Source organism: Phytobacter sp. MRY16-398 (assembly GCF_003925915.1).
Classification (GTDB): domain Bacteria; phylum Pseudomonadota; class Gammaproteobacteria; order Enterobacterales; family Enterobacteriaceae; genus Phytobacter; species Phytobacter diazotrophicus.
This window is the reverse complement of the sequence record NZ_AP018756.1, coordinates 2,064,119-2,979,126: the sequence shown is the minus strand read 5'-3', so window position 1 is coordinate 2,979,126 and position 915,008 is coordinate 2,064,119. Positions and strand designations below refer to the sequence as shown.

The 915,008-nt window shown below is 52.5% G+C and carries 921 protein-coding genes, 7 tRNA genes, 2 other RNA genes, 25 pseudogenes and 1 other annotated feature (1 of these 956 cut by a window edge); of the genes and pseudogenes, 404 read left to right on the top strand and 551 right to left on the bottom strand.

Going from position 1 to position 915,008, the window contains the following annotated elements:
- Positions 1-711: the 5' portion of a lipase family protein gene (locus MRY16398_RS14705; RefSeq protein WP_232034332.1), read on the bottom strand. The gene continues 549 nt to the left of window position 1, outside the view; the window shows 711 of its 1,260 coding nt (coding positions 1-711); its start codon is at positions 709-711; its stop codon lies beyond the left edge, outside the window.
- Between the two features lie 152 nt (positions 712-863).
- On the opposite strand from MRY16398_RS14705, the gene MRY16398_RS14700 reads away from it, so the two are divergent.
- Positions 864-1,601, top strand: coding sequence for a GNAT family N-acetyltransferase (locus tag MRY16398_RS14700; protein ID WP_125124682.1), 738 nt, complete (start codon positions 864-866; stop codon positions 1,599-1,601).
- A 51-nt stretch (positions 1,602-1,652) separates the two neighbouring features.
- Here MRY16398_RS14700 and MRY16398_RS14695 read toward each other — a convergent pair whose 3' ends face one another.
- Complete coding sequence (locus MRY16398_RS14695) at positions 1,653-3,068, bottom strand: MFS transporter (protein WP_125124681.1); 1,416 nt, start codon at positions 3,066-3,068, stop codon at positions 1,653-1,655.
- A 120-nt stretch (positions 3,069-3,188) separates the two neighbouring features.
- Here MRY16398_RS14695 and MRY16398_RS14690 point away from each other — a divergent pair, with 120 nt between their 5' ends.
- Together MRY16398_RS14690 and MRY16398_RS14685 are read left to right on the top strand one after the other, a co-directional pair.
- Positions 3,189-4,103: a LysR family transcriptional regulator gene (locus MRY16398_RS14690; protein WP_125125679.1), complete on the top strand. Its 915-nt coding sequence runs from the start codon at positions 3,189-3,191 to the stop codon at positions 4,101-4,103.
- A 64-nt stretch (positions 4,104-4,167) separates the two neighbouring features.
- Entirely contained in the window at positions 4,168-4,608 is a 441-nt protein-coding gene (locus MRY16398_RS14685; protein ID WP_079497435.1) for a GNAT family N-acetyltransferase, read from the top strand.
- On the opposite strand, the gene MRY16398_RS14680 is transcribed toward MRY16398_RS14685, so the two are convergent.
- Both MRY16398_RS14680 and MRY16398_RS14675 read right to left on the bottom strand, forming a co-directional pair.
- Entirely contained in the window at positions 4,609-4,932 is a 324-nt protein-coding gene (locus MRY16398_RS14680; protein WP_039079035.1) for an AzlD domain-containing protein, read from the bottom strand.
- 1 nt (position 4,933) lies between these two features.
- Complete coding sequence (locus tag MRY16398_RS14675) at positions 4,934-5,674, bottom strand: AzlC family ABC transporter permease (RefSeq protein ID WP_052249251.1); 741 nt, start codon at positions 5,672-5,674, stop codon at positions 4,934-4,936.
- Between the two features lie 117 nt (positions 5,675-5,791).
- Here MRY16398_RS14675 and MRY16398_RS14670 point away from each other — a divergent pair, with 117 nt between their 5' ends.
- Complete coding sequence (locus MRY16398_RS14670) at positions 5,792-6,628, top strand: AraC family transcriptional regulator (protein WP_039079034.1); 837 nt, start codon at positions 5,792-5,794, stop codon at positions 6,626-6,628.
- 27 nt (positions 6,629-6,655) lie between these two features.
- Positions 6,656-7,363, top strand: a complete 708-nt coding sequence (locus MRY16398_RS14665; protein ID WP_125124680.1) for an alpha/beta fold hydrolase — start codon at positions 6,656-6,658, stop codon at positions 7,361-7,363.
- Between the two features lie 4 nt (positions 7,364-7,367).
- On the opposite strand, the gene MRY16398_RS14660 is transcribed toward MRY16398_RS14665, so the two are convergent.
- Positions 7,368-8,261 (bottom strand): DMT family transporter, encoded by an 894-nt coding sequence (locus MRY16398_RS14660; protein WP_039079033.1) that lies wholly within the window; start codon positions 8,259-8,261, stop codon positions 7,368-7,370.
- 118 nt (positions 8,262-8,379) lie between these two features.
- Between MRY16398_RS14660 and gcvA the strand changes: the two genes are divergently transcribed.
- The 9 genes and pseudogenes from gcvA to MRY16398_RS14615 all read left to right on the top strand — a co-directional run bounded on the left by gcvA (position 8,380) and on the right by MRY16398_RS14615 (position 15,703).
- Positions 8,380-9,279, top strand: coding sequence for a transcriptional regulator GcvA (gene gcvA / locus MRY16398_RS14655; protein WP_039079032.1), 900 nt, complete (start codon positions 8,380-8,382; stop codon positions 9,277-9,279).
- A 119-nt stretch (positions 9,280-9,398) separates the two neighbouring features.
- Positions 9,399-9,872, top strand: a pseudogene (locus tag MRY16398_RS14650) (GrpB family protein); the annotation flags it as partial.
- A 257-nt stretch (positions 9,873-10,129) separates the two neighbouring features.
- On the top strand, positions 10,130-10,984 hold the full coding sequence (locus MRY16398_RS14645) for a transporter substrate-binding domain-containing protein (RefSeq protein ID WP_125124679.1): 855 nt from the start codon (positions 10,130-10,132) through the stop codon (positions 10,982-10,984).
- A gap of 10 nt (positions 10,985-10,994) precedes the next feature.
- Positions 10,995-11,654 carry an amino acid ABC transporter permease gene (locus tag MRY16398_RS14640; protein WP_125124678.1) on the top strand — a complete coding sequence of 220 codons (660 nt, stop codon included), beginning with the start codon at positions 10,995-10,997 and terminating at the stop codon, positions 11,652-11,654.
- Positions 11,651-12,292, top strand: coding sequence for an amino acid ABC transporter permease (locus MRY16398_RS14635; protein ID WP_039079028.1), 642 nt, complete (start codon positions 11,651-11,653; stop codon positions 12,290-12,292). The genes MRY16398_RS14640 and MRY16398_RS14635 overlap by 4 nt, the downstream gene beginning before the upstream one ends.
- On the top strand, positions 12,270-13,109 hold the full coding sequence (locus MRY16398_RS14630) for an amino acid ABC transporter ATP-binding protein (protein ID WP_071194195.1): 840 nt from the start codon (positions 12,270-12,272) through the stop codon (positions 13,107-13,109). The genes MRY16398_RS14635 and MRY16398_RS14630 overlap by 23 nt, the downstream gene beginning before the upstream one ends.
- Positions 13,106-14,359 (top strand): M20 family metallo-hydrolase, encoded by a 1,254-nt coding sequence (locus MRY16398_RS14625; RefSeq protein WP_125124677.1) that lies wholly within the window; start codon positions 13,106-13,108, stop codon positions 14,357-14,359. The genes MRY16398_RS14630 and MRY16398_RS14625 overlap by 4 nt, the downstream gene beginning before the upstream one ends.
- On the top strand, positions 14,356-15,057 hold the full coding sequence (locus tag MRY16398_RS14620; protein WP_071194197.1) for a DUF1989 domain-containing protein: 702 nt from the start codon (positions 14,356-14,358) through the stop codon (positions 15,055-15,057). The genes MRY16398_RS14625 and MRY16398_RS14620 overlap by 4 nt, the downstream gene beginning before the upstream one ends.
- A gap of 58 nt (positions 15,058-15,115) precedes the next feature.
- Positions 15,116-15,703: a cupin domain-containing protein gene (locus MRY16398_RS14615; protein WP_039079025.1), complete on the top strand. Its 588-nt coding sequence runs from the start codon at positions 15,116-15,118 to the stop codon at positions 15,701-15,703.
- A gap of 55 nt (positions 15,704-15,758) precedes the next feature.
- Here MRY16398_RS14615 and gap read toward each other — a convergent pair whose 3' ends face one another.
- From gap to MRY16398_RS14590, 5 genes are all read right to left on the bottom strand, one after another.
- On the bottom strand, positions 15,759-16,769 hold the full coding sequence (gap, locus tag MRY16398_RS14610; protein ID WP_079497427.1) for a type I glyceraldehyde-3-phosphate dehydrogenase: 1,011 nt from the start codon (positions 16,767-16,769) through the stop codon (positions 15,759-15,761).
- 79 nt (positions 16,770-16,848) lie between these two features.
- Complete coding sequence (locus MRY16398_RS14605; RefSeq protein ID WP_125124676.1) at positions 16,849-17,829, bottom strand: GlxA family transcriptional regulator; 981 nt, start codon at positions 17,827-17,829, stop codon at positions 16,849-16,851.
- Positions 17,830-17,945: 116 nt separating this feature from the next.
- Positions 17,946-18,254, bottom strand: a complete 309-nt coding sequence (locus MRY16398_RS14600) for a YciI family protein (protein ID WP_110295330.1) — start codon at positions 18,252-18,254, stop codon at positions 17,946-17,948.
- 12 nt (positions 18,255-18,266) lie between these two features.
- Positions 18,267-18,890 (bottom strand): FMN-dependent NADH-azoreductase, encoded by a 624-nt coding sequence (locus MRY16398_RS14595; RefSeq protein WP_071194200.1) that lies wholly within the window; start codon positions 18,888-18,890, stop codon positions 18,267-18,269.
- Between the two features lie 21 nt (positions 18,891-18,911).
- Positions 18,912-19,682 (bottom strand): alpha/beta hydrolase, encoded by a 771-nt coding sequence (locus tag MRY16398_RS14590; RefSeq protein ID WP_125124675.1) that lies wholly within the window; start codon positions 19,680-19,682, stop codon positions 18,912-18,914.
- A gap of 122 nt (positions 19,683-19,804) precedes the next feature.
- Between MRY16398_RS14590 and MRY16398_RS14585 the strand changes: the two genes are divergently transcribed.
- Positions 19,805-20,827, top strand: coding sequence for a GlxA family transcriptional regulator (locus MRY16398_RS14585; protein ID WP_336513214.1), 1,023 nt, complete (start codon positions 19,805-19,807; stop codon positions 20,825-20,827).
- Here the strand turns inward: MRY16398_RS14585 and MRY16398_RS14580 are convergent.
- Genes MRY16398_RS14580 through eitA form a run of 4 tightly spaced genes read right to left on the bottom strand, consistent with a single transcriptional unit; the run spans position 20,824 to position 24,870 of the window.
- Entirely contained in the window at positions 20,824-22,059 is a 1,236-nt protein-coding gene (locus tag MRY16398_RS14580) for an MDR family MFS transporter (protein ID WP_409349128.1), read from the bottom strand. The genes MRY16398_RS14585 and MRY16398_RS14580 overlap by 4 nt on opposite strands.
- Positions 22,060-22,073: 14 nt before the next feature.
- On the bottom strand, positions 22,074-22,835 hold the full coding sequence (eitC, locus tag MRY16398_RS14575) for a siderophore ABC transporter ATP-binding protein EitC (protein ID WP_071194204.1): 762 nt from the start codon (positions 22,833-22,835) through the stop codon (positions 22,074-22,076).
- Positions 22,835-23,872, bottom strand: a complete 1,038-nt coding sequence (locus tag MRY16398_RS14570) for a FecCD family ABC transporter permease (RefSeq protein WP_125124673.1) — start codon at positions 23,870-23,872, stop codon at positions 22,835-22,837. The genes eitC and MRY16398_RS14570 overlap by 1 nt, the downstream gene beginning before the upstream one ends.
- Entirely contained in the window at positions 23,872-24,870 is a 999-nt protein-coding gene (gene eitA / locus MRY16398_RS14565) for a siderophore ABC transporter substrate-binding protein EitA (protein WP_039079015.1), read from the bottom strand. The genes MRY16398_RS14570 and eitA overlap by 1 nt, the downstream gene beginning before the upstream one ends.
- Before the next feature lie 284 nt (positions 24,871-25,154).
- Between eitA and MRY16398_RS14560 the strand changes: the two genes are divergently transcribed.
- Entirely contained in the window at positions 25,155-25,562 is a 408-nt protein-coding gene (locus tag MRY16398_RS14560; RefSeq protein WP_125125677.1) for a nuclear transport factor 2 family protein, read from the top strand.
- A 262-nt stretch (positions 25,563-25,824) separates the two neighbouring features.
- On the opposite strand, the gene MRY16398_RS14555 is transcribed toward MRY16398_RS14560, so the two are convergent.
- Both MRY16398_RS14555 and vapB read right to left on the bottom strand, forming a co-directional pair.
- Entirely contained in the window at positions 25,825-26,241 is a 417-nt protein-coding gene (locus MRY16398_RS14555) for a PIN domain-containing protein (RefSeq protein WP_071194208.1), read from the bottom strand.
- Entirely contained in the window at positions 26,238-26,468 is a 231-nt protein-coding gene (gene vapB / locus MRY16398_RS14550; protein WP_071194209.1) for a type II toxin-antitoxin system VapB family antitoxin, read from the bottom strand. The genes MRY16398_RS14555 and vapB overlap by 4 nt, the downstream gene beginning before the upstream one ends.
- A gap of 257 nt (positions 26,469-26,725) precedes the next feature.
- Between vapB and MRY16398_RS14545 the strand changes: the two genes are divergently transcribed.
- Complete coding sequence (locus tag MRY16398_RS14545) at positions 26,726-28,012, top strand: MFS transporter (protein ID WP_125124672.1); 1,287 nt, start codon at positions 26,726-26,728, stop codon at positions 28,010-28,012.
- Between the two features lie 76 nt (positions 28,013-28,088).
- Here the strand turns inward: MRY16398_RS14545 and MRY16398_RS14540 are convergent, their stop codons facing one another.
- The 4 genes from MRY16398_RS14540 to MRY16398_RS14525 form a co-directional block, all read right to left on the bottom strand.
- Complete coding sequence (locus tag MRY16398_RS14540) at positions 28,089-28,853, bottom strand: SDR family oxidoreductase (protein WP_039079009.1); 765 nt, start codon at positions 28,851-28,853, stop codon at positions 28,089-28,091.
- A gap of 51 nt (positions 28,854-28,904) precedes the next feature.
- Positions 28,905-29,858 carry a 2-hydroxyacid dehydrogenase gene (locus tag MRY16398_RS14535; RefSeq protein WP_039079008.1) on the bottom strand — a complete coding sequence of 318 codons (954 nt, stop codon included), beginning with the start codon at positions 29,856-29,858 and terminating at the stop codon, positions 28,905-28,907.
- A 70-nt stretch (positions 29,859-29,928) separates the two neighbouring features.
- Positions 29,929-30,306 carry a VOC family protein gene (locus MRY16398_RS14530; RefSeq protein WP_108701294.1) on the bottom strand — a complete coding sequence of 126 codons (378 nt, stop codon included), beginning with the start codon at positions 30,304-30,306 and terminating at the stop codon, positions 29,929-29,931.
- Between the two features lie 121 nt (positions 30,307-30,427).
- A complete protein-coding gene (locus MRY16398_RS14525) occupies positions 30,428-31,756 on the bottom strand; it encodes an MFS transporter (protein ID WP_039079006.1) in 1,329 nt (442 codons plus the stop codon).
- Positions 31,757-32,249: 493 nt separating this feature from the next.
- Here MRY16398_RS14525 and MRY16398_RS14520 point away from each other — a divergent pair, with 493 nt between their 5' ends.
- On the top strand, positions 32,250-33,440 hold the full coding sequence (locus tag MRY16398_RS14520) for a citrate synthase family protein (RefSeq protein WP_197718611.1): 1,191 nt from the start codon (positions 32,250-32,252) through the stop codon (positions 33,438-33,440).
- A gap of 119 nt (positions 33,441-33,559) precedes the next feature.
- On the opposite strand, the gene tnpA (MRY16398_RS14510) is transcribed toward MRY16398_RS14520, so the two are convergent.
- From tnpA (MRY16398_RS14510) to MRY16398_RS14495, 3 genes are all read right to left on the bottom strand, one after another.
- Positions 33,560-34,018, bottom strand: a complete 459-nt coding sequence (gene tnpA / locus MRY16398_RS14510) for an IS200/IS605 family transposase (protein ID WP_038918153.1) — start codon at positions 34,016-34,018, stop codon at positions 33,560-33,562.
- A 194-nt stretch (positions 34,019-34,212) separates the two neighbouring features.
- Positions 34,213-35,676, bottom strand: a complete 1,464-nt coding sequence (locus MRY16398_RS14500) for a pyridoxal phosphate-dependent decarboxylase family protein (protein ID WP_039079004.1) — start codon at positions 35,674-35,676, stop codon at positions 34,213-34,215.
- A 17-nt stretch (positions 35,677-35,693) separates the two neighbouring features.
- A complete protein-coding gene (locus MRY16398_RS14495) occupies positions 35,694-37,079 on the bottom strand; it encodes a diaminobutyrate--2-oxoglutarate transaminase (protein ID WP_039079003.1) in 1,386 nt (461 codons plus the stop codon).
- Positions 37,080-37,858: 779 nt separating this feature from the next.
- Between MRY16398_RS14495 and lysC the strand changes: the two genes are divergently transcribed.
- The gene (gene lysC, locus MRY16398_RS14490) at positions 37,859-39,220 is read left to right on the top strand and encodes a lysine-sensitive aspartokinase 3 (protein WP_039079002.1); all 1,362 of its coding nucleotides are present in this window, start codon (positions 37,859-37,861) and stop codon (positions 39,218-39,220) included.
- 60 nt (positions 39,221-39,280) lie between these two features.
- Here lysC and MRY16398_RS14485 read toward each other — a convergent pair.
- A pseudogene (locus MRY16398_RS14485) lies at positions 39,281-42,203 on the bottom strand (HD domain-containing phosphohydrolase).
- Positions 42,204-42,549: 346 nt separating this feature from the next.
- Between MRY16398_RS14485 and MRY16398_RS14480 the strand changes: the two are divergent.
- The gene (locus MRY16398_RS14480) at positions 42,550-43,827 is read left to right on the top strand and encodes a glycoside hydrolase family 10 protein (RefSeq protein WP_107222798.1); all 1,278 of its coding nucleotides are present in this window, start codon (positions 42,550-42,552) and stop codon (positions 43,825-43,827) included.
- 42 nt (positions 43,828-43,869) lie between these two features.
- On the opposite strand, the gene MRY16398_RS14475 is transcribed toward MRY16398_RS14480, so the two are convergent.
- A complete protein-coding gene (locus tag MRY16398_RS14475; protein WP_039079000.1) occupies positions 43,870-44,613 on the bottom strand; it encodes a class I SAM-dependent methyltransferase in 744 nt (247 codons plus the stop codon).
- A 170-nt stretch (positions 44,614-44,783) separates the two neighbouring features.
- Positions 44,784-45,149: a hypothetical protein gene (locus tag MRY16398_RS14470; protein WP_039078999.1), complete on the bottom strand. Its 366-nt coding sequence runs from the start codon at positions 45,147-45,149 to the stop codon at positions 44,784-44,786.
- A 118-nt stretch (positions 45,150-45,267) separates the two neighbouring features.
- Here MRY16398_RS14470 and MRY16398_RS14465 point away from each other — a divergent pair, with 118 nt between their 5' ends.
- Positions 45,268-45,879, top strand: a complete 612-nt coding sequence (locus MRY16398_RS14465; protein WP_125124670.1) for a GNAT family N-acetyltransferase — start codon at positions 45,268-45,270, stop codon at positions 45,877-45,879.
- Here MRY16398_RS14465 and MRY16398_RS14460 read toward each other — a convergent pair.
- Positions 45,872-46,765: a LysR family transcriptional regulator gene (locus MRY16398_RS14460; RefSeq protein ID WP_039078997.1), complete on the bottom strand. Its 894-nt coding sequence runs from the start codon at positions 46,763-46,765 to the stop codon at positions 45,872-45,874. The genes MRY16398_RS14465 and MRY16398_RS14460 overlap by 8 nt on opposite strands.
- 142 nt (positions 46,766-46,907) lie before the next feature.
- Here MRY16398_RS14460 and MRY16398_RS14455 point away from each other — a divergent pair, with 142 nt between their 5' ends.
- From MRY16398_RS14455 to MRY16398_RS14430, 6 genes are read left to right on the top strand one after another with little or no spacing between them, the layout of a single operon-like run.
- Entirely contained in the window at positions 46,908-47,606 is a 699-nt protein-coding gene (locus tag MRY16398_RS14455) for a CoA transferase subunit A (protein ID WP_039078996.1), read from the top strand.
- Between the two features lie 9 nt (positions 47,607-47,615).
- Positions 47,616-48,272: a CoA transferase subunit B gene (locus MRY16398_RS14450; protein ID WP_125124669.1), complete on the top strand. Its 657-nt coding sequence runs from the start codon at positions 47,616-47,618 to the stop codon at positions 48,270-48,272.
- Positions 48,273-48,283: 11 nt separating this feature from the next.
- On the top strand, positions 48,284-49,465 hold the full coding sequence (locus tag MRY16398_RS14445; RefSeq protein WP_125124668.1) for an acetyl-CoA C-acetyltransferase: 1,182 nt from the start codon (positions 48,284-48,286) through the stop codon (positions 49,463-49,465).
- 11 nt (positions 49,466-49,476) lie between these two features.
- Positions 49,477-50,394, top strand: a complete 918-nt coding sequence (locus MRY16398_RS14440; protein ID WP_125124667.1) for a 3-hydroxyacyl-CoA dehydrogenase family protein — start codon at positions 49,477-49,479, stop codon at positions 50,392-50,394.
- Between the two features lie 40 nt (positions 50,395-50,434).
- The gene (locus MRY16398_RS14435) at positions 50,435-51,829 is read left to right on the top strand and encodes a GntP family permease (RefSeq protein ID WP_172600656.1); all 1,395 of its coding nucleotides are present in this window, start codon (positions 50,435-50,437) and stop codon (positions 51,827-51,829) included.
- A 10-nt stretch (positions 51,830-51,839) separates the two neighbouring features.
- Positions 51,840-52,610 carry a 3-hydroxybutyrate dehydrogenase gene (locus tag MRY16398_RS14430; RefSeq protein WP_125124666.1) on the top strand — a complete coding sequence of 257 codons (771 nt, stop codon included), beginning with the start codon at positions 51,840-51,842 and terminating at the stop codon, positions 52,608-52,610.
- 44 nt (positions 52,611-52,654) lie between these two features.
- Here MRY16398_RS14430 and MRY16398_RS14425 read toward each other — a convergent pair whose 3' ends face one another.
- Genes MRY16398_RS14425 through MRY16398_RS14415 form a run of 3 tightly spaced genes read right to left on the bottom strand, consistent with a single transcriptional unit; the run spans position 52,655 to position 53,824 of the window.
- Positions 52,655-53,074, bottom strand: a complete 420-nt coding sequence (locus tag MRY16398_RS14425) for a YeeE/YedE family protein (RefSeq protein WP_079497403.1) — start codon at positions 53,072-53,074, stop codon at positions 52,655-52,657.
- 19 nt (positions 53,075-53,093) lie between these two features.
- Positions 53,094-53,525, bottom strand: coding sequence for a YeeE/YedE family protein (locus MRY16398_RS14420; RefSeq protein ID WP_125124665.1), 432 nt, complete (start codon positions 53,523-53,525; stop codon positions 53,094-53,096).
- Positions 53,522-53,824: an ArsR/SmtB family transcription factor gene (locus MRY16398_RS14415; RefSeq protein ID WP_125125675.1), complete on the bottom strand. Its 303-nt coding sequence runs from the start codon at positions 53,822-53,824 to the stop codon at positions 53,522-53,524. Before MRY16398_RS14415 ends, MRY16398_RS14420 begins: the two co-directional genes overlap by 4 nt.
- Positions 53,825-54,155: 331 nt before the next feature.
- Here MRY16398_RS14415 and MRY16398_RS14410 point away from each other — a divergent pair, with 331 nt between their 5' ends.
- Complete coding sequence (locus MRY16398_RS14410; protein WP_125124664.1) at positions 54,156-54,707, top strand: cytochrome b; 552 nt, start codon at positions 54,156-54,158, stop codon at positions 54,705-54,707.
- Positions 54,708-54,761: 54 nt separating this feature from the next.
- Here MRY16398_RS14410 and MRY16398_RS14405 read toward each other — a convergent pair whose 3' ends face one another.
- On the bottom strand, positions 54,762-55,520 hold the full coding sequence (locus MRY16398_RS14405; RefSeq protein WP_125124663.1) for a DeoR/GlpR family DNA-binding transcription regulator: 759 nt from the start codon (positions 55,518-55,520) through the stop codon (positions 54,762-54,764).
- 87 nt (positions 55,521-55,607) lie between these two features.
- On the opposite strand from MRY16398_RS14405, the gene MRY16398_RS14400 reads away from it, so the two are divergent.
- A complete protein-coding gene (locus MRY16398_RS14400; protein WP_172600654.1) occupies positions 55,608-56,192 on the top strand; it encodes an NUDIX domain-containing protein in 585 nt (194 codons plus the stop codon).
- A 7-nt stretch (positions 56,193-56,199) separates the two neighbouring features.
- The gene (locus MRY16398_RS14395; protein WP_125124661.1) at positions 56,200-56,562 is read left to right on the top strand and encodes an NUDIX hydrolase; all 363 of its coding nucleotides are present in this window, start codon (positions 56,200-56,202) and stop codon (positions 56,560-56,562) included.
- A gap of 48 nt (positions 56,563-56,610) precedes the next feature.
- Here MRY16398_RS14395 and MRY16398_RS14390 read toward each other — a convergent pair whose 3' ends face one another.
- Complete coding sequence (locus MRY16398_RS14390) at positions 56,611-57,540, bottom strand: DUF7916 family protein (protein WP_125124660.1); 930 nt, start codon at positions 57,538-57,540, stop codon at positions 56,611-56,613.
- Positions 57,541-57,749: 209 nt separating this feature from the next.
- Between MRY16398_RS14390 and MRY16398_RS14385 the strand changes: the two genes are divergently transcribed.
- From MRY16398_RS14385 to MRY16398_RS14360, 6 genes are all read left to right on the top strand, one after another.
- Positions 57,750-58,499: a GntR family transcriptional regulator gene (locus MRY16398_RS14385; RefSeq protein ID WP_125124659.1), complete on the top strand. Its 750-nt coding sequence runs from the start codon at positions 57,750-57,752 to the stop codon at positions 58,497-58,499.
- A gap of 252 nt (positions 58,500-58,751) precedes the next feature.
- Complete coding sequence (treZ, locus tag MRY16398_RS14380) at positions 58,752-60,539, top strand: malto-oligosyltrehalose trehalohydrolase (RefSeq protein WP_125124658.1); 1,788 nt, start codon at positions 58,752-58,754, stop codon at positions 60,537-60,539.
- Positions 60,536-63,073, top strand: a complete 2,538-nt coding sequence (gene treY / locus MRY16398_RS14375; RefSeq protein ID WP_125124657.1) for a malto-oligosyltrehalose synthase — start codon at positions 60,536-60,538, stop codon at positions 63,071-63,073. The genes treZ and treY overlap by 4 nt, the downstream gene beginning before the upstream one ends.
- Before the next feature lie 46 nt (positions 63,074-63,119).
- The gene (glgX, locus tag MRY16398_RS14370; RefSeq protein ID WP_071194232.1) at positions 63,120-65,195 is read left to right on the top strand and encodes a glycogen debranching protein GlgX; all 2,076 of its coding nucleotides are present in this window, start codon (positions 63,120-63,122) and stop codon (positions 65,193-65,195) included.
- 175 nt (positions 65,196-65,370) lie between these two features.
- Complete coding sequence (gene tehA / locus MRY16398_RS14365) at positions 65,371-66,333, top strand: dicarboxylate transporter/tellurite-resistance protein TehA (protein ID WP_125124656.1); 963 nt, start codon at positions 65,371-65,373, stop codon at positions 66,331-66,333.
- A complete protein-coding gene (locus MRY16398_RS14360) occupies positions 66,330-67,286 on the top strand; it encodes a zinc-dependent alcohol dehydrogenase family protein (protein WP_125124655.1) in 957 nt (318 codons plus the stop codon). The genes tehA and MRY16398_RS14360 overlap by 4 nt, the downstream gene beginning before the upstream one ends.
- Positions 67,287-67,300: 14 nt before the next feature.
- Here the strand turns inward: MRY16398_RS14360 and MRY16398_RS14355 are convergent, their stop codons facing one another.
- A complete protein-coding gene (locus MRY16398_RS14355) occupies positions 67,301-68,635 on the bottom strand; it encodes an aminotransferase-like domain-containing protein (protein ID WP_125124654.1) in 1,335 nt (444 codons plus the stop codon).
- A 102-nt stretch (positions 68,636-68,737) separates the two neighbouring features.
- Between MRY16398_RS14355 and MRY16398_RS14350 the strand changes: the two genes are divergently transcribed.
- Together MRY16398_RS14350 and MRY16398_RS14345 are read left to right on the top strand one after the other, a co-directional pair.
- Positions 68,738-69,616: a DMT family transporter gene (locus MRY16398_RS14350; protein ID WP_223878786.1), complete on the top strand. Its 879-nt coding sequence runs from the start codon at positions 68,738-68,740 to the stop codon at positions 69,614-69,616.
- A gap of 60 nt (positions 69,617-69,676) precedes the next feature.
- Positions 69,677-70,567, top strand: a pseudogene (locus MRY16398_RS14345) (dihydrodipicolinate synthase family protein).
- A 46-nt stretch (positions 70,568-70,613) separates the two neighbouring features.
- On the opposite strand, the gene MRY16398_RS14340 reads toward MRY16398_RS14345, so the two are convergent.
- The 19 genes from MRY16398_RS14340 to MRY16398_RS14255 all read right to left on the bottom strand — a co-directional run bounded on the left by MRY16398_RS14340 (position 70,614) and on the right by MRY16398_RS14255 (position 99,951).
- Positions 70,614-74,636: an eCIS core domain-containing protein gene (locus MRY16398_RS14340; RefSeq protein ID WP_125124653.1), complete on the bottom strand. Its 4,023-nt coding sequence runs from the start codon at positions 74,634-74,636 to the stop codon at positions 70,614-70,616.
- A gap of 3 nt (positions 74,637-74,639) precedes the next feature.
- Positions 74,640-76,055, bottom strand: a complete 1,416-nt coding sequence (locus tag MRY16398_RS14335) for an ATP-binding protein (RefSeq protein ID WP_079497390.1) — start codon at positions 76,053-76,055, stop codon at positions 74,640-74,642.
- Between the two features lie 107 nt (positions 76,056-76,162).
- Positions 76,163-77,386, bottom strand: a complete 1,224-nt coding sequence (locus MRY16398_RS14330) for a hypothetical protein (protein WP_125124652.1) — start codon at positions 77,384-77,386, stop codon at positions 76,163-76,165.
- Between the two features lie 19 nt (positions 77,387-77,405).
- On the bottom strand, positions 77,406-79,148 hold the full coding sequence (locus MRY16398_RS14325) for a hypothetical protein (RefSeq protein WP_125124651.1): 1,743 nt from the start codon (positions 79,146-79,148) through the stop codon (positions 77,406-77,408).
- A gap of 62 nt (positions 79,149-79,210) precedes the next feature.
- On the bottom strand, positions 79,211-82,528 hold the full coding sequence (locus tag MRY16398_RS14320; RefSeq protein ID WP_125124650.1) for a contractile injection system tape measure protein: 3,318 nt from the start codon (positions 82,526-82,528) through the stop codon (positions 79,211-79,213).
- Positions 82,515-85,367 (bottom strand): baseplate J/gp47 family protein, encoded by a 2,853-nt coding sequence (locus tag MRY16398_RS14315; protein ID WP_125124649.1) that lies wholly within the window; start codon positions 85,365-85,367, stop codon positions 82,515-82,517. The genes MRY16398_RS14320 and MRY16398_RS14315 overlap by 14 nt, the downstream gene beginning before the upstream one ends.
- A complete protein-coding gene (locus tag MRY16398_RS14310) occupies positions 85,367-89,050 on the bottom strand; it encodes a hypothetical protein (RefSeq protein WP_125124648.1) in 3,684 nt (1,227 codons plus the stop codon). The genes MRY16398_RS14315 and MRY16398_RS14310 overlap by 1 nt, the downstream gene beginning before the upstream one ends.
- Positions 89,034-89,468: a GPW/gp25 family protein gene (locus MRY16398_RS14305; RefSeq protein ID WP_079497384.1), complete on the bottom strand. Its 435-nt coding sequence runs from the start codon at positions 89,466-89,468 to the stop codon at positions 89,034-89,036. The genes MRY16398_RS14310 and MRY16398_RS14305 overlap by 17 nt, the downstream gene beginning before the upstream one ends.
- Before the next feature lie 3 nt (positions 89,469-89,471).
- Positions 89,472-89,771 carry a PAAR domain-containing protein gene (locus tag MRY16398_RS14300; RefSeq protein WP_125124647.1) on the bottom strand — a complete coding sequence of 100 codons (300 nt, stop codon included), beginning with the start codon at positions 89,769-89,771 and terminating at the stop codon, positions 89,472-89,474.
- Between the two features lie 14 nt (positions 89,772-89,785).
- The gene (gene vgrG, locus MRY16398_RS14295; RefSeq protein ID WP_125124646.1) at positions 89,786-91,573 is read right to left on the bottom strand and encodes a type VI secretion system tip protein VgrG; all 1,788 of its coding nucleotides are present in this window, start codon (positions 91,571-91,573) and stop codon (positions 89,786-89,788) included.
- Positions 91,570-92,250: a CIS tube protein gene (locus tag MRY16398_RS14290; protein WP_172600653.1), complete on the bottom strand. Its 681-nt coding sequence runs from the start codon at positions 92,248-92,250 to the stop codon at positions 91,570-91,572. Before MRY16398_RS14290 ends, vgrG begins: the two co-directional genes overlap by 4 nt.
- A 55-nt stretch (positions 92,251-92,305) precedes the next feature.
- Complete coding sequence (locus MRY16398_RS30615; protein WP_172600652.1) at positions 92,306-92,476, bottom strand: DUF5908 family protein; 171 nt, start codon at positions 92,474-92,476, stop codon at positions 92,306-92,308.
- 17 nt (positions 92,477-92,493) lie between these two features.
- Complete coding sequence (locus MRY16398_RS14285) at positions 92,494-92,952, bottom strand: phage tail protein (protein WP_125124645.1); 459 nt, start codon at positions 92,950-92,952, stop codon at positions 92,494-92,496.
- Positions 92,942-93,406 (bottom strand): phage tail protein, encoded by a 465-nt coding sequence (locus MRY16398_RS14280; RefSeq protein ID WP_079497380.1) that lies wholly within the window; start codon positions 93,404-93,406, stop codon positions 92,942-92,944. The genes MRY16398_RS14285 and MRY16398_RS14280 overlap by 11 nt, the downstream gene beginning before the upstream one ends.
- Positions 93,407-93,477: 71 nt before the next feature.
- Positions 93,478-95,061, bottom strand: a complete 1,584-nt coding sequence (locus MRY16398_RS14275; RefSeq protein WP_125124644.1) for a phage tail sheath family protein — start codon at positions 95,059-95,061, stop codon at positions 93,478-93,480.
- A 132-nt stretch (positions 95,062-95,193) separates the two neighbouring features.
- A complete protein-coding gene (locus MRY16398_RS14270) occupies positions 95,194-96,000 on the bottom strand; it encodes a hypothetical protein (protein ID WP_125124643.1) in 807 nt (268 codons plus the stop codon).
- Positions 96,000-96,581, bottom strand: coding sequence for a DUF4255 domain-containing protein (locus MRY16398_RS14265; RefSeq protein ID WP_125124642.1), 582 nt, complete (start codon positions 96,579-96,581; stop codon positions 96,000-96,002). The genes MRY16398_RS14270 and MRY16398_RS14265 overlap by 1 nt, the downstream gene beginning before the upstream one ends.
- Before the next feature lie 1,029 nt (positions 96,582-97,610).
- Positions 97,611-98,993: a M24 family metallopeptidase gene (locus MRY16398_RS14260; RefSeq protein ID WP_125124641.1), complete on the bottom strand. Its 1,383-nt coding sequence runs from the start codon at positions 98,991-98,993 to the stop codon at positions 97,611-97,613.
- A gap of 40 nt (positions 98,994-99,033) precedes the next feature.
- Positions 99,034-99,951: a LysR family transcriptional regulator gene (locus tag MRY16398_RS14255; protein WP_039078973.1), complete on the bottom strand. Its 918-nt coding sequence runs from the start codon at positions 99,949-99,951 to the stop codon at positions 99,034-99,036.
- Between the two features lie 381 nt (positions 99,952-100,332).
- Between MRY16398_RS14255 and MRY16398_RS14250 the strand changes: the two genes are divergently transcribed.
- A complete protein-coding gene (locus tag MRY16398_RS14250; protein ID WP_336513217.1) occupies positions 100,333-101,784 on the top strand; it encodes an MFS transporter in 1,452 nt (483 codons plus the stop codon).
- Positions 101,781-103,253 carry an amidase gene (locus MRY16398_RS14245; protein ID WP_125124639.1) on the top strand — a complete coding sequence of 491 codons (1,473 nt, stop codon included), beginning with the start codon at positions 101,781-101,783 and terminating at the stop codon, positions 103,251-103,253. Before MRY16398_RS14250 ends, MRY16398_RS14245 begins: the two co-directional genes overlap by 4 nt.
- Before the next feature lie 87 nt (positions 103,254-103,340).
- Here the strand turns inward: MRY16398_RS14245 and nifJ are convergent, their stop codons facing one another.
- Positions 103,341-106,853 (bottom strand): pyruvate:ferredoxin (flavodoxin) oxidoreductase, encoded by a 3,513-nt coding sequence (gene nifJ / locus MRY16398_RS14240; protein WP_125124638.1) that lies wholly within the window; start codon positions 106,851-106,853, stop codon positions 103,341-103,343.
- 414 nt (positions 106,854-107,267) lie between these two features.
- On the opposite strand from nifJ, the gene nifH reads away from it, so the two are divergent.
- The 14 genes from nifH to nifM all read left to right on the top strand — a co-directional run bounded on the left by nifH (position 107,268) and on the right by nifM (position 120,477).
- A complete protein-coding gene (gene nifH, locus MRY16398_RS14235) occupies positions 107,268-108,149 on the top strand; it encodes a nitrogenase iron protein (protein WP_039078970.1) in 882 nt (293 codons plus the stop codon).
- A gap of 25 nt (positions 108,150-108,174) precedes the next feature.
- On the top strand, positions 108,175-109,623 hold the full coding sequence (gene nifD, locus MRY16398_RS14230) for a nitrogenase molybdenum-iron protein alpha chain (protein ID WP_039078969.1): 1,449 nt from the start codon (positions 108,175-108,177) through the stop codon (positions 109,621-109,623).
- 55 nt (positions 109,624-109,678) lie between these two features.
- On the top strand, positions 109,679-111,241 hold the full coding sequence (nifK, locus tag MRY16398_RS14225; protein WP_039078968.1) for a nitrogenase molybdenum-iron protein subunit beta: 1,563 nt from the start codon (positions 109,679-109,681) through the stop codon (positions 111,239-111,241).
- Between the two features lie 43 nt (positions 111,242-111,284).
- Positions 111,285-111,503 (top strand): putative nitrogen fixation protein NifT, encoded by a 219-nt coding sequence (gene nifT, locus MRY16398_RS14220; protein ID WP_125124637.1) that lies wholly within the window; start codon positions 111,285-111,287, stop codon positions 111,501-111,503.
- A gap of 10 nt (positions 111,504-111,513) precedes the next feature.
- Complete coding sequence (locus MRY16398_RS14215) at positions 111,514-112,173, top strand: NifB/NifX family molybdenum-iron cluster-binding protein (protein WP_039078966.1); 660 nt, start codon at positions 111,514-111,516, stop codon at positions 112,171-112,173.
- A gap of 177 nt (positions 112,174-112,350) precedes the next feature.
- Positions 112,351-113,724, top strand: a complete 1,374-nt coding sequence (gene nifE, locus MRY16398_RS14210; RefSeq protein WP_125124636.1) for a nitrogenase iron-molybdenum cofactor biosynthesis protein NifE — start codon at positions 112,351-112,353, stop codon at positions 113,722-113,724.
- 10 nt (positions 113,725-113,734) lie between these two features.
- On the top strand, positions 113,735-115,117 hold the full coding sequence (gene nifN, locus MRY16398_RS14205) for a nitrogenase iron-molybdenum cofactor biosynthesis protein NifN (protein WP_125124635.1): 1,383 nt from the start codon (positions 113,735-113,737) through the stop codon (positions 115,115-115,117).
- Positions 115,104-115,568: a NifB/NifX family molybdenum-iron cluster-binding protein gene (locus MRY16398_RS14200; protein ID WP_108701256.1), complete on the top strand. Its 465-nt coding sequence runs from the start codon at positions 115,104-115,106 to the stop codon at positions 115,566-115,568. The genes nifN and MRY16398_RS14200 overlap by 14 nt, the downstream gene beginning before the upstream one ends.
- Positions 115,569-115,766: 198 nt before the next feature.
- Entirely contained in the window at positions 115,767-116,594 is an 828-nt protein-coding gene (gene nifU / locus MRY16398_RS14195; RefSeq protein WP_039078962.1) for a Fe-S cluster assembly protein NifU, read from the top strand.
- Between the two features lie 34 nt (positions 116,595-116,628).
- On the top strand, positions 116,629-117,831 hold the full coding sequence (gene nifS / locus MRY16398_RS14190) for a cysteine desulfurase NifS (protein ID WP_125124634.1): 1,203 nt from the start codon (positions 116,629-116,631) through the stop codon (positions 117,829-117,831).
- Positions 117,832-117,843: 12 nt separating this feature from the next.
- Positions 117,844-118,986 carry a homocitrate synthase gene (gene nifV / locus MRY16398_RS14185; RefSeq protein WP_125124633.1) on the top strand — a complete coding sequence of 381 codons (1,143 nt, stop codon included), beginning with the start codon at positions 117,844-117,846 and terminating at the stop codon, positions 118,984-118,986.
- 2 nt (positions 118,987-118,988) lie between these two features.
- Positions 118,989-119,246 carry a nitrogenase-stabilizing/protective protein NifW gene (locus MRY16398_RS14180; RefSeq protein ID WP_071194320.1) on the top strand — a complete coding sequence of 86 codons (258 nt, stop codon included), beginning with the start codon at positions 118,989-118,991 and terminating at the stop codon, positions 119,244-119,246.
- Complete coding sequence (locus MRY16398_RS14175) at positions 119,243-119,686, top strand: nitrogen fixation protein NifZ (protein WP_125124632.1); 444 nt, start codon at positions 119,243-119,245, stop codon at positions 119,684-119,686. The genes MRY16398_RS14180 and MRY16398_RS14175 overlap by 4 nt, the downstream gene beginning before the upstream one ends.
- The gene (gene nifM, locus MRY16398_RS14170) at positions 119,683-120,477 is read left to right on the top strand and encodes a nitrogen fixation protein NifM (protein WP_125124631.1); all 795 of its coding nucleotides are present in this window, start codon (positions 119,683-119,685) and stop codon (positions 120,475-120,477) included. The genes MRY16398_RS14175 and nifM overlap by 4 nt, the downstream gene beginning before the upstream one ends.
- A gap of 391 nt (positions 120,478-120,868) precedes the next feature.
- Here nifM and MRY16398_RS14165 read toward each other — a convergent pair whose 3' ends face one another.
- Complete coding sequence (locus tag MRY16398_RS14165) at positions 120,869-121,399, bottom strand: flavodoxin (RefSeq protein WP_125124630.1); 531 nt, start codon at positions 121,397-121,399, stop codon at positions 120,869-120,871.
- A 358-nt stretch (positions 121,400-121,757) separates the two neighbouring features.
- On the opposite strand from MRY16398_RS14165, the gene nifL reads away from it, so the two are divergent.
- The 12 genes from nifL (at position 121,758) to MRY16398_RS14105 (ending at position 135,765) form a co-directional block, all read left to right on the top strand.
- Positions 121,758-123,245 (top strand): nitrogen fixation negative regulator NifL, encoded by a 1,488-nt coding sequence (nifL, locus tag MRY16398_RS14160; RefSeq protein ID WP_125124629.1) that lies wholly within the window; start codon positions 121,758-121,760, stop codon positions 123,243-123,245.
- The gene (gene nifA, locus MRY16398_RS14155) at positions 123,242-124,813 is read left to right on the top strand and encodes a nif-specific transcriptional activator NifA (protein ID WP_107222758.1); all 1,572 of its coding nucleotides are present in this window, start codon (positions 123,242-123,244) and stop codon (positions 124,811-124,813) included. Before nifL ends, nifA begins: the two co-directional genes overlap by 4 nt.
- 167 nt (positions 124,814-124,980) lie before the next feature.
- On the top strand, positions 124,981-126,381 hold the full coding sequence (nifB, locus tag MRY16398_RS14150) for a nitrogenase cofactor biosynthesis protein NifB (protein ID WP_108701250.1): 1,401 nt from the start codon (positions 124,981-124,983) through the stop codon (positions 126,379-126,381).
- Positions 126,378-126,881: a nitrogen fixation protein NifQ gene (locus MRY16398_RS14145; protein WP_108701249.1), complete on the top strand. Its 504-nt coding sequence runs from the start codon at positions 126,378-126,380 to the stop codon at positions 126,879-126,881. Before nifB ends, MRY16398_RS14145 begins: the two co-directional genes overlap by 4 nt.
- Before the next feature lie 193 nt (positions 126,882-127,074).
- Positions 127,075-128,313 (top strand): EAL and HDOD domain-containing protein, encoded by a 1,239-nt coding sequence (locus MRY16398_RS14140; protein ID WP_039078952.1) that lies wholly within the window; start codon positions 127,075-127,077, stop codon positions 128,311-128,313.
- A gap of 267 nt (positions 128,314-128,580) precedes the next feature.
- Positions 128,581-130,158 carry a methyl-accepting chemotaxis protein gene (locus MRY16398_RS14135; RefSeq protein ID WP_039078951.1) on the top strand — a complete coding sequence of 526 codons (1,578 nt, stop codon included), beginning with the start codon at positions 128,581-128,583 and terminating at the stop codon, positions 130,156-130,158.
- A 253-nt stretch (positions 130,159-130,411) separates the two neighbouring features.
- Positions 130,412-132,265: a phospholipase effector Tle1 domain-containing protein gene (locus MRY16398_RS14130; protein WP_125125674.1), complete on the top strand. Its 1,854-nt coding sequence runs from the start codon at positions 130,412-130,414 to the stop codon at positions 132,263-132,265.
- Positions 132,262-132,933, top strand: a complete 672-nt coding sequence (locus MRY16398_RS14125) for a DUF2931 family protein (protein ID WP_232034413.1) — start codon at positions 132,262-132,264, stop codon at positions 132,931-132,933. The genes MRY16398_RS14130 and MRY16398_RS14125 overlap by 4 nt, the downstream gene beginning before the upstream one ends.
- 42 nt (positions 132,934-132,975) lie before the next feature.
- Positions 132,976-133,647, top strand: a complete 672-nt coding sequence (locus MRY16398_RS14120; protein ID WP_125124628.1) for a DUF2931 family protein — start codon at positions 132,976-132,978, stop codon at positions 133,645-133,647.
- Between the two features lie 42 nt (positions 133,648-133,689).
- On the top strand, positions 133,690-134,349 hold the full coding sequence (locus MRY16398_RS14115) for a DUF2931 family protein (RefSeq protein ID WP_125124627.1): 660 nt from the start codon (positions 133,690-133,692) through the stop codon (positions 134,347-134,349).
- 42 nt (positions 134,350-134,391) lie between these two features.
- The gene (locus tag MRY16398_RS14110) at positions 134,392-135,048 is read left to right on the top strand and encodes a DUF2931 family protein (RefSeq protein ID WP_125124626.1); all 657 of its coding nucleotides are present in this window, start codon (positions 134,392-134,394) and stop codon (positions 135,046-135,048) included.
- Positions 135,049-135,090: 42 nt separating this feature from the next.
- The gene (locus MRY16398_RS14105; protein WP_110295275.1) at positions 135,091-135,765 is read left to right on the top strand and encodes a DUF2931 family protein; all 675 of its coding nucleotides are present in this window, start codon (positions 135,091-135,093) and stop codon (positions 135,763-135,765) included.
- 81 nt (positions 135,766-135,846) lie between these two features.
- Here the strand turns inward: MRY16398_RS14105 and MRY16398_RS14100 are convergent.
- A pseudogene (locus MRY16398_RS14100) lies at positions 135,847-137,261 on the bottom strand (aldehyde dehydrogenase family protein).
- A 98-nt stretch (positions 137,262-137,359) separates the two neighbouring features.
- Here MRY16398_RS14100 and MRY16398_RS14095 point away from each other — a divergent pair.
- Positions 137,360-138,262 carry a LysR family transcriptional regulator gene (locus tag MRY16398_RS14095; protein ID WP_039078947.1) on the top strand — a complete coding sequence of 301 codons (903 nt, stop codon included), beginning with the start codon at positions 137,360-137,362 and terminating at the stop codon, positions 138,260-138,262.
- Here MRY16398_RS14095 and MRY16398_RS14090 read toward each other — a convergent pair.
- Complete coding sequence (locus MRY16398_RS14090; protein ID WP_125124625.1) at positions 138,254-138,733, bottom strand: carboxymuconolactone decarboxylase family protein; 480 nt, start codon at positions 138,731-138,733, stop codon at positions 138,254-138,256. The two genes, MRY16398_RS14095 and MRY16398_RS14090, sit on opposite strands and share 9 nt — an antisense overlap.
- 92 nt (positions 138,734-138,825) lie before the next feature.
- On the opposite strand from MRY16398_RS14090, the gene pdxR reads away from it, so the two are divergent.
- Entirely contained in the window at positions 138,826-140,223 is a 1,398-nt protein-coding gene (gene pdxR, locus MRY16398_RS14085) for a MocR-like pyridoxine biosynthesis transcription factor PdxR (RefSeq protein WP_125124624.1), read from the top strand.
- 386 nt (positions 140,224-140,609) lie between these two features.
- Here the strand turns inward: pdxR and MRY16398_RS14080 are convergent, their stop codons facing one another.
- From MRY16398_RS14080 to sad, 9 genes are all read right to left on the bottom strand, one after another.
- Complete coding sequence (locus tag MRY16398_RS14080) at positions 140,610-142,061, bottom strand: tagaturonate reductase (protein ID WP_039078944.1); 1,452 nt, start codon at positions 142,059-142,061, stop codon at positions 140,610-140,612.
- Positions 142,062-142,198: 137 nt separating this feature from the next.
- Entirely contained in the window at positions 142,199-142,726 is a 528-nt protein-coding gene (locus MRY16398_RS14075; protein ID WP_039078943.1) for a GNAT family N-acetyltransferase, read from the bottom strand.
- Positions 142,727-142,806: 80 nt separating this feature from the next.
- Positions 142,807-143,775 (bottom strand): sensor domain-containing diguanylate cyclase, encoded by a 969-nt coding sequence (locus MRY16398_RS14070; RefSeq protein WP_125124623.1) that lies wholly within the window; start codon positions 143,773-143,775, stop codon positions 142,807-142,809.
- Between the two features lie 110 nt (positions 143,776-143,885).
- A complete protein-coding gene (locus MRY16398_RS14065) occupies positions 143,886-144,878 on the bottom strand; it encodes a sensor domain-containing diguanylate cyclase (protein WP_079498250.1) in 993 nt (330 codons plus the stop codon).
- 212 nt (positions 144,879-145,090) lie between these two features.
- The gene (locus MRY16398_RS14060) at positions 145,091-146,536 is read right to left on the bottom strand and encodes a GGDEF domain-containing protein (protein ID WP_125124622.1); all 1,446 of its coding nucleotides are present in this window, start codon (positions 146,534-146,536) and stop codon (positions 145,091-145,093) included.
- 124 nt (positions 146,537-146,660) lie between these two features.
- The gene (locus tag MRY16398_RS14055; RefSeq protein ID WP_039078939.1) at positions 146,661-147,017 is read right to left on the bottom strand and encodes a DUF4186 domain-containing protein; all 357 of its coding nucleotides are present in this window, start codon (positions 147,015-147,017) and stop codon (positions 146,661-146,663) included.
- On the bottom strand, positions 147,017-147,943 hold the full coding sequence (glsB, locus tag MRY16398_RS14050) for a glutaminase B (RefSeq protein ID WP_039078938.1): 927 nt from the start codon (positions 147,941-147,943) through the stop codon (positions 147,017-147,019). Before glsB ends, MRY16398_RS14055 begins: the two co-directional genes overlap by 1 nt.
- A gap of 49 nt (positions 147,944-147,992) precedes the next feature.
- Positions 147,993-149,582 carry a methyl-accepting chemotaxis protein gene (locus MRY16398_RS14045; protein ID WP_125124621.1) on the bottom strand — a complete coding sequence of 530 codons (1,590 nt, stop codon included), beginning with the start codon at positions 149,580-149,582 and terminating at the stop codon, positions 147,993-147,995.
- Positions 149,583-149,684: 102 nt separating this feature from the next.
- Complete coding sequence (sad, locus tag MRY16398_RS14040) at positions 149,685-151,073, bottom strand: succinate-semialdehyde dehydrogenase (RefSeq protein WP_125124620.1); 1,389 nt, start codon at positions 151,071-151,073, stop codon at positions 149,685-149,687.
- 104 nt (positions 151,074-151,177) lie between these two features.
- On the opposite strand from sad, the gene ptrR reads away from it, so the two are divergent.
- Positions 151,178-152,056, top strand: coding sequence for a putrescine utilization regulator PtrR (gene ptrR / locus MRY16398_RS14035; protein ID WP_039078935.1), 879 nt, complete (start codon positions 151,178-151,180; stop codon positions 152,054-152,056).
- On the opposite strand, the gene MRY16398_RS14030 is transcribed toward ptrR, so the two are convergent.
- Positions 152,010-152,492 carry a GNAT family N-acetyltransferase gene (locus MRY16398_RS14030; protein ID WP_107222769.1) on the bottom strand — a complete coding sequence of 161 codons (483 nt, stop codon included), beginning with the start codon at positions 152,490-152,492 and terminating at the stop codon, positions 152,010-152,012. The genes ptrR and MRY16398_RS14030 overlap by 47 nt on opposite strands.
- Before the next feature lie 147 nt (positions 152,493-152,639).
- Between MRY16398_RS14030 and MRY16398_RS14025 the strand changes: the two genes are divergently transcribed.
- The gene (locus MRY16398_RS14025; protein ID WP_039078933.1) at positions 152,640-153,584 is read left to right on the top strand and encodes an L-lactate dehydrogenase; all 945 of its coding nucleotides are present in this window, start codon (positions 152,640-152,642) and stop codon (positions 153,582-153,584) included.
- Between the two features lie 13 nt (positions 153,585-153,597).
- On the opposite strand, the gene MRY16398_RS14020 is transcribed toward MRY16398_RS14025, so the two are convergent.
- Genes MRY16398_RS14020 through dtnK form a run of 3 tightly spaced genes read right to left on the bottom strand, consistent with a single transcriptional unit; the run spans position 153,598 to position 156,575 of the window.
- Entirely contained in the window at positions 153,598-154,359 is a 762-nt protein-coding gene (locus MRY16398_RS14020) for a DeoR/GlpR family DNA-binding transcription regulator (protein WP_039078932.1), read from the bottom strand.
- 1 nt (position 154,360) lies between these two features.
- Positions 154,361-155,347, bottom strand: a complete 987-nt coding sequence (locus MRY16398_RS14015; protein WP_107222770.1) for a D-threonate 4-phosphate dehydrogenase — start codon at positions 155,345-155,347, stop codon at positions 154,361-154,363.
- Positions 155,340-156,575: a D-threonate kinase gene (gene dtnK, locus MRY16398_RS14010; protein WP_125124619.1), complete on the bottom strand. Its 1,236-nt coding sequence runs from the start codon at positions 156,573-156,575 to the stop codon at positions 155,340-155,342. The genes MRY16398_RS14015 and dtnK overlap by 8 nt, the downstream gene beginning before the upstream one ends.
- Before the next feature lie 175 nt (positions 156,576-156,750).
- Here dtnK and MRY16398_RS14005 point away from each other — a divergent pair, with 175 nt between their 5' ends.
- The 6 genes from MRY16398_RS14005 (at position 156,751) to MRY16398_RS13980 (ending at position 162,596) form a co-directional block, all read left to right on the top strand.
- A complete protein-coding gene (locus MRY16398_RS14005) occupies positions 156,751-157,890 on the top strand; it encodes an iron-containing alcohol dehydrogenase (protein ID WP_071194322.1) in 1,140 nt (379 codons plus the stop codon).
- 21 nt (positions 157,891-157,911) lie between these two features.
- Positions 157,912-158,796: a dihydrodipicolinate synthase family protein gene (locus tag MRY16398_RS14000; protein ID WP_125124618.1), complete on the top strand. Its 885-nt coding sequence runs from the start codon at positions 157,912-157,914 to the stop codon at positions 158,794-158,796.
- A 75-nt stretch (positions 158,797-158,871) separates the two neighbouring features.
- On the top strand, positions 158,872-160,284 hold the full coding sequence (locus MRY16398_RS13995; RefSeq protein ID WP_079498237.1) for a sodium:solute symporter family protein: 1,413 nt from the start codon (positions 158,872-158,874) through the stop codon (positions 160,282-160,284).
- Position 160,285: 1 nt separating this feature from the next.
- On the top strand, positions 160,286-161,449 hold the full coding sequence (locus MRY16398_RS13990; protein ID WP_079498235.1) for a sialidase family protein: 1,164 nt from the start codon (positions 160,286-160,288) through the stop codon (positions 161,447-161,449).
- Complete coding sequence (locus MRY16398_RS13985) at positions 161,446-161,916, top strand: YhcH/YjgK/YiaL family protein (protein WP_125124617.1); 471 nt, start codon at positions 161,446-161,448, stop codon at positions 161,914-161,916. The genes MRY16398_RS13990 and MRY16398_RS13985 overlap by 4 nt, the downstream gene beginning before the upstream one ends.
- Before the next feature lie 2 nt (positions 161,917-161,918).
- Positions 161,919-162,596, top strand: coding sequence for an SDR family NAD(P)-dependent oxidoreductase (locus tag MRY16398_RS13980; RefSeq protein WP_039078925.1), 678 nt, complete (start codon positions 161,919-161,921; stop codon positions 162,594-162,596).
- A 52-nt stretch (positions 162,597-162,648) separates the two neighbouring features.
- Here MRY16398_RS13980 and MRY16398_RS13975 read toward each other — a convergent pair whose 3' ends face one another.
- Entirely contained in the window at positions 162,649-163,443 is a 795-nt protein-coding gene (locus MRY16398_RS13975; protein WP_125124616.1) for a PhzF family phenazine biosynthesis protein, read from the bottom strand.
- 182 nt (positions 163,444-163,625) lie between these two features.
- Here MRY16398_RS13975 and MRY16398_RS13970 point away from each other — a divergent pair, with 182 nt between their 5' ends.
- Positions 163,626-164,828 (top strand): sugar transporter, encoded by a 1,203-nt coding sequence (locus MRY16398_RS13970; protein WP_039078923.1) that lies wholly within the window; start codon positions 163,626-163,628, stop codon positions 164,826-164,828.
- A 95-nt stretch (positions 164,829-164,923) separates the two neighbouring features.
- Here MRY16398_RS13970 and MRY16398_RS13965 read toward each other — a convergent pair whose 3' ends face one another.
- Entirely contained in the window at positions 164,924-165,598 is a 675-nt protein-coding gene (locus MRY16398_RS13965) for a MarC family NAAT transporter (RefSeq protein ID WP_039078922.1), read from the bottom strand.
- Between the two features lie 239 nt (positions 165,599-165,837).
- On the opposite strand from MRY16398_RS13965, the gene marR reads away from it, so the two are divergent.
- Genes marR through marB form a run of 3 tightly spaced genes read left to right on the top strand, consistent with a single transcriptional unit; the run spans position 165,838 to position 166,921 of the window.
- Positions 165,838-166,272 (top strand): multiple antibiotic resistance transcriptional regulator MarR, encoded by a 435-nt coding sequence (marR, locus tag MRY16398_RS13960; protein ID WP_039078921.1) that lies wholly within the window; start codon positions 165,838-165,840, stop codon positions 166,270-166,272.
- A gap of 18 nt (positions 166,273-166,290) precedes the next feature.
- A complete protein-coding gene (marA, locus tag MRY16398_RS13955; RefSeq protein WP_139153698.1) occupies positions 166,291-166,674 on the top strand; it encodes an MDR efflux pump AcrAB transcriptional activator MarA in 384 nt (127 codons plus the stop codon).
- A gap of 31 nt (positions 166,675-166,705) precedes the next feature.
- The gene (gene marB / locus MRY16398_RS13950; RefSeq protein ID WP_039078919.1) at positions 166,706-166,921 is read left to right on the top strand and encodes a multiple antibiotic resistance protein MarB; all 216 of its coding nucleotides are present in this window, start codon (positions 166,706-166,708) and stop codon (positions 166,919-166,921) included.
- A gap of 38 nt (positions 166,922-166,959) precedes the next feature.
- Here the strand turns inward: marB and eamA are convergent, their stop codons facing one another.
- Positions 166,960-167,853, bottom strand: coding sequence for an O-acetylserine/cysteine exporter (gene eamA / locus MRY16398_RS13945; protein WP_079498234.1), 894 nt, complete (start codon positions 167,851-167,853; stop codon positions 166,960-166,962).
- Between the two features lie 194 nt (positions 167,854-168,047).
- Here eamA and ydeE point away from each other — a divergent pair, with 194 nt between their 5' ends.
- The gene (ydeE, locus tag MRY16398_RS13940; RefSeq protein WP_110295260.1) at positions 168,048-169,235 is read left to right on the top strand and encodes an efflux MFS transporter YdeE; all 1,188 of its coding nucleotides are present in this window, start codon (positions 168,048-168,050) and stop codon (positions 169,233-169,235) included.
- Between the two features lie 14 nt (positions 169,236-169,249).
- Here ydeE and MRY16398_RS13935 read toward each other — a convergent pair whose 3' ends face one another.
- From MRY16398_RS13935 to MRY16398_RS13925, 3 genes are all read right to left on the bottom strand, one after another.
- On the bottom strand, positions 169,250-170,479 hold the full coding sequence (locus MRY16398_RS13935) for an MFS transporter (protein WP_039078916.1): 1,230 nt from the start codon (positions 170,477-170,479) through the stop codon (positions 169,250-169,252).
- A 156-nt stretch (positions 170,480-170,635) separates the two neighbouring features.
- Positions 170,636-171,742 (bottom strand): cobalamin-independent methionine synthase II family protein, encoded by a 1,107-nt coding sequence (locus tag MRY16398_RS13930; protein ID WP_107222775.1) that lies wholly within the window; start codon positions 171,740-171,742, stop codon positions 170,636-170,638.
- A 153-nt stretch (positions 171,743-171,895) separates the two neighbouring features.
- A complete protein-coding gene (locus tag MRY16398_RS13925; protein WP_039078914.1) occupies positions 171,896-172,291 on the bottom strand; it encodes a rhodanese-like domain-containing protein in 396 nt (131 codons plus the stop codon).
- Between the two features lie 67 nt (positions 172,292-172,358).
- Here MRY16398_RS13925 and ftrA point away from each other — a divergent pair, with 67 nt between their 5' ends.
- Positions 172,359-173,363 carry a transcriptional regulator FtrA gene (gene ftrA / locus MRY16398_RS13920; protein ID WP_039078913.1) on the top strand — a complete coding sequence of 335 codons (1,005 nt, stop codon included), beginning with the start codon at positions 172,359-172,361 and terminating at the stop codon, positions 173,361-173,363.
- A gap of 109 nt (positions 173,364-173,472) precedes the next feature.
- Positions 173,473-173,568 carry a protein MgtS gene (gene mgtS / locus MRY16398_RS13915; RefSeq protein WP_039078912.1) on the top strand — a complete coding sequence of 32 codons (96 nt, stop codon included), beginning with the start codon at positions 173,473-173,475 and terminating at the stop codon, positions 173,566-173,568.
- 289 nt (positions 173,569-173,857) lie between these two features.
- On the opposite strand, the gene MRY16398_RS13910 is transcribed toward mgtS, so the two are convergent.
- From MRY16398_RS13910 to MRY16398_RS13905, 3 genes are all read right to left on the bottom strand, one after another.
- Complete coding sequence (locus tag MRY16398_RS13910) at positions 173,858-174,055, bottom strand: hypothetical protein (protein WP_039078911.1); 198 nt, start codon at positions 174,053-174,055, stop codon at positions 173,858-173,860.
- Positions 174,056-174,650: 595 nt separating this feature from the next.
- Entirely contained in the window at positions 174,651-174,812 is a 162-nt protein-coding gene (locus MRY16398_RS30610) for a hypothetical protein (protein WP_158276519.1), read from the bottom strand.
- A 360-nt stretch (positions 174,813-175,172) separates the two neighbouring features.
- Positions 175,173-175,559 (bottom strand): winged helix-turn-helix transcriptional regulator, encoded by a 387-nt coding sequence (locus MRY16398_RS13905; RefSeq protein WP_079498229.1) that lies wholly within the window; start codon positions 175,557-175,559, stop codon positions 175,173-175,175.
- A gap of 99 nt (positions 175,560-175,658) precedes the next feature.
- Here MRY16398_RS13905 and MRY16398_RS13900 point away from each other — a divergent pair, with 99 nt between their 5' ends.
- On the top strand, positions 175,659-176,390 hold the full coding sequence (locus tag MRY16398_RS13900; protein ID WP_039078909.1) for an SDR family NAD(P)-dependent oxidoreductase: 732 nt from the start codon (positions 175,659-175,661) through the stop codon (positions 176,388-176,390).
- Between the two features lie 231 nt (positions 176,391-176,621).
- On the opposite strand, the gene MRY16398_RS13895 is transcribed toward MRY16398_RS13900, so the two are convergent.
- Positions 176,622-177,170: a thioredoxin fold domain-containing protein gene (locus tag MRY16398_RS13895; protein WP_125124615.1), complete on the bottom strand. Its 549-nt coding sequence runs from the start codon at positions 177,168-177,170 to the stop codon at positions 176,622-176,624.
- A 279-nt stretch (positions 177,171-177,449) separates the two neighbouring features.
- On the opposite strand from MRY16398_RS13895, the gene MRY16398_RS13890 reads away from it, so the two are divergent.
- The 4 genes from MRY16398_RS13890 to MRY16398_RS13875 are packed head-to-tail and all read left to right on the top strand — an operon-like array spanning position 177,450 to position 181,240.
- Positions 177,450-178,265 carry an SDR family NAD(P)-dependent oxidoreductase gene (locus MRY16398_RS13890; protein ID WP_125124614.1) on the top strand — a complete coding sequence of 272 codons (816 nt, stop codon included), beginning with the start codon at positions 177,450-177,452 and terminating at the stop codon, positions 178,263-178,265.
- Positions 178,266-178,291: 26 nt separating this feature from the next.
- Entirely contained in the window at positions 178,292-179,053 is a 762-nt protein-coding gene (locus MRY16398_RS13885; RefSeq protein ID WP_125125672.1) for an SDR family oxidoreductase, read from the top strand.
- A gap of 41 nt (positions 179,054-179,094) precedes the next feature.
- Positions 179,095-180,294, top strand: coding sequence for an MFS transporter (locus MRY16398_RS13880; protein ID WP_110295258.1), 1,200 nt, complete (start codon positions 179,095-179,097; stop codon positions 180,292-180,294).
- A gap of 10 nt (positions 180,295-180,304) precedes the next feature.
- Entirely contained in the window at positions 180,305-181,240 is a 936-nt protein-coding gene (locus tag MRY16398_RS13875) for a GlxA family transcriptional regulator (protein WP_039078904.1), read from the top strand.
- A 2-nt stretch (positions 181,241-181,242) separates the two neighbouring features.
- Here MRY16398_RS13875 and MRY16398_RS13870 read toward each other — a convergent pair whose 3' ends face one another.
- Entirely contained in the window at positions 181,243-182,193 is a 951-nt protein-coding gene (locus MRY16398_RS13870; protein WP_125124613.1) for an AraC family transcriptional regulator, read from the bottom strand.
- A 121-nt stretch (positions 182,194-182,314) separates the two neighbouring features.
- On the opposite strand from MRY16398_RS13870, the gene MRY16398_RS13865 reads away from it, so the two are divergent.
- Positions 182,315-182,848, top strand: coding sequence for a carboxymuconolactone decarboxylase family protein (locus tag MRY16398_RS13865; RefSeq protein ID WP_039078903.1), 534 nt, complete (start codon positions 182,315-182,317; stop codon positions 182,846-182,848).
- A 99-nt stretch (positions 182,849-182,947) separates the two neighbouring features.
- Here MRY16398_RS13865 and MRY16398_RS13860 read toward each other — a convergent pair whose 3' ends face one another.
- Entirely contained in the window at positions 182,948-184,018 is a 1,071-nt protein-coding gene (locus MRY16398_RS13860; RefSeq protein ID WP_125124612.1) for a LacI family DNA-binding transcriptional regulator, read from the bottom strand.
- A gap of 202 nt (positions 184,019-184,220) precedes the next feature.
- Here MRY16398_RS13860 and MRY16398_RS13855 point away from each other — a divergent pair, with 202 nt between their 5' ends.
- The 3 genes from MRY16398_RS13855 to cspE all read left to right on the top strand — a co-directional run bounded on the left by MRY16398_RS13855 (position 184,221) and on the right by cspE (position 189,191).
- Positions 184,221-187,328: a beta-galactosidase gene (locus tag MRY16398_RS13855; RefSeq protein ID WP_125124611.1), complete on the top strand. Its 3,108-nt coding sequence runs from the start codon at positions 184,221-184,223 to the stop codon at positions 187,326-187,328.
- A 57-nt stretch (positions 187,329-187,385) separates the two neighbouring features.
- Entirely contained in the window at positions 187,386-188,651 is a 1,266-nt protein-coding gene (locus MRY16398_RS13850; RefSeq protein ID WP_125124610.1) for an MFS transporter, read from the top strand.
- Positions 188,652-188,978: 327 nt separating this feature from the next.
- Entirely contained in the window at positions 188,979-189,191 is a 213-nt protein-coding gene (gene cspE, locus MRY16398_RS13845; protein ID WP_016495754.1) for a transcription antiterminator/RNA stability regulator CspE, read from the top strand.
- A gap of 246 nt (positions 189,192-189,437) precedes the next feature.
- On the opposite strand, the gene MRY16398_RS13840 is transcribed toward cspE, so the two are convergent.
- The 5 genes from MRY16398_RS13840 to MRY16398_RS13820 all read right to left on the bottom strand — a co-directional run bounded on the left by MRY16398_RS13840 (position 189,438) and on the right by MRY16398_RS13820 (position 194,877).
- Positions 189,438-190,565, bottom strand: coding sequence for a response regulator (locus tag MRY16398_RS13840; protein WP_110295254.1), 1,128 nt, complete (start codon positions 190,563-190,565; stop codon positions 189,438-189,440).
- Complete coding sequence (locus MRY16398_RS13835; RefSeq protein ID WP_125124609.1) at positions 190,558-191,628, bottom strand: HDOD domain-containing protein; 1,071 nt, start codon at positions 191,626-191,628, stop codon at positions 190,558-190,560. The genes MRY16398_RS13840 and MRY16398_RS13835 overlap by 8 nt, the downstream gene beginning before the upstream one ends.
- 5 nt (positions 191,629-191,633) lie before the next feature.
- Positions 191,634-192,728, bottom strand: a complete 1,095-nt coding sequence (locus MRY16398_RS13830) for a sensor histidine kinase (protein WP_125124608.1) — start codon at positions 192,726-192,728, stop codon at positions 191,634-191,636.
- A 3-nt stretch (positions 192,729-192,731) separates the two neighbouring features.
- Entirely contained in the window at positions 192,732-193,844 is a 1,113-nt protein-coding gene (locus MRY16398_RS13825; protein WP_039078896.1) for an FIST N-terminal domain-containing protein, read from the bottom strand.
- Positions 193,845-194,082: 238 nt separating this feature from the next.
- Positions 194,083-194,877, bottom strand: coding sequence for an AraC family transcriptional regulator (locus tag MRY16398_RS13820; RefSeq protein ID WP_125124607.1), 795 nt, complete (start codon positions 194,875-194,877; stop codon positions 194,083-194,085).
- A gap of 77 nt (positions 194,878-194,954) precedes the next feature.
- Between MRY16398_RS13820 and MRY16398_RS13815 the strand changes: the two are divergent.
- The 4 genes and pseudogenes from MRY16398_RS13815 (at position 194,955) to MRY16398_RS13800 (ending at position 198,682) form a co-directional block, all read left to right on the top strand.
- Positions 194,955-197,005, top strand: a pseudogene (locus MRY16398_RS13815) (FUSC family protein).
- Entirely contained in the window at positions 196,995-197,210 is a 216-nt protein-coding gene (locus MRY16398_RS13810; protein ID WP_125124606.1) for a DUF1656 domain-containing protein, read from the top strand. The pseudogene MRY16398_RS13815 and the gene MRY16398_RS13810 overlap by 11 nt, the downstream one beginning before the upstream one ends.
- Positions 197,207-198,070, top strand: a complete 864-nt coding sequence (locus tag MRY16398_RS13805) for an efflux RND transporter periplasmic adaptor subunit (RefSeq protein ID WP_039078892.1) — start codon at positions 197,207-197,209, stop codon at positions 198,068-198,070. Before MRY16398_RS13810 ends, MRY16398_RS13805 begins: the two co-directional genes overlap by 4 nt.
- Before the next feature lie 324 nt (positions 198,071-198,394).
- Positions 198,395-198,682: a hypothetical protein gene (locus tag MRY16398_RS13800; protein ID WP_125124605.1), complete on the top strand. Its 288-nt coding sequence runs from the start codon at positions 198,395-198,397 to the stop codon at positions 198,680-198,682.
- A gap of 95 nt (positions 198,683-198,777) precedes the next feature.
- On the opposite strand, the gene MRY16398_RS13795 is transcribed toward MRY16398_RS13800, so the two are convergent.
- Positions 198,778-199,209, bottom strand: a complete 432-nt coding sequence (locus tag MRY16398_RS13795) for an NUDIX hydrolase (RefSeq protein WP_125124604.1) — start codon at positions 199,207-199,209, stop codon at positions 198,778-198,780.
- A 58-nt stretch (positions 199,210-199,267) separates the two neighbouring features.
- Positions 199,268-199,837: an LOG family protein gene (locus MRY16398_RS13790; protein ID WP_039078889.1), complete on the bottom strand. Its 570-nt coding sequence runs from the start codon at positions 199,835-199,837 to the stop codon at positions 199,268-199,270.
- 186 nt (positions 199,838-200,023) lie between these two features.
- Here MRY16398_RS13790 and MRY16398_RS30605 point away from each other — a divergent pair, with 186 nt between their 5' ends.
- Positions 200,024-200,170: a hypothetical protein gene (locus tag MRY16398_RS30605; RefSeq protein ID WP_172600650.1), complete on the top strand. Its 147-nt coding sequence runs from the start codon at positions 200,024-200,026 to the stop codon at positions 200,168-200,170.
- Positions 200,171-200,261: 91 nt separating this feature from the next.
- On the opposite strand, the gene MRY16398_RS13785 is transcribed toward MRY16398_RS30605, so the two are convergent.
- The 3 genes from MRY16398_RS13785 to MRY16398_RS13775 all read right to left on the bottom strand — a co-directional run bounded on the left by MRY16398_RS13785 (position 200,262) and on the right by MRY16398_RS13775 (position 201,229).
- On the bottom strand, positions 200,262-200,441 hold the full coding sequence (locus MRY16398_RS13785; RefSeq protein ID WP_125124603.1) for a hypothetical protein: 180 nt from the start codon (positions 200,439-200,441) through the stop codon (positions 200,262-200,264).
- Positions 200,442-200,547: 106 nt separating this feature from the next.
- Positions 200,548-200,850 (bottom strand): hypothetical protein, encoded by a 303-nt coding sequence (locus MRY16398_RS13780; protein WP_039078888.1) that lies wholly within the window; start codon positions 200,848-200,850, stop codon positions 200,548-200,550.
- A 184-nt stretch (positions 200,851-201,034) separates the two neighbouring features.
- Entirely contained in the window at positions 201,035-201,229 is a 195-nt protein-coding gene (locus tag MRY16398_RS13775; protein WP_071194289.1) for a hypothetical protein, read from the bottom strand.
- A 466-nt stretch (positions 201,230-201,695) separates the two neighbouring features.
- Between MRY16398_RS13775 and MRY16398_RS13770 the strand changes: the two genes are divergently transcribed.
- Positions 201,696-201,980, top strand: a complete 285-nt coding sequence (locus MRY16398_RS13770; protein ID WP_039078886.1) for a hypothetical protein — start codon at positions 201,696-201,698, stop codon at positions 201,978-201,980.
- 172 nt (positions 201,981-202,152) lie between these two features.
- On the opposite strand, the gene MRY16398_RS13765 is transcribed toward MRY16398_RS13770, so the two are convergent.
- Together MRY16398_RS13765 and clcA are read right to left on the bottom strand one after the other, a co-directional pair.
- The gene (locus MRY16398_RS13765; protein ID WP_079498210.1) at positions 202,153-202,431 is read right to left on the bottom strand and encodes a hypothetical protein; all 279 of its coding nucleotides are present in this window, start codon (positions 202,429-202,431) and stop codon (positions 202,153-202,155) included.
- A gap of 251 nt (positions 202,432-202,682) precedes the next feature.
- Complete coding sequence (clcA, locus tag MRY16398_RS13760) at positions 202,683-204,080, bottom strand: H(+)/Cl(-) exchange transporter ClcA (protein ID WP_039079142.1); 1,398 nt, start codon at positions 204,078-204,080, stop codon at positions 202,683-202,685.
- A 229-nt stretch (positions 204,081-204,309) separates the two neighbouring features.
- Here clcA and MRY16398_RS13755 point away from each other — a divergent pair, with 229 nt between their 5' ends.
- Positions 204,310-204,828 carry a DUF6622 family protein gene (locus tag MRY16398_RS13755; protein WP_071194291.1) on the top strand — a complete coding sequence of 173 codons (519 nt, stop codon included), beginning with the start codon at positions 204,310-204,312 and terminating at the stop codon, positions 204,826-204,828.
- 716 nt (positions 204,829-205,544) lie between these two features.
- Here the strand turns inward: MRY16398_RS13755 and dcp are convergent.
- Complete coding sequence (gene dcp / locus MRY16398_RS13750; protein WP_125124602.1) at positions 205,545-207,590, bottom strand: peptidyl-dipeptidase Dcp; 2,046 nt, start codon at positions 207,588-207,590, stop codon at positions 205,545-205,547.
- Positions 207,591-207,762: 172 nt separating this feature from the next.
- Here dcp and ydfG point away from each other — a divergent pair, with 172 nt between their 5' ends.
- The 3 genes from ydfG to ydfZ all read left to right on the top strand — a co-directional run bounded on the left by ydfG (position 207,763) and on the right by ydfZ (position 209,665).
- Positions 207,763-208,512, top strand: a complete 750-nt coding sequence (gene ydfG, locus MRY16398_RS13745) for a bifunctional NADP-dependent 3-hydroxy acid dehydrogenase/3-hydroxypropionate dehydrogenase YdfG (protein ID WP_039078881.1) — start codon at positions 207,763-207,765, stop codon at positions 208,510-208,512.
- Between the two features lie 90 nt (positions 208,513-208,602).
- Complete coding sequence (locus tag MRY16398_RS13740) at positions 208,603-209,289, top strand: GntR family transcriptional regulator (protein WP_039078880.1); 687 nt, start codon at positions 208,603-208,605, stop codon at positions 209,287-209,289.
- A gap of 172 nt (positions 209,290-209,461) precedes the next feature.
- Positions 209,462-209,665: a putative selenium delivery protein YdfZ gene (gene ydfZ / locus MRY16398_RS13735; RefSeq protein ID WP_039078879.1), complete on the top strand. Its 204-nt coding sequence runs from the start codon at positions 209,462-209,464 to the stop codon at positions 209,663-209,665.
- Positions 209,666-209,697: 32 nt separating this feature from the next.
- Here the strand turns inward: ydfZ and MRY16398_RS13730 are convergent, their stop codons facing one another.
- From MRY16398_RS13730 to MRY16398_RS13705, 6 genes are all read right to left on the bottom strand, one after another.
- Positions 209,698-211,161 (bottom strand): mannitol dehydrogenase family protein, encoded by a 1,464-nt coding sequence (locus tag MRY16398_RS13730; RefSeq protein WP_125124601.1) that lies wholly within the window; start codon positions 211,159-211,161, stop codon positions 209,698-209,700.
- A gap of 206 nt (positions 211,162-211,367) precedes the next feature.
- Complete coding sequence (locus MRY16398_RS13725; protein ID WP_125124600.1) at positions 211,368-212,702, bottom strand: MFS transporter; 1,335 nt, start codon at positions 212,700-212,702, stop codon at positions 211,368-211,370.
- A gap of 58 nt (positions 212,703-212,760) precedes the next feature.
- A complete protein-coding gene (manD, locus tag MRY16398_RS13720; RefSeq protein WP_039078876.1) occupies positions 212,761-213,975 on the bottom strand; it encodes a D-mannonate dehydratase ManD in 1,215 nt (404 codons plus the stop codon).
- A gap of 256 nt (positions 213,976-214,231) precedes the next feature.
- The gene (locus MRY16398_RS13715; RefSeq protein ID WP_039078875.1) at positions 214,232-215,611 is read right to left on the bottom strand and encodes an MFS transporter; all 1,380 of its coding nucleotides are present in this window, start codon (positions 215,609-215,611) and stop codon (positions 214,232-214,234) included.
- Between the two features lie 166 nt (positions 215,612-215,777).
- Entirely contained in the window at positions 215,778-216,803 is a 1,026-nt protein-coding gene (locus tag MRY16398_RS13710; protein WP_125124599.1) for a Zn-dependent oxidoreductase, read from the bottom strand.
- Between the two features lie 123 nt (positions 216,804-216,926).
- Positions 216,927-217,253: a YnfA family protein gene (locus MRY16398_RS13705; RefSeq protein WP_039078873.1), complete on the bottom strand. Its 327-nt coding sequence runs from the start codon at positions 217,251-217,253 to the stop codon at positions 216,927-216,929.
- Positions 217,254-217,396: 143 nt separating this feature from the next.
- On the opposite strand from MRY16398_RS13705, the gene MRY16398_RS13700 reads away from it, so the two are divergent.
- Together MRY16398_RS13700 and speG are read left to right on the top strand one after the other, a co-directional pair.
- The gene (locus MRY16398_RS13700) at positions 217,397-217,738 is read left to right on the top strand and encodes a DUF1283 family protein (RefSeq protein WP_039078872.1); all 342 of its coding nucleotides are present in this window, start codon (positions 217,397-217,399) and stop codon (positions 217,736-217,738) included.
- Positions 217,739-217,800: 62 nt separating this feature from the next.
- Entirely contained in the window at positions 217,801-218,361 is a 561-nt protein-coding gene (gene speG, locus MRY16398_RS13695) for a spermidine N1-acetyltransferase (RefSeq protein WP_125124598.1), read from the top strand.
- An 18-nt stretch (positions 218,362-218,379) separates the two neighbouring features.
- Here the strand turns inward: speG and MRY16398_RS13690 are convergent, their stop codons facing one another.
- Both MRY16398_RS13690 and MRY16398_RS13685 read right to left on the bottom strand, forming a co-directional pair.
- Positions 218,380-219,078 carry a YnfC family lipoprotein gene (locus MRY16398_RS13690; RefSeq protein WP_064572401.1) on the bottom strand — a complete coding sequence of 233 codons (699 nt, stop codon included), beginning with the start codon at positions 219,076-219,078 and terminating at the stop codon, positions 218,380-218,382.
- A 93-nt stretch (positions 219,079-219,171) separates the two neighbouring features.
- Positions 219,172-219,810, bottom strand: a complete 639-nt coding sequence (locus tag MRY16398_RS13685; protein WP_125124597.1) for a LysE family translocator — start codon at positions 219,808-219,810, stop codon at positions 219,172-219,174.
- Between the two features lie 108 nt (positions 219,811-219,918).
- On the opposite strand from MRY16398_RS13685, the gene MRY16398_RS13680 reads away from it, so the two are divergent.
- The 10 genes and pseudogenes from MRY16398_RS13680 to MRY16398_RS13635 form a co-directional block, all read left to right on the top strand.
- Positions 219,919-220,830: a LysR family transcriptional regulator gene (locus tag MRY16398_RS13680; RefSeq protein ID WP_125124596.1), complete on the top strand. Its 912-nt coding sequence runs from the start codon at positions 219,919-219,921 to the stop codon at positions 220,828-220,830.
- 91 nt (positions 220,831-220,921) lie between these two features.
- Positions 220,922-221,227, top strand: a complete 306-nt coding sequence (locus MRY16398_RS13675) for a DUF1161 domain-containing protein (protein ID WP_071194302.1) — start codon at positions 220,922-220,924, stop codon at positions 221,225-221,227.
- A gap of 155 nt (positions 221,228-221,382) precedes the next feature.
- Positions 221,383-223,819, top strand: a pseudogene (gene ynfE / locus MRY16398_RS13670) (selenate/tellurate reductase subunit YnfE).
- Positions 223,820-223,829: 10 nt separating this feature from the next.
- A complete protein-coding gene (locus tag MRY16398_RS13665; protein WP_079498197.1) occupies positions 223,830-224,447 on the top strand; it encodes a DMSO/selenate family reductase complex B subunit in 618 nt (205 codons plus the stop codon).
- Position 224,448: 1 nt separating this feature from the next.
- Positions 224,449-225,306 (top strand): dimethyl sulfoxide reductase anchor subunit family protein, encoded by an 858-nt coding sequence (locus MRY16398_RS13660; RefSeq protein WP_071195531.1) that lies wholly within the window; start codon positions 224,449-224,451, stop codon positions 225,304-225,306.
- A 20-nt stretch (positions 225,307-225,326) separates the two neighbouring features.
- Entirely contained in the window at positions 225,327-225,941 is a 615-nt protein-coding gene (gene dmsD, locus MRY16398_RS13655; protein WP_079498196.1) for a Tat proofreading chaperone DmsD, read from the top strand.
- Positions 225,942-226,197: 256 nt separating this feature from the next.
- A complete protein-coding gene (gene osmY, locus MRY16398_RS13650) occupies positions 226,198-226,908 on the top strand; it encodes an osmoprotectant ABC transporter permease OsmY (protein WP_039078850.1) in 711 nt (236 codons plus the stop codon).
- A gap of 26 nt (positions 226,909-226,934) precedes the next feature.
- Positions 226,935-227,363, top strand: a pseudogene (locus MRY16398_RS13645) (glycine betaine ABC transporter substrate-binding protein); the annotation flags it as partial.
- Positions 227,364-227,652: 289 nt separating this feature from the next.
- Positions 227,653-227,892, top strand: coding sequence for a DinI family protein (locus MRY16398_RS13640; protein ID WP_125124595.1), 240 nt, complete (start codon positions 227,653-227,655; stop codon positions 227,890-227,892).
- Positions 227,893-228,031: 139 nt separating this feature from the next.
- Positions 228,032-228,364: pseudogene (locus MRY16398_RS13635) on the top strand (SOS response-associated peptidase family protein); the annotation flags it as partial.
- A gap of 153 nt (positions 228,365-228,517) precedes the next feature.
- On the opposite strand, the gene MRY16398_RS13630 reads toward MRY16398_RS13635, so the two are convergent.
- The 37 genes from MRY16398_RS13630 to MRY16398_RS13450 form a co-directional block, all read right to left on the bottom strand.
- Entirely contained in the window at positions 228,518-229,642 is a 1,125-nt protein-coding gene (locus MRY16398_RS13630) for a methyltransferase domain-containing protein (RefSeq protein WP_125124594.1), read from the bottom strand.
- A 333-nt stretch (positions 229,643-229,975) separates the two neighbouring features.
- Positions 229,976-231,115 carry a tail fiber domain-containing protein gene (locus tag MRY16398_RS30935; protein ID WP_232034411.1) on the bottom strand — a complete coding sequence of 380 codons (1,140 nt, stop codon included), beginning with the start codon at positions 231,113-231,115 and terminating at the stop codon, positions 229,976-229,978.
- A 41-nt stretch (positions 231,116-231,156) separates the two neighbouring features.
- Positions 231,157-235,323, bottom strand: coding sequence for a phage tail tip fiber protein (locus MRY16398_RS13615; protein ID WP_172600649.1), 4,167 nt, complete (start codon positions 235,321-235,323; stop codon positions 231,157-231,159).
- Positions 235,324-235,374: 51 nt separating this feature from the next.
- Entirely contained in the window at positions 235,375-235,989 is a 615-nt protein-coding gene (locus MRY16398_RS13610; protein WP_125124593.1) for a tail assembly protein, read from the bottom strand.
- A 37-nt stretch (positions 235,990-236,026) separates the two neighbouring features.
- Positions 236,027-236,482, bottom strand: coding sequence for a hypothetical protein (locus MRY16398_RS13605; RefSeq protein WP_125124592.1), 456 nt, complete (start codon positions 236,480-236,482; stop codon positions 236,027-236,029).
- Between the two features lie 29 nt (positions 236,483-236,511).
- Complete coding sequence (locus tag MRY16398_RS13600; RefSeq protein ID WP_125124591.1) at positions 236,512-237,222, bottom strand: C40 family peptidase; 711 nt, start codon at positions 237,220-237,222, stop codon at positions 236,512-236,514.
- A 1-nt stretch (position 237,223) separates the two neighbouring features.
- The gene (locus MRY16398_RS13595) at positions 237,224-237,982 is read right to left on the bottom strand and encodes a phage minor tail protein L (RefSeq protein WP_125124590.1); all 759 of its coding nucleotides are present in this window, start codon (positions 237,980-237,982) and stop codon (positions 237,224-237,226) included.
- Positions 237,979-238,317, bottom strand: a complete 339-nt coding sequence (locus MRY16398_RS13590) for a phage tail protein (RefSeq protein ID WP_110296711.1) — start codon at positions 238,315-238,317, stop codon at positions 237,979-237,981. Before MRY16398_RS13590 ends, MRY16398_RS13595 begins: the two co-directional genes overlap by 4 nt.
- A complete protein-coding gene (locus tag MRY16398_RS13585) occupies positions 238,317-241,703 on the bottom strand; it encodes a phage tail tape measure protein (protein ID WP_125124589.1) in 3,387 nt (1,128 codons plus the stop codon). The genes MRY16398_RS13590 and MRY16398_RS13585 overlap by 1 nt, the downstream gene beginning before the upstream one ends.
- Before the next feature lie 148 nt (positions 241,704-241,851).
- Complete coding sequence (locus tag MRY16398_RS13580; RefSeq protein WP_125124588.1) at positions 241,852-242,322, bottom strand: hypothetical protein; 471 nt, start codon at positions 242,320-242,322, stop codon at positions 241,852-241,854.
- Positions 242,279-242,545 (bottom strand): phage tail assembly protein T, encoded by a 267-nt coding sequence (locus MRY16398_RS13575; protein ID WP_125124587.1) that lies wholly within the window; start codon positions 242,543-242,545, stop codon positions 242,279-242,281. The genes MRY16398_RS13580 and MRY16398_RS13575 overlap by 44 nt, the downstream gene beginning before the upstream one ends.
- 23 nt (positions 242,546-242,568) lie before the next feature.
- Positions 242,569-242,949 (bottom strand): phage tail assembly chaperone, encoded by a 381-nt coding sequence (locus MRY16398_RS13570; protein WP_071196301.1) that lies wholly within the window; start codon positions 242,947-242,949, stop codon positions 242,569-242,571.
- Positions 242,950-242,999: 50 nt separating this feature from the next.
- The gene (locus MRY16398_RS13565; RefSeq protein ID WP_071196300.1) at positions 243,000-243,476 is read right to left on the bottom strand and encodes a phage tail tube protein; all 477 of its coding nucleotides are present in this window, start codon (positions 243,474-243,476) and stop codon (positions 243,000-243,002) included.
- Positions 243,477-243,538: 62 nt separating this feature from the next.
- The gene (gp17, locus tag MRY16398_RS13560) at positions 243,539-243,886 is read right to left on the bottom strand and encodes a tail completion protein gp17 (RefSeq protein WP_125124586.1); all 348 of its coding nucleotides are present in this window, start codon (positions 243,884-243,886) and stop codon (positions 243,539-243,541) included.
- Entirely contained in the window at positions 243,883-244,329 is a 447-nt protein-coding gene (locus MRY16398_RS13555) for an HK97-gp10 family putative phage morphogenesis protein (RefSeq protein ID WP_103278857.1), read from the bottom strand. Before MRY16398_RS13555 ends, gp17 begins: the two co-directional genes overlap by 4 nt.
- Complete coding sequence (locus tag MRY16398_RS13550; protein WP_103278856.1) at positions 244,326-244,664, bottom strand: phage head closure protein; 339 nt, start codon at positions 244,662-244,664, stop codon at positions 244,326-244,328. Before MRY16398_RS13550 ends, MRY16398_RS13555 begins: the two co-directional genes overlap by 4 nt.
- Before the next feature lie 8 nt (positions 244,665-244,672).
- Positions 244,673-244,990, bottom strand: coding sequence for a head-tail connector protein (locus tag MRY16398_RS13545; protein WP_110296789.1), 318 nt, complete (start codon positions 244,988-244,990; stop codon positions 244,673-244,675).
- Between the two features lie 74 nt (positions 244,991-245,064).
- Positions 245,065-246,291, bottom strand: a complete 1,227-nt coding sequence (locus tag MRY16398_RS13540; protein WP_125124585.1) for a phage major capsid protein — start codon at positions 246,289-246,291, stop codon at positions 245,065-245,067.
- A gap of 12 nt (positions 246,292-246,303) precedes the next feature.
- A complete protein-coding gene (locus MRY16398_RS13535; protein WP_071196294.1) occupies positions 246,304-246,903 on the bottom strand; it encodes an HK97 family phage prohead protease in 600 nt (199 codons plus the stop codon).
- A complete protein-coding gene (locus MRY16398_RS13530) occupies positions 246,896-248,122 on the bottom strand; it encodes a phage portal protein (RefSeq protein ID WP_125124584.1) in 1,227 nt (408 codons plus the stop codon). Before MRY16398_RS13530 ends, MRY16398_RS13535 begins: the two co-directional genes overlap by 8 nt.
- Complete coding sequence (locus MRY16398_RS30600) at positions 248,112-248,273, bottom strand: hypothetical protein (protein WP_165158537.1); 162 nt, start codon at positions 248,271-248,273, stop codon at positions 248,112-248,114. The genes MRY16398_RS13530 and MRY16398_RS30600 overlap by 11 nt, the downstream gene beginning before the upstream one ends.
- Positions 248,270-250,027, bottom strand: a complete 1,758-nt coding sequence (locus MRY16398_RS13525) for a terminase large subunit (RefSeq protein ID WP_125124583.1) — start codon at positions 250,025-250,027, stop codon at positions 248,270-248,272. The genes MRY16398_RS30600 and MRY16398_RS13525 overlap by 4 nt, the downstream gene beginning before the upstream one ends.
- Entirely contained in the window at positions 250,027-250,500 is a 474-nt protein-coding gene (locus tag MRY16398_RS13520; RefSeq protein ID WP_125124582.1) for a phage terminase small subunit P27 family, read from the bottom strand. The genes MRY16398_RS13525 and MRY16398_RS13520 overlap by 1 nt, the downstream gene beginning before the upstream one ends.
- Positions 250,501-250,515: 15 nt before the next feature.
- Complete coding sequence (locus MRY16398_RS30595; protein ID WP_172600609.1) at positions 250,516-250,755, bottom strand: hypothetical protein; 240 nt, start codon at positions 250,753-250,755, stop codon at positions 250,516-250,518.
- The gene (locus MRY16398_RS13515) at positions 250,685-251,032 is read right to left on the bottom strand and encodes an HNH endonuclease (protein ID WP_075203689.1); all 348 of its coding nucleotides are present in this window, start codon (positions 251,030-251,032) and stop codon (positions 250,685-250,687) included. The genes MRY16398_RS30595 and MRY16398_RS13515 overlap by 71 nt, the downstream gene beginning before the upstream one ends.
- On the bottom strand, positions 251,032-251,790 hold the full coding sequence (locus MRY16398_RS13510) for a hypothetical protein (RefSeq protein ID WP_125124581.1): 759 nt from the start codon (positions 251,788-251,790) through the stop codon (positions 251,032-251,034). Before MRY16398_RS13510 ends, MRY16398_RS13515 begins: the two co-directional genes overlap by 1 nt.
- A 150-nt stretch (positions 251,791-251,940) precedes the next feature.
- Positions 251,941-252,201: a DUF1378 family protein gene (locus tag MRY16398_RS13505; RefSeq protein WP_125124580.1), complete on the bottom strand. Its 261-nt coding sequence runs from the start codon at positions 252,199-252,201 to the stop codon at positions 251,941-251,943.
- Positions 252,198-252,728, bottom strand: a complete 531-nt coding sequence (locus MRY16398_RS13500) for a hypothetical protein (protein ID WP_125124579.1) — start codon at positions 252,726-252,728, stop codon at positions 252,198-252,200. The genes MRY16398_RS13505 and MRY16398_RS13500 overlap by 4 nt, the downstream gene beginning before the upstream one ends.
- Entirely contained in the window at positions 252,725-253,252 is a 528-nt protein-coding gene (locus MRY16398_RS13495; protein WP_125124578.1) for a lysozyme, read from the bottom strand. Before MRY16398_RS13495 ends, MRY16398_RS13500 begins: the two co-directional genes overlap by 4 nt.
- Entirely contained in the window at positions 253,252-253,467 is a 216-nt protein-coding gene (locus tag MRY16398_RS13490; protein WP_103245751.1) for a class II holin family protein, read from the bottom strand. The genes MRY16398_RS13495 and MRY16398_RS13490 overlap by 1 nt, the downstream gene beginning before the upstream one ends.
- Before the next feature lie 597 nt (positions 253,468-254,064).
- Positions 254,065-254,403 carry a type II toxin-antitoxin system PemK/MazF family toxin gene (locus MRY16398_RS31155; RefSeq protein ID WP_197718610.1) on the bottom strand — a complete coding sequence of 113 codons (339 nt, stop codon included), beginning with the start codon at positions 254,401-254,403 and terminating at the stop codon, positions 254,065-254,067.
- Between the two features lie 1,130 nt (positions 254,404-255,533).
- Positions 255,534-255,935, bottom strand: a complete 402-nt coding sequence (locus tag MRY16398_RS13475) for an antiterminator Q family protein (RefSeq protein WP_071196280.1) — start codon at positions 255,933-255,935, stop codon at positions 255,534-255,536.
- Between the two features lie 69 nt (positions 255,936-256,004).
- The gene (locus MRY16398_RS13470; RefSeq protein ID WP_125124577.1) at positions 256,005-257,378 is read right to left on the bottom strand and encodes a replicative DNA helicase; all 1,374 of its coding nucleotides are present in this window, start codon (positions 257,376-257,378) and stop codon (positions 256,005-256,007) included.
- A complete protein-coding gene (locus tag MRY16398_RS13465) occupies positions 257,375-258,223 on the bottom strand; it encodes an ATP-binding protein (RefSeq protein ID WP_125124576.1) in 849 nt (282 codons plus the stop codon). The genes MRY16398_RS13470 and MRY16398_RS13465 overlap by 4 nt, the downstream gene beginning before the upstream one ends.
- A gap of 36 nt (positions 258,224-258,259) precedes the next feature.
- The gene (locus tag MRY16398_RS13460) at positions 258,260-259,171 is read right to left on the bottom strand and encodes a helix-turn-helix domain-containing protein (RefSeq protein WP_125124575.1); all 912 of its coding nucleotides are present in this window, start codon (positions 259,169-259,171) and stop codon (positions 258,260-258,262) included.
- Positions 259,168-259,464: a transcriptional regulator gene (locus tag MRY16398_RS13455; RefSeq protein ID WP_125124574.1), complete on the bottom strand. Its 297-nt coding sequence runs from the start codon at positions 259,462-259,464 to the stop codon at positions 259,168-259,170. Before MRY16398_RS13455 ends, MRY16398_RS13460 begins: the two co-directional genes overlap by 4 nt.
- Positions 259,465-259,489: 25 nt before the next feature.
- Positions 259,490-259,720, bottom strand: coding sequence for a transcriptional regulator (locus MRY16398_RS13450; RefSeq protein ID WP_071978052.1), 231 nt, complete (start codon positions 259,718-259,720; stop codon positions 259,490-259,492).
- Positions 259,721-259,769: 49 nt separating this feature from the next.
- Here MRY16398_RS13450 and MRY16398_RS13445 point away from each other — a divergent pair, with 49 nt between their 5' ends.
- The 18 genes and pseudogenes from MRY16398_RS13445 (at position 259,770) to osmV (ending at position 269,200) form a co-directional block, all read left to right on the top strand.
- The gene (locus MRY16398_RS13445) at positions 259,770-260,555 is read left to right on the top strand and encodes a S24 family peptidase (RefSeq protein ID WP_006811075.1); all 786 of its coding nucleotides are present in this window, start codon (positions 259,770-259,772) and stop codon (positions 260,553-260,555) included.
- 175 nt (positions 260,556-260,730) lie between these two features.
- On the top strand, positions 260,731-261,162 hold the full coding sequence (locus MRY16398_RS13440) for a helix-turn-helix domain-containing protein (RefSeq protein ID WP_125124573.1): 432 nt from the start codon (positions 260,731-260,733) through the stop codon (positions 261,160-261,162).
- Positions 261,163-261,228: 66 nt separating this feature from the next.
- Entirely contained in the window at positions 261,229-261,615 is a 387-nt protein-coding gene (locus tag MRY16398_RS13435; protein WP_125124572.1) for a S24 family peptidase, read from the top strand.
- 106 nt (positions 261,616-261,721) lie between these two features.
- Positions 261,722-261,943, top strand: coding sequence for a hypothetical protein (locus tag MRY16398_RS13430; RefSeq protein WP_125124571.1), 222 nt, complete (start codon positions 261,722-261,724; stop codon positions 261,941-261,943).
- Positions 261,936-262,295, top strand: a complete 360-nt coding sequence (locus tag MRY16398_RS13425) for a hypothetical protein (protein ID WP_125124570.1) — start codon at positions 261,936-261,938, stop codon at positions 262,293-262,295. The genes MRY16398_RS13430 and MRY16398_RS13425 overlap by 8 nt, the downstream gene beginning before the upstream one ends.
- Entirely contained in the window at positions 262,292-262,510 is a 219-nt protein-coding gene (locus MRY16398_RS13420) for a ParE family toxin-like protein (protein ID WP_125124569.1), read from the top strand. The genes MRY16398_RS13425 and MRY16398_RS13420 overlap by 4 nt, the downstream gene beginning before the upstream one ends.
- Positions 262,507-262,920, top strand: a complete 414-nt coding sequence (locus tag MRY16398_RS13415) for a hypothetical protein (protein WP_125124568.1) — start codon at positions 262,507-262,509, stop codon at positions 262,918-262,920. Before MRY16398_RS13420 ends, MRY16398_RS13415 begins: the two co-directional genes overlap by 4 nt.
- Entirely contained in the window at positions 262,920-263,201 is a 282-nt protein-coding gene (locus tag MRY16398_RS13410; protein ID WP_125124567.1) for a hypothetical protein, read from the top strand. The genes MRY16398_RS13415 and MRY16398_RS13410 overlap by 1 nt, the downstream gene beginning before the upstream one ends.
- Complete coding sequence (locus MRY16398_RS13405) at positions 263,198-263,950, top strand: ORF6N domain-containing protein (protein WP_125124566.1); 753 nt, start codon at positions 263,198-263,200, stop codon at positions 263,948-263,950. Before MRY16398_RS13410 ends, MRY16398_RS13405 begins: the two co-directional genes overlap by 4 nt.
- 202 nt (positions 263,951-264,152) lie before the next feature.
- Entirely contained in the window at positions 264,153-264,377 is a 225-nt protein-coding gene (locus MRY16398_RS13400; protein ID WP_125124565.1) for a hypothetical protein, read from the top strand.
- Positions 264,374-264,598 (top strand): hypothetical protein, encoded by a 225-nt coding sequence (locus tag MRY16398_RS13395; RefSeq protein ID WP_125124564.1) that lies wholly within the window; start codon positions 264,374-264,376, stop codon positions 264,596-264,598. Before MRY16398_RS13400 ends, MRY16398_RS13395 begins: the two co-directional genes overlap by 4 nt.
- On the top strand, positions 264,595-264,960 hold the full coding sequence (locus MRY16398_RS13390) for a hypothetical protein (RefSeq protein WP_125124563.1): 366 nt from the start codon (positions 264,595-264,597) through the stop codon (positions 264,958-264,960). Before MRY16398_RS13395 ends, MRY16398_RS13390 begins: the two co-directional genes overlap by 4 nt.
- Positions 264,953-265,276 (top strand): hypothetical protein, encoded by a 324-nt coding sequence (locus MRY16398_RS13385; RefSeq protein ID WP_125124562.1) that lies wholly within the window; start codon positions 264,953-264,955, stop codon positions 265,274-265,276. The genes MRY16398_RS13390 and MRY16398_RS13385 overlap by 8 nt, the downstream gene beginning before the upstream one ends.
- Positions 265,277-265,283: 7 nt before the next feature.
- Complete coding sequence (locus MRY16398_RS13380) at positions 265,284-265,517, top strand: excisionase family protein (RefSeq protein WP_107224296.1); 234 nt, start codon at positions 265,284-265,286, stop codon at positions 265,515-265,517.
- A gap of 55 nt (positions 265,518-265,572) precedes the next feature.
- Complete coding sequence (locus MRY16398_RS13375) at positions 265,573-266,865, top strand: tyrosine-type recombinase/integrase (RefSeq protein WP_125124561.1); 1,293 nt, start codon at positions 265,573-265,575, stop codon at positions 266,863-266,865.
- 35 nt (positions 266,866-266,900) lie between these two features.
- Positions 266,901-267,395 (top strand): annotated as a pseudogene (locus MRY16398_RS13370) (glycine betaine ABC transporter substrate-binding protein); the annotation flags it as partial.
- Positions 267,396-267,404: 9 nt separating this feature from the next.
- Entirely contained in the window at positions 267,405-268,052 is a 648-nt protein-coding gene (gene osmW, locus MRY16398_RS13365) for an osmoprotectant ABC transporter permease OsmW (protein ID WP_039078848.1), read from the top strand.
- On the top strand, positions 268,052-269,200 hold the full coding sequence (gene osmV, locus MRY16398_RS13360) for an osmoprotectant ABC transporter ATP-binding protein OsmV (RefSeq protein WP_039078847.1): 1,149 nt from the start codon (positions 268,052-268,054) through the stop codon (positions 269,198-269,200). Before osmW ends, osmV begins: the two co-directional genes overlap by 1 nt.
- Positions 269,201-269,306: 106 nt before the next feature.
- On the opposite strand, the gene bioD is transcribed toward osmV, so the two are convergent.
- The 3 genes from bioD to MRY16398_RS13345 form a co-directional block, all read right to left on the bottom strand.
- Positions 269,307-270,002, bottom strand: a complete 696-nt coding sequence (gene bioD / locus MRY16398_RS13355) for a dethiobiotin synthase (RefSeq protein WP_039078846.1) — start codon at positions 270,000-270,002, stop codon at positions 269,307-269,309.
- A 125-nt stretch (positions 270,003-270,127) separates the two neighbouring features.
- Positions 270,128-271,348, bottom strand: coding sequence for a sugar metabolism global transcriptional regulator Mlc (mlc, locus tag MRY16398_RS13350; RefSeq protein WP_125124560.1), 1,221 nt, complete (start codon positions 271,346-271,348; stop codon positions 270,128-270,130).
- A 130-nt stretch (positions 271,349-271,478) separates the two neighbouring features.
- On the bottom strand, positions 271,479-272,375 hold the full coding sequence (locus MRY16398_RS13345) for a LysR family transcriptional regulator (RefSeq protein ID WP_079498191.1): 897 nt from the start codon (positions 272,373-272,375) through the stop codon (positions 271,479-271,481).
- 108 nt (positions 272,376-272,483) lie between these two features.
- Between MRY16398_RS13345 and MRY16398_RS13340 the strand changes: the two genes are divergently transcribed.
- Entirely contained in the window at positions 272,484-273,734 is a 1,251-nt protein-coding gene (locus MRY16398_RS13340) for an MFS transporter (RefSeq protein ID WP_039078843.1), read from the top strand.
- Positions 273,735-273,798: 64 nt separating this feature from the next.
- Here MRY16398_RS13340 and MRY16398_RS31280 read toward each other — a convergent pair whose 3' ends face one another.
- Positions 273,799-273,891, bottom strand: a complete 93-nt coding sequence (locus MRY16398_RS31280) for a KPN_01571 family protein (protein WP_223886976.1) — start codon at positions 273,889-273,891, stop codon at positions 273,799-273,801.
- A gap of 169 nt (positions 273,892-274,060) precedes the next feature.
- On the opposite strand from MRY16398_RS31280, the gene MRY16398_RS13335 reads away from it, so the two are divergent.
- From MRY16398_RS13335 to MRY16398_RS13320, 5 genes are all read left to right on the top strand, one after another.
- On the top strand, positions 274,061-275,548 hold the full coding sequence (locus MRY16398_RS13335; RefSeq protein WP_125124559.1) for a carboxypeptidase M32: 1,488 nt from the start codon (positions 274,061-274,063) through the stop codon (positions 275,546-275,548).
- Between the two features lie 68 nt (positions 275,549-275,616).
- Entirely contained in the window at positions 275,617-276,087 is a 471-nt protein-coding gene (locus MRY16398_RS13330; protein WP_172600648.1) for a GNAT family N-acetyltransferase, read from the top strand.
- A 281-nt stretch (positions 276,088-276,368) separates the two neighbouring features.
- Positions 276,369-276,770: an acid resistance repetitive basic protein Asr gene (asr, locus tag MRY16398_RS13325; protein ID WP_039078840.1), complete on the top strand. Its 402-nt coding sequence runs from the start codon at positions 276,369-276,371 to the stop codon at positions 276,768-276,770.
- 91 nt (positions 276,771-276,861) lie between these two features.
- Positions 276,862-276,945, top strand: coding sequence for a small membrane protein YdgU (gene ydgU / locus MRY16398_RS31415; protein WP_090088754.1), 84 nt, complete (start codon positions 276,862-276,864; stop codon positions 276,943-276,945).
- 101 nt (positions 276,946-277,046) lie between these two features.
- Positions 277,047-277,868, top strand: a complete 822-nt coding sequence (locus MRY16398_RS13320; RefSeq protein WP_071195522.1) for a trypsin-like serine peptidase — start codon at positions 277,047-277,049, stop codon at positions 277,866-277,868.
- A 2-nt stretch (positions 277,869-277,870) separates the two neighbouring features.
- Here MRY16398_RS13320 and MRY16398_RS13315 read toward each other — a convergent pair whose 3' ends face one another.
- From MRY16398_RS13315 to MRY16398_RS30590, 6 genes are all read right to left on the bottom strand, one after another.
- The gene (locus tag MRY16398_RS13315) at positions 277,871-280,033 is read right to left on the bottom strand and encodes a bifunctional diguanylate cyclase/phosphodiesterase (RefSeq protein WP_039078838.1); all 2,163 of its coding nucleotides are present in this window, start codon (positions 280,031-280,033) and stop codon (positions 277,871-277,873) included.
- Between the two features lie 110 nt (positions 280,034-280,143).
- Positions 280,144-280,473, bottom strand: coding sequence for a multidrug/spermidine efflux SMR transporter subunit MdtI (mdtI, locus tag MRY16398_RS13310; protein WP_071195520.1), 330 nt, complete (start codon positions 280,471-280,473; stop codon positions 280,144-280,146).
- Positions 280,460-280,822: a multidrug/spermidine efflux SMR transporter subunit MdtJ gene (gene mdtJ / locus MRY16398_RS13305; RefSeq protein WP_039078836.1), complete on the bottom strand. Its 363-nt coding sequence runs from the start codon at positions 280,820-280,822 to the stop codon at positions 280,460-280,462. The genes mdtI and mdtJ overlap by 14 nt, the downstream gene beginning before the upstream one ends.
- A gap of 114 nt (positions 280,823-280,936) precedes the next feature.
- Positions 280,937-281,035 carry a protein YdgV gene (locus MRY16398_RS31410; RefSeq protein WP_418904010.1) on the bottom strand — a complete coding sequence of 33 codons (99 nt, stop codon included), beginning with the start codon at positions 281,033-281,035 and terminating at the stop codon, positions 280,937-280,939.
- A gap of 189 nt (positions 281,036-281,224) precedes the next feature.
- Positions 281,225-282,292 (bottom strand): AI-2E family transporter, encoded by a 1,068-nt coding sequence (locus tag MRY16398_RS13300; protein WP_039078864.1) that lies wholly within the window; start codon positions 282,290-282,292, stop codon positions 281,225-281,227.
- A gap of 16 nt (positions 282,293-282,308) precedes the next feature.
- Complete coding sequence (locus tag MRY16398_RS30590) at positions 282,309-282,485, bottom strand: hypothetical protein (protein ID WP_172600647.1); 177 nt, start codon at positions 282,483-282,485, stop codon at positions 282,309-282,311.
- A gap of 160 nt (positions 282,486-282,645) precedes the next feature.
- Here MRY16398_RS30590 and umuD point away from each other — a divergent pair, with 160 nt between their 5' ends.
- Positions 282,646-283,068: a translesion error-prone DNA polymerase V autoproteolytic subunit gene (gene umuD / locus MRY16398_RS13295; RefSeq protein ID WP_071195519.1), complete on the top strand. Its 423-nt coding sequence runs from the start codon at positions 282,646-282,648 to the stop codon at positions 283,066-283,068.
- An 8-nt stretch (positions 283,069-283,076) separates the two neighbouring features.
- Here umuD and MRY16398_RS13290 read toward each other — a convergent pair whose 3' ends face one another.
- The 6 genes from MRY16398_RS13290 to MRY16398_RS13265 all read right to left on the bottom strand — a co-directional run bounded on the left by MRY16398_RS13290 (position 283,077) and on the right by MRY16398_RS13265 (position 289,402).
- Complete coding sequence (locus tag MRY16398_RS13290; RefSeq protein ID WP_039078835.1) at positions 283,077-283,838, bottom strand: SDR family NAD(P)-dependent oxidoreductase; 762 nt, start codon at positions 283,836-283,838, stop codon at positions 283,077-283,079.
- Positions 283,839-284,107: 269 nt separating this feature from the next.
- Complete coding sequence (locus tag MRY16398_RS13285; RefSeq protein ID WP_039078834.1) at positions 284,108-285,169, bottom strand: ABC transporter ATP-binding protein; 1,062 nt, start codon at positions 285,167-285,169, stop codon at positions 284,108-284,110.
- A 2-nt stretch (positions 285,170-285,171) separates the two neighbouring features.
- Entirely contained in the window at positions 285,172-286,041 is an 870-nt protein-coding gene (locus MRY16398_RS13280) for a carbohydrate ABC transporter permease (protein WP_052249243.1), read from the bottom strand.
- Positions 286,019-286,921, bottom strand: coding sequence for a carbohydrate ABC transporter permease (locus MRY16398_RS13275; protein ID WP_039078833.1), 903 nt, complete (start codon positions 286,919-286,921; stop codon positions 286,019-286,021). The genes MRY16398_RS13280 and MRY16398_RS13275 overlap by 23 nt, the downstream gene beginning before the upstream one ends.
- 215 nt (positions 286,922-287,136) lie before the next feature.
- The gene (locus MRY16398_RS13270; RefSeq protein ID WP_125124558.1) at positions 287,137-288,459 is read right to left on the bottom strand and encodes an ABC transporter substrate-binding protein; all 1,323 of its coding nucleotides are present in this window, start codon (positions 288,457-288,459) and stop codon (positions 287,137-287,139) included.
- Complete coding sequence (locus MRY16398_RS13265; RefSeq protein WP_125124557.1) at positions 288,446-289,402, bottom strand: TauD/TfdA dioxygenase family protein; 957 nt, start codon at positions 289,400-289,402, stop codon at positions 288,446-288,448. Before MRY16398_RS13265 ends, MRY16398_RS13270 begins: the two co-directional genes overlap by 14 nt.
- Before the next feature lie 609 nt (positions 289,403-290,011).
- Here MRY16398_RS13265 and MRY16398_RS13260 point away from each other — a divergent pair.
- Positions 290,012-290,293, top strand: coding sequence for a flagellar transcriptional regulator FlhD (locus MRY16398_RS13260; protein WP_103245582.1), 282 nt, complete (start codon positions 290,012-290,014; stop codon positions 290,291-290,293).
- A 307-nt stretch (positions 290,294-290,600) separates the two neighbouring features.
- Complete coding sequence (locus tag MRY16398_RS13255) at positions 290,601-292,178, top strand: EAL domain-containing protein (protein WP_125124556.1); 1,578 nt, start codon at positions 290,601-290,603, stop codon at positions 292,176-292,178.
- Positions 292,179-292,249: 71 nt separating this feature from the next.
- On the opposite strand, the gene MRY16398_RS13250 is transcribed toward MRY16398_RS13255, so the two are convergent.
- The 11 genes and pseudogenes from MRY16398_RS13250 to MRY16398_RS13210 form a co-directional block, all read right to left on the bottom strand.
- Entirely contained in the window at positions 292,250-293,002 is a 753-nt protein-coding gene (locus MRY16398_RS13250) for an IucA/IucC family C-terminal-domain containing protein (RefSeq protein ID WP_039078830.1), read from the bottom strand.
- Positions 292,989-293,783: an ABC transporter ATP-binding protein gene (locus MRY16398_RS13245; protein ID WP_409349127.1), complete on the bottom strand. Its 795-nt coding sequence runs from the start codon at positions 293,781-293,783 to the stop codon at positions 292,989-292,991. The genes MRY16398_RS13250 and MRY16398_RS13245 overlap by 14 nt, the downstream gene beginning before the upstream one ends.
- A 14-nt stretch (positions 293,784-293,797) precedes the next feature.
- Entirely contained in the window at positions 293,798-294,829 is a 1,032-nt protein-coding gene (locus MRY16398_RS13240; protein WP_079498181.1) for a FecCD family ABC transporter permease, read from the bottom strand.
- A complete protein-coding gene (locus MRY16398_RS13235) occupies positions 294,819-295,805 on the bottom strand; it encodes a FecCD family ABC transporter permease (RefSeq protein WP_125124554.1) in 987 nt (328 codons plus the stop codon). The genes MRY16398_RS13240 and MRY16398_RS13235 overlap by 11 nt, the downstream gene beginning before the upstream one ends.
- Complete coding sequence (locus MRY16398_RS13230) at positions 295,802-296,713, bottom strand: iron-siderophore ABC transporter substrate-binding protein (protein ID WP_125125669.1); 912 nt, start codon at positions 296,711-296,713, stop codon at positions 295,802-295,804. The genes MRY16398_RS13235 and MRY16398_RS13230 overlap by 4 nt, the downstream gene beginning before the upstream one ends.
- 33 nt (positions 296,714-296,746) lie before the next feature.
- Positions 296,747-298,816, bottom strand: coding sequence for a TonB-dependent receptor (locus MRY16398_RS13225; protein WP_125125668.1), 2,070 nt, complete (start codon positions 298,814-298,816; stop codon positions 296,747-296,749).
- 465 nt (positions 298,817-299,281) lie between these two features.
- Positions 299,282-300,124, bottom strand: coding sequence for a colanic acid biosynthesis glycosyltransferase WcaA (gene wcaA, locus MRY16398_RS13220; RefSeq protein ID WP_255498902.1), 843 nt, complete (start codon positions 300,122-300,124; stop codon positions 299,282-299,284).
- A gap of 84 nt (positions 300,125-300,208) precedes the next feature.
- Positions 300,209-300,373: pseudogene (locus MRY16398_RS30930) on the bottom strand (pentapeptide repeat-containing protein); the annotation flags it as partial.
- Positions 300,374-300,802: 429 nt separating this feature from the next.
- Positions 300,803-301,228, bottom strand: coding sequence for a glutaredoxin-dependent arsenate reductase (arsC, locus tag MRY16398_RS13215; RefSeq protein WP_039078827.1), 426 nt, complete (start codon positions 301,226-301,228; stop codon positions 300,803-300,805).
- A gap of 7 nt (positions 301,229-301,235) precedes the next feature.
- A pseudogene (locus MRY16398_RS31405) lies at positions 301,236-301,358 on the bottom strand (hypothetical protein); the annotation flags it as partial.
- Between the two features lie 96 nt (positions 301,359-301,454).
- Positions 301,455-301,952, bottom strand: coding sequence for a DUF1003 domain-containing protein (locus tag MRY16398_RS13210; RefSeq protein ID WP_039078826.1), 498 nt, complete (start codon positions 301,950-301,952; stop codon positions 301,455-301,457).
- Between the two features lie 259 nt (positions 301,953-302,211).
- On the opposite strand from MRY16398_RS13210, the gene MRY16398_RS13205 reads away from it, so the two are divergent.
- A complete protein-coding gene (locus tag MRY16398_RS13205; protein WP_125124552.1) occupies positions 302,212-302,790 on the top strand; it encodes a YceI family protein in 579 nt (192 codons plus the stop codon).
- A 45-nt stretch (positions 302,791-302,835) separates the two neighbouring features.
- On the opposite strand, the gene MRY16398_RS13200 is transcribed toward MRY16398_RS13205, so the two are convergent.
- From MRY16398_RS13200 to MRY16398_RS13185, 4 genes and pseudogenes are all read right to left on the bottom strand, one after another.
- Positions 302,836-303,633, bottom strand: coding sequence for an anti-sigma factor family protein (locus tag MRY16398_RS13200; RefSeq protein WP_125124551.1), 798 nt, complete (start codon positions 303,631-303,633; stop codon positions 302,836-302,838).
- Positions 303,630-304,145, bottom strand: a complete 516-nt coding sequence (locus MRY16398_RS13195) for a sigma-70 family RNA polymerase sigma factor (protein ID WP_071195509.1) — start codon at positions 304,143-304,145, stop codon at positions 303,630-303,632. The genes MRY16398_RS13200 and MRY16398_RS13195 overlap by 4 nt, the downstream gene beginning before the upstream one ends.
- A gap of 22 nt (positions 304,146-304,167) precedes the next feature.
- Positions 304,168-304,713, bottom strand: a complete 546-nt coding sequence (locus MRY16398_RS13190) for a tetratricopeptide repeat protein (protein ID WP_079498170.1) — start codon at positions 304,711-304,713, stop codon at positions 304,168-304,170.
- 85 nt (positions 304,714-304,798) lie between these two features.
- Positions 304,799-304,957: pseudogene (locus MRY16398_RS13185) on the bottom strand (cytochrome b); the annotation flags it as partial.
- A 227-nt stretch (positions 304,958-305,184) separates the two neighbouring features.
- On the opposite strand from MRY16398_RS13185, the gene MRY16398_RS13180 reads away from it, so the two are divergent.
- The 3 genes from MRY16398_RS13180 (at position 305,185) to MRY16398_RS13170 (ending at position 306,551) form a co-directional block, all read left to right on the top strand.
- Positions 305,185-305,499: an NIPSNAP family protein gene (locus MRY16398_RS13180; RefSeq protein WP_125124550.1), complete on the top strand. Its 315-nt coding sequence runs from the start codon at positions 305,185-305,187 to the stop codon at positions 305,497-305,499.
- Between the two features lie 262 nt (positions 305,500-305,761).
- Positions 305,762-306,196, top strand: a complete 435-nt coding sequence (locus tag MRY16398_RS13175) for a BPSL0067 family protein (RefSeq protein ID WP_336513212.1) — start codon at positions 305,762-305,764, stop codon at positions 306,194-306,196.
- Positions 306,183-306,551 (top strand): STY0301 family protein, encoded by a 369-nt coding sequence (locus MRY16398_RS13170; protein WP_107224154.1) that lies wholly within the window; start codon positions 306,183-306,185, stop codon positions 306,549-306,551. Before MRY16398_RS13175 ends, MRY16398_RS13170 begins: the two co-directional genes overlap by 14 nt.
- Before the next feature lie 555 nt (positions 306,552-307,106).
- On the opposite strand, the gene MRY16398_RS13160 is transcribed toward MRY16398_RS13170, so the two are convergent.
- Entirely contained in the window at positions 307,107-308,039 is a 933-nt protein-coding gene (locus tag MRY16398_RS13160) for a GIY-YIG nuclease family protein (RefSeq protein WP_172600646.1), read from the bottom strand.
- Between the two features lie 259 nt (positions 308,040-308,298).
- On the opposite strand from MRY16398_RS13160, the gene MRY16398_RS13155 reads away from it, so the two are divergent.
- Positions 308,299-309,419 (top strand): IS3-like element ISSen4 family transposase gene (locus MRY16398_RS13155; RefSeq protein WP_087451024.1). Its coding sequence is split into 2 segments (ribosomal slippage): positions 308,299-308,557 and positions 308,557-309,419, totalling 1,122 coding nucleotides; the frame shifts between segments, so codons are not numbered across the junction.
- Positions 309,420-309,422: 3 nt separating this feature from the next.
- A complete protein-coding gene (locus tag MRY16398_RS13150) occupies positions 309,423-309,905 on the top strand; it encodes a glutathione peroxidase (RefSeq protein WP_255498901.1) in 483 nt (160 codons plus the stop codon).
- 132 nt (positions 309,906-310,037) lie between these two features.
- Here the strand turns inward: MRY16398_RS13150 and MRY16398_RS13145 are convergent.
- Positions 310,038-310,979 (bottom strand): annotated as a pseudogene (locus tag MRY16398_RS13145) (MFS transporter); the annotation flags it as partial.
- Positions 310,980-311,047: 68 nt separating this feature from the next.
- On the opposite strand from MRY16398_RS13145, the gene MRY16398_RS13140 reads away from it, so the two are divergent.
- Positions 311,048-312,028, top strand: a complete 981-nt coding sequence (locus MRY16398_RS13140) for an IS5-like element ISKpn26 family transposase (RefSeq protein ID WP_000019441.1) — start codon at positions 311,048-311,050, stop codon at positions 312,026-312,028.
- Positions 312,010-312,234, top strand: a complete 225-nt coding sequence (locus tag MRY16398_RS31275; RefSeq protein ID WP_350354098.1) for a hypothetical protein — start codon at positions 312,010-312,012, stop codon at positions 312,232-312,234. Before MRY16398_RS13140 ends, MRY16398_RS31275 begins: the two co-directional genes overlap by 19 nt.
- On the opposite strand, the pseudogene MRY16398_RS13135 reads toward MRY16398_RS31275, so the two are convergent.
- Positions 312,150-312,446 (bottom strand): annotated as a pseudogene (locus MRY16398_RS13135) (MFS transporter); the annotation flags it as partial. The gene MRY16398_RS31275 and the pseudogene MRY16398_RS13135 overlap by 85 nt on opposite strands.
- A 103-nt stretch (positions 312,447-312,549) precedes the next feature.
- Between MRY16398_RS13135 and MRY16398_RS13130 the strand changes: the two are divergent.
- Positions 312,550-313,467: a LysR family transcriptional regulator gene (locus tag MRY16398_RS13130; RefSeq protein ID WP_125124547.1), complete on the top strand. Its 918-nt coding sequence runs from the start codon at positions 312,550-312,552 to the stop codon at positions 313,465-313,467.
- Between the two features lie 94 nt (positions 313,468-313,561).
- Here the strand turns inward: MRY16398_RS13130 and MRY16398_RS13125 are convergent.
- Positions 313,562-313,918, bottom strand: a pseudogene (locus MRY16398_RS13125) (GNAT family N-acetyltransferase); the annotation flags it as partial.
- A 9-nt stretch (positions 313,919-313,927) separates the two neighbouring features.
- On the opposite strand from MRY16398_RS13125, the pseudogene MRY16398_RS13120 reads away from it, so the two are divergent.
- Positions 313,928-314,272: pseudogene (locus MRY16398_RS13120) on the top strand (GNAT family N-acetyltransferase); the annotation flags it as partial.
- A 191-nt stretch (positions 314,273-314,463) separates the two neighbouring features.
- Here MRY16398_RS13120 and MRY16398_RS13110 read toward each other — a convergent pair.
- Positions 314,464-315,447 (bottom strand): NAD-dependent epimerase/dehydratase family protein, encoded by a 984-nt coding sequence (locus tag MRY16398_RS13110; protein ID WP_125124545.1) that lies wholly within the window; start codon positions 315,445-315,447, stop codon positions 314,464-314,466.
- 94 nt (positions 315,448-315,541) lie between these two features.
- Between MRY16398_RS13110 and MRY16398_RS13105 the strand changes: the two genes are divergently transcribed.
- The 4 genes from MRY16398_RS13105 to codA all read left to right on the top strand — a co-directional run bounded on the left by MRY16398_RS13105 (position 315,542) and on the right by codA (position 320,646).
- Positions 315,542-316,450 (top strand): LysR family transcriptional regulator, encoded by a 909-nt coding sequence (locus MRY16398_RS13105; protein WP_125124544.1) that lies wholly within the window; start codon positions 315,542-315,544, stop codon positions 316,448-316,450.
- 460 nt (positions 316,451-316,910) lie between these two features.
- Positions 316,911-318,173, top strand: coding sequence for a cytosine permease (gene codB / locus MRY16398_RS13100; protein ID WP_125124543.1), 1,263 nt, complete (start codon positions 316,911-316,913; stop codon positions 318,171-318,173).
- A 2-nt stretch (positions 318,174-318,175) separates the two neighbouring features.
- The gene (locus tag MRY16398_RS13095) at positions 318,176-319,411 is read left to right on the top strand and encodes a PucR family transcriptional regulator (protein WP_016240392.1); all 1,236 of its coding nucleotides are present in this window, start codon (positions 318,176-318,178) and stop codon (positions 319,409-319,411) included.
- A complete protein-coding gene (codA, locus tag MRY16398_RS13090; protein WP_125124542.1) occupies positions 319,408-320,646 on the top strand; it encodes a cytosine deaminase in 1,239 nt (412 codons plus the stop codon). Before MRY16398_RS13095 ends, codA begins: the two co-directional genes overlap by 4 nt.
- A gap of 110 nt (positions 320,647-320,756) precedes the next feature.
- On the opposite strand, the gene MRY16398_RS13085 is transcribed toward codA, so the two are convergent.
- Positions 320,757-321,473, bottom strand: coding sequence for a phosphoethanolamine transferase domain-containing protein (locus MRY16398_RS13085; protein ID WP_125124541.1), 717 nt, complete (start codon positions 321,471-321,473; stop codon positions 320,757-320,759).
- A gap of 100 nt (positions 321,474-321,573) precedes the next feature.
- Between MRY16398_RS13085 and MRY16398_RS31400 the strand changes: the two genes are divergently transcribed.
- The 3 genes from MRY16398_RS31400 (at position 321,574) to MRY16398_RS13075 (ending at position 323,545) form a co-directional block, all read left to right on the top strand.
- Complete coding sequence (locus MRY16398_RS31400) at positions 321,574-321,918, top strand: response regulator transcription factor (protein WP_458575209.1); 345 nt, start codon at positions 321,574-321,576, stop codon at positions 321,916-321,918.
- Between the two features lie 63 nt (positions 321,919-321,981).
- Complete coding sequence (locus MRY16398_RS31395; protein ID WP_458575208.1) at positions 321,982-322,269, top strand: helix-turn-helix domain-containing protein; 288 nt, start codon at positions 321,982-321,984, stop codon at positions 322,267-322,269.
- Positions 322,270-322,291: 22 nt separating this feature from the next.
- Positions 322,292-323,545: a sensor histidine kinase gene (locus tag MRY16398_RS13075; RefSeq protein WP_125124540.1), complete on the top strand. Its 1,254-nt coding sequence runs from the start codon at positions 322,292-322,294 to the stop codon at positions 323,543-323,545.
- A gap of 112 nt (positions 323,546-323,657) precedes the next feature.
- Here the strand turns inward: MRY16398_RS13075 and MRY16398_RS13070 are convergent, their stop codons facing one another.
- Positions 323,658-324,377, bottom strand: a complete 720-nt coding sequence (locus MRY16398_RS13070) for a type 1 glutamine amidotransferase (RefSeq protein ID WP_125124539.1) — start codon at positions 324,375-324,377, stop codon at positions 323,658-323,660.
- 119 nt (positions 324,378-324,496) lie between these two features.
- Between MRY16398_RS13070 and MRY16398_RS13065 the strand changes: the two genes are divergently transcribed.
- Entirely contained in the window at positions 324,497-325,270 is a 774-nt protein-coding gene (locus tag MRY16398_RS13065) for an AraC family transcriptional regulator (RefSeq protein WP_125124538.1), read from the top strand.
- Between the two features lie 134 nt (positions 325,271-325,404).
- Here the strand turns inward: MRY16398_RS13065 and MRY16398_RS13060 are convergent, their stop codons facing one another.
- Entirely contained in the window at positions 325,405-325,863 is a 459-nt protein-coding gene (locus MRY16398_RS13060) for a winged helix-turn-helix transcriptional regulator (RefSeq protein WP_125124537.1), read from the bottom strand.
- A 61-nt stretch (positions 325,864-325,924) separates the two neighbouring features.
- Between MRY16398_RS13060 and MRY16398_RS13055 the strand changes: the two genes are divergently transcribed.
- Positions 325,925-326,161: a tautomerase family protein gene (locus MRY16398_RS13055; protein WP_039078798.1), complete on the top strand. Its 237-nt coding sequence runs from the start codon at positions 325,925-325,927 to the stop codon at positions 326,159-326,161.
- Between the two features lie 116 nt (positions 326,162-326,277).
- On the opposite strand, the gene araE is transcribed toward MRY16398_RS13055, so the two are convergent.
- Both araE and MRY16398_RS13045 read right to left on the bottom strand, forming a co-directional pair.
- The gene (gene araE, locus MRY16398_RS13050; RefSeq protein ID WP_071195486.1) at positions 326,278-327,696 is read right to left on the bottom strand and encodes an arabinose-proton symporter AraE; all 1,419 of its coding nucleotides are present in this window, start codon (positions 327,694-327,696) and stop codon (positions 326,278-326,280) included.
- A 304-nt stretch (positions 327,697-328,000) separates the two neighbouring features.
- Entirely contained in the window at positions 328,001-328,903 is a 903-nt protein-coding gene (locus MRY16398_RS13045; RefSeq protein WP_125124536.1) for a LysR family transcriptional regulator, read from the bottom strand.
- A 98-nt stretch (positions 328,904-329,001) separates the two neighbouring features.
- Here MRY16398_RS13045 and MRY16398_RS13040 point away from each other — a divergent pair, with 98 nt between their 5' ends.
- Positions 329,002-329,724, top strand: a complete 723-nt coding sequence (locus tag MRY16398_RS13040; RefSeq protein ID WP_039078795.1) for an SDR family oxidoreductase — start codon at positions 329,002-329,004, stop codon at positions 329,722-329,724.
- Between the two features lie 234 nt (positions 329,725-329,958).
- Here MRY16398_RS13040 and MRY16398_RS13035 read toward each other — a convergent pair whose 3' ends face one another.
- Positions 329,959-331,032, bottom strand: coding sequence for a LacI family DNA-binding transcriptional regulator (locus MRY16398_RS13035; protein WP_039078794.1), 1,074 nt, complete (start codon positions 331,030-331,032; stop codon positions 329,959-329,961).
- Between the two features lie 268 nt (positions 331,033-331,300).
- Here MRY16398_RS13035 and MRY16398_RS13030 point away from each other — a divergent pair, with 268 nt between their 5' ends.
- Positions 331,301-332,566 (top strand): maltoporin, encoded by a 1,266-nt coding sequence (locus MRY16398_RS13030; RefSeq protein ID WP_108701177.1) that lies wholly within the window; start codon positions 331,301-331,303, stop codon positions 332,564-332,566.
- Between the two features lie 246 nt (positions 332,567-332,812).
- Here the strand turns inward: MRY16398_RS13030 and MRY16398_RS13025 are convergent, their stop codons facing one another.
- From MRY16398_RS13025 to MRY16398_RS13000, 6 genes are all read right to left on the bottom strand, one after another.
- Positions 332,813-333,133: a PTS transporter subunit EIIB gene (locus tag MRY16398_RS13025; RefSeq protein WP_039078792.1), complete on the bottom strand. Its 321-nt coding sequence runs from the start codon at positions 333,131-333,133 to the stop codon at positions 332,813-332,815.
- A 67-nt stretch (positions 333,134-333,200) separates the two neighbouring features.
- Positions 333,201-335,258: a beta-galactosidase gene (locus MRY16398_RS13020; protein ID WP_125124535.1), complete on the bottom strand. Its 2,058-nt coding sequence runs from the start codon at positions 335,256-335,258 to the stop codon at positions 333,201-333,203.
- Between the two features lie 31 nt (positions 335,259-335,289).
- Positions 335,290-336,489, bottom strand: a complete 1,200-nt coding sequence (locus tag MRY16398_RS13015; RefSeq protein ID WP_039078790.1) for a glycoside hydrolase family 53 protein — start codon at positions 336,487-336,489, stop codon at positions 335,290-335,292.
- A 4-nt stretch (positions 336,490-336,493) separates the two neighbouring features.
- Positions 336,494-337,345 carry a sugar ABC transporter permease gene (locus MRY16398_RS13010; protein ID WP_125124534.1) on the bottom strand — a complete coding sequence of 284 codons (852 nt, stop codon included), beginning with the start codon at positions 337,343-337,345 and terminating at the stop codon, positions 336,494-336,496.
- Between the two features lie 10 nt (positions 337,346-337,355).
- Positions 337,356-338,663, bottom strand: a complete 1,308-nt coding sequence (locus tag MRY16398_RS13005) for a carbohydrate ABC transporter permease (RefSeq protein WP_039078788.1) — start codon at positions 338,661-338,663, stop codon at positions 337,356-337,358.
- Positions 338,664-338,719: 56 nt separating this feature from the next.
- Positions 338,720-339,955, bottom strand: a complete 1,236-nt coding sequence (locus MRY16398_RS13000) for an extracellular solute-binding protein (RefSeq protein WP_039078787.1) — start codon at positions 339,953-339,955, stop codon at positions 338,720-338,722.
- 353 nt (positions 339,956-340,308) lie between these two features.
- On the opposite strand from MRY16398_RS13000, the gene MRY16398_RS12995 reads away from it, so the two are divergent.
- The 3 genes from MRY16398_RS12995 (at position 340,309) to galK (ending at position 343,680) form a co-directional block, all read left to right on the top strand.
- Entirely contained in the window at positions 340,309-341,418 is a 1,110-nt protein-coding gene (locus MRY16398_RS12995; protein ID WP_125124533.1) for an ABC transporter ATP-binding protein, read from the top strand.
- A gap of 64 nt (positions 341,419-341,482) precedes the next feature.
- Entirely contained in the window at positions 341,483-342,529 is a 1,047-nt protein-coding gene (galT, locus tag MRY16398_RS12990) for a galactose-1-phosphate uridylyltransferase (protein ID WP_103245577.1), read from the top strand.
- A gap of 2 nt (positions 342,530-342,531) precedes the next feature.
- Entirely contained in the window at positions 342,532-343,680 is a 1,149-nt protein-coding gene (gene galK / locus MRY16398_RS12985) for a galactokinase (protein WP_125124532.1), read from the top strand.
- A gap of 159 nt (positions 343,681-343,839) precedes the next feature.
- Here galK and MRY16398_RS12980 read toward each other — a convergent pair whose 3' ends face one another.
- The 6 genes from MRY16398_RS12980 to MRY16398_RS12955 form a co-directional block, all read right to left on the bottom strand.
- Complete coding sequence (locus MRY16398_RS12980) at positions 343,840-344,376, bottom strand: GNAT family N-acetyltransferase (RefSeq protein ID WP_079497999.1); 537 nt, start codon at positions 344,374-344,376, stop codon at positions 343,840-343,842.
- A gap of 189 nt (positions 344,377-344,565) precedes the next feature.
- On the bottom strand, positions 344,566-345,489 hold the full coding sequence (locus MRY16398_RS12975) for a DMT family transporter (RefSeq protein ID WP_125124531.1): 924 nt from the start codon (positions 345,487-345,489) through the stop codon (positions 344,566-344,568).
- 57 nt (positions 345,490-345,546) lie between these two features.
- Positions 345,547-346,566: an iron-containing redox enzyme family protein gene (locus MRY16398_RS12970; protein WP_071195268.1), complete on the bottom strand. Its 1,020-nt coding sequence runs from the start codon at positions 346,564-346,566 to the stop codon at positions 345,547-345,549.
- A 667-nt stretch (positions 346,567-347,233) separates the two neighbouring features.
- The gene (locus MRY16398_RS12965; protein WP_125124530.1) at positions 347,234-347,971 is read right to left on the bottom strand and encodes an ankyrin repeat domain-containing protein; all 738 of its coding nucleotides are present in this window, start codon (positions 347,969-347,971) and stop codon (positions 347,234-347,236) included.
- A 76-nt stretch (positions 347,972-348,047) separates the two neighbouring features.
- Positions 348,048-348,257 (bottom strand): DUF6434 domain-containing protein, encoded by a 210-nt coding sequence (locus MRY16398_RS12960; RefSeq protein ID WP_041851457.1) that lies wholly within the window; start codon positions 348,255-348,257, stop codon positions 348,048-348,050.
- Between the two features lie 23 nt (positions 348,258-348,280).
- A complete protein-coding gene (locus MRY16398_RS12955; protein WP_232034406.1) occupies positions 348,281-349,219 on the bottom strand; it encodes an alpha/beta hydrolase in 939 nt (312 codons plus the stop codon).
- Between the two features lie 256 nt (positions 349,220-349,475).
- On the opposite strand from MRY16398_RS12955, the gene MRY16398_RS12950 reads away from it, so the two are divergent.
- From MRY16398_RS12950 to MRY16398_RS12935, 4 genes are read left to right on the top strand one after another with little or no spacing between them, the layout of a single operon-like run.
- A complete protein-coding gene (locus MRY16398_RS12950; RefSeq protein WP_041851459.1) occupies positions 349,476-349,748 on the top strand; it encodes a YtcA family lipoprotein in 273 nt (90 codons plus the stop codon).
- Between the two features lie 6 nt (positions 349,749-349,754).
- Complete coding sequence (gene mdtN, locus MRY16398_RS12945) at positions 349,755-350,783, top strand: multidrug transporter subunit MdtN (protein WP_125124528.1); 1,029 nt, start codon at positions 349,755-349,757, stop codon at positions 350,781-350,783.
- Positions 350,784-350,792: 9 nt separating this feature from the next.
- A complete protein-coding gene (locus MRY16398_RS12940; RefSeq protein ID WP_125124527.1) occupies positions 350,793-352,736 on the top strand; it encodes an FUSC family protein in 1,944 nt (647 codons plus the stop codon).
- Positions 352,733-354,199, top strand: a complete 1,467-nt coding sequence (locus tag MRY16398_RS12935) for an MdtP family multidrug efflux transporter outer membrane subunit (protein ID WP_125124526.1) — start codon at positions 352,733-352,735, stop codon at positions 354,197-354,199. The genes MRY16398_RS12940 and MRY16398_RS12935 overlap by 4 nt, the downstream gene beginning before the upstream one ends.
- 322 nt (positions 354,200-354,521) lie before the next feature.
- Here MRY16398_RS12935 and MRY16398_RS12925 read toward each other — a convergent pair whose 3' ends face one another.
- Positions 354,522-354,974, bottom strand: a complete 453-nt coding sequence (locus MRY16398_RS12925) for a GNAT family N-acetyltransferase (RefSeq protein ID WP_125124525.1) — start codon at positions 354,972-354,974, stop codon at positions 354,522-354,524.
- A 398-nt stretch (positions 354,975-355,372) separates the two neighbouring features.
- Complete coding sequence (locus tag MRY16398_RS12920) at positions 355,373-357,046, bottom strand: hypothetical protein (protein WP_232034405.1); 1,674 nt, start codon at positions 357,044-357,046, stop codon at positions 355,373-355,375.
- Between the two features lie 110 nt (positions 357,047-357,156).
- On the opposite strand from MRY16398_RS12920, the gene MRY16398_RS12915 reads away from it, so the two are divergent.
- Positions 357,157-358,277, top strand: a protein-coding gene (locus MRY16398_RS12915; protein WP_087451024.1) for an IS3-like element ISSen4 family transposase whose coding sequence is annotated in 2 segments (ribosomal slippage) — positions 357,157-357,415 and positions 357,415-358,277 — 1,122 coding nt in all. Because the reading frame shifts where the segments join, the coding sequence is not laid out codon by codon here.
- A 30-nt stretch (positions 358,278-358,307) separates the two neighbouring features.
- On the opposite strand, the gene MRY16398_RS12910 is transcribed toward MRY16398_RS12915, so the two are convergent.
- Positions 358,308-358,949, bottom strand: a complete 642-nt coding sequence (locus MRY16398_RS12910) for a hypothetical protein (protein WP_012124395.1) — start codon at positions 358,947-358,949, stop codon at positions 358,308-358,310.
- A gap of 256 nt (positions 358,950-359,205) precedes the next feature.
- On the opposite strand from MRY16398_RS12910, the gene MRY16398_RS12905 reads away from it, so the two are divergent.
- Entirely contained in the window at positions 359,206-359,808 is a 603-nt protein-coding gene (locus tag MRY16398_RS12905; RefSeq protein WP_125124524.1) for a site-specific integrase, read from the top strand.
- A gap of 173 nt (positions 359,809-359,981) precedes the next feature.
- Here MRY16398_RS12905 and MRY16398_RS12900 read toward each other — a convergent pair whose 3' ends face one another.
- On the bottom strand, positions 359,982-361,247 hold the full coding sequence (locus tag MRY16398_RS12900; protein ID WP_125124523.1) for a hypothetical protein: 1,266 nt from the start codon (positions 361,245-361,247) through the stop codon (positions 359,982-359,984).
- 518 nt (positions 361,248-361,765) lie between these two features.
- On the bottom strand, positions 361,766-362,944 hold the full coding sequence (locus MRY16398_RS12890) for an alpha/beta hydrolase family protein (protein ID WP_125124521.1): 1,179 nt from the start codon (positions 362,942-362,944) through the stop codon (positions 361,766-361,768).
- Positions 362,945-363,236: 292 nt separating this feature from the next.
- Here MRY16398_RS12890 and MRY16398_RS12885 point away from each other — a divergent pair, with 292 nt between their 5' ends.
- Positions 363,237-364,061 carry an AraC family transcriptional regulator gene (locus MRY16398_RS12885; protein WP_125124520.1) on the top strand — a complete coding sequence of 275 codons (825 nt, stop codon included), beginning with the start codon at positions 363,237-363,239 and terminating at the stop codon, positions 364,059-364,061.
- Between the two features lie 227 nt (positions 364,062-364,288).
- On the opposite strand, the gene MRY16398_RS12880 is transcribed toward MRY16398_RS12885, so the two are convergent.
- Positions 364,289-364,729, bottom strand: a complete 441-nt coding sequence (locus MRY16398_RS12880) for a GNAT family N-acetyltransferase (RefSeq protein ID WP_125125664.1) — start codon at positions 364,727-364,729, stop codon at positions 364,289-364,291.
- Between the two features lie 377 nt (positions 364,730-365,106).
- Between MRY16398_RS12880 and MRY16398_RS12875 the strand changes: the two genes are divergently transcribed.
- Positions 365,107-365,856 (top strand): SDR family oxidoreductase, encoded by a 750-nt coding sequence (locus MRY16398_RS12875; RefSeq protein WP_125125663.1) that lies wholly within the window; start codon positions 365,107-365,109, stop codon positions 365,854-365,856.
- Positions 365,857-365,968: 112 nt separating this feature from the next.
- On the opposite strand, the gene MRY16398_RS12870 is transcribed toward MRY16398_RS12875, so the two are convergent.
- Complete coding sequence (locus MRY16398_RS12870; RefSeq protein WP_125124519.1) at positions 365,969-367,804, bottom strand: M48 family metallopeptidase; 1,836 nt, start codon at positions 367,802-367,804, stop codon at positions 365,969-365,971.
- A gap of 632 nt (positions 367,805-368,436) precedes the next feature.
- Here MRY16398_RS12870 and MRY16398_RS12865 point away from each other — a divergent pair.
- The 3 genes from MRY16398_RS12865 to MRY16398_RS12855 all read left to right on the top strand — a co-directional run bounded on the left by MRY16398_RS12865 (position 368,437) and on the right by MRY16398_RS12855 (position 370,130).
- Positions 368,437-368,994 (top strand): DcrB/PsbP domain-containing protein, encoded by a 558-nt coding sequence (locus MRY16398_RS12865; RefSeq protein WP_232034404.1) that lies wholly within the window; start codon positions 368,437-368,439, stop codon positions 368,992-368,994.
- A 223-nt stretch (positions 368,995-369,217) separates the two neighbouring features.
- Positions 369,218-369,700, top strand: a complete 483-nt coding sequence (locus MRY16398_RS12860) for a cold-shock protein (RefSeq protein WP_041851468.1) — start codon at positions 369,218-369,220, stop codon at positions 369,698-369,700.
- 184 nt (positions 369,701-369,884) lie between these two features.
- Positions 369,885-370,130, top strand: a complete 246-nt coding sequence (locus MRY16398_RS12855; RefSeq protein WP_108701159.1) for a YmjA family protein — start codon at positions 369,885-369,887, stop codon at positions 370,128-370,130.
- A 99-nt stretch (positions 370,131-370,229) separates the two neighbouring features.
- On the opposite strand, the pseudogene MRY16398_RS12850 reads toward MRY16398_RS12855, so the two are convergent.
- The 5 genes and pseudogenes from MRY16398_RS12850 to MRY16398_RS12830 form a co-directional block, all read right to left on the bottom strand.
- Positions 370,230-371,060: pseudogene (locus tag MRY16398_RS12850) on the bottom strand (PhzF family phenazine biosynthesis protein); the annotation flags it as partial.
- A 74-nt stretch (positions 371,061-371,134) separates the two neighbouring features.
- Positions 371,135-371,623, bottom strand: coding sequence for a DUF2514 family protein (locus tag MRY16398_RS12845; protein ID WP_125124517.1), 489 nt, complete (start codon positions 371,621-371,623; stop codon positions 371,135-371,137).
- Complete coding sequence (locus tag MRY16398_RS12840) at positions 371,620-372,246, bottom strand: glycoside hydrolase family 19 protein (RefSeq protein WP_125124516.1); 627 nt, start codon at positions 372,244-372,246, stop codon at positions 371,620-371,622. The genes MRY16398_RS12845 and MRY16398_RS12840 overlap by 4 nt, the downstream gene beginning before the upstream one ends.
- Complete coding sequence (locus tag MRY16398_RS12835) at positions 372,236-372,526, bottom strand: phage holin family protein (protein ID WP_066019365.1); 291 nt, start codon at positions 372,524-372,526, stop codon at positions 372,236-372,238. Before MRY16398_RS12835 ends, MRY16398_RS12840 begins: the two co-directional genes overlap by 11 nt.
- Positions 372,513-372,914: a putative holin gene (locus MRY16398_RS12830; RefSeq protein WP_125124515.1), complete on the bottom strand. Its 402-nt coding sequence runs from the start codon at positions 372,912-372,914 to the stop codon at positions 372,513-372,515. The genes MRY16398_RS12835 and MRY16398_RS12830 overlap by 14 nt, the downstream gene beginning before the upstream one ends.
- A gap of 247 nt (positions 372,915-373,161) precedes the next feature.
- Here MRY16398_RS12830 and MRY16398_RS12825 point away from each other — a divergent pair, with 247 nt between their 5' ends.
- Positions 373,162-374,280 (top strand): acyltransferase family protein, encoded by a 1,119-nt coding sequence (locus tag MRY16398_RS12825; protein ID WP_125124514.1) that lies wholly within the window; start codon positions 373,162-373,164, stop codon positions 374,278-374,280.
- Between the two features lie 26 nt (positions 374,281-374,306).
- Here the strand turns inward: MRY16398_RS12825 and MRY16398_RS30920 are convergent, their stop codons facing one another.
- Positions 374,307-376,442 (bottom strand): hypothetical protein, encoded by a 2,136-nt coding sequence (locus tag MRY16398_RS30920; RefSeq protein WP_232034423.1) that lies wholly within the window; start codon positions 376,440-376,442, stop codon positions 374,307-374,309.
- A gap of 184 nt (positions 376,443-376,626) precedes the next feature.
- Here MRY16398_RS30920 and MRY16398_RS12815 point away from each other — a divergent pair, with 184 nt between their 5' ends.
- Positions 376,627-376,887 carry a hypothetical protein gene (locus tag MRY16398_RS12815; RefSeq protein WP_125124513.1) on the top strand — a complete coding sequence of 87 codons (261 nt, stop codon included), beginning with the start codon at positions 376,627-376,629 and terminating at the stop codon, positions 376,885-376,887.
- A gap of 26 nt (positions 376,888-376,913) precedes the next feature.
- Here MRY16398_RS12815 and MRY16398_RS30585 read toward each other — a convergent pair whose 3' ends face one another.
- From MRY16398_RS30585 to MRY16398_RS12750, 15 genes are all read right to left on the bottom strand, one after another.
- The gene (locus MRY16398_RS30585; protein ID WP_172600645.1) at positions 376,914-377,069 is read right to left on the bottom strand and encodes a hypothetical protein; all 156 of its coding nucleotides are present in this window, start codon (positions 377,067-377,069) and stop codon (positions 376,914-376,916) included.
- 1 nt (position 377,070) lies between these two features.
- Complete coding sequence (locus MRY16398_RS12810) at positions 377,071-379,617, bottom strand: hypothetical protein (protein ID WP_125124512.1); 2,547 nt, start codon at positions 379,615-379,617, stop codon at positions 377,071-377,073.
- Positions 379,617-381,326: a hypothetical protein gene (locus MRY16398_RS12805; protein ID WP_125124511.1), complete on the bottom strand. Its 1,710-nt coding sequence runs from the start codon at positions 381,324-381,326 to the stop codon at positions 379,617-379,619. The genes MRY16398_RS12810 and MRY16398_RS12805 overlap by 1 nt, the downstream gene beginning before the upstream one ends.
- 2 nt (positions 381,327-381,328) lie before the next feature.
- The gene (locus tag MRY16398_RS12800) at positions 381,329-383,947 is read right to left on the bottom strand and encodes a transglycosylase SLT domain-containing protein (protein ID WP_125124510.1); all 2,619 of its coding nucleotides are present in this window, start codon (positions 383,945-383,947) and stop codon (positions 381,329-381,331) included.
- A 9-nt stretch (positions 383,948-383,956) separates the two neighbouring features.
- Complete coding sequence (locus MRY16398_RS12795; RefSeq protein ID WP_125124509.1) at positions 383,957-384,499, bottom strand: hypothetical protein; 543 nt, start codon at positions 384,497-384,499, stop codon at positions 383,957-383,959.
- Positions 384,499-384,963, bottom strand: coding sequence for a hypothetical protein (locus MRY16398_RS12790; RefSeq protein ID WP_125124508.1), 465 nt, complete (start codon positions 384,961-384,963; stop codon positions 384,499-384,501). Before MRY16398_RS12790 ends, MRY16398_RS12795 begins: the two co-directional genes overlap by 1 nt.
- The gene (locus tag MRY16398_RS12785) at positions 384,963-387,443 is read right to left on the bottom strand and encodes a phage tail protein (protein ID WP_125124507.1); all 2,481 of its coding nucleotides are present in this window, start codon (positions 387,441-387,443) and stop codon (positions 384,963-384,965) included. The genes MRY16398_RS12790 and MRY16398_RS12785 overlap by 1 nt, the downstream gene beginning before the upstream one ends.
- Positions 387,443-388,048 (bottom strand): hypothetical protein, encoded by a 606-nt coding sequence (locus MRY16398_RS12780; protein WP_125124506.1) that lies wholly within the window; start codon positions 388,046-388,048, stop codon positions 387,443-387,445. Before MRY16398_RS12780 ends, MRY16398_RS12785 begins: the two co-directional genes overlap by 1 nt.
- A gap of 63 nt (positions 388,049-388,111) precedes the next feature.
- On the bottom strand, positions 388,112-388,288 hold the full coding sequence (locus MRY16398_RS30580; protein WP_165158156.1) for a hypothetical protein: 177 nt from the start codon (positions 388,286-388,288) through the stop codon (positions 388,112-388,114).
- A 13-nt stretch (positions 388,289-388,301) separates the two neighbouring features.
- Positions 388,302-388,757, bottom strand: coding sequence for a Bbp16 family capsid cement protein (locus MRY16398_RS12775; RefSeq protein WP_125124505.1), 456 nt, complete (start codon positions 388,755-388,757; stop codon positions 388,302-388,304).
- Between the two features lie 11 nt (positions 388,758-388,768).
- The gene (locus MRY16398_RS12770) at positions 388,769-389,788 is read right to left on the bottom strand and encodes a major capsid protein (RefSeq protein ID WP_125124504.1); all 1,020 of its coding nucleotides are present in this window, start codon (positions 389,786-389,788) and stop codon (positions 388,769-388,771) included.
- A gap of 13 nt (positions 389,789-389,801) precedes the next feature.
- Positions 389,802-390,533: a peptidase gene (locus MRY16398_RS12765; RefSeq protein WP_125124503.1), complete on the bottom strand. Its 732-nt coding sequence runs from the start codon at positions 390,531-390,533 to the stop codon at positions 389,802-389,804.
- Between the two features lie 2 nt (positions 390,534-390,535).
- Positions 390,536-390,832 carry a Bbp19 family protein gene (locus MRY16398_RS12760; protein ID WP_125124502.1) on the bottom strand — a complete coding sequence of 99 codons (297 nt, stop codon included), beginning with the start codon at positions 390,830-390,832 and terminating at the stop codon, positions 390,536-390,538.
- Positions 390,829-392,508: a portal protein gene (locus tag MRY16398_RS12755; protein WP_125124501.1), complete on the bottom strand. Its 1,680-nt coding sequence runs from the start codon at positions 392,506-392,508 to the stop codon at positions 390,829-390,831. Before MRY16398_RS12755 ends, MRY16398_RS12760 begins: the two co-directional genes overlap by 4 nt.
- 12 nt (positions 392,509-392,520) lie before the next feature.
- On the bottom strand, positions 392,521-392,727 hold the full coding sequence (locus MRY16398_RS12750) for a hypothetical protein (protein ID WP_125124500.1): 207 nt from the start codon (positions 392,725-392,727) through the stop codon (positions 392,521-392,523).
- 780 nt (positions 392,728-393,507) lie between these two features.
- Between MRY16398_RS12750 and MRY16398_RS12745 the strand changes: the two genes are divergently transcribed.
- Together MRY16398_RS12745 and MRY16398_RS12740 are read left to right on the top strand one after the other, a co-directional pair.
- Complete coding sequence (locus MRY16398_RS12745; RefSeq protein WP_125124499.1) at positions 393,508-394,089, top strand: hypothetical protein; 582 nt, start codon at positions 393,508-393,510, stop codon at positions 394,087-394,089.
- A gap of 10 nt (positions 394,090-394,099) precedes the next feature.
- Positions 394,100-394,393, top strand: a complete 294-nt coding sequence (locus MRY16398_RS12740; RefSeq protein ID WP_125124498.1) for a hypothetical protein — start codon at positions 394,100-394,102, stop codon at positions 394,391-394,393.
- 43 nt (positions 394,394-394,436) lie between these two features.
- On the opposite strand, the gene MRY16398_RS12735 is transcribed toward MRY16398_RS12740, so the two are convergent.
- The 16 genes from MRY16398_RS12735 to MRY16398_RS12660 form a co-directional block, all read right to left on the bottom strand.
- Positions 394,437-395,915 carry a terminase gene (locus tag MRY16398_RS12735; protein ID WP_125124497.1) on the bottom strand — a complete coding sequence of 493 codons (1,479 nt, stop codon included), beginning with the start codon at positions 395,913-395,915 and terminating at the stop codon, positions 394,437-394,439.
- On the bottom strand, positions 395,912-396,502 hold the full coding sequence (locus MRY16398_RS12730) for a terminase small subunit (protein ID WP_125124496.1): 591 nt from the start codon (positions 396,500-396,502) through the stop codon (positions 395,912-395,914). Before MRY16398_RS12730 ends, MRY16398_RS12735 begins: the two co-directional genes overlap by 4 nt.
- Positions 396,503-396,799: 297 nt before the next feature.
- Positions 396,800-397,147 carry a hypothetical protein gene (locus tag MRY16398_RS12725; protein ID WP_125124495.1) on the bottom strand — a complete coding sequence of 116 codons (348 nt, stop codon included), beginning with the start codon at positions 397,145-397,147 and terminating at the stop codon, positions 396,800-396,802.
- The gene (locus MRY16398_RS12720) at positions 397,140-397,331 is read right to left on the bottom strand and encodes a hypothetical protein (protein ID WP_125124494.1); all 192 of its coding nucleotides are present in this window, start codon (positions 397,329-397,331) and stop codon (positions 397,140-397,142) included. The genes MRY16398_RS12725 and MRY16398_RS12720 overlap by 8 nt, the downstream gene beginning before the upstream one ends.
- A 1-nt stretch (position 397,332) precedes the next feature.
- The gene (locus MRY16398_RS12715; RefSeq protein ID WP_125124493.1) at positions 397,333-397,515 is read right to left on the bottom strand and encodes a hypothetical protein; all 183 of its coding nucleotides are present in this window, start codon (positions 397,513-397,515) and stop codon (positions 397,333-397,335) included.
- 102 nt (positions 397,516-397,617) lie between these two features.
- Positions 397,618-398,310: a DUF551 domain-containing protein gene (locus MRY16398_RS30915; protein ID WP_232034403.1), complete on the bottom strand. Its 693-nt coding sequence runs from the start codon at positions 398,308-398,310 to the stop codon at positions 397,618-397,620.
- Complete coding sequence (locus tag MRY16398_RS12705; protein ID WP_125124492.1) at positions 398,307-398,909, bottom strand: hypothetical protein; 603 nt, start codon at positions 398,907-398,909, stop codon at positions 398,307-398,309. The genes MRY16398_RS30915 and MRY16398_RS12705 overlap by 4 nt, the downstream gene beginning before the upstream one ends.
- Positions 398,910-399,099: 190 nt before the next feature.
- Positions 399,100-399,489 (bottom strand): ead/Ea22-like family protein, encoded by a 390-nt coding sequence (locus tag MRY16398_RS12700; RefSeq protein ID WP_125124491.1) that lies wholly within the window; start codon positions 399,487-399,489, stop codon positions 399,100-399,102.
- Complete coding sequence (locus MRY16398_RS12695; RefSeq protein WP_125124029.1) at positions 399,486-399,887, bottom strand: hypothetical protein; 402 nt, start codon at positions 399,885-399,887, stop codon at positions 399,486-399,488. The genes MRY16398_RS12700 and MRY16398_RS12695 overlap by 4 nt, the downstream gene beginning before the upstream one ends.
- Complete coding sequence (locus MRY16398_RS12690; RefSeq protein ID WP_125124028.1) at positions 399,884-400,195, bottom strand: hypothetical protein; 312 nt, start codon at positions 400,193-400,195, stop codon at positions 399,884-399,886. Before MRY16398_RS12690 ends, MRY16398_RS12695 begins: the two co-directional genes overlap by 4 nt.
- On the bottom strand, positions 400,188-400,808 hold the full coding sequence (locus MRY16398_RS12685) for a hypothetical protein (RefSeq protein ID WP_125124027.1): 621 nt from the start codon (positions 400,806-400,808) through the stop codon (positions 400,188-400,190). The genes MRY16398_RS12690 and MRY16398_RS12685 overlap by 8 nt, the downstream gene beginning before the upstream one ends.
- 56 nt (positions 400,809-400,864) lie before the next feature.
- Positions 400,865-401,329 (bottom strand): crossover junction endodeoxyribonuclease RuvC, encoded by a 465-nt coding sequence (locus MRY16398_RS12680; protein ID WP_125124490.1) that lies wholly within the window; start codon positions 401,327-401,329, stop codon positions 400,865-400,867.
- A 128-nt stretch (positions 401,330-401,457) separates the two neighbouring features.
- On the bottom strand, positions 401,458-402,285 hold the full coding sequence (locus MRY16398_RS31270; RefSeq protein WP_125124489.1) for a DnaT-like ssDNA-binding domain-containing protein: 828 nt from the start codon (positions 402,283-402,285) through the stop codon (positions 401,458-401,460).
- Positions 402,275-403,336, bottom strand: coding sequence for a DNA cytosine methyltransferase (locus MRY16398_RS12670; RefSeq protein WP_125124488.1), 1,062 nt, complete (start codon positions 403,334-403,336; stop codon positions 402,275-402,277). Before MRY16398_RS12670 ends, MRY16398_RS31270 begins: the two co-directional genes overlap by 11 nt.
- On the bottom strand, positions 403,333-403,527 hold the full coding sequence (locus tag MRY16398_RS12665) for a hypothetical protein (RefSeq protein WP_125124487.1): 195 nt from the start codon (positions 403,525-403,527) through the stop codon (positions 403,333-403,335). Before MRY16398_RS12665 ends, MRY16398_RS12670 begins: the two co-directional genes overlap by 4 nt.
- 147 nt (positions 403,528-403,674) lie before the next feature.
- A complete protein-coding gene (locus MRY16398_RS12660; RefSeq protein ID WP_125124486.1) occupies positions 403,675-403,908 on the bottom strand; it encodes a hypothetical protein in 234 nt (77 codons plus the stop codon).
- Positions 403,909-404,063: 155 nt separating this feature from the next.
- On the opposite strand from MRY16398_RS12660, the gene MRY16398_RS12655 reads away from it, so the two are divergent.
- The 15 genes from MRY16398_RS12655 to MRY16398_RS12590 all read left to right on the top strand — a co-directional run bounded on the left by MRY16398_RS12655 (position 404,064) and on the right by MRY16398_RS12590 (position 411,410).
- Positions 404,064-404,651, top strand: a complete 588-nt coding sequence (locus tag MRY16398_RS12655; RefSeq protein WP_125124485.1) for an XRE family transcriptional regulator — start codon at positions 404,064-404,066, stop codon at positions 404,649-404,651.
- A 220-nt stretch (positions 404,652-404,871) separates the two neighbouring features.
- The gene (locus tag MRY16398_RS30575; protein WP_165158136.1) at positions 404,872-405,033 is read left to right on the top strand and encodes a hypothetical protein; all 162 of its coding nucleotides are present in this window, start codon (positions 404,872-404,874) and stop codon (positions 405,031-405,033) included.
- 141 nt (positions 405,034-405,174) lie between these two features.
- Entirely contained in the window at positions 405,175-406,122 is a 948-nt protein-coding gene (locus MRY16398_RS12650; RefSeq protein WP_125124484.1) for a hypothetical protein, read from the top strand.
- A 7-nt stretch (positions 406,123-406,129) separates the two neighbouring features.
- Positions 406,130-406,429: a hypothetical protein gene (locus MRY16398_RS12645; protein ID WP_125124483.1), complete on the top strand. Its 300-nt coding sequence runs from the start codon at positions 406,130-406,132 to the stop codon at positions 406,427-406,429.
- Entirely contained in the window at positions 406,426-406,635 is a 210-nt protein-coding gene (locus tag MRY16398_RS12640) for a helix-turn-helix domain-containing protein (RefSeq protein WP_125124482.1), read from the top strand. The genes MRY16398_RS12645 and MRY16398_RS12640 overlap by 4 nt, the downstream gene beginning before the upstream one ends.
- On the top strand, positions 406,632-407,453 hold the full coding sequence (locus tag MRY16398_RS12635; protein WP_125124481.1) for a PD-(D/E)XK nuclease-like domain-containing protein: 822 nt from the start codon (positions 406,632-406,634) through the stop codon (positions 407,451-407,453). The genes MRY16398_RS12640 and MRY16398_RS12635 overlap by 4 nt, the downstream gene beginning before the upstream one ends.
- A complete protein-coding gene (locus MRY16398_RS12630) occupies positions 407,450-408,352 on the top strand; it encodes a RecT family recombinase (RefSeq protein WP_232034401.1) in 903 nt (300 codons plus the stop codon). Before MRY16398_RS12635 ends, MRY16398_RS12630 begins: the two co-directional genes overlap by 4 nt.
- Before the next feature lie 45 nt (positions 408,353-408,397).
- Positions 408,398-408,646 (top strand): helix-turn-helix transcriptional regulator, encoded by a 249-nt coding sequence (locus MRY16398_RS12625; protein ID WP_125124480.1) that lies wholly within the window; start codon positions 408,398-408,400, stop codon positions 408,644-408,646.
- A 109-nt stretch (positions 408,647-408,755) separates the two neighbouring features.
- Positions 408,756-409,043, top strand: coding sequence for a hypothetical protein (locus MRY16398_RS12620; RefSeq protein WP_125124479.1), 288 nt, complete (start codon positions 408,756-408,758; stop codon positions 409,041-409,043).
- Entirely contained in the window at positions 409,036-409,197 is a 162-nt protein-coding gene (locus tag MRY16398_RS12615) for a DUF1317 family protein (RefSeq protein WP_125124478.1), read from the top strand. Before MRY16398_RS12620 ends, MRY16398_RS12615 begins: the two co-directional genes overlap by 8 nt.
- Positions 409,194-409,796: an ASCH domain-containing protein gene (locus tag MRY16398_RS12610; RefSeq protein ID WP_125124477.1), complete on the top strand. Its 603-nt coding sequence runs from the start codon at positions 409,194-409,196 to the stop codon at positions 409,794-409,796. The genes MRY16398_RS12615 and MRY16398_RS12610 overlap by 4 nt, the downstream gene beginning before the upstream one ends.
- Positions 409,793-410,389 (top strand): MT-A70 family methyltransferase, encoded by a 597-nt coding sequence (locus MRY16398_RS12605; RefSeq protein WP_125124476.1) that lies wholly within the window; start codon positions 409,793-409,795, stop codon positions 410,387-410,389. The genes MRY16398_RS12610 and MRY16398_RS12605 overlap by 4 nt, the downstream gene beginning before the upstream one ends.
- Positions 410,386-410,577, top strand: a complete 192-nt coding sequence (locus MRY16398_RS12600; RefSeq protein WP_125124475.1) for a hypothetical protein — start codon at positions 410,386-410,388, stop codon at positions 410,575-410,577. The genes MRY16398_RS12605 and MRY16398_RS12600 overlap by 4 nt, the downstream gene beginning before the upstream one ends.
- Positions 410,552-410,860 carry a DUF7740 domain-containing protein gene (locus MRY16398_RS12595; RefSeq protein WP_125124474.1) on the top strand — a complete coding sequence of 103 codons (309 nt, stop codon included), beginning with the start codon at positions 410,552-410,554 and terminating at the stop codon, positions 410,858-410,860. The genes MRY16398_RS12600 and MRY16398_RS12595 overlap by 26 nt, the downstream gene beginning before the upstream one ends.
- A 7-nt stretch (positions 410,861-410,867) precedes the next feature.
- The gene (locus tag MRY16398_RS12590) at positions 410,868-411,410 is read left to right on the top strand and encodes a hypothetical protein (RefSeq protein ID WP_125124473.1); all 543 of its coding nucleotides are present in this window, start codon (positions 410,868-410,870) and stop codon (positions 411,408-411,410) included.
- A 14-nt stretch (positions 411,411-411,424) separates the two neighbouring features.
- Here the strand turns inward: MRY16398_RS12590 and MRY16398_RS12585 are convergent, their stop codons facing one another.
- Together MRY16398_RS12585 and MRY16398_RS12580 are read right to left on the bottom strand one after the other, a co-directional pair.
- A complete protein-coding gene (locus MRY16398_RS12585) occupies positions 411,425-412,675 on the bottom strand; it encodes a tyrosine-type recombinase/integrase (protein ID WP_125124472.1) in 1,251 nt (416 codons plus the stop codon).
- 189 nt (positions 412,676-412,864) lie between these two features.
- Positions 412,865-412,957, bottom strand: a pseudogene (locus tag MRY16398_RS12580) (PhzF family phenazine biosynthesis protein); the annotation flags it as partial.
- Positions 412,958-413,191: 234 nt separating this feature from the next.
- On the opposite strand from MRY16398_RS12580, the gene MRY16398_RS12575 reads away from it, so the two are divergent.
- The gene (locus MRY16398_RS12575; protein WP_125124471.1) at positions 413,192-414,622 is read left to right on the top strand and encodes an EAL domain-containing protein; all 1,431 of its coding nucleotides are present in this window, start codon (positions 413,192-413,194) and stop codon (positions 414,620-414,622) included.
- 477 nt (positions 414,623-415,099) lie between these two features.
- A complete protein-coding gene (locus MRY16398_RS12570; RefSeq protein WP_041851472.1) occupies positions 415,100-416,662 on the top strand; it encodes a methyl-accepting chemotaxis protein in 1,563 nt (520 codons plus the stop codon).
- 138 nt (positions 416,663-416,800) lie between these two features.
- Here the strand turns inward: MRY16398_RS12570 and MRY16398_RS12565 are convergent, their stop codons facing one another.
- Both MRY16398_RS12565 and MRY16398_RS12560 read right to left on the bottom strand, forming a co-directional pair.
- Positions 416,801-417,343 carry a GNAT family N-acetyltransferase gene (locus MRY16398_RS12565; protein ID WP_125124470.1) on the bottom strand — a complete coding sequence of 181 codons (543 nt, stop codon included), beginning with the start codon at positions 417,341-417,343 and terminating at the stop codon, positions 416,801-416,803.
- Positions 417,344-417,381: 38 nt separating this feature from the next.
- Positions 417,382-418,593, bottom strand: a complete 1,212-nt coding sequence (locus MRY16398_RS12560; RefSeq protein ID WP_125124469.1) for an MFS transporter — start codon at positions 418,591-418,593, stop codon at positions 417,382-417,384.
- Between the two features lie 327 nt (positions 418,594-418,920).
- Between MRY16398_RS12560 and MRY16398_RS12555 the strand changes: the two genes are divergently transcribed.
- On the top strand, positions 418,921-419,460 hold the full coding sequence (locus MRY16398_RS12555; RefSeq protein ID WP_071195286.1) for a DUF2058 domain-containing protein: 540 nt from the start codon (positions 418,921-418,923) through the stop codon (positions 419,458-419,460).
- A 172-nt stretch (positions 419,461-419,632) separates the two neighbouring features.
- Here the strand turns inward: MRY16398_RS12555 and MRY16398_RS12550 are convergent, their stop codons facing one another.
- The 3 genes from MRY16398_RS12550 to MRY16398_RS12540 form a co-directional block, all read right to left on the bottom strand.
- Positions 419,633-420,808, bottom strand: a complete 1,176-nt coding sequence (locus MRY16398_RS12550) for an IS4 family transposase (RefSeq protein WP_125124097.1) — start codon at positions 420,806-420,808, stop codon at positions 419,633-419,635.
- A gap of 500 nt (positions 420,809-421,308) precedes the next feature.
- Entirely contained in the window at positions 421,309-422,007 is a 699-nt protein-coding gene (locus tag MRY16398_RS12545) for an RluA family pseudouridine synthase (RefSeq protein WP_107223131.1), read from the bottom strand.
- Positions 422,008-422,074: 67 nt separating this feature from the next.
- Complete coding sequence (locus MRY16398_RS12540) at positions 422,075-422,965, bottom strand: LysR substrate-binding domain-containing protein (RefSeq protein ID WP_125124468.1); 891 nt, start codon at positions 422,963-422,965, stop codon at positions 422,075-422,077.
- Positions 422,966-423,250: 285 nt separating this feature from the next.
- On the opposite strand from MRY16398_RS12540, the gene MRY16398_RS12535 reads away from it, so the two are divergent.
- Positions 423,251-423,856 carry a glutathione S-transferase family protein gene (locus MRY16398_RS12535; RefSeq protein ID WP_125124467.1) on the top strand — a complete coding sequence of 202 codons (606 nt, stop codon included), beginning with the start codon at positions 423,251-423,253 and terminating at the stop codon, positions 423,854-423,856.
- Between the two features lie 127 nt (positions 423,857-423,983).
- Positions 423,984-424,334 (top strand): DUF1304 domain-containing protein, encoded by a 351-nt coding sequence (locus MRY16398_RS12530; RefSeq protein WP_041851479.1) that lies wholly within the window; start codon positions 423,984-423,986, stop codon positions 424,332-424,334.
- A 20-nt stretch (positions 424,335-424,354) separates the two neighbouring features.
- Here MRY16398_RS12530 and MRY16398_RS12525 read toward each other — a convergent pair whose 3' ends face one another.
- The gene (locus MRY16398_RS12525) at positions 424,355-427,471 is read right to left on the bottom strand and encodes a multidrug efflux RND transporter permease subunit (protein ID WP_125124466.1); all 3,117 of its coding nucleotides are present in this window, start codon (positions 427,469-427,471) and stop codon (positions 424,355-424,357) included.
- A 195-nt stretch (positions 427,472-427,666) separates the two neighbouring features.
- Positions 427,667-428,074 carry a colistin resistant protein CrrC gene (gene crrC / locus MRY16398_RS12520; protein WP_125124465.1) on the bottom strand — a complete coding sequence of 136 codons (408 nt, stop codon included), beginning with the start codon at positions 428,072-428,074 and terminating at the stop codon, positions 427,667-427,669.
- A 375-nt stretch (positions 428,075-428,449) separates the two neighbouring features.
- On the opposite strand from crrC, the gene MRY16398_RS12515 reads away from it, so the two are divergent.
- Together MRY16398_RS12515 and MRY16398_RS12510 are read left to right on the top strand one after the other, a co-directional pair.
- On the top strand, positions 428,450-429,154 hold the full coding sequence (locus MRY16398_RS12515) for a response regulator (protein ID WP_041851482.1): 705 nt from the start codon (positions 428,450-428,452) through the stop codon (positions 429,152-429,154).
- Positions 429,151-430,227, top strand: coding sequence for a sensor histidine kinase (locus MRY16398_RS12510; protein ID WP_041851483.1), 1,077 nt, complete (start codon positions 429,151-429,153; stop codon positions 430,225-430,227). The genes MRY16398_RS12515 and MRY16398_RS12510 overlap by 4 nt, the downstream gene beginning before the upstream one ends.
- 10 nt (positions 430,228-430,237) lie before the next feature.
- Here MRY16398_RS12510 and MRY16398_RS12505 read toward each other — a convergent pair whose 3' ends face one another.
- The 4 genes from MRY16398_RS12505 to fdnG form a co-directional block, all read right to left on the bottom strand.
- Positions 430,238-431,152, bottom strand: coding sequence for an ATP-grasp fold amidoligase family protein (locus MRY16398_RS12505; RefSeq protein ID WP_125124464.1), 915 nt, complete (start codon positions 431,150-431,152; stop codon positions 430,238-430,240).
- A gap of 191 nt (positions 431,153-431,343) precedes the next feature.
- Positions 431,344-431,997: a formate dehydrogenase-N subunit gamma gene (gene fdnI / locus MRY16398_RS12500; RefSeq protein WP_041851485.1), complete on the bottom strand. Its 654-nt coding sequence runs from the start codon at positions 431,995-431,997 to the stop codon at positions 431,344-431,346.
- Positions 431,990-432,877 (bottom strand): formate dehydrogenase subunit beta, encoded by an 888-nt coding sequence (fdxH, locus tag MRY16398_RS12495; protein WP_125124463.1) that lies wholly within the window; start codon positions 432,875-432,877, stop codon positions 431,990-431,992. Before fdxH ends, fdnI begins: the two co-directional genes overlap by 8 nt.
- Before the next feature lie 12 nt (positions 432,878-432,889).
- On the bottom strand, positions 432,890-435,940 hold the full coding sequence (fdnG, locus tag MRY16398_RS12490) for a formate dehydrogenase-N subunit alpha (protein WP_125124462.1): 3,051 nt from the start codon (positions 435,938-435,940) through the stop codon (positions 432,890-432,892).
- Between the two features lie 360 nt (positions 435,941-436,300).
- Between fdnG and MRY16398_RS12485 the strand changes: the two genes are divergently transcribed.
- Together MRY16398_RS12485 and MRY16398_RS12480 are read left to right on the top strand one after the other, a co-directional pair.
- Positions 436,301-436,870 carry a TetR/AcrR family transcriptional regulator gene (locus tag MRY16398_RS12485; RefSeq protein WP_125125659.1) on the top strand — a complete coding sequence of 190 codons (570 nt, stop codon included), beginning with the start codon at positions 436,301-436,303 and terminating at the stop codon, positions 436,868-436,870.
- 58 nt (positions 436,871-436,928) lie between these two features.
- Complete coding sequence (locus MRY16398_RS12480; protein WP_125124461.1) at positions 436,929-437,405, top strand: nuclear transport factor 2 family protein; 477 nt, start codon at positions 436,929-436,931, stop codon at positions 437,403-437,405.
- A 234-nt stretch (positions 437,406-437,639) separates the two neighbouring features.
- Here the strand turns inward: MRY16398_RS12480 and MRY16398_RS12475 are convergent, their stop codons facing one another.
- The 3 genes from MRY16398_RS12475 to MRY16398_RS12465 all read right to left on the bottom strand — a co-directional run bounded on the left by MRY16398_RS12475 (position 437,640) and on the right by MRY16398_RS12465 (position 439,890).
- Positions 437,640-438,329: a VIT1/CCC1 transporter family protein gene (locus MRY16398_RS12475; RefSeq protein ID WP_125124460.1), complete on the bottom strand. Its 690-nt coding sequence runs from the start codon at positions 438,327-438,329 to the stop codon at positions 437,640-437,642.
- A gap of 455 nt (positions 438,330-438,784) precedes the next feature.
- Positions 438,785-439,564, bottom strand: coding sequence for an SDR family oxidoreductase (locus MRY16398_RS12470; RefSeq protein WP_125125658.1), 780 nt, complete (start codon positions 439,562-439,564; stop codon positions 438,785-438,787).
- Positions 439,564-439,890 carry a nuclear transport factor 2 family protein gene (locus MRY16398_RS12465; RefSeq protein WP_125124459.1) on the bottom strand — a complete coding sequence of 109 codons (327 nt, stop codon included), beginning with the start codon at positions 439,888-439,890 and terminating at the stop codon, positions 439,564-439,566. Before MRY16398_RS12465 ends, MRY16398_RS12470 begins: the two co-directional genes overlap by 1 nt.
- 90 nt (positions 439,891-439,980) lie before the next feature.
- Here MRY16398_RS12465 and MRY16398_RS12460 point away from each other — a divergent pair, with 90 nt between their 5' ends.
- Complete coding sequence (locus tag MRY16398_RS12460; RefSeq protein WP_125124458.1) at positions 439,981-440,310, top strand: winged helix-turn-helix transcriptional regulator; 330 nt, start codon at positions 439,981-439,983, stop codon at positions 440,308-440,310.
- Between the two features lie 78 nt (positions 440,311-440,388).
- Here MRY16398_RS12460 and MRY16398_RS12455 read toward each other — a convergent pair whose 3' ends face one another.
- Positions 440,389-440,934: a GNAT family N-acetyltransferase gene (locus tag MRY16398_RS12455; RefSeq protein WP_108701146.1), complete on the bottom strand. Its 546-nt coding sequence runs from the start codon at positions 440,932-440,934 to the stop codon at positions 440,389-440,391.
- A 456-nt stretch (positions 440,935-441,390) separates the two neighbouring features.
- Between MRY16398_RS12455 and MRY16398_RS12450 the strand changes: the two genes are divergently transcribed.
- Together MRY16398_RS12450 and guaD are read left to right on the top strand one after the other, a co-directional pair.
- Positions 441,391-441,633 carry an HTH-like domain-containing protein gene (locus MRY16398_RS12450; protein ID WP_041851492.1) on the top strand — a complete coding sequence of 81 codons (243 nt, stop codon included), beginning with the start codon at positions 441,391-441,393 and terminating at the stop codon, positions 441,631-441,633.
- A gap of 272 nt (positions 441,634-441,905) precedes the next feature.
- Positions 441,906-443,225, top strand: a complete 1,320-nt coding sequence (gene guaD / locus MRY16398_RS12445) for a guanine deaminase (RefSeq protein ID WP_125124457.1) — start codon at positions 441,906-441,908, stop codon at positions 443,223-443,225.
- A 115-nt stretch (positions 443,226-443,340) separates the two neighbouring features.
- Here guaD and uraH read toward each other — a convergent pair whose 3' ends face one another.
- Genes uraH through MRY16398_RS12430 form a run of 3 tightly spaced genes read right to left on the bottom strand, consistent with a single transcriptional unit; the run spans position 443,341 to position 445,521 of the window.
- On the bottom strand, positions 443,341-443,664 hold the full coding sequence (gene uraH / locus MRY16398_RS12440; protein WP_041851494.1) for a hydroxyisourate hydrolase: 324 nt from the start codon (positions 443,662-443,664) through the stop codon (positions 443,341-443,343).
- Positions 443,661-444,161 carry a 2-oxo-4-hydroxy-4-carboxy-5-ureidoimidazoline decarboxylase gene (uraD, locus tag MRY16398_RS12435; RefSeq protein ID WP_125124456.1) on the bottom strand — a complete coding sequence of 167 codons (501 nt, stop codon included), beginning with the start codon at positions 444,159-444,161 and terminating at the stop codon, positions 443,661-443,663. The genes uraH and uraD overlap by 4 nt, the downstream gene beginning before the upstream one ends.
- On the bottom strand, positions 444,139-445,521 hold the full coding sequence (locus MRY16398_RS12430) for a nucleobase:cation symporter-2 family protein (RefSeq protein WP_071195303.1): 1,383 nt from the start codon (positions 445,519-445,521) through the stop codon (positions 444,139-444,141). The genes uraD and MRY16398_RS12430 overlap by 23 nt, the downstream gene beginning before the upstream one ends.
- A gap of 267 nt (positions 445,522-445,788) precedes the next feature.
- Here MRY16398_RS12430 and hpxO point away from each other — a divergent pair, with 267 nt between their 5' ends.
- On the top strand, positions 445,789-446,943 hold the full coding sequence (hpxO, locus tag MRY16398_RS12425; RefSeq protein WP_125124455.1) for an FAD-dependent urate hydroxylase HpxO: 1,155 nt from the start codon (positions 445,789-445,791) through the stop codon (positions 446,941-446,943).
- Positions 446,944-446,999: 56 nt separating this feature from the next.
- Here hpxO and hpxR read toward each other — a convergent pair whose 3' ends face one another.
- Entirely contained in the window at positions 447,000-447,923 is a 924-nt protein-coding gene (hpxR, locus tag MRY16398_RS12420; RefSeq protein WP_107223142.1) for a LysR family hpxDE operon transcriptional regulator HpxR, read from the bottom strand.
- A gap of 127 nt (positions 447,924-448,050) precedes the next feature.
- Between hpxR and hpxD the strand changes: the two genes are divergently transcribed.
- Together hpxD and MRY16398_RS12410 are read left to right on the top strand one after the other, a co-directional pair.
- Positions 448,051-449,088, top strand: coding sequence for a molybdenum cofactor-independent xanthine hydroxylase subunit HpxD (hpxD, locus tag MRY16398_RS12415; RefSeq protein ID WP_125124454.1), 1,038 nt, complete (start codon positions 448,051-448,053; stop codon positions 449,086-449,088).
- 8 nt (positions 449,089-449,096) lie between these two features.
- Positions 449,097-450,062, top strand: a complete 966-nt coding sequence (locus tag MRY16398_RS12410) for a PDR/VanB family oxidoreductase (protein ID WP_125124453.1) — start codon at positions 449,097-449,099, stop codon at positions 450,060-450,062.
- Positions 450,063-450,134: 72 nt separating this feature from the next.
- Here the strand turns inward: MRY16398_RS12410 and MRY16398_RS12405 are convergent, their stop codons facing one another.
- From MRY16398_RS12405 to argC, 6 genes are all read right to left on the bottom strand, one after another.
- Positions 450,135-450,965 (bottom strand): oxidoreductase, encoded by an 831-nt coding sequence (locus MRY16398_RS12405; protein WP_125124452.1) that lies wholly within the window; start codon positions 450,963-450,965, stop codon positions 450,135-450,137.
- Between the two features lie 135 nt (positions 450,966-451,100).
- Positions 451,101-452,108 (bottom strand): AraC family transcriptional regulator, encoded by a 1,008-nt coding sequence (locus MRY16398_RS12400; protein ID WP_125124451.1) that lies wholly within the window; start codon positions 452,106-452,108, stop codon positions 451,101-451,103.
- A gap of 262 nt (positions 452,109-452,370) precedes the next feature.
- Positions 452,371-453,909 (bottom strand): methyl-accepting chemotaxis protein, encoded by a 1,539-nt coding sequence (locus MRY16398_RS12395; RefSeq protein ID WP_041851503.1) that lies wholly within the window; start codon positions 453,907-453,909, stop codon positions 452,371-452,373.
- A 428-nt stretch (positions 453,910-454,337) separates the two neighbouring features.
- A complete protein-coding gene (locus MRY16398_RS12390) occupies positions 454,338-455,369 on the bottom strand; it encodes a methionine synthase (RefSeq protein WP_071195310.1) in 1,032 nt (343 codons plus the stop codon).
- A gap of 27 nt (positions 455,370-455,396) precedes the next feature.
- Entirely contained in the window at positions 455,397-456,380 is a 984-nt protein-coding gene (locus MRY16398_RS12385) for a DUF1852 domain-containing protein (RefSeq protein WP_125124450.1), read from the bottom strand.
- 236 nt (positions 456,381-456,616) lie between these two features.
- Entirely contained in the window at positions 456,617-457,540 is a 924-nt protein-coding gene (gene argC / locus MRY16398_RS12380) for an N-acetyl-gamma-glutamyl-phosphate reductase (RefSeq protein ID WP_125124449.1), read from the bottom strand.
- A 112-nt stretch (positions 457,541-457,652) separates the two neighbouring features.
- Between argC and MRY16398_RS12375 the strand changes: the two genes are divergently transcribed.
- A complete protein-coding gene (locus MRY16398_RS12375) occupies positions 457,653-458,540 on the top strand; it encodes a LysR family transcriptional regulator (protein ID WP_041851507.1) in 888 nt (295 codons plus the stop codon).
- 125 nt (positions 458,541-458,665) lie between these two features.
- On the opposite strand, the gene tcp is transcribed toward MRY16398_RS12375, so the two are convergent.
- Positions 458,666-460,330, bottom strand: coding sequence for a methyl-accepting chemotaxis citrate transducer (gene tcp, locus MRY16398_RS12370; protein WP_041851508.1), 1,665 nt, complete (start codon positions 460,328-460,330; stop codon positions 458,666-458,668).
- 440 nt (positions 460,331-460,770) lie between these two features.
- Here tcp and umuC point away from each other — a divergent pair, with 440 nt between their 5' ends.
- On the top strand, positions 460,771-462,024 hold the full coding sequence (umuC, locus tag MRY16398_RS12365) for a translesion error-prone DNA polymerase V subunit UmuC (RefSeq protein ID WP_071195314.1): 1,254 nt from the start codon (positions 460,771-460,773) through the stop codon (positions 462,022-462,024).
- 7 nt (positions 462,025-462,031) lie between these two features.
- Here the strand turns inward: umuC and smrA are convergent, their stop codons facing one another.
- Complete coding sequence (smrA, locus tag MRY16398_RS12360; RefSeq protein ID WP_079498056.1) at positions 462,032-462,595, bottom strand: DNA endonuclease SmrA; 564 nt, start codon at positions 462,593-462,595, stop codon at positions 462,032-462,034.
- A 556-nt stretch (positions 462,596-463,151) separates the two neighbouring features.
- Between smrA and ogt the strand changes: the two genes are divergently transcribed.
- The 3 genes from ogt to uspE all read left to right on the top strand — a co-directional run bounded on the left by ogt (position 463,152) and on the right by uspE (position 465,724).
- Positions 463,152-463,667, top strand: a complete 516-nt coding sequence (gene ogt / locus MRY16398_RS12355; RefSeq protein WP_041851510.1) for a methylated-DNA--[protein]-cysteine S-methyltransferase — start codon at positions 463,152-463,154, stop codon at positions 463,665-463,667.
- 208 nt (positions 463,668-463,875) lie between these two features.
- The gene (gene fnr, locus MRY16398_RS12350) at positions 463,876-464,628 is read left to right on the top strand and encodes a fumarate/nitrate reduction transcriptional regulator Fnr (RefSeq protein ID WP_061495443.1); all 753 of its coding nucleotides are present in this window, start codon (positions 463,876-463,878) and stop codon (positions 464,626-464,628) included.
- Between the two features lie 145 nt (positions 464,629-464,773).
- The gene (gene uspE / locus MRY16398_RS12345; RefSeq protein WP_071195317.1) at positions 464,774-465,724 is read left to right on the top strand and encodes a universal stress protein UspE; all 951 of its coding nucleotides are present in this window, start codon (positions 464,774-464,776) and stop codon (positions 465,722-465,724) included.
- 45 nt (positions 465,725-465,769) lie between these two features.
- On the opposite strand, the gene MRY16398_RS12340 is transcribed toward uspE, so the two are convergent.
- Complete coding sequence (locus tag MRY16398_RS12340) at positions 465,770-466,645, bottom strand: LysR family transcriptional regulator (protein WP_125124448.1); 876 nt, start codon at positions 466,643-466,645, stop codon at positions 465,770-465,772.
- Positions 466,646-466,747: 102 nt separating this feature from the next.
- Between MRY16398_RS12340 and MRY16398_RS12335 the strand changes: the two genes are divergently transcribed.
- Positions 466,748-467,203 (top strand): multidrug/biocide efflux PACE transporter, encoded by a 456-nt coding sequence (locus MRY16398_RS12335; protein ID WP_041851514.1) that lies wholly within the window; start codon positions 466,748-466,750, stop codon positions 467,201-467,203.
- A gap of 20 nt (positions 467,204-467,223) precedes the next feature.
- Here MRY16398_RS12335 and MRY16398_RS12330 read toward each other — a convergent pair whose 3' ends face one another.
- The 3 genes from MRY16398_RS12330 to pntA form a co-directional block, all read right to left on the bottom strand.
- Positions 467,224-468,345, bottom strand: a complete 1,122-nt coding sequence (locus tag MRY16398_RS12330; RefSeq protein ID WP_041851515.1) for a mechanosensitive ion channel family protein — start codon at positions 468,343-468,345, stop codon at positions 467,224-467,226.
- Between the two features lie 90 nt (positions 468,346-468,435).
- On the bottom strand, positions 468,436-469,824 hold the full coding sequence (gene pntB / locus MRY16398_RS12325) for a Re/Si-specific NAD(P)(+) transhydrogenase subunit beta (protein ID WP_071195321.1): 1,389 nt from the start codon (positions 469,822-469,824) through the stop codon (positions 468,436-468,438).
- A gap of 10 nt (positions 469,825-469,834) precedes the next feature.
- Positions 469,835-471,367: a Re/Si-specific NAD(P)(+) transhydrogenase subunit alpha gene (gene pntA / locus MRY16398_RS12320; RefSeq protein ID WP_071195322.1), complete on the bottom strand. Its 1,533-nt coding sequence runs from the start codon at positions 471,365-471,367 to the stop codon at positions 469,835-469,837.
- Between the two features lie 527 nt (positions 471,368-471,894).
- Here pntA and ydgH point away from each other — a divergent pair.
- From ydgH to folM, 3 genes are all read left to right on the top strand, one after another.
- Complete coding sequence (gene ydgH, locus MRY16398_RS12315) at positions 471,895-472,839, top strand: DUF1471 family protein YdgH (RefSeq protein WP_041851518.1); 945 nt, start codon at positions 471,895-471,897, stop codon at positions 472,837-472,839.
- A 184-nt stretch (positions 472,840-473,023) separates the two neighbouring features.
- Positions 473,024-474,406, top strand: a complete 1,383-nt coding sequence (locus MRY16398_RS12310; RefSeq protein WP_041851519.1) for an amino acid permease — start codon at positions 473,024-473,026, stop codon at positions 474,404-474,406.
- Positions 474,407-474,444: 38 nt separating this feature from the next.
- Positions 474,445-475,167 (top strand): dihydromonapterin reductase, encoded by a 723-nt coding sequence (gene folM / locus MRY16398_RS12305; RefSeq protein WP_079498064.1) that lies wholly within the window; start codon positions 474,445-474,447, stop codon positions 475,165-475,167.
- Here the strand turns inward: folM and MRY16398_RS12300 are convergent.
- A complete protein-coding gene (locus tag MRY16398_RS12300) occupies positions 475,164-475,499 on the bottom strand; it encodes a GlpM family protein (protein ID WP_041851521.1) in 336 nt (111 codons plus the stop codon). The two genes, folM and MRY16398_RS12300, sit on opposite strands and share 4 nt — an antisense overlap.
- Positions 475,500-475,628: 129 nt before the next feature.
- Here MRY16398_RS12300 and rstA point away from each other — a divergent pair, with 129 nt between their 5' ends.
- The 3 genes from rstA to tus all read left to right on the top strand — a co-directional run bounded on the left by rstA (position 475,629) and on the right by tus (position 478,672).
- Entirely contained in the window at positions 475,629-476,348 is a 720-nt protein-coding gene (gene rstA, locus MRY16398_RS12295; protein WP_071195325.1) for a two-component system response regulator RstA, read from the top strand.
- A 26-nt stretch (positions 476,349-476,374) separates the two neighbouring features.
- On the top strand, positions 476,375-477,664 hold the full coding sequence (gene rstB / locus MRY16398_RS12290) for a two-component system sensor histidine kinase RstB (RefSeq protein ID WP_071195326.1): 1,290 nt from the start codon (positions 476,375-476,377) through the stop codon (positions 477,662-477,664).
- A 78-nt stretch (positions 477,665-477,742) separates the two neighbouring features.
- A complete protein-coding gene (gene tus / locus MRY16398_RS12285) occupies positions 477,743-478,672 on the top strand; it encodes a DNA replication terminus site-binding protein (protein WP_125124447.1) in 930 nt (309 codons plus the stop codon).
- Here tus and fumC read toward each other — a convergent pair.
- On the bottom strand, positions 478,669-480,069 hold the full coding sequence (gene fumC / locus MRY16398_RS12280; protein WP_079498068.1) for a class II fumarate hydratase: 1,401 nt from the start codon (positions 480,067-480,069) through the stop codon (positions 478,669-478,671). The two genes, tus and fumC, sit on opposite strands and share 4 nt — an antisense overlap.
- 145 nt (positions 480,070-480,214) lie before the next feature.
- Positions 480,215-481,861, bottom strand: a complete 1,647-nt coding sequence (gene fumA / locus MRY16398_RS12275) for a class I fumarate hydratase FumA (protein ID WP_103245560.1) — start codon at positions 481,859-481,861, stop codon at positions 480,215-480,217.
- A 198-nt stretch (positions 481,862-482,059) separates the two neighbouring features.
- On the opposite strand from fumA, the gene manA reads away from it, so the two are divergent.
- The 4 genes from manA (at position 482,060) to add (ending at position 486,730) form a co-directional block, all read left to right on the top strand.
- A complete protein-coding gene (gene manA, locus MRY16398_RS12270) occupies positions 482,060-483,238 on the top strand; it encodes a mannose-6-phosphate isomerase (protein WP_071195330.1) in 1,179 nt (392 codons plus the stop codon).
- A gap of 98 nt (positions 483,239-483,336) precedes the next feature.
- On the top strand, positions 483,337-484,893 hold the full coding sequence (locus tag MRY16398_RS12265; RefSeq protein WP_125124446.1) for a YdgA family protein: 1,557 nt from the start codon (positions 483,337-483,339) through the stop codon (positions 484,891-484,893).
- A gap of 194 nt (positions 484,894-485,087) precedes the next feature.
- Positions 485,088-485,522: a universal stress protein UspF gene (gene uspF / locus MRY16398_RS12260; protein WP_041851529.1), complete on the top strand. Its 435-nt coding sequence runs from the start codon at positions 485,088-485,090 to the stop codon at positions 485,520-485,522.
- A 206-nt stretch (positions 485,523-485,728) separates the two neighbouring features.
- Entirely contained in the window at positions 485,729-486,730 is a 1,002-nt protein-coding gene (gene add, locus MRY16398_RS12255; RefSeq protein WP_125124445.1) for an adenosine deaminase, read from the top strand.
- 32 nt (positions 486,731-486,762) lie between these two features.
- On the opposite strand, the gene MRY16398_RS12250 is transcribed toward add, so the two are convergent.
- A complete protein-coding gene (locus tag MRY16398_RS12250) occupies positions 486,763-487,803 on the bottom strand; it encodes an oxidoreductase (protein ID WP_172600644.1) in 1,041 nt (346 codons plus the stop codon).
- Between the two features lie 215 nt (positions 487,804-488,018).
- Here MRY16398_RS12250 and blr point away from each other — a divergent pair, with 215 nt between their 5' ends.
- From blr to nth, 10 genes are all read left to right on the top strand, one after another.
- Positions 488,019-488,156 carry a division septum protein Blr gene (blr, locus tag MRY16398_RS12245; RefSeq protein WP_041851532.1) on the top strand — a complete coding sequence of 46 codons (138 nt, stop codon included), beginning with the start codon at positions 488,019-488,021 and terminating at the stop codon, positions 488,154-488,156.
- Positions 488,157-488,396: 240 nt separating this feature from the next.
- Positions 488,397-488,612, top strand: coding sequence for a transcription modulator YdgT (gene ydgT / locus MRY16398_RS12240; protein ID WP_041851533.1), 216 nt, complete (start codon positions 488,397-488,399; stop codon positions 488,610-488,612).
- 74 nt (positions 488,613-488,686) lie between these two features.
- A complete protein-coding gene (locus MRY16398_RS12235) occupies positions 488,687-489,124 on the top strand; it encodes a DUF2569 domain-containing protein (protein WP_041851534.1) in 438 nt (145 codons plus the stop codon).
- 77 nt (positions 489,125-489,201) lie between these two features.
- The gene (rsxA, locus tag MRY16398_RS12230) at positions 489,202-489,783 is read left to right on the top strand and encodes an electron transport complex subunit RsxA (RefSeq protein ID WP_079498076.1); all 582 of its coding nucleotides are present in this window, start codon (positions 489,202-489,204) and stop codon (positions 489,781-489,783) included.
- The gene (gene rsxB, locus MRY16398_RS12225) at positions 489,783-490,361 is read left to right on the top strand and encodes an electron transport complex subunit RsxB (RefSeq protein WP_041851536.1); all 579 of its coding nucleotides are present in this window, start codon (positions 489,783-489,785) and stop codon (positions 490,359-490,361) included. Before rsxA ends, rsxB begins: the two co-directional genes overlap by 1 nt.
- Complete coding sequence (gene rsxC / locus MRY16398_RS12220; RefSeq protein ID WP_125124443.1) at positions 490,354-492,561, top strand: electron transport complex subunit RsxC; 2,208 nt, start codon at positions 490,354-490,356, stop codon at positions 492,559-492,561. Before rsxB ends, rsxC begins: the two co-directional genes overlap by 8 nt.
- Positions 492,562-493,614, top strand: coding sequence for an electron transport complex subunit RsxD (rsxD, locus tag MRY16398_RS12215; protein ID WP_125124442.1), 1,053 nt, complete (start codon positions 492,562-492,564; stop codon positions 493,612-493,614).
- A gap of 9 nt (positions 493,615-493,623) precedes the next feature.
- Positions 493,624-494,244, top strand: coding sequence for an electron transport complex subunit RsxG (rsxG, locus tag MRY16398_RS12210; protein WP_041851539.1), 621 nt, complete (start codon positions 493,624-493,626; stop codon positions 494,242-494,244).
- 2 nt (positions 494,245-494,246) lie between these two features.
- Positions 494,247-494,939 (top strand): electron transport complex subunit E, encoded by a 693-nt coding sequence (locus MRY16398_RS12205; protein WP_041851540.1) that lies wholly within the window; start codon positions 494,247-494,249, stop codon positions 494,937-494,939.
- A complete protein-coding gene (gene nth / locus MRY16398_RS12200; protein WP_041851541.1) occupies positions 494,939-495,574 on the top strand; it encodes an endonuclease III in 636 nt (211 codons plus the stop codon). The genes MRY16398_RS12205 and nth overlap by 1 nt, the downstream gene beginning before the upstream one ends.
- Positions 495,575-495,585: 11 nt before the next feature.
- Here nth and MRY16398_RS12195 read toward each other — a convergent pair whose 3' ends face one another.
- On the bottom strand, positions 495,586-496,017 hold the full coding sequence (locus MRY16398_RS12195) for a CopD family protein (protein WP_041851542.1): 432 nt from the start codon (positions 496,015-496,017) through the stop codon (positions 495,586-495,588).
- A gap of 741 nt (positions 496,018-496,758) precedes the next feature.
- On the opposite strand from MRY16398_RS12195, the gene dtpA reads away from it, so the two are divergent.
- Complete coding sequence (dtpA, locus tag MRY16398_RS12190) at positions 496,759-498,267, top strand: dipeptide/tripeptide permease DtpA (protein ID WP_041851543.1); 1,509 nt, start codon at positions 496,759-496,761, stop codon at positions 498,265-498,267.
- A 104-nt stretch (positions 498,268-498,371) separates the two neighbouring features.
- Positions 498,372-498,974, top strand: a complete 603-nt coding sequence (gene gstA, locus MRY16398_RS12185; RefSeq protein ID WP_041851544.1) for a glutathione transferase GstA — start codon at positions 498,372-498,374, stop codon at positions 498,972-498,974.
- 71 nt (positions 498,975-499,045) lie between these two features.
- Here gstA and tyrS read toward each other — a convergent pair whose 3' ends face one another.
- From tyrS to anmK, 4 genes are all read right to left on the bottom strand, one after another.
- Positions 499,046-500,320, bottom strand: coding sequence for a tyrosine--tRNA ligase (gene tyrS / locus MRY16398_RS12180; protein WP_041851545.1), 1,275 nt, complete (start codon positions 500,318-500,320; stop codon positions 499,046-499,048).
- A 124-nt stretch (positions 500,321-500,444) separates the two neighbouring features.
- Entirely contained in the window at positions 500,445-501,101 is a 657-nt protein-coding gene (gene pdxH / locus MRY16398_RS12175; protein WP_041851546.1) for a pyridoxamine 5'-phosphate oxidase, read from the bottom strand.
- Between the two features lie 57 nt (positions 501,102-501,158).
- Positions 501,159-501,482: a C-type lysozyme inhibitor gene (gene mliC, locus MRY16398_RS12170; protein ID WP_079498085.1), complete on the bottom strand. Its 324-nt coding sequence runs from the start codon at positions 501,480-501,482 to the stop codon at positions 501,159-501,161.
- Positions 501,483-501,577: 95 nt separating this feature from the next.
- Positions 501,578-502,702 (bottom strand): anhydro-N-acetylmuramic acid kinase, encoded by a 1,125-nt coding sequence (gene anmK, locus MRY16398_RS12165; RefSeq protein WP_041851548.1) that lies wholly within the window; start codon positions 502,700-502,702, stop codon positions 501,578-501,580.
- A gap of 280 nt (positions 502,703-502,982) precedes the next feature.
- Between anmK and slyB the strand changes: the two genes are divergently transcribed.
- Positions 502,983-503,450, top strand: coding sequence for an outer membrane lipoprotein SlyB (gene slyB / locus MRY16398_RS12160; RefSeq protein ID WP_041851549.1), 468 nt, complete (start codon positions 502,983-502,985; stop codon positions 503,448-503,450).
- A gap of 87 nt (positions 503,451-503,537) precedes the next feature.
- On the opposite strand, the gene slyA is transcribed toward slyB, so the two are convergent.
- On the bottom strand, positions 503,538-503,978 hold the full coding sequence (slyA, locus tag MRY16398_RS12155) for a transcriptional regulator SlyA (protein WP_041851550.1): 441 nt from the start codon (positions 503,976-503,978) through the stop codon (positions 503,538-503,540).
- Between the two features lie 177 nt (positions 503,979-504,155).
- Between slyA and MRY16398_RS12150 the strand changes: the two genes are divergently transcribed.
- From MRY16398_RS12150 to MRY16398_RS12140, 3 genes are read left to right on the top strand one after another with little or no spacing between them, the layout of a single operon-like run.
- Positions 504,156-504,392 (top strand): DUF1656 domain-containing protein, encoded by a 237-nt coding sequence (locus MRY16398_RS12150; protein ID WP_041851551.1) that lies wholly within the window; start codon positions 504,156-504,158, stop codon positions 504,390-504,392.
- Positions 504,393-504,394: 2 nt separating this feature from the next.
- Positions 504,395-505,258 carry an efflux RND transporter periplasmic adaptor subunit gene (locus tag MRY16398_RS12145; protein ID WP_041851552.1) on the top strand — a complete coding sequence of 288 codons (864 nt, stop codon included), beginning with the start codon at positions 504,395-504,397 and terminating at the stop codon, positions 505,256-505,258.
- Entirely contained in the window at positions 505,255-507,270 is a 2,016-nt protein-coding gene (locus tag MRY16398_RS12140) for an FUSC family protein (RefSeq protein ID WP_409349126.1), read from the top strand. The genes MRY16398_RS12145 and MRY16398_RS12140 overlap by 4 nt, the downstream gene beginning before the upstream one ends.
- Here MRY16398_RS12140 and sodC read toward each other — a convergent pair.
- From sodC to MRY16398_RS12125, 3 genes are all read right to left on the bottom strand, one after another.
- Complete coding sequence (sodC, locus tag MRY16398_RS12135; protein WP_079498088.1) at positions 507,260-507,781, bottom strand: superoxide dismutase [Cu-Zn] SodC; 522 nt, start codon at positions 507,779-507,781, stop codon at positions 507,260-507,262. The two genes, MRY16398_RS12140 and sodC, sit on opposite strands and share 11 nt — an antisense overlap.
- Positions 507,782-507,859: 78 nt before the next feature.
- The gene (locus tag MRY16398_RS12130) at positions 507,860-508,756 is read right to left on the bottom strand and encodes an aldo/keto reductase (protein ID WP_079498089.1); all 897 of its coding nucleotides are present in this window, start codon (positions 508,754-508,756) and stop codon (positions 507,860-507,862) included.
- Positions 508,757-508,804: 48 nt separating this feature from the next.
- Positions 508,805-509,044: a DUF1289 domain-containing protein gene (locus MRY16398_RS12125; RefSeq protein WP_041851556.1), complete on the bottom strand. Its 240-nt coding sequence runs from the start codon at positions 509,042-509,044 to the stop codon at positions 508,805-508,807.
- A 119-nt stretch (positions 509,045-509,163) separates the two neighbouring features.
- Here MRY16398_RS12125 and MRY16398_RS12120 point away from each other — a divergent pair, with 119 nt between their 5' ends.
- From MRY16398_RS12120 to rnt, 4 genes are all read left to right on the top strand, one after another.
- Positions 509,164-509,760: a TetR/AcrR family transcriptional regulator gene (locus MRY16398_RS12120; RefSeq protein ID WP_125124440.1), complete on the top strand. Its 597-nt coding sequence runs from the start codon at positions 509,164-509,166 to the stop codon at positions 509,758-509,760.
- Between the two features lie 53 nt (positions 509,761-509,813).
- Positions 509,814-510,908 (top strand): alkene reductase, encoded by a 1,095-nt coding sequence (gene nemA / locus MRY16398_RS12115; protein ID WP_041851558.1) that lies wholly within the window; start codon positions 509,814-509,816, stop codon positions 510,906-510,908.
- 84 nt (positions 510,909-510,992) lie between these two features.
- Positions 510,993-511,400 carry a lactoylglutathione lyase gene (gene gloA, locus MRY16398_RS12110; RefSeq protein ID WP_041851559.1) on the top strand — a complete coding sequence of 136 codons (408 nt, stop codon included), beginning with the start codon at positions 510,993-510,995 and terminating at the stop codon, positions 511,398-511,400.
- A 92-nt stretch (positions 511,401-511,492) separates the two neighbouring features.
- Entirely contained in the window at positions 511,493-512,143 is a 651-nt protein-coding gene (gene rnt / locus MRY16398_RS12105; protein ID WP_041851560.1) for a ribonuclease T, read from the top strand.
- A gap of 37 nt (positions 512,144-512,180) precedes the next feature.
- Here the strand turns inward: rnt and grxD are convergent, their stop codons facing one another.
- On the bottom strand, positions 512,181-512,528 hold the full coding sequence (grxD, locus tag MRY16398_RS12100) for a monothiol glutaredoxin 4 (RefSeq protein ID WP_041851561.1): 348 nt from the start codon (positions 512,526-512,528) through the stop codon (positions 512,181-512,183).
- Positions 512,529-512,869: 341 nt separating this feature from the next.
- On the opposite strand from grxD, the gene MRY16398_RS12095 reads away from it, so the two are divergent.
- On the top strand, positions 512,870-513,706 hold the full coding sequence (locus MRY16398_RS12095) for a C40 family peptidase (RefSeq protein WP_041851562.1): 837 nt from the start codon (positions 512,870-512,872) through the stop codon (positions 513,704-513,706).
- A gap of 120 nt (positions 513,707-513,826) precedes the next feature.
- The gene (gene sodB, locus MRY16398_RS12090; protein ID WP_079498092.1) at positions 513,827-514,408 is read left to right on the top strand and encodes a superoxide dismutase [Fe]; all 582 of its coding nucleotides are present in this window, start codon (positions 513,827-513,829) and stop codon (positions 514,406-514,408) included.
- A 29-nt stretch (positions 514,409-514,437) separates the two neighbouring features.
- Here the strand turns inward: sodB and MRY16398_RS12085 are convergent, their stop codons facing one another.
- Positions 514,438-515,607, bottom strand: a complete 1,170-nt coding sequence (locus MRY16398_RS12085) for an MFS transporter (protein WP_125124439.1) — start codon at positions 515,605-515,607, stop codon at positions 514,438-514,440.
- A 166-nt stretch (positions 515,608-515,773) separates the two neighbouring features.
- Complete coding sequence (gene cydH, locus MRY16398_RS12080; protein ID WP_090086635.1) at positions 515,774-515,863, bottom strand: cytochrome bd-I oxidase subunit CydH; 90 nt, start codon at positions 515,861-515,863, stop codon at positions 515,774-515,776.
- Positions 515,864-516,161: 298 nt separating this feature from the next.
- Here cydH and purR point away from each other — a divergent pair, with 298 nt between their 5' ends.
- Positions 516,162-517,187 carry an HTH-type transcriptional repressor PurR gene (gene purR / locus MRY16398_RS12075; protein WP_041851565.1) on the top strand — a complete coding sequence of 342 codons (1,026 nt, stop codon included), beginning with the start codon at positions 516,162-516,164 and terminating at the stop codon, positions 517,185-517,187.
- Between the two features lie 16 nt (positions 517,188-517,203).
- Here purR and punR read toward each other — a convergent pair whose 3' ends face one another.
- Positions 517,204-518,115, bottom strand: a complete 912-nt coding sequence (gene punR, locus MRY16398_RS12070; RefSeq protein ID WP_041851566.1) for a DNA-binding transcriptional activator PunR — start codon at positions 518,113-518,115, stop codon at positions 517,204-517,206.
- Positions 518,116-518,228: 113 nt separating this feature from the next.
- Between punR and punC the strand changes: the two genes are divergently transcribed.
- Both punC and cfa read left to right on the top strand, forming a co-directional pair.
- Positions 518,229-519,428 (top strand): purine nucleoside transporter PunC, encoded by a 1,200-nt coding sequence (punC, locus tag MRY16398_RS12065; protein ID WP_107223162.1) that lies wholly within the window; start codon positions 518,229-518,231, stop codon positions 519,426-519,428.
- Positions 519,429-519,729: 301 nt separating this feature from the next.
- Positions 519,730-520,878, top strand: a complete 1,149-nt coding sequence (cfa, locus tag MRY16398_RS12060) for a cyclopropane fatty acyl phospholipid synthase (protein WP_125124438.1) — start codon at positions 519,730-519,732, stop codon at positions 520,876-520,878.
- Between the two features lie 138 nt (positions 520,879-521,016).
- On the opposite strand, the gene MRY16398_RS12055 is transcribed toward cfa, so the two are convergent.
- The gene (locus MRY16398_RS12055; protein ID WP_041851569.1) at positions 521,017-521,658 is read right to left on the bottom strand and encodes a riboflavin synthase; all 642 of its coding nucleotides are present in this window, start codon (positions 521,656-521,658) and stop codon (positions 521,017-521,019) included.
- Positions 521,659-521,786: 128 nt separating this feature from the next.
- A complete protein-coding gene (locus MRY16398_RS12050; RefSeq protein WP_125124437.1) occupies positions 521,787-522,395 on the bottom strand; it encodes a class I SAM-dependent DNA methyltransferase in 609 nt (202 codons plus the stop codon).
- A 485-nt stretch (positions 522,396-522,880) separates the two neighbouring features.
- Between MRY16398_RS12050 and mdtK the strand changes: the two genes are divergently transcribed.
- The 5 genes from mdtK (at position 522,881) to MRY16398_RS12025 (ending at position 525,653) form a co-directional block, all read left to right on the top strand.
- Positions 522,881-524,254, top strand: a complete 1,374-nt coding sequence (gene mdtK / locus MRY16398_RS12045) for an MdtK family multidrug efflux MATE transporter (RefSeq protein ID WP_071195346.1) — start codon at positions 522,881-522,883, stop codon at positions 524,252-524,254.
- Between the two features lie 118 nt (positions 524,255-524,372).
- Positions 524,373-524,657: a hypothetical protein gene (locus MRY16398_RS12040; RefSeq protein WP_125124436.1), complete on the top strand. Its 285-nt coding sequence runs from the start codon at positions 524,373-524,375 to the stop codon at positions 524,655-524,657.
- Between the two features lie 349 nt (positions 524,658-525,006).
- Positions 525,007-525,174, top strand: coding sequence for a hypothetical protein (locus tag MRY16398_RS30905; RefSeq protein WP_336513216.1), 168 nt, complete (start codon positions 525,007-525,009; stop codon positions 525,172-525,174).
- 315 nt (positions 525,175-525,489) lie between these two features.
- A tRNA-Val gene (locus MRY16398_RS12030) sits at positions 525,490-525,566 on the top strand.
- A gap of 10 nt (positions 525,567-525,576) precedes the next feature.
- A tRNA-Val gene (locus MRY16398_RS12025) sits at positions 525,577-525,653 on the top strand.
- A gap of 87 nt (positions 525,654-525,740) precedes the next feature.
- Here the strand turns inward: MRY16398_RS12025 and MRY16398_RS12020 are convergent.
- Positions 525,741-526,796 carry an NAD(P)-dependent alcohol dehydrogenase gene (locus MRY16398_RS12020; RefSeq protein ID WP_125124435.1) on the bottom strand — a complete coding sequence of 352 codons (1,056 nt, stop codon included), beginning with the start codon at positions 526,794-526,796 and terminating at the stop codon, positions 525,741-525,743.
- A 311-nt stretch (positions 526,797-527,107) separates the two neighbouring features.
- Between MRY16398_RS12020 and MRY16398_RS12015 the strand changes: the two genes are divergently transcribed.
- The 4 genes from MRY16398_RS12015 to MRY16398_RS12005 all read left to right on the top strand — a co-directional run bounded on the left by MRY16398_RS12015 (position 527,108) and on the right by MRY16398_RS12005 (position 530,353).
- The gene (locus tag MRY16398_RS12015) at positions 527,108-527,899 is read left to right on the top strand and encodes an inositol monophosphatase family protein (RefSeq protein WP_041851574.1); all 792 of its coding nucleotides are present in this window, start codon (positions 527,108-527,110) and stop codon (positions 527,897-527,899) included.
- Between the two features lie 257 nt (positions 527,900-528,156).
- Positions 528,157-528,381, top strand: coding sequence for a protein YnhH (ynhH, locus tag MRY16398_RS31390; protein ID WP_420488971.1), 225 nt, complete (start codon positions 528,157-528,159; stop codon positions 528,379-528,381).
- Positions 528,382-528,395: 14 nt separating this feature from the next.
- Positions 528,396-529,808, top strand: a complete 1,413-nt coding sequence (gene pykF, locus MRY16398_RS12010) for a pyruvate kinase PykF (RefSeq protein WP_041851575.1) — start codon at positions 528,396-528,398, stop codon at positions 529,806-529,808.
- 308 nt (positions 529,809-530,116) lie between these two features.
- Entirely contained in the window at positions 530,117-530,353 is a 237-nt protein-coding gene (locus tag MRY16398_RS12005; RefSeq protein ID WP_007374746.1) for a major outer membrane lipoprotein, read from the top strand.
- Positions 530,354-530,422: 69 nt separating this feature from the next.
- On the opposite strand, the gene ldtE is transcribed toward MRY16398_RS12005, so the two are convergent.
- From ldtE to zinT, 10 genes are all read right to left on the bottom strand, one after another.
- Complete coding sequence (gene ldtE / locus MRY16398_RS12000) at positions 530,423-531,439, bottom strand: L,D-transpeptidase LdtE (protein ID WP_041851576.1); 1,017 nt, start codon at positions 531,437-531,439, stop codon at positions 530,423-530,425.
- Positions 531,440-531,534: 95 nt separating this feature from the next.
- Positions 531,535-531,951 carry a cysteine desulfuration protein SufE gene (gene sufE, locus MRY16398_RS11995; protein WP_041851577.1) on the bottom strand — a complete coding sequence of 139 codons (417 nt, stop codon included), beginning with the start codon at positions 531,949-531,951 and terminating at the stop codon, positions 531,535-531,537.
- Between the two features lie 13 nt (positions 531,952-531,964).
- The gene (gene sufS / locus MRY16398_RS11990; protein WP_125124434.1) at positions 531,965-533,185 is read right to left on the bottom strand and encodes a cysteine desulfurase SufS; all 1,221 of its coding nucleotides are present in this window, start codon (positions 533,183-533,185) and stop codon (positions 531,965-531,967) included.
- Positions 533,182-534,453 (bottom strand): Fe-S cluster assembly protein SufD, encoded by a 1,272-nt coding sequence (gene sufD, locus MRY16398_RS11985; protein ID WP_110295474.1) that lies wholly within the window; start codon positions 534,451-534,453, stop codon positions 533,182-533,184. Before sufD ends, sufS begins: the two co-directional genes overlap by 4 nt.
- Positions 534,428-535,174 carry a Fe-S cluster assembly ATPase SufC gene (sufC, locus tag MRY16398_RS11980; protein ID WP_041851580.1) on the bottom strand — a complete coding sequence of 249 codons (747 nt, stop codon included), beginning with the start codon at positions 535,172-535,174 and terminating at the stop codon, positions 534,428-534,430. Before sufC ends, sufD begins: the two co-directional genes overlap by 26 nt.
- A 16-nt stretch (positions 535,175-535,190) precedes the next feature.
- Positions 535,191-536,675, bottom strand: a complete 1,485-nt coding sequence (gene sufB / locus MRY16398_RS11975) for a Fe-S cluster assembly protein SufB (protein WP_041851581.1) — start codon at positions 536,673-536,675, stop codon at positions 535,191-535,193.
- An 8-nt stretch (positions 536,676-536,683) separates the two neighbouring features.
- Positions 536,684-537,052, bottom strand: coding sequence for a Fe-S cluster assembly scaffold SufA (sufA, locus tag MRY16398_RS11970; RefSeq protein WP_041851582.1), 369 nt, complete (start codon positions 537,050-537,052; stop codon positions 536,684-536,686).
- Positions 537,053-537,425: 373 nt separating this feature from the next.
- Positions 537,426-538,037 (bottom strand): histidine phosphatase family protein, encoded by a 612-nt coding sequence (locus tag MRY16398_RS11965; protein WP_125124433.1) that lies wholly within the window; start codon positions 538,035-538,037, stop codon positions 537,426-537,428.
- Between the two features lie 501 nt (positions 538,038-538,538).
- Positions 538,539-539,177 (bottom strand): leucine efflux protein LeuE, encoded by a 639-nt coding sequence (gene leuE / locus MRY16398_RS11960; RefSeq protein WP_079498107.1) that lies wholly within the window; start codon positions 539,175-539,177, stop codon positions 538,539-538,541.
- Positions 539,178-539,293: 116 nt separating this feature from the next.
- Complete coding sequence (zinT, locus tag MRY16398_RS11955) at positions 539,294-539,944, bottom strand: metal-binding protein ZinT (protein ID WP_110295471.1); 651 nt, start codon at positions 539,942-539,944, stop codon at positions 539,294-539,296.
- 187 nt (positions 539,945-540,131) lie between these two features.
- Here zinT and MRY16398_RS11950 point away from each other — a divergent pair, with 187 nt between their 5' ends.
- The gene (locus MRY16398_RS11950) at positions 540,132-540,341 is read left to right on the top strand and encodes a hypothetical protein (protein WP_041851586.1); all 210 of its coding nucleotides are present in this window, start codon (positions 540,132-540,134) and stop codon (positions 540,339-540,341) included.
- 183 nt (positions 540,342-540,524) lie between these two features.
- Here the strand turns inward: MRY16398_RS11950 and lpxP are convergent, their stop codons facing one another.
- The 3 genes from lpxP to ydiJ all read right to left on the bottom strand — a co-directional run bounded on the left by lpxP (position 540,525) and on the right by ydiJ (position 545,115).
- Positions 540,525-541,442 (bottom strand): kdo(2)-lipid IV(A) palmitoleoyltransferase, encoded by a 918-nt coding sequence (gene lpxP, locus MRY16398_RS11945; RefSeq protein ID WP_041851587.1) that lies wholly within the window; start codon positions 541,440-541,442, stop codon positions 540,525-540,527.
- A 209-nt stretch (positions 541,443-541,651) separates the two neighbouring features.
- On the bottom strand, positions 541,652-542,062 hold the full coding sequence (menI, locus tag MRY16398_RS11940) for a 1,4-dihydroxy-2-naphthoyl-CoA hydrolase (protein ID WP_079498111.1): 411 nt from the start codon (positions 542,060-542,062) through the stop codon (positions 541,652-541,654).
- Positions 542,059-545,115: a D-2-hydroxyglutarate dehydrogenase YdiJ gene (gene ydiJ / locus MRY16398_RS11935; RefSeq protein WP_041851589.1), complete on the bottom strand. Its 3,057-nt coding sequence runs from the start codon at positions 545,113-545,115 to the stop codon at positions 542,059-542,061. The genes menI and ydiJ overlap by 4 nt, the downstream gene beginning before the upstream one ends.
- Positions 545,116-545,309: 194 nt before the next feature.
- Between ydiJ and ydiK the strand changes: the two genes are divergently transcribed.
- Positions 545,310-546,422, top strand: a complete 1,113-nt coding sequence (gene ydiK, locus MRY16398_RS11930; RefSeq protein WP_125124432.1) for an AI-2E family transporter YdiK — start codon at positions 545,310-545,312, stop codon at positions 546,420-546,422.
- 174 nt (positions 546,423-546,596) lie between these two features.
- Positions 546,597-546,704, top strand: an RNA gene (rprA, locus tag MRY16398_RS11925) — antisense sRNA RprA.
- A gap of 136 nt (positions 546,705-546,840) precedes the next feature.
- On the opposite strand, the gene MRY16398_RS11920 is transcribed toward rprA, so the two are convergent.
- From MRY16398_RS11920 to ppsA, 4 genes are all read right to left on the bottom strand, one after another.
- A complete protein-coding gene (locus MRY16398_RS11920) occupies positions 546,841-547,224 on the bottom strand; it encodes a hypothetical protein (protein WP_125124431.1) in 384 nt (127 codons plus the stop codon).
- On the bottom strand, positions 547,221-547,424 hold the full coding sequence (locus tag MRY16398_RS11915; protein WP_041851592.1) for a hypothetical protein: 204 nt from the start codon (positions 547,422-547,424) through the stop codon (positions 547,221-547,223). The genes MRY16398_RS11920 and MRY16398_RS11915 overlap by 4 nt, the downstream gene beginning before the upstream one ends.
- Complete coding sequence (locus MRY16398_RS11910; RefSeq protein WP_125124430.1) at positions 547,421-547,636, bottom strand: hypothetical protein; 216 nt, start codon at positions 547,634-547,636, stop codon at positions 547,421-547,423. The genes MRY16398_RS11915 and MRY16398_RS11910 overlap by 4 nt, the downstream gene beginning before the upstream one ends.
- A gap of 497 nt (positions 547,637-548,133) precedes the next feature.
- Positions 548,134-550,512 (bottom strand): phosphoenolpyruvate synthase, encoded by a 2,379-nt coding sequence (gene ppsA, locus MRY16398_RS11905; protein WP_041851594.1) that lies wholly within the window; start codon positions 550,510-550,512, stop codon positions 548,134-548,136.
- A 332-nt stretch (positions 550,513-550,844) separates the two neighbouring features.
- On the opposite strand from ppsA, the gene ppsR reads away from it, so the two are divergent.
- From ppsR to hemP, 3 genes are all read left to right on the top strand, one after another.
- The gene (gene ppsR / locus MRY16398_RS11900; protein ID WP_041851595.1) at positions 550,845-551,678 is read left to right on the top strand and encodes a posphoenolpyruvate synthetase regulatory kinase/phosphorylase PpsR; all 834 of its coding nucleotides are present in this window, start codon (positions 550,845-550,847) and stop codon (positions 551,676-551,678) included.
- Between the two features lie 152 nt (positions 551,679-551,830).
- A complete protein-coding gene (gene aroH, locus MRY16398_RS11895) occupies positions 551,831-552,877 on the top strand; it encodes a 3-deoxy-7-phosphoheptulonate synthase AroH (RefSeq protein ID WP_041851790.1) in 1,047 nt (348 codons plus the stop codon).
- Between the two features lie 135 nt (positions 552,878-553,012).
- Positions 553,013-553,204 carry a hemin uptake protein HemP gene (hemP, locus tag MRY16398_RS11890; protein WP_041851596.1) on the top strand — a complete coding sequence of 64 codons (192 nt, stop codon included), beginning with the start codon at positions 553,013-553,015 and terminating at the stop codon, positions 553,202-553,204.
- 4 nt (positions 553,205-553,208) lie between these two features.
- Here the strand turns inward: hemP and selO are convergent, their stop codons facing one another.
- From selO to thrS, 14 genes are all read right to left on the bottom strand, one after another.
- Positions 553,209-554,651, bottom strand: a complete 1,443-nt coding sequence (gene selO, locus MRY16398_RS11885) for a protein adenylyltransferase SelO (RefSeq protein WP_125124429.1) — start codon at positions 554,649-554,651, stop codon at positions 553,209-553,211.
- Between the two features lie 61 nt (positions 554,652-554,712).
- A complete protein-coding gene (locus MRY16398_RS11880) occupies positions 554,713-555,423 on the bottom strand; it encodes an EAL domain-containing protein (protein ID WP_125124428.1) in 711 nt (236 codons plus the stop codon).
- Positions 555,424-555,747: 324 nt separating this feature from the next.
- The gene (locus MRY16398_RS11875) at positions 555,748-556,209 is read right to left on the bottom strand and encodes a C40 family peptidase (RefSeq protein ID WP_041851599.1); all 462 of its coding nucleotides are present in this window, start codon (positions 556,207-556,209) and stop codon (positions 555,748-555,750) included.
- A gap of 76 nt (positions 556,210-556,285) precedes the next feature.
- Positions 556,286-557,032, bottom strand: a complete 747-nt coding sequence (btuD, locus tag MRY16398_RS11870) for a vitamin B12 ABC transporter ATP-binding protein BtuD (protein ID WP_409349125.1) — start codon at positions 557,030-557,032, stop codon at positions 556,286-556,288.
- On the bottom strand, positions 557,032-557,583 hold the full coding sequence (locus tag MRY16398_RS11865) for a glutathione peroxidase (RefSeq protein WP_125124427.1): 552 nt from the start codon (positions 557,581-557,583) through the stop codon (positions 557,032-557,034). The genes btuD and MRY16398_RS11865 overlap by 1 nt, the downstream gene beginning before the upstream one ends.
- 219 nt (positions 557,584-557,802) lie before the next feature.
- Entirely contained in the window at positions 557,803-558,783 is a 981-nt protein-coding gene (btuC, locus tag MRY16398_RS11860; protein WP_041851602.1) for a vitamin B12 ABC transporter permease BtuC, read from the bottom strand.
- Positions 558,784-558,882: 99 nt separating this feature from the next.
- On the bottom strand, positions 558,883-559,182 hold the full coding sequence (gene ihfA, locus MRY16398_RS11855) for an integration host factor subunit alpha (RefSeq protein WP_006820203.1): 300 nt from the start codon (positions 559,180-559,182) through the stop codon (positions 558,883-558,885).
- A gap of 4 nt (positions 559,183-559,186) precedes the next feature.
- Entirely contained in the window at positions 559,187-561,574 is a 2,388-nt protein-coding gene (gene pheT / locus MRY16398_RS11850; protein WP_125124426.1) for a phenylalanine--tRNA ligase subunit beta, read from the bottom strand.
- A 14-nt stretch (positions 561,575-561,588) separates the two neighbouring features.
- Positions 561,589-562,572, bottom strand: a complete 984-nt coding sequence (gene pheS, locus MRY16398_RS11845; protein WP_041851604.1) for a phenylalanine--tRNA ligase subunit alpha — start codon at positions 562,570-562,572, stop codon at positions 561,589-561,591.
- Between the two features lie 51 nt (positions 562,573-562,623).
- Positions 562,624-562,747: a sequence feature (Phe leader region), on the bottom strand.
- On the bottom strand, positions 562,698-562,742 hold the full coding sequence (gene pheM / locus MRY16398_RS30570; RefSeq protein WP_001386830.1) for a pheST operon leader peptide PheM: 45 nt from the start codon (positions 562,740-562,742) through the stop codon (positions 562,698-562,700). It overlaps the preceding feature by 45 nt.
- Positions 562,748-562,988: 241 nt before the next feature.
- Entirely contained in the window at positions 562,989-563,345 is a 357-nt protein-coding gene (gene rplT / locus MRY16398_RS11835; protein WP_013366084.1) for a 50S ribosomal protein L20, read from the bottom strand.
- Between the two features lie 98 nt (positions 563,346-563,443).
- Positions 563,444-563,641, bottom strand: coding sequence for a 50S ribosomal protein L35 (rpmI, locus tag MRY16398_RS11830; protein WP_001124225.1), 198 nt, complete (start codon positions 563,639-563,641; stop codon positions 563,444-563,446).
- A 96-nt stretch (positions 563,642-563,737) separates the two neighbouring features.
- The gene (gene infC / locus MRY16398_RS11825; protein ID WP_071845866.1) at positions 563,738-564,280 is read right to left on the bottom strand and encodes a translation initiation factor IF-3; all 543 of its coding nucleotides are present in this window, start codon (positions 564,278-564,280) and stop codon (positions 563,738-563,740) included.
- A gap of 3 nt (positions 564,281-564,283) precedes the next feature.
- Positions 564,284-566,212 (bottom strand): threonine--tRNA ligase, encoded by a 1,929-nt coding sequence (thrS, locus tag MRY16398_RS11820; protein WP_041851605.1) that lies wholly within the window; start codon positions 566,210-566,212, stop codon positions 564,284-564,286.
- Positions 566,213-566,530: 318 nt separating this feature from the next.
- Between thrS and MRY16398_RS30565 the strand changes: the two are divergent.
- Positions 566,531-567,203 (top strand): annotated as a pseudogene (locus tag MRY16398_RS30565) (SOS response-associated peptidase).
- 91 nt (positions 567,204-567,294) lie between these two features.
- Here the strand turns inward: MRY16398_RS30565 and arsC (MRY16398_RS11805) are convergent.
- From arsC (MRY16398_RS11805) to MRY16398_RS11795, 3 genes are read right to left on the bottom strand one after another with little or no spacing between them, the layout of a single operon-like run.
- A complete protein-coding gene (gene arsC, locus MRY16398_RS11805) occupies positions 567,295-567,720 on the bottom strand; it encodes a glutaredoxin-dependent arsenate reductase (protein WP_108700725.1) in 426 nt (141 codons plus the stop codon).
- Positions 567,721-567,732: 12 nt separating this feature from the next.
- Complete coding sequence (locus MRY16398_RS11800; protein ID WP_125124423.1) at positions 567,733-569,022, bottom strand: arsenic transporter; 1,290 nt, start codon at positions 569,020-569,022, stop codon at positions 567,733-567,735.
- A gap of 44 nt (positions 569,023-569,066) precedes the next feature.
- A complete protein-coding gene (locus MRY16398_RS11795; protein ID WP_079498125.1) occupies positions 569,067-569,387 on the bottom strand; it encodes a transcriptional regulator in 321 nt (106 codons plus the stop codon).
- Positions 569,388-569,472: 85 nt separating this feature from the next.
- Between MRY16398_RS11795 and arsH the strand changes: the two genes are divergently transcribed.
- Positions 569,473-570,171, top strand: coding sequence for an arsenical resistance protein ArsH (arsH, locus tag MRY16398_RS11790; RefSeq protein ID WP_071193831.1), 699 nt, complete (start codon positions 569,473-569,475; stop codon positions 570,169-570,171).
- A gap of 239 nt (positions 570,172-570,410) precedes the next feature.
- Entirely contained in the window at positions 570,411-572,492 is a 2,082-nt protein-coding gene (locus tag MRY16398_RS11785) for a hypothetical protein (protein ID WP_125124422.1), read from the top strand.
- A gap of 198 nt (positions 572,493-572,690) precedes the next feature.
- Here MRY16398_RS11785 and MRY16398_RS11780 read toward each other — a convergent pair.
- Together MRY16398_RS11780 and MRY16398_RS30900 are read right to left on the bottom strand one after the other, a co-directional pair.
- Positions 572,691-572,951: pseudogene (locus MRY16398_RS11780) on the bottom strand (DUF4113 domain-containing protein); the annotation flags it as partial.
- Between the two features lies 1 nt (position 572,952).
- The gene (locus tag MRY16398_RS30900; RefSeq protein WP_232034399.1) at positions 572,953-574,104 is read right to left on the bottom strand and encodes a tail fiber domain-containing protein; all 1,152 of its coding nucleotides are present in this window, start codon (positions 574,102-574,104) and stop codon (positions 572,953-572,955) included.
- A gap of 126 nt (positions 574,105-574,230) precedes the next feature.
- Here MRY16398_RS30900 and MRY16398_RS11765 point away from each other — a divergent pair, with 126 nt between their 5' ends.
- A complete protein-coding gene (locus MRY16398_RS11765; RefSeq protein WP_125124421.1) occupies positions 574,231-574,590 on the top strand; it encodes a hypothetical protein in 360 nt (119 codons plus the stop codon).
- Here MRY16398_RS11765 and MRY16398_RS11760 read toward each other — a convergent pair.
- From MRY16398_RS11760 to fumD, 29 genes are all read right to left on the bottom strand, one after another.
- Complete coding sequence (locus tag MRY16398_RS11760) at positions 574,555-575,196, bottom strand: hypothetical protein (protein WP_125124420.1); 642 nt, start codon at positions 575,194-575,196, stop codon at positions 574,555-574,557. The genes MRY16398_RS11765 and MRY16398_RS11760 overlap by 36 nt on opposite strands.
- A complete protein-coding gene (locus MRY16398_RS11755; protein ID WP_232034397.1) occupies positions 575,193-575,498 on the bottom strand; it encodes a hypothetical protein in 306 nt (101 codons plus the stop codon). The genes MRY16398_RS11760 and MRY16398_RS11755 overlap by 4 nt, the downstream gene beginning before the upstream one ends.
- Complete coding sequence (locus MRY16398_RS11750; protein WP_125124419.1) at positions 575,492-579,181, bottom strand: phage tail protein; 3,690 nt, start codon at positions 579,179-579,181, stop codon at positions 575,492-575,494. The genes MRY16398_RS11755 and MRY16398_RS11750 overlap by 7 nt, the downstream gene beginning before the upstream one ends.
- A 9-nt stretch (positions 579,182-579,190) precedes the next feature.
- Positions 579,191-579,715, bottom strand: a complete 525-nt coding sequence (locus MRY16398_RS11745; RefSeq protein ID WP_125124418.1) for a tail assembly protein — start codon at positions 579,713-579,715, stop codon at positions 579,191-579,193.
- The gene (locus tag MRY16398_RS11740; protein WP_125124417.1) at positions 579,658-580,383 is read right to left on the bottom strand and encodes a C40 family peptidase; all 726 of its coding nucleotides are present in this window, start codon (positions 580,381-580,383) and stop codon (positions 579,658-579,660) included. Before MRY16398_RS11740 ends, MRY16398_RS11745 begins: the two co-directional genes overlap by 58 nt.
- Entirely contained in the window at positions 580,383-581,087 is a 705-nt protein-coding gene (locus MRY16398_RS11735) for a phage minor tail protein L (RefSeq protein ID WP_125124416.1), read from the bottom strand. The genes MRY16398_RS11740 and MRY16398_RS11735 overlap by 1 nt, the downstream gene beginning before the upstream one ends.
- The gene (locus MRY16398_RS11730; protein ID WP_125124415.1) at positions 581,084-581,437 is read right to left on the bottom strand and encodes a phage tail protein; all 354 of its coding nucleotides are present in this window, start codon (positions 581,435-581,437) and stop codon (positions 581,084-581,086) included. Before MRY16398_RS11730 ends, MRY16398_RS11735 begins: the two co-directional genes overlap by 4 nt.
- Before the next feature lie 11 nt (positions 581,438-581,448).
- Complete coding sequence (locus MRY16398_RS11725; protein ID WP_125124414.1) at positions 581,449-584,415, bottom strand: coiled-coil domain-containing protein; 2,967 nt, start codon at positions 584,413-584,415, stop codon at positions 581,449-581,451.
- Positions 584,416-584,475: 60 nt separating this feature from the next.
- Positions 584,476-584,949 carry a hypothetical protein gene (locus tag MRY16398_RS11720; RefSeq protein ID WP_125124413.1) on the bottom strand — a complete coding sequence of 158 codons (474 nt, stop codon included), beginning with the start codon at positions 584,947-584,949 and terminating at the stop codon, positions 584,476-584,478.
- Positions 584,950-585,091: 142 nt separating this feature from the next.
- Complete coding sequence (locus tag MRY16398_RS11715; protein WP_125124412.1) at positions 585,092-585,556, bottom strand: type II toxin-antitoxin system death-on-curing family toxin; 465 nt, start codon at positions 585,554-585,556, stop codon at positions 585,092-585,094.
- 10 nt (positions 585,557-585,566) lie between these two features.
- Positions 585,567-585,746: a hypothetical protein gene (locus MRY16398_RS11710; RefSeq protein WP_125124411.1), complete on the bottom strand. Its 180-nt coding sequence runs from the start codon at positions 585,744-585,746 to the stop codon at positions 585,567-585,569.
- A 202-nt stretch (positions 585,747-585,948) separates the two neighbouring features.
- Positions 585,949-586,629, bottom strand: a complete 681-nt coding sequence (locus MRY16398_RS11705; RefSeq protein WP_125124410.1) for a DUF6246 family protein — start codon at positions 586,627-586,629, stop codon at positions 585,949-585,951.
- A gap of 57 nt (positions 586,630-586,686) precedes the next feature.
- A complete protein-coding gene (locus MRY16398_RS11700) occupies positions 586,687-587,430 on the bottom strand; it encodes an Ig-like domain-containing protein (RefSeq protein WP_125124409.1) in 744 nt (247 codons plus the stop codon).
- A gap of 63 nt (positions 587,431-587,493) precedes the next feature.
- Positions 587,494-587,877, bottom strand: a complete 384-nt coding sequence (locus tag MRY16398_RS11695) for a phage tail termination protein (RefSeq protein WP_125124408.1) — start codon at positions 587,875-587,877, stop codon at positions 587,494-587,496.
- The gene (locus MRY16398_RS11690) at positions 587,874-588,314 is read right to left on the bottom strand and encodes an HK97 gp10 family phage protein (RefSeq protein WP_125124407.1); all 441 of its coding nucleotides are present in this window, start codon (positions 588,312-588,314) and stop codon (positions 587,874-587,876) included. Before MRY16398_RS11690 ends, MRY16398_RS11695 begins: the two co-directional genes overlap by 4 nt.
- A gap of 1 nt (position 588,315) precedes the next feature.
- Positions 588,316-588,663, bottom strand: a complete 348-nt coding sequence (locus MRY16398_RS11685) for a hypothetical protein (protein WP_125124406.1) — start codon at positions 588,661-588,663, stop codon at positions 588,316-588,318.
- A 173-nt stretch (positions 588,664-588,836) separates the two neighbouring features.
- Positions 588,837-589,217 carry a DUF7370 family protein gene (locus MRY16398_RS11675; RefSeq protein ID WP_125124404.1) on the bottom strand — a complete coding sequence of 127 codons (381 nt, stop codon included), beginning with the start codon at positions 589,215-589,217 and terminating at the stop codon, positions 588,837-588,839.
- 2 nt (positions 589,218-589,219) lie between these two features.
- On the bottom strand, positions 589,220-589,585 hold the full coding sequence (locus MRY16398_RS11670; RefSeq protein ID WP_125124403.1) for a hypothetical protein: 366 nt from the start codon (positions 589,583-589,585) through the stop codon (positions 589,220-589,222).
- Positions 589,586-589,595: 10 nt separating this feature from the next.
- Positions 589,596-590,672 carry a major capsid protein gene (locus tag MRY16398_RS11665; protein ID WP_125124402.1) on the bottom strand — a complete coding sequence of 359 codons (1,077 nt, stop codon included), beginning with the start codon at positions 590,670-590,672 and terminating at the stop codon, positions 589,596-589,598.
- 10 nt (positions 590,673-590,682) lie between these two features.
- Positions 590,683-591,123: a hypothetical protein gene (locus MRY16398_RS11660; RefSeq protein ID WP_125124401.1), complete on the bottom strand. Its 441-nt coding sequence runs from the start codon at positions 591,121-591,123 to the stop codon at positions 590,683-590,685.
- A gap of 3 nt (positions 591,124-591,126) precedes the next feature.
- A complete protein-coding gene (locus tag MRY16398_RS11655; RefSeq protein ID WP_125124400.1) occupies positions 591,127-592,317 on the bottom strand; it encodes a DUF2213 domain-containing protein in 1,191 nt (396 codons plus the stop codon).
- A gap of 50 nt (positions 592,318-592,367) precedes the next feature.
- Entirely contained in the window at positions 592,368-592,988 is a 621-nt protein-coding gene (locus tag MRY16398_RS11650) for a hypothetical protein (protein ID WP_125124399.1), read from the bottom strand.
- Positions 592,989-593,016: 28 nt separating this feature from the next.
- Positions 593,017-594,006, bottom strand: a complete 990-nt coding sequence (locus MRY16398_RS11645) for a phage minor head protein (RefSeq protein WP_172600643.1) — start codon at positions 594,004-594,006, stop codon at positions 593,017-593,019.
- Positions 593,954-595,405, bottom strand: a complete 1,452-nt coding sequence (locus MRY16398_RS11640) for a DUF1073 domain-containing protein (protein ID WP_125124398.1) — start codon at positions 595,403-595,405, stop codon at positions 593,954-593,956. The genes MRY16398_RS11645 and MRY16398_RS11640 overlap by 53 nt, the downstream gene beginning before the upstream one ends.
- 11 nt (positions 595,406-595,416) lie before the next feature.
- A complete protein-coding gene (locus tag MRY16398_RS11635; RefSeq protein WP_125124397.1) occupies positions 595,417-596,889 on the bottom strand; it encodes a terminase in 1,473 nt (490 codons plus the stop codon).
- Positions 596,889-597,494 carry a hypothetical protein gene (locus tag MRY16398_RS11630; protein ID WP_125124396.1) on the bottom strand — a complete coding sequence of 202 codons (606 nt, stop codon included), beginning with the start codon at positions 597,492-597,494 and terminating at the stop codon, positions 596,889-596,891. Before MRY16398_RS11630 ends, MRY16398_RS11635 begins: the two co-directional genes overlap by 1 nt.
- A gap of 96 nt (positions 597,495-597,590) precedes the next feature.
- On the bottom strand, positions 597,591-597,863 hold the full coding sequence (locus MRY16398_RS11625) for a hypothetical protein (RefSeq protein ID WP_172600642.1): 273 nt from the start codon (positions 597,861-597,863) through the stop codon (positions 597,591-597,593).
- Positions 597,864-597,925: 62 nt separating this feature from the next.
- Positions 597,926-599,061 (bottom strand): IS3 family transposase gene (locus tag MRY16398_RS11620; protein WP_202816177.1). Its coding sequence is split into 2 segments (ribosomal slippage): positions 597,926-598,815 and positions 598,815-599,061, totalling 1,137 coding nucleotides; the frame shifts between segments, so codons are not numbered across the junction.
- Positions 599,062-599,513: 452 nt separating this feature from the next.
- A complete protein-coding gene (fumD, locus tag MRY16398_RS11610; RefSeq protein WP_041851606.1) occupies positions 599,514-599,729 on the bottom strand; it encodes a fumarate hydratase FumD in 216 nt (71 codons plus the stop codon).
- A 110-nt stretch (positions 599,730-599,839) separates the two neighbouring features.
- On the opposite strand from fumD, the gene MRY16398_RS11605 reads away from it, so the two are divergent.
- A complete protein-coding gene (locus tag MRY16398_RS11605; protein ID WP_041851607.1) occupies positions 599,840-600,085 on the top strand; it encodes a Pathogenicity locus in 246 nt (81 codons plus the stop codon).
- Positions 600,086-600,112: 27 nt separating this feature from the next.
- Here MRY16398_RS11605 and MRY16398_RS11600 read toward each other — a convergent pair whose 3' ends face one another.
- The gene (locus tag MRY16398_RS11600; RefSeq protein ID WP_041851608.1) at positions 600,113-600,871 is read right to left on the bottom strand and encodes a DUF481 domain-containing protein; all 759 of its coding nucleotides are present in this window, start codon (positions 600,869-600,871) and stop codon (positions 600,113-600,115) included.
- Positions 600,872-601,163: 292 nt separating this feature from the next.
- On the opposite strand from MRY16398_RS11600, the gene pfkB reads away from it, so the two are divergent.
- The 3 genes from pfkB to MRY16398_RS11585 all read left to right on the top strand — a co-directional run bounded on the left by pfkB (position 601,164) and on the right by MRY16398_RS11585 (position 603,460).
- On the top strand, positions 601,164-602,096 hold the full coding sequence (pfkB, locus tag MRY16398_RS11595; protein ID WP_071195368.1) for a 6-phosphofructokinase II: 933 nt from the start codon (positions 601,164-601,166) through the stop codon (positions 602,094-602,096).
- Between the two features lie 107 nt (positions 602,097-602,203).
- Positions 602,204-602,494: a type V toxin-antitoxin system endoribonuclease antitoxin GhoS gene (gene ghoS, locus MRY16398_RS11590; protein WP_041851610.1), complete on the top strand. Its 291-nt coding sequence runs from the start codon at positions 602,204-602,206 to the stop codon at positions 602,492-602,494.
- A gap of 105 nt (positions 602,495-602,599) precedes the next feature.
- Positions 602,600-603,460 carry a fructosamine kinase family protein gene (locus tag MRY16398_RS11585; RefSeq protein WP_125124394.1) on the top strand — a complete coding sequence of 287 codons (861 nt, stop codon included), beginning with the start codon at positions 602,600-602,602 and terminating at the stop codon, positions 603,458-603,460.
- A 34-nt stretch (positions 603,461-603,494) separates the two neighbouring features.
- Here MRY16398_RS11585 and MRY16398_RS11580 read toward each other — a convergent pair whose 3' ends face one another.
- A complete protein-coding gene (locus MRY16398_RS11580; RefSeq protein ID WP_041851612.1) occupies positions 603,495-604,031 on the bottom strand; it encodes a YniB family protein in 537 nt (178 codons plus the stop codon).
- 145 nt (positions 604,032-604,176) lie between these two features.
- Between MRY16398_RS11580 and hxpB the strand changes: the two genes are divergently transcribed.
- The 4 genes from hxpB (at position 604,177) to MRY16398_RS11560 (ending at position 607,953) form a co-directional block, all read left to right on the top strand.
- Positions 604,177-604,845: a hexitol phosphatase HxpB gene (hxpB, locus tag MRY16398_RS11575; protein WP_041851613.1), complete on the top strand. Its 669-nt coding sequence runs from the start codon at positions 604,177-604,179 to the stop codon at positions 604,843-604,845.
- 137 nt (positions 604,846-604,982) lie between these two features.
- Positions 604,983-605,744: a 2-dehydro-3-deoxy-D-gluconate 5-dehydrogenase KduD gene (gene kduD, locus MRY16398_RS11570; protein ID WP_041851614.1), complete on the top strand. Its 762-nt coding sequence runs from the start codon at positions 604,983-604,985 to the stop codon at positions 605,742-605,744.
- A 96-nt stretch (positions 605,745-605,840) separates the two neighbouring features.
- Positions 605,841-606,431 carry a metal-dependent hydrolase gene (locus tag MRY16398_RS11565; RefSeq protein WP_041851615.1) on the top strand — a complete coding sequence of 197 codons (591 nt, stop codon included), beginning with the start codon at positions 605,841-605,843 and terminating at the stop codon, positions 606,429-606,431.
- A 130-nt stretch (positions 606,432-606,561) separates the two neighbouring features.
- Entirely contained in the window at positions 606,562-607,953 is a 1,392-nt protein-coding gene (locus tag MRY16398_RS11560) for an L-cystine transporter (protein ID WP_125124393.1), read from the top strand.
- 55 nt (positions 607,954-608,008) lie between these two features.
- Here the strand turns inward: MRY16398_RS11560 and cedA are convergent, their stop codons facing one another.
- The gene (gene cedA, locus MRY16398_RS11555) at positions 608,009-608,272 is read right to left on the bottom strand and encodes a cell division activator CedA (protein ID WP_255498900.1); all 264 of its coding nucleotides are present in this window, start codon (positions 608,270-608,272) and stop codon (positions 608,009-608,011) included.
- 200 nt (positions 608,273-608,472) lie between these two features.
- Here cedA and MRY16398_RS11550 point away from each other — a divergent pair.
- Positions 608,473-610,489, top strand: a pseudogene (locus tag MRY16398_RS11550) (catalase).
- A gap of 36 nt (positions 610,490-610,525) precedes the next feature.
- On the opposite strand, the gene chbG reads toward MRY16398_RS11550, so the two are convergent.
- The 7 genes from chbG to osmE form a co-directional block, all read right to left on the bottom strand.
- A complete protein-coding gene (gene chbG, locus MRY16398_RS11545) occupies positions 610,526-611,284 on the bottom strand; it encodes a chitin disaccharide deacetylase (RefSeq protein WP_110295462.1) in 759 nt (252 codons plus the stop codon).
- Between the two features lie 6 nt (positions 611,285-611,290).
- The gene (locus MRY16398_RS11540; protein ID WP_079496492.1) at positions 611,291-612,637 is read right to left on the bottom strand and encodes a 6-phospho-beta-glucosidase; all 1,347 of its coding nucleotides are present in this window, start codon (positions 612,635-612,637) and stop codon (positions 611,291-611,293) included.
- Between the two features lie 100 nt (positions 612,638-612,737).
- Positions 612,738-613,574 carry a transcriptional regulator ChbR gene (chbR, locus tag MRY16398_RS11535; RefSeq protein ID WP_041851621.1) on the bottom strand — a complete coding sequence of 279 codons (837 nt, stop codon included), beginning with the start codon at positions 613,572-613,574 and terminating at the stop codon, positions 612,738-612,740.
- A gap of 21 nt (positions 613,575-613,595) precedes the next feature.
- On the bottom strand, positions 613,596-613,940 hold the full coding sequence (gene chbA / locus MRY16398_RS11530) for a PTS N,N'-diacetylchitobiose transporter subunit IIA (protein ID WP_125124392.1): 345 nt from the start codon (positions 613,938-613,940) through the stop codon (positions 613,596-613,598).
- A gap of 51 nt (positions 613,941-613,991) precedes the next feature.
- Positions 613,992-615,350, bottom strand: coding sequence for a PTS N,N'-diacetylchitobiose transporter subunit IIC (gene chbC, locus MRY16398_RS11525; RefSeq protein ID WP_071195376.1), 1,359 nt, complete (start codon positions 615,348-615,350; stop codon positions 613,992-613,994).
- A gap of 79 nt (positions 615,351-615,429) precedes the next feature.
- Positions 615,430-615,747, bottom strand: a complete 318-nt coding sequence (locus MRY16398_RS11520) for a PTS sugar transporter subunit IIB (RefSeq protein WP_041851624.1) — start codon at positions 615,745-615,747, stop codon at positions 615,430-615,432.
- Between the two features lie 277 nt (positions 615,748-616,024).
- Entirely contained in the window at positions 616,025-616,366 is a 342-nt protein-coding gene (osmE, locus tag MRY16398_RS11515; RefSeq protein ID WP_041851625.1) for an osmotically-inducible lipoprotein OsmE, read from the bottom strand.
- Positions 616,367-616,619: 253 nt separating this feature from the next.
- On the opposite strand from osmE, the gene nadE reads away from it, so the two are divergent.
- Positions 616,620-617,450, top strand: coding sequence for an ammonia-dependent NAD(+) synthetase (nadE, locus tag MRY16398_RS11510; RefSeq protein ID WP_041851626.1), 831 nt, complete (start codon positions 616,620-616,622; stop codon positions 617,448-617,450).
- An 84-nt stretch (positions 617,451-617,534) separates the two neighbouring features.
- Positions 617,535-618,401 carry an excinuclease Cho gene (gene cho / locus MRY16398_RS11505; RefSeq protein ID WP_041851627.1) on the top strand — a complete coding sequence of 289 codons (867 nt, stop codon included), beginning with the start codon at positions 617,535-617,537 and terminating at the stop codon, positions 618,399-618,401.
- Here cho and ves read toward each other — a convergent pair.
- Complete coding sequence (gene ves, locus MRY16398_RS11500; RefSeq protein WP_125125654.1) at positions 618,395-618,952, bottom strand: environmental stress-induced protein Ves; 558 nt, start codon at positions 618,950-618,952, stop codon at positions 618,395-618,397. The two genes, cho and ves, sit on opposite strands and share 7 nt — an antisense overlap.
- A gap of 309 nt (positions 618,953-619,261) precedes the next feature.
- A complete protein-coding gene (gene spy, locus MRY16398_RS11495; protein WP_041851629.1) occupies positions 619,262-619,732 on the bottom strand; it encodes an ATP-independent periplasmic protein-refolding chaperone Spy in 471 nt (156 codons plus the stop codon).
- 887 nt (positions 619,733-620,619) lie between these two features.
- On the opposite strand from spy, the gene MRY16398_RS11490 reads away from it, so the two are divergent.
- A complete protein-coding gene (locus MRY16398_RS11490; RefSeq protein ID WP_125124391.1) occupies positions 620,620-620,922 on the top strand; it encodes a hypothetical protein in 303 nt (100 codons plus the stop codon).
- A gap of 79 nt (positions 620,923-621,001) precedes the next feature.
- Here MRY16398_RS11490 and astE read toward each other — a convergent pair whose 3' ends face one another.
- The 15 genes from astE to MRY16398_RS11410 all read right to left on the bottom strand — a co-directional run bounded on the left by astE (position 621,002) and on the right by MRY16398_RS11410 (position 639,162).
- Positions 621,002-621,967: a succinylglutamate desuccinylase gene (gene astE / locus MRY16398_RS11485; RefSeq protein ID WP_125124390.1), complete on the bottom strand. Its 966-nt coding sequence runs from the start codon at positions 621,965-621,967 to the stop codon at positions 621,002-621,004.
- An 11-nt stretch (positions 621,968-621,978) separates the two neighbouring features.
- The gene (astB, locus tag MRY16398_RS11480; protein WP_079496484.1) at positions 621,979-623,304 is read right to left on the bottom strand and encodes an N-succinylarginine dihydrolase; all 1,326 of its coding nucleotides are present in this window, start codon (positions 623,302-623,304) and stop codon (positions 621,979-621,981) included.
- The gene (gene astD, locus MRY16398_RS11475) at positions 623,304-624,779 is read right to left on the bottom strand and encodes a succinylglutamate-semialdehyde dehydrogenase (protein WP_125124389.1); all 1,476 of its coding nucleotides are present in this window, start codon (positions 624,777-624,779) and stop codon (positions 623,304-623,306) included. The genes astB and astD overlap by 1 nt, the downstream gene beginning before the upstream one ends.
- The gene (gene astA / locus MRY16398_RS11470; protein WP_125124388.1) at positions 624,776-625,810 is read right to left on the bottom strand and encodes an arginine N-succinyltransferase; all 1,035 of its coding nucleotides are present in this window, start codon (positions 625,808-625,810) and stop codon (positions 624,776-624,778) included. Before astA ends, astD begins: the two co-directional genes overlap by 4 nt.
- Positions 625,807-627,027 carry a succinylornithine/acetylornithine transaminase gene (astC, locus tag MRY16398_RS11465; protein WP_125124387.1) on the bottom strand — a complete coding sequence of 407 codons (1,221 nt, stop codon included), beginning with the start codon at positions 627,025-627,027 and terminating at the stop codon, positions 625,807-625,809. The genes astA and astC overlap by 4 nt, the downstream gene beginning before the upstream one ends.
- A gap of 402 nt (positions 627,028-627,429) precedes the next feature.
- On the bottom strand, positions 627,430-628,515 hold the full coding sequence (locus tag MRY16398_RS11455) for an iron-containing alcohol dehydrogenase family protein (RefSeq protein ID WP_125124386.1): 1,086 nt from the start codon (positions 628,513-628,515) through the stop codon (positions 627,430-627,432).
- Between the two features lie 40 nt (positions 628,516-628,555).
- Entirely contained in the window at positions 628,556-629,704 is a 1,149-nt protein-coding gene (locus MRY16398_RS11450; protein WP_125124385.1) for an alpha-hydroxy acid oxidase, read from the bottom strand.
- Positions 629,701-630,867 (bottom strand): histidinol-phosphate transaminase, encoded by a 1,167-nt coding sequence (gene hisC, locus MRY16398_RS11445; RefSeq protein WP_125124384.1) that lies wholly within the window; start codon positions 630,865-630,867, stop codon positions 629,701-629,703. The genes MRY16398_RS11450 and hisC overlap by 4 nt, the downstream gene beginning before the upstream one ends.
- Before the next feature lie 56 nt (positions 630,868-630,923).
- Entirely contained in the window at positions 630,924-632,606 is a 1,683-nt protein-coding gene (gene hutU / locus MRY16398_RS11440; RefSeq protein WP_125124383.1) for a urocanate hydratase, read from the bottom strand.
- Positions 632,607-632,648: 42 nt separating this feature from the next.
- Positions 632,649-634,199, bottom strand: a complete 1,551-nt coding sequence (hutH, locus tag MRY16398_RS11435) for a histidine ammonia-lyase (RefSeq protein ID WP_125124382.1) — start codon at positions 634,197-634,199, stop codon at positions 632,649-632,651.
- Positions 634,200-634,314: 115 nt separating this feature from the next.
- Entirely contained in the window at positions 634,315-635,100 is a 786-nt protein-coding gene (locus MRY16398_RS11430) for an ABC transporter ATP-binding protein (RefSeq protein ID WP_041851640.1), read from the bottom strand.
- The gene (locus MRY16398_RS11425; RefSeq protein ID WP_041851641.1) at positions 635,100-635,981 is read right to left on the bottom strand and encodes an ABC transporter permease; all 882 of its coding nucleotides are present in this window, start codon (positions 635,979-635,981) and stop codon (positions 635,100-635,102) included. The genes MRY16398_RS11430 and MRY16398_RS11425 overlap by 1 nt, the downstream gene beginning before the upstream one ends.
- Positions 635,982-635,992: 11 nt before the next feature.
- Positions 635,993-636,976, bottom strand: a complete 984-nt coding sequence (locus MRY16398_RS11420; protein ID WP_125124381.1) for an ABC transporter substrate-binding protein — start codon at positions 636,974-636,976, stop codon at positions 635,993-635,995.
- 228 nt (positions 636,977-637,204) lie between these two features.
- A complete protein-coding gene (locus MRY16398_RS11415) occupies positions 637,205-637,792 on the bottom strand; it encodes a HutD/Ves family protein (protein ID WP_125124380.1) in 588 nt (195 codons plus the stop codon).
- Entirely contained in the window at positions 637,789-639,162 is a 1,374-nt protein-coding gene (locus tag MRY16398_RS11410; protein WP_125124379.1) for a formimidoylglutamate deiminase, read from the bottom strand. The genes MRY16398_RS11415 and MRY16398_RS11410 overlap by 4 nt, the downstream gene beginning before the upstream one ends.
- A 237-nt stretch (positions 639,163-639,399) precedes the next feature.
- Here MRY16398_RS11410 and hutC point away from each other — a divergent pair, with 237 nt between their 5' ends.
- From hutC to MRY16398_RS11380, 6 genes are all read left to right on the top strand, one after another.
- Positions 639,400-640,191, top strand: coding sequence for a histidine utilization repressor (gene hutC / locus MRY16398_RS11405; RefSeq protein WP_041851645.1), 792 nt, complete (start codon positions 639,400-639,402; stop codon positions 640,189-640,191).
- A gap of 162 nt (positions 640,192-640,353) precedes the next feature.
- On the top strand, positions 640,354-641,616 hold the full coding sequence (hutI, locus tag MRY16398_RS11400; protein WP_125124378.1) for an imidazolonepropionase: 1,263 nt from the start codon (positions 640,354-640,356) through the stop codon (positions 641,614-641,616).
- Positions 641,613-642,437, top strand: coding sequence for an N-formylglutamate deformylase (gene hutG, locus MRY16398_RS11395; protein ID WP_125124377.1), 825 nt, complete (start codon positions 641,613-641,615; stop codon positions 642,435-642,437). The genes hutI and hutG overlap by 4 nt, the downstream gene beginning before the upstream one ends.
- A gap of 175 nt (positions 642,438-642,612) precedes the next feature.
- Entirely contained in the window at positions 642,613-643,422 is an 810-nt protein-coding gene (gene xthA / locus MRY16398_RS11390) for an exodeoxyribonuclease III (protein ID WP_071195391.1), read from the top strand.
- A 60-nt stretch (positions 643,423-643,482) separates the two neighbouring features.
- Positions 643,483-644,679: a rhodanese-like domain-containing protein gene (locus MRY16398_RS11385; protein ID WP_125124376.1), complete on the top strand. Its 1,197-nt coding sequence runs from the start codon at positions 643,483-643,485 to the stop codon at positions 644,677-644,679.
- Positions 644,680-644,681: 2 nt separating this feature from the next.
- A complete protein-coding gene (locus MRY16398_RS11380) occupies positions 644,682-645,095 on the top strand; it encodes a pyrimidine (deoxy)nucleoside triphosphate diphosphatase (RefSeq protein WP_103245549.1) in 414 nt (137 codons plus the stop codon).
- Here the strand turns inward: MRY16398_RS11380 and MRY16398_RS11375 are convergent.
- Positions 645,058-645,342 (bottom strand): YnjH family protein, encoded by a 285-nt coding sequence (locus MRY16398_RS11375; RefSeq protein WP_041851651.1) that lies wholly within the window; start codon positions 645,340-645,342, stop codon positions 645,058-645,060. The genes MRY16398_RS11380 and MRY16398_RS11375 overlap by 38 nt on opposite strands.
- Before the next feature lie 236 nt (positions 645,343-645,578).
- Between MRY16398_RS11375 and gdhA the strand changes: the two genes are divergently transcribed.
- A complete protein-coding gene (gene gdhA / locus MRY16398_RS11370) occupies positions 645,579-646,922 on the top strand; it encodes an NADP-specific glutamate dehydrogenase (RefSeq protein WP_125124375.1) in 1,344 nt (447 codons plus the stop codon).
- A gap of 88 nt (positions 646,923-647,010) precedes the next feature.
- Here the strand turns inward: gdhA and MRY16398_RS30560 are convergent, their stop codons facing one another.
- The 4 genes from MRY16398_RS30560 to MRY16398_RS11355 form a co-directional block, all read right to left on the bottom strand.
- Positions 647,011-647,181 carry a hypothetical protein gene (locus MRY16398_RS30560; protein ID WP_158276515.1) on the bottom strand — a complete coding sequence of 57 codons (171 nt, stop codon included), beginning with the start codon at positions 647,179-647,181 and terminating at the stop codon, positions 647,011-647,013.
- Positions 647,182-647,374: 193 nt separating this feature from the next.
- On the bottom strand, positions 647,375-649,321 hold the full coding sequence (locus MRY16398_RS11365; RefSeq protein WP_107222842.1) for a DNA topoisomerase III: 1,947 nt from the start codon (positions 649,319-649,321) through the stop codon (positions 647,375-647,377).
- Between the two features lie 4 nt (positions 649,322-649,325).
- Entirely contained in the window at positions 649,326-650,369 is a 1,044-nt protein-coding gene (gene selD / locus MRY16398_RS11360) for a selenide, water dikinase SelD (protein WP_041851654.1), read from the bottom strand.
- 116 nt (positions 650,370-650,485) lie between these two features.
- Positions 650,486-651,037, bottom strand: a complete 552-nt coding sequence (locus MRY16398_RS11355) for an NAD(P)H nitroreductase (protein ID WP_107222844.1) — start codon at positions 651,035-651,037, stop codon at positions 650,486-650,488.
- A 162-nt stretch (positions 651,038-651,199) separates the two neighbouring features.
- On the opposite strand from MRY16398_RS11355, the gene sppA reads away from it, so the two are divergent.
- The 3 genes from sppA (at position 651,200) to pncA (ending at position 654,851) form a co-directional block, all read left to right on the top strand.
- Positions 651,200-653,053: a signal peptide peptidase SppA gene (sppA, locus tag MRY16398_RS11350; RefSeq protein WP_071195397.1), complete on the top strand. Its 1,854-nt coding sequence runs from the start codon at positions 651,200-651,202 to the stop codon at positions 653,051-653,053.
- A 129-nt stretch (positions 653,054-653,182) separates the two neighbouring features.
- Positions 653,183-654,199, top strand: coding sequence for an asparaginase (gene ansA, locus MRY16398_RS11345; protein WP_041851657.1), 1,017 nt, complete (start codon positions 653,183-653,185; stop codon positions 654,197-654,199).
- A 10-nt stretch (positions 654,200-654,209) separates the two neighbouring features.
- Positions 654,210-654,851, top strand: coding sequence for a bifunctional nicotinamidase/pyrazinamidase (gene pncA, locus MRY16398_RS11340; RefSeq protein ID WP_125124374.1), 642 nt, complete (start codon positions 654,210-654,212; stop codon positions 654,849-654,851).
- Between the two features lie 65 nt (positions 654,852-654,916).
- On the opposite strand, the gene MRY16398_RS11335 is transcribed toward pncA, so the two are convergent.
- Both MRY16398_RS11335 and msrB read right to left on the bottom strand, forming a co-directional pair.
- Positions 654,917-655,195, bottom strand: coding sequence for a YeaC family protein (locus MRY16398_RS11335; RefSeq protein ID WP_041851659.1), 279 nt, complete (start codon positions 655,193-655,195; stop codon positions 654,917-654,919).
- Positions 655,196-655,235: 40 nt separating this feature from the next.
- A complete protein-coding gene (gene msrB / locus MRY16398_RS11330; RefSeq protein ID WP_041851660.1) occupies positions 655,236-655,649 on the bottom strand; it encodes a peptide-methionine (R)-S-oxide reductase MsrB in 414 nt (137 codons plus the stop codon).
- Positions 655,650-655,991: 342 nt separating this feature from the next.
- Here msrB and gapA point away from each other — a divergent pair, with 342 nt between their 5' ends.
- On the top strand, positions 655,992-656,987 hold the full coding sequence (gapA, locus tag MRY16398_RS11325; RefSeq protein ID WP_041851661.1) for a glyceraldehyde-3-phosphate dehydrogenase: 996 nt from the start codon (positions 655,992-655,994) through the stop codon (positions 656,985-656,987).
- A gap of 198 nt (positions 656,988-657,185) precedes the next feature.
- On the top strand, positions 657,186-658,070 hold the full coding sequence (locus tag MRY16398_RS11320; RefSeq protein ID WP_041851662.1) for a D-hexose-6-phosphate mutarotase: 885 nt from the start codon (positions 657,186-657,188) through the stop codon (positions 658,068-658,070).
- Between the two features lie 90 nt (positions 658,071-658,160).
- Here MRY16398_RS11320 and MRY16398_RS11315 read toward each other — a convergent pair whose 3' ends face one another.
- On the bottom strand, positions 658,161-659,018 hold the full coding sequence (locus tag MRY16398_RS11315) for an aldo/keto reductase (RefSeq protein ID WP_125124373.1): 858 nt from the start codon (positions 659,016-659,018) through the stop codon (positions 658,161-658,163).
- Positions 659,019-659,109: 91 nt separating this feature from the next.
- Positions 659,110-659,856: a MipA/OmpV family protein gene (locus MRY16398_RS11310; protein WP_041851664.1), complete on the bottom strand. Its 747-nt coding sequence runs from the start codon at positions 659,854-659,856 to the stop codon at positions 659,110-659,112.
- Positions 659,857-660,289: 433 nt separating this feature from the next.
- On the opposite strand from MRY16398_RS11310, the gene yeaG reads away from it, so the two are divergent.
- The 4 genes from yeaG (at position 660,290) to MRY16398_RS11290 (ending at position 665,796) form a co-directional block, all read left to right on the top strand.
- Positions 660,290-662,224 (top strand): protein kinase YeaG, encoded by a 1,935-nt coding sequence (gene yeaG, locus MRY16398_RS11305; protein ID WP_041851665.1) that lies wholly within the window; start codon positions 660,290-660,292, stop codon positions 662,222-662,224.
- Positions 662,225-662,424: 200 nt separating this feature from the next.
- Positions 662,425-663,705 (top strand): YeaH/YhbH family protein, encoded by a 1,281-nt coding sequence (locus MRY16398_RS11300; RefSeq protein WP_041851666.1) that lies wholly within the window; start codon positions 662,425-662,427, stop codon positions 663,703-663,705.
- A 299-nt stretch (positions 663,706-664,004) separates the two neighbouring features.
- Positions 664,005-664,505 carry a YbaK/prolyl-tRNA synthetase associated domain-containing protein gene (locus MRY16398_RS11295; protein ID WP_041851667.1) on the top strand — a complete coding sequence of 167 codons (501 nt, stop codon included), beginning with the start codon at positions 664,005-664,007 and terminating at the stop codon, positions 664,503-664,505.
- Positions 664,506-664,692: 187 nt separating this feature from the next.
- Complete coding sequence (locus MRY16398_RS11290; RefSeq protein WP_082027109.1) at positions 664,693-665,796, top strand: fimbrial protein; 1,104 nt, start codon at positions 664,693-664,695, stop codon at positions 665,794-665,796.
- A gap of 66 nt (positions 665,797-665,862) precedes the next feature.
- Here MRY16398_RS11290 and yoaI read toward each other — a convergent pair whose 3' ends face one another.
- A complete protein-coding gene (yoaI, locus tag MRY16398_RS30555) occupies positions 665,863-666,012 on the bottom strand; it encodes a small membrane protein YoaI (RefSeq protein WP_165158398.1) in 150 nt (49 codons plus the stop codon).
- 273 nt (positions 666,013-666,285) lie between these two features.
- Between yoaI and MRY16398_RS11285 the strand changes: the two genes are divergently transcribed.
- The 3 genes from MRY16398_RS11285 (at position 666,286) to MRY16398_RS11275 (ending at position 670,238) form a co-directional block, all read left to right on the top strand.
- On the top strand, positions 666,286-667,620 hold the full coding sequence (locus MRY16398_RS11285) for a glycoside-pentoside-hexuronide (GPH):cation symporter (protein WP_071195411.1): 1,335 nt from the start codon (positions 666,286-666,288) through the stop codon (positions 667,618-667,620).
- Between the two features lie 16 nt (positions 667,621-667,636).
- Positions 667,637-669,676, top strand: a complete 2,040-nt coding sequence (locus MRY16398_RS11280; RefSeq protein ID WP_125124372.1) for a glycoside hydrolase family 31 protein — start codon at positions 667,637-667,639, stop codon at positions 669,674-669,676.
- 115 nt (positions 669,677-669,791) lie between these two features.
- Entirely contained in the window at positions 669,792-670,238 is a 447-nt protein-coding gene (locus MRY16398_RS11275; RefSeq protein WP_041851670.1) for a DUF441 domain-containing protein, read from the top strand.
- On the opposite strand, the gene MRY16398_RS11270 is transcribed toward MRY16398_RS11275, so the two are convergent.
- The 5 genes from MRY16398_RS11270 to MRY16398_RS11250 form a co-directional block, all read right to left on the bottom strand.
- On the bottom strand, positions 670,221-670,913 hold the full coding sequence (locus MRY16398_RS11270; protein ID WP_125124371.1) for an amino acid ABC transporter permease: 693 nt from the start codon (positions 670,911-670,913) through the stop codon (positions 670,221-670,223). The two genes, MRY16398_RS11275 and MRY16398_RS11270, sit on opposite strands and share 18 nt — an antisense overlap.
- The gene (locus MRY16398_RS11265; RefSeq protein ID WP_041851672.1) at positions 670,903-671,658 is read right to left on the bottom strand and encodes an amino acid ABC transporter permease; all 756 of its coding nucleotides are present in this window, start codon (positions 671,656-671,658) and stop codon (positions 670,903-670,905) included. Before MRY16398_RS11265 ends, MRY16398_RS11270 begins: the two co-directional genes overlap by 11 nt.
- Complete coding sequence (locus MRY16398_RS11260; RefSeq protein WP_125124370.1) at positions 671,658-672,479, bottom strand: amino acid ABC transporter ATP-binding protein; 822 nt, start codon at positions 672,477-672,479, stop codon at positions 671,658-671,660. Before MRY16398_RS11260 ends, MRY16398_RS11265 begins: the two co-directional genes overlap by 1 nt.
- Position 672,480: 1 nt before the next feature.
- A complete protein-coding gene (locus MRY16398_RS11255; RefSeq protein ID WP_041851674.1) occupies positions 672,481-673,302 on the bottom strand; it encodes an ABC transporter substrate-binding protein in 822 nt (273 codons plus the stop codon).
- A gap of 205 nt (positions 673,303-673,507) precedes the next feature.
- Positions 673,508-674,296, bottom strand: a complete 789-nt coding sequence (locus MRY16398_RS11250; RefSeq protein ID WP_107222886.1) for an AraC family transcriptional regulator — start codon at positions 674,294-674,296, stop codon at positions 673,508-673,510.
- Positions 674,297-674,395: 99 nt separating this feature from the next.
- On the opposite strand from MRY16398_RS11250, the gene MRY16398_RS11245 reads away from it, so the two are divergent.
- Positions 674,396-675,580, top strand: coding sequence for a CynX/NimT family MFS transporter (locus MRY16398_RS11245; RefSeq protein WP_071195415.1), 1,185 nt, complete (start codon positions 674,396-674,398; stop codon positions 675,578-675,580).
- 33 nt (positions 675,581-675,613) lie between these two features.
- Here the strand turns inward: MRY16398_RS11245 and MRY16398_RS11240 are convergent, their stop codons facing one another.
- On the bottom strand, positions 675,614-676,321 hold the full coding sequence (locus MRY16398_RS11240; protein WP_041851676.1) for a CTP synthase C-terminal region-related (seleno)protein: 708 nt from the start codon (positions 676,319-676,321) through the stop codon (positions 675,614-675,616).
- A 162-nt stretch (positions 676,322-676,483) separates the two neighbouring features.
- Between MRY16398_RS11240 and MRY16398_RS11235 the strand changes: the two genes are divergently transcribed.
- On the top strand, positions 676,484-676,993 hold the full coding sequence (locus MRY16398_RS11235; RefSeq protein WP_041851677.1) for a 2-thiouracil desulfurase family protein: 510 nt from the start codon (positions 676,484-676,486) through the stop codon (positions 676,991-676,993).
- A complete protein-coding gene (locus tag MRY16398_RS11230) occupies positions 676,980-677,324 on the top strand; it encodes a DUF488 domain-containing protein (RefSeq protein WP_125124369.1) in 345 nt (114 codons plus the stop codon). The genes MRY16398_RS11235 and MRY16398_RS11230 overlap by 14 nt, the downstream gene beginning before the upstream one ends.
- A gap of 1 nt (position 677,325) precedes the next feature.
- Here MRY16398_RS11230 and MRY16398_RS11225 read toward each other — a convergent pair whose 3' ends face one another.
- Together MRY16398_RS11225 and MRY16398_RS11220 are read right to left on the bottom strand one after the other, a co-directional pair.
- Entirely contained in the window at positions 677,326-677,631 is a 306-nt protein-coding gene (locus MRY16398_RS11225) for a hypothetical protein (RefSeq protein ID WP_041851679.1), read from the bottom strand.
- A gap of 75 nt (positions 677,632-677,706) precedes the next feature.
- On the bottom strand, positions 677,707-677,949 hold the full coding sequence (locus MRY16398_RS11220) for a putative hemolysin (RefSeq protein WP_072039779.1): 243 nt from the start codon (positions 677,947-677,949) through the stop codon (positions 677,707-677,709).
- Positions 677,950-678,269: 320 nt separating this feature from the next.
- On the opposite strand from MRY16398_RS11220, the gene MRY16398_RS11215 reads away from it, so the two are divergent.
- From MRY16398_RS11215 to MRY16398_RS11205, 3 genes are all read left to right on the top strand, one after another.
- Positions 678,270-679,298 carry a sensor domain-containing diguanylate cyclase gene (locus MRY16398_RS11215; RefSeq protein WP_041851680.1) on the top strand — a complete coding sequence of 343 codons (1,029 nt, stop codon included), beginning with the start codon at positions 678,270-678,272 and terminating at the stop codon, positions 679,296-679,298.
- Between the two features lie 100 nt (positions 679,299-679,398).
- Entirely contained in the window at positions 679,399-679,473 is a 75-nt protein-coding gene (yoaJ, locus tag MRY16398_RS31265; protein WP_107222887.1) for a protein YoaJ, read from the top strand.
- A 103-nt stretch (positions 679,474-679,576) separates the two neighbouring features.
- Positions 679,577-681,400, top strand: a complete 1,824-nt coding sequence (locus MRY16398_RS11205; protein ID WP_125124368.1) for a sensor domain-containing phosphodiesterase — start codon at positions 679,577-679,579, stop codon at positions 681,398-681,400.
- 579 nt (positions 681,401-681,979) lie between these two features.
- Here the strand turns inward: MRY16398_RS11205 and MRY16398_RS11200 are convergent.
- Both MRY16398_RS11200 and MRY16398_RS11195 read right to left on the bottom strand, forming a co-directional pair.
- Positions 681,980-682,240, bottom strand: a complete 261-nt coding sequence (locus tag MRY16398_RS11200; RefSeq protein WP_041851682.1) for a hypothetical protein — start codon at positions 682,238-682,240, stop codon at positions 681,980-681,982.
- 759 nt (positions 682,241-682,999) lie between these two features.
- Positions 683,000-683,251 carry a hypothetical protein gene (locus MRY16398_RS11195; RefSeq protein WP_041851683.1) on the bottom strand — a complete coding sequence of 84 codons (252 nt, stop codon included), beginning with the start codon at positions 683,249-683,251 and terminating at the stop codon, positions 683,000-683,002.
- A 429-nt stretch (positions 683,252-683,680) separates the two neighbouring features.
- Between MRY16398_RS11195 and MRY16398_RS11190 the strand changes: the two genes are divergently transcribed.
- Positions 683,681-685,171 carry a hypothetical protein gene (locus MRY16398_RS11190; protein WP_125124367.1) on the top strand — a complete coding sequence of 497 codons (1,491 nt, stop codon included), beginning with the start codon at positions 683,681-683,683 and terminating at the stop codon, positions 685,169-685,171.
- 48 nt (positions 685,172-685,219) lie between these two features.
- Here MRY16398_RS11190 and icd read toward each other — a convergent pair whose 3' ends face one another.
- A complete protein-coding gene (gene icd / locus MRY16398_RS11185) occupies positions 685,220-686,470 on the bottom strand; it encodes an NADP-dependent isocitrate dehydrogenase (RefSeq protein ID WP_041851685.1) in 1,251 nt (416 codons plus the stop codon).
- A gap of 116 nt (positions 686,471-686,586) precedes the next feature.
- On the opposite strand from icd, the gene rluE reads away from it, so the two are divergent.
- The 10 genes from rluE (at position 686,587) to MRY16398_RS11135 (ending at position 697,864) form a co-directional block, all read left to right on the top strand.
- Complete coding sequence (gene rluE, locus MRY16398_RS11180; RefSeq protein WP_071195420.1) at positions 686,587-687,237, top strand: 23S rRNA pseudouridine(2457) synthase RluE; 651 nt, start codon at positions 686,587-686,589, stop codon at positions 687,235-687,237.
- A gap of 71 nt (positions 687,238-687,308) precedes the next feature.
- A complete protein-coding gene (locus MRY16398_RS11175; RefSeq protein WP_125124366.1) occupies positions 687,309-688,235 on the top strand; it encodes an SH3 domain-containing protein in 927 nt (308 codons plus the stop codon).
- A 23-nt stretch (positions 688,236-688,258) separates the two neighbouring features.
- Positions 688,259-688,708, top strand: coding sequence for an NUDIX hydrolase (locus MRY16398_RS11170; protein ID WP_041851688.1), 450 nt, complete (start codon positions 688,259-688,261; stop codon positions 688,706-688,708).
- 333 nt (positions 688,709-689,041) lie between these two features.
- Positions 689,042-690,994 (top strand): methyl-accepting chemotaxis protein, encoded by a 1,953-nt coding sequence (locus MRY16398_RS11165; protein ID WP_079496548.1) that lies wholly within the window; start codon positions 689,042-689,044, stop codon positions 690,992-690,994.
- Between the two features lie 188 nt (positions 690,995-691,182).
- Entirely contained in the window at positions 691,183-692,325 is a 1,143-nt protein-coding gene (mnmA, locus tag MRY16398_RS11160; protein ID WP_255498899.1) for a tRNA 2-thiouridine(34) synthase MnmA, read from the top strand.
- Positions 692,326-692,360: 35 nt separating this feature from the next.
- Entirely contained in the window at positions 692,361-692,990 is a 630-nt protein-coding gene (gene hflD, locus MRY16398_RS11155) for a high frequency lysogenization protein HflD (protein WP_041851690.1), read from the top strand.
- A gap of 19 nt (positions 692,991-693,009) precedes the next feature.
- Positions 693,010-694,380 carry an adenylosuccinate lyase gene (gene purB / locus MRY16398_RS11150; protein WP_041851691.1) on the top strand — a complete coding sequence of 457 codons (1,371 nt, stop codon included), beginning with the start codon at positions 693,010-693,012 and terminating at the stop codon, positions 694,378-694,380.
- A gap of 137 nt (positions 694,381-694,517) precedes the next feature.
- Positions 694,518-695,192 carry a two-component system response regulator PhoP gene (gene phoP / locus MRY16398_RS11145; RefSeq protein WP_041851692.1) on the top strand — a complete coding sequence of 225 codons (675 nt, stop codon included), beginning with the start codon at positions 694,518-694,520 and terminating at the stop codon, positions 695,190-695,192.
- Positions 695,189-696,652 carry a two-component system sensor histidine kinase PhoQ gene (gene phoQ / locus MRY16398_RS11140; protein WP_041851693.1) on the top strand — a complete coding sequence of 488 codons (1,464 nt, stop codon included), beginning with the start codon at positions 695,189-695,191 and terminating at the stop codon, positions 696,650-696,652. Before phoP ends, phoQ begins: the two co-directional genes overlap by 4 nt.
- A 90-nt stretch (positions 696,653-696,742) precedes the next feature.
- Positions 696,743-697,864, top strand: coding sequence for a ribosomal protein uL16 3-hydroxylase (locus MRY16398_RS11135; RefSeq protein ID WP_041851694.1), 1,122 nt, complete (start codon positions 696,743-696,745; stop codon positions 697,862-697,864).
- Between the two features lie 67 nt (positions 697,865-697,931).
- On the opposite strand, the gene pepT is transcribed toward MRY16398_RS11135, so the two are convergent.
- Positions 697,932-699,158 (bottom strand): peptidase T, encoded by a 1,227-nt coding sequence (pepT, locus tag MRY16398_RS11130; protein WP_125124365.1) that lies wholly within the window; start codon positions 699,156-699,158, stop codon positions 697,932-697,934.
- Positions 699,159-699,415: 257 nt separating this feature from the next.
- Between pepT and potA the strand changes: the two genes are divergently transcribed.
- From potA to MRY16398_RS11100, 6 genes are all read left to right on the top strand, one after another.
- Positions 699,416-700,567: a spermidine/putrescine ABC transporter ATP-binding protein PotA gene (gene potA / locus MRY16398_RS11125; RefSeq protein WP_172600704.1), complete on the top strand. Its 1,152-nt coding sequence runs from the start codon at positions 699,416-699,418 to the stop codon at positions 700,565-700,567.
- Positions 700,551-701,408 carry a spermidine/putrescine ABC transporter permease PotB gene (gene potB, locus MRY16398_RS11120; RefSeq protein ID WP_125124364.1) on the top strand — a complete coding sequence of 286 codons (858 nt, stop codon included), beginning with the start codon at positions 700,551-700,553 and terminating at the stop codon, positions 701,406-701,408. The genes potA and potB overlap by 17 nt, the downstream gene beginning before the upstream one ends.
- Entirely contained in the window at positions 701,405-702,196 is a 792-nt protein-coding gene (gene potC / locus MRY16398_RS11115) for a spermidine/putrescine ABC transporter permease PotC (protein ID WP_107222859.1), read from the top strand. Before potB ends, potC begins: the two co-directional genes overlap by 4 nt.
- A 16-nt stretch (positions 702,197-702,212) precedes the next feature.
- Positions 702,213-703,259: a spermidine/putrescine ABC transporter substrate-binding protein PotD gene (gene potD, locus MRY16398_RS11110; RefSeq protein ID WP_110296042.1), complete on the top strand. Its 1,047-nt coding sequence runs from the start codon at positions 702,213-702,215 to the stop codon at positions 703,257-703,259.
- A 63-nt stretch (positions 703,260-703,322) separates the two neighbouring features.
- The gene (locus MRY16398_RS11105; protein ID WP_125124363.1) at positions 703,323-703,784 is read left to right on the top strand and encodes a DUF3592 domain-containing protein; all 462 of its coding nucleotides are present in this window, start codon (positions 703,323-703,325) and stop codon (positions 703,782-703,784) included.
- Positions 703,781-704,575, top strand: a complete 795-nt coding sequence (locus MRY16398_RS11100; RefSeq protein WP_125124362.1) for a TPM domain-containing protein — start codon at positions 703,781-703,783, stop codon at positions 704,573-704,575. The genes MRY16398_RS11105 and MRY16398_RS11100 overlap by 4 nt, the downstream gene beginning before the upstream one ends.
- 42 nt (positions 704,576-704,617) lie before the next feature.
- Here the strand turns inward: MRY16398_RS11100 and cobB are convergent, their stop codons facing one another.
- The 5 genes from cobB to lolC are packed head-to-tail and all read right to left on the bottom strand — an operon-like array spanning position 704,618 to position 709,526.
- Positions 704,618-705,439, bottom strand: a complete 822-nt coding sequence (gene cobB / locus MRY16398_RS11095; protein WP_041851702.1) for a Sir2 family NAD+-dependent deacetylase — start codon at positions 705,437-705,439, stop codon at positions 704,618-704,620.
- 15 nt (positions 705,440-705,454) lie between these two features.
- Positions 705,455-706,366, bottom strand: a complete 912-nt coding sequence (nagK, locus tag MRY16398_RS11090) for an N-acetylglucosamine kinase (RefSeq protein WP_125124361.1) — start codon at positions 706,364-706,366, stop codon at positions 705,455-705,457.
- A gap of 22 nt (positions 706,367-706,388) precedes the next feature.
- Positions 706,389-707,633, bottom strand: a complete 1,245-nt coding sequence (gene lolE, locus MRY16398_RS11085; protein ID WP_125124360.1) for a lipoprotein-releasing ABC transporter permease subunit LolE — start codon at positions 707,631-707,633, stop codon at positions 706,389-706,391.
- On the bottom strand, positions 707,633-708,334 hold the full coding sequence (lolD, locus tag MRY16398_RS11080; protein ID WP_041851705.1) for a lipoprotein-releasing ABC transporter ATP-binding protein LolD: 702 nt from the start codon (positions 708,332-708,334) through the stop codon (positions 707,633-707,635). The genes lolE and lolD overlap by 1 nt, the downstream gene beginning before the upstream one ends.
- Positions 708,327-709,526 (bottom strand): lipoprotein-releasing ABC transporter permease subunit LolC, encoded by a 1,200-nt coding sequence (gene lolC / locus MRY16398_RS11075; RefSeq protein ID WP_172600641.1) that lies wholly within the window; start codon positions 709,524-709,526, stop codon positions 708,327-708,329. Before lolC ends, lolD begins: the two co-directional genes overlap by 8 nt.
- A gap of 289 nt (positions 709,527-709,815) precedes the next feature.
- On the opposite strand from lolC, the gene MRY16398_RS11070 reads away from it, so the two are divergent.
- The 3 genes from MRY16398_RS11070 to ldtC all read left to right on the top strand — a co-directional run bounded on the left by MRY16398_RS11070 (position 709,816) and on the right by ldtC (position 715,554).
- Positions 709,816-710,889 carry an acyltransferase family protein gene (locus MRY16398_RS11070; protein WP_125124359.1) on the top strand — a complete coding sequence of 358 codons (1,074 nt, stop codon included), beginning with the start codon at positions 709,816-709,818 and terminating at the stop codon, positions 710,887-710,889.
- A gap of 114 nt (positions 710,890-711,003) precedes the next feature.
- Positions 711,004-714,450 (top strand): transcription-repair coupling factor, encoded by a 3,447-nt coding sequence (gene mfd / locus MRY16398_RS11065; protein WP_125124358.1) that lies wholly within the window; start codon positions 711,004-711,006, stop codon positions 714,448-714,450.
- Positions 714,451-714,600: 150 nt separating this feature from the next.
- Positions 714,601-715,554 carry a L,D-transpeptidase LdtC gene (gene ldtC, locus MRY16398_RS11060; RefSeq protein ID WP_125124357.1) on the top strand — a complete coding sequence of 318 codons (954 nt, stop codon included), beginning with the start codon at positions 714,601-714,603 and terminating at the stop codon, positions 715,552-715,554.
- Positions 715,555-715,625: 71 nt separating this feature from the next.
- Here ldtC and bhsA read toward each other — a convergent pair whose 3' ends face one another.
- Complete coding sequence (bhsA, locus tag MRY16398_RS11055) at positions 715,626-715,883, bottom strand: multiple stress resistance protein BhsA (protein WP_041851709.1); 258 nt, start codon at positions 715,881-715,883, stop codon at positions 715,626-715,628.
- A 244-nt stretch (positions 715,884-716,127) separates the two neighbouring features.
- On the opposite strand from bhsA, the gene MRY16398_RS11050 reads away from it, so the two are divergent.
- Complete coding sequence (locus tag MRY16398_RS11050) at positions 716,128-716,760, top strand: TetR/AcrR family transcriptional regulator (RefSeq protein WP_041851710.1); 633 nt, start codon at positions 716,128-716,130, stop codon at positions 716,758-716,760.
- A 466-nt stretch (positions 716,761-717,226) separates the two neighbouring features.
- On the opposite strand, the gene MRY16398_RS11045 is transcribed toward MRY16398_RS11050, so the two are convergent.
- The 8 genes from MRY16398_RS11045 to hinT form a co-directional block, all read right to left on the bottom strand.
- Positions 717,227-717,766: a glycine zipper 2TM domain-containing protein gene (locus tag MRY16398_RS11045; protein ID WP_041851711.1), complete on the bottom strand. Its 540-nt coding sequence runs from the start codon at positions 717,764-717,766 to the stop codon at positions 717,227-717,229.
- Between the two features lie 195 nt (positions 717,767-717,961).
- On the bottom strand, positions 717,962-719,266 hold the full coding sequence (locus MRY16398_RS11040) for an NAD(P)/FAD-dependent oxidoreductase (protein WP_041851712.1): 1,305 nt from the start codon (positions 719,264-719,266) through the stop codon (positions 717,962-717,964).
- 271 nt (positions 719,267-719,537) lie between these two features.
- The gene (gene ycfP, locus MRY16398_RS11030) at positions 719,538-720,080 is read right to left on the bottom strand and encodes an alpha/beta hydrolase YcfP (RefSeq protein WP_041851713.1); all 543 of its coding nucleotides are present in this window, start codon (positions 720,078-720,080) and stop codon (positions 719,538-719,540) included.
- A gap of 39 nt (positions 720,081-720,119) precedes the next feature.
- Complete coding sequence (gene nagZ / locus MRY16398_RS11025) at positions 720,120-721,145, bottom strand: beta-N-acetylhexosaminidase (RefSeq protein ID WP_125125652.1); 1,026 nt, start codon at positions 721,143-721,145, stop codon at positions 720,120-720,122.
- 2 nt (positions 721,146-721,147) lie between these two features.
- On the bottom strand, positions 721,148-721,972 hold the full coding sequence (gene thiK, locus MRY16398_RS11020; RefSeq protein ID WP_125124356.1) for a thiamine kinase: 825 nt from the start codon (positions 721,970-721,972) through the stop codon (positions 721,148-721,150).
- On the bottom strand, positions 721,953-722,615 hold the full coding sequence (lpoB, locus tag MRY16398_RS11015; protein WP_041851715.1) for a penicillin-binding protein activator LpoB: 663 nt from the start codon (positions 722,613-722,615) through the stop codon (positions 721,953-721,955). Before lpoB ends, thiK begins: the two co-directional genes overlap by 20 nt.
- A gap of 10 nt (positions 722,616-722,625) precedes the next feature.
- Positions 722,626-723,000: a YcfL family protein gene (locus MRY16398_RS11010; protein ID WP_041851716.1), complete on the bottom strand. Its 375-nt coding sequence runs from the start codon at positions 722,998-723,000 to the stop codon at positions 722,626-722,628.
- 1 nt (position 723,001) lies between these two features.
- Positions 723,002-723,361, bottom strand: a complete 360-nt coding sequence (gene hinT, locus MRY16398_RS11005; protein WP_090087896.1) for a purine nucleoside phosphoramidase — start codon at positions 723,359-723,361, stop codon at positions 723,002-723,004.
- A 335-nt stretch (positions 723,362-723,696) separates the two neighbouring features.
- Between hinT and fhuE the strand changes: the two genes are divergently transcribed.
- Entirely contained in the window at positions 723,697-725,877 is a 2,181-nt protein-coding gene (gene fhuE, locus MRY16398_RS11000; RefSeq protein WP_125124355.1) for a ferric-rhodotorulic acid/ferric-coprogen receptor FhuE, read from the top strand.
- A gap of 181 nt (positions 725,878-726,058) precedes the next feature.
- Here fhuE and ptsG read toward each other — a convergent pair whose 3' ends face one another.
- The 15 genes from ptsG to yceD all read right to left on the bottom strand — a co-directional run bounded on the left by ptsG (position 726,059) and on the right by yceD (position 739,041).
- On the bottom strand, positions 726,059-727,492 hold the full coding sequence (gene ptsG / locus MRY16398_RS10995; protein ID WP_041851719.1) for a PTS glucose transporter subunit IIBC: 1,434 nt from the start codon (positions 727,490-727,492) through the stop codon (positions 726,059-726,061).
- A 299-nt stretch (positions 727,493-727,791) separates the two neighbouring features.
- Entirely contained in the window at positions 727,792-728,586 is a 795-nt protein-coding gene (locus tag MRY16398_RS10990; protein WP_125124354.1) for a metal-dependent hydrolase, read from the bottom strand.
- A 10-nt stretch (positions 728,587-728,596) separates the two neighbouring features.
- Complete coding sequence (gene holB, locus MRY16398_RS10985; protein ID WP_125124353.1) at positions 728,597-729,601, bottom strand: DNA polymerase III subunit delta'; 1,005 nt, start codon at positions 729,599-729,601, stop codon at positions 728,597-728,599.
- Positions 729,598-730,239 (bottom strand): dTMP kinase, encoded by a 642-nt coding sequence (gene tmk / locus MRY16398_RS10980; protein WP_041851722.1) that lies wholly within the window; start codon positions 730,237-730,239, stop codon positions 729,598-729,600. The genes holB and tmk overlap by 4 nt, the downstream gene beginning before the upstream one ends.
- Entirely contained in the window at positions 730,229-731,251 is a 1,023-nt protein-coding gene (yceG, locus tag MRY16398_RS10975) for a cell division protein YceG (RefSeq protein WP_041851723.1), read from the bottom strand. Before yceG ends, tmk begins: the two co-directional genes overlap by 11 nt.
- Complete coding sequence (pabC, locus tag MRY16398_RS10970; protein WP_125124352.1) at positions 731,248-732,063, bottom strand: aminodeoxychorismate lyase; 816 nt, start codon at positions 732,061-732,063, stop codon at positions 731,248-731,250. The genes yceG and pabC overlap by 4 nt, the downstream gene beginning before the upstream one ends.
- Before the next feature lie 143 nt (positions 732,064-732,206).
- Positions 732,207-732,641, bottom strand: coding sequence for an IS200/IS605 family transposase (gene tnpA / locus MRY16398_RS10965; RefSeq protein WP_107224832.1), 435 nt, complete (start codon positions 732,639-732,641; stop codon positions 732,207-732,209).
- 179 nt (positions 732,642-732,820) lie between these two features.
- Positions 732,821-734,062, bottom strand: a complete 1,242-nt coding sequence (gene fabF, locus MRY16398_RS10960) for a beta-ketoacyl-ACP synthase II (RefSeq protein ID WP_041851725.1) — start codon at positions 734,060-734,062, stop codon at positions 732,821-732,823.
- A gap of 89 nt (positions 734,063-734,151) precedes the next feature.
- A complete protein-coding gene (acpP, locus tag MRY16398_RS10955) occupies positions 734,152-734,388 on the bottom strand; it encodes an acyl carrier protein (RefSeq protein ID WP_000103754.1) in 237 nt (78 codons plus the stop codon).
- A 154-nt stretch (positions 734,389-734,542) separates the two neighbouring features.
- Complete coding sequence (fabG, locus tag MRY16398_RS10950; RefSeq protein WP_041851726.1) at positions 734,543-735,277, bottom strand: 3-oxoacyl-ACP reductase FabG; 735 nt, start codon at positions 735,275-735,277, stop codon at positions 734,543-734,545.
- Positions 735,278-735,289: 12 nt separating this feature from the next.
- A complete protein-coding gene (fabD, locus tag MRY16398_RS10945; RefSeq protein WP_041851727.1) occupies positions 735,290-736,219 on the bottom strand; it encodes an ACP S-malonyltransferase in 930 nt (309 codons plus the stop codon).
- A gap of 16 nt (positions 736,220-736,235) precedes the next feature.
- Entirely contained in the window at positions 736,236-737,189 is a 954-nt protein-coding gene (locus MRY16398_RS10940) for a beta-ketoacyl-ACP synthase III (protein ID WP_125124351.1), read from the bottom strand.
- Between the two features lie 6 nt (positions 737,190-737,195).
- Entirely contained in the window at positions 737,196-738,230 is a 1,035-nt protein-coding gene (gene plsX, locus MRY16398_RS10935; protein ID WP_125124350.1) for a phosphate acyltransferase PlsX, read from the bottom strand.
- Positions 738,231-738,294: 64 nt separating this feature from the next.
- Entirely contained in the window at positions 738,295-738,468 is a 174-nt protein-coding gene (rpmF, locus tag MRY16398_RS10930; RefSeq protein ID WP_020457446.1) for a 50S ribosomal protein L32, read from the bottom strand.
- A 51-nt stretch (positions 738,469-738,519) separates the two neighbouring features.
- The gene (gene yceD, locus MRY16398_RS10925) at positions 738,520-739,041 is read right to left on the bottom strand and encodes a 23S rRNA accumulation protein YceD (RefSeq protein ID WP_041851730.1); all 522 of its coding nucleotides are present in this window, start codon (positions 739,039-739,041) and stop codon (positions 738,520-738,522) included.
- 141 nt (positions 739,042-739,182) lie between these two features.
- Here yceD and MRY16398_RS10920 point away from each other — a divergent pair, with 141 nt between their 5' ends.
- The gene (locus MRY16398_RS10920) at positions 739,183-739,767 is read left to right on the top strand and encodes a Maf family protein (protein ID WP_125124349.1); all 585 of its coding nucleotides are present in this window, start codon (positions 739,183-739,185) and stop codon (positions 739,765-739,767) included.
- A gap of 169 nt (positions 739,768-739,936) precedes the next feature.
- Here MRY16398_RS10920 and tnpA (MRY16398_RS10910) read toward each other — a convergent pair whose 3' ends face one another.
- Both tnpA (MRY16398_RS10910) and rluC read right to left on the bottom strand, forming a co-directional pair.
- Complete coding sequence (gene tnpA / locus MRY16398_RS10910) at positions 739,937-740,395, bottom strand: IS200/IS605 family transposase (RefSeq protein WP_038918153.1); 459 nt, start codon at positions 740,393-740,395, stop codon at positions 739,937-739,939.
- Positions 740,396-740,568: 173 nt separating this feature from the next.
- Positions 740,569-741,525 (bottom strand): 23S rRNA pseudouridine(955/2504/2580) synthase RluC, encoded by a 957-nt coding sequence (rluC, locus tag MRY16398_RS10900; RefSeq protein ID WP_041851732.1) that lies wholly within the window; start codon positions 741,523-741,525, stop codon positions 740,569-740,571.
- A 572-nt stretch (positions 741,526-742,097) separates the two neighbouring features.
- Here rluC and rne point away from each other — a divergent pair.
- Positions 742,098-745,304 carry a ribonuclease E gene (gene rne / locus MRY16398_RS10890; RefSeq protein WP_125124348.1) on the top strand — a complete coding sequence of 1,069 codons (3,207 nt, stop codon included), beginning with the start codon at positions 742,098-742,100 and terminating at the stop codon, positions 745,302-745,304.
- A gap of 41 nt (positions 745,305-745,345) precedes the next feature.
- On the opposite strand, the gene MRY16398_RS10885 is transcribed toward rne, so the two are convergent.
- Complete coding sequence (locus MRY16398_RS10885) at positions 745,346-746,284, bottom strand: LysR family transcriptional regulator (RefSeq protein WP_125124347.1); 939 nt, start codon at positions 746,282-746,284, stop codon at positions 745,346-745,348.
- A gap of 118 nt (positions 746,285-746,402) precedes the next feature.
- Here MRY16398_RS10885 and MRY16398_RS10880 point away from each other — a divergent pair, with 118 nt between their 5' ends.
- Positions 746,403-747,617 carry an MFS transporter gene (locus tag MRY16398_RS10880; protein ID WP_071195447.1) on the top strand — a complete coding sequence of 405 codons (1,215 nt, stop codon included), beginning with the start codon at positions 746,403-746,405 and terminating at the stop codon, positions 747,615-747,617.
- A gap of 76 nt (positions 747,618-747,693) precedes the next feature.
- Here MRY16398_RS10880 and flgL read toward each other — a convergent pair whose 3' ends face one another.
- The 11 genes from flgL to flgB all read right to left on the bottom strand — a co-directional run bounded on the left by flgL (position 747,694) and on the right by flgB (position 757,588).
- On the bottom strand, positions 747,694-748,644 hold the full coding sequence (flgL, locus tag MRY16398_RS10875) for a flagellar hook-associated protein FlgL (protein ID WP_125124346.1): 951 nt from the start codon (positions 748,642-748,644) through the stop codon (positions 747,694-747,696).
- Between the two features lie 14 nt (positions 748,645-748,658).
- A complete protein-coding gene (flgK, locus tag MRY16398_RS10870; protein WP_125124345.1) occupies positions 748,659-750,299 on the bottom strand; it encodes a flagellar hook-associated protein FlgK in 1,641 nt (546 codons plus the stop codon).
- A gap of 75 nt (positions 750,300-750,374) precedes the next feature.
- The gene (gene flgJ / locus MRY16398_RS10865; RefSeq protein WP_125124344.1) at positions 750,375-751,331 is read right to left on the bottom strand and encodes a flagellar assembly peptidoglycan hydrolase FlgJ; all 957 of its coding nucleotides are present in this window, start codon (positions 751,329-751,331) and stop codon (positions 750,375-750,377) included.
- Positions 751,331-752,425: a flagellar basal body P-ring protein FlgI gene (locus MRY16398_RS10860; RefSeq protein WP_041851739.1), complete on the bottom strand. Its 1,095-nt coding sequence runs from the start codon at positions 752,423-752,425 to the stop codon at positions 751,331-751,333. Before MRY16398_RS10860 ends, flgJ begins: the two co-directional genes overlap by 1 nt.
- A 12-nt stretch (positions 752,426-752,437) precedes the next feature.
- A complete protein-coding gene (locus MRY16398_RS10855; protein WP_041851740.1) occupies positions 752,438-753,136 on the bottom strand; it encodes a flagellar basal body L-ring protein FlgH in 699 nt (232 codons plus the stop codon).
- A 57-nt stretch (positions 753,137-753,193) separates the two neighbouring features.
- Positions 753,194-753,976, bottom strand: coding sequence for a flagellar basal-body rod protein FlgG (gene flgG, locus MRY16398_RS10850; protein ID WP_125124343.1), 783 nt, complete (start codon positions 753,974-753,976; stop codon positions 753,194-753,196).
- Positions 753,977-753,991: 15 nt separating this feature from the next.
- Positions 753,992-754,747 carry a flagellar basal body rod protein FlgF gene (locus MRY16398_RS10845; RefSeq protein ID WP_079496430.1) on the bottom strand — a complete coding sequence of 252 codons (756 nt, stop codon included), beginning with the start codon at positions 754,745-754,747 and terminating at the stop codon, positions 753,992-753,994.
- Positions 754,748-754,767: 20 nt separating this feature from the next.
- Positions 754,768-756,039, bottom strand: a complete 1,272-nt coding sequence (gene flgE, locus MRY16398_RS10840; RefSeq protein ID WP_125124342.1) for a flagellar hook protein FlgE — start codon at positions 756,037-756,039, stop codon at positions 754,768-754,770.
- A 26-nt stretch (positions 756,040-756,065) separates the two neighbouring features.
- Positions 756,066-756,752: a flagellar hook assembly protein FlgD gene (gene flgD, locus MRY16398_RS10835; RefSeq protein WP_071195452.1), complete on the bottom strand. Its 687-nt coding sequence runs from the start codon at positions 756,750-756,752 to the stop codon at positions 756,066-756,068.
- Positions 756,753-756,764: 12 nt separating this feature from the next.
- Positions 756,765-757,169 (bottom strand): flagellar basal body rod protein FlgC, encoded by a 405-nt coding sequence (flgC, locus tag MRY16398_RS10830; RefSeq protein ID WP_041851745.1) that lies wholly within the window; start codon positions 757,167-757,169, stop codon positions 756,765-756,767.
- A gap of 2 nt (positions 757,170-757,171) precedes the next feature.
- Complete coding sequence (gene flgB, locus MRY16398_RS10825) at positions 757,172-757,588, bottom strand: flagellar basal body rod protein FlgB (protein WP_041851746.1); 417 nt, start codon at positions 757,586-757,588, stop codon at positions 757,172-757,174.
- 165 nt (positions 757,589-757,753) lie between these two features.
- On the opposite strand from flgB, the gene flgA reads away from it, so the two are divergent.
- From flgA to flgN, 3 genes are all read left to right on the top strand, one after another.
- Entirely contained in the window at positions 757,754-758,419 is a 666-nt protein-coding gene (gene flgA / locus MRY16398_RS10815; RefSeq protein WP_041851747.1) for a flagellar basal body P-ring formation chaperone FlgA, read from the top strand.
- Positions 758,420-758,515: 96 nt separating this feature from the next.
- The gene (flgM, locus tag MRY16398_RS10810) at positions 758,516-758,806 is read left to right on the top strand and encodes a flagellar biosynthesis anti-sigma factor FlgM (RefSeq protein WP_041851748.1); all 291 of its coding nucleotides are present in this window, start codon (positions 758,516-758,518) and stop codon (positions 758,804-758,806) included.
- A 3-nt stretch (positions 758,807-758,809) separates the two neighbouring features.
- Positions 758,810-759,232, top strand: a complete 423-nt coding sequence (flgN, locus tag MRY16398_RS10805; protein ID WP_041851749.1) for a flagella biosynthesis chaperone FlgN — start codon at positions 758,810-758,812, stop codon at positions 759,230-759,232.
- 60 nt (positions 759,233-759,292) lie between these two features.
- On the opposite strand, the gene murJ is transcribed toward flgN, so the two are convergent.
- The 4 genes from murJ to rimJ form a co-directional block, all read right to left on the bottom strand.
- A complete protein-coding gene (gene murJ / locus MRY16398_RS10800; RefSeq protein WP_125124341.1) occupies positions 759,293-760,828 on the bottom strand; it encodes a murein biosynthesis integral membrane protein MurJ in 1,536 nt (511 codons plus the stop codon).
- Between the two features lie 106 nt (positions 760,829-760,934).
- Positions 760,935-761,858 (bottom strand): Gfo/Idh/MocA family protein, encoded by a 924-nt coding sequence (locus tag MRY16398_RS10795; RefSeq protein WP_125124340.1) that lies wholly within the window; start codon positions 761,856-761,858, stop codon positions 760,935-760,937.
- Positions 761,859-761,860: 2 nt separating this feature from the next.
- Positions 761,861-762,514 (bottom strand): YceH family protein, encoded by a 654-nt coding sequence (locus MRY16398_RS10790; RefSeq protein WP_041851752.1) that lies wholly within the window; start codon positions 762,512-762,514, stop codon positions 761,861-761,863.
- 9 nt (positions 762,515-762,523) lie between these two features.
- Positions 762,524-763,108 (bottom strand): ribosomal protein S5-alanine N-acetyltransferase, encoded by a 585-nt coding sequence (gene rimJ / locus MRY16398_RS10785; RefSeq protein WP_041851753.1) that lies wholly within the window; start codon positions 763,106-763,108, stop codon positions 762,524-762,526.
- 232 nt (positions 763,109-763,340) lie between these two features.
- On the opposite strand from rimJ, the gene mdtH reads away from it, so the two are divergent.
- The 10 genes from mdtH to MRY16398_RS10735 all read left to right on the top strand — a co-directional run bounded on the left by mdtH (position 763,341) and on the right by MRY16398_RS10735 (position 770,893).
- Positions 763,341-764,549, top strand: a complete 1,209-nt coding sequence (gene mdtH, locus MRY16398_RS10780) for a multidrug efflux MFS transporter MdtH (protein ID WP_041851754.1) — start codon at positions 763,341-763,343, stop codon at positions 764,547-764,549.
- A 64-nt stretch (positions 764,550-764,613) separates the two neighbouring features.
- Positions 764,614-765,261: a glutaredoxin 2 gene (gene grxB / locus MRY16398_RS10775; RefSeq protein ID WP_041851755.1), complete on the top strand. Its 648-nt coding sequence runs from the start codon at positions 764,614-764,616 to the stop codon at positions 765,259-765,261.
- A gap of 115 nt (positions 765,262-765,376) precedes the next feature.
- Positions 765,377-765,937: a lipoprotein gene (locus MRY16398_RS10770; protein WP_041851756.1), complete on the top strand. Its 561-nt coding sequence runs from the start codon at positions 765,377-765,379 to the stop codon at positions 765,935-765,937.
- A gap of 236 nt (positions 765,938-766,173) precedes the next feature.
- A complete protein-coding gene (gene pyrC, locus MRY16398_RS10765) occupies positions 766,174-767,220 on the top strand; it encodes a dihydroorotase (protein WP_125124339.1) in 1,047 nt (348 codons plus the stop codon).
- Positions 767,221-767,294: 74 nt separating this feature from the next.
- On the top strand, positions 767,295-767,540 hold the full coding sequence (gene dinI / locus MRY16398_RS10760) for a DNA damage-inducible protein I (protein ID WP_041851758.1): 246 nt from the start codon (positions 767,295-767,297) through the stop codon (positions 767,538-767,540).
- 270 nt (positions 767,541-767,810) lie between these two features.
- The gene (gene bssS / locus MRY16398_RS10755) at positions 767,811-768,065 is read left to right on the top strand and encodes a biofilm formation regulator BssS (RefSeq protein ID WP_041851759.1); all 255 of its coding nucleotides are present in this window, start codon (positions 767,811-767,813) and stop codon (positions 768,063-768,065) included.
- Positions 768,066-768,180: 115 nt separating this feature from the next.
- Positions 768,181-769,299: an N-methyl-L-tryptophan oxidase gene (gene solA, locus MRY16398_RS10750; protein ID WP_125124338.1), complete on the top strand. Its 1,119-nt coding sequence runs from the start codon at positions 768,181-768,183 to the stop codon at positions 769,297-769,299.
- A gap of 64 nt (positions 769,300-769,363) precedes the next feature.
- Positions 769,364-769,480, top strand: a complete 117-nt coding sequence (locus MRY16398_RS10745; RefSeq protein WP_064572418.1) for a YceO family protein — start codon at positions 769,364-769,366, stop codon at positions 769,478-769,480.
- Between the two features lie 269 nt (positions 769,481-769,749).
- Positions 769,750-770,316 (top strand): cytochrome b, encoded by a 567-nt coding sequence (locus tag MRY16398_RS10740; RefSeq protein ID WP_079496422.1) that lies wholly within the window; start codon positions 769,750-769,752, stop codon positions 770,314-770,316.
- Between the two features lies 1 nt (position 770,317).
- Positions 770,318-770,893, top strand: a complete 576-nt coding sequence (locus MRY16398_RS10735) for a YceI family protein (RefSeq protein ID WP_125124337.1) — start codon at positions 770,318-770,320, stop codon at positions 770,891-770,893.
- 90 nt (positions 770,894-770,983) lie between these two features.
- Here the strand turns inward: MRY16398_RS10735 and trhO are convergent, their stop codons facing one another.
- Positions 770,984-772,033 (bottom strand): oxygen-dependent tRNA uridine(34) hydroxylase TrhO, encoded by a 1,050-nt coding sequence (gene trhO / locus MRY16398_RS10730; RefSeq protein ID WP_125124336.1) that lies wholly within the window; start codon positions 772,031-772,033, stop codon positions 770,984-770,986.
- Between the two features lie 217 nt (positions 772,034-772,250).
- Here trhO and MRY16398_RS10725 point away from each other — a divergent pair, with 217 nt between their 5' ends.
- The 3 genes from MRY16398_RS10725 (at position 772,251) to MRY16398_RS10715 (ending at position 775,020) form a co-directional block, all read left to right on the top strand.
- Positions 772,251-773,171: a Kdo(2)-lipid IV(A) acyltransferase gene (locus tag MRY16398_RS10725; RefSeq protein WP_125124335.1), complete on the top strand. Its 921-nt coding sequence runs from the start codon at positions 772,251-772,253 to the stop codon at positions 773,169-773,171.
- 147 nt (positions 773,172-773,318) lie between these two features.
- Entirely contained in the window at positions 773,319-774,551 is a 1,233-nt protein-coding gene (gene mdtG, locus MRY16398_RS10720; RefSeq protein ID WP_041851765.1) for a multidrug efflux MFS transporter MdtG, read from the top strand.
- 94 nt (positions 774,552-774,645) lie between these two features.
- Positions 774,646-775,020 carry a MysB family protein gene (locus MRY16398_RS10715; RefSeq protein ID WP_041851766.1) on the top strand — a complete coding sequence of 125 codons (375 nt, stop codon included), beginning with the start codon at positions 774,646-774,648 and terminating at the stop codon, positions 775,018-775,020.
- Here MRY16398_RS10715 and MRY16398_RS10710 read toward each other — a convergent pair whose 3' ends face one another.
- The 3 genes from MRY16398_RS10710 to mdoG form a co-directional block, all read right to left on the bottom strand.
- Entirely contained in the window at positions 775,021-775,248 is a 228-nt protein-coding gene (locus MRY16398_RS10710; protein WP_041851767.1) for a YceK/YidQ family lipoprotein, read from the bottom strand.
- A gap of 71 nt (positions 775,249-775,319) precedes the next feature.
- Positions 775,320-777,848: a glucans biosynthesis glucosyltransferase MdoH gene (gene mdoH, locus MRY16398_RS10705; protein WP_071195456.1), complete on the bottom strand. Its 2,529-nt coding sequence runs from the start codon at positions 777,846-777,848 to the stop codon at positions 775,320-775,322.
- Positions 777,841-779,376, bottom strand: coding sequence for a glucans biosynthesis protein MdoG (gene mdoG / locus MRY16398_RS10700; RefSeq protein ID WP_103245499.1), 1,536 nt, complete (start codon positions 779,374-779,376; stop codon positions 777,841-777,843). Before mdoG ends, mdoH begins: the two co-directional genes overlap by 8 nt.
- A gap of 273 nt (positions 779,377-779,649) precedes the next feature.
- Here mdoG and mdoC point away from each other — a divergent pair, with 273 nt between their 5' ends.
- Positions 779,650-780,798 (top strand): glucans biosynthesis protein MdoC, encoded by a 1,149-nt coding sequence (mdoC, locus tag MRY16398_RS10690; RefSeq protein WP_079496417.1) that lies wholly within the window; start codon positions 779,650-779,652, stop codon positions 780,796-780,798.
- A 19-nt stretch (positions 780,799-780,817) separates the two neighbouring features.
- On the opposite strand, the gene MRY16398_RS10685 is transcribed toward mdoC, so the two are convergent.
- The 6 genes from MRY16398_RS10685 to csgB all read right to left on the bottom strand — a co-directional run bounded on the left by MRY16398_RS10685 (position 780,818) and on the right by csgB (position 784,981).
- A complete protein-coding gene (locus MRY16398_RS10685) occupies positions 780,818-782,302 on the bottom strand; it encodes a phospholipase D family protein (protein ID WP_108701055.1) in 1,485 nt (494 codons plus the stop codon).
- Positions 782,303-782,532: 230 nt separating this feature from the next.
- Positions 782,533-783,081 carry an O-acetyl-ADP-ribose deacetylase gene (gene ymdB, locus MRY16398_RS10680; RefSeq protein WP_079496415.1) on the bottom strand — a complete coding sequence of 183 codons (549 nt, stop codon included), beginning with the start codon at positions 783,079-783,081 and terminating at the stop codon, positions 782,533-782,535.
- 104 nt (positions 783,082-783,185) lie between these two features.
- Positions 783,186-783,497 carry a hypothetical protein gene (locus MRY16398_RS10675; RefSeq protein WP_125124334.1) on the bottom strand — a complete coding sequence of 104 codons (312 nt, stop codon included), beginning with the start codon at positions 783,495-783,497 and terminating at the stop codon, positions 783,186-783,188.
- Between the two features lie 158 nt (positions 783,498-783,655).
- Positions 783,656-783,985, bottom strand: a complete 330-nt coding sequence (gene csgC, locus MRY16398_RS10670) for a curli assembly chaperone CsgC (RefSeq protein WP_125124333.1) — start codon at positions 783,983-783,985, stop codon at positions 783,656-783,658.
- Positions 783,986-784,041: 56 nt separating this feature from the next.
- A complete protein-coding gene (csgA, locus tag MRY16398_RS10665) occupies positions 784,042-784,485 on the bottom strand; it encodes a curli major subunit CsgA (protein ID WP_041851773.1) in 444 nt (147 codons plus the stop codon).
- Positions 784,486-784,525: 40 nt separating this feature from the next.
- Positions 784,526-784,981 carry a curli minor subunit CsgB gene (gene csgB, locus MRY16398_RS10660; protein WP_041851774.1) on the bottom strand — a complete coding sequence of 152 codons (456 nt, stop codon included), beginning with the start codon at positions 784,979-784,981 and terminating at the stop codon, positions 784,526-784,528.
- 765 nt (positions 784,982-785,746) lie between these two features.
- Here csgB and csgD point away from each other — a divergent pair.
- From csgD to csgG, 4 genes are read left to right on the top strand one after another with little or no spacing between them, the layout of a single operon-like run.
- Positions 785,747-786,397 (top strand): biofilm master transcriptional regulator CsgD, encoded by a 651-nt coding sequence (gene csgD / locus MRY16398_RS10655; protein WP_125124332.1) that lies wholly within the window; start codon positions 785,747-785,749, stop codon positions 786,395-786,397.
- Between the two features lie 4 nt (positions 786,398-786,401).
- Positions 786,402-786,791 (top strand): curli production assembly/transport protein CsgE, encoded by a 390-nt coding sequence (csgE, locus tag MRY16398_RS10650; protein ID WP_041851776.1) that lies wholly within the window; start codon positions 786,402-786,404, stop codon positions 786,789-786,791.
- Positions 786,792-786,817: 26 nt separating this feature from the next.
- Complete coding sequence (gene csgF / locus MRY16398_RS10645) at positions 786,818-787,231, top strand: curli production assembly/transport protein CsgF (protein WP_041851777.1); 414 nt, start codon at positions 786,818-786,820, stop codon at positions 787,229-787,231.
- A gap of 26 nt (positions 787,232-787,257) precedes the next feature.
- On the top strand, positions 787,258-788,094 hold the full coding sequence (csgG, locus tag MRY16398_RS10640) for a curli production assembly/transport protein CsgG (protein ID WP_041851778.1): 837 nt from the start codon (positions 787,258-787,260) through the stop codon (positions 788,092-788,094).
- A gap of 34 nt (positions 788,095-788,128) precedes the next feature.
- Here csgG and MRY16398_RS10635 read toward each other — a convergent pair whose 3' ends face one another.
- From MRY16398_RS10635 to ghrA, 4 genes are all read right to left on the bottom strand, one after another.
- A complete protein-coding gene (locus tag MRY16398_RS10635) occupies positions 788,129-788,611 on the bottom strand; it encodes a DUF1097 domain-containing protein (RefSeq protein ID WP_125124331.1) in 483 nt (160 codons plus the stop codon).
- Positions 788,612-788,714: 103 nt separating this feature from the next.
- Entirely contained in the window at positions 788,715-789,269 is a 555-nt protein-coding gene (locus tag MRY16398_RS10630; RefSeq protein WP_041851780.1) for a TorD/DmsD family molecular chaperone, read from the bottom strand.
- A gap of 20 nt (positions 789,270-789,289) precedes the next feature.
- Positions 789,290-790,027 (bottom strand): phosphatase, encoded by a 738-nt coding sequence (locus MRY16398_RS10625; protein WP_041851781.1) that lies wholly within the window; start codon positions 790,025-790,027, stop codon positions 789,290-789,292.
- Positions 790,028-790,112: 85 nt separating this feature from the next.
- A complete protein-coding gene (gene ghrA / locus MRY16398_RS10620; protein WP_110296070.1) occupies positions 790,113-791,051 on the bottom strand; it encodes a glyoxylate/hydroxypyruvate reductase GhrA in 939 nt (312 codons plus the stop codon).
- Positions 791,052-791,322: 271 nt separating this feature from the next.
- On the opposite strand from ghrA, the gene MRY16398_RS10615 reads away from it, so the two are divergent.
- The 3 genes from MRY16398_RS10615 to MRY16398_RS10600 all read left to right on the top strand — a co-directional run bounded on the left by MRY16398_RS10615 (position 791,323) and on the right by MRY16398_RS10600 (position 792,610).
- Positions 791,323-791,410: transfer RNA gene (locus MRY16398_RS10615), tRNA-Ser, on the top strand.
- A gap of 47 nt (positions 791,411-791,457) precedes the next feature.
- A non-coding RNA gene (locus MRY16398_RS10610) (RtT sRNA) lies at positions 791,458-791,594 on the top strand.
- A gap of 928 nt (positions 791,595-792,522) precedes the next feature.
- Positions 792,523-792,610 (top strand) — tRNA-Ser (locus tag MRY16398_RS10600).
- A gap of 1,105 nt (positions 792,611-793,715) precedes the next feature.
- Here MRY16398_RS10600 and MRY16398_RS10595 read toward each other — a convergent pair.
- From MRY16398_RS10595 to MRY16398_RS10560, 8 genes and pseudogenes are all read right to left on the bottom strand, one after another.
- Positions 793,716-795,587 (bottom strand): DUF262 domain-containing protein, encoded by a 1,872-nt coding sequence (locus MRY16398_RS10595; protein ID WP_125124330.1) that lies wholly within the window; start codon positions 795,585-795,587, stop codon positions 793,716-793,718.
- Positions 795,588-795,644: 57 nt separating this feature from the next.
- Positions 795,645-796,154 (bottom strand): hypothetical protein, encoded by a 510-nt coding sequence (locus MRY16398_RS10590; protein WP_125124329.1) that lies wholly within the window; start codon positions 796,152-796,154, stop codon positions 795,645-795,647.
- Between the two features lie 51 nt (positions 796,155-796,205).
- Positions 796,206-796,961, bottom strand: coding sequence for a M48 family metallopeptidase (locus tag MRY16398_RS10585; protein WP_125124328.1), 756 nt, complete (start codon positions 796,959-796,961; stop codon positions 796,206-796,208).
- The gene (locus tag MRY16398_RS10580) at positions 796,958-800,242 is read right to left on the bottom strand and encodes a type I restriction endonuclease subunit R (RefSeq protein ID WP_125124327.1); all 3,285 of its coding nucleotides are present in this window, start codon (positions 800,240-800,242) and stop codon (positions 796,958-796,960) included. Before MRY16398_RS10580 ends, MRY16398_RS10585 begins: the two co-directional genes overlap by 4 nt.
- Positions 800,243-800,311: 69 nt before the next feature.
- Positions 800,312-802,096 carry a cold shock domain-containing protein gene (locus MRY16398_RS10575; protein ID WP_125124326.1) on the bottom strand — a complete coding sequence of 595 codons (1,785 nt, stop codon included), beginning with the start codon at positions 802,094-802,096 and terminating at the stop codon, positions 800,312-800,314.
- Positions 802,097-802,118: 22 nt separating this feature from the next.
- Positions 802,119-802,803 (bottom strand): annotated as a pseudogene (locus MRY16398_RS10570) (YecA/YgfB family protein).
- The gene (locus tag MRY16398_RS10565) at positions 802,800-804,032 is read right to left on the bottom strand and encodes a restriction endonuclease subunit S (RefSeq protein WP_125124325.1); all 1,233 of its coding nucleotides are present in this window, start codon (positions 804,030-804,032) and stop codon (positions 802,800-802,802) included. The pseudogene MRY16398_RS10570 and the gene MRY16398_RS10565 overlap by 4 nt, the downstream one beginning before the upstream one ends.
- Entirely contained in the window at positions 804,022-805,545 is a 1,524-nt protein-coding gene (locus MRY16398_RS10560) for a type I restriction-modification system subunit M (protein ID WP_125124324.1), read from the bottom strand. The genes MRY16398_RS10565 and MRY16398_RS10560 overlap by 11 nt, the downstream gene beginning before the upstream one ends.
- 385 nt (positions 805,546-805,930) lie before the next feature.
- On the opposite strand from MRY16398_RS10560, the gene MRY16398_RS10555 reads away from it, so the two are divergent.
- From MRY16398_RS10555 to MRY16398_RS10530, 6 genes are all read left to right on the top strand, one after another.
- Entirely contained in the window at positions 805,931-807,124 is a 1,194-nt protein-coding gene (locus MRY16398_RS10555; RefSeq protein WP_125124323.1) for a hypothetical protein, read from the top strand.
- A gap of 286 nt (positions 807,125-807,410) precedes the next feature.
- A complete protein-coding gene (locus MRY16398_RS10550; protein ID WP_125124322.1) occupies positions 807,411-808,541 on the top strand; it encodes a hypothetical protein in 1,131 nt (376 codons plus the stop codon).
- 151 nt (positions 808,542-808,692) lie between these two features.
- A complete protein-coding gene (locus MRY16398_RS10545; protein ID WP_125124321.1) occupies positions 808,693-809,814 on the top strand; it encodes a tyrosine-type recombinase/integrase in 1,122 nt (373 codons plus the stop codon).
- A 165-nt stretch (positions 809,815-809,979) separates the two neighbouring features.
- The gene (locus tag MRY16398_RS10540; protein ID WP_125124320.1) at positions 809,980-810,168 is read left to right on the top strand and encodes a helix-turn-helix transcriptional regulator; all 189 of its coding nucleotides are present in this window, start codon (positions 809,980-809,982) and stop codon (positions 810,166-810,168) included.
- Between the two features lie 2 nt (positions 810,169-810,170).
- Positions 810,171-810,833 carry a hypothetical protein gene (locus MRY16398_RS10535; RefSeq protein ID WP_125124319.1) on the top strand — a complete coding sequence of 221 codons (663 nt, stop codon included), beginning with the start codon at positions 810,171-810,173 and terminating at the stop codon, positions 810,831-810,833.
- A 50-nt stretch (positions 810,834-810,883) separates the two neighbouring features.
- Positions 810,884-813,496: a DNA polymerase gene (locus MRY16398_RS10530; RefSeq protein ID WP_409349124.1), complete on the top strand. Its 2,613-nt coding sequence runs from the start codon at positions 810,884-810,886 to the stop codon at positions 813,494-813,496.
- Between the two features lie 65 nt (positions 813,497-813,561).
- Here the strand turns inward: MRY16398_RS10530 and MRY16398_RS10525 are convergent, their stop codons facing one another.
- Positions 813,562-813,888 carry a hypothetical protein gene (locus tag MRY16398_RS10525; protein ID WP_125124318.1) on the bottom strand — a complete coding sequence of 109 codons (327 nt, stop codon included), beginning with the start codon at positions 813,886-813,888 and terminating at the stop codon, positions 813,562-813,564.
- Positions 813,889-814,155: 267 nt separating this feature from the next.
- Between MRY16398_RS10525 and MRY16398_RS10520 the strand changes: the two genes are divergently transcribed.
- Positions 814,156-815,094, top strand: a complete 939-nt coding sequence (locus MRY16398_RS10520; RefSeq protein WP_125124317.1) for a helix-turn-helix transcriptional regulator — start codon at positions 814,156-814,158, stop codon at positions 815,092-815,094.
- Positions 815,095-815,220: 126 nt separating this feature from the next.
- Positions 815,221-816,105, top strand: coding sequence for a GTPase family protein (locus tag MRY16398_RS10515; RefSeq protein WP_125124316.1), 885 nt, complete (start codon positions 815,221-815,223; stop codon positions 816,103-816,105).
- Between the two features lie 590 nt (positions 816,106-816,695).
- Here the strand turns inward: MRY16398_RS10515 and MRY16398_RS10510 are convergent.
- The 4 genes from MRY16398_RS10510 to MRY16398_RS10490 all read right to left on the bottom strand — a co-directional run bounded on the left by MRY16398_RS10510 (position 816,696) and on the right by MRY16398_RS10490 (position 819,709).
- Positions 816,696-817,130, bottom strand: a complete 435-nt coding sequence (locus MRY16398_RS10510; RefSeq protein WP_125124315.1) for a DUF2787 family protein — start codon at positions 817,128-817,130, stop codon at positions 816,696-816,698.
- 72 nt (positions 817,131-817,202) lie between these two features.
- Positions 817,203-817,733, bottom strand: a complete 531-nt coding sequence (locus MRY16398_RS10505) for a hypothetical protein (protein ID WP_125124314.1) — start codon at positions 817,731-817,733, stop codon at positions 817,203-817,205.
- 25 nt (positions 817,734-817,758) lie between these two features.
- Positions 817,759-818,130, bottom strand: a complete 372-nt coding sequence (locus MRY16398_RS10500; protein ID WP_232034395.1) for a hypothetical protein — start codon at positions 818,128-818,130, stop codon at positions 817,759-817,761.
- Between the two features lie 376 nt (positions 818,131-818,506).
- Positions 818,507-819,709, bottom strand: a complete 1,203-nt coding sequence (locus tag MRY16398_RS10490) for a site-specific integrase (protein ID WP_125124312.1) — start codon at positions 819,707-819,709, stop codon at positions 818,507-818,509.
- An 80-nt stretch (positions 819,710-819,789) separates the two neighbouring features.
- On the opposite strand from MRY16398_RS10490, the gene MRY16398_RS10485 reads away from it, so the two are divergent.
- Positions 819,790-820,530 carry a hypothetical protein gene (locus MRY16398_RS10485; protein WP_125124311.1) on the top strand — a complete coding sequence of 247 codons (741 nt, stop codon included), beginning with the start codon at positions 819,790-819,792 and terminating at the stop codon, positions 820,528-820,530.
- 241 nt (positions 820,531-820,771) lie between these two features.
- On the opposite strand, the gene MRY16398_RS10475 is transcribed toward MRY16398_RS10485, so the two are convergent.
- The 6 genes from MRY16398_RS10475 to uvrY form a co-directional block, all read right to left on the bottom strand.
- Positions 820,772-820,858, bottom strand: a tRNA-Leu gene (locus MRY16398_RS10475).
- Positions 820,859-820,870: 12 nt separating this feature from the next.
- Positions 820,871-820,944: transfer RNA gene (locus tag MRY16398_RS10470), tRNA-Cys, on the bottom strand.
- Positions 820,945-820,996: 52 nt separating this feature from the next.
- Positions 820,997-821,072 (bottom strand) — tRNA-Gly (locus MRY16398_RS10465).
- 149 nt (positions 821,073-821,221) lie between these two features.
- Entirely contained in the window at positions 821,222-821,770 is a 549-nt protein-coding gene (pgsA, locus tag MRY16398_RS10460) for a CDP-diacylglycerol--glycerol-3-phosphate 3-phosphatidyltransferase (RefSeq protein WP_041851800.1), read from the bottom strand.
- A 56-nt stretch (positions 821,771-821,826) separates the two neighbouring features.
- Positions 821,827-823,659 (bottom strand): excinuclease ABC subunit UvrC, encoded by a 1,833-nt coding sequence (gene uvrC / locus MRY16398_RS10455; RefSeq protein ID WP_071196384.1) that lies wholly within the window; start codon positions 823,657-823,659, stop codon positions 821,827-821,829.
- The gene (gene uvrY / locus MRY16398_RS10450) at positions 823,656-824,312 is read right to left on the bottom strand and encodes a UvrY/SirA/GacA family response regulator transcription factor (protein ID WP_041851802.1); all 657 of its coding nucleotides are present in this window, start codon (positions 824,310-824,312) and stop codon (positions 823,656-823,658) included. The genes uvrC and uvrY overlap by 4 nt, the downstream gene beginning before the upstream one ends.
- A 328-nt stretch (positions 824,313-824,640) precedes the next feature.
- On the opposite strand from uvrY, the gene MRY16398_RS31385 reads away from it, so the two are divergent.
- Positions 824,641-824,763 (top strand): hypothetical protein, encoded by a 123-nt coding sequence (locus MRY16398_RS31385; RefSeq protein WP_418904016.1) that lies wholly within the window; start codon positions 824,641-824,643, stop codon positions 824,761-824,763.
- Positions 824,764-824,775: 12 nt separating this feature from the next.
- Positions 824,776-825,000 (top strand): DUF2594 family protein, encoded by a 225-nt coding sequence (locus MRY16398_RS10445; RefSeq protein WP_071196383.1) that lies wholly within the window; start codon positions 824,776-824,778, stop codon positions 824,998-825,000.
- A gap of 70 nt (positions 825,001-825,070) precedes the next feature.
- On the opposite strand, the gene sdiA is transcribed toward MRY16398_RS10445, so the two are convergent.
- The 7 genes from sdiA to MRY16398_RS10410 all read right to left on the bottom strand — a co-directional run bounded on the left by sdiA (position 825,071) and on the right by MRY16398_RS10410 (position 830,844).
- Complete coding sequence (sdiA, locus tag MRY16398_RS10440) at positions 825,071-825,793, bottom strand: transcriptional regulator SdiA (protein ID WP_041851804.1); 723 nt, start codon at positions 825,791-825,793, stop codon at positions 825,071-825,073.
- A 297-nt stretch (positions 825,794-826,090) separates the two neighbouring features.
- Positions 826,091-826,843, bottom strand: coding sequence for an L-cystine ABC transporter ATP-binding protein TcyN (gene tcyN / locus MRY16398_RS10435; RefSeq protein ID WP_079496411.1), 753 nt, complete (start codon positions 826,841-826,843; stop codon positions 826,091-826,093).
- Entirely contained in the window at positions 826,840-827,508 is a 669-nt protein-coding gene (tcyL, locus tag MRY16398_RS10430) for a cystine ABC transporter permease (RefSeq protein ID WP_041851806.1), read from the bottom strand. Before tcyL ends, tcyN begins: the two co-directional genes overlap by 4 nt.
- Positions 827,509-827,529: 21 nt before the next feature.
- Positions 827,530-828,516: a D-cysteine desulfhydrase gene (dcyD, locus tag MRY16398_RS10425; protein WP_125124309.1), complete on the bottom strand. Its 987-nt coding sequence runs from the start codon at positions 828,514-828,516 to the stop codon at positions 827,530-827,532.
- A gap of 100 nt (positions 828,517-828,616) precedes the next feature.
- Positions 828,617-829,417, bottom strand: coding sequence for a cystine ABC transporter substrate-binding protein (gene tcyJ / locus MRY16398_RS10420; protein ID WP_041851808.1), 801 nt, complete (start codon positions 829,415-829,417; stop codon positions 828,617-828,619).
- An 84-nt stretch (positions 829,418-829,501) separates the two neighbouring features.
- Positions 829,502-830,053, bottom strand: a complete 552-nt coding sequence (fliZ, locus tag MRY16398_RS10415; protein ID WP_041851809.1) for a flagella biosynthesis regulatory protein FliZ — start codon at positions 830,051-830,053, stop codon at positions 829,502-829,504.
- Positions 830,054-830,124: 71 nt separating this feature from the next.
- Positions 830,125-830,844, bottom strand: a complete 720-nt coding sequence (locus MRY16398_RS10410; protein ID WP_041852034.1) for an RNA polymerase sigma factor FliA — start codon at positions 830,842-830,844, stop codon at positions 830,125-830,127.
- 482 nt (positions 830,845-831,326) lie between these two features.
- Here MRY16398_RS10410 and MRY16398_RS10405 point away from each other — a divergent pair, with 482 nt between their 5' ends.
- From MRY16398_RS10405 to MRY16398_RS10360, 10 genes are all read left to right on the top strand, one after another.
- Entirely contained in the window at positions 831,327-831,971 is a 645-nt protein-coding gene (locus tag MRY16398_RS10405; protein ID WP_110294395.1) for an acetyltransferase, read from the top strand.
- Positions 831,972-832,062: 91 nt separating this feature from the next.
- Positions 832,063-832,305 carry an acyl carrier protein gene (locus tag MRY16398_RS10400; RefSeq protein ID WP_110294396.1) on the top strand — a complete coding sequence of 81 codons (243 nt, stop codon included), beginning with the start codon at positions 832,063-832,065 and terminating at the stop codon, positions 832,303-832,305.
- Positions 832,306-832,308: 3 nt separating this feature from the next.
- Entirely contained in the window at positions 832,309-833,052 is a 744-nt protein-coding gene (locus tag MRY16398_RS10395; RefSeq protein ID WP_108701048.1) for an SDR family NAD(P)-dependent oxidoreductase, read from the top strand.
- A gap of 10 nt (positions 833,053-833,062) precedes the next feature.
- A complete protein-coding gene (locus MRY16398_RS10390) occupies positions 833,063-833,806 on the top strand; it encodes an SDR family NAD(P)-dependent oxidoreductase (RefSeq protein ID WP_108701047.1) in 744 nt (247 codons plus the stop codon).
- On the top strand, positions 833,803-834,627 hold the full coding sequence (locus tag MRY16398_RS10385; RefSeq protein WP_108701046.1) for a transketolase: 825 nt from the start codon (positions 833,803-833,805) through the stop codon (positions 834,625-834,627). Before MRY16398_RS10390 ends, MRY16398_RS10385 begins: the two co-directional genes overlap by 4 nt.
- Positions 834,624-835,586 (top strand): transketolase family protein, encoded by a 963-nt coding sequence (locus MRY16398_RS10380; RefSeq protein ID WP_125124308.1) that lies wholly within the window; start codon positions 834,624-834,626, stop codon positions 835,584-835,586. The genes MRY16398_RS10385 and MRY16398_RS10380 overlap by 4 nt, the downstream gene beginning before the upstream one ends.
- Entirely contained in the window at positions 835,586-836,965 is a 1,380-nt protein-coding gene (locus tag MRY16398_RS10375; RefSeq protein WP_125124307.1) for an AMP-binding protein, read from the top strand. The genes MRY16398_RS10380 and MRY16398_RS10375 overlap by 1 nt, the downstream gene beginning before the upstream one ends.
- Positions 836,949-838,034, top strand: coding sequence for a LuxE/PaaK family acyltransferase (locus tag MRY16398_RS10370; protein ID WP_125124306.1), 1,086 nt, complete (start codon positions 836,949-836,951; stop codon positions 838,032-838,034). The genes MRY16398_RS10375 and MRY16398_RS10370 overlap by 17 nt, the downstream gene beginning before the upstream one ends.
- Positions 838,018-839,217: an acyl-CoA reductase gene (locus tag MRY16398_RS10365; protein WP_125124305.1), complete on the top strand. Its 1,200-nt coding sequence runs from the start codon at positions 838,018-838,020 to the stop codon at positions 839,215-839,217. The genes MRY16398_RS10370 and MRY16398_RS10365 overlap by 17 nt, the downstream gene beginning before the upstream one ends.
- A 671-nt stretch (positions 839,218-839,888) precedes the next feature.
- Complete coding sequence (locus tag MRY16398_RS10360; RefSeq protein WP_172600640.1) at positions 839,889-840,395, top strand: FkbM family methyltransferase; 507 nt, start codon at positions 839,889-839,891, stop codon at positions 840,393-840,395.
- A 58-nt stretch (positions 840,396-840,453) separates the two neighbouring features.
- Here MRY16398_RS10360 and MRY16398_RS10355 read toward each other — a convergent pair whose 3' ends face one another.
- The 3 genes from MRY16398_RS10355 to MRY16398_RS10345 form a co-directional block, all read right to left on the bottom strand.
- A complete protein-coding gene (locus MRY16398_RS10355) occupies positions 840,454-841,599 on the bottom strand; it encodes a DegT/DnrJ/EryC1/StrS family aminotransferase (RefSeq protein ID WP_125124303.1) in 1,146 nt (381 codons plus the stop codon).
- 70 nt (positions 841,600-841,669) lie between these two features.
- Positions 841,670-845,023 carry an O-linked N-acetylglucosamine transferase family protein gene (locus MRY16398_RS10350; protein WP_232034421.1) on the bottom strand — a complete coding sequence of 1,118 codons (3,354 nt, stop codon included), beginning with the start codon at positions 845,021-845,023 and terminating at the stop codon, positions 841,670-841,672.
- A gap of 285 nt (positions 845,024-845,308) precedes the next feature.
- Positions 845,309-846,175, bottom strand: a complete 867-nt coding sequence (locus tag MRY16398_RS10345) for a flagellin N-terminal helical domain-containing protein (protein ID WP_125124301.1) — start codon at positions 846,173-846,175, stop codon at positions 845,309-845,311.
- A gap of 333 nt (positions 846,176-846,508) precedes the next feature.
- On the opposite strand from MRY16398_RS10345, the gene fliD reads away from it, so the two are divergent.
- The 4 genes from fliD (at position 846,509) to amyA (ending at position 850,278) form a co-directional block, all read left to right on the top strand.
- Positions 846,509-847,942, top strand: coding sequence for a flagellar filament capping protein FliD (gene fliD, locus MRY16398_RS10340; protein WP_108701037.1), 1,434 nt, complete (start codon positions 846,509-846,511; stop codon positions 847,940-847,942).
- A gap of 9 nt (positions 847,943-847,951) precedes the next feature.
- A complete protein-coding gene (gene fliS / locus MRY16398_RS10335; RefSeq protein WP_108701036.1) occupies positions 847,952-848,362 on the top strand; it encodes a flagellar export chaperone FliS in 411 nt (136 codons plus the stop codon).
- A complete protein-coding gene (gene fliT / locus MRY16398_RS10330) occupies positions 848,362-848,724 on the top strand; it encodes a flagella biosynthesis regulatory protein FliT (protein ID WP_041851819.1) in 363 nt (120 codons plus the stop codon). The genes fliS and fliT overlap by 1 nt, the downstream gene beginning before the upstream one ends.
- 66 nt (positions 848,725-848,790) lie before the next feature.
- Positions 848,791-850,278 carry an alpha-amylase gene (gene amyA, locus MRY16398_RS10325; protein WP_125124300.1) on the top strand — a complete coding sequence of 496 codons (1,488 nt, stop codon included), beginning with the start codon at positions 848,791-848,793 and terminating at the stop codon, positions 850,276-850,278.
- 39 nt (positions 850,279-850,317) lie between these two features.
- Here the strand turns inward: amyA and yedD are convergent, their stop codons facing one another.
- A complete protein-coding gene (yedD, locus tag MRY16398_RS10320; RefSeq protein WP_041851821.1) occupies positions 850,318-850,731 on the bottom strand; it encodes a lipoprotein YedD in 414 nt (137 codons plus the stop codon).
- 189 nt (positions 850,732-850,920) lie between these two features.
- Between yedD and yedE the strand changes: the two genes are divergently transcribed.
- Together yedE and yedF are read left to right on the top strand one after the other, a co-directional pair.
- Entirely contained in the window at positions 850,921-852,126 is a 1,206-nt protein-coding gene (gene yedE / locus MRY16398_RS10315; RefSeq protein ID WP_079496399.1) for a selenium metabolism membrane protein YedE/FdhT, read from the top strand.
- Positions 852,123-852,353 carry a sulfurtransferase-like selenium metabolism protein YedF gene (yedF, locus tag MRY16398_RS10310; protein ID WP_041851823.1) on the top strand — a complete coding sequence of 77 codons (231 nt, stop codon included), beginning with the start codon at positions 852,123-852,125 and terminating at the stop codon, positions 852,351-852,353. Before yedE ends, yedF begins: the two co-directional genes overlap by 4 nt.
- 83 nt (positions 852,354-852,436) lie before the next feature.
- On the opposite strand, the gene fliE is transcribed toward yedF, so the two are convergent.
- Positions 852,437-852,757: a flagellar hook-basal body complex protein FliE gene (gene fliE / locus MRY16398_RS10305; RefSeq protein ID WP_041851824.1), complete on the bottom strand. Its 321-nt coding sequence runs from the start codon at positions 852,755-852,757 to the stop codon at positions 852,437-852,439.
- Between the two features lie 227 nt (positions 852,758-852,984).
- On the opposite strand from fliE, the gene fliF reads away from it, so the two are divergent.
- From fliF to rcsA, 14 genes are all read left to right on the top strand, one after another.
- A complete protein-coding gene (fliF, locus tag MRY16398_RS10300) occupies positions 852,985-854,688 on the top strand; it encodes a flagellar basal-body MS-ring/collar protein FliF (protein ID WP_041851825.1) in 1,704 nt (567 codons plus the stop codon).
- Positions 854,678-855,685, top strand: a complete 1,008-nt coding sequence (gene fliG / locus MRY16398_RS10295) for a flagellar motor switch protein FliG (protein WP_041851826.1) — start codon at positions 854,678-854,680, stop codon at positions 855,683-855,685. Before fliF ends, fliG begins: the two co-directional genes overlap by 11 nt.
- Positions 855,678-856,382: a flagellar assembly protein FliH gene (gene fliH / locus MRY16398_RS10290; RefSeq protein ID WP_041851827.1), complete on the top strand. Its 705-nt coding sequence runs from the start codon at positions 855,678-855,680 to the stop codon at positions 856,380-856,382. Before fliG ends, fliH begins: the two co-directional genes overlap by 8 nt.
- Complete coding sequence (gene fliI / locus MRY16398_RS10285) at positions 856,382-857,752, top strand: flagellar protein export ATPase FliI (RefSeq protein ID WP_041851828.1); 1,371 nt, start codon at positions 856,382-856,384, stop codon at positions 857,750-857,752. Before fliH ends, fliI begins: the two co-directional genes overlap by 1 nt.
- A 21-nt stretch (positions 857,753-857,773) precedes the next feature.
- On the top strand, positions 857,774-858,217 hold the full coding sequence (fliJ, locus tag MRY16398_RS10280; RefSeq protein WP_041851829.1) for a flagellar export protein FliJ: 444 nt from the start codon (positions 857,774-857,776) through the stop codon (positions 858,215-858,217).
- A complete protein-coding gene (gene fliK / locus MRY16398_RS10275; RefSeq protein WP_125124298.1) occupies positions 858,214-859,503 on the top strand; it encodes a flagellar hook length control protein FliK in 1,290 nt (429 codons plus the stop codon). The genes fliJ and fliK overlap by 4 nt, the downstream gene beginning before the upstream one ends.
- Positions 859,504-859,607: 104 nt before the next feature.
- Positions 859,608-860,087, top strand: a complete 480-nt coding sequence (gene fliL, locus MRY16398_RS10270) for a flagellar basal body-associated protein FliL (protein WP_041851831.1) — start codon at positions 859,608-859,610, stop codon at positions 860,085-860,087.
- 4 nt (positions 860,088-860,091) lie between these two features.
- Complete coding sequence (fliM, locus tag MRY16398_RS10265) at positions 860,092-861,096, top strand: flagellar motor switch protein FliM (RefSeq protein WP_041851832.1); 1,005 nt, start codon at positions 860,092-860,094, stop codon at positions 861,094-861,096.
- Positions 861,093-861,506: a flagellar motor switch protein FliN gene (gene fliN, locus MRY16398_RS10260; protein WP_041851833.1), complete on the top strand. Its 414-nt coding sequence runs from the start codon at positions 861,093-861,095 to the stop codon at positions 861,504-861,506. Before fliM ends, fliN begins: the two co-directional genes overlap by 4 nt.
- Positions 861,507-861,515: 9 nt before the next feature.
- On the top strand, positions 861,516-861,890 hold the full coding sequence (gene fliO, locus MRY16398_RS10255) for a flagellar biosynthetic protein FliO (protein ID WP_107224434.1): 375 nt from the start codon (positions 861,516-861,518) through the stop codon (positions 861,888-861,890).
- Positions 861,890-862,627 (top strand): flagellar type III secretion system pore protein FliP, encoded by a 738-nt coding sequence (fliP, locus tag MRY16398_RS10250; RefSeq protein ID WP_041851835.1) that lies wholly within the window; start codon positions 861,890-861,892, stop codon positions 862,625-862,627. The genes fliO and fliP overlap by 1 nt, the downstream gene beginning before the upstream one ends.
- A gap of 9 nt (positions 862,628-862,636) precedes the next feature.
- On the top strand, positions 862,637-862,906 hold the full coding sequence (gene fliQ / locus MRY16398_RS10245) for a flagellar biosynthesis protein FliQ (RefSeq protein WP_041851836.1): 270 nt from the start codon (positions 862,637-862,639) through the stop codon (positions 862,904-862,906).
- 7 nt (positions 862,907-862,913) lie between these two features.
- Positions 862,914-863,699: a flagellar biosynthetic protein FliR gene (gene fliR / locus MRY16398_RS10240; protein WP_041851837.1), complete on the top strand. Its 786-nt coding sequence runs from the start codon at positions 862,914-862,916 to the stop codon at positions 863,697-863,699.
- 281 nt (positions 863,700-863,980) lie between these two features.
- A complete protein-coding gene (gene rcsA / locus MRY16398_RS10235) occupies positions 863,981-864,604 on the top strand; it encodes a transcriptional regulator RcsA (RefSeq protein WP_041851838.1) in 624 nt (207 codons plus the stop codon).
- A gap of 40 nt (positions 864,605-864,644) precedes the next feature.
- Here the strand turns inward: rcsA and dsrB are convergent, their stop codons facing one another.
- Positions 864,645-864,833, bottom strand: a complete 189-nt coding sequence (gene dsrB, locus MRY16398_RS10230) for a protein DsrB (protein WP_041851839.1) — start codon at positions 864,831-864,833, stop codon at positions 864,645-864,647.
- Positions 864,834-864,961: 128 nt separating this feature from the next.
- Here dsrB and yodD point away from each other — a divergent pair, with 128 nt between their 5' ends.
- Positions 864,962-865,192, top strand: coding sequence for a YodD family peroxide/acid resistance protein (gene yodD / locus MRY16398_RS10225; protein WP_041851840.1), 231 nt, complete (start codon positions 864,962-864,964; stop codon positions 865,190-865,192).
- Between the two features lie 288 nt (positions 865,193-865,480).
- A complete protein-coding gene (locus tag MRY16398_RS10220) occupies positions 865,481-866,320 on the top strand; it encodes a mannosyl-3-phosphoglycerate phosphatase-related protein (protein ID WP_125124297.1) in 840 nt (279 codons plus the stop codon).
- Here MRY16398_RS10220 and dgcQ read toward each other — a convergent pair.
- The 4 genes from dgcQ to MRY16398_RS10190 all read right to left on the bottom strand — a co-directional run bounded on the left by dgcQ (position 866,275) and on the right by MRY16398_RS10190 (position 869,973).
- Positions 866,275-867,987, bottom strand: coding sequence for a cellulose biosynthesis regulator diguanylate cyclase DgcQ (dgcQ, locus tag MRY16398_RS10215; RefSeq protein WP_108701030.1), 1,713 nt, complete (start codon positions 867,985-867,987; stop codon positions 866,275-866,277). The two genes, MRY16398_RS10220 and dgcQ, sit on opposite strands and share 46 nt — an antisense overlap.
- Before the next feature lie 174 nt (positions 867,988-868,161).
- Complete coding sequence (tnpA, locus tag MRY16398_RS10205) at positions 868,162-868,620, bottom strand: IS200/IS605 family transposase (protein ID WP_038918153.1); 459 nt, start codon at positions 868,618-868,620, stop codon at positions 868,162-868,164.
- Between the two features lie 179 nt (positions 868,621-868,799).
- Entirely contained in the window at positions 868,800-868,982 is a 183-nt protein-coding gene (locus MRY16398_RS10195; RefSeq protein ID WP_041851843.1) for a YodC family protein, read from the bottom strand.
- A gap of 79 nt (positions 868,983-869,061) precedes the next feature.
- On the bottom strand, positions 869,062-869,973 hold the full coding sequence (locus tag MRY16398_RS10190) for a DUF808 domain-containing protein (protein WP_071196370.1): 912 nt from the start codon (positions 869,971-869,973) through the stop codon (positions 869,062-869,064).
- Between the two features lie 192 nt (positions 869,974-870,165).
- Between MRY16398_RS10190 and yedA the strand changes: the two genes are divergently transcribed.
- Entirely contained in the window at positions 870,166-871,077 is a 912-nt protein-coding gene (yedA, locus tag MRY16398_RS10185; protein ID WP_071196369.1) for a drug/metabolite exporter YedA, read from the top strand.
- 3 nt (positions 871,078-871,080) lie between these two features.
- On the opposite strand, the gene MRY16398_RS10180 is transcribed toward yedA, so the two are convergent.
- Both MRY16398_RS10180 and MRY16398_RS10175 read right to left on the bottom strand, forming a co-directional pair.
- Positions 871,081-871,545, bottom strand: a complete 465-nt coding sequence (locus MRY16398_RS10180) for a very short patch repair endonuclease (RefSeq protein WP_041851846.1) — start codon at positions 871,543-871,545, stop codon at positions 871,081-871,083.
- An 18-nt stretch (positions 871,546-871,563) separates the two neighbouring features.
- A complete protein-coding gene (locus MRY16398_RS10175; protein WP_125124296.1) occupies positions 871,564-872,265 on the bottom strand; it encodes a phosphohydrolase in 702 nt (233 codons plus the stop codon).
- A gap of 779 nt (positions 872,266-873,044) precedes the next feature.
- Between MRY16398_RS10175 and MRY16398_RS10170 the strand changes: the two genes are divergently transcribed.
- Complete coding sequence (locus MRY16398_RS10170) at positions 873,045-874,121, top strand: porin (RefSeq protein WP_079496393.1); 1,077 nt, start codon at positions 873,045-873,047, stop codon at positions 874,119-874,121.
- 342 nt (positions 874,122-874,463) lie between these two features.
- Here MRY16398_RS10170 and MRY16398_RS10160 read toward each other — a convergent pair whose 3' ends face one another.
- From MRY16398_RS10160 to MRY16398_RS10130, 6 genes and pseudogenes are all read right to left on the bottom strand, one after another.
- Positions 874,464-874,748: a hypothetical protein gene (locus tag MRY16398_RS10160; RefSeq protein ID WP_125124295.1), complete on the bottom strand. Its 285-nt coding sequence runs from the start codon at positions 874,746-874,748 to the stop codon at positions 874,464-874,466.
- A complete protein-coding gene (locus tag MRY16398_RS10155; protein ID WP_110295443.1) occupies positions 874,748-874,987 on the bottom strand; it encodes a hypothetical protein in 240 nt (79 codons plus the stop codon). The genes MRY16398_RS10160 and MRY16398_RS10155 overlap by 1 nt, the downstream gene beginning before the upstream one ends.
- A gap of 103 nt (positions 874,988-875,090) precedes the next feature.
- Positions 875,091-876,230: a tail fiber domain-containing protein gene (locus tag MRY16398_RS30895; protein WP_232034394.1), complete on the bottom strand. Its 1,140-nt coding sequence runs from the start codon at positions 876,228-876,230 to the stop codon at positions 875,091-875,093.
- A 47-nt stretch (positions 876,231-876,277) separates the two neighbouring features.
- Positions 876,278-877,231: a DUF6453 family protein gene (locus MRY16398_RS10140; protein WP_125124294.1), complete on the bottom strand. Its 954-nt coding sequence runs from the start codon at positions 877,229-877,231 to the stop codon at positions 876,278-876,280.
- Entirely contained in the window at positions 877,231-881,013 is a 3,783-nt protein-coding gene (locus tag MRY16398_RS10135; RefSeq protein WP_125124293.1) for a phage tail tip fiber protein, read from the bottom strand. Before MRY16398_RS10135 ends, MRY16398_RS10140 begins: the two co-directional genes overlap by 1 nt.
- Positions 881,014-881,064: 51 nt before the next feature.
- Positions 881,065-881,520, bottom strand: a pseudogene (locus MRY16398_RS10130) (tail assembly protein); the annotation flags it as partial.
- A 68-nt stretch (positions 881,521-881,588) separates the two neighbouring features.
- Here MRY16398_RS10130 and MRY16398_RS10120 point away from each other — a divergent pair.
- Positions 881,589-882,709 (top strand): IS3-like element ISSen4 family transposase gene (locus tag MRY16398_RS10120; protein WP_087451024.1). Its coding sequence is split into 2 segments (ribosomal slippage): positions 881,589-881,847 and positions 881,847-882,709, totalling 1,122 coding nucleotides; the frame shifts between segments, so codons are not numbered across the junction.
- A 30-nt stretch (positions 882,710-882,739) separates the two neighbouring features.
- On the opposite strand, the pseudogene MRY16398_RS30890 reads toward MRY16398_RS10120, so the two are convergent.
- The 25 genes and pseudogenes from MRY16398_RS30890 to MRY16398_RS09995 form a co-directional block, all read right to left on the bottom strand.
- Positions 882,740-882,889: pseudogene (locus MRY16398_RS30890) on the bottom strand (tail assembly protein); the annotation flags it as partial.
- Positions 882,890-882,955: 66 nt separating this feature from the next.
- Positions 882,956-883,510, bottom strand: coding sequence for a hypothetical protein (locus MRY16398_RS30795; protein WP_197718609.1), 555 nt, complete (start codon positions 883,508-883,510; stop codon positions 882,956-882,958).
- Between the two features lie 62 nt (positions 883,511-883,572).
- The gene (locus MRY16398_RS10105; protein WP_125124292.1) at positions 883,573-884,283 is read right to left on the bottom strand and encodes a C40 family peptidase; all 711 of its coding nucleotides are present in this window, start codon (positions 884,281-884,283) and stop codon (positions 883,573-883,575) included.
- 1 nt (position 884,284) lies between these two features.
- On the bottom strand, positions 884,285-885,040 hold the full coding sequence (locus tag MRY16398_RS10100; protein WP_125124291.1) for a phage minor tail protein L: 756 nt from the start codon (positions 885,038-885,040) through the stop codon (positions 884,285-884,287).
- Positions 885,037-885,384, bottom strand: coding sequence for a phage tail protein (locus MRY16398_RS10095; RefSeq protein ID WP_125124290.1), 348 nt, complete (start codon positions 885,382-885,384; stop codon positions 885,037-885,039). Before MRY16398_RS10095 ends, MRY16398_RS10100 begins: the two co-directional genes overlap by 4 nt.
- 2 nt (positions 885,385-885,386) lie before the next feature.
- Positions 885,387-887,960, bottom strand: a complete 2,574-nt coding sequence (locus tag MRY16398_RS10090) for a phage tail tape measure protein (RefSeq protein ID WP_125124289.1) — start codon at positions 887,958-887,960, stop codon at positions 885,387-885,389.
- Complete coding sequence (locus MRY16398_RS10085; RefSeq protein WP_232034392.1) at positions 887,941-888,216, bottom strand: phage tail assembly protein T; 276 nt, start codon at positions 888,214-888,216, stop codon at positions 887,941-887,943. Before MRY16398_RS10085 ends, MRY16398_RS10090 begins: the two co-directional genes overlap by 20 nt.
- A gap of 50 nt (positions 888,217-888,266) precedes the next feature.
- Positions 888,267-888,677: a phage tail assembly chaperone G gene (gpG, locus tag MRY16398_RS10080; RefSeq protein ID WP_125124287.1), complete on the bottom strand. Its 411-nt coding sequence runs from the start codon at positions 888,675-888,677 to the stop codon at positions 888,267-888,269.
- 12 nt (positions 888,678-888,689) lie between these two features.
- A complete protein-coding gene (locus MRY16398_RS10075; protein ID WP_125124286.1) occupies positions 888,690-889,421 on the bottom strand; it encodes a phage tail protein in 732 nt (243 codons plus the stop codon).
- Positions 889,422-889,428: 7 nt separating this feature from the next.
- The gene (locus MRY16398_RS10070; protein WP_125124285.1) at positions 889,429-889,827 is read right to left on the bottom strand and encodes a phage minor tail U family protein; all 399 of its coding nucleotides are present in this window, start codon (positions 889,825-889,827) and stop codon (positions 889,429-889,431) included.
- Entirely contained in the window at positions 889,824-890,381 is a 558-nt protein-coding gene (locus MRY16398_RS10065) for a phage tail protein (protein ID WP_125124284.1), read from the bottom strand. Before MRY16398_RS10065 ends, MRY16398_RS10070 begins: the two co-directional genes overlap by 4 nt.
- Positions 890,382-890,390: 9 nt before the next feature.
- Complete coding sequence (locus MRY16398_RS10060; RefSeq protein ID WP_079497866.1) at positions 890,391-890,666, bottom strand: ATP-binding protein; 276 nt, start codon at positions 890,664-890,666, stop codon at positions 890,391-890,393.
- On the bottom strand, positions 890,659-890,982 hold the full coding sequence (locus MRY16398_RS10055; protein ID WP_079497865.1) for a DUF2190 family protein: 324 nt from the start codon (positions 890,980-890,982) through the stop codon (positions 890,659-890,661). Before MRY16398_RS10055 ends, MRY16398_RS10060 begins: the two co-directional genes overlap by 8 nt.
- Positions 890,983-891,060: 78 nt before the next feature.
- Positions 891,061-893,094: a ClpP-like prohead protease/major capsid protein fusion protein gene (locus MRY16398_RS10050; protein ID WP_172600702.1), complete on the bottom strand. Its 2,034-nt coding sequence runs from the start codon at positions 893,092-893,094 to the stop codon at positions 891,061-891,063.
- Positions 893,018-894,526, bottom strand: coding sequence for a phage portal protein (locus MRY16398_RS10045; protein ID WP_125124282.1), 1,509 nt, complete (start codon positions 894,524-894,526; stop codon positions 893,018-893,020). The genes MRY16398_RS10050 and MRY16398_RS10045 overlap by 77 nt, the downstream gene beginning before the upstream one ends.
- A complete protein-coding gene (locus MRY16398_RS10040; RefSeq protein WP_090089253.1) occupies positions 894,526-894,741 on the bottom strand; it encodes a hypothetical protein in 216 nt (71 codons plus the stop codon). Before MRY16398_RS10040 ends, MRY16398_RS10045 begins: the two co-directional genes overlap by 1 nt.
- A complete protein-coding gene (locus MRY16398_RS10035) occupies positions 894,738-896,858 on the bottom strand; it encodes a phage terminase large subunit family protein (protein ID WP_125124281.1) in 2,121 nt (706 codons plus the stop codon). Before MRY16398_RS10035 ends, MRY16398_RS10040 begins: the two co-directional genes overlap by 4 nt.
- Positions 896,858-897,349, bottom strand: coding sequence for a DUF1441 family protein (locus MRY16398_RS10030; protein WP_079497860.1), 492 nt, complete (start codon positions 897,347-897,349; stop codon positions 896,858-896,860). Before MRY16398_RS10030 ends, MRY16398_RS10035 begins: the two co-directional genes overlap by 1 nt.
- Before the next feature lie 219 nt (positions 897,350-897,568).
- Positions 897,569-898,306, bottom strand: a complete 738-nt coding sequence (locus tag MRY16398_RS10025) for a hypothetical protein (protein WP_125124280.1) — start codon at positions 898,304-898,306, stop codon at positions 897,569-897,571.
- 153 nt (positions 898,307-898,459) lie between these two features.
- The gene (locus tag MRY16398_RS10020; RefSeq protein WP_125124279.1) at positions 898,460-898,834 is read right to left on the bottom strand and encodes a hypothetical protein; all 375 of its coding nucleotides are present in this window, start codon (positions 898,832-898,834) and stop codon (positions 898,460-898,462) included.
- A 68-nt stretch (positions 898,835-898,902) separates the two neighbouring features.
- Positions 898,903-899,202, bottom strand: coding sequence for a hypothetical protein (locus MRY16398_RS10015; protein WP_125124278.1), 300 nt, complete (start codon positions 899,200-899,202; stop codon positions 898,903-898,905).
- Between the two features lie 97 nt (positions 899,203-899,299).
- Complete coding sequence (locus tag MRY16398_RS10010; RefSeq protein WP_125124277.1) at positions 899,300-899,761, bottom strand: lysis protein; 462 nt, start codon at positions 899,759-899,761, stop codon at positions 899,300-899,302.
- Positions 899,758-899,970, bottom strand: coding sequence for a hypothetical protein (locus MRY16398_RS10005; protein ID WP_125124276.1), 213 nt, complete (start codon positions 899,968-899,970; stop codon positions 899,758-899,760). Before MRY16398_RS10005 ends, MRY16398_RS10010 begins: the two co-directional genes overlap by 4 nt.
- A gap of 16 nt (positions 899,971-899,986) precedes the next feature.
- Positions 899,987-900,523 (bottom strand): lysozyme, encoded by a 537-nt coding sequence (locus MRY16398_RS10000; RefSeq protein WP_125124275.1) that lies wholly within the window; start codon positions 900,521-900,523, stop codon positions 899,987-899,989.
- Positions 900,523-900,738 (bottom strand): class II holin family protein, encoded by a 216-nt coding sequence (locus MRY16398_RS09995; RefSeq protein WP_047369739.1) that lies wholly within the window; start codon positions 900,736-900,738, stop codon positions 900,523-900,525. Before MRY16398_RS09995 ends, MRY16398_RS10000 begins: the two co-directional genes overlap by 1 nt.
- 234 nt (positions 900,739-900,972) lie before the next feature.
- Here MRY16398_RS09995 and MRY16398_RS09990 point away from each other — a divergent pair, with 234 nt between their 5' ends.
- Positions 900,973-901,878, top strand: a complete 906-nt coding sequence (locus MRY16398_RS09990) for a hypothetical protein (protein WP_125124274.1) — start codon at positions 900,973-900,975, stop codon at positions 901,876-901,878.
- 91 nt (positions 901,879-901,969) lie between these two features.
- Here the strand turns inward: MRY16398_RS09990 and MRY16398_RS09985 are convergent, their stop codons facing one another.
- The 17 genes and pseudogenes from MRY16398_RS09985 to MRY16398_RS09895 form a co-directional block, all read right to left on the bottom strand.
- On the bottom strand, positions 901,970-902,545 hold the full coding sequence (locus tag MRY16398_RS09985) for a DUF1133 family protein (RefSeq protein WP_125124273.1): 576 nt from the start codon (positions 902,543-902,545) through the stop codon (positions 901,970-901,972).
- Positions 902,546-902,561: 16 nt separating this feature from the next.
- Complete coding sequence (locus MRY16398_RS09980; protein ID WP_125124272.1) at positions 902,562-903,587, bottom strand: DUF968 domain-containing protein; 1,026 nt, start codon at positions 903,585-903,587, stop codon at positions 902,562-902,564.
- Complete coding sequence (locus MRY16398_RS09975) at positions 903,572-903,940, bottom strand: RusA family crossover junction endodeoxyribonuclease (RefSeq protein WP_125124271.1); 369 nt, start codon at positions 903,938-903,940, stop codon at positions 903,572-903,574. The genes MRY16398_RS09980 and MRY16398_RS09975 overlap by 16 nt, the downstream gene beginning before the upstream one ends.
- Before the next feature lie 2 nt (positions 903,941-903,942).
- Entirely contained in the window at positions 903,943-904,143 is a 201-nt protein-coding gene (locus MRY16398_RS09970) for a hypothetical protein (protein WP_125124270.1), read from the bottom strand.
- A gap of 737 nt (positions 904,144-904,880) precedes the next feature.
- A complete protein-coding gene (locus MRY16398_RS09960; RefSeq protein ID WP_125124268.1) occupies positions 904,881-905,879 on the bottom strand; it encodes an SDH family Clp fold serine proteinase in 999 nt (332 codons plus the stop codon).
- A 29-nt stretch (positions 905,880-905,908) separates the two neighbouring features.
- A complete protein-coding gene (locus tag MRY16398_RS09955) occupies positions 905,909-906,112 on the bottom strand; it encodes a hypothetical protein (protein WP_125124267.1) in 204 nt (67 codons plus the stop codon).
- 756 nt (positions 906,113-906,868) lie between these two features.
- On the bottom strand, positions 906,869-908,842 hold the full coding sequence (locus MRY16398_RS09950; RefSeq protein ID WP_125124266.1) for a DNA cytosine methyltransferase: 1,974 nt from the start codon (positions 908,840-908,842) through the stop codon (positions 906,869-906,871).
- Positions 908,839-909,099 (bottom strand): hypothetical protein, encoded by a 261-nt coding sequence (locus MRY16398_RS09945; RefSeq protein WP_125124265.1) that lies wholly within the window; start codon positions 909,097-909,099, stop codon positions 908,839-908,841. Before MRY16398_RS09945 ends, MRY16398_RS09950 begins: the two co-directional genes overlap by 4 nt.
- 20 nt (positions 909,100-909,119) lie before the next feature.
- A pseudogene (locus tag MRY16398_RS09940) lies at positions 909,120-909,449 on the bottom strand (dATP/dGTP pyrophosphohydrolase domain-containing protein); the annotation flags it as partial.
- 335 nt (positions 909,450-909,784) lie between these two features.
- Positions 909,785-910,276 carry a hypothetical protein gene (locus tag MRY16398_RS09935; RefSeq protein WP_172600639.1) on the bottom strand — a complete coding sequence of 164 codons (492 nt, stop codon included), beginning with the start codon at positions 910,274-910,276 and terminating at the stop codon, positions 909,785-909,787.
- Positions 910,273-910,908: a hypothetical protein gene (locus MRY16398_RS09930; protein WP_125124264.1), complete on the bottom strand. Its 636-nt coding sequence runs from the start codon at positions 910,906-910,908 to the stop codon at positions 910,273-910,275. Before MRY16398_RS09930 ends, MRY16398_RS09935 begins: the two co-directional genes overlap by 4 nt.
- On the bottom strand, positions 910,905-911,216 hold the full coding sequence (locus tag MRY16398_RS09925; protein ID WP_125124263.1) for a hypothetical protein: 312 nt from the start codon (positions 911,214-911,216) through the stop codon (positions 910,905-910,907). Before MRY16398_RS09925 ends, MRY16398_RS09930 begins: the two co-directional genes overlap by 4 nt.
- A complete protein-coding gene (locus tag MRY16398_RS09920; protein ID WP_125124262.1) occupies positions 911,210-911,650 on the bottom strand; it encodes a hypothetical protein in 441 nt (146 codons plus the stop codon). Before MRY16398_RS09920 ends, MRY16398_RS09925 begins: the two co-directional genes overlap by 7 nt.
- A gap of 19 nt (positions 911,651-911,669) precedes the next feature.
- The gene (locus tag MRY16398_RS09915) at positions 911,670-912,410 is read right to left on the bottom strand and encodes an ATP-binding protein (protein WP_125124261.1); all 741 of its coding nucleotides are present in this window, start codon (positions 912,408-912,410) and stop codon (positions 911,670-911,672) included.
- A gap of 2 nt (positions 912,411-912,412) precedes the next feature.
- Positions 912,413-913,465: a DUF1376 domain-containing protein gene (locus MRY16398_RS31260; RefSeq protein ID WP_336513210.1), complete on the bottom strand. Its 1,053-nt coding sequence runs from the start codon at positions 913,463-913,465 to the stop codon at positions 912,413-912,415.
- A gap of 54 nt (positions 913,466-913,519) precedes the next feature.
- A complete protein-coding gene (locus MRY16398_RS09900) occupies positions 913,520-914,074 on the bottom strand; it encodes a toxin YdaT family protein (RefSeq protein WP_125124260.1) in 555 nt (184 codons plus the stop codon).
- Positions 914,055-914,306: a transcriptional regulator gene (locus MRY16398_RS09895; RefSeq protein ID WP_125124259.1), complete on the bottom strand. Its 252-nt coding sequence runs from the start codon at positions 914,304-914,306 to the stop codon at positions 914,055-914,057. Before MRY16398_RS09895 ends, MRY16398_RS09900 begins: the two co-directional genes overlap by 20 nt.
- A gap of 89 nt (positions 914,307-914,395) precedes the next feature.
- Between MRY16398_RS09895 and MRY16398_RS09890 the strand changes: the two genes are divergently transcribed.
- On the top strand, positions 914,396-914,833 hold the full coding sequence (locus tag MRY16398_RS09890) for a helix-turn-helix domain-containing protein (RefSeq protein WP_125124258.1): 438 nt from the start codon (positions 914,396-914,398) through the stop codon (positions 914,831-914,833).
- Positions 914,834-915,008: the final 175 nt, after the last annotated feature.

Genomic DNA, 915,008 nt, shown 5'->3' with positions numbered 1-915,008 from the left:
CGCAACGGGGCCGTCAGGGAATGTCGCCACCAGACCGGTGGCAATGGTCGCCAGTAGTTTGAGTTCCGGCGCGTAGCCCGGGGCAATATAGCTTGCACCCAGTGAGGCCCCCGAGCCTTGTGATTGTCCGGTTATCACAAGGCGATTAGCGAGCTGCTGCGGGTGGGCCTGCAACGCCGCGCGGACGCTATCAAGCACAGAGCGTCCTTCGGCTTGCCAAATCAGATAAGGGTGCGGCCCCGGCCCGCCAAGCCCCTGATAATCCGTTGCGACGACGGCAACCCCCTGTTGTAACCATTTATTGATGTAGCTCGCGTCGCGCGGTGCATGTCCTGTCCAGGAGGGGGCGCAGGTGTCAGCGACACCCAATGTGCCGTGTGCCCAGGCAACCAGCGGCCAGCCGCCTGATGGCGCTCTGCCTTGCGGAAAATAGAGCGTCCCGCTCACGGGGACAATACCGGCATCCCAGCGCACGTCGCGGGAGGTATAGAGGATGCGCCGCGATTGTGCCGCAGCGATCTCCGGCTGGTGTTTCATGGGCTCTTCACGCAGCATAACGCCGGGTTTATCGGGGAGCGCACTATTCCAGCGGTAAAACGGGGATAAATCCTGATCGCCGACCTGCGGCCCGACGGGTAAAACGGCAAGGCTAACCACTGGCACCAGTATGCTTAACACAAGCGCAAGTCGCAAAAGGGGGTAATATCTCACGTGATGTTCTCCAGACCCGGCATCAGAAGGGCGACATAATCATCGAGCAATATTGCGCCATTATTAACAGTATGCCGTAATCGTTAATGCACGCCGCGATAAAAAAATGAAAGATAGGGTAAAAATCTGTCGCTTAATCAAGGATGTCACTGATGACGAACACCACGCAAATTAACCAGTACGGTCAGCAGGTCGGTTTTGCGCTGCCAGACTGGCAACCCGTTGCCAAACCTGCACGCGTCGCGCTTACCGGCCAGTACTGCCAGTTAGCGCCCCTCGACTCAAACCATTGCGATGCGCTTTTCCAGGCTTTTTCGCTGGCAGAAGATGATCGGGACTGGACATGGCTGGGCGCAAATAAACCACAGACGCGCGAAGAGATGGCTGCCTGGATCGCTCACAAAATTGCGGATGACAGCCTGGTGCCATATGCCGTCATCAACTATACCGATAATCGTGCCTGCGGCGTGGTGTGCTGGAGTGCGATTGATACCGTTAACGGGGCCATTGAAATCGGCCATGTGACCTGGTCCCCGCTGATGCAACGCAACGTGATGGGTACAGAAGCGCTCTATTTATTGCTGAGCCAGGCCTTCGCGCTGGGTTATCGCCGGGTGGCATGGCGCTGCGACTCAACGAATATCGCTTCACGACGCGCCGCTGAGCGCATCGGGTTCACGTTTGAAGGCCGTTTTCGCCAGGTGATGACCCGCAAGCAGCGCAATCGCGATACCGACTGGCTATCCATTATCGACAGTGAATGGCCTCCGCTGCGTGCAGCGCTCGAAGCCTGGCTTAACCGGGAGAATTTCGATAGCAAAGGGAAGCAAAAACGTGCACTTGAGAGTTTTATCCAGAGACCTGAGCAGTGTAATACCGCAACAGACTGAGCATCAAAAATGCCGTTCAGCCTCTTCTGCGAACGGCATTTCAGGTCTGACTTACATTACGGGCCGGGTTTTTAAACGACTGACGCTCACCACGATCGCCAGCAGCGTCGCGCCCGCCGCCAGCCACAACCCCAGACGTACCGCGAACGCCTCCTGGGCCAGCGTGCCTGACGGCGCGTAAACTGACAAAATCACGCCAATAAAAGCCGCCCCCAGACACTGACCAAACGTGCGCATGATAGCCAGAATACCCGACGCATAGCTGCTGTGTTCCCGGGAGGCGCTGGCCAGCATCTCCCGGTTATTGGGGCTTTGAAAACAACCAAACCCTATCCCACACACCAGACCACGCAGGCGGATATCCCACACCGGCGCGTTTTCCGGCAACAGCGCTAACAACAGGAGCCCGACGCCAAAGAGGCATAATCCAACAGTGGAGATAACGGCCGGGGCATAGCGATCGGCCAGCCGTCCGGCGTGGGGAGCAACCAGCACAATCCCGACGGGCCAGGCGGTAAAAAGCAGCGCAGAGGTAAACGCGCTATAGCCATAAACGCTCTGAAACAGAAACGGCAGCGCAACGAAGGTCATCCCCTGGCTGACGAACGACGCGAGCGAAGTTAAGGCGGCCAGAGAGAAGCGGGCAGAGGCAAAAAGCGTAAGTGGCAGTAAAGGTTGTGCCGCCCGGCGCTGACGGTAAACAAAAGCGATACCCGAGATAACGGCAACAAGCCCGTAGATCGCCGGGGTTAATAGCGAGCCTCCGGCTTCACCGGGCCGCGAGAAGGCGTTTGAGGCCATGATCACGGCCCCCAGCATGATGGCTGAAAAGAGGGCGCCAGCAACATCAAAGCGCCCGCGAATGATACCGCGATGGACAGGCACCACGCGCAGCGTCAGTAACAGGGCGATGACACCAAAAGGGAGATTTATCGCGAACAACCATTGCCAGCCGAGGGAGGAGAGTAAGGCACCGCCGATCACCGGGGCGATGGCCGTATTGGCGGCGATGAGCAGGGCGTGGATCCCCAGGATCCGCCCCAGTAAACGGCCAGGGAAAATGGAGCGCAAAATGGCAGGCGCAATACTTAATGTCGCGGCACCGCCAATGCCCTGCAACAGTCGCATCGCCACCAGCATCTCCAGTGAGGTCGACAGCGCACAGCCCAGAGACGCCAGCGTAAAAAGGCTTATCCCGGCGGCAAAGAGGGCACGAAAGCCCGTCCGGGGAGCCAGTGCGGCGAAAATGGCCAGCGTCATGGCGGCGGATAACAGATAACCATTGGCAACCCACACCGCATCGCCGGAGGAAACCTCAAGCACACGGGCAATTTGTGGCAGGGCGATATTGACCATCGAGCCGTCAAAAACAGCCATCGTGGTGCTGGTCATTACCGCCACCATCGCCAGACGGCGTTCGTGTCCCGGCAGTCCTTCATCACCCGGCTGGTCAGAGAACAAATGCATAAAAAACCTCTGCGAAATAGATGCGAGAGGTCACTATAATGACTGGATATACAGGGCGGAAGACGCAGCATTTGCACTTATAACCTGCACCAAACGCCTTATCTCAATACAGGACATATGATGACCGAACCCGATCTGAACCTTCTGTTTGCACTGGACGTTCTGCTTGCTGAAAAAAGTGTTGCGGGTGCGGCACGCCATCTGGGGCTAAGTGCCTCGGCGATGAGCCGCACGCTCGGTCGCCTGCGGGAGACCACCGGCGATCCCTTACTGGTGCGGGCGGGGCGCAACATGGTGTTAACGCCCTATGCCGAAAGGATCCGCGCGCGTACGCAAAACGCGGTTTTCGAAACCCGCGCGTTACTGCGCCCGGCACAGACCGAGCTGAACATCAGCACCCATGAACAGCTTTTTACCCTGCGTGCCAACGACGGCTTTGTGGAAGTGTTCGGCCCGGCACTGGTTGCCGAAGCCGCGGCCATTGCACCGGGTATCACTCTGCGTTTTGCCGCAAAGCCGGAGAAAACGCCGCATCCTTTACGTGAAGGGCTGGTGGATCTTGAGATTGGCGTGCTCGGTGAGATGGGGCCGGAGATCCGCGTCCAGGCGCTGTTTCGCGACAGGTTCGTCGGCGTGGTGCGAAAAGGGCATCCGCTGGCCCAGCTTAAAGAAGTGACAATGTCACATTACAGTGAATGGAAGCATGTCGTGGCCTCGCGCCGGGGAACACTTTCCGGCCCGGTGGATGACGCACTGGCAGAGGTCGGCCTTACGCGCAAAGTGGCAGCCCTCGTTCCCGGTTTTCCCGCTGCGCTGGCTGTGGCCCGGGCGACGGATTTGGTGGCGCTGGTTCCGGCTTCGTTTCTCATTCATCGGTCGGCGGTCGCCGATCTGTCGGTATTCGAACTGCCGGTGAAAACACGCGGGATCACCGTATCGCTACTGTGGCACCCCCGAACAGAAGGCGACCCGGCGCACCGTTGGTTACGGACGTTTGTACGTGACGTATGCCAACGCCTGCTACCGGAAAACTGAACTGTCTTGCAGGGAAAAACAGGCGTACTATCGCTCCTCGCGTGATATTTCAAAAGGATAAAAAATGGACGTGGAAGTACGCGAGGCCAGACCCGACGATTATGCTATGTGGTCTGTGCTGTGGCAGGGCTATCTTGATTTTGCGGGCAGCACGCTAAGTGAGGCCGTTACGCGCGCCACCTGGGCGCGCATTCATTCCCCCGAATCCACACTGTTATGCCGTGTCGCCGTTATGGATGGGCAACTGGTGGGTTTTGCCCTGTGCGTTATGCATGAGGGTACCTGGGTCACGAAGCCCATCTGTTATCTGGAAGACCTTTATGTGGATGCACAACTGCGCGGTCGCGGTGCGGGGCGAGCGCTGATTGAGGCAATTCGTCAGGAGGGTGAAAAAAGCGGCTGGGCAAAACTCTACTGGGTGACCCGGACGAACAACCCAGCCCGAAAACTGTATGATCAGGTTGCGGAACTGGGCGATGTCGTCCGTTACAGCATCAGTCTGTGACTACAGGCCGAAAAAATAGCGCAGGCCTGAGTAGGCTACCATCCCGGCAATAACGGTGGCAAAAAGCCCACGCGTGATAATCCCGGTAATGGCGGCGATCGCAGCCGCCAGTAACGATATGCTTATTCCGTTGCTGGTCAGGGCCGGTTTCTCGATAAGTTCCGCCGCAATAATGGCAGCCATAATGGCGGCGGGAATAAACCCCAGCCACTGCTGAACGACCGGAGCCAGACGAAAGCGGGAAAGCAGTAAAATCGGCACCGTGCGCATCAGCGCCGTCACCAGGGCCGCGATCGCAATCGTCAGTAAAATATTTCGCTCCATCTTATTTCGCTCCTTTCTGCGTCACGCGTAACAATACCGTAGCCAGTGTTGCCGACAGAGAAGCGGCGACAATCACAATGACACTTAACTCCATATGACCGGCGGCAAAGAGCGTAACGAGTACCGCTATTGCCACGCTGAACGTTTCGAGTTTTTTCTGCCGACTGGCAAACCAAATCATCAGCACCAGACCGATAAACATCGATACCAGACTGAAACTTAATCCTTCCATTAATGCAGGTGGCAGCGCCGAGGCCAGGCATCCGCCCACCACACAGGCGAGGATCCAGTTCAGCCACGCGGCCAGGTTAAGCCCAAACATCCAGGCAAAGGGCACCGTTCCCTGATGGCCGCCGCGCTGAACCGCCACGCCGAAGGTTTCATCGGTCAACAGTAAGCCACTCACGATTTTCTGCAGCGTTGTCTGCTCGCGAAAGAACACGCTCATTGCCGAGCTCATCAGCAGGTAGCGTAGATTCACCAGGAACACGCTCAGCACCACCGAAGCCATTTCTGCCCCCGCAGCCCAGAGCGAGTAAAACAAAAACTGGGCCGAGCCGGTATAGAGCGCGGTCGCCAGAAACGCCGTTTGCCAGACGGTAAACCCGGACAACGTGCCGATAGCACCGGCGGCGAAACCGATACTCCAGTAGCCGGGGATGGTTGGCAGGCAAGCGGCAACACCGCCACGAAACAGGGCTGTAGGGTCATCCTTGCGCATGGCGTCACTCTTCATCAACATCACTTTTCCCTTTCTTTCTTGTCCGAATGTGCAATCTTAAGGATCCTGAAAAATCGCGATAGTAAAATCCTGCGCATTTATAAAAAATGGCGGTAGAGCGGGCTGGAGAACGAAGACGTGACGCAAAACAGACGGGATGACATCAAGTTGTGGCGTGATAATGAACTGCACGGAGGAATGGAGATCCTGCGGGCCTCATGTTATGAGCACAGTTATCCGCCGCATTTCCATGACGAGTTTGTGATTGCGGCGTTTGCCCGTGGTGCCCAGCGCACCCGAATATGCCGACAAAAAGGGATCGCGGCGGCGGGAACGGTAATGGTGATTATGCCAGGCGAAGTGCATACCGGGGAGGCGGTGCAGCGCGATGAAGGCTGGGATTATTGCGCGTTTTATCCGTCGCAAAGCCTGATCAATGACGTCGCAGAAACCGTGCTGAAAGGGCGAGGAGACGTCAATTTTGGTACCGAGGGCATGCGACACGACCCGCGGATTGCCCGGCGAATGCTGCATGCCGCCCAGGTGCTCAATGCCAGTGATGACCCGCTGGAAAAAGCGTGCGTGATGTACCAGATACTCAATATTCTCATCGGCAATTATGGTGAACGGACAGTCAAAGGTGCACGTCAGGATGTGATGCGCGCCGACATCCGCAAAGCCATTGAATTTCTGCATAGCAGTTACGCGCAGACGCTGACCGTGAAAGAGATTGCGACCGTCGCGGGCTTAAGCGAGTTCTATTTTATGCGTACCTTCCAGGCCATGACCGGTTTGTCAGTGCACCAGTATCTGACGCAGATTCGCCTGGTCAGAGCAAAAGGGCTGCTTTCCCGTGGGATAAGCGCATCGCAGGTCGCCAGCGATGTCGGTTTCTTCGATCAAAGCCATCTGATAAAACACTTCCGCGCACACTTTGGCACCACGCCGGGCTTATTCGCTGCGGCCTCGGCCTGACGTTCTCACCTATCCAGGCACAAACAAATGATAAACAGAGAGTATTTTGACGTTCCCTTTGCCGGGCACACCCTGCGTGGCGACTCCTCTTATGGCAGCAATGGTCACGTATTAATGATTCACGGCGGTTCGAAAGACCGGGAGGTCTTCGCCCATTACCGCCAGCTACTCGATGAAATGGGCTACGGGACCACCGCCTTTGACTGCCTCGGACATGGCGCATCGACAGGTTCGATGAGTGAGTCCTCGCTGGACAGCCGCACCCGGCAGGCGCTGGCGGTCATCGCGCACCTCAATGTGCCGCTCACCGGCTGTCTTGGCTCCAGTATGGGGGCGTATAACGCTATACAGCTCAGTGCGCGGGTGGATTTACGCTCGCTTATTCTTCTCGTGCCCGGTGTCTATACCCCCGTGGCCGCAACGGTAAACTTCGGCCCGGCCTTTTCACAGATAATCCGCCAGGAGAAGAGCTGGCAGGACTCGGATGGCTGGCCGCTGCTTGCCGGTTTCAGAGGGAAGATACTGATTGTCGCCGCAGAGCGCGATGAAGTCATACCACAAGAAATCCCTGCGAAATTGCATAATGCCGCAATGGAGGCGCTCTGGAAAACGCTCTTTATTGTCCCGAATGCCGGGCATAACAGCGTATGGAAAAATATTACCCAATCGGCGGCATTGACGGAAAAAGCACATGCGTTTTTCCGTACCTGCTTAGCGCCTGTCGATAAAGCCTGAAACGTTACTGCGTGGCGCTTTTGCCAGGGCTGACAATCATCCAGACCGCAAGACAGACGATCAGTGCCCCGATGCCAAAACCCTCACTCAGGGTTTCCCCCAGTACGAGGTAGCCCCACAACACGGCAAAAGGGGGGATTAAAAAAGTGACCGTTAATGAGCGCAGCGGGCCAATATCGGCAATCAGCCGGAAATAGAGAATGTAGGCCACCGCGGTGCAAATGAGTCCAAGCGCGATAACGCTTGCCCAGACATTGCCCTGTAGCCAGCCAATGGCAGGGCCGCGACCGACTGACCAGGCAAAGAAGGGCAAGAGAAACAGCGTGGCGCCGAGCTGGCTGCCGAAGGCGACCATTTTCGGATCCAGCCCGCCGCGCTGGCTTATCCAGCGGCGCGTCAGAAAACCGGCCAGTCCGTAACAGGCTGTGGCGACAAGGCAGGCGATAACGCCTGTGACAACGCTGGCGGTCACGTCTGTTTTACCTGTCGTCGTGATGATCATGATGCCGACAATCCCTGAAACCACGCCTCCCCATTTACGTAGTGTCAGCGTCTCGCCAAAAAAGAAGCAGCCGATCAACGCCCCCATCAAGGGGGTGGTGGCATTGAGGATCGCAGAATAGCCCGCCGGTAAGCGCGTTGCCGCCAGGCAATACATCAGAAAAGGCAGGCCAGAATTCATCACCCCGAGTAGCAGTGCCACGCCAAATTTTTGCTCAAAACGAAAGGGGGATTTCATCATGACCAGGATGGCGGCAAGACCGATAACGCCCAACAATACGCGAAGAAAAGCGGTCGTGACGGCGCCGAATTCGGGTGCGGCAATGCGCATAAACAGGAAACTGGCCCCCCAAATGGCAGCCAGCAGGAAGAGTCTTGCGTAATCAGAAGGGCGCATGTGATACCTGTTTGTTTCATCAGAAGGTGGCAGAAAAACTAAAACGTTAGCCAGAGGCATGACAAGCAAGGATTTCTTCTATAATTAAGTTTTCCTAAATCATGGAATCGAGGCGACGATGAAATTGCCACCTTTACATGCGCTTATGTGCTTTGAATCTGCGGCAAGACACATGAGTGTTAAGCGGGCCGCTGAAGAGTTATGCGTTACCCCCAGTGCCGTGAGCCAACAAGTATCCAAACTCGAAGAGATGCTGCATTCACGCTTGTTCATTCGAGGCGCGCGGGCGCTGGAATTGACAACAGAAGGGCGCATTTATTTACGCGCTATCCGTCCGGCCTTTGACCAGATATCCGAAGCGACGCAGCGTCTGCTGGACGAAGAGAAGCAAAATAGCATTACCGTCAGTTGTACCAGCGGCTTTGCTATTCAATGGCTGCTGCCGCGCCTGCCAGCGTTTGAGAAGCAGAATCCAGGCGTTGAGGTGCAAATCAGTACCACGAATCGTCAGGTGGATTTGTTAACCGAAGGGATTGATTTTGCTATCAGACACGGTTCCGGGCACTATCCGGGCCTGGAGGCGGAGTGCCTGATTAACGATCGTCTTCTTCCGGTATGCAGTCCGGGGCTTATTCCCGATGGACAAACACTTACCTCGCTGCTGGACCTGACCCAATTCACATTGCTGCATGATGAGCATCGCATGGACTGGGCCGTCTGGTTTAAGGCGGCCGGTATCGCGCATGCCATTGAGGAAAAAGGGCCGGTATTTGTTGATTCCAATGGCGTACTGGAAGCGGCGATTGCCGGGAAAGGCATTGCGCTTATTCGAAGCACCCTTATTCGTGATGAATTGAAAAAAGGGCTGTTGATCAATCCGTTGCGCGTCGCCATTGATTCGCTGCTGGCCTATTATCTGGTCTATGACGAATCGGCGCTGCTCCAAAAAATGAGTCGCAAATTCCGCGACTGGATTGTCTCTACCGCCAGCGCGGAGAGCAATGAATATTCAGCCTGAAAGACCAGCAACCCGGTCTTCACCATCAGGCAGTAAACGTCGAATCTCTTAAGGGGAACAAGATGGCCGGACGCCGTATTTCTATCGAGCAAAGTGATGCCTCCTGACCCGAGCGCTATCAGAAAGAAGCGTTATTATTACAACGCGTGTTATCAGACATACCTGTCGCTATCCACCATATTGGCAGTACGGCTGTTCCCGGCCTTGCGGCAAAACCCATCATCGACATCCTGCTGGAAGTGACCTCGCTACATCTGCTGGATAAACATAACGACACCCTGCGCCAGGCGGGTTACACGCCGCGAGGTGAGTATGGTATTGCGGGCAGGCGCTATTTTGTAAAAGGCGAGAATCAACGAACCCATCATCTTCACGCCTTTGAGCTGGGCAGCCAGCACACGGTACGACATCTGGCATTTCGTGATTATTTGCGCCAGCATAGCGATATCGCTCAGGAATACGAAAGGGTAAAACGCGAGGCGGCAGAACACAGTGGAAACCTGTCTGAGCGCTACAGCCAGCTCAAAAATGATTTCATACAGCGCCATGAAGCGCTGGCGTTACGGGAAAAATCACACCGTCAGCCGGGCTGATTTCACGTTATCGATAACGCGCATTGCACTCTTTTTAAGCAGCAAAAGCACCATGCCCGTGCACACCAAATGTGCACACGCCGATCCCTGACAGACGACAGGGATCGCATCTGTCACACTCCCTTGCAAGATATCGCTTACTTTTCAAAACCCTATGAAATTAATCATTGCCACTGACTAAGTTGGCATGTTTCATGCCTCTCTAATATTGTTCAAGTAACTTTACTGATGTTCAAATTACTTTCAGAGAGCACGCCATGACACTGACCCGTTTGACTTTACCTGCCTGTCTGACACTGGTATCCGCCAGCCTTTTTTGCGCCCAGGCGTTTAGCGCCGATCTGCTTGAAAGAATTAAAGAGGCCAAAGAGATCTCCGTTGCCACGGAAGCGCGATACGCCCCCTTTGAGTATGTCGATAACGGAAAGATCGTCGGCTACGACGTTGACCTGATGAACCATATTCTTGCGAAAGCATTGCCGGGCGTGAAGGTGAAACAACTGGATCTGCCTTTCCAGGGCATCCTGCCAGGGCTGGATGCGAAGAAATTCGATTTCGTGGTCACTGCCGTTACCGTCAATAAACAGCGTATTGAACACTTCGGCTTTACCGCACCGGTGGCGGAATCCACCGTTGCTCTGCTCAAAAGGGCGGGAGACGACGCCATCAAAACCCCGGATGACCTGAGCGGCAAAGTCGTGGGTTCACAGGCCGGTTCCGGTCAGTTGCAGGTGCTGCAATCCTTTGACCAGGCGCTGCGCGCGAGCGGCAAACCAGGCATTAAAGAGATCAAACAGTATGTGGCGTTTGATGAAGCCTATGCTGACCTGGCGTCTCGCCGACTTGATGGCGTTGCCCAGTCGCTCTCAAACCTGGGGCCGTTAATCAAAACCCGTCCCGGCGTGTTTGCCACGCTCCCGGAGATGATCGGGCCACAAACCTTCTTTGGTTGGGTAGGGCGTAAAGATGCCGACAGCGCCTCCCTGGTCAAGCTTATCAGCGACGGGATTATCGAAGCCAACCGCGATGGCACCATGAAGGAACTGCAACAGAAATGGTTCGGCTTCACGATGACCGTTCCGGCGACAGAAATGCCTGAACCGGCACTGTGAGCAGTCAACAATGACGGATTTCATAACGCGCTTTATCCACTGGCTTCCCATGCTGGCGCAAGGGGCGCTCATGACAGCGGCGCTGTGCCTGACGGCGATGGTCGCCGGTTTTCTGGTGGGTATTGGGGTATGGCAGATGTCGACAAGCCCGTTACGCATTTACCGTATGACGGCCCATGGATGGGTCAGTCTGTTCCGGGGAACCCCGGTGCTGGTGCAGTTGCTGCTCTGCTTTTATTTGCCGTCGCAGTTGGGTCTCAACATTCCCGGCTTTGTGGCCGCCGCGCTGGCCTTAACGCTGAACACAGCCGCCTGGCAATCGCAAATTCTTAAAAGTGGTTTCGCCAGTATTCACCCCGGCCAACTGGAAGCCGCCGCCATTTGCGGGCTGAGTCCCCGACAGATTTTATGGCGTATTCAGGTGCCGCAGGTTATCCGGACAACGCTGCCGTCGCTGATTTCCGAACTGATTGATGTGATCAAAGCCTCGGCGGTGGTGTCGGTGATTGCGCTGACCGACCTGATGCGTGTGGGGCAGCAACTGGCGTCGTCCACCTACCAGCCGTTGCAGGTCTATCTGGCCGTCGCCCTGGTCTACTTACTGCTGACCAGCCTGCTGGCGCTGTTGGGCCGCCAGGCGGAACGCTACTGGCAGAGGGAACAACGATGACTGAACTCGCACAATACCTGCCTGCCTACGTTCAGGCGCTGGGGGTAACGCTGTGGCTAAGCCTGTGTGCCGCGTTCGGTGGCATGTTGTTGGGGTTTGCCATCAACGGGCTCTGTGGCAGGCGCGGCCTGATGTTTCGCCTGTGGCGCGTTTACGTCTGGGCTATCCGTGGCACACCGTTTCTGGCGCAGCTTGCCGTCATTTACTTTGGCCTGCCGTCTGTCGGCATCATGCTGAGCGCGACGGAGGCCACGCTGCTGTCGCTGACGCTGTATAGCGCTGCCTATTTCAGTGAAATTTTTCGCACCGCGTGGAACAGCATCCCGCCGGGGCAGCGCGAAGCGGCACTCGCCAACACTATCTCTACGCGTCGCTGCTTCTGGCATATCCAGATGCCGCAGGCCGTTCGTTTTGCGCTACCGCTGTTGGGTAATCAGTTCATTCTGACCATTAAAGAGAGCGCCATCGCGTCAATTATTACCGTCCCGGAATTGACCATGACGACGAGTCAGATTGTGGCCAATACCTACAGCTATATCCTGCCTTACACCCTGCTGATCATCAGCTACTGGCTGCTGGCCCAGGGGGTCAGCCTGAGCGTAAGAACACTGAGTCATGTACTACGAACCGGAGAATAACGTGAGCAATACCTCTGCGCCGGTGCTCGAAATGCGCCATGTAGGCAAGTCATTCGCAAACCATGTAGTGCTGAATGACATCAATTTACGCGTCGATCACGGTGAGATAGTCACCCTGATTGGCCCGTCCGGTTCCGGGAAAACGACCGCGCTGCGTTGCATGAATTTTCTCGAAGCCTATGACAAAGGCGACGTGCTGATTAAAGGGCAGTTGCTCGGTTATTCCGGGACACAGCGTGGCCCCGCGCATGTCGACAGCGCCAGCCTGATTGCCGACGTGCGCAGGCCACTGTCGATGGTGTTCCAGCAGTTTAATCTCTGGCCGCATATGACGGTGCTGGAGAATGTCGCCGCACCGCTGGTGCTGGGCAAAAAGATGCCACGCCAGGCGGCAAAAGCGGCGGCAATGGCTGCGCTGGGACGCGTCGGGATGGCGCAAAAAACCGATGACTGGCCGGTGAGGTTGTCCGGGGGTCAGCAACAGCGGGTAGGCATTGCCCGCGCACTGGCCCTGAACCCGGAACTCTTGCTGCTTGATGAGCCCACCTCGGCGCTCGACCCGGAACGTGTAGAAGAGGTGCTGGACGTTATCCGAAGCCTTGCCGGACAGGGCATGACCATGGTGATGGTCACCCATGAGATGGCGTTTGCCGCCCATATCTCGTCACGGCTGGTGTTCATGGCCGATGGTCACATTATTGAAAGCGGTACACCGCGCCAGATGTTCACACAGCCGAAAAGCGAGCGCCTGAAAAGCTTCCTCGCACCGCTGTTTCGCAGGCCGCTACAACCCGAAGAGCTGGAGAAATTACCATGATGGAAACGAGCTTACGGGTCGCCCGCCAGGTTGACGAGGCGTGGCTGAATCAGTTGCTGGCGCAACTGGCGGAATTTGGCAAGTTAGCGAATGGCGGCGTGGATCGTCAGGCGCTGAGCGAGGTGGAACTGGATGCACGGGCGTGGATTATTGATCTCGCCTGCGAACTCGGTTGCGAAGTCTACCGCGACGCCGCCGCCAATTTATTCTTCCGCCGTCCGGGACGATTAGCCGTTTCACCCGTCGTCACCGGCAGCCATATCGATACGCAGCCATCCGGTGGCAACTACGACGGTTGTTACGGTGTGATAGCCGGGCTGGTGTGCCTGAAAGCGCTCAATGACGCGCAGGTTATCACCGGGCGTCCGATCGAAGTGGTTATCTGGACCAACGAAGAGGGCAGCCGCTTCGCGCCGGGAGCTATGGGCTCCAGCGCCTTCGTCGACCCTGCGAGATTGTCCGATCATCTTGGCGTGATGGGCGTGGATGGCGTGTCGTTTCGCGACGCGCTGGCACAACATCAGACGCGTTTTGCGTCGATCCCGTTGCGTCCTGACCGCGAAATGGCCTGCTTCGTGGAGTTACATATCGAGCAAGGCCCGGTGCTGGAAAACCGGAATTTGCCGCTGGCTGTTGTTAAAGGCATTCAGGGCGTGCGCTGGTATCAGGTTACCTGCCATGGGGTATCGGCCCATGCCGGGACCACGCCGATGACACTGCGCCAGGATGCGATGACTCTGGCCCGCGAGCAGCTTGTTTACATTGAGCAGGCAATGGGCGATACAACAGATGACGCGTTGCGTCTGACGTTTGGCCGCTGGCAGGTCACGCCGAATGCCATCAACACCATCCCGTCATGCGTGCGTTTTACCCTCGATTTTCGTCATCCATCGACGGAAAAACTGGCACAGCTCGATGCGCTGATGAGCTCGCTTTCGAGTGAACATGTCACCGTCGAGCCTTTATTGAACAAAGCGCCGGTCACCTTTGACGCCGGTATCAATCACACTCTGCAAGCGGCCGGAAATGCGCTGGATATCGCTCATATGGAGCTGCTGTCTGGTGCGTTTCACGACGCCATGTATCTGGCCGAACACTGTCCGACCAGTATGCTTTTTGTCCCCAGCCATCAAGGCATTAGCCATAACCCGGCTGAATATACCGATCCTCGCTCACTGGCGGCAGGCGCCCGCACGCTGGCCTGCGCGCTGACTGAGCTATCCCAATCATTTGAAGGAGTTAAATCATGACTGTAACTGCACACTACCCAACCTGCTGCGAAAAAGACAATGGCGATGCGCTGGGGACCAACCCGACGGCAACCTCGCCAATTTCAGCCGATGGCGCGCCAGTATTCAATGAGCTTTATACCATTCCACCCCGCTGCGGACGCGCCGTTTTACTGAAAAAAGGGCAGGTGATTAAGATCATCAACACCCCTGGCAGCCAGGTGTGCGATACATGGTTTTTTAACAGCAGCGATCTCAGCGAATTTGCCTCTATGGAGCACACCCGTGCTTTTATCGACAAAATCATCCCGCAGCCGGGTGATGTGCTGGTGACTAACCAACGTCGCGCCATCGCGACGCTGCTGACCGATACCTCACCGGGTGTGCATGACACGCTGATTGCCGCCTGCGATCTCTACCGTTACACCAACATGGGCATTACGGAGTACCACGATAGCTGCGCCGATAATATGCGTATGGCGCTCAATGCGATTGGTCTGCGCGCCCGCGAAGTGCCACAACCGCTCAATTTATGGATGAACACGCCGGTAAATCCTGATTATTCTATTTCCTGGTTGCCCACCGTCAGTAAAGCAGGTGATTATGTAGAGATTCGTGCCGAGCTGGATTGCGTGGTCGTGATGTCCGCCTGTCCACAGGACATCGTGCCGATTAACGGCTGCTCACCGAAAGAAATTCAGTTCGTCGTTGTGGGATGATTTTTCTTGCCAGGCCTGCGCGACGCAGGCCACAGGCAGACTTTAATGAAGCAGACAGATGAAAAAAAACGCTGACATCAAATCTACCGGAACCCCGCTGGGAATGCGGCTGCGCCACGCCCGCCTGGTGCAGGAAATGACCCTCAAGCAGCTTGCGCAAAAGGTGGAATGCTCGGAAAGTCTGTTATCCAAACTGGAAAATGACGCAGCTTCGCCGTCGCTGGCGATGTTGCACCGTCTGGCAAAGGCGCTGGAGACCAGCATTGCCGACCTGATGGCCGATGACTGGACCGCCGATCAGCCCGTTCTGAAACCTGCCCAGCGTAACCGTAAACGGTTTTTGCAACGCAGCAAAAAAGGGGGGATTGAGCTTGAGAACCTGACCTGGCATCACAAGGGCGGTTTGCTGCAGGGCAATATTCATATTATCGAGCCGGGTGTCGCCAGTGACGGTCTGATTGAGCACCACGGCGAAGAGATGGGCTATGTGCTGGAAGGTGAACTGGAACTGCGTCTGGGAGACGATGTCTGGACCCTGGAGCAGGGGGATTCGTTCTATTTCCCGAGCCAGATCCCGCATGGTTACCGCAATATCGGTACCGTGGTCGCCAGAGTGCTATGGGTGAACACGCCCGTGACGTTCTGATCGTAATAAGACGAAAAAACCACGCCGCAGCGTGGTTTCGTTTATGCGGATGTTATTACAACCCGCGCTGTGCCATCTTTTTCGCAAGGTCAACCAGGCGGTTAGAGAAGCCCCACTCGTTGTCATACCAGGCGAGGATTTTCACCAGATTTCCGCCAATCACCAGTGTCGACAGCCCATCGATAATGGACGAGCGCGGATCGCCCTGGTAATCGCTGGAGACCAGCGGTTCGTCGCTGTACCCCAGAATGCCTTTCAGCGGACCGGCTTCGGCAGCGTTGCGGAAAGCCGCGTTCACTTCGTCTACCGTCACATCGCGTTTTAAGGTTACGGTCAGGTCAACGATCGACACTACCGGCACCGGCACACGTAAGGAATAACCGGTGAGGCGTCCGTCCAGTTCCGGGATAACTTTCCCCAGCGCTTTCGCCGCGCCGCTGGAATACGGCACGATGGAGAGTGCCGCCGCCCGCGCGCCACGCAGGTCTTTTTCTGGCTGGTCGTGCAAGGCCTGGCTGTTGGTGTAGGCGTGAGTGGTATTCATCAGTCCATGTTCGATACCAAAATTCTGATGCAGCACCTGCGCGGCCGGGGCCAGACCATTCGTCGTACAACTGCCGTTGCTCACAACAAAATGGCGCGCGGGATCGTATTGCTGGTCATTAACCCCCAGCACAATGGTCAGGTCATCGTTTTTACCCGGAGCGGAGATAATCACGCGTTTCGCGCCGCCGCTGCTGATGTGTACCGCGGCTTTTTCGCGATCGGTAAAGAAGCCGGTGGCTTCAATCACAATATCGACGCCAACGTCACGCCAGGGAATATTTGCCGGGTCGCGTTCGCTAAACACCCGTACGGCCTTACCATCAACAATTAACTGGCCTTCGCCTGCTTCGACGGGAACGGGAAGGGTGCCCAGTAGTGAATCGTGTTTTAACAGATGCGCCAGCGTTTTGCTGTCCGTCAGATCGTTAATCGCCACAATCTGAATTTCTTTATCGCCCAGCGCAGCACGCAGTACGTTACGACCAATCCTGCCAAAACCGTTAATGCCGACCTTAACCATGATGAACTCCTTCTTATCCGATGTCTGTCATCACTGTAGGTCGGCGGCGGTTTGGCGTAAACGACAAATAAGGATCACTTTACGCCATTTTACGGCAGTGGAAGCGCTGACGATACTCGCCTGGGGTAAGGTGTAACTGGCGTTCGAAAATCCGCCGTAAATTGATACTGCTGCCAAAGCCGGTCTCAGCGGCAATCTTGTCCAGCGTTTCGTTGGTTTGTTCCAGCCGGTTACGCGCCGCGGCCAGGCGTGCTTCGGCAACGTAACGCGCCGGTGGAGCACCCGTTTCGCGCGTGAACACACGGGTAAAATTACGCGGGCTCATCGCCGCACGTTCCGCCAGCTTGTCCACCGACAAGTCTTCGTTCAGATGGGAAAGGATCCAGCTTTGCAGGTCACTGATGGGACCCACGCTACTGGCCTGCTGCAAATTGTAACGGCTGAACTGGAGCTGACCGCCAGGACGACGCAGATACATCACCATATTCTGGGCCACTTCCAACGCGAGGCTAAACCCGTAGTCGTCTTCAACCAGCGCGAGCGTCAGGTCAAAGCCCGAACTGACGCCGCCGGAGGTCCAGACAGGGCCATCCTGAACATACAGGGGGCCGGCTTCGAGGGTGATGTCAGGAAAGCGTGTTTGCATGGTTTCCAGCAGTCGCCAGTGGGTGGTTGCTCTTCGTCCACTGAGTAATCCGGCTTCGGCCAGCAACATCGCGCCACCGCAAATAGAGACCACCCGCCGCGCATGGGGGGCAGCAAGGCGTAGCCAGTCGACCACCGCGGTGCCTTCGTCTTCATCCTCGCCGCGTCCGGTAATCATGATGGTATCCCAGGGCTCACGCGGGTCGATTTCATGCAAACGGCTATCGGCGAGCAGGTTTAACCCGGATTGACCATGGATGACCTGGTGAGGTTGGGTCGTAGCGAGAGAGAAGCGGTAGCGCGGCTGCGGGCCGTCTTGTGCATGCAGACGATTAGCCTGCATCAGGATGTCGGCGATACCGGCGGCTTCAAACAACATGCCGCCATCAGGAACGATTATCAGGAAAGTCTTCATGTCCTGAAATGTACGCTTATTACAATTTAAGTCAACAGGAAGAGGGTGGAAAGGGGTTAACGGCGCAGACAGCGACTGACATCAATAAAGGGGGGAATACCCCCCTTATTGTTCCATTATATTAGCTTTGCATTTGCTGCCCATTGCGGAGGAAATGCATTTGAACACAACATGGGCTCGATATTAAGTACATTCACGGTAACCTTGTTGTGTATGACAAACGGGTCATTTTCCAGATACGCGTAAATATCTTTTTCATTATCACCGTGAAACAGAATATACCCTCCGGTACCGCTTGTGAGAGGTCCGGCCAGGATGACACCTGCTTTACTGATACCCTCAACCAGCCACTTTTTATGCGCATCAATATGGGCACCCAGCTCTGATTCAGAGCATAAATAATACAGCGTTACGGCGTATAACATAGCGAGATCCTATTAGTGTGCAATGCTGTCAATAAGTTGGGGAATAGCGTTCAGCGCGCGCAATATTTCCTGCTGCTTAATATTTTCGCCTTTTGATGCCCCCTCGACCCGAATAAATTTCACCTGGGTGATGCCCAGAAAAGCAAAGAAATGGCGCAAATAATGTTCCTGAAAATCCATTTCTGACAGGGGTGTGTTGTGATAGAAACCGCCCCTCGCAGAAGCCACAACCACTGTCTTACCGGTCGCAAGCCCCACCGGGCCATTTGCCGTGTAGTGAAACGTCTTACCAGGTTGCGCGAGCCTGTCTAACCACGCTTTCAACTGGCTGGCGACCGTAAAATTGTACATCGGAGCACCAATGACAATCATATCGCTGGTCAGAAACTCGTTGACGATCTTTTCTGAAAGGGCATATTCAGTGGCCAGTTCAGGTGTGGTCGCTGCGCCAGATACTGCTCTGAACCCGGCAGCAATGTCGCCCGTTAAGTGAGGTATTTCGTCTTTAACCAGATCACGATAAATAATATTTTCACACTGTCCGTTTTCCGTTAGCGCTTTTACAACTTCATAAGATAACTGACGGGAAACGGAATTTTCCAATGTAATACTGGAATCGATATGTAGGATTTGCATGATAAATACACCTGTGTAATGTCACTGTTTAAGGTTGTGTGCTGCTTTATCAATAAGCGCCGCAACGTCCTTCGGGTGCGATACCATTGACATATGACTTGACGGGAGGTGGGTGATATTAGCGCCAGCTTCTCGCGCCAATAAGTTTTGTACGGCAGGGTTAAGCGCGTTGTCATTTTCCGTGACTAAATACCACGACGGCTTATTGCGCCAGGCGGCATGGTTCACTTTTTCATTGAAGGCTTTCGCTGCTATCGGTTGTTGTGCTGCGGCAAGTAAACGCGCCTGAGGCTCAGGCAGATCATTTGCCATAACGTTTTGGAACATCTCCGGGTTATCCAGCCAAATCAAGCCGTTGTTATCTGGCTGCATCCCACTCATGGGGGCATTCAGGCGCGTAAGGGTATCGGTAACAGATTCACCGCTGTCGGGCACCAGTGCCGACAGATAGACAAGCCCTTTCACGTTTTCACCATTTCCGGCCTGGGTAATCACCGCGCCACCCCAGGAGTGGCCGACAAGCAGTACGTCGCCGTGTTGCCGTTGCAGGACGCGCTCCGTTGCCGCCACATCATCGTTAAGAGAAGTCAGCGGGTTTTGTACGGCGGTAACGTTATACCCTTTGGCCTGCAGGAGCGCAGTGACAGCGGACCAACTCGATCCATCGGTAAATGCGCCATGAACCAGAACGATGTTTTTGATAATTGACTCCTGTGCGCCAGCGCTTGTTGCAAAAATGAGGCAGAGCAGAAACGACGCGTGTCGCATGATTTTATTGATGAAAAAGGACATAGCAGGGTATCCCGATGCGCATAAATAACGTTTCCAGAGTGTAACGCCATGCCGAAAGCGATATTAAGTGTCATTAATGACAGGTATCATGCAAAATCGGACATTGTGTTTTTCAGGACTTGATGATGAAAATTGCCTTACTCGCGGTGCCGGGAAGTATGAAATCGGCCCTCTTGGGGTTGTCTGATATGTTCTGGCTGGCAAATCAGGTGGCTGAGCAAAACCCGGCGCTGTGTCATCGCGATGCCGGTAACGAACCGGGTTTTAGCGCGCAGATCGTTACGGCGGATGGTCATCCTGTCATCGATGCGCAGGGCAGGCGGATTGAAAGTGAAGGATCCTTTGAGGGCGATAAATATTCGCTGATTATTGCCAGCGGCATGCGTCTTGATGAAGAAAAATATCCGCTTTCCAAAGCGGCAATCACCGATGCAGCGCGGTGGGTAAAAGCACAATATCAGCAAGGATGTGCCGTTGCCGGTGCCTGCGCGGGGGGCTTTATTCTGGCAGAAGCCGGGCTGTTAAACGGACGGATGTGCGCGACAACATGGTGGTTATATCACACGTTCCGGGAACGCTATCCGCTTACAAAACCCGTCTGGGGGAAAGCGCTGGTGGAAGACCGGAATATCATCACCACCGGCGGGCCGCTTTCATGGGTGGATCTGGCGATACACGTTGTCAGGTTGTACGCGGGCGATGAGATGGCAAAACTGACTGCTGATATGGCTGTTGCTGATAGCCAGCCACTCTCACAACATCTCTATGCCCCGGCGGGATTTTTGAATTCGCGCCATCCGTTACTCATTAAAGCCGAACACCTGGTGCGTTTTCAGGATCCATCGATAACGGTCGAGCAGCTTGCCGCATCGCTTAATATGACCACCAGAACGCTCAATCGCAAAATGACAGAACTCACGCAGGAAAGTCCCAAAAGCTTTATTACTCGTGTACGCATGGAGACAGCGGCTATGCTGCTGGAAAATCGCGGCAAGACGGTTGCACAAGTCGCAACAGAGTGTGGATACAACGATGAAACGGCATTCCGACGCGCATTTAATGCCGTGATGGGCATGTCTCCGGGGATGTACAAAGAGTGGGTGAAAAACCGATCCAGAGACATGCGCGGAGAAATAACGCGTTAACGGCTCTCTTTTCCCCGCCCGGTCCGGCAAATAAAAAACAGGGCGATAGCGCTTACAAAGGGAAATACCGCCAGTTGCAACCAGGGGTAGATGGCATCGGCTGAGGGCGTTAACGCCCGGTCGAGCTGGCTGCCCAGCAGGAAATTACCCGCCAGCACCGCAATACCGCCAGCGGTTGCCAGTGCACCGTAGTGTGCACCCAACATGGACGGCGCGGCAAATTGCGGGATCAAATCTTTTGCTGAGGGCACCAGTAACATCTGTCCCATCGTCAGCAGCGTAACAAAACAGGCGGCGGGCAGCAGGCGAAGCCAGGAGTCCGGGGGCGTCGATGCGGCGAACAGAGCGACACTCAGAAACGACGCGGACAATAGCAGAAAGCCGCAGGGCAATATCCGCACCGCGCCAACGCGCCGGGCAAAGCGGGCGAGGGGAAGCTGAAACAGAATGATCAGCCCCGAAGCCAACATAAACAACGGCCCTAAATCCTTCTCGCTGCCGCCGGCGCGGGCAATCTCCACCGGCAATGCCAGGTATAATTGGTTGTAGCTCAATAGCCATGAACTGTAGGCGATAATAAAGGCCACAAACCGCGGCTGGCGAAAGGTGGTCCACCACGGCGTAATATGCAGCGTCGTCTGGCGTGACGGATTGCGCGGCAGGCAAAAATGCAGCACGCCAAGCGCAACGATAAATACCGCAGCCCCCGCCAGAGCGACCTGGCGAAATCCCAGACCGGCCAGCATGGAACCCAGAACAGGGCCGAGCACCGCGCCAAGTTCGCCGCAGACGGCAAAGAGCGCGAACCATTCCGCGCGGTTGCGCTTGCCGCTCGCTTCACTGTCCGTACCCGCCTTTGCCAGCAAGGCTTCTATGGACGGAGAGAAAAGGGCGCCGCCAATGCCTGTCAGACAAGCGCCGAGAATAATCGGCGTGATACCGTCACCCAGTGCCAGCAGCAGATACCCCACCACCCGGATAACACAGCCGCAGAGTATGATGCTGCGGGCGCCGAAGCGGTCGGACAGGGCACCGCCAACGATAAACATGCCCTGTTGTGAAAAGGTTCTTAACCCGAGAATCAGGCCGATCATTCCACCGGAAAGCAGCATGTCATCGCGAAGAAAGATCGCCAGAAAGGGAACGACAGCGTAAAAACCGATATTGAATACAAACTGGCTGCCCAGTAAAACGGGCGGCCAGAGGTGTGTGGCGGGGCGAAGTAAATGCATCCAGATAGTCTTATTCAGATAAGGTAGTGAATATGCTTCTTGCCATGAAACGCCGATATTTCAATATGCGTTTTCACCCGAAAGACCTCCCAGAGTAACTCTTCGGTCAGAATTTCCTGCGGGGTGCCCGTGGCAATGACCTGGCCTTGTTGCATGACAATCAATGCGTCACAGAACATGGAGGCATGGTTAAGATCGTGAATAGCGACAATACTGGTCACCGGCAGCTCACTGATGAGTTGCATCAGTTGCATCTGGTGATGAATATCCAGGTGGTTGGTTGGCTCATCCAACAAGATTTCGCTCGGTACCTGTGCCAGTGCCCTGGCGATGTGCACGCGCTGGCGTTCACCGCCCGATAAACTCAGCCATCCCTGATCGCTTTTTCCGAGCATATCTACCCGTTCAAGCGCCGCATTTACCGTCTCATCATCGTGAGATGTCCAGCCAGAAAAAGCGGAATGGTGCGGAATGCGCCCCAGTTTTACCACGTCGCGAACCCGCATATTGGATTCGGTCATCCCGTGCTGTTCAACGAAGGCAATGCGACGGGCAAGCTGCTTTTTAGGCATCCGGGCGATGTCGTGACCATCGAGCGAAACCGTGCCTGCATGCGGGCGACGTAATCCGGCAAGTATACGCAGCAACGAGGATTTTCCGGAACCGTTGGGGCCAAGTAATCCCACCGTTTGTCCCTGGGAGACAGCCAGTGAGACATTATTGACGATGGTTTTCTTAGCTATCTTCCAGGTAATGTTTTCAGCAGTGATGCTCATCACTTGTTCCTTGAACGATAGATAATGACAGCAAAGAAAGGCACGCCAACCAGCGCGGTGACTACGCCGACCGGCAGGCTCTGCGGTGCGATCAGCATTCTGGAGGCGATATCAGCCAGCACCATCAGGATTGCGCCTGCCAGCGCACTGGCAATCAGTAGCGTACGGTGAAGCGGGCCGAAGAAAAAGCGCATCATATGCGGCACGACCAGACCGACAAAGCCGATCGATCCCGCCATACTGACAATGGTGGCGGTCATCAGCGCTGTGGCAGTAAAGAGGATCAGGCGAACCACGGGAACATTGATACCAAGTGACGCTGCGGCATCGTCGCCAAAGGTAAAGGCATCCAGTGCGCGAGAGTAAAAAAGGCATACCGCAAGACCAGCCAGCAGAACGACCAGTATCAGTTGAAACTCCGGCCAGCGAACGCCGCTAAAGCTGCCAAGGAGCCAGAACATCACGTCACGCGCCTGTTGTGCGCTGGCGGAAGTACTGATGGTATACGCCGTGATGGCATTGAAGAGTTGGGATGCCGCGACGCCCGCCAGAATCGTACGCTCATTACCGCCACGTGCGCCGTTGGTGAGAAAGGCGACAAACGCAAAAGCGGCAAAGGCCCCGGCAAACGCACCTGCGGACAGGGAAACTGCGCCAGTACCGATACCAAGCACCACAACCGAGACGGCACCCGTTGACGCGCCAGCGGATACGCCGAGTACATAGGGTTCCGCCAGGGCATTTTTCAGCAGACTTTGCAAAACGGCGCCACACATCGCCAGCCCCGCACCACAACAGGCTGCGACCAACGCACGGCTAAGACGGAAATCCCAGATCACACTTTCATGGATGCGGCTGAGTGGCACGTCGGTGAATCCGGCTTTGTTGGTCAGCGCATAAAAGACGCTGCTAAGCGGAATGGACAGTTCGCCGACGCTGACGCCTGTGGCAATCACTACAAAAAGAAGAATCAGCGCCAGCACTGTTGATGTGGTGAGTATCAGGCCCTGGCGGGCCTGTTGTACTGCGGAACTCATCAATTCAGTCCCATTTTTCTGAGCTGTTCGGCAACCTGTTCAGCACCATAGATAGTACGAATTGTCGGGTTCATCGCCTGGCCGTCCATCACGACGATGTGACCTTTTTTAACAGCATCGAGCTGGCTGACGGCCGGATCGCTTTTCAGGAATTTAATTTTTTCTTCGGCGTTATCCAGTGCCCAGCGGTTGCGGTCAAGACTGGAGACGACGATGACATCCGGGTTAGCGGCGATAATGCTTTCCCAGCCAACTGTTGGCCATTCAGTTTCAGAGGTAATGGCGTTGTGGCCGCCCAGGACATTCGCGATAAATCCTGATGCGCTATTCTTGCCGCCAACATAGGCATCAGCAGACGGCGATGAGCTGGAGAACCAGAAGACAAACGAGAGGTCTTTTTTGTTCTTGCTGAACTCAGCACGCAGATCATTTTCACGTTTTTTGAAATCGGCAATCAGCGCCTTACCGCGATCTTCTACGTTGAAAATGGTCGCGAAATCCATAATTTCCTGGTAAAGGAAGCTCATATCCCATAGCTTCTGGCGGCTACCGTACATATCGCCAACGCCTTTCTTCGTGGCGCACATCCCCGGCGACATATAGCTGTTGACGCCAACGGTGCTGAGATCTTCACGTTTAGCGACTTTGCTTTCCGGCCCCAGTAACAGAGGGATTTGGGCAGGAACGAAGTCCGGGTTTTGGGCGAGGATGGATTCGAGTGTCGGGATTTCAACGGTCAGATTTTTGATTTTACTGTTTTTTTCTGCAAGTGATGGCAACACTTTTGTCGGCCAGAATGCGCTGGCAACCACTTTGTCCTCAAGGCCAAGTAACAGAAGGATCTCGACAGTGTTTTGGCCCAGCGCGACGACGCGCTCAGGGGCTTTGGTGAATGTTTCTTTATATCCGCAATTTTCGATGGTAACAGGGTAGGTAGTAGCAAACGCGGAACTGACCGAAGCGAAAACCAATCCTAAAGCACTGATGACCTTTTTCATGTAACGCTATCCTTCGTTAGCGGGTTTCCAGGGCAGGAAACGGGTAAAATCGTAAATGAGAATTAATAACAAGGCGCGGTTTTATACAATGCCAGGGAAAGGGTGTCAACGGTAATGGTAATCATTTGTTATTAAGGCATTTTTATGCGTTAAGAATTTGAATTAAAGCGCAAATGAATTGAAACGTAACGCTAAGACCGCAAGAGCAGAAATAATGGTCGTGAGTGTCGGCCTGGCGCGAAACAGGATCGGCGAAACGTTAGCGAACAAACAGGAACATTGTGATGACACAAGATGTGCTGGCATTACTCATACAGAATGAGCAGAAACTTCATCATGCGAAAACGCGAAGTCAGAAAACGTTGCTGGAGAAATTGCTGCACCGCGATTTTTTTGAAATTGGTCGTTCAGGTCAGCGGTACGACAGAGAACATGTCATCCGTGCGTTAGTCATGGAAACCGATGATCAGAAAATCCAGTCCGATGATTTTGCGTTATCTGTGGTGGATGATGCGTGCGTGTTATTGACGTACCGAAGTTTTACGGTTGATGAGCAAGGCCGCATCGGTCGACAGACATTGCGAACATCGTTGTGGGTGAAGCGCACAAGCGAAACAACGGACTGGCAGATGCGATTTCATCAGGGAACGCTAACAGATGAAAACAGTGGCAGAGTCGGCAGTGAAGAATGATAAAGGTCAGCGCGGTGGCGCCGTTGAACACGCATTCAAAGGCGACAAATGACCAGAACAAAGGATGACCAAACAAAGTCGGATTCTGCGGCACCTTACCTTAGTGCGCATAATGTATATTATGTTAAATGAGATTATTGTTGTGATTTAACTAAAGCGCACTCTGTTCTACTGCTACTACGTTAACCGCCTGCATTGCATGTACGAAACCTCAGCCTGTATGGCGAAGCTGATTCGATTACACTCTCACTCCGGTCAACAGTTACTTTGCCCAGTCTTCCAGAATCAGACCCGGCACCCGCTCAAACTCCCGCGTATTATTTGTTACCAGCACGACGCCAGCGGCAATAGCATGCCCGGCAATCGCGGTATCGTTCGGACCAATCGGCGTACCAGCCAACGCCAGCGCAAGCTTTATTTGCGTAGTGGCATCCACTGCCGCCCGGTCCCAGGCGAGCACGGCATCAAGGCGAGCACAGAACGCATCAACCAGCTTCGCATGATGCGGCGACGCCTTTTTACCGATCGCGCCGAAGCGCATTTCCGCATAGGTGATAGCCGATACTACGATTCGATTGTTGCGCAACACTGCCTGCTCCAGACGCTTAATAACGCTTTCCGGATGCTCGCGCATGATGAATGAGCAAATATTAGTGTCGAGCATAAAGGTTTTCTTCATAGATCAAAGCGTCCCTCATCACTGACCACATCTTCACGTTCTGCCATAAAATCCGGGTCGGCTTTTTCTAATTGCGCGAAAGAACTCCACGTCGGTCGCACCGGGCGCAGGATGATGCAGTCCCCTTCCCTGATGATCTCCAGTTCGCTCACTCCTTCGAAATCCAGATCGCGAGGCAGACGGATGGCACGATTGTTGCCGTTTTTGAAGATGGATACGGTTCGCATGACGTCCTCCTGATTATATGGCTTTATGGCATACCTACATATGCCAAGTATATGCAGATGCCTTACATATGTATACTTAATGCTCAACATAATTAAAATCGACCACTTACACCTCAAAACAGGGTCTGCCGTACCAGACTGTGACGGCTAAGTCGTTTATTTACTGGATCCTCTTCTCTTTTTGTCATCCGGAACAAATTTACGTTATGTTGACGGAATGTTTCCTTCATCCGTCCTCACAATGTTTGATACGCACGATGAAATTTAACGCCTTCATGCGCCTTGGTCCCGCATTCTTCCTTTTACAAACCGCAACGACCCTCAGCCTGTTGGCTGGGCATGTATTCCGTCTGGCTCTGGCATGGTGGTGCTTAAAGGAAACCCATTCAGCGGTCGCCTTCTCATCATTGATCGCGTTTTCCGTTGCCGCCGAGATTTACCTGAAGCCTTTTCTCGCCTCATTCGGCGATCGGTTTCACCGCGTAAAGTTTATTAACGGCTGTCAGCTCGCGGTTTTCGTCATCATGATGCTGTTTTCTCTTGCCTGTTCGGCGGGACAATTCCACCTTGTTTTACTGACCGCAGGCCTCATCGCGATGAGCGCGGTGGCATCAGTCAGAGAGCCCACCATCATGGGTCTGATCCCCGATCTGGTCGATGACGGTCATATTTCACGCGCCATATCCAGCCGCTCGGCCATTAATTCCGTGATGATGCTCACCGGGCCGGTGCTGGCCACCTCGCTAATCGCGTTGTTTTCTATTGGCCTGGCGCTTTATGCCGCCGCGTTACTGCAAGGATTATCGTGCCTGGCCTGCGTTCTGCTTGCGAAACGGCCTGTGTGCGTGCATTCGCCAGGCGCAGGTGAAAGCTGGTTCAGCAAAACGAAAGGCGGATTTGTCGCTATCTACCGTGTCAAATCAGAGTTTCACATCGCCTTAATTTCCGCGCTCATCAATTTTACGATGTTCCCCTTCTTTTCTGTGACCATTCCGTTTTGGATAAGCACGGAGTTGCACCTGCCCGCCTCGTACCTTGGGGCATTTGAATTTTCCTTCGCCATCGGATTACTGGCCGGCAGCCTCTACCTTAATGCGGCAATAACCCGAAATGTTGGACGTTTCTGGAATGTCGTTATCGGGTTTATTTTGTTGGGTGGGAGCGTCCCGGCTATTGTGCTGGTTCCGGATATCAACATCTCGATTGCGCTGGCCTTCTTCTGTGGCCTGGCGTTCAACTTAATCAATGTGAATCTCAGCACCTTAAGAGCGACCGCCACCCCCGGACATTATCGGACACGGATGGCGGCCATGTCGGCGTTTCTCTCGAGTCTGGTCAACCCCTTCGGCGTCCTGATAGCAGGCGGGTTTATTCACTGGCTGGGTGTGAGTGTGTTCACGCTCTTTTCAGGGCTTGCCGTGTTAATGATAGCCCCACTGCTTCTCTGTTCATGGCATCTTAAGAGGGCGCTGTCCCTTGACGAGGGTGAGATGAAAGGCTATTACGAAAAAACCTACCCGAAGGCCTTCACCAAAGAGGGATAAGAAACACAGTCCTCAGTCCGTTTACGCGTCAGGCGCAACCGGACTGAGTCTGGATGTTAATGGACTTTCTGAGCGTTTAACCGCGCCCGACAAACGGCATTTTGGTCGCCATCACGGTGATAAACTGCACATTGGTATCAAGCGGAACGCTGGCCATGTAGACCACGCTGTTAGCGACCTGCGACACATCCATCATCGCTTCCACCGCCAGTTCACCATTGGCCTGCTTCACGCCTTTAGACATCCGCTGCGATAGTTCCGTATACGCATTACCAATATCAATCTGCCCACAGGCGATATCGTACTTTCTGCCATCGAGCGAAATGCTCTTCGTCAGCCCGGTCACGCCATGCTTGGTTGCCGTATAGGCTGCCGAATCAGGCCGCGGTGCGTGCGCCGAAACAGACCCATTGTTAATGATGCGGCCCCCCTGCGGGGTTTGTTCCTTCATCAGGCGGAATGCGCCCTGAGCACAAAGGAACATTCCGGTCAGATTGACATTCACCACGGCGGACCACTTCTCGTAGCTCAGCTCTTCAAAGGGGATACCGGGAAAATTGGTTCCGGCATTATTAAACAACACATCAAGGCGCCCGAGCTTATCCTTGATCCGCGCAAATAGCGCATTGACCGATTCGGGGTCGGTTACATCAGTCGGTACGACCATGGTCTGGCCACCTTCACTGCTATCTTCCATCGCGGCAACTGTCTCCAGTAGCGGATCCAGACGACGGCCAGCGAGAACAACAAAATAGCCGGCACGGAACAGCGCCAGCGCCGTTGCCCTGCCAATCCCGGTGCCCGCGCCGGTGACCAGGGCAATCTTTCTTGAGGTGATCATCACTGCTTCCTTTATTTAATAGTTTGATAAACAAAATAATAGCAGTCCTGCTCAACGGGTCAGACTGTTCTCGGGACGCTGTCCGGAAAGCGCCTGGGCAAGACTCGCCAGCACCATTTCCCCCATCGCGGTACGCGTCTCCACCGTGGCACTGGCGCGATGCGCCTGCAACACAACGCTGTCCAGGCCAAAAAGCACCTCAGGAACATTCGGTTCATCAACGAAAACATCCAGCCCCGCACCGCTGATGCGTCCTTCGGTTAACGCCGCGACCAGATCAGGTTCATTGACCAGTTTTCCGCGAGCGATGTTCACGAGGAAGCCATCCTGTCCCAGCGCATCAAGGACGGCGGCATTAATAATGCCTTCCGCTTTGTCCGCAGAAGCGGAAAGGATTAGCGCGTCGCTCTGGCGGGCCAGTTCCTGAAGGTCAGCTATAAATGGGTAATCAAGGTCTTGCATGGCATGCAGGTCGGTATAGCTGATCGGGCATCCGAATGCCGATGCGCGGGCGGCAATGGCGCGCCCTACCCGGCCCATTCCGACAATGCCGACCCGCATGCCGCTGAAACGGCGGGAAAGCGGAATGGAACCCGGATGCGGATTTTTCGCCCACAGGCCGTTACGCACCACACGGTCGCCGGAACAGATACCGCGACAGGTCGCGATCAGCAGGCCAATGGCAAGGTCAGCCACATCTTCTGTCAGCGCGCCAAGCGTGGCGGTAACATGAATTCCACGTTTGCGGGCGTAGTCCAGATCGACCGCATCCACACCAACGCCATTAATAGCGACCACTTCAAGCGCGGGCAGTTTTTCCATAAGCGCATTGCTAATACCCGTATGACCACCGGAGACAACGCCACGAATGCTATTACCGTGTTCTTTAATAAAGGTCTCTTTATCGTCGATCTCAAAGTAACGGTAAACGGTATAGAGGGCGTTCAGTTTCTCGCTAATCGCGGGAATTAAAATAGGGTTTAACTGTAAAATACTGGGTTTCATAACATCAGATCCATAGTTGCGCCAATCAATGGCTGGCGTGTTAGTCGTTATTGCCTGCGCACTGCTGAATTTATGGCAGGTCTCTTTCAAGTATTTCAATGGCGATATTTTGCGGTCCGCGAATAAAGCACCCGCGCACACCGGGACGAAGCGTTTTTGGTTCCTGAGTAAATACCACGCCGCGTTTTTTTAATTCGGCGGCCACGTCATCGAGGTTGTCGACCGTCAGGCCAAAATGGTCCAGCCCCTGGTATGGCGGCAGTGGCGCTGGCGCAACGCCATCACCTTCAGTCACTGGCGCGATAAAGATATCGATTCCGGCAAGGCGAATATCCACTTTGCCTGGCTTACGGATAATTTCGGCATCGAGGCAACGCTCAAACCATGACGCGGTCAATTCCGGGTCCGGGCTGCGCAGTTGTAAATGGTCCCATTTAAACTTAATCACTTCTCTCTCCCTCGTAATAATTCCAGCCTGGCCCCATGACATTGTGAATCTTTAACGACGCAGGCTGGATAAATCAGTATACAATCGCTGTGGTATTTAACGTGTTATTCCGCTAATGGCGTTAATCCATTTCAATTCGGGATAATGGTCCGAGAAGGAATGAATAGGCGAATGCGCCAATCAAACACATAATCCCCATCATATTGAGCGCCCAAAAGAACTGGCCCGTCGCATGCAGAATATAACCAATCATGATCGGCGTGGTGACGCCAGCAATATTAGCGGCAAGGCTGGTGATGCTGCTGGTTAACCCAATATATTGCCGTGGCGCAATTTCCGACACGGCAGCCCAGGACGACGACCCTACCCCCTGCGCAAAGAAAGAGACGGTTAAAATAGCGATAATCAACTCATTCGAGGTGACGAAATTAACCAATAAAATAGAAGACCCCAGCAGCGTACCGATGATCAACGGCGCCTTGCGCGCTGCTGACATAGAATAACCACGGCGAATGAAATAATCAGAGAAGAAACCCGCTAACAGAATCCCTGCGGTTGCGCCGAGAAATGGCAACGCCTGGAAAATCCCCACCTTAATCATCGTCATCTGACGCTCTTCGACGAGATAAGTCATAAACCAGGTGGTGAAAAATACCAGGATGGCATTATTGCAGAATTTACCCAGGCAAATCGCCAGAATTTGACGGTGTTTCAACAAGCGCAGCGCATTTTTCCAGTCAAAACGGTCACGCTCTTTTTTACCGACAAGGCCGCCGCCCTCACGAATATGCTTCAGTTCCGCCGCATTTGCCGAGCGATGATTGAGCGGATCGCGGTACCAGAAGTACCACAGAATACCGAAAAGTACGCCAGCACCACCGGTCAGATAAAAGGCTGAACGCCAGCCAAAACCATTCGCCATCCATAAAATCAGACCGGTGAATAAGGGGGTACCGATGTATTGCCCCATAACATATACGCTGGTCGCAAATCCCCTTTCGCTGGTCGGAAACCACATGGTGACCGCGCGTGCATTAGAGGGAAAAGCCGGTGCTTCAAGGGCCCCAATCGCCAGTCGTGAACCGAACAGCATATTAAATCCGCTTGCCAGCCCTTGCGTCATGGTCGCCAGCGACCAGGTAATCAGCGAAAAAGCGTAAGCAATACGGGAGCCTAGCACGTCGGCAATAATACCACCGGGGATAAGCGCAAAGGCATATGTCAGGCCAAATGCCGCGAATATCTGTCCCATCTGAACTTTATCGAGAGTCAGATCTTTACTGATAAACGGGGCCAGAATACCAATACACGACCTGTCGACAAAATTAAGGATTGTCGCAAACAAAATAAGGCCCAGCATGTAATATCGAATGCGTGTTGCCTTTCGCGGTGTTGCTATGTCGGCCTCTCTTGCTGCCTCTGCAAGCTCTTGTTGTTGCACATGGTTCATATTTTTGTCCTTCATGGATTTGTAGGTGTTCTTTTATTTACCGCCCTGCAATTTCAGAGAGGTAATAATTATGGGTAAGTGTTCTTGCCGACGAAAATGTTCAGTAGTCGTTATAATTAATGCTTTATATTTACCGTCATTCATTTTGTCGTTTTTATCATTGAGTACTTATTTGACGGTAGAATAAGGTCTTGTCAGGATCAATCTTGATTAAATTAATCAATATAAATATCTGTCATCAGAACTCAGGAGTGTGACGAGTGAGTGATAGATTGCATCTCTTCGTTGACAACATCCTTATTCAGGTATCTCAAAATGCCATGCAATGAGAAAACGAAGCGGCAGAGTATTTATTTCCTCGCTTTATGTCACGTCATCACCAATATCTCACCATTTTGCGACCTGGCTATCAGTTGATTATGTTAATCAACATTGATTGAACAACGACTGAAATATAAAGTTTATTGATTCGGTTCAGTGGTGATCAGGCTCAATGATGGAACCCAAGACTAAAGTAGCGCCATGGCTTACGCTGGAGGAGGTTCAGGACTTTCTCGGCGTGCGTGCGCAAACCATCTATGCATACGTTAGCCGTGGATTGATTGCCTCCCATCCGGATCCACACAACATACGCCGCAGCCTGTACAGCGCCGAGAATATACAGAAGCTGAAACAGAAGAAGCAGCAAGGCCGGAAACGGGAAACGCTCGCCGCAAATACCCTTTTTGGCACCGAACCCAGTATTCCGACAGCTATCTCGACGTTTGCCCGTGGTCGTCTGTTTTACCGGGGAAAAGATGTGATCAACTTTGCTAAAGAGGCGACGCTGGAAGAGACCGCCCGCCTGCTATGGGACGCAGAAAGCCTGGACGCGTTTTCCGTTCAGGCGCGTGATTACCCGCCCTATCCGCCGGATCGCACGCATGCGTTTGTCGCGCTGGCAACGTCAACCGCCACGGGCCACTCCACCCATGCGCGCACGCCACGCGTACTGCATGCAGAAGCGGCAAACCTGGTCGGCCATCTGGCCTCGACATTTGGTGCCGAAAATACCCCCTCTTTGCTGATTCATCAGCGTCTCGCAAAGGGCTGGGGAAAAGAAAAGGATGTGGCGGATCTCCTGCGCAAAGCGATGGTGTTGCTTGCCGATCATGAGCTGACCAGCTCCGCGTTCGCCACGCGTATTGCCGCCTCTAACGGCGCATCGTTACCCGCCTGTCTGCTGACCGGGCTGGCGACCTTTACCGGCCCGCTGCATGGCGATGCCACCCCGCGCGTGAAAGCGCTGTTAGATGAGGTCGAGCGTTCCAGTGCCGAACAGGTGGTTAACCGTTATCTCTCCTCGGCGCTGCCGATCCCGGGCTTCGGCCACCATCTGTATCCCGATGGCGACCCGCGCGCGGTTGCCCTGCTGGAAGAGTTCGAGCCGCCGCAAGAGATCGCCAAATTTATCGAAAAGGTCACGACCCTGACCGGGCTTTATCCCAACATTGATGCGGTGCTGGCCGCTCTGGTAACACGTTACCGGCTACAGGGCGATGCGGCCTTTGCGCTTTTCTCCATCGCCCGCAGCGTCGGGTTGCTGGCGCATGCGATGGAGCAAATCAACACCTGTAAGGTGATTCGCCCGCGCGGTCGCTATATCGGGCCAGATCTGAATGTGCCGGTGAACGGGCGCAACTGAGCAGGCATAAAATAAATATCCTCCGGCATAGCCGGAGGTTTTTCAGATGCGCCTGTAAGGCTCTGTTACCAGCCGCGCCCTAACAGGCGCATACGATCTGACATTTGCATCAAACTTCCTTACTTACGGCCCGTAAACGGGCTGCCCGGATAAGGGATCGACAACTGCTCACCCATTTTATCCTCCTCAAGCTGGTGCTTTATGTATTCCTGTATCTTCGCTGTGTTCTTCCCTACCGTATCCACGTAGTATCCCCGACACCAGAACTCCCTGTTCCTGTATTTGAATTTCAGATCTCCGAACTGCTCATAAAGCATCAGACTGCTTTTCCCTTTCAGATATCCCATAAAGCCGGATACGCTCATTTTGGGCGGGATTTCCACAAGCATATGGATATGATCTGCACAGCATTCAGCTTCCAGGATCCGTACGTTTTTCCACTCACACAGCTTTCTTAAAATGCTGCCTATCGCCAGACGTTTCTCTCCGTAGAACGCCTGTCTTCGGTATTTCGGCGCAAAAACTATGTGATATTTACAGTTCCAGCGGGTGTGCGCTAAGCTCTTTTCGTCCCCCATCGGGACCCCCTTTTGATTTCTTGTTGAACTTTTGCAGTTGCCAGACCGCAAGCTGTTTTAACAAATCAAAAGGGGTTTTAATAACTGGCTTAAAGCTGAAAGCTTTCCGGAACCCCCAGCCTAGCTGGGGGTTTTCTATAGACAAAAAACCGACAGCATCTCTGCTGTCGGTTTTTACAGGCTCAGGGGCTAAATCAGGCGTTCAGCAGTTGCTGACCGCACGCTTTCACGCTTTCCAGCAGCACTTTAACGTCCTGCAGGTTGACGGTCGGGTTCAGCAACGTCAGTTTCAGGCAGGTGATGCCATCTGCTTCGGTTACACCCACGTTCGCCGCGCCAGAAGCCAGCAGCGCATCGCCGATACGCTGGTTCAACAGGGCAACAAATGCCATATCACCCTGCGCCGGACGGAAGCGGAACAGCACGCTCGCCAGTTGCGGTTTCATTACCAGTTCCAGTTGCGGCTGTTCAAGAACCCAGGCGGCCACATCCTGCGCCAGCGTTACACCGTTATCGATGATTTCGGCATATTTCTTCTGACCCAGTGCTTCAAGGCCCATCCACAATTTCAGGGCGTCAAAACGACGGGTGGTCTGTAAAGACTTCGATACCAGGTTCGGAACACCGTGCTCTTCGTCAAAGTCGGAGTTCAGGTAAGCCGCCTGGTAACGCATCAGTTGATAGTGACGGGCATCTTTGAGCAAGAATGCGCCGCAACTGATGGTCTGGAAGAACTGTTTGTGGAAATCCAGTGTCACGGAATCCACTAACTCAAGACCGTTCAGGTAATGACGATACTTCTCGGACAGCAGCAGTGCGCCGCCCCAGGCTGCATCGACGTGAACCCAGATCCCTTCTTTTGCCGCCAGTGCTGCGATATCGGCCAGCGGATCGATAGCGCCCGCATCGGTGGTGCCGGCGGTTGCGACAATCGCCATCACCTGCTCACCGTTGGCTTTCGCCTGCGCCAGTTTCTCAGACAGATCGCTCACGTCCATGCGTGAGAATTCGTCCGTTTTTACCAGCGTGACAGAACGGTAGCCCAGCCCCATCAGCGCCATATTCTTCTGCACAGAGAAGTGCGCATTTTCAGAACAGAACACTTTAAGCTTGCTGAGATCGCCCGTTAAGCCGTTCTGCTGAACAGAGTGACCCTGACGCGCGAAGAATGCATCACGCGCCAGCATCAGGCCCATCAGGTTACTCTGCGTCCCGCCGCTGGTGAACACACCCGCGTCGCCCGCCCCGAAACCGACCTGCTCACGCAGCCATTCAACCAGCTTCACTTCCATGATGGTGGCTGACGGGCTTTGATCCCAGGAGTCCATACTCTGGTTTGTGGCGTTAATCAGCACTTCCGCCGCCTGGCTAATCACCAGACTCGGGCAGTGCAGATGCGCTACGCACTGCGGGTGGTGCACGGACAGACTGTCTTTGAGGAAGTACTCCACGGCGCGCTCAATAGCGGCCTGGTTACCCAGGCCCTGAGAGTTGAACTCTAACTTGATGCGCTCGCGGAGCTGCTCGACGGTCTTGCCCTGATACATCTCAGGTTGCTGTAACCATTGCACAACGGCTTTCGTGCTTTGCTCAATGGCGTCCTGATAGGCAGCAATGCTCTGCTCAGAACCTGACAGAATCGGATTAATATCAGACATGCGATCGACAACTCCGATTAAACAGGCTTAACGCCAGCGTTCAGCAACGCGGTTTCAAATTTATCCAGGAAGATTTCCAGTTCTGCATTGCTGATCAGCAGCGAAGGCAGCAGACGCAGTACACAACCGTTACGGCCACCGCGCTCCAGAATCAGACCCGCTTTGAAGCACTCTTTCTGCAGCAGCGCAGACAGTTCGCCATCAGCCGGGTAGCAACCCATGTGATCCTGCGCTTCGTTCGGCTTCACGATCTCGATACCGATCATCAAACCCAGACCGCGAATGTGACCGATAACCGGGTAACGTTGCTGCAGCTCGGCCAGTTTGCCTTTCAGCCACTCGCCCTGCACAGCGACTTTATCGGCAATGCGATCGTCTTTGAGGATTTTCAGCGTGGTCAGGCCGGTAGCCATTGCCAACTGGTTGCCACGGAACGTCCCGGTGTGGTGACCCGGAGCCCATGCGTCAAACTGTTTTTTGATACCCAGTACAGCCAGCGGCAGACCGCCACCCACAGCTTTGGACATGACAATAATGTCAGGCTCAATGCCCGCGTGTTCAAAGGCGAACAACTTACCGGTACGGGCAAAACCAGCCTGCACTTCGTCGATAATCAGCATGATGCCGTGTTCCTGGGTCACTTTACGGATCCGCTGCAGCCACTCAGCCGGGGCCGGGTTAACACCGCCCTCGCCTTGTACGGCTTCCAGGATCACAGCAGCAGGCTTACGCACACCGCTTTCGACGTCGTTAATCAGGTTATCGAAGTAGTAGGTCAGCGCTTTGACACCGGCTTCACCACCGATACCCAGCGGGCAGCGGTACTGGTTCGGATACGGCATAAACTGGACTTCTGGCATCATACCGTTGACGGCTTCTTTCGGTGACAGGTTACCCGTCACGGAGAGCGCGCCATGGGTCATGCCATGGTAACCACCGGAGAAGCTGATCACGCCAGAACGGCCAGTGACCTTTTTCGCCAGTTTCAGTGCGGCTTCAACGGCGTCAGCGCCGGAAGGACCGGTAAATTGCAGGCAGTACTCTTTACCCTGACCCGGCAACAGCGACAGAAGATAAGATGAAAACTCATCTTTCAACGGCGTGGTCAGGTCGAGCGTATGTAACGGTAAGCCACTGGTAATGACACTTTGGATGCTCTGAAGCACTTCAGGATGGTTATGACCAAGCGCCATCGTCCCGGCACCTGCGAGGCAGTCAAGATATTGATTGCCCTCCACATCAGTGATCCAAACGCCCTGTGCTTTGGCAATCGCTAAAGGCAATTTGCGCGGATAGCTGCGGACATTGGATTCAAACTCAGCTTGTCTTGCTAAAAAGGTTTCATTGCTTTGCGGTAATGAATTAGCACTCAAAGTATCAATACGGACTTTATCCGTCATCATATCACTCCTACAACCGCGGGTATGTTTAACGCCGGGTTGAATTAATGTTTAAGGGGGGGTGTAAAAAACGCGGCTAATATATGTTTTTTTAGCAACGGACTCAATATTTTATTTTCCACACCCGTTTAAGCTTTTTTTATTTGAAATCAATGAGAAACAACGCAACTGGCTTTAATGCAGGCATCATAATTTGTAACTAATTCTGTTACTTAGTGAGTAATGCCTGTTTTATGTACAACATCATGATAACAACGCCGCCTTAACCTATATTATGGTTATTTATTCTGGCTTTGCTGTCATTTAAAGTTAATGATGATGGAAGCAGTTGAGTGCATTATTATTTTTTTTACTTCTTTGCCATAAAGCGTAAGGAAATTATCGATCCGGCGGGTTAAATCACTTACTATGCCCGCGATAAAAATCCAGCACGTCGCGATAGCGGGTAAAAGCGACGATTTCGTTTGTTAAAACTAACGAGAAAACGTGACGTTTTCTCGCAAGCTTACCCTGCGCGACAAAGAAGAAACGCGTATTGCAAAAGGAATTAATAATTTAAGTCATAAATAAGTAACACCCCGGTAACGCGTTACAGGCAAACATGTTATCGACAACGGGAGCAACATCCTGGGTTGTAACCAGAAATGTTCGCGGGCGGACATTTCGTAAGGCGTAAGCCGCTGACGTAACGGGTATCTCCCCTTCACGCAGCCCGCTTCCCTTATGCCGAGAATGAAAATTTTCATGCCATTCCTTATATGGCGCCCTGATATGAGATTGTTATGACTCGCATTTATCCACAAATCGTTGTTGCGAAATTTGGCGGCACCAGTGTTGCTGATTTTGACGCGATGAACCGTAGTGCCTCCATCGTCCTTGCCGATCAAGATGTTCGTCTGGTTGTATTGTCCGCCTCTGCTGGCGTCACCAATCTGTTAGTGGAGCTTTCCGCTGGCCTGGAGAGTGGTGAACGCACGGACAAAATCGAAACGCTACGCGCCATCCAGTACAACATTATTTCCCGCCTGAGCCAGCCAACCGCTATCAGTCAGGAAATCGACCATCTGCTCGAAAACATCAGCCGTCTTGCCGAAGAAGCGGCCAGCGTCAGTTCAACGGCGTTGAACGACGCGTTAGTCAGCCACGGCGAGCTGATGTCCAGCCTGCTGTTTGTTGAAGTGTTGCGCGAACGCGGCGTTGAAACACAGTGGTTCGATGCCCGCAAAGTGATTCGCACAAATGACTGTTTCGGCTGTGCAGAACCGGTGCCTGGGGCAATCGCAGAACTGGCGGAAAAACAGCTACGCCCGCGTCTTGAACAGGCGCTGGTGATCACTCAGGGCTTTATTGGCAGTGATGCGAAGGGACATACGACAACGCTGGGTCGCGGCGGTAGCGATTACAGCGCGTCACTGTTTGGCGAGGCATTACACGCCGCACGTGTGGATATCTGGACCGATGTTGCCGGGATTTACACCACCGATCCCCGCATTGTTCCCCAGGCGCAGCGCATGGATAACGTCTCATTTTCTGAGGCCAGCGAAATGGCGGCCTATGGCGCCAAAGTGCTGCATCCGGCCACTATGCTGCCTGCGATGCGCAAAAATATACCGGTCTTTGTGGGCTCCAGTAAAAACCCGTCGGCGGGCGGCACTCTGGTGTGTTGCCATGCGGATAACCCACCCCGCTACCGGGCGCTGGCCGTGCGTCGTAAACAGACGCTGCTGAAATTGCACAGTCTGAATACCCAACCGGCCTGCGTTTTTTTAGCTGAGATGTTTGCGGTGCTGTCGCGACATAATACGGTGATTGATTTGGTCACCACCTCAGAAACCAGCATTGCGCTGATCCTCAACGCATCGGGCGCAACCTCCGGTGATGCAGATTCATTGACCACCTCGTTGTTGACCGAACTCTCGTCCCGCTGTCGCGTTGAGCTGGAAACCGGTCTGGACCTGGTGACGCTCATCGGTAACGACCTGACTCAGGCGTCAGGTGTCTGCAAAGATGTATTCACTGAGCTGGAAAAACATCACGTGCGGATGATTTGCCACGGTGCGTCCGATCATACGCTCTGTTTCCTGCTGCCGGCCGCCTCCTCAGACAGCGCGGTAAAAGCGCTTCATCGCAGTTTATTTGAATAAGACTGCGCAACCCGAAGCGAGCGCATACCCTGCTCGCTTCGGGTCAGCGACCTACGGTATTTAAGCCGGGCTGGTTTCTGGCGTTACCCCTTCAACGTGCTGCGGCTTAAGTTTTGCCACCAGCGCCGAAACATTCACGTTGTCCGTTTTCTCGGGATCCAGATAGGTTTGAGCATAATCAAGCCAGACGCCCGATTGCAGGAAGAGGATAAACAGCTCCCGGTCCAGGTGATGTTCATTGACCATACTGACCATGATACCCAGCGCTTCAGAGAGCAATTTCCCCGGTTTGTACGGTCGGTCAATGGCCGTTAATGCTTCGAAAACATCGGCAATCGCCAGCATTTTGACCTGCATACTCATCTGAGAATCATTAAGTTGATATGGATAGCCTTTGCCGTCTACCCCCACCCGCAATCATCGGCACATTGGCCATTGTGCGTGGGAATGGCAGATTATCCAGCATGATAATGGTCTGCATAATGTGTTCATTGATTTTGTAGCGCTCTTCCTCATTCAACGTGCCGCGCCGGATACGCAAATTATAAATTTCGCCATAGTTATACTGGTGCAGCGGTTTTTTCAGTTTGAAGTGATATCTGTCAGCCTCTTTACTGACATCGGTGCGGTAGACGATGTGCTCTTCTTTATCTGCGAGCATCGGCTCCTGTACGGGTAACGTCGCGGCGGGCTGACGTTGTTTACGCATCAACTCGTCTTGTGAAATGCCTACCGTATCGTCGAGTGTGCGCGTCCAGCGGTAGTTGGCAATCTTATTAATACGTGCCAGTGCATCATCAGAGAGAAACTCGCTGCCAATATTACAGCGGGCAATAAAGTAGAAATCGTCATCAAGCTGGCGCAGTGTCGCGTCCAGCGCCTGCGCCTGCGCATCCGCATTCTCCCGATGATGGCGCAAGAACTCAATTTCTTCTTCCCGTTTAAGCAGTTCAAAGCGCATGCGGATTTCATGGATCCGGTTGTAGATCTGCTCAAGCTTGGTGGCTTTATCCACGACAACTTCCGGGGTGGTGATCTTCCCGCAATCATGCAGCCAGCAGGCGGTATGTAATTCGTCCCACTCATTTGCGGAAAGCGTAAAGCTGGCGAAAGGCCCGTCTTGTGCTTCTACGGCGGCTTTTGCCAGCATTTTTGTGATAACCGGGACGCGCTGGCAATGGCCACCGGTATAGGGGCTTTTCTCATCAATCGCCCCGGCGATCAGTTTAATAAAGGCATTGAGCAGTTTCTTCTGTTCTGCCAAAAGATGTTGCGCTTCGATCGCCACCGAAAGCATGCCGACCAGCGAATTAATCAACTGAATTTTTGCATTTTCCTGTTTATCGCTCAGCACATCGGTATTAAACAGCAGCAGGAAACCCATGGGGTGATTATCGTGGGTTTGCATCGGTACGGCGACATAACGCACCGGGAGATGCGGTAAAAGAAACGCCATCAGTGACGGGGGGATATTTTCACGGGTCAACATGCCGCTTACCGTCTGCCCCTGTAGTAATTGCCAGAACCTGGCGTAGTGTTCATGGTCAACGGCGAGCGGTTGAATGTCCGAGAAATCGATGTTTTCCTCGCGCCAACGAAACGCGGCGGGCGTGAACACATTCGCATCCTGATTGGAAAGAAAAACCATTCCGCCGGTCATGTCAGCGATTTCCGTCGTTTCGGTCAGTAGTCCCTGCATCTGCTGGGTAAAATTATTCTTAACGGTCAGCATACTGCCCATCGAAATAAATTTGATCAGCGTCTGTTTCATTTTTGCCATCGCAGTATGCAAGTCATCTATCTCTTCGATGATCGAGCGGCCACCAGGACGCTCTTCGGCCTCAAAATTTAACTGGCTTATCTCCTCCGCATCTTCACGCAGTCTGAGTAACGGATGAGAGATTTTGCGCGAGAAATACCAGATAACCGGCAGGCTGAGGAGGAGTAACAGGAAAGCGATCAACGTAGAACGATCGCTGATTGCACTGGCATCGGCCGTCAAAAAAGCCGCCGGGGTGGCAATCACCAGTCGGTAGTCATTTCCCGAACTGTGAATGTTAACCACTGAGCCATACCAGTCTTCGTTTCCAACAGTGAAAATACGACTGTGCCTGGCATCGTCATGTGCCAGTAATGATTGTAATACCGGCAAGTTATCCATTTTCATACCGCCGTTATTACCAACCTCACCTGTTGGCAGGCTGGCAATAATCTCACCGGACTCTGACAAGATGGCGGCCTGGCTGCCAGGCGGTAGCCCTTGTTGTTGCAAAAAGGCGGATAGTAAAGCGAGAGATACATCGAGACCCATCACCGCATGCTGATTATCAGCCCGCTGACTGTAGGTAAAACCGGTTTCGCCTGTGGCTTTAAAAATATAGTTGGGTGAGGTAATCAGTCCTTTTTCGTCGTGGGCGAGCGTATACCATTTCCGGGTGCGGGGATCGTAATTATCATAGGGCACAGTGGCCGATGAAATAATGTTTTGCGCACTGTCTAAATAAAACGCTTTTTTCTCGGGAGGATTTGCCTCAAATCGGTAATTTTGTACCAGCCATTGGGCGTTAGCCGGGCTTTTAAATAACGCCCGATTTTGGTTCGTTAAGCGACGAAGAATAAAAAAGTCTCCGTTGTCCCAGGCGCTGTAGACGGAGCTGGCGTAATCATTCTGTTGCAGGATCGTGATGAAGCTACTCAACTGCGCCATGCGCTGTGGTTCTGTCATGGCATCAGCGACAGGCATCTTCGCCAGCATATTGACCGAACTCGCCATTGTGCGTGTCAGCGAATTCAGTTCCGCCGCCATCGCTTTACCCGTTTGTTGGTAGCGTTGATGTGTGCTGACTTCCGCAAGCTTTGTCAGCCGGCTATGGTTGAAAAGAATGATAATGCTGCCAATTGAAACAATGAGTAGTGTAAAAAGAACGGTTATCTGGATGTGCAACGGATATCGGTTTTTTAGTTTTCTTATTCGCGTTTTCATTGGCGCTTTTCCTTGGGCTTTTCCAGGAAAGATACGAATACATTTCTAAGCATAACCGAAGCCGTTAAAAGCGACAGGCGGCCCAAAAAAAGACTATTTTTCTGCGTATTAAGGCAGAATTTGCCCGATCCTGTCATGCATTAAGCCCTGCAAGTTGTCGTTACCACTGGCAGAGCAACATTGGTCAGCCGCTCTGCGCGTGTGCGCAATACGCTTTAACGCATTGACTTACCCCGTAATAAGCCGAAAATGTGCCTCCAGGCGACAACCTGAAATACTGGAGTATCCCATTAACCGCTCACGTCGTTTGTTTCCATTAACGAAAATCAAAAAAGCCAGTGTGTTTATGGCAACGGCGCTGTTACTCGCCAGTTGTGCCTCTAAGCCACCCGTCTCGCTCGTTACCCCGCTTCCGCCGGTCGCTAAACATCCCATCGCGGATAAAAGTTTGCAAAACAACGAGCCGGTGCGTGGGATCTGGCTGGCAACGGTTTCCCGTCTTGACTGGCCGCCGCTTGCCTCGGTGAATGGCGTAGGCAGTGCGCAAAGCCGTATTGATCAGCAGCAGCAAGCCATGCGGGTAAAACTGGATAAGCTCAAAAGCCTTGGCATCAATACCGTCTTTTTCCAGGTAAAACCGGATGGCACGGCGCTGTGGCCGTCAAAAATTCTGCCCTGGTCCGATACCCTCACGGGGAAAATTGGTCAGGATCCGGGCTACGATCCGCTGCAATTTATGCTCGATGAAGCACACAAGCGCGGTATGCGGGTACACGCCTGGTTTAACCCTTACCGTGTATCCACCAATATTAAACCCTCAACGGTGGCCGCGCTGAATTCAACCCTGCCGCTGCATCCTTCCAGCGTCTTTGTCCTGCATCGCGACTGGGTGCGTACGGCGGGTGACCGGTTTGTTCTGGATCCTGGTATTCCGGATGCGCGGGACTGGATAACCAGCATCGTGGCGGAGGTTGTCAGCCGTTATCCGGTCGATGGCGTGCAGTTCGATGACTACTTCTATACCGAGACGGCGGGTTCTGCGCTTAATGACGGCGAGACGTTCAGAAAATATGGTCAGGGATTTGCGTCGAAGGCCGACTGGCGACGGCATAATACGCAGCAGTTGATTGAACAGGTTTCGCGTACCATCAAACAGATTAACCCGGATGTTGAGTTTGGCGTCAGCCCTGCCGGGGTATGGCGTAACCGCTCTTTCGACCCGGCAGGTTCCGATACGCGAGGTGCCGCTGCCTATGATGAGTCTTTCGCTGATACCCGCCGCTGGGTCCAGCAAGGATTGCTGGACTACATCGCCCCGCAGTTGTACTGGCCGTTTGCCCGTGACGCGGCGCGTTATGATGTGCTGGCGAAATGGTGGGCGGACGTTGTAAAACCGACCAAAACCCGCCTGTATATTGGCGTTGCGCTGTATAAGGTGGGCGAACCGTCAAAGAATGAGCCGGACTGGACGGTCAATGGCGGTGTGCCGGAACTGAAAAAACAGCTCGATTTGAATGAGTCGACGCCGCAAATAAAAGGCACGATTCTGTTCCGCGAGGATTATCTGAACCAGCCGCAAACCCAGCAGGCGGTCAATTATCTGAAACGTCGCTGGGGTAATTAATCACATTCTGGCGGGTGCCATTACTGCACACCCGCCAGGATATTAATTGCCGATCCCTGCCGGATTATATCCCATATGAAAGCTGTCGCTGAAATGTATCACCTCCAGCCCGACTTTCCTGAATAAGATGTCCAGTGATTGCTTGGTGTGAATGGTGATATGTCCATTTCGTGGCGCAATATACCAATGGTTCATTCCCTCACGGGTGGTTGAGTCATTGACCAGTGTGGAGAAAAATATCGCCCCTTCGTTTTCTTTCAAATAATCGCAGGCAGCCATAAGCGTCTCAACGGGCGTGGGCGTATGTTCAAACACCTCAAAACAAACAATCAGTTCAAATTTACCTGTCGGGAGATGGTTATTAAGGTGGAACGGATCCCAGCCAACAGCATCCACACCCTCTGCACATAACAATTGCGCAAGCTGCCCATCGCCACCGCCGTAATCCAGAACACGCCACTCTTTAATCGCTTCAAAATTGGACATAATTAATTCAAGATTACTTTTCGAGCGGGCACCTGTAAAATCTGGATCATGCAGCACATATTCATCGTTATAGATATGCGTTTTAAAATCATCAAATGTCCAGTCATCGAAAGCATGGGTATAAATTAATCCGCAGTTTTCGCAGCGATGGTAATAAATGGGCACGCCGGTGAGCGGAAGTACGGCATGATCAGGTAATGTGCTCAAACAAGAGGTGTTGAAATCAAGCACACCGTGCAATTGAGCGTTTCCGTCACATATCTTACATTTCGAACGTTGTTGCAGCCCTTTAATAATCATACACCCTCGCGATAACCAGCTCATTGCCTTCAGATTAGCTTTCAACGATACCAACCCTGACGACAACTCATGTAGAGAAAAACCCCCCTTTTCATAGCTAATTTGCACCATCAGCGAGCATATTTGTTTCTGTCGCTTCAAAACCCGTATGTCGCGCCAGCGATGTCACATCACATCAGGTGCCTTAGCATTTTGATATTCTTATCGTTCGGTTCCTGATGCAGCTCAACGCAATATTTTTCGCCGTAGACTTCGAGTAATTTTTGTACCGTGCCGCGACTGTTTCTGCTATCCATCCACAGCTCTTCTCTTGCCTTATCGCCAATTTTAACCATCTCGTTGTGGCTTAGTGCAGGCGGGGTTGTGCCGAAAAACAGCATACTGTTCTTTTTATAATTATCCTGTGCATGTTCATTACCTAATTCATCAACGGCTAAACCACACTTTAATAATTTTTTAACTTTCGTTTCCTGGGTGTCACAACCTTGCAAAAGGAGAAGACTAAAAGCAATTATTACTGCTCTTGTGAGTTTCATTCCTGACCTTAACTAAAATAAAAAGCCGCGATTTCATGCAATTATATTAAAATCCGTATGAAAGATGTAGTCTGTCTTGAAATAACTGAGAGCACGCACCTGCAATTAAGGAAAATAAATGAGCACTGCAAGCACCTCCATCGCATTAGGCTATTCTGATGTCCCGCCGGGACATGTGGCATCGGTCGTCACCTGTCTCGAAATGCGTTCCAAACCGCAGCAGGAAACCTTACCTCTGCCCGAGGGCATCACCCTGGCGCCGCTGGTTAATGTGGATTTGGTCGCCTACCGCGCGCTGTTTCGCAAGATTGGCGCTAAATGGCTGTGGTTTTCCCGTCTCTATATGGCCGATGACAAACTGACCGCTATCCTGAACGACCCGAACGTTGAAGCCTGGGTTATTCGCGACGGCGCAGAGGATATCGGTATGCTTGAGCTGGATTTTAGTGAACCCGGTCAATGTGAACTGGTGTTTTTGGGGCTGGTAGAGGGCACAACCGGCAAAGGGCTGGGCCGCGCCGTTATGAGCAGAGCGACAGAACGCGCTTTTGCGAAACCCATCGAACGTTTCTGGGTACACACCTGTACCTTTGACCACCCGTCGGCGCTCAGTTTTTATATCCGCTCAGGCTTTGTCCCCTACGCTTTTCAGGTTGAAGTACAGGCCGACCCGCGCCTGACAGGCCATTTACCTGCCGACGCCGCACCGCACATTCCGCTGATCAGATGACGTTGTAAGCGGCGCGAAGCGTATTGAGCAGCGCCTGCGCCGCCGTGGAAAGCTGCGCATGGTCGAGGCGAAGAATCCCCACGCGCCGTTCGATCACCGGGTTTATCAAGGGTACACACACCGCCCCCAGTTCGATCATCTGTTTTTCGCACAACGCAGGCACCGCGCTTGCGCCAAGACCACTAGCCACCATACGACCGACCGTCACCAGTTGATGACTTTCAAAGGCCACTTCCAGCTTATGCCCACTGCGGGCCAGTCTCTCTTCAAGCATGATGCGTACCGCTGAAGGCCGTTGTAGCGTAATAAAATCGAGCTTGAGCAGTTCACGCCAGCTAACCTGCTCCTTTTGTGCCAGCGGACAGTCGCGCGGCACCACGGCCAGAAAGCGATCCATGGCCAGCGGCGTAAAGTGCAGGCTGGACGCGGGCTCCGGCTCAAAGGCGATCCCCATCTCCACCCGCCCGTCGCTTATCATTTCGATAACCTGTTCGTTAATGACATCGTGCACCGTCACGTTAATGCCCGCATAGCGATCGCGAAACGCCTTAAGCACAGGGGGGAGCGCATTGGCAGCGAAAGATGGCATCGCGGCAACCGACACCTTGCCTCTCTGTAACGTAAAACGCTGACGCAGCGCCTCTTCGGCGTTATCGCAATCGGCTATAAGCTGGCGCGCCATCGGGAAAAGCGCCTCGCCTTCCGGCGTAAGGGTGACCCGCCGCGTGGTCCGCGTCAGCAATGCGCCCCCCAGAACCTCTTCCAGCCCGCGAATCGCCAGACTCAGGGCCGGTTGCGACATATTCAGCTTTTCGCTCGCATGGGCGAAGTTAAGAGTGTGAGCTACCGCTAAAAACGCGCGTAACTGTTTGATGGTCATTCTCATTTATCATTTCATTAACTTATTGAAAAAGATTAATTAACAAAAGATTAATAAGAAAAGCAAATCAATCCGTCACAAAATCAAAATTAACAAATCATTTTGCGCCCCGGATGATGCCGCAAAAGGACAACACAGGGGCAAGCGAATGGCTGGACTGGATAAACGCGTCGCAAGTTATCAAGAGGCGCTCGAAGGGCTTAGCAACAACATGACGGTACTGGCTGGCGGCTTTGGCCTGTGCGGTATTCCGGAAAATCTCATCGCCGAAATCCGCCGCCGCGATGTACACGGCCTGACGGTGGTTTCCAATAACTGCGGTGTCGATGGCTTTGGCCTTGGCGTCCTGCTGGAAAGCCGCCAGGTCCGTAAAGTCATCGCCTCTTACGTTGGCGAAAACGCCCTTTTTGAAGAGCTGGTGATCAAAGGGGAGCTTGAAGTGGAACTGACGCCGCAGGGTAGCCTGGCCGAGAAGATCCGCGCTGGCGGTGCCGGTATTCCGGCTTTTTTCACCGCCACCGGTTATGGCACCCCTGTCGCCGAGGGCAAAGAGGTGCGTGAATTCGCCGGTCGCCCGTACATTCTGGAAGGGGCCATTACCGGCGATTTCGCCATTGTTAAAGGCTGGAAGGCCGACTGGTACGGCAATGTCATCTATCGCCACACGGCGCAAAATTTCAACCCGCTGATGGCCACCGCCGGAAAAATAACCGTAGTGGAGGTGGAAGAGATTGTGCCGCCAGGTGAACTCGACCCCGCCGCCATTCACACCCCCGGAATCTATGTGGATCGCCTGATTCAGGGCCGATTCGAAAAACGTATTGAACAGCGCACGCTGCGCGCATAAGGAGCCGGTATGTTGACACGTGAACAGATGGCGCAGCGCGTGGCGCGCGAACTGCGTGATGGCTACTACGTCAATCTGGGTATTGGTATCCCAACACTGGTAGCGAACTTCGTCCAGCCTGGCGTTGATGTGATGCTGCAATCCGAAAACGGCTTGCTCGGTATGGGGGCGTTTCCCACCGAAGCTGAGTTAGATGCCGACATGATCAATGCCGGAAAACAGACGGTGACCGCCAGACCCGGCGCGGCCATTTTCGACTCGGCGCAGTCCTTCGCCATGATCCGTGGCGGCCACGTGGATTTAACCGTTCTTGGCGCTTTTGAAGTGGATGTCGACGGCAATATCGCCTCGTGGATGATCCCCGGCAAAATGGTGAAAGGCATGGGCGGCGCGATGGATCTGGTGGCGGGCGCGGAAAACATTATCGTGGTGATGACCCATGCCTCAAAAAGCGGTGAGTCCAAACTGTTGGATCACTGCACCCTTCCGCTGACCGGGGCGAACTGCATTCGCCGCGTTCTCACTGACCTGGCCTATCTGGAAATTGAAAATGGGGCGTTCGTGCTTAAAGAGCGCGCGCCGGGCGTCAGCGTTGACGAGATCGTCAGCAAAACTGCCGGGCGCCTCATCGTGCCTGATGTGGTCCCCGAGATGCGTTTTCAATGAGGAGCGAACAGATGCAGGACGTGGTAATTGTCGCAGCAACCCGCACACCCACCGGTAATTTTCATGGCGCGCTGGCCCCACTCCCGGCGGTTGAGCTTGGCGTCGTCGTGGTGAAAGCGTTGCTGGAAAAGAGCGGAATTCTTCCCGATCAGGTAGACGAGGTGATTTTTGGCCAAGTGTTAAGTGCGGGCTGCGGGCAAAACCCGGCGCGTCAGACGGCGTTGCATGCAGGGATCCCGGTGACCACACCTGCGGTGACCATCAACCAGGTTTGCGGCTCCGGGCTCAAAGCGGTGTTGCAGGCGGTGCAGGCGATCCGCAGCGGCGATGCGCACATTGTGATCGCTGGCGGTCAGGAAAGTATGAGTAACGCGCCCTATCTGCTGGACGGCGCGCGCGCCGGGTTACGCCTTGGTCATAGCAATATGCTTGATAGCGTGATTCACGACGGTTTGTGGGATGCGTTCAACGACTATCACATGGGCATTACGGCGGAAAACCTCGCAGAAAAATACGCGATTAACCGTGCGCGTCAGGATGCCTTTGCCCTTACCTCACAGCAAAAAGCGGTCGCTGCCCGTGAGGCCGGGCGATTCAGCGCGGAAATCACACCCGTTAGCGTTCCGCGCGGCAAAAAAGAGCCGCTTGTGGTCAGCCAGGATGAGCCGCCGCGCCCGGAAACCTCGCTGGAATTATTAAACCGTCTGCGCCCGGCGTTTCGTCCGGATGGCGGAACGGTGACGGCGGGCAACGCGTCATCACTCAACGACGGTGCCGCAGCAGTGCTGGTGATGAGTGCGGAGAAAGCCCGCGAGCTTAACCTTACCCCAATGGCCCACATTGCCGGCTATGCGGTGGCGGGTGTTGATCCGGCGGTAATGGGGCTTGGCCCGGTTCCGGCAACGCGTGCGGCCCTGAAACGCGCAGGCTGGGATATCAACGACCTTGATCTGATAGAAGCTAACGAAGCTTTTGCCGTCCAGGCGCTGGCCGTCGGCGACGAACTGGGCTGGAACAGCGAGCGCGTCAATGTGAATGGCGGCGCGATCGCCCTCGGTCATCCGATTGGCGCGTCGGGCTGTCGCATTCTGGTCACGCTCCTGCATGAAATGCAGCGCCGTGATGCACATAAAGGGCTGGCGACGCTTTGCGTCGGCGGCGGTCAGGGCGTCGCGCTGGCGGTGGCCCGATGAAGGAGAACAGCATGCAGCAGACCGTGGTCATCGGCGCAGGCCTGATGGGGATCGGCATTGCCACCCATTTCGCCCGCTTTCATCAGGACGTTCTGATCTACGATACCGACCCGGCTCGTCTGGCAGAAGTGGCAGGCGCCGCGAGCGCCATCCTTAGCGAACTGCGGGACGCCGGGCAATTCAGCGACGCAGACAAACCGGCGACGCTGGCGCGGCTTCACGTGACAACGTCACTTGACGATCTTGCGGATGCCCGCCTGCTTATCGAGGCAATTCCTGAACGCCTGGAACTTAAACACGCGCTTTATGCCGAGCTGGAAAAACGCATTGCCTCCGATGCGATCATTGCCAGTAATACCAGCGGCCTGCCACCGGATGCGCTGGCGGCAAAACTGGCGCATCCCTCGCGTCTGCTGATCGCCCATTTCTGGAACCCGCCCCACTTTATTCCGCTGGTCGAAGTGGTTCCCGGCAGCCAGACCGACCCGCAGTACGTTGAGACGGTGTATCAGTTTTTACGCCGCCTTGAACTGGAGGCGGTAAAGCTTGACCGCGCCGCTCCCGGTTTTATCGGCAACCGCCTGCAGTTTGCCCTGCTGCGGGAAGCCTTACACATCGTCCACAGCGGCATTGCCAGCGCCGGGGTGGTGGATCAGGTGATGCGTGCGTCGCTTGGTCGGCGCTATGCCATGGTGGGCCCACTGGAAGCGGCGGATATGACCGGCCTTAACACCGTACTGGACATCTATAGCCACCTGCTACCAGAGCTTGCCCAGGGCGATGCGATGCTCGAACTGATCAAGGAAAAAACGCAACGCGGCGATACCGGCGAGCGTAGCGGAGACGGATTTTATCACTGGGATGAGGCGCGACGCGTACGCATCCAACAACGACGCGCCTGGCAACTGCGTCATGCCCTAAAGCCTTAATGACCGGTTCTGTCCCCTACAAAAACAAGATTCAGGAGTCATGATGAGCGTAATAATTGCCCTGGCTGCACTGGCCTTGCTGATGGTCGCGGCTTATCGCGGCTACAGCGTCATTTTGTTCGCCCCGATTGCCGCGTTAGGCGCCGTGCTTCTGACCGATCCCGGCGCGGTTGGCCCGGCTTTTACCGGCCTGTTTATGGAGAAGATGGTCGGGTTCGTTAAACTCTACTTCCCGGTTTTTTTACTCGGCGCGGTGTTTGGCAAGCTGATCGAGCTTTCGGGTTTTTCCCGTTCGATTGTCGCCGCAGCAATCCAGTTATTAGGCCGTCGCCACGCCATCCCGGTGATTGTGCTGGTGTGTGCGCTCCTGACCTATGGCGGGGTCTCCCTGTTTGTGGTGGCGTTTGCGGTTTATCCATTTGCGGCTGAACTGTTCCGCCAGAGCGGCATTCCGAAACGGCTTATCCCCGCCACCATCGCACTCGGCGCATTCAGCTTCACGATGGATGCCCTGCCCGGTACGCCGCAGATTCAGAACATCATCCCTACCAGTTTCTTCGGCACCAACGCATGGGCAGCTCCCTGGCTTGGTTTGATCGGTTCGCTATTTATTATTGTGGTCGGCCTTTTTTATCTCGAACGTCAGCGGCGCAAAGCGCAGGCCAATAATGAAGGTTACGGCACCGACTTACAAAATGAGCCGGAAACGCCGGATAACATCAACCTGCCCAACCCGATTATCGCCATTGCGCCGTTGATCCTGGTGGGTGTCTTCAATTTGCTGTTTACCCGCTGGATCCCGGTCTGGTATGGCGCCACGCATGAACTGACGCTCCCCGGTCTGGCGAAACCTATTGTCACCGAGGTGGGTAAAATTAACGCTATCTGGGCGGTGGAAGCGGCCCTGTGCGCAGGCATTTTGATGGTGGTGATCTGCGGCTTTCGCAATATTCGCGGACGGCTGGCAGAAGGCAGCAAAACGGCCGTGGGTGGCGCCATTCTGGCGGCAATGAACACCGCATCTGAATATGGATTTGGCGCAGTCATCGCCGCTCTGCCAGGCTTTCTGGTGTTGTCCAAAGGACTGGCGGCGATCCCCAATCCGCTGTTGAACGAAGCCATCAGCGTTACGGTGCTGGCCGGGATCACCGGCTCCGCGTCCGGGGGGATGAGTATCGCGCTGGCGGCCATGGCCGATACGTTCGTTGCCGCCGCTCATGCGGCCCACATTCCACTGGAGGTATTGCACCGCGTGGCATCAATGGCCAGCGGCGGTATGGATACCCTTCCGCATAATGGCGCGGTTATCACCCTGCTCGCCATTACGGGTTTATCACACCGACAGGCGTATGGCGGCATTTTCGCCATCACCCTGATTAAAAGTCTGGCGGTCCTGTTTGTGATCGGCGTGTTCTACATGACCGGTATTGTTTAAGGAGAACAAGATGCATCTGAACGGTAAAGTCGCGCTGGTAACGGGCTCCACCAGCGGCATTGGTCTGGGGATCGCCTGCGCGCTGGCAGAAGCGGGCGCAGAGCTTATTCTCAACGGTTTTGGCGAGGTAGATCGCGCCAAAGAGAAAGTCGCTCGCTATGGGGCAAGGCCCGGTTATCACGACGCGGATCTTAGCGACCCGACGCAAATTGAAGCCATGATGCAGTATGCGGAAAGGGAGTATGGCGGCGTGGATATTCTGGTCAATAACGCCGGGATCCAGCATGTCGCTCCTGTCGAACAGTTCCCGGTCGAAAAGTGGAACGCTATCCTGGCGATCAATCTGTCGTCGGTCTTTCATACCAGCCGCCTGGCGCTACCGGGAATGAAAGAGCGCAACTGGGGGCGCATTATCAATATTGCTTCGGTGCATGGCCTGGTGGCCTCGAAAGAGAAATCCGCCTATGTCGCCGCCAAGCACGCGGTAGTCGGCCTGACGAAAGTGATCGCCCTGGAAAATGCCCAGACCAACATTACCTGTAATGCCCTGTGCCCCGGCTGGGTGCTGACACCACTCGTACAACAGCAGATTGACCAGCGCATTGCCTCCGGGATCGCCCCCGACATGGCTCGCGATTCACTGCTTGGCGAGAAGCAGCCCTCCGGTGAGTTTGTCACCCCGGAACAACTGGGCGCGCTGGCCCTCTTTTTATGCAGTGACGCCGCGTCCCAGGTTCGCGGCGCGGCATGGAATATGGACGGCGGTTGGGTCGCTCAGTGATCGGAAAAGGCTCGTCCCCGCTGATGCGCGGGACGAACCTGTGACTAACGGTGTCGGTACCCTTCAATCCCCTGAAAAAGCAGCATCCCGGCAAGCATGGCCAGCACGAAGATTAGCCCCTGAGTGAAACCGGCCCCCAGCAGCACCAGCCCGGGGCCGGGGCAGATACCCGCCAGCCCCCAGCCAGTGCCAAATAACAGCGACCCACCCACCAGACGTTTATCAATGTGACTGGAGGTGGGCAGATGCATCTTATCGCCACAGAGTGGCCGTTTGCGTCTGGCCGCCGCGCGAAAGGCAAAGAAGCCAACGCTAATGGCCCCACCCATCACAAAGGCCAGCGAGGGATCCCACACGCGGGTGATATCCAGAAAACCAATGACTTTTGCCGGATTGGCCATACCGCCGACAATCAGCCCGATACCAAACAGCAGACCCGACAATAAGGCAAAAACTTTGTTCATCAGAGCACTCCTTTTACGCTCAGCCACGCCAGAAACCGACCAGCCACACGGTAATAAACGCGGCGGCCATAAAGGTCAGCGTGGCGACCAGTGAACGCACCGACAGACGCGACAGGCCGCACACACCGTGGCCGCTGGTACAGCCGGAACCGTAACGTGTTCCCACCCCGACAAGAAGACCGGCCACGACCAGCATCGGCCAGGACGTCGTGATGCTAACCGCGGGTAGCGGCGCCACCAGACGCCAGAGCACCGGGGAAAGCACCATGCCGAGCAGAAACGCTATTCGCCAGCCCTTGTCGTTATTTGCCCGCGACAGCACGCCGCCGAGGATGCCGCTGATCCCGGCGACCCGTCCGCAAAACAGAATCAGCATTGATGCCGCCGCACCAATCACCACCCCACCGATGGCGCTTTCCAGCGGCGTGAAATGTGTCCAGTCAATCATCATTCCCCCTCCTCGTTTTCCGGTGTCGGGCAATAGAGTGTGTAAAGGGTGTTGAGCAATATCAGCACATCCGGTGCCGCGACCCGGTAGAAGATCTGCTTTCCTTCGCGCCGGGTTTCCACCAGTTGCTGGCGACGCAGCCCCCCCAGTTGTTGCGAGAGTGTCGGCTGCGTAATGCCCAGCGCCTGTTCTATCTCGCCCACGGACGCTTCGCCCTGGCTGAGGTGGCACAGCAACAGCAGGCGGTCTTCATTGGCCATCGATTTCAGCACCCCTGCCGCTTTGGCGGCAGCAGCGTACATGTGTTGTTTATCGGGTGTCTTCACGGGTGACTTACCTTTATCTACAACCGTACACAATATACTTTTTAATATATTATTAAATTATATATTGTTCAATGGCATTTTGGGCCAGCAGAAACACCTTCACTGCTGCCTCAACAATCCATGAAGTACACAATTCTCCTCATTGTCGGGCTTTGTTACAGATAAAGCATTAGGGCTAAAATTGAATAAAAAACAATAAAAACAGAAAGATAAGCAAAAAAATATCTGTTGTGAGACAGTGCCATTAATGTCGGCTTAAGGTTGTTTATTTATATCTGGTTCACCGTTATCTATGAGGGACATTCCGGTGAAAAATATATTTGCTCGCAGCCAGCGCATCATGCACTGGCTGGTGTTATTGATGATTGTTATCGCCTACGCAGCAATGGAATTAAAAGGCTTTACCAGCAAGGGCAGCGCGCCGCGTGCGTTGCTGGTTCTCACCCATTACACAGCGGGGGTAAGCGTGCTGATATTAATGGTGGTGCGTGTTGGTCTGAAACTCACCCATCATGATCCGGACATTATTCCGCAGCCGCCGCGCTGGCAGACCATCTCCGCCAAAGCCGTACACGGTTTGCTTTATCTGATGTTTTTAAGTTTGCCGCTGCTCGGTGTGCTTTCACTCTATGTCGGGCAGGTGGAGTGGTCATTTTTGGGCCTGCAAATGCCCATCGCCGCGGCGAAAAACCCGGAGCTTCAGCACAGCCTGAAATCGGTCCATGAATTGATCGCCAACGCCGGTTATTTCCTGGTGGGCCTGCATGCCGCCGCCGCGCTGTTCCATCACTATATTGTTCGCGATAATACCCTTGAGAGGATGCTGCCTTTTATGCACCCACGCGCTAACCGGAAATAGTATCGGCTAACAGGGCTCATCACTTTCTGTCGCAGAAGGGTGATGAACCCTGTTTCAGTCTGCCTTCACCACCACGACACCGGCCTTTTCAAGCGCGGCGATTAGCCCGGCATCGGCCTCTTCTTCCACCACCATCGTATTCACCATCGCTAACTCACCGATGACATAAGAAGAGGCCGCATTTATTTTTTCTGCGGATGCCAGCACGACGGTCTCTGCCGCACGGCGGGAGAATGCCCGTTTGACGCTGGCTTCTTCGTAATCGCCGGTGGTCAGCCCCGCCTCGGCATGTATTCCCGTTACCCCCATAAAAAACAGATCCGCATGGATGGCGGAAATCCCTTCGATAGCGGCAGTTCCGGTAGTGACAACCGAGTGTTTAAAGAGCTTTCCACCAATCAGAATGACATCGATGCACGGATGTTCCACCAGCGCGAGGGCAATGCTCGGGCTATGGGTTACGACGGTGATATGCAAATCCGGCGGCAAGAAGGTGATCAGCTCCGCCGTCGTCGTCCCGCCATCAATAATCACTACCTGACCTGGCAGGATAAGTTCAGCCCCCTTCTGTGCCACCCGCTTTTTCGAATCCAGGCGCAGGGATTTGCGCTCGGCGAAGGTGGCTGTCGCTCCCGACGCGGGGAGCGCCCCGCCGTGGACGCGCTGTAATTCCCCCTCTGCCGCCAGTTCACGCAGGTCACGGCGAATGGTGTCTTCCGATACCGCAAATTGCGTGCTGAGTGCTTTCGACAGCACCTGTCCTTCACGGGCGAGTTGTTCGAGGATAAGACGCTTGCGTTGGCTGGTAAGCATAAGGCTATTCCTGTTTTTGCACGATTGGTCTTGATCATGCACGAAATTGCTGTTTATGATGCCTACTCTACGTATGGAGGTGGTATTGTGCAATCAAAACGTGCAGAAGTACGCATTGCGGACAGCAAAATCCTGTCCGACGACTGGTATACGCTCATCAAATATACCTTTGACCTGCGCCGCCGCGACGGAGAGTGGCAACGACAAAATCGTGAAGTGTATGACCGCGGCAACGGCGCAACGATCCTGCTGTATAACCGCCAGAAACGGACGGTTATCCTGACCCGTCAGTTTCGTTTTCCGGTCTTTATCAACGGACATGACGGTTATCTGATTGAAGCCGCCGCTGGCCTGCTCGATAACATGGATCCGGAAAACCGCATTAAAGCAGAGGCCGAAGAAGAGACCGGCTATCGCGTGGCGAATGTACAAAAGGTCTTCGAAGCCTTTATGAGCCCCGGTTCTGTCACTGAAAAACTGTTCTTTTACACCGCAGAATACCAATCGGGCGACAAGATAAGCCAGGGCGGGGGTATTGAAGCCGAAGGCGAAGACATTGAAGTCATGGAACTGACACTGGATGACGCCCTTGCGGCCATTGACAGCGGCCTTATCTGCGACGGTAAGACCATCATGCTGCTCTACCATGTCGCGTTAAAAAAAATACTGTGAGGGCATCATGAACCGACAAATCATTCTTATCGCTGGCCCTTATCGCAGTGGGACACTGGGCAAGGCTGACTTAATCGCGCAGAACCTTGCCAGACTTGAAGAGGCCGCGCTGGCGGTCTGGCAACGCGGCCATATTCCGGTGATTGGTGAATGGCTGGCCCTGCCACTGGCAAAAGCCGCGGGTTCCACATCGCACGGTGATGAAATCTGCGAGGCGATGCTCTATCCGGTCGCGCATCGGTTGATAACCCGCTGTGACGCACTCTATCGCATTGCCGGAGAATCCCGCGGGGCGGATATGGATATCGAGGTCGCCAGACAACACGGCCTGACAATTTACCCCTCGCTGGAGAGCATTCCTGCCGTTTAATCGACAAAACCGCTATCCGCCTCAGCGCGGATAGCGGCTCATGCGCTTTTAGCGATTTACCGAACGTGCAATACGCGTATACGTATGTCTGACACCGCGAATGGCCACGCTATAGGCCAGAATATTTTCCGGCAGCGCCATCCCCATATAGCCCGTATCGCCAATATGATGCAGATCGGCCCCCGCCATTTTACTCATCAAGGCAATCTGGCGAATGGTGTTGATATCGGCCCCTTCCTGTGACGTTCCGATAGCCGTCATCGCCAGGACGCCTTTAGCATGTGCGCAGTCAATAAGCGCGGCGACCTTTTCCTGACTCATGCCTGGCACAGTACCGGGGGCCGGGATCAACACAATATCCGCGCCTTGCTCAGCAAACCAGCTTACATCGTCTTCGTTAATAATGGCGCTTCCACTTTCCCGTACCACACCGGCACCATGCATTTTACCGGTAATCAACACTGCACTGTCGCCAATCGCATCGCGTATTTCTTTAAGCGCCAGCCCAAGCGCCTTATTGCTCACGCCATTATTGGGGTTCCCGGTAAGTACAAGGATTTTAGCCCCCATCTCCACCAGCTTACGCGCATTATCCGCCGTCGCCGCGCGTCCCGGATTCATTTTCCAGATGTCATCATGATTGCGGGCAAAGTTGGGGTCGACCGCCTCCAGATTTACGCCAATGATTCGCCCGGTCAGATGCGCTAAACGATGTAACACCTCTTCCGGTTGGGTATCCGCAGGCATGCCCTGAATCTGTGGATGTTCGCTATCAAACATATTGATAAGCAGAATATCCGCCCCCTGTGACGCCGCAAGCTCTGCATTGGTCACGTTGTTAAGCAGCGGCTGCGTGATCGCGATCGTTTCACTGATCAACACGCGCCCTTCACTGGCACGAATCGCATACAGCAACGCCGCTTTGTCCATCTGTACCAGGTCAGAAGCACTGCAGTCCAGTAAACGTTTGGTTGTCATATCTCCACCTTTTGTTTGTGTACCATTTATGTACCACTTAATCACCTTAAATAAATCATGCGTTCAAAAACCAGTCTGAAATGTCTATTTCGCGATCAATTTCACGTTTTTATCGGCATTGATTACACGTAACCACGATGACAAGTGGCGCAATATGATTAAGGATTGGTACACTAAAGATTGATGCAGAAATTCATTCTGGAGATGCAATGCCCATTGTCTTTTCCCTCAATCCATCAGACGGCTTGCCGCTGTATATTCAATTGATCAATGTCATCAAAACAGCCATTGCAAAAGGAGAGCTACAACCGGGTGATGGCATACCTTCGGAACGTGAGCTCGGGGAAACGCTGGCGATAGCACGGGGTACGGTACGAAAGGCATTCCAGCAGTTGTTTGATGAGGGGATCCTTATTCGCCAGCAAGGTGCGGGCACTTTTGTCGCCCCGCACCTGCGCCAGTCACTCCCCTTGTTGGAAAGCTTTAGCGAGATGGTCGATGCCAGCGGAGGTCAGGCACAAAGCGAGTTGGTTGGCTATCAGCGTCGGGTTGCTTCATCGCTGGAGCGTCAGATCCTGCAAGTAAGCCCAGGGCAGAACGAGGTGGTTGAACTGACCCGAGTACGCAAAATCAATGGCATTGCCATCTCCGTGCAAACGGCGCTGTTACCTGCCCAGTTGCTGGAAAAAATAACCGATCTGCCTGAATCGCTTTATCGCTACCTGGAACAAAAAGGTATGCCGGTACTTCGCGCGAATCAGCGTTTTGCCGCCGTCGCGGCTGATGACAGGCTGGCACATTATCTTGGCGTTCAACAAAAAACCCCCCTTTTATTGATCACCCGTACAGGTTACAGCCATAACGATATTCCCGTGGAACATACCTGTACCTGGTGCCTTAGCGATTACCACGACTTCACCCTCGAACTCCGCAGGGCAAATTACAATGAAAACGCATGATTTTGCGCGATAAAAAATCGCCTTAACCGGTTAATTCCGGCAAATGACGAACGCCCTGGCGTATCGCTTAAACAATGAGACACGCTCGCCTATCACCCGCCAGAATTGCGCCCATTCTGCACATTTCATAAGTGACACTGTCACATCATTTTTCCCATTATCGTCTATGATCACCTTCGTATGCATTGAGGTGTCGCGTTCTTAAGGCACTTTTTGGCCATTGATCGCTTTTGCATTAAACGAGGTAACTGAATGGAGTCAACATCATTTCATAAAAGCTGGGGTGCCGAATGGCTTGGGAACGGTACCGTCCAGTTTCGTCTCTGGGCATCCGGTCAACCCGGCATCACCCTACGGCTTGCAGGTAAAGACCTGGAGATGCGTCCGTGCGACGAGGGCTGGTTTGAACTTACCGTTGAAAACGTCGCGCCCGGTACGGAATATCAGTATGTTCTTAACGATGGTATGACGATTCCCGACCCGGCCTCTCGCGCACAAAAAGCGGATGTCAATGGTCCGTCTCTGGTCATTGACCCCACGCAGTACCGCTGGCAGCACCCGCAGTGGCAGGGGCGTCCGTGGGAAGAAACCGTTGTATACGAACTACATATCGGCACATTTACCCCGGAAGGCACCCTCCAGGCAGCCATCAGGAAACTGCCTTATCTTGCCGAACTGGGAATTACCCAAATTGAAGTAATGCCCCTGTCGCAGTTTGGCGGCAACCGGGGATGGGGCTACGATGGCGTACTGCTCTACGCACCGCATTCCGCTTACGGTACGCCGGACGATTTCCGCGCTTTTGTCGACGCCGCCCACGGTCTTGGGCTTTCTGTGGTGCTTGATATTGTGCTCAACCACTTTGGCCCGGAAGGCAATTATCTCTCCTTGCTGTCACCCGACTTCTTCGATACCTCCCGTTCCACCCCCTGGGGGGCGGGGATTGCTTATGATGTGGATGCGGCCCGTCGCTATATCGCGGAAGCGCCGCTCTACTGGTTGACCGAGTTTCGCCTTGATGGATTGCGCTTCGATGCCATCGATCAGATTAAGGATAAATCCGAAAAACACATTCTCACTGAGATCGCGCAGCGCATTCGTCAACAGGTAACCGACCGTCCCGTTCATCTCACAACAGAAGACAGCCGTAACATCACCGACCTGCACCCGCGCAATGAAGACGGTTCCGTCCCGCTTTTTACCGGTGAATGGAACGACGACCTCCACAATGCCGTGCATGTGCTGGCAACGGGCGAAACCCACGCGTATTACCAGGATTTCGCAAACGCCCCTGAACAATGGGTTGCCAGGGCGCTTGCCGAAGGGTTTGCCTATCAGGGTGAAGTCTCCCCGCACAGCGGCGAACCGCGCGGTGTGGACAGCCGAAGCCAGCCACCCACCGCCTTTGTCGACTTTATCCAGAACCACGATCAGGTGGGTAACCGCGCTTTAGGTGACCGACTGATTAGCCTCGCCGGGCCGGAACGCAGCCAGTGTCTGCTTGCTGCCCTGCTGCTCTCACCGCACATTCCGCTGATCTTTATGGGTGAAGAGTATGGCGAGACGCGGCCTTTCCTGTTCTTTACCGATTTCCATGGCGATCTCGCCCGCGCTGTACGCGAAGGCCGCGCAAACGAATTTTCCGGCCACTCCGGCTATGACGGTGTCGATGTCCCCGATCCCAATGACGAACGCACCTTCACGATGTCGAAACTCAACTGGCGGGCGCAGCAAAGCGCGGAAGGCAAAGCATGGTTGTCTTTAACCCGTGAACTGCTGTTGCTGCGCCAGCAGTACATTGTGCCGTTACTCGCCCACGCGACGGGCCATAACGGTACGGTCGTGGATACCGCGCCCGGCTATCTCGCCGTACGCTGGACGTTCCCTGCCGGCACGTTATCGATGGCGCTTAATCTCGGCGAACAGGCCCGGCCCGCTCCCGAGCTTCCTGGCAAAACGCTGTTTGCCCGCCCCGCTATGACAACCGAACTGCCTCCACACTCGATTGTGGTTCGCCTCGCGTCAGGAGATGCGCAATGACCATTCCAACGGCAACCTACCGTATTCAGTTTCGTAACGGCATGACCTTTGATCGCGCCGCGGCGCTGGTGCCCTATCTTAAACGCCTCGGCATGAGCCACCTGTATGCCTCGCCGGTTTTTACCGCCACCACAGGGTCCACCCACGGTTATGACGTAACAGACGCCAATGAAATCGATCCGGCCATTGGCGGGCGCAAGGGGTTTGATCGCATGGTCAACGCGCTCAAAGAGGCCGGGCTGGGTCTGATCCTCGACATTGTGCCAAACCATATGGCGGCATCGCTGGAAAACCGCTGGTGGCGCGATGTTATCGAACACGGTCCACAAAGCCGTTACGCCCACCATTTTGATATCGACTGGACGCGCCCGCTGACACTGCCTTTCCTGGGCGATACCTTTGAAAATGTGCTGGCGCGTGATGAGATCCGCGTGCAGCCGGCCCCGGAAACCGGACATCCCGCCTTTGCCTATTACGACAGTTTTTACCCATTGACACCGGAAAGCTGGCAGGACGACCCCGCCGCGATATTGAACCTGACGGATAAATCAGCCATCAGCGCGTTGCATGAGCGGCAACCCTGGCGACTCACCTGCTGGCGTGACGCGCCCCATTCGCTCTCCTACCGCCGCTTTTTCGAGATAACCGGTCTGGTGGGGGTACGCGTTGAAGATAAAACCGTCTTTGATGACACCCACCGGCTGATCCTCGAACTGGTGCATAGCGGCGTTGTTGACGGGCTGCGGGTCGACCATATTGACGGGCTGGCAGACCCGAAAGGCTACCTTGACCATCTGCGCCAACAGGCCGGGCCGGACTGCTATATCACCGTGGAGAAGATCCTGGGTGAAGGCGAACAGCTACCTCAGGACTGGCCCATCTCCGGGACCACCGGTTATGAATTTATCGCCGCGTTATCCGACGCACTGGTCGATGGCGACAATATGGAGACCCTGAGCCAGACCTACGAAGAGGTGCTGGGCAGAACTGTTGATATGGCAAACGAGCTGCGGGCCGCGAAGCTGCTGATGTCGGGGCGCAATTTTGAAGGGGAATTCAACACCCTGCTCAGGCTCAGCCTGGAGATTGCCACGGCGGAAGGTGTCGCGCTCGATGAAACCGCCCTCAGTACGGCCCTGCGCGAATTGCTGGTCGCCTTCCCCGTCTACCGTACCTACGGCACTGACAGTGGGTTACCCCCGGCGGACCGTGCTCTGCTGCAAAAGGTGGCCGATTCGGTGAGAGCGCTTGGTACCCTGCCGGATCCTGAAGCGCTGGATTTCCTGCAACGGATTCTTGTTGGCGAGGTGAAGGAGAGCACCGCTCATAATGTGCTCACCTTCCGCACCCGCTTTCAGCAACTGACCGGGCCGCTGATGGCGAAATCGGTGGAAGATACCCTCTTTTTCCGTCAGCACATGGCGCTGGCGCTCAATGAAGTGGGCTCTGAACCGCTACCGCGACCGTACGCGCTGGCCGCGTTCCATGAGGCAATGCAAACCCGCCGCGAGCGACAGCCGGATGCCCTGTCGACCACCTCCACCCATGACACCAAACGGGGTGAGGATACCCGCGCCCGGCTCTATACCCTCACCGAAGCGCCCGAACACTGGGCGCAGTGCGTTGTTCGCTGGCGCGAAATGAACAAGTCCAAAGTGGTGCTGATAGATGACGGCGCCGCCCCGCGCTCCGGCAGCAAATGGATGATCTATCAGGCGCTGGCCGGCGCCTGGCCCGTTACGTTACGCCCGGACGATCATAAAGGCCTCAAAGCCCTTGAAGCCCGCTTTCTCCCCTATGTGGAAAAAGCGCTGCGCGAGGAGAAACTGCGTACAAGCTGGGGTGACACCAATGACGCCTACGAACAGGCGGTGCTCGGCTATGTCACTCATCTGTTCTCGGCGGAAAACCAGCCGTTTCTGGTCGATTTCCACCTCTCCCTGCAACCTTTTATTCGCGCCGGACTGGTGAACAGCCTGACCCAGGCAATAATTAAGCTTACTGCGCCCGGTGTACCGGATATTTATCAGGGGAGCGAGGCGTTCAACTTTAGCCTTGTGGATCCCGATAATCGCCGCGAACCGGATTTCTTTGCGCTGGCCAGCGCGCTTGACGATGAGGAAAAGCCGCTCACTACCGACAAAGACGCCTGGTTTAGCGGCAGGACGAAACAGCAGGCCATCGCACTCCTTGCCCGTTTCCGCCAGCAAAAACCGCTGCTGTTTCGCACCGGTGACTATCTGCCGCTTTCAGCGTCAGGGTCGCAGGCGAAAAATGTTATCGCCTTTGCCCGTACCACTGGCAAGGAGGCGCTGGTTGTTATCGTCCCGCGTCTGGTCTTCGATTCGCTGGCCGCTCACCCCGACCGGCTCTACCCGCCAGGGTTGGAGACATCGGTCACGCTGCCGGATGCGCTTGCCGGACGGCGCTATCGGGATCTGTTTACCGGAAAAGAAGAAGACCTGAACGACGGCGTTAACCTGGCGTCAGGTGATGGCAGTCTGCCCGTACGCGTTTTGTATAGTTCATTTTAACCTTTTGTATTTATGGCAAAATCTTAATTCGCGGGAGAAGGAAAAAATGTCAGACGGAAAGTCATTTACCATTACGGCAGGAAATTATCACCAGCTCGGTGCTAATTACGATGGTGAGGGCGTCAACTTCGCGCTCTTTTCCGCCCACGCGCAGCGCGTTGAGCTGTGTCTCTATGCTCCCGACGGCAAACAGGAGATTGCAAGGCTCGATCTGCCGGAGTACACCCATGAAATCTGGCACGGCTACGTTCCCGGACTGAAACCCGGCGCACTGTATGGGTTTCGCGTCCATGGGCCTTACGACCCGGAAAATGGTCACCGTTTTAACCCGCATAAACTGCTGGTTGACCCGTACGCCCGCGAACTGGTTGGCAATGTGGAGTGGAATGAATCGCACTTTGCCTACGACCTGTTACATGAAGATAAAGATCTGACGTTTGATACCCGCGACAGCGGCCCCTATATGCCCAAATGCCGGGTGATCGACCCGAATGAATTTGACTGGCAGGACCAACATCGCCCGGTCATTCCCTGGTCCAGTGCGGTTATCTATGAAACGCACGTGAAGGGCTTTACCCAGCTCAACTCCGCCTTGCCGCAGGAGCTGCGCGGCACCTTTGAAGGCATGGGCCACAAGGCGACGGTGGATTACATCAAAAATCTCGGCATCACCTCGGTTGAACTGCTGCCTATCCACTGGTTTCCGGATGATCAGCACCTTCTGGACAAGGGGCTGAAAAATTTCTGGGGCTATAACACCCTGGGCTTCTTTGCCCCGGCTTCGCGTTATTACGGTCCGAAAGGCATTCAGGGCGTGCGCGATATGGTCCGCGCCTTTCATGATGCCGGTATCGAAGTGATCCTCGATGTGGTCTATAACCACACGGCGGAAGGCAACGAACTGGGCCCGACGCTCTCGTTTAAGGGGATCGATAATTTCTCCTACTACCGTACCTTGCCTGAGCAGCATCGCTATTACATTAACGATACCGGTACGGGTAATACGGTGAACACCTCGCATCCACGGGTGCTACAAATGGTGATGGATTCGCTGCGTTACTGGGCAGAGTCGATGCATATCGACGGCTTTCGCTTTGACCTGGGGACCATTCTGGGACGTGAACCGGAAGGCTTCGACCAGCGCGGCGGCTTTTTTGACGCCATGATGCAGGACCCTTTGCTGTCACGACTGAAATTGATTGGCGAACCCTGGGATATCGGTCCGGGCGGCTATCAGGTAGGTGGGTTCCCGCCAGGCTGGGCCGAGTGGAATGATAAATATCGCGACACGGTGCGTGAATACTGGCATGGCGATAATGTCTCCAGCGATTTCGCCGCCCGCCTGCTGGGCTCCGGCGACCTGTACGATCTGCGCGGACGTCGCCCGTGGGCCAGCGTTAACTTTATTACCGCCCATGACGGCTTCACGCTTAACGATCTGGTGTCGTACAACGACAAGCACAACGAAGCCAACGGCGAAGACAATAAAGACGGCCACAACGATAACCGCTCCTGCAACTATGGCGCGGAAGGTCCAACAGAGGATGAAGGCATTAACGCCGTGCGCGAGCGGCAGAAACGTAACTTCCTTGCCACACTGTTCTTCTCACACGGCACGCCCATGCTGCTTGCGGGCGACGAGTTTGGTCGCAGTCAGTTGGGGAACAATAACGGTTACTGTCAGGACAGTGAAATCTCATGGGTGCACTGGGATAACCTGCCGGAAACGGCCAGAACACTGCATGAGTTTACCCGCCACGTCATTAAACTTCGCGCCGACCAGCCGCTGCTGCGCCGTGAAAACTGGCGCGATGGCATGGTGATCGAGTGGTTTAACGCCGGGGGCGGTTTCCAGCAACCGGAACAGTGGGATGAGGGTTCGACACTCGGTGTCTATATCGGTCGCCCGGACCTGCAAACGGAAAAAGGTATCTGGCACGATGTTCTGATGCTCATTAACCCGTTTGAAGGCAATGTGCCGTTTCGTATTCCGCAGTTTGGCGAAGGTGGCTGGGTGCTGGAGATTTCCACCGCAGAAAACGCCAAACGTGGGCTGGTTATCACCAAAGAGATGGATTTTGAACTGGAGGGCCGCTCTATCGTCCTGTTCAGGCGTCCATAGCGATACGCACCTTCGTTTAGGGTAAAAAGACGTGACACCGTCACGTTAAAAGCCATTCCCCTGAGCAGGCCACGCGCCTGCTCACTTTTAGCCCGCCTGCTTCCTGCTGCCGTTTACGCCCTGCCTGCAACTCTATACACTTCCAGCTTCGCACGACCATACAAGCAAAAAACAGATGAACAAAACGCGCATTAACCTTCCCGCCGGTTATTTTGGCATGGTACTGGGCATTATCGGCCTGGGTTTCTCCTGGCGATTTGCCGCCACCATCTGGCCTGTCACCACCCTGCCTGCCGATGTGCTGGTCATTCTCGCTATTCTTATCTGGGCGCTGTTGATGTTTGCGTTCATCACCCGTCTGATACGCCATACAGGCACCCTGCGTGAGGAGATCGGCCATCCGCTGAAAAGCAGTTTTGTCAGCCTTGCGCCTGCCACCAGTATGCTGGTCGCCATTGGCCTGACACCCTGGTGTTATACGCTTGCCCTGATCCTGTTTCTGGTTGCCGTTACCGCCCAGCTAACCTATTCCGCCTGGCAAACCGCCGGATTATGGCGCGGCACGCACCCGAAAGAGGCCACCACGCCGGGGCTGTACCTGCCTGGCGTGGCGAACAATTTTATCAGCGCCATGGCCTGTGGCGCGCTGGGCTTTACCGATGTCGGCCTGCTCTTTTTAGGCGCCGGTATTTTCTCCTGGCTGAGTCTCGAGCCGGCCATTCTGAGTCGCATGCGTAATCTGGAAGAGATGTCGCCTGCGGTTCGCACCTCGCTCGGCATTCAGATGGCCCCGGCGTTCGTTGCCTGTAGTGCCTGGCTGATGCTGAACGGCGGTCAGGCGGATGTCTTTGCCAAACTGCTCTTTGGTTATGGTCTGCTGCAAACGCTGTATATGATTCGCCTCATCCCCTGGTACAGCGCGCAGCCGTTTAATCCCTCTTTCTGGAGCTTCTCGTTCGGTGTGGCATCGCTGGCGACCACGACCCTGAAACTGGGGCACGGTTCTCCCGACGGCGCACTGCACTGGATCGCCTTCCCGCTGTTTTTCGCCTGTAATCTGGTGATTGGGCTACTGATGGTGAAAACCTTTATGCTGCTGGTACGCGGCAAATTGATCATCCGCGAACCACACCCATGAGTGATAACACCGCCCTTATCTATCGCACCTTTGGGGCGCCAGAATCAGTGCTGTCACTGCAAAGGGTAGAGGCAGAGGAATTGGCGACTGACAGGGTGCGGGTCGCAATGGCGCTTTCCCCGGTCAATGCCTCCGATCTGATCCCCATCACCGGCGCATATCGCCACCGGATCACCCTGCCCGCCATTGCCGGTTATGAAGGTGTGGGCACCGTTATTCAGGCACCACCGCAGGCCGCCCATCTGCTGGGAAAACGGGTGTTGCCGCTGCGCGGACAGGGCACCTGGCAACGTCTGGTTGACTGCCCGGCGGCCTTTACCGTGCCGGTACCGGACGATATCAGCGATACGCTGGCGGCCAGGGCGTACATCAACCCGCTTGCCGCGCTGTTAATGCTTAATCTCTACCCGCCAGCGGGAAAACATGTGCTCATTACCGCCGCCGGGTCGGATTGCGCCGCTCTGCTCGGCCAGTGGGCGCTCAAGCGTGGTGCGCTGAGCGTCACGGGCGTTCATCGCTCGCCCGTTCATCGGCAAAAGCTGGCTGAATGCGGCATTCGCCCGCTTGAGGAGACGCGCGCCGCGGAAATCGAGACCCTGGCGCAAACGACAGATATTGTGTATGACGCCACCGGCGGAAAACTTGCCGACTTACTGCTCTCATCCATGCGCAAAACGGCGCTGTTTGTCAGCTATGGCCTGCTTTCCGGCCAGCCTTATCGCGTTCTTCCCCACCATCCACCGACCCAGTGGTTCCATATTCGCAACGTTCTGGATGCTGTCTCAGCGGCGCAGTGGCAGGCGCTGTTCGCTGAACTCTGGCCGTTACTGCGCCAAAGCCAGCTCAATGACGCCAGCCTCTTTCCGCTGGCTCACTGGCAAGAGGCCATCGCGTTGTATAAAACGCCGGGCAGGACGCGCAAACCCCTGCTCGCTTTTTCCGCGAAGGCGTAGCGTGACGTAAGAGGCTACCGGGCGTTGAAATACTCAATAGTTTCTCTGACTTTGCGGGCAGCACTTTTCAGGGTGTCGATGTCAACCGAGCCAATAGCCATGCGCAGCGCGTGCGGTGTGTGAATGGAAGTACTGAACGGTTCTGCGGTGGTCAGTGAAATGTTCTCTTTAAGTAATGCGCTGACCACACGATCCGCGCGTACCTCTTCCTGTAACGGCAGCCAGACAAAATAAGAAGACGGATGGCTTACGCAGTGCAGCGGCGCCAGATACTCGCGCGCCACGGCCTGCCGGTAGCGGGCATCCTCCCTTTTTAACTGCTCCAGCCGCGCCACTGTGCCATCCAGCACCCAACCGCAGACAATCGCCGTCATCAGGGCGGGCGTATTCCATGTGGTTGCCCTTATGGCACGTTCAATACCCTGCTTTTTATCCGCGGGCGCGACCACCATCCCCACGCGCAGCCCGGAGGCCACATTTTTCGAAAAGCCCGCCAGATAGAGCGTTCTTTCAGGCGCGTAGTGGTGGATGGGCAGCGGCGGGTTATCCACCAGCCAGACATAGGTGGCATCTTCGATAATCAGCAGGTCGTGTTCGCAGGCGATAGCGGCTATTTCGCGGCGAAACGCATCATTTGCCACCCACCCCAGAGGATTATGCAGCGTGGGCATGGTGTAAATGGCTTTCACCCGACGCTTTTTGCACAGCTTACGCAATGCCTCAGGATCCATCGCCTCCCCGCAGGCCGGTACCGCCACCAGTTCCAGATGAAACTGTTCGGCCAGCACCTTAAAGCCGGGGTAGGTCAGCGTGTCAACCGCGACCACATCACCGGGTTTGAGCAACCCCATCACCGCGACCGCCAGCCCGTGCTGCGTCCCGTTGACAATCATCAGATTCTCAGGGGCCGTCTTTACCCCGAATTGCGCCAGGTAATCAGCAAACACGCTACGTTCGCTGGTTTTCCCCCCGTGCGGCTGATAGCGCAGCAGCGATTCAATATCACCGCTGACCGAAAGCTGGCGCAGCGCGGTTCTCAGTAACTCCGCCTGTTCGGGCAGTGCCGGGTAGTTAAAGCTCAAATCAATCACATCGGAGGCGATCGCATGACGATCGATACCCTGCCCGCGCGGCAGCATGATCTCTCTGACAAACGTCCCGCGCCCCGTCTCACCGCTGACCAGCCCCATGGCCTCCAGTTCCGCATAGACACGGGTCGCCGTGACCAGCGAAATATGGTGCTGAGCCGACAAAACGCGGTGGGTCGGTAACCGTGTTCCGGCTACCAGTTCACCGGATTTGATGGCCCTGGCAAACTCGTCAACGAGGCTTTTGTAGCGTGCTTTCACGATTGTATCCATGACAATAATTTGATTGTCATGAATTCTCGGCCGTATGCTCAGTGCTGTCAAACAAGTTCAGATAACAATAACCACACATTGAGGTGCACTGTGCAAGAGAAGCAAGACAACCCGCCCCTGAGCGGCTGGATAAATGGCTTTGTCGGTATGATCATTTTTAGCGGTTCGCTTCCGGCCACCCGCGCCGCGGTGCTGGATTTCGATCCCCTGTTTCTCACCGTCGCCCGCGCCTCTATCGCCGGTCTGCTGGCCCTATTTCTGGTCATCACCCTGCGGGGAAAACGCCCGAACGGCGCCCAGGTTCTCTCCCTGATGGTGGTCGCACTTGGCGTGGTGGTTGGCTTTCCTCTGCTTACCGCCTTTGCCCTGCAACAGGTAACCTCGGCGCACTCCATCGTGTTTCTCGGTCTGCTGCCGCTCGCTACCGCCATTTTCGGCGTCCTGCGCGGCGGTGAAAGGCCACGTCCGGCCTTCTGGATTTTTTCAGGTCTGGGCAGTTTACTGGTGACCGGGTTTGCCTTAAGTCAGGACATTGCCGTTTCGGCGGTGGGCGATTTACTGATGCTGGCGGCGGTGGTTGTCTGCGGCCTGGGCTATGCTGAAGGTGCCCGCTTAACGCGGGTACTCGGCGGCTGGCAGGTGATCAGTTGGGCGCTCATCATTGCGCTGCCGTTAATGTTAACCGTTGCCGTGTTAACCCGCCCGGCCAGCTTTTCAGGGATCAGCGAACCCGCATGGTTTTCATTGGGTTATGTCTCATTGTTCAGCATGCTGATTGGTTTTGTGTTCTGGTATAAAGGGCTGGCGCAAGGGGGCATCGCCGCAGTCGGGCAGCTACAGCTTCTGCAACCCTTTTTTGCACTGGCGCTGGCAGCGACGTTTTTACAAGAGTCCGTCAGCGTCATGATGATCCTGGTCACTATGGGGGTCATTGTTTGCGTGGCAGGATCACGCAGGTTTGCACGTTAACCGGTTTATCTAAGCACTTATGCCCAATATAAGTGCCTTTTTCACGGCAGGAGGAGCAGTATGCTAAGAGGTCTGAGTGCCTTTCCACTCACCCCTATTACCAACAACAACGTGGATGAAGCCGCGTTTGTTCATCTGATTACTAACCTTGTCGCAGCGGGCGTGGACTCCATCGGCGCAGTGGGTTCGACAGGCAGCTATGCCTACCTCACGCGCGATGAGCGTCGCCGCGTAGCAGAGCTGGCCGTCCAGCACGCCGAAGGGATTCCGGTGCTGGTGAGCATCGGCGCGATCCGCCTGGACGATGTGCTGGCGATTGCCGAAGACGCACAGCGCGCCGGGGTGAAGGCCGTTATGATGGCCCCGGTCTCCTATCAATAGCTTAATGCGGAAGAGGTTTATACACTCTACGAAACCGTCACCCGCCACCTTTCCGTGCCGCTGTGTCTCTACGATAACCCGGCGACCACCGGTTTTGCCTTTACGGATGACTTACTCGTTGAGATTGCCGCGCTTCCCGCCGTCTCTTCAATCAAGCTTTCTGCGGTCTCAACCGATCCCACGAAAGGCAAAGAGCGCCTTGACGATTTACGCGCACGCATCCCTGCGTCCGTCACCATTGGGATCAGCGGCGACTGGCAGGCCGCAACCGGCTTTGCGGCCGGCTGCGATGTCTGGTATTCGGTGATTGGCGGGCTATTCCCACAGGTAAGCCTGGCCCTTACCCGCGCCGCGCGGGCGGGGAATCATCGGCTTGCAGGCGAACTGTCCGACCAGCTAGAACCGCTGTGGCAACTGTTTCGTATTCACCGCAGCCTGCGAGTGATGGCAGCGGCGGCGGAAATCATGGGCGTGGTCGGCCCTTCCTGTCTGCCTTTTCCTCTGCGCCCACTGGCAGGCGAAGACAAAGAGCACCTGCACGCGGTCCTCAAGTCCACCGGCCTGGTGTAGCGTTTTCTACGGGCAGGCCTGTGCGTCGGTCTGCCCGTTTATGATGTCAATGGAACGTCTTAAGCGCCGCTCGTACCTGTTCTTGTAATACTTTCACCACTGGCCCCCTGCCACTTTCCGGGCTGGTTGTCAGATAGGTTTTGATAGCCTGCGCCAGTAATTTCAGGTTCGCTTCGGATTTATTGTTATGGAAGGCTGCAAGCGCGTTATCGACACTTTGGATATTTTTACGGACGGTCTTACCAAATAATCCACTGGTGGTTGAATAGGATATAAAGTCAGCAGGGCTCATTACCCCGGCAAGACCCGCCATCACGATATTGTCTTGCTCAATTGCCGCCTCCAGCGTCTCACTGGCCATCTCAAGTGATTGTTCAAGCGCCTGTGTATCAGGAAAATGCAGTTTTTGGGCCTGATTTTTACTTTCTTGCACTTTGGCCAGTGGAAATGCCAGTCCATTCTCTTCAAGGATAGCGGGATTTATCTTTGCCAGTTTTTCCATTTTACCGATATTAATTTGAATATCTTTTGTTAATTGTTCTTCTTTATATACCAGGGCTTCATATTGCTCTTTTAATAATTCAAGGCCAAATTTTTCATTAAATTCCAACAGCCGCTGATTGACATCTGTACTGTTCATACCTTCGTGAATGGTATTGAAATAGATAACTTTCCGGCTCATTAACTTGATATATTTTTCTTTGATGGCTTCGCGCTTTTTGGCGGCAACAATACTCTCTTGTTTTAATGCTTTTAATAGCAGCTCCACCTCTTCTCTTTCACGATTGAGCATTGCTTTGCGGATATCGCCGCTACCGCCTATTGTGCGGTTGCTTTTTAATAAGGATTGCTCTTCTTCACCTTTGATTTCCCGATAGTCTGGCGAATTGAGTTTATTGTCTTCAATACCCAGATGTTCCGGCGTCTCGGGGACCATCTTATCGTTATTGTCGCCAATTTTACCTGTCAACGCGTAATTCCCCATCCGCCACTCGGCAGCCGTATATTCAAACAGGGTTTTGTTAATGAAATAAAGTGCTTTGGCTTTAATAACCACGCCGATAGAGGCAACGGCTTCCGGCTTAAAACTGTAGTCAATAATTAACGGTTTAATAGCATCAAATGTCCGTTTTTTGCGATTAAATTTCGCGGCTCCCTGCAGACCCGCGTTACTGTGTAACATGGCCTTCCCTTGAGCAAAGAAACCGGCACTCAGCGCGGCGATAACCTGTGAGCCGATATTCGCCCCCAGCTCGGCGCGCAGCAAAATAGCGCCGCTAAATTTCGCATGATCGCCTACCGACCAGACCCCCTCCTGACCTTTGGCATTGAGCAGAATATCAATGTCCAGATTCGCATCTGCGCCCAGGGAGCCATAAACCTCAAGGCCAGGGAATACGGGGAATATCATGGAAACATGCAGCGGCAAACCGACCGCGAGCTCCTGTAGCGAAAGTGATTTTTTATAGCCAATCTCACCAAACATCTGTTCAAGATTTAGCCGGGCGCTAGCCCCAAATGCGGAAAACCGTATCTCATCCAGCTTCGGTTTGAATGATCTGATAGTTAAGCCTGTTTTATTCAGGTTAACCCCTTCCACTTTGAAAGCCACGGAGCCGAAGGGAAGAAAATCCATCAATCCACTATTAAAATCAGGAACAAAATCGGTCATTTCCTTGCCATTACTGTTCTCGCTGGCAGGTAGTAGCTTAAGTGTTGCGCTCTCCACGGAAAACCCGTCTTTATCGACCTGCCCATTCTGAATATCCAGACCAAACAGCGACGTCGAGACATCAGCCGATGCGAGTGATCCTTTAAATCCGTCAGCATCAAAACCAATTTCTAACTGTTTCGCTTTCCCTTTGACTTTTGCCCGTTCGAGCGTTGCATTACTGGAAAGCGTCATGGATTCACCGTTTTGCTTAATCAGTAGTTGCAATTGTTCCAGCGTAAACCCGTCGAATAAAGTGATCTTATCCGGTCCTTTCACAATAGCGGTGGCAAAGCTAATTCCATTTTCGTCAATGGTGACATTGCTAACGCTGCCTTCAACACCAATGGATTTAATAAGCAGTTTTGCTGATTTCATCGAAAAACGTTTCTGATCGTGGCTATAACCTAAATCAGTCGCGGCAAAGCTAAACGCGTCATAATTGGCCGTAATCTGCCCATCATAAATTTCGATATGCGTTATTTTCTCTTTGCTGTCATAACTTATTTTCGCGCTTCCCTGTGCATTAACCTCAGAGAAGAGCATTTTTAACGTCGCATCAACACTAGCAGACCAATGACCGGGCTCTGCTGTGGCTTCGCCTTTTATGTGTTCAAGTATGATCTTTTCACCCAGCAGACGAATATTTTGCCCCGTAATATCTCCGCTGCCTTTTACCAATCCTTCCTTGATCTGCAACTGCGCGATTGTTGCTTTGATATCCAGTTGGGTCAGTTTTTCGAGATTGAGCCGGGCATTCTCCAGCATAAAACCATCGTTGTTACTCAACTGCGCCTTTTCTATTGTGACCAGGCCTGCGCTCTCTTTAAAATTTGTCATACTCCCCTGTTCAAACGTCCCATCGGCGGCCAGATTCAGTTTAAGATGCGCATCCGCTTCCCAGTCATAAATCTTAAGCCCGGCTTTTTGCGCCTCGAAAATCGCCCCCTGTGCTTTTTTATATTCCGCCGTAACGTTCGTTGCGGAAACGGTACCGTTACCAAGAGAAAATTCCTGCAACGAAAAGGCCAGTTCATCCAGACCCTCATTACTGACGCTCAGCGACGTCATATGCAATTGACGTACAACAAAAAAATCACCGCCAAATACAATTTTATTAACCAGTGAAATCGGTTCTCTGGCTTGTAAAATCGCACCGCCTTCCCAGGGCAGAATTAATGTCAGCTTACCGTCCTCGCCATAGCTGCCCTGGTAATCAAACAGGCGATATCCCAGCGCGAAGGTGGCATGCAAACCGCCTTTTTGTTCGTCTTTATCCTCTTCTTTTTTCTGGGTCTTTTTCAGGCCAATCGAGCCCACTTTCAGCCAGATGATATGCAAATCGATACTGGCGAGATCTTTCTTGCGCTCCTCTGGGGTGGCGGCTTTTTTGTCTTCGTGGGTGGATTCTGTCTTTTCGCCTCCCCACCACGTGGAATAAATATGTTTCCCTAAGTTAAAAACGCTGGTGACCGGGTTTTTAACTGCCTGAATAATCATTTGCAGATAATCCAGTACCGTACGCAACCGGCCCACCGCTCCGTCACCATCGGCGGCGACCAGTAGCGTGTGGCTGTAATTCACTATCGTCTCGTTCGGTAAATAGGTCGCCACTTTCCCGGTGAGAAACAAAATCCCGGTTTTGACGGGCGCGGGAATGGCATCCCAGATATTAATAGCGATAGTCAACGCATTGGCGAACGTCGTCACTTTGCCCACAATTTGGGTAAAGGTTTCAAGACGGGTCAACAGATAGAGTGTTCCCGTATCGGCAAGCGTCAACAGACCATTAAGCCCAAGCGTTTTGAACTGTGAATTCAGAAGCGACCACGTAAAATCGGACACCACGCTGCGCTGCATCACGGCGTTCTCGCCCTGCCACGCATAACGCTGTATCGTGCCGGAGCCCGCAGGCATCCGGTTGTCAGCGAGATGACGGACGCTGCCGGAGGCCTGTGCCTGTTTACCCAGTTGTGTTGCCTCGGCCTCCAGCCCTGGATCGTCATTTAGCGCCGCGCCCTTCATCTGGCGTGTCGCACTCACCCGTCCTTGCGCCTGCTGCACAACATGCCCCAGTTCATGGGGTAGATGGTGTTCCTGACCCGGCGCCAGGTGAACATCGCTCCCCTGCGCATAGGCGTGGGCGCCATACTGCTCGGGTTTGTCCGAGTTGTAATGCACCCTTACATGGTCCAGCGACATGCCGGATACCCCTTCCATGCCGGTTTTTAATTTGCCGGGAATGCCCGTTTTTGCCGATGAACGATTATCCTGTAACGCGGGGCGCACCGGATGTTGCGCCGCCTGCTGGTGCGGCTTTCCCGAGGCGTCTGCGCGACGTTGCGTGTACTTTGCCATGGTTTAGGGCTCTTGCGGCGGCGAAAACGGCGATGCGCCAGAAGACGAAAAACGCATCGTTTTGTTCTCTTTGTGAAACTCCTGACGAATACCGCCGATCAATTCATCGCGGTACACCACACGCTGGTCATGGCTGATGGCCTGTAGCGCGCACTGGCGCAAGACGTTGATGATTTGCCCCCCGGAGAGTTCAAAATCATCGGCAATTTGCACCAAATCAATGTCATCGCCTAATTCACACACATCCTCAAACGCCTGCTGCCAGAGCAGTAAACGTTCATCGGGGCCGGGTAAGGTAAACTCGACCATGTTTTGGAAGCGGCGGGTAAAGGCCTCATCCATATTGGCTTTAAGGTTGGTGGCCAGAATCACCGTGCCGGGGAAATCTTCGATGCGCTGCAACAGATAACCTGTTAGCTGGTTGGCATGGCGGTCGTTTGAGGATTGCGTGGCGGTACGCTTGCCGAACAGGGCGTCTGCCTCATCAAAAAAGAGGATCCAGTCTTTATAGCTCGCGGCGTCAAAGACACGAGAGAGGTTTTTCTCCGTTTCGCCAATGTACTTTGAGACCACCATCGCCAAATCCACCCGGTAGACCTCGCGTTCACTCACCTTTGCCAGCAATGCGGCAGTGAGCGTTTTCCCGGTCCCTGGTGGGCCATAGAAGAGCGCGCGATAGCCCGGTTTCACTTTCCGATCCAGTTGCCAGTCTTGCATCAGGGTATCGCCGTAGGTAAGCCAGGCGCGGATCTCGTCGACTTTCGCCATCACCCGATCATCTAACACCAGCTCATTCCACTGTAGCGGCGTCTCCAGAGGGTGAGCGGGAAAGTCCATGCTCATCTCCGGGCGCGGATGCTGGCCGGTGATGAGAAATGCCAGCCACGGTTCATTCAGGCGATAGACCCCGGCCCACGCGGGTAACGCCGGGTCGGCAGGCATCAGTGTCGTGACCTGCTCGGCCATAAAACGGTGTCGGGGCGAGAGAATATGCATGGTCTCAAGCCGCCAGGCCGGGTCGTTTCCCGCTAACAAAAAGTTAAGCGTCTGCCCGGTAGGCACAAACCCGCTGAACGCTTTATCCGTCACCCCGCCAAATTCACTGAACCCGCGATCGGTATGCTGATTAAGCCCAAACAGCCGGTCCAGCGCGTCGGGGCGAATAGCGGGTGCCAGTGTCAGCGCCAGCGCCAGCCGCTCGAAAACATTCAGCTCCCAGTGCAGCACTAAATCAGCGTAGACGCTGCTGTGCCGTTCAAGCGCCGGAGGGGCTATTTCCAGCCAGTGGTTTTCATGCCCTGGCTGGCGCAGATAACAGCGAATGACCTGTTCAATGACTTGTGCTAGCCAGCCCGTTTCACGATAAAGCGCAGCAATATTGTGCTCCGGGGCAATCACGCGATGCCTGGTTGACGTCATGTTCTCTGTACCTCGTTAATCTGTCGTCTGGCCCGTTGACGCCGCGTCGCGGCCGGGGCGCGATCCGAAGACCGGCCCGGCAGATAAACGCGACCCCTGCCGAATCGTTACGCGGCAAAGGCTGCCGCTTTTGCCGCCCCCAGCCCGGCATTTAACGAATTGAGTGACGCCGTGGCGCGGGCCAGCTCGGATTTTGCAGACTCCAGTTGGGTATTTGCCATATTGCTGGCCGCCAGGGCCGACTGATAACGTTCAACGGCGCGCTGATAACCGCGTTGAATCAGGGTATAGAGCGCGTTGTCCTGCTGGCTGCGAATGACAATGTTGAGTTGGGCGATATAGAAATCCGCCTGGCGGGTCAGATTGTTCAGTGTTTCGCTGGAGTCGCGATACTCCTGACGCGCGGTATCCATCGCCAGCCGGGCCTGGATAGCCTCCTGTTGCAGGCTCAGTACACGCTCGGACAGTTCTTCGTTCCTGCTCTGCGCTGAGACAGTCTCCGTGTCATTTGAGGTGACACTGTCACCTGACGCATTATCCGCAGACACAGCGCTGGCGGACGCCTCAAGGGTGACAGGCCTGTTGAGCTGCCCCAGTTGCGCTTCATATTTCTGGGTCTTCTCATTTTGCTGGGACATCAGGTTTTGGTTCTCCCGCTGTGCTTTACCCAGCGCTTTGAGCACCTTCTCAACACTTTTGATAACCGCATTCACCCGTTTCTGCGCGAGGCTCTCCTGAACATCCGCAGAGGTTCCCGTCAACAGGGTCAGCCACTGCTGCGCCTGTCTGGCTTCCAGTGCCGACACGCTGCCTGCCTGGTCCACCGAGGCTGCGCTGGCATAGCTGCTTTGTAGCGCCGTCAGGGTTAATGCGACGGCGTTATTGGCATCGCTTGTAGCCTGGTTTAATACGGCGACCAGCGCATCGGGAATCACGTTGTTCGCCGCCTTCTGGCGATTAACAAATCCCGAGAGTTTCTCCACCACGTCTGCGGAAAAGATCAACTGTTCGATCAGTTCCGCCATGTGGTTGCTCGTCTCCCTGACGTTTCTCAGGCTCTTGTCCGTCTGCTGGCTGACCAGAATGGAGTAACGCTGCAGCGTCTCGACGTTAGCCACCAGGGTTTTAGCCTGATTCAGGTTCGCCAGCGCCGCGTCTTTTTTACTGTCGGCATCGGTCAACAGTGCAGCGAAATTGGCCTGTTTCGCCGTCAGAGACGTCACCACAGTCGTCAGTTGATTAACCCGAAATTGCGCTTTATTCACCTGACTTGTCAGCGCGTCAATCTCGGCATTCTTCTGTTCGGCAATGCCATTTTTCATGCTTTTCATCCTCTGCGCTCCTTATGGGTTAACTTTCGGTGGGGTGTTCGTTGTTATCGCCACTAGCGCTGGGGGCCGCGGCGGCGGCTTTCGCGACAACGGGTGCATCCTCACGACTGCCCGCCAGCGGAATCAGCGTTTCCGCCTTCGCGCCGAACGCCAATGTGCTACTCCAGGCATTCGCGTTGATGTTGATGGCTGACGGCACCGCCAGCACCACCGGCAGATATTCGATACCGGGGACCAACAGCGCGCCAAAGTTGTCGGTCATGTCGTCCGGGATAACCGCTTTCATGCTGCGCTCGAGTCCTCCCGCAACCAGTTGCGTACTGCTGCAATGCGCCACACGGTAATTGGCGCCCGGCACCTGTTCGGCAATCGCTTTATTGAAGTAAAAACCGATCGCCGCATCGCCACTTTGTGCATCGGTGTCCTCACTCGTCATAAAGCCTCCGGTCAACGGCTGCCCTGAGTGCAATAACATGACGCGAAACTCCTGTTGGGTGATGTCTTCACTCAGCGGCGGTAGCGTGAACAGCACCGATTTTTTGTCCGGGCTAAAGGCAATGCCTTTTGCCTGGCCAAGCGGGGCCTGCAGGGTGACGGGGAGCGAAACACTGGAGAGGATGTTATTGAAAGAATTGATATATTTCTGATAAGGCAGGCTCAGCACGACATATACGCCTGCCACGTAACTGACGCCTGCGGCCAATAAATCACCGTCAATATCCGCGACCGCTGACCCTGATGCGCTCACCGGCAGCACCACCTGCCAGCCGTCATCTGCGGTCACCGGATGGAAATATTTCGTCTGCTCGGTATTAAACAGCGCCTCTATCTGCTCGAGTTTCACGCTCCCGGCATTTTCCGCTTTCGCGATAAAGACATAATGTTCAGGGTTCGCGGCAGGGATAGTGATGTCGCTTGCCAGGTGGATCCCCGCGCCTTCCGGCCAGGTGGTAAAAGGTTGCTGATACGGATCCAGACTCACGGCAATACCGTCAAATGTGCCAGTGACGCTGGCGATGAGATTGAAGTTAAGCGCCCGATTACAGTCCTCCACCGCGCTGTTAATGGCGCGCATTTCGCGCCCGGTATCCTCCAGTGCCCCTTCGGCCAGCTTCTCAGCATTGCTGGCCGTTGCAAGCGTGGTTTGCCCGGCAACCACCTGCTGGGAAAGTGCGGTAAACTGAGCGTTGGCCGCCCCCTGCACCGTTTTCAGTGCCGCACGGGCCAGCGCGGATTGATTCACCAGATCGGTGGCAATCACTTCGGAGCTTGCCGCGGCGGCATCCATTGCCAGCCGGGTGATGTACTCCGCATGATTGGCGGTCGTGCGGATAAAGCTATTGGCTTCGAGCGTCTTTCGGTAGATATCCGTGCCGTAACAGGCGGCTGCGGCAATGTTTAACGCACTGCCCAGCTCCGCCGCCAGCGTCGAAATCGCCTTCGCCGCGGCCTGAATGCCCGCCGCCGTGGCGGCGCTATTGGTGACGGTGGTCGCAGTGGCCTGTTGCACCAGCTTCGCCGACGCGTCCAGATTGGTCGCCAGGTTATCGCACTCCACCCCCTGCTCGCTTATCAAACGGCTGGCCAGCAGTTGTTGTTTCACCTCCGTCAGACCCTCATAGGCGTTGAGCTGTGCGCCCTGTGCATAGTACAAACTGTATTGCGCGCTGCAGTTCTGCGATTGCAGTTGTTGCTGCTGCGCGTACAGGCCCGCAAGGGTATTTCCAGCGGCGCTCTGCACGTTTTCCCGGTACGAGTTCATCGTTTCACCTTCCCCTTCGTTCGTTGATTAACGTTCCACGGCTTACCCCGTCACAGCGCCGCTCAAATCGGCCAGGTGACATAAATCGGTTTGCCCATCCACGGCAATCGCACAATGGTGTATGACAACGACGAACGACGGATGAGAATGTCGTAAGCGCGTCGCTCTACCACCAGATCCCAGTGCTCACTTTTTTCTGTCAGGGTGCCGCCCCTGACCAGCCAGTTACCCTGAAATCCCGCCACGGATGTTGTGCCAATAGCGGGCCAGTACTGCGCCACCGCCTGAATCAGGCTGTGGACGATCTCTGTCTCGTTGCTGTTGATCTCGATACCGCCTTCCAGCGGCTGTGCGAGTGGCAGCCCACACAACACTTTGTTCAGCATCAGGTGATGCTCTTCGCTGTGGGATTGCCCGCAAATGAGGTATTGCAGGTAGTGCGTAGCCGCCCGCTGTGCGCTGGCGTTGACAAACTGATCGTGATGAATGAGTTTCAGGCGCTCAAAAAGCGGCTTGATATAGCTTTGCAGCAGCACAATGCCCGCGTTATTGATAACCATCGGCCCAGGACCAGGACCAGTCCCGGGTTGCGGTGATGAAACGCCCGGCACATCCAATGTTTCGCGGGCGATCGCGGTCTGTTCTTCTACCGCTAATGGTAGCGTCCGGCTTGCATATTCAAGGTGATGTCGCAGGCTGTGGCTGGCGGGCAGACCGGGCGCGCTGAGCGCATCGCGCAACTGCGCCACTGTGCAATCCCCGTGGCGTAATAGCCGCCAGCAGAGCTGGTTAATAAGCCAGGATACGTTGACCTCCCCGGCGCGGGTCAACCACCCTTCCAGTAAACCGGCCAGCAACAACGCCTGACGGACAGCCTGGCTGATAAAGGGCAACGGCAGCGCGGGAAGAAGCAGACAGAGTTCGCGCAGCACACTGGCACTGACAGGCGCACGTTGACCGGCAGAAGTAAAAATCTCACACAAGTGCACCAGCGAGAGGTGGTTTTGCAACCGGTAGCGCACCGCCGGCTGGTCAAAGTATGGTGCAACCGCCCGTCGAAACCCCTTCAGGTCATGCCGTATTAACCCATGCAACCATGCGTCGACAGACATTGACGCCGTCATCACCCGTGCAGGTAGCATGCCGGAAATCAACCAGCGCGTTAGCGCATCCTGGTATTCGTCTGGCTCGTCGGGTTGATCTGCCCGTTCCCCTTCGGGAGAAGACGCGGCATCCGGCACCGCCAGCGTATCTGCCACCTGGCGGCGCGGCAGGTGAACTTGTGTTGCGCCACGCAGGCGCTCGTCCACTGCCGGACGTTGCACCTCTGACGGCGCCAGCGGATAGAGTGCAGCATCTAATTTCCCCTCGCTCCGATCGGTCCGGGCGTTTTGCTGCCAGCGGCGGACCATCTCCGGGATCGTGGTCGCCGTCTGGCGAGCGAGGAGCGTCCACACGCGCGATAGCCACTGTCTGGACGTCAGGGCGCCCCCCGCATGCCCGAACAGCGCCTGGAATAGCGTGATGACGAGGATGTTATCCGCCACCGTTACCCCGGACTGCGTCAACCGTCCCTGTCGATTCCAGCGGCGCAGCGTATCCAGCAGTGCCAGCGCCGGAGCGCTTAAGTCTGGTGACAGTAGCCGCATCAGCCGATGCAGCGTAGAGAGCGTGGCCTCACCCTGCACGGTCAAAATGGCCAGCAGACGACGGGCCAGAACCTGTTCATCAACGCTGCCGGTACGCGACTGGCGTATCACCGCCAGCAGCGCACCGGGCGGTGAAGGCATCAGCAGCAATGCGCGTAGCGCAATCAACGCTGTCCGGGGAGTCACATCCTGGCTGGGGTGTCCACCCATGGTAAAACGCCCGTAACGCAGATAATCACGTAGCGGTTGCCAGCGATGACTGCCCGCATGGTGTCGCTTACGCTGCTGCTGAACCAGCTCGTGCAAAATGACCAGCAGTTCAAAATGGCCGGGATGCGGTTGAGGCACGGCGGCCTGCATCAGCATCGTCAACAACAGAACATAGTCCATGCCGGTACGGGCGCTGATAGCCACCAGGGTTTCCTGCACGAACTGACGGCGGCTGAAATGGCTACCGGAATTGACCAGTAACCACGCCAGCAACACCTCCCAGATAAGCCGTCGCGGCTGATGGCGCTGGCGCAACAGTGCCTGGGTGCGCGTAATGTGCGTCATAATAAAGCGGTGATCGCGCGGCTCCAGCACGGCGACCAGTTGCGCCAGTTGCGGTGTACTTAACCGCTGTAACAGGTAATCACGCACCTGCGACGCGCGCCCTTCCTCACGCAGGATGCCCGCCGTTCGCGTCCGGTCTTTCGCAGCAAGTTGCGCCAGCAGTTCCGCCAGATGGACCACATCACCATTATGCCGCCAGTTATCCGCGCGATGGTGCAACAGCCGCTGGAACTGAAACCACAGGTCATCGTCATTCGGCTGCGTTATCGCAGGCGCGGGCTCGCGGGTCTCTTCATGTTGTAAATCGGCCAGCACCTGCAAAAAGAGCGGTGCGACACGCCCGCTTATCTGCAAGCGTTCAACCGCCTGGGCCAGGCCTGCCACAAGCTGGCGGAAATCCAGTTGATAGTGCTGCGCCATTTGCCAGAGTGTGGCGCGGACAAACTGGCGGGTATTGAATAAGCTTCCACGCTCAACCAGCAGATGGGTCAGGATCCAGTACCATAGCTGTCCGCTAAACCCGCTGTCCTGGCGTAGTACGATGCGTTGTTGTTGCTGGCAGGCAATGACCCTGTCGGCATAGTGGCAGATAAACCCCGCATGCCACGGCTCAAGCCGCCTGATGGTCTGACGAATCTGTTTGTCGCTCCATTGCCAGGCCATACGCCGCCGCGCAACCTCCCTCTGTCCCACGTCGCGGATAAGCCGGGTGAAGGGCTGCGCATCCTCTTGTAACAGTTGCGCCACCAGTGGCAGCAACGAGAGACGCTCACTGCGCCACCAGGGCGACGTGCCGTGCAGTAAAAACCAGCGCAACGCGTCCAAATCGGTCATCTCACCCGCCACCGTGTGACCCGGCAATACCGATGCCGGAAGAAAACGCACCTCCTGGCGGTGAAACGCCCGACTTAGCGCCTCCTCCAGCGCGGCTTCAAACCGCTGCGCTAACGTCTCGTCCAGGGTATTAAGATCGATGGTCCCCAAATCGAGCTCAAGCGACGCAATGCGCCAGCGCTCGGTGACCGGGCAGTGGCGGTCGAAAAAGCGCGTCAGGATCGCGGGCATCACCTGCTGGCTCCACTGGCTGATTGCGTTTTGCAACGCGACGCCGCTGGCGGGGTGATCGAAGCGCGTCTGCCATTCACAGCGGGCGATCATATGCTCAGGCACCGTCATCTGACCTCCCGTTGTCCCCGGTATGCAGGGCATTGAGAAGCGCCGCCGTCGCCTGTGGCGCAAAAGCTGGAGGGGATTGTGTCACGTCCGGTAGACGCAGGTTGTACCACTGACACCAGGCGTTGATAAGCATCGTCATTTGCCCAAGATTGCACTGCCGAACGTCCAGAGCGATATGCCCCGGCCAGTGCAACTGTCGCAGCATATCCAGACTCTGCAAAAAGGCAGGATCACGGGTTAGCATCACATAATCCGGCAGCACCAACGTGGCGGATAGTCCACTCATCGGCGCCGCGTCATCCGGCGGCATTGCAGACGGGTGTGTTTGCAGTAAACCCTGTTCAACCAGCACCATGCCCTGGCGTACCCCCCCCAGCCAGGCCAGTTGATCAACATACTGCTGCAGGTCATTGACCGTCAGTGACGCTGTATCCGGCAGTTGCAATACGCACCGGCTGCCGATGGATACCGCTAAACCCGCGGCGTTTTTTTCCAGCGACACATCACCGGTGATCGGGTCATCTCGTTCGGGTTGCCGGAACGGTGACGCGCTGCCTGCCGACAACCACTCAACAAATAGCGGCTGTTGTAATAAGCGCCCCAGAGTGGCGGCCAGCAGACGCAAATGTGCAGGCAGACCCAACAAAATGGCGCATTTCAGTTCGAATGTGCTGAAATCGGCAAAGGCCTGCTCCGGCAAATGGCTCTGACGCTCCAGCCTGGCCAGATCCCATTGTCCGTCACGTTGACACACCCCGTCTTCATTGAGCACCCGTTCGATAATGCGAACATTGCCGTCTCCGCGCACAATCGCCTCTTTCAGCCGTAGCCGCCACTGGAGTATCGCCTGCAGGGTAAGAGGAACGTCATCGTTGCCTCTGGCCGGGAGGGTGGTTCTGGCGCACGCGGCGGTGATGGCTTGCGGGCTGTCGAAACTTTTCAGGTATAGGGCATCAATTAACGGCACCATCGGCGGCGGACAGGCCATCTTCCACTGGCGATACGCCTCCTGTGAAAGGTGATAGCGCCCCGGCGGTGTAACGGGCGTGGCGCGCCAGCTATCGCCTGCCTGCGCCCGACGGGAAGAGAGCGCCTGTAAATTCAGCAGCCAGGTGCTTTTCACCACGATCCGGGTTTTCAGCTTACCGCCAGACCACTGCAGGGCATCGATAATGGCGTTGTACACGTCAGCCGGTTCACCGTGGCGCGCCAGAAGGTGGCTGAGCATCTCATCACGGCGCTGCTCCGCGTTTTCGGTACTCTCCATCGCCTGTACCAGGCCATAGTGATACGCATTAAAGGGATCGCGCTGAAAACGTTGCCACGCCAGTTGTGTTTGCAGGCGGGCATCGGAGGGGTCATCCGGCGCGATATACTGAAAACGCTCGCCGCCCAGCAGCAGCGCCTGGACATCGGGCACGTTATACAACGGCTGGCAAAACAGGGTCTGAATCGCAGGCTGGTCGGGAATACCTCGCAGCGGATCTGGCCGGGTCAGTAAGCTTCCGACATCCTCTGGACCAGTGACGGGCGTTCGGGTGAAGCCAAACGAAAACAGATTGCCCAGATTGGCCAGTTGTGCGAACTGGTTGGCCATCACCTGGTCGAAAAGCATCAGGTACCCTTTGAGCTGCCGCGCCTGCGCTACCCGGTAGTCCGGCGTATCGGCCTGCAATGAGTTCGGCCCAATGGCATAAATATTCGGAAAGGTGTTCTGAACCGAGTAATAGGCCGCGATGTTGCGATAACGCCCACCCGGCAACGGGGGCGCGACATCAATTTTCGCATCAATGCTGCTGTTCTGATGCCGGGCCTGCAGTTGTGCCAGCGCGTTCAGTGCCGCATGCTGTGCCGTCGCCCCCGCAGTGGCCCCCTCTGTTTGCGCGGATGACGGCGTAAAACGCAGTCGTGCGACACAGCCTTCCTGTAGCGAAATGCTGTCAGCATCGTCGTTTTCCGTATCGCTAAACCGGCACCCCGCCACTCCCTGCACACCCTCAACACCGCTGAGACAGACCACAATATCCATCAGGCGGATACCGCAGCGTTTTTGCGCCGCAACAGTGCCATCCGGGATCCAGCCGTTATGCATTGCCGGCCCGTTGAAAATAGCGCAGGCATCCAGCCCCTGCGCCCGCAGCTCCCCATAGCCGCAGCGCGGGGCCAATGGCGCCACATAGCCCGCCAGCGCCTGGTTGATTTGCGCATATACCTGCTGCGCATCGGCATCCGGCGCCATAAACAACGTGGCGGTGACATTGATGACCTGCGCTTTCAGTAGCGTCGGTGCCAGGAACCCTTCTCCGAGATTACGCTGGCCGTTAAGCAACCTGTCGATACGCGCCAGCAGGCGCTTTACGCCGTCATCTTGTGCCGGGAGCGCTTTGTCCGCGACATCTACCGCCACCTGATACCAGCCAGTCGGCGCCTGCCCGCGCAGCAGCGGCGTCAGGTAGACGTTATCGACCTCCGGCACGTTATCCAGCACCAGCCTCTGGTAATCCTCAACAGTTATGGGGCCAGTGGTCAAAATCTCTTCGGCAGCAAAGAATTGCTGCGCCCAGGCAATACGTTGATCGGGGCCGGTGAGCACATCTTCAATGGGGAAGCTGTTCACATAGCCCAGTTCGGTCAGGGCATAGCAAAGCTGCTCAAGGATCGTCACACCCGGATCGCTGTCGTTGTAATTACTCCACGTCTGACCCGCCATCGCTTTGAGGTAGCGAATGCCTTCCTGTTTGAGAAAGGTGATGTTTTGATCCGCAGGCAGCGGGCCGGACTGAATGCTATTTTGCGTCACCTGCTGCGCCAGCGGGATAGCCGGTATCATCTCGCTCATCACCAGGCCTCCGATAAGGTATTTTGCGGCATCGACAACGTTGCGCTGGCGGCGCGCGCAGGCCCGTCGTTATTCGCGCGGATAAACGTCAGTTGATGCGTCAAGGCCGACACCAGAACCCGGCGCGCGTCGGACGGGACAAGCAGGCCGTCTGTGGCTGGTTTTTCCTCGCCGTTGTCGGCATCTGACTTGCACAGTTGCAGGCGCTGTACGGCGGCTACCCCGTCGAAGCTGGCTAAAAAGCTCAATACCGCGGCATGGCTGACCCCAAGCGACATCGCGTATTGCACCTGCGCCGCGTCTATCCACGGCGAAAGAAACAGCGTGATCCCCTGGTTCAGAGCATGCAGCAAATCGTTGGCATTGACCCATGCACCAATCACCAGGGTGGCTATCACCTGTACGGGTTCGTATTGCAAATTACAGACCGACACCTGCGCCATCGCCGATAAGCGTCGGGAGAGGTATTGCTGGATCAGTTGCAAACCATCCGGCGACACCGCCGGGCGGAGCGCACCGATAGCGCCAGCGTTGTCATACCGTGGGATCACACCGACGCACAGATCGCCAGGCCGGGTCGTCGGCAACATCCGGGTATAAAACGCGTTGGGATACACCTCACGCGTCAGGGTCAGGCTATCCCACTGGCTGCTCAGCCGATCTTTTGTCCTGAGCCGCTGGCAAACGCGTTGGCGAAACATGACAGGGTCTTCCGCCGGGCTGCCGCCGATAGAATCAAACGGCTGAATGACCCCGGCAATGGCGGGCTGAGTGATAAGCGGCGCGACAATACTGCCTGCCGGTAATTTTGGTTGCTCGCCAGGTGACAACGTCACGTTAAGCTGGCGTTGTACCCGCGCCGCCAGCGCATTGCAGTACACCACTTGCACCCGCTGCGCGACATTTTGCGTCATCAGCAGCCAGCCACACGGCTGCCCTGGCGTCACGGTCGCGCTTAACACCGCAGAGTCCAGCGCCATATCCTGTGGCAGGTCAAGCACCATAATGCCGGAACGGCGTAGCCCCCCCGTCTCATCACTCACTACGCTGAGAGGTTGCCAGCCGTGAATACTCCAGTAAAAGAGTTGGATCTCAGCCGTCGCACCATCCGGGTCGGCCTCCTGCGTCAGTTCAATAAACAGACTCAGACGGCACGGCACCACCACCTGTGCGAGAGAGAAAAAGAGTGAACCTGCTGCCTGATTAACGCCCTGGAAAAGCGCCAGCCCGGCAGTGTTAGCCGCATCTGGCTGTAATGCCATCGTCGCCAGCGAGATCTGTGCAGCCTCTTCCCCGGCAGCCTTACGGAAATAGCAGTAGTCCGTTAGCGTCCCCTGATGAATAAGCGTGAATGCGTTGTTTGCAGCCAGCGGCCGGGTGAAATCGAGATATTGGCTCGCCTGATAATTGACCAGCGCCCGATTGGCTTTTGGCACCCAGGGCAGGTTTGGCATCGGCGTGGTGTCGCTTTTGCCAAACAGCGACATCAGCGCCTTGGCATTCTCCAGGCTGATATCCGCCACCAGTTGCGGGTAGAGGTTAAAACCAAACCCCGGCCCTGGCGCAATCAGGGTCATCCGCATACCCGGCCCGGTCGATACGCTCTCCATATTCCAGGCCAGGGCCGTCGGGAAGCGGAATGTCCAGGTACTGGAAGGCGCATTGAGGCAGGTTTTACCCGTCTCCTGTTGGGCAAACAGTCCGCCCGGAAGCTGCGGTTCTGTCGGGGAAAAAGTGTGTGGCGTGCTGTGTAGCCGCTGCCAGATCCGCTGCCACCACGAACGGCGTGCAGCCGATTCTGGCGGTGGCGGCGCGTCATCAGAAGGCGGCACAATCGTTAGCATCGCCGGTAATATCTGCCAGCCCATGGCGCTGTTTGCCTGCCAGGTCACGCGAAACGCGCTGTTACTCCAGGTTTTCGCCTCTTCGTCGTCTTCATCCGCCCATTGGTTCCAGGTGGCGTAATAGCGGGCAAAGTCGGGCGGCTGGTTATCCCAGAACAGTTGCAGACTCAGCGTGGTGAGGGGCTTGCCGAACAACTCCGGCGCGTTGAGGTAGCAGTGATGCCCCACCTCCGGGATAGGGCCAAACACAGGCATGACTTTGTCAGCCACCAGCGGCCCGTTGTCGTTACTGAGGCTTAACGCCTCGCTCTGGGTCACGTTGACCGCTATGGTCAGGCTGAGCAGCCGCGGCGGCTGGCGCAAATCGACCTTCGCAGGCATGGTAATCCGGCACCAGGGGGCGGTCATATCAAAGGGCGCGGGGGGCACGGCAGTGAAGGCCGATACCGGTGGAAAGGCGCTGTTCAGGTTCACTGTCAGCACCAGTTGTTGCGGTTTATCGCCCCGCTGCCACACGCCACAGGCTGTGGCATCCAGCCACTGTTGTGCGCCGCTTAAGGCGATTGCCGCACCCTGCCAGGCTTTGGGATCGACCGTCTGCGCGAAGGTAAAGGTCAGCGACACTTCACGTGCCCCGCCCGCCAGCCATAACATCGGGCTGGCAAAAGCAAACCCCTGGGTTTGTGTCTGTGGCGCGCGGTTCCCAAACCAGTCGCTGGCAAGGACCGTATTATCAGCGCCCCGACGGACCTGATTCGACGGAGCCAGCGTGTTCACATACTGCTGCCAGTCGCCATTGTCATCCTCTGCGTAGCGGCAACTGATTACCGGTCCGGGGCGGGCGGTGTTGATCTCTATCGGCTGTTGACTTGCAAAGATAATCGGCTGTTTTTGCGGGTCCTGGCCTGCCAGAAATGGCGTACCGGCAGGCAGTATCACCGGGGATATCCCCTCAACCGGCGTCAGACAGATCACCGTATGATCCGGTTGCGCCATGCGTTGTTGCTGGTGCAAAAGCTGCTGATAGTAAAAGTCGAGATGACGGCCGCTAAAGGTGTTCAGGCCCGTCCGGGAAAATTCCAGCAGCCGGTTAAAGGCAATGATCAACGCCGTATCGGGGAAACCGTTCTGCTCTTCGCTTAATGCATCGAAAGCCTTGTTGGCATGGGTTATCACCTGAACGAAGAACGAAAAGACCTGCTGATAGAGTCTTTCAAGCGTACTCATGACCTCTTGCGGCGAACGTGGATAGGAAAACTGCGCGCCGCGAAATTGCCACGCATCGCCAAACGCACTGAGATCCAGGCCCGGCAAGGTGCAATCAGGCCAGGCTTGCGCCAGCCAAATCTGCATATCCACCCGCCGCCACAGGCACGGCGAGAGGGTCGCGTTGACCTCCTCGCTAACGAATTTCTGCAACGGAAAGGTCACGGCGCTCTGCGGCAAATAGTGATGCCAGGTATTGATCTGCACGAACATACTGTCCAGAAGAGAAAACAGGTGCGCAACCGCCTGTTTATCTTCGGTATTCGGGGTGGCGGCGGCAGGCAGCGCCTGAAACTGTTTTAGCCGTTCCTGCAATTGGTTAAAACGAAAATGCAGGGGTTGATACGGCGTTTTACCGATCACTGCCAGCAGAATCGCGGGCTCTTTTAACACCAGCGCGCGCCAGTTTCCCGCCGCCTGGTTGTGCTCATCGTAAAAGACAATCAGATCCGCGATAGCGGCGACAAATGCCAGACGATCGCGCATATCACGGCCATCAATGGCAATGCTCTCGGGATCCAGTCGCCGGTTGATGTCGCCCGCCAGGGCATCGATGTCAACGTTGATGCGCACCCTGCTGCTCCACGGTCAGATTAGTCCCTTCCAGCAGAGAGAACGGGAAGACATGGTTATGCCGCGAGTTGGTTTGCCTTATCAGATAACCGATATGGATCACCACCATGGCAGGCTCTGGCGTAAAAGAGACATCAATGGATTCAACGGTGATGCGCGGCTCGTCATTAAGCAGCGTGAGGCGCACGGACTGGATGATTTCGTCTTTAAGGGTCGCATCCGGCTGACGGAACAGAAAGCTGCGTAACTCGCTGCCGAAATAGGGCAGCAGGCAGCGTTCGCCGCGCGCGGTACGCAGCACCAAATCGATCGACTGATTGATATTATCCTGCGCGCTGTTCATCGACACTTGCCGGATGGCCCCTGAAAACGCGGGGGGAAATTGCCAGCCGCGACCAAGAAAATCACTCTCACTCATCCCCTAGCCTCCGATAATGACCGTAAATTCACCCATCACAATTGAGCCCCCGTGCGCGGTCTGATCCCCGACTCTGGCCGCCGGTAAACCGCCAATGAAAACCGTTGCAGACCCTTTGATAATGGTGTCCGGCGGCCCGACGCAGACCAGCATGTCGCCGAGTCGGGCGGCAGGAAGTTTGCCAATCAGCACTGTCGGACAACCCACCTGAATAATGGGGCCGCCCACATGGGGGATCGGCGGAAGCCCTGGCGTCACCATCGGACACTGATAAAAATCGGTCAGTCTTGCGGCTGGCGGCATCGTTGCCCCTCCTCTTAATTGATCATCACAATTGCACCCTTGAGGGTCAGTTCCGCACCGCCCTGCACCTGCGCGCTGGCATTGCCCTTCGCACTCAGGGCAATGTCGGCTTTGGCATTCACATTCATGCCGGAAATCGCGACGTCGCCGGATGACGCCTGGAGACTGACCCCCATTTTCCCGGTGATATTGACCTTCTGATCGGCCTGAATAGTGATAGATGCGGGACTTTTGAGTTCAATGCCGGACGACGACATCGTGATGGCATTGTTGTGTTGATCGGTGATAGTGATTTGCTGCTTTTTATCGTCCAGCACGATGACATTTTTTGCTTTGGTGGTGATGGTCATAATGCTGTCCTTATCGTCAAAGACGATACGCATTTCACTGTGCGTGACGATGGCCTTCTTGCTGTTATCCGCATCGGGTTTCAGATCGCTGAAAGGGGCTCGCTTACCGCTGTAAACGCTACCGAGGATCACCGGAAAACAGGGGTCAAGATTGAGGAAGCCGACGATCACTTCATCTCCCACTTCCGGCAGGAAAAAAGCGCCCACGCCGCTGCTGGAATAAAAGTTGGCCATCCTCGCCCAGACGCCGTGCCCTTCGGTATCAAAGAGTGGCAGCGTGACCAGAATCCGGTACGCATTGTCCGGGTCCTGATCGATTTTCTGCACCGTGGCGTTAAATAACCCCTCCACGCCGGGCAGAACCCCGGCTGCCGCAGGCGCCATCACCTCATGTTGCTGAACAAACCACAGGGAAGAGAGACCCAGCGAGGCTCTGGTAAACCAGTTACCATCGGCGAATTCATGCTCAACGCCAGAGACAAAATAGTCGCCATCAAAACGATCGCCGACGCCTGCCAGCGTCAGCCAGACGCCCGGCAACACCGCCGCGTTACCCGCCACACGCACCTCACCGGTGATTTTTGCCAGTTCGCTTTTCTGCATTTGCGCCTGTGACCATTGGGTCAGCGCGCCATTGTTGAGCGTGGCGGTAGACTGGAGAGTAAAGGTGGGTAGCCCCACTACTGCCGAAAGTTTTTTGCTGCTGATGTTACCCGGTCCACTGAGCGTATTTTTGGCCGTGGCTGAGATACACTTCTGGGTCGCGTAGTCCCAGGCGCTGGCTTTTACCTCGCTGAGTTGGGTGACGGCGTCCATATCCGCGCTGAATTGATAAAGATTCTCGCCGTAGGTCACCGTCAGTATCGACGTGGTGTTTTGAGTGGGCGAAAACACGGACACTTTGCCGTTCAGCGTGCTGACCACCAGGCCATTGATATCGGCGCGGCTGAGCATAAAATCCCAGTCGCTGCAGTAATACTGCACCAGTTCCGCCAGGGTCAGCGACGTGCTGGCGACGTCGCTACTAAGCCCGGACTGACTGATCAGCGCGCTTATCACACCGCTGTCGGTTTGATTCTGATAAACCGTGCTGCGGCGGCCAACGCTCATTTTGATGGCTTTATCGCGGCACTCTATCGACAAAATGGGGCCAATATTGCCCTCCACCTGTACCGACTGGCGCGTAACGATGCCGGAAAAAACGCTTTTATTCTCTGCGTCGTAGCCCAGCGAGATAACGATTTCCGCACCGGGCACAAAAGTTGACGAGGCGCTAACAGTAAAGTTTTCCGCATCGGCGGAGCCATCGAGAATCTCAAGCGTGGCGCGGCCAATACGGTTAATCCGCTGATCAACCTGAATACGCAAAATCTGATAATCGCCGGGGATAGCACGGCCATTAGCCGTAATGGTATAGCTTGCCAGGCCGCCAGACGGAGGGTTGCCGCTCATGCGTCACCTCCCTGGGTTAACGGGGGAACCTGTAGCGTGGTGCCCGACGTCAGATGGCGAAATTTATCGAGCTGGTTAAAGGCCGCCAGTTGAACATAGAACGTCGGGTCGCGATAAATCGCCTGGCTTATCTGCGGCAGGCTGTCGCCATCCACGATGGTGATGCGATGGGTCAAATCCGGTGATTTACGATCCTCTTCTTTCGCCGCCGTTGACGGGTCAAGGTACGAGGTAAATTGCAACGCGACTTTGGCGCGTAGCGCGGTGCCATCGGGGCGAAAAAAGGTATAGGTGGTATCAAAGGTCTGCAACACTCCCTTAAACGAGAGGCCTTGTCCCCAGTAGAGGATCACATAGTTTGGGCGGTGAATATTGCCGTTATAGTCGTAGACGGTCTTTTTGAGCTGGTTTATCTCCTGCGTCAGATCGGTACGGGTGCTGTCAACCACGCCGGTACAGTCAATCACCAGGTCAAAACTCAGTTGTTCCCCCGGCGTCGCCCGATATTTAGACGACAGTTTGCCGCTGCCGGGAGCCTGTTCTTCGTTGTAACTGACGCTGCGATTAATGCGCATTTGCTCGGGATTGAGGATCACGACATATTCGCCGCCTCTGACTTTGCTGGTGAATTTTTCATCACTGTAGGCCACCATCCGCATTTTCTTTATTCCACCCATTGGCCCTTCCTGAATCAGTAACGTTTCGATGGGATGTGCCGGAAGACCGTATGACTTAACGCTCCAGCGGATTTTTTCTGTCGCTCGTTTTGAGCTGGCGCAGACAAGCCTGAATCACCTGCTGCCTGAGCGTCTGTAGCTGTTGTGGGTCTAACTGCGTCTGCGTTGGTTCGGGTTGACTCTGAATCGCGGTTTTGATGACCAGTTCACGTATCTCAACGGGCATAGCGACCTCTTGCGACGTTAGTAAGTGTCAAAGTTGGGCATGTCGAAGTACTGATAAGCAAATTCCAGTGTTTCGATGAAAATCTCACTCTCCTGCGAACGTAAGTTGCTGGCTGACCATTTCACCGGCCAGGCGGCAATAAAATTCCAGTCCATGCTGATGTGACCATTTTCATCAAGGAGCCAGACCTTGATATCGCGGGTTTTGATAGGGGCGGACAGCCCATTATCCAGCGTATCTTTCACCCAGCCGATCAGCGCGGACTCCGCATTGACCACCCCGCGTCGCAGCACCAGGTTCTGAAACGATGTCTGGGCAGGAAGGCGGTACTTGAACCGATTTTCCCCGCCGCACACCACCTCTTCGATACCCAACTCCTTGCTCAGGCCGCTTACCTCCTGGAAGGCGGCATCACTGCCGCACATCCCGGTGATTGAGACGCTGAAATAAAAGCTGGTTTGCAGGTTATGATCCATTGGTCACAACAAGCTGTTCGTGAGCGATTTCCAGCGTATCCACGGCCACTTCATTGGCATCGGATTTCAAATCTGTGCCGGTGATTTTGGTCGGCCACGCATTGTTCAGTTGCCACTGCATGGTGACCGCGCCATTTTCATCAAGCAGCTTAATGAGTACCGTTCTGCGTTTAACGGTGTTCATCTTGATTTCATCCATCCACGCCCAGAAGTTGTTGTCGTTGACGAACACGCCACGCTTCATTGTGATGTTGCCGTACTTCGCAATTCCGGGCATTTTGATGGTCGAGAACAGCGTGCTATTGCTGTGCCGGTACTCAATCACCTGCACCTCTTTGTCCATCCCCGAAACTTCCTGAAACGCTACCCCTTTGAGTTCCGAGCCCAGATCAACCTCAAACCGGAACTTGGGCATAGGCCATGTAGTGCCTTCTTTGCTGCCGTCATCTGCCATGAGCATGCTCCTTAACAGTCGCTAATCAGTAAATTGACTCATTGATGTGTGAACAGGCCTTACCGCATCACTCAGCCTGATTTCGCCATTTCCTGCTCAAAGGTGATGACGAGGAATTCAGCCGGACGCACGATGGCGACCTTCACGGTGACATTAAGAAAACCGTTCAGGATATCGTCGCCCGTCATGGTGGAACCCAGGCCGCAAAAGACCTGAAACGCATCATTTGCCGTGGCCCCCTGTAACCCACCTTCTTTCCAGATATCGGTCAGGAAACTGGAGATTTCGCTGCGCACCGCCGCCCAGGTATTCGCCGTGTTCGGTTCGAACACATACGCGCGCGCCGCCAGTTTCACGGACTGTTCGAGGAAGGTCATGGTGCGGCGAACCGAGATGTAGCGCCAGTCCTGGCTGTTGCCATCCAGGGTTCTCGCCCCCCAAATCAGGATGCCCTGCCCATTGAAAAAACGGATAGCATTGATGGACTTACCCGATACCGCGTCAACATTGAGATCCGCCTGTTGGGCATCGGTTAAGCGGATGGGTAACCGCGCTGCCCCGACAATGCTGGTATTGGCGGGGGCATTCCAGACGCCGTTCAGGTTGTCATTCACGGTATATACCCCGGCCATCGCGCCGCTTGGCGGCAGCAGGTTAGAGCAGGTCAGAACGTTATTGATGATTTGCGAATAGGTTTTTGAGGCGTTGAGCAGCGCGGCATTGAGTTGCGAATTGCTCATCGGGTTAGTTTGCGGCGGTGTTTCAATCATTGCGAGGATCTTCGCGACCACCGGGTCCTGTGCCGACGGCGGGTTAATCACCGCCCCCAACTGTTTAATGTCGCCACCAAACAGGTTCGTGAAATTGATATCACTGCCCTGCATGATGGTCGTACCGATAAAGGGATAATAAGCAACGCCGTAATTTAGCCCGTTTGAGCCGGTACTATTGCGAAACGCCTCAATATCATTGGTGTACATGATCGGGTCAGGCGTATCGCCGCCGATAATATCGAACAGGCAGACTGCGGTCTGCAACTCCGCCGCCTGCAGCAACATACTCTGCATCAGGGTGCCGTTATCCGCCGGGGAAAGCAGCGTGGCTTCCGGGCAGATGTACATGGTGGGTTCCTGTTCGTTTTCCAGCAGCGCCAGACCACCTTGCAGATCGGCGAGTTTCACGTTCGGGTTAACGATTTGCGCCCCTACATCGCCGGGTTTACCGCTGGACTCCCCATAGCTGCCGACCGAAACAATGTAAGCATCGCCGCCGCCGTTGAGATAGAACAGGCGAATGCTGTTATAGAGGTAATAGATGGTATTCGGGTCAGGTACTATCGAATAATAGGTGCCGTTCAATAACAGATACTCCCCCTTTTCCGGCTGCGTTTTTTGCGCCACCAGATAGTACTCAGGGTTGTACTGCGACGCGGGATCCGCCGGTGGCTGCGGATTCGCATTCATGTAGATGGCCTGAAATTCGGCAAAAGAGGTGATCTTCTGCGCCTTGTTGTAGTAGGGCTTGCCCTGATACTGCGCGTTGGGTGTATAGCCGATAAAGGCCGGAACCGCGGTGGCGACAGGGACCACAGAGTTCGGAAAGGCATTCAACTCGTTGATATACACACCCGGAGTTTTGATATTGGATGCTAGCATGTCGTGGTTTTCCTTTGGTTCACTGAGTGAAATTCCTGTACTGCGTGTCGTTAGCCTGAAAAGGCATTAGCCCAAAAACATCAGAATCCGACCCCTGTTCGCCTGCGGGTGATGCGTGTTGCGCCCCTTTCATCAGACATACACATACATAACCGACACGGGCTGCTGATCCGCGGAATACGCGGTAAATAAACGATCTGCCGCAGGCGTTGGCAGCACAGACATCACCGTCTGCTGTCGGGTACGCCCGCTCTGCGTCTGGGTACGCGGAATATCCATCAACGCAAAGCGCTGTGTTGGCGCCTGTTGCAGGGTAATGGTTGAGGTGCTGCGGATTACCCAGCCATTTTGTCCATCGACATCCCCATTGCGAACGCTGGCAGGGTTGAACGTAACCTGCCCTGATGCGTCCACTATCTCTGGGTTTTGCAAGCGCCGCTGTCCGCGCGGGATCAAGCGATATTCCCAGACGGTGGCGCGCGCCTGGAGCGTCACCGTAAAAGCCTGCCGGGGGAGCAAATCCGCCGGATAGAGACAGATTTCACCTGTCGCAATAGCGGGCGCGCTTTGCGCTTGCGCAGCGCCCATGATCATGGCGCCCGGCCTCTGCCCATCAGCAGTAATACGCTCACTACTGAATCCCAGCACCCCTTTCCACTCCCCGGGGAGTGCCGTGACCGCAAGCAGCCAGGCATTGGGCTGCACCAGCCAGAAACGCAATGGGTTGCGTGCATCCTGGGACACGCAATACTGCAAAAATGCCGTTCTGCCCGTCGGGGCATAGCCATAAATGCGCCATATATTGCCTGCTGCCACCAGGCTCAACCCCAGACGACGCATGAGTTCATGGGTGTTTTGATCCGGCACGAGTGTGGCGTCACGCCAGACGCTGTCTGGATAAAACTGATGCTGTAAGGTAATTTCCGCTATCACAAACATCAGCGTCTGGCCTGAGCCTGGCTGCCGACCTGTTCGAGAATGGGCGATTCCCCGCTTACCTGATTCGCCTGAATCGCGATATGACGAATTTTGTAGATAATCGAAGGTTGATACCGCGCCCCCAGCGCACTCCAGAGGTTGTGGGTGTTTTCGTAAGGTGAATTTTCAATTTCAAACTGCAACTGCTCAATACCGGCCGGGATATCAGGAAAATTCTGCCGCTTGATGATGGGATTCGCCTGAAAAAACGCGATAACCGCAGAGAGAAAGCGCAACGATTCGCTATAGTCATCAAAGCTGGCGGTAAGCAAGACATCCAGATTAAATCTCACCGTCGGCATCATCTGCCTGACGATATTATTTTTCGTATCGGGTGTGGTACGAGTACCATAAAAGGGCTTGCTGGTTTCATGCTCCAGATTGATAAGCGTCAGCACTAATTTATTTTGATTTTTTAAAGGCAAGCCGCCGCTCAAATCGACCAGATTATTTAAAACAACCATATTTCCTGCAATATCGAATTGGTTGCGTAATTGCTGATCAAGAATGTCTTTAAGATAACTCAATGCTTCATCAATCATGTCACGTCCTTAATGAGGGAGTTGCAAGTCGCCACACACCAAAGCGCTAATCTGAGACTGTATAATGTTTGCGGACAAACATTACATTCAGGCAACACAAAGCCCATAAAAAATAAAGACAACAGGATCCAGCGCCTTTAATTTTTAAAGACAAGAGTGGTGCTCTGTCAAAAAAGAGACAGAGAAAATTATTTTATCGCTAACCGTGATGTGCTGTATGCATATTCAATGGGCAATACCTCCCATACAATAAGAAATGCGCTCTTATCGTTTTTTATTTATAGTGAAAAGCTAAAGCAAGTGGCATATCGGCATGGTTCACATGCAACGATGTTTTTTCAGTATAAGCGGGAAATCAGAAAATTCTATAAAATTATTAAAAAAACACCATCATTTTAAAATTTGCTAATTTTCAAATAGATAGTGTTTTAAGACATCCCCTTCCACTTCACGCACCGGGCATCACGTCAGCAACGGAAATACAGGCGTAGCGCGCCATACAGGGCAGAAAATATGTTAAAAATGATGTAATGAAAAGCGCCGGTAAAATTTACAAAAAACGGGCATTAAGAATTTAAGATAAGTGATTTTAACTCGCCATTTCTTTTTTGCTTACGAAGTGTTTAGTCGTAGTAAAACCATTCTGAAACTATAAGATTAATAACCTTGCCGGGCATTATCTTTTCATTACATGTCAGACCAGATATTACTCTGATACGGTACAAATGTTCAGAACAACTGTTAAGAATATATTCAGCTTTACAGGCAGCAGCGAGGCTAGAAATAGCGAAGGGTATGCGCGCTAATCACACGCAGAGAGAAAGCGACAGGTGTCATTCTGAGTGTAAAGGATGTTCTATCACGCAAAATAATATGCTTCCGTTGTCTTTTTCTTTGTAATATAGTGCCGTATCTTTACATGAAAACCCAGGCTAATTGCCCGCAGCTTGTCACCTGGAGATTATTTGCGGTGTTATTATTTACAACGTCATGCATTACAGCCAGAACGCAGGCATGACGTTGCTGATATTATACCTTCACCACCGCTTTATTTTTATCCAGTAAAAAAGGTCGCAAATACCCTACCGTGTTGGATAACAAAATAACCTCCTCAGGCAGGTCTATTTTCAGTACATCAGTGACATAGTTGCGACGCGCCTGCATACGCGCCCACACCTGCGGGTAATCCTGCGCCAGTTCATCGCGCAGCGCCTCATCGGCCAGGCCAACGGTATCTTCAATGCTACAGCCGCCATAACCCGGCACCGAGGGAATAATATCGATTTGCAGCAGCATGCCGCTTTCCAGGCGGGCTGTTGAACCGGGGTAAATCGGCGAACTTAACCACTCTTCATCGGCAACCAGGTGGCCAGGATTGAGATGCCAGTGCCAGCGATCTTTAGGTAACACCGACTCCACCAGGCGGTAGACTTCTGCGCCCGTCACGCCTGGGCGGATAAACTCAAGCCACTGGACCACGGTGTGATAATAGGGAATGGCCACACGGGTCAGATAATCTGCAACCGGCTCCGCCAGCTCATTTTCACTGGCGACAACCCAGGCTGCACGGCTGGTTAACCCGCCTTTATAACCGACGGTCAGAGAAAATTTATCGCCGCGAGCGATAATCTTGTCCGTTGGGTAGAGACAGGCATTGGTAAATCGGTCGCCGGTGGCGGCAATCATCACCACATTGTTGGGCTGTCCCCAACCGGCCAGAAGGTGCCCTATCTCTTTTTCACGCCGCCCTGGCTCAACGGCATTGAGCGCCGTCAGCACCTGCGTGGAGGCGAGGTTTGCGCCGTACTCATAAAACGCAATTTCGCAGGCGCTGTTCAGCCGCCGTACGCCCCGCTCCGGGGAGATAAACAGCCCGGTGGCATTGCGCACATTGTCCCGCCCGCCTGCCGCGCTGAACACCGCGTCGAGAATAAATGCCGGAACATCAAACAGCGCTGAATCACCGGTGAATAATTTCCAGCCCACGACACCCACCCTGGCCGCAGCCGTGATGCCGCACGAGGCGAGCAACCCGGCCAACGGCGCATCCCCGTCCATCGGCTGGTTGGGTAATGAGAACAGCGGCGTGTGCAGGCATTTGCCGCCGTTACGCGCAAAGGGCACCAGTTTGAGGTTTTCATTGCCCATGATGTAGCTCAGCTCGCCATCGGCATTAACGACCAGCAATGCTTCCTCGAAACGGGGAATAAACCCGGCAAGATACTCAAAATTGGCGCCGTGCTCTTTGTCGGCATAGATAACCAGATGGGTAAAACCACTGGCCTGCATCGCCAGCAGGACATTACGCAAGCGCTGTTTCATGGTGTCGTCAGAAAGGACGGGGTAAGCAATATCCGGGTAGGTTTGCGGCGCGGATATCGTCTGTACGTGATAGCGCGGAACCGTTGTCATGGCGTCATTCCTTATGCGGCGGGAAAAGATCCTGATTGCTCTACGCCGTTGTGTTGACCAGAGCATTCTGACCATCAATACGTTGCGACAACATATCATGGAACAGACGGGTCGCCATGGATAACGTCCGTTGACGGGGTAAACAGAGATCGACCTTCACTTTTCCCATCAGGGGATCGGCCAGCGGTACCGCCACAAACATTGCCTGCGCATCCGGCTCCTGATGATGTAGCTGGGGCAAAATAAGTAGCGTCCTGCCCTGCAGCGCCAGGGTCTTTTGCACCTCCATCGAACTGGTAATAAAGCGCATATCGAAGTGGACGGCTTCGCGCCGGGCGGCGGATTCCAGTAACTGGCGCACCGCATAGTTGGCGGGAGGAATGGCAATCGGATGGGCGGCAATCTCTTTGAGGGTCAAACGCGGCTTCGTCGCCAGCGGATGGTGGGCGGCCATCAGAACCTTGTGTTCCAGATGACAGCAATGCGTCACCTGAATCTCCGCGCTGACCGGGGTATAAAAGGCCAGCGCCACATCCGCATGTCCGCGAATAAGCTGTTCGGCAATGTACGGGGCGCTGCCGGTGTCAATCTCGAACGACACCTCAGGGTTGTGCTGACCAAATGCCTCAATGACGGGCGCGATAAACAGCGCGACCAGGCTCTCGGCGGCGCAGATTTTTACCGTACCGGACACCACGCTGCGCCTTGAGGTGATGCGCGCCTTCACCGACTCCAGCTCACGCAATGTGGCGTCCACCGCCTGCGCCAGAAGCTCCCCTTCACGGGTCAGTTTAATCCCCCTCGGGCCTCGTTCAATCAATGCCGCGCCATAATAGTGTTCCAGAATATCGATTTGTCGCGTCACTGCCCCTGGCGCAACAAACAATTTATCTGCAGCCTCCCGAAAAGAAGCAGACTTTGCGACCTGACTAAAATATTTCAGCGCCCGTAATTGCATTGTCTCTCCCGTTGGATGAATCCATTGAAGCGACCTTATTACGCTGGCGAAATATTGGCAAACATCGACATAATTAGCGCCACATTGCACTTTTAGTAAGCACGGAGCGCCATTTTTGTGCATTCACTGAGCTATTCAAATCGTCATTACGCCACAATGGCCTGAATATGCGGCATGACCGCTTATTTATCGCTGCCCCATTCGGTAATCGGGTTTACGAACCAGGCACATTTTAAGTGCACTCGACGAAGTGAATATTTACCCCAGTAAAATCTCATCTCAAACGAAAAACAAATTCCATAATAAAAACAGATAATTAAATTTAATCATATTATTTTCTTATTCGTCTGACCTGCCGTGAGTGCATACATTTTTTAAACACTGCCTTCGCCTAATTGTGATAGTGAGCGGATCTGCGCCCTGTTATATGTCTGCTATGTCTTTTCACGTTTCACTTCGCCTGAACACATTGAGGAAGGCCATACGATGACAAACGAAATAAGTCATAGCGCGATAAAACCCAAAGCATCACGCAAAGAAGTGGTGGCTGTTGTGCTTGGCGCTGCGGTTGAATTTTTCGATTTCAGTGCTTATGCCACCTTTGCCGTGATGATCGGCAATATTTTCTTCCCCTCTGATAACCCCTTCACCAGTCTTTTATTGTCGGTCTCTGTGTTTGGTATCGGCTTTATTGTCCGCCCGCTGGGCGCCATATTTATTGGCAGCTATGCCGACCGTGTAGGACGTAAACCGGCGATGCTGCTCACCATGGTTTTTATGACCATCGGCACCGGCGGGCTGGTCTTTCTGCCCGGCTATGAAACGATTGGCATGGCGGCCCCTATCCTGCTGGTGATTGTCCGCATGCTGCAAGGGCTGGCCTGGGGTGGCGAAGCTGGCCCCGCGACGACCTTTATTATGGAGGCGGCGCCAGAAGGCAAACGGGCCTTCTACACCAGTTGGCAAATTGTCGCCCAGGGGCTTGCAGGTATCAGCGCCGGGGTGATTGGTTATACGCTGACGGTCATCCTGACGCCGGAGCAACTGTCGGCCTGGGGCTGGCGCGTGCCTTTTGCTTTTGGACTGATCATCCTGCCCATTGCCATCTACCTGCGCCGTAACCTTAACGAGACTTTCACTACTGAGAACAACGACGCCAGCAAGTCCACCGGCAGTCTACTCGGTGACGTGATGCGTAACTACCGTGGCCTGATTCTGGTGGGTATTTTTATTCTTTCAGGCAGTACCATTACGCAATATTTCCTCAATTACATGACCACCTATGCCCTGAAAGAGCTGGCTTTTGCGCCAGGCACGGCCATGGCGTCGACCATTCTTATCGGCGTGTGCGTGGTGGTGTTTTCCCTGGTGGGTGGCTGGATGGCGGACCGCTTCGGGCGCAAGATGACCATTATCGCGCCGCGCCTGATTCTGCTGCTCTTGCTGCTACCGGGCCTTGAGATGATCAATGCCTGGCGCAGTGAAGGCGTTTTCTTTGCCATCATCACCCTCTTTGCCGCTCTGCAATGTATCAGCGGCGCCGGCGTGCTGGTGGTGCTGTGCGAAAACTTCCCGCGCTATATCCGCTCAACCGGTTTTTCCATCGCCTTTGCCTTTGGCATCACCCTGTTTGGCGGGACGGCGCAAATTGTCTTCTCGTGGCTGATTAAATGGACCGGCGACCCGGTTTCTCCAGGCTACTACCTCATCGCCGCCAATATCCTCTGCCTGGCGGCGACACTGATGCTCAAAGAACGTACCCCTCATAAGGCCACCCGCCGCCTCAAAGCGCCGCAGGGTAAGATCCAGTTTGCGAAGGAGAAATCACAATGAACACCGTACTGAGCTGGGATGAGTGGGCCGCCTGCGACGCCACGGCGCTGGCAGAACTGGTCGAGCGCGGCGACGTCAGCGCCCGTGAACTGGCGCTACAGGCACAGGCCGCGACGCTGCGGGTTAACCCGCAAATCAATGCTGTCGTGGAACTGTTTGATGATGCCATCCACCAACCGGAAACCGACGGCACCTGTCTGGAGGGCGCGTTTAAAGGGATTCCCTTCCTGATGAAAGACTTAGGGCCGGGGGTAAAGGGGCGTTTGCAGGAGCAAGGCTCCGCGTTTATGCGTGGCAATCGTCCGGATGAAGACGCCTTTTTGACCACGAAAATTCGCCATGCCGGGCTTAATATTATTGGCCGCAGCGCCACGCCGGAGTTTGGCGTCTGCGGATCGGCGGAAAACCCGGCGATTTACGTAACGCGCAGCCCGTGGAACCCGCAATACACCACCTTTGGCTCCTCTGCCGGGGCATGCGCGTCGGTGGCCGCCGGGGTTATTCCCCTCGCCCATGCCACCGATGGCGGTGGCTCCATTCGCATACCGGCGGGGGCCAATGGGCTTGTTGGCCTGAAAAGTAGTCGGGGCGTCTTTTCAATTGGCCCGGCACTGTCGGATATCACCGGGTATGTCTCAACGCAAGGCTGTGTGAGTCGCAGCGTGCGCGACACGGCACGCTTTGTCGATAGCTGCCGGGGCGGCGCACCGGGCGAGTTTATGCCTTACTGGCAGCCCCCGCAGCCCTATAGCGAGATGATCACCCGCGATCCTGCGCCGCTGCGTATTGCCGTGTCCCACGAATGGGGAAATTACCGCGCAACGCCGCATTTTGTCGAAGAACTGGAGAAAACGACGCGCCTGCTTGAGGAGCTGGGCCATCAGGTGGAATGGGTGACGCCAGATATCCCCTTCGAAGAGGCCTTTGCCGCACAGACCGCCTGCTATATCAGCAACTTCGCGCAGTTTATTCAGCGGCTGCTGGAGAAAAACGATCTTAGCGCCCCGCCGGAGGATAAAATCGAGCCGATGAATATCCGCATCTGGCAAAAAGGGATTGGTATGTCCTACAGCGAGCGCTGGAAAATGCAGGATGCGTTTAACCAGATCTCCCGCAAGCTGGGGGCATTTTTCCAGACATGGGATCTGATCCTGACACCGACATTTTCCAAACCGACGCCGCTGCTCGGCGAGAAAAAGTACCTGACGCTCAGCGATAACCCGGACGTGATGGACTGGTTCTATTCCCTGTGGGATATCTTCTCCTATACCCCGCTTGCCAGTTTAACCGGCACGCCCGGTATTTCGTTGCCGCTGGCCTGGCAACAATCCGGCTTGCCGCTCGGCATGCATTTCCAGACGCGCCAGGGTAACGACGGGCTGCTGCTGCAACTGGCGGCCCAGCTTGAGCGCGCCTCCGGCGGGCGATTTATCAGCAACACCACGCCGCAGGTGCATGTCACCCGCTAATCTATTGCAGGCAAAGAAAAGGCCGGAGCGCATCACTGCCACTCCGGCCTTTTTTGTTTCTGCCCGGCAAACACCGGGCCGCTTCTCTTACTCTCCGGCCAGCCGCTTGTACTGGGCGTAGCGGTCTTTGGCATCCTGCTCGGTCTGCGTAAACAGCGTATCGGCCACCTCCGGCGAAGTACGTCCCAGCGAGGCATAACGCACTTCCCCCATCAGGAAGTCACGGAAACTCTCTTCCGGCTCTTCCGAATCGAGAATAAACGGGTTTTTCCCTTTCGCCAGCAGTTGCGGGTTATAGCGCCAGAGGTGCCAGTATCCAGCCTCTACCGCGCGCTTCGCCTCGCTGATACTGCGCCCCATCCCCGCTTTCAAACCGTGGTTAATACAGGCCGCGTAGGCAATCACCAGCGACGGTCCCGGCCAGGCTTCGGCTTCGGCAATGGCGCGTAGCGTCTGGGCTTTATCGGCCCCCATCGCCACCTGGGCGACATACACATTGCCATAGCTGACGGCCATCATTCCCAGATCTTTTTTGCGCGTCCGTTTGCCTTCGGCGGCGAACTTGGCAATGGCAGCCACCGGTGTGGATTTCGATGACTGGCCGCCAGTATTGGAATAGACCTCGGTATCAAACACCAGAATATTCACATCCTCACCGGAGGCCAGCACATGGTCGAGGCCGCCAAAGCCAATGTCATAGGCCCAGCCGTCCCCACCAAAAATCCACTGCGAGCGCTTGGTGAAGTAGTCCTGATTTTGATACAGGCGATTAAGCAGGTCATCGTCGCCCTTTTCAGCCGCCAGCAGCGCGCTCAGTTTTTCCGCCCGCGCGCGGGTACCTTCACCGAGATCTTTGTTCTCCAGCCAGTCGCGCAGCGCCTGCTGCAAATCCGGATGCAGCGGTTTTTCCAGCACGCTGGCCGCATCACTGGCCAGTTGTTCACGGATGGCGCGGCCTCCCAACATCATCCCCAGACCAAACTCGGCGTTATCTTCAAACAGTGAATTTGCCCAGGCCGGCCCCTGGCCTTTATGGTTTGTGGTCCACGGGATGGACGGTGCGCTGGCCCCCCAGATAGACGAACAGCCCGTGGCGTTGGCAATCATCATCCGGTCGCCGAAAAGCTGAGTAATCAGGCGCGCGTACGGGGTTTCGCCGCACCCTGCGCAGGCGCCGGAGAACTCCAGTAACGGGGTTTCAAACTGACAGCCTTTGACCGTGGCTTTGCTGAACGGATTCTCTTTGGGCGTCAAGGCCAGCGCGTGATCCCACACCGGGATCATCGGGCGCTGGCTGTCGAGGGGTTGCATCGCCAGGGCTTTGCCTTTCGACGGGCAAATATCCACGCAGTTGCCGCAGCCAGAGCAGTCGAGCGGCGAGATAGCCAGATGATATTCATAGTGTTTGGCCCCCTGCGCGGGCTTGCTCAGTAACGCAGCAGGGGCCACTTCGCGCTCTTCACTGCTCAACAGCGCCGGGCGAATGGCCGCGTGCGGGCAGATAAAGGCGCACTGGTTACACTGGGTACAGCCTTCAGGCTGCCAGACCGGCACCTGCATGGCGATACCGCGCTTCTCCCAGGCGGCGGTGCCGGGCGGGAATGTCCCGTCTTCCATACCCAGAAAAGCGCTGACGGGCAATCTGTCGCCGTTCTGGCGGTTCATCGGCTCAAGGATATTGCGAATAAAGTCCGGCATCAGTTTGCCGTCCTCTTTCTCCTCCTCTTCTGCATACGCCCAGTGGTCGGGAACGATAATCTCCTGCAGCGCATCCATCCCCAGATCGATAGCGGCATTGTTCATATCCACCACGTTCTGCCCTTTGCTGCCATAGGATTTTGCCACCGCTTTCTTAAGGTGCGCCGAGGCGGTTTTGGCATCAATAATGTCGGTCAGTTTAAAAAAGGCCGCCTGCATCAGCATATTAAAACGCCCGCCGAGGCCGAGTTTACGTGCGATATCAACCGCGTTCAGGGTGTAAAACCGCACCCCCTGGCGGGCAATAATGCGCTTCATTTTATTGGGCAGATGGCGCTCCACCTCTTCGCCAAACCAGGTGCAGTTGAGCAGGAAAATCCCGCCCGGATTGATGCCATCAAGAAGATCATATTTATCGACATAAGATTGCTGTGAACAGGCAATAAAATCGGCGTTATGAATCAGATACGGCGAAGTGATCGGGCGCTTACCAAAGCGCAGATGCGACAGGGTTATCCCACCGGATTTTTTCGAATCGTAGGCAAAATAGGCCTGCGCGAACATCGGCGTGTTATCACCGATAATTTTGATGGCATTCTTATTGGCGCTGACCGTACCATCAGAACCCAGCCCCCAGAATTTACAGGCGGTGATACCTTCACGGGAGACGTGAATGTCATAAACCGGTACCGGCAGCGAGGTGTGGGTTACATCGTCAAAAATCCCCACCGTAAAACCATCCATCGGCAGCGGTTTTTTCAGGTTTTCGAACACAGAAACAATGTGGCCTGGCAGAACATCTTTACCCCCCAGCGCATAGCGGCCACCAACAATCAGCGGTGGGTTTTCGTGATGATAAAAGGCATTTTTGACATCCAGACACAGCGGTTCCGCCTGGGCGCCCGGCTCTTTGGTGCGGTCGAGCACGGCAATGCGCTTCACGCTGGCGGGGATCTTCGCCATAAAATGGGCCAGCGAGAAAGGCCGGAACAGATGCACGGAAACCAGGCCGACTTTTTCACCGCTGTCGATCATCGCATCCACCACCTCCTGGATGGTGTCGCACACTGACCCCATCGCAATAATGATTTGCTCAGCATCCGGCGAACCGTAGTAATCGAACAGGTGGTATTCGCGCCCGGTGATACGGTAAATCTCCGCCATATACCCTTCGACAATCTCCGGCAGCGCCTGATAAAAGCGGTTGGAGGCCTCGCGTTCCTGAAAGTAGATGTCCGGGTTCTGCGCCGTGCCGCGAATGACCGGGTGATCCGGGTTTAAGGCATTACGGCGAAACTGGTTGAGCGCCTCCTGATCCAATAACGGCGCCAGCTCTTCATGTTCCAGCACCTCAATTTTCTGGATTTCATGCGAGGTACGAAAGCCGTCAAAGAAGTTGATAAAGGGCACGCGGCCTTTAATCGCGGCGAGGTGCGCCACCGCCGACAGATCCATCACCTGCTGGACATTGTTCTCCGCCAGCATTGCGCACCCCGTCTGGCGCACGGCCATGACATCCTGGTGATCGCCAAAGATATTCAGCGAGTTGGTCGCCAGCGCCCTGGCGCTGACATGAAATACCCCCGGCAACAGCTCGCCCGCAATCTTGTACAGATTGGGGATCATCAACAGCAATCCCTGTGACGCGGTATAGGTTGTGGTCAGCGCTCCCGCCTGCAATGCGCCGTGTACGGCCCCTGCCGCACCGGCTTCTGACTGCATCTCCATCAGACGCACCGGTTGACCAAACAGGTTTTTCTTACCCTGTGCCGTCCATTCGTCGACGTTTTCCGCCATCGGTGTTGAGGGGGTGATGGGATAAATCGCCGCAACATCAGTAAAGGCATAGGAGATCCAGGCCGCCGCAGCGTTGCCATCCATCGTTTTCATCTTTCCGGACATTTCTCGTTCCTCGAATGTGAGAGGCAAAGTCGCCGCCCGCTGACGGCAAACCGTAGTACCCCTGCATTGCACAGCCTGTGCCATATCGGGAAAACGTAATATCTGCGTTCAAATTCAAGGTATTAACTAAAAGTCCTGACTTGTGAGTCTTCCGACATTGCGCGGAATAAGACAGGCAGTCCGACATCCTGTTGAACAGCTAACAAAGTGTCAGCGCCGCCACAGCAGCGGCGGGTGTGGCGGCGAATTGTCCTGTTTCCAACAATTGGTCTGCATATTGTTCAGTGTTTGTTTTGCCACCCACAGAGGCGATAAATATAAAAATCAATAAATACAATCAATTATAGGTTCTGGCACGGCTGGTATGTTCCCTGCACTGGTTAATGGGCAAACACACAAACAGGAGAACACACCATGACCATGCGTCAATGCGCCATTTATGGCAAAGGTGGGATCGGCAAATCCACCACCACGCAAAACCTCGTCGCCGCTCTCGCGGAAATGGGTAAAAAAGTGATGATCGTCGGCTGCGACCCGAAAGCGGACTCCACCCGTCTGATCCTGCATGCGAAAGCGCAGAACACCATTATGGAGATGGCCGCCGAAGTGGGTTCAGTGGAAGACCTTGAACTGGAAGATGTGCTGCAAATCGGTTATGGCGGCGTGCGTTGTGCAGAATCCGGCGGCCCGGAGCCAGGCGTAGGTTGTGCAGGCCGCGGCGTTATTACCGCCATTAACTTCCTTGAAGAAGAAGGCGCCTATGTCAGCGACCTCGACTTTGTCTTCTATGACGTCCTCGGTGACGTGGTCTGCGGCGGGTTCGCCATGCCGATTCGTGAAAACAAAGCGCAAGAGATCTATATCGTCTGCTCCGGGGAAATGATGGCGATGTATGCCGCTAACAACATCTCCAAAGGCATCGTGAAATACGCTAAATCCGGCAAGGTACGCCTGGGCGGGCTGATTTGTAACTCCCGTCAGACCGACCGCGAAGATGAACTGATCATCGCGCTGGCAGAAAAACTGGGCACCCAGATGATTCACTTTGTACCACGCGACAACATCGTCCAGCGCGCGGAAATTCGCCGTATGACGGTTATCGAATATGACCCGAAATGCAACCAGGCCGACGAATACCGCGCGCTGGCGAACAAGATCGTCAACAACACCCTGATGGTCGTCCCGACCCCTTGCACCATGGATGAACTGGAAGAGCTGCTGATGGAATTCGGCATTATGGATGTGGAAGACGCCAGCATCATCGGTAAAACCGCCGCCGAAGAAAACGCGGCCTGAGCCGCCTTGTAACAGGAACACAGTTATGAGCAATGCAACAGGCGAACGTAATCTGGAAATTATCCAGGAAGTGCTGGAGATCTTTCCCGAAAAAACGCGCAAAGAACGCAGAAAGCACATGATGGTGACCGACCCGGAGATGGAAAGCGTCGGGAAATGCATCATCTCTAACCGCAAATCGCAGCCGGGTGTGATGACTGTCCGCGGCTGCTCCTACGCCGGATCGAAAGGCGTGGTTTTTGGGCCGATTAAAGATATGGCCCACATCTCCCACGGCCCGATCGGCTGTGGGCAGTACTCCCGTGCCGGGCGGCGCAACTACTACACCGGGGTCAGCGGCGTTGATTCCTTCGGGACGCTGAACTTTACCTCTGATTTTCAGGAGCGCGATATCGTCTTCGGCGGCGATAAAAAGCTCACCAAACTGATTGAGGAGATGGAGGAACTGTTCCCGCTGACCAAAGGCATCTCCATTCAGTCGGAGTGCCCGGTTGGCTTAATCGGTGACGATATCGAAGCGGTGGCGAATGCCAGTAAAAAAGCGCTCAACAAGCCGGTGATCCCGGTGCGTTGCGAAGGCTTTCGCGGCGTGTCGCAGTCGCTCGGTCACCATATCGCCAACGACGTGATCCGCGACTGGGTGCTGGATAACCGCGAAGGGAAGCCCTTCGAATCTACCCCCTATGACGTGGCCATCATCGGCGATTACAACATCGGGGGGGATGCCTGGGCGTCGCGCATTCTGCTTGAAGAGATGGGGTTACGCGTGGTGGCGCAGTGGTCCGGCGACGGCACGCTGGTAGAGATGGAAAACACCCCGTTCGTCAAGCTGAACCTGGTGCACTGCTACCGCTCTATGAACTACATCTCTCGCCATATGGAAGAGAAACACGGTATCCCGTGGATGGAGTACAACTTCTTCGGCCCGACCAAAATCGCCGAATCGCTGCGTAAGATCGCCGATCAATTTGACGACACCATTCGCGCCAATGCGGAAGCGGTGATCGCCAAATATCAGGCGCAGAACGATGCGATTATCGCCAAATACCGCCCGCGTCTCGAAGGCCGCAAGGTGCTGCTCTATATGGGTGGCCTGCGTCCTCGCCACGTGATTGGCGCGTATGAGGATTTGGGCATGGAGATTGTCGCCGCCGGGTATGAATTTGCCCATAACGACGATTACGACCGCACCCTGCCGGACCTCAAAGAGGGCACGCTGTTGTTCGACGATGCCAGCAGTTATGAACTGGAAGCCTTCGTGAAGGCGATTAAGCCGGACCTCATTGGCTCAGGCATCAAGGAAAAATACATTTTCCAGAAAATGGGGGTACCGTTTCGCCAGATGCACTCCTGGGATTACTCCGGCCCGTATCACGGCTATGACGGCTTTGCCATCTTTGCCCGCGATATGGACATGACGCTCAACAATCCCGCCTGGGGCGAGTTGACCGCACCCTGGCTGAAATCAGCCTGAATACTATCCTGACATCCCGTTTGTTCACCGATTTGTGGCGCGGGAGGAGAACATCATGAGCCAAACTGCTGAGAAAATTGTCACCTGTCATCCGCTGTTTGAACAGGACGAATACCAGACGCTGTTTCGCAATAAGCGCGGTCTGGAAGAGGCGCACGACCCGCAGCGTGTGCAAGAGGTTTTTGAATGGACCACCACGGCGGAGTACGAAGCGCTGAACTTTAAGCGTGAAGCGTTAACCGTCGATCCGGCAAAGGCCTGCCAGCCTTTAGGATCGGTACTCTGCTCGCTGGGTTTTGCCAATACGCTGCCTTATGTGCACGGTTCCCAGGGCTGTGTGGCCTATTTCCGCACCTATTTTAACCGTCATTTCAAAGAGCCGATCGCTTGCGTTTCCGACTCTATGACAGAGGATGCGGCGGTCTTCGGCGGCAACAACAACCTTAACACCGGGTTGCAAAATGCCAGCGCCCTGTACAAACCGGAAATTGTCGCCGTCTCCACTACCTGTATGGCGGAGGTCATCGGCGATGACCTGCAGGCCTTTATCGCCAACGCCAAAAAGGACGGGTTTATCGATGCCGCCATTCCGGTGCCCTACGCCCATACGCCAAGTTTTATCGGTAGCCACATCACCGGCTGGGACAACATGTTTGAAGGTTTCGCCCGGGCATTTACCGCCGATCACGTGGCGCAACCGGGCAAGCTGGCGAAGCTAAACCTGGTGACCGGTTTTGAAACCTATCTTGGCAATTACCGCGTGCTCAAACGCATGATGGCCCAGATGGAGGTGCCCTGTAGCCTGCTGTCTGACCCGTCTGAGGTGTTAGATACGCCAGCCGACGGCCACTATCGCATGTATGCGGGCGGCACAACGCAACAAGAGATGCGCGACGCCCCCGATGCTATCGACACCCTGCTGCTGCAACCCTGGCATCTGGTGAAGAGCAAAAAAGTGGTGCAGGAGTCCTGGGGCCAGCCCGCCACAGAAGTGTCCATCCCAATGGGACTGACCGGGACCGACGAACTGCTGATGGCGGTTAGTCAGTTAACCGGCAAACCGGTGGCCGATGAGCTGACGCTGGAGCGTGGGCGCCTGGTGGATATGATTCTCGATTCACACACCTGGCTGCACGGTAAGAAATTCGGTCTCTACGGCGATCCGGATTTTGTGATGGGGCTGACGCGTTTCCTGCTGGAACTGGGCTGCGAACCGACGGTTATCCTCTGTCATAACGGTAGCAAGCGCTGGCAGAAAGCGATGAAGAAAATGCTTGAGGCATCGCCCTACGGTCAGGAGAGCGAAGTGTTCATCAACTGCGATCTGTGGCATTTCCGCTCGCTGATGTTTACCCGCAAACCGGACTTTATGATCGGCAACTCGTACGCCAAATTCATCCAGCGTGACACGCTGGCGAAAGGTGAACAGTTTGAAGTTCCGCTGATCCGTCTGGGCTTCCCGTTGTTCGACCGCCACCACCTGCATCGCCAGACCACATGGGGTTATGAAGGGGCGATGAATATCGTCACCACCCTGGTCAACGCCGTGCTGGAAAAAGTCGACCGCGATACCATCAAACTGGGCAAAACGGACTACAGCTTCGACCTTGTCCGCTAACCATAATGCGCCCCGCCTTGTGCGGGGCAGCAAGGGGGAAACGATGCCAATAGTGATAATTCGTGAGCGCGGGCCGGATCTGTGGTGTTACATCGCCAAACAGGACCTTGAGGCAAAAGTCATCGCGATTGAACATGACACCCCGGATAACTGGGGTGGCGCTATTTCTCTGGAGGGGGGACGCCAGTATATCGTCAGCCTGCAACCTGGACGCCCCACCTTCCCCATCAGCCTGCGCGCCACGCGCGGCGCACTTTTGTGAAGGAGGTCAGATGAACGATAACGATGTCCTTTTCTGGCGCATGCTGGCGCTATTTCAGTGTCTGCCGGAACTGCAACCCGCGCAGATCCTGGCCTGGCTGACAGGAGAACGCGACGACGCCTTAACCCCGGCGTACCTCGATAAGCTCAATATCCGCGAACTGGAAGCGACCTTCCCGTCTGAAACGGCGATGATGTCGCCCGCACGCTGGAGCCGCGTTAACGCGTGCCTTCACGGTACGCTGCCCGCGCACCTGCAGGTAAAAAGCACCGCTCGTCAGGGGCAATTACGGGTAGCCTTTTGTTCACAGGATGGATTGCTGATCAATGGTCATTTTGGTCAGGGGCGGCTGTTTTTTATCTACGCCTTCGATGAACAGGGCGGATGGCTGCACGCGTTACGCCGTCTTCCCTCGGCTCCGCAAACCCAGGAGCCGAATGAAGTTCGCGCGCAGCTCCTGAGTGATTGCCACCTGCTGTTTTGTGAAGCCATTGGCGGCCCTGCGGCGGCCCGGCTGATTCGTCATAATATCCACCCGATGAAAGTGTCGCCAGGGATGTCCATTGCCGCCCAGTGCGATGCCATTACCGCACTGCTGAGCGGACGTCTGCCACCGTGGCTGGCAAAACGTCTTGAGAAAGCCAACCCGCTGGAAGAGCGGGTATTTTAACCGGCGATCCCCTGCGTCTGACCTGCGGATGCAGGGGGCCTTTCCCCGTTGTCCTCAATACGCCAATTGTCTGCTTTGTCGTAAACCTGACAGAGCATTCCCTTTAAAAATCAATAACTCATTCCTGGCTTGCGAATTGCAACATTGGGCACAGCCCACCAAGTCAATGAGGTCACTATGAAGGGAAATGACATTCTCGCGCTGCTGGATGAACCCGCCTGCGAACACAATCACAAACAGAAATCCGGCTGTAGCGCCCCTAAACCCGGTGCCACGGCGGGCGGTTGCGCGTTCGACGGCGCGCAAATCACCCTGTTGCCGCTGTCGGATGTGGCGCACCTGGTCCACGGACCGATTGGCTGCACGGGAAGCTCCTGGGATAACCGGGGCAGTATGAGCTCCGGCCCCAGTCTCAACCGGCTCGGCTTTACCACCGACCTGAACGAACAGGATGTCATTATGGGGCGCGGCGAACGGCGGCTTTTCCACGCGGTGCGCCACATCGTCAACCGTTATCACCCTGCCGCCGTGTTTATCTATAACACCTGCGTTCCGGCGATGGAGGGTGATGATATTGACGCCGTCTGTCAGGCGGCGGAAACCGCCACCGGCGTGCCAGTGATTGCCGTTGATGCCGCCGGGTTCTATGGCAGCAAAAACCTTGGCAACCGTCTCGCGGGTGAAGTGATGGTTAACAAGGTCATTGGACGGCGCGCGCCTGCCCCCTGGCCGGACGATACCCCCTTTGCACCGGAACACCGCCACGATATCGGCCTGATTGGCGAATTTAATATCGCCGGGGAGTTCTGGCACGTTCAGCCGCTGCTCGATGAGCTGGGTATTCGCGTGCTGGGCAGCCTTTCCGGGGATGGCCGTTTTAGTGAAATCCAGACCCTGCACCACGCGCAGGTCAATATGCTGGTCTGCTCAAGAGCGCTGATCAATGTTGCCCGCACCCTGGAACAGCGCTATGGCACCCCCTGGTTTGAGGGCAGTTTTTACGGCGTGCGCGCCACCTCCGATGCCCTGCGTCAACTGGCATCCCTGCTTGGCGACAGCGATCTGATTGCCCGCACTGAAGCCGTTATTGCCCGCGAAGAAGCCACGGCAAATCAGGCGCTGGCCCCGTGGCGCGAACGGCTACAGGGTCGCAAAGTGTTGCTCTATACCGGTGGGGTGAAATCCTGGTCGGTGGTCTCCGCATTGCAGGATTTAGGGATGACCGTCGTGGCGACCGGCACGCGCAAATCCACCGAAGAAGATAAGCAGCGTATTCGCGAATTAATGGGCGATGACGCGCTAATGCTGGAAGAAGGGAATGCCCGCACCCTGCTGGATGTGGTGTACCGCTACCAGGCGGATTTGATGATCGCCGGGGGGCGTAACATGTATACCGCGTACAAAGCGCGGCTGCCGTTTCTGGATATCAACCAGGAACGCGAACACGCCTTTGCGGGTTATCGCGGCATCGTCACCCTCGCCCAACAGCTTTGCCAGACCATTGAAAGCCCCGTCTGGCCGCAAACACACGCCCGCGCGCCGTGGCAATAAGGAGTGAAAGATGGCAGATATCATCCGTAATCAGAAACCGCTGGCGGTAAGCCCGGTAAAAAGCGGCCAGCCGTTAGGCGCCATTCTGGCGAGCCTCGGCGTTGAGCACAGTATTCCGCTGGTGCACGGTGCGCAGGGATGCAGCGCGTTCGCCAAAGTGTTTTTTATCCAACATTTTCATGACCCTATTCCGCTGCAATCCACGGCGATGGACCCCACCTCAACGGTCATGGGGGCGGACGGCAATATCCTTACCGCGCTCAATACGCTGTGCCAGCGCAACACCCCGAAAGCCATCGTCCTGTTGAGTACCGGCCTGTCTGAGGCACAGGGCAGCGATATCAGCCGCGTGGTACGTCAGTTCCGTGAGGATTTTCCCCGCCACAAAAATATCGCCCTCCTGACGGTCAACACCCCGGATTTTTACGGCACGCTGGAGAACGGCTTTAGTGCGGTGGTGGAAAGCGTCATCGAACAGTGGGTACCGGAAAAGCCTCAGCACGGCCTGCGTAACCGGCGGGTCAACTTGTTGTTAAGTCACCTGCTGACGCCCGGTGATGTTGAGTTGCTGCGCAGCTACGTGGAGGCTTTTGGCCTGCAACCGGTGATCGTGCCGGATCTTTCGCAGTCGCTGGATGGTCACCTGGCAAGCGGCGATTTTTCGCCGGTCACCCAGGGGGGGACGCCCCTGCGCATTATCGAACAGATGGGACAGAGCCTGTGCACGTTTGCTATTGGCGTGTCGCTGTCCCGTGCGGCATCGCTGCTGGCACAGCGTAGCCGTGGCGAGGTGATCGTGCTTCCCCATCTGATGACCATGGAACATTGCGACCGTTTTATTCATCAACTGAAGATCATTTCCGGGCGCGAGGTTCCCGCCTGGATTGAGCGCCAGCGCGGACAATTGCAGGATGCGATGATCGATTGTCATATGTGGTTGCAGGATGCCCGGCTCGCACTGGCCGCCGAGGGCGATCTGTTGGCGGGCTGGTGTGATTTCGCCCGTAGCCAGGGCATGCTCCCCGGCCCCGTTGTGGCGCCGGTCAGCCAGCCGGGCCTGCAACAGCTTCCCGTGGAGAAAGTGGTCATTGGCGATCTGGAAGATATGCAGGATTTACTCTGCGCTATGCCTGCTGACCTGCTGGTCGCCAACTCCCATGCCGCAGACCTGGCCGAACAATTCTCCATCCCGCTTATCCGCGCCGGGTTTCCTATCTTCGACAGGCTTGGGGAATTTCGTCGCGTGCGACAGGGATACCCCGGCATTCGCGACACACTGTTCGAGCTGGCGAACCTGATGCGCGAACGTCATCACCACCTGCCCGTCTACCGCTCCCCCCTGCGCCAGCAATTTGCCCAGGACGCTGACGGAGGCCGCTATGCAACATGTTAATCGCCAGTTCAGCACCATCTGTTCCGGTGAATGGTCGATGAAAGTCGCCTTCGCCAGTTCCGATTACCATCACGTGGATCAGCACTTTGGCGCTACGCCACGCCTGGTGGTGTATGGCGTCAAAGAAGATGATGTCACCTTGCTGCGGGTCGTGGACTTTACCGTACTGGCTGGTCATCAAACCGAGAAGATAACCAGCCGCATCAGCGCGCTGGAAGATTGCGTCACCCTTTACTGTGTGGCGATTGGTGAAACGGTATTTCGGCAACTGCTGCAAATAGGCGTGCGCGCCGTCCGCGTGCCCGAAGACACGCCGATTATCGGCCTGCTACAGGAAATTCAGCACTACTGGTATGACAAAGAACAGCGCAAAAGCACGCGGCTTCGCGATCCCAATCGCTTTTCGCAACTGCTGCTGGAAAGTCAGTGGCAGGACGACGATGAACGCTAAAGATTGTGTCGTTTCTGCGACAAACCTCACATAAACCACGACATTGCGCGTGGGCTTATGTGAGGAGGAATTATTAACCCACTGAAAAACATCATTTTTACGCTCTGGTACTGCTTTTGCTTAATCTTCATACCCGCTGTTGATTAACGCGGTGAATTGCGCCCTGCGCTGTCCGTCATAATCCTGGGAGCTGAGAGCATGTGGAACTATTCCGAGAAAGTGAAAGATCATTTTTTTAATCCCCGTAATGCCAGGGTGGTGGCAGAGGCCAATGCGATTGGCGATGTAGGTTCGATAAGCTGTGGCGACGCCCTGCGCCTGATGCTGCGGGTCGATCCGCAAAGCGAAACCATTCTGGAGGCCGGTTTTCAGACCTTTGGCTGCGGTAGCGCCATCGCCTCCTCGTCGGCATTAACGGAACTGATCATTGGCCGCACGCTGCAAGAAGCGGAACAGGTCACCAACCAGCAAATCGCCGACTATCTCGACGGGCTGCCGCCGCAAAAAATGCACTGCTCAGTGATGGGCCAGGAAGCGCTGCGTGCGGCAATCGCCAACTACCGGGGCGAAACCCTCGATGACGATCATGAAGAAGGCAAACTTATCTGCAAATGCTTTGGCGTAGACGAAGGCCAGATTCGCCGCGCGGTATTGACCAACGGCCTGACCACCCTTGAAGAGGTGATCAACTACACCAAAGCGGGCGGCGGCTGCACGTCCTGCCATGAGAGTATCGAGCTGGCGCTGGCAGATATACTGGCCGAGCAGCAGGCGGCTCCGGCTGTCGCGGTGGAGGCGACAAAAGATCCGCACTGGCAAGAGGTGATCGACGCCATTACCGAACTGCGCCCGCACATCCAGGCCGACGGCGGGGATATGTCGCTGATTAATGTCGCGAATCATAAAGTGACCGTCAGCCTTTCCGGTAGCTGTAGCGGCTGCATGATGACCGACATGACGCTGGCCTGGCTACAGCAGAAATTAATGGAACGTACCGGCTGTTTTATGGAAGTCGTAGCGGCGTAAGCCACACCTCACTATCCGTTATGGGGGAATAAAGATGAAACAGGTTTATCTGGATAATAACGCCACCACCCGTATCGACCCGATGGTGCTGGAGGCGATGATGCCGTTTTTGACCGAACACTACGGCAACCCTTCTTCGATTCATGACTTTGGTCTGCCCTCGCGCGGGGCGCTGGAGCGTGCGCATCAACAGGTCGCCGCCCTGCTTGGCGCCGATCACGCCAGTGAAATCATTTTTACCTCCTGCGCCACGGAAGCGACCTCGACGGCGCTGCATGCCTGCATTGAACTGCTGCCGGAACGCCGTGAAATCATCACCACCACGGTGGAACACCCGGCGACACTGGCGGTCTGCGAACACCTGGAGCGCCAGGGTTATCTGATCCACCGTATTGCGGTCAATGCCGAGGGTGCGCTCGATATGGCGCAGTACCGCCAGGCGCTCAGCTACCGGGTGGCGGTGGTCAGCGTGATGTGGGCCAACAACGAAACCGGGGTGATTTTCCCGGTGGCAGAGATGGCGGAGCTGGCCCATGAATACGGTGCGCTGTTCCACTGTGACGCGGTTCAGGCGGTAGGGAAAATTCCGCTGGCGGTCGGTAAAACCGCTATCGACATGCTCTCCTGTTCCGCGCATAAACTGCACGGCCCGAAAGGCGTCGGCTGCCTCTATTTACGTCGCGGCACGCGTTTTCGTCCGCTGCTGCGTGGCGGCCATCAGGAGCGTGGACGGCGCGCCGGTACGGAAAATATTGCCGGGATTGTCGGCATGGGCAGTGCGTGTGAACTGGCACAGGTTCATCTGCCCGGTATGGGCGAAATTGCCCGGCTCCGCGACTATTTGCAGGACGAGCTGGTCAATAGCGTGCCGTCGGTGATGGTCATGGGCGGCAAACAGCCACGGGTGCCGGGGACCGCGAATCTGGCGTTCGAGTTTATTGAAGGCGAAGCCATTTTGTTACTGCTCAACCAGGCGGGGATCGCCGCGTCCAGCGGCAGTGCCTGCACGTCAGGCTCTCTTGAACCGTCGCATGTGATGCGCGCAATGAACATTCCCTATACCGCCGCTCATGGCAGCATTCGCTTCTCCCTGTCACGCTACACGCGGGAAAAAGAGATTGATTACGTCATCGCCACGTTGCCGCCGATTATCGCCCGGCTGCGGATGCTCTCCCCTTACTGGCAGGACGGTAAACCGCTCCCGGCGACGTCCTCATTTGCGCCGGTTTACGGCTAAACGGAGGCGGCTATGGCCAGTGTGCTGATTAACGACACAACGCTGCGCGACGGCGAACAAAGTCCTGGGGTGGCATTTCGCGCCAGTGAGAAAGTGGCCATCGCCGAGGCGCTGTTTGCCGCAGGCGTTACGGCGCTTGAGGTGGGAACACCGGCAATGGGTGACGAAGAGCGTACCCGTATCCAGCTTGTCCGTCGCCATTTACCGGATGCGACACTGATGTCCTGGTGTCGCATGAACGCCGGGGACATCCGCCAGAGCGCCGATCTGGGCATGGACTGGGTGGATATTTCGATTCCGGCATCCGACAAATTGCGTCAGTACAAATTACGTGAACCGCTGGCGGTGCTGCTTGACCGGCTGGAGAGTTTTATCGGTATGGCGCGCACGCTGGGGCTGGCGGTCTGCGTCGGCTGTGAAGATGCGTCGCGCGCGGATGACGACACGCTACGCCAGATAGCAAGTGTCGCACAGCGGGCAGGCGCGCTGCGTTTACGTTTTGCCGATACGCTGGGGCTGCTGGACCCGTTCGCGACGGACGCGTCTATCCGTTCGCTACGGAGCTACTGGAACGGTGACATTGAGATGCACGCCCATAACGACCTGGGGCTGGCCACCGCCAATACGCTGGCGGCCATCCGCGCCGGGGCAACCAGCGTGAATACCACCGTGCTGGGGCTGGGTGAGCGCGCGGGGAATGCCGCACTGGAGACGGTCGCCCTCGGTGTGCACCGTTGCCTGGCGCTTGAGAGTGGCGTTGATTTTAGCCAGTTGCCCACCCTCTGCCAGAAGGTCGCCGAGGCCGCCCAGCGCCCTATCGACGCGCAACAACCGCTGGTTGGCGAACAGGTCTTTACCCATGAATCCGGGGTGCATGTCGCCGCCTTGTTGCAGGACAGAGAGAGTTATCAGGCGATTGATCCGGCACTGATGGGCCGGGAATATCGTCTGGTACTGGGAAAACACTCTGGCCGCCAGGCGGTGGACGGCGTCTTTGCGCGTATGGGGTATCCCCTTAATGCGCTGCAAATCGACGTACTGCTTCCGGCCATTCGCCGCTTTGCGGAGAGCTGGAAGCGTACCCCGAAAGATTATGAACTGATCGCCATTTACGATGAATTATGCGGTGAGCCGATACGCCAGGTGGGAGGATGAATATGCAGTGGTTTTATCAGATTCCCGGTGTCGATGAGCTGGAGAGCGCTGAATCCTTTTTTGATTTTTTTTCCGTCCCGTATGAGCCCGCCGTGTTGCGAAGCCGCTGCCTGCTCGTGCTGAAAGCCTTTCACCATAAACTGCGCGACAACGTCCCGCTGCGTAATCTGCTGGAGGAGGACACACGCGCGCCGTGGCTGCTGGCCCGGCGGCTGCTGGCAGAGAGCTACCAGCAACAGATTAGCGGAGGTGGGCAATGACTCCGACCTTTACCTTTGGCGATGAGGTGCGTGTGACGCGGGCCATTCGTAATGACGGTACCATGCCCGGCTATACACGCGGCCAGTTGCTGGTTCGACGTGGCAGTACCGGGTTTGTTCGGGAATGGGGCGTGTTTTTGCAGGATCAGATTATCTACCAGATCCACTTTCTCGACGGTGACATCATGGTTGGCTGCCGTGCGCAGGAGCTGATCCCGGCAGGCCAACCCTGGGATGCCGGGATGCTGCAATTCGGCGATCCTGTCACCGCCTTACAGCCCCTTTCGGTCAATGGCGCGGTGGTGGTCAGCGCCGGCGCAATGGGTCAAATCGAAGCTACCGATCAGGGGCATGACGGCAATAGTTACACCGTCACCTTTTCCGGACGCTGGTTTCATGTACCCGCCAGCGCCCTGCGCCTAGCTGAGGAGATTGCATGAGTACAGCCTGGGAGCAATTCGGCCGATGGCGTCTGGCGAAGAGCCGCTGGAAGTGCGAGCCGCAGGAAATTCCCGCCGGTGAAAAAGCGGCCTTTGAACAGGCGTGGCGTCGACAGCGTTTTCTGGAACAGACTGTCGTTCAGCAGGCCCGTGATTTATCGGTCACCGATGACCTGTTACAGCGCATTGGATCATCGCTGGCAGAGTTACTCGCTGAGAGTGCGCTTAGCGGTGAAGAGCGCCTGGCGGTGGTACGTCATCATGCGCTGATGGAGCTGCAATTTGCGCGGATCACCGGGCAGGCACCTAAACCTGATGACCTGGCAGTGCTCGCCTGGTATCAGCGTAATCAGGAAAAATTCAGGCGCCCGGAGCAGCGGTTAACCCACCATCTGCTGCTCACCGTTGATGACGATAGCGAGAGTGTGCGCCGCCAGGCGATGCAGTTTTACCGGGACATTCAGGCCGCACGTGAGGTATTCCCCCGCCTGGCAAAACGCTATTCCCACTGTCCGAGTGCCTTAGAAGGTGGGCGGTTAGGCTGGATCAGCCGCGGTTTGCTGTATCCCGCGCTTGAATCCGCCCTGTTTGCCTTACCGGAAAACGGTATCGCCGCGCCGGTGGAAACGGAGCTGGGCTGGCATCTTGTCTGGTGTGAACGTATTCGCGAGCCTCAGGCGTTGCCACAGACAGAGGCGCTGGAAAAAGCACGGGCGTTTTTATGGCGCCAGCATCAGCAGCAGCGGCAACAGACCTGGTTAAAGCAGTTGATGGCCGGGATGGCGGATTGAGTGCGCTGGTTTCTGAGTTTGCGCGTTTTTAAGAACCCTGACCCGGCTGGCGCTGCGCTTAGCCGGGCTACCTGGCACCGAACCCGTAGATACTGTGAACGTCTTCAACCTTTTTAGCCACGGCTAACTCGTTTTCCCGCATGACAACCACAGCGACATCTTTGTGCCCCCTGGCACGTTCACGGGTTCTGTCGCGACAGAAAAGCAAGGAACTTAAGGTGAACGAGATGGCCATCAGAGCCGCATTTTCCCCTCACCCTGGCCCTCTCCCCAAAGAGGAGAGGGGACCGTTCGTGCTCGCATTTTTGTGGGGATTCCTCAGCCCATATGGAGAGGGTCAATTCGTAGCCCGGCTAAGGCGCGCCAGGCGCCGCATCCGGGAGAAAACCGCTTACAGGATCTGCGGCTTAATCTGCTCCAGCCACGACGCTACCCGCTCTTCTGTTAAATCAAACTGATTATCCTGATCCAGCACCAACCCGATAAACTTCCCGGCCTCAAGTGCGGCGGAAAAGGAAAAATCATACCCGTCGCCTGGCCACTCACCGACAACCTGCGCGCCACTGCCCACCACCGCGTCATAGAGGGGGCGCAACGCGCTGGCAAAGTTATCCGGATATCCCTGCTGATCGCCAAGCCCAAATAAGGCAACAATTTTACCGCTAAGATTGGCATCAGCCAGTTGATCGATAAACTCCCCCCAGGATTCATTTTCACACCCGGCGGCAAGCCCCGGCAACTGCCCGTCCCCCAGCGTTGGCGTACCGAGAACCAGCACCGGGTACGACAAAAACGTCTCCAGCGACGTGCGGTTAATATTGACCGGCGCATCCGCCACATCCCCCAGTTTTTGCTGGATCAGTTTGGCGATTTTGCGGGTTTTTCCCGTGTCACTGCCAAAAAAAATACCAATGTTAGCCATGTCGCGCTCCTGTTGAGAAAGAATAAGGCCGCCTGCAAACGGCGGATATCCCTTCTCCTGTTGCGAAGGCTGTGCCAGGTTTTTTTAAGGCCTTCTGTGCACTGAAATGGGTGAAAAAATGATTCTTTTTTGTGCAGGCACCGTCCTCTCTCCGCTATCCAGACCTGCTTTGAAGGCCTGTGAGGGCCAAATCAGGGCCAAAACACGAATCAGGATCAATGTTTCGGCGCGTTACCTGTTCGAAAGGTGCACTCTTTGCATGGTTAATCACACCCAATCAGGGCTGCGGATGTCGGGCGTTTCACAACACAAAATGTTGTAAATGCGACACAGCCGGGCCTGAAACCAGGAGCGTGTGATGACCTTTAATATGATGCTGGAGACCAGCGCACCGCAGAACATTGCGGGCAACCTCTCACTTCAACATCCCGGACTGTTTTCCACGATGGTTGAACAGGCTCCGATCGCGATTTCGCTGACCGACCCGGACGCGAGGATTCTGTACGCTAATCCGGCCTTTTGTCGCCAGACCGGTTATAGCCTGGAAGAGCTGCTCAACCAGAACCATCGCATACTGGCAAGCCAACAGACGCCGCGCAGCATTTATCAGGAACTGTGGCAAACGCTGCTGCAACAGATGCCCTGGCGCGGTCAGCTCATCAATCGCCGTCGGGATGGCAGCCTTTATCTGGCTGAGGTCGATATCACCCCGGTCGTCAACAAACAGGGCGAATTGGAACACTACCTCGCCATGCAACGTGATATCAGCGCCAGCTATGCGCTCGAACAGCGATTGCGCAATCACACCACCATGAGCGAGGCGGTGCTGAACAACATTCCTGCCGCCGTGGTGGTGGTCAACGAGCAGGACCAGGTGGTCATGGACAACCTCGCCTACAAAACCTTCTGTGCCGACTGCGGTGGCAAGGAGCTGCTCACCGAACTGGATTTCTCCCGGCGCAAAAGCGATCTCTATGCCGGGCAAATACTGCCTGTGGTGCTGCGCGGCGCCGTGCGCTGGCTCTCTGTCACCTGCTGGACCTTGCCGGGGGTGAGCGAAGAAGCCAGCCGCTACTTTATTGATACCGCGCTGCCCCGCACCCTGGTGGTGATAACCGACTGCACCCAGCAACAGCAACAGGCCGAACAGGGCCGTCTCGATCGTCTCAAACAGGAGATGACCACCGGGAAGCTGCTGGCCGCGATCCGTGAATCGTTGGATGCCGCGCTGGTTCAGCTAAACTGCCCCATCAATATGCTGGCGGCGGCGCGACGTCTCAACGGTGAAGATAACCATAACGTGGCGCTGGATGCCGCGTGGCGCGAGGGGGAAGAGGCGCTGGCCCGCCTGCAACGCTGCCGCCCTTCTCTCGATCTGGAAGAGAGCGCGCTGTGGCCTCTGCAACCGCTGTTTGACGACCTGCGCGCCCTTTACCATACCCGCTATAACAATGGCGAAAATCTGCACGTTGAAATGGCCTCTCCGCATCTGGCGGGGTTTGGTCAGCGCACGCAGATCCTTGCCTGTCTCAGTTTGTGGCTCGACCGTACGCTGGCCCTCGCCGCCGCGCTACCGGACAGAACGCTGCATACCCAGCTTTACGCCCGTGAAGAGGATGGCTGGCTGTCCATTTGGCTGACAGATAATGTGCCGCTCATCCATGTGCGATACGCCCACTCCCCCGATGCCCTGAACGCCCCCGGCAAAGGGATGGAGCTGCGGTTGATTCAAACCCTGGTTGCCTATCATCGCGGCGCAATAGAACTCACTACCCGCCCTGAAGGCGGTACCTGCCTGACCCTGCGATTCCCGTTATTTCATTCACTGACCGGAGGCCCACGATGACCCAGCGACCCGAGTCGGGCACCACCGTCTGGCGTTTTGATCTCTCACAGCAATTTACCGCCATGCAGCGCATCAGCGTGGTGTTGAGTCGCGCAACCGAGATAAGCCAGACGCTGCAGGAGGTGCTGTGTGTTCTGCATAATGACGCGTTTATGCAACACGGCATGCTGTGTCTGTATGACAACCAGCAGGAAATTCTGAGTATTGAAGCCTTGCAGGAGGCAGACCAACATCTGATCCCCGGCAGCTCGCAAATTCGCTATCGCCCTGGCGAAGGGCTGGTAGGAGCCGTACTGTCCCAGGGACAATCTCTTGTGCTGCCGCGTGTCGCCGACGATCAACGCTTTCTCGACAGGCTTGGCATCTATGATTACAACCTGCCGTTTATCGCCGTCCCCTTAATGGGGCCAGGCGCGCAGACGATTGGCGTGCTCGCCGCGCAGCCGATGGCGCGTCTGGAGGAGCGGCTTCCTTCCTGTACGCGCTTTCTGGAAACCGTCGCCAATCTGGTCGCACAGACAGTCCGGCTGATGACCCCGCCTGCCGCCGCCACACCGCGCGCCGCGATTGCCCAGACCGAACGCCAGCGCAACTGTGGCACTCCTCGCCCCTTCGGTTTTGAGAATATGGTAGGCAAAAGCCCGGCCATGCAGCAGACAATGGACATTATCCGCCAGGTTTCGCGCTGGGATACCACGGTACTGGTGCGCGGCGAAAGCGGCACCGGTAAAGAACTTATCGCCAATGCTATTCATCACAACTCCCCTCGCGCCGCCGCGCCCTTTGTGAAATTTAACTGCGCGGCGCTACCGGATACGCTACTGGAGAGCGAATTGTTCGGCCATGAAAAAGGGGCGTTCACCGGCGCGGTTCGCCAGCGCAAAGGACGTTTTGAACTGGCCGATGGCGGCACACTGTTTCTTGATGAAATTGGCGAAAGCAGCGCCTCGTTCCAGGCCAAACTGCTGCGTATTTTGCAGGAGGGTGAAATGGAGCGCGTTGGCGGCGACGAAACCCTGCGCGTCAATGTGCGTATCATCGCCGCCACCAACCGGAATCTGGAAGAAGAGGTGCGGATGGGCAATTTCCGCGAGGATCTCTATTATCGCCTCAACGTAATGCCCATCTCCCTGCCACCGCTGCGTGAACGTCAGGAAGACATTGCCGAGCTGGCGCACTTTTTGGTGCGCAAAATTGCCCATAACCAGGGGCGTACGCTGCGCATCAGTGATGGCGCCATCCGTCTGCTGATGGGATACAACTGGCCCGGTAACGTGCGTGAGCTGGAAAATTGCCTGGAACGTTCGGCAGTGATGTCAGAAAACGGCCTGATCGACCGCGATGTGGTGCTCTTTAACCACCGTGAGAACACGCCAAAACTCGCTATCGCCGCCGCGCCAAAAGAGGATAGCTGGCTTGATCAAACGCTGGATGAACGTCAACGGCTGATTGCCGCGCTGGAAAAAGCCGGGTGGGTGCAGGCCAAAGCGGCGCGTCTGCTGGGTATGACGCCCCGTCAGGTCGCCTATCGGATACAAATTATGGATATCAGCATGCCCAGGATGTGACGGCTCACTTTGTGACATTCAGCACATTGTCAGCCAAACGCCACATTTACGACAAACAACGACGAACAACGATTTTATAACGTCATATTTTTCAAGTAATTACATTTTATGTGAGCGGTACGGGTTTTGCAGCAGGAAGACATGACTACGCAAATTAAGGAGCGATCATGACTTCCTGCTCTTCCGCTACTGGCATGGGTTGCCAGGCGCCTGGTGAACCCTTAACTGATTTTATCGCCAACAAAGTGGCATCACACCCCTGCTACTCTCGTAGCGGTCATCACCGTTTCGCCCGCATGCACCTGCCGGTCGCCCCTGCCTGCAATTTGCAGTGTAACTACTGCAACCGAAAATTCGATTGCAGTAATGAATCCCGCCCCGGCGTCTCCTCGTCGTTGCTTACTCCCGAACAGGCAGTGGCGAAAGTACGCCAGGTCGCGACGGCAATTCCTCAACTGTCGGTGGTGGGGATCGCCGGTCCCGGTGACCCGCTGGCGAACATTGGCCGCTCCTTCAAAACACTGGAACTGATCCGTGAACAGCTACCGGATTTGAAGCTGTGTCTGTCGACGAACGGCCTGATGCTGCCCGATGCCGTTGACCGGTTGCTGGAGGTCGGCGTTGACCACGTCACCGTGACCATTAACACCCTCGATCCTGATATTGCCGCGCAAATCTATGCCTGGCTGTGGCTGGACGGTGAGCGCTACAGTGGCCGCGAAGCCGGAAAGATCCTCGTGGCCCGCCAGCTTGAAGGGGTGCGCAGACTGACGGAAAAAGGTGTGCTCGTGAAGATCAACTCGGTGCTGATACCCGGTATCAACGATCATTCTCTGGTGGATGTCAGCCGGACATTGCAGCAATACGGCGCCTTTATTCATAACATTATGCCGCTGATTGCCCGACCAGAGCATGGCACCGTTTTTGGCCTCAACGGTCAACCTGAGCCGGATGCGGCGATGCTTGCCGCCACTCGCGAGCAGTGTGGCGAGGTGATGCCGCAAATGACCCACTGCCAGCAGTGCCGCGCGGATGCGATAGGTATGCTGGGCGAAGATCGCAGCCAGCAATTTCTGTTTACGCCGACAGAAACGGCGCCTCAACCCTGGCTGCCGACATTACAAAAACGCGCCAGGCTACACGCCAGTATCGCCACGCAGGGCGAGTCAGACGAAGCGGATGCCTGCCTGGTCGCGGTCGCCTCCACGCGGGGAGACGTGATTGACTGTCATTTTGGTCATGCGGATCGTTTTCGTATCTACAGTCTTTCCGCTGCGGGCGTTGTTCTGGTGAATGAGCGTTTTACCCCCAAATACTGCCAGGGAAGCGACGAATGTGAACCCCAGGACAGTGAAGCACGTATGGCAGCGATCATGGCGCTGCTGGCGGATGTAAAAGCCGTTTTTTGCTCACGTATTGGCTACGGTCCCTGGCAGCAACTGGAGGCACAGGGTATTGAGCCTTGCGTTGATGACGCGTGGCAACCGGTCCTCCCGACGCTTGCGCGCTGGTGGGAAAAGGCGCGTCAACAGTGGCAACAAGACGATTGTCACAAGGGGGTGGCATGACCCTCATCGCGCGGCACTACTGGCTTGATCGCCTGGTACAGCTCTATGCGCAGGGTGAAGGTTGTTACCCCTTGCAGATGGGGCTTTCCGACGATCACTGGCTGGCGCTCAGCGCGCACAATACCGCGCCGTCGGATGTGGTTTTGCGGCGTACGTTGATGTCGGAGCTGATCGCCAGCCGTAAAGAGGAACGAACGCAACTGGCCGACTGGCTGGCATGCCATATGTTGCCGGGAGCAGATCCGATGCATCAGATCATTGCCAGTGTGTCGCTGGCATTCAACCATCTCTGGCAGGATCTCGGGCTGAGTTCGCGTGAGGAATTGCGCGAACTGATGACCGACTGCTTTCCGCAACTGGTGGAGATGAACAGTGAAAATATGCGCTGGAAGAAGTTTTTCTATCGGCAGCGCTGTTTACAGACAGAAGGAGAGATCATTTGTCGCTCGCCCAGTTGCGACGCCTGTTGCGAACGGCAGCTCTGTTTCGATACGTATTAACCCTTCTGGCCCTGCCCCCATGCAGGGCCTCAATTCTTTACCTTTCACAAATTGTTAAATCACGCACTTATGCCTATATTTTTAATAATCATAAGGGAGTTTTTGCTAAGCAAGCGTGTTCATTTACCTGCGGCGTTAATGTACCTTGTATTATCGAGAATGATGTGAGGCGTACGGATTTGTGAGGTAATGAATGTTTTCTTTTGTGGCCAGACAGGCAATTTTTGATAACAAATTAAACACTGTCGGTTATGAACTGCTTTTCAGGGATAGCATGGTAAACCGTTTCCCTGATGTTTCATCGGAACAGGCAACCACGCAACTGATTGAAGAACAGTTTTTTGGCGCGCCAGTGGGCCGCAAAGATGAGAACAATTCCGTTTACGTTAATTTTCCGCATCAATTATTGGTGGATGGCCTCGCCGAAACCCTGCCCAAAGACCGTGTCATCATTGAAATTCTCGAAACCGCCAGCCCCGACCATCGCTTGCTGGAAACCGTAAAACGGATGCAAACCCAGGGTTTTCGTATTGCCCTGGATGATTTTTCGCTGAGTAGCGAATGGGATGCGTTTATTCCCTATATTAATATTATTAAATTCGATATTCAGAAAAATACGCGTGAAGAAATTGCTGCTTATATAGGCAATAAGCGCGAGATGCTACGTCATGCAGTTTTTCTTGCTGAAAAGGTAGAAAGTTATGACGAGTTTGAAGCCTATAAAAAAATGGGTTTCCACCTCTTTCAGGGCTATTTTTTCAGCAAACCCGTAGTACATAAAAGAAACAAATTGTTACACAACCGCGCATTTGCCTTAAAGCTCATGCACGAAGTCAACGTCGAATCGCCAGATTTGAATCGCATCGAAGATCTACTTAAACGCGATGTGTCGTTGTCTTTCAAAATTATGCGTTACGCACAAAATATCCTTTATAACAAAAGGGGTATTTCAGGTTTACGCAACCAATCGTTGAAAGATATTGTGCTTTATCTCGGGATTAATGAACTGCGTCGCTTTGTACTGGTCGCCTGTTTAACTTCATTCGAAACCGTCAAGACTACCGAAATCTATTATTTAAGTCTGATTCGCGCCAAATTCTGCGAACTGGCTGCGGCCCGAACCCCCTCTCACCCGTTATCCAACGAAGCCTTTATGGTTGGGCTATTTTCGTTACTGGATGTGATCCTCGAAATGCCGCTGGAAGATCTCATGGCGCAAATTGCGGTTTCACAAGAGGTGATCATGGCTTTGCAGCACCAAAACGGCGTGCTTTATCAGTATGTTTGCCTTGCTATGCTCTACGAGCAACGCATGTGGGAAGAAGCCAGCGATATGGCGCAGGATATAGGGCTACCAGAAGCAGCAGTGACCGAGATGATGAATAAAGCGACAAAATGGGCCGATGAGTTACCGGTGAGTTTTGCAAAATAAATAACTGAAACCATTCCTTGGGTGGTTATTTTCACTGCTAAATTATTTATGGGTGAAACATTATTTCAGTTTTTAAATACACATATTCTTTTCATTTTATTTACACTTTTAACATCCATACTGTTTCGACCAGAGCCTGTTTTTTAACCATCACGGATTTCATCGCAATAAAATAAAAATATGTGATTAAGATCAATTAAAAATAATCAATATTTTCGCGTTTATTACCGATATAGGTAAAACCTTTTCATTAAAAAAATGATCACTATGAAAAAATTTTCTCAGGCATCTGTATTAGCAAAATTGCTCACTGGCTTTTCCATTCTTATAGCGATGATGTTAGTACTTGGTATTGTCTCCATTTATCAGTTGCACATCAGTAAATCCCATATTGATAAATTCCGCGATAATCGCATGCCGGGCGTCAGATATACCCTGGAAATGCGTGGCGTATTATCAGAAATGCGCTTACAGCAAATTCAGTATATCGGTTCCGTCACACCTGCCGAGCGGGAGCAACATCGTGGCGAACTGCTGCAAAACCAGGCGACATTTTTAAATGCCCAGCGCCAGTTTGCTAAAATTTCCGCCGACGCACCGGAAGATACCCGCACACTGTTTAATACCGTTGTCGACAACTTCCGTAATTTCGTCGACGTTAACGCCAAAGTTATCGAGGCTGTTAGCGCGGGCAGACTTGAGGAAGCATCCAAAATCAGCGGCGCGGTGTCGTCCAAATACCGTACCCAGTTGATGAAAGACCTTGCTACCCTGGTGGACAAAGAAGTGGCCAGCGGTGAAGAAGCGGGTGCGATTGCGCAGTCCGGCTACGACAAAGCGCTCTACACTTTCTGTGGGTTGTTGCTACTGGCACTGATTGCCACCGGGTTCATCGCCCTGGTTATCTCCCGTAGCCTCTCTCGCCAGTTGGGCGGCGAGCCTGCTTACGCCGTGGAGATCATGAATGAAATTGCCTCGGGTAATCTGAAAGCCGACGTCAAACTGAAAGACAACGACACCCAGAGTTTGCTGGCAACCATCAAGTTTATGAATAGCAAACTGGCCGATATTATCGATGGCATCATTCATGGCAGCGAAGCTATCTCCCTTGCCGCCAGTGAAATTTCTCAGGGTAACAACGACCTGTCTCAACGCACTGAGGAACAGGCCGCCTCACTGGTGCAAACTTCGTCTAACATGCAGCAGATTACGGAAAACGTAAAAAGCAACGCCGACAACGCCCGCCGGGCCAGCGAACTGGCGCGCGAAACGTCACAGACCGCCGTAAAAGGCGGAAAAGAAGTGGACGATATGCTCAAGCGGATGCATGAAATCTCCGACAGCTCGCAGAAAATCGTCGATATCATTTCTGTGATTGAAGGGATTGCTTTCCAGACCAACATCCTGGCGCTCAACGCCGCCGTTGAAGCCGCCCGCGCCGGTGAACAGGGTAAAGGTTTTGCCGTGGTCGCCGGTGAAGTGCGTACTCTGGCGCAAAAAAGTGCCAACGCCGCGAAAGAAATTAAGCAACTTATCGAAGGGACCGTCCATAAAATTACCGACGGCTCTCGTTATGCAGACACCGCCAGCCGGGCGATGGAGCAGATCGTCACCTCTGTTAATAAAGTGACCGATATTGTCGCGGAGATTTCCGCTGCCTCGACCGAGCAGCATCAGGGGATTCGTGAAATCAGCGTCGCCATCGACCAGATGGATCAGGTTACCCAGCAGAACGCCACGCTGGTGGAACAGGCCGCTGTCGCTGCTCACTCCATGTCTGAGCAAAGCGAACAATTGCGTAACTCCGTGCGTTTCTTCCAGTTAAAAATGCAAGATCCACGCTAAGAAAACGTGACGCCGGGAAACCGGCGTCTCTCAATCATCGTCCCCCCTCTTCATTCCTTCGCAACTCTCTTCTGACATCCCTGATACTACAACCCAGAAAACCCTTAGCATCATCCTGGAATACGGCTGGAATTTAGGTTTAGTACAAAGACCTGGTTACCATACGCACAACGTCTTTGAAACGTTTCCAGATTTGAAAATCTACTGACAGGCGTTGCCGAAGGATCGGAATCAAACATCAGGGAGGATAATGATGGCAATAGGATATTTTTTAGTCAGAGGCGACAAAACTACCTGTGGCGGCGTCATTATTGAGGGGGCAGATGATCATACCATCATGGGAATACCGCAGGCACGAGAGTTCGATAGCGTAACCTGCGGCAGATATTCTGGCGTTTATAAAATAATAGGGGGTGTTCCCCAGACATTTCTTCACGACAAAATGATGGCAGGGACGCTGCACAGCATAAGTAGCTGCCCATGCCGTTCTCGATTTATCGCATCTCAGCTCAACGATACATATGAAACAGGCGGAGGTGAGCGAGAGCCAACACAGCACGCGCAATCTGCCCATAAGCCAAATTTGACCACACCTGCTCCTGAACAGGAAAAACAGGAAGAAAAGCGCGAAGTGACGCTAACGATTGGCATTTTCTTTGATGGTACAGGCAATAACGCCGTCAATGCCGCAAACATGATGAAAGCATGTACGGCCGAACACTACCACATGTCAGGCAGGGAAGCCGAAACGCTTCTGGGTAAATGTGCACGAGATAAATTCGGTGTTTCAGGTATCGGCGCAACCAGTTATTTGGGGTATTACACCAACGTGCATTGGTTAGCAACGTTGTATAAACAACGTTTCTCACCAGACAGTACTGAGATTCAGCATCCCATTTATATTGAGGGTATCGGAACTGAATCAGGTAAACCCGACAGTACTATCGGACAGGGATTGGGGATATCCGACACGGGTGTTATTGCCAAGACAGACAGAGCCGTAGCTGTTATTGGTGAGCATATTCAGACAGTCCTGGCTGAATTGAATAATAATATTCCAGATACTCAGCTCATCATCCAGTCCCTCCAGTTCGATATCTTTGGTTTCAGTCGTGGCGCCGCGGCAGCCAGACATTTTGCCAACCGGGTATATGCGCGAGACCCGGCCATTATCAGCGCTATCCAGGATGGCATGCGAGGTATGTCCTTTACGGGGCTGCCCGCCGGAAAGACCCGTTTTATTGGCATTTTTGACACTGTGGCTGCAATTGGCACTCCGACAAATGGGTTCAATCCCCATAATGCCGACACAGGAGCAGTAAATATTGCGCTTCGTCCCGGCGTGGCAGAAAAAGTCTTTCACATCACGGCGGCACATGAATGCCGGTTCAATTTCGCGCTAAATAGCGTAAAACCCGCATGGCCGGAGCTGGCATTGCCAGGCGTACACTCGGACATTGGCGGAGGGTACCTGCCATTACTGGAGGAAAATCTTTTTTTGACGCGCCCGCAAACGGATACCGTACCGCTCCGTCAACCCGAAGAAGAGACCAGAGGTTACTATCAAACCCTAAAACAAATGGCAATCCTCGATAATTACCCTTGCATCGCCCCGATCATGCGTACCAGCGAGATTTCTGCAGAGACCTGGTTTGACGACCGCATGCCGTCTGATCGCTACGGAGAGCCACAAAAGCGCAGCTATGCTGCATTAACGTTGCGACACCGAAATGTCAAAAACGACTGGTCGAAAGTAGTGCTACGAGTGATGCTCGATGCAGCGCAGGATGCGGGGGTGTTATTTGAGGATATTCAAGAAAACGATAATTTGAATCTTCCTCCTGAGCTGATTCCGCTTTGTAAAAAAGCGATCGCAATAGGAAAAGCCGTGCGATCCGGCCAACCGCCGGAAAAATTTAGCGAAAAAGAATTGAATATAATCGCCACGAACTATATTCACTGCTCGGCGCACTGGAATGCCATTCTCACTGATTCGAGCGGCGTTATTCGTGGTGGCGCTTCCCCTGCCGAGCTGATTGGTTTTGTTAACCGGCCAGATGAAAATTGGATTCGAACGATTTATAACATGGACGGGAAAAAGGCATGATGTCAAAAATCCCCGCAGCCCTGATTTTGTTGATGGCTTTAAACGGCTGCCAGGCATGTGCACCGCAGACGCCGGAAGAAACCGGCGAAATGCCTTACGGCAAATGGCAGTTCGCCTTTTTTACCCCAGAAGCCTTACCCGCTTTAGTCTCACGTGCGTTGATTATCGACAGTGAAGATGTCGTTTATACCTTCGGCACGCTTGATAGAGTACCCGGCTATCCCGGGACCATAGGAACCTGGAATAACCGGGTCAGGATGCATGCACATTTCAACAAAGCGCGCCATCCTCCGGCCATGATGTTGTTCTGCTGGGACTCGGTGATTGATAAAAAAACGTACGAGACGCGGATTGTGTTTCACCGCTCCATCCACGACACCATGATGACGCCAACCGGGAAAGATCGCTTAGGCAACACAGCCTGGTACAAGACCCTGCTGATTGGTCTGGCACCGGAAGGGAAAGTCCGGATATGGCTGCAGAACAGCGCAGAGGGAGATAACCTTCCCGTTGAGCCACGAAGGCTCACCACCCTGTCCGGGGAAGGTCTTGATGCCTGTAAACAGGTGCCGACACTAATTGATTTTAATTACAGTATTCCTGATGGATATGACCAGTACGTAAAAGATTTCATCAAGGATAAAACCTACCCCTACGGTCGCTGGTGATCCTGGCTGAAATAACGGACTGTTCCATGGATGGAGAAATCTATGACACGTAAAACCCCCGCAGCCCTGATACTGCTGATGACTTTAAACGGCTGTCAGGCACATTCGCCGCAGACGCCGGAAGAAACCGGCGAAATGCCTTACGGCAAGTGGCAGTTCGCCTTTTTTACTCCTCACGCCTTACCCGCCTTTGTCACGCGTGTGTTGATTATTGACAGTGAAGATGTCGTTTATACCTTCGGCACGCTTGATAGAGTACCCGGCTATCCCGGGACCATAGGAACCTGGAATAACCGGGTCCGGATGCATGCACATTTCAACAAAGCGCGCCATCCTCCGGCCATGATGTTGTTCTGCTGGGACTCGGTGATCGACAAAAAAACGTACGAGACACGGATTGTGTTTCACCGCTCTATCTACAACACCATGATGACACCAACCGGGAAAGATCGCTTAGGCAACACGGCCTGGTACAAGACCCTGCTGATTGGTCTGGCACCGGAAGGGAAAGTCCGGATATGGCTGCAGAACAGCGCAGCGGGCGATAACCTTCCCGTTGAGCCTCGAAGGCTCACCACCCTGTCCGGGGAAGGTCTTGATGCCTGTAAACAGGTGCCGACACTAATTGATTTTAATTACAGTATTCCTGATGGATATGACCAGTACGTAAAAGATTTCATCAAGGATAAAACCTACCCCTACGGTCGCTGGTGATCCTGGCTGAAATAACGGACTGTTCCATGGACGGAGAAATCTATGACACGTAAAACCCCCGCAGCCCTGATACTGCTGATGACTTTAAACGGCTGTCAGGCACATTCGCCGCAGACCCCGGAAGACACCGGCGAAATGCCTTACGGCAAATGGCAGTTCGACTTTTTTACCCCCCATGCCCTACCCGCTGATGTCACGCGTGCGTTGATTATTGACAGCGAAGATGTCGTTTATACATTCAGTACGCTCGACTACACCGAGTCCGATCCTGCTGTTGTCGGGACCTGGAATAACCGAACGGGCAGCAGGAGTATTCGCTTCAACAAAGCGCGCCATCCTCCGGCCATGATGTTGTTCTGCTGGGACTCAGTGATCGACAAAAAAACGTACGAGACGCGGATTGTGTTTCACCGCTCCATCCATGACACCATGATGACGCCAACCGGGAAAGATCGTCTAGGCAACACAGCCTGGTACAAGACCCTGCTGATTGGTCTGGCACCGGAAGGGAAAGTCCGGATATGGCTGCGAAGTAGTGCAGCAGGCGATAACCTTCCCGTTGAGCCACGAAGGCTCACCACCCTGTCCGGGGATAAACTGGATGCCTGCAAAGGAATAACTAACCATTCTCAGGGTTATGGTTACACCAAAACAACCCGCGAGTTTATCAAGGATAAAACCTACCCCTACGGTCGCTGGTGATCCTGGCTGAAATAACGGACTGTTCCATGGACGGAGAAATCTATGACACGTAAAACCCCCGCAGCCCTGATACTGCTGATGACTTTAAACGGCTGTCAGGCACATTCGCCGCAGACCCCGGAAGACACCGGCGAAATGCCTTACGGCAAATGGCAGTTCGCCTTTTTTACCCCTCACGCCTTGCCCGCAGATGTCACACGTGCGTTGATTATCGACAGTGAAGATGTCGTTTATACCTTCGGCACGCTTGATAGAGTACCCGGCTATCCCGGGACCATAGGAACCTGGAATAACCGGGTCAGGATGCATGCACATTTCAACAAAGCGCGCCATCCTCCGGCCATGATGTTGTTCTGCTGGGACTCGGTGATTGATAAAAAAACGTACGAGACGCGGATTGTGTTTCACCGCTCCATCCACGACACCATGATGACGCCAACCGGGAAAGATCGCTTAGGCAACACGGCCTGGTACAAAACCCTGTTGATTGGTCTGGCACCGGAAGGGAAAGTCCGGATATGGCTGCAGAACAGCGCAGCAGGCGATAACCTTCCCGTTGAGCCACGAAGGCTCACCACCCTGTCCGGGGATAAACTGGATGCCTGCAAAGGAATAACTAACCATTCTCAGGGTTATGGTTACACCAAAACAACCCGGGAGTTTATCAAGGATAAAACCTACCCCTACGGTCGTTGGTGATCCTGGCTGAAATAACGGACTGTTCCATGGACGGAGAAATCTATGACACGTAAAACCCCCGCAGCCCTGATACTGCTGATGACTTTAAACGGCTGTCAGGCACATTCGCCGCAGACCCCGGAAGACACCGGCGAAATGCCTTACGGCAAATGGCAGTTCGACTTTTTTACCCCCCATGCCCTACCCGCTTTTGCCACACGTGCGTTAATTATTGACAGCGAAGATGTCGTTTACACGTTCAGTACACTCGACTACACCGAGTCCGATCCTGCTGTTGTCGGTACCTGGAATAACCGAACGGGCAGCAGGAGTATTCGCTTCAACAAAGCGCGCCATCCACCGGCCATGATGTTGTTCTGCTGGGACTCGGTGATCGACAAAAAAACGTACGAGACACGGATTGTGTTTCACCGCTCCATCTACGACACCATGATGACGCCAAGCGGGAAAGATCGGTTAGGCAACACGGCCTGGTACAAAACCCTGCTGATTGGTCTGGCACCGGAAGGGAAAGTCCGGATATGGCTGCGAAGTAGTGCAGCGGGCGATAACCTTCCTGTTCAGCCACGAAGACTCACCACCCTGTCCGGGGAAGGTCTTGATGCATGTAAAGAGGTGCCTACACTGATTGATTTTAATTACAGTATTCCTGATGGATATGACCAGTACGTAAAAGATTTCATCAAAGATAAAACCTACCCCTACGGTCGCTGGTGATCCTGGCAAAAAGGATCCCTGGCTGATCCTTTTTGTTTTCAGTTCATAAATCGGTCTTGCGAAAAACCATTTTTTACTGGGCTACCTGACCACCGCCTTCGGCTCCATAAACGCCGCTATCCCCCAGCGCCCCATTTCGCGACCGATCCCTGAGTGTTTAAACCGCCAAACGGTGCCCCGGCTTCGTGTGCCAGGGTATTGATTTGCACCCGACCGGAGATGATACGCCCGGCGATACGCTGTGCGCGCTGCACATCTGCGCCCAAAACCAACGCGCTAAGACCGTAATCCGTGTCGTTAGCGATTGCTACGGCGTCGTCATCGTCTCGATAGGGAATAATCGACAATACCGGGCCAAAAATCTCCTCACGGGCGATGCGCATACTGTTGTCCACATCGGTAAAAAGAGTCGGTTTCACAAACCACCCCTTCCCGCTGTTTTCCGGACGCCCTTCTCCGCCAGTCAGCAGACGTGCGCCCTCTTGCAGGCCAAGGTGAATATATCCCTGTACCCGCTGCCACTGTTTTTCGCTGACCATCGGGCCAATGTCCGTTTGCGGGTCGAGCGGGTCACCGGATTTCACCGCCGCAACCGCTTTGCGCAGCGCCTCTTCACACTCGGCTTTGCGCGATTGTGGCACCAGAATTCGCGTACCGGCGATACACGCCTGACCGCTGTTCATAAAACCGGCCTGGATGGCAAGCGGTACCGCTGTCGCCAGATCGGCATCGTCCAGAATCAAGGTTGGAGATTTACCGCCAAGCTCCAGTGTCACACGTTTAAAACTTTCGGCGGCATTACGCAAAATCGCCTTACCGGTCTGCGTCGAGCCGGTAAACGAAATTTTGGCAACGTCCGGATGACGGCTTATGGCCTCACCCACCACCGCGCCAAAGCCGGTAACGATATTGCAAACACCCGGTGGTAGCGCGGCCGTATGCAGCGCTTTCATCACCACATGGGTTTGTAACCCGCTCATCTCGCTTGGTTTGATCACCGCCGTACAACCAGCCGCCAGCGCCGCGGCGAGTTTGCCGCAGATAAACCCGGCGTTACTGTTCCACGGTGTAATAAGCCCGGCCACCCCGAGCGGTGTCATCTTCACCTGGGCTTTGCCAACCGCAGTGGAAAATTCAAATTGCCGTAAATCATGTATGACCTGATCAATCACCGCCACCGGATAACTGGCCATCCACGCGGAACGTGACGCCGGGGCACCGTACTCCTCGATAATGGCATGCAGCAGTTCATCCTGACAGGCGGCCATGGCATCACGCATTCGCTGTAAAACTGCCAGCCGCTCTTCAACACTTGTGTGCGACCAGTGAACAAAGGCCGCTTTTGCCGATGCAATTGCCCGCGCGGCGTCATCGGCATTTGCCATACGTATCCGCCCTGTTACCTCGGCGGTAGAGGGGTTATATAGATCAAAATAGTCCTCGCCCTGGGGCCGGGTAAATTCGCCATTGATCCAGAGATGTTCAAGCTGTCGCATAGTGTCCTCCACGGTTAATGCAGCCAGTCTGGCACAGCTTTATCGCGCCGATAATCCGGGTTATCCTGCAAGGGTTGTTTCGATTATCAGGATAATCTATGCATCGTTCAGGTTTGATTGAACTGGAAGTGGTGATGGCGGTGCTGCGTCGGGGAAGCTTTCGTGCCGCAGCCCAGGAGCTGGGGATGTCGGCAACGGCGGTCAGTAATGCCATCGCCGGGCTGGAAACGCGTCTTGACGCCAGACTTTTTAACCGCACGACTCGCAGTGTCGCGCTCACCGAAGCCGGACAGCGTTTTGTCGCCCGCATCGGTCCGGCATTGCAAGAGATCCAGCAGGCCGCGGACGAAATTCACAGCCAGCCTGATGAGCCTTCTGGTACCTTACGCATTAATGTACCGCAGGCTATCGGGCAGCTATTTTTCGATGAACTGGTGATTGCTTTTCTGGCGCGCTATCCGCAAATGCGCATGGAAACCGCCAGTGATGCCCGCATGATCGATATTGTCGCCGAGGGGTACGACGCCGGGGTTCGTCTGGCGGAAGCGGTTCCACAGGATATGATTGCCGTGCCGCTGACGCCGGATATTCATATGCGGGTGGTCGCCACGCCACAATGGTTTGCTGAACACGGCACGCCGCTCACCCCGGAAGCCCTCACCCGGCAGCAAGGTATCTGCATGCGAATGTCGCACGGGGGTATTTATCGCTGGGAGTTTGCGCGTCACGGCGAACAATTTGCCATTGCCGTGCCGCCGAGACTAGCCACCACCGACCTGTTTACATCCATTGCCGCGGTACGCGCCGGGCTCGGCATCGGTTTTTTACCGGAATTGTATATTGCAGATGATTTACGTTCAGGCCGGCTGGTCAGTGTGCTCAATGAGTGGACACAGCCCTTTAAAGGGCTGTGTTTGTATTACCCCGGTCATCGTCATATCCCTGCCGGTTTGCAGGCGTTTATCGCCTTTATCCGCGAGTACAGGCAGCACTCACTGTAACCCGGCGCGATCCAGACCATAGGCCGCATCCTGCGAGCCGGGTGCTATTTGTGCGAGAATCTGCAGGCGGTTCCAGGCGTTGATGGTGGCAATGGCAAACGCCAGTTCGGAAACTTCTACCTCGCTAAAATGATCCCGCACGTGGCGATAAACCTCATCCGTCACCCCTTGCGGACCGAGATGTGTTAAGGCTTCGGTTAACGCCAGCGCCGCTTTTTCTTTGGCGCTAAACAAGGGTGATTCCCGCCAGATAGCCACATGGTAAAGACGCAGTTCGCGTTCGCCGCGCAGTTTGCCCTGCTTCACATGCATATCCAGACAAAACGCGCAGCCGTTAAGTTGAGAAGCGCGAATATCCACCAGGTTTTTGATTGCTCCATCCAGTGAACTTTTATGTGATGCCATGCTGGCTTCAACCAGCGTGTTGATAAGTACAGGTACGGTCTGGAAGTGGTTAGCGCGAGTGGTCATTGTCATTTTCCTCATGAATTGATTTGACAGCCGCTATATTAGAGATTTATGACATACTAAAAAGGTACAAAAACAGACAAATAAGGTAGGACATGAGGTTAGGCTATCGTGACATTTACGAACGCTATCGGCACAACATTCTCAGCGGGTTGTTAAGACCCGGAGACAAAGTCCCTTCGGTGCGTGTGCTGGCTGACGAACTGGAGGTTGCGCGAAAAACCGTGGAAACGGCGTATGCCATTCTGGTAGGCGAAGGCTATCTGGTCAGCCAGGGTGCGAAAGGCACACGGGTAAACCCGGACCTGCTGGTCCCCAAAAAGGCAGAATGCCCCGTTCAGGCCTGGACCGCTGACACACAGCTCAGATCAATGGTAGATGTTCGCGACAGGGAGGGCTATTTCCGTCTGGGCATTCCCGCACTGGATGCCTTTCCTTACAAGAAATGGCTGCTTCTGTCCGGCAAAGCCGTGCGCGCTATGTCACCCAAAGAGATGACCAATCCCCCATTGATGGGCTATCCGCCGCTACGTGAGGCCATTGCCCGTTATCTGAGTGTTTCTCGTGGGCTGACTTGCACGGCAGAGCAGATTTATATCACTGGAGGTTATCGTAATAATCTTACGCTTATCCTCGATGCGCTGGCGGCGCGCGATGATAAAGTCGTTATTGAAAATCCGGGCTATATCTTTGGCCAGCAATTACTGAGAAAGAAGGTCGAAAACCTTCATTACGCGCCAGTCGACAAGCAGGGGCTTAACGTTGATTATCTGCTGAAATACCATTCGGATGCCCGCTTTGTCTGCATCACCCCCTCACACCATAGCCCGCTGGCGGTCACCCTTTCCCTGCCGCGTAAACGCCAGTTACTGGAGTGGGCCAATGCTAACAACGCGTGGATCATAGAAGATGATTATGATGGCGAATTCCATTACACCCGCAAGGTACTGCCTGCCCTCAAGAGTATTGATAATGAGGATCGGGTCATTTATATGGGCACATTCAGTAAAACGGTGATGCCTGCCCTGCGTATCAGCTATCTGGTCATGCCGCGCATCACCCTTAACGCCTTTCATGAGGCCGGTGAAATCACTGAAAGCGCACAACCGGTGCTGACACAAAAAATCGTTGCGAACTTCCTTGCAGAAGGACATTTCTTTCGCCATTTAAAGAAGATGCGCACGCTATATCAGCAACGTCGCCAGATGGCACTCGATGCGCTAAGCCTGGTTTTTCCGGATCTGTTTGATGTTGAGGTTAACGATGGCGGCATGCACATTATCGCTTTTTTGCGCCATGGCACAGAAGATGTACATCTGGCAAAAATCTGGCAAAACGCGCAGCTAAAGGTCAGTCCACTTTCAGAGTGGTATAACAGCCCTGAAAAACGCTACGGGTTAATCATGGGTTACACCAATATTCATAGCAGCGAAGAGGCGGTGGCGTTATTACAACGAGTGGCGAAAGAAACACGGGAATGGTTTAAGGCCTGAAAGGGGAACACGTCCCCTTTCAGGCAACTACTCAGGGCAAAGTACTGACGAATGAGATATCCCATGCCGTGGCAATAAGCGAAATACTGACGACCAGACCCATAACAACAGGCACCGCTCTTTCCAGCTTTTCCATTGCTTGTCCCTCTCTTTCGTTCTTGTTGCGCCAGGCTGCGGCAACAACGGATTTCCCTGGCCGAACGTATCGGCACTGGTGTGGCAAAGTAAAGTATAGAAAAGATCTTTCGTCCTGACAGACCTTTTCACATTTTTCCGCCGATTCTGATGCGCGTGTTTTAATCCTCTTTAATAGTATGTTGTAACTAAAGGCAGGAAAAAGAAAACCCGGCGCAAGCCGGGTTCGTTACACGCTTAACAGAATGCCATTAGCACAGCGGTTTCACAGCCTGACGCATGCCCTGCAGCAGGATAGCGTCGAGATCCAGAGAAACTTGTTCTACCAGTCCACTGACTTGAGTCAGGTCCTGCTCCCAGTGTTCGCTGACCGACAATACCGCTTTTACCAGATCGCTGGTGCTGATCTGATGATCACCATGTTGGCCCCACAGTTGCTGGTAACGGGTGATCCAGTGGGCGTCATCCTGCACCGGATAGGCTTCGCCATTGCGGTCTGCACGGTAGAAAGCGATCAACGCGGCCAGCGCAAAAGTCAGGCGCGCAGGCAGTTTACCGGTAGCTTTCTGCCCTGCCAGCAGTTGCGGAAGAATGCGGGTACGGAATTTGGTCATGCCGTTCAGGGCGATAGAGAGCAACTGATGTTTGATATACGGGTTACGGAAACGCCCGGTCACCGCGCTGGCAAAGGATTCCAGCTCATCACGCGGCAGGTCGAGCACCGGGATAATCTCTTCATAAATCGCTTTCTCAACAAAGGCACAGATTTCGGTATCGTTCATGGCCTCGCCTACGGTATCAAGACCCGCCTGGAAGGCAACCGGAACCAGTGCGGTATGCGCACCGTTCAGAATAGCGACTTTGCGTTCTTTATAGGGTTTGATGTCGTCGACAATCAGCACGTTCAGCGGATATTTGTCCAGACGTAGTTCGGCGGCCAGTGACTGCGGCCCCTGGATCACAAACAGATAGAAGTGTTCTGCGGTGTCGAGGAAGTTGTCATGGTAACCCAGTTCCGCTTCAATTTTTGCCACTTCATCGCGCGGATAGCCCGTTACGATACGGTCAACCAGCGTTGAGCAGAAGGTGTTAGCAGAATCGAGCCATGCCACGAACGCATCGCCCAGCGCCCAGTCCTGCGCATAGCGCAGCACCAGTTCACGCAGCGCGTCACCGTTGTAGTCAATCAGTTCACACGGGATGATGACCCAACCTTTATCTGCCGCGCCGTTAAAGTGGCTAAAACGTTCGAACAGCAGACGGGTCAGTTTCGCCGGATAGCTCACCGCAGGTGCGTCATCGAATTTGTCGCCAGCGTGATAGCTGATACCGGCTTCGGTAGTGTTGGAGAAGACGAAACGCATCTCCGGGTTATGCGCAAGTTTCAGGAACTCATCGTACTGCCCGTAAACACTGATTTCACGATTCACGGAACGGATCAGGCGTGAGTCGCTAACCGCTTCGCCCTGCTCATTCAGGCCACGAATGATAGTGGTATACAAGCCATCCTGGGTGCTCAGAGAGGGCGGGAAGTCGCTGTCGATCGGACGAACAATCACCACCCCGGCATTGAGGTCAGTGTGCTCGTTCAATAAATCGATCTGCCAGTCGACGAAGGCACGCAGAAAGTTGCCTTCGCCAAACTGAATCACACGCTCTGGGTAAGAAGCGCCGGGGAAATCGCGACGGTTAACTGTGTTCACAATGGGTTCCTTTTTTGATTAGTCATACAACCTAGGAAGATTGGTCTAATAACTTATCAAACTTTTCGACCATGAACCCCTGTTTTGATCAAAGCGAGACAACATTTCCAACGGCAATCACAAAAATACAACACCCGTCACAAAAACTTATAAAAGACGCTCGTCGCGGTCATCGCCCCATCTGGCATTAGGGCATAGCGCGGGATCTCACCGACCTTTTGCCAGCCGCACCGGGTATAGAAAGATTCCGCCCCGCTCCCGGTACTGGTGTCCAGTACCAGTACCGTTTTTCCCTGCTCACGGGCAACGATTTCAAGGTGTGCCATTAACTTACCGGCGATACCCTGACGTCGGGCACGTTCATGCACCAGGAGTTTGGCGACATCGGCACGATGCGGCTGGTTTTCGGGCTGGTTGACAATAAGCTGAACGGTGCCGTTTATAAGGCCTTCACTATTTTCATCTACCAGTACGACGCGTTCATTACGCCCTGCGCTGTCAGCCACACCCTGCCAGAAGGCGCGAGATTTTTCCCGCCCGAAAGGCAACATAAAGCTGACGGACGCCCCGCCCTGCACGCAGTTTTCTAATACGTCACAGAGTTCATCGATACGGGCACGGATTTCGCTGGCATCAAGGAGGCGAACTAAAGAGGTGGTGGTCATTTTTGTTCCTTAAAAATAACCACTATGCATTTTACATATTGTTAACACAATATCCCGTGTCATAGGTTTTTATTATGTCACTAGCGTTCGCGATGGTTTTTCGTCTTCATGGCGTACATCTTGGCATCCGCATCTTCCAGCCAGGCTTTTATATCGCCGTTACCGTTATGATCGAACTCACTTACCCCCCAGGAAAAGGCAAGCTTCCAGGGTTTGCCAGAGGACAAGTTCCAGGCCTGAGTCTGCTCCACCAGATACTCCAGGGCAATCCACGCCCCCTGCTCATGGGTGTCGGAAAAAAGGACTGCGAACTCATCCCCACCATAACGCACTAACAGATCCGCTTCCCGGAAGCTTGCGCGCATCACTTTTGCCATTGAGCGCAGGGCCTCATCGCCCTCGCTGTGCCCCCAGGTGTCGTTGATCTGTTTGAAACCGTCGAGATCCACCCACGCCAGCGCTAGCGGTTCAGCGCGACGACGGGCGCTGTTTATCGCAAATTTCACCAGGTTATCAAACGCACGGCGGTTAAACAGCCCGGTGAGTTCATCGGTGGTCGCGGCGCTCATCACCGCAAACTCATTTTCCACGATCAGCGCAAAATCTTTCAGAATATCCACCTCGGCGGATGAGAAATCGCGCGGGCTGCGGTCGAGCAGGCAAAATGAGCCGACCAGCGCCCCATCGGGCAGACGCAGCGGATAGCCTGCATAAAAGCGCAGATGGGATTCGCCGGTTACCAGTGGGTTATCACAAAAACGTTCGTCGCTACCGGCATCGTTGACGATAAGCGGCGTTGTGCTGAGGATGGTGTGTCCACAAAAGGAGAGATGGCGCGGCAGGCTTTCGTGGGCGGTGCCGTCACTGGTTTTAAAATGCAGAGTCTTTTCACCCACCAGGGTCACCAGCGCGATAGGAACATTGAACAACCGCTTTGCCAGCCTTGTCAGGCGGTCAAAACGTTCATTAGTTCCTGTATCAAGCAACCCGGATTCGCGCAACGACGCCAGGCGTTTTTCCTCATCAAAGGGAATTGCAGGAGTTTTCATAAAGTGCCTATCTCGCTAGTCAGTATCGGCAGGTGTCCGCGATTATAAGACGTGATCGAGCGACCGATTCGCGGTGTACAGGATAAAGCTTAGCGTATTCAGCACGTTTGTCAGTGTGAGTAGATTTGATTTTTGCCGCGGCGTTTTGCTTTATAGAGGGCGTCATCCGCCGCTTTCAGCCAGTCGGTGACGTTTTGCATCCCCTGGGTCGCACTGGCAATGCCAATACTCAGTGTACAGTGGAAGGCATATTCCTGAGTTACGCTCATCACGGCAGCGGAATCCATAATTCGCCCGGCAACGGCAAGCGCCTCTTCCTGGGTAGTATCCGGAAGCAAAATCACGAATTCATCCCCACCCAGCCGCGCCGGGGTATCCGTTTTTCGCGTCGCGGCATGCAGGATCTTCGACACTGTGACCAGCAGTGCGTCGCCCACTTTGTGACCAAACCGATCGTTAACTTCTTTGAAATTATCGATATCGATGAACATCAGCATTGAATTGCGCGGCAGTTCACGCAGTTTATCCAACTCATACTGGATACGTTTTTCCAGCAGGCGACGGTTGGCAATATCCAGCAGCGGGTCCATCATCGCAATGCGTTCCAGCTCGCGGCTTTTATTTCGCAGCTTTACGGCAATGTTGTCGGTCAGTACGCTGAGCGCCAGCATATAGATGGCAATCAGGGGCAGCGTCGTGAACATGGTGCGCTGAGACACCTCAACATAAAAATCCATCCCCTGCGCCACCCATGCCGCCGCAAAAGCGGCCAGCATTAACATCCCCGCTTTGCGCATCAGCTCAACGCCACCCGCCGAGAGGCGATCGGCGAGCAGGATCGTGGCAATGACCACCGACGGCAGGGGGTTAACCGACATCATGGCTATCCAGAAGCCACCCGCACCAGCGTCTAAGATCAGGTTTTGATGTTCCAGCGTCAGAGGGGTATCGGAGCGGCGGGCGCGCATAAACGCCAGTGTCGGCCAGATAAAGGCATTAGCGCCCAGTAAGAGTATCAACCACAGGGGACGATGGAGTTCCAACAATACGGAGAGGATAGGGAAAAAACAGAGAAAGGTCCCAAGAATACGCATCAGGTACATGCGCCTGACGAACCTGCCGCCAGTGATCCGCTCGCCTTTCTTCAAATTGTCAGATCCATTCATGGCGCAAATTTTTTCCGATACATATACTCGGTTATAGTATTGATGATGAAAATTTGTAGCAAGTAATTTAATAACTTATCGCTATCGTTTTGCCTTATTACATTGCAGATGCGCGCTGTCGAAACAGGAGATTGAGAAACCGTTCGGGCTTAGAAACTGACCGAAGGCTTTAATGTTTCTTCCAGTGGCGACTGACGCATACTGGTGCAATTTCGCCCCGCCTTTTTGGAACGATAAAGATACTCATCCGCCTCAGCGAGTAATTTATTAAAAGCCTCCGTCAACGAGCCGGAAAGGACCTGTCCGTTGCTGACGCCAATACTGACCGTCAGGCGCAGTGTCTGGTCATGCCAGTGAAAAAGTTGCCCCTCAACCGACTTACGCAGCCGTTCAGCTAACAGAAAACCCTGCTGCGGACCAGGCGTAGCGGCTATTACCGCGAACTCTTCCCCGCCCATCCGGGCAATAATGCCCTGCTCCCCCAGTTCCTGACGAACCTTCTGCGCAAACGAGGTGAGTATCCGGTCGCCGCACTCGTGCCCGTGGTTATCATTAACGCTTTTGAAGTAATCGATATCCAGCAGCATGACCGTCAGATGTTGGTTGGCAAAGCCATTACTGTCATGGTTGAGCGCTTCATACAGACCGGAACGGGAGTAGACGCGGGTCAGAAAATCGTAGTCCGCGCGCAAAGACACATGGCGCATCAAACGGTTGATGGTTTCTACGCTAACAGAAACGATGACCGGGCAAATTGCCATTGTGGCAATGCCCAGTCGGGCAGAAAACATGCGCGACATCTGTAACGGCGAGGCGACAAAAATATTGATCAACCCGTTGGCCACCAGGATGATCTCCAGCCCGCCGGTTATCAATGTCAGCAGGCAGGTCAACGGCAAGGAGAAAGTGACGGCGCACCAGATAAGCGCCGGCAGCGGGAATGCCAGACTACCCGCTCCCCCTACCCACACCGAGGCCAGTACGGAGACAATCAGCGCCAGTACTGGCAGCAACGTTTTGCTATTTAAAGCCAGCCGCGTATCCGGCCAGACAGCGGTCAGGATGCAGGGCAGGATCAGCACACCCGTCGAGAACTGCTCGCTGAACCAGTCACCAAAGAGCATCAGGAAATCCTGGTTGATGACTACCCCCATCGAGCCAAAGGCACCGAAAAGCGAGCAGAGCATTGCCGACACCAGACAGTAGCCAAAAAGATTAAGGGCGTTTATGGGTTGCGGCGCATGACGCATAAGCCGCTGCTCGCGTTGCACCAGTTGCGCCATGGTTATGATAAAAACCATGTTAGAAAAGTTAATCACCACCGATGACCAGCCCCACGAGGTGGTGACGCCGTCATAGATAAGCATCGCCACAAAGCTCATCAGATAGTAAGGCCAGCGCTGTAAGAAAGCGTAACGGGCAAAGATCCCTGCCATTACTGCATTTAGCGGCCAGAAGAGCGAAAGCGCCTCGACCAGACGCAGCATCGCCCCAACAAAATAAAAAAGCGTGGTGATCAGAAAAATCACCGTCGCATTGATGAACGGCTGATCATTTCGCAGCAGGCGAAATGTGGGCGAAAAAAGAGCGCGCATTACTTATCAATCCCAGGTAAGGATGTTGCAGGTCATTTCGACGCGACAAAAACGGCGTATAGCTTAACATGTAATGTCGATATAACAGGCTTTTAACATGTATTTGCCGTTTAATTCATTAGTGTTATGAATTCATTTGCAGGACCAGCCAGTGATAAATCACCCCGACGATATAGCGCTGCTGTACCTCTGTAAGTTCAGCGCCTGCAGGAATAGCGTGCCATTTTGCCAGACACCCCCGACAGCAGGTGGCCGTGGCATGCTGGGCAATAAAGACCGGATGACCGCGCATCGGCGTCTGTTTGCCGTCATTATGAGGTAGCGCAGGGGCCAGGCGCCGGGCAACAAAATCAGCCGCGTGTGCCGCGATAACCTCTGCGCCCTTATCCACGCAGTACTGGCGCTCTTTCGCCCCCAGCCGAAAGCGGGAACGAAAAGTGGAGCGGGCAAGCCGCGCAAACAAAGCGTCGTAGTCAGACATCAATACACCGAACGCCCCAGTTTTTGGGTCAGCGCCTCCAGTAGGGCAATCCCCGCCAGTGAATTGCCGGCCTCGTCCAGTTCCGGGCTCCAGACCGCAATGGCCATCTCTTGCGGCACAATCGCGACAATGCCGCCGCCCACGCCCGATTTTGCCGGTAACCCGACGCGCCAGGCGAACTCACCGGCATTTTGATACATGCCGCTGGTTGCCATCAGCGCGTTGACCTGGCGTGTTTGTTGCGGCGTTAACACCGGTTGCGCAAGGTGCGGCGCCGTGCCTTTATCGGCCAAAAAGAGAAAGGTCCGCGCCAGCTCGACACAGCTCATTTTCAGCGCGCAGTAGTGAAAGTAGTTTTGCAGTACCGTGGCAACATCATTATTGAAGTTACCAAAGGATTTCATCAACCAGGCAATCGCCGCGTTACGCGCGGAGTGTTCAAACTCGGAGCGGGCCACCACGCTGTCGAACGCGATATCCGGCGTGGCGGACAGTTTGCGCACGATTTCCAGCATCCGCTGGCGCGGGGCGCTCAGGCGGCTTTGCAACATATCGCAGACCACCAGCGCGCCCGCATTGATAAACGGATTACGCGGTTTGCCCTGCTCTATTTCAAGTTGCAACAGAGAATTAAACGGCTGACCGGACGGGTCTTTACCGACACGCGTCCAGATTTCATCCTCCTCGTAATGGTTCATCGCCACCACAAGGCTGAGGACTTTTGAAAGTGACTGAATGGAAAAACGCTCGTCGGCATCACCTGCCTGGAAATGTTCACCGTCGACGGTACAAATGGCGATGCCCAATTTATCCCCGCTGACGGTCGCCAGCGCGGGAATATAGTCTGCCACTTTTCCCAGACCTTTCAGCGGGCGTACCTGCTCAAGCAATGCCTCAAGTACGCTGTTATCCATGACTGTCGCCACACCCGATCCTTACTCGCAGCCGTAAAATGGGCTGCGAGTATAGCAAAAATCAGGCCGGGAGACGAAAGCGGGAAACGGCCTGCATCAGCGCGTGAGAATCATTATGCAGTTGCACGGACGCTTCGGTGGCATCCGTGACCAGTTCCCCGGTGCGGCGCGCCACCTTATTGAGCGAATGCAAACGACGGGTCATATGATGAATGCTCTCCCCCTGGCTTAGGGTCGCCGTGGAGATATCGTTCAGTAATCCGCTAAGATGCCCGACCAGGCCGGTGACCTTTTGCAGGTTATCTTCCAGCTTACTGACCGCGTGAGTACCGTCGTTAATGCCCTGCAAAGAGTGGTTGATCAGTTGCTGGATGGTTTGCGTCGAATGGCTGCTCTTACGCGCCAGCAGCCCCACCTCTTTGGCCACCACCGCAAAGCCGCGCCCGTGGTTACCCGCGTGCGCCGCCTCGATGGCGGCATTGAGCGCCAGAATATTGGTCTGGAACGCCACCCCTTCAATCAATTCGACGATACCGCGCATTTCAGACGCCCGGCCCACAATCGCCTGCATCGACTGGTTTACCGTCTCCATCATGCTGTCGCCCCCCGCCGCGACTTTACGCGCTTCATCAGCACGTTCACTGGCAAGCTGGGCATAGCCGCTATTGCCTTCAACATGGGATTCAAGGGTCGCGATATGGGCCGTCACGTCCTCAAGCTCTTGTGCCTGGCGGGTCGATTGCTGATACAGCTTCTGGTTGCCCTGCGCCAGGCTATCAATATTGTTCACCATCGAACGGGTGGCGTGACTCACCTGGCTGACCAGTTGCTGTAACCCGTGTTGCATGGTGTCGACGCTCAGGACAATCTGATCAACTTCACGGTTGAAGCGTTTGACCTCCGGCAATGGCGTGGAAAGGTCACCGGCGGCCAGAGTATTGATATGGGCAATAAGCCGACGCAGCGGTGAAATTACCCAGCGCGACATGCCAAACCAGACTGCAATGGCAATAACCACCAACAGCACAGGCACCAGCACAAACACCTGTTGCAGGCGCGCTAGCCCGCCCATTAAGGTCAGACGGCCTTCATCGGCCCGCTTTTCACTGGCCTGCTGAAAACGCGCGTAGTTGTCGTTAAAATCGGCCTGAAACGCCTGGGCCGGAACGGCAAAGAACGCATCGATAGAATTGGTTTTCACCAGCCCGTCGGCCTGTTCTTTGATCGCCCCGTAGAAAAGCTGGTAACTGTTGATCAGCCCGTCATCTTTGGGTGGATTCATCGCAAGCCATGCCTGCCAGGATTTCTGCGACGTCGCAAGCGCAGCCTGCGCCTCATCCATCAGGCTATGCCAGCTACCGTCAGAACCGGTCTCTTTATCCTGCATAAAATAGACGCCTGCGCGGTTAAGCAGATCGCTTGCTGCCAGTAACGCCACGCGGGCTTCATCGACTTTTACCTGTTGCAGGTGGGTTTGTTGATTGAGCTGTTCGTTGTGTTGCGCATCGCGCAACGACAGGGTAAGAACGAAGGAGGAGGCAATCTGGAGTGCGGAAAAAAGCCCTATTATCCAGAAGATACCTGCCAGTAAGCCAAACTGCCGTGGTGTCAATTGCCGAAAAATTCGGCGGAAAATTTGCTTTAAGTTCATGATATTCTTCTATAACCTCACGATGCCCGCGAGTTTACGAAAGAAGTATGACGAAACCATGACATCCGCAGACGGCGCGCCCCCGCAAGGGCGCGCATACGATCACAGGCGATCTTTCCATACGGTTTGCACGTTACAAAACTCGTGCAGACCGAAATGCGACAACTCACGACCAAATCCGCTTTTCTTCACACCACCGAACGCCACGCGGGCATCGCTGGCGCTGTAGCCGTTAATAAAGACGCCACCGCACTCCAGGCGGGCGGCAAAATCCTCTGCCAGCGCTATATCGGCGGTAAACACCGTCGCAGACAGACCGAAATCACTGTCATTGGCCAGTTCCAGCGCATGTTCCGCATCGCGCGCTACAGTGATGGCTGCCACCGGGCCGAACATCTCCTGACGGAAAGCGGTCATCTCTGGCGTCACATGGGTCAGCACGGTTGCCGGGTAGTAGTTCCCTGCCCCGGAGGTTTTTTCACCGCCGAGGGCCAGGGTTGCCCCTTCGCTGACCGTCGCCAGTACCTGAGCGTGCAGTTCATCACGCAGGTCATAACGCGCCATCGGGCCAAGGTAGGTTGTCTCAGCCTGCGGCTCACCCTGGGGTAAGGCCGCCGCCGCCGCGATAAATTTCTCCGTGAAGGTATCGGCAATGCTGGCTTCAACAATAAAACGTTTAGCCGCCGCGCAAACCTGCCCGGTGTTCTGATAACGTCCGGCCACTGCTGCTTTCACGGCCAGATCGAGATCCGCATCACCAAGGACAATAAACGGGTCGGACCCGCCCAGTTCGAGCACACATTTTTTCAGCGCGGCGCCGGCCTGAGCGCCAATCGCCGACCCGGCACGCACGCTGCCGGTAACGGTTATTGCCGCAATGCGCGGATCGTTAATCGCCTGGCTCACGCCGTCGTTGGTGGCATTCACCCAGCCAAAGACGCCCTGCGGCACCCCGGCTTCGGCAAAGATTTTGCCTGTCAGCGCCGCACAACCCAGCACATTCGGCGCATGCTTAAGCAGATAGCTGTTGCCCGCCAGCAGAATCGGCACCGCACCGCGCAGCACCTGCCACAGCGGAAAGTTCCACGGCATCACCGCCAGAATCGGCCCCATCGGACGGTATTCAATGGTCGCCCGGTTGTTTTCAACCTGGGTGGCTTCTGAACCCAGCATCGCCGGGCCGTGTTCGGCGTACCAGTCGCACAGGTTGGCGGATTTAGCGACTTCGCCGCGCGCCTGGGCTATCGGTTTGCCCATCTCTTGTGAAATCAACTGCGCCATCGCTTCGCCGTGACGGCGCAATACCTCACCGACCGCACGCAAAACCTGCGCACGCTCATTGACACTTTTTTGCCGCCACTGGCGATAGCCTCTGGCAGCAAGTTCCAGGGCAGCGTCGACGTCTTCACGGCTGGCCCAGGGGGTAGCCGACAGGGTTTCCCCGGTCGCCGGATTCACGGAAATGGCATGGGTGGCAGATGAAATTGACATAATTCTCTCGCTTTCGCTGTTCAGGTATTGCGCTATCGTCGCTGAATTTGTTATTCCTGAAAACTGAATAATATTAACTTCACTATTCACGAATGGAGAACACTATGGATTTAACGCAGCTTGAGATGTTTAACGCCGTGGCGCAGACCGGCAGCATTACCCAGGCCGCGCAAAAAGTGCATCGTGTGCCGTCGAACCTGACCACCCGCATTCGCCAGCTTGAGGCCGACCTGGGGGTGGATCTCTTTATTCGTGAAAACCAGCGGCTGCGTCTTTCCCCCGCCGGGCACAGCTTTTTGCGCTACAGCCAGCAGATCCTCGCGCTGGTTGATGAAGCGCGGATGGTTGTGGCCGGGGACGAGCCACAGGGGTTGTTTTCGCTCGGTTCGCTGGAGAGCACCGCAGCAGTGCGTATACCGGCCACACTGGCGAAATATAATCAGCGCTATCCGCGCATTCAGTTCGATCTGGCAACCGGGCCTTCCGGCACGATGATTGACGGTATTCTTGATGGCACGCTGAGCGCCGCCTTTGTCGATGGACCGGTGATGCATCCCGGTCTGGAAGGCATTCCGGTCTACCGTGAAGAGATGATGATTGTCGCCCCGCACGGCCACGAGCCCATCACCCGGGCCGCCCAGGTAAATGGTTCCAGTATTTATGCGTTTCGCGCCAACTGTTCCTATCGTCGCCATTTTGAGAGCTGGTTTCACGCCGATCAGGCTACCCCCGGGAAAATCCACGAAATGGAGTCCTATCACGGCATGCTGGCCTGCGTGATTGCCGGTGCCGGACTGGCGCTTATTCCGCGCAGCATGCTGGAAAGTATGCCCGGTCACCACCAGGTCGGCGCCTGGCCGCTGGCGGAAAACTGGCGCTGGCTGAACACCTGGCTGGTGTGGCGGCGTGGTGCGAAAACCCGCCACCTGGATGCCTTTATTGAAGTGCTGAAAGCCGATCCGCAGTCAGCCGTTTTTCCATAAAAATACTGAGCGGATCTTCTGCGTAAGGGGCAAAAGCCTCCCGCTGCTGGTATCCGCAGCGTGTATAAAGACGAACTGCCGACTGCTGTTTAATGCCCGTCTCCAGGCGCAGCGTATGGCACTCGCGCGCAACGGCCGCCGCCTCCAGGGCATTCAGCAGCTTATCCCCCAGTTGCTGACCCCGGTGGCGCGCATCGATATAGACCCGCTTCATCTCACCGGTACCATCGTCGTTAAGCACAATGGCACCGCAGCCGACCACCTCTCCGGACGTATGTACGATGGCTTGCATGATTACGCTCTCAGGTGGCAGGGTTGCCAGATCCAGCAGGTGATTACTCTCCGCCGGATAGAGTTGGGTTTGATAAGCATCCAGGGCGGCAATCAGAGTACGAATGCCCGGCTGGCTCGCCGAGGCGGGGATAAAGGTATACATGGGCTCTCCTGTTATGGTTCTGTTAAATTACGCGCAAACCCTGCTCACTTCGCCATACAATTAACTTATATATCCCTGTCCGGATTGCATAAATCGCGCCTGCGGCGGTAATTTACGCTCACGCGTAATCGTGATAACGGAAGAGAAATGAATACCAGAGCCCGCAAAGTGATGATCATCGGTACTGGCAATGTTGGCGCATCGGCGGCTTACGCCCTGCTGAATCAGAACATTGCCGAAGAGTTGATCCTTGTTGATTTGAACCGCGATCGCGTTGAAGGCCATGTGCAGGATCTGGCGGATGCTGCCGCGTATATGCCGGGCATGATGCATATCACCCACCGCGACGCCGCCGACTGTGCCGATGTGGACATTGCGGTCATCACTGTCTCCGGCGGCCCGCTTAAACCGGGGCAGACCCGCCTGGACGAGCTACAAAACACCGCGCGTATCGTTAAAAACATTGTGCCGCAGATGATGGAAAACGGCTTTAACGGCATCTTTCTGATTGCCACCAACCCGTGCGACATCATCACCTGGCAGGTGTGGAAACTCTCTGGCCTGCCGCGCAGCCAGGTCATTGGTACCGGCGTGTGGCTGGACACCACCCGGTTGCGGCGCGCGCTGGCGCAGACGCTGGATATCGGCGCGCAGAGTATCGATGCTTTTATCCTTGGCGAGCATGGCGACACCCAGTTTCCGGTGTGGTCGCACTCGTCGGTCTACGGTTCGCCGATTGCCGATGTCTGGAAGCGCCGTACCGGGCAGACGATCGATTTTGACGGACTGGCGGAGAGCGTGCGCAAGCACGGTTTTGAAATTTACGCCCGTAAAGGCTGCACCGAGTACGGTATTGCCGGGACCATTGCGGAAATCTGCCGCAATATCTTTACCGGAAGCCACCGCGCGCTGGCGATCTCCTGCGTACTTGACGGTGAGTATGGCGTAAGCGACGTTGCTATCGGTGTCCCGGCGGTCCTGACCCAGAGCGGCGTACAGCAGATTATTGAGTTACAGCTTGAAGAGGACGAAGTGGCGAAATTCAACCACTCCGTATCGGTAATAAAAGCCAATATCGCGCGCCTGCCCTGAGGGCGTGGCCCGGTTATTCCGCGATGGTTAACCGGGCAGGTAAAACGGCAAGTTTCTGGCGGATATCGTCACCCAGGTGACTGTCGGTGACAATATCTGTCAGTGAATCAAGACGGGCGACGTTAAACAGCGACCACGCCCCGTATTTACTGCTGTCGGCCAGCAACACCCGGCGCTGCGCATTATCAATCAATGCCCGTTTCAGCGCCGCCTTCTCTTCGGTTGGCGAGGTGATGCCTTTTTCCAAATCCCAACCGTTGCAGCTTACGAATGCCAGATCCGGCCAAATCCCCTGCAACAGTTTACGGCCATGATCGCCGATGCAGGACTGGCTGGTGTCATCAATACGCCCACCAATAATTGTCACTTCGATCTGCTTAAACTCGGAGAGGAACAGCGCAATGTGCAAATCGCTGGTGATCACCCGCAGCGGCAGATGCGTCAACTGACGAGCGAGTTCAATCATGGTGGTACCGGCATCAAGGACAATCGCGTCACCGGCTTTCACCAGCGACGCGGCCGCACAGGCGATGGCATGTTTTTCCGACAGGTTACGCTGCATTTTCTCATGCGTCGTCGGCTGCGAGGGGATAAACCGGTTAAGGGTAACGCCGCCGTGCGAACGGCTTATCACCCCTTCCTGATCGAGTTTGATCAAATCGCGGCGAATGGTGGCAGGAGACGCATTGGTGATGGTCACCAGTTGGTCTACCGTTACCAGATTATGGCCTTTCAGATAATCCATAATCTGTTCTAACCGGTTATATCCCTTCATATTATTCTCGTGTGATTTGCATAGCTAACTGGATGGAAACCGCCATGCTCTCCGGTTTCGCTTTTCCGGTCCAGGCGATATCAAAAGCGGTGCCATGATCCGCAGAGGTACGGATAAACGGCAAACCAGCAGTGATATTAACCCCATCGTAAAAGCCCAGCAATTTTAACGGAATATGTCCCTGATCGTGGTACATCGCCACCACCATGTCGTACATCCCTTCGTTGCACTGCATAAACACCGTATCTGGCGGGCACGGGCCGTAAACATTGATGCCTTCGGCTTTCATGGCCTCAACCGCCGGACCTACGGTGGTGATCTCTTCATCGCCAAACAGACCATTTTCTCCGGCATGCGGGTTCACCCCGGCCACCGCGATACGCGGATTTGCAAAGCCAACGCGTTTGAGGAACCTGTCCGCCACACGAATCACCGTCTTGATGCGATCCTGATTCAGGGTATCGAGGAATTTACGCAGCGCGATATGCGTAGTGACGTGAATCACTTTGAGTTTGTCGGTATAGAGCACCATCGCGTAGTCATTAATGTTGGTCAGTTTCGCCAACAGTTCAGTATGCCCCGGATAGTGGTGGCCGCCTAAGTGCAGTGCTTCTTTGTTCAGCGGTGCGGTGGCAATGGCCTTCACGTCGCCGGCCATCGCCAGTTCGGTCGCACGACGTACGCAGCGGTAGGCCAGATCGCCTGCCTGGGCTTGTACTTTACCGGGTTCCAATGCCTGCGGGTCCGCCAGCGGTTCATCCAGTACGTTAATCACGCCAGGGGCAAAATGGGCCTCACTGACCTGGTTAATAATGCGCAGTTCCGCATGCGGCGTGATGTTCAGCGCCAGAATACGGTTGAACGTTTGGGCACAGCCCACAACCACAACCGGCGCCCCGGACAGTTCCCCTTCGACCAGCGATTTAATAATAATCTCCGGACCAATCCCCGCAGGATCGCCCATGGTTACGGCAATAATGTTAGTCACTCGACTTCTCCTCAATAAAATGCAAAACCTTGCGCAACGTGGTTTCGTCGCCGAAACCGCCCGCTTTGGTCATCACTGGTCGTTGCCATTCGCAACCTGAAAAATATCCCCAGGGCACGCAACCTGCGGCGCGCCCACGAATCTGAAACCCTTTTGCCCCGAGCGCCCTGGCGACCGCTATCGCCACATCACCCCCCGAGAGATAGAGACCGTCAGGCGTACTGTGTTGCAGCACATCGCGGGTAAGTGCGCCTAAATAATCACAAATACGCTCGCCGCACTCAGCGCGGCTCACTCCCCAGCGCTCGCACAGCGCCGCCACCTGATGGCGCGCCTGTTCATCCGGGCAGGTATGGACCAGGCAATGGCGTCCACCGTTAAGCGCGGCGACAATCGCGGCGCGATAATCGGTGGCTGACGACTGAAAGACGTCATTAATGTCAACAAAGATGTGTTCGCAGCGTGGATGCTGCGCGGCTATGCTCACCTGTTTTTGAGCGATTTCACTCATTGAGCCGACAACCGCCAGTACTACCGGCTGTTTTTGCGGCGCCAGACGGCGTGACAGGGCATCACATAACCCGGCGGAACCGACCAGCAGCGGCCTTTCACTCGCCTGCATGGCATGGGTGATGATGTCATCCAGATCGGCGTCCGTTTGCGCATCCACCACCAGCAGCGCAGGGGCTTGCGCACTGCCACTCAAGAGTGCGACGGGCAACTGCGAGGGTGTGATGTTCTGGCTATGTCCGCTAAAGAGCGCGCCCACGTCCGCACGGGTAATCGGCGTTTTCGGATCGCTGGCAAACTCGGTGTCGGTAAGCAGCACGCCATTGACCAGGCATTTCCCCTCGCGGGTAATGCGCCCTGCAGCCGGAAATGCCGGGGCGATAATCACTGCCTTTGCCCCCGTAATTCGCTGCATGGCCATCACTTCCGCCCCCGGATTACCGCGCAACGTGGAATCTATCTTTTTCACCAGCCACGCGGGTGAAGAGAGACGCAGTACGCTTTCGGTCAATGCAGCGACCTTCTCGTACGCCGCCGTCGCCGTCATCGCCCGGCTGTCGCTGTTATAAATGAGCGCCTGCGCATCACTTTGATATGTCGCTTCCAGTGCCACTTCTACACGCATCCCTGCCTGTGCCAGGCTTACGCCCGCATCGTTTGCGCCTGTGAAGTCATCGGCCAGAATCACCACTTGCTGGACCGCGCTTTGTTTGTTCATCCCTACTCCGCGTCGTTACGTTCTGGGTATGATTATATTCAATCATAATTGATTATATGTGAGCAAGATCAACTTATTTAATTTGCGAATAAATTATAAATTTATGCCATACAGTGACCGTGATTGAAAAAAGATGATTGAGTTCAATCACCACAAAGACAGACAGGAGAACGTTGTGGTAACAATAAACAGCACCCTGATAAGCGGCGCAGGGGCCATCCCCGCTATCGCGCCTTTGCTTACGGGTAAAAAGAAACTCTTACTGGTCAGCGATGGCAACGTCATCAAACTTGCCGCAACGCAGCAAATTCTGACGCTGCTGCAGGCAGAAGGCCGACTGGTACAGATTATTGACAACGTACCGCCGGAACCCAGCCAGCATGATGTCGCCCGTATTCTCGCCGATGCGCCAGACGCGGCATTTGATCTGGTCGTCGGTATCGGCGGCGGCAGCGTTCTCGACGTCAGCAAACTGTTATCGGTACTTTATCACCCGAGCTCTCCGGGCCTTGACGCCCTGCTGGCCGGGGAAAAGCCGACCGCACGCGTACCGTCTTTATTGATTCCGGCCACCGCCGGGACCGGCTCCGAAGCCACGCCGAATGCGATTCTGGCGATCCCGGAACAGAACACCAAAGTGGGGATCATCTCTCCGGTGCTGCTGCCGGATTATGTCGCCCTGCTGCCGGAACTGACCACCAGCATGCCTGCGCATATCGCCTCTTCTACCGGTATTGATGCCCTGTGCCACCTGATCGAGTGCTTTACCGCCACGATCGCCAACCCGGTAAGCGACAACGTCGCCCTGACCGGTCTGCGTAAGCTTCTGCACAACATCGAAACCGCCGTCAGTGAGCCACACAACCTCACCGCGCGCCTCGAAATGTTGTGGGCCTCTTATTACGGTGGGGCGGCGATCACACATGCGGGTACCCACCTGGTGCATGCGCTTTCCTATCCGCTGGGTGGCACTTACCACCTGCCGCACGGTGTCGCCAATGCCATTCTGCTGGCCCCCTGCATGAAAGTGGTGCGCCCGTATGCCGTCGAAAAATTTGCGCAGGTGTGGGATCTGGTTCCGGGCGCGGATACCACGCTCAGCGATGAGGATAAATCCCACGCGCTGGTGGATTACTTTGCCGCGCTGGTAAAACGCCTCAACCTGCCGGACAACCTGGAAGCGCTGGGGGTGCCGCGCGCGGATGTTCCGTCGCTGGCCGATGCCGCCCTGAACGTTAAGCGCTTGATGAATAATGCCCCTTGCACTGTTGATCACGCCGCCGTGCAAGCGATTTACCAGACATTGTTTCACTGATTTTTCATGGAGAGTTGTGCAATGAGTAAGAAAATTGAAGGCGTGCTGACGGCGATCGTCACGCCTTTTGATGAAGAAGGCGGATTGAACGTTCAGTCACTAAAAGAACAGGTCAATCGCCAACTGGCTGCCGGAAACGGTATTTTCTGCGGCGGCACAAACGGTGAGTTTTTTGTGCTGAATGAGCAGGAAAAAATCACCGTCACCGCAGCCTGTGTTGAGGAAGTGGCCGGTCGCGCCAATGTGGTGGCTCATATTGGTGAGATCGCTACCCGCGAAACGATTCGTCTGGGTAAACAGATTGAAAAACTGGGCGTCGACGCGGTATCCGTGATCACCCCCTATTTTGTGCCCTTAAAACAAAACGAATTAATTAACCATTATACCGCTGTCGCTGATGCCCTTAGCGTCCCGGTATTTCTCTATAACATCCCTGCCCGCACCGGGAATACTCTTGAACCGCAAACCGTTCGCGTGTTGGCGGAACATCCGAACATTATTGGCATTAAAGACAGCGCAGGCAGCTATGAAAGCCTGAGCGGATTTCTGAACGCCGTAAAAGATATCGATAATTTCGATGTCCTTAACGGACCGGACTCCCTGATTCACCGGGGGTTCGTGGAAGGGTGTTCAGCCTGTATCTCTGGCCTTGCGAACGTCGCCCCGAATGAAATTAATGCGATCTGGTCGCATTTCAGGGCTGGCGACGTGGAAGGTTCTCGTCAGGCGCAAGAAAATGTCACCGGCCTGCGCACCGATCTCTATAGCGTAGGGTTCTCTCCGGCGGCGATTAAAAAAGCAGTACAACTGATGGGCTATAACGTCGGCGAAAGTCGTTATGCCGTTTCATTCACCGAAGAACAACAACTGCAAATTCGCCAGATAGTGACGCAGTACGTGCGTTAAGGCGTTTTTCATTCGTCATTAGAATATTGGGCACCTCAGGTGCCCTGGCTTCACTCGCCCCAAAGAGAGGCAAAGATGAACACGTTTACTTCACAAGATACCCTGATCATTGTCGGTATAGTCATTGCCTATATCGTCTTTACCACCTGGCTTACCTTCCGTTTACGCAGTAAAAACTCCGGCGATTTTATGGAAGGCTCGCGCGCAATGCCGGCCTTTCTGGTAGGCATCTTATTGATGTCTGAATACATCGGCGCCAAATCCACTATCGGTACCGCACAGGCCGCGTTTGAAGGTGGGATTGCCGCCTCATGGTCCGTTCTGGGCGCGGCTATCGGTTTCCCGTTGTTTGGTCTGCTGCTGGTAAAACGTATTTATAACACCGGCAAAATCACCATCTCCGGCGCGATTGCGGAAAAATACGGCAACAGCACTAAGAACATCATTTCTATCATCATGATCTACGCGTTGTTGCTGGTAAACGTCGGTAACTACGTCAGCGGCGCGGCGGCTATCGCAACCGTGCTGAAAGTGAGTCTGCCGGTGGCAGCCTTTATTACCGCGATTGTCAGTACATTCTACTTCGCTTACGGCGGGATGAAAGGGGTCGCCTGGGTTACCCTGCTGCACAGCGCACTGAAATATTTTGGTATCCTGGTGATCATGGGCTTCGCGCTGTACAAAACTGGTGGTTTCACCCCTATGATCAGAGAGATGCCGCACTTCTACTGGACCTGGGACGGTAACTTTGGTCCAAGCACGATTTTCGCGTGGTTGATTGGCACCATCGGCTCTATTTTTTGTACCCAGTTCGTGATTCAGGCCATCTGTTCTACCAAAGACGTGAAATCCGCTAAACGTTCCACCTGGATTGCCTTCTGGTTCTGTCTGCCTATTTCCCTGGCGATTGCGGTGATCGGTGTGGCAGCCAAATATCTGCATCCGGAAATCAGCAGCCTGTACGCGATGCCTATCTTCCTGCAGGATATGAATCCGTGGATTGCCGGACTCGTGACAACGTCACTTGTTGCCTCCATTTTCGTGAGTGTGAGTACCGTGGCGCTGGCTATCGCCTCGCTGGTCGTCAAAGATTTCTACGTGCCTTACCGCAATCCAACGCCGGAGCAGGAATTTAAAGCGACGCGCTGGCTGTCTCTCTTTATTGGCTTCCTGCCGCTGATTTTCGTGCTGCTGGTCCCGGAAGTACTGAAACTGTCGTTCTTTACCCGTGCTATTCGGTTGTCCATCACCGTGGTCGCTGTGATTGCCTTCTATGCGCCCTTCTTTAAAAGCACCCGTGGTGCGAATGCTGGCCTGATTGGCGCCTGTGTCGTCACGTCTGTCTGGTACGTGCTGGGCGACCCGTTTGGTATTAACAATATGTATATTGCGCTGATTACCCCTGCGGTGATTATGGTTCTTGACCGTCTGATCCCGAATAAAGAACACCCAAAAGCGCCAACACCCGTTCAAAATAGTGGAGTTTGATATGTCCGTAACCGTTAATCGTGATGGTGTAATTCGTCAACAGGAAGACGCACAGGTACTGAGTGCAATGCTGCCCTCGCCCTGCCCGCAAAACCACGCGGCCAACATCCTGCCGCTACCTGATGGCACACTGATGTGTGTCTGGTTTGGTGGCACCCAGGAAGGGGTAGCGGATATTTCCGTATGGGGCTCACGCCTCGCACCGGGCAGCGAACGCTGGAGTGACGCGGTGAAGCTGTCTGACGATGCCACCCGCTCTGAACAGAACCCGGTCCTTTTTCTGGCCCCGGATAACGTACTGTGGCTGATGTGGACCGCGCAGATCTCCGGCAACCAGGACACGGCAATCGTCCGCTATCGCCAGTCGACCGATCTGGGTGTCAGTTGGGGTGAGATTGCCACGCTGCTTGATAAACCGGGCACCTTTATTCGCCAGCCGATCACCGTACTGGAAAACGGCAACTGGCTGCTGCCGGTCTTCTATTGCCGCACAAAACCGGGCGAAAAATGGGTGGGTAATGATGATGTCAGCGCGGTGAAAATCTCCGCCGACCAGGGGAAAACCTGGCGTGATGTTGACGTTCCGCAAAGTCTCGGCTGCGTGCATATGAACATCACCGCGCTACACAACGGCACGCTGGTCGCGCTCTTTCGCAGCCGCTGGGCGGATAACATCTATTACAGCCAGTCCACTGATGGCGGTGAAAGCTGGTCCGTACCGGAACCGACAACGCTGCCTAACAACAACTCGTCTATTCAGGTCACGACACTGGCGGACGGTAATCTGGCGCTGGTCTTTAACCACATGAGTGCCGCCGGTGCGCTGGAACGTCGCGCCTCCTTATACGATGAGATTGATGATGGCGACGGACGTAAAGAGCCGGAAGTGACCGAAGGGCGAAGCGCGTTCTGGGGGGCGCCGCGCGCGCCGATGACCGTGGCGATATCGCCTGACGGCGGGAAAAGCTGGCCGTGGCAGCGTCATCTTGATGAAGGCGACGGCTATTGCATGACCAATAACTCCCAGGAAAAACTAAACCGTGAGTTCTCCTACCCGAGCATCAAACAGGGCGCGGACGGCAGTTTGCATATTGCTTACACGTATTTCCGCCAGGCGATTAAATACGTGCGCGTATCACCAGAATGGGTTAAGGAGTCAGTGTGATTTTTGGCAATCTTAACGCCCTGCCGCAGGCAGGGTTACCTGCGGTGTTGCGCGATATTCTCGCGCTTCCCCAGTGTTCGCTCGCTGCACTGCAGACGCGCGATGACGGACGTTTTCAGTTACCGGGCGCAGAATGGTTCTGTACCGTTGGCCCGTCCAACACGCAACGGCGTGAAGACCGCCATACGGAATATCACCACCAGTGGGCGGATGTTCAGGTACTGCTGACGGGGGAAGAAATTATCTGCGCCGGTACGCAAAATACGCCGCTGGCAACGGATGAGGAACGTAAACCGGATCTGTTTATCACCACCACCGCAGAACTGCCGGTCAGTATGCTACTGCAAGCGGGTGATTTTGCCGTGTTCTTACCCGGCGAACCGCATCAGGCACTGTGCGCGGCGGCGGAACCCATGACCGTTCGCAAAGCGGTGTTCAAAGTGCCGCGCTCACTGCTGGGGGTGTAAACATGCCACATGCGATTGTAACGGGGGCAAGTTCCGGGATTGGCGAGGCCATTGTCAGCCGCCTGCTTGAGCAGGGGTGGAATGTCACCGGGCTTAGCCGTTCGAAGGTCACGCGCGACAACACACACTTTAACAGTGTCTGTGTCGATCTCAGCGACAGCGCGGCGCTGCGTGATGTGCTCAATACCCTGCCCGTGCCCCATGCGCTCATTCATGCCGCCGGAATGATGGCCGCCGCACCGCTTGGTGAAATAACGCCTGAGGTCAGTCAGCGGTTGTGGCAATTGCATGTGCTGGCGGCGGAAACACTGGTGAACCACTTCGCTCCACAGATGGCCTCCGGGGGCAGGATCGTGGTTATCGGTAGCCGGACGTCGCGCGGCGCGGCGGGACGATCGCAGTATGTTGCCACCAAAGCGGCGCTGGTGGGAATGGTGCGCAGTTGGGCAGCGGAGCTTGCGCCGCGAGGTATCACGGCCAACGTGGTGGCGCCGGGTGCGACGCAAACGCCGATGCTCAGTGCGCCCGGACGCGAAAGCTCGCCACCCAATATGCCGCCCATCGGACGGTTGATTAAACCGGAAGAAGTGGCCGCGCTGGTGGGATTCGTTCTGTCACCGGACGCGGCGGCCATGACCGGTCAGGAGCTGGTGATATGCGGCGGCGCATCGCTTAAGTAACGAAAAAGGGGTGACACTGTCACCCCTTTAACTTTCTCAACGGTGCTTATTTTTAACCACGCAAATAGACTTTGCCAATCAGATAAATGGTGGCCTGGCCGCCAATCAATACCCTTTCGCCACGCGCTTCGCAGCGCAGTTCTCCGCCACGGGCTGAGAGCTGGCGGGCCTGCAAAACGGTCTTACCGAGCTTATCCGCCCAGTACGGAATCAACATGCTATGAGTCGAACCGGTTACCGGATCTTCCGGCACTGATTCACCCGGACAGAAAAAGCGACTGACAAAATCGTGCTCGTCGCCCGGTGCGGTAATACAGACCATTTTGTTTAAGGGGGTCATCGCGGCGATATCCGGGGTAACGGCTTCAACCTGCTGTTGATTATCCAGCACCACCATGTAATCGCGTGCCACACGCACCTCTTTGGCCTGGGTGATACCGAGCGTTTCAAACAGCAGCGCAGGCGGCGTTTCCACCTTTTCTGTTTGCCAGGCCGGGAAGTCCAGCGTCAGCCAGTCGCCTTTGCGACTTACGGTAAGCGGGCCAACAAAGCGGGTAGTAAAGTTAATCTGCGTCTCGGGGTAGTCCAGATATTCGAAAATCACATGGGCTGCGGCAAGCGTGGCGTGACCACAAAGGTTGATTTCATACTGCGTGGTAAACCAGCGCAGCTCGAAACCGTCGTCGTTACGAACAAAGAAGGCGGTTTCCGATTGATTATGTTGTTGCGCCATTTTCAACAGCACGTCATCAGGTAACCATTCTGTTAGTGGACAAACGGCGGCGGCGTTGCCGCCAAACGTACGGTCGCTGAACGCGTCCACCATGTAGAAGTCGATTGTATGCATAGCCTTTCCTCTTGTTTTCCTTTTTGTTTTAGTTCGTTTTTCCCTTGTATTGCTTTTTGTTTCAACTGGCATCGTTGTGCCCCACCGAAAAATGAGACATTGATCACAAAAAGTTTGTATTTTGAGCAGAATTAGATCTAAGATCTGCACATCTTCTTCTCCTGCTACCGATCCCAAAATATATGACAACACAAATGGTTTCACGAAAAGTCGCGTGGCTCCGGGTGGTGACGCTTGCCGTTGCTGCGTTCATTTTTAATACCACTGAGTTCGTGCCCGTGGGGCTGCTGTCGGACATCGCGCAAAGCTTTGACATGGAAACACCGCAGGTCGGTATTATGCTGACGATCTACGCCTGGGTTGTGGCGCTGATGTCGCTGCCGTTTATGCTACTGACCAGCCAGGTGGAGCGCCGTAAGCTGCTGATTGGCCTGTTCGTGCTGTTTATTGGGAGCCATGTTCTCTCCTTCCTGGCGTGGAATTTCCATGTGCTGGTGATAAGCCGCATCGGTATCGCTTTCGCCCATGCTATTTTCTGGTCTATTACCGCCTCCCTGGCCATTCGCCTCGCCCCGGCAGGCAAACGCGCGCAGGCGCTGAGTCTTATTGCTACCGGTACGGCGCTGGCTATGGTGCTGGGTATTCCGATTGGTCGCGTCGTCGGGCAATATTTTGGCTGGCGTACCACCTTCTTCGCCATCGGTTTTGGTGCGCTGGTCACCCTGCTGTGTCTGATCAAACTGTTGCCGAAACTGCCCAGCGAGCACTCCGGTTCGCTGCGTAGTCTGCCGGAACTGTTCCGTCGCCCGGCGCTGTTATCGATTTATTTGCTGACGGTCGTGGTGGTTACCGCCCATTACACCGCCTACAGCTATATTGAGCCGTTCGTGCAGAATGTGGCGGGCTTTAGCGGTAATTTCGCTACCTTACTGCTGCTGATTCTCGGCGGTGCGGGGATCTTTGGCAGCGTGCTGTTTGGCAAGCTGGGCAATAAACATGCCTCCGGTCTTATTAGCGGCGCAATTGGCCTGCTGCTCATTTCGCTGTTGCTGCTGCGCCCTGCGGCAGGCAGTGAGATGAACCTTGCCGTGTTGAGCGTCTTCTGGGGTATCGCGATTATGATTATCGGCCTCGGTATGCAGGTGAAAGTCCTGGCGCTGGCACCGGACGCGACCGATGTCGCCATGTCACTGTTTTCCGGCATTTTCAATATCGGGATTGGCGCGGGCGCGCTGGTCGGTAACCAAGTCAGCCTGCAATGGTCGATGTCAGCCATTGGCTATGCGGGCGCCATTCCGGCGCTGGCCGCGCTGGTCTGGTCGGTCGTGATTTTCCGTCGCTGGCCGGTATCGCTTGAAGAAAGACAGCAACCGCACCATATGTAATGCCTCACCGTCAGCGGGTCGCAGTTGCGCTACCGCTGACGGTATTTATCTCCCCGCATCTGGCTCTGGCGGCCATCAGCGTAACGTCTGTCACATCAGGCAGCGGCGTGGTAGGTCGTAATGATTTCCAGCACGCCATTAATGATAAATTGCACCCCCATACAGACCAGCAAAAAGCCCATCAGACGAGAAATAGCCTCAATTCCACCCTTTCCTACCAGCCGCATTATCGCCCCGGAACTGCGCAGACATCCCCACAGGATCACCGCCACGGTGGCGAAAATCAGCGGTGGCGCAATCCACAACACCCATTCAGGGAAGGCGCTGCTTTCGCGCACGGTCGACGCGGAACTGATGATCATCGCAATCGTCCCCGGCCCGGCAGTACTCGGCATCGCTAACGGCACGAAAGCGATATTGGCCGTCGGTTCGTCTTCCAGCTCTTCCGATTTGGTTTTGATCTCCGGCGCTTCATGCATTTTCTGCGGCGGGAAAAGCATACGAAAGCCGATAAAGGCCACGATAAGCCCACCGGCGATACGCAACCCCGGAATTGAAATCCCGAAGGTGTTCATCACCACTTGTCCGGCATAATAGGCCACCATCATGATGGCAAAGACATAGACAGAGGCCATCAGCGACTGGTGATTGCGCTGGGCGCTGTTCATATTGCCGGCGAGCCCTAAAAAGAGCGCAACGGTGGTGAGCGGGTTTGCCAACGGCAGTATCACCACCAGTCCAAGGCCAATTACTTTCAATAAATCCATCATCTAATAAGGCTCTCCAGGGCCAACAAACGTACCGGAGAGTATATCTTCATCGCGACCTGCCCGGCAGTGGCTTTGCTTATCTCTTTATTAATTAAGAAAAAACAAAGAGATAGCTGACGAAAAATGCAGACATAACGCGGCTTTAGCAAATCGTGGCATAAGCTAATTCATTCAGTTGACTTATACTTGCCTGAGCAATAATATCTGCCGTGACTAATATACTTGCCGGGGCAACCACTGTGAAAAGCACAAGTGATCTGTTTAACGAAATCATTCCACTTGGTCGCTTGATCCATATGGTTAACCAAAAGAAAGATCGCTTACTTAACGACTATCTCGCGCCGCTGGATGTCACCGCCACGCAATTTAAGGTGCTCTGTTCTATCCGCTGCCAGGGATGTATCACCCCGGTTGAATTAAAAAAGATCCTCTCTGTCGACCTTGGTGCGCTGACGCGCATGCTTGACCGACTGGTCTGCAAAGGCTGGATCGAAAGAAATCCTAATCCGCATGACAAACGCGGCGTACTGGTGCAATTAACCACCGACGGCGCCGCGTTATGTGAGCAATGTCATCAATTAGTAGGGCAAAACCTGCATCAGGAATTAACAAAAAACTTAACGGCAGAAGAAGTGGCAACTCTGGAGCACTTGCTCAAGAAGATCTTGCCGTAACGAAAAAGAGGTATGACGATGTCCAGACGCAATACTGACGCCATCACTATTCATAGCATTTTGGACTGGATTGAAGATAACCTGGAATCGCCGCTCTCACTGGAAAAAGTGTCAGAGCGTTCGGGTTACTCCAAATGGCACCTGCAACGGATGTTTAAAAAAGAGACGGGGCACTCCCTGGGACAGTACATTCGCAGCCGTAAGCTGACTGAAATCGCACAGAAGCTGAAAGGCAGTAATGAACCGATCCTGTATCTCGCGGAGCGCTATGGGTTTGAATCGCAACAAACCCTGACGCGCACGTTCAAAAACTACTTTGACGTGCCGCCACACAAGTATCGTGTGACAGAAATACCCGGAGAGTCTCGCTATCTATTTCCGTTAAACCACTGTAATTGCTAATCGCCTGTTTTAAAGACGTATCGAGGAAATCATGAAACGTATTGCCTGTGCCGCCCTCACCGTGATGGTGTTACTGACCGGCCAGAGTTATGCGGAACAATTCGCACACCCTGCGAAACAGAACCCACGTGACACAATGGTAATGCCCACCTCCCATGAACAGTCGCCTTTCGACTTTAACCACATGGGAGCCGGGAGTGATAAATCCGACGAATTGGGCGTGCCTTACTACAACGAGCGCACCTAATCGTTTTGCCCCGCCTTCGGCGGGGCTTTTTTTATCTCTTACGCCTGAACTGCCCGACGTAAGCGAAAACCAAACACATTGATGTACAGCCCCGCCATAATCAGCACCGCCCCGCCCAGTTGCAACAGGGACAACGACTCACCCAGCAGTAGCGCGGCACTGGCCATCCCGACCACCGGCACCAGCAGCGACAGCGGCGCCACGCGCCAGGTTTCATAACGCCCAAGCAGCGAACCCCAGATACCATAGCCGACAATCGTCGCCACAAACGCCAGATAAACCAGCGACAGAATAGTCGTCAGGTCAATACTGACCAGGCTTTGTCGCATCGACGCCGGGCCTTCAAAGACCAGCGATGCCACCATAAAGGGAATAATCGGAATCAAGGCGCTCCAGACCACCAGCGACATGACCGGCGGGCGTGAGCTGTGGCTCATGATTTTTTTATTGAAGATATTGCCGCAGGCCCAACTGAACGCCGCCGCGAGGGTAAGGGCAAAACCGATCATCGGAATGTGTTGCCCGCTCAGGCTGGCCTCAATCAGCACCAGCACGCCGAAGACCGCCAGCGCAATGCCCGCCAATTGTTTCCCCTGCAGACGTTCGCCGAAAACGCCTGCGCCAAGGATGATGGTGAAAAACGCCTGCGCCTGCAGAACCAGTGACGCAAGGCCCGCAGGCATGCCGAACTTGATGGCGCAAAATAAGAACGCAAACTGCCCGAAACTGATGGTCAGACCGTAGCCCAACAGTAAGCGCAGAGGCACTTTAGGGCGCGCAATAAACAGCAGTGCCGGAAAGGCCACCAGAACGAAGCGTAAACCCGCCAGCATAAGTGGAGGCATGTTGTGCAGCCCGACTTTGATCACCACAAAATTCAGGCCCCATACCACCACAACCAACAGCGCCAGCAGTCCATCTTTACGCGTCATTCTTCGCCTCTGATTTTTAAACTTTTGTAAAAATTTACGTTAACGCAAAAAACAGTCCAGAGACAGATCATTATTTTTGGCAGGTCAGTTTTGGCATCCACGGATAAATCAACCGATGTACATCACGCTTTATGCATGTTATTGCTGTTAGACATCACAAAAAACTATAACAACAGGCATTGTCGGGCAGGAAAATGATCTCAACACAAAAGCGCTCTACCGCCGCGCTACTGGCGTCGTCGTTGCTGTTAACCATTGGCCGCGGCGCAACGCTGCCATTCATGACTATCTATCTCAATCGCCAGTACGCCATGTCCGTTGACCAGGTGGGTTACGCAATGACGACGGCGTTGACCATTGGCGTGGTCTTTAGTCTTGGCTTCGGTATCCTGGCGGATAAATTCGATAAAAAGCGCTATATGTTGCTGGCCATCGCCGTCTTCCTGCTTGGTTTTAGCGCTATTCCACTGGTCAGCCATGCCGGTCTGGTGGTGTTATTTTTCTCGCTCATTAACTGCGCCTATTCGGTATTTTCGACCGTTCTGAAAGCCTATTTTTCCGATACGCTGGGCGCGGCGGCGAAAGCGCGGATTTTTTCGCTCAACTATACGTTTATTAATATCGGCTGGACCGTCGGGCCGCCGATCGGCACGATGCTGGTCATGTACAGCATCAATCTGCCTTTCTGGCTCGCGGCCTTCTGTTCCGCGATACCCCTGGTGTTTATTCAGCTATTTGTTCGCCGCGTGCGCGTGGCGCAGAGCAGCGAAAACAGCGTGGCCTGGTCGCCATCGGTGTTATTGCGTGACCGCGCGCTACGCTGGTTTACCTTATCCGGCCTGCTGGCCTCCTTTGTTGCCGGGTCGTTTGCGTCTTGTATTGCGCAGTATGTCATGTCGATCGCCGACGGCGACTTTGCCGAGAAGGTCGTTGCCGTAGTACTGCCGGTGAATGCCGCAGTGGTAGTGACGTTGCAATATGGGCTGGGCAGTAAGCTGACGGCAAACAACCTGCGCCCGTTAATGGCCTTCGGCACCGTCTGCTTTGTGCTGGGGCTGGGCGGGTTTATGTTCTCAGGGGACAATCTCTGGTTCTGGGGCGTGTCGGCCGCCGTCTTTACCCTTGGCGAAGTGATTTATGCCCCCGGCGAGTACATGCTGATCGATAACATTGCCCCGCCAGGGATGAAAGCGAGCTACTTCTCAGCCCAGGCGCTGGGCTGGCTGGGCGCGGCAATGAACCCGCTGTTAACCGGGATTATCCTGACCACCCTGCCGGCATGGACGCTCTTTGTCATTATGATGGTCACCATCGTGCTGGCCTGGCTGATGATGCTGCGGGGGATGCAGGCAAAACCACTGGGTGCGTTGCAGACAAGCTAACGCCTGCCTGTGCTTTAGCGGTTCGGGCGGATCTGCGGCGAGTTGTCGAGCAAACGAATGGCGGGAACAAAGCAGGCCGCCACCGTCGCCAGCACCACCGCCAGCGCGCAGGCCAGCAGGACAGGCGTGCTGCCATAGTGCTGTGCCAGCGGACCGGCGGCAATTTCACCAACCGGGATGGCAACAAACGAGCCCAGGGCATCATAGGCATACACCCGCGCCAGTTTTTCAGGCGGGATATGGGTTTGCAGTGACTGCGCCCAGACCACGCCAAACAGACCAAAGCTCACGCCGGCCAGGAAGAAACCAGCCATCAATGCGGTCGTCGTGGGATAGATTCCCAAAGCCAGTAACGGCAACGCGCAAAAGTTAACCAGTATCACCCCAATAAACAGATCGCGTCGGGGACGCCAGCGCAGCGCAATCAGCGAACCGGCAATCAGGCCAATGCTCTGTGCCGCCACGCCGAGCCCCCAGCCGGTACGGCCAAAGGTTTCATCCGCCACGATGGGGCCGAGTACCATCGCCATCCCACTAAAGGCTGCATTGACAATAGTAAACTGCACCACAATCGCCCAGACCCAGGTACGGGCGATAAACTCTTTCCAGCCATCGCGCAAATCCTGCAGGATATTTGATTGCGTTTCATGTGATGCGATTGCCCCAACACGAATCAGTAAGTAGAGCGGAGCCGAGGCCGCAAAGCCAAGCGCATCAATCGCCAGCCCCCATCCAGGACCGATAGTGCTGGTGAGCATACCGCCAAGCGACGCACCAATCACCGTACCGCCATACACGCCAAGCTGGATAAGAGCATTCGCTTCGCGCAGGGTACGCAGGGGGACCGTCTGCGGCACCATCGCCGAGGAGGCAGGCAACGCGATGCCCGCCGCCGCGCCGTTAAGCGCGCCGAGCACAGCCAGCAGCATAATGGTTGCGCTGCCGTCGAGCACCAGCCAGGCCACCATCCCCTGGGCCACTGCCGCCACCAGCGAAGAGGAGACCAGCACCAGGCTTCGTGAATAGCGGTCCGCCAGCACACCGCCGAGCAGCAAGAAGATAACGTTGAAGAGTGAACGTGCCGCCACAACCAGCCCTAAGTCCGTCGCGGAGCCGCCGATATCCAGCACCGCAAACGCCAGCGCAATCGGGGCAATGCCGTTTCCCAGCACGGTCAGCAGGCGGCCAAAGAACAGGTAGCGAAAAGAAGAAGAGTGAAAGGCCCGTTGGCCGCGCGACGCCATCACCTCAGTGTCCACAAATCTGCTCCGATTTATCCCTTTTTGTCGCCATTAATGGCTCCCTTGTGTCTGGTTCTGGCCTGGCCGAATAAATAAAGAAAGGACATGCAGGGTGACCTGCATGCCCAAAGTATTCTGTTTGTCGTTATGACTGGCGGATTACCACACCTCTTCCGCTATCTGCGTAACCAGGCGCACTTTATCCCATTGTTGCTCTGCTGTCAGCGTGTTCCCCTCCTCCGTTGAGGCAAAACCACACTGCGGGCTCAGGCAAAGCTGATTCAGGCTGACATATTTCGCCGCCTCCTGTAAGCGCGCTTTGATGCCTTCCGGGTTCTCCAGCTCCCCATTTTTGGTGGTAATCAGCCCCAGCACCACCTGCTGTTTGCCTGGGCGAATAAAGCGCAGCGGCGCAAAATCACCGGAGCGGTCATTGTCATACTCAAGGTAGAACGCATCGACATTCACGCTGCCAAACAATACTTCCGCCACCGGCTCATAGCCGCCTTCGGAAATCCAGGTAGAGCGGAAATTGCCGCGACAGACGTGCAGACCAATCGTTAAGTCCGCCGGTTTGCCTTCCAGCGCTTTATTCAGTACGCGGGCATAGATTCGCGCCAGCTCATCAGGGTCTTCACCACGCTCCACTATCTGACGGCGCTGATCGTCAGAGCACAGGTAGGCCCAGACGGTATCGTCCAGTTGCAGATATCGACAACCTGCGGCGTAGAACGCATGGATCGCGTCACGCCAGGTGGTCGCAAGATCGTCAAAATAGTCTGCCAGGTCCGGGTAGACGGTGGCGTCGATATCTTTACGGCCACCACGGAAATGCAGCACGCTCGGGCTTGGAATGGTCATCTTCGGCTGGGCATTACCGCTGATGCTTTTCAGGTAAACAAAGTCTTCCAGCATTGGGTGATCGCCAAAACCGAGTTTCCCGGTCACCCGTACGCCGTGTGCTTTGGTCTGCACACCATTGAACTGGATGCCTTTATCCGCGTCGTAACGCTCAACGCCCTGCAGACCATCAAAGAAATCGAAATGCCACCAGGCGCGGCGGAACTCCCCGTCGGTCACCACATGCAAGCCGCAGTCACACTGCTGCTGAACCACCTGACGAATAGCCTCGTTTTCCACGGTACGCAGTTGCTGTGCGCTGATTGTGCCCTGCGCAAATTGTTGACGAGCCTGTTTAATGGCATCCGGACGCAGGAAGCTGCCTACTACGTCTGCGCGGAACGGGGCCTGATGACGCTGCTGCATGGTGATCTCCTTGCACGCCGGGCCAGATAGTTTCCCGGCGTGATAGTTCATTATTTGAATTTTTAGCCTTCTGGATGGCTAAACGTCCAAATAAAATGTCATACGCAGCATCTGTGTGGCAAACGAGATTTTCTCATCACACATGAAAAAAATTCATCTTGCCGCGAAACTGTACCCTTCATCTTCCCAGCCGGTTATCCCGCCGATCATAATTTTCACCGCCAGCCCCAACCGCGCCAGTTTGAGCGCCGCACGGTCTGCCCCATTACAATGGGGGCCTGCGCAATAGACAACAAAGAGGGTATCCTGGGGCCATTGCGCCATGCGTTCTGGTGTCATTTGCGAATGCGGCAGATGGATCGCGCCGGGAATATGGCGCCTGGCGAAGGTCTCCGGGCTGCCCACCACATGTAACAACACAAAATCTTGCTCTTCGTGGTTTAACGCGTGGTGAACGTCGGCGCAATCTGTCTCGACGCTCAGGCGGCGCAAAAAGTGGCTGGCGGTAATCTCAGGCGAGGCGGCAGGAACTTCCGATACATAGCTCATAGTGCTTTCTCCAGGTTTGTGTTAACACTAATGTAACGAAAACAGGACACAGCGACTGTATAGCTTTATGCCAGATAACCGCAAAAACATGACAATTTCACTGCCCCACGAACATCAACACCTGGTCGTCGCTCTCGCTTATGACGGTTTATGTACTTTTGAGTTTGGCGTCGCCGTGGAAATTTTTGGTCTGCCACGCCCCGAACTGGGCGAGAACTGGTATCGCTTCGCCGTTGCGGCGGTGGATGAAGGGGAACTGCGTGCGACCGGCGGTATCCGCATTGTGACCGAAGGCGGCGTGGAACTGCTCGAACAGGCCGATACAATCATTGTTCCAGGCTGGCGCGGCGCGCAAATGCCGGTACCGGAGACGCTTTGCCAGGCACTTCGCCAGGCCCATCAGCGCGGATGCCGGATAATGTCTATTTGCTCCGGGGTTTTCGTGCTTGCCGCGGCCGGGCTCCTCAACGGACGAAAAGCGACAACCCACTGGCGCTACACTGATCTGCTGCGTCAGCGCTATCCGGCAATCGAGGTGCTGGAAGATGCGCTCTACTATGATGAGGGCCGCGTGATGACCTCTGCGGGTAGCGCGGCAGGCATCGATCTGTGTCTGCATGTTGTCCGCACCGATTTCGGTCGCGACATCGCCAATAATGTTGCCCAGCGTCTGGTGGTTCAGCCCCACCGCGACGGGACCCAGACGCAAAAAGTGACGGCACCGGTGGCCCGTTCGCGGGAGAGTCAGTCGCTGGGGAAACTGTTTGATTTTGTGCACCAGCAACTCGCCGCAAGCCATACCGTTGAGTCGCTGGCCCGTCATGTCGGCATGAGCCCGCGCACGTTTTTACGCCGGTTTGCGGAATCCACGGGCACTACACCCGCCCGCTGGATTTTGCAGGCCCGTCTGCGGCGGGCCGAAGAGTTGCTAACCCAGTCACGAATGAATATCGACGTGATTGCCGAACAAATCGGTTTTAGCAATGGTGCCGCCCTGCGCCATCATTTTCAGCAACATTACGCACTCACCCCAGGACAATTTCGCAAAAAATTTACGCTGGTGAATAAATAGTTCACATAATTAAGCTATTGTTTAGATTCAATGAGGTAGTATTCCATTCAACGCGGCAAATAACGAAAGGTAAGTGAGGTTAGTATTATTCGATAAAAGGAGAGTAACCATGTTAGGAAATATGCATGTTTTTATTGCAGTGCTGGGAATCATTTTATTTTCTGGTTTTCTTGCTGCTTATTTTAGCCATAAATGGGACGACTAATGAACGGAGATAATCCCCCACTAAACAGGCCCCTCGCGCCGATACGCCGCGAGGGGCCTTCTTTTTTGCCGTAATGCAGGCAAAAAAAACCGCCAGTTCACACTGACGGTAAAATGCTTGCATGGATAGATTTGTGTTTTGGTCTATACGCTACCCTGTAGCCACAGGATTAACGGATCACGTTTAATCTACCCACCGTTTCCTAAATAAAGACTAAACGATGGCAAACTAAGCCCCGGAATCACATTTGTCATGGCCTTAATGTGACGCCACGCAAAATAGTGGGCCTTTATTTCCCTTTCATTACCAGACTCGCCGCCTGCGTAAAAATGGCATCCTCCACCCCGTCGCCCCTGTTTCTGCCCTGACGCTCTATCTCTTCAATGATATTGTCCCGATTAATAACCTTACCGCCCGAAATCAGCCCAATAACGGCGGCCCCAATGGCTAATCCAATGAGTCCCGTACGCTCGTCATTGAATTTCATACCGTTTCCTCTCTGTTCGACCTCTTTGTTGGGTCAGGAAAAATTTAGCATAGGGTTTACAGGCCGCCATTCCTCGAGGCTAAAAAGCGATAAAAATCTTACTGAATGCAGGGTTTTTAGATGAGGCGAAACGGTATTGCGTATCCTGATAATAGAGCCGAGAGATATTAATTCGGGCTAATCAACTGATTTTTCAGTACGCAAAAATGCCATGTCGGCAGGATGGCGCTTCGTGACTCTCTCTGACCCGCAGGCCAAAAAAAATGTAACGAAACCTGACATTCTGCGACTAAAAGGTGAGTGGTAAGCGCGTTATGCAACGTACCCATTGTTTTCTTGTGACGCCGTTCTCTCCCCCAACGGGCCGCAATTGCTCAACCCCCGTGCGCAATAAAACAAGCATCGTCTGGTTGCAGATCATGACAGGTAAAAGTGCAATTTTTGATAAGTGAGGCTGGTGTCATTTTTAAAGGAACATAAGAGTAAAAATACGCAGGCAAGAAGACGATAAACAGAGAGGGGTATAAGAGAGGATAAAATTTACACCCCGGCCTTCGCCAGGGCGTTTATTATGCAGCTAATTTTGCATTATTATTCAGTGCCACTTCAGCCCATAATGTTCGCGGACGACCTTTTCCAGTGCGACGCGATCAACGGTTACTGCCGCCCGTTCTTCGGGAATGGCCAGCCGATATTCGCAGCCGGGGATAATGGTAGTTAGCCGATGCAATCTTTTTTTATAACGGATCCATTTCATATTCATCCCCTACCTCTACAGCGCAATTCATTCTTGCTTTATTTTATTGTAGTCAGGGTAAACCTTGAGCGTAATGATAAAGATCATCTATTTGTTTTGTTTTATGAAAAAAACTAACGGGATACAGATTGTAGTGGCACAAATGTTAACACAATACGTCTGGATTTGCGTATCTGATATACAAGCAAACGTACAAAAGATATTCAGCCACCCTTCATATGAAAGTTGCATTTAAAATAAATAACGTTTTGCGCAAACACGCGGCTATTTTACCAGCCTGTTTCAGAAATACGCACTGACGCTCAGTATCCCGCTTAAAAATAACCCACGGGATATCTCTTTTAGCAGCAAAACGTTCTGTCAGACGACGGACTCTTCTTCATGTCGCTGTTTGTCATACTCTTTTTGCGCAGCCTCCAGAGTCGGACCATGTTCCAGCGCCCAGTGGTAAAGCGCCTCGAAAGGTTCACGCAGCGAATGTCCTAAAGGGGTAATACTGTATTCCACCCCAACCGGCATGGTGGGCAGCACTTTTCGGTATATCAAACCGTTGCGTTCAAGGCGCTTGAGAGCATCAGCAAGCGCCTTGTGGGTAATGCCATCCAGGCGGCGGCGTATCTCATTGAAGCGCGAAGGTTCCGTGCACAGTACGGTCAGGATCAGAATCGACCATTTGTTGGTGATGTGCTCAAGCACCGGACGCGTTTTTCCTACTTCTCTCAGGCTGTTGCAATCAATTTTTGTCATGTCGGTATATCCATTGATATCTGGTATAAACAAAGTGCGTAATTGATACTAAATATAAAACTTATATCATCTGTTTTCCACTCACTGAGGAGAGCAATGATGAACAGACTCAATAATAAAGTGTCCGTCGTACTGGGCGGAGCCAAAGGCATCGGTCTGGCGATTAGCCAACGTTTCGCCCACGAAGGTGCCGCCACCTGGTTTACGTCTCGTCGGGATGAAGAGTTGCAGGCCGCCGCTGCCACCATCGGAAACAATGCCCTGCCATTGCGCGCCGATGTCAGCCAGCAAAGCGAGCTCATCCGAATTATGGAAAAAGTGCAGGCCGAATCCGGTCATATTGACGTGCTGGTGATTAACGCCGGTATGTCGGAACATGCGACGCTGGAACAGATTTCCGCCGATCATTTTGAGCAGATTTTTGGGCTGAATGTCCGCTCTCCGGTGTTTGCGTTGCAGGCGGCCCTGCCCCTGCTGAAACCCGGCGCCAGCGTGGTGTTAATTGGTTCGATAGCCGACGTTATTGGCTCGGAAGGTTATGGGGTCTACAGCGCCAGCAAAGCCGCGCTGCGCTCTTTTGCACGTACCTGGACACGTGAACTCGCCCCCCGCGGTATTCGGGTGAATGTCGTCGCACCCGGTCCGGTGGACACGGAGATGATGGCCGCCGCATCGGAGGCGTTCCGTCAGGGGATCATCAGCGCCATTCCGTTAGGCAGAATGGGCACGCCGGAGGAAATTGCCAGCGCCGCGCTGTTCCTTGCCAGTGATGACAGCCGCTATATCGCCGGTGCGGAAATTTGCGTCGATGGCGGGCTGACCCAGGTGTAATAAAGACCGTGCTGTAAAGAGGCCGCTGTGCGGCCTTTAATCAAACCCTTTTATGTTCTGGAAAGCAAAGGGGAAAAAATTGTCTTTATTGGCAAGCTTGTGCATGTCGCTGCGGTGCAATTTCCACAGCCCAGTGTCACGATCATCTAGTATCCACGTCGCCAAAGCAACGATCTTTGGCGGCCCGTTCTGGCGATGAAACACATAGCGACTGGCCGCCCGTGTAATATATTAGTGTAATTCAGAGAGAATTCTGTCCGGCGATACACTGCCCAGGAAAGTATGGGCGGAGCTATCGAGCACAACCATCGCGGGCGTTACCTTTACGCCCAGCCGGTCTGCAAGTGCAGATTGTTGAATGATCAGATTTTTACATTTTTCCGTGCTGTCATTTGCCGGTAAAAATCCCGCCATCGCATTTTGCAGGCTTTTCGGGCGATCTGACGCACACCATACTCTGGCCATATCTTCGATAACCGAATCTTTTATTGATGACGGAACAACAGTCAGAAACGACATGGTCAAACCTGCATCCGTATATTTCTTTATATTTTTGACGACGAAGCTGCAATAGACGCACTGATTATCTACAAAAACTAACAACTTGTGTTTTTCCGGACTGGCCTGAAAGGTAATAGGTTCAAGCGCAGGTAAAGAGTGTGAGATATCTTCATAGGCCATCTGCGGCGTGGTATCGGTGGCGGGGACAGACGACGCCAGCGCTGCAGAACTGGCTGAAATCATAAAAACTGCACTTACTGCTTTAAGAAAACCCTTCATTCCCTTTTTCCTTCCTGATTTGGTTTCGGATTAACGCTACTGTGGCGGTGCCAGTAAACGCCTTATCCATTATTTTTTCAGCATTTTATTGCATAACTGTGCATCGCTTCGTTTAAGCAGGCCATCTTCGCAAGTCCGAACAGTAAAGCTGCGACATCACCTGTCACCGCACTGGTGAATCCAGAATGTCCTGAATAACGACCATTATCGTCATTTAAGACATTCCTTTCTTCCTTATGATTCTTCCATCGAATCAATGGTGACTGAAAGGAACCTGCTATGAACATCGCGACACAACCCAGTAAAGGCACAGCCGTGATCACCGGTGCATCAACCGGCATCGGTGCTATTTACGCCAATCGCCTGGCACGCATGGGTTACGACCTGATTATTGTTGCCCGCAATCACAACCGCCTGAATCAGATGGCAAGCCATATCACCGCCGATACGGCCCGCAATGTTGAGGTGGTGGCGGCCGATCTTGGCGATGCCGAACAACTTAACGCCCTCGAGAAAAAACTACGCGACGATGCCAGCATCACTTTACTGGTCAACAATGCGGGCACGGGCACACACACGCCGCTGTTATCCAGCGATGTCGACCAGATGCAGGCGATGATTAACCTGAACGTGGTTGCGCTGACTCGCCTGACATATGCCGTTGTTCCCGGATTCGTCGCGCGTGGCAACGGCGCCATCATCAACATCTCTTCCATCGTCAGCATCGCACCGGAATTGTTAAACGGTGTTTACGGCGGAACAAAAGCGTTTGTGCTGGCCTTCAGTCAGTCCTTGCACCACGAACTGGCCGACAAAGGAATACAGATCCAGGCCGTATTGCCAGGCGCAACGGCAACACCGTTCTGGGATAACGGCGGACTCCCGCTGGAGCAGCTCGATAAATCGTTAGTTATGAGCCCTTATGACCTGGTGGATGCCGCGCTGACAGGCTTTTTGCGCGGTGAACTTGTCACCATCCCTTCTTTGCACAACGAAGCAGAATGGCTGGCGATGGAAAACAGCCGCAAGGCCATGATCCAACATCTTTCGAGCAATACCCCGGCTGAACGCTACCGCGACAGCGCTGGCCGCTAACCCTTTTATCCAACAGGAATGACATGATGAAACTCACCGGAAACACTCTTTTTATTACGGGCGGCACCTCAGGCATTGGTCGCGCCATCGCCGAAAAATTTCACCAGCTTGGCAATCAGGTGATCATCTCTGGTCGTCGTAAGGCGCTCCTGGAGAGCGTGACTGCCGCCAATCCGGGTATGGATTACGTGGTCCTCGATGTCACCAGTGCTTCAGATATCAAAAAAGCGGCACAGCAAGTACTGTCTCGCTATCCGGCGCTGAACGTAGTGATAAATAACGCAGGGATTATGCCGTTTGATAATCCCGCCGCGGAACTGGATGACGAGATGGCCACCACGCTGCTGGATACCAATCTGCTGGGCACCGTTCGTGTGAGCGCCGCGTTTGTTGAGCATCTGAAACAGCAAGATGATGCGGTACTGATCAACAACAGTTCCATACTGGCCTTTTTGCCACTGGTCACTAACGCGCTCTATTCCGCAACCAAAGCCGCGATCCACTCTTATACCCTTTCCCAGCGCTTTTTACTCCGCGACGCGGGAGTGAGCGTGATAGAGATTGCACCGCCGTGGGTGGACACCGATCTGATCTACAAAAGTGGCGATGCACGGGCAATGCCCTTAGCAGACTTTATCGAACAGACCTTCGAGAAACTGGCTACGGATAACCCCGAAGCCATTGTCGATAGCGTGCTCCCTGCCCGCGCCAACCCCGGTGCGAATGAACACGCAATGGTGAACGCGTTTAATCAGGCGATGGTTGAAAACCCAATCCCGGTTGCGTGATCGGATGTCGGGCAGGCAACTGCCCTTCGCTGGAGTTTATGATGCAAAACCACATTTCCACGCCGCAACGCCGCGCGCTCTGGGCGCTGAGTATTGCTTATTTTATTCAGGCAACAGGTTCCCTTTCCGTTGCCGGTAGCCTGGCGCCTATATCCCATGAATGGGGACTCAGCGATGCGCAAAGCGCCCGTTTGCTCTCTATTTTCGGCCTGACGTTTGCCCTGGGTGCGCCGCTGGCGCAAGTAATGTTTGGCACGATGATGCGCAGAACCCAGGTCCTGGCAGGCATGCTGGTGTTCGCGCTGGGGGCCGCTATTTTTGCCATTGCGCCGAATTACGCATTGCTGGTCATATCGCGTATTGTGATGGGGCTGGGTGCGTCGCTGATAGGCCCGGTGCTGGTGGCGTTGGGCGCTGAGTTAGTGTCCCCCAGGGAGCGTGGCAGCGCCATTGCCATGATTTTGCTGGGCGTGTCGATGGCAAGTATGGTGGGTATTCCGCTGGCCGCGTGGATAGCCAATGCCTGGGGGGCGCGGTGCTTGTTTACCCTTGTCGCGCTGGTAAGTCTGATCACCGCTACAGGTGTGTGGCTGCTGGTGCCGAATGAGGTTAAAGGCGTCGATATCCGTTTGCGCCATGTCGGCCAGGTGCTGACCGACGGTAAATCGCTGTCCGCGTTTTTGGTGGTCTTTTTTATCACCTCCGGGGTATACGATATGTATGCGTTTATCTCGCCGATGATCCGCGACCGCTGGCACGGTGCGGCCACCGATGTCTCTATCGCGTTAACGGTTATTGGCGTGGCAGGCATACTGGGCAACCTTTTTGTCAGTCGTGCTGCACGCGTTTACAGTGCGGAGCGTTTACTGATCATCGGTATGACCTTGCTGGTCGCAGATATGCTGCTGATAACGCTGCTACCCGCTCAACTGGCGTGGTTGTTTATCCTGCTGGTGGTGTGGGCCTTTTCAACGGACCTGCTATGGCCAACGCAGCAGCGGCGCATCGTGGAAATCTCCTCAGCAGAAACGCGGGGGATTTCGCTGGCTTTAACCAGCGCCTTTATGTTCTGCGGTATTGGTTTTGGCTCAGCGGTCGCGTCCTGGCTTTATCCTCTGAGCGGTTTTTACGGTGTGATGATAAGCTCGATGCTGTTTTTGTTGCTGGCATTGGCCAGCCTGGGTATATCGGAGCGGCTACGCGCCCGTTCTGCGCAATGGGTAAATGTTGAATTGCCATAAAGAGGTTGCGATGCACCGGATAGGATTGATTATTTCTGACCACTTTCAGATGCTGGCATTGTCGACGCTGACGGTATTTGAGTTTGCCAACTTCGTGGCTGAAAAGCCTTTTTACCAGTTGACGGTCTATTCCGAATCCGGTGGCAAGGTGCGTTCCTCCTCTGGTATTGGCGTGGATTCCGAACAGTTGAGCGACGAAACCCTGGTTGATTCCTGGCTGGTGGCGGGGGTGCTTTCCCCGGTAGAGGAGCCCGCAAGCCCGGCGGTGATTCATTTTCTGCAAACCTCTGCCCGAAAAGCACGCCGTATCGCGGGCATCTGCACCGGCGCCTTTGTGCTGGCACAGGCCGGGCTTCTGGCGCAAAAACGGGCCACCACACACTGGGCGCACTCCCGCAGTTTCACCACGCTGCATCCCGGCGTTCAGCTTGAAGATGACCGTATCTTTATTATCGATGACACCATCTGGACTTCGGCAGGGATGACCGCCGGGTTGGATATGGCGCTCGGTATGGTGGAAAAAGATCTGGGCGCGGAGATTGCCCGTATTGTGGCACATCGCCTGGTCATGAATCAGCGCCGTTCAGGCGGCCAGACACAGCATTCCGAAATGCTGGCGCTGGCGCCTCGCTCAGATCGCCTGCAAAGCGCACTCGAATATGCCCGCAACAACCTGCATAAAACGCTGACGGTAGAACTGCTGGCCGATGCCGTGCATGTCAGCGCCCGCCAGCTCAGCCGCCTGTTTCGTCAGGAAACGGGGAAATCTCCGGCGAAAGCTATCGAAGGATTACGGCTGGAAGCGGCAAGATTGATGATTGAACAAAGCCGCCTCTCCCTGGATACCATTGCCCGTGAAGCCGGTTTTCGCGACCGGCGTCATATGCGGGAGGTTTTTATTCGCGGCTATGGTATTCCGCCGCAGTCACTGCGTACGGGCAGGTAGCATTAAGCAGTAAGGTGCGAGTCTGCCCGCCTCCCCGGTTTTTGCAGGCTCGCTTTTCGGTAGACGGCCGGGGTGATGCCATAGCGTTTTTTAAAGGCTTTGGTGAATGATGACAGCGACAAAAAACCACACCTTTCGGCAATGATATCCACCGCCAGAACCCTTTCATCAATCAGTAACCGTGAGGCCAGCGCCATACGCAAATGTGTCAGCCACGATTGTGGCGTCTGGTGATAACTGTGCGCAAAATACCGGGCAAAGGTTGCGCGCGATAAAAAACAGCGCTCAGCCATTAACTCAAGGGTCCACGGGTACGCCGGATCCGCGAACACTGCTAATAACGCAGGCGTCAGACGCTTATCACTCATCAGCCGCAGCATACCCGGAGGCGGTTCTCGCAGCGAAAGTAAAATCCGCAGCATCATCGCCAGCAGCGTATTTGCCAGCCCTTTAACCATCGCCATACTGCCTGGTAAACTGTTCTGGCTTTCACGGACTAACATCGTCAGTAACATTTCCAGCTCCGGAAAGCTTTTGCGCTCCGCAGGCTGAAGATGGATAAGCTCGCTCTCTTCGGCGAACAGCCAGGTGCAGTCCGCCCCAAAATAAAACTCCCCGCACAATACCTCAACGGACGGTCCCGAACCTTCCGTGCGTACCTGCGTCAAAATGCCATTATGATGCCCCTGCGCGGGTACCACTTGTCCCCAGTCCACCAGGCTTTCAAGGATATGGGGCGAACCCTGAGGAAGCAGCAGAATATCTCCGGCACGCACGTTAAGGGTTTTACCTGCAATGTGCAGGCGCGCCTCCCCCCGCATAATGACATGCCATGGCACAATCCCGGCTGGCAGTTGCTGATGGTCAGCAGCCCATCGCCCGTTAAACCGACAATGAAGATTCACCACGCATTGCGGTGCCAGCACAGCCAGTAATGAACTGAGGTTATCCACGCGCACTCCTGAGACGATAAGACAAAAAATAGAGGATTTGGGGGCAATAATAGCATGGCCTGCGCCCTATGATGTGTCCATCGCCAATACGGTGGCGCACATTAACTGACAGGAGAACACTATGAGCCGTTTAACCGCAATTCAGGTCGAAAATGCCACAGGCAAAACTGCCGATCTTTTCACAATGATCAAACGCGCAATGGGTAAAGTGCCAAACGCATATCAGACGATAGGTATCGCGCCCGAGATCCTGGGCCAGGCGCTGCAACACAATGCCACGCTGGCAAAAAGTACGCTGAGTAAACAGGAGCTGGAAGCCATTAACCTGGTCGTGAGTGAACTCTCCGGCTGCGATTACTGCCTGGCCGCGCATACCTTAACGGGCAAAATGGCCGGTTACAGCCTCGCGCAAACACAAGCACTGCGCCGGGGCGAATATCCGGATGATGCCCGTATTGATGCGCTGGTGAAATTCGTCGCAACCGTGGTCTCAACCCGCGGTACGCTGGCGGAAGAGACGGTAACCCGCTTCCTGGCGGCAGGTTTTAACGACCGCCAGGTTATAGAAATCATCAGTGCGATCAGCGCAATTCTGTTTACCAACATGGTCAACCGCGTCAATAATACCGTGGTGGATTTTCCACCCGTAAACTAAACACACTCGGACATTAAGATTTCTATCATGGCGGTGACGGGTTCTTTTGCACATCATTACCCGCCCCGCCGTTCTCACGGGCAGGCACGGCCTGACGCGCTACAATTTTTCCACCAGCGTTTTTAATTGCCTGAGTAAATCGTCTTTTTCATCTTCATCGCGGCCTCCGTACGGCCAGGTAGACTGGCGAATAACCAGACGCGTCGGCAGCAGCTCACGGATCCGCATCTGCGGGGCGGCCATCTGCTGAATCAACAACTCCACGGCGCGCTTCCCGAGCTTGTTGAAATCCTGCGCGACGGTAGTCAGAGGCGGCTGGAAATAGAGGCTGTCCGCCGTGTCGTCATAGCCAGTGACAGATACCGCCCTGCGGCCAGTACGATTGAGCTGTGCCAGCGCGCTCAACACCCCCAGCGCCATCTGATCGTTTGCCACGACAATGGCGCTGATCTTCGGATACTGATGTAACAGTTCAAAAGCTTTGTGCCATCCGCTGGCCGCGCTCCAGTCGCCGAAGACCGTCACCGCATTACGCACACCGTGACGATGCAATGCTTCACGCCAGCTACTGAGCCGCATCCGCGCGGAGACTGAACTTTCCGGCCCCGCCAGTAAGCCAAACTCCCGATGCCCTAATTCCCACAGATGCGTGTCGCAGGCACCGCAGCCCTCCATGTGATCAAAGCGTACACAGCAGACATCGGTCTCCGGCGAGATATCCAGAAACAGACAGCAGATATCCGGGTTCTCACTCACCAGTTTTTCGGCAATGCTCCCTTCCAACGGCAGATTAATAATCGCGCCGCGGATGTTCTGTGCGCGAAACTCATTCAGCCGCGCCTGTAACGAGGGGTAATCGGCTGTCGCGGGCATCGCGATCGCCACCTCCAGCTCGTGGGCGCTGGCGTGACTTTTGATCGCGGCGGCTATTTGCGAAGGGGCATGCAGCGTTAACGACGCGGTAATCAGGCCAATCGACGGCGCCGATTTCCCGGCCAGTAATTGTGCCGAGCGGTTCGGCACATAGTGCAACGCCTGCATCGCACGGATGACTTTATCGCGGGTACGTTCAGCCACCACCTCGGGTTTATTCAGCACGCGTGACACGGTTTGCTCTGAGACACCCGCCTCACGCGCCACATCTTCCAGGGTTGCCGTACGGCGTTGCATCGCCTTCTCCTTAACCTTGTGATAACAATGTCGCTCGCTAACATTATATGTCGAAAAGACGACAAAAAACGGCGTCTTTCGCACGGTTTCGTGATCGTTAATGGGTTTCACTTTCCCAAATATTGTGGCACCAAACAAAATATCTGATAACTCATCCATCTTGTCGAGCGAATGACATTTCATTTTATTATCAGGTATAGCGATGCAACATTACGATTCCCACGCGCGTCGTGGCCCCCGGTTCCACGATGTACTTGCCCGTGAAGACTGGCAAAATCAGACCATTACGCACCTTAACCGCTTAGCGGCTCACCCGACGTTTGCCAGTTGGCGAGACGTTCACGCCGCAAAGGAAAATCAGCCCTCAACGCACCGTCGTCTGCTGGACGGACAGTGGCAGTTTGCCCTGGCGCGCAGCCCGTTTGAGGTGGATGCCTCCTGGCTGGAAAGCGATCTGCCCGGTAGCCGCAGCACGCCAGTTCCTTCGAACTGGCAAATGGAAGGCTATGACATACCTATTTACAGCAACGTGCGTTACCCCATTGCAACCACCCCGCCGCGCGTGCCGGAAGAGAACCCGACCGGCTGCTACTCGCTGCTGTTTAACGTCGACGCGCACTGGCTGGATGAAGGGCAAACGCAGGTTATCTTTGATGGCGTTAATTCTGCCTTTCATCTGTGGTGTAACGGTGAATGGGTTGGTTACTCGCAGGACAGCCGCCTGCCTGCGGCCTTCGATCTGAGCCCTTATCTTCATACCGGCGAGAATCGCCTTTGCGTGATGGTGATGCGCTGGAGCGCAGGGACCTGGCTTGAAGATCAGGATATGTGGCGGATGAGCGGGATCTTCCGTTCGGTCTGGCTACTGCACAAACCTGCGCTGCACCTGAGCGATGTCCAGCTCACCCCACAGCTCGATGCGCTGTATCGCGACGCTGAACTGGTGGTTAACGTCACCGTCGCCGCCCCGACGCAGATGCTGGAGCACCTGACGGTCAATGTCGAGTTGTGGAACGACACACAGCGCATCGTCAATCATCAGCAACCGCCCGGCTCGCCGGTGATTGATGAGCGCGGCAACTATGCCGAACGCGCGGTGATGCGCCTGCCGGTCGAACGCCCGGCGCTGTGGAGTGCGGAGACACCGAACTGCTACCGCGCTGTGGTCTCCCTGTGGCGCGGCGATGAGCTGATCGAAGCCGAAGCCTGGGACATCGGTTTTCGTAAGGTTGAAATTGACAATGGCCTGTTGAAGCTCAACGGCAAACCGCTGCTGATCCGCGGCGTCAACCGCCATGAACATCACCACCAACGCGGCCAGGTTGTCAGCGAAGAGGATATGGTGCAGGACATTCGGCTGATGAAGCAGAATAATTTTAACGCCGTGCGCTGCTCCCACTACCCCAACGCCCCGCGCTGGTATGAACTCTGCAACCGCTATGGTCTGTACGTCGTCGACGAGGCCAATATTGAAACCCACGGTCTGGTGCCCATGAGTCGTCTCTCTGATGATCCGTCATGGCTCCCGGCATACAGCGCTCGCGTCACACGGATGGTGCAAAACAACCGCAACCACCCGTCGATTATTATCTGGTCGCTGGGCAACGAATCCGGCGGTGGCGGTAATCACGAAGCCATGTACCACTGGCTTAAGCGTAACGACCCGTCACGCCCTGTGCAGTACGAAGGCGGCGGAGCAAACAGCACGACAACTGACATTCTGTGCCCGATGTATGCCCGCGTGGAGAGCGATCTGCTGATACCGGCGGTGCCGAAATGGGGGATCAAAAAGTGGATCAGCCTGCCGGGCGAGCAGCGCCCGCTCATCCTGTGCGAATACGCGCACGCGATGGGCAATAGCCTGGGAAACTTTGCGGATTACTGGCGGGCATTTCGTGATTATCCGCGCCTGCAGGGTGGCTTTATTTGGGACTGGGCCGATCAGGCGATCACCAAAACCTTTGACGATGGCAGCGTCGGCTGGGCCTACGGCGGCGATTTTGGCGATAAACCCAATGACAGGCAGTTCTGTATGAACGGTCTGGTGTTCCCCGACCGCCGCCCTCACCCTTCACTTATTGAGGCCAAACATGCCCAGCAATTTTTCCAGTTTACGCTGCTGGCGCAAAACCCGCTGCGCATCAGTATTACCAGCGAATATCTGTTCCGCGCGACGGACAACGAAACACTGCACTGGCAGGTTCAGGCCGCAGGTGAAACCGTTGCCCATGGCAGTGCAGCTCTGGATATCTCGCCGGAGGGGCACAACGCATTGACGCTCGCGGAGACATTGACGCTGCCCACCGGTGCCGAAGAGGTGTGGCTGACGCTGGAGGTTATCCAGCCGCAGGCCACGGCCTGGTCAGAAGCCGGGCATCGTGTCGCCTGGCAGCAGTTCGCTCTCGCCGCCCCGCTGGTGCTGCGAACGCCTGTACGCCCGGCGAATGCACCGGAGCTTGAGGGCAGCGACAGTGCCTGGACGATACGCTGCGATAGCCAACAGTGGGTTATTGACAGGCAAAGCGGGCTGCTTACCCACTGGCAGGTCGACGGCGTGGAACAGTTACTGACACCGCTGCGCGATCAGTTCGTGCGTGCCCCGCTGGACAATGACATTGGTGTCAGCGAGGTAGAACGCATCGATCCCAACGCCTGGGTCGAGCGCTGGAAGAGCGCGGGGTTGTATAACCTCGCCGCGCGCTGTGTGCAGTGTGAGGCGCAACGTCTGGCCCATGAGGTGGTGATAGACAGCCGCTGGCACTACCTGAGCGGTGATGCCGTGGTAATTGTCAGCCACTGGCGAATGACCTTTGATGCCGAAGGCAAGCTGCATCTGGCGGTCGATGGCGAACGCGCAGGCACTTTACCGCCGCTGCCGCGTGTCGGGCTGAATTTCCAGGTGCCGGATCAGTACCAGCCGGTCTCCTGGCTGGGCTTCGGCCCGCATGAAAACTACCCGGATCGGCGCACCAGTGCCTGCTTTTCCCGCTGGGCGTTACCGCTCGATGAGATGACAACGCCCTATATTTTCCCCGGTGAAAACGGCCTGCGTTGCGATAACAAAGCACTGGACTGGGGGCACTGGCACGTCGCGGGAGATTTTCATTTCTCTGTGCAGCCCTACAGTACCGCGCAATTAATGGAGACCGACCACTGGCACAGGATGCAGCCGGAAAATGGCGTCTGGATAACCCTCGATGGCCAGCATATGGGTATCGGCGGTGATGACTCCTGGACACCCAGCGTACTGCGGCAATGGTTGCTGCTTGAGACACGATGGCAATATCAGTTAACGATCCACTTCCAATAATAATCGGGGGGCGTTAAGCCCCCAGGCATACAGGCATAACAAGATGGAACAGTCACAATGAAACTCTCTCAACTCGCACCAAGAGAACGACATAATTTTATCTACTTTATGCTGTTCTTTTTCTTTTACTACTTCATTATGTCGGCTTATTTCCCTTTTTTCCCGGTCTGGCTGGCGGAAGTTAACCATTTAACCAAAACCGAAACGGGGATTGTCTTCTCGTCTATCTCGCTGTTTGCGATTATTTTCCAGCCGGTGTTTGGCCTGATTTCCGATAAGCTGGGGTTACGCAAACACCTGCTGTGGACCATTACGGTCTTGCTGATCCTGTTTGCCCCGTTCTTTATTTTTGTGCTCTCACCTCTGCTACAAATGAATATTTTCGCCGGTGCGCTGGCAGGTGGGATCTATTTAGGGATCGTCTTCTCCAGCGGTTCTGGTGCTGTCGAAGCATATATTGAACGCGTCAGTCGCGCGAACCGTTTTGAATACGGTAAAGTTCGCGTTTCCGGTTGTATTGGCTGGGCATTGTGCGCATCGATAACCGGTATTTTGTTTGGTATCGACCCTAACATTACGTTCTGGATCGCCTCCGGTTTTGCTCTGGTGCTCGGCGTACTGTTGTGGATGTCCAAACCCGAAGGCAGTAACAGCGAGTTGGTCATCGACGCGCTGGGCGCCAATCGTCAGGCATTCTCAATGCGAACCGCCGCCGAACTGCTGCGTATGCCGCGTTTCTGGGGCTTTATTGTTTACGTGGTTGGCGTCGCCAGCGTCTATGACGTCTTCGACCAACAATTTGCCAACTTCTTTAAAGGCTTTTTCTCCAGTCCGCAGCGCGGGACCGAAGTCTTTGGCTTCGTCACCACCGGCGGGGAACTTTTCAACGCCACGATTATGTTCTTCGCACCCGCCATCGTGAACCGCATCGGGGCAAAAAACGCACTGCTGGCCGCCGGAGTTATTATGTCAGCACGTATTTTGGGGTCCTCTTTCGCGTCGTCTGCGCTTGAAGTGGTTATCTTAAAAATGCTGCATATGTTTGAGTTGCCGTTCCTGCTGGTCGGCACCTTTAAATACATCTCCTCGGCCTTTAATCCAAAACTGTCGGCCACGCTGTTCCTGATTGGCTTTAACTTATCGAAACAGCTTTCGGGGGTGGTGCTGTCGGCGTGGGTGGGACGGATGTACGACACGGTTGGCTTCCATCAGGCGTACCTCATTCTGGGCTGTATTACCCTGACTTTTACCGTTATGTCGCTGTTTACCCTGAAAGGCGGTAAAACGCTGCTGCCGGAACCAGGATATAACAGCGCCGCGTGATAACACGCCACGCAAGGGGTGACCAGGTCATCCCAAAAACGCGACGGCAGGCTATCTGGTACTGATGTGCCAGATAGCCGTCCGGGCGTGTAAGCGGTTAAAATAAAAAATATAAACGTTGCTTAATTAATTTCGCTATGTCTTAATAGCGCCATCGGTTTGGAATACAGACCTTATGAAAGCAGTTTTAGTAAAGCAGTCCTCAGTTCAAGTGTTATCCATAGATATCCTTCTTCGAGAGCCTCCTCCTAAGTGCCAAATAAGTCACTCTAACATTACAGGCCATTATTGCCACTCTGCGTGGCCCATAAAATTAAGGAAGTATCTATGTCTAATAAAATGACTGGTTTAGTAAAATGGTTTAACTCCGATAAAGGTTTTGGCTTTATCACTCCTGACGATGGCAGCAAAGATGTATTCGTACATTTCTCTGCAATCCAGAGCGACAGCTACAAAACGCTTGATGAAGGCCAGAAAGTATCCTTCACTATCGAAAGTGGCGCTAAAGGCCCTGCGGCCGGTAACGTTACCGCGCTGTAAGTTGCGCGCATTATCAGTGATGTTTACAACAGCGATGAAGACAATAGCCTGAGCAGATAAAATCTACTGATAAAAATAAACCCGCCGAGTGCGGGTTTTTTATTGCCTTACATTCAGCCAGCGGCTCGCTTTTATTCTTTCCGGTTAGCGGACCGGTTATTAAACAGCCAGCGCCTGACTTACCCCAAGGTAATTTACCCTCTGCCCTTGCAGCCCTTTTATCGACAGAGGGTTATCTGTATTTTCTCAGATGGACGTTCCCCGTACCCGGATAGGCTCTTTGATGGCATTCACGGACAACAACCGCTGGAGCGCATTAATAGCGGTGTCAGTAAGTTCATGCCCTTTGGTCAAGACCATCAGTCCATTCGATGTCAGGATATCTTCCTCAACCACCCATCCGGGCAGCAATTCGCGAATATGGGCAGAACGAACGCCACTCACGTTTGCGCGGAAATCTGACAACGCCTTAATGATGTAGTCGGGCAGTGGTGGCGTGGCCGCACGCAGAATTTCCCATGGCCGCTCCAGGCTCCAGCCACGGACGGCATGTTTTTCCAGTTCGAGCGCGGCACGCAGCAAATGCGCGCCTCGCAGAACCTCCAGAGGGACATTAGGCGCCGGCTCTTTCGCCTGGTGACGTATAATTCCCGCGACCAGTTCGAGGCGAGGAATGTTCTCAACCAACCGCCCGGCAACCTCCGGATGACCAAGCAGCAGTTTTTTCTCTTCATCCGTCAGTTTACGCTGGGCCGCATCAGCCTGGACGATATCCGCAGGAATACCGACACAGCCTATCTGGCTTAGTGACGCCGCGATGGTGTAAATCCATTCATCGGGCCACTCCAGTTTTGGCAAAGCATGATTCACACATGACTGCGCGAACGCGGAGCGCTGAAAAGCCCATGGCGCGACCATCGCGAGCACTTCGGTCAGCGTTTTCACCGAAGCGGTAAGCGTGGTGGCAAGCAACTCTTTTTCGGCACAAATAAGGCGATACTGGCGCACCGCCTCATTCAGCGTGGCAATCAGTTCGTCTTTTGGACAAGGCTTACACAGATAGCGAAAAATGGCCCCTTTATTGATAGCCGCAATTGAAGATTGCACATCGGCCTGACCGGTCAGCAGAATGCGAACACTGTCGGGAGAGATTTCCCGCGCTTTCGCCAGGAAAGTCGCCCCGTCCATGCCAGGCATACGCATATCGGACACGATGACAGCAAACTTTTCGCCCCAGCGAACGGCGTCAAGCCCGGCCTCGCCGCTCTTTGCGACCACTACTTCAAATTCCCCAAAAAGATTGCGTTCAATGGCGGCGAGCACATTGGGTTCATCATCCACGCACAGTACCCGAGCGAGGGCAGTATCAGTCATGATGGGTCTCCTTTATATGAGCAAGCATTTGCTGCCACAGAGGGAGCTGGTTCAGCATGCCTGTTTGTTCGAGATAATCGTTATCGGGTACGTTATTGTTCGCCAGCGCGACCGCAACATGTACGGTACCGATCGCACCGAAGCTATTATTCGTAAGGCGTGAAGGCTGGGCTTGTCGGGCAACGATCTCGACAAGATCGCCGGGCAATCCCCACAACGCCAGCATCCAGGCCCCCAGAGCGGCGCGGCTCGTGGGGGAATGGCCTTTAATATCGGGAAGCAGCAGAGCAATATTGGCGAGCAATGCGGCGGTCGACTCCAGCCCCTCGTGGCCACACATGCGGGCGGCGAGTTGCGAGGCGAGAAAGGCCTTACGTTGTAACTCACTGACACCAGGATCACTGTTCGCTTCGGTAAAAAATTCAGGGGTCTGGATCAATGACGTTATCTGCTCCAGCCCCAGGTGGGTGATGGCACTGCCGATATCATGAATTCGTGCCCCTCGTGTGAACCAGGCCGAATTTGCAATCTGCATAAACCTGGCCGTCAGCGCGGGATCGCGCCTGATGAGATCAGTAATACACGGGATATCACAGGCAGTCCCGGAAAGGCATTGTCTCAGTTCAGCGAATATCTCAGGTGTGGCAGGCAGGTGGCTAATATGCCCCGTTAAATCAATGAGCCCCGGATCGTCAATGGTCTGGCGTAGCGCGAGCGTACTTTCGATCATCTCGATCAGGGCCGTACTGTCACACGGCTTAGACACAAACCGGTGCGCGACCTGGAGCATTCGTTGCGTTGATGTGGGCTCTGAATAGCCAGAAAGGATGATCCGTACCGTACCCGGCCAGCGGGTGCGAACCTGGGTGAGCAACTCAGCCCCATCCATAAAAGGCATGCGCATGTCCGATACCACAACATCTGCCGGAGTCTGTTCAAGCATCGCCAGCGCATCAGGACCACTACTTGCAAAGCGGCATTCCCAATCAGGGTTATACATCATGACCGCTCTCTCAATGCCCGAGAGTATGCGGTTTTCATCGTCAACAAACATCACCTGCATGCCGTTCATCCCTCTTTGCGACTATGAAGCGGAAATTGCAATATGAACGTTGACCCCACCCCTTCCTCAGACTCGCAGCGGATATGTCCCATGTGTTTGTCGATGACCGTCGAGTAGACAATGGCAAGCCCCTGCCCCGTCCCCTTACCGACGGCTTTGGTCGTGAAGAAGGGATCGAAAATACGATCCAGGATACCAGCGGGTATGCCGCTACCATCGTCCTGCACCCGTATTTCCATAAAGTCACCGTTTTGCTCAGCGGAAATGACAATACGGCCTTTTTCCTTAACGCCTTTCTGCAGGGTATCGGCAATCGCATGGGCGGCGTTGACCACTAAATTAAGTATGGCCTGACCGACCATATCGCGCAGGCATGGCAGCAAGGGCAAATCGTCGCCAAAATGGGTTTCCAGATCAGCGACATATTTCCACTCGTTGCGCGCGACCGTCACGGTTGTACGAATGACCTCACGGATATCGACAGATTCTTTCTCATTTTGCGATGGGTGAGAAAACTCCTTCATGGCAGCGACAATTTTCGCAATGTGCTCAAGGCCTTCCAGGGACTCATCTAACGCTGAGGGAATCTGGCTGCGCAAAAAATCAATCCGGGCACGTTTTAAAACCGTGTCGAATGCCTCTATCGTCGGCTCATTGTCCAGTTTCTCACGCGCAACCTCGACCACCGCAAGCGCAGCATCAAGTACCTTTGTCAGCGTTGCATGGGCGGTTTTCACAAAACCGACATTGTCAGAAACATACTGAGTCGGGGTGTTAATCTCATGCGCAATACCTGCGGCAAGCTGACCAATAGACTCCATTTTCTGCGCTTGCAACAGTTGGGCCTGCGCTAACCGTAATTCCGATAATGCTTTTTCAAGCTCGAGCCGCTCGTTCTCGAGTTCCATCGTCTTACGAGCAACGACTTTCTCCAGACCAATATTCTGTTCCAGAATCGCAAAAGGCGTTGTATGGCTATGCCTGGCCTCTTGTGCAATACGGCGTTTCAGGACATCGATTGTTTTATCGCGGGCGAGAAGTTTGCGCTCATAATCGGCAAGTGACAGGCCCGCATTGGGTTCGTGGGTAAAAGAAGACATAATTTAGCCTCCGATAGCGACGCCTGTGAATGTCTGGTTTACGTGCAGCCCGTTGTACTGCTCGCCGTAGGTAGAAAAACCGATCACATTGTTCTGGCGCATAATGTCGCTAATCGGTTCTTCAAGCCCTTCTTCTTCAAACTGGAGGCGGCGAAGAATACAATCGCAACCGATGATGACACGCGGGTCAGGAATTATTTCATGAACCTTTTCAAACGATTGTCTGAAGGTCTCGATGGGATCTTCTGCTCTGCCAATCGAAATAATCAACCCCTCTTCAATCGCGCAATAGCAGGTTAACGAAAAATCGGCGTTCCATTTCTGAATGGAGCGTACATAAGGTTCATCGCCAAGCGAGAGCACCAGCGGGTTGCGAGAAAATATCGTGGGCGTCAACTCGTCCACGCTCAGGCCGAGAGATTCGGCGTAGACTTGTGCAGCAGGTTCGCCGTTAATTTCAAAAATGATCCGTTTCTCCGGATCGGCTTCGGTAATCACCAGTTCCACATCGCTGGGAACAAAGTGTTGAATTTTAAACGTCGCAAGAGGAGAGTGGGTCTCAATGACCGCAAAAACCGCTGCGTCTGATACAAATTTACCGTTGCCGTCGTAAATGAAGCTTTGTTCAAAGCGCAGGTCATCACCCGCCGATCCCCCGATGATAGGCACATTCCCTATCTGCTGATAAAGATTAGCCACAAGTCGCTCTTCTGCCATCGAAAGTCCATCGACAAGCAACAGACCGAAGCGATTAATATTCGGCCTTGCCTCGCTGTCGAGACGGATTTTTTCAGCCATGTCTGCAATAACGGCAGAGTATTCAACTAAAGGATGAATCATAAAAGCGGAGGCCCGAAATTCGCTCCCTAAGCCCAGGCCGAGCATCCCGGAGTGCTGAAAACCATCCAGACCAATTTGCCCGGAGGAGGTGCATCCTATAAGCGTGCATGAAAAGGTTTTTTTTAATTCGCTGCCTAATATTTCAAGATCATAATCCGGAGAGCAAAAAAATAAGATGGTTTCAATATCCTCATGACCAATCTTATTGGCAAATTCAGCTACAGCCTGGACAGGATCGCGTAATTCACTACTTGCATATTTTAGTTTGACATTCACGGCATATTCTCCGGCTGAGAAAAGCGATAGTGTTTATTTTAAACAGTACATGCTCAAAAAGATGCTCGTCTGGATTCAACAGTTGGGGAGTCATAAAAGCTGCCACCAGGCCACTTATGAATGCCTGTCTTAATTAGTTATACATGCATGGCATTTCTCTTCAAAGACGCACGTGAACTTTCTTTTCAGGCCGCCGTCTGGATCACTTTTGTTACCCTTTCATCCAAAACCCGGCTAATTAACGTACGTCTGTTTTTCGTTCGGCAAAATAGTGCGCAGGGGTGCTGCCCATCGTTTTTTTGAACATGGTGATGAAGGCATTCACCGATTCATACCCCAGGTTTGCCGCCACATTTTGTACCGAGACGCCACTTGCCAGCGCCTGGAGCGCAAGGATCAGATGGAGCTGCTGACGCCATCGTCCGAAGGTTAGCCCTGTCTCGCGTAGCATCAAGCGTGCCAGCGAGCGCTCGCTGAGCGCCAGCCGTTTAGCCCACGCTTTAAAGGTGCTGCGATCCTCCGGGTTACTGACCAGCGCATCTGCCATGGCGCGTATTTTGGGATGGGCCGAAACGGGCAGACTCAATTTCTGCTGCGGCATGGTGGCTAACTCGTCAAGCGTCACTCTGGTCAGTCTTGCGACATGGCTATCGGGCGGGTAATCGATGCCCTCACGCGTTAAGCGGTCCACCAACTCTTTAATCAGGGGTGAAATCGCCAGCGTGCAACATTTTTCCGGAAGCGCAGTGGCGCCGGGTTCAATAAACAGATAATTGAGATGGGCGTTCCAGGTCGCTTTAGCGCTGTGAGGAACATCGCCCGGTATCCAGACTGCGCAATTTGGCGGCACTATCCATATGTCATTTTCGGCGCGACAGATTACCGCGCCATACAGCGCAATGATCAATTGCCCTTTGCGATGTGTATGCACCGGCACTTCGGCCTCGTAATCAATAAAATCAAGATGCCGCGCCACTGCCGGGCACGAGGTGGCATCAGGGTCAAATAATGTTGTAACGAATTGGGGCTTCATGTGATTGGCAACATTTAGGTATTTTTTGACAGAATAGAGTATTTAATAGCATACGCAAGCCGGTAATAATCCCCGGCATGAACACATTCGCTCTCTTTCACAGTCATTTTTTACGCGCTACCAGCAAGCTATTACGCCGTGTGGCTTCTCCCGCACTGCTGAACGACGCTAACGCGTTGCTCTATTCTGCAAAGACTTTTACCGCCGCGATGCTCGCCTATTTTATTGCGTTGTCGATAGGTCTTGAGCGCCCGTCGTGGGCCATCATTACCGTATATATTGTCTCGCAAACCTCGGTGAGCGCGTCACTGAGCAGAAGCCTTTATCGCCTGGCAGGTACGGTCATCGGCGCCGGAGCGACCGTTTTGATCGTGCCCACTTTCGTGAACATGCCGGTGCTTTGCAGCGTGATGCTCACAGGCTGGATAACCTTCTGTCTCTATTTATCCCTCCTTGTACGCACTTCACGTGCGTATGCTTTTGTATTAGCCGGTTACACCGCGAGCCTGATTGGTTTTCCTGCGGTGTTTGATCCCGGCACTATTTTTAATATCGCCATTCTCCGCGTGCAGGAGATCATGATTGGTATTTTCTGCGCCGCGCTTATTCACAGATACGTATTGCCCGCGCGTATTTCAGGGGTGTTCAACAACAAATTAGCGCAGACATTACGCTCGGCCCGGCTGAAAATTGCCGACACCTTAGCAGGCAAACCCGATGAGCATTCCGATAGCCTTCATCTGGCGCTGGCACTGCAGTTTTTGCAGGGTATCAGCCACCATATCCCTTATGACTTTGCCCTTTCTGCGCCGGTCCGCCAGGCACGAAAAGCCATCCATGACAGGCTGGCTCGTCTGTTAATTGTGAATTGTGAATTACGCGATCGCTTACCGACGCCAGAGGAGATACCCGTCGAGCTGCGGTTGTTGCTAAAGGATGTCCAGGCCTGGCTGACTCATGAGGTGGAAAGCGAGCAGACGATCAGCGCAGAGGCGCTAAAAAAACGCAGTGAACAGTTAACGGCGTTATACGCTTCGCAGACACCAACAATGACAGATGCGATACGGGCCAGTTTTACGCGCCACCTGACAGAGGCCATCGTGCTTTTACAGCAATGCGAGCGCCTTTCTGATGCGGTTCGCCACGCGAAAAACACCCCTGCGCTGATGGAGGTCAAGGCTGCAAAAGGCTACGTATTCCACCGGGATCACCTTAGCGCTGCACGCACAGCGCTGGGGGCTTTCTCGATAATCTTAAGCGGCTGCCTGATTTGGATTTACTCAGCCTGGCCTGATGGCGCCACGGCGGTCTCTGTTCTTGGGGTCTGCTGTACGCTGTTTGCCAGTTTCGACACGCCAGCCCCCCACCTTGTGAAATATATTATGGGTTCCGTCTGGGGGTACTGATAAGCCTGTTCTATAGCTTTGTCCTTCTTCCGCAAGTGACCGATTTCGCGGTATTGGTTGCGGCGCTTGCCCCCGCCTATTTGCTGGCCGGATCGCTCCAGGCGCGCCCGCCCACCACATTTATGGCCATGGGGATCACCCTCACCCTGCCAATCCTTTGCGAATTAGGCGCGCATTACAGCGGGGACTTCGCTGTAGCCATCAATACCTCTATTGCCTTGTTTGCCGCCATCGGCTATGCCGTGGTCAGCATGAGTTTGTTGCAAACGGTGCAGGCAGACGCGGCCATTAACCGTCTGCTGAAACTCTGTCGACGCGATATCCGGCGCAGCGTGAAAGGTGTTTTTAAACCCGATGAGACGCACTGGACCAATCTGATGATAGACAGAACAGCCCTTTTACTGCCGCGTTTGCAACGCAGTGAGCACGCCTCAGAACAGGTGCTTGAGCATATGTTGCACTATCTGCGAATTGGCCTCTCTGTCATGCATTTACGCCACTGTTATTCGCGGGCGGAAAGAAAAACAGCCCGGGAGATCAATGACCTGCTTTACCAGCTTATTCACACGAAAGACATACCCGCCGTACGCGAGCGCATTGCGTCAATGATTTGCCTCTCTCTGCCTGCGCCAGATGAACAATCGCGCCAGGTTGTCGACAGGCTTGTTGACCTGCACTGCGCACTGCGAAGTAGCAAGAAGGAGCAAGAAAATGCTGAATGACATCAATATTGCGGGGGTATTTCTCCCCGGTCTGCTGGTCATTGCGCTTATTAGCCTGGCCTGCACGCTGTTACTCGTGCCGCTGTTCTCTTTCAGCAGGTTTTATTGCCGTTTGCCCTGCCGCCCGCTGATTGGTTTCTCACTGTATATCGTCACTTTTTTCCTGTTCCTGCAGGACGCTAACGCGCTGGGGTTATTTGCATGAAATCGTTTCTCTCTTTATTGACCCGCTATGCGCTGACGCTAAGCGCAGCCGCCGTGTCAGCTATTCTGGCCTTCATGATGTGGAAGCATTATGCGCAGACGCCCTGGACCCGCGATGGCCGGGTTCGTGCGGATGTAGTGCAAATTGCGCCGGATGTCTCAGGGCCGGTTATCAGCGTGGCTGTCAGAGACAATCAGTGGGTGAATCGTGGCGATGTTCTCTATTCCATCGATCCGCACTGGTTAACGCTGGCGTTGCTCAGCGCGCAGGCTGATGTCGATGCTAAACGTCATGAAATGCTGATGCGCCAGGATGCCGCCAGACGACGTGTGCAGATAAAAGGCATGATTTCCGGTGAAGATTTGCAGCAAACAAGCAGCGCGGCGAATATCGCAACGGCCAATTACCATGGTGCGCTGGCTGCGCTGGAACTGGCTGAACTCAATTTATCCCATGCCACCGTGCGGGCGCCGGTTGCCGGTTATGTCACACATCTGAGGCTTCGCCCCGGCGACTACGCAACTGCCGGAGAAACAAAGGTAGCCATCGTCGACGCGCAAAGTTTCTGGGTGGTGGGTTATTTTGAGGAAACCAAACTGCGCCACATTCGCGTGGGAAATACCGCGCACATTGCGCTGATGGGCTTCGAGCCCGTCCTGACCGGCCACGTTGAAAGTATCGGGCATGGGATTGGTGATAATAATGACGACACGGGCGGTCTTGGCCTGCCACAGGTTGAGCCGACTTTTAACTGGGTACGTCTTGCCCAGCGCATCCCGGTGCGTATTCACATCGATAACTTGCCGCAAGGGGTCGAGTTAGTGGCAGGCTTGTCGGCAAGTATCTCCATCGCACCTTAGGCCACGCTGGTTGTGGCAGTTATCCAAATCATTCCCCTTACGGCGTGGATAGCACCGCGCCGGTTGTCTCTTGTGGCGGTCGGAATGACGTTTCTCGCGTCCCGTCACAATAACATTCGGTGCGCGTGGAAAATAAGATATATTCCGGAGGAAAAATTCAGCGTCCTTTTACGCTCTTTTTTAAGCGTTTTTAAATTCTGCGCGCGAATTTGTCGGCACACGATGAGTTAAATAGATTTAAAAATTATTCACCCGCAGGTGCCAGGCGTATTTAAAATTGTTATTCTAGTTGTGCTTAATCACCTCTCTCCTTAAGGAGCACCCATGCCAGAGTACTGTTTTTTTAAAAAGGGTAAGCATACCGTTGCTCTGAAAAAATCAGATGAACAACGTGCATTTCAGTTGACTGAGCAGGGTTATGAAAAGCAGTTTGAAGAGGTCATCGCCGCGAATGAAAAACAGGCGCTTGCCCGTTTTGCTGATATTCGCCGGGAAAAGGAAATCGATCAGAATAACTTCCTGGCAGGCACTATTGCTATGCCGCTGATAGGCGTTATGACGGCGGCGGCAACGTCTCTTTTCAAAAAGAAGAAAGACGCAAGCAAAACATAACGCCCTTACATGAAGGGGCACCGGATTGACGGGCCGCAGCCCTGAACGTTGCAGCCCGCCAGCGGTGATAATCGTCACTGCGACAACATCCCCATTCACGCGTGAGCAGGGTTTATCTGTTTTATCGCCAGTTCCACGACATCTTTACTGAAAGAAAAATCACCGCTCAGTAACGCCGCAGCGTCAAACCAGCGCGCTTCAAAGACATCCGACGCGGCAATCGGTTCTCCCCCCTGCCAGGCACAAACGACCGGGATCAGCAGATAATGGTAACGAAGCTCGCCGGCGGCGTTGTAATCGAATGCTTCCAGGGGCACATCCGTCGACTGGTAAATAACCCTCAGCCCGGTCTCTTCGTTTACTTCACGCAACGCGGCCTGTTCTATGGTTTCGCCTGCCTCGATTTTTCCACCCGGAAAACCCCAAAAACCTGCGTCAGGTGGGTTAGAGCGACGTACAAGCAGTACACGAGATTCATGGACGATCACCCCCAGTACGGCGGCAACGGGATGTATGGTGTGTGGCATGATACGCTTTCCTGCGCGCACTGGCCGGGAGCGCCCGGCGCAGCGCCCTTAAATACGATTAATTTTTCACCCACTTACTCGCAGGCGCCTGATAGTTGCGAAAATACGCTACGACACTTTCGACATCGGTGGAAAACGGCAGCATATCGGCGTAACGGGCATGCATGAATCCCTCGGTAACCATTTTCTCCACCATCGCCTGTAGCGGATCGTAATAACCGTTGATATTCAGGAATGCGCAGGGTTTGTGGTGAATACCGAGTTGTGCCCAGGTCCACTGCTCGAAAATCTCTTCCAGCGTACCCGCACCACCAGGCAGTGCGATAAAGCCATCCGATAGCGCCGCCATTTTGGTTTTTCGCTCGTGCATATTTTCCACGACGTGAAGTTCACTCAGCCCCTGGTGCGCGATCTCCTTTTCAAACAGACCTCGCGGCATAACCCCCACCACGTGGCCGCCGTGCGCCAGGCAGGCATCGGCAACGGCGCCCATCAGACCAACCTTACCGCCACCGTAGACAAGAGAAATGTCGGCCGCCGCGAGGGTTTTGCCCACATAGCGCGCCGTTTCGATATACAGCGGATTTTCCCCGGAAGATGAACCACAAAAGATACCAATCGCTTTCATTACAACACTCCGTTGTTAGTGGAGGCGGTAATTTACCATATCTTTGTGTCAGCTTATTGCGCCTGTGGGTTGGACAATATCGGTCGGCACATTCAGGGAATTAAATGCGGAACAGTAAATTTAATAAGCTCAGTTTTTGTTCCGTAATTGTTGCGTACACTCACGTTAACCATTAAGGAGGTACGTATGAATATCGATAGCTGGCTCAATCAACTGCTTAACGCGTTCACCGAACAACAAAAACCCGCATGGATGCCACAATGCCTCTGGCTGTCACCGCAGCAGAAGATAGCGATTATCCGTGAGTTGATCTGTCCGGTGAGTAAAAAGTAAAAACATCATCTGGCGTCAGAGAGGTCAGATGATGTTGATAAACAGTGCGGCCTCCCCACCAACAACCGGGGGCGTCCGTGAGTCCGGAAATTCACTCCTCTTCGGCTTCCAGTGCCCGCTTGATATCATTAAGTTTTGCTGTCTGGCGGCGCATCTCCAGCAGATAGAGTGCTTCATAGGCTTCAATACCCACAAGGTTTTGTTCACCCAGCATATCTAAATCCTCTACCAGTAACGCGATCTCTTCCGGCGTGATTTTCGGTCTCATCATCACTCTCCTTTGGGTTAAACAAGCCAGCTTTGCGTCAAAAGACTAAAGGTAAGTATAACGGCAGTGGCTCCTTTTAACGAAGCAGCCGCCTTTTGTCGGCCTGGTGCTATTCGTACTTGTTTCGGTGTCGCTGGCAGTAAAGCAGAAGATAATCTTCAAATGAGGGGGGTAAATTGAACGTTATCGCCTGTTGCACCACGTGAATACCGTAGTGTTCAAAATAATCACTACGGGTTACGCGAAACTGGTCGATGAGGATTAGCGGTTTAGGATCAGACAGCGTGCTTTTTTGCTCGTCGATGACCTTCACTAAATACGTATCAGCATCTGTCGTAATAACATCATAACGAACAAGGCGATCGCCGGATTCGGCTGACAGATAGTGCGTTTTTATGGATGAGTAAATCATTGGCTTACTCCTTTTATACGCGACTTATCAGAAGTATATCCGCTTAAATGAGGAGTGAAATAGTAGCGTTCACATTTCTTAGATTCGTATTTACGTCTTCCTGGTGATAATACATTTCTGCCAAACGTAGACACAGCCCAAATTGACAGGCCCGCTTATCCAGGCAGGCCATGGTCAAATAAATTTACCCTTTCATTGGGGACGCAAGCGGTCCACCAACGATCTCTATTTCAACGTCATGACAGATCTCAAACCCTTCCGTAAGGCGCCAGACACCGGTCATTATTTTTCCTGTATCCATATTCTCAACTTTATCATGGGTATAGTAAGCCACCTGCACAATACCCTGGTGCTGGATCCAGTAATAACCCTCTTTCATGGGTACACTCTGCGAGTTACTCGCCGGAATGAGTGCTATGCAAGGTCACTCAAAATACGCGGCAAAAGATAAAGACCCAACAGGAGAATTGAGTCATTCAGGATGTGGAAACCGTGATGCCGGGTGCCTCCCGGTGTTCCTGACGGTCAGTCAGAAACGCATTCGCTATTCGCGACTTGCATGGTATGAAGACCAGCCCCACCGCTGAGGGGGATTCATCACGTCAGAACGATTGTTTGTCGGCTTGCCATACCGAACCGTTTAAGTTTAGCCGCAAAAGGTACGTTTCACCAGCCTGGCCCGCCGCGTATGTGCGCCATAACGAATTAATGCAAAGTAAACACATTCTTAACTACCCCATCGAAAATAGATAGCGAAAAAACTCAACTTCTTTCCCACCAGGCCGTTAATATAAATATGGGATAAAAAGTGAATGCAGATAGCCTGTCTGCGCGAGGAGAGAAAAATGCCGAAAATTTCTTTTGATCCTGAGTCCGGTGAACATAAGGTCATTGGTGTGATCACAACCGTCAATGTCACGCATGGCGGTTCCCTCTTCATTACTGAGACCGAAAACGGCGGCGTAACGACAACCACCGTCGAGTTTAATAACGGGGGATACGTCTCTTCTACACCAAACGAGGAGGGATTATGTGTCGCCAGCAAAGATGTGCTGATAACCTATACTGACGATCCAAATAACAAAGGCGGCATCACAATGAATGTGACCATGGATGAAAGCGTCAAATAAACGTCTGAGTACGGGTAATAAAAGCGTCGCTTTCAGGTCCTGCGGCGACGCTTTTAACGATGATTTATGCATTTCCTCTTTTGCTGCCTGATTAATTAATTTTTTGCCATTCATGGAAAATCCTGATTCTTATGAATGGACAATTGAATATATCATCATTCCTGTTGAATATTTAACTGACTAAACCATTTTGTCTGGAAAACGCCTTAACTTTCATTTTGAATGTTTCCAGGTCGTCTTGCTCCGCAAGTAATATGATATTTCCGCGAATATTATTTATTTGCTGTCGGTGTACATCCGTCAGTTTTTGCGCGGCAACAGGCTGGAGGAGGATAGCGGAAAGCGTTATTAATTTTTCGCCTGACCGTTCAGATATCACCCTGATAGCATCTGGGAAGTACCCAGGCGCACCGGCCATTACGCTGTTTATAATCAAGAAAAAATAGTCCATCGCGCACTCCCTCTCTTGAACGGGTTTTAGTACGGATTACTTCTATTAAATTACTTTTAATATATAGCCTGGCAATAACGTTGCATTGCTATTATCAGCACAGTATGACGCTGATTAACAAGAATTAATTATCGGGAAGAAGATCCAGATTCAGAAAATCACAGTGTACTGCCCGTTTCGAAACCGGAACCAAACAGGCAAGGGGTTCGACGGCACCAGCGAATGGCCGTCGAACCAGTGCGGAGAGCAGGTTATGAGGGCACCGAGCCTTCTGGCGCCGTCTGTTTTGCCAAAGTACGCGCCAGAATCGAAGAATATAACGGTTTCCCACCAAGAAATTGTGCGAGTAACGTCGCACCGAGGCAGGTAATAATCATCGGCAGTATGAGCTGATAATTATCTGTCATTTCCAGTACCAGGACGATCCCCGTTAGCGGAGCACGAACGGACGCAGCAAATAACGCCCCCATCCCGGCAATGGCAAACGTACCGGCTTGAAGCCCATAGGCCGGGAACAACTCCGCGACACCCACACCATAGGCGGTGCCGAGCACGGTACCTAACGCCAACATTGGCGCGAAAATTCCGCCAGGCGCCCCGGAGCAAAAACAGAGCAGCGTTGTAAGCAGACGGACCAGAAACATCACGATTAATGCATAAAACGTAAAGCCGCCGCTGGCCGCATCGGGGATCAATTCAAAGCCGCCTCCGGCCCCTGGCGCATAAAGCAGCGCAAGGATGCCACATCCGCCGCCTATACATCCCCCTACCACCAGGGTTCGCCATGTTCGCCCGCCATAGATATGCTGAAAACCATCCTGAAAAAGAAAGACGAGGCGATTAAATAATACGCCGACGAGGCCAAATAACATCCCCAACACGAGATAGAGCCACAGCGTATTGACTGGCGCATTGGATAACTGCCCTACGGCGATGACCGGGCTTTCGCCATTAAATGTGCGAAATACGATGCTTGCCATGATCACGCCAATAAAAACGGCTTTGATGGAGATAAGGTTATAGCGAAATTGCGGCCTCATCTCTTCGAGAATAAAGAGAATACCCGCCAGCGGTGCGTTAAACGCTGCCGCCAGACCGGCAGCCGCCCCCGTTGCCAGCAATGAATGGCGCGCCTCACCATGTTTTATCCGCAACAGGTCAGAGACCATTCGGCCAATATTACCACCGAGCTGAACGGTTGGCCCTTCTCTCCCGAGCACCATGCCTGCGCCGAGCGTTCCCATACCGCCAAAAAACTTCACCGGTATGACACGCCACCAGCGTACAGGGCGTAACTCTTCCAGCGCGCCTTCGATTTCAGGAATACCGGAGCCCGATGCTTCAGGCGCAAAACGCCTGACGAGAAAATAGCCCATCACCGCCAGCAGCCCGGAGATAATAAAAGCCATAATCCATAGCGCCCACCCGCTTAAGTCAGCCTGCTGCAGAAAACTTATTCGCCAGTGCTGCACGGCATTGACGGCGCGAAAGAATGCGACGCCAGCAAACCCTACGAGCGTGCCAACAATAGCAGCACAAATTAATACGGCGACGGGCGTCCGGTCACGGTACAGCAACGCTTTGAACATGCTTTTGCGTGCCAGTTCCGTTTCTGGAACTTGCACATCTGATGAACCAGGAACAATCATTTTTTGCAATGTCATCTACCAACAAGGGAGGAGAGTTTAACGCACCTTATGCCGACTAAACAAAAACGATGTCGTTACAGGACGTATCACTTCCCTTGCAACAGGTTCTTTCGCGCGGAATAACGCCCTGTCGTGTTGCTGTCAGCCCGCTGTCGTGTGGGTGTCGTGTTGCTCTTATCTGGCCCCAGACATACTTCTGCCGGGTAAACATTCAGCCAGGAGAATAACCATGACTATTTTCACCATCCTCAGTCATACCCCGCTGTGGGTATGGATACTTTTTGCTTTTCTTATAATGCGGGGTTATGCCGCTCTCTCAGAGAGAGAAATGAATATCAGTCAGTTGTTTATTTTACCGCTACTCTTTCTGATTTGGGGAGTATGGGGTTTAAAGGAAGAGTTTAATTTTAATGTTGCCTCATTAGTGGGCATGTTTAGCGGACTTGCGTTGGGTATTGTGGCCGGGTGGCGGTTATGGAAAAACCAGCCTCGTTTAAAAAACAAACCGCATAGCGACAGAATTATTCGCGCGGGCACGCCTCTGACACTGATTTTTATTATCATGGGCTTTGGCTCGAAATATTGTTTGCTGGTTTGGTTGTCGTTGCATCCGGAAGCACACTATGCCGTACAATTCAGCGCCCTGTTCGGCGTTATTACCGGACTTGTTGATGGGTTATTCTGGGGTGGGACACTGAATCTTTTTTCCTCATGGCGCAAAATGTCGCCACATGTACGAGGCGCTTAGGCAGATTCTGCGGCACTCTGGCACACCCTTTTGGCAAATTATGCGGCCTGCTGTCGTCATGCAGGCCCACGGAACATAATTACTCGCCGTTGAGTACCAGCTTATTATAGGCCTCTAATAGTTGCGTCTGAGAAACATAACGGTCGGCCACAAAAGAGATGGCGCCACATTTACCATTGCTAAACGTCACAAAGCTAATCTCTATCGCCAGGCTTTTTACAACCGCGCCGGGATAGATACAATTAATCTTACGTTCATACGGTCTGACATCGATTAATTCAGCAGGTTTATCTTTGATAAATAAAAGGACTTTCCTCATTTTTCATTCACATTAATCAACAGATACCTGAGTGGAATGTAATTATTACATCACCCTGGCTGGCATCTTAATTTCAGGAATAATCTGAGAGCACATAACACTCATCAAAGCGTCGTGCTTTCCGGATTTATTTTATCCCTCCCTTACAGCCGAAAAAAACAAAACATACTATGGAGATCAGGCGACATTAAAAAATAGTCTAACGTCACGAGACCATCGATTAAAGGTAGACATACTTAATGAATTATTACATCAATAAATTATTTCATTATCAACTATGTCGCTTGAATCACATTGCACCGCTTCGGTTAGCACGTTAACTTAACATTTGCGTAGCATTTAATTATCACGCATAAAAAACCGGGCATCAGCCCGGTTTTTTATGCTATTTCTGGCCCTACTCGCTCAGGCCTCGGTTTTTCAGCATCGGTTCAATCTGCGGATCATGACCGCGCCACTGGCGATAAAGTTCAGCTAAATCAGTACTATTGCCACGCGACAAAATCGCTTCGCGGAATCTTTGCCCGTTTTCTCGGGATAAACCGCCCTGCTCCACAAACCACTGGAAGCCATCGTCCGCCAGCATTTGCGTCCACAGATAGGCATAATAACCCGCTGCGTAACCACCGCCGAAGATATGGGCGAAGTAGCTGCTGCGATAACGGGGCGGTACCGCAGCGATATCAAGCCCTTCGCGGCGAATCGCCTGCGCTTCAAAGGCATCGACATCGCTGACCTGAGTCACGCCATCCAGACTGTGCCAGTTCATGTCCAACAAAGCCGCACTCAATAACTCCGTCATGTCATAGCCTTTATTGAACTGGGTACTGCGCAACATTTTATTGCGTAGCGCTTCCGGCATTGGCTCACCGGTTTGATAATGGCGCGCATAACGCGTGAACACCTCAGGATGGCTGGCCCAGTGCTCGTTAATCTGTGACGGGAACTCAACGAAATCACGCGGCGTATTGGTCCCCGACAGGCTGGCATAGCGCTGGCGGGCGAACAAACCATGCAGCGTATGACCAAACTCGTGAAACAGGGTGATGACATCATCCCACGATAAGAGCGCCGTCTGCCCGGCGGCCGGTTTCTGGTAGTTGCAGACATTGTAAATAACCGGTTTGGTGGAAAGCAGCGTCGATTGTTCGATGAAATTCCCCATCCATGCGCCGCCGCTCTTTGAATCGCGGGCAAAGAAATCGCCATAAAACAGCGCCAGCCCTTCATCATTCTGGTCGAATATTTCCCAGACTCGCACATCCGGGTGGTAAACAGGAATATCGGTACGTTCTGCGAAACGAATGCCAAAGAGTTGGCTCGCTGCATAGAACACCCCTTCGCTCAACACCGTGTTGAGCGCAAAATAAGGGGTGACCTGTGATTCGTCGAGGTCGTATTTCGCGCGTCGGACCTGTTCGGCATACCACGGCCAGTCCCAGGCCTGAGCGGTGAAGCCCCCCTGCTGTTCATCAATGACCTGCTGAATATCCGCCAGTTCACGTTCAGCGCGGGCACGTGCCGCCGGGGCAATACCGCGCATAAAATCAAACGCGGCCTGTGGATTGCCTGCCATCTGGTCGGCCATTTTCCAACTGGCGTAATCCGGGAAGCCGAGCAATGACGCCTGTTGCGCCCGTAATTGCGCCAGACGCAATACGATAGCGCGCGTGTCATTGGCATCCCCGCGCGAAGTCCGTGACCAACTGGCAGTAAACAGGTTTTCGCGCGTCTGACGGTCCCGCAGCGCGGCCAGCGCCGGTTGCTGTGTGGTGTTTAATAGTGAAAGCAACCAGCGATCGGTCAGCCCTTTTTCTCGCGCCGCATCGGCTGCGGCGGCGATAGCGTCATCGCTCAGTCCGTCGAGTTGATGGAGATAATCCACCACCAGACCACCGGCTTTGTCTGCCGCCAGCAGGCGCTGATTAAACTGGCTGGTGAGCGTCGCCGCCTCGGTATTTAATGCTCTCAGTACCGCTTTATCGCCAGCGGAAAGCGTCGCACCAGCCAGTATAAAGCGCTGATACATCACCTCGACCAGCCGTAAAGACTCATCATCCAGACCGGCTGATTCCCGATTTCGCCAGACGGATTCAACGCGCGCAAACAGGGCGTCATTGAGATAAATATCATTCGCCAGTTGCGCCAGTTCAGCGGAGAAGGCTTCGTCGAGTTGCTGTAAAAAATCATTGGTATGCGCGGAGGTCATCGCGAAAAAGACACTGGTCACTCGCGTCAACAACTCACCACTGCACTCCAGCGGCAAAAGGGTATTATCAAACGTGGCGGGAGCCGGGTTTTGCGCAATGGCGGACACCTCGGCGCGTTTTTCCTCAACCCCACGGTCGAATGCGGGGCGATAGTGATCCTGATGGATAAGATCGAAGCGCGGTGCCTGATAAGGCAGCGTGCTGACATCGAAGAAAGGATTCGTTACCGACATAATTTACTCCTGAATGCGGTTAGTTACCCCAGACCAGACATCCATGGTATTGGCTGTGATGATCTATCAGTAGCACAAAGTGAAGATTTTTTGCCAGGCTTAACTTAGGTTACCGCCACCGAGCGGTGCGTGCTATGGTAATACACCACAAAAAGCGTTGAGGAACAGCAAGATGATAATTTTGGTTACCGGGGCAACAGCGGGTTTTGGTGAGAGTATCACACGTCGTTTTATTGAAAATGGACACAAAGTCATTGCAACAGGCCGCCGTCAGGAGCGCCTGCAAGAGCTGAAAGACGAACTGGGCGACAATCTGTTTACCGCGCAAGTTGATGTGCGTAACCGCGCAGCCATTGAAGAGATGCTGGCAAATCTGCCTGCTGAATGGAAAGAGATTGACGTGCTGGTGAATAACGCCGGGTTAGCCCTGGGACTCGAGCCTGCGCACAAAGCCAATGTGGATGACTGGGAAACCATGATCGACACCAACAACAAAGGCCTGGTCTATATGACCCGGGCGGTGCTGCCGGGCATGGTGGAGCGCAATCGCGGTCATATCATCAACATTGGTTCGACCGCAGGGAGCTGGCCGTATGCTGGTGGTAACGTCTATGGCGCCACCAAAGCGTTTGTGCGTCAGTTCAGTCTGAACCTGCGCACCGACCTTAACGGCACCGCCGTTCGCGTAACCAATATCGAGCCGGGCCTGGTGGGCGGTACGGAGTTTTCGAATGTGCGTTTTAAAGGCGATGACGCGAAAGCCGAAAAAACCTATGAAAATACCAACGCCCTGACACCGGAAGATGTGACCGAGGCGGTCTGGTGGGTGGCGACGCTGCCAAAACACGTCAATATCAATACCCTGGAGATGATGCCAGTAAGCCAGACCTATGCGGGTCTGAGCGTACATCGCGCAGGCTAATTTTCCCGCCCCGGCCTGCGGGCCGGGTATGGGAACGGCGTCTATTTAATGGTATGGTAGCTGGGTTAACCTCTTAAAAAGTAAGTGCGAATGATCGTTGAAACCCAGCTCAACCCGACGCAACCCGTCAACCAGCAAATTTACCGTATTCTCCGTCGGGATATTGTTCATTGCCTGATTCCGCCGGGAACCCCGCTTTCTGAAAAAGAAGTGTCGATCCGTTTTGACGTTTCACGTCAGCCCGTGCGTGAAGCCTTTATCAAGCTGGCGGAAAACGGTCTGATTCAAATCCGCCCCCAGCGCGGCAGCTATGTGAATAAAATCTCCCTGGCTCAGGTCCGTAACGGCTGCTTCGTGCGTCAGGCCATTGAGTGTGCGGTCGCCCGTCGTGCCGCCGGGATGATGACGGACAGCTATTGTTATCAGCTTGAGCAGAATCTCAATCAGCAACGCACTGCCATTGAGCGCAAGCAGTTGAATGATTTTTTCCAGTTGGATGATGAGTTTCACCAGAAACTCGCGCAAATTGCCGACTGTCAACTTGCCTGGGATACCATTGAAAACCTCAAAGCGACCATGGACCGTGTGCGCTATATGAGCCTTGACCATGTATCACCTCCGGAAATGCTGCTGCGCCAGCATCAGGATATTTTTGATGCGCTGGAAAAAAGAGACGCCGATGCGGTGGATCAAGCGATGACCCACCATCTGCAGGAAATCAGCGGTTCTGTGAAACTCATCAGCCAGGAAAATCGCGACTGGTTTAGCGAAGAGTAATTCCCCTCCTCCTGTTTTGTTTTTGAAACGTTGTGCTGTTTTTGCGCGCTAAAAAGTGTGACGTTGATCAAAAACAAAAAATCATCTTAGCAAAAGCGTTTTCATAAGGCGTCCGTGACGGGGACGCCTTATGCCCCGGCATGTTTTGCGGATGATAAAAGGAGAAACCACCATGATGACTTATGATCGTAACCGTAATGCAATCACCACCGGCAGCCGCGTCATGATTAATGGCACAGGTCGTACCGGGAAAATTATCGCTATCCATGCCAATGGAATGACGCCAGCTCAGTTGCGTCGTAGCAAAACGGTAGAAGTGGAAGGTTGTGAAGGCCAGTTTGAACCTGTTGAACTGATTCGCCTTGGCCTGCACTAATGGTGTGATGCCGCCTGAAGGCGGCATTTAGATCAGAATTTCGCCGCGTACTGTGCAACCGTGGCTTTCGCGCCGTTCGCCAGCAATGCCTGATAGGCACGCGTTACCTGTTCAACAAAGATCGCATCTTTCGGCAGCTCAGTGCCAAAAATCGCCTCAATACCCAGCAATGCGTTAACGCGTGCTTCCCCTTCTGCACTGCCTGCTACAGCCTGCTGAATCACAGCCAGCAGCGGATCGCTCACTTCGATCGCATTGCCCTGCTCATCAACACCGCCCACATAGCGCATCCAGCCTGCAACCCCCAGCGCCAGCAGATCAAAGGCATGCTGATGGACACGGTGCCAGCGCACGGAATCCAGCATACGTTGAGGCAGTTTCTGGCTGCCATCCATCGCAATCTGCCAGGTACGGTGACGCAGCGCCGGGTTGCTGTAACGCGCAATCAGCAAGTCCGCGTAATGCGCCAGATCGACCCCTTTCACTTTCAGCGTCGGTGCCTGCTCCTGCAACATCAGGGCATGGGCAGCGCGACGATAGTTGTCGTCTTCCATGCACTCATTGATGTGCTGGTAACCGGCCAGATAGCCCAGATAGGCGAGGAAAGAGTGACTGCCGTTGAGCATGCGCAGTTTCATCTCTTCAAATGGCACCACGTCAGCGACGAGTTCAGCCCCGGCTTTTTCCCATTCCGGGCGACCTGCCACAAAGTTATCTTCGATAACCCACTGACGGAACGGTTCACAGGCCACGCCCGCCGGGTCGCGCACACCGGTCAGTTGTTCAATTTTATCCAGCGTATCGGCTGTTACGGCGGGAACAATACGGTCAACCATTGTTGACGGGAAGGTCACGTTCGCGTCAATCCAGTCGGCCAGTTCTGCATTAACCGCACGGGCATAAGCGCAAATAACATTACGTGTGACATGGCCGTTTTCCGGCATGTTGTCGCAGGACATCACCGTGAAGGCCGCCAGCCCTTTAGCCTTACGACGCGCCAGCGCTTCAACAATCACCCCGGCGGCAGATTTTGGCTGCTGCGGATTTTGTAAATCGGCGGCAATAAACGGGTGATCGAGCATCAATTGCCCGGTAGCCGGAGAGTGGCAATAACCTTTTTCCGTAATCGTCAGTGACACAATCGCCACCTGCGGTTCGCACATCGCCGCAAGAACCGCTTCCAGACCATCAACCCCGGCATGCAGTGCGCGTTTGGCGACACCGACAACACGCACAGTCCACGCATCAGCAGACATTTCCGCCACGGTATAGAGATTATCCTGCGCTTTCAGATCAGCAATTTGCTGTTCGCCGCCAATCAGATTGACCTCACAGTAGCCCCAGTCGCTGCCATGCTCTGTTGCCAGAATGTCAGCATAGACAGATTGATGTGCGCGATGGAACGCACCGAATCCCAGATGCACAATGCGCGGGACAAGACGTTGACGGTCGTATGCCGGAACAGCGGCATTCGCCTTTAACAGCTGATTTTCCATGGTTTTACTCATTTGATAGTTAAAAATCGCTTCATTGCGGTGAGTGACATCATCATGCTGTAAACCATCTCATTTGATTGGTATGACATCTTTGATTCAAGTCAACTACCATACAAGAAGGATGAGGTTTTGCAGCTTGTTTTTACTGAATTCATTCCCCCTCCCAGAGAGGGGGCAACAAAAGAGCCGTAAGTCTGGTTTTATTATCAGTGTTGTCCCCACTGTTGGTATTCGCCCTGGCGTCGGCGTGGCGCGGTTTCAGGCATTAGCGCCAGGCCAATCACCGAAATCACACCTAATACGATGACATACGCCGCCATACCGTAATAATGCCCACCGGTCATCTGCAGGATTTTCACCGCCACCAGCCCCAGAACACCGCTACCAATCAGAGAACCGACCTGCCAGATCAGGGCGATACCGCTGCAGCGGATATGTGTCGGGAATAATTCCGGGAAGAACGATGCCTGGGGTGCGTAACACATGCTGTGGCCAAAGGTAATAACCATGACCATCGCAATCTGCGTCAGCCAGTAACTGTCCTGATTGATGGCGAGGAAGAACGGAATAATGGCAAGCACCTGCAATAATGCCCCAGCGATATAAACCGGTTTACGGCCAATTTTGTCGCTTAATGCCCCCATCGCCGGGATGGCAATAATTTCCAACAGTACGGCGACGATCATGGCATCCATCAGGATATTGGCGCTTAAGTTATTTGCTTTACCGTAGGCCAGCACAATCACGGTAAACATGGCGAAGGTACAGGCTTCGATTAATTTCGCGCACACCCCTTTCACCACAATCCCCGGATAATGACGGATAACCTCGACAACCGGGCGGGATTCAACCGCTTTGGTTTCGCGGATTTTGGCAAACACCGGCGACTCATCAATACGTAAGCGAATAAACAGGCCAACGATGACCAACAGTGCGCTCAGCAGAAAGGGAATACGCCAGCCGTAATCCATCATCGCCTCTGGTGAGAGAACGCCGTTGAGTAAGGCAAAGAGGGCCATTGGCAACAGGAAGCCAGCCGGTGCACCAACTTGTACCCAGCTCGCAAAAAAGCCCCTGCGCGCCGGCACAGAGTATTCGGCGGTCATTAATACCGCCCCTGCCTGCTCACCTCCGACGCCAAAACCTTGTAAGACGCGGATCAGGATGAGTAATACCGGCGCCCAGATACCGATTTTTTCATAGGTTGGTAATAAGCCGATGCAGAACGTTCCCAGCCCGACGATTAAGATTGTGATAACCAGTGCTTTTTTACGCCCGACTTTATCGCCGATATGACCAAAGACAATGCCGCCTAACGGACGGGCTAAAAAGCCCACAGCATAGGTGGCAAATGCGGCCAGGGTACTGATAAGAGGATCGGTACTGGGGAAAAAAAGGTGACCAAAAAACAGAACAGCGGCCGTACCGTAAGCGAAGAAATCATAATATTCCGCCGCGGTACCGATGGCCGACGCGGTGGCGACACGTTTGATAACAGGTGTGTTATCTGTTGCGTTTTTGATATCCACTGAACTTACCATAATCGTATTCCCGAGTAAGAAGCTTGTTATTTGGGCAACATCCTTATCAACGTGTTAACTACCAGTTCCACAACGTGCCATCTTCCAGCCGGGCGACCGGCAGACACGCTGGATCGTAGGGGTATTTTGCCGCCAGTTTTTCATCAAACGCGATGCCAAGGCCTGGTTTGTCGCCTGGATGCATATAGCCATTATCAAAGCGCCAGCTATGTGGGAAAACTTCGAGCATTTGCTCTGAATATCCCATGTACTCCTGGACACCGAAATTCGGTACCCACAGGTCAAAATGCAGCGCCGCGGCATGGCAGATCGGCGAGAGATCGGACGGACCGTGCGAACCGGTACGGACCTGGTAGAGTGAAGCGAAATCAGCGATACGGCGCATACCCGTTATCCCACCCGCATGGGTAATCGTGGTACGGATATAGTCGATAAGCTGCTCTTCAATAAGTTGCTTGCAGTCCCAGATACTGTTAAACACCTCACCCACCGCAATCGGCGTGACGGTATGCTGGCGAATCAGACGGAAGCACGCCTGGTTTTCAGCCGGCGTCGGATCTTCCATCCAGAACATGCGGAACGCTTCAATGCTTTTACCAAAGCGCGCGGCCTCAATTGGCGTCAGACGGTGATGCATGTCATGCAGCAGGTGTTCGTGGAAACCGAATTTGCTGCGCACGGCGTCGAACAGTTTGGGGGTAAAATCGAGGTATTTCTCGGTAGACCACAGTTGCTCTTCCGGCCACACCCCTTTGGTTGCCGGTTCGTAGGCGAGCCCTTTACCTTTCGCCATGCCGTAGGTGGTTTTCATTCCCGGTACGCCGCACTGCACGCGAATCGCTTTAAAGCCCATCTCTTTGTGCCGCGCGTAATCTTCCAGCACATCATCAATGGTGTGACCCGTTGTGTGGCAGTAGACCATCACCCCATCGCGGGAAGCGCCGCCCAACAACTGATACAACGGCATGTTGGCGGCTTTAGCCTTGATGTCCCACAGCGCCATATCTATAGCGGATATCGCCGACATCGTGACCGGGCCACGGCGCCAGTACGCGCCTTTATAGAAAAACTGCCAGATATCTTCAATGCGGTGTGCATCGCGCCCGATTAACTGTGGGCAAAGATGGTCTTTCAGATATGAGGCCACGGAGAGTTCGCGACCATTGAGGGTGGCATCGCCGAGTCCAACAATGCCTTCATCGGTGGTGATTTTTAATGTAACGAAGTTACGCCCCGGACAGGTGACAAAAACCTCGGCCCCAACAATCTTCATTTTTCGTTCCTTACACCTTCACTGTGATGCAAGAAATTTATCTTTACGCATACTACCATACAAGTATAAAAGACAAGAAACCGATCCGTGATCACAAAAAAAGCGCCTGGATTTTACGCGCACCAAACGACACAGGGCCGCGCCAGCTCTCACTGGTGCGGCCCTGGTAACCCTTAAACCCGATACATGTCTCTTAACGACATGACGTTTTGCCTGTCGCCGCCTAAGCGGCAACTATGACTACCGGGCAGGCACATTAATTCGCCTGATGAATGGAACTAACCGCCCGATTCCGCCCCTGCGCTTCGGCAGCATCTTCCAGAATGCTAAGATCGCGGTCTTTGACTTCCGGCATCAGAATCGCCGACACCAGGCCAATCAGTGAATAGACAATGACCATCGCCAGAATCGGCAGCCATGAACCGGTCATGTTGCAGAAGATCCCCGCCAGAACCGGGCCAAAGCCTACGGCCACCAGACCACCCGCCTCTTTGGATATCGCCATCCGGGTAAAGCGATTACGCGAACCGAAGATTTCAGCCATGGTGATATTTTCCAGTGCGAACAGCCCCAGTACGGCAAAGTTATGAATAACAATCAACGCCGTCATGATAACGCCCGGACTGTAGCTCTTATCCACGACAATCGACAGCATCGGGTACGCCAGAATGATCGCCGAGATATTCAACAGAATGTAAGGCAAACGGCGACCAAATTTGTCCGACAGCCAGCCCAGCAACGGAATAGTGACAAAACCAATGATGGAGCTGATCATCAACGCATCCGTAGGGATAGATTTATTGAACATCAGCGTCTGCACCAGATACCCGGCAAGGAAAGTTTGAATCAGACCCGAGTTACCAGCCTGGCCGAAACGTAAGCCGGTCGCCAGCCAAAACGATTTGCTCGTAAACATCGCCCCCAGCGAACTTTCTGATGACTTACTCTGTGCAGGTGCGTGTTCGCCTTCGTTAACTTTTTCAAACACCGGGCTTTCTTTGAGGTTCATTCGCAGCCAGATAGCAAAGATCATGACCACAACACTCGCCAGGAACGGAATACGCCATCCCCATGCCAGCAGTTCTTCTCTGTCGAGAGCAAAGAACATCACCGCCCAGATAGCCGTTGCGCTCAGCGTACCGCAGTTAGTGCCCATCGCCACCAGCGAAGAGATAATGCCTCGCTTCCCTTTTGGCGCATATTCCGCCAGCATGGTCCCCGCCCCGGAAATTTCCGCACCGGCACCCAGCCCCTGAATAATACGTAACGTCACCAGCAACACAGGGGCAAATATGCCAATTTGCGCATAGGTTGGCAGTACGCCAATTAATGTCGTGCAGATCCCCATCATGGTGATGGTAATAAACAGCACTTTTTTGCGACCAATACTGTCGCCCATTTTGCCGAAAATAAACGCACCGACAATACGGGCGATATAGCCTGCACCGTATGTCCCCATCGCAAGAATAAGCGCCATCGCTGCGGATTGTTCAGGGAAGAATATTTCATGAAAAACCAGTGCTGCGCCTAATGAATAGAGCTGGAAATCCATAAATTCCAACGCGGTGCCCAGCCAGCCGGATACTGCCGCTCTTACCAGGTCTTTTGTGCTTCGCTCATGTGTTGTTTCTGTCATAATGGCTATCTCTAAGAGGTAGATGCGTATACGCCTAATCCTTCAGGCTGCCTCTTTATTGGCTGCACTCATTTATCCCAGTTACGTACAACGCTTATGCGTCTGAGATGTCATTTATTTGCCGCCTCGATGCAACATGAATAATTCTGCGTAGATAAAAATGTCTTTATTGTTCATCGGAAAAAGTCAGTAATACCTTGCAGCACTTACGCTGGTCCTTCTCAAATACTTCTATTGCGTCGATAACGTGCTGATAATCAAAAGCATGAGTAATCAGTTTATCCGGGTCGATTAATCCTTTTTGCAACCACTCGATAACCGTGGGGAATTTATTCGCGTTCAGGCGAGAAGAAAAAATAGAGAGCTCTTTACCCGTAATACCTTGCTGAATAATCTGGCAAGGATCGCTGGAGAAGCCCATCAGAACAATGCGCGCCGCCGGTGAGGCCAGGCCAATGGCCTCCTGCAGAATTGACGGGTGGCAGGCAGCGTCAACAATCAGCGTGGGTTTAAGCCCCTTCTCCGCTAAAAAGTCTTGCAGGGATTGCTGCCCGTTATTAATGACCCAGTCGGCACCACAGTTTTTTGCCATGGCAAGACGTTCATCGATACGGTCGGCCACAATAATTTGCTTCACGTTATTAACGCCTTTCAGCGCCTGAACGGTTGTTAACCCCATTGGACCAGCACCGTAAATTAGCGCAACGTCATTTTCTCTGGGAGCGGCCTGACCGGTGACATTCGCAGCGATGGTGAAGGGCTCAATCATCACGGCATGTTTATCGGAGATGGCATCTGGAATAGTGAACGCATTCTTAGCCGGTACTGTCGCATATTGGCTAAACCCACCGTCGCGATGCACCCCTAATACGACCAGTGAAGTACAAACATTCGGTTTACCAATTGAACAGGGATAACACTCACCGCAACTAATAACCGGATCAACCGAAACACGCTCACCAATACGTTTTTTATCAACCCCATCACCCACCGCGTCGATAATGCCGAAGAACTCATGACCAATAACGCGCGGGTATTTTGCAAAGGGATTATGGCCACGATAAATATGGCTGTCTGAACCACAAATCCCGGCAAGTTTCACCTTTACCCTGACTTCGCCTGCTGCAGGTACAGGCAATGGACGCTGTTCAATGACCAGGTTATTTGGCTCTCTGATAACCACACTTTTCATACGTAAATTCCTTGCATCTTTTATTGCGTTTTTTATTGCGATGAAGGGAATTTACGCAACTGAACTACTACCATACAAGTATAACGATCAAAAAAGCTGCGAGCGATCACAAAAAACGGGCGCTTACGCGCGCCCCCACCCGGCAACGATAATCAGCATGCCGCAAAGTGCGATGGCGGCCCCCGTCCAGTCATACAGGCTGAGTTTCACACCATCCACCACCCTCAGCCATAATAAAGCCGTGCAGACGTACACCCCGCCATAAGCGGCATAGACTCTCCCGCTGGCGGCAGGATGCAGGGTCAACAGCCAGACAAAAAGCGCCAGCGCGAGCGCAGCCGGAAGCAGCAACAGCGGCGTAGCGCCCCGTTTCAACCACAGCCACGGTAAAAAGCAGCCGACTATCTCACATATGGCGGTCAGGAAAAATAGCAGGGTTGTTTTGATCATCTCTCGCGTTTTCATTGTGTCGTGGTTGAACTATCTTAACGGATAACCCACTAATATGTGGACACCCGGCAGGGTATCCGCCCAGGGATGAATCGAGTAGAATTGCTCTGTAGCTTTTAGATCCCCTCAAGAAGGAAATTGCAATGAACATTTCACTTAGCAAACGCCTGTGCCTGACGGCAATGCTGACGCTGGGTGCCATCGTGTACACCGCCAGTGCCCCAGCGCAGACCAACAAGTTAGTGATTGAATCCGGCGACAGCGCGCAAAGCCGCCAGCAAGCAGCCATGGAAAAAGAACAGTGGGATGACACCCGTTCGCTGCGCCACAAAGTTAACAAACGTGTGGAAAAAGAGTGGGATAAAACTGACGTCGCCTTTGACGCACAGGATAATTGCCACAAAAGCGCTAACGTCAACGCATACTGGGAACCCAACACCCTGCGTTGCCTTGACCGCCGTACCGGTCGTCAGATTACGCCATAACCCCTTTCCTACTTCGGGCGTTTCCCCACGCCCGTCTTTGCTGTTGTCAAAAAGGATGTCCTATGACCGACGTTACCCATGTCAAACTTCGCCCGCTCGAACGTGAAGATCTGCGTTTTGTGCATCAACTGGATAACAACGCCAGCGTCATGCGTTACTGGTTCGAAGAACCGTATGAAGCCTTTGTCGAGCTGTCAGATTTATATGACAAGCATATTCACGATCAAAGCGAACGCCGTTTTGTGGTGGAATGTGATGGGGACAAAGCCGGACTGGTCGAGCTGGTTGAGATTAACCACGTCCACCGTCGGGCCGAGTTCCAGATAATCATCTCGCCAGAGCATCAGGGAAAAGGTCTCGCCACCCGCGCGGCAAAGCTGGCGATGGATTACGGCTTTACGGTGCTAAATCTCTATAAGCTCTATCTGATCGTGGATAAAGAGAATGAGAAAGCCATCCATATCTACCGTAAACTCGGGTTTATGGTGGAAGGCGAATTGATTCACGAATTTTTTATTAACGGCGAGTACCGTAATACTATTCGCATGTGTATTTTCCAGCAGCAATACCTGGAAAACCATAAAAGCAGCGGCGGAACATTGCTGAAACCCACCGCACAGTAAGCGCGGTGGTGAATGCCATCAATAGTATTCGATGGTGTTCTTGATGCTGTATTTCTTCGCGACAGAAGGCGTCACGCTCGTATCGACAATCTCCAGTTGGCAGGCCACCGGGTTATCATGCTTGTCGTACTCGCAGGTCTGTTTGACATTACCCAGTGGTTTATCATTCAGCGTGCTGACTGACGTATAATCGAGCTTCTTACCTTTTACATTCGATGGGGTCGAGACAACAGACAGATGCATATCTTTCGAGGTTGTTGATTTGCCCAGTGGATAGCCTTCGTCATCGTAACGGTAGTTGACTTCAACATCTTTACCACGCGCGGAAGAGATAAAGCCGCGCTCATCCGTATCCCACGTCAGCCCCGCGCTGGGAAATTCCGCCAACTGACATTTCCCTTGTAGACGAAGACGTTTTTCCTGGGTATCAGCATCAAGGTAATAGTTGGCATTCAGTACCAGTGAAACCCCGGTATTGTTTTCCAGATCATGCAGTTCCAGTGAATCGAAACACCCTTCTTTGGACATCGTGCCGCTGACGCGCTTCGATACCTCACCTTTTTCATTCAGTAATGTCTGGCTGAAATCTTTTACTGGACCGCGCAGTGGGTCAAAGTCGAATTCATTCGAAAAACTCGCCATCTCCGGCGTAAAAGATACAGGTCCTTTGTTGTCATCACACCCCGCCAGAATGGCCATCAGTGCGATGAGTATCATTTGTTTTTTCAATAGGTTCACCCAAATATCACAATGCGTTGCGCTTATCTTAGCAAATCTTGTAATTATTCGGGCAGAGACAATATCATTTCATCACATAAAGAGCGATTTCGCGCCCGTAAGGTTCCAGGCAACACCACAGACGGCCAGTAACAATAAAAAGAGCGCCGCACAGGCGGCAAAACGTCGACTTTGCGTGACAGGGAGAAAACGTTTGATAGCAACGATATAGCCCGCCATGACAGCAAAATCGAACACGATCCACAGCAGGCAAAGCGTGGTAATGCTGGTGGTAAAATCGCGGCTAATGGCAATAAACTGCGGGAAAAATGAGACAAAAAAGAGAATATCTTTTGGATTGGAAATACCGGTGAAAAATCCGCGCATAAACCCACCTGCCAGCACAGCCTTACCCTCCTCCTGTACCGGCCTTTGCGCCCAAATCTCACGCAATGACTGCACCGCTCCCCAGCCAATAAACACAGAACCGCCGATGCCCAGCAGCGCCAGATACCCTTTGTTCAGCGATACCGCCCCGGCGATAGCGAGAACGGCCAGGGTTATCAATACCAGCGAGGCGAGATTTGTTCCCAGAAGGGTTAGAAACGCCCTCGTATACCCCACGCGTGCCGCCGTCCCGGTCACTAACAGCACAACGGGACCGGGTGTTAAGAGTAAAAAAAGCACTGCGATAACATACGCGCTCAGGAGCGCAAGATTGAGTTCAGCCATAACGCGTTTCCCCCTGTTTTATCGTTCAGGGTAAAGGCGTACGCACCGGATGAAAAACGAGTTAAACTGGCCTCAATCGTGAGTAAAACTCAATGTAAATAAATCGCTATGAAACAAAATATTCCTCATCTCTATGCCTTACGCGCCTTTACCGTAGCAGCACAATCCAGCTCATTCAGCCAGGCCGCCGAATTACTCAATGTGACCCCTGGCGCAGTCAGTCGCCATATCCGCACGCTGGAAGATCACTTTGCTTGCCAGCTTTTTGAGCGTAATGGGCCGAAGGTGATGCTTACTGATGCCGGGCGCATGCTGGCGGTACAGTTACAACAAGGGTTTTCACAACTGGAAAATGCCTGTCGGCAACTGCGCAGCACCCATGTGCAGTTGCGGCTCAAAGCCCCTTCCACGCTGACGATGCGCTGGCTACTGGATGTGATGGCAGATTTCCGGGCGCAACACGAGACGCCGGAAGTCGAGGTATCCAGTATCTGGATGGATATCGACAATGTCGATTTCACCAAAGAGCCTTTCGATTGCGCCATCCTGCTCGGCAATGGACATTTCGGTGCGGGAACGCGCTGTTTGCGACTGTTTGATGAATGGCTGCTCCCCCTTTGCGCTCCTGATTTGCTTGATAAGGCGCGTGATAATCTGGCGGCCTGTGAGCTTATCCACCCCTCACGCGACCGCCGGGACTGGCGACGCTGGCTGAACAGTAGCGGCTTGTTTAGCGGGTTGAGTCTGGCGGGCGGCAAAGTATTTGATACCCTCGAACAGGGCATGCTGGCAGCGATGGGGGGACATGGTGTAACGATTGGCGATCTTCTGCTCAGCCAGAGCGCGATGGATCAGCATCTGCTGGTCGCGCCGTTCCCGCTGGCGATCGGTACCTGCGATGGCTATTACCTGGTCTGGCCTGGCGATTCGGCACGGCAGAATAATATCGACAAACTTGCCCTTTTTTTGCAGAAAAATATACCTCGCTATGTACATAACGATATAACGATACAAAACTAAGATAATGCGCATTCCTGTTTTGCGCAGATTTCGCTTAGCCTTACTTCTCAATACTACGCATTGAGCATTATTAATTAAGAAGGAGTCGCAAATGAAACATTCACTCTGGTTAGGTGCACTTTTGTTCATCGGCTCGGCATCTGCTTATGCCGCACCGGATTCCTGCGAAAGAGTAAAAAACGATATACAACAACGCATTATAAATAACGGCGTCCCCGAGACAGACTTTACGCTTACCATCGAACCCAACGATCAAAATAGCGCGTCGGGCGCCCAGGTTGTGGGCCATTGTAGTAACGATAACTGGAAAATTCTTTATACCCGCACCCGGGGTAGCGCGAATGCACAATCGGGGGAAATAACGCCGCAAGAGAGTGGCAAACCCGCCGCACAATAACTTCATTACCTTACAAAAATAATGGGGATTAGCCCTCTTCTTGATCCCCATTAAGATCCCCCTAACTCTTATTAAGTAGCATCACTCTCATCGTTAGCATGCTCGTAATTTCGACGGGTAATATTTTTCTATTATAAGCTATAACGGAGTGAGCTATGTCCATTGTTGAGAGTGGTGGCGGGATCAGCCGCCGAACACTCGTTAAATCCACTGCGCTGGGTTCGCTAGCGCTGGCGGCAGGCAGTTTTTCTCTGCCTTTTGGCATGCGAACCGCTGCTGCTGCGGTTCAAAGCGCCCTGCAACCGGCAGAAGATAAAGTCGTATGGGGCGCATGTTCCGTCAACTGTGGCAGTCGCTGTGCGTTGCGTTCACACGTACGCGATAACGAGGTCTACTGGGTCGAAACAGACAATACCGGGGAGGATGTTTACGGTAATCATCAGGTTCGAGCCTGCCTGCGCGGACGTTCAATCCGTCGTCGTATCAACCATCCGGATCGTCTGAACTACCCCATGAAACGCGTGGGTAAACGTGGCGAAGGTAAATTCGAACGTATATCCTGGGATGAAGCACTTGATACCATCGCAGGTAGCCTGAAAGGGATTGTGGAAAAATACGGTAACGAGGCGGTGTACATTAACTACTCCTCCGGTATCGTCGGCGGCAACATCACTCGTTCTTCCCCTTCTGCCTCTATTATTGCCCGCCTGATGGCCATTTACGGCGGCTTCCTCGGCCAGTACGGCACTTACAGTACGGCGCAGAGCCTATGCGATGCCTTACACCTACGGCTCCAACGAAGGCAACAGTACGTCAGACATCGAAAACACCAAACTGGTGGTGATGTTTGGCAACAATCCGGCTGAAACCCGTATGAGCGGTGGCGGCATTACTTATTTTCTGGAACAGGCGCGCGAACGTTCCAATGCGCGCATGATCGTTATCGACCCGCGTTATACCGATACCGCTGCCGGGCGTGAAGATGAGTGGATCCCGATACGTCCGGGCACCGATGCCGCACTGGTTGCCGGTATTGCCTGGGTATTGATTAACGAAAACATGGTCGATCAGCCATTCCTGGACACGTACTGCGTCGGGTATGACGAAAAAACCCTGCCAGAAGGCGCGCCAGCCAATGGTCATTACAAAGCCTATATTCTGGGCCAGGGCGACGACGGCATTGCCAAAACGCCGCAATGGGCTTCTGCCGTGACCGGCATTCCGGTCGACCGCATTGTGAAACTGGCGCGTGAGATTGGTCAAACCAAACCCGCCTATATTTGCCAGGGCTGGGGTCCGCAGCGTCAGGCAAATGGCGAATTAACCGCCCGCGCTATCGCGATGCTGCCCATTCTGACCGGTAACGTCGGTATCAACGGCGGGAACAGCGGCGCGCGCGAGTCCACCTATACCATTACCATTGAACGCATGCCGATGCCGGAAAACCCGGTAAAAACCAAAATTTCCTGCTTTAGCTGGACCGATGCCATTGAGCGCGGCGCAGAGATGACCGCCCTGCGTGACGGTGTTCAGGGTAAAGACAAACTCGACGTCCCGATCAAATTTATCTGGAACTATGCCGGTAACACCATCACCAACCAGCATGGCGACATCAACCATACCCATGACGTTTTACAGGACGACAAGAAATGCGAAATGATTGTCGTCATTGAGAATTTCATGACCTCGTCGGCGATGTATGCGGATATCCTGCTGCCCGATTTAATGACCGTTGAGCAGGAAGATATCATCCCGAATGATTACGCCGGCAACATGGGTTATCTGATCTTTATCCAGCCGGTTACCGCACCGAAATTTGAGCGTAAGCCGATTTACTGGATAACCAGCGAAATCGCCAGACGCCTGGGGCCGGATATTTACCAGAAATTCACCGAAGGGCGCACACAGGAAGAGTGGCTTAAGTATCTTTACGCCAAAATGCTGGCAAAAGATCCCCAACTGCCGTCCTATGACGATTTGAAAAAAATGGGGATTTACAAACGTAAAGACCCTGCCGGGCACTATGTGGCCTATAAAAAATTCCGCGACGATCCGCAGGCTAATCCGCTGAAAACGCCCTCTGGCAAAATTGAAATCTACTCCAACAGACTGGCCAGAATTGCCAATACCTGGGAGATTCCTGAAGGGGAAGTGATCAGTCCGTTACCGGTTTATGCCTCGACGCCCGAAGGCTGGGACGACCCGGCACGTAGTAAATATCCGCTACAGATGTTCGGTTTCCATTACAAATCCCGTACCCACTCCAGCTACGGCAATATCGATATCCTTGAAGCCGCCTGCCGCCAGGAGGTGTGGATCAACCCGATTGATGCGCAAAAACGCGGCATCGTCAGTGGGGATATGGTCAGGGTGTTCAACGGACGCGGCGAAGTACGCATTGCCGCTAAAGTCACTCCGCGCATCATGCCGGGAGTGAGCGCCATGGGCCAGGGGGCCTGGCACAACGCCGATATGCAAGGCGATCGCGTTGACCATGGTGGCTGCGTGAACACGCTGACCACCCATCGTCCGTCACCGCTGGCGAAAGGTAACCCGCAGCACACCAATCTGGTCGAAATCGAAAAGGTTTAAGGAGTAGCCGATGACCACACAATATGGATTTTATATCGACTCCGCGCGCTGCACCGGCTGTAAAACCTGTGAGCTGGCGTGTAAGGATTACAAGAACTTAACGCCGGATGTCAGCTTCCGCCGCATTTACGAATACGCGGGGGGAGACTGGCAGGAGGATAACGGCGTCTGGCACCAGAACGTTTTCGCCTATTACCTCTCCATCGCCTGTAACCACTGCGAGGATCCGGCCTGTACCAAAGTCTGCCCCAGCGGGGCGATGCACAAACGCGAAGATGGCTTTGTGGTAGTGGACGAAGATATCTGCATCGGCTGTCGTTACTGCCATATGGCCTGCCCGTACGGCGCGCCGCAGTTCAACGCCGAAAAAGGCCATATGACCAAATGCGACGGCTGCTACAGTCGTGTCGCCGAGGGGCATAAGCCGATTTGCGTGGAATCCTGCCCGCTGCGTGCGCTGGACTTCGGTCCCATTGAAGAGCTGCGTAAAAAATACGGTGAGCTGGCGGCTGTCGCCCCGCTCCCGGCGTCGCACTTCACCAAACCGTGCATTGTGATTAAACCTAACGCCAACAGCCGCCCGACAGGGGATACCACCGGCTATCTGGCAAACCCGCGGGAGGTGTGAGATGGGTAACGGATGGCATGAATGGCCGCTGGTGCTGTTCACGGTATTAGGGCAATGCGTGGCAGGTGGCCTTATCGTCACCGGGATGGGCTGGATGGCGGCGAAAAACGATGCGCCCGGACAGCAGCGAATTACGCGGAGCATGTTCTTTCTTTGGGTGTTAATGGGTATCGGCTTTATCGCCTCTATGATGCACCTCGGTTCGCCGATGCGCGCACTGAACTCACTCAACCGGGTGGGCGCCTCTGCGTTAAGTAACGAAATCGCCGCTGGCTCGATTTTCTTCGCCGTAGGCGGCTTCTGGTGGCTGGTGACAGTGCTGGGTAAAATGCCGGCTGCGCTGGGCAAAATCTGGCTGGTGGTCAGCATGGTGCTGGGCGTAGTATTTGTCTGGGCTATGAGTCGTGTCTATCAGATTGATACCGTACCCACCTGGCATAACGGATATACCACCGCCGGGTTCTTCCTCACGATGCTACTCGGTGGCCCGCTACTGGCGGCACTGCTGCTGCGTCTGGCGCACGTCACGTTCAATGGCGCGACCTTCGCCTCGCTGAGCGTGGTGGCGCTGCTGGCAAGCCTCGGTCTGGTGATTCTGCAAGGGATGAGCCTTGCCGGGATCCACAGTTCCGTGCAGCAGGCCAGCATGCTGGTGCCAGCCTGGAGTGAAATGCAGGTCTGGCGCATGGTCCTGCTGGCCGCAGGTCTCGGCTGTTGGCTCTGTCCGTTGATCATGCGAAAACAGCCACGTGCTGTCAGCCTGCTTGCCGGTGTCATACTGGTGGTTGCAGGCGAACTGGTGGGGCGCGGTCTGTTCTATGGGTTACATATGACTGTCGGTATGGCGGTTGCAGGTTAAGCAGAGATTCAGGGAACGTAATGACTGACACTTTTTACACAGCCGATTTCGCCTTTTCGGCACGCATTCTGGGGGCGCTGTTTTACTACCCGCCGGAAAGTGAACAGACGCAGGCGCTGATCGCCGCATTCCGCCAGGGGGAATGGCAAACCCAATGGCCGCTGGCGCCGGAGGCGTTGACCCCGCTCGTGCCGTTATTTTGCGCAGAAAGCAAAGAAACGATTCCCGAGGCCTGGCAACGGCTGTTCATCGGCCCGTGGGCGCTGCCTGCGCCGCCCTGGGGATCCGTCTGGCTGGATAAAGAAAGCGTACTCTTTGGCGACTCCACGCTGGAGCTTCGCCAGTGGATGCGTGACAACCACATCGTCTGGGAGGCCAGTCAGAATGAGCCGGAAGATCATTTTGGTACCCTGCTAATGCTGGCAGCCTGGCTTGTCGAGAATCAGCGCTACGCCACCTGTGATGAGCTGCTTGCCTGGCATCTTCTGCCCTGGGCCGGACGCTTTCTTGAGATTTTTGTAGCGGAAGCCCGTCACCCGTTCTGGCAGGCGGCGGGAAGGCTTGCCCGGTTAACGCTTAGCGACTGGCAGAGCCGTTTATTAATGCCGGTTGCCCAAAAAGCGTTATCGCGTTAATCCATGCCAATGCGCCCTTAAGGTGACAACGTCACTTTAAGGGCGCATTTTTAAGACAATTCTTTAGTTCCACCTCTTAGCCGTTATCCCATCAGCGATAGCGTAAATCCCCCGCAAAATCCGCAGGTTAAAAGATTCGCGCCAAACTGGAATCCTTCCCAGGTGCTTGCTATAGCTCAAATACCCTGCCGAACATGGCATAACAACACGCAACTCTCCGTTGCCATAACGCATGCACACAGGGAGACACACTGCAATGCACACTTCCGCACTCTCACGCGCCCTGCTGTTTACCGCGGCTATCGCCGTCGTACTGGCGCTCCTGGTTTGGGGTATTGGTCTGGATACAATCAGAGCCCGCCAGGTGGATTTGGTCTATCTCGGGCAACAACACTTGATTCTGGTGTTCAGCTCTATGTTCTTTGCTCTGCTGGTGGGTATTCCCAGCGGGATTGCGCTTAGCCGCCCGGCTGCGCGCGGTGTCGCCGAATACGTGATGCAGATTTTTAACGTCGGTAACACGCTGCCACCACTGGCCGTACTCGCACTGGCGATGGTCATCATCGGGATTGGTGATAAACCCGCCATTATCGCCCTTTTTCTGGCCTCACTGCTGCCCATTGTGCGTAACACCTATGCGGGGCTCTGCTCGGTTCCGGCATCGCTGCTGGAAGCCGCGAACGGTATCGGTATGACCAAATGGCAACGGCTGTACCAGGTGGAGTTGCCCAATGCACTGCCGGTTATCCTCTCCGGGGTGCGTATCGCCACAGCCATCAACGTGGGCACCGCGCCGCTGGCCTTTTTAATCGGCGCCAGCAGTTATGGCGAGCTGATCTTCCCGGGTATCTATCTGAACGATTTCCCGACCTTGATTCTGGGTGCGGCGGCAACCGCGCTGTTTGCCCTGATTCTGGACACACTGCTGGCGGCGCTGGGGCGTTTTTTGAGCCCTCACTCAGCCTGAACCCAATAATAAGAAAAGGAATCCCTATGAGACTGACTTCACGCCTGTTGGGGCTATTGAGTGCCACGCTGCTTTTTACGGCAAGCGTACACGCCGCCCCACTGATTCTGGCGACCAAAAGCTTCACTGAGCAGCATATTCTCTCGGCCCTGACGGTGCAGTATCTGCAAAAGAAAGGGTTTCAGGTGCAGCCACAAACCAACATTGCCACGGTGATTTCCCGTAATGCGATGATCAATAAACAGGTTGATATGACGTGGGAATATACCGGCACCTCGCTGATTATCTTCAATCATATTAAAGAGCGTATGACGCCGGAACAGTCTTACGAAACGGTAAAACGACTGGATGCAAAACATGGCCTGGTGTGGTTAAAACCTGCCGATATGAACAATACCTACGCCTTTGCGATGCAGCGTAAACGCGCCGAGGACGAGCATATCAATACCATGACCTTTTAATTTTTAAAATCGACAAATATCGTCCAGGAGCGCCGTAAATCACGGTTGGGCATAATAATCGATTAATGATGTTTCCGAACTTTGGCGAACTTTATCAAGCTAATATGTCCCACCGGTGCCCCATAGACAATTCACTGCAGCCCAGACGGATAAAGGCCTCGCGCTAAACCTCCGGTCGAAAATACCCCACTGATTCGTTGCAAGATGAGCGATCACTTGACGCCGTATAAACACCCAGTCAATAATAACTGTATATCCAACCAGTAATTTAGCTGAGGTAGCTATGTTCGTTGAACTCGTTTACGACAAAAGAAATGTTGAGGATTTACCCGGTGCAAAAGGCATCATCTTGGCTGAACTGACCAAGAGGGTGCACCGACTGTTCCCCGATGCGGATGTGAGGGTAAAGCCAATGCAGGCGAACGCGCTGAACAGTGATTGTACGAAAACTGAGAAGGAAAGGCTAAACCGCATGCTGGAAGAAATGTTTGAAGAGGCTGACTTCTGGATGGTGAGCGAATAGCCGGACGCTAACCTCAGTCTTTACGTAGATACAAGAACACTTCATTATCAGATTACCTTGTAAATTTTGATCCGCTTACGGGTGCGCACCGCTTTTCTCTCTTCCTCTATACTTTCAGTCTAACTGGTTGGAGGTGCTTATGTGCGGACGATTTGCCCAGGCGCAAACGCGTGAAGAATATCTGGTATACCTAGCGAAAGAGGCCGAACGCAATATCGCATACGACCCTGCGCCGATTGGCCGGTATAACGTCGCTCCTGGGACGAAAGTTCTCTTACTCAATCAAGGCGACGAGCAACTGCATCTTGATCCTGTAATCTGGGGTTACGCACCCGTGTGGTGGGATAAATAACCATTAATGAATGATCACATCGAGACAGCAGCCACCAGCAGAATGTTTAAACCACTATGGCAGCATGGCCGGGCTATCTGTTTCGCTGATAGCTGGTTTGAATGGAAAAAGGAAGGCGACAATAATATGCACAAAGTACTAAAGGAGATATGGGAATCGGCGGAGGAGTAGAATTAGATGCATTGTACTTATCAGCAGCGTCATAAATTGCATCTCGCTCTGATAACCGCCATTAGGACGGTTATCAGAATATTAATAATAATTCAAAAACATTTATTCATAATCAACTGTAATAAATTTCGCATCAGCGTACATACATTGTAATTTTTTTCTCATCGCGTTTTGTACTACGGAAAATGTTGAACCACACACAAATACAGACTCCTGATTAAATACCTTATCAAGTTCAGTCGGGTCCTTAAGGACAGGAATGCCATTATATGTTTCGAGATGGTATTTTGTATCAAAAATAACATTAATAAATTTCTCAGGATTTTTTATTTTCGCTATCGCTTTTGCTGAGAAAGAAGATAACCCCCAGATATAGAGTTCATTATTAATCCCATTACTTTCGATAATATCAACAAGTGATGAGCTCACCTTATTAAGGTGTGCATTATAGTCAAAAACAGAATTTTCAAAGGAGGAACATTCACAGAGCACTCGCAGCGCTGGTACAAGAGGCGCACTTTGCCTTTCGAATGCAATGACGTTAAAACCACAGCGCTGAATCAGAGTAAGAAACGATCTGGAATTGAAATAGTGTATATGATCCGGACAATTCACCGAATAACGAAGTACAGTGCTATCATGATAAACACCAAAATCCGGAACTTCGATAAAGAAATAACTATTACTAAATTTTTTCAGGACATTTAAAATTGCGAAAGGATCGAATATATGCTCAAGCACGTGCGAAAGTAGGAACACATTTTTTTTATTGCTGATCCCTATGTCGTCTAGAGCACTAGGTAATGTGCGCTCACAATTATTTAAATCGGAATACACAAAATCAAGGCTATCCAGTGAAACGCGGTCTACAAAATCAACGACCAATCCGCGTGATTGCGAACAGGCAACTCTAACCTGCTCGGCTAACTCACCTGGGCCACCTCCGATCTCAATGGCCATGCCATCGAGTTTAGTAATATCTAAACTTTTCTTAATAAACTCGAGTCGATAATCTCCTAATTCTCGGTCTGTAGGTAATGCATTTTCCGCATTATAAATTAACTCCAGAGGTACGTCATGATAAGTGCATGAGTGGTAACAATTTTCACAGATATATTGCTTAAATTCTACTTCATTATAAATTAACTGTGAACGTATTTTACAAAATTCGTTTTCAATGATCTTAATTTTACCGTTACAAACCGGACAAGTAGAAAAATCGTTCATGATCCCAAGAAACTCCGCAACTTTATGATGAGCCAGAAAAATAACATGGAAAGAATGCCAAAAACAATATATCAGATCTTATGAAGAACCAAATAAAGTAATAACAAAAAACAACTATTAGTATACTCACCATAAAAATAGTGATCATATGGCACTCAGGAGGTAGCCTTTTGAGTTATACGATATACGGCTTCTCGGAACGCGACAAAAACATCGTTTCGGCGTGGCATAATCACCTCCCGAAAATACTGTATATGAATACAGTAGTTTTTATTGAGCAACAGATCAACTCAGCTTGTGACTATCAATTTTTTGCACAGAGTAAGGGTTTGATTATTCTGCCACCGGCTCGTTAGTTTTACCGGATTCCAGTGCTGTAACGCGGGCAGTCAGGGCGTCAATCTGCGCCATTAGCGCCAGAATGGCCTCATGATGCAACGCTGCTGCAACACCAGCAGTATCAGGGCTGAGCACATCTTTAATTACGGTACCGTCGTCCAGTTCTCTGTTGCCAGTGACAAAAACGTTATCCGGGAATACAGACTGAACCTCCTGAGCAATGAACCCAATGCCAGGTGAAATGCCATCCAGACGTTTCCATGAAACACCGCGAATGGCCTGCATTTTCTCCAGGGGGGCCGCAATGCGTTCAATATTGGTTTTCAGGCGCTCATCAGAGTTTGAAATCCACGACCCCGGCGCTGTTGCCGAGCCTGTAGAGTTAAACCCAAAAAATGACGACGTCGACCCCGCGATAACGTTCAAATAAAACCCTGAGAACGTCGAGGAAACGTAGTGATATGCCACTGATTTATGCGGAGTTAATGACCCGCCATACCCCCATTCCAGATGCGGAGTTTCCTGGTTTACACTTCCAGCGGATTCATTTGTTAGTCGTGTTGTGCTCAGTACGGTTCCGCCAGTTTTCCGATCCAGCGAATTCAGCCGCGAATCATTACCCTGGCAAAACGATCCGGGGGTGGTGCCGAATGGGTTTGCTAATCCCGTCCCGCCCTGCCCCTGGCTGAGCGGTGTTGTCAGCCCGTTCAGAGAAGTGATATCTGAGTTAGCCCCTTTTTTTGCCAGCGACTTCTGACCGGGAACCGTGATAGCAGCACCGTTAGTCGTGATAGTGACGTCACCAGACCCATTCATCACGTCCGCAAAGCCGCTCATATTCCGCTGATACAGCGTCAGCGTCTCAGCAATGTTTTGAGCCAGACCGTCAACGCTCAGCGAATCACTCAGCAGGATGGCATAAGCGGTACCCGCTGCAATTGCCGGGTTTGCCGCTGGCGTTACGGTGAGCTGGGTTGCGCTGTTGATTGCCGTTATCTGGAATACCTGTGGCGGTGTAGTCAGGGAAATCAACGAGCACCCAACGCGGATAAGTGAGCCTGCTGCTGTAAAGTTCGTGCCAGTACCCGTCAGGGTATTACCGTTGACCGCAATAGAGCCAGTTGTGTAAATCATATTTTCTCCAGCATAAAAAAACCCGCCGGAGCGGGTTGAAATCAGGATTGAGTGAACGAACCGGAACCCCTGGATACGTGTATTGTAGGGGAATAAATACCGACGTTCGCGTGATATGTCGCATTATCACTGCGCATCTGAATCGAACAATTCACCACCTGTCCGGTAACGCGGGCGCTGTGCATAACCGTGACGTACGTAGGACGCGATCTGTCAGTATTGGGTGGGGTATAAACGTCAATGGTTCTGCTCGACCCACCAATGGTGAGAATCGCGGTCCCTTTTGTCTGAGTAATCCCTGCACCGGCCTCTGTCGCAGAAATCTGGACCTTAACCAGCGCCATTATCACTACATGCTTTTCACCAGGCAGGTTACCGGAATCGGTGTATACAAAATTTCGGGTGACATTATCCCCCTCAATATCACTAAACGTCTGGCCCACAGCCACATCACCGATAAATGATTCAGCCTGAACTGTGCCTTTAAACGTCCCGCTGGTCGCATTGATTTTCCCGGTAAACTCCCCGTCCGTCGCATAAACAGTCCCGCGTACCGTGACGCCGTTAAACGTCGCGTATCCAGATTTGTTAATATGCCAGCCGACATTCCCTGTCCCGTCCCAGGTATTTGACTGGATGTAGTTACCGATTTTCAGGTTGCCCACAGTCCCGTCCTGGATAAACGTGTCACGGATAAACGTCTGGCCGTTCTGAATAACAAACGGCAGCGTGACGGCTGAACCAGCCTGGCTCATAACAGCAAAACGGTCAGCAAGGAAAATAACCTGTGACTGCATGCCTGATGGTGTGTTCTGGACACCCAGCCCCATCCCTGCCGCGTACTGCACCCCGTTCACATCCACACCGACTTTAATCGAGTACATCGCGTTCAGGTTGCCGTTGATATCCGCAACTGCCTGGGCGTTAGTGGTGATGGCCGCAGTCTGGCCGTTTACCGTGACGCTCAGTGAGTTGATTTTCGTTGCAGAGGTCTGCGTAAAATCAGACATCGTTTTTGCGAAGTCCGTGATATTGGCGTTGCCGCCAGCGGTCGCATCCAGGGTTTTCAGCGACTCAGCGACAGCTTTGCTCGCGTCCACCATCACGTTATCAACACGCTGGATACCGGCACTGTTTGCGCCGTACTGAGCACTGAGCGTCATCCGGGTGTTGACCTGCGCCAGTGTCTCCTGAATCAACGCCACCGCCGTGTTTTGCACCCCACCAGCCGCGTTAGCCGTTTTCCCTGACAGTTCGTCGAACCGGGATGCAGTCGCACTGTCGAGGGTGGACACCGCCTGTGTAAGCTGGGTTACGTCAGCGGTATTGTCCTCCGTCTGAGCCGTCAGCGTATCAACCGCCGTGGCGCGGGCCTCTGTCTCGTCAGCCAGCGCCTGCGTGAGTTGCGTTACCTGTGCCGCATTCTGGTCGGTTTTCGCCTCCAGGCGCGTCACGTCGGTAGCGCGGGCCTGTGTTTCAGTGGCAATCACCTCACGCAACTGAGTGAATGAGGCACTGTTTGCGCCGTTCTGTGCCGACTGCCTCACCACTACATCAGCGATAGCCAGGGCATTACCAATGATGGCCTCTGCCGTCTGCCGGTTCGCGCCCACTGCCGCCGCCAGTTGGTCGGCGTTTTGACTGACCGCCTCTGCCAGCTCAGTAACCTTTTCACTGCTCTCCACGGCATTTTCTATAAGGTCTTTGAACAGTTCGGTATCCTTGATCTGCTCAAGCACGGCATCAGTGATGTCAGACACATCAACACTGGCCTGCCCCCTCACCCAGTCGGTGTAACCCGACTCGTTTCCGGTCCTGTCCACCAGTTGCGCGCGGTACCAGAAAATCTGCCCCGCCTTGAGGCCCATCTGCTGATATTTACGCAGCGGATACGGCACATCCGCCAGCAAAACCGCATCATCAGTCGTCCCCGTGGCGCTGTACTGAATTTCCGTTTTCAGCGTGTCGTCAGTGTTCGCAGGGAATCCCCAGTTCAGTTCAATGCCGAAAACCACATTGTCCGATGCCGTGAAACCGACAGGTTTAGGCGGATTTCCCGTTTTCCCGGTCAGCGTTGTCTCGGTTGAATATCCCCAGCCTGAGGAAATTTCAGCCGCGTTAATAGCCCGCACCCGCGCAAGATAACGTCCGGTGTAAATGGCCGGTACCTCAAACGACGCGGTAGAGCTGCGGGGTACGTTAACCCAGTCGCCATCGTTGCGCCGCCACTGTGCCTCGTACGAAATAGCGTTTGGTGCCTGTTCCCAACTGACGCGCATTGTCTCCAGGCTGATCCCCTGATTCACAACGGCGTAGCTGGAAATGACGATATTCGAAGGTGCAGACTGATTACCCGGTGGGATGACGCTTACCGGGCGCTGATCGATAACCGCGCCTGTATCGATACGGGCATATTTATCCGGGTCGTGTGCGGCACCCACGATGGTGAATGTGCCGTCGTCGTTTTCCGTAACACTGACGACGCGGTATTGCTGGGCATAAAGCGAATCTGACTCAACCACCCACACCGCCTGGGCTTCTGGCGTTGTAGTGAACACCGTCGAAACGGTGACTTTATTACCGCTGACAGCCTGAATGGTGCGGCTCTGTGATGCGCCTGTCGGGAGGTTCACCATGATGCGATCACCCGCTACGGCATCCGGCACACGGTCGAGCGTCAGTACCCGACCGCTAACCGCGCTGATGCGGCCACCCGTTACTTTTCCGACCAGCTCCCTGTCACTGACTGCAATGATGTATCCCGGCTGCGGAATATTCCCGTCGAGCCCGACAGAGAAGGTCACCACGCGGTCTTTGTTATTGGTCAGAATGCCCCAGCGTCCCTTACGGTTTGCCTCCGATTGTCGGGTGCAGCCAATAGCCGTCAGTTCAAGCTGGTTAAAGCCAAAGCGACGCACCAGATCCTGCTCGAATACAGGCTCCATTGCGTCGGAATACGCATTCGCCGGGTCGGAGTATGAAACCAGTGCAGAGGTATAGCGGGTTTTTGAGGTGCTGCTGCTGTACGTGAATTTACCGTCCAGGGTATTTGCGTTGGTGTAGCTGTAATCGACATCACGCGGCATGTCTGCGAGGGCTACAATCTGATTGCCGCCCCAGTACGTCATCCCCCGGAAAATGGCCGCAAAATCACGCAGCACGGTATACGCATCATTGCGATCCTGGACGTAAACGTTGCAGGTATAGCGAGGCTCCATACCGTCTCCGCCCTTCCCGTCAGGGACAAGCTGATCGCAGTACTGCGCGATCTGGTAAAGAGACCACTTATCGATATTTGCCGCTGTCAGGCGGTCACCAAGCCCAAACCTGTCGCTCACTACCAGATCGTAAAAAATCCACGCCGGATTGTCTGTCCACGCCCATTTAAATGCGCCTGTCCATGTACCGCTGTAGGTGCGTGTTTCAGGGTCGTAGGTATCAGGTACGCGGATTACTCGACCGCGAGGCTCGCAGGATATCTGCGGAATGGAGCCATTAAACTGGCTGGAATCGAACTCGATATACAACAGAGCGGTATTCGGATAACGCAACTTGGCGTCGATCACTTCTGTGTAGCTCTGCAAGGTCATGGTATCGCCGATTTTTGCGCTGTTCGCGTCTGCAGTGATTTTACGCAGGCGAACCGTCCACGTTGTGGCACCGGCTGGAAGATTAATACGGTGGCTGCGCTCATAACCTGACGTATTTTTCCCGTTAACTGAGGCACTGATTACCGTCTGAAATGTGCCACCGTTTGTCTGCAGATCAATCGCATAACTTATGGGATACCCGACTAAGTCTCCGTCATCTTCCTGCCGGAAAATGGACGGCCATTTGATACGCAGGCGAACGGCAGAAAGCAGTGTATTGGTCAGTGTTCGGGTCCACGGCGAAGCGCTGGAAACAACCACACCGCCCAGGCTGATTTCATTTTCACTACCGGGCATCCCATGAATATAGGTCTGTGCCTGCGTACCAGAGCGGAATTCCCAGGCCACACCGCTGAAATTTGACGAACCGTCAGCATTCAGCAGCGGCGTACCATCCAGAAAAATAGACTGCCCGGTGAGGCCGCCGGAAAATTCACCCTCACCCAGCGCCAGCAGGATTTTTGCTTTCGCGACCGACTGGAGATCGTCGGGCTGTTCTGTCGGCGTACGGGAAGATGAGGAGCCGCCCTTTCGCCCCTGAATTTTCTTATTTGCCATATTTCGCCCATAAAAAAACCGCCCGGAGGCGGTTATTAAATTGAAGTGTTTTTATTGCTGGTCTTCGACATAGATCCCGGCAGAAATAATTGCGCCGCCGATACGACGCTTGCCGTACAACAGAGGCACCGGATAGCCCTGCGACGTGGTATTCGTGACGCTACCGAATGCATATGACGGCTTATTGTCTGCTGATTGCGTTTTTGCCAGCCCGGTAGTCTGTGGTGAAAGGAGTTGTACAATGCCACCGAGTGACATCGATATCCCCATTGCAGCAGCAGCCCCCCATCCACCCGCAAAGGCAGTACCACCAAAGCCAAGCGCTGCACCGTTAGTCGCAATTGCAGCAACGGTAACAAGGGCAACACCGAGAATAGTCTGGAGCAATCCTCCACGCTTACTGCCGATGATAACCGGTACGACCCGAATGACTTCACCAGTAACCGGAAATCCCAGATCATCTATTCCGATATTTTTTTTACCTTTGAATACCGCGTAGGTAAGTCCGCGCCGCTGACTGGATATCATGAATTTTTCAAAGCCGGGAATTGTTGCTGCCAGTGCGCGCGTGGCTTCGTGGGTTGTACTGATCAAGCGTCGGTGAACTTTACCGAAGGTTTTACCGAGTATGCCACCAAGCTCAATCATAATCATTATTTCTTTCATAGCAACCTCAAGTAAAAACCCGCCGAAGCGGGTTTAATTAATTCCTGATGTATCTTTTTTCAAGTGGCGGTATGTTTTTCTTTTTCCGGTCATCATTAACCCCTTTGAAAAGGATTTTTTTTACAGGCAAATCGTATCCCGCGCCAGCACACATAGAGGCAAGGACATCAGGATCGGTAGGCTCGCCTGTTGATGAATTAATATCAAAAGACGCTACAGTTAATTCTTGTTTATCTGTTTTAGGAAAAATAAAAGCAGCAAATAATTGTTTTCCTGCATATGCCCCATAAGAATTCTTACCATTCACATATCCACAATACATATAAGTAGAGTCGGGATATGGATAATCCTGATGATAAAATTTTGCAGCATCAGGATCCTTCATTTCCTCTCTAATGGTCTTTTCTACGGCCTCCCTTTCAGGCTCTGTCAGAGGTCTTGCAGAAGAATTCCAGGTTATTAATGCAATGGATAAAAATAATAGCTTTTTCATCAATTGTTCCCCTTCATTTTTATTGAAGGTTAACACATGTCCTTATAACGTAGTACTTTCATTGTTCGTTCCATCCAGTAACCACCATACGGAACACGGTTGCTTAGCCTACCGTAAAGGTGATGCATCAACATGTTGCCTTCCAGTAGCACCCCGGCGTGATTCCATTTATTGGACTGCACCTGCATGATCACTACATCACCCGGTTGCGGGTCTCCAGACACTTCACGGAATCCGCATTCATACCAGTTATCCTGATATAAATTATCGGGGTACTTGTCCTCCCACCACGGATAATCGACGCGGTAATCCGGCAGCTCAATGCCGTACGTTTGCCGATAATAGGACATTACCAGCCCCCAGCAGTCGTAAACCCCCAGCACAAAAGGCCGCTCCAGCAGTGGCAATTCACCGCGCGGGTTGATTATACGCAGATCACCTTCCGGCCAACTGACAATATGCCAGGGGATAGCCATCAAATCGCATTGCGCCTTATCCAGTTCGCTGGGCTGTGTTGTCGCATCAGGGTGGCTGTGCACAATAGCGATCACCGTCCCCCAGTCCTCGGCGGCAGCATAATCCTCCGGCGACAGAACAAAATGTTCAGTGGGTTCTTTAGCCTGATTACGGCAAGGAAAATATCTCTCCACTCGACTTTTTTGCGACACGACACCACAACACTCACGGGGATATTCACTAGCGGCATGCGCCATGATGGCATTTATGGTTTTCTGACGCATATCAGCTCCTGATGAGTGACGTGCCGGGGAATCCACCAAATGGCAATTCGTTATCTTCGCCAAATCTTGGTTTGCATCCCTTGTCCAACGTTCCCCCACACTCATCTTGAGATGGGTCATCTACCGGATTCCCGTGCTTATCGAAATATTTCGTGCCTGCATAGTCACAGCCATCACCTGAGCGATATTTTCCACGAATGCACCAGGTGCAAAGCGAATGCAACTGGCGCGTCGGGATCATTAAGCCCTGCAGGTCCATCGGGCTGGTTAGCCGAAACTCGACAGCCTCTGACGTTTCTGAATTTTTCCCGTCGATATACCAGACCTGCAATGTTTCCTGAGTGGGATCTGCAGTGGCATTGCCGGAAGGAAAATTGCGCGCATCCAGATACTTCGCCAGCGTGTCGTGTATCGTTACCGTCGCTTTCAACAGATCGTCATATGCAAGACACAACGCAGTGATTGAACCATCGAGATTCGCAACAGTGAGTTTTGGCGTTGCACCACTACCGCTTGTCGATTTTTCCAGGCCATCAATCTGACATGGCCACGCTGAATACTCGACGCCCTGCCACCAGATGGATTTAGCCGGAAGTTTTGACTCATCCCCACCAGCGGAGGTTATTTCCGCTTCTGTGTGGGGAATATTTTGATTATGAAACCTCAAAACCCCGCCAACGCCAAACGCGGTACCGTCCACCTCAAACAACCGAACGGTGTTACCCGGCTCCAGTTTCTGATAATCGTTGTTTAAACTCATGGTGCAAACGCCTGTTCAAAAGTCACGGAAAGGTTGTATTTTTTATTGCCCAGCGGCGTGGGTTTATAGCCTGCACAACGGTATAAGCCCAGCGGTTCAAGCGGCGGCGTCCACTGAAATGCTTTCACCCCACCATGCCTGTCCAGAAAGGCTTTTATCGCAGTGATATAGGTTTCGTTCCCCGTAAACTCCAGAGTCCACTTTTGCGAGCGCGGATTGAGCCCATCGCCGGAAACCTGCGCATAACCATCGCCAAACTGTGCTTTGCGTGTTCGGAAACTGACTTCCTGCTCCGGGTTGATGCGCGGGCACCAGGTAAATGTTTCGATAGCCATTAACGACCTCCTTTAGCCAGATTCCATACGGCACCGCCTGGGGCAATATCACGCGCTATCAGTTCGCGATAACGGCGCTCAACATAGCTCCCAATCTCCTTGCCGAATTGTTCTGTCATACCGCCATCCGTCTGAACGCTGGTATTGCCATTACCTTCGATGGTGATATAAACCTGCGGCGAACCGCTGGCTGTCTGAACGTTATTTACACCTGAATTGACAGCACGTACCCCAAGAGAACCATCAGCAGCACGAGTCAGCGGCATAATGGCTTCTGGTCCTGCTTCTCCGAAAATTCCCGCGCCTTTGGCAAATGCAAATGTTTTCGGGGTGCTGTAAACACCATTGCTGTATGCACTGAGTGAAGGTGAGTCGTAAACACCACCCAGGGCATTTGCGAGATGAGGTGTAGGTACGGAGAAACTTTGTCCGGTGACAACCGTGCCAGATGTTGAAGACATAACCGAAGATGTGCCGCCACCACCGATTAGCCCGGTAATACCGCCGATAAGGGAGCCAAGCAGGCCTGATGTACCAGACGATTTACTCATGGCGCTGACAACAGCCATTTGCAAAGCTACTTTAGAAATCATTTCAAGGGCTGACAGCCCCCACTCTTTCCAGTCTGCCTTGCCGCGAACTAACATTGAGGAAACGTTATTCAGCGCGCTATCCATCGTTGTGGTAACTCCCTGTGAAACGGTCCCGGCGATGTCCATCGTGTTCTGTAGCCAGTTTTCATAACCACGTGACACACCATTACGCCAGTCGGCTTCTGATGCTGCGATAGCTCTGTACTTGTTATCAAGCTCAGTCAGCGCGACATTATATGCCTTAACCGCTTCGGTAGAATTTCTACCCCCTGCTTTGTCGAATGTTCGTTCTATCTGCTGGCGTTCTTCAAATCGTTGCCGCTCTCTGTCACTCAGCCCTGCGGTATCGGTCGCTGCTGTGGCCTCGTCACGGAATTTACGTGTAGCTTCGGTAAGCTGTTTCAGCGCCTCCGCCTGATCACGCTGTTTTTTAACGTTATCATCAGCCCGTGACGTCCATCGGGCCAGCTCTGCGGCCTGCTTACGAATTTCCTCAGTCTGTTCGGCTGTCCATTTAATGCCGCTCTGGTGCGCTGCAGCGTAAAGATCAGCCGCTTTTTCACCCTCACTGGCGCGTACCTTCTGAACCTCGGTCGCAATAGTAAGATCTTCTATTTTGCTGGCATACCTTTGAGCCTGCGAAGCGGCATCACGGTCAGCCTTTTCAGCTTCCCTGGTGGCGTCTGCTTTTGCTTTCTGTGCCGCTGCCACGTTCTGCGTGTTGTTGTAGTCATCAACCGCAGCCCGACGCCACCGCTTGGCAAAATCGGAGTTATCCGGACCAGAACGCCCCATATCCTGCAGGTCAAAATCAACCTGCTTATTAACCTTGGCAAGCCCCGTCAATCCAGCCAGTTCTGCCTGACGCTGCTTATTGAGCAACGCTTTAGCATCTTTGTCGGACACGCTGGCCTGCGGTAATGCCATTGGTACCTGCACCAGGCTGTTACGTGCAGAGAGAAGTGTGTTACCCAGACTCATGAGCCTGTTGAACTCAGAGTGTGCACCTGTCATTTTTAACAGCGAATAATAAGCCTCGTTTTGTCGCCAGGCCTGTTCGCGAATTAGATCATTTCGTCTTGTTTCTATTTCCTCCAGGGCTTTCTGAATGACATGGGAACGGTCGCGCATCTGGTTCAGCTTGTTTTCTTCAACCGTTAACTGGTCAGTCAGAATACCGAGCGACTTAACGATATTTGCATCATTTTCGCTGGTAATGCCTGGTTTGTTCCGCGCTGAATTCAGATCATCGATCTGCGTTTTCAGTGCGGTCACTTTCCCGGCCTGCTCATCTATCAGGCGGTTTTGCTCCACCAGCGCATCAACTGTTTTCCCCCTGTTACTGTCGGCATCCCCCAGGGACATCTTTGATGTTTTATCCCTGATCTGATCAATCTGCTGAGCGTAATCTTGGGCAGACTGGCGGGCCTGCTCTTGGTACTGGTACGCAGCATACCAGCCCCCGGCAACCAGCGTCAGCATACCCGGGATACCGCCAACTAGCGACACTAGTCCCGTAAGCCCGCTGCGCATAAGGCCTACTGCTGACGTGGCACGGTTTAACGACTCCTGAGAGGCTGTGACAGCACGGTTTGAAAGAACAAGCTCAGCATTCGCGGCGATCATTTCGCTGCGTTTTTTGATGACGTTATCAGCCGCCAGTACCGAGGCATTAGATCCTTTGGCTACATTCGCCTCGGCAACTGCAAGGTTATAGGCAGACGTGGCGGCACTGGCGTTAGCCATTGCTTTACGTTGTGCCTGTGCTGCCGCGTAAGCCTGCGCATCAGCCAGAGCAATTTGTGCTTTTCTTGCGTTAAGGAGGTCTGTAGCGGATGAAGTGACACCAGACACCATGCTGCCTAACAGGCGTGAACCGCCAACGGCGGCCAACACAGCAGCACCACCCGCAACTGTATTGAGATTGGTTGCCAGCCCATCAAGTGCACCCGCCAGCGCCGTGGATGCGCCCAGTGCATCATTCGCGCTACCAACCCAGGCCATAAAGCTGTTCTGGACTTTCTGTGCTGAGCCACTGATGGAGGCTGGCAACGTTGCGAACTCTTTGCGCAGTAATTCGACATTGGTCAGGAGGGGAACGATTTTATCTGTGGTAAGTTCACCGTTCTGCGCCATATTACGCAGCCCGCCCACCGTTGTTTTCATGCCATCGGCCAGCAGTTTCGCAAGGCGGCCACCGTTTTCCATGATGGCGTTGAACTCTTCGCCACGCAGCACGCCGGAGCCCAGTGCCTGACTCAACTGCGTGATAACGGAGCTTGCCTCCTCCGTGCTCGCACCGGACAATTTCAGTGACGTGGCGACCGTTTCCGTGACTTTTGCCACATCGGCTGACGCGTAGCCAGCATCACGCAGGGAAGATGCAATGCGAGCATAAAGGGTTGCGTTAGCCTCAAACGAGGTGCCTGTGCGCTGGCTGATATCCATCAAAGTGCGCTGCGCGGTTGCAAAATCTTCTGCGCCAGTGGATGCCAGTCGCAAGCGCCCGCTTAACTGGTTCCAGGTGTCTGCAAACTGGATAAGCTGATGCGTAGCAAATGCCCCGGCAAACGAGCCTGCCAGACCCGTCGCCGTAGATTTCACGCTTACCAGTTCGGCATTTAGCGCCGCAATTGATCGTTGCGTTTCCCGGGTGACGGCTGCGGACTGTCTGCCTCCCTGCTCCATTGTTTTGTAATAGTCCTGCCCCATCCGCGAGGCGCGGGCAATTTCACGCTGAAAAGAGCCGGAGTCAGCAGAGACCTTAATAATTAGTTCGCGCAACGTAGCCATATTTCACCCATAAAAAAACCTCGCAGAAGCGAGGTTATGTGACAATTATTTTAAAGGAGTCATGCCTTTAATTTAACTTCTTTTTACTACCCCAAACTCCTATAAATAGACTCATCACGTCCTTAATCTCAATCAATAAAGAAACTGATCATTTCAATGAGTCAAATTTCATTTTCGAAGCCACCATCGCCGTATATGCTTTGGAATCAACACTTCCCATTAGTTTGCGACCGTCGGTTAGCTCAAGGGTAAAAGTAACCTGTTTTTTATTTCCGCCAAGCAATGCCCCAGCCAAAACACCGACTGGGCCAGCCAAGACCCCGCCTACTACACCCCAACCAACGGTCCCGGCAATTTTTTTTACATTTTCCTCAGTGCTAATTTCTAAAAACTGAAAATTATTCGCAGCAACGCTTTCTCCCGTTAACTGGAATGCACTGTTTTTTATATTTAGACTTCCAAAATGAGTGCTGATTTCAGTATATGGAAAGTTCGCAAAGTGTACTTTTATCACTGCCATTTCCTCACCCTCATTGGTAAAAGATGAAGAAATCGTAACAAGAATCAATAGAACATCAAAGGTCAGACATCCATTTTTCAAGCTCAGAAACTTCTTCACCACCCTCGTCCTCAGCCCCCCATTTCAGCAGCAGGTCAGCCAAATTCGCTTTGCCACCCTGGGCATTGAATGCTGCCGCCGATATCTGGGCGGCCTGAACATCACCGCGCCAGTCACCAACAGGGCTTATCCGGTCATAGGCAATCCACATTTTCAGCTCACTGGCCGTCAGGGTGCTGCGCAGTTCGTGGAGCGTGCGCCCCAGTCGGAGCGCCAGCGTCATGAGGAAAAAGGTGAGAGGTTGCTTTACTTTTTTTCGGCCTGATCCTGATCCACGCCCAGCGCCAGAGCCACATTCAGGAGACGTTTATGCACCTGTCCATAAACTTCTGCGACGGTACCGATATCATCATCAGAAAAAACACGCTCGCCTGCTTCATCGCGAAGAACATCAACGAAGAGGATCGTGTCCGCCTCTTTATTGCGGATAAATTCCTGCGCAGCAGTCAGCTTCGGAGCTTCCTCACCATCTCCAAGTTCCGGCGGGGTGAGAAATTCGCGAAACTTAACCCAGGCATCACCTGACGGCTCGCGAAGGGTGACCGTTGCATTTTTCCATTCAGGAACGGTGATGATTTTTGTGCGGAAAGCCAGATCAGGCGCAAGTGCCAGTTCACGTAAGGACATTTTTATACTCTCTGTGTATCAAATGGAGGGGAAAAAGCGCCCGCAGGCGCTTAAGAACCGGATGCTACTGCCGTGATGCGTTTCGGCTTGCCTTTCACGCGAAGCGAATAGGTTGCGCCAACGACCTGGGATGTTGCTGCAGACCAGCTATTCTGACGAACTTCCACCAGTACATAAAAACCGTTACCGGAGGGGAAAACGACTTTCAGCGCCCGCAGCTCGTCATTTTCATAGGCCGTCTGCAGCGCCAGTTGCGCGGCTTCATCACCCACCCAGTTACGGGAAATGGACATTTCTGCCGGAGCCGCGAGGCCGTTGGTCTGCTCCTGCTCGGTGGAGCAAAGCGTGGTGACATCAATGTCACTTTTCTGGCCGCCTGTGTAGCTGATTTCCTTCGTGGCGCATTCAGCCTCAAGGAACGTCACGCCTGCCGTCGGGAAACCTGCAGCCTTAAAATCGTCTTCTGTGACGGGCGCAGAAGAGATACCGATCTGCGTGCCCTTTGTTTTTTCATACTTACTGGTCATGTTTGCTCCAGATGTAAAAAAACCCGCCGGAGCGGGTTATTGGATTAATGATGCGTGACGGTTCAGACAATCACAGATGCCTCAAGCGAGGCGCGGTGAAGACGGGTCTCTGGTTCATACAGTGGAAACTTATTAATGTTTTCCAGCCCAAGTACAGACAGGCTGGCAAGTGCCTGATCACGAATTTCGCGGGCCTCATCCAGATCGAGAGAGTACACATCCACCTGAACCGAAACAGTGGATTCAGCCTGCCCGCAGAGCGCATCGGCCATTGCGTCAGTCGGCAGCGAGAAGACAACCCAGGGTGGACTGACGGCAGGCTCCCCCTGTGCATTCAGCGGAACCACGTACGGATAAACCTGACCGTCTGCCAGTGCACCAATCAGCGCATAAATCGTTGCCTCAGTCATTTTGACAGCACCTCATCTATCGCCTTATTCATCCTGGCGATCACGGCGCGTGTCGCTTCTTCCTGCCGCGCATCAAACGCAGGACGCACAAACGGGTGTGCAGGCATATTCGACGTGCCTAACTCAACGAAACGCCAGTAAAACGCATTGCGCCGGTTACTGGCTTTCATGGTGTTGTCGCTGTTTCCCGTTTCGGGGTTAACGCCACGGATATGGACACCGGACGAGATCGCATTTCTGCTGCCCCGCTTCGTGACCACGACAACGTTGCGTTTCAGTTTCCCGGTACGCTCCGGTGCGCGTTTAATCACTTCCTCTTTAAGCACTTCTGCCCCGGCCCGTGTCCCGTCACGCAAAACCTTTTTGTTCTCCGCCTTGCTGAGCAACTCCATATCGTGGGAGATATCCAGCAGGCCTGAAAAATCCAGTTTATGGTCAATCACGCTTTTACCCCCTGCTTGCAGAGAACTTCCAGCCGTGTGGCTCGTTCATCAGGGACAGGCGGACCGGAGACTTCAAGCAACTGCCCACGAAACGGGCCAGTCAGCACTTTAAGGCGAGACGCTGCAGAAATATCCTGACGATACCGCAGCCACACACGCACCGTGGCTTCGGCTTTTTCTGCACCTGAGGCCATCAGTTCGCGCCCGCTGATGCCCTTCACCTCAGCCCAAACAGTTTTCCCATCCTGCCAGTCCTGTTTAGGCTGGCCCGAAGGTGACCTGACTGTTACTGAATTCTGTATGGTGACACGGTGACGATTTCGACCAGCCTGCATAACACCCCCTAAAGTGGAATATAGCGATAAGGCTCCAGCAGTGAAGCGAAGCCCCAGGGGATACTCATTTTTGCCACTTCGGTGGCTTCTTCCCGGCTCTCATTCCAGTGGCCCACCAGCAGCATCAGCGCGAGGCAAATGTCCTCGCTGATAACCAGACCGTCAGGATCGGTGTCAGGTACGACCACGTCATACAGCTTACGGTTGATAAAGTTTTCCGCACGCTTTCGTGCCGCCGCCGCCATCAGCGTTAAAAGAGCGTCGCCTGATGTGTCATCGTCATCAATACGGCACTGCATCCGCAGTTGTTCGAGTGAAGGAACCATGATTTTCCTTAGCCCGCAGCGAACTGCGGGCATAAAAAAACCGCCGAAGCGGTGGAGGCGTTTCCGGGGTTCGATTACGCGGCTTTACCCGCCAGCGCTTTAATCGCTGCAGTGTCTTCCAGCACACAGTCAAAGCGATGGAAGGCCAGGAATGCGGTCTGGTCATACTCAGCGTAACGCTCCACCAGGCGTTTAAGGGTCATATACGACACGCGGCGAATGATGAAGCGGTTAAAATCACCGAAATAAGCGAACTTAGCGCCCGCTGCAACATTCGGAATGGCCGGGTCGATAACATATGGCGTCTGGAGAACCGTAGCCGGTGCTCCGCCAATGATGCTGGGCAACCACAGCGGACGGTTCTGCGCGTCCACCATCTCTTCAATTACCTGCAGCGTCGCATCATTAAAGGCAAAGCGCACATTAGGACCATTGCGATATGCCGGATCAACGGCGTGTTTCAGGGAGTTCAGCTCAGTCCATTTAAAGGTTGCGGCGGCTGCTGTGCTGACCGTATTGGTCACTGATGCTGCCAGCCCCTTCGGCTGCAGCGGCGTACCAGCCCCCGTACCCAGCACAAGGTATTTCGCCTCACCGCGTCCAATACGGGACGCAATGCGTGACGCTAGAAATGCCTCAATATCCACACCGCTATCCTGCAGCAATTCATTGGATACACGGATGATTTTGGAGGAGAGTTTTTTTGCACCCAGAATGGCGGTACCGAACGTGGTATCACCCTCACTGGCTGCGGTATTTTCAGCAAGAAGTTCACCTTCTTCTGTCGTACCGTCGGACGTTGACCAGGCGATATCCTGCCCGGTGGCTGTCGTGAGGATTTGCGAAATACTGGCAATGCCACCATAGGCCCGCATGGATTCAACAATGCGGTTCTGGAACTGGGTCGGAACGGTATAACCGCCCTGCTCATCAGGACTGGTGCCCTGCGCACGCAGTTCACGTAATGCCTGACGTTCTTCTGCGCTCAGTTCAGCCACGCCACGGCGCAGGAAGCCATTAAATGCGGCAGCGCGGCGTTCACTGGCCTGTTGCTGTGGATCGCCATTGTTACCCTGCTGCTGGCGCTGCTCTCCTTCCTGATCTTCAATGTAAGTCTGATCCTGGCGGCGAAGTTCTTCTTCGCGAGCAATCTGGGCGTCCAGCGCGTCAAGCTCAGATTTCATCGCGCCCCATTGTGTGCGCTGTTCGTCAGTCCAGGCGGTATCGCCAATCTTTTCGTGGAGCGCACGCATATCGGCTGCGATGGTATTACGTTTCTGTTTAAGTTCATGAAGTGCCATAGAATAATTTCCTTACGCGTTAAGAAGAGTCAGCAGGCGCTCGCGCGCCATTCGTTGGTTAATGGCGTTCTTTAGCGCACCGCTGTTGCGCGCCTCCTGCCAGGCTTTCATAGAGCGGACGCCGGAATCAGCATCCTGATATGCCGGATACGTCACCGGCGAGACATCGTACAGACGGGAAAACTTGCTGATTTCACGGATAACAATGCCTTCGTCATCCTCGTACCAGTCGTCACCATCACGGGCCACCTGGAACGCAAACGAAGACTGGCTGATATCACCGCGTACCATCGGTGCAATGACCAGATCGCGAATGGTCTGCGTATCCGGTGCCAGAATGTTGTATTGCAGTCCGCGCTCATCAACACTCAGCGATAGCGTACCCGCCGCGCTGCGCCCAAGAATGAAATTCGGGTCATGGTTAAACAGTCCGCGTACGTCGTTTGTCAGAACGTCATCAAACGCACCGGGCTTGATGATTTCGCGAAAGCCCCAGAGTGGCTCGGAACGGGAATTGAACACGGAACCGTAACCGATGATCCGCGTGGGCTGATCGCTCTGCTGTTCTGCCCGAACCTCGCCGCTGTAACACCGTAATTCACGGTCATTCATCGGTTTTATCCTCTGTTGTTTTATCGGGTTTAAAATCGCTGGCAGGATTTGCGGCATTCACACTAACCAGCATTTCATCCAGCCCTTCAACCGGGTTCATGTCCTCAAAGGCACGCGCCTCATTGCGGCTCATCCAGCCATCGGTGATGGCAAAGTGATAGAACTGGGCGCGCTCCTGCGGCGTACCGCGCAACAGCCCCGTAAGATTGAAGCGGACGTAATACCCGGCGGCACGTTCGGCGCGGGTAAACAGTCGTCGGTTTAACTCCTGCTCCCAGTTAGTTACCCACGGCATCATCGTATAACGGACAAACTGAATGGCCTGCTGGGTGATGTTGCTGAACGTGGCCTTTTCCAGGTCGTTAATCATGTGCGCCGGGACGTTGAAGATCCCGGCAATCTGCGAGCGGTTGAGCTTTGACATGTCGATGATCTGCGCATCGACCGGGGAAACCGTCAGCGCTTTGTAATCCAGTTGCGCCGGGAGCAACATCGTTTTGTTTTCCTGGCTGCGTAAGGCCGCAACCGCTTTTTGCCACACCTTTTTCAGCCGCGACCAGCTTTCTTCATTCAGGTCGTTTTTAACGGAAATAATCCCGGCAGGGCGTGCGTTGCCGTTAAAAAATGAACTGGTGTACTGCTGGCCGCTCATCCCCATACCGATGGTTTCTGCGTGTTGCATGATCGGTGACAGACCCATTTTCTGGTTGTTACCCAGTGCGCGAACATGAATCATGTCGTCGGGACTGATAGCAAATGATCCCTCTTCGTTATAAACCCCGTAGGTGTAGCGACCGCCGGTATTCAGTAAAGTGGTTTCCCAGGGCATCGGGTTTTCAATCGACTGTACCTCTCCGCGACGGGAGCGCTTCACCCAGCCATAACCATTCCCCCAGCCCAGCACATGCCGCTGAGTGAGTTCGCGCCATTTATAGCTGGTCTGCCAGATGTTTGGCTCATCGTGCAGCAGGTAAAACACCGGATGGTCGCGCGCCGGAGCAACCGCATTCCCGTTCTTTCGCATGACGTGTAACGGCATTTGCGCAAGATTGGACGCGATCACATAAATACAGGAATACACCGCCGCCAGCTTCATGGCGGTCACCGGGCTGACGTAAATATCACGCCCCAGGCTGTTGTCAGCGTCGGCGCTCTCACCTGTCAGCGGCGTGGCGGGATTTTCGAGCGGTTCACTGCGGAAAATGGCATCAAGTAACACGCTTGCCCCCTTTTGCTGTCAACAGCGCCCCTGTAAGCAGCAATCCACCAGAAAACATCAACGCAGGGGCCAGCCCAAATTGCAGGTAAACCCCGCCCGTGAGCAGCCCGAAACCGGACAGCCCGATAATATCGATAATCAGAGATTTCATAGGATTAACAGGTCGTCATCCGGGTCGAGAGTGGAAAGGAAGTCGGGAGCATCGCCACCGTTCACAAGCACGCGGCTCATCCCGGTAAACAGCGCTGCAGGGCCATCGATTTTTGCTTCCGGTGTGGATTTGTTAGGGAAAATGTTGTCGTTTTTGTCCGGTTTGACGGTCACGTTCGACATCATCCAGTTCATTACCGGGTGATTTGAATGGTGGAATCTGCCCCCGTACGCCAGCGCCTCCACCTCTTTCATGGCTTCCGAAAAGTTGCGAACCGTCTGAGGCACCTCCACCAGCGGGATCCCTTCTTCGGCCAGCGCCAGGCTGAATTGTGTGGCACTCCAGGGGTCAAAACCCACCTCTTTCAGGCTTTGCCCGCCTATCCAGTCGAGCAAATCAGCTTTGATCTGATGATGGTCGATTACGTCACCATCGGTCAGCTCTAATTTTCCGAGCATGGCCCATCCCCGGTACATCTGCGCCATTTGTTCAGAGCATTTTTCCAGACGCCCTTCGGGTAGCCAGAATTTAAAGTCCGCATGCAGGTGGCCGTTATCGGCCCGCCATATCTTCGCGGCTGCGCAGATATCGATTTTATGGGCCAAATCCACGCCAACCCACATCGGGTACGTTTTCAGCTCATGCACGGGCGCGATGTCTTCACAAGCCTCCCACTTCATCATGTCCATCCAGGCTGATTCAGCGGTCACCCAGATATTCATATGCTTTGTGAAGAAATTAACGCGCGCGGACACCTGCTCTTTCGCTTTTTTCGCCAGACGGCGCAGATCATCCCACCGTTTACAGATGCCCAGTCCGGGGTTCGCTTTTTGCCATACCGTTTCATCAAACGGATCATCGCCTTTATCAAGGGTGAAAATGATGGCAAAAAAGCTGTCGTCTTTGACAGCGCCCTCAACCTTGCTGTTGTAGCCCTGCAGAACCTTTATGGCGTAGTCGCGCAGCTCATAGCAGATGCCCTCTTTATTAAATCCGGCGGTTGTGATGCCAAACAAAAGCGACTGCAGGCGCGCACCTGTTGCTGTCTCCAGAACGTCCCATACATCACGCGTTTTATGTGCGTGCAGCTCATCGACAATGCCACAGTGAATATTCAGGCCGTCGAGATTGTTGGCGTCAGACGATAACGGTTCAAACTTGGATGAGCTTTGCTCCTGGTAAATCGCCAGCTTATTGAATTCGAACAGTCGCCCCAGTGTCGCTTTCGCCTTTTTCACCATGTTTTTGGCGTCTTCGAAAACAATACGAGCTTGATCGCGGGTGGTCGCCGCTGAATAGACCTCTGCGCCCCCTTCGCCATCAGCCCCGGTCATATAGAGGCCAACACCGGAGGAAAGCGTTGATTTTGCGTTTTTTCGGGCCACTTCGTTATAAGCGGTCCGGAAGCGGCGAACCATCACCGGGCGTCCGCTACCATCATTACGCAAAACCACTTCCCCGGTCGCTTCATTCACCAGGGGAATAACAAAGCCGAAGATGTTAATCAGAATGAAAACATGCCAGTCCATTAATTCTATCGGCTGGCCTGCCAGTGCCCCCTTAACGTGAGGTACAAATTTATAAAAATTGAGGATGTGCTGCGCGCGCGCCTCGCTGAAAAAAATGCCCCGCTCCTCACCATGCGCCAGATCATCAAGAAAACGCTGGCAGGCCAGGCGCACATATTCACAGGCAACGATTTCCCCCGCCACCACCCGTTCGGCGTAGCGTATGCCTTCTGCCACCTTAGCCATTAATCCCTCGCTTTCATGAACTCAGCCAGCGGATCATCATCTTCTGACTTTCCAACGCTGACTTTCGAACGACTGGCTGGAGTCATACCAAATTCCTGGAGCCAGCCCCTAACCTCTTTTCTGGCTTCTCGGCTCTCACCAAAAAAGTCGCTCGGTTTGACCCTGACATCACCGGTAGTAGTGGTGATTGCTTTTGTCGCGCCCTCGCGTTCCAGAGTTTCTTTAATAAGTCGATAGTCAACGTAGGCGTCGACCAACATTTCAAGAGCCTTTCCATCAAGCTCTGTGAGTACGCCGATCCCTGCTAATTGATCGCCCAATCGCTTAAACCAGTACTTACCCTGCTTATCGAAATGCTTCGGAGTTGGGGGAACCCCTTTTGGGGGTTTTGGCTCATCTTTGTTGATCGGGCGCTTGGATGGGTTACCCCTCACCAAACGCAGATGGCTCGGGGTTTTCGGTGGTCCAGACATAATCGAAAACTCCTATTAATGATCGGCTGGGGATCCCCAAAAAAAGTTTCGCAACCTGCGGCGGTGTGAAGAAAGGTCAGGCGTCGGTCCCTGGGGCGCGCGGCTGTAGGGATTTGATCCCCCCCCCACCATGATGATAATCGTTATCATTAACATCGAAATGATTGCATTTGAAATGATTTCACTATTGCTTTTCGGTGGCCGTTTTCCTGCGGTGGCAAGGCCAGCAAAGGCTTTGCAGGTTGGCGTCATCATCGGTACCCCCTTGTGCCTTCGGCTTGATATGGTCGACGGTCACAGCAGCCACAGCGCGACCCTCTTTGAGGCATGACTGGCACAGGTGGTTATCGCGGCTCAGGATGCGAGTGCGGCGAATCTCCCACTTGCTGCCATATCCTCGCTGATGTCTGCTCCTGCCCTGCTGGTGCTGCTCCCAGCCTTCGTTGCGGTGCTTATCGCAGTAGCCTGAGCGGTCCGTGGTAGTGCCTGGGCATCCACGCTTTCGGCACGCTCGCGGTATTAGCGCGGGCATCAGCGCAGCCCATACAGCACACCACCAGGCTTAAGAGCATTGGCAAGGGCATTATTCACAACCTGGTTAATGTGTTCCGTAATAGCAGCCTGAGCGGAAGCCAGATCCGCCATCGCCGCATCTTGTCTGGTTAGTGCTGCTTTTGTCGCTTCAATAACAGCGTTAGCAGCCTGCTGGATTTGCCGCTGGATGGTGGGTTCACCGCTGTCATTTACCTCAACCGTCACTTTGAAACGGTCAGCCCTGAACACCACTGACTGCTGCTCGTCGCCAGTTGGTTTCTCAACGAACTGGCCGCTGTCACGAACGGCGGCAATAACAGCATCTCGCATCTCATCAGAAAGTTTAATCGCAGTTGATAACGGGTTAATTCCAGTACAAGAGGTAGCTAAGTGGATAGTACTAATGCTGGCGTCAGCATCACCGGATAGTTCTTTGCTCATAGCCTTTTCAGGCGTAAGAAACCCACCACGCGGATAATGCAAATCATCAGCGACAGTAATGCCCCAACTATCGTTAAATGGATGTGGCACGCCGAGTTCATCCACGGCAATGGCCGAGAGTTCAAACCCATCAGGGCAAATCACATTCAGAGAACGCTTGAAACCTGAATCTGTTTTGCCCACAAAATCCAGGCGGCCAACCAACAACTTTTCAGCTTCATTGCTGGCGTACACGTGAACAGTAAGGTGATCACTGGAAAGCGTAGAGCCAAGTGATGAAATGTTGACGATCACTTTTTTAATCTGGCAGTTCATGTTTGTTTCCTTTTAGGTGTGAGCCTGACGCACGGGAAGACCGCCCGATAAAGCGGAATGCCCCAGGCTCACTACTGAAAGATATCGTTAGGGCGTGCGCGTGCGAGGCGCATAAAAAAGCCCCGCGATTGCGAGGCTATGATGATGCAGTTAACCAACCACCGGGCCGGATGTGCTCGTTGCTGTGGGATCTGGAGCGGCGGCTGATACTGCCTGGAGTTGTTTAAGACGGACCTGCACCAGAGCTTCAACCTTATCGGCTTCGGCCTTTGCAGCCGCTGCGGCTTCCTGTGCTTTCGCTTCGGCGTGGGCTTTGAACCAGTCACGGATTTTTACCCAGCCACCAGCGATGAGCAGGAATGCACTGGTAGCGGCGGAGAAGTACAGCAATACACTCTCAAAGAACGTCATTTCGTTTTCCCTTGCCTGAGTTGTTCAGCCTGCCGGATGGCGGCCAGTTGGTTGTTTGCTTTCTCTATCGCAGCCAGCAGAGGTTCTATCCAGAGAACAGCCTGGCAGTACGTCAGTTGGCTGGAGGGAGTGGGGGCACTACCGGCTTTGTCAGTTCCGGAGGTAGCGGATTGCATTGCCCCGGCACGTAGACTGTTCGTGTAGTTGAGCAGCCCGTCAGCAACATAAGCAGGCACAGGGTAATCACACGTTTTTTCACGGCGGAGTATCTCGCGGTATTCGATAACGGTTGTTTCTGCTTTGGCGTCCACGGCGGCATTAGCATCTGCGGTACCGGATGCCAGCGCGCTGAATGCCTGACTTTCTGTTGCCTGCTGTTGAATGACTTTCGCCTGCATCAGGACATTGGCATCAGCGGTATCAGCGCGGCTGCTGTTGCTCGCATAGCGGGAACCAAAGAACAGGCCAAGCCCGGACACCAGCAGGATCAGTAATACGATGATGCTGGCGCGTGCTTCGGCGCTCACTGGTCTATCCCCCAGCACGCAAGCGCACTTTCCTGGTCCCGACGTTCAATCTGCCCATAGCAGTTGTTGGAACGTACCCGGCAATCTTTGCCGCCGTCTTTAATCCACCAGCGGATAGCTTCACATGCGCCTTTGCGATCGCCTGCGTTCATGCGCTGGTAGAACGTCGATGGAAAACACTTGCCGGGGCCGATGTTGTACGGGCAAAACGAGGCAATCCCGGCCTTCTGCGGTTCGGTGAGCGGCACTTTGATGTTTCTGTCCACCCACGCCAGCGCCGCATCACGCTCTTTCGCGTTCACTTGGTCACATTTAGCCTGCGTCAGCTTCATGCCCTGCACCACCGGCTTACCATCCACCAGCGTGGCACCACGGCAAATAGTCCAGATGCCGGAACCGTCGCGATATGCAGTTAGGCTGTTCCCCTCTTTCTCATTGAGGAACTGATCGAGGATGACCGTTGCTGGCGCACCAGCAAGGACCAGACCCAGTACTGCGGCGCTTAACTTTGCCTTCGCTCCCATTACTGGCCCCTGGCGGCTTTTCGCCGATCCTCTTTGATTTTGAAATACAGATTGGTCAGATACGTCAGCAGACCAAAAAGAATACTGGCGAGAACACCAATTGCCGCCCACTGCGAGGGCGAGACTTTATCCAGTAGCTGGAGCACCCAGAACCCTCCGTTTGCTCCGGCAAAACCGTAGCTCACACCAGTTGTGATTTTGTCCATTCGATACATGCTCCACCTCCGCTTTTGGGAAGTGCTGTGTGGTTAGATTGGGGGATAAAAAAAGACCTGCTCGGACGAACAGGTCTAAATCAGGGTATGCTCATTTTTATTGTGCGTGGTGCCGGGTGCCTCCCGGTGAAACACTGACTGGACAGCGTTCCGCATGCATCTACTTCCGAGGAGAACCAGTAATGCCCCGCCGCACAGGGGGGCTCACCACATCAACAATGTAAATTTTTTCGGATAATAACGTCAAGCGAATGGCTTCGGTCGCCGGAGCAATCACAACCAGACCAGTAGAGGGAACGGTCCAGCGACCAAAGATGGCGGCCTCAGCGCAAGCGCCTGACGGTTGGGCAATGAGCCGCCGTCAGTGAGGCCTGAATACAAAAAAGGCCCGCCGAAGCGAGCCTTAAAAATGACAAAGGCACCTGTTAAGGTGCCTTATCCACAGGGGCGGCAGGCTTGTCATCACCGTCTTGCCGCTCCTGGCTTCCTGGCGGAAGTCTCACAAGTCCCATAAGGGTACGGGCACAGTATTAGGCAACAATTAACATAAGTCAACCCAAGACATGGCCGGACAATTCAAGATACCAAAACCATAAGCTATCTAATTAAGTGAGGCATCCCCATGCCATGAAGTATTCCATTCCTGATCAACTCAAACTCTTGCGTGCTGATTTGAGGAACGATGTAACTACGCCCCTCCAATGTTCGAATCTTTATTCTATCAAGCCTTGCAAGTGATACCGTCATAACCATGTCGCATTTAACCCAGCAAGCAATATGCTCATTGCCAGGGATGGGATTAACAGATAGCTCATGGTGACAATCTCTTATCTGAATGGGTGCGGTTGTGCTGATTGGCACCACTGTAACCAATTGATTATGGTGGCGGTTCCTCGCGACAACTACTATCGGTCTCTTTTTGACAATTTCAGGCATAACCATTCATGCAAAATCGCACATCAGAACAGAACGCACAGCAGGTTGAAATTTTAATCCCATGAAATGATTCGCTTGGTGATGACAATTTGTTGATTTTACCCCAACAAAATCATGGATGCATTGTTATCATGGTTATGCGATGTTCAATAAAAAAGCCGCTCAGAGGAACGGGCAGAAATGTAGGCAATGCTGATTCTGTACCGGATCGAGAAGTACCTAATAGTCCGAGCTACCGATTTACCAGGAGAGCGCTCGCTTTTTCCGTTACTGCCTTTTAAACATAGCTGGAGAAGCCGAAACGACAACCCCACTACCAAATAGCTTAGTGGCATTGTGTGGTGCCGGGTGCCTCCCGGTGAGCCTTTGGTCAGCCACCATGACTCGCGCATACGGTTTAGCAAATAAAGCAATGCTGTTCACGCCCCTCCGCATAGGGGGATTCACCACTGGACTAATATAAAATCACTGCACCAGAGCCGTCAATGACTAGACGGATTTTATAAGGATATTGAAAAAAAGCCCACTCACAGGGAGCAGGCCTAAAGAGAAAAATAACAAAACAGAGAATACTGTGGCGCCGGGTGCCTCCCGGTATGCCTTCGGTCAGTTAACCAGGGCATGTGTGTAATAACACAACTTCAACTGATTACACCCCTCCGCTCAGGGGGATTCACCACATGGACAATATAAAATTGCCAGAGCTAATTCGTCAACGAGTTAAACTCATCGTTAAATCAAAACAATCGCTTTGACCATAAAAAAAACCTGCCACGGGACAGGTCATAAATCAGGGTTAGTTTTATAGTTGTTATGTATGATGCCGGGTGCCTCCCGGTGGGCAGTCGGGCAACTATGCACCTGCCCGTGTAAGCCACAGAGACAACAGACTGTCTTACACCCCTCCGCACAGGGGGATTCACCATGCGTCAAATTTAACATCTGAAGACGTTCGTTTCAATGCTATACGACGATGTGACAGGGGTACTGATGCAGTGCATCTCGCGAATACCCCTGTCGTATCGCCGGAAAGCAAAAACCCCGCCGAGGCAGGGTTTCGATGATTAAGCTGTGTGTCGAAGTGACCACTCTTAACACAATAATAGGTAAAATTCGTAACGAAAAGCTTTTTATGCAACTTTTACAACTCGATTTCGCTGCGTCCAGTCGTCCATTTCTAGTGTCGCTCCTGACATGATGATGCAGGCATCAATAAATGTTTCTGCAATCATCAGTTTCTGTCTGATTTTACCCTCAGAGCACTTCTCCCAGCGGGAAATTGTGGATTTCGAAACGTCATACATGTAGTGGAGCATAATAAGCTTAAGCTCATCATGGCGCCCGGTCTTACCCAACATACCCACTGCGGTATCAACAATGATGCCGTCGTTATCACAGCAGGACGGGCGGGATTTTCCTGCCTGAGGAATGAGTCCTTTGAATCCAGCGCCAACCGGAGACCAGTCAACCCGAGAACCTTCGTTAGAGGCCCATGCTCCCCATCGTTCAAGCACCATTTGAATATCACGCATTGTTCTCTCCCGATATTTCGCTGATGAGTAATCCCTGTGGGCTGAAATGTTTGAGACCTGATTCCATTTTCATTGCGCATTCTCCCACTTCTGACCGCTATAACGTTTAGTCTGTGTTCTTTGTTGTGGTGTGCACCGGCGGCGGGCCTCATCCTGGTCGACGGGCAGGAAGTGTCCGTTAAAGAAACGGCGATATACCGTGCCGAGCGCACCGTTGCGTTGTTTTGTGACATTGATTTCGGCGATACCTTTCGCCATTGACTCCGGGTTATAGACTTCATCGCGGTAGAGCATCATGATGATGTCCGCATCCGCTTCGATTTCCCCGGAGTTTTTTAAATCAGAGTTCATTGGGCGCTTATTGGGGCGTGATTCAACGCCGCGGGAAAGTTGACTCAGGGCGATGACGGGTATCTGGTTTGCCTTTGCCAGCCTCTTTAGCCCCTTCGACACCTCACCAACAGCCAGGTCATATCGTGCGGCACTCTGTATCCTGATAAGCGCCAGATAATCAATGACCACCAGTGCCATTTCCGGGTGTGCAATCTTCCACCGGGTGGCTGTCTGGCTAATCTGATCAAGCGTCAGGTTTGTGGCGTCAACCATCCAGACCTTGCGCCCGGTCAGTCGCCCGACGCCTGTCGTCAGTCGCGCCCAGTCCTCATCTTCAAATTTGTCTGCGGCCTTGAGGCGCGATACGGGCATTCCGCCCGCGGCGGAAACCATGCGCTCGGTTATCTGAATACTGGACATCTCCAGCGAGAAGAACAGTACGCCCTGCCCCCGCTCTGACACCTTATCGATAATATCCAGCGCCAGTTCTGTCTTGCCCATTGACGGGCGCGCGGCAATAAACACCAGGTCACCAGGTTCAATACCTCCCGTTTTCTCGTCCATCTCAGTAATGCCGGTAAGCAGCAGGTGACCCGCGTCGCGCCCCTGCATTCTGGCTTCCACCTTCTCAACGACGCCCGGGAGTAACTCATCAATCGCAACAGGCTGCACCAGTCCGTCATCGATACCGATGCAGGCCATAGCGCTTTGTGCCTGCTCCAGTGCAGCCACAGCAGCTTCACCGGTAGCAGCATTGCAGATACTATCCATCGCGGTTTCGATAACCTGATACGCATCCCGGACAGCTGCATTGCGCATCAGTGTTGCGACATACGAGGGTAGCGAGGATTTTGCCCAGGCGATGGGGGCCGTGGCACTGATAATGGCCTCATACCCGGGCATCTGACCGCACAGCAGTATCGGGTCAATAACGCCAGTGCCTCTTGCCTGTCGGCATACCCCGGCGTAAATATCCCGGTACTGGCTGACAGAAAACGCGGTTGCCGGCAGTCGGGATATCACATCCATCACTTCGGGATCCGCACCACGCAGGAGTATTGCGCCAATCACCGCCCCTTCCAGATCGGTGTTTTTCCACACAGGCGTCATTCGGTCACTCCATTGCCGCGATAGCTTTCCCAGTTAAACACCTGGCGGTTTCGCCCGCCGTCAGTGACGCGATCGACGATGCGCTCACCAATCGCATCTTTCAGTTGGTCAAATGTCAGGTTACTGATCAGGATGGTAGGCAAAATACTCTCGTAGCGGGCATTGATAACCTCCTGCAGGATGGCTGATTCGGCCAGGCTGCCAAACTGCACACCCACCTCGTCGATAATCAGCAGATCCAGTGAAATGAAGTGGTCCAGTACGTCATCCTCGGTGTGGTCGGAATTATTGCGCCAGGTGTTTTTTACGGCACGGGTCAGGCGCATAACGTCGGTGATTTCCACCCGCGCAAGATGGTTACGAATGATGGTTTTCGCCAGAGAAACGGCGAGGTGGTTTTTGCCTGTCCCGCATTTTCCCAGCATCACCAGTCCGGTTCCTGCAGCAAGGCGGTCTGGCCAGCTTTCGGCATAACGCTGACAGGCTGAAAGGTTTTTGGCTGCGCCCGGGGTTACGGGCTGATAAGTGGCGAATTCGCAATGTTCAAAGCGGCGGGCAATCCCGGCTTCGCTCAGCAGGTCAGACACGCGCAGCGAACGCAGCTTCTCGTCGACCTGAGCGATCTCATCGCGAATACAGGCGGGGCAACGTGAGACCTTGAAGTTTTCGTTGCCACGAAGGTCTTTGCCGATCAGCGTGAACTGCCCGAAATCGCCATGTCCGGCATTCGCAGTGCATTCAATGGTCCTGATTTCGCCACTGTGCCAGTGACCAAACTGCCAGGGTTTTTTATGCTCAACAGCAAATGACAGTTCTTCGTTGAGGTTTTCCTGCTGCGCTTTCAGCGCTGATTAAGATCCAACATGTTAATCACTCCGTTATCACCAGTTGCAGTCCGACTCGCCATAATCCTGCTCACTAAAACCCGATACCGGGAGTACGTTTCGTCGCCCACCTCCGGGAGCGGATGGTGCCTGCCAGGGTTCGTCAAAGTGTCGGTCAGGGCCGAAGAACGTCGCCGCCTGTTTCACGTACTGCGTTCCGGCGCTACCGGTTGCGCGGACATATGCCGCATAGCGATTTACGCCATCCAGCATTGCCACAGTGGTAACACCGTCTTTGATTCGAGCTTTCCAGGCTTTCCAGGCAGCAGCTTTAGAATTACCGCCAGCACGTTTAGGGTATGCCTGCCAGGCCTGCTCGAAGTCGTTGGAATAGTTCTCTTTGGAAGAGCGATTTTCAGAATAGGCTTTGCTACACACGCCAATATCTTGTGATTCTTGTTTTGAATTTACTTGTGGATCATGTTTTGAATTTACTTGTGGATCTGGGGTCAGATTCTGACGGGTGAAAACGCCATTTTTGTCAGAATCTGACGGGTGAAAACTGTCTGAACGTCCAGAATCTGACGGTTCAGATTTTGAAGGGTCAGAATCTGACGGGTGAAAACTGTTAGCCCTGCGTTGCTGTTTCATCGCGGCTACCTTGTCCTTCTCAATGCGTGCCAAAGCCTCCAGGCGATCAGCATTCAAATGATAAAGATTGGACGTGTTGCGATTACCTTTACGGCGTGAATCACGACGCAGCCAACCGGCAGACTCGAGTTCAGCAATGGCGGTTCTGACCGTACTTTCACCCAAACCCAGCTGGCGGCAAATGGTCTCAACGCTCGGATAGCAGACACCATCATCATTCGAGTAGTCAGCCAGACGAGCCATAATCACCAGCTTTGCACCCTTAATGTCATGCGCGGCGCATGCGTCCCAGACGTTACCGAGAATTTTGCTACTCATACAAACTCCTGAACTGGCGTGATTGTGTAGCCGCGAGCTGGCTCAATCCGAGTTTTAAGGCCTGTATCGTGGGCACCAATTTTTCTCACTTTCAGGCAAGCTGCGCGTTCAAGTGCCTTGATCTCCTTAAACATGGCTTGTTTTGAGCAGCAACAGAATTCAGCCAGGACCTGATGATCGATAACTCGCTCCCCCTCTCCATCCATAGATCCGCCCATCAAAATGCGAAGCATGACCAACCGCTGAAGTGGGTTATCGAATGTATATTCACGTACGAAGTCAGAGTGATTCATGATTCCTCCAGCATGCCGTGACATGTCACACCTCATTGCCCGGATGTGGGAAAACAAGCATTTCTCGCTTGAGGGGTTTTTTACCCACAAAAGTTCTACTTGCTGCTTCAATAGAAGTTGCAAGTTTTGGTGACGCATTTCTGTATCCGTAGGCAATAAGATTCAAATATCCTGTTGATGTACCGCTCTTAACTGCCAAAGCGTGCCACTCTTCTTTAGTGGAAGCACGACGCCAGGAAAGAAGTTCGTTTTCCATACCCACACCTCAATTTATCATTTTGGTAAAGTTTATCTTTACGATAACTATGAGGCAAGATAAATTTATCAAATTGGGTATTTATCATATTGCTAAAAAGTGGGAGTATTTGGTCATGGACATAAAAAACATTCGACGTCAGAACCTAAACAGGTTGATTGGTGAGTACATCGTGGAAGGTTATACCAAGGCACAAATTGCTGAAAAAATTGGTATACCCCCTTCTCAACTGAGTCAGTTATCTGGCTCTAACGCCTCTCGTAACATTGGTGACATAATAGCTAGGAGAATTGAGTCAAGTATGGGCCTGCCCCATGGCTGGATGGATTCAAAGAGAGCAGATGTTGATGCATCTGGTACCAAGCCTAACTTTTTCATAAATCCACTGACAAAAAATCAGCAACAATACCGAATTGAGGTGCTGGACACTGAGTTCAGTTGCGGAAGTGGCAGGATGAACATGGACTATCCTGAAATAGTTAAATCGATTGAACTTGATCCAGAGGAAGCTAAAAGGATGTTTGGTGGGCGTAGCCCTACCTCCCTGAAAATCTGCACGGTTGTCGGCGATAGCATGCTCGGGACTATTTTCCCTGGGGATCTTGTCGTTATAGACGTTACGGTAAACCGGTTGATAGGTGATGGGATTTATGCGTTCGTTTATGGTGACAACTTTCATATCAAACGCTTACAGCTGCTTAAGGACAAGCTGGTAGTCATCAGCGATAATTCAACTTACGAAAAATGGTTTGTATCTGAAACTGATCAAAGCGAGTTTCACATTCAGGGCTTAGTTGTCGGTAGATGGCAAATGTCATACAACCGTTTGGGGTGAGACTCATACATATAAAAAACCAGCTTCGGCTGGTTTTTTTATGCCCTGCACAAAATAATTTACTATATATATCAATATCATAACCACTAATTTATCATAATTTATCAAAAAGATATTTACCAAAATTTATCTTTGAGATAAAGTTCATTCATCGGCAAACAACGGAGCCAATGAAATGAATACTCAAATCACCGTAGCCAAAACCATCGGCAAAAGAATATTAAATCAAAGATCTTCGCTTCGACTCTCTCAGGATTTTTTGGCTGATCATCTTGGTTTAACAACCGAAACCATTAACAACTGGGAAACGGAAAAAACTGTTCCGTTTGCTTACCAGTTAATCCAATTGGCTAACATTCTTCATTCTGATGTTCTGTGGCTCATTTCAGGAAACGAGCAGTGCGGTGAATTTACAGAACCAACAAGTATTATAACGTCCAATCAACTTAACTCATGGCTTGCTGATATTGGCAATTGCAGAATGGCTTTATCTAACGCTATGGATTGCATGCCTCCGGAATTGTCGGCTATCGGTACACTAACTATCGTTTATGAAAAATTAGACGACTTGCAAGAAGCCATCTGCAAGCAAGCCGACAAAATTTAAAATTAATTAACATTATTTAATTAACACCTTTCTTGGTGGGGAAAAACTCACCCTGAGGAAATGAAAATGCAAAATTCCGTCGCAATTAATCAGCCAGTTAAAACGCCTCAAATGCTGTTCGGAACTGACAACATTAATGACTTTGGCAACCGCGTTCAAAGCTGCCGGATGGAAGGTGATTCAATGCAGCCGACCATCGAACCATGTGAGGTTGTGGCTTTCGTTGATTGCGGTGGATGTGCGCTTACCTCTGGCATTTATGTTTACACAATGGATGCTTTTGGTCGCCCATGCATTTTCATTAAGAGAATTGAGCCATTAGCTGATGGCTCATTAAAAATCATCTCTGATAACCATCATTACGAAACATTCACCCTTAACACCGATGAACAGAAAGAAATCAAAATTCACTGTCGGGTAGTAGCTTCTTTAGCTGTGAGGCGCTTCGTATGACTTTCATCATTGATAAATCGGCATATAGAACAGCATGCCTTTATGCGGCCTGCGGTTACGAGGTAATCGCTCGTCTTTATCTTAAAAAAGCATATGGTCGTTAATTATGGGTGTTTTAAAAAGACAGGATATTCAGGAAGTGAATATCAAAGCGGAGAAGTTGTCAGTCTTGACGCAAACATTATTTGAATATCACGACAAGTTAGACAGATTTCAACTTAAAACAATATGCGCTCTGGTTTATGACCTCGCCGCTGAGATTCATGGATGGACCGAAAAAGAAGAGGAAATAGTTATGGGTTTGGAGGAGGAAAAGCGCAATGGATAAATTAATCGAGACATATCGACGCCGAATTTTAAAAGCAGCGTTATTACGCCACCAGCGAAAAACAGGAAGTACCTGCATTGTTATTAGCCTGCCGAAAGGTGGAATTAAAACGCTGGAGCTAACCGAATTACTTTTGGATGGACTTCTTTGCCGTTTCGAGAGGCTGGCGCGTGGGCAAGAAGGTTCCGTGAATGGTGATAAATCAATCCGGGATATATATCGCAATGCAGTCGATGTGAATGGTCATGGTGAATTCCTGACCGAGAGCGGAAAATTGCTGATAGATGACCTAGTTGCAGAGCTGGTTAATCACGCAAAGAAAATGGCCGCAATTAAACAGGAGCAATCATGACCATTACTGCATTACGTGTACCTGAATGGGTACATGAACAAGCTGTTATTACCGTTCGCCGGTTCCGTCAGCGCCGCATCCAGGCCACCAGGATTATGTGCGGCAACATCAGCCTCAAAGTGAATCGCCGCTGGCGGCTGCTGTCGCGTGACGGCGGTAAGAACTGGATCGTCATGAGCCATGAAAAATACAACGGAGCGAAAGACAGAAAATGAAAGATACTCGCACCTTTAGCATGATTGATTTCGCATTACAGCGGCATGACACCCCTGCCGGCCCTCTTTTTGTTGCTCAGCGTCATGGCCGCATTAAAAAGTGTTTCACCCAGGAAACGGCAATCCGTTATCTGGCCTTCTTCATGACCAGCAAAGCTTTCGAACATTCGGGATTTCGGCAGCGGCACCCAATGGTACGCATTGACCGGGATGACCGGGAAGTCTGGCGTGATGGCGAAACTACCACCGAGTACCTGGAAGCTCACCAGCGTTGCGTTCGTCGCCTTCGCCGTATCCTGGCAAAAAAGCGCGAGGCTAAACAGTGGTGCGAAAAATGGGACGCGTTTCATGACCGCTATGTGAAAGAGCGTGACGATCTGCAGGCCAGCAAACCGGTGGGGGTGCGCTGATGGCAAGCCAGGATAAACCAAATCTGTTGTCTGTTGAGTCTGCACATCGGGTTTCTAACGTGAAACACCTGCGTCGGCGGTCGAAAATTTACAGTCCGGAAGAGTTTCTGGCTCTGCCAATGGTGCAGGAGTTTATCAAGAACAACCCGAACCAGTATTTCGTCAATGAAGAGACTGGCGAACAGATGATGGCTCAGGAACTGGCAGAGCTTTATTGCTCGGTCAATAACGGAAAGAAGATAAAAAAAGCCCTACGTCGTGCATTTGGAGAAAAAGTATGAATACCGTAACCATCAATAACAAACAACTTCCAGCAGTCGAGTATCGCGGGCAACGTGTCGTGACATTCTCCATGATTGATGATGCCCATAATCGCCCAGATGGCACGGCCAGCCGCGCATATCGTGAGAATCGCGATCGCTTCATTGAAGGTGAGGATTTCTTTTCCGTTAGCACCGACGAAATTCGTCGGGACAATTTTTATACGCTTTCTTCAATGGCTCGTGGCCACGTCACTTTTCTTACTGAATCCGGCTACCTGATGCTGGTGAAGTCTTTCACCGACGATTTAGCCTGGCGAGTTCAACGCGAGCTGATAAACGGGTATTTCCGGTCCCGGCATGCGCAACCTCTTACCGAAATCGAGATGATCGCCGCAATGGCCGCCGATGCCGTTCGCCAGCAAAAGCGACTAAGCCATGTCGAAGAGCAGATTGATACTGTCACCGAAGCCGTAGAATACATTAAGCGCGGCAACATGCGTGCTGGTTATGTCGGTTATCGCCAGGTGGTCGCCCAAAGCGGCATGACCGATGCGAAGTGTCGCAATCTGGTTAACGCCTACCGGATCCCGACTGACACCCACGAGTTCATGACGCCGGATGGGTTGCTTTCCCGCCGGGCTATCGTGGAGCTTGAGCCTTTCATGCGCACATTTCGCCAGATGATGTCCGAAGCAGAGCCGCGTGGCACACGCTGGTATCACCCGAAGATGGGCTTGTTTCAGGCTATTGGCTGGGAGGAAAAATGATGAATCTCCTGCCATGTCCGCTTTGCGGAAACGATCAGATCGGGGCTACAACGGTCATTTCATCCGTACCTGAGCATACTGAATGGGTTTCTCTGTACTGCTCGTGCTGCGGATTGAACCTGCCACCGAATGATCGTGAAGCGGCGTCGCTTATCTGGAACCAGCGAGCACCACGCCCCGAAAACGACCGGGAGCCGAAAGCATGAATATTGATTTCCAGGATAAAGGTGCCGTGGCCACGATATCCATCACCAGCTCCGTATTTGAGTTCCGGCGTCACAATCGCGTGGTTGATACTGTGCTTTTCCGGGAGTCGGGAGTCATCCACACGCGCAGCGGCTTTTTCCGGATGAAGACAGTTATCTCTGGCCCGTCAAATCGCATGCTTCGGGCATACAAGGTTGCACTACAGGAGGCTGCACGATGAGCAACGGTAATTTCCCAACATTTCCTGTCCCAGCTCGCCCCGGGTGTGGGCTGGGCGACAAAGGTATGACTTATCGCCAGCACCTCATTGCTCAGCTTGCACCCATCGTTATGGATGCGTTTTTCAATCAAGACTTTTGGGAGAATTACAACGAAATGGCTGGCTCTTTGATGAATGCCGTTGACGCGATTGTTGCTGCTGAACAGGAGACATCAAAATGACGCAGAAAATCCTTATTGATACCAGCAATCTGAGCACCATTGCCGTTTGCCTGGAGCAATTGGTCAACGCTGAGCGTGCACAGTTGAGTATTGAGCATCAGCTCGATCAATCAACCAGCAGCGCTGAATTTAGTTCATGGAGGAAAAGTGCGGAAAAGGCTTTGCGCGCGGTGAAAGCGAAGCGTCGCCTTATTACCGCACAACTCGCAGTCCTCCGTCAGCAGGAAAAAGAAAAGAACGAAGAGAATCGCCAGCAGCACAATGAATATCTCATTGCAGAGCTTCGGGAGATTGTTACGCCTTCTTCTTTCGTTCGCTGCGTCCGTTATGCAACCGACAAATTGGAGGCCGCCAGTGAGTGAACAAAATGTATTCGAACTTGTGAAGCTGATTAAGGCAGCTAATGGTGATCCATCATCCATTACTGACGTGATTTGGGAGGCTGGCTATCGCCAGCCGGAACGGACTGCAGAAGAAGCGGCAAAGATAACGATTGATGTATTTTTTCACTGTAATGCCTTTGGCATTTCGGCGGAATTCTGGCCGGATAATTACGACAGCATTTTGTTAGATCAATTGATGGCAGCGGTGGGAGGAAAGGATGGTGAGCTTTTGGGGGGCGAACCTTCCGCTATTGCAAAAAGTGTAATCGCTGCTGGTTTTGCGAAAAAGGTATGAGGTGGGTATGCAGACAATTATCCAGGTGGAACCAAATGAATGGGTTACCGAGCAGCTACTGATTGCGGTCACCGGCTTGAAGCCAGGCACTATCGCTCGGGCGCGAAAAAACTCCTGGCTTCTTGGCCGGGAATATAAGCACGTTTCACCGGACGGGGAACCAAAGCCCACCAGCGAATGCATGTACAACCGTAAAGCAGTTGACGCATGGGTTGCCGCACAAAAACAACCAATATGGTGATCGGGTTCGATGAAAAAGGTAATCTTGTATGGCTCCTGGACGTCAGGAGGAAATTATGAGTAAAACCTCATATCCAACGGGCGTTGAGAATCATGGCGGATCACTCCGCATATGGTTCAATTTTAACGGCCGGCGCATCAGGGAAAATCTCGGTGTACCTGATAACGCCAAAAACCGGAAGGTGGCCGGGGATCTGCGCACATCGGTTTGTTTCGCTATCCGCATGGGTAGTTTTAATTACGCAGCGCAGTTCCCGAACTCCCCTAACCTCAAACTGTTAGGTCTGGAGAAAAAAGAAATCACCGTAAAAGTCCTTGCTGAAAAATGGCTGGAACTGAAAAAAATGGAGATTAGCGCTAACGCACTGAGCCGCTATCAGTCGGTGGTAAGAAATATGGTCCCGCGTATCGGTGGTAACCGGATGGTATCGGCGGTGTCCAGAGAGGACCTGCTGTTTATCCGTAAGGATCTTCTTACCGGGCAGCACTCACCCGGGCGAGGAAAAAATCCGGTTATTACTGGCCGCGCAGTACCAACGGTCAATTACTACATGACTACCATGTCGGGCATGTTTCAGTTCGCTGCCGATAATGGCTACGCATCCGTCAATCCATTCGACGGGATCACACCACTAAAAAAGTCGAAAGCTGAACCTGACCCATTAAACAGGGATGAGTTTTTGCGTTTGATAGAAGCCTGCCATCACCAGCAAATCAAAAATCTCTGGTCGCTGGCGGTTTACACGGGGGTACGTCATGGGGAACTGGTCGCGCTTGCATGGGAGGATATCGACCTCAGGGCGGGAACGATGACAGTCAGGAGGAATCACACTTCGCAGGGAGACTTCACCCTACCGAAGACCGATGCGGGCACCGACAGAGTGATTCATCTTATTCAGCCGGCCATTGACACCCTGAAAAACCAGGCGGAGATGACCCGACTTGGGCGGCAGTATCAGATTGAAGTGAAGTTGCGGGAGTACGGGCGCTCAACCATGCACCCCTGCACCTTCATCTTTAATCCTCAGGTGACACGCAAAAACAGCTACGCCGGGCACCACTACTCTGTGCGTTCGGTAAGTTCAATCTGGGAAACGGTAACCAAACGCGCCGGAATAAGATACCGCAAAGCTTACCAGTCACGCCACACCTATGCGTGCTGGTCTCTGTCTGCAGGTGCCAACCCGACATTCATCGCCTCGCAGATGGGCCACAGTAGTGCCCAGATGGTGTACAGCGTCTACGGTGCCTGGATGGCAGAAAACAGCGCAGAGCAGGTTTCCTTGCTGAATCAGAAGCTTTCGGCTTATGCCCCATCCATGCCCCAGAAGGCGCATGGAGGTACGTAGAAGTCAGTGATATCGAGGTCTGCAGGCTCAAGACTGAACATATCAATACCATGTCTGACATGGTGGCGAAGATTGAGCAGATTCGAAAAACCGATCCTAAACATAACTGGATGTTGGGGCTGGATCTCGAATTCTCCGGGCGTAGCGACGGTATGAAACCCTTCCAGCAGGCCTATGACCTTGAGCTGGACAGGCCGCAAATCCGTCAGATGGACCCCGGGCTGGTCTATAACGCCGTCCGTGATGGCTTCGTCGATGCCGGTCTGGTCTACACGACGGATGGTCGGGTAAAAGGCTTCGATTTGAAAGTGCTGAAAGACGATAAAGGCTTCTTCCCCAGCTATGCCGTGACGCCGGTGGTGCGTAAAGACACGCTGGAGGCCAATCCGGGGCTGGAAGAGACGCTTAATACGCTTTCTGGTCTGCTCAACAACGACGTCATCATGACGCTCAACGCAAAAGTCGATATTGACCATCAGACGCCACAGCAGGTGGCGCAAGACTTCCTGCGTGAGAAAGGTCTGCTGTAAGGAGCGCCTATGGATACGATTCACTACATGATGGATAACTGGAGCTATCTGGCAATGCTCACCTTCCAGCACCTCTGGCTGGTGCTGCTTGCAGTCGGTCTGGCAATTGTGACGGGTGTGCCGCTGGGGATCCTTATCGTAAGGCATAAATGGCTGGCAACGCCCGTGCTGGGGCTGGCAACGATTGTGCTGACCATCCCGTCGATTGCCTTATTCGGCCTGATGATCCCGCTTTTCTCGCTGATCGGCCAGGGGATTGGCGCCCTGCCCGCTATCACCGCCGTATTTCTCTACTCCTTGCTGCCGATTGTGCGTAATACCCATACCGCGCTGGACAGTCTGCCTCCTGGCCTGCGTGAAGCCGGACGCGGCATTGGCATGACCTTCTGGCAACGTCTGCGCTGGGTAGAGATTCCCATGGCGCTGCCAGTGATTTTTGGCGGTATCCGTACTGCGGTGGTGATGAATATTGGCGTTATGGCCATCGCGGCGGTCATTGGCGCAGGCGGCCTGGGGCTACTGTTGCTCAATGGTATCGGCGGCAGCGATATCCGCATGTTAATTGCCGGGGCGCTGATGATCTGTTTACTGGCCATTGTGCTCGACTGGTTACTGCATCGCTTGCAGGTGGTTCTGACACCGAAGGGGATTCGATAATGATAAAACTGGAAAATTTAACTAAACAATTCACCCAGAAAAACGGCCAGACCGTGAAGGCCGTCGACAATATCAACCTGCACGTGCCGCAAGGTGAAATGTGCGTACTGTTGGGCCCGTCCGGCTGCGGCAAAACGACCACGCTTAAGATGATTAACCGCCTGATTATGCCCAGCAGCGGTAAGATCCTGGTCAATGACAAAGATACCAGCGACATGGATACTGTCAGCCTGCGTCGTAATCTGGGCTATGTTATCCAGCAGATCGGTCTGTTTCCCAATATGACCATTGAAGAGAACATTACCGTGGTGCCGCGCATGCTGGGCTGGGATAAAGACCGCTGTAAGCGTCGTGCCGAAGAGTTAATGGATATGGTGGCGCTGGATGCGAAAAAATTCCTTCACCGCTATCCGCGTGAGATGTCCGGCGGTCAGCAGCAGCGTATCGGGGTGATTCGCGCACTGGCGGCGGATCCGCCGGTCCTGCTGATGGATGAACCGTTCGGCGCGGTCGATCCCATTAACCGCGAAGTTATCCAGAATCAGTTTCTGGAGATGCAGCGCACGCTGAAAAAGACCGTCATGCTGGTCAGCCACGATATAGATGAAGCGTTAAAGCTGGGGGACCGGATTGCGGTGTTCCGCCAGGGGCGTATTGTGCAGTGCGCCAGCCCGGATGAGCTGCTGGCCAAACCGGCGAACGAGTTTGTCGGCTCTTTTGTCGGCCAGGACCGTACATTGAAACGTCTGCTGCTGGTTTCCGCAGGCGATGTCACCGACCAACAGCCAACGCTGACGGTACGTGAGTCGACGGCGGCGCAGGAGGCGTTCGCGATGATGGACGATAACGATATTCGCGCGATTACCGTGGTGGATGGCGACGGTAAACCGCTGGGTTTTGTGAAGCGTCGCGAAGCGCGTGGCGCGCAGGGCGATTGCGCCGGACTGCTGCATCCGTTCCGTATTACCGGGAAAGCTGAGGATAATCTGCGCGTGGTATTGTCGAAGTTGTATGAGAGTAATACCAGTTGGATGCCGATTGTTGATGAAGCCGGGCGCTACAACGGGGAGATTTCACAGGATTATATTGCAGATTATTTAAGCTCCGGCAAAACACGCCGGGTGCTGAATATTCACAGCGATGCCTGACCCCGGCTGGCGCGACGCTTAGCCGGGCTACGTATGAGGTATGTGCCGCACCAAACGCGTAGCCCGGATCAGGCGCTTGCGCCGCCATCCGGGTCTGGCTGTCGGTTTACGCCAATACACGCTCGGCGGCCAGCATCCCTTTCGCCATCTGCAAATTGATATACTGCGCCAGGTCGCGCTGTTCGGCACGCGGCAGATAAGGTAACTCCCCCACCAGCGGCGCAGGCAACTTGCGGCTGAGAACATTAATAATTTCAGCGTAATGCGCAAGCCCTGGGTTAATGCGGTTAGCCACCCAGCCAATCAGCGGCAGACCATCGCTGGCAATCGCCTGAGCGGTCAACAGCGCATGGTTGATACACCCTTCCTGTATCCCGACTACCATCAACACGCCCATTTGCTCTTGCACAACCCATTCGGAAAGCGGACGCAGATCGTTCATCAGGCTACGCCAGCCGCCCGTCCCTTCCACCACCACATGATCAACCTGCTCGCACAGGCTGGCCAGGCCATTGGACAACAGGGTGTAATTAATCGCAGAACTGTGCGCCACGCTACTTTCATCTTCGCTAAACGCAATGGGATTGACAGCAGAATACGGTAAATCAATGGAAGACACGCTTTGCAGCACCAGCGCGTCTTTATTGCGCAGACCTTCCGGCGTCTCTTTACTCCCTTTAGCGACTGGCTTGTAACCCGCGACGGTACTGCCGCAAGCGGCCAGCGCCTGTAGCAGCGCGCGGGACACCACTGTCTTGCCGACAGACGTATCAGTACCCGTTACAAAGAAACGCTTAAGCATCGCTAACTCCACCGTTATGCTACGAAAATATAAATCAGGAAAATAATTCAGTAGCGAAAGTCTACGTTAGGGATGCGGTGTTCAGCTTGAGATAGCGCAATTTTTAGTAGAACAGTGTAAAAATGTTACCCCTGCAACAAACGAATCAACAAGGATCCGTTATACATCGCGTCTTTCACCAGTGCCGCACCCGCCATAGTGCCCTGATTGGTGAATTGTGTGCTTTCGACGGCGATATGTTTGCTGTAGGCGGGCAGCGCCTGCTGGCGAATGCAATCAGCAATCGCCGGGAAGAGGATATCCGCCGCCTTACTGAGCGGCGAACCAATGAGAATTTTTTGCGGATTGAATAAATTCACCATAATGGCGAGAATGCGACCGACATTCGCCCCCACGCCACTGATAATGTCTTTCGCCAGCAAATCGCCCTGTTGAGCCGCTTCACATAACGACTCTACCGTCAGCGGCTGTTGATGCAACATCGAGCTCATGGACTGGCTCATGCGTAGCTGCGCCAGTTCCAGCACACTCTCCACGCTGGCAATGGTTTCCAGACACCCATGATTACCGCAGTAGCAGCGCTTACCGTATGGGTCGACCTGCGTATGGCCGATCTCCACCAGGCTACTGCTCCCTGCATGAAGCAGGCGACCGTCGGTAATGACACCGGCCCCAACGTTATGATCGATAACCACCTGGATAACATCACGCGCCCCGCGCGACGCGCCAAACAGCGCCTCTGCCATGGTCCAGGCGCTGATATCATGCTGCACATAGACCGGCACACCGGTGTGCTGTTCCAGCATTTCCCCCAGCGGCATATCTTTGACGTCTTCATAAAACGGCATGCGGTGCACAATGCCATGTTCCGTGTCGATAATCCCCGGCAAGGTGATAGCAATGGCGGTTAACCGCTCCAGCTTCTGCTGATGGCGGATAAAGAACTGATCGATATGAATAATGATGCGCTGCAGCAGCGGCTTTTCGTCGGTCAGCGGAAGCTCCTGACGCTCTTCCACCACCAGTTTGCTGCTTAAATCGCGTAAAGAGAGGAAGATCTCCCCGCGGCTGATGCGCAGCGAGAGATAATGCCAGGCTTCGGTCTCCACCACCAGCCCAACGGCGGGCCGCCCGCGGCTTCCCGGCTCCTGAATTTCGGTCTCCTGCACCAGGTGCGCTTCAAGCATTTCCCGCACAATCTTGGTAATACTGGCCGGCGCAAGCTGCGCCAGACGTGACAGATCGATGCGCGACACCGGGCCAAGCTGATCAATAAGGCGGTAGACAGCCCCTGCATTGGTCTGCTTAATCTGATCAATATGCCCAGGCTGACTATCAGCAACCACCTCTTACTCCCTTTATTTTTGAGCTCGAAATAAACTTTGGGATATGGTGAAGCACTTCAATAGTCGCCGTCAAATATTTACGTAGGCTTGTGATTTACCGCACGTTTTGCGGGCGTATACTGGCCACTTTTTATGCATTCGCCGCAGAAATGAGTTGCTGCCTGAAACGCTGTGCCGCTGTTCCCTGTTCATGATGCTTTGCCCATACGAGCCACATTTCCGATACCGCATCCGTTTCCAGGATCGGTACCCAACGCATTTCTGTCAGTTGCACGCGCCGAAATGAGGCAGGCAGAATCGACACCCCAAGTCCTGCCGCCACCAGCCCAATAATGGTCATCGCCTCCCCCACTTCCTGGGTAATCGACGGCGTCAGGTTATAACGGCGCAACAACCCAAGAATATCGTCATACAACCCGGTTCCCACATGTGGGTCGAAAAAGACAAACGGCTCCCGCGCCAGCTCGGCCAGCGATACGCCGCTTTTCGCGGCTAAAGGGTGATCGCGATGAATCATCGCCAGCAGCGGCTCGCGCAAAATCACCTGCCAGGCCAGCGTGTCAGGCAGCAAGGTATTGCGCATCAATCCAAGGTCAAGCTTGCCCTCATTGAGCGGGGCTATTTGCTCACGAGTATTGATTTCCCGGGTCTGGATATGCACATCCGGGTAAGACTGGCGAAACGACGACAGGGTGTCAGACACTGCGCTAATAAACGGTGCCGATGAGGTAAAGCCAATGCGCAAATCGCCGGTTTCCCCCTGATGCAGGCGGGACGCCCGGCTAACGGCATCATCTACCTGGCTTAATATCTGCCGACTGTCTGCCAGAAACTGTCGGCCTGCGGGCGTCAGCGATACGCTGCGGTTGGTTCGCGCCAGTAGCTTCGCGCCGATTTGCTGCTCAAGGATTTGGATTTGTTGGCTCAGCGGCGGCTGGGAAATATTTAACCGCGCCGCCGCATGACCAAAATGCAGCTCTTCGGCGACAGCAATAAAATAACGGAGATGGCGAAGCTCGATATTCATATTTTAAACATATCATTTGAGATTATTAATATATTAGACAGAACAATGACCGTTTCATACCCTTAAATACATCCCCGCCTGACCGGGATGTAAACTTAAGGATTTCAAGTGAGCCGTACAACTACCGTTGACACTCTTCCGGCAAGTGGTGTTGATGAAAATAATCGTTCTTTGCCGACACAATTTATTAAACGTGGTACCCCCCAATTTATGCGCGTCACCCTGGCGCTCTTCTCCGCCGGACTGGCTACCTTCGCCCTGCTTTATTGTGTACAGCCTATTTTGCCGGTGCTGTCGCAGGAGTTCGGCGTCTCCCCGGCAAACAGCAGTATTTCACTCTCTATCTCTACCGCCATGCTGGCCATCGGTCTGTTATTTACCGGACCGTTATCAGACGCGGTTGGCCGTAAGAAAGTGATGGTGACGGCATTGTTGCTGGCCTCATGCTGTACGCTGCTTTCAACGCTGATGACCAGTTGGCATGGCATTCTGATCATGCGTGCCCTGATTGGGCTGTCACTGAGCGGAGTTGCCGCCGTGGGCATGACCTACCTTAGTGAAGAGATCCACCCCAGCTTTGTCGCCTTTTCCATGGGGCTGTACATTAGCGGTAACTCGATTGGCGGCATGAGCGGACGCCTTATTAGCGGCGTGTTCACTGATTTTTTTAACTGGCGTATCGCGCTGGCGGCAATTGGCTGTTTTGCACTGGCTTCCGCGTTAATGTTCTGGCGTATTTTGCCGGAATCTCGTCATTTCCGTCCGAGTTCGCTACGCCCGCGCACCCTGTTCATTAATTTTCGCCTGCACTGGCGCGATAAAGGATTGCCCTTATTATTCCTTGAGGGTTTCCTGTTAATGGGCTCGTTCGTTACCCTGTTTAATTACATTGGTTATCGGTTAATGCAGTCGCCGTGGTTTTTAAGCCAGGCGGTGGTGGGGTTACTTTCCGTCGCCTATTTAACCGGCACCTGGAGTTCGCCACGCGCCGGAGCAATGACCGCCAAATATGGTCGTGGGCCGGTGATGGTCGCCTCGATTGCAATTATGCTTTCCGGTCTTTTATTAACGTTACTTCCTTCACTGTGGGCGATCTTTATCGGTATGCTGCTTTTTACTGCCGGTTTCTTTGCTTCCCACTCCGTCGCCAGTAGCTGGATTGGCCCACGCGCGCGCCGCGCCAAAGGGCAGGCTTCATCGCTGTATTTATTCAGCTATTATCTGGGCTCAAGTATTGCGGGTACGCTCGGTGGTGTGTTCTGGCATAACTATGGCTGGAACGGTGTGGGCGGCTTTATTGCGCTGATGCTGTTACTGGCGTTATTTGTCGGCAGCAGACTGCATCGCCGCTTACGCTAAAGCGGTACGAGTTAACATAGAGCCCCGGTCTATTTTCGGGGCTTTTGCTCTGTGCCCTGGCAGATCAGAACATTCCCAGTATCGACGATGCCCCTAAAAGTTCACGTACTGCGTCAAGCACCATAAGAGCAAATATGATCCACACAAAGGGATTCATCATTTAGGCTTTAGGGTTGATTCAACGTATATCACCTGCGACTTTTTCATTATGGTTCAGTTGGTAATGTCCCACCATAAACCGGCGAATAATCTTGTTTGTCCATTGATAAGCGCCTGAATCTCTGTACTCTCATTCATATCGTTCCGAACCCGCTTGCAGAGGCAATATGGATAACAATCAAAACTATCAATCCCTTACCCGCACCTTCATGCGCCTGAGCCGTTTTCAGCACCTCTCCGCCATCGCCGGATGGGACATGTTCGCCATGATGCCGCCGGGGGGCAGCACCGCCCGTAGTGAGGCGCTGGCTGAACTGGGGGTGCTACAGCACCAAATCCTGACCGACAAAAAGGTGGGTGACTGGCTGCGCAATGCCCTACAAGAAGAACTTAATGATGTGGAGCAGGCCAACCTGCGCGAGATGACGCGCCAGTACCAGCAGGCCGCGCTGCTGCCGGAATCACTGGTGGAGGCCAAAGCACTGGCGGGCAGCAAGTGCGAACATGCCTGGCGCACTCAGCGTCCGGCAAATGACTGGGCCGGGTTCAGCGCGAATCTGAAAGAGGTGGTAAAACTCAGCCGCGAAGAGGCGAAGATCCGCGCCCAGGCAAAAGGCTGCTCGCCGTATGACGCGCTGCTGGATATTTTCGAACCGGACATGACCAGCGCCCGTCTGGACGTCCTGTTCGCCGATCTAAAATCCTGGCTTCCGGACCTGCTGCAGCGCGTGGTTGACAAGCAATCGCGTGAAACGTTGATTGCCCCCGTCGGCCCGTTCCCGGTCGCCACCCAGCGCGAACTGGGGCTGGAAGCCATGACGCTACTCGGTTTCGATTTTAACGCCGGGCGTCTCGACGTCAGCGCGCATCCGTTCTGCGGCGGCGTGCCGGAAGATGTCCGCATCACCACCCGTTATGATGAAAATGAACTGCTGAGTGCGCTGTTTGGCGTGGTGCATGAAACCGGGCACGCCCGCTATGAGCAGAACCTGCCGCGTCAGTGGCTGGGGCAGCCGGTCGCGCTGGCGCGTTCTACCGCCATCCATGAGTCGCAAAGTCTGTTTTTTGAAATGCAGCTTGGCCGCAGCGAAGCCTTCCTGAAACGTCTGTTGCCCGCGATTATTCAACATTTCGGCGCACAACCCGCGTTTGAAGAAAGTAACTTCATCGCCTGGAACCAGCGCGTTAAACCCGGCTTTATCCGCGTCGATGCCGATGAAGTCAGCTATCCGGCCCATGTGATCCTGCGTTATGAAATTGAGCGAGCATTGATTAACGGCGAGATAGAGGTGGACGATATCCCCGCCCTGTGGAATGAAAAAATGCAGGCATGGCTGGGCTTGTCCACCGAAGGTAACTACCGTAACGGCTGTATGCAGGATATCCACTGGACGGACGGCGGGTTTGGCTACTTCCCGTCGTATACGCTTGGCGCGATGTATGCCGCTCAGCTTTTCCAGGCCGCGCGAAATGCCCTGCCAGGGCTGGACGAAGCTATTGCGCAAGGTGATTTTTCCGCACTGTTTGACTGGCTGCGGCAGAATATCTGGCAGCACGGCAGCCGTTTCTCCACCTCGCAGTTGATCGAACAGGCCACTGGCGAGGCGCTGAACAGCCGCTATTTCCGCCAGCATTTAACGGCGCGTTATTTGTAATCATCCCCGGCACAGTTCACGCACCGCGCGCTGAACTGTGCCAGCCCATCACTTTGAAAGGCAAAAATATGGTTGTGCTTCACCCCATGTCTGAAACGGACTTTGCAGGCTTTCTGGCCTATTTTATTCCCGACTATGCTGCGGAGATTGCCGCTAATTATCACCTCTCCCAGGATGCGGCGTTGGCGCAGGCAAAACGGGAAATTGCCAGCAGCCTGCCCGACGGTGTGAAAACGCAAGGTCAAAGCCTGAAAAGCATCGTGCATACAGATAACGGCAGCGAAGTGCAGATTGGCTATTTATGGTACCGGGCGAATGGGGAGGATCAATCGGCATTTATTTATGACTTTTACCTCCTGCCCGCGTTTCGCGGTAAAGGGCTCGGTAGCCGCGCGATGCAAAGTCTGGAGGCTCTGCTGGCAGGCGAAGGTATCCGGCAAATCAAATTACGCGTCGCCGCCGAAAATGCGCATGCCAAAAAAGTCTATGAAGCCAATGGCTACCAGGTCACCGGCTATAACATGAATAAATTGCTTTGAATCATGCCGGGGGGCTCTGTACTGGCTTTATTCGTACAATAACGATGACGTCCACCTTGCGGATGTACATGGATCAACTGATAACAATAAAACTAACCATCTGAAAATAAACACTTTCATCATCTAACAAAGACTACGTTCTGCGCCCCCCGCCTCGTTTGTACATCCCGTTACACGCCGAAACCAATCACTCACGGAAAGAGATCATCGCTGTCGGTATAGTCTCTTTCAACGGCCCCGCAGTGGGGTTGAACAATGAAACCAAATTCGAGGATATCAGAATGAAAAAAGTATTAGCTCTGGTTGTTGCCGCTGCTATGGGTCTGTCTTCTGTTGCGTTCGCTGCTGATACCGCAGCCACAACTGCAGCTCCGGCTACCACCACCACTACTGCTGCTCCGGCCGCTGCACCTGCTGCTGCCCCGGCTAAAACCACGCATGCGAAAAAAGTTCACAAGAAAAAAACCGTTGCACAGAAAGCTCAGGCCGCTAAGAAAAAACACCACAAAAAAGCAGCAGCTAAACCAGCTGTAGAGCAGAAAGCTCAGGCTGCTAAGAAAAAACACCACAAAAAAGCAGCGGCTAAACCGGCTGTAGAGCAGAAAGCTCAGGCTGCTAAAAAACACCATAAAAAACACGTAAAACACACTGCAACTAAACCAGCCGCTCAACCGGCTGCATAAGTTACCGTGTAATACCCCGCCTGCTGTACAGGCTGAGTAAATCGTCGGCGCTGAACCCTGAGGTGAAGCGCCGTTTTTCTCTGGAGGGCCTATGCTGCGACGTTATCGTTTCGAGTTCATCCTGTTAATGCTGATTGTCTGCGCGCTCATTGCCCTTCGGCTTTTTCTTTCCTGATGTAGCACGCTGATTTTACTCCCACTTTTTTCTCGCCCCGTCTATAGTTTATAAACCTGGGTTCACATTTAATAATCATAATTACCCCACCAGAGTGTGATATGCGAAAAACCGTTGTGCTATTGCTGGGATCGTTTTTTCTCTTTTCTGCTTACGGACATGCCGACGATGGTGATGATGACACCATTGATGCGGCTCAGATCAAGACGCTGTTCTTTGGTCATGATGATCGCGTTCGCGTGACCACTCCGACCCGCTCCCCCTGGGATGCGATTGGGCAACTGGAAACAGCAAGCGGCAATTTATGTACCGCGACGCTTATTTCGCCTCACCTGGCCTTAACCGCCGGGCATTGTCTGTTGACGCCGCCGAACGGCAAACCGGATAAAGCGGTAGCGCTGCGGTTTGTTTCGCAGAAAGGAACCTGGCGTTATGAAATCCACGGCATCGAAGGGCGCGTCGATCCGTCGCTGGGTAAAAGGTTGAAACCCGATGGCGATGGCTGGATCGTGCCGTCATCCGCGGCACCCTGGGATTTTGGGCTGGTTGTGCTGCGCAACCCGCCGTCCGGCATTACGCCGTTACCGCTGTTTGTGGGTGATAAAGCGGCGCTGACGGATGCGCTAAAAGTGGCAGAGCGCAAAGTGACGCAGTCGGGTTATCCGGCCGATCATCTGGACACGCTGTACAGCCACGAAAACTGCATTGTTACCGGCTGGGCGCAAAACAGCGTTCTGTCTCATCAATGTGATACGTTGCCCGGCGACAGCGGCTCGCCGTTGATGCTGAAAACCGCCGAAGGCTGGCAGCTTATTGCGGTCCAGAGTTCAGCCCCGGCCGCCAAAGATCGCTGGCGCGCCGACAACCGGGCCATTTCGGTGACCGGTTTTCGTGACAAACTCGAAGCGCTGGCAAAAGAGTAAAATCAGCCCTGCCGCAGATGACGAAAATGCAAAATGTCGTCCAGCGGCATGGGTTCGCTAAACCAGTAGCCTTGTAACTGGTCGCAACCGGCCAATCGTAGCATCTTCATCTGCTTTTCATTTTCCACGCCTTCGGCCACCACCATCATTCCCAGCGCACTGGCGATACGAATTGTGCCGCTCACCAGCGCCGAGGCTTGTTCATCATCATCTACCAGCCCGGCCAGGGATTTATCAATTTTGATCGTTTCAAAATTAAAGCGTCTCAGGTAGCCGATACTGGAGTATCCGGTACCAAAATCGTCCAGTGCGACCGACATGCCCAGCGCTTTCAGGGTGGTAATAGCGATATGTGCGCGCTCCGGATTTTCCACTACATAGGTTTCGGTCACTTCCAGTTGCAGACGTGCTGGCGGGAAGCGCGTACTTTTCAGCACCTTCGCCACCTTATCTTCAAAATCCGGATCGCGAAATTGCGCCGGGGAGATATTTACCGACAATTTTAAATCGCTATACGCCTGCAGATCGTTACAGGCACGACGCAGAACAAATTGCCCCAGTTCGTAAATCAGGCCACTGGTTTCCGCAATCACAATAAAATCATCGGGTTTAAGTTCGCCACCCGGGCGGCGCGGCCAGCGGACAAGTGCTTCGACGCCAACCATCGCCAGGCTACGCGCATCCACAATGGGCTGATACCAGACATCGAATTCATCGCGTTCCATACCGTTACGGATATCATTTTCAATCAGCAACTGCCGCTCGCGAGCACTGTTCAGCGCCGCATCGTAATGCGTGATGCGCCCTTTGCCGATACTTTTTGAGTGGTACATGGCGATATCGGCACGGCGGAAAAGCTCAGTACTGGTGCACTCCACCAGCGTGCCGCTGGCGATGCCAATACTGGCTCCAATATGGATCGTCCGCTCTCCCACCTGGATGGGGTTATTCAGATACGCCAGCACGTGCCCGGCAAATCTCGCGGTCTGCTCCTCTGCCCAGGGGCCGCCAATGGTCATGGCAAACTCATCGCCCCCCATCCGCGCCAGCATCCCCTGCGTCGGCACTTTCTCCCGTAACGTCTGGGCGATGGTTCTGATCAGGCGGTCCCCCACGTCATGCCCGTAAATGTCGTTCACATCCTTGAACCCATCAAGATCGACAAAGGCGACGCTCATCATACTGGTGTCGCCCCGCGCGGCGAGCTTATCGAGATGTTCAATCAGGGCGCGGCGATTCGGCAGGTGGCTCAGCCAGTCGGTTAAGGCAATCCGACGGGCAATATTTTCCCCTTTCGCCAGCTTATACAACCCGGCGCTGCTCAGGAGAATAAACAGGAGGATCAATCCCGATGCCAGCAGGGCGATTTGACGAATATTGGCAGAGGCCGCCTCGGCAGCTTCCGCGCCCGGCAGGCGCCGTGACCAGTCTAACCAGCCCAGCACCTCCCCCGCCGAACTTTCCAGCGGCACGGCGAATTCATCCGGCTTCTGCTCCGTGAACGCTAAATCGGCTATCTGGAAGGTATCGCCCAGCTCTTTAAGGATTTGTGTATTCAGGTGGCGGGTAATCACCAGATAACGCCGGGTATTATCATTAACCGCTAAATTACCCACCATCGGGCGGATAAGGCCTATCCCTATAAATGCGGTGCCGCTGCGGGTACGGGTAATCCCGGCATAAATGTCATTACTGGAAATCAGTGAAGCCGAATTATTACGGATGAGCGCCTGTAAACCCTTGCCAAAAAAATCGAGCGAATGTTCCGTAAATGTGGCGCTGTGAAACGCTCCCCATAAGACGTTGAAGTTTTCATCAAGAATAAAGGTGCCGTCATAGAGATTATTGACTTTAAATCCCTCACCCCAGGTTTTGTAGAGCCATTGGGTATCAAGCTGTGGGCGATACGCTTCCCGCACCGCGTCATCCCAGACGGCGTTATCAATGACCAGCGAGCGCACGCGATTTACCGAGGTCTGAATCGCCCCCTGCACGGACAGTACGGTGCGGTGCTCATCAATTTCGTTGGCTTTGCTACTGATCAGATGCAACGAAAGGTAGAGCAGCGCAACGATAGAAAAAATAAGCCCAATCCCTGCCAGGAAGATCATGACGAACAGGGTTTTGGCATTCGGGATATTCCGCCAGCTAAATGGGTTCAACATGCACTGCCCCCTCTATCCTTAACAGGAAAAACAGCCAGTTGAGGACTTCCGTTAACTAAGCGTAATACAGTCGGTGGATTTCGCTGCCTCTGATTCGGGCAGCGATCACATCAGGCGAGTTTTATTAGTATCATACCCACAATCAGTAAGATAACCCCCATCCAGCCTTTATTATTCAGGCGCTGGCCGAAGAGGATCCAGCCCGCCGCCAGGGTCGCGGCAATGCCGAACCCACCCCAGAGCGCGTAAGCTACTGACAAATCTATCCCTTTTACTGCCTGAGACAGCGCAGCAAAGGCACCAAGCACCGCCACCAGCGAGCCAATTCCGTATAATTTATGGCGAAAACCGGCTGAAAATTTAAGGAAAATATTGCCAACGATCTCCAGCACAATGGCCACCGCCAGCCAGGCGCCGTGAACCCACTCAAACTGTTGCATTGCGGCGCTCCTGCGGCGTCTTAGCCGCTTTCTGGGTGCCCGATTTGATAAGCACAATCCCGACCACCAGCGTCATCAGCCCGGCAATTTTCATCGGGGAGAGCGCTTCATCAAACAACACAACGCTAAACAGGGTGATCAATAAAATACCAATCCCCTCCCACAGGGCGTAGGCCACCCCGAGGGCAATCTTTTTAACCGCGAATGATAATAAAATATATGACAGTGCAATCATCACCAGCATCAGAATAAAACCGGCGTGTCCGTTGGTCACACTTGCCCACTTCATTGATAATGTGCCGGTTATTTCAGCCACAATGGCCAGCGCTAATAATATCCAGTAAATCATCATGCTTCTCCTGCTTGAGAATATAATCCTGCAGGGTTCTTCCCTAACGGAAAACCCGGTGCGTAAAAAATGAAAGTCGCGTGATTTACGCGAACCTAAGCAGAGAGAAAAGGACTATAGCGCCGAGCGCCAGTGTTGTTCGCCGGAAAGCAGAAAGACAGAAGAAGTAAGACGGGAAAAGCCAGAGATGAACGTCCTGAACAAATTATCCATAAAATTACAATATCCGCACATTGCTTCTCATCGCGGCGGAACGATTGTCCTCAGTAGTAAAACACGCTCTATTTCTACCACAGGCCCTGTTTTTCCTCAAATTCTTTTCACTTCTTTACCTGTGCTCACCAGGTTTGTGGAAATGGCATCACAGCCGCCGGTGAAAAATATCGGCGGCGGCAATACAGATTATTGTTCCGATTTCATCGCCAGCGCACGGTCTTCGGCGAGTAAATTCCACGATGCAATAAACAGCCCGGCAATCATTGGCCCCAGCACAAAACCGTTAATGCCAAAGAATTGCAACCCGCCAAGCGTAGTCAGCAAAATTAAATAATCGGGCATTCGGGTATCTTTGCCGACTAATAATGGTCGCAGGATATTATCAGCCAGCCCGACCACCACGACAAAATAGAGCGTCATCATTGTACCGGTGATAATTTCCCCGGTGGAGAAGAGAAAAATAGCCGCCGGAACCCAGATAAGCGCCGTACCGACCGCCGGGATCAGCGACATGAATGCCATCAGCGAACCCCACAACAGGCTGCCGTTAATGCCGGAAAACCAGAAGCCGAAGCCTCCCAGCGCCCCCTGCACAATTGCTACCACCAATGTCCCTTTCACCGTGGCGCGGGAGACGCTGGCAAATTTATGGAACAGGCGGCGTTTGATTTTGTCCGTCAGCGGAATAGCCGTAAATATTCTGCGAACCAGCCGGGAGCCGTCTTTCAGTAAAAAGAACAGCAGATAGACCATCAGACAGAAACTGACGGTAATACTCAGGGTATTTTTACCAATAATCACCGCGCTGCCCGCCAGATATCGCCCGGAGCTCAGCGCCACACCGGATAATTTTTCGCGAATGGCACCGACAGAGTCAAAGTCATTTTCCCGTAAATATCCCTGCGCCCAGCCGGGCAGATAACTAATACTGTCAGTAAAGAGTTGTGGTAAATCCGTGGCGTTATTTTGCAACCGTTGATAAAGCGCATTAATTTCCGCAATCAGTGACGTAACAATAATCATTAATGGAATAAAAACCAACACGCAGATAAGCAGTACGGTCAGCAACGAAGCAATACCGTCACGCCCCCGTAACCAGGCGGATAATTTCACCCGCAGCGGATAAAAAATAAGCGCCAGAATAACAGCCCAGATAATGGCTGCATAGTACGGCTGGATCAGGCTAAAAAACGCCACACTGACCAGCAACAACAGAACGATAAAAAAGAAATTATGGGTTTTCAATGCCGTCATTTTCGCCATCCAATGGTTAAACTGCTGCTAAGTGTAGTGGCTGGCCCAGTGAATGTAAAAAACGTCCGCCGCCGCGAAATAATAAAATAGCGTTTTTTCCCTTATTATTCTCATGGTTGCCTGCGGCCAGACGAGGGCCAGAAATACCCGAGTCGCGCATTTTTTCATCATCCAACAAAAATCCTTGTGTCATCAATCTCTTCACAAAAATCGCAGCGAGGCGGCTTGATCGGTACTCCTTTTTGGCGATACTGTATATATACACAGTAATATATAAAAACAGTCATCATGGATGTATCAGCGGCGAAAGCCTCACCTTTATCAGGACGTCTACAGGTTTGTCAGGCAGCCTTATGCCTGCCATTACGTGGGAGCGACATGCAATGACAACCAGCGCTTTTCCCAGCCCGGCGGCCGATTACATCGAAGGCGCGATCGACCTGGTGGCACACTTGATTAGCCACCCGTCCGCAACCTATGTGCTGCGCACCGCCAGCGATGCCATGTGCGGCGCGGCGATCCTGCCCGGATCCTTACTGTTGGTGGACAGCAGCCTGCAACCGGCGGATGGCGATATCGTCGTCGCCCGCCTACTGAGCGGTTTTACCGTCCGGCGTTTACGCCTCTCACCGCCGCGCCTGGTGGCAGAGAACGAAAACTATCGCACGGTATACATTGATGAGGAGGAAGGCGCGCATATTGTGGGCGTCGTCACCACTATCATCACGACGCCCCGGCGCACCCTGCACGTGCGCGCAGCCAGCGTGCGGGGGTGAAGATGCGGTCACACCAGGCGGATACCGGCGTCGATAAAAAAGAGCCCTCCGGTACAGCCACGGGCGTCATCGGAGGCGACAAACAGCGCCATGGCGGCAACGTCCCGGCCTTCAAGGGTGATATCCAGCGACTGCATGGCCTGGATCTCCTTTTCGGATTCCGGCGTGCGCCACAGCGCCTGCTGACGCGGGGTGGAAATCGCCCCCGGCACGATGCAGTTAACGCGAATGCCCGATGGCCCCAGTTCGCGCGCCAGCGTCTGGCTTAGCCCAACAATCGCCGCCTTTGACGTGGTGTAACCGGACATGCCCGGTCTGCCCTTCATAAAGCTGGTGGAGCTGGTCAGAATGATGTTGCCGCCCTCGCCTTTTTGCATCAGCGCGGCAACGGCCTGGCTGGCAAAGAATTGGTGATCAAGGTTCACCGCCAGGCTCTCGCGCCAGGCCTCCGGTTCCACCGTGAAGGTATCGGTCCGGTCGTCACGGGCGGCGTTATTGATCAGCACATCAATGCGGCCTTCCTGGGCGGCAATGTTGTTGATTGCCTCGCGCAACGCGGCAATATTTCGCACATCGACCGGATGAAAACAGGCGCCACGAGCCTGCGCCAGCGCACTCCCCGCCGTCATATCGATATCCAGAAAATGTACCCGGCTCTCCTGCTGGCGAAACGCCGTCACCAGATCCGCGCCAATCCCGCTGGCCCCGCCGGTGATCACCACCACTTTGTTTTGCAAACTCCCGTAACGGGTATAACGATGTTCGGTCATCTTTCTGTCCCATCTGGCGCCAGTAACGCCTGCATTATAGAACCGTCGAGGGTAGCGCGTTTGACGCCAGGCCGATAAGCAATGGTTGCGCCCGCCTGTCACGCGCCTCCCCTGGGTTAAGGTGACATGCCCATGAGCTTTGACATTAAGTGACAACGTCACGCAACAACTCTACAGGCGCGGTTGCGGCAGTGACTTTTTGACAGGCGGCATCATTAATCCATCGACGCCAAAGACAATCGCTTTCCTGTTCATTACCTCCCTCAGCGTTAATTGAGTCGCACGCCGCTTGCGGCATCAAACAGATGAGCATGACGGGCATCCGGCAGGATTTTCAGCGTTTCACCTGGCAGTGCCGCCACGCGTTGATGAAACAGCGTGGTCACTTTTTGCTGGCCGATATTGAGCAGGATCTGCGTCTCCGAACCGGTGGGTTCCACCACGTTGACATGGGCATCGATCGACGCCCCCGGCGTCAGCACAAAGTGCTGTGGTCGCACCCCGTAGAGCACTCGCTGCCCGATATTCAGCCCCGGCGTCTGGGCTACCGGCAGGGCAATGCCGTCATCGGTCATCACGATGCCAGGCCGCTCCACGTGCCCGGTGAACAGGTTCATCGACGGCGAACCGATAAAGCTCGCCACAAAGGCGTTGGCCGGGCGGTCGTACAACTCCAGCGGCGTGCCCACCTGCTCAATATGCCCGTCGCGCAGCACCACGATACGGTCGGCCATGGTCATGGCCTCAATCTGATCGTGGGTGACGTAAATCATGGTGGTGTTAAGCCGCTGATGCAGCGCCTTGATTTCAGTGCGCAGCTCCACGCGCAGTTTGGCGTCGAGGTTAGAGAGCGGCTCATCAAACAGGAACAGGCGCGGATGGCGCAGGATCGCGCGGCCCATTGCCACGCGCTGGCGCTGCCCGCCGGAAAGCTGCGACGGTTTACGCGCCAGCAGCGGCGTCAGCCCTAACGTGTCGGCGGCCTGGCGCACCTGGCTGTCAATTTTCGCCTTCGCCACGCCCTGCATTTTGAGCGAGAAACCGAGGTTATCCGCCACCGTCATGTGCGGATAGAGCGCGTAGTTCTGAAAGACCATCGCCATGTTACGCTCCTGTGGCGAGAGATCGTTAATCACCTCGCCGTCCAGAATCAGCTCGCCGCCGTCGATACCCTCCAGCCCGGCAATCATACGCAGCAGCGTTGACTTTCCACAGCCGGAGGGCCCCACCAGGGCAATAAATTCGCCGTGGTGAATGGTCAAATCCAGACCAGGGATAATGGTCTGCCCGTTAAAACGTTTTGCGATGTTATTGAGTGTCAGGGTTGCCATTATTAATCCTTAAGTCCACCAGCGGTTAAGCCCTGTACCAGATAGCGCCGCACCAGAAGGGTGAAGGCAACCACCGGCAACATCACCAGCGTGCCGCTGGCGGCGATTTTGCTCCACTCCCACCCTTCGTATTGCAGGAAATTCACAATGGCGACCGGGGCGGTAATAGCGTTAGTACGGGTTAAAATCAGGGCGTAGAAAAAGTCGTTCCACGAGAAGATGAAACAGAGAATGGCAGTCGCCGCGAGGCCCGGTTTGACCAGCGGCAGCGACACCCGCCAGAAACTACCCCACAGGGAGCAGCCATCCATCCACGCCGCCTCTTCCAGCGTGACCGGAATGGCGGCAAAGAAGGTCTGCATCAGCCAGATAACAACCGCCAGGTTGAAGGTGAGATAGACAATCGCCAGTCCGATAATGGTGTCCTGCAGGCCAAGCCAGCGAAAGGCGAGAAAGAACGGAATGGTAAAGGCGATGGGGGGCGCCATGCGCGTCACCAGGATCCACAGCGCCACATAACGACGAGCGCGAAAACGCCAGCGCGTCAGCACCCAGGCGGCAGGTACGCCGAGCAGGAGCGAAAATACCGTGGAAATCACGCTGACCATCAGGCTGTTGCCAAACGGCTGCAGGAAATTCCCGGCAATCAACTGGCGATACGCCTCCAGCGTGGGCGTGAAAAACAGCGTCAGGTCGAACGCATCCATCGACGGGCGCAACGACATGATGACCATCCACAGGAAAGGTGCGAGAAACAACACCAGCAGCAGTAACGCCGCCAGCGTGCGCTTGCCTTTGAAACGCCACTTCTTGCGCCGCGTAACGGTGAACGCGAGCGGACGGCGTTCATCAGTGTGCTGTACTGTCATCATTCCACCCCGCACGGCCAATCAGCCAGCTTAAAATAAACACCCCGACCAGGATCACCACCGCGATGGCGCTGCCGTATCCCCACCAGGAAAAGTTAAAAGCCTGAATAAAACCGTAGTAGTTAGTGACTTCTGTCACCGAGCCCGGTCCGCCGTCCGTGAGGATATAAATCAGCGGAAAGGCTTTGAAGCTGTCGATCAGACGAAACAGAATGCACACCGCCAGTACCGGTTTGAGGTGCGGCAATACGATGTAGCGGAAGATGTTGAACGACGAGGCACCGTCAAGGCTTGCCGCTTCGCGCGGTTCACTAGGCACCATTTGCAGGGCCGCCAGCACCATCAACATGGTGAACGGAAACCACTGCCAGACGTCGGCCACCACTATCGCCCACAGCGCGGTGTCCGGGTTGGCGATAAGCGAGTTCAGCGGCAGGTTGATGCGCTCCAGAATTTGGTGCAGCGGGCTGATGTCCGGGGTGTAGATAATTTTCCAGATCAGCGCCACGATAATCGGCGGCAGTACCATAGGGATGAGCAACAAAGTACGCACCCCGTTGAGCAGCCGCGATGAGCCATTCAGCAGCAGCGCCAGCAGCAGTCCGATCAGCACCTGGAAGAAGACACTCACCACCGATAGCTTAAGCTGCGTCACCAGCGAGTTGAGAAAGCGGTCGTCATGCAGTAACTGCTGATAGTTCACCAGTGGGTTACTAAAGGTGAATGTCGCTTCCGGGTTAGTCAGGCTGAACGGCGTGAGGCTGGTGACCAGCAGCGCCGCCGCCGGGACCAGGGTTAACAGCGTCAGCACCACAAGCGACGGCGATAACCCCAGCAGCCAGGCGTAATGCTGGCGCTGACGCCAGCTTTTGAGTTGTGCCATCGTTTCAATTCCATAGAGCCTGAACTACAGGCGTAATTGTTGCAGGCAGTTTGGACCCGGACAGCGCGGAACAACCGGAGCGTACTTGAAGTGCGTGAGGATTATTAGCTTCGCACACCCTCCGGGCCGCCCTAACGGGCGTTCAAAACGCTATGCGTTTTGTGTGAGCCCTGCCCAGGGCCAAAATGGCAAATAAAATAGCCTGTATTCAGGCTCTAAATCTTCGCCCCGGCGCGTTTTAAATCCGCAATCGTCCCGGCCTGCGCCTGGGCCATCGCCTCTTTTGCCGAAAGCTGGCCGGAGGCAATCAGCGCAATGGCTTTGTTCAATTGCTGATCAACCTGCGGATAAAACTCCACGGTGCGGTATTTCATGTAACCGCCCTTGCCCGCCTGGTCGATGGCATCAATGGAAAGCTGTGCCAGATCGACGCCGTTGATCACCTGCTTAGAACGGAACACCGGCGAGTCGATATCGCTGCGCCGGGTCGGTGAACCGTATCCGGCGGCCAGCGTGCGTGCCGTGTTCTGTTTCGAAAGCGCCCACTGGATAAACGCCCACGCCGCCTCTTTATTTTTCGAACCTGCCGGGATACCCAGCGCATGGGTCGCCATGCCGGGGAACCACCCTTTTGGCCCATTGACCATTGGGCCAAAATGAGCCGTGTTCAGAGTGCGCGAGCTTTCCGCATTGCCCAGTTGTGCAAGGTAGGTCTGGCTGGCGTCAGAGAGGTTCACCCTTCCCTGTTTTAGCGCCTGCAAGGACTGGTCGGCGGTATAGGTGATGCCGCCGTTCGGGCCAAACTCGCGAATAAGGCGGGCAAAATAGTCAGCCGCCTGCACCGCTTCCGGGGTATCCAGCGTCGGGAACAGGTCATCCGGCGGCGCGCGGAACACGTTGCCGCCAAAGGCCTGCAGATAGGGAATAAAGGTCCAGCCATAGTGATTGTCGGTGACATACCCGGCGACGCGTTCTTTCTTGTTCACCGCCTGTAGAACCTTCACCAGATCATCGGTGGTTTTCGGGAATGCCAGCCCGGCCTGTTGAATCAGGTCATAGCGTGAGGCCCCGGTCAGCATGGCTTCCACCACATACGGGATGCCGTACAATTTGCCATCGCGTCCGGTTTCCGCCGCCAGGGTAGCAGGCAGAAAATCCTGTAACCCCCAGTCAGCCGGCGTGAGATTGGCGACAAACTCATCCAACGGGGTCAGCCAACCCGCGTTGATCCAGCGGCTGGTGTAGATAAAGGTAACGTTGACCACGTCATAGGACGATCCGCGTGTCGACAGCTCCAGGTCGGCACGCTGGTTATAAACCGGGAAGGCAGGCGTATCGAGCTGCACTTTTGCCCCGGTCAGGGCTTCAAATTCCGGCAGCCACTGGCGAATCAGTTGCGGCCAGGCGGTACTGAAGGTGGAGACATTGAGCGTTACGCCATCATATTTGCGGGCCACATTTGCCCCCCGCGCGATAGCCGGGATCATGCTGTAGACCCCGAACGCCGCCATGGCCTTGAGTAAATCACGACGCTGCATAGTTCACTTCCCTGTCTGGGGTATCGTTTACGGCATCCTGCGGACGGGTTACGGTGCGGCTACGGCTGCCGTCAATGGCGACGGCCGGTTCGCCTTCAATGGTGACGCGACGGACCAGACGTGGCTGGTTGCCATAATCATTGACGGCGTAATGCTGAGTGCTGCGGTTATCCCAGATAACCACATCGTCCTGCTGCCACTGCCAGCGCACGGTATTTTCCAGGCGGGTAATACGGTTTTGCAGTAATTCAAAAAGCTGTGCCGATTCACGGCTGTTAAAGCCGACCAGTTTTTTCACAAAGTGACCAAGTAATAAGGCGCGCTCGCCGGTTACCGGATGAACATGTACTACCGGATGTTCCGCTTCCCATACAGAAGAGACAAAAACATTTTTATGGTGATTAAGGCGATGTTCTTCGGTGACAATACGTTCTGCGCCGTAGTCGTAATTATTACTGTGAATAGCGCGCAGTGTACCGACAAATTGTTTTAACGATTCCGGCAATAATTCATAGGCTAATGCGGTATTCGCCCAGACGGTATCACCACCATATTCCGGGATGGTGACACCGCGCAGAATGGATATTTTCGGGAAAGCATCCACAAAGGTGACATCGGTGTGCCAGGAGTCTGCCCGACCACCACCTTTGGAGGCATCCAGCTCGAACAATTTAGTGCCCGCAGGCGACGGCACCGTAGGATGCGCCACGATCTTACCCAGACGCGCACCGAAGGCCTGATGGGCTTCATCGGTCAAATGATGCTGTTTACGGAAGAATAAAACCTTATATTTTACGAGTGCATTTTCAATTTGCTGAATATGGTTATCATCAAGATCAGCCGAAAGCGAAATATTGCGTATCTCCGCGCCAATATTTCCGGCAACGGGGTGAATTTCCAGTAAATCAGTATCGTGACGGGCAATGCGCTGGGATGAGGTCATGGTTGTTTTCCTTCAAAATTGTCCGGAAACCAACTCTAGTAATAAATGAAGTGTGACTAAAAAGATTTTTTGGTAATAAATATATTAACTGCTTACGCATAAGCTAAGCTGAAAAATGCAATTAGAGGCATTGCTGGTGAAATACACTGTCTTTTTATATTAATCCTGCGAAATGGTTTTTGATCCTGGTCAGATTAAGGGTTCATACCTCTTCGTTTTCGTATATGCGAAATAGGGAAATGGAGACGCTATAAGGTGGAAATATATATGTCAGGTGAAAATGGTAAGTTTCTGATGCGCGACTCGTGCCTTAGGGAGGCGGGCAACGGCCAGGACCGTGTAGATACCGTTAAAAACGGCTAATGGCACATTGCCAGTCGCGATACTTTCTCTGTTATAGAAACATAATTTCCGTAACGCCAACGCGAATGACTTTCATTATTAACCCATTCTCAGGATGACATTCTGGAAATATTTTCGGGCCAGATATAACCGCATTGTGAAAATAATGTAAATTTTCACACGAAAGTTGTATTTTGCATGTATCATAACAGCAGCGGGTTTTCCTGGTGAACACCTCTCTCTTCCGTTTCTTAATCCGGCGTATAAATGACCACACAAGTTCCTGTCCTTAAAGAAATTCACAATCTAAATTTGTCATATCTTTTACTGGCACAACGCGTAGCAACTGAAGATGCCAAACAAGCCGAAAGCTTTTTAAACATGGACATTGAATTAATTCAGACGGTTAAGCAACTAACCGCCACGCAAATACTCGCGCTGGCGCAGACAAATCAGTGCATCATTAAAGTTAAACCAAACCTGATCACCCCCCTTGCTGAACCGACCGGTGCTCAGGCCATTCACGGTCAATCTCAGCGTCGGCGTTAAGATATTTCTCTTTTAAATATTTACGGGTGTCGAATATTGTATTGCTTTGAGAATCTTTACGGGAATCACTCTTTTTAACATTCACCTTTGAAAGGGTACTTTTTTGCAATTCATGGCGCCATTCCACTGGTGTTGACGACGGTCGCAGGAATGCACAGCGATAACAGATAAAGTCCCGGGCAATATGGCCGATAATCACGATAAGTGCGGTTTACCTCTCAGGTCTGAGAGCATGACTGGGATAGGGTTAATACTGTACCGAGCGTGCACGTTGGATAACCATAAAGACAGGGGAATGTTGTCAACAATGCCACTGCAAATACTGAGAACTCTCCACCACAGGATCGGCATTTACGCATTATCCATAGTGTTAACCTTCGGTGCCCTGTATGGCGCAGGCCTGGGGGTGTACTATATCTATGCCCATGAAAAACTAGAAGATTATGCTGAATCCATTCTGGCACGCAGCAATAGCCTTATTTCGCAAGTTAAACTGATTGATGGGCTGCGACAAGAGTTTGCGGTCTATGAACCATGCAGTGCTCAATACCAGCAGGCGCTGCGTAAACGGCTCTGGCCTTACCCGCTTATTAAAGATATCGCCTATGTTGAGGATGAGAAAATTGTCTGTTCGGCCCTCTGGGGAAAACTGAACGCGCCCCTTTCGTTGAACATGTTCAGAAATAAGGTCAACCGGGGGAGCTATACGTGGGTCTTTGATGCGCAGATTGAAGAAAACATTACGGCAGACGTCTTTTATACCAGTAATTTCGCCATAACGGTGTCACCTTTTGCCTTCCAGCGTTTTTGGGAGGAAGCCAATAAGATGGATTTTGATGCCATCATAGGTGATTTCAAACATGAAAATCATTTTTTTATGATTGGAAAAAACACACACTTACTGGAGTCTATAGAACATAACAAAGCACACTCCTGGTTGTATTTTACGGAGCATGCCTGTAATAATACGAATGACATTTGCGTTATTGCCGGGACATCACTCCCTTTATTTTTCAAAAACAATCTGTATATCCTGATTTCTCTTTTTAGCGCATCGCTTATCATCGGCCTGCTGATTGGCGCGCTGTACGTTAATAACGTGTCACATAAAGAGTCTTTACTTTCCCGACTGAAACACGCAATCGAAAACCGCGAGTTGCATTTTGTCTATCAACCCATCTACAGGCTTAAAGACCGCCAAGTAACCGGCGTCGAGGTACTGTTACGCTGGACGGACCCTCAAATCGGACGTATCGGCCCGGATATATTTATTCCTCTTGCGGAAAAAAATGGCTTAATAAATAAGATTAGCCTGTATGTGGTTGAGCATTCCATTAGAGAGTGCGCGCCGATACTGCTGAACAGCGATATCACCCTTAGCATCAATGTGAGTTGCGCGGACATCTGCTCGGAGGAGTTTCGTGAAAAACTACTCAGCACGTTAAAAGATGAAAACGTTGCAGGCGAGTCGATTATTCTTGAAATTACAGAAAGGCAAAGTTCCGGTACAGAAGATATTAAACGCTCGATGGACCTTTTTAAGGGGACCGGTATTATGTTTGCCCTCGACGATTTCGGAACCGGTTATTCAAACCTGAACTGGCTTTCCTTACTTGACGTGGGCGAAATTAAGATTGATAAGTCGATAACGGATTCAATAGGAACAGAATCCACCAATAAAGATATTCTTCCTGGTCTGATAGAGATGTTTAAAAACATACCTAAAATAGTGGTCTTTGAAGGGGTGGAGACAGACATACAGTATCAGTTTCTGAAAGATAACGTACCGGGAGGCTGCGCACAGGGGTGGTACTTTGCAAAAGCGGTTCCTTTAAGCGAACTCCGTAGCGTCCTTACCGATCCCTGCGGCTCATTGCCTGCCTGAGCTTTTCGCCCTGGCAGGCCCGCGCTGTATGATACCACTAAGCTCCCGCCCATAACCGCTGCGCACGCAATCTAGAACGACGTTGCCTTGCACAGCGGGCAATTGTGGCAATACTCCACAGGTTGCACCGTTTTGTAATAAAAACAGCAGGTGCGGCGAAAGCGCACCCTGTTTCCCGCCACGTCTTTTTGCAGAGGCCGACGAAAACGTCTTAGCGGGTTCCATGGCAGGCCAAACAGTGACGGGTCAGCCTCTTCCAGCAGCCAGGCAAAATCCGCCTGTTGGCGCTTCTCCTGATCGGCGCTAAGCCCCTCCATCCGTCCCTGATATAAGGAGTAGACCCGCACAGCGGTATTTTCCCAGAGAATGTGCTCCGGCAGACCGCTCACCTGTGACAGGCTTTGCCACAGCGGCGCGAAAAACGTTCTGAATAAGGTACTGACAATGGTTTCACGCCACGCATCACGCGCACCCGGGGCGTACCCCGTCGCCGTAATATCGGCTGGCAACGACGATGTCCACAAACCGTTATCGTGCGCATATTCCAGTCGACACGCCGTGAGTGATAACGGCAGGCCTTTATCAAACACACTCATCGCGTAAAGCACACTTCCGGATGCGAGAAATGCCACTCTTTTGGCGAAAAGCGACGCGGCAATCGCCAGGTCCGGCGCACCGATAAGCGGCATCACGCGCGCAAGTACCTCCCGACAGGTTTGCGCATCCCGCAGGGCCTCGCCCGGCACGCTTCGCCAGTCTGCCTGTGCGAGTGAGCGCAGGCGAAACACGGTTTGCAGGTACGTATGTTCCTCACTCGTCAGCATGCGAGTCTCCCGGAAAAGGAATGCACAACGGCGTATGGAAGAAAGGATCGTCAATAATCCGACAGCGCAAATTAAACACCTTGTTCACCAGAGCTTCCGTCATGATCTGCTTTGGCGCCCCTTGCGCATACACCCGGCCTTGATGTACGGCCACCAGGTGATCGGCATAACGACAGGCCAGGTTCAGATCGTGCAGTACCATCACAATGGTTTTGCCCTGCTGCTGATTGAGGCCGCGCAACAGTTCCAGAATCTCAATCTGATGCGCAAGGTCAAGGTAGGTTGTGGGCTCGTCCAGTAACACAGTGTTTGTCGCCTGTGCCAGCGTCATGGCAATCCACACCCGTTGACGCTGCCCGCCGGATAACGCATCCACCGGGCGATGTTGCAGATCGGTGGTTCCCGTCAGGCGTAACGCCTCCTCCACCTGCTGTTCATCTTCCGCTGACCACTGTCGCAGCCAGTTCTGGTAAGGAAAACGCCCGAGGCTGACCAGTTGACGCACGGTGATACCCTCCGGTGCGACGGGGGTTTGCGGCAAGATGGCCAGTTGGCGGGCAATCTGCGCCGTATTGCTGGTGTGAATGTCCGCGCCATCAAGAATGACCGTCCCTGACTGTGGCGTCAGCAGTCGCGCCATGGCTTTAAGCAGCGTGCTTTTACCGCAGCCGTTGCTGCCAATCAGCACCGACACTTTTGCCGCTGGCAGGGCTAAATCCAGCGAATCGATCACCTGTTGCTGGTGGTAGCTGATGCTCAGCTTTTGCGTTGTGAGAGACACGTTTTCCTCATCGGTTACGTTCGCTGCCGGATAAGCAGCCATAAAAAGAACGGCGCACCGGCCAGTGCCACAAAAACCCCGGCCGGAATATCAGCGGGCCGAAACAGGGTTCGGGCCAGCAGATCGGCGGTGGTCACCATGCAGCCCCCACAGCAAACGGTAACAAAGGCCTGACCAAAAAAGCCCTGACGCACCACCCGCCTGGCAATGTGCGGCGCTATCAGACCGACAAAAGCCATTGCCCCCACCAGCGCAATCGCCCCGCCGGAGAGCACTACGCAGCCGAGCAACAACAGCACCCGCAGGGGATGTACTCGCACGCCGAGTCCGGTCGCCAGCTCATCATGCAATTGCAACGTTTTCAGGTAGCGCAGCAAAAAAACCACCACCGGAAGTGCCCAGAGATAAATCGTCAGCAGCCTTAGCACCTTCTCCCAAGTCGCGGCATAGACGCTACCGCTTAGCCACACCCAGGCGGAAAAGGTGGTGGTAAGCGGGCTAAAGACCAGAACTAACGTGACGACCGCCCCTGCCAGCGCCGAGACACCGACACCGGTCAGGATCAGGCGCAGCGGCGTGAGCCCTTTACGCCAGGAGAGCAGGAAAATCAGCCCAACAGCGCAGGCCGCGCCTGCCATCGCCGCCCAGGGCATCCCTGCGCTGCCGTATTGCAGGCTGAAAAAGGAGAGCCATATCAGCGCACCGGCGCTTGCTCCGGTCGTTACGCCCAGGGTATCCGGCGAGGCCAGCGGGTTACGTACCAGCGTTTGCATGATGAGCCCGGCCATCCCTAAGCCGCCGCCGGCCAGTAGCGCCAGCGCCACGCGCGGTAAACGTAACTCATGCAGAATAAAACTCTGCGGACGGGCGTCAGGCTGGAACAGGAGCCAAAAGGTTTGCGGCAGCGAAATCGCTACATCGCCGATACTCAGCGCCACAAGGGTAACGAGCATGGTGATGAGTAAACAAGCCAGTAATACTGGCAGCAAACGCGGCGAGAACTGGCGTGAAAAGGGCCCCACACGGAAAAGTTGGCTATTCGGCATGGTTCCCCCTGCGCTGCGCCAGCAAAATAAAGAACGGCGCGCCCATGAGTGCCGTCATCACCCCAACCGGAACCTCCTGCGGCAAAATCACAACCCGGGCGGCAATGTCTGCAACCAGTAGCAGCAAAGCACCGAGCACGGCACTGGCCGGGAGCGACTGGCGCAGATCGCTGCCAAACAACTGGCGGGCGATATGCGGCACAATAAGCCCGACAAAGCCGATATTGCCCGCCAGCGCTACCGCGCAGCCCGCCAGTCCAATCACCAGAACGCTGGCCAGCAATCGTACCAGTGCGATGTTGAGCCCGAGCCCACGGGCGATCTCTTCGCCAGCGTTCAGCACGTTCATTTGCCCGGCGAACAGACAGGCAGCGACCACCAACAGCACGCCAGGGAGCAGTACCGGGTACAGATGCACAAGATCATTTCCAGCAAGACTGCCCGCCAGCCAGAACAGCATGGTATCGAGCGTCTCCTGGTCAATAACGAGTATCGCCTGAGTAAAGGCGTTACACAGCGCGGTAATGGCAACACCTGCCAGCACCAGGCGCAGTGGGTTGAGCTGGCCTTTGCTAATACGGCTGGTGAACCAGACCAGCGTGCCGGTGGCACACGCGCCGGTAAACGCCAGACACAATGTGACCCAGGGGGAGCTAATGGCGAAAAAACTGCCCACCAGCACAATCATCAACGCCGCACCGGCATTAACGCCAAACAGTCCCGGTGCGGCTAACGGATTGCGGGTCAATGCCTGCATCAAGCCGCCCGCCACCGCCAGAAAGGCCCCTACCCCCATCGCCAGCAGGGTACGCGGCAAACGTGAGGTGCGAATAATAGTATCCACCGCGCTGGTCGGGTCCGCATGTAACAGCGCATTTGTTAACTGCGCGAAGGTATAAAAGCGGGTGCCTGTCATCATACTGACCACTGCCATCACCACCAGCAGCAGGCCACAGAGCAGAAATCGCCCTCTCATGCTCGCCCCCTGAGTAGTGCGTATTCCACATCGTTGAGGATTTGATTCGCTCCCAGAATGCCGCCGGACAAACTCCAGGGCACGCTGTCCACGACCCATAATTGTCCCGTTTTCACCGCCCGCAGTTGCTGCCAGAGCGGATGTGCCGTGAGTGTTTGATACTGCCGGGCGATCGCCGGACTGTTAGCGCGCAGTAAAATGAAAAAGATATCGGCATCCAGCAAAGGAATATTCTCCATGCCGGAGAAACGTAACGAAGCGCTTTGCGCCTGCATCGCCTGTTCACTCCAGGCAAAACCCAGTTCGGACATCACCGAGCCCGGAAAGCTTTGCGCAACGTAGCTACGAATATGATCAGGGCGCACCTCAATCACCGAAACCTGCGGGCCGTTCGCCGTATCAAATCGCGTCCGGATAAGATTACGCAGTGTGGCAACGCGCGCATCCCAGCGCTCAAGCAGTTGTGCCGCGGCGCTTTTCATCGCCAGCTTTTCTGCCACGACCCTCAGTGTTTTTTTGAACTCAAAGACATCATCAAGCAGCGCTACAGGGGCAATTTTTTGCAACAGCGGCGCGATATCCTGGTGACGGAAGCGGGAGGCAAAAATAATGTCCGGGTTGAGCAATACGATTTTTTCCAGCGCAGGCTGCGTCTCAAGCCCGAGCTGTGGTACACCGGAGAGCTGCGGGCGCAAATAACGATAAACCGGTTTCTCCGTCCAGGACTCAACAATGCCAGCGGGTGTGGCACCCAACGCAGCCATGCTGTCGGTCGCTCCCTGGAAAAGTGACACGGCGCGCAGCGCGGTCGGTTGACGGGCAAACAGCGTCGGTGAGACAACACCCAGCAACAGCGACTGGAGCGCGCGGCGGCGCGTCAGAGAAAATGAGAATGTGTTTTTCATCATCATGGATACCGCCCCGGAAAGGGGCGGTCTGAGTCAAAAATCAATACTGTAGCCGAGCGTGGCTGTGCGCCCGCGTCCGGCGAAATAGCGGTCCGGGTCAACAGAAGCGCTCTGGGAATAGTAGGTAACGTACTGCTTATTCAGCAGGTTAGAGATACCGAGATTCAGCTTACCGTAAGGCAGTTTGTAACCCACGGCAGCATCCACCAGCGCATAGCCCGAAAAGTCTTTTTCCGCGTCGTCGAACGCTTTACTTAACGCCCAGTTAGCCTGCAGGAACGTGCTCAATTCGGCATTCCAGTTGGCCGACCAACTGGCGATGATACGATCCGGGGAGATATTCAGGCCATCGAGTTTCGCATCCAGGCTGCCGTTGTCATCGCTGTCATAACGACCGCGCATGTGCGACCAGGCTAACGTCAGCTTGTGGTCCGCATTAGGGCTGTAGCCCGCGCTAATTTCGACGCCATCAATTTCTGTTTTTTCGCGACGGGCAACAAACGCATCATTGACCAGTTCCACGCGACTCCCCAGCTTCGAGGTAGATTTGTAATAACTGGCTTCGAGGTCAAACGGGGCTTGCTGCACCCGGAACCCGACTTCACTGTTTTTCGTGACGATGGGTTGCAGGCCGCTGTAGTCATTGAGTTTTACCCCCGGCGTATCGATGCCGCGCAGTACGCGCCCGACATCCGGCACGGTAAAGCCTTCGCTGTAGCTGGCAAACAGGCTGAGCGGCTCAATGGGGGTCCACACCACACCCGCGTTATAGAGCGTCTTATCAAAGGACGGTGTTCCGCCCTCCACTTTCACACGGTCATTCGCCCACACCGTCTGATAGCTGTCGATGTTCAGACGCGCGTACTCATAACGCACACCACCGCTTAATTTCACCGATTCAACAGGCGAAAACTCCATTTGTAGGAAAGGAGACAGGTCGGTGTAATTAATTTCCGGCACATAGGTGCGCCCGGTAGACCACAAATCCTGTTTCGAGTTATCAAACAGGGTATCGAAACCCAGCGTCGCTTTGATGCGATCATCCCAGATATCGTCCCTGGTCAGCGCAATTTTACTGCCGTACTTTTCGGTATAGGCCCGGCTCTGATCGTAGAGGGTGCCAATGGGCGCAATGGCAGGATCCTGGAAAGAAGAGGAGTTGGTTGCGCCAAACAACGCTTCATAGCGCTGATAGTAAGCGAGCGCCGTCAGCTTCATGCCCGCAAGGTTATGGTTATCGTAGGTTGTGCCCACGGTCCAGACGTCGTTGTGGGGGGCGCTGCCTTCCGGGTTACCCTTCACCGAAGTGGTGAGCACGCCAGCGTCGCGATCGCCCCTCACACTGACGTAGTTATCTTTGTTTTTCAGGCGATAACGGTTGAGGCTCAACTGTATGCGCTGATCGTTATCCAGCCAGTACCCCACCTTGGCCAGCATGTCCCATGCTCGGGAATCCATCAGGTCACCCTGCGTATTATCAACGCCGATGGCGTGATTATTCGCATCCTTAAACAGGCCCTGGTCTTCATAGCTCAGCGAGAAAAGGTAGTCGATATACTCTTCGCTGCCATTGATGCTGTAGTTGGTTTTATATGCCTGGGTATCACGGTCAAATTCCGCCGTCGGGGTGGTGGTTTCCACGCTGAAATGTTGGTTTACGGTGCCCGGCTGCGCGCGTTTCGTGATGATATTTATCACCCCGCCCGTGGCGCCGACGCCGTTGCTGGCGTTCGCTCCTTTGATCACCTCAATGCGCTCAATCATCGACAAGTCAATGGTGTGCATTTCTCGCCCGGTCGGGCGCAGCGGGTTTGACTGTGGAATACCGTCAATCATCACAAGCGGCATACGCCCGCGAAGCGTTTCGCCACTGCCGGACATTTTCTGCCGCGGAGGCGAAAATGACGGCAGTAAATTGCTGAGGATCTGCGAGGTGTCAGAGGTGATTTGCCGTTGCTGGGCAATTTCTTTTTCGCTTATTACCTTAATGACCTGGGGGGAGTCATTACGTGACCCCTCCGTACGTGTCGCGCTAACAATCAATTCATCATCACTACTTGTCGCATCCTGCGCATAAAGCGGCGACGTAAAGACCAAAGCCATCGCGCCGTATAAAGGGGAAAATCGCATGCAAACAACCCTCAATCATTATTCCCCATCTTTTTTGGGGATCATTCCGTAAAAGAAACAAATAACAACAATAAGAAATATTTTGATAATGATTATCAATATCATGAATGAAATGTAAAGCAGAGATGCGAATTTTTGCGCAATGCACGGTATACGCATTACGCAGGCGGATATGACGCCTCACTGGCGGCTAGCACCGTGTATTCCCTGCGCTGCGCAAAAAAAGTTTTTCTACAGGTTGAAGATCCGGCGACGCTCAATGGCGGACAACAGCGTGACCCGCAATAGCGGGTCGCGACATCCGGCGTGAATGAGATATTGAGAATAGCGTCCCTGCTGAGGCGCTCATCCAGAAAGCGGTGATCGTGATTGTTAAGCCCCAGTAAGCTTGAGATGAAGATGCTGACTGATCATACGCAACGGGTTGCCCGTAACGTTTTAGAATTTCTTATCCTTAAACACAGTTTGCAGCATCATGTAACGCTTAACGTTGCGTAAGCACAGTAAGCTTCTAAAAACCCGAAAAGACATCGGTTTTTTGCGAATATAGTAAAGTGTGAAAAGTTGGTACTTCTTGCTTGTCTTGTCGAACTTATCGCTATGTTTTTTATAAAAAGAGAAATAGCCCGAAAATTTCTTCCTGGAAGCGGTTATTCTTACTTCACCGTGGTTTACATAAAGAATTTGCGTGGCAAGATTCAGTTTAAACGGTCCGCCATATTGCTCTGCCAGTCGGTAAAACGCATCATAATCCTGCGCCGCGGCAAGCTGCGTATCAAAAAGGACAGTTTGCAAACGCGATGTTAAGGTGAAAACCTGATTTCCGACGATATTCTTTTTGTTAAATAATTGCTGGTTATAATCGGGTTTTGGATAAAGCCTTAAACTCTCCAGCGAGAGATAACCTGACGCATCACAAATATAATCATCAGCATATAAAAATGCATGCTGATTCAGTTTGTGTTGTTCCTTAAGAAAGGATGTGAGACGGTTTGGCAACCACTCGTCATCATCGTCAATGCCAGTGATAAAATAACCATTCGCAAGCGTAATCGCCTGATTTCTCACAGCACAAGCGCCGGAGTTATAATCATTTCTGATATATTTTATGCGAGGGTCCGCCAGACCCTCAATAAACCCTTGAAGGTTAAGGTAATTGGGAGAGAAATCATCAACAATGATCAGCTCCCAGTTCTCGTATTCCTGTTTCAGGATCGATTCAACAGCGCGCTTTGCTAATTCCTCTCTGTTCCACGTGGGCATATAGATTGAAACCAGCAGATTGGGTTTTACTACGGAATCAGATAACGCGTCTGACTCGGAAACCGTTTTGTAAAAACTCGCATTTTCAGGATCGCTTTCCGTAAAGTTCACACCATAACAATTAGCATAATCAAAGATTGCCCCTCTCAAAGAGCAATAACTAAGATTTGCTCCGCGCAAACATGCATATGAAAAATCGGCATTTCTCAGATCACTAAATGACAGATCTTCACCAGTAAAATCAGCGTTTCTAAAATTTAGACCCATATAATTCTTAAAACGATGATCACTTTTAAGAAATATATTTTTAATGCTCTTATTGCTATGCCGCTTAACCCTATATTGTTTTTCATAAGGGGCAGCTTTTTCATTTAAAAGCATGATTTTTTCCTGTCTTGTTCTCTCCCAGAGAGCAACAGCATATCAAGCCCTTTTTAAGCGATGAATAAATTTTACAATTTATAATTCCTTTTAAGAATTTCCTTATTAACACATGGCGTGGATATTAATTTTATTGTTTTTTATCAATAAATTAAGCGAGCTTAATATAATGTAATTTCATTGCAGAGTATTAATATGCCAGAAACAGTTTGCGCGGTAATAGTGCCAGTACACTGACGCGATGAGCCGTCCCGGAAAGAGCGGCAGGAAGGAATGGCGAAGTCATCATAAGGGGACCTCTGCCCCCTTTGAGATTTATTTCAGGCGCTTACCTGCCCCATCAATCACCTTCTCGCCATCTTCTTTAGCAAACGGTCCTTTCTGCGCATCCGGGAGAATATCCAGCACCACTTCTGAAGGACGGCACAGTTTCGTCCCCAGCGGCGTCACCACAATGGGGCGATTAATCAGGATCGGATGCTGCAACATAAAGTCGAGTAACTGCTCGTCAGTGAATTTATCTTCCGCAAGCCCCAGTTCTTCATACGGCTCAACATTTTTACGCAGCAGTTCCCGTACCCTGATCCCCATATCCGCAATGAGTTTGACAAGTTCATCGCGTGACGGTGGAGTCTCAAGATAATGGATAACGGTCGGTTCAGTACCGCTATTGCGGATCATCTCCAGCGTATTACGCGACGTGCCGCAGGCCGGATTGTGATAAATGGTGATGTTGCTCATATCAGTCTCATTGCAAAGTGAAAGAGAAACGTAGCGCCAGCGCGGCCAGCGTTACAAATAGCACAGGCAGAGTCATGATGCTTCTGGTGCGGAAATAATAGCCCCATGTGATGGTCACAGTTTTCTGCGAATGAATCGCACGCTGCGCAGGGGGTTGCCCGGATAAGACACCCGCGCCGCCATCCGGGGCTCCCCGATGCGCTACGCTTATCGGGGCTACTCACGGCTACGGTTTGTGAAGCTCACGCTGTGCAAGCTGCAAGGCGAGTGCTTCGATACGCTCGGCCATTTCCCGGGTCAACTCGGTCAATTGGGTATTTTGTTTGAGCAATTCCAGCAGTTGCGCCGACTGCTCCTCGGCAAGTATCTGGCGCTTCGTCATTGCCTCGTCCAGATCTTCGCGGTGTTGAGCATCGGCCAGCGCATGCGCCTGATCGCGCTCCGCCTGGCGGGTTTGAGCCAGCAGGATCAACGGGGCGGCATAAGCAGCCTGAATACTGAACGCCAGGTTAAGCAAAATAAAGGGATAGGGATCAAACTTCACGACGCCTGCCACGTTCAGAACAATCCACACGATCACCGCGAATGTCTGCCCAATCAGAAATGTCGGCGTGCCGAAGAAACGTGCGAAGGCCTCTGCTTTCAATGCAAACCACTCGTCGCCAAACGTATGCGTAATACCCTTAAGGGGACGATATAACCGAAATTTTTTATCTGTATGCATATCAAAAACTTCCTGTGGGAGACGTTGCCAGGATCGCCGAAAATGTTTGCTGTGGGCTCTGATGCCCTGGCATACGAAAATATACGCCAGGTATGTTATACGTTAGCTAAAGCGACGATATAAGGCCTTTCTGCCCATTATCACCGCCCTGTAGGAGGAGCAGCTCGCGTTAACGCTGCTCACACTCAATGTGAAGCAAAAATCGAATAAAAAACACGGCTCGCGCGTTTACACGTTAAACACATCAAGGATCATCAACATGACGCGTCTCGTGCCTTTTTTCGCCCTCGGATTATTCATCAGTTCCTTTTCAGTATGTGCCAGCCCGGCTAACTACAGTATCAACACGCAGAAAACGACGATCACCCTCTCCTGGCATGCCTTTGGGGATACTTCTGAGGCCAGCCTGGGAGATGTGAGCGGGAATATTGCACTCAATGGCGGAAACGAAGAAGGCGATAATATCAATGTTTCTATTCCGGTGGCGACGCTAAGGGCGTCTAACAGGCTGTTAACCTGGCAGATGAAAAGCAGCCTTTTCTTTGACGCCGGGCGTTATCCGAACATCACATTTATAAGCAGCCGCGTGGTGGCTCTGGGACAGGGTCATTTTCGAATTTTTGGCACACTGGCGGTGAAGAACATCTCGCGCCCGGTCATTCTGGATGCCTCAATGCCAGGCAAGAACAACGGACTCACCGGGGCGGATAACCTTTTCCTGCACGCCTCAACGACGATTTCCCGCTCAGCATTCAATATGGACAGTTTCGCCACGCTGGTAGATGACAACGTGACAATCAATATTGAGATTCAGGCCCGCCCACATCAGGCGGTATAAGCATACCCGGCAGCCCTTTACTGGCATGCCGGCGTCTCTCTTTTGCTATGAAAGCGCAGCCTGCAACGTCAGTGCGTTTTGCTTCAACTGGGATGCAGGGTTACGGCCAATCAACACAAACTGGTATCTTCCGGAGTGCCACCAGACGAGATTCATCTTATGGCGCTGCTCGTGATTCAATTCCGGGCTGGCGGGCTTGCCATCCGGTGAAATACACAGCGCCATCGGGCCGTAATCGGCATGCATCCAGGCGATTTGTGCAATCGAGGTGCTGTCATAGCGCAGCATTCGCACCATTTTCAGCTCTGCCCCGCTCAACACAAGTTGCTGCTCATTCGCCTGCAAACCTATGTCTTGCGCAGTACGCGTTAATCCACGCTGCAAGGCTGATGGAGAACTGTCCGCATCCAGCAACGTTTCCGCACTGTACAAAGACATATACTGTGCCTCAAGGTCACGAATTTTTTCGCTCTCCCCCTGCGCCCGCGTTGCCGGGCGTGCCAGATAGCCCAGCCCTGAGCCGATTACCAGAAAACTGAGCGAGGCGGCGATCAGCGCACGTCGGCTGACGCCCGTTGCTCTGACAGTAGTTTCTGGAGGTTGGGCGAGCACATTGGCCAGTTGCGCCTCCAGGCGAGAGTGCGGAGCCTCATTCAGAAGTGGCGCGAAGGCACTGGCAAAGTCTGTCTGGTTAAGCCTTAACATTTCGGTTCGTGCAGCCAGTTGTTCATCCTGACCAAGCGCGACCTCAAAGCGCTCTGCATCACTTGCCTGCATTTCGCCATCCAGCCAGGCCACTATCGCCTCATCGCTATACGGTGCTGTAAATCTTATTGATTTCAATATCGCTTCTCCTGTACAGGGTGCGGCGTGTGAATAAGCTGGGCGATTTTCGCTCTTGCCGTAGCCAGCCGGCTCATGATAGTGCCAATCGGGACAGACAAGGTATCCGCCGCTTCCTGATAGGTAAAACCTTCGACATACACCAGAAATACCGCATTGCGCTGTGCTTCCGGCAAGGCGCTCACGTACTGCATAATTTTCCCATAGTGCAGGCGAGCCTCATCCTGTTCATTCGTCTCCGGTGCCAGTAATTCATCGCTTTCGACAAACCCCTGCCCCAGGCGCACCCGGCGGGCGCGCACCTCTGAAATCCAGATGGAATGCAGGATAGTGAATAACCAACTGTCGATACGTGTGCCGGGGGTAAACTGCGCGCTTTTTTCAAGCGCGCGGACACAGGTAGACTGAACCAGTTCTTCGGCAACCTCGCGGTTACGCGACAGAACCAGCCCATAACGCCACAGGCGTGTCAGATGTTCAGCAAGATGCTGACGGACGTCACTGGTAGTGATTTTTTTATCCTCGTACCATTACTCAGGATTCAGGATGACCGTCGATAGCGGCCTGGAGATCCCTGTACTCCTCGCAACGCTGGCCGCAAAGTGTGGCAATGGTTTTCAATTGCGCTTTTGCCAGATCAGGACGCCCTTTCACCAGCCATGCTTCACCCAGGTATTCACGTACTTTGGCATAGGTCGGATCGAGGGCGATGGAGCGCTGATAATAGCCGATACCTTCATCAGTACGCCCCAGCTTACGCGTGGCATACCCCCGGTAATTCCAGGCCTCTGCAGTATCGCCGTTTTTAAGCGTGTTGAGCAGATCCAGGGCCGCCTGATACTCCCCTTTTTTTGCCAGATGGTACGCATAACGCGTTTTATCTTCATCGCTAATCTGGCTTGTTTTCTCGGGTACGCATTGTTTTCTTGCGCTGTCATACACCTGCCCTGTGGGACAATCGGGCGTTTTGCTGTTGGTATTATCGTCACCTGCGGCAAAAACCGGCGAACTTAGCAGAACAAACACCGTAGGCACAAGACGTTGAATAAATGCGGAATGTAATAACGAAGACAGGTTCATAGTGAGCTCCGGATTAACAAAAAGCGCGGCCAGGCAGCATACGACGCAGTACGCTGTCCCGTAACAGGTAGTGATGAAAAAGCGCGGCCTGCAAGCCTTTTCTCAGGGGCGTCCCCCGCTCCAGTTGCTCCCAGATATGTGCGCTTGCAATAAGGAAAATGACACTGGCTGCAGTGACCCAGTGCAGTGCCAGGGTAAAGCTATCGTAGCGCTGTCTTAGTGGCGGCGGCGTTGTTGCAGTCATAAATGTGATTCCATCAGTGTGTTGATGATGGATAAACGCCACACCCTCTGAATCTATTCGATAAAAAAAGCGTTTTTTTCGTTTTTATCCCGACGCGCAGCCCAGGGCCGGAAAATAGAAATGTCGATGGCGCGGTACATCAAAGAAGAGCAACCTTCGGTTTCATGAGCGTAATATGTAGTATTCTCTGAGCCATAACAGAATGTTAAATCGCGGATGTGAACCTTATGCCAAACGTTATTGAAGTCCTTCAGTACACATTAAACCCCGGAACCGGTGATGCATTTCACTCGGTAATGAAGTGCCAGAGCGTCCCCCTCCATACATCTTGCGGCATCAACGTTCTGAGATTTGGTAACTCACTCCATGACAACGATAACTATTATCTCGTCCGCGAGTTTGAAAATTTAGCAAAAATGGAGGCCGTTCTTGCGCAATTTTATGCTGATTCCCGCTGGCGCGAGGGGCCGCGAAGCGAAATCATAAGCATGATCCAGGAAAGCCACCGTGTTGTCATGTCGGGCGACTTGCCCATCGCGTGAAGTTCGATTTCAACCGCATGAAATCAAAGCATATTAGCCATAATTGTCCTACATCACGGGACTGAAGGTGGTTAAGGGGCGAGCGCCAACGGCGCAGTGAGTTGCAAATTAGCAACGCGGTTAACTATGCGCATTAGCCCTCTGGCCGCTGTCATCATTTCTGATTAGGCAAGTGGATAAGTGTCGACGCCGACCAGGAATAATCCTAATCGGACATTCTCTCTCATTCCCCGCTTGCCTGTAATCTGGCATGTAAAAGAATATGGACGCACTAATCCACACAGGAACAAAGGAAATGGCTTACATAGCGGCAACGCCACGGGCTTATATCGGGCAATCTGTTGGCAGTGGCCAGTGCGTGGCGTTTACTCAAAAGGCAGCCAATATGCCGCGAACAGCAGCATGGCGACGCGGCGCACTGGTTAAAGGAAATACATCGATTACCCCGGGCACAGCAATAGCAACGTTTGATGCCGATGGTCGATACGGAAATCACACAGACGGCAGATCCCACGCGGCGATTTATTTGGGGCAGGATTCTACCGGGATTAAGGTGCTAGATCAGTGGATGAGGCATGATGTTGACAAACTTGGCAGGCCGATTACTGTTCCACACACAGTTTCACCCAGGACTATATTCTTCAGGTCATCCCCTCGCGCTGAAAACAATGGAGTAAATTATTATGTCGTGGAGTAAAGCAGCGTTGCTAAGTGCTGCGATTATGTTGTTCTCTGGCGTAGCAAGCGCAAAAGGAATCACCTGTCCGGACTCACTTCAGGTTGATAACAAGCCGCACAGGCTTAACGATGTAAGCCTTTTTCAGGGGTTGCCAAAAAATCTTGGCGAGTTAATGCCGGATACGCAGGATAAAACAGAGTGGACGCTAAAAGATTACCAGGACTATGCCCGGGAAAATAATATGCCTCTGTATCTTGTATGCCACTACACCGGAAGTGAAAAGACCATCGTTCTAAAGGTGCCGGAAACAGCAAAAAAATGTTCCGCGAGGTATGGATACAGCAAAGAAGAGTTTTACGCCTCCTGCGAATAAATCCATCTTATTGCCAGATATCGCCCTGCTGGTGTTTCTGGCAATTCCTTTCCCACAGAAACGAGAAAGGCGTAAATTACAGGGCCCCCTCCATGAATAAGGATTATCTCCGGGGCATAGGCTTGCTCCATCGATACTCAGGAGCGGTCATGCACTGGCGGTGACGCTCCTTTACGGCGAGCGTTCCGGCCACGCGGCAACGTATATCCAGATTATCAGCGGCATTCAACTCATGGCTCTGATGACGGGTCACCTCAATCAGTACTGATTCGATATCTACCATGCTTTATCCCTGTACCTGATATGCGGGTCAGTCATATTCACTTTAAGATTGAGCAACCTTATGGGCCATTTCTTCACGTAAGTCATCAATAACATTCTGGACACGTAACACCGCTGATGACCTGCTCCCCATTTATTAACACGCGTCATCAACTATGGGATAAATTACGAACTTCCGCAGTTCGCTCTAAGCGGACATACCAATCTTTTTCTGGCTGCTTTGTGCCAGGAGCGGTCCTTGCGAAATGGGGTTATTTCAATCAAAACGTAACGTCACAACCAGCCGACGCTCTCTCTCCACTTATAATTAGTAACTTTATCATTTTCGCTTATTTTTTTAGAGATAGAGCGAGGCTCTCTTCCTAGATACTCAGATATTTCTGTCGGGGACAAATCAAAATCGACAAGCATGACTCTAAGTTTTTCCATTTCCTTTAAAGTCCAGGGCTTCCCAAAATTCTCATAAAGAGAGACCTTATGCTCCCTGATAGTTCGTTTTCTCTGAGTTTCACTTTCCCTCTGAAAAATCTCGCTTTTAAACTGTGAACGGAACTCTTTACAGAAATTGTCATCTATTTTTTTATTATACAGATTGCTAAAAATAAGTTGGGATGCCGGGTCTAAATCAGGCGTATCAATAATAAAAACCTTGACCTTCTCCATATATGGGTATTCAATCTTACCCAACATGCTTAGTTGTTTTAAATTAAAAAAACCTCTCAAATCAAAAGATTTAATGAGCTTTGATTGGATTACACTTTCAATCCTGCTTGCATTTGAATAACAGTAACTTGCCATTGGAAGGGCCCATACTACCAGTTGAGGAATATATTTTTCCAATGCAATACTCTGCCAATCAGTATCAAATGTTTGGCTTTTTGCTAGCATGTTTTTCGGCAAATCAGAATTTAACGTTGTAGATGCCCATATCTTATAATCCTTCGCTAAGGCTTGATAATGTTTTGTGTGGTTATGAATCTTATAAGCTGACATGAAGCGATACACGTCGTCATCGTGACCCGCGTCGTAAATTGTTCGGTTTCCTCTCAGGTAACCATCGTAATGTTCGTTTATCCTCCTACCTACATTACAACTTACCCCAACGTAAACCACACGATTGAAAAGTCCTTTATGGACAATAAGATAAACTCCGCTACAGCCAGATTTCCCGGCTTCTGATATAGAACCTAAAAATCTCCATTCCATAATTAAAATCCATTATTATTGCCACTCTTTTTTATTTATCATTATTTTATTGAAACTTCAATAAGTTAATCCAAGAGCTAAGGGCAAAGACTTATATAAGTATACTTATCATCGTTAGCACTTATATAGTGTAGTGGCGCAATGTACTTGAGGTGCATGTGGAGAAAATATATCGTTGTTGATTAACATGACCTGCTCCCCGTTGATTAGTACACCCCGATGTTAGTAATGTCTTCATAAGCCACATGAGGACATCCCCATGAAGAAGCGTTTTTCCGACGAACAGATCATCAGTATTCTCCGCGAAGCCGAAGCTGGGGTACCCGCCCGTGAACTCTGCCGCAAGCATGCCATTTCCGATGCCACGTTTTACACCTGGCGTAAGAAGTATGGCGGTATGGAGGTGCCTGAAGTTAAGCGCCTGAAGTCGCTTGAGGAAGAGAACGCCAGACTCAAGAAGCTGCTTGCCGAAGCCATGCTGGATAAAGAGGCGCTTCAGGTGGCTCTTGGGCGAAAGTACTGACGACAGACCAGAAGCGGGAAGCCGTGATGTTGATGTGTGATGCGACCGGTCTGTCGCAACGTCGTGCCTGCAGGCTTACAGGTTTATCCCTGTCGACCTGCCGCTATGAGGCTCACCGTCCGGCTGCTGATGCGCATTTATCAGGGCGCATCACTGAGCTGGCACTGGAGCGCAGGCGTTTTGGCTACCGTCGTATTTGGCAGTTGCTGCGCCGTGAAGGGCTTCATGTTAATCATAAGCGCGTGTACCGGCTTTATCACCTCAGTGGCCTGGGCGTAAAACGCAGAAGACGTCGTAAAGGGCTGGCAACAGAACGTCTGCCGCTGCTCCGTCCGGCGGCGCCCAATCTGACCTGGTCGATGGATTTCGTCATGGACGCACTTTCCACCGGTCGCAGGATCAAGTGTCTTACCTGCGTCGATGATTTCACAAAGGAATGCCTGACGGTCACTGTTGCCTTTGGGATTTCAGGCGTTCAGGTCACGCGTATTCTGGACAGCATTGCACTGTTTCGAGGCTATCCGGCGACGATAAGAACTGACCAGGGGCCGGAGTTCACTTGCCGTGCACTGGATCAATGGGCCTTTGAGCATGGTGTTGAGTTGCGCTTAATCCAGCCGGGCAAGCCAACGCAGAACGGATTTATTGAGAGCTTTAACGGACGATTTCGCGATGAATGTTTGAATGAGCACTGGTTCAGCGATATCGTTCATGCCAGGAAAATTATTAATGACTGGCGGCAGGATTATAACGAATGCCGCCCGCACTCCACGCTGAATTATCAGACACCGTCTGAATTTGCAGCGGGCTGGAGAAAGGGTCATTCTGAGAATGAAGATTCCGACGTTACTAACTGAGTGTTGTATCTAATCGTGGGGGCAGGTCACACCAGCCTGGGCGGCCAGCTTATCTCTATGGCCGACTACGCGGATAAGGTGGTCCTGGTCGTTAATACCGCCAGCCATTGCGGCTTCACGCCACAATACGGCGGCCTTGAAGCGCTCTACAAAAAATACGCGGCCCAGGGTCTGGTGGTATTGGGTTTCCCCTGCAACCAGTTCGGCAAACAGGAACCCGGTGGCGCCGAGGAAATCGCGCAGACCTGTCAGATTAACTACGGTGTGAGCTTCCCAATGTTCGAGAAAATAGAAGTCAACGGAAGCGCAGCGCACCCGGTGTTTCGTTATTTGAAACAGGAATTACCCGGCGTGCTGGGTGGGCGAGTTAAGTGGAACTTCACGAAGTTTCTGATCGGACGCGACGGTAAACCGCTCAAACGTTTTGCGCCCTTCACCACCCCACAGAAAATGGAAACCGCAATCCTTGCGGCACTTAAAAACTGAATTTTTCGCACATTCATTTTTAACGCTTTATGCAAAAAGAGGATCAACATACCGTCAAACTTTTGCTTAAACAGCAAGTAGCGTTCTGATGACTCTTTTAGTGGCAGATTCGTGCCAGCAACGAACGTTATGCTAATCAATGATGGGGGGCTCAGGCTGGATAGTCCGCTTAGCCAGTTTCTTTTGAAACAGTATGACCATTACAGGAAATCCTGATGCCGCTATTGCACTGACAACCAACAGTCTGTTCAGATTTTGCGTGGTTAATCCCTGGTCAGGTAATAATAAAGAGGACAGAAAGAATGCGAGAGTGGTTATCAGGAACATAATGGCTGTCTGTAATGAAGAAAAACCGGCTCGTTGTTCATCCTCAGGATACTGGACAGCCACCACCGAAGCGCAAACAAGTCGGCTATATGAGGCGCCAAGAAATAAGGTGATAAAGAGACCTGCATTATGATAACCCACCGCAGGAATCAGCAAACTTGCCACAAAGAACAGCGTCGATAGTGTTGCCAGCATTAGCGTAGATAAACGCGCCGTTAGAATACCTGTTATTTTTGTAGACAGATAACCTGCAATCCCTCCACTTAAGAACAATACGGGCAACAGGTTTTGTTGTGCTCCCATATATTGCGTCATTAATGGCGTTATTATGGGAATAATCAGCATTGGACTAAATTGTGCCAGTGCCGTACAAGAGGCAAAAAATAAGGTTTGCGTATCAATAGGCAATCTGGTCTTCCCGCCTGATGAGACCGTATCCCTGGGGATGATAAAGCCTGTCAAGGGTAAAGAGACCAGGCAAAAAGAACTGATTAACCACAGCGCCGTATGCCAGGCATAGTGTGAGCACAAAAATAATATAGTGGGCATTCCTACAATGCTTACCATCGAAAATGACGCAATTACCGTCGCCAACATTTTTCCGCGCAAATGCGCCGGTGCATTATTTATTAACAGGCTTGTACCCACCCCCATTGTCGTACCGCCGACCAGACCTGCGCAGAATCGTAGTATAAGCAGAAGACTAAAACTCGAGGTAAATGTCGTCAAAAGTGTCAGCAGGCCTAAGGAAGGTGCGAACAAGTTCCTGATATGAGATCATCATATTCATCCGGAGCGCATCCCAGAGGGACATCATGAGCCATCAACTCACCTTCGCCGATAGTGAATTCAGCACTAAGCGCCGTCAGACCCGAAAAGAGATTTTCCTCTCCCGCATGGAGCAGATTCTGCCATGGCAGAATATGACCGCTGTCATCGAGCCGTTTTATCCCAAGGCGGGCAATGGCCGACGGCCCTATCCGCTGGAGACCATGCTGCGTATTCACTGCATGCAGCATTGGTACAACCTGAGCGACGGTGCCATGGAAGATGCCCTGTACGAAATCGCCTCCATGCGCCTGTTTGCCCGATTATCCCTGGATAGCGCCCTGCCGGATCGCACCACCATCATGAATTTCCGCCACCTGCTCGAGCAGCATCAACTGGCCCGTCAATTGTTCAAGACCATCAATCGCTGGCTGGCCGAAGCAGGCGTCATGATGACCCAAGGCACTTTGGTGGATGCCACCATCATTGAGGCACCCAGCTCTACCAAGAACAAAGAGCAGCAACGCGATCCGGAGATGCATCAGACCAAGAAAGGCAATCAGTGGCACTTTGGCATGAAGGCCCACATTGGTGTCGATGCCAAGAGTGGCCTGACCCACAGCCTAGTCACCACCGCGGCCAACGAGCATGACCTCAATCAGCTGGGTAATCTGCTTCATGGAGAGGAGCAATTTGTCTCAGCCGATGCCGGCTACCAAGGAGCGCCACAGCGCGAGGAGCTGGCCGAGGTGGATGTGGACTGGCTGATCGCCGAGCGTCCCGGCAAGGTAAAAACCTTGAAGCAGCATCCGCGCAAGAACAAAACGGCCATCAACATCGAATACATGAAAGCCAGCATCCGTGCCAAGGTGGAGCACCCGTTTCGCATCATCAAGCGGCAGTTCGGCTTCGTGAAAGCCAGATACAAGGGGCTGCTGAAAAACGATAACCAACTGGCGATGTTATTCACCCTGGCCAACCTGTTTCGGGTGGACCAAATGATACGTCAGTGGGAGAGATCTCAGTAAAAACCGGAAATAACGCCAGAAATGGTGGAAAAAATAGCCTAAATAGGCTGATTCGATGTGTTTGCGGGAAAAAAATCGGCCCAGATCCGCGAAATTTTAATCAGCGAGTCAGCTTGGGAAGAAATGACCTGCTTATTCGCACCTTCCCTAATAGTGCCATATTGGCGATTAAAAAACGCTTCTTATTAAAACGACCAATCCAGTAAAAAGCGATAACGCCCGAAATGACTGCCCCCAATGTATACATACCGGACACATAACCTGAGAAGGATACGGGAACGGCAAAGTCTGCTGCCATAAAGGCAAAAATAGGATTGAACATCATATATTCCAGCGCATTCGTGAACTGGATAAAAGCCATTACAATGGCAATACGCATGAGGGCTTTATGATTAAACGTCTGTATGGCCTGAGACATAGCAAGCAACCTGTGGATGAAAGATATCCGAGTTTAACTGCTATCAATGCTGTGCATTAGGTGGTAAAAATGGCACTTATTGTTATCAATAATGGGATAATTGATGCGTGCGGCCCTGGATTTTACCAGCCTGAAAGTGTTCATTGCTGTGGTTGAAAGAGAGAGTTTTGTGGGGGCAGCGAAAGCCCTTGAAATGCCGACATCCAACGTGAGTCGTTGTATTTCTCAGTTAGAAGAAAAACTGAATCTTCAGCTCATTGAGCGCAGCACCCGCCATATGAAACTCACCCAGGCGGGGCATCTACTCTACATTCGGGCGAAGCCACTGCTGGAGGCGCTTGAGCAAACTGAGACAGAATTAACGTTGCGGCAGATGCAACTCAAAGGCCCATTACGCATCTGTATTCCCAATGAAATAGGTCCTGCATTGCTGGGTTCTGTTATTGCCGATTTCGCCTGTCAGTACCCGGAACTGGAGATCAGCTGCGTCACAAATTTGTCAGGTTTAGAATCCCTTCGCGATGATCTGGATTTAGCTGTCATTGTTACCCGTGGTCAGATGGATGACAGTGACTACATAGCCCGTCATCTGATGACCATCCCTTGTACCGTTGTTGCCGCCCCCGCCGTCATTCAGCGTTATGGCATCCCTTCGCATATACAACAATTTGAAGAGTTACCCTGTATTACAACGGTCAGTGCACTGAAAGGCGCGCCCTGGCAGTTTATCGATAAAAAGGGGGGATTCGAGACAATTAAGGTTAACGGGCATTATCGGGTCAACAGCGGAGAGATGGCAGGACGAGCCGCTATAGCAGGTGTCGGTTTTGCAATTCTGGCGAAACAAGCCTGCCAGCCCTATATTAGCGATGGTCGGTTAATCGAGGTTGAGTTTGAGCAATCGGCAGCGCCATTGCAATTATTCGCGCTTTATTCAGATCGACGTTTTTTGCCTGCCAAAACAAGAGCGCTGATTGATTTCATGCATCAGAAATTAAGCAACATATCCACAGTAAAATAAGGCGGTAGTGAATAGCCGCGAAGCATCGCATTGGCACAAGGAAGAGGATGAACATACCGTCAAATTCTCCCCCGTGCGGCGACAGGTCAGCCGATTAACTCACCATGACAGGTAAAAATTCGTATCTGAGAATGCATGTTCGCCCCGCTTTTTCGGCTGTTTTTATAGACGGCAAATTTTCTGGAACGATAGTACCTGCCATCAGGCAGATATCCTGGCTGGAGTGGGCAAGATAGTGACGAAGCCAACACTGAGCCCGGGAAGCCAGCGAGCGTCCGCGAAAGGCGGGTAGAATAACCTCATCAGAAATTCGGTAACCCCGTAAAAAAGCGACCTCTGCCTTCTCGCAAATTATCAGTCCGGCACGGATCCCCTCTTCGTAAATAATATACGCGGCGCCTTCTGAAATATGATGATGGAGTTCTTCGTCATCAACGGACAACAGGCTGGCTGGTAAGGCAGGCATATTTCAGGCCTAACCCCCCGCCCTCTGGACGCGGTAAGAAAAGCGCTCCCAGGAAGCTGTCATGGTGTGCATATTCAATTTTTGGGTAAGGTGGTTGGAATGGGAAGAATTGTCGGTGATGGCGTTCTTAATTTCGACATTGTAGATGTGGCGATTGATCCACAACACCAGGGTAAAGGCCTCGGGCGAAAAATTATGGAAGCGTTAATGTTATGGCTGAGAGAAAAGGCAACAACGGGTGCTTACGTTACCTTGATTGCTGATGTTCCCGAACTTTATGAAAAATTTGGCTTCAAATGCGTCCGACCTGAGAGTGAGGGTATGTCGTTAATGTTATAAGTTCTCCTCTCCTTTGTACGACTGAGAACAATGCGTCGAGGAAGAAGGAAGAAAAAGGGGCTGCCCTACTACATTTTTATACACGATATACTTCCAGGCAGCCGCTTGTTCTAAAAAGTAAGGTTGGGGAGAGTTCGACCATTTTGCGTGCAAACCCGAATAGTTATTAAGAAAATTTTATGAAGGTCTGCTCACGAAGGCCCCAATCGGGTGTCATTAAGACAGCCCTGGCCGAGTAAAGTGGTATGCACAGCGTCAATAAGCGGGGTATGCGGCTCGTAGCCTAAAAAATCGATCAGTTTTGCATTAGCCATCTGTATCGCCTGTTCCCACAAATAGCGCATCTCCTGCATTTCATGCAGCGTGGTGTTGAAAGGTGCCATCGCCGTGATGAGCCACCAGGGAAAAGCTTTTACCTTCGCGTTAACACCCGCAAGCTGTGCGACACGCTGTATGGCTCCGGCCATTGCCATACCATCGGCATCCCAGTGTCCTCGCATATGAAAACAGGCAAAAGAGTCGAGTTGATCGCGACGCGCTAACAGCGCAACCAGCGTTTCGGCGACATCCGGCAGATAGGCCCACTGATGGCCTGTCCCGGTTCTGCCTGGGTTTTTAATTATTCGCGGGCGTTGACCCGGTTTGATCAATCCCTGCGAAAACCAGTTATTGCCTGCGTCAGGGCCAAAGAAGTCACCGGCCCGCAGAATCAGCACCTTTCCGCCGCGCTGCGCGTAAGCGAATAAGGCCTTCTCCATTTGCACCCGTATTGCCCCTTTTCGGGTGACTGGATTTTGGGGAGAGTCTTCCCGCAAGAGTGGAAAGGCGTCCGGACCGTAGTTATAAACGGTGCCGGGGAGAACGATTAATGCACCATTTCTCTCTGCGGCATTGATGGTGTTCTGCAACATTGGCAAAACCAGTTGTTCCCAGTGTCGATAACCGGGCGGATTAACAGCATGGACTATCACACTGCATTCTGACGCGGCAGCCGCGACCTGCTCAGCATTCAGCGCATCACCCTTTATCCACGTCATGCTCCCGTGCTCTTCATTCTGCGGGGCGCTGCGACGCAACGCGTGGACGTCCCATTTTTCGCGGATGAGTTTACGGGCGATTTCGCCACCGATTCCGCCTGTTGCGCCCAGGATGAGTACCTTGTTTGTGTTTTTCATTGTCTTACCTCTGCCGGATGTCTGCTTGACATCGTAGTGCCTGTGCGAGCTAAATGTAATTGCATGACATCAGACAGCAGGTATGCATTTTTGTATGAAGCTAAATATTCCATGGGAATGGTATCGAACCTTCCTGGCGGTGATGAAAGAAGGTTCCCTCTCGGGGGCAGCACGCATGCTTGCCATTACCCAGCCCACAGCGGGGCGTCACATAGCAGCGCTGGAATCCGCCCTTGGCCTGGTTTTGTTTACACGTTCGCAAACGGGCCTGCAGCCTACGGATGCGGCAGCCGCGCTGCAAGGCCATGCGCAAGCGATGGAAAACACGGCCAGTATGATTGAGCGTTCGGCTGCCAGCTTCAGTGCCCACTCCGCCGGGTTACATGGCGTGGTTCGCGTATCGGCGAGTGAAATTATCGGCACTGAGGTACTACCACCTCTGTTTGCACGAATTAAAGAAGACTATCCGCAACTTACCCTTGAACTGGTGCTCTCTAACCGAATGCAGGATTTATTGAACCGGGAAGCGGATATTGCGGTACGCATGAGCACACCGGTGCAGGAACAACTGATTGCGCGTCGGTTGGGCAGTATTGAAATTGGTTTGCATGCCTCGCCGTCTTATCTGGCACGCCACGGTACGCCGGAGAGTATTGACGCGTTGTTCACCCATACGCTTGTGGGCTTTGATAAAACGACGCCCTTTATTTTACAGGCACTGAAACACTTTCCTCAGTTGAATCGTGAACGCTTTACCGTGCGCACTGACAGCGATGTGGCGCAATTAAACCTTATCCGCGCAGGTGCGGGTATAGGAATGTGTCAGGTTCAACTGGCAGATTTCCCTGTTCCGTTAGAGCGAGTGATGCCTGGTTTCTTTGCCTATCATCTCGACACCTGGCTGGTTATGCATGAGGACTTGCGCCACAGTAAAGCCTGTAAAACGGTGTTCGATATTCTCGCCGTGGGCTTACAGACATATATCAATAATGCAGGTATGTAACAATCCCGTCGCGATAGCCGCGCTGCTGCTAACAGTAATGGCGGGTTTCACCTCGACCCGAACAGGATGATGTCGGCGCCGCCTTTTAACCGTTCTGTCCCGTTGATTAAGACACCTCAATTTACGTATTGCTTTGATCATTAGTATGAACAGCTTCAAACCGTGAACGTGATACTCACCACAGCCTGAATCACAGCCCGGAGATGAAAATGTCCCCGTTTCCGGGCGCACCCCCTATCTCTCTACCTGGTGGATATACAGCGAAACAGGTGTCTGCGCCGCTGCTCTGTTATGGTGCGAAAAATTGCACCATGCACACTCTCCTGACAATGACCTGCCGATTACTCAAGGTTTATGTGCAATGCGCACACTTCATTGTGTTACCTCTGCCCGGCCATTTTTGGCATACCTCTTGCTATTTCTTGCATAGCCATTCAGATAGCCACTCAGAGGTTCCACAATGTCAAACAGCAATGATTTTCCGCTCGTCGAAGCGCCCGCCTCCGGACGTAAAGGCGTATTTTCGATCTCCATGGTTTTGTTCAGCTTTACTTTTTTTACCGGCACGATGTTCGCAGGCGGCAAACTTGGCGTCTCCTTTTCTATCGTCAATCTTTTATGGATTGCGGTTATCGGTAACTTTTTGCTGGCCCTCTACGCCGCTTCGCTCGGCTGGATTGCCGCCCGTAGCGGGCTGAATACCGTACTGATGGGCCGCTTTTGCTTCGGAGAAATCGGCAGCAAACTCGCCGATTTTATTCTCGGCTTTGCCGAACTGGGCTGGTACGCCTGGGGGACCGCAACGGTCGCCATCTCACTGGTCAAAATCCTCGCCCTGCCCGCCGCCATGACCATCCCGCTGATGATCCTGTTCGGCATCCTGTTCTGCGTCACTGCGTTGGTGGGTTACAAAGGGCTGGACGCGCTGTCTCGCGTGTCGGTGCCGCTGATGTTTATTCTGCTGGTGGTGTCGATGTACCTGGCCGCCCATCACGCCGGTGGCTGGCAGGCGATGACCAAAATTGAACCGGGCGAAACCATGACCTGGTCTGCGGCTATCACCATGGTGTTTGGCACCTTCGCCAGTGGCGCGACCCAGGCAACAAACTGGACCCGGTTGGCCAATTCCAGCCGCACCGCTATCGTTGCCAGTATGAGTAGCTTTCTCATCGGTAACGGGCTGATGATTGTTGCCGGAGCGTGGTGCGCTATCGTCTATCAGCAGGCCGATATTGTGGAAGTGCTGATTTTGCAGGGGTTGTCGATCGCCGCGGTGGTAATGCTGTGCCTTAACCTGCTGACTATTCAGGGGCCGACGATTTACAACGTCTCGGCCGCCGCCTGCCATCTGCTGCGCAGCGAGCGCCGCCGTACCCTGACCGTGTTCGCCGCTGGCGTCGGCATTGTGCTGGCGATTGGCGGTATGTATGAAATGCTGATCCCATTCCTCGTTCTCCTGGGCAGTATCATTCCGCCCATTGGCGGCGTGATCCTTGCCGACTACTGGTTTTATCGCGGCGGTCGTTATCCTCTGCTGCAAACGGCCCGTTTGCCGCGCTTCAACTGGTTAGGACTGGGCGCCTATGCCGTGGGCGCAGTGGTGGCGTATCTGTCGCCCTGGATCGCCCCATTGGTCGGCATTACCGTCTCCGCGCTGCTCTACTTCGCCCTGACGCGTCTGAGCAAACGTCAGCCCGCCGCTGATTCGGTCGCGGAGCAGTAGTTATGAGCCTGACGGTCAGCGAAATCCTCGCCCTGGAGGAACTCTCCCCCATGCGCCTGCGTGCCGGTAAACAGGGGCTGCAACTGGCGGTTCGCTGGTACTACGTGGCGGAAAATGAAAATATCGCCGAATGGATCATGGGCGGGGAGCTGGTCTTTATCACCGGCATCAACCATCCCCGCGATGAAGACAACCTGATCCATTTACTGATGGAAGGCAAACAGCGCGGGATAGCCGGGATGGTGATCCTCACCGGCGATGCGTATATTCAGGCGATCCCCCCTCGCCTGATCGCACTGGCCGACGAGCTGGGCATTCCGCTGATCGAACAGCCCTATCTGCTAAAGATGGTGATTGTCACCGAACGCATCGGCACTGCGCTGGTGCGCAGTGAAAATGCCCTGCAATCGCAGCGCGATATTCTGTTGCAACTGTTAACCGGCGATTTTCCCGATCTGCACATCCTGCAGCAACGCGCTATCCACCAACAACTGGATTTTAGCCGCCCCCTGCGGGTAGTGGCATTGCGTCTTGAGGGGATACAAAACCTGTTTCGCCAGTTTCCACCCGGGCAGGCCGAGGCCTGGTTACAGCAGGCGCGACGTACCATCCGTCAGCGATTGCAGCAGCAGCTCAATCAGCAGGAGAATCCCTTTCCGCTGGTCGAGCGCAGCAATATGTTTATCTTCCTGCTGCCGGATGAGGACGGTGAGTTTTATCAGCAGAAAAAGTGGTTAGCACAGTGGCTGCTCGCGCTGGCGGAAGGTGACGACAGGCTGTCGCTACTGTGTGGCCTTTCCGCTCGGGTGCAGCAATTACAGGACTATCAGCGCGCGCTATCGCAGGCGCGTCAGGCCCTGGATCTTAGCGATACTCTGCGCCCGGCCCAGCGCATTACCGACTATCAACAACTGGGATTTATCAAGCTCCTCTCTGCCATCGGCGACCCTGCGCTGCTGAGCGATTTTATGCACGACACCCTTGGCTGCCTGATAGAACGCGATCGCAAAAGTCCGTGGCTATTGATGGAGACGCTGGAAACACTGCTCCAGGAGAACGGGAACGTGGTCAGAGCCGCCGAGCGGCTTGGCATTCACCGCAACACGTTACATCAACGCATCCAACGTATTGAAAAGCTGACCAGCTATCCGATTAGCCATCCGCAATTCCACCTCAACGCCTCGGTCGCGTTAACGATCTGGCGTATGTCACAAAACCATTTACGGGAATACTCATGAAAATTATCAACGCACGCCTGCGCCATAAAGAATCGCTTTATACCCTCGACTTAGATGACGGCGTGATCAAGAGCATCACTCCGCACACCGCCGTGCAGACGGCTGACGCCAGCGATATCGACGCGCAACAAAAGCTGGTTATCCCGCCGTTCGTCGAGCCGCATATCCATCTTGATGCCACCCTGACCGCGGGCGAGCCGGAGTGGAATATGAGCGGCACACTGTTTGAGGGTATCGCCCGCTGGAGCCAGCGCAAAGCGAGCGTAACGGTTGAAGATACGCGCCAGCGGGCGCTGAAAACCATCGGTATGCTGCGCGATAACGGCGTACAGCACGTGCGCACCCATATTGATGTGACCGATCCTTCCCTGACGGCGCTTGAGGCGATGCTGGCAGTGAAAAAGGAGGCGGCCCACCTTATCGACCTGCAAATCGTCGCCTTTCCGCAAGAAGGCATTGAATCCTTCCCCGGTGGCCGAGAGCTGATGACGCGCGCTATCGAGATGGGCGCCGACGTGGTGGGCGGCATCCCGCACTACGAAAATACCCGCGATAAAGGCGTCAGTTCGCTGGGCTTTTTGATGGATCTGGCCCAGCGCCATGGCTGTCTGGTCGATGTGCATTGCGATGAAATCGACGACCCACAATCACGCTTCCTGGAAGTGCTGGCGGAAGAAGCCCGGGTGCGTGGGATGGGCGCACAGGTCACCGCCAGCCATACCTGCGCCATGGGCTCTTACGACAACGCCTACTGCTCGAAACTGTTCCGCCTGCTTAAAGCGTCGGGCATCAACTTTATCTCTTGTCCAACCGAAAGCATTCACCTGCAAGGACGCTTCGACACCTGGCCGAAACGTCGCGGCGTAACAAGGGTGGCAGAGCTGGACCGCGCCGGGATCAACGTCTGTTTCGCGCAGGATTCCATTCAGGATCCGTGGTATCCGGTGGGCAATGGCAACATCATGCGTATTCTCGATGCCGGTCTGCATATTTGCCATATGCTGGGGTACGAGGATTTGCAGCGCTGCCTCGATTTGATTACCGATAACAGTGCCCGTGCGCTGTGCTTAGGTGATAACTACGGCATTGCCGAAGGGCGCCCGGCGAACCTGCTTATCCTGGATGCGAAAAATGACTACGATGCAGTGTGCCGCCAGGCCAAAGTGCTGACCTCTATTCGTCACGGTAAAGTCATTATGCAGCGCCAGCCGGAAGAGATTTGCTACCCGGTCTGACACGTTCCCCTCGCCCGGCCGGTTAATCTGTCGGGCCAGATAACCATCACCACAGCCGCTGGTTTTCATCATCGCGCAGATAAGGATCACGCGGCTCGCCTGCCAGACAGTCACTCATCGGCTTTTGCATCTGACATCATAACAATACGGGTAGCCCTTTTCGCCATGGCCCGTAAAGGGTGAATTTTTACGCCCGATTTCTGTTTCCGATAGTGATGGGTATTGGTGACAACGTTAAACGGCACGACCTGATCTTTCATATGTCTGTTATCACGCAGCAGAGAAGCGTAGTCCTTGGTAAGCGCGAGTAGGATTGCTGCAAGAAGCGTCAGGTTCACCAGAATATGGCTCAGCCACCAAAAAAGGGTATCTACGGGATTCCCTGTTTTTTTCGTCGGTATAAACATCATCGCCGCCGCAGGTAAGAGACCAAGAAAAAGCAGGCAGAGCGCCAGAGGCAGAGAGAAAGATGCGATGAGTTCAGCCGTCGGCGCGCCTTCAAAAAAATCCTGCACCCGGCTGTAGTCGATAAGTATGTCGTAGCGAAGCATGACGTAAGTACAACCCGCGCTGATAACCACCAGCCCGGCTAACAAAGGCTTACGCAAATACGGCAACATCATTACCGGTGTAAGGAAAAGGTTTATGCAACAGAAAAGGGAAACCGGCAGGCTGATAAAGAACAGCACCTGCTGAAAACAGGTGAACTCAACATGCGACCATAATGTTTGCCACAGCGAAATATTACCCAGGGTCGTAAAAAACAGGGCTGCGACCCAGGTCAGTTGTACCGGGTTGAGCCGAAACGACGAAAGACGAAGAAACATGCTCTGTTCTCAGCGTGTTAGAAATGTGCTGAGTATCAATAAGTCCGTGTCAGGAAGTTGTTAAGGTATTCGGCCCATTTATGGATACGTCAATTTTCTTATGACTCGCCTGCTTATTATCGAAGATAACCCCGAACTGATTGCCAATCTCTATGACTTTTTCGAGCCGCTGGGTTATGTGCTGGATGAGGCGCGTGACGGTGTCACAGGCCTGCGTATGGCAACGCAGAATAACTACGACGCTATTCTTCTGGATCTCATGCTGCCGCGTATGGATGGCATGACACTCTGTAGCAAACTTCGCTGCGACTATCAAAACCCGGTGCCAGTGCTGATGTTGACCGCACGCGATCCCGTTGATGACCGTGTGCAGGGGTTTGCGCTTGGGGCTGACGATTACCTCATTAAACCCTTTTCTCTCAGGGAATTGGATGCCCGTATCTAGGCGCTCGTCCGCCGGGCTCAGGGTCGGCAAGTTCAGGGGACGCTAAAATGGGAAGATCTGCTCGTGGATGCCAGCGCACCGCAGGCATGGCGCCAGGGGCAAATCATCAATTTGACACCCAGCACACATAAATTGCTGTTGTGTCTGATGCGTGCGGCACCGGGTGTGGTTAAAAAGCATGAGATGGAGTACCTGCTCTGGGGCGATGAGCCGCCGGAAAGCGGTGCGTTACGCACGCATATTCATGATTTACGCCAGCGTATTGACAAAAACTTCACACCTGCACTGATAGAAACCGTTCATGGCATCGGTTTTCGCCTGCACAAGCCTTTCGAGGTTTCTCAAGAATAACGACCAGGGCAGCCCAGTAATCATGAAATCCCTTTACCGTCAGATGACGCTCAAAACGCGTATTACTGTTTCGTTTGTCCTGCTGATGGTTGCCGTGATGGCGGTTCTTGTCGTAGCCGAACAGCTTGACTACGATGAGCTCAGAGCCTGGGCAATGACAGAAAACCTCGACAAGGCGGCACCGCATTTGGAAGAAGAGGTTGCCGGTGGCGTAGTGCCTACCCTGCCCGCCGGTAGCCTGCTGTATGACGCCCAAACCGCCCCCGATGCTTTGCTCCGGTACGCACCGGGCTACCATCTGTTGGAAGCGTCGGCCTACCGCCACCTGCTGGTCTTTGAACGCAATGCACAGCGCTTCTATTTTCTACAGGATGGCGAACCCTACGCCGGGCTTGAGTTGCTGATCGACGGGTTCGCACCGCTTGTCATTGCGGTGTGTATCCTGGGCGCATTCTGGATGGGACGCCTCACCTCAGCGCGCGTTACCGTCCCGATAACCCGGCTGGCGAACGCAGTACAACGCAACCAGAAGCCCTTACCTTTCATGGATTCTAATGACGAGATCGGCGTGCTGGCGCGCGCATTTGCCCAACACAGTGATGAACTTGAGCGGTTCTTGCACCGTGAGCGATGTTTTGCGGGCGATGCCAGCCATGAATTACGCACGCCGTTGGCTATCATTGGCGGTGCCGCAGAAACGCTGGTGCATCAGTTGCCTGCTGACAGCCATTTAGTGCCCGTCGCCGAGCGCGCCGTGCGCACCACACAGGAAATGGAGCGTCAACTGACATGCCTGCTTTTACTCTCGCGGGATCCGCATACGCTTCCCATCGCCAATGTCTCGTTACGCCCCTTAATCGAAGAGTGCATGGCGCGTTGCCAACCCTGGCTGGCACGAAAAAAAATCGAACTCAGGCTGGACGCGCCGCAGGAAACCCATCTGGAGACTAACGCTGAACTGGCACGCAGCGTCATATGGAACCTGCTGCGCAATGCGTGCCAGTACACCGTTGAGGGCGAAGTTCTTGTGACGTTACGCGACACCACCTTAACGGTCACGGATACCGGTCCTGGGCTGCCGTCAAGCATTGCGCCTCATCATTTTCAGCGCTTTCAGTCTGGATCTCCTCAACATGGCGAAGGGCTTGGATTATCGATTGTTCAGCGCATTGTCGACCATCTGTGCTGGCACATGACAGTCGACAGTTCGCAACAAGGCTGCTCTTTTACGCTGATCATGCATCGCCGTGTCTCGCCAGACGATACCCTGGGATAAGCCTGCGTATCACTGAGTATCCTCTTTCGAGAAACAATTTGCGCAGGCGGCCTGAATAGGGAGCATTCGATAATCACCACACGTGTGTTTATCACCGGGCTTCATTCTGTGGTTAAACCGATTTGTAACGCGCTTCCAGCTTATCCAGGAAGACAAATAACACCTGGTTCATTTCGCTGTAATCGTGCGCACGAAGTTCCTCTGGTGTATTAACGAAGCGATATTCTGCGGCGCGGTCCAGATCTTTCGCAGACTGTTCGATGAGCAGTTCCACAATATCCGGCGTCAGTTCCATGTGGCACTGGAAACCAATGACACGATCCGAGTATGAAACGATCTGACGTGGGCATCCCTCACTGTAAGCGATGATTTTCGCATCCGGCGTCAGACCCGGCATATCGTTATGCCAGTGGCCGACTTCGAGCGTCCTGGCAAAGTGAGAGAACATCTCATCGTTGCTACCGGCTTCTGTCAGGGTGATCGGGAATTTACCTATCTCTTTTTCAGGGCTGTGCGCGAACGATGCGCCGAGGGATTCACCGATCAACTGTGAGCCGAGGCAGATGCCGATAACGACTTTACCGGTATTAACAGCAGAATAAATGAGCGCCTGTTCGGCTTTAGAATCGAAGTGCGGACACTCTTCGACTGTTGTGGCTGGATCTTGCGGGCCGCCCATAACGATGAGGAAATCGATGCCTTCAGCGTCAGATGGCAACAGATCCCCTGCGTATACGCGTGAGAAAGTCACATCATGTCCGTGGCTTCTGGCCCATGTTTCATATGCGCCTGGTGCTTCAAAACTTTCATGTACGATAAAGTGTACTCGCATTAGGATAGGCTCCTGTAATACCTATGATAATCTGAAAATTAAATCACTCCCCCATCCAGTAAGGCTTTACTTCGGATGGTTCCAGGGTCGCTATCATAAGTGCAGGAGCTAAATCCGAAATGCCAGGTAGTATAGATAAAGCGCCAAGACATGATGAAACCACAGGGTGGTCAAGCACCGCGATAAGTTATCAACGTGGAGATACAGATCCTCCTCATCATCATATTGAGGGGCAACTGCTGTTTGCCACCAGGGGGGTTATGCTGGTTGAAACAGAAAATGACCGGTGGGTAATACCGCCTCAGCGTGCATTATGGCTACCGCCTCTTCAGATCCATAGTTACAACCTGCTTTCACATACAGACCTACGGGCCGTCTATTTCAGCCGCAGCCTTATCGCAGAGTGCGCGAATTTTACGAAGAGTCACCAGGTGCATGTGATTACGGCTACAGCACTGGTGAAAGAGCTGATAGCCGGACTCTTTTGTGATGACTACAGCAAACCGAGCCAACGGAAAATGGCTCTGTTGCTTCTGGAGATTCTCAGCGAGGCTCCCCCTTTAGCCGCGGAACTTCCAATGCCGCATGATGAGCGATTAGCCTGTGCGGCCAGAGAATTATTGGTTAATCATCGTTGGGAAGCATCGCTAAGCGATCTGGCTTATATCGCTACCATGTCCGAACGTACATTTTCGCGATTGTTTATTAAAGACACTGGATTTAGTTTTAGAACGTGGAAGCAGAGAGCCAGAATTTGTGCTTCGTTAGATCTTCTTGCCAACGGCATCTCAATCAAACAGGTCGCCTACCAGCTTGGCTTCTCATGCCCGGCTGCATTTACCGCTGCTTTTCGCGCCATCCTGGATTCAACACCACGCGATTTTTTGCCTTAATCTGGCTCAATAGCTGCCCCTCGCGCATAACAGCCCCTCCCCCTGACAGGCTTGTCTGTACAGTCCCGAAGGTGTATGCGAAATGGGGCTTTTAATGAGCCCTGAAAACCAGTGAGACAAGGTTACCAGGCAAATTAACGTTTCAAAGCCACTATCTGTAAATTTTTAGCCTCAACGACATCACCTTTTGTTGACACGAATGCACTATGTACGACATTCCCCGTACATTTATCTACTAAGGAAATATGTGGCTCATCATGCAATATATTTTTATGCCCCCATTCCATCAGGGAAATAAGAAGCGGTGCCAGCGATCGGCTTTTTGGTGTGAGAACATATTCATAGCGTTCACGTGTCCCCTCTTCCTGATAAGGGATTTTGCAAAGCAGATCGAGTTCAGTCATTTTTTTTAATCGGTTTGCCAGTGTCTGTTTTGCAATTTTTGTATGTGCGCGCATCGTCTCAAAGCGCGTCACCCCGTAAAAAGCCTCTCTTAGAATTAACAAAACCCATTGATCGCCAAGGAGTTCCGCTGCCGCCGCAAGCCCGCAAAGTTCAGGTAACAGGTACGGTAATGAATTATCTTTTGACATGTGTAGATTTGCCTCTTAACCTAAGTATTATTTTAAGACCTAGCTAATTAAGGAGAATACAATGCCCTTCGTAAATGTGCAAACCATCAAAGGGATTTTGAGCCCGGAGCAAAAAAATGAACTTCTACGTCGTATGACTGACCTTATTGTTGAAATTGAGGGAAAAGGCGATCCTGAGTTTCGGCGTTCGGTATGGGTCCGAATTGACGAGCATGAACCGGAACAGTGGAGTCTGGGGGGAATACAACCCACATCAGAAATGATTGCTGCAAAATTTGGCTCACCGCAGCGATCATAATTTAGCAGAGATAGTGTATCAGTGAGGGTTGTGGATTAAAGCAGGCTAATTTATTAACCTGCTTTCCTGCTAACCAATGCGGGATAAATTACGCGGGATAAATTACGCGCGATAAATTACATCCCAATATTACGCAGTTTTTCACCCGTCATAAGACGACGTTCAATATGTTCCAGCGTCACATTTTTGGTTTCCGGGATAAGCCAGAACGTTAATGCAATGAAAGCCAGATTGAGTGCGGTGTAGAGCCAGAACGTACCCGCCGCGCCAATCGCGTCAAGCAGAGTCAGGAAGGTTGCGCCGATAATCATGTTCGATACCCAGTTTGTGGTGGTTGAACAGGTAATACCGAAATCACGGCATTTTAAGGGCTGGATCTCAGAGCACAGGATCCATACGACCGGTGCCGCGCTCATCGCATACCCTGCAATACACATCATCGTCATACCGACTGAAAGCCATGAAAGACTGCTTGATGGCGAACCGTTATCGAACTGCATGAGGCAGTATCCGAGGATCAGCGTGCCGATAGCCATCACGCTAAAACCGATTTTCAGCGCAGGTTTACGCCCGGCTTTATCGACGGTGAATACCGCAATAAACGTGGCGAACATAAAAGTTAGCCCAACCACAAGGGTGGCGATCATCTGCTGCTCAGTGGTTGTAAATCCAGCCATTTTAAAAATGCGTGGCGCGTAATACATAATAATATTCATGCCCGTGAATTGCTGCATCGCCTGCAACAGCATGCCAAGGTACACGGCTCTACGCACATTACGATTAGCTTTGAACAACTGGAAACCACCCTGCGTCAGCTTCAAACTTTCGCGGATCTCGTTCAGTTCATCGCGCGCCTTTTCAGAGGTATCGCGCAACATACGCAGCACCTCTTCCGCCTCAATGTGTCGCCCTTTTTGGGCCAGCCAGCGTGGGCTATTGGGCAGAAACACGACCAGAATAATCAGGACAACCGCAGGCAACGCCAGCACGCCGAGCATGGCTCGCCAATTGCCACTGTAGCTGAAAGCAGTATCGGAAAGGAACGCCAGCACAATGCCTAAGGTGACCATCAACTGGTACATGCTGATCATCTTTCCACGCACATTTTCGCTCGCCATTTCAGAGAGATAAAGTGGTGCAGTGTAAGAGGCAATGCCGACCGCAACGCCCAGCAGCACGCGGGAGAGCAACAACACCTCGACATTGTGGGCAAAAGCAGAGCCAAGTGAACCTGCGACAAAAAGTATTGCGCCCGCCATCAGGCTGTATTTACGCCCAAGACGAAATGATAACCACCCGTTGAAAAGCGCACCTAGCGCTGCGCCCAGCATCATGCTGCTGACGACCCACTCCTGTAAACGGCTGGAAAGCGCAAAATGCTCGGAAATAAAGGGCAATGCACCGGCAATCACCCCGATATCCAGACCAAACAACAGCCCCGCAACAGCAGCCGAGATAGAAACAAACAAATTCATGCGTCGGGTATCACGTAGTGCGCGCGGTAACACTACAGAATCACTACTCATAGAAGCCATTTTTCCTGCCTGCAAAAAAGTAAGGTATCGAATGAAAGTAAATCAGCACCGGGGCAGAGTGTCAGTGAGTGACATGCGAAAATATGGACAAATTTGCTGTAACCTGTGTTTCTGTGATGGACTTTACAATTACACAAAAAAACATAAAAGTGACGACATTAATTAAGTTATTAATTTAAAAAAATAACTTAAACACCATCTCTAAAAAATATGGATTTTTGAATTTACAGAATATGGATTAACCAGGTGAGATTTTGAATGTTGACCCACCTGTCGCGTTCTACCTTTTCAGCGCTATTCTCCGCTATTGCAGTTCCTGCTGCCGCCACCGCCTGACATGGTCGACAAGGGCACGGAGTTTGGGCGCCATATTGCGGCGATGAGGAAAGTAGAGATAGAAACCCGGGAAATAAGGCAGATAATCATCCAGCAGTGAGACAAGTTGCCCGTTCTCAACAAAAGGTCTGAATGTATCCTCCGTGGCAAACGTAATCCCGCCACCGGCCAGCGCGAGCCGCAACATCAGGCGCAGATCGTTCGTCGTAATCTGCGGTTCAATCGCCAGATTGAAAGGTTCCCCCGCCTCCTCAAATTCCCAGCGATAAGGGGCGATATCTTTGGCAGGACGCCAGCCGATACAACGATGGTGAATCAACTCACGCGGGTGCACAGGGGCGTTATGCGCTGCAAGATACGCAGGCGAGGCAACCGCCATTTCACGTTGCTTTCCGGTAAGCGGGACGGCAATCATATCCTTTTCGATCACCTCTCCAAGCCTTACGCCAGCGTCATAACCCGCAGCCACAATATCAAACTCTTCATCGGTCACGACAATATCAACCGTTACGGCAGGGTTGTCCGCCGCAAACGAGGCAATCAGCGGGCCAGAAAGAAACGCTTCGGCTATCGAGGTCACGGCAATTCGCAGACATCCTCGCGGCACATTGTCAGACGCTATCTCTTCGAACGCCGCGTCAATACTGGATAACGGTGATGACAGCGATTCTCGTAGCCGTTCCCCTGCTTCCGTCAGGGTTACTGAGCGAGTCGTACGCATGACCAGCATTGTGCCGTACGCATCCTCAAGCCGCCTAATTCCCTGGCTGATCGCCGATCGGGTGACGCCCAGGCGTGCAGCAGCGGCGCTGAAATTACGCTCTTCTGCCACGGCGAGAAATACGGGTAAGAGATTGAGATCAATTTTCATTGTTTAACATCGCTAACCAGTGAGTCCAGTCAAAGCAGGGTACTGGAAACAATCGTGAAGTTCTATGATCGTTTCGAACTCAACTAAAGGAGCATGCTATGCAGAAAGTGATATTAATTACCGGCGCATCAAGCGGGATTGGCGAAGGGATTGCCAGAGAGCTTGGAAACGCAGGCGCGAAGGTGTTATTAGGGGCTCGCAGGCTGGAGCGTATCGAAGCCATTGCCGCAGAAATACGCGGCGCGGGCGGTGTTGCTCAAGCACGAGAGCTGGATGTCACCAGTCGCCTGTCGATGGCAAGCTTTGTGCAGGACGCGCTGGATAAATGGGGCCGCGTCGATGTGCTGATCAACAATGCGGGTATCATGCCGCTTTCTCCGCTTGCCGCAGGTAAACAGGATGAATGGGAGCGTATGATAGACGTCAATATCAAGGGTGTGCTCTGGGGCATTGGCGCTGTGCTTCCCGTGATGGAAGCGCAGGGTTCCGGCCAGATTATCAATATTGGCTCGATCGGCGCCCTTGCTGTCGTACCAACCGCCGCCGTCTATTGTGCCTCGAAATTCGCGGTCCGCGCGATTTCGGATGGATTACGTCAGGAAAGCCCCACTATTCGCGTGACCTGTGTCAATCCAGGTGTTGTGGAAAGTGACCTTGCCTCAACCATTACGCATCCGCAAACCAGGGCGGCGATGGATGTCTACCGTTCTGTGGCACTAAAACCTGCGGATATTGCCCGTGCCGTGCGGCAGGTCATTGAAGCCCCTGAGAGCGTCGATACAACAGAGATCACCATCAGACCAACCGCATCCGCCAACTGACACGCCTGACTGATAGCGGATAGCTGTCTGTTATTATTTCCCGCCCCTATGACAGATCAGGCATGAGCACGCGTGGATGAGCCCCAATCCACGTAAGGCTCATCCTGACAGTCCTGTTTTTTATAAACAGAGCGTTTTGCGAATCCATAGCGTATGAGCACTGTTCATATGGATTCAGCAAAACGCGGCGGGCTTTCGCTATGGAGCGCCTCAGCGTCAGTAGACGCCTGAACGTTACTTCCACAACTTATGCGCAATTTCCTGCAATTGCTGGGCGATATCCTGCAGGTTAATCCCCTGCTCCTGCACTGCCCCGGTTGAATGACGGACGATAAGCTTTGCTGGCAACACAGACGAACTGCGCGCTGAATCACCGTGGCCGCTATCAAGCAGACGACGCACCGCTTCCTTGCCCTGCAAATCGAGATCCAGCGAAACGGTGGTCAACGCCGGATGGAAGAACGAACTTTCGTAGGTCCCGTCATACCCCACGACTGATTTCTCCCCCGGAATGGCGACCTGATGCTGATGGAAGGCGCTCAGCACGCCGAGCGCCATCTGGTCGTTCCCCACCAGCACGGCGGTGAAATTCGGTGTTTCACGTAACATCTGTAACGCGCCCGCGTAACCGCTTTGCGCATCCCAGGTACCATGAAAAACAGTCACCGGTTTCAGTCCATAACTGTTAAGCGTGTCGATCCAGCTTTTGAGCCGCAGCCTGGCTGACACGGAGGTTTCCGGCCCGGCCAGTAGCGCAATCTCCCGATGGCCCAGTTCATAAAGGTGTTTGACGCTGGCACGGGTGCCGTCAGCCGGGTTAAACGAAACGTTAAACACAGAACTGTAGGGATCGACATCGAGGAACAGGCAAACGATGTCATCGTTGTCAGCCGCGATGCGCTGGGCCTCTTCGGTTTCCAGCGGCACGTTGATGATCACTTTGTCTACCAGTTGTGATTTCAGTTCGTTGATGGCGGATTGAATGTCTTGATTGACGTTCTCATCGATCATTGAAATCAACACCTGGTAGCCATCGAGGTTGGCGTAGCGTTTCACCGCCGCCGCCACCTGCGAAGGGGCATGGAGTGCCAGCGAGGTGGTCACCAGACCGACGGTCTGGCTTTGCTTACCCACTAACTGCTGCGCCAGCCGGTTCGGTACATAACGCAATAACTCTATGGATTTCTCCACTTTTAAACGCGTGGTTTCGGATACATTGGCAGATTTGTTGAGTACCCTGGACACGGTCTGGTAGGAGACACCCGCATGACGGGCTACGTCTTCCAGCGTTGCACTTTTAGACTTCATGGTCCGGTTCCTTATGTTGTTATACGCCAAGTGTAACAGGGGCGACCTGAAAAAACGCTCACCACACATCCCCTTGCCTCATTTTAACAAAATAAGTATGACGCTCACAACCTCCAACATTGTGAACAGATTCGCTAACGGTAACAAAAAACGCTGATTTATTTGCAGTTAATCACATATTCACAATCGTTAGTTTGCCTGTTTTTACATTTAGGCATTTTATGACACTGCTTATGTGAACGTAATACAAAACAATAAGAGGAATGATATGAACACTATGCTACGCACTCTCTCTCTTGCGTTAGCCACTGCGCTGACTTCAACTTCTTTGCTGGCTGCGACATCTGTCCCTATCGACTTTCACGGTTACCTGCGCGGCGGTGTAGGCGTGTCCGGCGATGGCGGACAGGTTGAGTGGCAAAAGAACAAACTGGGTCGTCTGGGTAACGAAACCGATACCTACGGTGAGCTGGAACTGGGTTCAGAAGTCTATAAAAAAGATGATGTAAGTTTTTACCTCGACAGTATGGTCAGCATGGTTTCCGACGGTTCTAACGACAACGAAACCACCATTGGTGACGACGCGCAATTCGGCTTGCGCCAGTTGAACCTGCAAATTAAAGGGCTTATCCCCAACGATCCTAATGCGGTCATCTGGGGCGGTAAGCGTTACTACCAGCGTCACGACCTGCACATCATCGATACCAAGTACTGGAATATCTCCGGTTCCGGCGCGGGGATTGAAAACTACAGCGTCGGGCCGGGTGCCGTCTCGGTAGCCTGGATCCGGGGTGACGCCAATGACGTTGATTACCGCGTCGATAATGACAATGACGTCAATATCAACTATATCGACGTTCGCTATGCGGGCTGGAAGCCGTGGTCAGGCGCCTGGACCGAGTTCGGCATTGACTACGCGATGCCAAATCCGACGAAAAAGCAGAAAGAGTACGGCGGCTTATACGAAGCGGATGACGGTGTGATGGTGACCGGCGAAATCAGTCAGGATATGTTTGGCGGCTACAACAAACTGGTGCTGCAATATGCCAACAAAGGGCTGGCGCAGAACATGGTATCACAGGGCGGCGGCTGGTATGACATGTGGCATTATGTGAACGATGCCAGCGGTTACCGTGTGATCAACACCGGGCTCATTCCGATTACCAGTAAGTTCTCGCTGAACCACGTGCTGACCTACGGCTCTGCTAACGACATTACGGAATATACCGACAAAACCCGTCTGGTTTCACTGGTGGGCCGCGCGCAGTATCAGATGACCAACTACGTGCGCCTGATCGGTGAAGTTGGCGGCTTCTACCAGAAAGATGACTACAAAAACGGTACCCATTACAAACAGAGCGGCGAAAAATATACCTTCGCGGTGGGTCTGGCAGATGGCCCGGAATTTATGTCACGCCCTGAGCTACGTGTCTTTGCTTCCTATTTAAATGATTCAGAAAATGGCAAATCATTTGAAGATGGCACCAAAAATAACACCTGGAACTTTGGCGTACAGGTTGAAGCCTGGTGGTAAATAAACATTCTCTTTTCCGTTATCGCTTAATTGGCTACATCTGTTAATACCGGTTGCTTATATAAATAAGCCCCTGGTTATGTCCAGTGCTGCCGTCGCGATATAACGCGAGATGATTTTGTTTATTAATGCATTACCCTCGTTATTTATCTCCGAGAACTGCCGGGTTATTACCTGACAGTATTTATATTGCCTTTGCTTTTCTTTTTTGTATTTCGGGATACCCTCACGGGTATCCCTTTTTATTTATGTGCGGGAAAAGAAATGTTCATCCAGTAATTTGCGCAGCGCATCTGACTGTTTGCCAAATATCGCATGCACCTGCTGACCGAGAATAATCACCCCCAGCGCCCCTTCATGTTGCAGCGCTTGCGGATCCACAACGGACAGATCTTTCACCGTCACCCGTAAACGGGTCAGACAGGCATCCACGGTCTCAATGTTCTCCGCACCGCCAAATGCCTTTGCCAGCCGCTGGATCAATTGCAGCTCAGCTTCGCTGATGGGCACTGCCGCGGTATTTTTCGGTTCAGAGAAGTAGTGCAGGAAAGATTTAAGACTCACCATCATCGACTCCTGATTTTCAACAGATAAAAAAAAGCCTGCCCGAATGGGCAGGCGTATAAGTCAGACATTACGCCTGACGGCGAACAACACGGCAATCCCACGGCGTCAGCACCAGCGAACCACTGACCGACGCGGCGGACAGGCAATCCTGATAGCCCTGCGGCAGGGTGATCGTCTGCTGCTGGGCGCTAAAGTTCTGGATAAAAACAAACGTGCTTTCCCCGTCGGTACGCGCTGTTGCCACCACCCCCGGCGGGAAATCCTGCTCAACGGCACGCGGCAAGGCCAGTTCATCAATAAGGCTGGCAAAGAAATCGCGCTGGAACGCCAGGTCGTTGCGTGAGGCAACGTGCCATGCTTTACCCTTGCCAAATTGATTGACCGTCACCGCCGGGCGGCCGGCATAGAAGTCATCCCGATAAGTAGCCAGCGGTTTGGCGCTCTCGGCATGAATCAGTTCACACAGATGGCGCACCTGATACGGCCCCTGTAATCCGGCATCGTTCCCTGCCAGCCCCTGCACCAGATTGCGCTCATTGTCGTCCAGGCAGTCGATCTCCTCGGCCCAGACGCCAATCAATTTGCGCAGCGGGCCCGGGAAACCACCGAGATAACAGAGGTCGCTCTCGTTCACCACGCCGGTCCAGTAAGAGGTAACCAGATGCCCGCCCGCCGCGACAAACGCTTCGGCGCGCTGCGCAAACCCCTCACGAACCATGTAAAGCATGGGCGCGATCACCAGTTGATAACGGCTGAGATCCGCATCGGCGTTAATGACATCTACCGCAATGCCTTTTTCCCAGAACGGGCGGTAGTGTTCATTTACCGTTTTTTCGTACTCCATGCCTTTATTGCGCGGCCCCTGGGCATCGTCCAGCGCCCAGCGGTTTTGCTGGTCAAAGATGACCGCCACACGCGCATCGGTGCGACATCCCAGCACCGGGGTGAGTTTTTCAAGCATGTCGCCCAACGCGCACACTTCACGCCCGACACGGGTATCAAGATGACCAACATGATCGATGATCGCACCGTGGAACTTCTCTACCGAACCGCGGCTTTTACGCCACTGGAAGTACTGCACCGAATCCGCGCCGTGGGCCACCGCCTGCAACGAGGACAAGATATGCATCCCCGGCTTTTTCACTTTGCTGGTTGGCTGCCAGTTGGTGACGCTCGGCGTTGACTCCATCAACACAAACGGCTTGCCTCCTTTTAGCGAGCGCATCATGTCGTGGTACATCGCGGTGTAGCAGGCGAGCTGCGTCTCATCTTTGTCCCGGTGCCACATGGGGTAGCTGTCCCAGGAGATAAAATCGATCGCTGGCGCAAGCTGCCAGTAGTCGTAATCGTAGAAATACTCCATAAAGTTGGTGGTCACCGGAAGCTGCACATTCGCCGCTTTCAACGGGGCAATTTCATGGCGGCAGAAATCAGTGACCTGCGCGGTGTTAAAACGTCGCCAGTCCAGATTCAGCCCATGGATCGACACTTCACCCTGTGGCGACGGCGACTGAATTTGCGACCAGTCCGAATAGGTGTGGCTCCAGAAATCGCTCCACCAGGCGTGGTTAAGGTTCTCCAGCGTCTGGTAACGGGCTTTCAGCCAGTCACGGAACTTTTGCTGGCACAAATCACAGTGACATTCACCACCGTACTCGTTGGAAATATGCCAGCCGAGTACCGCCGGATGCTGCGCATAGCGCTCTGCTAGCAGCGTATTGATTTTGAGCGTTTTCTCCCGGTAGACCGGCGAGGTCATGCAGTGATTATGCCGCCCGCCGTGCAGTGCCGGGACGCGATCGCGCCCGACACGCAGCACTTCCGGGTATTTCTGCGACATCCAGGCAGGCCGGGCACCGCTCGGTGTGGCGAGGAAAATATGAATTCCCGCCGCATATAACTTCTCAATAACCGAATCCAGCCAGCCGAAATTAAATTCCCCTTCCCGAGGTTCCAGTTTTGACCAGCTAAATATCCCGACCGACATGACATTGCATTTTGCTTGTTTCATCATGGCTATATCGTCATCGATAATACCGGGGTAATTCTCCCATTGCTCCGGGTTATAGTCCGCGCCATGCAATAGCGAGACAACCTTCGGGCTTAAAGGCGCAAATTTATTCATATTAAAGATCCTGAAATTTACAACACCAGCGTTAATTAAATACTTTTACCGAAGGCAGCACTTTTCCCTGACAATCAAACAATGCCTGGTTTTCCCGCGCATTCCCCTCTTTCCATTTGTCGTTGATATAGTTCATTCCCGCCTGCGTCGCCCAGGTATTTCCGGGGACCGCAATCCAGGTCGGCTCCCAATAAAAAATACCCTTGCCGCGATGGCCCTGAACATTGATAACCGACTGCATTAAATCGTGGATATAGTCATACTGCCCCTGCACGGTGCCGGGGTAGCCGCCCGCTTTCTCTTCTTTTTCCTGGAAGCTATTTTCGGCGTTATCGCAGTTGGCCAGCGTATAGGCGTAAGCCGCTTCCACCACAATCACATCTTTGTTGTAGCGTTTGCTGATGTCGTCCATATTGGCCTGCAACGCGCTGATCGGCCCGTTCCAGTAGGTGTACATCGACAGGCCAATCACATCGAACGGCACATTGCGTTTCGTGATTTCATCAAACCACCAGCGGAAGGTATCGTTTTTGGTGCCTTCGGCCAGGTGCAGCATAATCTTCACCTGTTCGCCGTTTTTCAAATTCTCCTTGAGCCCGTCAATGGCGGAATTGAGCAGCCCCGCCAGCCGGTCAAACTCACCGCCGCCCTGCCCCCAGCTTTTGCCTTCCGGCCAGAGGATACCGGAGTTAATTTCATTGCCGATTTGCACCATATCCGGCAGTACGCCCTCCTGTTTAAAGCGGGCAATGGTGTCGCGGGTATAGTCATGGATCGCGGTTTTTAGCTGCGGATAATCCATTTTTTCCCAGGCTTTTGGTTTGAATTGTTTGCCCGGATCGGTCCAGAAATCACTGTAGTGGAAATCGAGCAGCAACTTCATGCCCTGCGCTTTCGCGCGTTTTGCCAGCGCGAGCGTGGTCGCCAAATCGTTATCGCCCCCGCCGTATGCCTGGCCTTTAGCGTCCTTCGGATCGACCCATAAACGCAGGCGCACATAGTTCACGCCATTGGCTTTCAGGATAGCGAGCGCATCCTGCGGCTGATTCTTGTCGTTATAAAACTTCGCCCCGTGCTTTTCGGCATCCAGCAGCGTTGAGATATCCGCCCCTTTAATAAAGTCGGCTGGCATGCCGCTGAACGGGCGCGTCTTTAACGCGTCGGCGGCAAACGAACTGGCGGACAAACTACAGAGACAAACAGCAAGCAGAGCGGGTGTAAATCTTTTCATGTGGTTATCCTTTAGTGCTGCCGGAGGTCAGGCCGGAGACGAAGTATTTTTGTAAGGCAAGGTAGAGAATGGCCACCGGCACGGCGATCAACACCGCGCCCGCCGCGTAGGTGGTGTAACTGGCACCCATTTTTTGTGCCACCAGGTTGTACAGACCAATCGGCAGCGTGTATTTGTCCGGGGTGCGTAAAATGGTGCTGGAGAGAATGAAATCCCCCAGCGGACCGGTGAAGGAGAACAGCGCCACGACCGCCACAATCGGCTTTGACAGCGGCATGATTATCTCGATAAAGATGCGGAAGTTGCTGGCACCGTCCATGTGGGCCGATTCGTCCAGATCGCGCGGAATGGCATCGAGATACCCCTTCATCAGATAAGTATTCATCGGGATCATCCCGGCAACGTAGATCAGCACCAACGCCATATGACTGTTAATCAGCCCCAGCAGTTGCGACAGCACGAAGATGGCGATGAGCGCAGAGAACTGCGGGATCATCTGCAACAGCAAAAACAGCATCAGGCCATTCTGGCGCCCTTTAAAACGGAAGCGCGAAAAGGCGTACGCGGTAAAGCTGACGCTGATTAAGGTCAATATCATGGTCAGCAGGCTGATCTTCATTGAATTCCAGTACCAGGTCAGGTAGTTCACCTGGCCGTTAAACAGATCGGCATAGTGCTGGAACGAGAGGTTCTCCGGGATTATCGATGTGCTGAGCAGGCTGTTACCGGCGTTCAGCGAGGCACCGACCGTCCACACCAGCGGATAGATAATGACAAGCGATACCAGCACGATAACCAGCCAGGAGAGCGACAGGCGGATCCACTTTTCGCGGCGGATACTTTGTGATTTAGCCATTTTTCTTCCCTTATGCCATGTCGTCGTTTTTAAAGGATTTGGTGGCACGGAACTGCCACAACGCCAGGCCGACAACAAAAATCGACAGCAAAATGGTGATGGTCGCAGCAATCGCATACTGCGATGAGGACATCGTCAGCTTGTAGATCCACGACACCAGGATATCGGTGCCCCCCGCGTTCGCCCCTGCCACCGCCGGGCCGCCGTTGTTAAACAGGTAGATAATGTTGAAATTATTAAAGTTAAAGGTGTACTGGGTGATGATGATTGGCGCGATCGAATAGAGCACCAGCGGCAGCGTAATCGTGCGTAACCGGGTCCAGGTGCTGGCACCGTCCATCTTCGCCGCCTCGTACAGATCGTCAGGAATGGCCTGCAATACCCCGGTGGTCATGGCAAAGACAAACGGAAAACCGAGCCAGGTTTGCATCATGATCAGCGCTGTTTTCGTCCAGAAGGGATCGGTAAGCCACGCTTTCGGCGCAATACCAAAGAAAGCCAGAATAGCGTTGTTAATCACGCCAAAGGAGTCGTTAAACATCCCGGCAAAGACCAGAATGGTGACGAAGCCCGGCACCGCCCACGGCAGAATAAAAATGGTGCGCACCAGGGGCTTAAACCGCAGATCTTTCTGATTGACCAGAATCGCCAGCAGTACGCCAACGGTGCATTGCAGAGTGGTTGCCAGTAGCGTCCAGACCACCGTCCACTGCAGCACATCAAGAAACGTCGAGCGCCAGATCGAGAGGGTAAAGATATTGACGAAATTCTTTAATCCCACCCAGTCCACCAGTTTGGCGGGCGGCGTGTGGTAGAGGTTGTAATTGGTAAAGGCAATGGAGAAGCCGAACAGGATCGGGAAAATCACCACAAACACCAGCAGAATAAAGCCGGGGGTGATCATCAGATAGGGAAACCCATCGCTGAGCAGCATTTGATACTGCTTGCGCACGCTGTTAAGCGGCTTACCTTCATCGCGCTTTTTACCGTTAATCCATGCATCGCGCAGCGACAGATACCAGACCATCACGCCAAAGGCGATGATCAACAGACTGATGATCCCTTCCGCCAGTAAAAAGATGGAGTTATCACGCGGCACCTCTTCGCCAAGGGTGTATAACCCCCAGAGTCCTTCGCGCAGAAAATCATAGAAAATGCCGGTAAAACTGCTCAACAGTACAAGGAAGATAAGGCCTTTTAGCCACTGACGGTGATAGAACTGACCAAAGCCCGGCACGATGGCCAGCAGCAGCCCGCACCATGCATGACGGCCTGCACCTTGCGTTTTGGCAAAATTCTCGCTGGGACTGATAATCACGTACGACTCCTTTTCGACAACGGGAGGTTGCCCTCCCGTTCTGCTACAACAAGCGGTTACTGGTTACTGGCCTGCATGGCTTCAACTTGCATATGGATCTGTTTGGTGGCGGCATCGAGCGCGGCCTGCGGCTCCTGCTTGCCGGTCAGGCTCAGCTCCAGCGCCGCGTTTGCCGGCCCCCAGACTTCGCCCATCTCCGGGATGCCCGGCATGGCCGTTGCACGCGCGGCCTGCACCGCGACCGCACTGGCTTTCTCGTCGTTTTTGATCATCGGATCGTCAATCATCGCTTTCTGCGCCGGGATCTCGCGGGTAGCGATATAGCGCGTTTTCACGTACTGCGGCTGGTTGATAAATTCGAGAAATTGCTGCGCCAGTTGCTTATCTTTGCTCCAGGTGGAGACCACATAGCCTTTCACGCCCAGGAAGGAGCTCATGGGTTTGCCATCCGGCAGATTTGGCAGCGGCACCACGCCGTAGTTAACGCCAGCGGCCTCATACGGCTGGAAAGCCCACGGGCCGTTAATCACCGCCGCGGCTTTTTTCTCGGTAAACAGTGAATCAATGGCGTTCAGCCCGTTATCACCGAGGATCCCCGACGGGAAGACCCCCTCGCTGTAGAATTTTTTCAGGAAGGTGACCGCTTCCACCGCGCCGGGTTTATTCAGGCCGATATCTTTCGGGTTGAAGCCGCCCTTGTCGTTTTTCCCGAACAGGTAACCGCCCATCGGACCGATAGCGCCCCAGCTGTAATAGATTTGGTCAAACTTGGCCAACAGACCGTATTTGTTCTGCTCACGCTGTTTCTTCGAGTAGTCGAGCCACTCCGGCAGGCTTTGCAGCGGTTTGTCGATCAGGTCTTTGTTGTAAATCAGCACCAGCGTTTCGACCGCTTTCGGTACGCCGTACAGGGTGTTGTCCAGACGGAAGGCGTTGATGGAAGCCGGGGTAAAGGCGTCAACCTTTTCTTTGTCCAGATTCAGGGGGGCCAGCAGCCCTTGCACAACTGCGCCACCCAATTGATCATTGGGGATGACCAGCACATCCGGCCCGATGCCTGCCGGGCCATCCAGGCGTAATTTTTCCAGTTGCTGCGCGTAGGGCATCTCCTGAACATTCACTTTAACGTCGTACTTTTGCTCAAAGTCTTTGACGGCGTCCTGGATACCAACGGACTTTTTAATGTCTTCCCAGACGTTAAGCTGCTTTGTTGCCGCATGCGCCGACAGGCTAATAAGCTGGCCGGCAGCCAGTGCAGAGAGGATCAGTGCGGTAAGTGTTCTCTTTTTCATTATCACCCTCATGTCAAGGTATAACATTTTAGTGGTTTTCATGGTGCGACATCCGATGAGACAACGTTAAAATCACCTGATATCACTGGGGTTAAAACGTATTCATGCGCTCAATTCGATTTGTTATACGTTACGCTTGAGTGGCTAACAAAACGAGAATTAACTGTCAGTTGTGTGACAGACACAACAGAAATGGAAATTCGATATAGGGCGCTAAAACACTGGAAGTTATAGTCTGAGCATGAATTTTCGCGGTTGAGCAAGCCTGTCGCCTGATTGTTATACGTAAAACAAAAGCATCCGACAACGCGCTTATCGCTGCACATAACGGCTACTAATTTCGGGGAACGTTGATGTCCAATATACGACTGAGGAATGTCACCAAGCGCTTTGGCGACACGGTGACGCTGAACAATGTGAATCTGTCGATTGAAGACGGTGAGTTTGCCGTGTTTGTCGGCCCTTCCGGCTGCGGGAAATCGACCATGCTGCGCATGATTGCTGGCCTGGAAGAGGTCAGCGAAGGGGAAGTCCTGATTGGCGACGAGGTGATGAACGATGTCGCCCCCGCCCATCGCGGCGTGTCGATGGTGTTCCAGTCTTACGCGCTCTATCCACATATGACCGTGGCGGAAAACATGGGTTACGGCCTGAAGGTCAATAAAGTCCCGAAGGAGGAAATTCGCCGTCAGGTGGAGATGGTCGCCACAACCTTACAGCTCAGCCATCTGCTGGACAGAAAACCGAAACAGCTCTCCGGCGGTCAACGCCAGCGTGTAGCGATTGGTCGCGCGATTGTGCGCAACCCGCGCGTGTTTATGTTTGATGAACCGCTCTCTAACCTCGATGCCGAACTGCGCGTCGAGATGCGTCTGCATATCGCACGCCTGCACCAGGAGCTGAAAACCACCATGGTGTATGTCACCCACGATCAGGTAGAAGCGATGACGCTGGCCGATAAAATCGTGGTGATGAATTACGGCAATATTGAGCAGATGGGCTCGCCAATGGCGCTCTATTACAACCCGAAAAACCGCTTTGTCGCCGGGTTTATCGGCTCGCCGAAAATGAATTTCCTGCCTTCGACAGTACAAGCGTGGCAACCGGGCGAGTTGACGGTAACGCTCGCTCAGGGGCACACATTAACGCTGGCAATCACTACGTCGCCTCTTGAACCTGGCGCGGAAGTCACGCTGGGGATCCGCCCGGAACATCTCTCTACGGATGTCACGCGCGGCACGCAACTGGAGTTCCAGTGCGAAGTGGTGGAGCGACTTGGCAACAATACCTATCTCTTCGGCCAGTGCTATGGTCACGACAACATTAAAATCCTCCTCCCCGGCGATGTGCACTTCCGCCCATGGCAAAAAATCACACTCGCGTTTGACAGCCAGCACTGCATGATTTTTGACAATGACGGACTGCGTGTCAGCAAAGATATTGCCCTGCCAACCCATGAATAAACACACGGCAACAACCGCAGAGCCGATTACCCCTCTTCGGAGGGGCTTTTAAACAAGGTAAATCATGATGCAATTTAATCCGGTCGATCACCCGCATCGCCGTTACAACCCGCTGACCGATCAATGGGTTCTGGTGTCGCCGCACCGCGCCAAACGCCCCTGGCAGGGGGCTCAGGAAACCCCGGCGAAACAGACCCTGCCGGCCCACGATCCCGACTGCTTTTTGTGCCCGGAGAACACGCGCGTCACCGGCGATAAAAACCCCGATTACCCCGGCACCTATGTCTTCACCAATGACTTTGCGGCACTGATGACCGACACGCCGGATGCGCCGCAAAGCAGCGATCCGCTGATGCGCAGCCAGAGCGCGCGCGGCACCAGCCGCGTTATCTGCTTCTCGCCGGATCACAGCAAAACCCTGCCGGAACTGAGCCTGAGCGCGCTGGAAGCGGTGGTGAAAACCTGGCAGGAACAGACCGCCGATCTGGGCCGCACTTACCCGTGGGTTCAGGTTTTTGAGAACAAAGGCGCGGCCATGGGCTGCTCGAACCCGCACCCGCATGGCCAGGTGTGGGCCAACAGCTTTCTGCCCAATGAAGCCGAACGCGAAGACCGTCTGCAGAACGCCTATTTCCGCCAGTACGGCTCCCCCATGCTGGTGGATTACGCTGAACGCGAGCGCCAGGACGGCAGCCGCACCGTCGTTGAAACCGAACACTGGCTGGCCGTGGTGCCCTACTGGGCGGCCTGGCCGTTTGAAACGCTGCTGTTACCCAAAGCGCATATCCTGCGGATCACCGACTTAACCGACGCACAGCGTGGCGACCTGGCGCTGGCCCTTAAGCAACTGACCAGCCGCTACGATAACCTGTTTCAGTGCTCCTTCCCCTACTCGATGGGCTGGCACGGTGCCCCCTTCACCCAGCAGGATCAGAGCCACTGGCAGTTGCACGCGCATTTTTACCCGCCGTTATTACGCTCCGCCACGGTACGTAAGTTTATGGTCGGTTATGAAATGCTGGCTGAGACGCAGCGTGACCTGACGGCAGAACAGGCGGCCGAACGTCTGCGCGCGGTCAGCGATATTCATTTCCGCGAATCCGGAGTTTAACCATGAGTCTGAAAGAGAAAACACAGTCCCTGTTTGCTGAAAAATTTGGCTACCCTGCCACCCATACCATCCAGGCGCCGGGGCGCGTAAACCTGATCGGCGAACATACCGATTATAACGACGGGTTTGTGCTGCCCTGTGCCATCGATTACCAGACCGTGATCAGTTGTTCACCGCGTCAGGATCGTACCGTGCGCGTTATCGCCGCCGATTACGACAACCAGCAGGATGAATTCTCACTCGACGCCCCCATTGCGACCCACCCTTCACAGCAGTGGTCAGACTATGTGCGTGGCGTGGTGAAACATCTGCAAAAACGTGACAACAGCTTTGGCGGCGCGGATCTGGTGATCAGCGGTAACGTGCCGCAGGGCGCGGGCCTGAGCTCGTCCGCCTCACTGGAAGTGGCGGTCGGCACCGTGTTCCAGCAGTTGTACCACCTGCCGCTGGACGGCACGCAAATCGCCCTGAACGGCCAGGAAGCGGAAAACCAGTTTGTCGGCTGTAACTGCGGCATTATGGACCAGCTTATCTCGGCGCTGGGTAAAAAAGGCAGCGCGCTGCTGATCGACTGCCGCTCGCTGGGCAGCAGGGCGGTCTCCATGCCGGAGGGCGTCTCCATCGTCATCATTAACAGTAACTTCAAACGCACCCTGGTAGGCAGCGAGTACAACACCCGTCGTGAGCAGTGCGAAACGGGCGCGCGTTTCTTCCAGCAAAAAGCGCTGCGTGACGTGAATATCGATCAGTTCAACGCCGTCGCGCACGAACTGGATCCGGTGGTTGCCCGCCGCGTCCGCCATGTGCTGACCGAGAATGCGCGTACCGTGGAAGCCGCCAGCGCGCTGGAAAAAGGCGACCTGCAGCGTATGGGCGTCCTGATGGCGGAATCCCATGCCTCCATGCGTGATGATTTCGAAATCACCGTACCGCACATCGACACCCTGGTGGAGATCGTGAAAAACACCATCGGCGATAAAGGCGGCGTGCGCATGACCGGCGGCGGATTTGGCGGCTGCGTGGTCGCGCTGGTGCCGGAAGCGCTGGTGCCTGCGGTGAAAGAGGCCGTTGCGGCACAGTACGAAGCTAAAACCGGCATTAAAGAAACTGTCTATGTCTGCAAGCCTTTGGCGGGTGCGGGACTGGCTTAAAAACGCGCAGCGAAAGGATTCGTATCTTTTGATACGTACAAGCGTATTCAGGGAGATATGCACTCATCATCTTTGAAGCCTTTCGGGAAGTATTCCCGGAAGGCATTCCTCAGGCGTCGTCGGCCCCCGCGTCACACTCAGAGCAGGCGTTAATCCAGACTATTTTGAATTACTCAGCCATTCATCCACGGTGAGTGAAAACAGAAGGCTTGGCGGCGCATCGTTAACATCATAAATGTCTTTGATATAGCGTAGCCCTGCTTTCTCGAGCACCTTGCGCGACGCCAGATGGTTTTGTCTTACGACAGCGGAAATCTCGGTAAACGCGATATTTTCAAATCCATATCTCAGCGCATAGGTTGCAAATTCTGTGGCCAGACCCTTTCCCCATGCGTCAGTTGAAAATCGATAGCCAAGGTTATTAATCATAATATCGTCGTAACTTCGAATGCTCAGCCCGCCAAAACCAATGATTGTTTCAGGACGATCGCGCAGTGATATTGCCCAGTTTCCGAACCCGTGAGTGTGCCAATGGTCGAGCCAGCGAATGAGCACCGCTTTTGCATAATCAATGTCCGGGTATGGCCCGGCGGGGTTAAATGTGTTCGTCGCCGGATCACCATAAATCCTGAACAGATCGGCGACATCTGATGCCAGGACAGGACGAAGGGATAAGCGGGATGTTTCAACGTGCACATTAGACTCCTGAGATGTCATTGCAAGTACTCTGACTTAGGGATCTCTGATTTAAGCACACTTTTGTTTTGACGTTATCGCATTGATGCGGATTGGATATGTTAGCAATTCGCGCATAGCAGACCAGACCGCGCTTCGGCCTGTCTGCTTCGTGCCAGGCGTACCCGGCGTATCTGTGGCGCTGCAATCTTATGAGCGCTCACTCTGTTGTTCGGGGCGGTTATTGACGGAATGTCGGGACGAACAGCAGACGATACCGGAGACAATCAGAACCAGGGTGACGATGTGGTAGGTGTGTAGTTCATTGCCCAGAAATACGACGCCCATAATACCGCCGGAGACAGGGATAAGATGGGTGTAAATCTCACTTCGGGTAGTACCAATCAGCGATACGCCTTTATTCCAGAACACATATGACAGCCATGACGGGAAGATAATCAGATAAAGGATACCGATGATAACAGAGGGTGACACACTATAAATAACGCCCCGATACGCCTCTGCAAACGCGGCATGGAGAATAAACATCGGTACGAGTATTAAAGTCCCCAACAGGGAACTGAAAGCGACAAAGGATGTATTTGTTACCGTGGTGTCTTTAAAACGCAGAAATGCGCAGTAAAACGCCCAGCTCAACGCGGAAATAATGGTCAGCACATCCCCCAGGCCAAAAGCCTGCATCCGCCCGTTACCGCTGGCACTGGAAAATGCGAGGTACAGCACCCCCACCGTACTGGCCACGACACCCGCAATATTGCGCGCTGAAATGTATTCACGGAAAAGAAAATGGTTAATAAGCAGAACGAGGCAGGGTGTGCTGGAAATATAGATAGCTGCGTTAAGGGAAGTTGTGTACTGAAGGCCTATGTATAAACTGAGCGGGAAACAGACCTGCCCCAGGAAAGAGAGGAGAATGTTTATGCGAATATGCTTTCGCATCGAGGCGAAATCGACGCAGAATCGCTTCCAGTAAAACGAAAGCATCAGCAGGGTTGTCCCTCCCCAGCGGATTAGACTCAGTCCGTAGGGGTCAACGTACTGAACCAGTATATGCCCCACGACATAGTTTCCACCCCAGAAAATAGCGGCCAGCGCCAGCAGTAAGTAAGCCACACATCCACTCCTGTTCAGCATAATTAAAAACCCGGAGCTCCCTCCGGGCCGGTATCATCAGAGTTGCATCAATTTCTGCATCAGTTGATCGTAATAGCGCTCCGCGGTCCGCAGCCTCAGTAAACTGCCGAGATAGAACTCCCGGCGGGTCTCAGGGTACTTCCCGGCAATCACATCAATGACGTTATAAAGCCAGTCATCCCCGTGTTTGATATCAATGGTGATATGTTCCGTATAATATTTCACATCGCGATCGATAAGGCCCAGACGCAGACATCCATTTACCAGTTTTTCATACTGGGGCGGATCCAGCACCTCCGTCATAGCCATTACCCCAAGCAGTTTGTAATAGTGGCTGCGATTAACAGAACCGATCATGAAGGCATTGTGTCCGGCCAGTGCTTCTGCCCCGTACATGTCGATATAATGGTTTTCTGGCAGTTTTATATCCTGCCGCGCCAGCACATCTTTATAGAGATTGACGTGCGTAAACACATTGTCACCATGCCCTATTTCATCCCACAGGTTTTCACTGATAGTACCGCGGGTTTCCGGCTGGGAGCCAATCAGCGTATAGGCAACCAGATCAAAGAAAATCAGATTAAGTGCGCTGTCGCTTTTGAAGAAATAATAGAGTTGCTCCGTTGAAGCATCCTTTTCCAGAAACTCAAAAAGGGGATGATGCGAAGCATTATGTGCATGCCACACCGTTTTTAAAAAATCACCATAACGCGGGGCTGAATTCACCTCTTCGGGTAGAGAAAGTTGCCCGAACTCATGTTCCAGCCATTCATTCTCGATGATTTTTTTAATTTCCAGCAACGCCGGGTCGTACTGCCGGGATGCAGGGGCAGAGAGCGGATGAGCCAGAACACTCTGGTAAATAATAAAAAGGGCATGCTGGGCAATTTTCTGATCCGCAACTGCGCCCTGATGATAGGCCCGGTGCGTTATGTCACGCAGTTTTTCGCTATCTGGTGTTTTATTCGTTTCACCATTGATATAGCTGAGCAGGCTCTGCGTGAAACCATACATATCTTCTTTAAAAGCCGGTTCGATCCTACGGATATTAAACATGCTGATTTCCTTTGTTATTAGGCGCACTAATTTTGTGGTTATCAGCAAGGTAAATTTTGTGATGCAGATCACATTAAAAAAGCATATATTTTAACAATAAAAGCCTTTTAGGTTGCCGCTTACCTGGTATTGTTTTTCATGAAATATTCAGCGAATAATAATATTCTTGTCACCAGATGGCAGAGCCATTGTTTTATGATGCTTATAATTTATCGCTAAAGGCAGAATAAAATAACCGCGTAAAGTTCGAAGGGAATTTCCCAATTTGATGTGCCAAATTTTGATTGTAATTAATAGCAAAATAACAATATCAGCACTACGTCATTCAATTCTGATCGTAAAAGAACGACTATGCTAAATAGACAGATGATTTCCAGCACATCACTTTATGCTGGCCGCTTCGCGCCAAAACGGATATAAAATTTCTGCTGTACGGAATGAAGCAGAAGCCTGCTTTAGCGGCCATCAGCAAATTTCTGTCATCTGCGAAAGTGACTGTTCTATCACCTGAAACGAACCATGTTCTTCAATTTGTTCAGACAATTCAGAGCCGCGCGCATTATCCCTTAACTGGCATTTCCCGGACACGGCTTCAGTTCATGTGGCGCAGGCTCTGTCCTTTAAGTTCCAGAGCCTTATATAGCCTCTTAACACGCTTTCCAATATATCATTGGGACATGCTATTAAGCTTTTCTTTTAATCTCAATAAATTATCGTAATACTCCCCGCCTTTCTTAACCCTTTGAAGTTCAAAATCGACCATCTGCCTGAAGGAGCGACCCTGCTTATTCACCGGGTTGGGATCAGCACCGTTGTCCAGCAGAAAAAAAACCTTCTCAAATTCGGATCTAAAAAAAGCCTCGACAAGTGGCGTTTGGCCTAAGGAGTCTCGTGTATTGATATCGGCTCCCCGCTTGATTAGCAGCGCCAGAGGTGAATTATTTGTTGATTTAATTGCCGAGAAAATAAGGGCCTCATGATACACCTTATCCCTGGCGTTAGGATCCAGCCCACCATCGAGCATCGCCTTCAGCCAGATGTCCTTGTCAGCTTTTGCGGTAATTTCAGCAGGGCTACCCGGCATATTCATTTGCGGCTGCAGAGGATCTGCTCCCGCGCGAACCAAATCCGTTATGATCTGCAATCGCTCAGGAGGGTTATTATTGTAAAAAGACTCATTCATTGCGAAAAATAAAAGTGTCAGCTCCTCGGCTCCCTGGCTATTAAGATCAGTATTTTTCGCCAGATGGAGAATGGCCTCACGATCTGCCGCCTGGATAGCCTTAGCCAAAACCAGTTGCGAACCCGTAAAATATTTTTCCGGTTCTATTTTTTTCATATCATTGCACGCCGATAACAGCACACACAGAAAAGAAAGCATAATTACGGATACACGTTTTTTCATGCTAACCCCTACTATGCTCATAACAGACCTGACAATTCTCCAGTCTGTCTGCCTCAAGCGAATAAAAAATTTTCTTTTATAAACCTTGTCTGCGTTTCCACTCGTCGATCACATCGCCCAGATTTTTGGGGATATCATTGCGGATCCAGGCCATGAAATCACGGTCGAAACGGAAGTTTTCCCCGCATTGTTCCATCATGAAACGACGAACGTTTTGCGTGTTTTTGTAGTGTTTATCTATGGCTGTGGAACGGGTGAGCAATGCGCTATGCCAGTCAATTTTCAACGTCCCAACTCCCAGAGTGTCTATTAATTAAAGAGTGGCCGCTTAGCTTTTGGGTTACCATTATGCGTCAGAAACTGCACAATGGCCTCAACCACCCCGGCCGCCAGGGGAAGCGATGCGTTTGTATAAGCCGCATTATTCTCTTCCCTGTCATCAGAATTCACCGCTTTAAGAACATGGTTTACATCCGGTAAAAGAACAAGGGTTGCTTTCGGGTTGGCTGCCTTAAACTGTCGGGCATCATATTCCGTTACCTGGAGATCGCGTTGCCCCTGTAATACCAGTACAGGTTTAGTAATACGCGCGATCAAATGAACTGGATTAAAGGAAAAAATGTCTATAAGAAACCTCTGCACTGCCGGATAAAATAAATGTTGCACAGCAGGATGCCTGTTCTGAACATTAACATGTCTACCCTGCTCCAGTTCGTTAATAACAAAAAACGCATCGTCCAGCAGAATTGCATTTTGCGGATTGGCTTTAAGCTGTTCTCTTAATACCTCCCCCAGCGGGCGCGAAGGTGTTGCGACCAGTATTAAACCATAGACATCAGGTTCCTGCGCCGCCGCCAATGCCACGATCCCCCCCTCACTGTGCCCGAGAAGCCAGATACAGGGGTTTTCCAGACGCTGTTGCAATACCGTTATCCAGGAACGTACGTCTTCTACATAATCACTGATTGTCACAGCATTGGCGTCCGTTATCGCCGCTGAACTGGCAAACATTCCACGCTTATCCACCCGCAACGTTGCGATACCTTTCAATGCCAGATTTTCCGCCAGAAGCCGATACGTTGACGCATTAACCCCAAGCGGATTATTACCATCGCGATCAGTCGGCCCAGATCCGGGAATAATCAGAATGACCTGTTCTGGCTTCGGACAGGGGCTAAGCAAGGTGCCTTTGAGAGAGCCTTGCGGGCCGGGTGCTTCCAGCAATGTTTCATATATGGTGTTATGCATAGCCAGGTGAGTCATATAAAGTTAGGGTGTAAAAAATACCAACGGCATTTTTTGTAATCCTTTGAATATAGGAATTAAAATGCTGACAATCCATATAGTTTTACTTTTATATTTGTGGTGATGCAAGATGATCACAAAACAATGTAACCAGAGGAAAAGAGACGTTCTGTTTGAGATACCTGATGAGTTTCTTTTCTTTCACAATCAAGGAGATTAAACTCATTTCACCTTAATCCGAGCACTCAGGTATTTCGTCTTGAATCGCATTGTTAAGCTGGCGTGCCCTGCGCTCTTATTTTCGCTATTTACGCTCTCCGGCTGCTCATTATCCCCGGCGATTCCGGTTTTAGGCGCAGCATTTCCCGGCTGGTTCTTCTGCTTATTAGGCGCCGCGCTGTTACTTATTCCCTGCCATATCCTGATTGTGCGTCAAGGATGGCAATCGCGATTTTCTCCACTGGTCTTCAGCTATCTGGCGCTGATGTTCCTGTTCGCCACGATTCTGTGGTTCCTGTTCTTCGTAAACTAGATCCCTATGACCCAATCCCGCTCAAGCGTTATCCGCAAAAAATGGCCCCTGCTGGCGCTCGTTCTCGCTGCGATCGTGGCGCTGACTCTGGTTATCTGGCAGTTGCAAACCTCGCCGGAAACCAACGATGCTTACGTTTATGCCGACACCATCGACGTGGTGCCGGAAGTGAGCGGGCGGATCGTCGAAATGCCGATTCGCGACAATCAGCGGGTGAAAAAAGGCGATCTGCTGTTCCGCATCGACCCGCGTCCCTACCAGGCGATGCTTGATGATGCCAAAGCGCGGCTGACCACGCTCGATGCGCAGATTATGCTGACCCAGCGCACCATCAAAGCGCAGGAGTACAACGCGCAGTCGGTCAACGCCGCCGTTGAACGCGCTAAAGCGCTGGTTAAGCAGACCACCTCTTCACGCATACGCCTTGAGCCGCTGGTACCGCAGGGGTTTGCCTCACAAGAAGATCTGGATCAGGCGCGAACGGCCGAAAAAGCGGCGCGCGCCGAACTGGAGGCCACTCTGCTGCAGGCGAAACAGGCTTCCGCGGCCGTGACCGGCGTTGATGCCATGGTGGCGCAGCGCGCGGGGATCCTGGCGCAAATTGCGCTGGCCGAGCTGCATCTCGAATTTACCGAAGTGCGCGCGCCGTTTAACGGCGTGGTGGTGGCGCTGAAGACGACGATCGGCCAGTACGCCTCGGCCCTTAAGCCGGTCTTTACCCTGCTGGATGACGACCACTGGTACGTGGTGGCAAACTTCCGCGAAACCGACTTGCAGAGTGTGCGGCCCGGCGTTCCGGCCAGAATCACCGTAATGACCAACCATGGCCGCACCTTCGAGGGCGTAGTCGACTCGGTCGGCACCGGCGTTCTGCCCGACGGCGGCAGCGTCATTGAAGGCCTGCCGGTCATTCAGAAGAGCATCAACTGGGTCCATGTCTCCCAGCGCTTCCCGGTTAAAATCGCCGTCAAAGATCCCGACCCGAACCTGTTTCGCATGGGCGCTTCCGCCAGCGCCGTTCTCCAGCCGCAATAAGGAGACGGCATGCAAAGCTTGTGGCCGTTTCTGACCCGGGAACTCCGCGATGCGCCGGGGCGGGCGAACTATACCCTGCGCCTGACGCTCAGCTGTGCGGTGCTGATTGTGCTGTTTATGACGCTGCATATTCCCTTCCTCGCCGTGGCGCTGATCGTGGTGTTTTACGTCAGCCAGCCTAACGTCCTGATGATTAAGCTGGTCAGCGTGGTTTTCGTGGTGACCGTCAGCGTCGCCCTGAGCGGCGTACTGCTGATTATTAAGTGGACCTATGACTATCCGCTAATTCGCCTGGTTGCCTCGGTGATCCTGTTCTTCTGTGCGATTTACCTGATGCGGGTCCTCGGCAAGCTGGGGCTGGCGTTTTTCGTGGTGGCGCTGGCAGTCATCTACGCCCAGACCTTCCCGTCGATGACCAGCCAGAGCGAAATTCTGGTACGCCTGCTGCTGTGGCTATGGGTGGCGATTAACACCGCCATTCTGGTGACGCTGCTGGTCAACGCCTGTTTCCAGCAGGCGTTCCCCGGCTATCAGTTTAAAGCCCGGCTGGTGGTCATGCTGCGCCAGACGGCGCGGATTCTTAGCCAACCGGATGGCGGGGCGCCGCAACCCTCCTTTAAAGAGATCGCCGGCCAGTTTAACCAGTTGCAGTCCCTGTACCAGCAAGCCGCCCGCGCCACGCCGGAGATTGCCGCCAGCCCGCAGGCCTGGCAATCGCTGATGGCCGCCGCGCTGCGCTGCTACCATTTAACGGCGCTGCTACAACCGGGCCGCGACCATTCCGATGCGCGCCAGCGGATAGCCCGCGCGCTGAACGCGCTGGCGGATAATCTGCCCAGCCCCACGGCGGCGGATATGGAGCCGTTGATGGTCCCACGCGATAGCGATAACAGCGCCATTTTGCAGGAGATCGCCGGGGTGCTGGCGCGGCTGGCGCGCGGCGAAACCATCGCGTTACCGCAGGGTGAAGTGGAAAAAGCGCCGCTGCTGCTGCCGGACGCATGGTCCAATCCCGCCTATCTGCACTTTGCCCTGAAAACGCTGCTGGCGACGCTGCTGTGCTACGTTTTCTATACCGCCGCCGACTGGCAGGGCATTCACACCATTATGCTGAGCTGCGTCATTGTCGCCCAGCCGGGTCTGGGCGCTACCCTGCAGAAAACGTGGCTGCGCATCGGCGGCGCGCTGCTGGCGACGCTGATTGCGCTGCTCCTGATCGTCTTTGTGCAGCCCTGGACCGACTCGCTGAGCGGCCTGCTGGCGATGACCCTGCCGGTGTTCGCGCTGGCCGCGTGGATTGCGGCAGGCTCAGAGCGCATCGCCTACGCCGGGATCCAGATAGGTTTCACCTTTGCGCTGGCGTTCCTGAGCTGGTTTGGCCCGCTCAGCAACCTTACCGAACTGCGCGACCGGGTTATCGGTATCCTGCTCGGCGTGCTGGTCTCCTCAATTGTACATCTCTATTTATGGCCGGATAGCGAAGCCCCGCAGCTCAAAGCGCGTCTGGCGCAGCTTTATCGCCAGCTGGCGCAGACCCTCTCCTCAAGCGACGATGAGTTTCAACTGGTGCAGCTATTTGCCGCGCTGACCGAGAGCGAAACCTTAATCAACCGGGTAGCCGCCGAGCCGCTGGGAACCTACGCCCACCCGTGGCCGGAAGCCAAAAACTGGCCGGTGCGGGCGACGTTCCATCAGGCGGAAGAGATCCTGCGCCTCAGCGAAGGCTATCGTCTGTACGCCGCGCCGGGGGATACTTTTTTACCCCGCTGCGCCCGGCGGCTTGAAGGCTACGCTGCCGATATCGACGCGCAGCAAACTGCAACAGAACGCCCTCAGGCGCTTCTCCCGGACCCGGCGAATCCATTTGGCGCGCCGCTGGTCAATGCGCTGGCCGCCCTGCCGGCGTGGCCATTTGCGTCTTCCGATATTCCGCGACAGGCAATGCAATCATGATTAAAACCTCCACTCTCCCGCGCGCCGCGCGATCCCCGGTGTTTGCCTTCGCCCTGACGCTGTTAACCGGGTGCGCACTAATTCAGGACGATCCCGGCCAGGTTCCGCTGGTCAATCCGCAGCAGGCCGAGCTGGCGCAGGTGATCCATCTGGCGAATAGCGGCTGGCCGACGGCGCGCTGGTGGGAAGGCTATCAGGATCCGCAGCTAAATATGCTGGTCAATCGCGCGCTGCAGAACTCCCCCACCATGCTGGCGGCGCGGCTGCGTATTTCGCAATCGCAGTCCACGGTCGAGCTGGCGCAGTCGGCAATGGGCGTGCAGGCCACCGCCGTGGCGGCGCAAAACCGTCTGCGGGTCACCAATAAACAGTTCACCTGGCCCTACTCCTTCTCCCTGCCGGTGGATAAAAACGGCCCCTGGTACACGCTGAATACGGTTGGCGTCGGGGCGACGCTGAATATCGATTTATGGGGCGCCGACCGCGCCCGCGTTGCCGCCGCGATTGGCGAAAAGAACGCCCGCCAGGCGGAGACCGCCGGCATCGAGCTGGATCTTGCCAGCAGCGTGGCCCAGCTCTATTTCGCGATGCAGGCAACTTTCCAGAAAATCGCATTACTTAATCAACTGGAGGCTATCGCCAGGCTCTCGGTGCAGGCGCATGAGCATCGTACCGCGCGCGGCGTGGAGGATAGCGTCGATGTCGCCAACGCCCAGGCGGAGCTGCTGGCGGCGCAGCAGCAGGTGATTACGGCACAGGGGACGCTGACGCAGTATCGGGAAACGCTGCGGGCGCTGATCGGCGCCGATGCGCATAGCATGCCGGAGATTCATCCCGTGCCGCTGCCGGCGCTGCAGGAGACGCTCCCGGATTCGCTTTCGTTTGAACTGCTGGCCCGTCGCCCGGATCTGCAGGCGCTGCGCGGCTACGTCAGCGCTTCAATGAACCAGGTGGACGCGGCAAAAGCGGCGTTTTACCCGCACTTCGATATCAAAGCCTTCTGGGGCTACAATGCGCTGAGCGTCGGCGATCTGTTTAAGTCCTCATTCCAGCAGATCAACCTGCTGCCGGGGCTCTATTTGCCGCTGTTTGACGGCGGGCGCTTAAACGCCAGCCTGAAATCGACGCGTACGGCGAGCAATATTTTAATTAAGCAGTACAACCAGGCGGTGCTGGACGCGGTGCGCGACGTGGCGATTAGCTCCAGCCAGTTGAACGATTTGAACCAGCAGGCCGCGCTGCAGCAGCAGAAAGTCGCGGCGGCGATGATGACCACCCGCAGCGCCAGCGCGCACCATCAGCGCGGACTGGTCAGCTACTATGCGGCGCAGGAGGCGCGTCGTCCGGCCATCGCGCAGCAGCTTGTGCTGCTGGATATCGAGGCCCAGCGGCTCAGCACCGATATCACCTTGATTAAAGCCCTGGGCGGCGATTACCGCGGTCCACAGTCTGCCAGACAGTGAAAAATGGAAACAGAGACGTTCAGCGCGTGTTTTTATGAGCAGGAATTGCCGATTTTTTGGAACCAATGCGCTCATGGCGGTAAATTTGATAAATCATAAAACTAAGAATAAAGGGAAAACCATGCTGATAGAGCAAGCGCCACAGCTTGAAACAGAGCGTCTGATTTTAAAGCAATATATGCTCGAAGATTTCCCGGCGCTATTTTAAGGACTAAATATGGTAATTGAACTCAGTTTTCTTGAAAAAATCGTCAATACAAAGAATATGCCCTGGCCATCTGACACAGGACACAATCGGCGCTGTGTCCAAAACGAGAATGTTCTACCGTGCTTGCTTTCTCAGGCAAAAGTGGTGTGTAACTTTATCCATATCACATAAAGCAACAAAGCCGGCTCGTTCATAAAAAGTGAATGCCGATGATGGTGCGTTGGTGTTGATAAAATCAAACCAGAGGCCAGCATCTTTAAGTATTTCACTGAGCAAACCGCTGCCAACATGATTTCTTCTCCATGCCGTGTCTACATAGAGATGCCGCAGACGTCCGGTGCCAGTTATTTTCGTAAAGGGATCGATGTTAAGTCCGCACACGCCAACAATTAAATCATCAGCATAAGCCCCAAGCAGTTTTTCTCCGGGCCTGTCAAAGCGGTTCTGTCCGTTTAACCAATTTTCTTCCAGTCGGTGTAGCATGTTAAATCCTTCAGCCATGCTCTTTAATTTTAACTCCGTAAACCCTGGGCTGGCCGGGGTAATGTTTGTGAATTGGATATTCATGAGCCGTTCCAATGATTTCGGTTTGCATACTTGGGCAGAATTGACAGCGCGTCCAGGGGAAATCTGCCGTGCCCGGATGTCCCCTGTGTGCCAGGAGCGGACGTTTCAAAAAGGTGCAGTATGCCAATCCTAAACTGGCGATGAACCATTTTAGGATCGAGTAAGGTAATCGCCTGAGCGATCACTTATAATACAATTACAGTCGCACTGAATTATGGGTAGACACATAAAGGTGCTATTTAATTCTGAATCGCCGGTTCGGTAATGCACACGGATTAATGCGTGGTAATGGCGATAATGGTTTCTAATTTATATCAACGCGATGACAAAGTAATCCTCCAGACACAACCGAAGCTATTGTGAAGGACTACTGAAAGCTTATTAACGCTCAACCCTTACTAAGTCAGGAGAGTAAGGGAATCGATAATTTCATGTTCTGTATTTTCAATCTCCAGATTGAGAATTTCAGAAATACGTTGAGTTCTTAATCCTTTGTTGATGTTAAACAAATCCATTTTATCCAGCGCATACATGGTGAGTGCGGTTAAGACAGCAGACAAAAATGAGGCCGCAATTATACTTAACGGCTCACCCATGCCCATGCCACTGAGCCAGCTTTCGATAGCGATACCCGCAAACATAGTTACCGAGCCTGCAATGAGCTTTAGAATGGCATCGCCTTTTTGCGCAGGTGATTTGTTTGCGTCCCTCAGGATAGGAGCAATTTGCATCAATATTTTTACGCCTTCCTTAACTACCCGAGCGATTTTTTTAAATACGCCAACGAAGCAGTTAAGGATCCCTTCGAGCAGCATGCTGATGAAGTTTTTAAAAAAGGAGAGTAGTCCACCTTTTAAAAGGTTAGCTGCCTTTTCCATAATATGCATTTTCATCCGGCCAAAGCGTTCCTTAAGCGCCTCTTTGAAACTGTTTGCGGCAATCCCATCTTCAATGCCATTTCTGAGACAGTCATTTAACTCATAGTAGAGCGGTTTTATTGCAAATAAAATCACTTCTCCCAGCAGTTGGTGGCCCGCAGCGTTGCCCGCATCGACAGCCAGTCTCTGTTGAACTTCTCTGTTGCTTTTGACATTACCCCACACTGTTTCATTTGTTTTCTTATCTAAGGCAATTTGTGCTTCGTCCATTCTCTTAATTTGATTCGCTTTTACTTCTTTGTCTTTTTCCGTAAGAACTATTTTATTCTGCTTATTTTTACTAAGTACGTAGCCCTGGTCAATTTGCTGTTGTAATTCGTCACGCGTCAAATCATGTTTAGCTTTATTGCCACCGGCATTATTTACCTGGCTGGTAATCACAATATTTTCTTCAATATTGATGATGTCTTTTATGTCATCAACAGTCAATGCTTTGTTGCTCTTGAGATTTTTGCAAAGTTCTGCGCAAGGCACCACATGATCTGCTTGAGCAGCTTGCCCCGGTAAACCTTCACTTTTGGCATATTTCTTGTTTTTATAAATAACGCTATCAGGATCATAACCATCTTGGGCAGTATTCTCGTCACCAAAATACTTTTCTTTAATCGGATCTGAATCTTTTCGCATCGTGGTTACGTTGCCATCGCGAGTCATTTTTCCCTTATAGTAGACTGACCGTTTATCAAATATCGCGATGTTCACCTGCTCATTGAGCTGTTCGGTATAACTATCAATCGTCGTATTGCTCTGCGGTTTGGCATACGAAAATACTTTGCATTCGTTATAGAGTCGTGACGCGGTGATCCCTTGCTTAGTACCAAGCTTAAATGACCGCATGGTGCCATCGATAAGGCCAAGGAAGACGGGTTCCAGAATTGAATTAGAGCCGCTTTCCACATCCATATTTGCGATTAAATCAGTAATTTCTGCGATATCTGAATCTTTAACTTCGTAACTATAGAGTTCGCCAACATAGGCAGCAGCCATATCGTTATTTTCAATAAACCGGGCATCTTCGGCATTGATTAGGCTTAATCCAAACAAGTCAGGCATCGCCAGGTTACCTTTCCTTGCTGCTGATTGGTGCTGTCGAATGTTAGCTAATCGCATTTTATGTCGTTGAGCATTATCCATGTCACTATCCTATATCCAGCAAGCAATTAGAAACTGTCATGACCTGCTCCCCGTTGATTAGTACACCCCGATGTTAGTAATGTCTTCATAAGCCACATGAGGACATCCCCATGAAGAAGCGTTTTTCCGACGAACAGATCATCAGTATTCTCCGCGAAGCCGAAGCTGGGGTACCCGCCCGTGAACTCTGCCGCAAGCATGCCATTTCCGATGCCACGTTTTACACCTGGCGTAAGAAGTATGGCGGTATGGAGGTGCCTGAAGTTAAGCGCCTGAAGTCGCTTGAGGAAGAGAACGCCAGACTCAAGAAGCTGCTTGCCGAAGCCATGCTGGATAAAGAGGCGCTTCAGGTGGCTCTTGGGCGAAAGTACTGACGACAGACCAGAAGCGGGAAGCCGTGATGTTGATGTGTGATGCGACCGGTCTGTCGCAACGTCGTGCCTGCAGGCTTACAGGTTTATCCCTGTCGACCTGCCGCTATGAGGCTCACCGTCCGGCTGCTGATGCGCATTTATCAGGGCGCATCACTGAGCTGGCACTGGAGCGCAGGCGTTTTGGCTACCGTCGTATTTGGCAGTTGCTGCGCCGTGAAGGGCTTCATGTTAATCATAAGCGCGTGTACCGGCTTTATCACCTCAGTGGCCTGGGCGTAAAACGCAGAAGACGTCGTAAAGGGCTGGCAACAGAACGTCTGCCGCTGCTCCGTCCGGCGGCGCCCAATCTGACCTGGTCGATGGATTTCGTCATGGACGCACTTTCCACCGGTCGCAGGATCAAGTGTCTTACCTGCGTCGATGATTTCACAAAGGAATGCCTGACGGTCACTGTTGCCTTTGGGATTTCAGGCGTTCAGGTCACGCGTATTCTGGACAGCATTGCACTGTTTCGAGGCTATCCGGCGACGATAAGAACTGACCAGGGGCCGGAGTTCACTTGCCGTGCACTGGATCAATGGGCCTTTGAGCATGGTGTTGAGTTGCGCTTAATCCAGCCGGGCAAGCCAACGCAGAACGGATTTATTGAGAGCTTTAACGGACGATTTCGCGATGAATGTTTGAATGAGCACTGGTTCAGCGATATCGTTCATGCCAGGAAAATTATTAATGACTGGCGGCAGGATTATAACGAATGCCGCCCGCACTCCACGCTGAATTATCAGACACCGTCTGAATTTGCAGCGGGCTGGAGAAAGGGTCATTCTGAGAATGAAGATTCCGACGTTACTAACTGAGTGTTGTATCTAATCGTGGGGGCAGGTCAGTCAGAATCCATGGGCGGTTTGGAGGCTACCTTCAGTAAATTCGGCAACTGTATTGATAATGATGTTGAAGATTTCTTCGTGTTCACTGCTAGTAAAGGCATGTTTTTTGATCAACGCTTTGGCTGAATTTGTTGAGGGTGGGTTACTTCTCATTTCTGAAATTTTATTTTGTGTAATTGCAGGCAGCTGCGCTCTCGTACCTATCCCGCAAATCAGCCAGTCCAGCTCTTCCATCAAATTGTCTGTGAGTTTACGACTAGTGGAAGCGCATGCTATGCCAAGTCCGAATGCAGCGACAATGAATTGGTCACGATTGGCAATTTGATCCAACAGCGCGGTGATCTGGCGTTTCAGTGCATGCATTTCGGCAGTATGGCGAGCCCGCTCCTCATTCCTGCCTTGATTAATATCACTCTGGCGACGGGCTTCAGTTGCAGAGTCATCCGCAACGCTTGCAGCCGCTCCAGCAGCACCTCCCACTACAGCAGCCCCTACAGCAAGAGCCTCTGCACCGAGCAGTGATCCTGCTAATGAAGCAGCACCCAAGACCGAGCCGCCACCCGTGAATGGAGCTAAAGCAACAGCAGCAACACCTACTGCAACTCCACCTGCGCAATACCCTACAATCTTCACTAATTTCATTCATCGCCTCAGATTATTATAATTATCTGATTAATAAAAATACGATCATTTTTATTCGTTCAAAACTTAATATCTTCTAATGTTGTTCATAATTCAAGGTGGACGAGAAACAGAAAAAAACTTCAGTAACTGACCTGCTCCGCGTTGATTAAGACACCTCAATGTTGGCCATGTAGTTGTTGGAGCTGTGAATTTCCACTCTTCGCTCATAAGGGACAACCATACTCAAATCTCCCACATTGCAGGAGATTTGAGTATGAACACGTCACCGTGGAACAAAGACCGTATCATCGGCCAAAAAAGACCACTTCAGATATCTCATATCTGGGGGATCAGAATCCGACTTGAACTGGAAGGTAAAACGCGCGATTTAGCTCTGTTCAATATGGCCCTGGACAGTAAGCTTCGGGGCTGTGATCTGGTCAAACTCAAAGTATCTGATGTTGCATATGGCAGCTCTGTTTCAAGCAGAGCAACGGTTTTGCAACAGAAAACCGGTAGTCCTGTGCAATTTGAGATAACCAAAGGGACCAGAGAAGCTGTTTCTGCATTGATAAAGCTTGGCAATTTGCACAGTAAAGACTTCTTGTTTCGGTCTCGGGTCGGAACTAACCAGCACATTTCAACCTGGCAATACAACCGAATCTTTCATGGGTGGGTAGAAAAACTTGGTCTCGACGATTCGCTGTACAGCACACATTCCATGAGAAGAACAAAACCTTACCTAATCTACAAGAAAACTAAGAACCTCCGGGTGATCCAACTTCTGTTGGGCCATAAGAAACTCGAAAGCACAGTCCGTTATCTGGGCATTGAGGTCGATGATGCGTTAGAGATCTCGGAGTCGATTGAAGTCTAAGGTTGTCGGGGCTGCAACAGCAGCCCTGTGCCAGTTGCGGAAGTTACTGAGAACAATCGGTGCCAATCAATAGGGAGCAGGTCAAGAGGCTGCATCAGTGCGGCCCGCAGTTTACTGCAGGCCTGAGAGGATCGGGTTGCACGTTATGTGCCTGGCGATCCCGTTATGTACCGCTAACGCTGCTGAGCTGCTACTTTGTCGCCATGAATAAAGAGAGACATATACCAAATGTCATCTTCGATGGCCGACATGACCACACCGGTTGTACGCGTCAAATGACAGTAACTATGAAGTAATTGCAGGGTCGTCTTTATGATCATCACATGCGTGCGGTACAGAGTGTCTGCGTTAATCTGCAGACCATATGTAGCAAGTTTTCCTTGCACTTCTGCGCTCAGGGTGTGCTGATTATCAAAGGCATTGAAAATCGGCGGAACCTTCAGGTCACTCATGTAAACATTGCGGCTGCCCTGGCGAAACTTTTCCTGCGCCGCAGAAAGGTATTCGTCGGCCAGGCGAATTTCAATCATGGCAGCGCCGAGATATCCCGGCCAGCTGGCCAGTGTCCCTGTGTGCATACGTAACCTTGTCTTACGGCTACCCCAGTTGCTGAAGAACTTCTGCACCCGTTGCGGATTATTGAAATCACGGATAGTGATCAGCGGCACGTCTCTCAGGCTTGGCCTGAGACTGGCTTCATTGAATGAGTGTTCGACGTCAAGTAATCTTTCAATATAATTTTCATTTAATTTCAAGTTGTTATTGCGAACCAGTACTGATGCTGCACTCTTTGCACCGAGCGTTACCTTCAGATACTGCATTATCATTTCATGACTGGCCATTAAGGTCAGGCGGGTAGCAAATTCAGGCGTAACGGAGTTGTTAATCCGTTCAGGACCATTTTTTCTCGCAGGCAGTATCCCTGTGACGATCAACCAGCAGTAGGCCTTCAGTGGTGCATCCACAGACTCCCAGGCCAGACAGCGTTTCACCAGATCGCGCCGAACCAGCGCCGAATAGCCAGCAAACTCTTCCTTTAGGGTTTCAGCGATTTCCAGCGCATAACGAGTATCAAAACCTGTCGCTTTCTCGATGACAACAAGCATAAACGCCAACTGGTAATTGGTACTGTAACGATCATAATCTGCAATGGTTTCTTCAGGAAGATCTATCGCTTCAACATCCACAGGAATCGCCTCTATCAGCTCATCACGCGTATTCGCCAGGTAGACTTCCAGAAAGCAGTAAGCCATATGTTTGATGGCTTCTGCATTAGCACCGGTATAGTGTTCTTCAGCCATCTGATTTACACGCGTCACGATTTCCTTTGTCTGTTGCCGCTCAGCAGCAGTCATTCCGCAATGAACTACCAGTTGATCAAAACAGAGCTGATCCACAAAGTCCATCGCTGCTTTCTGTTCTTTCGTAATACGAGTCATTTTTCTCTTCCTGGGACGTTGAATACGGCTGGCGCTATTATGTTGAGTTAGCTGGGCATGGGCTATTGCGAAAAAAACTGTACTTTTTTCTACACTAAGCTGGCAATCGGGAGGGCCTTTGGTAACTCGAATTATCGCTCCAGTAAGAAATATCTGCTTTGAACTCCAGGAAGGGGATGAATAATCCAGTGACAGTTATCAAAGAGAATGCAGTCTTCATGTACAGAACAGCTTAAGACATGTGGTGTTTCTTCAGAAGAAATAATCGACACATTCATTTTCAGCGCCATAGCGTTTGACATTCTCCCTATTAACTGGCGCTTTGGATAATTAGTTAAAGTTGTATAATCAGTGAGAAGAAGTTTTAACTTCAGCTCCTCGCTCACAGCCGCCGTTCCAATATCTCGTTTTTACACTAACTACGCGCAGAGGGGCCTGATATCCCTCGTTTACCAGATAACGGCATCCTTCCCTGGTCATCTGCCTTTTTCTGGTTGTGACCCCCGGCAAGTTTGCTGTCACAAAACCTCACGCAACCAGGCATCCACCTCCTGCACAAGGCGCAGGGGATTGTTGCCCTGACAATGGGCGTCAGCGCCCGTTTCTGCATCCAGCATCGTTAATCGCTTATTCGCCGACGGAATGGCGTTGTGCCATTCGATGCTCTGCTGCTTCCATACGGCACCCTCCTGGCCGCCAACAACAGTGAGAAAGGGAACATTAACCTTCGCGGGAGCGGCGGTGGCGCTTTGCCACTTATCGGCCAGAGCTGTCAGGTTATCGACGCCAGCCTTCCAGAGCAGAACTTGCATATTGCGGTGGGCTGCATCCGATGGAGTGTGCGTTTCTTTCTTCGTTGCTCCGGCAGCGGCAAGGAATAATTCTTCGGGACATGAAAGCGCGGGTGTCGCGACAATGGCCGCAAGGCGTGGTTCTTCCGCTGCCGCGCGGCAGGCGAAATAGCCTCCGAGGCTCATGCCGAGCATAGCCAGCTTTTGTGTATTCACGCCGAAACGGGCAACCAGAGTGTCGATCACTGCACCGATCGGTCGTTCGATTTCAGCTTCCCAGTACAAGTTCTGTTCTGCCACCAACCCCTGCCCCGGCAGATCGACCAGAGCAACCGCATAGCCGCGTTCCAGATAATAGCGCCCCTGTGACAGGAAACGGTCCTCGTGGCAGGTATCCGCGCCACCGATAATCAGGATTGTCGGTGCTGCCTGGTCGTTTGCAGGGAAAAAATGGCCCGGTAATTTACCGCCGGAATAAGCGACCTCAAAGCGCGTTGTCGGTAAGCCCAACTCTTGCATGGCCTGATCGAACAGCTCCTGTCCTTTGCGAAACAAAGCCGAAAAATATGCGCCCGGCAGGACGAACTGCCACGCTGAACGGTAGCAGGCAAACGCTTTAAGACGGGTTTCACCGGCTGCGCGCATTACGCCCTGTCCGGCCCAGCGCTCTGCCTGTGCCGCGAGCACCTCACCCTGCCGCTCGAAGGCCTGTGTCCAGGTGTCAGGGTTACCGTCCTCAATGTGCGACGCAATATGAAAGGCTTCGCCCACCGAAAGCCCGCCCGTCGGCCCCCAGCCCAACGCGCCGAGGAAGAATAAATCCATATTCGGATCGGCAAAGCGGTAACGCTGGGTAAGACGCGCTGTCGAGTAGTCGCCGCGTAACGTGCAGTTTTGTTCGGTCATGATGGTTGTTCCTTTTTTGGTTCAGGGCAGATCGTGTGGCGAAGGCGCTGTTTTGGATAATCTGGAAAAGTGAGGCCACTGACGAACCGTTTCACGTACGTCGATTTGTTTAGTGAGTCCATCATTCTGATCACCGGCTGGTCAGCATCTGCTTACGGGGTTTCCTCCGGAGAGAAAATGCGTCTGCGACAAAAGGGACTATAAGGAACTGGCAACCGGTCGTCATTGCGAAGAAATGACAAATTATTATTCAATCTTGCCACATGGCGAGACGTCTGAGCATAATGGTGGTATGCCAATACTTAATCAGTCGCTGGCCGGTGCCGACTGGATCGACCCGGATACGCTCCCTCGCCCAATTGTGACAATGGGCTTTCTCCTCACTGACCTGAATGGGTTTGAGCTGGAAGCGCATGCCCACCAGAAAGGACAGGTCATGTTTGTGCAAAAGGGCGCGCTGAGCTGTGAGGTTGCCGGAGGACTATGGATTGTGCCGCCGGGCAGCGCGATGTGGATACCCGGAGAGATCGCTCACAGTCTCAAGGCTGCGGGTGGCCTGGAGGGGTACAACACGTTCATTGCGTCAGACTTAGCGGCGGGCTTGCCTGCGACGTGCTGTGCCATATCGGTGACGCCTCTGCTGCGCGAATTATTGATCCGCTCTGCTCACCTTCCCGCTTTTTACCAACAGGGTGGCGCTGAAACCCGTCTTTTTGATGTGATGATCGATGAGCTCACCACTGCCCCGCCCGAGAAGCTTCACTTACCAATGCCTGTCGATACACGTTTGCGCCGGATGGCGGACCTGATGCTTCAATCGCCAGCAGAAAGAGGAACGTTGAGCGACTGGGCAAAGCGGCTTGGCTTCAGTGAGCGAACGCTTGCGCGTCTGATAAGCCGACAGACCGGTATGAGTTTTGGCCGCTGGCGACAGCAACTCACGATCATGCTCGCTGTCGAATGGCTTGCAAAGGGAGTATCGATCCAGCAGGTTGCCGGTTCGCTCGGCTACGAGAGCGTACCGAGCTTTACAACCCTTTTTCGCAAATTACTGGGAACATCTCCGGGGCGTTACATGGCAGAACGCCACCGGGATGCACAATCAATGAAGCGCTGAGCAGATCTGTGGCGCGAGTTTCATCCATTACAGGCTGGTTTCGCTGGCATCCCGACTTTCAGGATAACACTCTTCTTTGCACAAGGCTCCGACCCCCTGGGCAAGATTGCTGTTACATAGATTGTCAAAGCTCATTAGAGTTGTCTAATCGGAAGCTCATCAGGAATATCCCATAGTTGAGATGACTGCTTTGGGCCAGGAATGGACTGTGCTATCACCCTGCAGGGTTAATAAACCAGGGGCAAATTAGCAAGGAGCTTTACAAAGCGCTTCCTTACTTCTTTGTATCCGTTATCTTCATAAAATTTGTGCGCTCTGGTTCTTCTTTCACTGCTTGAAAGCTCAATCTGAGAACATTTTTTATCGAGGGCCATGCGCTCAGAGGCAATCAGAAGTTGCTGGCCTATCCCCGCCCCACGTGACGACTCATCTATGACCAGAGCTGAAATTAATGCCCATAAGCTATTTTCATGAACAGGTGTGATAAAGTTCATAACAACAACTCCACAAACCTCCTTATCTAATTCAGCCACTAAAGTACAAAGCGTACTCTGCGTCTCACAGATACGTTGTTCTAAGCTCTCAGTGTCTGTCTGATAGCCCAACTGTAGAAAAAGCTTTTTTAGAGAGGGAATATCTTTTGATTCTGCCGCCCTTATTAAAATCATTGTGATCATTTCCTTCGGTGGGGTTCAACAAAAAATATCCAGATTTCATCAATCAAATCAATAAAAGTTGCAAACCACACGAGGAAAAAGACAATTCAACATAGCCGTCCAGGAAACAGGCTTACCCAACCTGCTGTCATCCAGTATGGATTTTGATGTGATGTCCACGTCTGGCTCATAGCAGACCTTCAGATCAGTCAGTTTGACCGCTCCGAGCCAACAGCGGACGCTGCTACTCCCCAGGCTCGCATTAATCAGTTTACGGTGCGGCTTATTCATCTTCCTCCTATACAAATGGCACGAACGGAAAGATGTCACTCCCCCTCCTCCTGTATATCTACATCCACACAGAGTCATTAAGAAAGGGAGGCATGGAGATGCTCAGAGGTAAAAGAGCGGTTATTACCGGTGGAGGTGGAGGATTTGGCCAGGCGCTGTGCGTGTGGCTGACCCGAGAGGGTGTCGAAGTGGATTTTTGCGCGCGGCGGGCTGAGGATATTCAAAAAACCTGCAGCATCATCACTGCAGAAAGCGGCATTGCAAAAGGGTATATCTGTGATTTAGCCCGGCCTGAATCCGTTTCTCAGTTTTCTTCACAGCTTTTAACCTCAGATAAGCCCATCGACATTTTAATTCTCAATGCCGCTCAGTGGTTGTCAGGGAGCTTAGACGATCAGCCTGACACAGAAATTATTAATACCGTCAGTTCAGGTCTGACAGGTTCGATCCTGTTGACTCAGGCGTTGCTGCCTGGGTTAAGACGTTCAGACAGTGCTGATATCATCTCAATAATATCTTCATGTGGCGTCCCGAATTTTACGGACTCAATTGCGCATCCCGCTTTTTTCGCCAGCAAACACGGTCTCAGCGGGTTTACAACTAAACTGTCACAGCAGTTGTCCGAAGAAAATATCCGTGTTACCGGGCTGTATCCGCCGGATTTCGAACTTACGGGGTTAGAGACGTCTGTCGATGGTCAATCCAGGATGGGGGAACGTCTTTTGAATGGACGATCGGTCTGGGAAACGATTCGTTTCGTGCTGACTCAACCGCGCAGTTGCCATATCAGTAGCATCTACTTTCAAGGTCCAACTCGCGAGGACCTGAGTGGCAGGTCAAACGCCTGAGGCTCAGCTTTTCCCATGACAGCCTTGCCTAATCACGCAGCGAAAAGCTCATTAATAATGATGAATAAAAGTTGTAGCTCAACCCCTGTCACAGGGTTGAGCCACTGCTTATTTATGCGTCGTGCTGAGTCACCGTTTCGGGTTGTTGCAGCAGCGACCGTACCGTCTGATGGCGGTGCCAGTACCAGGCCAGCACTTGCTTGAATCTCTCAATCTCTTTCTTCAGGCCCGGCAGAGGAATTTTGCTGCGTTTTTTGCCGTGGGCGTTCGGCTGCACATGTTGTACGTGCAGGGTATCCCGGCCAAAATTTCTGAGGACGTTGATATTTTTAACATTATCCCAGTCCAGCAGTTCAGCCGTTTTCGGCAACACAATGCCCTGCCAGGTGATTTCGACCTGCGAACCGTCTTTCAGCGTAAAGGGAACATTCGGGAAATATTTAAGGACCAGCGCGGTCTCCTCTTCTCCCGTGGGCTGATAGCGCCAGGCCAGGCTCTCTTCATGCGTAGACGAGAAATCACGCTCATATTTCTGCCAAAGCTGCTGTTCGATGTTGTCGGCAATGGGCATTAAATCAACCCAACTCTCCGTCGGGAGTTCCGCTGCCACCGCAGCATAGGCGGTTTCTTCGACGGAAAAACCAACGTTACGCATCCTCTCAGTCAGCGGTGGGTGTGAATCAAAGGGATGCGGCACATTATGTTCACGCATGGCACTGATAAAACCGGGCGAATTTACATGTGCAGGCAAACCGGCGGCGATGGTTTTGCGGATCCCCAGTTCACTCTCATGCAGCGCGTTATTGGCAAACAGATCCCTTTCAACTTCATAGCGATAACTCGCATACGCTGAAATTTTGATCAGGGATTCAATGATCGCGGCAGGTGAAATGAGCGCGGAGGCATTGCTATCGGCAACGAACTCACGTTCACGGCTGTTGCGTTGCCATGCCAGTTCAAACAGCATGCGATACAAATACAGCGGATAGTAGACAATGAGCGTGGCCACATTCTCGCTCATCAGGGCAATATAGAGATCGAAACGGTGGAGCTTCGGCCCCAGTAACGCGCCCGATGCCGTGTCGCCTTCATGCAGGTGAGTCAGTTCATGAACCATGACGCCATCAGCCTGCGCAAGCGTCAGTTGGCGCAACAGCGGAATACTGACATAGAGTTTGCGGCCCTTTAGCAGATGGTCATTAACGCGCAGCGGTGCTTCTGTTACGTAGAAATTGGTGTCGATACCAGCAATAACATGGTCCGGCGGGGTTGTTCCTACTCTGGCAGCCAGCGCATCAATCCGTGACCACAGTGCAGGGGCGGCTTCGCGGCTCACGACTTCGCCTTCGATATTCTCCTCAGGCGGGAGCTTTTTAAAGATGCCTTTGATGATGTAGTAGATACCCGCCAGCACCATCAATCCGACTAATATAACCAGTTTTGGATAGTAGGTTTGCGTGAAGAAGGCGGTTCCCCAGAAAGAGAGCCAGACCAGCATCGCCCCTTGAACAATCACTTCAAGTGAACCTGCTAACATCAGGAATGACCGTGCCAGCATCAGGCTTAACAACTGGCACTTACGGTTTCTGAAGGCCAGTGCGCTGAATAACACGATCATCAGCAGTACAAAACAACCGGCAATCAACGTCCAGAATGCAACGTTGTCCATCATGTAGAACTGCCAGAGTTCAGAACCCGGTGCGCAGACCGCCTTTTTATAGTTGAGCAGATCTTCGGTAACCGGGCCGCAAACGCTTGAAGGTGGATTCTCTTGCAGGAACCCGGCAAGTTTCCCGGCATCCTGGTGTTGTTTTTGTGCATCCTCAATAAAGAATTGCGTGTATTCCTGATTGAGTGATCTATTCCCGTACTCAGCAAAACCTAGTGTGATCGCTGGTATAAGAAACAGGGTTAACAGTAACCAAAAGAGTACTTTTGTATAACCCATTTTCAATTCCGTTATGCTTTTCAACGTTATTAACTCATCCACTGTTTGTAATGGGAAAAACTGCTTTCGCGGAGATTACCGGAAGGAGTTTACTGTACAAGTTAAAGAGGAAAGTGCCCTCTTGCTATGCTTACACTATTTTACAAATGGTAGATTCTGATTGTAAACCTACCTTTGTTAGTAATGGAAACGGCAAAGTTATTTTCAGCAGCAATTTCAGTTTGGGATGAGCACAATGGTTGCTTTATTAAATTAAGGCTTCTGAAAAAGTCAGGAAAATATCTTGTTTAACCGTGACATTGCTGAGTAAGTGCAGGGATAATTCATGCGATAAACTATATTAACCCCAATAAAAACAACAAGTAACAAATCCATCTCTTGATCAACAACGCCTACTAATGCGCAATAGGATAATTCGTAATTTGCATTATTATTTTTCATATCAATAAAGATAAGGAGACTCTGCCTTTATGTTCCCACTTATTATTTGTGTGGTTTTGCCTGCATTATCGGGCATAAAAAAGGAATTCGAAATGGAATATGCTATCCCGCCTTGCTGCCTGCTTACTTAGCTTCTACGCTGTAACCCCTGCATTTTCAAAAAAAGGAAATAACACCATGAGGAGCTCACAATGAAGTTCAAGAATATATCTAACCTGTCAGCCGCAATATTCTTTACCGTAACGCTGGGTTGTACAGTTAATGTGGCATCAGCCGCCGAAGTGCAGACGACGGAACAAAAGGCCGCTACGACTGAAACAATCTCTCTTCTGGATGGAAAGCAGGAATTCCAATTACAGGGCTATGAGGTTCAGCCTGTTCCTGGCGGTGCGCCTGGGAAAATGTATGTCAATAAACAGGCTAAACGGGTGCTTATTATTGGCGAAGAAGATATCCCGTTGGCGGCCCGTGCTGCCAGTGAGGATGATTTTCTCACGGGCCTGAAATCCATTAAAGATCAGCAGAAGCAAGCCTCTCCCTCTTATAAGGTTGTCAGTGAAAAAACGGAGAACGTGAAGGGATTGAAGGTTTATCACATTGAGGCCACCAGCAATATGGACGGTACTGACGTATTTCAGGCAACCTTAATTGCTGTCGCCAACGGAAAATTCACCATTATTCAGGTCATTTCGAACCAGAAAGATAAGCCGGGTCACATCGCAGCGGTAAACAATATTCTCGGCAAATGATTTGACAGGCGCGCCCGGGAAGGCCCGGGGGCGTCTGTTCCCTTCCCCCTCTTCCCGGAGGAGCAAGGTAACCGAACGTGCACACTCGCAGGCTTTAGCGCATCACCTCGACATCCCCCAACTTTATCACTCACACTTAATCCAAAGACGTAGTCTGCGCGGGCATTGTGCTTTACACTGCGCGCTGCAAAAATTGAGTAGATAAACGGTTAATCAGGCGGTAATGGCGATGAACGGAACAATCACAACGTGGTTTAAAGATAAAGGTTTTGGATTTATCAAAGATGAAAACGGCGAAAACCGGTACTTTCATGTGATTAAGGTCGCCAACCCTGATCTTATCAAGAAAGATGCCGCAGTAACCTTCGAACCGACCACCAACAACAAAGGCTTGTCCGCGTATGCGGTCAAAGTTATCCCGGAAAGCAAGTACATTTATATTGCAGGTGAGCGCCTGAAACTCGCCTCGATCAAATCTTTTGTGGTATTCAGCGAAGAAGTGCCAGTTGAAACCGGGATCGATAAAGAAAATGCGGTGCTGTCGGTGGGGCTTCTGATGAACAACATCAAGCCGAAATCCGCGCAGAAACCAGGCGAAATGCGCTCGGTAAAAAAACTGGCGATCACCACCTTCCAGGGCACGACATTAATCTTCTCGGAAGATGAAATTGACGTTGAAGCCACGGTAAAAATGCTCAAAGTCTGACATCATCAGGCTGACCCTGTACCGACCTTGTGCGCGGTCCATTCGCCGCCTGTCGGCACGATTTTCTGCCCTCCTGGATGTTGCCGTATTAATCCGGCAATTTTCCCTCGGGCAGTAAAATAAGACTGCTATTATCTAAACCACATCGGCAGCATCAACTGGCTCAGACCTTAGGGAAAGACTTATGAACAACGAAATACCGCTTAAATTTTATGACATCGTGGATGAGTATTCGTCGGAAAGCGAGAAGCCGGTGAGCGAGTCAGAGCGCGATCCCCTGGCACACTATTTCCAGTTGCTGATCACCCGCTTAATGAATAACGAAGAGATCAGCGAAGAAGCGCAGCAAGAGATGGCCAGCGAAGCCGGTATCAGTGAAAAGCGTATCGATGACGTCGCGAATTTCCTCAATCAATGGGGCAACGAGTAACGCCCCATCAGTCTGTATCGGGAAGGCGGCAGCCTGTGGTGACTGTCCCCCTTCTCGCTTAGCGCCTGCCTGGCGCACTCATGCCAGGCGGATATGACCTCACAGCGTCAACGTCCCTTCCATCGTGATCACACTGCTGCCGCCCACCCGCACAACCGGTGTACCCTGCGAGGCGTCATACTCTGCCAACAGCAGGCTGGCACGCCCCATATCCACACCCTGCCTTACGCGCAAAGAGAGCGTCGTCTTAGCATTAAGCGAAGCCAGCAGCGCCGTCACTGCAGCCGTCGCACTGCCTGTCGCCGGGTCTTCGGTCATCCGCGGCGTAAACATCCGCGCCTGCAAATCACAGTCCTCTTCCTGTGTTGTGTCCAGGGTATAGGCATAAATGGAGACTGCGCCGTCCAGTGGCAGAACAGCCCGAAAACCTTGTAAATTTGGTACGCAGCGGCGTAGCGCGTCGCGGGAGGCGAGCTCCACAATCAGAAATGGCAGCCCCACCGAGGCCACCAGCGGCTGATGCACAGCCGTACTGATGCAGTCTGCCTCCAGCGACAGACAGGCGGCGACCTGCTCCGGGCTCACTTCGGAACGGCAGGATAACGGCTCCGGCACCCGTAGTTCGGCCCCGCTCACCACGCCGTTGTTTTTGAGCAGACGAACGGGTACCAGACCCGCCGCTTCTTCAAACTGCAATATCTCAGGCAGTGTCTCGCCGTTCGCCGCCGCGTAGCTTGCCAGCACAAAGGCAGTGCCGACATTGGGATGCCCGGCGAAAGGAATTTCCCGCGTGGGGGTAAAAATGCGCACATGCGCCGTGTTTGCCCTGTCGGCGGGCGGCAGTACAAACGTCGTTTCGCTGTAGCCGAACTCGGCGGCAATCTGTTGCATTTGCCCGGTGCTCACCCCCTGTGGATTACAAACAACGCTTTCAACTTAATGATTTAAAAGTATTTATTTAAATATTTAAAATTAGATACCGACTTTTATACCGTCAGCGGCATTTAATGACCATTTTTCATGGAGTCGTATTGGCGCTCGCAGAGTCGCCCGGCTTCTGCTGCCCGGTCAGCGTATTCTGCCAGTTGTCGATTTCGTTCGAGAGATTTGCTGAACACGTCGGTAAGCAGAATTCCGGTGTCTGCGGCTGACGGGCCAGCGCCGACAGTGTTGGCATATTGTCTGAGTTTGCTCCTGATACTGTCGAGTTGCTGCTGCAAGCCGCCAGCGCGCTGAGCGGCAAGCATAGCATCATTACGCGCCTGATCAATCTTGCGTTGCGCTTCCTGTTCATCATGTGCTTTCTCCTGCTCACGTTCTGCTTTGGCTTTAGCGTCTGCATCAGCCTGGTCTTTTTTGGCCTGCTCAATCCCGGCGTTGTATCGGTTGTCGCCGTGCACGTTCCAGGCAACGACAGCAAAGACCACCAGTGCGATAGCGACGGCGGCCACGGCAAGCTGTCGCCAGTATGCTTTCAGGATTGCGGCGATCATAACAGCGCCTTTTTAGCGGTAAGGTAGCGCGCCCGTCGGTCATCGATGCCATTCTGGCCGCCATTGATTATCTGCGTGACGCGAACCAGATCGCCCGTATATTTCAGGCATCCTTTCGATGCATAGAACCATGCCGCACTGCGGGCCGCGTATGCGTCCTGCGCCAGCAGTTCAGGCTGAGCCACCAGATCGACTTTCAGGGCATTGCCGCAGTCACGGTAATTCGTCAGGCCGGTGATCTGAATAAGCCCGCGTCCCCGATAAAACCAGCCATCAGTCGGCCCGTTGTTACCCATACGCTTGCTGTAGACCAGATTGGCAATTGCACGCTGGCGTTCCAGTGGCAACGATGGTTCACCCTGACGGCGGCCCAGCGCATTCGCCTGTGCCTTAGTGATGCGCCCGGCACGGACAAAATCAGCCAGGCCAGCAACGCTGTAATTGAAGCTTTCGACAAGTGAGCTAAACCCTGCGCTTTCGTGCCCGGCCTGGGCAATGAACATCGCCTGATCGTCAGGGGTAGTAATGCCAAATTCCCGCATTGCTGCGGTGATATGCGGGAACCAGCGCGCAGCGGCAGAACCGTTCAGGCCAGAAGCTTTCTGAAACTGATTAATGTCCATGTTGAGACCTCGATATTTTGAAGATCTGCACGACATTCCCCTTCGTCTTGAGGATTGCCGCCAGGAATACAGCGTTGATGATGACCTGTGACCAGTCGACGGAGTAGTAGCCATAGAATGTGCGTACCGGAATGCTCGCGCTGACGACGATCACGACGTAGGCAAGCCATCCACCCCACCGGCGGTGGCGGGCACCGTCCCGGCGGAATAGCAAAACACGGACAGCAATGCCCGCGCAGATGATGGCGTTGATAAGCAGAAGCACCTCATGACTGATCATCGTTTTTCCCTCCGGGCAATAAATCTCGCGGATTGTCAGAACGGTGATACAGCCAGATGCCGATGCGTACAGCGACGATAGAAGACACGAAAGCGCCGACAGAGAAAACAATGCCCGCCTCGAATGAGTCTTTCGTGATTGTGGGAATCAGGCTGGCAAGGCCTATGATTATGGATGCCGTGGCTTTGTAGAATAACAGGCCACATACGAAACTTAGCAGGCTTAACAGCAGGCGGCGCCGGATGGGATATTCAATCGCCGAGGTAACAAAAATCACCGCCCCGGCCAGTGCACCTAACGCCACCTCCGGAGGAACCCCGGCGAATACCGATGCCAGAGCCCCCAGGCTAAGCCCCTGATTCAGCGTATCCGCTGTCACATGGGACATGTTGACCACCGTTTATTGTGCATAGCGTACCCCCTTAGTTGGTAAGCTAATCATACACAATAAACCGTATACGGTTAATTATTACCACAGATAATTCCTAAATGCGCACTGGTTCCACCCACCATTTCTTGCGCAAGTTGAACATCTCCGTTAACTGCTGGCTATAGTGGTGATAGAATGTTTCACTTACACAAATTCTTACTTAACACAAATTTGATTGTTTTTAATGCAAACGGAATAAATCGTAATGGGATTTTTAAGGCTATTTTTGGCGTTATGCGTTATTGCTGGGCACTCTAGAACGCCTGTATTTGGTTATGTCGGTGTAAACTCTTGGTATGCTGTGAATCTGTTTTTCATTATATCAGGCTTTTACATGGCGATGGTTCTCAATGAGAAATATAAAGATGCTCCAGTTTTGTCATTCTACAAAAGCAGGGCTCTTAGGTTATATCCAACTTATTTTGTTGGTTTAATTATAGCTTTAATTGTCTCATGGGATGTATACGCTCAAGCTTTTTCATTGCTTTCCATTAGTTCAAAAATATTGTTCGTTATACAGAATACATTAATATTTGGTCAGGATACTTCATTTTTGATTTGCGCAAAATTAGCTACCGGAGCATGTCAAAACCCAATACTAATGACACCAAATCCTCCTGCTTGGTCGCTTAGCGTTGAATTAATATTCTATATTGTAGCTCCATTTATTGTTAAATCACCGATAAAGACATTTGCGTATTTTGTTTTTGGTCTTATTTATTTACTGATGTTAAATTTTGTTTCTTATCCAATATCATCATTATCACTATTTAGCATTGCACAAAACACATCGTTCTTCTATTACTGGTACCCATCATCTTTCGTATTCTTTGCGATGGGAGCAATGGGATATCAGTTTAGCAAGGGAATGATTAGCGGTAAAATATACCCTATAGCGATAATTTCATTCATTGCATCGACATACACGGTAACAATAATGCCACTTTGGCAAATGGCAATTATAGGTGTTGCTATCCCAACACTATTTTCAATAACAAAACACAATAAGATAGATAGAATTATAGGGGAGATGTCATTCCCTGCATATATACTCCACTTCCCAATTCTAACATTCATTGAAAGACATGTTTCTGATTATCCATATATATTTGAAAATGTAACTATTGGCACGACTGTTGCGTTGTGTAGCTGTACGATTGGCTTGATTCTTTATTTGACGATGGAGAAATATCTGGATCGTATAAGGCATGATAGATTTTCATTTTCAGGTAGCTGCGAAGCGCCAGCATTTGTTAAATTTATAATAATACCAGCAATTTTATCCATGCCATTGTTTACGATTGCTTATATAGTTTATCAATAGATAAAAGGGGCATCAGCCCCTTTTTATTAGTACCCGAAAATGCTTACCCCTCTTGAAAGCAGGGAATATTTCTGCGTTCCTGCTGCGATAGTCCCTACAATATTGAACACAAGACTTGATGCTGTTGATGCATCTGAATTGTAAACTGCCCTCACATTAGTTGCACTAATGATTTGCAGATCCGCATACACAGGAACGGCAGTAAAGGATGCCTGAGATACTGACAGAGTGACAGAAGTTTGCCCAGAGGTTGCCGTAAATGTGTTGATGGTTGCATAGTCGTATAACTTAGTTGGCGACATGTATTCCGGGAATACCACAGGCAGGCCTCCAGCATTCAAAGCGTAAACATTTGGGCCAATTTGAATATTTGTGTTGGCAGCAGCAATGGCGGCAACTCCAGATCCACCAAAGAATGTCCCATACTTAATATCTGAAAATGTATTCCCGCATTCAACCACATTGTTGATTGGTTGAGATCCGGTAAAAAATACACCATATGTTTCACCAGATACACCGAAGGCACTAAAGGTATTACCGGTTATTGTTATACCCTTGATAACAGTGGATGAGTAGGCGTTTGTCAACTGAATAGCCTTGCCGCCATCCTTCTGTAGAGCAAATCTGTTACCGATAATATCGATGCTGTCTGCGCTGCTGCTAGCGTTGTTGCTGATTGCAATTACTGCGCCATCAGCAGTAAGTTCACCGTTAGCGGAAATGCTTACACCGAAGCTGCCATCAAGGAAAAAGCAGGTCTGACTGAAATCACTAATCTGGTTACCGGTTGCGTTGATAGCCAATGTCTGGACTGCGTAGAGACCAGTTATTCCGTATACCATGTTGTTAGCGGTCATATTGACACCCTCGGCCCTGCCTCCACTCTGAGTTACTCGAGGTGGAATATATACAGGGTATGACATGCCAGTAAAGTTGTTCTGACCGATAAATACGCCCATTACGGACGAGTTCATGTTATTGGTGAATGCATACCGGATACCATAACCACCATTAACCACCTTGGAATCCTGGACGGGGTTATGGAATATATTTCCTGTTATCTTTATTGCCCATATGCCAGATAACAGGATTCCTGTCTGGCGAAGACCTTTCATCTCAAAATGACATTCTTTAATACTGTGCGGAGCTTTACCAGATCCAGTCCAGATGGTTGAGGCATTGATGCATACAGCATCATCAACACTTGGCTTGAACTTAATTCCACACACTACGGCCGTGTAAAGATTACCGCTTGGGTCAATCTCACTAGCTGTAAAAGCAACCAACGTGCTGGCTGAACCACCAATTGACGATGAAGGCCCGCAGCCGTACAAAGTGAAATTGATATTTGGTATGGTTGCAGTTTTATTAATATTTAAATTACATCCAGATGGAATAAAAACACCCGATGCACCAGACAAACAAGCTGCTTGTAATGCAGCCCAATCAATAGAATCTGACAGAGATGTAGCGAAAGGATAGACCGTTTGTGCTGCTGACAAAGTAGAGTAGCGCTCAGAAAGAGGGTGTAATGCCCCATCACCGATAACACCAAAGTCTTTAACAGATACAACGTCCCTCATCTTATCCTGAAAGGTTCGGTAAACAGCACCAATACCTGATTGCAAAAACCATCCAAATCCACCAACCACACCAGCGATAGCTCTTTCAACATATGCCCGCATAGTGCGATTATTAACCGCATCCTGGTCTGCTGTTGCATCTGCTAAGTTGGCTATCTTATTTTGTTGTGCGTCATAGTAATTGGATAATGTGCTTGGTTTTTTTAACGATAAGCCAAATAAACTTAATGCCCTTTGAATAAGCATTGTCAGCTTGTCGAAAGCATTCTCATGCACTTCGGCAAAGAATTTACCCTGGTTACGAAGATCTGTTTCCTGCGTAACTGGAAGAACACGAGTGATTGAAATTTTCCAGCCACTGGTAAGTGGTGTAGACAGCGTTACATTACCGCCCGTGTAACCACCGGCCCCGCTAACCGTATAGTTGGTATCAAGGATCAGCGTCGTCATATTCTGGCTCAGGTCCAGAATGGTCACGACAAGGTCCGATTTTTTGAATACCCTGAACGTATAAGGAAATTGTGTCGTCACACCATTCCCTACGTAATCATTGTGATCAACCTCTGTTGATACTGTCATCGCACTGTCTCCACCTGTCGCAACGTTCCGGTACGCTGCTTCTGGAGACATTCTATTACCTAAAACCCTAATTAGGATTATGCTGTGTTTTTTATTACCCTTATGGTAATTAAATATCTACTGGTGTAGACAAAAGACCTCTGTTATATGTATATATATACAGTGATTGCATGGAGAATACAAAATGCAGTGTCAGTATGATCACCCTCTGGAAACCGGCTTTGAAGAAAGAATTCATACAAACGAAGGCGTCAGGTCGCTTGTCAATAGCTCACATCTGATGACGCTTTTGCGAGAGCTAAGCGATGATGGCTTTAACGTTGATGGGGCAATGGCCGAGCTTGTTGCTCTGATGAACTACGTAACAAGCTCGCAGATGTCGATGAAGGATTTGCAGGCGCATCTGGATTACTGTGCAGAACAACTACGGCAACAGTTGCGCTGATACTCAGGCCGCGTGGCGGCCTGGGTTTAGCTTTCTGCTTTTTCTTTAAAACTGCACCACGCAAAAACAGCAGAAAACGCGATAAGGCCGAACGATAATGATCCGCCCCATATCAGTTTTTGAATAACTGCTCCGGCAAGAAATGCCAGAGCCAGCCAAAGGTAAATGCGTTTCTGTTCCATATTATTTCCCCAGCATAAATTGCGATGGCGGGATCAGGAACGTATTCCCCTGCTCTCGCTCTGCCCGACGCTGGTAGCGCTCAAGTGAGCCAGGGTCCAGCGCATCCTGAATGCGGTTAAGGATTAACCCATTCATGGCGGTACGCAACCAGAATACGTTCAGGAAAGGCGTATTGTCCAGCGCTGTGCGATACCAGTCACCTGATTTTGCGTCTCCGCGCGTGGTCTGTTGCAGCAGCGTAATAAGGGTATCAGCGTTTGATGCCGCCGGGCCAAGTAGCGATGTAACCGGCCCTGCTCCCATCCTGCTTACCTGACCAAACATAAAGTCACCAAGAATACCAAGGCCACCACCCTGCAATGCTGCAGCACGGAAAGTGCTGGCATCTGCCGGGCGCGGCGTCTGCCCCTTGAGCATAAGCTTTGACTGCATCGAAATGTAGCCGAACAGTGTTGCCCACACGAACAGATTTGCCGTGCCCACGAATGCGCCCTTGCCGTTACGCAGTAATGCGTTGGTCAGCGAGGTGGTCTTTGACTCTCCGAGTCCGGCCGGGGTATAGCCTCGCCCAAATACCTCGCGGCCCAGCACGTTCTGCAAGAAGCTTGCGGTGAATGATTTATACTGCCATGCAAATCGGTTTACCTCACCAATAACTGTACCCGGTACAGTACCCATCTTCATAAATGCCTGGGTGCGCTCTCCAGGTTCTGACATCGCGATATTCAGACGGTCAAGAACATACCCGCGTAACTGCCCTTCCAGCGTTTCACGCGCATCTGCAATCGAGCGATCGGTGACTTTCAGGCCTTTACCTTCAACATAGGAGGAAATCACCTCATCCGGCACGCCACGAATACCGCTGCTGGTCATGAACTTACGGCCTTCGGCATCGGCCATGTCCATTTTGCGGTAAATCTCCCACTCAGGATCGCCAATGCCGTGCAGATCAAGCACGCGCCGCAGGTCTTCCGGCAACTGTGCATAAGTGTGTTCGGCATTTTTCGCCAGCCAGTTGGTGATCATCATGGCGTTGCTGTTGCGCCCGCTCTCGGTCCAGAAGTTCATGAGGTTGTATTTAAAGAACAACTGCTGAGCGCGGCCCATTTTACCTGTTAGAGTATCGTCACCTGAGATGCGGCGGATGATCTCCTGTGTCATGGCGTCTGAATATACTCCGATAGACGACAGGATTTCTTTCTGCTCTGCGCCACTATAGCGGCTGAAACGCCCCTTCATCGCAGTGAGCAGTGCTCCCATGAAGTTCTGGCCCTGATAGCGCATCTCAGTGGCTGAAATTGGCACATCGTTAAACGATGAGATGACAGCGCCGCCAAGCTGAGACATGCGCAGCCATCCACGGATTCCGGCGGACACATTCGCCATGCCGACGCTACCAGGGATATTCAGTGAACCGTCTATCTGCGGCATGGTTGTACGGTTAAGTCGCCTGACCTGGGATGCAAAATCAGCCTGAGCTGCAGGTGACGCCGTTCCGCGCAGGTCTTCCGCAATGGTATCAGCCAGATATTTGAACATGTTGTTCGGGTTGGTACCGAGTACACGCATCATACCCGTGCTGCGCGCTGCATTATTCAGCCCACCAAAAAGCGCCTCACGCAGGCTTCCGGATCCGAACTGCTGGTTGTATTCATGCCATGAAACCCCGTCTTTAAAGTGCAGTACGCGTTCCTGGCTGGCGCGTTTCGCGGCATTCTGCGAACCTTTGAAGCCGTTCATCCAGTCCGGCTTATCACCAGACAGGTGGATACCTGATGCCAGACCTTCATAGACATTTTTAAGGAACTGCTCGCGGTCGGTAATGCCGTCAAATGTCACATCGTCCAGCCGATGGAGGATGGTATTGCGCCATGATTCGTACCCGGCGGCGCGAATTTTAAGGATGTCATGCGACTGGCGAACGATATAGCCTGGCACTTTACCAATCCACGCCCCAGCACGGTTTTGATCCGTGCGCGCAGACTCCTGCCACTTCGATATTATTTTTGCAGCTTCAATGGATTGCCATGTCATGCCGTCAAGCTTTTCACCACGGCCAATACGCCACATTGCATCTGCAATTTCACGGTCATTGCTGCCGCTACTGATGAATTTCACCAGTCCTGCCTGATCAAAGTCGTAGTTGATGCCGGAGTTGTACTTGCCGCGAAGCTGGGCAACCTCCGACGCCACCGATCGGCGGGAGCCGGTACGGGCATCATTGCGGCCAACGAGCATTGCCTCCAGCCCGATATCAGGTCGGTCCTTCCAGGTAGTTCGCAACTCGCCCAGGCGCTGGGCAGCAATACGGGTATTGATCGCTTTGTTGCGGGCCTCGATAACTTTCGCCAGTTGATCGCGGTTGCTGAGTTCTTCGGCGGCGCGCAGGGCTGCTTCTTCCAGTGACAGAGCTTCATTCCCGGCCAGAATGCGGTTAGTCGTGTCATTCATATTTTTAACCAGCGATTCCATTTCCTGCTCGCTGAGTTTTCGCCCTGCCGCCGCGTTAACGGTCATCTCGCACTGCGTCAAAAATTCATTTGCCATTACAGCCCCCGGTTAATCATGCATGCGGCAAACGCGCGAAATGCCTTGCCAAGTGAATTATCGTTTGCCTCTGCCCGGATGGCAGCAATATTCTCGCGCATCGAGGCAGCCATTTCAGGGTTAGTGGTGGCAATATCATTTAGTAGGGCATCACTGATGTTGAATTCGTTTTCCAGATCCGCAGTAGCCGATGTGAGCTCATGGTCTGGTTTTTGCGTATCCTGCCATACGCGATCGGCGCTCTGGCTTACGGTACGGCCCCCTTCATCGGGTACTGGCATTGGGTTCTGGATGCGTTCAATGGCCCGCTGTCGCAGCGCTGGCTTGTGCAGGTCATAGAATGGTTCGATGTCCGGCGTGCGACCTTCCATCATGTGCGCCACCGCAGCGCGGTACGCCTGCTGGTTAACGCTCCAGTCTGCTTCTCTTACAGCAGTAGCGGCTGTGCGCACTGCCCCGGCAACGGGTGACATCTGCATGCCGCTACGTATCTCCTGAGCGCGCTGATCGATGATTCCGGCAAGCTCTGCGGGTATCTCACCACGGCTTATTTGCGACTGCCTACCGCGCGCCTGCTCTGCTGCGGCATTACGCTCCAGCGTCTGGTTTATTTCTGCATTGCGGTCGGCGATCTGCGCCTTTTCGGCATCAATATCTTTGAGCGCCTGGCTGCGCGCCTCTTTAAACTTCATGCGCTGCGCCTGATACTCTACGGTGCGCTGCTGCACTGTGGCGTCCAGCGCGTCAATCTGGCGCTGATTGGTAGCCAGTTCTGTGCGCAGGTCAGCAACGTTATTGATAAATCCGGTTTGCAGTTCCTGCTGGCGTGAAAGGTAATCCGGCACCACATCGTTATACGCCCTGCTGTATGCGTAACCCTCAGCATCACGCGCAATGGCTGCTGACAAATCGGCATTAGTTCCGGCATCAGGGATGTTCACACCCTGCGGGATATTATCAGGCGTGACTACCGGCACGGGCTGCGAATCGACAACCGGTGCGGCGTCAGGATTTTCAGCAGCGGCCACCACGTCGCTTGACCTTCTGGACCGCACTGCGTCTGCGATCAGACCGCCACCAGCATGCATGAGGCCACCGGCCAGCGTATTGAAAAATACGCTCTCCATTGCATTGCCATAGGTAAAGTCGTTGCCCTCTGCGGCAGCAGCCTGTGCGGTAAATGGTACAGTCGCAACAGCCTGTGCGGCGCCGAGACGTGCACCTACAGCCAGACGCTCACCAAAGCGGCCAAGCATGGTTGCGGCCCGCGCCTCACCAGCAAACGGCACGAATGCCAGTGCAACGTTACCAGGATCGGCCATTGAGCCCGCCAGGCTGGCGGTAAAATTCAGCGGCGTAGCCACCAGTCCTGACGGAGCTGCGGCGGCGATCTGCTGTTTTGCCAGCGCATCACGGCGTTCAGAAACGACATGGTCAAGAAATGACTGCGTTATCCCGGAATCGGGTACGTTGATGCTTTTCACGCCGTACTCTTTCAGGCGCGCCTCTGCGTCTGACTTGCTGACTATGGTCGAGTTAGGATCATTGGCTAACTGGTCTGCCTGCGCAAAGCGGTACCCGGAAACTACTGGCCCCTCGTTAAACCCCTCTTTCAGAGATGAGAGCAGGGATTCGCCAAGCCCTGACGGCGCATTGCTGATCGGCTGGTTAATGCCCTGTCCGGGGTCATCGGTATAAATCGGCGGCATAATTATCTCCCCGTCTGCTGGCCGTTATTCAGCGTATTGATAATGTTGTCTCGCTGGCTTTCCATGGAATAGTTTTTCGACTGCCCAGGCGTATACGTCACCGGAGTCTGCGCAAATTTCGTGATGCTGTTCCACGTTGAGCGGTTCCCGGCGCCGAGTTTTGCCAGATCGCCGTAACTCATGGTAATGGGACGTCCGTTAGCATCGTTGACCAGCAGGCCATTCATCATCAGCGTAAGCCCTGTTTCATCGCTGTTCGTCACCCACTGCGCATTATCCTTGAGGCGTGATACGGTTTGCTCGCGGTTAACGCTTTCCGGCAAACGCGGATCGCCAATCAGCGGCATCACCTGGTCTGCTTTGAGGTTTTTCAGGTACTCGCTGGCACCGTCATTCACGTCGCGGATATCCTGCCCTGCGGTGACAGGCATGCGCCATGTACCGTTTGTCTGGTACTGCTCGCCCAGCACGTCCTGATACGCCTGTTTTGCAGCATCAGACGGAGACATGCCGCGCTGCATGTAGGTGTAGGTCAGGCGTTTACCCTGCTCGTTGAAGTTATTCCAGACAACAGCGCCGCCGGGCTGCAAGATCATAGTTCCGGCGAAGTCTTTAGCCTTGTCATTCCAGTTAGAGTCTGCGCTGTCCGCATCAGTTTTAGGCAGACTACCGCGCAGGTCAGACGTGTTCAGCGCGCGGTTTTGCCACAGTGCGTTTGCGGCCCGTGGGTTGTTCGTGGCCATGACAACCTGCAATGCCGGGTAGGCGCTTTTCTGAACCTGTTGCATAACCTGATCGGAGTATTTGCCAAACGACTGCGCCACCTGCTGGATAGCGACAACGCTGGTTTCTTTGCTGTTGTCGATCTGGCGCAACAGGTTATCAACCATTGACTCAGGTAGGATCTTCTTGCTGTTGATGCCGAGACGGTCTTTCTCAGACTGAATGCGCGACACCAGATATTCACCGGATGCCTGGTTATTCTGATACTGCTCAAAGGCATTTTTAGCTACAGGTGAGTTCAGTTGCAGCCATGTTCCAGGGTCTTTTTCTCGCGCAGTCTGCACTGCGTTAAGCTTGGCCTGGGCAGTGGCGTACAGCGCCTGCTTAAATTTGAAATCAGGATCCCCTTCCTGCGGCGCCATGGATTGCACTGCGGCGATCCCCTGCTGCGCTGTTCCGTTGACAATAGTCTGGTAGACAGGCTGCAACTGCATCGTCTGCTGATACTGCTGGTAGGTTTTCTCAAGCTGGATGCGCTCTGCCGGGCTTGCCTGTAACGGCATAACGGCGGCCCACTCATGTGCGGAAATTGGATTTACCGGCTTACCAGCTTCAAGAGCTGCCAGGTCATCCTGCATCCTGCTTTGTAACGATACGCGCCCGGCGGCGGCCTGCATGTCGTACATGCCAGCCATCTTGCTCATCATGGCTGATTTGTTCTGCGGGCTCATCGCATTCCAGAATGGCTGATTAACGAGGTTTTCCATCGTGGCATTGCCGGGGATAGCGCCAGCACTGCCAGTTACATTAGCCACATAGTTGCGGGTTTCTTCAAACGGGATTGCTGCAGCAAACTGTGCGTTAGAAACCTGCCCGGTACGCGGATCACCAATCTGTTTAATCCAGCCATCAACAGCGCCGGGCCCGGCGTTATACGCCGCCACCGCCAGCACCGGGTTATTGTCATATTTCTGCATCTGAGCGCTGAAATATGCCTGACCGATCTGAGCATTATATTTTGGGTCGTTAAGCCACTTATCACGGTCCCACGGAACCCCCGCCAGGCGGGCAGCTTCCGGTCCGGTTGACTCCATTACCTGCGCTACACCAGCCGCGCCTTTAGGTGAAACCAGTGGCGTACCGTCTTTGCTGAACTGATTTCCGCCGCTTTCGTGCCAGATCATCGCAGAGAATAACTGCGCCTCTTTCGGCGTATTAGTTACCTCTATTTTTCCGTCCGGGCCCAGCATCTGCTGAAACATGGGCGTATACCAGGCGTCGCTCGCGCGGTTTGCTGCCTGCTCACGCCATTTTATCCAGTTGCCCTCTACTTCCTGCGGGCTTTGCCCGTGCGCTTCGCCATACGCAATGATAGAACGGTAGGCATTCATTGCTGACTGGTTAAACATACCGGGTGAAAGTGCCTGCTGTTGCAACGCCTGCAATGTCCCTTCCTGCATACCGCTTTCATACTGGTTGATCTGACCAATCTCGTGCCTGCTGGCCTGCGTGGAAAACTGGATTCGCTGCTGCTGGGCCTGCTGCATGAATGCCTCACGTGAACCTTCCGGTAGAGTAAGAGCAAGCTCCTGAGCTTTGGCGTCAAACTGCTGTGTATACTCAGCACCTTTCCCGATCGCACTCTTTCCCTGCAAAGTGAGCAGGCCAGTTTGCGGATTTGTCAGCAGGTCATTACTGACAGCATGCAGTTGCAGTGATGCATCCTGCATCAGTGCCACATTTGCCCGCTGTTTGGCATCAGCAATTACACCAATTGCCTGATTTCCCACCTTTGCTAAGGCATCTCCGATATTTGGCTGATCAAATGCCTGCTGCGCAGGAGCCTGAACGCCAGTACTTAAAACCTGACGCCCCGATACCACTGGAACTACTGGCATAAATCCTCCTTAACGGCCTGTTGGTGTGCCGACGGCGGCAGAAATAGGTGCTGCATTAGCCTGGCGGAACGGGTTCCATTCACCTCCGGCCATTTTGTATGCGCCGTAGGCATTAAGCGGTGCAGTAAGAAGCGTGGTTAATGCACCCATATTTCCCTGACTCCGTGCAGCGCTGGCCTGATTCTCATAGTTAGTAGCCTGTACCTGATAGCCGTATGCCTCGCGCTGTGCGTTGTTCAGCGTTGTCAGTGCATCCAGTGAGCCAAATTGAGCAGTATCACCAGTGATATCTAGCGCTGTTCCGCTTGTGAGGTCTGCACCACTTGCGCCAAGAGTTGCAGCCTGAGTGCCGAGTTGCTGACGCATCTGGACGCGGCGCTGCTCTGCGGCGGCATTGCCTCTATTGATGGCGTCATTGGCCTGTGCTGTTGCTGTTTCTGCGTTCTGATTTGCAACAGAAGCCTGATATCTTCCGTTCTGGTACTGGTTATATGCTGACACGCCACCGAGGGCGATTGTTGCACCTGCCAGCGCTGTAGCCGGATCGCACATTATTTTTTCTCCAGGGTGAAGTGATGGAATGGAAGCCCGGAAACGCCATATGGAACTGGTTCAGACAGCGTAAACCCGAGCCAGTGAAGCCATGATTTGGCTACGTGGTTGCGTGCATCAACGTAGTTTTCAAGGCGCGGGTAGACATCAAGCATGACGCTAACAACATGACGGCAGCGACGCAGAAAAGTACGCTGATATTTTTCCAGATCGTCAGTCCCTACCAGCCACGGTATGCCAACGCCGCCAATCATTGAACCAGGGGCGACACCAAAAATAGTCACCACGCGGCCATTAATCAGCCCGGCACAGCAGAATGTTGACGCTTCATAGCCGTACTCAAGGACACGCTGCGCAGACCATCCATTTGTCGCCAGAAATTCGTCAGTGTCGGCCTGCCTGACGCGGGGCAGCATTTCTTCAATGTGTTGTCGTGTGCAGGGTAAAATCTGTGCATCGATCATCAGAATCCCCCTACTGTTACGCGAGGAATAACGGCGAGCACCGACAGCGGGAGCGGGTCAGTCTGGCGGATTTTGACGCGGCCATTTTTATCCCACTGGCTGTCAAGTTTGATCTCCACCTTACCGGTGGCGTCATTAACCTGATCGTCGTAAAACTCAAATTCGCGCTGCGGGTATTCGTACCACTTACCGCCCGGGGTACTGGCAAAAATACCTCGGCTGGCATTAACGACCAGAGTTACCGTATTGATAAGCTGTTTTTTATCCAGCAGCGTTTCCTGGTTGTTTACGTTGACGTCCAGCGTCTCAAACTGAGCATTGATTGGCAGGCCGATGTGCACAACTGCGCCTGGAGATTCCAGCGTGACGGCACCACCAGTAACCACTTTTTGCGGTTCAACATTGCCATCAGAAAGGATGTTTACCGTCTGCCCTTCAAGGTGAGACAGCCCTGAGAATGTTTCCCGCGCCATTTGCCAGTTAGTAGTTGCCACATTTTGCAGTACAGCAGGTACATCCCGGTTAACCTGAACGACAACGGCAGTACCGCTGCTGACGGAAACGATATCGCAGCGCAGTTCCATAGCCACATCAGCGCCACTTTCAGGATCCTGACCGGTATACGGCAACTGGATTTGTGCGCCAACGTCACCACTGGTGAAATATGTCCCGCCCGTAATAGTCAGCGTGTACTGCTGCTCATACGGCCATGAACCACTCCCACCAGTCAGCGTAACGGCGCGCGCATTTCCTGTGTTTCGCCCGTCATAACTCAGCCCGCAGTCAACAAAGAATGCGTCCTGGTCATCAAGGAACAGGCGGCTTGAGAGTCGCTCGATGTAGCGCACTGTCTGCCCGTTGATAACGCGCTGAACACTGAAATAAACAGCATCCTCACTGCCCTCGCTGATAGAGCAGGTGCTTTCGTACAGACCGTCGCTGGACTGCGGCGCCCATGCAAAGACCTGTTGCTCTCTGAGGTACGTCATCACCAGCAGTTTCCCGTCATCACGGACACAGAACGCACTGGAATACGGCACGATGGCAAATGACCAGTCGACAATACTGTGCTTCTGAAACAGGTGATTAGCCAGGATCGTCAGGTCATTACCCTGATAGCCGTCGACATCAAACGAGTAAGCCAGATCGCGGATAACGCTACCCTTTTCCTGAACAAAAAGCGCGATATTAGCAACTGCGATCGGTGGAACAATGCTGCTACCGTTAGAGCCCTGGCTGCTCAGAGAGAATGATGACGGTGTAAGCGTGTTGTTCTGGTCGCCTTTTGCCACAAACTCGCCGCCGGAGGTCAGCACAATCAGAGAACCAACGTCAATCAGGTGGCGTATCTGGTTTACCTGGCGCCCGGCGTAGGTATAGACAATCCGATCGTCATCCTGAATAGGCAGGTTTTTACCGAAGTCCTTATAATCACCAGTGCGGCTGGCCCATATGGTCTGCGGTTGCGCTGCTGATGCTGCGAAGAACAGGCGCTGCTGGTAATAGGTTACGGTGCTCGGGTATCCATTCACTGAATTCCACGCAAAACGTGCCCATTTGTACGAGGCTTTAGTGCTGCCAACGACGTTTGACGGGATACGGCTGATAACCGTCGCAGTTGCTGACAGAGCATTTGATGCAACAGCGGTGATACGCGCAATACCGAATCCGCTGTGCAGGTATTCCCACTGCACGCCAGTATCAGTATCACCAGTTCCGCCCCATCCATCCCAGGCCATCCCTTCATCATGAGACGGCCTTAATGTCCCCGTTTTCCCGGCGGTATTGGCGCGATAATAATTGCTGTCTGCACGGCGAACATCGTTAATCGCAGTTGTTTTGCTGGTCTCCCATACCGGGATAGAGTCAACGGCGGGTTGCTCAAGATAAAACAGCTTGCCCACCTGTTCCGCGCCAAAGATTGCCACGTTAGACGTCAGTGTGATCGTTCCGGTTTCAGCGCTGGCATAAACAGTCGACGTCTGAACAGTATTGATATCCTCAAACGGACCGTTGTTTGTGACAACGTCAACGATCTGCCAGTTATCGTGCGCATAGCGGCGCAGTTCTTTTGGCGGGTATGACGGGTGGCAGATCGTCATAACGTCGGCGCTCTGCGTGAATTTCAGGTTAAACAGGTCTGACTCTGCCCACGGCGTAGCGATTTCATAAATCACGTTCCCGGTCGTCAGCACTACTGCGCCGTCTTTGATCACACGCATGTAGTTGTGGCCGAACTCCAGCGCATAGGTCTGTACCGTTGAGAACTGGAACGGAATAAGGCGGCATTTGCGATCCGGATATTTTGCTGCGGCAACAAATTTTGTACCGGGGCGATTCTCCACCCCGCCATACTGCCGCACGATGAAGTTGTCACAGACGCGAAGCGCGACGGAGTATTTCGCCATGTCGATACGGCCGTAAAGCGACGGGCCAATTTCACCGCCGGCGAATGATGGTTGAATGAAGCTGACGGCCATTATGACAACCTCGCTTGCGTGAATTCGCTATCAGGCTGCGGCGGCTCCTGGGACTCATTCATGCTGCGTGAGCCAGCGCTCAGGATAACGCTCTGGTACATGCGCAGGGCGTTATTACCAAGGTCAGCATTGCCGGTTAGCGTCATATTGATGGCGGCACTCAGGCGCCAGGCCAGCGCCTCAATGAAAATGGCATCGTACATATTCACGTCAGCAACGCGGGCTACATATTTCAGCCACGCATCAGGCTGATCGGTGTAAATCAGCTTTCCGGTCAAATCTGCATCGCTGCCAACCTCGTACTGCACACGCTGATCTGCAGTAGGATTACGCACACCGGGCAGCATAATTTCAGTGATACGCAGGCAGTCAGTCGGGTATCTGTAGGCATACTGCCAGTCAGGCGGAGGGTTACCGGTATCGGCCAGCGCCGCGCGCTTGGTTGCGAAGTTCCAGTCAAAGTCTGCCAGCACGGCATCGCGGCACGGTTCGAAATGCAATGAGCATTCGCCGGCTTCTTTGCTGGCTTCTGTCAGGCTGTTAATGCTGCGGCTATTCCCGAGGTTGCTCAACGCGCGGTTACAGATTTCAATGATGGAAGACATGCGGCACCTTCATTCTAAAAAGGGGCCATCGGCCCCTGTTTATTACGCTTATCTGGTTAATGTTCAGTCAGCTTTTTTGCTGTCTTCGATCAACTCAATATTGCTGCCGAGATTCATATCCACTTCCTTTCCTTTGTCATTAATGACCTTCGGGAAGGTTGTTTCAAATTCGTCACCGGCATTGACCTTGCGGTTTTCGTGGGAAATCCACAGGTCAACATTTGCTTTATAACGCGGCATCAATTACCCCCTGTTAAGCTACGGTAAAGCCGCTGGCGTAGTTTTTGCCAACGTCAACACCAGAGTTAGTCAGGTACGCGGTAAACGCGCCTGCGGTAAGCGGGCCGGTACCGATGGTGTATTGCAGACCGAGGTAGCGCTGACCAACAGGGAGTGAGTTCAGCACAGCCGGGCTGAGCGCAATAACAATCGGCTTACGACCTGCTGTCAGGTTAGCGATCGGAATGTCATCGGTTTGCGAAATGACGTTAGCACTGGACAGGTTGGCGTTAGCCGAGGTGATAACCTGGAAACGAACGGTTGCAGCGCCCGCAGCGGTTGCAGTGGTATCAACACCAACCACCGCAAACAATTGGGTACCAGTACCAATATCGAGGCTGGTGCCGAGGTCAATGGTATTGGTAGACACCGCCGAAGCGGTGACAGCCTGTGCTGCGGAAAGTTGAAGCTGAGCATCAAGAATGGTCATGGTGTATCTCCTTAAGATACCAGGGTTTCAGCGATACCCAGCTGATCAACACGACGCACCGGGATACCCATAAACGTCAGGTTGTTCATCTGTGTGCCAAACTGAGACAGGGCGGCCTGAATAGCCAGCGCGTTGTTGGATTTCTCCAGCGCCTGAATCATCAGCCCTTCCTGAATTGAGCGGTTGGTGTAGAACGCCGCGCGTCCCATCGCAAAGTTGGGGATACGTGCGATTGCGCGCATCATCAGCTTGATCAGGTTGGTAGACGCGGTGGTTGCCTGGGTACCGGTTACACCTACCCAGTCAGAAACGTCGATGTTCGCGATACGGACTACATAGCGCCAGTCTTTGACGACAAGGCCTGCGTCCCACTGGAACAGAGAACGCGCTGCCTGATACCAGTTACCGCTTGCATCCTGTACGGACTCTTCGCCAAGGTCGCGAGATTTCAGGCCAGCAGATGAGCCCTGCGGGAATGGACAGAACACGGTCTGCTCACCCCATACCACCAGGTACATAGAGGCGTTATCGGAACCGGAGCCGCCAGCAAGGATCACGTTATGACCGTTACCGGCAGTCGTTGAACTGTAGCGGGTAGCAAGACCAGAGAACGTTTTCAGGTCGGTACCAACGTTGCCGTTGAAAATCTTCCCGGTCATTTCCTGGTTCATCGCTTCGATGAATGCAGATTCTTCTGACAGGCGGAAAGCTGCACTGTTGTTGTTCAGTTGCAGCAATTTCGCATCGATATGGCTGCGTGCTTCCAGCATTGCACACGGCTCAGTTACCTGGGCAGTGGTGGATTTGCTGGACGGAACACCCATGTTGTAGGCGCGCCAGTAAACAGACGGCAGGCCAGTACGAATTGCTACGACGTGGCTGGTCGGCTGGTTGGCCTGCATAAACACGACGTCTTCAAGAACGTCATTCTGCTGGGACAGCAGTTCTGCGATTGGGCTAATTTTCCCATCAGGTCCGGTGCGTTTCGACCAGTCCGCCAGGGTCAATTGACCTGTTGCAAGAGTTGCCATAATGGTTATCTCCTTACGGGTTCATGTTTGGGTACATACGTTGAGCTACGGACTGTGTCGTAGTTTTCGAGCCAGTAACCATGCCGTCTTCCGACATGGACTTACCGATTTTCACGAACGCTTTCACCAGTTCAGGGTGATTACCCAGGCCAGTCGCATTCAGATATTCTTTCAGTTCAGGCGTACCGAACTGATCCAGCGCGCGCTGCGCAACGCTGAGACTGGAAACGAGCTTGTCGCCGCCGATTTCTTTGTCGGCTTTGACGTCAGCGGCCCATTGCTCAGTCGTTTTCTGCCAGGCTTCGGTCTGCTGTTTCTGGATCTGCGGGAGCAGTTTTTCGCCGTACAGGTCGACCATTTTCTGAGCCTGCTCATTGGTCAGGTTCAGTTCGCGGGCCAGCGGTTCGAAACCTTTCAGGGCTTCCTGATCCAGTTCACCGTTCTTTCCGGCCTTAAATTCGTATTTCTCAGGCGCACCTTCTGGTTTCTGGTCTTTCTGTTCACCAGGCTTTTTCTGTTCATCACCAGGATTTTTCTCCTGAGTCTGCTGCTCCTGAGATTGCTGCTGTTGTTCCTGCGTCTGCTGTTGGGTCTGCTGGTTATCAGCCAGTGGGGACGTGGAAGTTGACTGCTGCTCTGATTGACTGGTAGAAGCAGCACCAGTAGCGGCTGTATTTGCCACACCACCATCAGCGCCCTGTTCATTGCACAGCCGACGGAACAGCAGACGTTCAAATAAATTCATGGTTATTCCTCTTTGCTGGCTTCGTTAGCCATTACCAGATACTGATCCGGGCAGTGCGCCATAACGCGCTGAAACAGAACCAGCGCCAGGTTGCGCTGCCCTTCGTTGAATGCCGTCACCTGCGGGTCTACGGTGAAACAGGAGCCAAACACCTGACCTTTTTCGAGCAGTGACCAGACAACACGGCGGCCCTGTTCACTGCCCATGACAAAGCGGATATCTGAGATTTCACGCTCAGCCATGAGCTTCTGTTTCGCCTCCGCTTCGGCGCGGCGCGCGTCATCGTCGAATTCGGTCATTGCTGCATCGCTCCTTTGGCCGCATCAGACAGAGCAGAGAGCACGCTCGGGTCTGTGGTCTGCGCATCGCTGAGTGTTTTTGCACCCTGCGCCGCCGCCATGCCCATCTGCATTGCCTGCTGTTGTTGCTGTTGCTGTGCGCGCTGCTGGCGAATCTGATCCACCTGCTCCTGCGGGAGAATGACGGTTGCGGAAACGCCGGACATGTCGGAAAAGGTGTCGATAGCCTGATCGACGTTGAGCTTGTCTAGCGCTTCCGGCTTGACAGCAGCAAGCTGACCGATGAACTGGACGGTGTTAGCCAGGCTGGACAGCCCGATAGATTTCTGGGCCTGCGCCATTACGGAGATGTATTCAACGCGAAGCGGCATCCCCTGCATTACTTCCGGCGGTTGCGGGAGCATGTTCTTGCGGGCCATGATGCTGAATGCGCGGTCAATGAGCGGATTAAGGCATTCATCGTTGAGACGTTCCAGCACAGGGCCAAGCATGAGAAGCTTCTCTTCTTTCATCTCGATCACCGCTTCAACGGGCATAGAGCGGGTGTTAATGCTTTGCAGCATCATGAAGAGGTCGACGAAGAATGCAGAATTGATGATCTGCCGCGTATCCTGGATATCAGCAAGCAGGTCAGCCGTGTTCGGGTTAACTATGTAGGCGGGCTTGAACCCGTCCTGTGCTGTCATGTTGTCGATGTAGGTGATATCGCCAGGCAGCAGGGAAACACGCTGGTTTTTCAGCGATGACGGGCCGACCATCGGCGGGTTAGTTGCTTTGTCGATCAACTGTGACTTGCGTTTTTGCTCAAGTTGCAGAGCTTTTACCTGACCAAGCGCCAGCATCCCAGGGCAGGATGAGCCGTAAACGTCCTCGCCATTGACCTCCCAGCGCGGGGCCATAATCGGGAACTCATCGAAGCCGGATTCGCGTAGCAGTTTTTTCTCATCGCCGCCGCACTCGTAGTAAACCGACTTATACGGCTTGTCTTTTGCCAGCAGGCTGCCCGTGTTGCGGTCCATGTTCGGGTAAACGGCGTGAGTAATCTCGATCCACTTCTCGTAATTCCCGCAGTCAAACATGCCCTTGACGCTTGAACTGACTTTATCAAGGCCAAACTCAGCGACAAGCTGGCGCACAGTCATGGAGAACTTGCGGAAACAGGTATCGACGCTTCCGCGTGCTGAGTTAGCCAGGTGATAACTGCCAATCGGGAACATCTGCGTGCGGATGATGTCCTGATCGTCATCAAGCACAGCCATTGCCCCGGTCGAGTAGATTCCCAGGCTGCTATAAAGCAGAGGCAGTGACTGGTACAGGTTCGACTTGTTGAACATATCGTTCATGCGGCGCTGCACGACTTCCAACCACACTTTTACCGGGCCGTAGTCCATCATGTCAGGGTCAGGAGTCGCCAGGCGGAACCACGGACGGGCCGGGGAAGTGATGCCGGACATCATGCCTGATGCCAGTGTGCGGGCTGCCATAGTGCCAGTCGGGTCGACAATGCGATTGTTGCGGTTATCGTCGCGGTTTACGTCTGACGTGAGGAATCGGCTGCCGCGCGGGTTGATGAAATCACTGAGTTCACGCCAGTGCGTCTCGAAAGAGGAGCGATCGTTGCACAGTTGAGCAAACTGTTTTTCCAGGCGTTCTTTCAGGGATTCATTGTCAGCCATTTTGATAACCCGTTACTGACCGAGCAGCGTTTTACCGCTGGTATTGGCCTGAGTGGTGACACCCTGAGCGCCAGTAAGCAGAGTTGAACTCTGACCAGCAGCAGCGCGGCGGCGGCGGGCTTCTTCATCGCGGGCAGAAACGACTGCGGCATCCTGCGTTTGTGGTGCAGCCTGAATTTCAGGGGCGGCGGTGACTTTCGGAGTGGAACCAATACACATTGCGATAACTCCGTGCGGATTAAATTATTACCAATTTAACCACATATGAATTATTTCGCGTAGGGTATTGACATGCAAAGCAGTGAATATTACCTTTTAGGTAAACATATTGCACTCTGACAAATGACTGATGGCCTGGTCGTTAATTGCAAACGGTGGAGTGTGATGTGTTTCGGTGTATGGCACATGCGCCGCAGCGGTCTGACAGTGGGTACTTTATGTGTCATTTCCACTGAGCAGGTAGCCGGAATGTGCAAGCCATCGTTTAGTCACGATGTTGCGACTCACCATCGTGGCGATACGGTGTGACACCTCGGAAGAGACGAGGATGCGAATTGAAGTGCGCTACATCCAGGGTGGAAGTCCCAGGATAACCAAGAGATCAGCCGGAGTAGCGCCCGGCACACAACAGGTAAGAGCATTAGGCAGACGGCAACTCATATCTTCGGAATAGCGATCGCGAAACGCCGACATGAGATTGTGACGACGCTCGTCAGTGCTCTTTCCGTTGTGGTGAATTGCAGCCCATTGAGGCAACCAGAAGATAAGCGCCTGGCCCACAACCGAATCACGTTAGGACCGTGGTAAACCGTAGTACCCATATTGCTGTGTGTAGTCTTGGCGGTGGCAGTTTCCTTGAAGGATTGTCATCGCCCTTTTTACACCAGAACGCCATTGCGATGACTTTCTGTTGTAACTAGCCACACCCACGTCAAGGAAGACACCCCGTCGTTGATACAATTCGCCCGGTTCGCCGGGCATTTTTTTAAGGTGATGAAAATGAGCGAAAAAAAACACGACCACGCATGTATCAATTGCTTTACTGGCAGTGGTCCATGCACAGGAAATTGTAATGTTTATGATGAAAACAGAGCCCTCGCTGCTGGTGTAATGCAGGAATACTTTCCTAATGGCGGGCGCGATTTTGACCACATTCTTTCACTTTATGATGCGATATACACAGGTAAAATACCTGGTTTATCTGCCCCTATCCCTAAGCTTACCCCACCACGCGCAGAAATGCTGGAATACGTCAAAGCCGCAATCGGTGAAGGTTACCAGCCTGAAAATGAAGCAGCTATTACCGACCTTTCATTGATTGATACCCTGAATGATCACGATCTGAATCGTGAATTCGGTAAGTGCTGGCAGTGGTACAACATGGGCGGCGGGCTTCATGAAACTTTTGAGGCTGCGCAACAAAAGAATAAAACAGAGGATGATTACCGAAGGTATCATCTCTACAACATGAAGCTGCAATGCCTTCATGCAGTTCTTGTGCAAAGAGGTGTCATTACAGAAGGCGAAGCAAAAATGATCGCCAAGATGGTCAATGCTGGATTCAATGAAATTACTTTTTAAGGTGAATAACATGAGCGAAAACTCAGCAGAAATGCCCCGTTATCAGTGCCACAAAAAAGTATGGGCGCTGAAAATTAAAGGTATACAGTACAAGCCAAACCCAGACACTACTGGTAAATCATGCTCTGCATCATACGGCGCTGTGATTACCCCGGAAGATGATGGATATGGGGAATTTGAGGTGTCCGCTGAATATATCTGCAAGCACAAACCTCAAATTGGTGGTTACTACGTGGTGTATGATGATGGCTACAAGTCATTCAGCCCAGCGAGCGCTTTTGAATCTGGATATGCGCGAATTTAAAGCCGTGACATGTCACAATCAGCCCGCTAATGCGCGGGCTTTTTCATGCCCACGGGTCGTAGTCAGTGATGGCACGGCCCTGCTGGAGCTTCTCTCCCGGTATAAACTGGCGTTTAACCACCGGCGCGGCGTAGGTCAGCACATAGGCGTCAGCATTGTTTGGCGAGCGTCCGAGCAGTTCCTTAACCTCGTCCTTGTCCTGTAAAATCTTTCTGCTGTCTTTCAGGCGAACCTTGTATTCTGGCGCACTCAGTTCGTCCGCTAAATCCTGGCTGTCGAGTTGAGCACCGAGTTTCAGCGCATCGCGGGCGGATTTGTACATCTCGCCGCGCTTGTTGCCCATCTCAGGGTCTGCCGTACCGCTGCCGAACTGAATAAGCGTCCACGTCCGGCCCCAGTTATCCCCGACTGATTTCAGCCCGGTTCCGTAGCCGTAGTCGATGAATACCGCATCGGCCTGGTACTGGTCTTCAAAATCGGCGATCACCTTCGCAAACCAGACATCATCAGTGGTGCGCGGGTACTCTCCCAATTTCTTGCAGTGCAGCCCCTGCCGCAGATAGATAACTGCCGGGTCTTTACCCTGGTGCGACGGGTCGACACCGAGGATAACGGCGGCATGCTGTACCTGTTCAGGCGTGATGACGCGGCCCACTGCTGGCTGAGTCAGTCCAGACGGAATGAACTGGTTTTCCGACGCATCAGGGAAGATACCGCGCACGCGCACCTTCACAAAGTCGCTGTCTTCGCCGTAGTCCTCAACCCATTTATTGAGCTGCTCCTTGTTCGTGCCCTCTACGGTGCGGCTGTCGATTTGATCGCAGTCCCAGCGATGGCGATATTTCCTGAAACACTCCCTGAAATGACCGGTGTTGCGCGTCGGGTTGCCGAACGCCACCCAAATAATCTCTGTGTCTTCGTCGGTAAGCGCACCTTCGGCCACCTCCCACACCAGATCGGCGATATTGGATGCTTCGTCGAATATCAGGATGATACGCTTACGCTCGTTATGCAGGCCTGCAAAAGCTTCTGTGTTGTGTTCCGACCACGGAATAGCATCTGCCCTCCAGTTAGAAACATGCCCCGGGTCGTTGCTGTACATCGCGGTGGCGGTCGTTGTGAACCAGTCTTTAGTGATGGACAGGTTTGACCATTTTATGATTTCCGGCCATGTCTTTGTGCGTAGCTGGTTTTCTGTGTTCGCAGTAACGACTATTTTGCAGTCGTCGCAGGTAGACATGCCCCAGTTGATCAGCATCGATATGAAAGCGGACTTGCCGATCCCGTGCCCTGATGCCCTGGCAATTTTAAGCGGCTGATACCTGGTGTTTGGGTTTTGAAGATGCTCGCCAATCTTTCTAAATGTCTTCTCTTGCCACTTGCGCGGACCCTTTGCATGAGACAGGTCAGTGCCCTCTTCACCCCACGGGAACGCATACAGCGCATAGCCCAGCGGGTCATGCGTGAAGCTGGCAATGTCTTCAACAAGCTGCTCTTCTGGCGAGATGGATCCCGGTGTCACTGGTCACCACCTTCACGTTCTTTGACGCGCTTACGTGCGGCGGCCATACGGTCGGCAATGGTCAGCGTACCGGAAACCTCAACGCGCTCTTTGAATGCGTTAACGTCGACGTGCTTACCGATGAGCTCAAGGTTTTTCACCTTGTCAGGCCATTTTATTTTCTTGAGGATGCCAACAAGCTCTTTGTCATCACCCCGGCCCTCAAACATATCAGCCAGGTCAAAGCCTGACAGATACTGGCGCCATACTTTAGGCCACTGAGAGACAGGCTTGATGCTCATGTCATCGTTCATAATATCCAGCACGTCCATCTGGTCGATTTCCACCAGGCGCAAGAGGACGTAATCGGCGCTGACGCGGAGGCGTTTATTACGCTCGGCCATCAATTCAGCTATCCGTTTCTTAATTCTCTCATCCCGCATCATGATGCTGGCTTTGACGTGCGCCGATTTAGGCGAGAATCCTGCGTTAATCGCTGCCTGAGCCTGATTCTCAGGACACTTGATGTATTCCTGTGCGTAAGCCTCCTGCATCGCTGTAAGGGGCTTATATTGCGTTGATTTGCGTTTATGCTCTTTTGTCGGCATGGCATTTACCATAAATGTTTACCATTTTGGTAATAGTAACACACAAAACAAAGCCGCCATATTCGGCGGCATTGAGATTTGTCTTAGCAATCGCGACATGTCACATGCCGTTATCCAAAGAAAGAATCTTCCAGTATGCTTTTCCACGGGGACAGATAGTCTTTCTTAGGCGCATATGATTTCGCTTAAGAATAGCAACCTGCATTTTATCCATTCTGGCCCTGATGTTTCTGGCATGCTGATAATGCCGAGTGCTGATCTCTTTTTCATAAGACCAGTAAAGCTGGTAAACCCTGGTCATTGTGCCACCAGTTTTGTTTCATGCCACCCCAGCGTTTGCCAGCACGCGCTTTCACCGATGAATGCACAGCCCTGCTTGTCGCCAGGCAATGCATCGCCGCACTTCGGGCACTGGCGCTTTGACTGTTCTGCAAGCTGCGCCTGTAACTCTGCATTGTCTTTGCGAATGAGCATGGAGATATATTCATCCATGCCATATGGTTCACGCTGCGGGCGGCGGAGAGCACAATTTTCCCGGAGCATTTCCACTTCCTGCGCGTCAAGCATCAGTTCAAACTTCCGATCGCCTGACGCTGACTGCCGGGCGCGTTGCGCCGCTTTGCGTTGTGCTGCTGATTTAGGCATTGATGAACCTCATTGCAAAGATGGCGATAACCAAAAATGGAGCGGCAACGGAAGCACAAAACATCAGGTTCCAGACAAGCGCCATTTTCTGATGGAAGCGCAAATATCTCATAATTCTGTCGCGCACTTTTTTGGCATCTTCCATATCTGAAATTTTCACAGGCTTAATCGGATATCCGCACATATCAATCCCTCCCACCCCTCGGCACACATGCCGTAATCATCGTGACGGCCGCATTTTTTGGCGTCATCTCTTTGATGACCTTCTGCGCTTCGTTGCACGCTTTCTTTGAATAAAACACCGTAGGGTCTTTGTAGTCGATATTCCCGGAGGCGTTAACGAGCATGATTAGCATCAGGTATTGCATGACAATTCCTCGCACTCCATGAACACCGCATCATTTCCGTTACCGGGAATAATAATCCAGTAGAACAACTCATCATCGAGGAAGAACAGGATGGCTATCACCTCACACCCCCTTCGGCGCATCTGGCATATCACGCCAATGCGTAATTGAATGCGGGTCTGGAATCGCGCACCCATCATCCCAAAATTGACCGCTCCATATTGCTGACCACATTTCCCCGTCTTCGTACATAACCATGACGGGGATTAGCTTATCCGGCATCCGCTCGCTTACCGGAATCCAGCCATCAGGCGCTGTCGGCGCTGCGGCGAGCATGTGCGACCACACCAGGCGGCGAGTTTCACGCATAGGGCAATCCGGGTCATTCCATGCATGGTGCTGACAGCCAGACTTATGCAGCATCATTTCCGGCGTCGGATCAACCGGGACCAGCACGTACCCATCAGGCACCGTTACAGGTTGCCAAGGATTACCATTCGCAGCATTGCGCCTAAACTCCAGCAACTCCCGATACGCATTGGCAGCCGGGTTATCACCGTGAGCCATGCCCATCAGTTCATCATCAGAGAATGAATTAGGCGGCAACTTGTAAGTCTTGTTTACAGGTTCAGGTTGCGCTGAATTACCGGACTGGAGGGCGGCGCCAAGACGTCTGTTAAGCTCCAGTGCCACCATAGCGATGGTCGATGCGGTGATTGAATGCATGCGCGGATTACTTGCTATGACTTCCAGCCACACGACATCGTTGAATCTGTCAAAGTCGAAATCATCCGGCAACAACGTTTCGTCTTTCATGATTTTCCCCCGTTGAGCATGGCGGCGCGAAATACACGATATGCTGCCAGCATCTGATTCTCTGGCACTTCGTCGTCCTCAGCATAAAACGCATCAAGTGCTCTCTGCATAACCGCAAAAGGTGGATTTTCCGGCACCGCAGGGACTATCGCCACACCAACTGACGTACCAGTGCTCAATTTACTTACGCTTTCTGGCGTGCATTGCGTGCCAGTAAGTTGCCCTTTCCAGTTATCTTGCCCCGCAGAGACTGGCGCGGGGTGGGCCGCGTCCTGCCGGAGGTCTTCCAGCGCTCCACCTATGCGCGTTATGTACTCAATCACATGGGAAGAGAGACTCTGGCAGTTATCAGCAAACAATCGTTCAGACACGATGTTGTAGTCGCTGAGTGTTGGATTGCTACTGCTTTTTATGAAAGCAACGATGGCCTCAAGCGCATTTTTGCTGCCTATGTAGTTGGGTACCGGCTCTTGCTCATGCGCCGCCAGGAGTGCGCGGGCCATTGCTTCGATTTCGTCATGAGACGGTGGAAGCGCCATGCTTTTTGAAAAGCTAGCTATCTGAGCCAGTCTGACTTTGCTCGGTAATTGTGCTGTCATGGTTTTATTACCTCACCTTTACCCGCGCAGTGCTCGCAAGGTTTATATGTGCATGCAGTAGCACCGTGTTGCAGGTTGTAATTTGGTACCTTTCCGCCTCCATTACACCAATGGCACTTTTGTTTTCTCGAAAAGCGCTGTCTTGCAATGGTTTTATATGCTGAATCAACTATTTCATTCAAAGACATACTCACTCCACCACGACTAAAGTGATGCCAGCTAATAACGCATGAGCTTTTCTAGCTGTTTCGATATCAAGTAACGTCGCTTCGCCTTTTGTAATCGTGCAATCGATGCGATATACACAATCTTCAAGAGCGCCAGCAAGCTCCGCAATCAGCGCCTTATCAGCGTCACGCTCTGTCAGCAGTGAGAGGATGGTATTAGGGTTAGCGCACTGCACAAATTTTCGGTTGTCTGCCGCATCCCTGCCCTGAAACTCAGCGATAATGAAGCCCGCATTTCCCTGGTCGTCATCGCAGCAAATCGCCTCCCATCCTTCGCCCGATTCGTTAACCCAACTTCCTTGCGTTGCATCATCAATAGCCGCTCTGAGTGCCTGAATCTGTTCGTTGGTCATGCTGTCGCTCCCATTAGTCTGTCGCGAATTTTCACCGTTTCTGCGTTGTAAGCATCAGCCCAGGCTTTGCGACGCTTATCCATAAGCGCGATGTGGCGGTATGCACGGAATGCAAACTTGCGGTCGCCATCGCGAGCCTGGTCCATCAAGTGTTCGCGCAGCATGGTGTAAAACCATTGATGCCCGTCTCCGTCGATATCGTCAGGCCAGTCAGCATCATTCATGAGCCAGTTACGTGACTCCACGCAGTGCAGGCATGTTTTGTATGCTCCTGAATTACCTTCATAAACCAAGAAGGTGCGCTCATATTTTTCGCCTGGAGAAATAGCCCCGTGACATTCACAACAACGATGAGTCTTGTTCGCTTTCACAACGCGCTCTGTTGAAAAGTCGCTCATGACTGCGCTCCTTTGCTCTCGACTGCGCCGCCGTTAACCACCGATGTATTTTTTCGGTTACTGCGGCACACCAGCGCCCAAAAATTCATATCGCAAATCATTGCTACGCGCATTTCCGCCGTCATGCGGTAACCCAGCTTATTTGACTTGCCGACTGAACGGCGACGCTTGCGCATTATCTTGCGTGTATGCGCCGCCTGCACTTCAACCTGCCGATGCCTTGAGGCATAAACACCCTTAGCGGGAACCTTCCGGGCTTGTTTTTGATAGGCGCTTAACAGGTCATGCACATCTGATGATTTAGACATTTGACGCCTCCCCTTTGCTCTCGCGAAGCTGGCGGGCGAAATCATCCGCATGCTCTCCGCATAGCCACCAGTTGTCACGGGTGTCAGAAGATATTGCTTGCTTTGATTTTTCCGAGCATTTCTTGGCAAACATCTCCACCCCTTCCGCTCTCAGCGCTGCGATTGCGGAGGATGTGGCGGAGGTTTCGATTGCAGGAAGCAATGCGTAATCGCAGATGGTGTCTATTGCCGAATCAACACAGTCGTCTTCGTTGCGTGGTCGTTCACCAACCATCGTTGATGACTGCATGATTACTCCCCAGCAGATACTGCTGACTTCTTCTGGCCACCCATCACAGGCATCACCGCGATAGTCATCAATTGCTGCTTCTGCGTTTTCTGCGGCTTCTTTGGCTGTTTTATGCCATTCGAAACCGTGCTCAGAGCCATACGAGAAAAACAAATCACCAGACTTAAGCGCTGCCGCTTCCGCCACCAACGCGTCGCGCTGCTCAGTCACTGCTACCAGTTGACATAGACATGCAAGCTCGAATTCACCACGCAGCGACACAATGCCTGTAGAAGTCAATTCGTTGATGCGCTGCTTTACGCTTTCCATCGTTACCTGTTTCATACTTACCCCCGCTTACCTTCATAAGTTATTGAATTTATTGATTACAAAAAGGATCGTTATTTCACACCACACCCGTGTCTTGCGATTAACAGCGCGTCGGCGATGGCCTGGCCTTTTGCTTTCGCATCCAGAGCCCGCAGTTCCGGGTAAAGCTGAATTGCCCGGCTGCGGGCCGCGTCCTTGTCGCTGCCGATAAGCCCCGCTGACTTCTTCCATGCCTGCGGCGTCACCAGCGTGTATGGAATGTTCAGCCCCTGGAGAATTCCCTCCGCTACCCCTGCCGCATGACCGAACGTGAACATGCTGGCTGTTCCCTGCCCCGGCATTGCGCCTACCTGTTCCAGCCAGGCATGCGATACGCTGTGCTGCCGTATCCATGCGGCCAGTGCCGCACCGTTAACTCTGGATTTGGTGCCAACCTTGATAGTCGGCATTGCCATGTGGTCGACGTACTCACCACCCGCACCAATCAGTACAACTGCGCCGCTGCATCCGGGGTCAATTCCAAGGTACATATCCATTTTTATCTCCTTACCTTAAAGGTAATCTATAACCACATACGGTTTTAATCAAGCCTGTTAAGCAAAAATAGTTACCTGAAAGGTAACACTCAGGACGTAAAAAATTGCGCCTGCGCGCTGTCGCTGTTTTAGCCCCTGAAACCTTCCGGTATGTCGCTGTCCGGCTCTGAAATAGCGTTTACATCCCGTCTCTGCTGCGCAGGAGGCCTTGCCCTGGACATTTGCACGCTTCTGGCCAGCTTCTGCTGCCACTGGTCGTGATGAAACGCTTTACCCTCAGCTTTCCAGTACGTGATGAAATCTGCCAGTTCAAACGGAGTGACGTCCATTTTCAGGCTTATACCCCACAGTGCCGCCCTGCGCATGAAATCAGGATCAGGATTCCAGTTGTCATGGATAGTGAATTTTCCAATGGCGCCAGATCCACCAGGAGGAACGTAATCATTGAGCACGTTGTTATTCGCTTCCGGGTCCGGATCATTATCACCAGAAAAGTTATCCACAGGCTGTTTCTGGTCTCCGCCTATGTGTGGGGTTTGATCTTTTATATCTTCTCTTCTCTTCTCTTCTCTGGTCCCATTTTTGTCCGCTTCTGATGCGGACATTTTGTGGACGTTTCTCTTGCTTCTTTTCCTGTCCGCATCCTGTGCGCGACGCTTTGCAGACTGCCCGTTATGGGCTTCAAAGCGCGGCATTACTAGGCTTTCGCCATTTTCCTCGAGCCAGCCGACAGCAATCATCGCCTGTGAAAATCCGGGGAAGCCGATCAGGTCATCGAGAGTGTCTGCACTGTATCCGTCAAGTAACCCGTCGACAGAGTGGACATCAAAAAGACACCATGCGGAATGTAGTCCGCCAACTATCCGCAATCTGTCCGCTTTTAATGCGGACGCCATGCGGACAACTTTAGGATGTGTGTGCAGGTCTGCACGCATCTTGATCCAGTCACCGGCCATAGGTCACCCCCATATAAGCCCGGATGAATTCAGCCGCAGCCTGTGCGTTTATGGCGTTACCGTAACCTTTAAGTCTTCCTGTCCTGTTGCGGCCTGCCAGTGCTCGTAAAGAGGACTTACCGTGTCCCAGGCTTTTGGCAAACCTTGCAACCAGCGGGAATGTGCCGGGTTCAACTGGACGCCATTGCTCATCTCTACAAAAGAGCCAGTCCGCATCTCGCCAAAAACCGTTAACCTCAAGGGGCCGACAAGGTAGGCCTGTCGTGGAAGTTGATCCACTCTGTCTTTCCCTTCTCGCTGCGCCGTCATCCCTGATGTGTCTTTCCAGTCTCGCGATGTTGGTGTTACCCAACCGGTCAGTAATACCGAGCCCGGCAGTTTGAGGCATATCTTCGGTGATCCGTCCTGGTTCTTCCCGCTGTAGCAATGAGTAGAACCCGTCGAATCGTTCGCTACAGGCGTCTGCCATCCGGTTAATCGAACCGCTCCAGCGACGTGCTGTAGACCCCTCTTCGTTTCTGGCTGTGGATTGGTGTTCGCCATTGGCGTGGGCCACCCAGTAAGCCCGCTCTCTGATGTGCGGCGCGCCGATGCTCGCTGACGTAAACGGCACAAGCCCGAAGGCGTAGTCCATTCCTTCCAGGTCTGATTGAACAGTGTCGAACCATGCATTTGCGTTACCTGCTGCAACCTGTTCGCCAAAGACATGCTTAGGTCTGCACTCGCTGATGAGCCACTGGAATGCAGGCCATAAGTGCCGCTCGTCATCAAACCCAGCGCCTTTGCCAGCCTGGGAGAAAGGCTGGCACGGGCAGCTTCCCGTCCAGACTGGTCGATCATCTGACCATCCTGCTTTTCGTAATGCGTAACTCCAGACTCCAATGCCGGCGAAGAAGTGGCACTGGGTAAATCCTCGCAAATCGTTTGGTGTAACATCTTCAATGCTCCGTTCGTCAACTTCACCCGGCGCGATATGGCCACCGGCGATCAGGTTCCGCAGCCACTGCGCTGCAAATGGGTCGATTTCGTTGTAATAGGCAGCAGAGGTCATACATCCCCCTGAGCAGCCCTGAGCGCCATCACGAATTCGTTGCTGTGTCGTTTGGCGCTGTTATTTGCACACTCAACGCAGGTTCCGTTAATCACGTAGCGCTCTGCAATATGCCCGTTACGGCATGGCTTTCCGGTATAAAACCGGTTGAGGCCGGATTTCGCCGCCTCCATACGGGTAACTATTTTCACAATTGCCCCCTTTCTTGGTTATTGATATTGATAATTTTGCACCATCGCACGAAAATCGCAACCATATACGGATAAATATTACCATTGCGGTATTAAGGTCAAAAAAAAGACCGCACAGGGCGGTCTTTCTCTGGAAGCAGGAGGGTATCAGCGGGAGTAGAAGAACAGCACCAGGGGATCGGGATTTTTGATCCAGTTGCGGGCTTTACAGGCTTTAAAAATGTTATCCATCAGCTCTTTACCAGGCACTTTGCGGCGCCCGGTCAGATGCGTCTGGATGTAGTGCGCTGTCGTGCCAGCTTCAAACGCAAATTGTTCCCGTTCTTCCGGCGACAGTGCGAGCCAGCACTTTTTGAAATCAAATTTTTTTTCGTCACTCATGGTTTGCTTATCTCAGACTGTCTATTCACATGCCAATTATTACCTTTCTGGTGTGAAAATCAAGAATTATTACCTTTTTGGTGCGTTTACCTTTTTGGTAATATGCCTTTAAATTTATAAAGATATGTTAACTATTGAGGTGTGAAAAAAGAGAAATGAAAAGTATTTATGACATCCGGAGAGAAAATTTGAAGGAGATCCTCCGCACAGAATTTGATAACCGGCAGGTACGTCTTGCAGAAAGAATGCAGGTGCAGTCAAATCTGGTTAACCGTTGGTGCTCTGGCGCGAAGAACATAGGCGCCAATGTCGCCCGCGAGATTGAAAAGCTCGGGCGTAAAGCGCAGTACTGGCTGGACCTGGACCATTCAGCAGAAATCGTTAATGATTCGCCTGCTAATCCTGATGATGAAGGAACAATTGAGCAGCTCCTTTCCCGCCGTCTTCGCAACTGGATGGATCGCCGTGAAGACCTGGGAACTGAGGGCCGGGTGGCCAGCGCGTCAGGCGTCAGCCAGTCCACGATTAACCGGCTGCTTAAATGCGAGGCCAGCGCCACCATCGGTGTAATTTCTGCGGTTGCATCGGCGTTCGGGCGCCATGCCTACGAGATGGTTTTGCCGGAAAACGCGCCAGGGCTGATTAATTACGATCATACTGTTTACGCAGCGCTTCCGCAGGAAGAGAAGGCAAAGATTACGTCGTTTATTGAGTTCGTATTCGCACAAAACGCACCACGCTGACCCGCAGATTCTGAAAGGCTCCGGCATGGAGTCCATTTTCCCGCACCACAAAAGATTACCATTTGGTAACTTTTTTCTCGTATTACCTATTGACTGCATACATAATCGGTGTAAAGTTTACCTTATTGGTAATCATTGAGCCGCATCTGAACAAATACCCACTTCGGTAGTACAGTTGCGCGCAGCATTGTTACCATTTTGGTAAATATGAGGTGATTATATGCAGTGGAAAAAAATCGACGGTTGGTACTGCGTAACCATTTGCGGACTCATGAGCTGGAAGTTCAGGAACATCAGAGACGGCATTCGCTGGGCGCTGATTACCAAAGAAGCCAGAGAAGTAGAAGCCGCCTGGACATCGGAAAGTGAACGTCCAGTTTAATGGCCGCGAATACACAGTGCGCAGGCTGTCCTGCGGCTACCTATGGCGGTTAACAGCCGTCAGCAACTGCCGGGAAACGGTAACGCTGAATTACGAACAGATGGTGCGTGCTGGTCTCGGGAATATAACGGGGAAGAGGAAATGAGCGAATTAACGGTTATCGAAATTAAACCAGAGCAGGCGCCAACGCTGTATGTGCCTAACGGTTTGGATGTCTATCTCGAAAAAATCAGAGAACTGGCAAAAGAAGTTCCTGACGTTACCACGCAAAAGGGTCGCGATCGCATCGGTTCTCTGGCTCGCTCAGTTGGTTCAAGCAAGAAAGCGATTGAAGAGCCGGGGCGCGCTTATCTGAAACACCTTAAAGAGCTTCCAAAAGAAGTTGAAGCCGAACTGCGCCGCTTTGTTACCGAATGCGACACCATCCGTGACGAGATCTTGAAGCCTCGCGTTGAATGGGAAAAGGAGCAGGAACGCATCAAGCAGGAAGAAGAGGCCAGGATTGCTGCCGAAGCGCTGACTAAACAGGTCGAGGCAGACCATGAAATAGCCCTGCTGATGGATCGCGAGTTTGACCGCCAACGCGAAGAAGCCCGGTTAAAAGCGGAGCAGGAGCAGCGCGAGCGAGAAGAAACAATACGTCGTGAAGCTGCTGAAAAAGCTACCCGTGATGCGGAAGAGAAAGCGCAGAGAGAACGTCAGCAGCATCAGGATGCGCTGAGTGAAATCAGTGGCATTCAACAGCAAGTAATCATCGCACAGTCAGGGCGCTTAGGGGTTCGCCAGGGGGGCACAATTCAATGCATTAAAGAAACCCTGGCTGAAACTGAGGCATGGCCGATTGACGAACGATTTGGCTTGCTGACTGGCGCTGCTGAAAACGCAAAACAGCAAGCAATTCTGCAAATAAAACAGTTACTTGTTTCCGCCGAAGAAGCTGCCCGCGCTGCGGATGTTGAACACCGCCGCACCATCAAACGCCGCGTCATCTCTCAGCTGGTAGAGCAAGGCGTACAGGAAGAGTTCGCAAAGGCTGCGATGGTTGCTATTGCCAGCGGAAAAATTCAAGACGCCATTATTCGTTACTGAGGTGCTTATGAACCTGCAACAGCAATCAGCGCTGAAAAAAATCATGACCGAGTTTGGCCGTAACTTTGCCGAGTCGGAAATGATGCATCAGCGCCACACAGAGATGATCAACGCAGTGAACCTGTCAGACGTTGAACGCGCTATGGACTCATTGCTTCGCTGCGGCGTGCGTCAGGAAGTACTGACGGCGGCAATGGAAAGTGTTGAGTTCGAGGAAGTGGTTGGTGCGTTTGTCAGTGAGATGACGCGCATTGTGTGCAACTGGGATACCGCAGACCAGATCTGGCTGCAACGGGCGGTCGCATGAAACCTTCACTCTTCAACCTTCTGCTGCGTGGTGGGATGAGTTACCGGGATATAGGTGAAGTATTGGGAATGAAAAAGCACAAGGTTCAAAAGTTTGTTCTGGAGTTAGAGCGTAGGGGTTGGATTGTAGTTAAGCGCCAATTGGTATGTCTTTCAGATGGTTCTACCAGCAATTCAGTAAATGAGTACCGCAGGGGAAAAATATGAAACCTGGCATCTATTACGACATCAGCAACGAAGCTTACCACGCCGGTGACGGCGTGAGTAAATCTCAGCTCGACATGGTGGCGCTTAGTCCTGCACTTCTCCAGTGGTCAAAAGCTGCCCCTGTCGACGAAGAGAAGACCAAAGCGCTCGATATGGGGACCGCGTTGCACTGCATCCTCCTGGAGCCTGCGGAATTCGATAAGCGCTTTATCGTGGCTCCGGAATTCAACCGCCGCACCACCGCCGGGAAAGAGGATGAGGCCGCATTCCTGCGCGATGTAGCTGGCATGGGCATGACGGTAATGACCAATGAGCAGGGCCGCAAGCTGAACATCATGCGCGACAGCGCTATGGCCCACCCGGCGGCGCGCTGGATGCTGGAAGCGGAAGGGTATAGCGAGGCGTCTATGTACTGGACAGATCCGGAGACAGGCGAGTTATGCCGTATTCGCCCTGACCGCTACCTGAGACAGCTCCCGGTGATCGTTGATGTGAAGAAAGTCGCTGATATGGAGCGATTCTCCAGGCACGTCGAAGAGTTTCGCTATCACGTGCAGGACGCGATGTATCGCGAAGGTTTTAAGCAGGTTACAGGCGAATCACCTGGGTTCTTTTTCATTGCAGTGAGCGAAACCATTGATTGCGGTCGCTACCCGGTACGCGTGTTTGAACTTGATGCGCAGGATATCGACACCGGGCATGCGCTGTTCCGCCGCGATCTGAATACTTACCACGAATGCCGCATAAATAACGAATGGGGCGGAGTTGAAACCATTAAACGCCCTGAATGGGCCCGTAAACAGGATGCATTTTTATGAACGAATTAAGCCTTACCACAAATGCTAATGCCACTGTCGGCACGGCGGCGGCAATTTTCAGCCCGGAAGGTATGAATCAGCTCGTTCGCTTCGCTGAACTGATGGCACAGAGCAAAGCTACCGTTCCGCAGCACCTTGCAGGTAAGCCTGCTGACTGCCTGGCTGTGACCATGCAGGCCGCGCAATGGGGCATGAACCCGTTTGCAGTGGCGCAGAAAACACACGTAGTCAACGGAACGCTGGGCTATGAGGCCCAACTTGTTAACGCAGTGGTCTCATCATCCAACCTGCTGTCTACGCGCCTTGATTATCGCTGGGATGGCGACTGGTCGAAAGTAAACGGAAAGACAGATAAATCGCCGTCACTGACAGTTACTGTGTCAGCAACCATCAAAGGCGAGTCCGCTCCGCGTGAATTGACGATCAGCATGGCACAGGCCGGGGTTCGTAACTCTCCACTTTGGGAGCAGGATCCACGCCAGCAACTGGCATATCTGTGCGTCAAGCGCTGGGCGCGCCTCCATGCGCCGGATGTACTGCTTGGCGTCTACACCCCAGATGAACTGGAAGAAACGCGCCCACGTGTTGAGCGCGACATTACGCCGGCTACGTCGGCGGCCAGCATCAATACGCTGATCAACAAAAAGCCTGAATCAGACGTTCAGGAGCACCAGTCGCGCAAAGATGAGCGCAGCCAGGACGACATTCTCAAGTCATTTACCGAGGCCGCAAGTCAGGCTGAAAGCGTCGAAAAACTGGAACTTATTTTCAACGGTGGCGTGTGGCCGGACGGCAAAAAACGCCCTGGCGCTAAAGATGCGCTGACTGATCAATGGCTGGAAATGGCATCTGACGTTTACGAAGTGCGAAAAAACGAGATGCTCGACATCCCAATGTAATCACTACCGCGGCGCAGGGCGCGCCGCTTTTTCTGAGAGGTAACTATGGAAAAGGCACTTGGTAAAAAAGAACTGCTGGCAGTGGTTCCGCTGTCGATGAGCACCATCGAGAAGCTGGAAAAGGAAGGTAATTTCCCTAAACGCTGGTTCATCACTGATAAGCGCTGCGCCTGGAACGCTGACGAAGTCCGCAAATGGCTTGATGAACGTCAGGCTATGGGCGCCGTGGAGTTTCGTGGAAAAAAGCCGCCGGTGGAAAAAAGAATCTACCGCCCGGCGAGTAACGCGGCATGAAAACCGTAATCCGTCACTTTGAAAAATGGTCAGGCTGGTACTGGTGCCTGACTGCTCTTTCCGCCTGGCTTGTGCTGCTGGCGGTCATTGTCAGAGAGGGTTGGATCCGATGAAAAGCAATGCGTTTAACCAGAAATTTATTTGCAGTCGCCGCCTGGAAAACACGGTTGCGGTGACGCCGTTAGCCATGCAACTCGAAAAGAAAGCGCTGGAATATGAGATGGCCGGGAAATTCCGTGTCGCGTCTACCTACTGGCTGAAATGCCTGGATGCTGCGCAGGGCGATACAGAGCGCGCACGCATTGCGATACGTAGTGATCAGTGCATCACCCTGGGGATGGGGCTTCGCCGAGGTGAATACAGCGGCATCTGCAATCGCGGGGTTGTTTATGACTAGCCCGCACGACAACATCACCGTCGGAAGAGTGACGCTGGTTTATTCCGTGCGTCGCCGTGGGTGGGTAACTCCGGCAGGCCTGGTTATCAAAAATCCGATTAAAGCTCAGCTTATCGCTGAACGGCTGAATAGCTCACAGGGGCGTGCGGCATGAAAGAACGTGGAATGATTTTCAACTCAGAAATGGTGCGCGCCATTCTCGACGGTCGTAAGACGCAGACGCGGCGGATCGTAAAATCCGACTGTATGGATATTGGTGAAAAGGATGATGGCACGCTTTGGCCGTGGCGAGAACACGATAACGGCGGCGACTACTGGTATCCGTGCCCGTTCGGCGCAGTCGGCGATCGTATTTGGGTGCGCGAGACGTGGGCAGAGGCAGGAGCCAGCGCGCCGGAACTCAAGCTCTATCGCGCGAATTACCCTGAGCATGTTCCATCGCATTATGAAAACGTACCGCCAGTTGACGAAATTCGCTGGACACCTTCTATCCACATGCCGCGTTGGGCCAGCCGCATCACGCTGGAGATTACTGGCGTGCGGGTTGAGCGACTGAACGCTATCAGCGAGGAAGATGCCATGTCAGAAGGTGTCGGCCACCTCTATAAATATGACGAGTCGAAACCTATTCCTAAAGGTGCCAAACGCCGCTTTGCTGAATTGTGGCAGTCCATTTACGGCGAAGAAAGCTGGCAGGCTAACCCATGGGTTTGGGTAATCACGTTCAAACGTGTTGAAGGCGGTGCAGCATGACCGGGAAATACACTCTGATTTATGCCGATCCTCCATGGCAATATCGCGACAAAGCGGCCGACGGTGACCGCGGCGCCGGGTTTAAGTATCCGGTGATGAGCGTGCAGGATATCTGCCGCATACCAGTATGGGAACTGGCTGCTGAAAACTGCCTGCTTGCCATGTGGTGGGTGCCGACTCAGCCAGTCGAAGCGCTGAAAGTTGTCGAAGCCTGGGGCTTTCGGCTGATGACCATGAAGGGGTTTACCTGGAATAAGTGTGGAAGCCGGCAGACTGACAAACTGGTAATGGGTATGGGCCACATGACCCGCGCCAACAGCGAAGACTGCCTTTTTGCTGTGCGAGGAAAATTACCTGAACGCATTGATGCCTGGATCATTCAGTCTTTCACCGCGCCGCGCCTGGCGCATTCTCAAAAGCCCGATTGCGTACGAGAAAAACTGGTGAAGCTGCTTGGTGATGTCCCACGGATTGAGCTTTTTGCTCGCCAGACTTCACACGGGTTTGATGCATGGGGAAACGAATGCCACTCACCAGCATTGCAGCTTCTCCTGGCGTGCGCTGTTGATGTCGTTAAAACGGTGGCAGCATGAATCGCACTGACGCAGATCGCTATGAGGAGGAAAGCGTAATGCGTGCTGGCGGCATAGGGATCAGCAAAGCGTTAATACCGGATTATTCGCTTACCGAAATGCTTACTGCGGTGCTGTGCAATGCGCCGCTGGCACCAACTGACAACCAGGGGAGACTGCGCAATGAGCCAGAAACGCCCGTTGCATGAACTGCAACAGCAGATTGATCCGGCGGTGCTCAACGCGGCCGCCGATGAGTACGCCGACCTGATGCTTACCATGTGCCTGTGCATGAAACTGGCCGGGCCGACACGTGCAAATGTCCGCGCCTGTGCGCTGGCGTTAAAGCAACGCCTTGTGACATGTCACAGCAAGCAGTCGCTTGATTCCATCCTGAATAGTTGGGACCCGGTCGGCCAGTTCATGAGTATGCGCCGGGAAGTCAACAACGCGTCCGCCAAATATGGCGAACCAGCAGATACTTTTATGTGAGGTTTGTATGAAACTTAAAGAAATTTTGGTACAGAAATTGCCTAAAATGGGAGGGTGGCCAGAAGATGTGCATGCACTGGTGCAGAACAGCAGTGGGTGCGTTTATCAAGCTGGATGGGGTGAAAATTTATATATTTTACGACTGGCTGATGATTGGATGGATGCAGAGGTCACCCGCGAGCAATACGAAGCAGCACTCGCAGCATCGCAGAAGGTTGAGTGGGATGGCAGTTACCCCATCAAACCAGGAACCGATGTTGATGTTCATTTCGATGGCGATGATTCCCGTGTATGGACTGAATTCAGGGTTGAATACATGCGCGGCGATGTAGTGGTGCTTCACGATTATCGTAGTGATGATGTTGGTGCATATAGCAATAGACGCCTCAAATTCCGCCCCATCCGCTCAGAAGCCGACAAGAAGCGCGATGAAGCAATCAGAGCAATGCATGAATTTACGACTATCAAAAATAGTGAAATTATTCGCTCGGTCAAATGTATTTACGACGCCATCGCAGCCGGTAAAATCCACGGCGTCCGCATTGAATAGCCGCCACTGGCGGCTTATTTCCCTTCCATCCACTTCTCAAACTTGAGCGGGGAGAACGGCACCAGATCGGTGTGCTCCCCCGCTATCCAGGCATCAACCATATCAGCCCATTGCTGCAGCATGTAGGTGCGACCATCTGCATATTCCGCCCGGTTGTACACCGCGCGGACACCGCCCTGCTCATGCGCCAGTGCTTTCTCTATCCAGTCAGACGGGAACCCAGCTTCGTGCAACAGCGTGCTCCCGGTGCGCCGGATATCGTGCACAGAGAAGTCACCCAGTTTGTAGCCTGCGGCATTGGCCGCCGATATGGTGGCTTTAATGAGCCGGTTCAGTGCGCTACCAGAGACGGGTTTAACCAGCGTGTAGCGTCCTGGCACGATAAACTCACTGCCACCTGAGCACATTTGCAGACCGATAATCAGATCCTGCGCCTGACGTGAAAGGTAAACAACGTGCTCCCGCCCTGCTTTCATCCTCCCGGCCGGGATAGTCCACGTCCATTTCCTGAAATCTATCTCGCCCCACGTGGCATTAGTGAATTCAGCTTTCCTGACCAGCGTCAACATAACCAGTCTGACCGCCATTTTTATGATGTCAGTAGAGCCTACGGTATCCATAGTGCGGAAGAATATGCCGATCTCTTCCGGCTTAAACATGCGTTCGCGCGGTTTAAAGACGGCAATGGAGGAAGGTTTAATGTCGGCGGCAGGGTTAACAAAGCCATAACCACGGTCATTAGCATGACGGTACACGCTGTTGATTATCTCTCTGACCTGTACCGCCGTTGCCCGGCCTCCACGATCGACCAAGCGGTCGCATAAATCACGTACCATCCCGGCATTAATTTCTGTCATGAGCTTATTACCGAGAACCGGTAATACGTCTCTTTCGATTACAGACTGTTTCATGGCGCGAGTGCTGTCTGCCAGCGACGCATAGGCCATATACCTGTCGGTATGAATCCTGAAGCTTTCCGTACCCCGTATTTTATTGATACCGTCGCGTTTGGCAGCGGCAGGCGACCGGCCTGCATTGAGCGTTTTCTTGGCAGCAATGAGAGCCTCGCGGGCCTCCGCCAGGGTAATACCGTCAGGACCGTACTTTCCAATCGTCAGCGTCTCCCTGCGCCCGTTAATGCGGTAGTCGTAGCGGAACGAGACAGTGCCAGATGTGAGAACGGCTACATAAAGACCGTCCCTGTCTGTGACCTTGTAAATTTTGTCCTGCGGCTTGAGGTTTTTTAGTTTTGTATCGGTCAGCATGATTCACCCAAAAAGCATCCGTATTTTTACGTGATGAGAGTATACCTTTTAGGTAATACCGTCACCTGTGCCGTCAAAAAATGGTGCATAGAGTAAATAGATACTGTGAGATATAAAGAAAAACCCACCGTGTAAACAGTGGGTTATAGATGAAAGTTAATAGATAATACGTGATAAAATCAGGCTGTTGCTCATCCCCTGTGCATCTAAGACGACGGCGACGGGGTTGCCAACAAACGGGGTATCCGTAAAAACATCTGCGATGACATAACGTCTTTTCATTCTCTGCCCTGAATTCAATGAGGTACTTAACCACGAGTATCACAATTTAGCGGTCAGCACACCTGCCAGTTTCATTAGCATAAAAAATATCATGTATAGTAGACTCAATCGCTGCCTCTTTTTAAAAAAGGAATCAGATATGAAAAACGAGACGAGAAAACCCTTAATCCGTATTTGTCAGGATCTGCACTGAAAATGAGTATTTCTCAATTATAAAGTATTTCAGGAGATCGCATGCATACATTAGTGAGTTCATCTGTTTCTTTTTTTGAATCTTACATTCAAAAACTACCCCGCTGTAATCATACAAGACGGCAATATTTCTTACTTTTTCTGACCGGTATTATCTGTTTGACAGGCGGTGCGGCATGGAGCACGGCATATCTATTTGCTGGCAAACCGTATATCTCCGCATTATGTTTATCTGTTATTCTTGTTGGGTTTTATGCCATTAAGATGGCATTCAGTGGGATCACACAGAAAAACACGCTTATATTTTCTCACATGATATTGATTGTATGCATTTTGATCCCTTTGACAGATTATCCGCTTGACGCCATACCCCGCTCATCCCACTCTTACCTGTTGGTATACGCGGTTGGCGGGGCTTTATTTCTCAGGCATGAGCGGTTCTATGTAAAAACAGTGATGCCCTTTATTGCCTTTGCATTCTATTTGATCTACGCGGTGTCAGATATCTCCTTCACCAGCGAGTTACTTCATCCTCCCGAACACATCATGACCACAGGTGTTTTCATAAACTATTTTACTTCTGTTGCGCTTATTTTTGGGATATTAATCATCTTCCGGGGTGATTACACTAACGAGAAGTATCTCACCTATGCGTTATCGAAAGCGATAAAAACAAACCAACTTTCTGTCTACTATCAGCCACAAATCAATCGCCAGGGAAAAGTGGTTTCAGCAGAAGCCTTACTGCGCTGGAAACATCCCGTCAGAGGGTTTATACCACCAGATTATTTCATCCCGATTGCTGAGGCATCCGGATTAATTTTACCAATCGGCTATTGGATTTTAGAGCGCGTGAGCAATGATATCCACGCGATAAAAGATAAGATAAAAGACATCACTGTTTCTGTAAACATAAGCCCCATACAGTTGATGGATGCTGAATTCCCCGACACATTAGGCAGCATTCTCAATAAAAACAAGCTTAGCTTCAAAAGTATTAAATTTGAAATCACAGAAAGTGCTTTTATTTATGATAAGAAGTACATATTAAATGTCATGAATGATATCGCCCGCAAAGGTGTGTTATGGTCACTTGACGACTTAGGCTCTGGTTACTCTTCATTAAATATCTTAAATGAAATGCCATTCAGTGAAGTAAAAATCGATAAGCATTTATTAAAAGGTATTGATCATAGCTTAAAAAATAGAGTGATTTTAGAAAAAATCATCGAGATTGCAAACGATGTTGGTATGAACATCGTCGTCGAGGGTATTGAAACACAAACCATGGCTGACACCGTTTTTAAAATGGGGTGCGATCTGCAACAAGGCTACCTTTATGCAAAGCCGATGCCTTTAGATGAGTTCTTATTATTTTGTGAGCAAAGTAATACACACGTTGCCAGCGATAATCTGGATGTCACTGATGCTTATTTTCCACCATGTCTGACTGATAATAATGATCAGGCGTGACAGATAATGGCGGCGGTAGCCGCTTCGCCTGACAGAAGCGTTTTATAAGGTAATTTCAGAAAAGAGAGGGAAAAGCACGAAACGCAGGCCAATGCGCTATCAGATCGACTGCGATTAGTGAAGAATCGCTTATGTCCATTGCGTCATCTCTTTATCTGCTGGAACCATGCCATCATCTAATCATGATCGTCTCTTTTTAAATTCCCTTAGCAATTCGGCGGTTAAAAGCCAACTTCTTCCTTTTCAATACAGATTGCGAATAATAGCACAAATCGTTCAATAAATTTGTTGCATTAAATTTATGCAACATTCCATCGATCAATCGAATTAACTCCAATAGACATAAACTATCAATAATTTAATTTTTTTAGTTTTTAACGATCAATAGCTAAGCATAATCGGCTTTATGCCGATGTGTATTAAATGCCCTCTGCAGGAGCAGAGAGGCATAACTTCAAATTTAACAAGGAAAGAATAATGAAAAAAGTTAAGACCAACAGTCAAACACAAGGTTTAAGTATCAAAAATAAAATATTACTGGCATTTAGTGTGATATTGCTTTTGATGGTTTTTATTTCAGCAAACTCTCTATTCAGGCTTAATGAAGCCAAAGATAAAATATCCAAGATCGTAACGGAAGACTATCCAACGACTGCTCTTGGCAATAATGTCATAAGAGAGGTCAATAACGCAACAACGTTATTACTTAACGCAATTATAGAAAAAGAACCAGAGAGAAAAGATCAGCTTTTGCAGGCATTGAATGCTAAAAGTAAAGACGTAACGGCGTTATATGAACAGCTAAAGGAAAAAGCAGACGATGAACCCTCACAATTATTATTAAATAAGATATCTGAATTTCGCTCAGCTTACATTCAGTCACGCGCTTTAGTGATAAAAAATCTTAAAACCGATCCTGAGGCCGCCGTCAGTGAGTACACCACTCACACCCGCGCTTATGAAAGTCAGTATCAGGGGAAAATAATGGAATTTATCGATTTGCAACGTAATGAAATGCAGACATCCTATACGGGTTTTCTCGGTGACTATGCAGTGAGCAAGGCGACCATGATCGTTGTTTCACTGATCTGTTTGGCCCTTGGTATCATCATGGCTATTCTGATTTCACGTGCTATTGTCCGCCCTATCAATCATGCTGTAAGCGCAGCAACCCGTATTGCAGAGGGCGATCTGGGTACCGATATTGTCATCACCTCTAAAGATGAAACGGGAATTCTGACAGGGGCTATTGCCCATATGCAGCAAGAATTACGAAAAATCGTGACGGAAATTCGCAGTGGTGCGGAAAATATCGCGACGGGTGCCTCTCAAATCATGGCTGGCACGCGGGATTTGTCAGCGCGAACGGAGGAACAAGCCAGCTCTGTAGAACAAACCGCCGCGTCGATGGAGCAAATTTCCGTAACGGTGAAAAATACCGGCAGTAATACGGCGAATGCTTCCCTCCTTTCAGAAAATGCCAGCATCACGGCCAAAGATAATGAAAAGTTAATGTCATCTCTCACCCATGAGATCCACAATATCACTAATTCAGCGGACAAAATGTCTGACATTATTAGTCTGATCGACTCTATTGCTTTCCAGACCAATATTCTGGCACTTAACGCAGCGGTCGAAGCCGCCCGCGCAGGTGAACACGGAAAAGGATTTGCGGTCGTTGCCCAGGAAGTTCGCGTTCTCGCGCAAAAAACCGCAAATTCATCAAAAGATATTCGTTCTCTGATTGAAAATTCCATGCAGCAAAGTTCCCGCGGCCTGGATATGGTGCGCCAGGTGAGCGGCAAAATGGATGGTCTGGTGCAAAACGTCGATAGCGTCTCAAATATACTTAAAGAGATCGAACAGGCGAGCCTGGAACAAAGCGAAGGGGTGCATCAAATTAATATTGCCATCGGTCAGATTGATACCACGACCCAGCAAAATGCGGCCCTGGTTGAAGAGTCTGTGGCAGCATCAGAAATGCTTAATGAACAGGCCAGAGTGCTTAAAGATCTGGTCAGTGTATTTAAAATGGCCTGAATGCCCGTATAACATCTGTTATTTATAGTTAATGACCAGACAATCCGGTAATACGTTAACATGGTTACCGGATTGTCTTATTTATCGCCAAGGAAACCTGACCGTTGAGCCAGCGCACTGCCAGGCGACATCGCGACCTCAGCCCCTTGCTTGCCACTCTTTTTTAAGCAGCGCATAGACAAACGTAGAGTCGTACCGTTCTTCGCCCTGTTCATCTGTGAACGAGACAAACTCCTTAAAGCAGCCTTCCTGTCGCATATGCAGACGGGCACAGAGTTTTTGCGACGGCAGATTATAGTCTTCCACATAGGCATACAGGCGTCGGGCCTCTTTTTGCGTAAACAGATAAGTAAACAGCGCGCTCACCGACGCGGTGGCAAATCCCTGCCCTTCATACTGCGGGTTGAAGTGCCAGCCTACACTCCAGGTATGCGGATCGGGCTCGCCGCTGTTATCGGCAAAAAGATGTCCCACAAGCGCGTCACTTTCTTTAAGGCACACCGCGAACTGGCTCTCATCGCTGGCGCGTTTGACCACCTCTTCTTCGGCTTCTGCCAGGGAACGCATTCTCTCATCATAAAAACAGGGCACACGCGGCGATGCCATATACGCAAAAAACGCCGCCGCGTCTTTACGGTGAAAACGCCGAATAATAAGCCCTGGCATGGTCGTTAAAATCATCTCACTCCCCTGTTCATTATTTTCCCTTTCGCGCCGACTCAATAAGATTGTCGCTCTTCGCGGGTTCCATAAAAAAAGCGGCGCAGAGTCCAGATAAGCAGCGCCAGTAACGCAATTGCCCCCAGCATGGCAAAGGCCACGCTGTAGGAGTATTTTGCCGCAATGGTACCCGCAAGGCCGGGACTGAATGCCGCACCAGCCCCCTGCAACAGCATGACAAAGCTCTGCCCGGCGTTGGTATGGCCGCTGCCTTCCAGCAACTTGACGATGTAGCCCGGAACCGCCACACCCAGAAGGCCTGCCGCCACGCCATCCATAATCTGCACCGGTATCATAAAGAGCGGGTCGGCTGAGGTGCAGGCCAGCGCCGCACGCAGCGGCAGCACTATTAATGCCGCCGCAATCAGTAGCGGGTAGCCATATTTTTCCGCTCTGGCCGCCGCGAATAAGGCAACGGGGATCATCACCAGTTGTGAAATGACAACCGTCGCCGCCGCATACACGCCCGCGCTTATCTCCCCGCCCGGCGCCGATGCCACGCGCATACTGAGCATCGGCAACAGCGCGGCGTTAGCCAGATGAAAAAGCAGCAGCGTGACCCCGAGGGTGATGACCGCAGGGTGCGTGATAATAACGGACAATTTGGGAAGCGCCGCAGGATCCGCGCTGCCGCTTAATCCACGAGCGACGCGGTTATCAATATCCTCATGGCGAATAGCAAACACCGCCATCGTGGCGCAAATCGCCATACCGGTCATCAAAATGAACACGGCATCTGTGCCAAAGTAGAACACCAGCACACCCGCCAGTATTGCGGCGCTCATATTTCCGCCGTGGTTAAACGCCTCGTTTCTGCCCATTTGATGGTTAAAGCCGGATGAGCCGGTTAACCCAAGCGTGATGCCAGTTAGCAAAGGGGCAATAAAAGCCGCAGACACGCCCGTGACGAGCTGAGAAAAGCCGACGATATAGAGTGTCGGGAATACCCAGAGCAGCAGCGTAGCGGCGGTGATAAGCAGACCGCAGGTAATAAGAATTGCCCGCTTATGCCGTGACGCATCAGCAACCAGCCCGGAGGGCATCGTGGCAAGCAGCCCTGCCAGACCACCAAGCGTCATCATCCAGCCAATACTGTCGGTTTGCCAGTGATGTTCAGTGAGGAAGATCCCTAAAAAAGGGCCAAGACCGTCCCTGACATCCGCCATGAAAAAATTCACTAAACACAGTGCCTGTAGCGATCGTAAAGACATGCAACCTCTTCTTACGTGGCAATCCAGCGATGGTCTCGCATTCACAGAACGGGAATATGTGCCGTTGTTTGCACGCGGCCCTTCACGCATTCCATTTTAAAATCAGTAGGTTAAAAACCTGCGTGTCGCGTAATACTCACAAGAAGAGAGAGTAGCGAGTTTTCAAGTCAGTAGCATGATACATAAATGTAACAATTGATTCCGCTGGGCTTTTTTATCTCAGCGTCTGGTTTAGGGCGCGTAACGTCACGGGCGCGGCCACACCTGTTACATCCGCGACAATTACCGTTATAATCACGCAAATTCTTTACCAGGTTAGAAACGACGATGACAAAACTCACCTTACAAGAGCAGATGCTGAAAGCAGGCTTAGTGACCAGCAAGAAGATGGCCAAAGTCCAGAGAACGGCCAAAAAATCACGCGTTCAGGCTCGTGAGGCAAGAGAGGCGGTAGAAGAGAATAAAAAAGCCCAGATCGAGCGCGATAAGCAACTGAGCGAGCAACAAAAGCAGGCGGCATTATCAAAAGAGTATAAAGCGCAGGTGAAGCAGCTTATTGAGATGAACCGGATTGTGATTGCCAAAGGCAATATCGATTTCAACTTCACCGACAATAACCTTATCAAAAAGGTCGTTGTGGATAAGGCAACGCAGACACAACTGATCAATGGCCGTCTCGCCATCGCGCGTCTGGTGACCAACAGCAACGGCGACAGCGAATACGCGATCATCCCCGCCGTCGTTGCGGATAAAATTGCCCAGCGCGATGAGAGTTACATTGTCTTAAACAGCGCGCTGAGCGAAGACGTGCAGGACGAAGACGATCCGTACGCCGATTTCAAAATTCCTGACGATTTGATGTGGTAATCCGCAACGTTTAGTCCCCCCTTCCCACCGCACTTATGTAGCGCGCCGGGCATCCTCCCGGCGCCTCATCCGGATCTACGGGTTCGGTGCCCGATCGTAGAGGGGGGAGGGACCCCCTGCGAGCACGATCGGTCCCCTCTCCCTAGGGGCTGAGAGATCCCCAGTAATATGGTCAGTTCACCATGACCATATTACTGTACTCTTTACCTAACATTTTCAGTGCATTAGCGATATTCAGCCGCCTTAGTATTCCGGGCTCATGCCGCAGAACCTCAACCGCCAGCCTCACATAAGACAGGATCCTTTTGTCTTTTATACTGTTTGCCTGATAGCGCAGGTGGCGCTGCTTTTTCTCCGCCAGATACCCTGCCAGCCACATCACCAGACTCGCCATGGCCGCCACGACGCTCAGTACCGCCAGACGTCCATTGCCCTGGCTGCGGCTCAGCCTCAGTCCGAACCCGAAGCGCGGGCTTTTTTCATCCCGGAAGTTCTGCTCTATCTGCATCCGGCGACTGTACAGCGTCATTATCTGTGCTGGCTCCATACCTGCCACATTGCTGAACAGCAGCCACGGCTCCTGTGCGCTGCGACGATGCTCTCTCTGCGTTTTTGGCATTCCCCCTTTGCCGTGACGGCCTGCTCCCGGGCGTTTCTGCAGATAAAAGTGACCGTAACAGGGCGTGCGGGGTTTCCGGGCCAGGACGCCATAACCCACTCTTACCGGGTATTCGCCGGCATGAAGGTCGCTGATTTTCATCCAGCGTGTATCGCCGTCCATCCGGAAGCACACGAGCCCTCTGACCCGACCGACGAAGGACCAGCCCAGCAGACTGATGTGACGGAACCAGTCGGTGCGAAAGCCGGCATCGGTAATAATCGTGACCGCTTTTTCCGGCGGAACAGCCGCATGGAGGCGGTCGAGGAAGGCGCACTGTATCCTGCTGTTCTGGGCGAGTTCAGCCGGAACGACTTCGCTCATCAGCGGAAGTGAGCGGCCGTTACAGACCAGACTTGCGCGCAGCAGATGCCAGTTTTTATCAGGCCATCCGGTCCAGTCGACAGCAATAACGCAGAACGGCATGAGGGAGGTAATGGCACGGGTGAGCTGCATCTGGATACGGGGAAGGTCGCGGTGAAGGGCGGAGTTACCGAGGGCACGGTCGACCCGTTTGATTTTATTTTTGACGTGAGCGGAACCGGGAAGGGAGCGTCCGAGACTGGTCAGGGTGAGTTCAGCACCGTTGCAGAGCGCAACAGCCATGGAAGTGAGGACATTAATGCGGAAAGAATGAATCCCGCGTAAAGACGAGGAAAAGAATTTCTGGCACACTGTCTTTAAAGGCACGATGAGGTCTCTTCTGATTTGTTAGCGCAACCAGTAGATCACACTTCATCGTGCCTTTCACTTTTTCTGGGGATTCCTCAGCCCTAGGGGAGAGGGTCTGGGTGAGGGGGAAAATGCAGCTCGGGAGGTGGGTTCCGTTCACCGTATGTTCATGGCGACATGTCACCTTCGGACACGTGAACGGGTAAAGGGGAACACCGCGTTCCCCTTTACAATCCCCGCGGCCCCGCAAAGAAATCGGTGCTTCGCACTGCGTTCGCCTCCCGCCCCGCTGCCTGCGGTCGGTTTGACTCGACGTCCTGTCTCGACAAACCTCAGTCCGCCATCCCTGGCGGCCTGCCCTTGTCATCGGGTCTTCGTCTCACCGATTTCAGCGGGGACTCAACTCCCTCGCTGCACGCTCTGCGCCAGGGGGGCACAAAGATGTCGCTGCGGTTGGCATGCGGGAAAATGAGTCAGCCATGGCTAAAAAGGTTGAAGGCGTTCACAGTATCTACTGTTCAGAACGGGCTGGCGTGGCAGGCGTTTATCGGCGCTGCGCTGACCGGATGCACAAAATGCAGTTCGCTGGCGTGCAACATCAGTCGTGGTGTTCGCGCCGTGCCCGGTAGCGTCAGGCCACCATATAGATCGCAGCCCAGAATCGGATGACCCAGGTGCTGGCAGTGAATGCGCAACTGATGGGTGCGCCCGGTCTCCGGGATGAGTGCAACCCGCGTCAGTGGCAGTAACGCCCCGTCTTCCCCTTGCTGATAAAAACGTTCCACGACCCGATAGCGGGAGCGTGCCGGTTTGCCGTGTGCAGCGCAAATCGACATCAGCGGAAAGAGCGCCGGATCTTTGCCGATCGGTGCGTCGATCACTCCGTCGTCATCGGCCAGATGCCCACACAGCAACGCGGTGTAGACCTTGCTTACCGTGCGCTGGCTGAACTGGTGGCAAATCGCGGCATTTATCGCTTTGTTGCGTGCCACCACCATCAACCCGGAGGTGCCGAAATCCAGGCGGTGGACCAGGGTACAGCCGGGGAATATGTTAACCAGCCGGTGATGCACCGAGTCGAGGTTTTGCGGGTTTTTCCCGGAGAGGCTGAGCAGCCCGGCGGGTTTATTGATGAGCACCAGATGTTCGTCCTGCCAGAGGATCTCAATCTCGTCATGGCACGGCGGGGCAATAAAGGTATCGATAATCTCAGACATCAGGCTGCCCGGCAAAAAAGTGAGAGCGGATGATAGCGAATTCTCCGCCGCCTGGCGAATTCGGGCTTTACTGCACCTGTTCGCGCCACAGGGCGATCTCTTCATCAAGCCAGGCGATGAAAAGCGAGATTTCCCGCGCTTTCTCCGCCTGTGGAGAGGTCACCAGCCAGTAGTGCCAGGGATACGGCGCTGTGAACGTCGTTATCTGTACCAGCTCACCCCGCGCGATAGCGTCCCGGACCAGAGAACGGCGCTCCAGCGCAATACCGTGTCCCAGCCGCACGGCTTCAAGGACCAGATTCGAATCGTTGATGCGCAATCCCGCGGGCACAATCTCTTTTTCCAGCCCGGCATTCAGACACCAGCTTTTCCACGACTCCGTCGAAAAGATAATGGCACTCTTCGCCACCTCTTGCGGCGTGGCGGGTAAGTTGCCCTTGTTGTAGCCAGGTGCCGCAACGACAATCAGCTCATCAGAAAAAAGAAAGCGGCTCTCCATGCCTTCCCAGTCGCCCTGCCCCATACGGATAGCAATATCGATGCCCTCCTGTTGCAGGCTGGTGACCGTCAGGCTGGCCTGCAAACGTAATGAAATCAGGGGATATTTTTCGCGAAAGCGCATCAGGCGCGGCAGCAACCAGTGATTGCCAAAAGACGGCACCGTCGCCAGCGTCAGTTCCATCGTGCGCGGCTTTACCTGTACCAGCCGGGTGGCCTCCGAGATGTGGTTCAACGCCTCGCGTATCTGTAGCGCATAGAGCCGCCCCTCTTCGTTAATCTGCACCCCGCGCCCGTGACGGATAAACAGTTTTACGCCAACCAGCGACTCAAGGATTTTGATTTGCTGGCTGATGGCGGAATGGGTCACGTTCATCTCTTTTGCTGCCAGTGTCACGCTACCCAGGCGTGCAACCGCCTCAAAGCTTCGCAGGCTGGCGATAGGGGGGAAATCCGACATAGTGCTTTCCTCAAACACAGGGGCCACCAGGTTAACGTTACTACCCAACTGGCGTTATTACAGCGGCCACTGATAACCCAGCATGGTGTTATGCCCGTTAATTTTAACGCCGTCTACAGGCTGAGCGATAACCGCGCAAGATGTTAGAAACACTAACACATAAGGTTAGAAACCCGTGATATTCGCCCACGACCATTTGCGGTAAGGTCTCTCTGTTTTCGTTACCGGGGCAGGTGTCGCGGTCAATCACTTAATGGCTATTGCTATGTAGGGGCAGGAGTTACGATGAAACTCATTGGCATGATGGACTCGCCTTACGTCAGGCGTGTTGCGGTATCCCTGGAACTCTATGGCATCGAATTTGAAAGTATGCCGCTGTCAGTTTTTCGCTCATTTGAGGCGTTCGCCCACATTAACCCGGTCGTCAAAGCGCCAACACTGCTGCTGGATAACGGCGTGCAGTTAATGGACTCATCTCTTATTTTGCATTATTTCGAGGCCCAGGCAGGCGCAGACCAGAAATTACTCCCTGCGGAGCCTGGCGCGCTGGCACAGGATCTTCGTCTATTGGGGGTGGCGCTTGCCGCCTGCGAAAAAGCGGTGCAAAACATTTACGAGCGCAATCTCAGACCGGAAGAAAAGCAGCATCAGCCGTGGGTCGCGCGCGTGACCCAGCAATTGTTAGCCGCCTGCCGGGTGTGGGACACGCTGCTGGCAGGCCGCGCTGCCGCCCGGCGCCCCGATCAGGTTACCGTCACCAGCACGGTGGTGTGGACCTTTATTCAATCGATGATCCCGAATGTGGTGCTGGCCGACGATTTTAAAAACATTGCGTCACTTGCCCGTTCCTGTGAGGCGTTGCCCGCCTTTAAAAAATATCCCTTATGCTAAAACGGGGCGGGTGAATGACATGATTCATTAACCCGCATCCGCCCGTTAAAACGCAGTGATTTTTCTTCGTTTTTTTATGCCGTTATCTATACTCCAGATACCCTGCTCTTATCCGTTAAGGTTTCTTGTGTTAGCAACTATCCTCATCGCGCTTGTCGCCGCGATCCATGTCTACATTCTGGTTCTCGAAATGTTTTTGTGGGATACCAAAACCGGCCGCAAGGCGTTTAACCTGAGCGCCGATTTTGCCCGCGACACCCGCGTGCTGGCCGCCAATCAGGGGCTGTATAACGGCTTTTTAGCCGCCGGTTTACTGTGGGGGTTATGGCTGGGCGATGCCGGGTTTCAGGTCAAGCTTTTCTTCCTGGCATGCGTGTTGATCGCCGGGGTGTTTGGCGCGGCAACCGCCAGCAAGAAAATCCTCTATGTTCAGGCGCTACCGGCGCTTATCGCGATGGTAGCGCTCTTGATGCAATAAATGACGAACGATGGCGGAGATTAATCGTTCCGGGTCTTCTTGTGTTCCAGGTTTCGCGTTTCAAGAAAGCGGACAATCACGACGAAAAAGACGGGAACAAAGAAAACAGCGAGTAACGTTGCACTGATCATCCCGCCAAACACCCCTGTCCCAATGGCATGTTGCGTGCTATCACTTGCCCCTTTGGCAAGCATCAGGGGCACCACGCCCAGTGTGAACGCTAAAGAGGTCATGAGTATCGGGCGCAAACGCTGTCCGGCGGCGATCAGGGTCGCTTCGATGACGTTTTTGCCCTGGTGCATTAATTGTCTCGCAAATTCAATGATCAGAATGGCATTCTTGGCGGAGAGCCCAATCAGGGTTATCAGACCGACTTTAAAAAAGACGTCGTTCGTCATCTGTGCGACGATGACCGCCAGCACGGCGCCGAGCAGCCCCAGCGGAACAACCAGCATAACCGCGAAGGGAACAGACCAGCTTTCATAAAGCGCGGCGAGCACCATAAACACCACTAGCATCGACAGTACAATGAGCCCCGGAAGCTGCGATGCAGAGGCCTTTTCCTGTAATGAACTGCCTGCCCATTCGCCCGCAAAACCCGACGGTAAGTTTTTTGCAAGTTCCTCCATTGCCGCCATTGCGGTGCCTGTAGATTCACCAGAGGATGCACTTCCGGTAATTCGAATGGCAGGATAACCCTGGTAGCGATTCAATTGCTGCGGCGCGACATGCCAGGCAAGCGTCACAAACGTGGACACTGGCAGCATCTCCCCCTGGCGGTTTTTAACCGATAAATGCAATAGCTGTTCAGGCTGCATACGGAACGGCGCATCAGCCTGAACAATGACCTGCTGAACCCGCCCATTATTGATGTAATCATTGACATAGTTTGACCCCGTTGCGACAGAAAGGGTTTGATTGATTTCATCAAACGAGACCCCCATGGCTTCGGCTTTTTCCCTGTCAATGTTAAGGGCAAGTGTTGATCCCTCCGGCAGGCCATCAATATAGACATCGCTCAAATACGGGTTCTTATTGGCGCGCTGGACGAGATCATCCGCTGCCTTTTTTAGCGCCTGATAACCCTTCCCTCCCCGGTCTTGCACATAATAAGTGAACCCGGATGAGATCCCCATATCAGAAATAGCCGGAGGAAGCAGACTCATGGTTACCGCGTCTGACACACTCTCCATTCTTGATTGGATATGGTCAGCTTCATCCTGTGCGCTTGTCCCTTCTCGGTGTTTCCAGTCCTTGAGTGTGGTGAAAGCCATCGCCGAGTTCTGACCAGAGCCCGAAAAACCAAATCCGAGGATCATGATGTTGCTTTCAATCGCCGGTTGGCTGGCGATTTCCTCTTCAAATTTTTGAACCACCTTGAGCGTACGCTGCATCGTCGCGTCTGAGGGAAGCTGGATTGACGACATAAAGTAGCCTTGATCTTCATCCGGTAAAAACGACGACGGCAATGAAGAGAGCCCCAAAAAAAGCGCCATGCACAGCGCGGCATAGAGCACCATCATCCGTCCGGTCCGTTTCAGAGCAAATCCGAGGCCGGATGCGTAAAACGCAGTAAGTGCATGAAACCGACCGTTGAACCACGCGGAAAACGCGCGGCCTTTGCGGGAGGCATGATGATGGGGCTTTAAGATCGTTGCGCAGAGTGCTGGCGTGAGCGTCAGGGCCAGAAAGGCGGACAGTAAAATAGACACTGCCATAGAGATACAGAACTGCCGATAAATAATTCCGACAGACCCTCCGGCAAATGCCATCGGGATAAATACCGCCGTAAGCACCAGGGTAATACCAATGATTGCAGGCGTGATTTCATGCATAGCTTGCCGCGTAGCTTCCTTCGGGGAGAGCCCCTTTTCTTCCATCAGGCGTTCGACGTTCTCGACCACGACAATGGCGTCATCAACGATAATGCCGATAGCCAGCACCATACCAAACATGGTCAGAATGTTGATGGAATAACCGCTTAATAGCATCACCGTAAAGGTGCCCAGCAGCGCCACGGGTGCCACGATGGCAGGAATCAGCGTACAGCGGATTTTATGCAGGAAAAGCAGCATAACGAGGAAGACCAGAACCATCGCTTCAACGAATGTCTCCACCACCTTCATTATGGAAAGTTTAACGAAAGGTGCCGTATCAAAAGGAACCGTAAATTCCATTCCCTCAGGCAGTACACCTGACAGCTCAGCCAGCCGCGCACGGACACCGGACGCCGTGTTGATAGCATTTGCACCGGGCGAAAGCTGGATAGCGGCCGCCGTTGCGGGTACACCGTTTTCACGTATACCAAAGGTATAGCTTTGTAACCCGGATTCAACGCGGGCAATATCGGCCAGTGTCAGACGCGCACCGGAGACCGCCGATTTAAGGGTGATATTACGAAACGCCTCAACCGAGGTAAGTTGCCCTCTGACGGTGATCGGATAGGTAACGGTCTGACCCGCGACCGCAGGCTCGTCTCCCGTTCTGCCAGGTGAAACAATCACGTTTTGCTGACTCACGGCGGTGAGTACGTCCGTAACAGAGAGCCCGTAACTGTGTAATTTCATGGGATCAAGCCAGATTCGCAGCGCTTTTTCACCGCCAAAGAGCTGGACTTTCCCCACACCCGGCACACGTCGCAGTTCATCCGTCAAATTTCTGGCGAAATAGTCGCTTAAATCCGCTTCCTGATATTCGCCGGTGGGGGATTTTAAACCCACCATCATCAGAAACCCGGAATTAGCGGCCTCAACGTTAATACCATTTTGCCGCACAGCCTGCGGTAAACGCGGCTCTACAATCTTTATCTGGTTTTGCAGGTCCATCTGGGCGAGTTTAATGTCTGTACCTGGCCTGAACGTTACGGTGATCGAAGCCATGCCGGTGGTATCACTGGACGATTCAAAATAGAGTAAGTTATCCCCCCCTGAGATCTCGCGTTCAATAAGCGAAACGACAGAGGTGTTCATGACATCCGGGCTGGCGCCGGGATAACTGAGCGAGATGATAATACCAGGCGGTGCGACCGCCGGATATTGCGCGACAGGCAGTCGGGGGATGGACAATATGCCGGTCAGTACAATAAACAGCGCGACCACCCAGGCAAAAATGGGTCTTTCAATAAAAAAATGCGGCATCAGAAATAATTCCAGTCAACTGACATAACGTTCATAAAAAAATAAAACGGCTCACTAGCCTGCTCCAGGCTACCCGGCGCAAAGTCATCTGCGAAAAATGAATGCCAATGATAAGAAGTTGATATTGACCACGTATGGCAGGTTTATGGAAAGAGTGTGGAGCCAGACATTGTTCTACATTTATGTCTCACTCCATCATTTCATTGTGAAAAAAGTCCAAATCATCCGCATCAATAAGTACACTGGCGTACCGAAGAAAAAAATGCTCAAAAAACACCCATAATAAAATATAAAATCATCCAGACCCGGCATGATATTGAGAAGTAAATTAAACACCAGAATAGTATAAATAAAGACAACAACGACATAGAACGTTATGACGGCTAACTCCTTTAATGCCCCCGGTTTCTTCTGGATGATAAAAAAGAAAAAAGCGATAACGACACACGCAAACGCAAGGGGCAATGAGATGACCGCCACATCCGTTTTTTCTTCAATAGCGTGCGCGACAAACAACCACGGAAAGAGCAATATGCATGACACCAGAAAAAATAAAAAAGAGTCCCAAATTACCTTTTGAAAAATACGTTCAATGTCTTTCATACTGTTTTCCCTGACACAATCTGGCACGCATAAATTACGCATAAAGCGCTGGCTTTAGACGTTATAAATCTTGAAATGAATAGCAATCGGCGTCTGGCCGGGTTTCTCCAGATGAAAATGATTGCATCAGATTGTTGATTGTTTATTTCGGGATTGTGTAGCCAGTATGGAGAAACCCTCACATACTCTAGATCTTTCGGAAAAACACATGAAAATGAAACTTTTTCGAACCGTGGCTGTCAGATTGTTCTTAACAGGGAGTAATATCAGACATGCAAACTTTACGCATATTGTATTCAATAACCTTTAAACAATTACGACATAAGATCTTTTAAGATAGAGTAATTTCTATCATCGGTACTGATGGAAGATAAAATGAACAACGATAACCTGATCATTGTCGCTGAAGACGACGATGAAATTGCCGACATACTGATAAGCTATTTGCAACGCGCGGGTATGAAAACCTTCCGGGCCAGGGATGGTGAGCAGGCAATTAATTTTACTCGCCTGCACAAACCAGACCTCATCTTACTTGATATCCATCTGCCTGTTTATGACGGATGGAATGTTCTTACAACCTTGCGCAAAGAGAGTAACGTACCGGTTATCATGGTGACGGCACTTGATCAGGATATCGATAAACTGATGGGGCTGCGGCTCGGGGCTGACGATTATGTGATAAAACCGTTTAACCCTTCGGAGGTTATTGCACGGGTTGAAGCTGTACTACGCAGAACCAAAGTAAACACAGAGGTTGCAAATACAAGGCCGATAAGAACGCCTTGCCTGACCATTTATCCTGATGATTTTTATGTTGAGATAACCGTCACGGATGAGGTCGTCACGCCGGTGTTGACGACGACGGAATTTAAACTTCTCACCTATCTGGCGCGCAATCCACGCAAGGTATGCTCACGCGAAGAGTTACTTGATGCCTGCCTGCCAGAAGGTGATTCACTGGACAGAACCGTGGACAGCCACATGAGTAAGCTGCGCAAAAAGCTTGAGAATGCGGGGCTCAAAGGGATCCCGGAGAGTATCAGAGGGCTGGGTTACCGCCTGGGTGAGAATAAATGAAAAAAGACCCTATTCTTAGTCGTCAAATATTGACCTATATGGTGTCGCTCACCTTCATCATTATTGCTATCGCCATCCTGGGCTCTTATTTATTTTATAGTTTCTTAATTTACTATCTGCCAGGGGGTGCCCTGACAGGAAATGAAGATGAGATGACCCTCGTGGACTGGCTGTGGATCATGATTGCTTCGCTGACCAGTCTGGTCGTGTCTCTCTTCTTTACGGTGAAACTCTCTTCAAGAATTTTGACGCCGCTAAATGCGGTAGCGTATAGCCTGAAACAGATTTCACAGGGCAATCTTGACGCAAGGGCAACCTGTACAAGCTCTCAATTGGGAGAGATGAATAATCTGGTCAATGATTTCAACGAAATGGCAGAAAAACTGCAGACACTGGATATTCAGCGCAATTTATGGAATTCGGCCATCGCTCATGAACTTAGAACCCCGGTGACTATTCTGCGAGGACGGCTGCAAGGACTGGTTGACGGTGTGTTCGAGCCCGCGCCCGTACTGTTCCAAAACCTGCTTAAGCAAACCGAAGGCCTGGCGCATTTAATCGAAGATCTGCGGGTTGTTAGTTCTTACGGCGGAGCCGGATATACGCTAACCCTCAGTGAGACCGATCTTGAGGTAACGATTACCAGTGTGCTGGATAACTTTTCGCCGGAATTTCAGCGCGAAGACTTTACTATCGCAACCGAACTTGAGCACCAGCGCTGTTTCTGTGACCCTATGCGCATTATGCAATGCCTGACCGTGCTTTTTGATAATGCCTTAAAATACTCATCGTCACGATCGCTACGGGTAAAAAATGGCATTGTCGGGAAAGAGAACGTCATCCTCGTTGAAGACAGCGGCCCTGGCATTCCTGAGGAACTCCACAGTCTCTTATTTCAGCCTTTTCAACGTGGAGAATATGCAAGAAAGAGTCACCCTGAGGGGTGTGGCTTAGGATTATCGGTGGTCAGAGCGATCATGCTCGCCCACGGCGGGAATGCAACTTACACCCTGACACCAGAAAATCACTCAATTTTTACACTGTCGTGGCCGGTGAGCCAGGACCAAAAATAACAATGCAGGCTCAATTGAGCCTGTTTTTACACAGCGTCAGATCCCACATCTCCCCTAATTTTACGTTCCAGCTTGCAGGGGTGATCTTTAGCTTCCCGCGCCTGGGGCTTAATGTTATTTCACTAAAATAGATTTCATCCCCTTGCAACATCAAATCGACACGACCATAGTCAATCTCTCCTGCCAGTTCCTGAGCCGCAATAATAGCGTTATAGAATAATGTTGGCTCCTCAACGGCATCAGGTGTGTTTGGGTATTCCATCTGGAAAGGTTGAAGCTTCCATGATCTGTCATAAACATTAATGTACTCATTGCCGTTTTCATCGGTAAAATCGGCTTCAACAAAACAAGCCACACCATGAAAGCAGTGTATTCTTAACATTTCTGGCGTCTGTTTTTTCACTGTCCCAGAAAAAATATCGATATACTCTTCGCAGAGAATAACCGGTGTTATAGATTTGTACTGCCATTCTCTGGTGGTGTAATACATGTTTTTATTGAGGGCTAGTTTTAATTTATTTAATGCTTTCGCAGGCTCAAATCTGCCTTTATCGGTACAAATTACCGCACTTCCACTGTCATGATTGCATTTTAACACAAAGCGTTCGGGTAACTGGCTAAAGTCAATATCTTCCACACTGTGATAGACGCCAATCAAGGGGATGGTTTTAACCCGTTTGGTTCTGGCATGGACATATTCTCTAACGGCGAGTTTATCCGCCAGTAATGTATAAAGAGGGTTGCGATCAAATACCAGACGATGACAAATTTTCTCACTCAATGTCACTGGCTTCATCAGGTTTGACGGGCGTTCGGAAAGTTTGTTGAGCGCGGCTGTATGAAAGTAAAGATCCGTAGTAACAAACACCCTGCTTTTTCGGATTAAATATTCAGCGTATTTGAGAATGTAATTAAGTTTATTCATGGTTCCTCCTGGGCACAGTCGATATTGTGTCGGAGGATGATTGATTTATATTGTTCAGTTAATGGAGAGAGTATGGAGCACGCGGCGATAAATCATACGTGTCTATTTAAATGCCAAAACCTGCGGGTTTTCTGAGGTCAAACGCAATGCCTTACAACAGCGACCACCGCAGCGCAGTGGTCGCCATGACATTATAAAGATTTACCCTCTTGCGCCTTATTTTCGGCCGCTTCAACGTCACGATACCAGCGCGGATGATGCTTCTTCGCCCAGCGGCGGCTGACTTTGCCTTCAATCATGCCTTTAATCGAGCCTTTCACCCAGAACGCCATATACATATGGATCAGAATGGCGTGAATCAGCACAATCGCGGCCGTCGCGTGGATTAATAAACTCCAGCGCACAAAGGTGATGGAGAAATAATGGGCAAAATAGGGTCGCCAGATAATAACGCCGGTGATCAGCAGCACAAAAATCAGGCTCATGATGCTCCAGAACATCATCTTCTGCCCGGCGTTATATTTCCCGACATCCGCCACTTTATGCTCGTTACCTTTCAGTACCTCAATAATCCCTTTAAGCCACGGGATATCCTGCTTATCAGGAATGTTGTGATGCACAAAACGGACAAACATAAACATCAGCAGAACGAAAATCAGTACGCCGAAGAAGGGATGCAAAATGCGCCCTACCTGCGGCGTCCCGAAGGTTTCGGTTAACCATTGCAGGGTGGGGAAAAAGAGCGCGATGCCGGAAAGTGACACCAGAAAGAAACTGATCACCACCGTCCAGTGACAGGCGCGGTCAATAAACTTTGTGCGCAGGATCATTTTGCTTTTACTCATGTCCCTTCTCCTCTTCGTCGTCATCCGTCTCTTTGTTCGGCCCTATTCCCACATAGTGGTAAATCAGCCCGGCAAAGGTGGCGATAAACCCGGCAGCGGAGAGCGGTTTGAGAACGCCTTTCCATAAATTAACCGGCGTGGAAATCTGCGGGTCGTTTGGCAGGTTGTGATACAGCGCAGGCTGGTCCGCATGATGCAGAACATACATCACGTGCGTGCCACCCATGCCTTGCGGGTTATAGACGCCCGCGTGGTCGTATCCGCGCTTTTTAAGCTGCTCCACGCGGGTTTCGGCCACGTTCAGCATCTCTTGTTTGGTGCCAAACTGAATCGCCCCAGTCGGGCACGTTTTCACGCACGCCGGTTCCTGGCCGACGCTGACCCTGTCAACGCAAAGTGTGCATTTATAGACACGGTTATCGTCCGGGTTCAGCCGTGGGATGTTAAACGGACAGCCAGCAATGCAGTAGCCGCAGCCAATACAGTGCTCGGACTGAAAATCCACAATCCCGTTGGCGTACTGAACGATCGCCCCGGCAGACGGGCAAGCCTTAAGACAGCCAGGATCTGCGCAGTGCATACAGCCATCTTTGCGAATAAGCCATTCCAGTTTGTCGTTCTGCGTGGTTTCGCTAAAACGCATCACCGTCCAGGACTTCGCGCTCAGGTCGGTTGGGTTGTCATACACGCCGTTGCAGTAGCCCACCTCGTCGCGAATATCGTTCCATTCAGAACAGGCGACCTGGCAGCCTTTACAACCAATACAGACGCTGACATCGATAAGTTTTGCCACTTCCGCGCGGAAGTCCCGCGCCTGAGGCGGCGGCGTCAGCCCGTTGGTTGCGGAACGCTTGATAACATCTTGTGATTGCATAGCCATAGGTTCCCTCCTTTACACGCGCTCGATGTTAACCAAAAACGCCTTGTACTCCGGCGTTTGCGAGTTGGCATCACCGACCGATGGCGTCAGCGTGTTGGCAAGGAAGCCTTTGCGCGTTGCCCCTTCAAAACCCCAGTGACAGGGTATGCCGATCGTATCCACTGGCTTACCGTCTATGGTCAGCGTCTGCAGACGTTTCGTCACCACCGCTTTCGCTTTGATAAAGCCGCGTTTCGAACTCACTTTCACCGTATCGCCTGCCGCAATGCCTTTTTTCTGTGCCAGCGCTTCACCAATTTCAATGAACTGATCGGGCTGAGCGATGGCGTTGAGACGCGCGTGTTTGGTCCAGTGGCGGAACAGTTCGGTAATGGAATAGGTGGTCGCGACATACGGGAAGGCGTCCGCTTTGCCCATATTGGCGATATCATCATGGAAAATACGCGCCACCGGGCTGGAAACCACCGCCGGATGCAGCGGGTTAGTGCCAATCGGCGACTCAATCGGTTCGTAATGTTCCGGGAACGGCCCGTCGTTCATTTTGTCCAGGGAGAACAGGCGCGCCACCCCTTCCGGGTTCATGATAAACGGCCCGACATGACTGCCCGGTGCGGCCTGGCTGTAATCCGCCACGTCCATCCCGCTCCACTTTTTGCCATCCCAGTGCAGCAATGCACGTTTGGCGTCCCACGGTTTCCCTGCCGGGTCGGCAGAGGCGCGGTTATAGAGGATACGGCGGTTTGCCGGCCACGACCACGCCCAGCCCGGCGTACAGCCAAGGCCATACGGATCGCTATTATCGCGGTTGGCCATCTGGTTGCCCTGCTCTGTCCAGCACCCGCAATACACCCAACAAAAGCTGCTGGTGGTGCCGTCATCACGAAGCTGGGCAAAACTGCTGAGCTGCTGGCCTTTTTTGACAATCAGTTGCCCCTTGTCGTCATAAAGATCGGCCAGCGCCATTCCGTTCGCTTCACGGGCAATCTCTTCCGGATGCGGATCGTACGGGTCTTTATAGTTCCAGTTGATGTTCATCAGCGGTGCCGGGTTTGCGCCCCCTTCCTGCTGATAAAGCTCACGCAGGCGCATAAACAAACGCCCGAGGATCTTGCCATCGTGCAACGCTTCGCCTGGTGGCTCCGCCGCCGCCCAGTGCCACTGTAGCCAGCGCCCGGAGTTGGCAATCGAACCGTTTTCTTCGGCAAAATAGGATGACGGCAGACGGAAGATTTCCGTTTGGATATCCGCAGGATTGACGTCATTCATCTCCCCGTGGTGCTGCCAGAAATTCGACGATTCCGTTACCAGCGGGTCAATCACTACCATGTATTTCAGCTTTGAGAGCGCGCGGGAGGATTTGTTTTTATCCGGAAACGCCGCCAGCGGGTTAAAGCCCTGCACGATGTAACCGTTAATCTTCCCTTCCAGCATCAGCTCGGCCTGGGTCATCACGTCATAGAGGCGATCCCACTTCGGCAGCCAGTCATAACCCCAGTTGTTCTCTGCCGTTGCATGCTCGCCCCAGAAACTTTTCATCATGCTGATAAAGAATTTCGGTGTGTTTTGCCAGTAGTTCACTTCGTTCACCCCCAGCGCAGGCGGGGTGATTTGCGAAATATAGGTCTGATAATCCGGCTGTTTTTCCGACGGCAGCGGCATGTAGCCGGGAAGATTGGTCGACAGCAAGCCAAGGTCGGTATAACCCTGAATGTTGGAGTGACCGCGTAGCGCGTTGACGCCGCCGCCCGCCATACCGATATTCCCGAGCAGCAGTTGTAGCATGGCCGCGGCGCGGATGATTTGCGCCCCGGCGCTGTGATGTGTCCAGCCCAGCGCATAGAGGATGGTCGCGGTGCGATCCGGCACGCTGGTGCTGGCAAGGATCTCGCAAATGCGGTTGAAATCGGCCAGTGAGGTGCCGCACAGGCGGTTGACCATTTCCGGCGTGTAGCGTTCTACGTGTTTTTTCAGCAGGTTCCAGACGCAGCGCGGATGGCTTAACGTCTCGTCACGCAGCGCGTTGCCCTTTTCATCCAACTGATAGAACCAGCTCGATTTATCGTACTGGCGTTTTTTCGCGTCATAGCCGCTGAACACGCCATCTTCAAACTGATAGTCGTCGCGGATAAGCAGGCTGGCGTTGGTGTAATGGCGCACGTAGTCGTGTTGAATGCGATCGTTTTCCAGCAGATAACGGATGACGCCCAACAGGAACGCGGTGTCCGACCCCGCACGGATGGGCGCATAGAGATCGGACACGGCGGCACTGCGGTTAAAGCGCGGATCGACCACCACCACGGTGGCGTCATTTTTCGTTTGTGCTTCAACGACCCACTTAAAGCCCACCGGGTGAGCCTCAGCGGCGTTGCCGCCCATGATCAGCACCACGTTGGCATTTTTAATATCCACCCAGTTGTTGGTCATCGCACCGCGACCAAAGGTGGGTGCCAGCGCGGAGACGGTCGGCCCGTGGCACAGACGCGCCTGGCAATCGATAGCGACCATCCCCAGGCTGCGGGTAAATTTGCCGTCGAGAATGCCGGTCTCATTACTCGCCGCCGAGGAGCAGAGCATGCCGGTGGTGGTCCAGCGGTTGACGGTCTGCCCCTGCGCATTTTTTTCGATAAAGTTCGCGTCACGGTCATCTTTCATTAACCGCGCAATGCGGTTAATGGCGTCATCCCAACTGATACGCACCCATTTATCCGAGCCTGGCGCACGGTATTCAGGGTATTTCAGGCGCGTTTCACTGTGAATATAGTCCAGCACGCCTGCCCCTTTCGGACACAATGAACCCCGGCTTACCGGGTGATCCGGGTCGCCTTCAATATGGTAAATGCTTTCTTTAACGTTTTTGGCCGTATCGCCAAGGCTGTACATCAGCATGCCGCAACCGACTGAGCAGTAGGTACAGTTATTACGCGTCTCTTTTGCTTTTAAGAGTTTGTATTGACGTGTTTCCGCATGAACGGAAAAAGATGATAAAAATCCGAGAGATGCAGCAGTGGTTCCTGCCATACCGCCCGCGCAGATTCGAAAGAACTGCCTCCGGCTGAGCTCCATGTATCCTCCAGCTTAAACTTAAGACATGAAAAGGGACGGAGATTATAGGGTCAATCGAAGCGGGAAACCATTACTCTTATGTGGTTATTGATACAGGTCAATTTTTTGATTGTATTGAAGAAAAAGGAAACTGATCGCAACGGGTTATTTGCGTGGTTAAACGCCTGTTTCGCCTTATCGCTTTTTAAAAAGATCGATGCAGGAAGCGGCTGTCCCCGGCAAAGAAACGCGTCGCCGGGTGGCATCAGCGACCTGCGTTGCGCAGCACGGCAAGCAGCGTCTGCGTTGGACGGGAAGCGGCTCAGTAACTTTTTGCAGATAAGTGTTGACGAGGTAGAACGATCGTTCTACCTTTATCACATGAACAAGACGCCAGGCACTACCCGAGAAAAAATCCTGACTACCGCTGAACAGTTGATCTATCAGAACGGTATCCACGCCACCGGCATGGACCTTCTGGTTAAGACCTCAGGCGTAGCAAGGAAAAGCATTTATCGCTATTTCGCGACCAAGGATGACGTGGCAGCCGCCGCGTTGAATGCGCGTGATGAACGCTGGATGCAGTGGTTCAGAAGAGAATCTGATAAAGGCGATACGCCTCAGGCTCGCATTCTGAATATGTTCAGCGTGCTCAAGAGCTGGTTTGAGTCAGACGGTTTTCGCGGTTGCGCATTTATCAACACGGCCGGAGAAGTGGGTGACCCTGACGATCCCGTCCGCCAGATAGCAAAACGGCATAAACAAAAATTGCTCGATTACACGCTCGAACTCACTACGCAACTAAACATTCAACAACCGGCCGCGCTGGCCAGACAACTGCTGATTCTGATGGAAGGCGCCATCACCCTCGCCTATGTGATGGGGGATAACAGCGCCGCCGACAATGCAAGGGATGTTGCGAAACTTTTGCTGGAGCAGGCCCCTGCATAAGGCCTGAGTAACAAAAACGCTTTCTTTTGAAATATCCACATTTGCAGGAGACGTAAGCATGCCCGATATTCAACCTCGCCCGCCCCTTCCTCCTTTCACGCGCGAATCGGCGATTGAAAAAGTGCGCCTCGCAGAAGATGGCTGGAACAGCCGCGATGCCGAAAAAGTAGCGCTGGCCTACTCGCTGGATACACAATGGCGTAACCGCGCTGAATTTGCCAATAATCGTGAAGAGGCCAAAGAATTTCTCAGCCGCAAATGGAAAAAAGAGCTGGAGTATCGCCTGATTAAGGAGTTATGGGCGTTTACTGACAACCGTATCGCCGTGCGGTACGCCTATGAATGGCATGATGATTCGGGTAACTGGTTCCGCTCTTACGGCAACGAAAACTGGGAATTTGAAGCCGATGGCCTGATGCGCCGCCGTTTCGCCTGTATCAACGATATGCCGATTAAAGAGAGTGAGCGCAAATTCCACTGGCCGTTGGGACGTCGCCCGGACGATCACCCAGGTCTTTCGGAGCTGGGGCTGTAAAGTTATCGCTTATCTTATGTGAAGACCCCGGTCAGGGTTTTAACCGGGGCTTTTCTCAATTCAACATGAACGGTAAATGTTCATAAACGTCATGAGACCCGTCCAGTGAAGTGAATTATCTTATCGCGTTATGGGTAGCCCCATGATTGACGTTTGCCCGGCAACGTTGCCGACCCGCCAACTGTTTTCAACGGTTCACTGATACTGTTTCTCTTTCCAGAGAATTAACGCGCGCTAAAACAGAGCTTGCCCGGCAAGATGACCGATTCCCATAGACAAAACCATGGCCATAGTGCTCCAGAAGGTAATCCTGATGATGGCCCTGACCGGATTGGCTTTGCTCACCGCCGAGGATATATAACCCAGGACCGCAAGTGATAACAGGGTCGAAAGAATAATAAAGATCGAAACCAGCGCTGTGGGAGCGAGCCAGGCAACGATGAGGGGCAACGCCGCACCAGCAGAAAAGCTCCCAGCCGAAAAGAGGGCCGCCTGCAAAGGCCGCGCAGAGTTCGTAGCTGTCAGCCCAAGTTCTTCCCTGGCATGGGCATCAAGCGCATCTTTCTTCATAAGCTGCTCTGCAACCTGCCTGGCAATGGCGGGCTCCAGCCCCCGGTGCATATACAGGGAAGTCAGCTCCTGTACCTCTCCCTGATAATCTGTTTCCAGTTCCTTTTTTTCCTGGGCGAGCGCCGCGTTTTCTGTATCAGACTGAGAGGAGACGGAAACATACTCCCCGGTTGCCATCGACATTGCCCCAGCCACCAGCCCGGCAACACCCGCCAGTAAAATCGCTGAAGGCTCAGGCTTTGCAGACGCCACCCCAAGCACAAGACTGGCAGTGGAAACAATGCCGTCATTCGCCCCCAGTACAGCAGCCCTCAACCATCCCACGCTTTCAATGCTGTGTCGTTCAAGATGCATGTTTCTGTTTTCCAGTAAATGTGCAGGTTAATAACACCAGTATTGCTCATATATAAAAATGCGCATTCCACGATTGTGGCTATTCAATCTTAAGATTGTATTAACGCTGAATAATAGCCATCCGTTAATCCGCAGGTTATATTATTCAGGATGTTGTTGGTGAAATGATAATAGATATCATAGTCGTTCAGTGATTATACAAAAAAGGTTATTTTTAATTGTTTTTTTAATTAAAAAGATGCTGGCTGGTTTATTTTCAGGAGTGCAAGTTTTATTGGCACACTCGAAGAGTGTTGCCGCCATGGTGACTTATCTGGCCGATCCGTCAGGGATATCACCGGCGGCGTTTTTTACTATCGCGGGCGGGCTGAACCTCTAATTTTTGCTTTTACACCGTAAAAGTCCGGCTTACGAATGGTCTTAATCGGCTCGAATACAAGCCGATTAAGCCAGGGTTACACTGTTGGAACGGTGCCACCATCTATCACATATTCCGTGCCGGTGATGGCCGCGGCATACGATGACGCCAGAAAAGCAATAAGATTCGCCACTTCAAGAGGTTTTGATGGGCGCCCCAGCGGGATCCCACCGAGTGCCTTCATAATTATCTGCTTTCCGCCTTCGTAATCGGTTCCCGCCTGCTGCGCCAGTCGCTCCGCCATTGCCACCGAGGCTTCTGTTTCAATCCAGCCGGGGGCAACGCGAACCACGCGAATGCCTTTTGGCGACACCTCTTTCGACAGGCTTTTGCTGTACGCCGAGAGCGCCGCTTTGGCCGCCGCGTAGCCGGTTGTCGATTCCGGTAACGGCAGCTCACGCTGGATAGAGGTGACGTGGATAATGACCCCACTCCCCTGCGCCAGCATCCCTGGTAGCAGTGCGCGATCCAGGCGTACCGCTGGCAGTAAATTAAGGTTGAGTTCCTGCTGCCACTCCTCTTCGCCCAGCGCCGCAAACCCGCCGCCGGGCGCCGTAGAGCCCCCCGCCACATGAATGATGACGTCGACACCCCCCAGGTGTACTTGCACAGCTTGCGCCACGCAGGCACAGCCTTCTACCGTGGTGAGATCTGCCGCCACGAAGGCATCGGCAACAGATTCCGTCGGTACATGACGCGCGGTGGTTAACACTGTGGCACCCAACTGTTTTAATAGCCCGACGACCGCTTTGCCGACGCCTTTGGTGCCTGCGGTCACCAGCACGCGTTTGCCCTGGAAATCAAGTTCTAAGGCCATCATACAATCTCCAGTGTATTGATTTTGTCACCCACCAGCCCGAAGGCATGCCTGAGCGTTACCGGGCTGCCGGGAAAATTGCCGACAACCTTCGAAGTGACGATGGCCCGCTCGCCTTCGCTATGCATTTCAAGCGGCTCAACGCTGTAGTCAAACGCGGCCTGCGCGGCACGTTGCCATGCCGCGATCGCCGTGTGCCCGTGATGGGTTTTACCTTCATCTTTTACAATAGCGTCGGTGGTAAAACAGTGCTGAACGCTGGCGATATCGCCGCCATTACTTATCGCAAAATAGGTCGCAATAGCATGCGGTAATAGTAAAGACATGGCTCCTGACTCCCGTTATTTACAGTGCGGGTATATTCAACATAGACTGTGAAATTAACAAGTACGCACGAAAAAGTGAGCTACTGAATTATGAGTAAGTTATATACGCCGGAAACTGCCGCAAGCGGCGTGGAACAGGTTCTGCGCCTTCTCGAAGGCCGCTGGAAATTAATTATTCTTTTTCATTTGTTCGATGGAAAAGTACAGCGCTATTCCGATTTTGAAAAACTGATCCCCGCTATTTCGCAGAAGATGCTCGCCCAGCAGTTGCGACAACTGGAGTCCGATGGTCTCGTCTCGCGCACGGTGTATCCGCAAGTGCCGCCAAAGGTAGAATATCGACTCACCGAGTGGGGCCAGGCGCTTTGCCCGGCACTCGATGCAATGCTCAAATGGGCTGAAAAACGCGAGAACTGCTGAGCGGTGAAGCCTTTGATAACGCGATAAAGCGGTATGCCAGCACCCTTGCGTTGTTTCTTTTTTGACTGTTCCTGTGAATTAATTCTCCGGGAGAACAAGCGAATTGAGAACGTGATCCTGCCACTTACCGTTTATTTTGAGATAAGAACTGGCATATCCCTCTTTAATAAACCCAAGTCGTTTAAGGGTATTTGCGCTGCGTAGATTATCAGGAAGGTGATTCGCCATAATACGATGCAAACCATAATGTTTATGGATATGGTGAATCGCCTCGCTGAGCACTTCCTGCATCAGGCCTTTACCCTGATAAGCGAGATCAATTGAAAACCCAAGGTAACACGCCTGAAAAACGCCATAGACAAAATTAGTAAAGTTGACGTTGCCAATTATTTTCTTCTCGCCTTGCATCGTAAAGACAATTGACAGATTTTTCTTTTCTTCGAATTCATTACAAGAGGCTTTTATCCTGGCGATAATGTTTTCTATGGAAAAGTACGCTTCATCGCGTAAAGGTTCAAAGTGCGAAAAATAGTCTCTGTTGTCCACGATATAACGCTGAAAGCTTTCAGCTAAATCTTCTGTTAATAACCAGGCATCAGTTCGTTGTGTTGAGAATAATTTCACTTTCCGTCTTCCGGGAAATTAATGGGGGAAGTGAGTGTATTGCTTAATTCCCTCTATTTCAAACATTTCAAATATTCACACCATGAATATAAAGTCTTCCCCCGCGTATTCTTATTTTATTATTCTTAGCGACCACGTTACGTGAGCCCCTGTCCGGGCTCTTACATAATGCCGATATCCATGGCCGTACGCTGGGTTTCGCAAGAGGCGCAAAAGCCACAGAGCGCCGCGGTCCTTCTGTCAAAAACGGCTGCTATAAACGCGGACACAACAAAAAATTTGTACCATAGGGGCCTGCGGACAACGAGGTGAAAAGGCATAAGAAGCTGCTAAAATTTACAACGAGGATATATCTTCATAATGTGGAGACAATACCTTCCATTGATCACTTGAATATGTGTTAAAAGTAAATGATTCTCAGTATTGCTTAGCAGCGAAACAATTAAGGCTTACTTAATGGATAATCAGGAACAGATTTATGCAGAGATTAAAAAGGCTCTGCGTGACGCACCACCTCGCGCTAAATCGGCTGAAATGCACCTGCAACTTATTAAATATGCTGATGAGTTGAAGCATGTCCCTAGCGACGTGGTGTGTGACCGAATTGGCGTCAATCAATCATTCAGAACAGTGGTCAGTAAAATGATTAAAATTGTCAATCGCCTGAAAGCAGCCGGGCTGGATGTTTCGAAAATTTGAGGGACTTTAGCCGTGACGTCTCTGATGGCGTGAAAACAAAACCCAATCAGCTTGCTTTTAATTGTAATAAAAGCGTCTCTTTTCGCCGTTAGCACTGACCCCGTGTGCACTCCCGGAAGATGCACACGCGCGCTTCTCACCACTGAATACCGGTTTTTCACACTTAAACTACAACCCGGTGTAAGTGGGTTCCACTCCCCACGCCTCGCCATACGCTGGCACTCATCTTGCATTACTTTTTTACCCGTACGGAAACAATGAAGGCAGAAAAGATGATTGACTACCATGTCGCGATTCGCGGTGCGCTGTTTGATATTGCCCAGGTCTGCGATAACGCAGACGATATCGCCCTTAATGCGCGTTTTATTGAGGACGGGCTGCTGTTTATTCGCGACGGAAAGATCCAGGCGCGAATGACCTGGCAGGAGGGAGAACAACATCTGGATGCGCAAAAAGGCTACACCGACAGGCGCGGTAAGCTGCTGATGCCTGGCTTTATCGATGCCCATGTGCATTACCCGCAAACGGAGATGATTGGCGCGTTTGGCGAACAACTGCTGGAGTGGCTGACCACCTACACTTTCCCGGTAGAGAGCCAGTTTGCCGATGAGGCTTACGCGGCAGAGATTGCCCGTTTCTTTATTGGTCAGTTGCTAAGCCACGGTACCACCACGGCAATGGTGTTCTGCACGCTGCATCCGGAGTCGGTCAATGCCCTGTTTAGCGAAGCGTTGCACCTCAACATGCGCCTGATCGCCGGTAAAGTGATGATGGATCGCCATGCACCCGATTACCTGAGTGAAACCGCCGAAGAGAGTTACCGGCAAACACGTGAGTTGATCCAGCGCTGGCAACACCAGGGCCGACTGGGCTACGCCCTTACGCCACGCTTTGCGCCGACCTCGACACCCGAGCTGCTTGATGCGGTGCGCCGTTTGCGCGAGGAATTTCCACAGACCTGGCTACAGACGCATTTAAGTGAAAACCCTAATGAGGTGGCGTGGGTGAACGATCTCTGGCCAGAGCATGCGCGCTATCTCGATGTTTACCATCATTATGGGCTGACCGGCGAGGGCAGCGTATTTGCGCATGGCATCCATTTGCATGATGAGGAGTGGCAGTGTCTGCATGATACCGGCTCCGCGGTCGCGTTCTGTCCAACCTCGAATCTGTTTCTCGGCAGCGGGTTGTTCCGCCTGCCCGCCAGTTGGCAGTACAAGGTACGTATGGGCATTGGCACGGATGTAGGCGCAGGCACCACGTTCAGCATGTTACGTACGCTGGGTGAGGCCTATAAAGTGGGCCAGTTGCAAAGCTATCGTCTGCGCGCCAGCGAAGCGTTTTACCACGCCACCCTTGGCGGCGCTCATGCCTTGCGTCTGGACGATAAAATTGGCAATTTCGCCGTCGGGAAAGAGGCCGATTTTGTGGTTATCGACCCGGCAGTCACGCCGTTGCAGCGCCTGCGTAACGAGCGCAGCAAGGATATTTATGAGCAATTGTTTGTGCTGATGACCCTCGGCGATGAGCGCAATATCAGCGAGACGTGGATTAATGGCCAGTGTGCATGGGGAAATGAGGACGCGCAGTGATACCTTTCCCGGGTAGCGGCGCAAGCGCCTTACCCGGGCTACCCTACCGAACGTAGCCCCGGTAAGCGGTAGCGCCACCGGGGGGAGTCAGCCGCACGTGAAAACGCAGCCAAAATTAGCTCCCGCGATAGGTTGACCAGCCGCCGGGAGCAATTAAAAACGGCAGATGGAAATGTTCCTCTGCCCCTTGCGCAACCACAAAATCAATTTGCGCGCAGGGAAACAGCGTCACCACATCCTGCTTCGCAAACCACTCCCCCGTCTGCGCCACCAGCCGGTAACGCCCCGGCGTCAGCGGCACGGGAAACGCACCAATTCGCCCATTCCCGTCGGTGATTCCCTGTGCCAGCACGTGCTCATCACGCGCCAGAAACACCGTCACACCGGGTGCCGGTTTGCCGGTAGAAATATCAAGAATATGTGTACTGAGGCTGCTCATTCGCCAATCGCTCCTGCCAGTCGTAATAAGGTAATTTCCCGTAACTGCTCCAGCGCCACCGCCGTCTCTTCGGCATCACTGTGGGTCAGCCGCTGCCTGAGCGCTTCTAAGATCTCTTCAGCGCTGCGCCCTTTGGCGCGAATCAAAAAGACCCGGCCAAAACGCGCTTCATAGTCTGCATTTCCCAACCGTAGCGCCTCGGCCAGTTGCCTATCATCTACGTTCACCGCCGACTGCTCCTGGCGCGATAACACGGCATGCGCCTGCTGCCCGCCAGGTTTTTCGCCAATACGTGGATGCGCGCTCAGCGCCTGTTCAAGCTCGGCGCCTCCCCAGGATTGCGTCAGCGCCTTCGCGGTGTGGTGCAACGCGGCAAGACTGGCAAACGGACGCGCGGCAACCAACGCCGCCGCCCAGCCAGGGAGCGCAACGCAAGGCTGTAACAGCGCCATCGCGGCATCAGCTTCCAGTTGATTAAAGTGATTCAGCGCGATCATCGTGACTCCTTGTCTTCGCAGCGGTAGCGGGTTTTTCTTCCGGAATAATCAGATTCAGCACAATCGCCACCAGACCACCGCAGGTTGCCGCCGAGCCAAACAGATTACCGATAATCGCCGGGAAATGGGCGAGAAAAGCGGGTACGGCTTCGACGCCCATACCGAAACCAAACGCCAGCCCGACAATCAGCATGTCGCGGCGGGTTAACGGGTTCTGGGTAATGATGCGGATCCCGGCCGCCACCACGCAACCAAACATCACCATGGTCGCGCCGCCCAGTACCGGCAGTGGGATCTGGCGCAGAATTTCACCAAACGGCGGAAACAGCCCAAGCAGAATCAGTACCACGCCGATATAGCGCCCGACAAAGCGGCTGGCGACGCCGGTCATCTGGATGACGCCATTGTTTTGCGCAAAGGTCGTATTCGGAAAAGCGCAGAGCATCGCCGCGATCATACAACTGATGCCATCGGCGAGGATGCCGCCTTTCAGCCGTGAGCGAAAGGCGCTGTCATCAATTGGCTGGTGAGAGATAAGACAGTTGGCGGTGAGATCGCCTACGGCTTCAAGAATACACACCAGTGACACCAGCGCCACGGGCAGGAAAATGGCGCCATTGAACTGAAAACCAAACGGGAACAGCGCAGGCAAACGAAACCAGGTATCGCCCAGGCCATTGAAATGAAACTTACCGGCAAGCGCCGCCGCAATACAGCCTACAGCAATGCCGACCACCACAGACGAGAGACGCAACCAGCGGTTCTTCGCACAGCTCAGTAATACAATCACCGCCAGCGTGCCTGCGCCAAGGGCGATATTGCTCATGCTGCCAAAATCTTTCGCCTGCACACCGCCGCACCAGTTATTCACGCTGACTTTAATCAGGCTGATACCTATCAGGGCAATCACGCTACCGGTAATGATAGGTGTAAAGATGCGTTTGAGCGGCTCAATAAAACGGCTGACGATAATTGGCACCAGCGCGGCAACGACATTCACACCAAACAGCATCGCCATCACATCCTGGGCGGTGCCACCCTGCCCTTTGACCCACATCCCACCAGCGATAGCCACGCCGAGAAACGCAAAGCTGGTGCCCTGCATGCAGATCATCCCGGCCCCAATGCCCCATACGCGGTTGGATTGTAAAAACGTGCCAATACCCGAGGCCAGCAACGACATGCTGATGAGATAAGGCATCCACTCGCCCAGCCCCAGCGTCGCGCCAATGATGAGCGGCGGCGTGATGATCCCGACTAACCCGGCCAGCACATGCTGTAACGCACTGAAAAAAGCGGGCAGCGGCGGGATCCGCTGTTCCAGCCCGTACAATAAACCGTTGTTTTTTTCATCAGACATGGTCTTGCATCCTGTTATTTATGAGCGTCAACGGCCTGATGCACAAAGCAGGCCAGAGTCAACGATCCCTGCCATCACTGTGAAACTTTAGATTCCTGACATTCAGTAAAGAAATTTTTGATTCACAAAAAGGCAACACTAATGCAAATACGCACAACAATAGTGCAACATAACAGTGCAATGCACGATTTACCCTGTGGTTACGCGTCTGCACATTCTGGTACGCAAATTGCTGAACCTCTGATACGCAGATAAAAGGAGATCAGAATGAAAGCACTGGTGATTGGCGCAGGTATTGGCGGGCTGAGCGCTGCCGTAGCGTTAAAAAATGCAGGCATCGCGTGTGACGTCTTTGAGGCGGTAAAAGAGATCAAACCCGTCGGTGCGGCGATTTCCATCTGGCCCAACGGCGTGAAATGCATGCGTCATCTGGGTATGGGCGAGATGATGGAGACTTACGGCGGCCCAATGCGCTTTATGGCCTATAAAGATTACCGCCAGGGCGAAACCCTGACGCAATTTAGCCTGGCACCGCTGGTTGAGCGGGTTGGTGGTCGCCCGTGCCCGGTATCGCGCGCAGAGTTGCAGCGCGAAATGCTCAATTACTGGGGACGCGATAAGGTGCAGTTTGGCAAGCGTGTAAGCAACGTGGAAGAGAACGCCGACGGCGTTACCGCGTGGTTTACCGATGGCACTACGGCGCACGGTGATTTCCTGATTGCCGCCGACGGCAGCCATTCGGCGCTGCGTCCTTACGTGTTGGGCTACACGCCGCAACGCCGCTATGCGGGTTACGTCAACTGGAACGGCCTTGTGAAGATCGACGAAGCGATTGCCCCGGCCGAGCAGTGGACCACGTTTGTCGGCGAAGGCAAACGGGTGTCGCTGATGCCGGTTTCTGATGGGCGTTTTTATTTTTTCTTCGATGTGCCGTTGCCTGCCGGGCTTGCCGAAGACCGCACCACGCTGCGTGACGATTTAACACGCTATTTTAGAGGCTGGGCGCCGCCGGTTCAGCGGCTGATTGCCGCACTTGATCCGCAGACCACCAACCGCATTGAGATCCATGATATCGAGCCGTTCGATAAACTGGTGCGGGGCAAAGTGGCATTGCTGGGCGATGCCGGGCACAGCACGACGCCGGATATCGGCCAGGGCGGCTGCGCGGCAATGGAGGATGCGGTGGTGCTGGGGGAGATTTTCCGTACGCAGACCAATATTGAAAGCGCGCTGCGAGAGTATGAAGCGCAGCGCTGTGACCGGGTGCGCGATCTGGTGCTCAAAGCGCGTAAACGCTGCGATGTTACACACGGTAAGGATATGGCGCTGACGCAGGCCTGGTATCAGGAACTCAAGGAAGAGAGCGGTGAGCGCATTATCAACGGGCTGTGCGACACCATTCAGGGCGGACCATTGGGGTAATCTGCTCGCAGACAGCTATGCACCGTAGCCCCGGTAAGCGGCAGCGCCACCGGGGATCAGACCAACGGCGGGTGCAGAATCTGCATTTCCTCCATCACGGCGGTCAGCTTCTGGATGACCATCTGCGCCGGACGGGAAAGCTGGCGCGAGGGGGCGGTGCACAGCGCCAGAGTCAGCGGACGCAACAGCTTGTTACGCAGCGGGACAAACGCCAGTTGCCCGCTCTTCACCTCATCCAGCACATCCAGCAGGCTCAGCACCGTCACGCCGCTCCCCTTTAACACCAGCGATTTGATAAGCCGGATATCGTTACAGTTGATGGTGTTCGCCGGGGCCAGATCGTAGTGGCGATAGAGCATGCCGACACGATCATGCACAATCAGGGGCGCGCCGGGCAGAATATGTCGCGCCTCGCTCAGCTCGCCCAACGACAGTGCCGATGCCTGGGCCATTTCATGATCCGGGCGCATCACCACCCCCATCTCCAGCTCAGCGAACGCCAGCACGTTTAACCCTGTCTGCCCCTCCGGATCGAGGATCAAGCCAAAATCGAGATCCGCCTGCCGCACTTTCTGGCTGACGGTATGGCTATCCGCGACCTGTAACACCAGCTCCAGCCAGGGTTGCCCGCTAATAATATCGGCCAGCGCACTGGCAAAGCTCCCCTCGGCCAGCGCCTGCACCATCCCCACGCTAACCGTGCCGCGCTTAAGCCCCTGCAACTCATCAAATTTCTGCCGGGTAAGCTGAAACTCTTTTTGCCAGCGCAGCAGATTGTCGTAGAGCAATTCTCCCGCGGTGGTCATCCGTAAGCCTTCCGGTAGCCGTTCAAACAGCGGCGTACCAAACGCTTCCTCGGCCTGCAGGATCTGTCGGTTAATGGCTGAGGGAGAGATATGCAATTTTTCGGCGGCACGGCGCAGGCTACCGCTACGAGCAACTTCGGCGAAGTAGAGGGCGAAACGCGAAAATGGACTCATGCAGCACCTGTACACTTTTTTGCAACGGGGCGGTGAATTAATGGTGATGGATGTGCACACCCTAATATGACAACAATAAAGTTACAACAATTAAACAATTGCTTTTCCGTGAGCAGGAAGGATGACCATGAATACAGCACTCCCCACCCCACCCGCCCGTTGCACCTTCGAACCGGAGGATTGGTTACGTCTGGCAAAATGCTGGCATCCGGTCGCCCGCGCCTGTGATATTAGCGCCGCGCCGGTCAAAGCCACGCTGCTGGATGAACAACTGGTGATTTACCGCGTGAAAGGTCAGGTGGTGGTCGCCCGCGATGTCTGCCCACATCGTGGCGTGCCATTAACGCTCGGTTTTCACGACGACGAAGGGATTGTTTGCCCCTACCACGGGCTGCGTTTCGGCGAAGATGGCCGCTGCAACCGCATCCCCTCCAGCCCCGGCCAGGCGGTCCCGGCGAAACTTAACCTGTTAACCTATGCGGTTGAAGAGCGCTACGGTCTCATCTGGACGTGCCTGGCATTTGACGCGGAAAACCCCCAGCCACTGCCGACAATGCCGCACTGGGATGACGCTGGTTTTCAGCAGATCAACTGCCCCGCTTTTGAAGTGAACGGTTTCGCCGGACGGCAGGTGGAAGGGTTTCTTGATGTGGCCCACTTCGCCTGGATCCACACGGCAACCTTTGCCGATGCCAGCAACCAGGTCGTCCCCGATTATAATCCGCAGGAAACCGAGTTCGGGTTTGTCGCCGATTACTGGAGTTCGGTAGGCAATTATCCGGCAAGCTCCCAACATCAGGCGCCGGAAGGCTTTCAGTGGTTGCGTCATTTCGAAATGCATCTGCCGTTTACCGCCACGCTGACGATCCATTTTCCCGGCGAGGCGCGGCTGGTGATCATGAATGCCGCATCGCCTGTCTCATCACGTGTGACCCGCATGTTCGCGCCTATCGCACGTAATTTCGATCTGCATGTCCCCGTTGAGGATGTTCATGCCTTTAACCTGCGCGTATTTGAAGAAGACCGCCTGATGGTCGAAACCCAACGCCCGGAAAGGCTGCCGCTGGATCTGACGCTGGAAGCCCATATTCCGGCAGACCGAAGTTCGATTGCCTATCGCCGTGGCCTGAAAAAAATGGGCTTTGGCGAGTTTTTCCTGGTTTGAGGTGCGCCATGAACGAGATGCTGAACGTGGTGGTTGACGGATTATGGTGTCAGGGTGACAGAAGTCTGGCCGTGCGGCTGGTTAGCGCCAGTGGCGAGTCCCTGCCTGGCTGGGAGCCCGGCGCCCATATTGATGTGCATCTGCCCTGCGGTCTGATCCGCCAATATTCCCTGACAGGTGACAACAGAGCGGGAAGTTACCTTATCTGCGTGGCGCAGGAGCGCGCATCGCGTGGCGGTTCACGCTATATCCACCAGACGCTACGCCCCGGCCAGAGGCTGCTGATTTCCGCACCGCGCAACCTGTTTGCTCTGCGCGATGATGGCCCGGTTCTGCTGCTGGCGGCGGGGATTGGCATCACTCCACTGTATGCAATGCTGCTGCAACGGGAGGCCACAGGCAGGCCATTTATACTGCACTATTTTGTTAAACGCCGTGAAGAGGCCGCATTTTTGCGCGAACTCTCCCGACCACTCAAACACGGTATTTGCGTGGTGCACTGTTCCGCTGAGGGGGAGAGCCCACGTCAGTGGCTGGCGACCCTGCTTCCCGCCCCCGGCGACGAACAGCGTATTTACACCTGTGGACCCGAGGGGTTTATGGCGGCGGTCAGGGACGCTGCCCTGAAAAAAGGCTGGGCGGAGACGCACATCCACAGCGAGGCCTTTGCGCCTGTTGCCCCGGCGGCGATCGCGCAAGATGCAGCGACCTTTACGATTACCCTGGCGTCCAGCGGGGAGAAATGGCCGGTACCGGCGAATAAGAGTATCGCGCAAGTGCTACAGGATAATGGCGTGGCGGTACCGCTTTCCTGCGAGATGGGGATCTGTGGGGCCTGCCTGACGCCGGTTGTCGACGGCGTTGTCGATCACCGGGATACCGTGCAATCGGCAGCAGAGAAATCCGCCGCCGCGCAACATATCGCGCTGTGCTGCTCCCGCAGCCACTCCGGGGAACTGGTGATTGACTTATAGTCACCCGCAGAGGGGTTATCATAAACACAGTCACTATTGTTCCCTATCTCGCTGACTAAACCAGCCCGTTTGTTAGCGTGTCTGGCTGAGGATAAGCCGATCGAACAAACGATCGCCGAGCCAGACACGCATACGGATGAGCATCTTTGCAAACTTACCGACAGCATAGCGGGTACGTGGGTTGTTGCTGTTCACGGCACGGGAGATCACATCTGCAATGACCTGTGGGTCACTGCCTGTCCCCTGCCCGTAGGTTTTTTTAATTGATGAAGCCACCTTCTTTACCAGATGTCCGTACGGGCCGCTGGCCGAACGTTTGACAATACTGTTGCTCGCGGCATCACCGAAACCTGTCTCTATGACGCCGGGTTCGATGATCACGACGTTTATGCCGAATTCTGCGACTTCCAGCCGCAAACAGTCCGACCATCCTTCCAGTGCATGTTTGGTTGCGTGATACCAGGCCCCCAGCACGCTGTACATCTTTCCTCCCATGGAACTGATGTTAACAATATGCCCGGCGCGTCTGGCCCGCATGGCGGGGAGCAGGAGTTGCGTGAGCCGCGCGGCACCGAAAAGATTAACCTCAAACTGATAGCGTGCTTCGTCCATACCGATCTCTTCTACCGGGCCGTAGAGACCAAAACCGGCGTTGTTGACCAGCACATCGACACCGCCAGTCTGATCCAGAATGGTATTCACGCCGGATACGATGTCCTCATCGCGGGAAATATCCATCCGTAGCGGTTGTGCGCCGAGCCGGACAAGGTCAGCCATTTTTTCGATACTGCGGGCAGCCACGTAGACCTGATAGCCATCCTGAATAAGACGACGAGCAATGGCCTTTCCCATGCCTGACGATGCGCCGGTGACCAGCGCGGTTTTCTTTTTTTGAGTAAACATAGGCACCTCGTTGAGTGAACTGTCTCCAGTTTGCCTGAGCAGATGCCTGATTGTTCTTGCCTGACGCGCCAGAGTACTTGCTAAGCGCGCCATCTGACGGTGAGAACCGCTTTGTGCCGAAGGGAAATGTTCAGTTTAATTAAGACGCAGAGAGCCCCTGACTGTTTCTGGCGTCTGACCAGTCCAGGCCATAAAGGCGCGGTAGAAGGAATTAGGGTCTTCAAAGCCAAGCAGGAAGGCAATTTCGTAGCCGGACAGGTTGGTATTGCTCAGATAGTGTCGGGCCAGTTTTTCCCGACAGCGATTGATAAGGACGCGGAAATTTTCCCCTTCTTCTTCAAGCCTGCGTTGCAGAGTGCGCTTGCTCATCCCCAGACGTTCTGCCGTTTTCTCAATCGTGGCTTCGTTACCCGGCAGCAGTTCCAGAAGTACCGCACGCACACGTTCGGCAGTGGAAGCCGTTTCATCTAACTGGCTGAGACGGCGGCGCAATTCAGGCTCAAATACCTGCCACATCCCTTCATTTACCGTCAAAAAGGGTCGCAGGATATCCGTGGCGGAAAAACGGATGTACGGCTTTTCTCCATACTGCATGGCGATACCGAAAAAGCGCTCATAGTGGCGCGCCAAAACAGCTTCCGGGCGCTGTGGAATCGCCACGCTTAGTGCCTTAACCGGTTCGCGGGTTGCCAGTCGTAGCAGCCGGAGTAAAAAAGCAAGCTCGGCGACCTGCAACGATATGGGGATGTCTGTGGCGAACAACCACCCCGGAGACACGGTCAGGCTGCCGGTTTGATCCACGGTAGTCTCAAGGGCCATCGGGGCAATGAGCTGTTTATATCTGGCCAGTCGCTGCACGGCCTGCATCATATTTGTGCTGCACAGCGCCGCGAAAAGAGGAGGGTCGAAGATTTCTGCAGAGACATGTTCAACCAGGCGCAAGGGAAAAGCCGCATCATTTGCTTCCCTCTCCAGTGCGCGCCAGAAACGAAAATAGTGGTCTGTATCGAGTCTACGATCTGGCCTGGAAAAGAGATCGTCAGGCAGGCCGGCTTTGCGCAGTATTTGTTCAGGCTGGAGACCTGCGTCTTTCAGAAGCGTTCTCCAGCCAATATCAAGAGAGAAAGTGCGGTTACGTGCCATTGTTAAATTTCCGAACGGGAATACTCATCAGGGTTTCGGATGACAGCATAACGTTTCAGTACGGGCGAAGACATTCAAAAGGCGCCATCTTTGGCGTAAAGCGCGCCAGGTACGGAAATTTAGCCCTGAACCCGACAAATGTCCGCTGCCTGTTTTAACAACTGACCGGTAGGCAGGCCTGCCCCGTGTCTTTATCAGTGTCTGACACGACACGAGCATAATGCAGGTCTGCTATGGTGGTAAATTGGCGATCAACTGGCCTTTACAGGTGGAACGCTTCAACTTCTTTCAAGAGCGTACTGGCCTGCTGACTCAACGAGTTTGCCGCAGTGGCCATCTGCTCTACCATCGCCGCGTTCTGTTGCAGGTTACCTTCCATTTGGCTTACTGCAATATTGACCTGTTCGATGCCATAACTCTGCTCGCCGGAAGAGTGGTTTACCTGATTAATAAGCTGTGTCGTTTCATCTACCATTCCCAGCGCATTATTCATCTTCGTTGTCACACTTGCCGCATACACGACGCCTTTGTTGATATTTTTCAGCGCCTCTTCAATTAAGTCGCGAATATCGCGGGCAGCAACGGAGGAGCGCTGGGATAAAGAGCGCACTTCTCCTGCCACTACGGCGAACCCTTTACCCTGCTCACCGGCACGCGCGGCTTCCACCGCAGCATTGAGCGCAAGAATATTGGTTTGAAAAGCGATACCGTCAATGATGGATGTAATTTCTGCAATCTTGCTTGAGGATAACGAAATATCGTCAATAGACCCTTTCAGCGCACCGAGTTCCTGGTGGCTTTCATTGACTATCGACTGGACCTGCCCAATATACGCATTCGCTTGTTTAGCGTTATCCATGTTGTGACTGACGGTAACTGACAACTCATTCATGCTTGCCGCTGTCTCCTCCAGAGAAGAGGCCTGAGATTCAGTCCGTGAAGAGAGGTCGTCGTTACTGACCGCAATTTCATTCGCGGCAGTATCGACTTCTTTACTTGCATCTTTTACGCTTGATAATGCCCCTCTGATTTTTTCAACCAGACCGTTAAAACTCTTTGCCGTAATACCCAGTTCATCGTTTTTATCAATATTTAATCGCAGGGTGAGATTCAGCGTATCGCTGATGGTTGCCATGCTTTCCTGAAGAGTACGTAACCCTTTTTTCAGATAGGTCAGGATTTGCCATGAGAAAAGGGCAATAAGTGCCACCGCAACAATAATGATGATGCTCAAAAACCACACTGTTTCGTGATATTGATTGTGGTTCTCTTCGGCATAATTAACAGCGATTTTATAGTTATATTCCAGCATTTCTTGTATCGCCGCGCTAAGCGCCACAGAAGCAGTGGCCGTAGTTCCTCCATCGGATACCATTAATCTCGCCGCATCAATACCTTCTTTCTCATAGACACTTTTCATGTCCATTACTTTTACTTTATAGTCTTCAAACGCGCGGATGGTTTTTTTAATTAATTCACCATCATGTTGGTCTGAAATCAGATTTGACTGGTATTCATTTAATATGCTTTGAACTTTATTTAACTCACTGGTTGCTGTACCTATGTGTTTTTCAAATACTTCTATCTGGTTTACCAGCAACGACATAAGAATCTGACGCCTCGCCTCTTCCCTGTGTAGCAACCCCTCACTGAGTTTACTGATACTCGGCATACTATTGGTTGTCACATATTCGAATCTGTTTTGTGCATTGTTGAGCGCTTTCAGACTAAGTCCACCCAGGGTGATCATTATCACAATTGAAAAAATAAATATTAAGGTCAGTTTTTTAAGAATGGTCATGTTCAGCCTCATCAGCGCATATACAGTTTTATTTTTATCGGCGCCGGTGGGCTTATCTTTATATCTGCAATAGATAAAATTTTAGTTAAGGAACCCTTACTTAGCATTAAGCAAGGTTAAATAGTTTTGAATGTTATTTATTTTATAAAGAAAAAATCACATATAAAACAGGTTATTATCGCAAAGGGAGGCATTAAATAAATTATCGCCCGGTGAGCGAGCACAACAATTACAACGGGATAACAAAAATATATTATATAAATACTGTTTGCGGATTTAAGCAATCAAAAAGTGATATAGTAGCCGTGCTACAACTTTTAGCGCGGCCACCACAGATATTGCATAGTCCGGTTATTCAGTCAAGGACGATATTTATCCCCTCACCTGACCCGGACTGCATTCTTTAAATTCACCAATAACGGGTGGCGTTATTTTCCCGCAAGTTCCCGGCGGATAATTTCCGCACCCGCACTTAATGCGTTGAGCTTACCATTGGCGACCCGACGCGATAACGGCGTCATGCCACAGTTAGTCGAAGGATAAAGCTTATCGGCATCAACAAACTGGAGAGCTTTACGCAGCGTACTGGCGACCTCTTCAGGCGTTTCAATGGTCGAAGTCGCCACGTCAATCGCCCCTACCATCACTTTCTTACCGCGAATCAGTTCCAGCAGATCCATGGGAACACGCGAGTTATGGCATTCCAGTGAAATGATATCGATATTCGATGTTTGCAGTTTGGGAAACGCCTCTTCGTATTGCCGCCACTCAGAGCCCAGTGTCTTTTTCCAGTCGGTATTGGCCTTAATGCCGTAGCCGTAACAGATGTGTACCGCCGTTTCGCATTTCAGCCCTTCAATGGCTCTTTCTAATGCGGCAACACCCCAGTCGTTCACCTCGTCGAAGAAGACATTAAAAGCCGGTTCATCAAACTGGATAATATCAACACCCGCAGCCTCTAGTTCTTTGGCTTCCTGATTGAGAATTTTTGCAAATTCCCAGGCGAGTTTTTCACGGCTTTTGTAATGGGCATCATAGAGCGTATCGATCATCGTCATCGGCCCGGGCAACGCCCATTTAATGGGCTGTTTAGTCAGTTGCCGCAAAAATTTGGCATCGTCAACAAAAACCGGTTTTTGACGCGCCACCGCACCTACCACGGTCGGAACACTCGCATCGTAGCGATTGCGAATTCTGACGGTCTCGCGTTTTTCAAAATCAACGCCGCTGAGGTGTTCAATAAAGGTCGTGACAAAATGTTGGCGCGTTTGTTCGCCATCGCTGACAATATCAATCCCTGCCCGCAGTTGATCGTAGAGAGATAAACTCAGGGCATCTTTTTTCCCCTCAATTAACTCTTCATTTTGTAATTTCCAGGGCGACCACAGTTTTTCGGGCTCTGCAAGCCAGGACGGTTTGGGTAAACTGCCAGCCGTTGAGGTGGGAAGCAATGTTTTCATAATAAATGACCTTTTAATCCTGGTTAATTAAAGAGCGTAGTTAGCGGACCATTGTTCAAGAATATTTTTGTAGGGTTTAATAAAGTGTTCTTCAGTAAATTTGCCCTGCTCAATAGCCAACTGACTGCGCTCTTCACGGTCATACACAATTTTGGTTAATGAATGATCCTGGTGGTTCAGGTCTGGCTGATAAAAGTGACCGGCGACAGCGTTAGCATTATAGATTTCAGGTCGATAAATCTTCTGGAACGTCTCCATCGTACTGATGGTACTGATAAGCTCAAGACTAGTGTAATCGCGCAGCAAATCACCCGAGAAATAAAAAGCCAGCGGCGCAACGCTATTTTGCGGCATGAAATAGCGAACCTGCAGGCCCATTTTGCTGAAATACTGCTCCGTCAGCGACGTGCCGTTGGGCTGGTATTCAATGCCTAATACAGGGTGCTGATTGCCCGTGCGGTGATAGATATCTTTACTGGACACGCTCAGGCAGATCACCGGTGACTTTTTGAAGTTCTCTTTGTAGGCACGGGAATTGACGAAATGCTTAAATAACTTGCCATGCAAGTCGCCAAAATCATCCGGAATACTGAACTTCTCCTGGCCTTTGTTGTGTTCTAAGAGCAATACGCTAAAGTCATAATCCCGCACATAAGACGAGAAATTATTTCCGACAATGCCCTCTATGCGTTCGTTTGTTTCTTTATCAACGATATTCGTTTTCAATATTTCAATTGCCGGAAACGCAATGTCATTGCCTTCATCGCCAATATTCAGTTCAGCGGAGATAATGTCAAGTTCAACAGAATAACGATTGGCGTGCGGGTTATCCCAATAGGCCAGGGCATTGAAACGGTTATTAATCATCACTAGCGTATTACGCAGATTCTCCTGACGATTGTCGCCTCTGGCCAAATTAGCGAAGTTAGTGGTGATACGGGTATTTTCTGAGGGGTTATAATTTTCGTCGAAGCGACTGCTTTTAATGGTAAATGTGAAATCTTTATTCATTGTAATTTTGCACCCTGAGTTCTGACATAAAAACTGGCTTATTTTATTAAGCGACCGGGTGTCTCATTCCGCAGTTTTCATGTTATCAATAAGTTAATAATACATATTTATGCCAGAGCCTCTGGATGAGAGAAAGCGAGTTAATTTCATTGCAACATGAGACATCGTCATGTTCGGCTTAGCGTCCGCTCGGGGGGCTGGCGCCGGGCGTAAAAGCCCGACACCCTGGCCGCGTGTTAATGGGTGTCGAGGAGCAAATTGAGGTTTTGCACGGCAGCGCCCGATGCCCCTTTGCCCAGGTTATCGAAGACGGCAGTCAGCAGTATTTGTCCATTTTCGGGGTTTGAGAAAACGCCAAGCTCCATGTCATTAGTGCCGTTCAGGCGCTCCGGGTTGATGCGCTCTGCATCACCCGCTGTTATGTGGGGCAGCACCTTTACATATTGGCTATGGCTGTAATGCTCTGTAAGGCAGGCATGGATTGCCACGGCACTGGCATTTTTGGGCAGCAAGCGTTGCTGCAACGGCACACTCAGCACGATCCCCTGACGGTACGCGCCGTAGGCAGGCATAAAGACGGGCGGTACAGAGAGCCCTGCGTAGCGCGCAATCTCCGGAACATGTTTGTGCCTGAGCCCCAAACCATAGACCTGAAACGCGGGCGCCGAATCGGCCTGCTCGCCTTCGAACTGTTCTATCGCCGCCCTTCCCCCGCCCGAATAGCCGGAAACAGCATGGATAGAAAGGGGGTAATCGGCAGGCAACAGTCCGGCATTGACCAGCGGGAGCAGAAGACCAATCGCGCCCGTTGGGTAACAGCCAGGGTTCGTAATGCGCGTTGACGTCCGGATGCGTTCGGGCTGGTCGGCACTCATTTCAGGAAAACCATATGTCCAGCCGGGCGTAACCCTGTGGGCTGAACTGGCATCGATAATCCGCACGTGCGGGTTTTCCACCAAGGCCACCGCTTCGCGAGCGGCCTCATCGGGCAAACACAAAATTGCGATATCGCAGTTGTTGAGCATCCCGGCCCGCAGGCGCGTGTCTTTGCGATGCGAAACAGGCAGCGTCATCAGGGTAATGTCTGAGCGACCGCGCAGTCGGTCATGGATCTGTAAGCCTGTGGTGCCCTGCTCGCCATCGATAAATACGTTAGTCATTGTGTTTTCCCGGTCACGGATAAAATTTTATGACATTGATGTTGTGCCAGGTTTTAGTGTGGGTAAAGTTGAATTATCTTTACGTCAAATTCAGTTTTTCTGAGGTATGTTGATGCGTGAGATTAACCTTGATCAGTTACGCACACTGATAACAATTGCCGATACCCGCTCTTTCAATGAGGCTGCCGGACGACTGCACTTGTCGCCGCCAACGGTCAGCCTGCATATTTCCGAACTTGAAAACCGGGTGGGGGCGACATTGCTTTCCCGTACACGAGGCAACGTCAGGCCGACGGCGATTGGCGAAAAGCTGGTTACCCATGCGCGCCGCTTACTTGCTGATGCCGCGTATGTCCTTGACGATATCTCACGCCAGGCGCAGGGCCTGACCGGACAGGTAAGACTGGGGGCGTCTACAGGGGCTATCGCCAATCTGTTGCCACAGGCTATTGAAAAAATGGCGCGGCTTCATCCGAATATCGATGTACAGATTACCGTCCTCACATCTCAACAAACGCTTGAGCAACTGAAATCCGGTTCACTCGATATCGGTATTGTTGCGCTCCCACAACTGCGGGGTAATGGCCTGGAAATTGATGCCTGGCGGCGGGATCCTGTTGTCGCGTTTCTGCCTGCAAACTGGGATCTGCCGGATGTGGTGTCGCCTCAATGGTTGATTGAAAAACCGCTGATTCTGAATGGTTCCGGCACCCACTTATCACAACTGACAAATCAGTGGCTTGCAAAAACGGGACACCGGCCTGTACCGCGAATCAAACTTGATTACAACGATGCGATAAAAAGTCTGGTGGGCGCAGGTTATGGCGCCACGCTGTTGCCGCTTGAATCGGGCACGCCCGTCTCCGCTGATAAGCGCGTCGCGGTTCGTCCTTTAAAGCCCGCATTGTGGCGGGAGTTAGGATTAGCCTGGCGAGAGGGGGAAAATGAGATGTCGACCGCGCACCTGTTGTCAGTTCTGCGGGAATTAAAACAGGAGTGAGTGTGGGGATGGCGCGGTTTGTTCCCTCTCTCCTTTGGAGAGAGGGGGCCAGAACGGTGCGGTTTACTGCCATGCCTCTCCTTTAAGGGATAGGGCATAACGGCAGGTTACCCGCCGGGATAAATTTAGAAGGTTTCCCAGTTACCGTCGCCAACAGCAGGTGCGGTGGAAGCAACGGCCGTGCGCGGGGCAATGGTCGGTTTACCGGGTTTGCTTTGCAACAGCGCGCTGTGACCATTGACGCGGAAGACCGCGACGGCCTGACGCAGTTGTTCCGCCTGCTCTTCCAGTGCGGCTGAGGCCGCAGCGGACTCCTGCACCAGCGAGGCGTTCTGCTGGGTAACGCTGTCCATTTGCGATACCGCGAGGCTCACCTGCTCAATACCTTTACTCTGCTCGTCCGAGGCAGATGCGATTTCGCCCATAATATCGGTTACGCGCGTTACGGCATTAACGATCTCTTGCATGGTATTACCCGCTTCGGCCACCAGCGAGGTGCCGGAGTTGACGCGGTTAACGGAGTTTTCAATCAGCGTTTTGATCTCTTTTGCCGCCTGCGCACTGCGGCTGGCCAGTGTGCGAACTTCCCCGGCAACCACGGCAAACCCACGCCCCTGCTCACCCGCACGCGCGGCTTCAACGGCGGCGTTCAGGGCGAGGATATTGGTCTGGAAAGCAATGGCGTCGATCACGCTGGTTATCTGGGCTATTTGCTGCGAACTGCTGGAGATCTCGCTCATGGTGCGTACCACATCGCTTACCACACGGCCACCGCGAGCTGCGGTGTCGGAGGCATTTTTCGCCAGGTTTGAAGCCTGACGGGCGTTATCGGTGTTCTGTTTCACCGTTGCGGTCAACTGCTCCATACTGGCGGCGGTCTCTTCGAGTGACGAGGCCTGTTGTTCGGTGCGGGAAGAGAGATCGTTGTTGCCGGTAGAGATTTCACTCGCACCGGTATAAATCGAATCGGAGCTGTTACGCACCGCGCTCACGGTTTTGACCAGCGAGGATTGCATCTCGTGCAGGCCACCGGCCAGTTGGCTCATCTCATTGCGGCCTTCGGCGGAGATCGGCTGTGTCAGGTCACCGTCGGCGATAGCGCGAATATGCCCCATCACGCTGTGCAGTGGTTTGAGCAGCAGATGTTGCAGCCCCAGCCAGATCACCGTCATGACAGCGATCACCACCAGCAGAATTACGCCCAGGGTCCATTGCATGCTGGTGAAGCTGCTCTGGTTTTCCTGTGCGGCGGCCTGCAGGAAAGTGTTGTTTTCTGTGCGCCATTTCGCATAGCTGGCGTCCATATCATCCTGCGCCTGTTGGGCATCCAGGTTGCCATAAGCTTCGTAGTTGTTTGCCTTCAGGAAGGTGATGGACTGCTGCAGTACGTCGTGCATTTTGGTGATGTTTTGCGAAACTTCATTCGCTAACCCGGCATCCTGCCCTGCGACACGCGGTGTATTTTTATAGTTATTAAAGTACCCCTCGGCTTTATTGAGGGATTCAGTGGCGGTAGTGAGTAGCTTATCGATACTGGCAAGCGATGCCGGATCGCGTTGATTTTTTAAAAAGCGGATCGCAACACGGGTAACGGTGACGCGTGTTTTAATAAGCGTATTGACGCTATCGCCAAGATTTTCCTGCTGTGCGCTAAGGATGCCCGTGTTCTGAAAGTTCACTCTGTCATTATTGACAGCAGAGTAGAAAAGCCCGCCGGTAACTAGCTGAAGCAGACAAAATACCGACAAGGCAATGATGATGCCGGTGATGACGCGTATATTTTTGAGCATATTATGGTCCAGGGAAGAGGCAAAGTTGCTCAATATATATCGACACGACAGGCATTAACTTTATGGTGGCGCACGACGGACCTGTTAATTTTCGGGGTTGACAAGGGGGCTCATGCGTCTGTTTCCCCCTGCCCTTACCCACAATTTCACACTGACAGCGTCGTCTCTTGTCATGCTCCCTCAAGAGAGGCGATCTGCTGTAACGCATCGTCATGAAGATGTTGTAACTGCCCGTTGAGCGCGGGCGCATGGGCTTCGTATACCGTACCCGCCCCGTTACGCCGGTAAGCGGATCACATAGCGCGTGGGGCTGATAGACCCAGTGCCGATGATCGTTTTATTTTCTGCTCTTCCTACCCAGGCGAATAAGCCACTTGATCATTTCAAATGCCAGAAGTACTGTATATAAAAACAGTATTTATAAAAGAGGCCAGATCATCATGTTCGCCCTTGTTGACGTGAACTCGTTTTACACCAGTTGTGAGACCGTCTGGCGGCCCGACCTGAGCGGTAAACCGGTGGTGGTGCTCTCAAATAACGATGGCTGTATTGTGTCCCGCTCAGCCGAAGCTAAAGCCCTGGGCATTGGTATGGCGGAGCCTTATTTCAAACAAAAAGATCTGTTGCAGCGGCATGGCGTGGCGGTATTCAGCAGCAATTACGCCTTATATGGCGATATGAGCCAGCGGGTAATGACGACGCTGGAGGAAATTTGCCCGCGGGTAGATCAGTACAGTATTGATGAAGCGTTTGTGGATCTTTCCGGTATTCCCAACCTCAAACGCTTCGGTAAATATATTCGCGATACCGTTTATCAACGCACCATGCTGACCGTCGGGGTGGGCATCGCACCGACAAAAACGCTGGCTAAACTGGCAAATTACGCGGCCAAAAGGTGGCCAGCGCAGAGCGGTGGCGTGGTGGATATCTCAACGCCCACCAGGCAACATCGGTTGATGGCAGCCATCCCCGTAGAAGAGGTCTGGGGCATTGGTCGACGGCTAACGAAAAAGCTGAACACCATGAATATCACCACCGTGCTGGATCTGGCGAAATGCGATTTATGGTTTATCCGCAAAAACTTCAGCGTGGTACTCGAAAGAACCGTTCGCGAACTGCGTGGCGAACCCTGTCTCGGTTTTCAGGAATTCTCTCCGGCAAAGCATGAAATTATTAGTTCGCGATCTTTTGGTCAGCGAATTAGCGATTATTCCTCAGTCCGTGAAGGTATCAGTACCTGGGCGGCCAGAGCAGCAGAAAAATTACGTGCCCAGCATCAATATTGCCGATATATCGGCGCGTTTATAAAAAGTAGTCCACACGATCCTGATGAACCTTATTACAGTAATAGCGCAGGAATTACGCTACTCACCCCCACCCAGGACACCAGAGATATTATTGCCGCAGCAACGCGTAGCCTGGATATTATCTGGAAGCAAGGTCCGCGATATCAAAAAGCGGGTGTTATATTAGGAGACTTCTTTAGTCAAGGCGTTGCACAACTTAATTTATTCGATGAGTATGCCCCCCGGCCAAATAGCCAGACACTGATGGGCGTAATGGATCTCATGAACAAGAAAGGTAATAAAATGTGGTTTGCCGGCCAGGGCGTGACCCCGGCCTGGTCAATGAAACGACACCTGCTCTCGCCAGCCTGGACCACCCGAATTGAGGATATCCCGCTGGCACAGTAGCCGCCAGTTAGCGGCTACGCTTGGCGTGGCGCTCCCAGTTTTCCTGCTTCGCCTCTGCCGATTTGCGTAATGACACATAACATGCGCCGTTGCCGCCATGACGCGGTTGTGCGACGCAAAATGCCTGAACATCGTCAAATTCGGTTAACCAGCGGGCAAGATAGCTGCGAATAATATTGGCATGGGCGTTATCGTCGCGCCCTTTCCCATGAATTATCAGGAGATTACGCAATCCGTCTTGCCGCGCCTGATGCACAAAGCGAAATAGCAGTTGTCGACACTGCTCCACGGGCTGGCGTAACAGGCTGAGGCTGGCCTGCTGGGAGTACTTGCCGGTACGAAGCTTATCAATCACCCCGGTTTGCAACCCCTCGCGGCGGAATTCCAGTGGTGTATCAAGGGGTAAGACATCAAGGAACCCGGTGGTCAGGAAGTTATCAAGTTGCAATGTATCGATATGCTGTGGTGCACGCGTGTTTCGGGCCGGATGCCAGTGAACATCGGCACAGCGCTTAAGTGGCTGGACATCCTCCATGGCGTCAAGAAACAGTGATTTGTCATCAGGGTTCATGGTTTTGTCCTCCCGCTACATCTGAGGGACTTACTATAGCGGGCGCGGCAGCCCGCCACAATGCCTGATATTCAATTAATGGCTGACAATTAGTGAGGTATTTGAAGCAATTATCGAAAATTAATTTCGCGTGCTATTTAACTCTACTTAACTACAAGTTTACTGCCATTAACCTCAAAAATTTCAGTTAAATTATCGTGAAACTAATCACCATTTCATACTGGAATTATCTGGCATGGGAACTATAACTATATTTACCGCGCAAGGATGAAGTTTAAAATAATTACCGAACGGACGCGTTGCTGTGTGTACTGTAGAGCCTGACGGATGTCGGCAGGCTCTATTTTTTTATTTCCGCAACAATAAAGAATATATCATCTATTCAGTGACCCAACATTTCCTATAGTGAAAACTATTCACCCCATGAATAATTAATAATCTTTCTCGATTCTCTTTGATTTATTGCGCCTCTAATGGGGTATAGAGTCACTTTCTTGATCGTGCTAGATTGCGCCACTCCCCCTGTGCTATTGCGATATTTGAGAAAGGATTGCCGATGCTTACGCTACTTGAGGATAAAATTGCCACTCCGCTGGGTCCACTGTGGGTACTGTGCGACGAAACATTTCATTTGCGCGCGGTTGAGTGGGAAGAACATAGTGAACGCATGAATGAACTGCTGGATATTCATTATCGCAAGGAAGGTTACACGCGCATTCCTGCCACGAATCCCGGTGGATTAAGCCGCAAGCTTCTGGACTATTTCGAGGGCGATCTGGCGGTGATAGATACTCTGCCAACCGCCACGGCGGGTACCCCCTTTCAGCGTGAAGTCTGGAAAGCGTTACGTGAGATCCCGTGTGGCCACGTGATGCATTATGGTCAGTTAGCGGAGAGGCTCGGACGAATCGGTGCCGCGCGGGCGGTAGGTGCCGCGAACGGTTCAAATCCGGTCAGTATTGTGGTTCCCTGCCATCGGGTGATTGGCCGCAACGGCACCATGACCGGCTATGCAGGTGGCGTGCAACGTAAAGAGTGGTTGTTGCGGCACGAAGGCTACTTGCTATTGTGAAAAAAAGAGGCTCTTTGTGCTCTTTTTCGCGGCATTCTATGGTAAAAGCCTTACTGAAACGATGGAATATCAATGAGATGGTCTACTCCCCTGTTTCATCGTTTTTCACACCTGTTTTAATTCTACTGAATTGACGTTTCGCCAGGCTTACGTGTTCAAGAAAAAGATGATAAAATTGACTAAAATCAATTACGGCTTGAGCAGACCTATGATCCCGGAAAAGCGAATTATACGACGCATTCAGTCTGGCGGTTGTGCAATCCATTGCCAGGATTGCAGTATTAGCCAGCTCTGCATCCCCTTCACACTCAATGAACACGAGCTCGATCAGCTCGACAACATCATTGAGCGCAAAAAGCCCATCCAGAAAGGTCAAACTTTGTTCAAAGCTGGGGATGAACTGAAATCGCTTTACGCTATTCGTTCCGGCACGATCAAGAGCTACACCATTACTGAACAGGGTGACGAGCAAATCACCGGTTTCCATCTGGCGGGCGATCTGGTCGGCTTTGACGCCATCGGCACTGGCCACCACCCGAGCTTTGCTCAGGCGCTGGAAACGTCAATGGTTTGTGAAATCCCGTTCGAAACGCTGGATGACCTGTCAGGCAAAATGCCGAACCTGCGTCAGCAGATGATGCGCCTGATGAGCGGTGAAATCAAAGGCGATCAGGACATGATCCTATTGCTGTCGAAAAAGAACGCCGAGGAGCGCCTGGCCGCGTTTATCTATAATCTGTCCCGTCGTTTCGCTCAGCGTGGTTTCTCTCCGCGTGAGTTCCGCCTGACCATGACACGTGGCGATATCGGTAACTATTTAGGCCTGACCGTAGAAACCATCAGCCGTCTGTTGGGTCGTTTCCAGAAGAGCGGTATGCTGGCGGTGAAAGGCAAATATATCACCATCGAGAACAGCGATATCCTGGCTCAGCTTGCCGGACATTCGCGTAACGTCGCCTGATTTTATCCCCCTCCTTTTGACCTTTTGCCGGACGCTTAAATTTTTCTGTTTTATTGATCTGGCAAAAGGTTTTCCCTGTTTCATTCAGTACTTATAGGTTATCTTGTATTTACAGACTGTGGTGACAGATGTAAGGAGACCCTGTATGGCTAAGTATCAAAATATGCTGGTCGCCATCGATCCTAACCAGGACGATCAGCCCGCATTACGACGCGCCGTGTATTTACATCAACGGATTGGCGGCCGGATTAAAGCTTTCCTGCCGATCTATGATTTCTCTTACGAGATGACCACCCTTCTGTCCCCTGACGAACGCACAGCCATGAGACAAGGCGTGATCAGCCAGCGTACGGCCTGGATTCGTGAACAGGCAAAGTACTATATAGACGCTGGCGTCCCTATTGATATTAAAGTGGTGTGGCATAACCGTCCCTTCGAAGCCATCATTCAGGAAGTGATGTCCGGCGGCCACGACTTGCTGCTGAAAATGGCCCACCAGCATGACAAACTGGAATCCGTTATCTTCACCCCCACCGACTGGCATCTGCTGCGTAAATGCCCTTGCCCGGTCTGGATGGTCAAAGATCAGCCCTGGCCGGAAGGCGGGAAAGCGCTGGTGGCGGTCAATCTTGCCAGCGAAGAGCTCTATCACAACGCGCTGAACGAAAAGCTGGTGAAAGAGACGCTGCAACTGGCAGAACAGGTCAACCACACCGAAGTTCATCTGGTTGGCGCGTATCCGGTAACCCCAATTAACATTGCCATTGAACTGCCGGAATTTGACCCGAGCGTCTATAACGACGCGATTCGCGGCCAACATCTCATTGCCATGAAAGCCCTACGGCAGAAATTCGGTATTGATGAAAAAGTGACCCATGTGAATAAAGGCCTGCCGGAAGAGGTCATTCCGGATCTGGCGGAACATTTACAGGCCGGGATCGTCGTACTGGGCACCGTCGGGCGCACCGGGATCTCAGCCGCGTTCCTCGGAAATACCGCTGAACAGGTGATCGACCACCTGCGCTGCGACTTGCTGGTCATCAAACCGGACGACTACCAGAGCCCGATTGAACTGGATGACGAAGAAGACGATTAACCCCAACACGCAGCAAAATGCCCGCCACTCGCGGGCGTTTTCTTTTTATTGCTGACCTCGCCAGTGCTGCAAATAGTGCCGCAGCCAGCTTCCGGCAACACCGGGCGGCTGTTTTTTATTCCACAACATGTCGACAGGGATGCTTTGCGGCCAGCCTGGTACATCGACACGCGTCAATTTTTTTGCCCCGGAAAACTCATCCACCAGCGCACAGGGTAATGCGCACCAGCCAAATCCCTGTTCCGCCATACTGAGCAACAGCAGATAGCTCGGCGCAGACCATACCGGGCCGCGCGCGGGCGTATTACGGTTTTCCAGATAGGTATTAAGCCGCAGCTCACGCCAGGTGCGTAATTGCTCTTCAGAGACACTCCCCTGCTGCGCCAGCGGATGCCCGTGCGCCACGTAGATATCCATCTGACTCTGCATTGGCAGGCGCATCGCGCTGATGTCCGTCGGATAGGCATTGCGGGCTTCCGTTAAGCCTAATTGTGCCCGCCCTTTTTGCAGGAGATCGATGACATCCTCGTTTTCGCCAATCAGACACTCAAATTCGGTATGGGGATAGCGTTTGTCGAACTCTCCCAACAGATCCGCCAGCGTATCCGGGTTCAACGTATCGGAAAGGATGAACGTCAGCCGCGTTTCCGTTTCCCCCGCCAGCCAGACCGCCAGCTCATCCAGTTTATCGCTGGCGGCGAGAATGGCCTGCACGTAGCTGAGCGCCCTCACACCTTCCGGTGTCAGCATCGGATGACGCGCTGAGCGATCAAAGAGCGCCACGCCCAAGTCTGCTTCCAGATTAGCGATGGCGGTACTGATGGTGGACTGGCTTTTGCGCAGCTTCCGCGCAGCAGCAGAGAAGGAGCCAGAGGCAACGGTTTCAACAAAGGCAGTCAGAGCTTCAGGAGAGTAGCGCATTATGTATCTATTTTATCGATGGTATCTATCTTTAATTTATCTCATAAAACGATAAAAATCCTCTCAGCTAAGCCCGTCAAACGACAAAGAGGACCCAAAATCATGCAACAACCTGCCGTACAGCGCCGCACTCTGGCCGAGCGTATCTTTCACGCGGTGAGCTTCGAAGTGATCGCCACCGCCATTTGCGCCCCGGCCAGCGCCTGGATAATGCAGCGCCCGGTGTTGGAGATGGGTGGACTGACATTGTTACTGGCTACTGCGGCGATGATCTGGAACGTGATTTACAACGCGCTATTTGACAGGCTTTGGCCGGTTCATCGCCTGGCGCGTACCGCGAAGGTCCGCGCCTGCCATGCGCTGGGGTTTGAAGGGGGGTTTATCGTGATTGGCGTGACCATAGCCTCGCTGACGCTTGGCATCGGCCTGGTAGAAGCGTTCTTACTGGAGATCGGCTTTTTCCTCTTCTTCCTTCCCTACACCATGGCGTTTAACTGGATCTACGACATAGTGCGCGCCCGGGTGGTTCACCGTCAGGCGGCGCGCATATGTCAGTAAATGTTTCGGGTACGCCTGTTTTAACTGCGCGTTCCCGTCATCGTCTCTTGCTGGCTGTCGGCATCCGGCACGCCAGCGGGCCAGGGTCCTTTAACCACGGTAGTCGGTAGCGCCAGTTGCACGTCGTTCGCCGCCAGTTGCTCCATAATGCGGATATTAATCTCCTGCTGGATATCCATATATTTGTTGTAATCCGCGGTATTGACGATATGGACAACTTCAAAGTTGAGTCGATCGGTGCCGAAACCGAGAAAATGAGCGCGGTCGAATTTGGTTTCGCCGACGTCATTAATAATGGTTTTTATCATCTCACCAATCTGACGGAGTTTATCCGGCGGGGTTGACAAGGCGACACCGAAAGTAAAAACGATACGCCGGGTTTGCATACGCTTATAGTTATGCAGCGTCTGCTGCAGAAGAATGGCGTTACCACAGACAATCTGCTCTCCGCTCAAACTGCGTATGCGCGTGGTTTTGAGGCCAATATGCTCAACCGTGCCGGCGACATCGTTAAACACCACGAAATCTCCAATTTCAAAAGGCTTATCAAAACCAATCGACAACGAGGCAAAAACATCGCTGAGGATGGTCTGTACCGCCAGGGCGATGGCAATACCGCCGACGCCGAGGCTTGCCACCAGCGCGGTAATATTCACCCCGACATTCGCCAGAATTGACAGCAGCATCACGGTCCATACCAGCATCCGTAGCAGCAGTCCGGTGATGACCAGCGTCACCGGGTTTTTATGCATACCGGGTTCATAACGCAACTGATGCAGCCAGGAGATAATCCCCTGATCAAACCAGAGCGCCATTTGAATGGCGAGCACCAAAAACCAGGCATGACTGATTGTCGCGGAGAGATTTGTGGGGAGCTCAACAAAACGCAGGCTAAAAAGAAACGCGACGATAAAGAGCAGCACCTTGCTGGTTCTGACTAACATATCATTCAGCACCAGACGCATTTTCTGCGTGCTTTGATGCTTATCGCCCCAGCTCTGCACACCTTTACCAACGATACGCAGTAAACGGTTAAGCAACCAGTAGGCCAATATCGTAATGATGACGACCGTGAAGACAGCAATCCAGAACGATGGCGTCATCATTAAAGATATCAAATCGAAACGTGATAAAAATTCCATTCTTTCCCTCATCAAAGCCGTGAAGAGAAAAAGTATAGACGCAGACAAAAAAAAACCGCTCCGAAGAGCGGTTGAGATACGCGCAGAGAATTACAGCGCTTTCAGAATCGCATCGACGCTGGCTTTGGCATCGCCAAACAGCATCTGGGTATTCTCTTTAAAGAACAGCGGGTTCTGTACACCAGCATAGCCGGTATTCATAGAGCGTTTGAACACGATAACGTTTTGCGCTTTCCACACTTCCAGAACAGGCATACCTGCGATAGGACTCTTCGGATCGTCCTGCGCCGCCGGGTTAACGGTGTCATTCGCACCAATAACCAGTACGGTGTCGGTATCGGCGAAGTCATCGTTGATTTCGTCCATTTCCAGCACGATGTCATACGGTACTTTCGCTTCCGCCAGCAGGACGTTCATGTGGCCCGGCAAACGCCCCGCAACCGGGTGAATACCGAAGCGCACTTTCACGCCGCGCGCACGCAGTTTCTCGGTAATTTCCGCAACCGGATACTGCGCCTGTGCGACCGCCATGCCGTAACCTGGGGTGATGATGACAGAGTGTGAGTTTTTCAGCATCTCAGCCGTCTCTTCGGCGTTGATCTCACGGTGCTCGCCCACTTCTTCATCGGACCCTGTAGAGGAACCGTCAGTACCGAAGCCGCCAGCGATAACGCTGATAAAGGAGCGGTTCATCGCCTTACACATGATGTAAGAGAGGATCGCACCGGAAGAACCCACCAGCGCACCGGTGACAATCAGCAGGTCGTTGCTCAGCATAAAGCCCGCCGCCGCTGCCGCCCAACCGGAATAGGAGTTCAGCATCGAGACCACAACCGGCATGTCAGCACCGCCGATAGAGGCCACCAGATGCCAGCCAAACACCAACGCAATCGCCGTCATCACCAGCAGCGCCAGCGCCTGCAGGCCCACGCTTTCAGTACGAACAAAAATCACCAGCAGGACGAAAGAAACCACCAGCGCCGCAAGATTCAATTTGTGACGGTTTGGCAGCATCAACGGTTTTGAGGAGATCTTGCCGCACAGCTTGCCGAACGCCACGATAGAACCGGTGAAGGTGACGGCGCCGATAAAGATGCCGAGGAACACTTCGGTCAGGTGAATATTGACCAGGATCGGTTCCATGCCCGGTTCGTGGTAAAGGTAGCTGTTAAAGCCAACCAGCACCGCGGCCAGACCCACAAAGCTGTGCAGTACAGCAACCAGCTCAGGCATCTCGGTCATTTCAACTTTACGCGCCAGGCGAATACCGATAGCACCACCGATGATCATCGCAACGATAATCCACGCTACGTTGCCAGTGTCAGGCCCGAAAATCGTGGCAATCAGCGCAATCGCCATCCCGGCAACGCCGAAACGGTTACCCTGTTGGGACGTTTCATGTTTCGATAGCCCCGCCAGACTGAAAATAAACAGGATCGCGGCAACAATGTATGCAGCTGTAACTAATCCTCCAGACATGTGCTACCCCTTAGTTCTTCCGGAACATTTTCAGCATGCGCTGAGTGACGGTGAAACCACCAAAAATATTAATGCTGGCAATCAGTACAGCGATAAAGCTTAAGAAGCTGACCCAACCACCATGGCCGATTTGTAAGAGTGCGCCAACAACGATAATGCCGGAGATTGCGTTGGTAACCGACATCAACGGAGTATGCAAGGCGTGGGAGACGTTCCACACCACGTAGTAACCGACCACGCAGGCCAGCGCGAAGACGGTGAAGTGACCAAGAAACTCTTTAGGTGCAACGTCGGCCAGCCAGCCGAAGAGAATAATCACCAGCGCCATGATGCCGTATTTCAGCCATGGCGATGTGGGCTTAGCCTCTTCTTTCGCGGCGGCAGGTGCCGCTTTCGCCGCAGCCTGCGGTTGCGCGGAAACCTGAATCGGCGGAGCCGGCCAGGTTACTTCGCCCTCGCGAATGACGGTCACGCCGCGCACGACCACATCCTCGAAATCGACTGTCACATTGCCGTCTTTTTCTTTGCACAGCAATTTCAGCAGGTTGACCAGGTTGGTGCCGTAAAGTTGGGAAGACTGCGCGGCCAGACGGCCTGGCAGGTCGGTATAACCGATGATTTTCACGCCGTTTGGCGTAGTGACGACTTCGTTCGCCACGGTGTATTCGCAGTTACCGCCGTTTTGCGCCGCCAGGTCAACCACCACGCTGCCGGATTTCATGGAATCCACCATCTCGCGGGTGATCAGTTTCGGTGCCGGTTTACCCGGAATCAATGCGGTGGTGACGATGATATCAACGTCTTTCGCCTGGGCGGCAAAGAGTTCCATTTCCGCTTTGATAAACGCTTCGGACATCACTTTCGCGTAGCCGTCGCCGCTACCGGCTTCTTCTTTGAAATCCAGCTCAAGGAACTCAGCGCCCATACTCTGGACCTGTTCCTTCACTTCCGGACGGGTATCAAACGCGCGGACAATTGCCCCAAGGCTGTTCGCGGCACCAATAGCCGCCAGGCCGGCAACGCCTGCGCCAATGACCATCACTTTCGCCGGCGGGACTTTACCTGCGGCGGTGATCTGCCCGGTAAAGAAACGGCCAAATTCGTGGGCTGCTTCCACAATGGCGCGATAGCCAGCAATGTTGGCCATTGAGCTCAATGCATCCAGCGCCTGGGCACGGGAAATACGCGGCACAGAGTCCATCGCCATGACGGTAATATTACGGGCTGCCAGTTTCTCCATCAGCGGCGCATTCTGCGCAGGCCAGATAAAGCTGACTAATGTCGTGCCCGGATTAAGCAAGGCGATTTCGTCATCCGTCGGTGCATTCACCTTGAGGATAACGTCAGAGTGCCAGACGTTATTTTCGTCCACCACGGTTGCGCCAGCCTGGGTAAACGCGTTGTCATCGAAGCTTGCCAGTTTGCCCGCGCCGCTTTCAATCGCGACGGTGAAACCCAATTTAAGCAATTGCTCTACCGTTTTCGGCGTCGCCGCAACGCGGGTTTCATTGGCCAACCGTTCTTTTGGTACACCAATACGCATAGTTTTCCCTTCCATCGATTTTAGATGATGGTTTGTCAGTGATGCCCGGGCATGACATTGCCTGCCAGAGATAAATAAACAGACTGCATCCCGGAAAATAAAACAGTAACAAACTTTCTATAACCTACTGAAAATAACGCCTGTGATCTACCGCCAGAAAACAGAAATTCTCTTTTTATCTGTGAAAACCGGGCGGGTAGCAGGGCTGACAGGGTTATTTCCCTTTAATTCATTTAAACAAGCCGATATTCCGCTCAGGCGAAGCGGCAAAACACGATTAATCTCCGCTACAGATTGCTCTTTTAACAATGTATTAACTTAAAAAACTCATATGCTTTATGACTTTTGCTGGTCAACAGCCTGTTTTTTCAACATATCACTAAACGTTATCGTAAAACGTCTGGCGTGTAGCACACTCAGTGAAAAATGACGCAGACAGTCGTGTTGATTAAATGCAATAATCAGCGACGTTTTTAAGTCAACAACAACACCAGTATCTGGTTTGCGCAAGGCGAAGGATCATTTTTATGAAGCTTAAGTACACCCTCCTGGCGTCAGCACTTTTGTCCGTTACGACCCTGTCAGTCAACGCAGCGACAGAGTTAACGCCGGAGCAAGCGTCAGCATTGAAGCCCTACGATCGCGTTGTTATCACCGGTCGCTTTAACTCTATTGGCGATGCCGTTAAAGCCGCTTCAAGCCGTGCTGATAAAGAAGGCGCGGCCTCGTTTTATGTTGTAGACACCTCCGATTATGGTGAGAGCGGCAACCAGCGTGTCACCACGGACCTGTATAAAGCCGATGCGCCGAAAGCCGATGCGCCAAAACTGCGCGTCATCAATGGCGTTACTGAGTTGCCGAAGACCGATGCTATTGAGCTGGAACCGTTCGATACCGTTACGGTACAGGGTTTCTATCGCTCACAGCCGGAAGTAAACGATGCCATCACCAAAGCCGCGAAAGCGAAAGGGGCTGCCTCTTTCTATATTGTGCGTCAGGTTGATGCCAACGAAGGTGGCAACCAGCGGATTACGGCATATATCTATAAAGCTGATGCCAAAAAACGCGTACTGCAGAGCCCGGATGCCATTCCACGTGATTCTGAAGCAGGCCGTGCTGCCTTAGCGAAAGGCGGTGAAGAGGCCAAGAAAGTAGAAATCCCGGGCGTTGCAACTACCGCTGCGCCGAGCGCTGAAGTGGGGCGTTTCTTTGAAACACAATCCTCCACCTCAAACCGTTACACTGTCACGTTACCTGACGGAAAAAAAATCGAAGAAGTGAATAAAATCACGGCTGCGCAGATGGTTCCGTTCGACAGCATTAAGTTCACTGGTAACTACGGCAACATGACCGAGATCTCTTATCAGGTTGCGAAACGTGCCGCGGCGAAAGGTGCCAAGTATTACCACATCACCCGCCAGTGGCAGGAAAATGGTAGCAACATCACCATTAGTGCCGACTTGTACAAATAAGTACCCCTTCATTTTAAAGGCGGCCCTGGGTCGCCTTTTCTATTTTTTTCGCGAAATTAAGCCGTCACGCATTGCATGCCATTACGACTCTCCGTAAAATCCCGCGCCTCAGTGATATCCACCATTTTTATGCGCATAAGCAAAATAATTATTCTGGATTGAGCCCGTTCATAACAGGATACCCATGGAAAAGAAACTTGGCCTGAGCGCTTTAACTGCGCTGGTATTAAGCTCAATGCTCGGCGCGGGCGTTTTCAGCCTGCCGCAAAATATGGCGGAAATCGCCAGCCCCGCGGCCTTATTGATTGGCTGGGCGATTACCGGCGCGGGGATATTACTGCTCGCCTTCGCCATGCTTATCCTGACGCGTCTTCGCCCGGACCTGGACGGCGGTATTTTTACCTATGCCCGGGAAGGTTTTGGCGAACTTATCGGTTTTTGTTCTGCCTGGGGGTACTGGCTGTGCGCCGTTATCGCCAACGTCTCCTACTTAGTGATTGTCTTCTCTGCGCTGAGTTTCTTTACCGATACGCCAGAACTGCGCTTTTTTGGCGACGGTAACACCTGGCAGGCGATGGTGGGTGCATCCCTGCTGCTGTGGTTTGTTCATGCATTAGTGCTGCGCGGCGTGCAGACGGCGGCGAGTATTAATCTCGCGGCGACGCTCGCCAAACTGGTGCCGCTTGGCCTGTTTATTGTGCTGGCGGCCATGGCCTTCCATTACGATACCTTTAGCCTGGATTTCTCCGGTATCGCCCTGGGTGTACCGGTATGGGAGCAGGTGAAAAACACCATGCTCATTACCCTGTGGGTGTTTATCGGGGTTGAAGGCGCTGTGGTCGTCTCCGCCCGCGCGCGCAACAAACACGATGTGGGACGCGCCACCCTGCTGGCAGTGCTGGCTGCCCTCGGCGTCTATTTGTTGGTTACACTGCTGTCGCTGGGAGTGGTGCCGCGCCCGGAACTGGCGGCGATGCGTAATCCGTCAATGGCAGGCCTGATGGTCAGGCTGATGGGCTCCTGGGGCGATGTGGTTATTGCCGCCGGGCTGATTGTTTCGGTTTGTGGCGCTTACCTGAGCTGGACGATCATGGCAGCGGAAGTGCCGCTACTGGCCGCCACCCATCAGGCGTTTCCACGTATTTTTGCCCGACAGAACAAGAATAATGCGCCCGCGGCGTCGCTGTGGTTAACCAATATCAGTGTACAGGTCTCGCTGGTGCTGATCTGGCTCACAGGTTCCGATTACAATACGCTGTTGACCATTGCGTCAGAGATGATTCTGGTTCCTTATTTCCTTGTCGGGGCATTTTTACTGAAGATCTCTCGTCGTCCGTTGCACCGCGTCGTCGCTATCGGCGCCAGCCTCTATGGCTTATGGTTACTGTATGCATCCGGTCCGATGCATTTGCTGTTGTCGGTTGTGCTCTATGCGCCGGGGCTGCTGGTCTTTATCTACGCACGCCGCACGCATGACATAGCCAGTCTGCTTAAACGCCGGGAAAGAGTGCTGATTGGTCTGTTACTGATCGCCGCCGTTCCCGCCACGTGGAAGTTGATGGGGTAAGCAGCGCATGCGCCCCGTTGAGAAGGAGAACGCATTCGATGGGAAACTCGAAGACACGCCCGATATTGATTACCGGAGGAGGCCGTCGCATCGGTCTCGCCCTCGCCCACCATTTTCTCAGCCAACAGCAGCCGATTATCGTCAGTTACCGGACGCTCTATCCGGCGATTGAACAGTTAACCGCCGCGGGCGCGTTGTGCATTCAGGCAGACTTCAGCAGCGATGAAGGAGTGCTGGCCTTCGCCGATATTGTGAAGGAGAAAACCGAGGGGCTGCGGGCAATTATTCACAATGCGGGCGACTGGGCGGGTGAAAAACCCGGCGTTGCGCTGCCCGATGTGCTTTCACGGATGCTGCAGATCCACGTTCATGCCCCCTACTTACTTAACCATGCGCTGGAAAGATTATTGCGCGGATTCGGGCATGCCGCTGGCGATATTATTCACTTTACCGATTATGTTGTTGAGTGCGGAAGCGACAAACATATCGCCTATGCCGCCAGTAAAGCCGCGCTGGATAATATGACCCGCTCTTTTGCCAAAAAGCTGGCTCCAGAAGTGAAAGTCAACGCTATTGCCCCGGCGCTGATCCTGTTTAATGACGATGATGACGCGGAATACCGTCAGCAGGCACTCAATAAATCGCTGATGAAAATCGCCCCAGGCGAAAAAGAGATAATCGATCTGGTCGACTATCTGCTGACCAGTTGCTACGTCACGGGACGGACGTTTGGCGTCGATGGCGGCCGCCCGCTGCGCTAGTGGAGGCGGCTCCAGATAAAAATGAGCAGCCAGGCGCTGAGGCACCAGCAAAGTACCGCAGCGCCCAGCGCGTATCCCACCCGCATAAATCCGGTGAAGTACCACAGCGACAGCAGGTAAAGGAAATAAGGGATAATGGACCACATACCAAAAACGATGGTGGTGCGTAGCGCGTCCACGCCCCGCTCGGTCGCCACGATATAATGAGCGATTAAAGCAAAGGTCGGAAATAACGGTATTAGCCCGGCGATATAGTAATTTTTCGTTTTTGACAGCAATCCAATTAATAACACCACCAGCGCGCCAATTGTCGCTTTTATCACCAGCGCCATCACGTTCCCTTTCTCATAATGCCAACAAAGGCCTACAGCATAGCGGATGGGGAGCTTGTTTAGAAAAGATTAATGGCAGGATCAATAAAGGCAGTGTATGTTCATCTTTTTGACTCATCACGATGATATATGAATAAAATCGTTTTTGTGGAAGACGACCCGGAAGTGGGCGCACTTATTGCGGCATATCTGGGCAAACACGATATGGATGTGATAGTTGAACCGCGTGGTGACCGAGCAGAAGAGGTCATCGCCCGTGAAAAACCAGATCTGATTCTTCTGGATATCATGCTCCCCGGCAAAGATGGGATGACACTGTGCCGCGATTTACGCCAGCAGTGGACCGGCCCTATCGTCCTTCTCACCTCTCTTGATAGTGATATGAACCATATTCTGTCGCTGGAGATGGGCGCGAACGACTACATTCTTAAAACCACCCCACCTGCGGTTTTACTGGCGCGTCTGCGGCTGCATTTACGCCAGCAGGCCGGTGCCACACAGCAAGAATCCGCGCCGTCATCGCTAAAGCAGCATAAGACGCTGCAATTTGGCACGCTGACCATCGATCCGGTCAACAGGCAGGTGCTGCTGGCTGGCGAGCAGGTTGTTCTCTCAACCGCCGATTTCGATCTGCTGTGGGAACTGGCCACCCACGCAGGGCAAATTATGGACCGCGATGCGTTACTGAAAAACCTGCGCGGTGTGACCTATGACGGAATGGATCGCAGTGTTGATGTGGCCATTTCGCGCCTGCGCAAAAAATTGCTCGATAACGCCACCGAGCCTTTCCGTATTAAAACCGTGCGCAACAAAGGCTATCTTTTCGCCCCACACGCCTGGGATAACTGAGTCCGGTCCTCTTCGCGGGTGTCGCCATGAAAAAACTTTTCGTCCAGTTTTATCTGTTGCTGTTTGTCTGCTTTCTGGTGATGACCATGCTGGTCGGGCTGGTTTACAAATTCACCGCCGAGCGCGCAGGGCGACAGTCGCTGGACGATTTGATGAAAAGTTCGCTGTACCTGATGCGCAGCGAACTACGTGAAATCCCACCGCACCAGTGGAACAAAACGCTCAAAGAGCTGGACCTCAACCTGTCCTTTAACATGCGCGTGGAACCGATGAGCAAGTTCTCGCTGGAAGCACCCGCGCAACAGCGGCTACAGGAAGGCGATATTGTCGCGCTGGATTCGCAATACACCTTTATCCAGCGTATTCCACGCAGCCACTATGTCCTGGCTGTCGGCCCTGTCCCCTACCTCTTTTATCTGCATGAAATGCGTCTGCTCGATATGGCGCTGATGGCCTTTATTGCTATCTCACTGGCCTTCCCGGTGTTTATCTGGATGCGTCCCCACTGGCAGGAGATGCTGCGGCTAGAATCCGCCGCCCAGCGCTTTGGCGAAGGTCATCTTGAAGAGCGCATTCATTTTGACAGCACCTCCAGCTTTGAACGGCTGGGGATTGCCTTTAACCAGATGGCGGATAACATCAACGCCCTGATCGCCAGTAAGAAAATGTTGATTGATGGCGTGGCCCACGAGCTGCGCACACCGCTGGTCAGGCTGCGTTATCGCCTGGAGATGAGCGACAACCTGAGCGATAGCGAACGTAGCGCGCTGAACCGCGATATCGGGCAACTCGAAGGACTCATTCAGGAGCTGCTCACCTACGCACGCCTTGACCGTCCGCAGACAGAACTGAAACTGACCACGCCCGATCTCAACGCTTGGCTGGACGGTTATATGCTGGATGCCCGCAACGTCAACCCCGACCACCAGCTAGAACTCCATAATCAGCCCGGCGACTATGGTTCGCTGGATATGCGCCTGATGGAGCGCGTGCTGGATAACCTCATCAATAATGCCCTGCGCTACTGCCAGAAAACGGTCAAAGTGACATTACAGCTTGAAGGCTCGCAGGCAAGCCTGATTGTCGAAGATGACGGTCCGGGGATTGCCCCGGATGAGCGTAGCCGTGTGTTTGAGCCTTTTGTGCGCCTCGACCCCAGCAGAGACCGTGCGACGGGCGGTTGTGGCCTGGGGCTTGCCATCGTGCACTCCATCGCCCAGGCAATGAGCGGCGAAGTGAAGTGTGAAGAGAGCGCTGCGGGCGGCGCCCGTTTTTGTTTTCAGTGGCCGGTCTGGCACGACACCTCCCTCACCTGAAAAGCGTGACGTGCACGGTGTTAAGGTGTGGAAGGTTGTGCTACAACATAAGTATGTTGTAACTAAAGGAATGATAAAATGGCCGCATACGACCTGATAGAACGCCTTAACATCACTTTTCGCCAGCTCGAACAGGAACTGGTCGTCCTGAAAGGACAACTCTCCGATTGCCGTTTACTGGCGGGCCGCGTCTTCACCCTGCCGGACATCGCCAAAGGCGCGGAGCACGAGCCGTTGCCCACCATTCAGGTAAAGCAGCGGGTGGGCAAGCGTGCCGCCGACGCGGCCCTGCGCCACTATACCCATCTGTTTATTCAGCAGCAGTCGGAAAACCGCAGCAGTAAAGCCGCCGTGCGTTTGCCGGGTGTCATTTGTTATCAGGTGGATATGGCGACCCGCGCCCGACTGGAGCAGACCATTAACACCATCAATGCCCTGAAAATGACCTTTGAACGCATCGTGACCGTCGACTCCGGGCTGGCACCGACCGCCCGCTTCGAGTGGGTGCATCGCCATTTACCCGGTCTGATTACCCTGAATGCCTACCGCACGTTAACCGCCATTCGCGATCCCGCTACCCTGCGCTTTGGCTGGGCTAACAAGCACATCATCAAGAATTTCACCCGCGATGAGGTGCTTGCACTGCTTGATAAAAGCCGTAAATCGCCGCGCGCCGTCGCGCCGTGGACCCGCGAGCAGTGGCAGGAGCGTCTTGAGCAAGAGTACGCCGCGATTGCCTCTTTGCCGCAGCAGGCACGCCTGAAAATCAAACGTCCGGTAAAGGTGCAGCCGATTGCTCGCGTCTGGTATGCGGATTCGCAAAAGCAGGTGCAGTACGCCTGCCCGACGCCGCTGATTGCGCTGGTGAGTGAAGAACATGGCGGGAAAGTGCCGGACATCGGCGAGCTGTTGAATTACCAGGAGGACAATATCCAGCACCGTTTTAAACCACAGGCACAGCCGTTGACGCTCATTATCCCCCGGCTGCACCTCTATCTTGCTGATTAAACGGGCTTCATGCTGCCCACCATCGATTCCGGACGCACCCAGCTATCGAACTCGGCTTCCGTCAGGTAGCCGAGCGCCAGCGCCGAGGCCTTAAGCGTCAGCCCCTCTTTATGGGCTTTTTTGGCAATTTCTGCCGCTTTGTCATAGCCGATATGGGTATTCAGAGCGGTCACCAGCATCAGCGACTCATTGAGCAACTGGTCGATACGTTCACGATTCGGCTCAATCCCCACCGCACAGTGCTCGTTAAAGCTTTCCATACCGTCGGCCAGCAGACGCACCGACTGCAGGAAGTTATGAATGACCATCGGGCGGAAGACATTGAGTTCAAAGTTGCCGGATGCGCCGCCCATATTGACCGCCACGTCGTTGCCTAACACCTGACAGCAGAGCATGGTCATGGCTTCACATTGGGTGGGGTTAACTTTACCCGGCATGATGGAGCTGCCCGGCTCATTTTCCGGAATAGAAATTTCGCCAATCCCACAACGCGGGCCGGAAGCCAGCCAACGCACATCATTAGCAATTTTCATCAGTGATGCCGCCAGCCCTTTCAGCGCACCGTGGGCGTGGACTAATGCATCACAGGTGGCCAGCGCCTCAAACTTGTTCGGTGCGGTAATAAACGGCTGCCGGGTAAAGGCGGCCAGTTCTTCTGCTACTCGTCTGGCATATTCCGGGTGGGTATTCAGCCCGGTGCCCACCGCCGTACCGCCGAGCGCCAGTTCACCCAAGTGCGGCAGGCTCAGTTCGATATGTTTGAGGTTATGTTCCAGCATCGCCACCCAGCCGGAAATCTCCTGGCCGAGCGTTAGCGGCGTGGCATCCTGCAGGTGAGTACGACCAATTTTGACAATATCGGCGAAGGCAATCGCTTTTTCGTTGAGCGTTTTTTTCAGTACCAGAAGCTGAGGCAGCAGGTGTTCGCGCACGGCAATCACCGCCGCCACGTGCATCGCCGTCGGGAAAACGTCATTCGAGCTTTGGCTCTTGTTGACATCGTCGTTCGGGTGCACTTTACGCCCCATGCCACGTTCGCCGCCCAGCAGTTCACTGGCACGGTTCGCCAGCACCTCATTCATGTTCATGTTGCTCTGGGTGCCGGAGCCTGTTTGCCAGATAGCCAGCGGGAATTCATCCGGGTGTTTTCCGGCAAGCACCTCATCCGCCGCCTCGATAATGGCCTGTGCTTTTTCCGCCGCCAGCAGCCCTAAATCCTGATTGACCTTTGCCGCCGCACGTTTGGTCAGTGCCAGTGCGTGGATAAGCGAGACCGGCATTTTTTCCGTCGAGATGCGGAAATGCTCAAGCGACCGTTGGGTTTGCGCCCCCCACAGCTTGTCTGCCGGGACGTCAATCGCGCCCATCGAATCTTTCTCACTACGATGCGTTGTCATTACTTTCTCCCTGTTACGAAGTGATGTTGAGTACCGACATTGCTCACCTGCAAACAAAGCTTAAGTATTGATGCTTGTTATGACGACGTTTATTGCTTCGTGCGCTTAACCGGCGCAAAAAAACCGCCCCGAAGGGCGGCAGTTCTTATTTTACACAGCGTGCGCACTGGCCCGACTGGATTTGCTGGAAGAAATCGTTACCTTTGTCATCCACCAGGATAAAAGCCGGGAAATCTTCAACATCGATTTTCCAGATAGCTTCCATCCCCAGTTCCGGGTAGGCCACACATTCAAGGCTCTTGATACTGTTTTGCGCCAGAATCGCCGCCGGCCCGCCGATACTGCCAAGGTAAAAACCGCCGTGTTTATGGCAGGCATCGGTCACCTGCTGGCTGCGGTTGCCTTTTGCCAGCATGATCATGCTGCCACCTTGCGACTGCAACTGGTCAACGTACGAGTCCATACGCCCGGCGGTGGTGGGGCCCAGGGAACCCGAAGCATACCCCTCAGGGGTCTTCGCAGGTCCCGCGTAGTAGATGGGGTGATCTTTTACATACTGCGGCAGCGGCTTGCCTTCATCCATCAGCTCTTTGAGCTTCGCATGCGCAATATCACGCGCCACGATGATCGTCCCGGTCAGCGACAGGCGTGTGGAAACCGGATACTGTTTGAGCTGGCCGAGGATCTCTTCCATCGGACGGTTAAGGTTGACCTTCACCGCTTCGCCCTCACCGGCCTGGCGCAGCGATTCCGGAATGTATTTGCCGGGGTTCTGCTCCAGTTTTTCCAGCCAGATGCCTTCGCGGTTGATTTTGGCTTTGATGTTACGATCCGCCGAGCAGGAAACCCCCATCCCCACCGGACAAGAGGCACCGTGGCGCGGCAGACGAATCACGCGGATATCATGCGCAAAGTATTTGCCGCCGAACTGTGCGCCCAGGCCAAGCTGCTGGGCTTCGAGCAGCAGTTCCTTTTCCAGTTGCACATCACGGAACGCCTGGCCGTGCTCATTACCTTCGGTTGGCAGGCCGTCGTAATATTTCGTCGAGGCCAGTTTGACCGTTTTGAGCGTGGCCTCTGCGCTGGTACCGCCAATCACGAACGCGATGTGGTACGGCGGACAGGCAGCGGTGCCCAGGGTACGCATTTTCTCGACCAGATAACCTTTCAGTTTCGCCGGGGTGATCAGCGCTTTCGTTTCCTGATACAGATAGGTTTTGTTGGCGGAACCGCCCCCTTTGGCGATGCAAAGGAATTTATATTCGTCGCCGTCAACGCTATACAAATCGATCTGTGCCGGCAGGTTAGTCCCGGTATTGACCTCTTTGTACATATCCAGCGGCGCGTTTTGCGAATAACGCAGGTTATCTTCGATAAAGGTGTTATAGACGCCGCGCGCTAAGGCCGCCTCATCACCGCCCCCCGTCCATACACGCTGCCCTTTTTTACCCATAATGATGGCCGTACCGGTATCCTGGCAGGTGGGCAAAATACCTTTTGCGGCAATCTCGGAGTTACGCAGGAATTGCAGCGCGACGTATTTGTCATTTTCGCTGGCATCCGGATCACTGAGGATATCGGCAACCTGTTGTTGATGCGCCGGGCGCAGCAGGAAGGAGGCATCGTGGAAGGCATGTTGCGCCAGAAGGGTCAGCGCCTGAGGATCGACTTTAAGCACTTCCTGACCATCAAAATCGGCGACGGAAACGTAATCGCTACTGAGTAAATAATATTCGGTCTCGTCCTTTTTCAGCGGAAAAGGCTCTTGATAATAAAAAGGTTTATTCGACATTGTTCTCTCACTTACAGCACGAACTGGTTATTGTTTCGGCAGGACATCCATCTGCCACAAAAAAGCGAGTCCGCATATCCTACACAATTATTTAACAAAAACTGAGACTAGTACGACTTTTTGCCTGCTCTGATTACTTCGAACAAATTTATTGCTTTAATACGTGCAATTAAGTTGACCATGATGAAGGGCGGGATAATGCAAAAACTCATTAACTCAGTGCAGCACTATGCCTGGGGAAGTAAAAACGCGTTAACGGAACTCTATGGCGTCGCGAACCCTGACAACCAGCCAATGGCCGAGTTGTGGATGGGCGCACACCCCAGGAGCAGCTCAAAAGTGCAGGACGCGCAGGGTAACCTTCACTCGCTTCGCGAGGTGATTGAACAGGACAAAGCAGGCTTGCTGGGCAGCGCAGTCGCCGAACGTTTTGGCGAGTTGCCCTTTTTGTTTAAAGTGCTGTGTGCCGCCCAGCCGCTGTCCATTCAGGTGCATCCGAACAAACAGGCCTCTGAAATCGGTTTTGCGAAAGAGAACGCCGCCGGTATTCCACTTGATGCGGCCGAGCGTAACTACAAAGACCCGAACCATAAACCGGAACTGGTCTTTGCACTGACGCCCTTCCTGGCGATGAACGCCTTCCGTCCGTTCTCCGAAATCGTCTCTCTGCTACAACCGGTGGCGGGCGCCAACCAGGCTATTGCTCATTTTCTGCAAGAACCCGGCGCGGAACGCCTGAGCCAACTGTTCGCCAGCCTGTTGAATTTAAAGGGCGATGAAAAATCGCGGGCGCTGGCGGTGCTGAAAGCGGCACTCAATAGCCAGCAGGGCGAACCGTGGGAAACCATTCGTGTGATTTCCGAGTTTTATCCTGATGACAGCGGCCTGTTCTCCCCGCTGCTGCTCAATGTGGTGAAACTTAATCCCGGTGAAGCGATGTTCCTGTTCGCCGAAACCCCGCATGCCTATCTTCAGGGGGTAGCGCTGGAGGTCATGGCCAACTCTGATAACGTACTGCGCGCAGGGCTGACGCCGAAATACATCGACATTCCGGAACTGGTCGCAAATGTGAAATTCACCCCCAAACCTGCCAGTGAATTACTGACCCAACCCGTAAAACAGGCTTCCAGCCTGGAATTTCCGATCCCGGTTGATGATTTTGCATTTTCGCTGCATGACCTCTCTACCACCGGTAGCGATGTGGCGCAGCAGAGCGCGGCTATCCTGTTCTGCGTGGAAGGCGAAGCCGTGCTCAGCAAAGGGGATGAGACACTGGTGCTCAAACCCGGCGAGTCGGCATTTATAAGTGCCAGCGAATCTCCTGTGACGGTAAGCGGCGTGGGTAGACTGGCGCGGGTCTACAATAAGCTCAACTAGTTACTGAACTTTTTAGCAAGGATTGCTAAGCTCTACAAAGCCTTTTCACATACCCAGGCGGATGATCCCGCCTGGTTTTATTTTTAGGGATAATAACGATGAAAAAAACGCTGGTTGCTGCCGGAGTTGTTATTGCGCTCGGGATCATCTGGACAGGTGGTGCCTGGTACACGGGGAAACAGCTTGAAAGCCGTCTGGGGGAGATGATCAGCCAGGCGAATGAACAGATTAAACGCACCGCGCCTGAGGCCAGCGTGGAGTTATCTTCTCAAAACTACCATCGGGGCCTGTTCAGCAGCCAGATGGAACTGGTGGTAAAACCGGTCGAGGGTAAGGAAAACCCATGGTTTAAACCGGGCCAGACCATCGTACTGCATGAAAATATTGATCATGGTCCTTTCCCACTGGCGCAACTTAAAAAGCTGAACGTCATCCCATCGATGGCATCGGTACATTCCACCCTCGTCAACAATGAGATGACGAAGCCGCTGTTTGATATCGCCAAAGGGCAATCGCCGTTCGTCGCAGAGACCCGCATCGCTTACAGTGGCGATACCCGTACGGATCTCACGCTGCACCCGCTTAACTCGGAAAAAGAGGGCGAGAAAGTGGCCTTTAGCGGGGGTGAATTCCGCATCAGTTCCGATAAAGACGGCAATGCGGTTACCGTCAGCGGCGAGGCGCAGAGCGCGCTGGTTGATACGGTTAACGAATACGGTCAGAAAATTCAGCTCTCCCTCAATAACCTGAAAACGGAAGGCTCGACCCAACTTGCCAGCTTTAACGAGCGCGTTGGCAGCCAGAAAGTGACGCTGGACAAGCTGGCCATCTCTATTGAAAACAAAGAGATGGCGGTCATTGAAGGGATGAATCTGAACGGCAAATCTGAGGTCGCGAAAGATAACAAAACCATTAATAGCCAGCTCGACTACACCATCCAGAGCCTGAAGATCCAGAATCAGGAGATGGGCAGTGGCAACCTGACGCTGAAGATTGGCCAGATTGACGGCGAAGCCTGGCACCAGTTTAGCCAGCAGTATAACGCTCAGACACAGGCGTTGATGGCACAGCCAGATGTCATGAAGGACCCGGCGCTCTATCAGCAAAAGGCGGCGGAAGCCTTCTTTAATGCCTTCCCGCTGCTGTTAAAAGGTGAGCCTGTCATCACCATTGCTCCGCTGAGCTGGAAGAACAGCAAAGGCGAAACGGCACTCAACCTCTCCCTGTTCCTGAAAAATCCTGCCGCCGATACGGCTGTGAGCGCGCCGCCGCAGACGCTGGCCCAGGAAGTGGACAAAAATGTGAAGTCGCTGGACAGCAAGCTAACTATCCCGATGGATATGGCCGTTGAGTTTATGACTCAGGTTGCGAAGCTGGAAGGCTATCAACAGGATGAAGCAGCCAAACTGGCAAGCCAGCAGGTAAAAGGCCTGGCGGCAATGGGGCAGATGTTCCGTATTACGACCCTCGAAAACAACACCATTGGCACCAGCCTGCAATACGCTAACGGTCAGGTGACACTGAACGGCGAGAAAATGCCGCTGGACGAATTTGTCGGCATGTTTGGCCTGCCCTCAATGCCACCGCAGGAAGATTCACCGGAAACGCCGGATGATCCGACCGCTCCTGTCGAACCTGCGGTGCCGCAGCAGTAACCCTAAAGCCCCTTACCCAAGGGGCTTTTTTTCAGCTATATGCGCCGCTCAACCGTTACGCTTGAAAAATAAAATCGATGCTACGACAAAAGTCGTAATTGTCCTTATTTACCTGGAACTGAAACCAATCACACACTTTTTTTGTGGCTAATGGCATACTATTTAACCTGTATGAATTCATACAGGAGGTCTATATGTATCGCTCCATATTAGTACCCATCGACATTTCCGAAAGCGAACTGACCCGACAAGTCATCCCGTATGTTCAGGCACACGCCGTTATTAATATTGCGAAAGTCCATTTTTTGACGGTTATCCCTTCTCATCCTTATTATTCAACGCTGGGACTGGCATATTCAGCAGCATTACCAAAATTAAAAGACCTGCAAGAAGAGGCGTTATCGCGGCTGAATGAAATCGTCAAAGCATTTAAAATTCCAATGGAAAAAGTGCAGACGCATGCTGTTACCGGGACGCCTAAGGATCAGATCCTCAAACTCGCGGATACCATTCAAGCGGATCTCATCATCATTGCTTCACACCGGCCAGATATGACCACCTATTTGTTAGGTTCAAATGCCGCAGCGGTGGTCCGCCACGCAAAATGCCCGGTGCTTGTTGTTCGTTAGTCTGCTGAATGGATAGAAATATAACGTCATGACTCCCCCTGTAATCGTTGCAGGGGGAGGTAAAAAAGAGTGCCAACAGTCCACGGCCATTCTGACGTTTTCACGCGTAAAACTTCATCATAAATTCAATCTATTACCACTAATGCTAATGCGCTGCTGACATGTGGTATAATGTATCGCACTTTACTTAAAATAAGAGTGCGACCATGATTGATACCAACTTGCCATTAACTGATATTCATCGCCACCTGGACGGCAACATTCGGGCACAAACCATTCTCGATCTTGGCCGTGAGTTTAATCTTCCCCTTCCCGCGCAAACGCTTGAAACATTGCTGCCACACGTGCAGGTTACCGCCAACGAACCCGATCTGGTGAGTTTCCTTGCGAAGCTGGACTGGGGCGTAAAAGTGCTGGCCTCCCTTGATGCCTGCCGTCGCGTGGCTTATGAGAATATGGAAGACGCCGCGCGCCAGGGTCTGCATTACGTTGAGCTGCGTTTCTCCCCTGGCTACATGGCGATGACGCACAATCTGCCTGTCGCTGGCGTGGTTGAAGCGGTTATTGCTGGCGTGCGCGAAGGCAGCCAGGCGTTCGGTGTCGAGGCACGCCTGATTGGCATCATGAGCCGTACTTTTGGCGAAGCCGCGTGTTTACAGGAGCTTGAAGCATTGCTGGCTCATCGTGAGAGCATCACAGCGCTGGATCTGGCGGGTGATGAGCTGGGCTTTCCCGGTAGTCTGTTCCTGCCCCACTTTAACCGTGCGCGCGACGCAGGCTGGCATATCACCGTGCATGCGGGCGAAGCGGCTGGCCCGGAAAGCATCTGGCAGGCGATTCGCGAGCTGGGCGCAGAGCGTATTGGTCACGGGGTCAAAGCGATTGAAGATCCGGCACTGATGGCATTTCTGGCCGAACAACGTATCGGTATCGAATCCTGCCTGACGTCCAATATCCAGACCAGCACCGTGCCGTCACTGGCACGACATCCGCTGAAAACCTTCCTGGAGCATGGCGTGCTGGCCTCGATTAACACGGACGATCCAGCCGTGCAGGGTGTGGAGATTGGTCATGAGTATCAGGTTGCCGCCCCAGCCGCCGGGCTGAGCCGCGAACAGATTCGCCAGGCGCAAATCAACGGCCTGGAAATCGCGTTTCTCTCTACGGATGAGAAACAGGCTCTCAAAGAAAAGGTGTTACAGGGGTAAAAAAAAGCCGCTCATTTGAGCGGCTTTTTTATTCAGGTCAGATTGAGCGTTGAGCGATGTTTTGCCGACTCAATACCCAATTCAATAAGTTCCATTATCTGAATGGCCTGGCTTGCCGGAACCAGGTTTTCTCCCGCACCGTTTAACGCGTCACGAATAGCCGCATAATAGGCCGGATAGTTACCCGGCACCGTGAGCCAGGTTTCTTCAATACGGGCATCGCCATTGACTCGGGTTAAGACCCCGTCGCGCATATCGTATCCCCAGTCTTCCTGCGGCAGTTTTGCGCCCGATTTCAGGCGCTCTTCCTGCGGATCGAGGCCAAACTTCACGTAGCTACCACGGGTACCGTGCACGATATAACGCGCTGATTCCGCCGCGGCCAGCATCGTGCCATGCAGAATAACTCTGCGCTGCGGGTAAGAGAGCACCGCATGGAAATAATCTGTCGCCTGTGCGCCTGGACGCAGTTGCGCCAGATCCACCGTCAGCGAGACAGGCAGACCAAACAGATTGACGGCCTGATCCAGTAAATGCGGGGCCAGATCGTACCAGATACCGCTTCCCGGACCTGCCTGTTCACGCCAGCGGTTACGAATTTCCGGGCGATAACGGTCAAAGTGTGATTCGAAAAAGGTCACCTCGCCTAACGCACCGTCGGCCAGCAAGGCTTTCAGCGTCAGGAAGTCACTATCCCAGCGCCGGTTATGAAACACAGACAGCACGCGGCCACAGCTTTTCGCCAGCGCATCCAGCTCCCTTGCTTGTGACAACGTCACGGTGAAGGGTTTATCCACGACGACATGCTTGCCCGCTTCCAGCGCGGCTTTGGCGAGCGGAAAATGGGTGTCGTTAGGCGTGGGGATGACGATTAAGTCAATTTTCGGATCATTAAATAGATGTTTCGGTTCTGATACGACCGACACTGCCGGCCAGTCCGCCTTCACTTTCGACTCATCGCTACTGGAGATTGCCGCCAGCTCCATTCCCGGCGTGCCGTCAATCAACGGCGCATGAAAGGTTTTACTGGCATAGCCGTAACCAATTAGTCCGACACGGATATTGTCATTCATAAAGCGGCCTCTCGTTATTGGAACGTGTATTTCACACCATCTCTCTTTCAGGGACAACAGCGACATAAGCGCTTAAGGAATTTAACCGTGAAAAGAGGGTTCCTCATGCAATTACTTTAATGATACGGAATTTTCCAAAAACAGGCGTCGGTCCCTTGTCGTCCGCTGTTCGCCCAGGTAACATCCCAAATCAGACCTGAGGGAGTTGTAGAGTTATGGCCACTATCATCAATCGGATTATTGAATTAACAGGCTGGGTTGTATTGGGTGTTTCGACCGTTCTTCTGGTGTTCGCCAGTCATATCGATAATTACCAGCCGCCGGAACAGAGTATCGTCGCGCAGAAAAAATAAAATGCGAAGCGAACGCGGGTATACCTAATTATGGTACTGCGTTGCGTATTGCCAGGCGTGGCGAAGAGCGCTAATCTTCTTGACGGATGCCGTTCTGGCATCCATTTAACCTTAAAGAAAATTCCTAATTTCATGGCGATACATTCAGAGACAATTTACGTCCTGATAAGCCCGACTATTATTCGAACGAATTACCCGCGAATGTATTAATGCCTTTTTATAACATGGATAACGCTTAAAATGACCGTTCAGGATTATTTATTAAAATTCCGCAAAATCAGCTCACTTGAAAGTCTGGAAAAATTGTTCGATCACCTTAACTACACACTGACCGACAACGAAGAAATCATTAACATGTATCGCGCCGCGGATCATCGCCGGGCTGAGCTGGTTTCCGGTGGCCGCCTGTTCGATATAGGCCGTGTACCAAAGTCCGTGTGGCATTACGTGCAATAACGCCACTGGCATCTGGCGCATAATGCTTTATACTCCTCGGCCGATAAATCAGTGACCGCCTGTGAGGAACAAGCATGATAACGACACCTGCAGAAAGAATCGGCGGCTGGCTGCTTGCGCCTTTAGCCTGGTTGCTGGTCGCGTTATTAGGCCAGACGTTACGTCTCCTGGATGTCGCTAAAACTCAGGTTCCGCTAGTCATTGCCGCTATCGGTGTACGGCCCCTGGCGGAACTGTTGACCTGGTTTGCCTCTTTTGCCCTGGCGGCAGGCGTCTGGTATTACACGCTATGGCTGATTATCGCCTTTTTTAAACGCCGCCGTAGCGTCCTGAAACATATGATTATCTGGTTACTGATTAGCGTGCTGCTGGCGCTAAAAGCTTTTGCCTTCTCCCCTGTTTCTGACGATGTGGCGGTACGCGGGCTTTTGTCGGCATTACTCGCCGCCGCGCTGATCGTGCCCTATTTCAAGCGATCGCAGCGGGTCAAAGCGACCTTTGTGAACCCGTAATAACCTTACAGTTATCCTGTTGTCGCCCGGTGCTGTTTGACCGATAATAGGCGGCTTTTTTTATTTCAGGCCAAATAATGACAGACTATCTGCTGCTATTTATCGGAACCGTTCTGGTCAATAATTTCGTACTGGTGAAATTTCTTGGCCTTTGCCCGTTCATGGGGGTTTCGAAAAAGCTCGAAGCCGCGATGGGCATGGGGCTTGCTACAACGTTCGTTATTACGCTGGCGTCTATCTGCGCGTGGGTAATCGATACCTGGCTGCTCATTCCGCTGGATCTCATCTATCTGCGTACGCTGGCGTTTATCCTGGTTATTGCCGTGGTGGTGCAGTTCACCGAAATGGTGGTGCGCAAAACCAGCCCGGCGCTGTATCGCCTGCTGGGGATTTTTCTGCCGCTTATCACCACTAACTGTGCGGTGCTGGGCGTGCCATTGCTGAATATCAATCTCGGGCATAATTTCCTGCAATCCGCGCTGTACGGTTTTTCCGCTGCCGTCGGGTTTTCTCTGGTCATGGTGCTGTTTGCCGCCATCCGTGAACGTCTTGTCGTCGCCGATGTGCCCGCACCGTTTCGCGGTAATGCGATTGCCCTCATTACCGCCGGTTTGATGTCTCTGGCCTTTATGGGCTTTAGTGGTCTGGTGAAGTTGTAATGAATGCAATCTGGATTGCCATCGCGGCCCTGAGCGTGCTCGGGTTGTTGTTTGGTGTCGTACTGGGATATGCCTCGCGTCGTTTCGCGGTGGAAGACGATCCCGTCGTTGAGAAAATTGACGATCTCTTGCCGCAGAGCCAGTGTGGGCAGTGCGGTTACCCTGGGTGCCGCCCTTATGCCGAGGCCGTTGGCCTGCAGGGCGAGAAAATTAACCGCTGCGCACCCGGCGGTGAAGCGGTGATGCTGAAAATCGCCGAAATGTTAAATGTGGAGCCGCAGCCTATCGACGGTGACGTCGTCGTGCCCGAACCGGTACGCATGCTCGCCATTATTGATGAAGCGAACTGCATCGGCTGCACCAAATGTATTCAGGCCTGTCCGGTCGACGCCATTGTCGGCGCGACCCGCGCCATGCACACGGTAATGAGTGATCTCTGTACCGGCTGTAACCTCTGTGTGGATCCCTGCCCGACGCAGTGTATTGAACTGCGTCCGGTGGAGACGACCACCGCCAGTTGGAAATGGGACCTGCAGGCCATTCCCGTGCGCATCATTCCCGTGGAACAACATGCTTAAGTTATTTTCTGCTTTTCGCAAAGACAAACTGTGGGATTTCCACGGCGGTATCCATCCGCCGGAAATGAAAACACAGTCCAGTGGTACACCGCTGCGCCAGCTTCCGCTGGCGACGCGATTTGTTATACCGTTAAAACAGCATATCGGCGCTGAGGGTGAACTGTGCGTCAACGTGGGCGACAGCGTGCTACGTGGTCAACCACTGACCCGTGGGCGCGGGCGGATGTTGCCAGTCCACGCGCCAACCTCCGGTAATATTGTCGCCATTGCCCCCCACTCTACCGCGCATCCCTCTGCCCTGCCCGAACTGAGCGTCATTATTGAGGCTGACGGAGAAGATCGCTGGATTGAACGTGACGGCTGGAGCGATTATCGCTCTCGCGATCGCGACGCGCTGATTGAGCGTATACACCAGTTTGGCGTTGCCGGGCTGGGCGGTGCGGGTTTCCCGACCGGCGCGAAGCTGAAAAGTGGCGGCGATCTTATCGAGACCTTGATTATCAATGCCGCCGAGTGCGAACCCTATATCACCGCTGATGACCGCCTGATGCAGGACTGCGCCGCACAGATAGTCGAAGGTGTGCGCATCCTGATGCATATTCTGCAACCGCGCCAGGTGCTGATCGGTATTGAAGATAACAAACCGCAGGCCATTTCCATGCTGCGTGCGGTGCTGGCGGGTTCGCATGACATCCAGCTACGCGTCATCCCGACCAAATACCCGTCCGGCGGTGCAAAACAACTGACACAGATTCTGACCGGCAAGCAGGTTCCGCACGGTGGTCGTTCATCTGATATTGGTGTGCTGATGCAAAACGTCGGCACCGCTTATGCCATTAAGCGCGCCATTATCGACGGCGAACCTCTCACCGAACGTGTGGTAACACTGACCGGGGAGAGCGTCAGCAAACCAGGAAACGTCTGGGCACGTCTGGGGACACCGGTGCGTCACTTGCTGGAACATGCCGGTTTTTGTCCCTCCGCTGAACAACTGGTCATTATGGGTGGGCCACTGATGGGCTTTACCCTGCCCTGGCTTGATGTTCCGGTGGTGAAAATTACCAACTGCCTGTTGGCGCCCTCGGCCAGTGAAATGGGTGAGCAGCAGGAAGAGAAAGGCTGTATTCGCTGTAGCGCCTGTGCCGATGCCTGCCCGGCGGATCTGCTGCCGCAGCAGCTTTACTGGTTCAGTAAAGGCCAGCAGCATGACAAAGCCACTGCGCACAATTTGTCCGATTGCATTGAGTGCGGTGCCTGCGCGTGGGTCTGCCCAAGTAATATCCCGCTGGTCCAGTATTTTCGTCAGGAAAAAGCCGAGATTTACGCCATTGCGCAGGAAGAAAAGCGCAACGCCGAAGCTAAAGCGCGCTTTGAGGCGCGTCAGGCACGCCTGGAGCGGGAAAAAGCCGCTCGCGCTGAACGCCACAAAAAAGCCGCTGTCCAGCCTGCCGCAAAAGATCAGCAGGCAATTGACGCAGCCCTCGCCCGCGTGCGTGAAAAACAGGCCACCAGCGCGCAACCCATCGTGGTTCAGGCCGGAAGCGTACCGGATAATAGCGAGGTGATTGCCGCCCGCGAGGCGCGTAAGGCGCAGGCGCGCGCACGTCAGGCAGAAAAAGCGCAACAACAAGATGTGCCGGAAAGTAACGCTATCGCCAGCGAAGCTGTCGATCCGCGTAAAGCTGCCGTCGAAGCGGCGATTGCACGCGCTAAAGCCCGTAAAGCCGGAGCCACAGACACGCAAGCGGCTCCCTTCGCCGCTGAACCTGTCGACCCGCGCAAGGCAGCCGTCGAAGCCGCTATCGCACGGGCAAAAGCCAAAAAATTGCAGCAGCAAGCGGCCAGTGACGTCGTCGTGCCCGTGGAAGCCCCGGCCCCCGTCGCCGCTGAACCTGTCGATCCGCGCAAGGCAGCCATTGAAGCCGCTATCGCCCGGGCAAAAGCCAAAAAATTACAACAGCAAGGCGCCAGCGACGTCGTCGTGCCGGTGGAAACCCCGGCCCCCGTTGCCGCTGAACCTGTCGATCCGCGTAAGGCAGCCGTCGAAGCTGCCATCGCGCGTGCAAAAGCCAAAAAATTGCAGCAGCAGGCCGCACCAGCCCCTGCCGCCAATGACGATCCCCGAAAGGCGGCCGTAGCGGCAGCTATCGCCCGGGTTCAGGCAAAAAAAGCCGCACAGCAAGCAGTTAACGAGGATTAAATGGTTTTCAGAATTGCCAGTTCCCCTTATACCCATAATCAGCGCCAGACATCGCGCATTATGCTGCTGGTCGTGCTTGCGACTCTGCCCGGTATTGCAGCACAACTTTGGTTCTTCGGCTGGGGAACGTTGTTGCAGATTATCCTTGCCTGCGGGAGTGCGCTGGCGGCAGAAGCGCTGGTATTACGGCTGCGTAAACAACAAATCGGGGCCATCCTCGGGGATAACTCTGCCCTGTTGACCGGTTTACTGTTGGCGGTCAGCGTTCCGCCCTTTACCCCCTGGTGGATGGTGGTGCTGGGCACGGTGTTCGCGGTTATCATTGCTAAGCAACTCTATGGCGGCCTTGGGCATAACCCATTTAACCCGGCAATGATCGGCTATGTGGTCCTGCTGATCTCCTTCCCGGTGCAGATGACCAGTTGGTTACCGCCTTTTGAGATAGCCAAAACGGTTCCAGGCCTGATGGATGCCGTACAAATCATCTTCACTGGGCATGCAGCCACCGGCCATACGATGGATAGCCTGCGGATGGGGATTGATGGCATCAGCCAGGCAACACCCCTGGATACCTTTAAAACATCGCTTCATGCCGGGCATCCGGTCGATGAGATCCTCAAATCGGCCATTTACAGCGGCGTGCTGGCGGGTGCAGGCTGGCAGTGGGTCAATCTGGGGTATCTGCTGGGCGGTATCTTCCTGCTGTGGCAGAAAACCATTCGCTGGCATATCCCGGTAGCCTTCCTGGTTTCGCTGACTGTCTGTTCAACGCTGGGCTGGATTTTCTCACCACAAAGTCTGGCGTCGCCGCAACTGCATCTGCTCTCGGGTGCCACTATGTTGGGCGCGTTTTTTATTCTGACCGACCCGGTTACCGCCTCGACAACCAATAAAGGCCGCCTGATTTTCGGCGCCCTTGCGGGATTACTGGTCTGGCTTATCCGTAGTTTTGGCGGTTATCCGGACGGCGTGGCCTTCGCCGTGCTGCTGGCAAACATTACCGTGCCATTAATTGATTACTTCACGCGCCCACGCGTGTACGGCCATCGTTAAGGAGTCGCCATGCTAGATACCATGCGTAAATACGGCATGACGTTGACGCTGTTCGCGGCGGCCTCAACCGGAATGACAGCAGCAATTCACCAGTTGACCAAATCGACCATTGCCGACCAGGCGGTGCAGCAGCAAAAGGCATTGTTTGGTCAGGTATTGCCTGGCGACATCTATAATAACGCCTTGCAGGAGAGCTGTTATCTGGTCGATGACCCGGCGCTGGGGAAAGGCAAACATAAAGTCTATATAGCCCGTAGAGACGATACGCCGGTCGCTGCGGTCATTGAAGCGACGGCACCCGACGGCTATTCCGGCGTTATTCAACTGCTGGTAGGCGCCGATTTTAACGGTACCATTCTTGGCACCCGCGTGACCGAGCATCACGAAACGCCGGGGTTGGGCGATAAAATAGAGTTGCGTATTTCTGACTGGATCACCCATTTCACGGGCAAGAAAATCGCAGGGGCCAATGACCCGCACTGGGCAGTGAAGAAAGACGGCGGCGATTTTGATCAGTTCACAGGAGCGACCATCACCCCGCGAGCGGTGGTCAATGCGGTGAAACGCGCCGGATTGTACGCGCCGACGCTGCCCGCGCAACTTTCCAGTTTACCGACCTGTGGAGAGTAACCATGAGCGAAATTAAAGACATTATTGTCCAGGGGTTGTGGAAGAATAACTCCGCGCTGGTTCAGTTATTAGGTATGTGCCCGCTGTTGGCGGTGACCTCCACCGCGACCAATGCGCTGGGCCTTGGCCTTGCCACTACGCTTGTGCTGACGCTGACCAATTTTACGATTTCACTGGTACGTCACTGGACGCCGTCTGAAATCCGAATTCCTATTTACGTAATGATCATCGCCTCCGTGGTGAGCATCGTCCAGATGTTGATTAACGCCTATGCCTATGGTTTGTATCAGTCGCTCGGTATCTTTATTCCGCTGATCGTCACCAACTGTATCGTGGTGGGGCGCGCGGAGGCGTTTGCTGCCAAAAAAAGCCCGGGCTTGTCTGCCCTTGATGGCTTTGCCATCGGCATGGGGGCAACCTGCACCATGTTTACACTAGGGTCGATTCGTGAAATCCTCGGCAACGGAACCTTATTTGACGGCGCGGATGGCTTGCTGGGCAACTGGGCGAAAGTTTTGCGTATTGAAGTGTTCCATACGGACTCGTCCTTCCTGCTGGCCATGCTGCCGCCGGGGGCATTTATCGGCCTTGGCATGCTGCTGGCTATTAAATATCTGATTGACGAGAGAACGAAGAAACGTCGCGCAGCGACCGTTGCCGACGAAACTGCCCACACGGTGCCCGGGAAGGCCTGATGAACAAAACAAAGCGACGGGAGATCCTCACCCGCCTGCGGGATGCCAATCCGCACCCGACGACAGAGCTTAACTTCAACTCACCCTTTGAACTGCTGATTGCGGTCCTGCTTTCTGCGCAGGCAACCGACGTCAGCGTGAACAAGGCAACAGCCCTGCTCTACCCGGTTGCCAATACCCCGCACGCCATGCTGGAGCTGGGTGTCGAGGGCGTCAAATCCTATATTAAGACCATTGGTCTGTTTAATACCAAAGCGGAAAACGTCATTAAGACCTGCCGTATTCTGGTGGAAAAACACGGCGGCGAGGTGCCCGAAGATCGTGCGGCGCTGGAAGCGCTACCGGGTGTCGGGCGGAAAACGGCTAATGTGGTACTGAATACGGCCTTTGGCTGGCCGACCATTGCTGTTGATACGCATATTTTTCGCGTCTGTAACCGCACCCACTTCGCGCCGGGGAAAAACGTTGAGCAGGTTGAAGAAAAGCTGCTGAGCGTCGTCCCGGCGGAATTTAAGGTCGATTGTCATCACTGGCTGATTTTACATGGCCGCTATACCTGCATCGCCCGTAAGCCACGCTGCGGCTCCTGCATTATCGAAGATTTATGCGAATTCGAGAGCAAAACCGAGCTCTGAATTCGCTTTACTCAGAACGGTCTAAAGACAACCAGCAAAATGATGACCGCCACGGCCACAATGACGATGGTCGTGGCGCGTGGCACCATCCCCGGCACCTTCGTGATTTCACCGCCAGCAAGGCGGCGTAAGGTTGCGGACAACATTCCGTGAATACCTGACAGCAACACCACCAGCACCAGTTTGAGAATCAGCCACAGATGCGGCATCTGCCCGTGTGCCAGCACCATCGCCAGCCCCATGACCCACAGCACGATCATCGCCGGGGTGGTGACTTTACGACTCCAGTTGCGCACAAATGCCGCCAGCGCTGTCGCCGTCGGCGCATTTTTGCCCACCGCCTGTGCACACCAGGCCGCAGCCGTGGCCATGACAAAAATTCCACCAATCCAGATTATCGCCGCGATGATATGTAGTGCGTTAAGCCACGAATGCACGTTCATGAAATGACTCCAAAGAGTTACGAAAGAAGGACTTTGACAGTATCGCGTAACACTGTCATCGACTTGCTCATTTAAAGGAAAAAATCCGTGAAAACATTGATCTACTGCATTCTGATGAACAAGGCAATAGGCGTGAGTAATGGGTTCTGCTGTTCATACTTTGCTATAAGCAAAAATGCATACCTGTAATGTTTTCTTGTTAACGCGCTTTATACGGCATAACTCGCATTTTTATCATATTATCTGTTGCTTATTAGCTTTTAATCAGAGCCAATGTTTTTTTATGACAAAAAAATTCTACAGATGTGTGATTTTTATCACATTGATGCAAGCGTGTTAAAAAAAGGATCTTTAGCTGAACGAAAACAAGGTCAGAGAGTGTCATGCAGGGTTTAAACCAACACATAAGACCATTAATTATAATCAGACCAGACTGATAAACTGCCATTACCGCTTAACAGCAGAAGATATCACCTTTGACCAAATTTTACCGGCCTGCATTAGTGAAAAAAACTGCCATTAATTACCTTGCAAAATTTAACTCTGAATAACATTTCCACCGCTGGATTATAATATCGCTAAAGATAAATGTAACAGATCATTACAAAAGCCTTGCCTCGAATCCCAGGATCAGGAACATTACCCGCCGTTTTCCCTCCCGCAATAATTATAAGCGCGATGAATACTGGGCATCGCGTCTCGAATCACCCCATTAATATGGGATGTAAAAAAGAGGTCTATGTGTCAACTGCAAACAAACCAACCGAAAGTGTGAGTCTGAACGCTTTCAAACAACCTAAAGCGTTCTATTTGATCTTCTCCATCGAGCTGTGGGAGCGTTTCGGCTTCTATGGTCTGCAGGGGATCATGGCTGTCTACCTGGTTAAACAACTGGGTATGTCCGAAGCGGACTCCATTACCCTGTTTTCCTCTTTTAGCGCGCTGGTTTACGGTCTTGTCGCTATTGGCGGCTGGCTGGGCGATAAAGTTCTGGGGACAAAGCGCGTTATCATGCTGGGGGCCATTGTGCTGGCCATCGGTTACGCACTGGTAGCATGGTCTGGTCACGATGCCAGTATCGTGTATATGGGTATGGCGGCGATCGCCGTCGGTAATGGTCTGTTTAAAGCCAACCCGTCTTCCCTGCTCTCCACCTGCTACGCAAAAGATGACCCGCGTCTCGACGGTGCATTCACCATGTATTACATGGCTGTTAACGTCGGTTCATTCTTCTCTATGCTGGCTACCCCGTGGCTGGCTGCAGAATTTGGCTGGAGCACCGCGTTTGCCCTGAGCGTCGTCGGTCTGCTGATCACCATCGTGAACTTCGCGTTCTGCAAGCGTTGGGTCAAAAACTACGGTTCTAAACCTGACTTCGAGCCGGTTCGTATGGGCTACCTGCTGGCTACCATCGTAGGCGTTGCTATCCTGATTACCATCGCCACATGGCTGCTGCATAACCAGGGCATCGCACGTATGGTGCTGGGTGTGGTTGCGCTGTGCATCGTGTGCCTTTTCGCAAAAGAGACATTTGCTCTGCAGGGCGCGGCGCGTCGTAAAATGATCGTCGCTTTCATTCTGATGCTGCAGGCCATTGTCTTCTTCGTCCTGTACAGCCAGATGCCGACATCGCTGAACTTCTTCGCCATTCGTAACGTTGAACATACGCTGCTGGGTATCACGTTCGAACCGGAGCAGTTCCAGGCGCTGAACCCGTTCTGGATTATTATTGGTAGCCCGATCCTCGCTGCTATCTATAACAAAATGGGCGATACCCTGCCGATGCCGTATAAGTTTGCCATCGGTATGGTGCTGTGTTCAGGTGCATTCCTGATCCTGCCGCTGGGTGCGAAGTTCGCCTCTGATGCCGGTATCGTCTCCGTAAACTGGCTGGTTGCGAGCTACGGGCTGCAGAGTATCGGTGAACTGATGATTTCCGGTCTGGGCCTCGCCATGGTGGCACAGCTCGTTCCACAGCGTCTGATGGGCTTTATCATGGGTAGCTGGTTCCTGACGACCGCCGGTGCGAACATCATCGCAGGCTACGTCGCAAACCAGATGGCTATCCCGGAAAACGTCACCGACCCACTGATGTCACTGGATGTCTACGGTCACGTCTTCCTGCAAATCGGTATTGTGACTGCTGTTATCGCCGCGCTGATGATCCTCGCCGCGCCGAAACTGAACCGCATGACCCAGAGTGATGATAGCGATAAAGCCGCGAAAGCGTCGGAAACCGCGACAGCATAAGACTGCGCACAGTTTCAGCAGAAAGCCGTTAACGCACGTTAACGGCTTTTTTTTTATACCCGCAGGTAATAACCTATGCCCGAATTCAACCACCGGAGTGAAGAATGAAACTGTTTTATAAACCAGGCGCCTGCTCACTGGCTTCCCATATTGTTCTGCGTGAAGCAGGTAAAGAGTTTGAACTGGCACGCGTGGATTTAGCAAAAAAATGCCTGGAAAATGGTGATGACTTTTTGGCTATCAACCCGAAAGGACAGATCCCGGCACTGGCCATTAATGCCGACACCCTGTTAACCGAAGGCGTGGCGATTATGCAGTATGTGGCTGACAGCGCACCGAAAAGTGACCTGCTGCCGCCGGTAGGTTTCCTGAGCCGTTACAAGACGCTGGAGTGGCTGAATTTCGTGGCAACTGAGCTGCATAAAGGGTTTACTCCCCTGTTTCGTCCGGATACGCCGGAAGCGTTCAAACCGACCGCTCGCGCTCTGCTGGAAAAGAAACTGGAGTATGTTGACGCGGCGCTGGCAGACCAGCAGTGGATTAACGGCGAGAACTTCTCCATTGCCGATGCATACCTGTTCACGGTACTGCGCTGGGCGGTAGCGGTGAAACTGAACTTCCCGCAGGCCGGGAATATTGCCAACTATATGCAACGCGTGGCCTCTCGTCCGGCGGTTGCCGCCGCTATGGCCGCAGAAGGGATTTAATCTTCCACGCTTTTGCCATAAAAAAAAGGAGTGGTTTCCCACTCCTTTTTCATGTTTCGCGTATCTGGCGATTATTTCCAGCACACCAGACAGTAGTTCTTCTTACCGCGACGTAGCAGCGTATAACGACCGAAGAGAATGTCCGTTTCCTGGAAGAAATATTCCGGGTCAGACTGTTTCTCACCGTTGATGGTGACCGCATTGGAGGCGATGGTTTTACGCGCCTGACCACGAGATGGCTGCAGCTCTGAGTCTACCAGCGCCTGCATCAGGTCTGCGCCTTTCTCCATTTCGATCATCGGCACACCGTCCTGCGCCAGTTGCTCGAAATCCGCCTCGCTGAGATCGCTCAGGTTGCCGTTAAAAAGGCTTTCGGTAATGCGTTTTGCCGCCACCAGCCCTTCTTCGCCATGAACCAGTTTGGTCACCTGCTCGGCCAGCACATACTGGGCACGCGGTGCTTTGCCGCTGTTCTTGTCTTCTTCTTCCAGAGCATTGATCTCTTCAATGTCCATAAAGGTGAAGAATTTCAGGAAGCGATAAACGTCAGCATCCGCGGTATTGATCCAGAACTGGTAGAATTTGTACGGGCTGGTTTTCTTCGGATCGAGCCAGACTGCGCCACCTTCGGTTTTGCCGAACTTCGTGCCGTCAGCTTTGGTGATCAGCGGAACGGTCAGGCCAAAGACCTGATTCTGGTGCAGGCGACGGGTCAGATCGATACCGGAGGTGATGTTCCCCCACTGGTCGGAACCGCCAATCTGCAGCGCCACACCGTGCAGTTTGTTCAGGCAGGCAAAGTCGTAACCCTGCAGCAGGTTGTAGGAAAACTCAGTAAACGAGATACCCTGATCGTCACGGTTCAGACGCTGTTTCACCGCTTCTTTGTTGATCATCTGGTTAACGGAGAAGTGCTTGCCGATATCGCGCAGGAAAGTCAGCACGTTCATATTGCCGAACCAGTCGTAGTTGTTGGCCGCAATCGCCGCGTTTTCACCACAGTTGAAGTCGAGGAACGGCGCAACCTGTTTGCGGATTTTATCCACCCACTCCTGCACCGTGTCTTCGGTATTCAGTTTACGCTCAGCGGCTTTGAAACTCGGGTCGCCAATCAGCCCCGTCGCGCCGCCCACCAGCGCGACAGGTTTGTGCCCGGCCTGCTGGAAGCGTTTCAGGCATAACAATGGAACAAGATGCCCCAAATGCAAGCTGTCGGCGGTAGGGTCGAAGCCGCAATAGAGCGCGATCGGGCCTTGCGCCAGTCGCTCTGCTAACGCTTCCTCGTCCGTCACCTGGGCTACCAGCCCGCGCTCTTGCAATTGTTTAATCAAGTTACTGCTTGCCATCAAATTCTCCATTTAAAACGACTGCACCTCTGCCGGTACACGACTTTTCGCCAGTTGCGAAAGTTACATAGAATAAAGCGCCGGATGCAGGAGCACCAGCGCTTAGCGCAACATTTTTCAGGGTTTACGGCGCGAGGCGATCAATTTTCCATGCGTCATTTTCACGCTGGTATAAAAAACGGTCGTGGAGACGATGCGCGCCTCCCTGCCAGAACTCCATTTGCTCAATACTGACGCGATAGCCGCCCCAGAAGCTGGGTAACGGCACTTCGCCCTGCTGGAACTTCTGCTTGAGTTCAAGGAATTTGCTTTCAAGAATGCCACGCGCGGAGATCCGGCTGGATTGCTGCGAGACCCACGCGCCAATCTGGCTGTCGCGTGGACGGCTGTGGAAATACTTCACCACTTCGAGGGTAGAAAGGCGCTCAGCTTTACCGATCACCATGACCTGGCGCTCCAGCATGTGCCACGGAAACAGCAGGCTGATAGCCGGGTTTTTCTCGATCTGGTGGGCTTTGCGGCTGCCCAGGTTGGTATAAAACACCAGGCCTTTCTCGTCATAGTGTTTGAGCAGCACAATACGCTGGTAAGGTTGACCGGTTTCATCAACAGTCGCAACGACCATCGCGGTCGGGTCGGCGAGTTTGGCTTCACACGCCTGACCAAGCCAGCGCTCAAACAGCGGCAACGGTTCGGAGGGAAGATCGGCACGGCGCAAGCCGCCTTTGGTGTACTCACGGCGCAAATGCGCGATTTGCTGCAATTGATCGTTATCAGACATGGCGTTAGCAAGATGAATTATCAGGTGGGGCTATTGTGCCCCCCCCTTGCGAAAATCTCAACGCCGCGGATTTTGTAACTGGCAGTTATTCAGTACGATGCGATCGCGCTTGTAGACCGTGGCGCCATCACCCTTCGACCAGAAAACATAAATACCGTCAGTGTAGCGTGTCCCCGACGCCGACAGACCTTGCTTGAGGATCAGCGGCGTATTGTCATAAATAAAGCTCACTTCCTGGCGGGGATGGTTCAATTTCACCGTAAGCGGCTTTTCGTCACACTGATAGTTAAGCGTATCCGTATTCATGCGCTCAACAAACTGGTTGTAGTAACTACACCCGGCGAGAAGCGCGGGCAGGCAGGCGATTAACACTCTTTTCATTAGGTTTTCCCGAGACTGTCCTGGTCATGGAGGACGCGAATAACGTCCTCCGTAAACCCCGGAGTCTAACGGTACGCAGCCTGGGTGAAAGTCAGTTAACTCTGATTCTGTCGCGGATTAGCCGGATAGATAGCCCCCAGCACGCTGGCCTGCGATGCCCCCGTTACCGAAGGTAAGTTGCCGGGTAAACCGGCCAGCGTACGCCAGGCAAGCCAGGCAAAGGCCAGGGCTTCCATATCATCGCCGCTGATTCCCGCCTCATCCGTCGTGGTGACCTCAGTACCCGGCAGCAGCGCAGAAAGGCGCGCCATCAACAACGGATTACGGCTCCCCCCGCCACAGACCAGCAACCGTTCGCAGCCGCCGCACAACAATACCTGTTCGGAAATCGTCACCGCCGTCAGTTCTACCAGCGTGGTTTCGACATCGCGCGGATCCAGCGCCGGGAAAATAGCCAACTGACGCTCAAGCCAGCCATAGTTAAAATATTCACGTCCGGTGCTTTTCGGCGCGGGTGCAGCAAAATAGGGATCGCTGAGCATGTTTTGCAGCAGCGGCAGGACGACTTTCCCACCACTCGCCCACTGGGCGTCTTTATCGTAGGGCTTGCCAAGCTGACGCCAAATCCAGGCATCCATCAGCATATTTCCTGGCCCGGTGTCATAACCGCGGACCGGCTTGTCCGGGAAAAGTAGCGAGATATTGGCGATGCCGCCGATGTTCAGCACTATCCGGCGCTCGATGGGATGTGCCAGTAACGCATGATGAAACGCCGGGACCAGCGGTGCTCCCTGCCCGCCAAGGGCAATATCGCGGCGGCGGAAATCCCCGACCACGGTCACACCGGTTAACGCGGCGATTTGATTGTTATCGCCAATTTGCAGCGTATGAGGCGCATCGCCGGTGGGTTCATGCCAGATGGTTTGACCGTGGCAACCAATAGCCACGATATCTTTTGCACTGAGTTGTTCTTGCGCCATCAGAGCAAGGACAGCTTCGGCAAAGAGTTTGCCCAGACGCGTATCCAGTTGGCCCAGTTGCGACAGGGTGAGTGGTTGGCCCTGGCAGATGCTTAGAACAGCCTCTTTCAGCGCTATCGGCATCGGCCAGGTGAGACTGGCCTGTTGGGCGACCATCTTGTCATCAATAGCGGCAAGCACAACATCCACACCATCAAGGCTTGTTCCCGACATTACGCCAATATAGCGACCCGATTTCATACGCCTTCCTCGTTGCAGGGCTTTAGACGCTCACTCCATCATAAAGTGTTTTGTAAAGCTATCGATTACAAATACTTTTTAACAATCGAATCAGCGCTCACTGAAGGAAAAACAGCGGCAGACGCTTATAATCGGCTTGTTTAGGACCGGTTAAATCCATCATTGTTATTATTTTTGCTATGTTTTGGCAGAAGATGTGACCTGGTGTGACTAAATGCCATATAATTTAACCATGACGGATGCTCAACTGAGCATGTTTTGGTGAACAGGAGATTCATAGATGATGTTACGTGCACTGGCAGTTACGCTGGTTGGATTTACTCTGGCGGGTTGTGTTAATGACAGTACTCTTTCCGGAGATGTCTATTCCGCTTCAGAAGCCAAACAAGTACAAAATGTCACTTACGGCACCATTGTCAACGTTCGTCAGGTACAGATCCAGGGCGGTGACGACAGCAATGTTGTCGGCGCTTTGGGTGGCGCAGTTCTGGGTGGCTTCCTGGGCAACACCGTGGGCGGTGGCGCCGGGCGTTCTCTTGCAACAGCGGCGGGTGCTGTGGCGGGTGGCGTAGCCGGTCAGAGCGTGCAGGGTGCGATGAATAAATCACAGGGTGTGGAGCTGGAAATTCGTAAAGACGATGGCAGCAGCATTATGGTTGTGCAGAAACAGGGCAACTCCCGTTTCGTCGCCGGCCAGCGTGTCGCACTGGCAAGCAATGGTCGCCAGGTTACCGTCTCCCCGCGTTAATGGCATCACTGCCTTCGCAGGCAACGACCTGAACGTAGAGATAAAAAAAGCCTCGCAGATGCGAGGCTTTTTAATTACAACTGAGCATTAGTCTCGCGACTGCAACTCAATGATGTTCTGTTCCAGCCTGGCAATCAGGCTAATCAACAAATCCAGCTCTTCCGGTGAAATACCCGAAAGAATTTCGCCCCGCGTTTGCTTAATCACCGTTTCCATTTCTTCGATGATCGGGTCAGCTTTTTCTGTCAATTTGATCCGTTTTGCACGGCGGTCATTGGCACAGGTCTGGCGAGAAATAAGCCCTTTCTCTTCCAGTTGGTCCAACGTACGCACCAGCGAAGGCTGCTCGATGCCGATCGCTTTTGCCAGTTGAATTTGCGACTGATCGGGAGGCAGCTGATGGATGTTATGCAGCGTGACCCAATGCGTTTGCGTCAATTCCAGAGGTTTCAGGCGATGGTCAATCAGAGCACGCCAGATGCGCACTAAGCGTGCCAGATCAGAACCTAATGGCGATTCCAATTTCATCTCCTTATAATTAGCTTGCTAAGTTATTATACTCATTTTAGAATAGTGTGCAGCATTTATATTGGTAAAACAAATGCATTGCTGCCTTCACCGTGTTCGCCCATTCTTAATATCTCCGTCTGGCGGTCTTCGCCGTCAAAACGAACCGGTGAACCTTTCTGTAAAGGACTAACGCTTGTGACGCTGACAATTCGCTCCCCGGAATTTCCCCTGCAGGACCTGATCTTCGGCGCTTCGGTCTACTTTCCCCCTATCTTTAAAGCAGTACTGCTGGGGTTTATGGTGTGGCTGGTTTTGCATCGCTTACTGCGTGACTGGATGTACGCAGGGGATATCTGGCATCCCATCCTGATGGATCTCTCACTTTTCGTGATCGCAATCAGTCTGTCTCTCGGCTTTTTGATCATGTGGTAACTATGCGCCTGAAATCACTTAAATACTTTTCGACGTTACTGGTTCTGGCCGTGGCGCTCGCCGCTGGCTGGTGGTTATGGAATTTCTATATGCAGGCCCCCTGGACGCGCGACGGTAAAGTCCGCGCCGAGCAGGTCAGCATCACCCCGCAAGTGTCAGGAAGCATTACTGAGCTGAATATCAAAGACAACCAGTTGGTTAAAGCGGGCGATATTCTGTTCCGAATCGACGACACACCGTACAAAATCGCCGTGCTGAATGCCCAGGCGCAACTGGCGCGCGCGCAAACCGATCTCTCCAAAGCCAACAATGAAGCCAACCGTCGCCGCCATTTGTCGAAAAATTATATTTCAGCAGAAGATCTCGATACTGCGAATATCAATGTGAAGGCGATGCAGGCGAGCGTCAATGCGGCCGAGGCCGCCCTGCAACAGGCGCAATGGCAACTTTCACAAACGCAGGTAAAAGCCCCCGTAGACGGCTGGATAACCAATCTTTCCACCCGCACCGGCAACTACGCCACCGCCGGGCAACCGCTGTTTGCACTCATCGACAGCCACTCTTTTTATGTGGTGGGGTATTTCGAAGAGACAAAATTGCGTCATATTCGGGAAGGTGCTGCGGCGCAAATCGTTCTCTACAGCGGCAATTTCACGTTACAGGGTCACGTTTCCAGTATCGGTCGGGCAATTTATGATCAGAGCGTCGAGACCGACAGCGGTCTGGTGGCAGACATCAAGCCGAATGTGCCCTGGGTGCGTCTGGCCCAGCGCGTGCCTGTTCGGATTCAGTTCGATTCCCTGCCCGCCGATGTGACGCTGGTGTCCGGCACCACCTGCACGGTATCGATCGGCGGCGCGAAGTGAAAATCGCGATTCCCCTGCCCTGGCTTACCGCGACGCGCCCTCAGTGGCGGTACGCCATGCGCAACAGTATTGCGATGTGCCTGGCCCTGACCGTCGCCTATTACCTCAATCTGGATGAACCTTACTGGGCAATGACTTCTGCCGCCGTCGTGAGTTTTCCGACCGTGGGCGGGGTGATCAGTAAAAGTCTCGGTCGCGTCGCGGGCAGCCTGTTGGGAGCGACGGCGGCGATGATCATTGCCGGACATACGCTTAACGATCCGTGGTTGTTTCTGTTCGCTATGGCCGCATGGATAGGTTTTTGTACCTGGGCCTGCGCGCAGTTCAGTAATAACGTCGCTTACGCCTTCCAGCTTGCGGGGTACACCGCCGCGATTATTGCCTTTCCGGTGGTCAATATTACGGACACCACCGAACTGTGGGATATCGCCCAGGCGCGCGTTTGTGAGGTGCTGCTGGGGATTTGCTGTGGCGGCATGATGATGATGATCATGCCGAGCACGTCTGACGGTACCGCGTTGCTGAGCGCGCTGAAAAAGATGCACGCCCGCCTGCTCGAACATGCCAGCCTGCTCTGGCAACAGGAGATAACTGACGCCATCCGCACCGCCCATGAAAATGTGATTGGGCAGATATTGACCATGAATTTGCTGCGCATCCAGGCCTTCTGGAGCCACTATCGTTTTCGTCGTCAGAACCGGCTTCTCAACCACCTGCTCCATCAGCAATTACGTCTGACCAGCGTTATCTCCAGCCTGCGCCGACTGCTATTGAACTGGCCGCATCCGCCTGAGAATACGCGAGCAATACTCGAAACGTTGCTGGCGGAGCTCGCCCGGCCCGGTGCGCACTTTTATACCGTAGCGCGCATTATTGCCCCTCTCGCGCCGGTGAATGACGACGACTATCGGCACCGCGCCTTCTGGCACCGCTTGCGCTATTTCTGCCGACTGTATCTTGCCAGCAGCCGGTGGCTGGCGCGCCTTGAAAATGCCACCCCGATAACCGAATTTACGCTGCCCAGAAGCCGTGCTCTGGCGCGCTTTACCGATAATGCCGAGGCGCTATGGAGCGGGATACGTACTTTCTATGCACTGAGTCTGGTGGGCGCCTGGACGATCACCAGCCAGTGGGAGCACGGCGATGCGGCGCTGACCCTTGCCGCCATCAGTTGCGTACTCTATTCGGTTTCTCCCGCCCCGTTTAATTCATTGACGCTTCTTCTACGTACGCTCGCGTTGCTGACATTATTCAGTTTCGTCGTGAAGTTTGGTCTGATGGTACAGATCAGCGATTTATGGGTGTTCTTGTTATTTTTGCTGCCACTGTTGACCACAATGCAGTTGCTCAAGCTCCAAATGCCCAAACTGGCCGGGCTGTGGGGGCAATTGATCGTTTTTATGGGATCGTTTATTTCGGTGACCAATCCTCCGGTCTATGATCTCGCGGATTTTTTAAATGACGATCTGGCGAAAATTCTCGGCGTGGCGCTGGCGTGGCTCTCTTTTGCCGTTTTGCGCCCAGGGTCAGATGCACGCAAAAGCCGCCGTCATATTCGTGCGCTTCGGCGAGGTTTTGTCGACCAGCTCAGCCGAATACCGACGATGAGCGAGCATGAATTTGAGTCGGTGGTTTATCACCATATTAGTCAGTTGAGTAACAGCAAAGATGCGCTCGCCCGCCGCTGGTTATTACGCTGGGGAGTGGTTTTGCTCAACTGTTCGCATGTGGTCTGGCAACTGCGCGACTGGGAGGCACGCTCAGATCCCTTGTCGAAAGTCAGGGATCTCTGTCTGAGCCTGTTACGCGATGTGATGAGTGAACGCGGCGTGCAACAGCGCCCACTGGCCGCAACGCTTAGCGAACTGCAACGGATTTGTGATGCGCTGGCACGCCATCATCAACCTGCCGCACGGGAACTGGCATCGCTTATCTGGCGATTGTATTGCTCGTTATCGCAACTGGAGCAAGCCCCGGCAGCAGGCACACTGGCCGATTCCGCTAGCGGATAACACCACAGGCGTAACGCGCCCCGCCACCGCCGAGCGGTTTCGGCGAATCAGACATGTTATCGCCGCCAACATGAACCATCAGGGCTTTGTCTTTCACGTCACTGAGTTTTTTCAGGCGCGGCGCAACCACCGCATCGGTCGCCTTACCGTCGTTGTTAACCACCAGCACCGGTAAATCTCCTAAATGTCCCATCCCCTCGGGGCCTTCGTGTTTACCGGTTTTATCGGGATCGAGGTGACCACCAGCCGCCTCGGCAGCAGAGGGTTTTCCGTCTTTCAACGCAGGCTCACACGATCCTTTTGCATGAACATGAAAGCCATGTTCACCGGGCGGGAGTCCTTTTAGATCGGGCGTAAATTTCAGCCCTTTATCGGTTTCGCTGATGTTCACCGTGCCGACGGACTGCCCCGTCCCCTCGGCAGTGACGAGGTTCATCTTCACTTCGGTACTGGCCGCCTGCGCACCGGCGCAGACGAACAGTGTCAACACTGCCAGACTAAAACGCTTCATATGACCTCCGTTTTTGGCTTTTGCCCTGTAAGTTTAAACCAGGGAAAAAGATTTGGCGGAAAGTCACCTTAGCGCTTATCAGGGAACATCGTAACCCAGGGCCGCTTTGCGGATGCGGAACCACTGCTGGCGCGTCATCTCAAGGCTTGCCGCCCCCAGCGCCGAACGGACGCGTTCAATTTTTCCGGAACCGATAATCGGCAGCGGCTGCGACGGCAGACGCATCACCCAGGCATACACCACCTGTTCAATACTCTGGGCATTCAGCTCTTGCGCCACTTTCGCCAGTTCATCACGCAGTGGCTGGAACGCCTCGTCGTTGAACAGACGTCCACCGCCAAGGCAGGACCAGGCCATCGGCCGAATGCGCAATTGCTGGAGTTGATCGAGCGTACCGTCCAGTAATAGCGGCTGGTGAACCGGAGAAATCTCAACCTGGTTGGTCGCCAGGGTAAACGGCAGGCGCGACTGGAGCAGCGAGAACTGCGCCGGGGTGAAGTTCGACACGCCAAAATGGCTCACTTTGCCGCTCTGGTGCAGATGCAAAAACGCCTCAGCCACTTCATCGGCATCCATCAGCGGATCCGGGCGATGAATGAGCAGCAGGTCCAGACGTTCGGTCGCCAGATTCACCAATGACTGTTCGGCGCTGGCGATAATGTGATCGCGGCTGGTGATATAGTGGCCCAGCACATTCTCAGCACGGGCAGTGGTGGCGATGCCGCATTTAGAGACAATCTCCATGCGTTGACGCAGATGGGGAGCCAGCTTGAGCGCCTCGCCAAAAGCCGCTTCGCACTGATAACCACCGTAGATGTCCGCATGGTCGACGGTGGTGACACCGAGATCCAGGTGCTCCTCAATAAAACTCACCAACTGACGGGCAGACATATTCCAGTCCATCAGTCGCCAGTAACCCATCACAAAACGGGAGAACTCCGGTCCTTGCGGCGCAAGGGTAATTCTCTGAACCATAACCACTTCCTCAGCAATAATTTGCCATGAGTATACGCAATTATGGCGTCAAAACAGTGAAGGTTGCTCAGGTTCTTCAGGCGGGAGGGCTTTATTCGCCCGTAATTTGCGCAGAAAACGCTGACGACACAGGCGCAGGACATCCTGTTTTTGGGCGTCGCTCATGGTTTGCCAGTTGAACCGTTCTTCGCGGCTGCGCATACAGCCACGGCAAAATCCCCGCTCATCTGACTGGCATATTCCCCGGCACGGGCTCTGGACGGGGAAAAACTCCAGTTGTTCTGGCACGCATCGCCTCCTGTAGTATTCGTCTCTCTTTATTGAAGACTGCGCGCGCGGAACCTGCAAGATTGAGATCGCATCTATTGCTACTTGCAATAGACCAATCGGTCTAGTAGATTGTGCCCATGAGCAGAAATACTGAACACGATACCCGCGAACACCTGCTGGAAACCGGCGAGCGCTTATGCATGCATCGCGGTTTTACGGGCATGGGGTTAAGCGAATTACTGAAAACAGCGGAAGTGCCGAAAGGCTCTTTCTACCACTATTTTCGCTCGAAAGAGGCGTTCGGGGTTGCGATGCTCGAACGTCATTATGCCGGGTATCACCAGTGTCTGACGGATCATTTTGCCACAGGCGCAGGAAACTATCGCGATCGCCTGCTCGCGTATTATCAGCAAACACTGATCCAGTTTTGTGATCAGGGGATTATCAGCGGCTGCCTGACCGTCAAGCTTTCTGCCGAGGTGTGTGACCTGTCAGAAACGATGCGTGAAGCCATGGACAAAGGTGCCAGTGGCATTATCACCTTACTGGCACAGGCGCTGGAAAGCGGCCGCCGTGATCAGTGTCTGACCTTTACTGGTGATGCGCTGACCCAGGCGCAGGTGCTCTATTCCCTGTGGCTGGGTGCCAATCTGCAGGCTAAGATTTCACGCAGTGCCGTGCCGCTGGAAAGTGCGCTGGCCCATGCGAAAACGATTATTGCAGCGCCTCTTTAACAGGCGTTTTTATTTCCCACTTTACTAGTCGACCGGTCTATTCAGGAGAATTTATGTCCAGCAATTTGTTTACGCCGCTGAAAATTGGCGCGATTACCATCCCAAACCGTGTGCTGATGGCTCCGCTGACACGTCTGCGCAGCATTGAGCCTGGCGATATTCCGACTCCGCTGATGGGCGAATACTACCGCCAGCGCGCCAGTTCTGGCTTAATCATCAGTGAAGCGACCCAAATCTCTGCACAGGCGAAAGGCTATGCAGGCGCGCCGGGCCTTCACAGCCCGGAACAAATTGCCGCATGGAAAAAAATCACCGCTGGCGTACACGCGGAAAACGGTCATATGGCGGTTCAGCTCTGGCACACCGGACGCATTTCTCACACCAGCCTGCAGCCTGGCGGCCAGGCACCTGTTGCCCCTTCGGCGATCAGTTCCGGTACCCGTACCTCCCTGCGTGACGCTAACGGCAACGCAACCCGCGAAGACACGTCGATGCCGCGAGCGCTGGAAACCAGCGAAATTCCGGGCATCGTCAATGATTTCCGTCAGGCCGTCATCAACGCACGTGAAGCCGGTTTTGATTTAGTCGAACTGCACTCTGCCCACGGCTATCTGTTGCACCAGTTCCTGTCACCGTCTGCCAACCAGCGTACCGACCAGTATGGCGGCAGCATCGAAAACCGCGCCCGCCTGGTGCTGGAAGTTGTTGATGCCGTAAGCGCTGCCTGGAGTGCGGATCGCATCGGTATTCGCGTCTCCCCTATCGGTTCCTTCCAGAACACCGATAACGGCCCGAATGAAGAAGAAGACGCACTGTACTTTATTGAAGAACTGGGTAAACGCGGGATTGCCTATCTGCACATGTCCGAGCCGGACTGGGCAGGCGGTCAGCCGTACACCGAGGAGTTCCGTCGCAAAGTGCGTGAGCGTTTCCACGGCCCCATCATCGGTGCTGGCGCCTACACGGTAGAAAAAGCAGAAGATCTGATTGCGAAAGGCTTGATTGACGCCGTGGCCTTTGGTCGTGCTTACATCGCTAACCCGGATCTGGTTGAACGCCTGCAGCGCAAAGCAGAACTGAACCCGCAACGCCCGGAAAGCTTCTATGGCGGTGGCGCGGAAGGTTATACCGACTACCCTTCTTTATAATCACTTCGTTGATAGCGGCAGGGATCCGCCGCTATACTAAAACTCTGTTTCGAATGACAATTCATTGACGCTTAAGAGGACATTATGCGCTTACTTCACACCATGCTGCGCGTTGGCGACCTGCAACGCTCCATTGATTTCTACACCAAAGTGCTGGGCATGCAGTTGCTGCGTACCAGTGAAAACCCGGAATACAAATACTCACTGGCCTTTGTGGGTTATGGTCCGGAAACAGAAACGGCAGTTATCGAACTGACCTATAACTGGGGCGTAGATAAATATGACCTGGGCAGCGCTTACGGTCATATCGCGCTGGAAGTGGATAATGCGGCAGAAGCCTGTGAGCGTATTCGTCAAAATGGCGGCAACGTAACGCGTGAAGCGGGTCCGGTAAAAGGCGGCACAACCGTTATCGCTTTTATTGAAGATCCGGACGGCTATAAAGTCGAACTGATTGAAGCCAAAGACGCGGGACGCGGTTTGGGCAATTAATGCTTTACGGGCGCCTGTGGCGCCCGCTGTTTTACATCCCTTCGCAAAATTTGCCATAATGCGCTGCCATTTTCCCTTAGCAAGAGACTCCAATGTCCGATAACGCCCAACTTACCGGTCTGTGCGACCGTTTTCGCGGTTTTTACCCTGTCGTGATTGATGTTGAAACCGCCGGGTTTAACGCCAAAACCGATGCACTGCTGGAGGTCGCTGCCATCACTCTGAAAATGGACGACCAGGGTTGGTTAATGCCTGACAGTACCCTGCATTTTCATGTTGAACCGTTTGAGGGAGCGAACCTGCAGCCGGAAGCACTGGCATTTAACGGTATCGACCCGAATAACCCGCTGCGGGGTGCCGTGAGCGAGCACGACGCGCTCCACGCTATTTTCAAGATGGTGCGCAAAGGTATTAAAGATCAGAACTGTAATCGCGCCATTATGGTGGCTCACAACGCCACCTTCGACCACAGCTTTATGATGGCTGCCGCTGAGCGCGCATCCCTTAAGCGTAATCCGTTCCATCCGTTCGTCACTTTCGACACCGCCTCGTTGAGCGGGCTGGCGCTGGGGCAAACGGTGCTCTCAAAAGCCTGCGCCACCGCCGGCATTAATTTCGACGCAACCCAGGCACACTCCGCGCTGTACGACACTGAGCAGACTGCGCTGTTGTTTTGCGAGATAGTTAACCGCTGGAAACGGCTGGGCGGCTGGCCGCTACCCATCGCAGATAGCGAGGCATAAAAAAAGCGACCCGAAGGTCGCTTTTTTATTGCGATGATTATTCCGCGTCCGGCTCTTCGGATTTGTACTTCGCCGCCGTCTCTTTGATCAGCTGCTGCAATTCGCCGCGCTGGTACATTTCGATTACGATGTCGCACCCGCCAACCAGCTCGCCATCAACCCACAGTTGCGGGAAGGTCGGCCAGTTTGCATATTTCGGCAGCTCGGCGCGAATGTCCGGGTTTTGCAGAATATCAACGTAAGCAAAACGTTCGCCACAGGCGGAGAGCGCTTGCACTGCCTGTGCGGAAAAGCCGCAGCTTGGCAGCTTCGGAGAGCCTTTCATATACAGGAGAATCGGGTTTTCAGCGATCTGACGCTGGATTTTTTCAAGGGTAGAGCTCATTGTCTTGCTTCCTTCAACTTCTTTTCGGCAGATAGTCGTCATTGTAACGGTTAAGGTGCGTAACCGAAAATAACATTTTGTTCACCACTCATTATTTTATCGTCTGTCGCGATAAGTTGCTTTTAAAATATCACTTATCTTATGTTTCACCGCACGCCAATAGTTCAACATTTGAGCTTCTTCCAGAGCCAATTGGTGATTTTTTTTGCGCTTGCTAACGAAACACAGTTTTAGATGCAAAAACCCTATTAACTTTTGTGCTTTTTTTAGATTAGAATCGACGCGGTTCTAAATCATACGCAAGCATTATTGAATGCCTGCACTTATCAGGGGATTGCTCAGTGGCGCGAATTCATACAGCTTCGATCACGCTCTGTGCTTTGTTGTTCACCACGTTGACTTTCACGCCATTAGCGAATGCTTCCGAGCAGACGCGAGGTTCGGCCGTGCATAAGACAACGCATCTGGCGAAAGCATCCGAGAGTAAGAAAAAAACCACCACAGAAAAAACATCAAAGAAAAGCAGTCGCACCGAAACAAAAACAACGGCTAAAGCCGGAAATAAAAAAGTGGCAGTGACGAAAAAATCGTCAACCAGCAGCAAAAATACCACCAGTAAGAATTCCTCCCGTCACAGTAAAACCAGCACGAAACCCATCGCCGCTACCGCTATGACGGAAAAATGCACAAAGCGTAAAGGCCATAAACCGCACTGTGTAAAAGTGAAAAACAGCAAACTTGTTGCGCTTTCCGATGCGCACAAAGTCCGCATCCAAAAAGTACAGAAAACTGCCATGTCCAAACTGATGAATCAGATTGGCAAACCTTATCATTGGGGCGGCACCTCCCCGATGACCGGCTTTGATTGCAGTGGTCTGGTCTATTACGCCTATAAAGATCTGGTGAAATTCCGCATTCCCCGCACCGCGAACGAAATGTATCACCTGCGTGATGCCTCTCCGGTCAACGTTGCGGAACTGGAAAGCGGCGATCTGGTGTTCTTCCGTACACAGGGTCGTGGTACCGCGGATCACGTGGGTGTGTATGTCGGCAACGGCAAATTCATTCAGTCACCACGCAGCGGCCAGGATATTCAGATTACCTCATTAAGCGAAGATTACTGGCAGCGTCATTATGTGGGTGCCCGCAGAGTGGTTACGCCAAAAACCATCCGCTAATCTCCTGCCTGCCGCTAATGCGGCAGGTAACTCTCTCTTTTTTCTCCCCTTTCGATTTGCTACCCTATCCTTACACTCAATAAGGTTATTGAGTGCATTACAACAATAAGGAGTGAAGCAATGTCGTTCGAATTACCTGCATTACCGTATGCAAAAGACGCCCTGGCTCCGCACATTTCTGCGGAAACACTGGAGTACCACCACGGCAAACATCATCAGGCTTATGTCACCAACCTGAACAACCTGATTAAAGGCAGCCCGCTGGAAGGTAAAACGCTGGAAGAGATTATTCGTAGCTCTGAGGGCGGCGTGTTTAACAATGCAGCCCAGGTCTGGAACCACACCTTCTACTGGCATTGTCTGGCCCCGAACGCAGGCGGTGAACCAACCGGTGCTGTGGCGGCTGCGATCACCGAAGCTTTTGGCAGCTTTGCTGAGTTTAAAGCGAAATTCACGGATGCCGCAGTGAAGAACTTTGGTTCAGGCTGGACGTGGCTTGTGAAAAACGCCGATGGCAAACTGGCCATTGTTTCGACATCAAATGCCGGAACACCGCTGACCACCGACGCCACGCCGCTGCTGACTGTGGATGTGTGGGAACACGCTTACTACATTGACTATCGTAACGCCCGTCCAAACTATCTGGAGCATTTCTGGGCGCTGGTCAACTGGGAGTTTGTCGCGAAGAACCTCGCCGCGTAATCATCAGGAGGGGAAACCCTCCTGTTTTTTTACTCCGCTGCTGTGCAGGTGCGTTCTGCGCTGGCTCTGCCGGAAAACAGCACCAACAGTAACGCCATCCCTGCAATAATCGCCCCGGTGACCGGCACAACGGTATACCCCAGACCACCCGAAATCACCGCGCCCCCTGCCGCTGCCCCCAGCGCATTACCCAGGTTAAACGCGCCAATATTGACTGACGACGACAATCCGGGAGCTTCATGTGCCACACGCATAACACGCATCTGCAACGGAGGCACTACCGCGAAGGTTGCCGCGCCCCAGATAACCATGCTGATTGCCGCACCGATTTCACTGCGTGCCAGCCAGGGAATAGCAACCATAATCACGATCAATAACAGCAAGAAGCCTTTCAGGGTCGCCATGACCGAGCGGTCAGCCAGCTTGCCACCAAGGTAGTTGCCGATGGAGAATCCAACGCCCACCAGCACCAGCATCGCGGTGATAAAGGCCGGAGTGGCATCGGTAATACGGTGCAGGACCGGTGAAATGTAGGTGTAAAGCGTGAACATCGCCCCTGCCCCCAGTACCGTCGTCAGTAACGCGGAAACCACCTGAGGTCGCATCAAGACCGCTAACTCTTTGCGCACATCAGGACGTTCGCCGGCACTGCCTTTCGGCAAGGAAAAATAGAGACTGACCATGGCGATAACCCCCAGCCCCGCCGTAGCAAGGAACGACATGCGCCAGCCAATCGCCCCGCCCAGCCAGGTTGCTGCGGGCACACCGCCAATATTGGCGATAGTCAGCCCCATAAACATGGTCGCCACTGCGCTTGCCTGTTTTTCTTTTGCCACCACGCTTGCAGCCACCACAGAACCCAACCCAAAGAAAGCGCCATGGTTAAGGCTTGTGATAATGCGGGAGAGCATCAGTGTTGTGTAATCAGGTGAAAGTGCTGACAGCACATTGCCGAGGGTAAAAATCGCCATCAGGAATACCAGCGCATTACGTCGTGCCCGGTGTGAAAGCAGCAATGTCATTAACGGTGCTCCAACCATCACGCCAATGGCATAAGCGCTAATAAGCATACCCGCTGCCGGGATCGAGACATCCACGCCCTGGGCGATAACGGGCAGTAACCCCATGGGGGAAAATTCGGTCGTACCGATGCCGAAAGCGCCAATCGCCAGGGCAAGCAGTGGGAAATTAATCTTCATAAATAGACTCCGGAATTGCCGTGTCGACGCGCGACACCGTCACAGAAGTCAAAAGTATGACATTAATCACAAAAAACAGAAGTTAGCGAAATGGGAAAAGACTATTGCTAATTTGATGACAATCGGGGAGTGAAACGAGGGAGAGTGGCCTCTCCCACGGGATAGATCAATGCAGTGCGGCAGTCAGCCCGCCAGCAACAATCAGGGCGAGTACAATCACGGTAGTCACTAAAGAAAACTTCAGGTCGGTGCTCATCAATTTTTCTCCTTATTAATTCCCACACAGAAAGTGATGTAACGCATTTTTGCACAAATAAACGTAAAAATCTTGCAGGATTTAGGGTGATACACGTTTTAGCACTTCCCCTTTTGGTCAAGATCAGACAAAATTCGACGCTAAATTTATTAGCGTACCGGCCATTGACTCCCCTCCTGACGTCCAGTGTCTTTTTCCCGGCGTATTGCAATCCCTTCTTTGGGTACAGGGTGATGGAAGGCAAACGTTTACCTTATGTATTATCAGGAGTTTACGATATGGTCTGGAGTAAGATCTGATGGCAACGATTAAAGACGTAGCGAAGCGAGCAAACGTTTCCACCACAACCGTATCACACGTAATTAACAAGACGCGTTTCGTTGCAGAAGAGACGCGTAACGCCGTCTGGGCGGCGATTAAAGAATTACATTACTCCCCCAGCGCGGTTGCCCGCAGCCTGAAAGTCAATCACACAAAATCTATTGGCCTGCTGGCGACCAGTAGCGAGGCGGCTTATTTCGCTGAGATCATCGAGGCGGTTGAGAAAAATTGTTTCCAGAAAGGCTATACCCTTATTCTCGGTAACGCCTGGAATAACCTGGAAAAACAGCGCGCCTATCTGTCCATGATGGCGCAAAAACGTGTGGATGGCCTGCTGGTCATGTGTTCGGAATATCCGGAATCGTTACTCAGCATGCTGGAAGAGTATCGCCACATTCCCATGGTGGTCATGGACTGGGGCGAAGCAAAAGCCGATTTTACCGATACGGTGATCGATAATGCCTTTGCCGGCGGCTATATGGCTGGCCGTTACCTGATTGAACGCGGCCATCGCGAAATTGGCGTTATCCCAGGTCCCCTTGAGCGCAATACGGGCGCAGGCCGTCTGAGCGGGTTTATGAAAGCGATGGAAGAGGCCCATATCACCGTGCCAGAAAACTGGATCGTGCAGGGTGACTTTGAACCGGAGTCCGGCTATCGCGCCATGCAACAGATCCTGACCCAGTCCTCTCGCCCGACCGCGGTGTTCTGCGGCGGCGATATCATGGCAATGGGCGCGTTGTGTGCGGCAGACGAAATGGGCCTGCGCGTGCCGCAGGATATTTCGGTGATCGGTTATGATAACGTGCGCAATTCGCGTTTCTTTACCCCTTCACTAACGACCATTCACCAGCCGAAAGACTCGCTGGGGGAAACCGCGTTTAACATGCTGCTTGACCGCATCGTGAACAAACGTGAAGAATCACAGTCGATTGAAGTGCATCCGCGCCTGATTGAACGCCGCTCGGTTGCCGATGGTCCGTTCCGCGACTATCGCCGTTAATCCTGCCGGGAGCAGTTCACTCCTGCTCCCGCAGCCATTCCCTGTTCAGCGTTTCGCTGTCGCCCAGATAACTCAGTAACCAACTCAGCGCCGGTGAGGCGTCATTCTGCTGCCAGGTCAGACAACAGGCGGCGTCCGGAAAGGGGTTTTCCAGTGCCAGTGCAACCCACTCACCGCGATCGATCCACGGGCGGGCGAAATGTGCAGGCACCATCCCAATACACAGCCCGGCAGACAAACAGGCCGCAGATGATTCCCAGTCCGGGGCGACAACCCGTTTCTGATTATCCAAAAGCCAGGTGATGCGTTTAGGCAGCGAGCGGGAGGTATCTTCGCGTACCAGTGAGGGCCAGTTGCGCAACGTATCATCACTGAGCGGTGATGCCATCGTTGCCAGAGGATGATGGCGGGCGACCACGCATTTCCAGCTCAGCATGCCCATATCGCGAAAGGTATATCGGCCCCCGACCGGAATCGCCTGGGTCGCGCCGATAGCCAGTTCGACACGCCCGTCGGCCAGCGCATCCCACACACCGTTAAACACCTCCTGGGAGACCAGCAGCTCGACATCGCTAAAATGGCGATAAAAATCGACAATCATCTGGCGCGTACGTTCCGGTTTGACGATGTTATCGACGGCAATAGATAGCTGCCCCCGCCAGCCGTTGGCGATTTGCTGGCATTGTTGACGGGTGATCTGCATTTTTTTGATAACAGAACGCCCCTCTTTCAAAAACCACACGCCAGCCGGCGTCAACTCCACATCCCGGTGACGGCGTTCAAACAACGGCACCGCCAGCCACTCTTCAAGCTGACGCACAGTATAGCTGACCGCAGAAGGCACGCGATGCAACTCCTGCGCCGCACCGCTAAAGCTGCCGTTTCGCGCCACGGCATCAACCACTTCGAGAGAATATTCTGACCACATAATCTGCCTGCAAAAATTTTGAAACCAATGCGCAAATATTAGCGTTTCACAAGCCGACTTGCACTCCTTAGACTCTGGAGCCCTGTTAACCTGCCATAAAAAAGAGATCTGCCATGCAACCTGGAAAAGGATTTTTAGTCTGGCTCGCGGGCTTAAGCGTACTGGGCTTTCTGGCCACCGATATGTACCTGCCGGCGTTCGCCGATATTCAGCAAGATTTAAATACGTCTGCCGCAGCGGTCAGCGCGACGCTGAGCCTGTTCCTTGCGGGCTTTGCCGTTGCCCAACTGGTCTGGGGACCGCTGTCGGATCGCTATGGCCGTAAACCCATTTTGCTAAGCGGCCTGGCCATTTTCGCCGTCGGCTGCCTTGGTATGCTGTGGGTTCAGGATGCTGTCTTGTTGCTGGTGTTGCGTTTTGTCCAGGCGGTCGGGGTCTGTGCTGCTGCCGTGACCTGGCAGGCGCTGGTGACAGATCACTATCCGGCGCAGCGTACAAACCGCATTTTTGCCACCATCATGCCGCTGGTGGGGTTATCGCCTGCCCTTGCGCCGCTGCTTGGTAGCTGGATTCTGGCGCACTTCTCCTGGCAGGCGATCTTCGCCACATTATTTGTTATCACCGTCATATTGATGCTTCCGGCACTGCGTCTGCGTCCTGGCGCGCAGAAACCGGCAAAAACCGCACAGGCGCTGACCTTCGCCGCGCTGTTGCGCGATAAAGCCTATCGCGGCAACGTGCTGATTTATGCCGCCTGCTCAGCCAGCTTTTTTGCCTGGCTTACCGGTTCACCGTTTATTCTTCATGAAATGGGCTACGGCCCGGCGGTTATCGGCCTGAGTTATGTGCCGCAAACCATCGCCTTTCTGGTCGGGGGCTACGGCTGTCGCGCCGCCTTGCAGAAATGGTCTGGTGCCCGTTTATTACCGTGGTTGCTGCTGGCCTTCGCATTGAGCGTTGCGGCAACCTGGGGCGTGGGGTTAATGCCTGGCGCCTCACTGACCGCCCTGCTGATCCCCTTCTGTCTGATGGCGATGGCAAATGGCGCAATCTATCCGATTGTCGTGGCTCAGGCGTTGCGCCCCTTCCCGCAGGCTACCGGACGGGCGGCTGCCTTGCAGAATACACTGCAGTTAGGGCTGTGTTTTGTCGCAAGCCTGGTGGTATCGGCTCTGATTACCCATCCGCTGCTCGCTACCACCAGCGTGATGCTGTCAACGGTTGTTCTGGTCGCTTTTGGCTACCGTATGCAGCGCCAGGAAAGTGAGAGTTATCAAGCGGATGAAGCCAGTGAGTCATCCTCGCACGCGTAATTTCATGAGCGACTATGTTACAGTTTAGTGATTAGCTTGCTAACAGTTTTCTGTTGTATCACCGGATTTTGAGGCCTATACTCTTTTCCGGCTAGTTACAAATACGATAAATATTAAGTATTAACGGGAGCCGGAGCGCTCCCGTTTGTCCATGGAAGGCCTTTCTGGCAAGGGTCATCTCCCTTCCTCTGTTCTACGTCGGATATCAGCCTCACGGCGCAAACCGTGAGATTTCTCACATACCTCAAAAAGCGTCTACGCTCTTTTAAGGTTCTGATCACTTGCTGGTGGTGGAGAAGTTATGAGTTCATCGTGTATAGAAGAGGTTAGCGTACGGGATGATAACTGGTTCCGTATCGCAAACGAGTTGCTGAGCCGCGCCGGTATCCTGGTTAATGGACCGTCGGCATCTGATATTCAGGTTAAAAACCCTGATTTTTTTAAACGTGTTTTGCAGGAGGGGTCGCTCGGACTGGGAGAAAGTTATATGGACGGCTGGTGGGAATGTGACCGGCTGGATGTGTTTTTTACGAAAGTCTTGCGTGCCGGGCTGGAAAAACAGCTTCCGCGCCATTTGAAAGATACCCTTCGTATCGCCGGGGCAAGATTATTTAATCTGCAATCCAAAAAACGCGCATGGATCGTCGGGAAAGAGCATTACGATCTGGGTAACGATCTTTTTACCCGCATGCTGGACCCGCAGATGCAATACTCTTGCGCCTACTGGAAAGATGCTGAGCGCCTTGAAGACGCGCAGATCGCCAAATTACGCCTGATTTGCGAAAAACTTCAGCTCAAGCCAGGGATGCGCGTGCTGGACATTGGCTGCGGTTGGGGCGGTCTGGCGCAATTTATGGCGCAAAACTACGCGGTCAGCGTCGTGGGTGTTACTATTTCTGCCGAGCAACAAAAACACGCGCAACAGCGTTGTCTGGGGCTGGATGTCGATATTCGCCTGCAGGATTATCGCGACCTGAACGATCAGTTCGACCGCATCGTCTCTGTCGGTATGTTCGAACATGTCGGTCCTAAAAATTACGACACCTACTTTACCGTCGTTGATCGTAACCTCAAACCGGATGGTCTTTTCCTGCTACATACCATCGGTTCACGGCGAACCGATCATAATGTGGATCCCTGGATTGACCGTTATATCTTCCCCAATGGCTGCCTTCCGTCAGTGCGGCAGATAGCGAATGCCAGTGAGTCCCATTTCGTGATGGAAGACTGGCATAATTTCGGCGCAGATTACGATAAAACATTAATGGCCTGGTATGAACGATTCCTCGCCAGTTGGCCAGAAATCGCCGATAACTATTCCGAACGGTTTAAACGCATGTTCAGTTACTACCTGAACGCCTGCGCAGGCGCTTTCCGTGCGCGGGATATTCAACTCTGGCAGGTGGTATTCAGCCGGGGTATTGAACACGGACTTCGCGTAGCACGCTAACAGCCCACCCCGCATTTGCGGGGTTTTTTCTTTCTGTCAGACAGTGCAGCTTGTTAACCAACGCCCCTTTTCTGCTGGCATAAAAAAGGAGAATACTTTTCATATTCTCCCTTATTAGTTCACTCTTTTTTCGCGGGATTATTCGTCGTTACTGACGACAGCGGCCGCTGCCTCTTTGGCCGCCAGAACGCGTTCAACCGTGTCGACAACCGCCTGCGTTTGCGGATCAATTTCGATGTTCACGCGATGACCCAATTTTTTACTGCCAAGCGTGGTGCGCTGCAACGTTTCCGGGATCAGATGCACGCAGAAACGGGTTGGCGTCACTTCGCCCACCGTCAGGCTGATGCCATCAATCCCAATAAAGCCTTTATAAAGGATGTATTTCATCAGCGCCGGATCCTGTACCTTGAACCAGATCTGACGGTTATTTTCGGAGGTCAGGATTTTAACGATTTCCGCAGTAGTCATAATATGGCCCGACATTAAATGCCCGCCAATTTCATCGCTGAATTTTGCCGCGCGCTCAACGTTTACCGCATCGCCGACCGCCAACTCACCCAGATTAGTGATGCGCAGCGTCTCTTTCATCAAATCAAAACTGATGTGGCTGCCATTAATCTCCGTGACCGTCAGGCAGCAACCGTTGTTTGCCACAGACGCCCCGGTTTCAAGCCCTTCCAGCATATGATCCGGTAGCTCGACGACGTGAGTTCGGAAATTGGGCTTATCATCGATGGACACCAGTTTTGCCGTGCCCTGTACAATACCAGTAAACATGCCTACCACTCCTGTATGTCATTTACGGCACCGCCGTTTTCTAAAACGCACAATAACAGGAGGAAAATCATGTTGCCAGCCTCGCGGGGCGGATGATGGCAAGGGAGGTATAAAACCACACGATAATCTCAATTCACCTTCTTACACAGCCAGATAGAGTGATAACCGCACTCCGGATCCTCAAACTGTACATCAACAACGGAGAACCCGTGCTGTGCCAGGATCTTCCGGTACTCCTCAGGCGCGAGACTCGCGTGATACAGCGGCTCGCCGGCGAATGTCCCCATCGCTGTGCCATTCGACGTACCGCTGGTAAACATTAATGCGCTGCCCGGGTGACTAAGTGCTGCAAAAAGGGGAAACATGGCGCGTTGATCGTTCTGTGTCAGATGAAAAAAGCTGTCCCAGGCTATCAGACCATCAAAGGTCTCATCCATCGCCAGATGGCGCATGTCACGCTGGATCCAGCGTTGCGTCGGGAAATCCGCCTGCGCCTGTGCAATCATCGCCGCTGAACCGTCCACGCCCGTGAGCGTAAAGCCGCTGCCAATAAAATACTCAGCAATGGGTTTTCCGTTTCCGCAGCCGATATCCAGAATATGCCCGCCCGGCCGGAGTAGCTGTAAAAATTTGTCGAGCCATTTTTTTTCAAATAGCTGACGAGAGCGCTGCCTGGCGAACTCCTCAGCATGCTTTTCGTAGAGCGAAAGTATTTGCTTCGCCGCGTCAGATTCCATGATGTTCAGCCTCTCTTTTTTAATGTCAGACACTAAGGTAAGGGAACTGACGTACAATGCTCACCTGCCAAAAACAGTGGGACTGATAACGTTCACTTATCGTTAACGTGGCAAAAATGTGCAACAAGCTGTAAGATTTGCCTGTAACTCTGATAATAGAATAAAGAAACAACCGCTTCGCGTTAACATCCCGGCACTGACGGGAGACGACGATACTTTTTCGGGCACGCGTTACCGTACCCCGACGCTTTTTTCGTGCTGGTTTTCCCCGGCGCCTTTCCTTTATTCACAACTGACCCGATGGGCATGATCGCCTGACTGGTTTACTCAAACTGAAAAGCAAGATGAACAAGGATTTGATCGCAATGCTTAACGCTATGCTGGATTTCTGACCATCCCCGCAGTGTCCCGGACCAGAAGACACATCTATATTTTTAATGAATTAAACATTCATCGCATATAACAACTATACCAAGGTGTTTTCAGTGCAGAAGTACTTTACAGAAGCGCGCCAGTTGCTCGCCCTGGCTATCCCGGTGATCCTCGCGCAGGTCGCCCAAACCGCAATGGGGTTCGTTGATACGGTTATGGCTGGCGGTTACAGCGCCACCGATATGGCTGCTGTCGCCATTGGGACCTCTATCTGGCTGCCCGCTATCCTTTTTGGTCATGGACTGTTGTTGGCACTGACCCCGACGGTGGCGCAACTTAACGGCTCCGGGCGTCGCGAGCGTATTGCGCATCAGGTACGTCAGGGCTTCTGGCTGGCCGCGACGGTGTCGATTCTGATAATGATCGTGCTGTGGAATGCCGGTTATATCATTCACGCCATGCATGACATCGATCCGCAACTGGCGGATAAAGCCGTGGGCTATTTACGCGCCCTGCTGTGGGGTGCGCCGGGCTACCTGTTCTTTCAGGTTGCACGTAATCAGTGCGAGGGGCTGGCGAAAACCAAACCCGGCATGGTGATGGGTTTCCTCGGCCTGCTGGTGAACATTCCCATTAACTACATCTTTATTTATGGTCATTTCGGCATGCCGGAGCTGGGCGGTGTGGGTTGCGGCGTGGCAACGGCATCGGTCTACTGGGTGATGTTTGTCGCCATGCTCTCGTACGTTAAACGGGCGGGGTCCATGCGTGACATTCGCAATGAAGCGCATTCTGGCAAACCGGATCTGGGCGTTCTGAAACGTCTGGTACAGCTTGGTCTGCCTATCGCGCTGGCGCTCTTTTTTGAAGTAACCCTGTTTGCCGTTGTGGCCCTGCTGGTATCGCCGCTGGGCATTGTGGATGTCGCAGGACATCAGATCGCCCTGAATTTTAGTTCGCTGATGTTCGTGTTGCCGATGTCGCTTGCCGCCGCCGTCACAATCCGTGTCGGCTTCCGCCTGGGGCAAGGGTCCACGCTTGACGCGCAAACAGCCGCACATACCGGTCTTGGCGTGGGAGTGTGCATGGCGGTACTGACCGCTATCTTTACCGTTGCGCTGCGTGAACATATTGCGCTGCTTTATAACGACAATCCTGAGGTCGTCACGCTGGCCTCGCAATTGATGCTGCTGGCCGGTTTGTACCAGATTTCCGATTCGATTCAGGTTATCGGCAGCGGGATTCTGCGTGGTTATAAAGATACACGTTCTATCTTCTTTATTACCTTTACCGCCTACTGGGTACTGGGTTTACCGGCAGGTTATATACTGGCGTTAACCGACCTGGTGGTTGATCGGATGGGCCCGGCTGGATTCTGGATGGGCTTTATCATTGGGCTGACGTCGGCAGCTATTCTGATGATGCTCAGAATGCGTTTCCTCCAGCGCCAGCCGTCGTCCATCATTTTACAGCGCGCCGCGCGTTAATATCGGCGTAGCCGTCATCGGGCGGCTACGTTTCCTTGCCAGGCGACCGGCTTTCAATGCGCGAAGATATGCAAAACATCCTGGTGAAACGAGAGAAATTCAGCAAAAGGAGTGCCTGATGGCTGGCATTGTTGCGTTAGTTTACTTTGTTGTAGGTTTCGTGACTTTCACGCGAAAAATCAAACTTTTTACCATTGCCTCCACCCTGCTTCTGTTTGTCGCACTGAAGATGATTGCCGTCAGCCAGCCACTCACACTCGTCTTTATCGCGCTCTTGGTCATCGCATTTGTGGTGTTGCTCGTCATGAAAAGCGAACGTGACAATAAAAGCGTCTTTTATTTCTCGCTTCCCTGCTGGCTGCTGATTGGCGCGGTGCTGATTCATCTGTTTTATCTCACCTGATTTTTTGTCACACAATTGTCTTGCGACACCCCCCGGCCGTCGCATGCTTTTGTGCAGCATGCGGATCATTCTCAGGCTATATATCTCCCGCAGATTCCTGAATGTGTTAACCCTCCCCTTGAAGTCAGTTGAGTATACGAAGGCACCGTTATGTCGATCCTTTACTTGTTACGATTGAACTTGCATCAGAGCACCTTTCCCGGCTTGCGGCCGCGTGCTTTGAAATACACTATGCCCCCACAGCGTCGGACCGCGTGAAGGTTGTAGAACACGACGGCAAGCGCATCCGCACCGTCCTCACCAACGGTTCGACCGGCCTCAATGCCTCACAGCACTCCCGAAACTCGACATCATCTGCGCGCTGGGTGCCGGGTATGAAAATATCGATGTCTCGGCTGCAAAAGCGCGAAATATCACCATCGCCCATGGACCGGGGACCAATGATACCTCCGTCGCCGATCATGCGATGGCACTGCTGATGGCAATCGGGCGGGGAATTCAAGTTAGTGTTAGATAACCTGCAGGCCTATTTTACAGGTCAACCGGTGCTTACCCCTGTCCGTTAAGCGAAGGTTATGGCGCATTGCGGTTTTTTGAGCCATAAAATGCAGGCCAGAGGGAAGACGCAAAATCACGTACTGTGCGGATAATCGTCAAAGCAATGCTCCGGAAATGCATTCTGCTCAATCATTATCCTTTAACATCAGTGAAATATGCCGTTCATGTATAAAAGTTCCGCAGTCGGGCGCATTCCGGTAGAAAATAGCGATTTTCTTCTTGCCACATCACAAGGCTGCCGCTAATATTCGTCCCCGTTGTCAGGCACAACAATGCGTTCATAGCTCAGTTGGTTAGAGCACCACCTTGACATGGTGGGGGTCGTTGGTTCGAGTCCAATTGAACGCACCATCTCTTTAGTGCGTCCGTAGCTCAGTTGGTTAGAGCACCACCTTGACATGGTGGGGGTCGGTGGTTCGAGTCCACTCGGACGCACCATTCAAGCGTTTCTTCTGTTTTTTCTTCTCTCTTATTTATCAGCCTTCAAAAAAGGCCCCGGCGTTGACCGAAGCCTTTAGTATGACCTTATTCCACCAGTGTCTGCATATCGATCACGAAGCGGTATTTCACATCGCTTTTCAGCAAACGTTCAAAGGCATCGTTGATCTGGTCCATGCGAATCACCTCTGAATCCGCCGTGATATTGTGCTTACCGCAGAAATCGAGCATCTCCTGTGTTTCGGCAATGCCGCCGATACACGAACCGGATACAGAACGACGCCCCAGAATCATCGGTAATGTACTGACCGCCGGTTCAATATCGCCTAACAGACCAACGAACACCAGTGTGCCGTCCAGCGTCAGTGTTGGCATATACGGATTGATATCATGGGCATAAGGTACGGTGTCGATAATCAGCTCAAACTGCCCTTTCACGGCGTCCATCTGTTGCGGATCGGTCGAGAGCACCACGTGTTGCGCACCCAGTTGCCGCGCATCCGCCTCTTTGCCCGGTGAGCGGGTGAACAACGTGACTTCCGCCCCCATCGCATGCGCCAGTTTCAGCGCCATATGCCCTAACCCGCCCAGACCAATGACGGCGACCTTGCTGCCAGCTTTTACGCCCCAACGACGCAGCGGCGACCAGGTGGTAATACCCGCGCAAAGTAACGGCGCAACGGCCTGTACATCAAGGTTTTCCGGGATGCGCAACACGAAATCTTCACTACAGATAATAGAGCGCGAATAACCGCCGTAGGTCGGCATGTGGTCATGGCGGTCAATGCCGTTGTACGTCTGAATGTTGCCCTCTTCGCAATATTGTTCAAGCCCCTGCTTACAGGAGGAACACTCACGGCAGGAATCCACCATGCAACCGATCCCCACTAAATCTCCGGCCTTAAATTTACTCACGCCCGGACCTACGCGGGTGACGCGGCCGACGATCTCATGCCCCGGCACCAGCGGGTACTGGCTAAACCCCCAGTCGTTGCGCGCCTGGTGTAAGTCTGAGTGGCACACGCCGCAATACAGAATATCGATAACCACATCATCCGCTCTGGGACCCCGACGCTCAAAATAGTGCGGAGCAAGGGGAGCCTTACTCGATTGTGCGGCATAGCCAAGTACTTTTATCGTCATCTTTATCACTCCGGGTTCTGACATAATTGACCAGGATTCGTCCTGAGACGGTACATACGTCCACGACGTCTGGTGTTTGAGTATCCATTGTCTGTATGTCCTGCGCTTTGCACTTTCTGTCATCCGGTAACGGTGAGACCGTAAGAACCGACACGCTCGATCATGTTCACTTCATTTCGAGCAACTTCTTGATTCTATTAATTGCGCAACAAACTCATCAGAATCATTTGAAGAAAAATCAATAAAAATGCACAATCGAGCAATAACGAGCATGGAAGACTGACGCTAATTTCGTTGATGAGGACTCAATCATGAACCACGCTGTACCCGACATCGCTTTTTTGCATGAACTTGCTGATGCGGCAGACAAACAGACATTGCCGCGTTTTCGCTCGCAGTTAAATCTGCATGTAGACACAAAACCGAAAGAGGGTTATCGCTTTGATCCTGTGACCGATGCGGACCGCGAAGCTGAACGCGCCATTCGCGCCATCATTGACGCCCGCTATCCTGACCATTCAATTATGGGCGAAGAATTCGGGATCACCGGAAGCGGGCCGTTGCAGTGGGTGCTGGATCCCGTTGACGGTACCCGGCCGTTCCTGTGTGGTATTCCGGTATGGGGAACGCTCATTGGCCTGACCGTTGAAGGCCGTGGGCATCTGGGCATGATGAGCCAACCGTTTACCGGTGAACGTTTTTGGGCAGATGGCAGGCAATCCTGGCGCAGTGGCCCACAGGGAACCGCTCCACTGAACACCCGAAAAGGACTTTCTGTGGACCAGGCGATTTTACACATCACCTCGCCTGAACCGGTTTCCCGTTTCCCGGAGGTTAATTTTGCTGCGCTGGATGACGCCGCGCTCATGACACGTTACGGCGGGGAGTGCTATGCCATGGCGATGCTGGCTGCCGGACAGATTGATCTCTGTCTGGAATATTCCCTGCAACCCTATGATATTGTGGCGTTAATCCCCATCATTGAGCAGGCAGGCGGCGTTGTAACCACTTTAAGCGGTGGTCGTCCTGAGGCGGGCGGGCATGTTCTGGCGGCGGGTTGCCCCGAGGTTCATGCTCACGCGCTGAAACTGCTTCATAGCTAAATCGGTTAAGCTGTGGCCATCGTATGCCGAACGCCTGAGTATTTGTTTCAAATTTGTTAGCATAAATCGATAGTTGCTTTATCCGTATCCCTTACTGAACCTTTGCCTTTTTGTGGGCAAAGGTTTTAGTTTCACGTCAACAAGGCAAATTCAATTTTGTGATAACTTAACACGTTGATAACACTTCGTTGTGAAACTGCCCAGATGATTTTTGAAACAGCGTTTTCATTTTCCTTTTGCCCGATTTTCATCGTATAATGGCATTCTATTCACTCTTGAATGGTTTCAGCTCATTGAACTGTAAAACTCAACCATTACATTATGACTTTCCCGGCTGGGCTGAAACACAGGCACACATTACTCTGCACGCTTTTTTGATGTCACCTATCCTTAGGCTGTGGCATTGCAACTTTCGTAACACAGGTTTGACTCCGAAGCTTCGCACTAACCGGAGCGTGATTTCCATATCCTTCTCAACTTAAAGACTAAGACTGTCATGAAAAAGACCAAAATTGTTTGCACCATCGGTCCGAAAACCGAATCCGAAGAGATGTTAGCAAAAATGCTGGACGCAGGAATGAACGTAATGCGTCTGAACTTCTCTCACGGTGACTATGCTGAGCACGGCCAGCGCATCCAGAACTTGCGCAACGTAATGAGCAAAACCGGTAAAAAAGCGGCGATTCTGCTGGACACTAAAGGTCCGGAAATCCGCACAATCAAACTCGAAGGCGGTAATGATGTTTCGCTGAAAGCGGGCCAGACTTTCACCTTCACCACCGACAAAACGGTTATCGGCAACACGGAAACCGTTGCAGTAACCTACGAAGGTTTCACCAGCGATCTGCAGGTTGGTAACACGGTACTGGTTGACGACGGCCTGATCGGCATGGAAGTCACCGCCATCGAAGGCAACAAAGTCATCTGTAAAGTACTGAACAACGGTGACCTGGGCGAAAACAAAGGCGTTAACCTGCCAGGCGTATCCATCGCTCTGCCAGCGCTGGCTGAAAAAGATAAACAAGACCTGATCTTCGGTTGCGAACAAGGCGTTGACTTTGTTGCTGCCTCTTTCATCCGTAAGCGTTCTGATGTGGAAGAAATTCGTCAGCACCTGAAAGCGCACGGCGGCGAGAACATCCAGATCATCTCCAAAATCGAAAACCAGGAAGGTCTGAATAACTTCGACGAAATCCTCGAAGCCTCTGACGGTATCATGGTTGCGCGTGGTGACCTGGGCGTAGAAATTCCGGTTGAAGAAGTGATCTTCGCGCAGAAGATGATGATCGAGAAATGTATCCGCGCGCGTAAAGTGGTTATTACCGCGACCCAGATGCTGGACTCTATGATCAAGAACCCGCGTCCGACCCGTGCGGAAGCAGGTGACGTGGCGAACGCAATCCTCGACGGCACCGACGCAGTCATGCTGTCTGGTGAATCCGCAAAAGGTAAGTACCCGCTGGAAGCAGTGACCATCATGGCGACCATCTGCGAACGTACCGATCGCGTCATGACCAGCCGTCTGGATTTCAACAACGACAGCCGCAAACTGCGTATCACCGAAGCGGTGTGCCGTGGTGCGGTTGAAACGGCTGAAAAACTGGATGCCCCGCTGATCGTGGTTGCAACCCAGGGCGGTAAATCTGCACGTGCAGTACGTAAATACTTCCCGGATGCCACCATCCTGGCGCTGACCACTAACGAAACCACCGCTCGTCAGCTAGTACTGAGCAAAGGCGTTGTCGCGCAACTGGTTGAAGAAATCGCCTCTACTGATGATTTCTACCGCCTGGGCAAAGAGCTGGCCGTACAGAGCGGTCTGGCGCAGAAAGGCGATGTTGTGGTCATGGTTTCCGGCGCACTGGTCTCCAGCGGCACCACCAACACGGCATCTGTACACGTCCTGTAATAATACCCGGATGAATATTCGTGTTTAAAAAAGCGCCTTCGGGCGCTTTTTTTATATATCAGAAGTCACCCCGAATAAAAAAGCAAATCGGATTTCACTATTTAAACTGCTTATTATCTAAGATGAATCCGATGGAAGCTTGCTGTTTTATCACACTTTTTTTAACGTTTTATACAAAGTCGGTGTTTCTTTGAGCGAACGATCAAATTTAAGTGGATTCCCATCAAAAAAATATTCTCAACATAAAAAACTTTGTGTAATACTTGTAACGCTACATGGAGATTAACTCAATCTAGAGGGTATTTATAATGAATCGTACTAAACTGGTACTGGGCGCGGTAATCCTGGGTTCTACTCTGCTGGCTGGTTGCTCCAGCAACGCTAAAATCGATCAGCTGTCTTCTGACGTTCAGACTCTGAACGCTAAAGTTGACCAGCTGAGCAACGACGTGAACGCAATCCGTTCCGACGTTCAGGCTGCTAAAGACGACGCAGCTCGCGCTAACCAGCGTCTGGATAACCAGGCTCATTCTTACCGTAAGTAAGAGTACCTGTGATGAAATGGCGCACATTGTGCGCCATTTTTTTTGTCTGCGATTTTCCCTTCCCTGTTTTTACTGCGTCACGGTCTTCCCGCTTTCTTCCGTATTCACATCTGCACTGGCATCACGATTCTGTGCCGATACAACGCTTTCCGTTGTTACCTTGCCGCTTTTGTTCGCCGGAATGGCGACGGGATAACCCGCACGTCGGTATAACGCTTTGTCTATCAGCGCCCTGTCACCACCACCCTGCTCTATGGTGCTCGCCAGTCCTGCCGGGAACGAGATAGGCAGCGTCTGTGTATTCTCCCCGACGTTCTGCGACAGAGGTCGATGTACCTCGATATAGTGGCGTCCATCGGGTTCTACGGCGTATTTGACCGGCTCGTTAAGGATGGTGACCCGCGTACCGGTATTCACCTGTGAGAACAGAGACTGAATATCCGCAGCGTTCATCCGCATGCACCCTGAACTGACACGCAGCCCTACACTGTCAGGCGCACTGGTACCATGGATGAGGTATTCGCCGTTGCCTATCCCCAGACGCAGCGCATAGCGCCCCAGCGGGTTATTTGGCCCGGCGGGTACCACAGCGGGCAATTCAATGCCTTGCGCCAGCGAACGCGCGCGGATGCCTGCGGTAGGCGTCCAGGTCGGGTTGGGGATCTTCTGGCTGATACGGGTGGTTGTGACCGGCGTTTCAAGCCCCTGCTGACCAATCCCCAGCGGGAAGACCTGAACGATATCTTTGCCGGGTGGATAATAATACAACCGCAATTCAGCAAGGTTAACAACGATCCCGTCCCGTGGCGTATCCGGCAGCAGCATTTGCGACGGAATGGTGACGACCGTACCCGCTCTGGGTACCGGTGCGATAGTGTTATTGGCTTCGATAATCAGCATTGCCGCCGTATCAAAGTGCCGGGCAATAGCCTGCAGGTTTTTATCGCTCTCCTGAACGGTGTAAGTCTGGTTTTGACCGATAAGACGACTTCCGGCCGGTGGGAGCGGATAATCCACAGCCCAGGCCATCTGAATAGCGCTAAAAGCGCCAATAAGAGACAATGTTATAGTAGACGCGCGTTTCATGCTGGATGTCCTGTATCACGGCAGAGGCCGAAAGCTGAATAACCAACGAGGCGCGGATGCACCTCGCGTAACAGGATGAAAGCTGTCTATTTAGTTTAGCTAATGTTGGCGGCTTTGGAGCGAATTGCGCGAATCATCGCTTCCAGCCCCTGAGAACGGGACGGGGTAAGGTGTTGAGTCAAAGACATCTTTTCAAACCACGGGCGCACATCGAACGCCAGGATGTCCTGCGCGGTCATCTGCTGGTAAAGAATGAACACAATGGCAATAAGCCCTTTGACGATGGCTGCATCGCTATCGCCCGCCAGCTCAATCATGCCTTCGTCGTTACGGTGCATGATAATCCAGACCTGGCTCTGGCAACCCTGAATAATGTTTTCCGGATTGTGCGCCTCGTCGCTGAGCGCAGGCAACCGCTGCCCCAGCTCAATGATGTACAGATACTTCTCTTCCCAGTTGGCACAGCGCCCAAAATTGCGCAGTAGTTTGTCTCTGTCGGGTAAAACGGCCATGTATGCCTCTCTGTTAGCCCAGCAACTGATGAATACGTTTCAGGCCAGCCACCAGACGATCCACCTCTTCTTGCGTGTTATACATCACCAGTGACGCACGACACATTGCCGGAACATTATAAAAAGCCATCAGCGGCATGGCGCAATGATGCCCTGTTCGCACGGCCACACCATAATTATCAAGGAAGCTCCCCACATCATAGGCATGATGTTTGCCGAGGTTAAAGGCAATGACCCCCAGACGCTCCTGCGGGCCATAGAGCGTTAAATCGGGCACATCCTCCAGCGCATTCAGGGCATAGCGCATCAGCGTCTGCTCATATTGAGCAATCGCATCCAGCCCAAGACCGCTGACATAATCGATTGCGGCACCCAGACCAATAATACCCCCGGTATTGGGTGTACCCGCTTCGAAACGCCACGGCGCTTTGGCATAGGTTGTCCCTTCGGTCAGACTCACGGTGGCAATCATAGAGCCGCCACCTTCCCACGGCGGCATGGCCTGTAAGATGTCCTCTTTGACATACAGCACGCCAATCCCCGTCGGGCCGTAGAGCTTATGGCCTGAGAAAACATAGAAATCGCAATCCAGCGCCTGCACATCGACCGTGTGATGCATGATGGCCTGCGCGCCATCAATCAGCACCTTCGCGCCATGTTGATGGGCCAGCGCTATCATTTCCGCTACCGGATTTTCAGTTCCCAGCACATTGGAGACCTGTGTGACCGCCAACAGCCGCGTACGCGCATCAAACAAGCCAGGCAGCGCCTCACGTTGTAATGTTCCGTCGATATTGAGCGGTATGACGCGCAGCTCAGCACCGACGCGCTCACACAGCATCTGCCACGGCACGATATTCGCGTGATGCTCCATGGCGCTGATGATGATATTGTCGCCCGCCCGCACCTGACTGTTGCCCCAACTGTTGGCGACCAGATTGATGCCTTCGGTGGTGCCACGCACGAAAACCAACTCTTCTGGTAACCGGGCGTTCAGGAAACCGGCGACTTGCGTGCGAACCTGTTCCATGCGCTGCGTGGCTTCGGCGCTCAGGGTATGGATCCCTCTGTGCACCGCCGCATAGCCGTGACGAAAAAACTCGGCTTCGGCATCAATAACCTGATTCGGTTTTTGCGCGCTGGCTGCACTGTCCAGATACGCCAGCGGCACCCCGTTAACTTCACGCGTCAGGACCGGGAAATCGGCGCGTACGCTGTGAACGGAAAAACTCATGCTAAGCCTCCCGCAAGGCGTTGGCCAATGCGCGCCAGCACCTGCTGCCTGAGCGCTTCGTCGCTGATCGCTTCGGTGAGCTCAGCGGCGAAGGCGTAAATGATCATCTTCTGTGCCGCCTGCTGATCAATGCCACGCGAGCGCAGGTAAAACATCTGTTCATCGTCAATACGACCGACCGTTGCACCGTGGCTACATTTCACGTCATCAGCATAGATTTCCAACTGTGGTTTGGTGTCCACTTCCGCCAGTCGTCCCAGCAACAGGTTGTTGTTGGTCATCTGTCCATCAGTTTTGATGGCGTGTTGCGCAACGTTGATCAGCCCGTTGAACACCGCGCGACCTTTGTCGCTGACAATGGTTTTGTGCAACTGGCGACTGTTGCAATAACCTTTATTGTGCTCAAGCCAGGTGCGGGTATCACACACTTCTGATTTCACCGGCATCGCCAGGCTGTTCATACGCAGCGTAGTATTTTCACCGTTGAGTTGAGTACTGGTATTGTGGCGTAACACCGCGCCGCCCAGCAGGAAGCTATGACTGTGCGCCGCTGCATCCGCGCCAAGACGCATGTCGTTATGCGCAAAGTGGTAGCTTTCCGGGTTTTCAAAAGCCAGTTTGACATGATGCAGTTGGGCGTTCGCCGCCACGTCCATGGTCAGCCGCGCGCCGGTGAAATGGCGATGCGTATTCAGACTGACATAATGTTCGTAGACCGTCGCTTCGGCCCCTTCGGCCAGTGAGATATGGTGGCGGTAATGAGCCGTATTCATCTCAGCCCCGCCCAGCCCCTGGGTGATATGCATCAGCAGAAGCGGCCTGGTCGCCCGCTGATTACGACCAACGCTAATATGAGTGATGCTTTGCGCCAGGCTTTCTGTTAAGTGTAAAAACACCTCCGGCTGCACCGGGGCCTGCAAAGTCTGACGGTCATCGTTAATGGTCACGGTGAAGCCAGAACCGGCTATATCATCACTGAGCGTCGCGTTGTAATACCCATCCACAAACACCAGGCGTAGCGCATCAACCGGCAATGCGAGTGCATCACACTCTTGTGCACTCAACGCACCCGCCGTGGTGACAAACTGGCTATTTAGTAAACCGTCGAGCGGTGTGTATTTCCAGTTTTCGTGTTTGCGCGTCGGCAGCCCTAAACGCAGCATTTGTTGCAGATGCTGTTGCGCCTGCTCTGAGCGCGCCCCACCCTGTTGCTCAAACAGATGATGCCACTGTTGCAGCGCGTTACTGCTGTTCTGTAAGCCAGCCATAACCTTGCTCCTCCAGTTGCTTAACCAGTGTGAAATCACCGGATTTCACAATGCGCCCCTGATACAGCACATGGACATAGTCCGGCTTGATGTAATCCAGGATCCGCTGATAGTGCGTCACAATAATGAAAGAACGCTTATCATCACGCAGCGCGTTAACGCCATCGGCAACGATTTTTAGCGCGTCAATATCAAGCCCGGAGTCGGTTTCATCAAGGATGCACAAATCAGGCTCCAGCACCGCCATCTGCAGGATATCGTTACGCTTCTTCTCGCCACCGGAGAAACCAACGTTAACCGAGCGCGTCAGCAGGTCTTCCGGCATTTTGAGCAACTTGATTTTGTCTTCCATCAGGTCCTGAAAATCAAAGCGGTCCAGCTCGTCCTGCTCACGGTATTTGCGCACGGCGTTAAGCGCCGTTTGCAGGAAGAACTGATTACTGACGCCAGGAATTTCTACCGGATACTGGAAAGCCATAAACACCCCTTCTCCGGCGCGATCTTCCGGGGAGAGTTCCAGTAAATCCTTACCTTTGTACTCGACGCTGCCGCCGGTAACTTCATAATCTTCACGTCCTGCCAGCGTTGCGGATAGCGTACTTTTGCCGGAACCGTTGGGTCCCATAATCGCGTGCACTTCCCCCGGACGCACATCCAGGCTCAGGCCACGCAGAATCTCTTTATCTTCAACGCTTACCTGCAGGTCTTTAATACTTAACATGTGTATTCCTTAATTCTTAACCGACGCTGTGCTCAAGACTAATAGCCAGCAATTTTTGTGCTTCAACGGCAAACTCCAGCGGCAACTCGGAGAACACGTCTTTACAGAATCCATTGACGATCATTGAAATGGCATCATCTTCGCTGATACCGCGCTGCAGGCAGTAGAACAGTTGATCTTCCCCGATCCGTGAAGTGGTGGCTTCATGCTCCAGTTGCGCACTGTTATTGCGGCACTCCACATACGGGAAAGTATGCGCCCCGCAATCCGGGCCAATCAGCATAGAGTCGCACTGGGTGAAATTACGGGCGTTGGTGGCGCTCGGCATGATCTTCACCAGCCCGCGATAGCTGTTCTGGCTATGACCGGCAGAGATCCCTTTCGAGATAATGGTCGATTTGGTGTTTTTGCCGATGTGAATCATCTTGGTGCCCGTGTCCGCCTGCTGGTGGCCACTGGTGAGCGCCACGGAGAAGAACTCACCGATGGAGTTATCGCCGCGCAGGATGCAACTGGGGTATTTCCAGGTGATGGCTGAACCGGTCTCCGACTGTGTCCAGGACATTTTGCTGTTCTCGCCTTCGCACAGCGCACGCTTGGTCACGAAGTTGAGGATACCGCCAGTGTTGTTATCGCCGGGGAACCAGTTCTGCACAGTAGAATATTTCACTTCTGCATCTTTATGGATGATGACCTCTACCACGGCCGCATGAAGCTGGTAACTGTCGCGCACGGGTGCGGAGCAACCTTCGATATAGCTCACGTAGCTGCCTTCATCCGCGATCAGAATGGTGCGTTCGAACTGCCCGGTTTTTTCAGCATTGATGCGAAAATAGGTCGACAATTCCATCGGGCAGCGCACCCCTTTCGGGATGTAGATAAACGTACCGTCAGAGGCGACCGCCGCATTCAACGCCGCAAAGAAGTTGTCATTGGAGGGCACGACGGTACCCAGGTATTTTTTCACCAGCTCAGGATGGTCATGAATGGCCTCACCAAACGAGCAAAAAATAATACCCTGTTCGGAGAGTTTTTCCCGGTAGGTGGTGGCAACAGAAACGGAGTCAAAAATGGCATCGACCGCCACTTCGCGCCCTTCACGGACCGGCACGCCCAGTTGGTTAAATGCCGCTTCCACTTCGTCCGTCAGGAAAGAATTTGCGCCAGTTTGCTGAACGGCCCCCGGCTGCGAAGCACAGGTATCATCACAACTTCCGCAGGAAGGCGCAGAATAGTAGCTGTAATCCTGATAATCGAGTTTCGCGTAATGGGCTTTCAGCCAGTGCGGCTCCTCCATCTCGAGCCAGGCGCGAAATGCGCTCAGGCGAAACTCCAGCATCCATTCCGGTTCGTTACGTTTGGCTGAGATCGCCCGCACGACATCTTCATTAATGCCTTTCGCCAGTTCGTCTGTGGTTAGCCGGGTAAAAAAACCCTCTTTATAGTTGAGGTTCCCGGTCCAGGTTTTGACATCATCAGTTGCTTCAGTATTACGAGACATAGTACCGCCTATACCCCAAAGCTTTCGCCACAGCCACATTCATTCTGGGCTTTCGGGTTATGAAATTTGAATAACTGGTTTAAACCTTCGCGCACATAGTCCACTTCGGTGCCGTCAATAAATGGCATCGCCGCGAGCGGCACGTACAGTCGTGCACCCTCATTTTCAAAAAGCAGGTCGTCTTTATCTGGCTGCGTGACGGTGTCCAGCACATAACCAAAACCTGCGCACCCGGTCTGTTTAATGCCCAGCCGGACTCCCAGCAGGTCGGGTTGCTTACGGGTTAATCCGCGAATATGTTCTGCGGCGGCGGGTGTCATCGTTAGCCCACGCCAGGAAAAGTCTGCCGGGTCGAACGTCTCTGATTGCAATTCCATAGTTCTACCTCACGTCATAAATCATGAAGGACATAACACTATGTTAGTGATAATGATTATCACTTCAACCTCTATTCCGAAGGGTTATTCGTGTACTGCCCGTTTTTTAAGCTCATGGTATAAGCATAGACTCTGTGCGAAGGCTTTACAGATAAGTGAAAAATTGTTTAATGGTTTGATAAATAATAGCTATTTTCAGCGGCAAGGAAGGTCTGTCTGCTTCAGTAAAAGATGTATAGGTAATACCTATTTTTGAGATAGGGAGCTAAAAAAGGGATCTACGAAAACTTTTCCTGATATCAGAAAGTTAACTGCATCACAAAACGCATAATCAACGAGATACGGCACATTTAACCGCCAGCAGAACAAATGCTCATTGCCTACTTCGGGAAAAAAGATGGGTCGATATGCCCCATTTTTCTACGGTGAGCCCTTTTTCCGGGCAGGTCAGAATTGAATAAGCGCCATTTAAATGCGCGTAACGCTCAAAATGGTCGGCATTATTCCCCACCAGGGTATTGATAACAGACTGGATAACGTGGCCGTGGGAAACAACGCACACATTGCCTTGCCGGGCTGAGAAGCCTGACAGCGCCCCAAGGACTCTTTGAGTGGCATCCTGTAGTGCTTCGCCATTTTGCGGCCCGATAGCCAAACTGCCGGAAAGCATCGCCTCAGCCTGCGCGCGCTCTTTCTCTGTCAGTTCGCTAATGCGTTTGCCTTCTAAGTCGCCGAAATGACGTTCGACAAGGGCAGGATTAAAGTGCAGCGGGCAATCTAAGTGCGAGGCAATTTGCCCGGCTGCGGCCACTGAACGGCCCAAAGGTGAAGCGATAATAGAGGTAATGGATTTGTCTGCCAGATCCCGACACAGTGCAGAGATCTGCCTGATACCGACCTCCGTAACCGGGCTATCAAGGTGCCCCTGAATTCTGTTTTCAACATTCCAGACGGTTTCACCGTGGCGGACCAGATAGATTTTCATCACACACCACAAAAAGTGAGGGTTGGGGAGACGATGTTATTTAATCGATGCTCGCAGTCAATGCAGCAATGATGAAATTCAGTATGTTTTTTAAAACCGCTGTTGTTGTACACAGCAAAACAGTACCGGGACGACGCGCCAGATAGCAAAAATTCGACGCAGAACAGTGACGCGCCGACGACAGGTCAACGGTTTACCCTTGCGTATTGCGAAATAACAAGACACAGTTATGCATAGTTTTCATACGCGAAATGAATGCATTACATAAGTCTTATAATGATAAGATGACCGAACACTGTCTCTACCCAAAGTGGCCGTCATCATGCGTTGGTTCCTGGGCATTCTTGCCATTGTCATTATCTTTGCTGTCCTCGTTATCCGCTCCCGATTAAAAGATACCGATGACGACTATTAATCCTGACCCTGGCATCAAAAAAAGTGGAATCGGGAGCCTGCATGGACATTGCAATAAAGCCCGTTAAACACAGGCCTTAATGCTATTCAGGATTGCAGCGTTGCCAGCCGGGCGGCAAAACCGACAAAAATAAGACCAATTAATGAGTTGCCGAGTTTTGCGAGACGTTTTTTCGTTTTCACAAACTGTGTCACATAGGACCCGGAGATAATCAGGAAGCTGAAATAACAGACGCTAATTAATTCCAGCGTACTGGCCAGAATAAAGAACGCCATTCCCGTGTTGGTATAATGGATGTCGATAAACTGCACGAAAAACGACACATAAAACAAAATCGCTTTCGGGTTGGTCAGGCTCAGTACCAGCGAACGCTTGAAGATATCGCCCTTATGTACCTCATGCTCACTCACGCTTTTGCCCTTACGAGAAAGCGCACTGTAGAGCATTTTCACCCCAAGCCAGAGCAGGTAAAACGCGCCAAGATAACGGACCAGATTGAACAATACTGGCGTTGTTTTGATAAGCGTTGCCACCCCCATATAGGCGAGGAACATCAACACCGCATCGCCGATAAACACGCCCGCAGCGGCGACATAGCCATTTTTCAGCCCACCCGCCACGCTGGTTTTAAGCACAAAGAAGGTATTCGGGCCAGGCACTAAGATAATGAAAATCGCCCCGATAAAATAAGACCAAAAACTGATAACACCATATTCGGCAAACACTTTGCCTCCTGCAAATACCGTTAAAGCCGATGAGCGGCCTATGCTACAAGAGCCGGCGGAGAAACTAAAGCGCAGGAAGACACAAAAGGCCCGCCTAAGCGGGCACAGATTTTCCATTAATGGTGAAGCATCTCATCAACAATCTGATCTTTTTTAAGCTGATAAGGGTAATAAGTTGGCCAGTTGTCCATCTCTTTTAGCAGCGCCTCCTGAGAGGTATTACCCATAAAGATATGGAAATGCGTGGAAGTGCGCGGTGCAATAATGTGATCGCTAAACTGCACAAACTTTGGCGCCTTACTGCTGGCATCCTTACATTCGAACAGGTAACGCACGCCCTTCTTGCCTGAGGTATACGTCAGGATTTTATGCCCGGCGTAATCATATTTACAGGCACTCACCTTGTCGCCGACATGGAATTCCATCACCCCATTTTCAATACCGATTGTATCGATATCGGTGGCATACCCCTTGCGGTAGTACGCTTTCAGTTCATCGAACGATTTACTCTTGTCTTTCTCTGCCTTTTTCCGCAACACCGGATCCAGATCGCCGCTTTGCAGATAAGGATAGAGAGACTGCCACATACCGTCCCAGTCGGTCAGCTTTCTGTCCCTGACATCGCTATCGTTAAATTCACCGTTCGCCGCTTTTTCCTCAATTTCACTCAACGGTTTTCCGTGCGAATGGTGGCCATGAGAAAAGGCATTCGCGCTTACTAAAAGCGTCCCCAGAACTATCGTTGTTTTTGCAAAATGGCTAACCAAAATCCGTCCCTCGGTTTACGAAAAGAAGCAATGTTATGTTATAATATAACATTATTCAAGATGTGAAATTTCCCTGTTAACGTTATGTGCTGCCCCCTGCTTATCAGATGGAAATTTCGCCATTGCCTGCTATAAACCAATGGTCAGGTTTTAACCACTTCGTCATCACTTCTGAGGTTCTTTTATCATGTCGATAGCCAAAGCACACAGCTTAAAGCAAGTTTATCAGATGCTTAACTCAGGGAAGTACAGTGAAATCGAACTGGCGTTCGATGTTGACGCGGATGCGTTTTTCCAGCTCTCAACCGAATATTGTGACGACGGCGCGAAAATTACCCGTCATGAAAATCACTTCGTCATTAAGCTCAAAAAAGTGGCGATTCCGGAGCTCGATTAATACGCTATCGCCGCGAAAATGTGACGTTTCGCGAAAGGCGCAGTGTGCTGCTCCGTAAGCAATATTGGCAGATCCATCGTGGGTGGATGGGGGACGATATCGTTTTTTGTCAGGAGAAAAACCGGAGGAGTCCGTTCTTGCGAACCAGTAACCGGCCGGCTGTGCGCCGACCGGGGGCAGGAATTACAGGTACAGCGAAGCTTCTCCTGGCGGGCGGGTTTTGAAGCGACGATGGATCCACAGATACTGTTCCGGCGCGCGCAGAATCTCACGTTCAATAACTTTATTGATATAGCTTGCGGCTTCGTGTTCATCTTTCGCCGGGTAATCGGTCATCGCCTTGCCGATATGCAGCGAATAACCTGAGCGATCAGCCTTACGCACCATGGTCACCGTCAACATTGAAGCTCCGGAAAGACGGGATAACACATAAGTACCGTTGGTGGTTGCCGCGTTTTCGACAGAGAAAAATGGCGCGAAGGTGCTGCCCTTACTGCCGTAATCCTGATCGGGGGCAAACCAGACGGCCTCGCCTTTTTTCAGTTCGCTCACCAGACCTTTCAGATTACGTCTGTCGATCATCGATTTATTGGAACGCATACGGCCTCGCGTCTGCACCCACTCCATCAACTCACTGTTATGCGGACGGTAGGTCGCCATCATCGGCTGGCACAGCCCCATCACGCGGCCACCGAGCTCCAGCGACATAAAATGGACACCGACAACCATCACGCCACGCTGGCTTGCCTGTGCGGCAACAAGGTTCTGGTAACCTTCAACGTCGAACCAGCGGCGCACCCGGCTATCAGACCAGAACCAGGCCATACCGGTTTCAAACAGCGCCATGCCGAGCGACATGAAGTTTTTCTCAATCATTGCTTCGCGGAGTTCATCGCTCATATTTGGAAAGCAAAGTTCCAGATTGCGGCGGGCAATACGTTCGCGACGTTTAAGGAAAGGACGGGCTAATTTCCCGAGGGTTTCTCCCAAACGGGAGAGAAGAGGATAAGGCAGTTGAACGAGCAACCAGAGCAGGCCAAGCCCTGCCCATGTGCCCCAGTGGCGTGGATGTAAAAACGCCCGTTTAAATGATGAATGCATTATTGTTACCTGTAAGCCTGTAGGGAGTAGCGCTTAAGGAAACAACGAATCACTTCATTAGGTCTTTATGCGTTACAGCGTCTGGCTTCGATGGCCATCGAAGCGGTTTTCAAACCCGCCCAATATAGCACGAATGGACAAGTCTGAATGTGAAAATGAATGAAGAAAATATGAATTTTTGCGACAGGTTTCCCTGTCGCAAATTTATCTCAGATGACCGCAGTAGTGAGGCGCGAAGTGCAGCATAATTTATCCTGCTCATCGTAAATATCAATTTGCCATACCTGATGGCGGCTACCGGTATGCACTGCACGACAGACGCCGCGCACACGCCCGCTCCGTGCGGAACGAATATGATTGGCATTAACCTCTATACCAACCACTTTCTTCTCGCCTTCGGTACATAAATATCCGGCAACGGAACCCAGCGACTCCGCCAGCACCACAGAAGCGCCGCCATGCAGCAAACCAAACGGCTGATGCGTGCGGCTATCAACCGGCATTGTTGCTTCCAGCGAGTCGTCATGAATTGCAATAAAACGGATATCGAGCAGTCCTACCATATTGCCCTCGCCCATCGCATTGAGCGCGTCAAGGGTTACCTCACGTTTCCAGATCATCCTATTATCTCCAGTAGCGCCTGCAACGGATGGCGTACGCCATTTCCTTCCACGCGTTTCACCTGGCTGCGACAGGAGTAGCCTGTCGCCAGACAGCGGCTACGGGGTAAACGTTGTAGCGCCTGATGCCAGGACAACTCGTAAATCCCCAATGAGTTAGCGTGGTTCTTGACTTCATGTCCATAGGTTCCTGCCATGCCGCAGCACCCTACGCTAACGTTTTCCAGCTTCGCGCCCAGACGGGCAAAAATGGACGTCCATTGCGAAACGGAAGCAGGCAGCGCTGTCACCTCAGTACAATGGCCAAACAGGTACCAGGATTCACCGCTGATAGCGCGATTCTCACGCCCTTCCAGTGCAGAAGGCAACCATTCGTGTACCAGCATGACGTGAAAATCGCCACGCTTCTCACCGAGCGTCTGCTTGTATTCATCCCGGTAGCAGAGCACCAGCGCCGGGTCGACTCCCACCATCGGCATGCCCAGTTGCGCAACTCGGTTGAGAAAATCCGAAGTTTTCTGTGCGGTTTTCGCAAAACGCTGCAAGAAGCCTTTGATATGCTGCGCTTTGCCATTCGGCGAAAAGGGCAGGACAACGGGCTGGTAGCCCAGTTTTTCCACCAGACGAACGAAATCGGCCACCACTTGCGCATCGTAGTAACTGGTGAATGGATCCTGCACCACCAGCACCGTAGTCGCTTTTTCCGCATCGCTCAATGTTTCAAGCTGTTCCAGCGTCAGGTTCGCCGAACGGTGGCCGATCATCTGCCGTTGTAATGAGGGAACAGACAACAGTGGCAGATCCACCATGCCAATATGTTTTTGTGAAAGCGAACGCACCCACGGCTGGCTCATAAAGAAATTGAACGTTTTCGGCGCACGGGCCATCAACGGCGCGTAGCTTTCCACGGTCGCAACCAGGTGATCGCGCAGCGGACGCAGATAGCGTGTGTGGTAAAGTTGCAGGAAGCGCGAGCGGAACTCCGGCACGTCTATCTTGATCGGGCACTGGGTCGAACAGGCCTTACAGGCCAGACAACCCGACATAGCCTCTTTCACCTCATGCGAAAAATCATACTCGCCGTGACGCGCATGCCAGCTATTGCGGGTACGCTCAATCAGCGAACGCAGGCTGGCGCGTTTTTCCGGCATCTCTTTTTCCAGCTTCACCGGGTCGATACCGCGATCGGCCAGCAGACGCAGCCACTCGCGCACCAGCGTGGCGCGACCTTTCGGCGAATGGATACGATCGCCGGAAATTTTCATCGACGGGCACATAGGGCTTTTGGCGTCGAAGTTGAAGCACAGGCCATTGCCGTTGCACTCCATCGCCCCACGCCAGGATGAGCGCACGGCAATCGGGATTTGCCGGTCGAAGCTACCGCGCTTCACGTCATCTACCTGCTTCATCGGCGCATCAATCCCCTCAGGGGGACAAATTTTACCCGGGTTGAGACGGTTTGCCGGGTCAAATGCAGCCTTCACTTTGCGCAGCTCTGCGTACAGTTCCGCACCAAAGAACGCCGGGCTGTATTCGGCGCGGAAACCTTTACCGTGCTCACCCCACAGCAAGCCACCGTATTTGGCCGTTAACGCCACCACATCATCAGAGATTTTCTTCATCAAAACCTCCTGTTGCGGGTCGCACATGTCGAGCGCCGGACGCACATGCAATACGCCTGCATCCACATGACCGAACATGCCGTAGCTCAAGCCATGGCTGTCAAGCAATGCGCGAAACTCGACGATGTAGTCCGCAAGGTGTTCCGGTGGCACACAGGTATCTTCTGCGAACGGGATCGGTTTTGCCGCCCCTTTCGCATTGCCCAGCAGGCCGACGGCTTTTTTACGCATCGCGTAGATACGCTCAATGCCCGCCAGGTCGTCACAAATTTGCCAGCCAATCACCCCGCCCGCCCCTTCCGCCATCAGGGAATCCAGGCGAGCGCACAGAGAGGTAACCTGCTCATTAATTAACGCCTCATCATCACCGGCAAACTCGACAATGTTCAGACCTAGCATGGTCTTATCCGGCACATCGGTGATGAGTTCATTTACGGAGTGCCAGATGATGTCTTCGCGCGCCAGATTGAGGACTTTTGAATCGACCGTTTCAACCGACAGTGCGCGCGCTTCCACCATAAACGGGGCATTACGCAGCGCGGAGTCGAACGAATCGTATTTCACATTTACCAGACGGCGTACTTTCGGCAGACGGGTGATATCCAGCCGCGCTTCGGTAATGAATGCCAGCGTTCCCTCCGAGCCCGTCAACACGCGGGTCAGGTCAAACTCGGTCATCTCATCATTGAAGACATGGCGCAGGTCGTACCCCGTGAGGAAACGGTTGAGTTTGGGGAATTTATCGATAATCAGTTGACGGTTGTCCCGGCAACGTTCGAACACGGTGCGGTAAATGCGCCCCACTGCGGTATTTGCTTTACCCAACGTCTGCGCCAGTTCAACGGGCACCGGTTGGGTGTCCAGAATATCGCCGCCAAGCAATACGGCCCGCACGCCGAGGACATGGTCGGACGTTTTTCCGTAGACCAGCGATCCCTGACCGGAAGCATCGGTATTGATCATGCCACCCAGCGTCGCACGGTTACTGGTGGACAGTTCCGGCGCGAAGAAATAGCCGTAGGGTTTAAGAAACTGGTTGAGTTGATCTTTGATGACACCCGCTTCAACCCGCACCCATCCTTCCTCAGGATTAATCTCCATAATGCGGTTCATATAGCGGGACATATCAACGATGATGCCCTGGTTCAGCGCCTGACCGTTTGTGCCGGTGCCACCGCCGCGCGGTGTGAACACCAGCGACTGAAAACGCGCTTCCGCCGCGATGCGTGAAATTAAGGCGACATCAGAAGTAGAACGGGGAAAGACAACGGCATCGGGTAACAATTGGTAGATACTGTTGTCGGTCGCCATGGTCAGCCTGTCGGCATAACTTGTGGCGGTATCGCCGGTAAAACCTTGTTGCTCCAGTGCCTGTAAAAAATTCAGCACCAATTGAACGACACCCGGTGCCTGAGAAATCTGTGGGATCATTACTCTTGACCCTGCCTGACTGTTAGTAGTTGTGAATAGTTAATCGTTTGCTTGCAGCATCCATCGTTGTATCACATTTTTTTCTTATGCGCCCACCAGAATTACGGGCAGAATCAGACTGTCAAAAACCGCTGAAATCATTAATCATTATCTTTACTGATTTCGCATCCTCTCACTTAAGGTGATTACGTTTTATGGCCTTTCAATCGCAGTCCCGGGATGTACCGCAGGTGATGCTGTCGGTACTGTTTTTAGCCCTTATGATCATCGCCTGTTTGTGGATCGTTCAGCCTTTTATTCTTGGTTTCGCCTGGGCAGGTACCGTGGTTATTGCCACCTGGCCGGTGCTTCTGCGCGTACAGCGCGCGCTGTTTGGTCGCCGCTCACTCGCTGTCATCGTGATGACATTATTATTAATTCTGCTGTTTATTCTTCCGGTTGCGCTACTGGTTAATAGCCTGGTGGATAACAGCGGTCCGGTCATTCAGGCCATTACATCGGGTGAAATGACACCGCCGACCCTGGAGTGGCTGAACAGTATTCCGCTGATCGGCGACAAGCTGTATAGCGGCTGGCACAACCTGCTGGATATGGGCGGCAGCGCGATACTTACCAAAGTACGCCCTTATGTCGGCACGACCACCACATGGTTTGTCGGTCAGGCGGCACATATCGGTCGCTTTATGCTGCATTGTGCCCTGATGTTGCTATTTAGCGCCCTGCTGTACTGGCGCGGCGAGCAGGTCGCACAGGGGATTCGCCATTTTGCCTATCGTCTGGCGGCCAGACGCGGCGATGCTGCGGTTCTGCTGGCCGGGCAGGCCATCCGTGCTGTCGCGCTTGGCGTGGTTGTCACCGCGCTGGTACAGGCGGTTCTGGGAGGAATTGGCCTGGCGGTGACAGGAGTGCCATACGCCACGCTGTTTACAGTCATTATGTTGATGACGTGTCTGGTACAACTGGGCCCGCTGGTTGTGCTGGTGCCTGCGATTATCTGGCTCTACTGGAGCGGCGACTCAACATGGGGCACGGTGTTACTGGTCTGGAGTTGCGTGGTCGGCACGCTGGATAACTTTATTCGTCCCATGCTGATTCGTATGGGGGCCGATCTGCCGATGATACTGATTCTTTCCGGCGTTATTGGCGGCCTGGTGGCATTTGGGATGATCGGGCTGTTTATTGGTCCGGTGTTACTGGCTGTTTCATGGCGACTCTTTTCCGCCTGGGTTAACGAAGCGCCCATGCCAGGGCCGGAGGAAAATGACGCGCTGGAAGAGATACACGATGCAGATGACACCCGCATCTGATACGCCAGCTTCGATGATTATGAAGCACTGCTAATCATTTATTTACTATTCCTCCCGTGCGCAAGCCTCCTGACAGGAGGTTTGCGCCGTTTTCCCCGCAAAATCTTAACCGCCGTTTAACTAATGAGACGAATCTGATCGACGCTAAAATCCCGGATGGCCTACTATAAGGTCACGGTTATAAATCAACACCTTGATTTATAAGCATGGAAATCCCCTGAGTGAAACAACGAATTGCTGTGTGTAGTCTTTGCCCATCTCCCACGATGGGCTTTTTTTTATCCCTCAAACAGGCGGTGAGGCAGGTTAACCTGCGGGGAAGAACTCTGTGACGCGGTTACGTCTGTCGCGCCTCATCGGGGGGCATCCTGAATCGTCCATACGGCAAATAGTAAGAAGCCGATAATGATAAGCCACCTCATACATTAACGCCTGTCATGACAGCACAGTCTACGGCGGGGCTGGTGTAGTCAAAATGCATGATGCCTTCCCCTTTGCTGTCCTGGATATAGATGTTGTACGCCTTCCCGTCATAGTTAAAATGGACAAATTCGACGGCATCCAATGTGCTGTCCCAATGGTCAAAGACATTCAGGCCTTTTATCGTACGAACCGTTTTGCCATTCACTGCTATATCCAATGTGGTATTGGCTAATTCAGCATGGTTGTAATCATATTTTATTACACTCATACCGTTAATACAGATAACGGATTCCTTCGTCAGCCAATTCCCATTAACCGGACCAGCCATAGCTGCGCAGGAATAAATACAGGCGGTTAACAATAATAACAATCGCGTCATAGTTCTACCTTAATTGCCGCCAGTGTTGAACCACATTCAGACATAAAAGTGTTATACGCATCTTCGCTATGTATTCTGAGGGCCTTTTCTCCCTCATCACATAACTGCGCCAGCGTATTTTCATAAGCATGATATTCGCGGGTAAGCTCTTTCAGGCGTGCAATGACAGCCGCTAACGTATCCGTTTGATAGAAATTCATTTTGCGCCATCCATGTTGCTAAAGTGCGCACCGTTGCCGGTAACAGCACAGGTTCCGTTATCAAGTAGCGCGCCAATCGGCAGATAATCAAAGGCCAGATGCGCGGTACTCACATCCTCTCCGTCGCACGCTTTAATATGATCGTTATACGATGCGCAGCCGTTAAGCGCGATGCAGGAGAGCACGGTCGCAATCAGCAATAAACGTTTCATGGCATTTACCTTAATTGAGATGAGATCATTGGGATGCGTGAATAAAAGACTCACGCATCTCGATATAAATAACCTGACAGAGTTTTCTGACTGACCGATAGCAAAATGTATCCGTAACCATCAGCAGGCAGGCTGTCGTTATTTTTTTGCAGTTCTGGTAGCCAACTAAAATAAAAGCGCAAGGTGTGAGCATGGCAATGCAGCCACATTCATACAGCTTTACGCGGTCGCGTAGATTCCCTGAAAAAACGAAAAGAAAAATATATCTGACGCAGCACATGCGATCAGAGGCATCTGCAAAGGATGGGTTGGAGTATTTGAATCGTGCAGATGTGTTAAAACGAGGCCAGTGTAATTCGATTGCTGACACATCTCTAAGGTAAGCGTGCGCAAACACATTTTGTTTCAGCTAAGAATTTACTTATTCCAGCCGGATTTCCGCCATAAAAAAACCCCACTTCGGAAGAAGTGAGGTTTTATCGTAAGGGAGTAATGGATTATTTGTTCAGTTCAGCCAGTGTCAGCCAGGTTTGAACCACGGTGTCCGGGTTCAGGGAGAGGCTATCAATCCCCTCTTCCATCAGCCAGGCCGCGAAGTCTTCATGGTCCGACGGGCCCTGCCCACAGATACCGACATATTTGCCGTGTTTTTTGGCAGCGCGAATGGCCATCGACAACAGGGCTTTCACCGCATCATTACGCTCATCAAACAGCTCAGAGACAACACCGGAGTCGCGGTCCAGCCCCAACGCCAGTTGCGTCATGTCGTTTGAACCGATAGAGAAGCCGTCAAAGTGCTCCAGGAACTGGTCAGCGAGCAGCGCATTCGACGGGATCTCGCACATCATGATGATCTTGAGTCCGTTTTCACCACGTTTGAGCCCCTGACGTGCCAGCTCTTCCACCACCGCTTTCGCCTGCTCAACGGTACGGACAAACGGTACCATGATTTCCACGTTGGTCAGCCCCATTTCGTTGCGCACACGCTTCACCGCCTCACATTCCAGCGCGAAACAGTCACGGAAGCTGTCGGAGACATAGCGACCGGCACCACGGAAGCCGAGCATCGGGTTCTCTTCGTCCGGTTCGTAACGTTCACCGCCGACGAGGTTGGCATACTCGTTGGATTTAAAGTCTGACAGACGCACAATCACCCGTTTTGGATAGAATGCCGCCCCCAGCGTTGCGATGCCTTCGGTCAGACGTCCAACATAAAACTCTTTCGGCGAATCATAACCTTTCATGATTTCGCGGATTTCGTTTTGCAACTTCACGTCCTGATCGTCAAACTCCAGCAATGCACGCGGGTGCACGCCGATCATACGGTTGATAATAAATTCCAGTCGCGCCAGGCCGACACCTTCATTCGGCAGACAGGCAAAATCAAACGCTCTGTCCGGGTTGCCCACGTTCATCATGATTTTGAGCGGCAGCGCAGGCATTTCATCAATGCTTGAGCTTTTCACGCTAAAGTCGAGCATCTCGGCGTACACATAGCCCGTGTCGCCTTCGGCGCAGGAGACGGTCACTTTATCGCCATCTTTCATGCGCTCCGTTGCATCGCCACAACCGACGACCGCCGGGATCCCCAGCTCACGAGCGATGATGGCCGCATGGCAGGTACGACCGCCACGGTTGGTGACAATCGCTGCCGCTTTTTTCATGATCGGTTCCCAGTCCGGGTCGGTCATGTCAGTCACCAGCACATCACCCGCTTCGATGCGATTCATTTCACTGATATCGTGAATCACTTTCACCGGGCCTGCGCCAATGCGCTGGCCAATCGCACGCCCTTCGGCGATGATTTTGCCCTGCGCATGCAGCGTATAACGCTCCATCACTTTACCGCGAGAGCGCACGGTCTCCGGGCGCGCCTGCACAATAAATAGTTTGCCAGTATGGCCGTCTTTCGCCCATTCAATGTCCATCGGCCGGCCATAGTGTTTTTCAATCTGCACAGCCTGTTTCGCCAGCTCCTGCACTTCCTCGTTGGTCAGCGAGAAACGATCGCGATTAGCCTGTTCGACATCTTCGATACGCACCTGTTTGCCATGCTCCTGGGTTGGTGCATAGACCATGCGAATTTTCTTCGACCCCATCGTGCGGCGCACGATAGCCGGACGCCCAGCCGCCAGTGTTGGCTTATGAACATAAAATTCATCCGGGTTGACTGCACCCTGTACCACCATTTCACCCAGCCCCCAGGCCGCGGTGACAAATACCACCTGATCAAAGCCGGATTCCGTGTCGATAGAGAACATCACGCCGGAAGAACCGATGTCTGAGCGCACCATCCGTTGCACCCCGGCAGAGAGCGCAACACCGCGATGATCGTAACCCTGATGCACGCGGTAAGAGATCGCACGGTCATTGAACAGGGAGGCGAAGACGTGCTTCACCGCCACCAGCACGGCGTCATACCCCTGCACGTTCAGGAAGGTTTCCTGTTGGCCCGCAAAGGAGGCGTCTGGCATATCTTCTGCCGTTGCGGAAGAACGCACCGCAAAGGATGCCTGCTCGTCATCAGCAGACAGTTTGGCATATGCCTGATGGATCGCATCTTCGAACGCCGGCTGGAACGGGGTATCGACTATCCACTGGCGAATCTGCGCGCCAGCTTTCGCCAGCTCGGAAACGTCGTCAATGTCCGTTTTATCCAGCAGGTCATAGATGCGCTGATTCAGGCCGCTTTGATCGAGAAACTGGTTAAACGCATCGGCAGTGGTAGCAAACCCATTGGGTACGCTTACGCCCATACCGGACAGATTAGTAATCATCTCACCAAGGGAGGCATTTTTGCCCCCAACTCTGTCTACATCATTCATGCCGAGTTGGTCATACCAAAGCACCAGCGGAGACGAGCCATTGTTGGACATCTAAACAATCCTTTTGTGATATTTGAATGGGGTAATAAAGCATTTACTACCTTTTCATCCTGGCATAATTATTCCGGCTGAAAAAACGGTGAATCGTTCAAGCAATTTAAATTTTTGTCTTTTCGGACACTTTCCCGTCAACGATTCCGTATTCGATAATCGGAAAATCCTCAAAGTCATTCTTTTTTTAGGCGAATAATAAAATTGAACCATACTTTTCATTAAAAGCAAAAATACCGTTTCATTTTAAAAATTCAGAAAAGACGCTACGCAGATGGGTGACTTTAATTTATGCTTTCAGATAATTACGCATGACAATCAGGAAGGGTAAAATGGACAGCGCTGTGGATCGCCAGGTTTTTTATATTTCCGATGGTACCGCTATCACCGCAGAGGTATTAGGCCATGCGGTGATGTCGCAATTCCCTGTTGCCATCAATAGCATCACGCTGCCGTTCGTAGAGAATGAAAGCCGCGCCAGAGCAGTGAAGGACCAGATTGACGCTATCTATCAGCAGACAGGCGTACGTCCATTAGTGTTTTATTCCATCGTACTGCCTGAAATCCGCACCATTATTTTACAAAGTGAAGGATTCTGTCAGGACATTGTTCAGGCACTGGTGGCACCATTACAGCAAGAATTAAAACTCGACCCGACACCTATTGCGCATCGTACCCATGGGTTAAATCCAGGCAATCTGACGAAATATGATGCGCGGATTGCCGCTATTGATTACACGCTGGCTCATGATGACGGTATTTCGTTGCGCAACCTGGATCAGGCCCAGGTGATTTTGTTGGGTGTCTCCCGTTGCGGCAAAACGCCAACCAGCCTTTATCTGGCAATGCAATTCGGTATCCGTGCAGCTAATTATCCTTTTATTGCCGATGACATGGATAATCTCGTTCTGCCTGTTTCATTGAAGCCGCTCCAGCATAAATTATTTGGTCTGACCATTAATCCTGAGCGCCTGGCTGCAATTCGCGAAGAGCGTCGTGAAAATAGCCGTTACGCTTCATTACGCCAGTGCCGCATGGAAGTGGCAGAGGTGGAAGCGCTTTACCGTAAAAATCAGATCCCCTGGTTAAACAGTACCAACTATTCGGTAGAAGAGATCGCCACCAAAATTCTCGACATGATGGGGCTTAACCGCCGCATGTACTAAGACACTAGTACATGGGTGACATTTTTGCTATCATGCTGGCCTTCGATGTGATGCGCATCACAACCTGCTATTGAATTAAGCAAGGATTGGTTTAAGGTGTGCGCATCGCCTCCGGCATTTGGCCGTTTGAGCACAAAATTTTGAGAATTCTGATGAACAAAACCGATGAACTTCGCACTGCGCGCATCGAGAGTCTGGTCACTCCGGCAGAGCTCGCGCAGCGGCATCCCGTTTCCCTTGCAGTTGCGGAACATGTCACACAATCCCGTCGCCGTATCGAGAAAATCCTCAACGGTGAAGATAAACGGCTATTAGTGATTATTGGCCCCTGCTCCATTCACGATCTGGACGCAGCAATGGATTATGCCCGTCGCCTGCAGGGGTTAAGGCAAAAGCACAGTGCGCAACTGGAAATTGTGATGCGCACCTATTTTGAAAAGCCGCGAACCGTAGTGGGCTGGAAAGGGTTGATTTCCGATCCCGACCTGAACGGCAGCTACCGCGTTAACCATGGCATCGAACTGGCACGCAAACTCCTGCTCGCAGTGAATGAGCTGGGCGTACCGACAGCAACCGAATTTCTGGATATGGTGACAGGACAGTTTATTGCTGATCTGATCAGTTGGGGGGCGATTGGCGCGCGTACCACAGAAAGCCAGATCCACCGCGAGATGGCGTCGGCGCTCTCCTGTCCGGTAGGCTTTAAAAACGGTACTGACGGTAACACCCGAATTGCGGTAGACGCGATTCGCGCTTCGCGAACCAGCCATATGTTCCTCTCGCCGGACAAAACCGGACAGATGACCATTTACCAGACCAGCGGTAACCCTTACGGGCATATCATTATGCGTGGCGGAAAAAAACCGAATTTCTACGCCGACGATATTGCCGCCGCCTGCGCAACTCTGCGTGAGTTTGATCTGCCGGAGCAACTGGTCGTCGATTTCAGTCACGGCAACTGCCAGAAACAGCATCGTCGCCAGCTTGAAGTCTGTGATGACATCTGTCAGCAGATTCGTGATGGCTCCACGGCAATCGCGGGGGTGATGGCAGAGAGTTTCCTGCAAGAGGGTACGCAAAAGATCGTCAGCGGCCAGCCGCTGGTATACGGGCAGTCTATCACTGACCCGTGCCTGAGTTGGGAAGACAGCGAAGTATTGCTCGATAAACTCGCTGCGGCAGTCTCCTCACGTTTGTAATCTTTTTTCCCGTCGGGTCTCCCGGCGGGACGCGTCCCCCTACCCCAAATGATTGGTTTTCCAAATATTACTTGCAGCCCGCACGGCAGGTATTAATAATAATTATCATTGTCATATCCAAACAGTTAGCGTGAAATGTCGAACAAGGATAAGCCGACCACTCCGGCAGAGAAACTACCTGCCAGCCCAGCCACTATTCATCCTGAGGATCGCCGCATCAGCAGCAAAACACTGTTGGGGGATTCGGCGCGCGTTGTCATTGAACATCAGGGACAAGAATATCTGTTGCGACAAACGCACGCCGGGAAATTGATACTAACGAAATAGAGGCTCAGCTCGAACAGCTAACCTCCAGTCTTTTACCCCAATCCGGTGGGCGACGGCTATAGTCATCGTTGCGCTCTGCATAAGGCTCCCGCAAGAAGGCATGCAGACGCTCCAGCTCTTCGGTATTTCCCTGCTCTGCCTGTTCAATCGCCCGCTGTGCGAGCCAGTTACGCAGCACAACCGCCGGGTTTACGTTTTGCATCTGCTGCTGACGTTGCGCATCCGCAATAGTCTCCTGTGCCAGACGCGCACGGTAGCGGCTAAACCAACTGTCAAACGCTTCGCGATCGATAAACTCGTCACGTAGCGCGCTGCAGGCGCTCATCTGCTCAGTATGGCTTAACATGCGGAAAGTGCGGGTATAGTCGCTGCCTTCACGCTCCATCAGAGCGAAGAGCTCGCTTAACAACACATTGTCATCCTTTTGCTGGCTAAAAAAGCCCAGTTTCTGGCGCATCAATATGCCATATTCGCTCAGCAATACCGGCTGATAACTGTCCAGCGCCGCATTGAGCACATCGGCACTCATAAAGGGCGACAGAGTTTGCGCCAGCCGTTGCAGATTCCACAGGGCAATTGTTGGCTGGTTATCGAAGCTATAACGTCCCTGGTAGTCCGAGTGATTGCAGATAAAACCGGGCTGGTAGTCATCAAGAAAACCGTAGGGGCCGTAATCAATCGTCAGCCCCAGAATCGACATGTTGTCCGTATTCATCACCCCATGGGCGAAGCCGACCGCCTGCCAGCGAGCCATCAGCGCAGCGGTACGGGCAATGACATCCCGGAACCAGACTTCATATTTGTTGGCGTCATCCTGCAGATGCGGCCAGTAATGGCGAATCACAAAATCCGCCAGTTGGCGTACCTTTTCGGGTTCGCGCCGATAATAGAAGTGCTCGAAGTGGCCAAAACGGATATGACTTTGCGCAATGCGCATCATCATCGCCCCCTGCTCAACGCTTTCGCGGTAAACAGGCGTGTCACTGGTGACAATAGAAAGCGCACGTGTCGTCGCAATCCCCAAATGGTGCATGGCCTCAGAGGCCAGGCTTTCACGAATGGTTGAGCGCAGCACCGCGCGGCCATCACCCATACGGGAATACGGCGTAAGCCCGGCACCTTTCAGGTGCCAGTCCAGCGTTGTACCATCAGGCAGTCGCTGTTCGCCGAGCAGGATACCGCGCCCGTCGCCCAGTTGCCCCGCCCAGACGCCAAACTGATGTCCGCTGTAGACCTGCGAAAGCGGTGACATTCCGGGAAGCAGCATTTCGCCCCCCCACACGCCAGCCCCCTCGTTCGGCGTAAACAGGGCGGGATCGATGCCCATGGTTTTCGCCAGAGGGGCATTATGCCAAAGCAAGCGGGCATTACTCAGCGGTGTCGGGGAAAGGGCAGTATAAAAACCAGGCAGCTCATCGCGCCAGCGGGTAATAAAAGACAGGGTCATAGTACCTCCTGTCTTTATTGTAGTGGGTTTAGAGGATGTTAAACACGGGTTAAAGGCAAGGTTATCCCTGAACCAGGCTGGTAATCTGAGCGGCGGGGACCGCTGGCCATAAATTCCCCTGCATGGCACTGAACTGATACGGCTTCACCCGCTTTAAGGTTTTTTCATCGTCAATACCGCCAATCATTACCGAACGGCAATAGGGGGAAATTTGTGAGACGATCGCGCGCATAAAGGGTTCGAACGAACGCGAGGCCAGCCGCTGATGTATAAAGTTTTTATCCAACACCACCCGCTTAAACAGCCCGTCAAAAATGGCGCGAGTGGAAGCCGCCCCGGCACCAAAATTTCCCAGGATTAAAGGATATCGTTCGCTAAACAAGACGAGAGAATTATTTTCATTACCTTTCGTCAGGTTGGGATAATTCTCATTCACAGTAAATTCGAGAAAAGGATATTTCGCTACCGTTTCGGCAAGTTCAGCATTAGAGATCAATGCATCGACAATAAGCGGTGAAATATGTATCCAGGCGAGAAGTTGATGCTGAATAAAGAATAGCTTACAGGACTCGAGTAATTCTAATTGCTCAGAAAAAAGCGTCAGCGTTTCGTCTGGGCTCAGGCGTGGCACTATCCGCTCTGCAGATGCCCGTACAGAACCTGCCCCAACGAAATTGACCACGATTTCAATCCCGACAAGCGTGCCGTAACCGTTGCGCGCAGGTTGTAGTAAAAACTCTGAGCGATAGGTGTCATCAAACGATACGATCATGGCGCCAACCCCGCATTAAGGTTGATATCCTGCATCGAAAAACCAATGCGCACATGCATCAACGTAGTTGAACTTAACAAAACTGACTTCATCATTTCCCATTATATTGTCGAAAATTCCTTATTTTCGTGCGCAAGCTTATCCTGGTTAAATTGCTCACACCAGCGTATGCCACGATACTGACAGCCCTTTAAGGTAACGAATAGTTAAATAATAAATATTGAAGGAAAAATGAATGAACGGTGAGGAAAATAACAAAATTTGCGTTTAGTTCACAAAAGCAGCGAACCGGTTAGCTATTCGCTGCTTGTTATGGGAAGGAGATTAGATACGACGCGCCTGCCAGAAATTCTTGCGCCAGTAGACATTGTTTAACGAAGAACGTACGACTCCCTGGCTGGTGGATGCATGGATAAAGGCATTATCGGTGTCGTAGATGCCCACATGCAGACCGTTATCGCCGGAGCCTGTTTTGAAGAACACCAGATCGCCTGGCAGCAATTCATCCTTATCGATTTTCGTTCCCACTTCCGCCTGTTTACGCGTATCGCGGGGAAGCTCTAGGTTAAATTTATCGCGGAAGGTCATCATCACGAATGCCGAACAATCAACGCCATTGCGGCTCATGCCGCCATAGCGGTAAGGCGTACCGCGCCAGTCGCGCAGTTGATCATTAAGCCCCGCAATGACGGTGATGGAATCAGAAAGGCGTGCGTTAGGTGGCGGTGCCCGATGACTGCTGCACCCTGAAAGAATTATTGCCGCCAGAAGAAACCAGATGCGCATCCAGCAAAACCTCTATTTTTGTTATGCTGGAATAATTTAGCGTGTGAATTGCAATTCTTGCAAGTTCCGTTTACTGCTATACCTCGGGAATGAGCATCCTGTGACCAGCCAGGTCGAGGCGACGAAATGGCATACCGTATGCGGTCGCCAGATTTTGCGGCGTTAACACCTCATCACGTGGGCCACTGGCAATCAGTTTACCCTGGCGTAATAGCCACACCTGATGCGCACGACGCAGTGAATGGTTGAGATCGTGGCTGCTCATAACAACGGTGATCCCTGCCGCCACCAGCTCGCTTAACATGCCATCCAGCGCGGCCTGCTGGGCGACATCGAGACTGTTCATCGGCTCGTCTAACAACAGGAGTTGCCCATCCGCATTCGCTGCCGGATGAATTTGCGCAATCACCGCTGCCAGCCGCACCCGCTGCCATTCGCCACCGGAGAGGTGATTGACAGTGCGCCCCAGCTTATCCGCCAGCCCAAGTTTATGCGTAATCTCTTCAACCACGTTGTCGTTGGGATGGTGATGCTGATGCAGTGCCAGATAATGCCATACCGGCATGGCGAAGGGCGGTGTCTGCTGCTGGGACAGGTAAGCGCGATGACGAGCCAGTTGCGGCGCATGCCATTGCTCAAGCGGGCGACCATTTAACTGCACACTGCCCTTTCCCTGCGTCAAACCGGCGAGACGTGCCAGAAGCGTGCTTTTCCCAGCACCATTCGGCCCGACGAGATGCAGCATTTGCGCTTTGTCGACCAGGGCCGTAATTGGCCCCAGTCTGCCTGCATCCTCAAGGTCATGAAGTTGCAGCAACGGCATTATTTTGCCAGCGCCAGCTTAATCGCTTCCATCAGGATAGGATCTTCGGGTGTCATATCCGGTGAGAAACGCTGAACAACCTGACCATCACGACCAATCAGGAATTTTTCAAAGTTCCACAGGATATCATCCGGATAAAGCGGTGCCCGCCCTTTGCTGGCCATGCGCTCATAAAAACCGCTGCCCTCCGGGGCGACAGCCTTTGGTGCCGCGGCAATCAATTTGCGATACAAAGGATGGCGATTTTCACCGTTAACATCGACTTTGGCTGCCATTGGGAAAGTCACCCCATAGGTCGTGCTGCAGAAGGTTTTGATCTCTTCTTCATTGCCCGGCTCCTGCCCGGCAAACTGATTACACGGGAAGCCGAGAACGATAAACCCGTCTTTCTCCCAGGCTTTCTGAATGTTTTCCAGTTGTTCATACTGTGGCGTCAGGCCACATTTTGAGGCCACATTCACCACCAGAATAACCTTGCCCTGGTATTTTTCCAGCGTGATATGTTCGCCATCAATTGTTGTAATCTCGGTGTTCAAAATATCCTGGTGCATAGCATCCCCTTAGTCGGTTCATTCGTACGCCGGATCTCTCGCCCGGCCAGTCATTAATAATAGCCAGATAATGCGCGATAATCCTTTTCCTGTCATTTACCCAAAAAAGGCATAAAACCAATGGATTAGGTAATTTTTCTTTTTTTGACGTGCTGTTGTTACACACTTTTACGTAATTATTGTCTGCGGGTGAATACGGGCATTGCGTCCTCCGGCCTTTTAGCGTCTTGCCGTTAGCAAGAGCCAGATGAACACCGGTGCCCCCAGTGTTGCCGTCACGACACCGATAGGTAATTCCGCGGCGCTCAGCGCCATTCGGGCAACGATATCGGCAAAAAGCAGTGCCGTCGCCCCCGCAAGCGCGCAGGCGGGCAGAAGCACGCGATGATCGGTGAGGCCGCAAAGACGCAGAATATGGGGGATAACCAGCCCTATAAAGCCAATGGAACCAGCCAGCGCGACGCTGACGCCCACCATCCAGCCGGTTGCCACCACCAGCACATTGCGCCAGAACCATAGGGGTAGCCCGAGTTGGCGGGCCGATGTCTCCCCCAGCGCCAGTACGTTAAGTGGCTGCGACTGAAAGCAGGTCCAGCCCATAACCGGTAACAGTGCGACCATCAGCCAGCTTTGTTGCCAGTCTACGCCGCCAAAACCGCCCATCATCCAGTACATGAGCTGGCGCAGGTCGAATGAAGTGGAAAAATAGATGGCCCAGGTCATCAGCGCGCTACAAATGATCCCCAACGCGACGCCGGCTAACAGCAGACGACTGGTCGACATATGCCGTCGGGCAAAGCGCAGCAGAATAAGCGTGATGACCAGCGCCCCGGCGATGGCGCATAACCCTAACGCCCAGCCAGGCAACAGACCTTTTCCCAGCAGTACGGCGGCTATTAACCCGACACCCGCACCGTTAGACACGCCCAGAAGCCCCGGCTCGGCCAGTGGGTTTTCAAACAACGCCTGCATAATCGCGCCGCTTAATGCCAGCGCCGCCCCCACCAGCAAAACCGCTAACGTACGGGGCAGACGTATTTGCCAGACAAAAAGTTGCCCACGGGCATCAAGCCAGTTTGCAGGACCAATCCACTGATCGCCCGCGCACAGGCTAATAAACAGCGCGATCAGCAAAAGCAGCGCAAGGCCGCAGAGCCACTGACCATTACGACGCTGTTGGAGTTTTGCGTAATTCAGCATGCAGTTCAATTGATGCGTTATTGAGTGAGTTGATTTTAAAGATGATATTCAGTATTGAAAGAAAAAGGCCGCAATTGCGGCCTTTTTAATTAGTCCAGATTACTCTGCTTTGGGCGAAGCGTTTTCGACGCGGCTTTTTAACTTCTGGCCGGGTCTGAAGGTCACCACGCGCCGGGCTGTAATGGGAATATCTTCGCCCGTTTTCGGGTTACGTCCCGGACGTTGATTCTTATCACGCAGATCGAAATTGCCAAAGCCGGAGAGTTTTACCTGCTCACCATTTTCCAAAGCACGACGGATCTCTTCGAAAAACAGCTCTACCAGCTCTTTAGCATCTCGCTTGCTAAGCCCAAGCTTATCAAACAGATATTCGGACATTTCAGCTTTTGTAAGCGCCATAGGTTCAATCCCTCAATGATGCCTGGAATCGCTCTTTTAATGCCTCTACACATTTGGCGACGGTAGCGGCAATCTCCTCTTCTTCGAGTGTACGGCTGGTATCCTGAAGGATCAGGCTAATGGCGAGGCTTTTATACCCCTCCGCAACACCCTTACCGCGGTACACGTCAAATAAGTTTACGCCAACTACCTGATTTACGCCAACTTTCTTACATTCGGCTAAAATATCTGCCGCAGCCACGTTTTCAGCGACGACGACAGCGATGTCGCGACGGTTCGCCGGGAAGCGTGAAATCTCCTGCGCCTGAGGAACCACGCGGTCTGCGACCTTGTTCCACTCCAGTTCAAACACCAGAGTACGACCATTCAGATCGAGCTTACGTTCCAACTCCGGATGCACGACGCCAATGAAACCAACGTATTCATCTTTCAGATAAATCGCTGCGGATTGCCCAGGATGCAGCGCCGGATTCGCCTCTGCGCGGAACTCAATCGCGGACAATTTGCCGGTCAGGTCGAGTAAGGATTCCAGATCGCCTTTCAGGTCGAAGAAATCAACGCTGCCTTTAGCCAGATCCCAATGCTCTTCATAGCGGTTACCGCAGATGGCACCCGCCAGCATCAGATCCTGACGAATACCTAAAGGCGCCTGGGTGTCCGGTACGAAGCGCAGACCGGTTTCGAAGATACGCACACGGCTCTGCTGACGGTTCTGGTTATAGACGATAGTCCCGAGCAGGCCGGTCAGCAGTGACAGACGCATCGCTGACATTTCGCTGGAGATCGGGCTTGGCAGAATCAGCGCTTCTTCACCCGGATGGATCAACTGCTGTACTTTCGGATCAACGAAACTGTAGGTGATCACTTCCTGATAGCCTTTGTCATTGAGCAGCGTTTTCACGCGCTTGAGCGACAGATTGGCTTCGCGGTGTGACCCCATCACCAGCCCGGCTTGTACCGGTGCATTCGGGATGTTGTTGTAACCGTACAGGCGCGCAACCTCTTCTACCAGGTCTTCTTCGATTTCCATATCGAAACGCCAGCTCGGCGCAACGGCCAGCCACTCATCCTGCCCTTCGGTGACTTCGCACCCCAGGCGTTTAAGGATGTCAGTAACCTGTTCATCCGCAATATGATGACCAATCAAACGATCCAGCTTGCTGCGGCGCAGACGGATGGTCGCCCGTTTCGGCAGCGTGGCTTCATTGGTGATATCAACAACCGGACCAGCTTCACCGCCGCAGATATCAATCAGCAGACGGGTCGCACGCTCCATGGCTTTGTACTGCAACGCCGGATCAACGCCACGCTCATAGCGATGGGAAGCATCCGTGTGCAGACCATGACGACGCGCGCGACCAGTGATGGACAGTGGGCTAAAGAACGCGGATTCCAGCAGAACGTTCTGTGTATCGCCGTTCACGCCAGAGTGTTCACCACCAAAAATGCCGCCCATAGCCAGCGCTTTATTGTGGTCAGCAATCACCAGCGTGTCGGTTGCCAGTTTGGCTTCGCTACCGTCGAGCAGTACCAGCGTTTCGTTCTCTTTCGCCATACGTACGACGATACCACCGTCGATACGATCCATATCGAAAGCATGCATCGGCTGACCCAGTTCCAGCAGAACATAGTTGGTCACGTCCACAACCGCATCGATAGAACGCACACCGCAGCGACGCAGTTTTTCTTTCATCCACAGCGGGGTCGGCGCTTTTACGTTAATACCTTTAACCACACGCCCCAGATAACGCGGACAGGCATCAGCGGCGTCAACGGTGATTGGCAGCGTATCGTTAATGGTGGCGACAACCGGGGTGATTTCCGGTTCAACCAGCGGTGCTTTGTTCAGTGCGGCGACATCGCGCGCGACACCCATGATCCCTAAGCAATCAGCACGGTTCGGCGTCACACTGATTTCAATGGTGTTGTCATCAAGTTTAAGGTAGTCGCGAATATCGGTACCAATCGTGGCGTCCAGCGGCAGTTCGATAATGCCGCTGTGGTCATCGGAAATACCCAGCTCAGAGAACGAACACAGCATGCCTTCTGACGGTTCACCGCGCAGTTTGGCCGCTTTAATTTTGAAGTCACCCGGCAGTACTGCGCCGATGGTGGCAACAGCCACTTTCAGCCCCTGGCGGCAGTTCGGCGCGCCACAGACAATATCCAGCAGGCGTTCACCGCCCACATTCACTTTTGTAACGCGCAGTTTGTCTGCATTCGGGTGCTGACCGCACTCCACAACTTCACCCACAACCACGCCGTTAAATGCGCCCGCCACAGGCTCGACGCCGTCAACTTCCAGGCCAGCCATGGTGATTTGATCGGAAAGCGCTTCACTGTCGACTGCCGGGTTAACCCACTCGCGTAACCACAGTTCACTGAATTTCATTATTTGTCCTGCCCTTATTTAAACTGTTTGAGGAAACGCAAATCGTTTTCGAAGAATGCTCGCAGATCGGTCACACCGTAACGCAGCATGGTCAGGCGCTCCATCCCCATCCCAAACGCGAAGCCAGAATAGATTTCCGGGTCAATGCCCACATTGCGCAGTACGTTCGGATGCACCATGCCGCAACCCAACACTTCCAGCCATTTGCCGTTTTTACCCATCACATCCACCTCTGCAGACGGTTCAGTGAACGGGAAGTAGGATGGACGGAAACGTACCTGCAGATCTTCCTCAAAGAAGTTGTTCAGGAAATCGTGCAGCGTACCTTTCAGGTTGGTAAAGCTGATGTTGGTATCAACAATCAGACCTTCCATCTGATGGAACATCGGGGTATGCGTCTGGTCGTAGTCGTTACGGTACACGCGGCCCGGCGCGATAATACGAATCGGCGGCTGCTGTTCTTTCATGGTGCGAATCTGCACGCCAGATGTCTGCGTACGCAGCAGGCGGGTGGCATCAAACCAGAAAGTGTCGTGGTCAGCGCGTGCCGGATGATGGCCTGGAATATTCAATGCATCGAAGTTGTGATAATCGTCTTCGATTTCCGGGCCCGTCGCCACGGTAAAGCCAAGCTCACCGAAGAAACTCTCAATGCGGTCGATAGTACGGGTGACCGGATGCAGGCCGCCGTTTTCGATACGGCGCCCCGGCAGGGATACGTCGATGGTTTCAGCCGCCAGGCGCGCGTTCAGTGCAGCATTTTCCAGATCGTATTTACGCGCGTTCAGCGCCTGCTGGACCTGTTCTTTTGCTTCGTTAATCACCGCCCCTGCAGCCGGGCGCTCTTCTGGCGGCAGCTCACGCAGGGTGGTCATCTGAAGGGTCAGATGCCCTTTCTTACCCAGATATTCAACGCGTACGTTATCTAACGCGGCAACATCTGAGGCATCATTAATGGCTGCCCGTGCACTGGCAACCAGCTCTGCGAGATGTGACATAATTTTCCTCGTTATGTCCTTGTTGTTGGACTTTTTACTTAAAATTCAGACACAAAAAAAGCCTCCTGTTGGAGGCTTTTGGCGTTAATTTTCCGTTTCTTCTTTCACGCGCTAGCCTCCCGGAGTCAGGTGCTAAAGTAAAAAAAGAAGCGGAAAATAGCAGCATTCATGCTTGCGTTACCTTGTGTGGTAAAAAGCGGATTACCTTATTGAAAGGGCTCACCGGAAAAAAGTCAATCTTCTGATGGTGTTATACCCTAAATAATTCGCGTTGCAAAACAGCGGCGAGAGAGTAAAACCACAGGAGCTTACTTAAGTAAGTGACCGGGTGAAAACCTCAGCCTACGCGCATGCAATGCGAGACATGACGGGTATAAACGAAAAGAGGGAGCATCGCTCCCTCTTCCACTGACTTATTAAGCCAGAGCTGCTTTCGCTTTTTCGACCAGAGCGGTAAACGCTACTTTGTCGAATACTGCGATATCAGCCAGGATCTTACGGTCGATTTCAACAGAGGCTTTTTTCAGGCCGTTGATGAATTTGCTGTAAGAAATACCGTTCTGACGTGCTGCTGCGTTGATACGCGCAATCCACAGTTGACGGAACTGACGCTTTTTCTGACGACGGTCACGATAAGCGTACTGACCTGCTTTGATAACAGCCTGGAAGGCAACGCGGTAAACGCGTGAACGCGCACCGTAGTAGCCTTTAGCTTGTTTCAAAATTTTCTTGTGACGTGCGCGTGCAATTACACCACGTTTTACGCGAGCCATGTTGCTCTCCTGTATCTATATTCTGAGTGCCCTTCTCCCGTCGCATTTATCATGCAAACGGACAGGGGCATAAAAAAGTTAATAAAAAGGTTAACGACTTATGCGTACGGCAGGCACGCGATTACCAGGCCCAGATCGCCTTTGGAAACCATGGCTTTCGGACGCAGGTGACGTTTACGCTTGGTAGCTTTTTTGGTCAGAATATGACGCAGGTTAGCGTGCTTGTGCTTAAAACCACCTTTACCGGTTTTTTTGAAGCGCTTAGCAGCACCGCGTACGGTCTTGATTTTTGGCATTTTAATAACTTCCACTTCGCATTGTTAATAAACGAAACCCAGGCGAACAAAACCTGTGAAGCCCAAAGGCGCCACAGGAATTGCTACTTGAAGGCCTTACTGTTTCTTCTTAGGAGCGAGCACCATGATCATCTGGCGGCCTTCGATCTTCGTAGGGAAGGATTCGACTACTGCCAGTTCACTCAGATCGTCACGGACGCGGTTAAGCACTTCCATACCGATCTGTTGGTGGGCCATCTCACGACCGCGGAAACGCAGTGTGATCTTGGCCTTATCGCCATCTTCCAGAAAGCGAACCAGGCTGCGGAGTTTTACCTGGTAGTCGCCATCATCGGTGCCAGGTCGGAATTTGATTTCCTTGACCTGAATAACTTTTTGCTTTTTCTTCTGTTCCTTAGAAGACTTACTCTTTTCATAAAGGAACTTGCCGTAGTCCATGATACGACAAACTGGCGGTTCGGCGTTAGGGCTGATCTCAACTAAATCTACTCCAGCTTCTTCAGCCTTTTCGATAGCTTCTCTCAGACTCACAATACCCAGCTGCTCACCTTCCAGACCAGTTAAGCGAACTTCCTGGGCGCGAATCTCGCCATTGATACGATTCGGACGTGCCGTTTGAACTCGTTTTCCGCCTTTAATACCTTATTCCTCCAGTTGTTGAAGACTGCGGCTGCGAATCTCTTGTTGCAGCTTCTCAATCACTTCACTTACGTCCAGGCTGCCCAGGTCTTTACCGCGGCGGGTGCGAACGGCCACTTTGCCTGCTTCCACCTCTTTATCACCACAGACCAACATATAAGGGACACGACGTAAAGTGTGCTCGCGGATTTTAAAGCCAATCTTCTCGTTTCTCAAGTCCGCTTTTACACGAATGCCCGCATTTTGCAATTTACGGGTCAATTCGTTGACATATTCAGCTTGAGAATCAGTGATATTCATCACCACAACCTGAACAGGGGCCAGCCAGGTCGGGAAGAAACCGGCAAATTCTTCGGTCAGGATGCCGATAAAGCGCTCCAGTGACCCCAGAATCGCGCGGTGAATCATCACCGGAACCTGACGCTCGTTGTTTTCGCCAACATAAGAGGCGCTTAAACGAGCCGGTAACGAGAAGTCCAGCTGGACTGTACCGCACTGCCATGCGCGATCGAGGCAGTCATATAATGTAAATTCAATTTTCGGACCGTAGAATGCGCCCTCACCCAGTTGATATTCAAACGGGATGTTGTTTTCTTCCAGCGCAACTGCCAGATCCGCCTCAGCACGATCCCACATCTCATCGCTACCGATACGTTTTTCCGGGCGAGTAGACAGTTTGACGACGATTTTCTCGAAGCCAAAGGTGCTGTACATATCATAGACCAGTCGAATACAGGCGTTGACTTCATCACGCACTTGTTCTTCAGTACAGAAGATATGCGCGTCATCCTGCGTAAAGCCGCGAACACGCATCAGGCCATGCAGCGCGCCTGATGGCTCGTTACGATGGCAGCTACCGAACTCTGCCATACGCAGCGGCAGATCGCGGTAGGATTTCAGACCCTGGTTAAAGATCTGCACGTGGCCCGGGCAGTTCATCGGCTTGATGCAATATTCACGGTTCTCGGAAGAGGTAGTGAACATCGCATCTTTGTAGTTGTCCCAGTGGCCAGTTTTTTCCCACAGCACACGGTCCATCATGAATGGGCCTTTTACTTCCTGATACTGATACTCTTTCAGTTTGGAACGTACAAAGGTTTCCAGTTCACGGAAGATAGTCCAGCCGTCATTGTGCCAGAACACCATGCCAGGCGCTTCTTCCTGCATGTGGTACAAGTCGAGTTGTTTACCGATTTTACGGTGATCGCGTTTTGCGGCCTCTTCCAGACGCTGCAGGTAGGCGTTGAGCGCTTTTTTATCTGCCCACGCAGTACCGTAAATACGCTGCAACATCTTGTTGTTGCTGTCGCCACGCCAGTAAGCGCCGGCGATTTTCATCAATTTGAAATGATGACAGAAACGCATGTTCGGCACGTGCGGACCACGGCACATATCGACATATTCTTCATGATGGTACAGGCCAGGCTTGTCATCATGGGCAATGTTTTCATCAAGAATGGAGACTTTGTAGCTCTCGCCACGCTTCACGAAGGTTTCACGCGCTTCGTGCCAGCTCACTTTTTTCTTAATGACGTCATAGTTGGTTTCGGCGAGCTCGTGCATACGTTTTTCGAGCGCGTCGATATCTTCCTGGGTCAGGGTATGGTCAAGATCAACGTCGTAATAGAAGCCGTTATCGATAACCGGGCCAATCGCCATTTTGGTGTTCGGCCACAGTTGCTTGATAGCGTGACCTAACAGGTGCGCACAGGAGTGGCGGATGATCTCCAGACCGTCTTCGTCTTTGGCGGTGATGATAGAGAGCGTTGCGTCATTTTCAATCAGATCGGACGCATCAACCAGCTCACCGTTCACACGACCGGCAATGGTCGCTTTCGCAAGACCCGGACCAATGTCCAGAGCCACATCCATTGGACTCACAGCACGATCGAAATGGCGTTGACTGCCATCAGGAAGAGTAATTACAGGCATTTCATATCCTTAATTCGCAGTGGTGACCCACACGAAAGATCACATGCAAAATCATATTTTAAATAATTATCAGCAGGTTAGATAAGGTTTTCGTCTTCACTCTGACGAATGTGTACATGCGCGTGTACAAAATGCTAAATGTACCCTTCTCTTCTACTGATAAGCTCACCACAGATAGTACACGTCTAATCAGTACGATAAAAGGTTAGTGTTAACCTCATCACACACTAAGCTCATCTACTCTCCCTTCTATTATGCTGTTAATAACCAGCGCCCGGACCGAATGCCTATACTTTATTTATCAAACTGGAGGTGCATATGTGCGGACGATTCGCCCAGGCGCAGACGCGCGAAGAATACCTGGCTTATCTCGCCGAAGAGGCCGAACGCGATATCGCATACGACCCCGAGCCGATTGGCCGATATAACGTCGCTCCTGGCACGAAAGTCCTCCTTCTCAGTGAACGCGACGAGCAACTACATCTTGATCCTGTAATCTGGGGTTACGCACCCGGGTGGCGGGATAAAACACCATTGATTAATGCTCGCGTCGAGACAGCAGCCACCAGCAGAATGTTTAAACCACTATGGTTGCATGGCAGGGCTATCTGTTTCGCTGACGGCTGGTTTGAATGGAAAAAGGAAGGCGACAAGAAACAGCCCTACTTCATTCACCGCGCCGACGGGGGGGCCAATCTTTATGGCATGTATTGGCAGCACGCCGTTCGAACGTGGCGACGAGGCTGAGGGGTTTCTCATTGTGACTTCCGCTGCTGATAAAGGCATGGTCGATATTCACGACAGGAGACCGTTGGTATTGACGCCGGAAGCGGCTCGCGAATGGATGCGACAGGACATTGGCGGGAAGGAAGCGGGAGAAATTGCAGCCGATGGTGCAGTACCGGCTGATAACTTTATCTGGCACGCTGTTACGCGTGCCGTGGGTAATGTTAAAAATCAAGGATGGGAGTTAATCGAGCCGATTCGTTAATACTTACAAGACATACTAAGTCGTCTGCTATGAGCGAAAAGCGGACGCCTGCATAGCGTATACAGGCGTCAGATATTTTGAAGTGGGCAAATTACTTAACCCGCATCCCCGTTTCGTCAATGACCTTCTCGCCATCCTCTTTGGTAAACGCTCCTTTCTGACCTTCCGGTAGAATATCCAGCACTATTTCTGAAGGGCGGCAAAGACGAGTACCAAGCGGCGTAACGACTATCGGCCGATTAATCAGGATCGGATGTTGAAGCATGAAATCAATCAACTGCTCATCACTAAATTTCTCTTCATCAAGACCCAGGCGTTCATAAGGCTCAACATTCTTACGCAGTAATGCACGCACCGTAATTCCCATATCTGAAATAAGATTAATCAGATCATCACGTGTCGGTGGCGTATCGAGATAATAAATTATCGTCGGTTCGTTACCGCTGTTACGGATCATCTCCAGCGTGTTGCGTGAAGTGCCGCAGGCAGGGTTGTGATAGATGGTAATTTTGCTCATATCTGTATCTCATTACAAAGTGATGGAGAGCCGCAACGCCAGCGCGGCCAGAGTGACAAACAGCACGGGCAGAGTCATGATAATGCCGGTACGGAAGTAATATCCCCAGGTAATCGTTATATTTTTCCGGGCAAGCACATGCAGCCAAAGCAGGGTTGCCAGACTGCCAATCGGGGTGATTTTCGGGCCTAAATCGCAGCCAATCACGTTGGCATAAATCATTGCCTCTCTGACGACGCCAGTCGCCGTACTCCCGTCAATCGACAGCGCGCCAATCAGCACCGTCGGCATATTATTCATTACCGACGACAGGAATGCGGTCAGGAAGCCGGTGCCGACCGTTGCTGCCCATAACCCCTTTTCTGCCAGCAGGTTCAGCACGCCTGAAAGATACTGCGTGAGCCCTGCATTGCGCAGACCATAGACCACCAGGTACATGCCCAGTGAAAAAATAACTATCTGCCATGGCGCACCGCGCAGGACTTTTCCGGTGTTGATGGCGTGACCTCTTTTCGCCACTATAAACAGTACTGCTGCGCCAGTAGCGGCTATCGTACTGACCGGGATCCCCAAAGGCTCCAGAATAAAGAAGCCGACAAGCAGCAATAACAGGACAATCCAGCCCGCCCTGAACGTTGCTGGATCCTTTATCACACTGGCAGGCGTCTTCAGCAGCGAAACGTCATACTTGGCAGGAATGTCCCTGCGGAAGAAGAGATGCAGCATGACCAGCGTGGCCGCAATCGCTGCCACATCTACGGGGATCATAACGGAGGCATACTGCGTAAACCCCAGACTGAAAAAGTCCGCCGAGACGATATTCACCAGGTTAGAAACAATGAGAGGCAGGCTGGCCGTATCTGCTATAAATCCTGCGGCCATCACAAAAGCCAGCGTTGTGCTCTTGCTGAATCCCATTGCAAGCAGCATCGCAATTACAATTGGCGTCAGGATCAGCGCGGCGCCGTCATTGGCGAACAAAGCAGCAACAGTGGCACCGAGCAATACTATCCAGGTAAACAGCAGGCGGCCACGTCCGTTACCCCAGCGGGAGACGTGCAGTGCGGCCCACTCAAAGAAACCGGACTCATCGAGCAGCAGGCTGATGATAATGACCGCAATAAAAGCCGCTGTCGCGTTCCAGACGATATTCCAGACGACGGGAATATCAGCGATATGGATGACACCGGTTACCAGCGCCAGCACAGCCCCGATACTCGCGCTCCAGCCAATACTCAGGCCTCTGGGTTGCCAAATCACCAGTACCAGCGTCAGTAAAAAAATACTCCCCGCCAAAAGCATCTCAGACTCCATTACATATGATTATTCGAATGTGTTTTTCTTTCTTAGCAGGAGGTGCAGGCTGATTTATCCAGCCATCCACGCACATCCTCCCACATACACTGCCAGGACGTCGTGATTGTTTCAGCGGCCCATGCTGGTATGTGGGGTGACAGACGATAGTGGATCCATTTGCCTTCACGACGGTCCAGAACCAGCCCGGCCTCGCGAAGGATAGCCATATGTCGCGAGATTTTGGGCTGAGATTCGGAAATGGCCGCGCAGATATCGCAGACACACAGTTCTCCTGACTCCCGGAGAAGCATGACGATGGCGAACCGTGTTTCATCCGACAGGATTTTGAAAAGCTGAACAGGTTGTAGCATTTTTCACTCCGTTCCCTTTAGAATATACATATGATAAATCATATATGTTAACTTTGAAATCACCTGCTCTCTCCGGAGAAGAATAATGGAACAATTTCCTGCCCTGAATACTGAATGCTTTGATCAACACATCGCTGAACGCCTGCACCTGGAGGAGCCGCCACGGATTCTTATCCTGTATGGCTCAGTAAGAGAGCGCTCCTACAGCCGCTTTGCCGCGGAAGAAGCTGGTCGCCTGCTGACGGCGATGGGCGCGGAGGTAAAACTGTTTAACCCCTCCGGTTTACCCCTGCCGGATGATGCGCCGGACACGCATCCTAAAGTCACCGAACTGCGCGGTCTGGTCAGATGGTGTGACGGGATGGTGTGGAGTTCTCCTGAACGGCACGGGGCTATGAGCGCAGTTATGAAGGCGCAGATTGACTGGATACCATTAAGTGAAGGCGCGGTTCGTCCTTCGCAGGGCAAAACACTTGCGGTAATGCAGGTCTGCGGCGGTTCACAGTCCTTCAATGCAGTGAACCAGATGCGTATTCTGGGCCGCTGGATGCGGATGTTTACGATCCCCAACCAGTCCTCCGTAGCCAGGGCATGGCAAGAGTTCGACGAAAACGGACGAATGAAACCTTCGTCATGGTATGACCGCATCGTCGATGTAGCCGAGGAGCTGTTTAAAATCACACTGCTGCTTAAGGGACAAACCGATTATCTTGCTGATCGTTACAGCGAGCGAAAAGAGAGCCATCAGGAGCTTTCATCCCGTGTCAATCAGGACAAAATATAACGTCTGCTCTTCGTTAATCCATACTGCATGAGCTTAACAACGTCCGCTCCTGGCACAGAGCGGACAAGATAACTGAGCTGAAGGTCTGCTGTGAGCGAAAAGCGGACGTTCTCATTTTTTCATTATCGTTAGGTTGTAGGACTAACCTATGATAGATCGTTGTGGTACAGGTCAGAACCGTAAACCTCGGATTGAACTAAGCACATCCCTATCAACTTATTATAGGAGTAAGAAATAATATGGAATACAAAATAGACGACATATCGGCCCTTTTAAGTGGCGTTCATGTAGTAAGTGATAATGAAGATGGTGATGGTTGGTTTTTCTCTCAAGATTTAACTACGAACTACGTTCCAGCCAGACTTTCGTTGAATGAAAACCTGACTGGGGATATTGATGGCGCGAGAGTGATTCTTATAAGCGCCCCCGGGGCTGTTGGTAAGTCAGTGCTGGCGAGGGAACTAAGTAATAAAACTGGTAGTATATATTTGGATTTATCAAAGGCTTCAAGTATTGCTGGTAATTATGTTATTGGCGGGTTGGCAAACAAAGATATTTTACCAGCATGGAATTCCGGATCGGTTGGTTTAATAATTGACTCTTTAGATGAGGCTAGGTTAAGAGTAACCCAAGATTCATTTGAAGACTTTTTGCTCGACGTCAGTAAAGTTTCAAAGAGAAATAAGAACCCAATAATTATATTTGGCCGAGTGGGTATTATTGAGGAGGCTTGGCTAATTTTAAGTGAGATTCATAATATTAATTGCCCTGTTTTCGATATTGAATTTTTTAATGAGTCTGAAGCTACTGACTTCATCGAAAAAAATCTTCTGAGATTATCTGAAAGTCAAAGGCAAGAATATAGACACTTATCATCTTCTCTTAGCATACATTCACAAGTATATAAAAGCTCAATCCGTGGTGTAGTTGACGAATTGAAGGAGATATCGGGCGCTGAATCCACTAGATTCTTCGGGTATGCACCGGTTTTGGAAGCCGTATCAAAAGTTATTGGCACCATCAAAAATCCATCTAGAATTCTTGAGGAAATGAAAGATATTTTGAGCGGTGAAATGTTGTTGAGTATATGCAAAGCTGTTTTGTCGCGAGAGCAGTACAAGCTGACTCAGCAGTTATCTGAAAAATTTGACTCAATAAAAGAAGATCTTTATTCAATCGATGAGCAACTTAGTCGACTTGCATGTAGATTATTTAACATCCCGCCGATAAATAGTATGAGTATGCTAAGTGGTGATTTAATTGCTTTGTATAATGATGCTGTTGAAAGTATGTTGCCTCAACATCCATTCTTAGACGGGACGGGAAGAAAGGTTGCTAGCTCTGTCTTTGAAGCATGCATATTGTCCTATGCATTGAGGAGTGAAAATAAAAGTATTTCTAATGCTGCAAAGAACTATTGCCTATTAGGCGTTTCAACGCCTAACCCATTCCTATTTGACTTTTTCGTTGAGTCTAGGGTGCAGCATGGTGATTTAGAAATTAATAGTTCCTTCATAGGAATTCTTTTCGACTCTGCTCTATCTAAGCTAAAAATTAATGACAGTGCTACCTTGATAGTTAATGATGATGAAGATATGAGGCTTCACGTTGAATTTATTATCTCTAATTCGAATGATGAAGAACCAAAAGAGATTGAGTTTACATCCGATGGATATAGCTCAATAGTTCTCGGAACTAAAGTAGGCAACGTTTTCATCAATACGGAATCTTCTGATGTTGAGTTCGTTTCTGGCGAACAGCTTGAGCTTTTCTCACCTATTAGTATTTCTTGTGACTGCCTTCGCATAAACAGCGAAAAGTTAATTGTTAAGTCAGTCAAAAAAGATGAGGGAAACACAAGCGTTATTCTTGAAGCAAACCGATTCGAAAGTAATCAAACTATTAATCCCCCTTTGGTCCGCCCTGGATCTGAGCTTTATGTGAACTGGCCATCATCAGAAGGTTTTCCATGGTCTGCGTTTTCAAACAAGCTTGTAAATTCTAATTCCGACGATCGGGTTGCTGATGCGTTAAGAGTGTTTCGGCGAATCGTTATGGCGTTTAGGTCTCACAGTAAAGGCCGCTTGGCAAGGCTTCAAGATAAAGTTAATCATGCTCGTATGTTACGAGGCGAGGACGGACGAATGCTTTTGTCTCAGCTTGTTAAAGACGGAGTGATAAGTCCTGAAAATCACATGTATTACCTTGAACCAAACCTTCTAGGAAGTGTTGCAGGTGCATCATTCTTACAGGTAAATACCAAAAACTATTCTGATGAGACACTTCAATATGTAGCGCGTGCGATAAAGCACACTGAGTGAGATAAAAACAATTTATATCTTATAACAGCCCTCCTTGAGAGGGCTTCTTCTCATACTATGACCTGTTACGTTGACGTGATCCCAATACGTTATCATGGTTCGATATTAGCAACGTCCGTTTTTGGCACAAAGCGGACGTGTTTCCTTTTTTGTTTTGGCTTGAAATATTCAACCAACAGAAGCATATCGCCTATTGTTTCACCTGACGACAGGCAAATCAGAAAATCTCGTCGTATAACGCGGCGAGAGCATTTCCCTCGTCATCTGCCACTGCTGCTGTATTCCTTGTCCAGCGAAATACAGAGTGCCTTTTCCTTCTTTGGCATTTAGCTGATCTAACAGTGTCATCAGTTGTTCGCTGTCACGACGCGGCGCGTTGTCGTCGAACAGATTCAACTGTGCTACGCCCTGACTGAAAAAATCGCCCAGCATTACTGCGGATTTCTGGTAGCGATGACCGTCACGCCGGATTTTTTTGTTCCAGTTCAGCAACGCGTGTCGTCAGTGCGTCAATCTGCGCCATTAATGCAAGGATGGCCTCATGATGCAGGGCTGCTGCCACACCAGCAGTGTCAGGACTTAATACGTCTTTAATTACGGTACCGTCGTCCAGTTCTCTGTTGCCAGTGACAAAAACGTTATCCGGGAATACGGACTGAACCTCCTGAGCAATGAACCCGATGCCAGGCGAGACACCGTCCAGACGTTTCCACGAAACACCACGGATCATCTTCATTTTTTCCAGCGGTTCCGCAATGCGTTCGATTTGAGTTTTCAGACGCTCGTCAGAGTTTGAAATCCACGTCCCGGGGGCTGTTGCCGAACCGAACTGATCAAACAGATACCTGGTATAACCTGAACTCGACGTCGGCTGGATAGCAATGACCGCCTTAGACCCCGCGCCCTGGACAGCCAGGCCGTGAAACAGGAACTGTGCCCCGTTATACACACCACTATTCCAGCCTGAGCTGGTTAACGGTGTAACTGTTTCTGTGCCAGCAGCGGGGGCTACAGCAGGAGATGCAGATCTCAAATAAACGCTACCGCTGATGGTTCCACCGGTTTTGCCTTCAACTGTATTCAGACGGTTATCATTTCCCGGACAAAACGATCCGGGGGTGGTACCGAATGGGTTTGCTAATCCCGTCCCACCCTGCCCCTGGCTGAGCGGTGTTGTTAGCCCGTTCAGAGAAGTGATATCTGAGTTAGCCCCTTTTTTTGCCAGTGACTTCTGGCCGGGAACCGTGACGGCCACACCGTTTGTTGTGATAGTGACGTCACCAGACGCATTCATCACGTCGGCGAAACCGCTCATATTTTTTTGATACAGCGTCAGCGTCTCAGCGATATTTTGAGCCAGTCCGTCAACGCTCAGCGAATCACTCAGCAGGATGGCATAAGCGGTACCCGCTGCAATTGCCGGGTTTGCCGCTGGCGTTACGGTGAGCTGGGTGGCGCTGTTGATTGCCGTTATTTGGAACACCTGTGGCGGTGTAGTCAGGGAAATCAACGAGCACCCAACCCGGATGAGCGAACCTGCCGCTGTAAAATTTGTGCCAGTGCCAGTCAACGAGTTTCCGGCAATAGCAATAGTGCCCGTTGTGTAAATCATGAACTACCTCACGTTAATAATGATCGTTTATGGCGATCAATAATGTAGAATTGATCGCCAGCACCAATCTGACTATTTTTTAAACTCAAATAAAATGGATATTCCAGTAAATACAGGAATGTTGAAATGAAACGAGTAATTGCCGTCGCACTGCTGCTGACGGGCTGTGCTGCTAATGACAGAAGTTACGCTTTCGAAATGGATTACCCGGTGGATGCGGCCAGGTTATCACTCAGTGGTGAGACTCACGTAAATATTAACTGTGCTACGAGAGAACTAAACGTTATTTCAGACACCAGCAATGGAATATTCAGCCGCCATATTAATAAGCGACTCAGTAATATTTGTTACCAGAAAACGGGTAAGCTCGATGTGATATACCGCTTTGAATCGGGAAAAGGCGTTAGACAAGACATGCTCGCAACACAATACCCTCGCGTTCCGCCAGCATCAAATCCCAACAAACTGAGCAATGGGAATTCGTAAACCACGCCCCTGAATTGTCTGGCTCCAACTGCGCTGATTCTTTGATATATACCTTCCTTGCAGTTGTGAGCCTGTCCATTTTAGAACAATCCCAGAATATCCTCCAACAATGCCATCAGTCGTGATATTTCCAGGGCAGTTGTTAATCAGGATCCACGGGTTAAAGGTGAGGTTTATAGCTAAGGTATTGTTCTGCAGATCGTAGTTCGCTGGCACGTCAAAAAAACCAACCACTCTTGGCATGCTTGATGCTGATGCTGCGCTCCAGATAAGAGAGCCGCTGCTGTCGAAAACATCAAGATAGCCGCTCTGCATTCCAATGTTTCTCGCTGTGCGTATCATTCTTCCCGCATTGTCCTCAAGAAGATTGGCACCGGGCAAACCATACTTATTTGCATCCAGTTGCAACCACCTTAAAGATCCGTCATTCCAGAATTGTTGCTGGGTGTGACCCAGCGTACTTCCGTCACCAAATGGGCTATCTACACGATAAAAACCCTTATCGGTTACGGCTCCTATCAAGCGCTGATCATAAAAAAGTGTAGATCTGTTTTGTGAGTCAACGAGCAACTTCCCGGAACCGTTGTAAACTTCAAATCCGCTCATTGAAAGTTATAAACCTCGACAGTAAAAGTAAATCCGGGACTGCCAGTGGTCGGCAAATAAAATACAGTAAAGCCGCCATCATATGCACGGCAGTAATATTCGTTTGAAACCAAGTCATAAGACGTCAAAATAGATATAAATGATCCGGCTTGGGTTATGCCGGGAAATGAAACGTCTTTTGTCATTTCTCCGGCTGCAAATGTTACAGAAGCACTCCCAATATATCGGATTGCATAATCACTTAAATCAACGGCAATGCGCCCTGCACCGTCCCAGCATTGTAACCCCTGTGGCATTACCATAACCCCATTCTGACGCGCAGCACGTTGTTGCTGTCGTATATTTGAATGAGCGTGCTGGATATCAACATCCTACCGCCACCGCCCACACCGTTAATTTCAAACATTCCTCCCTTATCAAGTCTCCATCCGGCAGAGCCGGCCACATAGTTGTTAGACTGGATATAGTTGCCGATTTTGGCGTTCTCAATAGTACCGTCCTGAATAAAGCTGGCACGAATAAATGTCTGACCGTTCTGAATAACAAACGGCAGCGTGACGGCTGAACCAGCCTGAGACATAACCGCGAAGCGGTCAGCAAGGAAAATAACCTGTGACTGCATGCCAGAAGGAGTGTTCTGAACACCCAGCCCCATCCCTGCCGCGTACTGCACGCCATTCACATCCACGCCCACTTTGACGCTGTACATCGCGTTCAGGTTGCCGTTGATATCTGCTACTGCCTGGGCGTTAGTGGTTATTGCCGCAGTCTGGCCGTTTACCGTGACGCTCAGTGAGTTGATTTTCGTTGCAGAGGTCTGCGTAAAATCAGACATCGTTTTTGCGAAGTCCGTGATATTGGCATTGCCGCCAGCGGTCGCATCCAGGGTTTTCAGCGACTCAGCGACAGCTTTGCTCGCGTCCACCATCACGTTATCAACACGCTGGATACCGGCACTGTTTGCACCGTACTGAACACTGAGCGTCATTCGGGTGTTGACCTGCGCCAGCGTCTCCTGAATCAGCGCCACCGCCGTGTTTTGCACCCCACCAGCAGCATTAGCCGTTTTCCCTGACAGTTCGTCGAACCGGGACGCGGTAGCGCTGTCGAGCGTGGACACAGCCTGTGTGAGCTGCGTTACGTTAGCGGTATTGTCCTCCGTCTGTGCCGTCAGCGTATCAACCGCCGTCGCGCGGGCCTGAGTCTCGTCAGACAGCGCCTGCGTGAGCTGCGTTACCTGTGCCGCGTTCTGGTCGGTTTTCGCCTCCAGGCGCGTCACGTCCGTAACGCGGGCCTGTGTTTCGGTTGCGATGACCTCCCGCAACTGGGTGAACGTTGCACTGTTCGCCCCGTTCTGCGCCGACTGCCTCACTACAACATCAGCGATGGCCAGGGCATTACCAATGATGGCTTCTGCCGTCTGCCGGTTCGCGCCCACTGCCGCCGCCAGTTGGTCGGCGTTTTGACTGACCGCCTCTGCCAGTTCAGCAACTTTTTCACTGCCCTCCACGGCATTTTCAATCAGATCCTTGAACAGTTCGGTATCCTTGATCTGCTCCAGAATGGCGTCGGTAATGTCGCTGAAATCCTCAGTCGGTTTGCCTGATGCTTCAACAAACGCAGAAACGCCGAATGCATTACGTGTCCGCACATACACATAATAGATGTGATCAAATTTGAGGTTCTGAATGGTCCACTGATTACCGCGCCCGAGGAATTGTGTGTTGTCCTCCATATCATTCGTCAGGGGGATCGGCGTCTCGCCTGCATACCAGTATTCAAACGAAGTGTCTGTCGTTGCCGTCACCGACATAACAGGAACCAGCGTTGCCTGTAACGGTCCCGGAATCCATTGAACAGAATTAGGTGCCATGGGCGCGCCAATAATCAGACTGACCTGCGTTTCCGCACCTTTCATCCCGTTTTCATTTCTTCCTCGCACACCAAGCGTGTAGCTCCCGGCGTTGAGTCCGTAGAACTCGTAACGGAACTGCTCTGTTTCAAACTGAGCAACAACTGCGCCGTTCGCGGCGTAAACATACAGTTCGAACACCAGTTTTTTCGTTGTGGTGGCCGTTTCCCACGTAGCCGTTACCTGAACAGTCTCGCTATTTGTGTTGATGATGCGCAGGTTTTCGACGTTGGGGACCCGGTACCCATTCAGCGTATCATTAGGGATCTCAAATACAGCCCCCTCGTCCACAATGGCCTGTTTATTTGGGTCATGCAGCGTGGCTGATATACTGTAAACGGAGTTGTTATCGTCCTCAGAAATACCCATGATGCGGAACAGTCGAGGCGCCACCGCCCCGGTAGTGATGACAAATACGGTACCGTCGCGCACCCAGACAGGAGCCTTTTTAAGGGTCACCAGGCGACCATCCACGCTGTCTATCTCATACTTAGCGAATTTGCCGTTCGATCCCATCAGCGACATCGAATCACCACCGCCAGCCAACTCATAAATGTCAGTATCAACAATGATGGTTGCGCCAGCATGCGACATGATGCGCCCACCGAGGCGCGTTGCCGCGTAATTGTTGTCCATCACTTCCACGATGTCGCCAGGAAGAAAACGGATTGCTTCGCGCGCCATCTTGAAAGTGACTTTTTTAGTCTCACGTCTGGCGGTTTCCAGCATCCATTTTCCGGTGCGAAACGCCTGTCCACGGGAAGTACAGCCGAAAGCCTCCATCGTCGTTTCGTTGTAGCCGTAACGATCAATCATCTCATCGTCTGAGACATATTCTTTTACCTGTTCCCATCCGTTATTTGGATCAGTCCAGGATACGACCACTGCGTTATAACGCTCTGATCGCTTCATCGAACTATAAGTGAACAGCCCGTCAACCACGTTAGCATTCGCAATAGAAGCCACCGGGTCCTGGGGATTATCCAACATTACTGAGAAGCGCATGCCATCCCATAATGCAATACCACGAAACATTCCGGCTATGTCGTCCAGCAGGTCTCGGGCACTCTTCTGCTCGGTGATATAGGCGTTCAATGTAAAGCGTGGCTCCTGGCCACCGTAACCATCGTCGACAAGCTGATCGCAGAACTGTGAAAGGACATACAGGCTACCATCATCAACATCAACATAACCTGCGCGCTTAGCGAGCCCATAGCGGGAATTTTTGACCAGCGCACGGAATATCCATGCTGGGTTATTGGTCCATGATGACTTAAAACCACCAGTCCAGATGCCGGCATAGGTGCGGGCAACCGGGTCGTAGTTATCAGGAACGTCGACAATCAGGCCGCGCAGGTGATACGTGCGCGTTGGCGTGTCTGTATACTGATCACGGTCCACCACGCAACCAGCTACAGCTGCGTATGGATAAGACAGGTTGTCATCGGTGATTTCAGTAAAACTGTTCCACACGGTACCGTTAGACAGCAGGTCACTACTGCTGTCTTCTGTGATACGGCGAAGACGAATATCAAATGGCTTGGTGTCTGGTGCATCAAAAAGATGTGCCTCAAGATATTCCCCGGATATTTTCCCGCTGATGGTCACTGTCTTCTGAACGTGCCATACAGAATTTGCAGCGCGGGTTTCGATCACCATAGTCACAGCAGTTTCATGCTGGTTTCCTTTCGTGTCCTGACGGACAAGACCAGACACGCCAATATTCATGCGCACGCGATCAACATCAGCATCAGTTACCGTTCTGACGAGTGGAGTTGCCTGAGTTACATCAGCATTAACAACCGTCGTCGCCTCAATGGACGAGAAGCCAGTGACTGGCGTCTGTGTTGCTGATCCCGGTCGCCATGCCACGCTGACACCATTGATGGTCACATTGCCCGCGGCATCGGTGACTGGCGTTTTGTTCAGCATAAATGAGGAAAGATGATGCTGGTCTACAGGACCGTAGATTGGTCCCTCACTGATGAGGTCCAGAACGCGGAGGAATTGCTTAGATTTAAGGTTGTCGTCGATTAATTTTGGTGTACTGCCGCCACCGCCACCTGATCCCATATCATCACCCTAACTGATCGAAATATTCCAGTCCTGGTTGTTCGTTGTGTCGATACCAAGGCTAATTACGTTACTGCCCACAACCATCTCACCAAGCAGTAGCGGTACAGGACGTCCCTGACCGACTCGGTTTTCCGCACTGGTAAATGAGTTGTTAGTGATAGAGTTCGTGTCCTGGTCCGCTGACGTACCTGTCTTCATGTGCGAAGTCATATAAAGCGAATACGCCACCGAAGCGACAGAGACGGCAACCATGATCCATGCAGCGGCTACGGCTGAAATTGAGCCTTCAACTACCGGGACAATCAGCACGCGCGTGCCGTCTTTGACACGGCGGTTCATGTGGAATTCAAGGTTTTCACCGCAGACGTCACTGCCATTGATGCGCATGCGAATGCGCGTGTTATAAAAGTCGCGCTTGAATGCCGGACACTGAGCCAACAGGAGACGAAGCCCTTGCGCTGGCGTGTCGACATTCATTGCGATCTGGCGGAAATGTCGTCGTAAATTCCCCGCAAATCCAAAAGTGAGCATTGTTCGTGTCTCCAGATGGAGTGAATGAGAGGGACGTGAATCTGTCGCAGCGGCTCGCGGCGGCTAAGCCTGCCGTGCACTTCGTGGTGCAAAATGGTATTGTCACCAAGCCAGATCATCGCGTGGCATGGGTCGCACTCAGGGAACGCCCGCCGGATGATTACGTCACCTGGCTGAATGGCGTTCATATCAACCTCATAGAAGCCGTTGGCCGCGATGTTCTGCAGATACAGGTTTTCGCCGCGCAACCACCAACCATTGGTTCGCTCAAAGTCTGGCAAGTCGATTCCACAAAGGTGATAGGCATCGCGAAAGAGCGTGTAACAGTCCATTTCGCCATGCATAAACCGGCGGCCAAGCAGATGCGGTACCGGGCGAAACTTACGTAGTTTCCCGCCACTGGCCAACCACCATTCAATACCCGTATCAAGTTGTGCCGTTCGGTCTGCGCCAGACAGCACCAGTTTTGGCTCAGGGTGAGAATGAAAAACGGCGGTGATTTCTCCCGCCGCTTCTGCTTCAAACCAGTCTCTGTCATCAATCCGGAAGTTTCGCGCTGGATCCGGATGCGTGTTACGACATCGCCACAGGCGGTCGCCGTCGATAATTAGGCCGCATACTTCATCGCCCGATGAGGTGGCATAGGCCAGGCATTCAGTTTCAAGCATCAGGACACCTTTGAGGAGCCGGGGTAGCCGCCGTATGGCAGCGAACTCGGTTTAGGGAAGCGCATACGGCACCCGCTGCGATGCTTAGAGCACTTATCGCGTGACAGGTCAGAGGTTGGGTTATCCTTCTCATCCGCCACCGCGCCGCCGGAATAGCCGCAACCATCGCCGCGATACACCCACTGGCACACGTCGGCGAGAATGGTGCGCGCCGGGATAATGGCATTATCGCAGTCCACGGGCGTGGCCAGGTTGTAGGTGACAGTCTCGAACGTCTCTTCGGCCATTTCCTCAATGACGTAGCGCGACACAGCCTCCATGGTAGGATCTGCATCAGCGTTTCCGTTCGGGAAGTTCACCGCATCCAGATGCTTAACCAGCACCTGTCGGCGAGTCACCACCGCGCCCAGCGCATCATCGAAATCGTGGTTAATGCCAGTAATCAGCCCGGTTATGTTCGCTACCTTCATCGTCGGGCGCGAGTACGTCCCCTCCGATTTCACTTCGAAGCCTTCTACAGCGATCGGATAGGCCGAGTAAGCGCGCCCCTGCCAGATGACATCGTTGTAATAACCGTTAGTTCCTGCGTGGAAGCGGATAACATCGCCTCCGAACGACTGGAGGTCGACTTCAAACAGGTCTAGCATTGCGCCAACACCGGCATCAACACTCTCGATGATTAGTTCTGCTGGTATGTCTCTCATCGCGGCACCTGCTCAAATGTTCCGGTTAACGTGTAAACGCCTTTGTTCTTCTGCATCGACCATGAACGGCACACATACAACCCTTGCACCCCAGTATCAGGTGGCGTCCAGTAGAACGATTCAACGGCCATGCGAGCCCTGAGAAAAGCATCCACAGCTTTTGCCACATTTGGCCTCACGCATTTCGAATCGTCATAACCAATAAACGTCAGCGGGTATTTCCCCAAAAGTGGGTTGATACCCTTTACCTGACGCTGTTCATAGCCATCGCCTAACTTCACGACGGCTACATCAGGCGTACGCTCGCCCGTGAATCCCGTCTGGGGGATCCATGTGAAAGTTTCTGGCATGGTACTTCCTGTTATTTGCGGGGTTGAAGCATGCCGCCGGGGCGAGTGCTTTGGTCTTTTATCTGGTAGAGGGCGACCTGTTTCATCATTCCGGCCATTTTCTGCATGGTGGCGTCGTCGATACCGTTCGTGGTCTGGATGTTGAACGCCACATTGAACACGGTGTAGCCTCCGTTACTGCCTGAATTGCCGATATCCTTATTACTGATCACCCGTCCATTGTCACCAGGAATCATGTACTGGCTGCCATTGCTGGCTTTGAAGATTTCAGGCTTCCCGCCCTCACCTACACGGTACATTGAGTTTGCCGAAACAGGGCCGCCGTTATAACGGGCACCCGCAAGCGCCATACCCTTTGCAGACAAAAGAGAACCGGCGTAGGCAGCCTGCCCAACAGCCGCCGCGCTACCATACGTTGCAATTGATGCGCTGACTGCAGCGGGTGCCCATGCAGAAGCAGCCGCAGTAGCTTGGGCCATTGTGGACGCCAGCGACGCTGCGGCTGCGGCCTGTCCCATCAACTGAGCCTTAACCCACTCTATGCCCATCTGAACAAGACTGGTAATTACGCTGTTGAGTATCGTTGAACCAATATTGGCAAACGCCTCCTGCAAACTCTGCGTGCCGTTAATCAGCCCGGTTAACGCGCTCGACGCACCACTTTGCAATCCTTCAAGTGAAGACGCCAACAGTTCATTCGCCTGACTCTGGTTACGATAAATTTCCCACTGCGCGGCGATGCGCTGCTGTTCGTACTGCGTATCTGCAGCGTTACGAAGCGCCAGCGCATTCTCATGCGTCAGTACACCCTGCTGCTCAAACTGCTGGATCAGTGCCAGTTCCTGTGCATGCTGGTTTGCCAAGCGCTGCACAGGATCGACCTCTCCGGCCGCCGACTGCAACGGCGTCACTGCCTGTTGTGAGCGGATTTTCGCAATATTAGCCTGATGCTGTTGCTCGAGCTGCTCGCTAGTCTGGTCGTACTGCTGTTGCGTGATTTTCTTCGCATCCAGGGCCGTTTTCAGGTCTTGCATATCCTGTTTATAGGACGCGTTTTCCTTCGTTTCCGGCAGCAGTTTCTCGGCAGCAGCTTGTGCTTTCAGTGCGTTCGCCGCGTCCCATTTTGATGCGGCATACTGCCCAGCCTGCGCGATTTGTTGTTGCGTGGCCCCTTTACCAAGTGACTGCTGAGCGGTAAGGATTGCCTGCTCACGGCTTAATTGCTGAGTGCTGTCTGCTGCCAGTTCTGACTGCTGTTTCAGGTTAGCCAGTTTCTGGGAGATACTTTCTTGTTGAGATGCACCTTTCTTGTTCTGGGCATCCAGTTTCTTCTGCGCATCGATGTTGTTATAGGTCGCAGCCGCATCATTCATCATCTGCACGGTATGCGGATCGTCCTTCGCGAAACCAGCATCTTCCGCAGCGTATTGAGCCTGCAGTTTTGCCCTGGCTGCCCCCTGTTTTTTGGATAATTCCAGGTTGCGCTCAGACTGCTTGATTAAACCTTTCTGACCAGATGTCAGGTTATCAGTAGCCGCCTTTAACCCATCAACTCTTAACTTTGCTTCTCCAGCCGCAGCGGCAAGGCTAATCAATTTCTCTGCCAGTGAATTTATTGAATCTTGCCCATCTGTTGAAGATGATTTCAGTTGTTGTAATTTTAGGGCAAGGTCTTGCAGGGCCTGAGGAGAAGGGTTTTTACTCAAATCAGAAAGCTGTTTGGCAAGATCAAATGCAGCCTGCTGGCTGATGCCAAACCTACTGGCAAGAGTATTTACGGTTGCAGAGAGAGAATTAGTCACTCCAGATGCATACTGGCCCAGACTGTTAGCCTGAGTAATTGCCTCACTCCAGTTATCGGTAGTGATTTTAAGACCCGCGAGCTCATCATTGAATTTTTTGATACTTGGCGATGCTCCACCGAAAGCAGCCATTGCTCTGTCGCCAAGTGTAACAAAGGAGTCAGCAGCGTCACTGATGGCTTTCGGTATCTTGGCGATTGCCTGGTTATATTCAAGCAATGCTTGATTACGCATAAGTGTAGCCACTTCGGCATTAGTTCTGGCAAGCGCGGCATATTTATCAGAGAGTGCTGCCACCCCCTGAGATGAAATGGTGATTACCTTATCCATGGCTTCGGCGGCATCTTTCAGCGCATCCATGGCATTTTTACCGCCATTTAGTGAAGTAATCAGAACACCAGTCAATACCGAACCCAGTGCAATGATAGCGCCGATCACCGCGCCGCCAGGCCCAAATGCACCAGCAAGCTGAGAGCCCTGCTGGCTGAATGCCACCAGCGCGGATTGGCCGCCCTGTACCTGGACGATAAAGTCCTGCACCTGATAACCAGCCTGTTGCATGGTGGTTTTCCAATTGCCGTGGCTTTTCGAGCTGGTATCCGTGGTGTTCTTCATGTCAAACAGCCGGCCAGTCAACTCACCTATTTTCTGTTTTTCTTCTTCTGTTGCTGATGATCCGGCGCGTAACTGAGCAGCAAGAATTGCCGCGCTACGAGCTGAACCTTCCTGCGCTTCTTCGAGCACAGCCAGTTGGTTTCCGAGCCCCTCAATTAAGGCCTGCGCACGGCTAAATTCACTGCCAACACCGCTTGCACCCGATTTTGCCTCTTGCATCGCGCGAGCAATAGCATTCAACGAAGAACTGGATGAACGTGATGCGGTGTCTATCGATTTCACGTACGCGGTCAACTCATCCAGAGAGCGCCCGGCAGAAGACGATGAGTCGCTTACGCTGTCCAGATCTTTGCTTGCTTCGATAAACGACTTGTTTAGTCCATCCAGCGCCTTCCCTGCGTCACTTGCATATTTATCGATGGAATTAAGACCTTTACCGGAATTTCTGGCCGCAGTGTCGATTTTATCCAGGGCATCCTGGGCCATGCGGCCGGCTTCTAGCAAGGGCAGCACATCTGCACTGATGTCATAAACGATACTGCCTGCGTTCTGTTCAGTCATTTACTTTTCTCCAGGCAATAAAAAACCCCGCCGGAGCGAGGTTGATTTTATAAAAATTGGTTACTTACACTTCGAGCTGTATACCAATTCGTATTGTTTGTTCTCTAAATTAATTTGGTTTTTACCGAATTCACCTGATGATGCAAGTGAGTACATAGGGTATTTAGAAGGTTTCAGCGTTACGCTGCCTGATTTGACATCGTAAACGAAGCGCGCACCTATGCGGCTAAGCTCTGTTCTACCGCTAACGATGCCGCACACTGAATCAAAGTTATCCGTTCTTTTTACTTCGACCGAGCTAAAATCCAAGCCGTAACCGGGATTAAAGTCGTTATCACATTTTGCTAAGGCATTTGCCTGAGAGATGGATCCTGCTGATGCTAGTATTTTCCATTTAGCGCATTCATCTGGCTTGTAGCGTGTTTCTAATATCTTTGTGACCGCTGCTTTAGCTAATGAAATGGTTGATACATCATTATTTGCAAAGCTTGGTGCAGCCAAAATAGAAAGCACGATTGCCAGAACTCTTTTCATATCCCTATCCCCATCGGTAAAAGTGATCACATCCTACCCAGGAATAGCACAAGCGCAACGGAGATGATGGTTTGTTGGGTTCAGAAAGCAGAAAACCCGCCGGAGCGGGTTTAATTTTTAAGAAGCGGTTATAGAACGCCAACTACGGATTTAAGTTAATCGCATCAACTATCATCGTCTGGACACAAAGTTGCCTGGCGTCGTAGGTTCGTGACCAGTGACAAAGCCAATTCTCCAAGTCCACTGCATCATACTCTTTTTTCGCGAGACCTTCGGCGATTATGACAACCTCTTCCCCTGGAGCTGTAAGTTCATAGCCGTTAAGTAAAAGGAAGATGTAACCAGCCATCATAGCAGTACGTTTGTTAGCGTTTGCGAAGGGGTGATTTTGTATGATGCTTTCAATGAGAGCTGCGGCTAATTTAAACATATCATCCGTCTGCTCATACCATCTAACCATGCTTGGTCGTGCCTGCGATGAACTGAGATTGTTTTCGCTTAAGACGCCAATTTGTTCGTTTGGCGTTTGGGTTTCAATTAACCGTCTGTTAATACTAATCAAATCATCGACAGAAAGATAATTTACACCCTCAACAATCTCAGCCATGAGCACCTACTTAGACGCGAGACAGTTCTTCCATGGCTCCCTCATATCGAGTGAAACCAAAGTCAAATGCATTTTTAACTTGTTCTGCATGACTGCAGTTTTCATCCATAGCCGCTCGTGGTGCCGCCTTGGTGTTTTTGTCACGGGGCGGAATGTACAAACGATCCGTCTTTCTCAGTGCGTGACTCATAGTGAAGCCCTCAGAATGCCTGCACTTAACGTAGTGCATAAAATTACAGTGCATTACATGTAGTAAGTACACTTTAAACAACAGTAGTTGTGTTTGTTCATTTAATACCATTACTCATATTTGATCAAGATGAAACTAAGTGAATCAGAATGAACTCTAGTACTTCTTTTGTGAGGTGCTAAAAGATATTGAGAGGTTCATACTATAGTCCACTATCACTACAATTCGCCAATCGTCTCGTTTTTCTTGCCATGTAATCTTCGGCTACCGCGTCGTACTCCTCACGTGTAAACCCTTTCTGATCAGGGTATTTGGCGGCCAGCAGGAGCTGAAACTCTGTCATAGTCAACGCCGCGGCCTCATCGCGGCCCATACCAAAGTGCGAGCGCGCGGCGCTGATGTAATCGAACGCCCTGAACTCGCTCGTCGTTTCACCTGATTCGTGGCGCTGCAGCCGGCGCACCTTCGCTTTGCCTATTACGCCATGCTGCAGTAACTGCTGTGCCATCACAACAATGTCATTACGGGGCATCATACCGGGCCGATACACGACATAGCGTGACCACCCTTTCCACTCGCCGATAATGGCGGTCAGGTCTTCTTCGCAGCATGCCTGCATAACATGCATCGCCGCCGATAGCAGACGATCAGCCAGCAGATTGAATGATGGCGACACCCAGGCGGGAATGCATTTCAGCGCCCCTACGCAAGCCACCAGCAACTGCTGCGCATCGCTGCCATTGACGGTGCCGTAAATCCTCACAATCTCGGCCGGTTCGCCCAGGCGGGCCATCGCAGCGAATGAGGGGCGCAGCAGGAAATCTTTACCTCCTTCCCGGCTATCACTGATGCCGATTTCGCCAATTTCTTTTAATGCTGTCATAGGCCATTCCGTGAACGATTATTATCAAGGGCAGCGCGCCGCCCTTTGTAATAGCCGCTAGCTGACGGTAACGGTGTGCGTGGCAACCTTGTTGCCTTCGACGGTATTAACGACGATTTGCGCGGTACCCGTCGCAACACGGGTGACCGTGACTGTATTCCCGGACACAGTTGCTGTGGCTTTCGTTGCGTCAGTCGTAGCAATGGTGAAGCCTTTGTTGCTGGCATCGGCCGGGGCGATATTCACCGTAAACGTGCTGGTACCGCCTGCAGCCCCGGTGCTGGTTGTCGGGGTAAGCGTCACGCCAGTCACAGGGATATCGGTGACTTCGTTCACTTCGATAGTGCTCGCATCGCCGACTTTGAACTCAGTAGAAAACGTCACGATGTCGTTGGTACCACCGTCAGAGCTCAGCGCCGTGATGTTCATATAACCGATAAACTCAACCGGGCCATAATCCATGCGCACCCACAGACCGGGCTGACGCTTGGCCTTAAGCTCACCAGCAAAATAAGCGATGTACCGGCCAACGCCGTACTGATCCAGCTTATCCTTTTTGCGAACCTCACCCTCAAAGCTAAGAGTGAAATCACTGTTGGTGATGATGGTTTCGACATAACCGCCGCCGTCATCTGCATCACTGGTCACGCTGTTCGGGTTAAAGTCGAAACCCTTCGACGTGCCCGCAGCTAAAGACTTCCACTCAGATTCAAGCGGTTTGACATCCGGGCAGCCGTCAGCGACTTCAAGCACGACCGCGCCACCGAACAGGCGCTCGTTTGAGTTCTGGCAATCAGCCATGTGAAACTCCTCTTTGACGTATAAAAGAAAACCCGCCGTAGCGGGTTATTTGGTTGGGATTGGCTAATCACCGTAAGTGCAAACGAACTGGAGACGGAAAACTATTCGCCCTTCTTCTGTAAGCACCGGCGCGGGAATTGAGCCCATATTCTGGATATAGCCGACGCACTCATCAGCCATGGGGTTGGCCTGGACATAATCAACAATGCGCTGAACTGCACTAAGCGCATCGCCGCGTTTGTCCTTCGCGCCGACAACATCGACCAGGACGTAATAATCAGAGCCCAGCGCATTCCTGATTGATGAGCCACCGTTTGGCCTGAATACCATGACCGCCGTCGACGGGTCTCCAGGGTCGTCGTATAAAAGCTTCTGCACCGTGAAACCGTCTGTAAGCCCGGCGTCGCCGAACATGTTACGGACGCGCTCATGCATCATGGGTGTCATAGCGACAGCTCCTTGCGCATCACGGCGTCAATCTGGTCTCTGGTCTCGTTACCTGCCTTTGTCAGAAACTGAGGTTCGCCGTGCGGGTCCCAATAGTTGCCAGTACCCGTACCGCCGCCGAACTCCTGCCCTTCTCTGGTTTTACCGAAGTGCGCACGAGGCTGACCTTTGAGTTTGCCCGGCATAGCGTGGACATATGCAGCATAGTTTGCTGAATAGCCTACCCGCCCGGTGATGCGTGTTCCGTTCACCATTATTTCGCAAAACTGACTGTTGAGAAGTGTTGAAGTATCTACAGGAGTATAAATCGCCGCCTGGGCGCCAACGATGAGCAAGGCAGACTGAATTCCGCGAACAACTTTTCTCCCCTGAATGTCATCAATGATACGGTTCAGATTAGCCTTGGCCTGCTGAATCCCTTTCACCTTAACACCCATATCAGACTCCTGTAATAATCGCGAAGTCATCCGCGAGGCGATCAAAAGTATCGGCATAACGGATAACTTGCCGCACTTCGTCAGCGCCAGCTCTGACCGGGTCCGTTTCTGTCGACTCGCCAATCAGCAGGTAATCACCTGCCGCTGCCAGTGCCTCTGTCCAGATGGTATTCTTCACGACAATTTCAGTGCCAAGGCTACCTATGCGCTTCGAAAGACCGCCCTCATAATCACATAAGATGATCTCTGGTTCCGCATAACCCAGCGGATCGCCGTTCTCGTCTTTCCCGGCAAGCTTTCGCCAGATAGTTGCCTTAGCGGTGTATGACCAGTTGGCTATCGACGACATGGCCTACTCCCTCCATTGCAGCACAACCGCGCCTGTCGCCCGGATGTGCGGGCAGTTAATGAACCACTCACCGTCCGATTTGACGTACGCTGTCGTTTGCTGCCCGGTATCGGTGATTACCCACACGCGCGAGAATGAACGAGGCAGCCGATGCTTAACGGATATCCAGGCCATCAGCAGCCCCCCACCACATCGAAAAATCCGACACTATTACCGACGCTGATTGGCAGTGCACTGGTGCACCCGCCCGTATCGAGGTGGGACAGAGAATCGCGTAACCATGTGATGCTGTCTTCGCCATAATCAAACGAACGAGACGCGCCAGATGGTGCCCCCTGTGATTTGATGCGGCGGGCGCCGGAAGACGTTGTCATCAACGCGGCGGCATACATCAGGATGAGTTTTGCGGTGCAGTCGTCATATCCCGCGCCATCAAGACACGGAATGATTTTGTTTACCACGCAGAGAATCGGCTCCAGTAACGCGCCCGGGATGGAGTAACCCAATTCACCGAGGAACGCATGCACGTCTGCCGCTGTGATTGGGTCAGCCATGATTATTTCGCCTTCTTGGTTGCTTCTGCCAGCGCCGCTTCTGCTGCATCTGCACGTTTTGTTTCAGCCGCCAGGGCTTCCGCGTGAGCAACATCCTTCGCTGTCGCTTCGGCCTTTAACTGTTCGACCATCGCAAGAGCATTGTCGAGTTGCTCCTGTAGCACGGTGGTTTCAACAGCCAGGGGTGTCGAGGGCGTAGCCACCTCAAACAGCAGCGTCTCGCCCTTTTCTTTCGTTGCCTCAGCTTTGCCCGCTGCAATCCAGTTCTCAGCAACCGCATCATCGACGTCATAAACTTTACCAGCCTCCAGCTTCTGGAAGCTGGCACCGGCAAAGAGGTTCTCTACCAGTATCTTTACAAGTGCCATAGGTGTTTCCTTAGCTCGAGGCGTAAACGACAGAGAAGTGACCGCTGATGTCCTGCTTAACCATCAGACCAGCAGCACCCCAGGTGCGCCATACGTAGTCGCTGTTGTAGAACTGGCGAGGATCGGCAACGGTACCGAACGCCTGGCCGACAATCGGAGCGATAACCCCAGCACCCAGCGGTACAACCAGAATCTGATTGCCGGATAGCTTGGCGTCTTCTTTGATGTCTTTAATGCCGGAGAGCTTCTTAATCTCTTCCAGCACCGTGCGCAGGGAGTTCACATCGAAATACTGTTCCCAGTTCGACATGATTTCGCTGGAAACGTACCAGGTCTGCTCGCCGTATTGATAGTTCTGCAGTTTCAGTACGTCACGTAGCGCAATGGCCTGAGCGCGAATAGCTTTCGGATCCGTACTGGTCGCGAAGTTGAAGGTCAGCGTAATTTGAGCGACACGCTCATCAGCACGCAGGCCTTTCCAGGTTTTATCGTCAAACTTAATGAAGTTGCCCGCAGCGTCGCGGAAGCCGCTCCAGATATAGTCCACGTACTGGCGGCGCACATCATCGACTGAGCCAGCCTGGGCGTCGGCCAGAGACGACAACGCAGAGCCTTTATTGAATACCGGATCACGCCAGTTGAATTTGAAACCGGAATCGTGAATAGGCACCATCGTGCCGTCGAAGGTATAGGACTTCGCATCGAGCGCCGCACCAATCTGGCCGGACATTGAGGTGTGAGCCCAACCACGACCACCCGTGCGCGCGTATTCATACACCGATTCTTCCAGTCGTACAGACCGGGAAAGAGGCATCAGATCGTTGAGTAACGTGAATTCGGTATTGGGCTGGAATTCAGCCAGAACGGTCTGGTCGTAAGAGCGATACAGGCGGCGGATATCATCCACTGCGTTCACTGCATCCAGTACCGGGGCATTGGCGGCTTCACCACGCGCGCGGGTGCGGGCAATGAAATCGGCTACAGCCTGGGCGCTGGCATTACGGGCAAACTGCAACTCCTGAAACTGAGCAGTGTTTGCCTCAAGATTTCGGGTCTCGGTTGCCTGTCGGGTGGAAAATGCAAACATTCGTTGCTCCTTACTTAATGACGACGCGCAGGAGATCGCCTGCGGTGGCAATGGTGTATGCGCGGTCCTCTTCGACATAAGCGCGGACAGACTCACCCGCGGCCTTCGCTTTCACGAAACCATTGGCAATTGAAAGCGGCTGACCTTTCGTGTACGTGCCGGCCGCCGCAGGGACGTTGAAGAAAACACCGGACGTTGGATGCATCGCGACCACCCAGTCCCCCTCAGCAATGGCGTCATCCACCGTTTTACAGCGCAGATAGTCATAGTTAGCCACATACAGAATGGCGTCTTCATTGCCATCAACCGATGCCGTGAATTTCTTCGTCGTGTTATCGAAGAAGCCAATAGTGCCGGGTCTGGTATCAGCAGCCGCGGCACCCTCCCGGTGCAACTGCGGATTGGCAAAAATACCGCCCGCATGAATTACATGTTTCCCGTCTTTAGCCATTTCTTACTCCGGCATTTCGCTGAAAGATTGGTTGTTGTTCGCCTGGCGGAATACACCATTCAGGCCCGTTGATGTCTGGCACTGCGCGTAGAAGCCGTCCAGAGCCGCGCCGTCGAGAGCGTTCACTGCGAGGTCGTCCAGGCCGAACTTCGCTTTTACTGCAGCACGCATTTCACTTTTAACCTTGTCGGCGTTTACCGACAGACCGGACTCGATCGCGTTCAGCTTCTGGGCGAACGGGGCAAACCATGCAGGGGCTTCCTGGTTGTTGTTGGCCTGCTCTTTCGCCTTCTTGTCGTCAGCCTCTTTCTTCTCGCGAGCAGCCTTTTCTTCCGGCGTCTCTTCTTTGCCGGCGTTTTCCGCCAGCATCTGGTTATATGCGTCCATCAGCTCGGCATCGGTTTTACCGTCAACCGGTTTACCTTTGGCTTTCAGCGCATTGACGATGAGCTCTTTCATCGGGTCTGTTTCCTTATGGGTTGAGTCGCTGTTGGCGCTGAAAAACGCCTTTAGCTGGTTGAAAAAGGTTTTAAATGTGGGGTCTTGCGGGTCGGGAGATTCAGAATCAGCAAGGTTCACGACTTCGATTTCAAGTTCTTCACCTTCGGCATTAACGAAGATGCCAACGCCTTCGCCTGGCGTACCTGCGCCGGGTTCGTCCAGCAGCACAGCTACATGGTCGAACATCATGTTGGTGGCAATTTCGTTGTACCTTTTGCCTTTCGATTCGCCGTTCGCGGCAATACCGGAATACAGCAGGCCTGTTGAGATGTGGATCGGATCGACGTTGGTACCAGCGGCCATCTCATCCAGTCGGTTAACGAGTCGTTTGCCTTTCTCACTCGACTCGGCGTACTGGCGGTCTACGTACATATCACCGCTGACTTTGCCGTCTTTGTGGTTGACGTTCTGGAGCCATGCCCCGACGTGGTAATTGTTAACCGCCCGCACGTCGCGCGCCGAAACATGCTTGCCGTCCACCTTCGGGTGGCCCAGAGGCATCGGATTACGCTCAAGCGTGTTATAGGCTTTCTCGATTTCTGCTGCCGGGTACAACTTCCGGTTCATCACGATATCGTCCACCACAGGCGTGATGCCGCGAACCACGATATGTGGCTTGCCGTCGATGGTTTCAGTGGTGATGTTTGATGCGGAGTTGACGACGGTCAGCACGTTAACGCGGTTGCGTTTCATGCCGGGTCCTCATTGGTGGATTTCAGACAATAAAAAAGGCCAGAACTGGCCTAATCGGGGATGTTTAAAACTTCAATTTTATCATGTATGTCGTCAACGTATTGCTCCACACATTGATCAGGATATCCAAAGTAATAGTCTGATATGCTGTTTTGAACGATAAGGTTTGTCCTGTCTATGAGTTGCTTTTTGTAATAATCGTTTGGTACATATATTTTCCTAGCATCCTGAATGAAAAGCTCTGGTTCGTTAAGGCGCCATTCGCGTTCCCAAGTAAAATCCAAGCCATTCGGATTCTTAACTGACATCAAATCCAAATCAAAAGGCATGAACCGCCAATGTAAAGAAGGATCAAGTAGTGCTTTATCCCTTATAGGAGAATAAATAACTGGCCTGCCTCCCAAGGCGAAAAGCTCTCGCTTCGTAAACTGAAATCCGAATGGCTGATACTTTGAAGTATCATTTGTTATCATTTTTTTAGGCGATTCGGTTAAACATATGCACTCATGCCCGCCTTTATCCATTGTAAGGCCTGCCCTGAGACAGCCGTCATCGATGATCTGCATCATTACTTCGAATGCAGCAGAGTAATCAGTCTCTTTGAGTCTTAGAAAAGGTACTGCTTTAACCCAATGATATAGATAACCAGAGCTATCCTGTCTTTTAACCATGAAATCCTCCTGATGAGGATTAACATAATTATTGTTTAATGGAATACCAAGCTTTTCTTTCTGTCGCCAACTTATCCGTCAGTCCTTCATTAAAGATACTACCGTCCTCGTTGAGCAGTACCGGAATCTGGCTGCAGTAGCAGTGATACTTATTGCCGTCTCGTGAGTAAAATTCCCTTACCCATTCGGTCGATTTAACCTTTCCATGCTCAGCGGCATGCCACCAGCGAGTAGTGGGTTTTAACGCTGATAACCAAAGCAACCCGGTATTCAGCCCAAGGCGATCAGCAGCCCAATCCGTTTCATTCCATTGTGCCTGCCGCAGCGCGCCGACCTGCTCCGTCTGCGCGATATTTTTGGCCTTAGCCATCGACACATCAAGGCGCTTACTGACAATGCTGGCCGTCTCGCGCGGGTTAATCCCACGCCCTATCGAGTCGGCTATTACGTTTGCGAGGTCGGCTCTTGCTGTATCGCTTATCCCCTTCCAGTCGCTATAAGTGCTTACGTAGGCGCTGGCAATCTGGTTCTGATAAGCCGGACTGGAGAGCAATTGCTGCAATGTTATCTGACTGGCGTAGGCCGGGGACTGCACCGAGAGGTTGGTGAAGGCATTCAACGTGCCGCGCTCATACCCTGCCGAGACATATTCCAGCGCCCAAAGGTTCTGGCTTCCCCCGTCGAGCAGTGAATCGTCCAATACGGTTTGAACAATCTGCAGCAGGTCAGCCAGTTGTGCCGCCGTCATGTCATAGATGTAGGTTCCGGCATTGACCTGATATAGCGATGGCTCCGCACCCTCGTTGTTGCACATCATCCAGGACCGCTCGCCATTGGTTTCGCGCTGGCGCCCGGTGAGACGCTGATCAAAGAGCACTTTCAGTCGGCGCTTGATGTCCAGATAACGGGCTTCGATATCATTGAACATCCGACTGACCTGTCGGCCTGATTGCGTCGGGTCAGCCTTATTGCGCGGGACGATTGGCGTTCCGATTCGGGTCTGCACTGTCGTCGTCATCAGTCAGCGGATCCTTTCCGGTTGGTTTTGCATTAGGATCTGGCGTTTCAGGCTCTTTCCGTGGCTCCAGTTCGCCGACCGCGCGAACCTCATTTTCATCGACTGCTGGGGTGCCAAAGGCCTGTTGTGTTTTCGCTGCCACGTCAGCCATCACTGCCATATTGGCCAGCTTCTCTTTTTCACTCGGCGCCAGCAAATCAGACCAGGCCAGTGTCACCTCGCCGGATGCTGGAGGGTCAATAATGCCAACAGTCCAGAACCGCTCAATGACGCGGGTAATAACGTCAGAAAGGAATCCCCAGCGACGTTCGTTACAGCGGTTTGCCCAGGCAGTCTTATCTTCCTCCGACGCGAGATTGCCCGTCTGCTTTCCGAACATAATGTTGAACGGACATTGAATTGTTGAAGAGAAGGAGTTGGCTGATACCGTCCAGCTTGGCGTCGGGTCAGAAGCGGCTACCGAGAGAACAGAGGGCGTGCCTGCCTGCATTACCAGAGCGGCATCGGTACCGCGGTTCATCTTCGCTACCTTGTCGTTCAGTGCTTCCCCAAGGTCTTTGAAACCTGCATCAATAGCCGCCTTTTTCAGGCTTTCCATGTTCGTTTCTTTGTCGAAGGCGATCCCCAGTTGTCGGCTGGCGTTTTTAAGGAAGCCCTCGGCACTGCCGCCCTTCGTTTTCTCGATATCAAGAAGGTCGTTATAGCCTGCCTCCAGCAGTGGGATGCCGGAGAGGATGTTGTCGTCCTCAGAACCCTCGCACAAGAGGATGATGCGGTCCGGGTGCACCTGGACAGAACGGGGACTGCTGTATGTCCCTTCGTCACCGATTGGCTGCTCATTGAACTGATAGCTAACCGGCTGACCATACGTTTCCGACCAGGTATCAGTATCCAGATTGCCCGGTTTAATTTGTGGCTCCCATGCCGGAATGAGTTTCACCAGTGCCTTACTGCCGAGTTTTTTCACGACATCGACGTCAATCGGCTGGCTCCAGTCCCGGCTGTCACGGACCTGAATCAACAGCGCCGAATATCTGCCAATCATGTTGCGGCGATCGGCATCCTTAATTTTTGCCCAGTGCTTCTTCATCAGCTTGGTGATAGCCTTTTCCCACGCCGTCGTGGCTGTAGACTCCCTGTCTTCGTCACCGTCGATGATGGTCGGCCGGTCAACCCAGCAAGCGTCAAGCAGCTTATGTACCGCAGAGAATCCCGTTGAACCACGTCGATACTGGCGATAGAAATTGTCGAAGGTTAGCGTTTCCGGATAGCCGAACTCATCCCAGAGCTTCGTGCGTTTCACGTTGCCATTGCGCCCTGCGTATTGCATGCGCTGGCGCCCAATAGCATCAGCAAGGGCGTTAACGAGGAATGAGACCTCGCCTTGTTGTTCACTCACTGATGAGCTCCTTAGAAGAATACTGCGCCAACCTGCTTGCGGTTATTCTTCGCAACTGCGAAGTAACGGAAGCCGTCAGCACCGTGAGAAGTGAAATCGTGAAGCGGTTTATCTTTCCAGCAACCGCGTTTGTCGTCCCACTCTTTGCGGTAGCCCTCGAGGTGGGAGATCCCTTCTGCGCATTTCTCTTCGTCGAACACACAGGACGGGAGGATTTCACGCACCGACTCAATACCGGTATCAACCCCCGTTTTAGGCACGACATTAAACGTCATAGAGTACATCTGACCGTCGATTTCGTAGCCTTCCTGCGCCAGTTCCTTGCGTGACTTAGCATCAGCGCCGAACTCTCTGTTTTCGATGTCGTGCGGCCCCCAGTGCTCACCGTACTCGTAGCCACGGTCTTTCAGCACCTTCATGTAATGCCGCAGGCCCTCACCTGAGTTTTCGTAGTAGTCGATGACGTGGAACTCTTCGCCGACTTCACGAACAAACCAGATAGCCGTCGAGTCACCCACGCCAATATCCCAGAACGTGTGCACAGGGAGATGCGAGTTATCGGGGAGTTGTCCGATCCGCTTGTTGGTGTATAACCACCGGAACTGCTTGGCGTAGTACGCGCCCTCAACCGACTGCTGGAACGCCTCGGCGGGTATCGTCGGATATTCGCGCTTCATGTCATCGCCGAGGGTTTTCTCTTTGGCATAGTACCAGGCGCGTTGGCGGTCATTAACGACGACGCCATGCTTCGCTTCCATTTCCGCGAAGTAATCAACCAGGCGCTGCGGGATTGCTTCTACCGGGTCGATGGCGTACTGCGGATTCTTCCACCAGGAAAAGAAGAAAAACTTCCAGTCCAGCGGAGAGAGCGGTTTGCCCTGCAGCATTGCTTTCTCTGCGGCCTGACAATAATCGAAGAAGTAGCCGGCTCTTCCCTCCGCCGTGCTTTCGATGGTCGCGAAGCATCCAGTCGATACCGCCTCAAACGCGCCAGTGACGATCTCACGCGCTTTGTGAGGAAACTTGGCGCATATCTTTCCGAACTCGGAAACGTGCAGGTAACGCAGCGTACCGCCACGAAATGATGTGCTGACGTAGAGCGAACCGCCCTTTTTGAATACCAGTTCACCAGCAGAGTCGTTGCTCGCAGGATTGGCTGCCCTTATTTCTTTAGGCAACTTGTCGTATGCGTACTTCACCTTCTCGCGGAACAGGCGTTTAGCGTCATTCAAGGTGTGGGCGATCAGCGCGCACTTCGCCGACTCAAACAGTGCCGCATCCAATTGGATGATGCACACCTCTGTTGTGAAACCGAGCTGCCTGGCTTTCAGAATGATGTTGCGGGTGTGGATCCCCTCGAAGTATTCCCGCTGCTCAGGCGTCATCCTGAATCGTGTGGGTTTCCCCTCTTTGTCGGTGATCCAGTAGAGATTGTTTAGCCGCCAGTCTTTATCAGCCAGCAGCCTGAGATGCTCAGGTTTCATTACGCCCCCTGAGAGAGCGAATCCATCAGATCGGACAGTACGTCAACAACCTTATCTTTTTCGCCTTCATCCATGCTGTAAGCCTGTCGCTCAAGACCAATCAAATTCTTCAACGTCTCACTAAGAGCCTTCATCGACTTAACACGCTCCGGCATGCTGATGATGGCCTGATAAAGCTCGTTAAGCCGGTCACGCCCGTTCTCGTCCGGGGATAACATCAGTTCGCCCAGGTTACGCAGAGACTCAACGTCTGCACACTCGGCTTCAAGCTCATCAAACAGAGCATTCGCGAGTGTCCTCGCCCGGCGGATGTCGCCTCGATGTTGCATGCGTACCGTGGCAATTACCTCGGCAGTGGCCTCTATCAGTACGCGCTCTGACAGTACCGTTTCGGTGCGTACCTGCTTGCGTACCTCTGCTTTGCGTACCAAATCATCAGCGCGTTCTTTCACCTTCGCATTGAGGTCACGCGACCAGTCGTCACGCTTCCCACGCTTGCGTATAGCGCCTTCGCTTATGCCATGTTGTGAAGCAATTTCACGGAGGGACATCACACCGGCCCGGTAAGCCGATTCGATAGCCTCCCAGTCCGGAGTGGTCTTCATACTTTTCCTCTCGCTATAGCCATTAAAAAGGCCACCCGCAGGTAGCCTTTGTGATGACAATATAAAAACCGCTCAAAAGCGGTTTGATTTGAATATTTAGGCAAGGTCAGCCAAGAAATGTAGTTCCCCATGAATCGCCTTGGAACTATCACCTTTGACATTGCCTTTAAACAAATACACAGGGCCATGTTCCTCAATGCGAAGCTCAAGATCTAGAGGAGCGAAACCATTAAAGGCGGTAGTGTCATGCTTATTATGAGGTACAGACTTAACTGCAGCCGTATTACCGTTTACTGATCCCTTGTAGTAGCAAACATAATCGCCACCATTGATATGGCCATCTTTAACAGTCAGATGGACTGACCCCACCCCGGTAGACGATCCTGCCCTATAGTTTGGACTGACCCCACAACAGTAGACATTTCCTGTCCTCACGACGAGGCCTGTTCAAAGGCCTCCGGACTGACGCCGCCGAGGTGGCTGTGACGCCGGGCCCGGTTGTAGAAGACTTCAATGTAATCGAAGATATCGGCCCGGGCCAGATCCCGGGTTTTATAGATACGTTTTCTGATCCGTTCTTTTTTCAGCGAACTGAAGAACGATTCGGCCACCGCATTATCCCAGCAGTTGCCACGCCGGCTCATGCTCGGTGCCAGGTTATTGGCCCGGCAGAAGCGCTGCCAGTCGTCACTGCCGTACTGGCTGCCCTGATCGCTATGTACGATAACCTCGCCGTCCGGTTTTCGACGCCACACGGCCATCATCAGAGCGTCCAGCGCGAGTTCGCGAGAGAGAGTGGGCTTCATCGACCAGCCAACCACGTTACGGGCGAAGAGATCGATAACCACCGCCAGATACAGCCAGCCCTGCCAGGTGCGGATATAAGTAATATCGGTGACCCAGACCTGATTGGCCCGGACAGCGGTAAACTGCCGCTGCACACGATTAGGCGCAACCACTGAAGGTCGGCCAGCGATACGACGCGGCGCTTTATAGCCGCGCACGGCTTTAATCCGGTTCAGTTGCATAATACGGCCCACCCGGTTTTTGCCGCAGGTTTCACCGATCTCATTCAGATCGCCATGAACCCGACGATAGCCATAGACGCCACCGCTCAGGGAATATGAATCACGGATGAGCGTCAGCAGACGCTGGTTATCTTTATCCCGCGCAGAGACCGGATTATGCAGCCACGCATAAAACCCGGCCCGGGCAACGCACAACACCCGACACATCGTCATGACACCCCATACAGTGCGGTGCTCATTGATAAAGCGGTACTTCAGTCGGGCTCCCTTGCAAAGTACCGCGCGGCCTTTTTCAGAATATCCCGTTCTTCCTCAGTGCGCTTCAGCTGTGCCCTGAGCTTCAGGATCTCGCTTTTAGCTTCCAGTAAATCCCGGGCATGCTGTTCGCTGTTATCAGGCTTGATAGCCCGTAGCCACTTGTAGAGGCTGTGCGCAGAAACGCCCAGACGGTCGGATACTTCAGCAACAGAATAACCGCGCTCCGTTATCTGACGGACGGCTTCTTCCTTAAATTCAGGTGTAAATCGTGGTGTGCCCATACGCTCCTCCTATACTCAAACTATAGGGCAGGATCGTCTACCGGGGTGGGGTCAGTCCACTGTGTACATTGGTGTGTACAAAAATAGCGTGGCACAAACACGCACAGAGAGAAACGAAGTGAAACACCGAGACGGGAGAAAGTCAAAGCTGATGAGGGTTTAAAAGGAGGGATTGAAACAGAGTGGAATCACGTGAAACTTCGTACATGTCTTACACGAAAGATCACATACGAAGTAAATATTTGTTTAGTCGAAATAAATTACGCCGCCATCTAACCAACAATCGCTAAATTGGCGCGTAATCTGTTACGTCAATGAAGGCCATCATGGCTCACACTTTTCATTGCGTCAGAGGATGGTAACACTAAAAAAAGGGGGAATGTACCTCTTGTTTGATATTGGTTCCCTTGACTATTTTCTGTGTCCTACTGCTGGCTCACAAAAATAGAATCTCAGGAAGCCTCAAAACCCAGCGCGCGGATTACTTCCGCCATCGCCTGTTTAGTCAATTCCGTACGCGGCACACGTTGATTCGCCAGCATCGTGCGCACCATCCCGGCAATCACCACATGTTTTGGCTCCTGGCCAAGGTCTCGCATCTCAAGCACCACTTTCCCAACGACCCGGCACATTTCTTCATATAACTCGGCATCTTTTGTCCTGCCCATGCACTCCCCCATGAGGTGATCACGACTTTTCGTGGTTTGTTGTTCTTCTGTTACTCATTAATAATACTGAATAACCACAGCAAGGTGATAATCACAATAAGGAAATGTCGATGTCATTTACCGCACAAGAGCGCACTGCCCTGCTCGCCTGCAAAGGTGTCGGCCCGAAAGTCATTGAACGACTGGAGCAAATGGGATTTAGCGCGCTCGCTCAACTCCGTGAAGCTTCCGTTGACGATATCGTCGCCCAGGGGGCGGCGCTCGTCGGATCAACGTGCTGGAAAAACAGTCCTCAGGCAAAAGCTGCTATTAGCAATGCTATCGCGCTGGCAAAAACAGTATCTGAGGGAAAATAAAGGGCCGGAGAACCCGGCCCGGTGCGGTTACATCTTGTAGCCGAGGGAGACTGTAGTTCGACGATCGGTATGCTCTGGCGCCGATGATGGCGGCTGAGAATTCCAGGTCACGTTGTATGCCACTTTCAGACCAAAGTGGTCATTAATAGCGACATTTAACGCAGTCTCAGAGTTCAGTGTCGTGTCATCTGAACCAAACACAGATACACCCTGTGTGAATTTGGCGTTGTCGGTCATCTGCCAGGTATAGGTACCAGAGGCATAGCCCAGGCCTTGCGTTTTGGTGTCCCCGTCAGTGTATTCGTCGTAACGAACACCGGGACCAAATTCAAAGCGGAAGCTGTGCACCGGACCATTGAGGAACTGACGACCGTAACCAGCGGTCAGAACATCACGTTCACGATAGCCGTTGTATCGGTCAGTCAGCCAGCTTGCCTGGCCAAACAGATAATCGTAATCCGTCATGTTGTAACGGCTACGTCCACCTACGGAATATTTCTCTGAGGAACGCTCATCATTTGATGAGGTGTTGCTCGCGGTTCCCCATAAAGACCATGCGGTAGATGTGCCATACCAGGTCAGGGTGGAGTCAGCAGTCAGAGAAGAACTTGTGGTATTGCCAGACTGGGCCAGGTAACCACCGTTAACGCTACCTTCAAACGGTTTCTTCGCGGTGGAGGGGTCATCCATAACAGTAAAAACGGTGTCATCTGCGGCAGCATTCAACGACGCAAGCACGCCTCCCGCGAGAACAATCAGCACGGGTACTGTCTTAAAAAGCTTCATTTATTAGGAGTCCGAACAACAAAAAAAGAGACCATAACGGTCCCGGAAACTTTCAGGTGGATCAACGACCGACGGTCCATTGAAAGGTAACAAATTATAAAAAGGCCCGTTTAACATAGCAATGAATTCTTATTTCATTTTTTGAATAAGACAGATCTCAAATAGACATTAAATGTATAAAAGCTTTACGGCGACTTATCGAAAATTCATATTCTAAATCATCGATTTATTTACATTGCCTTCTGAGAATCAGATGCCAGGATTAATACATTCACCGTAAAAGGAGATCATTATGGTATCGGTTTATACCCTAACGCTGGCCCCTTCCCTCGATAGCGCGACTCTCACGCCGCAGATTTACCCGGAAGGGAAACTCCGCTGTAGCGCCCCCGTCTTTGAACCCGGCGGCGGCGGCATTAATGTCGCACGCGCCATCGCCCATCTGGGGGGGAAAGCCACGGCAATTTTCCCGGCAGGTGGTGCGACAGGCGAGCATTTAACGGCGCTGCTTGCCGATGAAAATGTTCCCACGCAATGTGTCGAAACGCATGACTGGACCCGGCAAAATCTGCATGTGCATGTTGAGGCCAGTGGCGAGCAATACCGTTTTGTGATGCCAGGCGCCACGCTAACCGCTGATGAATTCCGCCGACTGGAAGAGAAAGTACTCGCCATTGAGAGTGGCGCGATCCTTGTGATTAGCGGCAGCCTGCCGCCGGGTGTTGATGTGACGAAGCTGACGCAACTGGTTAAGGCCGCGCAACACCAAGGGATCCGCTGCATCATCGACAGTTCGGGTGATGCTCTCTCCGCGGCACTCGAAATCGGTAATATAGAACTGGTCAAACCGAATCAGAAAGAGCTCAGCGCGCTGGTAGGCCGGGAATTAACGCAGCCGGATGACGTTCAGAATGCGGCAAAAGAGATTGTTCGTCAGGGCAAAGCGCGACGGGTCGTGGTTTCTCTCGGCCCACAGGGCGCGCTCGCCGTTGATGAAAGCCAGTGTGTCCAGGTTGTGCCGCCGCCGATGAAAAGCCAGAGTACCGTGGGCGCTGGCGACAGCATGGTCGGCGCGATGACGCTGAAACTTGCCGAAGGCGCGTCGCTTGAAGAGATGGTGAAATTCGGTGTTGCCGCCGGGAGTGCTGCGACCATTAATCAGGGTACGAAATTGTGTTCCCGCGCCGACACACAAAAAATCTACGATTACCTGCGCAATCTCTGAAAATAGGCCCTCGTCTTACCGCGAGGGCCTTCCCTCCTCTGGCGGCAGTCGACAAATCCCCTTCGCCGACTATGCTAAAAAAATTCAGGATAACAATGAGGTGAATTATGAGCAGCGACGGTATTACCCGCTACGTGGTGACGGTGAAATTTCACGAGCAGAGCCTGGCGGAAATCAACGAGCTGAATAATCAGTTTACGCGTGCCGGATTCCTGCTCACGCTCACGGATGAAGAAGGCAAAGTGCACGACCTCGGGACAAACACCTTTGGCCTTATCAGCCCGTTGAACGAACAAGAGGTGACAGAGCTGGCCAGTGGCCTTGCAGATAGCGTCGTCAGCGCAAAGCCCGACATTAGCGTAACAACCTGGGAAGCATGGCAAAAACAGACACAATAAGTGCCATTGTCCGTCCCAGGATGCGCAGGTGTGCGTTGGTTCGTATTTTTTCATAGCAGTAGTGCGCTAACCTTATGATCTGGCTGATAACATGGGAGACATATCATGTGGCAAGCAATAAGTCGTCTGTTAAGCGAACAACTAGGCGTTGGTGAGATCGAACAGCGTGACGAGTTGCCAAGTGGAGAAATCCATGCTGCATGGCACCTGCGTTATGGTGGTCAGGATTTGTTTGTAAAATGCGATGAACGGGAATTACTGCCCATCTTCACCGCAGAGGCTGACCAGCTAGAACTGCTCTCCCGTAGCAATACGGTGCGCGTACCCAAAGTCCTGGCGGTCGGCAGCGACCGCGACTACAGCTTCCTGGTGATGGAGTATCTCCCTGCCCGCCCTCTCGATGCCCACAGCGCTTTTTTACTCGGCCAGCAACTGGCACGGCTGCATGAGTGGAGCGACCAACCGCAGTTCGGTCTTGATTTTGATAATGACCTGTCGACAACACCGCAGCCCAATGCCTGGCAACGTCGCTGGTCAACCTTTTTTGCCGAGCAACGTATCGGCTGGCAACTGGAGCTGGCGGCAGAAAAAGGGCTGGAGTTTGGCAATATCGATGCCATTGTCGAACATGTTCAGCAGCGTCTTGCTTCGCACCAACCTCAGGCGTCTCTGCTTCATGGCGATCTGTGGTCAGCAAACTGTGCGCTTGGTCCGGATGGTCCGTTTATTTACGACCCGGCATGTTACTGGGGAGACAGAGAGTGTGACCTGGCAATGCTCCCGTTACACCCGGACCAACCGCCGCAAATTTATGATGGCTACCAGTCCGTGAGTCCCTTACCGGGCGATTTCCTTGACCGTCAGCCCGTATACCAGCTTTATACACTTTTTAACCGGGCGATTTTGTTCGGTGGGCAGCATCTGGTAACGGCGCAAAAAGCGCTGGAGCGAGTACTTGCCGCATGACGGAACGATAAGGCCACCCAGAGGTGGCCTTAGTTCAAAGAAAGCCGAGCAGAGAGAAAAAGAAGTAACCTGCAACGATACAGATAACAGGCAGGACATAGAGCGGGAAAATCTGTCGGAAGATGGAGTGATTCGGTACCACGATACGCGCTGCTATTTGTTCGCGTGACAGCCCTTCGGCTCCTTTTGCCTTTTCCAGAATCAGTTGATCTTCAAGGTTTTCACGTAGAAACCGCGTCTGACGGCTCATCCTTGCCCCGGAAGCCTGCAGCGCCAGCCCCACAAAGATCAGCGCAAAAATAATCCAGAAACCGATATTAAGCTGGTGATGGAAATCCGGCGTGGGTGAGTTGTACCAGAAAAAATTGAGGAATGGCGTGTTAAACCGCATCATCTCAATCATCACATGGGCGAAATCCAGCATAACGGCATTGATGCCCGGCTGTTTTTCACTGTGGTCGTACATAAACTTAAGTACTGAAATAATTGTCGAAATCACCGATGGGATAAAGATAACCCACCCCAGGACGCGTTTTAGTATGGCAATGCGTCCAGCTTGTTGATACGTCATGGATTCCCCTTGTGAGACGTTCCGTTTTCCGCCTAAGTCTACCCTCTCATATTCATTTTCGCCCGATCTTTAAAGACGGTATGATGACCTCCTGACCAGAAAAAGTGTTTCTCCCTGTGTTCTAACGTAAGAAAGAGAGGTGTGAATGTCTGCCCCGCGACAAATACTCGCTGCCATTTTCGATATGGATGGATTAATTATGGACTCAGAGCCACTCTGGGATCGTGCTGAACTGGATGTCATGGCAAGCCTGGGGGTTGATATTACCCGCCGCGATGAGCTACCGGATACCCTCGGCCTGCGCATTGATATGGTTGTTGGCCTGTGGTTCGCTCGCCAGCCGTGGACCGGCCCGGACTGCGAAGAGGTCACCCAACGCATCATCAGTCGCGCCATCGCCCTGGTGGAAGAAACGCGCCCGTTGCTGCCAGGCGCGCGTGAAGCGATTGCTCTGTGCAAAGCCAGCGGTCTTAAAGTGGGTCTGGCCTCGGCATCGCCGCTGCATATGCTGGAAAAAACGCTCTCTCTGTTCGGCCTGCGCGATAATTTCGATGCGCTGGCGTCCGCCGAAAAACTGCCCTACAGCAAACCGCATCCGCAGGTTTATCTGGACTGTGCCGCAAAGCTTGGCGTTGACCCGCTTACCTGTGTGGCGCTGGAAGATTCTGTCAATGGCATGATCGCCAGTAAAGCCGCCCGGATGCGCTCCATTGTGGTGCCTGCCGAAGAGAACCGTGCCGATCCGCGCTATGCGTTAGCCGATGTGAAGTTAGCCAGCCTTGAAGAGCTCACCCTGACGCATTTGTGCGGCTAACTCCTGACACCAGAGATGGGTAACACTGTCTCTGGTTATTTATTTTTAAAACATCGTTTCATTTTATTTGTAATTCTCCGTATCTGCCCCTATCCTCATCTCAGGCGCGATGACAATAACCAGGACCTGGGGGAACTATGATTCTTGATGCCTTTTCACTTGCAAACAAAGTCGCCATCGTTACCGGCTGCGATACCGGCCTGGGGCAAGGGATGGCGCTGGGGCTTGCCGAAGCAGGATGCCATATCGTCGGCGTTGGCCGTAAAAAACCACAGGAGACCGCCGAGCGAGTCACCGCGCTGGGCCGCAAATTCCTCGCAATTCAGGCTGATCTCAGCAAGCAAGACAGCATTAATGACATCGTCAGCCAGACCGTTTCACAGATGGGTCGCATTGATATTTTGCTCAATAACGCCGGGACGATTCGTCGCTGCGATGCGCTGGAATTTAGCGAGAAAGACTGGGACGATGTGATGAACCTTAACGTCAAGACGGTTTTCTTTTTGTCTCAGGCTGTCGCTCGTCAGTTTATTGCCCAGGGCGATGGCGGAAAAATCATTAATATTGCTTCTATGCTCTCGTTTCAGGGGGGCATCCGCGTACCGTCATATACCGCGTCTAAAAGCGGTGTTCTGGGGCTGACCCGTCTGCTCGCCAATGAATGGGCATCACACAATATTAATGTTAATGCCATTGCCCCTGGTTACATGGCGACCAACAACACCCAGGCGTTACGGGAAGATGCAGAACGTAACCAGGAGATTGTCGATCGCATTCCGGCAGGCCGCTGGGGAAAACCGGATGATCTCAAAGGCCCGGCGGTCTTTCTGGCCTCTGCGGCTTCTGACTATATCAATGGCTTTACTCTCGCCGTGGATGGTGGCTGGCTGGCGCGTTAAATGTCATTCTTGTGACAAAGAGTTACACCGTCACCTCTTCCGCCTACTGTATAAAAACCCTATACTGTATGCATCGACAGTTTAGCGAGTTTTATCATGACGGCGGAAGGACACCTGCTTTTTTCCATTGCCTGCGCGGTGTTTGCCAAAAATGCCGAGTTGACGCCCGTGCTGGCACACGGGGATTGGTGGCATATTGTTCCGTCAGCTATTCTGACCTGTCTTCTGCCCGATATCGACCACCCGAAGTCGTTTCTTGGGCAGCGGCTAAAATGGATCTCAAAACCCGTGGCCCGCATGTTCGGTCACCGGGGTTTTACCCATAGCCTGTTGGCCGTTTTTATTGGCTTAACGCTATTCTATCTCAAAGTGCCCGATAGCTGGATTATCCCGGCAGACGCACTGCAGGGGTTAGTTCTGGGTTATTTGAGCCATATCCTTGCCGATATGATCACCCCGGCAGGCGTCCCTCTTCTCTGGCCCTGCCGCTGGCGATTCCGTTTGCCCTTGCTCTCGCCGCAACGCGGTAACCAACTGGAGCGTGTGTTATGCATGGCGCTGTTCACCTGGGCGCTGTGGATGCCACAAACATTGCCCGATAACAGTGCAGTGCGCTGGTCGTCGCAGATGATTAATGTGCTGCAAAACCAGTTCAATCGCTTTATTCATCACCAGACCGACCATTAAATCGCCACTTTCCGCTCTTACGGCATAATTCATTCCATTTGGATATAAGGCTTGCGGACCTCTTCTGCTAACCTTCCGCCATTGGCTGACCTTTGGATGCCGGCCTTATAATGAGATCAGGAGAACGGGGATGAACTTTCCTTTAATCGCAAACGTTGTGGTGTTTGTCGCACTGCTGCTGTTGCTGGCGCAAACGCGTCACAAGCAGTGGAGTCTGGCAAAAAAAGTACTGGCCGGTTTAGGGCTGGGCGTGGTGTTTGGCCTTGCATTGCAGGCTATCTACGGCTCGGACAACCCGGTACTGAAGAATTCTATCCAGTGGTTCAACGTGGTCGGTAATGGCTACGTGCAACTGCTACAGATGATTGTTATGCCGCTGGTTTTTGCTTCTATTCTGAGCGCCGTTGCACGCCTGCACAACGCGTCTTCGCTGGGAAAAATTAGCTTTTTAACTATCGGTACTCTGCTGTTTACGACGATGATTTCAGCGCTGGTTGGCGTCATGACGACCAATCTCTTCGGTCTGACCGCCGAAGGTCTGGTTCAGGGGACCGCCGAAACGGCCCGTTTAACGGCCATTCAAACCAACTATGTAGGCAAAGTGGCCGATCTGAGCGTACCGCAGTTGCTGCTGTCGTTTGTACCGAAGAATCCGTTTGCCGATCTGACGGGTGCAAGCCCGACCTCCATTATCAGCGTTGTGATTTTCGCTGCGTTTCTGGGTGTCGCCGCCCTGAAACTGCTCAAAGACGATGCGCCGAAAGGCGAACGCGTGCTCATCGCCATTGATACGCTGCAAAGCTGGGTGATGAAGCTGGTGCGTCTGGTGATGCAATTGACGCCGTATGGCGTTCTGGCGTTGATGACCAAAGTGGTGGCCGGCTCGAACATCCAGGACATTATTAAGCTCGGCAGCTTTGTTATCGCCTCCTACATTGGTCTTGGCATCATGTTTGTGGTGCATGGCCTGCTGCTGGGTGTGAATGGCATCAGCCCGCTGAAATACTTCCGCAAAGTATGGCCGGTACTGACCTTCGCGTTTACCAGCCGTTCCAGCGCCGCGTCTATTCCGCTGAATGTGGAAGCGCAGACCCGTCGTCTGGGCGTACCTGAGTCTATCGCCAGCTTCTCCGCCTCGTTCGGTGCGACCATCGGTCAGAACGGCTGTGCGGGTCTCTACCCGGCAATGCTGGCGGTAATGGTTGCTCCGACAGTAGGCATTAATCCGTTGGATCCGATGTGGATTGCCACCCTGGTCGGTATTGTGACAGTCAGCTCCGCAGGTGTTGCGGGTGTCGGTGGTGGTGCGACCTTCGCCGCACTGATTGTACTGCCTGCTATGGGTTTACCCGTCACGCTGGTTGCACTGCTGATTTCGGTGGAACCGCTGATCGACATGGGGCGTACGGCGCTTAATGTCAGCGGCTCAATGACCGCAGGTACGTTGACCAGCCAGTGGCTTAAGCAGACTGACAAAACCATTCTGAACAGCGAAGAGGACGCCGAACTGGCACATCGCTAATTTCGACGTCATTCGAAACGAAAACCGCCTGACAAGTCATTGCAGGCGGTTTTTTTTATTCGTCAATTTCGCCTTCCTGACGAATCTGAGTTGCCCAGCGCTGAGCGGCTTCAGGCACGCTAAAAACAGGTGAACGCGTAAAACGCTCGCCCTGTAACACGAAGGCCACATATTTCCCGCGCAATAACCAGACGTCACGAAACCCATCAACCTTCAAAGCATGTTCAGGCGGTGCAGGTTCGATACGGGGTACATAGCTGATAACACGACGGTTTTGATGGCGCAAAGGTTTCATAAGCGAAGAGTTCACTAAAACGATTTCCACTAACACGAAAGTCCTATCATAGCCGATCGTCACCCCGCGCGTCGCCTCCGGGCTGACTTTCTGCGTATTTTTGCCGCTCTCTCAGTGCGCTCATAGCCGTTACGCCTGAGCACTGTCCTGAGTTGTTCTATAGTTAGAAGGGTTTTGCCAAAGCAACGACCATTTTTCAGCAATGAAAACAGGAGACGTGTTCAATGTCGGATCAAGAACAAAACCCTACAAATCATCAGTCACCGGTGCATGATGCCAGTGAGTCAAAGCCCGGTCTCGATTCTCTGGCGCCGGCAGACGGTTCCCATCGCCCTTCCCCACATCTCTCCGCGCCCGGCGAGCAACCCACGGCCCCAGGCAGTTTAAAGGCCCCCAACACGGCCAATGAGAAACTCACCGCGCTGGAAGCCTTTCGTAAGGGCAGCGAAAATTTTCCACTGACGACAAACCAGGGCGTACGCATCGCAGACGATCAAAATTCACTGCGGGCGGGCACGCGGGGACCGACGCTGCTGGAAGACTTTATACTGCGCGAAAAGATCACCCATTTTGACCATGAGCGCATTCCTGAACGCATCGTCCACGCACGCGGTTCTGCCGCCCATGGCTATTTCCAGCCTTACGAAAGTTTATCGGCCATCACCAAAGCAGATTTTCTCTCCGACCCGGAGAAAATCACGCCGGTATTTGTGCGTTTTTCCACGGTTCAGGGAGGAGCAGGCTCCGCCGATACCGTGCGGGATATCCGTGGATTTGCCACCAAGTTTTACACCGAAGAGGGTATCTTCGATTTGGTGGGTAACAACACGCCCGTATTTTTTATTCAGGACGCGCATAAATTCCCGGATTTCGTTCATGCGGTAAAACCCGAGCCTCACTGGGCAATTCCCCAGGGGCAGAGCGCCCATGACACCTTCTGGGATTATGTCTCGCTGCAACCGGAGACACTGCATAATGTCATCTGGGCAATGTCTGATCGCGGGATCCCACGCAGCTATCGCACCATGGAAGGCTTTGGTATTCATACCTTTCGCATGATCAATGCCGAAGGCAAAGCCACGTTTGTGCGTTTTCACTGGAAACCCGTGGCAGGCAAAGCTTCACTGGTCTGGGATGAGTCGCAGAAATTGACCGGTCGTGACCCCGATTTTCATCGTCGCGATCTGTGGGAAGCGATTGAAGCGGGTGATTACCCGGAATATGAGCTTGGATTACAGCTCATTCCCGAAGAAGACGAATTTAAATTTGATTTTGATCTCCTCGACCCGACGAAACTGATCCCGGAAGAGCTGGTACCAGTGAAGCGAGTGGGCAAAATGGTGCTCAACCGCAATCCGGATAATTTCTTTGCCGAAAACGAGCAGGCCGCGTGAGACGCCGCCGGGCCCTAAACGGGGTGGGTTTGAGTCGTACCAGGAGCGGGTCGAAGGCGGCAAAATTCGCGAACGTAGCCCCTCATTTGCCGAATATTATGCGCATCCACGCCTGTTCTGGCTCAGCCAGACGCCATTTGAGCAGCAGCATATTATCGATGCTTTCAGCTTCGAGCTGAGTAAAGTCGTGCGCGAGTACATTCGTGAACGGGTGGTTGACCAACTGGCGCATATTGATGTCCATCTGGCAAATGCCGTCGCCGGGAACCTCGGCATTACGCTGAGTGAAGAACAACGTAACATCGCGCCACCGAAGGAGGTGAACGGTCTGAAAAAAGATCCTTCGCTCAGCCTGTATGCCATCCCGGATGGCGCCATCAAAGGGCGTGTCGTCGCCGTGTTGCTGAATGATAAAACGCGCGCTGACGATGTGCTCACCATCCTGCAAGCGCTTAAGGCGCAAGGGGTGCACGCGAAACTGCTCTATTCCCGAATGGGCAGCGTTGTGACCGATGATGGCTCCGTCTTACCTGTCGCGGGGACTTTTGCGGGCGCGCCGTCACTGACGGTTGATGGCGTCATTGTGCCTGGCGGTGATCTCAGCCAGTTACTGAATAATGGCGATGCGCTTTACTACCTGCTGGAAGCCTACAAACATCTAAAACCCATTACGCTGCTGGGCGATGCCCGTCAGTTCAGCGCCGCTTTACAGGTTGGCGCGCAGGGGGAAGAAGGTGTGATCCAGGCCGAGGATGCCTCAGGCAGCACCCTGGATGATTTTCTGGGGTTATTGCGCGCGCACCGTATTTGGTCACGCATGAGTAAAATCGCCAGCATTCCTGCCTGATAAACGCGCACCGCGGCCTGTTCCGCGGTGCGCGACTTACAGATCACGAAAAGTGCCCGGTCTGAAGGCACGTTCGGCAATGACCCGCTTCAATGAAGGCTGCGTCAGCACTTCCAGCTCTTTTAAACGTGGGTAACAGTACTGACTTGCCATAAGCTGATTATCCACAAACGCCGGATGGCTCATGATCTCCAGTGAGCTGTCGCCACGCAGCGCGGCGGCATCCAGAATGGCGGTAAACAGCGATACCGTGATCTCATCGCCATAAAAGGCGCTGGAAAAACCGCTCGTGCTGCATACCCCGTTTGCATCAATTCCCTGGCGCCGGGCCTCATCGCGATCGACACGCAGCGGAATGCCTTTCTGCCGGGCAAACGCCGCAACCAGCGGGAAAATGGCGCCAATCATATGCACATGATGATGACTATCGATGTGTGAGGGCGGCTTGCCAAACAGCGCGATAAAACGCGCATACTGGCAGGCCAGCTCATCGGCAATCTCCTGGAGCGGCAGGGAACCTTGTGCAGCCAGATCCCAGATCCATTTTCCCAGTTGCCCCTCTCGCGTCAGTGATGGCGTATTTCCCACGGGTTTTCCCAGCGTCAGGGTGAAATGCAACCCCACCGCCAGTTCCGGAACCTGCTCGCACAGCGCAACCGCATGTTCGATAGCGGCACCGTTCACCAGCGCAGTCGTGGACGTTACGACGCCGTTACGGCAGGCGTCGACGATGCCGTAGTTCTGCCCACGGCTTAAGCCAAAGTCATCCGCATTGACGATTAACAGTCTTTGCATAACCCCTCACTGTTTGAAGGATGCTATTGCCGTAGCAAAACGCGGTAACCACTGCTGATTGGCCAGCAGCATATCGCGGGCCAGTTTTTCCGCGTCTTTATCAGAATGGATCAACGGATTCAGGTTGAGCGCCAGCAAAATGTCATTCAGTTCACCGCTCAGTGCCGCGTTGCTGGCAGCAATCTCAAAGCCCTTAATGGTGTAAATCAGCCCAAGAACCTTGTCATCAAAGTGTGTGATTCGCGGATGCGGCGTCGCCCCCTCGCGCCCCAGAAGACAGGTCATTTCTACCGCCCATTGCGCAGGGATATTTTCTACACAGCCCCGGTGCGGCACATTCACGTAATGCTCCGTCTGCTTATCATTAAAAATCGCATTGATCACTTCACAAGCGGCATCGGAATAATAGGCCCCGCCGCGCATCTCCAGCGCCTTCGGTTTCACATTGAGTGTCGGATCTTTGTACATCTCAAAGAGATTTTTTTCGACCTCCTGAACCACCTGCGCACGCGTCCCCCCTTTGTAATATTCCCCCATTTCGATACCCAGCATCTCTTTGGATTTGAAATAGTATTGCAGGTAGGAACATGGCAGCAGGTTGAGCGAACGCAGTAAGCCTTCCGAGAAAGGTAGATCAAAAATATTCTTCACCGAAGATTTCGCCAGACGCCCGGAAGCGACCCCGTCCATTAATTCGGCAAAGCGCGACTCGCCATTCACCAGCACATCTTTGATAAAGACCAGGTGGTTCAGACCAAATAAATCGATCGATAACGTGTCAGTCGCGGCGAGTTGCAGAACATCACGGACGAACATTTTCATGCCGATGGGGACATTGCATACGCCAATAAAGCGACGGAAGTTGGTATGCCGATAAACCGCTTCTGTGACCATGCCAGCCGGGTTAGTGAAATTGATCACCCATGCCTGCGGGCACAACGCTTCCACATCACGAAGAATATCGAAAATCACCGGGATAGTGCGTAGCCCTTTAAACAAACCACCGGCACCATTGGTTTCCTGACCAAGATAACCATGGCTTAACGGAATGCGCTCGTCGAGTTCCCGTGCTTTGAGCTGGCCGATACGGAATTGTGTGGTAACGAAATCCGCATCGCGCAGCGCTTCACGTCGATCAAGGGTTTTAAATATCTTTAATGGCACCCCTGCTTTGTCCACCATGCGGCAACAAAGATCATAAATGATATCCAGCTTATGTTTCCCCTCCTCCACATCTACCAGCCATAATTCACTGACGGGTAATTCATGGTAGCGAAGAATAAATCCTTCCAGTAATTCTGGGGTATAACTGCTGCCGCCACCGATAGTGACAATTTTCAATTTCGTCGTCATATTTTCTCCCTCAGGCCAGATGTTAAGGCAAGCCGTGTCATTACCGCAGTGCGATAATTATAGAATGGTGATATTTGTTAGCGGGGACGAACCCCGCAAATCAGGAAATATTCGTCAGTTGTTTACGGTAACTACCCGGTGTAAATGAGGTCAGTCGTTTAAATGTTTTAATAAATAAGCTGGGGCTGCTGTACCCTGCCTCCCATGCAATATCATTGATTGAGAAATTCGAAATTTCGAGCTGCTTGCGGGCAAAATTAATCCGAATTTCATTAATAATTTGCAGCGGTGTTTTATGATAATAACGCTGTGTCGCCCTGGTTAAGTATTCCTGAGATTTCCCCGACAAGGCGACCATATTTTCCAGCGCGTTTTCAGCAAAACGGTGTTTGTCATGCATACCCTCTACGGTCATTTTTAACCATTGCGGAATGCAATCTTCCTCCTGCTGCTCGCGGTAATGGCGCAAGCGATTGATAACATGGAAAGTGACATTCTCAATAAACTCATCGAGTTCACTATCACGAAAATTGAGCGATGCTATGACCGATTCAATGTACGCCAGAAAGGTTGCCTTGATGCGGTAACTCTGCGAGGCGACGAAACAAAACGGCACCAGCGAAAGATAATGCGTATCAAAAAATTGCCGGCTGATCCCCACATTAAGGATCCGCGTTGCGCCAAACTCATAAAAACTCTGGTGGGTTGAACCGACGGGTATAAACACAAAGTCACCTCGCTCCAGCAACACCCGTTTCCCGTTGATCACCTGATAGTAACGCCCGGTCAGGACGAGCGTAAATTCATAGTAATCATGCTGATGCAGCCCACTGATGCTCTCAACTTTATTGTAGATAAACACGTGAAAAGACCGGCCATTAAAAAGCTGTTGCTCTCTGACTATTCTCGCGTCCGTCGCATTTATCTCTGGCTGCATCTGCGGGCTTCTCCTTTATCGTCACATTTTCTCGTGCAGTTCAATCAGCTCGGCAATAAGCTCACGCGCCAGCATGGCTGTCATCAGGTGATCCTGCGCGTGAACCAGTACCAGGCTCACCTTTATCTTACCCTGCCCTTCATCACTTTCAATGAGCTGAGTCTGTACGCGATGTGCCTCATGCAGGGCGGCATGGGATTGCGCCATCAACGTTTTTGCCGACTCAAAATCCCCCTGCTTGGCTTGTTTTAATGCGCTGTACGCCAGGCTTCGCGCCTGACCCGCGTTGATGATAAGCCCCATGACGACCTCTTCCAGGGCGTCCGCGTCGGTGTCTGTTTCCGGCAGGTTATCTAAATCCAACATGATGACTCCTCGTCTGTAGCCGCGGCGGTACACAGGCCGCGGCGAAGTTCCTTAAAATTTCAACGCCTGGGCGATATCTTCCTCGCTCTCTTCGGCTTCGATAGTGTTCTGTGCTTTGTTCGATATCACGACGAACGGCAGATAGAGCAGTGTCGCCACACCGAGGTTGAACAGCGCCAGCAACAGGGCAGCGATACTGCCGTTGGTGTTAAAGAAAGCCCCAAGCCCGGTGGGCATGGTCCAGGGTGCGATATTGGTGACTGGCGGGATGATTCCCATGTAATAAGCCGCCATGGTGATGGCTGCCAGTAACGGCTGAACCAGAATGAACGGAATAAACATCACCGGGTTCATGATAATCGGCAGGCCAAACATCATGGGTTCGTTAATCTGGAAGATCCCGGAAGGTAATGCCAGCTTCGCCACCTGGCGATGATCGGCACGGCGAGACGCAATAAAGATGGCGATAATTAACCCCAGCGTCGCCCCGGTGCCGCCCAGGAAGATATAGGAGTCAAGAACCGGTTTCGCCCAGGCATGGAAGGTTTTCCCCGCGGCCAGCGCCGCATCGACTGAACCGTATTCGGTATACAGCGCCACGTTTTCCAGCGCCCACGGCGTCATGATGCCGCTATCCAGTGCGGCCAGAGCCAGTGAACCATGGACGCCAAAGAACCACAGCAGCGAGGTAAAGATGACATACGCCCAACCAACCACCCCGCCCATTGCCGCCAGTGGCTTAGAGATGGAGTCCATAATGATCTGGTGAAAGGTCGTTCCGGCACCGGCCAGTCCCCATGCGATAATCCCCATCACAGAGAGGATCACAAAGCCCGGAATCAGCGCCGAAAAGGAGCGAGAGACCGACGCAGGAACGCTATCAGGTAACTTAATCACCCAGTTACGCCGGACAACAAAGGCGAACATTTCCGCGACCACCAGCCCAATTAACATACCGGAGATAATGTTCGAACCGCCGAGCCAGTTAGCATCTACCGCATACGCCTCCCCAACGCTATAAGGGGTCACCGTCATAAACGCCGCCACGGCCAGCAACCCGGCAGCAAGGGGATCAACTTTGCGTTCCTCCGCCAGCGCCATGCCAATAAAAAAAGGCGCCATCAGCGACATAATGCCCAATGTACCGTTATAGACATTGCCGCCGATGGCTTTAAGGCCATTCAGGGAATCAATTGTTGACGCATCCAGTCGAATGCCAAGAGAGTAGAAAAAAGATCCTTCGCCAAAACTAAGAAAGACATTATTAATTAAAACAAACATGGCCCCGGCGAGCGTTAATGGCATTAATTTAATAAAGCCATTTTTAATCGCATTGACATGCGGTTGCTTGCCTATTTTTACCGCGAACGGCAGCAGCACCTTTTCCAGAGAATTGATCGCTTTATTCATACAAATAAGCCCTTAAGTGCCGCAACGTTAATTGCGGCATGAATGTGTGAAATTACTCTTTGACGGGAAAAATAAAAATTTAAAGTGCTGCTTTTTTAATGGCAGCAATGGCACTTTTAAGAACGGCTAAACCATCGATTTTGCCATAAAGCAAAGAATCAATAACTTCTACTGGCTTATCGGGCAGAATGCGCTGAATTTCAGGCAACATATACGCAATTTGCGGACCTAATAAGACGACATCCGCCTGCGGGCCTTTCTCTGCCGCCAGCGTTTCCGGAAAAGCATCGATAATAACCGGCACATTATATTTTTCTGCCTGCGCGCGCATTTTCGACACCAGCAACGAGGTAGACATGCCCGCTGAGCAGAACAAATAGATGATTTTCTTATCCATAAAAACCTCCCTTGAGCGGCATTTATCATCGAAGAATGCAATGATTAAGCCGTGTGGCGAGACGCCGTGTTATCTGTTTTTTGATGTTGTATTGAGTATACGTTGGCGCGCTGCAAGGGGATAATTCGCTACAAACCACAATTGTCTCTCATTGACCTGGTATCATGACTCCCTTCACATTACGGCCAAATAATTCGCTTCGTTAAAAAAGATCCTGACGTAAAAAAACCGGCCCAGGGGCCGGTTTTAGATCTGCTCAGGCAAAGAGAATCAAAGGTTACTGCTTAGGCGCTTGCGGATCGGTGTCATATTCGGCACAGGTCTGGTAGCCTGAGTTCATCACGTGACCCGTCTCATCCAGCGCGACGAAATAGGTTTCAGTTTTACCATTACGTTGACCCAGGATATAGGTCTGGCAAGTGCCACGCGCGTGGATCATGGTCACTTCGGAAGAAGGACGACCGGCAACCTGCATAACCTGCTGGCGCGTCATCCCTTTTTTGACATCTTTCACTACCGGCTGGCTCACCTGATCTTTAGCGCGATCGTAAGCCGTACACCCTGCCAGCATAGTCAGTACCGCCGCTGCACCCAGAATTCCTGCGATGTTCTTGTTCATATTCCATCCTCTTGTTTATCCGCTTGTGTATCAGCGTGTTATCTAAGCCTGGAATATAAAATTGCATTTTTCAACTATACGGCGTGACTGGCATAACTTTCGGAAAAATCTAATAAAACGACGATAACCTGCTAAAACGGCGTAATATGCGACACTCAAATTCGTGATCCTTGTCGTTTTACCGTCAAAGGGTTAATTTGGCTGCATCACCTATTTGCTACCTGCATAGCAGGCCACATGACGGAGGGGTTAAATGACTCTGCAACAAGAAATTATTCAGGCACTGGGCGTCAAGCCGACCATCAACGCCGAAGAAGAAGTTCGCCGTAGCGTAGATTTTCTCAAATCCTATCTGAAAACCTATCCTTTTTTACGCTCACTGGTGCTGGGGATCAGCGGTGGTCAGGACTCAACGCTGGCCGGTAAGCTTTGCCAGACCGCCATCTCCGAATTGCGTCAGGAAACCGGCGACGCCAGTTACCAGTTTATCGCCGTACGTTTGCCTTACGGCGTACAGGCTGACGAGCAGGATTGCCAGGATGCTATTGAGTTTATCAAGCCGGATCGCGTGCTGACGGTAAACATCAAAGGTGCGGTGCTGGCCAGCGAACAGGCGCTGCGCGAGGCAGGTATTGAGCTGAGCGATTTTATTCGCGGCAACGAAAAAGCCCGTGAGCGTATGAAAGCCCAGTACAGTATCGCCGGGATGACGAAAGGTGTCGTCGTAGGTACTGACCATGCGGCAGAAGCGGTCACCGGCTTCTTCACCAAATACGGTGATGGCGGTACAGATATCAACCCGATTTTCCGTCTCAACAAACGTCAGGGTAAACAACTGCTGGCATCCCTGGGTTGCCCGGAACATCTGTATAAGAAAGCCCCTACCGCAGACCTGGAAGACGATCGCCCTTCTCTGCCGGATGAAGCGGCACTCGGCGTTACCTACGAAAACATTGATGATTATCTGGAAGGCAAAACGCTCGACGCCGGTACAGCGCAGATCATCGAAGGCTGGTATGTGAAGACGGAACATAAACGTCGCCCGCCGATCACCGTTTTCGACGATTTCTGGAAAAAGCAATAAATCTCAGGGGCGGCGCAAGCCGCCTCTTTTTTCACCTGCCGCAGCCTGCTACACTGGATATCTAAACAGTATCAGGAGTCCGCAGTGAACAGGCGTCAATCCGCCCCGCGTCTTGAATTTGAAGCGGCGGCTATTTATGAATATCCCGAGCATTTACGTCCATGGCTGGAAGCACTACCAAAGCAGCCAGGCGTCTATTTTTTTCATGGCGAAAGCGACGCGATGCCCCTGTATATCGGTAAAAGCGTGAATATCCGTAGCCGGGTGCTTTCCCATTTGCGTACCCCCGACGAAGCGGCGATGCTCCGCCAGTCCCGACGCATCACCTGGATATGTACCGCAGGTGAGCTTGGAGCCCTGCTGCTTGAAGCTCGCCTGATTAAAGAGCAACAACCGCTTTTTAATAAACGTCTGCGCCGCAATCGACAGCTTTGTTCATTATCAGTCAACGGCGATAAACCACAGGTAGTCTACGCCCGTGAAGTGGATTTTTCCTCAGAGGTCGGCCTGTACGGCCTGTTCGCCAACCGCCGCGCCGCCCTGCAAACCTTGCAGTCCATCGCCGATGACGAAAAGCTCTGCTATGGCCTGCTTGGCCTGGAGTCATTAACCCGCGGTCGCGGCTGTTTTCGTTCGGCGTTGCGCCGGTGCGCAGGCGCGTGTTGCGGTAAAGAAACCGTGGCCGAACATGATGGCCGTTTTCTGGCCGCAATGGAGCGTATGCGTCTGGTATGCTGGCCCTGGAACGGGCCAATTAGCTTACAGGAAGTGGGTGAACAGATGACGCAATACCATATCATCCACAACTGGCTGTGGCTTGGCGCAGTAAACCATCTGGATGAGGCGGCAGAGTTACTCCGCACGCCCGCCGGGTTTGATCACGATGGTTATAAAATACTCTGCAAGCCATTACTGTCCGGGGAATATTTGATTAGTGAGTTCCCTCAGTGACCGGGAAGCCAGGTAATTTCGCTAAAAAGTAACTGACCTTCTGCTTTTAACAAGCGAAGCGTCTGGCGACCTTCGCTCCAATAGGCCCCCTGATCGGCGCTAAGCAGCTTATCGCCAAGTTGCCATGCCCCACTCAGTACGAAGATCACGCCCCCACGGGTACCAAATGTGGTAAAAGTCCGGTCCGCAATACGCACTTTTGCACGACAGTGATCGCGGCGAGTCATGATATTGAAATCCATCGACATCTGCCCTTCATGAAGCTGAACTTTAACCGGCTGTTCTCCGGGAAACGTAAAAGGCTGGAATTTTTTCAACGTGTGACAGAATTCATGGCCGGCATCTAAGGTAACTTCACCGCCTTCAATAAGGGTGATGACACGATCGACGCCGGGAAATTGCGGAAACTCACCGTTACTGGCCAGCGATGCGATACTTGCCCGCCAACTGAAATCTCGCGTCGCCTCCGGAAAACAACAAATTTCTCGGGTTTCCCCTGCACCATTACGCCAGAGATTTACCGGCATTTTGCGGATATCAAAGAATTCCATCATCACTCCTGAATGGCGCAGCATGGAAGCGCCGCGCCGCTGCTTCTAAAGGCAGCGTGTCATTATCATCCATCCTGCCATTAAAAGATTATCGGCAGCAAAGCAGGATGCCTTAGCGATGCTGTGGTCAGCATGTAAAAAATTAACGTAATGATACACGGAAATTTTTTCTCAAAACGAGCAGGTTGAGGATACCGTGATACAGGCGGCAGACAAGGGGGCGAAAAAGAAAAAACCGCCAGTCCTGCCCACAACGTAAACACGTGCTATGAGCAAGACCGGCGGTCTTGATGAGGGTTGCTGAATCAATTATTCAGCAGGTTGTGGCATTTTACCTTCTGGCGCCGGACGTTCTGTCAGACGCTTCTCAAAATTGGCATTAAACTGTTTTTTCTGTTCCGGCGTCAGAACATTGTAGATTTTGTTCTGGGTTTCCAGATGTGCCAGCATGTGCGCTTTACGCTGCTCGTCCATCTTCGCGATTTGCGCTTCTGCTTTCGCTTTATCGAAGGTGTCACTGGCAATAATGTTGTGCATATCGCGGCGTTCTTGCAGCATCTGCTCATACTCGCCTTTCCTGATGTCGCGGATCTGCTGTTTCTGCGCATCCGTCAGGTTCAAACCTTTGAACATCATGTCATGATGAGGTCCGCGTGGGCCTTTATGATGCATTGCCGGGCCGCCATCAGCCGGTGCGGTCGTGGTATCGGCAGCATGCGCCAGGTTAGCAGCGCCAAGAGCCAGGGTAGAGGCAACAAACAGAGCGGTGAGTTTACGCATAATATTATTCCTTACTATTCATGTTTTCTTGCGGCGTGTGCCGTATCGACGATATTCACTTTAGCGTTTTATTCGTCAATAAATCAGAGCATCAGTAAAACAATGAAAGTGTAAAAAACATTTTTACAGCAATTGTGGAGAGAATATGGATAAACGGAGGAGAGTGGCAAACCAAATATAACAGCAGGGAGTTTTACAGGTAATAATGGAGATTATATAGTGCTGATGAATAATAACAAGCCAATGCAACAGGAATAATCTGCATATGCATTGAAAAAATATGCAAACTGGTAAGCCATGACTGATATATCACCATCTATAGTCAACTGATACGGATCCGCGACGCGGATCCGTTGACCACTTCCCGGCTTCGGCTGAGCCCAAAAAGCCTTATCTCAAAAAGATGATGAGGCCGGCACCGATTCTTAAGCGTCTGCTGGTGTCGGGCAATACGCGATATGCACGCTATCGCAAAAGCTAAACACTTCCATTCCGAATTTCGCAAAAAGAATTAAAAGCGACTTTTTAGTATGGGTTGTTATATGACTATTTCGCGGCACGACATACCAACTATGGGTGTCTTCTTTGGTCATCGAATGCATGAGTATAGAGTAGTCAATAATTCTCGTTACGATGATAATAAACCGGTACTACCATCAATGGTAATACTACATGATCAGGTAACTTATTATTAAATTAAGTATTAAAGACAACCCCCCACAAAATTAGTCAAATAATCAATTTTTTCTAAATAGCCACAAACGTGCTCTGATGAGCATTACCAACCCGCACGCTATTTCCGCAGTCAATGCGTTTTCAATTATGGAAACGATCTATTTTATGCGCTATTAATCGCCTGTGATTCCGGTCCGGTAGCCCTTGCAGGCATGACCTCAATCGGCATCATTTCAATTTACTCGCAAATTGAGGCGAAAAACCGTTTACCGTTCAGGAATGGCGCTCAGGGTTGGAATGCATTAGGTATTGATGTTGCCTGTCCGGCTTACGGTCCCTGCGGCAGACTGGTGAGCACAAACCCCAAAGAGACAACCGGGGTGTCCTTTGCTGAATGGTGTCCAAAAGACAAAACCTATGAGTGCATGCGTGGCCTGTCAGGAGAGACCATGGTCTACCTGATTAACCATTTCCTGCAATCTGATGACTATATTCCGCAGGTGGCTAACGCCTGACGGATCATTGCAAAGCACTTCGCAATAAAAAACGCGCCCGACGTGATGTCCGGGCGCGTTTTTCTTGATAGCGACTTTCCTAACTGATGCGTTCCAGCATCAATCCCGCCCGTAGCCCCACGGCGACCTTTGGATTAGGAAAGAGCACATATTCCCGATCGCGCTGGACAACGTAACGCTCGCCGCGATCTTCTGCCAGCAACGTTCCCGCCGCAAACGGGGTAAAATTGAGCGTATCGTCCGACATATAAAGCACGAACTCTTCGCTGCGCCGTGTTAACTGCTGCACCACACGATAGCGTATCGGTGCGTTTTCCGCTTCGGGCACCACGTCGCCAGCAAGCAACGCCGCCAGCGCCCAGCGAGTACGTTCGAACTGGCTCAAATCATTTTCACCAAAAGGTAGCGCTTTACCAAGCTCCAGCGTACAGGAATGGGCCTGAAACTGTTCGCAGGTGTAGTGAGTAAAGGTTCCCGCCGGGGACTGATGGAAGACTAACGCTTCCAGCCCGGCATCGCCCAGCCATTTGAGAAAAATTTCATCCCAGGGTTCTGCACGCGCAGGCAGTACACCAAAACGTACATGATAAGAACCACGGATCGCCGTGTGCAGGTCAAGATGCCAGCGATCTTCATCATCTTCGGCGTAAAAATGGGTGACGGCCCGTTCCAGTTGTGCGGCGCGAATCGTCTCATCACTGGCCGGAAAACCTTGCCAGCGCGCGCCAAACATGCGGTTAAGGTCGCTGCGCAGAAAACGTTTATTCTGTCCCAGCGCCTGCGGGTTACCGATAATGATAAGCAGGCGCCAGCTTAAGGCCAGCGTCCCGTTCAGGAGCTGTTTTAACAGACCATCCATCATCTCCACTGGCGCGGTTTCATTGCCGTGAATCGCGCAGGAAAGCACCAGAGAGCGCTTTACTGGCTTTGGGGGCACTAACTCCAGAACGCCCTGCTCATGCCATAACCAGTGGATCGCACCAGCCTCACCCACCGTCCTGCGGGGCATTTCACCTGACAGCGTCATTGCGAGAAAATTGTCCATACGGCCTCCTGTCACTGCTGGAAGGGATAAACGGAACCTAATCTCAACATTTGCGTCAACGTATCCAGTGCTTCCCGGCTCTCCCGTAATAGCATCGGATCAGCCAGATCGGCCTGCGTTAACCTGTCACGATAATAACGCTCAATCCACTCATTTAGTGCGCGGAACAGCACATCATTCATCATCACTGCCGGATTTACCGCACGTGCCTCTTCGTCCGTCAGAACGACGCGCAGGCGCAAACAGGCCGGGCCGCCGCCATTAGACATACTTTCACGCAGATCAAACACCTTGATCTCGCTGATGGGGTTGTCTTGCTCCAGCAGCGTGGTCAAATAGCGCCAGACGCCCGGATGCTCGCGGGATTCCTGAGGCAATATGAGCACCATGCTGCCATCTTCGCGGCTCAGCAACTGACTGTTAAACAGATACGTTTGTACCGCATCGCTGACGGATACCTCAGCGTCGGGCACCTCCAGCGCCATAAACCCCGGCACCCGCGCACGCAACTGGCTAAACAACGCCTGTTGATGCAAGAACGCCTGCTCATGGCAGAAAAGCACCTGTCGGTTTGATACCGCGATGACATCATTATGGAACACGCCCTGATCGATAACAGCAGGATTTTGCTGGGCGAAGATAACCTGTCGTGGGCAGACCTGATTAAGCCGCGCGACCGCCTGGCTGGCTTCGAGCGTCTGGCGGGCGGGATAGCGCCCTGGTGCGGCGTTGCTGCCCTCTTCACGGCCATAAACAAACAACTGAACACCCGGCTCGCCGTAGTCGCCTCCAAGACGATTATGGTTAGCCGCCCCTTCATCGCCAAACATGGCCACCTGCGGCAATGCGGGATGCACGGCAAACTTACGCTCATCGCGGAAGATGGCTTTTAGCACCGCTTCGGTGGTCGGCGCTTCGATGGCCCGGTGAAATTTGTTATTGAGGTTAGCCACCGTCAGATGCACCCGCCCGTCGAGCGCATCGGCAGAGGGGCAGACCGTTGCCGCATTCGCCACCCACATGGATGATGCAGAGCTGACGGCAGAAAGCAGATGCGGTGAATGCGCAGCGGCTTTCTCCACCACCTGCTCATCACTTCCGCTAAAACCCAACTGGCGCAGGACCGGGATGTTCGGCCTCTCCTGCGGTGGGATCACGGCTTGCACAAAACCGGCATCCGCCAGCGCTTTCATCTTTAACAGCCCCTGCTTTGCCGCAAGCTTCGGGTTAGAAACCTGGTGACGGTGTTTCGTCGACGCCTCGTTACCGAACGACAGTCCGGCATAATGGTGCGTCAGGCCCACCAGACCATCGAAATTGACTTCCCGCGCTTTCATCACCTCTCCTCCCGGGTGAAATCAAGCCCCGGACTGAGCGATTGCGGCAAGGCCAGCTCTGCCGATTCAAGGCTCGCCATAGGCCAGGCGCAGTAATCGGCGGCATACCAGGCGCTGGCGCGATGGTTGCCTGAGGCGCCCACTCCACCAAATGGCGCGGTACTCGCGGCGCCGGTGAGCGGTTTGTTCCAGTTGACGATCCCGGCCCGCGCCTCCAGCAGCAACTGGTCGAACTGTTCACGGTCCGGCGAAATCAAACCACAGGCCAGCCCGTAACGCGTGTTGTTTGCCAGCGTGATGGCCTCGTCAAAGTCGTCATACCGCCAGACACAGAGCAACGGCCCAAAGACCTCTTCATCCGGCACATTCTGCGCCTCCGACATCTCAACAATGCCAGGGCTCAGCAGTGAGGTGCCGGGCTGCAGCAGACGAGGTTCAAGCAAGGTTTTACCGCCACGTTCGATGTGGCCCTGCCAGGCCTGCCAGACATGCTGTGCCGCTTGTTCCGAAATCAGCCCGCCAAAGAAGGGCTGCGGATCCGCATCCCAGGCCGCAGGTGTCAGCCGTGAGGAGACCTCCACCAGACGGCGCAAAAACGCATCCCCCGCTTCGCCCCGTTTGACCAGCAGACGACGCGCGCAGGTACAACGCTGCCCGGCGGTGATAAACGCCGATTGGAGGGTCAGATGGACGGCTGCGTCAAGATCCGCCGGGTCTTCAACAATCAGCGGATTGTTGCCGCCCATCTCAAGGGCCAGGATCTTCTCCGGCTGCCCGGCAAGCTGGCGATGTAACTGGAAACCGGTATTGGCGCTGCCGGTAAAGAGCAAACCGTCAATGCCTTCCAGGGCACTGAGCGCCTGGCCGGTCTCCCGTCCCCCCTGCACCAGGTTCAACACGCCCGGCGGTAACCCCGCCTCTTCCCACAGTTTGACCACCGCCTCGCCGGTCCACGGCGTCAGCTCGCTGGGTTTGAAAATCAGGGTATTTCCCGCCAGCAGGGCCGGAATAATATGCCCGTTGGGGAGATGTCCCGGGAAATTGTAGGGGCCAAACACCGCCAGAACGCCATGTGGGCGATGGCGCAGCGTGGCTGCGCCGTCCGGCATCTCTGTGTGCTGAGTGCCGGTCCGCGCGTGATACGCTTTTACCGAAATGGCGGCTTTATTGATCATCGCCGTGATTTCCGTGGTCGCTTCCCAGCGCGGTTTCCCCGTTTCGCGGGCGATAATCTCAGTTAATGTGGCTTTGTTGGCTTCCAGCAGTCCGGCGAATTTTTCAACAATCGCCTGACGCTGGCTAAACGCCAGTTTTGCCCACGCCGGAAACGCGGCGCGTGCCGCCTCGCAGGCTAAACCGACCTGAGAAGCATCGGCATCATTACCCTGCCACAGCGTTTCGTTACTGACCGGGTTCGTTTTGATGCGTCGGGCACCCAGCCCCGCAATCCACTCACCGTTAATCCATTGCGTCATGATTTTTTATCCTCTGCGCACAGGCGTACCAGGCGAATTTTGTCGCCCGGGTGACATTTGAGAGCATCAAGTTGTGCAGCGCTCAGCACCAGCCGTTCCGTTGCCGGGTCGGCATAGATAAGCATGGATCTGAATTGATGATATTGCTCGTTGGCTACCATGCAGGCAGGCCATTCCCCAGGCACAGGCTCTCCTTGTACCACCTCCACCAGTCGGCTTTTACGGATTGCGCGAACGCGATCAATGTCGCACTCAAGGGTTGGCCCGCCGTCGAAAATGTCGACATAGTTGCAGTAGCGAAAACCTTCTTTCTCCAGTACCGCGCGGGCTGGCGCGGTTTGCGGGTGTACCTGACCAATCACCGCTTGCGCCTCGGGCGAGAGAAAATCGGTGTAGATGGGGTGCTTCGGCATCAGTTCGGCGATAAACGCCTTCTGCCCGGTGCCGCACAGGTAATCCGCACGAGCAAATTCCATTGAAAAGAAGCGCTTACCAAGGCTCTCCCAGAATGGTGAATAACCGGTCTCGTCGATGACCCCGCGCATCTCGGCCACCACTTTTTCGTTAAAGCGATCGCGGAATGCGGCCATAAACATAAAACGCGATTTAGAAAGCAGATAACCATTGCCCTCTTTGCGCCAGGCCGGGTCGAGAAATAAGGTGCAAAGTTCGCTACTGCCCGTATGGTCATTGCTGAGGAACAGCGTGGGGAGCGCGTTATAAACGTTCAGCTCTTTTGAGGCATGGACCAGCGTGCCGACGCGGTAGTTATACCAGGGGTCGTTGAGGCCCACGGCGACCTCAATGGCGCAGATCCCGGCCACTTCGCCGCTCTCTACGACTTCAAGGACAAACACATACCCCTGTTCGCTTTTCGCCAGCTCCCCGCGCCAGGTTTTCAGGGCGCGCTCGATGCGCGCAGAGAGCGTGGCTTCGTCCGCAGGCAGCGAGGTCAACCCCCCGCCTGTTTTTCCAGCCAGCGCCATCAACGCCGGAAGATCGTCGTGCTCAACAGGACGAATCACCATCATGATGGACACCCCGCAAGGAATTTATCGCAGGCGATACCAAAGCGTGCCAGCCCGCGAGAGACTTCATCTTCGCTAATATTGAGCGCAGGCGCGAAACGCAACACATTTGCCCCGGCAATCAGCACCATGACGCCCTCAGTGGCGGCCAGTTGCGAAATCTGTTTCGCTTTTCCGGCGTATTCAGCGTTGAGTTCGCAGCCAATCAATAGCCCCAGACCGCGAATTTCACGGAACAGGCCGCAGCGCGCATTAATGGCCTGCAACTGCTCGTTAAACCACTGGTGGCGCTGTTTGACGCCATCGAGCGTCTGACGGGTGTTCACAATATCCAGTACCGCACCGGCAACCGCAGAGGCAAGCGGGTTACCGCCGTAGGTCGTACCGTGGGTGCCAACGGTCATCACGCGGGCATATTTCTCACGAGCCAGCATCGCCGCTACCGGGAAACCACCGCCCAGCGCTTTGGCGGTGGTCAGCACGTCAGGCGTTACGCCATAGTGCATATAGGCATAAAGTTCGCCGGTACGCCCGACGCCCGTTTGTACCTCATCGAAAATCAGCAGCGCATTATGGCGATCGCACAGCTCACGCAGCCCCTGTAAGAACGCGGTGCTGGCCGGCACCACGCCGCCCTCACCCTGCATCGGCTCAACAATCACCGCACAGGTATCGTCATTGATAAGCGCACTGGCCGCCGCCAGGTCGTTGTACGGGGCATGGCCGATATCCGGGGGTAAAGGGGCAAAAGCCTGCGAGTAGGCAGGCTGACCGCCTGCACTTACGGTAAACAGCGTGCGACCATGGAAAGCGTTTTTGAACGCTACAATGCCGGTTTTCTTGCCGCCATAGGTATCGTGAGCATATTTGCGCGCCAGTTTCAGCGCCGCTTCATTGGCTTCTGCCCCGGAGTTACAGAAAAAGACTTTCTCAGCAAACGTGGCGTCGATTAAGCGTTTTGCCAGACGTAATACCGGCTCATTGGTATAGCCGTTTCCGGTATGCCAGAAGCGCGAAGCCTGCTCGCTCAACGCTTTGCATAACGCGGGATGGGCATGGCCCAGCGCATTAACGGCGATGCCACCTGCAAAGTCGATGTACTCTTTATCGTTCTGGTCCCAAAGGCGCGAACCCTCGCCACGGACCGGAATGAAAGGCGCTGGCGCGTACACAGGCATCATCCATTCATCAAAGTTCTCACGCGTAATTGACTGTGACATAGCGACCTCATCCGGTAAATAATTGGTTGAATATATGTTAAAAAATATGAGTATTTACGCTGTAAATGTATATTGCACAGGGCGTGCCAGCCAGCCATCAAAATGCATAAACGCGGCCTGACAACGAAATATCAATAAGTTAAAACCTGTCGCTATTCACTTAAATTGCATAAAAAGTGAATAATATTAGATGAAGTCTGGATGATGGAGGGAAAATCAGAAAGATTATGCAGCGATAAAATATAATTCTGGATCTGTGATCGTCTGCGAAATTTATCGGTAAATCCTGCGACAATTTGGGGCATCACGCACTGCCATGGGGCAATTATCCTGTTCAACAGAACAAAAAAAGCTGGCTTCGTTGCCAGCTTTTTGAGTGCTATGACGTAACAGGTTCTTGAATCAGAGTTGCTCTGCCATCGCTTCGACGCGCGCAATCGCCTGGTAGAGCGCCTGTGCGGTAACGTTATCTGGCATATTTTTCATATCCGGGGCATGCAATGACATTTGCACAATCTGCTCAAGCTCACCGGTATCAAGCGCGGCAATATCACTCAGGCGCAGCGGTACCGCGCAGGCATGCGCCAGACGTACCGCCTCAAGTAATTCGTCATCACTACGATTTTCCAGCGCCAGCAGACACAGATTGCCAAAGCCCACCAGGAGCCCATGACCAAATTCGCGGGTTTTATCACAGACCGTAAAGCCTTCATAAATCGCATGGGCGGCGGCGGCATGCGCACCGCTGCTCATCAGCGATGTCAGTCCGGCAAACATAAATATGGCATCCAGCACCTGTTCCAGCGCGGCGTTGGGTTTGCCTGCCCGCACGGCGTCGCAGGCGGCAGGTCCGTGGGCCTTAATAAGGTCATAACAGATACGGCTGTTGGCGCTGGAAGCCTGCGCGACGCCGCTGTGGTTCTGATGCCGCACACTGATCGCACGGAATTCGTACCATTTTGCCAGCGTGTCGCCAAGGCCCGCCGCCAGCCAGCGCAGCGGCGCGGTGGCCAGAATTTCGCTGTCGATAATAACCGCAGCGGGCGCCTGCGCTAAGGGGAAAAGATCGCGAAAATGGCCATTGGCGTGATAACGAATGGTCAATGGCGTCACGGCCGCACAGGTCGCTGCGATGGTGGGAATGGTAACAACCGGCACATGCGTCTGTACCGCAACGGCTTTACTGGTATCAAGTGCTTTGCCGCCGCCGACGCCTATCACCAGATCCGCCCCTGTCACCTCGACCTGGTGGGCCAGGCGCTGGATATTCTCTTCGCTGCACACGCCGCCAAACCACTCCATGCCCACCAGGTCGACCGCAGAGGCCGCCAGTTGATGGCGAATCTGTGTGTCCACCGCTGCCAGCCCGGCATGCCCGCCAATGACCAGGGCGCGTTTGCCCAACGCGGCGCACACTCCGCCAAGGCGGTTGATAACGCCTGCGCCACGTAAAATTTGCGCCGGGAAGATAATATTCAGTGCCTGCATAATTGACTCTCCGTGATAAACAAACCAGCCCCCTTCTCTGTCAGGATTGAGGACGCAGCAAATGTGGCCCTAAGCGGGCAATAGACGTACATCCCAACTGTGCCAGGGTGCGGTCAACTTCCTGCAAAATCAGCGCCAGAGCCTGCTTCGCCCCGGCCTCACCGTCAGCGGCCACGCCATAGAGCAATGGCCGCCCGAGTAACACCCCGTTTGCCCCCAGCGCCAGTGCTTTCACCACGTCGGTACCACGGCGAAAACCGCTGTCGATAAGGATTGTGGCCTCCGTCCCGCAGCGGCGGCGAATCTCGGGTAGCACCTCCATGGCGCTCACTGAACCATCCAGTTGCCGCCCACCGTGGTTAGACAGCACAATGCCATCGGCGCCTGTGGCAAAAGCACGGGTTGCGTCATCCGGTGCGAGAATACCTTTCACCAGCAGCGGCCCCGACCACTGGCTGCGGATCCACGCCAGCGTCTCCCAGGTCAGGCGCGTATCCATTTGCCCGGCAAAATAACTGGCGCCCCCGGTGCCCCGCTGTTTATCCGCCGGGACATAAGGCGTTAAGTTACCAAACCCCGGTACCCCCGCAGGCCGGATGGTGCGCCACACCCAGGCCGGATGTAACGCGATATCAAACAAACTGGAGAGGGAGAGCTTCATCGGGCGGCGGTAATTGCGTTTATCTTTTTCGCGATTGCCGAAATGTACCGCATCAACGGAGACCACCAGCGTGGTGCAGCCTGCCGCTTTTGCACGGGCAAGTAGCCCCAGGGTGACCGTGCGGTCTTTAAGTACATAGAGCTGGAACCAGTGTTGGGGCAGATTTTCAGCGGCGATCTCCTCAATCGCAGCGGTCGAGACGGTGCTCTGGATATAGCCAATCCCGGCATCTCTGGCGACACGCGCGAGCATCGCATCGGCACCATAACGTAACATGCCGTTATAACCGGTAGGGGCAATCAGCAGCGGCGCCGCCAGTTTCTGCCCACAGAGGGTGACCGCGAGATCGCGTTCGCTCGCCTCGTTGAGTACCGGGGGAATAAAACGCCAGCGGGCAAAGACACTGCGGTTATCGCGCAACGTTTGCTCGTCATCCGCGCCCCCTTCCAGATAACTAAAAGCAAAACGCGGTAGCGCCCGTCTGGCGCGATGGCGCAATTCTTCGATATTCAGTGCCGGTCGTTTCACGCCGCCCCCTGCGCGAGGATCGCTTTCAGGGCGTCGATAAACTGCTGATTATCCTCTTCGTTGCCAATCGACACCCGGATCCACTGCTCATAGCCTGGCTCCCGCCACGGCTTGATGATGACGCCATAGCGTAACAACTGCTGCGCCATCTCGCCGCTGGACCGTCCACAGTCAAAGAAAAGGAAATTGGCATGAGAGGGCGCCACGTAAAACCCCAGCCTTGTAAGCTCTGCGGCCATGCACTTCCGTTGCACGCGCACCAGAGCAACGCTCGCTCTCACATGCGCCTGGTCGCCTATCGCCGCCACCGCTGCCGCCTGCGCCGCGCGGTTAATATTAAAGGGCGTACGCACGCGGTTGAGCAGATTGACCAGTTCAGGATGACTGGCTAAGCCATAGCCCACGCGCAGCCCCGCCAGGCCATAAGCCTTCGAAAAGGTCCGCAGCACGATCCACGGGCGCGACTGCGCCGCCAGCACCGCCAGACTGTCGGGATAATCCGGGTCGTCCTGGCAATATTCGAAATAGGCTTCATCAATGACCAGCACACACTCCTGTGGCGCGGCGGCAATGATGCGGGCAAAACCGTCTTTGTCGAGCATGCACCCCACGGGGTTTGACGGATTGCTGAAAATGACCATTTTCGCGGGCATGGAGAGCGCCTGCTCCCAGGCCACAACATCAAACTGCTGGTGTTGATCCACCCCGACCAGGGTCACATCTGCCCCCATCATGCGCGGGAAAATCTCGTGCAGGCCAAAGGAAGGGATCAGCGTGACAACGCGGTCGCCAGGGTTAAGAAAAGCCAGCGCCAGCATATGCAGGATGTCTTCTGAACCATTGCCGGTGACAATCTTATCGGCGCTCACACCGGTATACTTCGCCAGCGCATCACGCAATTGGCCGCTGGCGGCATCGGAATAGACAGCGCTAAAACCGGCATCCTTCTGTAAAACCGATACCACCTGCGGGCTGGCGCCTGACGGGTTTTCATTACTGGCCAGTTTGGCAATATGCGTTACGCCATATTGCTGTCGTACCGCCTCTGCCGACAGCCCGGCGTTATACAGCCCCAGGCTACGTGCCGTAGGGCGGGCAAGGTTGTTGAGCGTCTGGTGTTGTAAAGCAAAAAGCGGGTCGGAAACTGCGACATCTGAAGCCATTACTCCCCCTCCGGGAAAAGCCGGATAACCGCGAACGGCCTGTCCGGCATTCATCATCAGATCATGGGTAAATTCAGGTGGTTACGCTGCGCGCAGGCTTTTGCCTGTTCATAACCCGCGTCCGCGTGGCGCATAACACCGGTGGCCGGGTCATTCCACAGCACGCGCGCCAGCCGCTCATCCGCCTCTTCGCTCCCATCACAGACGATGACCATCCCGGCGTGCTGAGAGAAGCCCATCCCCACACCGCCGCCGTGGTGCAGGCTGACCCAGGTCGCGCCCCCGGAGGTATTGAGCAGCGCATTGAGTAGCGGCCAGTCGGAAACTGCATCGGAACCGTCTTTCATCGCTTCTGTTTCACGGTTTGGCGACGCCACAGAGCCGGTATCCAGATGGTCACGGCCAATGACAATCGGCGCTTTTAACTCACCATTGCGCACCATTTCGTTAAAGGCCAGACCAGCAAGATGGCGTTCCCCCAGGCCAAGCCAGCAGATACGTGCAGGCAGCCCCTGGAACGCAATGCGCTCGCGCGCCATATCCAGCCAGTTAATGAGATTGCCGTTATCCGGGAAGAGCTCTTTCAGCTTGGCGTCGGTCTTGTAGATATCTTCCGGGTCGCCGGAGAGCGCTACCCAGCGGAAGGGGCCTTTACCCTCGCAGAAGAGCGGGCGAATATAAGCAGGAACGAATCCGGGGAAATCAAAGGCATTGGTCACCCCTTCCTCTTTGGCAACCTGGCGAATATTGTTGCCGTAATCGACGGTCGGGATCCCCATCGCGTGGAAATCGAGCATCGCCTGCACGTGTTTCGCCATGGAGGCGCGGGCCGCTTTCACCACCGACTGCGGGTCGGACTGGCGCGCCTGCTGCCATTTTTCCAGACTCCACCCCTCCGGCAGATAACCGTTGAGCGGATCGTGCGCCGAGGTCTGATCGGTCACGATATCCGGGCGCAAACCGCCTGCTTTCGCCCGCGCCGCCAGTTGGGGCATCAGTTCGGCGGCGTTACCCAGCAGGCCAACAGAGATGGCTTTGTTCTCGGCGCAGGCTTTTTCAATCATCGCCAGAGCCTCGTCGAGGCTGTTGGTTTTGTAGTCGAGATAGCGCGTACGCAGACGGAAATCGATGCGCGATTCCTGGCACTCAATCGCCAGCACGCACGCGCCCGCCAGCACCCCTGCCAGCGGCTGTGCGCCGCCCATACCGCCCAGCCCGGCGGTTAAAATCCACTTACCGCGCAGGCTGCCGTTGTAATGCTGGCGGCCCGCTTCAGCGAAGGTTTCATAGGTGCCCTGCACAATGCCCTGCGCACCGATGTATATCCATGAACCGGCGGTCATCTGGCCGTACATCATCAGACCCGCTTTATCCAGTTCATGAAAATGTTCCCAGTGCGCCCAGTGGGGAACGATATTGGAGTTGGCAATCAATACGCGCGGGGCGTTGGTATGGGTACGAAAAACACCGACCGGTTTCCCCGACTGTACCAGCAGCGTTTCGTCTTCCCGCAGCTTGCGCAGGCTCTCAAGGATCGCCTCAAAGGCGGGCCAGTTGCGGGCCGCTTTGCCGATACCGCCATAAACCACCAGATCTTCCGGGCGCTCGGCGACATCCGGATCGAGGTTGTTCTGAATCATGCGGTAGGCCGCTTCAATCAGCCAGTTCTGGCAGCTCAGTTCGCTCCCCTGGGGAGCACGGACAACGCGGGCTTCGGCATTTTTGTGTGGCGCATTCATGTTCATTTCCTTCTCTAAATTTGAATTTTTTGCACAGCGTTATCAGGCGAAGCTTGGCAACAGCACTTCGATTTCTGCGGGCCAGTGTTCGCGGGAGGCCCACAGACGCATCATCTCGACGTCCGGTGACATCAGGCGGTCCTTTTCAAGGAACGCAACGTTCTGGCGGATCGCCTGCATTTCGTTTTCCAGGGTATTTGAGCTTTGCAGCGGACGATGGAAATCCACCCCTTGCGCGGCGGCCATGGCTTCAATGCCAACCACAACGCTGGTGTTAAAACACATATCCCCCAGGCGACGCGCGGCGTAGGTCGCCATTGAGACATGGTCTTCCTGATTGGCTGAGGTAGGCAGGCTATCGACGCTTCCCGGATGGGCCAGCGATTTGTTTTCTGAGGCCAGCGCGGCGGCGGTGACCTGGGCAATCATAAAGCCGGAGTTCACGCCGCCGTCGCGCACCAGAAACGGCGGCAAACCGGATAATCCCGTATCCAGCAACAGCGCCATACGGCGCTCCGATATCGCCCCGATCTCAGCGACCGCCAGCGCGATAATGTCCGCGGCGAAGGCGACCGGTTCGGCGTGGAAATTGCCGCCGGAAATTACGTCGCCGTTTTCCGCAAACACCAGTGGATTATCGGACGCAGCATTGGCTTCAATGCGCAAAATGCGGGCGGCGTGATGTAAGTTATCAAGGCACGCCCCCATCACCTGCGGCACACAGCGGATGGAGTACGGATCCTGTACGCGGCCACAGGCCGCATGGGAAGTCACAATCTCGCTCCCGGCAAGAATGTTGTTCAGCGCTGCCGCCACGGCAATCTGCCCTTGCTGTCCGCGGGCTTCATGGATACGCGGGTCCAGCGGTTTAACGGAACCTTTAATGGCTTCCAGCGACAGTGCGCCAGCCACCAGCCCGGCGGAAAAGACGCGTTCTGCCTCAAACAGTCCCGACAGCGCGAGGGAGGTCGACACCTGGGTACCGTTAAGCAGCGCCAGCCCCTCTTTCGGCCCGAGTTCGAACGGGCGTATCCCGGCGCTTGCCAGACCTTCCACCGCCGACAGGGTGTTGCCCTGTACCGTCACCGTGCCTTCGCCAATCAGCATCAGAGACAGATGCGCCAGCGGGGCTAAATCGCCGGAGGCGCCCACCGAGCCTTTTTCGGGAATGCAGGGATAGACCCCGGCATTGAAGAGGGTTATCAGGGCATCAATGACTTCAATGCGAATGCCGGAATGGCCGCGTGACAGGCTGAGGATTTTGGTTGCCATCACCAGGCGTACGATGTTATCCGCCAGATATTTACCCGTCCCCACGCTGTGCGACAGCACCAGATTGCGCTGTAATTCCGCCAGGCGCTCGGCCGGAATACGGGTTTGCGCCAGCTTGCCGAACCCGGTATTGATGCCGTACACCACTTCCCCCGATGCCACAATGCGGGTGACCGTCTCCTGAGAGGCCAGCACATCGGCACGGGCCTCTTCCGCCAGCGCGAGATGAACATTGCCCTGATAAATCTGGCGCAGCATCGGCAGATCAACATGACCAGGCTGCAGGCGGCAAAGGGTGAAACCGGTGGATGAAGGAGCCATAATCTATTCCTGTATATACAAGTAGAGCTGAAAATATACCCGGTCAGGACTCGGCCCACCGGGTGCTTACGCACAACCTGACAAAAAAGTGGCAACACGACGTAAAAAATAGCGATCAATGATCCAGGGTTTGCAGCGTTTCGGTACGGATCTCTTCCGTTATCCGTGCTTTGAGCGTCATAAACTCCGGCGATGTCTTTAAGGTGTAATCACGCGGGTGCGGGAAGTTCACCGCCACTTCGGTTTTGATTCTCCCCGGCCGGGCGCTGAAAATTGCCACTTTATTGGCCATAAAAATGGCTTCATCAATATCGTGCGTCACAAACAGCACCGTCTTGCGCGATGACTCCCATATTGACAGCAGTAACTCCTGCATCATCACGCGCGTCTGGTTATCGAGCGCGCCGAAGGGTTCATCCATCAGCAAAACTTTCGGGTCATTCGCCAGCGCACGCGCAATAGCCGTACGTTGCTGCATGCCACCTGACAGTTGCCGTGGGAAGTGATGCTCAAAGCCGCGCAAACCGACCTTATTAATAAAGTAGTCGCTGCGCTCCTTTTGCGCCGCTTTACTCACGCCTCGCTCCTGTAAGCCGAAGCGGATATTTTGCTCAACGGTCAGCCAGGGGAAGAGCGTATAGCTCTGGAATACCATGCCGCGATCTGCACCGGGGCCATCGACCAGCTCCCCATCCAGCCAGACTTCACCGCGTGTCGGCTGATCCAGCCCGGCGACAATACGCAGCAGTGTCGATTTGCCGCAGCCGGAAGGACCGAGAATGGTTATAAAATCGTTCTCATTGACCTGATAATCCACCGGCAACAGTGCCTGGGTTTTTTCACCTTTCGGGCCAGTGAAAACACGCTCTACCTGGCGAACGCTGAGCTTCGGATAGTTCATTACAGAGAGCTCCATACAAACAGGCGGCGATTGACCGCTTTAAACAACAGGTCGGAGAGCAAGCCGATACAGCCAATGACGATAATGCCGAAAATCATCTGCCCGGTGTTGAGTAACGCCTGGCTGTTGACAATCATATGGCCTATCCCGCTGGATGAACCGATAAGCTCCGCCACGATGACGTAGGTCCAGGCCCAGCCGAGCACCAGACGCAAAAGTTCGGCGATTTCCGGTGCCGCACCGGGAATAATCACCCGACGCACCACGCTTTTATTGGTCGCCCCCAGCGTGTAGGCCGCTTCGACCAGATCGCGACGCGCGGCACCTACGGCGACAGCGACCATCAGGGTTATCTGGAAGAAAGAGCCAATAAAAATCACCAGGATCTTCTGCATTTCACCAATACCGGCCCACAGGATCAAAAGAGGCACAAACGCGGAGGCTGGCAGATAGCGGCAAAACGAGACAAAGGGTTCGAAGAAGGCTTCAATAAGCTTGTACGAGCCCATCCAGATGCCCAGCGGCACGGCGATAACGCAGGCCAGGACAAATCCACCCAGTACGCGCATTACCGTCATGCCGATATCGGTGGTGAAATCGAAATCGGTAAACAGCAATACCCCTTCCTGCACCATGCTGGCGGGGCTTGCGAGGAAGGTCGGTGCCACCAGGCCGGTAAAGGTCACCAGCGCCCACAAGGCGAAAAACAGCACAAAGAAGCAGAAGCCCAGAAACCAGCGATGACGGGGCGCAACGGGGCGTAATGGCACCATCATCGGGTTATGCCAGACCTTTTTGCTTGCCGGCAGGGGAGCCGGCTCGCGTAAGTCTGTCGTGGTCTTGCTGGCGTAGTCCGCGGCCTGACTGACAGGACTGTTCATATCATGGTCCTTCATGGCTGAGTAACGTACTTCGCGTCGTACAACGTATTGATATCCGGCGTTTTACGCAGAATTTTCATCTCCGTGAGCAGCCGTGCCGCCTCATTGGTGAAGCTTACGATTTCGCCGCTAAAGAATTTTTTGTTGGCATCGCGATCCTGCCAGCGCAGATAGCTGGACTCTTCGGCAAACTGTTTGCCGGTCTCTTTCACCGCCGCGCCCATGATTTCATTGGCTTTATCCGGGTCGGCTTTGATCATGTCCAGCGCTTCGAAATAACTGTTGACCAGCGCCTGGGCCGCTTTCGGGTTTTTATCCAGCCAGGACGGCGTGCAGCCAAGGGTATCCATCACCATCGGGTAGTCGAGCGTGGTGGTCAGGATTTTGCCCTTATCCGGGCTCTGGCGGATGTTGGAGAGATACGGTTCGTAGGTCACGGCAGCGTCGTTCTGCCCGGCAATGAACGCATGCGCGGCGGCATCCGGCCCTAAGGTCGCGAGCTTGACATCTTTCATCGTCATGCCGTTTTTATCGAGGATCCACGCCAGCAGGAAATAAGATGACGTACCGGGCGCATCGACGCTGATCGTTTTGCCTTTCAGGTCAGCCACGCTATTGATACCGCTGCGTACCGCAATCCCATCCGCACCGTAGGATTTATCCAGTTGGACAATTTGCTTAACAGGCACGCCGCTGGCATTCCAGGTGAGATAGGTTTCAACCGTAGTCCCGGCGCATTGCAGCGAACCGGAGGCAATCGCCAGATGACGGGATTGCTGCGGGACCATTTTCAGGGTGACATCAAGACCATTCTTTTTGAAAATGCCCGCTTTATCGGCAAGGGTCAGCGGCGCAAAGCCGGTCCAGCCGGAAATCCCAATCGCCACCGGCGTATCCGCCGCCAGTGCTGTATTAGCCGCACCGCCTAACGCGACTGCCAGCCCTAACAGAAATAACGAACGCTTTAGTACAGTCCTGGAAATCATGTTGCTCATCTGCCACTCCTGCCAAATTACCTGTCTCGGGAATGCCTGCGCAGCAATATGCCACCGGCGAATGACGCTACTGTATATTCTTGTCTATACAATTAAGCCGAGAAAGATAAAGCAAGCTTTGTGCCAGTCCGGAAGAGCGCCCGTATCGTTGCTTTCGCCCACTGACCGTGGGCCTGACGAATCAAAGTAGTGCACCCGGCGCGCTATTTCAGTGCACTCTGCTCCGGGTTAGTCCGTGACCGCAGCCCACAAGAGCAGACCCTGCCCGGTATGGGTTTGCGCACAAGACGAAATAGCCCACTGCGCATGCGCCTGGCTGTCGCTCGTTGACCACCAGAAACCGTCGCCCTTGCCAAAGCGTGTCCCGTCCGGCAGTTGCCACTCACCCTCAATGGCGTAGAGCACACCGCCTTTCTCTGCGGTGACTGTCCCGCTTTCACGCAGGACGACCACGCGAGGGGCGCAGACATGGCGGCGGGTCATCAGATTGAAATCCATCGTCATACCGCCCAGCAGATGCGCGCTGAGTGAGAGGTCGCCACTGAAAGCAAACGGTGCGCCGACCGTGCTCAGACGGTGGCTAAGCTGCCCGCCATCGGACAGATGTACCCCCTCTCCGCTCAGTAAAGTTATCGAGCGATCAATACCCGGGAAGGCGGAAAACGGGCCATCGGCGGCGATAGTGGCAATGCTGGCGCGCCAGTCAAATTCCGCCGTACCCTGCGGCCAACTGATGATCTCGCGGGTTTCTCCCCCGCCATTGCGCCAGCGACTTACCGGCAACGCCGCCTGGGAAAACGGATGCCAGTTGTTCATGCGTTCTCCTGACAAAGTTGTTGCAACAGACGCAGAAAATCAGCCGCGGCGGCCTGCTGCTGAGGATGAACCCCGTCAATAACCCGCGCCACGCCGCCAACATAGACATCGCGAATTTGTCCGGCATGACCGGCAAACAACCAGCGGTTAAGTAGCTCGTTGTCGCTTGCCACGGCCAGGTAAGGGTCCTGATGGTCAAGCACCAGCCAGTCGGCGCGATAACCGACCGAAAGTTGCCCCAGCGGGACACCGCAGGCCTGCGCACCACCGGACAACGCCTGCGTGTAAAGCACATCCCCTACTCGCGTTTGCCCCGTAGCGACCAGCCGGTTACGCCGCTGGTCGCGCAGGCGCTGGCCATATTCCAGCCAGCGCAACTCTTCCACCACGTTGAGCGAGACATGGCTGTCCGAACCGATGCCCCAGCGCCCTTCCTGCGCCAGATAGTCAACGCCGGGGAAAATACCATCGCCAAGGTTCGCTTCGGTGGTTGGGCACAATCCGGCCACCGCACCGCTGTGGGCCATTTTTTTCACTTCGCTGGCATCCGCATGGGTCGCGTGGATCAGGCACCAGCGGGCATCCACGTCCAGATGATCATACAGCCAACTGATCGGGCGCTGACCGCTCCAGTTCAGGCAGTCGTTAACCTCTTTTTGCTGTTCGGCGATATGAATATGGACCGGCAGCGCCGGGTCACTGGCGCGTAACACCTGCTCCATTTGTTCAGGCGTAACCGCACGCAGGGAGTGAAAGCACAACCCCTGGTTTTGCAGCGGTTTTCCGTTGATTTGCCGCCCAATAATCGCCTGCTGCTCCAGATAGCTGTCGGCATCCTGAATAAAGCGTTTTTGCCCGGCCTGAGCGGGTTGGCCGCCAAACCCGGCATAGCTGTAAAGCACCGGCAATAACGTCAGGCCAATGCCCACATCCCCGGCGGCGGCGCTCAGGTGTGCGGTCATCTCACCACGATCGGCATAGGGTTTGCCGCTGATGTCATTGTGCAAATAGTGGAATTCGGCCACTTGGGTGTAGCCGCCTTTGAGCATTTCGATATAGAGCTGGCGGGCAATCACGCCGACTTGTTGCGGGGTCAGGCGCTGCACCATGCGGTACATCAGATCCCGCCAGGTCCAGAAGCTGTCCTGCGGGTCGCCCGCCACCTCCGCAAGCCCAGCCATCACGCGCTGAAAGGCATGGGAGTGCAGGTTTGGCATGCCCGGCACCACCGGGCCGGAAAGCGGGATACTGCCATCGGGAGTAGCATCAGGCGTGATGGCGGTCAGCATGCCGACATCATCAACCTCCAGTCGGACATTGTGCGCCCAACCTGTAGCGAGCAAGACACGTGGAGCAAAATATGCAGGCATAACAACGTTCCTGAACGGGGAAAAGCAACGTCTGAGCACCGTTGCGCAGACCACTGCCAAACCTTTGACCAATTTGTCTATACATATACATATGCCTGAATTGGCTGTAAACTTGCAGCGTGTTTTTTTTACTATTTTCGTTTTTTCATCAACGTGCGCTTACCCCCTGTGCGGTGGACATGGCCGGACGTTGGGGAAACGTTCCTGATACCTGTGGATTTTTTGAGAGGTAAGAAAATGTCGGAGCCTTCACCGAACGGTGTCGCACAACACGGCGTGACCCGGCAGGCATTGTCTGAGCTTGCCGCTGCCATGAGTGATACCCCTGCCCCGATTTATCAGCGCGTGAAGCAGGCTATCATCAGCCAGATTCGCTCCGGTGCCTGGAAGCCCCATCAACGTATTCCGTCGGAAAGTGAACTGGTCAACGAGATTGGCGTGAGCCGCATGACCATTAACCGTGCGCTGCGTGAACTGACCAGCGAAGGTTTTCTTATCCGCATGCAGGGTGTCGGCACCTTCGTTGCCGAAGCGAAGGCCTACACGCCAATGCTCGAAGTGCACAATATTGCCGATGAAATCGCCCAGCGCGGCCATCGCCACGACAGCAGGATTCTGGTGTGTGAGGCCCGCGAGGCCGATGCCGATCAGGCCATGCAATTGGGTATCGCGCCCGGCGACACGCTGTTTTATTCGCAGATCGTCCATTACGAAAATAATGTCCCCGTACAAATCGAAGACCGCTACGTTAACCCGGCCGCCGCGCCGGATTATCTGCGTCAGGTCTTCAATAAGCAGATGCCCTACACCTATCTGATGGAAATATCGCCGCTCACAGCCGGTGAACATCGGGTCGAAGCGGTCAGCGCCAGCGACGAGCAGCGTGAATTGCTGCAACTGGAGGAGCACGAACCCTGTCTGCTGATCCACCGTCGCACCTGGAGCGGCAGCCGCATCGTCACCTCCGCCCGTCTGGTTTACCCCGGTTCGCGCTATCAGCTATTTGGCCGCTTCACCAGCCACGGCTAACCCCGCTTTACCCATAGCGGCTTTTCTGGCCGCTGTGTCTCCTGATATGTAAGCTCACCAGCAATAAGAAAAAACTCTTTCTGCTCGCCTTGCCGCGTTTCCGGTTATGCGTTAGGTTGACTTTAATTGTCTATACAAGATAAATCCAACCTGGAGTTTGTCATGTCGTTAGCCGAATCTTTATCGTTTTCCGCCACGCCACCCGCCCGTTGCGATAGCGTCTGGCGTGGCGCCACGCTGGTCACGATGCAAAACGGACACTACAGCCAGATAGAAAACGGTGCGATTGCTGTCACTGACGGAAAAATTGTCTGGCTCGGCCCGGCCGCCGATTGTCCTCCCTTCTCCGACGCGGAGTTGCATGATTTTGCAGGCGGGATCATTACGCCTGGTTTTGTCGATTGCCATACCCATCTGGTCTTTGGCGGTAACCGCAGCGGTGAGTTCGAGCAACGGCTGAACGGGGTGAGTTATGCGCAGATTGCCGCTGCCGGCGGTGGGATCATCTCCACGGTTAACGCCACCCGTCAGGCGACAGAAGAGGAGCTGATCGAATCGGCGTTATTCCGCCTGCGCCCGCTGTTGGCAGAAGGCGTCACCAGCGTTGAGATAAAATCGGGCTATGGGTTGTCCATCGACAGCGAACTGAAAATGCTGCGGGTGATTCGCGCATTAGCGACCCGGTTGCCGGTTGATATTGTATCGACCTGCCTTGCCGCCCATGCGCTCCCACCTGAATACAAAGACCGCGCTGATGCGTATATTAGCCTTGTCTGCGACACCCTGTTACCGATTGTCGCCCGGGAAAAGCTGGCCGATGCGGTCGATGCATTTTGCGAACATCTGGCGTTCTCCCCGGCCCAGGTTGAGAAGGTATTCACCACCGCAAAAGCCCTGGGCCTGCCGGTGAAATTGCATGCAGAGCAGCTCTCCTCACTGCACGGCAGCGCACTCGCGGCCCGGCATGGCGCCCTGTCGGCCGATCACCTGGAATATGCCACCGAAGAAGATGCCATCGCCATGGCGGCCAGCGGGACCGTCGCCGTGTTGTTACCCGGCGCGTTCTATTTGTTGCGCGAAAAGCAGCAGCCGCCGGTGGCCTTATTCCGCCAGCATCGGGTGCCGATGGCGCTGGCCAGCGATGCCAACCCCGGCACCTCCCCTGTGCTCTCGTTACGCCTGATGCTGAGTATGGGCTGCACGCTGTTTGGTCTGACGCCGGAAGAGGCGCTTGCCGGGATCACCTGTCACGGCGCCCGCGCGCTCGGTTTACAGGACTCTCACGGCACGCTGGCGCCAGGCAAGGTCGCCGATTTTATCCACTGGCCGCTCTCGCGACCGGCTGAGCTGGTCTACTGGCTGGGCGGAGAACTGCCCTGCACAGTGGTCTATCGCGGAAATGTACGAGGAAAACATGACCTATGAGTCTTTCAGCTATCACCGCGCCCTATGATTTCACGGCGGGCACATCGCCGCTGCTGATCAGTATTCCCCACGCCGGAACACGCCTGACGCCGGAGGTCGCCGAAGGCCTCAGCGAGGCGGCACAGCCGCTGGGCGATACGGACTGGCATATCCCCCGTCTGTATGACTTTGCCCGCGCGCTCGGAGCCAGTATTTTAGTCGGCAATTATTCCCGCTTTGTTATCGACCTGAACCGACCGTCTGATGACAAACCGCTCTATACCACGGCAACGACGGGCCTCTATCCCGATACTCTGTTTGATGGTCGTGACACCTTTAAGCCCGGAATGGCCCCGACCGATGCCCGACGTCAGGATTATCTGGCGCAAATCTGGCAGCCATATCATGAGCGCCTCCAGGCCGAACTCGCACGGATTAAGCAGCAGTTTGGCTATGCGCTGTTATTTGATGCCCACTCCATTGCGTCGGTCATCCCGCGGTTGTTTGACGGGCAGTTACCCGATTTAAATCTCGGCACCAATAATGGCGCCAGTTGCTCGCCCGAATTGAGTGGTGTGCTGACGGGGATTTGCCAGCAACAGTCGCAGTTCAGCCACGTGCTTAACGGGCGTTTCAAAGGTGGTTACATCACCCGTGCTTACGGGCAGCCCGCTGCCGATATCCACGCCGTGCAGCTTGAATTAGCGCAGGTGAATTATATGGATGAAACACCACCTTATGCCTGGTCTGAGACCCGCGCCCCTCAATTGCAGACGCTGTTAAAACAGATGCTGGAAGGGATGGTGGCATGGGGAAGCGAACAGTATGGCAATAAAAGGTGAAAAGGCTGATGTGCCAGTAAGTTCAGCGTAGCGATGGCATGTGGGCAATGTATGGTTTAATAAATGCGTTGTCCCATATACAGACAGGCCCCGCCCCCTGCCCAATCCCATAGGCATCCGTTGTCATTATCTGCTAACATCCCTGCCACATTCCCACAGCAATCTGGCGGCGACTATGAAATTTGTCTCTTTTAATATCAACGGCCTGCGTGCCCGTCCCCATCAACTGGAAGCGATTGTCGAGCAGCATCAGCCCGACGTGATTGGCCTGCAGGAGACGAAAGTCCACGACGACATGTTCCCGCTCGAAGAAGTCGCGAAACTCGGTTACAACGTCTTTTATCATGGGCAGAAAGGGCACTATGGCGTGGCGCTGCTGACCAAAGCGACGCCCGTTTCCGTGCGTCGCGGTTTCCCGGACGACGGTGAAGAAGCCCAGCGCCGTATCATCATGGCGGAAATTCCGTCTCCTCTGGGTAACATCACGGTCATCAATGGTTACTTCCCGCAGGGGGAAAGCCGCGACCATCCGACCAAGTTTCCGGCAAAAGAGAAGTTTTACCAGGACCTGCAAAACTATATTGAAACCGAACTCAAGAAAGAAAATCCGGTGCTGATTATGGGTGATGTCAACATCAGCCCCACCGATCTGGATATCGGCATCGGCGAAGAGAACCGCAAACGCTGGCTGCGAACCGGCAAATGCTCCTTCTTGCCGGAAGAGCGTGTATGGATGGATCGCCTGATAAACTGGGGGCTGGTGGATACCTGGCGTGCGGCGAACCCGGATAATAACGAGCGCTTCTCGTGGTTTGACTACCGCTCCAAAGGGTTTGATGACAACCGGGGCCTGCGTATAGACCTGCTGCTGGCAAGCTCACCGCTGGCAGAGCGCTGTATCGAAACCGGCATCGACTACGATATCCGCAGTATGGATAAACCCTCCGACCATGCTCCGGTATGGGCTACATTTAACGTCGAATAAGCGTCATTTTCCCATTATGGCGGTCATGTTTATGACCGCCCTCTTTGGACCTGCCACGCTATGGCTCAAAACATTACACTTTCCCAATTCCGCCAGAACAACGGCGTAGTTATCGATACTCGCAATAGCGCCTTGTACAACGGCTGGCCGGACGCGCTACACGGTACATCCGGCCATGTATCCGGTGCGCGTAATCTTGCCGCTTCCTGGCTGGACGAAATGACGAACGCACAGTTTGACGCCTGGTCTGCCCTGCGCCCGTTAAGCGCCGAAACCCGCATCGCGCTCTATGGCGAGCCAGAAGACAACGCCGCGGTAGAGGCCTGGTTACGTCAGAAGGGTCTCCATGCGCCATGGCGTATCAGCGACGCCTTCTCCTGCGCTTGCCCCCTCGAACGTTTGCCCGGTTTTCATCAACTCGTCCCGGCATGCTGGCTTAACGCGCTGATCGCTCATCGCCAGGTCAGCGAAAAACCCGTCGGTAAATGGACGGTGATTGAAGCGGGCTGGGGCATGCGCGATACCTTCCGGCAAGGGCATATTCCCGGCGCGGACTACCTCGATACAGGCGAGCTGGAAAGCGAGCCCCTGTGGAACGTGGTTGCTCCTGAGGCGTTGCGTAACGTGCTGGCCGCGCACGGCATTCGTTGCGATACCACGGTCATTCTCTATAGCCGTACCCCGCTTGCCGCGGCGCGCGTGGCCCATATTCTGTTGTACGCCGGGGTACAGGATGTGCGTGTGCTGGACGGTGGCTGGCGAGCATGGCTTTGCGCTGGTTTTCCGGTGGCATCCGGCGATGCGCTACCCATCAAGTCCGCTTGTGATTTTGGCGCACCGCTCCCTGCTCAGCCTCAATTGATGCTTTCCCTGCCGCAGGCACGGGCGCTGCTCAACCGTAAGGATGCTTCGATGGTGAGTGTTCGCTCGTGGGCTGAGTTTTCCGGCGCGACCAGTGGTTATGATTATATTGATGCCTGTGGCGAGATCCCCGGTGCGCGCTGGGGACGTGGCGGACGCGGTAAAGATGGTGTTGAGGATTTCCTTAATCCGGATGCAACTTTACGCTGCGCGGATTACGTTACGGCCATGTGGGAAGCGTGGAATATTACCGCAGACCAGCACATCGCTTTTTACTGCGGAACCGGCTGGCGGGCCTCACTGGCGTTTATCTGCGCGCGCGCCATGGGCTGGACGAACATCGGAGTATATGATGGCGGCTGGTATGAGTGGAGTTTGCATCACAACAATGGATAACCATGCTTAAAACGATAGAGGTCGTCGCCGCGATTATTGAGCGCGATGGCCAGATTTTGCTGGCCCAACGCCCGGAACAAGGCGATCAGGCAGGGCTGTGGGAATTTGCTGGTGGTAAGGTAGAGGCCGGAGAGAGCCAGTCAGACGCATTAATACGCGAGCTTCGCGAAGAGCTGGGCATTGAAGCCGTGCCCGCGGCGTACATCGCCAGCCACCAGCGGGAGGTCTCCGGGCGCATAATCAATTTGCATGCCTGGCATGTGCCGACTTTCACCGGCACACTGACCCGTCATCACCACGCGGCGCTCATCTGGTGCGCGCCACAGGAAGCCTTTAACTGGCCGCTTGCGCCTGCCGATATCCCTCTGCTGGAGGCGTTTATGGCTTCACGCGCCGCCAGACCAGCGGGTTTGTAGAAACGGTGCGTTCATCGCGCTGGCACTGGAGCAACACCCCTTCGGCTTTAATAACCGCCCCTTCGGTGTAATTCTGATTCTGATAAACGCAGCACTGGTTACAGGGCTGCGAACTCTGCTGACCACCAGAGGTAAACACTTCCGGTGGAACATTCACCTGCACATCCGGCGACAGGCGTCTCTCCGCACTGGCCCCCGCTGAAACCAACATCAGTACACAACCCCATACCCACAGTGAACGCTTCATAGCATTTTCTTCCTGAATAGAACCTTTTATCACTATAACGTATCTCTATTACCGAACCGCATTTTCTTTCTTCATCGGTTTTTATTATGACAAGCCACCCATTATTAATTTGATACCGCTGGACTATTTTTGCTTGCTTTACGGCATATTGCAGATGTTATAGTCGAAAAACGCTGAATTTTTAGCTCACAACAACCAATAAAATCTGACTATCAACATAAGAGGCTCTTATATCTATGGAACAGACATGCTCTCTTGAATCGTTTCTTTCCCACGTTCAAAAGCGCGATCCGCATCAGCCTGAATTCGCTCAGGCCGTACGTGAAGTAATGACCACGCTGTGGCCTTTTCTCGAACAAAACCCTCGCTACCGTCAGCTATCCCTGCTGGAAAGACTGGTTGAACCGGAACGTGTTATTCAGTTCCGCGTGGTGTGGGTAGACGACAAAAACCAGGTGCAGGTTAACCGCGCGTGGCGCGTGCAATTCAACTCGGCCATTGGCCCGTATAAAGGCGGCATGCGTTTCCACCCGTCCGTCAACTTGTCGATCCTGAAATTCCTTGGCTTCGAGCAGACCTTCAAAAATGCCCTCACCACCCTACCGATGGGCGGTGGTAAAGGCGGTAGCGATTTCGATCCGAAAGGGAAGAGCGACGCGGAAGTGATGCGTTTCTGCCAGTCGCTGATGACCGAGCTGTATCGCCACCTGGGGCCGGATACCGATGTCCCGGCGGGTGATATGGGTGTGGGCGCGCGTGAAGTGGGCTTTATGGCCGGGATGATGAAAAAACTCTCCAACAACACTGCCTGCGTGTTCACCGGTAAAGGTCTCTCCTTCGGCGGCAGTTTAATCCGCCCGGAAGCTACCGGCTACGGCCTGGTGTATTTCACCGAAGCGATGCTCAAACGCCATGGTATGGGTCTGGAAGGTCTGCGCGTGGCCGTATCTGGCTCCGGTAACGTGGCGCAGTATGCTATCGAAAAAGCGATGGCTTTTGGCGCCCGCGTGATAACCGCCTCAGACTCTAACGGTACCGTGGTTGATGAAGCCGGTTTCACCACCGAAAAACTGGCGCGCCTGATTGAAATTAAAGAGCAGCAGCATGGGCGCGTAGCGGATTACGCCCGTGAATTTGGCCTGCAATACCTCGAAGGCCAGCAACCCTGGTCAGTGCCGGTCGATGTCGCTCTGCCGTGTGCCACCCAGAACGAACTGGATGTCGATGCCGCACGTACGCTTATCGCCAACGGCGTGAAAGCGGTGGCGGAGGGCGCCAATATGCCCACCACGATTGCGGCAACCGATCTGTTCCTGGAAGCAGGCGTCCTGTTTGCGCCGGGTAAAGCGGCGAATGCCGGGGGCGTGGCAACATCAGGTCTGGAAATGGCGCAGAACGCCGCACGTCTTGGCTGGAAAGCGGAAAAAGTGGATGCGCGTCTGCACCACATTATGCTGGATATTCACCAGGCCTGTGTGGAGTATGGCGGCGAAGCGAAGCAGACTCACTATGTTCGTGGCGCAAACATTGCGGGCTTCGTGAAAGTGGCGGATGCGATGATCGGTCAGGGGCTTATCTAAGTCATTTTGCCGGGCGGCGCTGCGTCGACCCGGCTAGCATGTTCCATGCCCGGTAAGCGCAAAGCCGCCGGGCAATCTCATCAGGCGTTCAGTTAACCACCAGCGATGAGACAATTTCCCTGTGACGTTTAAGAATGATCGCGATTTGCTCATCCGCGGTAAGCTCGTTGAACATTTTTTCATTGCGATCGGAATGCGCGTTGCGCACAGTGGCGGGGATACGTACTTCGCTTTTTTCTATTGCTTTTTGCTCGCTCATTTTCCAGTCCTGCTACTCAATGGTCTGTGTTCGCGCGCATAATAATCCCGTTTAGCCGTGACAGGAAGACGACACCATCACGTCTTTTTACGAATTGTGCAAGTTAACGTCATCTTTGGGCAAAATCACGGTGATTCTACCGTGACTGCCCCTCTTCTTATGCATTTGCTGATGTCTTACCGCTAAACATGCCTCAGGCAACGGGCTGTGGAGGTGTCGGGTCGTCTTTACGTGGCTTGCGCGTTGTGCGTTTACCCGCTGTTTTTTTCTTCTCACCTGCCGGAGCGCTGATTCCCCGAAACCGCTGCACTGGCGTATTGCGCGCCTGATGAATCAACTCATGCAAGGTGCCAACCAGCGGCTGCATAAAGTCCTGGTAACGACACTGCTTCTCGCTGATTTGCGTCAGCACAGACTCCCAGTGCGCGGTCATATCCGGCCTGGCAGCCATCTCCGGCAGAGAATGGATCAACGCGCGTCCGGCGTCGGTCGAGAGGATATAGCGCCCTTTCTTACTGAGAAAACCACGCTTAAACAGCAGTTCGATAATCCCGGCGCGGGTGGCTTCAGTGCCCAGACCGTCCGTCGCACGCAAGATCTTTTTCAGATCTTTATCCTGCACAAAACGGGCAATACCGGTCATTGCCGACAGCAGTGTCGCATCGGTGAAATGGCGCGGCGGTTGCGTCTGACGCTCCACAACCTCACCTTTTTCACACAGGAGTTCGTCACCTTTCGCCACGACCGGAAGCGGCGTGCCGTCGTTTTCTTCGTCGCGCTCTTTGGCACCCAGCAACGTGCGCCAACCCGCTTCGGCAAGGAAACGCGCTTTGGCGATAAATTTGCCGTTGGCAATATCCAGGTCGATCTGGCATTTACGGAACACCGCATCGGGGCAAAACTGCATCAGGTACTGACGCGCAATCAGATTGTAGACGTTGGCTTCACCTTCGCTCAGGTTCACCTTTGTACTGCGCGCGGTGGGAATAATGGCGTGGTGGGCATCCACTTTTTTGTCATCCCAGCAGCGGTTACGCAAATCGCCATTCACCACGGGCTGCGGCAGAAGATCCGGTGCATGGGCACCAATTGCGTTCATCACCGCATGACGCCCGGCATAATGTTCTTCCGGCAAATAGCGACAGTCCGAACGCGGGTAGGTAATCAGCTTGTGGGTTTCATAGAGCTTCTGGCAGATGTCGAGTACGTTCTGCGCGCTCAGGCCATAGCGTTTCGCGGCTTCAATTTGCAGTGCCGAAAGCGAAAAAGGTAACGGCGCCGGCTCCGATTCCCGCTTATCGTTATACGCGGTAACGTTCGCCGGTTGCCCGGTAATACGGGCGACCACATGCTCGGCCAGCGGGCGGTGCAGTAAGCGCCCTTCTTCATCCTGATAAGGCTCACAGGCATCGCTCGGCTGCCACAGGGCGGTAAACCGCTCTCCGGCCGGAGTGACAATGTGCGCCTTCACTTCGAAGAAATCTTTTGCCACGAAGTTCTCGATCTCTTCGTCGCGGCGCACCACCAGCCCAAGGACCGGCGTCTGTACGCGTCCAACGGAAAGTACCCCCTGATACCCGGCATTACGCCCAAGCAATGTATAGGCGCGAGTCATATTGATGCCGTACAGCCAGTCGGCGCGTGCACGGGCCAGTGCCGAGACGCACAGAGGAATAAACTCACTGTTGGCGCGCAGGCGAGAGATCGCCCGCTCCACCGCCTGGGGGTTAAGATCGTTAATCAGGCAGCGCTGGACCTGCTGACGCTTTTGCGGCGACAGTTCGAGGTAATCAAGCACCTCATCAACCAGCAACTGCCCTTCTCTGTCCGGGTCACCCGCGTGCACGACTTCCGTCGCTTCGGCGAGCAGCCGCTTGATCACATTAATCTGTTTGGTCACGGAAGGCCGCGGTTGCAGCCGCCATTTTTCGGGCACGATCGGCAGATCCGCCAGATTCCAACGCGCATAGCGACTGTCGTAGACATCCGGCTGTGCCTGCTCCAGCAGGTGACCGATACACCAGGTCACCACCTGCCCGTTGCCACATTCAATATAGCCGTCGCCTTTGCGATGTGGCTTGGGTAGCACATCCGCAATGGCGCGGCCCAGACTGGGTTTTTCGGCAATAAACAACCGCATTGGCTTAACGGATCTCAATCATCGGACGCCCTGCGCGTGCGCTAACCAGCTCACCCACCGCCGCAAGGGTAATACCATATTCTGCCGCCGTGGCGTAAACGTCGCCTTCGGCTTCGGGGCTCACTGCCAGTAACAGGCCGCCAGAAGTCTGCGGGTCGCAGAGCAAATCGCGCACCGCATCCGGCATCTCGCCCATCAAATGACCGTAGCTGGCGAAATTACGCTGGGTGCCGCCCGGTACTGCGCCAAGCGCAATATACTCTTCAACACCGGGTAATTTCGGCACATCCTGATACCAGATTTGCGCCTGCACACCGGCACCCTGGCACATTTCACTCAGGTGCCCCAGCAGACCAAAACCGGTGACATCGGTCATCGCCTTCACGCCACTGATGCCCGCAAACGCGGCTCCGGCCAGGTTCATCTGGCACATCACGTCCGTTGCCAGCCCAATGTGTTCGGGTTTTAACAGCGATTTTTTCTCGGCGGTCGTCAGCACACCAATGCCCAGCGGTTTGGTCAGGAAGAGACGGCAGCCCGCCTGCGCGGTACTGTTTTTCTTGATGCGATCGGTTGGCACAACGCCCGTCACCGCCAGCCCGAAAATGGGTTCAGGTGCATCAATAGAGTGCCCGCCCGCCAGAGCAATACCCGCCAGGCGGCAGGCATGGCGACCACCCTCAACCACTTCCCGGGCAATCTCCGGCGCCAGTTTGTTGACAGGCCAGCCTAAAATTGCAATCGCCATGATCGGTTTGCCGCCCATGGCGAAAATATCGCTAATCGCGTTAGTGGCAGCTATACGACCAAAGTCGAAAGGATTGTCGACAATGGGCATAAAAAAGTCGGTTGTGCTGATAACGCTGGTGCCGTTGCCGAGATCGTAGACCGCCGCGTCATCGCGGGTTTCGTTCCCCACAAGCAGGTTCGGGTCGATAAACTTCGCTTGCTCGCTATGCAGGATAGTATCGAGCACTTTAGGGGAAATTTTACAACCACAACCCGCTCCGTGGCTGTATTGCGTCAGACGAATACCTTGTTCGTTCATGGACAACTCCTGTCAGGACAATCCGGCTATGGTAACGCCCAAAACGTTGCATGATAAGCGTGACTGTCCGAATTGCGGCGGTTCGCTCACAATCCAGACAGTTTTACCGGCAAGTATCAGAAATAACGGACGAAAGGCGCGGTATCCGGTGTGCTAATGGTCGTAGAGGCTTTGAGTTGCGGGGTGCCAAGGTATAAGAAACCGACGACTTTATCCTGCGCGCGGCAGTTCAGTGCCTCGCGGACAACCGGGCTGTCGGTCAATGGACCGGTACGCCAGATCCCGTTGAAACCCTGTGCCAGCGCCGCCATCTGCATCGCCATCACGGCGCAACCTGCCGAGAGCAATTGCTCCCACTGCGGCACTTTCGGATTCTCTTCACATTTCGCCACCACGGCGATAATCATCGGCGCGCGCGACGGTGAAGTCCGGGCTTTTTCTACCGCTTTTTCGTCCAGCCCGGCGCTGACAGCACCCTGCTCCAGCGTCTTGCCAAAGCGGGCCAGACCTTCGCCTTCAATAATGAAAAATTGCCACGGCTGTAGCGTACCATGGTCCGGCGCGCGCATCCCCGCACGGATAATATTGTCCAGTTGTTCGCCTGTCGGTGCCGGTTCAGCCAACCGGGAAGCACTACGGCGGTTGACGAGCAGTTCAAGTGCATCCATTAGTTAAACTCCTGTATTGAAATTTGTTCCTAAAATTAACACGTGCGTAGATTTTGTTACAGCACCGGCAGCGATTCCTGCTGACAACAGGAGCCCGGCTAATTAGGATAACCACACTTGCTGCTCAGGGCAGCGGCAAACGTTACTAACCAGGGAGAATACATGCGAACCCTTTGGCGCTTTATTGCCGTTTTTTTTAAGTGGACATGGCGATTGCTGAACTTTATCCGCAATCTGGTGCTCAATTTGTTCTTTATTTTATTGGTACTGGTCGGCGTGGGCCTGTGGATGCAGTTTAGCGACAGCAAAGCAGAACATGCCAGCCGGGGTGCGTTGTTGATGGATATTACCGGCGTGGTCGTGGATAAACCCTCCGCCAGTAACCGACTCGGCGCGCTGGGTCGCCAGTTCTTTGGCGCAAGCTCCGACCGCCTGCAGGAAAACTCGCTGTTCGACATCGTCGACACCATTCGTCAGGCGCAATCAGACCGGAATATCACCGGGATTGTGCTCGATCTGAAAAACTTTGCCGGGGCGGATCAACCGTCAATGCAGTATATCGGTAAGGCACTGCGCGAGTTCCGCGACAGCGGTAAGCCGGTTTATGCGGTGGGCGATAACTACAGCCAGGGGCAGTATTACCTCGCGAGCTTCGCCAATAAAATTTGGCTCTCGCCGCAAGGGGTGGTTGATCTGCATGGCTTCGCCACCAACGGCCTGTATTACAAATCCCTGCTCGACAAGCTGAAAGTCAGCACCCATGTGTTCCGCGTCGGCACCTATAAATCCGCCGTTGAACCGTTTATCCGCGACGACATGTCTCCGGCCGCGCGCGATGCAGATAGCCGCTGGGTGGGCGAACTTTGGCAAAATTATCTCAACACCATTGCCGCAAACCGTCAGGTTACCGCGCAACAGATTTTCCCTGGCGCACAAGGCGTGCTGGACGGTCTGCGTAAAGTAGATGGCGATACGGCGAAGTACGCGCTGGATAACAAACTGGTGGACGAGCTGGGCTCCAGCGCCGATGCGGAAAAAGCGCTGACCAAACAGTTTGGCTGGGATGACAAAGACAAGAATTTCCGCGCCATCAGCTATTACGATTATCAACTGAAAAAACCGAGCGATATGGGCGACGCCGTAGCCGTGGTCTTTGCGAACGGCGCGATCATGGACGGTAACGAAACCCCGGGGAACGTGGGTGGCGATACCACTGCGTCGCAGATCCGCGACGCGCGTCTGGATCCGAAAGTGAAAGCCATTGTGCTGCGTGTTAACAGCCCTGGCGGCAGCGTCAGCGCCTCGGAAGTGATCCGTTCTGAGCTGGCCGCAGCCCGTGCGGCAGGCAAGCCGGTCGTGGTCTCGATGGGCGGTATGGCGGCATCCGGTGGTTACTGGATCTCAACGCCTGCGAATTACATCGTGGCGAATGCCAGCACCCTGACCGGGTCGATTGGTATTTTCGGCGTCATCAATACGCTGGAAAACAGCCTCGACAGCATTGGCGTGCATACCGACGGCGTGGCAACGTCTCCGCTGGCGGATGTCAGCGTGACCAAAGCGCTGCCGCCGGAAGTTCAGCAGATGATGCAGATCAGCATTGAGAATGGCTATAAACGCTTTATCACGCTGGTCGCTCAGTCGCGTAACAGCACGCCGGAGCAGATTGATAAAATCGCACAGGGCCATGTCTGGACTGGTCAGGATGCGAAAGCCAACGGGCTGGTCGACGGGCTGGGTGATTTCGACGATGCGCTAAACAAAGCGGCTGAGCTGGCGAAACTCAAACAGTGGCATGTGGATTGGTATCAGGATGAACCGTCATTCTTTGATCGCGTGATGGATAGCATGTCAGGTTCCGTACGCGCCATGTTGCCACAGGCATTGCAGGCGTATCTGCCTGCGCCGCTGGCCAATGCGGCAGTTCAGGTCAAAGCTGAAACAGACAAACTGGCGGCGTTTAACGATCCGCAAAACCGTTACGCGTTTTGCCTGACCTGCGCCAACATTCGCTAACGAACTGAACGTTTTGTATTCAGGCGGAGATCGGCATCACGCTGGCTCCGCCTTTTCTTTGCGCTTTCGCTGTATCATTCATTCACTGCGTATATAATCCCCCCACTCTGTAACAACACATTTTCAATCATGCAAAAAAAATCGATTTATGTTGCCTACACTGGCGGTACCATCGGTATGCAACGTTCCGAACACGGCTACGTTCCCGTCTCCGGTCACCTGCAGCGTCAACTGGCGTTGATGCCTGAATTCCATCGCCCTGAAATGCCTGATTTCACCATCCACGAATATGATCCGTTGATGGACTCATCCGATATGACGCCGGAAGACTGGCAGCATATTGCTGACGATATCAAAGCCCACTACGAGGATTATGATGGCTTTGTGATCCTGCACGGCACCGACACCATGGCATACACCGCCTCGGCGTTGTCGTTTATGCTGGAAAATTTGAGTAAGCCGGTTATCGTCACAGGCTCGCAAATCCCGCTGGCAGAGCTGCGTTCCGACGGACAGATCAATTTGCTCAATTCGCTGTACGTGGCGGCCAACTTCCCGATTAACGAAGTGACGCTGTTCTTTAATAACCGCCTCTATCGCGGCAATCGCACCACTAAAGCACATGCGGACGGATTTGACGCCTTTGCCTCACCGAACCTGTCGCCGCTGCTGGAAGCGGGAATACATATTCGCCGCCTTAATACCCCGCCTGCGCCGCACGGTAACGGCGAGCTGGTTGTTCATCCGATCACCCCGCAACCGATTGGCGTGGTGACGATCTACCCGGGTATCTCGGCAGACGTGGTAAGAAACTTTCTGCGCCAGCCCGTGAAAGCGCTGATTTTGCGCTCTTATGGCGTGGGCAATGCGCCGCAAAACGGGGAGTTTCTCAAAGAGTTACAGGAAGCCAGCGCTCGCGGCATTGTGGTGGTCAACCTGACGCAGTGTATGTCGGGTAAGGTCAATATGGGCGGCTACGCCACCGGTAACGCACTGGCGCATGCGGGCGTGATTGGCGGGGCGGATATGACAGTAGAAGCCACGCTGACTAAACTGCATTATCTGTTGAGTCAGGATTTGGACGCCGCGGCGATTCGCAGCGCCATGACGCAGAACCTGCGCGGTGAGCTCACCGCAGACGAATAAGGAAAAGCCGATGAAACAACGCGCTTTGCTTTTGGTCGACCTGCAAAATGATTTCTGTGCAGGCGGCGCGCTGGCTGTGGCGGAAGGCGACAGCACGGTCGATGTGGCGAACACGCTGATCGACTGGTGCCAGGCACGCGGCGAACCTGTACTGGCGACCCAGGACTGGCATCCGGCTAACCACGGCAGTTTCGCCAGTCAGCACCAGGTTGCGCCCTTTTCACAAGGTGTGCTTGATGGCCTGGCGCAAACCTTCTGGCCGGACCATTGTGTGCAGCACAGCGAAGGTGCGGCGTTGCATCCCCTGTTGAAAGCCACAGCCATCGACGCCGTGTTTCACAAGGGGCAAAACCCGGCTATCGACAGCTACAGCGCTTTTTTTGATAACGGGCATCGGCAGAAAACCGAACTCGATGACTGGTTGCGTCAGCACGACATTGCTGAGTTAACCATCATGGGGCTTGCCACCGACTATTGCGTGAAATTCACTGTCCTGGATGCGCTGAAACTGGGCTATCGCGTCAACGTCATTACCGACGGCTGTCGTGGGGTGAACATCAATGCGCAAGACAGCGCCCACGCCTTTATGGAGATGGCCGCGGAAGGCGCAACGCTCTATACGCTGGCCGACTGGCAGGAAACCCAGGGGTAAGACTTTTGCGGGCCGCCGACTTCAACCCGGCTACTGGCAGGAAAACGTAGCCGGGATCTTGCGAATCATTGCATTTTCAGCGTCGCAATTGGCTTAGGCGTAATGCCAAAGTCTTCTTTCAGTTGCTGCTTGCTCTTCATCACCATCTGTCCTTGCGTGTCGATGGTCATGTGCTGCGCGTCGGTGTTATGGCGGGCCTGCCATAACATAACCAGTTGCAGGCTGTTCTCTTTTTGTTCCGGTGTCAGTGCAACACCATCCGGCCACTTACCCAATTCGACAGCCGTTACCAGACGTTGATAGATGTCCGGTGTCATACTGTTAATGACTTGTTCGAAATCCATGCTAAATTAACTCCACTGGAATAATAGCTGAATCGATTCCTCACCCCAGAGTCCGATCGCCGTTTTCATCGTCGGTAAAACTCAACGAGGCAGAATTCACGCAATAACGTTCACCGGTTGGTTGTGGACCATCCGGGAAAACATGTCCCAGATGCGCGTCACAATTACCGCAACGAATTTCAACACGCTGCATACCGTGCGAGTAATCGTTTATATAGCGAATGGACTCTTCACTTACTGGCTCAAAAAAGCTCGGCCAGCCGCAGCCTGAATCATACTTGGTCTGCGAATGAAACAGGGGAGCGTCGCAAACCAGACAGTGATACACGCCTTCACGTTTGTTGTGTAAAAGACGGCCTGTGAAAGGCGGCTCGGTACCGTGATCCTGTGTCACGTAGAACTGCATCTCCGTCAGATTTTTTTTCAGGTCATCCTGAGAGGATTTCGTCGTCATAAGCTCACATCTCGCGGTAAGAATTCGTACAACTTCACTTCGATTCTAACAAAACATTAACAATGAAGTGATAACTTTTGATCTAAACTTACTTGCTGCGAATCCCCGGGCGGGTAATTGTGATCACTCTCACATTTTTATCCTGCATGACCTTTAAAATTCGGGGCGGCGTCCCCATATGGGGAGCATGCTCATAGGAAGAGTGAGACGAGTCAGTCGAACAAAGGTTATGCGGAGGATTGATTTGTCGCAATGATTGACACGATTCCGCTTGACGCTGCGTAAGGTTTTTGTAATTTTACAGCCAACCTTTTATTCACTAACAAATAGCTGGTGGAATATATGACTATCAAAGTAGGTATCAACGGTTTTGGCCGTATCGGTCGCATTGTTTTCCGTGCTGCTCAGGAACGTTCTGACATCGAAATCGTTGGTATCAACGATCTGTTAGACGCAGAATACATGGCTTACATGCTGAAATATGACTCTACTCACGGCCGTTTCAACGGTACCGTAGAAGTCAAAGACGGCCATCTGGTTGTTAACGGCAAAACCATCCGTGTTACTGCTGAAAAAGATCCGGCTAACCTGAAATGGAACGAAATCGGTGTTGACGTTGTAGCAGAAGCTACCGGTATCTTCCTGACCGACGAAACCGCGCGTAAACACATCACTGCGGGCGCGAAAAAAGTTGTTCTGACTGGTCCTTCCAAAGACAACACCCCGATGTTTGTTAAAGGCGCTAACTTTGACAAATACGAAGGCCAGGACATCGTTTCTAACGCATCCTGCACCACCAACTGCCTGGCGCCGCTGGCAAAAGTTATCAACGACAACTTCGGCATCATCGAAGGTCTGATGACCACTGTTCACGCGACCACTGCAACTCAGAAAACCGTTGATGGCCCGTCTCATAAAGACTGGCGCGGCGGTCGTGGCGCATCCCAGAACATCATCCCGTCCTCTACCGGTGCAGCTAAAGCTGTAGGTAAAGTACTGCCAGAACTGAATGGCAAACTGACTGGTATGGCGTTCCGCGTTCCGACTCCGAACGTATCTGTTGTTGACCTGACCGTTCGTCTGGAAAAAGCAGCGTCTTACGAAGAAATCAAGAAAGCAATCAAAGCGGCTTCTGAAGGCGCAATGAAAGGCGTTCTGGGTTACACCGAAGACGACGTTGTATCTACCGATTTCAACGGCGAAGTTTGCACTTCCGTGTTCGATGCTAAAGCAGGTATCGCACTGAACGACAACTTCGTGAAACTGGTATCCTGGTACGACAACGAAACCGGTTACTCCAACAAAGTTCTGGACCTGATCGCTCACATCTCTAAATAAGTTGAGATGAGACATTGATCTATAAAGGCGACTTCGGTCGCCTTTTTTTATGTTTCGCGTCATCCTGAAAGCTGCTTCCTCACTGGCGCTGCTCGCGGATGCTGGCCGCAGAATTCTCTGTGCTCCCGGCTCTCTTCAGACTTGCCGTCCCGATGCAGCTTTCATGATTTTGTGTCTCGCTAAACGAAGGATTGCACCATGATAAACAAAATTTTTGCTCTCCCGGTTGTTGAACAAATTTCCTCCGCCCTCTCTCGCCGCCTGATGGACGAACTGGACGTTATCGTTATCGACCACCCACAAGTTAAAGCCTCTTTTGCTCTGCAGGGCGCACATCTGCTCTCCTGGAAACCGCAGGGTGAAGACGAAGCGCTGTGGTTAAGCGGCAACACGCCGTTTAAAAACGGCGTGGCGTTGCGCGGCGGCGTACCGATCTGCTGGCCATGGTTTGGCCCGGCTGCACAGCAGGGTCTGCCTGCTCACGGTTTCGCCCGTAACCTGGCATGGACACTGAAAGCGCATAATGAAGATGATAAGGGGGTTGTGCTGACATTTGAGCTGCACAGCAGCGAAGCGTCCCGCCAATACTGGCCGCATGATTTCACGCTGTTTGCCCGCTATAAATTGGGTAAAACCTGCGAAATCGAACTGGAAGCGCACGGCGATTTCGAAACCACCTCAGCTCTGCATACCTATTTCAACGTCGGCGATATCCATGCGGTGAAAGTCAGCGGTCTGGGCGATCGTTTCATTGATAAAGTGAACAACGCGCAAGAAGATGCACTGACCGATGGCGTACAGACATTCCCGGATCGCACCGATCGCGTCTATCTGAATCCGGAAGCCTGCAGTGTGATCCATGACAGTGCGCTGAACCGCACCATTGAAGTGATCCATCACCATCATACTAACGTTGTCGCATGGAACCCGGGTCCGGCGCTCTCCGCCAGCATGACCGACATGCCGGATGATGGTTATAAAACATTTGTTTGTGTTGAATCAGCCTGCGCGACCGCGCCGCAAAAAACCACCGAAGAAAAACCGTCTCGCCTGGCGCAGACGATCCGCGTGGTTAAACGCTGATTGCGATAGCCCGGGTAAGCCGTGTTCCCGGGCTCTCCCCGACTTATTCGGGCAACAGCATCCGCATCTTATACACTTATGCGCGACGCGCTACACCACATCCAGGGGTGTTTTACGCCCCGGTGCCGGAAATGCGTTATCCAGCCGCGCCAGCTCCTCTGCGCTCAGCGTAATGTTCAACGCTGCGGCATTTTCCTGGGCATGCGCCACAGTGCCCGCTTTTGGAATAGCCATCACCCGCTCGTGACTAATAACCCAGGCCAGCAGAATTTGTGCCGCCGTCGCGTTATGGGCTCGAGCAATATCGGTCACTACGCTGTTATTCAGCAATCCATCACGCAGACGCCCGGCCTGCGCCAGCGGGCAGTATGCCATCACCGGCATCTGTTGTTGCTGGCACCAGGGCAGCAGGTCATATTCGATACCGCGCGACCCCAGATGATAGAGCACCTGATCGGTCACGCAGGCTTTACCACCCTGCACCCGCCAGAGTTCCTGCATATCGGCATAATCGAGGTTCGACACACCCCAGCGGCGAATTTTGCCCTGCGCAATGAGGGTCTCCATCACCTCCACCGTTTCAGCCAGCGAAAAATTTCCCCGCCAGTGCAGCAGATAGAGATCGAGATAATCGGTTTTCAGACGGCGCAGACTCGCCTCGCAAGCCGCAATCGCTTTTTTACCGCCGGCATTCCACGGATACACTTTCGACACCAGGTAGACTTTGTCGCGTAATCCACCCTGCAGTGCATCACCGACTACCTCTTCAGCCCCACCGTCCGCGTACATTTCCGCCGTATCGATAAGCGTAAGCCCGGCATCAATGCCCGCCCGTAGTGCATCCACCTCTTTACTGTGCTGGCGGTCATTCTCCCCCATATACCAGGTACCCTGACCAATAGCAGGCAGTGTCACCTCGCCTGCGAAGACCACATTTCTCTCTGCCATATCATCCTCCTGCGCTAAATGCACCACCGTAAAGCAAAACAGGGCCAATGGCCCTGTTTTAATGCACAGATTGCACTATAAAGACGCACAATCAGAAACGATACGTTACCCCTGCCGATAACAATCCGGCCCAGGATTTATCCACCATCGGACTGTCTTTAATTTCATCAGACAGATGGGTATAGCGCCCGGTGCCGTAAACGCTCCAGTTGTCGTTCAGACGATAGCTGGCGGTAAGTTCCAGATAAGGGCTCCAGCCATTGTCCGGATCGTAGCTATTAAGGCCGCTGCGACGTGACTCTTCGCGCGATACACCATAATAGTACTCGTTTTGATTATCGCTGTTCCATTCAACCCCGATACCCGGCGTCAGCGTCAGGCCACCATTGGTATAGCGATACAGCCAGGCCAGATCCCATGTCACACCATTACTGTTGTCCAGCACATCACCAGCCAGAGACGTGCGCAGGAAACCGTATTCGGTGTTATGAATATACGAAAGCCCCGCCACTGCGGTTGACTTACGTTTATTCAACTGACGCAGTTGATTATTGTCGCTGTCACCCGGCTTAAAGCTCCAGGGCGAATATGCGGCAAAGATGGAGAGTTGGTCGGCCTGATCATTCCACAGGTAGTAGCCGCCGCCTAAACCACGGAACCAGAAGTCATCACTTTCATAGGTGATAACCGGGATCGGATAGGTTTTATTGTCGTACTGTTTATACGGAGTCTCTACAACGCCCACGCCCGCACCCAAGGAGAAGTTGCTTTCGGCATTGGCAGTAAAAGTAGAAGAAGCGATCAGCACGCCCAGTGCCAGGAGTTTGAGTTTCATCACAGTCCATTAATTCCTGTAGTCAATAATCGGCGGAGTGAAGTTTAACCGTCCAGAACAGTCTACCCAAATTTTTTTACTTAACCATTACAAAACTAAACCCTATAGCCTGTGGTCTGTATATGACAGGGGGCTTACTGTTTTATGAAGCCGCTGTGATTTGAGAGTGGAAGGCTTATCACAAAAGAAAGCATTTATGGATGAGTTATTGATATGTCATTGAAATTAGTTTTAGGCGGCATGCAAGTTTTGCAAATGCCATCTACGCTTAAATTAAGAAGACGATTTAACGAACCCGCATATTGTTAATAACATGCAACCTGGCATGAGGGTTGCTGTATGACTCTTAGCGTCGTTCAGTTAACGCTTCCGGGAGCCTCTACTATTCATATGAATGGCTCTTTACCTGTGCTAAAAAACGAAAGGACGGCATGCCATGAATATATTCGATCACTACCGCCAGCGCTATGAAGCTGCCAAGGACGAAGAGTTCACACTGCAGGAATTTCTTACCATCTGTCGGCAAGACCGCAGTGCCTACGCTAACGCGGCAGAAAGGCTACTGATGGCCATTGGTGAGCCAGTGATGGTGGATACTGCCCAGGAGCCACGGCTTTCCCGTCTCTTTTCGAACCGGGTTATCGGACGCTACCCGGCGTTTGAAGAGTTCTATGGCATGGAAGAAGCAATCGAGCAAATTGTGTCTTATCTCAAACATGCCGCCCAGGGGCTGGAAGAGAAGAAACAGATCCTTTATCTGCTCGGTCCGGTCGGGGGCGGTAAATCCTCGCTTGCCGAACGCCTGAAATCCTTAATGCAGCGGGTACCGATTTACGTGCTGAGCGCCAATGGCGAACGCAGCCCGGTCAACGACCATCCGCTATGTCTGTTCAACCCGCAGGAAGACGCGCAGATTCTGGAAAAGGAATATAACGTTCCGCGTCGTTACCTCGGCACCATCATGTCGCCGTGGGCGGCTAAACGCCTGCATGATTTTGGCGGTGACATCAGCAAATTCCGCGTGGTCAAAGTCTGGCCATCCGTACTTGAACAAATCGCCATCGCGAAAACAGAACCGGGCGATGAGAACAACCAGGACATCTCTGCTCTGGTGGGTAAAGTGGACATCCGTAAACTGGAAAACCACGCACAAAACGATCCCGATGCCTATGGCTACTCCGGTGCACTGTGCCGCGCGAACCAGGGCATCATGGAATTCGTTGAGATGTTCAAAGCGCCTATTAAAGTGCTGCACCCATTGTTGACCGCTACCCAGGAAGGCAACTACAACGGGACCGAAGGGATTTCCGCCCTGCCCTTTAACGGCATCATTCTTGCGCATTCAAACGAATCAGAGTGGGTCACTTTCCGTAATAACAAAAACAATGAGGCGTTCCTTGACCGCGTCTATATTGTCAAAGTCCCTTATTGCTTGCGGATCTCCGAAGAGATCAAAATTTACGAAAAACTGCTTAACCACAGTGAGTTGACCCATGCGCCATGCGCCCCGGGTACGCTGGAAACGCTGGCCCGCTTCTCGATTTTGTCGCGCCTGAAAGAGCCGGAAAACTCCAGCATCTACTCGAAAATGCGTGTCTACGACGGTGAAAGCCTGAAAGATACGGACCCGAAAGCGAAGTCCTACCAGGAGTATCGCGATTACGCCGGGGTGGATGAAGGGATGAACGGTCTGTCGACGCGTTTTGCCTTTAAGATCCTCTCCCGTGTGTTTAACTTCGATCATGCCGAAGTCGCCGCTAACCCGGTACATCTCTTTTATGTACTGGAACAGCAGATTGAACGTGAGCAGTTCCCGCAAGAGCTGGCAGAGCGTTATCTGGAATTCCTCAAAGGCTACCTGATCCCGAAATATGCTGAATTTATTGGCAAAGAGATCCAGACGGCCTACCTGGAATCCTACTCTGAATACGGACAGAATATTTTCGACCGTTATGTCACGTATGCAGATTTCTGGATTCAGGATCAGGAATACCGCGATCCGGATACCGGTCAGTTGTTTGACCGTGAATCGCTGAATGCTGAACTGGAAAAAATTGAAAAACCGGCCGGGATCAGTAACCCGAAAGATTTTCGTAACGAGATTGTCAACTTCGTGCTGCGTGCCCGTGCTAACAATAGTGGCCGTAACCCGAACTGGACCAGCTACGAAAAACTGCGCACGGTTATCGAGAAAAAAATGTTCTCGAATACCGAAGAGTTGCTGCCTGTTATTTCGTTTAACGCCAAAACCTCAACCGACGAACAGAAAAAACACGATGACTTTGTCGATCGTATGATGGAGAAAGGATACACCCGCAAACAGGTTCGCCTGCTGTGTGAATGGTATCTGCGTGTACGTAAATCATCATAATGCCAAAATGGCCCGGCAGCGCAGCGCTGACCGGGCCTGAACAATCTGTGCGTATCCTCGTTTTTCGCGCCGCAGGCAGGTGGCAAGCGGGCGGCTCGTGACATACTGACAGGGTCAGTACGTTGTGGAGCGAAAGCAGCCAATACCGGCGGTACGAAGTACAATGGATAGAGTTGGCAAATGCAGTACGGGAGGGACTTATGACCTGGTTCATAGACCGGCGTCTTAACGGTAAAAACAAGAGCACGGTTAACCGCCAGCGATTTTTACGCCGTTATAAAGCGCAAATAAAACAGTCGATCTCCGAGGCCATCAATAAACGCTCGGTCACCGACGTGGAGAATGGTGAGTCCGTCTCCATCCCGAACGAGGACATCAGCGAACCGATGTTTCATCAGGGACGCGGCGGTCTTCGCCATCGCGTCCATCCGGGTAACGACCATTTCGTGCAAAACGACCGCATCGAGCGTCCTCAGGGAGGCGGTGGCGGTGGTGGCAGCGGTCAGGGCGAAGCCAGCGCTGACGGCGAAGGCCAGGATGAGTTCGTTTTCCAGATTTCAAAAGATGAATATCTCGATCTGCTGTTCGAGGATTTGGCGCTGCCAAACCTGAAAAAGAACCAGCAGCGTCAGCTCAATGAATTTAAGACTCACCGAGCCGGCTATACGGCAAACGGTGTTCCCGCCAATATTAGCGTCGTGCGTTCACTACAAAACTCGCTGGCGCGCCGTACCGCGATGACAGCAGGCAAGCGTCGTCAGCTACGTGAACTCGAAAGTGACCTGGACATTGTCGCCAAAAGCGAACCGGCCCAGTTGCTGGAAGAAGAGCGTCTGCGTAAGGAAATTGCTGAACTGCGCGCGAAAATCGAACGTGTCCCCTTTATCGACACCTTTGATTTACGCTACAAAAATTATGAAAAACGCCCGGAGCCTTCAAGCCAGGCGGTAATGTTCTGTCTGATGGACGTATCTGGTTCAATGGATCAGTCGACAAAAGACATGGCGAAGCGCTTTTATATCCTGCTCTATCTGTTCCTGAGCAGAACCTATAAAAACGTAGAAGTCGTCTATATTCGCCACCACACCCAGGCGAAAGAGGTTGATGAGCATGAGTTTTTCTACTCGCAGGAGACCGGCGGTACCATTGTCTCCAGCGCGCTGAAACTGATGGATGAAGTGGTCAAAGAACGTTATGACCCGGCGCAGTGGAACATCTATGCGGCACAGGCATCGGATGGCGATAACTGGGCCGATGACTCACCGCTATGTCATGAAATTCTGGCGAAGAAAATTCTGCCCGTTGTGCGTTACTACAGCTATATCGAGATAACACGCCGCGCGCACCAGACGCTGTGGCGCGAATATGAACATCTGCAGACGATGTTTGATAATTTCGCAATCCAGCATATCCGCGATCAGGAAGACATCTACCCGGTGTTCCGCGAGCTTTTCCACAAGCAGAACGCCAGCTCCAACTAAACATAGAGAAAGCCAGTGCTCTGCGCGCTGGCTTTTTCTCCTCGCCGCAAACGCGCAAATTACGGTACAAAAATGCAGCTATTTGCCCCCTTGCATCGTGGCAAATATGGCATATTACTTCCCAGACAAACTCGATTCTTACTTCGTTCCTTGCGAACGTCGTTTTTTCAACAGTACACATAAAAGCGTTTGTAAAGTGCTAGTACTTTTAAGCCGCCAATTTTGAGGCGGCTTTTTTATTTTCATCTTCGGGTAACTGCATTACTCTTGATTTTTATTACGTTTCTCCAGGAGTGATGATGTCAGAGATTGCCAGCCAAAATATCCATCAACATCTTATTGAAACCCTTGATAATTCTCAGGCGCGCTACCGCATCGTCGAGCATGAAGCATCCGGTAAATGTGAAGCCGTGAGTGAAATTCGAGGTACAGCGCTGGGCCAGGGAGCGAAAGCGCTGGTGTGTAAAATCAAAGGCAATGGCGTGAAAATGCATGTACTGGCGATCCTTGCCGCTGACCTGCAGGCCGATTTAGCACGGCTGGCCTCTTTTTTTGGCGGCAGTAAAGCTTCTCTGGCAAGCCCTGCCGAAGTCGAAACCTTAACGGCTTGCGTATTTGGTGCGATCCCGCCATTCAGTTTCCATCCCGAACTTAAACTGGTTGCCGACCCGCTGCTTTTTACGCGTTATGAAGATATTGCTTTCAACGCCGGACTGCTGGAAAAGTCGATAATTCTCAATACGAAAGATTATTTGCGCATTGCCCGTCCTGAACTGGTGAATTTTCACCGCGAGGGTTAAGAACGTTTCTCTGCTGCGTATTAAAACGCATGCAGAGATGTTCTGATTTATTACAATTTTTATTTTTAATTTTTATCGGTATCCTGTATCACCATAGGTCCGGCCAATCGGCGGCGAGAATTTCAATTCTTAGCGCCCCCTATGCTCCATCATCCCACATGATCCCCTCTTTTCAGGAAACCGCATCATGTACAGGATAAGGATAGTTTTAAACGCAGTGGGTCTTCTGCTGCTGAGCCTTACGGGCGAGGCTGTTGCAACATGTGCGCTTGAGCCAGTACCCGACTATATGGCGACCGGGCCGGTCTCCGTTGTCGCGCCACTTGATTCACGTATTTTCTCTGTCCCGCCCGATCTCCCTGTCGGCGCGCAAATCTCAAAAATGTATATTAACATGTCAAACAATCCTACTGGCTGGCATATTAAGTGCACTTCCGGCAACACTCTCTATCTCATGTACCTATACGATACTTTGCCAGGTACGTTGGTTCCGGGATTTAGCGATGTTTATAAGACGGATCTGGATGGCATTGGCGTTCGTTATTTAACCAACTATGCCAGCGAGCCCTCTTTCCCGTTTTGGCATATAGAGGGCGTGGGCATGGAACAATACATCCCCGCCTCGATGCAATTCAAAATGGGGCTCCAGTTTATCAAAACCGCCAATGTGACACAGGCGGGCATCATTACCGCCACGAAACTACCCAGTATCCGTATTGCTGCCGGGCAATCAGGTCAACTTGTTTATATTGCCAAACTCAGCGTCAGCGGAAATTTTGAAGTCAACACTCCTACCTGCAATATCGCGCCGCTCAGCGCCAATATGTCGGTGCAAATGGGCGAACATAACAAAAAAGTTTTTAAAGGCGTGGGTACCGGTAGCCCATGGAAAAACGCCAGCATTCAGTTAATTAGTTGCCAACGCTTCTATGGCAATATGCCCACGGGTGATTCAAGCACCAGCATTAATGGCGTTACCACAACCAACCCACTCACCCTTAATTCCGTGTCGCTGACATTAACGCCGCGCAATGGTATGGTCGATGCGACAAAAGGGATCATGAAAATTGATGAGGAAACAGGAAAAGCGACAGGCGTGGGCATTCAGCTTTCTACCACTGAAAGCACGACAGGGATTATCAATCTCAACGAAAAATTGACCACCAGCATTCCAAATAGCGCATCAACGACACTTACCCTACCGCTCTATGCACGCTATGTGCAGACAGAAAGCAGCGTAAACGCCGGTACGGCGAATGGACGCCTGGAATATACGGTGACCTATCAATAAAGCATGTATCCGTGACAAGGCCGCCGGAGAGCAACTGGCTGTAATGGCTAACAATTAAAGTACTCTCTACGGCCAGCCCGCTTTTTCCAGCGCAAGAACAGAAACTACCAGCACCACCATGATGGCGATAAATGACGACGCGATGATAACGCCATCTGTCAGCATAAAATCATTCATTTTCAACCTGCCTCTTTTTAGCCCGGTTTTCTTATTCATAATGTTACCGGGTGACAATTCGATGACAGTTTCGGGTTATTCAAGTGAATATTCTGACGCTGAAACGATTCCTGCCGCCTGCTTACCAACACGTTATAAACGCAGTGCTAAATAATGTTTTTCATTGCATGCTTACTAAATTGTTACCGGTATCACGAAAAGCAGTTTCCATAATTCCGATGACAAATCTCGCAATTGTTATAAATACAATCTTGCAACACCCTTATTCTGTAGCGCACTTCTGAAATAACCTTACAAACCCAGGTGAATACAATGAATTTAACGATCACCCGTAAAGAGAAAATCAGTTATGGACTCGGTGATATGGCAAGCCATGTCGGGCTGGATAATGTCATTATATTTCTGACGTTTTATTACACCGACGTTGTTGGATTACCCGCCGCGTTTGTTGGCACCATGTTTCTGCTGGCCCGTACCGCCGATGCCATTATTGACCCGGCAATGGGTTATCTTGCCGACCGGACAAATTCACGTTGGGGTAAATTCCGCCCGTGGATGCTGTGGCTGGCCTTGCCTTTTGGCATCAGTTGCCTGCTAACCTACGCCGTGCCTGAATCTTTAACCCTGACCGGTAAAATGGTGTTCGCGACAATTACCTATACCTTTATGATGTTGATGTATACGGCGATCAATATCCCTTACTGTTCAATGGGTGCGGTCATTACTCCCAATAACGAAGATCGTATTTCACTGCAATCGTATCGATTCTTTTTAGCCACCCTCGGCGGTGCGATGTCGACATTCTTTATGATGCCGCTGGCGCAATATCTCGGCGGTGACGATAAATTATCCGGCTACCGCTGGGCTATGGCGATAATGGCCAGTGCCGCCGTCGTCATGTTCTGGATCTGCTTTGCCAATACCCGCGAGCGTATTAAAGCGCCTGCAACCCACAATAATTATCTCGGCGAATTACGCGATTTATTACGAAACGACCAGTGGCGCGTGGTCTCTGTGCTGGTTATTACCAACATCGGTTTTGGGGTCATTCGCCTTGGCGCGATGATGTACTTCGTCACTTATTATCTGGGCAGCGCCAGTTATTTTATGTGGATGCTGGGCGCACATATTCTGGGTAAAGCAGCCGGTAGCGCGCTCGCAAAACGCCTGACCCGCAACTTTAGCAAAGTACAAATGTTCGGTTATTGTGCTGTCCTCGCCGGTGTACTGAGCATCGCCCTCTTCTTCGCGCCGAAATCGATATACGTGCTGGTGCCACTGACTTTCGTGGTATCTACCCTCTACCAGGCCACCACCACGCTGATGTGGGTCATGATGGCGGATGTCGCCGACTACGGGGAATGGTTGCAGGGTAAACGCATGGACGGCGTGATTTTCTCGACCTTTCTCGCCGTGCTCAAACTCGGCATGGCCATCAGCGGCGCTATTGTCGGCTGGACGTTAGGGCTGAGCGGCTATGTCGCCAATGCGCCAGAACAGACATCGGTTGCAATGTACTGCATTGTTGCCCTCTTCACCGTAGTGCCGGGGCTGCTGTCGCTGGCCGCTTTTGCCACCCTGCGCTGGTACAAACTCGACGATAACACCATGAAATCTATCAATCTTGCCCGTCATAGTCTCTCGTAAAAAGGACCTGTTATTCATGAGCGAACTTATCCAACACCCGGACAGTATTGAATGGCGCTTCGAGCGTCAGATCCTGCGCGTTGAAGCCTGGGGAGAGCACAGCCTGCGCGTGCGTGCCACCTGCGCCCCGGCCTTTAGTGACAATCTGCACGCCCTGTTGCCACCGCCGAGCTGTCAGCCACAGATAACCGCGGGCGCGGAACAGCTAACGCTGCGCAATGGTAACATCACCGCGGTGCTTAATCTGAAAGGCCAACTGGCGTTTTACAACCAGCGTGGCGAATTGTTGCTTGAGGAGATGTGGCGGCAGCGTTCAACCGTCGGTATCGGTGCCAGTGAAAAAAGCCAGGACAAATATATCAGCGCCCTGAAACTCGATGGTCGTGAATTTAAACCGCTGCCCGGCGGCAAGTATCAGTTGACCGTTCGTTTTGAATCGCGCCCGGATGAACGTGTTTACGGCATGGGGCAATATCAGCAGCCATGGCTGGATCTGAAAGGTTGTGCGCTGGAGCTGGCGCAGCGCAATTCACAGGCCAGCGTCCCTTTTATGCAGTCGAGCCTCGGCTATGGTCTGTTATGGAACAACCCGGCAATTGGTGAAGCCAACTTCGCCAAAAACCAGACCACCTGGCTTGCTCGCGTCACTCAGGAGATGGATTACTGGATCACCGCTGCTGATAGTGTCCAGCAGCTTACCCGCCAGTACGCCAAAGCCACCGGAACGCCGCCGCTTGCCCCGGCATTCACCAGCGGCCTATGGCAATGCAAACTGCGCTATCGTACCCAGCAGGAGGTACTGGAGGTCGCCCGCGAGTACCGCCGTCGTCATCTGCCGCTCTCGGTGATGGTCATTGATTTCTTCCACTGGCCGAATCAGGGCACCTGGTGTTTTGATCCCATCGACTGGCCAGATCCGAAGGCGATGGTCGACGAGCTGAAATCGATGGGCATTGAGCTGATGGTTTCCGTCTGGCCAACGGTGGAAGCGCGCAGCCCACTCTTTCCGGTGATGAAAGCCAAAGGTTTACTGGTCACCAGCGACCGCGGCGTGCAGGTTAATCTCGATTTTATGGGCAACACCACCTTCTTTGACGCCACCCACCCGCAGGCGCGTGAATTTGTCTGGGAGACAGTGAAGAAAAACTATTACGATCTGGGCATTAAGTTGTTCTGGCTGGATGAAGCCGAACCGGAGTATCGCGCCTACGATTTTGACAACTACCGCTACCACGCCGGGCCTGTACTGGAAGTGGGGAATCAATATCCGCGGGATTTCGCCCAGGGTTTTTATGAGGGTCTGCAAGCCTGCGGTGAGCGCGATATCGTTAACCTGGTACGCTGCTCCTGGGCGGGTAGCCAGCGTTTTGGTGTGCTGGCCTGGTCCGGTGATGTGCATTCATCGTTCCATGCATTTCGTAACCAGCTCGCCGCCGGGTTAAATATGGGGCTGGCGGGCATCCCCTGGTGGACGACCGATATTGGCGGTTTCCAGGGTGGAAATGTTAACGACCCGGCTTTCCACGAACTGTTGATCCGCTGGTTCCAGTGGGCGGTTTTTTGCCCGGTACTGCGTATGCACGGCTACCGTGAACCGCAAATCCAGCCGCCGGAAAGCTACCGTAACGGCATCCCGCAATGCAACAGTGGTTCGCCTAATGAGCTGTGGAGCTACGGCGAAGAGAACTACGCCATCATGCAGCACTGGCTGTCCGTGCGTGAAAAACTGCGCCCTTATGTGGATGCGCTGTTCGCTAATACCCACCAGTATGGCGATCCGCTGATGCGCCCACTGTTCTGGCACTACCCGGATGAGCCACAAAGCTGGCAGGTGGAAGACCAGTATCTGTTTGGCGAGGATATTCTGGTGGCGCCTGTTCTGCACGCGGGGCAACGCCAACGTGAAGTCTGGCTGCCAGGTCATCATGGCTGGGTGGATCTGAATGGCGAGCGCTATCAGGGCCAGCAGCGAATTACCGTCAATGCCGGGCTGGAGACGATCCCGGTCTTTATGCGTGAAGGGAGCAACGCGGCCGCTCTTTTGTCCGCTGTTTAAGGCAAACGCCTGAAAACGTGTGTTTCGTTATAAAAAGCCTGCTTAACAATGCGCATCCGCGTAAGGTAATGTAAGCAGGCTTATTTTTTCATTGGCAAGGAACGAAACACTCTCCATGTTTGATACCACTCTCTTTATCCTTATTGGCCTTGTGGCACTGAGCTTCTTTAGCCACAACACCACCGTCGCCGTTGCCGTTATGGTGTTGATCATAATTCGTATCACGCCGCTCAATGCTTACTTTCCGTGGGTCGAAAAGCAGGGTTTGACGCTCGGTATTGTCATTCTGACCATTGGCGTTATGGCGCCCATCGCCAGCGGATCATTGCCACCATCAACGCTGATTAGCTCTTTTCTGAACTGGAAATCGCTGATAGCCATCGCTGTGGGGGTTTTTGTCTCCTGGCTGGGGGGCCGTGGGGTGACACTGATGAGCGCGCAGCCCTCGCTGGTCGCCGGACTTCTGGTGGGCACCGTACTGGGTGTGGCCCTGTTCCGGGGCGTGCCGGTAGGGCCACTGATTGCGGCAGGTCTGGTTTCGCTGTTAATTGGTCGGCAGTAAATGCCGCCTCTGCCAGCGTTTAACCCCAAGCTCCAGTAGCGTACACAGCAGGTAATAGACCAGACCGGTGAAGATAAACAGGGCCGCCGGGTAAACCTGTACCCGGTTATTCACCTGCCCGGCCACCGTGGTCAGCTCCGGCACATTGACGATAAAGGCCAGAGAGGTGTCTTTCAGCAGAGCAATAAGCAACCCCACGTAAGACGGAATGGCATTACGTAACGCCTGTGGCAGCAGCACCAGGCGCAGAATGTCCAGGCTGCCAAACCCACCGCTTATCGCCGCCTCATATTGCCCCTTCGGTAATGCGTTAAGCGTCGCCAGCGTCGAGTACATGACCGATGCCGAGGTAAACCACGCCAGCGCCAGGGTAACGGTAACCGCCCCCGGCAAGTCAGCGCCAGTGAGCCACGGCAGCAAAAACCACAGCCAGAAGATGACAAAAATCAGCGGGATCCCACGAATCAACTCTGCCCACAGAAAGAGCAGCTTGCGCGGCCAGCCCGCAAAACGCCACGCGCAGCAGGCGAGCAACACGCCGCCGGGGAATGCCAGCACCGCCGCCCCCAGGGTCATCAATACCGATAACAGCACGCCGCCCGGTTCGCCCTGTGCGGCACGGCCCAGCAGCAGATAACCGAGGTTATCGGTAATCACGGTAAGATTATCGATCACGGTGTGCCTCCTTGCGGACCATTGCCCGCCATCCGCGCGGCAGGTTAAACAGCAGGCTCATTAGCAGCCCCAGCGCCAGATACAGCACACTTCCCACCGTAAAGGCTTCCAACGCGTGGGCGTTAAAGCTTTCAATTTGCCGGGTCTGGTAGGTGAGCTCCGCAAAACCGATGCCGGTCGCCAGCGATGAGAGTTTCATCAGGTTCAGATACTGCCCCACCACCGGCTGCCAGGCGTTCTCCAGCCCCTGTGGCAGAAGCACCCAGCGAAACAGCGCCAGATCGCTAAAGCCCTGCGATTTTGCCGCTTCAATTTGCCCACGCGGCACGGCATGCAGCCCGGCCTGAATCTCTTCAACCAGAAATGCCGCCGTGAATAACCCAAGCGCCCACGCCGAAGAGAGAAATTCCGGGGTAAACCACCAGACATCTCCCGGCAAAATACTAAAGGCGTGGTCATCGTTGACGTACTGACGAAATGCCAGCGGCAACACGTTCCAGGCAGCGAAATACCAGAACAGCAGTTGCACCAGTAGCGGCGTATTGCGAAACAGCGAAACCCATCCCGCCACTACCGCTCGCCCCACCTTACCGCCTGCCAGACGCAGGGCCAGCAGAAACACCGTCATGGCGGTCGCAAGGATAATCCCCACCACCGTGACCCAGATGGTGGTCAGAAAGCCAGACGTGAGCCATTGTGCGGGTTGGCCGGTAAAGACGCCCGCCCAGTCGAGATGAATCCCCATTACAGCTCCTTGCCGTCAGCATGGAGCGGATTGAGCACTTTTTGCAGGAAGCGCCGGGCGCGCGGATGCTGCGGTGCGGTGAAAAACGCCTCCGGTGCGGCCTGTTCGAGGATTTCCCCGCCGTCGATAAATATCACCCGGTCAGCAATTTCGCGGGCAAATTGCATCTCGTGGGTCACCACGATCAAGGTGATCCCGCTGTGGGCCAGTGATTTCATCACCTGCAAAACTTCGCCAATCATCTCCGGGTCGAGCGCCGATGTCGGTTCATCAAACAGGATGATATGCGGCCCTGCCGCCAGGGTGCGGGCGATGGCCACCCGCTGTTGCTGACCGCCGGAAAGCTGCGCCGGGTAGTGGCTGGCTTTGTCGCTCAACCCAACACGTTCCAGCAGATCCAAAGCGATTTTTTTCGCGTCTGCTGCCGACTTGCCATGAATGCGGGTTAACGCCAGGGTGATATTTTTCAGCGCGTTCAGATGCGCATAGAGGTTAAATTGCTGGAACACGAAACCGACCTGACGCCGCAGGTTGCGCAATTCGCGCCCCTTAAGCTGACTGGTGGGTTTGCCGTCCACCAGAATCTCGCCGCTGGTCAGGGTTTCCAGTTGGTTGATAAGACGGATCAGCGTCGATTTGCCAGAACCGGAAGGCCCGCATACGGCAATGACTTCCCCTGCCGCAACCTGCAAATCAATCGCGTTCAACACGCGGTGGTCGCCATAGCTTTTGCTGGCCTGGCGAAACTCCACCGTTCCTTTTTGCACGGGAAAAGCCTCCGAGGCTTGCGCCACGGAGGTAGAAAAGAGACCTGCCAACATATTACTTCGCTTCTATTTTAAAACTGCGTGGAGCCGGGGCTTTGGTTTGCGGACCAAACCAGACGTCGTAGATTTTTGCGGCTTCACCGCTCTGCTCCAGTTTCACCAGTTCATCATTCACCGCTTTGAGCAGCGCGGTTTCGCCTTTGGTGACACCCACGCCAATCTCCTCTTTAGAAAGCAAGTCTGGCAGGATTTTGAATTTGGCTTTATCCGGCGCTTCCGCCAGCAGGCCCGCCAGGATGGTGCTGTCCTGCGTGATCGCCTGTACGTTACCGTTACGCAGCGCGGTCAGCGCCAGTGGGATATCGTCATAGGCCAGCACGCGGGACTGAGGGAAACGCTGATGCAGCGCCTGCTCGCCAGTGGTGCCTTTTACCGCACCGATACGCGCTTTGCTGTAACTATCCAGTTTGTCGGACGCGCTGGCAGGGACCAGGAACTGCTGGCCGGTCACGAAATACGGCGTGGAGAAATCAATAACCTGTGCACGTTCCGGGGTAATGGTGATATCAGCAACAATCAGATCCACTTTACCGGACTGCAACAGCGGAATACGGTTCGCCGGGTTGGTGGCTACCAGTTCCAGCTTCACGCCGAGGCTTTTCGCCAGCGCTTTGGCGAAATCCACGTCATAGCCGACAATTTCGTGGCTCTGCGGGTCGATGGCGCCAAACGGCGGGTTCGCGTCAAAGGTCGCCACTTTGACCACACCTGCGGCTTTAATATCGGCCAGTTTGTCTGCGTGAGCGGCAAATGAGAAAGTTGAAAGCAATGCCAGTGCGGTAAGCGCACCGATTTTTTTAGAAGATGTGGTTGCCATGCTAATCCTTACGCCCTGTTATTAGTAAAATTTCAGGGCTAAAGTCACATAACCGTAATCATCAGACAAATATCAAAAAGTGCATTTATTATCTAAAAAAGTTATTAAAAACGGCTTCGCCATATGAATCACTTACCACAAGCCAGCCAACCGTGAAAACAGCCATAAACCACACAGCATAAAGGGAATTGGCAGCAGAAAATAATTATGTACTGCCAAGCGATGCAAGATAACGTCCGGGAGTTTGCCCTAACCCTTTTTTAAACATCGTAATAAATGCGGTGGTGGAATCATAACCCAGCGCCTGGGCGACATTTTGTACCGACTCGCCGCTTATCAACAAGCGCAGGGAAAGAATCAACAACATCTGGTGCCGCCAGCGGCGAAAACTCAATCCCGTCTCCTTCACCACCAGCCGTGCCAGGTTGCGCTCGCTCATGGCAAACTCCTGCGCCCATTGCGCCAGCGTCTGCCAGCGGGCCGGTGACCGCTCCATGGTTTCGACCATCTGGCAAATTTTACTGTGCGGGGAAACGGGAAGTTGCAGTTGCATTTGCGGCTGACGGGGCAGTTCATCAAACAAAACCTGCACCAGACGCTGGGTGGCTGGTTGCTGGCGTTCGCGATGGCTGCGCGCAGAAAGCGTCAGGATCAGTTCGCGCACCAGTGGGGAGATTTTCAGCGTGCAGCACTGCGCTGGCATATCGACCCGCTCAGGTTCAATAAACAAAAAGCACAGCTTCGCCCCCGGCGTCGCGAGATTACTGTGAGCAATAAGCCCCGGAATCCACACAGCGTGATGAGGCGGCACCATCCAGCGGGCGTTTTCCACCTCACTGGTGATCGCCCCACTCAGGGCCAGAATTAACTGCCCTTTACGGTGACGATGCTGCGGGATCCGCTGCTCATCGGCCTCGACGGTAATACTAAACGCCAGGGCCGCCTCTTGCTGACTGTCAGGATTAAAGCCATCCAGGCCAAGACCGTGCTGCATAATGTTGTCCGAATTTAGCGATAAATTGTCATTTTAGCTTGATTATATCAGCGCGAAAAACGGGTATGGTAGTGTTCTGCTATTTATCCTGAGAATACAATGACCACGACGATTTCCTCACGGGGCAAACAAGGGGCACTGCTTATGGCGGGGATCCTGATGATTGCCACCACGCTGCGTGTCACCTTTACCGGGGCCGCACCACTGCTTGATTCCATTCGTAATGATTATGGCTTAACCACCGCGCAAACCGGGATGCTCACCACCCTGCCGCTGCTGGCCTTTGCGCTTGTTTCTCCCCTGGCGGCAGGCATTGCCCGGCGCCTGGGTATGGAGCGAAGCCTTTTTGCCGCCATGCTGCTGATAAGCGCAGGCATCGCCATCCGTTCTCTGCCCGCACCGGCGCTGCTTTTTATTGGCACCGCCATTATCGGTTGCGGCATCGCGCTGGGGAATGTGCTGCTACCGGGGATCATTAAACGGGATTATGCAGGCCAGATCGCTAAACTGACCGGCGCGTATTCGCTGACCATGGGAGCTGCGGCGGCGCTTGGTTCTGCACTGGTTGTCCCGATTGCGCTGACGGGCGCAGGCTGGCACGGCGCGTTGCTGATGCTTATGACCTTCCCGCTCGTTGCGATGCTGCTGTGGCTACCACAGTTGCGTTTCGCAAAGCCCGCCAGCTTATCAGGCAGCCCGCTGGCGCAAAGTCGGGGGATCTGGCGTTCAGCGCTTGCCTGGCAGGTAACGCTCTTTTTAGGGATTAACTCGCTGATTTATTACGTGGTGATTGGCTGGTTACCGGCAATTCTTATCAGCCATGGCTTTAGCGAGTCCGGTGCGGGTTCTCTGCACGGCCTGCTCCAGCTCGCCACGGCGGCGCCGGGTATTCTGGTTCCGCTCATTCTGCACCGCTTGCGTGATCAGCGTGCGCTGGCCGTACTCTTTGCCCTGCTGTGCGCAGCGAGTGCCGCCGGTTTTTGGCTCTGGCCGGGTCAGGCTGTTGTCTGGACGCTAGTGTTTGGCTTTGGCTCGGGTGGCACAATGATCCTTGGGCTGACCTTTATTGGCCTGCGTGCCCGCTCCGCGCATCAGGCCGCTGCGCTGTCAGGGATGGCACAGTCGGTAGGTTATCTGCTGGCGGCTTGCGGCCCCCCGCTGATGGGGAAAATCCACGATGCCAGCGGTTCCTGGCAAATCCCGCTTATCGCCTGCGCGATCTTGTCCGTAGTGATGGCGCTGTTTGGGGCCTGTGCCGGCCGCGATCGCGAAATGGCGACATAATAAAACAGGCCTGTGCGGCCTGTTTTCATTGACTCAATCTTTCGCAGCTTTCAGCATCGCCTGCACCAGCGGAACCGGGCGTCCGGCAAGGGCATTACGCTCATGCTGGAAAAGGGTGGCGACAAAAAATGGATGGTTGCTCAGCTCAACCGCACGAATTTCGCCATCTTCATCCCAGGCAGTGACCCGCATATCGCTTTTCTCCAGCTCGGCAGCAAAATCAGGCGAGATACCGTAGTTACAGTGGTAGCCTTCACTGATTTTCTCCCGCCCATAAGCACGGGCAATCAGCGTATTCGGGCGCAATTCAACTTCCGCCTCCTGCTCGACCAGCGAGCAGCTCAGCGGAACAATCACCATCCGGCCAGCGCTGTCGGTTTCCTGATGGGCGGCATCACCCACACCCATTACGTTGCGGGCATATTCAATAATGGCATGCTGGAAACCGCCGCAGGTGCCAAGAAACGGTATCGCGTTTTCCCGCGCATACTGAATAGCAATAAAGGCCCCTTCGGGATTTTTATACGGACTTGCCGGAACGACCCAGATTGCATCATAGCCAACGAGGTCATCGCGACTTTTAATCTCGGAGGTCGCCAGCCAGTCGTAATCTGCGGTAATCTCAAGGACGGCGGCGGCATCGTCGATCGCCAGCGGAATGGCCTGGTGTGCGACAACGTCGTGATTGTAATCACCAACGAGGGCAATTCGCAGGGTATCTTTAACGGGAATATGGGTCATGAAGGGGTCCCTATGTCAGAGCAATTAACGAATAACATAAGGAACCTCACATTAGCGATCTTTCGTCTACATCACAACACATTAAAAATGGCAGGGCATATTTTGCCGTATTCCGATAAAAACGCTGCTTAAGGCAACAGATGCGTCGAAGCTGGAGAAAAAATGCGCAGTAAAATTCTGGTCAGCGCCTGCCTGATGGGGTTCAACGTTCGCTATAACGGCACTAAAAAAGGGTCACTACAGCAAACGCTGGCCTACTTACAGCAGGAACAGCGTCTGGTTATCCATTGCCCGGAGCTGGCGGCAGGGCTCCCGGTTCCACGTTCACCCGCAGAAATACGCGATGGCAACGGCAAGGATGTGATGGGCGGCGCAGCACAGATTGTTGAAGATAGTGGCCAGGATGTCACCGCGCACTATCAGCTCGCCGCCTGGCTGGCCCTCAAAACCGCACAGTCAGAAGGCTGTTGCGCAGCACTACTGACCGACGGCAGCCCCACTTGTGGTAGCCAGCAGATTTACGACGGCACTTTTAGCGGCGTTCAACGTCCAGGAATGGGTGTCGCTGCCGCGCTGCTGGAGGCAAACGGCATTCGCGTGTTTTCCCACCAGCAGATCGCGGAACTCGTCGCCTTTATCGAAGAGAGGGAACAGACAGATGATTCAATGTAAACGTGTCTATGACCCGGCATCCGGACAGGATGGCTATCGGGTTCTGGTCGATCGCCTGTGGCCGCGCGGCGTTAAAAAAACCGATCTGAACTACGACGAATGGTGTAAGGATTTGGCCCCATCGGGCGACTTACGTAAAGCCTTTCACGCCGATGTACTGGATTTCGCCGCGTTTCGGGAAGCATACCTGGCGGAACTTGCGGATAAGCGAGAGGCCGGACAAACGCTTAATTCGAAGCGTCAAAGCGGTGTTCTCACCCTGCTCTATGCCGCCAAAGACACCAGGCAAAATCATGCGCTGGTGCTGGCAGAATGGCTGGAGTCGCTATAAATCAGGAAATCACCTGCTCGCGATGATGTTCAGGCAGGCTGTCCGGGTCGAGAGGCATCAGGTGTTCGGCACGAACAAAGGCGAAACCTTGTTGCCCATCGAAAGACCGCACATCACCCGTCACCAGCCACAACGCACGATTCGCGCTTTGCGGCATGCGCGTCATCACACCATTGACCGGGTTCAGAAACATCTCGCCTGGCTGGCAAAGGCCAAATAACTCTACAGATTTACCAATATTACAGCGCCCGGCAGGCGTTTGCGCGCCAATGACCATCGCCAGGCTACCCGGTCGTAACTGAAACATAATTCTCTCGCGTACACATGCATCATGGAAAATAAGATTATTCTTAACCAAGTTTACCCTGATGCAGGTAGTGTGTCACGAGCGAGATTGAGGGTGATCGCGTCGCCACAGTTCCCATTCATCTATCACTTCACCGCCTGGCAATTTGCATTCTGTACGCACCCCCTGGGGGCTTTGCACAGGCACACGTTGCCCGCCCATCTGCAGACAATGCACCGCCGCCGGATTGGCTTTTCCTGCTACGGGTTGACGAGTCGTACCCGGTGGCGTGGAGCATGCCGTTAATGCACAAATGAAAAGGAAGAAAATATTACGCATCGAATTATCCATATTGAAATAATAAGCCAGAAATTTAGCTTAATGCGTTACGCCTGACATCTCCATGATTTCTCCATCCTTACGCCACTTTTTGCAGATATATTTGCCTCGTTCTCACCCATGACCAGAGAACATCATTCCGTAATCAATGAGTTTTTGCCCCGTCTCATCAACGGGGCTTTTTTTTACGCAATCTCCTGAACCGCCCGTTTGACGCTGCCGATATATAAAACTTATTTAAGCCATGCTTTAATATGGCGAGTTTATATTTTCAGCATCAAGTGCATACAGCGCGCAGTGCACAGGAGTTAATGAGCGTAATGTCCGATTTCATTTTGGCCCGAGTTTCCGAAACACTCCATAAAGATCAATCCCTTGAAAGCCTGGTACGACAGCTCCTTGAAATGCTGGAGATGGTCACTGAAATGGAATCGACGTACCTTACCAAGATTGACGACGACGGTGGTTTTCAACATATCCAGTATGCGCGAAACAGCAAACAACTTGATCTTCCTGAGGGTTTTTCTCTGCCGTGGGGTGACAGCCTGTGCAAGCGCGCGCTGGATGAGGGCTGTTTTTTTAGCGATGACGTGGCAACGCAGTGGGCAGATTGCGAAGCGGCGCAAAAAATTGGGATCACCACTTACTTAAGCATGCCTGTGCATCTGGCGGATGGTTCGCTTTATGGCACGCTATGCGCCGCCAGTAAGGACACGCGTAAGTTGAGCGTTCGCGGTGAACACGTTTTACGTCTTTTCGCCGGGCTGATAGCGCGTTCCATCGAAAAAGACCACCTGGTGGAACAACTGCGAGAAGCTAACGCGGCACTCATCGCCCACTCTTATACCGATCCGCTGACCGGCCTGCCTAATCGTCGGGCAATCTTCGATAATCTGACAATGCTATTTTCTCTTGCCAGGAACCTTGATATTCAGATTATTATTGCGTTTATTGATCTCGATAACTTTAAAAGAATAAATGATGAGCTTGGCCATGAATCAGGCGATCAATTCCTTATTCAGATTGGGCGTCGTCTTCTGGATGGTTGCGATAAAGATGATGTGGTCGGGCGGCTTGGCGGCGATGAATTTTTAATTGCCTGTCCAGGCGGGCCGCGCGATCAAACACAGACCGAAAGATTATCCTCCCTTAAGCAAAATTTGCATAAATGTCTCACTGGAGAATATCGACTGGGTTCCGTCAATATATTTTATCCCGGAGCCAGTATCGGTGTGGTCGAAATTAATCCCGATAGTATTGATGCTGACAGTGCATTGCGCATCGCCGATCGCGCTATGTATCAGGATAAAAACGGAAAAAACAAACAGCCGTTTTTACGCCTCAATTAATTCACTTCAGGGCGTTTTTTTGCTTGAGAATTATCTTATTTTCTTCTATTTAATTATTATCTGCATCGCTGGCAAAGGCTGCCAGCTCAGGAGCTAGTTCGTGAGAAAGTCAACAATCATTATGCTCATTGTGGCTGTTGTTGCCGTCGCCGGTACTCAACTCGGCTGGTGGTAGACGGTGGGCTAAACTTAACAGTCATTGTAGATGTCATCCTGGCCAGTGATGTTGTCGACAGAGCATAACCTAACAGCCTCATTTATCTGAGCAGGAGCTCGCAATGTTCACGGGACTTAAAAGAAGCGAAAGCAAACGGCTGGCGGCGCTGGAATTATTGCGTAAAGAGGATAAAACCCGCGACGCAGCCCTGACAGAGTATGCCTGCCTTGCTTGCGAGGTGATGAATGTCGAAGGCTGCTTTATTACCGTATTTGATGATGATTACCAATATATCAAATATGTTAAAAATGTACCGCTGGAGCATTTCAAAGTCCCGATAGAAAAAACAATGTGCCAGTACTCGCGCGACAGCGGGCAGACCGTTGTCTGCCCTGATGCCAGGCTGGATTCCCGTTTTTCTCATCAACCACTGGTGCAAAACGGCGATATTCTGTTTTATGCTTCTGCGCCGATGATGACGCAAGAGGGGATGGTTCTTGGCACGCTTTGTGTCAGTAGTTCCAGTATCTTCACCCCGACGCAGCAACAAATAGAAAGTTTTAACCGCATCGCAGAGCTTTCCGCAGTCTATCTTGAAGCGCGCTATTCTATTGGTCGCGTCGACACGCTCACGGGGCTTCCCAACCGCCAGTTTTTGCTGCGTGAAATGGAGCAAAAAACGCTGGAAAAAGACCCCAAGACCTATGGTCTGGTGATATTTGACTGTATTGATATGCCTCGTGCCTACGAGCTAATCCGCTATCTGGGATTGCGCGCCGTGGATAATATGCTGCGCAGCTTTATCCCGCTGTTGCGTCTGCGTCTGCGGTTAAAAGAGAATGTTCTTTTATACTCTTTCGCCCCCGCCCGTTTTGCGGTATTGGTTGAGATTGAACAAGCCTTAACGCTCGTTAAACGCGCAGAAACGCTGCCAGGGACGCGGGCGCAAATGGCTCAAAACATTGATATTACGCTCACTATCCATACCGGCTACGTCAAGTTCTCGCCACGGGAAGATGATGCCCATGAAATTGTGCGTCAGGCGATCAGCGCCCTGCACGAATCAATCCGCCAGAATATTCCGGTCCTGCAATTTAATCCCATCCTTGATCACAAAAGAAATAAAGACTTCAAACTCTTGTATGACTTAAGTGAGGCGATTAAATCAACCAGTCAGCTTTATCTGGTTTTTCAACCGAAGGTATCGTTGCGCTCTGGCAAAACAGAAGGGGTGGAAGCGCTGCTGCGCTGGCGACATCCACAGCTTGGCAATATTTCTCCGGCAATCATTGTTTCGCTGGCAGAAAAAACCAGTCTGATGTCGGAAATTACCCAGTGGGTCATCAAAACGGTCATCGCGCAACTGAAATCCTGGCGTAGCCAGGGTATTACCCTACCGGTTTCGATTAACGTGACAGTGAGTGATTTTTCTCGTCCCGGCTTTGCGGATGAGCTGGAAAATAATGTTCTCAATGCGGGCTTGTATCCGGCTGATATTCGCATTGAGTGTCTGGAGACAGAAAAAGTTCTGGAGAGTGAAGCCGCGCTTGAAGAACTCGATCGCCTGAAACTGCTAGGTTTCCAGATTCTGCTGGACGACTTTGGCACCGGTTACAGTAATATCAGTTACCTGCGTCGCATTCCTATTGATGTGATTAAATTGGATCGCTCACTGGTCAGCCAGATAACGACTGATTCCGGCAGTCGTATCATCGCCCGTAATGTCATCATGATGCTTAAAGAACTCCACTATGTGGTGCTGGCCGAAGGGGTTGAAGATCATGAGACGGCGCAAATGCTTACCGAGTTTGGCTGTGATGAGGCGCAAGGTTATTATTTTTCAAGACCCATCCCGCCAGAAGATATTAAAGTCTGGCTTGCGGACTGTAAGCCCTATCGTGTGTTAGGACGTATTAACAACGATCAGCATCAGTATGGTTCGTAATGTATGCTTAAGCGTCCTCTCCTGCTGAGGGCGCATGTTAAGCCTTAACCAATAAAGCCCGACATTAATAACCCGATCATCAATTTTCTCAATCCACAACGAGAAAAAAATGCGTTGGTAAATTTCGCTTAGGAAAGATATAAAGTACGCATGTGAAGGAAATACGATTTAACATTCTCTACCGCATTCTCGGACAGTTTTGATGTCGAAACTGTCCTTTTTCTTTAGTCGAAATTATTCCCCCGACCATTTAATTATATTTTAAACAATCATTAGCAAGCTTCGTATTGCCAAATACTCTTCTCCTCGTCGATTAATTATTTCCTGGAAGTACTTGCGCAACGCCAGATGTTCGCTTTATGGATTCTTTAAAACGCGGTCGGATTTATTGACAGGAGGCCAGTAATCACAACATTTGCGCTGTGACCAGGCCCATCGACGGGGGTCTTATTTACATCACTCCTTGTAAATATCCAGAATGGCTGACGCGACAGCCCTGCATGGCAAAATGCGTCGCTATCCCGTCAGCCAAATGTTTTTCTGACAAGTCGGCACCTGGAGCACGCGATAACGCGTAACTCAGTGGGCTTTTTGAATCATCTGGATTGTTGCATCTTCGGATAATCCATGCCCCTGGATATGAACATCCAGCGAGACATCCTGGGTTTCGTTATGGAAGGTTTGGTCGCCTTCACCATGCAGGAAACCAACAATGACATCACCTCTTTCAATATCACTTCCTGTTAGCAGTTTTACGACGGTGTGATTGCCGAATTCATCGCGAATGATGACATAACCAATCCGATGTTCATGATGAAGGACGACTCCGCGCTGATTCATCTGAATGCTCCTTTGGACTATTTGATAGAGAAAGAATAGCCGAAAGTGGCAGGCTTTTACGTGAGGCAGCGCATTTTCGTGATACACGAGATGCGCCTGAGGTTAAAAGGTGTAAAGCGTCATTTAGGGTGGGTTTTAGCGCCCATTAACCATGTCGCATATCAGCTTGCGCTCCTGTCTTGTCCCAGACCTCAACGACCTGTCTTATTACTTTTTGGCGTTGATGATTTGTTGAAAATGTATACATCGCATTGAGATAAGATGGTAGAGATATTAGCCTGCCAACAAAGGTGGACGCGTTGAATAAAAATCATATTCGCTGGATAAGTATAGGATTTATGTCACTCTGTCTGGTCAATGGGATGATGGATCTCTTTTCGCACCACAGAAGGTTTATTGCGATTGTTATGGTTGTCGGTAGTATCATCGCAATTGCATCAACATTGAGGCTTATTTTTAATCAAAAATAAGGTGTCCGGGCAGGTGCAGCCTCGCAAGGAGCAACTGCCAAGGGTCCATCATATTGCTCGTATTTGTAGTTTAGCCAATGATGGCGTCATTGGATCCCTGCTTATCAGATATCCGGGTGCGCCGAAAGATAATGGTGCGGCCTTAAATGATATTTATCGTCTGACCCTCTATCCAGACCGGCGGCATCGTGAAGCGCGACAACGCCTGCCGACATCGTTGCAACGGTAAAAGCCTGTGCTTCCACGTTAACTTACACAGGCCCCTTTCTGCTGTTGCACTGACATATTTTTAAAGAACGGATGCCATCCCAGCCAGGCCAACAAAAAGCAGGCTGTCAGAATAGTCTTTTAATTCCTTAAGATATTCATCATCATTTTGCTTCATCATCGCGATAGCATCCTTAGCGCTGTCAGCGTCGACCTCAAAATGATGTTTTTTGTAACCCTTCCGTTTGAGAAGCGCCTTTGCTTCCTCATTTACGCTACTTTTGGGAAAGACTCGTGCACCCGATTCGTTGTAGTAAAAAACATATACACTCACAGTAAACCTCCATGGATAGTACGGTGATTTCAGTTACTAAATTAGCATCTCCGCTTAGGCTAAGTTACGTATATCCTTAAATAAAATAATGACTTTCCTGCTGCCTGCTCAGTGTTTTTACGTCCGTCAGTAACGCGTCTTGCCAATGCGTCAATCTCAGTCATTAGCGTCAGGATCGCTTCATGATGCCCGACTGTTTTCTGTGCATGATCAAATGGGTCCGCCGGACGTAGGCACACTTACAGTCTGCGCCACAGCTCACCAGTCTATGTTAGCCTCTGGCTGCAGAAGTGGACTTCTGCTCGCGCAACGGCTAACAGGCTTCTGTTTCGTATTTTCGCATCATTCAGGTAACCCAGGTGGTGGTGGATAGTTATTATTTTTCGGTTTTACTGTATGATGCCTGGGATAAATCAGCAGGGACTACAGATGGAAAAGAAGAGCATTAACAACAGATTTTTTTGGAGTGGATTTATTTTAGTCCTCCTGTTTTCGATTGGAGCGTTCGTCCTAAAATATAATGATTTCAAAAATGGACGTGGTGAAGAAAATGTCGAAGCAACATATCACACCTTACTGGTTATCAATTCTTTATCATCTCTGCCGATTAGCGAGTCGGCGCTTTTACCCACAGTTAACTTTAACGGCGAAAATAATAAAAATATCCCATGGGCTGCTGCAATTAAAACGAATGACGGCAACTATGTTTACACCAGTTTTCCTTCGCTAGGATTTGTCGCCCCTTACATAGCCCTCAGGGCCCTGAATGCAGAGTTAAGCCTGAAAAATCTCTATTTTTTTAACTCAGGATTATCGGCGCTAACAGCGCTTATTTTTTTCACTGTATTGTATTTGTCGACATGCGGTGTCCATAGCGAAATAAGTAGGTCCATTGCCGCGCTGGCAGGCTGTTCTGTGTTGATATATTCCTGCGAGTCTCTGGTTTCATCAGGCCTCGTTTACTGGCCGCACTCCCTAAGTCAGCTTATCATATCGGTAATATTGCTTCTGTTCATCATCAGAACGGATAAAAATAAAAATATTGTGGATGCGTTGTTGTTCTTTTCCTTACTTGCCTTCTCAATGACAGAATGGACAGGGTACGTTTTTTGTTCTCTGCTTACACTTTACTCTCTAATAACAAGACAGACTGACTGGAAGCGTATTTCCTTACTATGCATTATGTCATCTCTGATAGCGGTTGTGATATTTGCAATCCAGATAGAGATGGTTATTACGCTGAAGGATTTTCTGCGAGCATCAATGGATAGATTTGCAACAAGAAGCGCATCGAAAGCTAGCTTCATAGCATTACTGAACGGCTATTGGGTCTCGTTCGGGTTGTATCTGCTATTAATCATTCCTGGTGTCGTTTTCCTGAAAGATAAAAAATATCGCTTCCTGTTAGTATTATGCGCCCTACCAATGTTTGAAAATATCATCCTGGCGCAACATGCTACAGCGTATACGTTTGACCGCTGGAAACTGGCATTTTTTATCGGTGCCAGCATTTCGTTTGTATGCGTACAGAGCGGATTTAAACAGGTTGTTTCGGTAGCACTCGTTATTCTGTCGATTGTTACGGGCGTAATGATGTATCACGCAAAAGTGAATTCGTTCTCAGACTGGGCGGCAATAGATAAAAAGAACAGGGAGTTGGTTGCTGGATCAGCAAAGGTCACAAATTTTGGATGTGCAGAAGTCTTCTCCGATGCAAGGGTAAGAGGGTATACACCGCTGTTGTTTATGCGTGGTGTTTACGAAGGGCTGCCAACGTCTGCGACAGAGGTGATGAATGCAAATCCGGAACCCTGCTCTGTAGTTATCATACATAGCTCAATGCCCGAAAAAGATCTGCCTGGTTTTACATCGATTGAGGTCTGGAATCGTGGGGCGGCTAACCCTGTCATTATCAAATAAAAAACGGGAACCATCAGGCTCCCGTTCTTCGTTAACCCAGAAACTGGATTACATGTTCGCGATGATCGCGTCGCCAAACTCTGAACATTTCAGCAGCTTAGCGCCTTCCATCAGACGTTCGAAATCGTAGGTCACGGTTTTGGCCGCGATAGCGCCTTCCATGCCTTTCACGATCAGGTCTGCGGCTTCGAACCACTGCATGTGACGCAGCATCATCTCAGCGGAGAGGATAACGGAGCCCGGGTTCACTTTGTCCTGGCCCGCATACTTCGGCGCAGTACCGTGAGTAGCTTCGAACAGCGCACATTCGTCACCGATGTTAGCGCCCGGTGCGATACCGATACCGCCTACCTGGGCTGCCAGGGCGTCGGAGATATAGTCACCGTTCAGGTTCATACAGGCGATAACGTCGTATTCAGCCGGACGCAGCAGGATCTGTTGCAGGAACGCATCAGCGATCACATCTTTGATGATGATCTCTTTGCCGGTGTTCGGGTTTTTGATCTTCTGCCACGGGCCGCCGTCGATCAGCTCACCACCGAACTCTTCGCGAATCAGCTGGTAGCCCCAGTCTTTGAACGCGCCTTCGGTGAACTTCATGATGTTGCCTTTGTGTACCAGGGTCAGAGAATCGCGATCGTTGGTGATAGCGTATTCAATAGCCGCACGTACCAGACGTTTGGTGCCTTCTTCGGAACACGGTTTGATACCGATACCGCAATGTTCCGGGAAGCGAATTTTCTTCACGCCCATCTCTTCACGCAGGAATTTAATCACTTTCTCTGCGTCAGCAGAGTCCGCTTTCCATTCGATACCGGCGTAAATGTCTTCGGAGTTTTCACGGAAGATAACCATGTCGGTCAGTTCCGGGTGTTTAACCGGGCTTGGCGTGCCCTGGTAGTAACGTACCGGGCGCAGACACACATACAGGTCCAGCTCCTGACGCAGGGCAACGTTCAGAGAGCGGATACCGCCACCAACCGGCGTGGTCAGCGGGCCTTTGATGGCAACGCGGTATTCACGAATCAGATCGAGAGTTTCAGCGGGCAGCCAGACGTCCTGGCCGTAAATTTGGGTAGACTTCTCACCGGTGTAAATTTCCATCCAGGAAATTTTACGCTCGCCTTTATAGGCTTTCTCCACAGCGGCATCGACCACTTTCAGCATCGCAGGGGTAACGTCGACACCGATACCGTCACCTTCAATGAACGGGATAATCGGGTTATTCGGAACGTTCAGCTTGCCGTTTTGCAGGGTGATCTTCTTACCTTCCGCCGGAACAACTACTTTGCTTTCCATTCACCTCTCCTTCGAGCGCTTCTGGTTGTTACTGATTTTTGTTAATGAATTGTAATTAGCCTGTCAATACTACCTGATAGTTGGGTTCCATGAAAGGCAATCATGTTTCAGTTATAATGCGGCAATTGATAACCACTGAAAATACCATGAAGAAAACTTCTTTTAGAAATCACCACCTTGAGCGATTCAGCTCACGACAAGCTACTAAGCCGCGACGCGAAAACCAGCCAAAGCGGGTGATTTTGTTTAATAAACCCTATGATGTTTTGCCGCAGTTCACCGATGAGGCCGGACGCAGTACGCTTAAAGAGTATATACCTGTTCAAAATGTATACGCGGCGGGGCGTCTGGATCGTGACAGTGAAGGTTTACTGGTGTTAACCAACGACGGTGAATTGCAGGCAAAACTGACGCAGCCGGGGAAACGTACCGGGAAAATCTATTTTGTTCAGGTTGAAGGAGAGCCGGGTGAAGAGGCGCTGGCAGCGTTGCGCGACGGTGTCACCCTGAATGATGGCCCTACCCTGCCCGCCGGCATTGAACGAGTTAGTGAGCCAGAGTGGCTGTGGCCGCGCAATCCCCCCATTCGCGAGCGGAAATCCATTCCCACCAGTTGGCTTAAAATCACGCTTTATGAAGGCCGCAATCGCCAGGTCCGACGAATGACCGCACACGTTGGTTTTCCCACTCTCCGCCTCATCCGTTATGCGCTGGGTGAATATACCCTTGATGGGCTGCCCAATGGCCAGTGGCGAGAAGTGAAATAAACGCGTTGTTTATACTGAATAATTCCGCAAACTAATCATTAACTGAAATTTGTCATGGATGAGGAGAAGGTATGTTGTTACGGGTTGCGGCTTTTTTGCTGCTCTGCGCTGTTTCGTCATCATGTTTTGCTAATGAAACTTGCGAGACCATCGGCGGGAGGGCCGCAGGCGAAGCAGATTATCTCTTCGAGGTCGCAAAAGTGACCAGCCCAGACCGGTTGCACTTTTATTCTGCTCCCGGCTCGGAATGCCAGCTTCCCGCTTTTTTAGTCAACGGCGATACCGTTGAAGTCCTGCGAAGCTCGGTCTTATACGGGAAATCAGGCGGGGTCTCCCCCACTCATCCTTTTCGCTATGTACGCTACCGGGATGCCAACGGCGCATTTGTCACCGGCTGGGTGACGGCCGATGAGTTGACCACCCAGCCCCCCTCGTTGCCGGTCAGCCATGAATGCCAGGCGTGGGCAGACGACACCTTGCGTACACGCGTGCGCGAAGCCCCCTCGGCCAATAACCGATACCGCGTTCAAGGTCAGGCGCGCGCATGGTTTTACACGATGCCCAATGAAAAGTGCCGTAGCTCGTCGGTCTTCCTGGTGCCGGGTGATAGTGTTTCCGCTCAGGAGCAGTCCGAGGATGATTTTCTTGAGGTGAACTGGTACGGTCCCGATCATCGCATCATTCGCGGCTGGCTTAAAAAATCACAGCTTGCGCCCATTGACGAAGGCGATCGCTATCGCGACGACATAAACCCGCTCTCTGTCGATAAAGCCACGCGTATCGCCACGCTTTCCCTGCGCACCGATTATCACTGTGTGTTTTATGAAAGCTGGAACGCGCAAAAAGAGATTCAGATTATCGTTCGCGAAGATCACCAGTCGGCGCTGTGCCGTGGCAGTGCGGATAGCGAGACGTCTCCACCGGTGGCCTATATTAGTATCAACAAGCAGAGTGGCGAGATCAGTTGGCCGGATATGGCCGATGGCTTTGATGAATAACTTTGATAAACAAAGAGGAAAGTATGTTTAAACCTCATGTCACCGTCGCCTGCGTCGTCCATGCGCAGGGCAAGTTTTTGGTCGTAGAAGAGACAATCAGCGGCAAGGCACTGTGGAATCAGCCTGCCGGCCACCTGGAGGCCAATGAAACGCTGGTGCAGGCTGCAAAACGCGAGCTGTGGGAAGAGACGGGTATTCATGCCACGCCCGATGCCTTTATTCGTATGCATCAGTGGATAGCGCCGGACAAAACACCTTTCCTGCGTTTTCTGTTTGCCGTCGATCTTGAAGACATCTGCGCCACCGAGCCGCACGACAGTGATATTGACCGTTGCCTGTGGGTCAGCGCTGATGAGATCCTGAACGCGAAAAACCTGCGCTCCCCGCTGGTCGCAGAAAGTATTCGTAGCTGGCAAACCGGTACACGTTATCCGTTATCGGTGATTGGCGAATTTAACTGGCCTTTTAACTAAGCGTCAGGTTTTGACAACAGCCGCGCCTGCGCGGTTGTTGTGTTTTCCCCGTTGTGCCCGTCAACAACACCTGGCTGAATTAATACCAAAGCGAAATATTTAACCGCAACTTAACCCACCAGAAGTAACGCTACACTCGCTATATTCCTTCACGTTCCGCGCACGTCGGCGATTACTCCTGCTACACATCCCCTTTTTTGTGCATTTTTACGCCAAAGCGGCTGCATTTGTAACAACTAAAGATCAAAAAACATACGCCGATAGACATCAAGGAAGGCAGCCCCGATTTGCGGGATTGTAATGGCGCTACACGTTGAGATCAGAGGTACGGTGATGGCAAGACAGTATGTTCAAAAAAAGATGAGTACCCGCGCGCAAATGTTGCTCACAGGTGCGTTAACCATCACTCTCGGCTTTGTTGCAACCATTGGCGTGCTGAGCTGGCAGTCCAGCAACGAGCAAAAATCATTAGCAGAAAAATACTTACATCAGATTGCGCAGAGTGAAGCCCTGAAAATTCAACAAGACCTTAACTATGCGCGCGATGTTGCGCATAATCTCGGCCACAGTCTGATTGCCTTACCGGCAGCCGGGATAACGGATCGTCAAGTCGCCGATAAAATGATGGAATCCGCTCTGCGCGATAATCCTGATTACCTTTCCATCTCGGTGATTTTTGAAGAAAACGCCTTTGACGGAAAAGATGCGGATTTTGCAGATAAGCCCGATCAGGCGCCGAAGGGGCGTTATGCCTTCTTCGTTGATCGCGACCAGTCTGGCAATTTCAAGATGCACCCCCTGCTCTCTTACCTGACGCCGGGCCAGGGCGATTATTACCTGGTGCCGCAAAAATCTCAGAAAGACACGCTGATTGAACCCTATAGCTACGCTTACAACGGCGTACCGACGCTGTTGACATCCGTCGCCGCCCCGGTGGTCAGTCAGGGCAAACTGCATGCTGTGATCACCTCGGATATCTCACTTGCCTCATTGCAGGAAAAAGTAAATCAAATTAAACCCTGGGAAGGTGGCGGCTACGCCGTGCTGTTGTCTACCGCAGGCAAAGTTATCTCTTATCCTGATAAGAAAATGACCAGTAAACCCTTTCCGGGCAACACCAATAACTTCTCTTCACAGGTTGTGGAACAGCCTGATGCTATCCTCGGTGAGGATGCTTTAGTGACCTGGCAGCCGGTGTCTATCGGCAACAGTACCGACAAATGGTATCTGGGTGTCGTCGCACCGGTCAGCCAGGTGATGGCAGCGGCCAACCGTCAGTTGATGAACGCTATCATTCTGATGGTACTTAGCATTCTGCTGGTTAGCGCCTTACTGGGTATCGTCTTTAGCCGCAAAGTATTGAAACCGATTGGCGGCGAACCGCTGGAAGCGGCAACCATCGCGCTGGCCGTCGCAGACGGCAAACTGGATAACGAGATTAACGTCAAATCTGGCGATCGCCATAGCCTGTTCTTCGCGCTGCAGACCATGCAGGCACAACTGCGTCAAATCGTCGGGCAGATCAAAGATGCCAGTGATTCTGTACGTCAGGGTGCGGGGGAGATTGTCAGCGGCAACATTAACCTCTCTTCGCGTACAGAGCAGCAAGCCGCAGCGCTGGAGCAAACTGCCGCCAGCATGGAGCAGTTCAGCGCAACGGTGAAACATAACGCCACCAATGCACATCAGGCCACGGCACTGACAGCAAATGCAACGCAGATTGCCAGCCGGGGTGAAGCACTGGTCGGCCAGGTGGTTAAAACCATGTCGCAGATTGATGACAGCTCGAAAAAAATCAGCGACATCACCACCATGATCAACAGTATCGCCTTCCAGACCAATATTCTGGCGCTTAACGCCGCCGTCGAAGCGGCGCGCGCTGGTGAACAGGGGCGCGGTTTTGCCGTGGTGGCTTCCGAAGTGCGTAACCTTGCGCAGCGCAGCGCCAACGCGGTGAAAGAGATTGCCGCATTGATTGAAGAGTCGAGTCAGCGCGTTGAGAACGGCGTTCAACTGGTTAATGATGCCGGGAAGACAATGCAGGAAATGACCCAGGCGGTGAATTCCGTCCAAACCATCATTAATGAGATTGTTGTCGCCTCTGATGAGCAGGCCAAAGGCATTAGCCAGGTGACGATTGCGGTTAATGAGATGGATGGCGTCACCCAGCAGAACGCCTCACTGGTGCAAGAGATGGCGGCGGCGGCAAGCTCCCTCGAAGAACAGGCACAGCAGCTTGCCCAGAGTGTCGAGCAGTTCAGCATCGACGATCAGCGAGCCGCCTGATACAACGCGTCAAAACGCATGAGTTAACATAAACCCCGGCCTCGCTGGGGTTTATCGTTCTGTGCCCCGTTCCAGACGAACAATCACGCCATAAGCGCTCACGGCAGGCCAGGTTAGCGGTAATTTCCGCCCGACTTGTTGCGGATTGGTAATATGCAGGGGTGCCTGCGCGGCGAGTGCGTGATAGAATACGCCGCCTTGAAGTTCAATGTCGTGAGTATTCTATGTCTGATAGCCCAAAAAAAGTGATCGTCGGCATGTCCGGCGGTGTCGATTCTTCCGTATCTGCCTGGCTGTTACTGCAACAGGGTTATAAGGTGGAAGGCCTGTTCATGAAGAACTGGGAAGAGGACGACGGCGAGGAATACTGTACCGCGGCGGCCGATCTGGCCGATGCGCAGGCCGTATGCGACAAACTCGGTATTGAACTCCACACCGTAAACTTTGCCGCAGAATACTGGGACAACGTGTTTGAACACTTCCTGGCGGAATATAAAGCCGGGCGCACGCCTAACCCGGATATTCTGTGCAACAAAGAGATCAAATTTAAAGCCTTCCTCGAATTTGCCGCCGAAGATCTGGGCGCTGATTATATCGCGACCGGTCACTATGTCCGCCGGGCTGATGTCGACGGTAAAAGCCGTTTGCTTCGCGGTCTGGATGGCAACAAAGATCAGAGTTATTTCCTCTATACGCTTGGCCATGAGCAGATTGCGCAAAGCCTGTTCCCGGTCGGTGAACTGGAAAAACCCGAAGTGCGCAAAATCGCCGAAGAGTTGGGGCTGGTCACCGCGAAGAAAAAAGACTCTACCGGTATCTGCTTTATCGGCGAGCGCAAATTCCGCGAATTTTTAGGCCGCTACCTGCCTGCCCAGCCGGGCAAAATCCTCACCGTTGACGGTGAAGAGATTGGCGAGCATCAGGGGCTGATGTACCACACGTTGGGCCAACGCAAAGGGTTGGGGATTGGCGGAACCAAAGAAGGTACCGAAGATCCGTGGTACGTGGTCGATAAAGATGTGGAAAACAATATCCTGGTGGTCGCGCAGGGGCACGATCACCCACGTCTGATGTCCGTTGGGCTGATTGCCCAGCAATTGCACTGGGTTAATCGCGAACCGCTGGTCGGTACGCTGCGCTGCACCGTGAAAACCCGTTACCGCCAGACCGATATTCCGTGCACCATTACTGCCCTGGATGATGACCGCATTGAGGTTCGTTTTGACGAGCCGGTTGCTGCGGTGACCCCAGGCCAGTCTGCCGTTTTCTATAGCGGCGAAGTGTGCCTTGGCGGCGGTATTATCGAACAGCGTATCGCGCTGCCGGTTTAATCGACGAGACTGAGATAGCGAATCAAGGAGCGAGTGTGGCTAAGAATTACTACGACATCACCCTGGCGCTGGCGGGCATTTGCCAGTCCGCCCGTCTGGTGCAGCAACTGGCGCATCAGGGACATTGCGACGCCGACGCGCTCCATGTCTCTCTCAATAGCGTCATCGATCTTAACCCGGACTCAACCCTGAGCGTTTTTGGTGGCAGCGAAGCGAACCTGCGCACCGGGCTGGAAACGCTACTCGGCGTACTTAATGCCAGCAGCCGTCAGGGGCTTAATGCCGAATTGACCCGCTATACTCTTAGCCTGATGGTGCTGGAGCGCAAGCTGGCGGGCCACAAAGACGCCATGAATACGCTCGGTGACCGTATCGCTGGTTTGCAGCGCCAGCTTGAGCATTTTGATCTCCAGTCGGAGACGCTGCTTAGCGCCATGGCCGGTATTTATGTGGATGTGATTAGCCCGCTCGGGCCGCGCATTCAGGTGACCGGTTCGCCTGCGGTACTGCAAAGCCCGCAGGTCCAGGCGAAAGTTCGCGCCACGCTGCTAGCAGGTATTCGTGCTGCGGTGCTGTGGCATCAGGTTGGCGGTGGCCGCCTGCAATTAATGTTTTCCCGTAATCGCCTGACCACTCAGGCCAAACAAATTCTCGCTCATTGTTAACCTCCCGGAGTTCTGAACTATGGAATTATCCTCACTGACCGCCGTTTCCCCTGTCGATGGACGCTACGGCGATAAAGTCAGCGCGCTGCGCGGGATTTTCAGCGAATTCGGTTTGCTGAAATTTCGTGTACAAGTCGAAGTACGCTGGTTACAAAAGCTGGCGTCACATGCAGCGATCAAGGAAGTTCCTGCTTTTGCTGACGACGCAAACGGTTTCCTCGATAAAATCGTCGCCGACTTCAATGAAGAAGACGCGGCGCGTATCAAAACTATCGAGCGCACCACTAACCATGACGTGAAAGCGGTCGAATATTTTCTGAAAGAAAAAGTGGCGGATATCGCGCAATTACACGCGGTCTCTGAATTTATCCACTTCGCCTGCACCTCAGAAGATATCAATAACCTTTCCCACGCCTTGATGCTGAAAACCGCGCGTGATGAGGTCATCCTGCCTTACTGGCGTCAGGTGATTGATGCGGTGAAAGACCTCGCCGTGCAGTATCGCGATATTCCTCTGCTTTCTCGTACTCACGGACAGCCGGCCACGCCGTCTACCATGGGGAAAGAGATGGCTAACGTGGCATACCGTATGGAACGCCAGTATCGCCAGTTAAATCAGGTGGAAATCCTCGGCAAAATCAACGGTGCGGTGGGGAACTACAACGCCCACATTGCCGCTTATCCGGAAGTGGACTGGCACCAGTTCAGCGAAGAGTTTGTGACCTCGCTGGGTATCCAGTGGAACCCGTACACCACGCAGATCGAGCCGCATGACTACATTGCAGAGCTGTTTGACTGCATGGCGCGCTTTAACACCATCCTGATCGACTTCGATCGTGATGTGTGGGGTTATATCGCCCTGAACCACTTCAAACAGAAAACCATCGCCGGCGAAATTGGTTCTTCCACCATGCCGCACAAGGTGAACCCGATTGACTTCGAAAACTCCGAAGGCAACCTCGGCCTGTCGAATGCGGTGTTGCAGCACCTGGCCAGCAAACTGCCGGTATCCCGCTGGCAGCGCGACCTGACCGACTCCACTGTACTGCGTAACCTGGGCGTTGGCGTGGGCTATGCGCTGATTGCCTATCAGGCAACCCTGAAAGGCGTGAGCAAACTGGAAGTGAACCGCGACCGTCTGCTGGACGAGCTGGATCATAACTGGGAAGTACTGGCAGAGCCGATTCAGACCGTTATGCGCCGCTACGGTATCGAAAAACCGTATGAGAAGCTCAAAGAGCTGACTCGTGGTAAACGTGTGGATGCCGAAGGCATGAAACAGTTTATCGATAGCCTTGCGCTGCCGGAAGACGAGAAAGTTCGCCTGAAAGCGATGACCCCGGCAAATTACATTGGCCGTGCCATCACCATGGTCGATGAACTGAAATAACCTCTTCCTGCTGCCTTTCGCCCTCTTTTCATCAGGAAAGAGGGCTTCCTTCCTCTCGGTTTAACAAATGTTTATCCCTGCCGCCCGAGAATCAGCGTTAAACTATTCGTATTGAAAATATAAGGAGAGTTAAGACGATGCGCGTACTCGTTGTGGAGGACAATGCCCTGTTGCGTCACCACTTAAAAGTTCAGCTTCAGGAACTGGGACATCAGGTCGATGCCGCGGAAGATGCAAAGGAAGCGGATTATTTTCTTAATGAACACGTGCCTGATATCGCCATTGTCGATCTCGGCCTGCCCGATGAAGACGGCTTATCGCTGATTCGCCGCTGGCGCAGCCATGAGGTCTCTCTGCCTGTTTTGGTCCTGACCGCGCGTGAAGGCTGGCAGGATAAAGTCGAAGTACTGAGCGCAGGTGCCGATGATTACGTCACCAAACCTTTCCATATAGAAGAAGTTGTGGCGCGCATTCAGGCCCTGATGCGCCGTAACAGCGGTCTGGCCTCACAGGTTATCTCTATGCCGCCGTTTCAGGTGGACCTCTCGCGCCGCGAAATGTCGATCAGCAGTGAAGTGGTTAAACTGACCGCGTTTGAATACACCATTATGGAAACCCTGATTCGCAACAGCGGCAAAGTGGTCAGCAAAGATTCGCTGATGCTCCAGCTCTATCCCGATGCCGAACTGCGCGAAAGTCACACCATTGATGTCCTTATGGGACGCTTGCGTAAGAAAATCCAGGCACTCTATCCCGCAGAGGTGATCACCACGGTACGTGGCCAGGGTTATCTCTTCGAACTGCCCAAATGAGACGTTTAATGCGGCATTTTCTGCCGCTCTCGCTACGGGTTCGTTTCCTTCTGGCGACCGCCGCCGTCGTGCTGGTGCTCTCCCTCGCCTATGGCATGGTTGCCCTTATAGGCTATAGCGTCAGTTTCGATAAGACCACGTTTCGCCTGCTGCGCGGTGAAAGTAACCTGTTCTATACCCTTGCCCGCTGGGAAAACAACACCCTGACTGTCGACCTGCCCAACAGCCTCAATTTACAAAGCCCGACTATCACGCTGATTTATGACAAAGACGGCAAACTTATCTGGGCGCAACGTGATATCCCGTGGCTGGCAAAACGTGTTGACCCTGCCTGGCTTCAGGCCGATGGATTCCATGAAATCGAAGCGGATGTGGACGACTCCAGCACGCTGGTCGATAACGATGAGTCGGTGGTGGAGCAGTTCAATGCGATTCGGGAAGATGACAACACCTCGGAGATGACCCACTCGGTGGCGGTCAATCTCTATCCTGCCACGGCGCGGATGCCGCAGCTCACCATTGTCGTTATCGATACCGTGCCCATCGAACTCAAACGCTCCTGGATGGTGTGGAGTTGGTTCATCTATGTCCTGGCGGCAAACCTGTTGCTGGTGATCCCACTGCTATGGATGGCAGCCTGGTGGAGCTTGCGCCCTATCGAAGAACTGGCGAAAGAGGTGCGCGAACTGGAGGAGCATCACCGTGAGAATCTGAACCCGGCCACCACTCGCGAGCTTACAAGCCTGGTGCGTAACCTCAACCGCCTGCTCAAAAGCGAGCGCGAGCGCTACGACAAATACCGGACCACCCTCACCGACCTGACACACAGCCTGAAAACCCCGCTGGCAGTGCTGCAAAGTACGCTGCGTTCGTTACGCAGTGAAAAGCTGAGCGTCAGCGACGCCGAACCGGTAATGCTGGAACAGATTAGCCGCATTTCTCAGCAGATTGGTTACTATCTGCATCGCGCCAGCATGCGCGGTGGCAGCGGGCTGCTCAGCCGTGAACTTCACCCGGTCGCCCCGCTTCTTGATAGCCTGACCTCGGCGTTAAACAAAGTGTATCAACGAAAAGGGGTGAATATCAGCCTCGATATCTCCCCGGAGATAAGCTTTGTCGGTGAGAAAAACGACTTTATGGAAGTGATTGGCAACCTCCTGGACAACGCCTGCAAATATTGCCTCGAATTTGTCGAAGTATCCGCAAGGCAGACCGACGAGAGCGTGCACATCATTATCGAAGATGATGGTCCTGGGATCCCGTTATCCAAACGTGAGGTGGTCTTTGATCGTGGTCAGCGCGCCGATACGCTACGTCCGGGCCAGGGGGTGGGGTTATCCGTCGCACGCGAAATCGTAGAACAATACGACGGGCAAATCCTGACCAGCGAAAGTTTACTCGGCGGGGCCAAAATGGAGGCCATCTTTGGCCGCCAGCAGCCGATAAGCGGCGATAATTAACGCATTCAGTCAAAATAACACGGCCTGTCCCACGCAGGCCGTCCACCATCCGTTATACTCCGACTCAAACTAACGTTTGGGGAAACAAACATGGACTATAACATCAACCTTAACTGGCCGGATTTTATCGAGCGCTACTGGCAAAAACGCCCGGTGGTACTGAAACGCGGCTTTGCACAATTTATCGATCCCATTTCCCCTGACGAACTGGCCGGTCTGGCTATGGAAGATGAAGTCGACAGCCGCCTGGTAAGCCATCTTGATGGCAAATGGCAGGTCAGCCACGGGCCTTTCGAAAGTTATGACCATCTGGGTGAAAGCAACTGGTCGCTGCTGGTGCAGGCGGTGAACAACTGGCATGAACCGACCGCGGCGCTGATGCGTCCTTTCCGCGCCCTGCCCGACTGGCGCACCGACGATGTGATGATTTCGTTTTCCGTGCCCGGCGGTGGCGTTGGCCCGCATCTCGATCAGTATGATGTTTTTATCATTCAGGGTACCGGCCGCCGCCGCTGGCGTGTTGGTGAAAAGACGCCAATGAAGCAGCACTGCCCGCACCCGGACCTGTTACAGGTCGATCCCTTCGAAGCCATTATTGATGAAGAGATGGAGCCGGGCGATATTCTCTATATTCCGCCAGGATTCCCGCACGAAGGCTATTCGCTGGAAAACTCTATGAACTACTCCGTTGGCTACCGAGCCCCCAGCGGACGGGAATTAATCAGCGGCTTTGCCGATTATGTGTTGCAGCGCGAACTGGGCAGCCAGCGTTATACCGACCCGGATGTGCCGTCTCGTGAACACCCGGCGGATGTGCTGCCGCAAGAGCTGGACGGCCTGCGCCAGATGATGCTCGATCTGATCAATCAGCCAGAGCATTTCAATGAGTGGATCGGTGAGTTTATTACCCAGTCGCGTCATGAACTGGACGTCACGCCGCCGGAGCCGCCCTACCAGCCTGATGAGATTTACGATGCCCTGAAACAGGGGGACAAGCTGGTGCGTTTAGGTGGTCTGCGTGTATTGCGTATCGCGGGCGAAGTGTTCGTTAACGGCGAGCGGATTAACTCCCCGCACCGCCCGGCACTCGACGCCCTGGCAAATCACATTGTTCTGAATGATAGCGCCTTTGGCGATGCGCTCGAAGACCCGTCCTTCCTCGCGATGCTTGCCGCGCTGGTCAACAGCGGATACTGGTTCTTTGAAGACTAAGCCATAAAAAAGCCGGGCAACATCACGTTTGCCCGGCCTGTCTGTCTCGTTCTTTAGAGAATTGCTTTTATTCCTGTTTCGCTGTCAGCTCGGCGATACGCACGATTACCTGTACCGCTTTTTCCATCCCCTCAAGCGTCACGAACTCATGTTTGCCGTGGTAGTTATAACCGCCGGTGAACAGGTTAGGACAGGGCAGCCCCATAAATGATAGCTGCGCGCCATCGGTACCGCCGCGAATCGCTTTCATCTGCGGTTCGATATCACAATCGCGCATGGCCTGACAGGCAATATCGATAATATGCGGATGATCGACTATCTTCTCGCGCATATTGTAATAACTGTCTTCAATCACCAGCTCGATGTAGCAGTCCGGATGCAGCCCTTTCCCGACTTTTTTGGCAATTTCCATTATTTTGCGCTTACGCGCTTCAAATACTTTGCGGTCAAAATCGCGAACGATGTAATGCATCTCCGCACGTTCAACGGTGCCTTTGATGCTGGTAAGATGGTAAAAACCTTCATAACCTTCGGTATTTTCCGGGCTCTCGTCGGCTGGCACCAGCGCATGAATGCGGCTTGCCAGTGACAGCGCGTTCACCATCACCCCTTTCGCGGTTCCCGGATGGACGTTATTCCCTACGATTTTGATGGTGACCGAGGCGGCATTGAAGTTTTCGAACTCCAGTTCCCCCACCCCACCACCGTCGACGGTGTATGCCCATTTCGCGCCAAACGCCTCGACGTCAAAATGTTTCGCCCCTTTACCAACCTCTTCGTCCGGGGTGAAAGCCACATGAATATCACCATGCGGGATTTTTTTCTGTTTCAGCACCGCCATCGCAGTCATGATTTCCGCCACGCCGGCTTTGTCATCGGCACCCAGCAGGGTTTTACCGTCAGTGGTGATGAGCGTCTGCCCCAACAACTGGTGCAACACCGGGAACATAACGGGTGAGAGGATTTCATCACCGATACCCAGCGCGATATCACCGCCACGGTAGTTTTCGAGGATTTGCGGATTTACATTTTTACCGCTGCAATCCGGGGAAGTATCAACATGCGAGATAAAACCGATAGCAGGTACCGGCTTGTCAACGGTAGAGGGCAGCGTAGCCATCACTGTACCTTTCTCGCTCAGTGTGACGTTTTCCAGCCCCATCTCTTCAAGCTGCTGCTGGAGTAAGCGCAAGAGCTTCCATTGCCCGTCGGTACTCGGTACCTGACGGACACCCGGCTTCGACTGAGTATCCAGCGCAACATACTGCAAAAAACGCTCTAATAATTTATCCATACAGCCACCCTCGCTAAACGTGACAACATTATCAATAAGCCGGAAAAGACAAATATTGCGTCAGGTCACTTTTATCCCGCAAACGAGAATATTTTCATTTTTGTTTTGTTCACTTAAACGTAGCTGACAAAATTCACTTTTGGCCGCGTAAATAGATCAATGATTGGCGATTTCAGTGCTTTGCCGTAGAATGCCAGCCCTTCATCAATGTGTCAGACCCTAAGGTGGTTAATCACAAACCCCGCATCCGGAGCGTTATCCGATGCGTTGACAAGGGACAGAGTAAAAAATTGAATACACAACCGCGTTCGCCCACTCCGCTGGTGCAACTGGTCGACCTTTGTAAAGGTTTTGATGGTAAAACAGTCATTTCAGACTTTAACCTGACCATCAATCACGGCGAATTCCTCACCCTGCTCGGCCCGTCCGGCTGCGGCAAAACCACTGTGCTTCGCCTGATTGCCGGGCTGGAAAGCGTTGATGTGGGCCATATCAAACTCGACGATCGGGATATCACCGACGTTCCGGCGGAACATCGCCACGTTAATACCGTCTTTCAAAGCTACGCCCTGTTTCCCCATATGACCGTGTTCGAAAACGTGGCATTTGGCCTGCGGATGCAAAAAACACCTGCGGCAGAGATTGCTCCACGCGTCACTGACGCCCTGCGTATGGTGCAGCTTGAAGCATTCGCCCAGCGCAAACCGCACCAACTCTCCGGCGGTCAACAACAGCGTGTGGCTATTGCCCGTGCCGTAGTGAACAAGCCGCGCCTCCTCTTATTGGATGAATCGCTCTCCGCGCTGGATTACAAGCTGCGCAAGCAGATGCAAAACGAATTAAAAGCACTGCAGCGCAAACTTGGAATTACTTTCGTCTTCGTAACCCATGACCAGGAAGAGGCGCTGACGATGTCAGACCGGATCGTGGTGATGCGTGACGGTAAAATAGAGCAAGACGGTACGCCGCGGGAAATTTACGAAGAGCCGAAGAACCTCTTTGTCGCCAGTTTTATTGGTGAGATTAATATTTTCAGTGCCACCGTCATTGAGCGTCTTGATGCACAGCGCGTGCGTGCCACCGTCGAAGGGCGCGAATGCAATATTTACGTCAGTTTCCCGGTCGAAAAAGATCAGCGACTAAACGTGATGCTGCGCCCGGAAGATTTGCGGGTCGAAGAGATCAACGATGTCGCAGAGGTCGAAGGACTGGTAGGTTACGTGCGTGAACGTAATTATAAAGGGATGACGCTGGAGTCAGTAGTTGAACTGGAGAACGGCAAAATGGTGCTGGTCAGCGAGTTCTTCAACGAAGACGACCCCGATTTTGACCACTCTTTGAACCAAAAGATGGCGATTAATTGGGTAGAAAGCTGGGAGGTCGTACTGGCTGATGAAGAACACAAGTAAATTCCAGAATGGGGTGATTGCCACTGTTGTTGGTTGGCTTGTGCTGTTTGTCTTCCTCCCCAACCTGATGATTATTGCGACCAGCTTTTTGACCCGTGACGATGCCCACTTCGTGGCGATGGTCTTCTCGCTGGATAGCTATGCCCGTCTGCTGGATCCGCTCTATTTTGACGTGCTGCTGCACTCGCTGAATATGGCGGTAATCGCCACACTTGCCTGCCTGATGCTGGGGTATCCCTTCGCCTGGTTCCTGGCAAAGCTACCCACAAAAGTGCGTCCGTTATTGCTGTTTTTGCTGATTGTTCCGTTCTGGACCAATTCGCTGATTCGCATCTATGGCCTGAAAATATTCCTCAGCACCAAAGGGTATCTGAATACATTTTTACTCTGGCTGGGGGTCATTGATGAACCGATCCGCGTGATGTTCACCCCGGCGGCGGTCATTATCGGGCTGGTCTATATCCTGCTGCCATTTATGGTCATGCCGCTTTACTCCAGTATCGAAAAACTCGATAAACCTTTGCTGGAAGCGGCGAGAGATTTGGGCGCCAGTAAATTACAGACGTTTTTGCGCATTATTATCCCGCTGACCATGCCGGGCATTATCGCGGGCTGCCTGCTGGTATTGCTGCCCGCGATGGGATTGTTTTACGTCTCAGATCTGATGGGGGGCGCAAAAAACCTGCTGATTGGCAACGTGATTAAAAGTCAGTTCCTCAACATTCGCGACTGGCCTTTTGGCGCGGCTACCAGCATCACGCTCACCATTGTGATGGGCCTGCTGTTACTGGTTTACTGGCGCGCCTCGCGTCTGCTGGACAAGAAGGTGGAACTGCAATGATCGGTCGACTGCTGCGCGGCGGTTTTATGACCGCCATTTACGCCTACCTCTATATTCCCATTATCATTCTGATTGTGAACTCGTTTAACAGCTCACGGTTTGGGATTAACTGGCAAGGTTTTACCACCGACTGGTACAGTCTGCTGCTGAACAACGACAGTCTGTTGCAGGCAGCACAGCACTCGCTCACGATGGCGGTCTTCTCCGCCACGTTCGCCACGCTTATCGGTTCGCTGACCGCGGTGGCGCTGTACCGCTATCGCTTTCGCGGCAAACCCTTTGTCAGCGGCATGCTGTTCGTCGTGATGATGTCGCCGGATATCGTCATGGCTATCTCATTGCTGGTGCTGTTTATGCTGCTGGGCGTTCAGCTTGGATTCTGGTCGCTGCTGTTCTCGCATATTACGTTCTGCCTGCCCTTCGTAGTTGTGACAGTTTATTCGCGCCTGAAGGGTTTTGATGTGCGGATGCTGGAAGCGGCAAAAGATCTGGGTGCCAGCGAGCTCGTGATCCTGCGCAAAATTATCCTGCCGCTGGCGATGCCTGCCGTGGCGGCCGGATGGCTGCTGAGCTTTACCCTGTCGATGGATGATGTGGTGGTCTCGTCCTTCGTTACTGGACCGGGCTATGAAATTCTGCCGTTGAAAATCTATTCCATGGTGAAAGTCGGCGTCTCACCCGAGGTGAACGCGCTGGCAACCATTCTGCTCGTTCTGTCGCTGGTGATGGTGTTCGCAAGCCAGCTTGTTGCACGTGATAAAACCAAAAGCCTGGCGCGCCAGGCATAACCTCAGGGGACGTTAAATGAAAAAATGGTCACGCCACCTGCTTGCTGCGGGTGCTCTGGCACTGGGCATAAACGCCGCTCATGCGGATGACAGCAAGACGCTCTATTTCTACAACTGGACAGAATATGTGCCGCCAGGCCTGCTGGAACAGTTCACCAAAGAGACGGGCATTAAGGTTATCTATTCGACATATGAATCGAATGAAACCATGTATGCCAAGCTCAAAACCTATAAAGATGGTGCATACGACCTGGTGGTGCCCTCCACTTATTTTGTCGACAAAATGCGTAAAGAGGGCATGATCCAAAAGATCGATAAAACGCAGCTAACCAACTTCCATAATCTCGATCCGGAGATGCTGAACAAGCCGTTTGACCCGAATAACGACTACTCCATTCCGTATATCTGGGGTGCGACAGCCATAGGTATCAACAGCGAAGCGATTGATCCTAAAACGGTTACCCGTTGGGCAGACTTATGGAAGCCTGAGTATAAAGGCAGCCTGCTGCTAACGGATGATGCGCGCGAAGTCTTCCAGGTGGCGCTGCGTAAACTGGGGCTTTCCGGTAATACCACCGATCCGAAAGAGATTGAAGCGGCCTACAAAGAGCTGCAAAAATTGATGCCTAACGTGGCGGCGTTCAACTCCGATAATCCGGCGAACCCGTACATGGAAGGGGAAGTGAATCTCGGTATGGTGTGGAACGGTTCCGCGTATGTCGCCCGTCAGGCAGGCACGCCGTTGCAGGTAATTTGGCCGAAGGAAGGCGGTATCTTCTGGATGGACAGCCTTGCTATCCCTGCCAATGCCAAAAACAAAGCGGGCGCGCTTAAGCTTATCAACTTCCTGCTACGCCCGGAAATTGCAAAGCAGGTGGCGGAAACCATTGGCTATCCGACACCAAACCTCGCGGCCCGTAAACTGCTGAGCCCGGAAGTGGCAAATGATAAATCACTCTATCCGGATGCAGAGACCATCAGCAAAGGCGAATGGCAAAACGATGTCGGCAGCGCCAGCGCTATTTACGAAGAGTATTATCAGAAGCTGAAAGCAGGACGTTAAGTTTTGCATCCGGGCCGGGCGCGGATGCCCGGCCTCTTTTGCGCAGACAAAGGAAGGGTACGCATGCAGCAGGACGCGAAGGTTTTTCGCCGCATTTTTACCGCGCTGGGCGCCATACTGCTGCTCATCGCCGCAGCTATTGTTTACTCACAGTTTCGTGACGCCCGCGACGCCGTACATACTGATGGCCTGATCGTCGATACTGTCTGGCGCAACAACCACCCGAGTAGCGTCGGCAACAGCGGCGCCTGGTTCCCGGTGGTGGCTTTTCGCCCTACCCCGCAATATACCCTGGTTTTTGAATCCTCCATTGGCAGCGTTTTTTATGAACATAGCGAAGGCGATGCGGTTGGGGTGGCCTTCCCGCCGGGTCAGCCACATAAGGCGGAGATTAACAGCCTGTGGGTTAACGCCTTTGCCTGGGGGCTGTTTGCCATCGGCGGGGGTGTTTTCATCGCCGTCGCGCTGTTCTTAAGTGATTCCCCGCGCAAAAAGCGTCGGGCGAAACGGAGGGGGCGCAAATGAACAGGCTTTTAATTCTGCTCACGCTGCTCCTGCCGCTGGCGGCGCTCAGCGCCGCGCCGGTGCCAATAATGCGAACCCTTTTTACCGATGTCACCGGTACGGTGCCCGGCGCGGAGATGCTTACCCACAAAGCAGAACTGTTCCGCCAGCGCACCGGGATAGCACTCTATATTCTGGTGGTTCCCGCTATGAATGAGGCAAGCCTGCTGCGTGACGGCAAAAGAATGCTGGCGCGGGCAACGGCAAACCAGCCCGAGATGACGGGGAGCGTAATGATTGTGATTACCACCCAAAAGCCGCAGGTGCTGCTGGTCGGCAGCTATCAGGCGGCGCAGCAACTGCCGGACCATATATTGCGCTTGATGGTCGAGAACCAGACGCTGGCGTACTTTCATCGCGGCCTGATGTTCCAGGGGGTCAACACCGCGCTGGATGTGCTGGAAGCGGCGCTGACAAACCAGCCGACGCCGCCGCTGAGATGGTATCCGCCGCCGGAACAGAACGGGCCGGACAGCGTTGCCGGCAACAGCTTTGGTTTTATGGCCTGGGCCTGCGCCTGGATAGCCTTTATGATGCTTTTTAACTACACCAGCCGTTTTCGCTACGCGATGAAGTTCACCCTGGCAATGACCATCGGCAATATCGGCTGGCAGGCGTTTTGCCTGTGGTTGGCTAACCGGGCGGTGTCGGTTGCGAATATCTCCCTGGGGTGGGCGCTGATGATAGGCGTGGCAACGTTTTTCGCGGTATGGCTATGGACAAGGAAACGGCATAGCGCAGATAACCCCTAGCGCACCCGGGAAAACGCCCTCATTTTTTGAGAGAGACAGGCCTTACAGCCCTTTCAGCAGCTTCTCAACATATTCCGGCACCACTTCGCTGGCGAGGCCATAATGCTTCTCTTCAAACTCGCTGCCCACCTGGCTTGGTTCAAGATTTAACTCAACGGTATGCGCGCCGTGCAGTTTGGCCTCATGGACAAAACCAGCCGCCGGATAGACATGGCCGGAGGTACCAATAGCGATAAACACATCGGCCATTGCGAGCGCATGATAAATCTCATCCATCCCCAGCGGCATCTCACCAAACCAGACCACATGGGGGCGTAGCGGCGCGGGAAACTGGCAGCAATGGCATTTGTCTTCCGGGGTCACGTCCTGCGTCCACGTCAGCACCTGCCCGCTCTGCGAACAGCGCACTTTCAGCAATTCACCGTGCATATGGATGATATGGTGGTTTCCGGCGCGTTCGTGCAGGTTGTCTATATTCTGCGTCACCAGTAAAAAGCGATCGCCGAGGATATCTTCCAGCTTCGCCAGCGCCAGATGTGCCGGGTTGGGCGCAATCTCCGGTAACTGGAGCTGCTGGCGACGCGCATTATAGAAAGACTGCACCAGTTGTGGGTTGCGGGCAAAACCTTCTGGCGTCGCCACATCTTCCACATGGTGTTCTTCCCACAAACCGTCCGCGGCGCGGAAGGTGCGAATGCCTGATTCTGCGGAGATACCCGCCCCCGTTAGTACCACTACTCTCGGTTTTTCCATCACTTCCGGCACCACCTGGTCTCTGAAAAAGATCCGCTGGCGTAAGCGCTCACGCAAACGGCGTTTGTTACGGCGAAAACAGCTGAGACGATGTGACCGACGAGACTGCATATCATCCTCTCAGGATTAATCAGTAAGATGAAGGAAAGCGGCGCCACGCATGCCGCCTGCATCGCCGTGGCGAGCACGTTCAATGCGGGGTATCCGGGCTACCGGTAACAAGTGTGGCGGTAAACGCGCCGCCAGTAAGGACGTCAGGGCAGAGAAATTCGATAAGCCGCCACCGATAACCAGTAAATCCGGATCCACTATCGTCAGGATATTCCCAAGACACACCGCCAGCAAATCAGCATAGCGTTCAACATGGGCTTTCGCCTGCGCGTCGCCCTGCTCCCAACGTGCGATGATTTCCGGGGAGGACAATGATTGATGGTAGTAATGTTGGTACAGCCAGGCAAAGCCGCGCCCGGACAGATAATTTTCGATACAGCCCAGTTTGCCACAGCCACAGCGCGTCAGCGGAAAATCAAAGCCCATTAGCGCCATCGCATCAACTGGCAGGCGAATATGACCAAACTCACCGGTAATATAGCTGCGGCCCTTAAGCGTCTGGCCGTTGGCGACAATGCCACCGCCAACGCCAGTGCCCAGGATAAGGCCCATTACAATCGGGTATTGGCGAAATTCATCATCCCAGGCTTCGGAAAGGGCAAAACAGTTGGCGTCATTATCAAGGCGGACATCACGCGCGAGCCTTACGCTCAAATCTTTGCGCAGTGGACGACCACTGGCGGCAGGCACATTGGCAGCATAGAGGGTGCCATCGGCGGTTTCCGGCATACCCGGAATACCAATGCCGACACTGCCCTGGCCGCCGAAGCGCGCATCGGCTTCGGCTACCAGTTGAGCAATTGTCGTTAAAAACGTCTCGTAACTGTCTTTCGGTGTGACGACGCGCTTTTCCCATTGCAAACGTCGGGTATCATCAAATACCCCCAGCGCTATCTTGCTTCCGCCGATATCAAATCCGTAATACATCGCCTCTCCTTTGTGCTTCTTATTATTGTCCGCTCAATACCCTCGCCGGATCGATATTGCTTGCCCGGCGCGCCGGATACCAGCTTGCCAACAGACTCAGCACCAGAGCGGTGACCAGCACATACACCACATCCAGTGCGTGCAGCTCCGACGGTAGAAAATCAATAAAGTAGATATCGCCGGATAAAAATTGGTGACCAATCATCTTCTCAATCACGCGGATGATCGCGGTCAGTTGCAGTGATGCTACCACGCCGATCACCGCACCGATCACACTGCCCAGCAGGCCTGCCAGCAGCCCGTACCAGACGAAGATAGCCCTGATCAGGCCATCTTTTGCCCCTAATGTACGTAGCACGGCGATATCACTGCTCTTATCTTTTACCGCCATCACCAGCGTGGAGACAATATTAAAACAGGCGACACCGATCACCAGCACCATCGCCAGATACATAATGGCGCGGATCATCTGAATATCGCGATACATATAGCCGTATTTACCGATCCAGCTTTTAATATAGACATAGCTGTTGGTGACTTCACCGGCGTTACGCACCAGCGTGTTCGCGTTAAAGACGTCCTTCACCTTGATAGCAATGCCCGTAACGCTGCTGCCCATATCCAGATACTGCTGCGCGTCTTCCATGGGGATCATCGCAAACGCATGGTCGAGTTGCCCGCTCAATTGCAATACACCAGTGACATGCAGTCTGACGCGTTTTGGCTGTAGCAGTTTGTGGTCGGTGTCGGAATTAGGGATCATTATCGATACCCAATCGCCCTGTTTCACGTTCAGCGCATCGGCGACACCCTTACCAAGGATAATCCGCTGCTCACCGGGTTTAAAATTGCGCCAGGCATCGGCCTGCACAAAATTCGGTAATGCGCTCAGACGGGACTCCTGCTCAGGGTTTACCCCCTTCACCTGAATCGCTCGCAAATTGGTGCCGCTCTCCACAAGCCCGGTGAAATTAATATAAGGTGCGGCGGCGACAATGCCCGGCACTTTTTCCACTTTTGCCAGCGCGTCGTTCCAGTTATTCCACGGCTGATTCACCGGCTCGATTTCGCCATGGGGCACCACCGCCAGAATACGATTATTGAGCTCGCGTTCGAAGCCGTTCATTGCGCTGAGCCCGACGATCAACACCGCAACGCCAAGCGAAATCCCCACGGTGGAGATGACGGAAATCAGCGACACCATGCCGCTGCGGCGGCGACCACGGCTAAAACGCAGGCCAATCAGTAATGACAGGGGAGACGCCATCACTCAGCCCCCATCAGGGTCATTTCTGTGCTCAGGCGGCCGTCGCGCATCTCCAACTGGCGGCTCATTCGTTTCGCCAGTTGCAGATCATGTGTGACCACCAGGAACGCGGTGCCCTGCGACGCATTCAATTCCCCCAACAACTGGAAGATACTGTCCGCATTACGGGCATCCAGGTTGCCGGTCGGTTCGTCCGCCAGCACCAGACGTGGGTTATTGACCAGCGCACGAGCAATCGCCACGCGCTGACGCTCACCGCCAGACAGCTCTGAGGGGCGATGGCTGGCGCGATGCTCAAGCCCAACCGCTCGCAGCATTTCCCGCGCCCGGACATCAATTTCTGCCGCTTTATGCTTACCAATCAGCAGCGGCATCGCGACGTTTTCCAGCGCGGTAAAATCGGGCAGCAGGTGATGAAACTGATAGATAAAGCCCAGTTCGCGGTTGCGTAGCTCCGCTTTCGCCGCAGAGGAGAGTTTGCTCAGTTGTTGGTTATCGAAGGTCACTTCGCCGGAGGTGGGCGTGTCCAGCCCGCCTAACAGATGCAGGAGCGTACTTTTCCCGGAACCGGAGCTGCCGACAATCGCCATCAGCTCACCCTCACCCACGCTAAAGCTTACATCGTGCAACACATCGGTTTGCACTTTCCCTTCCTGATAGCGTTTGCACAGGTGGTCGCATTGCAACAGGATCTTATTCATAACGTAAAGCCTCAGCGGGTTGGGTGGCGGCAGCGCGCCAGGAAGGATAAAGCGTAGACAGCAACGCGATGGCCATGGCCACCAGCGCAATAACAACTACCTGTAACGGTTCGATGGCTACCGGCAGCGCAGCGCCATCAAGAAACGCACCGATGACCGGCATCAGATTATTCAACTGGCTGGCCAGCAGTGCGCCAAGCCCGGCCCCCAGCAGCGCACCAATGATGCCCGCACTGGCACCCTGCACCATAAAGACCGCCATGATCTGGCGCGGGGTCAGCCCCTGAGTTTGCAGGATCGCCACCTCGCCCTGTTTTTCCATCACCATCAGGCCAAGGGAGGTAATGATATTAAAGGCCGCCACCGCAATAATCAGGCTTAACAGCAGCCCCATCATGTTTTTCTCCATACGTACGGCCTGGAATAATTCGCCTTTCCGCTCGCGCCAGTCTTGCCATTTGGTTCCTTGCGGCAGCGTTTGCTGGCTCAGAACATCAACCTGCAACGGTGCATCCAGCCATAAACGCCAACCGGTAATATTGCCTGCGGGGTAACGCATCAGACGGGACGCATCCTGAATATTGACCAGCATCTGATAGTCATCGACTTCACTGCTGGCGGCAAAGGTCCCGACAACGGTAAACAGACGCTGGCTGGGTAAACGCCCCATCGGGGTGAACTGGCTGGCGGACGGCACCATGACGCGAATCTGATCACCACGATTGACGCCTAATTGCCCGGCCAGCCCTTCACCGAGGATCACGTTGTACTGCCCGGCTTCCAGCGAAGATTGCTGCACGTTGACCAGGTACGGGGTCAGCGGATCTGTTTGCGCCGGGTCGATACCCAACATGACACCCACGGCCACGCTGCGCGCACTTTGCAGAACAACATCACCGGTACTCAGCGGCGCAATGCGATTGACACCCTGCAATTTGAGCCCATTGGCCGGCAATTGTTCAGGATTGATAGAGCCGTTTTGCGCGGTGATGACGGCCTGCGGCATCAGCCCCAGGATGTTGTTTTGCAGTTCGCGCTCAAAGCCATTCATGACCGACAGCACGGTCACCAGCGCCATTACGCCAAGCGTAATGCCAATGGTCGACAGCCAGGAAACGAAACGACCGAAGCGGTCGGCTGCGCGCCCACGCATATAGCGCAGGCCGATAAAGAGAGTGACAGGCTGGTACATGAAATCCGTCTGGTTGCTGTTAGCAGACTCCGAAGTATATAAGCGAAAGCGTAGAGCGTAAATGAGTGAAACGGTAAGCGGACATCTCAGAGGGCAGGAAAAAATCCGATAAATCAAATTGCTAGTTGCGCGACTTTTACGCATTTCGCCTCCCGTAGAGAGATCCTTTTTCCACGCGCCCTCTGATATTTATCCGAAAAAGGAGGAAATACAGACTGTTTACCGTTACACCCCACGGCGACGCCATCAGGATAAACGCCGAATTTTGTAATAGAAACGGCGAAAGACGATGAAAAAAAAGACTCTATGGATTAATCAAATCAAGGGATTATGTATCTGCCTGGTGGTCATCTATCACTCAGTCATTACGTTTTACCCGCACCTCACCACATTTGGTCACGCGTGGTCGGAAACGCTCGCAAAGTGCTGGATCTACTTTAATCTTTACCTTGCCCCCTTCCGCATGCCCGTGTTCTTTTTTCTCTCTGGCTACCTGATTCGACGCTACATTGATGAGGTGCCATGGAAGGAGGCGATCGACAAGCGTATCTGGAGTATCTTTTATGTGCTTGTCATCTGGGGTGTGCTGCAGTGGCTGGCGCTCAGCCATATTAATGACTGGCTGGCACCCACGCGCGATTTAAGCAATGCGTCCAACGCTGCCTATGCGGATACACCCTCAGACTTTATCCAGGAAATGCTCACCGCCAGTACCAGCCTGTGGTATCTCTACGCGCTGGTTGTCTATTTTATTCTGTGTAAATTGTTGAGCCGCTGGTCGCTTGCAGCACTGGTCGCCATGACACTGCTGAGCGTGGCGATTAACTTTTTGCCCTCGCCCTGGTGGGGTATGAATAGCGTAATGCGCAACATGATCTACTACAGCCTGGGGGCATGGTTTGGCGGCGCTATTATGGATGCGATTAAACGCCTCTCTTTTCGCCGCTACGCCATCATGCTGGCAGTGGCGTTACTTGCTGCGGTGGCGCTATGGTTTTTAAATGTGCCCTTACCCTTGAGCTTGCTGTCGATCGTGCTGATTTTGCGTCTGTTCCGCGCGCTGGAAGAGCGCGTTGGCTCACGCGAAAACGCACTGCTGAATATCGTGGGCAGCAATACGCTTGCCATCTACACCACGCATCGCATTCTGATTGAAGCGCTCAGCCTTGCGTTGTTGACCCCGATGAATGCCGGGCGCTGGTCGCCTGCTTTCGAGCTCACCATCGTCTTGCTCTATCCGTTCTGTAGCCTCGCTATCTGTACGCTGGTTGGCTTGTGTATACGGAAAATCTCTTCGGCAATCTTTGCCGATCTGCTTTTCACCCCGCCAGCCAGGCTGGCCTCACCTCTGCAGGCACGATAAGCGCATGTGTTGAGGTTGGCGAATAGTGCACAATCGCGGATAATAAAGGGATTGCGTATCAGTGATATGCCCCCATAACAAGGGGCATATCCATAAGAGACCCAGACCCTATCTATGCCTGAACAATACCGTTATTCTCTGCCCGCCAAAGCTGGCGAGCAGCGCCAGCTTGGCGAACTGACTGGCGCAGCCTGCGCCACCGAAGTCGCGGAAATCATTGAGCGCCATAAAGGTCCGGTGGTATTGATTGCGCCGGATATGCAAAATGCCCTGCGTCTGCATGACGAAATTACCCAGTTTACCGACAACCTGGTGATGAATCTTGCTGACTGGGAGACACTGCCGTATGACAGTTTCTCGCCGCATCAGGAAATTATCTCCTCCCGTCTCTCCACGCTCTACCAGTTGCCCTCTATGCAGCGTGGTGTGCTGATTGTAGCGGTGAATACCTTGATGCAGCGCGTCTGCCCGCATAGCTATTTGCACGGTCACGCGTTGGTCATGAAAAAAGGTCAGCGTCTGTCCCGTGACGCGCTGCGCGCACAACTGGACAGCGCAGGGTATCGCCACGTTGATCAGGTTATGGAGCACGGCGAGTACGCGACTCGCGGGGCGCTACTGGATCTCTTCCCGATGGGCAGCGCACAACCTTATCGCCTTGATTTCTTTGATGATGAAATTGACAGTCTTCGCCTGTTCGATGCGGACAGCCAGCGTACGCTGGAAGAGGTTGAAGCCATCAATTTACTGCCTGCTCACGAATTCCCGACGGATAAGACCGCCATCGAACTGTTTCGCAGCCAGTGGCGAGATAAGTTTGACGTCAAGCGCGATGCCGAACATATCTATCAACAGGTGAGCAAAGGCACTTTGCCAACCGGCATTGAATACTGGCAGCCACTGTTTTTCAGTGAGCCTTTGCCGTCGTTGTTTAGCTATTTGCCGGACAATACGCTACTGGTGAACACGGGTGACCTTGAAAACAGCGCTGAGCGCTTTAGCCAGGAGACCCAGGCGCGCTTCGAAAACCGCGGCGTGGACCCCATGCGCCCTCTGCTGGCGCCGGAATTACTGTGGCTGCGGGTTGATGAACTGTTCAGCGAACTCAAGCGCTGGCCGCGCGTGCAGCTCAAAACCGAAAACCTGGCAGACAAAACCGCCAATGTGAACCTCGGTTACCGGACATTGCCGGATCTGGCCGTTCAGGCACAGCAAAAGTCGCCGCTGGATAATTTACGCAAATTCCTCGAATCCTTTACCGGTCCGGTCGTCTTTTCGGTTGAGAGCGAGGGGCGTCGCGAAGCGCTGGGAGAACTCCTCTCACGCATCAAAGTGGCGCCGAAGCGCATTACCCGGCTGGATGACGCGCAAGATACAGGGCGCTATCTGATCATTGGCTCCGCAGAACATGGCTTTATCGACACGCTACGTAACCGGGCGCTGATTTGCGAAAGCGATCTGCTGGGCGAGCGCGTTGCCCGCCGTCGCCAGGATACACGCCGCACGATTAACCCCGATACGCTGATCCGCAACCTCGCTGAACTGCACCCTGGCCAGCCGGTGGTGCATCTGGAACATGGGGTTGGACGCTATGCGGGAATGACCACGCTTGAAGCGGGCGGCATAAAAGGCGAATACCTGATGCTGACCTATGCCGGGGATGCCAAACTGTACGTGCCGGTCTCGTCGTTGCATCTGATTAGCCGCTATGCCGGGGGTGCCGAGGAGAACGCGCCGCTGCATAAACTGGGCGGCGATGCATGGGCCCGTGCGCGGCAGAAAGCGGCAGAAAAAGTCCGGGATGTGGCGGCGGAGTTGCTGGATATCTATGCCCAACGCGCCGCGAAGTCCGGCTTTGCATTTAAACACGATCGCGAACAATATCAGCTTTTCTGCGACAGCTTCCCGTTTGAAACCACGCCAGACCAGGCGCAAGCCATTAACGCGGTGTTAAGTGACATGTGCCAGCCACTGGCCATGGACCGCCTGGTGTGTGGCGATGTCGGCTTCGGTAAAACCGAAGTGGCAATGCGTGCCGCCTTCCTCGCCGTCGAAAACAACAAGCAGGTGGCGGTGTTGGTGCCAACCACCCTGCTCGCCCAGCAGCATTTCGACAACTTCCGCGATCGCTTCGCCAACTGGCCGGTGCGGGTGGAGATGCTCTCACGTTTTCGTAGCGCGAAAGAACAGACACAAGTGCTGGAGCAGGCGGCTGAGGGCAAGATTGATATTCTTATCGGCACCCATAAGCTGCTGCAAAACGATGTGAAGTGGAAAGATCTGGGACTGCTGATCGTCGATGAAGAACACCGCTTCGGCGTGCGTCATAAAGAGCGGATTAAAGCGATGCGTGCCGACGTAGATATCCTCACGCTAACCGCAACACCCATTCCGCGTACACTCAATATGGCCATGAGCGGTATGCGCGATCTGTCGATCATTGCCACCCCGCCTGCGCGCCGCCTGGCAGTAAAAACCTTCGTTCGCGAATACGACAGTCTGGTAGTGCGCGAGGCAATACTGCGTGAAGTCCTGCGTGGTGGGCAGGTCTACTACCTTTATAACGATGTCGAAAATATTCAGAAAGCCGCCGACAGACTGGCGGAACTGGTTCCGGAAGCGCGCATCGCCATCGGACACGGGCAGATGCGTGAGCGCGAACTGGAACGGGTAATGAATGATTTCCACCACCAGCGTTTTAATGTGCTGGTGTGTACCACGATAATCGAGACCGGGATCGACATTCCTACCGCGAATACAATCATTATTGAACGTGCCGATCACTTTGGCCTGGCGCAGCTCCACCAGTTACGTGGCCGCGTGGGACGTTCGCACCATCAGGCCTATGCCTGGCTGCTGACGCCGCATCCGAAAGCGATGACCACCGATGCGCAAAAGCGTCTCGAAGCGATTGCCTCGCTGGAAGATTTAGGGGCGGGTTTCGCGCTGGCGACCCACGATCTGGAAATCCGTGGGGCTGGCGAACTGCTGGGCGAAGATCAGAGCGGTTCAATGGAGACCATCGGCTTTTCACTGTATATGGAGCTGCTGGAAAATGCGGTCGATGCGCTCAAAGCCGGGCGAGAGCCATCGCTCGAAGATCTCACCAGCCAGCAAACAGAAGTCGAACTGCGCATGCCTTCCCTGCTGCCGGATGATTTTATTCCCGACGTCAATACTCGTCTCTCTTTCTACAAGCGCATTGCCAGTGCGAAGAGTGAAAATGAGCTCGATGAAATTAAAGTGGAACTGATCGACCGTTTTGGTCTGCTGCCTGACGCCGCGCGAAACCTGCTTGATATTGCGCGGCTGCGTCAACAGGCCCAGAAATTGGGGATTCGTAAGCTTGAAGGGAATGAAAAAGGCGGCACGATTGAGTTCAATGAAAAAAACCATGTCAATCCCGCATGGCTTATCGGCCTGCTGCAAAAGCAGCCTAAACATTTCCGCCTCGATGGCCCGACACGCCTGAAGTTCTTCCAGGAGCTGACGGAACGCAAAACCCGCATGGAGTGGGTACGCAACTTCATGCAGCAGCTTGAAGAAAACGCGATGGCATAGTGTTCCGCGGGCCAGTTATCACCACTGGCCCGCTTTTTTGAAATATTTACAAACACTTTGCACTCTTCCAGGACTTCCCGACATTCCTTCCCACCATAATTTCATTACCTGTGTCTACAAATAAGCTTATCAATTACATGGATTATGGTAATGATTAATAATTCCCGTTTTGTCCTCTGGGCGGTTTTCCTCGCCGCCACGCTCGTTTTACCCGCGAAGGCGAATACCTGGCCTTTACCCCCCACCGGTAGCCGGGTGGTCGGGGAAAACCGGTATCACGTGGTAGAAAATGATGGCGGTTCGCTGGAGGCGATTGCCAAAAAGTACAATGTCGGTTTCCTGGCCCTGTTGCAGGCGAACCCTGGCGTCGATCCGTATGTCCCTCGCGCAGGTAATGTACTGACTATCCCGTTACAAACACTGTTACCCGACGTGCCGCGAGAAGGTATCGTCATCAATCTGGCCGAGCTACGTCTCTATTATTATCCGCCGGGTAAAAACGAAGTGACCGTCTACCCTATCGGAATAGGGCAACTGGGTGGAGATACCCTAACGCCTACCATGGTGACAACCGTTTCTGATAAACGGGCTAATCCTACCTGGACACCAACGGCCAACATTCGCGCACGTTATAAAGCCCAGGGAATAGATTTACCGGCAGTCGTTCCGGCCGGGCCGGAAAACCCGATGGGCCACCATGCCATTCGCCTTGCTGCGTACGGTGGTGTCTACCTCATTCATGGGACCAACGCTGATTTTGGCATAGGCATGCGCGTCAGCTCCGGATGTATTCGTCTGCGTGATAACGACATCGCCACATTGTTTAGCGTTATCAAACCCGGTACGCGCGTGAATATTATCAACACGCCGATAAAAGCCTCGGTTGAACCTGACGGCACACGCCTGGTGGAAGTGCATCAACCGCTGTCAAAATCCATTGACGACGACCCGAAGACATTGCCGATTGTGCTTAATGCCACTATGCAGACTTTCAAAGATTCGCCACAAAGCGCAAACGATGTGTTTGAACGCGCAATGGAAGTGCGCTCTGGTATGCCGGTGGATGTCACTCTCCATGACAGCGTGCTACAACAATCCCTTTAATTTCCGTAGAGCAAAAAAAAGGCCTCGCAATTGCGAGGCCTTTTTTATGAGGGTTAATTCAGTGGCTTAACTTATTTGTACAGTACTGCGGTGCCGTGCAGAGTATCGGAACCGGTCACAGAGGTGATACGGAAAGATTTTGCACCCATCTCATCGGCTTTTTGTGCCAGTTGATCTTCAACAGAAGAGAGGTTAGCACCCGCAGAAGCACCAATAACAGCGACTTCCTGTTGGCCTGCCGGTGCGTTTTGAACTTCAACGGCAGCGAAGCTTGCAAAAGAGAGTGAGCTCAGTACGGCAGCGGCGATCAGAGTTTTAACGTTTTTCATGATTTTGTTCCTGTAGCAGATGAAAGTAGCGTCGTAAGCATTTACTTAACGATCGATAGACAAATCATAAGTGTGATCTATATCACTCGTCAATGCATTTTAATAACGAACGTTAATTAAATTAACAAATCCATATTTATCATATAGATAGAATTTATTAATTTGTGCTATTTTGCCTCTGGTGTCTGACAGCATTTATTTTTATAATGATTGTTCAACAAACCAACAAAGGTTGAACGGCACTATGACCAGTGAAGTCACTTGTATGAAAAAAAGCCGTGGCCGACCGAAAGTGTTCGACAGGGAAGTGGCGCTTGATAAGGCCATGGCATTATTCTGGCAGCATGGCTACGAAGCCACGTCATTATCAGATCTCGTAGAGGCAACGGGCGCGAAAGCACCGACGCTGTATGCGGAATTTACGAATAAAGAAGGCCTGTTCCGTGCAGTGCTGGATCGCTACATCTCGCTTTTTGCAGCAAAACATGAAGCCCAGTTGTTATGCGACGATAAACCGCTGGGGCAAGCGTTAAAAGATTACTTCACGGCGGTGGCACACTGCTTTACCAGCACTGAAACCCCGGCGGGCTGTTTTCTGATCAACACCTCCGCGACGCTGGCCGCCTCTTCGCAGGCAATTGCGCAGACCATTAAGTCACGCCATGCGCAGCAGGAACAACTGTTGCTCAAGTTTTTGCTACAACGTCAGCAACGGGGGGAAATCCCCGCTCACGCGGATGTTCAGGAACTGGCGCAGTTTTTAAGCTGTGTGCTGCAGGGCATGTCTATCAGCGCCCGTGAAGGCGCAAGTTGTGAGAAATTGCTGCAAATTTCCGCTACCACTCTGCGTTTATGGCCCCAGTTGACCACATCCTGATTTGCCCTCCTTAGCAATAATTATCGTTTTCACCTATTATATTAATAGGTGAAAACAGCATGTCGTTTTTGCCGCTTTGCTAATATTAAACAGGAATTATTTCGCTGCTAACCATTAGTCGTAAAAGAACCATAAACGTCAGGATGACGACATAAGCGAATTTATTGTTCTAACCCTACGCTATCTTATTGTATATACGGAATTTATGTACTTTGGCTGACTATTCACATTCAGAAGGAAAATGGAAATGATTTTGCTATTACCATTACTTAAAGTGCTAATAGTAATAACATTGTTATTCGGGCTCTGGGTTGTATGTGGTGGTTCGGTTTTATTCGCGTTCATCTCTGTGGTCATTACCGGCTTTCTGCTCTATCGCCAGCACGATCTTATCTGAATCTTCGGCCTGTAAAAAAGGCTCCTCAGCCTGAGCAATTGAGGAGCCAATGGGTACAGTACTGCTATTTTAGGCTTTGTTATTCAAAATAAGCTGACCGTTGTCATCCAGTGGGATCTGGGTTCCAGGGTCTTTATCCATGCGGATCTTCCCTTGCTGGTCGCCAATTTTGTAAGTGACGTCATACCCCAGCATTTTTTCCGATTTGTCATACACCGTTTTACAACGTTGCTCAGTGGTGGTGTATGTATCTCTTGCCTGCATCTCGCCCTGGACCTGGTTCCCGGCGTAGCCACCACCCAGCGCGCCGACGACCGTGGCGACATCGCGACCACGCCCCCCGCCGAACTGATGACCGATAACCCCACCGGCAACAGCACCCAGTACAGAACCGGTCAGGCGATTTTCATCCTGCACCGGACGACGATGCGTCATCGTGACATTACGACACTCCTGACGCGGTGTTTTGATGGATTCTTTGATTGGCGTGGCGGAAACCACCTGCGCATACTGCGGCCCGCGATTGAAGACATTCATACTTGCAACCGCTGCGACACCCAGAGCAGCGGCCACGCCAATACCGATACCCGCTAACATTGATTTATTCACAGGATTTCCTCCCTGGTTTGCTATTCGTAACAATTTTGCAACTTGGGAGTGTACGAAGCCAATCGGAATGAGAGGAAAAAAGGAGAGATTAGGGAGAATCCAGCATGATTCGGAGTTATCCGAGCATATACTGACTGTATGACAGAAGGATGTACTGCTCCCCTGCAACGCTATGCAGGAGAGCAGTCAGGCAAATTAATGCAATTTCAGGCGGGGACGGATCACACGGTTAATGCTGCCGACCAGCATCATTAACCCCGTCTTGAAGTAACCATGCAGCGCAATCTGATGCATGCGGTACAGTGAGATATAAACAAAGCGTGCAATACGCCCTTCAATCATCATGGACCCACGCATCAGGTTACCCATCAGGCTCCCCACGGTCGAGAAGTTGGAAAGTGAAACCAACGAACCGTGATCTTTATAGACATAGGACTTCGTCGGTTTACCTTTCATTTGCGCCAGGATGTTGTGCAGCGCGAGGCTGGCCATCTGGTGTGCAGCCTGAGCGCGCGGTGGCACAAAGCCCCCTTCCGGACGCGCGCATGAAGCACAGTCGCCAATGGCATAAATGTCCGCATCACGGGTAGTTTGCAGTGTCGGCTCAACGACTAACTGGTTAATACGGTTCGTTTCCAGGCCGCCTATCTCTTTCATAAAGTCCGGCGCTTTGATACCCGCCGCCCAAACCATCAGGTCGGCTTTGATGTATTCACCGTCTTTAGTATGAAGACCGCCTTCATCGGCGCTGGTAACCATAGTTTTAGTCAGAACACGCACGCCCATTTTGGTCAGCTCATTATGCGCAGCTCCGGAAATACGCGGCGGCAACGCAGGCAAAATACGCTCCCCCGCTTCCACCAGCGTCACGTTCAGCGCTTCATTGGTCAGACCTTTATAGCCATAGCTATGTAACTGTTTTACCGCGTTATGTAATTCGGCAGAGAGCTCTACTCCCGTTGCACCACCACCGACGATAGCGATGTTCACTTTGCCGTTTGCCCCGAGGCTGGCAGAGTATTTCAGGAACAGGTTCAGCATCTCCTGGTGGAAACGGCGTGCCTGATGCGGGTTATCGAGGAAAATGCAGTGCTCTTTCACGCCAGGGGTGTTGAAGTCATTCGAAGTACTGCCTAACGCCATTACCAGCGTGTCGTACGCCAGCTTACGTTCAGGCACCAGCAGTTCGCCTTTCTCGTCACGCAACTCTGCCAGAGTGATGGTCTTCGCTTCGCGATTGATATCAACCACCGAGCCCAACTGGAACTGGAAATGGTGATTACGCGCATGCGCCAGGTAGCTCAGCGCATCAACGCCTTCATCCAGCGACCCTGTTGCCACTTCGTGCAACAGCGGTTTCCACAGGTGGCTGTGGTTGCGATCCACCAGCGTCACCTTCGCTTTTTTACCGCGGCCCAATTTTTTACCCAACTGTGTCGCCAGTTCAAGCCCGCCAGCACCACCGCCAACAATCACAATTTTCTTCAATGGTGTAGTCAACGTGACCCCCTCAAAATTATTAACCAATTGTTAATTAAAAGTTATAAATATAACTCTTAATTAACAACAAGTTACATCATGAAAACCAAATGATGTCAGTGAGAATAACATGAACGGTGCATTGGTCATACCAAAATTGATATGCATCAAGTTTTGATGCCTAAAAGATGAACAAGTGTAGTTGCTATGAAACAAACTGGGCGAAAACGTGCGCTAAAACATGGGGGCAAAGGCAGCAAAACAAAGCCCGACGAGTGTCGGGCTGAGGGGATTAACCGAGTGTTTTAAAAGCTTTAATTCGCTGCAGGTGCGGCGAGATATTTTTAAACTTGTGCGTCTGTTCTTCGTCCCAGACAATTTCATAGTAATGGTGCAGAACGTCCGATGAACGCTGGCTGTCCAGCGCTTCATCACGGCGAGAAAGGATAGCCAGACAGCGATCGCGATTTTTCTCGCGAAAGTTCGACACACACTTGGTGGCAATGTCGAGGTACTCTTCCGGCCGGTCGATCTTGCCTTCCATGTTCTCAAACGGGAACAAATTAGGGTTGAACATAACCTGCCGAATGTCGCACAGGAAACCAATGCGCTCCGCCCAGTATCCTCCCAGCCCCACGCCGCAAATGAGCGGCCGTTCATCCACGTTTAGCTGCAGCATTTTGTCCACCTCTTTTAACAAATGCTGCATATCATGCTTCGGATGACGCGTGCTGTAACTGATCAACCTGACGTCCGGATCGATAAATTGCAGCTGCAACACCTTCTCATGATTTCCAGGACTGTTTGAGTCAAAACCGTGCAAATAGATGATCATTGTATCCTCACCCTACTCCAGTACCCCGCCCACAAAGGTTCACTGAGCCGACTTGTATTCCTGCCAACGCGCATGGAGTTGCTCCAGTTCACGGTTGGCAGCCTTCCAGCGTTCAGATCTCAGCAATTCCTGACGGGAAAATGAACCTTTATGATACAATTTCGTAACACGCTCTGCTTTGATCGGCGACAGGTTATCCAACACACTCACTGCGCCCTTACGATTATTACAGACCAGGATCATATCGCAACCTGCATCCAGCGATGCCTGTCCACGCTCAGCATAGCTGCCCATGATCGCCGCGCCTTCCATCGATAAATCGTCTGAAAAAATCACGCCATCAAAATTGAGTTCACCACGCAGCACCGTTTTCAGCCAGTAGGGAGAACCGCTGGCCGGGCGCGAATCCGCATCCGTATAAATAACGTGCGCAGGCATAATCGCATCCAGCTTGCCCTGTTCAATCAACGTGCGGAATACCGCCATATCTTTGCTGCGGATCTCCGCCTGAGCACGCGGATCGCGCGGCGTCTCTTTATGTGAATCGGCCGTCACAGCACCATGTCCCGGAAAATGCTTACCGGTGGTTTTCATGCCCGCGCTGTGCATACCATCAATGAAACGTCCTGCGATAGAGAGCGCTTTTGCCGGATCTTCATGGTAAGAGCGTTCGCCAATCGCCGCGCTGATATGGCCCACATCAAGCACGGGCGCGAAACTGATGTCGATATCCATCGCAATCATCTCGCTTGCCATCAGCCAGCCCGCCTCTTCTGCCACTCTGCCGCCCTCTTCCATTCCCAGCAGTGCTGCAAAAGATTGTGCTGCCGGCAGTTGGGTAAATCCTTCACGAAAGCGCTGGACCCGCCCCCCTTCCTGATCGACCGCGACCACCAGGCGATGATGCGACGCGACGCGGATCTGGCGGACCAGTTCGCGCAACTGCGCCGGATCGTGATAATTGCGGGTAAACAGAATCAGGCCACCCACCAGCGGATGCGCCAGAATTTCGCGCTCTTCCGCATCCAGTTCGTAGCCTTGCACATCTAACATGACCGGACCCACACTCACCTCTCTTTTCCTTTCATCTTTAACTGGCGCCATGCATCATCGGCCAGCGTTATAAATTGTTGATCGCCCGTCTGCTGCAAACGGCATTCAAACCAGCCCGCCATCAACATTGCTATCCACGGACGCCAGCGAACGACCTGGCGCCATAATTGCGTTTCATCGAGCATGGCACAGCGTGCGTATTCAGCCACCAGTTCACGGCGCTGATGCTCACTCCCGGTCCAGACAGCTGCCAGCTCCATCGCGATATCACCGTCACCGGCATACTCCCAGTCGATCAACCGCAACCCGTCCTGGCTGTGCACCAGGTTACCCGCATGGACATCCATATGTAATGGAGCCAGTCGCAAGGGTAGCGGCTCGCCCTGGCGCCTGCGTGCTTTTAATTGCTGCAGCCAGAACAGCGTACGGCGCGACGGCAAACATTGCTGCCAGTACGTTTCCAGTAAAGGCAACAGGTTAAGACGCCAGCCAAAGGGAGGACAGCGATGCAGATCATACAGTAAGGCCGCCAGGTTATGGCTATCCGGCAAACTGCTTTGTACATCGCCTGGAATATAATCTACCGCCATCCAGCCTTTTGCGAAAAAATAGGGCTGCGGCGCGATGTGGCGCGGTAATCGTTTAAGCGCGCGATACTGGCGCAGAAAGGGTGACGATGTCGCCTGATGCTGTTGACGTAAAACCAGACGATGATGACCGTTGCTGATAAGACAACTCCCGCCACTCAGGCCAGTATCCTGGCCTTCGACGGGAGCATAATGCGGGAAATAGCGTGACAACAGCGCGTCACGCGTAAGATTATTGTTGCTGAACCGCACCTTTACCTGACCAGACAATTTCGCCAGTCTGCACCAGCATCAGTTGCATTTGCAGCGTCGGCGCATTGGCATTACCTGTCGCACTGGAATACAGCACGTACTGGGCCCCTACATTGCGGGCAATACCAATAGCTTTACTGCGTGTACCGAGACTATCCTGCGGTGACAGGCCCAGTTGCTGCTTGGCAATTGACAGTTGCTGCGCCGAAACCAGCGTAAACTTGCCATTGTTGGTCAGCGCGCTGCGCAGGGTTTCAGTTGCTTCGCTGGTGTTCACCGAACCGTTTGTCCGGTTGTTCACACTGTCAACGAGCAGTACGTTACCCGCCGAGGCTCCGCTCGCCTGCAACATTTTACCCATCATCGGCTGTACGGCGCTGTTCCAGTCATAGTGACGTTCACGCGGCGTCGGCTGAGTCGTTTGATCAGGGTGTTCGATTGGCCCTGGTTGCTCCGGGATCGACGGAACAGACGGCACCGTCGGTACAGGTTGCGACGGCTGCGGTTGCTGCGGAACAGGCTGTTGTGGCGTTGGGTTCGCTTGTTCAACTGGCGCGGGTTCTTGCTCGCCGCGCGTAATACACCCGGAAAGGATAACGGCCACTGTGGCCAGCAGCGCGAAACGTCCTAATGTTTTAATCAATTTTCACCCCTTATAGATAGAGATAAAGTCTGACCTTGTGCGCACCCAGGAAATTTGCATTTCCATAAAGTGTGACAGCGGAGTGCGCCGGGATCGTGATCCTACGCGGTTCTTCGAGCGGGTGCATTTCCAGGCCTCTGGCGTCGTACCAGTAAAAACGGTAATTGATGGTTACCGGCTGCGCGCGTTCATTGAACAGGCGAGACGAGGCAGAGGGCTGGATTTCCTGCGTGCTCAGCGTGGGGGAGTCAGCGGTGATACCTGCGGCCAGAACATTGGCTTCCATCACCAGCGTTTGATCGTTGGCCACCGGGATCGCAGGACGCGAGCCACAGCCGACTAACGCCAGGGCCGTCACCAGAAGTGCAACGCGTCCGTTGATCATATCACTCGCCTTTATGTGCCAGCATCGGGCCTAAGGGGCGACCACCCAACAAATGCATATGGATATGCCAGACTTCCTGTCCGCCGTGGCGGTTACAGTTCATGATGAGGCGATACCCATCTTCCGCAATACCCTCAGCACGGGCAATTTTTGCCGCTACGGTCATCATCCGTCCCATCGCCTGTTCATGCGCTTCGGTAATGTCATTAGCGGTAGGAATGAGGATATTCGGCACAATCAGAACATGCGTCGGAGCCTGGGGAGAGATATCACGGAAAGCGGTAACTAATTCATCCTGATAGACGATGTCCGACGGAATTTCCCGACGGATAATCTTACTAAAAATGGTTTCTTCGGCCATGACGTTTTCCTTTTTATACGCGCGGGCGAAACCGCCCCATCACGAGATACAGTGTAGAGTATGAGCGAGATTCTCCGGCTGTTTCAACTATAACGCTCTTTTTCTTCAAGATTTCGCCACCGGCTGGTGGTGTTATAACCAACCCTTACCCATAACCGCGTTAAATCAACCACTCAGCCACGGATATTACATCTGTTTACATCTCAAGTATGAATGCGTATATTTCGCATTTGCATTTTCATGCGCGTTTATTAACTGAAAAATAAAAACAGACCGGACGCCGACAATGCATCGCGATCCGGACAATCCCGTTCACATACCATTAAGGGTTAATAATGTCTTTCACCATTAACGCCAGGAATGAGCAGCGTCCGTTTAACAGCGCGCCATCATTGCTGGCCGTTTGTATTGGGCTCGCGTTGACACCAGCCGCAGGTTTTGCAGCATCCACATCCGGCACTGATGAGACCGTTATTGTTGAAGGCGCATCCGGCGACCAAAGCGATACCCACCAGGACCAGGACTATAGCGTTCAGACCACCACCACCGGCACAAAACTGCTGCTCGTGCCGCGCGATATCCCGCAGTCGGTAAGCGTTATTAGTCAGCAGCGTATGCAGGATCAGAACCTGAACTCAATCGGGCAAGTATTGACCAATACCACCGGCGTCACCGCGCAGGTACAGGACAGCGATCGCACCGTGTTTTATTCACGTGGCTTCTTTGTCAGCAACTACGCCTACGACGATCTTCCAACCTCCATTAGTGAAGTCTGGAACTTTGGCGACACCGCCGCCGATACCGCCATCTATGACCGTATTGAAGTGGTACGCGGCGCGACGGGTCTGATGTCCGGTACTGGCAACCCGGCGGCCTATGTCAACATGGTGCGTAAGCATGCGGATAGCACTGAATTCAAAGGTAACGTGTCCGCCACTTACGGTAGCTGGGATAAACAACGTTATATCCTTGATCTGCAGGCTCCGCTGACCGAATCGGGCAAAGTACGTGGCCGCGTCATTACCGGTTACCAGGATAATGACAGTTGGGTGGACACATACCACTACCGTAAGAAATTCATCTACGGTGTTGTTGATGCTGACGTAACCGACAGCACCACCTTATCGCTGGGATATGAATATCAGGAAAGTCAGACTGACAGCCCCACCTGGGGCGGTCTGCCGACCTGGTACGCCGATGGCAGCAAAGCGAAATATGACCGCAGCACAACCGTTGCGCCAAACTGGGCCTATTCCGATAAAGACAACACCAAAATCTTCGCCAACCTGACGCAGCGTTTTGGCAATGGCTGGGAAGCGCATGTTAACGGTATGCATGCGGAAACCAATTTCGATACCAAAACGATGTATATGTACGGTTATCCAGATGAAGCCACAGGTCTGGGAATGGTCGGTTACGGCGGCTGGAACCGTGGTGAGCGTAAACAGGATGCCATTGATGCCTTCATGCGTGGCGGTTTTGACCTGTTTGGCCGCCAGCATGAGTTGATGTTCGGCGCGAGCTACAGCCGCCAGCGTAACCATTATGACAATTCCCTGCCGGACACGCCTGGGACGATTGTCGATGTGGGCTCATTCAACAGCGGCTGGAGTGGTAATATTGCCGACCCGGCATGGGCACCATGGGCGCTTTATAGCAAGGACGATATTCGTCAGTCTTCTGCCTACACCTCGGCGCGTGTCTCGCTGGCCGATCCACTGCACCTGATCGTGGGCGCACGTTATACCGAATACAATATTCGCTACAACCCGTCAGGTTCACCTTCTACCCGACTTGAAAGCACCAAAGACGATGTCACACCGTATGCAGGCCTGGTCTATGACATCAACGAAGACTGGTCCGCATACGCCAGCTATACCGAGATCTTCCAGCCGCAGGACAAACGTGACGCATCCGGGCGCTATCTCGATCCAACCACCGGTAAGAGCTATGAAGCGGGTGTGAAAGCAGACTGGTTTAGCACCCGCCTGACAACGTCCCTTGCCGTGTTCCGTATCGAGCAAGACGGTGTCGCCAGTAATACGTACACTTACATGCCAGGCGGGGAGTCCATCTATGAATCCCTGGATGGCATCGTCAGTAAAGGTATCGAATTTGAGCTGAACGGTGCGCTGACCGATAACTGGCAGTTAACCTTCGGTGCGACTCGCTTTATTGCCGAAGACAAGCAGGGCAAGGCAGTCAGTTCCGATCAACCGCGAACCAGCATGAAGTTGTTTACCCGCTATCAGTTGCCGGCACTGCCTGAGTTAACAATCGGCGGAGGGATAAACTGGCAGAACAAAGTCTGGACCGACGTGTCAGATACCCAGCGCGCAGAACAAGGCAGCTATGCACTGGTGAATCTATTCGGGCGCTATCAGGTCACTAAAGATTTCGCCGTCCAGGCAAACCTGAACAATGTGTTTGACCGTGAGTACTACGATTATGTAGGCAGCTATACCGTCTACGGCGCACCGCGTAATTTTTCCCTCAGCGCCAGCTATAGCTTCTGATGACGGTGTTCAGATGCTAACCCCTGCCCGTTAGTTCGCTGACGGGCTTTTTTATATCTCATTGCCCTTCACCTTTCTGACGTGACAGATGACCTTCTTATCTCATTTGCCTTAAATGTAAAACCCTTGAATGTAAAAAAGGCAGCCTTTCGGCTGCCTCAGTCTCCCCAGACTTTACGGCTTAGTTGCTACGGATGTACTCATCCATTTCGGTTTTCAGGTTATCGGATTTAGTACCGAAAATTGCCTGTACACCAGAACCAGCAACCACCACACCTGCCGCGCCCAGTTTTTTCAGACCAGGCTGGTCAACTTTTGCCACATCGGCAACGCTAACGCGCAGACGAGTGATGCAAGCATCCAGGTTAGTGATGTTTTCTTTACCGCCGAACGCAGCGACCAGTGCCGGAGCCATTTCGCTGGTTGCGCCAGCTTTAGACTCTTCGGACGCATCTTCACGACCCGGGGTTTTCAGATCCAGCGCTTTAATCAGTACGCGGAACACGGTGTAGTAAATCGCTGCATAGCACAGACCTACAACCGGGAACAACCACAGTTTGCTGCCGTTACCGGACAGGACGATGAAGTCGATCAGGCCGTGAGAGAAGGACGTACCGTCACGCATACCCAGCAGGATACAGATCGGGAATGCCAGACCAGCCAGAATCGCATGGATTGCGTACAGGATCGGCGCAACGAACATGAAGGAGAACTCGATCGGCTCGGTGATACCGGTCAGGAACGAGGTCAACGCTGCGGAGATCATGATACCGCCCACTTTCGCGCGGTTCTCTGGTTTAGCAGAGTGCCAAATCGCGATAGCAGCAGCCGGCAGGCCATACATTTTGAACAGGAAGCCGCCAGACAGTTTGCCCGCAGTCGGGTCGCCTGCCATGTAACGCGGGATATCGCCGTGGAATACCTGGCCTGCTGCGTTGGTGAATTCGCCGATCTGCATCTGGAAAGGAACGTTCCAGATATGGTGCAGACCAAACGGTACCAGGCAGCGCTCGATGAAGCCGTAGATACCGAACGCAACAACCGGGTTCTGGTAGGCAGCCCATTGAGAGAATTCCTGAATAGCAGTACCAATCGGTGGCCAGATGAAGGACAGCACAACACCGAAGATAATAGCGGCCAGACCGGAGATAATCGGAACAAAACGCTTACCGGCGAAGAAGCCCAGATACTCAGGCAGCTTGATACGGTAGAAACGGTTAAACATATACGCAGCGATGGCACCGGCGATGATACCACCGAGGACACCGGTATCTGCCAGGTGTTTAGCCGCGATTTCTTCTGCAGGTAAATGCAGTACCAGAGGTGCAACCACGGACATGGTTTTCACCATGATGCCGTAGGCCACCACAGCAGCAAGACCGGATACGCCATCGTTATTGGTGAAGCCAAGAGCAACACCGATAGCGAAGATCAGCGGCATGTTAGCAAAAACAGAACCGCCTGCTTCGGCCATTACGTGAGAAACCACTTCTGGCAGCCAGCTGAAGTTAGCAGACCCGACGCCCAGCAGGATACCTGCGATAGGCAGTACGGATACCGGCAGCATCAGCGATTTACCGACCTTCTGCAGGTTAGCAAATGCATTCTTAAACATAATTGAGAGTGCTCCTGAGTATTTGTGCTTTTTTTACGCTTTTTGCGCATTGGCACGGGGGGAGAACCGTGCTGTGAACAGGACATCTAAGTGCCCTTTATTTATTACACAGAGTAAAATAAATCCGCATAAGTTTGTTTGACGGCTATCACGTTTCAGTTAGCGCCAGAGGCAAAACTTTCATAGATTTACAAAACCCATTACCGAATGTGTCAAAAAAAGCGTTCACCGCCTCTTTTGTGGCGGTGAACTTTACTCTCATTACTTATTAATTACGAGCACTAAAATAAGCTGAAAATTCAGAGGGATTGCAGGCGGGCCGGATCGATATGGAAGAGTTTGGCGAAGTTTTCTGTGGTTTGTTGCGCCAGTTCATCGACCGAAACGCCCTTCAAAACTGCCATGTATTCAGCAACATCCCGGACATACGCCGGTTGGTTTTCTTTACCGCGATGAGGAACCGGTGCCAGATAAGGTGAATCTGTCTCCACCAGCAAACGATCGAGCGGAACGTAACGCGCCGCATCACGCAGTTGCTCCGCGTTACGAAAGGTGACGATCCCGGAAAACGAGATATAGAAGCCCAGATCTAATAACTGACCTGCCGTTTCCCTGTCTTCCGTAAAACAGTGTAGTACGCCTCCGCAATCCGTCACCTTTTCTTCGCGAAGGATAGCCAGCGTATCTGCCCGCGCATCACGGGTGTGAACAATTACCGGCTTATTCAGCTCACGACCAATACGGATATGATCACGAAACGATGCCTGCTGGCGGGTTTTGGTTTCCGGCGTGTAATAATAGTCCAGACCCGTTTCACCCATTGCCACAACGCCTTCTTCTGCGGCCATGCGGCGTAAATCTTCCACCGCATAGTCTTCATCCTGATTGAGCGGATGTACGCCGCAGGAAAAAGCCACATCGCTACGCTCTCCCACCAGGTCGCGCATACTGCGGTAACCCGGCAGTGTCGTCGCCACGGCGAGGAAGAATTTCACGTCGCGGGCCGCGGCTTTTTCTAGCGCGTCATTAACATCCGTATGTAACGACTGATAATCCAGGCCATCAAGATGGCAATGGGAGTCGACTAAAAACATAATCTCTCTCTTAGAAATGCTGTCCGGGCAACGTAGCGCCGGGTTGCAGGTAGCGCTCAATGCGTAATAAAAGGTCGGTCAATAACAATTCACGGTTGATGCCCACTACGGTCATCAACTGTTCGCGGCATTCAACCGCCGCGTGAAGGCAGGCTTGCAGGCGTTCGCCATTAAACTGGCTGGCAAGCTGGCGCACCAGCATTATCGCATCCATATTCGTCAGCAATGTTGCGCCCTGCTGAACCTTGAGGGCATCGAGCAGCAGTGTCGCCAGCCAGTGCAGGCGTTCGGCCACCTGTTCGTGGTTCAATATCGCCAGTAGCGAAAGCCAGTCGCCATTATTGAGTATCTGCCCAAGGGACTGACACAGCGCCTGACGCGGTGCGAGGTTGTCCGCCTGCAGCAGTTGCTCGGCCGCACCGGGTGCGCCGCCACACAGGCGTAATGCGCTGACAATGGTCTCTTGTGACGCGCTGTGCTCGCGAGCAAGCCAGGCGCAGGCATAGTTCTCGGCAGGCGGCGCGAGGTGATGCATCCGACAGCGGCTACGCAAAGTTGCCAGTAAGCGCGCCGGTTCGCGACAGCTCATAAAAAACCAGGTCTCTTTCGGCGGCTCTTCCAGCGTTTTAAGCAGGGCATTTGCCGCGGCGTCTGTTAAAAGCGCGGCGTCCTGAATCCAGACCACTTTAGCACCGCCAAGACGGGCGTGTTCATACAGTTTTTCGCTGACCTCGCGCACCGCGTCGATCCCGAGCGTGGTCTTGCCCTTTTCTGGTGCTAACGGGTAATAATCCGGATGCGTCCCCGCCTGCATTAACTGGCAGCCCCGGCAATGGCCGCAGCTTTTGGCATTTTCCGGATGCTGGCAAAGCAGATAACGGCTCAGCGCATAGATCAGCGCATCGTCACCCATTCCCGGTAGCGCGTGGACCAGCAAGGCATGATGTCCGCGACCGGCATGATAACTGGCGACCAGTTGCTCATAATCCGCTCGCAGCCACGGGTACCATCTCATGCGCCCTGCTCCTGCACCCAGGCGGTGACGGTCTGGCGGATATCCGCCACCACGTCTTCGAGCGATTGCGTGGCATCGATAGTGCGAATGCTGTCATCTGCCGCCGCCAGTTCAAGATAACGGGCACGTGTGCGGTTGAAGAAATCCAGAGATTCCTGTTCAATGCGGTCCAGCTCACCGCGAGCACGGGCGCGCTTGAGTCCGACTTCGGGCGTCACGTCCAGATAAAGCGTCAGGTCCGGGCGGAAATCACCCAACACCGCGTCGCGCAATGTTGCCAGCATGGTCTGGTCAACGCCACGTCCACCGCCCTGATAGGCTTGCGTAGAGAGGTCGTGACGATCGCCAATCACCCAACTTCCGTTGGCCAGTGCCGGTTTAATCACCGTCTCCACCAATTGAACGCGGGCAGCATAAAACATTAACACTTCGGCCTTAACCGTAATCGTCTCATCGCCAACAGAACGAATGTCCAGTACCAGGCTGCGCAGTTTTTCTGCCAGTTGCGTACCGCCCGGCTCGCGGGTGAAAACCATCTCCTCTACGCCCAGTTGACGTAGCGTGTCGACCACGACATCACGCGCGGTGGTTTTTCCTGCCCCTTCGAGCCCTTCAATGACGATGTATTTACTGCCCATTTTTTTCCTTAAGTACTTTTAAATAGTCCTGCACTGACCGATTGTGGCTCGCGAGATTGGTGTTAAATGTGTGACCACCCTTGCCATCAGCGACAAAATAGAGATACGGCGTTTTTGCCGGGTGCGCCGCGGCTTTCAATGAGGCTTCGCCAGGCGTGGCAATCGGGCCCGGCGGCAGGCCGCTGATGATATAGGTATTGTACGGCGTTGGCGTTTCCAGATCGGCACGTGACAACTTACCATTATACCGCTCCCCCATCCCGTAAATCACTGTGGGATCCGTTTGTAGTCGCATCCCAATTCGCAAACGGTTAATAAAGACCGATGCGACTTTATCGCGCTCGCTGGCCACTGCCGTCTCTTTTTCGATGATAGACGCCATCGTCACCATCTGGTTTTTATCCTGGTAGGGTAATCCCTCCATACGCCCTTCCCACGCCTGATCAATTGCCCGCACCATTTTTTGGTGCGCACGCTTGAGCAGTGCAATATCCGTGGTATTTGCGGTATACATCCAGGTATCCGGCCAGAACCACCCTTCTACCCAGTCCGCATGCTCGAAATCCAGCGCCTTCGCAACCGTCGCGTATTCATCATCTTTCAGGGTGTGCTTGATATAGGGTGCGTCACGCAGTTGCTGCAGATAATCACTTAGCCGCATCCCCTCAACCAGACGGAGTGGGAACTGCGCCTCTTTGCCGCTTTCCAGCAACTGGAGCATGTCACGCACCGTCATAGTAGGGGTAAACCGATAGGTACCGGCTTTAAAGTGCGAAAGATCAGGCTCCACGCGCAGCAACCACTGGAACACGCGTGGGCGGTTAATCACCTTCTCGCTATAAAGCTGTTCACCCAACGCAACGCGCCCAGTTCCTGCTTCCAGGGTAAAAATAGTCTCCTCTTTAATGAGAAGCTTACTGTCGGCCAACTGGCGAACTTTCCATATACCCGCGCCTGCCGCAATCACCAGAACCAGCAGAAGGAGAAGTACAACGCGCAACATTTTTTTCATGACGATATCGGATGCTCACAAAGAGGGGCTAAAAATTGGTACAACTCCCGGGAAGTCCAGCTTATGCCCTCCCACGCGCGCACGGGGATCACGAGCATTAATGCATTACAGATGATGACTTCATCAGCAGTGTTAAGTGCATCTGGCGACGCATTGATTTCGACAACGCGATAGTCGGAAGATGCCAGTTGGCGCAGACAAAATTGCCGCATGATGCCATCAACGCCAGCCTGACTCAGGTTTGGGGTAAAGACATCGCGGCCTTTGCGCCAGAAAATATTCGCGGCACAGCATTCCGTAACCCACCCTTCACTGTCAAGAACCAGCGCCTCGTCACCGTGAGATTGCTCAAGATAACGGCGGATCAGGACCTGCTCCAGCCGATTGAGATGTTTGATGCCGGCAAGATGCGGATTGCGCCCCAGACGTACCGGGCTGAGTGACAGCGTAACCCCCTCTTCTCGCCAGCGAGTGTAATGCGTCGGATACGCAGAAACGCTGAGAATACGTGTCGGACTCTGGCACCCGGCTCCGCTATAACCACGTCCACCACCGCCCCGGCTGATAATTGCTTTCAGAACCCCACTCGTCCTTCCCGCGGCGAGACGACGCATTTCGTCTTCCAGCGTTTTCCACTGGTTAAAAGGGATAAAGAGCCTGTCACAGGCGAATTTCAGACGATGCAGATGTTCAGCCAACAGACTGATAGTGCCGTTGTCGATACGCGCCGTCGTGAAACAGCCGTCGCCAAACTGAGTCGCTCTGTCATTTGCGGCAAGAAATGTCTGCTCGCAACCATTAATCAACAACATAGAGGCTCCTTATGCGTGGCTGATTAGTGTGGCAGGACACTCTGCGCAGGACAAGCGGAGAAAACTGAGTAAAAGACCACCTTCTTAGAAGGTGGCTTTTTAGAATGCCCCCTATAAGGGGGGCTACTGTCTCATTCCTGTTACTACTCTAGCAATTCCATCTGCTGTTCATGCATTTGTTCCTTTTTCTCCTGATGCCTCACATATCTCCTGATAATTTCTTCATTCACTCCCACCGTATCGACAAAGTAGCCACGGGACCAAAAATGGTTACCCCATAGTTTCTTTCTTATATGTGGAAAACGATTGTAGAGCCTGATTGCACTGCGGCCTTTCAGATGCCCCATCAGGGTTGATATCGAGATTTTCGGCGGGACTATTACAACCAGATGTACATGATCTGGCTGAACATTTAACTCCAGAACCTCACAATCTTTTATTCCGCATAGGATGTAGATTGTCCTGTAAAGTTCCTTGCCCAGATTATCTTTCAGGATCCTGAAACGGTACTTTGGCGTCCATACTATGTGGTATTTGCAACGCCAATATACATGTGATGAACTCCTGTAAAGCCCCATGTCGGTTTGTCTCCTTTTACTTGTGGTGAGTAAGCAGAGATATTCCGGCATGGGCATTCTTCAGGCTATAGCCTTACAGGATCAATCACCACCTCCCCAGGAGGTGGTTTAGGGGTGACAATAAAAAAGGCCCGCAGTGCGGACCTTTTTACAGGCTGGGGTAATAAACAGCGCTACGCTCAGACCTTTTTGAAGATCAGGGAGCCGTTAGTACCACCAAAGCCGAAGGAGTTACACAGCGTGTACTCCAGACCATTTACCTGACGGGCTTCGTGCGGAACGAAATCCAGATCGCAACCCTCAGACGGGTTATCCAGGTTGATGGTCGGCGGAACAGCCTGGTCGCGCAGTGCAAGGATAGAGAAGATAGACTCTACCGCGCCCGCAGCACCCAGCAGGTGGCCCGTCATAGATTTGGTAGAGCTAACCATAATGCGGCTTGCTGCATCACCAAACACGGATTTAACCGCCTGCGCTTCAGCTTTGTCACCCGCCGGGGTCGATGTCCCATGGGCGTTTACATAACCGATTTGGCCAGGTTCAAGGCCCGCATCACGAATGGCGTTGACCATCGCATCAGCAGCACCCGCACCGTTTTCCGGCGGAGAGGTCATGTGGTAAGCATCGCTACTCATGCCGAAACCAACGATTTCCGCATAAATTTTCGCACCGCGTTTTTTCGCGTGCTCATACTCTTCAAGCATGATAATGCCTGCACCATCGCCAAGAACAAAACCATCGCGGTCCTGATCCCACGGACGGCTCGCAGCCTGAGGATTATCGTTGCGTGTAGAAAGCGCACGTGCCGCACCAAAGCCACCCACGCCCAGCGGGGTACTCGCTTTTTCTGCGCCACCGGCAAGCATCGCATCCGCATCGCCATAGGCGATCATACGTGCAGCATGGCCGATATTATGCACACCAGAGGTACAGGCTGTGGCAATCGAAATACTTGGGCCGCGGAGGCCAAACATGATGGTCAGGTGACCGGCCACCATATTAACAATCGTCGACGGGACGAAGAACGGGCTGATTTTACGCGGGCCACCATTCACTAAAGAACTGTGGTTTTCCTCAATCAGGCCGAGACCACCAATACCGGAACCAATAGCGGCACCGATGCGGGTTGCGTTCTCTTCCGTCACTTCAAGGCCAGAATCCTGCATGGCCTGAACGCCAGCGACAATTCCATATTGAATAAAGTCATCCATCTTGCGCTGTTCTTTACGCGAGATGATGTCTTCACAGTTAAAGTCCTTTACTAAGCCAGCAAATTTCGTTGCGTAGGCGCTAGTATCGAAATGGTCGATCAGGCTGATGCCACTCTGACCGGCAAGGAGAGCTTTCCAGGTAGACTCTACGGTATTGCCGACAGGAGACAACATGCCCAGTCCGGTCACAACTACACGACGCTTAGACACGGTTGTCCTCCAGGGAGGGAAAAAAGATTAAGATTAGGGGGATAAAAGATAAAACTCAGGCGGTCGAATGACCGCCTGGAGATGTTCACTTACGCCTGGTGACCGTTGATGTAATCAATGGCAGCCTGAACGGTGGTGATTTTCTCAGCTTCTTCGTCCGGAATCTCAGTATCAAACTCTTCTTCCAGAGCCATTACCAGCTCAACGGTGTCAAGAGAATCAGCGCCCAGGTCTTCAACGAAGGAAGCATTGTTGGTAACTTCTTCCTGCTTAACGCCCAGCTGCTCGCCGATAATTTTCTTAACGCGTTCTTCGATAGTGCTCATACTCTTAAATTTCCTATCAAAACTCGCTTTCGCGATGGTTTTCGTAGTGTATAAAATGTTGAAAAATTTGCAACTAAATCCCGGCAGTTCGTACCACGATTTTACGCTATTTTGAGGCCTTTCGCCCTAATAACGCAAATAATTTTAATCGTGGTTAAACCATATACATTCCGCCGTTGACGTGCAGGGTCTCGCCAGTGATGTAACCTGCTTCGTCAGAGGCTAAAAATGCAACCGCGCTGGCGATTTCCTGAGCACCGCCAAGGCGACCCGCTGGAACTTGCGCCAGAATACCCGCACGCTGATCTTCGGTCAGCGCACGCGTCATGTCCGTTTCAATAAAGCCCGGAGCAACAACGTTCACAGTAATCCCGCGTGATGCGACTTCTCGCGCCAGCGATTTACTGAAACCAATCAGACCCGCCTTCGCCGCAGCGTAGTTTGCCTGACCAGCATTTCCCATGGTACCAACCACAGAACCGATAGTGATGATACGACCATGACGCTTTTTCATCATAGCGCGCATCACCGCTTTTGACAGACGGAAAACCGATGACAGGTTAGTTTCGATAATATCGTTCCACTCGTCATCCTTCATGCGCATTAACAGGTTGTCGCGAGTGATACCGGCATTATTGACCAGGATATCAACTTCGCCAAACCCGGCACGAATGTTTTCCAGCACAGATTCAATAGATGCAGGATCGGTCACATTCAACATCAGACCTTTACCGTTGGCACCTAAATAATCACTAATAGCCTGAGCGCCATTTTCGCTGGTTGCAGTACCGATAACCTTCGCGCCACGAGCAACAAGGGCTTCCGCGATTGCGCGGCCAATGCCACGGCTCGCGCCGGTAACCAGCGCGACTTTTCCTTCAAAACTCATGGTTTTCCTCTTTTATTGCGCAAGTGCCTCTGACAGCGCGGCTGGCTCATTAAGCGCAGACGCTGTCAGGGTATCAACAATACGTTTTGTCAGACCGGTAAGCACTTTACCTGGGCCAACTTCATACAGGTGCTCAACGCCCTGTGATGCCATAAATTCAACGCTTTTGGTCCATTGCACCGGGCTGTAAAGCTGACGCACCAGCGCGTGACGAATTGCTTCCGGCGACGTTTCGCATTTCACATCAACATTGTTTACAACCGGAACCTGCGGAGCGCTGAACGTGATTTTTTCTAATTCCGCCGCCAGTTTCTCTGCAGCAGGTTTCATCAGCGCACAGTGGGATGGCACGCTGACCGGCAGCGGCAGCGCGCGCTTCGCGCCAGCAGCTTTACAGGCAGCACCCGCACGATCAACCGCATCTTTGTGGCCTGCGATAACAACCTGGCCCGGAGAATTATAGTTTACCGGAGAAACAACCTGCCCTTGCGCGGACTCTTCACATGCTTTGGCAATAGATGCATCATCCAGACCGATAATTGCCGCCATAGCACCAGTACCTTCCGGCACGGCTTCCTGCATGAATTTACCGCGCAGTTCAACCAGACGCACCGCGTCTGCAAACGGGATAACACCTGCACAGACCAGTGCAGAGTACTCGCCCAGGCTGTGGCCGGCCATCAACGCAGGGGTTTTACCGCCCTGTTGCTGCCACACACGCCATAAGGCAACGGAAGCCGTCAACAATGCAGGCTGCGTCTGCCAGGTTTTATTCAACTCTTCCGCCGGCCCTTGTTGAACAAGGGCCCACAGATCGTAGCCAAGTGCCGCAGAGGCTTCACGGAATGTCTCTTCAACAACCGGGTGAGTTGCTGCCATGTCAGCTAACATACCCACGGTTTGAGAGCCCTGTCCCGGGAACACAAATGCAAATTGCGTCATGTTTTTATCCTTAGTACTAGAAACGAACCAGCGCAGAGCCCCAGGTGAAACCACCGCCAAAGGCTTCCAGCAGAATCAATTGGCCGCGCTGAATGCGCCCGTCGCGAACCGCTTCATCCAGCGCACAAGGGACAGACGCCGCAGAAGTATTACCGTGACGATCGAGTGTCACCACCACGTTATCGAGCGACATGCCCAGTTTTTTGGCTGTCGCGCTGATAATGCGCAGATTTGCCTGATGCGGCACCAGCCAGTTCAGCTCGCTGCGCTGCAAATTATTCGCTTCGAGGGTTTCGTCGACGATGCGAGAAAGCTCAGTCACCGCCACTTTAAAGACTTCGTTTCCTGCCATTGTCAGGAAAATAGGACTCTCTGGATGCACACGATCGGCATTCGGCAGCGTTAACAGTTCGCCGTAACTACCGTCAGCATGCAGATGCGTAGAGATGATACCCGGCTCTTCGGATGCGCCGAGCACAACTGCGCCCGCGCCATCGCCAAAAATAATAATGGTGCCACGATCTTCAGGGTCGCAGGTACGCGCCAGAACGTCAGAACCGATCACCAGCGCATTTTTCACCGCGCCCGATTTTACATATTGATCGGCGATGCTAAGCGCATAGGTGAAACCCGCGCAGGCAGCAGCAACATCAAATGCCGGGCAGCCTTTCACGCCTAACATGTTCTGCACCTGACATGCGGCGCTAGGGAATGCATGCGTTGCGGAGGTGGTAGCGACAATAATCAGACCAATCTTATCCGCACTGATACCTGCCATCTCCAGAGCGCGCTTTGCAGCTTCGAACCCCATGGTGGAGACGGTTTCATCTGGCGCAGCAATACGGCGTTCACGAATACCTGTGCGGGTGACAATCCACTCGTCAGACGTATCCACCATTTTTTCCAGGTCGGCGTTAGTTCGCACTTGTTCAGGCAGATAGCTGCCGGTACCAATAATCTTCGTATACATGTACGCTCAGTCTTTTTCCGGTAACACAGATTCCAGGCGAGCGGCAATTCGCCGGGGAACTTGCCGCTGCACCGCCTGCACTGCCTGTTCAATCGCGACGGTAAATGCTCGCTGATTGGCAGCACCATGACTCTTAATCACCGTGCCGCGCAATCCTAACAGACAGGCGCCATTATACTGGTCGGGGTTGAGGTGACTGAATCGCCTGCTCAGGCTTTTTTGTAACCAACGCTTTAATAAAATCAGCCACCACGACCGTTTTTTCCCTTCACCCTGAGATTTCAGCAGCGAAAGAAACACTCTGACAACACCTTCCATCGTTTTTAATGTGACGTTTCCCGTAAAACCGTCACAAACCAGTACATCCGTTTTACCGGTGAGTAATTCGTTCGCTTCCAGATAACCAATATAGTTAATCGTCGGAACCGCTTTTAAAATCGCTGCAGCATCGCGAATGTTGTCATGGCCTTTGGTCTCTTCTTCACCAATGTTCAGAAGCGCCACGCGGGGGTTAGCGATCTCCAAAACTTCTGCTGCCATCACCGCACCCATTACTGCAAACTGCGCCAGCATCTTGCCATCGCAGTCGACGTTGGCGCCTAAATCGAGCACCACCGTTTTCCCTTTCTGCTGGTGCGGTAAAACAGTCACCAGCGCGGGACGCTCAATGCCCTCAATGGGTTTGAGCAACATTTTAGCCAGCCCCATCAGCGCGCCGGTATTACCAGCACTGACGCAGGCCTCGGCACGACCTTCTTTTACAAGCTCCAGCGCCATACGCATTGAGCTGCCGCGACTGTTGCGGACAGCTTGCGAGGGGCGCGCATCGCTGGCAATAACTGACTGTGCGGGAATAACAAGCAAGCGCGAGCGTTGCTCGAAATCAGCTTTGGCGAGCAATGGTGTGATAGCGTCGGGATCGCCGACTAAAAGAAGATTAAGATGCGAATTAGAGTTCAGTGCCTGCAAAGCTGCAGGCACTGTCACGGAAGGGCCAAAATCGCCCCCCATGACATCTAACGCCAGGGTTAGACGAGTCAAGGTATCGGTAAATCCCCGTTTTCACGGGGAAATCCTCACTAAGTTTGATCACGCTTGCGCGTGATTACTTAGTGATTACCTTGCGACCGCGGTAGAAACCGTCGGCGGTAACGTGGTGACGCAGGTGGGTTTCACCAGAGGTTTTGTCTACAGACAGGCTGGTGACTGCGGTCAGCGCGTCATGAGAACGACGCATGCCACGTTTGGAACGGGTTGGTTTATTCTGTTGTACGGCCATGGACCTTACTCCTTAATTACGATTTACCCCCGTTTGAGCGGGGAAAACCTATTACTTACGCTTTAAGCTGGCTAATACGGCAAATGGGTTTGGCTTTTGCGCTTCATCAGGCAATTCACCAAAGACCATGTCCGCCTCGGACACTTCACAGTGTTCAGAATCATGCACCGGAACTACGGGCAAGGAGAGGATGATTTCATCTTCAACCATCGCCAGCAGATCGATTTCACCGAAGTCGTTAACCTCAATCGGTTCATACGCTTCCGGCAGTGCTTCAGCCTGTTCGTCGGAACGGACAGGACTAAAACAATATGTTGTGTGAACCTGATGGGTAAACGGCTTGCCGCAACGCTGGCATTCGAGGGACACCGTCACTTTCGCATCGCCGGTTATAACCGCGAGGCGTTGGTTGTCGATGGCGAACGAAATGGAGCATTCCACATCACTGTCCACACTGACTACAGATTCGGCGACACGCTCAACCTGATTGGGCAGATAGATGCCCTCATAATCAAGGCGTTTCTGAGCCGTGCGAACCGGATCGAGAGTCAGGGGTAATTTTACCTTTTGCATAGGGCGCGCATATTAACTTTGTAACGTCATAGAGTCAAAGAAAAAGGCAGCCTGAGGTTGCCTTTTGCCAATAATTCGCACACATTGCGGCCTACAGTTTAAAATGCCTGTCATGGTTAAGCCATATTTGGTGAAAAAAATATGTCAGATATTGTTCTTGCATCGACATCGCCCTGGCGTCGTGCGTTATTAGAGAAGCTCGGGCTGGCGTTTGAATGTGCCGCGCCACTGACCGACGAAACCCCACAACCCGGCGAGCCCCCCCGCCACCTCGTGCTGCGACTGGCGCAAGAGAAAGCGCAATCGCTGGCCCAACGTTTTCCCCATCATTTGATTATTGGGTCTGATCAAGTGTGCATGCTGGAAGGTGAAATTACCGGCAAGCCGCTGACCGAAGAAAATGCGCGTCAGCAATTAACCCGGGCCAGTGGAAATATTGTGACATTTTATACCGGGCTGGCGCTGTTTAATTCCGCAACGGGTCATTTACAAACCGAGTGCGAACCTTTCGATGTGCATTTTCGCCACCTGAGTGCCCAGGAAATAGAAGACTACGTGCGTAAAGAAAACCCTCTGCACTGTGCGGGAAGCTTTAAGAGTGAAGGTCTTGGGATTGCGCTTTTTGACCGCCTGGAAGGGCGCGATCCGAATACGCTGGTTGGCCTGCCGCTGATTGCACTGTGCCAGATGCTGCGCCGGGAAGGCTGTAACCCGCTATCGCGCTAACAAATCTGCTCATGACTGAGGTTATGTAAGGAAAGTCGGATGGTAACAGCCATCAGATAGAATAAATATCCTCCGGCATAGCCGGAGGTTTTTCAGATGCGCCTGTAAGGCTCTGTTACCAGCCGCGCCCTAACAGGCGCATACGATCTGACATTTGCATCAAACTTCCTTACTTACGGCCCGTAAACGGGCTGCCCGGATAAGGGATCGACAACTGCTCACCCATTTTATCCTCCTCAAGCTGGTGCTTTATGTATTCCTGTATCTTCGCTGTGTTCTTCCCTACCGTATCCACGTAGTATCCCCGACACCAGAACTCCCTGTTCCTGTATTTGAATTTCAGATCTCCGAACTGCTCATAAAGCATCAGACTGCTTTTCCCTTTCAGATATCCCATAAAGCCGGATACGCTCATTTTGGGCGGGATTTCCACAAGCATATGGATATGATCTGCACAGCATTCAGCTTCCAGGATCCGTACGTTTTTCCACTCACACAGCTTTCTTAAAATGCTGCCTATCGCCAGACGTTTCTCTCCGTAGAACGCCTGTCTTCGGTATTTCGGCGCAAAAACTATGTGATATTTACAGTTCCAGCGGGTGTGCGCTAAGCTCTTTTCGTCCCCCATCGGGACCCCCTTTTGATTTCTTGTTGAACTTTTGCAGTTGCCAGACCGCAAGCTGTTTTAACAAATCAAAAGGGGTTTTAATAACTGGCTTAAAGCTGAAAGCTTTCCGGAACCCCCAGCCTAGCTGGGGGTTTTCTATAGACAATAAAGGCGGTCACCATGACCGCCCTTACTTATGCTTTCTTGTTGCGTAGCACTTGCAAACAGCGCTTGAGTTGATCGTCCAGCGGTGCTTCTATACGAATAGTTTCGCCGGTATTGGGGTGGGTAAACTTCAACGCCGCGGCATGCAGAAACAGCCGTGTTAACCCGGTGCCTGCCAGTTGTTTATCAAACTCACGATCACCATATCGATCGTCAAAGGCAATCGGATGACCCGCATATTGGGTATGGACGCGAATTTGATGCGTACGACCCGTCACCGGGCTACAACGCACCAGTGTCGCGGCTTCATAACGCTCTTCGACTTTAAAGCGGGTTTCTGACGGCTTTCCTTCCTGGTTCACGCGCACAATACGCTCACCGCTTTGGAGAATATTTTTCAACAGCGGTGCCTGCACCACTTTGACGTGAGACTGCCACTGCCCGCGCACCAGCGCCAGATAATCTTTCTGCATGCCTTTATCACGCAACTGCTCATGCAGGGAACGCAGCGCGGAACGTTTTTTGGCGACCAGCAGCACACCGGAGGTGTCACGATCCAGACGGTGCACCAGTTCCAGAAAACGCGCTTGCGGACGTAATGCACGCAGCCCTTCAATGACGCCGAAACTTAGCCCACTACCGCCGTGAACCGCAGTGCCAGAGGGTTTATTCAGCACCAGGATATGTTCATCTTCATAAAGAATGACGTCGCTCAGCGCGGCAACTTTTTGCAGGTGCGGCGAAACCGCTTCCTCTTCCCGTTCCGCAACGCGGACAGGTGGAATACGCACTTCATCGCCCGCTTCCAGCTTATATTCCGGCTTCACGCGTTTTTTATTCACGCGGACTTCGCCTTTACGCAAGATGCGGTAAATCATACTTTTTGGCACACCTTTCAGTTGGGTGCGTAAAAAGTTATCGATGCGTTGCCCCGCTTCGTCATCGGCGATAGCAACAATTTTTACGGAAGGAGTCTCAGTTTTCATGGGAGGCGATTCTAAATAGCGTCGATGAATAGCGCCACTCATTTTTATATGCTTATATTTACTTTTGATCCTGGCCTGCTTCGTTCGACACAGACGTTTTGGCGGTTATTAAACCAATCGCCAGGCAAAAGTGAAAAAACTGTGAGTAACCGGGTGATAAAAGGTAAAAGTCAGCTTGCTATAACAGGGTTCGCAAGGAATAATGTTGCAGTTTTCCGCGTTGGATCTTGTTATAACAAGCAATTGTGCGGAATGACCAGTTTTGCCTGTCCGACCATACACGCAGCAATGGCGTAAGACGTATTGGACTTTCAGGCAGTTAGCGGGCTGCGGGTTGCAGTCCTTACCGGTAGATGGAATCTTCTCTGGAGAGTTTTTCCCAGGCTGTTCCCCTGATAATTGCGCTGTGTTTTCCACAGGAAATACAGGCAACCGACACACTGCGCCTCTTAAGCGAACGACAACCGTGAGGTTGGCGACGTGAACAGACACGAGGCCATCGGTTCTCCCCCGGAAAGGCGTCATCATGCCCGCAGCTTAGTCGTCAATGTAAGAATAATGAGTAAGTTACGATGAAAAGAATGTTAATCAACGCAACTCAGCAAGAAGAGTTGCGTGTCGCCCTTGTTGATGGGCAGCGTCTGTACGATCTGGATATTGAAAGTCCTGGACACGAGCAGAAAAAAGCGAACATCTACAAAGGTAAAATCACCCGAATTGAACCGAGCCTGGAAGCTGCCTTTGTTGATTACGGCGCTGAACGTCACGGTTTCCTTCCCCTCAAAGAAATTGCCCGCGAATATTTCCCTGCCAATTACAACTCTCATGGCCGTCCGAACATCAAAGATGTGTTGCGCGAAGGTCAGGAAGTTATCGTCCAGATTGATAAAGAAGAACGCGGCAACAAAGGCGCTGCGCTGACTACCTTTATTAGCCTGGCAGGCAGCTATCTGGTACTGATGCCAAACAACCCGCGCGCGGGTGGCATTTCTCGTCGTATTGAAGGCGATGACCGTACCGAACTGAAAGAAGCGCTGGCCAGCCTCGAATTGCCCGATGGCATGGGTCTGATCGTCCGCACCGCCGGTGTGGGTAAATCTGCTGATGCTCTGCAGTGGGATCTGAGCTTCCGTCTGAAACACTGGGAAGCTATTCAGAAGGCCGCTGAAAACCGCCCTGCTCCGTTCCTGATTCACCAGGAAAGTAACGTTATCGTTCGTGCTTTCCGTGATTATCTGCGCCAGGACATCGGCGAAATCCTTATCGATAACCCGAAAGTGCTTGAGCTGGCTCGCCAGCATATCTCCGCGCTGGGCCGTCCGGATTTCAGCAGCAAAATTAAGCTCTACACCGGTGAAATCCCGCTGTTTAGCCACTACCAAATCGAATCGCAGATTGAATCCGCCTTCCAGCGTGAAGTACGTCTGCCGTCCGGCGGCTCTATCGTTATCGATAGCACCGAAGCGTTGACCGCCATCGATATCAACTCCGCGCGTGCAACCCGTGGCGGTGATATCGAAGAGACCGCCTTTAACACTAACCTGGAAGCGGCAGACGAAATTGCACGTCAGTTGCGTCTGCGTGACCTCGGTGGTCTGATCGTTATCGACTTTATCGATATGACGCCGGTGCGCCATCAGCGCGCGGTAGAAAACCGTCTGCGCGAAGCCGTTCGTCAGGACCGTGCGCGTATTCAAATCAGCCATATTTCTCGCTTCGGCCTGCTGGAGATGTCCCGTCAGCGCCTGAGCCCGTCACTCGGCGAGTCCAGCCACCATGTGTGCCCGCGTTGTAGCGGAACCGGGACTATCCGTGACAACGAATCCCTGTCACTTTCTATTCTGCGCCTCATCGAAGAAGAAGCGCTGAAAGAAAATACCCAGGAAGTGCATGCCATCGTTCCGGTACCGATCGCCTCCTATCTGTTGAACGAAAAACGCGCCGCAGTCAGCGCTATTGAAACCCGTCAGGGTGGCGTGCGTTGCGTAATCGTACCGAACGACCAGATGGAGACGCCGCACTATTCCGTACTGCGCGTGCGTAAAGGCGAAGAGACAACCACCCTCAGCTACATGCTGCCGAAGCTGCATGAAGAAGAGATGGCTATGCCGTCAGACGAGGAATCTGCCGAGCGTAAACGTCCTGAGCAGCCTGCGCTGGCTGCCTTCGTCATGCCGGAAGTTCCGCCTGCGCCAACGGCACCTGAAGCCCCTGTAGCGAAGGCGCAACCGGCTGTCAGCAGCGAGCCTTCAGTAGCCGCACCTGCTGCTCCGGGTCTTCTTAGCCGTCTTGTCTCCGCCCTGAAAAACCTGTTTGCCGGGAGTGAAACTGCCGCACCAGCCGAAGTTCAGGAAGAGAAGAAAGAAGAGAAGCAGGAGCGCCAGCAAGATCGCCGCAAATCGCGCCAGGGTAACCGTCGTGACCGCAATGAACGTCGTGAGCCGCGTGCAGATGGTAATGAAGGGCGTGAGAACCGCGATGACAATCGCCGTAATCGCCGTGAGAAACCACAGCAGAATGCCGAAGCGCGTGAAGCCCGCCAGCCAGTACCCGTAGCTGCGGAAGAGACGGAAAAAACGAAACAGCGTGATGAGCAGCAGCCTTCCCGCCGCGAGCGCAATCGTCGTCGTAATAACGACGAAAAACGCCAGGCGCAGCAGGATGTGAAAGCACTGAACCGTGAAGAACAACCTGAGCAGGAAGCCGAACAGGAAGAGCGCGTTCAGGTGATGCCGCGCCGTAAACAGCGTCAGTTGAACCAGAAAGTCCGTTTCGGTGATGCTCCGGCAAGCACAAGTGAAGAGGCTGTTGCCGTAGAGCCGGGTACCACAGAAGCCCCTGTACAACGTACAGAGCTGGCGAAAGTGGACCTGCCGGCCGTTGTTGAGAACGTTGCTGAGCAAGAAGAAACTGCAGAAAACCGTGATACCGCAGGTATGCCGCGTCGTTCTCGCCGTTCGCCGCGTCATCTGCGCGTCAGTGGTCAGCGTCGCCGTCGCTACCGTGATGAGCGTTACCCGGCACAGTCCGCAATGCCGCTGGAGATTGCCTGTGCTTCTCCGGAAATGGCGTCCGGTAAAGTGTGGGTTCGCTATCCGGTTACGCGTCCTCAGGACGAGGTGCAAGAAGCACCGGTTGTTGAGCAGCAAAACAGTGTCACCGCTACCGATGTCGCACCTGCCATTGCCGAAGTCGAACAAGTTGTGGCCACAGCTCAGCAAGAGCAGCAGTCCGTCGTAGCTGATGTACAGGCACCGGCAGAGGAAGTGGTTGAAGTCGCACCGCAGGCACCGGTTATCGAGCCAGAGCCTATTGTGGTCGAAACCACGCATCCGGAAGTGATCGAAGCCCCGGTTGAAGCACAGCCGGAACTGATCGCAGAGGAAGACCGTCCGGTCGCAGAAGAGGTGGCGCAAGCCGCTGAACCTGCGGTTGTTACACCGGTTGTTGAAGACGCAACACCTGTTGCAGAGCAACCGCAAGCGCCTGTTGCTGTCGAGGAAAAACAGCCAGAAGCTACTCCGGTAGCCCCGGTTGTTGAACCTGTAGCACCGGTTGCTGCAGCGATTGAGCGCGTAGCTCCTGTGGCAGCAAGCGAGGTCCATCATGCCACTGCGCCGATGACCAAAGCGCCTGCACCTGCCTATGTGCCGGAAGCGCCGCGTCACAGTGACTGGGTCCGTCCACAGTTCAACTTTGACGGCAAAGGTTCTGCAGGCGGTCACAGCGCCACGCATACCGCAACGGCGCCAGCTACACGACCGAACGCAGCGGAATAAGCACTCTGCTGATAAAAAGCCGACCTCCGGGTCGGCTTTTTTTATGCTTTCAGCGCAGGCTGTCGCATTCCACTCAGGCCCGGCATGACCTCGCGCATCAACTGGAGAAACATCCGCAAACGTGCCGGATAATAACGCGCCCAGGGGTACACCAGATGCACAGGCAACGGTGGGATCTGCCACTCAGGCAGTAAAGCCACCAGTCTGCCGTTGCCGATATCCTCTTCCACCGTCCAGCTTGAGACAACGGCCACACCCAGCCCTGACAGCGCGGTATTGCGTGCCACATACAAACTGTCGGTATAGAGCCTGGGCGCAATAGTTATTTGCTCTGTTACCCCGCTAAGCACGTTGGTGACGGCAACGTTATGCTGGTAAAAGGTGCTTAACGCAATCCACGGCAGCGCCGCCAGATCCTGCGGCGTGCGAATTTCCGCAAAGCGGGCTAACAGTGTTGGCGATGCGACAATGGAACGCGGAACTTCGGCAAGCAGGACGGAAACCGTCGCAGGGTCCACTTCGGCCCCAACGCGAATCGCGCAATCAAGATTCTCGCTGAGAAAATTGACTGTTTTATCGTTAAGCATCCATTGCACCGAAAGCTGCGGGTAGCGTTCCAGAAAACGCGTCAGCGGGGCCAGGAGCTGTTCCTGACCAAAGGCATGAGGCGCCCGTACACGAAGCATCCCGACGGGCTCATCTTCTGTCTGGCTCAGTTCATCTTCAAGCGCAAGCCAGGTATCAATGACACGTCTCGCATGTTGATAGCAGCGCTCGCCATCGTCGGTGAGCTTCATCGCATGGGTGGTACGAAGAACCAGTTTGACCCCGAGCATGGTTTCCAGCGACTGCAGACGACGACTCACCGTGGCCTGCGTGGTATTGAGCTGGCGCGCTGCGGCCGATAGCGACCCCGCCTCTACAATGCGCACCAGCGTGCGCATCAGATCAATGCGGTCTATACGTTCTGCACGCTGCATTTAAATTTCCCTTATACGTTTTACGTATAACCGTTTTACCACTCTGCTGGCTACCGCGTCACGCTGTAATCGACAAAAATACATTCACACCAACTATGAATATGTTTGAGGAAAAGTTATGAACCGTCGTTCTCAATCGTTAAATCCGGCGCAGTGGATTATCTTTGCGCTGGCGCTGGGGGCGGGTTTTAGCGTCGCCGCGATTTATTATGCACAACCCTTATTACCACTGATGGGCAGCGATCTGCATTTGACCGTTAACGGAATGGGGCTGGTTCCGACGCTGACGCAGGCAGGCTACGCACTGGGCATCCTCTTTTTATTGCCGCTGGGCGACCGTTACGATCGTCGTCATCTTATTCTTGCGAAAAGCGTGGCGCTGGCTTTACTGCTGCTGGCCTGTAGCCTGATGGCACATTTACCGGGGTTATTACTTATCAGTCTGTTGATCGGGATGGCGGCCACCATGGCGCAGGATATTGTTCCCGCCGCCGCCATTCTTGCCCCCGAAGGTAAGCAAGGGAAAACCGTCGGTACAGTGATGACGGGGTTACTGTTGGGTATTTTACTTTCTCGTACCGTGAGCGGCGTTGTCGGCGCAGCGTTTGGCTGGCGCATTATGTTCCAGCTTGCTGCTGCCAGCATTGCATTTATCGCCGTTCTGATGTGGTTTGTGTTGCCGCGATTCGCCGCGCATTCAACGCTCGGTTATCCCGCGCTGATGAAAACAATGGCGCATCTTTGGCAGCGTTACCCTGCCCTACGCCGTGCTGCGTTTGCGCAGGGCTTTTTATCCATCGCGTTTAGCGCTTTCTGGTCAACCCTTGCAGTAATGTTGCTGGATAACTATCAGCTCGGAAGCGCCGTCGCAGGTATGTTTGGTATTGCAGGCGCAGCAGGCGCACTGGCGGCACCTTTAGCAGGGGGGCTGGCAGATAAAGTCGGTGCTGAAAAAGTGACTCAACTGGGTGCCGGGCTGGTCACAATATCCTTTGCGCTGATGTTCGCACTGCCGGCATTGCCACCGCATGGACAACTGGCACTGATAGCCCTGTCGGCTGTTGGTTTTGATCTTGGCTTACAGTCCAGTCTCGTGGCGCACCAGAATCTGGTGTATGGCCTGGAGCCAAAGGCGCGTGGCCGTCTGAACGCCCTTCTCTTTACTGTCGTATTCATTGGGATGGCGCTGGGTTCAGCGCTAGGCAGTAAGGTCTACACTATCGCCGCATGGCCTGGCGTGGTGGCGCTGGCAACGTTGACTGGCGCAGTCGCCCTGGTGATCCGTTTAGTGGATAACCGTCGTGTTACTGCACAATCGCGCAATATCGGCTAAAAAAAAGGCCCGCACCGGATACCGGTGCGGGCACACAGAACATGTTCCAGTTTCCAGACATGTTCTAAAGCGAAGATTACTTATTGAGCTGGAACAGCGACATGCCTTGCATGTCGCTAAATGTTTTATAGGATGCCTGCAATGCCGTCTGCTGCATGGTGTAAGACGAGATGACCGAGTTCCAGTCTACATCAACGAGATCGCTCATCTGTGTTTTCAGTGAAAGCGAACGGTCATCACCCAACTCATCGAGATTGGTCAGCTCTTGTAACTGCGTACCCAACTGTGCACGAACGGTCGATACGTTATTCAGCGAGTTAGTCAGGCCACGGTTGGCTTTATCCAGGGCTGCCTGAGAAACAGCCTGAGCTGCCTCGTTACCTGAAACCGGGACTTTCAGCGCCGCAATCGCGTCATCTAACATACTGAACACGTTGGTTTGCGAAGTACTACCATCCGGCTCCGGGATCGCATTGCTGGTAATGCTATTGAAGACCTGGTTACCCGTATGGGCAATTACCATGCTACGGGACGCATCCACCTGCTGACTGATCGCAACATTGCCGCCGTTGTAAGCGCCTGCGGCATTAAACGGTGGAGTGTCGGTTTTATAGCCACCAAAAATATAGCGACCATTACCATCAGTGCTGTTTGCCAGGTTAAGCAATTGATCGCGAACACCTTGTAGCTCTGTCGCCATAGACGCACGGTCATCGTCGCTCAGTGTACCGTTCGCAGCCGCAACCAGCGAGGTATGTGCCGCAGTTACAGCAGTGGTCACCTGTGACAGCACGCTTTCTTCCAACGATACTTTCTGAGTAGCGAAAGTACGCGCGGTTTTATACTGCTCGTTCTGCTGTTGAGCCTGAGAAACCACTACAGCCTGGGAGGCGGCAATCGGATCGTCAGAAGGTTTGTTCACGCGCTGGCCTGTCGACATTTGCAAGCCATAATCCATCCACTTAGTCTGTGAATTGGTAATGCCGCGCATGTTTTGGTCATACATCATCTGAGTACTAATACGCATCTCTTACCCCTTACTTAGCGTACGTTCAGTATCGCATCGAACAGCGTGTTTGCCGTCTGCAACACCTGCGCGTTTGCGAGATAATATTGCTGGTAACGCTGCAGGTTACCGTACTCTTCGTCGAGGTTGACGCCAGAAATCGATTGCTGCTGGTCAGTAAGCTGCGTAACCACATTCGCCTGCGTAGTACTGCTGGTTTTCAGCGTAGAGGTCGTTGTACCGACATAGCTGATCATTGACGCGTAGGCATCGTTAAAACTTTTTGTATTTCCGATGACTTTGCTGTTTTGCAGATTTAACAGCGCCTGACCATTGATGTTGTCGCTTTTACCGGAAGTCGCGCTGGACGCCATGGCAATTTTCGACTCATCGGTGATGGCCACACTCATATTGGTAATGGCGTTCACGACCGGTTTCACCGTGAAACTGTCGTTTTTGTTCGCTGTACCGGAAACACTGACGGTCAGACCGTCAAAACTGAGGTTGCCGCTGGCATCCGGAGTAACGGCAAACGCCGTATTATCTGCCAGTCGGGTCACATTCCAGCCAGTATCGGTTTTAAGCAGCTTGTAATCCGTCGCCTGCACTTTGGTGCTGTCACTAATGATTGTTGACAGGACACCAGTACCGGTGTTTTTCGCATTGCTCAGAGTGGACGGCGTGCCAATCGTGAAGAAGTCGGTACCCGGATCACCATCGACATCATAGCCTTGTTTATGCTGTGCATTGAACTTATCTGCGAAAACATAAGCCAACTGGCCCAGCGTATTGCGCGTTTTGTCCAGATCCTGAGAGCGGAAGGTCAACACGCCACCCAGTGAACCGGTTGTCAGCAGTTTTTCCGGAATTTCAATGTTCCCTGCGGTCGGGTCAACATAAGCAACCGTCGTACGGGCAGGATCATCACTGGATGCCACCGCGGCCAACTGGCGGGAAGTACTACCCTGAACCAGCGTATAGCCATTCGCCATTGTGATGTTAAACGTGCTGTTGTCCTGGACGCTGACTTCAACGCCCACAATGCCGTTTAGCTCACTTACCAGTTGGTCGCGCTGATCCAGCAAGTCGTTCGGCGATGCACCGCCACCTACTGCCGTCAGACGTGAAATTTGGTCGTTCAGATTAGCGATTTGCTTGGTGTAGTTATTAATCTGATCAACGCTTGAGGAGATAGAGGTGTTAACCTGTTTATCCTGATCGCGCAGGTACTGGTCAGCCACTTTAAACTGGTTAACCAGACCATCGGCTTTACCCAGTACACTCTGGCGGGATGATGAATCCTCGGCGTTACTGACCAGAGTCTGAACGCTGGAGAAGAAACCTTGCAGCGCAGTGGCCAGCGTATTGGTTGAACCCGACAACATATTGTCAATTTTTGACATTTGGTTATAACGGGTCGTCAGGCTGCTACTCTGAGTATTCGCTGCGCGTAGCTGGTTCGTAATAAACGAATCATATTCACGTTGCACACCTGAGACAAACGCACCGTTGCCAATCCACCCACCAGCACCCAGGGTGCTATTCGCCGCAGTCAGGACTGTTGTCTGGCGGGTATAGCCCGTCACGTTATAACTTGAAATGTTATTACTGGTGGTATTAAGCGCCGCCTGGGCTGCACTGAGCCCACTCATCGCGGTATTAATCAAGTTGGCCATTGAGGTTCCTTATAAACTTTGAGACATAAGTCCTGCTAACGATTATCGGCAACCCTGAGCTGAACTTGAGTCGTTTCAGAACAGATTTTCAATATCATTGCTGTAGGCCTTGCTGACCTTCTCGCCCATCGACTTAAGCTGCTGAATCATACTTGTCAGTTTCTGCGCATATTTCGGATCGGTGGCATAACCCGCGTTCTGCAACGCCTGTGCGCCTTGTTCCGGCGTTGCCGCTGTCGTCACCGCCGCATACCGCGGATTGCGACTTAGCATGCTGACATAATCAGAGAGCGCTTCCAGATACGAGCTGTAGACACGGAACCTGGCTTTGACCTTTTTGGCTTCGCCATTTTCATATTCAGTGGTGGTGATTTCGGTAGTCGGCCCTTTCCAACCAGGCGTCGCCTTCACGCCGAAAATGTTAAAGCTCGGCGCACCGTTTTCACGGGTGATTTGTCGCTGGCCCCAACCCGATTCCAGCGCGGCCTGCGCCAGAATCAGATGGTGAGGAACCCCGCTTTGCTCACTGGCAAGACGAGCAGGCAGGGAAAGTTGAGCCAGGAAGTCTTTACTGTCGCCGCTCAGCGGCTCGTCACTATTTTCCGGCGCTTTCGGCAGTGCCTTACGCACCATTTGCGTAATAGCCTGGCTTTGATAGGTGTTGATGGTTTCGGGATCGAATTTCATCGGCACCTGCTGCATCTGGTCACCCGCAGCAACCGGCGCCTGCCCGCCGGACATCTGTTGGACCATCATATCGGCCAGTCCCAGCCCCTTGCCTGCCGTTATCTGCTGGGCAATTTGTTGGTCATATAAGCTGGTGTACATCCGCGTGGAATCGCTGCTGAAAATACCGTCTTTTGGCAGGGCTTCGCGCATGCTTTTCAGCATCATTTGCACGAACATCCCCTCAACCTGACGCGCCACAGGCCGCAGGTTAGTCTGCGGATCCTGCCCGGCTTTAGTTTTCAGATCGTTAAGCGATTGCGCGTCCCATGCCGCGCTCGCCATCAAGCGGCTGTCAGTCAGCATTAGATGATCTCCAGCTTAGCCCGCAGGCAACCTGCGCTCTGCATTGATTGCAAAATGGACATCAGATCAATAGGTGTTGCGCCCAGCGCGTTCAGTGCACGTACCACGCTATTCAGATTGGCGCTGGAACGAATACTTTGCAGGGAGCCGCCACTCTGACGCAGGTCAATCTGTGTTTGCGGCGTGACCACTGTCTGACCACCGCCAAACGGCGTGTTCGGCTGGCTGACATTGGCAGACTGGTTGACCGTGACCGAGAGGTTCCCCTGTGCCACAGCGCAGTTATCCAGCGTGACTTCGCGGTTCATGACAACAGAACCTGTACGGGAGTTGATAACAATTTTAGCGTCCTGCGGCGCGACACCCACTTCCAGGTTCTGGATATCCGCCAACATGCGCACCTGCGAACTGCCGCCTTGCGGCACGCGGACCTGAACCGTACGGGCATCCAGCGCGGTTGCGCCACCCATGCCACGACGGTTGATGGTGTCAGCAATCTGCTGCGCCATCGTGAAGTCATCCTGGTTCAATTGCAGGTTGATGGTGTTGCCATTGCCAAATTGGGAAGGCAACTCGCGTTCAATCACGGCACCGCCAGTGATACGTCCACCGTTAAGCTGGTTAACCGCCACGCTGCTGCCACCAGCGGATGCGCCTGCGCCACCGACCAGGATATTCCCCTGCGCCAGGGCATAGACCTGACTATCCACCCCTTTCAGTGGGGTCATCAGCAGCGTACCGCCGCGAAGGCTTTTGGCGTTACCCATAGAGGAGACCACCACGTCGATGGTCTGCCCCTGGCGGCCAAACGCCGGAAGCTGGGCGGTAACCATGACCGCCGCAACGTTTTTGAGCTGCATGTTGGTGCCAGCCGGGACGGTGATCCCCATCTGCGACAACATGTTATTCAGGCTCTGAGTAGTGAATGGCGTTTGGGTGGTCTGGTCACCCGTTCCGTCAAGGCCAACCACTAAGCCATAACCAATTAAGGAGTTTTCACGTACGCCCTGTACACTGGTGAGGTCCCGGATGCGGTCGGCCTGGGCGACAAACGCCACCAGCACTAACGCTATTCCAGCCAGAAATCTAAACATAATTCACCCCGGTTACATCGGCGATAAGTTGAGGAAGAAACGCTGCAGCCAGCCCATATTCTGCGCTTCGTTAATGTAGCCGTTGCCGACGTACTCGATGCGCGCGTCCGCCACCTGTGTGGACGGAACCGTATTGCTGCCGCTGATGGTGCGTGGGTTCACAACACCTGAGAAGCGGATAAATTCAGTGCCCTGGTTGATGGCGATCTGTTTTTCACCCACCACGTGTAAATTGCCGTTGATCAGTACCTGGTCGACCGTAACGGTCAACGTGCCGCTAAATGTATTGCTGGCGTTAGCGCCGCCTTTGCCGTTAAACGAGTTGCTGCCTTCGCTCGTCAGGTCTGCACGCGCATTGCCGAACAAGCCTTCCAGATAGCGAGGCGTGGTATCCATTGAGAAACTGCTTTTGCCATCGCGGCTGGCATTCGCTGATGAACTCTTACTGGCGCTCACGTTTTCTTGCAGCACCAGCGTCAATGTATCCCCGACGTTACGCGGGCGACGGTCTTCAAACAGCGGCTGGTAGCCATAGTTGATAGGCTGCGCAGTCTGGTAAATAGAGCCATTGACGACCGGAACGGGTCCCGGCATCGGTTGAGCGGTCGTTGCGCCCTGCACCAGCGGTGTTGAGGGAACCCAGGCACATCCGTTCAACATCAGTGCCAGTAAAGCTAACAGGGGGTAGCGGCCCGCGGCGTTTTTTTGCATTACATTCATCTTCGAAATCAGGGTTCCGGTGCAGCCTGCGCCGCACCGGATAACGCCTTAGAGTTGCGACAGTTTCTGCAGCATCTGATCGGTGGTCGATACCGCTTTGCTGTTAATTTCATAAGCGCGCTGAACCTGGATCATGTTCACCAGTTCTTCCGCCACGTTTACGTTCGAGGTTTCCACATACCCCTGATACAGCAGACCCGCCCCGTTCAGCCCCGGCGTGGTGGTGTTCGGCGTGCCGGAAGACTGTGTTTCGAGGTACAGGTTTTCACCGATACTTTCCAGACCGGTGTCGTTCATAAAGGTTGTCAGGTTGAGCTGCCCCACCTGCACAGGCGCTGTCGCCCCCTGCTGCGTGGCGCTGACCACACCGTCACGGCCAATGGTGATACTCAGGGTGTTAGCCGGAATGGTAATGGCAGGCTGAACCTGGAAGCCGCCCGACGTTACCAACTGGCCATTCTGGTCAACCTGGAATGAACCATCACGGGTATAAGCAGAGGCACCGTCCGGCAGCAGGACCTGGAAGAAGCCCTCGCCTTTGATAGCCACATCTTTGCTGTTGTTCGTCTGGGAGAGGTTACCCTGGCTGTGCAGACGTTCGGTGGCCACCGGGCGAACACCGGTACCAATCTGCAGGCCAGAAGGCAGCGTAGTCTGTTCAGAAGATTGCGCACCAGGCTGACGAATCGTCTGGTAAAGCAGATCTTCAAATACCGCGCGCTGACGCTTGAAACCATTGGTACTGACGTTCGCCAGGTTGTTGGCGATAACGTCCATATTGGTTTGCTGGGCGTCGAGGCCGGTTTTAGCGATCCATAATGAACCTATCATAGGAAATCCTGTTTATTAGCTCATGGACAGTAACTGGTTGGCACGCTGCGCATTCTCATCAACGTTACCAATAACTTTCATTTGCATTTCAAAGCGGCGTGCGCTGGCGATCATATCGGCCATTGCCGCCATAGGTTTAACGTTACTGCCTTCCAGCACACCTGACATGACGCGGATGTTTGGGTCCGGCTGTAACGTCTGGCCACGGGTGGCTTGCGCGCGTTGGCTGACGCGGAAAAGACCGTCATCGCCACGCACCACTTCACTGCCGTTCGCTTTCACCAGTTTCAGTTTGCCAACCGGGGAGACTGTGTTCGGCGGATCACCGGCGGTCAGGGCGGAAATGGTCCCGTCCGCGGCAATGGTGACCTGCGAACCTTCCGGAACAGCAATCGGCCCGTTCTCACCCATGACCGGATGCCCCTGAATGGTCAGTTGCCCGGTCGGTGTGACCTGAATGTTACCGTTACGGGTATACCCTTCGGAACCATCCGCGCTCTGCACCGCCAGCCAGCCATCCTGTTGCAGGGCAACATCCAGTGGGCGTGACGTGTAGTTCAGATCGCCTGGCGTCATATCAGCGCCAGGGGTGGTCTCAGCGACCAGTGTACGGGTCGGCAGCGACAACCCTTCTACCGGTACCGCACGCAGCGCACTAAGCTGCGCACGAAAGCCCGGTGTTGAAGCGTTGGCCAGGTTGCTGGCGGTGACAGACTGCTGGTTCAGCGTCTGACTTGCCGCGCCCATCGCTGTGTATATTGCGTGATCCATTAGACCATCCCGTCAGCCGATTAACGCAGGTTAACCAGCGTGTTAAGGATCTGATCCTGGGTTTTGATGGTCTGCGCATTCGACTGATAGTTACGCTGCGCGACGATCATATTGACCAGTTCTTTACTCAGATCCACGTTAGAGGCTTCGAGTGCGCCGTTGGTCAGCGAACCGAAGTTACCCGTACCTGCCGTACCCAACAGCGCCACGCCAGATTTGTTTGTGGCAGACCATACGTTATCACCCTCAGATTTCAGGCCTTCGTTGTTGGCGAAGTTCGCCAGGACAATCTGACCCAGCACCTGTTTCTGTTCGTTGGAGTAGGAACCCACGACGGTACCGTCATCGTTAATGGTGTAGCTCACCATAGAACCCGGCTTGTAGCCGTTCTGCGAGGTGCTCACGACGGCGCTAGTGGTGTTCTGCTGCATGGAGTTCAGGAAACTCAGGGAGAATGTCGCCGCTGTAGCGCCGTTAAGCGTACCGGAAGTGACAGTAATGGCAGGGTTCGTATTCGCCGTCGTGGACAGATCGTAGTTACCGGTCGTGGTATTAAAGGTGTAGTTGTATACACCTTGCAGGCTACCGTTCTGATTAAAGATCATCTGCGCCGCTTTGGTCGCCGTAGAGCCCGTTACGCTGGAATCCTGCGTGTAGACATCCCATGTATTGTTATTTGTTGCGCTTTTGACATAAAACACGTTCATGTCGTGGGCGTTACCCTGGCTGTCGTAAACGGTGATCGGCCCTTTTAAGTTGTAGCTGTCAGCGTTAGTCGGGTCGAACGTGGTCACTGTCGGCGTCTTAGAAGACGAGTTCAGGTTAACCGGCATCGTTGCGGTGGTGGTGATTTGTGCCGACATCAGCGTCGTTGGGATATTGATCCCCGTTGGGTTCGCGCCCGACTGGATGGTCGGAGGCGTACCGCTTGCCGGAAAACCCGTTACTTGCAGACCCTGCATGTTTACCAGGTTGCGGTTTTCATCCAGCGTGAACTGGCCATTACGGCTGTAATAAACAGAACCGTTGGTATCAACGAGGCGGAAGAAGCCATTCTGGCTAATTGCGACATCCAGGCCGCGTCCCGTATTGGTGGTGGTACCGTCGTTAAAGTCCTGGGTAACGCCCGCGACTTTAACACCCAGACCTACTTTAGAACCCGCAAACATGTCAGCGAAGGACGCAGTACTGGATTTAAAGCCATACGTAGCGGAGTTGGCGATGTTGTTACCAATAAGATCGAGGTTGGTGGCCGCAGCATTCAGACCGCTGACCGCTTGTGAAAAGGCCATGACTTACTCCTGATAAGTGTTAAGGCTTAAATAATCTGCCGAACTTCGTTGAGCGTAGTGGTGCCGTAGGTACCTAAATCTAACTTGTTGCCTGATTCCGACAGCGTTACCCCCTGAACCAGAGCGTATTGCAGCGGCTGAGCAACCAGTTGCGTAGTGCCTGAACTGGCGGCGATAGAAACTTTATAAGAGCCATCTGGGGCGGTGGTGCCGTCCGACAGCTTTCCATCCCAACTGAAGGTATGGACGCCAGCGGTCAGCGGCCCCAGGTTGACGGTCTGTACCACGGTGCCGTCTTTGCTGGTGATGGTCGCGGTCGCTTTATCTGCGGCCTGGGTCAGTTCAACACCAAACGGCGTTGTGGTTGAGCTGCCAGCCAGAATCGTCGTACCTTCAATCATTACACCGTGACCTACCAGATTGCTGGCCTGCAGCGCCTGGCTGTTATCGATCTGCCCGGAGATAGATCCCAGGGTGGTGTTCAGTTTTTCAATCCCGTTCAGCGTACTGATCTGCGCAAGCTGTGAGGTCAGTTCGTTGTTCTGCAGCGGATTGGTTGGGTCCTGGTTTTTTAACTGTGCGACCAACAGGGTCAGGAAGCTGCTCTGTAGGTCTGACGCGCTACTCGTAGTCAGTTGAGACGAGCTGCTACTGCTGCTGGTGGACTTGACACTACTGCTGGACGTGTCGTTCACATTTACGGCGATAGACATTTATGTCTCCTTTTACTGGCCGAGAGTAAGCGTTTTGAGCATCATATTTTTAACGGTGTTGAGCACCTCCACGTTCGCCTGATAGCTGCGAGACGCGGACATGCTGTTCACCATTTCCCCAACAACATCAACGTTAGGCATTTTGACGTAGCCCTTCGCATCCGCCAGTGGGTTGCCGGGTTCATAAACCAGCTTGTCGGGTGCCTGGCTTTCAACAACGCCAGCCACTTTTACGCCACCCGTTGCCTGGCCTGGTGCAGCATCCACCTGGAAAACGACTTGCTTAGCGCGATAAGGTTGACCGTCCGGTCCGGCGACGCTGTCGGCGTTCGCCAGGTTACTGGCAGCCACGTTCAGACGTTTGGACTGCGCGGCAAGCGCGGAGCCGGAGATATCAAAAATATTCAGCAATGCCATGGTTAGTTATTCCCCTGCAACACGGACATCATGCTTTTAATCTGCCCGCCCAGCACGGTCAGCCCTGTCTGATACTTAAGGCTGTTATCCGCAAACTGTGTACGCTCGCGATCCATATCCACGGTGTTGCCATCGGCAGATGGCTGATCCGGGATACGATAAAGCAGGTCTGGAGACGGGGTGGAAATGGCTTGCGCCGGAATATGGCGACTGGAAGTTAACGCCAGCGAGACGCCTGTGTTCTCTGCACGGCCACGTTCCATCACCTTTTTCAGTTCGCTGGAAAAATCCATATCACGCGCCTGATACCCCGGGGTATCGGCGTTCGCAATATTGGCGGCCAGGATTTCCTGGCGCTGCGCGCTCAGATTCAGTGCTTCTTGCTGGAACCGTAACGCGGCATCAAGTTTATCGAGCATGGCTTCCCCGCTGATGACAATTATTTAGTCAACAGCTTAAATCTCCTTACGCGCGCCTTATCGACGGAATAAGCGCAAAATGCGTCGCTATTTATTGCGTTGATAGATTTGCGTGACGGGTAGAATCCTGTCATCTCTTCAACAAACAACAGGCAGGGGTCTGCGATGAACACGTTGAAAAGCGGTTTAGCCGCGGCATTGCTGTTTTTGATTTTAAGCCCGCAAGTGTTGGCGCAAGACTTAAAGGCGCAGCTCACCGCGTTTTTTGCACAACGACTGGCTGGCTTTAGTGACGAGGTGGTGGTAACAATACGTACGCCGAAAAATCTTTATCCCACCTGTGAGCAACCGGCTTTAAGTTTGACGGGCTACGCTCAGCTTTGGGGGAACGTCAACGTATTGACAAACTGCGGTAACGAAAAGCGCTATTTGCAGGTAAACGTCCAGGCGACGGGTAATTATGTTGTCGCCGCTCAGGCGATTGCCCGTGGTAGTGTACTGACGCCGGAAAGCGTAAAGCTCAAACGCGGCAGGCTCGATCAGTTACCGCCGAAAACAATGCTCGAAATTTCTCAGGCACAAGATGCCGTAAGCCTGCGCGATCTCTCACCCGATCAACCGGTTCAGCTCTCGATGCTGCGCCAGGCCTGGCGAGTAAAAGCCGGCCAGCGAGTGATGGTTGTAGCCAATGGCGAAGGCTTTAGTGTCAATAGTGAAGGCCAGGCGCTGAACAATGCGGCGGTGTCGCAAAGTGCCCGGGTACGCATGTCTTCTGGACAAATTGTAAGTGGAATTGTCGGCGCTGATGGGAATATTCTGATTAACCTATAATCTTTTTAAAGAATTCGCGGCATCTGCCGATAAATAAGCAACGACTGAAGATGGCAGACCCAAAACGCCGGAAAACCTCTATGAGGACAACACACTATGAGCATTGATCGTACATCGCCTTTAAAGCCGGTTAGCACCGTACAACCACGTGAAACCAGCGACACCCAGGCAACGAAAGTACGTCTGGAAAAATCGAAAACCGCCAACAGCACGAGCGTAACGCTCAGTGATGCCCAATCCAAATTGATGCAGCCGGGTAGCAGCGACGTCAATATGGAACGCGTTGAACAACTGAAAACGGCAATCCGTAATGGTGAGCTAAAGATGGACACCGGTAAAATCGCCGATGCCCTGATTAACGAAGTGCAGAGTTACTTGAGTAAATAATGTATGAATCAACTGTCAGACATTCTTGATCAGATGACAGTTATCCTGAACGCATTAAAAGACGTGATGGATGCTGAGCAAAAACAACTCTCTGTGGGCCATGTGCATAGCAGCACGTTGCAACGCATTACGGAAGAGAAAAGCTCATTGCTTGCCACACTGGATTATCTTGAGCAGCAACGCCGCGAAGCGCAAAAGGTGCAAAGTAGCGCGAATGACGATATCGCCGATCGCTGGCAGATAATCACACGAAAAACGCAACACCTGCGTGATCTGAACCAACACAACGGCTGGTTGCTCGAAGGGCAAATTGCCCTTAACCGAAAAGCGCTCGAGGTACTGAAACCTCACCAGGAGCCAGGGCTTTATGGTGCGGACGGTCAGACCTTTACGGGTAGCAGGGGCGGAAAAAAGATTTCCATTTAGCTAACGCGTTCACATTCTTTTATGCGGGAGTCGACTGTCATGGTCGACTCCCTTTTGCGCTTACGCTATCCGGCGGGCAAAATCTTTAACTCTGAACCCCAGCACCGCAAGCGTCGCGAAGTAAGCCACAACGCCTACCACCACCACGACCATGAGCCGAGCCAGGCGATGCCCCATGTTGCCCTGCGCCCAGTCAGGCATCACATACAGCATGCCCAGCAGTGCGGCTGCCATTACGATCACCGCAATAAACAGACGTGTCAGGAAACGGCCCCAGCCGGCCTGTGGGGTAAAGATATTCTGCTTACGCAACTGCCAATAGAGCAGGCTGGCATTCAGACAGGCCGCCAGGCCAATCGAGAGTGACAGACCGGCATGTTTTAGCGGGCCAATAAATGCCAGGTTCATTAATTGCGTCATCACCAGCGTGACAATGGCAATCCTGACCGGCGTTTTGATGTCCTGTCGTGAATAGAACCCTGGAGCCAATACTTTCACCACAATAAGGCCCATCAGGCCAACCGAATAGGCGATCAGCGCTCGCTGCGTCATCTGGGCGTCAAATGGGGTAAACTTACCATACTGAAAAAGCGAAACCGTCAGCGGCTTCGCAAGAATGCCTAACGCCACCGCGCTGGGCAGCGCCAGCAAAAAGCATAACCGCAACCCCCAATCCATCAGGCGGCAATATTCATCATGATTACCGCTGGCAAAACTTCGCGAGAGCGACGGCAGCAAAATCGTCCCCAGCGCCACACCCAGCACCCCGGATGGAAACTCCATCAGGCGATCAGCGTAATACATCCAGGAGACCGAACCGGAGACCAGGAAGGAGGCGAAAATAGTATTAATAATCAGGGAGATCTGACTGACCGATACGCCAAGGATCGCCGGCCCCATCTGTTTCATCACCCGCATCGCGCCCGCATCGCGGAAACTGATACGCGGCAGCACCAGCATGCCAATTTTTTTCAGATGCGGCAGTTGATAAACCAATTGCAGGATACCGCCCACCGTCACCGCCCATGCCAGCGCAAGCACCGGCGGATGGAAATACGGCGCACCGAACAGAGCAAAACCGATCATGCTGATATTAAGGAACGTGGGCGCAAATGCCGGGACGGAGAAACGGTTCCAGGTATTGAGGATCGCCCCTGCGAGCGACGCCAGTGAAATCAGCAAAATGTAGGGGAAAGTTATCTGCAGAAGCTGAGAGGTCAATGCAAATTTATCAGCCGTGTCGGCAAACCCCGGCGCCGTCACCAGAATCACCCAGGGCGCCGCCAGCATGCCGGCAACGGTGACAATCGCCAGTGCCAGCGTCAACAGCCCCGATACATAGGCGACAAAAATGCGCGTCGCCTCTTCGCCCTGTTTACTTTTATATTCCGCAAGAATGGGGACAAAGGCCTGAGAAAATGCCCCTTCGGCAAAAATACGTCGTAAGAGATTTGGCAGTTTAAAGGCGACAAAGAAGGCATCGGTCGCCATCCCTGCACCAAATACCCTCGCCACAATGGCATCGCGTGCAAAACCCAGCACGCGAGAAAACATGGTCATTGAGCTGACGGCCGCCAGCGATTTTAATAAGTTCATTTAAGGTTCCATAAACACAACGCCTGCACAAAGCAGGCGTTGGTATCGCGAAGCGCTTAGTCTACCTGGAATAACGCGAATTTCTACCGCCATATGTTACAGAGGGTTATTCGCTCATCGCCTCGCGCCAGAGTTTTTCAACGATACGCTGGGCCAGGATAGCCTGCTCACCCGCCGTTTCCGGAACCGTCTGATTTTGCACGCATTCGATAAAATGGCGCGCGCATCCGGCGAAGCCTCGTTGCTCCAGCGTACTCTGCCAGCCGGGTATGGGCGGAGTCACAACTCCCTGCCCCTGTTCTTCACGCCATTCACGCATATCGGTAACGTCATACAGTCCGCCGTCCGTTACCGCCTGCACCCATTCGCGTTGACTACCGGCACGGCGATGCATACTGGTAGTGATTTGCAACGCGCCCTGCGCAAAATGGTGCTCGGCATAAATCATTTCACCCTGGTCATTAGTCAGCAATGTGCCGCTGGCAAGCGACGCACTGCCACCGGCCAGCCAGAGAGCGGTATCCACAACATGCAGATAATCATCGAGTAAGGTGAAGCGCAGATCGTGCGGACCAACGCTGTTGCTGCGATGTTTATCCATTCGCAGTGATGCTGCCTGCGGCAAATGACTTTTTAACTGACGGTACAGCGGAGCAAAACGGCGGTTGAACCCCACCATCAGCGTCAACTTTTTGCGCGCCGCCAGTTCAATGAGCTTTTCCGCATCCGACAGATTTTCTGCCAGGGGTTTGTCGACACAAACATGAACACCTGCATTGAGGAGTTCGCTCACCACCGCATAATGCGAGGCGGTAGAGGTGTGAACAAAAACCGCGTCACACTGCGCGGCGAGCTCACCTAACGAGCCGACATAAGGAATACGCCAGGTGTCGCACACACGCTGCGCTTTTTCTCGCGTGGGTGACCAGGCTGCCGCCAGCGTCCAGTCAGTTGCCGCCCCCAGTACCGGTAACCAGGCTTTTTGCGCGATACCGCCTAATCCCACAACCCCTATACGTAATGCCGCCACGATTAATCCCCCAGATGTTCGAGTAGTGAAGCCAGACGCTGTTTCAGTTCGGCAACGTCGTTTTCCAGCGCTTCAACCCGCGAAGCCAGATCGTTGTCGCTATCCAGCGGGCTTACTGTCTCCACAACGTTAATCAGCGTCTCCACATCACCGCTGAACAGATGCATATAGCGGCTTTCCCGTTTGCCAGGCTCGCGTGGTAAACGCACAACATACGGGCCATCTTCGCGCTGCGCCAGATTCTCCAGCGCGCTTTCCACTTCACCCATATCGTTAAATTCATGCATCCGCGCCGCGCGCCCGCGCAGTTCACCCGGCGTTTGAGCGCCGCGCAGCAACAGCGTGGTAATAATGGCCACTTCCGCCGGGGAGAGTTTCAGATCGCCAAATTCGGAGTTGCAGAAACGCTGCTCATATTTAGTGACACGGTTACCGAAACCACTGACTGTGCGCAGGTAGTGGCGCTTTACCAGCGTATCCAGTATCTCCTGCACCTCATGCTCGCTGAGGTTCATTACCGGTTCACGGTTGGTTTTTTGGTTACAGGCGGTCACCACGGCATTGACCGACAATGGATATTGTTCAGGGGTAGTGATCTGTTTTTCCAGCAGGCATCCGATAACGCGCGCTTCCGTGGCGCTGAGTTGGTACTTCATGTTTTCTCCTTAACGACCCGGGGTCCAGTCTTTGGTGGTCAACGCCGTCAACACGTGGTCACGCCATTGCCCGTCAATCAGCAGATACGCTTTTGCGTAGCCCTCTTTTTCAAAACCAAGGCGCGCCAGTAAATCGCCGCTGCGTTTATTGTGCGGCATATAATTCGCCATAATGCGGTGCAAATGTTGCGTTCGTTGCATATAGCGAATGGCTGCCGTCAGCGCTTCGAACATTAACCCCTGCCCCTGCCATTTTTGCCCGATGGAATACCCCAAATAGCAGGCATGGAAAGAACCGCGTACCACATTGGAGAAATTCGCGACGCCGATGATCTCTTTTTCTTCTGGATCGAGTAATGCGAAATAAAAAGCGGTTCCTTGTTTATGGAATTCGTTAATCATCCCCAGGCGAGCCTGCCAACCAGATGGATAGCAATGGCTCTCGTCACGAACCGGTTCCCAGGGCTTTAAAAATTGACGGTTCTCAGCGTAATAGTCCGCAAGCCGCCAGGCGTCCCGCTCATGAACTAAGCGAACCACCAGCCTGTCTGTGACCAGGCGTACTTTCGGCACATTACTGCGATAGCCAAACATTCATTCCTTCTCCTTCCGGTTACCACTCTCAACCCCTTCCCTTTACTATACATTTGCGCAGCCACTCTGTGAAAACAACAACCTGCATTTTCGCAATACATAAGCTTTTTCGATGAGAAGTCTGAATTAAAGCCCGCTTTTGATAAAAAAATATTGTCGCGCCAACGATGGGAAAAAATCAGACGACCCGGCAGAATATTAACGTACTTACTTTTATTTCCCGGGAGGGGAAATGTCACGCGTATCGCAGGCAAGGAGCCTGGGTAAATATTTCCTGCTCGTCGATAATATGTTGGTGGTGCTGGGCTTTTTCGTCGTTTTCCCGCTTATTTCTATACGTTTTGTTGATCAACTCGGTTGGGCTGCCTTGATGGTTGGTATTGCCCTTGGGTTAAGGCAATTCGTGCAGCAAGGGCTGGGCGTTTTCGGCGGCGCCATCGCGGACCGTTTTGGTGCTAAACCACTGATCGTCACCGGCATGCTAATGCGTGCTGCCGGTTTTGCCACCATGGGTATCGCCCATGAACCCTGGCTGCTGTGGTGCTCCTGCATATTATCCGGACTCGGCGGTACGCTCTTCGATCCGCCGCGCACGGCGCTGGTGGTTAAACTGATTCGCCCATCGCAGCGCGGCCGCTTCTTCTCGCTATTGATGATGCAGGACAGCGCGGGGGCGGTGATCGGCGCACTGATTGGCAGTTGGTTACTGCAATACGATTTCCGTCTGGTCTGTATCGTCGGTGCCGCCGTGTTTGTTCTTTGTGCAGGCTTTAACGCCTGGCTGCTGCCTGCATGGAAATTATCGACGGTAAAAACGCCGGTACGTGAAGGGCTGGGCCGCGTTTTGCGTGATAAACGTTTTGTCACCTACGTACTGACACTTACCGGCTATTACATGCTGGCGGTTCAGGTAATGTTGATGCTGCCAATCATGGTGAATGATATCGCCGGTTCGCCTGCGGCAGTAAAATGGATGTATGCCATTGAAGCCAGCCTGTCGCTGACGCTGCTGTACCCTATTGCCCGCTGGAGTGAAAAACGTTTTCGCCTGGAACATCGGCTAATGGCCGGGCTGCTGTTTATGTCATTCAGTCTGTTGCCGATAGGCCTGGTCAACAGCCTGCAGCAACTGTTTACGCTGATTTGCACCTTTTATATCGGCTCCATTATTGCTGAACCGGCACGTGAAACGTTAAGCGCGGCGCTGGCAGATTCCCGTGCCCGCGGCAGTTATATGGGGTTCAGTCGCCTGGGGCTGGCATTTGGCGGTGCGTTGGGTTATGCCGGCGGGGGCTGGCTGTTTGACGTGGGTAAAGCACTGAGTCAGCCGACGTTACCCTGGATGATGCTGGCGCTGATTGGCCTTATCACCTTTTTCGCCCTGCTGTGGCAATTCGCGCTAAAACGCACCCCGTCTCGCCTGCTCGAACCGGGCGCATGATTTGCCAGCCCTTTTAATCTCTTCCATACTTTTTTGTGATGGACAATCAGTATGGAGGAGAACCGTGAAACTCTACATTTATGATCACTGCCCGTTCTGCGTTAAGGCCCGCATGATTTTCGGCCTCAAGAATATCCCCGTCGAACTCAACGTGTTGCTCAATGATGACGAAGCAACGCCGACCCGAATGATCGGCCAAAAAATGGCGCCGATACTCCAAAAAGACGACAGCCGCTATCTACCTGAAAGCATGGATATCGTCCATTACGTGGACAAACTTGACGGTAAGCCGTTGCTGACCGGAAAGCAGAATCCAGCCCTCGACGCCTGGCTGAGAAAAGTCAATGGCTACGTCAATCGTCTGCTCATTCCGCGTTTTGCCAAAAGCCCCTTCGACGAGTTCGCTACGCCAGAAGCCAGAGCCTATTTTGTGGCGAAGAAAGAGGCGGCGATCGGCAATTTTGACGAGCACATGGCCCACTCAGCCGGGCTTATCAAAAAAATCAGCGATGATTTACGCGCACTGGATAAGCTTATCGTTCAGCCTAATGCGGTAAACGGAGAGCTGTCGGATGATGATATTCACCTGTTCCCCTTACTGCGTAATCTGACCATTGTGGCGGGGATTAACTGGCCGACGCGCGTGGCCGACTACCGCGATAACATGGCGAAACAAACGCAGATTAACCTGCTCTCATCAATGGCGATATAATGCCCCAGGCGGAAGCGAACGCTTCCGCTTTCAGCTTTTTCTGCTGGCTTATCCTCTGCCCTGGACTGATGCTACAGACAAGGATGAATACACAGGCACTCTCTTGAGGAACATAATGAAAAAGATTATTTTCGCCGCGGCTTTGATTTTAAGCGGCGTTTTAGTGGGTTGTAACCAGTTAACACAGTACAGCATCAGCGAGCAGGAAATTAACCAGTCACTGCAAAAACGCAACGATTTCGCCAAAGACATCGGCCTGCCCGGCGTGGCGGACGCGCACATCGTCCTCAGTAATCTGGTCAGTCAGATTGGCCGTGAGGAACCGAATAAGATTACCCTTTCCGGCGATGCCAATCTGGAGATGAACTCTCTTTTCGGTAATCAGAAAGCGACCATGAAGCTCAAAATGAAGGCGCTGCCGGTCTTCGATAAAGAAAAAGGGGCAATTTATCTCCAGGAGATGGAAGTGGTTGACGCAACCGTCACACCGGAGAAAATGCAGTCCATTCTGCAAACCCTTCTGCCCTACCTGAATCAGTCCCTGCGTAACTACTTTAATCAGCGCCCCGCTTACATTCTGCGTGAAGACAGCAGTAAAGGCGAAGCGCTGGCGAAGAAATATGCCAGGGGTATCGAAGTGAAGCCGGGTGAAATTATCATCCCGCTCACCGATTAAGCCCGTAAGGGCTTTTTTCAGGAAAAGAAGCAAGCCGAAGCGTTTATACCCACCATCATTCGCGTTGCGGGAAAGCGAAGACGCCATGAACATCCGGGAGCTTATTCACGTTAGTGATCGGGACAGGCGCGAAGTGGCTCAGATGCAGCTTGAAGTATGATGGGTATACGCTTATGCTTAGTGCCCGGCAAAAAACCAGCCATATTGACTGATTATCACCCAGCCGGAGCACTCCCATGACAGCACATTCCCAGGTTTTAAAAATCCGCCGCCCTGATGACTGGCACGTTCATTTACGTGACGGCGATATGTTAAAAACCGTCGTGCCGTGGACCAGCGAAATTTATGCTCGCGCCATCGTCATGCCCAATCTTGTCCCGCCGGTGACCAGCGTTGAGGCGGCAATTGCTTATCGCCAGCGCATTCTTGATGCCGTACCTGCCGGACATGACTTTACTCCGCTAATGACCTGCTACCTGACCGATTCACTCAATCCCGACGAAGTGGAACGCGGTTTTCGCGAGAATGTCTTTACCGCCGCCAAGCTCTACCCGGCGAATGCCACGACCAATTCAAGTCATGGGGTGACCAGTATTGATGCCATCATGACGGTACTTGAGCGCATGGAAAAACTGGGGATGCCACTGCTGGTTCACGGTGAAGTGACCCAGGCAGAGATCGATATCTTCGATCGCGAAGCCCGCTTTATCGAGACGGTCATGGAGCCACTTCGCCAACGTCTGCCGGGGTTGAAAGTGGTGTTCGAGCACATCACCACCAAAGATGCCGCGGAATATGTCCGTGACGGCAATGAGCTGTTAGCGGCCACCATCACACCGCAGCATTTGATGTTCAACCGCAACCATATGCTGGTCGGCGGTGTACGTCCGCATCTGTATTGCCTGCCTATCCTGAAACGTAACGTGCATCAGCAGGCGCTGCGTGAACTGGTCGCCAGCGGCTTTACCCGCGCGTTTCTCGGTACGGACTCTGCGCCACACGCCCGCCATCGTAAAGAGGCAAGCTGTGGCTGTGCAGGCTGTTTCAACGCGCCGACTGCGCTGGCAAGTTATGCCACCGTGTTTGAAGAGATGAATGCCCTGCAGCATTTTGAAGCGTTCTGTTCACTCAACGGTCCGCATTTTTATGGCCTGCCGGTGAATGAAACCTTCATTGAACTGGTGCGTGAAGATTCAACGGTCATCGACAGTATTGCTTTGCCGGAAGATGCGATTATCCCATTCCTCGCCGGTGAGACAGTCCGCTGGACAGTGAAATCCTGATTTTTTTCACCCCCCTGTTGTAAATCTTGCAAGGTAACTGTATAAACATACAGTAAATAACACAGGGGGTTGCCATGCGCATCGAAGTGACTATTGCCAAAACTACACCGCTCCCGCCAGGTGCTATTGATGCCCTGGCGAGCGAGTTATCCCGCCGACTGAATAATTATTATCCTGATAGCGAAAATAAAATTACGGTTCGTTATGCGACAGCGAATAACTTATCGGTGATGGGCGGAGCAAAAGAAGATAAAGAGCGCGTCAGTGAAATTCTGCAAGAAACGTGGGAAAGCGCCGACGACTGGTTTATCCGCGATTAAAAAGAGTTTGTATTGTGCATGTTTTTGCCGGGTCGCCCCGGCTTTTTTGTTTTTTTAAGCAAAAATCTTACTTTCCTCCTGACCTGCTTAAAAATCACGCGTAAGTTAGCGTTTTCTTGTTCAAAAAAATCCAACTGAAATAAAATTATGTTGCAGAGTGTTATTTATTCGATCAGCAAGGTTAAATATTGGTATACTGAAAAGGCTTCACAAAAACACGCATTGAACCTCGAAAGTCGTTGTCAGTTAACACGCCATAAGGGGGTTATGATGGAAAAGAATAATGAAGTCATCCAGACCCATCCTCTGGTTGGATGGGATATCAGCACAGTGGACAGTTACGACGCACTGATGTTGCGCTTACATTACCAGACCCCAAACAGAGCCGCTTCTCAGGACACCGAAGTAGGCCAGACGTTGTGGTTAACGACCGAAGTTGCCCGCCAGTTTATTTCGATTTTAGAAGCGGGTATCGCCAAAATAGAGTCAGGCGAGTACCAGGAAAATGAGTATCGTAGGCATTAGCGATAATGCTCAATAATCACTCAACAGGCACCCACGTGGTGCCTTATTTATTTCCCGTCTTGTATAACGCCTCCCGGTTATTTACCCTCCCGATTACGACTTGATGGAGAACGACATGAAATACGATTTGATCATCATTGGCAGCGGCTCTGTCGGTGCGGCGGCGGGCTACTATGCGTCCCGCGCCGGTCTCAGCGTACTGATGACCGATGCGCACCTGCCACCGCATCGGGAAGGGAGCCACCATGGCGATACTCGTTTAATCCGCCATGCTTATGGGGAGGGGGAAAAGTACGTTCCGCTGGTATTGCGCGCCCAGGAGTTGTGGGATCAACTGGTTGCTGACAGCGGCGAAGCCGTCTTTGAGCGCACCGGGGTACTTAATCTTGGCCCGGCACATTCCTCTTTTCTGGCAAATGTCGCGCAAAGTGCGCTGCACTGGAATCTGGCCGTGGAAAAGCTTGATGCGCCGTCACTGATGGCACGCTGGCCAGAAATCACCGTCCCGGATGACTACATCGGCTTGTTCGAAGCGGACTCCGGCATCCTTCGCAGCGAACTGGCAATTAAGGCCTGGATTCGCCTGGCGCAAGAAGCCGGGTGCGCCCAACTGTTTAACTGCCCGGTGACAGCCCTGCATACTACCGATGATGGTGTGAGTATTGATACATCTGAGGGAACATTCAGCGCGAAAAAGATCCTCATTAGTAGCGGTACATGGGTTGCGAACCTTGTTCCCGGCTTACCTGTCCAGCCGGTACGAAAAGTCTTTGCCTGGTTCCAGGCTGATGGTCGTTACAGCACCAAGAATCGCTTCCCGGCCTTTACCGGCGAAATGGCGGATGGATCTCAATACTATGGTTTCCCCGCTGAGGATAATGCGTTAAAAATCGGCAAGCATAACGGCGGACAACGTATCAACGAGGCCAGTGAACGCGTACCGTTTGGCGCAGTAGCCTCAGATGGTTCAGAGTGTTTTCCCTTCCTGCGCCAGTTCTTACCGGGCATCGGTGGTTGCCTGTACGGGTCCTCTTGCACTTATGATAATTCGCCTGATGAAGATTTCATCATCGATACCCTTCCCGATTGCCCTCATGCGCTACTGGTCACCGGGCTGAGTGGGCATGGTTTCAAATTTGCGCCAGTGCTTGGGGAAATTGCGGCCCAGTTCGCCCAGGGTGAAAGCAGTAAATTTGATTTAACCCCCTTCTCTTTAGCGCGCTTTGCAGGATAATTCCTACCCGCGACCCTTTTCCTTTTGGGTCGCCTTTTCTTTTGGCCGAATATCTGGAGAGATTATGCGCCGCTTGTTCTTCTTTCTTGTTAATAACGTCCGCGAGCATTTAATGGTATATATCGCTTTATGGTCACTCATCGCTCTTGTGGACTTAATTTATGTTGTCTGGGCTGAATGACGAACATTGACATTTACTGACATTTATTTAAAAAAACTTAAAATTACGACAGATTTTTTGAAATAAAAAAATCTCCTTACCGCCTCTGCCTTTAGCCCTTCAAAGCTTCTATAACTTCCATACCCTCTAATGAACTGAACATATTTTTGAAAATTAATTCAAAATTTTTGATATACAAAAAATAAGATTATTAATTGTTATTTTTAAGTTGCAATATTATTTTTCTGACGCCATTTTAAATTAACTTTTACACTCTTGCGGTTCACATTATGCAACTCCGTAATTCTCCATTTCGCTATGGCGCAATTTCTGTTGCCCTGCACTGGCTGGTCGCAATTACAGTCTATGGCATGTTTGCGCTGGGTTTATGGATGGTCACACTCAGCTACTATGATGGCTGGTACCACCAGGCGCCCGAACTGCATAAAAGCATTGGCATTGTCCTGATGCTGGTCCTGGTGGTTCGCCTTATCTGGCGTCGTCTCTCTCCACCGCCCGCGCCACTCGCAAGCTACTCGCGACTGACCCGCGTCAGCGCGGTTGTTGCACATATCGCCCTTTATTTGCTGCTGTTCGGCATCCTGTTCAGCGGTTACCTCATCTCCACGGCTGATGGCAAGCCCATCAGCGTTTTTGGCCTGTTTGAGGTGCCTGCCACCTTTGCTGATGCGGGCTCGCAGGCAGACCTGGCCGGAGATATTCACCTGTGGCTGGCATGGACGGTCGTTATCCTATCGGTCTTACACGGTCTTGCCGCCTTTAAACACCATTTCATCGATAAAGACGACACCCTAAAGCGCATGCTGGGTAAATCGTCATCTGACTCTGGAGTATGATATGAAGAAAAGCCTGCTGGGTTTCTCCCTCGCTTCGTTACTGTTCTCTGCGGGTTCCGCGATGGCAGCGGAATATAAAATCGACAAAGAAGGCCAACACGCCTTCATCAATTTCCGCATCCAGCACCTCGGTTACAGCTGGTTGTATGGCACATTTAAAGATTTTGACGGCTCTTTTACTTTTGATGAGGCAAATCCTGCCGCCGATAAAGTCAACGTCACCATCAATACGAACAGTGTCGATACCAACCATGCGGAACGCGACAAACACCTTCGCAGTGGCGAATTCCTTAATGTGACGAAACACCCGCAGGCAACCTTCACCTCTACTGAGGTAAAAAAAGACGGTGATGAGCTGGATATCACCGGCAATCTGACCTTAAACGGCGTAACCAAACCCGTGAAACTGGAAGCCAAACTGATGGGCAAGGGTGATGATCCGTGGGGTGGCAAACGCGCCGGTTTTGAAGCAGAAGGGAAAATTAAACTTAAAGACTTTAATATCACTACCGACCTTGGTCCTGCATCGCAGGAAGTCGATTTGATCATCTCTGTGGAAGGCGTACAGCAGAAGTAAAACCACGCACGCAGCAGAGGCGGATCATTCATGATTATCCGCCCCTGCTGATTCGCCTGCGAGCCTGTTGCTTACACAGGCGAAAATCTTTTACTCAGGGTCCGGGATACCGAGCTTTGTATTCAGACGGCCGCGTGATTTGTTGAAAATCTTGTTGCCGTTTTCCCGCCCGGCTCGCCGCTTACGCTGTTCTTCTTCCGGCAACTGGCTCTCTTCAAGGCAGGCTTCGCTACAGCATCCTTTGAACTTTTTAGCGCACGACGGGCACTGAATAAACAGCAAATGGCAGCCGTCATTCACACAATTAGTATGGCTGTCACAAGGCACACCGCACTGATGGCAATGGGCAATCACATCGTCAGAGATACGCTCCCCCATACGCTCATCAAACACAAAGTTCTTACCGATAAAGCGTACCGGCAGCCCCTGCTCACGGGCGCGACGGGCATATTCAATGATCCCGCCTTCGATGTGCCAGACCTTGCTAAAACCGTTGTGCTTCATCCAGGCGCTGGCTTTTTCGCAGCGGATCCCGCCGGTGCAGTACATGACAATCTTTTTGTCTTTATGTTCCTGCATCATTTCAACCGCTTTTGGCAACTGCTCGCGGAAGGTATCGGCAGGAATTTCCAGCGCACCATCAAAATGGCCCACTTCGTATTCATAGTGGTTGCGCATGTCGATAAAGACCGCTTCCGGATCGTCCAGCATCGCGTTCACTTCGGCGGCTTTCAGGTATTCACCGACGTCACTGGCATTAAACGAGGCATCCTCAATCCCGTCAGCGACAATGCGATCGCGCACTTTCATGCGCAGTACCCAGAATGATTTACCATCATCGTCAATGGCGATATTCATACGCAGGCCATTCAGAGCAGGATCGAAACTGTACAGATAGGCTTTCAGCGCTTCGAACTGGCTTTCTGGCACGCTGATTTGCGCGTTGATCCCTTCATGAGCTAAATATACGCGACCGAATACATTTAGCTTTGTTAAGGCGGTATAGAGTGCGTCGCGGGTGGCCTGCGGGTTGACGATGGAGAAATATTTATAGAATGAGACGGTCTTGCGCGGCTCGGTTTCGGCGAGCATGCGCGCTTTCAGTTCATCATTCGAGATGCGGTTGTGTAACACTGGCATGGTGTACGTATCCTGCAATGCGGTAGTCAATAAAATCGGGCGGCATCATAAAGCAATTAGTGGCAATTTACATCCACACAATTTGCGCTACATTTCCCTCATTAAAATCATCTTTCAATAACAATAGCCTGGCAATTACGCATTCAACTGGTAGAGGTTTTGGTTGATTCGATAAAAATGCGACAATGCAGGAGATTTTTGCTGAGTAAGGAACGATATGACGCATTTACCAAAATTTTCCCCGTCACTGCTCCATCCGCGTTACTGGCTAACCTGGTGCGGAATTGGGCTGTTGTGGCTGGTGGTACAACTGCCTTATCCGGTCCTCTATCGCCTGGGTTGCGGTATGGGGCGACTGGCAATGCGCCTGATGAAACGCCGCGTCCGTATCGCACATTGCAACCTTGAGCTTTGTTTCCCGCAGATGCCTGAGCAAGAGCGTCAGGAAATGGTCAAAAAGAACTTTGAGTCGGTTGGGATGGGGTTGATGGAAACCGGGATGGCGTGGTTCTGGCCGGACAGCCGGATCAATCGCTGGGTTGATGTTACGGGCATGGACAATACCAAAATGCACTTCGCCGAAGGTAAGGGCATTTTGCTAATTGGCGTACATTTTTTAACGCTCGAACTGGGTGCTCGCGTCTTTGGCATGCATATTCCGGGCATTGGCGTGTACCGTCCTAATGACAACCCGCTGCTGGACTGGCTGCAAACGTGGGGACGGTTACGCTCAAACAAGACGATGATAGATCGAAAAGACCTGAAAGGAATGGTACGAGCGCTAAAAAGCGGCGATGTCGTCTGGTACGCGCCAGACCACGACTACGGCCCGCGTTCCAGCGTCTTTGTGCCCTTCTTCGCGGTCGAGCAGACCGCGACTACGACCGGTACCTGGATGCTGGCGAAAATGTCTAAAGCTTGCCTGGTACCTTTCGTACCGCGTCGTAAACCGGACGGTAAAGGTTATGAGTTGATCATGCTGGAAGGTGAAACCACCCCACCGCTGGAGACCGCAGAAGAGACCGCCGCCTGGATGAATAAGGTTGTTGAGCGCTGTATTCTGATGGCCCCGGAGCAATATATGTGGCTGCACCGTCGCTTCAAAACCCGCCCGGACGGTGTCCCTTCGCGCTATTAATCCCCGTAGCCCGGTACGCCGGGCTACGTTTGTTGCATTTCTACACATGCTTTCCGTTGCAGGTGTCATCACCCAGGCGCATAATTAGCAGGCTTATTATTTTCAATCGCTAATTCTCCGCGTGTGACACGCGTAACGTGAACGGTAATGTCATCTCCTGCTCCCATAAACTGGAAACGTAATCTGACCGTGGCCTGGGTCGGCTGTTTTTTAACTGGCGCGGCATTTAGTCTGGTCATGCCTTTTTTGCCTCTCTACGTTGAGCTACTTGGCGTTACCGGGCATAGCGCGCTCAACATGTGGTCCGGTCTGGTCTTTAGTATTACCTTTCTTTTTTCCGCCATGGCTTCCCCCTTCTGGGGCGGCCTCGCTGACCGTAAAGGGCGTAAAATTATGCTCCTGCGTTCTGCACTCGGGATGGCGATTGTCATGGCCCTGATGGGCTTTGCGCAAAATATCTGGCAATTCCTTGTGTTGCGTGCGCTGCTCGGCTTACTCGGCGGCTTTATACCTAATGCCAACGCGCTGATCGCGACACAGATGCCACGAAACCGCAGTGGTTGGGCGATGGGAACACTATCGACGGGCGGTGTAGCCGGAGCACTGCTTGGACCACTGGCAGGCGGTCTGCTGGCCGATGTATATGGGCTGCGGATGGTCTTTTTTATCACCGCCTCGGTTCTGTTTATCTGCTTCTTGTTGACGCTCTTTTGCATTCGGGAAAATTTCACTCCGGTGGCGAAAAAAGAGATGCTTCACGCCAAAGAGGTTTTAGCTTCACTGAAAAGTCCGCGTCTGGTGCTGAGCCTGTTTGTCACAACGATGATAATCCAGGTCGCAACCGGATCTATCGCGCCTATTCTGACACTCTATGTCCGTGAACTGGCGGGGAATGTCGGTAATATCGCGTTTATCAGCGGCATGATAGCGTCGGTTCCCGGCGTGGCGGCGCTGATGAGTGCCCCGCGACTTGGCCGCCTGGGCGATCGTATCGGTCCGGAAAAGATTTTGGTTGCCGCACTGCTGATTTCCGTCTTGCTGCTGGTACCGATGGCCTTCGTACAAACGCCGTGGCAGCTTGGGCTACTGCGTTTTTTACTCGGTGCTGCCGATGGCGCGCTACTGCCTGCGGTACAAACCCTGCTGGTCTATAACACAACCCAACAAATTGCAGGCCGCGTATTCAGCTACAACCAGTCATTCCGCGATATCGGTAACGTAACCGGCCCGTTGCTCGGCGCGGCGGTCTCGGCAAACTACAGTTTTCGTGCGGTATTCTGCGTCACGGCGGGCATTGTCCTGTTTAACGCCTTTTACTCCTGGGTCAGTTTACAACGCCCTGCGCGCCAGAGGGTCGCTGACCGGGTCATTGATGATTAACACCGATGACTGATTTTTTTGTTCGGGTACTTGCAAAACCTCATATTCAACTATTCTTTCCCTGAATACCTCGTCAAACCACAGGGAGAAACTTATGACTATGTACGCTACGCTCGAAGAAGCAATTGACGCTGCTCGCGAAGAGTTCCTCGCCAATAATCCAGGCGTTGAGGAAGAAGATGCGAATGTGCAGCAATTCAACGTCCAGAAATACGTTCTCCAGGATGGAGACATTATGTGGCAGGCTGAATTCTTCGCCACAGACGAAGAGGAAGGCGAGTGTCTGCCAATGTTATCGGGCGAAGCCGCACAGAGTGTGTTTGACGGCGATTTTGATGAGATAGAGCTACGTCAGGAGTGGCTGGAAGAGAACACGCTGCACGAATGGGATGAAGGGGAATTCCAGCTTGAGCCTCCACTTGATACCGAAGAAGGCCAGGCTGCTGCGGATGAGTGGGACGAGCGTTAATTATTCGTATGGGCCATGATGTGCGTCAATGGGCAGTAAGAGCGTATCGAACACCAGCGAGAATGGCAGATCGAGTACGGTGACATAGCGCCATGCGGAGTCGCGGACATCCCATTTGACACCAGGGTAGTACTGATTGCCATGCCCCTGGCCTGGGATCGTCCGGCTGATGATGCTACCACATCCGCTCAGCAGACATGCCATAAGCGCCACAATGACTATTCTCACTGATTACCTCACATACATTATTTACGTAAAAAAATACCGGCCCTGGGGCCGGTATTTTCCTTAATGTCGGCTTACTTTGTTTTCAGGGCAAGCGGATTAAGCTTCACATCCTGATAAAAGTTAACCCAGGAGAGATATCTCTCAGGCGATGCCCATACGCGGTAGTGCATGCGCGCCATAGTAACCGGGTCACTCAGCAGCACCAGACGACGGTCACGGGTAAGCTTGTCCGGGGTCTCGTTCAGCGCCTGCTCAACGTGACGCTCACGGGCGATCTCCAGAATATGCCCGCTACGGTGACGTGCCGTTGCCATTGCCGTTGCCAGCGCGTTAAACGACGGGTTGAACACCGCGTGCATAAAGCCATCTTCCAGTGAACGGCCGCGGTTCAGTTCCAGATACTTGTCGGTATCGACCAGTACCTGCGGCGGAGAGTACTCCTCCGGGATCAAGAACAGTTTCCAGCGCTTAGTACGCAGGCCCGTCGTTGAACGACTGGAAATGACCGACACGAACGGAGAGAGGATCAGCGAGAAGACGATCGGCGCCAGCCAGAACAGGAAGCGCAGATCCAGCCATGCCATACCCACTGCCCATACCAGCCCCAGCAATAGCTGAGAACCGTGGCGCATGAAGGCTTCGCCCCATGGAGTCGAATCATCGTCACGCTGCGGTGAGTTCCAGACCACTTCCCAGCCGAGGAATGCGCTGACCACGAACACCGTGTGGAACAACATACGCACCGGCGCCAGCAGTACAGAGAACAGCACTTCCAGCAGCAGGGAGAGCGTCACCCGCACAAATCCACCATACTCTTTCGGCCCTTTGCACCACACCAGAATGATACTCAGCAGTTTCGGTAAAAACAGCAGGACCATTGTTGAGGCAAAGAGCGCGATAGCCAGTTCCGGGCGCCACTGCGGCCACACCGGGAAGAGCTGACGCGGTTGCAGGAAGTACTGTGGCTCCGTTAATGCATGTACCACCTGCAGTGCAGTCGACAAGGCCAGGAACATAAACCACAGCGGCGCGGACAGGTAGGACATGACCCCCGTCAGGAACACCGCACGGTGTACCGGGTGCATCCCCTTGACGAGGAACAGACGGAAGTTCATCAGGTTGCCATGACACCAACGGCGGTCACGTTTAAGCTCATCAAGCAAGTTCGGCGGCAGTTCCTCGTAAGAACCTGGCAGGTCATAGGCAATCCAGACGCCCCACCCCGCACGACGCATCAGTGCGGCTTCCACGAAGTCATGCGAAAGAATCGAACCGGCAAAGGAGCCTTCACCCGGCAGCGGTGCCAGCGCACAGTGCTCGATAAACGGCTTCACGCGGATAATCGCGTTGTGACCCCAGTAGTGCGATTCCCCCAACTGCCAGAAGTGCAGTCCCGCGGTGAACAGTGGGCCATACACGCGTGTCGCAAACTGCTGACAACGTGCGTAGAGCGTATCCATACCAGAGGCTTTCGGCGACGACTGAATGATACCCGCGTTCGGGTTCGCTTCCATCAAACGCACCAGCCCGGTCAGACAATCACCGGTCATCACGGAGTCGGCGTCCAGCACCACCATGTAACTGTACTGGCTACCCCAGCGACGGCAGAAATCATCGATGTTACCGCTTTTACGTTTCACGCGGCGGCGGCGGCGGCGGTAGAAAATTTGCCCTTCGCCCTGCACCTCGGCGATCAATTCCATCCAGGCTTTCTGCTCGGCAACGCAGATGTCCGGGTTGTAACTATCACTCAGGATGTAAACGTCGAAATGCTCACCGTTCCCGGTCGCTTTAACCGACTCCCAGGTCGCACGCAGGCCCGCAAAAACGCGATCAACATCTTCGTTACAGATAGGCATGATCAACGCAGTACGGTGCTCAGGATTGAGCGCCTCATCACCGACAGTGGAAGCGGAGATACTGTATTTATCCCGCCCTATCAGCAACTGTAAGAAGCCCATAAGCGCGGTCCAGAAACCGGCCGACACCCAACAGAACAGGACGGCGAACAGAATAAGGATGCCGGACTGCAGCACATACGGCAGTAGCTGCATAAAGGAAACCCACAGATTCTGACCCACCATGTCCGACGGGTTAATCAGCGCCCAGCCCTGGTAAGGCAGGATGGTCTTCATGTACCAGGTAGCGACCACGGTTTGCGACAGAGTCAGCAACAACAGGATGTAACGGCGAATAGAACCCACCGTACGCCATTTTTGCTCGCTGGCCTGCTCTTCTTTCGTTAAACGCGACATATAGCGCGGCTGAACATCGCGACCGCGCAGCCGATCCCAGAAGCGCCCAAGCGGGTTCGTTCTCCAGGGATCCGGGAACATCGAAGAGCGCTTCGCTTTTGGCATCGCCTCCAGTTGTGTACGCCCTTCATCATCTTTAACGAGTTGACCTTTCGCGAGGGAATCAGGCCAACTGTGTTCAAGACGCGCTTTCACTGAACCCAGCGGCGAATCATCATCACGAGTCCAGCTATGACGTTCCTCGTCCAGGGCTTCATGCACGGCACGAAGACTCTCTGTCGGCAGCGCTGCCTTTTCCGCATCCGGAAGCGGCAGCGCGTCGATATACTCAGTTGTCTTATTCATTGGAAGGTAGCTGATAGCTCCAGGTTTCACTCAGGGTCTTGTCACCATTGACCAGCGCGGCACGCATATCGGTGGTTTTCTTCGGATCTTTAACCTTAACGCGCAGCATTAAACGCCAGCCTTGCGTGACAGGATTATAACGAACGGTGTTTTCAACGATTTCGCCATTATCACCGATACTGGCCTGCGCGGTGACGGGGGTGTCTTTCGGCAGTTGCTTCATATCCTGACCGGTGAAGTCCACCACAAAAGCCTGTGTGCCATCCGGCTGACGAATCAGGTTGGATTGTTTGACATCGCCAGTAGAGCGACGGGTCTGCATTACCCATGCGTTATCAGGCGCGTGCAGTTTGTCTTCATCGCGGCTAAAGGTGATGGTGTATTTGAAATTCATCTCTTTACCCGGTTCCGGCAGTTGATCCGGCGTCCAGTAAGTGACGATATTATCGTTGGTCTCGTCGTTGGTCGGAATTTCCACTAGCTCTACCTTCCCTTTACCCCAGTCGCCTTTCGGAGTGATCCAGGCGCTCGGACGCAGGTCGTAGCGGTCATCAATATCTTCAAAACGGGAGAACTGGCGACCACGCTGCAGCAGACCAAAGCCCTGCGGGTTTTCCATGGCATAACTGCTTACCGCCAGGTGTTTCGGGTTATTCAGCGGACGCCAAATCCACTCGCCGTTTCCGGCCAGCATCGACAGGCCGTTGGAATCATGCAATTCCGGACGGTAGTTGGTTGCTGGTGATGGCTGAGACGGCCCGAACAGGAACATACTGGTGAGCGGCGCTACGCCCAGTTTGCCCACTTTGTCACGCAGATAGACTTTAGACTGCACGTCAACGACAGTATCGCGCCCTGGAATGATCACAAAACGATAGGCGCCCGTCGCACGCGGGGAATCCAGCAGTGCAAAAATGGTCAGGCGTTTATCCGTCGGTTTTGGACGTTCGATCCAGAACTCTTTAAAGTGAGGGAACTCCTCCCCTGACGGTAGAGCCGTGTCGATCGCCAGACCACGGGCGGAAAGACCATATACCTGGCCTGCGCCAATCACACGGAAGTAGCTGGCACCCAGCATACTGACGATTTCATCGTTTTTATCTTTATTATTAATGGGGTAGAGGACTTTGAAACCGGCAAATCCGAGATCTTTGACCGTGTCTTTATCGTGCTGCACATTGCCAAAGTTAAAATAATCCGGGCTGTATTTAATTTTGCGAACAGCGGTGGCAGTCACTTCATTGATAGCAACCGGCGTGTCGAAGTACATGCCCTGGTGATAAAATTCAAGCTTAAATGGGGTATTAATGGCGTTCCAGTAGGCCTTATCATGGTTGAATTGAATCTGCTGATAATCCGCATATTTCATCTCACGGAATACGGACGGCAGATTGCTCTTTGGCGCTTCGTAACCTTTGCCTGCTAAGGATTGTGCCTGTTTTGCGACATCGTCAATGGAAAAAGCCCAGCCTGATGACGTATAAAGTGACAACAGTACCGCAGCACCCAACCAACGCATTTTCATCATTCGTAATTTAGGTTTCATAATAACTAAGCACTTCCCCCTTTGTGTGCTTAAATCGATCCGATCCATTTTAATGGAAACTTTGGCATTCCGACAACTGAATCCCCGCTTTGTTCAGCGCGCTGGCTCAGTGAATAAGCAAATGAAACTAACCCTTTATCGTTTTGCGTACTTATCCTGGAGACAGTCTATCGGTCATAGTGTAGGGTTGATTAGGAATGTAATCATTATTTGTCTTATGGATAAGACGAAAAGTCTGAGAGTTAAAGGAGTCATATGAGCAGAATACCCGCACAACGTGAATATTTCCTTGATTCCATCCGCGCGTGGTTAATGTTGCTTGGGATCCCTTTTCACATTTCGCTGATTTATTCGAGTCATATGTGGCACGTGAACAGCGCACACCCCTCGTGGTGGCTGACCTTGTTCAATGACGCGATCCACGCCTTCCGTATGCAGGTGTTTTTCGTCATTTCCGGTTACTTCTCTTATATGCTTTATCTGCGCTACCCGCTACAACGCTGGTGGACGGTACGCGTCGAGCGTGTTGGCATCCCGATGCTGACCGCCATTCCTCTGCTCACGCTTCCGCAATTTATTATGTTGCAATATGTCAACGGACGCGCGCAGGACTGGCATACGTTATCGCTGTACGACAAATTTAACACCCTGGTGTGGGAATTGATTTCTCATCTCTGGTTTTTGCTGGTACTGGTCGTTCTCACGACGGTCAGCATGTGGCTGTTCCGCAGAATTAAAAGCAATGCGGCCCGTCTGCTCGACAACATTACGCTGGGCAAACTCTCCCTGGCGTTTCTGGCATTCGGCATCATTTACGCGGCATTCCGCCGACTCGTATTCATTATTTACCCTGATATATTGCGCGACGCGTTGTTCAATTTCGCCGTCATGCAATCGCTGTTTTATATTCCCTTTTTCCTGCTGGGCGCGCTAACCTTCATTAACCCGCGCCTCAAATCGCTCTTTATTAACCCCTCCCCTGCCTGTTTTGTTGCTTCGCTTATCGGCTTTGCCGCCTATCTGCTGAATCAACACTATGGCAGCGGCGATGGCTGGATGTATGAAACCGAATCGGTGATTACCATGCTGCTGGGTTTGTGGATGGTGAATGTGGTCTTTTCGCTGGGTTATCGCATGCTGAATTTCCAGTCTGCCCGCGTGAGCTATTTCGTTAACGCATCGCTGTTTATCTATCTGGTACATCATCCGTTAACGCTGTTGTTCGGTGCGTGGATAACCCCACACATTCACTCTAACTTGCTTGGATTCACCACCGGCCTGGTGTTTGTCATTGGTTCTGCGCTACTGCTCTATGAAGCGCACCTACGTATTCCGGTGCTGCGTTTCCTCTTCTCGGGTAAGCCGGAAGGTAAAACCAGCAACACACATGCGACAGCGCGTTAATCGAAGAGTGGCTGCCTAATCAGAGTAGCCACTCAACCGGCAGGCGTGACGCCAGCCGTACCAGCATCCGTTGCCAGAACCGCGTCTGCGGTTCTTTTTTCAATACCGTCTCCTTGCCGTTTTGCAACGCCACCCAGTTAATACGTCCCCAGCGATCAAGGCGTAGTTGCCAGGCTGCCGCACGCTGACTACGCAAAAAACGGTGATGAATCCGCTGCGCCAGATCGGCACTGTCGATCACAAAACCCATCTCGGTGTTCAGCATGGCCGAGCGCGGGTCAAAATTAAACGATCCGATAAAGACCTTTTCTCCGTCGATACTGAATGTCTTGGCATGCAAACTGGAGCCGGAATTCCCGGTGAGCCCACGATCATGGACCGGGTGTGCCTCATCACGGGTTGGCTTAAGTTCATACAGTTCTATTCCGTGGCGAAGCAGCTTCTTGCGCCAGCGCGCATAGCCCGCATGAACCACTGAGACGTCGTTCGCCGCCAGAGAATTGGTAAGAATAGCGATACTTACACCTTTGCGCGCCAGACGAATAAGCTGGGCAACCCCCCGACGTCCTGGAACAAAATAGGCCGAGATAATATCCACCTGCCGTTGCGGCGTACCCATCACATTATTCAGACGCTCCGGTAACAAGGTATGCGTACGTGCTTTTCCCTGCCCTTTACGCGGGTCATCGCTCAGTAGCCGGGTTTTCGCCCAGACTATGGGGAGCGTCCCGGACTCGAGCTGACTGGCAAAAGGGGTAGATTCCAGCTTGTTCCGGTAGCGCACTGCGGTGATATCCTGATACCAGGCCTCCGGCAAACGGATGCGCCCGGCGATCTCTTCGCGTGGCAAATCCAGTACCGCATGCAGCGGCGACACGGACTCAGAGTGCCAGTAGCGGGAAAAATCCTCGCTGACATCACGTACCACCGGGCCTATCGCCATAACATCAAGGTCGGTAAATAATGGCTCTTCCCCGGCGCCAAAATAGGCATCTCCGACGTTGCGGCCACCGACCAGCGTCACCACACCATCGGCAGTAAAGCTTTTATTGTGCATACGACGGTTGAGGCGAGCGAAATCGGTAAGATATCCCAGCGCTCGTAACGTGCGAAATGAGAAGGGATTGAACAGGCGAACCTCAATATGCGGATGGGCGTCAAGCTGGCGTAAAACATCATCCATGCCAAGCGTATTGTTGTCATCAAGCAGCAACCGGACGTGAACACCGCGATCCGCGGCCTCCAGGAGCGCAAGTAACAGTAGCCGCCCGGACATATCATCCTCCCAGATGTAATACTGCACATCCAGGGTTCGCTGGGCCATTTCCGCCAGTCGATACCGCGCCACAAAAGCATCCAGGCTGTCATCAAGCGCTACCAGCCCGCACAGGCCTGGGTGGGCCGCGCACAACGGCTTGACAGCGCGCCCCAGCCGCGTATCTGGCGGCGGGGTCGCAGGCTCTTGCGAGGGGAAATCAGGTTCATCGAATATTTTTATTGTCATAGCTGTCAAAGTATATCTGCACGCGCCGCGTCTGGTGGGGTAGATAATCCGAAACGCATCGCTGCAGGCGTTCTACGCCTGCGTTCGTTAACAAGAAAATGGGCAGGTAAAAGGAAAAGTATCGCAGCGATGCGCTGGCCATCCCGTTTTCCATAAAGCGTGGCTATCCGAGCTGCATACCATGACCAGAATGGTTTTCGTAAAGGCGATAATTAGCAACCTGCGGCATCTTATCCGCCGGCATTCGTCTGCGTTCCACGCTGTGTCAGCAGTCGCCGATACAACTTGGCGTTTTCGTCATCAAAGCAGACGAACACTACCCGACGTATTTGCGGATGGTCAGCGAGAAATGCCTCGACGGTATTGACGGCGATTTCTGCGGCGGCGGCTTTCGGATAACCATAGACGCCAGTGCTGATCGCCGGGAAAGCAATGGATTCGTAGTTATTGGCTTCGGCCAGCATCAGGCTGTTGCGATAGGCATCTTCCAACAGGTGAACATCATGGTCATCTCCGCCATGCCATACCGGACCGACAGTATGCACTACGGCTTTTGCGGGTAACTTTCCGGCGGTGGTGATCACCGCATGCCCAGGCGGACAATCCCCTTGCTCCTGACGTACGCGCCGACAGGCCTCCAGCAATGCCGGACCAGCCGCCCGATGAATAGCACCATCCACCCCACCACCGCCGAGCAGTGATGAATTCGCCGCATTAACAATAACATCCACGCTGACGGTGGTGATATCCCCCTGAATAACCTGCATTATCGCTTGCATGTTTCTGCCTCGTGGCTTTCTCTTCTCTCAAGTGTAGCGCAGCCAGGTATGAAAATTGATCAGGCCCAGTCTGCATTATTTCGCACATTGAGCCTGTAAAAAGATCAGTTATAGGTGATGTCCATTACAGCCAGCGTATGCGCGGGGTTGAGGTAGTTGATTTTCATCGTCACAAGGTTGTCGAAGCCACTCTGCTCCTGGGCAAGGTTTTTCAGGGAGAATTGTTGGGTTTTCGCCTGTCCCTGGCGGTCACAGGCTACCGTGGCACGATGGGCGTCGACACGGACATCACACGGGGTTTCGACAACAGCCCCTTCAAAATAGATAACACCGCCGGTCGCCGCTATCGCAACAGAGCTGCATACAGCGGCACAGTAAAGGGCTGCTGGAATAAGCAGCATATGCGAAGTTGACATATATACCTCAATAATGAATGGTCTTTGCAGGTGGTGAGAGGGGCACCGCGCAGACACCTTTTAAAACAAGATGTCAACTTTATGTATACATTAATTAATCAAATTTAACAGCCATGAAACAAATTATTTTTCAGAGAAACATTCATTAAATGAATAGGTTACAGCGTTTGCTGTGATGTCCAGCGCTGAGACAAATTCACTGACTGGCCATCCGTAACGGTAACCACGATGTCGACACTATCCTGCGCTTCAATATTCATACTTAAGCGCATCAACGATGTCGGTTGATTTGCGATAAATTGAACCGTCTTGCGTTGCTGTGTGCGACTCTGGCCGCCCTCCCCCTGTCGCGTTGCCAGAACCTGTACCTGACAGAGGCAATTTTCAGTGAGTAAAACCTGTGGGGTAATCGTGTACATATCGCCGACGCGGGTCGTGTCGAAGGTAATCTGGCTGGACAGCGCGGCAAGTAATAACAACGTATTCATAACGCCTCCCAAAAAGAAACAGGGCCGTAGCCCTGTTTCTTCAAACGATATGTCTGTTAGTACTGGTTGGCAGTGGCGTTGTTGCCGAAACCAACCTGATGAACGTTTACGGTAGAGCCAGAAGCAGTCTGGTTGACCAACGCACCATTGCCGCCACCATACTGGCTGACAGAAATTGTAGAGTCTCTGCTGTTCCACTGGTCAATGGTTGCGCTGTTATGGAAACCGTTTTGTGACAGGCTGATAGTGCTGTCATCAGAACCCTGACCAACATCAGCACCGTTGCTTGAGCCATTCTGACGAATTGTCGTTGTAGAATCGCGCGCATCGGATTGCAGTGCCAGCGCGGAGTTGCTGCTACCAGTCTGGTAGATGCTCAGTTCAGAGTCCGGACCGCCATAGTTATGGCCGCCATGACCTGAGAACTGCGGGACGCTGCCTGCAAAAGCACTGGCTGAAACGACGATCGCTGCTACTGCTGCCACTTTGAAAAGTTTCATGGTAAACCCCCATCGGATTGATTTTAAAGCCACAATGGCATCAACGTTGTATAACGCGTATGTCCATTTGCGACTGTCTCTGGACAACGACTGCTGTTTTCTGTGTACCGTACTGAGTAATACTCGCCCTGTTACCCGACCCTTTTTGGATAATCATTGCGGTGTTGCCGTAAGCGCCTTGTGTAATATTCGCGTCATTAGCACTGCCTGACTGATCGATATATGCAAGGTTATATGCTCCTGACTGGTCAATTTTTGCCGAATTGCTCCCGCCGTTCTGGGAAATAACTGACAATAACTTCGAGCCAGTTTGATTAATTTGTGCGTTATTATTTGCACCGGATTGACCAATAATGGCCGCTTTATTGTAGGCAGCGGCACTTAATTCATTCACCGCCAGGTTATATTCCGAACTTGCCATATCATAACCTGTAGCGGCGGCGAACCCAGGTGCACCCAGCATTGTTAACATCATAAATAACAACTTGTTTTTCATGTTGTCACCCTGGACCTGGTCGTTTATTAAAAAACAGTTTAAATATTCGTTCCGCTGGCGATAACACACTCAATTAATTTGTTAACGCTGCGTTACGGAAATCAGTATGGTCAGGTCGTAAAATAAAATATCTCACCCGCGATTCGTATTTTTTACTCCCTAATTAATACCAAAGTATGAATATTCGTATTGTTACAGTCAGGCGTATATAGAGAGCGTATTTAAACCATTTTAAACAGGCGGGTTTGCTTATAACAATTTGGTTGTAACGAGGTAATCAGTAAGTATGTTCTGCGAAGGAGATAACATTTCTTCGTTCGACCTTCACAATGCCTCCTTTTTTTCGATGCACAAATTGGACATCATCCCTCATACCAAAATCTTTGTTATGGTATGAATGATGCTACTTTTTAATTACTAGAAATATAATTACAATACAATAACATACAATAATTTGTATGATTTTTTAAATTTGTGCAAGTATGATTTCGTGTACAACTTACCTATCAAAAATAAACAATAAAAAATCACTTGAGAAATATTTTAATATTTATTTTTACATTACGTTACATGTTTAACACTTGCTTTAAGAATGGCAATGACTAGATTGGAATTAGCAGCACTCATTTTGATTTATTAATTTCCCTTAATTGTTAGGGATTAAGTATTTATTACTACACACAGCAACACAACATCTGTCAGTACCTCTGGTTCCCCACCTTTTTGGTGGGGAAGCTGCGGATGTCCTAAACGCGGGGTTTCATCATGTTCAGTGAAGTCCAAAGTTCGTACAATCATGCATTGTTGTTAATTACCAAACCCTCTCTGCAGGCAACAGCCTTGTTGCAGCATCTGAAACATTCTCTGTCGATGACAGGAAAATTGCATAATATTCAACGCTCTCTGGATGATATTCCCAGTGATTGCCTGGTGTTATTCGATATGATGGAGGCGGATAAGAAAATCATTCAATACTGGCAGGACGTTTTGTCCAGAAAAAACAATAACCTAAAGTTATTGTTAATGAATACGCCTGATGACTATCCGTTCCGTGAAATCGAAAACTGGCCACATATCAATGGGGTAGTTTACGTCTCGGAAGACGAATCCCGCATGGTTGAGGGATTACAAGGGATCCAGCGCGGCGAGTGTTACTTTTCACAAAAGCTTGCCAGCTACTTAATTACCCACTCTGGAAATTATCGTTATAGCAGTTCGGAGTCGGCATTGCTGACCCACAGAGAAAAAGAGATTTTGAATAAGTTGCGCATTGGCGCATCCAACATTGAAATCGCCCGCTCTCTGTTTATCAGCGAGAATACGGTAAAAACGCATCTTTATAATCTTTTCAAAAAGATAGCGGTTAAAAACCGAACTCAGGCAGTCTCCTGGGCCAACGATAATCTCAGGCGTTAACGCCATGAAACGCGCATCGCATTACCTTGCGGCAGCAACATTATTGCTCGCCGCCGGGAATCTGCACGCTGTCGAAGTGGAGATTCCCGGTTTATTAACCGACCATACGGTTTCTTCGATCGGACACGATTTTTATCGTGCTTTTAGTGATAAATGGGAAAGTACCTGGACAGGGAATTTAACTATCAATGAAAGACCAAGTGCTCGCTGGGGAAGTTGGATAACCATCACGATTAATCAAAGTGTTGTTTATCAGACTTTTATGTTCCCAACGCGGCGCGATTTTGAAAAGAACGTTGATATTGCACTTGCACAGACACACGAAGCACTCGACCGTCGCCAAATTGATCAGGCACTACTGAGCACCCGCGATTTAGCGACAGATGAATTCTAAAACACGATAAATATCCGGAGGGTAACATGCGTATCGCATATGCCGTCATTTCATTAATGTTGATAACACCATTAAGTTGGGCGGGACAAATGACATTTCAGTTCCGCAATCCTAATTTCGGTGGTAACCCTAATAATGGTGCTTTTTTATTAAATAGCGCACAGGCTCAAAACTCTTATAAAGATCCCAGCTATAAAGATCTTGGCGTTGAGAGCACATCAGCGCTTGATAATTTCACTCAGGCTATTCAATCACAAATACTGGGTGGGTTATTAACAAATATAAATTCCGGTAAACCAGGTCGAATGGTAACCAGCGACTTTATTGTTGATATTGCCAACAAAGATGGACAGTTACAATTAAATGTAACTGACAGAAAAACAGGCAAAACGTCGACTATTCAGGTTTCAGGTTTACAAAACGGTTCAACCGATTTTTAAAGCATCGCCATTACAGGACAATAATCATGCAGCGCTTATTCATACTTCTGGCCGTGTGTTTATTAAGCGGATGCTTAACTGCGCCGCCAAAACAAGCCGCCAAACCTACGTTATTACCTCGGGCACAAAGCTACAGTGATTTGACACATTTGCCACTGCCTTCCGGTAAAATATATGTGTCGGTGTATAACATTCAGGATGAAACCGGGCAGTTTAAACCCTATCCGGCCAGTAACTTCTCGACCGCCGTTCCGCAGAGTGCGACCTCCATGCTGGTGACGGCGCTAAAAGATTCACGTTGGTTTGTTCCACTGGAACGCCAGGGGCTGCAGAATTTACTGAATGAGCGCAAAATCATTCGCGCGGCGCAGGAAAATGGCACGGTTGCAATTAATAACCGCTTCCCGCTCCAATCATTGACCGCAGCAAATGTCATGATTGAGGGCTCGATTATCGGTTATGAAAGTAACGTGAAATCGGGGGGCGTTGGCGCGCGATATTTTGGTATAGGTGCGGACACGCAATATCAGCTCGACCAGATTGCCGTTAACCTGCGAGTGGTCAACGTGAGTACCGGGGAAGTGCTTTCGTCAGTGAATACCAGCAAGACTATTTTGTCCTATGAAGTGCAGGCCGGGGTATTCCGCTTTATTGATTATCAGCGTCTGCTGGAAGGCGAAGTGGGCTACACGGCTAACGAACCGGTCATGCTTTGCCTGATGTCAGCGATTGAGACAGGGGTGATTTTACTGATTAACGACGGTATCGACCGTGGGCTTTGGGATCTGCAAAACAAGGCAGAAAACAAAAACGAAGTGCTGGTTAAATATCGCGAGATGGCGGCGATGCCTCCGGAATCCTGATGGCAAACGCAGAAAAAGCGTGACGGTTAAATCGTCACGCTTTTTTTTGTTCTTTTGTCATATCACCAGCGTTACGGGCTGCGAGCCACAGGCCGCTGTTTTTCATGGCATAACCAAACAACAACCCGACCACAAGCGAAGGCACTATCATGCGCCAGTCGCCCTGCCCCGCAAATGTCGCGCACGCGCCAATAAAGGTACCCGGAACGAAAGAAAGCAGCAGATTTTTCGCCTGGGCACACATCAGAAACGCCACCAGCCCGGTCATGACATACCCTACAATCTCAAGATGCGGAGCCAGCGCGCTACCGTGAATAATTACCAGCGCCCAGGCCACCCCGCTCATTAACGTGCAGGCAGAGATTAACAGGCCTTTAAGGCCACCTTGCGGACAGGCAAAGTAAGCGGTACAGCCAAGGAATCCGGCCCAGCCGATCAGACCGAGAGAGACGGCAACCCAACCCCAGAGACCGGAGAGAATACCTGTTGTTAATGCAATAGAGAGGAGTATGTTCATGGCGCGCATCTTAGCAGATACGCACCTTATTTATGTGACAGGGGACGCAATAATTGCAATGTCACATTTCCCGTTGCATATTAAATGTGATTGAAATCACACTTTATTCCTCTGCGGATTCCTGCAACTCATCCCACATGGCAGAGAGAGCATCACGCGTCAGCGGCGCCATAGTACGCCAGAATGGGGTAGTCGCATGCGCTTCCACCTTACCGAGGAAGGTGCCACACCACGGCAGCAGATATTCTGCAAAGAGCGTTTCCAGCGCTTCACTTTCATCTTCTGCTGACTGATCTTCAAGCCAGGAGGCGGCCAGCAGCAACGTGCCAAAATGGTCCGCAGGTGCGTCTGTCAGCGGCATACCGCGAGTCGAGAGAAATGCTCGCACTTCGGCTTCCGTAGCCCCATCCACCCATGCGCTGCGATACGGGGAAACGCGGCACTCGTTGCCGACAAATAGCGCGTTGAAATCAGCGGCCAACCCCTGCGCGTCACAATTCTTTTGCAGACGCTCCAGCATTTCATCCTGCTCCAGCGGCCAGTTTTGCGCCAGCTTCCCTTCACGTATGAGGGTATAGAGCGGCACGAGTAAGGGATCCTGTGGCTGACGATAAAACAGTGAACCCAGTACGCGGCAAAGGATGGAAAATTCGTTCATGCAATGATTCCAGTGGCTAATTAAAAGTCGGCAAATTCAGTAATGGGCGTCATTCCGCGCGCTTCAAGGAAGCTCAGCATCCGGCGCGGTGTGACATTCAGAATACGATCTTCCGGGAAGTCGACCTCATCAAGGATTTCACGGCACTGCGCAAATTCACCCAGCGTAAATGCTGTATGCGAGTCGGAACCCAGCGCAACCCATCCGCCCGCATCACGCACGGCGGCAGCAATAGCACGGCAATTCGCTTCGCTGCCTTTCCGCGAATGAAGGAAAGAGGAGTTGTTGATTTCCAACGCCACGTTGTACTTCGCGGCAGCAGCGGCAATCGCCGGGATGTCCACCGGATATTTTGGATTACCCGGATGGCTGATGATATGCGCATAACCATTCGCCATTGTCGCAATCATCGCCTGAGTATTGGTGTCTTTATCCTGTGGGGCAAACACCGGTTCGTGAAAACCCGCAATGATCAGATCGAGCGACGTCAGCATAGGACCGCTACAATCGATTTCCCCTTCAATATTTTTGATGTTGGCTTCAATGCCGCGCAGAATGCCTACGCCATCCACAACGCGTGGCCAGATACGCATGTTAATGAAGTGCCAATGGTGCGGCGCATCATCCATATCAGGGCCATGATCGGTGATAGCGAAAAGCTTAATCCCTTTATGCTTTGCTTCGGTAATGTAGTCTTGCAGGGTGCTATAGGCGTGGGTGCTGGCGACGGTATGCATATGCAGGTCAACGGGATACATGAAACTCTCCTGTAGTTGTTTGTGCAAGGATAGCAGTTATCGCCGCCATTTTTAATGAAAAACCCGGCCTGACACGTAAGTGTCATTAATAACCGCGAAGGCGATCGACACGACCTTTCACCCTTTCGCCACGTTCAAGTTTGTCGATCGCAGTAGCAATAAAAGCAATAGCCTCATCTGCACGGGTGGTGGCCGCAATATGTGGCGTCATGGCAACGCGGGGATGCGCCCAGAGCGGATGGTCGGCTGGCAGCGGCTCGCGGCTAAAGACATCCAGCATTGCCCCTTTCACTTTGCCGCTATTAAGCGCCTGCAGAAGATCGTCTTCAACAACGTGAACACCGCGCGCCAGGTTCATAATATAGCTATTGTCCGCCAGTTGGTTTATCACGCTCAGGTTAATGAGCCCCACCGTTTCTGGGGTGTTAGGCAGTAAATTGATCAATACGCGTGTTCCGTGCAGAAACGCGCCAAACTCTTCCGCCCCTGCAAAACTGACCACGCCCGGCAGATCTTTACGTGACCGACTCCAGCAGCGTAGCGGAAAACCCCAGGCGTGCAGGCTGGCGGCCACTTTCGCCCCCAGTATTCCGGCGCCAAGGATGCCAATGGTAAAATCTTCGCGCCGATATTCTTCCAGCTCCAGCCACCTGGCCTGCTGTTTTAATGCCTGGTAATCATCAAACCGACGGAACCAGTGCAGTACCCGGCTCACCGCATATTCCTGCATCTGCAATCCCATACCAGTATCTTCCAGGCGAAATAGCGGGATGTGTTGTGCCAGCATTTCCGGATGCGCCTTGAGCTTACTCAGAATAGAGTCGACGCCAGCCCCCAGCGCAAACACCCCTTTGAGCTCACGACCGCGTAGCATTTCAACAGGCGGATGCCAGACCAGCGCATAATCGGCAGGGCCATCATCACCCTCGCGCCATTCACGTACGTTCGCGCCGGGTAATGCCTTGCGCAATGCTGGCAGCCAGGCGGCGGGATCGAAGGTCGGGTGATAAAAGATAATCTCCATTTCTGCTCCAGATTGATGGTGTTGTTTCCCGGTAAATGTCGGGTTTACTTGCCGTTTTGTTAGATGATTATGTTCACACATCACCTTAGCAAATATCACTGAAAGTCTTCATAAAAGTGTTTCGCGGGGAAAAAAGCCAGTTTCAGAACATTTAAGAAGCAAGTTGATTGAAGTTTGTCTAAACGCGCTAATTTATTGAAAAAGAAGATTGACGGAAGTGCCGGTTTTCCCTACATTAGCGCCCGTCCCGACAACATCGGGAAGACAATGTGGTGAGGTGTCCGAGTGGCTGAAGGAGCACGCCTGGAAAGTGTGTATACGGCAACGTATCGGGGGTTCGAATCCCCCCCTCACCGCCATCATTTCAGATAAGAGCCTGTACGAAAGTACGGGCTTTTTTCTTTTATAGTCTCCCATACCAGGGGGGATGAGAACCCCCGACCGGGGTTCGACAACCGGCGTCAGCCGGGTGGACAGATGACGAGCCTGCGAGGAAGCAGCCCGCAGGGCGAGCGAAGCGAGTCAATCCCCCCCTCACTGCCATCATTTCAGATAAGAGCCTGTACGAAAGTACGGGCTTTTTTCTTTTATAGTCTCCCACACCAGGGGGGATAAGAACCCCCGACCGGGGGCTCGACAACCGGCGTCAGCCGGGTGGACAGATGACGAGCCTGCGAGGAAGCTGCCCGCAGGGCGAGCGAAGCGAGTCAATCCCCCCCCTCACCGCCATCATTTCAGATAAGAGCCTGTACGAAAGTACGGGCTTTTTTCTTTTATAGTCTCCCACACCAGGGGGGATAAGAACCCCCGACCGGGGGCTCGACAACCGGCGTCAGCCGGGTGGACAGATGACGAGCCTGCGAGGAAGCTGCCCGCAGGGCGAGCGAAGCGAGTCAATCCCCCCCCTCACCGCCATCATTTCAGATAAGAGCCTGTACGAAAGTACGGGCTTTTTTCTTTTATAATCTCCCACCCCAGGGGGGGGATGAGAACCCCCGACCGGGGGTCGACAACCGGCGCCAGCCGGGTGGACAGATGACGAGCCTGCGAGGAAGCTGCCCGCAGGGCGAGCGAAGCGAGTCAATCCCCCCCTCACCGCCATCATTTCAGATGAGAGCCTGTACGAAAGTACGGGCTTTTTTCTTTTTATAATCTCCCACACCAGGGGGGATGAGAACCCAATGAAAGTTCAAATGCCAGCAATGTGCTTTTATTTCCCCTCGCCCCTATGATCGGTTCAGTGCGCACCGTTATCCGGTAGCCCGAATAAGCGCAAGCGCATCCGGGGGAAATCAGACAACCGGGCCTGATACCACAAGACGAATCTGCGCATTGCCAGCCATCATTTCCCTGCCGTTGCTCATACCTTAAGCGAACAATCATCAATACCGAAAATATGCTTGACCGTTTTAGCGCAACTCCCTATAGTAGCGCCCCGTTGCCCCCCAGTGGTGTGGCAGCAAAACAATGTGGTGAGGTGTCCGAGTGGCTGAAGGAGCACGCCTGGAAAGTGTGTATACGGCAACGTATCGGGGGTTCGAATCCCCCCCTCACCGCCATCATTTCAGATAAGAGCCTGTACGAAAGTACGGGCTTTTTTCTTTTATAGTCTCCCATACCAGGGGGGATGAGAACCCCCGACCGGGGGCTCGACAACCGGCGCCAGCCGGGTGGACAGATGACGAGCCTGCGAGGAAGCTGCCCGCAGGGCGAGCGAAGCGAGTCAATCCCCCCCTCACCGCCATCATTTCAGATAAGAGCCTGTACGAAAGTACGGGCTTTTTTCTTTTATAATCTCCCACCCCAGGGGGATGAGAACCCCCGACCGGGTTCGACAACCGGCGCCAGCCGGGTGGACAGATGACGAGCCTGCGAGGAAGCTGCCCTTTCCCATTCTTAAATCTCTGGGAATTGATGGCAATGGAATGCTGAACCCGCAGATCTCCAGCGGATCCTCTGAGTTTTCGCAAGCGACTAAAATGCAGCAGCACATCGTTGCCCATTTATAGTGAGTTGATGTCGTCAGCTATGGACGCTTTCATCTGGCCGCCAAACTGCGGCCAGAGGACACACCTCAGGCAACAATAGAAGAAAAGTGAAAACTGTTACTGTTATCGGGGATCAGAAAACGTGAATGGCTACGCGGTCAGGGGAAAACCACCTTATGCCGCATCTTCGGAAAGGAGTGTATAAAAACAAAAAACCACCCGGAGGTGGTTTCACGACACTGCTTATTGCTTTGATTATACTTATCTTTCCCATGGTACCCGGGGCGGGACTTGAACCCGCACAGCGCGAACGCCGAGGGATTTTAAATTCTACGTAGGATCAATGAGTTACATAGCAGTGCATTGCGAAACTTTGCTGACGTTGAATGGTCGTCTTTGCAACCACTGGCAGAAAATGGATAGCCGTAGATTGCGTTGAGCACAGAAACAGCACAGGGTAATCGTCTACCTGGTCCTGTAAAGGAGGTTGTTGCCACACAAGCTAAAGCGCTTGACCTGCCCCCAGTATTCGGTACAACTGTCAGTTAGTAATATCTGTTCTGTGGACCGCTCTCTGAATGTGATCCATTCATAATCAGCGCTACCTTTAGAGGTTGAATACCCAGCCCCTGGTAAACATAACGTTCCAGGGGGTACTTTGCGATGAAGGATATTTTTACAGCGTAAATTCGTTTCCGGGTCCAGTGCCCAGGTTATTTACTATATAAGCATCTATTCTCTGATCATTAAATCGCCAGCAGTCAATGGCAAGATCCATCAGCAGGCGTTGCCTTGATGTGATGTTTTCCGCGGACCAGTGTTGATATTCATATCCATATTTCAGCTTAAAGCGATTTAATGCAGTGTTATCACCAATTGAGTACTGGGAGTGGAGTAATCGAGTCATGATGATTTCAGAGTTTAAATATTCTGTTTGTTTTTTCAAAAACCAGTCTTCACTCAAATCATTGCAGTTATTGACGGACTGGTTAATTGTACCCTCTAATAATGTTACATTACCAATCTTGTAGAGATAACTTGTTCGATTTGCATCAGAGAACTCCCCGTTTTCAGGGGCGTTTCGTACCGTCTGAGGAAGAATATGCTCAATTTGCATCTGCTGAATAGCCTGCTGGCTCTTTTCCGGAAAACCGCAAAGATGGCGGATATGATTCTCTAATCTACCCAATACATAACGTTGGCGATACTGAGGCGTAAAATTATAGTCATTAATAATTGAGAATCGTTCTTTAAATTCATCTAAACGCTCCACAACAAAAGGTATAAGTGTTGCTGAAACAACATTTGCAACCTCTGCTTTCGTTTTCACATCCCGAAGCTTTACAGCCCATTGAGTAAAGCGTTGCTCATATGTCTTCGATTGAATAGCCATTGTATTTGTAAAGAATAAAAAGCTCTCAAGTTGAGCACCTAAGAAATCCATTACATCATCAGAACAACTAATGTCCAATGCCATTAGTAAAACCAAATGCTGACGTGAGCGATATTTATTAATATATCCAATGTTACTTACGTTTGGAAAACGGATATTTTCACGCCAGTAGGCTGCTTCATTTGTTGCATTGACCAGGTTAGCGTATCGTTCTGATAATTTTTCCAATTCTTTGACGAGGACCATAGGGCGTGTCTTATACTGCAACGACAGTTCCCCCTCAGCTGAAATGATCCATTTATATATATCATCTTCACGCAAAATCCCGTGATGATATCGTGCCATCAGAAAGTAACGTAAAAAACGAAGCGGGTTATCACTTTCGCCGCAAGACTCAAGGTTATTAGTGATGGATTTCCATGTTGTCTTTATTGCCGAAAACTGTTCTTCTTTTATCTGACTGAAAATCAAATTTTTAACAAGATCCATAGCATTAAGGCTGGCACCACGCTGATTGATCGTTTCGAAGATCTTTAATGCGCTACTTAAGTTCTCTGATTCAATGACAACCAGCTCAACTTTTGTTAAAAAAAAGCGAGCGAAGGAGATTAATCCATTCAAGCTATCTTGCAATTGGTATTTAAGATAATCACGAATGTGATCATACGCGTCAGCCATTTTTTTTACTGAAGCTGTTTCCGCAAAGGTATTGGTTTGCCCTTCAATTAACCGCGAAATAAATCCTCGACTTTCTTCATATTGAAGATCTAGTCTAATTAGATTTTCCTCACTATTAATATCATAACTAGAGAGCCATTCCTCAATAGTTTTCAGATATTCCAGCCCTTTTTTGTCAAGTGTATCCAATCTATCTTTTAATAGATCCCGTAAGGCACACATAGTGATGACAATAGTGGTCAACCGCTGCTGTCCGTCAATAACATCATGCTTTTCCCCATTCTTTACGATAATAACAGAACCGAGAAAATAACCATTTTGATCTTTCTGCTCTGGTTGGTATTCATTGTCTAAATCCATGATAAACTGTTCAACCTGATCATCAACCTTCCATACATACTCACGTTGATAATCGGGAACTAAAAAATAATAATCGCTTAATTTTGATATATTTTTTACATCGGCTTCTATTTTCATTTTATATCCTTACATAGCTGTATGAACACCACAGATCATACTGATCCCAGATCCAATTCACAAACGAACAGGAGAGTAGACCCCTTCTACATTACAGCTATCTCCGTCATCAAAAATCAACTCTCCTGCACTATAACCATCCATGGATAAAATAGCCTTTTCATTGAGAGCCAGACTAAGGCACATTGATGTTTTTATCATATTATCTGTACCATAAACCTCATACCAGTTATCTTCTTTTTTAGAAACCTCTACCTCATACTTTCCTGAGCCAATATTAACCATGCTAAATACATTATCTACATCACATGAATCCTTGTTATCTGTAAAAATTATTTTTTTATCATAGCCATCAACCCTGAGATATGCGTCTTCAGAATAAGCATAAACATAACAATATTTAGTATTAACAAAAGAATCCTTCCCAGTAATTTGATATAAATTACTATCTTTTCTTGTGACATTTATTTCCCACGTATTGGCATGAACATAACCTGGAGCCAAAAACAGGGTTAATAAGAACGGTCCAATCTTGGCTTTAAAGTTTCTAACAATTTTGAAAAACATAAAATCCCTTCTTATATAGTTCTGTAATATTTTAATTTAGCTGGGCTCTTACTACATATCAGCCAACAACATCCCAGCCATGCCATCCAGCCGTTTCTTGACCTTTTCCCACACAGGCATAACCTGCCCCATCAGACGGTAAAACTCTTCGCTGTGGTTGTGCTCAGCCACATGGCATAACTCATGCAACAAGACATAATCGATACATTCTGAGGATGCCTTAACCAGCCATGGATTCAGGGTCAGACAACCTTTCGCAGAACAGTTTCCCCATTGCGTTTGCATCGCTCGCAAACGTATCGGAGGACGCTCACTAACCCAAAGGGTCTGCGGTATTAGTGAATCAAGCCTGCGCTGAAAGACATCCCTGGCGCGTTCCCGATACCATTCGGCCAGCAACGCTTTAATCTTTTCTGCCGATTTGTGTCTGACCGTCACTTCCAGCCGCCCACGCAACATTTTCACTCGTTGCGGCACAGTAGCGTCTTCAGTCACTTTCAACTGATACTGCTTACCTAGATAGTAATGACTTTCTCCGCTGACATACTGACGCGGGACAATGTGTGTCTGTTGCTCCCTGAAATCACGCAGTTGCTGGTATATCCAGCGACTTCTTTTTTTCAGCGCGGACAACACCTCGTGCTCCGGTGTTTCTGGCGGTACAGAGGCAATAACCCGGCAGTCCGGATGCACCTTGATGAGCACCCTGCCCTTAACGACCTGACGCGAAACACACTGTACGACGATGACCTCATCACCATAGACAATGCGTATTGCTTTCATTGCTGGCGACTCTTTTTCACTCATGATTTCATTAAACCAACGCGCAGTATCTGGATGATAGTTTCCACAATGCGGTTTACCTGGTTCATTCCGGCACCTATTTCCCGGCAGGCCGTAAACAGCAGCGGTAAGAGATTTGTCTTGACTGCTTTCTCGATATCCTGAGGGTTCAGGGAGTTTTCTTCCACTGCTTTGACGATAATGCTGTCCACCTCAAAGGCCTGCTTCGTCCACTTATCCTGCACCTGAACATCGTTTACCGCAAAAACCTCCGGTAGCTCTTTTTTAAATACACCGTAATACGCCTGTGCATGCTTGTTTACCGCCAGTGCATCCGGGATATCGCTGAGCTTACGTGCTTCAACTTTTTCTTCAAACTCACGGAATAAGAGATACTGTTTCAGCGGATGGTCAAACAGTTTTTCTGCTTCTTCGATGGCCATGCGCAGAAGTTTTGAAAAAGCCTCCTGAGCATACGGGTCATCACGCAGCTCCTGCTCAATCATCTTCGTCACACGGGTTTTTATGATGTCGGTTTCATTGCGGGTTTTATTGTTGTCCCACTCTTCGGGCTTTTCGCTCTTGCCCATTTTACCGACTTCATACACGCCATCCGGTTCACGAACCTCAACGCCGGTGACATGCTTATCCAGCAGTTTTTTCACCTGCTCAGCGTAGTCGTCATAATTGACCTGCTCTCCACTGACCTGCATCGCCCACTGGCGCAGGCTGGACATCTGTTTTACGGTTTCTTTATACAGATTTCGATCTTGTTCCGTAAAGCTCTTGTCGGTGAAGAAGCTGGCTGACTGCAGTGCCACTTTCAGGCATCCGGCAAAGGCCGTTAACGCCTCGAAGAAATCATCACGGGTTTTCTGATGGATATCGACCATCTCTCCGTCACGTTCTTCCATTTTAGGCACCAGAACTGCACGCAACTGCTCAGTATCATTCTTGTTTTTAACACCGGCAAATATGGCCCACAACTGGTTATACAGATGCGGCAGACGCTTGTATTCAGAGCTCATGGCGCTGTACAGCCCGTCAATATCCTTGATGTCGTATCCTCCCTGCGTTCGGGAGGCGAGATCCTGGTATTTACCTATAGTCGTGTCCAGTTCAGCCAGAATGCCGCGATAATCTATCAGCAGGCCAAACTTTTTCAGTGGATGCAGTCGGTTTACCCGGGCAATCGCCTGGATAAGGTTATGGGATTTAAGCGGCTTGTCGATATACAGCACGGTATTCTTTGGTTCATCAAACCCGGTGAGCAGTTTATCAACGACTATCATCAATTTGAGCTTATCATCGGTATCGAAACGACTGATGATATTATGGGTATACACAGACTCATCCTGCGTGCCGACATTATCCTTCCACCATTTCGTCACTTCCGGCAGTTTGCTTTCATCCACTTCGGTATTCCCTTCCCGGGTATCCGGCGGGCTGATAACTACAGCTGACTCAAACAACCCGGCTTCATCAAGATACTTTTTATATTTGATGGCGGAAATCTTGCTGTCGCAGGCAAGCTGGCCTTTCAGCCCCTCATCAATATTCTTCGAGAAGTGCGTGGCGATATCTAACGCAATTAGACGGATGCGGTCATCTGCACTATAAACCTCACCCTTACGGGCATATTTACGCTTAAGGTCGGCTTTTTGCGCTTCGCTTAACCCATCGGTAATACGATCAAACCAGGCATCTATTGCCCGATCGTTAACCTCAAGGTCGGGAATACGTTCTTCATACAGCAAAGGTGTAACGGCTTTATCTTCTACCGCTCGCTGCATGGTATAAGCGTGGACAATCGGTCCGAATTTATTGGTGGTCTTATCTTCTTTTAGCAATGGCGTACCAGTAAATGCCACAAAGGCGGCGTTCGGCAGTGCCAGTTTCATTCGCACATGGTTCTCCCCCCCCTGGCTACGGTGTCCTTCATCAATCAGAACGATGATGTCGGGGCTGGTGTTGACGCATTCAGGCAATTTTGTCGCTGAGTTAAATTTCTGGATAAGGGTAAAGATTATACGTTCTTTACCAGAGCCAATCTGCTGTGCCAGCTTCTGACCTGAGGTCGCCATCGCTTTGGCCTTATCATCCTTCCCGGCCAGTTCGCCACCAGAGACAAAAGTGCCGCTGAGCTGCCCTTCAAGGTCCACGCGGTCCGTCACCACCACAATACGACACTGCTTCAGGCTGTCATGAAGAATCAGCGCCTTGCTGAGGAATACCATGGTGTAAGATTTACCTGACCCCGTGGTATGCCAGATCACCCCACCTTCCCTGCCCCCGTCTGGTCTGCGGGTACTGATGCGTTCCAGCAGTCTTTTTATCCCGAACACCTGCTGATAGCGGGCAACAATTTTTCCGGTTTTTTTATCAAACAGGGTGAAGAAGCGGGTCATCTCCAGCAGACGTTCCGGTGAAAGCAGACTGATGAGCAGCTTATCCTGACCGCTGACTGCCAGTTCCCCCCCATCGATTAACTGTTGGTACCAGTTGAGATCGACTGAAGGACGATGATCAAACAACGCATGAATTTGTTCAGTCGATAACTGATGGTTGCGCAGCGCATACATCTGAGGATCGGTAATATCTTCTTCGCGCCATGCCGCCCAGAATTTCATTGGTGTATGACAGGTGCCGTAGCGCCCGTCATACCCGTTAATCGACAGTAATAGCTGGCTATAGGCAAACAGCTGCGGGATTTCGTCGTTGAACTGATTCCGGATACTCTGGGATATCCCTTCGTCAATGGTTGGCCCTTTCTTGCCGTGGCCTGCCGGGCTTTTCGCTTCAATGACTGCCAGCGGGATACCATTCACAAAACAGACAATATCCGGCCTGCGGGTTTCAACACCGCCCGACCGCAATACTGTAAATTCTTCAGTAAAGTGGAACTGGTTATTTTCCGGGTGTTCCCAGTCAATCAGTGCTATGGTGGGGTTGACCTTCTTGCCATCGACAAATTCGGTGACGGCGATACCGTAGAGCAGATGGTTGTACATCCGCTCATTGGCTTTCAGCAGCCCTTCATTCAGCGCCGGAGAACAAGCCTGCGATATCAGGTTATCCAGTGCCTTTTCCGATAACTGGCAAGTTTTACCGCTCGCCATAAAGGAACGCTTCGACAACGCCTCACGCAGAACCGGACGTAGCACCACCTCATCCTGTTTATAGCCCCGGTAATCCATAATCTGTTTTGGGGGTAAAAACGTCCAGCCGAGGCTGGTCAGTAACGTCAGCGCCGGAATTTTGGCGCTGTATTCTTCCTGGAATTTAGGTTGGTAGTGCTTATCCACCCGGTAATCCTTCTTGGCTAAGAGGTAAAACTGTATGTCCGTACGGACATACTCAAAATGAACGAAGACTTATGATGAAAAGAACGGCGAGTTCCGATAAAGGCGATTGTACTTGACCTGTTCTGTTTCGCCCTTGTTTACATTACCAAATTTCTCCTGATGCGTCGTACAGCAGGAACCACAGGATGCACAAATAAATCGTCCTTCTGAACATTTTTCATGTAAATCTCTGCCGTCAATTATTTCGCTGCATTTGTAACCAATACAGTGATTAATGTAATGCCCGATACCAAACTGTTCGCAGGAATGACTGGCACATTTAAAAACGGTCAGGCGATACGCGGCCTGGAAAGGTTTTTTCACAAATCCTTTCGACTTCGCATCCCAGACTATGGCCTCGACACGAGCATATTTCATATCTGGAACCATCAGCACCCCACAACTGCGGCAATACAAACGGGAATGTAACTCTCTGATACGGTTGAAATACCCGGCCAGTTTAATCGGGAAATCTCGCTTAGAAGGTTCGCCAGCAACCAGATAGGTCATGCCATAGTGGGCGAGCCAGTCATAAATAGTGAAGTCGATGAAATCTTTTTTGAGATCAGGTAGTACCTGTGGATCACGGCAAACTTTTGAACGGCAGAGAAATTTTTTCTCTATAGTTCCATCAGGCTTTTTTGCATTCCAGTGAAACGCCTCACAGGATAATTCTAAATTCGGGAAACGAATTTGTAATGAACTACACTGTGGGAACAATTTGAAAACAGAAGGATGATTTACCAGAATTTTACCCGACAACACTCCCTGCCATATCTCATGCAGAATAATACTCAGAACGGACTGTTCATCGTTACGTCTAATCAGCGGTAACAATTTACTCAGAATAAAGTATTCAGGGTCAGAAGAAAATTCAGCATTTGATTCAATATCATTAACAAAGCTGAAATCTTTTCTGAACATCTTCTGTTTAATCAAATACGCACTGGTAAAAGGGCTAATCACGGAATGCTTGTAAAATTGCTCTCTCGATGAGAATTTCTGCTGATAGGCATCACGGACAAACGGTTTTATATCCATTTTATTTTTCGTGAAACTACGTCGAACAAAATTCTCTATATCATCATGCCGACATTCAAGTATCCGCTCACTGCTTATACAATCGTAAAATGCCAGGTAGAGAATGGTACTTATGGATACGTGATTGAGTAATACATTGACAATGTCCGATGGTGATGTGCCCTGGCTACTCGTAGCCGCAGAACAACTGTTCACCCAAACAGCGAACTGACCAATATTATCATCGATAAATGACGAAGGCATGACCGCAGGAGATATTTGTTGTGCGATTAAACCATCGAAGTTTTTATCAGAGGCGAAAGATGTAAATTGGTTATCGTAGTTTCCTGATTTTAAAAATAGCGGTAATATTTTTGTGGCAGGAATATCGCTGGTAACTAACCGAGTTATAGCCCTTTCGCCAAAGGACTGAGTGAGGCAATTAACAACGCTGTCACGATAACGCCAACGAGCGAAATCAACGCCCTCCTCAATAATAGCCCGGAGATATTCAATGAGGAGCTCAGCCGTCTCCTCATCTGTTTTATCAAGAATGTGGACGTTAAAAGCCGTAGGCTTACCATTTTTACCTGTACCTTCCCTGAACAGCACCGGTGTATTGTCAGTTGGCGTATGGCTCCTGCTTATCTCGTTCTTATGAAAAAACAGCTCATTACCGTTCTCTGACGAGAGAAACCCAAAGTTATTCTCTCGATCCGTTTTGCTGTTATAGCCTCCGAACCAGAGAACATTTCCCAGGTACCACCGGGAGCGATCCAGACTGTTCACTGCCATGAGCAAGCCTCCTTCCGCTTTGTCAGTGCAGGCAGCACTTTTTAAATTTTTTACCGCTGCCACACGGACACAGGTCATTACGACCGGGTAGTTTTTCAGCTCCCTTCTCGGGAACAGGCCGGGGGTGAAGCCTCTGACATTCTCACCGACAACCAGTGCTGATAAAGCGCCAGTGCCGCAGGCTGAATGAGAGTAATACTCTGTTCAAATTGAGCGGGTGACATTTTCTCAAGTACAGGAAAATTCTTCTCCACGCCATGAAGCGCGATCGCTTCCAGAGAAGACCGTAACTCACCGGGAAGACCCGACCAGTCATCCAGTGACTTTCCTTTCATATAACCAAAACACCACTCTTCCACAATGGTATATTTTTTCCCCTTTACCTCACGCTCATTGAAAATCGGCTCAAACAGTTCAGGGGCGTCATAAAGGCAACCAGCGATATCGTTCATATGCTGAAAACACAGACTGACAAAACGCTCCATCTCTTTTTCGGTTGTCCAGCGAGGGTGGTAGTCACCACGTCCCCAGATAGCACTGAGCCAGGTATTAGGGGAAGTCATATTCGGGCCAGAGACAATCGCCGTCAGGAAGCCATCCAGCTCTGAGAAACAGAGCACACAGTAATCATTGCCGTATTTCAACAACACCTCTTCCAGCCAGTCGATTTCCCGGTCAGTCAGCGGACCACTTTTCGTGAGTTTCATGCGGCAACCGCCTCATCGACCTTAACACGACGTTTGCCAGTCAGTAGCTGCTGCATCAGGGCTTTTTTCTCATCTTTCAGACAAGCGAGTTTTTTCTCCAGCGTGGTGATTTCGTCGTCGGCAACGGACAGGACGGTGGCTATTTTTTGTTGTTCGTCAACACAGGGGAGTTTAAGCTCTAGCTTTATCAATTGCCTTTTGGAGAGGTTGTAGCGAGTTGCTCCCTGACCTAATGTCGAAATTTGACGGCGTACATGTTCACTACGGAATAGGTAACGAGCATATTCTGGAATAAGAGTCTCGAAGTTATTCAATCGAAATCCGAAGCAAAATGAGTTTAAGAAAACCTCACTAACCCCTTCCAATAAAACCGAAGACATCCCAACCTCCTCTGGCGTCTCCGATGATGTAGTGAAAAATATATCGCCGTACTTTACAACGGATTGGCGCTCATCATCATTAACCTGTACGTACTCTAGGCTTTGAATATCGATTCTGGAATTTTTGAAAATATTGATGTAAGGGATATATGGCTTACCTGCACCAAAGTCCTCCTTGGTCTTCCCTGTTAAACCGGTATAGGTATCACCCAAGTTGCCGAAAATAGTATATTCCCACTCCCCACTAAACCTCTCCCCCTTCTCATCCAGCAAGCGTTTCTTCCCGGTAATCAATTGCTGCATCAGAGCTTTTTTCTGCTGCTGACTGTTGGCAAGAAACTTTTCCGTCACCGAAATCGCCTTATCCCAGGTTGATAGGATTTGGGCGATTTTAAACTGCTCAACAAGGGGCGGTAGGAGGACGGGTATACTTTCGCAATTGGTCTTATTCATATATGGAATGGTCGTTTTTGAAGCAATACTTTCCATATACGGTTTTTGAGTCGTCAGCCAATATGCGAGAAATTCATTATTTACTAGCTTTGAGCAGACAAATGCGTGTAACTGTTGATTTAATACTACTGGTTCACTAGTTATAGCAATTAAACCAAGTTCACCCACTGCAGCCATGACAACTGCACCTTTAGGGACTATCTTTCCACCAGCATCAGACAAAGCTGTAGTTGAAACATAGTTAACTTGAAGCTTTGAAGGAATATATCGCCCATTGATTTCAGGTGTAGTAACCCACGGAATATCACCATCAAATACTTTAGGCTTGTTTCGGCCCGGTACAATAGACGTACATAGTTCTCCAACTGCATATTTCTGCCACCCCTTAGGCACCATAACCCACCTCCTTCAGATAACCCGCCATCTCAACTTCCAGCTTCGCCAGTTCCACCTTCAGTTGCTCACGCTCTGCTCGCACTGCCAGCAAGTCGATCTCGTCTTCTTCCTCGAAAGTATCAACATAGCGCGGAATATTAAGGTTATAGTCGTTGTCCTGAATTTCCTTCAGGCTTGCAAGATAGGCGTATTTCTCGACGTTATCGCCATCGCGATAGGTGTTAACGATCTTCTGGATATTTTCTGCGCTGAGCTGGTTCTGGTTTTTGCCCGCCTTAAATTCACGGCTGGCATCGATAAACAGCACCTTGTCATCCACCTTCTGCTTTTTGAAAATCAGGATCGCAGCAGGAATACCCGTACCGTAGAACAGTTTTTCCGGCAGGCCAATTACCGCATCCAGCAGATTTTCATCAATCAGTTTCTGGCGAATTTTGCCTTCGCTGGAGCCACGGAACAGTACGCCGTGTGGCACAACTACGCCCATACGACCCGTCCCCTGTTTCAGGGTTTCGATCATATGCGAAATAAAGGCGTAATCCCCTTTAGTTTTCGGCGGTACACCGCGACGGAAACGACCAAACTTATCGTTCTCGGCCTCATCATGGCCCCACTTGTCCAGACTAAATGGCGGGTTAGCGGTCACGATATCAAACAGCATCAGATCGCCATTTTTATCGAGCAGCTTCGGGTTACGAATGGTATCGCCCCACTCGATTTTGTGGTTGTCTTCGCCGTGCAGGAACATGTTCATTTTCGCCAGCGACCATGTAGAGCCAATCGCTTCCTGACCGAACAACGCATAGTTACGGCTGTCATGTCCAGAGACAATTTTACGTCCGCACTTCATCAACAATGAACCCGAACCACAGGCCGGATCGCAGATGGTATCACCTGGTTGCGGATCAAGCAGTTCAGCAATGAGATCCGAAACTTCTGGTGGGGTGTAGAACTCACCCGCTTTCTGTCCACCGCTGGCAGCAAAGTTCTTGATCAGATATTCATAGGCATTTCCGATTACGTCCAGCTTACCTACACGGCTCGGCTTCAGGTTAAGATCTTCACCGGCGAAGTCTTCCAGTAGCTGACGCAGGATAGTGTTCTTCTGTTTTTCCTCACCCAGACGATCGGTGTTAAACGAAATATCCTGGAACACACTTTTCCCGGCATCTTTCAGTTTAGTGCCGTTGGCTTCTTCGATGGCATGCAGTGCCTGATCGATACGCTCACCATTACCCGGCTCATGACGTCGCTCATACAACGCATAGAAACTGGCGCTTTTCGGCAACACGAAGCGTTCATTCGCCATCATCGCTTCAATCAGTTCCGGCGCATCACCATATTGCTCTTTATATTCGTCATAGTGATCCTGCCAGACATCTGAAATGTACTTGAGGAACAGCATGGTAAGGATAAAGTCTTTGTAGGTATCAGCACTGATTGTGCCACGGAACGTATCACACGCCGCCCACAGGGCTTTGTTGATCGTATCCTGACTGATTTGGTCGTTCATAAATAATCCTGCGATGTAAGGAAAGCTAACGATGCAGAGCACTGCATCGTAAAAAATTGTGGTAAATGATACCTTAAGAAATGGCCTTCGACACGGCTAAATCCTGCATTCAGCACTGTTTTTGACATTGATGTCAGTACCGCACAAACCAATATCACATTGAGACAACTTTTGATAAAGCCTGTAATATTAGTAGGATAGCTCAGGCATTAGCTATGGTGTAAAACTGTCGTTGGGGGTAATGACGATACGCATCTCACTCGTGTCAGTATGCCCTGCAGGTATCACTTCATAGCTTGCAATATCGAGCAGTTTCGTCACCTTATGATCGATAAGGTTGTAATCAACATGTTAGCTACCATTGTTAATGGAGAGCCCTAATAGTATGAGTATTACCAATCGCATTACCGGTCCACTTTATGATGAACGCATAAAAAATATACTTATGGGCGCTGACCATGAATACAAGCGGTTAGCAAATACCAGCACATCGTTACTCGAACTGTTACCTCCCCACTATGACTTATCATCCATGTTCAGCTATGAGCAGAAAGGCATAGTTTTCCGGATCAAACTAATCAAACCTGAAATAAAAATATCTCGACATCAATTACTCTTCTCCACTCACTTTTTAGAGCCAGAGTTTTTGCATGCGTATAAAGAACATTTATCAAAAGCTTTACATAAAACAATCAAGCTCTGTGTTAAAAAATACTCACAAAAAATCAAAATTAAACACGCAATTTTAGACTACTTATCAAGCTCACCTCGTAATAGTTCATGTTATGATCTACATAAAATAGTTCTTCAAACTGGGTATTATGAAGAAGTTCGAAGAATAAAAAAACGCATTCAAGATGATAGATTGCTTGATAAACTAACGTTAGATGGTCCGCTCACCAACATTTCTAGATACATGAGGGAGGATCACACTAAAATTATTGACCATATCGAATCCTGCACATGCAAAATAGTCGAGAAAAGTCGTAAGAATCCTTATATATTTAACAGCAGCATCATCTCTGGCAGAAAAACAAACATCACTGGTGTTTTATTTTTCCTTTCAGAATTGATAAGCAACCTGCATATTAACCCAACTGAAATCAACAATATAAGCACTGCCATAATATTAAGCATTGTATACTCTGTACTTCAATACCTTCAATCCGGAAGAGAAACAGAAAAAGACAAAGACAAAGACAAAGACAAAGCTTCTCCAGCACTGGATTTTATCCCCACTATCATCGCACCTCATGTTTTCTATCTGGCTAAGCGCGAAAAATCCTCTCAATATAAATACATAGAGAAAGAATATCTTCTCGGACAGTTGCTTACTTTTTTAATGTATAAAACCGCTTACTATGCAATGCACAAAACAAACGTAAGCCATAAACTTTTCTATAACGACATCAATAACGAACTCCCTATAGATGAACTTAAAGACAATAAACTATTAAGTAGAAATTTTATACAGAGCACTGACAACCTTGCTGTTGATGTCATTGAAGCTGGCATTAAAGAAATCAGTACGTTGATAAATCAGCGGAAAGTACTCTTTTTCTCTTTTTTACCTCTGTAACTTGCTCTATCGACGTGAGACTGAACACTGTTCAGCCTCACGAAGGCGTTTCTCAACGAAAAATACAAGCAACAAAAATCAACGGTTCACGCTCATCAACAAACCCTATAACACACTGTATTTAATAGATTAATCTCATCCCCTCAACTGATACCAATTTGCTTTTCATGCCATGTTTCCTGGATATTTTTGAGTTGGCATCCATGGCCTCACACTTTAGGATTGCCTCACTGACACAGTATGTTTCTGTAGAAATCAAGCCATTAAGATAAATGAGGACACAATCATGTTCGAACAGATGAAAAACAATGTAACCCGTGTACCGGGCAATTTAACCAAACTCAATCAATACCAAAAAGATATTGATCAAGTTTCTAAATTATTTCCTGAAAAAGAATTACTGGATCTAATGACGATCACTAAACCTGATCAAACATTGCAAATGAAACCTGCTGTCAATTGTCTTCATGTGATCTCCCCAGCAGCATCCATGGCTAATCAGATCAATTTATTCCAACACCCCTCCCTACTCCAAAAGTGGCTGGAAATGGAATGTTCTGAGTTTGCTCAATTAGCTATTTTCTTCTATGCGCAACAGTCCCGTAAAAATGTAATTCCTGAAAAAATTCGGATGCAAATGGCATCATTTATTGAAAATGAACTTGCATCTGCGGTTAATGGTGATAGTAATTTAAAACTCCTTGCTGATTTTATAAACACTCTTGAAGAGATGTGCCATTCTTTGACATTTATTGACTTCGTAGATACTGAACATGCTGGTCAAGAGGTAATACGTGATTTCCGTAAAAAAACAGATGAGTACACAAATAAAATAACTAAATTCTTAACCTCTGAGTACTGGCTAGAAAAATTACCTAAAGACATTAACATTCCTGCCACCAATCTCTCCTGGCTTGTATTTTGTTATTTTTGCTCTGAATACTTATTTGTCTTTATTCAAGCAACCCTTAATAGAATGAAAGATGAAAAAATCATTCAAAATGATTATCTTCATCATCCTAAAATGATTATATTAATCATTTTATCTATGCTGCCGTATGAAGTTGTCCATAAAATGGAATCATTACGTAAGTGTAAAAACACATTGATCAGTCCAGATGAATTTGTCATCAAAACACTTTGTATTAAAGGCAAACAAAACACCACAGGTTATAAGAAGGATGTCGAACAACTACTTCGCAAGACCTATATCTATATTGCATTACTTTTAAATCCTGAATGGGTACCATCAGCCAAGGAATTAATTTCATTCTTATCTGGTGAATCCACCGAGATAAGTGGCTTAATGCATTTTCAGTCAACTTCCAGTGGATTAGGAGTACAAATCAACAATATAACGCTTCTCAACAAAGAGGAGTATTTTGAAAAAATAGTAGGCAAAGTTACTGAACAGTAAAACCTCAATACAATGGCAGCATGCAATATTGCTGCCATTTCTATCTTTTATCCCCTCTGGCAATAGAGCCCTAAATTTGACTCAATGAGCTGTGAAAGCTTAGGTTCGATATTCACCGTATTTTCTCTGGGAAATTCACAGGAGAAATGCGATGCCTATACTTGATCTACGTTTCAGCAACAAGTCCCTTCAACAACTTCCCTCCCCTCTGAAGGGGTGTCAGGAATATCGTGATAGTCAGTGTCCCCATCTGAGAGCGCTGGCATATCCGAACCGAATCACACTGGCTTTCCGGGCCACTATCAAAAATCAACGTATCTATAAAACGCTGGGGATATTTCCGCTGCTTAATGTCGAAACTGCCCGTCAGTATGTTCTGGGCCTTCTGGCTGATACAAACACACTGATGGTACAAACCAGCCGTTATACTGTGGCACAGGCTATAGATGAGCTGTGGCTCCCGGATATGCAACTGTATAAGAAGAGCCCTAAATCTGAACTCTCTAAGCTGAACAAGCATGTCCGCCCTTACTGGGATCAACATCTGCTCAGGGATATTACCCCCGTCGATATTGAGAAATTCGCGGCTTCGTTACTCGATGACCTGCGCCCCGCAACCGTCAATCGTATTCTGGCTATCCTCTCCAAAATATTCGCTCTTGCGATCCGTGCCGGGTGGATCGCTCATTCTCCATCCACGTATGTCCGCTATCTGAAAGAAAATAACATCCGCTATCGCACGCTGACAGCCCGTGAAATTCCATCATTTATCCGGTGTGCCGAAGCCTTAGAGACACCGGCAGCCGATGCTCTTTTACCCACACTCTATACAGGGATGCGTATTGGTGAAATTTGCTCGCTCAGGTGGGATGACTGGTATCCGGAACAGCAGCAGTTGATCCTGCCGGATACAAAATCCGGGCATCCTTTTACCTGTTCTCTGTCCGAGCCTGCCTGCAATATTATTCTCAGACAGCATCAACTGGCGCTCAGCACACACTACATTTTCCCACGCCTCAGTGCCCCGACGAGCCCGCTGAGTTACCCACGCAGCACCTTTGCATGCATATGCCGTAATGCCGGCATCGATAACCTGCGGATCCATGATTTACGCCGAACCTTTGCGACACGGGCACTTCAGGTTAGCGGTGATATCGCCATGACATCACGCTTACTGAACCATCATTCCCTGTGTGCCACGCAGCGTTATGCCTTCCATAACAATACATCTGCACAATCGGTCATCAATCAAGTCGTTGAAAGTTTTGAATAAAAAATTGACCTGATGATCTGTGATTCAGGTTTGATGCGGTAGCTGAACAAACCGTTTACCGTATTGACATACGACGACAGGGCCCGCAGTAAGTTGTATGTCTGTTCTTAACACTGATGAGGAGTTTATCTCCTCCGGCATTGCTCACCCTGAATATGGAGGGATATGTATTTAACTATTAAAGATCTCGCAGCGAGATTCAATATTTCGGCTTCAACGATTGCGTCAGATATATCGCGCAATCCGAAAAAACTCCCACCATTCATAAGAATTGGTCGGGCAATCCGTTTTTCCCTTGACGATATTATCGAATGGGAACAACAACACCGTGAAAACCTGTTAAAAGGAAACTGATTATGAAAACGAAAACAAACAATATCCCTCAGGCTGCTGAGGATGTAAACGTCGAAGCTGTTAAAGAAATGCTTCCAGCCTCTCCTGCTGTAGCGGTAGATAACGATGAGAAATACATTCCATTCCTGATGATTTTCGCCGTTCAACTGATCGGTTCTTGCATTTCTCTCATTAATCTGGGGGGCTATACGGCCTATACCTATAAGATGCAGACACCTGCATTGGCTAAAGCCGGCTATGACAAGCTGGCTAAACGCTTTGCAAAAGCTCTCCCGCAGGAAAACCTGTATACACTCAGCGACACCATTTTCCGGATAGGTTATATCTATGGCGTCAACCTCTTTGAATATAATAGGAAGTCCATCCTCAGCCTCATTGATAAAAGCGGCAATCCGGTTTTAAGTGATGAAGGTGATATTGGCTCTCTGGACGCCGATTATGCAGAAATTAGTGAGCAACTACTCAACGGTCCTTATACATCAAAGAAATTTCTCACCCTGCATAAGGACTGCATCCTGTCAGCACATGTCAATCCTTCAGTGGAAAAGACACAACGCGGTGTCGTGATAAAAACGGGCAAACGTTTAATCTCATTTGCTCCTGAAGATGATGTGCAACGTCGTGCTGATTTGTTTACTCGAATCGTCAGTGTATTAAAAGCATAACTAAAAGAGCCGGGGGTATCTCTCCCGGCTCTTTTTTTTGAGATATTTCTATGGAAAACTTACATTCATTAATGGCCATGGCCGCAGGGCTTGCTGATGAATCATCGGCATATTCCTCACCATCAGCCTCCCGCTTATTCCCGGCGAAAACACTTGCCGATTTCCCGGCCATTCCCAGGATAAAAAATGCACGCATGGATGTTTCCAGCGAACTGCATCTGGATATCGGTTTTGACACGGAGTATGTCTATAACCCGGAAACACAGCAGAATGATATTCTGTCCTATCAAAGCTATACCGTACTGCCGGACGGGACGGGTGTTCCGGATATTATTTATCCAACCAGTGCCCGTAAACGCGATCGCTTATCGCTGAAATCCTTTCTGGCCCGTATAATTACACGACTGCTTGAACAAGGTTCTATTGCCGAATGGCCTGGAACTGTCACTATTTATGCACATTTTCTCCGCGCTGACGTGGCATCCTTTGCCGACTTCTGGGCCGATTACAAAATTCTCTTCAAAGGTATACGAGGTACTGTCAGCACTTTTCAGGATCGGTATGGCATCGACTTTAATGATGTTGAACAACGCCATGAGAAAAATAACCTGATCACTTTTGATAAACGTACCACCCCACCACGCTGCAGCAACGTAACATTTACCGATACGTTGCTTCTGACCCCGGGAGGGATGGGCCTGGCTGAATGCGGGCAGCTACTCAATCTGCCTAAACTGACTATCCCTGCTCCCTACTCCATTACCCGGATGCGTCAGTATCTCGAAGCAGATCCTGAGGGTTTTAAAACTTATGCCCTGCGTGATGCTGAAATTGCCGTTCGCTACGCCTTAAAGGTGAAGGATTTTTGTACTCGAGACCTGATGCTGGCTAGGATTCCCTCCACTATTGGCGCGATGGCTGTTTCGCGCTTTCGCAAAACCGTACAAGATAGTCAGTTATCACTGGATGACTGCATGGGAACGGAAACCGTTACCCGAACTGACTGGAATGCCGATAAACATACGTTCCGGACGGTAAAAAAGACCCGCAGTATTATGTCAAGGGAGCTCTTTGAAACTTTCGCCATCAACAGTTATCACGGTGGCCGTAATGAATGTTATATGGTAGGGATCACACCCGAATCGCGCTGGTATGACTACGATCTGGCCGGAGCCTATACCACCGGATTGCTGGATATCCTCCAGCCCGATTATTCCCGGATCAAACAGACCGATAATCCGGCTGATTTTTGTGGTCACGTAATGGGATTTGCGCAGGTACAGTTTACATTTCCTGAGTCTGTTCGTTTCCCTTGCCTGCCGGTAAGAACTGACGCCTATGGGTTATTTTTCCCGCTGTCAGGTATATCCATGGCTACTGCTCCAGAAATCGAACTGGCACTGGCACTCGGTGCTAAGTTAACGATTAATCACGGGATCATTGTTCCCTGGATGAACTCAGCACACTCCCAAACAACAACAGAAACAACAAGTTCAGTATTTTTACCCTTTGTCCGTCAGGTACGTGAAAACCGTGATATGCACCCCAAGGGCTCTCTGGAGGAGAAATTCTGGAAAGAAATCGGTAATTCACTCTATGGCAAACTTGCTCAAGGGCTTCATGCTAAAACAGCATTTGATACCGCTCGCGGTTTACATAACCCCCTACCCCCTTCCTCGGTGACACAACCCTTTTTTGCTGCTCATGTTACAGGTTTCGTTCGGGCCGTAGTTGGCGAATTGATGAACCGTCTCCCCCGGAATAATCAGGTTGTCAGCGTCACAACAGATGGATTTCTGACCAATGCATCACCTGAGCAAGTCGATCTCAGTGGTCCACTATCACGCCGGTTTCAGGCATTGTGTGATATCGCCGCTCCCGACTCTTCTATGCTGGTATGTAAACATCAGGTCGCTCAGCTCATTGCGATGAAAACACGCGGGCAACTCACTATGAAGGCGATACCTGATCAACCCATTGTTCATGCCCGCGCTGGGGTTAAACCTCCGTCAGACATTCCTCGGGAGGACTACAACGACTATATGACAGACCTCTACCTGCGCCGTATCCCGGGTCAGACACTAAAACAAACATCGCTGATTTCAACGCAGCAAATGTGGATGAAAGAGAGTGATCTCGTCAACCTGGACCGTGATATCAGGCTCAATCTGGAGTTTGATTTCAAACGTCGGTTATATCAGCCCATAATGAACGATGGTCATCTCTTTATGTTGTCGCACCCGTGGCAAAATATTGAGGAAGCTCTGGTACAACGGCAGTTATTTGATGACTGGCGACAATCCCATACTCTGAAGGAGCTCACCGACTGGGATGACTGGCAGGATTTTCTCTATTGTCGTTCCGTATTTTCTACTGTAAAGCTGAAGGTGGGCGAAAAGCGTAGTGATGATATCTTAAAAACACTGCTCATCCGGGCACTTACACAATCTCGGTGGGGGTTAACCAAATCTGCACGCCAAAACTATACAAATAAGGACATTGCACAATGGCTGACAGACAATGATTATCCAACAACGGAAAATGATTTAAAAAATGCCACCCGGGGGGCGCTACCTGCGATCCACTTTCATCGGGTGACTCCGGCAATGCAGGATCTCATCACCCTGTTTTCCTCCCGTTTTCCCGGTTTAACACTCCCTTAATACGGCACCACTATCATTTGACGATAAAATCCCCCAATTCCCGTAACAGGAATTGGGGGTTGACGTTATAAACAGTAGGCATCAAAACAATGAAATAACTGGCGAGAATCAGGATGACCATTCACCTGATAGATTCTCATGGCATGACAGGTAATACCCTGTAAATTAGCCGCAAGTTTTTTCCCCATATTAACCAGTACACCATGGGGGATTTTTGTGTTTGTATTATTCAGCGTCAGTCTGAAACAGCGCGACTCAACATGAACTTCGATGAGATCATCACCAAAGACAGCATCCATAATCTGCCGAATTGTTGTTTCATAATCTTTCAGGTCAATGGCAGAACGCCATCCTGAATTAACGAGCTGATATTTCCGGATATGTAGATACATAATGTTCACCTTAAGTATTAATACTATTAAGATGTTGACTACTATTTAGCCGAAACCGGTGAGAAAACCTGATATCTGTCCACCTGCTATCTATCCATCAAAAAAAGTGGACAGGTTAAGTCCATTTCATATTCATTAAAAATTTTTCAATATAATTCATTGATTATACTGTTTTTTTATTTTTAAAAACGCGTTATCTAAGTGGACTCATCTTGTCCGTCACCCTGTAGACAATATCCTTCCTGCTTAAGTAAATCGGATACTGGAATGGATAAACATGACAAACTTGGATACCGACTGGGGCTGATACTGACTCGCCTGAACAATGGTGAATCAATTGCAGTCAGGGAGTTGTCTGAAGAGTTTAATGTCTGTGAAAAAACCATTCGCAGGGACCTCACTCAGCGACTTGCCTATCTGGGTCTTATACGCCTGGCCGGGCGGTATCGGCTACCTGAGGGAGTTCTGGGGCAACGCAGTAATACCGATTTGCGCCATTTCACCCGGATTTTGGGTATTGAAGATTTGTTCCCTCGCTGGGATGACCGTTTACTCAATATTTTATTGGGAAACACAGCGAATAACCCTTTTCTGATTAAACAACGTGCCTATGAAAATTGTGGTGCGTTTATGTCCACTTTGAACACCCTTTCTGATGCCATACGTGACCGAAAAAAGATCAGCTTCTCGTATAAAGAAAAAAATTTCCAGCTCATTGAGCCTTACCGACTCGTTAGCGAGCGGGGTTTATGGTATCTCGCAGCTCAGGATGATGGTGTTCTAAAAAGCTTCGTTCTATCAGCCGTAAAGCAGGTTATCATTAGTAATGCCTCATTTCAGGTATCCCTTGCCGTTCAACAACAAATCGAGGATGCGGAAAGCATCTGGTATGGCGACAACCTCACAGAAGTTCTTATTTCTGTTTCTGCGAAAGCTGCTCCATGGTCTCTGCGTCGGGCATTGTTACCAGGGCAGGAAGTTATCCATACATCCCAATCCGGGGGGGTACTGGTAATTTCACGAATAGCCCATCCCAGCCAAATTATTCCACTGGTTAAATACTGGATACCTGAGGTAGAGGTAATACAACCCGCGTCTATCCGTAATCAGATTATTGATGATATATGCCGGGCCTTTAAACGTTACTCCTCTACAGATGATGGTTCATCGACTGGTCGATATAATGAAGAGGATACAGCTTCATGAATAAAAAATTCATCTACTATATAACTCCTTACGAATTAAATGATATTAACACTTTGCTGTTAGTAAGCACTTAATATCACACGTATGAATTGATAGAAATCCAAATAGCAAAAAGTGAGTAAAAAAATGTATAAAGATGACACAGCTACCAGAAACCCTGTAAAGGATGCAATTGATATTCTACCTGAAAATATTCGGGAGAGTATTTCTCGCCGTATTAATGAGGTTATCAACTACGAGCCCGTCATTGGTATTATGGGAAAAACAGGGGCAGGTAAATCCAGCTTATGTAATGCAATCTTTAAGGGGGAGGTTTGCGCAGTCAGTGATGTTGAAGCCTGTACCCGCGAAACCCAGGAAATACGCATCCAGTTTGGAAAGCGTTCTGTCAAATTGATTGATATTCCGGGTGTTGGCGAAAGTGCAGAACGTGATAAAGAATATGAACAACTGTACCGGGATCTGCTCCCTCAACTGGACTTAGTTCTCTGGGTCGTTAAGGGTGATGATCGTGCTTTTTCTGCCGATGAACATTTCTACAAAAATGTGCTTATTCCTGCGGGTGGTGATTCAAAAACATTATTTGTACTTAATCAGGTTGATAAAATCGAACCGTTCCGTGAATGGGATATTAAAAATTCCCAGCCATCACCTGCTCAGATGCAAAATATTCGTGATAAAGAGACCTATCTCACGCAACGATTCGGCTTCACAGACCATCCCATCATTTCTGTCGCAGCCAGTGAAGGTTATAACGTCACCCATTTAGTAGAAGCAATGGTTCGTGCCCTCCCAAAGCACGCTCAAAGTGGTGTCGCCTCACAGGTCAAAGACGAACACAAAACCGAAGCCGTAATAGAAGAGGCCACAGCGGGTTTCGGCGCAACGGTTGAGCAGATCATTGATGCCATCATAGATCAATTACCGCCCGGTCCACGCATCGTAGCTAAAGCCGTAAAAAAAGTAGTCGTCGGTGGAATTAAAAAAGCCTGGAACTGGATCTTTGGCTGAGAAAACGGGAGCTTAGGCTCCCGATATCATTTTATACGAATTAACTCACCATCAAGCATTTATGCCTTGAATGAAATAACACATCAAATACTCCTTCTTATCCGTTCTTTTATAATAGATGCCAGTCGTACTTTTCCGGGTTCAACATTTTCTGTCACTATATTCACTCGCGATAAATCGCGTAGCCCTGTTCGACGGCAAACTGCAAATTGCTGACAAATATCTTCGACTGACAGTATATTGCCTGTATAAAGCTGGAGTAATATCCAGCTCAATCTTTCTGCGATTTTTTCGCCTCGAGTTCGGTTCATAATGCATCCATTCATGTTCATGGAATACGGATACTCCAATCAAAAATGACATCTAACAGACTGTAATATCATCATAAATTATCTGGTGTAAAATCACCGTTGGGGAAACAGCATATCGACTTTCACACCTTAGCTCAAAATCACGAGGGATCTGAGATCCCCCGTGTCTGTACATGGTTATGTGAACGTACAGGAAAAAGCGACATCATCCCCATGCTGTGATGTGCCGCTCATGAAGAGGATTACAAAGATGCCTGCGTTCTTCCTGTTCATAACGGGTCAACAGCTTTCCTCTGTTACCGTTACCCGGTAAATCCCCATAGACAGGTAATCCATAAAATTACCCTCCCACATGGACCAGAGCTCATTCCTCTCTGCTGCCAGTGAAATATCTCCAGCGAGATAATGAAAGACATAATGATCCGACCAGCAAAAGTCTATTTCCTTTTCCAGTTCCGGGTAAACTCGCCCCATGTAACTAAAGTCTGTGACATAATCGAAATACCATTCGTTATCCTGACGGATGAACCGCATTTCAACCGGATGAAATCCGCCGGATTCTGCACTGTAGTCCGGATCACGAAAATTAATGACCACTGCCCTTACCGATGTTTGCTGAGATTGTTCTGCCAGAAGCGTAGCGATGTGCTGCTTAAATAATTTGGTAACAGGCAGAGTTAATCCTGCCTGTTTTAAGACATACTGGGTTTGCATAATGAATATTCCTGAAAAAGATGAATGGTGGTGAGTAGCTGTTTCTGGTTGTATGAACGTACGGGTAAAGAATTAATCCTCCGCGTTATTTTCTCTATCCCCAACTTTGCTGAGTGTTTTCAGGCGCTCCCGCCAGTCGGCATATAACACATGCGTAAACAATTTCTCCGGATGAGCCTCCAGCAGGCATATATCCGGTGAGCGTAAAACAGCAGCCAGAAAACCGGCATTATTGGCACTTGCCCCTTTAAACAGAGGTCTGAATACACCAGATGTGAAGCCCGTTGTCGGATGTACTTCGAGTACACTTTCAATTTTAGAAAGTGGGATCCAGTCTTTAGAAAACAATCCTCCGCTACCATTTGCCAGGAGGCGCAGATAAAGTTCATTATCCGTTTCAGACATTGCCAGTTGCCATGTCAGCATACCACTGGCTTTAGGACTGATTTTTTCCGCCTGTCCTGATTCAATAAGCAGCTTATAACTCTCTTCAGGTAATATTTTTTCATCTTCAGTGATGCCTTTTTCAACATCACTTAAATCATTATTTAACTCCAGCTCATCGTGTTCATTATTATTTCTTGCTGACTTTGATTTTCTCATTTTCTTCTCCTGATTATAATATGATTTACAGACGGAATTCCGCCATAGACATTAATGTATCAATCCCGTCCAGAGGGCAATTGGGATGAAACAACAGATAAACACCATTGCCGTTATCTTCTGTAATTGATAGCATCAAGTAATATTCATCTGTCAGACGGACCACAAACTCAGGGTTTACAATTAAATGATGAATTACATCCAATACGTGTCGTTTAATATCTTCGGGAACATCACCTGGTTCAATGTAAATTAATGCCACACCGACCTCCCCCCAGAAATTCATTGCGGAAGATTCATCATCAAATGGGAGTATCAGTTCTTTTTTCAAGACAGTCATAACTGGATCGGGAAGAAGGAGCGACGGCAGGTCTTGCCAGTTCGAGATAAATTTCATTGAATAATCCTCATAAACAAAAAACCCGATACGTTTTAAGTATCGGGGTTACATAGACAGGGTAAAGAATCTGGAATTGCCTTCAGTGGTCATCTATATTCTTTCATAATATCCACAATCCTTGCAGATAAGCACTGGAGCATTATTCCTTTCACGCTGTTCAAGGAATCCAAAGAGACGCTGTATCGCCCTGATGATTTCTTTAAGCAATTCTGGTAATTGATCCGGGCTAATATAACCGGATGTTGATGTCAGAAACCGGTCATCGCGAGCCACCTTTGCTATATTTCCGGCAGTTTCTGTGACTGTATTCCGACTACCGCACTTAGGGCACGTTAATGGCATAATCATTCTCCACGTTTAAGAGACGCAAAAATCACTGTTCTTTACTGGTAGCTACAGGGGTTAAAAGAAGGTCGGTAACACCCTGCCCGGTCTGACGCATTCGCTCTGGTGTCAGTTTTGCGTAGCGCTCCGTACTCTGAATACTGGCATGCGCCAGCTGGGCTTTAACGTCATACAGACTGTACTGTCCGCTGGAGACAAGTAATGATGCGACGGAATGGCGCGTGGTGTGGAAACAGACTTCACTTTTATCAATCCCGCATTCTGCCAGTATTTTTTCATAGGCCCACCGGGGTTCTGATATCGGTTTTCCATTATCTTTTACGGCAAACAGATAGGGGTTGCTGCCAGCCCGTGGGATCGAATCAATAATGGATAATGCAACATCACTGAGATACACAGTTCTGCTGCGACCATTCTTAGTATAAGGAATGAATAACGACCTGTTATCCCGATCAATATGTTTGTGCATGACGTTCAGCATTTCTGATTTGCGTGTACCGGTTAACAGCAGCATGGCTATCAGTCCCCCGGCTGCCTTATTGGGGTATCGTGCCGCAGCGTCGAGGATCCTTCTGATCTCATCGGCGTCAAAAAAGCGCGTCCGCTGATTATTCTCCTTAAGTAAAGGGATCTTATCGGCTTCATTCTTCTCCAGGACATCCTGTCGTAGCGCATAACGCCCCATAGTTTTCAGAATAGCCAGTGCCCTGTTACAGGTAGACGGTGCATACTGCTGGCCGTGAATACGACCCTCAAGCATGTCGAAAAGCACCTGCTGGATTTCCCGGGCCCGAAGGTCACAGTAACGTATCTTCCCCAGACGAGGTTCAATGTATTGCGTGAAACGCTGAACATCCTTTTCCCAGGACTTTTTATGGCGCTTGATGAACGGAACATAGGTCTGGTGAAAAAACTCGCTAAGCGTTGGCATCGCACGATAATTATCGCGCTCTGCCTTGGGGTCATTTCCCAGTGCAGTCGCCTCCTTATGACGGCGAGCTATCTGGCGAGCTGTCCCCACATCAATTTCAGGGAATCTGCCAATACTGATACTTTTTTTGGTACCGTGGAATGTGTAGCGCAGGAGGAAACGTTTGTTACCCGTTCGACCTGAGAGGCATTTGAGGCCAATGACCTCGGTATCAGATACCTCAAGCTCTGTAGATCGGGTATCTGTGTTTGCCGGAAGGGCTTTGATGGATGAATTGGTGAATCGGAAGGATTTTTGCATATTTATCCTCATGTATCTGATTGATATCATGAAAATAATATATATCTGCAGGTGTTTTTATTACGGGGTGGGATTGAAGAATGGAAAGGCTATTAGACGCGTACAAACGGATATTACAGGAAGTTGACGCCCGGTCATTTAACCTGAATGAAGATAAATACTCAGGCGTCTTTTTACCCGTGCCGTTTGAAGAATACTGGCATTCACCGGTAAAAATCATGCTGGTTGGACGTGAAACCGCTGGCTGGAATACGCTGAATGGTAAGAATACGATGTCACGGGTGCTGGGAATTATACCTGACGTCACCATCGGGCAAGTGGTTGAAGAGGCTGTAGCTCGTTACAGGAAACATCTTCCGGTACAAAATTATGGCACCACGAACCTCAAATCACGTAGCCGCTTCACGCAGTATCATTTCCGGCTGGCCCGGGAGCTTAATATTCCTCCTCGGGCTATCGTGTATGCCAATCTACTGGCGTGGGATTACGACGGACTGACCCCTCTCAATCGCCCTCAAAATGAAGTGCAGGAAGTCATATTAGCCTCGCTGAAACTGCTGGCGGTACAAATTAAACACCTTGAGCCTGATTTCATCATCTTTGCATCCGGAGCCCGGAGAACAGACTACCTCATAAAACAGGTGCTTACTGAGCTAGGCGGCTATGAGACTTCTTCAGTCATTCCGGGGAAGCAGTGGGAGTTCAAAACAGGTCATACAATCTGTTTCAGAATTGCCCATCCAAGGGCTATGCGCGGACACCAGAAATACAGAGATGAGGTGATTGCACGAATTAAGCAACTTTGTGCTCAGGGTGGCTAGAGCATTACAGCTTGCTCAGAAGGGCCCCCTTCCCGGAAGAGTACCGGAAAACAGGTAAAGCGGGCTGGTTCTCTATGCTGGAGGCGACACGTTCGATTCGGCATTGCCAGGCTGGAGATTGCAGCTCATTGCACCCCGTGAGCACAGGATATGCACAGGGCGTGAATTTCAGGCACAAAAAAACCACCCGGAGGTGGTTTCACGACACTGCTTATTGCTTTGATTATACTTATCTTTCCCATGGTACCCGGGGCGGGACTTGAACCCGCACAGCGCGAACGCCGAGGGATTTTAAATCCCTTGTGTCTACCGATTCCACCACCCGGGCTCGGGAAGAAATTGGAGGCGCGTTCCGGAGTCGAACCGGACTAGACGGATTTGCAATCCGCTACATAACCGCTTTGCTAACGCGCCAGATTCTTCTGGCCTTTCGACCAGCACCCGCAATATGCCGATGCTTGTAAACTGGAGCGGGAAACGAGACTCGAACTCGCGACCCCGACCTTGGCAAGGTCGTGCTCTACCAACTGAGCTATTCCCGCAATATCAAGTTTTGTTCTAATCACTTGATTTTCTTATCTTCTGGCGAGCTACGCTGCCGTCTGATGCGATGCATTCTACTTACCTGACGCACTGAGTCAACGATATTTTTCAAAACCCGGATCGTTTGCTGAAAATTAACGCGAAACGATCACTGTTCAAGCAAATCTCCGCGTGCCGCGTTCAGGTATTGCAACATCGACCACAATGTCAGTACCGCAGCAACCAGGAACAGACCAATCCCCGCCCACTCTACCCACTCGTTTGGACGCCACAGCATCCAGACCAGTGCAGTCATCTGCGCGGTCGTTTTCACTTTACCGATCCAGGAGACGGCAACACTGTTGCGTTTCCCCAGCTCCGCCATCCATTCACGCAGGGCCGAAATAATGATCTCACGGGCAATCATGGTAGCCGCCGGCAACGTCACCCACCAGGTATGGTAATGCTCTGCTACCAGCACCATTGCGATTGCGACCATCACTTTGTCCGCTACCGGGTCCAGGAATGCGCCAAAGCGCGTGCTCTGGTTCCAGCGACGCGCAAGGAAGCCGTCAAACCAGTCGGTTACGGCGGCAACCAGAAAAATCAGCGCGCATGCGAACGAAGCCCATTGAAAAGGCAGGTAAAATGCCAAAACAAAAAACGGGATAAGAATGACGCGAAACAGGGTAAGCAACGTAGGGATATTAAATCGCATAATGACGGTAACTATCTGTTGTCAGTAAATTTTGACCCTATGTTGCTACAGAGCCCTTAATGTTTCAACGAGTAGTAGATCTTTTCTGCCAGACCTTGCGAGATGCCCGGCACTTTTGCAATTTCTTCAATGCTCGCATTCAGCAAACCCTGCAGACCCCCCATGTACTTTAATAGCATCTGACGGCGTTTTGGACCAACGCCTTCGATGGTTTCCAGCGTACTGGTACTCTTCACCTTTGCCCGCTTTTTACGGTGGCCGCTGATGGCATGATCGTGCGACTCATCGCGAATATGCTGAATCACATGCAGCGCCGGGGAATCTGGCGGAAGACTAAACCCTTCGCCTTCAGGTTCAAAGAATAAGGTCTCGAGCCCCGCTTTACGGTCTGTTCCTTTCGCCACGCCCAACAGCAACGGATGATGTTTATCCCATGGGACGTCGAGTTCGGCAAATACCGTTTTGGCCTGCCCTAACTGCCCTTTCCCACCATCAATCAAAATCACATCCGGAATTTTGTTCTCTTCAATCGCTTTCCCGTAACGACGACGCAACACCTGATTCATGGCGGCGTAATCATCACCAGGCGTGATGCCCGTAATGTTATATCGCCGGTATTCCGCACGTACCGGCCCGTTGGCATCAAACACCACACAGGACGCCACCGTCTGCTCACCCATCGTATGGCTAATATCGAAACACTCCATACGCTTCACTTCCGGCAATTTGAGCAAGGTCGCCAGCGCGGTCAGGCGTTGATGGACGGTCGACTGCTGCGACAATTTCGTACTGAGCGCCGTCGCGGCATTCGTACGTGCCAGCTTCAGATAACGCGCCCGATCGCCGCGTGGTTTGGTCTGCACGTTAACTTTGCGTCCGGCAAGCTCAGACAATGAATCCGCCAACAGTGTTTTGTCATTGAGGTTGAAATCAAGCAGGATCTCACCTGGCAGCGTGCGCATCTGGCTTCCCTGCAGGTAAAACTGGCCGACAAAGGTTTCCACCACCTCGCCAAGTTCAGTGCCATTCGGCACTTTCGGGAAATAACTCCGGCTACCCAGAACCTTGCCCTGACGAATAAAGAGCACATGCACGCAGGCCATGCCAGCATCGAACGCCACGCCGATCACATCCAGATCGTCCCCGGTATTTGAGACAAACTGTTTTTCGGTGACCCGGCGTACGGCCTGAATTTGATCGCGAATACGCGCCGCCTCTTCAAATTCCAGCGCCTGGCTGGCTTTTTCCATCCGGGTAATCAGTTTCGTGAGCACCTGATCATCTTTACCGGCAAGAAACAGCCGCACATAGTCCACCTGCTGTGCGTATTCCTCTTCGCTCACCAGTCCCGCCACGCAGGGGCCAAGACAGCGGCCAATCTGGTATTGCAGACACGGACGCGAGCGGTTGCGATAGACACTATTTTCGCACTGGCGGACCGGGAATATTTTCTGCAAGAGCGCCAGGGTTTCCCGCACAGCATAACCATTAGGAAACGGGCCAAAGTACTCCCCTTTAGCGTGCTTCGCACCACGGTGCATCGCCAGGCGCGGGTGGGTATCACCGCTTAGGAAAATAAAAGGATAGGATTTATCATCGCGCAGCAGCACGTTGTAGCGCGGCTGATAAAGCTTGATGTAGTTGTGTTCCAGCAATAACGCTTCCGTCTCGGTATGGGTTACCGTGACGTCAATCTGCTGGATCTGTGCAACCAGCGCTTCTGTCTTTCGCGAGGCGAGATTGCTGCGAAAATAACTGGAGAGGCGCTTTTTAAGATCTTTTGCTTTGCCTACATAGATAACTGTGCCGCCGGTGTCATACATTCGGTAGACACCCGGCTTGCTGGTTACTGTCTTGAGAAAGGCTTTTGAATCGAAAACTTCATTCACTGACTTGCTAACGTCTCCGCATTGCACAGACCATGGCGAATCGCCAGGTGAGTCAGCTCCACGTCACCATGAATGTTCAATTTACTGAACATGCGGTAACGATAGCTGTTCACCGTTTTGGGGCTGAGATTCAGTTGCTCAGAGATCTCATTGACCTTCTGACCTTTAGTGATCATCAGCATAATCTGCAATTCGCGTTCAGACAAACTCTCAAACGGTGAGTCGGTTTTTTCCGGTTCAATCTGACTGAGAGCCATCTGCTGAGCAATGTCGGACGCAATGTATCGCTGCCCGGAATGGACGGAGCGAATCGCATTGACGACTTCCTGCGGGGCAGCGCCTTTGCTGAGATAACCTGACGCGCCAGCTTGCATTACTTTCGCCGGAAGCGGGTTTTCTGTGTGAATGGTAAGCATGATGACTTTGGTGTCGATATTAGCGCGCGCAATCTTGCGTGTGGCTTCAAGGCCACCGATGCCCGGCATGTTCATGTCCATCAACACAACGTCGACAGAATGCGCCCGGCACCATTTTACGGCATCCTCGCCGCAACAAACTTCGCCAGAAATTTTTATGCCTTTAATATCTTCGAGAATGCGTCGTATCCCTGCGCGCACCAGTTCGTGGTCATCAACAAGAAGTACGTTGATCAATGGAATATCTCCAGAAAAGGGATGACGCTGCTGCAAGCTAATTCTTCACATACTAACGGTTTTTGCTGCGTTAATGAAAGTTAAAAAATGCCACTCATTCGATTTCGGTCTCGTTTTTGGAAATTAACCTGTACATTTTGTGGAAACTTTCACACCCCGCGCCATATCAGGTTTGCGTGTTTAAAAGTACTTTTCGGAAAGCTGCCTGAACGCACAGTTTTATTCTGATGGGGAATTTAAAGCGGCACTTTGTAACAATAATTAACCGTCATTCTACCTCTATTAAACATATATTTTGCCTACACTATTCAAATTAAATATATGGCTAATGTTTAATTTAATAAACCAGACAGCGGGTACGTGCAAAAAACAACCACTGCTATTTTTCCCCTGGCTTGTGGTATACTCCGCCGCTTTGACATTCACCGTCACGCTAAGCACGGTAACTTAACGAGGTAAATAAATGAGCACACCTGATTTTTCCACTGCTGATAATAACCAGGAACTGGCTCAGGAAGTCTCATGCCTGAAAATGATGATCACGCTGATGTTGCAGGCTATGGGACAGGCCGATGCAGGTCGCGTCATCCTTAAAATGGAAAAACAGATCGCAGCGCTGGAAGATGAAACCCAGGCGGCGGTGTTCACCAACACGGTGAAGCAGATCAAACAGGCTTATCGCCAGTAAGTGAATCCGGCTGGCAGCCTACAAAAGCTGGCAGCCGGTATACGTCTGGCACGCAGAACGAAGGTTCAGGTCAGATAATTCCCGTCGCAGCCGCATAACAGGCAATCTGCGTTTTATTCGGTGCGTTGAATTTTTTCTGCATGTTCTTCTGGTGAAAATTCACCGTATTCTCAGATATGGACAAAATCATAGCGATTTCGGCCGATGTCTTCCCTTCCGCTGTCCATTTCAGAATTTCTTTCTCGCGCTTACTGAATTTCATTTCTGGCGCAATGACCATATTGTCACCCAGCCGGGAAAGCGTGATCAAGCTTTGCTGAATCAGCGTTTGCAGGCGCAACTCAATCTCTTCATCATGCTGTGGATGATGGAGAATACTTGTGCGGGACACGGACAAAAATCCCATTGCGTGGTTTGGCAGCATCAAACACTGCGTAATCCCTTTGCGTAATCCAAAATCCCGCGCACCATTCCATAATTCCGGCGTCTCGTGAAATAATTTGTCATTCCATGGCAAATGCCCGTGCAGGAAATTCTCTGGTTTGAGTACCGGGTCGACAGCGAAATAATTTTCGGACTGATAATGCGCCATCCAGGCATCCGGATACGTGGTGTGTACATTGATTTTCGGGCGCGTGAACGGCACCGGATGTCGGACACACAGTGCAAAAAAATCAAATTCAAGCAGCTGCGTTTGCTGCTCTAATGTTGAATATACCTCTTCCTTGTCCGTTATCTCCTGAAAACGTAGCAGCATCTCCCTGCGCCACGAGAAAAAGTCATTATCCTGCATACTGACCGATATCACCCCTGACAATAATAATCATTATTATGGATACATTAAATTAACACATAAATCTTTTTTATAAGTGTGAAATATCGGTATCAGCGAAAATCAGTAAAAATTTTCGCAGGTTATGGCGAGCAGATAAGGCAGAAAACACTGTTTTTTGTGGGAAAACGCGACGGCAAAGTGTGGTCAAATATCTTTATTGGCAATGCATATGATTAAAAGCGCACGAATAAATTTAGCTTAAGTTAGCATTAATCACCGATTCGGAAAGCGAGTTGCTGCCGAATCGGTGAATCATTACTGCATCAGGAATTTTTCCAGAAACTGCTGTGTGCGTGGTTGCTGCGGATTGGCGAATAGCGACTTTGCAGCGCCCTGTTCGACAATGCGTCCCTGGTCCATAAAGATGGCCCGGTCCGCCACATCGCGCGCAAAGCTCATTTCATGGGTGACAATCACCATCGTCCTTTTTTCCTGCGCCAGTTGCCTGATGGTATTGAGCACCTCCCCTACCAGTTCAGGATCCAACGCCGAGGTCGGTTCATCGAACAGAATGACATCCGGGCGCATTGCCAGCGCGCGCGCAATCGCCACACGCTGCTGTTGTCCGCCGGATAAACGCCGCGGATAGCTGGTCTCTTTACCACTTAACCCGACTTTAGCCAGCAACTCTCGTGCCCGCGCTGTCGCTTCCTCTTTCGGTTCGCCTTTCACAATGACCGGGCCTTCAATAATGTTCTCCAGCACCGTACGATGCGGGAAGAGATTGAAGTTCTGGAACACAAAGCCTACATGCTGGCGCAACTGACGAATCAGGTTTTTCTGTTGTCCTATCGGTTTTGCCGTATCGATGGTTATGTCACCCACCCGAATCGTACCGCTTTCAGGCTGCTCCAGGAGATTGATACTGCGCAATAGCGTGGTTTTACCGGATCCGCTGGGCCCAATGATAGCCACCACTTCCCCTTGCGCCACGTCCAGATCGATGCCGTGCAGCACCGTCTGGCCGTGGAATTGTTTCACCAGGTTTTTCACTTCGATGGCACTCATTTCGGATCGCGCTCCTGCCGGTTCAACTGGTTTTCAAAATAGTTCTGCAACGCAGAGAGTACCGTCGCCATAACCCAGTAAATGAGCGAAGCGGCCAGATACATTGTGAACACTTCCAGCGTACGTGAGGTGATCAGTTGCGCCTGACGGAACAGTTCCGGCACCTGAATCGTCGCCGCCAGCGAGGTATCTTTCACCAGGCTGATAAAGCTGTTAGAGAGCGGCGGCAATGCCACACGCGCGGCCTGTGGCAATATTGCGCGCCGTAACGTTTGCCAGGGTGTCATCCCGATACTGGCGGCGGCTTCCCACTGTCCTTTATCGATAGACGAGATAGCCGCACGCAAGGTTTCCGAGGCGTAAGCGGCGGTATTGAGCGACAGACCGATCATCGCCGCCGGGATCGGGTCCAGCTCTATGCCAAATTGCGGCAACCCGTAGTAGATCATAAAAAGCTGGGCGATGAGCGGCGTACCACGGAAAATCGAGATATAGATGCGCGCCAGCCAGCGCACAGGGAGCAGCGGGGAGAGGCGCATTAACGCCAGCACAAACCCCAGCAGCAGGCCAAAGAACATGCCGCCGATGCTCAGTTGCAGCGTAAATACCGCCCCTTTAAGCAGGTACGGCGCAGAGTCGATCACCAGTTGTAGACTTTCTTGCATTATGGTTGTTCTGCCCGGCAATTAAACATGTGGGTGATAGGCAAACAGCGCCGGAGCGCCACCGGTGTGGACAAACAAAATCGGGCCGTCATCTTTAAAACGCTTTTGCTCAATTCCATCAAGCAGCCCTGCCATCGCCTTGCCGGTATAGACAGGATCGAGAAGAATACCTTCCAGGCGCGCAAGCAGTTTAACCGCCTCCATGCCTTCATCATTCGGCTGACCGTATCCCGGCGCAAAATAGTCATCCCAGAGGGTAATCTCTGCGCTGGCCTTCACCTCCAGCTGTTGCGCGATCTCCTGTTGCAGGGTCACTACTTTAGGTTTTTGGTCGGCCACACTGCGCGATACCGTCACGCCGATTAACTCGACATCCGGGAGCAGTTGTTCCAGACCAATCGCCAGCCCGGCATGCGTTCCGGCGCTGCCCGACGCCACCACGACCGAAGAGAGCCCCACGGCACCTTCACACTGTTGGGCAATTTCTAACGCACTTTCGACATAACCCAGCGCCCCCAGCGCGTTTGAGCCGCCAACCGGAATCACGTAAGGGCGAAAACCCTGCGCTTCAATACGTGTTGCCAGCTCATCCAGTTGGCGTTTGGGATCGGTCAGCGCGTCGCACATTTCGATTTGCGTATTAAACAGGTCCAGCAACAGGCGGTTACCGTTGGTCAGATAGTTTTCCGCGGTCGTGCCAATAGGATTTTCCAACAGCGCCACGCAGTGCAGCCCCAACTTTGCCGCCACCGCCGCCGTCTGGCGCACGTGGTTAGACTGAATAGCCCCTGCGGTAATCAGTGTGTCGGCCCCTTCGCGTAGCGCGTCTGCGGCGAGAAACTCCAGCTTACGCAGCTTGTTCCCCCCCATCGCCATGGGGGTAACATCATCGCGCTTAATAAAGATGTCACGACCGACGAAATCAGAAAAGCGCGGCAGGTATTCAAGCGGCGTCGGCGCGCCGATAAATTCCAGGCGGGGAAAACGGGTGAGATTTTGCAAGGACATCGATCCTCCGGTAGCGAGATAGGAATGGCTTTTATTATGCACGTATACCGCGCGTAAATAAAAAAGGCGCTGAAGGTAGCGCCTTTTTCTTACGGAGAGATTACTTCGTTACATCAGCGCCGAACCATTTTTCCGATAGCGCTTTCAGCGTGCCGTCTTTCTGCATGTCGGCAATCGCCGCATCAATGGCTTTCAGCAAGTCTTCGTTACCTTTGCGCAATGCGATACCGGATTCCTGACGAGAGAAAGCATCACCCGCAACGGCCAGCGTATTGTTGGTTTTTTTCACCAGATCGAGGGCGGCCAGGCGGTCCACCAGAATGGCGTCAATGCGGCCTACACGCAGATCCTGGTATTTGGTCGGGTCATCATCGTAGGTGCGGATATCCACGCCCTGCACGTTGGCACGCAGCCACTCTTCATAGTTAGTACCCAGACCCACACCCACTTTTTTGCCTTTCAGATCGGCTGCGGATTTGATGCTTCCTTCATTGCCTTTTTTCACCAGCGCCTGAATCCCGGAGACGGTGTAGGGGGTAGAGAAATCATATTTTTTCTTACGTTCGTCAGAGATGGTGACCTGGTTAATCACCACATCAATACGTTTTGAATCCAGCGACGCCAGCATGCCATCCCACTTGGTGGGTTTCAGGTCCGCTTTCACGCCCAAATGTTTCGCCAGCGCATCGGCAAACTCCACTTCAAACCCGGTGAGCTTGCCATCATCCCCCTGAAAACTGAACGGCGGATAAGTGCCTTCCAGTCCAACCAGCAAGGTGCCACGCTCTTTAACTTTATTCAGTAGATTTTCAGCGGCGAACGTTTTGACGCTCATCCCCGCAACCAGCGCGACAGCCATAACCCCCATCAGCGCCTGACGACCCAAAAGTGCAAGTTTCATAGTGACTCCGACCAGAAAATGAAGAGCGTAACGCACGGTACCTGAATCATTTTCAGGCACCTGTGCGTCACATTTTATTCATTTTTAATATATATCAGATCGAGCACCGACAGCGATCTTTTGCACAACGTTAAAGCGTGATTGTGCTTTAAATTGTGCGTACTTACGCAACGCGATACGGTAATTATTGGTACTGGTGGTAGGTAACCAGGGCTCCAGATTCTCATCAGGGTACCCTTCGTCAAGAAGATCACGGGAGATATTAAGCTCACTCAAATGATTTCCGAGGCGGCGAAGACGAACGACGTATTCACGCACCGTGCCATGGCTCATTTCAGTGTGATCGAACAGGAATTGTTTAAATCCAATGATATCGAAGAAATCACTTTGCTCTTTGCAATGCAGGTCCCCGCAGAATCGGCAGAGTGCCACCCATTCTTTTTGTTCCTGCTGCCAGGCTGCCTCATCCAGAAGCATATCCAGGCGTGAGATTGCAATTTTGTTCACAATTTCGCCTCGACGCACCAGGGTGATGCGGTCGAGTAATTTGTGACAATGTGCGCAATGCGTTTGGCTGTGTTTAAAGTCTTTTAAATAGCGGCTTAGTGGCCGTCTTTTAGGTTGCTGCACCGTCATGATAACTCCTGGTTGTCAATGCGTTGTGCGGCATTTTTCAGGGGCGATCCAGTACAGACAGTCTCACCAACCTATAACTTACCCAGCTTTGTACGTAAGCGCTTAATAGCCTGACTATGCAATTGGCTAACCCGAGACTCTCCGACGTCAAGAACAGCGCCAATCTCTTTGAGATTAAGCTCTTCCTGATAATAAAGCGTCAGAACCAGTTGTTCGCGCTCCGGTAAGGATTCAATGGCTTCCATTACACGGTGACGCAAATTACTTTCCATTAACTGGAATAACGGGTTTTCCTGTTGATGATCGTCAGTCACCACTTCGATACTGTCGCCATGCTCTTCTCGCCATTCGTCATAGGAGAAAAGCTGGCTATTATTGGTATCAAGCAACATCTGACGGTATTCTTCAACCGGAACACCGAGGCGTTGTGCAACTTCTGTTTCGGTCGCATTACGTCCCAGCTCTTGCTCAAGTTGCCCCATAGCCTGTGCTACTTCGCGAGCGTTACGCCGGACACTGCGCGGTACCCAATCACGGCTGCGCAATTCATCCAGCATAGCCCCACGAATGCGCTGCACTGCGTAAGTGGTAAATGCCGTTCCTTGCAGAGCGTCGTATCGGTCCACTGCATTCAGTAACCCGATCCCGCCCGCCTGTAGCAGATCGTCCAGTTCCACACTCGCCGGCAAACGCACCTGCAGGCGCAATGCTTCGTGACGCACCAGAGGTACATAACGCTGCCACAGCGAGTGTTTATCCATTACACCTTCAGCGGTATAGAGTGAATTCACGATAAACAGCCCTGCGTTAGTTTGAGTTATCGGCATGATTATCCGATTCTGTAGCACTTTTAATCGGATGAATAGTGGGTGAAATGGGGGGTTATTTGCATTAATAAAAAAATACACATCGTCGAAAATGAATTTTGTAAAGAATTCATGACGATCTCTATAACGACGCAACTGTGACATCGGAAATTGTGCTCATTTTTAATGCATTATGATAAAAGGTTTTGTCTGATGTCACCGATTTCATTACATAAACAGCTCGTTATCCTTTGATTTTACAAAGCATTAACAGTGAATTTATTCTATCCGCTAATTAGCGAGATAAAATGATGGTTATTTACTAACTGGAAATACATGTCTGTCGTTTAGATTAGAGTATTAATGACAATTCTCTCCTCTTTTCTCGAGCGTCAAGCGAGAATGCGATGATAACTTCTGCGCATAGATACCAATACTGAGAGACTGCGGCTAAATTAGAGGATACGATGAAACTAGCAATCTACGGGGCTGGTGGGCTCGGCAGAGAGGTTCTCGAGCTTGCGATGCAAATCAATAAGTTGCAATCGCGCTGGTCAAGTCTTTCTTTTATTGATGACATCAACGCCAACAGGCAATTAAAAAGCCACGACGTTTTATCGCTTGCGCTTATCTCACCACAAGAGTACGAAGTTGTGGTTGCGGTGGGTGAACCCAGTTTACGAAAGTACCTTGCGGAGAAAGCTAAAGACGCAGGCTTTAACCTTGCCACGCTGATCCATCCCGACGCCTATATTAGCAGTGATACAACAATCGGTATGGGTTCGGTCATATGTTATGGCGCTTTCATTTCTTGCGATACAGTTATCGGAGACAATGTCCATTTACAGCCCAATGCGAGTCTTGGCCACGATTGTTGTATCGGTAATCATTGCGTAATTTCCTCATATGCCAATCTTGCAGGCCATTGTATTGTTGGCGATCTGACGTTTATTGGTATGAATGCCGTTGTGCGTGAAACCAGCACTATTGGTGCTGAAACCATTATCAGCATGGGCTCTGCAGTCTTTAATGATATCGCTTCCGGTGTGATCGCGATGGGCAATCCTGCACGCGCCATCCGCAAAAATGATGAAAAGAAAGTATTTCGTTAAGCCGCTGCGCTCACGAAACCTCATGCACTACGCCGCCCGCATGTGGGCTGAATGAATTTAACCTAATTTCCAAGCAACTCTGGAGAAAAAGATGTCAAACCTGGAAACCTATAACCGTATTTTCGTTGAAACCTTTGAAGTTCCTGAGGAAACTCTCCCTGGCTACAAATATCAGGACACACCATCCTGGGATTCCGTTGGCCATATGACCATGATCGCCTCTCTGGAAGATGCATTCGACATAATGATGGACACTGATGACATCATCGAATTTGCCTCCTGGGAAAAAGGTAAAGAGATCTTGAAAAAATACGACGTGGAATTCCAGGACTAACTTATGTTGCTGAAAGCGAAAACGGCTGTCATCACCGGTTGTCTGCAAGGCATTGGTAAAGCGACGCTGGAAACCTTCGCCAAAGCAGGCGCCAATGTGTTTGCTTGTTGCCAGGCGGAAGATCCCGAATTTACGGCATTCGTTGGGCAACTGAGCGCGAAATACCAGGTTGATATTATCCCGGTTTATTTTGATCTGACGGATAGCGATGCCATTAAACAGGCGGCAATGTCCATCCAGAAAAGCAAAAGACCCGTTGATATTCTTGTGAACATCGCAGGGGCCAATTTTGATGCCAATTTCCAGATGGTGACCCTTGAACAGTTGCAAAAGACCTTCACGATCAATTTCTTTTCGCAGATTGCCTTTACGCAATATATTGCGCGGTTAATGTTACGCCAGAAAAAAGGCAGCATCATCAATATTTCCAGCATCTCGGCCCTGGATGGCAACCCGGGACAGCTCGCCTATGCCAGTGCAAAAGCGGCATGGATAGCAGCAACGAAAACAATGTCCGCCGAGCTTGGACCTCAGGGTGTACGCGTCAATGCCATCGCACCGGGCGTCATCAGTACGGCAATGACAGCCTCTCTTCCGGAAGAGGTGATGGCACGTCAAATGTTACGCTGTGAACTGAAACGTCCGGGTCAACCAGAAGAAGTTGCTAACGCGCTGATGTGGCTCGCATCTGATGCCTCCAGCTACGTCACAGGACAAGTTATCCGCATTGATGGCGGTATGGGTTAAGGTAAAGACTATGTTGATGCAAGGAAAAAACGTTCTGATAACTGGCTGCCGGCGTGGGATGGGCCGAGCCATGGTTGAGATCTTTGCTGCGAACGGTGCCAATATTTATGCGCATGCACGTGAGGCTGATGAGTCTTTTGTCAGCGATATGGCAGAGGTAGCACTACGCTATGATGTCGAAATCTGGCCACTGTGCTTTGAAATGACCGACTACGATGCCATGAAGCTAGCCGTAAAACGCGTGATGAGTGAAAAACGCCCACTGGATGCAGTAGTTAATAACGCCGGTATCACGCTCAACAGTTTGTTCCAGATGACAAGTGAAGCACAGTTACGCGCTCAGTTCGAAGTCAATTTCTTCTCGGTTTATCTGTTCTCACAATATGTTGCCAAGCTGATGACCCGCAACCAACGCGGCAGCATTATCAACATTGCCTCTACAGCCGGTGAAGATGGAAATCCAGGCAAATCAGCCTATGGCGCATCCAAAGCCGCATTGATTGCGATGACTAAATCCATAGCTGCTGAACTTGGTGAGAAAGGTATTCGTGCGAATTGTATTGCGCCGGGCATTACTGACACTGAAATGCTATTGACGATGCCAGCTCAAGTCGTAGAAGAGGCAAAAAAAGGTGCTGATCTGCGCCGGGCGGGTGAGCCTTCGGAAATAGCTCAGGCGGCGCTGTTCCTCGCCAGCGACCTTTCCAGCTATATAACTGGTCAGACAATCCGTGTGGATGGTGGTTTAAAATGAAGCAAAACTCACAGAGTTTGAGTGAATCGGCGCAACGAATTCGCAGGCGTATTCTGAGCGTAGCGCATCATGCACCAAGTGATGGTGTTCATGTCTCGCCTGCCCTGTCGATGGTTGATGTGCTAAGCGTTTTGTTTGGTCGCGTGATGCGCTACAACCCGCAAGCGATCACTGACCGCCAGCGCGACGTGTTCATTTTAAGTAAAGGCCACGCAGCATTAGGGCTTTACGCAACGCTCTGTGAGTACGGCATTATCAGTGAAGAACAGCTAAACCGTTTTGAAATCAATGGTGACGTTTTGCAGGTGCATCCGACAAAACATCCGGAATACGGGATTGATTTTTCGGGTGGCAGTCTGGCTCAGGGACTCTCTTTCGCCTCCGGACTGGCAATGGGACGTCGGCTGAGAGGTGAAAGCTGGCACACCTATGCACTCGTCGGTGACGGCGAATGTAACGAAGGAGCTATCTGGGAAAGTGCATTTTTAGCCGCACATCAACAGTTGGATAATTTGACATTAATTGTTGACCGCAACGGACTGCAATCCGATGGATTCACCCAGGATGTGTTGCGGATGGATCTGGAAGCGTTATGGAGGGCGTGCCACTGGGAAACCCTTGTTTGCGATGGCCATGACATTGATGCCTTGCTGTCGGCTTTTGACGCCCCCCACCATGGTAAACCCAAAGTGATTATCGCCAATACCATCAAAGGTAAAGGCGTTTCGTTTATGGAAAACAATAAAGAGTTTCATCGTAATCGCGTTTCTGCTCAGCAACTTGAAGATGCGCTGAATGAGCTTAACGGAGGCGTGCAATGATCGCATATAAACCCGCGACAATCCGCTCCTGGGCCATGCTGGGTTCGCGTGGCACTTTTGGGATGGCACTGCTGGAATTGGCACAAGAAAACGAAAGTATTGTCGCCTTATCGGGTGACCTTTGCAAATCCTCAGGATTAGACCGTTTCAGCACAACTTTCCCTAACCGCTTCATTAATGCGGGTATTGCAGAACAAAACATGGTCGGTGCCGCTGCAGGGCTTGCTGCAAGCGGTTTCATCCCATTCGTGACCTCATTCCCGAATTTTCTTACGCTTCGTGCCGCTGAACAGGTGCGACTAAATCTGGGTTACATGCAGGAAAATGTTAAACTTGTTGGCCTTGCCTCCGGACTTGCTACCGGTATGTTTGGCGCGACACACCACGGTATCGAAGATCTCGCCCTGCTACGCTCAGTTTCGAATATCACCATCTTCTCACCCGCGGATTGTACCGCTACGGTGAAAATGACGCAGGCTGCGCTGGCTCATAATGGTCCAGTTTATCTGCGTCTGACGGGCGGAATGCGGGCACCTATCGTCTATAAAGAAGATTTTGAGCTCATACCGGGCAAAGCCATTTCCCTGCGTGAAGGTACTGATATCGCTATTGTCGCGACCGGAAGTATGGTGCATACGGCACTGGTTACCGCTGACTTGCTCAGCGATCACGGCATTAATGCTGCCGTGATTGATATGCATACCATTAAACCGCTGGATGAAGCCTCACTCGGACAACATCTTGATAAAAAGCTGCTGGTTACGCTCGAAGAGCACAGCGTTATTGGCGGGCTTGGCAGCGCCATCGCTGAATATCTGGCAGGAACGGAAAACAGTCCTCGCCAACTGCGTCTGGGCATTCCGCAGGGCTATCCGCACTCGGGTGATTACGCCTGGATGCTTGAACAAAGCGGTTTGACTGCTGAGCAGGTTACCGCGCGCATCATGAGTACACTGTGATGTCCAAATTTTATGATTTATCCCAACCTGCATCACGAACGGCGCTTATCGACGATCGTGGCATGACGCTCAGCTATGGTGAACTGGCGCAACGGGTGCAATCCCTCGCAGAAATGCTCCCTTCAAGGACGTTGGTTTTTATATTTTGTCGTAACCAGGTAGAAACAGTTGTTGGTTACCTGGCCTGCCTGCAAAAGGATGCCGTTGCACTTTTACTTGATGATAATCTGGACGCCACGCTAATTGAACACCTCATCCAGACCTATAAACCTTCATGGCTCTGGCGCCCAATAGACGACTGTTACCAATTGCTGAACACTGGATTACTGCGGTGGCCTTTACATGATTCTCTGGCGCTTCTGATGACGACATCCGGATCTACTGGTAGTCCGAAACTGGTGCGTTTAAGTAAACAGAATCTCGAAAGCAACGCAGCGAGCATTGCGCAGTACCTGGGGCTGACTGCGGAAGAACGCGGGCTGGTTAGTCTGCCGATAAACTATGTTTACGGGCTGTCGATTATTAACAGTCATCTCAGCGTCGGTGCAACCCTTCTTCTTACAGGAAAAAGTGTCATGCAACGCGAGCTGTGGAATTTTGTACGTGAAGAACGCGCCAGTTCCTTTGCAGGCGTGCCTTACACCTATGAAATATTGAAAAAACTGCGGTTTATGCGTATGGATTTACCTGACTTACGCACACTGACCCAGGCTGGAGGCAAATTGTCGGCGGCATTACAGCAAGAATTTACCGAATATGCAGAGCAGTCTGGTAAGCAGTTCATCGTGATGTACGGAGCAGCAGAAGCGACCTCGCGTATGGCATGGCTTGCGCCACAGGATGCATCTACCCGTTATGGCTCCATTGGCAAACCGATCCCGGGCGGTGAATTTATGCTGCTCGACAGTGACGACAAACCTATAACAACGCCAGGTGTTGCCGGAGAGCTGGTGTATCGCGGTGCAAATGTTGCGCTCGGTTACGCAGAGAAAGGGGAAGATTTAACGCTTGGCGATCAGTTTGCCGGAACATTACACACAGGCGATATTGCAACCTGTGATGCCGATGGTTTTTACAGCATCATTGGACGTAAAAAACGCTTTCTCAAGATTTTTGGTAACCGCGTGGGCATGGATGAGATGGAATCGCTGCTAAAAAATGCGTTCCCAGGTATCACATGCGCTTGCGATGGCCGCGATGATCTTTTGTGTATCTTCCTTACGGATGCCTCACTCGCCGATACAGTGAAACACTACGCGGCCAACTTAAGTAAGCTTCACGCATCCGCATTTCGTATCATTGTATTGGATGCCATTCCTGTCAACGCCGCAGGAAAAACGCTCTATCACAGGCTAAAAAATTATGTCCCTTCCGTTTGAGGATATCCTCTCGATAGAGCCTTACTCACTGGCGCGTGAAGAAAAAAGGGCGCTCTTACTTGATCGTTTACGCGCACTGACGGCGTTACACTACGCCCAGTGTGAGCCTTATCACCGCATGCTTGATGCGCAATCGATTATTCCCGATTCAATTAATAATATTGAAGACTTTCCCTTTCTGCCTGTTTCACTTTTTAAGACGTTGACGCTAAAAAGCATACCAGACGAGGCTGTGGTAAAGACCATGACCTCATCCGGTACCACCGGCCAACAGGTATCACGCATTTTTCTCGATAAAACAACCGCGGCATATCAGCAAAAAACACTGGTTAAAATCGTCAGTCAATTTACCGGCGCAGGGCGACTCCCACTACTGATTCTGGATACCCCTGGCGTGCTGAAAGACAGGCTGCAGTTTTCCGCCCGAGGGGCTGGCATTCTGGGGTTTTCACTGTTTGGTTCAGACAGGGCGTGGGCATTGGACGAGGCGATGAATCTTGATTTCGATGCCATCGAGGCATTTTTGTCCAGGCATGCGGGTAAACGTATTTTACTGTTCGGCTTTACTTTTATGGTCTGGCAGCATTTCTATAAAGCGCTGGCAGCCAGCGGCAAAACCCTGGATCTCACCAATGCGTTGCTCATCCATGGTGGTGGCTGGAAAAAATTACAAAGCGAAGCAGTTTCACCTGAGGATTTTGCTGCCCGTCTGAAAAGCGTCTGTGGGCTACCAGCCGTGCACGATTATTATGGCATGGTAGAACAGACAGGATGCATTTATATGCAGTGCGAACAAGGACATCTGCATACGAGTATTTTCTCCGATGTAATTATTCGCCAACCACATGATTTCTCCAGTGCGCCGGTGGGCACCAGCGGAATTATCCAGGTACTTTCACTCCTGCCCGAATCTTACCCCGGTCATTCACTTCTTACCGAAGATGAGGGGATACTCCTTGGTGAAGATGATTGTCCATGTGGACGTAAAGGAAAATATTTCAAGATCTTAGGCCGCCTGAAGAAAGCTGAACTACGGGGATGTAGCGATACCTATGCCGTACAATTTTGATGGATTGAATGTGGTGCTGGGCGAATTGTCTGCCCTGACATTGATGAAAGAACTTCCACCACTGCCCCCTTTCTCCGATCCAGTGATTGCATTTTTGGACGCGTTCTCACGACGGGTCATGCATGATGGCGAAGCCAAAAGCTGGCCTGACGTCATCAGCCTTGGTTTCTGGTGCCGCCGGGCATCGATTGAAAAAATGCGTGCAAACAATGGTGATCTCTCTAACCGCATCGGGCGTGGGGTGGCATTCCACATTGCTCCGGGAAACGTCGCGGCCAACTTCGCTTACTCACTTTTTACGGGCTTACTGAGTGGTAATGCCAATATCGTGCGCCTGCCGGGTCGCGATCACCCTCAGGTGTCAGTGATTACCCGCTTACTTGATGAAACTCTCCACCTGGAACCTTCGCTGGCCTCTTATATTTGCCTGGTTCGCTACGATCGCCAGCAGGCGATTAACGATGCACTCTCCGCATGTTGTGACACCCGTATAATCTGGGGAGGGGATGAGACAATTGCGCAGATTCGCCGCTCCCCGCTACACGCCCGCGCATTAGATATTGCTTTTTCCGATCGTTATTCCATTGCTGTTATCGATGCAGATAGCTATCTGATTCATCCAGAAAAAAAGCAGTTAGCCCAGGCCTTCTATAACGATACCCTGCTCAATGATCAAAATGCCTGCTCATCGCCTTCGCTGGTGGTATGGACCGGGCGGGATACCGATACGGCACGCTCACTTTTCTGGCAGCATTTTCAGATACTGGCAGAAAAACGCTATCCGCTGGAGCCTGTCATGGCAATTGAAAAACGCGCCCGTCTCTGTGTCATAAGTACACAATATCCGGGAGTGAAGAAAGTTTCAGGTGAAAGCAATATGCTTGTGCGCGTCGAGTTACCCACTCTGGACGCCTCTGTTCTGGCATTGCGCGGCAACTGCGGCTTTTTCATGGAATATGTTGCAAACAACCTTGATGAGATAAATGCAGTTTGTGGGGAACGCTGCCAAACGCTGGCGAGCTTTGGTATTTCCAGTGATGCCTTCTCTGCCTGGCTTAGCAGAGCACGTCCTAAAGGGATCGATCGTATTGTACCGATCGGTCGTACGCTTGATTTCAGTCTGCAATGGGATGGTTATGATCTTATTGCCATGCTGACGCGCACCGTCGCGCGTGTCTGCTGATGAATCAATGTTTCCATACTATTTTTGCAGTTTCTGCTATTCCGGGAGAACTTCGTGAAAACATTCATTAATTTGCTAAGCGAGACACGAAATCACTTTATTGATAGCGTCCATAAAATGATGTCGAACGGGTGTCCGATTGTTATTTGTGGCGCCGGTTATATCGCGCAGATTACTTGGGAATTTATGCAAAAGCGTGGGCTAAGCGCCGACTATGTTGCTGTTGATGAACAATATCTTACGCAAGACATCCATTTTTACGGATTGCCTGTGACCTCCTTTGAAACACTCACACATTCCGGCAAGCAATACAACTACATTATTGCGATGCAGCACTTTAGCGACGTGCTACGGGAAAAACTTGCTCAGAGTTCACGGGAAATGCTCTTTTACGATTGCGCATTCATTGGTGTTAATAGTCCTGAAATATTCACCTATGAATGGTGTAAGGCAAACGATGCTGTTCTCAATGATTTTTATACCAGCCTGGAAGATGTTCGTTCGCAAGAAACGCTACTTGCTTATCTGAACCAAAGAATCTGTGCGCGGGAGGGGTATTACGCCCAGCAACTTCATACCCAGCATTATTTCCCGCAGGAGCTAATTCACTGGGTGAGAATGAAGTTTTCGTCGATTGTGGTGCTTTTAATGGTGACAGTATTGACGGATTTATGCGCGCGCTGGCACGCAATGACGCAGGACCGCCTGAGCGCATTTTTGCCTTCGAACCAGACACTGAAACCTTTGCACTACTGCAAAAGAACACGTCATCACTTCCTCAATGCCTGTGCCTGCCAAATGGTGTCTGGCATGAAAAAACTTCTATGTATTTTAACGCATCAAATTCGCTGTCATCGTCGATTGATGATGAGTCTGGTGCGTTGAAGGTAGACCTGCTTACCATTGATGAAGTGACTGCTGGTCATGATGTCAGCTTTATTAAGATGGATATCGAAGGGGCTGAACTTGCGGCATTGAAAGGGGCGCAAAAAACCATCACTGCTCATCAACCTATTCTTGCCATCAGCCTCTATCACAAGCCAGAAGATCTCATCACCATCCCACAATTTATTCATGAATTGCATAGAGACTACCGTTTTTGGTTACGCGCCCATCATCCTCGGTTCGCCTATGAGATGGTACTTTACGCCATTCCACCAACCAAAGTTGTGGCGTGATAACCGCCCCACATGAAAAAGGCCAGTCGATAGACTGGCCTTTTTCAATACTTAAATATCAGGCAACGTGACGTTCGTTCTTACCTTGCACCGGTTGCTGCGCATGTTTATGAATAACATCGATCACCCGTTGCTGCTCTTCCTCAGTTAAATCCGGAAAAATAGGCAGGCAGAGAATCTTTTTCGAAACCACATCTGCCGTTGATAAATTCTCAACTTTTGCAGAAGCAAGATGGCGATACATTGAGAAGGAGCTGATTAATGGATAGAAATATCGACGCGTGTAAATATTCTGTGTTTTAAAAAAATTATAAAGATCGTCACGACTGATCGGGTAGTTTTCATCAACCATTACCGGGTAATAAGAATAGTTCCAGTCAACATTTTCCGGTGCCGTAAATAAGCTGATGCCGGGTATATCTTTTAGTGCTTCGCAGTAACGTTCATAAATCGCTGCACGCTTCACCAACGCACCATCAATATACTTCATTTGCAACAGGCCAAACGCCGCCTGCACTTCATTCATTTTTGCGTTAATACCCGGTGCAACTACCGTTGTTTCGTCAATAAACCCGAAGTTTTTCAGATTATCAATGCGCTGCTTCATTTTCGCATCATGGCAAATAATTGCACCGCCTTCGAAGGTATTGAATACTTTGGTCGCATGAAAACTCAGAATAGAGAGATCGCCAAAGCCGAGCACACTCTTACCGTCTTTTTTTACACCAAAAGCATGTGCCGCATCATAAATAACTTTCAGTCCCCAACCATCGGCAATGGACTGAATCTTATCCACGTCGCATGGAAGGCCGTAGCAATGTACTGGTAAAATAGCGGTGGTGGCTGGTGTAATCAGCGCCTCTATTTTTGTCGGGTCGATGTTGCAAGTCACTGGATCAATGTCGGCAAAAACCGGGGTCAGTCCGTTCCAAAGCAACGTATGCGATGTGGCAACGAAGGAATACGGAGTGGTAATCACCTCTCCGGTAATACGCAGCGCCTGCATTGCAGTCAACAGTGCCAGGGTACCATTGGCAAACAGACAAAGGTGCTTCACACCCAGATATTCCGCCAGCGCTTTTTCCAGCTGCTGGTGAAACTGCCCACCGTTTGTCAGGTATTTATTGTCCCATATTTTTTCCAGGTAAGGGACAAACTCTTCAAGGGGCGGAAGCAACGGACTGGTAACAAAAATATCTTTCATGACGCACCTCTTCTGTACACCATTCGCCGGGTAAACGCTACGAATATATTATTCGCAGCGCATGGCTTATTTATTTATCTACAACAAATGAACGTGGCTTTTCACCACGGCAATACATTTCCCACGCTGTACGTAAAGCATGTTCAAAAGTCGCCGCAATATTGAAGCCAGAACCTTGTTTGGTGGGTATTTTACTGCGCATATCACGACGAAGTTTGCTCAATTCATCAATATGTGCAGCCCAGTGAATTGCTTTACTGACATAATCGTCTTTGCTAAATGCAACAAAATTCTCAAGCCCATAGGTATACATTATATCCAGTCCCTGACAACCTGCTAAAGTCTCTCCGCGCAAAGTCAAGGTTGGCACACCCATCCACGCCGCGTTGTTGGTTGTTGTCCCCCCAGTGTAAGGGAAGGAATCAAGCATTATATCGACCTGGCCATGCGCTGACAGGTAATCCAACATAGTCATTTTCCCTTTGAAAATAAGCTGTGAATTACTGACGCCTTTATTCTCCATAAACTCGGAAATAGAGTTGATAACATCCAGATCGTCCATAAAACCAATCATAAGTTTAGCGTTGGGTAAACGCAGCAATATCGATGCCCAGACATTTAACACGTCATTATTGATTTTTTTAGGGCGGTTAAAACTGCAGAAGGTGATATAGCCATTTTTAATTGCTGGCAATTCACTGACATCCGGACTTTGCTCATTGGGCTCAAAAGTTTTTTCCATCCGGACATACAGAAGGTGCTCACTGAATTGTTCCTGCATTTTGGGCACATTGAGAATAGTGTCAGGCACAATTCGATAATCAATAGCTTTCATCCCCGTTGTGGCAGGATACCCAATCCAGGTCATCTGCACCGGAGCCGGGCGCAGACCAAACATTGGCAGCCGGCAATAGGTTGTATGGCCGGACAGGTCAATCAGAATATCGATATTGTCGTTATAAATCTGATCGGCTAGTTCGGTATCACTGATATCGTCAATATCCCGCCACAGTGATGATCCCGATTCCAGATAATCAGTTATATCATCGCGGACAGGTGAGGCGTTATAGCCTATAAGATCGAACCGTTCACGATCCATTGCATCCCAGAATGGAATAAAGAAGTGACTCACCGGATGGCGCACAAAATCTCCGGAGACAAAACCAACCCGCAGTTTTCTATCTGGATCACGGCTACCTTTATAACTGGTTTTAATGCCGACACTCTTCGCCCATGCATCCACTTCCTCACCATATTTCAAGTGGGCGTGGTACATGGCCTGTGGCGAAGTTTTAGGGTCATGCGTCAGTACAAACAGATAGTTGCTGTAATAGCCAAGATGGTTACCTGAGATGTCGACAGCTTTTTTGAGGTGCTTGAGCGATTCCCCCATAAGCTGCTTTTCACTTAATAATGTACCGAGGTTGGTCAGATAATGGGCATTCCTGGGTTCGAATTTGACGGCTTTGCGCGCACAAATCAGCGCATCGTTAACGTTATTATGATCGCGGTATAAGCAGCCCAATAAATCCCAACCCCGAGCATTTTCCCGATCATTACGCAGCAAAGCACGAATAATGCGCCCAGCGTAGAACGGGGCTCGTGTTTTAGAAAAAGCATTTGCGAGGTCGTAATAAAATTCCCAATTGGAAGCATGGTTAGCCAGCAATCGCGACAGATACGTCAGCGCTTCGTAATATGCGCCCGTAAGTAAAAATGAACGAGAAATTCCATTGAGCAACTGGACATTGTCGCCCTCAGTTTCAATGAGTTCCTTCATATAAACCCGGACATCCTCATTGCGCCCTTCGCGGAACATTCCGTCAGCTTTCTTCAAAAAAACACGAATCTTTTCAAGTTCTTCTCTGGTCGGATCGTCTTCGCGCTTTTCGAGCACATTGTCATTCAGGAAGCCACCAATATCCGCACGACTTGAGAACAGTATTATGGTCATGCAAAGCTGGCGAAGGATGTCTGAATCACCATGTAGTAAACAGGATTGAAAGGCGTACTTCCACGCGCGAGGGGCTCCGTATAGAACTCCTTTCTCACGTAAAGTCAGGAACATATCAACACTGTCAGCGTCATTAATAGATCTTTCGCCGTTAAGGAATTCGCACTCATCAGCAGAAAGCGTAATCGCTTCGCCCCAGAGGTTAAACCCACTCACTTCTTCCTCGCCATTTTCGCAAAGAGGCAATCCAGGGATAGGTTGCAACACCGGTGAAGTGTTTACGTTATAAGCAGAAGGACCGAAGCTGAACAAAAGACCATCGCGGCCTTGTACAAAAAGTAATTTCAACGCCTCAGCAACCTTCTCACGGTGGTTTTCAGGCGTTTCGGGTAAGAGTGTTTGCGTTACCAGTTGCTCGAAAGAGACGCTGAGAGGCCAGGCATCGCCCAGCAAGTCCATGATACTCAACTGCAATGTATCTTCGGAAGAGACGCAATGCCCGCTGCGATTCAGGTGTGCATTACCAACAATGCCGTCTTCTGAAACAAAACGCTTAAAGCAGCCAGCCCAGTGTAATGACTCAACATTGATAATATCGGGTTCATCTCGCACAGCAAGATTACGGCTGGCTGGAACGATGATACTAAAGCGCTCAGCGCGATTAACAGCAAAATCAAGATATTGCTGCGCCAATACCTTCCCTTTACCTGGCACAATGGTTTCGTGAACCTTGTTAACATTTTCACCGTAGTACGAGGCACATTCACTTTGCGGAAAAATATCCCCCACATACTGAAACTCGCACTCAACCAACATCTGGTTAAAATCAGCCAGATAGACAGCATCATTAAAATTGTGCAGATAACGCAACAAAAATTCGTTATCGCTACTGGCCGCAGCTGAACTCAGTACACTATTTATTCGCCCTGACTGCTGTGCCATTTCCAGGTAGATGATCATGGCGCGCGCTGAATTCAGCGTCATCTCATCATCGGTAGCATCCGCTGTATGCAGTGCGATAGCATCCTGTATAGATTTTGCGTCACGGCTGCCAGGTAAACTGTTCCAGCGCATGGCGACAATACCGTTTGGCGTCAGACTACGAGAAGCAAACGCCAGCAATACAGCGCGTTCCGTTTCAGGAAGCAAACTGAAAATGCCATTGATAATGATGTAATCAAACGTTCCCGCCTCGATGTTAACAAGGGAATCAAGCCCCAGTGCGTAGAGGGACACGTTTTTCACACCCAGTTGCTGACGTTTTTCTTCTGCATTGGCAATGGTCTGCGCGTCCAAATCAATACCAACACATTCACTTTCAGGCCATGCCAATGCATGAGTCAGCAGCAGTTGAGCGTTCCCGCATCCCAGTTCAAGAATTCGTGCATTTGCAGGTAAAACACCCGTAACACCATAAACAGCCGACATAGCACCAATGTGAGACGTTATCCGGCGTGAAGAAATATACATGTCATTCACTGTAAAAGATCCATTATTGGGAGGTCAGAGCACAATCTGTCACTGCGCTAAATCACCGATGCGAATGCGGCTGTACACATGGGCATGACATCACTGCATTTTCGAAAGAGAAAATTACGACTTTAGCCATCGTAGCAGTCCCCTGGCGTCTTAATGAGGTGAAAACCCTGTGGATTGGTATCTTATTTGTGTGATTGAAGAGAATGGAAAGACGGGTTGACAAATAAAAAAACTATCGCCCGGAGGCGATAGTTTGTATATCAATGATGCTCAATATTAACGCAGCAGAGACAGAACAGTCTGTGGAACCTGGTTCGCCTGAGCCAGTACAGAAGTACCAGCCTGTTGCAGGATCTGCGCACGAGACATGTTAGAAACCTCTGTCGCATAATCAGCATCCTGAATACGGGACTGCGCTGCGGACAGGTTAGTCACGGTATTGTTCAGGTTAGAGATTGTGGACTGGAAGCGGTTTTGAATCGCACCCAAGTCAGAACGTTGTTTATCAACTGCTTTCAGCGCGCTATCAACAGAAGCCAGAACGTCGTTAGACATTACGTCGAAGCCGTAGCTGCTTACGTTACGAGAAGTAACTGTGCTGTTAGTTGCACCCGCTACACCGCCAGCGCTGTATTTGTTCCAGGAGCTGTTAGAGTTGATGGTAATACCGATGGTCTGACCGTCGTTTGCACCCACCTGGATGGAGATAGTGGTGGTGGAGTTGGTGCCAGCCAGGATGTTGATGCCGTTGAACTGAGTCTGACCAGCAACACGGTTGATCTCTTGCAGACGTTGGTTAACTTCAGACTGAATGGAGTCGATATCAGAAGCTGAGTTAGTACCGTTCTGAGCCTGAACTGCCAGCTCACGAATACGCTGCAAGTTGTTGTTGATTTCGTTCAGAGAACCTTCGGCAGTCTGAGCAATAGAGATACCGTCGTTCGCGTTACGAGAAGCCTGAGTCAGACCTTTGATGTTTGCACTGAAACGGTTGGAAATTGCCTGACCAGCGGCATCATCTTTGGCGCTGTTGATACGCAGACCGGAGGACAGACGCTCAATAGCAGTGCCCAGCGCAGACTGAGATTTGTTCAGGTTGTTCTGAGTAGTCAGTGACAACAGGTTAGTATTGATAACTGCCATAATTACTTTCCTTCAAAAATTGATTTAGGGTCGGTGCCTAACACTTACGGCGTCTCTCACCGTCAACAAGGGTATCGGCGCATCTTCGAAGGACTTTAGAAATAATCGACAAAAACTTTTAACCATTTGTTTTTAAATAATTTAAATTTACTAAAACAGTTTTATCGCTTAAAAAACAACCTACCGCAACGGTTTTTGTCTTCTACAATCCTCTTATTTACCACTAACTGCTCCCGCTTTTCTGGCGATTATTTTTTCATACGATGTGTAAACTTTTTTCTCGGGTTGCCGATAGAGAGTCAAGTTACACACAAGACGCAAAGGAAAACAGACATGGCTTCTATTAGTAACCTTGGTGTAGGTTCCGGTCTGGATCTAACCACGTTGTACAACAACCTGGAAACAGCTGAAAACACCAAGCTGACAACGATTACCAACCAGAAGACCACATATACCGCTCAATTAAGTGCGTATGGTAAGTTGCAAAGTGCCTTAACCAGCCTTCAAACCGCGACAGCGGCGCTGGGTAAAGCAGCTACATGGAACTCAACAACCGTTAATAGTACGAACACCTCATTCTCTGCGGCCACGACCAGTGATGCAACCGTCGGGAATTATACTGTTAACGTAAGCCAGGTGGCGACAGCGCAAGTACTGATGTCATCCAGTATTGCCAGTAATACCGCGCAGCTTGGTGGGACGACGGCTGGTAATACGCGTACCATTACCATTACCCAGGCAGGGACAAAAACGCCGCTGACGGTGCAATTGGCAGATTCGGATACATCATTGACCGGTATCGCTAATGCCATCAATAAAGCGGGCGGCAACGTCAGCGCGACCGTAATGAAGGCAACGGATGGCGACTATCGCCTGATGCTGACCTCAAAATCGACTGGTACCGATTATGACATGACGGTCACTGTAACGGGCGATGATACCCTGCAGCAGAAGATTGGTCATGACAGCACGACGACAGCTCTCGGCGTGCAGACTGCTTCGCAAAATGCGAAGGTATCTATTAACAATGTTGCAATTGAACGTGCAAGCAACACCATTACTGATGCATTGCCAGGCGTGACGCTGACGCTCAAGTCAAAAAGTACGGCAGATGAAACGCTAAGTGTTGGCCGTGCAACAGATGCGAACACCACGGCTATTAATAACTGGGTTACCGCCTATAACTCACTGCAATCCACCATCGCCAGCGTAACGAAATATGTGACAGTGGATAAAGGCGCTGATAGTCAGTCCTCCAGTAATGGCGCGCTATTGGGCGATTCGAACGTGCGATCGATTCAGTCTCAACTGCGTTCGCTGCTGACTGATGTACAAAGCCAAAGCGGAAATTACAAGATACTGGCCCAGCTTGGGATTACCCAAAACCCGATAACCGGTTCCGATGGTTCAACCGGTACATTAACCGTCGATTCGACGAAGTTATCGAAAGCGTTAACGGATAACCCGGAAGCAGTTCAGGCCTATTTTATTGGTGACGGTACCAAGACCGGTTTAGCGACCAAGATGAACAATACCCTGACAACGATGCTGAGCACCGCGACAGGTAGTACGGGCGTTATCCAAAACGCGCAGGACGGTATTAACAAGACCATTAAGACTCTTGATCAGCGTTATACCGAAATGGAAGCAACCATCGAAGCAACCATGGCGCGCTACAAGGCGCAGTTTACTGCGCTTGACACAATGGTCAGTAAGTTAAACAGTACCGCAACTTACTTAACGCAGCAGTTTAGTTCCCGCAGTTAAGGATTTGATATGTATAGTCAAAGTGGTGCTAGTTCTTACCAAAAAGTTGGGCTGGAAAGCGCGGTAATGAGCGCAAGCCCACATCAACTTATTGTCATGCTTTTTGACGGGGCACACAGTGCCCTTGTCAGGGCACGACTGTTCCTCGAACAAGGGGATTTGGTGTCTAAAGGCCAGGCGCTTTCACATGCTATCAGCATTATAGATAATGGTCTCAAGGCAGGGCTGGACATGGATGTTGAGGGAGATCTTCCTCAAAATATGGCATCGCTTTACGACTATATGGTGCGCCGTTTGTTACAGTCAAACCTGCATAACGACGTAGAAGGCATCATCGAGGTAGAGGGACTGCTGAACAATATCGCCGATGCGTGGAAACAAATTAGCACATCGGCTTCTACTCATCAGGACATGCGTTGATGACTAACTTCATCCCATCTCTTACCGACTGGCATGCGTTGCATGCTCTAAGCATCACCATGCTAAATCTCGCCCATTCAGGTAAATGGGATGAATTGATTGAACAGGAAGTCAACTACGTACAGCTTGTAGAGAGTATTGCTCGCAACCCGATTTCACCCGGCAATAAAGTACAAACTCAGCAGGCTAAAGAGCTGCTGGGTATGGTGCTGTCAAACGAAGCTGAACTCAAGGTGCTGTTGCATAACCGCATGGAAGAGCTGCGCCACCTGATTGATAAAACGGGTAAGCAACAGTCCCTGACCTCAGCCTATGGCAATTTGTCCGGTAAAATCTTGTTCCCAAATAATTTAAATCAGTAACCACCAATCCTATGGTTTTCTTCCATACTCCAGAAGTCCAATGACGCGACTTCTGGAGCAAGGAAGATGAAAAACCCCACTTTATTACAGACCTTTCACTGGTATTACCCTGATGGCGGAAAACTGTGGCCCGAAATTGCGGCCCGTGCTGCCAGCTTCAATGATCTTGGCATCAACATGGTCTGGTTACCGCCCGCCTATAAAGGCGCTTCCGGCGGTTATTCTGTGGGATATGACACCTATGATCTCTTTGATTTAGGTGAGTTTGATCAAAAAGGATCCGTGGCCACAAAATACGGCGACAAAGCTCAGCTTCATGCCGCTATCGACGCGCTGCACAGCCACGGCATTGCTGTTCTTCTGGATGTGGTGGTGAACCATAAAATGGGCGCCGATGAAAAAGAGGCCATTCGCGTCAATCGTGTGAACGAGCAAGACCGGACACAAATCGATGACACCGTGCTGGAGTGCGAAGCCTGGACGCGCTACACCTTCCCTGCCCGCAAGGGTAAATATTCTCAATTCATTTGGGATTTTAAATGCTTTAGCGGCATCGACCATATCGAAAATCCGGCAGAAGACGGCGTATTTAAAATCATCAATGATTACACCGGCGAAGGCTGGAACGATCAGGTGGATGACGAGATGGGTAACTTCGATTATCTGATGGGGGCGAATATCGATTTTCGTAACCATGCTGTGACCGAAGAGATCAAATACTGGGCGCGCTGGGTGATGGACCAGACCCAATGTGACGGTTTCCGCCTTGATGCCGTGAAACATATTCCCGCCTGGTTCTACAAAGAATGGATAGAACATGTCCAGGATGTGGCGCCTGAGCCGTTATTTATCGTCGCCGAATACTGGTCACACGACGTCGATAAACTGCAGCAGTATATCGACCAGGTCGATGGAAAAACCCTGTTATTTGACGCACCGCTGCAGATGAATTTTCATGAGGCCTCACAGCAGGGGCGCGACTACGATATGAGCCAGATTTTTAACGGTACCCTGGTAGAAGCTGACCCGTTTCATGCCGTGACGCTGGTCGCCAATCATGACACCCAGCCGCTTCAGGCGCTGGAAGCGCCGGTAGAAGCCTGGTTTAAGCCCCTGGCCTATGCCCTTATCCTGCTACGGGAAAACGGCGTGCCGTCCGTGTTTTACCCGGATCTGTTCGGCGCAAGTTATGAAGATACTGGCGGCGATGGTGAAAAACATCATGTCGATATGCCGGTTATCGAAAAGCTGGACCAGCTCATCCTCGCCCGCCAGCGCTTTGCCCATGGCGTGCAGACGCTCTGGTTCGATCACCCTAATTGTATCGCCTTTAGCCGTAGCGGGACGCAAGACAATCCCGGCTGTGTGGTCGTCATGTCAAACGGTGACGACGGCGAGAAAACACTGGATCTCGGTGCGAATTACGGCAATAAAGTGTGGCGTGATTATCTGGGATACCGCCAGGAGAGTGTCACCACCGATGAAAACGGTGAAGGCACATTTTGCTGTAATGGCGGGAGTATCAGCGTCTGGGTACTGGAAGAGGTGCTGTGATGAGTGCGCTGAGCGAAAGGACTCCCTCAGCGCCTTCGTTCAGGGTTTAACGCCAATAACCGTTTTCTTTGCCAACGCCTGCGTGCACTCGACGGTCGGCTTATCAACCCGACGCAAGGTCATGCCGTCATACTCCAGTTGACTACCGTCACGCTCAAGGCGATAGATATCGCGCTGTTGCGTCACGTTATACCAGTCATCTCCTCTGGGCATCAGCTTGCCCGGTACCGCAATCACACGTTGCCACTGACGGCAATCCAGCGTATCCCCTTCTGGCGTAATGATCAGCGAGGCAATGGCCTCAGGACTGACCAGACTGCTTTGCGGTCCCACCGTCTGCCAGTTACCCGCCAGCCCTTCCGGGGCCGGGTGCTTGACCACAGAGGTAAAATCATCCACCTGAACGCAACCACTCAGTGCCAGCATTGCGCCAATAATCAGTTGTTTTTTCATCATCTTTCCTGCTTTTCGCGACAGAATGAGTGTGGCACTAAACGCCCTCGGCCACCAGGGTTTCATCATACCAGACCCGATTTTTGACTGAGTACAGGTTTCCATTCATTAAACACAGGTAATATGCGCGTCCCGGGCACCGTCCGGTTCCTGTTTTGTTGGCTCCTTCTGAGTTCAGAGGCTAATACCATGTCATGGCAACACATTAAAACAACCTTCCTGATTAAATTCTGGTCGCCCGTTCCGGCGGTTATCGCAGCCGGGATCCTTTCCACCTACTATTTCGGCATTACCGGGACCTTCTGGGCCGTTACGGGAGAATTTACCCGCTGGGGCGGGCAGCTCCTGCAACTGGCGGGCGTGCATACGGAGGAGTGGGGTTATTTCAAACTCATTCATCTTGATGGCACGCCGCTGACCCGAATAGACGGCATGATGATTATCGGCATGTTTGGCGGTTGCTTCGCAGCAGCCTTATGGGCAAACAACGTAAAGCTACGCCTGCCGCAACATCGTATCCGCATTGCCCAGGCTATCGTCGGCGGGATTATCGCCGGGTTTGGCGCGCGTCTGGCAATGGGCTGTAATCTGGCAGCTTTCTTTACCGGCATTCCACAGTTCTCGCTACACGCCTGGTTTTTTGCCGTCGCCACGGCCATCGGTTCGTGGATGGGCGCCCGCTTTACGCTCCTTCCCCTGTTTCGCATTCCGGTAAAAATGCAGAAAGTCTCAGCGGCATCGCCACTCACGCAAAACGTGGACCAGGCACGGCGTCGCTTCCGTCTGGGTATGCTGATATTCGCCGGGATGATTGGCTGGGCTCTGCTGACCACCATGAACCAGCCGAAGCTGGGGCTGGCCATGCTGTTCGGCGTTGGCTTTGGTTTGCTCATTGAACGGGCGCAAATTTGCTTCACTTCTGCCTTCCGCGATATGTGGATAACGGGTCGTACGCTGATGGCGAAAGCCATTATTTTCGGCATGGCGGCGAGCGCGATCGGTATTTTCAGTTACATACAACTGGGTGTGGAAGCCAAAATCATGTGGGCAGGCCCGAACGCCGTGCTCGGTGGCTTGCTGTTTGGTTTTGGCATTGTGCTGGCGGGTGGCTGTGAAACTGGCTGGATGTACCGTGCTGTTGAAGGGCAGGTACATTACTGGTGGGTCGGTCTGGGTAATGTTATAGGTTCAACCCTGCTGGCTTACTTCTGGGATGACATCTCCCCTGCACTCGCCACAAGCTGGGATAAAGTGAACCTGCTGAAAACTTTTGGTCCGCTCGGCGGCCTGCTGGTGACGTACGCGCTGCTGCTTCTCGCCCTGCTCTTTGTTATTGGCTGGGAAAAACAGTTTTTCCGCCGCGTATCGCGGGCGGCAATTAAGGAGACCGCATGAATATCGTACCCGATTACCGTCTGGATATGACCGGTGAACCCTGCCCTTACCCGGCGGTAGCGACGCTGGAAGCACTGCCTCAGCTAAAAAAAGGCGAGATTCTGGAGGTCGTCAGTGACTGCCCGCAATCAATCAATAACATCCCCGTCGATGCGCGAAACCATGGCTATACAGTGCTGGATATCCAGCAGGATGGGCCAACGATTCGCTATATGATTCAGAAATAGGGGAAATGCGGCCAGGGAATGGCTCAGCGTAAGAGGTGTGATAAAAAAAGTGACTGCCCCGCACGGGGCAGTCATCAAACACACTAAACCTGCATATTCATGATGTCCTGATAGGCCGTCACAAGTTTGTTACGCACCTGGACACCCATCTGCAGGGAAATGGATGATTTCTGTAGGTCGGTCATTACGTCATTCAACGCCACGCCCGGTTCACCAAGGGTGAATTTTTCAGCTTGTGTACGCGCTGCGGTCTGCGTATCGCTGATTCGATCCAGCGCGGCATGCAATTGCCCGGCAAAACTCACCGTCTGAACGCTGTCAGCGTTATTAACGCTTTGATTTTTCGCCAGACTAGCCGTTGCCTGCAGTTGGCTGACAACGCTTTCTATACCCTGAATTGCCATGGATTATCCCCGGATGGTTTGATACGCGGATAAGGTTACCAGTTCGTCAATAAGATAATGGCGGTAAATAACGATAAAAAACCAGGTTATTTGAGGCATAGAAAATTCTGAATCATCAAATAATGGCATAGCCATATTAATGGACAAATGTCGAGTTTGCCGATCCGGGAGTCTGTTTTGTTTCACTACTCAAATAACAACATCCACCCTGAGTTACGAGGTGCGCAATGAGTGCGACTGCAACTTCTGCACCACAGAATAAATCTCTGGAGTGGCTCAACCGCTTACGCGCGAACCCCAAGATCCCATTAATGGTGGCGGCGGCTGCAGCCGTTGCTATCGTCGTCGCCATGGTACTGTGGGCAAAAAGCCCGGACTACCGCACGCTTTACAGCAACCTCTCCGATCAGGACGGCGGGGCTATCGTTACCCAGTTAACCCAAATGAACATTCCCTACCGTTTCTCTGAGAACGGTGGGGCTATTGAAGTTCCGGCAGATAAAGTCCATGAACTGCGTCTGCGCCTCGCGCAACAGGGTCTGCCGAAAGGCGGCGCTGTCGGTTTCGAATTACTGGACCAGGAAAAATTCGGCATCAGCCAGTTCAGCGAGCAGGTTAACTACCAGCGTGCGCTGGAAGGCGAACTGGCTCGTACCATTGAAACACTCGGTCCGGTGAAAACCGCACGCGTCCATCTCGCGATGCCGAAACCGTCTTTGTTCGTGCGTGAACAAAAATCACCGTCCGCCTCGATCACGGTCAATCTGGCGCCGGGTCGCGCCATGGACGATGGTCAAATCACGGCGATTGTTCACCTGGTTTCCAGCGCCGTCGCTGGCCTGCCGCCGGGTAACGTGACCGTGGTTGATCAGAGCGGTCGTCTGTTAACCCAGTCTAATACCGCCGGTCGTGACCTGAACGATGCGCAGTTGAAATACGCCGCAGACGTTGAGGGCCGGGTACAGCGTCGTATTGAGTCCATCCTCGCGCCAATCGTGGGTAACGGTAACGTCCATGCTCAGGTAACCGCGCAGATTGATTTTGCGAATAAAGAACAGACCGAAGAGCAATACCAGCCAAACGGCGACGCCTCTCAGGCGGTACTGCGTTCTCGCCAGACCAACGAAAGCGAGCAGATTGGTGGAAGTTATCCGGGCGGTGTACCAGGTGCGCTGTCTAATCAGCCTGCCCCGGCTAATGCTGCACCGATCACCACACCGCCTGCGAACCAACAAAATGGCCAGCAGAACGGACAGCAAAATCAGAATGGTCAGCAGACGGCCTCTTCTGCCACCAGCAACGCGGTGCCGCGCAACACCACTCGTAACGAAACGGCAAACTATGAAGTCGATCGCACCATTCGTCATACCAAGATGAATGTCGGCGATATTGAGCGTCTCTCTGTTGCCGTCGTGGTGAACTATCGCACCCTGGCGGATGGCAAGACCGAAGCGCTGAGCGCAGACCAGCTTAAACAAATTGAAGACCTGACCCGTGAAGCCATGGGCTACACCGAAAAACGTGGCGATACCCTGAACGTGGTGAACTCACCGTTCAACGCAACCGACGATGTAGGTGGTCAGCTTCCGTTCTGGCAACAGCAGAGCTTCATCGATCAGATGTTGAATGCAGGTCGCTGGCTGCTGGTGCTTATTGTCGCCTGGCTGCTGTGGCGTAAAGCGGTTCGCCCGCAACTGGTTCGCCGGCAGGAAGAGGCGAAAGCGGTACAGGAAGCGCAGCGTGCCCGTGCTGAAATTGAAGAATCCGTGGAAGTTCGTCTGAGCAAAGACGAGCAACTCCAGCAGCGTCGTAATAACCAGCGTCTGAGTGCCGAGGTGATGAGCCAACGCATTCGTGAAATGTCAGACAACGATCCACGCGTTGTGGCGCTGGTCATTCGCCAGTGGATGAGTACTGAAAATGAGCAATAATGCAACCGGCCTTAACGGTACCGATAAAAGCGTCATTCTGCTAATGACCATTGGAGAAGACCGCGCAGCGGAAGTGTTCAAGCATCTGTCCCAGCGGGAAGTGCAGCACCTTAGTACCGCGATGGCCAGCATGCGTCAGTTTTCAAATAAGCAATTGGTGGAAGTGCTGCAGGAATTTGAAGCCGAAGCAGAGCAATTTGCGGCGCTGAACATCAACGCCAACGACTACCTGCGTACGGTACTGGTGAAAGCGCTCGGCGAAGAGCGTGCTGCCAGCCTGCTGGAGGATATTCTCGAAACCCGCGATACCACCAGCGGTATCGAAACGCTCAACTTTATGGAACCGCAGAGTGCCGCCGACCTTATTCGCGACGAGCACCCGCAGATTATCGCCACCATCCTCGTCCACCTCAAACGTGGTCAGGCTGCCGATATTCTTGCCCTGTTTGATGAGCGTCTGCGCCATGACGTGATGCTGCGTATCGCCACGTTCGGCGGCGTACAGCCAGCCGCACTGGCGGAACTGACCGAGGTACTCAACAACCTGCTCGACGGCCAGAACCTCAAACGCAGCAAAATGGGCGGCGTGAGAACGGCGGCGGAAATCATCAACCTGATGAAAACGCAGCAGGAAGAAGCGGTTATTACTGCGGTTCGCGAATTCGACGGCGAGCTGGCACAAAAAATTATCGACGAGATGTTCCTGTTCGAAAACCTCGTGGATGTGGACGACCGCAGTATCCAGCGCCTGCTGCAGGAAGTGGATTCCGAATCCCTGCTTATCGCGCTCAAAGGCTCCGAAGCGCCGTTGCGCGACAAGTTCCTGCGCAACATGTCTCAGCGTGCGGCGGATATCCTGCGCGACGACCTTGCCAACCGTGGCCCGGTCCGTCTGTCTCAGGTGGAAAACGAGCAGAAAGCCATCCTGCTTATTGTTCGTCGTCTGGCCGAAACCGGCGAGATGGTAATTGGCAGCGGCGAGGATACCTATGTCTAATGAATTGCCGTGGAAGATCTGGACTCCAGAAGATCTCGCTCTACCAGTACCTGAGTTTATCGCGGCACTGTCCACAAGCGATGAGCCGCGCGTAGAAGTTGAAGACGAGCAATCTGCTGAGCAAAAGCGCCAACAGCAGTTGGCGCAGATACAAATGCAGGCGCATGAAGCAGGCTATAATGCAGGTCTGGCGGAAGGCAGACAAAAAGGCCACGAGCAAGGCTACCAGGAAGGCCTCTCTCAGGGCTACGAAAATGGTATGAACCAGGCACGCCAGCAGCAGGCACCTATCCATGCCCGTATGCAACAACTGGTTAGCGAATTTCAGTACACCCTGGATGCGCTGGACAGCGTTATTGCCTCCCGTCTGATGCAGATGGCGCTTGAAGCCGCGCGTCAGGTGATTGGCCAGGCCGCCTGCGTGGACAATGGCGCATTGATTAAACAAATTCAGATGCTGCTGCAACAGGAACCCCTGTTCAGCGGTAAACCGCAACTGCGCGTGCATCCGGATGATTTGCAGCGCGTAGAAGAGATGCTTGGCGCAACGCTCAGCCTGCACGGCTGGCGGCTGCGCGGTGACCCGACCCTGCACCCCGGTGGCTGTAAAGTCTCTGCGGATGAGGGCGATCTCGACGCCAGCGTGGCAACGCGCTGGCAGGAACTGTGCCGTCTTGCGGCACCGGGAGTCGTCTGATGACTGCACGTCTGACCCGATGGCTGACTTCGCTCGACAATTTCGAAGCCCGAATGGCACAACTGCCTTCCGTGCGTCGTTATGGTCGTTTGACTCGCGCTACCGGTCTGGTGCTGGAAGCGACGGGTCTGCAACTGCCGCTGGGTGCGACCTGCGTTATTGAACGTCAGGAAAACGGCGAAACCCGTGAAGTTGAAAGCGAAGTTGTCGGTTTTAACGGACAGCGCCTGTTCCTGATGCCGCTCGAAGAAGTGGAAGGCATCCTGCCTGGCGCACGCGTGTATGCGAAAAGTATTCTTGGCGATGGTTTGCAAAGCAGCAAACAGTTGCCACTGGGCCCTGCCCTCCTCGGCCGTGTGCTGGACGGCGGCGGCAAACCACTTGATGGCATGCCCGCACCGGATACCGGTGAAACCGGCGCGCTGATCACCCAACCGTTTAACCCGCTGCAACGTACTGCTATTGAGCATGTGCTCGATACCGGCGTGCGTGCCATCAACGCCCTGCTAACGGTTGGCCGCGGCCAGCGTATGGGGCTGTTTGCCGGTTCCGGCGTGGGTAAAAGCGTCTTGTTAGGTATGATGGCCCGCTATACCCAGGCTGACGTTATCGTGGTCGGTCTTATCGGTGAGCGTGGTCGTGAAGTTAAAGATTTTATCGAGAATATCCTCGGCGCCGATGGCCGCGCACGTTCGGTTGTGATCGCCGCGCCTGCGGATGTCTCGCCGTTATTACGTATGCAGGGTGCTGCCTACGCCACCCGCATTGCGGAAGATTTTCGCGATCGCGGTCAGCACGTGTTGCTGATTATGGATTCCCTGACGCGTTATGCGATGGCCCAGCGTGAAATCGCGCTGGCTATCGGCGAGCCGCCAGCCACCAAAGGTTATCCGCCTTCCGTCTTTGCCAAATTACCGGCACTGGTGGAGCGCGCAGGCAACGGTATTAGCGGCGGTGGTTCTATTACCGCATTTTATACCGTCCTGACCGAAGGGGATGACCAGCAGGATCCTATTGCCGACTCCGCGCGCGCCATCCTGGATGGACACATCGTACTGTCTCGCCGACTGGCAGAGGCGGGGCACTACCCTGCCATCGACATCGAAGCATCTATCAGTCGTGCGATGACGGCCCTGATTACGGAAAAGCATTACGCCAGAGTAAGAAATTTCAAACAGTTGTTGTCGAGCTTCCAGCGTAACCGCGATTTGGTGAGCGTTGGCGCCTATGCGCGAGGCAGCGACCCGATGCTGGATAAAGCTATCGCATTGTGGCCGCAGCTTGAGGCTTTTTTACAACAAGGCATTTTCGAACGTGCCGGGTGGGAAGATTCAATACAAGCCCTTGAACTCATTTTCCCGAACGCATAACGCAGTGTGAGAGCGACGACTATGACGCAAAATAGCGCATTAACGACGCTAAAGGATTTGGCAGAGAAAGAAGTTGACGACGCAGCCCTGAGATTGGGTGAAATGCGCCGCGGTTGCCAGCAAGCGGAAGAACAGCTAAAGATGCTGATGGATTATCAGCATGAATACCGCAACAACCTGAATAACGATATGAGCCAGGGCATCGGAGCCCAGCGCTGGCAAAACTATCAGCAGTTTATTCAAACGCTGGAGAAGGCCATCGAGCAGCATCGACAACAACTGATGCAGTGGAATGAAAAGGTTGATACCGCACTGAATTGCTGGCGAGAGAAAAAGCAACGACTGCAGGCATGGCAAACTTTGCAGGAAAGACAAAACGCGGCCGCACTACAGGCGGAAAACCGCCTCGATCAAAAGAAAATGGATGAATTTGCACAACGCGCATCCCAGAGGAAACATGAATGATCAACTTGCAGAAATTGCTTACGACAGATGTGGATGCAACCTCCGGTGTGCAAACGGGTGTCGGTAAAACCAGCGGCGATACGGCGCAAGATTTTCTGGCCCTGCTGGCAGGCGCCCTTGGCGGAAAAACGCTAACCGGTAGCGACGCAGAGGGTAAGACAACCTTAACCCTTGCTGACCTGCAAGCCGCCAGCGGTAAGTCGCTGAAAAACCTGCGCGCATTCTCTTCTGACGATGCACAGAGCCCTGCCCAGAAACTGGCAGATTTACTGGCGCGTCAGACGGCGAAAACCGATACCGATACACTGACCACCGACAGTAAAACCCAGGTACAAACGCTGTTAGCTGGCCTGACGCCGGAAACCCAAAGCAGTGTTCTTGCTGCGCTCGGAAAAACGAACACCGCAACTGACACCGCCATTAAATCAGCCACTGACGATGACAGCAGTGATTTAAACGAAGAAGAGCTGGCGGGGCTTAGCGCTCTGATGGCTATGCTGCCGCATCAGCAAACCGCACAACTGGCGCCGACGAAATCCACCGCCGATGTTTCTACCGCAGCCAACAGCGCACTGGGTGCGACAAAACGTAGCGGTGTTGATCTGGCGAGCTTCGCAGCCAGTGCACAAAAAGGCGATAACGCCAATACCGCGCTGCATGTGACCACCCCTTCTGCCGGTGATGATACCGCGCAGCAGCAGGCAGGCATTTTTGGTAGCGCACTGGCGCCCGCCGCGAAGCAAGATGCGGATAACGCCACCATGACCATCAACACAACCGCCAGTATCGCACCGGTTATCAGTAATGCGTCATCAGCACAAGCCAGCGCGCCGATCTCTTCTGCGGTTCTGAGCGCACCGCTAGGCAGCAGCGAATGGCAACAGACGCTCAGCCAGCATGTCACTATGTTTACCCGCCAGGGTCAGCAAAGCGCTGAGTTGCATCTGCACCCGGAAGATCTTGGCCAGGTACAGATCTCCCTGAAACTCGATGACAATCTGGCGCAAATTCAGATGGTGTCACCGCACAGCCACGTCCGTCAGGCGCTGGAAGCGGCGCTGCCTACGCTCAGGACATCGCTGGCTGAAAACGGCATCCAGTTGGGGCAAAGCAGCATCAGTAGCGAAAGTTTTGCCGGGCAGCAACAGTCTTTTTCTCAGCAGCAGCAGTCTTCACGTACCGGTGGCGGCAGCAATCTGGCGGCTGAAGAGGATGAGCCGCTGATCGTGCCTGCAAGCCTGCAATCGGCGGCGCGTGGTAATAGTGCGGTCGATATCTTTGCCTAAACGCCAGAGGTAGCATGATTATCTCCGTCTTTTCCGCGCTTTGACGCGGACAGGACACGGGATAATCAGACTATGAGCAGTACCTAACAGGAAGCACGTATCAGATGACTGACACCGCTATCAACAAAAAAAAACGTAAGCGTAAAATCTGGATCCCGCTATTGGTGTTAATCACCCTCGCTGCATGCGCGACTGCTGGCTATAGTTACTGGCGTATGCAACAGCATCCGTCTACGGAAGCGAAAGCGGAGGCAGAAGCCCCGCCACCGCCGCCGGCGCCTGTATTTTTCGCACTCGATACCTTTACGGTCAACCTGGGCGATGCGGATCGTGTACTGTACATCGGCATCACTCTGCGTCTGAAAGATGACGCCACGCGTGCCAGACTGAGCGAATATTTACCAGAAGTGCGTAGCCGTTTGCTGTTGCTGTTCTCACGTCAGGATGCCACGAAGCTCGCCACTGACGACGGTAAGCAACAACTGGCTACAGCGATTAAAGAAGCAATCGCAACACCGTTAGTGGCAGGGCAACCGAAACAAGAAGTCACTGACGTTCTTTATACAGCTTTCATTCTGCGGTAAAGACATGGGCGATAGCATTCTTTCTCAGGCCGAAATCGACGCGCTGCTCAACGGAGACAGCGATACGAGCGATGCTCCGAAGCCAGGTGCAAGTGGCGATAGCGATATTCGTCCCTATGACCCGAATACCCAGCGCCGCGTTGTACGTGAACGTCTGCAGGCGCTGGAGATTATTAATGAACGTTTCGCGCGCCAGTTCCGTATGGGGTTGTTTAACCTGTTGCGTCGTAGCCCGGATATTACCGTCGGCGCGATCCGCATTCAGCCCTATCACGAGTTTGCGCGTAACTTACCGGTTCCGACCAACCTTAACCTTATCCACCTAAAGCCACTGCGCGGCACGGGATTATTTGTCTTCTCCCCAAGCCTGGTGTTTATTGCCGTAGATAACTTATTTGGTGGTGATGGACGTTTCCCGACGAAGGTAGAAGGCCGCGAATTTACGCACACTGAACAGCGTGTCATTAACCGCATGTTGAAGCTGGCGCTTGAGGGCTACAGCGATGCATGGAAAGCTATCCATCCGCTGGACGTTGAGTATGTCCGTTCGGAGATGCAGGTTAAGTTCACCAATATTACGACCTCACCTAACGATATCGTGGTGAATACGCCATTCCATGTGGAAATTGGCAACCTGACGGGTGAGTTTAATATTTGTTTGCCGTTCAGCATGATAGAGCCGCTGCGTGAAGTGCTGGTCAACCCGCCGCTGGAGAACTCCCGCTCGGAAGATCAGAACTGGCGAGATAACCTGGTGCGCCAGGTTCAGCACTCCGAGCTGGAACTGATTGCTAACTTTGCTGATATTTCGCTGCGGCTGTCGCAGATACTTAAACTTAAGCCCGGCGATGTTCTGCCGATCGATAAACCCGATCGCATCATTGCGCATGTGGACGGAGTGCCTGTACTCACCAGCCAGTATGGCACGCTAAATGGTCAGTACGCCCTGCGTGTCGAGCATCTGATTAACCCGATTTTGAATTCGCTGAATGAGGAACAGCCCAAATGAGTGATATGAACAATCCGTCCGATGAAAACAGTAGCGCAATGGACGATCTGTGGGCTGACGCGTTGAACGAACAAAAAACCACGACCAGCAAAAGTGCAGCCGACGCTGTCTTCCAACAACTGGGCGGCGGTGATGTCAGTGGTAGCCTGCAGGACATCGATCTGATTATGGATATCCCGGTCAAACTGACCGTAGAGCTCGGCCGTACGCGCATGACCATTAAAGAGCTCCTGCGTCTGACGCAGGGTTCTGTGGTTGCCCTTGATGGCCTTGCCGGTGAACCGCTGGATATCCTGATCAACGGTTACCTTATTGCGCAAGGTGAAGTTGTGGTCGTTGCGGATAAATACGGCGTCCGTATTACCGATATCATTACCCCATCTGAGCGCATGCGTCGCCTGAGCCGCTGAGGCCAATGAATGAAAACCCAGGCCACGGTTAGCCAGCCGTCAAATGTACCGGGTTCGCCACTGCTGCAAGTCAGTGGCGCACTGGTGTTGATTCTGGCGATAATTTTTATTGTCGCCTGGCTGGCGAAACGTCTGGGATTCGCCGGGAAATCTGCGGGTAGCCGCAGTCTAAAAGTCAGCGCCAGCACCTCTGTAGGGCCACGCGAGCGCGTGGTCATTGTGGACGTAGAAGATGCACGTCTGGTGCTGGGCGTTACCCCTTCGCAGATTAATTTACTGCACACGCTTCCTCCGGCGCCCGCCGAAAATGAAGAAATGAAAGAGAAGACCCCGGACTTTCAGTCCGTGATGAAGAATTTGCTTAAGCGTTCCGGGAGAACCTGATGCGCCGTTTGTTACCTTTCGCGCTGGCCGGATTATGGCTGGCTGCCCCTGCCGCATTTGCTCAACTCCCGGGCCTGGTGAGTCAACCGCTGGCTAACGGCGGACAAAGCTGGTCTCTGCCGGTGCAGACGCTGGTCTTTATCACGTCGCTGACCTTCCTGCCTGCCGTACTGCTGATGATGACCAGCTTCACCCGTATCATCATCGTGTTTGGTCTGCTGCGTAATGCCCTGGGTACGCCTTCCGCGCCGCCGAACCAGGTTATGCTGGGGCTGGCGTTGTTTTTAACCTTTTTTATTATGTCGCCGGTCATCGATAAGATTTACGCCGACGCCTATCAGCCTTTTAGCGAAAACAAGATATCCGTCGATGTGGCGCTGGAGCGCGGTGCGCAACCGCTGCGTGAGTTTATGCTGCGCCAGACGCGCGAAGCCGACCTCGCCCTCTTCGCCCGCCTGGCCAATAGCCCACCAATTCAGGGGCCGGAAGCCGTCTCCATGCGCATCCTGCTGCCAGCTTATGTGACCAGCGAACTCAAAACCGCCTTCCAGATTGGTTTTACGATATTCATTCCGTTTTTGATTATCGATCTGGTGATCGCCAGCGTCCTGATGGCGCTGGGGATGATGATGGTGCCACCTGCCACTATTGCCCTGCCGTTCAAGCTAATGCTGTTCGTGCTGGTGGATGGCTGGCAGTTACTGGTCGGTTCGCTGGCACAGAGTTTCTACAGTTAGGAGTGAAAGATGACACCTGAATCGGTCATGATGATTGGCACCGAGGCGATGAAAGTTGCCCTCGCGCTTGCCGCTCCGTTACTCCTGGTAGCCCTGGTAACGGGTCTGATTATCAGCATTTTGCAGGCCGCCACGCAGATTAACGAAATGACGCTCTCGTTCATTCCCAAAATCATTGCGGTATTTGTGACTATCATCATTGCCGGGCCGTGGATGCTCAATCTGCTGCTGGATTATATGCGCACGTTATACAGTAACCTGCCTTATATGATTGGATAAGCCCCGCATGTTTCATGTCACCAGCGATCAATGGCTTCAATGGCTCAGCATGTATTTCTGGCCCTTGTTGCGCATTATGGCGCTGATCATGACGGCCCCTATCCTGAGTGAGCGCTCAATCCCCCGGCGCGTAAAAATGGGGCTGGGGCTGGTGATTACCTTTATCGTCGCCCCGACTCTACCGCCAGTCGACGCGTCGATGTTTTCCTCTAATGGCTTATGGCTGGCGATACAACAGCTTCTGATAGGCATCGCGCTTGGTTTTACGATGCAGTTTGCCTTCGCGACGATTCGTTATGCCGGTGAGCTGATTGGCTTACAGATGGGCCTGTCGTTCGCGACCTTTGTCGATCCCACCAGCCACCTTAATATGCCTGTCCTTGCCCGGTTTATGGACATGCTGGCGATGCTGCTGTTTTTAGTGCTCAATGGCCATCTATGGCTGATTTCAATGCTGGTAGACACCTTTCATACGCTGCCAATAGGCGCAGACCCGGTAAACAGCGACGCGTTTATGGCCATTACCCGCTCCGCGAGTATGATTTTCGTCAATGGCGTTATGCTGGCATTACCCATCATTACCCTGCTGCTGACCATCAACCTGGCGATGGGTTTATTGAACCGTATGTCTCCACAATTCTCCCTTTTTGTTATTGGTTTCCCGATAACATTGACGGTGGGTATTTTGCTGATGGTCGCCATGATGCCGTTAATCGCGCCCTATACCGAACGTGTATTTGGTGAGGTTTTCAATCTATTAGCCGATATAGTCGGTGAACTGCCGAAGAAATAACAACCCACACTTTTTATATAGCCTTCCTAAGGAAATTCCTAAAATCAATTCAGGAAATCACCCCCTACGATATACCTGGCGCGGGTTAATTGTTTTTAAGGTTCTCACAGAACACAACATTTACTTTACTTTGAGATGATTCCTGGCAAATTATACGTAACTTTACGGGATAGTGGTTTCGCCTGAGGTCGTCCTGCTCATTGTTTATTACTTTTTTGCCTGGTGGTTCGGGGACCTCTGGCGAGGGTGAATTATCGTTACGCATTGAGTGAGGGTATGCCATGTCAACGATTATTATGGATTTATGCAGTTATACCCGGTTGGGACTAACGGGGTATCTGGCAAGCCGGGGGGTAAAGAAACGAGAAATCAACGACGTAACAACGGTTGATGAACTCGAATCGGCATGTGTGGCGTTACAACCCACGGTGGTGTTTATTAATGAGGACTGCTTCATTCACGATCCTGTCAGCAGTCAGCATATAAAAGAAATCATTACTCAACACCCCCGGACGTTATTTATTGTATTTATGGCAATAGCTAATATTCACTTCGATGAATATTTGTTAGTTCGCAAGAATTTATTGATCAGTTCCAAGTCAATAAAGCCTGAGTCCCTGGACGATATTTTGGCTGACTATCTTAGTAAAGAGAAAAAAAGTATTGGGCACATTAATTTACCCACGCTATCACTGAGCCGGACGGAATCCAGCATGCTTAAAATGTGGATGTCGGGGCAGGATACCATCCAAATATCCGATCAGATGAATATTAAAGCGAAAACGGTATCATCACATAAAGGTAATATAAAAAGGAAAATCAAAACGCATAATAAGCAAGTGATCTATCATGTCGTGCGTCTGACCGACAATGTGACCAGCGGTATCTTTGTGAATATGCGATAAAAAATTGAGGGATCACCCTCCGGAACGGAGGGCGAAAAAACTAATCAAGCAATTCAACAAAAACCCCGTCCGGATGACCTTTTTCATTAAAGAACCAGATACCGAGCGGGTAATCATCAAGTGACACCAGGTACATCGTACCTTCATTGAATTCTTCAATAGCCAGCACAACACCCGGACGGCGCGGACCACCGTCCGTCTTGACCGTAACCCGATCGTTTACCTTCATATTCATCCTCCTGTTTCATTTGTGCCAGTGTAGAACAATTCTCAATAACTAGCAGCGCCCGGGCGTTTGGCTGGCTATTTTTTCTACCGACTATACTTACCCGTGGGCCTGGCGATGAGGTGAAACGGATGAGTACAGTTAAAGAGTACAGCGACACCGCAAAGCGTGACGTCAATGTCGACGTTGATGCCCTGCTGGCTGCAATAAACGAGATTTGTGAGAGCGAAATCCATCGTGTTGATGACGGCGAGGGTCAGCGCGTTAGCGTCGATGGGCGGGATTACCATACCTGGCGTGAACTGGCGGAGGCGTTCGAGCTTGATATTCACGACTTTAGCGTGACAGAAGTGAATCGCTAGAAAGAAAAAATCCCGGTCATGGGGTGACCGGGATAAAGCTTGCTCTCGCAAGAAGCACTTGAAAATTCGTTACACCAGGGAATCTGATGTAACTGGCACCATATCCTCAAACTTATTGCATGACAAGGTAATATTTCTTTGCTGAATAATTTAGATGCGTAATATTTTCATCGCGGGCATATCCCTAACCCCCGCACCATGCCGCTTACCTGCTTTTGTTGCGAACTTTTCGCTAAGTGGCCTTACGAATAAATGAGATTTGTCTTACCTGACTGCAAGGAGCAGACCATGCCAACACTTGACGACCCACTGCTGGTGTTTTCCGATGTTGACGGCACACTCCAGGATAGCCACACCGGCGACTGGCAGCCCGCGGCTGAGTGGCTTGCCCGCCTGCGTGAACATCGTATCCCCCTGATCCTCTGTAGCAGTAAAACTGCCGCCGAAATGCTTGCCGTGCAACACATGGTGGGTCTGGAAGGGCTGCCCTTTATCGCCGAAAACGGTGCTGTCATTCAGCTTGATGAACGCTGGCAGGATCACGAAAACTATCCGCGTATCATTACCGGCTCCTCCCACGAGGAGATTGCTAAAGTGCTCATCGAGTTGCGCAGCCGTGATGGCTATAAGTTCACGACCTTTAGCGAAATGGATGAACATGTCCTTGCCGATGTCACCGGTCTTACCCCGGCACAAGCCTCGCTGGCCCGCTTACAGGAAGCGTCTGAGACCTTAATCTGGCGGGATAGCGATGAACACATGCAGGCTTTCGACGCCGAACTGGCCCAGCTCGGCTTACGTTTTGTGCAGGGAGCGCGGTTCTGGCATGTCCTTGATGAGCGTAGCGGGAAAGATCAGGCCGTAAACTGGTTACTGCGCCAGTATCGCCATTACGATGGGGGCAGCCACATCACTATAGGATTGGGCGATGGTCCTAACGATGCCCCTCTGTTGGACACCGTCAATTTCGCGATTGTGGTAAAAGGGCTGAACCGTCAGGGGATCCATTTACAACATGATACGCCAGAGCGGGTATATCACTGCGCCCTTGAAGGCGCAGCGGGGTGGCGTGAAGGCATGGATTATGTGTTGGGTAACGGTGTCACGCCGTCTTCGGCGCAAACCTGATTACGGCCGTTATTTTTTGCGTGATACAACCGGCTGTCGGCAACAGACTGGAGATACTCGAAATCATAGTTGCCGCTTTCCAGGGCGCTACTCACGCCGAGTGAAGCGGTAACGCGAATGGTTTTGCTCTTTTGCACAAAAATTTCTTTGCTACTGATACGCTGGCGGATTTTTTCAGCAACGGCGGTTGCATCCGCAAGCGTTGCCCCCGGGAGCAAGACGCAAAACTCTTCGCCCCCGACGCGCCCGGCCACATCCTGTTCGCGAATCGATTTACCAATCAAGCCCGCGGCATACGACAAGACCAAATCTCCCGCCTGATGACCGAACCGATCGTTAACCCGCTTGAAATGGTCGAGGTCGATTTGAATCACCGAGAGCGGGAGATTTTGCGCCGCACACTCAGTTGTCAGCACCTGGGCGCGTTCAAACAACGCGCCGCGATTATTTAGCCGCGTCAATGGGTCATACCAGGCCTGCCATTGCAAGGTATGCTGGAGCTGGAACATATTGCTGACCATCCGGCGGATCACCCCCCAGGAGAGCAGCAGCATGGTGGTAAACAGCAGCCACAATAAAGCCAGGGCGATACTGATACTTCCAAAATCACCGCGCAGTCCCTCATGCAAGGTCTGGATACGCAGCACACTGCCTTCGAAATGTTTCAGTTTTACCCAGCTTACAAACCGCGTCCCCAAACGAAGACCGCCTGCTGTATCTCTGGCCATCTCCCGTTGCAGTTGCGCATGTTCATCAGAGGAAAATTGCTGGCTCGTCGTTCCGGCGTCTGCGGTAGTGGTTAGCAACGTAAACTGCGCATCATAGAGCTGGTATTCTCCTTTATCCTGACTCTGTCGTGCTTCGGTCAGCAATGCCTTCATTGACGACACGGGAAAACTCATTGATAGCACGCCATACCAGTAGTTTTGAAAATCCAACGGTACACTGGCGGTCACCAGCGAATCGGCAATATTCGGTGTATGTGCTTCGTCGCTAAACCAGCGTACCCCGCGCAGTTTGTTTTCGCGCTCACTTTGCCCACTAAACCAGGGGCTGGTCAGATGCTGGTAGTACTGCTGTACGATTTCATTGTTGTTCCCGACAGGCAGAGTGGAGATAAAAAACCCCGCCCGGGAGACATAAAGCGCGCGGCGCGGAAACATCGAGGCACTGGAAGAAAAACGGAACAGATAACCAAGCTCCATCGCTGCGGTCAGCTCATTGTGCAACAACGGGTTGTCACGGCTTAGCAAGGCGCTTTGGTCAACAAAATAGTCCGACACGCCATATAACGGTAACGTTCGACGGTTATCCAACCCTATTTGCCAGTAAGGAAGTATCCGCTCCTTTTCGAACTCCGCCTGGATGTTACGCAAAACATCGAAAGCCAGCGGAGTTTGTACCGCAGACTGCATACCATTGCGGAAAAAGAGCAGACGATCGATACCCACCTGCATCTGCCTGTCCAGCACATTGGTAACGTTATCCAGCGCGTTTCGCTGACTAACGACATAGGCGCCCTTCATCACAATAACTTCACGCCACGTAAGTACCGTAGAACAGACCAGTACAATAACAAAACAGAGATTCACGACCCGGCTGGGTACAAACCAGGTTTTGACAAACGCAAGTCGCGGAGGACTTTTTACGACTTTTTCCTGCCCCACAAAGACTCCCTGAATAAACGCAACGCGGAAGCGTTATGCGATCGCCAATGGCAAAAAACTGTAAGAATAAATATCCTCCGGCATAGCCGGAGGTTTTTCAGATGCGCCTGTAAGGCTCTGTTACCAGCCGCGCCCTAACAGGCGCATACGATCTGACATTTGCATCAAACTTCCTTACTTACGGCCCGTAAACGGGCTGCCCGGATAAGGGATCGACAACTGCTCACCCATTTTATCCTCCTCAAGCTGGTGCTTTATGTATTCCTGTATCTTCGCTGTGTTCTTCCCTACCGTATCCACGTAGTATCCCCGACACCAGAACTCCCTGTTCCTGTATTTGAATTTCAGATCTCCGAACTGCTCATAAAGCATCAGACTGCTTTTCCCTTTCAGATATCCCATAAAGCCGGATACGCTCATTTTGGGCGGGATTTCCACAAGCATATGGATATGATCTGCACAGCATTCAGCTTCCAGGATCCGTACGTTTTTCCACTCACACAGCTTTCTTAAAATGCTGCCTATCGCCAGACGTTTCTCTCCGTAGAACGCCTGTCTTCGGTATTTCGGCGCAAAAACTATGTGATATTTACAGTTCCAGCGGGTGTGCGCTAAGCTCTTTTCGTCCCCCATCGGGACCCCCTTTTGATTTCTTGTTGAACTTTTGCAGTTGCCAGACCGCAAGCTGTTTTAACAAATCAAAAGGGGTTTTAATAACTGGCTTAAAGCTGAAAGCTTTCCGGAACCCCCAGCCTAGCTGGGGGTTTTCTATAGACAAGAAAAACGCCCGGACATGCCGGGCGTTTTAATGGCTATGCCTCTTCGCAAAGCTTTTGTCCTTCACCGGGAACCAATTCATCTTCCCGAAAGGCTTCACGTTTCACGACGTGACCGTCATACCAGCGGCACTCGACCATTCCACTGGAATAACCGGTGACAATCATGCGCGGCCCACCATTTTTTGCTTTTACTTCATCACTGACCAAAAAGACCATCTTTGCCTCCTGTATCAGGGTGAAACGATTTCACCTTAGACGAAGTTTCAACCTTTTGCGTAGTGGCAAAATCGAGAATTCAGGCATGGGTACCACGCAGCCGTGCAATAAGTTTCACCGCCGACAGTACTATCGCACCGATGATAAAACCCAGGACCAGATTAGCCAGCACAGGGAGCAACGCCGCAACGATGCTATTACTGCCTTGCGCCATATGTTCAATGGCGTGGTGTAACGGCGCGATACCATGAACCACAATGCCACCGCCGACCAGGAACATGGCCAGCGTCCCGACGACTGACAATATTTTCATCAGCCATGGCGCAATAAATAACAAGCTTTTACCCAGCGCCTGCGCCAGAGCAGCCCGTTTTTCTGCCAGCCAGTAACCCATATCATCCAGCTTGACGATAATGCCCACCAGGCCATACACCCCAATCGTGACCAGTACCGCAATTCCGGACAGAATCAGCACCTGATTTAACAGCGGCGCTTCGGCTACAATGCCCAGAGTGATAGCGACAATTTCCGCCGATAGAATAAAATCGGTGCGGATTGCGCCTTTCACTTTATCACGTTCAAATTCGCGCGGATCTTGTGCGGCCATCGCGTTCAACCGCTGCTCGCGCGCTTCCGGCGTTTCTTTATGCTTACGGGCCTCAAAGGTGTGCAAGACTTTTTCGACACCTTCAAAGCACAGAAATGCCCCGCCAATCATTAATAACGGCGTAACAGCCCAGGGTATAAAGGCGCTTATCAACAGCGCCAGCGGCACCAGAATTACTTTATTGAGCAGTGACCCTTTCGCCACGCTCCAGACGACAGGTAATTCGCGGTTTGCGCGTACGCCCGTAACCTGCTGGGCATTGAGGGAGAGATCGTCCCCCAGTACGCCTGCTGTCTTTTTCGCCGCCAGTTTACCCATCACCGAAATATCATCCAGCAATGTGGCTATGTCATCGAGTAGAGTTAATAAGCTACTGCCTGCCAAAATGGTCTTCCTTATTGATTGTCTGTGATTTTTTACCGATTGATTCTCTTAGTATGATGTAAAAAGGCGGCAGCGAAAATCCTCCAGAGCAATACAACAAAAATTTAACAGATAAAATACAATTAACCGCTCGCCAGGGCGATAGTTTTGGCGTTTACTATATGCTTCCTTTTTATTTTGCTGTGAGGGAGTATGCGTTTCAGGCAGCTTTTACCGCTTATTAGTGCACTTTTCGCGCTGTATATTATTTGGGGTTCCACGTACTTTGTAATTCGCATCGGTGTTGAAAGTTGGCCACCGTTTATGATGGCTGGCGTACGCTTCCTTTCTGCCGGCATTTTGTTAATGGCGTTCCTGCTCATTACCGGTCATAAACTTCCCGCTTTACGTCCCCTGCTTAATGCGGCACTGATTGGCGTGTTACTGCTGGCCGTTGGTAACGGTTTTGTTACCGTTGCGGAACATCAGAACGTCCCTTCCGGCATCGCTGCCGTCGTTGTAGCGACCGTTCCGCTCTTTACACTCTGCTTTAGCCACTTTTTTGGTATCCAGACCCGCAAATTGGAATGGATGGGTATTGCTATTGGTTTGGCAGGTATCATCCTGCTGAATAGCGGCGGCAATCTGAGCGGTAACCCATGGGGCGCGCTGATGATCCTCATCGGCTCGTTAAGTTGGGCATTCGGTTCCGTCTATGGCTCCCGTATTGAATTACCCACCGGTATGATGGCTGGCGCAATCGAAATGCTGGCGGCAGGCATCGTACTGTTGGTCACCTCGGTTCTCAGCGGCGAGCGGATGACCACATTACCAACGGTGCAGGGCTTTATGGCTGTCGGTTACCTGGCGATTTTCGGTTCAGTGATTGCCATCAATGCCTATATGTATCTGATACGCAATGTCAGCCCCGCTATCGCCACCAGCTATGCCTACGTTAACCCGGTTGTGGCCGTTTTGCTGGGTACTGGTTTTGGCGGTGAGCATCTCTCCAGCATCGAGTGGCTCGCGCTCGGGATTATTATTATGGCTGTCGTATTGGTGACGCTGGGGAAATATCTCTTCCCTGCCCGTCCTGTCGTGACCCCTTGTGAAGCGGAAAAGTAGCGTTCATTGATGAATGCCACGTGTGTCGATCTGCGCGGTGTCGCCGCCCCCGCAGATCCACTCTTCAAGCCGCTCCCCCAGCGCATCGTCCGTTAATTTAAGCCGCCCGCGTAACGCACACTCCCAGACAATTAAGACCCGCCACCCCTGTTCATGCAATAGTGCGTTATCACGCTTATCACGCACGACATTTTTGCCGATTTTTTCCAGCCAGAATTCAGTTCGCGTCGCGGGGACTTTAAATAAATGGCAGTCGTGGTGATGCCAGAAACAGCCATGGGTAAAAATGACGGCGCGATACTCATCCAGCACAAAATCAGGGCGCCCGGGTAACGCCGCATCCTGGACACGATACGTCAGGCCCAGTGTTTCCAGTAGCGAAGCAAGTCGTTTTTCAATTGCTGTGTCACGGGTGGCAATGGCACGCATGTTTTTGCTGCGCGTCGCCTTATCGTGGACATCTGCCATTCGCTCCCCCTCACGCTATCAGTCTGGTTGGTGATGACCAAAACGATGTAAGACATCTCTGTCCAGCCCGTGATAATCACCCTGCAATTCGGCGCTGATTTTCGCCATAAACTGCACCAGATAATCGGCATTATGCTGCGCCAACGCCCTCCCCTTTTCCGTCTGCATGGTGGCAGGCAACGTCAGCAGCTTGGTCTGAAAATGGTCAAGCGCATAACGTTTATCATTGAGCTCGCGCTCGTCGGCAAAGGGATCGTTGCTATCAAATAGCGCCACCTCCAGCGAACCGGCTACCGCAAAAACGCGCGCCAGCCCAATCGCCCCCAAGGCTTCAAGCCTGTCGGCATCCTGGACAATTTTCGCTTCCGGCGTTTGTGGCACAATCCCGGCGCTATAGCTGTGCGCCTCAATAGCGTGGCGTACCGCAGGGTAGCGCTCTTCCGGGAAGAGTGGAAAATCTTCGCGCAGGATCGCTGTCGTTTTTTCCGCCGCCATGCGTGAGGCTAATGACCGCTGCGGATCATTTTTTGCCAGGCTCACAATATCGTGAAAGTAGCAGGCCGTCAGAATCACCAGCCCATCCACCTCCTGGCCCACCATAAGGGACTGTGCGGTACGCCAGACCCGGCGAAAATGGGCGACATCATGGGCGGCGTCCGCCTGGGTATAATGTTGCGCAACCCACGCGTCAAAGCGTTGTTGCCATTCAGTTAAGGTCATTGTCACTCCTTCCAGGGAAAGCCGTAACCATAGCACTATTTTATTTCATTGCTTAGGCGTCCTTCCTTTATGGTCGGGGTAGACCCTGCCATGCCCTCAACAGAAGCCCCGTTGCACTATCATCGCCACTGCAACAACACATATCATTTCACAAAAAATGCGAAATCATCGTATTACACTGGCTGAGCAATCAGTTCAAAAAACTTTATGCCGTTGCAAATACCAACTCCGTCCTATATTTATATTGAAAATTTGCTTTTTTTTGCAGCTTTTTTGTTCACTTCAATTCATTTTAAAAATAATTAATCATCCTCTAATGCAACGTACGCAATAAAATCCATCTTTAAAGGCCAGTTTATTCATTTCACTTCTGTGGTAGTATTTAGCGGCCATCAGCATTGAGTTGCTCTATTTTATTTATCATCCTTTTTCAATGATGTGCCCGGGGGAATACCTGGGCTTTTTTTTCGCCTTTTATATACATCGATAGAATACAATCCACTCACATATAAAAACGCAAAATAAAATACACTTCAATTATATTTTTAACCCATCAATAAAAACAACAAATACAATAAAATCAATGAAATGAATACATCAGACCACTTTAAATTCACAGAAGAAATACCACCGCCCAAAGAAACATTTTGCAATATTTTAAATAATTTGCTTACATATTTGACGTAAAAATTAATGAACTTAATAGAATAGTATTCACTTTGTAATTTCGGATGAAATTGCAAATATTCATATAAATTATGATCTCAAGGGAATAGATTATGAAAAGAAAAGTACTGGCGATTTTAGTGCCTGCGTTATTATTTGCAGGCGCAGCAAATGCGGCGGAAATTTATAACAAGAACGGTAATAAAGTCGATTTCTACGGAAAAATGGTCGGCGAACGCATTTGGTCTGACACTGATCAACACAACAGCGAAAATGAAGATACCTCTTACGCCCGTATCGGCATTAAGGGCGAAACCCAGATCAACAGCGAACTCACCGGCTTTGGTCAGTGGGAATACAATATGGATGCCAGCCATCCTGAGGGCGGCCAGGATGAGAGTACACGTCTCGCCTTCGCTGGTCTGAAATTTGGCAACTTTGGTTCTTTCGATTATGGCCGTAATTATGGTGTCGCTTATGATGTCGCGGCATACACCGATATGCTGGTTGAATGGGGTGGTGATTCCTGGGCTTCCGCCGACAACTTTATGAATGGCCGTACCAATGGCGTTGCTACTTACCGTGTCACTGATTTCTTCGGTGAAGTTGAAGGCCTGAACCTGGCGCTGCAATATCAAGGCAAAAACGACAACCGTATCGTAAAAAAACAGAACGGCGACGGCTACAGCATGTCTGCTTCTTATCAGTTCGATGGATTTGGATTTGCCGCAACCTACGGTAAAGCGGACCGTACTGACGAGCAAGCTGCCGACCGTAAAGGCGATAACGCCGAAATCTGGTCCATCGCGGCAAAATACGATGCAAACAATGTTTACGCTGCAATGATGTACGGCGAAACCCGTAACATGACCGTTGAGAAAGACAGCCAGTTTGCTAATAAAACGCAGAACTTCGAAGCCGTTATTCAGTACCAGTTTGATTTCGGTTTGCGCCCTTCTCTCGGTTACGTCTACTCTAAGGGCGATGACCTGAGCCGTCGCGGTAGCTTTAAAGGCGGCGACGCTGCGCGCGTAAACTACATCGAGCTCGGTACCTGGTACTACTTCAATAAAAACATGAACGTTTACGCGGCATACCAGTTCAACTTGCTGGACGACACGCGCTACGTTCGTGAAACAGGCACCAATAAAAACGATCAGTTCGCACTGGGTATTGTTTACCAGTTCTAAGCATACTTTTCTTTCAAAGCCCGCCGCGAGCGGGCTTTTTTGTGGCAAAAGCACAGGCCGGCCGCATGATATAGCATGCAGTGATAAAATTTACGGGAGTAATGAGAAAAACATCTGTGACAAGAGTCGTTGAAAGCAAAGCGCGTAACTGTTTGAATAGTGGCGGAGAGAGGGGGATTTGAACCCCCGGTAGAGTTGCCCCTACTCCGGTTTTCGAGACCGATTCAATTTCCACTTAAATCAATCACTTATTAATCATGCATGGTATAAACGCGACATTTTGTAGTCAACTAAATCAATTAATTATGAACTTATCGACACTTCATATACCAACCCTTTAACTCACATAAACGGGCACTCATCCTCCCCGGCCCGGTTTACGAAATTAGTCACCCGGCCAAGCACAATAATATCCTCCAGTGCTTCGCCTTCAATCGCTTCGCCGTCTTCTGTAATAAACGCCTGCCCCATCAGTTTCGCAAACTGCGTAGCGCCATAGAGAGAGATGACCACTAAGCATCCCTGCTCCAGTTTTCCGGGGTTGGCCTCAACGACTGCGTAGCCGGTTGCTGTAGGCAGCAGCCCCGTGGTGGCGCTTACGCCACAAATCGCATCGAGTGTTTGCATTAGCGGACAATCCCCATATTTCTCAGAAGCCACAGGCGGTTTTCACTGAAATCTGGCGTTTTATCGACGAAGCTGGGCTGGTTCAGTTCGATCCACCTGTTAGCGTCCTGCTCTGTGAAATGGTGGTTGTAGGCCCGTAATTTACTGATAAAATCCGCAGTCCTCAGACACATATAACCCTTTGGGTTGAGTTGTACGGCTTCACGGAACGCGACAAAAACATCGTTTCTGCGGGGCATAGTCACCTCCTTAAAATACTGTATATGAATACAGTAGTTTTTATTGAGCAACAGATCAACTCAGCTTGTGACTATCAATTTTTTGCACAGAGTAAGGGTTTGATTACTCTGCCACCGGCTCGTTAGTTTTTCCGGATTCCAGTTCAGCAACGCGCGCGGTCAGTGCGTCAATCTGCGCCATCAGAGCCAGAATGGCCTCATGATGCAGAGCTGCGGCAACCCCAGCAGTGTCAGGACTCAGAACGTCTTTAATTACGGTGCCGTCGTCCAGCTCTCTGTCACCAGTCACGAACACATTATCCGGGAATACAGACTGGACCTCCTGAGCAATAAATCCGATACCCGGTGCGATACCGTCCAGCCGTTTCCACGAAACACCGCGAATGGCCTGCATTTTATCCAGTGGATTCTCTATCCTTGCCACGTCGTATTTCACGCGGATATCAGAGTTTGAAATCCACGACCCCGGCGCTGTTGCCGAGCCTGTAGAGTTAAACCCAAAAAATGACGACGTCGGCCCCGCGATAACGTTCAAATAAAACCCTGAGAACGTCGAAGAAACATAGTGATATGCCACTGATTTATGCGGCGTTAATGACCCGCCATAGCCCCACTCCATATGTGGAGTTTCCTGGTTTACACTACCAGCGGATTCATTTGTTAGTCGTGTTGTGCTCAGTACGGTTCCGCCAGTTTTCCGATCCAGCGAATTCAGCCGTGAATCATTACCCTGGCAAAATGACCCGGCGACGGTGCCAAAAGGATTTGTTAATCCCGTTCCGCCCTGCCCCTGGCTGAGCGGTGTTGTCAGCCCGTTCAGAGAAGTGATATCTGAGTTAGCCCCTTTTTTTGCCAGCGACTTCTGGCCGGGAACCGTGACGGCCACACCGTTAATCGTGATAGTGACGTCACCAGACGCATTCATCACGTCCGCAAAGCCGCTCATATTCCGCTGATAAAGCGTCAGCGTCTCAGCGATGTTTTGCGCGAGGCCGTCAACGCTCAGACTATCGCTCAGCAGGATGGCGTAAGCGGTACCGGCTGCAATTGCCGGGTTTGCCGCTGGCGTTACGGTGAGCTGGGTTGCGCTGTTGATTGCGGTTATCTGGAATACCTGTACCGGATTTGCCAGAGTGACCAGGGTGCACCCAACGCGGATGAGTGAGCCTGCTGCTGTAAAGTTCGTGCCAGTACCCGTCAGGGTATTACCGTTGACCGCAATAGAGCCAGTTGTGTAAATCATATTTTCTCCAGGCATAAAAAAACCGCCGAAGCGGTTTATTAATTTGATTAATACATGGCGGGAATTACCGGCAGACTGATTGCGCTCATCCCGCTGCTGTCAAAATTCCAGCCCGCCCGATCATTTCTGGTAACAATGCGTCCCCGTCCACCTTTGACATTTCCCCCGCTCATCATCAGGCCGCGCCCCCTGCCGATATTCCAGGATGTTGAGTCTTCAGCTCTGCCGACGTCCCATCCATACCTGCCTATCGGTACCATTCCACCGACTGACTGCCATGAAAGAGAGGGTGTGAAAAATGACCTGATTACAAATGGCTTCCGGGTCGTAGAGAACGTGCACTGCCCCTGTGGGTTGAGGAACGTCAGACCCGTCCCCGGTACAGGTGCGTTATTGGAAAATATCGCGATGCGGGCTGTAACCGATGCGGGTGCATCACCATAGTTACCCGAATCTGACGAACAGAATATCGTTCCGCCGATATTCTCAAGTACCGCGCTCGGGCTGTCCCATGAAGCAAAGACTATCCCTGAAACAGGGGGCGTCCAGGAGTCGTTAATTGTCACCGTGCCGTACCAGGTGCAACTGCCCAGATTCCCGTTAGTGGTCAGGACGGTGAAATCAGTCGAGTCAGAAATCAGCAGGCCGCTGTTTCCTGCCTGGCTGGCGGGTGTGATGCGCCATACCTGGCCGGGCCACTGATAGGTATCAGGTGCCCCCGCTCTGTCCCCCTGAGTATTCATCGTCAGTGTCCCGCCGCTTTGCACTACAGAAGCCAGGCGCTGCGTGAAGGGGAAAAGCCCGGTATCGAAAAAAAAGATTCTGACGCTTTCGGTCGGGATAAAAACAGCCACATCCCCCGCACCGTACCCGTCGACCGGCACAGACTTTCCGTTATACCCCTGGACGGTTGTGCGACAGAAAAACGGGGCGCGCAGCCCCGCCGTGATTTCCATTACCGGTCCGCCGTCATTCAAATCAATGCGTAATCCGCCCGGCATCACCATGTCCCCAGTTTTATTGAGCCACCACCCGGCAGGTTTATCAGCATACCCGTACCGTCAATCACTACGGCATTGTTCACACCGTTAAAGCTGAAAGCGCCCGATGTGGCGTAAAGTGCCCCGCGAACCGTCACATTGCTGAATTCAGATGAGCCATCTTTACCAATTCGCCAGCCAACTGAGCCAGCCACGTAGTTATTTGACTGAATATACGCACCGATTTTCGCATTGGTGATGGTCCCGTCCTGGATAAACGTGTCACGAATAAACGTCTGGCCGTTCTGAATAACAAACGGCAGTGTGACGGCTGACCCTGCCTGAGACATAACAGCGAAGCGGTCAGCAAGGAAAATAACCTGTGACTGCATGCCTGAAGGAGTGTTCTGAACACCCAGCCCCATCCCTGCCGCGTACTGCACGCCGTTCACATCCACACCGACTTTAATCGAGTACATCGCGTTCAGGTTGCCGTTGATATCCGCAACTGCCTGGGCGTTAGTGGTGATGGCCGCAGACTGGGCGTTTACCGTGACGCTCAGTGAGTTGATTTTCGTTGCGGAGGTCTGCGTAAAATCAGACATCGTTTTCGCAAAATCAGTGATATTGGCGTTGCCGCCAGCCGTGGCATCCAGGGTTTTCAGCGACTCAGCTACAGCTTTACTCGCGTCCACCATCACGTTATCAACACGCTGGATACCGGCACTGTTTGCGCCATACTGAGCACTGAGCGTCATCCGGGTGTTAACCTGCGCCAGTGTTTCCTGAATCAACGCTACTGCCGTGTTTTGCACTCCACCAGCCGCGTTAGTCGTTTTCCCTGACAGATCGTCGAAACGGGATGCGGTAGAACTGTCGAGCGTGGACACCGCCTGTGTGAGCTGCGTTACGTTAGCGGCATTGTCCTGCGTCTGTGCCGTCAGCGTATCAACCGCCGTCGAGCGGGCCTGCGTCTCGTCAGAAAGCGCCTGTGTGAGTTGCGTTACCTGTGCAGCATTCTGGTCGGTTTTCGCCTCCAGGCGCGTCACGTCCGTAACGCGGGCCTGTGTTTCAGTGGCAATCACCTCCCGCAACTGAGTGAATGAGGCACTGTTTGCGCCGTTCTGCGCCGACTGCCTCACCACCACATCAGCGATGGCCAGTGCGTTACCAATGATGGCTTCTGCCGTCTGCCGGTTCGCGCCCACTGTAGCCGCCAGTTGGTCGGCGTTTTGACTGACAACCTCTGCCAGTTCAGCAACCTTTGCACTGCTCTCCACAGCATTTTCAATCAGATCCTTGAACAGTTCGGTGTCCTTGATCTGCTCAAGCACGGCATCAGTGATGTCAGACACATCAACACTGGCCTGTCCCTTCACCCAGTCGGTGTAACCCGACTCGTTCCCGGTCCTGTCCACCAGTTGCGCGCGGTACCAGAAAATCTGCCCCGCCTTGAGGCCCATCTGCTGATATTTGCGCAGCGGATACGGCACATCCGCCAGCAAAACCGCATCATCAGTCGTCCCCGTGGCGCTGTACTGAATTTCCGTTTTCAGCGTGTCGTCCGTGTTCGCAGGGAATCCCCAGTTCAGTTCAATGCCGAAAACCACATTGTCCGATGCCGTGAAACCGACAGGTTTCGGCGGGTTTCCCGTTTTCCCGGTCAGTGTTGTCTCGGTTGAATATCCCCAGCCGGAGGAAATTTCAGCCGCGTTAATAGCCCGCACCCGCGCAAGATAACGTCCGGTGTAAATGGCCGGCACCTCAAACGACGCGGTAGAGCTGCGGGGTACGTTCACCCAGTCGCCATCGTTACGCCGCCACTGGGCCTCGTACGAAATAGCGTTTGATGCCTGGTCCCAACTGACGCGCATTGTCTCCAGGCTGATCCCCTGATTCACAACGGCATAGCTGGAAATGACGATATTCGAAGGTGCAGACTGATTACCCGGCGGGATGACGCTTACCGGGCGCTGATCGATAATCGCGCCTGTATCGATACGGGCATATTTATCCGGGTCGTGTGCGGCACCCACGATGGTGAATGTGCCGTCGTCATTTTCCGTAACGCTGACGACGCGGTACTGCTGGGCATAAAGCGAATCTGACTCAACCACCCATACCGCCTGCGCCTCCGGCGTTGTAGAGAACACCGTCGAAACGGTGACTTTATTTCCGCTGACTGCCTGAATGGTTCGGCTCTGTGATGCACCTGTCGGGAGGTTCACCATGATGCGATCACCCGCCACGGCATCCGGCACACGGTCAAGCGTCAGTACCCGACCACTTACCGCGCTGATGCGGCCACCCGTTACTTTTCCGGCCAGGTCCCTGTCACTGACTGCAATGATGTATCCCGGTTGCGGAATATTCCCGTCGAGCCCGACAGAGAAGGTCACCACACGGTCTTTGTTATTGGTCAGAATGCCCCAGCGCCCCTTACGGTTTGCCTCGGATTGCCGGGTGCAGCCAATAGCTGTCAGTTCAAGCTGGTTAAAGCCAAAGCGACGCACCAGATCCTGCTCGAAGACAGGTTCCATTGCGTCGGCGTAGCCGTTCGCCGGGTCGGAGTATGAAACCAGCGCAGTGGTATACCGGGTTTTTGAAGTGCTGCTGCTGTATGTGAATTTACCGTCAAGGGTATTTGCGTTCGTGTAGCTGTAATCGACATCACGCGGCATATCAGCCAGAGCAACAATCTGATTACCGCCCCAGTACGTCATACCCCGGAAAATAGCCGCAAAATCCCTCATGACAGTATATGCGTCGTTACGGTCCTGCACATAAACATTGCAGGTGTAGCGGGGCTCCAGACCATCACCGCCTTTCCCGTCAGGGACAAGCTGATCGCAGTACTGCGCAACCTGATACAGCATCCATTTATCGATGTTAGCTGCCGTCAGCCTGTCACCCAGGCCAAATCTGTCACTCACCACCAGATCATAAAAAATCCATGCCGGATTATCCGTCCACGCCCACTTAAACGCCCCTGACCATGTACCGCTGTAGGTGCGTGTTTCAGGGTCGTAGGTATCAGGGACGCGGATAACGCGCCCGCGCGGCTCGCAGGATATCTGCGGTACTGAGCCATTAAACTGGCTGGAGTCGAACTCGATATAGAGCAGTGCTGTGTTGGGATAGCGAAGCTTGGCATCGATAACCTCCGTGTAACTCTGGAGCGTCATCGTGTCGCCGATTTTCGCGCTGTTTGCATCTGCCGTAATTTTGCGCAGGCGAACCGTCCACGTTGTGGCACCGGCTGGCAGATTGATGCGGTGGCTACGCTCGTAACCGCTGGTCGTTTTACCGCTGACTGAGGTATTGATTACCGTCTGGAACGCACCGCCGTTTGTCTGCAGATCAATGGCGTAGTTAATGCTGTAACCGACCAGATCACCGTCATCTTCCTGTTTAAAAATCGACGGCCATTTAAGGCGCAGGCGAACTGCAGAAAGCTGGGGATTCGTAAATGTACGGGTCCAGGCTGTTGCGCTGGAAATGGTAATGCCGCCCGCGCTAATTTCGTTTTCACTGCCGGGCATCCCCTGAATGTATGGCTGCGCCTGTGTGCCCGCACGAAACTCCCAGGTTACACCGCTGAAATTTGACGAACCGTCAGCATTAAGTAACGGCGTACCATCCAGAAAAATAGACTGCCCGGTGAGGCCGCCGGAAAATTCACCTTCGCCAAGCGCCAGAAGGATTTTTGCCTTTGCAACCGACTGGAGGTCATCGGGTTGTTCAGTTGGCGTGCGGGAACTGGAGCTACCGCCCTTGCGACCCTGAATTTTCTTATTTGCCATATTGTGCCCATAAAAAAACCGCCCGGAGGCGGTCATTAAATTGAGGTATTTTTATTGCTGGTCTTCAACGTAAATTCCTGCGGAAATAATAGCCCCACCGATACGCCGTTTTCCATAAAGAAGCGGCACAGGATACCCCTGAGCGGCTGTATTCGTTACGCTCCCAAATGCATAAGACGGCTTATTATCGGCGTCCTGTTTGCTTGCAAGGCCAGCCGGTTGCGGGGATAACATCTGAATGACTCCACCAGCCATCATTCCAATACCACTGGTCATAAGTCCTGCGGCGAGTGGGGATGCCGTTCCCCCGGACATGTACGTCATAACCGCCCCAACTGCAACTAACACAGCGCCGAGAACTGTTTGAAGAATACCTCCGCGCTTACTGCCCATGACAATCGGTACAATGCGGATAACTTCTCCGGTAACCGGGAATCCCAGATCATCTATTCCGATATTTTTTTTGCCTTTGAACACAGCGTAGGTAAGCCCGCGCCGCTGACTTGACCTGCTCCCCGTTGATTAGTACACCCCGATGTTAGTAATGTCTTCATAAGCCACATGAGGACATCCCCATGAAGAAGCGTTTTTCCGACGAACAGATCATCAGTATTCTCCGCGAAGCCGAAGCTGGGGTACCCGCCCGTGAACTCTGCCGCAAGCATGCCATTTCCGATGCCACGTTTTACACCTGGCGTAAGAAGTATGGCGGTATGGAGGTGCCTGAAGTTAAGCGCCTGAAGTCGCTTGAGGAAGAGAACGCCAGACTCAAGAAGCTGCTTGCCGAAGCCATGCTGGATAAAGAGGCGCTTCAGGTGGCTCTTGGGCGAAAGTACTGACGACAGACCAGAAGCGGGAAGCCGTGATGTTGATGTGTGATGCGACCGGTCTGTCGCAACGTCGTGCCTGCAGGCTTACAGGTTTATCCCTGTCGACCTGCCGCTATGAGGCTCACCGTCCGGCTGCTGATGCGCATTTATCAGGGCGCATCACTGAGCTGGCACTGGAGCGCAGGCGTTTTGGCTACCGTCGTATTTGGCAGTTGCTGCGCCGTGAAGGGCTTCATGTTAATCATAAGCGCGTGTACCGGCTTTATCACCTCAGTGGCCTGGGCGTAAAACGCAGAAGACGTCGTAAAGGGCTGGCAACAGAACGTCTGCCGCTGCTCCGTCCGGCGGCGCCCAATCTGACCTGGTCGATGGATTTCGTCATGGACGCACTTTCCACCGGTCGCAGGATCAAGTGTCTTACCTGCGTCGATGATTTCACAAAGGAATGCCTGACGGTCACTGTTGCCTTTGGGATTTCAGGCGTTCAGGTCACGCGTATTCTGGACAGCATTGCACTGTTTCGAGGCTATCCGGCGACGATAAGAACTGACCAGGGGCCGGAGTTCACTTGCCGTGCACTGGATCAATGGGCCTTTGAGCATGGTGTTGAGTTGCGCTTAATCCAGCCGGGCAAGCCAACGCAGAACGGATTTATTGAGAGCTTTAACGGACGATTTCGCGATGAATGTTTGAATGAGCACTGGTTCAGCGATATCGTTCATGCCAGGAAAATTATTAATGACTGGCGGCAGGATTATAACGAATGCCGCCCGCACTCCACGCTGAATTATCAGACACCGTCTGAATTTGCAGCGGGCTGGAGAAAGGGTCATTCTGAGAATGAAGATTCCGACGTTACTAACTGAGTGTTGTATCTAATCGTGGGGGCAGGTCAGACTGGATATCATGAATTTTTCAAAACCGGGAATTGTCGCAGCTAAGGCCCGCGTAGCTTCGTGAGTGGTGCTTATTAATCGGTGATGTACTTTACCAAAAGTTTTACCAAGAATTCCGCAAAGTTCGATTTGAATCATAGTTTCATACATTTATTCCTCCAATATAAAAAGCCCACAGAAGTGGGCGATAAAAGAGAAAACAATCAAATTAATTAACTATGCATTTTTCCTAGCCAAGAAGAAATAAAGTATTTCAAAAAATTCATCAGCATAGTTACCAGGCATATTTGATTTAATGTTTTGAATCTCATTAAAATTAGCCTTAAGGATATTATCAGCGGATTGCCCAGGCATTTTATCAATCAACTCATCAGCAAACCTCTTAATATCAAGCTTATTTAAAGCCAGTACATTATTTTCATACCAGAGAAATTTATATGCATCATTACTTTCTGGATTTTGTTGCATAGCATTAGCAATGATGTCCCTGCCGCAATGTTTGCATACCTTAGCAGCCGCCAGTATCTTTTCAGCACAAAAAGGGCAACTGATTTCATTACGTGATGAAGTTTGCGACTTACCAAAAATTACAGCTAAAAGCCCACCAAGAAAACAAACAGATCCAAATATAAGATAGTTCTGTTGATCCCTCATCAATCCTAAGTTATTTACCCTCTGACCATAGGTTGTAGTTACGGAGGTATCCATTGAAAGGGATAGAAAAACTACAATAACTCCTACAATCAATATGAACACACCAAATGCTTTCACGTTATGTCCCTCGCACAGCTAATTTTTGAAAGTCTGCGCCCGCAGCGCCTAGGCGAGTCAGGTTAGCATAGAGCTTTATAGCGTAAAATCTTCATTGTTCTTTCCATCCAGTAGCCACCGTACGGGGTGCGATTACTGAGCCGTCCATAAAGATGATGGAGCAACAGGTTACCCTCCAGTAGTACCCCAGCGTGATTCCATTTGTTGGCCTGCACCTGCATGATCACAACATCACCCGGTTGAGGAGCGCCAGTCGCTTCTCTGAACCCGCATTTATACCAGTTATCCTGATACAAATTGTCGGGGTACTGGTCCTCCCACCAGGGATAATCAACACGGTAATCCGGCAGCTCAATGCCGTACGTTTGCCGATAATAGGACATTACCAGCCCCCAGCAGTCGTAAACCCCCAGCACAAAAGGCCGCTCAAGCAACGGCAATTCGCCGCGCGGATTGATTGTGCGCAAGTCGCCTTCGGGCCAACTGACGATGTGCCAGGGCACCGCCATCAAATCGCATTGCGCCTTATCCAGTTCGCTGGGCTGTGTTGTCGCGTCGGGATGGCTATGCACAATAGCCGTTACCGTTCCCCAGTCTTCGGCGGCGGCGTAGTCTTCCGGGCAAAGGACAAAATTGTCCTCCGGCACTATGGCAAGATTACGACATGGGAAATACCGCTCAATGCGGCTTTTCTGTGCCACGACACCACAACATTCACGGGGATATTCAGTGGCGGCATGCGCCATGATGGCGTCTATGGTTTTCTGACGCATATCAGCTCCTGATGAGTGACGTGCCGGGGAATCCGCCAAAAGAAAGTTCGTTATTTTCCCCGAACCGAAGTTTGCAGGCGGTCAGGGTGCCGTTGCACTGGTCCAGTGAAGGATCTGCCACCGGGTTGTTGTTTTTGTCGAAGTAGTTCGTGCCTGCATAGTCACAGCCATCACCGCTTCGGTACTTACCACGAATACACCAGGAACAGAGAGAATGAAGCTGACGGGTCGGGATCATTAAGCCCTGTAGATCCATCGGACTGGTTAGCCGAAACTCGATAGCCTCTGACGTTTCTGTATTTTTCCCGTCGATATACCAGACCTGCAACTTTTCCTGAGTGGGATCTGCAGTGGCATTGCCGGAAGGGAAATTGCGCGCATCCAGATACTGCGCCAGCGTGTCGTGTATCGTTACCGTCGCTTTCAACAGGTCGTCATATGCAAGGCACAACGCAGTGATGGAGCCGTCAAGGTTCGCCACGGTCAGTTTTGGCGTGGCGCCACTGCCGGTAGTCGATTTTTCCAGTCCGTTAATCTGACAAGGCCAGGCTTTATATTCGTTACCCTGCCACCAGATGGATTTAGCCGGAAGCGTTGATTCATCACCACCTGCTGCAGTTATTTCTGCCGGGGTGTGCGCAATATTGTGACTATGGAATCGTAGCACTGCCCCCACGCCAAAAGAGGTACCATCAACTTCAAAAAGCCGGATTTCATTTCCCGGCTCCAGTTTTTGATAATCATTATTCAGACTCATGGTGCAAACGCCTGTTCAAAGGTTGCAGTGATGGTAATTAGTTTTTTACTTTTAACGATGAGTTGCAGGCTGTCAGCCTGAACACGCCATAACGCGAGTTCCCCATAGGGGGGCTGAAAAGAAAATGACTTTGTTTTATGGCTCCGGAGAAACGCATAAATTTCAAGTGCAGTATCTTTATTCCCTGTATAGGAAAATGCGTAATTCAGGGTCTCCGAATTAAGTCCATTTCCACTTACCTGCGTATAACCGTCACCAAACTGAACCTTACGGATATTATCTTTGACGGTGACAGCAGGCTGTCCCGATGCCTGAATTTTCCAGGCAAACGCATCTACAGCCATATTTACCTCGTTTTGGTCAGAGCCCAAATCATTCCACCCGGTCGGGATTCTCTTTCAATGCCTTCCCGAATAGATTTGTCGACAACCTGCTGGTAAACCCGGCCAAGAGCATCAGCATTTGCCGAACCCTGTTGACCCTGAGTGGATTGTGGCGTCGTGACAGATACGGGCGCATAGACGCTGACGCCAGTCTGCAGACTGCCCGATGTGGCATTCCCGACGAACCCGCCAGAGGCATACCCTCGCATCAGGCGATAAAGGTTTCCCACGCCGAGGCGCGCTGTAGATTCTTTGGTGAAGACAAATTCGCCGCCATGAACAATCCCTTTTGGTTCGAATTTACCGCCGGGTCCGGTATAACCGCCGCCGTCGTATTCAGGGATATAGCCGCCCTTCCAGGCCTGTACCGGGCCAACAAAGCTGGGACTACCTATTCCACCGCCCTGCGGGCCATCGAAAGAACCGGCAACCCACCCCATGGCTTTCTGAACGGCCCAGGCCACCAGCAACTGATTGGTGATTTGAACTATCGATTTGAGGATGGAAACGGTGAAGCTTTTGAAGGAAGTCTTCCCGGTGGTCACCAGTTCAGTCAGCATGTCGCTCATGCCGCCAAGTGCACTGGATGCGGCATTCTGCATGGCAGAATAGACGTTTGTTGCTGAATCCAGATACTCGGCGAACCCCTTTTTAGCCCCGCTGAGCCAGTCACCGCGAAGACTGTCCTCAGCAGCGTAATACTGATTCAACGCCGTCAGTTCCCGCTGATAATCAACATCAGTGGTGTTACCACCCGCATTTTTCCAGCCGCTCTCAAGCTGCGCATATGCCAGTTTTCGCCCGGCGGCGCGGTCGCTTAATGTCGCAGAATCGGTCAAGGCCGACTGCTTCGCCGACATCTGATTGGTGTATTTCGTCGCGGTGTCCATCCGCTTGTTAAGCTGTTCCTGCGCAGTGATCTGGTCGCCTAAAAGGGCTTTTTGCTGTGCAAGGGCAAGAATGCGCGCTTTGTTTGCCAGCAGCGATTCTTCCTCTTTTGACAGCTTGCGCTGGCCTGCCGCCTCTTCCAGCACAGAGAACTGAGCCTCGGTTTTCCAAAGGTCTTTACGCTGCTGACTGATGACGTCATTTAATCCGGTGTGCTGCTGCAGCACTTTAAGCTGTGCCTGCAGGGCGATAAGTTCAGCCGCTTCCCGGTCGCTTGCTTTGTCACCTGCCGGAACCGTTGTTTTTGGGGTTTTGGGATCCTTATATTTTTCATTGATCGCGGCGGTTAGCTTATTGAATTTGTCCTGTGTGATAAGCCCCTGTTCGAGTTGTCGCTGATATTTCGTCTGCAGGTCGTTACGGATCTGAGCGTTTGTCCTGGCTGATTCCAGAAATTTATCAGCTTCAATATTTGCCGAGACCTGTTGCCGGTTTAATTCAGCAGTGGCATTACGTTGCTGTTCTTTAATCGCAGCAAGATGGTTTTCTTTCTCAATCTGGTTATCTAAAGCTTGCTGGCGTTCTTTATTCCCCTGGGCCATAGTGTCGTTGATACCATCAACCACTACCGAACCTGTACCTGGGCGAAACTCAGGAAGTTGAGCCGTAGTGGCATTATCAGCGACCCGGTCACTCCAGAACTTGTAATTTTTTACCTTTTCAATGAGACCCTGCCAGTAATTCGAGAGATCGTCCAGGTCTGACTTAGAGGCGTCTTTGAAATTTTTCTGACTGTCACCAAGTGAGTCGATGATCAGTTTTGTGGCACCAGCTTTATCACCCAGGTCAACCATATGTTTAACCTGCTCATAAAGAGCGAGATTAGCGAAGTTGTATTGCTGGTTGATATCGACAAATGCTTTCAGTGGGTCCTGGGGGATTTTCCCCAGCTCGGCCACCAGGTCTTTAACGCTGGCTCCCGTATTTTTTGACAGCAGGATAGCCGTCTCGCTCACCTGTCGGATCTGATCAACTGTCAGGCCCAGCCCGGTGGCCTGCGCAACCGCTGCCGCAACTGCTGATTTACCCGCATCAGCGTTTTTTACTATCTGGGCGGTGATGCGCGCCAGGCTGTCGGCTGTCTGCCCGCTGATATTCCCGGTGGACGCGATAGCCTGGTTATACGCACTGGCCTGTAAACGCCCCTGATTCCAGTTATAGGCGAGAAGCCCCACGCCGGATACCAGCGCAGTAATCCCGAGGGTGGTCGGGGTGATAAACCCGGCCAGCGTTTTTGCATAATCAGCAACGCCCAGCAGCGCACCTTTTACGCCACCGAACTGGTCTTTGATCTGCCCGCCCTGCTGGAGCAGAATCAGAAACGGAGACTGGCCGCCAGCAAGCTGCGTCGCAATATCAGTAAACTGCGCGGGCAGGCTGCGCATGGCGGCATTGTACTGACCAATCGAAATGCCGGCTTTTCTCGCATACAGCTCCTGCCGGGTAAAAGCGCTTTGCACTTCCAGTGCCGCATCGTTTGCCGCAGACCCGATCCCTTCCAGCCCCCGTTTGACGTAGTTATACCGCTCGGTAAATTTCGCGTCGTTTAAATCCAGATTGACAATGAGATCACCCACCGCCTGGGACATAACGTGTTCCTCCTGTAATGCCTTCGGCGGCCAGCATCATGGCCTCGTCGGACGTTTCGGTGTCCGCTGCCGGACGTATCTGGGGATTGAGCAGGCTGAAATCTGCGGTGGTAAGCCCGTGGTCTTTGCAGACCACATCAGTGATGTGGAGGCTCAGTCGTGAGAAATGGGTATCAATCAGGTCCGTCTGGAAATATTCAACGGTGTAAAATTGCTCCCATTCACTCAGTTCGGTGCAGGACATCTGCGCCAGCATCACACGCCAGTCAGGTCTGCGGAACTCACGGGCAAGTTTAAGGGCGAAGTTCAGGGCTGCGGCGTAAGCTTTTCCGGGGAGTGGGGTTCCGTGTCGGTATTCGGTTCTGCGTCAGGTGCAACGGGCAACATTCCTGAGAGCTCCCGCACGATAAAATCCGCCTGACCAATGGCAGGCAACGGCCAGCCGGAAAGTACCTCCTCCTGCAGTTGATCAACGGAGGGCCCTTTTTGCCCTTCCTTCTGCCACAGAGACATAGCAACGATCCGCGCGCCAATCTTCACATTGATGGTTGTCACGATACCGTTGAGCGCTTCCTGGCTGACTTCTGTGTCGTCCGCAGGAACATCTTTATTCACGTCGGCGATATAGCCGATGAACTCAATACGCTGCAGTGCTGAGAGTTCATAAAGCGTGACGGTTTCGCCGTTGTATTCCAGCGGCTGAGTTTTCAGAAACATGCATGACTCCGATCAGGATACGGTGATTTTGCTGACAGCCGCGAACGAGCCGTCGTTCGTAATCGCGAGAATTTCGGCAATTCCGGCTGCAACACCCGTGACGGTGACAACACTGCCGGCCACGCTGACTGTCGCTTTTGACGGGTCGGATGACGCCAGGCGGAATGATTTATCGGTCGCACTGGCAGGCAGAACGGACAGGTTCAGGGTCGTGGTTGCTCCTACAGCCACAGCCGCTGTCGATTTATCAAAAGACGCGCCCGAAACAGCAATGACCGGGGTGGTGGTATCTTCGGCCAGTGAGGGTTTACCACTGTTAGTGACCTTGACCGTGCGGGTAATGTATTCCTTGTTCGTCACCGCCTTACCCAGGCTGCTGACCCACCCGTAAAACACATCCACCGTACCGTTAGGGTATTTGATGCGATACGTACGTTTTGATCCGTCTTCAAACCACTGTGCCAGCGCGATTTGCCCCTGCTCGCCGGGTTTCCAGGCCAGGGTGAATGACGTGTCGCCCGCAGATTTCTGCCCCTGTCCGGTGGCCGTCCAGTCAGAATCAGGGTCATCGATATAGGTATCATCAAAGCTCTCCGCCGTCAGTTCGCCGGGGGTCAGTTCCTTGATCTGAGCCAGGCGCGTCCAGTCGGTATCGACTAGCGGATTCGCTGTGCCTGAACCGGAATACAGCCAGAGTGTTGTCCCGGCACCTTTAACAGGTGCCAGCGGATTAGGTGTTGCCATAGTTGCCTCACATAATATAGGTGATTGAATACTGCATATCTGCCGCTCCCCAGGTCGACATGTCTTCATCGCGCTGATAGTCATAGCCGAGAGGGGTCATCAGTTCGATGAGATCGGACAGACCTGGAATGTCTGAAAGGACGGGATAAATCCGTGATTCCATCCATTCATCCAGCGCCGCATCAGGCAGATCGGCTTTAAGAAAGACTTCGATATGCAGCGTTGCTGACCACTGGTCCTCATCCACCATTGCGCCAGTAAATTGCGCATCGGTCAGGTAGACGGCGACGGCAGGCAAATCCTGAACCTCAAGAAATGCCGGACGGCCATCAAACCAGGTAACAGAATCAGTGATGTTGTCTTTAAGCGCATTCAGAACGGCAGCGCGGATTTGAGGGTGTTTCATCGGATTAATACCAGTCGCAGTTGGTTTTTAAGCGCAGCAGACAACTCTTTAGGCATATCGGACTGCATCAGCTTGTTTGTCTCCGCTTTAAACGCCTCGGTTAACGGGGCCGCCAGAGGAATACTCACAACCTCCACGGGATAGCGGCTTTTCGTTGTTCGCCGCAGGACATGCCAGCGACCGTTTTTCAGTTGCTGGATAAAACCACCAGGGAAAGAAAACGGGCCAATCCGCAGGACACTGTTAGCGCCCTGTTTGTCGCGTTTTCGCCGTGATAGTCTCACGCTGGCCACACCCAGCTTAATCGCAGGCAGATTTCCCCTGTTGACCCGGATTGTTGCCCTGGGTTTGCTGACAGTGGCTTTTTTCAGCCTCGCCCGCTGTTTTACCAGCTTACGTGGCACCTTCGTGTCCGTTGCGACAGTGCGGACGCTTCGGCTGACGGCGCGCCCAGCGACCCGGTTAACAGCCTGAGCAGAAGCACGGGGGACCGCCGTTTTACTGATGCTGTTGAGGTTTGCAATTGCCTGCTCAAGCCCGTTAATAGCGGACATGACAACCTCCTATTCAATCCATATTTGTGGCTTACCGTTAAAAAACTGGCTGCGCGTAACTTTGTACTCCGTGCCTTTCCAGATCAGCGCGTCATTACGGCGCGGCTGGTAGTTTTCACTGAACACCACCAGCGAGATACCATCACCGGTTACCGGCCCCATTTCAGGCACAAAATGACTTTCTACCGCGATAAAGTCGTTGCCATTGATAGTGACCGGTTCACCCATACACCGGACAGTGGCGGCATCCATGCGCGCCGCCATTTGTTCGAAGGGATTAGCCATTGAGGCGGACCAGCACTGATGTGCTGCTGGCTCCGGCTGCTTCCCAGGCTTTCCCTGCCGGGGTGGCGCTGGTACTGGCAAGCTGGATTTTCCCGTCCTTGAAATACACGGTCTTGCCCTGGGCAATGTCGTCAGTGGACAGCTTTGGTAACGCAACAACACCCGTTGCAAGACCGTCTCCGGTGCTGCCTGGCTGAATATCGGTCAGCGCAATGACGAGTAAATCACCGACCGCGACGGGCGTGCCGCTGGTAATAACAGAGCTTCCTGCGTTGGTTAACGCCAGGGTGTTACCGTCCTGAACATAATTTTTCATAGAGGATCTCCACGGCTCCGGGGAGCCGTTTTACAGGCATAAAAAAAGCCCTTTCGGGCGTGATTGTCTGGTCGGTAATTACTGGCCGGAGGATTTCGTCAGACCGCGATAGTCCAGCGGGGCTACGCCTGCATCGATACGCACTTTCGTGGCAATACCGTCAGTGGTAAAGCCATCCTGCTGATCGATGTAAGGGGTATCCACACCATTGAGATAGGCCACCTCAATAGTGTCGCTTCCTTTCGCTGCAGCCAGGTACCAGGCTTTTGGATCGGCATCATCCAGCCGCGCCTCGGCAATGACTTCGGCGAAATTCTGGATGGGGTTCATAATTCCGGAGTTGGCATCAGCCCCTTTAACGCTGGCGGATTTGATGGTCTGGTTTGCCAGCGTTTCCAGCGCCACGGGTACCAGCATAAAGGCAGGACGGATATTGAGAGAGCGGTCGCCCTCTTTTTGCAGGCGCATCAGTTTACGGCTGTCGTCCAGGCTGGATACCGAGATAGCACCTGAACTGAGGTTCGCATGGTCGCTATGGAAAAGCGCCTTACCGTCAGACAGTTTTGCGTTACCTGTCAGCACGGCATAAACCAGATCGCCGATAGTCCCTTTAGCCGCGCGCCCCATTTTCATGGGGACATCAGTCAGTTGATTGAGATCATCGTTGATAATGGCCTGACGGGTGACAGAGAAGATCTCACCATAGGTTGCCAGCGCGATGGTTTGAGCTTTATCCCCGGTGGTGACGTACTTATACTCGGCCCCCTCACGCACCTGGCGCAATGACGGGAAGCCCCCCATGCCCACGCGATGAGCGGTTTTAAAGTCGCTCAGGCTCCCTTTTTTGGTCCACAATTCGAAGCTTTCCTGCGCTTCTTCCCAGCCCTGCAGAAGCGCCTTGTTGGACACGTCCAGCAGGATGTTACCGAAGTCAGACGTGCTGTGCGTCAGCGCCAGCCCCACCATCTGTACCGGGTTAAGACCTGAAACACCAATACCGCGCTCAGTCAGCGCCATACGGGCCAGTTCGCGCAGCGTCATGCCGTTATAAAAGTTATCTTTTTCCTGGGCTTCATAACCCGCGCGGGCCATCAGGGATTTACGGATGCCATCACCGACGATGTTTCCGTTACCCGCATAAATGTGGGGCGGGTTATTTTTATTCGACGGAGTCGTGTCTTTGCCCAGTTCGGCCAGCAGTTTATCTTTCGCCAAGGCGACGGTGCATTCGACATCGCTGATGCAGGCGGCCTGCAGTTCCTGGTGTTTACCACCGAACATGGCAAACACATCCTGAATGCCGCTTACACGGGCTTTCTGTTCAGCCACAACCCGCGCGACGATGGCATTTTCATCCAGAACAGGAGCTGCTGGTTGCTGCTGCGGGTTTGTCGGGTTAGCGGGCTCTCGCGGGTTGGCGTTACGCGGCGGCGTGATCATGTTACGGATGGCTTTAGGCATCTTTTCAAATTCCTCAATTCGTTTTGACTGAATGCAGGCCATCGCCTGCAGTGATGGTGTGGTCTGGTCTGCAAATCCCTGGGAAACACATTCACTGCCGTTCATCCAGGTTTCGTCTTCCAGCATGGCCGCGATTTCTTCTGCCGATTTCCCTGTTTTTTCTGCGTACGCGGGGATCAGAACAGATTCCATTTTGTCCAGAAGATCGGCGTAATCCCGCATATCGTTCGCGTCACCGCCTGCAAATCCCCACGGCTTGTGGATCATCATCATCGTATTTTCCGGCATGATGACCGGGTTGCCGACCATGGCGATAACCGACGCCATAGAGGCGGCGATGCCATCGATATGCACCGTGATTGCCGCGCCATGGAATTTGAGTGCATTAAAAATGGCGATACCTTCAAAGACATCGCCACCGGGAGAGTTGATATGCAGGTTAATGTGGCTGACATCGCCCAGCGCCTGCAGGTCACTGACAAACTGTCGTGCCGTCACCCCCCAGAAGCCGATTTCGTCATAAATATAAATTTCCGCTTCATCCGCTGCGAGCGACTTCATGCGGAACCATGAATTACTTTTTACGCTGGCTTTCGGGCGGCGGCTCACCCGGTTTCGTTGCTGCTTCGGCACTGGTGCCTCCTTTGTCATTGGCGGGGTCGGTGTCGTACACCAGTCCCAGTTCGCGATTTTCATCGATCTCCGCTTTTCGGCGGCGTTTCACATCGTCAGGATTGCTACCACGCGCACGGACCCAGTCAGATTCCGTTGCCGCGCCACCACGGATAAGTATTTTCCAGGCGTTAGCTTCTTTTGCGGGGTCAATCCAGGGCATCACCGGCCCCGAATAGACAGCGGAATAGAGTGTGTCCATATTGAGCCCGCGCGGCACCGTGATTTTCCCGGAGAGGATCGCCAGATTCAGCCAGGCGCGGTAAATGTGGCGGGTCACCGAACCGATAAACCAGTCCTGAAGGACGAAATACCCGTCGGTGGACTCCACCAGTTCCTGCCGCTGGGCGCTGTAGGTGCCGTCGTAGTTACGGGATGCGCTGGAATAGCTGATGCGGGTCCCGGCAGAAACGGCACGTAGCTGACCGTTACGGAACGATTCAAGGTTGGTGTTCGGGCGGTCCGATTTGATCATCCCGATTTCCTCACCGGGACGAAGGTCGTCGTACAACATGCCAGGCTGAATCAGCAGGTCGCGATCCCCGTCCTTTGCCGTCGGCGCATCTTCATAACTCTGGCCGTCACCTTTTTTGATGTACATTCCCAGCGCTGCTGCAATACGTGCGGCCACCAGCTCGGAATCCTCATACTCTTTCAGAGCGCTCAGACGCATCAGCACGCCGGAAAAAAGCGATGTCCCACGGGCCTGATGCAGGCGGCGGGTGAATTTAAGGTGCAGCATGTTTTCCGCTGCCACATCTTTGGTCTCCAGTTGCCGGCCTGATACCGGGCTTGTCTTGTACACCTGGTATTTTTTTGGCCTGCCCCAGTTATCTTTATAAATACCCTGAATGAGCCCCTGTGATTCGTCGCTCTGCATTGGTACGTAATCAGCCTCCAGAGCTTCCAGCCAGAAACTGATCCCGGCTACGGGTGACAGCCCCATGGCATTGCCGCTGACAAGCTGGGTAAACACCTCCCCGTCTCGTAACCAACTGCGTAATAAAAGACGCTCCAGCATGGGGCGGGTAAATTCCCCGGTGACATCAGGCGAAACAGACCATTCAGCCCATGCAGAGCGAATCTGGCTGGCAAACTTTTTCGCAATATTGCCGTTCTTAAGCACCGGATGCGGATCAACAATGATGCCCTCAGAACCAATCACACGCTCTTCCAGCTTGTCGAGAATGCCAATAACCAGATCGTTATTGTTATCCAGCCAGCGCGCCTGTTCGCGTAAAGACACTGCGCCATTCTGGCTAAGCTGATTGGCTGAGCGATTTTCGCGACGGGCCTTGTGTGTGCGGGTTGGCTTTACGGCTTCAAAGGCCTGAATCACCGCTCGCGAGCGAAGCCGCGCAGCCTTCCAGCCCGGCGAAATCAGACCAATAGCATCATCCAGTAGAGACATCACCCAAACCTCGCCAGTTTATAGCCGGGTCGCCCCAGGCTTTGCCTGTCACTGTCGGCAAGCCGCCGCTCCCACTCCTGCCGCCCTTTCCTGATTTCGGACAGATTTTCATAGGACATCTGCTGCCCATTGAAAGTAATGGACTTCCCGTCAAGGACAGCCATCTCAGCTTCAACGTAACGCTGTACCATCGCCTCGATATCACTTCGTTTCACAACCAGCCTCCTGTCGCTGTGACCCAGGGGTTGGAATCCTGGTCGTTGGTTTCTGTCACGGTGTTGTCCCGTGCTTTCGTGTTTCGGGTAACGGGCGGTGCAACAGCCGGGGGTGGCGCTTCGCCAGTTTCCGGCGGCGCGTTCTCCAGCCACGTTTGCCGCCGTGCCCAGTCTGGCGCATTCGGCCATTTAATCTTTTCGTAGCCATGAAGGATTGCCAGCGCATCGGCGTAGACGAGCAGGTCAAAGGCTTCATTCGGACCGCGACCCGGTTTACTCCATTTTCCATCAGGTGAACGCTCCTCATAGGTCAGCTCGTCGTAGAACCAGCTACCGAGCCATTTCGGGAAATGCACGTAGTTCGGACCTGGGGATTCGCGCCATAAGGCGTTATTCACCTGGTCTTTCAGTGCATCGGTCTGGAGAAGAAAAAGCGGCACATCACCTGCAGCTTTTGCGCGCCGGGTTGACCTGTCCGTGTTGTCAGGAAATGAGCGGGTGATGAGTTTTGAGCGGCGAACACTGTCGCCCTTAAAGAGATAAATCTTTTTGCCCAGCCCTTCACGACGGCATTTACGCCAGAACTTATAGGCGTTGTCGGTGACACCATCCTCACCACCGGAATCGACCGCCATTGCCATCAGGCGCATACGTTTTGTCGGGTCACCCGCCAGCGGCCAGGACTTTTCGAACACGTCGGACAGGAGTAAATCCCAGTCCTCCGGATAGCTGGCCGGATCAATGGGATAGCATTCGCCGTGCTCACTCGCCCGTAAGGACTGCCGGATGTTGTAGCGATCAACCACCCACCGCTCGCCCTGTTCACCGTAGCCGGTAACCTGCACCACAAATCGCCGGGACTTACCACCCTGCACATCAACCGTCGCCATAAGAAATTCAACGCCGTCAGGTACGGTGCGTTTTGATACCTCTTCGGCGCGCTGCTCAAGCAGTTCACTCTTACGCTGTTCGAGGTTAGCGCGGGGAAGATATGGCCGACCAAAGTCGGTATTAACAACCGTTTTTAGCGTTTCCTCACTCTGGGTGGCGTCATACTCCTGCTCAGCAGTCAGGAATTTGTAAATCATCTGCGCCCAGGTCTGGTAAGCAGCGGCTGGTCCCTCCATCCAGAATGACGCAATACGCGAGCGGCGCGGCTCGCCATATCTGTTGCCGTCACGGTCTATTTTCTCCCCGTCCCGCAACCAGACAGAACGAATGTTCAATTCACGCTTCATATCCGGCGTAATTTTGCCTTTACATGCAGGACACTGGATAAAAGCGGACTCACTTGCCACAACAGGGTCAGGGGTTTCACGGTAACCCGTCATGTTGGCGACTTCCGGCTGAAAATATTCCCCGCAATGCGGGCACGGCCAGTAAAGGCGACGGCGGTCACCACGGTTAAACAGCGACAGAATCCCGGTCGTCGGGGGCGCTTCGTGGGCAGACGAGGGACGCCATTTTGTGTCCCGGATGTCCCGGCCTGGGGAGCTTTCCACAAGCGTCATCCCGCTGGACATAAAGGTGGTGGTACGCTTCGATCCCAGGGAAAAGGCATCACCCTCCCCGTCGATATCTTCCGGGAAGCGGTCATAGTCCGTCAGCGCCACACTTTTATAGTCAGACGACGACATGATATTGACTGATGGCCAGCCGAGCTTAAGGTAATTACCGGCGCGAAATGTGCGGTCGTGGACGTTGTTATCATTACGGCGTGGGCTGAGCCGTGATCTCACTTCCGGGCTGCAACGGAAAGTACGGTCGAGTCGCTTCTTGGAGTGCTCGCGCGCTTTTTCTTCCGATACCTGAATAACCAGCATGTCAGCGGGATCGCAGACAATGTTGTAAACAATCCAGCCATCAATCAGGCCGATGGTTTTCCCGGTTCGGGCAGGACCGACAAACACCACGGCATCGTATTCACGGGATGCCAGGCAGTTCATCGGCTCGATAATGTAAGGGGTCAGATTCGGATCCCACTTAACAGAGTGACCCGCGCCAATCGGTACATGCATAAAATCTCTGACCGCATCGGCCACCTTCATACGACGCGGGGCACGTAACATGCCGGAGACATCACGACGGGTCCCCCTGGCTGATGCCCGTTTCGCCATCAGTCCTCCTCTGGCTCTTCCTCCTCTGCTGTGGCGTCCATCACTTTCTGTGCGATCTGATCACGAAGTTCGTCGATCACATCCTGCACACGTGAGACTGCAACTGGCGTCAGCGCACAATCTCGCTCAAGAATGTCCGGGAGCGTTTCAAGCACAGTAACGACAGCTTTCGCCATCAATGAAAATTCTCTGGTTACGTCTTCGGCGGGTATAAGTTGCTGCGTATCGACCTCAAATTTCAGCCGCTCGTTCTCAGCCTTCCAGTGCGCGAGCCTGTCTGCAGGCTCCATCTCTTCCACGTTTGCCGTGGAAACGGTGGGGATCATCAGTTCGCTCAGAATATCGGTAACCAGATAAAGCTTGAGCTTGCTGTTACTGCCTGCTGCCGGAGCAACATTTTTCAGCCTTGCTGCAACCGTCTGGCGATGTACACCAGTGATCCCGGCTAGCTGGTTGATATTGAGTTTTAAGGCCGCGATTTCCTGGTCCATGATGGTGAACACTTTTTGTACGATTCGACATCATTGATTAGCCGTATCCCGGAAAATCAATAACCTGCACACATGATGATGATGACTATAAAATATGAAAACCAGCCGATTCCCGCGAGTCCGCCGCCCCGTGGCAAAGCCCTCCTCCGGGAGGACCCGCTCAAATGATAAAAATTATCATTTGTATAAAGCGGTATTTTGACGTCCAGACGGAGGTGTTCAGGTTCTGGTGCGGAAGGCGTACAGCACACAACCAGGCTTAAGAGCATTGGCAAGGGCATTATTCACAACCTGGTTAATGTGTTCCGTAAGAGCGGCCTGAGCAGAGGCCAGATCCGCCATCATCGCTTCTTGTCTGGCGTATGTTGCTTTAGTCGCTTCAACAATAGCGTCAACATTCGCCTGTATTTTGAAACGGTCAGCCCTGAACTCCACCGACTGCTGCTCGTCGCCAGTTGGTTTCTCAACGAACTGGCCGCTGTCACGAACGGCTGCAATAACAGCTTCTCGCATCTCATCAGAGAGTTTGACGATCGCAGTTGAAAACGAGTTGATACCAAAAAGAGGTTTATTTAACACCCGGATGTTGTCGCATGCTGATGCTGTATCCGTTAACGGTTCCATCAAGCATTGGTCGCTGGCGGCAGTTAAGTGGATATTGCCTTGTAGAGTGGTGTTATTAATGAACGTCTCCCCCGCTCCAATCTGAAAATCCGCTTTCTTGCCGAAGCGACTTTCCACCAGGTAACTGATTGCGAACTCTTGCCCGGTAGGTGTGAGGAAGTTGTAATGATTTTCCCCGTCGAACGGCGTCACCGTATCTTGCGTCATCACATAACCAAGCTCACGCAGTTCATTAGCGCCAGCCTTTGACGGCAAATCTCCATCCACCAGCGCGCCACGAAAGAAAAGCGCGTACAGGACATCGCCAGCAGCGCCGGAAAGTTCTTTGCTCATTGTTGTTTCCTTTTAGGTGTGAGCCTGTCGCACGGGAGGACCGCCCGATAAAGCGGAATGCCCAGGCTCACGACTGGAAGATATCGTTAGGCTGCGCGTGCGAGGCGCGTAAAAAAGCCCCGCATCTGCGAGGCTGGATTTGACCAGAAGGCTTTAATTTTTATCTCGTAATTGCTGGAGTTTTATTTTCACTCCTTCCAAGGACATTTCGAAAGCCAAAACCTCTTCTCTCGAATACTGAGACGGGTTGAGCCAGTAATATACTTTTCGTTCGCAGATACTAGCGAAGTCCCGATCCACGCGTCTCACTGGTTCAGCCGCTGCACGCCAAAACTCTGCAATTGCAGTTTCTCTTTCGCGTGACTCAGCTTCACCTATACGCAGGTCTCTGTAATATTTCTCTACTTCAAAAATTGCCTTTGACAAGGATTCGATAGCATTGCTGTTAAGATCGGAGCGTTTGTATAAGAAAGTTTGTAAAGCACTTACTAATGGTAATGGGTTTGGTAATGGGTTGACGTTCATCATCAGTACTCTTAATACAAGACAATGAAAAACAGTACCACAGGCACTCGGTGAATGCCTGCTGTAATGCCTTAACGTAATGGCTTCAAACCAGTTGGTAGTAGTTTCTTTATCTCTGCATCCACATCAAAATCACTCAAGGGGGATTTTGATGCCACGAGATAGATATGGCCATCATATGAATACTCAGTAATCTGGTAACCTTCAGTTGCTCTTGTTATCACTTCCGCTGGGGTATTATGCCCATACAATTTTGCTAACGGCTGCTTATCTGTCGGAAGTTGGAGAAAACCGGATTCTTTTGGCCCTTCCCATACCTCAGCAGCACCATGAGTAAACGTACCTAAAACCAAATAATCCACATACTCCATTTAAAATCTCCACAGACAGTGCAGGGAGTTCAAATATGCCATATTCATTGGATTTTGGCTGCCCCTCTTAGACATGATTTATTGTTATTTCACGTAGTTATTTCAGGCACTGCTCACGGACGTATTGCTGTAGTCCAGTCAGTTGGGCTGTGACTGTTTCGATTCGCTCTCTGAGGGTGAAATAATCCCGTTCAGCGGCGTCAGTAAGTCGGGGGCCGGTTGCATCATCCACGCCGGGGGCGCTGGCCGTTCCGTTCGCTGGACATTTGGCGTTGACGTGCAGCCCGCACTTACCAGTGCTAACGCAACGCTGCAGATCTTCAAGCTGCTTTTTAGCATCTGCAAGTTCTCCGGTATATTTAGCGTCGAGAGTGGCAACTTCACGCTGGCGCACCTGCATATCAGAAATAGTTTCGTTCGCCAGAGTCAGCGCGCTGGTTGCCTTGTCGCGCTGCTCTTTGTAGTTCAGTGCATTTTCGCGGTAGTGATTAACACCCCATGCCAGCGAGACAATTAGCAGGATAATGACAGCAGCAATAATGGCTATTAAGCGGCTCATCGAATTGCACGCCTGTCGATATAAACACCCACATAGCCAGCACCCCAGCGGGTATAAAACCACATGCGCCGTCCAGTTGATGGTGGGCGGATATCCTGACGAACAACGCTGAAAGAAATTAAACGCCACCACGGCCAGAATTGAGGACCATGCGAAGGGCGAAGATCTTCGGCGAAATGCGCGGTGGATAATTCAAATTTTATCTTCATGGACTCACCCTATTATTCACTGTTCCAACCCCCAACATGTCAAAGCGCTTTCCTGATCCCGTCGCTCTACCTGTCCATAACAGCCGTTCGCCTGGCCTTTGGTTAACCGGCAATCGCGGCCACCGTCTTTGATCCACCAGCGAATTGCTTCACACGCACCTTTACGGTCGCCAGAATTGATTCGTTGGTAGAACGTCGAGGGGAAACACTTAGAGGGGCCAATGTTGTAGGGGCAGAACGAGGCAATACCCACTTTTTGGGGCTCGGTCAGCGGCACTTTGATATTTCGGTCTACCCATCCAAGCGCCTTATCACGCTCGACGGCGTTAACCCTCTTGCACTGTGCTTCCGTTGCACGCTGGCCTTTAACAACTGGCTTACCGTCAATAATCGTTACGCCGTGACACAGTGACCAGATGCCACCGGGATCGACGACGGCCACCAGCGCATTTCCTTCTTTCTCACCGATGAACTGATCAAACAGTACCGGCGCTGATGCACTTGCAGCGATGAGTGCAAGCATTGCTGCACTAAGCTTTGCTTTCTGCCCCATCACTCACCCCTGGCGGCTTTGCGCCGATCCTCTTTAATTTTGAAATACAGATTGGTCAGATAAGTCAGGAGACCAAAAAGAATACTTGCGAGAACACCTAACGCTGCCCACTGCGAGGGCGAGACTTTATCCAGTAGCTGGAGCACCCAGAACCCTCCGTTTGCTCCGGCAAAACCGTAGCTCACACCAGTTGTGATTTTGTCCATTCGATACATACTCCACCTCCGCGTTTGGGAAGTGCTGTGCGTGATTGATAAAGAGGGAGATCTGGCTTTCGGACGTTTTCACAAAAAGTGAAGGCGTGTGTGATTCCCGAGGCCAGAAATGAAAATGGCTCGCCTAAGCAAGCAGATAGAATCTGACAGGCATAGAAAGATCAAAACTTGCGCATATACACTCGCATTGCAGCAATGCTAAGCTGATTTGGACTTTTTATTTCAGGAGGTTATATGATCTATCTGATGGAAGGTGATGCATATGTTGAGGTTGATGATTGGAAAACCATTTCCCACAGGAATAATTATGTTGAGAATCTAGTCGTTAAAGGTCGAAAACTCGAAAAGATAATTGGCTACTATGAACTACCTGAAAAAATCAAATGTGGCTTATCTAACTGCCATACAGCACATTATAGAGGTTATGTCGTTGAAACTGACGACGGTTCTGAAACAAACATTGGGCATACATGTGGCACGAAATATTTTGATGTCCAATTTGAAGCTATGTCATCTGAGTTTTTGAATGCTTTGGAATATGCACAAGCAAAAGAATTCATCGTAGAAAGCAAGAAGAAAGTTTTTGATTACTGGCAATTAGTCAATGCCCTAGCCGTTGGGCCGAAAAATGTTAATTGGGCAATCAGGCTTCAAAAAAACGTTAATGATGCATCTATTATTGGTCAAGCTGCTTACCGCGCTTTGCGGCAAATGCAAGCCCTTAATAGCGGTAACGTAACAACTTCTCGCCCACCAACAAAAGAAGAAATCGAATTAGCACAAGTTGCCGGTCAATCTGCTCCAGAGTCCATTGAAATAATTATTGGCTTCATAGCCAACATTGAGTTCTTGTCCCCAGACAATAACCTTACAGCCCTTTATGAAGATCAACTCAGATGGGTAGTCAATGCCCTTCAAGAATCAAATCCTGATAAAATCTCAAGAACACAAATGAGACCAATTGTCAGCGGCATTAAATCGCTTGATAAGACTCTAGAACAAACCAGAAGTGTTATCGATTCGGCAAGGGTGTTTTTTACTAAAGACAATCTTTCCCAATTACTACTCAGTTTAGAAGATAACGAAAATGTGAGTACCGCTGATATCAATCGCTATAAAGAATTTCTTGAACAACTCTAAACATCAAACCCTCAAAGCAAAAACCCGCTCAGTGGCGGGTTTCTTTTATTTGAGGTCGCTTTCGATACAGCTTTGCGAAGCATACACGAAGTTAAACACTTACTGGCTCACTTTGCAAGTAAAATCTGCTGCCATTTGTATCGAACGCGTCACACATTGGCGCGTAAAGCATCGATTCTGCCAAACTTAGCCATGTATCAATGCGACGACGGCAGGTCATGAACGTCAGTTCCGGGTGTTTCTCCTGCAGTTCTTCTGCGAGGCTACGTTTGCTTTTGCGGTATCGGTAGCGCTGGACAAGTACGTTAAGCAGACCGTCATACTCGCCAGCCAATACAGTGCTGATGATACGGTCAATAACCAGTGCTTCTTCATCCGAGCAGAACGCCAGGCTGCTTTTGTTCTTGCCGTTGAGGATTTCCATAAAGAACGCCTCAAGCTCTGGCTTAGTGATGCCAGATTTTTTCATACGGCGTAACACTTCCTGTATCGCTGTCTTTGTCACGTGATGAGAGGTCAGCAACTGGTTAAACATATTCCCTGCTTTACCCTCCCCAATGTATGACCAGCGGCCCCACATGTTTAATTTTCCCTGAATCCAGACGCTTTCCAGAGTGCGCAGGCGTGCATGTTCGTTTGGCTTCCCTACTTCTGCGGGATTTAACATTTTTTTATATCTCCAGTTAAGCCAGAACGCCGAGCGCAAAGGCACGGTCCAGCAATTTGATTATGAGTTCAGGTTGTGTGCCGTACTGACGCTCGAACGCCGAAGGGCTGTTGTGAAGCTCGGTATGGTGTTTTCTACAAAGCGGGATGGTGAACGCATCGTGGGCTTTGGTCGCCATTCCACCCTGCCCCCAGCCAATCAGATGATGGGCATCATCGGCGGGGTTGCCGCAGCACGTGCACGGTTGGGTCTTCACCCAGGCGAGGAACGTTGGATTTTCCCAGCGGATGCGTTTTGGTCGCGCATAAAGTGTCTGCGGCGCCACGGGATCAACCGTGACTGAAACCACGGGCTTTATGGCTGGTGGCTGAGGTAATGCCGCCTTTTTGACTTTCTCCGCCAGTATGCTGGTGGCTGGCAGAGACGGGACAATATCGGATTCGCGCATAACAGACGGCATTTTTTCAACGGGCAAACCAAGCACGCGGCGGGAAACTTCCTCCGGTATAGCCTCAGTAACTCCTCGGAGAGTGGCCCACCAGCACAACTCCGGAAGGGTTACTTCGTGATCGTCGGCAAATCGCAGCTCACCGCGAATGGCGCGCAAAATCCAGGTGGCGGCATTTTTGGCTACGATTTGATCCAGTTCCTGACTGGGGGCTTCACGCAACTGGTTATCGCAGTGCCAGCAAAGCAGTGCAGCGCCGCCAGCATGGCGATGCGTAACCAGCTCTTTGTGGTGATAAGCCGAGTGCGGCCACTGGCACGTTTTACCGCGGCGCCGTAACCAGGCCTCAAGGCCATTAATACCACCAGCCGCATTAATAACCTTTTGATGAGTGAAGAACGGGCACAATGCCGGATCATCAATAAGCATCTGCCGGGCAGGCGGTACGGCGCCCGAAGAAAGTTCAGCCATATTCTCTGGCTGACGCTCCACCAGTACGCGACCAGAAGTGAAAATATGCATTAACTCGCGACCGGGACGCAGAAGCACAATCCCCATATCCCGGGCGATATCCGGTTTCAGCAAGGCGCGCATTCCACCTCCCGGATGATGATCTGCCCGAACTCGCCCCACACTTTGGTTATGCGGCAATCCCATATGTGTGCATCATCAGCAAAGATGGCATCCATTAATGCTTTCAACATGTTGTCGCAGTCAGGCTTAGCCTGGTGTGGCTGGCCGTTATGTTGCTGGCGTTTCTTTTTGCTCCAACTGGCGGGCATAGGCAGGACAAACGTGACATGCGCACCAGACTCAGGCAGGGCTACACCACGCAACTGCACCTCATCGCAGAACGCCCGGTAACGCATAACCTCAGGGCGCTTTTTCCACTTGTCGGCGCGAGTCATACGGGGCTTGCCCATCGGCACGATTGGATAAATTTGCATACTCACTCCCAGTGCCTCCACTGGTAAGTTTTATCTGCACGCGGGGGCTTTTCTGATTTTGGCAACCGGGCACTGACAATCCAGGTCTTATAGTCAGATGAAAGACTTTTTTCGGTTTTGACGTGATTTGCTGCATAGCGGGCCACCAGCTCGGCAGCTTGTTCTGCAGTGAGGTCGGTATGCGTGAACCAGCCTTTTTTCATGCGACACCCCACCCGGCGGCAAGGTATGCAAAAAAGCTGGCGTCGACAGACGTCAGGAAAGTGAGGTTTTTCGATGTTTTTTGCGCCATGGTTTTCTCCGTGGCGCAGCAGACTGCCAGTTGTTCAGGCTGGCTAAGACAATATATCAGAAACTGGAGAAACCCGGTAACCGGCTCGCTCGAGCATCTGTGCAAACAGATGGGGAGTGCCAACTATCTCCTCAGGCAGCATAGGCCGGAAGCTGTATTTATCTCCTTGTTTGTACAATAACGCTTTGCACCGGGCGGGCATGTCGAACGTCAGGACCACCACGCCGTCATCACGGCGAACCAGATCATACCTGGTCAAACCATCACTATCCACACTATCCACTACCCCCCCTTTGCGCCCCAGACGGCGCTCCACTCTTATTCTTTTCCGTATAAAGCCAACAGACCAAAAACTGTTAATATATACAGTATTTTAAAGAGTGACATTAATCAACATAAAATAAATGAATGATATTTATCATTATTTTATTTCCACTCAAGCTGAGAATTTCGTTTGAAAGAAAGCGATTTTGAGATTAAATGGTTGATTTTACGTAATTCAGAGGGGGCAAGACGGGAGGATGTTATCAGCAATTAACCACTTATGCAGAGCAATTCTATCATATCGATCGGAATTATCGATCATGGCAGAAAGTAAAAAGCCGCTGGGGTAAGCGGCTTTAATTAGTTTGTGCTGACACATCAACTCTACTGCGGACCAGGAATTGGCAATGGTTGAGGCATATGCCCTTGCAGTACCATTGCAGGCATATTCATCATGTGCATTTGGGCCATGTTGGCCTGATTAATAAACGCGCGCCCTATGTGGTTTTCAATAATTTTTGCTGCGGGAGTAGCTGAAAAAGTAATCGTTGTAGCGTGGTGTATAGACAAAACTAAATCCTGTAGTTCCTGATCATCTTCTAGCTTAGATATTTTCAACCCCTGACGTTCCAGCACATCTCGGCTCAAGTAGCGGCTATGTGTCTTGAAATTCGAATGAGTGGACAACCAGGTAGCTATCCTTTGCGCAGTAGGTTTATCATCCCGGAACATGTACTTTTCCAGCCAAGACTGGACGAGTTCCTTTGACAATTCTGATGCATTTTTACATGAAATCAATAAATCAGGGCCATATTGATTAAGCATAGTCATCCATGATGCAAGTTTTGCCTGATCTTGCGCTATTTCATCTTGGGCAAGCTTGAATTGTTCCAGGATTGCTTGTGCCGCTACCATTCTTGGACCAACAGCAGTTTGGATTCCAAGTTGCGGATCAATTGGTCCCAAAAATGAATGCTTGCCCATTACGATTTCGTCTGCAGCGCATGAAATCATAGTCGCGGCAGACATTGCAGCATGAGGGATAATAGCCCTCACATGTTTAAATTTCGAGCGGATATAGGTTACAAACGGTTCAGTCGCGTCTAACGCTCCTCCCGGACTATGTATTATCAAATCCACTGCATCTTCATTGACCCCCTTCATCACCTCCATTAATCCTTGCACATCAGCGATGTTCAGTGAGAGTACGAATGGATCTACGCCCTGCGAAGGTTGTACCCATGATGATGAATATGAAATTACAGCTCGGTTCGTTTTTTGATGCAACTTCACAAGATACTGTTTACGAACAACGTCACAAGCGTCACCGCGCGTTGCTGACATTGCTTGTATTTCATTTAATATGTCACCCCAACCAGGCATACTGTTACTCCTTACAGTTATGATTTCTTTTAATTGTTCCTATTCATCATCGTGCCTGTACTGATAGCTAACTGAGCTGGTATCGCAGTTGCAGTTACTAATCGTGCATGGGCATTAAGTGTTGGTTGATGCCTTGAAAAAAGCTTCATAGCTTCTGCAACCCCCGGATTAGCCAACGCAGCATCAAGTAACTCGTTGTATTCTTTATTGATTTCTTCTGCATTTTTTGACATTACGATTCCCCATTTAGAAAGAGTTTTATCATATACATCTTGCTTTTCGACAGCAACGACAACAACATGAAAGACATGCTTTGATGGTAGTAAAGATCTGGTTCACTGGCAGTACCAAGCATCTGAAATTACATAAAAATTAAAAATATATTATATACCTAGTAAATAATGATTTTTACCTCAAACCTAACCATTTTATTCAAGCTAATATTAATTATCGGCATAACATTACAAATATATACAAAATAATATCTATCACTCTCGCACGTTTGCAAAACTAAAACCTATCAATATTTATGTGAATTTCCTCATTGGATTGAATAAATATCTTTATGTTTAACCACAACTCCTACTTTTACTTTCATCACAAATTTTTAAAAAATTGCAATTTAATCAAGCGATAGCGTACTTCATTTCGCAATTACTCCAGTCGGTGATACATCAGATGATACCCCTTACATCTCATATGATGTTCATACTCATCAATTTCAACAATCTGATTACCTATAACATTTATAATAAAGAGTTCAGTGATGCGGTTCTCTTTTTGAAAGACTACAAATCGTCGACACGAACATCCTAACACAGGATAATTCCAGCTCAGCATGCCTCTCGCAGCAATGCAAGCTACCGCCGGCAAAATTATCAACGATATTTTCAGATTGCCTCACGCGTATTTTTTCATGTCGTATGACACTTTACCGGGCCCTTGGCTGGCGTTTTACGCGGCTTTTCATGCAGCAGCGAATTTTGCCATTATGCGGCCTCCCGTTTATCAGTGCACAGCTCCGGCAAATTTGCTCTTACCAGTGCTTCGGCGAACGGCGGCGGTACCGCGTTACCACACCTGGCTACCTGCTTGTCTTTTGCGTACTTCACACCTTGATAGTCGCGGTCGATGATGTACCACTCCGGGAACCCCTGCGCCCGGTACAGCTCGCGGGGTTGCAGCATGCGCATGCCGATATCAACGATGCGATATACCACACTCTCAATCGTTACGAACTCGCTGATGCCGTACTCATGCAGGAATGCCGCCACCTGCACCGCCCGGTGCTCGTCATACTCGTTTTCAGCCAGCATGGTCCTCACCTCACCAAAGTGCAGACCACCCGCCGTTACGGTCTGCAACGGTGTGTCGGTTAGCTGACCAATGTTGGTACCGCGCATTTTGACGATGCTGGATGTAACCAGCGCATGGTGATCTGTCGTTGTCACCGTATGAACTGGTTCATCAAGTGCCAGGCCAGATCCTGAATAATTCCCACCAAAGTGTTTTACGAGGTTTGCCGCCACCACAGCGAACTTATTGCCACCAGCAGTGACAGTACCAAGCGGCTTCCCGATCTGGAGAATCCGTGGAGCCTGTCCCTTTCTTTCCCCATAGCCCATCTGAATCAGCGTCGTTGAGACCAGTTGCGACTTACCGCCACCACCAGCGGTTACGGTTGCGCTCGGCTCGTCAGCGCGGTGACCGACGCTGTTACCGAACTGCCTTGCTATCACGGGGGCAATTACGCAGGAATGATTGGTGTTGCAGAGCGTATGCATTGGACTTTCGACTCTGCGCGGTTTGGCTGAATACTTTGGCCCACCAGCGCCAGCTATAAACGGCGAAATAGCAGCTTCAACAATACCGAGGGCGTGACCGTTTCCACCAGGGCGTTTTGATGTGCCGGCTGTCACTGTTGGTACGGGTTCGGTTACCTCCTGCCCGGTTGCTCCGGTGCGGAATTTCGTCAGGCTCGGAACGGCCAGCGCGAAACCGTGCTTCTTGGTAATGGTCTGAGTCGGTTCATCCAGCGATTGTCCCCGGAAACAGTCGTAATTCGTTTTGGTACTGGTGTGATTGCACTTCACAATAAACGGCGTTGCGCTGTTCACCACGAAACGTTCAATACCGCGTGCAATCCGTCGCATCGTATTGTCTGCCAGCGGCTTTTTGCGGTCGAAAATCGACGGGCACGGGATAGACCAGTCGATACACTCCGCCGCCGTTCTCCAGGGTTTAAGTTCACCTGATTTAACCGCGGCTGTTTTCGGATCCCCGTGGGTTTGCTCCGGCCAGCAAATTGCGGCGCCGTCGCAACGCATCACCATGAAGAATCTTTTTCTTATCGTCGGCGCGCCGTAATCGCATGCGCGCAGTTCACGATGTTTGACCGCATAACCCAGCCCGGCAACCAGCTTTTTCGCCTGCTTGCTGTTTGGCTCGATATTCAGGAACTCGCAGCACTCGGCCAGCGCCGGATGATCGGCGCTGATGCCATCGGAGAGCATGCAGACAAACGCGTTAAACGTCTCGCCTATGCGCTCCGGGTCTGGCCGCATTTCCGCCGCCAGCAGCGGTCCCCAGGTGCGAAATTCCTCGACGTTCTCCAGCATCATCACGCGGGGGCGCACCGTCAGCGCCCATCGAACCACAATCCAGGCTAAGCCCCGAATGGCTTTTTCCACCGGGGTGCCACCTTTCGCTTTGGAAAAATGGCGGCAATCCGGGCTAAACCATGCCAGCCCCACTGGCATACCTGCAGTAACAACCGGCGGATTAACATCAAAAACACTCTCGCAATAGTGCAGTGTGCCGGGATGGTTGGTGGTGTGCATCGCCACAGCATTCTCGTCGTGATTGATAGCGATATCCACGCTGCGGCCAATTGCTAATTCAATGCCAGTACTGGCCCCGCCGCCGCCAGCAAAATTATCAACGATGATTTCAGATTGTCTCACGAGTATTTCTCCATAACGATGGCCAGCGATTTGGCGGCGTCCACGATTGACGGTACGGGCATTTTTTCCAACCACATGCGGTTTATATGATGTTTGAGGCGGCGCTGGTGGTGCGCCGGGAGATCTCCGGCGCGTTCTACCTGAGACAAGACCAGTTTGACCTCAGCAGGCCAGACCGTTTCGGCTACATCCACCAGCAGCAGTTTTTCCAGCTCAACAATTCGGCGGTAGGCATACTCGAGTAATGCATCGCTCACTGAGAACCCCCTTCGGCGCTTTTGATATGTAACCGAGGTTCCCCGTCTTTAGGGGCGGGCCAGTTCCGGGTCTTATTCACCGCCAGCTTTTCAATCATTGCCAGATTAATCTGTTTGTCAGTAATGCCAGCGCGACGTTGCGCATCCCATAACAGGAATTGCATATCTGCCCATTCGCTTAGGTCGCAGGGTTCGGCTGCGGCCTCTATTGCCTCTTTAGCCAGGTGCTTAAGCGGCCCCACCGGGCCAACATCCCCGAACGTAGCCTGAGACCATTCGGCATGCTCTTTTCGTACCGCTTCTCTCAAATCAGAGATTAAAGGCGCGGGGTGTAAGTAAACTGGCACCTCATGTTTTAGCTTCGGATCACATCCAATAACTACTGCAGAAATAGACCACATCCAGTGTTTCTCGTCGCTATCGTCATCATGCATATGCTCTGCGCAATTTCTGGTAACAAAACCGAAAGGCTCTTGCTCGTTTGCTGCAATCATCTTTTTATCAACGTCCAGCGCATTCAGCAGGGCTTCAACCGTTTCAAGAGAGAAGCTACGCTGTGTTTCGTTGATGGTTTTGATGCGCTCAATTGCGGCGTCAGGAGTTGAGCCATATTCCGGCATGGTCTTTCGCGTTGCGATATCAGCGCGTACCTGGGTAATAAGCGACTGAATATGTTTGGTTGTCATCAGTACTCTCCCCACATGTAAGTCGAAGCAATTGGGCCTGGCTCATCAGCCGCCACAAAGCATTCACCTTCGGGAACGCTGGCAATATTTCTCTTCTGAAACCCATGCTGATCGGTTATGTATGTGATATGCCCAGCATCTTTAAGGCCCGTCAGGATCAGGCTCACCGTTTCGGCGGTGAGGCTGATACGTTTTAACTGGAACCTTTTTCGATAGATAAATGCCTTTAATGCCTCTTCTTTCGTGTAGTGGTACTGCGAGCGATCAGCGCCTTTTGCACAACGTTTGATGTAGCGTTTTTGGTCTTCCTTGCGACCTCCGGTCCAATAGCTGACCACCTGCTCAAAGCTCATATGCGGGAAATCTTCTACATGCCAGAAGGTCTTGTCAGTTTCACGAATGATTAAGCGTTTCCAAATGGTAACGATTGGGCGCCCTTCGTTATCGTTGCCATCGTGGTAGCGGTAGCAATATTTTTTCTCAGTACTCACGATTGCACCTCCGCACAAGCGGCACGATCAAGGCGTTCAATTTCGGCGGCGATTAACGCGCCTGCCTTCACTAAGTCGCGGCGCGGGTTTGTTGGTTTCCACCAGTCTTGCGACCACGGCCAGCGGGCTGGGGAAAACGTTTTTTGATAGTCCACCATGTTTTTATTGTGCGGGTTCCCAGCATGGCTCGCATAACAAACAGCCGCGCGCGCCAATTCCCCGGTGCGGTGTTCGTCGTCATGCTCCGGCGTCCAACCTTCAACACTCTGCTGGCGCTGGCGCTCATTAATGATGTCAGTGATTGCCACTGAATGGGTTGGATTGACCACGGATGCAGTTACGTCCTGTTTCATCACCTGCAATGCGTCAAAGAGAAGCGATTGCCCAGGATTTAGTGAATTCTGCATTGCGTGAAATCCGGCGGCACTGTACTGCCCAATAAGCCTTTCGATGATGTCACCACGCGCTGAATTTTCAGCCGTAAGTTTTCCCACCAACGCGGTTTGCTCATCCAGCGCAGTAGCCAGGTGAGACACCATTTTGGCGATCTCGATAATCGGTGTGTCAGCCGTCATTGCGGCTGCAAATTCGTGCCCCACACGGGCTACATGTTTGTTTGCAACGATTGTCATTTCTGTGCGCTCCCGAAAATTTTGTGAACCTGATAGCCCTGCCATTTTTCGCGGCAAATCTGCGCTGCAGTTTGCGGCGCTGGTGGACAGGCAGCGGGTGCCACTCGCGAACGCCACCGATGTGTAAGCCGGTATTCAGGGTGGTGAGGTTTACCAACGTTTTTCACGATGCCTGCCAGCGTCAGACGTTTCAGGCGGTCGTAGGCCTCTTTGATGTCGCAGCCCAGCAGGCTGCGAACCTGCCGTGTGGAAATGGATTTTTCGCGCGCCAGAAAATCAACGATGGCGCGTTGCTCAGGTTTCAGCATGCTTCTGCCCTCCGCGCGCGGGCATTGCGAATGCAGCGGTTACGCAATCGGGAAATGTCCTGAATCTCCTGACTGCTCTTTGCCAGTCGCATAATCTCGCTGTATTTCGTAGCAGCGCGCAGCCAGTGCCCCCGTGATTCAATCAGGGCAGCTTCTTCAAGCGCCATGCGGAGAACTTCCGGATCGGCTTTTTGACCGAGTTCCGGTAACTCGATATCGGGGATATCGCTGCCGGGCACAACGGTATATTCCCAGTGGGTGCCGTTGTGACTACGGGTCATGACACCGCGCTGTACTAACACAGCCAGTTGCTGCCCCGTCGAACCGGAGTCAGAGTTAAACGCGTCGCACACTTCCGGGGTGGTAATGCCTGGGTGCTGGCTGACATACACAACCAGTCGGTCAGCCTGAGTAATTCGTTTTTGTTTGGTCATTGGTCAATACTCGTTTTGGTTATTTAACAATCCGCAAATGGGTTACATTTTTGCGGTAACTCCCCCAGGTAAAATTCACCCAGATGCCGTTATCCATGGTCAGACGGTCCATAGCCCGTTCTCCCAGGATTTTCGATAACTCGTCAAAATTCAGGTTGGTCAGCACCCCCACAGGTTTCATTGCCGCCAGGCGGCGATCGATAATTTGATTCAGCAATACCCATTCATTTCGGGTATCGCGCTGCACGCCGACCTCATCCAGCACCAACAGGTCAACCCTGCACAGGTCATCGAGCAATACTGATTCGGACTGCCCTTCGTCATAGCATTTGCGGGCTCGCAGCATCAGGTCAGGGACAGTCACAACCAGCACTGTGTGGTTATGCTGCAGCAGGTAGTTACCGATGGCGGCAGCCAGATGATTTTTCCCGGTACCGCAGCCACCACTGAAAACGAAGCTGGCAAAACCGCTGCCGAAGTTATGGGCATAACTTTTTGCCAGCGTCAGCGCGTGTTTTTGCCCGTCATTGCTCACCAGGTAATTCGCGAATGTGCAGTTCCGGTGCAAATCGCAGATACCAGACCGACCAAAAATCTTCTCAGAGCGAGTACGCTGGTTTTCTTTTTCCAGTTCCGCAGCTCGTTTACGTCCCTCCTCCTGCTGCCAGGCCATTAACTCGGCAGCGCTGGTAAATTTCGGCTGTACACCTGCCGGGATCAGTCGCTGCAGGCGGCCAAGAATGTCATTCGTCGGTTTCATCGTTACCCCCTGAATCCCGGCGGGATCGCCGTGTCGGGTGTTGAAACGCCAAAGGCAGGCTGACGACGCGAGACTTGCGCCGGGGCTGCAGTTTTGGCACGTGATGTTTTCAGGCTGGTTGCGAAAGTCTGTTCCCACTGAATGTGGTGCTTAACCTTCCCTTCGCATTTCCAGTAGTCGCGGAATTGCTGCAATTCAACGTCGGTGTAACCCGGCTCTTCACCGAGATTAATACCCCAGAGCGCCGCCTGGCCGACAAAATCAACGCCTGGCGCCCAGTCCTCGGTGATCGGGAATTTACCTATGGGTGGGAAAAAATTGTCTTGCGCGCGTATATCTCTCTCTGGGTTTTCTTTTAGATCTGTATCTTTATCTGGATCTGTATTTGTAGTTCCCGTAGCTACTACAGTAGCTTGGCTACCGTAGCTGTCGTAGTTGCTAACGTAGTTGGCTACGAACAGAGAAATAGCTTCTACAGTAGTGATTTCTCCAGATTTGACGCCAGAAATTAACAATTCAATGCATTTAGTTTTAACAAACCAGTCACCTTCCGATTTGAACTCGGAAAGCACCGTAGCTACGGAAATTTTCGGCTTGGCTACGACGCGAATCGTAGCTACTACGGTTAGTGAGCTACCGTAGCTACTACGTAGCTCACTAAGTCGTGACCATGGATTTTTTGAAAACCCGATTTTTACAACATCCAGATCAGGGCCAGTGATGAAGTACAGATGACCCTTGTAGGAGGTTCCCCCCTCAATAGCCGGTCTGCTTTTTGAAGATGACGTGACCGTTTCGATGTCACGCTCAATGCGCAAATGAACCCAGCTTTCTCCATCGTCTTCAAAGAACTCTTTCAGGGCAGTTTGAAGCTCAGCCCAGCGCGAATCTGAAACGCGAGCGATCTTTGCGAGACGGTTTTTTGGTATAGCCCTCCCCGTTTGCCAGTAATTGAACATGAGAAGCAAATACGCTCCATGCTCCTCCGTGGACAGATGCATGGTGTCCGCCAGGTAATCAGCAATGTAAAGTTGCATGTAAGGCAGCGCGGCCATGGTTACTCCTGATGCCCGGTTGCCCGGACGTTATGGTCATTGGTCAAAGCTCGTTTAAAAACACTGCGGCGCCAGAGTGCTGAGCAGCGCCAGCGCTGGTTCCGATACCTCCTTTGGGAGCATCGCGTATAGCGACGTGGCCGCTTCCCAAATTTCCTTTTCCAGGCGCTGCAGTGGTGCACCCAACAGCTTTGCCTGGTGTGCTTCTGCGCATTCCTTGATGGCGCTCGCCACCAACTCTGCTTCGGTCTTGCCGGAACGGAGGCCGTATGCGCGTGCTATCTCGATTGGCATCACGGATGAAATCGCCGGGGCCAGTTGCATGACATATCGGTTGTATTTTTCGGATCCGTTTTCGTTGCGCAGGTAGCGGAATAAGTTCAGCTTGTTGACTGTGATCCCCTTGCCGCCAGTACGTTTCCATTCTTCTGCCACCAGCCGCGCTATCTGTTCCTGAGCCTGACCCGGCAACGTTTTTTCCCATTCGCTGACGGCGGTATTGATTGCCATCCGTTTCAGGTTGTCCCGGCGCCGCGGTTCAATCTGATTTTTCGATTTCAATGCCAAAGGCGGACATTGATTAGGATGATCAAGGCTGATTGTGTGCATGGGCAGTCTCCTGCTGCGGCAAGCCATCAGTGAGGTTTGGGTAAAGATCGGGGCGTAACTCATGTGGAGTTACTTGCCAATCCAGGACGCGGCAAGCATTCAGAACTTCCGTACTGGCTACCTGAGTGCGGAACCAGACAGAGACTGTCTGGGAGTTTTTACCCAAACGACGAGCCAACTCTGATTGGCTGCCACATAGAGAGATGATTTTCTTTTGAACGGTTTCTTGCATAGCTCCTCCTAATTATTTCATCACATGATTGATAAATAATTTGTCAATGTCAAGAAACTTAATCAGTCACAAATGATAAGAAACTTTGTATGCTTCATTACTGGTTTAATTTGGATGCGAATATGAACTTCGAGAAACGGCTGTTAAGGGCTCTTGATGAGGCGGGCATATCCCAGTCTGAGTTAGGCCGGAGAGTTGGTGTCAATTCACAGACAGTCAGTAATTGGTGCAATACGGGGAATTTTCCACGAAAGGAAAAATTAGAACTTTTTCCGCAAGCCCTTGGAAAACCACTGTATTGGTTTTTTATGACCGATGAAGAAGAGTCATCGCTGCAAGCTGTAACATCAAGCAAAACTGTGCTGAGCCCGAAGCAAACAGAGTTATTAGAAGTGTTTGATCAACTTCCTGAGATTGAGCAAGAACGATTTATCGAACTTGCAAGGATACGATTAGAAGAACTAGATCGGTTTATGGCAGAGTTTTTAAGTAAGCGAAAAATCTCCCCTTCATCAGACAAAGACTGAGCCCCCCTACGAAAATGGCCGCCATGTGCGGCTTTTTTTATACCCTAAAATCACTAAAAATGAAATAAAAACAATAATATCCATTTTTAATGTCAAATAAACATTGATAACTGACATATTTATTTGTAGTCTGATTTTACAGAATCAGTTATCCAGGCAGGACGCCCACGAAGTA

Excerpts from the sequence above, each read along its gene's own strand:
- MRY16398_RS14700 (WP_125124682.1), top strand. The coding sequence starts at position 864 with ATGACGAACACCACGCAAATTAACCAGTACGGTCAGCAGGTCGGTTTT.
- MRY16398_RS14695 (WP_125124681.1), bottom strand. The coding sequence starts at position 3,068 with ATGCATTTGTTCTCTGACCAGCCGGGTGATGAAGGACTGCCGGGACAC.
- MRY16398_RS14690 (WP_125125679.1), top strand. The coding sequence starts at position 3,189 with ATGACCGAACCCGATCTGAACCTTCTGTTTGCACTGGACGTTCTGCTT.
- MRY16398_RS14685 (WP_079497435.1), top strand. The coding sequence starts at position 4,168 with ATGGACGTGGAAGTACGCGAGGCCAGACCCGACGATTATGCTATGTGG.
- MRY16398_RS14680 (WP_039079035.1), bottom strand. The coding sequence starts at position 4,932 with ATGGAGCGAAATATTTTACTGACGATTGCGATCGCGGCCCTGGTGACG.
- MRY16398_RS14675 (WP_052249251.1), bottom strand. The coding sequence starts at position 5,674 with ATGTTGATGAAGAGTGACGCCATGCGCAAGGATGACCCTACAGCCCTG.
- MRY16398_RS14665 (WP_125124680.1), top strand. The coding sequence starts at position 6,656 with ATGATAAACAGAGAGTATTTTGACGTTCCCTTTGCCGGGCACACCCTG.
- MRY16398_RS14660 (WP_039079033.1), bottom strand. The coding sequence starts at position 8,261 with ATGCGCCCTTCTGATTACGCAAGACTCTTCCTGCTGGCTGCCATTTGG.
- gcvA (WP_039079032.1), top strand. The coding sequence starts at position 8,380 with ATGAAATTGCCACCTTTACATGCGCTTATGTGCTTTGAATCTGCGGCA.
- MRY16398_RS14645 (WP_125124679.1), top strand. The coding sequence starts at position 10,130 with ATGACACTGACCCGTTTGACTTTACCTGCCTGTCTGACACTGGTATCC.
- MRY16398_RS14640 (WP_125124678.1), top strand. The coding sequence starts at position 10,995 with ATGACGGATTTCATAACGCGCTTTATCCACTGGCTTCCCATGCTGGCG.
- MRY16398_RS14635 (WP_039079028.1), top strand. The coding sequence starts at position 11,651 with ATGACTGAACTCGCACAATACCTGCCTGCCTACGTTCAGGCGCTGGGG.
- MRY16398_RS14630 (WP_071194195.1), top strand. The coding sequence starts at position 12,270 with ATGTACTACGAACCGGAGAATAACGTGAGCAATACCTCTGCGCCGGTG.
- MRY16398_RS14625 (WP_125124677.1), top strand. The coding sequence starts at position 13,106 with ATGATGGAAACGAGCTTACGGGTCGCCCGCCAGGTTGACGAGGCGTGG.
- MRY16398_RS14620 (WP_071194197.1), top strand. The coding sequence starts at position 14,356 with ATGACTGTAACTGCACACTACCCAACCTGCTGCGAAAAAGACAATGGC.
- MRY16398_RS14615 (WP_039079025.1), top strand. The coding sequence starts at position 15,116 with ATGAAAAAAAACGCTGACATCAAATCTACCGGAACCCCGCTGGGAATG.
- gap (WP_079497427.1), bottom strand. The coding sequence starts at position 16,769 with ATGGTTAAGGTCGGCATTAACGGTTTTGGCAGGATTGGTCGTAACGTA.
- MRY16398_RS14605 (WP_125124676.1), bottom strand. The coding sequence starts at position 17,829 with ATGAAGACTTTCCTGATAATCGTTCCTGATGGCGGCATGTTGTTTGAA.
- MRY16398_RS14600 (WP_110295330.1), bottom strand. The coding sequence starts at position 18,254 with ATGTTATACGCCGTAACGCTGTATTATTTATGCTCTGAATCAGAGCTG.
- MRY16398_RS14595 (WP_071194200.1), bottom strand. The coding sequence starts at position 18,890 with ATGCAAATCCTACATATCGATTCCAGTATTACATTGGAAAATTCCGTT.
- MRY16398_RS14590 (WP_125124675.1), bottom strand. The coding sequence starts at position 19,682 with ATGTCCTTTTTCATCAATAAAATCATGCGACACGCGTCGTTTCTGCTC.
- MRY16398_RS14585 (WP_336513214.1), top strand. The coding sequence starts at position 19,805 with ATGATGAAAATTGCCTTACTCGCGGTGCCGGGAAGTATGAAATCGGCC.
- MRY16398_RS14580 (WP_409349128.1), bottom strand. The coding sequence starts at position 22,059 with ATGCATTTACTTCGCCCCGCCACACACCTCTGGCCGCCCGTTTTACTG.
- eitC (WP_071194204.1), bottom strand. The coding sequence starts at position 22,835 with ATGAGCATCACTGCTGAAAACATTACCTGGAAGATAGCTAAGAAAACC.
- MRY16398_RS14570 (WP_125124673.1), bottom strand. The coding sequence starts at position 23,872 with ATGAGTTCCGCAGTACAACAGGCCCGCCAGGGCCTGATACTCACCACA.
- eitA (WP_039079015.1), bottom strand. The coding sequence starts at position 24,870 with ATGAAAAAGGTCATCAGTGCTTTAGGATTGGTTTTCGCTTCGGTCAGT.
- MRY16398_RS14560 (WP_125125677.1), top strand. The coding sequence starts at position 25,155 with ATGACACAAGATGTGCTGGCATTACTCATACAGAATGAGCAGAAACTT.
- MRY16398_RS14555 (WP_071194208.1), bottom strand. The coding sequence starts at position 26,241 with ATGAAGAAAACCTTTATGCTCGACACTAATATTTGCTCATTCATCATG.
- vapB (WP_071194209.1), bottom strand. The coding sequence starts at position 26,468 with ATGCGAACCGTATCCATCTTCAAAAACGGCAACAATCGTGCCATCCGT.
- MRY16398_RS14545 (WP_125124672.1), top strand. The coding sequence starts at position 26,726 with ATGAAATTTAACGCCTTCATGCGCCTTGGTCCCGCATTCTTCCTTTTA.
- MRY16398_RS14540 (WP_039079009.1), bottom strand. The coding sequence starts at position 28,853 with ATGATCACCTCAAGAAAGATTGCCCTGGTCACCGGCGCGGGCACCGGG.
- MRY16398_RS14535 (WP_039079008.1), bottom strand. The coding sequence starts at position 29,858 with ATGAAACCCAGTATTTTACAGTTAAACCCTATTTTAATTCCCGCGATT.
- MRY16398_RS14525 (WP_039079006.1), bottom strand. The coding sequence starts at position 31,756 with ATGAACCATGTGCAACAACAAGAGCTTGCAGAGGCAGCAAGAGAGGCC.
- MRY16398_RS14520 (WP_197718611.1), top strand. The coding sequence starts at position 32,250 with ATGATGGAACCCAAGACTAAAGTAGCGCCATGGCTTACGCTGGAGGAG.
- tnpA (WP_038918153.1), bottom strand. The coding sequence starts at position 34,018 with ATGGGGGACGAAAAGAGCTTAGCGCACACCCGCTGGAACTGTAAATAT.
- MRY16398_RS14500 (WP_039079004.1), bottom strand. The coding sequence starts at position 35,676 with ATGTCTGATATTAATCCGATTCTGTCAGGTTCTGAGCAGAGCATTGCT.
- MRY16398_RS14495 (WP_039079003.1), bottom strand. The coding sequence starts at position 37,079 with ATGATGACGGATAAAGTCCGTATTGATACTTTGAGTGCTAATTCATTA.
- lysC (WP_039079002.1), top strand. The coding sequence starts at position 37,859 with ATGACTCGCATTTATCCACAAATCGTTGTTGCGAAATTTGGCGGCACC.
- MRY16398_RS14480 (WP_107222798.1), top strand. The coding sequence starts at position 42,550 with ATGGCAACGGCGCTGTTACTCGCCAGTTGTGCCTCTAAGCCACCCGTC.
- MRY16398_RS14475 (WP_039079000.1), bottom strand. The coding sequence starts at position 44,613 with ATGATTATTAAAGGGCTGCAACAACGTTCGAAATGTAAGATATGTGAC.
- MRY16398_RS14470 (WP_039078999.1), bottom strand. The coding sequence starts at position 45,149 with ATGAAACTCACAAGAGCAGTAATAATTGCTTTTAGTCTTCTCCTTTTG.
- MRY16398_RS14465 (WP_125124670.1), top strand. The coding sequence starts at position 45,268 with ATGAGCACTGCAAGCACCTCCATCGCATTAGGCTATTCTGATGTCCCG.
- MRY16398_RS14460 (WP_039078997.1), bottom strand. The coding sequence starts at position 46,765 with ATGAGAATGACCATCAAACAGTTACGCGCGTTTTTAGCGGTAGCTCAC.
- MRY16398_RS14455 (WP_039078996.1), top strand. The coding sequence starts at position 46,908 with ATGGCTGGACTGGATAAACGCGTCGCAAGTTATCAAGAGGCGCTCGAA.
- MRY16398_RS14450 (WP_125124669.1), top strand. The coding sequence starts at position 47,616 with ATGTTGACACGTGAACAGATGGCGCAGCGCGTGGCGCGCGAACTGCGT.
- MRY16398_RS14445 (WP_125124668.1), top strand. The coding sequence starts at position 48,284 with ATGCAGGACGTGGTAATTGTCGCAGCAACCCGCACACCCACCGGTAAT.
- MRY16398_RS14440 (WP_125124667.1), top strand. The coding sequence starts at position 49,477 with ATGCAGCAGACCGTGGTCATCGGCGCAGGCCTGATGGGGATCGGCATT.
- MRY16398_RS14435 (WP_172600656.1), top strand. The coding sequence starts at position 50,435 with ATGATGAGCGTAATAATTGCCCTGGCTGCACTGGCCTTGCTGATGGTC.
- MRY16398_RS14430 (WP_125124666.1), top strand. The coding sequence starts at position 51,840 with ATGCATCTGAACGGTAAAGTCGCGCTGGTAACGGGCTCCACCAGCGGC.
- MRY16398_RS14425 (WP_079497403.1), bottom strand. The coding sequence starts at position 53,074 with ATGAACAAAGTTTTTGCCTTATTGTCGGGTCTGCTGTTTGGTATCGGG.
- MRY16398_RS14420 (WP_125124665.1), bottom strand. The coding sequence starts at position 53,525 with ATGATGATTGACTGGACACATTTCACGCCGCTGGAAAGCGCCATCGGT.
- MRY16398_RS14415 (WP_125125675.1), bottom strand. The coding sequence starts at position 53,824 with ATGTACGCTGCTGCCGCCAAAGCGGCAGGGGTGCTGAAATCGATGGCC.
- MRY16398_RS14405 (WP_125124663.1), bottom strand. The coding sequence starts at position 55,520 with ATGCTTACCAGCCAACGCAAGCGTCTTATCCTCGAACAACTCGCCCGT.
- MRY16398_RS14395 (WP_125124661.1), top strand. The coding sequence starts at position 56,200 with ATGAACCGACAAATCATTCTTATCGCTGGCCCTTATCGCAGTGGGACA.
- MRY16398_RS14390 (WP_125124660.1), bottom strand. The coding sequence starts at position 57,540 with ATGACAACCAAACGTTTACTGGACTGCAGTGCTTCTGACCTGGTACAG.
- MRY16398_RS14385 (WP_125124659.1), top strand. The coding sequence starts at position 57,750 with ATGCCCATTGTCTTTTCCCTCAATCCATCAGACGGCTTGCCGCTGTAT.
- treZ (WP_125124658.1), top strand. The coding sequence starts at position 58,752 with ATGGAGTCAACATCATTTCATAAAAGCTGGGGTGCCGAATGGCTTGGG.
- treY (WP_125124657.1), top strand. The coding sequence starts at position 60,536 with ATGACCATTCCAACGGCAACCTACCGTATTCAGTTTCGTAACGGCATG.
- glgX (WP_071194232.1), top strand. The coding sequence starts at position 63,120 with ATGTCAGACGGAAAGTCATTTACCATTACGGCAGGAAATTATCACCAG.
- tehA (WP_125124656.1), top strand. The coding sequence starts at position 65,371 with ATGAACAAAACGCGCATTAACCTTCCCGCCGGTTATTTTGGCATGGTA.
- MRY16398_RS14360 (WP_125124655.1), top strand. The coding sequence starts at position 66,330 with ATGAGTGATAACACCGCCCTTATCTATCGCACCTTTGGGGCGCCAGAA.
- MRY16398_RS14340 (WP_125124653.1), bottom strand. The coding sequence starts at position 74,636 with ATGGCAAAGTACACGCAACGTCGCGCAGACGCCTCGGGAAAGCCGCAC.
- MRY16398_RS14335 (WP_079497390.1), bottom strand. The coding sequence starts at position 76,055 with ATGACGTCAACCAGGCATCGCGTGATTGCCCCGGAGCACAATATTGCT.
- MRY16398_RS14330 (WP_125124652.1), bottom strand. The coding sequence starts at position 77,386 with ATGAAAAGCATGAAAAATGGCATTGCCGAACAGAAGAATGCCGAGATT.
- MRY16398_RS14325 (WP_125124651.1), bottom strand. The coding sequence starts at position 79,148 with ATGAACTCGTACCGGGAAAACGTGCAGAGCGCCGCTGGAAATACCCTT.
- MRY16398_RS14320 (WP_125124650.1), bottom strand. The coding sequence starts at position 82,528 with ATGACGGTGCCTGAGCATATGATCGCCCGCTGTGAATGGCAGACGCGC.
- MRY16398_RS14315 (WP_125124649.1), bottom strand. The coding sequence starts at position 85,367 with ATGAGCGAGATGATACCGGCTATCCCGCTGGCGCAGCAGGTGACGCAA.
- MRY16398_RS14305 (WP_079497384.1), bottom strand. The coding sequence starts at position 89,468 with ATGAGTGAGAGTGATTTTCTTGGTCGCGGCTGGCAATTTCCCCCCGCG.
- MRY16398_RS14300 (WP_125124647.1), bottom strand. The coding sequence starts at position 89,771 with ATGCCGCCAGCCGCAAGACTGACCGATTTTTATCAGTGTCCGATGGTG.
- vgrG (WP_125124646.1), bottom strand. The coding sequence starts at position 91,573 with ATGAGCGGCAACCCTCCGTCTGGCGGCCTGGCAAGCTATACCATTACG.
- MRY16398_RS14290 (WP_172600653.1), bottom strand. The coding sequence starts at position 92,250 with ATGGGTGGAATAAAGAAAATGCGGATGGTGGCCTACAGTGATGAAAAA.
- MRY16398_RS30615 (WP_172600652.1), bottom strand. The coding sequence starts at position 92,476 with ATGCCCGTTGAGATACGTGAACTGGTCATCAAAACCGCGATTCAGAGT.
- MRY16398_RS14285 (WP_125124645.1), bottom strand. The coding sequence starts at position 92,952 with ATGGATCATAACCTGCAAACCAGCTTTTATTTCAGCGTCTCAATCACC.
- MRY16398_RS14280 (WP_079497380.1), bottom strand. The coding sequence starts at position 93,406 with ATGGCAGATGACGGCAGCAAAGAAGGCACTACATGGCCTATGCCCAAG.
- MRY16398_RS14275 (WP_125124644.1), bottom strand. The coding sequence starts at position 95,061 with ATGCTAGCATCCAATATCAAAACTCCGGGTGTGTATATCAACGAGTTG.
- MRY16398_RS14270 (WP_125124643.1), bottom strand. The coding sequence starts at position 96,000 with ATGTTTGTGATAGCGGAAATTACCTTACAGCATCAGTTTTATCCAGAC.
- MRY16398_RS14265 (WP_125124642.1), bottom strand. The coding sequence starts at position 96,581 with ATGATTGATGAAGCATTGAGTTATCTTAAAGACATTCTTGATCAGCAA.
- MRY16398_RS14260 (WP_125124641.1), bottom strand. The coding sequence starts at position 98,993 with ATGACAACGGTTCCGCGCTATCACGTACAGACGATATCCGCGCCGCAA.
- MRY16398_RS14255 (WP_039078973.1), bottom strand. The coding sequence starts at position 99,951 with ATGCAATTACGGGCGCTGAAATATTTTAGTCAGGTCGCAAAGTCTGCT.
- MRY16398_RS14245 (WP_125124639.1), top strand. The coding sequence starts at position 101,781 with ATGAACACCGTACTGAGCTGGGATGAGTGGGCCGCCTGCGACGCCACG.
- nifJ (WP_125124638.1), bottom strand. The coding sequence starts at position 106,853 with ATGTCCGGAAAGATGAAAACGATGGATGGCAACGCTGCGGCGGCCTGG.
- nifH (WP_039078970.1), top strand. The coding sequence starts at position 107,268 with ATGACCATGCGTCAATGCGCCATTTATGGCAAAGGTGGGATCGGCAAA.
- nifD (WP_039078969.1), top strand. The coding sequence starts at position 108,175 with ATGAGCAATGCAACAGGCGAACGTAATCTGGAAATTATCCAGGAAGTG.
- nifK (WP_039078968.1), top strand. The coding sequence starts at position 109,679 with ATGAGCCAAACTGCTGAGAAAATTGTCACCTGTCATCCGCTGTTTGAA.
- nifT (WP_125124637.1), top strand. The coding sequence starts at position 111,285 with ATGCCAATAGTGATAATTCGTGAGCGCGGGCCGGATCTGTGGTGTTAC.
- MRY16398_RS14215 (WP_039078966.1), top strand. The coding sequence starts at position 111,514 with ATGAACGATAACGATGTCCTTTTCTGGCGCATGCTGGCGCTATTTCAG.
- nifE (WP_125124636.1), top strand. The coding sequence starts at position 112,351 with ATGAAGGGAAATGACATTCTCGCGCTGCTGGATGAACCCGCCTGCGAA.
- nifN (WP_125124635.1), top strand. The coding sequence starts at position 113,735 with ATGGCAGATATCATCCGTAATCAGAAACCGCTGGCGGTAAGCCCGGTA.
- MRY16398_RS14200 (WP_108701256.1), top strand. The coding sequence starts at position 115,104 with ATGCAACATGTTAATCGCCAGTTCAGCACCATCTGTTCCGGTGAATGG.
- nifU (WP_039078962.1), top strand. The coding sequence starts at position 115,767 with ATGTGGAACTATTCCGAGAAAGTGAAAGATCATTTTTTTAATCCCCGT.
- nifS (WP_125124634.1), top strand. The coding sequence starts at position 116,629 with ATGAAACAGGTTTATCTGGATAATAACGCCACCACCCGTATCGACCCG.
- nifV (WP_125124633.1), top strand. The coding sequence starts at position 117,844 with ATGGCCAGTGTGCTGATTAACGACACAACGCTGCGCGACGGCGAACAA.
- MRY16398_RS14180 (WP_071194320.1), top strand. The coding sequence starts at position 118,989 with ATGCAGTGGTTTTATCAGATTCCCGGTGTCGATGAGCTGGAGAGCGCT.
- MRY16398_RS14175 (WP_125124632.1), top strand. The coding sequence starts at position 119,243 with ATGACTCCGACCTTTACCTTTGGCGATGAGGTGCGTGTGACGCGGGCC.
- nifM (WP_125124631.1), top strand. The coding sequence starts at position 119,683 with ATGAGTACAGCCTGGGAGCAATTCGGCCGATGGCGTCTGGCGAAGAGC.
- MRY16398_RS14165 (WP_125124630.1), bottom strand. The coding sequence starts at position 121,399 with ATGGCTAACATTGGTATTTTTTTTGGCAGTGACACGGGAAAAACCCGC.
- nifL (WP_125124629.1), top strand. The coding sequence starts at position 121,758 with ATGACCTTTAATATGATGCTGGAGACCAGCGCACCGCAGAACATTGCG.
- nifA (WP_107222758.1), top strand. The coding sequence starts at position 123,242 with ATGACCCAGCGACCCGAGTCGGGCACCACCGTCTGGCGTTTTGATCTC.
- nifB (WP_108701250.1), top strand. The coding sequence starts at position 124,981 with ATGACTTCCTGCTCTTCCGCTACTGGCATGGGTTGCCAGGCGCCTGGT.
- MRY16398_RS14145 (WP_108701249.1), top strand. The coding sequence starts at position 126,378 with ATGACCCTCATCGCGCGGCACTACTGGCTTGATCGCCTGGTACAGCTC.
- MRY16398_RS14140 (WP_039078952.1), top strand. The coding sequence starts at position 127,075 with ATGTTTTCTTTTGTGGCCAGACAGGCAATTTTTGATAACAAATTAAAC.
- MRY16398_RS14135 (WP_039078951.1), top strand. The coding sequence starts at position 128,581 with ATGAAAAAATTTTCTCAGGCATCTGTATTAGCAAAATTGCTCACTGGC.
- MRY16398_RS14130 (WP_125125674.1), top strand. The coding sequence starts at position 130,412 with ATGGCAATAGGATATTTTTTAGTCAGAGGCGACAAAACTACCTGTGGC.
- MRY16398_RS14125 (WP_232034413.1), top strand. The coding sequence starts at position 132,262 with ATGATGTCAAAAATCCCCGCAGCCCTGATTTTGTTGATGGCTTTAAAC.
- MRY16398_RS14120 (WP_125124628.1), top strand. The coding sequence starts at position 132,976 with ATGACACGTAAAACCCCCGCAGCCCTGATACTGCTGATGACTTTAAAC.
- MRY16398_RS14115 (WP_125124627.1), top strand. The coding sequence starts at position 133,690 with ATGACACGTAAAACCCCCGCAGCCCTGATACTGCTGATGACTTTAAAC.
- MRY16398_RS14110 (WP_125124626.1), top strand. The coding sequence starts at position 134,392 with ATGACACGTAAAACCCCCGCAGCCCTGATACTGCTGATGACTTTAAAC.
- MRY16398_RS14105 (WP_110295275.1), top strand. The coding sequence starts at position 135,091 with ATGACACGTAAAACCCCCGCAGCCCTGATACTGCTGATGACTTTAAAC.
- MRY16398_RS14095 (WP_039078947.1), top strand. The coding sequence starts at position 137,360 with ATGCATCGTTCAGGTTTGATTGAACTGGAAGTGGTGATGGCGGTGCTG.
- MRY16398_RS14090 (WP_125124625.1), bottom strand. The coding sequence starts at position 138,733 with ATGACCACTCGCGCTAACCACTTCCAGACCGTACCTGTACTTATCAAC.
- pdxR (WP_125124624.1), top strand. The coding sequence starts at position 138,826 with ATGAGGTTAGGCTATCGTGACATTTACGAACGCTATCGGCACAACATT.
- MRY16398_RS14075 (WP_039078943.1), bottom strand. The coding sequence starts at position 142,726 with ATGACCACCACCTCTTTAGTTCGCCTCCTTGATGCCAGCGAAATCCGT.
- MRY16398_RS14070 (WP_125124623.1), bottom strand. The coding sequence starts at position 143,775 with ATGAAAACTCCTGCAATTCCCTTTGATGAGGAAAAACGCCTGGCGTCG.
- MRY16398_RS14065 (WP_079498250.1), bottom strand. The coding sequence starts at position 144,878 with ATGTACCTGATGCGTATTCTTGGGACCTTTCTCTGTTTTTTCCCTATC.
- MRY16398_RS14060 (WP_125124622.1), bottom strand. The coding sequence starts at position 146,536 with ATGCGCGCTCTTTTTTCGCCCACATTTCGCCTGCTGCGAAATGATCAG.
- MRY16398_RS14055 (WP_039078939.1), bottom strand. The coding sequence starts at position 147,017 with ATGTCTGACTACGACGCTTTGTTTGCGCGGCTTGCCCGCTCCACTTTT.
- MRY16398_RS14045 (WP_125124621.1), bottom strand. The coding sequence starts at position 149,582 with ATGAACTTAAAGCAAATTTTCCGCCGAATTTTTCGGCAATTGACACCA.
- sad (WP_125124620.1), bottom strand. The coding sequence starts at position 151,073 with ATGTCAATTTCATCTGCCACCCATGCCATTTCCGTGAATCCGGCGACC.
- ptrR (WP_039078935.1), top strand. The coding sequence starts at position 151,178 with ATGGATTTAACGCAGCTTGAGATGTTTAACGCCGTGGCGCAGACCGGC.
- MRY16398_RS14030 (WP_107222769.1), bottom strand. The coding sequence starts at position 152,492 with ATGTATACCTTTATCCCCGCCTCGGCGAGCCAGCCGGGCATTCGTACT.
- MRY16398_RS14025 (WP_039078933.1), top strand. The coding sequence starts at position 152,640 with ATGAATACCAGAGCCCGCAAAGTGATGATCATCGGTACTGGCAATGTT.
- MRY16398_RS14020 (WP_039078932.1), bottom strand. The coding sequence starts at position 154,359 with ATGAAGGGATATAACCGGTTAGAACAGATTATGGATTATCTGAAAGGC.
- dtnK (WP_125124619.1), bottom strand. The coding sequence starts at position 156,575 with ATGAACAAACAAAGCGCGGTCCAGCAAGTGGTGATTCTGGCCGATGAC.
- MRY16398_RS14000 (WP_125124618.1), top strand. The coding sequence starts at position 157,912 with ATGAGTAAGAAAATTGAAGGCGTGCTGACGGCGATCGTCACGCCTTTT.
- MRY16398_RS13995 (WP_079498237.1), top strand. The coding sequence starts at position 158,872 with ATGAACACGTTTACTTCACAAGATACCCTGATCATTGTCGGTATAGTC.
- MRY16398_RS13990 (WP_079498235.1), top strand. The coding sequence starts at position 160,286 with ATGTCCGTAACCGTTAATCGTGATGGTGTAATTCGTCAACAGGAAGAC.
- MRY16398_RS13980 (WP_039078925.1), top strand. The coding sequence starts at position 161,919 with ATGCCACATGCGATTGTAACGGGGGCAAGTTCCGGGATTGGCGAGGCC.
- MRY16398_RS13975 (WP_125124616.1), bottom strand. The coding sequence starts at position 163,443 with ATGCATACAATCGACTTCTACATGGTGGACGCGTTCAGCGACCGTACG.
- MRY16398_RS13970 (WP_039078923.1), top strand. The coding sequence starts at position 163,626 with ATGACAACACAAATGGTTTCACGAAAAGTCGCGTGGCTCCGGGTGGTG.
- MRY16398_RS13965 (WP_039078922.1), bottom strand. The coding sequence starts at position 165,598 with ATGATGGATTTATTGAAAGTAATTGGCCTTGGACTGGTGGTGATACTG.
- marA (WP_139153698.1), top strand. The coding sequence starts at position 166,291 with ATGTCCAGACGCAATACTGACGCCATCACTATTCATAGCATTTTGGAC.
- marB (WP_039078919.1), top strand. The coding sequence starts at position 166,706 with ATGAAACGTATTGCCTGTGCCGCCCTCACCGTGATGGTGTTACTGACC.
- eamA (WP_079498234.1), bottom strand. The coding sequence starts at position 167,853 with ATGACGCGTAAAGATGGACTGCTGGCGCTGTTGGTTGTGGTGGTATGG.
- ydeE (WP_110295260.1), top strand. The coding sequence starts at position 168,048 with ATGATCTCAACACAAAAGCGCTCTACCGCCGCGCTACTGGCGTCGTCG.
- MRY16398_RS13935 (WP_039078916.1), bottom strand. The coding sequence starts at position 170,479 with ATGGCGTCGCGCGGCCAACGGGCCTTTCACTCTTCTTCTTTTCGCTAC.
- MRY16398_RS13930 (WP_107222775.1), bottom strand. The coding sequence starts at position 171,742 with ATGCAGCAGCGTCATCAGGCCCCGTTCCGCGCAGACGTAGTAGGCAGC.
- MRY16398_RS13925 (WP_039078914.1), bottom strand. The coding sequence starts at position 172,291 with ATGAGCTATGTATCGGAAGTTCCTGCCGCCTCGCCTGAGATTACCGCC.
- ftrA (WP_039078913.1), top strand. The coding sequence starts at position 172,359 with ATGCCAGATAACCGCAAAAACATGACAATTTCACTGCCCCACGAACAT.
- mgtS (WP_039078912.1), top strand. The coding sequence starts at position 173,473 with ATGTTAGGAAATATGCATGTTTTTATTGCAGTGCTGGGAATCATTTTA.
- MRY16398_RS13910 (WP_039078911.1), bottom strand. The coding sequence starts at position 174,055 with ATGAAATTCAATGACGAGCGTACGGGACTCATTGGATTAGCCATTGGG.
- MRY16398_RS30610 (WP_158276519.1), bottom strand. The coding sequence starts at position 174,812 with ATGAAATGGATCCGTTATAAAAAAAGATTGCATCGGCTAACTACCATT.
- MRY16398_RS13905 (WP_079498229.1), bottom strand. The coding sequence starts at position 175,559 with ATGACAAAAATTGATTGCAACAGCCTGAGAGAAGTAGGAAAAACGCGT.
- MRY16398_RS13900 (WP_039078909.1), top strand. The coding sequence starts at position 175,659 with ATGAACAGACTCAATAATAAAGTGTCCGTCGTACTGGGCGGAGCCAAA.
- MRY16398_RS13895 (WP_125124615.1), bottom strand. The coding sequence starts at position 177,170 with ATGAAGGGTTTTCTTAAAGCAGTAAGTGCAGTTTTTATGATTTCAGCC.
- MRY16398_RS13890 (WP_125124614.1), top strand. The coding sequence starts at position 177,450 with ATGAACATCGCGACACAACCCAGTAAAGGCACAGCCGTGATCACCGGT.
- MRY16398_RS13885 (WP_125125672.1), top strand. The coding sequence starts at position 178,292 with ATGAAACTCACCGGAAACACTCTTTTTATTACGGGCGGCACCTCAGGC.
- MRY16398_RS13880 (WP_110295258.1), top strand. The coding sequence starts at position 179,095 with ATGCAAAACCACATTTCCACGCCGCAACGCCGCGCGCTCTGGGCGCTG.
- MRY16398_RS13875 (WP_039078904.1), top strand. The coding sequence starts at position 180,305 with ATGCACCGGATAGGATTGATTATTTCTGACCACTTTCAGATGCTGGCA.
- MRY16398_RS13865 (WP_039078903.1), top strand. The coding sequence starts at position 182,315 with ATGAGCCGTTTAACCGCAATTCAGGTCGAAAATGCCACAGGCAAAACT.
- MRY16398_RS13860 (WP_125124612.1), bottom strand. The coding sequence starts at position 184,018 with ATGCAACGCCGTACGGCAACCCTGGAAGATGTGGCGCGTGAGGCGGGT.
- MRY16398_RS13855 (WP_125124611.1), top strand. The coding sequence starts at position 184,221 with ATGCAACATTACGATTCCCACGCGCGTCGTGGCCCCCGGTTCCACGAT.
- MRY16398_RS13850 (WP_125124610.1), top strand. The coding sequence starts at position 187,386 with ATGAAACTCTCTCAACTCGCACCAAGAGAACGACATAATTTTATCTAC.
- cspE (WP_016495754.1), top strand. The coding sequence starts at position 188,979 with ATGTCTAATAAAATGACTGGTTTAGTAAAATGGTTTAACTCCGATAAA.
- MRY16398_RS13840 (WP_110295254.1), bottom strand. The coding sequence starts at position 190,565 with ATGACTGATACTGCCCTCGCTCGGGTACTGTGCGTGGATGATGAACCC.
- MRY16398_RS13835 (WP_125124609.1), bottom strand. The coding sequence starts at position 191,628 with ATGCAGGTGATGTTTGTTGACGATGAAAACCGCATACTCTCGGGCATT.
- MRY16398_RS13830 (WP_125124608.1), bottom strand. The coding sequence starts at position 192,728 with ATGTCTTCTTTTACCCACGAACCCAATGCGGGCCTGTCACTTGCCGAT.
- MRY16398_RS13820 (WP_125124607.1), bottom strand. The coding sequence starts at position 194,877 with ATGAAGCCCCAATTCGTTACAACATTATTTGACCCTGATGCCACCTCG.
- MRY16398_RS13810 (WP_125124606.1), top strand. The coding sequence starts at position 196,995 with ATGCTGAATGACATCAATATTGCGGGGGTATTTCTCCCCGGTCTGCTG.
- MRY16398_RS13805 (WP_039078892.1), top strand. The coding sequence starts at position 197,207 with ATGAAATCGTTTCTCTCTTTATTGACCCGCTATGCGCTGACGCTAAGC.
- MRY16398_RS13800 (WP_125124605.1), top strand. The coding sequence starts at position 198,395 with ATGCCAGAGTACTGTTTTTTTAAAAAGGGTAAGCATACCGTTGCTCTG.
- MRY16398_RS13795 (WP_125124604.1), bottom strand. The coding sequence starts at position 199,209 with ATGCCACACACCATACATCCCGTTGCCGCCGTACTGGGGGTGATCGTC.
- MRY16398_RS13790 (WP_039078889.1), bottom strand. The coding sequence starts at position 199,837 with ATGAAAGCGATTGGTATCTTTTGTGGTTCATCTTCCGGGGAAAATCCG.
- MRY16398_RS30605 (WP_172600650.1), top strand. The coding sequence starts at position 200,024 with ATGAATATCGATAGCTGGCTCAATCAACTGCTTAACGCGTTCACCGAA.
- MRY16398_RS13785 (WP_125124603.1), bottom strand. The coding sequence starts at position 200,441 with ATGATGAGACCGAAAATCACGCCGGAAGAGATCGCGTTACTGGTAGAG.
- MRY16398_RS13780 (WP_039078888.1), bottom strand. The coding sequence starts at position 200,850 with ATGATTTACTCATCCATAAAAACGCACTATCTGTCAGCCGAATCCGGC.
- MRY16398_RS13775 (WP_071194289.1), bottom strand. The coding sequence starts at position 201,229 with ATGAAAGAGGGTTATTACTGGATCCAGCACCAGGGTATTGTGCAGGTG.
- MRY16398_RS13770 (WP_039078886.1), top strand. The coding sequence starts at position 201,696 with ATGCCGAAAATTTCTTTTGATCCTGAGTCCGGTGAACATAAGGTCATT.
- MRY16398_RS13765 (WP_079498210.1), bottom strand. The coding sequence starts at position 202,431 with ATGGACTATTTTTTCTTGATTATAAACAGCGTAATGGCCGGTGCGCCT.
- clcA (WP_039079142.1), bottom strand. The coding sequence starts at position 204,080 with ATGATTGTTCCTGGTTCATCAGATGTGCAAGTTCCAGAAACGGAACTG.
- MRY16398_RS13755 (WP_071194291.1), top strand. The coding sequence starts at position 204,310 with ATGACTATTTTCACCATCCTCAGTCATACCCCGCTGTGGGTATGGATA.
- dcp (WP_125124602.1), bottom strand. The coding sequence starts at position 207,590 with ATGTCGGTAACGAATCCTTTCTTCGATGTCAGCACGCTGCCTTATCAG.
- ydfG (WP_039078881.1), top strand. The coding sequence starts at position 207,763 with ATGATAATTTTGGTTACCGGGGCAACAGCGGGTTTTGGTGAGAGTATC.
- MRY16398_RS13740 (WP_039078880.1), top strand. The coding sequence starts at position 208,603 with ATGATCGTTGAAACCCAGCTCAACCCGACGCAACCCGTCAACCAGCAA.
- ydfZ (WP_039078879.1), top strand. The coding sequence starts at position 209,462 with ATGATGACTTATGATCGTAACCGTAATGCAATCACCACCGGCAGCCGC.
- MRY16398_RS13730 (WP_125124601.1), bottom strand. The coding sequence starts at position 211,161 with ATGGAAAATCAGCTGTTAAAGGCGAATGCCGCTGTTCCGGCATACGAC.
- MRY16398_RS13725 (WP_125124600.1), bottom strand. The coding sequence starts at position 212,702 with ATGGTAAGTTCAGTGGATATCAAAAACGCAACAGATAACACACCTGTT.
- manD (WP_039078876.1), bottom strand. The coding sequence starts at position 213,975 with ATGAAGATTGTTGGGGCCGAGGTTTTTGTCACCTGTCCGGGGCGTAAC.
- MRY16398_RS13715 (WP_039078875.1), bottom strand. The coding sequence starts at position 215,611 with ATGACAGAAACAACACATGAGCGAAGCACAAAAGACCTGGTAAGAGCG.
- MRY16398_RS13710 (WP_125124599.1), bottom strand. The coding sequence starts at position 216,803 with ATGAAAAGTGTGGTTATCAGAGAGCCAAATAACCTGGTCATTGAACAG.
- MRY16398_RS13705 (WP_039078873.1), bottom strand. The coding sequence starts at position 217,253 with ATGATCAAAACAACCCTGCTATTTTTCCTGACCGCCATATGTGAGATA.
- MRY16398_RS13700 (WP_039078872.1), top strand. The coding sequence starts at position 217,397 with ATGAACATTTCACTTAGCAAACGCCTGTGCCTGACGGCAATGCTGACG.
- speG (WP_125124598.1), top strand. The coding sequence starts at position 217,801 with ATGACCGACGTTACCCATGTCAAACTTCGCCCGCTCGAACGTGAAGAT.
- MRY16398_RS13690 (WP_064572401.1), bottom strand. The coding sequence starts at position 219,078 with ATGATACTCATCGCACTGATGGCCATTCTGGCGGGGTGTGATGACAAC.
- MRY16398_RS13685 (WP_125124597.1), bottom strand. The coding sequence starts at position 219,810 with ATGGCTGAACTCAATCTTGCGCTCCTGAGCGCGTATGTTATCGCAGTG.
- MRY16398_RS13680 (WP_125124596.1), top strand. The coding sequence starts at position 219,919 with ATGAAACAAAATATTCCTCATCTCTATGCCTTACGCGCCTTTACCGTA.
- MRY16398_RS13675 (WP_071194302.1), top strand. The coding sequence starts at position 220,922 with ATGAAACATTCACTCTGGTTAGGTGCACTTTTGTTCATCGGCTCGGCA.
- MRY16398_RS13665 (WP_079498197.1), top strand. The coding sequence starts at position 223,830 with ATGACCACACAATATGGATTTTATATCGACTCCGCGCGCTGCACCGGC.
- MRY16398_RS13660 (WP_071195531.1), top strand. The coding sequence starts at position 224,449 with ATGGGTAACGGATGGCATGAATGGCCGCTGGTGCTGTTCACGGTATTA.
- dmsD (WP_079498196.1), top strand. The coding sequence starts at position 225,327 with ATGACTGACACTTTTTACACAGCCGATTTCGCCTTTTCGGCACGCATT.
- osmY (WP_039078850.1), top strand. The coding sequence starts at position 226,198 with ATGCACACTTCCGCACTCTCACGCGCCCTGCTGTTTACCGCGGCTATC.
- MRY16398_RS13640 (WP_125124595.1), top strand. The coding sequence starts at position 227,653 with ATGTTCGTTGAACTCGTTTACGACAAAAGAAATGTTGAGGATTTACCC.
- MRY16398_RS13630 (WP_125124594.1), bottom strand. The coding sequence starts at position 229,642 with ATGAACGATTTTTCTACTTGTCCGGTTTGTAACGGTAAAATTAAGATC.
- MRY16398_RS30935 (WP_232034411.1), bottom strand. The coding sequence starts at position 231,115 with ATGATTTACACAACTGGCTCTATTGCGGTCAACGGTAATACCCTGACG.
- MRY16398_RS13615 (WP_172600649.1), bottom strand. The coding sequence starts at position 235,323 with ATGGCAAATAAGAAAATTCAGGGGCGAAAGGGCGGCTCCTCATCTTCC.
- MRY16398_RS13610 (WP_125124593.1), bottom strand. The coding sequence starts at position 235,989 with ATGAAAGAAATAATGATTATGATTGAGCTTGGTGGCATACTCGGTAAA.
- MRY16398_RS13605 (WP_125124592.1), bottom strand. The coding sequence starts at position 236,482 with ATGAAAAAGCTATTATTTTTATCCATTGCATTAATAACCTGGAATTCT.
- MRY16398_RS13600 (WP_125124591.1), bottom strand. The coding sequence starts at position 237,222 with ATGCGTCAGAAAACCATAAATGCCATCATGGCGCATGCCGCTAGTGAA.
- MRY16398_RS13595 (WP_125124590.1), bottom strand. The coding sequence starts at position 237,982 with ATGAGTTTAAACAACGATTATCAGAAACTGGAGCCGGGTAACACCGTT.
- MRY16398_RS13590 (WP_110296711.1), bottom strand. The coding sequence starts at position 238,317 with ATGGCTATCGAAACATTTACCTGGTGCCCGCGCATCAACCCGGAGCAG.
- MRY16398_RS13585 (WP_125124589.1), bottom strand. The coding sequence starts at position 241,703 with ATGGCTACGTTGCGCGAACTAATTATTAAGGTCTCTGCTGACTCCGGC.
- MRY16398_RS13575 (WP_125124587.1), bottom strand. The coding sequence starts at position 242,545 with ATGACGCTGGCGCTCCGACTGGGGCGCACGCTCCACGAACTGCGCAGC.
- MRY16398_RS13570 (WP_071196301.1), bottom strand. The coding sequence starts at position 242,949 with ATGTCCTTACGTGAACTGGCACTTGCGCCTGATCTGGCTTTCCGCACA.
- MRY16398_RS13565 (WP_071196300.1), bottom strand. The coding sequence starts at position 243,476 with ATGACCAGTAAGTATGAAAAAACAAAGGGCACGCAGATCGGTATCTCT.
- gp17 (WP_125124586.1), bottom strand. The coding sequence starts at position 243,886 with ATGACTGAGGCAACGATTTATGCGCTGATTGGTGCACTGGCAGACGGT.
- MRY16398_RS13550 (WP_103278856.1), bottom strand. The coding sequence starts at position 244,664 with ATGCAGGCTGGTCGAAATCGTCACCGTGTCACCATACAGAATTCAGTA.
- MRY16398_RS13545 (WP_110296789.1), bottom strand. The coding sequence starts at position 244,990 with ATGGTTCCTTCACTCGAACAACTGCGGATGCAGTGCCGTATTGATGAC.
- MRY16398_RS13540 (WP_125124585.1), bottom strand. The coding sequence starts at position 246,291 with ATGGCACTTCATGAACTTAAACAGAAACGTAATACCATCGCAGCCGAT.
- MRY16398_RS13535 (WP_071196294.1), bottom strand. The coding sequence starts at position 246,903 with ATGAATGACCGTGAATTACGGTGTTACAGCGGCGAGGTTCGGGCAGAA.
- MRY16398_RS30600 (WP_165158537.1), bottom strand. The coding sequence starts at position 248,273 with ATGAAATCTCTGATTATCGATATTATCGGGCTGTCCGGTTTCGGGCTG.
- MRY16398_RS13525 (WP_125124583.1), bottom strand. The coding sequence starts at position 250,027 with ATGGCTAAGGTGGCAGAAGGCATACGCTACGCCGAACGGGTGGTGGCG.
- MRY16398_RS13520 (WP_125124582.1), bottom strand. The coding sequence starts at position 250,500 with ATGTCTGGACCACCGAAAACCCCGAGCCATCTGCGTTTGGTGAGGGGT.
- MRY16398_RS30595 (WP_172600609.1), bottom strand. The coding sequence starts at position 250,755 with ATGATGACGCCAACCTGCAAAGCCTTTGCTGGCCTTGCCACCGCAGGA.
- MRY16398_RS13515 (WP_075203689.1), bottom strand. The coding sequence starts at position 251,032 with ATGCCCGCGCTAATACCGCGAGCGTGCCGAAAGCGTGGATGCCCAGGC.
- MRY16398_RS13510 (WP_125124581.1), bottom strand. The coding sequence starts at position 251,790 with ATGAACTGCCAGATTAAAAAAGTGATCGTCAACATTTCATCACTTGGC.
- MRY16398_RS13505 (WP_125124580.1), bottom strand. The coding sequence starts at position 252,201 with ATGACGTTCTTTGAGAGTGTATTGCTGTACTTCTCCGCCGCTACCAGT.
- MRY16398_RS13495 (WP_125124578.1), bottom strand. The coding sequence starts at position 253,252 with ATGGGAGCGAAGGCAAAGTTAAGCGCCGCAGTACTGGGTCTGGTCCTT.
- MRY16398_RS13490 (WP_103245751.1), bottom strand. The coding sequence starts at position 253,467 with ATGTATCGAATGGACAAAATCACAACTGGTGTGAGCTACGGTTTTGCC.
- MRY16398_RS31155 (WP_197718610.1), bottom strand. The coding sequence starts at position 254,403 with ATGCCTGAAATTGTCAAAAAGAGACCGATAGTAGTTGTCGCGAGGAAC.
- MRY16398_RS13475 (WP_071196280.1), bottom strand. The coding sequence starts at position 255,935 with ATGCGTGATATTCAAATGGTGCTTGAACGATGGGGAGCATGGGCCTCT.
- MRY16398_RS13470 (WP_125124577.1), bottom strand. The coding sequence starts at position 257,378 with ATGACGCCTGTGTGGAAAAACACCGATCTGGAAGGGGCGGTGATTGGC.
- MRY16398_RS13460 (WP_125124575.1), bottom strand. The coding sequence starts at position 259,171 with ATGAGTAGCAAAATTCTCGGTAACGTCTGGGACGCATGCGCCGCGCAT.
- MRY16398_RS13455 (WP_125124574.1), bottom strand. The coding sequence starts at position 259,464 with ATGAATCACTCTGACTTCGTACGTGAATATACATTCGATAACCCACTT.
- MRY16398_RS13450 (WP_071978052.1), bottom strand. The coding sequence starts at position 259,720 with ATGGAAAACGAACTTCTTTCCTGGCGTCGTGCTTCCACTAAAGAAGAG.
- MRY16398_RS13445 (WP_006811075.1), top strand. The coding sequence starts at position 259,770 with ATGAGGCAAGATAAATTTATCAAATTGGGTATTTATCATATTGCTAAA.
- MRY16398_RS13440 (WP_125124573.1), top strand. The coding sequence starts at position 260,731 with ATGAATACTCAAATCACCGTAGCCAAAACCATCGGCAAAAGAATATTA.
- MRY16398_RS13435 (WP_125124572.1), top strand. The coding sequence starts at position 261,229 with ATGCAAAATTCCGTCGCAATTAATCAGCCAGTTAAAACGCCTCAAATG.
- MRY16398_RS13430 (WP_125124571.1), top strand. The coding sequence starts at position 261,722 with ATGGGTGTTTTAAAAAGACAGGATATTCAGGAAGTGAATATCAAAGCG.
- MRY16398_RS13425 (WP_125124570.1), top strand. The coding sequence starts at position 261,936 with ATGGATAAATTAATCGAGACATATCGACGCCGAATTTTAAAAGCAGCG.
- MRY16398_RS13420 (WP_125124569.1), top strand. The coding sequence starts at position 262,292 with ATGACCATTACTGCATTACGTGTACCTGAATGGGTACATGAACAAGCT.
- MRY16398_RS13415 (WP_125124568.1), top strand. The coding sequence starts at position 262,507 with ATGAAAGATACTCGCACCTTTAGCATGATTGATTTCGCATTACAGCGG.
- MRY16398_RS13410 (WP_125124567.1), top strand. The coding sequence starts at position 262,920 with ATGGCAAGCCAGGATAAACCAAATCTGTTGTCTGTTGAGTCTGCACAT.
- MRY16398_RS13405 (WP_125124566.1), top strand. The coding sequence starts at position 263,198 with ATGAATACCGTAACCATCAATAACAAACAACTTCCAGCAGTCGAGTAT.
- MRY16398_RS13400 (WP_125124565.1), top strand. The coding sequence starts at position 264,153 with ATGAATATTGATTTCCAGGATAAAGGTGCCGTGGCCACGATATCCATC.
- MRY16398_RS13395 (WP_125124564.1), top strand. The coding sequence starts at position 264,374 with ATGAGCAACGGTAATTTCCCAACATTTCCTGTCCCAGCTCGCCCCGGG.
- MRY16398_RS13390 (WP_125124563.1), top strand. The coding sequence starts at position 264,595 with ATGACGCAGAAAATCCTTATTGATACCAGCAATCTGAGCACCATTGCC.
- MRY16398_RS13380 (WP_107224296.1), top strand. The coding sequence starts at position 265,284 with ATGCAGACAATTATCCAGGTGGAACCAAATGAATGGGTTACCGAGCAG.
- MRY16398_RS13375 (WP_125124561.1), top strand. The coding sequence starts at position 265,573 with ATGAGTAAAACCTCATATCCAACGGGCGTTGAGAATCATGGCGGATCA.
- osmW (WP_039078848.1), top strand. The coding sequence starts at position 267,405 with ATGGATACGATTCACTACATGATGGATAACTGGAGCTATCTGGCAATG.
- osmV (WP_039078847.1), top strand. The coding sequence starts at position 268,052 with ATGATAAAACTGGAAAATTTAACTAAACAATTCACCCAGAAAAACGGC.
- bioD (WP_039078846.1), bottom strand. The coding sequence starts at position 270,002 with ATGCTTAAGCGTTTCTTTGTAACGGGTACTGATACGTCTGTCGGCAAG.
- MRY16398_RS13345 (WP_079498191.1), bottom strand. The coding sequence starts at position 272,375 with ATGAATATCGAGCTTCGCCATCTCCGTTATTTTATTGCTGTCGCCGAA.
- MRY16398_RS31280 (WP_223886976.1), bottom strand. The coding sequence starts at position 273,891 with ATGAATCCCTTTGTGTGGATCATATTTGCTCTTATGGTGCTTGACGCA.
- MRY16398_RS13335 (WP_125124559.1), top strand. The coding sequence starts at position 274,061 with ATGGATAACAATCAAAACTATCAATCCCTTACCCGCACCTTCATGCGC.
- MRY16398_RS13330 (WP_172600648.1), top strand. The coding sequence starts at position 275,617 with ATGGTTGTGCTTCACCCCATGTCTGAAACGGACTTTGCAGGCTTTCTG.
- asr (WP_039078840.1), top strand. The coding sequence starts at position 276,369 with ATGAAAAAAGTATTAGCTCTGGTTGTTGCCGCTGCTATGGGTCTGTCT.
- ydgU (WP_090088754.1), top strand. The coding sequence starts at position 276,862 with ATGCTGCGACGTTATCGTTTCGAGTTCATCCTGTTAATGCTGATTGTC.
- MRY16398_RS13320 (WP_071195522.1), top strand. The coding sequence starts at position 277,047 with ATGCGAAAAACCGTTGTGCTATTGCTGGGATCGTTTTTTCTCTTTTCT.
- MRY16398_RS13315 (WP_039078838.1), bottom strand. The coding sequence starts at position 280,033 with ATGTTGAACCCATTTAGCTGGCGGAATATCCCGAATGCCAAAACCCTG.
- mdtI (WP_071195520.1), bottom strand. The coding sequence starts at position 280,473 with ATGCAACAGTTTGAGTGGGTTCACGGCGCCTGGCTGGCGGTGGCCATT.
- mdtJ (WP_039078836.1), bottom strand. The coding sequence starts at position 280,822 with ATGATTTACTGGATATTATTAGCGCTGGCCATTGTGGCTGAAATAACC.
- MRY16398_RS31410 (WP_418904010.1), bottom strand. The coding sequence starts at position 281,035 with ATGGATAATTTGTTCAGGACGTTCATCTCTGGCTTTTCCCGTCTTACT.
- MRY16398_RS13300 (WP_039078864.1), bottom strand. The coding sequence starts at position 282,292 with ATGACGGCATTGAAAACCCATAATTTCTTTTTTATCGTTCTGTTGTTG.
- MRY16398_RS30590 (WP_172600647.1), bottom strand. The coding sequence starts at position 282,485 with ATGACACAAGGATTTTTGTTGGATGATGAAAAAATGCGCGACTCGGGT.
- umuD (WP_071195519.1), top strand. The coding sequence starts at position 282,646 with ATGCCTGCCATTACGTGGGAGCGACATGCAATGACAACCAGCGCTTTT.
- MRY16398_RS13290 (WP_039078835.1), bottom strand. The coding sequence starts at position 283,838 with ATGACCGAACATCGTTATACCCGTTACGGGAGTTTGCAAAACAAAGTG.
- MRY16398_RS13285 (WP_039078834.1), bottom strand. The coding sequence starts at position 285,169 with ATGGCAACCCTGACACTCAATAACATCGCAAAACGTTTTAACGGGCAG.
- MRY16398_RS13280 (WP_052249243.1), bottom strand. The coding sequence starts at position 286,041 with ATGATGACAGTACAGCACACTGATGAACGCCGTCCGCTCGCGTTCACC.
- MRY16398_RS13275 (WP_039078833.1), bottom strand. The coding sequence starts at position 286,921 with ATGGCACAACTCAAAAGCTGGCGTCAGCGCCAGCATTACGCCTGGCTG.
- MRY16398_RS13270 (WP_125124558.1), bottom strand. The coding sequence starts at position 288,459 with ATGCAGCGTCGTGATTTACTCAAGGCCATGGCGGCGTTCGGGGTCTAC.
- MRY16398_RS13265 (WP_125124557.1), bottom strand. The coding sequence starts at position 289,402 with ATGACCTCATCCCAGCGCATTGCCCGTCACGATACTGATTTACTGGAA.
- MRY16398_RS13260 (WP_103245582.1), top strand. The coding sequence starts at position 290,012 with ATGACCACACAAGTTCCTGTCCTTAAAGAAATTCACAATCTAAATTTG.
- MRY16398_RS13255 (WP_125124556.1), top strand. The coding sequence starts at position 290,601 with ATGCCACTGCAAATACTGAGAACTCTCCACCACAGGATCGGCATTTAC.
- MRY16398_RS13250 (WP_039078830.1), bottom strand. The coding sequence starts at position 293,002 with ATGCTGACGAGTGAGGAACATACGTACCTGCAAACCGTGTTTCGCCTG.
- MRY16398_RS13240 (WP_079498181.1), bottom strand. The coding sequence starts at position 294,829 with ATGCCGAATAGCCAACTTTTCCGTGTGGGGCCCTTTTCACGCCAGTTC.
- MRY16398_RS13235 (WP_125124554.1), bottom strand. The coding sequence starts at position 295,805 with ATGAGAGGGCGATTTCTGCTCTGTGGCCTGCTGCTGGTGGTGATGGCA.
- MRY16398_RS13230 (WP_125125669.1), bottom strand. The coding sequence starts at position 296,713 with ATGATGAAAAACACATTCTCATTTTCTCTGACGCGCCGCCGCGCGCTC.
- MRY16398_RS13225 (WP_125125668.1), bottom strand. The coding sequence starts at position 298,816 with ATGGCTTTGGTCTTTACGTCGCCGCTTTATGCGCAGGATGCGACAAGT.
- arsC (WP_039078827.1), bottom strand. The coding sequence starts at position 301,228 with ATGAGCAACATCACCATTTATCACAATCCGGCCTGCGGCACGTCGCGT.
- MRY16398_RS13210 (WP_039078826.1), bottom strand. The coding sequence starts at position 301,952 with ATGCATACAGATAAAAAATTTCGGTTATATCGTCCCCTTAAGGGTATT.
- MRY16398_RS13205 (WP_125124552.1), top strand. The coding sequence starts at position 302,212 with ATGACGCGTCTCGTGCCTTTTTTCGCCCTCGGATTATTCATCAGTTCC.
- MRY16398_RS13190 (WP_079498170.1), bottom strand. The coding sequence starts at position 304,713 with ATGAACCTGTCTTCGTTATTACATTCCGCATTTATTCAACGTCTTGTG.
- MRY16398_RS13180 (WP_125124550.1), top strand. The coding sequence starts at position 305,185 with ATGCCAAACGTTATTGAAGTCCTTCAGTACACATTAAACCCCGGAACC.
- MRY16398_RS13175 (WP_336513212.1), top strand. The coding sequence starts at position 305,762 with ATGGACGCACTAATCCACACAGGAACAAAGGAAATGGCTTACATAGCG.
- MRY16398_RS13170 (WP_107224154.1), top strand. The coding sequence starts at position 306,183 with ATGTCGTGGAGTAAAGCAGCGTTGCTAAGTGCTGCGATTATGTTGTTC.
- MRY16398_RS13160 (WP_172600646.1), bottom strand. The coding sequence starts at position 308,039 with ATGGAATGGAGATTTTTAGGTTCTATATCAGAAGCCGGGAAATCTGGC.
- MRY16398_RS13140 (WP_000019441.1), top strand. The coding sequence starts at position 311,048 with ATGAGCCATCAACTCACCTTCGCCGATAGTGAATTCAGCACTAAGCGC.
- MRY16398_RS13130 (WP_125124547.1), top strand. The coding sequence starts at position 312,550 with ATGCGTGCGGCCCTGGATTTTACCAGCCTGAAAGTGTTCATTGCTGTG.
- MRY16398_RS13110 (WP_125124545.1), bottom strand. The coding sequence starts at position 315,447 with ATGAAAAACACAAACAAGGTACTCATCCTGGGCGCAACAGGCGGAATC.
- MRY16398_RS13105 (WP_125124544.1), top strand. The coding sequence starts at position 315,542 with ATGAAGCTAAATATTCCATGGGAATGGTATCGAACCTTCCTGGCGGTG.
- codB (WP_125124543.1), top strand. The coding sequence starts at position 316,911 with ATGTCAAACAGCAATGATTTTCCGCTCGTCGAAGCGCCCGCCTCCGGA.
- MRY16398_RS13095 (WP_016240392.1), top strand. The coding sequence starts at position 318,176 with ATGAGCCTGACGGTCAGCGAAATCCTCGCCCTGGAGGAACTCTCCCCC.
- codA (WP_125124542.1), top strand. The coding sequence starts at position 319,408 with ATGAAAATTATCAACGCACGCCTGCGCCATAAAGAATCGCTTTATACC.
- MRY16398_RS13085 (WP_125124541.1), bottom strand. The coding sequence starts at position 321,473 with ATGTTTCTTCGTCTTTCGTCGTTTCGGCTCAACCCGGTACAACTGACC.
- MRY16398_RS31400 (WP_458575209.1), top strand. The coding sequence starts at position 321,574 with ATGACTCGCCTGCTTATTATCGAAGATAACCCCGAACTGATTGCCAAT.
- MRY16398_RS13075 (WP_125124540.1), top strand. The coding sequence starts at position 322,292 with ATGAAATCCCTTTACCGTCAGATGACGCTCAAAACGCGTATTACTGTT.
- MRY16398_RS13070 (WP_125124539.1), bottom strand. The coding sequence starts at position 324,377 with ATGCGAGTACACTTTATCGTACATGAAAGTTTTGAAGCACCAGGCGCA.
- MRY16398_RS13065 (WP_125124538.1), top strand. The coding sequence starts at position 324,497 with ATGCCAGGTAGTATAGATAAAGCGCCAAGACATGATGAAACCACAGGG.
- MRY16398_RS13060 (WP_125124537.1), bottom strand. The coding sequence starts at position 325,863 with ATGTCAAAAGATAATTCATTACCGTACCTGTTACCTGAACTTTGCGGG.
- MRY16398_RS13055 (WP_039078798.1), top strand. The coding sequence starts at position 325,925 with ATGCCCTTCGTAAATGTGCAAACCATCAAAGGGATTTTGAGCCCGGAG.
- araE (WP_071195486.1), bottom strand. The coding sequence starts at position 327,696 with ATGGCTTCTATGAGTAGTGATTCTGTAGTGTTACCGCGCGCACTACGT.
- MRY16398_RS13045 (WP_125124536.1), bottom strand. The coding sequence starts at position 328,903 with ATGAAAATTGATCTCAATCTCTTACCCGTATTTCTCGCCGTGGCAGAA.
- MRY16398_RS13040 (WP_039078795.1), top strand. The coding sequence starts at position 329,002 with ATGCAGAAAGTGATATTAATTACCGGCGCATCAAGCGGGATTGGCGAA.
- MRY16398_RS13035 (WP_039078794.1), bottom strand. The coding sequence starts at position 331,032 with ATGAAGTCTAAAAGTGCAACGCTGGAAGACGTAGCCCGTCATGCGGGT.
- MRY16398_RS13030 (WP_108701177.1), top strand. The coding sequence starts at position 331,301 with ATGAACACTATGCTACGCACTCTCTCTCTTGCGTTAGCCACTGCGCTG.
- MRY16398_RS13025 (WP_039078792.1), bottom strand. The coding sequence starts at position 333,133 with ATGGTGAGTCTTAAATCTTTCCTGCACTACTTCTCTGAACCGAAAAAT.
- MRY16398_RS13020 (WP_125124535.1), bottom strand. The coding sequence starts at position 335,258 with ATGAATAAATTTGCGCCTTTAAGCCCGAAGGTTGTCTCGCTATTGCAT.
- MRY16398_RS13015 (WP_039078790.1), bottom strand. The coding sequence starts at position 336,489 with ATGAAAAGATTTACACCCGCTCTGCTTGCTGTTTGTCTCTGTAGTTTG.
- MRY16398_RS13010 (WP_125124534.1), bottom strand. The coding sequence starts at position 337,345 with ATGGCTAAATCACAAAGTATCCGCCGCGAAAAGTGGATCCGCCTGTCG.
- MRY16398_RS13000 (WP_039078787.1), bottom strand. The coding sequence starts at position 339,955 with ATGAAAAAGAGAACACTTACCGCACTGATCCTCTCTGCACTGGCTGCC.
- MRY16398_RS12995 (WP_125124533.1), top strand. The coding sequence starts at position 340,309 with ATGTCCAATATACGACTGAGGAATGTCACCAAGCGCTTTGGCGACACG.
- galT (WP_103245577.1), top strand. The coding sequence starts at position 341,483 with ATGATGCAATTTAATCCGGTCGATCACCCGCATCGCCGTTACAACCCG.
- galK (WP_125124532.1), top strand. The coding sequence starts at position 342,532 with ATGAGTCTGAAAGAGAAAACACAGTCCCTGTTTGCTGAAAAATTTGGC.
- MRY16398_RS12970 (WP_071195268.1), bottom strand. The coding sequence starts at position 346,566 with ATGTTTAATATCCGTAGGATCGAACCGGCTTTTAAAGAAGATATGTAT.
- MRY16398_RS12965 (WP_125124530.1), bottom strand. The coding sequence starts at position 347,971 with ATGAAAAAACGTGTATCCGTAATTATGCTTTCTTTTCTGTGTGTGCTG.
- MRY16398_RS12955 (WP_232034406.1), bottom strand. The coding sequence starts at position 349,219 with ATGCATAACACCATATATGAAACATTGCTGGAAGCACCCGGCCCGCAA.
- mdtN (WP_125124528.1), top strand. The coding sequence starts at position 349,755 with ATGACCCAATCCCGCTCAAGCGTTATCCGCAAAAAATGGCCCCTGCTG.
- MRY16398_RS12940 (WP_125124527.1), top strand. The coding sequence starts at position 350,793 with ATGCAAAGCTTGTGGCCGTTTCTGACCCGGGAACTCCGCGATGCGCCG.
- MRY16398_RS12935 (WP_125124526.1), top strand. The coding sequence starts at position 352,733 with ATGATTAAAACCTCCACTCTCCCGCGCGCCGCGCGATCCCCGGTGTTT.
- MRY16398_RS12925 (WP_125124525.1), bottom strand. The coding sequence starts at position 354,974 with ATGAATATCCAATTCACAAACATTACCCCGGCCAGCCCAGGGTTTACG.
- MRY16398_RS12920 (WP_232034405.1), bottom strand. The coding sequence starts at position 357,046 with ATGGATAATGCTCAACGACATAAAATGCGATTAGCTAACATTCGACAG.
- MRY16398_RS12910 (WP_012124395.1), bottom strand. The coding sequence starts at position 358,949 with ATGAAATTAGTGAAGATTGTAGGGTATTGCGCAGGTGGAGTTGCAGTA.
- MRY16398_RS12905 (WP_125124524.1), top strand. The coding sequence starts at position 359,206 with ATGAACACGTCACCGTGGAACAAAGACCGTATCATCGGCCAAAAAAGA.
- MRY16398_RS12900 (WP_125124523.1), bottom strand. The coding sequence starts at position 361,247 with ATGACTCGTATTACGAAAGAACAGAAAGCAGCGATGGACTTTGTGGAT.
- MRY16398_RS12890 (WP_125124521.1), bottom strand. The coding sequence starts at position 362,944 with ATGACCGAACAAAACTGCACGTTACGCGGCGACTACTCGACAGCGCGT.
- MRY16398_RS12885 (WP_125124520.1), top strand. The coding sequence starts at position 363,237 with ATGCCAATACTTAATCAGTCGCTGGCCGGTGCCGACTGGATCGACCCG.
- MRY16398_RS12880 (WP_125125664.1), bottom strand. The coding sequence starts at position 364,729 with ATGATTTTAATAAGGGCGGCAGAATCAAAAGATATTCCCTCTCTAAAA.
- MRY16398_RS12875 (WP_125125663.1), top strand. The coding sequence starts at position 365,107 with ATGCTCAGAGGTAAAAGAGCGGTTATTACCGGTGGAGGTGGAGGATTT.
- MRY16398_RS12870 (WP_125124519.1), bottom strand. The coding sequence starts at position 367,804 with ATGGGTTATACAAAAGTACTCTTTTGGTTACTGTTAACCCTGTTTCTT.
- MRY16398_RS12865 (WP_232034404.1), top strand. The coding sequence starts at position 368,437 with ATGAAGTTCAAGAATATATCTAACCTGTCAGCCGCAATATTCTTTACC.
- MRY16398_RS12860 (WP_041851468.1), top strand. The coding sequence starts at position 369,218 with ATGGCGATGAACGGAACAATCACAACGTGGTTTAAAGATAAAGGTTTT.
- MRY16398_RS12855 (WP_108701159.1), top strand. The coding sequence starts at position 369,885 with ATGAACAACGAAATACCGCTTAAATTTTATGACATCGTGGATGAGTAT.
- MRY16398_RS12845 (WP_125124517.1), bottom strand. The coding sequence starts at position 371,623 with ATGATCGCCGCAATCCTGAAAGCATACTGGCGACAGCTTGCCGTGGCC.
- MRY16398_RS12840 (WP_125124516.1), bottom strand. The coding sequence starts at position 372,246 with ATGGACATTAATCAGTTTCAGAAAGCTTCTGGCCTGAACGGTTCTGCC.
- MRY16398_RS12835 (WP_066019365.1), bottom strand. The coding sequence starts at position 372,526 with ATGATCAGTCATGAGGTGCTTCTGCTTATCAACGCCATCATCTGCGCG.
- MRY16398_RS12830 (WP_125124515.1), bottom strand. The coding sequence starts at position 372,914 with ATGTCCCATGTGACAGCGGATACGCTGAATCAGGGGCTTAGCCTGGGG.
- MRY16398_RS12825 (WP_125124514.1), top strand. The coding sequence starts at position 373,162 with ATGGGATTTTTAAGGCTATTTTTGGCGTTATGCGTTATTGCTGGGCAC.
- MRY16398_RS30920 (WP_232034423.1), bottom strand. The coding sequence starts at position 376,442 with ATGACAGTATCAACAGAGGTTGATCACAATGATTACGTAGGGAATGGT.
- MRY16398_RS12815 (WP_125124513.1), top strand. The coding sequence starts at position 376,627 with ATGCAGTGTCAGTATGATCACCCTCTGGAAACCGGCTTTGAAGAAAGA.
- MRY16398_RS30585 (WP_172600645.1), bottom strand. The coding sequence starts at position 377,069 with ATGGAACAGAAACGCATTTACCTTTGGCTGGCTCTGGCATTTCTTGCC.
- MRY16398_RS12810 (WP_125124512.1), bottom strand. The coding sequence starts at position 379,617 with ATGGCAAATGAATTTTTGACGCAGTGCGAGATGACCGTTAACGCGGCG.
- MRY16398_RS12805 (WP_125124511.1), bottom strand. The coding sequence starts at position 381,326 with ATGCCGCCGATTTATACCGATGACCCCGGACAGGGCATTAACCAGCCG.
- MRY16398_RS12800 (WP_125124510.1), bottom strand. The coding sequence starts at position 383,947 with ATGCCAGTAGTTCCAGTGGTATCGGGGCGTCAGGTTTTAAGTACTGGC.
- MRY16398_RS12795 (WP_125124509.1), bottom strand. The coding sequence starts at position 384,499 with ATGTGCGATCCGGCTACAGCGCTGGCAGGTGCAACAATCGCCCTCGGT.
- MRY16398_RS12790 (WP_125124508.1), bottom strand. The coding sequence starts at position 384,963 with ATGATCGATGCACAGATTTTACCCTGCACACGACAACACATTGAAGAA.
- MRY16398_RS12785 (WP_125124507.1), bottom strand. The coding sequence starts at position 387,443 with ATGGCCGTCAGCTTCATTCAACCATCATTCGCCGGCGGTGAAATTGGC.
- MRY16398_RS12780 (WP_125124506.1), bottom strand. The coding sequence starts at position 388,048 with ATGTCTTCCATCATTGAAATCTGTAACCGCGCGTTGAGCAACCTCGGG.
- MRY16398_RS30580 (WP_165158156.1), bottom strand. The coding sequence starts at position 388,288 with ATGCCGCGTTATAAAGCAAATGTTGACCTGTGGATTTCCCACGAAAAC.
- MRY16398_RS12775 (WP_125124505.1), bottom strand. The coding sequence starts at position 388,757 with ATGACCATTCTTGATGCTCAGCTTCAACTTTCCGCAGCACAGGCTGTC.
- MRY16398_RS12770 (WP_125124504.1), bottom strand. The coding sequence starts at position 389,788 with ATGGCAACTCTTGCAACAGGTCAATTGACCCTGGCGGACTGGTCGAAA.
- MRY16398_RS12765 (WP_125124503.1), bottom strand. The coding sequence starts at position 390,533 with ATGAATTTATTTGAACGTCTGCTGTTCCGTCGGCTGTGCAATGAACAG.
- MRY16398_RS12760 (WP_125124502.1), bottom strand. The coding sequence starts at position 390,832 with ATGACCGAATTCGACGATGACGCGCGCCGCGCCGAAGCGGAGGCGAAA.
- MRY16398_RS12755 (WP_125124501.1), bottom strand. The coding sequence starts at position 392,508 with ATGGCTGACAATGAATCCCTGAAAGAACGCCTGGAAAAACAGTTTGCT.
- MRY16398_RS12750 (WP_125124500.1), bottom strand. The coding sequence starts at position 392,727 with ATGTGTATTGGTTCCACTCCGAAAGTCACCGCCGCCCCTGAAATTCAG.
- MRY16398_RS12745 (WP_125124499.1), top strand. The coding sequence starts at position 393,508 with ATGAGCGAAAAAAAACACGACCACGCATGTATCAATTGCTTTACTGGC.
- MRY16398_RS12740 (WP_125124498.1), top strand. The coding sequence starts at position 394,100 with ATGAGCGAAAACTCAGCAGAAATGCCCCGTTATCAGTGCCACAAAAAA.
- MRY16398_RS12730 (WP_125124496.1), bottom strand. The coding sequence starts at position 396,502 with ATGCCGACAAAAGAGCATAAACGCAAATCAACGCAATATAAGCCCCTT.
- MRY16398_RS12725 (WP_125124495.1), bottom strand. The coding sequence starts at position 397,147 with ATGCCTAAATCAGCAGCACAACGCAAAGCGGCGCAACGCGCCCGGCAG.
- MRY16398_RS12720 (WP_125124494.1), bottom strand. The coding sequence starts at position 397,331 with ATGTGCGGATATCCGATTAAGCCTGTGAAAATTTCAGATATGGAAGAT.
- MRY16398_RS12715 (WP_125124493.1), bottom strand. The coding sequence starts at position 397,515 with ATGCAATACCTGATGCTAATCATGCTCGTTAACGCCTCCGGGAATATC.
- MRY16398_RS30915 (WP_232034403.1), bottom strand. The coding sequence starts at position 398,310 with ATGAAAGACGAAACGTTGTTGCCGGATGATTTCGACTTTGACAGATTC.
- MRY16398_RS12705 (WP_125124492.1), bottom strand. The coding sequence starts at position 398,909 with ATGACAGCACAATTACCGAGCAAAGTCAGACTGGCTCAGATAGCTAGC.
- MRY16398_RS12700 (WP_125124491.1), bottom strand. The coding sequence starts at position 399,489 with ATGACCAACGAACAGATTCAGGCACTCAGAGCGGCTATTGATGATGCA.
- MRY16398_RS12695 (WP_125124029.1), bottom strand. The coding sequence starts at position 399,887 with ATGAGCGACTTTTCAACAGAGCGCGTTGTGAAAGCGAACAAGACTCAT.
- MRY16398_RS12690 (WP_125124028.1), bottom strand. The coding sequence starts at position 400,195 with ATGTCTAAATCATCAGATGTGCATGACCTGTTAAGCGCCTATCAAAAA.
- MRY16398_RS12685 (WP_125124027.1), bottom strand. The coding sequence starts at position 400,808 with ATGAAACAGGTAACGATGGAAAGCGTAAAGCAGCGCATCAACGAATTG.
- MRY16398_RS12680 (WP_125124490.1), bottom strand. The coding sequence starts at position 401,329 with ATGGATATGTACCTTGGAATTGACCCCGGATGCAGCGGCGCAGTTGTA.
- MRY16398_RS31270 (WP_125124489.1), bottom strand. The coding sequence starts at position 402,285 with ATGGCCGGTGACTGGATCAAGATGCGTGCAGACCTGCACACACATCCT.
- MRY16398_RS12670 (WP_125124488.1), bottom strand. The coding sequence starts at position 403,336 with ATGACCTCTGCTGCCTATTACAACGAAATCGACCCATTTGCAGCGCAG.
- MRY16398_RS12660 (WP_125124486.1), bottom strand. The coding sequence starts at position 403,908 with ATGAGTGACGAAAAAAAATTTGATTTCAAAAAGTGCTGGCTCGCACTG.
- MRY16398_RS12655 (WP_125124485.1), top strand. The coding sequence starts at position 404,064 with ATGAAAAGTATTTATGACATCCGGAGAGAAAATTTGAAGGAGATCCTC.
- MRY16398_RS30575 (WP_165158136.1), top strand. The coding sequence starts at position 404,872 with ATGCAGTGGAAAAAAATCGACGGTTGGTACTGCGTAACCATTTGCGGA.
- MRY16398_RS12650 (WP_125124484.1), top strand. The coding sequence starts at position 405,175 with ATGAGCGAATTAACGGTTATCGAAATTAAACCAGAGCAGGCGCCAACG.
- MRY16398_RS12645 (WP_125124483.1), top strand. The coding sequence starts at position 406,130 with ATGAACCTGCAACAGCAATCAGCGCTGAAAAAAATCATGACCGAGTTT.
- MRY16398_RS12640 (WP_125124482.1), top strand. The coding sequence starts at position 406,426 with ATGAAACCTTCACTCTTCAACCTTCTGCTGCGTGGTGGGATGAGTTAC.
- MRY16398_RS12635 (WP_125124481.1), top strand. The coding sequence starts at position 406,632 with ATGAAACCTGGCATCTATTACGACATCAGCAACGAAGCTTACCACGCC.
- MRY16398_RS12630 (WP_232034401.1), top strand. The coding sequence starts at position 407,450 with ATGAACGAATTAAGCCTTACCACAAATGCTAATGCCACTGTCGGCACG.
- MRY16398_RS12625 (WP_125124480.1), top strand. The coding sequence starts at position 408,398 with ATGGAAAAGGCACTTGGTAAAAAAGAACTGCTGGCAGTGGTTCCGCTG.
- MRY16398_RS12620 (WP_125124479.1), top strand. The coding sequence starts at position 408,756 with ATGAAAAGCAATGCGTTTAACCAGAAATTTATTTGCAGTCGCCGCCTG.
- MRY16398_RS12615 (WP_125124478.1), top strand. The coding sequence starts at position 409,036 with ATGACTAGCCCGCACGACAACATCACCGTCGGAAGAGTGACGCTGGTT.
- MRY16398_RS12610 (WP_125124477.1), top strand. The coding sequence starts at position 409,194 with ATGAAAGAACGTGGAATGATTTTCAACTCAGAAATGGTGCGCGCCATT.
- MRY16398_RS12605 (WP_125124476.1), top strand. The coding sequence starts at position 409,793 with ATGACCGGGAAATACACTCTGATTTATGCCGATCCTCCATGGCAATAT.
- MRY16398_RS12600 (WP_125124475.1), top strand. The coding sequence starts at position 410,386 with ATGAATCGCACTGACGCAGATCGCTATGAGGAGGAAAGCGTAATGCGT.
- MRY16398_RS12595 (WP_125124474.1), top strand. The coding sequence starts at position 410,552 with ATGAGCCAGAAACGCCCGTTGCATGAACTGCAACAGCAGATTGATCCG.
- MRY16398_RS12590 (WP_125124473.1), top strand. The coding sequence starts at position 410,868 with ATGAAACTTAAAGAAATTTTGGTACAGAAATTGCCTAAAATGGGAGGG.
- MRY16398_RS12585 (WP_125124472.1), bottom strand. The coding sequence starts at position 412,675 with ATGCTGACCGATACAAAACTAAAAAACCTCAAGCCGCAGGACAAAATT.
- MRY16398_RS12575 (WP_125124471.1), top strand. The coding sequence starts at position 413,192 with ATGCATACATTAGTGAGTTCATCTGTTTCTTTTTTTGAATCTTACATT.
- MRY16398_RS12570 (WP_041851472.1), top strand. The coding sequence starts at position 415,100 with ATGAAAAAAGTTAAGACCAACAGTCAAACACAAGGTTTAAGTATCAAA.
- MRY16398_RS12565 (WP_125124470.1), bottom strand. The coding sequence starts at position 417,343 with ATGATTTTAACGACCATGCCAGGGCTTATTATTCGGCGTTTTCACCGT.
- MRY16398_RS12560 (WP_125124469.1), bottom strand. The coding sequence starts at position 418,593 with ATGTCTTTACGATCGCTACAGGCACTGTGTTTAGTGAATTTTTTCATG.
- MRY16398_RS12555 (WP_071195286.1), top strand. The coding sequence starts at position 418,921 with ATGACAAAACTCACCTTACAAGAGCAGATGCTGAAAGCAGGCTTAGTG.
- MRY16398_RS12545 (WP_107223131.1), bottom strand. The coding sequence starts at position 422,007 with ATGTCTGAGATTATCGATACCTTTATTGCCCCGCCGTGCCATGACGAG.
- MRY16398_RS12540 (WP_125124468.1), bottom strand. The coding sequence starts at position 422,965 with ATGTCGGATTTCCCCCCTATCGCCAGCCTGCGAAGCTTTGAGGCGGTT.
- MRY16398_RS12535 (WP_125124467.1), top strand. The coding sequence starts at position 423,251 with ATGAAACTCATTGGCATGATGGACTCGCCTTACGTCAGGCGTGTTGCG.
- MRY16398_RS12525 (WP_125124466.1), bottom strand. The coding sequence starts at position 427,471 with ATGCCGCATTTTTTTATTGAAAGACCCATTTTTGCCTGGGTGGTCGCG.
- crrC (WP_125124465.1), bottom strand. The coding sequence starts at position 428,074 with ATGAAAGACATTGAACGTATTTTTCAAAAGGTAATTTGGGACTCTTTT.
- MRY16398_RS12515 (WP_041851482.1), top strand. The coding sequence starts at position 428,450 with ATGAACAACGATAACCTGATCATTGTCGCTGAAGACGACGATGAAATT.
- MRY16398_RS12510 (WP_041851483.1), top strand. The coding sequence starts at position 429,151 with ATGAAAAAAGACCCTATTCTTAGTCGTCAAATATTGACCTATATGGTG.
- MRY16398_RS12505 (WP_125124464.1), bottom strand. The coding sequence starts at position 431,152 with ATGAATAAACTTAATTACATTCTCAAATACGCTGAATATTTAATCCGA.
- fdnI (WP_041851485.1), bottom strand. The coding sequence starts at position 431,997 with ATGAGTAAAAGCAAAATGATCCTGCGCACAAAGTTTATTGACCGCGCC.
- fdxH (WP_125124463.1), bottom strand. The coding sequence starts at position 432,877 with ATGGCTATGCAATCACAAGATGTTATCAAGCGTTCCGCAACCAACGGG.
- fdnG (WP_125124462.1), bottom strand. The coding sequence starts at position 435,940 with ATGGAGCTCAGCCGGAGGCAGTTCTTTCGAATCTGCGCGGGCGGTATG.
- MRY16398_RS12485 (WP_125125659.1), top strand. The coding sequence starts at position 436,301 with ATGAACAAGACGCCAGGCACTACCCGAGAAAAAATCCTGACTACCGCT.
- MRY16398_RS12480 (WP_125124461.1), top strand. The coding sequence starts at position 436,929 with ATGCCCGATATTCAACCTCGCCCGCCCCTTCCTCCTTTCACGCGCGAA.
- MRY16398_RS12475 (WP_125124460.1), bottom strand. The coding sequence starts at position 438,329 with ATGCATCTTGAACGACACAGCATTGAAAGCGTGGGATGGTTGAGGGCT.
- MRY16398_RS12470 (WP_125125658.1), bottom strand. The coding sequence starts at position 439,564 with ATGGCCTTAGAACTTGATTTCCAGGGCAAACGCGTGCTGGTGACCGCA.
- MRY16398_RS12465 (WP_125124459.1), bottom strand. The coding sequence starts at position 439,890 with ATGTCTTTACTATTACCGCATGCTATTGCGACCTATTTTGCGATAAGT.
- MRY16398_RS12460 (WP_125124458.1), top strand. The coding sequence starts at position 439,981 with ATGAGTAAGTTATATACGCCGGAAACTGCCGCAAGCGGCGTGGAACAG.
- MRY16398_RS12450 (WP_041851492.1), top strand. The coding sequence starts at position 441,391 with ATGGATAATCAGGAACAGATTTATGCAGAGATTAAAAAGGCTCTGCGT.
- guaD (WP_125124457.1), top strand. The coding sequence starts at position 441,906 with ATGATTGACTACCATGTCGCGATTCGCGGTGCGCTGTTTGATATTGCC.
- uraH (WP_041851494.1), bottom strand. The coding sequence starts at position 443,664 with ATGAGCAGCCTCAGTACACATATTCTTGATATTTCTACCGGCAAACCG.
- uraD (WP_125124456.1), bottom strand. The coding sequence starts at position 444,161 with ATGATCGCGCTGAATCACTTTAATCAACTGGAAGCTGATGCCGCGATG.
- MRY16398_RS12430 (WP_071195303.1), bottom strand. The coding sequence starts at position 445,521 with ATGTCTGATGAAAAAAACAACGGTTTATTGTACGGGCTGGAACAGCGG.
- hpxO (WP_125124455.1), top strand. The coding sequence starts at position 445,789 with ATGAAAGCACTGGTGATTGGCGCAGGTATTGGCGGGCTGAGCGCTGCC.
- hpxR (WP_107223142.1), bottom strand. The coding sequence starts at position 447,923 with ATGAGTCCATTTTCGCGTTTCGCCCTCTACTTCGCCGAAGTTGCTCGT.
- hpxD (WP_125124454.1), top strand. The coding sequence starts at position 448,051 with ATGAATACAGCACTCCCCACCCCACCCGCCCGTTGCACCTTCGAACCG.
- MRY16398_RS12410 (WP_125124453.1), top strand. The coding sequence starts at position 449,097 with ATGAACGAGATGCTGAACGTGGTGGTTGACGGATTATGGTGTCAGGGT.
- MRY16398_RS12405 (WP_125124452.1), bottom strand. The coding sequence starts at position 450,965 with ATGTTTACTCAAAAAAAGAAAACCGCGCTGGTCACCGGCGCATCGTCA.
- MRY16398_RS12400 (WP_125124451.1), bottom strand. The coding sequence starts at position 452,108 with ATGGCACGTAACCGCACTTTCTCTCTTGATATTGGCTGGAGAACGCTT.
- MRY16398_RS12395 (WP_041851503.1), bottom strand. The coding sequence starts at position 453,909 with ATGACCATTCTTAAAAAACTGACCTTAATATTTATTTTTTCAATTGTG.
- MRY16398_RS12390 (WP_071195310.1), bottom strand. The coding sequence starts at position 455,369 with ATGAAAACATTGCTTCCCACCTCAACGGCTGGCAGTTTACCCAAACCG.
- MRY16398_RS12385 (WP_125124450.1), bottom strand. The coding sequence starts at position 456,380 with ATGAATAAAGATTTCACATTTACCATTAAAAGCAGTCGCTTCGACGAA.
- argC (WP_125124449.1), bottom strand. The coding sequence starts at position 457,540 with ATGACTAACGTATTTATCGATGGCGAGCAGGGCACCACAGGCTTACAG.
- MRY16398_RS12375 (WP_041851507.1), top strand. The coding sequence starts at position 457,653 with ATGCGTGAGATTAACCTTGATCAGTTACGCACACTGATAACAATTGCC.
- tcp (WP_041851508.1), bottom strand. The coding sequence starts at position 460,330 with ATGCTCAAAAATATACGCGTCATCACCGGCATCATCATTGCCTTGTCG.
- umuC (WP_071195314.1), top strand. The coding sequence starts at position 460,771 with ATGTTCGCCCTTGTTGACGTGAACTCGTTTTACACCAGTTGTGAGACC.
- smrA (WP_079498056.1), bottom strand. The coding sequence starts at position 462,595 with ATGAACCCTGATGACAAATCACTGTTTCTTGACGCCATGGAGGATGTC.
- ogt (WP_041851510.1), top strand. The coding sequence starts at position 463,152 with ATGCTTACGCTACTTGAGGATAAAATTGCCACTCCGCTGGGTCCACTG.
- fnr (WP_061495443.1), top strand. The coding sequence starts at position 463,876 with ATGATCCCGGAAAAGCGAATTATACGACGCATTCAGTCTGGCGGTTGT.
- uspE (WP_071195317.1), top strand. The coding sequence starts at position 464,774 with ATGGCTAAGTATCAAAATATGCTGGTCGCCATCGATCCTAACCAGGAC.
- MRY16398_RS12340 (WP_125124448.1), bottom strand. The coding sequence starts at position 466,645 with ATGCGCTACTCTCCTGAAGCTCTGACTGCCTTTGTTGAAACCGTTGCC.
- MRY16398_RS12335 (WP_041851514.1), top strand. The coding sequence starts at position 466,748 with ATGCAACAACCTGCCGTACAGCGCCGCACTCTGGCCGAGCGTATCTTT.
- MRY16398_RS12330 (WP_041851515.1), bottom strand. The coding sequence starts at position 468,345 with ATGGAATTTTTATCACGTTTCGATTTGATATCTTTAATGATGACGCCA.
- pntB (WP_071195321.1), bottom strand. The coding sequence starts at position 469,824 with ATGTCTGGAGGATTAGTTACAGCTGCATACATTGTTGCCGCGATCCTG.
- pntA (WP_071195322.1), bottom strand. The coding sequence starts at position 471,367 with ATGCGTATTGGTGTACCAAAAGAACGGTTGGCCAATGAAACCCGCGTT.
- ydgH (WP_041851518.1), top strand. The coding sequence starts at position 471,895 with ATGAAGCTTAAGTACACCCTCCTGGCGTCAGCACTTTTGTCCGTTACG.
- MRY16398_RS12310 (WP_041851519.1), top strand. The coding sequence starts at position 473,024 with ATGGAAAAGAAACTTGGCCTGAGCGCTTTAACTGCGCTGGTATTAAGC.
- folM (WP_079498064.1), top strand. The coding sequence starts at position 474,445 with ATGGGAAACTCGAAGACACGCCCGATATTGATTACCGGAGGAGGCCGT.
- MRY16398_RS12300 (WP_041851521.1), bottom strand. The coding sequence starts at position 475,499 with ATGGCGCTGGTGATAAAAGCGACAATTGGCGCGCTGGTGGTGTTATTA.
- rstA (WP_071195325.1), top strand. The coding sequence starts at position 475,629 with ATGAATAAAATCGTTTTTGTGGAAGACGACCCGGAAGTGGGCGCACTT.
- rstB (WP_071195326.1), top strand. The coding sequence starts at position 476,375 with ATGAAAAAACTTTTCGTCCAGTTTTATCTGTTGCTGTTTGTCTGCTTT.
- tus (WP_125124447.1), top strand. The coding sequence starts at position 477,743 with ATGGCCGCATACGACCTGATAGAACGCCTTAACATCACTTTTCGCCAG.
- fumC (WP_079498068.1), bottom strand. The coding sequence starts at position 480,069 with ATGACAACGCATCGTAGTGAGAAAGATTCGATGGGCGCGATTGACGTC.
- fumA (WP_103245560.1), bottom strand. The coding sequence starts at position 481,861 with ATGTCGAATAAACCTTTTTATTATCAAGAGCCTTTTCCGCTGAAAAAG.
- manA (WP_071195330.1), top strand. The coding sequence starts at position 482,060 with ATGCAAAAACTCATTAACTCAGTGCAGCACTATGCCTGGGGAAGTAAA.
- MRY16398_RS12265 (WP_125124446.1), top strand. The coding sequence starts at position 483,337 with ATGAAAAAAACGCTGGTTGCTGCCGGAGTTGTTATTGCGCTCGGGATC.
- uspF (WP_041851529.1), top strand. The coding sequence starts at position 485,088 with ATGTATCGCTCCATATTAGTACCCATCGACATTTCCGAAAGCGAACTG.
- add (WP_125124445.1), top strand. The coding sequence starts at position 485,729 with ATGATTGATACCAACTTGCCATTAACTGATATTCATCGCCACCTGGAC.
- MRY16398_RS12250 (WP_172600644.1), bottom strand. The coding sequence starts at position 487,803 with ATGAATGACAATATCCGTGTCGGACTAATTGGTTACGGCTATGCCAGT.
- blr (WP_041851532.1), top strand. The coding sequence starts at position 488,019 with ATGGCCACTATCATCAATCGGATTATTGAATTAACAGGCTGGGTTGTA.
- ydgT (WP_041851533.1), top strand. The coding sequence starts at position 488,397 with ATGACCGTTCAGGATTATTTATTAAAATTCCGCAAAATCAGCTCACTT.
- MRY16398_RS12235 (WP_041851534.1), top strand. The coding sequence starts at position 488,687 with ATGATAACGACACCTGCAGAAAGAATCGGCGGCTGGCTGCTTGCGCCT.
- rsxA (WP_079498076.1), top strand. The coding sequence starts at position 489,202 with ATGACAGACTATCTGCTGCTATTTATCGGAACCGTTCTGGTCAATAAT.
- rsxB (WP_041851536.1), top strand. The coding sequence starts at position 489,783 with ATGAATGCAATCTGGATTGCCATCGCGGCCCTGAGCGTGCTCGGGTTG.
- rsxC (WP_125124443.1), top strand. The coding sequence starts at position 490,354 with ATGCTTAAGTTATTTTCTGCTTTTCGCAAAGACAAACTGTGGGATTTC.
- rsxD (WP_125124442.1), top strand. The coding sequence starts at position 492,562 with ATGGTTTTCAGAATTGCCAGTTCCCCTTATACCCATAATCAGCGCCAG.
- rsxG (WP_041851539.1), top strand. The coding sequence starts at position 493,624 with ATGCTAGATACCATGCGTAAATACGGCATGACGTTGACGCTGTTCGCG.
- MRY16398_RS12205 (WP_041851540.1), top strand. The coding sequence starts at position 494,247 with ATGAGCGAAATTAAAGACATTATTGTCCAGGGGTTGTGGAAGAATAAC.
- nth (WP_041851541.1), top strand. The coding sequence starts at position 494,939 with ATGAACAAAACAAAGCGACGGGAGATCCTCACCCGCCTGCGGGATGCC.
- MRY16398_RS12195 (WP_041851542.1), bottom strand. The coding sequence starts at position 496,017 with ATGAACGTGCATTCGTGGCTTAACGCACTACATATCATCGCGGCGATA.
- gstA (WP_041851544.1), top strand. The coding sequence starts at position 498,372 with ATGAAACTGTTTTATAAACCAGGCGCCTGCTCACTGGCTTCCCATATT.
- tyrS (WP_041851545.1), bottom strand. The coding sequence starts at position 500,320 with ATGGCAAGCAGTAACTTGATTAAACAATTGCAAGAGCGCGGGCTGGTA.
- pdxH (WP_041851546.1), bottom strand. The coding sequence starts at position 501,101 with ATGTCTGATAACGATCAATTGCAGCAAATCGCGCATTTGCGCCGTGAG.
- mliC (WP_079498085.1), bottom strand. The coding sequence starts at position 501,482 with ATGAAAAGAGTGTTAATCGCCTGCCTGCCCGCGCTTCTCGCCGGGTGT.
- anmK (WP_041851548.1), bottom strand. The coding sequence starts at position 502,702 with ATGAAATCGGGTCGCTATATTGGCGTAATGTCGGGAACAAGCCTTGAT.
- slyB (WP_041851549.1), top strand. The coding sequence starts at position 502,983 with ATGATGTTACGTGCACTGGCAGTTACGCTGGTTGGATTTACTCTGGCG.
- slyA (WP_041851550.1), bottom strand. The coding sequence starts at position 503,978 with ATGAAATTGGAATCGCCATTAGGTTCTGATCTGGCACGCTTAGTGCGC.
- MRY16398_RS12145 (WP_041851552.1), top strand. The coding sequence starts at position 504,395 with ATGCGCCTGAAATCACTTAAATACTTTTCGACGTTACTGGTTCTGGCC.
- sodC (WP_079498088.1), bottom strand. The coding sequence starts at position 507,781 with ATGAAGCGTTTTAGTCTGGCAGTGTTGACACTGTTCGTCTGCGCCGGT.
- MRY16398_RS12130 (WP_079498089.1), bottom strand. The coding sequence starts at position 508,756 with ATGGTTCAGAGAATTACCCTTGCGCCGCAAGGACCGGAGTTCTCCCGT.
- MRY16398_RS12120 (WP_125124440.1), top strand. The coding sequence starts at position 509,164 with ATGAGCAGAAATACTGAACACGATACCCGCGAACACCTGCTGGAAACC.
- nemA (WP_041851558.1), top strand. The coding sequence starts at position 509,814 with ATGTCCAGCAATTTGTTTACGCCGCTGAAAATTGGCGCGATTACCATC.
- gloA (WP_041851559.1), top strand. The coding sequence starts at position 510,993 with ATGCGCTTACTTCACACCATGCTGCGCGTTGGCGACCTGCAACGCTCC.
- rnt (WP_041851560.1), top strand. The coding sequence starts at position 511,493 with ATGTCCGATAACGCCCAACTTACCGGTCTGTGCGACCGTTTTCGCGGT.
- grxD (WP_041851561.1), bottom strand. The coding sequence starts at position 512,528 with ATGAGCTCTACCCTTGAAAAAATCCAGCGTCAGATCGCTGAAAACCCG.
- sodB (WP_079498092.1), top strand. The coding sequence starts at position 513,827 with ATGTCGTTCGAATTACCTGCATTACCGTATGCAAAAGACGCCCTGGCT.
- MRY16398_RS12085 (WP_125124439.1), bottom strand. The coding sequence starts at position 515,607 with ATGAAGATTAATTTCCCACTGCTTGCCCTGGCGATTGGCGCTTTCGGC.
- cydH (WP_090086635.1), bottom strand. The coding sequence starts at position 515,863 with ATGAGCACCGACCTGAAGTTTTCTTTAGTGACTACCGTGATTGTACTC.
- purR (WP_041851565.1), top strand. The coding sequence starts at position 516,162 with ATGGCAACGATTAAAGACGTAGCGAAGCGAGCAAACGTTTCCACCACA.
- punR (WP_041851566.1), bottom strand. The coding sequence starts at position 518,115 with ATGTGGTCAGAATATTCTCTCGAAGTGGTTGATGCCGTGGCGCGAAAC.
- punC (WP_107223162.1), top strand. The coding sequence starts at position 518,229 with ATGCAACCTGGAAAAGGATTTTTAGTCTGGCTCGCGGGCTTAAGCGTA.
- cfa (WP_125124438.1), top strand. The coding sequence starts at position 519,730 with ATGAGTTCATCGTGTATAGAAGAGGTTAGCGTACGGGATGATAACTGG.
- MRY16398_RS12055 (WP_041851569.1), bottom strand. The coding sequence starts at position 521,658 with ATGTTTACTGGTATTGTACAGGGCACGGCAAAACTGGTGTCCATCGAT.
- MRY16398_RS12050 (WP_125124437.1), bottom strand. The coding sequence starts at position 522,395 with ATGGAATCTGACGCGGCGAAGCAAATACTTTCGCTCTACGAAAAGCAT.
- MRY16398_RS12040 (WP_125124436.1), top strand. The coding sequence starts at position 524,373 with ATGGCTGGCATTGTTGCGTTAGTTTACTTTGTTGTAGGTTTCGTGACT.
- MRY16398_RS12020 (WP_125124435.1), bottom strand. The coding sequence starts at position 526,796 with ATGACGATAAAAGTACTTGGCTATGCCGCACAATCGAGTAAGGCTCCC.
- MRY16398_RS12015 (WP_041851574.1), top strand. The coding sequence starts at position 527,108 with ATGAACCACGCTGTACCCGACATCGCTTTTTTGCATGAACTTGCTGAT.
- ynhH (WP_420488971.1), top strand. The coding sequence starts at position 528,157 with ATGGCATTCTATTCACTCTTGAATGGTTTCAGCTCATTGAACTGTAAA.
- pykF (WP_041851575.1), top strand. The coding sequence starts at position 528,396 with ATGAAAAAGACCAAAATTGTTTGCACCATCGGTCCGAAAACCGAATCC.
- MRY16398_RS12005 (WP_007374746.1), top strand. The coding sequence starts at position 530,117 with ATGAATCGTACTAAACTGGTACTGGGCGCGGTAATCCTGGGTTCTACT.
- ldtE (WP_041851576.1), bottom strand. The coding sequence starts at position 531,439 with ATGAAACGCGCGTCTACTATAACATTGTCTCTTATTGGCGCTTTTAGC.
- sufE (WP_041851577.1), bottom strand. The coding sequence starts at position 531,951 with ATGGCCGTTTTACCCGACAGAGACAAACTACTGCGCAATTTTGGGCGC.
- sufS (WP_125124434.1), bottom strand. The coding sequence starts at position 533,185 with ATGAGTTTTTCCGTTCACAGCGTACGCGCCGATTTCCCGGTCCTGACG.
- sufD (WP_110295474.1), bottom strand. The coding sequence starts at position 534,453 with ATGGCTGGCTTACAGAACAGCAGTAACGCGCTGCAACAGTGGCATCAT.
- sufC (WP_041851580.1), bottom strand. The coding sequence starts at position 535,174 with ATGTTAAGTATTAAAGACCTGCAGGTAAGCGTTGAAGATAAAGAGATT.
- sufB (WP_041851581.1), bottom strand. The coding sequence starts at position 536,675 with ATGTCTCGTAATACTGAAGCAACTGATGATGTCAAAACCTGGACCGGG.
- sufA (WP_041851582.1), bottom strand. The coding sequence starts at position 537,052 with ATGGAATTGCAATCAGAGACGTTCGACCCGGCAGACTTTTCCTGGCGT.
- MRY16398_RS11965 (WP_125124433.1), bottom strand. The coding sequence starts at position 538,037 with ATGAAAATCTATCTGGTCCGCCACGGTGAAACCGTCTGGAATGTTGAA.
- MRY16398_RS11950 (WP_041851586.1), top strand. The coding sequence starts at position 540,132 with ATGTCGATAGCCAAAGCACACAGCTTAAAGCAAGTTTATCAGATGCTT.
- lpxP (WP_041851587.1), bottom strand. The coding sequence starts at position 541,442 with ATGCATTCATCATTTAAACGGGCGTTTTTACATCCACGCCACTGGGGC.
- menI (WP_079498111.1), bottom strand. The coding sequence starts at position 542,062 with ATGATCTGGAAACGTGAGGTAACCCTTGACGCGCTCAATGCGATGGGC.
- ydiJ (WP_041851589.1), bottom strand. The coding sequence starts at position 545,115 with ATGATCCCACAGATTTCTCAGGCACCGGGTGTCGTTCAATTGGTGCTG.
- ydiK (WP_125124432.1), top strand. The coding sequence starts at position 545,310 with ATGGCCTTTCAATCGCAGTCCCGGGATGTACCGCAGGTGATGCTGTCG.
- MRY16398_RS11920 (WP_125124431.1), bottom strand. The coding sequence starts at position 547,224 with ATGACGCGATTGTTATTATTGTTAACCGCCTGTATTTATTCCTGCGCA.
- MRY16398_RS11915 (WP_041851592.1), bottom strand. The coding sequence starts at position 547,424 with ATGAATTTCTATCAAACGGATACGTTAGCGGCTGTCATTGCACGCCTG.
- MRY16398_RS11910 (WP_125124430.1), bottom strand. The coding sequence starts at position 547,636 with ATGAAACGTTTATTGCTGATTGCGACCGTGCTCTCCTGCATCGCGCTT.
- ppsA (WP_041851594.1), bottom strand. The coding sequence starts at position 550,512 with ATGTCCAACAATGGCTCGTCTCCGCTGGTGCTTTGGTATGACCAACTC.
- ppsR (WP_041851595.1), top strand. The coding sequence starts at position 550,845 with ATGGACAGCGCTGTGGATCGCCAGGTTTTTTATATTTCCGATGGTACC.
- aroH (WP_041851790.1), top strand. The coding sequence starts at position 551,831 with ATGAACAAAACCGATGAACTTCGCACTGCGCGCATCGAGAGTCTGGTC.
- hemP (WP_041851596.1), top strand. The coding sequence starts at position 553,013 with ATGTCGAACAAGGATAAGCCGACCACTCCGGCAGAGAAACTACCTGCC.
- selO (WP_125124429.1), bottom strand. The coding sequence starts at position 554,651 with ATGACCCTGTCTTTTATTACCCGCTGGCGCGATGAGCTGCCTGGTTTT.
- MRY16398_RS11880 (WP_125124428.1), bottom strand. The coding sequence starts at position 555,423 with ATGATCGTATCGTTTGATGACACCTATCGCTCAGAGTTTTTACTACAA.
- MRY16398_RS11875 (WP_041851599.1), bottom strand. The coding sequence starts at position 556,209 with ATGCGCATCTGGTTTCTTCTGGCGGCAATAATTCTTTCAGGGTGCAGC.
- btuD (WP_409349125.1), bottom strand. The coding sequence starts at position 557,032 with ATGCCGTTGCTGCAACTTCATGACCTTGAGGATGCAGGCAGACTGGGG.
- MRY16398_RS11865 (WP_125124427.1), bottom strand. The coding sequence starts at position 557,583 with ATGCACCAGGATATTTTGAACACCGAGATTACAACAATTGATGGCGAA.
- btuC (WP_041851602.1), bottom strand. The coding sequence starts at position 558,783 with ATGCTGAATTACGCAAAACTCCAACAGCGTCGTAATGGTCAGTGGCTC.
- ihfA (WP_006820203.1), bottom strand. The coding sequence starts at position 559,182 with ATGGCGCTTACAAAAGCTGAAATGTCCGAATATCTGTTTGATAAGCTT.
- pheT (WP_125124426.1), bottom strand. The coding sequence starts at position 561,574 with ATGAAATTCAGTGAACTGTGGTTACGCGAGTGGGTTAACCCGGCAGTC.
- pheS (WP_041851604.1), bottom strand. The coding sequence starts at position 562,572 with ATGTCACATCTCGCAGAGCTGGTTGCCAGTGCACGGGCAGCCATTAAT.
- rplT (WP_013366084.1), bottom strand. The coding sequence starts at position 563,345 with ATGGCTCGCGTAAAACGTGGTGTAATTGCACGCGCACGTCACAAGAAA.
- rpmI (WP_001124225.1), bottom strand. The coding sequence starts at position 563,641 with ATGCCAAAAATCAAGACCGTACGCGGTGCTGCTAAGCGCTTCAAAAAA.
- thrS (WP_041851605.1), bottom strand. The coding sequence starts at position 566,212 with ATGCCTGTAATTACTCTTCCTGATGGCAGTCAACGCCATTTCGATCGT.
- arsC (WP_108700725.1), bottom strand. The coding sequence starts at position 567,720 with ATGAGCAAAATTACCATCTATCACAACCCTGCCTGCGGCACTTCACGC.
- MRY16398_RS11800 (WP_125124423.1), bottom strand. The coding sequence starts at position 569,022 with ATGCTTTTGGCGGGGAGTATTTTTTTACTGACGCTGGTACTGGTGATT.
- MRY16398_RS11795 (WP_079498125.1), bottom strand. The coding sequence starts at position 569,387 with ATGCTACAACCTGTTCAGCTTTTCAAAATCCTGTCGGATGAAACACGG.
- arsH (WP_071193831.1), top strand. The coding sequence starts at position 569,473 with ATGGAACAATTTCCTGCCCTGAATACTGAATGCTTTGATCAACACATC.
- MRY16398_RS11785 (WP_125124422.1), top strand. The coding sequence starts at position 570,411 with ATGGAATACAAAATAGACGACATATCGGCCCTTTTAAGTGGCGTTCAT.
- MRY16398_RS30900 (WP_232034399.1), bottom strand. The coding sequence starts at position 574,104 with ATGATTTACACAACGGGCACTATTGCTATTGCCGGAAACTCGTTGACT.
- MRY16398_RS11765 (WP_125124421.1), top strand. The coding sequence starts at position 574,231 with ATGAAACGAGTAATTGCCGTCGCACTGCTGCTGACGGGCTGTGCTGCT.
- MRY16398_RS11760 (WP_125124420.1), bottom strand. The coding sequence starts at position 575,196 with ATGAGCGGATTTGAAGTTTACAACGGTTCCGGGAAGTTGCTCGTTGAC.
- MRY16398_RS11755 (WP_232034397.1), bottom strand. The coding sequence starts at position 575,498 with ATGGTAATGCCACAGGGGTTACAATGCTGGGACGGTGCAGGGCGCATT.
- MRY16398_RS11750 (WP_125124419.1), bottom strand. The coding sequence starts at position 579,181 with ATGGGATCAGGTGGCGGTGGCGGCAGTACACCAAAATTAATCGACGAC.
- MRY16398_RS11745 (WP_125124418.1), bottom strand. The coding sequence starts at position 579,715 with ATGCTCACTTTTGGATTTGCGGGGAATTTACGACGACATTTCCGCCAG.
- MRY16398_RS11740 (WP_125124417.1), bottom strand. The coding sequence starts at position 580,383 with ATGCTTGAAACTGAATGCCTGGCCTATGCCACCTCATCGGGCGATGAA.
- MRY16398_RS11735 (WP_125124416.1), bottom strand. The coding sequence starts at position 581,087 with ATGAGAGACATACCAGCAGAACTAATCATCGAGAGTGTTGATGCCGGT.
- MRY16398_RS11730 (WP_125124415.1), bottom strand. The coding sequence starts at position 581,437 with ATGCCAGAAACTTTCACATGGATCCCCCAGACGGGATTCACGGGCGAG.
- MRY16398_RS11725 (WP_125124414.1), bottom strand. The coding sequence starts at position 584,415 with ATGACTGAACAGAACGCAGGCAGTATCGTTTATGACATCAGTGCAGAT.
- MRY16398_RS11720 (WP_125124413.1), bottom strand. The coding sequence starts at position 584,949 with ATGAAAAGAGTTCTGGCAATCGTGCTTTCTATTTTGGCTGCACCAAGC.
- MRY16398_RS11715 (WP_125124412.1), bottom strand. The coding sequence starts at position 585,556 with ATGGCTGAGATTGTTGAGGGTGTAAATTATCTTTCTGTCGATGATTTG.
- MRY16398_RS11710 (WP_125124411.1), bottom strand. The coding sequence starts at position 585,746 with ATGAGTCACGCACTGAGAAAGACGGATCGTTTGTACATTCCGCCCCGT.
- MRY16398_RS11705 (WP_125124410.1), bottom strand. The coding sequence starts at position 586,629 with ATGACAGCATTAAAAGAAATTGGCGAAATCGGCATCAGTGATAGCCGG.
- MRY16398_RS11700 (WP_125124409.1), bottom strand. The coding sequence starts at position 587,430 with ATGGCTGATTGCCAGAACTCAAACGAGCGCCTGTTCGGTGGCGCGGTC.
- MRY16398_RS11695 (WP_125124408.1), bottom strand. The coding sequence starts at position 587,877 with ATGACACCCATGATGCATGAGCGCGTCCGTAACATGTTCGGCGACGCC.
- MRY16398_RS11690 (WP_125124407.1), bottom strand. The coding sequence starts at position 588,314 with ATGGGTGTTAAGGTGAAAGGGATTCAGCAGGCCAAGGCTAATCTGAAC.
- MRY16398_RS11685 (WP_125124406.1), bottom strand. The coding sequence starts at position 588,663 with ATGTCGTCGATAGCCAACTGGTCATACACCGCTAAGGCAACTATCTGG.
- MRY16398_RS11675 (WP_125124404.1), bottom strand. The coding sequence starts at position 589,217 with ATGGCTGACCCAATCACAGCGGCAGACGTGCATGCGTTCCTCGGTGAA.
- MRY16398_RS11670 (WP_125124403.1), bottom strand. The coding sequence starts at position 589,585 with ATGGCACTTGTAAAGATACTGGTAGAGAACCTCTTTGCCGGTGCCAGC.
- MRY16398_RS11665 (WP_125124402.1), bottom strand. The coding sequence starts at position 590,672 with ATGTTTGCATTTTCCACCCGACAGGCAACCGAGACCCGAAATCTTGAG.
- MRY16398_RS11660 (WP_125124401.1), bottom strand. The coding sequence starts at position 591,123 with ATGGCTAAAGACGGGAAACATGTAATTCATGCGGGCGGTATTTTTGCC.
- MRY16398_RS11655 (WP_125124400.1), bottom strand. The coding sequence starts at position 592,317 with ATGAAACGCAACCGCGTTAACGTGCTGACCGTCGTCAACTCCGCATCA.
- MRY16398_RS11650 (WP_125124399.1), bottom strand. The coding sequence starts at position 592,988 with ATGGTTAAAAGACAGGATAGCTCTGGTTATCTATATCATTGGGTTAAA.
- MRY16398_RS11645 (WP_172600643.1), bottom strand. The coding sequence starts at position 594,006 with ATGACGACGACAGTGCAGACCCGAATCGGAACGCCAATCGTCCCGCGC.
- MRY16398_RS11635 (WP_125124397.1), bottom strand. The coding sequence starts at position 596,889 with ATGAAACCTGAGCATCTCAGGCTGCTGGCTGATAAAGACTGGCGGCTA.
- MRY16398_RS11630 (WP_125124396.1), bottom strand. The coding sequence starts at position 597,494 with ATGAAGACCACTCCGGACTGGGAGGCTATCGAATCGGCTTACCGGGCC.
- fumD (WP_041851606.1), bottom strand. The coding sequence starts at position 599,729 with ATGGGCAGGACAAAAGATGCCGAGTTATATGAAGAAATGTGCCGGGTC.
- MRY16398_RS11605 (WP_041851607.1), top strand. The coding sequence starts at position 599,840 with ATGTCATTTACCGCACAAGAGCGCACTGCCCTGCTCGCCTGCAAAGGT.
- MRY16398_RS11600 (WP_041851608.1), bottom strand. The coding sequence starts at position 600,871 with ATGAAGCTTTTTAAGACAGTACCCGTGCTGATTGTTCTCGCGGGAGGC.
- pfkB (WP_071195368.1), top strand. The coding sequence starts at position 601,164 with ATGGTATCGGTTTATACCCTAACGCTGGCCCCTTCCCTCGATAGCGCG.
- ghoS (WP_041851610.1), top strand. The coding sequence starts at position 602,204 with ATGAGCAGCGACGGTATTACCCGCTACGTGGTGACGGTGAAATTTCAC.
- MRY16398_RS11585 (WP_125124394.1), top strand. The coding sequence starts at position 602,600 with ATGTGGCAAGCAATAAGTCGTCTGTTAAGCGAACAACTAGGCGTTGGT.
- MRY16398_RS11580 (WP_041851612.1), bottom strand. The coding sequence starts at position 604,031 with ATGACGTATCAACAAGCTGGACGCATTGCCATACTAAAACGCGTCCTG.
- hxpB (WP_041851613.1), top strand. The coding sequence starts at position 604,177 with ATGTCTGCCCCGCGACAAATACTCGCTGCCATTTTCGATATGGATGGA.
- kduD (WP_041851614.1), top strand. The coding sequence starts at position 604,983 with ATGATTCTTGATGCCTTTTCACTTGCAAACAAAGTCGCCATCGTTACC.
- MRY16398_RS11565 (WP_041851615.1), top strand. The coding sequence starts at position 605,841 with ATGACGGCGGAAGGACACCTGCTTTTTTCCATTGCCTGCGCGGTGTTT.
- MRY16398_RS11560 (WP_125124393.1), top strand. The coding sequence starts at position 606,562 with ATGAACTTTCCTTTAATCGCAAACGTTGTGGTGTTTGTCGCACTGCTG.
- chbG (WP_110295462.1), bottom strand. The coding sequence starts at position 611,284 with ATGCAAAGACTGTTAATCGTCAATGCGGATGACTTTGGCTTAAGCCGT.
- MRY16398_RS11540 (WP_079496492.1), bottom strand. The coding sequence starts at position 612,637 with ATGACGACGAAATTGAAAATTGTCACTATCGGTGGCGGCAGCAGTTAT.
- chbR (WP_041851621.1), bottom strand. The coding sequence starts at position 613,574 with ATGCAGCCAGAGATAAATGCGACGGACGCGAGAATAGTCAGAGAGCAA.
- chbA (WP_125124392.1), bottom strand. The coding sequence starts at position 613,940 with ATGTTGGATTTAGATAACCTGCCGGAAACAGACACCGACGCGGACGCC.
- chbC (WP_071195376.1), bottom strand. The coding sequence starts at position 615,350 with ATGAATAAAGCGATCAATTCTCTGGAAAAGGTGCTGCTGCCGTTCGCG.
- MRY16398_RS11520 (WP_041851624.1), bottom strand. The coding sequence starts at position 615,747 with ATGGATAAGAAAATCATCTATTTGTTCTGCTCAGCGGGCATGTCTACC.
- osmE (WP_041851625.1), bottom strand. The coding sequence starts at position 616,366 with ATGAACAAGAACATCGCAGGAATTCTGGGTGCAGCGGCGGTACTGACT.
- nadE (WP_041851626.1), top strand. The coding sequence starts at position 616,620 with ATGACTCTGCAACAAGAAATTATTCAGGCACTGGGCGTCAAGCCGACC.
- ves (WP_125125654.1), bottom strand. The coding sequence starts at position 618,952 with ATGGAATTCTTTGATATCCGCAAAATGCCGGTAAATCTCTGGCGTAAT.
- spy (WP_041851629.1), bottom strand. The coding sequence starts at position 619,732 with ATGCGTAAACTCACCGCTCTGTTTGTTGCCTCTACCCTGGCTCTTGGC.
- MRY16398_RS11490 (WP_125124391.1), top strand. The coding sequence starts at position 620,620 with ATGACCTCAATCGGCATCATTTCAATTTACTCGCAAATTGAGGCGAAA.
- astE (WP_125124390.1), bottom strand. The coding sequence starts at position 621,967 with ATGGACAATTTTCTCGCAATGACGCTGTCAGGTGAAATGCCCCGCAGG.
- astB (WP_079496484.1), bottom strand. The coding sequence starts at position 623,304 with ATGAAAGCGCGGGAAGTCAATTTCGATGGTCTGGTGGGCCTGACGCAC.
- astD (WP_125124389.1), bottom strand. The coding sequence starts at position 624,779 with ATGACGCAATGGATTAACGGTGAGTGGATTGCGGGGCTGGGTGCCCGA.
- astA (WP_125124388.1), bottom strand. The coding sequence starts at position 625,810 with ATGATGGTGATTCGTCCTGTTGAGCACGACGATCTTCCGGCGTTGATG.
- astC (WP_125124387.1), bottom strand. The coding sequence starts at position 627,027 with ATGTCACAGTCAATTACGCGTGAGAACTTTGATGAATGGATGATGCCT.
- MRY16398_RS11455 (WP_125124386.1), bottom strand. The coding sequence starts at position 628,515 with ATGCAGGCACTGAATATTATCTTCCCGGCGCAAATTTTACGTGGCGCA.
- hisC (WP_125124384.1), bottom strand. The coding sequence starts at position 630,867 with ATGGCTTCAGATGTCGCAGTTTCCGACCCGCTTTTTGCTTTACAACAC.
- hutU (WP_125124383.1), bottom strand. The coding sequence starts at position 632,606 with ATGAATGCGCCACACAAAAATGCCGAAGCCCGCGTTGTCCGTGCTCCC.
- hutH (WP_125124382.1), bottom strand. The coding sequence starts at position 634,199 with ATGGCTCCTTCATCCACCGGTTTCACCCTTTGCCGCCTGCAGCCTGGT.
- MRY16398_RS11430 (WP_041851640.1), bottom strand. The coding sequence starts at position 635,100 with ATGAACTATCCGAAGCTCAGCGTTCGCCAGGTAGAGCGTGTTTTCACT.
- MRY16398_RS11425 (WP_041851641.1), bottom strand. The coding sequence starts at position 635,981 with ATGAACAGTCCTGTCAGTCAGGCCGCGGACTACGCCAGCAAGACCACG.
- MRY16398_RS11420 (WP_125124381.1), bottom strand. The coding sequence starts at position 636,976 with ATGAGCAACATGATTTCCAGGACTGTACTAAAGCGTTCGTTATTTCTG.
- MRY16398_RS11415 (WP_125124380.1), bottom strand. The coding sequence starts at position 637,792 with ATGAACAACTGGCATCCGTTTTCCCAGGCGGCGTTGCCGGTAAGTCGC.
- MRY16398_RS11410 (WP_125124379.1), bottom strand. The coding sequence starts at position 639,162 with ATGCCTGCATATTTTGCTCCACGTGTCTTGCTCGCTACAGGTTGGGCG.
- hutC (WP_041851645.1), top strand. The coding sequence starts at position 639,400 with ATGTCGGAGCCTTCACCGAACGGTGTCGCACAACACGGCGTGACCCGG.
- hutI (WP_125124378.1), top strand. The coding sequence starts at position 640,354 with ATGTCGTTAGCCGAATCTTTATCGTTTTCCGCCACGCCACCCGCCCGT.
- hutG (WP_125124377.1), top strand. The coding sequence starts at position 641,613 with ATGAGTCTTTCAGCTATCACCGCGCCCTATGATTTCACGGCGGGCACA.
- xthA (WP_071195391.1), top strand. The coding sequence starts at position 642,613 with ATGAAATTTGTCTCTTTTAATATCAACGGCCTGCGTGCCCGTCCCCAT.
- MRY16398_RS11385 (WP_125124376.1), top strand. The coding sequence starts at position 643,483 with ATGGCTCAAAACATTACACTTTCCCAATTCCGCCAGAACAACGGCGTA.
- MRY16398_RS11380 (WP_103245549.1), top strand. The coding sequence starts at position 644,682 with ATGCTTAAAACGATAGAGGTCGTCGCCGCGATTATTGAGCGCGATGGC.
- MRY16398_RS11375 (WP_041851651.1), bottom strand. The coding sequence starts at position 645,342 with ATGAAGCGTTCACTGTGGGTATGGGGTTGTGTACTGATGTTGGTTTCA.
- gdhA (WP_125124375.1), top strand. The coding sequence starts at position 645,579 with ATGGAACAGACATGCTCTCTTGAATCGTTTCTTTCCCACGTTCAAAAG.
- MRY16398_RS30560 (WP_158276515.1), bottom strand. The coding sequence starts at position 647,181 with ATGAGCGAGCAAAAAGCAATAGAAAAAAGCGAAGTACGTATCCCCGCC.
- MRY16398_RS11365 (WP_107222842.1), bottom strand. The coding sequence starts at position 649,321 with ATGCGGTTGTTTATTGCCGAAAAACCCAGTCTGGGCCGCGCCATTGCG.
- selD (WP_041851654.1), bottom strand. The coding sequence starts at position 650,369 with ATGAACGAACAAGGTATTCGTCTGACGCAATACAGCCACGGAGCGGGT.
- MRY16398_RS11355 (WP_107222844.1), bottom strand. The coding sequence starts at position 651,037 with ATGGATGCACTTGAACTGCTCGTCAACCGCCGTAGTGCTTCCCGGTTG.
- sppA (WP_071195397.1), top strand. The coding sequence starts at position 651,200 with ATGCGAACCCTTTGGCGCTTTATTGCCGTTTTTTTTAAGTGGACATGG.
- ansA (WP_041851657.1), top strand. The coding sequence starts at position 653,183 with ATGCAAAAAAAATCGATTTATGTTGCCTACACTGGCGGTACCATCGGT.
- pncA (WP_125124374.1), top strand. The coding sequence starts at position 654,210 with ATGAAACAACGCGCTTTGCTTTTGGTCGACCTGCAAAATGATTTCTGT.
- MRY16398_RS11335 (WP_041851659.1), bottom strand. The coding sequence starts at position 655,195 with ATGGATTTCGAACAAGTCATTAACAGTATGACACCGGACATCTATCAA.
- msrB (WP_041851660.1), bottom strand. The coding sequence starts at position 655,649 with ATGACGACGAAATCCTCTCAGGATGACCTGAAAAAAAATCTGACGGAG.
- gapA (WP_041851661.1), top strand. The coding sequence starts at position 655,992 with ATGACTATCAAAGTAGGTATCAACGGTTTTGGCCGTATCGGTCGCATT.
- MRY16398_RS11320 (WP_041851662.1), top strand. The coding sequence starts at position 657,186 with ATGATAAACAAAATTTTTGCTCTCCCGGTTGTTGAACAAATTTCCTCC.
- MRY16398_RS11315 (WP_125124373.1), bottom strand. The coding sequence starts at position 659,018 with ATGGCAGAGAGAAATGTGGTCTTCGCAGGCGAGGTGACACTGCCTGCT.
- yeaG (WP_041851665.1), top strand. The coding sequence starts at position 660,290 with ATGAATATATTCGATCACTACCGCCAGCGCTATGAAGCTGCCAAGGAC.
- MRY16398_RS11300 (WP_041851666.1), top strand. The coding sequence starts at position 662,425 with ATGACCTGGTTCATAGACCGGCGTCTTAACGGTAAAAACAAGAGCACG.
- MRY16398_RS11295 (WP_041851667.1), top strand. The coding sequence starts at position 664,005 with ATGTCAGAGATTGCCAGCCAAAATATCCATCAACATCTTATTGAAACC.
- MRY16398_RS11290 (WP_082027109.1), top strand. The coding sequence starts at position 664,693 with ATGTACAGGATAAGGATAGTTTTAAACGCAGTGGGTCTTCTGCTGCTG.
- yoaI (WP_165158398.1), bottom strand. The coding sequence starts at position 666,012 with ATGAATAAGAAAACCGGGCTAAAAAGAGGCAGGTTGAAAATGAATGAT.
- MRY16398_RS11285 (WP_071195411.1), top strand. The coding sequence starts at position 666,286 with ATGAATTTAACGATCACCCGTAAAGAGAAAATCAGTTATGGACTCGGT.
- MRY16398_RS11280 (WP_125124372.1), top strand. The coding sequence starts at position 667,637 with ATGAGCGAACTTATCCAACACCCGGACAGTATTGAATGGCGCTTCGAG.
- MRY16398_RS11275 (WP_041851670.1), top strand. The coding sequence starts at position 669,792 with ATGTTTGATACCACTCTCTTTATCCTTATTGGCCTTGTGGCACTGAGC.
- MRY16398_RS11265 (WP_041851672.1), bottom strand. The coding sequence starts at position 671,658 with ATGGGGATTCATCTCGACTGGGCGGGCGTCTTTACCGGCCAACCCGCA.
- MRY16398_RS11260 (WP_125124370.1), bottom strand. The coding sequence starts at position 672,479 with ATGTTGGCAGGTCTCTTTTCTACCTCCGTGGCGCAAGCCTCGGAGGCT.
- MRY16398_RS11255 (WP_041851674.1), bottom strand. The coding sequence starts at position 673,302 with ATGGCAACCACATCTTCTAAAAAAATCGGTGCGCTTACCGCACTGGCA.
- MRY16398_RS11250 (WP_107222886.1), bottom strand. The coding sequence starts at position 674,296 with ATGCAGCACGGTCTTGGCCTGGATGGCTTTAATCCTGACAGTCAGCAA.
- MRY16398_RS11245 (WP_071195415.1), top strand. The coding sequence starts at position 674,396 with ATGACCACGACGATTTCCTCACGGGGCAAACAAGGGGCACTGCTTATG.
- MRY16398_RS11240 (WP_041851676.1), bottom strand. The coding sequence starts at position 676,321 with ATGACCCATATTCCCGTTAAAGATACCCTGCGAATTGCCCTCGTTGGT.
- MRY16398_RS11235 (WP_041851677.1), top strand. The coding sequence starts at position 676,484 with ATGCGCAGTAAAATTCTGGTCAGCGCCTGCCTGATGGGGTTCAACGTT.
- MRY16398_RS11230 (WP_125124369.1), top strand. The coding sequence starts at position 676,980 with ATGATTCAATGTAAACGTGTCTATGACCCGGCATCCGGACAGGATGGC.
- MRY16398_RS11225 (WP_041851679.1), bottom strand. The coding sequence starts at position 677,631 with ATGTTTCAGTTACGACCGGGTAGCCTGGCGATGGTCATTGGCGCGCAA.
- MRY16398_RS11220 (WP_072039779.1), bottom strand. The coding sequence starts at position 677,949 with ATGCGTAATATTTTCTTCCTTTTCATTTGTGCATTAACGGCATGCTCC.
- MRY16398_RS11215 (WP_041851680.1), top strand. The coding sequence starts at position 678,270 with ATGTCCGATTTCATTTTGGCCCGAGTTTCCGAAACACTCCATAAAGAT.
- MRY16398_RS11205 (WP_125124368.1), top strand. The coding sequence starts at position 679,577 with ATGTTCACGGGACTTAAAAGAAGCGAAAGCAAACGGCTGGCGGCGCTG.
- MRY16398_RS11200 (WP_041851682.1), bottom strand. The coding sequence starts at position 682,240 with ATGAATCAGCGCGGAGTCGTCCTTCATCATGAACATCGGATTGGTTAT.
- MRY16398_RS11190 (WP_125124367.1), top strand. The coding sequence starts at position 683,681 with ATGGAAAAGAAGAGCATTAACAACAGATTTTTTTGGAGTGGATTTATT.
- icd (WP_041851685.1), bottom strand. The coding sequence starts at position 686,470 with ATGGAAAGCAAAGTAGTTGTTCCGGCGGAAGGTAAGAAGATCACCCTG.
- rluE (WP_071195420.1), top strand. The coding sequence starts at position 686,587 with ATGCGGCAATTGATAACCACTGAAAATACCATGAAGAAAACTTCTTTT.
- MRY16398_RS11175 (WP_125124366.1), top strand. The coding sequence starts at position 687,309 with ATGTTGTTACGGGTTGCGGCTTTTTTGCTGCTCTGCGCTGTTTCGTCA.
- MRY16398_RS11170 (WP_041851688.1), top strand. The coding sequence starts at position 688,259 with ATGTTTAAACCTCATGTCACCGTCGCCTGCGTCGTCCATGCGCAGGGC.
- MRY16398_RS11165 (WP_079496548.1), top strand. The coding sequence starts at position 689,042 with ATGGCAAGACAGTATGTTCAAAAAAAGATGAGTACCCGCGCGCAAATG.
- purB (WP_041851691.1), top strand. The coding sequence starts at position 693,010 with ATGGAATTATCCTCACTGACCGCCGTTTCCCCTGTCGATGGACGCTAC.
- phoP (WP_041851692.1), top strand. The coding sequence starts at position 694,518 with ATGCGCGTACTCGTTGTGGAGGACAATGCCCTGTTGCGTCACCACTTA.
- phoQ (WP_041851693.1), top strand. The coding sequence starts at position 695,189 with ATGAGACGTTTAATGCGGCATTTTCTGCCGCTCTCGCTACGGGTTCGT.
- MRY16398_RS11135 (WP_041851694.1), top strand. The coding sequence starts at position 696,743 with ATGGACTATAACATCAACCTTAACTGGCCGGATTTTATCGAGCGCTAC.
- pepT (WP_125124365.1), bottom strand. The coding sequence starts at position 699,158 with ATGGATAAATTATTAGAGCGTTTTTTGCAGTATGTTGCGCTGGATACT.
- potB (WP_125124364.1), top strand. The coding sequence starts at position 700,551 with ATGAAGAACACAAGTAAATTCCAGAATGGGGTGATTGCCACTGTTGTT.
- potC (WP_107222859.1), top strand. The coding sequence starts at position 701,405 with ATGATCGGTCGACTGCTGCGCGGCGGTTTTATGACCGCCATTTACGCC.
- potD (WP_110296042.1), top strand. The coding sequence starts at position 702,213 with ATGAAAAAATGGTCACGCCACCTGCTTGCTGCGGGTGCTCTGGCACTG.
- MRY16398_RS11105 (WP_125124363.1), top strand. The coding sequence starts at position 703,323 with ATGCAGCAGGACGCGAAGGTTTTTCGCCGCATTTTTACCGCGCTGGGC.
- MRY16398_RS11100 (WP_125124362.1), top strand. The coding sequence starts at position 703,781 with ATGAACAGGCTTTTAATTCTGCTCACGCTGCTCCTGCCGCTGGCGGCG.
- cobB (WP_041851702.1), bottom strand. The coding sequence starts at position 705,439 with ATGCAGTCTCGTCGGTCACATCGTCTCAGCTGTTTTCGCCGTAACAAA.
- nagK (WP_125124361.1), bottom strand. The coding sequence starts at position 706,366 with ATGTATTACGGATTTGATATCGGCGGAAGCAAGATAGCGCTGGGGGTA.
- lolE (WP_125124360.1), bottom strand. The coding sequence starts at position 707,633 with ATGGCGTCTCCCCTGTCATTACTGATTGGCCTGCGTTTTAGCCGTGGT.
- lolD (WP_041851705.1), bottom strand. The coding sequence starts at position 708,334 with ATGAATAAGATCCTGTTGCAATGCGACCACCTGTGCAAACGCTATCAG.
- lolC (WP_172600641.1), bottom strand. The coding sequence starts at position 709,526 with ATGTACCAGCCTGTCACTCTCTTTATCGGCCTGCGCTATATGCGTGGG.
- MRY16398_RS11070 (WP_125124359.1), top strand. The coding sequence starts at position 709,816 with ATGAAAAAAAAGACTCTATGGATTAATCAAATCAAGGGATTATGTATC.
- mfd (WP_125124358.1), top strand. The coding sequence starts at position 711,004 with ATGCCTGAACAATACCGTTATTCTCTGCCCGCCAAAGCTGGCGAGCAG.
- ldtC (WP_125124357.1), top strand. The coding sequence starts at position 714,601 with ATGATTAATAATTCCCGTTTTGTCCTCTGGGCGGTTTTCCTCGCCGCC.
- bhsA (WP_041851709.1), bottom strand. The coding sequence starts at position 715,883 with ATGAAAAACGTTAAAACTCTGATCGCCGCTGCCGTACTGAGCTCACTC.
- MRY16398_RS11050 (WP_041851710.1), top strand. The coding sequence starts at position 716,128 with ATGACCAGTGAAGTCACTTGTATGAAAAAAAGCCGTGGCCGACCGAAA.
- ycfP (WP_041851713.1), bottom strand. The coding sequence starts at position 720,080 with ATGATCATCTATTTGCACGGTTTTGACTCAAACAGTCCTGGAAATCAT.
- MRY16398_RS11010 (WP_041851716.1), bottom strand. The coding sequence starts at position 723,000 with ATGATCAACGGACGCGTTGCACTTCTGGTGACGGCCCTGGCGTTAGTC.
- hinT (WP_090087896.1), bottom strand. The coding sequence starts at position 723,361 with ATGGCCGAAGAAACCATTTTTAGTAAGATTATCCGTCGGGAAATTCCG.
- fhuE (WP_125124355.1), top strand. The coding sequence starts at position 723,697 with ATGTCTTTCACCATTAACGCCAGGAATGAGCAGCGTCCGTTTAACAGC.
- ptsG (WP_041851719.1), bottom strand. The coding sequence starts at position 727,492 with ATGTTTAAGAATGCATTTGCTAACCTGCAGAAGGTCGGTAAATCGCTG.
- MRY16398_RS10990 (WP_125124354.1), bottom strand. The coding sequence starts at position 728,586 with ATGTTTTTAGTCGACTCCCATTGCCATCTTGATGGCCTGGATTATCAG.
- holB (WP_125124353.1), bottom strand. The coding sequence starts at position 729,601 with ATGAGATGGTACCCGTGGCTGCGAGCGGATTATGAGCAACTGGTCGCC.
- tmk (WP_041851722.1), bottom strand. The coding sequence starts at position 730,239 with ATGGGCAGTAAATACATCGTCATTGAAGGGCTCGAAGGGGCAGGAAAA.
- yceG (WP_041851723.1), bottom strand. The coding sequence starts at position 731,251 with ATGAAAAAAATGTTGCGCGTTGTACTTCTCCTTCTGCTGGTTCTGGTG.
- pabC (WP_125124352.1), bottom strand. The coding sequence starts at position 732,063 with ATGTTGTTGATTAATGGTTGCGAGCAGACATTTCTTGCCGCAAATGAC.
- tnpA (WP_107224832.1), bottom strand. The coding sequence starts at position 732,641 with ATGGGGCTTTACAGGAGTTCATCACATGTATATTGGCGTTGCAAATAC.
- acpP (WP_000103754.1), bottom strand. The coding sequence starts at position 734,388 with ATGAGCACTATCGAAGAACGCGTTAAGAAAATTATCGGCGAGCAGCTG.
- fabG (WP_041851726.1), bottom strand. The coding sequence starts at position 735,277 with ATGAGTTTTGAAGGAAAAGTCGCGCTGGTTACCGGCGCGAGCCGTGGC.
- fabD (WP_041851727.1), bottom strand. The coding sequence starts at position 736,219 with ATGACGCAATTTGCATTTGTGTTCCCGGGACAGGGCTCTCAAACCGTG.
- MRY16398_RS10940 (WP_125124351.1), bottom strand. The coding sequence starts at position 737,189 with ATGTATACGAAGATTATTGGTACCGGCAGCTATCTGCCTGAACAAGTG.
- rpmF (WP_020457446.1), bottom strand. The coding sequence starts at position 738,468 with ATGGCCGTACAACAGAATAAACCAACCCGTTCCAAACGTGGCATGCGT.
- yceD (WP_041851730.1), bottom strand. The coding sequence starts at position 739,041 with ATGCAAAAGGTAAAATTACCCCTGACTCTCGATCCGGTTCGCACGGCT.
- MRY16398_RS10920 (WP_125124349.1), top strand. The coding sequence starts at position 739,183 with ATGTCAGATATTGTTCTTGCATCGACATCGCCCTGGCGTCGTGCGTTA.
- tnpA (WP_038918153.1), bottom strand. The coding sequence starts at position 740,395 with ATGGGGGACGAAAAGAGCTTAGCGCACACCCGCTGGAACTGTAAATAT.
- rluC (WP_041851732.1), bottom strand. The coding sequence starts at position 741,525 with ATGAAAACTGAGACTCCTTCCGTAAAAATTGTTGCTATCGCCGATGAC.
- rne (WP_125124348.1), top strand. The coding sequence starts at position 742,098 with ATGAAAAGAATGTTAATCAACGCAACTCAGCAAGAAGAGTTGCGTGTC.
- MRY16398_RS10885 (WP_125124347.1), bottom strand. The coding sequence starts at position 746,284 with ATGCAGCGTGCAGAACGTATAGACCGCATTGATCTGATGCGCACGCTG.
- MRY16398_RS10880 (WP_071195447.1), top strand. The coding sequence starts at position 746,403 with ATGAACCGTCGTTCTCAATCGTTAAATCCGGCGCAGTGGATTATCTTT.
- flgL (WP_125124346.1), bottom strand. The coding sequence starts at position 748,644 with ATGCGTATTAGTACTCAGATGATGTATGACCAAAACATGCGCGGCATT.
- flgK (WP_125124345.1), bottom strand. The coding sequence starts at position 750,299 with ATGGCCAACTTGATTAATACCGCGATGAGTGGGCTCAGTGCAGCCCAG.
- flgJ (WP_125124344.1), bottom strand. The coding sequence starts at position 751,331 with ATGCTGACTGACAGCCGCTTGATGGCGAGCGCGGCATGGGACGCGCAA.
- MRY16398_RS10860 (WP_041851739.1), bottom strand. The coding sequence starts at position 752,425 with ATGTTTAGATTTCTGGCTGGAATAGCGTTAGTGCTGGTGGCGTTTGTC.
- MRY16398_RS10855 (WP_041851740.1), bottom strand. The coding sequence starts at position 753,136 with ATGCAAAAAAACGCCGCGGGCCGCTACCCCCTGTTAGCTTTACTGGCA.
- flgG (WP_125124343.1), bottom strand. The coding sequence starts at position 753,976 with ATGATAGGTTCATTATGGATCGCTAAAACCGGCCTCGACGCCCAGCAA.
- MRY16398_RS10845 (WP_079496430.1), bottom strand. The coding sequence starts at position 754,747 with ATGGATCACGCAATATACACAGCGATGGGCGCGGCAAGTCAGACGCTG.
- flgE (WP_125124342.1), bottom strand. The coding sequence starts at position 756,039 with ATGGCCTTTTCACAAGCGGTCAGCGGTCTGAATGCTGCGGCCACCAAC.
- flgD (WP_071195452.1), bottom strand. The coding sequence starts at position 756,752 with ATGTCTATCGCCGTAAATGTGAACGACACGTCCAGCAGTAGTGTCAAG.
- flgC (WP_041851745.1), bottom strand. The coding sequence starts at position 757,169 with ATGGCATTGCTGAATATTTTTGATATCTCCGGCTCCGCGCTTGCCGCG.
- flgB (WP_041851746.1), bottom strand. The coding sequence starts at position 757,588 with ATGCTCGATAAACTTGATGCCGCGTTACGGTTCCAGCAAGAAGCACTG.
- flgA (WP_041851747.1), top strand. The coding sequence starts at position 757,754 with ATGAACACGTTGAAAAGCGGTTTAGCCGCGGCATTGCTGTTTTTGATT.
- flgM (WP_041851748.1), top strand. The coding sequence starts at position 758,516 with ATGAGCATTGATCGTACATCGCCTTTAAAGCCGGTTAGCACCGTACAA.
- flgN (WP_041851749.1), top strand. The coding sequence starts at position 758,810 with ATGAATCAACTGTCAGACATTCTTGATCAGATGACAGTTATCCTGAAC.
- murJ (WP_125124341.1), bottom strand. The coding sequence starts at position 760,828 with ATGAACTTATTAAAATCGCTGGCGGCCGTCAGCTCAATGACCATGTTT.
- MRY16398_RS10790 (WP_041851752.1), bottom strand. The coding sequence starts at position 762,514 with ATGAAGTACCAACTCAGCGCCACGGAAGCGCGCGTTATCGGATGCCTG.
- rimJ (WP_041851753.1), bottom strand. The coding sequence starts at position 763,108 with ATGTTTGGCTATCGCAGTAATGTGCCGAAAGTACGCCTGGTCACAGAC.
- mdtH (WP_041851754.1), top strand. The coding sequence starts at position 763,341 with ATGTCACGCGTATCGCAGGCAAGGAGCCTGGGTAAATATTTCCTGCTC.
- MRY16398_RS10770 (WP_041851756.1), top strand. The coding sequence starts at position 765,377 with ATGAAAAAGATTATTTTCGCCGCGGCTTTGATTTTAAGCGGCGTTTTA.
- pyrC (WP_125124339.1), top strand. The coding sequence starts at position 766,174 with ATGACAGCACATTCCCAGGTTTTAAAAATCCGCCGCCCTGATGACTGG.
- dinI (WP_041851758.1), top strand. The coding sequence starts at position 767,295 with ATGCGCATCGAAGTGACTATTGCCAAAACTACACCGCTCCCGCCAGGT.
- bssS (WP_041851759.1), top strand. The coding sequence starts at position 767,811 with ATGGAAAAGAATAATGAAGTCATCCAGACCCATCCTCTGGTTGGATGG.
- solA (WP_125124338.1), top strand. The coding sequence starts at position 768,181 with ATGAAATACGATTTGATCATCATTGGCAGCGGCTCTGTCGGTGCGGCG.
- MRY16398_RS10745 (WP_064572418.1), top strand. The coding sequence starts at position 769,364 with ATGCGCCGCTTGTTCTTCTTTCTTGTTAATAACGTCCGCGAGCATTTA.
- MRY16398_RS10740 (WP_079496422.1), top strand. The coding sequence starts at position 769,750 with ATGCAACTCCGTAATTCTCCATTTCGCTATGGCGCAATTTCTGTTGCC.
- MRY16398_RS10735 (WP_125124337.1), top strand. The coding sequence starts at position 770,318 with ATGAAGAAAAGCCTGCTGGGTTTCTCCCTCGCTTCGTTACTGTTCTCT.
- trhO (WP_125124336.1), bottom strand. The coding sequence starts at position 772,033 with ATGCCAGTGTTACACAACCGCATCTCGAATGATGAACTGAAAGCGCGC.
- MRY16398_RS10725 (WP_125124335.1), top strand. The coding sequence starts at position 772,251 with ATGACGCATTTACCAAAATTTTCCCCGTCACTGCTCCATCCGCGTTAC.
- mdtG (WP_041851765.1), top strand. The coding sequence starts at position 773,319 with ATGTCATCTCCTGCTCCCATAAACTGGAAACGTAATCTGACCGTGGCC.
- MRY16398_RS10715 (WP_041851766.1), top strand. The coding sequence starts at position 774,646 with ATGACTATGTACGCTACGCTCGAAGAAGCAATTGACGCTGCTCGCGAA.
- mdoH (WP_071195456.1), bottom strand. The coding sequence starts at position 777,848 with ATGAATAAGACAACTGAGTATATCGACGCGCTGCCGCTTCCGGATGCG.
- mdoG (WP_103245499.1), bottom strand. The coding sequence starts at position 779,376 with ATGATGAAAATGCGTTGGTTGGGTGCTGCGGTACTGTTGTCACTTTAT.
- mdoC (WP_079496417.1), top strand. The coding sequence starts at position 779,650 with ATGAGCAGAATACCCGCACAACGTGAATATTTCCTTGATTCCATCCGC.
- MRY16398_RS10685 (WP_108701055.1), bottom strand. The coding sequence starts at position 782,302 with ATGACAATAAAAATATTCGATGAACCTGATTTCCCCTCGCAAGAGCCT.
- ymdB (WP_079496415.1), bottom strand. The coding sequence starts at position 783,081 with ATGCAAGCGATAATGCAGGTTATTCAGGGGGATATCACCACCGTCAGC.
- MRY16398_RS10675 (WP_125124334.1), bottom strand. The coding sequence starts at position 783,497 with ATGTCAACTTCGCATATGCTGCTTATTCCAGCAGCCCTTTACTGTGCC.
- csgC (WP_125124333.1), bottom strand. The coding sequence starts at position 783,985 with ATGAATACGTTGTTATTACTTGCCGCGCTGTCCAGCCAGATTACCTTC.
- csgA (WP_041851773.1), bottom strand. The coding sequence starts at position 784,485 with ATGAAACTTTTCAAAGTGGCAGCAGTAGCAGCGATCGTCGTTTCAGCC.
- csgB (WP_041851774.1), bottom strand. The coding sequence starts at position 784,981 with ATGAAAAACAAGTTGTTATTTATGATGTTAACAATGCTGGGTGCACCT.
- csgD (WP_125124332.1), top strand. The coding sequence starts at position 785,747 with ATGTTCAGTGAAGTCCAAAGTTCGTACAATCATGCATTGTTGTTAATT.
- csgE (WP_041851776.1), top strand. The coding sequence starts at position 786,402 with ATGAAACGCGCATCGCATTACCTTGCGGCAGCAACATTATTGCTCGCC.
- csgF (WP_041851777.1), top strand. The coding sequence starts at position 786,818 with ATGCGTATCGCATATGCCGTCATTTCATTAATGTTGATAACACCATTA.
- csgG (WP_041851778.1), top strand. The coding sequence starts at position 787,258 with ATGCAGCGCTTATTCATACTTCTGGCCGTGTGTTTATTAAGCGGATGC.
- MRY16398_RS10635 (WP_125124331.1), bottom strand. The coding sequence starts at position 788,611 with ATGAACATACTCCTCTCTATTGCATTAACAACAGGTATTCTCTCCGGT.
- MRY16398_RS10630 (WP_041851780.1), bottom strand. The coding sequence starts at position 789,269 with ATGAACGAATTTTCCATCCTTTGCCGCGTACTGGGTTCACTGTTTTAT.
- MRY16398_RS10625 (WP_041851781.1), bottom strand. The coding sequence starts at position 790,027 with ATGTATCCCGTTGACCTGCATATGCATACCGTCGCCAGCACCCACGCC.
- ghrA (WP_110296070.1), bottom strand. The coding sequence starts at position 791,051 with ATGGAGATTATCTTTTATCACCCGACCTTCGATCCCGCCGCCTGGCTG.
- MRY16398_RS10595 (WP_125124330.1), bottom strand. The coding sequence starts at position 795,587 with ATGAAAATAGAAGCCGATGTAAAAAATATATCAAAATTAAGCGATTAT.
- MRY16398_RS10590 (WP_125124329.1), bottom strand. The coding sequence starts at position 796,154 with ATGTTTTTCAAAATTGTTAGAAACTTTAAAGCCAAGATTGGACCGTTC.
- MRY16398_RS10585 (WP_125124328.1), bottom strand. The coding sequence starts at position 796,961 with ATGAGTGAAAAAGAGTCGCCAGCAATGAAAGCAATACGCATTGTCTAT.
- MRY16398_RS10575 (WP_125124326.1), bottom strand. The coding sequence starts at position 802,096 with ATGGCAGTGAACAGTCTGGATCGCTCCCGGTGGTACCTGGGAAATGTT.
- MRY16398_RS10565 (WP_125124325.1), bottom strand. The coding sequence starts at position 804,032 with ATGGTGCCTAAGGGGTGGCAGAAATATGCAGTTGGAGAACTATGTACG.
- MRY16398_RS10560 (WP_125124324.1), bottom strand. The coding sequence starts at position 805,545 with ATGAACGACCAAATCAGTCAGGATACGATCAACAAAGCCCTGTGGGCG.
- MRY16398_RS10555 (WP_125124323.1), top strand. The coding sequence starts at position 805,931 with ATGAGTATTACCAATCGCATTACCGGTCCACTTTATGATGAACGCATA.
- MRY16398_RS10550 (WP_125124322.1), top strand. The coding sequence starts at position 807,411 with ATGTTCGAACAGATGAAAAACAATGTAACCCGTGTACCGGGCAATTTA.
- MRY16398_RS10545 (WP_125124321.1), top strand. The coding sequence starts at position 808,693 with ATGCCTATACTTGATCTACGTTTCAGCAACAAGTCCCTTCAACAACTT.
- MRY16398_RS10540 (WP_125124320.1), top strand. The coding sequence starts at position 809,980 with ATGTATTTAACTATTAAAGATCTCGCAGCGAGATTCAATATTTCGGCT.
- MRY16398_RS10535 (WP_125124319.1), top strand. The coding sequence starts at position 810,171 with ATGAAAACGAAAACAAACAATATCCCTCAGGCTGCTGAGGATGTAAAC.
- MRY16398_RS10530 (WP_409349124.1), top strand. The coding sequence starts at position 810,884 with ATGGAAAACTTACATTCATTAATGGCCATGGCCGCAGGGCTTGCTGAT.
- MRY16398_RS10525 (WP_125124318.1), bottom strand. The coding sequence starts at position 813,888 with ATGTATCTACATATCCGGAAATATCAGCTCGTTAATTCAGGATGGCGT.
- MRY16398_RS10520 (WP_125124317.1), top strand. The coding sequence starts at position 814,156 with ATGGATAAACATGACAAACTTGGATACCGACTGGGGCTGATACTGACT.
- MRY16398_RS10515 (WP_125124316.1), top strand. The coding sequence starts at position 815,221 with ATGTATAAAGATGACACAGCTACCAGAAACCCTGTAAAGGATGCAATT.
- MRY16398_RS10510 (WP_125124315.1), bottom strand. The coding sequence starts at position 817,130 with ATGCAAACCCAGTATGTCTTAAAACAGGCAGGATTAACTCTGCCTGTT.
- MRY16398_RS10505 (WP_125124314.1), bottom strand. The coding sequence starts at position 817,733 with ATGAGAAAATCAAAGTCAGCAAGAAATAATAATGAACACGATGAGCTG.
- MRY16398_RS10500 (WP_232034395.1), bottom strand. The coding sequence starts at position 818,130 with ATGAAATTTATCTCGAACTGGCAAGACCTGCCGTCGCTCCTTCTTCCC.
- MRY16398_RS10490 (WP_125124312.1), bottom strand. The coding sequence starts at position 819,709 with ATGCAAAAATCCTTCCGATTCACCAATTCATCCATCAAAGCCCTTCCG.
- MRY16398_RS10485 (WP_125124311.1), top strand. The coding sequence starts at position 819,790 with ATGGAAAGGCTATTAGACGCGTACAAACGGATATTACAGGAAGTTGAC.
- pgsA (WP_041851800.1), bottom strand. The coding sequence starts at position 821,770 with ATGCGATTTAATATCCCTACGTTGCTTACCCTGTTTCGCGTCATTCTT.
- MRY16398_RS31385 (WP_418904016.1), top strand. The coding sequence starts at position 824,641 with ATGTTTAATTTAATAAACCAGACAGCGGGTACGTGCAAAAAACAACCA.
- MRY16398_RS10445 (WP_071196383.1), top strand. The coding sequence starts at position 824,776 with ATGAGCACACCTGATTTTTCCACTGCTGATAATAACCAGGAACTGGCT.
- sdiA (WP_041851804.1), bottom strand. The coding sequence starts at position 825,793 with ATGCAGGATAATGACTTTTTCTCGTGGCGCAGGGAGATGCTGCTACGT.
- tcyN (WP_079496411.1), bottom strand. The coding sequence starts at position 826,843 with ATGAGTGCCATCGAAGTGAAAAACCTGGTGAAACAATTCCACGGCCAG.
- tcyL (WP_041851806.1), bottom strand. The coding sequence starts at position 827,508 with ATGCAAGAAAGTCTACAACTGGTGATCGACTCTGCGCCGTACCTGCTT.
- dcyD (WP_125124309.1), bottom strand. The coding sequence starts at position 828,516 with ATGTCCTTGCAAAATCTCACCCGTTTTCCCCGCCTGGAATTTATCGGC.
- tcyJ (WP_041851808.1), bottom strand. The coding sequence starts at position 829,417 with ATGAAACTTGCACTTTTGGGTCGTCAGGCGCTGATGGGGGTTATGGCT.
- fliZ (WP_041851809.1), bottom strand. The coding sequence starts at position 830,053 with ATGACGGTGCAGCAACCTAAAAGACGGCCACTAAGCCGCTATTTAAAA.
- MRY16398_RS10405 (WP_110294395.1), top strand. The coding sequence starts at position 831,327 with ATGAAACTAGCAATCTACGGGGCTGGTGGGCTCGGCAGAGAGGTTCTC.
- MRY16398_RS10400 (WP_110294396.1), top strand. The coding sequence starts at position 832,063 with ATGTCAAACCTGGAAACCTATAACCGTATTTTCGTTGAAACCTTTGAA.
- MRY16398_RS10395 (WP_108701048.1), top strand. The coding sequence starts at position 832,309 with ATGTTGCTGAAAGCGAAAACGGCTGTCATCACCGGTTGTCTGCAAGGC.
- MRY16398_RS10390 (WP_108701047.1), top strand. The coding sequence starts at position 833,063 with ATGTTGATGCAAGGAAAAAACGTTCTGATAACTGGCTGCCGGCGTGGG.
- MRY16398_RS10385 (WP_108701046.1), top strand. The coding sequence starts at position 833,803 with ATGAAGCAAAACTCACAGAGTTTGAGTGAATCGGCGCAACGAATTCGC.
- MRY16398_RS10380 (WP_125124308.1), top strand. The coding sequence starts at position 834,624 with ATGATCGCATATAAACCCGCGACAATCCGCTCCTGGGCCATGCTGGGT.
- MRY16398_RS10375 (WP_125124307.1), top strand. The coding sequence starts at position 835,586 with ATGTCCAAATTTTATGATTTATCCCAACCTGCATCACGAACGGCGCTT.
- MRY16398_RS10370 (WP_125124306.1), top strand. The coding sequence starts at position 836,949 with ATGTCCCTTCCGTTTGAGGATATCCTCTCGATAGAGCCTTACTCACTG.
- MRY16398_RS10365 (WP_125124305.1), top strand. The coding sequence starts at position 838,018 with ATGCCGTACAATTTTGATGGATTGAATGTGGTGCTGGGCGAATTGTCT.
- MRY16398_RS10360 (WP_172600640.1), top strand. The coding sequence starts at position 839,889 with ATGCGCGCGCTGGCACGCAATGACGCAGGACCGCCTGAGCGCATTTTT.
- MRY16398_RS10355 (WP_125124303.1), bottom strand. The coding sequence starts at position 841,599 with ATGAAAGATATTTTTGTTACCAGTCCGTTGCTTCCGCCCCTTGAAGAG.
- MRY16398_RS10350 (WP_232034421.1), bottom strand. The coding sequence starts at position 845,023 with ATGTATATTTCTTCACGCCGGATAACGTCTCACATTGGTGCTATGTCG.
- MRY16398_RS10345 (WP_125124301.1), bottom strand. The coding sequence starts at position 846,175 with ATGGCAGTTATCAATACTAACCTGTTGTCACTGACTACTCAGAACAAC.
- fliD (WP_108701037.1), top strand. The coding sequence starts at position 846,509 with ATGGCTTCTATTAGTAACCTTGGTGTAGGTTCCGGTCTGGATCTAACC.
- fliS (WP_108701036.1), top strand. The coding sequence starts at position 847,952 with ATGTATAGTCAAAGTGGTGCTAGTTCTTACCAAAAAGTTGGGCTGGAA.
- fliT (WP_041851819.1), top strand. The coding sequence starts at position 848,362 with ATGACTAACTTCATCCCATCTCTTACCGACTGGCATGCGTTGCATGCT.
- amyA (WP_125124300.1), top strand. The coding sequence starts at position 848,791 with ATGAAAAACCCCACTTTATTACAGACCTTTCACTGGTATTACCCTGAT.
- yedD (WP_041851821.1), bottom strand. The coding sequence starts at position 850,731 with ATGAAAAAACAACTGATTATTGGCGCAATGCTGGCACTGAGTGGTTGC.
- yedE (WP_079496399.1), top strand. The coding sequence starts at position 850,921 with ATGTCATGGCAACACATTAAAACAACCTTCCTGATTAAATTCTGGTCG.
- yedF (WP_041851823.1), top strand. The coding sequence starts at position 852,123 with ATGAATATCGTACCCGATTACCGTCTGGATATGACCGGTGAACCCTGC.
- fliE (WP_041851824.1), bottom strand. The coding sequence starts at position 852,757 with ATGGCAATTCAGGGTATAGAAAGCGTTGTCAGCCAACTGCAGGCAACG.
- fliF (WP_041851825.1), top strand. The coding sequence starts at position 852,985 with ATGAGTGCGACTGCAACTTCTGCACCACAGAATAAATCTCTGGAGTGG.
- fliG (WP_041851826.1), top strand. The coding sequence starts at position 854,678 with ATGAGCAATAATGCAACCGGCCTTAACGGTACCGATAAAAGCGTCATT.
- fliH (WP_041851827.1), top strand. The coding sequence starts at position 855,678 with ATGTCTAATGAATTGCCGTGGAAGATCTGGACTCCAGAAGATCTCGCT.
- fliI (WP_041851828.1), top strand. The coding sequence starts at position 856,382 with ATGACTGCACGTCTGACCCGATGGCTGACTTCGCTCGACAATTTCGAA.
- fliJ (WP_041851829.1), top strand. The coding sequence starts at position 857,774 with ATGACGCAAAATAGCGCATTAACGACGCTAAAGGATTTGGCAGAGAAA.
- fliK (WP_125124298.1), top strand. The coding sequence starts at position 858,214 with ATGATCAACTTGCAGAAATTGCTTACGACAGATGTGGATGCAACCTCC.
- fliL (WP_041851831.1), top strand. The coding sequence starts at position 859,608 with ATGACTGACACCGCTATCAACAAAAAAAAACGTAAGCGTAAAATCTGG.
- fliM (WP_041851832.1), top strand. The coding sequence starts at position 860,092 with ATGGGCGATAGCATTCTTTCTCAGGCCGAAATCGACGCGCTGCTCAAC.
- fliN (WP_041851833.1), top strand. The coding sequence starts at position 861,093 with ATGAGTGATATGAACAATCCGTCCGATGAAAACAGTAGCGCAATGGAC.
- fliO (WP_107224434.1), top strand. The coding sequence starts at position 861,516 with ATGAAAACCCAGGCCACGGTTAGCCAGCCGTCAAATGTACCGGGTTCG.
- fliP (WP_041851835.1), top strand. The coding sequence starts at position 861,890 with ATGCGCCGTTTGTTACCTTTCGCGCTGGCCGGATTATGGCTGGCTGCC.
- fliQ (WP_041851836.1), top strand. The coding sequence starts at position 862,637 with ATGACACCTGAATCGGTCATGATGATTGGCACCGAGGCGATGAAAGTT.
- fliR (WP_041851837.1), top strand. The coding sequence starts at position 862,914 with ATGTTTCATGTCACCAGCGATCAATGGCTTCAATGGCTCAGCATGTAT.
- rcsA (WP_041851838.1), top strand. The coding sequence starts at position 863,981 with ATGTCAACGATTATTATGGATTTATGCAGTTATACCCGGTTGGGACTA.
- dsrB (WP_041851839.1), bottom strand. The coding sequence starts at position 864,833 with ATGAAGGTAAACGATCGGGTTACGGTCAAGACGGACGGTGGTCCGCGC.
- yodD (WP_041851840.1), top strand. The coding sequence starts at position 864,962 with ATGAGTACAGTTAAAGAGTACAGCGACACCGCAAAGCGTGACGTCAAT.
- MRY16398_RS10220 (WP_125124297.1), top strand. The coding sequence starts at position 865,481 with ATGCCAACACTTGACGACCCACTGCTGGTGTTTTCCGATGTTGACGGC.
- tnpA (WP_038918153.1), bottom strand. The coding sequence starts at position 868,620 with ATGGGGGACGAAAAGAGCTTAGCGCACACCCGCTGGAACTGTAAATAT.
- MRY16398_RS10195 (WP_041851843.1), bottom strand. The coding sequence starts at position 868,982 with ATGGTCTTTTTGGTCAGTGATGAAGTAAAAGCAAAAAATGGTGGGCCG.
- yedA (WP_071196369.1), top strand. The coding sequence starts at position 870,166 with ATGCGTTTCAGGCAGCTTTTACCGCTTATTAGTGCACTTTTCGCGCTG.
- MRY16398_RS10180 (WP_041851846.1), bottom strand. The coding sequence starts at position 871,545 with ATGGCAGATGTCCACGATAAGGCGACGCGCAGCAAAAACATGCGTGCC.
- MRY16398_RS10175 (WP_125124296.1), bottom strand. The coding sequence starts at position 872,265 with ATGACCTTAACTGAATGGCAACAACGCTTTGACGCGTGGGTTGCGCAA.
- MRY16398_RS10170 (WP_079496393.1), top strand. The coding sequence starts at position 873,045 with ATGAAAAGAAAAGTACTGGCGATTTTAGTGCCTGCGTTATTATTTGCA.
- MRY16398_RS10160 (WP_125124295.1), bottom strand. The coding sequence starts at position 874,748 with ATGCAAACACTCGATGCGATTTGTGGCGTAAGCGCCACCACGGGGCTG.
- MRY16398_RS10155 (WP_110295443.1), bottom strand. The coding sequence starts at position 874,987 with ATGCCCCGCAGAAACGATGTTTTTGTCGCGTTCCGTGAAGCCGTACAA.
- MRY16398_RS30895 (WP_232034394.1), bottom strand. The coding sequence starts at position 876,230 with ATGATTTACACAACTGGCTCTATTGCGGTCAACGGTAATACCCTGACG.
- MRY16398_RS10140 (WP_125124294.1), bottom strand. The coding sequence starts at position 877,231 with ATGCCGGGCGGATTACGCATTGATTTGAATGACGGCGGACCGGTAATG.
- MRY16398_RS10135 (WP_125124293.1), bottom strand. The coding sequence starts at position 881,013 with ATGGCAAATAAGAAAATTCAGGGTCGCAAGGGCGGTAGCTCCAGTTCC.
- MRY16398_RS10105 (WP_125124292.1), bottom strand. The coding sequence starts at position 884,283 with ATGCGTCAGAAAACCATAGACGCCATCATGGCGCATGCCGCCACTGAA.
- MRY16398_RS10100 (WP_125124291.1), bottom strand. The coding sequence starts at position 885,040 with ATGAGTCTGAATAATGATTATCAAAAACTGGAGCCGGGAAATGAAATC.
- MRY16398_RS10095 (WP_125124290.1), bottom strand. The coding sequence starts at position 885,384 with ATGGCTGTAGATGCGTTTGCCTGGAAAATTCAGGCATCGGGACAGCCT.
- MRY16398_RS10090 (WP_125124289.1), bottom strand. The coding sequence starts at position 887,960 with ATGTCCCAGGCGGTGGGTGATCTCATTGTCAATCTGGATTTAAACGAC.
- MRY16398_RS10085 (WP_232034392.1), bottom strand. The coding sequence starts at position 888,216 with ATGCTGGCGCAGATGTCCTGCACCGAACTGAGTGAATGGGAGCAATTT.
- gpG (WP_125124287.1), bottom strand. The coding sequence starts at position 888,677 with ATGTTTCTGAAAACTCAGCCGCTGGAATACAACGGCGAAACCGTCACG.
- MRY16398_RS10075 (WP_125124286.1), bottom strand. The coding sequence starts at position 889,421 with ATGGCAACACCTAATCCGCTGGCACCTGTTAAAGGTGCCGGGACAACA.
- MRY16398_RS10070 (WP_125124285.1), bottom strand. The coding sequence starts at position 889,827 with ATGAAACACCCTCAAATCCGCGCTGCCGTTCTGAATGCGCTTAAAGAC.
- MRY16398_RS10065 (WP_125124284.1), bottom strand. The coding sequence starts at position 890,381 with ATGTCCGCTATTAACGGGCTTGAGCAGGCAATTGCAAACCTCAACAGC.
- MRY16398_RS10060 (WP_079497866.1), bottom strand. The coding sequence starts at position 890,666 with ATGGCTAATCCCTTCGAACAAATGGCGGCGCGCATGGATGCCGCCACT.
- MRY16398_RS10055 (WP_079497865.1), bottom strand. The coding sequence starts at position 890,982 with ATGAAAAATTATGTTCAGGACGGTAACACCCTGGCGTTAACCAACGCA.
- MRY16398_RS10050 (WP_172600702.1), bottom strand. The coding sequence starts at position 893,094 with ATGACAAAGGAGGCACCAGTGCCGAAGCAGCAACGAAACCGGGTGAGC.
- MRY16398_RS10045 (WP_125124282.1), bottom strand. The coding sequence starts at position 894,526 with ATGTCTCTACTGGATGATGCTATTGGTCTGATTTCGCCGGGCTGGAAG.
- MRY16398_RS10035 (WP_125124281.1), bottom strand. The coding sequence starts at position 896,858 with ATGGCGAAACGGGCATCAGCCAGGGGGACCCGTCGTGATGTCTCCGGC.
- MRY16398_RS10030 (WP_079497860.1), bottom strand. The coding sequence starts at position 897,349 with ATGGACCAGGAAATCGCGGCCTTAAAACTCAATATCAACCAGCTAGCC.
- MRY16398_RS10025 (WP_125124280.1), bottom strand. The coding sequence starts at position 898,306 with ATGAGCAAAGAACTTTCCGGCGCTGCTGGCGATGTCCTGTACGCGCTT.
- MRY16398_RS10020 (WP_125124279.1), bottom strand. The coding sequence starts at position 898,834 with ATGATGAACGTCAACCCATTACCAAACCCATTACCATTAGTAAGTGCT.
- MRY16398_RS10015 (WP_125124278.1), bottom strand. The coding sequence starts at position 899,202 with ATGGAGTATGTGGATTATTTGGTTTTAGGTACGTTTACTCATGGTGCT.
- MRY16398_RS10010 (WP_125124277.1), bottom strand. The coding sequence starts at position 899,761 with ATGAGCCGCTTAATAGCCATTATTGCTGCTGTCATTATCCTGCTAATT.
- MRY16398_RS10005 (WP_125124276.1), bottom strand. The coding sequence starts at position 899,970 with ATGAAGATAAAATTTGAATTATCCACCGCGCATTTCGCCGAAGATCTT.
- MRY16398_RS10000 (WP_125124275.1), bottom strand. The coding sequence starts at position 900,523 with ATGGGGCAGAAAGCAAAGCTTAGTGCAGCAATGCTTGCACTCATCGCT.
- MRY16398_RS09995 (WP_047369739.1), bottom strand. The coding sequence starts at position 900,738 with ATGTATCGAATGGACAAAATCACAACTGGTGTGAGCTACGGTTTTGCC.
- MRY16398_RS09990 (WP_125124274.1), top strand. The coding sequence starts at position 900,973 with ATGATCTATCTGATGGAAGGTGATGCATATGTTGAGGTTGATGATTGG.
- MRY16398_RS09985 (WP_125124273.1), bottom strand. The coding sequence starts at position 902,545 with ATGTTAAATCCCGCAGAAGTAGGGAAGCCAAACGAACATGCACGCCTG.
- MRY16398_RS09980 (WP_125124272.1), bottom strand. The coding sequence starts at position 903,587 with ATGCGCGCCTTGCTGAAACCGGATATCGCCCGGGATATGGGGATTGTG.
- MRY16398_RS09975 (WP_125124271.1), bottom strand. The coding sequence starts at position 903,940 with ATGCAAATTTATCCAATCGTGCCGATGGGCAAGCCCCGTATGACTCGC.
- MRY16398_RS09970 (WP_125124270.1), bottom strand. The coding sequence starts at position 904,143 with ATGAAAAAAGGCTGGTTCACGCATACCGACCTCACTGCAGAACAAGCT.
- MRY16398_RS09960 (WP_125124268.1), bottom strand. The coding sequence starts at position 905,879 with ATGCCTGGTTGGGGTGACATATTAAATGAAATACAAGCAATGTCAGCA.
- MRY16398_RS09955 (WP_125124267.1), bottom strand. The coding sequence starts at position 906,112 with ATGTCAAAAAATGCAGAAGAAATCAATAAAGAATACAACGAGTTACTT.
- MRY16398_RS09930 (WP_125124264.1), bottom strand. The coding sequence starts at position 910,908 with ATGACAATCGTTGCAAACAAACATGTAGCCCGTGTGGGGCACGAATTT.
- MRY16398_RS09925 (WP_125124263.1), bottom strand. The coding sequence starts at position 911,216 with ATGCTGAAACCTGAGCAACGCGCCATCGTTGATTTTCTGGCGCGCGAA.
- MRY16398_RS09920 (WP_125124262.1), bottom strand. The coding sequence starts at position 911,650 with ATGACCAAACAAAAACGAATTACTCAGGCTGACCGACTGGTTGTGTAT.
- MRY16398_RS09915 (WP_125124261.1), bottom strand. The coding sequence starts at position 912,410 with ATGAAACCGACGAATGACATTCTTGGCCGCCTGCAGCGACTGATCCCG.
- MRY16398_RS31260 (WP_336513210.1), bottom strand. The coding sequence starts at position 913,465 with ATGGCCGCGCTGCCTTACATGCAACTTTACATTGCTGATTACCTGGCG.
- MRY16398_RS09900 (WP_125124260.1), bottom strand. The coding sequence starts at position 914,074 with ATGCACACAATCAGCCTTGATCATCCTAATCAATGTCCGCCTTTGGCA.
- MRY16398_RS09895 (WP_125124259.1), bottom strand. The coding sequence starts at position 914,306 with ATGCAAGAAACCGTTCAAAAGAAAATCATCTCTCTATGTGGCAGCCAA.
- MRY16398_RS09890 (WP_125124258.1), top strand. The coding sequence starts at position 914,396 with ATGCTTCATTACTGGTTTAATTTGGATGCGAATATGAACTTCGAGAAA.